The 922,746-nt window shown below is 42.6% G+C and carries 697 protein-coding genes, 16 tRNA genes, 6 rRNA genes, 38 pseudogenes and 4 riboswitches (2 of these 761 running past the window's edge); of the genes and pseudogenes, 362 read left to right on the forward strand and 395 right to left on the reverse strand.

All coding sequences use genetic code 11. The features are described from left to right. The 10 genes from AB9N12_RS09325 to AB9N12_RS09370 all read left to right on the forward strand — a co-directional run. On the forward strand, positions 1-730 hold the 3' portion of the coding sequence (locus AB9N12_RS09325; protein WP_369892849.1) for an aldo/keto reductase. Its footprint begins 281 nt before the window's first position; only the last 730 of its 1,011 coding nucleotides appear in the window; the start codon falls outside the window, past its left edge; the stop codon is at positions 728-730. A 664-nt stretch (positions 731-1,394) separates the two neighbouring features. Further along, a 16S ribosomal RNA gene (locus AB9N12_RS09330) occupies positions 1,395-2,923 on the forward strand. Positions 2,924-3,214: 291 nt separating this feature from the next. Continuing rightward, positions 3,215-3,291 (forward strand) — tRNA-Ile (locus tag AB9N12_RS09335). Positions 3,292-3,347: 56 nt separating this feature from the next. Beyond that, positions 3,348-3,421, forward strand: a tRNA-Ala gene (locus tag AB9N12_RS09340). 158 nt (positions 3,422-3,579) lie between these two features. Further along, a 23S ribosomal RNA gene (locus tag AB9N12_RS09345) occupies positions 3,580-6,470 on the forward strand. Positions 6,471-6,546: 76 nt separating this feature from the next. Then, positions 6,547-6,657: ribosomal RNA gene (gene rrf / locus AB9N12_RS09350) — 5S ribosomal RNA — on the forward strand. The 16S, 23S and 5S rRNA genes sit together here with 2 tRNA genes alongside, the layout of an rRNA operon. Before the next feature lie 590 nt (positions 6,658-7,247). Then, positions 7,248-8,093: an ATP-binding cassette domain-containing protein gene (locus AB9N12_RS09355; protein ID WP_369891605.1), complete on the forward strand. Its 846-nt coding sequence runs from the start codon at positions 7,248-7,250 to the stop codon at positions 8,091-8,093. 6 nt (positions 8,094-8,099) lie between these two features. Next, on the forward strand, positions 8,100-8,951 hold the full coding sequence (locus tag AB9N12_RS09360; RefSeq protein ID WP_369891606.1) for a hypothetical protein: 852 nt from the start codon (positions 8,100-8,102) through the stop codon (positions 8,949-8,951). Positions 8,952-8,962: 11 nt separating this feature from the next. After that, the gene (locus tag AB9N12_RS09365; protein WP_369891607.1) at positions 8,963-9,331 is read left to right on the forward strand and encodes a GntR family transcriptional regulator; all 369 of its coding nucleotides are present in this window, start codon (positions 8,963-8,965) and stop codon (positions 9,329-9,331) included. A 10-nt stretch (positions 9,332-9,341) separates the two neighbouring features. Continuing rightward, a complete protein-coding gene (locus AB9N12_RS09370; RefSeq protein ID WP_369891609.1) occupies positions 9,342-10,145 on the forward strand; it encodes a hypothetical protein in 804 nt (267 codons plus the stop codon). A 71-nt stretch (positions 10,146-10,216) separates the two neighbouring features. Here AB9N12_RS09370 and AB9N12_RS09375 read toward each other — a convergent pair whose 3' ends face one another. The 4 genes and pseudogenes from AB9N12_RS09375 to AB9N12_RS09390 all read right to left on the reverse strand — a co-directional run bounded on the left by AB9N12_RS09375 (position 10,217) and on the right by AB9N12_RS09390 (position 18,965). Beyond that, positions 10,217-11,851, reverse strand: coding sequence for an alpha-galactosidase (locus tag AB9N12_RS09375; RefSeq protein ID WP_369891611.1), 1,635 nt, complete (start codon positions 11,849-11,851; stop codon positions 10,217-10,219). 108 nt (positions 11,852-11,959) lie between these two features. Then, positions 11,960-12,032: transfer RNA gene (locus tag AB9N12_RS09380), tRNA-Pro, on the reverse strand. Between the two features lie 294 nt (positions 12,033-12,326). Continuing rightward, a pseudogene (locus AB9N12_RS09385) lies at positions 12,327-16,290 on the reverse strand (two-component regulator propeller domain-containing protein). A 170-nt stretch (positions 16,291-16,460) separates the two neighbouring features. Beyond that, a complete protein-coding gene (locus AB9N12_RS09390) occupies positions 16,461-18,965 on the reverse strand; it encodes a family 20 glycosylhydrolase (RefSeq protein ID WP_369891613.1) in 2,505 nt (834 codons plus the stop codon). Between the two features lie 279 nt (positions 18,966-19,244). Between AB9N12_RS09390 and AB9N12_RS09395 the strand changes: the two genes are divergently transcribed. The 7 genes from AB9N12_RS09395 (at position 19,245) to AB9N12_RS09425 (ending at position 31,250) form a co-directional block, all read left to right on the forward strand. Next, positions 19,245-20,654: an IPT/TIG domain-containing protein gene (locus tag AB9N12_RS09395; RefSeq protein ID WP_369891615.1), complete on the forward strand. Its 1,410-nt coding sequence runs from the start codon at positions 19,245-19,247 to the stop codon at positions 20,652-20,654. Positions 20,655-20,677: 23 nt separating this feature from the next. Beyond that, a complete protein-coding gene (locus AB9N12_RS09400) occupies positions 20,678-23,788 on the forward strand; it encodes a SusC/RagA family TonB-linked outer membrane protein (RefSeq protein ID WP_369891617.1) in 3,111 nt (1,036 codons plus the stop codon). Positions 23,789-23,810: 22 nt separating this feature from the next. Then, positions 23,811-25,844: a RagB/SusD family nutrient uptake outer membrane protein gene (locus AB9N12_RS09405; protein WP_369891619.1), complete on the forward strand. Its 2,034-nt coding sequence runs from the start codon at positions 23,811-23,813 to the stop codon at positions 25,842-25,844. 25 nt (positions 25,845-25,869) lie between these two features. Beyond that, complete coding sequence (locus AB9N12_RS09410) at positions 25,870-26,877, forward strand: DUF4973 domain-containing protein (RefSeq protein ID WP_369891621.1); 1,008 nt, start codon at positions 25,870-25,872, stop codon at positions 26,875-26,877. A 22-nt stretch (positions 26,878-26,899) separates the two neighbouring features. Beyond that, entirely contained in the window at positions 26,900-28,858 is a 1,959-nt protein-coding gene (locus AB9N12_RS09415) for a glycoside hydrolase family 97 protein (protein ID WP_369891623.1), read from the forward strand. Positions 28,859-28,933: 75 nt separating this feature from the next. After that, positions 28,934-29,764: a fimbrillin family protein gene (locus AB9N12_RS09420; protein WP_369891625.1), complete on the forward strand. Its 831-nt coding sequence runs from the start codon at positions 28,934-28,936 to the stop codon at positions 29,762-29,764. A gap of 40 nt (positions 29,765-29,804) precedes the next feature. Continuing rightward, positions 29,805-31,250 (forward strand): fimbrillin family protein, encoded by a 1,446-nt coding sequence (locus AB9N12_RS09425; protein ID WP_369891627.1) that lies wholly within the window; start codon positions 29,805-29,807, stop codon positions 31,248-31,250. 183 nt (positions 31,251-31,433) lie between these two features. Here the strand turns inward: AB9N12_RS09425 and AB9N12_RS09430 are convergent. Then, a pseudogene (locus tag AB9N12_RS09430) lies at positions 31,434-31,548 on the reverse strand (DNA-binding protein); the annotation flags it as partial. A 283-nt stretch (positions 31,549-31,831) separates the two neighbouring features. Next, positions 31,832-32,188, reverse strand: a pseudogene (locus AB9N12_RS09435) (hypothetical protein). Positions 32,189-32,557: 369 nt separating this feature from the next. Between AB9N12_RS09435 and AB9N12_RS09440 the strand changes: the two are divergent. Genes AB9N12_RS09440 through AB9N12_RS09450 form a run of 3 tightly spaced genes read left to right on the forward strand, consistent with a single transcriptional unit; the run spans position 32,558 to position 36,077 of the window. After that, the gene (locus tag AB9N12_RS09440) at positions 32,558-33,673 is read left to right on the forward strand and encodes a Gfo/Idh/MocA family protein (protein WP_369891629.1); all 1,116 of its coding nucleotides are present in this window, start codon (positions 32,558-32,560) and stop codon (positions 33,671-33,673) included. A 12-nt stretch (positions 33,674-33,685) separates the two neighbouring features. After that, positions 33,686-35,170, forward strand: coding sequence for a Gfo/Idh/MocA family oxidoreductase (locus AB9N12_RS09445; RefSeq protein WP_369891631.1), 1,485 nt, complete (start codon positions 33,686-33,688; stop codon positions 35,168-35,170). A 40-nt stretch (positions 35,171-35,210) separates the two neighbouring features. Next, positions 35,211-36,077, forward strand: coding sequence for a DUF1080 domain-containing protein (locus AB9N12_RS09450; protein WP_369891633.1), 867 nt, complete (start codon positions 35,211-35,213; stop codon positions 36,075-36,077). A gap of 92 nt (positions 36,078-36,169) precedes the next feature. Here AB9N12_RS09450 and AB9N12_RS09455 read toward each other — a convergent pair whose 3' ends face one another. The 10 genes from AB9N12_RS09455 to AB9N12_RS09500 form a co-directional block, all read right to left on the reverse strand. After that, complete coding sequence (locus AB9N12_RS09455; protein ID WP_369892850.1) at positions 36,170-37,453, reverse strand: histidine-type phosphatase; 1,284 nt, start codon at positions 37,451-37,453, stop codon at positions 36,170-36,172. 33 nt (positions 37,454-37,486) lie between these two features. Further along, a complete protein-coding gene (locus AB9N12_RS09460; RefSeq protein ID WP_369891635.1) occupies positions 37,487-38,485 on the reverse strand; it encodes a phosphodiester glycosidase family protein in 999 nt (332 codons plus the stop codon). Between the two features lie 99 nt (positions 38,486-38,584). Beyond that, positions 38,585-40,357, reverse strand: a complete 1,773-nt coding sequence (locus AB9N12_RS09465; RefSeq protein WP_369891637.1) for an IPT/TIG domain-containing protein — start codon at positions 40,355-40,357, stop codon at positions 38,585-38,587. 21 nt (positions 40,358-40,378) lie between these two features. Continuing rightward, positions 40,379-41,650, reverse strand: a complete 1,272-nt coding sequence (locus AB9N12_RS09470) for an IPT/TIG domain-containing protein (protein WP_369891639.1) — start codon at positions 41,648-41,650, stop codon at positions 40,379-40,381. Positions 41,651-41,693: 43 nt separating this feature from the next. Next, entirely contained in the window at positions 41,694-43,466 is a 1,773-nt protein-coding gene (locus tag AB9N12_RS09475) for a RagB/SusD family nutrient uptake outer membrane protein (protein WP_369891641.1), read from the reverse strand. A gap of 11 nt (positions 43,467-43,477) precedes the next feature. Then, positions 43,478-46,990: a TonB-dependent receptor gene (locus AB9N12_RS09480; protein ID WP_369891643.1), complete on the reverse strand. Its 3,513-nt coding sequence runs from the start codon at positions 46,988-46,990 to the stop codon at positions 43,478-43,480. A 178-nt stretch (positions 46,991-47,168) separates the two neighbouring features. After that, complete coding sequence (locus AB9N12_RS09485) at positions 47,169-48,113, reverse strand: FecR domain-containing protein (RefSeq protein WP_369891645.1); 945 nt, start codon at positions 48,111-48,113, stop codon at positions 47,169-47,171. Positions 48,114-48,261: 148 nt separating this feature from the next. Next, positions 48,262-48,810: an RNA polymerase sigma-70 factor gene (locus AB9N12_RS09490; RefSeq protein ID WP_369891647.1), complete on the reverse strand. Its 549-nt coding sequence runs from the start codon at positions 48,808-48,810 to the stop codon at positions 48,262-48,264. A 237-nt stretch (positions 48,811-49,047) separates the two neighbouring features. After that, positions 49,048-51,276: an alpha-galactosidase gene (locus AB9N12_RS09495; RefSeq protein WP_369891649.1), complete on the reverse strand. Its 2,229-nt coding sequence runs from the start codon at positions 51,274-51,276 to the stop codon at positions 49,048-49,050. A 29-nt stretch (positions 51,277-51,305) separates the two neighbouring features. Further along, positions 51,306-53,114, reverse strand: a complete 1,809-nt coding sequence (locus AB9N12_RS09500; RefSeq protein ID WP_369892851.1) for a glycoside hydrolase family 2 protein — start codon at positions 53,112-53,114, stop codon at positions 51,306-51,308. Between the two features lie 237 nt (positions 53,115-53,351). Between AB9N12_RS09500 and AB9N12_RS09505 the strand changes: the two genes are divergently transcribed. Continuing rightward, entirely contained in the window at positions 53,352-54,452 is a 1,101-nt protein-coding gene (locus AB9N12_RS09505; protein WP_369891651.1) for a family 43 glycosylhydrolase, read from the forward strand. 81 nt (positions 54,453-54,533) lie between these two features. Here AB9N12_RS09505 and AB9N12_RS09510 read toward each other — a convergent pair whose 3' ends face one another. The 8 genes from AB9N12_RS09510 to AB9N12_RS09545 all read right to left on the reverse strand — a co-directional run bounded on the left by AB9N12_RS09510 (position 54,534) and on the right by AB9N12_RS09545 (position 62,928). Then, positions 54,534-56,810, reverse strand: a complete 2,277-nt coding sequence (locus AB9N12_RS09510; protein ID WP_369891653.1) for a glycoside hydrolase family 3 protein — start codon at positions 56,808-56,810, stop codon at positions 54,534-54,536. A 96-nt stretch (positions 56,811-56,906) separates the two neighbouring features. Beyond that, a complete protein-coding gene (locus tag AB9N12_RS09515; RefSeq protein ID WP_369891655.1) occupies positions 56,907-58,130 on the reverse strand; it encodes a glycoside hydrolase family 99-like domain-containing protein in 1,224 nt (407 codons plus the stop codon). 479 nt (positions 58,131-58,609) lie between these two features. Then, the gene (locus AB9N12_RS09520; protein WP_369891657.1) at positions 58,610-59,563 is read right to left on the reverse strand and encodes a type II toxin-antitoxin system antitoxin SocA domain-containing protein; all 954 of its coding nucleotides are present in this window, start codon (positions 59,561-59,563) and stop codon (positions 58,610-58,612) included. Further along, the gene (locus AB9N12_RS09525) at positions 59,556-59,918 is read right to left on the reverse strand and encodes a toxin (RefSeq protein ID WP_369891659.1); all 363 of its coding nucleotides are present in this window, start codon (positions 59,916-59,918) and stop codon (positions 59,556-59,558) included. The genes AB9N12_RS09520 and AB9N12_RS09525 overlap by 8 nt, the downstream gene beginning before the upstream one ends. Positions 59,919-60,240: 322 nt before the next feature. Then, positions 60,241-60,313: transfer RNA gene (locus AB9N12_RS09530), tRNA-Phe, on the reverse strand. Positions 60,314-60,686: 373 nt separating this feature from the next. Then, on the reverse strand, positions 60,687-61,079 hold the full coding sequence (locus AB9N12_RS09535) for an HIT family protein (RefSeq protein WP_369891661.1): 393 nt from the start codon (positions 61,077-61,079) through the stop codon (positions 60,687-60,689). 51 nt (positions 61,080-61,130) lie between these two features. Then, entirely contained in the window at positions 61,131-61,595 is a 465-nt protein-coding gene (gene greA, locus AB9N12_RS09540) for a transcription elongation factor GreA (RefSeq protein WP_369891663.1), read from the reverse strand. Positions 61,596-61,776: 181 nt separating this feature from the next. Next, the gene (locus AB9N12_RS09545; protein WP_369891665.1) at positions 61,777-62,928 is read right to left on the reverse strand and encodes a DUF4369 domain-containing protein; all 1,152 of its coding nucleotides are present in this window, start codon (positions 62,926-62,928) and stop codon (positions 61,777-61,779) included. Between the two features lie 196 nt (positions 62,929-63,124). On the opposite strand from AB9N12_RS09545, the gene pnp reads away from it, so the two are divergent. Further along, positions 63,125-65,251: a polyribonucleotide nucleotidyltransferase gene (gene pnp, locus AB9N12_RS09550; RefSeq protein ID WP_369891666.1), complete on the forward strand. Its 2,127-nt coding sequence runs from the start codon at positions 63,125-63,127 to the stop codon at positions 65,249-65,251. Between the two features lie 718 nt (positions 65,252-65,969). Here pnp and buk read toward each other — a convergent pair. Further along, on the reverse strand, positions 65,970-67,031 hold the full coding sequence (gene buk / locus AB9N12_RS09555) for a butyrate kinase (protein WP_369891668.1): 1,062 nt from the start codon (positions 67,029-67,031) through the stop codon (positions 65,970-65,972). A 25-nt stretch (positions 67,032-67,056) separates the two neighbouring features. Continuing rightward, the gene (locus AB9N12_RS09560; RefSeq protein ID WP_369891670.1) at positions 67,057-68,016 is read right to left on the reverse strand and encodes a phosphate acyltransferase; all 960 of its coding nucleotides are present in this window, start codon (positions 68,014-68,016) and stop codon (positions 67,057-67,059) included. 180 nt (positions 68,017-68,196) lie between these two features. On the opposite strand from AB9N12_RS09560, the gene AB9N12_RS09565 reads away from it, so the two are divergent. The 3 genes from AB9N12_RS09565 (at position 68,197) to AB9N12_RS09575 (ending at position 70,710) form a co-directional block, all read left to right on the forward strand. Continuing rightward, on the forward strand, positions 68,197-69,105 hold the full coding sequence (locus tag AB9N12_RS09565; protein ID WP_369891672.1) for an LD-carboxypeptidase: 909 nt from the start codon (positions 68,197-68,199) through the stop codon (positions 69,103-69,105). A 70-nt stretch (positions 69,106-69,175) separates the two neighbouring features. Then, on the forward strand, positions 69,176-70,171 hold the full coding sequence (locus tag AB9N12_RS09570) for a M28 family peptidase (protein WP_369891674.1): 996 nt from the start codon (positions 69,176-69,178) through the stop codon (positions 70,169-70,171). Positions 70,172-70,281: 110 nt separating this feature from the next. Then, positions 70,282-70,710: a SufE family protein gene (locus AB9N12_RS09575; RefSeq protein ID WP_369891675.1), complete on the forward strand. Its 429-nt coding sequence runs from the start codon at positions 70,282-70,284 to the stop codon at positions 70,708-70,710. Between the two features lie 260 nt (positions 70,711-70,970). Here AB9N12_RS09575 and AB9N12_RS09580 read toward each other — a convergent pair whose 3' ends face one another. From AB9N12_RS09580 to AB9N12_RS09610, 7 genes are all read right to left on the reverse strand, one after another. Beyond that, complete coding sequence (locus tag AB9N12_RS09580; protein WP_369891677.1) at positions 70,971-71,750, reverse strand: lysostaphin resistance A-like protein; 780 nt, start codon at positions 71,748-71,750, stop codon at positions 70,971-70,973. A gap of 78 nt (positions 71,751-71,828) precedes the next feature. Next, positions 71,829-72,800 carry a riboflavin biosynthesis protein RibF gene (ribF, locus tag AB9N12_RS09585; RefSeq protein ID WP_369891679.1) on the reverse strand — a complete coding sequence of 324 codons (972 nt, stop codon included), beginning with the start codon at positions 72,798-72,800 and terminating at the stop codon, positions 71,829-71,831. Between the two features lie 10 nt (positions 72,801-72,810). Then, positions 72,811-73,434, reverse strand: a complete 624-nt coding sequence (locus AB9N12_RS09590; RefSeq protein ID WP_369891680.1) for an HAD family hydrolase — start codon at positions 73,432-73,434, stop codon at positions 72,811-72,813. Beyond that, positions 73,424-76,129 carry a calcium-translocating P-type ATPase, PMCA-type gene (locus AB9N12_RS09595; RefSeq protein WP_369891682.1) on the reverse strand — a complete coding sequence of 902 codons (2,706 nt, stop codon included), beginning with the start codon at positions 76,127-76,129 and terminating at the stop codon, positions 73,424-73,426. The genes AB9N12_RS09590 and AB9N12_RS09595 overlap by 11 nt, the downstream gene beginning before the upstream one ends. 202 nt (positions 76,130-76,331) lie before the next feature. Then, positions 76,332-77,579, reverse strand: coding sequence for a hypothetical protein (locus tag AB9N12_RS09600; RefSeq protein WP_369891683.1), 1,248 nt, complete (start codon positions 77,577-77,579; stop codon positions 76,332-76,334). Between the two features lie 350 nt (positions 77,580-77,929). After that, on the reverse strand, positions 77,930-78,142 hold the full coding sequence (locus AB9N12_RS09605) for a hypothetical protein (protein ID WP_369891685.1): 213 nt from the start codon (positions 78,140-78,142) through the stop codon (positions 77,930-77,932). Positions 78,143-78,754: 612 nt separating this feature from the next. Next, positions 78,755-78,910: a hypothetical protein gene (locus AB9N12_RS09610; protein WP_369891687.1), complete on the reverse strand. Its 156-nt coding sequence runs from the start codon at positions 78,908-78,910 to the stop codon at positions 78,755-78,757. A gap of 91 nt (positions 78,911-79,001) precedes the next feature. Between AB9N12_RS09610 and rd the strand changes: the two genes are divergently transcribed. Continuing rightward, the gene (gene rd, locus AB9N12_RS09615; RefSeq protein ID WP_004306971.1) at positions 79,002-79,166 is read left to right on the forward strand and encodes a rubredoxin; all 165 of its coding nucleotides are present in this window, start codon (positions 79,002-79,004) and stop codon (positions 79,164-79,166) included. Positions 79,167-79,180: 14 nt separating this feature from the next. Further along, the gene (locus tag AB9N12_RS09620) at positions 79,181-79,444 is read left to right on the forward strand and encodes a hypothetical protein (protein WP_369891689.1); all 264 of its coding nucleotides are present in this window, start codon (positions 79,181-79,183) and stop codon (positions 79,442-79,444) included. Positions 79,445-79,615: 171 nt separating this feature from the next. On the opposite strand, the gene AB9N12_RS09625 is transcribed toward AB9N12_RS09620, so the two are convergent. Continuing rightward, positions 79,616-81,313 (reverse strand): Na/Pi cotransporter family protein, encoded by a 1,698-nt coding sequence (locus AB9N12_RS09625; RefSeq protein WP_369891690.1) that lies wholly within the window; start codon positions 81,311-81,313, stop codon positions 79,616-79,618. An 83-nt stretch (positions 81,314-81,396) separates the two neighbouring features. Between AB9N12_RS09625 and AB9N12_RS09630 the strand changes: the two genes are divergently transcribed. Continuing rightward, the gene (locus AB9N12_RS09630) at positions 81,397-83,070 is read left to right on the forward strand and encodes a nucleoside kinase (protein WP_369891692.1); all 1,674 of its coding nucleotides are present in this window, start codon (positions 81,397-81,399) and stop codon (positions 83,068-83,070) included. Between the two features lie 217 nt (positions 83,071-83,287). Beyond that, positions 83,288-83,689, forward strand: a complete 402-nt coding sequence (locus tag AB9N12_RS09635; protein ID WP_369891694.1) for a hypothetical protein — start codon at positions 83,288-83,290, stop codon at positions 83,687-83,689. Between the two features lie 6 nt (positions 83,690-83,695). On the opposite strand, the gene AB9N12_RS09640 is transcribed toward AB9N12_RS09635, so the two are convergent. From AB9N12_RS09640 to AB9N12_RS09720, 17 genes and pseudogenes are all read right to left on the reverse strand, one after another. Next, complete coding sequence (locus AB9N12_RS09640; RefSeq protein WP_369891696.1) at positions 83,696-85,006, reverse strand: acetylxylan esterase; 1,311 nt, start codon at positions 85,004-85,006, stop codon at positions 83,696-83,698. Positions 85,007-85,066: 60 nt separating this feature from the next. After that, positions 85,067-86,929 (reverse strand): serine hydrolase, encoded by a 1,863-nt coding sequence (locus tag AB9N12_RS09645; RefSeq protein ID WP_369891698.1) that lies wholly within the window; start codon positions 86,927-86,929, stop codon positions 85,067-85,069. Between the two features lie 12 nt (positions 86,930-86,941). Further along, positions 86,942-87,757, reverse strand: a complete 816-nt coding sequence (gene murQ / locus AB9N12_RS09650; RefSeq protein ID WP_369891699.1) for an N-acetylmuramic acid 6-phosphate etherase — start codon at positions 87,755-87,757, stop codon at positions 86,942-86,944. Positions 87,758-87,775: 18 nt separating this feature from the next. Further along, on the reverse strand, positions 87,776-88,615 hold the full coding sequence (locus AB9N12_RS09655; RefSeq protein ID WP_369891701.1) for an ATPase: 840 nt from the start codon (positions 88,613-88,615) through the stop codon (positions 87,776-87,778). 47 nt (positions 88,616-88,662) lie between these two features. After that, a complete protein-coding gene (locus AB9N12_RS09660; RefSeq protein ID WP_369891703.1) occupies positions 88,663-89,853 on the reverse strand; it encodes an acyltransferase family protein in 1,191 nt (396 codons plus the stop codon). A 63-nt stretch (positions 89,854-89,916) separates the two neighbouring features. Next, positions 89,917-91,161 carry an exo-beta-N-acetylmuramidase NamZ domain-containing protein gene (locus tag AB9N12_RS09665; RefSeq protein ID WP_369891705.1) on the reverse strand — a complete coding sequence of 415 codons (1,245 nt, stop codon included), beginning with the start codon at positions 91,159-91,161 and terminating at the stop codon, positions 89,917-89,919. Between the two features lie 22 nt (positions 91,162-91,183). Further along, positions 91,184-92,518, reverse strand: a complete 1,335-nt coding sequence (locus AB9N12_RS09670; RefSeq protein WP_369891707.1) for an MFS transporter — start codon at positions 92,516-92,518, stop codon at positions 91,184-91,186. Between the two features lie 25 nt (positions 92,519-92,543). Beyond that, positions 92,544-93,881: a SpoIID/LytB domain-containing protein gene (locus tag AB9N12_RS09675; RefSeq protein ID WP_369891709.1), complete on the reverse strand. Its 1,338-nt coding sequence runs from the start codon at positions 93,879-93,881 to the stop codon at positions 92,544-92,546. 15 nt (positions 93,882-93,896) lie between these two features. Beyond that, the gene (locus AB9N12_RS09680) at positions 93,897-94,829 is read right to left on the reverse strand and encodes a DUF4922 domain-containing protein (RefSeq protein WP_369891711.1); all 933 of its coding nucleotides are present in this window, start codon (positions 94,827-94,829) and stop codon (positions 93,897-93,899) included. Positions 94,830-94,852: 23 nt separating this feature from the next. Next, positions 94,853-96,313, reverse strand: a complete 1,461-nt coding sequence (locus AB9N12_RS09685) for a glycosyltransferase family 2 protein (RefSeq protein WP_369891713.1) — start codon at positions 96,311-96,313, stop codon at positions 94,853-94,855. A gap of 41 nt (positions 96,314-96,354) precedes the next feature. Next, complete coding sequence (locus AB9N12_RS09690; RefSeq protein ID WP_369891715.1) at positions 96,355-99,351, reverse strand: xanthan lyase; 2,997 nt, start codon at positions 99,349-99,351, stop codon at positions 96,355-96,357. Positions 99,352-99,360: 9 nt separating this feature from the next. Next, on the reverse strand, positions 99,361-100,821 hold the full coding sequence (locus tag AB9N12_RS09695; RefSeq protein WP_369891717.1) for a sodium:solute symporter: 1,461 nt from the start codon (positions 100,819-100,821) through the stop codon (positions 99,361-99,363). Positions 100,822-100,903: 82 nt separating this feature from the next. Then, a complete protein-coding gene (locus AB9N12_RS09700) occupies positions 100,904-102,070 on the reverse strand; it encodes an exo-beta-N-acetylmuramidase NamZ domain-containing protein (protein ID WP_369891719.1) in 1,167 nt (388 codons plus the stop codon). Positions 102,071-102,343: 273 nt separating this feature from the next. Continuing rightward, a pseudogene (locus AB9N12_RS09705) lies at positions 102,344-103,249 on the reverse strand (hypothetical protein); the annotation flags it as partial. Between the two features lie 94 nt (positions 103,250-103,343). Next, positions 103,344-104,015 carry a DUF4476 domain-containing protein gene (locus tag AB9N12_RS09710; RefSeq protein WP_369891721.1) on the reverse strand — a complete coding sequence of 224 codons (672 nt, stop codon included), beginning with the start codon at positions 104,013-104,015 and terminating at the stop codon, positions 103,344-103,346. 106 nt (positions 104,016-104,121) lie between these two features. Further along, the gene (locus AB9N12_RS09715; RefSeq protein ID WP_369891723.1) at positions 104,122-104,970 is read right to left on the reverse strand and encodes a S1 RNA-binding domain-containing protein; all 849 of its coding nucleotides are present in this window, start codon (positions 104,968-104,970) and stop codon (positions 104,122-104,124) included. 98 nt (positions 104,971-105,068) lie between these two features. After that, positions 105,069-105,708 (reverse strand): annotated as a pseudogene (locus tag AB9N12_RS09720) (porin family protein). 703 nt (positions 105,709-106,411) lie between these two features. Here AB9N12_RS09720 and AB9N12_RS09725 point away from each other — a divergent pair. Beyond that, positions 106,412-108,508: a BT4734/BF3469 family protein gene (locus tag AB9N12_RS09725; RefSeq protein ID WP_369891725.1), complete on the forward strand. Its 2,097-nt coding sequence runs from the start codon at positions 106,412-106,414 to the stop codon at positions 108,506-108,508. 118 nt (positions 108,509-108,626) lie between these two features. Here AB9N12_RS09725 and AB9N12_RS09730 read toward each other — a convergent pair whose 3' ends face one another. The 6 genes from AB9N12_RS09730 to rpoN are packed head-to-tail and all read right to left on the reverse strand — an operon-like array spanning position 108,627 to position 114,149. Beyond that, positions 108,627-109,061: a DUF6078 family protein gene (locus tag AB9N12_RS09730; protein WP_369892852.1), complete on the reverse strand. Its 435-nt coding sequence runs from the start codon at positions 109,059-109,061 to the stop codon at positions 108,627-108,629. A 50-nt stretch (positions 109,062-109,111) separates the two neighbouring features. Next, positions 109,112-110,980, reverse strand: coding sequence for a 4-hydroxy-3-methylbut-2-en-1-yl diphosphate synthase (locus AB9N12_RS09735; RefSeq protein WP_369891727.1), 1,869 nt, complete (start codon positions 110,978-110,980; stop codon positions 109,112-109,114). Further along, the gene (purE, locus tag AB9N12_RS09740) at positions 110,980-111,489 is read right to left on the reverse strand and encodes a 5-(carboxyamino)imidazole ribonucleotide mutase (protein ID WP_004296231.1); all 510 of its coding nucleotides are present in this window, start codon (positions 111,487-111,489) and stop codon (positions 110,980-110,982) included. The genes AB9N12_RS09735 and purE overlap by 1 nt, the downstream gene beginning before the upstream one ends. A gap of 60 nt (positions 111,490-111,549) precedes the next feature. After that, positions 111,550-111,930 (reverse strand): glycine cleavage system protein GcvH, encoded by a 381-nt coding sequence (gene gcvH / locus AB9N12_RS09745; RefSeq protein ID WP_369891729.1) that lies wholly within the window; start codon positions 111,928-111,930, stop codon positions 111,550-111,552. A gap of 29 nt (positions 111,931-111,959) precedes the next feature. Further along, on the reverse strand, positions 111,960-112,631 hold the full coding sequence (locus AB9N12_RS09750; protein WP_369891731.1) for a phosphatase PAP2 family protein: 672 nt from the start codon (positions 112,629-112,631) through the stop codon (positions 111,960-111,962). Positions 112,632-112,664: 33 nt separating this feature from the next. Then, entirely contained in the window at positions 112,665-114,149 is a 1,485-nt protein-coding gene (rpoN, locus tag AB9N12_RS09755) for an RNA polymerase factor sigma-54 (RefSeq protein WP_369892853.1), read from the reverse strand. 138 nt (positions 114,150-114,287) lie between these two features. Here rpoN and AB9N12_RS09760 point away from each other — a divergent pair, with 138 nt between their 5' ends. Beyond that, positions 114,288-115,661 (forward strand): aminopeptidase P family protein, encoded by a 1,374-nt coding sequence (locus AB9N12_RS09760; RefSeq protein WP_369891733.1) that lies wholly within the window; start codon positions 114,288-114,290, stop codon positions 115,659-115,661. Between the two features lie 179 nt (positions 115,662-115,840). Here AB9N12_RS09760 and AB9N12_RS09765 read toward each other — a convergent pair whose 3' ends face one another. The 9 genes from AB9N12_RS09765 to AB9N12_RS09805 form a co-directional block, all read right to left on the reverse strand. Next, on the reverse strand, positions 115,841-117,655 hold the full coding sequence (locus tag AB9N12_RS09765) for a RagB/SusD family nutrient uptake outer membrane protein (protein ID WP_369891735.1): 1,815 nt from the start codon (positions 117,653-117,655) through the stop codon (positions 115,841-115,843). Positions 117,656-117,662: 7 nt separating this feature from the next. Then, positions 117,663-120,986, reverse strand: a complete 3,324-nt coding sequence (locus tag AB9N12_RS09770) for a SusC/RagA family TonB-linked outer membrane protein (RefSeq protein ID WP_369891737.1) — start codon at positions 120,984-120,986, stop codon at positions 117,663-117,665. Positions 120,987-121,396: 410 nt separating this feature from the next. Then, on the reverse strand, positions 121,397-122,245 hold the full coding sequence (locus AB9N12_RS09775; RefSeq protein ID WP_369891739.1) for a hypothetical protein: 849 nt from the start codon (positions 122,243-122,245) through the stop codon (positions 121,397-121,399). A gap of 276 nt (positions 122,246-122,521) precedes the next feature. After that, the gene (msrB, locus tag AB9N12_RS09780) at positions 122,522-123,550 is read right to left on the reverse strand and encodes a peptide-methionine (R)-S-oxide reductase MsrB (protein ID WP_369891741.1); all 1,029 of its coding nucleotides are present in this window, start codon (positions 123,548-123,550) and stop codon (positions 122,522-122,524) included. A gap of 85 nt (positions 123,551-123,635) precedes the next feature. Further along, positions 123,636-124,973 carry a TolC family protein gene (locus tag AB9N12_RS09785; RefSeq protein WP_369891743.1) on the reverse strand — a complete coding sequence of 446 codons (1,338 nt, stop codon included), beginning with the start codon at positions 124,971-124,973 and terminating at the stop codon, positions 123,636-123,638. A 9-nt stretch (positions 124,974-124,982) separates the two neighbouring features. Further along, entirely contained in the window at positions 124,983-126,083 is a 1,101-nt protein-coding gene (locus AB9N12_RS09790) for an efflux RND transporter periplasmic adaptor subunit (RefSeq protein ID WP_369891745.1), read from the reverse strand. A gap of 130 nt (positions 126,084-126,213) precedes the next feature. Next, positions 126,214-127,455 carry an ABC transporter permease gene (locus tag AB9N12_RS09795; RefSeq protein WP_369891747.1) on the reverse strand — a complete coding sequence of 414 codons (1,242 nt, stop codon included), beginning with the start codon at positions 127,453-127,455 and terminating at the stop codon, positions 126,214-126,216. A 4-nt stretch (positions 127,456-127,459) separates the two neighbouring features. Next, positions 127,460-128,719, reverse strand: coding sequence for an ABC transporter permease (locus AB9N12_RS09800; RefSeq protein ID WP_369891749.1), 1,260 nt, complete (start codon positions 128,717-128,719; stop codon positions 127,460-127,462). 30 nt (positions 128,720-128,749) lie between these two features. Further along, positions 128,750-129,466, reverse strand: a complete 717-nt coding sequence (locus AB9N12_RS09805) for an ABC transporter ATP-binding protein (RefSeq protein WP_369891751.1) — start codon at positions 129,464-129,466, stop codon at positions 128,750-128,752. A 179-nt stretch (positions 129,467-129,645) separates the two neighbouring features. On the opposite strand from AB9N12_RS09805, the gene AB9N12_RS09810 reads away from it, so the two are divergent. Continuing rightward, positions 129,646-130,626: an ROK family protein gene (locus AB9N12_RS09810; protein WP_369891753.1), complete on the forward strand. Its 981-nt coding sequence runs from the start codon at positions 129,646-129,648 to the stop codon at positions 130,624-130,626. Positions 130,627-131,037: 411 nt separating this feature from the next. On the opposite strand, the gene rplS is transcribed toward AB9N12_RS09810, so the two are convergent. Next, positions 131,038-131,391, reverse strand: coding sequence for a 50S ribosomal protein L19 (gene rplS / locus AB9N12_RS09815; RefSeq protein ID WP_369891755.1), 354 nt, complete (start codon positions 131,389-131,391; stop codon positions 131,038-131,040). A gap of 155 nt (positions 131,392-131,546) precedes the next feature. On the opposite strand from rplS, the gene AB9N12_RS09820 reads away from it, so the two are divergent. From AB9N12_RS09820 to AB9N12_RS09830, 3 genes are read left to right on the forward strand one after another with little or no spacing between them, the layout of a single operon-like run. Further along, positions 131,547-132,332, forward strand: coding sequence for a 5'-nucleotidase C-terminal domain-containing protein (locus tag AB9N12_RS09820; RefSeq protein ID WP_369891757.1), 786 nt, complete (start codon positions 131,547-131,549; stop codon positions 132,330-132,332). Positions 132,333-132,358: 26 nt separating this feature from the next. Then, positions 132,359-133,198 carry a bifunctional UDP-sugar hydrolase/5'-nucleotidase gene (locus AB9N12_RS09825; protein ID WP_369891759.1) on the forward strand — a complete coding sequence of 280 codons (840 nt, stop codon included), beginning with the start codon at positions 132,359-132,361 and terminating at the stop codon, positions 133,196-133,198. Next, the gene (locus tag AB9N12_RS09830) at positions 133,195-136,206 is read left to right on the forward strand and encodes a glycoside hydrolase family 3 N-terminal domain-containing protein (protein WP_369891761.1); all 3,012 of its coding nucleotides are present in this window, start codon (positions 133,195-133,197) and stop codon (positions 136,204-136,206) included. The genes AB9N12_RS09825 and AB9N12_RS09830 overlap by 4 nt, the downstream gene beginning before the upstream one ends. 125 nt (positions 136,207-136,331) lie before the next feature. Here AB9N12_RS09830 and AB9N12_RS09835 read toward each other — a convergent pair whose 3' ends face one another. The 8 genes from AB9N12_RS09835 to sppA form a co-directional block, all read right to left on the reverse strand. Then, positions 136,332-136,466, reverse strand: coding sequence for a hypothetical protein (locus tag AB9N12_RS09835; RefSeq protein ID WP_369892905.1), 135 nt, complete (start codon positions 136,464-136,466; stop codon positions 136,332-136,334). 33 nt (positions 136,467-136,499) lie between these two features. After that, complete coding sequence (locus AB9N12_RS09840; RefSeq protein WP_369891763.1) at positions 136,500-136,853, reverse strand: MarR family winged helix-turn-helix transcriptional regulator; 354 nt, start codon at positions 136,851-136,853, stop codon at positions 136,500-136,502. Positions 136,854-137,148: 295 nt separating this feature from the next. Beyond that, the gene (locus AB9N12_RS09845; RefSeq protein ID WP_369891765.1) at positions 137,149-139,410 is read right to left on the reverse strand and encodes a GH92 family glycosyl hydrolase; all 2,262 of its coding nucleotides are present in this window, start codon (positions 139,408-139,410) and stop codon (positions 137,149-137,151) included. An 825-nt stretch (positions 139,411-140,235) separates the two neighbouring features. Next, positions 140,236-140,308, reverse strand: a tRNA-Phe gene (locus AB9N12_RS09850). 161 nt (positions 140,309-140,469) lie between these two features. Then, positions 140,470-141,507, reverse strand: coding sequence for a thiamine-phosphate kinase (gene thiL, locus AB9N12_RS09855; RefSeq protein ID WP_369891767.1), 1,038 nt, complete (start codon positions 141,505-141,507; stop codon positions 140,470-140,472). Between the two features lie 16 nt (positions 141,508-141,523). Beyond that, the gene (locus AB9N12_RS09860) at positions 141,524-142,333 is read right to left on the reverse strand and encodes a purine-nucleoside phosphorylase (RefSeq protein WP_369891769.1); all 810 of its coding nucleotides are present in this window, start codon (positions 142,331-142,333) and stop codon (positions 141,524-141,526) included. Then, on the reverse strand, positions 142,290-143,420 hold the full coding sequence (lpxK, locus tag AB9N12_RS09865; protein WP_369891771.1) for a tetraacyldisaccharide 4'-kinase: 1,131 nt from the start codon (positions 143,418-143,420) through the stop codon (positions 142,290-142,292). Before lpxK ends, AB9N12_RS09860 begins: the two co-directional genes overlap by 44 nt. Before the next feature lie 10 nt (positions 143,421-143,430). Next, positions 143,431-145,209, reverse strand: a complete 1,779-nt coding sequence (gene sppA, locus AB9N12_RS09870; RefSeq protein WP_369891772.1) for a signal peptide peptidase SppA — start codon at positions 145,207-145,209, stop codon at positions 143,431-143,433. A 231-nt stretch (positions 145,210-145,440) separates the two neighbouring features. Between sppA and AB9N12_RS09875 the strand changes: the two genes are divergently transcribed. Further along, positions 145,441-146,715: a histidine-type phosphatase gene (locus AB9N12_RS09875; protein ID WP_369892855.1), complete on the forward strand. Its 1,275-nt coding sequence runs from the start codon at positions 145,441-145,443 to the stop codon at positions 146,713-146,715. 32 nt (positions 146,716-146,747) lie between these two features. Next, a complete protein-coding gene (locus AB9N12_RS09880; RefSeq protein ID WP_369891774.1) occupies positions 146,748-148,946 on the forward strand; it encodes a GH92 family glycosyl hydrolase in 2,199 nt (732 codons plus the stop codon). A gap of 186 nt (positions 148,947-149,132) precedes the next feature. On the opposite strand, the pseudogene AB9N12_RS09885 reads toward AB9N12_RS09880, so the two are convergent. Next, positions 149,133-149,705: pseudogene (locus tag AB9N12_RS09885) on the reverse strand (FecR family protein); the annotation flags it as partial. Between AB9N12_RS09885 and AB9N12_RS09890 the strand changes: the two are divergent. From AB9N12_RS09890 to rrf (AB9N12_RS09915), 6 genes and pseudogenes are all read left to right on the forward strand, one after another. Continuing rightward, positions 149,701-150,384: pseudogene (locus tag AB9N12_RS09890) on the forward strand (1,4-beta-xylanase); the annotation flags it as partial. The pseudogenes AB9N12_RS09885 and AB9N12_RS09890 sit on opposite strands and share 5 nt — an antisense overlap. Positions 150,385-151,598: 1,214 nt before the next feature. Further along, positions 151,599-153,127: ribosomal RNA gene (locus AB9N12_RS09895) — 16S ribosomal RNA — on the forward strand. Between the two features lie 291 nt (positions 153,128-153,418). Further along, positions 153,419-153,495, forward strand: a tRNA-Ile gene (locus AB9N12_RS09900). Positions 153,496-153,551: 56 nt separating this feature from the next. Further along, positions 153,552-153,625, forward strand: a tRNA-Ala gene (locus AB9N12_RS09905). A 158-nt stretch (positions 153,626-153,783) separates the two neighbouring features. Next, positions 153,784-156,674: ribosomal RNA gene (locus tag AB9N12_RS09910) — 23S ribosomal RNA — on the forward strand. 76 nt (positions 156,675-156,750) lie between these two features. Further along, positions 156,751-156,861 (forward strand): 5S ribosomal RNA (gene rrf, locus AB9N12_RS09915). A gap of 124 nt (positions 156,862-156,985) precedes the next feature. Here rrf (AB9N12_RS09915) and AB9N12_RS09920 read toward each other — a convergent pair. From AB9N12_RS09920 to AB9N12_RS09980, 13 genes and pseudogenes are all read right to left on the reverse strand, one after another. Then, positions 156,986-157,969 (reverse strand): annotated as a pseudogene (locus AB9N12_RS09920) (transposase). Then, complete coding sequence (locus AB9N12_RS09925; RefSeq protein ID WP_369888972.1) at positions 157,935-158,321, reverse strand: hypothetical protein; 387 nt, start codon at positions 158,319-158,321, stop codon at positions 157,935-157,937. The pseudogene AB9N12_RS09920 and the gene AB9N12_RS09925 overlap by 35 nt, the downstream one beginning before the upstream one ends. 228 nt (positions 158,322-158,549) lie before the next feature. Continuing rightward, positions 158,550-160,877, reverse strand: a complete 2,328-nt coding sequence (locus tag AB9N12_RS09930; RefSeq protein ID WP_369891776.1) for a Gldg family protein — start codon at positions 160,875-160,877, stop codon at positions 158,550-158,552. Between the two features lie 11 nt (positions 160,878-160,888). Continuing rightward, entirely contained in the window at positions 160,889-163,210 is a 2,322-nt protein-coding gene (locus tag AB9N12_RS09935) for a Gldg family protein (RefSeq protein WP_369891777.1), read from the reverse strand. 1 nt (position 163,211) lies between these two features. Next, positions 163,212-164,147: an ABC transporter ATP-binding protein gene (locus tag AB9N12_RS09940; RefSeq protein ID WP_369891779.1), complete on the reverse strand. Its 936-nt coding sequence runs from the start codon at positions 164,145-164,147 to the stop codon at positions 163,212-163,214. An 81-nt stretch (positions 164,148-164,228) separates the two neighbouring features. Then, positions 164,229-167,012, reverse strand: a complete 2,784-nt coding sequence (locus AB9N12_RS09945) for an outer membrane beta-barrel protein (RefSeq protein ID WP_369891780.1) — start codon at positions 167,010-167,012, stop codon at positions 164,229-164,231. Positions 167,013-167,051: 39 nt separating this feature from the next. Continuing rightward, positions 167,052-167,474, reverse strand: coding sequence for a carboxypeptidase-like regulatory domain-containing protein (locus AB9N12_RS09950; protein WP_369891782.1), 423 nt, complete (start codon positions 167,472-167,474; stop codon positions 167,052-167,054). 86 nt (positions 167,475-167,560) lie between these two features. After that, the gene (locus tag AB9N12_RS09955; protein ID WP_369891783.1) at positions 167,561-169,240 is read right to left on the reverse strand and encodes a hypothetical protein; all 1,680 of its coding nucleotides are present in this window, start codon (positions 169,238-169,240) and stop codon (positions 167,561-167,563) included. 21 nt (positions 169,241-169,261) lie between these two features. Then, positions 169,262-170,122, reverse strand: a complete 861-nt coding sequence (locus AB9N12_RS09960; RefSeq protein WP_369891785.1) for a DUF4843 domain-containing protein — start codon at positions 170,120-170,122, stop codon at positions 169,262-169,264. Positions 170,123-170,133: 11 nt separating this feature from the next. Then, positions 170,134-171,636 (reverse strand): RagB/SusD family nutrient uptake outer membrane protein, encoded by a 1,503-nt coding sequence (locus AB9N12_RS09965; RefSeq protein ID WP_369891786.1) that lies wholly within the window; start codon positions 171,634-171,636, stop codon positions 170,134-170,136. A gap of 11 nt (positions 171,637-171,647) precedes the next feature. After that, positions 171,648-174,980: a SusC/RagA family TonB-linked outer membrane protein gene (locus AB9N12_RS09970; protein WP_369891787.1), complete on the reverse strand. Its 3,333-nt coding sequence runs from the start codon at positions 174,978-174,980 to the stop codon at positions 171,648-171,650. A gap of 24 nt (positions 174,981-175,004) precedes the next feature. After that, positions 175,005-176,195 (reverse strand): FecR family protein, encoded by a 1,191-nt coding sequence (locus AB9N12_RS09975; protein ID WP_369891789.1) that lies wholly within the window; start codon positions 176,193-176,195, stop codon positions 175,005-175,007. Between the two features lie 82 nt (positions 176,196-176,277). Further along, positions 176,278-176,859, reverse strand: coding sequence for an RNA polymerase sigma-70 factor (locus AB9N12_RS09980; protein ID WP_369891791.1), 582 nt, complete (start codon positions 176,857-176,859; stop codon positions 176,278-176,280). Positions 176,860-177,106: 247 nt separating this feature from the next. Between AB9N12_RS09980 and AB9N12_RS09985 the strand changes: the two genes are divergently transcribed. Continuing rightward, positions 177,107-177,493 carry a hypothetical protein gene (locus AB9N12_RS09985; RefSeq protein ID WP_369891793.1) on the forward strand — a complete coding sequence of 129 codons (387 nt, stop codon included), beginning with the start codon at positions 177,107-177,109 and terminating at the stop codon, positions 177,491-177,493. Further along, positions 177,459-178,442, forward strand: a pseudogene (locus tag AB9N12_RS09990) (transposase). The gene AB9N12_RS09985 and the pseudogene AB9N12_RS09990 overlap by 35 nt, the downstream one beginning before the upstream one ends. 140 nt (positions 178,443-178,582) lie before the next feature. Here AB9N12_RS09990 and AB9N12_RS09995 read toward each other — a convergent pair. Continuing rightward, positions 178,583-178,656, reverse strand: a tRNA-Met gene (locus AB9N12_RS09995). A 180-nt stretch (positions 178,657-178,836) separates the two neighbouring features. Between AB9N12_RS09995 and AB9N12_RS10000 the strand changes: the two genes are divergently transcribed. The 6 genes from AB9N12_RS10000 to AB9N12_RS10025 all read left to right on the forward strand — a co-directional run bounded on the left by AB9N12_RS10000 (position 178,837) and on the right by AB9N12_RS10025 (position 186,429). Continuing rightward, a complete protein-coding gene (locus AB9N12_RS10000) occupies positions 178,837-179,988 on the forward strand; it encodes an IS4 family transposase (protein WP_369891795.1) in 1,152 nt (383 codons plus the stop codon). A 192-nt stretch (positions 179,989-180,180) separates the two neighbouring features. Continuing rightward, positions 180,181-181,332, forward strand: a complete 1,152-nt coding sequence (locus AB9N12_RS10005) for an IS4 family transposase (protein ID WP_369888970.1) — start codon at positions 180,181-180,183, stop codon at positions 181,330-181,332. Between the two features lie 236 nt (positions 181,333-181,568). Continuing rightward, positions 181,569-181,955 (forward strand): START-like domain-containing protein, encoded by a 387-nt coding sequence (locus AB9N12_RS10010; protein WP_369891797.1) that lies wholly within the window; start codon positions 181,569-181,571, stop codon positions 181,953-181,955. Positions 181,956-182,031: 76 nt separating this feature from the next. After that, positions 182,032-183,930 (forward strand): LptF/LptG family permease, encoded by a 1,899-nt coding sequence (locus AB9N12_RS10015; protein WP_369891799.1) that lies wholly within the window; start codon positions 182,032-182,034, stop codon positions 183,928-183,930. A gap of 5 nt (positions 183,931-183,935) precedes the next feature. Next, positions 183,936-185,153, forward strand: coding sequence for a bifunctional 3,4-dihydroxy-2-butanone-4-phosphate synthase/GTP cyclohydrolase II (locus AB9N12_RS10020; RefSeq protein WP_369891800.1), 1,218 nt, complete (start codon positions 183,936-183,938; stop codon positions 185,151-185,153). A gap of 82 nt (positions 185,154-185,235) precedes the next feature. Then, positions 185,236-186,429, forward strand: coding sequence for a pyridoxal phosphate-dependent aminotransferase (locus AB9N12_RS10025; protein ID WP_369891802.1), 1,194 nt, complete (start codon positions 185,236-185,238; stop codon positions 186,427-186,429). A gap of 218 nt (positions 186,430-186,647) precedes the next feature. On the opposite strand, the gene AB9N12_RS10030 is transcribed toward AB9N12_RS10025, so the two are convergent. After that, entirely contained in the window at positions 186,648-186,818 is a 171-nt protein-coding gene (locus AB9N12_RS10030; protein ID WP_024987835.1) for a DUF362 domain-containing protein, read from the reverse strand. Positions 186,819-187,001: 183 nt separating this feature from the next. Between AB9N12_RS10030 and metA the strand changes: the two genes are divergently transcribed. The 3 genes from metA to AB9N12_RS10045 are packed head-to-tail and all read left to right on the forward strand — an operon-like array spanning position 187,002 to position 190,857. Continuing rightward, the gene (metA, locus tag AB9N12_RS10035) at positions 187,002-187,919 is read left to right on the forward strand and encodes a homoserine O-succinyltransferase (protein ID WP_369891804.1); all 918 of its coding nucleotides are present in this window, start codon (positions 187,002-187,004) and stop codon (positions 187,917-187,919) included. After that, positions 187,916-189,745: a U32 family peptidase gene (locus AB9N12_RS10040; RefSeq protein ID WP_369891806.1), complete on the forward strand. Its 1,830-nt coding sequence runs from the start codon at positions 187,916-187,918 to the stop codon at positions 189,743-189,745. The genes metA and AB9N12_RS10040 overlap by 4 nt, the downstream gene beginning before the upstream one ends. Beyond that, a complete protein-coding gene (locus tag AB9N12_RS10045; RefSeq protein ID WP_369891808.1) occupies positions 189,742-190,857 on the forward strand; it encodes a zinc ribbon domain-containing protein in 1,116 nt (371 codons plus the stop codon). Before AB9N12_RS10040 ends, AB9N12_RS10045 begins: the two co-directional genes overlap by 4 nt. A 305-nt stretch (positions 190,858-191,162) precedes the next feature. Here AB9N12_RS10045 and AB9N12_RS10050 read toward each other — a convergent pair whose 3' ends face one another. From AB9N12_RS10050 to AB9N12_RS10070, 5 genes and pseudogenes are all read right to left on the reverse strand, one after another. Further along, positions 191,163-193,628: a TonB-dependent receptor gene (locus AB9N12_RS10050; RefSeq protein WP_369891810.1), complete on the reverse strand. Its 2,466-nt coding sequence runs from the start codon at positions 193,626-193,628 to the stop codon at positions 191,163-191,165. Between the two features lie 143 nt (positions 193,629-193,771). Next, positions 193,772-194,374 carry a response regulator transcription factor gene (locus tag AB9N12_RS10055; protein WP_369891811.1) on the reverse strand — a complete coding sequence of 201 codons (603 nt, stop codon included), beginning with the start codon at positions 194,372-194,374 and terminating at the stop codon, positions 193,772-193,774. Between the two features lie 16 nt (positions 194,375-194,390). After that, a pseudogene (locus AB9N12_RS10060) lies at positions 194,391-196,042 on the reverse strand (NAD(P)/FAD-dependent oxidoreductase). Between the two features lie 77 nt (positions 196,043-196,119). Beyond that, on the reverse strand, positions 196,120-197,487 hold the full coding sequence (gene radA / locus AB9N12_RS10065) for a DNA repair protein RadA (RefSeq protein ID WP_369891814.1): 1,368 nt from the start codon (positions 197,485-197,487) through the stop codon (positions 196,120-196,122). 86 nt (positions 197,488-197,573) lie between these two features. Further along, positions 197,574-198,611 (reverse strand): asparaginase, encoded by a 1,038-nt coding sequence (locus AB9N12_RS10070; RefSeq protein WP_369891815.1) that lies wholly within the window; start codon positions 198,609-198,611, stop codon positions 197,574-197,576. Positions 198,612-199,012: 401 nt separating this feature from the next. On the opposite strand from AB9N12_RS10070, the gene thrA reads away from it, so the two are divergent. Genes thrA through thrC form a run of 3 tightly spaced genes read left to right on the forward strand, consistent with a single transcriptional unit; the run spans position 199,013 to position 203,977 of the window. Next, entirely contained in the window at positions 199,013-201,448 is a 2,436-nt protein-coding gene (thrA, locus tag AB9N12_RS10075; protein ID WP_369891817.1) for a bifunctional aspartate kinase/homoserine dehydrogenase I, read from the forward strand. 6 nt (positions 201,449-201,454) lie between these two features. Next, a complete protein-coding gene (locus AB9N12_RS10080; RefSeq protein WP_369891819.1) occupies positions 201,455-202,663 on the forward strand; it encodes a cofactor-independent phosphoglycerate mutase in 1,209 nt (402 codons plus the stop codon). A 12-nt stretch (positions 202,664-202,675) separates the two neighbouring features. After that, the gene (thrC, locus tag AB9N12_RS10085; RefSeq protein WP_369891821.1) at positions 202,676-203,977 is read left to right on the forward strand and encodes a threonine synthase; all 1,302 of its coding nucleotides are present in this window, start codon (positions 202,676-202,678) and stop codon (positions 203,975-203,977) included. 152 nt (positions 203,978-204,129) lie between these two features. Here thrC and AB9N12_RS10090 read toward each other — a convergent pair whose 3' ends face one another. The 3 genes from AB9N12_RS10090 to AB9N12_RS10100 are packed head-to-tail and all read right to left on the reverse strand — an operon-like array spanning position 204,130 to position 207,581. After that, positions 204,130-204,756, reverse strand: coding sequence for a thiamine diphosphokinase (locus tag AB9N12_RS10090; RefSeq protein ID WP_369891823.1), 627 nt, complete (start codon positions 204,754-204,756; stop codon positions 204,130-204,132). Beyond that, positions 204,753-205,319: a nicotinamide riboside transporter PnuC gene (gene pnuC, locus AB9N12_RS10095; protein ID WP_369891826.1), complete on the reverse strand. Its 567-nt coding sequence runs from the start codon at positions 205,317-205,319 to the stop codon at positions 204,753-204,755. Before pnuC ends, AB9N12_RS10090 begins: the two co-directional genes overlap by 4 nt. Before the next feature lie 12 nt (positions 205,320-205,331). After that, on the reverse strand, positions 205,332-207,581 hold the full coding sequence (locus AB9N12_RS10100; protein ID WP_369891827.1) for a TonB-dependent receptor: 2,250 nt from the start codon (positions 207,579-207,581) through the stop codon (positions 205,332-205,334). Continuing rightward, positions 207,582-207,678, reverse strand: a riboswitch (TPP riboswitch). 130 nt (positions 207,679-207,808) lie between these two features. Here AB9N12_RS10100 and AB9N12_RS10105 point away from each other — a divergent pair. Next, positions 207,809-208,714, forward strand: a complete 906-nt coding sequence (locus AB9N12_RS10105) for a mechanosensitive ion channel family protein (protein ID WP_369891830.1) — start codon at positions 207,809-207,811, stop codon at positions 208,712-208,714. A gap of 140 nt (positions 208,715-208,854) precedes the next feature. On the opposite strand, the gene AB9N12_RS10110 is transcribed toward AB9N12_RS10105, so the two are convergent. Then, positions 208,855-210,141 (reverse strand): O-acetylhomoserine aminocarboxypropyltransferase/cysteine synthase family protein, encoded by a 1,287-nt coding sequence (locus AB9N12_RS10110; protein WP_369891833.1) that lies wholly within the window; start codon positions 210,139-210,141, stop codon positions 208,855-208,857. Positions 210,142-210,318: 177 nt separating this feature from the next. On the opposite strand from AB9N12_RS10110, the gene AB9N12_RS10115 reads away from it, so the two are divergent. Beyond that, positions 210,319-210,789: an Lrp/AsnC family transcriptional regulator gene (locus AB9N12_RS10115; RefSeq protein ID WP_369891836.1), complete on the forward strand. Its 471-nt coding sequence runs from the start codon at positions 210,319-210,321 to the stop codon at positions 210,787-210,789. Positions 210,790-210,805: 16 nt separating this feature from the next. Next, a complete protein-coding gene (locus AB9N12_RS10120) occupies positions 210,806-211,324 on the forward strand; it encodes a methylated-DNA--[protein]-cysteine S-methyltransferase (RefSeq protein ID WP_369891839.1) in 519 nt (172 codons plus the stop codon). A 509-nt stretch (positions 211,325-211,833) separates the two neighbouring features. Here AB9N12_RS10120 and AB9N12_RS10125 read toward each other — a convergent pair. From AB9N12_RS10125 to AB9N12_RS10140, 4 genes are all read right to left on the reverse strand, one after another. Beyond that, on the reverse strand, positions 211,834-212,037 hold the full coding sequence (locus tag AB9N12_RS10125; protein ID WP_369891842.1) for a hypothetical protein: 204 nt from the start codon (positions 212,035-212,037) through the stop codon (positions 211,834-211,836). After that, positions 212,034-212,291, reverse strand: coding sequence for a hypothetical protein (locus AB9N12_RS10130; RefSeq protein ID WP_369891845.1), 258 nt, complete (start codon positions 212,289-212,291; stop codon positions 212,034-212,036). The genes AB9N12_RS10125 and AB9N12_RS10130 overlap by 4 nt, the downstream gene beginning before the upstream one ends. A gap of 395 nt (positions 212,292-212,686) precedes the next feature. Next, entirely contained in the window at positions 212,687-214,597 is a 1,911-nt protein-coding gene (locus tag AB9N12_RS10135) for a heavy metal translocating P-type ATPase (protein ID WP_369891848.1), read from the reverse strand. Positions 214,598-214,658: 61 nt separating this feature from the next. Beyond that, positions 214,659-214,874 (reverse strand): cation transporter, encoded by a 216-nt coding sequence (locus tag AB9N12_RS10140; protein WP_369891851.1) that lies wholly within the window; start codon positions 214,872-214,874, stop codon positions 214,659-214,661. 163 nt (positions 214,875-215,037) lie between these two features. Between AB9N12_RS10140 and AB9N12_RS10145 the strand changes: the two genes are divergently transcribed. The 4 genes and pseudogenes from AB9N12_RS10145 (at position 215,038) to AB9N12_RS10160 (ending at position 216,352) form a co-directional block, all read left to right on the forward strand. Beyond that, positions 215,038-215,328 (forward strand): hypothetical protein, encoded by a 291-nt coding sequence (locus tag AB9N12_RS10145; protein WP_369891854.1) that lies wholly within the window; start codon positions 215,038-215,040, stop codon positions 215,326-215,328. Positions 215,329-215,369: 41 nt separating this feature from the next. Further along, a pseudogene (locus AB9N12_RS10150) lies at positions 215,370-215,441 on the forward strand (hypothetical protein); the annotation flags it as partial. A 60-nt stretch (positions 215,442-215,501) separates the two neighbouring features. After that, the gene (locus tag AB9N12_RS10155; RefSeq protein WP_369891856.1) at positions 215,502-215,912 is read left to right on the forward strand and encodes a FeoB small GTPase domain-containing protein; all 411 of its coding nucleotides are present in this window, start codon (positions 215,502-215,504) and stop codon (positions 215,910-215,912) included. 14 nt (positions 215,913-215,926) lie between these two features. Continuing rightward, complete coding sequence (locus AB9N12_RS10160; RefSeq protein ID WP_369891858.1) at positions 215,927-216,352, forward strand: Fur family transcriptional regulator; 426 nt, start codon at positions 215,927-215,929, stop codon at positions 216,350-216,352. Here AB9N12_RS10160 and AB9N12_RS10165 read toward each other — a convergent pair. From AB9N12_RS10165 to AB9N12_RS10185, 5 genes and pseudogenes are all read right to left on the reverse strand, one after another. Beyond that, entirely contained in the window at positions 216,313-216,495 is a 183-nt protein-coding gene (locus AB9N12_RS10165) for an Arm DNA-binding domain-containing protein (RefSeq protein ID WP_369891861.1), read from the reverse strand. The genes AB9N12_RS10160 and AB9N12_RS10165 overlap by 40 nt on opposite strands. Positions 216,496-216,598: 103 nt before the next feature. Beyond that, positions 216,599-216,671 (reverse strand) — tRNA-Lys (locus tag AB9N12_RS10170). 195 nt (positions 216,672-216,866) lie between these two features. Then, positions 216,867-218,018, reverse strand: a complete 1,152-nt coding sequence (locus AB9N12_RS10175; RefSeq protein ID WP_369888970.1) for an IS4 family transposase — start codon at positions 218,016-218,018, stop codon at positions 216,867-216,869. 86 nt (positions 218,019-218,104) lie between these two features. After that, positions 218,105-219,245, reverse strand: a pseudogene (locus AB9N12_RS10180) (AI-2E family transporter). Positions 219,246-219,263: 18 nt separating this feature from the next. Next, positions 219,264-219,863, reverse strand: coding sequence for a thymidine kinase (locus tag AB9N12_RS10185; protein WP_369891862.1), 600 nt, complete (start codon positions 219,861-219,863; stop codon positions 219,264-219,266). A 139-nt stretch (positions 219,864-220,002) separates the two neighbouring features. Between AB9N12_RS10185 and AB9N12_RS10190 the strand changes: the two genes are divergently transcribed. From AB9N12_RS10190 to AB9N12_RS10210, 5 genes are all read left to right on the forward strand, one after another. Further along, the gene (locus AB9N12_RS10190) at positions 220,003-220,614 is read left to right on the forward strand and encodes a hypothetical protein (protein ID WP_369891864.1); all 612 of its coding nucleotides are present in this window, start codon (positions 220,003-220,005) and stop codon (positions 220,612-220,614) included. An 11-nt stretch (positions 220,615-220,625) separates the two neighbouring features. Then, complete coding sequence (rsmI, locus tag AB9N12_RS10195; RefSeq protein WP_369891867.1) at positions 220,626-221,300, forward strand: 16S rRNA (cytidine(1402)-2'-O)-methyltransferase; 675 nt, start codon at positions 220,626-220,628, stop codon at positions 221,298-221,300. A 33-nt stretch (positions 221,301-221,333) separates the two neighbouring features. Next, positions 221,334-222,191, forward strand: coding sequence for a hypothetical protein (locus tag AB9N12_RS10200; RefSeq protein WP_369891870.1), 858 nt, complete (start codon positions 221,334-221,336; stop codon positions 222,189-222,191). A gap of 96 nt (positions 222,192-222,287) precedes the next feature. After that, positions 222,288-222,980, forward strand: a complete 693-nt coding sequence (locus AB9N12_RS10205) for a YjjG family noncanonical pyrimidine nucleotidase (protein ID WP_369891872.1) — start codon at positions 222,288-222,290, stop codon at positions 222,978-222,980. A gap of 61 nt (positions 222,981-223,041) precedes the next feature. Further along, the gene (locus AB9N12_RS10210; RefSeq protein ID WP_369891874.1) at positions 223,042-223,698 is read left to right on the forward strand and encodes a MarC family protein; all 657 of its coding nucleotides are present in this window, start codon (positions 223,042-223,044) and stop codon (positions 223,696-223,698) included. An 838-nt stretch (positions 223,699-224,536) separates the two neighbouring features. Here the strand turns inward: AB9N12_RS10210 and AB9N12_RS10215 are convergent. Continuing rightward, on the reverse strand, positions 224,537-225,715 hold the full coding sequence (locus tag AB9N12_RS10215; protein WP_369891877.1) for a site-specific integrase: 1,179 nt from the start codon (positions 225,713-225,715) through the stop codon (positions 224,537-224,539). Between the two features lie 448 nt (positions 225,716-226,163). Between AB9N12_RS10215 and AB9N12_RS10220 the strand changes: the two genes are divergently transcribed. The 5 genes from AB9N12_RS10220 (at position 226,164) to AB9N12_RS10240 (ending at position 235,943) form a co-directional block, all read left to right on the forward strand. Beyond that, the gene (locus AB9N12_RS10220; RefSeq protein WP_369891879.1) at positions 226,164-229,277 is read left to right on the forward strand and encodes a SusC/RagA family TonB-linked outer membrane protein; all 3,114 of its coding nucleotides are present in this window, start codon (positions 226,164-226,166) and stop codon (positions 229,275-229,277) included. A 21-nt stretch (positions 229,278-229,298) separates the two neighbouring features. Continuing rightward, on the forward strand, positions 229,299-230,771 hold the full coding sequence (locus AB9N12_RS10225; RefSeq protein ID WP_369891881.1) for a SusD/RagB family nutrient-binding outer membrane lipoprotein: 1,473 nt from the start codon (positions 229,299-229,301) through the stop codon (positions 230,769-230,771). Positions 230,772-230,872: 101 nt separating this feature from the next. Next, a complete protein-coding gene (gene hflX / locus AB9N12_RS10230; protein WP_369891883.1) occupies positions 230,873-232,129 on the forward strand; it encodes a GTPase HflX in 1,257 nt (418 codons plus the stop codon). 96 nt (positions 232,130-232,225) lie between these two features. Beyond that, the gene (locus AB9N12_RS10235) at positions 232,226-234,214 is read left to right on the forward strand and encodes a DUF4954 family protein (RefSeq protein WP_369891885.1); all 1,989 of its coding nucleotides are present in this window, start codon (positions 232,226-232,228) and stop codon (positions 234,212-234,214) included. A gap of 91 nt (positions 234,215-234,305) precedes the next feature. Continuing rightward, positions 234,306-235,943, forward strand: coding sequence for a fumarate hydratase (locus tag AB9N12_RS10240; protein ID WP_369891886.1), 1,638 nt, complete (start codon positions 234,306-234,308; stop codon positions 235,941-235,943). Positions 235,944-236,098: 155 nt separating this feature from the next. Here AB9N12_RS10240 and pelA read toward each other — a convergent pair whose 3' ends face one another. The 8 genes from pelA to AB9N12_RS10280 all read right to left on the reverse strand — a co-directional run bounded on the left by pelA (position 236,099) and on the right by AB9N12_RS10280 (position 246,687). Further along, complete coding sequence (gene pelA, locus AB9N12_RS10245) at positions 236,099-237,205, reverse strand: pectate lyase (protein WP_369891888.1); 1,107 nt, start codon at positions 237,203-237,205, stop codon at positions 236,099-236,101. A gap of 30 nt (positions 237,206-237,235) precedes the next feature. Continuing rightward, complete coding sequence (locus tag AB9N12_RS10250) at positions 237,236-238,576, reverse strand: TolC family protein (protein ID WP_369891890.1); 1,341 nt, start codon at positions 238,574-238,576, stop codon at positions 237,236-237,238. Then, positions 238,573-241,605, reverse strand: coding sequence for an efflux RND transporter permease subunit (locus AB9N12_RS10255; RefSeq protein ID WP_369891892.1), 3,033 nt, complete (start codon positions 241,603-241,605; stop codon positions 238,573-238,575). The genes AB9N12_RS10250 and AB9N12_RS10255 overlap by 4 nt, the downstream gene beginning before the upstream one ends. Positions 241,606-241,620: 15 nt before the next feature. After that, entirely contained in the window at positions 241,621-242,706 is a 1,086-nt protein-coding gene (locus AB9N12_RS10260) for an efflux RND transporter periplasmic adaptor subunit (RefSeq protein ID WP_369891894.1), read from the reverse strand. 160 nt (positions 242,707-242,866) lie between these two features. Next, positions 242,867-243,799 (reverse strand): ribosome small subunit-dependent GTPase A, encoded by a 933-nt coding sequence (gene rsgA, locus AB9N12_RS10265; RefSeq protein WP_369891896.1) that lies wholly within the window; start codon positions 243,797-243,799, stop codon positions 242,867-242,869. Positions 243,800-243,897: 98 nt separating this feature from the next. Continuing rightward, positions 243,898-244,458 carry a ribosome recycling factor gene (frr, locus tag AB9N12_RS10270; RefSeq protein WP_369891898.1) on the reverse strand — a complete coding sequence of 187 codons (561 nt, stop codon included), beginning with the start codon at positions 244,456-244,458 and terminating at the stop codon, positions 243,898-243,900. A gap of 135 nt (positions 244,459-244,593) precedes the next feature. Beyond that, the gene (pyrH, locus tag AB9N12_RS10275; protein WP_369891900.1) at positions 244,594-245,304 is read right to left on the reverse strand and encodes a UMP kinase; all 711 of its coding nucleotides are present in this window, start codon (positions 245,302-245,304) and stop codon (positions 244,594-244,596) included. A 54-nt stretch (positions 245,305-245,358) separates the two neighbouring features. Further along, on the reverse strand, positions 245,359-246,687 hold the full coding sequence (locus tag AB9N12_RS10280) for an MATE family efflux transporter (RefSeq protein WP_369891903.1): 1,329 nt from the start codon (positions 246,685-246,687) through the stop codon (positions 245,359-245,361). Between the two features lie 113 nt (positions 246,688-246,800). Between AB9N12_RS10280 and AB9N12_RS10285 the strand changes: the two genes are divergently transcribed. After that, positions 246,801-247,484 (forward strand): tetratricopeptide repeat protein, encoded by a 684-nt coding sequence (locus AB9N12_RS10285; protein ID WP_369891904.1) that lies wholly within the window; start codon positions 246,801-246,803, stop codon positions 247,482-247,484. A 30-nt stretch (positions 247,485-247,514) separates the two neighbouring features. Here AB9N12_RS10285 and AB9N12_RS10290 read toward each other — a convergent pair whose 3' ends face one another. From AB9N12_RS10290 to AB9N12_RS10305, 4 genes are all read right to left on the reverse strand, one after another. Further along, complete coding sequence (locus AB9N12_RS10290; RefSeq protein ID WP_369891905.1) at positions 247,515-248,822, reverse strand: zinc-dependent metalloproteinase lipoprotein; 1,308 nt, start codon at positions 248,820-248,822, stop codon at positions 247,515-247,517. Positions 248,823-248,884: 62 nt separating this feature from the next. Next, positions 248,885-249,640, reverse strand: coding sequence for a biotin--[acetyl-CoA-carboxylase] ligase (locus tag AB9N12_RS10295; protein WP_369892856.1), 756 nt, complete (start codon positions 249,638-249,640; stop codon positions 248,885-248,887). After that, entirely contained in the window at positions 249,624-249,980 is a 357-nt protein-coding gene (locus AB9N12_RS10300; protein ID WP_369891907.1) for an MmcQ/YjbR family DNA-binding protein, read from the reverse strand. Before AB9N12_RS10300 ends, AB9N12_RS10295 begins: the two co-directional genes overlap by 17 nt. A gap of 56 nt (positions 249,981-250,036) precedes the next feature. Beyond that, positions 250,037-250,402 (reverse strand): YraN family protein, encoded by a 366-nt coding sequence (locus tag AB9N12_RS10305; RefSeq protein ID WP_369891909.1) that lies wholly within the window; start codon positions 250,400-250,402, stop codon positions 250,037-250,039. Between the two features lie 67 nt (positions 250,403-250,469). Between AB9N12_RS10305 and AB9N12_RS10310 the strand changes: the two genes are divergently transcribed. Both AB9N12_RS10310 and AB9N12_RS10315 read left to right on the forward strand, forming a co-directional pair. After that, a complete protein-coding gene (locus AB9N12_RS10310) occupies positions 250,470-250,703 on the forward strand; it encodes a hypothetical protein (protein ID WP_369891911.1) in 234 nt (77 codons plus the stop codon). Between the two features lie 39 nt (positions 250,704-250,742). Next, positions 250,743-251,180, forward strand: a complete 438-nt coding sequence (locus AB9N12_RS10315) for a nucleoside deaminase (protein WP_369891913.1) — start codon at positions 250,743-250,745, stop codon at positions 251,178-251,180. Positions 251,181-251,194: 14 nt separating this feature from the next. Here the strand turns inward: AB9N12_RS10315 and AB9N12_RS10320 are convergent, their stop codons facing one another. The 3 genes from AB9N12_RS10320 to AB9N12_RS10330 form a co-directional block, all read right to left on the reverse strand. Then, positions 251,195-251,440: a DUF4834 family protein gene (locus AB9N12_RS10320; RefSeq protein ID WP_369891915.1), complete on the reverse strand. Its 246-nt coding sequence runs from the start codon at positions 251,438-251,440 to the stop codon at positions 251,195-251,197. Between the two features lie 65 nt (positions 251,441-251,505). After that, the gene (gene pssA, locus AB9N12_RS10325) at positions 251,506-252,213 is read right to left on the reverse strand and encodes a CDP-diacylglycerol--serine O-phosphatidyltransferase (RefSeq protein ID WP_369891917.1); all 708 of its coding nucleotides are present in this window, start codon (positions 252,211-252,213) and stop codon (positions 251,506-251,508) included. A 10-nt stretch (positions 252,214-252,223) separates the two neighbouring features. Next, complete coding sequence (locus AB9N12_RS10330) at positions 252,224-252,910, reverse strand: phosphatidylserine decarboxylase family protein (RefSeq protein ID WP_369891919.1); 687 nt, start codon at positions 252,908-252,910, stop codon at positions 252,224-252,226. A 161-nt stretch (positions 252,911-253,071) separates the two neighbouring features. Between AB9N12_RS10330 and dnaE the strand changes: the two genes are divergently transcribed. The 31 genes and pseudogenes from dnaE (at position 253,072) to AB9N12_RS10485 (ending at position 286,658) form a co-directional block, all read left to right on the forward strand. After that, positions 253,072-256,878: a DNA polymerase III subunit alpha gene (gene dnaE, locus AB9N12_RS10335; RefSeq protein ID WP_369891922.1), complete on the forward strand. Its 3,807-nt coding sequence runs from the start codon at positions 253,072-253,074 to the stop codon at positions 256,876-256,878. Between the two features lie 578 nt (positions 256,879-257,456). Further along, entirely contained in the window at positions 257,457-258,005 is a 549-nt protein-coding gene (locus AB9N12_RS10340; RefSeq protein ID WP_369891924.1) for a UpxY family transcription antiterminator, read from the forward strand. Between the two features lie 2 nt (positions 258,006-258,007). Beyond that, entirely contained in the window at positions 258,008-259,933 is a 1,926-nt protein-coding gene (locus AB9N12_RS10345) for a polysaccharide biosynthesis protein (protein WP_369891927.1), read from the forward strand. Positions 259,934-259,965: 32 nt separating this feature from the next. Beyond that, positions 259,966-261,282 carry a nucleotide sugar dehydrogenase gene (locus AB9N12_RS10350; RefSeq protein ID WP_369891929.1) on the forward strand — a complete coding sequence of 439 codons (1,317 nt, stop codon included), beginning with the start codon at positions 259,966-259,968 and terminating at the stop codon, positions 261,280-261,282. 4 nt (positions 261,283-261,286) lie between these two features. Beyond that, positions 261,287-262,360 carry an NAD-dependent epimerase/dehydratase family protein gene (locus AB9N12_RS10355; RefSeq protein ID WP_369891932.1) on the forward strand — a complete coding sequence of 358 codons (1,074 nt, stop codon included), beginning with the start codon at positions 261,287-261,289 and terminating at the stop codon, positions 262,358-262,360. A gap of 32 nt (positions 262,361-262,392) precedes the next feature. Further along, on the forward strand, positions 262,393-263,442 hold the full coding sequence (locus tag AB9N12_RS10360) for a polysaccharide biosynthesis protein (protein WP_369891935.1): 1,050 nt from the start codon (positions 262,393-262,395) through the stop codon (positions 263,440-263,442). Positions 263,443-263,452: 10 nt separating this feature from the next. Further along, on the forward strand, positions 263,453-264,658 hold the full coding sequence (locus tag AB9N12_RS10365; protein ID WP_369891936.1) for a capsular polysaccharide biosynthesis protein CapF: 1,206 nt from the start codon (positions 263,453-263,455) through the stop codon (positions 264,656-264,658). Between the two features lies 1 nt (position 264,659). After that, positions 264,660-265,841 (forward strand): annotated as a pseudogene (locus tag AB9N12_RS10370) (UDP-N-acetyl glucosamine 2-epimerase); the annotation flags it as partial. A gap of 554 nt (positions 265,842-266,395) precedes the next feature. Then, on the forward strand, positions 266,396-266,713 hold the full coding sequence (locus AB9N12_RS10375) for a hypothetical protein (protein ID WP_369891938.1): 318 nt from the start codon (positions 266,396-266,398) through the stop codon (positions 266,711-266,713). Between the two features lie 197 nt (positions 266,714-266,910). Beyond that, positions 266,911-267,036, forward strand: coding sequence for a hypothetical protein (locus AB9N12_RS10380; RefSeq protein WP_369891940.1), 126 nt, complete (start codon positions 266,911-266,913; stop codon positions 267,034-267,036). 447 nt (positions 267,037-267,483) lie between these two features. After that, positions 267,484-267,666, forward strand: a complete 183-nt coding sequence (locus AB9N12_RS10385; RefSeq protein ID WP_369891941.1) for a hypothetical protein — start codon at positions 267,484-267,486, stop codon at positions 267,664-267,666. Then, positions 267,666-269,021 (forward strand): hypothetical protein, encoded by a 1,356-nt coding sequence (locus tag AB9N12_RS10390; RefSeq protein ID WP_369891943.1) that lies wholly within the window; start codon positions 267,666-267,668, stop codon positions 269,019-269,021. The genes AB9N12_RS10385 and AB9N12_RS10390 overlap by 1 nt, the downstream gene beginning before the upstream one ends. Before the next feature lie 10 nt (positions 269,022-269,031). After that, positions 269,032-270,165, forward strand: coding sequence for a hypothetical protein (locus AB9N12_RS10395; RefSeq protein WP_369891945.1), 1,134 nt, complete (start codon positions 269,032-269,034; stop codon positions 270,163-270,165). Position 270,166: 1 nt separating this feature from the next. Next, entirely contained in the window at positions 270,167-271,327 is a 1,161-nt protein-coding gene (locus AB9N12_RS10400; RefSeq protein WP_369891947.1) for a polysaccharide pyruvyl transferase family protein, read from the forward strand. Beyond that, complete coding sequence (locus AB9N12_RS10405) at positions 271,320-272,507, forward strand: Coenzyme F420 hydrogenase/dehydrogenase, beta subunit C-terminal domain (protein WP_369891949.1); 1,188 nt, start codon at positions 271,320-271,322, stop codon at positions 272,505-272,507. The genes AB9N12_RS10400 and AB9N12_RS10405 overlap by 8 nt, the downstream gene beginning before the upstream one ends. Before the next feature lie 362 nt (positions 272,508-272,869). Next, entirely contained in the window at positions 272,870-273,838 is a 969-nt protein-coding gene (locus tag AB9N12_RS10410; RefSeq protein ID WP_369891950.1) for a hypothetical protein, read from the forward strand. Between the two features lie 13 nt (positions 273,839-273,851). Continuing rightward, complete coding sequence (locus AB9N12_RS10415) at positions 273,852-274,433, forward strand: acetyltransferase (protein WP_369891952.1); 582 nt, start codon at positions 273,852-273,854, stop codon at positions 274,431-274,433. Positions 274,434-274,471: 38 nt separating this feature from the next. Further along, on the forward strand, positions 274,472-275,077 hold the full coding sequence (locus AB9N12_RS10420; RefSeq protein ID WP_369891954.1) for a DapH/DapD/GlmU-related protein: 606 nt from the start codon (positions 274,472-274,474) through the stop codon (positions 275,075-275,077). Beyond that, on the forward strand, positions 275,078-276,214 hold the full coding sequence (locus AB9N12_RS10425) for a glycosyltransferase (protein ID WP_369891956.1): 1,137 nt from the start codon (positions 275,078-275,080) through the stop codon (positions 276,212-276,214). It begins immediately after the preceding gene. 1 nt (position 276,215) lies between these two features. Continuing rightward, positions 276,216-277,325, forward strand: coding sequence for a glycosyltransferase family 4 protein (locus AB9N12_RS10430; protein ID WP_369891958.1), 1,110 nt, complete (start codon positions 276,216-276,218; stop codon positions 277,323-277,325). Between the two features lie 8 nt (positions 277,326-277,333). Then, positions 277,334-277,558 (forward strand): hypothetical protein, encoded by a 225-nt coding sequence (locus AB9N12_RS10435; RefSeq protein ID WP_369891959.1) that lies wholly within the window; start codon positions 277,334-277,336, stop codon positions 277,556-277,558. A 183-nt stretch (positions 277,559-277,741) separates the two neighbouring features. Beyond that, positions 277,742-278,347, forward strand: a complete 606-nt coding sequence (locus AB9N12_RS10440) for a serine acetyltransferase (RefSeq protein WP_369892857.1) — start codon at positions 277,742-277,744, stop codon at positions 278,345-278,347. Positions 278,348-278,362: 15 nt separating this feature from the next. Next, positions 278,363-279,457: a glycosyltransferase family 4 protein gene (locus tag AB9N12_RS10445; protein ID WP_369891961.1), complete on the forward strand. Its 1,095-nt coding sequence runs from the start codon at positions 278,363-278,365 to the stop codon at positions 279,455-279,457. Positions 279,458-279,652: 195 nt separating this feature from the next. Next, positions 279,653-280,405, forward strand: a complete 753-nt coding sequence (locus tag AB9N12_RS10450) for a phospholipase D-like domain-containing protein (RefSeq protein WP_369891962.1) — start codon at positions 279,653-279,655, stop codon at positions 280,403-280,405. Between the two features lie 7 nt (positions 280,406-280,412). Beyond that, on the forward strand, positions 280,413-281,411 hold the full coding sequence (locus AB9N12_RS10455; RefSeq protein WP_369892858.1) for a glycosyltransferase family 4 protein: 999 nt from the start codon (positions 280,413-280,415) through the stop codon (positions 281,409-281,411). A gap of 5 nt (positions 281,412-281,416) precedes the next feature. Next, on the forward strand, positions 281,417-281,878 hold the full coding sequence (locus AB9N12_RS10460; protein ID WP_369891963.1) for a WbuC family cupin fold metalloprotein: 462 nt from the start codon (positions 281,417-281,419) through the stop codon (positions 281,876-281,878). A 39-nt stretch (positions 281,879-281,917) separates the two neighbouring features. Continuing rightward, positions 281,918-282,712, forward strand: coding sequence for a polysaccharide biosynthesis/export family protein (locus tag AB9N12_RS10465; RefSeq protein ID WP_369891966.1), 795 nt, complete (start codon positions 281,918-281,920; stop codon positions 282,710-282,712). A gap of 12 nt (positions 282,713-282,724) precedes the next feature. Continuing rightward, positions 282,725-285,150, forward strand: a pseudogene (locus AB9N12_RS10470) (GumC family protein). 45 nt (positions 285,151-285,195) lie between these two features. Continuing rightward, positions 285,196-285,822 carry a hypothetical protein gene (locus AB9N12_RS10475; RefSeq protein ID WP_369891968.1) on the forward strand — a complete coding sequence of 209 codons (627 nt, stop codon included), beginning with the start codon at positions 285,196-285,198 and terminating at the stop codon, positions 285,820-285,822. 154 nt (positions 285,823-285,976) lie between these two features. Further along, positions 285,977-286,291 (forward strand): thioredoxin, encoded by a 315-nt coding sequence (gene trxA / locus AB9N12_RS10480; RefSeq protein ID WP_369891970.1) that lies wholly within the window; start codon positions 285,977-285,979, stop codon positions 286,289-286,291. 31 nt (positions 286,292-286,322) lie between these two features. Then, positions 286,323-286,658: a hypothetical protein gene (locus AB9N12_RS10485; protein ID WP_369891972.1), complete on the forward strand. Its 336-nt coding sequence runs from the start codon at positions 286,323-286,325 to the stop codon at positions 286,656-286,658. Between the two features lie 82 nt (positions 286,659-286,740). On the opposite strand, the pseudogene AB9N12_RS10490 reads toward AB9N12_RS10485, so the two are convergent. The 3 genes and pseudogenes from AB9N12_RS10490 to AB9N12_RS10500 form a co-directional block, all read right to left on the reverse strand. Next, positions 286,741-286,965, reverse strand: a pseudogene (locus tag AB9N12_RS10490) (PD-(D/E)XK nuclease domain-containing protein); the annotation flags it as partial. 129 nt (positions 286,966-287,094) lie between these two features. Then, positions 287,095-287,211 carry an AAA family ATPase gene (locus AB9N12_RS10495; RefSeq protein WP_369891974.1) on the reverse strand — a complete coding sequence of 39 codons (117 nt, stop codon included), beginning with the start codon at positions 287,209-287,211 and terminating at the stop codon, positions 287,095-287,097. Between the two features lie 48 nt (positions 287,212-287,259). Beyond that, positions 287,260-287,985 (reverse strand): RDD family protein, encoded by a 726-nt coding sequence (locus AB9N12_RS10500; RefSeq protein ID WP_369891976.1) that lies wholly within the window; start codon positions 287,983-287,985, stop codon positions 287,260-287,262. A 101-nt stretch (positions 287,986-288,086) separates the two neighbouring features. Here AB9N12_RS10500 and AB9N12_RS10505 point away from each other — a divergent pair, with 101 nt between their 5' ends. From AB9N12_RS10505 to AB9N12_RS10530, 6 genes are read left to right on the forward strand one after another with little or no spacing between them, the layout of a single operon-like run. Next, complete coding sequence (locus tag AB9N12_RS10505) at positions 288,087-289,049, forward strand: stage II sporulation protein M (RefSeq protein ID WP_369891978.1); 963 nt, start codon at positions 288,087-288,089, stop codon at positions 289,047-289,049. Then, complete coding sequence (locus AB9N12_RS10510; RefSeq protein ID WP_369891980.1) at positions 289,030-289,968, forward strand: hypothetical protein; 939 nt, start codon at positions 289,030-289,032, stop codon at positions 289,966-289,968. Before AB9N12_RS10505 ends, AB9N12_RS10510 begins: the two co-directional genes overlap by 20 nt. A 16-nt stretch (positions 289,969-289,984) precedes the next feature. Next, complete coding sequence (locus AB9N12_RS10515) at positions 289,985-290,602, forward strand: DUF4129 domain-containing protein (RefSeq protein ID WP_369891982.1); 618 nt, start codon at positions 289,985-289,987, stop codon at positions 290,600-290,602. Next, a complete protein-coding gene (locus AB9N12_RS10520; RefSeq protein WP_369891984.1) occupies positions 290,599-291,870 on the forward strand; it encodes a DUF4350 domain-containing protein in 1,272 nt (423 codons plus the stop codon). Before AB9N12_RS10515 ends, AB9N12_RS10520 begins: the two co-directional genes overlap by 4 nt. An 11-nt stretch (positions 291,871-291,881) precedes the next feature. Further along, a complete protein-coding gene (locus AB9N12_RS10525; protein ID WP_369891986.1) occupies positions 291,882-292,856 on the forward strand; it encodes an AAA family ATPase in 975 nt (324 codons plus the stop codon). Then, on the forward strand, positions 292,857-294,167 hold the full coding sequence (locus tag AB9N12_RS10530; protein WP_369891988.1) for a DUF58 domain-containing protein: 1,311 nt from the start codon (positions 292,857-292,859) through the stop codon (positions 294,165-294,167). On the opposite strand, the gene AB9N12_RS10535 is transcribed toward AB9N12_RS10530, so the two are convergent. The 4 genes from AB9N12_RS10535 to AB9N12_RS10550 are packed head-to-tail and all read right to left on the reverse strand — an operon-like array spanning position 294,162 to position 296,073. Beyond that, on the reverse strand, positions 294,162-294,395 hold the full coding sequence (locus AB9N12_RS10535) for an immunity 17 family protein (RefSeq protein WP_369891990.1): 234 nt from the start codon (positions 294,393-294,395) through the stop codon (positions 294,162-294,164). The genes AB9N12_RS10530 and AB9N12_RS10535 overlap by 6 nt on opposite strands. After that, the gene (gene tsaE / locus AB9N12_RS10540) at positions 294,392-294,805 is read right to left on the reverse strand and encodes a tRNA (adenosine(37)-N6)-threonylcarbamoyltransferase complex ATPase subunit type 1 TsaE (protein WP_369891992.1); all 414 of its coding nucleotides are present in this window, start codon (positions 294,803-294,805) and stop codon (positions 294,392-294,394) included. The genes AB9N12_RS10535 and tsaE overlap by 4 nt, the downstream gene beginning before the upstream one ends. 12 nt (positions 294,806-294,817) lie before the next feature. Continuing rightward, a complete protein-coding gene (locus AB9N12_RS10545) occupies positions 294,818-295,630 on the reverse strand; it encodes a metal ABC transporter permease (protein ID WP_369892859.1) in 813 nt (270 codons plus the stop codon). Then, positions 295,630-296,073, reverse strand: coding sequence for a phospholipase (locus tag AB9N12_RS10550; RefSeq protein ID WP_369891994.1), 444 nt, complete (start codon positions 296,071-296,073; stop codon positions 295,630-295,632). Before AB9N12_RS10550 ends, AB9N12_RS10545 begins: the two co-directional genes overlap by 1 nt. Before the next feature lie 161 nt (positions 296,074-296,234). Here AB9N12_RS10550 and AB9N12_RS10555 point away from each other — a divergent pair, with 161 nt between their 5' ends. Next, positions 296,235-297,233: a M28 family metallopeptidase gene (locus AB9N12_RS10555; RefSeq protein WP_369892860.1), complete on the forward strand. Its 999-nt coding sequence runs from the start codon at positions 296,235-296,237 to the stop codon at positions 297,231-297,233. Positions 297,234-297,255: 22 nt separating this feature from the next. On the opposite strand, the gene aroA is transcribed toward AB9N12_RS10555, so the two are convergent. Together aroA and AB9N12_RS10565 are read right to left on the reverse strand one after the other, a co-directional pair. Next, positions 297,256-298,485, reverse strand: a complete 1,230-nt coding sequence (aroA, locus tag AB9N12_RS10560; RefSeq protein WP_369892861.1) for a 3-phosphoshikimate 1-carboxyvinyltransferase — start codon at positions 298,483-298,485, stop codon at positions 297,256-297,258. Between the two features lie 44 nt (positions 298,486-298,529). After that, complete coding sequence (locus tag AB9N12_RS10565; RefSeq protein WP_369891996.1) at positions 298,530-298,667, reverse strand: hypothetical protein; 138 nt, start codon at positions 298,665-298,667, stop codon at positions 298,530-298,532. A 10-nt stretch (positions 298,668-298,677) separates the two neighbouring features. Between AB9N12_RS10565 and AB9N12_RS10570 the strand changes: the two are divergent. Continuing rightward, positions 298,678-298,967, forward strand: a pseudogene (locus tag AB9N12_RS10570) (response regulator transcription factor); the annotation flags it as partial. Positions 298,968-298,979: 12 nt separating this feature from the next. Here AB9N12_RS10570 and AB9N12_RS10575 read toward each other — a convergent pair. Beyond that, positions 298,980-299,084: pseudogene (locus tag AB9N12_RS10575) on the reverse strand (HAD family hydrolase); the annotation flags it as partial. An 83-nt stretch (positions 299,085-299,167) separates the two neighbouring features. Here AB9N12_RS10575 and AB9N12_RS10580 point away from each other — a divergent pair. Next, the gene (locus AB9N12_RS10580; RefSeq protein WP_369891998.1) at positions 299,168-300,232 is read left to right on the forward strand and encodes a DUF2027 domain-containing protein; all 1,065 of its coding nucleotides are present in this window, start codon (positions 299,168-299,170) and stop codon (positions 300,230-300,232) included. A 38-nt stretch (positions 300,233-300,270) separates the two neighbouring features. On the opposite strand, the gene AB9N12_RS10585 is transcribed toward AB9N12_RS10580, so the two are convergent. The 5 genes from AB9N12_RS10585 to hemW form a co-directional block, all read right to left on the reverse strand. Next, positions 300,271-301,269, reverse strand: coding sequence for a DUF4249 domain-containing protein (locus AB9N12_RS10585; RefSeq protein WP_369892862.1), 999 nt, complete (start codon positions 301,267-301,269; stop codon positions 300,271-300,273). A 7-nt stretch (positions 301,270-301,276) separates the two neighbouring features. After that, complete coding sequence (locus AB9N12_RS10590; RefSeq protein ID WP_369892000.1) at positions 301,277-303,931, reverse strand: TonB-dependent receptor domain-containing protein; 2,655 nt, start codon at positions 303,929-303,931, stop codon at positions 301,277-301,279. Beyond that, entirely contained in the window at positions 303,928-304,812 is an 885-nt protein-coding gene (locus AB9N12_RS10595) for a FecR family protein (RefSeq protein WP_369892002.1), read from the reverse strand. Before AB9N12_RS10595 ends, AB9N12_RS10590 begins: the two co-directional genes overlap by 4 nt. Before the next feature lie 91 nt (positions 304,813-304,903). Next, entirely contained in the window at positions 304,904-305,458 is a 555-nt protein-coding gene (locus AB9N12_RS10600) for an RNA polymerase sigma-70 factor (RefSeq protein ID WP_369892003.1), read from the reverse strand. A 19-nt stretch (positions 305,459-305,477) separates the two neighbouring features. Further along, on the reverse strand, positions 305,478-306,608 hold the full coding sequence (gene hemW, locus AB9N12_RS10605; protein WP_369892005.1) for a radical SAM family heme chaperone HemW: 1,131 nt from the start codon (positions 306,606-306,608) through the stop codon (positions 305,478-305,480). A gap of 304 nt (positions 306,609-306,912) precedes the next feature. On the opposite strand from hemW, the gene AB9N12_RS10610 reads away from it, so the two are divergent. From AB9N12_RS10610 to AB9N12_RS10620, 3 genes are all read left to right on the forward strand, one after another. Further along, entirely contained in the window at positions 306,913-309,069 is a 2,157-nt protein-coding gene (locus tag AB9N12_RS10610; RefSeq protein WP_369892006.1) for an elongation factor G, read from the forward strand. Positions 309,070-309,413: 344 nt separating this feature from the next. Then, a complete protein-coding gene (locus tag AB9N12_RS10615) occupies positions 309,414-310,970 on the forward strand; it encodes a sensor histidine kinase (protein WP_369892008.1) in 1,557 nt (518 codons plus the stop codon). Between the two features lies 1 nt (position 310,971). After that, positions 310,972-311,673: a response regulator transcription factor gene (locus AB9N12_RS10620; RefSeq protein ID WP_308747056.1), complete on the forward strand. Its 702-nt coding sequence runs from the start codon at positions 310,972-310,974 to the stop codon at positions 311,671-311,673. Between the two features lie 77 nt (positions 311,674-311,750). On the opposite strand, the gene AB9N12_RS10625 is transcribed toward AB9N12_RS10620, so the two are convergent. Both AB9N12_RS10625 and AB9N12_RS10630 read right to left on the reverse strand, forming a co-directional pair. Then, on the reverse strand, positions 311,751-311,927 hold the full coding sequence (locus AB9N12_RS10625) for a hypothetical protein (protein ID WP_369892010.1): 177 nt from the start codon (positions 311,925-311,927) through the stop codon (positions 311,751-311,753). A gap of 140 nt (positions 311,928-312,067) precedes the next feature. Beyond that, on the reverse strand, positions 312,068-312,514 hold the full coding sequence (locus AB9N12_RS10630) for a MarR family winged helix-turn-helix transcriptional regulator (protein ID WP_369892012.1): 447 nt from the start codon (positions 312,512-312,514) through the stop codon (positions 312,068-312,070). A gap of 156 nt (positions 312,515-312,670) precedes the next feature. On the opposite strand from AB9N12_RS10630, the gene rpsF reads away from it, so the two are divergent. The 8 genes from rpsF to AB9N12_RS10670 all read left to right on the forward strand — a co-directional run bounded on the left by rpsF (position 312,671) and on the right by AB9N12_RS10670 (position 320,303). Next, entirely contained in the window at positions 312,671-313,015 is a 345-nt protein-coding gene (gene rpsF, locus AB9N12_RS10635) for a 30S ribosomal protein S6 (RefSeq protein ID WP_369892014.1), read from the forward strand. 2 nt (positions 313,016-313,017) lie between these two features. Continuing rightward, positions 313,018-313,290, forward strand: a complete 273-nt coding sequence (rpsR, locus tag AB9N12_RS10640; protein WP_004307964.1) for a 30S ribosomal protein S18 — start codon at positions 313,018-313,020, stop codon at positions 313,288-313,290. Between the two features lie 14 nt (positions 313,291-313,304). Continuing rightward, a complete protein-coding gene (rplI, locus tag AB9N12_RS10645) occupies positions 313,305-313,748 on the forward strand; it encodes a 50S ribosomal protein L9 (RefSeq protein WP_369892016.1) in 444 nt (147 codons plus the stop codon). A gap of 80 nt (positions 313,749-313,828) precedes the next feature. After that, positions 313,829-315,493, forward strand: a complete 1,665-nt coding sequence (locus AB9N12_RS10650) for a DUF6377 domain-containing protein (protein ID WP_369892017.1) — start codon at positions 313,829-313,831, stop codon at positions 315,491-315,493. A 238-nt stretch (positions 315,494-315,731) separates the two neighbouring features. Continuing rightward, positions 315,732-316,853, forward strand: coding sequence for a Gfo/Idh/MocA family protein (locus tag AB9N12_RS10655; protein ID WP_369892019.1), 1,122 nt, complete (start codon positions 315,732-315,734; stop codon positions 316,851-316,853). Positions 316,854-316,857: 4 nt separating this feature from the next. Next, positions 316,858-318,345: a Gfo/Idh/MocA family oxidoreductase gene (locus tag AB9N12_RS10660; RefSeq protein ID WP_369892020.1), complete on the forward strand. Its 1,488-nt coding sequence runs from the start codon at positions 316,858-316,860 to the stop codon at positions 318,343-318,345. Positions 318,346-318,382: 37 nt separating this feature from the next. Further along, positions 318,383-319,249 carry a DUF1080 domain-containing protein gene (locus AB9N12_RS10665; RefSeq protein WP_369892863.1) on the forward strand — a complete coding sequence of 289 codons (867 nt, stop codon included), beginning with the start codon at positions 318,383-318,385 and terminating at the stop codon, positions 319,247-319,249. 145 nt (positions 319,250-319,394) lie between these two features. Further along, positions 319,395-320,303, forward strand: a complete 909-nt coding sequence (locus tag AB9N12_RS10670; protein ID WP_369892021.1) for a sugar phosphate isomerase/epimerase family protein — start codon at positions 319,395-319,397, stop codon at positions 320,301-320,303. A 186-nt stretch (positions 320,304-320,489) separates the two neighbouring features. On the opposite strand, the gene AB9N12_RS10675 is transcribed toward AB9N12_RS10670, so the two are convergent. Next, a complete protein-coding gene (locus tag AB9N12_RS10675) occupies positions 320,490-324,488 on the reverse strand; it encodes a two-component regulator propeller domain-containing protein (RefSeq protein ID WP_369892023.1) in 3,999 nt (1,332 codons plus the stop codon). A 227-nt stretch (positions 324,489-324,715) separates the two neighbouring features. On the opposite strand from AB9N12_RS10675, the gene AB9N12_RS10680 reads away from it, so the two are divergent. The 5 genes from AB9N12_RS10680 (at position 324,716) to AB9N12_RS10700 (ending at position 335,643) form a co-directional block, all read left to right on the forward strand. Continuing rightward, entirely contained in the window at positions 324,716-325,936 is a 1,221-nt protein-coding gene (locus AB9N12_RS10680) for a glycoside hydrolase family 88 protein (RefSeq protein ID WP_369892024.1), read from the forward strand. A gap of 216 nt (positions 325,937-326,152) precedes the next feature. Next, a complete protein-coding gene (locus tag AB9N12_RS10685) occupies positions 326,153-329,317 on the forward strand; it encodes a SusC/RagA family TonB-linked outer membrane protein (protein WP_369892026.1) in 3,165 nt (1,054 codons plus the stop codon). A gap of 21 nt (positions 329,318-329,338) precedes the next feature. Then, entirely contained in the window at positions 329,339-331,171 is a 1,833-nt protein-coding gene (locus AB9N12_RS10690; RefSeq protein WP_369892028.1) for a RagB/SusD family nutrient uptake outer membrane protein, read from the forward strand. Between the two features lie 41 nt (positions 331,172-331,212). Beyond that, on the forward strand, positions 331,213-333,966 hold the full coding sequence (locus AB9N12_RS10695; protein ID WP_369892030.1) for a SusC/RagA family TonB-linked outer membrane protein: 2,754 nt from the start codon (positions 331,213-331,215) through the stop codon (positions 333,964-333,966). 15 nt (positions 333,967-333,981) lie between these two features. After that, positions 333,982-335,643, forward strand: coding sequence for a RagB/SusD family nutrient uptake outer membrane protein (locus tag AB9N12_RS10700; protein WP_369892864.1), 1,662 nt, complete (start codon positions 333,982-333,984; stop codon positions 335,641-335,643). A 205-nt stretch (positions 335,644-335,848) separates the two neighbouring features. Here AB9N12_RS10700 and AB9N12_RS10705 read toward each other — a convergent pair whose 3' ends face one another. Then, on the reverse strand, positions 335,849-336,070 hold the full coding sequence (locus tag AB9N12_RS10705) for a hypothetical protein (RefSeq protein ID WP_004306615.1): 222 nt from the start codon (positions 336,068-336,070) through the stop codon (positions 335,849-335,851). Between the two features lie 159 nt (positions 336,071-336,229). Then, positions 336,230-337,903, reverse strand: coding sequence for a long-chain fatty acid--CoA ligase (locus AB9N12_RS10710; RefSeq protein ID WP_369892032.1), 1,674 nt, complete (start codon positions 337,901-337,903; stop codon positions 336,230-336,232). A gap of 110 nt (positions 337,904-338,013) precedes the next feature. Here AB9N12_RS10710 and mtaB point away from each other — a divergent pair, with 110 nt between their 5' ends. Genes mtaB through AB9N12_RS10730 form a run of 4 tightly spaced genes read left to right on the forward strand, consistent with a single transcriptional unit; the run spans position 338,014 to position 341,812 of the window. Continuing rightward, the gene (gene mtaB, locus AB9N12_RS10715) at positions 338,014-339,333 is read left to right on the forward strand and encodes a tRNA (N(6)-L-threonylcarbamoyladenosine(37)-C(2))-methylthiotransferase MtaB (protein WP_369892034.1); all 1,320 of its coding nucleotides are present in this window, start codon (positions 338,014-338,016) and stop codon (positions 339,331-339,333) included. Between the two features lie 2 nt (positions 339,334-339,335). Then, positions 339,336-340,259 (forward strand): lysophospholipid acyltransferase family protein, encoded by a 924-nt coding sequence (locus AB9N12_RS10720; protein WP_369892036.1) that lies wholly within the window; start codon positions 339,336-339,338, stop codon positions 340,257-340,259. Beyond that, entirely contained in the window at positions 340,256-341,284 is a 1,029-nt protein-coding gene (locus AB9N12_RS10725; protein ID WP_369892037.1) for a glycosyltransferase family 2 protein, read from the forward strand. Before AB9N12_RS10720 ends, AB9N12_RS10725 begins: the two co-directional genes overlap by 4 nt. Before the next feature lie 3 nt (positions 341,285-341,287). Beyond that, positions 341,288-341,812, forward strand: a complete 525-nt coding sequence (locus tag AB9N12_RS10730) for a methylglyoxal synthase (protein WP_369892038.1) — start codon at positions 341,288-341,290, stop codon at positions 341,810-341,812. An 84-nt stretch (positions 341,813-341,896) separates the two neighbouring features. On the opposite strand, the gene folB is transcribed toward AB9N12_RS10730, so the two are convergent. The 3 genes from folB to AB9N12_RS10745 form a co-directional block, all read right to left on the reverse strand. Then, entirely contained in the window at positions 341,897-342,268 is a 372-nt protein-coding gene (folB, locus tag AB9N12_RS10735) for a dihydroneopterin aldolase (RefSeq protein ID WP_369892040.1), read from the reverse strand. Between the two features lie 11 nt (positions 342,269-342,279). Then, a complete protein-coding gene (locus AB9N12_RS10740) occupies positions 342,280-344,955 on the reverse strand; it encodes a 4-alpha-glucanotransferase (protein WP_369892042.1) in 2,676 nt (891 codons plus the stop codon). A 131-nt stretch (positions 344,956-345,086) separates the two neighbouring features. Further along, positions 345,087-347,630 carry an adenosylcobalamin-dependent ribonucleoside-diphosphate reductase gene (locus AB9N12_RS10745; protein WP_369892043.1) on the reverse strand — a complete coding sequence of 848 codons (2,544 nt, stop codon included), beginning with the start codon at positions 347,628-347,630 and terminating at the stop codon, positions 345,087-345,089. Positions 347,631-347,914: 284 nt separating this feature from the next. Here AB9N12_RS10745 and AB9N12_RS10750 point away from each other — a divergent pair, with 284 nt between their 5' ends. Further along, positions 347,915-348,661 (forward strand): NADPH-dependent oxidoreductase, encoded by a 747-nt coding sequence (locus tag AB9N12_RS10750; protein ID WP_369892044.1) that lies wholly within the window; start codon positions 347,915-347,917, stop codon positions 348,659-348,661. Positions 348,662-348,735: 74 nt separating this feature from the next. On the opposite strand, the gene dnaA is transcribed toward AB9N12_RS10750, so the two are convergent. From dnaA to AB9N12_RS10765, 3 genes are all read right to left on the reverse strand, one after another. After that, positions 348,736-350,151, reverse strand: a complete 1,416-nt coding sequence (dnaA, locus tag AB9N12_RS10755) for a chromosomal replication initiator protein DnaA (RefSeq protein WP_369892046.1) — start codon at positions 350,149-350,151, stop codon at positions 348,736-348,738. A 351-nt stretch (positions 350,152-350,502) separates the two neighbouring features. Then, positions 350,503-351,396: an MlaD family protein gene (locus tag AB9N12_RS10760; RefSeq protein WP_369892047.1), complete on the reverse strand. Its 894-nt coding sequence runs from the start codon at positions 351,394-351,396 to the stop codon at positions 350,503-350,505. 9 nt (positions 351,397-351,405) lie between these two features. Beyond that, on the reverse strand, positions 351,406-352,644 hold the full coding sequence (locus tag AB9N12_RS10765; protein ID WP_369892049.1) for an N-acetylmuramoyl-L-alanine amidase: 1,239 nt from the start codon (positions 352,642-352,644) through the stop codon (positions 351,406-351,408). Between the two features lie 81 nt (positions 352,645-352,725). Between AB9N12_RS10765 and AB9N12_RS10770 the strand changes: the two genes are divergently transcribed. Next, positions 352,726-353,703: a transporter gene (locus tag AB9N12_RS10770; RefSeq protein ID WP_369892051.1), complete on the forward strand. Its 978-nt coding sequence runs from the start codon at positions 352,726-352,728 to the stop codon at positions 353,701-353,703. Between the two features lie 72 nt (positions 353,704-353,775). On the opposite strand, the gene AB9N12_RS10775 is transcribed toward AB9N12_RS10770, so the two are convergent. The 3 genes from AB9N12_RS10775 to AB9N12_RS10785 all read right to left on the reverse strand — a co-directional run bounded on the left by AB9N12_RS10775 (position 353,776) and on the right by AB9N12_RS10785 (position 357,188). Next, a complete protein-coding gene (locus tag AB9N12_RS10775) occupies positions 353,776-354,339 on the reverse strand; it encodes a GrpB family protein (protein ID WP_369892053.1) in 564 nt (187 codons plus the stop codon). Positions 354,340-354,807: 468 nt separating this feature from the next. Beyond that, a complete protein-coding gene (locus AB9N12_RS10780; protein ID WP_369892054.1) occupies positions 354,808-356,121 on the reverse strand; it encodes a hypothetical protein in 1,314 nt (437 codons plus the stop codon). After that, entirely contained in the window at positions 356,121-357,188 is a 1,068-nt protein-coding gene (locus tag AB9N12_RS10785; protein WP_369892056.1) for an NAD-dependent epimerase/dehydratase family protein, read from the reverse strand. The genes AB9N12_RS10780 and AB9N12_RS10785 overlap by 1 nt, the downstream gene beginning before the upstream one ends. Before the next feature lie 159 nt (positions 357,189-357,347). On the opposite strand from AB9N12_RS10785, the gene AB9N12_RS10790 reads away from it, so the two are divergent. Then, positions 357,348-357,947 carry an AAA family ATPase gene (locus AB9N12_RS10790; RefSeq protein ID WP_369892057.1) on the forward strand — a complete coding sequence of 200 codons (600 nt, stop codon included), beginning with the start codon at positions 357,348-357,350 and terminating at the stop codon, positions 357,945-357,947. A gap of 54 nt (positions 357,948-358,001) precedes the next feature. Next, positions 358,002-358,580, forward strand: a complete 579-nt coding sequence (locus AB9N12_RS10795; RefSeq protein ID WP_369892059.1) for a hypothetical protein — start codon at positions 358,002-358,004, stop codon at positions 358,578-358,580. A 19-nt stretch (positions 358,581-358,599) separates the two neighbouring features. Here the strand turns inward: AB9N12_RS10795 and AB9N12_RS10800 are convergent, their stop codons facing one another. From AB9N12_RS10800 to AB9N12_RS10855, 12 genes are all read right to left on the reverse strand, one after another. After that, entirely contained in the window at positions 358,600-359,352 is a 753-nt protein-coding gene (locus AB9N12_RS10800; RefSeq protein ID WP_369892060.1) for a WecB/TagA/CpsF family glycosyltransferase, read from the reverse strand. Positions 359,353-359,373: 21 nt separating this feature from the next. Continuing rightward, positions 359,374-360,615, reverse strand: coding sequence for a glycosyltransferase family 4 protein (locus AB9N12_RS10805; RefSeq protein ID WP_369892062.1), 1,242 nt, complete (start codon positions 360,613-360,615; stop codon positions 359,374-359,376). A gap of 20 nt (positions 360,616-360,635) precedes the next feature. Beyond that, positions 360,636-360,875 carry a hypothetical protein gene (locus AB9N12_RS10810; protein ID WP_369892064.1) on the reverse strand — a complete coding sequence of 80 codons (240 nt, stop codon included), beginning with the start codon at positions 360,873-360,875 and terminating at the stop codon, positions 360,636-360,638. After that, the gene (locus tag AB9N12_RS10815; protein ID WP_369892066.1) at positions 360,872-361,696 is read right to left on the reverse strand and encodes a class I SAM-dependent methyltransferase; all 825 of its coding nucleotides are present in this window, start codon (positions 361,694-361,696) and stop codon (positions 360,872-360,874) included. Before AB9N12_RS10815 ends, AB9N12_RS10810 begins: the two co-directional genes overlap by 4 nt. 16 nt (positions 361,697-361,712) lie before the next feature. Then, positions 361,713-362,813, reverse strand: coding sequence for a glycosyltransferase (locus AB9N12_RS10820; protein ID WP_369892067.1), 1,101 nt, complete (start codon positions 362,811-362,813; stop codon positions 361,713-361,715). 11 nt (positions 362,814-362,824) lie between these two features. Then, positions 362,825-363,976: a glycosyltransferase family 4 protein gene (locus AB9N12_RS10825; protein ID WP_369892069.1), complete on the reverse strand. Its 1,152-nt coding sequence runs from the start codon at positions 363,974-363,976 to the stop codon at positions 362,825-362,827. A 191-nt stretch (positions 363,977-364,167) separates the two neighbouring features. Continuing rightward, positions 364,168-365,052 (reverse strand): DUF4422 domain-containing protein, encoded by an 885-nt coding sequence (locus tag AB9N12_RS10830; RefSeq protein ID WP_369892070.1) that lies wholly within the window; start codon positions 365,050-365,052, stop codon positions 364,168-364,170. Positions 365,053-365,062: 10 nt separating this feature from the next. Next, on the reverse strand, positions 365,063-366,190 hold the full coding sequence (gene glf / locus AB9N12_RS10835; protein WP_369892072.1) for a UDP-galactopyranose mutase: 1,128 nt from the start codon (positions 366,188-366,190) through the stop codon (positions 365,063-365,065). Positions 366,191-366,197: 7 nt separating this feature from the next. Beyond that, positions 366,198-367,133: a glycosyltransferase family 2 protein gene (locus AB9N12_RS10840; protein WP_369892074.1), complete on the reverse strand. Its 936-nt coding sequence runs from the start codon at positions 367,131-367,133 to the stop codon at positions 366,198-366,200. A 576-nt stretch (positions 367,134-367,709) separates the two neighbouring features. Further along, the gene (locus AB9N12_RS10845) at positions 367,710-367,901 is read right to left on the reverse strand and encodes a hypothetical protein (protein ID WP_369892075.1); all 192 of its coding nucleotides are present in this window, start codon (positions 367,899-367,901) and stop codon (positions 367,710-367,712) included. Between the two features lie 540 nt (positions 367,902-368,441). Further along, positions 368,442-369,194, reverse strand: coding sequence for a hypothetical protein (locus tag AB9N12_RS10850; RefSeq protein WP_369892077.1), 753 nt, complete (start codon positions 369,192-369,194; stop codon positions 368,442-368,444). 105 nt (positions 369,195-369,299) lie between these two features. After that, positions 369,300-370,838 carry an MATE family efflux transporter gene (locus AB9N12_RS10855; protein WP_369892079.1) on the reverse strand — a complete coding sequence of 513 codons (1,539 nt, stop codon included), beginning with the start codon at positions 370,836-370,838 and terminating at the stop codon, positions 369,300-369,302. 322 nt (positions 370,839-371,160) lie between these two features. Here AB9N12_RS10855 and AB9N12_RS10860 point away from each other — a divergent pair, with 322 nt between their 5' ends. Then, entirely contained in the window at positions 371,161-371,697 is a 537-nt protein-coding gene (locus tag AB9N12_RS10860) for a hypothetical protein (protein ID WP_369892080.1), read from the forward strand. Here AB9N12_RS10860 and AB9N12_RS10865 read toward each other — a convergent pair. From AB9N12_RS10865 to AB9N12_RS10900, 8 genes are read right to left on the reverse strand one after another with little or no spacing between them, the layout of a single operon-like run. Then, the gene (locus tag AB9N12_RS10865; protein WP_369892081.1) at positions 371,654-372,361 is read right to left on the reverse strand and encodes a tyrosine-protein phosphatase; all 708 of its coding nucleotides are present in this window, start codon (positions 372,359-372,361) and stop codon (positions 371,654-371,656) included. The genes AB9N12_RS10860 and AB9N12_RS10865 overlap by 44 nt on opposite strands. Beyond that, on the reverse strand, positions 372,361-373,098 hold the full coding sequence (locus AB9N12_RS10870; protein WP_369892082.1) for an SAM-dependent methyltransferase: 738 nt from the start codon (positions 373,096-373,098) through the stop codon (positions 372,361-372,363). The genes AB9N12_RS10865 and AB9N12_RS10870 overlap by 1 nt, the downstream gene beginning before the upstream one ends. Continuing rightward, complete coding sequence (locus tag AB9N12_RS10875) at positions 373,013-375,451, reverse strand: GumC family protein (RefSeq protein WP_369892865.1); 2,439 nt, start codon at positions 375,449-375,451, stop codon at positions 373,013-373,015. Before AB9N12_RS10875 ends, AB9N12_RS10870 begins: the two co-directional genes overlap by 86 nt. Before the next feature lie 37 nt (positions 375,452-375,488). Then, positions 375,489-376,292 (reverse strand): polysaccharide biosynthesis/export family protein, encoded by an 804-nt coding sequence (locus tag AB9N12_RS10880; RefSeq protein ID WP_369892083.1) that lies wholly within the window; start codon positions 376,290-376,292, stop codon positions 375,489-375,491. A gap of 27 nt (positions 376,293-376,319) precedes the next feature. After that, complete coding sequence (locus AB9N12_RS10885) at positions 376,320-376,844, reverse strand: hypothetical protein (protein WP_369892084.1); 525 nt, start codon at positions 376,842-376,844, stop codon at positions 376,320-376,322. A 13-nt stretch (positions 376,845-376,857) separates the two neighbouring features. Then, on the reverse strand, positions 376,858-378,690 hold the full coding sequence (locus AB9N12_RS10890) for a hypothetical protein (RefSeq protein WP_369892085.1): 1,833 nt from the start codon (positions 378,688-378,690) through the stop codon (positions 376,858-376,860). 30 nt (positions 378,691-378,720) lie between these two features. Next, on the reverse strand, positions 378,721-379,287 hold the full coding sequence (locus AB9N12_RS10895; RefSeq protein ID WP_369892086.1) for a sugar transferase: 567 nt from the start codon (positions 379,285-379,287) through the stop codon (positions 378,721-378,723). Further along, positions 379,281-379,853, reverse strand: coding sequence for a UpxY family transcription antiterminator (locus AB9N12_RS10900; RefSeq protein ID WP_369892087.1), 573 nt, complete (start codon positions 379,851-379,853; stop codon positions 379,281-379,283). The genes AB9N12_RS10895 and AB9N12_RS10900 overlap by 7 nt, the downstream gene beginning before the upstream one ends. 501 nt (positions 379,854-380,354) lie before the next feature. On the opposite strand from AB9N12_RS10900, the gene AB9N12_RS10905 reads away from it, so the two are divergent. The 4 genes from AB9N12_RS10905 (at position 380,355) to AB9N12_RS10920 (ending at position 384,494) form a co-directional block, all read left to right on the forward strand. Continuing rightward, positions 380,355-380,549, forward strand: a complete 195-nt coding sequence (locus AB9N12_RS10905) for a hypothetical protein (protein ID WP_369892088.1) — start codon at positions 380,355-380,357, stop codon at positions 380,547-380,549. A gap of 44 nt (positions 380,550-380,593) precedes the next feature. Next, positions 380,594-380,968, forward strand: a complete 375-nt coding sequence (locus AB9N12_RS10910) for an MmcQ/YjbR family DNA-binding protein (RefSeq protein ID WP_369892089.1) — start codon at positions 380,594-380,596, stop codon at positions 380,966-380,968. A 182-nt stretch (positions 380,969-381,150) separates the two neighbouring features. Further along, positions 381,151-381,687 carry an HDIG domain-containing metalloprotein gene (locus AB9N12_RS10915; RefSeq protein ID WP_369892090.1) on the forward strand — a complete coding sequence of 179 codons (537 nt, stop codon included), beginning with the start codon at positions 381,151-381,153 and terminating at the stop codon, positions 381,685-381,687. Between the two features lie 89 nt (positions 381,688-381,776). Then, positions 381,777-384,494 carry a putative LPS assembly protein LptD gene (locus AB9N12_RS10920; RefSeq protein WP_369892091.1) on the forward strand — a complete coding sequence of 906 codons (2,718 nt, stop codon included), beginning with the start codon at positions 381,777-381,779 and terminating at the stop codon, positions 384,492-384,494. 148 nt (positions 384,495-384,642) lie between these two features. Here AB9N12_RS10920 and AB9N12_RS10925 read toward each other — a convergent pair whose 3' ends face one another. Together AB9N12_RS10925 and asnA are read right to left on the reverse strand one after the other, a co-directional pair. Then, positions 384,643-385,305: a uracil-DNA glycosylase gene (locus AB9N12_RS10925; RefSeq protein WP_369892092.1), complete on the reverse strand. Its 663-nt coding sequence runs from the start codon at positions 385,303-385,305 to the stop codon at positions 384,643-384,645. Between the two features lie 6 nt (positions 385,306-385,311). Then, positions 385,312-386,348: pseudogene (gene asnA, locus AB9N12_RS10930) on the reverse strand (aspartate--ammonia ligase). A gap of 221 nt (positions 386,349-386,569) precedes the next feature. Between asnA and AB9N12_RS10935 the strand changes: the two are divergent. After that, positions 386,570-386,642, forward strand: a tRNA-Arg gene (locus tag AB9N12_RS10935). Between the two features lie 83 nt (positions 386,643-386,725). On the opposite strand, the gene AB9N12_RS10940 is transcribed toward AB9N12_RS10935, so the two are convergent. The 3 genes from AB9N12_RS10940 to AB9N12_RS10950 all read right to left on the reverse strand — a co-directional run bounded on the left by AB9N12_RS10940 (position 386,726) and on the right by AB9N12_RS10950 (position 391,227). After that, positions 386,726-389,578 (reverse strand): bifunctional fucokinase/fucose-1-phosphate guanylyltransferase, encoded by a 2,853-nt coding sequence (locus tag AB9N12_RS10940; RefSeq protein WP_369892093.1) that lies wholly within the window; start codon positions 389,576-389,578, stop codon positions 386,726-386,728. Positions 389,579-389,697: 119 nt separating this feature from the next. Beyond that, positions 389,698-390,381: an HAD family hydrolase gene (locus AB9N12_RS10945; protein WP_369892094.1), complete on the reverse strand. Its 684-nt coding sequence runs from the start codon at positions 390,379-390,381 to the stop codon at positions 389,698-389,700. A 36-nt stretch (positions 390,382-390,417) separates the two neighbouring features. Then, positions 390,418-391,227 carry a hypothetical protein gene (locus AB9N12_RS10950; protein WP_369892095.1) on the reverse strand — a complete coding sequence of 270 codons (810 nt, stop codon included), beginning with the start codon at positions 391,225-391,227 and terminating at the stop codon, positions 390,418-390,420. Positions 391,228-391,415: 188 nt separating this feature from the next. On the opposite strand from AB9N12_RS10950, the gene AB9N12_RS10955 reads away from it, so the two are divergent. Beyond that, on the forward strand, positions 391,416-391,922 hold the full coding sequence (locus AB9N12_RS10955) for a DUF5035 domain-containing protein (RefSeq protein ID WP_369892096.1): 507 nt from the start codon (positions 391,416-391,418) through the stop codon (positions 391,920-391,922). Positions 391,923-392,042: 120 nt separating this feature from the next. Here AB9N12_RS10955 and AB9N12_RS10960 read toward each other — a convergent pair whose 3' ends face one another. Genes AB9N12_RS10960 through lysS form a run of 3 tightly spaced genes read right to left on the reverse strand, consistent with a single transcriptional unit; the run spans position 392,043 to position 396,126 of the window. Continuing rightward, positions 392,043-393,380 (reverse strand): glucose-6-phosphate isomerase, encoded by a 1,338-nt coding sequence (locus AB9N12_RS10960; protein ID WP_369892097.1) that lies wholly within the window; start codon positions 393,378-393,380, stop codon positions 392,043-392,045. A gap of 19 nt (positions 393,381-393,399) precedes the next feature. Further along, the gene (locus tag AB9N12_RS10965; RefSeq protein ID WP_369892098.1) at positions 393,400-394,395 is read right to left on the reverse strand and encodes an NAD(P)H-dependent glycerol-3-phosphate dehydrogenase; all 996 of its coding nucleotides are present in this window, start codon (positions 394,393-394,395) and stop codon (positions 393,400-393,402) included. After that, positions 394,396-396,126 (reverse strand): lysine--tRNA ligase, encoded by a 1,731-nt coding sequence (lysS, locus tag AB9N12_RS10970; protein WP_369892099.1) that lies wholly within the window; start codon positions 396,124-396,126, stop codon positions 394,396-394,398. Between the two features lie 75 nt (positions 396,127-396,201). Here lysS and AB9N12_RS10975 point away from each other — a divergent pair, with 75 nt between their 5' ends. Next, positions 396,202-397,599 carry an MATE family efflux transporter gene (locus AB9N12_RS10975; protein WP_369892100.1) on the forward strand — a complete coding sequence of 466 codons (1,398 nt, stop codon included), beginning with the start codon at positions 396,202-396,204 and terminating at the stop codon, positions 397,597-397,599. A gap of 32 nt (positions 397,600-397,631) precedes the next feature. Here the strand turns inward: AB9N12_RS10975 and AB9N12_RS10980 are convergent. From AB9N12_RS10980 to AB9N12_RS10990, 3 genes and pseudogenes are all read right to left on the reverse strand, one after another. Continuing rightward, positions 397,632-397,787: pseudogene (locus tag AB9N12_RS10980) on the reverse strand (helix-turn-helix domain-containing protein); the annotation flags it as partial. Positions 397,788-397,898: 111 nt separating this feature from the next. After that, complete coding sequence (locus tag AB9N12_RS10985) at positions 397,899-398,144, reverse strand: DUF4248 domain-containing protein (protein WP_369892101.1); 246 nt, start codon at positions 398,142-398,144, stop codon at positions 397,899-397,901. Positions 398,145-398,286: 142 nt separating this feature from the next. Then, positions 398,287-398,754 (reverse strand): HU family DNA-binding protein, encoded by a 468-nt coding sequence (locus AB9N12_RS10990; protein WP_369892102.1) that lies wholly within the window; start codon positions 398,752-398,754, stop codon positions 398,287-398,289. Positions 398,755-399,071: 317 nt separating this feature from the next. Between AB9N12_RS10990 and AB9N12_RS10995 the strand changes: the two genes are divergently transcribed. The 4 genes from AB9N12_RS10995 to AB9N12_RS11010 all read left to right on the forward strand — a co-directional run bounded on the left by AB9N12_RS10995 (position 399,072) and on the right by AB9N12_RS11010 (position 403,116). Then, complete coding sequence (locus AB9N12_RS10995; protein ID WP_369892103.1) at positions 399,072-399,647, forward strand: hypothetical protein; 576 nt, start codon at positions 399,072-399,074, stop codon at positions 399,645-399,647. A 395-nt stretch (positions 399,648-400,042) separates the two neighbouring features. After that, on the forward strand, positions 400,043-400,207 hold the full coding sequence (locus AB9N12_RS11000; protein ID WP_369892104.1) for a zeta toxin family protein: 165 nt from the start codon (positions 400,043-400,045) through the stop codon (positions 400,205-400,207). A gap of 30 nt (positions 400,208-400,237) precedes the next feature. Further along, positions 400,238-401,278, forward strand: a complete 1,041-nt coding sequence (locus AB9N12_RS11005; RefSeq protein WP_369892105.1) for a DKNYY domain-containing protein — start codon at positions 400,238-400,240, stop codon at positions 401,276-401,278. Between the two features lie 1,634 nt (positions 401,279-402,912). Then, positions 402,913-403,116 carry a DUF3791 domain-containing protein gene (locus AB9N12_RS11010; RefSeq protein ID WP_369892106.1) on the forward strand — a complete coding sequence of 68 codons (204 nt, stop codon included), beginning with the start codon at positions 402,913-402,915 and terminating at the stop codon, positions 403,114-403,116. 77 nt (positions 403,117-403,193) lie between these two features. Here the strand turns inward: AB9N12_RS11010 and AB9N12_RS11015 are convergent, their stop codons facing one another. Both AB9N12_RS11015 and AB9N12_RS11020 read right to left on the reverse strand, forming a co-directional pair. Continuing rightward, the gene (locus tag AB9N12_RS11015; RefSeq protein ID WP_369892107.1) at positions 403,194-403,793 is read right to left on the reverse strand and encodes a DNA-binding protein; all 600 of its coding nucleotides are present in this window, start codon (positions 403,791-403,793) and stop codon (positions 403,194-403,196) included. 307 nt (positions 403,794-404,100) lie between these two features. Continuing rightward, on the reverse strand, positions 404,101-404,829 hold the full coding sequence (locus tag AB9N12_RS11020) for a GntR family transcriptional regulator (RefSeq protein ID WP_369892108.1): 729 nt from the start codon (positions 404,827-404,829) through the stop codon (positions 404,101-404,103). Between the two features lie 140 nt (positions 404,830-404,969). Here AB9N12_RS11020 and AB9N12_RS11025 point away from each other — a divergent pair, with 140 nt between their 5' ends. The 11 genes and pseudogenes from AB9N12_RS11025 to AB9N12_RS11075 all read left to right on the forward strand — a co-directional run bounded on the left by AB9N12_RS11025 (position 404,970) and on the right by AB9N12_RS11075 (position 421,575). Further along, the gene (locus tag AB9N12_RS11025) at positions 404,970-406,700 is read left to right on the forward strand and encodes a class I mannose-6-phosphate isomerase (protein ID WP_369892109.1); all 1,731 of its coding nucleotides are present in this window, start codon (positions 404,970-404,972) and stop codon (positions 406,698-406,700) included. A gap of 33 nt (positions 406,701-406,733) precedes the next feature. After that, entirely contained in the window at positions 406,734-407,834 is a 1,101-nt protein-coding gene (locus AB9N12_RS11030; RefSeq protein WP_369892110.1) for an ROK family protein, read from the forward strand. Positions 407,835-407,873: 39 nt separating this feature from the next. Next, positions 407,874-410,921 (forward strand): SusC/RagA family TonB-linked outer membrane protein, encoded by a 3,048-nt coding sequence (locus AB9N12_RS11035; RefSeq protein WP_369892111.1) that lies wholly within the window; start codon positions 407,874-407,876, stop codon positions 410,919-410,921. An 11-nt stretch (positions 410,922-410,932) separates the two neighbouring features. After that, a complete protein-coding gene (locus AB9N12_RS11040; RefSeq protein WP_369892112.1) occupies positions 410,933-412,537 on the forward strand; it encodes a RagB/SusD family nutrient uptake outer membrane protein in 1,605 nt (534 codons plus the stop codon). 29 nt (positions 412,538-412,566) lie between these two features. Continuing rightward, positions 412,567-413,706 (forward strand): SusE domain-containing protein, encoded by a 1,140-nt coding sequence (locus tag AB9N12_RS11045; RefSeq protein ID WP_369892113.1) that lies wholly within the window; start codon positions 412,567-412,569, stop codon positions 413,704-413,706. Positions 413,707-413,718: 12 nt separating this feature from the next. After that, entirely contained in the window at positions 413,719-414,945 is a 1,227-nt protein-coding gene (locus AB9N12_RS11050; protein WP_369892115.1) for a glycoside hydrolase family 76 protein, read from the forward strand. 3 nt (positions 414,946-414,948) lie between these two features. Continuing rightward, entirely contained in the window at positions 414,949-416,139 is a 1,191-nt protein-coding gene (locus AB9N12_RS11055) for a glycoside hydrolase family 76 protein (protein WP_369892116.1), read from the forward strand. Positions 416,140-416,143: 4 nt separating this feature from the next. Next, a complete protein-coding gene (locus tag AB9N12_RS11060) occupies positions 416,144-418,519 on the forward strand; it encodes a GH92 family glycosyl hydrolase (protein WP_369892117.1) in 2,376 nt (791 codons plus the stop codon). 78 nt (positions 418,520-418,597) lie between these two features. Beyond that, positions 418,598-419,767, forward strand: a complete 1,170-nt coding sequence (locus tag AB9N12_RS11065; RefSeq protein WP_369892118.1) for a sugar MFS transporter — start codon at positions 418,598-418,600, stop codon at positions 419,765-419,767. Between the two features lie 83 nt (positions 419,768-419,850). Beyond that, a riboswitch (cobalamin riboswitch) is annotated at positions 419,851-420,062 on the forward strand. Between the two features lie 58 nt (positions 420,063-420,120). Beyond that, a pseudogene (locus AB9N12_RS11070) lies at positions 420,121-420,243 on the forward strand (YncE family protein); the annotation flags it as partial. A 27-nt stretch (positions 420,244-420,270) separates the two neighbouring features. Beyond that, on the forward strand, positions 420,271-421,575 hold the full coding sequence (locus AB9N12_RS11075; RefSeq protein ID WP_369892119.1) for a DUF5074 domain-containing protein: 1,305 nt from the start codon (positions 420,271-420,273) through the stop codon (positions 421,573-421,575). A 721-nt stretch (positions 421,576-422,296) separates the two neighbouring features. On the opposite strand, the gene AB9N12_RS11080 is transcribed toward AB9N12_RS11075, so the two are convergent. From AB9N12_RS11080 to AB9N12_RS11145, 14 genes are all read right to left on the reverse strand, one after another. After that, positions 422,297-424,009, reverse strand: coding sequence for a PKD-like domain-containing protein (locus AB9N12_RS11080; protein WP_369892120.1), 1,713 nt, complete (start codon positions 424,007-424,009; stop codon positions 422,297-422,299). Next, the gene (locus AB9N12_RS11085) at positions 424,009-425,646 is read right to left on the reverse strand and encodes a PL29 family lyase N-terminal domain-containing protein (protein WP_369892121.1); all 1,638 of its coding nucleotides are present in this window, start codon (positions 425,644-425,646) and stop codon (positions 424,009-424,011) included. Before AB9N12_RS11085 ends, AB9N12_RS11080 begins: the two co-directional genes overlap by 1 nt. A gap of 35 nt (positions 425,647-425,681) precedes the next feature. Continuing rightward, positions 425,682-426,839: a DUF5074 domain-containing protein gene (locus AB9N12_RS11090; RefSeq protein ID WP_369892122.1), complete on the reverse strand. Its 1,158-nt coding sequence runs from the start codon at positions 426,837-426,839 to the stop codon at positions 425,682-425,684. Continuing rightward, the gene (locus tag AB9N12_RS11095) at positions 426,836-428,899 is read right to left on the reverse strand and encodes a TonB-dependent receptor (RefSeq protein ID WP_369892123.1); all 2,064 of its coding nucleotides are present in this window, start codon (positions 428,897-428,899) and stop codon (positions 426,836-426,838) included. The genes AB9N12_RS11090 and AB9N12_RS11095 overlap by 4 nt, the downstream gene beginning before the upstream one ends. A 136-nt stretch (positions 428,900-429,035) precedes the next feature. Then, a riboswitch (cobalamin riboswitch) is annotated at positions 429,036-429,252 on the reverse strand. 53 nt (positions 429,253-429,305) lie between these two features. After that, a complete protein-coding gene (locus AB9N12_RS11100; protein ID WP_369892124.1) occupies positions 429,306-430,061 on the reverse strand; it encodes an ABC transporter ATP-binding protein in 756 nt (251 codons plus the stop codon). After that, positions 430,058-431,074, reverse strand: coding sequence for a FecCD family ABC transporter permease (locus AB9N12_RS11105; RefSeq protein ID WP_369892125.1), 1,017 nt, complete (start codon positions 431,072-431,074; stop codon positions 430,058-430,060). Before AB9N12_RS11105 ends, AB9N12_RS11100 begins: the two co-directional genes overlap by 4 nt. Then, the gene (locus tag AB9N12_RS11110; protein WP_369892126.1) at positions 431,071-432,210 is read right to left on the reverse strand and encodes an ABC transporter substrate-binding protein; all 1,140 of its coding nucleotides are present in this window, start codon (positions 432,208-432,210) and stop codon (positions 431,071-431,073) included. The genes AB9N12_RS11105 and AB9N12_RS11110 overlap by 4 nt, the downstream gene beginning before the upstream one ends. Positions 432,211-432,405: 195 nt before the next feature. Further along, positions 432,406-433,530 carry a YncE family protein gene (locus AB9N12_RS11115; protein WP_369892127.1) on the reverse strand — a complete coding sequence of 375 codons (1,125 nt, stop codon included), beginning with the start codon at positions 433,528-433,530 and terminating at the stop codon, positions 432,406-432,408. A 19-nt stretch (positions 433,531-433,549) separates the two neighbouring features. After that, a complete protein-coding gene (locus AB9N12_RS11120) occupies positions 433,550-435,397 on the reverse strand; it encodes a hypothetical protein (protein WP_369892128.1) in 1,848 nt (615 codons plus the stop codon). A 44-nt stretch (positions 435,398-435,441) separates the two neighbouring features. After that, the gene (locus tag AB9N12_RS11125; RefSeq protein WP_369892129.1) at positions 435,442-437,193 is read right to left on the reverse strand and encodes a PKD-like domain-containing protein; all 1,752 of its coding nucleotides are present in this window, start codon (positions 437,191-437,193) and stop codon (positions 435,442-435,444) included. A gap of 162 nt (positions 437,194-437,355) precedes the next feature. Beyond that, positions 437,356-437,555: riboswitch (cobalamin riboswitch) on the reverse strand. 209 nt (positions 437,556-437,764) lie between these two features. Further along, positions 437,765-439,258 carry a DUF4998 domain-containing protein gene (locus AB9N12_RS11130; RefSeq protein ID WP_369892130.1) on the reverse strand — a complete coding sequence of 498 codons (1,494 nt, stop codon included), beginning with the start codon at positions 439,256-439,258 and terminating at the stop codon, positions 437,765-437,767. 16 nt (positions 439,259-439,274) lie between these two features. Next, on the reverse strand, positions 439,275-440,678 hold the full coding sequence (locus AB9N12_RS11135) for a DUF4959 domain-containing protein (protein WP_369892131.1): 1,404 nt from the start codon (positions 440,676-440,678) through the stop codon (positions 439,275-439,277). 30 nt (positions 440,679-440,708) lie between these two features. Next, on the reverse strand, positions 440,709-442,649 hold the full coding sequence (locus AB9N12_RS11140; protein WP_369892132.1) for a RagB/SusD family nutrient uptake outer membrane protein: 1,941 nt from the start codon (positions 442,647-442,649) through the stop codon (positions 440,709-440,711). 12 nt (positions 442,650-442,661) lie between these two features. Further along, positions 442,662-446,075, reverse strand: coding sequence for a SusC/RagA family TonB-linked outer membrane protein (locus AB9N12_RS11145; RefSeq protein ID WP_369892133.1), 3,414 nt, complete (start codon positions 446,073-446,075; stop codon positions 442,662-442,664). Positions 446,076-446,199: 124 nt separating this feature from the next. Between AB9N12_RS11145 and AB9N12_RS11150 the strand changes: the two genes are divergently transcribed. Beyond that, positions 446,200-446,358, forward strand: coding sequence for a hypothetical protein (locus AB9N12_RS11150; protein WP_369892134.1), 159 nt, complete (start codon positions 446,200-446,202; stop codon positions 446,356-446,358). A 26-nt stretch (positions 446,359-446,384) separates the two neighbouring features. On the opposite strand, the gene AB9N12_RS11155 is transcribed toward AB9N12_RS11150, so the two are convergent. Both AB9N12_RS11155 and AB9N12_RS11160 read right to left on the reverse strand, forming a co-directional pair. Further along, the gene (locus AB9N12_RS11155) at positions 446,385-447,623 is read right to left on the reverse strand and encodes a FecR family protein (RefSeq protein WP_369892135.1); all 1,239 of its coding nucleotides are present in this window, start codon (positions 447,621-447,623) and stop codon (positions 446,385-446,387) included. 55 nt (positions 447,624-447,678) lie between these two features. Next, a complete protein-coding gene (locus tag AB9N12_RS11160; protein ID WP_369892136.1) occupies positions 447,679-448,179 on the reverse strand; it encodes a sigma-70 family RNA polymerase sigma factor in 501 nt (166 codons plus the stop codon). A gap of 314 nt (positions 448,180-448,493) precedes the next feature. Here AB9N12_RS11160 and AB9N12_RS11165 point away from each other — a divergent pair, with 314 nt between their 5' ends. Continuing rightward, positions 448,494-449,129, forward strand: a complete 636-nt coding sequence (locus AB9N12_RS11165) for an AAA family ATPase (protein ID WP_369892137.1) — start codon at positions 448,494-448,496, stop codon at positions 449,127-449,129. 508 nt (positions 449,130-449,637) lie between these two features. Here the strand turns inward: AB9N12_RS11165 and AB9N12_RS11170 are convergent. Then, complete coding sequence (locus AB9N12_RS11170; protein WP_369892138.1) at positions 449,638-451,302, reverse strand: putative transporter; 1,665 nt, start codon at positions 451,300-451,302, stop codon at positions 449,638-449,640. A gap of 274 nt (positions 451,303-451,576) precedes the next feature. Here AB9N12_RS11170 and mutA point away from each other — a divergent pair, with 274 nt between their 5' ends. The 8 genes from mutA to AB9N12_RS11210 all read left to right on the forward strand — a co-directional run bounded on the left by mutA (position 451,577) and on the right by AB9N12_RS11210 (position 465,800). Continuing rightward, complete coding sequence (gene mutA / locus AB9N12_RS11175; protein ID WP_369892139.1) at positions 451,577-453,481, forward strand: methylmalonyl-CoA mutase small subunit; 1,905 nt, start codon at positions 451,577-451,579, stop codon at positions 453,479-453,481. Position 453,482: 1 nt separating this feature from the next. Next, positions 453,483-455,630 carry a methylmalonyl-CoA mutase gene (scpA, locus tag AB9N12_RS11180; protein ID WP_369892140.1) on the forward strand — a complete coding sequence of 716 codons (2,148 nt, stop codon included), beginning with the start codon at positions 453,483-453,485 and terminating at the stop codon, positions 455,628-455,630. A gap of 205 nt (positions 455,631-455,835) precedes the next feature. Then, positions 455,836-456,456 carry an RNA polymerase sigma-70 factor gene (locus AB9N12_RS11185; protein WP_369892141.1) on the forward strand — a complete coding sequence of 207 codons (621 nt, stop codon included), beginning with the start codon at positions 455,836-455,838 and terminating at the stop codon, positions 456,454-456,456. Between the two features lie 118 nt (positions 456,457-456,574). Continuing rightward, positions 456,575-457,558, forward strand: coding sequence for a FecR family protein (locus AB9N12_RS11190; protein WP_369892142.1), 984 nt, complete (start codon positions 456,575-456,577; stop codon positions 457,556-457,558). A 32-nt stretch (positions 457,559-457,590) separates the two neighbouring features. Beyond that, a complete protein-coding gene (locus tag AB9N12_RS11195; protein ID WP_369892143.1) occupies positions 457,591-458,739 on the forward strand; it encodes a peptidase M26 in 1,149 nt (382 codons plus the stop codon). A gap of 177 nt (positions 458,740-458,916) precedes the next feature. Next, the gene (locus AB9N12_RS11200; RefSeq protein ID WP_369892144.1) at positions 458,917-462,438 is read left to right on the forward strand and encodes a SusC/RagA family TonB-linked outer membrane protein; all 3,522 of its coding nucleotides are present in this window, start codon (positions 458,917-458,919) and stop codon (positions 462,436-462,438) included. 20 nt (positions 462,439-462,458) lie between these two features. Beyond that, on the forward strand, positions 462,459-464,216 hold the full coding sequence (locus AB9N12_RS11205) for a RagB/SusD family nutrient uptake outer membrane protein (RefSeq protein WP_369892145.1): 1,758 nt from the start codon (positions 462,459-462,461) through the stop codon (positions 464,214-464,216). A gap of 24 nt (positions 464,217-464,240) precedes the next feature. Continuing rightward, positions 464,241-465,800 carry an endonuclease/exonuclease/phosphatase family protein gene (locus tag AB9N12_RS11210; protein ID WP_369892146.1) on the forward strand — a complete coding sequence of 520 codons (1,560 nt, stop codon included), beginning with the start codon at positions 464,241-464,243 and terminating at the stop codon, positions 465,798-465,800. Between the two features lie 166 nt (positions 465,801-465,966). Here the strand turns inward: AB9N12_RS11210 and AB9N12_RS11215 are convergent. The 5 genes and pseudogenes from AB9N12_RS11215 to AB9N12_RS11235 all read right to left on the reverse strand — a co-directional run. Next, positions 465,967-466,125: pseudogene (locus tag AB9N12_RS11215) on the reverse strand (RNA polymerase sigma-70 factor); the annotation flags it as partial. Positions 466,126-466,161: 36 nt separating this feature from the next. Further along, positions 466,162-468,795, reverse strand: coding sequence for a UvrD-helicase domain-containing protein (locus AB9N12_RS11220; RefSeq protein WP_369892147.1), 2,634 nt, complete (start codon positions 468,793-468,795; stop codon positions 466,162-466,164). A 15-nt stretch (positions 468,796-468,810) separates the two neighbouring features. Beyond that, positions 468,811-469,479, reverse strand: coding sequence for a hypothetical protein (locus AB9N12_RS11225; protein WP_369892148.1), 669 nt, complete (start codon positions 469,477-469,479; stop codon positions 468,811-468,813). Positions 469,480-469,521: 42 nt separating this feature from the next. Further along, on the reverse strand, positions 469,522-470,241 hold the full coding sequence (locus tag AB9N12_RS11230) for a hypothetical protein (protein ID WP_369892149.1): 720 nt from the start codon (positions 470,239-470,241) through the stop codon (positions 469,522-469,524). 265 nt (positions 470,242-470,506) lie between these two features. After that, positions 470,507-471,001 (reverse strand): annotated as a pseudogene (locus tag AB9N12_RS11235) (mobilization protein); the annotation flags it as partial. Here AB9N12_RS11235 and AB9N12_RS11240 point away from each other — a divergent pair. From AB9N12_RS11240 to AB9N12_RS11265, 6 genes and pseudogenes are all read left to right on the forward strand, one after another. Continuing rightward, positions 471,002-471,210 (forward strand): annotated as a pseudogene (locus AB9N12_RS11240) (hypothetical protein); the annotation flags it as partial. It lies immediately after the preceding pseudogene. A 495-nt stretch (positions 471,211-471,705) separates the two neighbouring features. Further along, entirely contained in the window at positions 471,706-472,632 is a 927-nt protein-coding gene (locus AB9N12_RS11245) for a hydrogen peroxide-inducible genes activator (protein ID WP_369892150.1), read from the forward strand. A 257-nt stretch (positions 472,633-472,889) separates the two neighbouring features. After that, positions 472,890-474,041 carry an IS4 family transposase gene (locus AB9N12_RS11250; RefSeq protein ID WP_369888970.1) on the forward strand — a complete coding sequence of 384 codons (1,152 nt, stop codon included), beginning with the start codon at positions 472,890-472,892 and terminating at the stop codon, positions 474,039-474,041. 171 nt (positions 474,042-474,212) lie between these two features. Then, positions 474,213-474,893: an MIP family channel protein gene (locus tag AB9N12_RS11255; protein WP_369892151.1), complete on the forward strand. Its 681-nt coding sequence runs from the start codon at positions 474,213-474,215 to the stop codon at positions 474,891-474,893. 309 nt (positions 474,894-475,202) lie between these two features. Next, positions 475,203-475,766, forward strand: coding sequence for a helix-turn-helix domain-containing protein (locus tag AB9N12_RS11260; protein ID WP_369892152.1), 564 nt, complete (start codon positions 475,203-475,205; stop codon positions 475,764-475,766). 8 nt (positions 475,767-475,774) lie between these two features. Next, positions 475,775-476,527 carry a phage integrase SAM-like domain and Arm DNA-binding domain-containing protein gene (locus AB9N12_RS11265; RefSeq protein ID WP_369892153.1) on the forward strand — a complete coding sequence of 251 codons (753 nt, stop codon included), beginning with the start codon at positions 475,775-475,777 and terminating at the stop codon, positions 476,525-476,527. On the opposite strand, the gene AB9N12_RS11270 is transcribed toward AB9N12_RS11265, so the two are convergent. Both AB9N12_RS11270 and AB9N12_RS11275 read right to left on the reverse strand, forming a co-directional pair. Next, on the reverse strand, positions 476,457-477,968 hold the full coding sequence (locus AB9N12_RS11270; protein ID WP_369892154.1) for an ATP-binding protein: 1,512 nt from the start codon (positions 477,966-477,968) through the stop codon (positions 476,457-476,459). The genes AB9N12_RS11265 and AB9N12_RS11270 overlap by 71 nt on opposite strands. After that, entirely contained in the window at positions 477,968-478,171 is a 204-nt protein-coding gene (locus AB9N12_RS11275; protein ID WP_369892866.1) for a helix-turn-helix domain-containing protein, read from the reverse strand. The genes AB9N12_RS11270 and AB9N12_RS11275 overlap by 1 nt, the downstream gene beginning before the upstream one ends. A gap of 274 nt (positions 478,172-478,445) precedes the next feature. Here AB9N12_RS11275 and AB9N12_RS11280 point away from each other — a divergent pair, with 274 nt between their 5' ends. Both AB9N12_RS11280 and AB9N12_RS11285 read left to right on the forward strand, forming a co-directional pair. Next, on the forward strand, positions 478,446-478,688 hold the full coding sequence (locus tag AB9N12_RS11280; protein ID WP_369892155.1) for a helix-turn-helix transcriptional regulator: 243 nt from the start codon (positions 478,446-478,448) through the stop codon (positions 478,686-478,688). A 169-nt stretch (positions 478,689-478,857) separates the two neighbouring features. Beyond that, positions 478,858-479,706, forward strand: a complete 849-nt coding sequence (locus AB9N12_RS11285) for a hypothetical protein (protein WP_369892157.1) — start codon at positions 478,858-478,860, stop codon at positions 479,704-479,706. Positions 479,707-480,097: 391 nt separating this feature from the next. Here AB9N12_RS11285 and AB9N12_RS11290 read toward each other — a convergent pair whose 3' ends face one another. The 4 genes from AB9N12_RS11290 to AB9N12_RS11305 form a co-directional block, all read right to left on the reverse strand. Beyond that, complete coding sequence (locus AB9N12_RS11290; RefSeq protein WP_369892158.1) at positions 480,098-481,081, reverse strand: transposase; 984 nt, start codon at positions 481,079-481,081, stop codon at positions 480,098-480,100. Continuing rightward, complete coding sequence (locus tag AB9N12_RS11295) at positions 481,047-481,433, reverse strand: hypothetical protein (protein ID WP_369892159.1); 387 nt, start codon at positions 481,431-481,433, stop codon at positions 481,047-481,049. Before AB9N12_RS11295 ends, AB9N12_RS11290 begins: the two co-directional genes overlap by 35 nt. Before the next feature lie 146 nt (positions 481,434-481,579). After that, the gene (locus tag AB9N12_RS11300) at positions 481,580-482,938 is read right to left on the reverse strand and encodes a transposase (RefSeq protein ID WP_369889018.1); all 1,359 of its coding nucleotides are present in this window, start codon (positions 482,936-482,938) and stop codon (positions 481,580-481,582) included. Between the two features lie 263 nt (positions 482,939-483,201). Next, positions 483,202-483,918, reverse strand: coding sequence for a NigD-like protein (locus AB9N12_RS11305; RefSeq protein ID WP_369892160.1), 717 nt, complete (start codon positions 483,916-483,918; stop codon positions 483,202-483,204). Between the two features lie 174 nt (positions 483,919-484,092). On the opposite strand from AB9N12_RS11305, the gene AB9N12_RS11310 reads away from it, so the two are divergent. Next, positions 484,093-484,641 carry an RNA polymerase sigma factor gene (locus AB9N12_RS11310; protein ID WP_369892161.1) on the forward strand — a complete coding sequence of 183 codons (549 nt, stop codon included), beginning with the start codon at positions 484,093-484,095 and terminating at the stop codon, positions 484,639-484,641. A gap of 6 nt (positions 484,642-484,647) precedes the next feature. Then, on the forward strand, positions 484,648-485,850 hold the full coding sequence (locus AB9N12_RS11315; RefSeq protein ID WP_369892162.1) for an outer membrane beta-barrel protein: 1,203 nt from the start codon (positions 484,648-484,650) through the stop codon (positions 485,848-485,850). Here AB9N12_RS11315 and AB9N12_RS11320 read toward each other — a convergent pair. From AB9N12_RS11320 to rsmA, 4 genes are all read right to left on the reverse strand, one after another. Then, positions 485,816-486,727 carry an urea transporter gene (locus AB9N12_RS11320; RefSeq protein ID WP_369892163.1) on the reverse strand — a complete coding sequence of 304 codons (912 nt, stop codon included), beginning with the start codon at positions 486,725-486,727 and terminating at the stop codon, positions 485,816-485,818. The genes AB9N12_RS11315 and AB9N12_RS11320 overlap by 35 nt on opposite strands. Before the next feature lie 271 nt (positions 486,728-486,998). After that, the gene (locus AB9N12_RS11325; RefSeq protein ID WP_369892164.1) at positions 486,999-488,852 is read right to left on the reverse strand and encodes a DUF349 domain-containing protein; all 1,854 of its coding nucleotides are present in this window, start codon (positions 488,850-488,852) and stop codon (positions 486,999-487,001) included. A gap of 85 nt (positions 488,853-488,937) precedes the next feature. Further along, positions 488,938-490,278: a magnesium transporter gene (gene mgtE, locus AB9N12_RS11330; RefSeq protein WP_369892165.1), complete on the reverse strand. Its 1,341-nt coding sequence runs from the start codon at positions 490,276-490,278 to the stop codon at positions 488,938-488,940. 32 nt (positions 490,279-490,310) lie between these two features. Continuing rightward, a complete protein-coding gene (rsmA, locus tag AB9N12_RS11335; RefSeq protein WP_369892166.1) occupies positions 490,311-491,144 on the reverse strand; it encodes a 16S rRNA (adenine(1518)-N(6)/adenine(1519)-N(6))-dimethyltransferase RsmA in 834 nt (277 codons plus the stop codon). A gap of 116 nt (positions 491,145-491,260) precedes the next feature. On the opposite strand from rsmA, the gene AB9N12_RS11340 reads away from it, so the two are divergent. From AB9N12_RS11340 to meaB, 5 genes are all read left to right on the forward strand, one after another. Beyond that, positions 491,261-492,247: a lysylphosphatidylglycerol synthase transmembrane domain-containing protein gene (locus AB9N12_RS11340; protein WP_369892167.1), complete on the forward strand. Its 987-nt coding sequence runs from the start codon at positions 491,261-491,263 to the stop codon at positions 492,245-492,247. Positions 492,248-492,368: 121 nt separating this feature from the next. Further along, positions 492,369-493,826, forward strand: coding sequence for an aminoacyl-histidine dipeptidase (locus AB9N12_RS11345; RefSeq protein ID WP_369892168.1), 1,458 nt, complete (start codon positions 492,369-492,371; stop codon positions 493,824-493,826). Positions 493,827-494,548: 722 nt separating this feature from the next. Next, on the forward strand, positions 494,549-500,293 hold the full coding sequence (locus tag AB9N12_RS11350) for an alpha-2-macroglobulin family protein (protein WP_369892169.1): 5,745 nt from the start codon (positions 494,549-494,551) through the stop codon (positions 500,291-500,293). Positions 500,294-500,418: 125 nt separating this feature from the next. Then, positions 500,419-501,486 (forward strand): DUF1573 domain-containing protein, encoded by a 1,068-nt coding sequence (locus tag AB9N12_RS11355; RefSeq protein ID WP_369892170.1) that lies wholly within the window; start codon positions 500,419-500,421, stop codon positions 501,484-501,486. An 11-nt stretch (positions 501,487-501,497) separates the two neighbouring features. Then, positions 501,498-502,589, forward strand: a complete 1,092-nt coding sequence (gene meaB / locus AB9N12_RS11360; RefSeq protein WP_369892171.1) for a methylmalonyl Co-A mutase-associated GTPase MeaB — start codon at positions 501,498-501,500, stop codon at positions 502,587-502,589. A gap of 63 nt (positions 502,590-502,652) precedes the next feature. Here the strand turns inward: meaB and AB9N12_RS11365 are convergent, their stop codons facing one another. Then, positions 502,653-503,573 (reverse strand): DMT family transporter, encoded by a 921-nt coding sequence (locus tag AB9N12_RS11365; RefSeq protein ID WP_369892172.1) that lies wholly within the window; start codon positions 503,571-503,573, stop codon positions 502,653-502,655. 117 nt (positions 503,574-503,690) lie between these two features. Here AB9N12_RS11365 and AB9N12_RS11370 point away from each other — a divergent pair, with 117 nt between their 5' ends. The 13 genes from AB9N12_RS11370 to mobV all read left to right on the forward strand — a co-directional run bounded on the left by AB9N12_RS11370 (position 503,691) and on the right by mobV (position 518,732). Next, positions 503,691-504,554, forward strand: a complete 864-nt coding sequence (locus AB9N12_RS11370; RefSeq protein WP_369892173.1) for an AAA family ATPase — start codon at positions 503,691-503,693, stop codon at positions 504,552-504,554. A gap of 22 nt (positions 504,555-504,576) precedes the next feature. Next, on the forward strand, positions 504,577-505,605 hold the full coding sequence (locus AB9N12_RS11375; protein ID WP_369892174.1) for a DUF4435 domain-containing protein: 1,029 nt from the start codon (positions 504,577-504,579) through the stop codon (positions 505,603-505,605). Positions 505,606-505,641: 36 nt separating this feature from the next. Next, complete coding sequence (locus AB9N12_RS11380) at positions 505,642-506,982, forward strand: mechanosensitive ion channel family protein (protein ID WP_369892175.1); 1,341 nt, start codon at positions 505,642-505,644, stop codon at positions 506,980-506,982. 147 nt (positions 506,983-507,129) lie between these two features. Then, a complete protein-coding gene (locus tag AB9N12_RS11385; protein WP_369892176.1) occupies positions 507,130-509,844 on the forward strand; it encodes a TonB-dependent receptor domain-containing protein in 2,715 nt (904 codons plus the stop codon). Positions 509,845-509,887: 43 nt separating this feature from the next. Continuing rightward, positions 509,888-511,099: a hypothetical protein gene (locus AB9N12_RS11390; protein ID WP_369892177.1), complete on the forward strand. Its 1,212-nt coding sequence runs from the start codon at positions 509,888-509,890 to the stop codon at positions 511,097-511,099. Positions 511,100-511,390: 291 nt separating this feature from the next. Then, positions 511,391-511,531, forward strand: coding sequence for a transposase (locus tag AB9N12_RS11395; protein ID WP_369892867.1), 141 nt, complete (start codon positions 511,391-511,393; stop codon positions 511,529-511,531). Between the two features lie 135 nt (positions 511,532-511,666). Further along, complete coding sequence (locus AB9N12_RS11400) at positions 511,667-511,891, forward strand: DUF6078 family protein (protein WP_369892868.1); 225 nt, start codon at positions 511,667-511,669, stop codon at positions 511,889-511,891. Positions 511,892-512,073: 182 nt separating this feature from the next. After that, entirely contained in the window at positions 512,074-512,451 is a 378-nt protein-coding gene (locus AB9N12_RS11405) for a hypothetical protein (RefSeq protein WP_369889012.1), read from the forward strand. Positions 512,452-512,806: 355 nt separating this feature from the next. Further along, entirely contained in the window at positions 512,807-514,030 is a 1,224-nt protein-coding gene (locus AB9N12_RS11410; protein WP_369892869.1) for a tyrosine-type recombinase/integrase, read from the forward strand. Further along, positions 514,027-514,416, forward strand: a complete 390-nt coding sequence (locus tag AB9N12_RS11415) for a hypothetical protein (RefSeq protein WP_369892178.1) — start codon at positions 514,027-514,029, stop codon at positions 514,414-514,416. Before AB9N12_RS11410 ends, AB9N12_RS11415 begins: the two co-directional genes overlap by 4 nt. Positions 514,417-514,731: 315 nt before the next feature. Further along, positions 514,732-515,973 (forward strand): primase-helicase family protein, encoded by a 1,242-nt coding sequence (locus tag AB9N12_RS11420; protein ID WP_369892179.1) that lies wholly within the window; start codon positions 514,732-514,734, stop codon positions 515,971-515,973. Between the two features lie 275 nt (positions 515,974-516,248). Next, entirely contained in the window at positions 516,249-517,214 is a 966-nt protein-coding gene (locus tag AB9N12_RS11425; protein WP_369892180.1) for a toprim domain-containing protein, read from the forward strand. 213 nt (positions 517,215-517,427) lie between these two features. Continuing rightward, positions 517,428-518,732, forward strand: a complete 1,305-nt coding sequence (mobV, locus tag AB9N12_RS11430) for a MobV family relaxase (protein WP_369892181.1) — start codon at positions 517,428-517,430, stop codon at positions 518,730-518,732. Positions 518,733-518,782: 50 nt separating this feature from the next. On the opposite strand, the gene AB9N12_RS11435 is transcribed toward mobV, so the two are convergent. From AB9N12_RS11435 to AB9N12_RS11450, 4 genes are all read right to left on the reverse strand, one after another. After that, on the reverse strand, positions 518,783-521,461 hold the full coding sequence (locus tag AB9N12_RS11435; protein WP_369892182.1) for a TrlF family AAA-like ATPase: 2,679 nt from the start codon (positions 521,459-521,461) through the stop codon (positions 518,783-518,785). A gap of 1 nt (position 521,462) precedes the next feature. Beyond that, a complete protein-coding gene (locus AB9N12_RS11440; RefSeq protein ID WP_369892183.1) occupies positions 521,463-522,512 on the reverse strand; it encodes a hypothetical protein in 1,050 nt (349 codons plus the stop codon). A gap of 119 nt (positions 522,513-522,631) precedes the next feature. After that, entirely contained in the window at positions 522,632-525,199 is a 2,568-nt protein-coding gene (locus AB9N12_RS11445; protein WP_369892184.1) for a DNA cytosine methyltransferase, read from the reverse strand. Between the two features lies 1 nt (position 525,200). Beyond that, the gene (locus tag AB9N12_RS11450; RefSeq protein ID WP_369892185.1) at positions 525,201-525,551 is read right to left on the reverse strand and encodes a helix-turn-helix domain-containing protein; all 351 of its coding nucleotides are present in this window, start codon (positions 525,549-525,551) and stop codon (positions 525,201-525,203) included. 226 nt (positions 525,552-525,777) lie between these two features. On the opposite strand from AB9N12_RS11450, the gene AB9N12_RS11455 reads away from it, so the two are divergent. From AB9N12_RS11455 to AB9N12_RS11495, 9 genes are all read left to right on the forward strand, one after another. Then, positions 525,778-526,554, forward strand: coding sequence for an IS3 family transposase (locus AB9N12_RS11455; protein WP_369892186.1), 777 nt, complete (start codon positions 525,778-525,780; stop codon positions 526,552-526,554). A gap of 1,014 nt (positions 526,555-527,568) precedes the next feature. Then, entirely contained in the window at positions 527,569-528,105 is a 537-nt protein-coding gene (locus tag AB9N12_RS11460) for a sigma-70 family RNA polymerase sigma factor (RefSeq protein ID WP_369892187.1), read from the forward strand. A gap of 92 nt (positions 528,106-528,197) precedes the next feature. Beyond that, positions 528,198-529,331, forward strand: coding sequence for a FecR family protein (locus AB9N12_RS11465; RefSeq protein ID WP_369892188.1), 1,134 nt, complete (start codon positions 528,198-528,200; stop codon positions 529,329-529,331). A gap of 198 nt (positions 529,332-529,529) precedes the next feature. After that, on the forward strand, positions 529,530-532,595 hold the full coding sequence (locus AB9N12_RS11470; protein WP_369892189.1) for a SusC/RagA family TonB-linked outer membrane protein: 3,066 nt from the start codon (positions 529,530-529,532) through the stop codon (positions 532,593-532,595). Then, the gene (locus AB9N12_RS11475; protein ID WP_369892190.1) at positions 532,558-532,950 is read left to right on the forward strand and encodes a hypothetical protein; all 393 of its coding nucleotides are present in this window, start codon (positions 532,558-532,560) and stop codon (positions 532,948-532,950) included. Before AB9N12_RS11470 ends, AB9N12_RS11475 begins: the two co-directional genes overlap by 38 nt. Positions 532,951-532,960: 10 nt before the next feature. Continuing rightward, positions 532,961-534,394: a RagB/SusD family nutrient uptake outer membrane protein gene (locus tag AB9N12_RS11480; RefSeq protein WP_369892191.1), complete on the forward strand. Its 1,434-nt coding sequence runs from the start codon at positions 532,961-532,963 to the stop codon at positions 534,392-534,394. 20 nt (positions 534,395-534,414) lie between these two features. Next, positions 534,415-535,089 (forward strand): DUF4843 domain-containing protein, encoded by a 675-nt coding sequence (locus tag AB9N12_RS11485; protein ID WP_369892192.1) that lies wholly within the window; start codon positions 534,415-534,417, stop codon positions 535,087-535,089. A gap of 27 nt (positions 535,090-535,116) precedes the next feature. Then, positions 535,117-536,664, forward strand: coding sequence for a PKD-like family lipoprotein (locus AB9N12_RS11490; RefSeq protein WP_369892193.1), 1,548 nt, complete (start codon positions 535,117-535,119; stop codon positions 536,662-536,664). Positions 536,665-536,730: 66 nt separating this feature from the next. Then, complete coding sequence (locus AB9N12_RS11495) at positions 536,731-538,008, forward strand: TlpA family protein disulfide reductase (protein WP_369892194.1); 1,278 nt, start codon at positions 536,731-536,733, stop codon at positions 538,006-538,008. A gap of 352 nt (positions 538,009-538,360) precedes the next feature. Here the strand turns inward: AB9N12_RS11495 and AB9N12_RS11500 are convergent, their stop codons facing one another. From AB9N12_RS11500 to AB9N12_RS11550, 11 genes are all read right to left on the reverse strand, one after another. Further along, the gene (locus tag AB9N12_RS11500; protein WP_369892195.1) at positions 538,361-539,800 is read right to left on the reverse strand and encodes an NADH-quinone oxidoreductase subunit N; all 1,440 of its coding nucleotides are present in this window, start codon (positions 539,798-539,800) and stop codon (positions 538,361-538,363) included. Positions 539,801-539,839: 39 nt separating this feature from the next. Further along, complete coding sequence (locus AB9N12_RS11505; RefSeq protein ID WP_369892196.1) at positions 539,840-541,324, reverse strand: NuoM family protein; 1,485 nt, start codon at positions 541,322-541,324, stop codon at positions 539,840-539,842. A gap of 13 nt (positions 541,325-541,337) precedes the next feature. Continuing rightward, positions 541,338-543,227 (reverse strand): NADH-quinone oxidoreductase subunit L, encoded by a 1,890-nt coding sequence (gene nuoL, locus AB9N12_RS11510; RefSeq protein ID WP_369892197.1) that lies wholly within the window; start codon positions 543,225-543,227, stop codon positions 541,338-541,340. Positions 543,228-543,329: 102 nt separating this feature from the next. Continuing rightward, complete coding sequence (gene nuoK, locus AB9N12_RS11515) at positions 543,330-543,638, reverse strand: NADH-quinone oxidoreductase subunit NuoK (protein WP_369892198.1); 309 nt, start codon at positions 543,636-543,638, stop codon at positions 543,330-543,332. A gap of 32 nt (positions 543,639-543,670) precedes the next feature. Then, positions 543,671-544,183, reverse strand: coding sequence for an NADH-quinone oxidoreductase subunit J (locus AB9N12_RS11520; protein ID WP_369892199.1), 513 nt, complete (start codon positions 544,181-544,183; stop codon positions 543,671-543,673). 2 nt (positions 544,184-544,185) lie between these two features. Continuing rightward, complete coding sequence (locus AB9N12_RS11525) at positions 544,186-544,674, reverse strand: 4Fe-4S binding protein (RefSeq protein WP_369892200.1); 489 nt, start codon at positions 544,672-544,674, stop codon at positions 544,186-544,188. Positions 544,675-544,686: 12 nt separating this feature from the next. Continuing rightward, on the reverse strand, positions 544,687-545,763 hold the full coding sequence (nuoH, locus tag AB9N12_RS11530) for an NADH-quinone oxidoreductase subunit NuoH (RefSeq protein ID WP_369892201.1): 1,077 nt from the start codon (positions 545,761-545,763) through the stop codon (positions 544,687-544,689). Between the two features lie 54 nt (positions 545,764-545,817). Further along, positions 545,818-547,410, reverse strand: coding sequence for an NADH-quinone oxidoreductase subunit D (locus AB9N12_RS11535; RefSeq protein ID WP_369892203.1), 1,593 nt, complete (start codon positions 547,408-547,410; stop codon positions 545,818-545,820). A gap of 27 nt (positions 547,411-547,437) precedes the next feature. After that, complete coding sequence (locus AB9N12_RS11540) at positions 547,438-548,040, reverse strand: NADH-quinone oxidoreductase subunit B (RefSeq protein WP_369892204.1); 603 nt, start codon at positions 548,038-548,040, stop codon at positions 547,438-547,440. Further along, complete coding sequence (locus tag AB9N12_RS11545; protein WP_369892205.1) at positions 548,031-548,381, reverse strand: NADH-quinone oxidoreductase subunit A; 351 nt, start codon at positions 548,379-548,381, stop codon at positions 548,031-548,033. The genes AB9N12_RS11540 and AB9N12_RS11545 overlap by 10 nt, the downstream gene beginning before the upstream one ends. Positions 548,382-548,493: 112 nt before the next feature. Further along, complete coding sequence (locus AB9N12_RS11550; RefSeq protein WP_369892206.1) at positions 548,494-548,871, reverse strand: hypothetical protein; 378 nt, start codon at positions 548,869-548,871, stop codon at positions 548,494-548,496. A 258-nt stretch (positions 548,872-549,129) separates the two neighbouring features. On the opposite strand from AB9N12_RS11550, the gene AB9N12_RS11555 reads away from it, so the two are divergent. From AB9N12_RS11555 to AB9N12_RS11580, 6 genes are all read left to right on the forward strand, one after another. Next, a complete protein-coding gene (locus AB9N12_RS11555; RefSeq protein WP_369892207.1) occupies positions 549,130-550,734 on the forward strand; it encodes a DUF6377 domain-containing protein in 1,605 nt (534 codons plus the stop codon). A 192-nt stretch (positions 550,735-550,926) separates the two neighbouring features. Then, positions 550,927-551,451, forward strand: a complete 525-nt coding sequence (locus AB9N12_RS11560; RefSeq protein WP_369892208.1) for an RNA polymerase sigma-70 factor — start codon at positions 550,927-550,929, stop codon at positions 551,449-551,451. A 262-nt stretch (positions 551,452-551,713) separates the two neighbouring features. After that, on the forward strand, positions 551,714-554,281 hold the full coding sequence (locus AB9N12_RS11565) for a glycoside hydrolase family 38 C-terminal domain-containing protein (RefSeq protein WP_369892209.1): 2,568 nt from the start codon (positions 551,714-551,716) through the stop codon (positions 554,279-554,281). A 19-nt stretch (positions 554,282-554,300) separates the two neighbouring features. Next, the gene (locus AB9N12_RS11570) at positions 554,301-556,640 is read left to right on the forward strand and encodes a GH92 family glycosyl hydrolase (RefSeq protein WP_369892210.1); all 2,340 of its coding nucleotides are present in this window, start codon (positions 554,301-554,303) and stop codon (positions 556,638-556,640) included. A 47-nt stretch (positions 556,641-556,687) separates the two neighbouring features. Next, positions 556,688-559,411: a glycoside hydrolase family 2 TIM barrel-domain containing protein gene (locus tag AB9N12_RS11575; protein WP_369892211.1), complete on the forward strand. Its 2,724-nt coding sequence runs from the start codon at positions 556,688-556,690 to the stop codon at positions 559,409-559,411. A gap of 91 nt (positions 559,412-559,502) precedes the next feature. Continuing rightward, a complete protein-coding gene (locus AB9N12_RS11580; RefSeq protein ID WP_369892212.1) occupies positions 559,503-562,175 on the forward strand; it encodes a family 78 glycoside hydrolase catalytic domain in 2,673 nt (890 codons plus the stop codon). Positions 562,176-562,987: 812 nt separating this feature from the next. Here AB9N12_RS11580 and AB9N12_RS11585 read toward each other — a convergent pair. Next, positions 562,988-563,215 carry a DUF6078 family protein gene (locus AB9N12_RS11585; RefSeq protein ID WP_369892870.1) on the reverse strand — a complete coding sequence of 76 codons (228 nt, stop codon included), beginning with the start codon at positions 563,213-563,215 and terminating at the stop codon, positions 562,988-562,990. Between the two features lie 258 nt (positions 563,216-563,473). Between AB9N12_RS11585 and AB9N12_RS11590 the strand changes: the two genes are divergently transcribed. The 11 genes from AB9N12_RS11590 to AB9N12_RS11640 all read left to right on the forward strand — a co-directional run bounded on the left by AB9N12_RS11590 (position 563,474) and on the right by AB9N12_RS11640 (position 583,556). Beyond that, positions 563,474-565,315, forward strand: a complete 1,842-nt coding sequence (locus AB9N12_RS11590; protein WP_369892213.1) for a RagB/SusD family nutrient uptake outer membrane protein — start codon at positions 563,474-563,476, stop codon at positions 565,313-565,315. Positions 565,316-565,341: 26 nt separating this feature from the next. After that, positions 565,342-565,797: a DUF5004 domain-containing protein gene (locus AB9N12_RS11595; protein WP_369892214.1), complete on the forward strand. Its 456-nt coding sequence runs from the start codon at positions 565,342-565,344 to the stop codon at positions 565,795-565,797. A 17-nt stretch (positions 565,798-565,814) separates the two neighbouring features. Next, positions 565,815-566,882: a DUF4961 domain-containing protein gene (locus AB9N12_RS11600; protein WP_369892215.1), complete on the forward strand. Its 1,068-nt coding sequence runs from the start codon at positions 565,815-565,817 to the stop codon at positions 566,880-566,882. 34 nt (positions 566,883-566,916) lie between these two features. After that, entirely contained in the window at positions 566,917-569,748 is a 2,832-nt protein-coding gene (locus tag AB9N12_RS11605; RefSeq protein WP_369892216.1) for a SusC/RagA family TonB-linked outer membrane protein, read from the forward strand. A gap of 13 nt (positions 569,749-569,761) precedes the next feature. Then, positions 569,762-571,537, forward strand: a complete 1,776-nt coding sequence (locus AB9N12_RS11610) for a RagB/SusD family nutrient uptake outer membrane protein (protein ID WP_369892217.1) — start codon at positions 569,762-569,764, stop codon at positions 571,535-571,537. A 4-nt stretch (positions 571,538-571,541) separates the two neighbouring features. Further along, on the forward strand, positions 571,542-574,625 hold the full coding sequence (locus AB9N12_RS11615; RefSeq protein ID WP_369892218.1) for a SusC/RagA family TonB-linked outer membrane protein: 3,084 nt from the start codon (positions 571,542-571,544) through the stop codon (positions 574,623-574,625). 448 nt (positions 574,626-575,073) lie between these two features. Next, positions 575,074-576,381, forward strand: a complete 1,308-nt coding sequence (locus tag AB9N12_RS11620; RefSeq protein ID WP_369892219.1) for a DUF5005 domain-containing protein — start codon at positions 575,074-575,076, stop codon at positions 576,379-576,381. A 71-nt stretch (positions 576,382-576,452) separates the two neighbouring features. Beyond that, positions 576,453-578,726 carry a GH92 family glycosyl hydrolase gene (locus tag AB9N12_RS11625; protein ID WP_369892220.1) on the forward strand — a complete coding sequence of 758 codons (2,274 nt, stop codon included), beginning with the start codon at positions 576,453-576,455 and terminating at the stop codon, positions 578,724-578,726. Between the two features lie 29 nt (positions 578,727-578,755). Then, the gene (locus tag AB9N12_RS11630) at positions 578,756-580,912 is read left to right on the forward strand and encodes a GH92 family glycosyl hydrolase (protein WP_369892221.1); all 2,157 of its coding nucleotides are present in this window, start codon (positions 578,756-578,758) and stop codon (positions 580,910-580,912) included. 78 nt (positions 580,913-580,990) lie between these two features. Then, positions 580,991-582,124, forward strand: coding sequence for a glycoside hydrolase family 130 protein (locus AB9N12_RS11635; protein WP_369892222.1), 1,134 nt, complete (start codon positions 580,991-580,993; stop codon positions 582,122-582,124). Positions 582,125-582,173: 49 nt separating this feature from the next. After that, positions 582,174-583,556, forward strand: a complete 1,383-nt coding sequence (locus tag AB9N12_RS11640) for an SGNH/GDSL hydrolase family protein (protein WP_369892223.1) — start codon at positions 582,174-582,176, stop codon at positions 583,554-583,556. Positions 583,557-583,590: 34 nt separating this feature from the next. Here the strand turns inward: AB9N12_RS11640 and AB9N12_RS11645 are convergent, their stop codons facing one another. From AB9N12_RS11645 to dxs, 3 genes are read right to left on the reverse strand one after another with little or no spacing between them, the layout of a single operon-like run. Beyond that, positions 583,591-585,042, reverse strand: coding sequence for a TrkH family potassium uptake protein (locus AB9N12_RS11645; protein WP_369892224.1), 1,452 nt, complete (start codon positions 585,040-585,042; stop codon positions 583,591-583,593). A 14-nt stretch (positions 585,043-585,056) separates the two neighbouring features. Further along, the gene (trkA, locus tag AB9N12_RS11650; protein WP_369892225.1) at positions 585,057-586,397 is read right to left on the reverse strand and encodes a Trk system potassium transporter TrkA; all 1,341 of its coding nucleotides are present in this window, start codon (positions 586,395-586,397) and stop codon (positions 585,057-585,059) included. Position 586,398: 1 nt separating this feature from the next. Next, a complete protein-coding gene (gene dxs, locus AB9N12_RS11655) occupies positions 586,399-588,303 on the reverse strand; it encodes a 1-deoxy-D-xylulose-5-phosphate synthase (protein WP_369892226.1) in 1,905 nt (634 codons plus the stop codon). A gap of 105 nt (positions 588,304-588,408) precedes the next feature. On the opposite strand from dxs, the gene AB9N12_RS11660 reads away from it, so the two are divergent. From AB9N12_RS11660 to AB9N12_RS11685, 6 genes are all read left to right on the forward strand, one after another. Continuing rightward, positions 588,409-589,410, forward strand: a complete 1,002-nt coding sequence (locus AB9N12_RS11660) for a GSCFA domain-containing protein (RefSeq protein ID WP_369892872.1) — start codon at positions 588,409-588,411, stop codon at positions 589,408-589,410. After that, entirely contained in the window at positions 589,386-591,926 is a 2,541-nt protein-coding gene (locus AB9N12_RS11665) for a bifunctional UDP-N-acetylmuramoyl-tripeptide:D-alanyl-D-alanine ligase/alanine racemase (protein ID WP_369892227.1), read from the forward strand. The genes AB9N12_RS11660 and AB9N12_RS11665 overlap by 25 nt, the downstream gene beginning before the upstream one ends. Before the next feature lie 206 nt (positions 591,927-592,132). Further along, entirely contained in the window at positions 592,133-592,351 is a 219-nt protein-coding gene (locus tag AB9N12_RS11670; protein WP_369892228.1) for a twin-arginine translocase TatA/TatE family subunit, read from the forward strand. 11 nt (positions 592,352-592,362) lie between these two features. After that, positions 592,363-593,187 (forward strand): twin-arginine translocase subunit TatC, encoded by an 825-nt coding sequence (gene tatC / locus AB9N12_RS11675; protein WP_369892229.1) that lies wholly within the window; start codon positions 592,363-592,365, stop codon positions 593,185-593,187. Beyond that, the gene (locus AB9N12_RS11680; RefSeq protein ID WP_369892230.1) at positions 593,150-596,518 is read left to right on the forward strand and encodes an AAA domain-containing protein; all 3,369 of its coding nucleotides are present in this window, start codon (positions 593,150-593,152) and stop codon (positions 596,516-596,518) included. The genes tatC and AB9N12_RS11680 overlap by 38 nt, the downstream gene beginning before the upstream one ends. A 451-nt stretch (positions 596,519-596,969) precedes the next feature. Continuing rightward, complete coding sequence (locus tag AB9N12_RS11685; RefSeq protein ID WP_369889589.1) at positions 596,970-598,328, forward strand: transposase; 1,359 nt, start codon at positions 596,970-596,972, stop codon at positions 598,326-598,328. 294 nt (positions 598,329-598,622) lie between these two features. On the opposite strand, the pseudogene AB9N12_RS11690 reads toward AB9N12_RS11685, so the two are convergent. The 8 genes and pseudogenes from AB9N12_RS11690 to AB9N12_RS11725 form a co-directional block, all read right to left on the reverse strand. After that, positions 598,623-599,058: pseudogene (locus tag AB9N12_RS11690) on the reverse strand (DUF6078 family protein). Between the two features lie 115 nt (positions 599,059-599,173). Next, entirely contained in the window at positions 599,174-601,450 is a 2,277-nt protein-coding gene (locus AB9N12_RS11695; RefSeq protein WP_369892873.1) for a GH92 family glycosyl hydrolase, read from the reverse strand. 44 nt (positions 601,451-601,494) lie between these two features. Beyond that, entirely contained in the window at positions 601,495-602,505 is a 1,011-nt protein-coding gene (locus AB9N12_RS11700) for a FecR family protein (RefSeq protein WP_369892231.1), read from the reverse strand. A 37-nt stretch (positions 602,506-602,542) separates the two neighbouring features. Beyond that, a complete protein-coding gene (locus AB9N12_RS11705) occupies positions 602,543-603,097 on the reverse strand; it encodes an RNA polymerase sigma-70 factor (protein WP_369892232.1) in 555 nt (184 codons plus the stop codon). A gap of 29 nt (positions 603,098-603,126) precedes the next feature. Beyond that, positions 603,127-605,364: a GH92 family glycosyl hydrolase gene (locus AB9N12_RS11710; protein WP_369892233.1), complete on the reverse strand. Its 2,238-nt coding sequence runs from the start codon at positions 605,362-605,364 to the stop codon at positions 603,127-603,129. A 400-nt stretch (positions 605,365-605,764) separates the two neighbouring features. Further along, positions 605,765-605,974 (reverse strand): annotated as a pseudogene (locus AB9N12_RS11715) (helix-turn-helix domain-containing protein); the annotation flags it as partial. Between the two features lie 252 nt (positions 605,975-606,226). Further along, the gene (locus AB9N12_RS11720; protein ID WP_369892234.1) at positions 606,227-606,610 is read right to left on the reverse strand and encodes a hypothetical protein; all 384 of its coding nucleotides are present in this window, start codon (positions 606,608-606,610) and stop codon (positions 606,227-606,229) included. Positions 606,611-606,634: 24 nt separating this feature from the next. Beyond that, positions 606,635-607,219, reverse strand: coding sequence for a hypothetical protein (locus AB9N12_RS11725; protein WP_369892235.1), 585 nt, complete (start codon positions 607,217-607,219; stop codon positions 606,635-606,637). Positions 607,220-608,482: 1,263 nt separating this feature from the next. Here AB9N12_RS11725 and AB9N12_RS11730 point away from each other — a divergent pair. Together AB9N12_RS11730 and AB9N12_RS11735 are read left to right on the forward strand one after the other, a co-directional pair. Next, positions 608,483-608,632, forward strand: a pseudogene (locus AB9N12_RS11730) (DNA-binding protein); the annotation flags it as partial. 11 nt (positions 608,633-608,643) lie between these two features. Further along, positions 608,644-608,988, forward strand: a complete 345-nt coding sequence (locus AB9N12_RS11735; RefSeq protein WP_369892236.1) for a hypothetical protein — start codon at positions 608,644-608,646, stop codon at positions 608,986-608,988. Between the two features lie 6 nt (positions 608,989-608,994). On the opposite strand, the gene alaS is transcribed toward AB9N12_RS11735, so the two are convergent. Then, positions 608,995-611,613 (reverse strand): alanine--tRNA ligase, encoded by a 2,619-nt coding sequence (alaS, locus tag AB9N12_RS11740; RefSeq protein WP_369892238.1) that lies wholly within the window; start codon positions 611,611-611,613, stop codon positions 608,995-608,997. 169 nt (positions 611,614-611,782) lie between these two features. On the opposite strand from alaS, the gene AB9N12_RS11745 reads away from it, so the two are divergent. Continuing rightward, positions 611,783-612,751 carry a M23 family metallopeptidase gene (locus AB9N12_RS11745; RefSeq protein WP_369892239.1) on the forward strand — a complete coding sequence of 323 codons (969 nt, stop codon included), beginning with the start codon at positions 611,783-611,785 and terminating at the stop codon, positions 612,749-612,751. 20 nt (positions 612,752-612,771) lie between these two features. Beyond that, on the forward strand, positions 612,772-613,116 hold the full coding sequence (locus AB9N12_RS11750; RefSeq protein WP_369892240.1) for a MerR family transcriptional regulator: 345 nt from the start codon (positions 612,772-612,774) through the stop codon (positions 613,114-613,116). A 3-nt stretch (positions 613,117-613,119) separates the two neighbouring features. Here AB9N12_RS11750 and AB9N12_RS11755 read toward each other — a convergent pair whose 3' ends face one another. The 5 genes from AB9N12_RS11755 to AB9N12_RS11775 all read right to left on the reverse strand — a co-directional run bounded on the left by AB9N12_RS11755 (position 613,120) and on the right by AB9N12_RS11775 (position 619,313). Beyond that, on the reverse strand, positions 613,120-615,360 hold the full coding sequence (locus tag AB9N12_RS11755; RefSeq protein ID WP_369892241.1) for a bifunctional (p)ppGpp synthetase/guanosine-3',5'-bis(diphosphate) 3'-pyrophosphohydrolase: 2,241 nt from the start codon (positions 615,358-615,360) through the stop codon (positions 613,120-613,122). A gap of 72 nt (positions 615,361-615,432) precedes the next feature. Continuing rightward, positions 615,433-616,725 (reverse strand): transglycosylase SLT domain-containing protein, encoded by a 1,293-nt coding sequence (locus AB9N12_RS11760; RefSeq protein WP_369892242.1) that lies wholly within the window; start codon positions 616,723-616,725, stop codon positions 615,433-615,435. Between the two features lie 33 nt (positions 616,726-616,758). Beyond that, positions 616,759-617,646, reverse strand: coding sequence for a DUF5683 domain-containing protein (locus AB9N12_RS11765; protein ID WP_369892243.1), 888 nt, complete (start codon positions 617,644-617,646; stop codon positions 616,759-616,761). Further along, complete coding sequence (locus AB9N12_RS11770) at positions 617,647-618,537, reverse strand: ParB/RepB/Spo0J family partition protein (RefSeq protein WP_369892244.1); 891 nt, start codon at positions 618,535-618,537, stop codon at positions 617,647-617,649. It abuts the gene before it with no gap. Between the two features lie 11 nt (positions 618,538-618,548). Next, positions 618,549-619,313, reverse strand: a complete 765-nt coding sequence (locus AB9N12_RS11775) for a ParA family protein (protein ID WP_369892245.1) — start codon at positions 619,311-619,313, stop codon at positions 618,549-618,551. Positions 619,314-619,669: 356 nt separating this feature from the next. Here AB9N12_RS11775 and surE point away from each other — a divergent pair, with 356 nt between their 5' ends. From surE to AB9N12_RS11795, 4 genes are all read left to right on the forward strand, one after another. Next, the gene (gene surE, locus AB9N12_RS11780; protein ID WP_369892246.1) at positions 619,670-620,437 is read left to right on the forward strand and encodes a 5'/3'-nucleotidase SurE; all 768 of its coding nucleotides are present in this window, start codon (positions 619,670-619,672) and stop codon (positions 620,435-620,437) included. 12 nt (positions 620,438-620,449) lie between these two features. Next, entirely contained in the window at positions 620,450-621,586 is a 1,137-nt protein-coding gene (lpxB, locus tag AB9N12_RS11785) for a lipid-A-disaccharide synthase (RefSeq protein ID WP_369892247.1), read from the forward strand. A gap of 94 nt (positions 621,587-621,680) precedes the next feature. Then, the gene (locus AB9N12_RS11790; protein ID WP_369892248.1) at positions 621,681-622,463 is read left to right on the forward strand and encodes a NigD-like protein; all 783 of its coding nucleotides are present in this window, start codon (positions 621,681-621,683) and stop codon (positions 622,461-622,463) included. 220 nt (positions 622,464-622,683) lie between these two features. Next, positions 622,684-624,042, forward strand: coding sequence for a transposase (locus AB9N12_RS11795; protein WP_369889038.1), 1,359 nt, complete (start codon positions 622,684-622,686; stop codon positions 624,040-624,042). Between the two features lie 208 nt (positions 624,043-624,250). On the opposite strand, the gene AB9N12_RS11800 is transcribed toward AB9N12_RS11795, so the two are convergent. The 3 genes from AB9N12_RS11800 to rsfS are packed head-to-tail and all read right to left on the reverse strand — an operon-like array spanning position 624,251 to position 627,605. Further along, positions 624,251-625,099, reverse strand: coding sequence for a phosphatidate cytidylyltransferase (locus AB9N12_RS11800; protein WP_369892249.1), 849 nt, complete (start codon positions 625,097-625,099; stop codon positions 624,251-624,253). A gap of 16 nt (positions 625,100-625,115) precedes the next feature. Then, the gene (ftsH, locus tag AB9N12_RS11805) at positions 625,116-627,242 is read right to left on the reverse strand and encodes an ATP-dependent zinc metalloprotease FtsH (RefSeq protein ID WP_369892250.1); all 2,127 of its coding nucleotides are present in this window, start codon (positions 627,240-627,242) and stop codon (positions 625,116-625,118) included. Positions 627,243-627,245: 3 nt separating this feature from the next. Then, positions 627,246-627,605 carry a ribosome silencing factor gene (rsfS, locus tag AB9N12_RS11810; protein ID WP_369892251.1) on the reverse strand — a complete coding sequence of 120 codons (360 nt, stop codon included), beginning with the start codon at positions 627,603-627,605 and terminating at the stop codon, positions 627,246-627,248. 264 nt (positions 627,606-627,869) lie between these two features. Here rsfS and AB9N12_RS11815 point away from each other — a divergent pair. From AB9N12_RS11815 to AB9N12_RS11850, 8 genes are all read left to right on the forward strand, one after another. Next, positions 627,870-627,940 (forward strand) — tRNA-Gln (locus AB9N12_RS11815). A gap of 267 nt (positions 627,941-628,207) precedes the next feature. Continuing rightward, positions 628,208-629,440 (forward strand): Cof-type HAD-IIB family hydrolase, encoded by a 1,233-nt coding sequence (locus AB9N12_RS11820; RefSeq protein ID WP_369892252.1) that lies wholly within the window; start codon positions 628,208-628,210, stop codon positions 629,438-629,440. Further along, positions 629,437-630,537 (forward strand): isochorismate synthase, encoded by a 1,101-nt coding sequence (locus AB9N12_RS11825; RefSeq protein WP_369892253.1) that lies wholly within the window; start codon positions 629,437-629,439, stop codon positions 630,535-630,537. The genes AB9N12_RS11820 and AB9N12_RS11825 overlap by 4 nt, the downstream gene beginning before the upstream one ends. A gap of 27 nt (positions 630,538-630,564) precedes the next feature. Continuing rightward, positions 630,565-632,232 carry a 2-succinyl-5-enolpyruvyl-6-hydroxy-3-cyclohexene-1-carboxylic-acid synthase gene (gene menD / locus AB9N12_RS11830; protein WP_369892254.1) on the forward strand — a complete coding sequence of 556 codons (1,668 nt, stop codon included), beginning with the start codon at positions 630,565-630,567 and terminating at the stop codon, positions 632,230-632,232. Positions 632,233-632,235: 3 nt separating this feature from the next. After that, the gene (menB, locus tag AB9N12_RS11835; RefSeq protein WP_369892256.1) at positions 632,236-633,060 is read left to right on the forward strand and encodes a 1,4-dihydroxy-2-naphthoyl-CoA synthase; all 825 of its coding nucleotides are present in this window, start codon (positions 632,236-632,238) and stop codon (positions 633,058-633,060) included. 12 nt (positions 633,061-633,072) lie between these two features. Beyond that, positions 633,073-634,101 carry an o-succinylbenzoate synthase gene (locus AB9N12_RS11840; RefSeq protein WP_369892257.1) on the forward strand — a complete coding sequence of 343 codons (1,029 nt, stop codon included), beginning with the start codon at positions 633,073-633,075 and terminating at the stop codon, positions 634,099-634,101. Between the two features lie 23 nt (positions 634,102-634,124). After that, the gene (locus AB9N12_RS11845; protein ID WP_369892258.1) at positions 634,125-635,252 is read left to right on the forward strand and encodes an AMP-binding protein; all 1,128 of its coding nucleotides are present in this window, start codon (positions 634,125-634,127) and stop codon (positions 635,250-635,252) included. 367 nt (positions 635,253-635,619) lie between these two features. Next, positions 635,620-635,820, forward strand: a complete 201-nt coding sequence (locus tag AB9N12_RS11850; RefSeq protein WP_369892259.1) for a hypothetical protein — start codon at positions 635,620-635,622, stop codon at positions 635,818-635,820. A 257-nt stretch (positions 635,821-636,077) separates the two neighbouring features. Here the strand turns inward: AB9N12_RS11850 and AB9N12_RS11855 are convergent. Beyond that, positions 636,078-636,162 (reverse strand) — tRNA-Ser (locus tag AB9N12_RS11855). Positions 636,163-636,402: 240 nt separating this feature from the next. On the opposite strand from AB9N12_RS11855, the gene pflB reads away from it, so the two are divergent. From pflB to AB9N12_RS11890, 7 genes are all read left to right on the forward strand, one after another. After that, the gene (pflB, locus tag AB9N12_RS11860) at positions 636,403-638,631 is read left to right on the forward strand and encodes a formate C-acetyltransferase (RefSeq protein ID WP_369892260.1); all 2,229 of its coding nucleotides are present in this window, start codon (positions 636,403-636,405) and stop codon (positions 638,629-638,631) included. Between the two features lie 17 nt (positions 638,632-638,648). Further along, the gene (gene pflA, locus AB9N12_RS11865) at positions 638,649-639,377 is read left to right on the forward strand and encodes a pyruvate formate-lyase-activating protein (RefSeq protein ID WP_369892261.1); all 729 of its coding nucleotides are present in this window, start codon (positions 638,649-638,651) and stop codon (positions 639,375-639,377) included. A 174-nt stretch (positions 639,378-639,551) separates the two neighbouring features. After that, positions 639,552-641,720, forward strand: coding sequence for a DNA topoisomerase 3 (locus AB9N12_RS11870; RefSeq protein ID WP_369892262.1), 2,169 nt, complete (start codon positions 639,552-639,554; stop codon positions 641,718-641,720). 898 nt (positions 641,721-642,618) lie between these two features. Next, complete coding sequence (locus AB9N12_RS11875) at positions 642,619-643,899, forward strand: IPT/TIG domain-containing protein (protein WP_369892263.1); 1,281 nt, start codon at positions 642,619-642,621, stop codon at positions 643,897-643,899. A 21-nt stretch (positions 643,900-643,920) separates the two neighbouring features. After that, positions 643,921-647,001, forward strand: coding sequence for a SusC/RagA family TonB-linked outer membrane protein (locus tag AB9N12_RS11880; RefSeq protein ID WP_369892264.1), 3,081 nt, complete (start codon positions 643,921-643,923; stop codon positions 646,999-647,001). 12 nt (positions 647,002-647,013) lie between these two features. Further along, positions 647,014-649,029, forward strand: coding sequence for a RagB/SusD family nutrient uptake outer membrane protein (locus AB9N12_RS11885; protein WP_369892265.1), 2,016 nt, complete (start codon positions 647,014-647,016; stop codon positions 649,027-649,029). A 31-nt stretch (positions 649,030-649,060) separates the two neighbouring features. Then, positions 649,061-650,074 (forward strand): BT_3987 domain-containing protein, encoded by a 1,014-nt coding sequence (locus AB9N12_RS11890; protein WP_369892266.1) that lies wholly within the window; start codon positions 649,061-649,063, stop codon positions 650,072-650,074. 132 nt (positions 650,075-650,206) lie between these two features. Here AB9N12_RS11890 and AB9N12_RS11895 read toward each other — a convergent pair whose 3' ends face one another. Beyond that, positions 650,207-651,568: a dipeptidase gene (locus AB9N12_RS11895; RefSeq protein ID WP_369892267.1), complete on the reverse strand. Its 1,362-nt coding sequence runs from the start codon at positions 651,566-651,568 to the stop codon at positions 650,207-650,209. Then, the gene (aroC, locus tag AB9N12_RS11900; protein WP_369892268.1) at positions 651,568-652,644 is read right to left on the reverse strand and encodes a chorismate synthase; all 1,077 of its coding nucleotides are present in this window, start codon (positions 652,642-652,644) and stop codon (positions 651,568-651,570) included. The genes AB9N12_RS11895 and aroC overlap by 1 nt, the downstream gene beginning before the upstream one ends. Positions 652,645-652,957: 313 nt before the next feature. On the opposite strand from aroC, the gene AB9N12_RS11905 reads away from it, so the two are divergent. Beyond that, positions 652,958-654,244 (forward strand): serine dehydratase subunit alpha family protein, encoded by a 1,287-nt coding sequence (locus tag AB9N12_RS11905; protein ID WP_369892269.1) that lies wholly within the window; start codon positions 652,958-652,960, stop codon positions 654,242-654,244. A gap of 112 nt (positions 654,245-654,356) precedes the next feature. Here the strand turns inward: AB9N12_RS11905 and AB9N12_RS11910 are convergent, their stop codons facing one another. After that, positions 654,357-654,935, reverse strand: coding sequence for a peptidylprolyl isomerase (locus AB9N12_RS11910; protein WP_369892270.1), 579 nt, complete (start codon positions 654,933-654,935; stop codon positions 654,357-654,359). Positions 654,936-655,413: 478 nt separating this feature from the next. On the opposite strand from AB9N12_RS11910, the gene ilvD reads away from it, so the two are divergent. The 5 genes from ilvD to ilvC all read left to right on the forward strand — a co-directional run bounded on the left by ilvD (position 655,414) and on the right by ilvC (position 661,406). Then, positions 655,414-657,213, forward strand: a complete 1,800-nt coding sequence (gene ilvD / locus AB9N12_RS11915; RefSeq protein WP_369892271.1) for a dihydroxy-acid dehydratase — start codon at positions 655,414-655,416, stop codon at positions 657,211-657,213. Positions 657,214-657,241: 28 nt separating this feature from the next. Beyond that, positions 657,242-658,936 (forward strand): biosynthetic-type acetolactate synthase large subunit, encoded by a 1,695-nt coding sequence (gene ilvB, locus AB9N12_RS11920; RefSeq protein WP_369892272.1) that lies wholly within the window; start codon positions 657,242-657,244, stop codon positions 658,934-658,936. Between the two features lie 56 nt (positions 658,937-658,992). Then, positions 658,993-659,556 carry an acetolactate synthase small subunit gene (gene ilvN / locus AB9N12_RS11925; RefSeq protein ID WP_369892273.1) on the forward strand — a complete coding sequence of 188 codons (564 nt, stop codon included), beginning with the start codon at positions 658,993-658,995 and terminating at the stop codon, positions 659,554-659,556. Then, positions 659,556-660,299 carry an acyl-[acyl-carrier-protein] thioesterase gene (locus AB9N12_RS11930; protein ID WP_369892274.1) on the forward strand — a complete coding sequence of 248 codons (744 nt, stop codon included), beginning with the start codon at positions 659,556-659,558 and terminating at the stop codon, positions 660,297-660,299. Before ilvN ends, AB9N12_RS11930 begins: the two co-directional genes overlap by 1 nt. Before the next feature lie 63 nt (positions 660,300-660,362). Continuing rightward, entirely contained in the window at positions 660,363-661,406 is a 1,044-nt protein-coding gene (gene ilvC / locus AB9N12_RS11935; protein ID WP_369892275.1) for a ketol-acid reductoisomerase, read from the forward strand. Positions 661,407-661,704: 298 nt separating this feature from the next. Here the strand turns inward: ilvC and nagB are convergent, their stop codons facing one another. The 5 genes and pseudogenes from nagB to AB9N12_RS11960 all read right to left on the reverse strand — a co-directional run bounded on the left by nagB (position 661,705) and on the right by AB9N12_RS11960 (position 669,153). Continuing rightward, positions 661,705-662,517, reverse strand: coding sequence for a glucosamine-6-phosphate deaminase (gene nagB / locus AB9N12_RS11940; RefSeq protein WP_369892276.1), 813 nt, complete (start codon positions 662,515-662,517; stop codon positions 661,705-661,707). A 48-nt stretch (positions 662,518-662,565) separates the two neighbouring features. After that, on the reverse strand, positions 662,566-663,762 hold the full coding sequence (locus tag AB9N12_RS11945) for an FprA family A-type flavoprotein (protein WP_369892277.1): 1,197 nt from the start codon (positions 663,760-663,762) through the stop codon (positions 662,566-662,568). A gap of 60 nt (positions 663,763-663,822) precedes the next feature. Beyond that, a pseudogene (locus AB9N12_RS11950) lies at positions 663,823-664,804 on the reverse strand (TIGR01212 family radical SAM protein). A 1,097-nt stretch (positions 664,805-665,901) separates the two neighbouring features. Continuing rightward, entirely contained in the window at positions 665,902-667,467 is a 1,566-nt protein-coding gene (locus AB9N12_RS11955) for a polysaccharide lyase family 1 protein (RefSeq protein ID WP_369892278.1), read from the reverse strand. Between the two features lie 45 nt (positions 667,468-667,512). After that, the gene (locus AB9N12_RS11960; protein ID WP_369892279.1) at positions 667,513-669,153 is read right to left on the reverse strand and encodes a pectate lyase; all 1,641 of its coding nucleotides are present in this window, start codon (positions 669,151-669,153) and stop codon (positions 667,513-667,515) included. Positions 669,154-669,447: 294 nt separating this feature from the next. Between AB9N12_RS11960 and AB9N12_RS11965 the strand changes: the two genes are divergently transcribed. The 6 genes from AB9N12_RS11965 to AB9N12_RS11990 all read left to right on the forward strand — a co-directional run bounded on the left by AB9N12_RS11965 (position 669,448) and on the right by AB9N12_RS11990 (position 679,250). Then, positions 669,448-672,669 (forward strand): SusC/RagA family TonB-linked outer membrane protein, encoded by a 3,222-nt coding sequence (locus AB9N12_RS11965; protein WP_369892280.1) that lies wholly within the window; start codon positions 669,448-669,450, stop codon positions 672,667-672,669. Between the two features lie 26 nt (positions 672,670-672,695). Then, positions 672,696-674,693 (forward strand): RagB/SusD family nutrient uptake outer membrane protein, encoded by a 1,998-nt coding sequence (locus AB9N12_RS11970; protein WP_369892281.1) that lies wholly within the window; start codon positions 672,696-672,698, stop codon positions 674,691-674,693. A 30-nt stretch (positions 674,694-674,723) separates the two neighbouring features. Beyond that, a complete protein-coding gene (locus AB9N12_RS11975) occupies positions 674,724-675,158 on the forward strand; it encodes a hypothetical protein (protein ID WP_369892282.1) in 435 nt (144 codons plus the stop codon). An 81-nt stretch (positions 675,159-675,239) separates the two neighbouring features. Further along, a complete protein-coding gene (locus AB9N12_RS11980) occupies positions 675,240-676,391 on the forward strand; it encodes an IS4 family transposase (RefSeq protein ID WP_369888970.1) in 1,152 nt (383 codons plus the stop codon). Positions 676,392-676,472: 81 nt separating this feature from the next. Next, a complete protein-coding gene (locus AB9N12_RS11985) occupies positions 676,473-677,681 on the forward strand; it encodes a DUF5123 domain-containing protein (protein WP_369892283.1) in 1,209 nt (402 codons plus the stop codon). A 210-nt stretch (positions 677,682-677,891) separates the two neighbouring features. Next, the gene (locus AB9N12_RS11990) at positions 677,892-679,250 is read left to right on the forward strand and encodes a transposase (protein ID WP_369892284.1); all 1,359 of its coding nucleotides are present in this window, start codon (positions 677,892-677,894) and stop codon (positions 679,248-679,250) included. A gap of 333 nt (positions 679,251-679,583) precedes the next feature. Here the strand turns inward: AB9N12_RS11990 and AB9N12_RS11995 are convergent, their stop codons facing one another. The 4 genes from AB9N12_RS11995 to cmk all read right to left on the reverse strand — a co-directional run bounded on the left by AB9N12_RS11995 (position 679,584) and on the right by cmk (position 684,122). Further along, positions 679,584-681,239 (reverse strand): IS1182 family transposase, encoded by a 1,656-nt coding sequence (locus AB9N12_RS11995; RefSeq protein ID WP_369892285.1) that lies wholly within the window; start codon positions 681,237-681,239, stop codon positions 679,584-679,586. Between the two features lie 137 nt (positions 681,240-681,376). After that, a complete protein-coding gene (pfkA, locus tag AB9N12_RS12000; protein WP_369892286.1) occupies positions 681,377-682,357 on the reverse strand; it encodes a 6-phosphofructokinase in 981 nt (326 codons plus the stop codon). A gap of 200 nt (positions 682,358-682,557) precedes the next feature. Next, positions 682,558-683,427: a 4-hydroxy-3-methylbut-2-enyl diphosphate reductase gene (locus AB9N12_RS12005; RefSeq protein ID WP_369892287.1), complete on the reverse strand. Its 870-nt coding sequence runs from the start codon at positions 683,425-683,427 to the stop codon at positions 682,558-682,560. A gap of 8 nt (positions 683,428-683,435) precedes the next feature. Beyond that, positions 683,436-684,122 (reverse strand): (d)CMP kinase, encoded by a 687-nt coding sequence (gene cmk, locus AB9N12_RS12010; RefSeq protein ID WP_369892288.1) that lies wholly within the window; start codon positions 684,120-684,122, stop codon positions 683,436-683,438. Between the two features lie 217 nt (positions 684,123-684,339). On the opposite strand from cmk, the gene AB9N12_RS12015 reads away from it, so the two are divergent. From AB9N12_RS12015 to AB9N12_RS12055, 9 genes are all read left to right on the forward strand, one after another. Beyond that, positions 684,340-685,023: an energy transducer TonB gene (locus tag AB9N12_RS12015; protein WP_369892289.1), complete on the forward strand. Its 684-nt coding sequence runs from the start codon at positions 684,340-684,342 to the stop codon at positions 685,021-685,023. Positions 685,024-685,091: 68 nt separating this feature from the next. Next, on the forward strand, positions 685,092-686,066 hold the full coding sequence (locus AB9N12_RS12020) for a polyprenyl synthetase family protein (protein ID WP_369892290.1): 975 nt from the start codon (positions 685,092-685,094) through the stop codon (positions 686,064-686,066). A gap of 15 nt (positions 686,067-686,081) precedes the next feature. Then, positions 686,082-686,798, forward strand: coding sequence for a hypothetical protein (locus AB9N12_RS12025; RefSeq protein WP_369892291.1), 717 nt, complete (start codon positions 686,082-686,084; stop codon positions 686,796-686,798). Next, positions 686,792-687,568, forward strand: a complete 777-nt coding sequence (locus AB9N12_RS12030) for a TatD family hydrolase (protein WP_369892292.1) — start codon at positions 686,792-686,794, stop codon at positions 687,566-687,568. The genes AB9N12_RS12025 and AB9N12_RS12030 overlap by 7 nt, the downstream gene beginning before the upstream one ends. 120 nt (positions 687,569-687,688) lie before the next feature. Beyond that, positions 687,689-687,776 (forward strand) — tRNA-Ser (locus AB9N12_RS12035). Between the two features lie 71 nt (positions 687,777-687,847). Further along, a complete protein-coding gene (locus AB9N12_RS12040; RefSeq protein ID WP_369892293.1) occupies positions 687,848-688,651 on the forward strand; it encodes a MotA/TolQ/ExbB proton channel family protein in 804 nt (267 codons plus the stop codon). A gap of 6 nt (positions 688,652-688,657) precedes the next feature. Further along, entirely contained in the window at positions 688,658-689,143 is a 486-nt protein-coding gene (locus AB9N12_RS12045; RefSeq protein WP_369892294.1) for a hypothetical protein, read from the forward strand. 35 nt (positions 689,144-689,178) lie between these two features. Then, positions 689,179-689,772, forward strand: coding sequence for an ExbD/TolR family protein (locus AB9N12_RS12050; RefSeq protein ID WP_369892295.1), 594 nt, complete (start codon positions 689,179-689,181; stop codon positions 689,770-689,772). Positions 689,773-689,775: 3 nt separating this feature from the next. Beyond that, positions 689,776-690,249, forward strand: coding sequence for an ExbD/TolR family protein (locus AB9N12_RS12055; RefSeq protein ID WP_369892296.1), 474 nt, complete (start codon positions 689,776-689,778; stop codon positions 690,247-690,249). Between the two features lie 445 nt (positions 690,250-690,694). Here AB9N12_RS12055 and AB9N12_RS12060 read toward each other — a convergent pair whose 3' ends face one another. After that, positions 690,695-691,231 carry a GNAT family N-acetyltransferase gene (locus AB9N12_RS12060; protein WP_369892297.1) on the reverse strand — a complete coding sequence of 179 codons (537 nt, stop codon included), beginning with the start codon at positions 691,229-691,231 and terminating at the stop codon, positions 690,695-690,697. Between the two features lie 43 nt (positions 691,232-691,274). Then, positions 691,275-692,552 carry an IgA Peptidase M64 gene (locus tag AB9N12_RS12065; protein WP_369892298.1) on the reverse strand — a complete coding sequence of 426 codons (1,278 nt, stop codon included), beginning with the start codon at positions 692,550-692,552 and terminating at the stop codon, positions 691,275-691,277. 153 nt (positions 692,553-692,705) lie between these two features. On the opposite strand from AB9N12_RS12065, the gene AB9N12_RS12070 reads away from it, so the two are divergent. Continuing rightward, positions 692,706-693,185 carry an Lrp/AsnC family transcriptional regulator gene (locus AB9N12_RS12070; RefSeq protein WP_369892299.1) on the forward strand — a complete coding sequence of 160 codons (480 nt, stop codon included), beginning with the start codon at positions 692,706-692,708 and terminating at the stop codon, positions 693,183-693,185. 3 nt (positions 693,186-693,188) lie between these two features. Here AB9N12_RS12070 and AB9N12_RS12075 read toward each other — a convergent pair whose 3' ends face one another. The 6 genes from AB9N12_RS12075 to AB9N12_RS12100 all read right to left on the reverse strand — a co-directional run bounded on the left by AB9N12_RS12075 (position 693,189) and on the right by AB9N12_RS12100 (position 697,550). Beyond that, entirely contained in the window at positions 693,189-693,683 is a 495-nt protein-coding gene (locus tag AB9N12_RS12075) for a dihydrofolate reductase (RefSeq protein WP_369892300.1), read from the reverse strand. A 4-nt stretch (positions 693,684-693,687) separates the two neighbouring features. Next, entirely contained in the window at positions 693,688-694,482 is a 795-nt protein-coding gene (locus tag AB9N12_RS12080) for a thymidylate synthase (protein WP_369892301.1), read from the reverse strand. Between the two features lie 40 nt (positions 694,483-694,522). Further along, entirely contained in the window at positions 694,523-695,794 is a 1,272-nt protein-coding gene (gene cls / locus AB9N12_RS12085) for a cardiolipin synthase (protein ID WP_369892302.1), read from the reverse strand. Between the two features lie 121 nt (positions 695,795-695,915). Beyond that, positions 695,916-696,245 (reverse strand): DUF5056 domain-containing protein, encoded by a 330-nt coding sequence (locus AB9N12_RS12090; RefSeq protein WP_369892303.1) that lies wholly within the window; start codon positions 696,243-696,245, stop codon positions 695,916-695,918. Next, positions 696,226-696,777, reverse strand: a complete 552-nt coding sequence (locus AB9N12_RS12095; protein WP_369892304.1) for an RNA polymerase sigma factor — start codon at positions 696,775-696,777, stop codon at positions 696,226-696,228. The genes AB9N12_RS12090 and AB9N12_RS12095 overlap by 20 nt, the downstream gene beginning before the upstream one ends. Then, positions 696,774-697,550, reverse strand: coding sequence for a DUF6249 domain-containing protein (locus tag AB9N12_RS12100; RefSeq protein ID WP_369892305.1), 777 nt, complete (start codon positions 697,548-697,550; stop codon positions 696,774-696,776). The genes AB9N12_RS12095 and AB9N12_RS12100 overlap by 4 nt, the downstream gene beginning before the upstream one ends. A gap of 113 nt (positions 697,551-697,663) precedes the next feature. On the opposite strand from AB9N12_RS12100, the gene AB9N12_RS12105 reads away from it, so the two are divergent. Beyond that, a complete protein-coding gene (locus tag AB9N12_RS12105; RefSeq protein WP_369892306.1) occupies positions 697,664-699,127 on the forward strand; it encodes an rRNA cytosine-C5-methyltransferase in 1,464 nt (487 codons plus the stop codon). Here the strand turns inward: AB9N12_RS12105 and AB9N12_RS12110 are convergent. From AB9N12_RS12110 to AB9N12_RS12145, 8 genes are all read right to left on the reverse strand, one after another. Continuing rightward, positions 699,124-699,951 carry a hypothetical protein gene (locus tag AB9N12_RS12110; RefSeq protein WP_369892307.1) on the reverse strand — a complete coding sequence of 276 codons (828 nt, stop codon included), beginning with the start codon at positions 699,949-699,951 and terminating at the stop codon, positions 699,124-699,126. The genes AB9N12_RS12105 and AB9N12_RS12110 overlap by 4 nt on opposite strands. 244 nt (positions 699,952-700,195) lie before the next feature. Further along, positions 700,196-701,380, reverse strand: coding sequence for a TolC family protein (locus AB9N12_RS12115; RefSeq protein ID WP_369892308.1), 1,185 nt, complete (start codon positions 701,378-701,380; stop codon positions 700,196-700,198). A 10-nt stretch (positions 701,381-701,390) separates the two neighbouring features. Continuing rightward, on the reverse strand, positions 701,391-704,495 hold the full coding sequence (locus AB9N12_RS12120) for an efflux RND transporter permease subunit (RefSeq protein ID WP_369892309.1): 3,105 nt from the start codon (positions 704,493-704,495) through the stop codon (positions 701,391-701,393). A 77-nt stretch (positions 704,496-704,572) separates the two neighbouring features. Next, positions 704,573-705,772: an efflux RND transporter periplasmic adaptor subunit gene (locus AB9N12_RS12125; protein WP_369892310.1), complete on the reverse strand. Its 1,200-nt coding sequence runs from the start codon at positions 705,770-705,772 to the stop codon at positions 704,573-704,575. Positions 705,773-705,860: 88 nt separating this feature from the next. After that, entirely contained in the window at positions 705,861-706,265 is a 405-nt protein-coding gene (locus AB9N12_RS12130; protein ID WP_369892311.1) for a DUF6769 family protein, read from the reverse strand. Between the two features lie 16 nt (positions 706,266-706,281). Further along, positions 706,282-706,482 (reverse strand): hypothetical protein, encoded by a 201-nt coding sequence (locus AB9N12_RS12135; protein ID WP_369892312.1) that lies wholly within the window; start codon positions 706,480-706,482, stop codon positions 706,282-706,284. Continuing rightward, positions 706,472-707,053 (reverse strand): zeta toxin family protein, encoded by a 582-nt coding sequence (locus AB9N12_RS12140; protein ID WP_369892313.1) that lies wholly within the window; start codon positions 707,051-707,053, stop codon positions 706,472-706,474. The genes AB9N12_RS12135 and AB9N12_RS12140 overlap by 11 nt, the downstream gene beginning before the upstream one ends. Before the next feature lie 87 nt (positions 707,054-707,140). Then, positions 707,141-708,778 (reverse strand): ABC-F family ATP-binding cassette domain-containing protein, encoded by a 1,638-nt coding sequence (locus tag AB9N12_RS12145; RefSeq protein WP_369892314.1) that lies wholly within the window; start codon positions 708,776-708,778, stop codon positions 707,141-707,143. A 379-nt stretch (positions 708,779-709,157) separates the two neighbouring features. On the opposite strand from AB9N12_RS12145, the pseudogene AB9N12_RS12150 reads away from it, so the two are divergent. From AB9N12_RS12150 to AB9N12_RS12170, 5 genes and pseudogenes are all read left to right on the forward strand, one after another. Next, positions 709,158-709,400 (forward strand): annotated as a pseudogene (locus AB9N12_RS12150) (DDE transposase); the annotation flags it as partial. A gap of 653 nt (positions 709,401-710,053) precedes the next feature. Beyond that, entirely contained in the window at positions 710,054-710,431 is a 378-nt protein-coding gene (locus AB9N12_RS12155) for a hypothetical protein (RefSeq protein WP_369889012.1), read from the forward strand. A gap of 35 nt (positions 710,432-710,466) precedes the next feature. After that, on the forward strand, positions 710,467-711,309 hold the full coding sequence (locus AB9N12_RS12160; RefSeq protein WP_369889013.1) for an IS3 family transposase: 843 nt from the start codon (positions 710,467-710,469) through the stop codon (positions 711,307-711,309). A gap of 901 nt (positions 711,310-712,210) precedes the next feature. Next, positions 712,211-712,399 carry a hypothetical protein gene (locus tag AB9N12_RS12165; protein ID WP_369892315.1) on the forward strand — a complete coding sequence of 63 codons (189 nt, stop codon included), beginning with the start codon at positions 712,211-712,213 and terminating at the stop codon, positions 712,397-712,399. 231 nt (positions 712,400-712,630) lie between these two features. After that, a complete protein-coding gene (locus AB9N12_RS12170) occupies positions 712,631-713,989 on the forward strand; it encodes a transposase (protein ID WP_369889589.1) in 1,359 nt (452 codons plus the stop codon). A gap of 132 nt (positions 713,990-714,121) precedes the next feature. Here the strand turns inward: AB9N12_RS12170 and AB9N12_RS12175 are convergent. The 6 genes and pseudogenes from AB9N12_RS12175 to AB9N12_RS12200 form a co-directional block, all read right to left on the reverse strand. Beyond that, positions 714,122-715,105 (reverse strand): annotated as a pseudogene (locus AB9N12_RS12175) (transposase). Further along, complete coding sequence (locus tag AB9N12_RS12180) at positions 715,071-715,457, reverse strand: hypothetical protein (RefSeq protein WP_369888972.1); 387 nt, start codon at positions 715,455-715,457, stop codon at positions 715,071-715,073. The pseudogene AB9N12_RS12175 and the gene AB9N12_RS12180 overlap by 35 nt, the downstream one beginning before the upstream one ends. A 315-nt stretch (positions 715,458-715,772) precedes the next feature. Next, positions 715,773-720,311 (reverse strand): annotated as a pseudogene (locus tag AB9N12_RS12185) (two-component regulator propeller domain-containing protein). Between the two features lie 106 nt (positions 720,312-720,417). Continuing rightward, positions 720,418-722,136: a pectinesterase family protein gene (locus AB9N12_RS12190; protein ID WP_369892874.1), complete on the reverse strand. Its 1,719-nt coding sequence runs from the start codon at positions 722,134-722,136 to the stop codon at positions 720,418-720,420. 354 nt (positions 722,137-722,490) lie between these two features. Further along, positions 722,491-723,462, reverse strand: coding sequence for a pectinesterase family protein (locus AB9N12_RS12195; RefSeq protein ID WP_369892875.1), 972 nt, complete (start codon positions 723,460-723,462; stop codon positions 722,491-722,493). A 9-nt stretch (positions 723,463-723,471) separates the two neighbouring features. Further along, positions 723,472-724,671, reverse strand: a complete 1,200-nt coding sequence (locus AB9N12_RS12200) for a glycoside hydrolase family 88 protein (protein WP_369892316.1) — start codon at positions 724,669-724,671, stop codon at positions 723,472-723,474. Positions 724,672-724,973: 302 nt separating this feature from the next. Between AB9N12_RS12200 and AB9N12_RS12205 the strand changes: the two genes are divergently transcribed. From AB9N12_RS12205 to AB9N12_RS12215, 3 genes are all read left to right on the forward strand, one after another. Beyond that, positions 724,974-726,377 (forward strand): PTS galactitol transporter subunit IIC, encoded by a 1,404-nt coding sequence (locus AB9N12_RS12205; RefSeq protein ID WP_369892317.1) that lies wholly within the window; start codon positions 724,974-724,976, stop codon positions 726,375-726,377. A gap of 25 nt (positions 726,378-726,402) precedes the next feature. Beyond that, positions 726,403-727,323 (forward strand): 5-dehydro-4-deoxy-D-glucuronate isomerase, encoded by a 921-nt coding sequence (gene kduI / locus AB9N12_RS12210; RefSeq protein WP_369892876.1) that lies wholly within the window; start codon positions 726,403-726,405, stop codon positions 727,321-727,323. A gap of 259 nt (positions 727,324-727,582) precedes the next feature. Next, complete coding sequence (locus tag AB9N12_RS12215; RefSeq protein ID WP_369892318.1) at positions 727,583-729,100, forward strand: MFS transporter; 1,518 nt, start codon at positions 727,583-727,585, stop codon at positions 729,098-729,100. 266 nt (positions 729,101-729,366) lie between these two features. Here the strand turns inward: AB9N12_RS12215 and AB9N12_RS12220 are convergent, their stop codons facing one another. Then, the gene (locus tag AB9N12_RS12220) at positions 729,367-730,725 is read right to left on the reverse strand and encodes a transposase (RefSeq protein ID WP_369892319.1); all 1,359 of its coding nucleotides are present in this window, start codon (positions 730,723-730,725) and stop codon (positions 729,367-729,369) included. A gap of 266 nt (positions 730,726-730,991) precedes the next feature. Then, on the reverse strand, positions 730,992-732,647 hold the full coding sequence (locus tag AB9N12_RS12225; protein WP_369889341.1) for an IS1182 family transposase: 1,656 nt from the start codon (positions 732,645-732,647) through the stop codon (positions 730,992-730,994). Between the two features lie 543 nt (positions 732,648-733,190). Between AB9N12_RS12225 and AB9N12_RS12230 the strand changes: the two genes are divergently transcribed. From AB9N12_RS12230 to AB9N12_RS12265, 8 genes are all read left to right on the forward strand, one after another. Beyond that, on the forward strand, positions 733,191-735,434 hold the full coding sequence (locus AB9N12_RS12230; RefSeq protein WP_369892320.1) for an aconitate hydratase: 2,244 nt from the start codon (positions 733,191-733,193) through the stop codon (positions 735,432-735,434). Positions 735,435-735,436: 2 nt separating this feature from the next. After that, on the forward strand, positions 735,437-736,627 hold the full coding sequence (gene icd / locus AB9N12_RS12235; RefSeq protein WP_369892321.1) for an NADP-dependent isocitrate dehydrogenase: 1,191 nt from the start codon (positions 735,437-735,439) through the stop codon (positions 736,625-736,627). A gap of 26 nt (positions 736,628-736,653) precedes the next feature. Next, positions 736,654-737,997 carry a citrate/2-methylcitrate synthase gene (locus AB9N12_RS12240; protein WP_369892877.1) on the forward strand — a complete coding sequence of 448 codons (1,344 nt, stop codon included), beginning with the start codon at positions 736,654-736,656 and terminating at the stop codon, positions 737,995-737,997. 117 nt (positions 737,998-738,114) lie between these two features. Then, entirely contained in the window at positions 738,115-738,363 is a 249-nt protein-coding gene (locus tag AB9N12_RS12245) for a PD-(D/E)XK nuclease domain-containing protein (RefSeq protein ID WP_369892322.1), read from the forward strand. A 455-nt stretch (positions 738,364-738,818) separates the two neighbouring features. Next, complete coding sequence (locus AB9N12_RS12250; RefSeq protein ID WP_369892323.1) at positions 738,819-739,310, forward strand: DNA-binding protein; 492 nt, start codon at positions 738,819-738,821, stop codon at positions 739,308-739,310. A 225-nt stretch (positions 739,311-739,535) separates the two neighbouring features. Then, positions 739,536-740,774 carry a WG repeat-containing protein gene (locus tag AB9N12_RS12255; protein WP_369892324.1) on the forward strand — a complete coding sequence of 413 codons (1,239 nt, stop codon included), beginning with the start codon at positions 739,536-739,538 and terminating at the stop codon, positions 740,772-740,774. 29 nt (positions 740,775-740,803) lie between these two features. Beyond that, positions 740,804-741,943: a hypothetical protein gene (locus AB9N12_RS12260; protein WP_369892325.1), complete on the forward strand. Its 1,140-nt coding sequence runs from the start codon at positions 740,804-740,806 to the stop codon at positions 741,941-741,943. A gap of 16 nt (positions 741,944-741,959) precedes the next feature. Further along, a complete protein-coding gene (locus AB9N12_RS12265; protein WP_369892326.1) occupies positions 741,960-742,964 on the forward strand; it encodes a hypothetical protein in 1,005 nt (334 codons plus the stop codon). 1,015 nt (positions 742,965-743,979) lie between these two features. On the opposite strand, the gene AB9N12_RS12270 is transcribed toward AB9N12_RS12265, so the two are convergent. Next, the gene (locus AB9N12_RS12270) at positions 743,980-745,131 is read right to left on the reverse strand and encodes an IS4 family transposase (protein ID WP_369888970.1); all 1,152 of its coding nucleotides are present in this window, start codon (positions 745,129-745,131) and stop codon (positions 743,980-743,982) included. Positions 745,132-745,290: 159 nt separating this feature from the next. On the opposite strand from AB9N12_RS12270, the gene AB9N12_RS12275 reads away from it, so the two are divergent. The 4 genes from AB9N12_RS12275 (at position 745,291) to AB9N12_RS12290 (ending at position 749,759) form a co-directional block, all read left to right on the forward strand. After that, positions 745,291-746,052, forward strand: coding sequence for a DUF1295 domain-containing protein (locus tag AB9N12_RS12275; RefSeq protein ID WP_369892327.1), 762 nt, complete (start codon positions 745,291-745,293; stop codon positions 746,050-746,052). 48 nt (positions 746,053-746,100) lie between these two features. Continuing rightward, complete coding sequence (locus AB9N12_RS12280) at positions 746,101-747,324, forward strand: NADH:flavin oxidoreductase (protein WP_369892328.1); 1,224 nt, start codon at positions 746,101-746,103, stop codon at positions 747,322-747,324. Further along, positions 747,321-748,172 (forward strand): SDR family oxidoreductase, encoded by an 852-nt coding sequence (locus AB9N12_RS12285; RefSeq protein WP_369892329.1) that lies wholly within the window; start codon positions 747,321-747,323, stop codon positions 748,170-748,172. The genes AB9N12_RS12280 and AB9N12_RS12285 overlap by 4 nt, the downstream gene beginning before the upstream one ends. A gap of 228 nt (positions 748,173-748,400) precedes the next feature. Continuing rightward, a complete protein-coding gene (locus AB9N12_RS12290) occupies positions 748,401-749,759 on the forward strand; it encodes a transposase (RefSeq protein WP_369889589.1) in 1,359 nt (452 codons plus the stop codon). Positions 749,760-750,034: 275 nt separating this feature from the next. Here the strand turns inward: AB9N12_RS12290 and AB9N12_RS12295 are convergent, their stop codons facing one another. Together AB9N12_RS12295 and AB9N12_RS12300 are read right to left on the reverse strand one after the other, a co-directional pair. Continuing rightward, positions 750,035-750,919, reverse strand: coding sequence for an Rpn family recombination-promoting nuclease/putative transposase (locus AB9N12_RS12295; RefSeq protein ID WP_369892330.1), 885 nt, complete (start codon positions 750,917-750,919; stop codon positions 750,035-750,037). Positions 750,920-751,173: 254 nt separating this feature from the next. After that, positions 751,174-751,296, reverse strand: a pseudogene (locus AB9N12_RS12300) (IS982 family transposase); the annotation flags it as partial. A gap of 231 nt (positions 751,297-751,527) precedes the next feature. On the opposite strand from AB9N12_RS12300, the gene AB9N12_RS12305 reads away from it, so the two are divergent. From AB9N12_RS12305 to AB9N12_RS12320, 4 genes and pseudogenes are all read left to right on the forward strand, one after another. Continuing rightward, entirely contained in the window at positions 751,528-752,238 is a 711-nt protein-coding gene (locus AB9N12_RS12305; protein WP_369892331.1) for a hypothetical protein, read from the forward strand. A gap of 42 nt (positions 752,239-752,280) precedes the next feature. Next, complete coding sequence (locus tag AB9N12_RS12310) at positions 752,281-752,784, forward strand: DUF4251 domain-containing protein (protein ID WP_369892332.1); 504 nt, start codon at positions 752,281-752,283, stop codon at positions 752,782-752,784. A gap of 16 nt (positions 752,785-752,800) precedes the next feature. After that, a pseudogene (locus tag AB9N12_RS12315) lies at positions 752,801-753,220 on the forward strand (DUF4369 domain-containing protein); the annotation flags it as partial. A gap of 396 nt (positions 753,221-753,616) precedes the next feature. Continuing rightward, entirely contained in the window at positions 753,617-753,829 is a 213-nt protein-coding gene (locus AB9N12_RS12320) for a hypothetical protein (RefSeq protein WP_151851333.1), read from the forward strand. Between the two features lie 414 nt (positions 753,830-754,243). On the opposite strand, the gene AB9N12_RS12325 is transcribed toward AB9N12_RS12320, so the two are convergent. After that, entirely contained in the window at positions 754,244-754,648 is a 405-nt protein-coding gene (locus AB9N12_RS12325) for a transcriptional regulator (RefSeq protein ID WP_151851332.1), read from the reverse strand. Between the two features lie 147 nt (positions 754,649-754,795). On the opposite strand from AB9N12_RS12325, the gene AB9N12_RS12330 reads away from it, so the two are divergent. The 17 genes and pseudogenes from AB9N12_RS12330 (at position 754,796) to AB9N12_RS12410 (ending at position 763,712) form a co-directional block, all read left to right on the forward strand. Continuing rightward, a complete protein-coding gene (locus AB9N12_RS12330) occupies positions 754,796-755,002 on the forward strand; it encodes a hypothetical protein (protein WP_234122794.1) in 207 nt (68 codons plus the stop codon). Positions 755,003-755,009: 7 nt separating this feature from the next. Continuing rightward, positions 755,010-755,092, forward strand: a tRNA-OTHER gene (locus AB9N12_RS12335). A gap of 28 nt (positions 755,093-755,120) precedes the next feature. Next, positions 755,121-755,321: a hypothetical protein gene (locus tag AB9N12_RS12340; protein WP_007764546.1), complete on the forward strand. Its 201-nt coding sequence runs from the start codon at positions 755,121-755,123 to the stop codon at positions 755,319-755,321. Then, complete coding sequence (locus AB9N12_RS12345) at positions 755,311-755,532, forward strand: hypothetical protein (protein ID WP_224203199.1); 222 nt, start codon at positions 755,311-755,313, stop codon at positions 755,530-755,532. Before AB9N12_RS12340 ends, AB9N12_RS12345 begins: the two co-directional genes overlap by 11 nt. 15 nt (positions 755,533-755,547) lie before the next feature. Further along, positions 755,548-757,604 (forward strand): annotated as a pseudogene (locus AB9N12_RS12350) (kinase). Between the two features lie 30 nt (positions 757,605-757,634). Further along, on the forward strand, positions 757,635-758,504 hold the full coding sequence (locus tag AB9N12_RS12355; protein WP_151851328.1) for an AAA family ATPase: 870 nt from the start codon (positions 757,635-757,637) through the stop codon (positions 758,502-758,504). Positions 758,505-758,540: 36 nt separating this feature from the next. Further along, complete coding sequence (locus AB9N12_RS12360) at positions 758,541-758,897, forward strand: hypothetical protein (protein ID WP_369892333.1); 357 nt, start codon at positions 758,541-758,543, stop codon at positions 758,895-758,897. A 2-nt stretch (positions 758,898-758,899) separates the two neighbouring features. Further along, positions 758,900-759,511, forward strand: a complete 612-nt coding sequence (locus AB9N12_RS12365; RefSeq protein WP_151851326.1) for a hypothetical protein — start codon at positions 758,900-758,902, stop codon at positions 759,509-759,511. A 107-nt stretch (positions 759,512-759,618) separates the two neighbouring features. After that, positions 759,619-759,855 carry a hypothetical protein gene (locus AB9N12_RS12370; RefSeq protein ID WP_369892334.1) on the forward strand — a complete coding sequence of 79 codons (237 nt, stop codon included), beginning with the start codon at positions 759,619-759,621 and terminating at the stop codon, positions 759,853-759,855. A gap of 3 nt (positions 759,856-759,858) precedes the next feature. Next, entirely contained in the window at positions 759,859-760,164 is a 306-nt protein-coding gene (locus AB9N12_RS12375; RefSeq protein ID WP_369892336.1) for a hypothetical protein, read from the forward strand. A gap of 78 nt (positions 760,165-760,242) precedes the next feature. Beyond that, positions 760,243-760,776: a hypothetical protein gene (locus tag AB9N12_RS12380; protein WP_369892337.1), complete on the forward strand. Its 534-nt coding sequence runs from the start codon at positions 760,243-760,245 to the stop codon at positions 760,774-760,776. Between the two features lies 1 nt (position 760,777). Further along, positions 760,778-761,071 carry a hypothetical protein gene (locus AB9N12_RS12385; protein WP_369892338.1) on the forward strand — a complete coding sequence of 98 codons (294 nt, stop codon included), beginning with the start codon at positions 760,778-760,780 and terminating at the stop codon, positions 761,069-761,071. A 31-nt stretch (positions 761,072-761,102) separates the two neighbouring features. Beyond that, complete coding sequence (locus AB9N12_RS12390; protein WP_369892339.1) at positions 761,103-761,615, forward strand: hypothetical protein; 513 nt, start codon at positions 761,103-761,105, stop codon at positions 761,613-761,615. A gap of 383 nt (positions 761,616-761,998) precedes the next feature. Continuing rightward, positions 761,999-762,442 (forward strand): annotated as a pseudogene (locus AB9N12_RS12395) (hypothetical protein). Positions 762,443-762,462: 20 nt separating this feature from the next. After that, positions 762,463-763,113, forward strand: coding sequence for a DUF3164 family protein (locus AB9N12_RS12400; protein WP_008667116.1), 651 nt, complete (start codon positions 762,463-762,465; stop codon positions 763,111-763,113). Then, entirely contained in the window at positions 763,073-763,330 is a 258-nt protein-coding gene (locus AB9N12_RS12405; protein WP_230297235.1) for a molecular chaperone DnaJ, read from the forward strand. The genes AB9N12_RS12400 and AB9N12_RS12405 overlap by 41 nt, the downstream gene beginning before the upstream one ends. A gap of 112 nt (positions 763,331-763,442) precedes the next feature. Continuing rightward, positions 763,443-763,712, forward strand: coding sequence for a transposase (locus AB9N12_RS12410; RefSeq protein ID WP_151851318.1), 270 nt, complete (start codon positions 763,443-763,445; stop codon positions 763,710-763,712). Here the strand turns inward: AB9N12_RS12410 and AB9N12_RS12415 are convergent. From AB9N12_RS12415 to AB9N12_RS12425, 3 genes are all read right to left on the reverse strand, one after another. Beyond that, the gene (locus AB9N12_RS12415) at positions 763,699-764,172 is read right to left on the reverse strand and encodes a hypothetical protein (protein WP_369892340.1); all 474 of its coding nucleotides are present in this window, start codon (positions 764,170-764,172) and stop codon (positions 763,699-763,701) included. The genes AB9N12_RS12410 and AB9N12_RS12415 overlap by 14 nt on opposite strands. A gap of 4 nt (positions 764,173-764,176) precedes the next feature. Next, positions 764,177-764,749: a hypothetical protein gene (locus AB9N12_RS12420; RefSeq protein ID WP_369892341.1), complete on the reverse strand. Its 573-nt coding sequence runs from the start codon at positions 764,747-764,749 to the stop codon at positions 764,177-764,179. 128 nt (positions 764,750-764,877) lie between these two features. Beyond that, a complete protein-coding gene (locus AB9N12_RS12425) occupies positions 764,878-766,029 on the reverse strand; it encodes an IS4 family transposase (protein ID WP_369888970.1) in 1,152 nt (383 codons plus the stop codon). Positions 766,030-766,644: 615 nt separating this feature from the next. On the opposite strand from AB9N12_RS12425, the gene AB9N12_RS12430 reads away from it, so the two are divergent. The 4 genes from AB9N12_RS12430 (at position 766,645) to AB9N12_RS12445 (ending at position 772,602) form a co-directional block, all read left to right on the forward strand. Next, complete coding sequence (locus AB9N12_RS12430; protein WP_369892342.1) at positions 766,645-767,721, forward strand: hypothetical protein; 1,077 nt, start codon at positions 766,645-766,647, stop codon at positions 767,719-767,721. Between the two features lie 477 nt (positions 767,722-768,198). Next, entirely contained in the window at positions 768,199-768,699 is a 501-nt protein-coding gene (locus tag AB9N12_RS12435) for a DUF6705 family protein (RefSeq protein WP_369892343.1), read from the forward strand. A gap of 535 nt (positions 768,700-769,234) precedes the next feature. Continuing rightward, the gene (locus tag AB9N12_RS12440) at positions 769,235-770,650 is read left to right on the forward strand and encodes an O-antigen ligase family protein (protein WP_369892344.1); all 1,416 of its coding nucleotides are present in this window, start codon (positions 769,235-769,237) and stop codon (positions 770,648-770,650) included. After that, the gene (locus tag AB9N12_RS12445; protein WP_369892345.1) at positions 770,650-772,602 is read left to right on the forward strand and encodes a discoidin domain-containing protein; all 1,953 of its coding nucleotides are present in this window, start codon (positions 770,650-770,652) and stop codon (positions 772,600-772,602) included. Before AB9N12_RS12440 ends, AB9N12_RS12445 begins: the two co-directional genes overlap by 1 nt. Positions 772,603-773,385: 783 nt before the next feature. Here the strand turns inward: AB9N12_RS12445 and AB9N12_RS12450 are convergent. Both AB9N12_RS12450 and AB9N12_RS12455 read right to left on the reverse strand, forming a co-directional pair. Further along, entirely contained in the window at positions 773,386-774,228 is an 843-nt protein-coding gene (locus AB9N12_RS12450; RefSeq protein WP_369889013.1) for an IS3 family transposase, read from the reverse strand. A 35-nt stretch (positions 774,229-774,263) separates the two neighbouring features. Next, entirely contained in the window at positions 774,264-774,641 is a 378-nt protein-coding gene (locus tag AB9N12_RS12455) for a hypothetical protein (RefSeq protein WP_369889012.1), read from the reverse strand. Positions 774,642-775,215: 574 nt separating this feature from the next. Here AB9N12_RS12455 and AB9N12_RS12460 point away from each other — a divergent pair. From AB9N12_RS12460 to AB9N12_RS12510, 11 genes are all read left to right on the forward strand, one after another. Then, entirely contained in the window at positions 775,216-777,450 is a 2,235-nt protein-coding gene (locus AB9N12_RS12460) for a TonB-dependent receptor family protein (protein ID WP_369892346.1), read from the forward strand. 50 nt (positions 777,451-777,500) lie between these two features. Further along, complete coding sequence (locus AB9N12_RS12465) at positions 777,501-780,878, forward strand: SusC/RagA family TonB-linked outer membrane protein (protein WP_369892347.1); 3,378 nt, start codon at positions 777,501-777,503, stop codon at positions 780,876-780,878. Positions 780,879-780,888: 10 nt separating this feature from the next. Continuing rightward, positions 780,889-782,394, forward strand: coding sequence for a RagB/SusD family nutrient uptake outer membrane protein (locus AB9N12_RS12470; protein ID WP_369892348.1), 1,506 nt, complete (start codon positions 780,889-780,891; stop codon positions 782,392-782,394). Positions 782,395-782,431: 37 nt separating this feature from the next. Next, positions 782,432-783,424 (forward strand): putative zinc-binding metallopeptidase, encoded by a 993-nt coding sequence (locus AB9N12_RS12475; RefSeq protein ID WP_369892349.1) that lies wholly within the window; start codon positions 782,432-782,434, stop codon positions 783,422-783,424. 5 nt (positions 783,425-783,429) lie between these two features. Beyond that, complete coding sequence (locus AB9N12_RS12480; RefSeq protein WP_369892350.1) at positions 783,430-784,455, forward strand: DUF4302 domain-containing protein; 1,026 nt, start codon at positions 783,430-783,432, stop codon at positions 784,453-784,455. A gap of 15 nt (positions 784,456-784,470) precedes the next feature. Next, positions 784,471-785,157: a hypothetical protein gene (locus tag AB9N12_RS12485; RefSeq protein ID WP_369892351.1), complete on the forward strand. Its 687-nt coding sequence runs from the start codon at positions 784,471-784,473 to the stop codon at positions 785,155-785,157. A 14-nt stretch (positions 785,158-785,171) separates the two neighbouring features. Further along, entirely contained in the window at positions 785,172-786,338 is a 1,167-nt protein-coding gene (locus tag AB9N12_RS12490) for a DUF4856 domain-containing protein (protein ID WP_369892352.1), read from the forward strand. Between the two features lie 33 nt (positions 786,339-786,371). Beyond that, positions 786,372-786,995, forward strand: coding sequence for a fibronectin type III domain-containing protein (locus AB9N12_RS12495; protein WP_369892353.1), 624 nt, complete (start codon positions 786,372-786,374; stop codon positions 786,993-786,995). 12 nt (positions 786,996-787,007) lie between these two features. Further along, a complete protein-coding gene (locus AB9N12_RS12500) occupies positions 787,008-787,952 on the forward strand; it encodes a hypothetical protein (protein WP_369892354.1) in 945 nt (314 codons plus the stop codon). A gap of 318 nt (positions 787,953-788,270) precedes the next feature. Next, positions 788,271-792,566, forward strand: coding sequence for a two-component regulator propeller domain-containing protein (locus tag AB9N12_RS12505; protein ID WP_369892355.1), 4,296 nt, complete (start codon positions 788,271-788,273; stop codon positions 792,564-792,566). Positions 792,567-792,579: 13 nt separating this feature from the next. Further along, complete coding sequence (locus AB9N12_RS12510) at positions 792,580-795,861, forward strand: glycosyl hydrolase (RefSeq protein ID WP_369892356.1); 3,282 nt, start codon at positions 792,580-792,582, stop codon at positions 795,859-795,861. 183 nt (positions 795,862-796,044) lie between these two features. Here the strand turns inward: AB9N12_RS12510 and AB9N12_RS12515 are convergent, their stop codons facing one another. The 6 genes from AB9N12_RS12515 to AB9N12_RS12540 all read right to left on the reverse strand — a co-directional run bounded on the left by AB9N12_RS12515 (position 796,045) and on the right by AB9N12_RS12540 (position 804,713). Next, positions 796,045-797,403: a transposase gene (locus AB9N12_RS12515; protein WP_369892357.1), complete on the reverse strand. Its 1,359-nt coding sequence runs from the start codon at positions 797,401-797,403 to the stop codon at positions 796,045-796,047. Positions 797,404-797,623: 220 nt separating this feature from the next. Beyond that, positions 797,624-798,763: a glycoside hydrolase family 88 protein gene (locus AB9N12_RS12520; RefSeq protein WP_369892358.1), complete on the reverse strand. Its 1,140-nt coding sequence runs from the start codon at positions 798,761-798,763 to the stop codon at positions 797,624-797,626. Positions 798,764-798,891: 128 nt separating this feature from the next. Further along, positions 798,892-799,554, reverse strand: a complete 663-nt coding sequence (locus AB9N12_RS12525) for an HAD family hydrolase (protein ID WP_369892359.1) — start codon at positions 799,552-799,554, stop codon at positions 798,892-798,894. A 245-nt stretch (positions 799,555-799,799) separates the two neighbouring features. Then, complete coding sequence (locus tag AB9N12_RS12530) at positions 799,800-801,476, reverse strand: glycoside hydrolase 43 family protein (RefSeq protein ID WP_369892360.1); 1,677 nt, start codon at positions 801,474-801,476, stop codon at positions 799,800-799,802. A gap of 164 nt (positions 801,477-801,640) precedes the next feature. Continuing rightward, positions 801,641-802,867 carry a DUF4861 domain-containing protein gene (locus tag AB9N12_RS12535; RefSeq protein WP_369892361.1) on the reverse strand — a complete coding sequence of 409 codons (1,227 nt, stop codon included), beginning with the start codon at positions 802,865-802,867 and terminating at the stop codon, positions 801,641-801,643. Positions 802,868-803,105: 238 nt separating this feature from the next. Further along, positions 803,106-804,713, reverse strand: coding sequence for a glycoside hydrolase family 28 protein (locus AB9N12_RS12540; protein ID WP_369892362.1), 1,608 nt, complete (start codon positions 804,711-804,713; stop codon positions 803,106-803,108). Between the two features lie 308 nt (positions 804,714-805,021). Here AB9N12_RS12540 and AB9N12_RS12545 point away from each other — a divergent pair, with 308 nt between their 5' ends. The 3 genes from AB9N12_RS12545 to AB9N12_RS12555 are packed head-to-tail and all read left to right on the forward strand — an operon-like array spanning position 805,022 to position 807,637. Next, complete coding sequence (locus AB9N12_RS12545) at positions 805,022-805,879, forward strand: enoyl-ACP reductase (RefSeq protein ID WP_369892363.1); 858 nt, start codon at positions 805,022-805,024, stop codon at positions 805,877-805,879. A 6-nt stretch (positions 805,880-805,885) separates the two neighbouring features. Beyond that, positions 805,886-806,893, forward strand: a complete 1,008-nt coding sequence (locus AB9N12_RS12550) for a gliding motility lipoprotein GldB (protein ID WP_369892364.1) — start codon at positions 805,886-805,888, stop codon at positions 806,891-806,893. A 39-nt stretch (positions 806,894-806,932) separates the two neighbouring features. After that, positions 806,933-807,637, forward strand: a complete 705-nt coding sequence (locus AB9N12_RS12555; RefSeq protein WP_369892365.1) for an SAM-dependent methyltransferase — start codon at positions 806,933-806,935, stop codon at positions 807,635-807,637. On the opposite strand, the gene AB9N12_RS12560 is transcribed toward AB9N12_RS12555, so the two are convergent. The 24 genes from AB9N12_RS12560 to AB9N12_RS12675 all read right to left on the reverse strand — a co-directional run bounded on the left by AB9N12_RS12560 (position 807,603) and on the right by AB9N12_RS12675 (position 832,277). Further along, on the reverse strand, positions 807,603-808,721 hold the full coding sequence (locus tag AB9N12_RS12560) for a hypothetical protein (RefSeq protein ID WP_369892366.1): 1,119 nt from the start codon (positions 808,719-808,721) through the stop codon (positions 807,603-807,605). The genes AB9N12_RS12555 and AB9N12_RS12560 overlap by 35 nt on opposite strands. A gap of 62 nt (positions 808,722-808,783) precedes the next feature. After that, the gene (lipA, locus tag AB9N12_RS12565; RefSeq protein WP_369892367.1) at positions 808,784-809,632 is read right to left on the reverse strand and encodes a lipoyl synthase; all 849 of its coding nucleotides are present in this window, start codon (positions 809,630-809,632) and stop codon (positions 808,784-808,786) included. Beyond that, entirely contained in the window at positions 809,632-811,842 is a 2,211-nt protein-coding gene (locus AB9N12_RS12570; protein ID WP_369892368.1) for a S9 family peptidase, read from the reverse strand. Before AB9N12_RS12570 ends, lipA begins: the two co-directional genes overlap by 1 nt. A 398-nt stretch (positions 811,843-812,240) precedes the next feature. Continuing rightward, positions 812,241-812,429 carry a hypothetical protein gene (locus tag AB9N12_RS12575; protein WP_369892369.1) on the reverse strand — a complete coding sequence of 63 codons (189 nt, stop codon included), beginning with the start codon at positions 812,427-812,429 and terminating at the stop codon, positions 812,241-812,243. Positions 812,430-812,883: 454 nt separating this feature from the next. Further along, a complete protein-coding gene (gene miaA, locus AB9N12_RS12580; RefSeq protein ID WP_369892370.1) occupies positions 812,884-813,780 on the reverse strand; it encodes a tRNA (adenosine(37)-N6)-dimethylallyltransferase MiaA in 897 nt (298 codons plus the stop codon). A 120-nt stretch (positions 813,781-813,900) separates the two neighbouring features. After that, a complete protein-coding gene (locus AB9N12_RS12585) occupies positions 813,901-814,455 on the reverse strand; it encodes a hypothetical protein (RefSeq protein ID WP_369892371.1) in 555 nt (184 codons plus the stop codon). A 21-nt stretch (positions 814,456-814,476) separates the two neighbouring features. Further along, the gene (lpxA, locus tag AB9N12_RS12590; RefSeq protein ID WP_369892372.1) at positions 814,477-815,244 is read right to left on the reverse strand and encodes an acyl-ACP--UDP-N-acetylglucosamine O-acyltransferase; all 768 of its coding nucleotides are present in this window, start codon (positions 815,242-815,244) and stop codon (positions 814,477-814,479) included. Between the two features lie 18 nt (positions 815,245-815,262). After that, entirely contained in the window at positions 815,263-816,648 is a 1,386-nt protein-coding gene (locus AB9N12_RS12595) for a bifunctional UDP-3-O-[3-hydroxymyristoyl] N-acetylglucosamine deacetylase/3-hydroxyacyl-ACP dehydratase (RefSeq protein ID WP_369892373.1), read from the reverse strand. Positions 816,649-816,651: 3 nt separating this feature from the next. Beyond that, positions 816,652-817,692, reverse strand: a complete 1,041-nt coding sequence (gene lpxD, locus AB9N12_RS12600; RefSeq protein WP_369892374.1) for a UDP-3-O-(3-hydroxymyristoyl)glucosamine N-acyltransferase — start codon at positions 817,690-817,692, stop codon at positions 816,652-816,654. Positions 817,693-817,774: 82 nt separating this feature from the next. Further along, positions 817,775-819,004, reverse strand: coding sequence for an HD domain-containing protein (locus AB9N12_RS12605; RefSeq protein WP_369892375.1), 1,230 nt, complete (start codon positions 819,002-819,004; stop codon positions 817,775-817,777). A 30-nt stretch (positions 819,005-819,034) separates the two neighbouring features. Further along, a complete protein-coding gene (pyrF, locus tag AB9N12_RS12610; RefSeq protein ID WP_369892376.1) occupies positions 819,035-819,859 on the reverse strand; it encodes an orotidine-5'-phosphate decarboxylase in 825 nt (274 codons plus the stop codon). 75 nt (positions 819,860-819,934) lie between these two features. Next, positions 819,935-821,047, reverse strand: a complete 1,113-nt coding sequence (gene prfA, locus AB9N12_RS12615) for a peptide chain release factor 1 (protein ID WP_369892377.1) — start codon at positions 821,045-821,047, stop codon at positions 819,935-819,937. 3 nt (positions 821,048-821,050) lie between these two features. Then, positions 821,051-822,217 carry an AIR synthase-related protein gene (locus tag AB9N12_RS12620; RefSeq protein WP_369892378.1) on the reverse strand — a complete coding sequence of 389 codons (1,167 nt, stop codon included), beginning with the start codon at positions 822,215-822,217 and terminating at the stop codon, positions 821,051-821,053. A gap of 352 nt (positions 822,218-822,569) precedes the next feature. Beyond that, positions 822,570-822,692 carry a hypothetical protein gene (locus AB9N12_RS12625; RefSeq protein WP_369892379.1) on the reverse strand — a complete coding sequence of 41 codons (123 nt, stop codon included), beginning with the start codon at positions 822,690-822,692 and terminating at the stop codon, positions 822,570-822,572. Positions 822,693-822,769: 77 nt separating this feature from the next. Then, positions 822,770-823,513: a GDSL-type esterase/lipase family protein gene (locus AB9N12_RS12630; protein ID WP_369892380.1), complete on the reverse strand. Its 744-nt coding sequence runs from the start codon at positions 823,511-823,513 to the stop codon at positions 822,770-822,772. A 431-nt stretch (positions 823,514-823,944) separates the two neighbouring features. Beyond that, complete coding sequence (locus tag AB9N12_RS12635; protein ID WP_369892381.1) at positions 823,945-824,526, reverse strand: LemA family protein; 582 nt, start codon at positions 824,524-824,526, stop codon at positions 823,945-823,947. 48 nt (positions 824,527-824,574) lie between these two features. Continuing rightward, complete coding sequence (locus AB9N12_RS12640) at positions 824,575-825,492, reverse strand: YgcG family protein (RefSeq protein WP_369892382.1); 918 nt, start codon at positions 825,490-825,492, stop codon at positions 824,575-824,577. 68 nt (positions 825,493-825,560) lie between these two features. Beyond that, positions 825,561-826,511 (reverse strand): alpha/beta hydrolase, encoded by a 951-nt coding sequence (locus tag AB9N12_RS12645; protein WP_369892383.1) that lies wholly within the window; start codon positions 826,509-826,511, stop codon positions 825,561-825,563. 19 nt (positions 826,512-826,530) lie between these two features. Then, positions 826,531-827,277, reverse strand: a complete 747-nt coding sequence (locus tag AB9N12_RS12650) for a shikimate dehydrogenase (RefSeq protein ID WP_369892384.1) — start codon at positions 827,275-827,277, stop codon at positions 826,531-826,533. 42 nt (positions 827,278-827,319) lie between these two features. Beyond that, on the reverse strand, positions 827,320-828,057 hold the full coding sequence (gene ubiE / locus AB9N12_RS12655) for a bifunctional demethylmenaquinone methyltransferase/2-methoxy-6-polyprenyl-1,4-benzoquinol methylase UbiE (protein ID WP_369892385.1): 738 nt from the start codon (positions 828,055-828,057) through the stop codon (positions 827,320-827,322). 10 nt (positions 828,058-828,067) lie between these two features. Then, positions 828,068-829,012 (reverse strand): phosphoribosylaminoimidazolesuccinocarboxamide synthase, encoded by a 945-nt coding sequence (locus AB9N12_RS12660; protein WP_369892386.1) that lies wholly within the window; start codon positions 829,010-829,012, stop codon positions 828,068-828,070. A 61-nt stretch (positions 829,013-829,073) separates the two neighbouring features. Continuing rightward, positions 829,074-830,090 carry a PhoH family protein gene (locus AB9N12_RS12665; protein ID WP_369892387.1) on the reverse strand — a complete coding sequence of 339 codons (1,017 nt, stop codon included), beginning with the start codon at positions 830,088-830,090 and terminating at the stop codon, positions 829,074-829,076. Between the two features lie 190 nt (positions 830,091-830,280). Next, positions 830,281-831,432 (reverse strand): IS4 family transposase, encoded by a 1,152-nt coding sequence (locus AB9N12_RS12670; protein ID WP_369888970.1) that lies wholly within the window; start codon positions 831,430-831,432, stop codon positions 830,281-830,283. A 167-nt stretch (positions 831,433-831,599) separates the two neighbouring features. After that, positions 831,600-832,277 carry a DUF5715 family protein gene (locus AB9N12_RS12675; RefSeq protein ID WP_369892388.1) on the reverse strand — a complete coding sequence of 226 codons (678 nt, stop codon included), beginning with the start codon at positions 832,275-832,277 and terminating at the stop codon, positions 831,600-831,602. 201 nt (positions 832,278-832,478) lie between these two features. Here AB9N12_RS12675 and truA point away from each other — a divergent pair, with 201 nt between their 5' ends. From truA to AB9N12_RS12690, 3 genes are read left to right on the forward strand one after another with little or no spacing between them, the layout of a single operon-like run. After that, positions 832,479-833,282, forward strand: a complete 804-nt coding sequence (gene truA / locus AB9N12_RS12680; RefSeq protein ID WP_369892389.1) for a tRNA pseudouridine(38-40) synthase TruA — start codon at positions 832,479-832,481, stop codon at positions 833,280-833,282. Positions 833,283-833,318: 36 nt separating this feature from the next. Continuing rightward, positions 833,319-834,221, forward strand: a complete 903-nt coding sequence (locus AB9N12_RS12685; protein ID WP_369892390.1) for an EamA family transporter — start codon at positions 833,319-833,321, stop codon at positions 834,219-834,221. Between the two features lie 44 nt (positions 834,222-834,265). Next, a complete protein-coding gene (locus AB9N12_RS12690) occupies positions 834,266-834,916 on the forward strand; it encodes a DUF3256 family protein (RefSeq protein ID WP_369892391.1) in 651 nt (216 codons plus the stop codon). A gap of 31 nt (positions 834,917-834,947) precedes the next feature. On the opposite strand, the gene AB9N12_RS12695 is transcribed toward AB9N12_RS12690, so the two are convergent. From AB9N12_RS12695 to AB9N12_RS12740, 10 genes are all read right to left on the reverse strand, one after another. After that, positions 834,948-836,036: a phosphotransferase enzyme family protein gene (locus tag AB9N12_RS12695; RefSeq protein WP_369892392.1), complete on the reverse strand. Its 1,089-nt coding sequence runs from the start codon at positions 836,034-836,036 to the stop codon at positions 834,948-834,950. 31 nt (positions 836,037-836,067) lie between these two features. Beyond that, positions 836,068-839,409 carry a glycoside hydrolase family 2 TIM barrel-domain containing protein gene (locus AB9N12_RS12700; protein WP_369892393.1) on the reverse strand — a complete coding sequence of 1,114 codons (3,342 nt, stop codon included), beginning with the start codon at positions 839,407-839,409 and terminating at the stop codon, positions 836,068-836,070. Positions 839,410-839,480: 71 nt separating this feature from the next. After that, positions 839,481-840,371, reverse strand: coding sequence for a YitT family protein (locus tag AB9N12_RS12705; RefSeq protein ID WP_369892394.1), 891 nt, complete (start codon positions 840,369-840,371; stop codon positions 839,481-839,483). 117 nt (positions 840,372-840,488) lie between these two features. Continuing rightward, positions 840,489-841,901 carry a Gfo/Idh/MocA family protein gene (locus AB9N12_RS12710; RefSeq protein WP_369892395.1) on the reverse strand — a complete coding sequence of 471 codons (1,413 nt, stop codon included), beginning with the start codon at positions 841,899-841,901 and terminating at the stop codon, positions 840,489-840,491. A gap of 403 nt (positions 841,902-842,304) precedes the next feature. Then, positions 842,305-845,010 (reverse strand): M60 family metallopeptidase, encoded by a 2,706-nt coding sequence (locus AB9N12_RS12715; protein WP_369892396.1) that lies wholly within the window; start codon positions 845,008-845,010, stop codon positions 842,305-842,307. Between the two features lie 25 nt (positions 845,011-845,035). Beyond that, positions 845,036-846,463, reverse strand: coding sequence for a DUF1735 domain-containing protein (locus AB9N12_RS12720; protein ID WP_369892397.1), 1,428 nt, complete (start codon positions 846,461-846,463; stop codon positions 845,036-845,038). Positions 846,464-846,483: 20 nt separating this feature from the next. Continuing rightward, entirely contained in the window at positions 846,484-848,436 is a 1,953-nt protein-coding gene (locus AB9N12_RS12725) for a RagB/SusD family nutrient uptake outer membrane protein (RefSeq protein WP_369892398.1), read from the reverse strand. Positions 848,437-848,466: 30 nt separating this feature from the next. Continuing rightward, entirely contained in the window at positions 848,467-851,802 is a 3,336-nt protein-coding gene (locus tag AB9N12_RS12730; protein ID WP_369892400.1) for a TonB-dependent receptor, read from the reverse strand. A 27-nt stretch (positions 851,803-851,829) separates the two neighbouring features. After that, on the reverse strand, positions 851,830-852,504 hold the full coding sequence (locus AB9N12_RS12735) for a FecR family protein (protein WP_369892878.1): 675 nt from the start codon (positions 852,502-852,504) through the stop codon (positions 851,830-851,832). Between the two features lie 1,017 nt (positions 852,505-853,521). After that, on the reverse strand, positions 853,522-853,740 hold the full coding sequence (locus AB9N12_RS12740; protein ID WP_369892401.1) for a DUF4248 domain-containing protein: 219 nt from the start codon (positions 853,738-853,740) through the stop codon (positions 853,522-853,524). Between the two features lie 221 nt (positions 853,741-853,961). On the opposite strand from AB9N12_RS12740, the gene AB9N12_RS12745 reads away from it, so the two are divergent. The 6 genes and pseudogenes from AB9N12_RS12745 to AB9N12_RS12770 all read left to right on the forward strand — a co-directional run bounded on the left by AB9N12_RS12745 (position 853,962) and on the right by AB9N12_RS12770 (position 857,065). After that, complete coding sequence (locus AB9N12_RS12745) at positions 853,962-854,450, forward strand: DNA-binding protein (RefSeq protein WP_369892402.1); 489 nt, start codon at positions 853,962-853,964, stop codon at positions 854,448-854,450. A gap of 155 nt (positions 854,451-854,605) precedes the next feature. Further along, a complete protein-coding gene (locus tag AB9N12_RS12750; protein WP_369892403.1) occupies positions 854,606-854,713 on the forward strand; it encodes a smalltalk protein in 108 nt (35 codons plus the stop codon). Between the two features lie 4 nt (positions 854,714-854,717). Next, entirely contained in the window at positions 854,718-855,128 is a 411-nt protein-coding gene (locus tag AB9N12_RS12755) for an N-acetylmuramoyl-L-alanine amidase (protein ID WP_369892404.1), read from the forward strand. Positions 855,129-855,232: 104 nt separating this feature from the next. Then, on the forward strand, positions 855,233-856,105 hold the full coding sequence (locus AB9N12_RS12760) for an Rpn family recombination-promoting nuclease/putative transposase (RefSeq protein WP_369892405.1): 873 nt from the start codon (positions 855,233-855,235) through the stop codon (positions 856,103-856,105). 61 nt (positions 856,106-856,166) lie between these two features. After that, a pseudogene (locus AB9N12_RS12765) lies at positions 856,167-856,337 on the forward strand (glycosyl hydrolase); the annotation flags it as partial. A gap of 182 nt (positions 856,338-856,519) precedes the next feature. After that, complete coding sequence (locus tag AB9N12_RS12770) at positions 856,520-857,065, forward strand: RNA polymerase sigma-70 factor (RefSeq protein ID WP_369892406.1); 546 nt, start codon at positions 856,520-856,522, stop codon at positions 857,063-857,065. A gap of 11 nt (positions 857,066-857,076) precedes the next feature. Here the strand turns inward: AB9N12_RS12770 and AB9N12_RS12775 are convergent, their stop codons facing one another. From AB9N12_RS12775 to AB9N12_RS12795, 5 genes are all read right to left on the reverse strand, one after another. After that, positions 857,077-858,330: a Gfo/Idh/MocA family protein gene (locus AB9N12_RS12775; RefSeq protein WP_369892879.1), complete on the reverse strand. Its 1,254-nt coding sequence runs from the start codon at positions 858,328-858,330 to the stop codon at positions 857,077-857,079. Positions 858,331-858,391: 61 nt separating this feature from the next. Then, positions 858,392-858,464, reverse strand: a tRNA-Gly gene (locus AB9N12_RS12780). A gap of 9 nt (positions 858,465-858,473) precedes the next feature. After that, positions 858,474-858,556: transfer RNA gene (locus tag AB9N12_RS12785), tRNA-Tyr, on the reverse strand. Positions 858,557-858,605: 49 nt separating this feature from the next. Next, positions 858,606-859,100, reverse strand: a complete 495-nt coding sequence (gene ribH, locus AB9N12_RS12790) for a 6,7-dimethyl-8-ribityllumazine synthase (protein ID WP_369892407.1) — start codon at positions 859,098-859,100, stop codon at positions 858,606-858,608. Between the two features lie 152 nt (positions 859,101-859,252). Further along, positions 859,253-859,936, reverse strand: coding sequence for a tetratricopeptide repeat protein (locus AB9N12_RS12795; protein ID WP_369892408.1), 684 nt, complete (start codon positions 859,934-859,936; stop codon positions 859,253-859,255). A gap of 160 nt (positions 859,937-860,096) precedes the next feature. Here AB9N12_RS12795 and AB9N12_RS12800 point away from each other — a divergent pair, with 160 nt between their 5' ends. Both AB9N12_RS12800 and AB9N12_RS12805 read left to right on the forward strand, forming a co-directional pair. Next, positions 860,097-861,215: a DNA replication/repair protein RecF gene (locus tag AB9N12_RS12800; protein ID WP_369892409.1), complete on the forward strand. Its 1,119-nt coding sequence runs from the start codon at positions 860,097-860,099 to the stop codon at positions 861,213-861,215. Then, the gene (locus AB9N12_RS12805) at positions 861,202-861,489 is read left to right on the forward strand and encodes a DUF721 domain-containing protein (RefSeq protein ID WP_369892880.1); all 288 of its coding nucleotides are present in this window, start codon (positions 861,202-861,204) and stop codon (positions 861,487-861,489) included. Before AB9N12_RS12800 ends, AB9N12_RS12805 begins: the two co-directional genes overlap by 14 nt. Here AB9N12_RS12805 and AB9N12_RS12810 read toward each other — a convergent pair. The 7 genes from AB9N12_RS12810 to gap all read right to left on the reverse strand — a co-directional run bounded on the left by AB9N12_RS12810 (position 861,476) and on the right by gap (position 868,737). Beyond that, entirely contained in the window at positions 861,476-862,267 is a 792-nt protein-coding gene (locus tag AB9N12_RS12810; RefSeq protein WP_369892411.1) for a histidinol-phosphatase, read from the reverse strand. The two genes, AB9N12_RS12805 and AB9N12_RS12810, sit on opposite strands and share 14 nt — an antisense overlap. Beyond that, positions 862,212-862,739: a 5-formyltetrahydrofolate cyclo-ligase gene (locus AB9N12_RS12815; protein ID WP_369892881.1), complete on the reverse strand. Its 528-nt coding sequence runs from the start codon at positions 862,737-862,739 to the stop codon at positions 862,212-862,214. Before AB9N12_RS12815 ends, AB9N12_RS12810 begins: the two co-directional genes overlap by 56 nt. Then, positions 862,717-864,468, reverse strand: coding sequence for a S41 family peptidase (locus AB9N12_RS12820; protein WP_369892412.1), 1,752 nt, complete (start codon positions 864,466-864,468; stop codon positions 862,717-862,719). Before AB9N12_RS12820 ends, AB9N12_RS12815 begins: the two co-directional genes overlap by 23 nt. A gap of 29 nt (positions 864,469-864,497) precedes the next feature. After that, positions 864,498-864,947 carry a dCMP deaminase family protein gene (locus AB9N12_RS12825; protein WP_369892413.1) on the reverse strand — a complete coding sequence of 150 codons (450 nt, stop codon included), beginning with the start codon at positions 864,945-864,947 and terminating at the stop codon, positions 864,498-864,500. 8 nt (positions 864,948-864,955) lie between these two features. After that, the gene (locus tag AB9N12_RS12830; RefSeq protein ID WP_369892414.1) at positions 864,956-865,471 is read right to left on the reverse strand and encodes a DUF4847 family protein; all 516 of its coding nucleotides are present in this window, start codon (positions 865,469-865,471) and stop codon (positions 864,956-864,958) included. A gap of 17 nt (positions 865,472-865,488) precedes the next feature. Next, on the reverse strand, positions 865,489-867,555 hold the full coding sequence (locus tag AB9N12_RS12835) for a M3 family metallopeptidase (RefSeq protein ID WP_369892415.1): 2,067 nt from the start codon (positions 867,553-867,555) through the stop codon (positions 865,489-865,491). Between the two features lie 171 nt (positions 867,556-867,726). Continuing rightward, complete coding sequence (gene gap / locus AB9N12_RS12840; protein WP_369892416.1) at positions 867,727-868,737, reverse strand: type I glyceraldehyde-3-phosphate dehydrogenase; 1,011 nt, start codon at positions 868,735-868,737, stop codon at positions 867,727-867,729. 141 nt (positions 868,738-868,878) lie between these two features. On the opposite strand from gap, the gene mscL reads away from it, so the two are divergent. Both mscL and guaA read left to right on the forward strand, forming a co-directional pair. Further along, complete coding sequence (mscL, locus tag AB9N12_RS12845) at positions 868,879-869,331, forward strand: large-conductance mechanosensitive channel protein MscL (RefSeq protein WP_369892417.1); 453 nt, start codon at positions 868,879-868,881, stop codon at positions 869,329-869,331. Between the two features lie 16 nt (positions 869,332-869,347). Beyond that, positions 869,348-870,871, forward strand: a complete 1,524-nt coding sequence (guaA, locus tag AB9N12_RS12850) for a glutamine-hydrolyzing GMP synthase (RefSeq protein ID WP_369892419.1) — start codon at positions 869,348-869,350, stop codon at positions 870,869-870,871. A 130-nt stretch (positions 870,872-871,001) separates the two neighbouring features. On the opposite strand, the gene AB9N12_RS12855 is transcribed toward guaA, so the two are convergent. Then, a complete protein-coding gene (locus AB9N12_RS12855; protein ID WP_369892421.1) occupies positions 871,002-871,670 on the reverse strand; it encodes a Crp/Fnr family transcriptional regulator in 669 nt (222 codons plus the stop codon). Between the two features lie 135 nt (positions 871,671-871,805). Between AB9N12_RS12855 and AB9N12_RS12860 the strand changes: the two genes are divergently transcribed. After that, positions 871,806-872,405 carry a MarC family protein gene (locus AB9N12_RS12860; protein ID WP_369892422.1) on the forward strand — a complete coding sequence of 200 codons (600 nt, stop codon included), beginning with the start codon at positions 871,806-871,808 and terminating at the stop codon, positions 872,403-872,405. A 197-nt stretch (positions 872,406-872,602) separates the two neighbouring features. Beyond that, positions 872,603-872,728 (forward strand): hypothetical protein, encoded by a 126-nt coding sequence (locus AB9N12_RS12865; protein WP_369892423.1) that lies wholly within the window; start codon positions 872,603-872,605, stop codon positions 872,726-872,728. 22 nt (positions 872,729-872,750) lie between these two features. Here AB9N12_RS12865 and AB9N12_RS12870 read toward each other — a convergent pair whose 3' ends face one another. After that, positions 872,751-873,182 carry a hypothetical protein gene (locus tag AB9N12_RS12870; protein ID WP_369892424.1) on the reverse strand — a complete coding sequence of 144 codons (432 nt, stop codon included), beginning with the start codon at positions 873,180-873,182 and terminating at the stop codon, positions 872,751-872,753. Positions 873,183-873,567: 385 nt separating this feature from the next. Here AB9N12_RS12870 and AB9N12_RS12875 point away from each other — a divergent pair, with 385 nt between their 5' ends. From AB9N12_RS12875 to AB9N12_RS12885, 3 genes are read left to right on the forward strand one after another with little or no spacing between them, the layout of a single operon-like run. Further along, positions 873,568-875,505, forward strand: a complete 1,938-nt coding sequence (locus tag AB9N12_RS12875; protein ID WP_369892425.1) for a glycogen debranching enzyme N-terminal domain-containing protein — start codon at positions 873,568-873,570, stop codon at positions 875,503-875,505. A gap of 16 nt (positions 875,506-875,521) precedes the next feature. Further along, positions 875,522-876,787 carry a glycosyltransferase family 4 protein gene (locus AB9N12_RS12880; protein ID WP_369892426.1) on the forward strand — a complete coding sequence of 422 codons (1,266 nt, stop codon included), beginning with the start codon at positions 875,522-875,524 and terminating at the stop codon, positions 876,785-876,787. 17 nt (positions 876,788-876,804) lie between these two features. Then, positions 876,805-878,256: a glycoside hydrolase family 57 protein gene (locus AB9N12_RS12885; protein ID WP_369892427.1), complete on the forward strand. Its 1,452-nt coding sequence runs from the start codon at positions 876,805-876,807 to the stop codon at positions 878,254-878,256. A gap of 505 nt (positions 878,257-878,761) precedes the next feature. On the opposite strand, the gene AB9N12_RS12890 is transcribed toward AB9N12_RS12885, so the two are convergent. Continuing rightward, entirely contained in the window at positions 878,762-880,450 is a 1,689-nt protein-coding gene (locus AB9N12_RS12890) for a DUF4270 domain-containing protein (protein WP_369892428.1), read from the reverse strand. A gap of 19 nt (positions 880,451-880,469) precedes the next feature. Further along, positions 880,470-881,306 carry a glycogen/starch synthase gene (locus AB9N12_RS12895; RefSeq protein WP_369892429.1) on the reverse strand — a complete coding sequence of 279 codons (837 nt, stop codon included), beginning with the start codon at positions 881,304-881,306 and terminating at the stop codon, positions 880,470-880,472. A 142-nt stretch (positions 881,307-881,448) separates the two neighbouring features. Here AB9N12_RS12895 and panC point away from each other — a divergent pair, with 142 nt between their 5' ends. Together panC and panD are read left to right on the forward strand one after the other, a co-directional pair. Continuing rightward, entirely contained in the window at positions 881,449-882,294 is an 846-nt protein-coding gene (gene panC, locus AB9N12_RS12900; protein WP_369892430.1) for a pantoate--beta-alanine ligase, read from the forward strand. An 18-nt stretch (positions 882,295-882,312) separates the two neighbouring features. After that, positions 882,313-882,666 (forward strand): aspartate 1-decarboxylase, encoded by a 354-nt coding sequence (panD, locus tag AB9N12_RS12905; protein WP_369892431.1) that lies wholly within the window; start codon positions 882,313-882,315, stop codon positions 882,664-882,666. A 75-nt stretch (positions 882,667-882,741) separates the two neighbouring features. On the opposite strand, the gene AB9N12_RS12910 is transcribed toward panD, so the two are convergent. Continuing rightward, positions 882,742-883,080 (reverse strand): lipocalin family protein, encoded by a 339-nt coding sequence (locus AB9N12_RS12910; protein WP_369892433.1) that lies wholly within the window; start codon positions 883,078-883,080, stop codon positions 882,742-882,744. A 36-nt stretch (positions 883,081-883,116) separates the two neighbouring features. Between AB9N12_RS12910 and AB9N12_RS12915 the strand changes: the two genes are divergently transcribed. The 3 genes from AB9N12_RS12915 (at position 883,117) to AB9N12_RS12925 (ending at position 885,493) form a co-directional block, all read left to right on the forward strand. Next, the gene (locus tag AB9N12_RS12915; protein ID WP_369890454.1) at positions 883,117-883,494 is read left to right on the forward strand and encodes a hypothetical protein; all 378 of its coding nucleotides are present in this window, start codon (positions 883,117-883,119) and stop codon (positions 883,492-883,494) included. Further along, entirely contained in the window at positions 883,481-883,849 is a 369-nt protein-coding gene (tnpB, locus tag AB9N12_RS12920) for an IS66 family insertion sequence element accessory protein TnpB (RefSeq protein ID WP_072542649.1), read from the forward strand. Before AB9N12_RS12915 ends, tnpB (AB9N12_RS12920) begins: the two co-directional genes overlap by 14 nt. Positions 883,850-883,927: 78 nt before the next feature. Beyond that, positions 883,928-885,493, forward strand: a complete 1,566-nt coding sequence (locus AB9N12_RS12925) for an IS66 family transposase (RefSeq protein WP_369892434.1) — start codon at positions 883,928-883,930, stop codon at positions 885,491-885,493. A gap of 201 nt (positions 885,494-885,694) precedes the next feature. Here the strand turns inward: AB9N12_RS12925 and AB9N12_RS12930 are convergent, their stop codons facing one another. From AB9N12_RS12930 to AB9N12_RS13105, 36 genes and pseudogenes are all read right to left on the reverse strand, one after another. Continuing rightward, positions 885,695-886,678, reverse strand: a complete 984-nt coding sequence (locus tag AB9N12_RS12930) for a transposase (protein WP_369889123.1) — start codon at positions 886,676-886,678, stop codon at positions 885,695-885,697. Continuing rightward, a complete protein-coding gene (locus AB9N12_RS12935) occupies positions 886,644-887,030 on the reverse strand; it encodes a hypothetical protein (protein ID WP_369888972.1) in 387 nt (128 codons plus the stop codon). The genes AB9N12_RS12930 and AB9N12_RS12935 overlap by 35 nt, the downstream gene beginning before the upstream one ends. Before the next feature lie 770 nt (positions 887,031-887,800). Next, positions 887,801-890,101, reverse strand: a complete 2,301-nt coding sequence (locus AB9N12_RS12940) for a bifunctional dihydroorotate dehydrogenase B NAD binding subunit/NADPH-dependent glutamate synthase (protein ID WP_369892435.1) — start codon at positions 890,099-890,101, stop codon at positions 887,801-887,803. A 143-nt stretch (positions 890,102-890,244) separates the two neighbouring features. Further along, positions 890,245-891,456, reverse strand: a complete 1,212-nt coding sequence (gene gluP, locus AB9N12_RS12945; protein ID WP_369892436.1) for a glucose/galactose MFS transporter — start codon at positions 891,454-891,456, stop codon at positions 890,245-890,247. Between the two features lie 136 nt (positions 891,457-891,592). Further along, positions 891,593-892,867, reverse strand: a complete 1,275-nt coding sequence (gene serS, locus AB9N12_RS12950; protein ID WP_369892437.1) for a serine--tRNA ligase — start codon at positions 892,865-892,867, stop codon at positions 891,593-891,595. A 148-nt stretch (positions 892,868-893,015) separates the two neighbouring features. Then, positions 893,016-893,279, reverse strand: a complete 264-nt coding sequence (gene rpmA / locus AB9N12_RS12955) for a 50S ribosomal protein L27 (protein ID WP_369892439.1) — start codon at positions 893,277-893,279, stop codon at positions 893,016-893,018. A 22-nt stretch (positions 893,280-893,301) separates the two neighbouring features. Continuing rightward, positions 893,302-893,619 (reverse strand): 50S ribosomal protein L21, encoded by a 318-nt coding sequence (gene rplU / locus AB9N12_RS12960; RefSeq protein ID WP_369892882.1) that lies wholly within the window; start codon positions 893,617-893,619, stop codon positions 893,302-893,304. Positions 893,620-893,944: 325 nt separating this feature from the next. Further along, entirely contained in the window at positions 893,945-894,589 is a 645-nt protein-coding gene (locus AB9N12_RS12965; protein ID WP_369892441.1) for an HAD-IA family hydrolase, read from the reverse strand. A 35-nt stretch (positions 894,590-894,624) separates the two neighbouring features. Next, positions 894,625-895,140 carry a C40 family peptidase gene (locus AB9N12_RS12970; RefSeq protein WP_369892444.1) on the reverse strand — a complete coding sequence of 172 codons (516 nt, stop codon included), beginning with the start codon at positions 895,138-895,140 and terminating at the stop codon, positions 894,625-894,627. Positions 895,141-895,162: 22 nt separating this feature from the next. Then, the gene (locus AB9N12_RS12975) at positions 895,163-895,867 is read right to left on the reverse strand and encodes an ABC transporter ATP-binding protein (RefSeq protein WP_369892445.1); all 705 of its coding nucleotides are present in this window, start codon (positions 895,865-895,867) and stop codon (positions 895,163-895,165) included. 43 nt (positions 895,868-895,910) lie between these two features. Continuing rightward, a complete protein-coding gene (locus AB9N12_RS12980; RefSeq protein ID WP_369892446.1) occupies positions 895,911-897,404 on the reverse strand; it encodes a DUF5687 family protein in 1,494 nt (497 codons plus the stop codon). A 22-nt stretch (positions 897,405-897,426) separates the two neighbouring features. Then, positions 897,427-900,264: a M16 family metallopeptidase gene (locus AB9N12_RS12985; RefSeq protein ID WP_369892447.1), complete on the reverse strand. Its 2,838-nt coding sequence runs from the start codon at positions 900,262-900,264 to the stop codon at positions 897,427-897,429. 81 nt (positions 900,265-900,345) lie between these two features. Further along, a complete protein-coding gene (kdsA, locus tag AB9N12_RS12990; RefSeq protein WP_369892448.1) occupies positions 900,346-901,146 on the reverse strand; it encodes a 3-deoxy-8-phosphooctulonate synthase in 801 nt (266 codons plus the stop codon). A gap of 75 nt (positions 901,147-901,221) precedes the next feature. Beyond that, complete coding sequence (locus AB9N12_RS12995) at positions 901,222-902,148, reverse strand: diacylglycerol kinase family protein (protein ID WP_369892449.1); 927 nt, start codon at positions 902,146-902,148, stop codon at positions 901,222-901,224. A 57-nt stretch (positions 902,149-902,205) separates the two neighbouring features. Next, complete coding sequence (gene miaA / locus AB9N12_RS13000) at positions 902,206-903,126, reverse strand: tRNA (adenosine(37)-N6)-dimethylallyltransferase MiaA (protein WP_369892451.1); 921 nt, start codon at positions 903,124-903,126, stop codon at positions 902,206-902,208. 219 nt (positions 903,127-903,345) lie between these two features. Next, positions 903,346-905,046, reverse strand: a complete 1,701-nt coding sequence (locus AB9N12_RS13005) for an O-antigen ligase family protein (protein ID WP_369892452.1) — start codon at positions 905,044-905,046, stop codon at positions 903,346-903,348. A gap of 642 nt (positions 905,047-905,688) precedes the next feature. Further along, positions 905,689-907,272 (reverse strand): annotated as a pseudogene (locus AB9N12_RS13010) (IS1182 family transposase). A 47-nt stretch (positions 907,273-907,319) separates the two neighbouring features. Then, positions 907,320-908,885: an IS66 family transposase gene (locus tag AB9N12_RS13015; RefSeq protein WP_369892453.1), complete on the reverse strand. Its 1,566-nt coding sequence runs from the start codon at positions 908,883-908,885 to the stop codon at positions 907,320-907,322. Between the two features lie 78 nt (positions 908,886-908,963). Then, on the reverse strand, positions 908,964-909,332 hold the full coding sequence (gene tnpB, locus AB9N12_RS13020; RefSeq protein ID WP_369890451.1) for an IS66 family insertion sequence element accessory protein TnpB: 369 nt from the start codon (positions 909,330-909,332) through the stop codon (positions 908,964-908,966). Beyond that, entirely contained in the window at positions 909,319-909,696 is a 378-nt protein-coding gene (locus AB9N12_RS13025) for a hypothetical protein (protein ID WP_369892455.1), read from the reverse strand. Before AB9N12_RS13025 ends, tnpB (AB9N12_RS13020) begins: the two co-directional genes overlap by 14 nt. Before the next feature lie 68 nt (positions 909,697-909,764). Then, entirely contained in the window at positions 909,765-909,887 is a 123-nt protein-coding gene (locus AB9N12_RS13030; RefSeq protein WP_369892906.1) for a hypothetical protein, read from the reverse strand. Positions 909,888-910,138: 251 nt separating this feature from the next. Further along, complete coding sequence (locus AB9N12_RS13035) at positions 910,139-910,594, reverse strand: PH domain-containing protein (protein WP_369892457.1); 456 nt, start codon at positions 910,592-910,594, stop codon at positions 910,139-910,141. A 31-nt stretch (positions 910,595-910,625) separates the two neighbouring features. Continuing rightward, positions 910,626-911,471 carry a hypothetical protein gene (locus AB9N12_RS13040; RefSeq protein WP_369892459.1) on the reverse strand — a complete coding sequence of 282 codons (846 nt, stop codon included), beginning with the start codon at positions 911,469-911,471 and terminating at the stop codon, positions 910,626-910,628. Further along, entirely contained in the window at positions 911,468-912,406 is a 939-nt protein-coding gene (locus AB9N12_RS13045) for a radical SAM/SPASM domain-containing protein (RefSeq protein ID WP_369892461.1), read from the reverse strand. The genes AB9N12_RS13040 and AB9N12_RS13045 overlap by 4 nt, the downstream gene beginning before the upstream one ends. 567 nt (positions 912,407-912,973) lie before the next feature. After that, positions 912,974-913,106, reverse strand: a pseudogene (locus AB9N12_RS13050) (IS1380 family transposase); the annotation flags it as partial. Positions 913,107-913,191: 85 nt separating this feature from the next. Next, a complete protein-coding gene (locus tag AB9N12_RS13055) occupies positions 913,192-913,389 on the reverse strand; it encodes a transposase (RefSeq protein ID WP_369892883.1) in 198 nt (65 codons plus the stop codon). A 337-nt stretch (positions 913,390-913,726) separates the two neighbouring features. Beyond that, positions 913,727-914,066: pseudogene (locus AB9N12_RS13060) on the reverse strand (TonB-dependent receptor); the annotation flags it as partial. Between the two features lie 14 nt (positions 914,067-914,080). Continuing rightward, on the reverse strand, positions 914,081-915,286 hold the full coding sequence (locus AB9N12_RS13065) for an ABC transporter permease (protein WP_369892463.1): 1,206 nt from the start codon (positions 915,284-915,286) through the stop codon (positions 914,081-914,083). 87 nt (positions 915,287-915,373) lie between these two features. Further along, positions 915,374-916,018 carry an ATP-binding cassette domain-containing protein gene (locus AB9N12_RS13070; RefSeq protein ID WP_369892465.1) on the reverse strand — a complete coding sequence of 215 codons (645 nt, stop codon included), beginning with the start codon at positions 916,016-916,018 and terminating at the stop codon, positions 915,374-915,376. Between the two features lie 20 nt (positions 916,019-916,038). Beyond that, a complete protein-coding gene (locus tag AB9N12_RS13075; protein WP_369892467.1) occupies positions 916,039-917,586 on the reverse strand; it encodes a DUF4836 family protein in 1,548 nt (515 codons plus the stop codon). A gap of 54 nt (positions 917,587-917,640) precedes the next feature. Next, positions 917,641-918,339 (reverse strand): 16S rRNA (uracil(1498)-N(3))-methyltransferase, encoded by a 699-nt coding sequence (locus tag AB9N12_RS13080; RefSeq protein ID WP_369892469.1) that lies wholly within the window; start codon positions 918,337-918,339, stop codon positions 917,641-917,643. Positions 918,340-918,347: 8 nt separating this feature from the next. Further along, positions 918,348-918,941, reverse strand: coding sequence for a bifunctional nuclease domain-containing protein (locus AB9N12_RS13085; RefSeq protein ID WP_369892470.1), 594 nt, complete (start codon positions 918,939-918,941; stop codon positions 918,348-918,350). A 13-nt stretch (positions 918,942-918,954) separates the two neighbouring features. Beyond that, positions 918,955-920,205, reverse strand: coding sequence for a nucleoside permease (locus AB9N12_RS13090; protein WP_369892471.1), 1,251 nt, complete (start codon positions 920,203-920,205; stop codon positions 918,955-918,957). A gap of 342 nt (positions 920,206-920,547) precedes the next feature. Next, a complete protein-coding gene (locus AB9N12_RS13095) occupies positions 920,548-921,726 on the reverse strand; it encodes a class I SAM-dependent rRNA methyltransferase (protein WP_369892472.1) in 1,179 nt (392 codons plus the stop codon). 59 nt (positions 921,727-921,785) lie between these two features. Beyond that, complete coding sequence (locus tag AB9N12_RS13100; RefSeq protein WP_369892473.1) at positions 921,786-922,445, reverse strand: 3'-5' exonuclease; 660 nt, start codon at positions 922,443-922,445, stop codon at positions 921,786-921,788. Between the two features lie 2 nt (positions 922,446-922,447). Further along, positions 922,448-922,746, reverse strand: partial view of a DUF5063 domain-containing protein gene (locus AB9N12_RS13105; RefSeq protein ID WP_369892474.1) — the end only. The gene runs 397 nt beyond the window's last position; 299 of the gene's 696 nt are visible here — the last part of the coding sequence; its start codon lies beyond the right edge, outside the window — the gene reads right to left on this strand; it ends in the stop codon at positions 922,448-922,450.

The raw sequence follows: 922,746 nt of genomic DNA on the forward strand, positions 1-922,746 counted from the left end.
TGAAATGGTAATCTCTTCCAAAGCCGGACATGAAATGTGGGCGGGACCTTACGGTGGCAATAGTTCCCGTAAGAATCTGATGGCAAGTATCGACCAAAGTCTCCGTCGTACAGGATTGGAGTATTTCGATATTTTTTATAGTCATCGTTATGATGGAGTAACTCCGGTTGAAGAAACGATTCAAACATTGATTGATATAGTAAAGCAGGGGAAAGCCCTCTATATCGGAATATCCAAGTATCCCCCCGAACAAGCACGGATTGCTTATGAAATGATGGCGAACGCAGGTGTGCCTTGCCTTATCAGCCAATACCGTTACAGTATGTTCGATCGTGCGGTTGAGGCTGAATCACTCCCTTTGGCGGCGGAATACGGTTCCGGTTTCATTGCTTTCTCTCCTTTGGCGCAAGGATTGTTGACCGATAAATACCTGAACGGTATCCCTGAAGGCTCGCGAGCCGCACGTTCTTCCGGCTTCCTTCAGCGTTCGCAAGTTACTCCCGAAAAGATAGAAGCTGCCCGGCAGTTAAATGAAATAGCCCGTCTCCGTGGGCAGACATTAGCTGAAATGGCTTTGGCATGGGTGCTGAGAGATGAAAGAATAACATCGGTGATCGTGGGAGCAAGTTCCGTGAATCAGTTGGCGGATAATCTCAAGGCATTGGAACATTGGGACTTTACTGTTGAAGAACTGACAGCGATTGAACTGGTTTTGTCAGGCATGGCTTAAAAAGTTCTTTATTGATCCGACTACGTATTTAGCAAAAGATCTGTGTCTTTATTATCAGAACAATCTGAAAATACCATGTACAGAATTTGGTTAACTTAAGGTAAGTGTCTCCTTCATACATTAGCTAATGTAAGTTGATCACATGGTTGACGCGAGTTGTTCGGATAGCCAACTAATGCTTCTACCCTGAGCCAGTACTAAAAAATATGTTCTACAACATCGTTGTCAATCAGCGCGTTAGTATAGATATGCAAAAAAGTTCAGAAAAAAGTGCCGGATATATTTGGATTGTAAATTAAAAGGTGGTACTTTTGCACCCGCTTTCCGAGGGAGGACAGCCTGACAGGTTTGACATGATGCTTGCCGCATAAGGCACCTTTAAAATAAAGACAAAAAACTTTCAAAAAAGTTTGGAGTTAATACATAAAAGTCCTTATCTTTGCATCCGCTTTCTAAAAGAAAGCGCGTGTTTCTGACACGTCAGTTCTTTGAAATATTGATAAACAATACAAGTAGTACAAGTAAAGAAATAGAACCGTCAATACTTGTCTGATATATATGAATATATGTACAGGCACAGGTATTGTAATAAAGGTCAATGAAATTACGGCGTCCTGAACAGAGCAATATGATATCCTTGATTGGATATTCGAATGATATTTTTACAATGAAGAGTTTGATCCTGGCTCAGGATGAACGCTAGCTACAGGCTTAACACATGCAAGTCGAGGGGCATCATGAAGGTTTGCTTGCAAACCTTTGATGGCGACCGGCGCACGGGTGAGTAACACGTATCCAACCTTCCGTTAACTCGGGGATAGCCTTTCGAAAGAAAGATTAATACCCGATGCCATATCATCCCCGCATGGGGATGCTGTGAAAGGAATCCGGTTATCGATGGGGATGCGTTCCATTAGTTAGTTGGCGGGGTAACGGCCCACCAAGACGACGATGGATAGGGGTTCTGAGAGGAAGGTCCCCCACATTGGAACTGAGACACGGTCCAAACTCCTACGGGAGGCAGCAGTGAGGAATATTGGTCAATGGACGGAAGTCTGAACCAGCCAAGTAGCGTGAAGGATGACTGCCCTATGGGTTGTAAACTTCTTTTATACGGGAATAACCGGTCCCACGTGTGGGACTCTGCATGTACCGTATGAATAAGGATCGGCTAACTCCGTGCCAGCAGCCGCGGTAATACGGAGGATCCGAGCGTTATCCGGATTTATTGGGTTTAAAGGGAGCGTAGGTGGACTGTTAAGTCAGTTGTGAAAGTTTGCGGCTCAACCGTAAAATTGCAGTTGAAACTGGCAGTCTTGAGTACAGTAGAGGTGGGCGGAATTCGTGGTGTAGCGGTGAAATGCTTAGATATCACGAAGAACTCCGATTGCGCAGGCAGCTCACTGGACTGTCACTGACACTGATGCTCGAAAGTGTGGGTATCAAACAGGATTAGATACCCTGGTAGTCCACACAGTAAACGATGAATACTCGCTGTTTGCGATATACAGTAAGCGGCCAAGCGAAAGCATTAAGTATTCCACCTGGGGAGTACGCCGGCAACGGTGAAACTCAAAGGAATTGACGGGGGCCCGCACAAGCGGAGGAACATGTGGTTTAATTCGATGATACGCGAGGAACCTTACCCGGGCTTAAATTGCAAATGAATGATCAGGAGACTGGTCCGCCGCAAGGCATTTGTGAAGGTGCTGCATGGTTGTCGTCAGCTCGTGCCGTGAGGTGTCGGCTTAAGTGCCATAACGAGCGCAACCCTTATCTTCAGTTACTAACAGGTGATGCTGAGGACTCTGAAGAGACTGCCGTCGTAAGATGTGAGGAAGGTGGGGATGACGTCAAATCAGCACGGCCCTTACGTCCGGGGCTACACACGTGTTACAATGGGGGGTACAGAAGGCCGCTACCTGGCGACAGGATGCCAATCCTCAAAACCTCTCTCAGTTCGGATCGAAGTCTGCAACCCGACTTCGTGAAGCTGGATTCGCTAGTAATCGCGCATCAGCCATGGCGCGGTGAATACGTTCCCGGGCCTTGTACACACCGCCCGTCAAGCCATGAAAGCCGGGGGTACCTGAAGTACGTAACCGCGAGGAGCGTCCTAGGGTAAAACCGGTAATTGGGGCTAAGTCGTAACAAGGTAGCCGTACCGGAAGGTGCGGCTGGAACACCTCCTTTCTGGAGTGATGCCGTAGGGGTCGGATGTCCTTATCGTATGTTTGATATGTATCATATGTAAGGTCCATCTCCACCCGGATACCTTTCAAGGTTCTGTTTTTTGTACTACTGGTACTTGTTTATTTATGATATGGATCAACCATCTATAGAAGTATAGATATAGATCAACACGAGAGAAAACAGAAGCCGAGTCTAACATACAGGTAGACAAGGTTGGATTATCGAGCAAGAGATAGCAGAAGCGATGCTTGCATCGATTATGCCGAAAGCAGCCGATAATGCGTAGAACATAGTCCTATAGCTCAGTTGGTTAGAGCGCTACACTGATAATGTAGAGGTCGGCAGTTCAACTCTGCCTGGGACTACCAAGCTCAAGAGATGTCCATGTGCGCGAGCCTTGAGATAGATTCTTGAATCACTTCTTGGGGGATTAGCTCAGCTGGCTAGAGCATCTGCCTTGCACGCAGAGGGTCAACGGTTCGAATCCGTTATTCTCCACAGTCTCAGCAATGAGAAACGATCTTTGACATGATGTACAAAAAGTAAAATTTTAGTAAGAGCTAAAAGTATATATCAAACCGTACGTGTCCGCGTATGCAATATTGATAAAGGGAGCAATTCCAATGTCAATACCGTTACACGGACAAGACGTTTGAAAGAAAGTAAATAAGGGCGCATGGCGGATGCCTTGGCTCTCGGAGGCGATGAAGGACGTGATAAGCTGCGATAAGCTTCGGGAAGGTGCAAATAACCCTTGATCCGGAGATTTCCGAATGGGACAACCCGGTGTTCTGAAGGAACATCATCCATTTTCAGATGGAGGCAAACGCAGGGAACTGAAACATCTTAGTACCTGTAGGAAGAGAAAATAATAATGATTCCCCAAGTAGTGGCGAGCGAACGGGGATCAGCCCAAACCGGTATTGTTACGGCAATACCGGGGTTGTAGGACCACGATATCGCATGAGATTCGGTGAGAAGAATTCTTTGGAAAATGAAACCATAGACGGTGATAGTCCGGTATTCGAAGCCGAATGAAGCGTAGTGGTATCCTGAGTAGCGCGGGACACGGGAAATCTTGCGTGAATCCGCCGGGACCATCCGGCAAGGCTAAATACTCCCGAGAGACCGATAGCGAACCAGTACCGTGAGGGAAAGGTGAAAAGCACTTCGAACAGAAGAGTGAAATAGTCCCTGAAACCGTGCGCCTACAAGCGGTCGGAGCTGCTTGATGCAGTGACGGCGTGCCTTTTGCATAATGAACCTACGAGTTACTTTTTCCGGCGAGGTTAAGTGTCTTGAGACATGCAGCCGAAGCGAAAGCGAGTCTTAACAGGGCGTCGAGTCGGAAGGAGTAGACGCGAAACCAAGTGATCTACCCTTGGCCAGGTTGAAGGTTAGGTAACACTAACTGGAGGACCGAACCGATAAGCGTTGAAAAGCTTCCGGATGAGCTGAGGGTGGGGGTGAAAGGCTAATCAAACTTGGAGATAGCTCGTACTCCCCGAAATGCATTTAGGTGCAGCCTTGTGGGTTACTAATGTGAGGTAGAGCGACTGATAAGATGCGAGGGCTTCACCGCCTATCAAGTCTTGATAAACTCCGAATGCGCATTAGTTTGATCACAGGAGTGAGGGCATGGGTGCTAAGGTCCATGTCCTAAAGGAGAAGAATCCGGACCATCAGCTAAGGTCCCGAAATAATTGCTAAGTTGAACTAACGAAGTCAGATTGCTAAGACAGCTAGGATGTTGGCTTGGAAGCAGCCATTCATTTAAAGAGTGCGTAACAGCTCACTAGTCGAGGAGTTTGGCGTGGATAATAATCGGGCATAAAGCAATTTACCGAAGCTATGGGATGTCAGTATTGAATTGACATCGGTAGGGGAGCATTCCACTCAGCGTCGAAGGTGGGGCGTGAGCCTTGCTGGAGCGTGTGGAAACGCAAATGTAGGTATAAGTAACGATAAAGGGGGTGGGAAACCCCCTCGCCGCAAGACTAAGGTTTCCTGATCAACGCTAATCGGATCAGGGTTAGTCGGGTCCTAAGGCTCAGCCGAATGGTGATGCCGATGGCAGAACAGGTTAATATTCCTGTACTACCTTATGGAGTGACGTGGAGACGGAGTCGTGACAACGCCGCGGACTGACGGAATAGTCCGTTGAAGGGTGTAGATGTTGATCTTTGCAGGCAAATCCACAAAGAGAGTCGAACCTGATAGTATGGAGCGTTCCTCGGAACAATCCAATAGTGCGTGTAATCATACTCCCGAGAAAATCCGCTAAACTTAATCCCTAAGGTACCCGTACCGCAAACGGACACACGTAGTCGGGTTGAATATACTCAGGCGCTTGAGTGAATCACGGTTAAGGAACTAGGCAAACTGACCCTGTAACTTCGGGATAAAGGGTCCCAACGTGAGTTGGGCGCAGAGAATAGGTCCAGGCAACTGTTTAACAAAAACACAGGGCTGTGCAAAATTGAAAGATCATGTATACAGCCTGACACCTGCCCGGTGCTGGAAGGTTAAGAGGAGACGTCATCGCAAGAGAAGCGTTGAATTGAAGCCCCAGTAAACGGCGGCCGTAACTATAACGGTCCTAAGGTAGCGAAATTCCTTGTCGGGTAAGTTCCGACCTGCACGAATGGTGTAATGATCTGGACACTGTCTCAACCGTGAGCTCAGTGAAATTGTAGTATCGGTGAAGATGCCGATTACCCGCGATGGGACGAAAAGACCCCGTGAACCTTTACTATAGCTTAACATTGAATTTGGGTAATTGATGTGTAGGATAGGCCGGAGACAATGAAGTGGATACGCCAGTATCTGTGGAGTCGCTGTTGAAATACGGCCCTTTGATTATTTGAGTTCTAACTCCTTTACTGGAGGACACTGTTTGGTGGGTAGTTTGACTGGGGTGGTCGCCTCCAAAAGCGTAACGGAGGCTTCTAAAGGTGCCCTCAGGACGATTGGTAACCGTCCGCAGAGTGTAATGGCATAAGGGCGCTTGACTGGGAGACTTACAAGTCGATCAGGTAGGAAACTAGAGCATAGTGATCCGGTGTTTCCGTATGGAAGGGACATCGCTCAAAGGATAAAAGGTACTCCGGGGATAACAGGCTGATCCCTCCCAAGAGCTCATATCGACGGAGGGGTTTGGCACCTCGATGTCGGCTCGTCACATCCTGGGGCTGGAGAAGGTCCCAAGGGTTGGGCTGTTCGCCCATTAAAGTGGCACGCGAGCTGGGTTCAGAACGTCGTGAGACAGTTCGGTCTCTATCTATCGTGGGCGTATGAAATTTGCGTGGCTCTGACACTAGTACGAGAGGACCGTGTTGGACTGACCTCTGGTTTACCGGTTGTGCCGCCAGGTGCATTGCCGGGTATCTAAGTCGGGATTGGATAAGTGCTGAAAGCATCTAAGTACGAAGCCAGCCACAAGATTAGATTTCTCAGGGTCGTCAAAGACGATGACGTTGATAGGATGCAGGTGTAAAGGTGGTAACATCAAAGCCGAGCATTACTAATTGCCCGTCGACTTTCTTTCGGAGATGTAGTGGTTGGTTGTATACATTTAGCTTGTAATAACTGAATTTTTACTTTTCATCATGTCATGACTTTATTCAGGTGGTTATAGCACGAGGGTTCCACCTCTTCCCATTCCGAACAGAGAAGTTAAGCCTCGTCACGCCGATGGTACTGCGTAACAGTGGGAGAGTAGGTAGCCGCCGTTTTTGAAGAAGCCCCTTGATTCTAAAGTGAGTCAAGGGGCTTGCTGTGTTTGGTCACTTCGTATTGAGGAATATTTTTTCGCTTTCAGATTACTTAATATCTACTGATCCTTACTTTTAGATTCTCGATATTTCCTCTTTCGGCTTAATAAAATCAGAAAAATCTGAATATTTACTGATAAATTGTATGTTATCCCATCCTGCCGCATTCAATCGTTTGGTAGTGTATAGTTATATTGATTTGAAGCGTTTTGGTGGAGCATTGAAGTCTACAGATATCTTTTCAAGGAATGTGATAAAGCCGATTATTCGTATTGGGATTATATGTATTATGGAGACATTTACTGGAGAGTCTGAAAGAATATGATGCAGTAATACAATATGAGAAGGCGGTAAAAATGTATCTGACAAAGATTATATATGACTCTCTTATTTTAGTTGTTTGTCGTAACGGGAGTAGTGGAGAGTGGGCTTAGCTCCTTCTTTTTTGCACTTTTTTCTCTTTTCCTATTGGAATATTCAAAAGATTATCTACTTTTGCAGTGTACTATTATACTAATACACTAAAACATTTTTCATTAAACAGAGATACTATGATTACAGTAGAAAATCTTTCATTTACTTATCGTAAATCGAAGCGTGCGATACTACATGATTTCTCGCTTTCGTTCGAATCAGGAAGGGTATATGGACTGTTGGGAAAGAACGGTGCGGGCAAATCTACTCTTCTCTATCTGATGTCTGGGTTGTTGATTCCTAAAAGCGGCAAGGTGATGTTTCATGGTACAGATGTGCACCGTCGGTTACCGGTTACTTTACAGGATATGTTTTTAGTTCCCGAGGAGTTTGATTTGCCTTCGGTCTCTCTGGTCAGCTATGTGGAGTTGAACAGTCCTTTTTATCCTCGTTTCAGTAAGGAAGAGATGATTAAATATCTTCATTATTTTGAAATGGATATAGATATTGATCTTGGAATGATTTCTATGGGGCAGAAAAAGAAAGTGTTCATGAGTTTTGCACTTGCTACGAATACCTCTCTTTTGTTGATGGATGAACCGACCAACGGACTAGATATTCCAGGCAAAAGCCAGTTCCGTAAGTTTATAGCATCGGGTATGTCGGAGGATAAAACGATAGTGATTTCCACACACCAGGTTCGTGACATCGACAAAGTACTCGATCATGTGTTGATTATGGATGACAGCCGTGTGTTGCTGGATGAATCGACAAGTAATATTTGCGACAAACTTTTCTTTGTGGAGAGTGATGATCGGGAATTGGCCAAAAGTGCGCTTTTCGCAATTCCTACTATTCAGGGGAATTATTTGCTCCTTCCTAATAAAAAGCAGGAAGAGTCGGAATTAAACCTGGAACTTCTTTTTAATGCTACACTGGCTGCTCCCGAGGAGATGTCCCGATTGTTTCAAACTCAAAAATAAAAGACGATGATAAAAGATACTTTTTTTAGTTTGCCTCGTTTTATGAATCTTTGCCGCAAGGAGATGGTGGAGAGCTGGAAGTCGAATGTGCTTCGTATGGTATTACTTTATGGAGTGATGACTGTTGTGCTGGTCTGGAACGGATATTTTGCGTATCGTACTCACGACTCGGTTCGTTTTCTCGAACGTTATGTGGAGGCCGATCCTGCCTGGAACTTTATATTAATAGCTTTTCTTTGGTTTCTATTCGGATTTGGTTGTTTAAGCGGTTCGCTGACAATGGAGAAGATGAAAAGCAAGACAAACAGATTGTCTATATTAATGACACCGGCCACTCCTTTTGAGAAATTCTTTTCTCGTTGGTTGGTATCAACCGTTGTCCTGTTGGTTGTCTTTTTTATTACCTTTAAACTGGCAGATTATACACGGGTACTGGTTTATTCGCTTATCTATCCGGATGTAAAAGAAGTAATACTTCCTGTCAATCTGGGAGATTTGGTAGGTAGCGGTAAACGGTGGTACTTGTTCAACAAAACGTATGAGTTGACATTGGTGCTTTCTATCTATTGCTTTGTGCAGTCATTGTTTGTATTAGGCAGTTCTGTATGGCCGAAAAATTCGTTTCTTAAAACATTTGTTTCTGTTACGATAATTGTTTTAATTTACGTACTGGTCGGAATGTTGGTGGGGGATATGTTATTTAGCAGAAGCAATAAAGATTATGATTATATTTTTTCTTCAATGACGAAGGAGCTGGTTGTCGCTATGGTAACTGTGGTCTTTATGCTTTTTGCATTCGTAAATTGGACACTCGCCTATTTCCGTTTCAAGGAATCCGAGATCATTCAACGCATGTAATACTTTAGACTATGAATTTTAAAGAAAGTAAAGCTATCTATTTACAGATTGCAGATAGAATCTGTGATGAGATACTTCTGGAGCAGTTTGTAGAGGAGGAACGTATTCCTTCGGTTAGAGAATATGCTGCTATTGTGGAAGTAAACGCCAATACGGTGATGCGTTCATTCGATTATCTCCAGTCACAGAGTATTATTTATAATAAGCGCGGCATTGGCTATTTTGTCGCTATCGGTGCGAGGGAATTGATTCATTCGCTGAGGAAGAATACCTTTTTGAAGGAAGAACTGGACTACTTCTTCCGCCAAATCAAGACACTGGATATTCCTATAAAGGAGATAACGGATATGTACCGGGAATTTTGTAAAAAAGAACAGTAAAATAAATATTATGAAACGTACAACTTATATATTGATAGGGCTTTTTGTTGCCGGACTTTGTGTGCTGGTAGGCGGAATGTTTATGATTTTTTGTTTAGGAAGGCCATTCATTAATCAACTGAATTTACAAGGAGAGCAGCTAACCAAAGAAGTACCGGCTTGCCGGGTGATCTTGCTGACTCAAACAAAGATGTATACGAAAGGAAGTAATGTCTGGCTGGCGAACTCTCTTTTGGAAGTGCAGCCTTCAAAAGATGGGAAGAATCTGCTTTCTTGCTCGAAGAAGGTAAATGATTATCTGAAAATAACCGTTATGGGAGACACGTTGAAGATTCTTTTGGACTATCCGCAGGATCAACTCCCGCAGGAATTTAAGGAATCCAAATTTGTGGGAATAAATATAGGAGACATGCGATTGGATATGACGCAAGATGTGGAGTGTATTATAAATGACATCGATTCGCAGAAAATAGGGTTCAAACATCTGAAGAAGGATTCTTTGTCCATTGACACGTCTAATTCTATTGTGGTTGATTCTTGTGATTTTGCAGCTTTGCAAGTCATCAGGAGTGGCAGGAATGTGGATTTCCAGAGTGGGACTATTAATAATCTGTATTTGAATCTGGGTATGATGGATAATTGGTTTGTAAATGCTGAGAAATGCCATATCGGTACGGAATATTTAACTGCACATTATGCAAATGTGCAACTTCAAAAAGGAGAGTGTGAGCGTATGATCTGGATTCCTGAGAAAAATGATTCCAAGCTAAATGTATCTTTAGCCGGGAAAGCTTGTGTAACGGTAATGGAGTGATTATATGCCTGAGATAAAAAAGAGCAAAGGTGGACTTATTTCATCTTTGCTCTTTTTTATGTACTGTATTATCATACTTTGGTTAATGTGAAGCAGTCGATATCCGGCGCCCAGTTATAACTATTGCCTATTCGGATCGTATTATAACCGGCCTTCAATTCAACGGGAATTGTGATTTGGCTATGTTTCTCATCTTCCCCCAATGCGTCAATCTTAGTGATGATGCCGTTGATATCAACTTCCAGCTGTCGTCCTTTGCCATGTGAATATTGAATAGTCATTTGGTAGCGTCCGCCGTTTGCGCTATATACTTCTCGCCATTCCGCATAGTTTTCCGGTTTTCCGCCGAGAAATCCAACTTTCATCTTGCCGGAAGCATCCTTGTCATGAGCATAAATAATGCCTTTGGGATTTTTACCCAAATCGTTGAATAGAGGTAAGTATGACCATTCAGCCTCATATAATGTAGGCTCTAGACGAGTTTCTCCTTCCATGCGGAGAAACATGGCGCTGTGAGGAGGCAGTGTTCGTTCAAATACATCGGAGAAATTTCCCAAGTCACTTTGTCTTGCTAAATCGCGTACTTTCACGTTTCCGCCAAATTCGAGTGAGGTAAACGGTACGGAGAAGCTGCATAGCGTATCCGAAGGGTTATATAGTGCAACGGCACGTACGTTACCACGTTTTTGCTCAATGTCTTTCACCAGTACATAGCCTTCATTTTCATGCTGTACCACATACGCCTGCAATCCTAACGGATCTTGGTTGAGTGCGATCAGTTCCTTGTTTGTAAGTAATTGGAGTGAAGAATCCGGCAGGTTTTCTAGGTTGCAGCCGATTAGGAGAGGCGAACTCATGATACACCATAAACCGAAATGAGCTTCTTCTTCTGTCGGAGTTAGTCCTTTTCCGCCTACTTTGCTATTGTTACGGAATCCGATGACCATCATATCCATATCGTTGTAATGCCCATTTCCGGCATAGGCAGATAGATAAAGATTCTTTCTGACTATATATTTCAGTGATCCCCAATGCGCATTGATATCTCCACTGATACGCCAGGAAGTTGCCGCATCTTTTGCCCAGGTACCGGGGAAAGCCCAGCGGCAGATGTTGACGGAAACATTTTTGTTTACTTTGTCAATGCTCTTGCGGATAGAAATATAACGTTCTTCCTCGTCCAATCCGAGGACATCGCCTCCACAATAGTCTATTTTGATAAAGTCGAAGCCCCAGTCACCGAAGTATAGCTGAGCGTCTTGAGGTTCGTGCCCATAGATGCCTGCACCTACTCCTGTAAGGTCGTTGTCCCAAATAGAGCCGCAAGTGTTATTGCCTGCGTCCGTATAGATTCCCGCTTTCATACCGAGACTGTGTATGTGGTCGGCAACCGGTTTCATTCCGTTCGGGAAACGTTTTTTGTTGGTGAGCATGATTCCGTTGTCGTCCCGTTTGCCAAAGAAGCCATCGTCTACGTTGATATAGTGGTAGCCCGCATCTTTCAACCCCTTTTCTACCATAAGGTCGGCCTGATGTTTAATAATGTCTTCGCTGATATCTACTCGGAAAGCGTTCCAGGAACTCCAACCCATGATAGGCGGAGTGATTAGCTTCTCATTCTCAGAATGAGCCACTTGAGTCTTTGTGCAACTGAAGCACAACAGAGAGAGTGCTGTTGTCGTCAAAATGTAGAATCTGTTCTTCATGATATAATAGGTTGATAGATTTCAGTCCAACTGTCCCGGTTACGTCCCGGTAACCTGAAAATAATAAAGAGTAACTTGCTGTATTTCAGAAAGTTACCCTTTGTTCTGTCGGAATGAGGCGACTCGAACGCCCGACCCCTACGTCCCGAACGTAGTGCGCTACCAACTGCGCTACATTCCGATCGCTTAAGAAGTGGTGCCACCAGGAATCGAAAATTAAACTTCTTTTTCCAAAGTCCTGATGAACAGCACTCATTTTATGTCATTAAATTCATAGCCATTGAATTAGCTATATTCCTAATTTCAATCTTTATTGCTGCCATTTTTTTGACGGTGCAAAGATATGTAAAAGGTTCGATTCCTCCAAATAGTATAGGGATAAAATTACAGGAAACTTTATAATGTATTCATTTATAATATCCTTCGCTTTAATAAAGTATCTGGCGTGTTAGGTCTGAAAATGTTCTGTAGAATGTTAATGAGATAAAACTTCTTTTGTTTTTGTGTAATCTTTGGGTAATACACCGAATTTCTGTTTAAAACATTTGGCGAAGTAAGAAGAACTGGTAAACCCTAATTGCAAGGCAACTTCATTGATGCGCATTCCTTCGGATAGATATTGGGCAGCCATGTTCAGACGATAATTCAACACATAAGTATTGGGTGTCATACCGGTGACAGCCTTGACTTTCCGATGGAAATTGCTACGGCTCATATTGATTTTTTCTGCCAGATTATTTACAGAATAATCAATGTCGCCCAATTGTTCCGCCAATATCTCATCCAGAGTTTTAATAAAGTCCATATCCTTTGAGGAAAGTGCATATTTTCCCGGCTCAGACATACTGTCGTTTGTCTTTGGAAAAGTGCTAAGTAAGCGATGGAAAGCCAGTCGTAATGTCATCAGATTCTCAATTTGTTTATGTATCTGTTTGATTGAGAATGGCTTTTCCATGTATACGTTTGCTCCGTTTTCCAATCCTTCTATTTTGGCGGACAATGTAGTCTTGGCTGTGAGCAGGATGACCGGTATGTGAGAATATTCAATGTTTGATTTTATCTGATGACATAATTCTATACCGTCCATTTCTGGCATCATGACGTCACTGATAATCATGTCGATATTCTCTTCCGCCAATAATTCCAGGGCTTTCCGACCATTTTCGGCACATCTTACATGGTACCATTGTTGTAAGGAATTACGTGTCATATTCAACAAATCCGGATTGTCTTCCACTAATAAGAGTGTAATCTTTTCCTTTTCTATATCTACTTCCTTGTTTGTTTCCATTTCGCAACTATCTTCTTTATGTGTCGAGTTTTCATTCACGGTATCGGTCATGTTTACTCTTGGAAGAGACAGGATAAAGGATGAGCCACCGGAAGGAATGTCTCGTAGTGACAATGTCCCTTTGTGGGCTTCAGCCAATATTTTGGAGAAAGCCAGTCCGATACCTGTTCCTTTGCCGGAAGAAGCATCCGGTACTTGATAGAATAATTGGAAGATTTTCTCCTGCTGGTCTTTGGGTACACCACATCCGTCATCGTTTACCAAAATCGTGATTGTGTCCTCCGCAGTCTCCAATTTTAATTCTATGTGTGACTGGGCATATTTTATTGCATTTCCTAACAAATTGACTATGACGGTTCTTATTTTGTCAATATCGATAGAAATATATATATCTTCTGTCGGGAGAACGATTGACAGTTCAATATCCTTCAATGCCGCAATATGATTGAATTGTTCATAGATGGAGGCAAGTTGGAGATTCAGATGGCAAGGTTTGGGATTCAATTGCACTCCATTACTTTCTATTTTTTGAAAGTCGAGGAGCTGGTTGGTGATATTCAACAGATAATTTACATTCTTATCGATCATCGACACATATTCATCCTCCCTCTTATTTTCTCGTAATTTCTCCAGTGGCAGGCAAATCAGAGTGAGCGGCGTACGTATTTCATGTACGAGGTTGACGAAGAAGTTGACTTTTAGTTTATAAGTCTCCTTTTCTTTGGCAAAGTTGAATTCTTCCATCCGCCGTTTGTACTTGCGTTTGACATATAGATTCCAGCGATATCCTGAGTAGATAATGATACTTGTCAGGAGTAATGAATAGGCTATGTATGCCCAAGAGCTTTGCCACCATGGCGGTGTGATTACAATCTTCAGCATCGTAGTTTCCCGGTTCCACTCTCCATCGTTATTCGAACCGTTTAGCATAAATGTGTATTCACCGGGAGGTAGATGATTGTAAGATACAGAGTTGGTAGTTGTGTTCCGAATCCATGTCGGGTCTATCCCTTTCAGCATATAGTTGTATTGGTTTCTTTGTGACTCTCCGTAACTCAGGGCTGCAAAGTCAAGGGTGAAACTATTCTTTTGATAGGGTAATCTGATTTCTTTTTTCAGGTAGAGAAGTTCTTCATGTGTGTTTGCCGCTTTCTGAGAGGTATTCTCGTCATTGGAATAGGGGAAATGGATGTCAGTCACATATACTTGCGGGACATACGTGTTTTTTGTTATCTGTTCGGGAATGAAAGCATTGAAACCATTGTTGCCACCGAAATACAACTTGCCGTCTGATGTTAATAAAGAAGCACCGGCAATGAATTGATTGCTCAGCAAACCGTCATTGATGGTAAATAAGCGTGCATCGTTTGTTTTCCGGTCGATTTTATACAATCCCTTGTCTGTCGAAATCCAAAAGTTACCGTTCCGGTCTTCTTCGATGGAATAGATGGTCACATTCTGTAATTGCCTGTTTTCGGGGCAGTTGTTGACAAAACGTTTCTGTTCCGGAGAGAAATAACATAGTCCGTTTCCATTGGTTCCCAGCCACATCACCCCTTTACTGTCTTCGAACAAGGTGGTTATAGTATTGTCGGGCATTGTCGAGGAGTTACCTCCTTGTTCATAGTGTTTCCATTGTTCGTTTGGATGATAGCAGAAAGCTCCCAAGTTGGAAGTGGCAATCCATAGGTTTCTGCCGGAATCTTCATGTATATTGGTGACGGGAGTCATTGCTCCTACGTATATATTCACAAGGAAATTGTCCTGTTCCTCATTGTAGGTGCAAAGTCCCATGCTGGTTCCTATGTAAATGTTTCCTTTATGGTCTTTGCCGATTGACATCACATTGTTGCTTGGCAATGTTTTAATCATACGGTTGGAATGGGTGTAATTTTTGCTAATTCCGGTTTCCAGATCATATCTGAACAATCCGTTTTCATGTGTGCCAATCCAAAGCTGCTTACCATCCAGATGTAAAGCACTGATGTTGTATTTTCTTTCAGTATACGGAGATAACACACATTCCGTCATTCTTTGTGTCTGCGGTCGGTAGAGCCATAATCCGTGTTGGGTGCCTATATACACCTCTCCATTCTCTTTTTCGCAAAAAGTGTTGACACCTTGAGCGATTTTCTGTATCAGGGGGATGGTGTGATGTTCAAACCTTCGTAATTGCCGCGGCATGTAATTCACCCCTCCGTTTGTTGCCAGCCAAAGAGTCCCTTCGGCATCCAGCATCATTGCGTTTACTACCGGATTACTCATGGCATATTCGCCTGTAGTTTCTACTTTCTTCCATTCTTTGTTTTGCCTGCCGAAGAGGAAAAGCCCCTCATTCGTGCCTATCAATAGTTGCTCGCTGTCATATTCTATCATGCAGAGGATAGAGACGGAGGGAAGGAAGCGGATAACTGTTTACCATTTTTTCTTTTTCGGAATAACACTCCAGTGTATTTTCAGTACTGAACCAAATGCCTTCGGAGGTACTTAACAGACCATTTACTTTTTTCTTTTCTTCTGCTTTATCCGTAAGTGTGGAAAGGGTAGATATAAAATAGCCCATTTGGTCGAATACAAATATTCCTTTATTGATAGAAGATATATAGATACGTCCGTCCACCCCTTGACAGATATCTTTAGCAAATGAATTCTGTAGGATATTTTGTCGTAGGACGCTTGTTTGCGGGTTGTATACAAATATCCCTTGTCCCAAGGTGGCAATCCAAATCAATCCATTGTCCGACTTCCATATTTCGGTCACTTCACAACTGACAAATACATCGTATCGTGTTTTCTTGTCGAAAAAAGAGAAATCATCTGTAGAACGGTGATAGATATACACACCATTATTGGTGCCTATCCATATGTCCTGATTATCTTCCATCAGAGAAGATACAAAGTTATTCCCCAATGATTGGGAAACTCCTTCCACATGTCGATACACCCGACTCGTATATCCGTTATAGCAATTCAGACCGTTGCTTGTCCCTATCCAGATAAAACCGTAAGAATCCTGAAGAATAGACCAGACCGTGTTGTGTGATAGCCCATCGGATACTTGATACTTTTTGAAAGGAAAAATGACGGAGGCTGACAGAGGTCCTGCAAAAAGAATGATATAAAAGAAAAAAATAAATATGCTTTTCATGATATTTTCAATTCTACATTGTTTCAGATATTCTAAACGAAATCATCATGGAACAAAGATATATATTTTCCGGTAACATGCAATAATGTGGCTTTTGAAAGTTGAGGCGAGGGTGCGTCAAAACACCCTCTTCCTGCTTTTGGTTATCCTTAATCTTGTTTTACCGAAAACTATTTTTCTAACACTGCTGTCATACTTTCTTTGCCCAAGTAAAAAAGTTTGGCTTTGATCGCTTCCGTTTGGCAGTCTACGGGAGTTTCCCATAGTGGAGAATCTTTCGTCGGTTCCGTTCCGTCCGTAGTATACCGTATCTGTCCTTCATGAATGGAAGTGTTGGCATATAGCTTTCCGTCTTTCAGACATAGTCCCGGATATGGTAAACGGAAGTGGATATTGTTTTGAGCCCAATGGGGCATCTCTTTTCGGCTGATTTTCCGATAGAATTGTATCAAATCCTGCTCGTATGCTTGTGCTTCTGTGTTTCCTGATAAGCTTTCCCAAACCGGATGTGCATTCCAGCCACGTTCTGCCAGTCCCATTATTTTAGGAAATGTATAATATTCTACTTGTTGGTAATTCCGGATGGTTTCTGTAAATAGTTGTGCTTGTACGCCTTTGATTCGTTGTTTTCCCGATGCGGTCAGGACGGTTTTACCGATTTCCATGGAATCGGGCGACACTGGATGTCCTGCCATTGTGGTACGTGAAGAGCGGTATACCCGATACGGCAGCATGGAGAAGGATTTGGATTCGTCTACATATCCTGCCCAAAAGTGTCCCGGTTCGTCAGTATGAGGGTCGTAAGCCAGATCCAGATAGAAGTTGTTCACGTTGCAAAGAATCACCGGATAGCCGTTGTTGGCTATTTGATAAGAAATCTCGTCTGTTCCCCATTCGGCAACCGTGCTCCAGCAATAGATGCCACCGACCCGCGGAGTGAGAGTGGCATGCGTTTCCGTACGATGCCCTAATGCAGCTTCCTGCCAACCGCCGAATGAAATACCCTGTTGTTGCAGGCATTCGGATACACGGGTGATGAAATATTCCGCCAAGTCGTGTGTCCGTGACATTCCTTTCTCCTTCATCAGCTGCATGCATAGGGGGGAACCGGTCCAGGCCCCTTCCGCAACTTCGTCACCGCCGACATGAATCATTGTCAGAGGGACACCTGCTTCGCGATACATCTCTTTTATTTCCCGTACCACCTTTTCTATAAAACGGTAGGTGGAAGGCATTGCCACGTTCATAACATTGTCCGTATACCATTGTGCGGAGATATATCGGGAACTATCCTGCGGGTCATGTAGCATATATTCGGCAGCCTTTTCCGGGTTCGAACCGATGTATTTTTCATGCCGTGCCTTCATGGCTGTGATGGCCGCCCGTGCGTGTCCCGGCGACTCTATTTCCGGAATTACCTGTACATGTCGTTCGGCAGCATAACGCAACAGGTCGATGAATTCGGCACGACTGTAGAAGCCGTTTCCCGATGTAGGGGCATTCGGATCGTATCCGTTTTCATAAGCAGGATACAGGTATTCGGCTTCATCCGTAGTGTGTCCGCGGCGTGCTCCTACCGAAGTAAGTTCTTCCAGCCCGGGTATCTCCAGACGCCAGCCTTCGTCGTCCGAGAAATGGAAATGAAATGTGTTAAGTTTATAAGATGCAGTGATGTCTATCAACTTCTTCAGGTTCTCTACTGTGGTGAAGTTCCGGACGATATCGAGCATTTGTCCGCGGTACAAGAGGTCGGGATAGTCACGGACAGATACAGCTTGCAGTCGCAATGTCTCTACCTGTCCTTTCAACATTGCCAGCAGGGTCTGTGTTCCGTTGAAGATGCCATGCGATGTCCTGCCTTTCACGATTGCTTGGCGGTTGTTGATGTCCAGTTCGTAGTACTCATCGTTTGGCACTTCTTTGTCTTCGGGAAGATATTCCAATAGGATGCTTTCCTCTGCTTCCGTTACTACTTCCACTCCGTATGTATTTTCCAGTTTTTCTTTCAGCAATTTTCCCTCATTGGCAAAGTCTTTGTGGAATGACAGGGCAATCTTGCTTCCGATAAGCATCTCACCTTCGGCAGGTATTGCTTGTTTCACTGCCGGTAAGATATCAACGGGACGTAATTCCCGTAAAGGGTACTGTTGCAAACGTGCATTTGTTTCATAAAGCCGATGCAGGAAGGCGGTTTGTGCCTTGGTTGGAGCCAGCGGTATGATGCGCAGCTCCACCGGTAACGGCTGTCCCTTTCCCGCACCCGACTGGCTTATCCAATAGCTACCTTCGGGAGCATGTGAGGTTTTGGGCACTTCACCGTCGCATTGGAATGTTACCCGCATCGAATCACCCGGAGCCAGTGAAGTGAATTCTGCGGTTGGATATATCTTGTGATAGGTGCCGCTAATCCATTCTACTTTTACCTTCGGTGATGTTTCTTGTTGTATATGGTGGGGGAGTTGTGCATAATAAATCACCCAGTCTTTACCGACCGGAGCGCCCGAAAGATTTTTCAATATAAAGGAGTTTTCGTACGTTCCTTCTTCGGGATGGATTTCGCCCATTTCCCAAGTCAGCGATAAAGGAGCGCTTGTTTCCTTGGCGGACTTGCATCCGCTTGTCCATATTAGCAATAGGAGCAAGAATCCTACTACATAAAGTTTTTGTTTCTTCATATATCTGTGCATATTTATATACTTCGCGTTTGATTGTTGCAAATAACCGAAGTTTTGTGAGAAATTCAGGCTAATATTTTGCATGAAAAAGATAAAATCCTGCCAAACATAGGTTTAGTACAGTATTGCGAAAACAATTTAATATCTTTTTGCTTGGATTATGAGAATGGTAGAATTTTAGCTTTTTATTGTAAAATAATGTTCTAATTCTTTATTTAAATTGCCTTAATTTGCAAACACGGAAGATCATATTTATTAATCTTTTTAATTTTTTATTTTATGAATAAACACCTAATTGCAGTGTTGATTTGCTGCTTATTCTTTATTGGTTGTAAGGATAATAAGGTTGATACTACTCAGTATGATCCATCTCAACCAATAGTGTTTACGGATTTCACTCCTAAAAGTGGAGGGATGCGAACCCGCTTGTATATTGAAGGTAGTAATTTTGGCAGTGACCCTGCTAAAGTTCACATTACGATTGGCGGAGAAAAAGCCAAAACTATCGGTGTGGATGGAACAAATATTTATTGTATGGTTCCTCCCAAGGCTTTTGATGGCAAAATTAATGTTCGTGTAGACGGACCGGACGGGAATGTTGTTACAGACTATACATTCGAAAAGGAATTCGAATATACTCCTGCAACAATTATAGGTACTATGTTGCGTAGGGTGGACGAAGATGGAAATTCTCCCTGGCAGGAAGGCTCGTTTGACGAAGGTGCCTCTGTTCCATCCAACGACTGTATGGTGTTCGACCCGAAGTATAAAGAGGGGGATGACAGGTTGCTTTTTTCTGCCAACTGGACGAATGGTCTTCATTTGGTAAACCTGACACAACGGACCGTGAAACGCCTCTTCCCACGTACAGGATATAATAAGATGTATTCTTTTACCTTTACAATAGAAGGAGATACATTGTTGTTTACCGATGACCATGGTTATGACGGTACTACTCGGGCAAACATTTATTATGCTCTCCGTCGTGAAAATTTTCGACGGATTCGTCCCTATAATTATGGAAGGACATCTTATAGTGTGATATGTATGAATGACGGAACTGTCTTTTATAGTGTTTGGTGGAATGGAAAAGTCTACAAAATGGTACGTAACGGAGGTATTCCTAATGTGGACAGTAATGCAGAAGAACAATTCAGTTTAAGTGCGATATCGAATGTGGAAGGCTCACATTCGATATTAATAAAACACCCGTCCGATAAATTTATATATATGATTTCCAACGATGTTGGTGCTGTTATCAGATCGGATTATAATAAAGAAACTAAAAAATTGGGTAGTCCTAGTATTGTTGCCGGAATGATTGAGGAGAAAGGTTGTCAGGAAGGGGTTCAAACCAGTGCCCGGTTCAATACTTTGTGGAACGGTGTGTTTGTTAAGAATAAAGATTATGGTGAAGGAGTGGGACCTGACAAGGACCAATACGATTTCTATGTATGTGATAAAGAAAATCATTGCATCTGGAAAATCGACCCGTTCGGGATAGCCACTATTATAGCCGGGCGGAGCAACAGAAATGCCGATGGTAAAGTCAATGGCTATGTAGATGGTGCTCCGTTGCACGAAGCGCGTTTTGATGGTCCCGCCGGTCTGGCTTACGACCCTATAGACGAAATCTTCTACATTGGAGATATTAACAATAAAGCTATTCGTTATATGACAACGGAATAATACTATTTTAAGCACAAATGAGTATGAGAAATATAATCTTATTATTTTTATTGATAGTAGGTTGTGCTACTTCAGTCTACTCTCAGAACGAGCAAACTTCGTATGAAGTGACGGGTATTGTCACGGATGTAAATAAAGGGCCTTTGGTCGGTGTAAACGTAACAGCGAAGAACATTCCGGGATTTGGTACGGTAACGGACATAAACGGGCGTTATAGAATAAAAGTCCCTCACTATTCTTTTTTGATATTTTCTTATGTAGGCTTTGAAAAGCAGGAAGTTTTTGTGAAAGAAGAAAAAAATATCAATGTGATTATGCAAGAGTCGAAAGAAACCGTTTACGATGATGTCGTTATCACAGGAACAGGTGTTCAGAAGAAAGTGACCATGACGGGTGCCGTTACTACGGTCGATGTGTCTCAACTGCGTACTCCTACTGCAAGTATCACGAATGCCCTTGCTGGTAACGTGGCGGGGGTGATGGCGCGTCAGACTTCCGGACAACCGGGCGACAATATTTCTGAGTTCTGGATTCGTGGTATCTCCACTTTTGGTGCCGGAGGAGGTGCATTGGTGCTGGTGGATGGTTTTGAACGTAATATGAACGAAATCAATGTGGAAGACATTCAAGATTTCTCTGTGTTGAAAGATGCTTCAGCGACTGCCATTTACGGTTCACGAGGTGCAAATGGTGTAGTTCTGATTACTACTAAACGTGGTAAAGAAGGAAAACTTCGTGTCAATGCCAAATTGGAAAGCTCTTATAATATGCGTACCATGACTCCTGAATTTGTGGATGGACCCACATATGCACGTTTAACGAATGAAGCTTTGCTTGCCCGCAACCAATCTCCAGCTTATACCGACAGCGATTTGTTGTTGTTTGAGAATGGTTTGGATCAAGACCTGTTCCCCAATGTGAATTGGATGGATATGATATTGAAAAAGGGGGCTCCCACTTATCGTGCCACTATCGACTTGACGGGTGGCGGTACCATAGCACGATACTTCATTTCTGCCAGTTATGTAAATGAAGGAGGTATGTATGAGACCGATCGTGCAATGAAGGACTATAACACCAATGCCAACTATCATCGCTGGAATTACCGTATGAATATAGACATCGATTTGACAAAAACAACGTTGATAAAACTTGGTGTTGCAGGTTCCTTGGACAAACAGAATTTGCCGGGTGCCCAGTATCATGAAATCTGGAAGTCATTAATGGGATACAATCCGGTTGCTTCACCGGTGCAGTATAGTGACGGCAAATGGGCGGCAGTCGGTAATTCGGGAAAAAGAAATCCGTGGGTACTGACTACTCAGCAAGGGTATCAGGAAACATGGAAAAACAAGATACAGACTACAGTGAATCTTGAACAGGATTTGAAGTTTATCACACCGGGATTGAAGTTTTACGGACGTTTCGGTTTCGATACCTATACGGAGAATGTTGATAACCGTTACAAATGGCCGGAAAGTTGGTTGGCAGAACGTCAGCGCACTTCCGACGGAGAACTCCAGTTCAGAAGAATAGAACAGGAAAGACTGATGTCCGGAACGATGTATTCGACCGGAAAACGGTATGAGAATCTGGAAGCAGAACTGCACTACAATCGCACATTCGGCGACCACATGGTAGGAGCTGTTATGAAGTACTCGCAGGATAAGCTTACTAACACATCGCCTAACAATCATACCGCCACGTATGATAAGATTGTGCAGAGTATCCAAAAGCGTCACCAGGGAATTGCAGGACGCTTTACCTACGGATGGAAATATCGCTACTTTTTCGACTTTAATTTTGGTTACAACGGTTCTGAGAACTTCGCCACAGGTCATCAATTCGGATTCTTCCCGGCCTATTCCGTTGCATGGAATATTGCAGAAGAACCCATCGTGAAGAAACACCTCAAATGGTTGAATATGTTTAAACTGCGTTACTCTTACGGTAAGGTGGGTAATGATAAGATTAGTAGTGATGATGTAGAAGATGAGGTGAGGAAGCGTTTCCCTTATATATCGAAATTCAGTGAAGATGATAAAAACTCTTATTTTTATGGTGATATAGGTGCAGGCGGTTATTATTATACCGGATTGACTTATTCGAAAGTGGCAGCAAGAAACATCACCTGGGAGGTGGCGAAGAAGCATGACCTTGGACTCGACTTCTCTATGTTTGACGATAAGCTGAGTGGTACGATTGACTATTTCCACGAGCAACGTGACGGTATTTATATGCAACGTTGGTATATTCCCCGTATCATAGGTTTGGATCATATTGCAGACCAGCCGTATGCGAATGTGGGTGCTGTGTTGTCTGAAGGGTTTGACGGTAATATTGCTTATGACCAGAAATTGGGAGAGGTAGACTTTACCGTACGCGCCAACCTGACCTATAGCAAGAATAAAATCAAGAATTACGATGAAGAGAACAGCCGTTATCCGTATAAAAAGAATTATGGGTTCCGTGTAGATCAGGCACGCGGTTACATAGCCGAAGGGTTGTTTAAGGACTATGAAGAAATTCGTAACAGAGCTTCACAAGGTTCGAATGTCATGCCGGGAGATATCAAATACAAAGACGTCAATGGTGACGGAAAGATAACAACTGATGACCAAGTGCCTATCGGTGCGACTACTCGTCCTAATATGATTTATGGATTCGGTGTATCTGCACAATGGAAAGGGTTTGATGTGAACGTTCATTTCCAGGGAGCCGGCAAGTCTTCATTCTTTATCGACGGATTTACCGTATATCCGTTTAAAGAAGGTTCTTGGGGTAATATTCTGACAGATGTAGTTGGAAACTACTGGTCATTGGGAGTCAACGAGGATCCGAATGCCAGATATCCGCGTTTGAGTTATGGCGGTAATGAAAACAACTATTGTCCTTCTACTTATTGGTTGCGAAACGGATCATATCTTCGTCTGAAAAACGTGGAATTAGGTTATAATATTCCGAAACGTTTGGTGAACAAGATTCGATTGGATCGTGTGCGTTTGTATCTGATGGGGACAAATCTGTTGACTTTCTCCAGCTTTAAACTTTGGGATCCGGAATTGGGCAGTTCTAACGGGCAGCAATATCCGTTATCCAGAACAGTAACCGTCGGACTTACAATAGGACTCTAAATCAATCATTAAAATAAAAGACATGAAAATAAGTAAATATATTTTAGGGGGAGTAGTGATGCTCGGTTTGGGGCTTACTTCCTGTTCCGATTATCTGAATGTAGATCGCTTTTTCAGAGACCAACAAACTACGGAACGCATTTTCTCGGACAAAGACTATACACTTCGATGGCTGTCATTCTGCTATAGCCGCTTACATGGAGATAACCTGGATGTGGGACACAGTGAAGTATGTCCTTTTAATTTCTCGGACGACCATGTATTTAGTGAATATGGAGACAGGTTTTCGAAGTTCAAGCGTGGCGAATATTTAAATTCCTTAGGTGGGCATAATGCCTGGACATTCTCGTATGAAGGGATTTATCAAGCTTCCATACTGTTGAATGAATTGCATGAGAATAATGACCTTACTCCTGAAGAAGTGACGGACGTAAGAGGGCAAGCTCGTTTTCTACGTGCTTATTTCTACTGGATGCTGTTGAGAAAGTTCGGTCCTGTGCCTATCCTGCCACCGGAAGGAGCCGATTATACCAAATCGTATGACGAACTTTCGTATCCGCGTAACACCTATGAGGAGTGTGTGGAGTTCATTACTTCGGAACTGGAAATTGCAGCTACCGAACTGTTCGAGAAAAGAGATAACATGAATATCGCCCGCCCGACCAAGGGAGCCGCTCTTGCTGTACGTGCTAAAGTTTTCCTTTACGCAGCCAGCCCGTTGGCAAATGGAAACACGGAAATGGCAGACTTTACCAATATGGACGGCAAGAAGTTGATTCCACAAGAATACAAAGAGGAAAAATGGGCGATAGCTGCTGCAGCAGCCAAAGACATGATTGATTATGCGGAAGCGACCGGACTGTATAAATTGTATACTTTTGAAAAACGTTCGGTAAGTATGGATGAGGCTTATCCACCTACTATTGAACCGCCTTACCATAAAGAATACAGCGAACGTCCTTTCCCGGATGGCTGGGCAAATATAGATCCGTTTGAATCATACCGTTCTATTTTTAATGGCGATGTATATGCCGCCGAAAATCCGGAACTGATTTTTTCCCGAATAGCTAATGGTAAAAATAATGGCCTAGGCTCAGACTTTTCAATGGTAAATTTGGTAAAGCACCAGTTACCTAAAACTCTAGGAGGATACAACTGCCACGGGGTGACCTTGAAACAGTGTGAAGCTTATGACATGGCGGACGGTAGGCCGTTTGATAAAAAATATTATGAAGAGTATTATGGCAAATATACGGATGACACGAATCACAAGTACGATCATTTAAGAAATGATGTATGGTTGGGATATGCCGACCGAGAACCTCGTTTCTATGCTTCGGTGGCTTTTAATGGAGCTGTATGGCACGCTTTGAGTGCGAGAGACGAAAACGGAGGAAAAGAACATCGAAATAAGCAAGTCTGGTATTATCGCGGAGAAGATAATGGGCGTGTCAACGGAACCGACCAATGGTGCATTACCGGGTTGGGCGTTATGAAATATGTAAATCCGAATGATGCCGACAGATACGGTGGAGCTATTTATCAGAAAACGGAACCTGCACTTCGTTATGCGGACATATTATTGATGTATGCCGAGGCACTGAACAATATTTCTGAAGGAACGCATTATGTCGTGTCTAAATGGGATGGAAGCGGAACTTACGACATCTATCGTGACAAGGAACAGATGCGCCGTGGGGTGAAACCGGTCCGTATGCGTGCCGGTATGCCCGATTATGAGGAGGATGTCTATGCGGATCCGAAGAAATTCTTTGAAAGAATCGTTCATGAACGTCAGATTGAATTCTTTGCGGAATCTCAGCGTTACTATGATCTGCGCCGTTGGAAAATAGTAGAGGAACACGAAGGTGAGCAAATCTATGGATGCAACACGCTGATGGACAAAGCAAACAGAGATATGTTTTATGTGCCGGTCAGAGTAAGCGACTTACAGTCTTCTTTCTCTCGCAAACAGTACTTCTGGCCTGTGAGCTATGATGAACTGAAACGGAACAAGAATCTGACACAAGCTCCGGGATGGCAGTATTATGATTAGTGTTAATGTTGTAAAACTAAAGATTATGAGAAAATTATATATTTCAGTACTAATAGTAGGTGCTTGTGCAATGTTCGCAGCATGTAATGACGAGTGGAAAGACGAACTTTACGAGAAAATGATTTCTTTCAAGGCACCTGTGGGAGATAATGGCTTGAACGAGATTTATATACGTTATCAGCCGGATGGAAGTGGAATATACCGGTTACCGGTCATTGTCAGCGGTTCGCAGAAAAATGACCGGGATATCCAGGTGAAGATAAGAGTGGATGAGGATACGCTCCATATACTTAATAAGGAAAGATTCCCGGTCAATCGCGAGGACCTTTGGTATAAACCTCTTAAGCAACAATATTATTCTTTTGAATCGGACATGTGCAATATTCCGGCGGGAAGGGATATCGAACTTTACCCTATCCACTTCAACCTTACCGGGTTGGAATTGGATGAAAAGTATGTACTCCCGTTGACTGTTGAAGAAGATCCTTCTTATAAGCAAAACACATATAAGGGACGTTATAAGGCACTTTTGGGAATCAACCTGTTCAATGATTATTCCGGTACTTACAATTCAACGATGATGAATGTTTACATAAAGGGTACAACCGATAATCCTGCAAAAATTGACAAACGGGTAGCCCGTGTGTTTGACGAGAATACCATATTCTTCTATGCCGGGTCTATTTGGGCAGAAGATGAGAATCGTTCTCTTTATAAAGTGTTTGTTGAATTTGAAGAAGGTGAGGAGGATGCACGAGGTACTCTTACAGGAAAGCTAAAAGTGTATGGCGATCCCGAAGCGGGCACTGACATTAAGCCAATAGGAGAGTGCAAGTATGAGAAGCGAGTGGTCCAGCATGAAACTCTCAAATATTTGGAACGCCATATCACTACATTGGAGTTGAGCTATACTTATAAGGATATCACTACAAATCCGGATTTCCCGATAACTTATGAAGTGAAAGGCTCTATGACATTAGAACGGCAGATTAACCCGTTAATTCCGGATGAAGATCAGGCTAATCAATGGTAATCTAAGAAAATCCGTTTTTGATATGAAGACAAAGAATACATTCATTTGGGCAACGTTGTTGGTTGCCCAAATAATGGGCAGCACGGTCTACGGTAAAGTACTGGATGTACTCTCTCCTGACAAAAACATCAAAGTCAGTATTGAGTTGAAGGATAAAATTTACTATTCCGTTTTCTTTCATGATGACGTGCTGTTAAACAAGTGCACGTTGGGCATGACACTCCCCAAAGAAGTGTTGGGAGCGAATCCCGTACTGGAAAATGCGCAGGAAGGCACTGTGGATGAGACTAAGAGACGGGAGATTCCTTTGAAAAATGCGCTGGTGCACAATCATTACAATTATTTGCGCATGGATATGGCAGGAAATTATGCTGTAGAGTTCCGTGTGTTTGACGACGGGGTGGCTTACCGTTTTATTACCGACAGGAAAAAGAAACTGGAAGTCGTTGATGAGGAATTCAACATCAATTTCCCTTCCGATTATCGGGCGTATGTGGGTGAAGCGCATGCTTTCTCCACTTCTTATGAGTCGGTTTATGCCCGTTTGCAAACGGAAAGTTACGGCACGGACGATATCATGACTTACCTGCCGGCGTTGCTTGAGCATCCCGATGGTTATAAAATCCTGATTTCGGAAGCCGACCTGACAGATTATCCTTGTATGTTTTTGAAGAGTACCGGCAATAATGGAATGCGCGCCTTGTTCCCCAAATGCCCCGTTCGGTTTGAGGACGACAATGATTATAAGCTTAAGATTGTGGAAGAAGCCCCGTATATTGCCAAGACATCGGGAGAGAGAAATTTCCCCTGGCGTTTCTTTGTGATAGCGAAACATGCAAAGACATTGGTTGAAAATGAGATGGTATACAAACTTTCCGCTCCCTGCGAACTGGAGGATTACAGTTGGGTGACACCCGGAAAATCAAGTTGGGAATGGTGGAATCCAAGTTTGTATAATGTAGGTTTCCGTGTGGGAAGCAATACGCAGACGTATAAGTATTACGTTGATTTTGCAGCGAATATGGGATTGGAATATATGTTGATGGACGGTGCCTGGATGGCAGCCGCCAGCGACCCATGGACGCCTAATCCGGAAATAAACCTGCCGGAAGTCATTCAGTATGCCATGCAGCGCAATGTGAAAGTCCTGCTGTGGCTGAGCTGGCTTACTGTAGAGAAGCATTTTGACCAAGTGTTTGCCAAATACGCCATGGCGGGCGTATCAGGGTTGAAGATAGACTTCATGGAGCGCAGCGACCAATGGATGGTGAATTTCTATGAGCGGGTGGCTAAAGAAGCTGCTAAGTATAAACTTGTAGTCGATTTTCACGGTTCTTTTAAACCTGCCGGTTTGGAGTGTCGCTATCCCAATGTGCTTTCGTATGAGGCGGTAGTGGGTATGGAGATGGGTAAACGTTGCGATCCTTCCAACAACATCTGGTTGCCTTTCATCCGCAATGCCGTAGGACCGATGGATTTCACTCCGGGAGCGATGTGCAATGTGCATCCGGAGGAGAACAATTTTGATATCTGGACGCATAAGAATGCCGGTGCGTCGGGGACTCGTGCCTATCAGATGGCGCTGTATGTAGTCTTCGAAAGCGGTCTGCAAATGATGTCGGATAGTCCTACGCTGTATTACCGTGAACGCCCTTGTGCGGATTTCATTGCCGACATTCCTGTGATATGGGATGAGACGAGAGTGTTGGAGGCTAAGTTGGGCGAATACGTGGTCGTGGCCCGTCGGAGTGGGAACAAATGGTTCATAGGCGGCATTACGAATGGCGATCCGCGCACTGTTACGGTGGATCTTGATTTCCTGACTCCCAACAAGATTTTTCATCTGACCGGTTTTTCCGATGGCATGAATGCCGATCGTTGGGCGATGGATTATGTCAGGCAGGAGACGGATATATGTTCTACCACGGTGCTGACATTGAGGCTGGCGCGTAATGGAGGGTATGTCGGAATGATTGAATAAGTTGGGCGGATGATTATTTCGCTGATGGATATTGGTTAAGTTTTATTTTTTTATTGTATAATAGCATACATATATATGAGAAAAAGTTTTTTGTTGACAGTATGGTCCATCGGACTGTTTACTGGCTGTTCACAGACAGATGAATGGTCTGTGGATGATTCGGTGATGGATAACCGGCAGATACAACTTTCTGTCGGAGTGGATAACTTGCAGACACGTGCGGGCTATGATGGGAATAATCTGGATGCATTTCAGTTGATTATTGACCATCCGAGCAGTGAGATTTTTAGCTACAACCTTTTGATGCAAAAGACAGGGGATGTATGGAACAGTGCAGATAATGAATCATTGTTTTGGGACCCTAATGAATCGGCAATGCCTGTATGCGCTTTTGCTCCTGCCCAAAGCGGAGCAAGCCTGACAGGAAGTCTTGCAATAAATGTTCCGGTAGACCAAAGTACGGAAGCTAAATTGAAAAGTGCAGACTTTTTGTTGACAAAGAAAATGGTCAATTTCCTGGAAATCGGAGGTAAATTGGATATTACGTTGAAGCATAAACTGTGCAAACTGCTTATCCACGTTGTGGATGGCGGAGCTGAGGTGAAAGATTTGAAAGTAGTCGGTGCCATTTTGCAAGGAACCTGCGACCTGACTCTGGAAGCCCCCGTTGTAACGCCTGCTGCCACTGCCGGAACGGCTTCCGTTACGCCATTAAAGAATAATGCTGATAATACTTATGAATGTATTCTGTTGCCGCAAGATGCCGGAAAGCTGGTTGTTGCTTTTACTATTGGCGATGCATTTTACGAATGGAAATTCAAACAAGCTCAACTGGCTGAAGGTACCTGTTATGAATTGACTATCAATGTAGCCACTTCCGAAACGCAGCTAAAGGCTTTTAACTAATTGTCAACACTTAATCACAAATCAAGAAGAACGTATTAATATGAAATCATTTAGATATTTTTATTTGCTTGCAGCCCTTATGGCATTTTCAGCATGCGGCAACGATGATGAAGCATCGCAAGAACAGGACCTGACAACCACTGGCGGTAAGGTGTTGATAAATGCTGTGGTGGAGCCAAACTCTCTCTTTACGCGCAGCAATCCTATGGGAGAAGATGATGCCCAACAGGGCGCTTTCAACCAGGGCGACAAGCTTGCTATAAGTTGCGGTGACGATGCTCCCGTGATATACACTAAGGGTTCGGATAAGATTTGGACAGCCGGAGAGAATAGCTTGATGTGGGCGGATTCCGATCAGGAAACGGTAGTCTACAAAGCCTATTATCCTGTGGGGGCGGATGCTTCTTTCGACACTTTTGTTTTGCCTGCCGACCAGTCTACAAACGAGAACATTGCCAATGCAGACTATATGACCACTAAGACGGTGTTATTAGAAAAAGCGGCTGATGGCGTATTGAAACTGAATATGCATCGTCGGACAGCGCGGGTTATCATCAACATACTCGGCGTTGAGGAGAAATTGGGTGCTGTAAAGTCGTTGAACATCTATTCGCAGTATTCTTCAATCTCTTCTGTTGGGACCGAAGGACCGGCTAAGCCAATCAAGGCGTATAAAGCGGAGGATACATATACGGCTTTGGTACTGCCGGGTGAAGGTGGTGATGCGGAAGGTATATTTGTCAGTATAGAGACAACGGGTGGCACCACGCAGGAAGTGAAGGAAATCAAACCAGCCATTGCCGGAAAGAGCTATACATATAACGTCTATGTGGGTGAGAATAGTACTACCATATCCGGAACTACTGTTGAAGATTGGACAACGGGCATCGTCGAAGGGACATTGATTGCGATGAAACCGTTGGATCGTTCAGAATGGTCGGTTACAGGTAAATTCGAGGAAGGACGTTGGAATTTCTGGTGTGGTAAATTTGTAAACGCAATAGATGGTGATTTGCACAGATTCTGGGCAAGTGACTGGGATGGTCCGAATGCCAAAGACCTTCCGCCTGTTTTGGTGATCGATACGAAGAAGTCGCATCTTTTTGGTAAACTCGGAATTATAGGAAGAGATGAACTTAAGGATCAGCAAAATTATACACTGAAATGCTATGTTAGTTCTGACCCAAAAAGCTGGTGGAAATCTAGCTATGTTTGGACACAAGAGCCTGATGAATTCTGGTATTCGTTTGTCTGGGAAGATTTTGGCTGGAAAGAAGTTACTAATTGGGAAAATAGAGAAAATTGGATACCGGTAAGTGAGGAAGTAACATTGAAAAGTCTTCCAAATCCGGCAATAGAATACATTCGTTTGAACGACCTGACAGAGGGACACAGATATTTTATCATCGAGTTTACCGATAGGGGAAAGCGTGGTGTTATAGAAGTGGCTGAAGTTTATCTGTATGGAAGAGAGGTTGCTGAATAACCATATTTCATTTTTACTGTAATTTAAAAAAACTCTTTCTTTGATGATGCTATCCAAAGAAAGAGTTTTTTAGTGTCTATTTTAACGTCTGTTGAATATAACTTTGAGCAACCATCTATCATTGAAAAAGTTGCAGCGAAGCACTTCTAAAGTTATTCTCTAATGCTTGAAAAGTTATTCTTTCCTATCGGCAAACTTGTCTTTACCTACGGTTTCCTTTGGAGACAATACGGGCGTGTAGCGGTTGTTTTTCTTTGTTTGGACTAGGAGTCTCAAATAAGTCATATATTGCACTCATATACTAATGTTTAGTGGTTTTATAGTTACTGTTCATTCGTTCCACCACTGTTGACCTTTAGTTCCACAGTTGTTTCCCTTTAGTTCCACATCTGTTATTGTTTCGTTCCATATATGTGGAACGAATTGATATGTGCTACAAAAGTAATTAGTTTATGTAGGAGAGAGGTACTTTTATTGATAAGAAACGTCAGTTCGATATAACTTCATCCGCATGGTTTCTCCTCGGGGTGTCCGAAGGACGGGGTGGTAGGTAAATATATGAGGCTGTTCCAAAAAATCTTTCAATACGACAGCATTAAATGACAAGGGGGGAAAGAGTTCAAGAGTTGTTCCCTCAACAGTTTCCGTGTGTAACATCTTAACTCTTCCTTTTTAAGATTAAATACGATACATGCAAAATTGATATCCCTGGGCGACAAATAAGGAACCTCCTTCACTATTTCCCGAAATCCTTCTATCCCTCCGTACATGTTGAAAGCCGCATGAAAATCTTTTAGCCACCCTCTTTCAAGTATACGCTGTACCACGATTTTTCTGGACTTCCACTAGTCAAAATCAGAAAGGTCATACTCCCACAATAGTGTCGGAGAGACAGAACATGAGTCCTTATATTTCTTATAATCATCAAATATCGTCATATATTATATAAAGTCTGATACGTTTACAAATATAAATTTTTTTTGTCCGGATGAACTAGTTTTCAGTGATTAAATATTGTAGTGTTAGTTTCTATGGCAATGAAACACTTGGTCTCAAGCCTTGAAATAAATTACTCCTTGTTAAATGACTGTTTACTATAGGCTTTGCAAAAAAAAGTCCTGATCGGGCTCAGTCTCTGTTCTCGCTATAAAATAAGGGCGTTTTTGAGTGAACAAACACTTTTTAAATGAAAGAACCGTGGCATTTGAGAGAATATTATCCTTTAATGGCAGAATTTTATCCTCAATGCAGAACTGCAATCCATACATTTGCAATAGAAAATCTATTAAGTAATTATGTTTGGATTTATGAATATACAATTTTCTTTAGTAGATACGAGAATTAAAGTTGGAATTATAGGATTTGGAAGGATGGGGAGATTCTATTGGGAAGCGATGACCCAAAGCGACCGGTGGAATATTGCTTATATATGTGATACCGATTCGGCATCACGTCAACTGGCACGAGAACTATCACCTCACTCTCTTGTAGTGGAGGATGAACAGAAGATTTTTGAAGATGATAGTGTGCAGGTGGTCGGACTTTTCACTTTGGCAGATTCGCGGATGGAGCAGATAGAAAAAGCAATCCGTTACGGTAAGCATATTATTTCTGAAAAACCTGTTGCGGACACGATAGAGAACGAATGGAAAGTAGTTGAAATGACGGAAAATACCAACCTGCTGTCCACTGTCAACCTGTATTTGCGTAATTCTTGGTATCATCATCAGATGAAGGAATATATCCGGCAAGGGGAAATAGGAGAACTGGCTATTATCCGTGTCTGCCACATGACTCCCGGACTTGCGCCGGGCGAGGGGCACGAATACGAAGGACCCGCTTTTCATGATTGCGGAATGCATTACGTAGATATTGCCCGTTGGTATGCCGACAGTGATTACCATACATGGAATGCACAGGGAGTGAAGATGTGGAACTACAAAGACCCCTGGTGGGTGCAATGTCATGGTACTTTCCAGAATGGAGTCGTGTTCGATATTACCCAAGGATTCGTTTACGGGCAATTGTCCAAGGACCAGACACACAATTCGTATGTCGATATTATAGGGACGAAAGGGATTGTCCGCATGACGCACGACTTTAAGACAGCCGTTGTCGAACTGCATGGTGTCAATCAGACCCTTCGTGTGGAGAAACCTTTCGGCGGAAAGAATATAGATGTGTTGTGCGATTTGTTTGCTGATTCGGTAGAAACGGGAGAACGCAGTCCGCGCTTGCCGTTGATGCGCGATTCGGCCGTTGCGTCCGAATATGCGTGGAGATTTTTTTATGATACGCGTAAACATGATTTGCCGTCTATCGGTGATTTGTATACTTTGGAGCAAATCCGCGAGCGGAGAAGAAATATGAAAAATGGATATGGATTGTTGCATGGCAACCTTCCAAGGATTACTAACTCTTAAATAAATAAAATTATGTCAGACATTTCAAGAAGACAATTTCTGAAAACAGGGGCTGCCGCTTTAGCTGGCATCACGATTGCTCCGAGTTCTATTCTGGGCATGAGCCACGGGCATATCTCGCCTACCGATAAGTTGAATATCGGTGTTGTGGGTATTGGCGGTATGGGACATGCCAACATTAACCATGTGAAGGCTACGGAAAATATTGTAGCTCTTTGTGATGTGGATTGGAAGTATGCAAAAGGCGTGTTCGATGAATTCCCCAAAGCAAAGAGATTTTGGGATTATCGTAAGATGTATGACGAAATGGGAAAATCGCTTGATGCTGTAATTATTGCGACTGCCGACCATACACACGCCATTATCACCGCCGATGCGATGACAATGGGAAAACATGTATTCTGTCAGAAACCGTTGACTCATTCTGTTTATGAGTCCCGTTTGTTGACAAAGCTTGCTAAATCAACGGGCGTTGTTACTCAGATGGGTAATCAAGGCTCATCTGATGAAGGCACTGATTTGGTATGCGAATGGATTTGGAATGGCGAGATTGGGGAAGTGACGAAGGTGGAATGTATTACCGACCGTCCTATCTGGCCTCAAGGATTGAATGTACCGGAAAAGGCGGACAAGATTCCCGGCACATTGAACTGGGATTTATTTACAGGTCCTGCCCGGCTGAATCCTTATAGCCATGTTTATCATCCTTGGAACTGGCGTGGATGGTGGGATTACGGTACGGGTGCGTTGGGCGATATGGCTTGTCACATCCTGCACTCACCGTTCAGAGCCTTGAAGTTGAAATATCCTACTAAAGTGGAAGGGTCTTCAACGTTGCTGCTGAACGCTTGTGCTCCGCAGGCCCAACACGTGAAAATGATTTTCCCGGCTCGTGAGAATATGCCTAAGGTGGCGATGCCTGAAGTGGAAATCCATTGGTATGACGGTGGTCTGTTGCCCGACCGTCCGGAAGGGTTCCCTGCCGGAAAACAATTGATGCCGGGTGCCGGTGTGACTATTTTCCACGGAACCAAGGATACCTTGATTTGCGGATGTTATGGAATCGGTCCGTGGCTGCTCTCCGGGCGCAAGCCCAATGCACCGAAGGTGTGTCGCCGTGTGCCCAATGCAATGGGCGGCGGTCATGAAATGGACTGGGTACGTGCATGTAAAGAAGATAAATCCAATCGTGTCATGACTAAATCCGACTTCTCGGAAGCAGGACCGATGAATGAAATGGTAGTAATGGGTGTACTTGCTGTCCGTCTGCAAGGGTTGCATCGCACGTTGGAATGGGACGGTGAAAATATGTGCTTTACCAATATCGGTGACAATGAAACTATCACCACTTGTGTGAAGGACGGATTTGAGATTCATGACGGGCATCCGACATTCGACAGGACATGGACTGACCCGGTCAATGCAAAACAGTTTGCCGCCGAGCTCGTGAAACATAATTATCGTGAAGGCTGGAGACTGCCCGATATGCCTAGATAACCGGATTAAAAGTATATTAATTAACGTTAGTAGTAAAACAATGAAGAAAGTAGTTTATTTATTGGCTTGTTCCTGCCTGGTAGCAGGAGTATTTGTTTCTTGCGGTACTCAGAAAAAAGCGAATGCCTCCAAAGGGCAGAGTACGGTCACATTGTCATATTCCAAATCATTGAAAGCTCCGGAAGACCAGAGCTTGGATTTGTCTGTCGATAAAGATGGTTATATCACCATCTTTGACGGTAAGACATTCAAGGGGTGGCGTGGTTATGGAAAAGATCGTGTCCCTTCCAAATGGACCATCGAAGATGGCTGCATCAAATTTAACGGAACCGGTGGTGGTGAAGCACAAGATGGTGACGGTGGAGACTTGCTTTTTGCTCATAAATTTAAGAACTTTGAGTTGGAACTAGAATGGAAGGTTGCTAAAGGAAGTAATTCCGGAATTATGTATTTGGTTCAGGAGGTTACTTCTAAAGACAAGGATGGTAATGACGTGCTTGAACCTCTTTATTATTCTGCACTTGAATATCAGATTCTGGATAATGAAAATCATCCGGATGCAAGATTGGGTAGGAATGGTAATCGCCAGTCGGCTTCTCTGTATGATTTGATTCCGGCTGTTCCTCAAAATTCGAAGCCGTATGGCCAATGGAACAAGGCCAAGATTTTGGTTTATAAAGGCACGGTTGTTCATGGACAAAATGATAAAAACGTACTCGAATTTCATTTGTGGACAAAACAATGGACCGAAATGTTGCAGGCAAGTAAGTTTTCTGAAAGCAGTCTGCCTTTGGCATTTAAATTGCTGAACAATTGCGGCGGAGAAAATCGCGAAGGCTTCATTGCTTTGCAGGACCATGGTGATGATGTATGGTACCGTAACATTCGTGTGAAAGTTTTGGAGTAATTATTGGATTGAGATAAGTAAATCTAAAAATAAAATCCTGCCAATTGATGAGGTTGGCAGGATAACTTGTATTAGGTACTAAATCGTGTGTGTTATTTATCTTTAGGGGTATATCGAGTCAATTTATTACGGTAATATTTCGAAACATCGTGCCAATGATAGAAAGGAGCGCAATCAGTCTTTACAGGCAGTGATGTCTCTTTTTCGTTCAATAGTACACGTACTAAGATATTTTTGTTGTCCGGTTTACGGTAAAAAATGAGTTGGATGTTGGCAGCCATTGGAAAGTATCGGTAGCACTGCCAATGTTCAGCTAATGTTTCCATATCCTCCGTGACATATCCGCAATCTCCCAATTCCATTAGTACCGCCAATGGCAATAGGCAACTTTCGTGTCCGAAACGCAACGTGGCACTTGGTTCTTCTCGGACAATACAACTATCGGCAGTGTCTAGTATATTCCGAAGTAGGTTGGCTTCTTTATAAGGCATCATCCGTTCGGTCAGAGGTGTATCACCTGAATCCAGATACCAGAGAACATTTAGACAGCTCCAAAGTTCATAACACTCTTTGGGAGTAAACAAATGATAAAGATCCAGTTCCTTTTCATCATGTGACTGCATATTGATGGTTATATAGAATAACTCTTCCATGAAATGTGATGGATCAATGGTGTTCTGTATGTATGCTGTGTCGGTAAACAGCACTTTCATCAATCGTTCCGGGTGAATATGCTGTTGTTTGAATGCTTTGAGAAGCTCTGCTTTCGAATTTGCATGCAGAGAAGCAAGATAATTGTCGTGATAATTCATGTAATACATATCGTGTAAACTGGCGTCGTTGTAGATGCGCAGTTGAGGATTTAATGCTTGCAGTTGAAGACATTCGGCTGTCATGGATAGGATACAACGGACTACATTGGTAGACCGTGCATCGATTACTGTATTTCCGGAAAATATTTCCGGAAAATTATGGTACATACGTTGGGCGATGCCTCGATGTTGCCGTGCACCTAGTGGAGTAAGTTCTCCTAAACGTCCATTGGCAAGTTGCCGGATACGATTTATTTTTTCCATTGTTTTCTTTCCCGTAGTGCTTAACACTCCGGCAGAATCCGCTTTCTGCAAGATGGTTAGCACATGGACATAGTCATATTCGGACAGATGAAAACGGGAACCGTGACGAGCATATGTGCTGATATAGAAGGGTTGGTATCCTTGCGGTGCCGTTGAATAGCTATTTTGGGGTGGTACTTGATAGGCCAGGTAATTGGCAGCGGAAAAACATTTGTTCTGTTGAATTTCTATACGGGAGGTTTGTGCATAGGCAACATACCATGGTAGCACAAACATCCCATAAAATAAAAGTTTCTTTATTATCATGTAAATTGATTTATATGACCTATGAAATTATTCCTTAACTGTAATCATCCAGAAGGTGCGCATGGTGCGTTCGGCGCCATCCGTCGGCTTGTTTTGGAGAGTGAAGTTACCGGTCTTCGGATCCTTGATAACCATTTGTGCCGAACCGCCGCCGTCCATGGTGATGGCATTGGTGCATCCCATGGATTTCATCAAACTTCCGGCTTCTGAGTAAGTCAGTCCCATGGATATTTCCGAACGGCCGTCCACTACCATAAAGATGACGGTACCATCTTTGCGATAGCCAATGCACGAAAAAGGATATTGGTCTTCTAATGGGATATAAGTCCCATCGAGGTAAATATCAAAACCTTTGCATATCTTACTGTCGCGTAGCGGCTGATAACCGCCACCTGTACATTCCTGAAGGTTGGATTGCATGTCGTCGTATTTGTCGGCATCGGCAATGAGCACTTTACCCGCTTTGTCCACAGCCAGAAAACTAAGAGCCTGATGTACCATGCCATGTTGCGGTACGAAATGGTCTTGTAATATTTTTCCCCGATGATGGACAGGTCCCCGACAACCGAAGTCCAATGGGGTGACTCCGTTCTCATTCGGATCCCATCTGAAGAAATCACCGCTCATTACTGCCATTACACGTTCACCGTCCTTATCGAATTTGTTGGCTATTTCAGAAGGTCTCATCATAGGGAACGGATTGTTTTCGGTCGGATCGCAACATCCTGTTTTCAATGCGGCGCCTGCTGCATCGGCTTCCATCACGACGATATTAATGGATGCGGGGCGCTCGGATTTTTTGATAACTTGTACTTTCGTGTGCGTAATTCCTTCTGTAAGCTTTGTCTCATTCCATTTTTGTACGGTTTTTACTTCCGAACATTTTTTCAGCATATCAATTATATTGCTGTCTTTCTGTTCTTCTTGGGAGCTTCCCGATTCCTCCATCTCGTTTTTGTCACAGGAATAAGCCAAAAAGAAAAAGGCTGACAAACTTAATGTGAAAGTAAGTCTTTTCAAATTCATAATTACTTTTTTAAATGGTGAATAAATCTATTAATAAGTCTTCCTCTGTCGGGAAGAAACCGGACAGAGGAAGATTAAACAACGAATGTTACTTGAAAACTAATCTTTTACCGTGATTGTAATTTTTCTCAAGATAAAATTGTCGAGGTCTGTGAAATAGAGAGCGTTCCCGTCAGGACTCATTGCCAGTCCATGAGTCATGTTCAATTGTGCTACGGAACCATCACCGTCTTGCTTTCCCTTGGCACCGGTTCCGGTGATGGTGCTGACAGTGGCATCTTCGTACCCTTTTGCACCGGGACGTATTCTTCTTATCTTATTATTGTAAGGGTCGGTGAAATAGATGTCCCCGCGCGTCTTGTCTACAACGATGGCTGCCGGTTGGATGAGTTGGGCTGTCAAGGGTTGTCCAGCTGCACCGTCTGTGCTACCTTTGCCATTGCCGGCAAACTTGGTTGCATTACCATCTGGAGACACTACATAAAAACCGTCCTCTTGTGCTCCTATTATTAGGTTGTCGTTTGCATCAAAGTCCATGGAGTGAATGCCATTCGGGGTATTCGAGAGATGTACGAAAGTCTGCTTTGAAGCATTGTTGAAGTTGCCTTTCGGATATTTGTAGACTTTTCTTTCATCTCTGCACAATACATACATATTGCCTTTGGAGTCGAATTTTACATCCATTGCGTTACTAAGCCCTGAAACTACGACTTCCACTTGCTGGTTATTACCTTGATTCGGATTCATTCTTCCTATTTCGGCGCTTCCTTTGTAAGCTATGTAAAGCATCTTGTCGTCCGGATTTACTCCCAAGTTCCAAGGATGCCCGTTATTGTGAGCCTCGACTAATGTCGTTTTTTCTTTCTTTTGCAGGTCAAATGCATGAATAATATGGGCAGTTCCGCGTTGTCCTACTGCCAGTCGTCCGTCCGGCAAGAATGCCAGCCCATGAATACCACCTAATTTTTCTCCGATATGAACGTCACTGCTGACAGTATATACCAGTTCTGGTTTCGTATATTCGAATTCCGGTCCTTCTACAGTGCGGTTACCTACTTTTACCACTACTTTGTAGCTTCCCGGTTCGTTAAGTGGGGCGATAACAGTCAGTTCCATTGCTGAGGCACTCTTTACTTCGGCCGCTTTTCCGTTGATGGTTACGATGTTTTCCTTTGCTACGGTACTGAAGTTTTCGCCGGTAATGACGATTTCGGTGCCTTCGTGACCCGATGACGGGCTGATGCCATCTACTTTGAGAGTAGGAGTAGCCAGACAACTGAATGTCAGGGATTGGTTCTTTTGCACTCCGGCTTTCACTGTAAGCACATAGTCGCCCGGTTCAAGTTGAGGCACAGTCACGGTCAGCGAGGTGGTGCTGGAAGCGGTAATGATTGCTGCTTTTTCACCGAAGAAGACTTCGTTTTCTTCGGCTGTTGCACTGAATCCCTTACCGGTAATGATTATCTCATCTCCTGCATATCCGGTAGTCTTTTCTAATGCATTAACCTCCAGTTTGACATCATACGAGCCTTCCGTATAGGTGAAAGAGGGACCCTCTACCGTCTGTCCGTTTACGGTTATCATCAATGGGAAGGTTCCTGCTAGGTTTGGAGGGACTGTCATCTTTAAAATAGTAACTGAAGTTTCCACGGCAGTGAGCTGTTCACCATTCAATGTAACAATGTTTTCGGATGGTATAATGCTGAATCCTTGTCCGGTAATGGTCACTTCGTCACCGGCAACTCCTTCGTTGGGAGTCATTGAGAAAACCTTCAGTTCTTTGAATGTGGTGTTTTCATCATCGTCCGAACAGCCTCCTGCTCCTAACAGCGTGCAGGCCAATAAATATAAAAAACTTTTTTTGATATTCATATTCTTTTAGATTGTTTACGTTTAATACTCGATTTTCCGAATGGCATAATTGGTACGGTCGGATACGTACAAGGTACGGTTCGCTTCGTCTAGCAGAATATCGTACGGATTGCCGAATACTGCTTTATCGACACTGCCGTCAGCGATTGCTCCACCTGAAGTACCTACTAATGTGATTACTGTGCCATCCGCATAACCATTCTTGCCGCGTGTAATGCGTTTTATTTTTTGTGCACTGCCTGTATTGCCATCATTTCCGTCTACCGTATAGATGGTACCTTCCGAGTCGATGACAAAGCCATATACTTGGTTGAATTTGGCACTTCTCGGATTACCCGGTGTACCGTCCGAATCTCCTTTCTCGGAACCTGCGATACAAGTAATCTCTTTATTGGGAGTCACCATGAAGAATTGTCCACGGTCATTGCTGCTGACAATCAGGTTGCCTTCGGGATCAAACTCCATAGCGTGTATTTGGTTGCATCCTTCTTCCTCTTGGAAGTTCACCCAAGATTTCGGAGTGTTGAGGTTTCCGGCTTCCGCACGGAAAATGCCGGCTTCGCGGCAAAGGATATACAGATTGCCGGTTTTGTCAAACTTCACGTCTTGTACGTTGCCGGGTCCTTTCCAGAATTCAGTCGTTTCTTTCGTGCTCAGATTATATCTGAATAGCGAACCGGAGGCTTTGCAGGCGATATATAACATACCGTCATGGGCAGTCATTCTCCAAGGATGCTTGCCTTCCAACGTTTTACCCGTAATCAAAAAACTACTGTTTCCTTTCACATCGACACTGTAAATGGACGAATTTCCCCGGTCTGTCACTGCCATAGTCTTGCCTTTCTCGATCCATGCCAATCCGTGTACATTTATGAATTTCGTACCAAACTTGTCACCCACTGCCGTACCCTGTGTTCCTCCACAGAGAGTGGAGACTTTGATTTTGTTGTTTAAGTCACGATAAGTGAATTTAGATCCGGTATAGGTTTTTCCGTTGATGGTAAGCATCACGGGAAAGGAACCTAATGGATTTTCCGGAGCGATGAATTTGATGTATTCGTTGGGGTTCACTTCAGTCACTGCTGCCGTTTCACCATACAATGTTATTATGTTTTCTGCTGCTACGGAATGGAATCCTTCGCCATACAGCGTGATTTCCGTACCTGCTGTTCCTAATGTAGGACGGATGGCTACTAATGTGGTCCGTTTTTGCTCCTTGTCGTCTGTACAACTGATAGCACATAATATCAGCAGGCAGCCAAGGATACATCTATAAAATATATTCTTTTTCATAATTGTTGTCTTAATCTTTTTTTTATGAATCGTTTTCGATTCGTTAGAAGTGAAGTCCGTCTTCCCAGCCCGGGTTTTGTGTCAAGGCACCACCCGTTAAAGTACGTTCATTAGAGGGGATAGGTGATAGATAATCTCTCTCTTCGTTGAACGAGAACTTGGTGTCCCTATGGGGTTCGATATAGCCATGGTTACGGTCGCTGAGGATAATATCCTTCTCCACTTCCAAGTAAGTGACCCCATCCTTATCGCTTGGCTTTGCACCTTCGTATAAGCAGACATCAGGCACTCCGTCACCATCTAAGTCTACTTCTTTGTTAATGCTGTCAAAGTAGATGCCTAACAAACGTTGTGTCAGTATTTGTCCTTCTTTCCAACGCAGGATGTCACTGGTCCGGAAGTTTTCTTGTAATAATTCGATGCTCCTTTCGCGACGGATTTCCAGAATCACTCCTTTATTAGGGCCTGTTACCCCTATATATCCGGTAGCTTTATTGTCCAAATAAGGGTCGATGTTGGCATTGGCCACATTCATGGAGAGATGCTTCATCTCCACGCGGTCGCGCAGCTTGTTGACGGTCTTGTCCAAATCGGCCTGCGTCAGTTTACCCAGTTCGGCACGTGCTTCCGCATAGTTCAGATAGACTTCGCCCAATCGGAAAATAATTAAATCATTGTCACTTGTTCCACCGGCATCTTGTGCTTCCGTACCGAGGAATTTGGTCGGTTGATATCCGGTAATGCTGGTGGCGAGATCGGGAGCTACCTGTTTGGTTGAGCCGATACGTTTGTACCCCGGTGTACGGATAGATTGTGCCAAGCGCGGGTCGCGGTTTTTGCATTCTTCCATAAAGCTCATTTTGTCGTAGCCCGGTTTGTCTGTAAAGCGGGTACCGTCTTTCATTAAATAGCTATTGATGATTTTCTTGGTTACTCCCGGACGACCATAAGTTTTGTTGGTCAGATACTGTCCGACATCGCAATACACTTTATATTCGGCATTGAGATTGCGTGCCAGAATCACCTCACATTCTTGTGCCCTGTGCGAAGAGAACAGATTACGGTAACATACGTCTTTCCCGCCTTCTGTGTAAAGGGAGTATCCGCTGTGTTCTATCAGCTCGGAAGCAGCGGCAGCAGATTGTTCCAGGTAATATTCCCACGAGTGCTCGGGATAAGAGATGTTGTGATACTTGCGGAACGTACCTTCGAAGAGGCAGAAGCGTGCCTTGAGGGCTAATGCCGTCCATCTGGTGACTCGGTAGAGCGAACGTTCTTTCGATAGATTGGCGATGGCATAATCGATGTCTTCTATCATGCGTTGCATGACATATTCGCGCGAGTCTCTCGGTTTCTTGAGCATCGCTTCGTCGTCAGAGTTGATTTGACGGTCATACCAGGGAACATCACCGAAGTTCTTTACTTTTTCAAAATAGAAATAGGCGCGGAAAAAACGTGCCAATGCATCGTATCGCGTTCTCACGTTGGCATCATCGCAATTGACCGAATACTCGAGTAAGGTGTTGAAGTTACGTAAGTTCCCCCAGTCCCATCCACCGCCGGAACTTGGAACCACCCGTCCGTCTCTCATAATGGAGGCAGCCGAACCATGCGTGATATTATCAAGGTCGTCCCTGTAGAGTGAGCTGGATGGAAATGAGTTATAGAAGGCATTGGAATAGGCCTGTAACTCTTTCTCGTTGGAGAAAAATGTTTCTGGAGACATTTTGTCCTGTGGCAGTTTGTCCAACCAGTCGCCACATGACATCAGTGTCAGAGAACAACTAAATATCGTTACTAATAATTTCTTATTCATGATTGTTCATTTTAAAAGTTAACATTTATACCAAATGTGAATGTTTTCTGCCATGGGTATACTTTTAAATCACCTCCTCGACGGGCTTGTTCCGGGTCGATGTAGTCTGTCTTGATCCCCGACCAGTAAGCAAGATTCTCTCCTGAGAAGTAGACTCTTAGCAAGTCGATACCTATTTTTTGTGTCCATTGTTTGGGCAGAGAGTAACCGATGGTCAGGTTTTTCAGACGACAGTAACCGATGTTTTGCAGGTAACGGTCATTAGCTGCTGTTAACTCACGGTTTTGGTTGCTCAGATTATCGAAAGCCACGTATGCACGGGGACGAGGGAAATATGCATCCGGATTGTCTTCTGACCAACATTGTTCCAGAAAATTTTTTGGCAAGAACGTTGCATACGGGCGGTTGAAAGGGCCCCAAAAGAGTTCGGCTTCGCTGGCAGGATACCAATCCATACGCCCGATGCCTTGGAAGAAGATGCTAAAGTCGAAGCCACACCATTGGAATGCCATGTTGGCTCCATATTGATAACGAGGCTCGGAGTTGCCGATGATGCGGCGGTCGCCGGGATCGTCCACGGTGTCTTCTCCGGTAGAAATAATGTCGTCGCCATCGAGGTCGGCAAAACGCAAGTCACCTGCATGAAGTCCTTTCAGTGAGCCGGATGAACTATTGATGATGTCGTTGACTCTGCGTTGGTCTACTTTATAGTTGGCTGCTTCCTCGTCTGTGGCAAACATTCCGTCGATGTGGTATCCCCAGATTTCACCGATACGCATTCCTTCGTAATACTTTTTGGCAAAAGCTTTTTCTGGATTGTTGAACTTGGTGATTTTGCTGATGTAGTCGTTGAAAGTTAGGTTGATCTGATAAGCGAAGGGCTTTCCTGCCAGCTTGAACATGTCTTGCCAGCCCAATGACAATTCGTATCCTTTGGTCTGCATGTCGGCACTGTTCATTTTGGGGGAGCTGGTGCCGTATACGGCAGGTAGGGAGATGCCTGCTGTCAACATATCTTTGGTGTTACGGATATAGTATTCGCCTGTAAAGTTGAGTCGGTTGTTGAGGAAGCTGGCATCCAGACCGAGATTGTGATGTTCTACCACTTCCCAAGTCAAATTGCCTGATACCGGTGCCGAGATAGAGGCGGATGATGGTAATTTCCCACCGAACAGATAAGACTGCGTATTGATGTTGACGGTGCGGATGTAGTCGTAATATCCCACTTGTTGATTGCCGAGGTTACCATAAGAGTATCTGAATTTCAGATTGCTCAGCCATGATTTGGTGGGAGCCATAAATGATTCTTCCGAGAGTCTCCATCCCACTGAAGCCGATGGAAAGAATCCCCAACGGTCTTTTGAACTGAAACGTGAACTTCCATCGTAGCGTCCGCTAAGTTCCAGCAGGTATTTTCCGGCATAGTCGTAGTTGATACGTCCGAAATAACCTGCCAAGGCATATTCGTTTTGTCCGCCTTTTACTTCCATGCGGCGTTCTCCTTCGCTGTCTTCTCCTATGAGGTTGAAGTCATTCAGTGTTTCTGACATCAGGTTGTAGCCGTAAGAGCTGGTGTATTTCATATATTTAGTTTCGTAGTTGAATCCGGCTGTCACTTTGTAATTATGCTTTTGCAGGAAGCTGCCACTGTAAGTAGCATACAAGTTGGTAGCCAGATAATGTTCATAGTCCGTTTCTTCTTTCAAGCGGTTTTCCATATACAACGAAGGTTCATCAAGAATTTCCACCTCACCGGGATATTGTGAATATTCGGTAGGGACATAGCGGTTCATGATACGTCTATTATTAACGTTGTAAGTGAAGTTCCCTTTCAGTTCCAGTCCTTTGATGGGGGTAATAGTCAATTCGGTGGTGGTGCTGAAGTCGTCCGTGCGGTCGCCGCTTGTATGCTTGCCTTTGTCGCGTAGAGCAAGCAGACCGTTCATGACCCGATAACCGTTGAATGCATGGGATACGATGCTGGTCCCATCCGGATTCTGTGTCGGGAAGCAGGCAAGGCCATGTGTTTGGCTGGTATCGAAATACCAGTTGCTTCCTCCACCGTTCGGGAAGGTATATTTGGAATGAAAGAAAGCTGTATTGTTGCTGATATTTACATAATCATTTACATCAAATGATATTTTGGAACGAAAATTCGTCTTATTGAATTTGTCCGTATTCTTTTTAATCATACCTTCTTCCTGATTATAGCCGCCGGACAAGAAGTATTTCATTTTTTTAGTGCCACCGGAGATAGAAATATCGTGGTTCATTAACGGTTTGTTCTCTTGGAAGAGATGATGCCAAAAATCCGTGTTGGCATAATAATGATAAGTGGGGCGTCCGTTACGGTTTTTCACTACTGTCCATGGGCGGGATGGATCTTCGGTCTTGTCGTTTCTTCTCAACCACAGTTCCAGCATGTCATCTTCTGTGTAGTTCATATAGTTTACCCCTGTGTAAGCATTCCAAAATACATTGGCTGTCAATACTGAGTAGTAACCCCGTGTTTCATAATCAACCGATACTGTGGGCTTTGTCCATCCGAAACGTCCGTTATAGGATACTCTGACCTTGCCTTCATCTCCATCTTTGGTAGTAACTAAAACGACACCGAACGAAGCACGTGCGCCGTAGATGGCAGCCGAAGAAGCATCTTTGATGATAGAGATGGATTCGATGTCGGCTGGGTTCACACGATACAAGTCTCCTTCCACTCCGTCAATCAGCACTAATGGACTACCGCCATTGATGGAGTTGGTACCACGAATGTTGATGCTGGCACCATTGCCCGGATTACCGGAAGAGGTTGTGATATTTAGCCCCGGCACTTTGCCTTGCAACATGTGTGTGGCGGTGGATGCCGGACGGTCAATCAGATCTTTGCTGGAAACGGTAGATATGGCACCGGTCAGATTGACACGCTTCTGTGTGCCATATCCAACAACAACAACCTCTTCGAGCGTTTTGCTGTCTTCTGTCAGGGTGATATTCAAGAACGATTTTCCTGTTACAGAAATCGTCTTGGTGATCATTCCGACGTATGAAACGTTCAGATGAGCACCAGGGTGCACTTTGATGGAGAATTTCCCGTCAATGTCGGAAATCACTCCGTTGTTGGTGCCTTCTTCTTTGACGGTGGCTCCGATGATAGGCTCACCGTTTAGGTCGGTGATTGCCCCTTCTACGGTTTTTATAGATGATTTTTGCGGAGTGTTTCCCTTTTTTACGGTCAGCACGATATTGTTTCCGTTTAGGCTATAAGAAACCTGTGTACCTGCAAATAAGGTATTCAGTACTTGTGAAACCGGCTTGTTGTTTACTTTTAACGTAACTTTGCGCTTTACGTCGATTTGCGCTTTGTCATAGACGAACAGATATTTCGTCTGTTTCTCAATCTTGGAAAGGATTGTTTGAATGGAACTTTGTTCTTCATGAAGCGTAACTGTCTTATTTTGTGCAAAAACAGTCATATTTAATATAAAAAACATTATTCCACACAAGAGAGTTATTTTTTTATTCATAACTTTGTATGTTTAAATAAGTTGTGTAATATAATGAGTTCATTCTCCGTTGGGTAACGAGGAAAGTATGCACGACTTCTACGGTCGGATGGTGTTGGAGCGCTTCCGGCCGTTTTGAGTTAAATAAACGGGATCTTTGTTTTTCATAATGGATAGGGTTAACATAAGAATTAATGAATTATCGGATGATGACTGTCTGTTCGTCATTGCTCCATTCGTATTCAAACCGGTGGATTTGTTGTAGGATTTCCAGAATATGTTTTAAACCGTCCTCCTGCCGGAATTTGCAGGTACATTTATAGTGTAGTATTTGGGGGTTGCGGACGTCAAAGTCCACCTTATAATATTCTTTCATTTGCCGGAAAATGGAGCCATAGTCCGTGTCTTCGAAATAATAAATACCTTCAATCCATAACAACGATTCTGCTTTGTCGAAGGGGGCTTTTATCAATCGTCCGTCGTCGGATATCTTCGCTTCTTCATCGGGGGAGAGACAGAGAGAGGTGTCGTTTTGCCTGTCACTCACGTTGACCGCTCCTTCATACAGTTTGACGGAAAAATCTTTCCGGTCTTTGTAGGCAAATATGCTGAACTTTGTTCCTAACACCTGCACTTCATGAGAGCCTGTCTGCACCACAAACGGAAGGTGCTTGTCCGGTGCCACTTCAAAATAAGCCTCACCATTCAGGCAGACGCGGCGTAATTTTTCCCCTTTTTGGCTTTCTATGTGCAAGGTCGTATTGGAGTTGAGCCATATTCTCGTCCCATCGTTCAAGGTGATTTCCGTACGTTGTCCTACAGGGACGTGGATGTCTCGTGTCGCTAATAATGTTGCATGCTCTTCGGAGAAATGCTGTGTGTACAGCCATGTTCCGCCTGCAAAAAGGCAGATAAACGCTACAGTTGCTGCTATTTGCATCCATCTTCTCCGGTTGGCGGACTGTGACGAATGTATAGATAGAGGTATATTCTCTTCGTTGCATAAGGTTGCATCAAAAATTCGGCGCAGATATTTGTATTCTTCCAAATGCACCGGATCTTCTTCCAGCCATTGAAGCATCTCGATACGTTCTTCTGCAGAGGTTTCTCCCCGCAAGTATTTAAGAATTGCACTTCGTTTCATTGCATTATTTTTTGCTGTTTTATATAATAGTTGCTTGAAAAAACAATAACCCTAGTGGAATAATGATTTTTTTTCAAAAAAGATTAAGAAGAAAAAGTAATGAATATACATACTTCTGCAGGGGAGAGTGGGGAGGTATGAGCAGGGGCTAAAGCAGTATGTCCAAGAAAGGATAGAAATCTTTGAGGTCTGTCCGTAGTTTTTTCAAGGCTTTCGTAATATGGTATTCCACTCCTTTTACCCCAATGCCCAGTTCCCGGGCAATCTCTTCATTGGTTTTATGTTCGAAACGGCTGAGTATGAAGATAGTTTGGGTTTGGCTGTGCATTGTTTTCAGTGATTCTTTTAAGATACTCTGCACGTCCATGCTGTATAGTTTTTGGGGATTACATTCTTCCAAAGTAGATATGCGCATTTGCAATTCGCGCATGCTGTCTTCTTCGAGGGTGGAGCGGATTTTGAGTTTGAGGGCTTCCCTGCGGAAATATTGTAGTATTTTATTGCGGATAGTGCCTATCAGAAAGGGTAATGTCGCACCTATTTCTTCCGCATTGCAGAGTTTTTCCCATAACACAATCATAGCTTCGGCAACGGCGTCTTCGGCTTGTACCATGTCATGAGTATATGACCGGGCGAACACTAAACACTTTCGGTAATATAGCTTATATGCTTCGTTAAATATTTGTTCTTCGCTCATGTTACAATTTTATGTTTCTCTGTACAAAATAAAGGATTAATGGAATAATTTCCAAAGATATTATCCGTAAAATAATGACATGAAAGAATATTTATACGATAAACATTGATTGCTAATTCAATTGTGTTTGGTGGGTTCAAACTGGGATTTTTATTCATACACCTGTAGTTTCTCATCATGTGGAAACTACAGGTATAAATAATGGAATGGCGAAGAACCGGGGAGCATTAGAGAACCCTATATATTGCTTCTGCTATCTTCTTCCAGATAAAGCACGCGGCTGGCATATTCGTTTTGTTTCGAAGGTTCCACTCTGTGGGTAGCGGGAATTTCCAGTCCGTTGTCATTCAGATATGCACCGCTGAAACTTTTACCTTCAAATTTTAAAGGTTCGGTGTCAATGCGGTTCAGCTCATGCACCTTATAATATTTGTCCGGAGCAAGTCCTGCCATCTTCACCCGTGGCAAGTGCTGGTTGCAGAAATGTTCTGTTTTCCACCAGTAGAATACGGCTTTGTCTTTTTCCGGCGATACATACATCAGCGAAGCTGCGCCCTGTTTGTCATACGGAGAAAGTAAACGGTAAATATCTCCGAACTGTACGACGGGACGTATCGTCTTGTATTCGGCAATGGCGTTTCTGCACAATGCCTTTTCCTCTTCCGTCATATTCTTGGGCTGTATTTCCATACCTAAGCGTCCGCTCATGGCTACATCAATACGGAACTTCAGCGGGACGGAACGCGATGTCTGATGGTTGGGGCTTGCACTGATATGCGCCCCCATGCCGATGGCGGGGAAGAAATAGGAAGTGCCCCACTGGATGTAGATACGCTGCAGTGCATCCGTATTGTCGCTTGTCCAGAATTCGTCGAAGTAGGGCAGTACGCCGTAGTTGACACGTCCGCCGCCGCTGGCGCAAGCTTGTATCGTCAGTTGCGGATGGTTGGTGCGGATGCGTCGGCACACATTCTCAAAGCCCCGGTGGTATTCGATGTTCAGGTGGCTTTGGTTGTCTTTGGTCAGGTATTGCGAACCTTGGGTGATGATGGACATGTTGGCGTCCCACTTGATATAGTCAATGTCGGGATAGGAGTTCATCAGTCCGTCCACTGTCTGTACGATAAAATCCTGCACTTGCGGGTTGGAAAGGTCGAGCACGACTTGTGTGCCGCCGCGGGCGCATACCACTTCCCGCTCGGGTGCCTTGATAATCCATTCGGGGTGCTTTTCGTACAGTTCGCTTTGGGTATTAGCCATTTCCGGTTCCAGCCAGATGCCGAACCGTATGCCGTGTTTCCGGGCGTTGTCAAGTAATGACTGCAGTCCACCGGGGAGTTTGGTCTTGTCTACGGTCCAGTCACCCAAGGCATAAGAGTCGTTCTTGCGCGGATATTTGTCGCCGAACCAACCGTCGTCCATTACGAACAATTCGCCTCCCATGGCAGCGATGTCACCCATCATCTGGTCCATCCCCTGTTCGTTGATGTCGAAATAGACGCCTTCCCAACTGTTCAGCAGAATTTTGCGGTAAGTGTTCCCGTTGGCGAGTTTATGCAGGCGTGCCCATTGATAGAATTTCCGGCTGCATCCGCTCATCCCTTCATCGCTGTAGGTCAGTGCCAATGCGGGGGTGCGGAACACTTCTTCTTTTTTCAGGTTGTACCAGGAGTTTTCTTCGTTGATGCCGGCGAGGAAATGGTGCCAGTCGTCTTCTTGCGTGTCAATACGCAGTTTGTAGTTACCGCTGTAGCAAAGTGCTGCACCGATGACACGTCCCGTGTTCTCCTGCGGTTTGCCGTCGAGTGAGAACATCACTTCTGCGTGTGCCGATTGGGAGTTGCGTACCCCGTCCGTGTTTTTGATGACTTTCATGCCCTGTTGCAACGCTTCCTGACAGAGTTGTCCTTCGTTTGCCCAGGCACCGGAAAGATGTGCCAGCCAGACATTGCCACGGCGGACAGGCAGGTAGGCGGAAGCGAACTGCTGAAGTTGGACAGGCTTCTTCTCTTCGTGACGGATTTCAGTCCATGTCTCGATGACATCCGCATCCTGCCATGCTTTGTAGCAGATGTTGACGAAGAAAGGATACACTTTATCTTTCAGTTCTATTACCGTCAAAGTGGCGTTTTCTTCTGTAAGGCGTGTCTCTTTTACGCCTATGACTGCCATTTGAAGTGTCAGGTTACCGTCGGCATGGCGGACGGACAATGCCGTTTCGCATGGATACCCCATTCCGTAGACGGGATAAGCATTTCTCCCGCGTGTCGTTTCGCAAATGCTTCGGATATCCGCATCGGAAGTGCGTAAACCGTAATACAGTAGTTCCGGTGTACCACCGTTCGGTACCGAGAGGAGCAACTGTGTATGGGGAGTGGATATGGTGACATTCTGTGCCGGCAGAAGTGTAGACAACAGCCAGGCGGAAATGAAGAAAAACAGATTTCTTTTGTTCATAATTATCATAATAGTAAATTACATGTTTTTTATGTTTACTAATGGGAACTTTTTGTAGGAAGCGTATTATCCAGGCAATGGCAAACTTCACTGTTAACTTTCTGTAATGCATCCGCATTCATTTTCACTACTTTGCGGTCGTAGGTCATCAGTCCGTTGATTTCCGATTCCACATCGGTAGTTTGGGTATATACGGCACCGCATAGTCCCAATGTAGACAGTTCTTTGAGGCGGTTGGCATATTTCAGATACTGTTCCGTAGCCTCTTCTTTACCTTTCAGGTCACCGTATCCCCAATTACGGTCTTCGTTCCACAGATGTCCTTTCAGTGCCATGCCGATTCCACCGAACTCACCGATTACATTCACACGGTCGGCATCGAAGAGGAACATGACAGGTTCCGGATAACTGTGCAGGTCGAGAATGTCCCCGCAAGGGAAATAATTGCCGCCACTGGCGGGATTCACCGGGCGTGTCGGGTCATATTTCTTGGTCCACTCGGCTATTTCTACAGGTTTGAATTGTCCCATCGCTTCGTTGAACGGTGTCCATACGCCGATGCAGGGGTAAGAATAGAGACAGTCCATCACCTCTTTCCATTCTTTCCGGTAGATAGCTTCCGATTCCGGAGTGCGTACCATCTCCGGACCATAGTAGAATTGCTTGTATTGCCAGTCTTGATTCTTGTCGCCGTTGGGCATATCCTGCCATACCATCATTCCCAGACGGTCACAATGCGCATACCAACGTGCCGGTTCCACTTTCAGGTGCTTGCGTATCATGTTGAATCCGAGTTCTTTGGTCTTCTCGATGTCGTAGCACAAGGCTTCGTCCGTCGGTGCGGTATACAGCCCGTCAGGCCACCATCCTTGGTCGAGCGGTCCGAAGTGGAAGATGTCTTTATTGTTCAGTTGCAGGCGCATATAGCCTTTTTTATCTCTTCGTGTAGAGAACTTCCGCATGGCAGTGTAACTTTTCACTTTGTCCTGCAATTTGCCGTTGGCATAGAATGAGATTTCCAGGTCATAGAGCGAAGGAGAGTCGGGAGACCATAGCTTGCAATCTGTCGGCATCGGTATTTCTACGGAAGTATGGTTCAATGCACTGCCGGAGGCGATAATTTTGTTATTGTCAATGACTTTCACTTCTATCCGGTCGTTGGCTTTTGGATTGTTCACTGTTGTTTCCACCGTCAGTTTGCCACTGTCTATGTCGGGAGTCGTCCGGATGTTTTCTATGGCACGTTCGGGGACAGGTTCCAGCCATACGGTTTGCCAGATGCCGCTCACCGGTGTATACCATATATGTCCAGGGTTGCTTACCTGCTTGCCGCGTGCCTGTTTGCCTTTGTCCGTCGGGTCCCATACCCGCACCACTATTTCATTATCACCTTTTATCAGTGCTTGTGTGATGTCAAATGCAAAAGAAGTGAATCCGCCGCAGTGTTCACCGAGCTTGGTGCCGTTCACCCATACGGTGGTTTTCCAGTCTACTGCTCCGAAATTCAGCAACACCCGTTGTCCTTTCCAGCGGGAAGGCACGGAGAAAGTGCGCCGATACCATAACTCGTTATTTTCTCCCAATTCTTTTCCTACACCGGAAAGTGCGGATTCTACGGCAAAAGGTACCAGAATCTCACCGTCATACGTTGTCGGCATTGCTTTACCCGATGGAAGGATAGCATACTGCCAGAGTCCGTTCAGATTCATCCATTCCGCACGTTCCATCAAAGGACGCGGGTATTCGGGCAATACGTTATTTACGTCTACTTGTGCTGCCCATTCTGTAACAATTCTGTTACCGGCAGGTTTCCACTGGGCATAAGAATCGGTGCAACACACTAACATGATTAACACCTCATAGATGTACGAATACTTCGCCATCCCTTTCATTACCATTTCCATAAGGACCAATATTTTATGTATTTCTTACATTGTTTTTTGTTCACTTTGCAAAAGTGTTAAATCTCTGGATGAATAAAGGCTAAAATTCTACCTATAAAGAATAAAATTCTATCAGAATGTGGATAATTGCTTTTTTTATACTTCCTTTGTAACAGTTTTTAGCCTTAAAGTTCATTTTTTATGATACGTCTTATACATATTGTGGGGATATTGGCTTGTTTGTTCAGTAACTTTTCCTGCCAGTATAAAGTAGCAACATCTCACGCATCGGAAACCATAGATTCCGCTTCCTATTATACGAATCCGCTTTTGTATAATAGTGGTTCGACTTTTGGCGCTCTGTTTCATGACGGTATGTATTATTATATTTGCGGGGTGGATGATAAAATCTGTTTGTGGGCATTGGAAGACATTACTGAAATATCACATGTACCTGCCAAAACGATATGGCCAGTGAACAACAATCAATCTTATTCTCATATCTGGGATCCGCAAATACATTATATCAATGGAAAGTGGTATGTGTATTTCAATATGGACGATGGCGATTTGGACAACCGCCAGTTGTATGTACTGGAAAATGCTTCACCCAACCCGTTGGAGGGGGAATTTGTGTTGAAAGGCAAGATTTCCACCGATCCTCACAATAATCTTGCTATTTACGGACATCCGTTTGTACATAAAGGCAAACTGTATCTGCTTTGGAGCGGCTGGAAAAACAAGCGTATCTTTGAGGAAATGCAATGCTTGTATATTGCCGAAATGTCCGATCCGTGGACGTTGGCATCCGAACGTGTCCTGATATCCGAACCTAAGTATGAATGGGAATGTCAATGGGTGGGGACCGACGGGAATAAAACCGCTTATCCTGTCTACGTCAATGAGATGCCTTTTCTTTTTCATTCCCGCAACAAGGACAAACTTCTTATTTACTATTCCGCCAGTGCCAACTGGACTCCTTATCACTGTATCGGATTACTAGTTGCCAGTGCCGACAGCGACCTGCTTTCTCCTACTTCATGGACTAAATTGTCCGAACCGGTTTTCAGACAATCACCAGAAAACAACGTATACGCCCCCGTCAATATATGTTTCATACCTTCACCGGATTATAAAGAGTGGTATATGCTTTATCTAGTACACAACTCGCCTCATAATACACTTGTGGAGAATAATTGCTCTTTACGGATGCAACCTATCGGCTGGGATGAGGCAGGATTGCCTTTGTTGGGCAAACCGGCAAAAGAAGGAGAAGTGTTTCGTAAACCTTCCGGGCTTTAGAATAAAAAAGTTCCGCACGTGTCCGGCGAATGAATCAGTCGGTATGCGTGCGGAACTTTTATTGAGAACTGAAAACGGATATTACTTGTATTTTTTCACTCGCTCATCGTCTATCACTCCCTTCCAGTTTAGTCCATACGTATAATCGTACACATGACCGTCGGCATCGTGATAACAACGCATATCATGTGGAGTATCTTCCGCCTGTTCCTCTACCGTGCGCATGTCTGCCGGCATTTGGAAGGGCAGCAAGGCGGAAGGCTCCGCTTTTCCTGACATCAGGTCGAGAACCGTCTGACGCTGTACGTCGAACAACAGGAACAATGCATCGGCATAAGGCTCTATCTCGCTCAACACGGGAGGATTCAGTACATTGATGGCCACAATCACCGGCTTTTCTCCCATGCTCTTCTTTGTTTGGATGACCAGGTCCATGTCACCCTTGTTGACAGTCTTCACGCTTTTGCCTCGATAGCTGCGGTTGGTGAACTCCTCGTACGGGTCGCCACCGGATAGGCTCTGTGCCCGGGCATACGTGGCGGTATAATCGCTATATTGCAGGCTGATAGGGCGATAACCCGTATCTTTTCCTGTTCGTGCTGCTTCTTCGTCGAAACCGTAACCACTGTTGGGAGACTCGATGAATACGATAGCCGCATCAGCTTCTTGCGGAGTGGAAACCAACTCGAAGTATCTTTCCACTAATTCCTTGCTCAGCGGGGTGATGTGCTGTTCTTCGATACGTCCACCCCAGAAGTCAATGTAGGAGGGGACATAACGCTCGGGGATATACACTTTCTTCTTTCCTTCCAACGGCAGTACGCCTGCATGGTTCTTTAACATGACAACACTTTTCAATTGGGCATCGTATCCTTCCTGCATGAATTCGGGACAGCCTACCACTTCGCTTGTGTATGTCGGATCGAGATAAGGATTCTCGAACAAACCGGTGCGGAAGATATTGGTCAATAAACGGCGGGCGGAAGTCCGCATACGTTTCTGCATCCACTCTTCACCCTGTTTTTCCACTCCTATACGGTAAGCATCAAGCACAGGTCCCCGGTCGTTATTTCCGCCGAATTGGTCGACTCCTGCCATCAGAACTTTGTAATGACGTTCCGCCACGCTTTTGGTTTCCATGCCCCACGGTTTTCCTTTGCAGGCGTATACTCCCACTTCGTCATGCGTGATTCCCCAGTCGGAGCAAATCACTCCGTTGTAGTTCTGTTGTTCGCGCAGCATATTTTGGATAAACTTCCGGCTGAAACCACTACCTACACCGTCCGGTTCGAAACCTACGCAAGCGGAATAGTCGGGCATCAAGGCAGCAGATACCTTGGTTTTGCCTTCCAGCTTGAAAGCGCCTTCCGTGAAAGGCTGCGTATGCAATTCGAAATTGCCATTGGGAAAAACGGCGTATTTTCCATATCCCTGATGACCGTCTCGCCCGCCTTCGTTGCATGCTCCAGTCCCCGGCCAGTGTTTCACCATCGTGTTCACACTGTTCCAGCCCCATCCGTCACAGATTTCCGCATCGCCTTCCGATGTCTGGAAACCGTCGCAATAGGCACGTGCCATGTCGGTAGCAAGTTTGGTTCCTTCTCCCATTGTATAACAGAAGCGCATCCACCGCGGGTCGGTTCCTATGTCCACCATCGGGAAGAGGGAAGTGGTGAAACCTAATGCTCTGTATTCTATGGAGCCTATTTCCGCAAAGCGTTTCATGATTTCGGGTGAGAAAGTGGCGCACATACCTAGACTGCCCGGCCACATGGAGATTTTGCCACCTCCGCCGGCGTTGAATTCCGCATCCGCCCGCGATGAGTGGCGGGGGTCAGAAGAATTGTTGCATGGAATACCGAATCTCAGACTTTCCACATAACTTTGTGCCGCATTGTTCCAACGGGCAGCCGTTTCCGGGCTTTCCACAGAGGTGATAAGCACGTGGCGTACTCCGTCTTTCTCGAGAAACGTCTTTTGTTCATCGGTCAGCTCCCAGGCAGGAACACCGCTTTCGGTATGTGTTTTGCCGTTGTATATGTTTCTGTTCACGGGGATGGTCTGATGGCTACTGTAGAGCATAAGCCCTGCGATGTCTTCCATGCTGAGCTGGGCAGTCAAGTCCGCCACACGTGCATCTACCGGTTGCCGCCAGTCTTCATATACGTCCAATCTACCGTTGCGGTTCAAGTCTTTGAACGCATATCCATCCTGTCGGATAATGGTGATTCCTGACGTTGGGCTGTATCCTAATGTGGCACCGTCTTTTTGGGTTATCAAATGATATCCGTCTGCTACGGATTCCGTCCATCGTTGTCCGCTGCAACTGCATAGTACGCAGCCGGATAATAAGAGCATCGAATATAAACTTTTTCTTATCATGGTTTTTATTTCAATGTAAGTAGTATTTTTTCTAATTTTTTCTCTGTAATCATTTTCGTTCCCGTACTTATTCTATTTCTTGTTTCCAAAATTCTCATACTCGCCGTTCATCACCCGTTTTACGGCATTCAGGTAACCGAATCCGTTTTTCATATCGGGCAGGAGATAGCTGCCCTCCACCCATTCGTTCCAGGAGTTGATTGTAATCAGTTTGGGGCGTTCGGGACGTTGATCTACGTACTCTTTCGTTTTTTGCAGGAAAGCGGCGAAACTTTCGGGCGAGTCATTGTAATGCACGATTTCGTTGGCTTTTTTGTTCGGGAACCGAGGTGAATCGTCCCAGCCGATAGATACATTCGGGAAGAAAGGAACCTCGAGCGAATCCAATGCTTGCGTCCATTGTTCTCTGCGTTGCATAGCTTTTGTTCCCCATGATACATAGTCTTCCTCGAAAGGCCATCCCCAGTTGTATTTTGTTACGCTATTGACGCCTACCGTGGCCACCATTTCCATAAATTCGGGGAAGGGGAAGCCATCGCCGATGAGTTGGAGATGTAAATCCGGGAATCCGGCTTTTTTTACTTCTTCTCTAAAGTAGTCCATTGCCTTTTTTACCCCTTTGGCATCGCCGAAGTTCTCGCGTAGCTCGTAGTAACCGAAGATAGAGAATACCGGACAACCGTCTATCTTGAAATAGTTCGGTTGGTGGAAATATTGGCGTATTACCCGTTCTACGATGATTTTGAAGTTATCCCAGTCTACCGTCCCGTTCCATAAACGCGATTTATCATCTTTGTATCGGTGTACATTCCAATAGTTGTGTGCTACGTGGTGGTTAGCCCACATCAGGTAGAATTTCATTTTTTCGTTGTTTTTGGCTTTCAGGAATCCGTTGTTGACGGTGCTTTCCAAAAAAGGCTGCCCATCATACCAGTACCAGTCGAAGATAAACATATTGATGCCGTGGGCGGTTGCCACATCAATCCATTTTTCCATCACTTGTGTGTCATCATCCATTTCGTATCCCCACAAAGGTACTTTTGGCTGATAGTGCCCTTCGAAACGGGGAGTGCCTTTTTTGATGACTTCCCATTCGCCGATACCTTCTCCCCATAAAGTGTCTTGTGCCATCGGGTCGTTGTGGCATGACGGCCATATATAGGCTGCCACATAATAGTCCTCTTGTTCTTCCGGCTGTCCGTCAACTTTTTGAGTAGACGGGGCACATGAGCAGATTGTCGTCATGGCTGCCGTTATAAAGAAACTTCTCCATACATTTTTTGTGATTGTCTTCATAGGAAATTTGTAATATTAATAAATAATGCGCAAATGTATGAATTGGCAAGAACTATAAAGGCTAAAATTTTGCCTTAATAGGCTAAAATTCTGTCAAACGGATTTATAGGAATGAGGTTTGAGGCTTTTCTAAAAGTAGATGTTTAAACCTTATGAAAGGTTTATTGTGGTAATGTGGGTTAAGATTGCACTATACGAGCTACACAAACTGATTTCCCTGAATAACGTGAGCACGGTCCGCATAACCAACTATGAAGCCACGATGCAATGGTTGTACGATGCCACCGCTGTAAAATCAACTCTCAGATTTTACGCAAGCTGGACGGTGAAAAGAAGCCCATCAGCAAAATTGCTATGGCAACCTTCCTGCGCGACTACGACCCATGCAAAAATCTGTAGCAGATTTAGTGAGACTGCCCGGAATAACCCCGACAAGGTGCAAATCCCGACCATTACAGTCGGGATCCGTTTTTATTGAATTATACCATCGATAAATCAAAGGCATAGGAATAGTCAATACATTTTTTGTTTTCGTGATTGTCCAACCAGCCTTTTTCCTTATGGCTGATTTGTGAAATTTCGCCGGCTTTTGTATTCTTGAACCGTTCTGCAACATCTTTCAGTACGTTGACTTCCGTTTCATCAAACACCTCCATATCGGGTTCTGTATTGGAGTTCAGCTCAATACCGGACGTCATGTCAGGAAAAATATACTCATCCATTCTTATCTCCGGAATGGAATCATAGACACGTCCCCAATTTTCAGGAACCGGTCCGTATGGCAATGCCGAATACTCCAATCCTGTAATTCCGTAGCCCTTGCGACGGTAACACAGAAAATCTACATAAAACAAAAGCTTGTTCATTTTGGTCACGAACACACCTTTCATTTCCTTGATAAAATATTTTACGGCAGCAGCTATTTTTGTCGGGGAGTATGAGACATACCCTGATAATGCGGATGGCTGATTTTCTGGACACTCGTATTGTGGCAGACCCGTAACCCGTTTGTGTATTTTCGCGTAATCCTTTTCCCCGATAGTCTGAATGGAAGCCTCAAGGAAAGACAGGAATGTACGTTTGTCCCTGATCGCGATCAACATGCGGGCGTTTGAGGTGCTAGGCATCTCTCCGTTTTCATAATAACGGTATTGGTTTGCACCGAAGCCAAGAATCTCAGACATCTTGAGTGCTGACAGCCCATAATATTTCCGCAGAGCGCATATCTCATCTGGAAACGGTATTCCATGACGGACACGGTATTGATTATAAACTTGACTCATGTTAACCTCGTCAAGTTCCGTTGTCGTCCAAAATTCTCCGTTTTTATCTATAATGCCTACATGGATATAGTCAAACTGCTCTTTTCTGAAAACAACTGTTCGCAATTCCGTGAACAGCTGCTCACCGTCTGCAAGTTTTATTTTATTCATCGTCAATTGTTTTAAGAGGGTAAGACATTGGATGCTCTGCCGTATGAAACGAAATGCAGATAGTATGAGAATTTGGTGTTCCCATTGAAATCTTGATGTAAACCTCGGTTCCGTTAACATCTTTTCCGAACACCCACATTTCCCCGTAGTTATTCAGTTCATCTGTAATCGGCCCCTCCGAATAATCGTGCCATTTCAATGATATGACCACTTCTTCTCGCAAACGCGGCGAGATTTCCAGATCAAGCAACGTGTTGCGGTTCTTATCCCGGTCATCACGGAATCTTATTCCGAAGATTTTCACCTTAACACAAAAGTTGCTCAGAAACTTTTCTACATCTTCTTTCGTAATCATAGTGCAAAGTTACAATATTAAAATAAATGATACAACCTTAAAGTTGAATTTTTAATCCTGTATAACAAAAATACATGGTGCTGGACTAAACGATTTATTTACCATTTCAAAATTTATCTATCACCAATTTAGGTGGTAGATAAACTATTCCCAGCCCGTGGAGCACAATACATTAACGGTTGTTGCCATATTGATTTTCGGTTTAACTCTTGATTTAACTCTGATAGTAAAAAGTGGCTAAATCCGTAGAAAAATGGGGTAGCATATAAAGAAAAAGCAGTTGTCTTTATTGATAACTGCTTAATAATTAGTCTTTTAAAAGTGGTGCCACCAGGAATCGAACCGGGGACACAAGGATTTTCAGTCCTTTGCTCTACCAACTGAGCTATGGCACCTTTCTCGTTTGCGGGTGCAAAGATAAGTATATTTTTTAATATCGCAATAACTTCGGGGAAAATTTTTGCCAAATTCTGATTGGTGAAAGTATGGATGTATTTTTATTAGAATAAACCTCACGCCAAACTGTTTTCACGTTTATTATCTTCAAGAAAACAGAGATTAACTATTATCTTAACATTGTATGCACACAGATGCTGGCAAAAGTTGCATCGTACTATTTTTTAGGTATAAAGGAGGGGCGAAAATAAAGAAGCTGTCTAACAAGTTCTATTTTAACGATTTCACCCCTTCCAGAATATGTTTTGGCAGGGGTGACTTCTAATTACTGAGACCTGTTAGGCAGCCTCTTCATTATTTCATCATCATGTTTTATAGAGAGGAGTTGATTGCTTGTGCTATGGATTTGAATTCTTCATTCGACAATTTCAGTTTCGGATTCGAAAACAACATATCCGATTCCTTTTGAATAGGAATTAAATGAATATGTGCATGAGGCACTTCCAATCCGATAACAGCTTCGCCTACCTTTCGGCAAGGGAATGCTTTTTCAATGGCACGGGCTATCTTCTTTGCAAACACATGCATAGCAGCCAGGTCTTCATCGCTCAAATCGAAAATATAGTCAACTTCTTGTTTGGGCACTACCAATGTATGTCCCTTTACCAACGGGTTGATATCAAGAAAAGCAAAAAACTTTTCATTTTCTGCCACCTTATAGCAGGGTATCTCGCCTGCGATGATTCTACTGAATATTGTTGCCATAACTTTTATTGATAAATTAAGGCAAGCCCCACACGGAGACCTGCCTTTACGTTAAATTGATATGCTTACTACTTCCAGTGCAATTTTACCTTGTGGAACAGTGATTTCTGCTATATCACCCACTTTCTTGCCAAGCAGACCTTGTGCAATCGGAGTGTTAACGGAAATCTTTCCTTCCTTCAGGTTTGCTTCACTTTCTGAAACGATGGTATAAATCATCTTCATGCCATTCTTTACATTCTTTAGTTCCACCTTATTTAAAATCTGTATGGAATCTGTGTTTAATTTAGATTCATCGATGATTTTTGCATCTGCAATGGTAGCTTTCAATTTGTTGATACGCATTTCAAGCATACCTTGCGCCTCTTTTGCTGCGTCGTATTCAGCGTTTTCAGACAAGTCTCCTTTATCTCTGGCTTCGGCTATTGCCGCCGAGATCTTCGGGCGTTCCACTGTTTCCAGTTCCTTCAGTTCCGCCATCAGTTTCTTGTAACCTTCTTCTGACATATAAGCCATGATGTTTTCCTCCTTTAATTGTGTTAAATGGTCATATAAACAAAAAAGAATTCCAACATGAGTCATGTTGGAACCCTCTCTTCATTATTTCTTTGCAAAGATAGCTCTTTAAGTGATACGTGTCAAGTGAAAAAAGATGCTATGTAACATATTTAAAAGAAATATGCTAAATTATAACAACTTAGAGTAATGACTTGACAGCTGCTTCCAAATTCTTAATATCTTCGCCACGAAGCTTCAATTCGTTGTTGCGATTAATCAAAAAGAGAGATGGAACCTGGCGGACATTATATATGGCTACATTGGTGGAGTAAACTCCATTTCCATCGCGCACACAAACCCATGGAAGGTTGTCTGCCGCTGTTTTCCAGTAGTGCTCGTCCGCATCGAGCGACACCTGATATATTTCCAGTCCTTCTTTAGCGTATGTATTATATAGTTCGCGAAGCATCAGGTTGTGAGGAGCTCCGGCAGGTGACTGAAATACGGAGAAATCGAGCAAAACGACTTTGCCTTTCAGGTCAGTTAGCTTGCGCACATTCCCTTTCACATCACGTAAGGCGATGTCAATGATGCCGGTTTCTACAATCTTATCTTGTGGAATCTCCAACGCTTTCGTTTGTGGCTGGCGCGTGTTCTTCATTCCTTTGATTACGATATTATAAAGGTTTTTGGAACGTACGGCATGAGGGAACGTATTGTTGAGACTCGTAGCAACGGCTGCGAAACATTTCACATCGTCTTTATTGTTCAACGGGTCGAATATCAGATAATTATTGAGCTTCTGGAACAGGGCAAAGTAAGCCGCAGCCGTGTTAGGATTAGCGAAAATATAGTTTACTTTGACATCTTCCTTATAGTTGTCGAGCAATGTTACCAGGCTATCTTCGAACATATCGTGCCCTATCCTGTTACTGCGCAAAGATACCAGCAAATCATTTACCTCTTTTTGAAGGTGGATCTGCTTCAATGTCAGCTCTTTGATTTTATTGCTGTTTTCCGAACCTTCCACTGCATAAGCAGTAGAGAAGTCCACATACGGAGCTTTGATCTGAATTGTTTCGATAGAATCGACAGAAAAATTGATGATTTTGTCGTCAATCCGTAAACGGTAGAATTCGGGTGATTCGGGACGAGGCTGCTTGAAACTGAATGTACCTTCCCCTTTCAGCTTCACTGAATCGAGCGGAACAATACCTTCCAGACCGGAAGCTTCGAGATAAAGCATTTTACCCTCGGCTCCTGATACATCCCCCTTCACCTGGAATGTAGGGCCGGAACTACAAGCAGTAATAGTAAGTGCGGTGAGCGCTGCAAAAGTAACCTTTTTCATATAGTGTGTGTTATTAACAAGATGCAAATATACTTCTTTTCGAGATTAGTCAAAGCATTTTGTACTGTTCTTCATCCTAATTTTGAAAAAAAATCGGTTTGTAGCTAACTTTTTACCTCATTTCCACCTGATTACCACGATAAATGTATATCTTTGCAGGAATTTTGAAAGAAAAAGTATAGATAAAACAATTTTTATGATTAACCCAATTGTTAAGACAATCGAGTTATCTGATGGAAGAACCATCACACTCGAGACGGGAAAGTTGGCAAAACAGGCAGACGGTTCTGTAATGCTCCGCATGGGAAATACCATGTTGTTGGCTACTGTTTGTGCCGCTAAAGATGCAGTTCCCGGAACAGATTTTATGCCTTTACAGGTAGAGTACAAAGAAAAATTTGCGGCATTCGGTCGTTTTCCCGGTGGTTTCACCAAGCGAGAAGGTAGAGCTTCTGATTATGAGATTCTGACTTGTCGTCTTGTTGACCGTGCTCTCCGTCCTTTATTCCCCGATAATTATCATGCAGAGGTATATGTGAACATCATCCTCTTTTCTGCTGATGGCGTGGATATGCCGGATGCATTGGCAGGACTTGCCGCTTCTGCAGCACTTGCCGTTTCAGATATTCCTTTCAACGGACCGATTTCTGAAGTACGTGTAGCACGTATCGATGGTCAGTTCGTTATTAATCCTACTTTTGAACAACTGGAAAAAGCTGATATGGATCTGATGGTAGCCGCTACTTATGAGAACATCATGATGGTAGAGGGTGAAATGCACGAAGTATCCGAAGCTGAATTGCTGGAGGCTATGAAAGTAGCTCACGAAGCTATCAAAGTTCATTGTAAAGCTCAGATGGAGTTGACAGAAGAGGTTGGAAAAACAGTAAAACGTGAATACTGCCATGAAGTGAACGATGAAGATTTGCGCAAGGCTGTTCATGAAGCATGTTACGAAAAAGCTTACGCTGTTGCCGCTTCCGGAAACAACAACAAACACGAACGTTTGGCCGCTTTCGAAGCTATCTGTGAAGAATTTAAAGCTCAATTCTCAGAAGAAGAGTTGGATGAGAAGGGGGCATTGATCGACCGTTACTACCACGATGTAGAAAAAGAAGCGATGCGCCGTTCTATCCTTGACGAAGGGAAGCGCTTGGATGGCCGTACGACTACGGAAATCCGCCCGATCTGGTGTGAGGTTGGTCCTCTGCCCGGTCCTCACGGATCTGCTATATTTACCCGTGGTGAAACACAATCACTGACCTCTGTTACTCTGGGTACCAAACTGGATGAGAAGATCATTGATGATGTTTTGGAACACGGAAAAGAACGTTTCTTGTTACATTATAATTTCCCTCCTTTCTCTACAGGTGAAGCAAAAGCACAGCGTGGTGTAGGTCGTCGTGAAATCGGTCACGGTCACTTGGCTTGGCGTGCTTTGAAAGGGCAGATTCCAGCTGACTATCCGTATGTAGTACGTGTGGTTTCAGATATTCTCGAATCTAACGGTTCTTCTTCTATGGCTACTGTATGTGCCGGGACATTGGCGTTGATGGATGCTGGTGTGAAGATCAAGAAACCGGTATCAGGTATCGCTATGGGGTTGATTAAGAATCCGGGTGAAGAGAAATATGCTATATTGTCTGATATCTTGGGTGACGAAGATCACTTGGGAGATATGGACTTCAAAGTAACGGGAACTAAAGATGGTATTACGGCTACTCAGATGGATATCAAGGTGGACGGTCTGTCTTACGAAATCCTGGAACGTGCTTTGAATCAGGCAAAAGAAGGACGTATGTATATCCTGAACAAGATTACTGAAACAATTGCCGAACCACGTGCTGATTTGAAAGAACATGCTCCACGCATTGAAACGATGACAATTCCCAAAGAATTTATCGGTGCTGTGATCGGTCCTGGTGGAAAGATTATCCAAGGTATGCAGGAAGAAACAGGTGCTGTGATTACTATCGAAGAAATTGACGGTGTGGGGCGCATCGAAGTTTCCGGAACAAACAAAAAATGTATTGATGATGCAATGCGCATGATTAAAGCAATTGTTGCTGTTCCTGAAGTGGGCGAAGTTTATAAAGGTAAAGTTCGTTCTATTATGCCTTACGGTGCATTTGTCGAATTCTTGCCGGGCAAGGATGGTTTGCTGCACATCTCTGAAATTGATTGGAAGCGTCTGGAAACAGTAGAAGAAGCAGGAATTAAGGAAGGTGATGAAATTGAAGTAAAACTGATTGATATTGATCCGAAAACAGGCAAATTCAAACTTTCGAGAAAAGTGTTGATACCCAAACCGGAAAAGAAGTAAACGAGTATTATCTTTCTATATAATGAATGAGAGGCTGTCTAACAGGTCTCAGTAATTAGAAATCACCCCTGCCAAAAGATACTTTGGCAGGGGTGAAAGCGTTAAAATAAGACTTGTTGGACAGCCTCTCTTTTTTTAGTAACATTCGGAGGTGGCCTGTTCTATATATAATAGCCGATATATGTTTAGATTCATTCCAATTTCTTAAACCCTTTGAGGAGATGAAAGCGGTTCACCGGTAAAATCATGTTCCCTGCTATCTCTTCTTTAAAAAAAGAATCGGAAAGTACCCCCATACCTTCCGATTCGAAACAGTCAAAAATCGACCTTAATCAATTTATTAACTTAACACGTTGCAAAGATATGAGAAAAATTTCTTTGAAAGAGTTTTTTTGCTCAAAAAGTTTATGATACAGGCAAATATACCCTCTAATGGAGCCGTTTCCTTTGCTTTAGAACCAAGGCTTTGTTCCTTTTGAAGGAATGCCCCCTTCTTTGAAAAGGAAGAGGACGAAAACGTTGTTGCTTTAGAACGTCGTTTGTAGAATATTGAAAAAAGTCTGCAGAAATAAAGAATAGATAAATTGAAAGGAATCGTAATGGATGAAACAAACACCTTATGGAATAACTGATTGGGGTCGAATCCCGAAAGAGTCTGACTTTGGCAATGCTGGAAGCTTATATTCTTATATTAAAGGCTTCTTGTTTACCATTTATGTTATTTATAAACTTGTATCGGCAATTCTCCTTTGAGTGCTCCTATGGCATTAAATGCCAACGATTCCATTTCATTCTCTCCCGGGTAAACGTAGATGGGAGCCAGGAAAGAGATTCTTTTTTTCAGTCTTGAAACCACATAATCCGAATAGGCGATGCCTCCTGTCAGAAGGATAGCGTCTACTTTCCCACAAAGCACGGTAGCGCCGGCACCTATCGCTTTGGCAACATTGTAAATCATAGCATCCAGTATCAGTTCCGCTTTTTTATCTCCCTCCTCGATAGATTGGATAATGACGGGAACATCGGTCGTACCTAGATGAGCATTCAGTCCGGCGCGTCCGGAGATACGTTTTTTTAATTCGTCTTTGGTGAATTGACCGCTAAAGCAAAGGTCGATCAGTTGACCGGCGGGAAGTGTGCCGGCGCGTTCCGGTGAGAAAGGACCTTCACCGTCCAATGCATTGTTGGCGTCAATGGCCCGTCCGTGGTGATGGACCGCGACAGAGATGCCACCTCCCAGATGGCAGATGATTAAATCCAGGTTTTCGTATTGGGTTCCCTGCTCCTTGGCAAAGCGGCGTGCGATTGCTTTTTGGTTCAAAGCATGCCAGATCGTAATCTTTGGCATTAAAGGAGAACCTGTAATGCGTGCTATGTCTTCCAGTTCATCCACCACTCCCGGGTCGGCAATGAAAGCCGGGCAGCCGGGTAAGGTAGCTGCCAGTTCGTTGGCGATCAAGCCTCCTAAGTTACAGGCATGGGTACGCATGGCATGTACGGTATCACGTTGCATGGCCTCATTTACCTCATATACTCCTCCCGGTATCGGTTTTACTAAACCGCCGCGTCCGATGATGGCATCAAAAGAAAAAGGTATCCTGTTGTTTTCCAATTCTTGTAACACCAGTTTCTTTCGGAATTCAAACTGGTCTATCACTTCGGGAAAAGCGGAAAGTTCTTCTACTGAATGTTTTATATTGCTGACGAACAGAGGAGTGTCATTTTCGTAAACCGCTATTTTGGTAGAGGTAGAACCGGGGTTGATAACCAGAATTTTCATGAATAGTAGGTTTTTTGTGGTGAATTTAGAATGATGAGCCGGTGATTGGGCTGATTTGTTTCCTGCATTTGCAATCTCCTGATACTTGTAAGCATGCCATCGCAATGCTGTAATATTTGGACAAGCCGGAATCGCTACGGGATGGAAGCACTACAGGGCAAATGGGTCCTTGCAGCAGTCCTGCCATTTCAGCCTGTGCAAACAGAGAAACGGATTTGTAGAATGCATTACCCGATTCGATGTTCGGGAATATCAAGACATCCGCTTGTCCGTTGATGGGAGATATAATCCCTTTAATATCACCACTTGCCTGTTCGCAGGCAGTACGTACATCCAGCGGACCGTCAATAATCACATCTCCGAATTCTCCCTCCTCGGCAAGTTCTACGATATTCACATAATCTAGTGAATGAGGGAACTTGGCACTCACTTTTTCTGTGCAGTGGATCAACGCGACACGCGGTTGTTTGATGCCGAAGTGGCGGCAGGTACAGATCGCATACCAGATCATTTCTATGCGTTGCTGTAGCGTAGGACGCGGGATGACAGCGGCATCCGAGAAGAAAAGCAGTTTGTGGTAAGTCGGAATTTCCATCACAGCCAGATGCGTGAGGATTTCCCCTTTCGGCAACAGACCTTTTTCTTTGTCGAGTATAGCATGCAGTAAGTTGTCGGTATTGATAATCCCTTTCATCAAAATATCCGCTCCTCCTTCACGGACAATGCGGACAGCTTCGCGCGCCGCTTCATCCGGATTTTCTATGTGGATGGTTTTTATGTATTCGGGATATTGTTTGAGCATAGGATATTTCTTCAGAATGGTAGAATCTCCAATCATCAGAAATTCAGCAATTCCTTCTTCCAAAGCACGGGAGATGGCATATTCAGTGTTAGGGTCGTTCGCGCAGACCACGGCGATTCGTTTTCTATGGTTTAGTGTTTTAAGATGCGCCGTTAATTGGGCAAAATTTAGAATAGGTTCCATAACGTTAGATTTTGAGCAAATATCAGAAAAATGATTGAAAAAATAACGATTATAACCCGAAAAAATGCATCCATTATGTAACATTTTGCTATATTTCATTTGTTTTACCTGTTGGATGTGCGTGGAACCGTTTTTTCCTGTATTTTTGCACACAAATCCCCCAATAAAATAAGAACATATATGGATATTCAATTTCCTCCCTTTTTGCAGAAAGGTGATAAAGTGGTTATCGTATCACCTTCGAGTAAGATAGACCGGCAATTCCTGAAAGGAGCCAAGAAACGGCTTGAATCATGGGGTTTGAAAGTGGCTATAGGAAAGCATGCCGGAAGTTCATCGGGAAGATATGCCGGAACAGTCGGGCAGCGGCTCAAGGATCTGCAGGATGCGATGGACGATCCTAAGGTGAAAGCTATTCTTTGTAGTCGCGGAGGCTACGGGGCAGTACATTTGATCGATAAGATCGATTTTACGGCTTTTCGTGATCATCCGAAATGGTTATTGGGCTTTAGCGATATAACAGTCCTGCACAATCTGTTTCAGAAAAACGGATATGCGTCCCTTCATTCATTGATGGCCCGTCATCTTACGGTGGAACCTGAAAACGATCTTTGCGCAAACTATCTGAAGGATATTTTATGGGGAAATATTCCTTCTTACACGTGCGAGAAGCATAAATTGAACAAGCAGGGGAGTGCACAAGGCGTTTTGCGTGGCGGTAACATGGCGGTAGCTTACGGTTTGCGTGGGACTCCTTATGATATTCCGGCGGAAGGGACTATACTGTTTATTGAAGATGTTAGCGAACGTCCGCATGCCATCGAGCGTATGATGTATAATTTGAAGCTGGGAGGCGTACTTGAAAAATTGTCCGGACTGATTATCGGTCAATTTACGGAATATGAGGAAGACCATTCGCTGGGTAAGGATTTGTATGCCGCTTTGGCGGATTTGCTAAAAGAGTATGATTATCCCGTCTGTTTCAATTTCCCGGTGGGGCATGTGACTCATAATCTCCCGCTTATCAACGGTGCCAAAGTGGAACTTGCGGTAGGAAAGAAAAATGTGGAACTGAAGTTTATATGTTAATAATCCATTCCATCTGAACGATGCTGTGGTGAAAATGACTAATTTTGAGACCTTAATAGATAAAAGGACGATGAGAAAGAAAACTATGATCGTATTAATGAGTGCCTTTTTGTTATTATCAGCATTCTCTTGCGGTGGCGGTAACAAGGTAAACCGTATGAGTGAACAAAATGAAGAAACTGTGGTGAATGTACCTCATTTTGATGCGGATAGTGCTTATTTGTATGTAAAGAACCAGGTGGATTTCGGACCTCGTGTTCCCAATACCCAAGAACATGTTGCCTGTGGTAATTATCTTGCCGGTCAGCTGGAGACTTTCGGGGCACAAGTGATTAATCAATATGCCGATTTGATTGCTTATGACGGGACGTTGTTGAAAGCGAGAAACATTATCGGTTCTTATAAGCCGGAAAGTAAAAAAAGAATCGCCCTGTTCGCACATTGGGATACACGTCCATGGGCGGATAACGATCCGGACGAGAAGAATCATAAAACTCCGATTCTGGGCGCGAATGATGGTGCCAGTGGCGTGGGAGTGTTGCTCGAAATAGCCCGTCTGGTCAATCGGCAACAACCGGAATTGGGGGTTGACATCATTCTCTTGGATGCCGAGGATTATGGTGCGCCACAGTTTTACACGGGGCAGCATAAGGAGGAGTTCTGGTGTCTGGGATCGCAGTATTGGGCACGTAATCCTCATGTACAAGGATATAATGCACGTTGGGGCATCCTGCTCGATATGGTAGGAGGTAAAGGCAGCGTGTTTATGAAAGAAGGATATTCGGAAGAATTTGCTCCGGACATCAATAAGAAGGTCTGGAAAGCAGCAAAGAAGGCAGGTTACGGAAAGACTTTCATGGATGGAAACGGAGGATTTGTAACGGACGACCATTTGTTCATCAATCGTCTGGCACGTATAAAAACGATTGATATCATTCCATACAATCAGGAAGGTGACTTTACCCCGACATGGCATACAGTCGATGACGATATGGAACATATTGATAAGAACACGTTGAAGGCAGTGGGACAGACGGTATTGGACGTGATTTACCATGAGAAATGATATACCATGAGAAATGATATAATAAGGTGTCGATATACCGGTGTGCCGGTGTTGAATGCGGCATCTGTTATTCGCACATTGGGCTATTGTCTAATTAAATAATTACTATAATGTCAATTAATGAACTACAAGACGAAGTGATTGCGGAATTCAGCGACTTCGACGATTGGATGGACCGTTATCAATTACTTATTGATCTGGGAAATGAGCAGGAACCACTTGAAGAGAAATATAAGACGGAACAAAATTTGATTGAAGGATGCCAGAGTAGAGTATGGCTTCAGGCAGATGAGGTGGATGGCCGGATTGTTTTTAAAGCGGAAAGCGATGCTTTGATTGTAAAGGGAATTATTGCCTTGTTGATTAAAGTACTTTCGGGACATACTCCTGATGAAATCTTGAATGCAGATCTTTATTTTATAGACAAGATCGGGCTGAAAGAGCATCTGTCGCCAACGCGCAGCAACGGTTTGCTGTCGATGGTAAAACAAATACGAATGTATGCATTGGCATTCAAAGCGAAAGGAGGGGCTGTCTGACAAGTCCTGTCTTAACGATTTTGAGGCTGTCTGACAAGCTATATCTTAACAATATCGAGGGTGTCCGACAAGTCCTGTCTTAACAATATCGAGGGTGTGTCATAATGCCTGAATATAAAGATTTACCCCTGCTACAGATAGCTATAGCAGGGGTTATTTCTTCAAAAAGGGAATTTTGACACACCCTCGATTTTCAATTTCCGAGACTTGTCAGACCGCCTCGACTTCTAATTGCTGAGATCTGTTAGACCGCCTCTTCTTTATGCCCGTTTGGGGGAAGTCAGACGGTGCATCATCTGTATGACACCGATAAACAGGAGGATCGACCCGAATAGGGTGATGAGATAGGGGGTACCGCTCATCAGATCGTCCATGTTTTCTGCTTCGGGATATCGGATGCTAAGATACACTGCCAATGAGTTGTTTAGTATATGCATGAATGTGCAAGGTATCAGGCTGTCTGTCCGGTAATAAGTCCATGCCAGCAGGATACCGATCAGAAATGCCGGAAGGATTTGGGCGGGATTTATATGAAAGACACCGAACAGAAGTGCGGAAATCAGAATGGCCCGGGTCGGATTGTATTGTTGAAGTAAGGCCCGGGTGATGGCTCCGCGGAATAACAACTCTTCAAGTACGGGTCCTACGACAGCTATTGCAAGAATACCGCCCCAGCCGGATTGGAGAATGTCGAAAGATTGTTTCATGATATTGGGAATCCAATCCAACAGACTCATGAGTGAGGAGACTACAAATCCGCAAGTGAGGATGGCGATGGCACTGCAAACCAGATAAGGGCCCGATACGGGTAACCATGTCTCCCTCTGTTTACTGATATAACCGGCTTTCCATAGATAAACACCCATCATGATCTGACCGGCGAGCTGTGCCGGAATCAGGACCATTTGCGTCAGAACGACTCTATCCAGATTTCCCGTGGTGGCCCACAAATAGATTGTGCAGGGAATCATCATCAGGATCGGAGCAATGATCTGCGCAATGAGAAGGTATATCAATACTAATTTGATCGCTGTTTTCATCGGTTTTTTATTTAGTGGTAAAGAAGCTATAGATAAACATCGCTAACATCGATATGACTATTACCACCAAAGAGATGCTCATAAATGGCTTTTGCATAAGAATCTGTTTTTAAGAATTGTTTCTGTCTCTTCAGCATCCTTATGGAGCTGTGTAATTAACTCGTCGATACCGGATAATTTCAGTTCGGGGCGTATCCGTTTGACAAACGTAAGCCGGATGAATTTATCATAGATGTCGGAATGAAAGTGGAGGATATTCACCTCGATGGTCCGGTCCGGTCCGTTGTCGATCGTTGGGCGGACACCTATATTCAGCATCCCCATATACGTTTTTCCATCCAGTGTCACCCATACGGCATATACGCCATCGGCAGGAACCAGTTTGTCGGGATCATCCACTCGTAGATTGGCTGTCGGGAAACCTATTTTTCTGCCTACCTGATAGCCACCCACTACCCTTCCGTCAAGGAAATACTCATATTTCAGACAATGGGCGGCCCTATCAACCTTTCCCTCCAGAAGAAGTTGTCGGATCAGGGAAGAGCTTATCGGAACGTCGGGCTCATTCCCCCCGGCTATATGGCCGGTATACGCTTGTGCGCGAATCACCTCCATGCCAATTTCTTTCCCATAACGCACATAATCTTCGAAGCCTTCGCTGCGGTTGTGTCCGAACCGATGGTCATAGCCGATCACCAGATATGTGACCCGATAACGCTCTTTTAAGAGCCGCGTCATAAACTCACGGGCGGTGAGCCGGGAAATTTCGGGAGTGAAGTCGAGCAGCAGGCAGTAATCTACCCCGATGTCTGCAAGCAGGCTCGTTTTCTCTTCGGGAGTAGTCAGCAGTTCCGGACGATACTTGGCATTCATCACTTTTCGGGGATGAACCGGAAAGGTTACCAATGCAGAGCGTACACCTTTCGTGACGGCTATCTCCTTCACTTGCCGAATCAGATAGCGATGTCCTGCATGCACCCCGTCGAAGAAACCGATGGTAGCTACGCAGGGTTCGAGGGGCGTTGCCGGTGTGTCACGTATAATCTGCATATCTTTCCGTTTATTGAAGGTTAAACAGATGGCTCCAGTCTTCGCCCGCTTTCGCCGTATAGGTGGAGATTCCTACATTCCGGGCTGTTTGACAGTTGATTTCAGAATCATCGATAAAGAGGGTCTCTTCCGGTTCGATGCCAGTGTCGGCTATGACAGCCTGGAAGATCTCCGGTTCCGGCTTGGCCATTTTCATTTCAAAAGAGAGGAATGCCTTTTCAAAATAATCTTCCGCCTTAAAGGTGCGGTAAGGAAACAAATGAGCGCATGCCCATTCCCAATGAATCGGGTTGGTATTGCTCAATAAGTAGACGACATATTTCTCGCGTAATTTTAATAATAAATCAAGCTTTTGGGTGGGTATGTCTACCAGAAAACTATTCCAGGCTGCATCTATCTGCCCGTCGCTAACGGCTTTGCCTATCATTTTACGAACTCCGTCGCGGAATTCGGCAGCTGTAATCAATCCTTTCTCCTGTTGCATCAGGATTCCGTCCGGATGCCGGATATCCAGCAAGTCGTCCACGTTGGGGACCCCCAGCTTCCGGAAGTTCTCCATGCAACGTTGCCGGTCGAGATTGATCAGCACACCCCCCAAATCGATCAGCAGGTTTTTGATTCCTTTATTTTCCATTTCTGCTTTTTTTCTGAATAACACGTCGGACAAGGCGGATCACTTCTCCCACCCATAACACCGTGGACGAAGTGCCTATGATGAAAAGCCACGTTTGCCAGTCGAGCGGTTCGGTACGGAATACAGCTCCACCGAATTGTACGATGAGGAACTGTCCGCCGAGAATGGCCAGTACAATCAGTTCCATCCCATACGATTGGGAAAGCCCCTTGAACGCCGAATCGGTAGTGCCGAATACACGGGCATTGAACAGATTCCAGAATTGCAGCATGACAAAGAAGGTGAAGAAAATGGTCAGGTTGCGCACAGTCATTCCTTGTGTGCTGTGGTCGAAATAATAAATCATCCCGAGCAGTAGGACGAGGAAGATGGAACCCACACCTATGATACAGGATTTCATGGCCCTGCTGATGATAAAATCGGTGCTGCGGCGCGGTTTCTCAAGCATGACGGTTTCGCTGGGTGGGATGGAGGCAAGAGCCAGAGCGGCAAAAGTATCCATGATCAGGTTCACCCATAACATCTGCGTGACGGTCAGCGGAAGTTCCGTACCGATGAGGGAGCCTAACAGAACGATAAGCAATGCCACAAAGTTGATCGTCAGCTGGAAGAGAATGAAACGCTGGATATTCTTATACAGTGAACGTCCCCACATAACGGCGGTTCCGATACTGTTGAAAGAGTCGTCGAGCAATGTAATATCACTGGCCTCTTTGGCTACGGAAGTACCCGTGCCCATCGACAGGCCTACTTGGGCATGATTCAGCGCCGGGGCATCGTTCGTCCCGTCGCCGGTCACGGCTACGACTGCTCCTTTCTGTTGGAGCAACTGTACCAGACGCTGTTTGTCTGTCGGGCGGGCGCGCGACATGATTTTGAGGTCCATTACCCTGTCCAATGCCTCCTCGTCACTCAATTCGGCAAATGCAACACCGGTGATCCGGTTTCGTTCCGTATCGGTTTCGGGGTTCCAAAGGCCGATCTGACGTGCGATTTCCGTGGCAGTGCCCGGAGTGTCACCGGTCACGATCTTGATGCCGATGCCTGCCGACTGACATTTCGCAACCGCAGCAGGTACGTCCGGACGAATCGGGTCGGAGATGGCAACCACTCCCAAGAAACACAGGTCGTTGGCCGCCACCAGTTCCGTGCAATCGTCCGACTCATTCTCTCCAACGATCTTGAAGGCAAATCCCAGTGTACGCATGGCCATATTCTGATAAGCCGACAGTTGTGCTTCCACTGTAGACCGATATTCTGCGGCATCCACCCGTTGTCCGTCCAGAATCACCTCTTTGCACTTGCTCAAAACGATTTCGGGAGCTCCTTTGATATAAAGTATCTTCTTGCCGATGAGGGGAGACTCGACATGAGTTGCCATGAATTTCCGCTCGGTGGAGAAGGTGAGTTGATCGAGGACGTGTGCCTGCTCGCGGAGTTGCAGGTAGTCTCTTCCCTGTTTGTCAAGCCAGAGCAATAAAGCCACTTCGGTCGGGTTTCCTACGCCTTTGGGCTTCTCTCCGTCGGCCGGCTCTTCCAGGAAAGCTGTTGAGTTGACACTGATGCCCTCTGCGATCAGTGCGCTGATGTCATCATCAGACAAGTCGCTGCCATGGGGGATACCATAGAAATTGGGCTCGTACACCTGCATCAGATTTTGCGTCAGCGTGCCGGTTTTATCCGTACAAATCACGGTGATGGCTCCCATGGTTTCGCAGGCGTGCATCTTCCGCACCAAGTTGTTGGTGGAAAGCATGCGGCGCATGTTCAATGCCAGGCTCAGAGTGACGCTCATGGGCAATCCTTCGGGCACGGCCACTACAATCAGTGTGACTGCCATCATGAAATATTTCAGTGTCCGTTCGAGAACCGGAAGCCACTCGTGCCATCCGTTGAGCGAACCGAAATCAAAGAAGAGTAATACATCCTTGACAAAGAATATAAGGAAAGCAAGACCGGCAACGGTAAACCCGATCTTTCCGATCAGGTTTGCCAGTCGGGTCAGCTGTATGTTCAGCGGGGTGGGCTCGAGATTCTCCTCCGTGCTCTGGCGGGCCACTTTCCCGATTTCAGTGGCATCACCCACGTGTAGCACACGCATGGTTCCATGCCCGTCGACTACGGTAGTGCCACGCATCACCCGGTTAGAGGCATACGTCGCCTCTCCATCAAAATCCGTTTCTACCGTGGTTTTATTGATCACGGGCTCTCCCGTCAGGTTGGACTCGTTTACTTGCAGGGAGACAGCTTCGAGCAACTCACCGTCAGCGGGAATCTCCTCACCCGTCTCCAGCATCACAATGTCACCTACCACGATGTCTTTGCGGGGGATTTCCTGTACATGTCCGTTCCGGATCACTTTTACCAATGTCTCTTCGTTGACTGCATTGAGCAAGTCGAATTTCTTGCCGGCATCATATTCGAAAAAGAAACCGATTCCGGTGGCCAGTAAGATAGCGGCTATGATTCCGATTGTTTCGGCATATTCGTTCTCGATGATGGAAATGATGAACGAGAAGATGGCCGCCACCAATAATACACGCACAACCGGGTCTTCAAATTTTTCCAGATAGAGCTTCCAGAGAGAAGGGCGCTTGGGGGGCGTCAACAGGTTGATGCCATGTTTCTCCCTGCTTTGCAGGACTTCGTTATCCGTCAGTCCTAAGTGATAACAGTCGTTTTTATGGGTACTCATGCAGATACGTGCGTTTAATTTCGAATCACAAAGGTATGAATAAAAAGTGAAATGCGAAATTATGAAGCAGGACGGTTTTCAAATCGTTACTCGCCGGGAAGTGATTTTTAACACATGGTACCGTAATTGACAGCTTGTGACTTCGGTTGGCTTATCAATCGTTGGGGGACACAAATGAAATATGAACGGTGTGTCTTTTACTCTATTTCGAGACAGGACGGATACTCAACCCGTAGTAGCGTTCAATCCGACCCACGCCGTGGTTGAGGTTGTCAAAGTAGAGGTAGTATGCATTCGGCCCACCGCCCTCGCCGGGTGTAGAGCACCAAAAGGTGCAAGTCTCCGACTTGCTGTTGAACGACGTCCCGGAGCGCCAACCGGCGGCGGGGAGGAATATGGAGTTGCCATTTATTTTGCTCGTGACTTTGTAGCCGTTATGGCCACCTAGTGTCGTCTTTGTCCATGTGCAATTGTCGATAAGCTCTTGAACCTCCGCTTTCGTCGGCAATCGCCACGGAGCGCCCCAATTGGCACGGGCGACATCGTATTGACGATTACCGGCTATGTCGCCAAGATGCTTGTTCCAGGTCTTACAGTTTCCGACCGTATATTTTGACTTCGTTGTCGTTTCACCCCATGTATAGTAATTGCCGTAATCCGAAGGCGAAGATGCACCGACATTGCATGTCGCCCACTTCACGCTCAGGCCCAGATCGACATATTTACATACAGTACTATTTGCAGAGTCATCGAAAACAGCCCTGATGCTCTTACCGAATGGGCGCCTGTCCCGACTTATGGCGGAGTAATTTTTTTGATTGAAATTGAATTCATAAGCATATTTCAGAGTGTTGTCAACGTAAGGCGTAGAACACCAATAATATCCACATACCCCCGTTCCCAATGCTACCCGTCCGGACATGAAACCGGCGCTAGGCAGGAAAATGGAGTTACCGTTCGGCCCGGTAATTTTGCAGCCTTTGCACCCGTTGCGGGTCGTCCACGTCCATGTACACATACTGTGCAGTTCATCGATCTCTTTCTTTGTCGGCAGTCGCCACTTGCCGCCCCAGTTTGCTCGTGCGGCATCGTATCGGGGATCGCCCGATATGTCACCGAGATGCTTCTTGTCCGTTTTGCTATTCGTATTGTATGCCGGCTTGGAAGTGATTTCTCCCCATGCGAAATAATCGCCATATTTCTCTGGCGAAGATGCACCGACATTGCATGTTGCCCACTTCACGCTCAACCCCAGATCAACCCACTCGTGATTGTCGTTTCGTTCGATGCCGGCTTGCAATGCTTCTGACATGAAGTTGTCTGTACATGATTGCACAACATCGGATTCGGCCGTTGCCGGCACGGATGCCACCATACATACAATAGCAAAGAGTGCGGCTAACAAACCGCCGGAGGCTTTTCTTCTGCCTGATACTGAATTTCTTTTCATAGTTATACGTTCGAATTTATTTTGCATTATAATGATCTTGGCGATGATTGTTGCGGCAAATATACGGAGAATTCGTGAGATTACGGTATGGTCTCGGGAAATAGAGTAAGGTATTGGCACGGTCCTTTCATTTAAAACGGTTTTGTTCTCTCAAAAATGGCCGGATAAAAGAAAAGGCATGGCTGAGCTTACGAGAGGCTTTCCCATGAGTTTTATAAAGTTGTTGCGATTCTTGGCTCAAAAATGAAAAAAAACGAATTTCGATAGAAAGATGATTGCCTGACCTACAAACATCAACAAATTACCCGGTTCGCATTGGACCGAGTAGGGGGGATGTCTATACTTTTATCTTAATGGAAAGAGCCGTGCGGACAGGTGATTGGGGCAAGCGGCTTGAAAAGCCGGAAGCAACCGGAAGCAACGCCGAAGCATCGTTGGGACTTTGCTACGTTACCCACCCGTAACCACGCCTGAAACTGTCGGATGGTGAACGGAACAGAAGTGACACCCACGGGACGAATATGCCATGCCCATCGCATGTGCACTTGCGTGTTTTTGACCATCTGTTTGATTGTGGCCGTTGCGAACAGCCCGAAACAAGCGATGGTAAATGCGTTTCAAGAGGTAGTTGCTTGCTCTTTGAGATACTTCATGGAAGTATGAGCTTGGCGATTGCTGAAAGAACGAGGATTTATGTATGGCAGCATATAAAAACAGAAGAAGGCTCATCTGTTCCGATAGAAAGCGTCCGGAAAACACGGCTCTTGAGCCTGACAGGCAATCCAAACAAGTCGGAATCGTTCATCACAAGTCTCAAACAGCTTTTTGGCAAACAATAAACGCGGTTTCCTCTTCCTCCCAACTCTCCGGCAAACAATAAACACGGTTTCCTCTTCCTCCCAACTCTCCGGCAAACAATAAACACGGTTTTCCTTTCCAACCAACTCTCCGGCAAGCAAGAAACACAGTTTCCTCTTCCTTCCAACACTCCGGCAAACAAAAAACACGGTTTCCTCTTCCTCCCAACTCTCCGGCAAGCAAAAAACACGGTTTCCTCTTCCTCCCAACAACACAGACAAACAAAAAACACATAATCTTGCGTGCACTCATTCCAAAAGAGGCGGTAATCAGCCGATTATGGTTACGTCGGGCATTGAAATACGCCGGATACCTCGTTACCTAATTCCTTCCCGAACGGAAATATACTCAAAAACAGCTTCTCCGGTTTGTTTCTCCGGCATGATACGATACGAGCGGCAGCATGTCGCCGGATGAGTCGGGAGGTGGGCGTGATTGCATTGTGAATCGGTTGCATGACTTACACTTGGCATATTTTTTTTCGTTCGTTTGAAAATCATGTTGAACAAATCTCCCGCCGTTTGTGTTATATTAATCAGAAAACCTATTAAAAAAACGAACGTTATGAAAAAGTACATTTGCACGGTATGTGAGTATATCTATGATCCCGAACAAGGAGATCCGGAAAGTGGTATTGAACCGGGAACTGCATTTGAAGATATTCCCGATGATTGGACTTGCCCGTTATGTGGGGTAGGAAAAGAGGACTTTGAACCGTACGAAGGATAAAACTGAGAGAGAGAATGATTGAAAGGAGAATGGCTGGGTATATCCATAGATACCCGGTCATTTTTTTTGCTTTTATGGTGGGAAGCGGCGCTGACGGGTATAACCCTAATCTCTTGGATGCAAAATCGGAAGCGATGCATCATCGGGCGGCTGTCACGACCGGTCTGAGGACTTTAAAAGATAATGCTATCCATAAAAGAGGCTCTCTGACAAACAACGTCCTGTCTGCACGAAGAGAGTGTGCCGTAATGCCTACATATACAGCTGAGACTGTCTGACAGGTATCCATAATTAAAAGTCACCCCTGCCGAAGCATATTCCGGCAGGGGCAAAATCGTTAAAATAGGACTTGTCAGACAGCCTCTTTCCTCAAAAAGGGAATTCCGGCACACCCTCTTCTCATGACCGGGACCCGTTACACGGCCTCTTTATCTCCCTTATCTTATCTGTTAAGAAACTTTTTTCTCTTTCACATCACTGCTGGCTTCCACTACATTCACCACATAATCGCCCAGCTTCTCACATTCGGCAATGATATCCATGTAGTAAACCCCCATTTGATAATCATACTCCTTGTTGTTCACATCCAGGATATTCTGATTCTTCAATTGGTTGCGGTAGTTGTTGATTTCGTTTTCCAGATTGAACGACTTATTGATATCGATGCTCTGATGTTCCGTTTTCTCTACCACCGCAATCATTTGAGTAAGCGCATCGTTCGTCAGCTTCATCATGAAGTGGATGTGTTCATATTGTTTCTCGATGAAGTCCAGGTTGGTCTGGCGTTTCCGGTTGATCGTACGTGCCAGGTTATAGCAGCTGTCGCCGATGCTTTCGATTTCTGTCACTTCGCGCAACATGGCACGTATCTGCAGCTTACTCTCCGAACTCAAACGGCCTTCGGATACCTGATTCAGGTAGTTGGCTATTTCAAGCTCCATATTGTCGCTGATGTTTTCATATTTCTCTATCCGGCTGAACAGCTTATTGAAATCGTCATCCTTTTCCGTATGCAGCAGGTCCTGTACCATGCCGAACATCCGGTGCGTACGTTCCGCGAAAAGATGGATCTCCTTCCGTGCCTGAAGGATGGAAAGTTCGGCAGTGGAAAGCATACCGCCGGTGATAAATCGCAGGCGGGGTTCTTCGTCTTCCTCTTTCGGATGGATTAAAGCGCATACGGTACGCTCGATCAGTTTCACAGCCCATATCAGTATGCAAACGTTGCAGATGTTGAAGATGGAGTGGAACGCCGACAGTTTGTAGGAGATGGCCACTTCCGGATTATTGCTCGGGAAGAAAGAATCCACTACCCAGTTCACCAGTTCCATGAAAGGATGGAAGACAATCAACACCCACATCACGCCGAACACATTGAAAACAAAATGGGCCAATGCTGCCCGCTTAGCCTGTGTGTTGGCTGTAAGTGCGGCAAGATTGGCCGTGATAGTAGTACCGATGTTTTCTCCCAATACGAGTGCCGCTCCCAGTTCCAGACTGATCCACCCGTTGGCACACATGATTAATGTGATGGCCATGGTGGCTGCGGAGGCTTGCACAATCATCGTCAGTATCGTACCGATGAGCATGAACAGGATGATGGAGAAGAATCCCATGTCCGTGTAGTTCTGTACGAAGGCAAGCATCTCCGGGTTGGCATTCAGGTCGGGTGCATTTGCTTTCAGATAAGAAAGCCCCATGAAAAGGAACGAAAAACCGAAAATGAATTCACCGATGGATTTGCGGTTGCTCTTGCCGGAGAAGATCAGTGGAAGGGCGATGGCCAGGAGGGGGAGGGCGAAGGCGGCCATGTCAACCTTAAATCCGAAAATGGAAATGATCCAGGCAGTGACGGTAGTACCGATATTGGCACCCATAATCACGCTGATGGATTCGGCAAGTGTAAGTAGCCCGGCGTTCACGAAACTGACGACCATCACCGTTGTTGCCGAAGAAGACTGGATAAGGGCTGTAATCAACACTCCTGTTAGAACTCCCGTTACCCGGTTGGTGGTCATTGCCGTTAGAATGCTTCGCAATCTGTCACCCGCGACCTTTTGTAAGCCCTCGCTCATGATCTTCATTCCGTAGAGGAAGAGTCCTAATGAACCTATGAGCTTTAAAAAATCATAAAAAGAATATTCCATCTATAATATTTTTAATGGTTATTTGTTCTCAATCTGATTATAAGTATATTAGTCCCAAATTATTCACCTTTTAACAAAACCCGATGAAACAGATGTTACAAATATGCTGCAAAAATAACAATATTTCCAAAGAATTCCCTATCGGAAGTTCACTTTTGGATATTTATTATGGTTTTAATCTTAATTTTCCTTATCAGGTAGTGAGTGCCAAGGTCAACAATCGCTCCGAGGGACTTAATTTTAAGGTATATAGCAATAAGGATGTGGAGTTTCTGGATGTGAGAGACCCCTCCGGTATGCGCACGTATGTCCGTTCGCTCTGTTTTGTCTTGTTTAAAGCGGTTACGGAGCTGTTTCCCGAAGGAAAATTGTTTGTGGAACATCCTGTGTCGAAAGGCTATTTCTGCAATTTGCGGATGGGACGCCCCATCGAGCTGGAGGATGTGAGGCGCATCAAGCAACGGATGCAGGAGATCATTGCGGAAGATATTCCTTATCACCGCATGGAATGTCATACGGCGGAAGCGGTGCGGATCTTCAGTGAGCGGGGGATGAATGATAAAGTGAAATTATTGGAAACTTCCGGTTCTCTTTATACCTATTATTATACGTTGGGCGATACGGTTGATTTTTATTATGGCAATCTGCTGCCCAGTACCGGATATCTTCATCTGTTCGATATCGTAAAGTATTACGACGGGCTGTTGCTCCGGATTCCGAGCCGCGAAAACCCGAATGTGCTCGAAGAGGTGGTGAAGCAGGAGAAGATGTTGGATGTCTTTAAGGAGTATCTGAACTGGAGCTATATCATGGGACTCAATAATGCCGGAGATGTTAACCTGGCCTGTGAGGAAGGACATGCCACCGATCTGATTAATGTGGCGGAAGCCTTGCAGGAGAAAAAGATAGCGCAGATAGCCGATACGATCTTCCATCGTGGAGAAAATGGCAACCGGATCAAACTGGTTCTGATTGCCGGACCCTCTTCTTCGGGAAAGACCACTTTCAGCAAACGGCTTTCGATTCAGCTGATGACCAATGGGTTGAAGCCGTTCCCGATCTCTTTGGACAATTATTTCGTTGACCGCGAAGAAACCCCCTTGGATGAGAACGGAAACTATGATTACGAATCACTCTATGCGCTCGATCTGGAATTGTTCAATCAACAGTTGCAGGCGCTTCTCCGTGGCGAAGAGGTGGAACTGCCCCGGTTTAATTTCTCTCTTGGCAAGAAGGAATATAAAGGTGACAAACTGAAAATAGAGGACAATACCATCCTGATTCTGGAGGGTATCCATGCCTTGAATCCCGAACTGACACCGCATATACCGGCCGAACGGAAATTCAAGATTTACGTTTCGGCATTAACCACCATCTCGTTGGACGATCACAACTGGATTCCGACTACGGACAACCGTTTGCTGCGCCGCATTATCCGCGACTTTAATTATCGGGGATACTCTGCACGTGAGACCATATCACGCTGGCCCAGTGTGCGTGCCGGCGAAGATAAATGGATCTTTCCTTATCAAGAGAATGCCGATGTCATGTTCAATTCTGCACTGCTCTTTGAATTTGCCGTACTGCGTTTGCATGCCGAACCTATTCTGATGGGGGTTCCGCGTAACTGTCCTGAATATGGTGAGGCCTACCGGTTACTGAAGTTTATCAGATATTTCGTCCCGGTGCAGGATAAGGAGATTCCGCCTACCTCCTTACTGCGTGAGTTTCTGGGAGGAAGCAGCTTTAAATATTAAGTATAAAAAATTAGGATATATGGGTGATTTGTGCTTCCTTTGCAGGAAATATGGTAAATCTTTTATTACAGAGTAAGGAAAGGGTATACAAAAATAGAGAAATTTGAATAGTATTTTGAAGAAAGGGTGTTAAGGTTGTTGTGAAAAACCTTAAAATGCTGAACTTTTGATTACTTTTGTTGTTAAGAAGAGACTGTATACAACAAAAAATGTGAGTATGATTTTTTATAATAGTCTTTTAGCGAAGTGCTTCTTAGGAAAAGGAAAGAAGCACTATTTTATGTTGGGCTGGTTTTTCTTTACCCGTTATAAATCTTTGGAGGTCTGGGAAGAGATGGAACTGCGGATTCATGCCAGGCAGTATTGGGAATGTTTTCCGTTGACGCTGATACCGGCACTCGTTTTGTCAATCCTGTTCTCATGGTGGTGGATGGTGTTGCCCTTCGTGACTTATCACATACTTTATTGGTTTGAAAAAATCATCCGTTCTCATTCCATCTTTAATTGGGAGGCGATAGAGCACAGCGGCGATACGCTTTATCTTAGGAAAAGAAAAGCGTATGCCTGGAGGAAATGGTACGGGAAGAAAGAGTTGCCCGCCTGCAGCTGGAATGATTGAGATTTTCTATTTCAAATGCTTTTTGATCCAAAGCAGATGTCCGTATTCGGTATCGTTGGAAGTCCAATGCTCATTAATCGGAGTAATCAGTGCCTCTTTCGGACAGTTTAGCACATTGTATACGATGTAACTGGTGGTCGGAGGACATACATCGTCGTTGAATCCCCATGTCATGTAGGTATCTGCCTTGATTGACTTCGCAAAGTTCACTACATCATAATAAGCCATTGTTTTTATTTTCTCGGGAGTGTCCATCTCAGCCGAATTCCTGAATAAATGAGGGTATCCGCCGGCACGTCCGGCTTTATAGCCTGCCATGTCACTTAATGCAGGATGATTGGCGACACAGGCCGTCACCCGTTGATCCAGTCCGGCGGTGATTAATGCCAGGGCACCTCCTTGGCTGCCTCCTTGTGTGATGACGTTTTTGCCATCCCATTCAGGCAGGGAGGTCAGGAAGTCTATGGAGCGTACGCAAGCCAGATATACCCGTTTCATATAGTAATTGTCGCGGCTATCGAGCCCATTGGTTAGGTAGCCGTTCGCTCTGCCGTTAAAAGCGTTGCTGATTTCTTTGAATGTTTCATCACTCATCTCCGGATGAAGGCCGTGTATCTCGATCTCGAAGCGGATGTAACCTTGCTCTGCGTAATATTTGTGTCGCAGTGGCTCTTTGATGGTTTTGATTCCTGCTCCCGGAGGGCATAGTACAACCGGGAATCTGCCCTCTTTCTTGGGATAGAACAGATAGCCGTAGATGCATTGCCCGCGTTTGTTCAGCTGTAGCCTGACCAGGTAACAATCTATTTGATCGGTTGAATATTTTTCTACATGCTCTTTGGTGTACGTTAGCGGAAACTCTTTTTGTTCCGCTTTCGCTTTCTCCCAGAATTCCTTGAAATCGGTGGGCATGGTGGTGTACGGGAGAAGTCTTTCCGGCGAAAAACCGACTTTTACATGATGCGAATAACTCTTCCCGTCTACGGTGGCTTTCAGCCGGCAATCACGGAATCCGGGTTCTTTCATGGTGCCGAGGGGAATGACGGCTCTTCCGTTTTTCAAAACCACGCTCCCTTGGATGTCGGCGTCAGGCATCATATCTCCCTTTATTTCATAGGTGACGGTTACGTTGTCCTTGGGGATGCCGTATTTGTAGAATTGCACTTCTACGGTTGCTTCTTCTCCTGTTCGATAGAGCCAGTCGGCATGGTTGGGAACTGTGACCCAAAGTACGTCACTTCTATAAGGATAGTTTTCGGCTACAGCGGATAACAAAGTCAGCGACCATAGCCATACGGATGAAAGGAGTCTCTTCATGGTGTGATTCATTGTTTTTATGGATTTGAGATCGTAAATTGTTTTAATTTGGTTGCAATATTACATAAAATTCTTCAGTTTTTTAGCCCATATCTTATAGCCTTCATCGGTCAGATGCAATCCGTCGGAAGTTAAATCTGTCCGCAATACATTGGTTCCTTTCTCCGTAAAAAGTGGGAAGAGATTGATATAGGTGATTTTTCTTTCTTTGGCCAATGCCTCTAATCGGGCATTGATTTCGGGTATCATTGCTGTTTTACCGGTTAATTTCTTGTAGCGACCCAAACTTTCATTGATAGGTAGCAGGCTTTGCAGATAAAGTTTGGTTTTGGGAGACTCCTTTTGGATTCGTTCCACTGTCATACGAATCATGTTTACTATACTGTCGGTTGTCAGATCATGAGAGATGTCATTGACACCGATAAGCAAGAACAACTTTGACGGATGCCTGGGTAGTATTTGGTGCAAACGGTCGTAAATGCCCATTACTTCATCACCGATGATTCCTCGGTTACGTATGTTCTTCTTGCCAAGAAGTGCAGACCAGTCTCCGCCTCCTTCGGTCAGGCTGTTTCCCAACATAACTATGTCTTTGGCAGTAATGGCTGGTTCATCCATGAATTGAAGAAAACGCTTGTAGTAGTGGTCGGTATATACTCGTGGAGCGGGACAAATGGAGGCAGCTACGATGTTGGCCACTAATGAGCGTAACCGTACAGTGCTGTGTCCGTCTTCAGGATGTACGGCATTGGTTAAAAGAATGACTGAAGTATCGTTGTCCGGATCGATGACGATAGAAGTACCGGTATAGCCGGTATGGCTATATGTGTTTGGACTGAAGAAGTCTCCATGGTTGGAAGCATAAGCTGTAAAGCAGTCCCACCCTAATGTACGTCCTAAGTCAGCAGTTGCACGAGGAACAGTGCGCATGGTTTTTACACCCAAAGGGCTGAGTATGCGGCGTCCGTTCCATTCACCGCCATTCTGCAGGGCTGCACAAAGGAGTGCGATGTCTTCTGCACAAGAGAACACGCCGGCATTACCGCTGATGCCTCCGTTCAAGATACGTGCAAGAGGATCATGTACCTGTCCGCAGAGTACTTGCCCATCCGGTTGTCTTTCTGTGGGGGCGATGAGGCTATGCCAGTCTCCGGCAGTCATACTTGCCCAGCGGGCATCTTCCGTATTCACCCATTGGCCATTCTTGTCACGTGCGCAGGGCAGATAATCGGTATGGTTCATTCCCAGTACATCGAACAGATTTTCGCGGGCAAAATCACGTAATGACTTGCCACTGACACTCTCTATGATATGCTGCAAGGTGATGAAGTTCAGGCAACTGTACTGGAAGCCGGTTCGCGGTTTGAAGTCGCGTTTGCAAGTGGCTATGTATTCCATCAATCCTTTAGGGTTGGGCGAACCGTACTTTTCCTCCAATGCGGTGACAGGAGCGTAGGGAGGCAGACCGGAAGTATGTGTCATCAGATCGGCAATGCGGATTGTCTCTTTTTCTTTGCCGTCTTCACTTTCCCAGCTGATGAAGTTGGGGATATAAAGGCTGACGGGATCCTGTATACGCAGTTTGCCTTGTTCTGCCAATATCAGGGTACAAATGGCTGTACTCATTGATTTGCTGCAGGAGGCCATATCGAAGATGGTATTGATTGTCATCGGTTCTGCATTCGGATAAGTCCGCTTGTTGCCGTACGCTTTTAAATAAGCCATTTTGCCATTGCGTACTACGGCTAGTACGGCACCGGGAATACTTTTGTCGGTAATGGCATTTTCAATGACTTCATCGGCATGCATTAGTTGGCGGGAATTCATTCCCACTTGTTCGGGGGCTACTCGCTGCAAAGGTTGTGCTACGGCAACCTGTAAGCCGGCGAGCAGGGAAAAAAGGAGAAGATATGATGTTTGCATATAAAGAAGCTTTTACGGTTGTGCACGATAGGCATCGACTGCTTTTTTGACAGAGCCATGCATCAGTAACAATGCTTGGGCCTTGCCATAATCCAAACCAAGCTCTTCTACGAGCATCCGTGTACCACGGTCGACCAATTTCTTGTTGCTGAGTTGCATATTTACCATTTTATTACCTTTGACACGTCCTAATTGTATCATGATGGAGGTAGTGATCATGTTCAGAATCATCTTTTGCCCCGTCCCGGATTTCATGCGGGAACTTCCGGTTACATATTCCGGTCCGACCACCATTTCAATAGCTACATCTGCTTCCGCAGCCATTGGAGAATCGGGATTACTGGTGATGCAACCGGTCAGGATACCGTGTTCACGTGCTTCGTGCATGGCTCCGATTACGTAGGGAGTTGTACCGGAAGCTGCGATGCCGATTACCGTATCCTTATCGGTAATATGGTGTTCCATCAGCTCTTCCCAGCCGCGATGCATATCATCTTCTGCATTTTCTACCGGGTTACGGAGGGCGGTGTCGCCACCGGCAATCAGACCGATAACCAACGTGGGAGGCATACCGAATGTGGGTGGTATTTCCGAAGCGTCGAGAACCCCGAGGCGTCCGCTGGTTCCTGCACCCATATAGAAGATACGTCCGCCTTGCTTCATGCGGGGCACAATTTGAGTTATCAGTTTCTCTATTTGAGGAATTGTCTTTTGTACGGCAAGTGCCACTTTCTGGTCTTCCGTATTGATGTCATCCAGAATTTCACGGACCGACTTTTTTTCCAGGTCGTTGTAGAGCGAAGGTTGCTCTGAGATTTTTACGAACATAATGGTATTTGTTATTTATTACTTTTCATGGTGATACTTAATCAATCCTTCCATCGGGCTCTTGGTGATAGTACCTGGTTGGATACCCATTTCCTGTGCAGCCTTCAATAGGATGTCTTTGTAATAAAAAGCCACGGAACCGATAAAATGTACCTTGTTATGCCGGTAATCGTATTGCATGACGTTACGTTTCAGGAAAGCCTTGAAACTGCTTAATACCAGTGTATGCACGCACGGCTCGTTCAGGTTCTGTGCTAAGAATGGAGACAAGCTTGCCAGAAAACGGTTGGGAAATGGTTGGCGGTAAACACGGTCTATGATTTCTCCGGGTGTCAGATTGAATTGTGAGAGGAACTTTTCTTTCAGTTCCGGCGTCATCTGGTTTTTGAGAATATCGCCTACCAACAACTTGCCCAGGCAAGCCCCGCTACCTTCGTCTCCAAGGATAAAGCCTAATGGGGAGACATTGGCGACAATCTCTTTCCCATTGTAGTAACAGGAGTTAGAGCCTGTTCCCATAATGCAGGCGATGCCTGGGCGATGCCCGCAAAGTCCTCTTGCGGCAGCCAGCATGTCGGTGCTGACTTCCACATCTCCTTTGACTTTCAGATGCTTGGTGATGGCACGGTGTACCATACTTATTTTGTCGGGAACACATCCGGCTCCGTAAAAATAGACAGCATCCAGTTCTTGGGCTCTTAATTGAGGCAATAGGACGGTCTCTATTTCATTACTGATTTCCTCTTCCGACTGAAAGAAAGGATTGGTGCCTTTGGTGAATATCTGCTGGAGAAGCACTCCATTTTCTACAACGCACCAATCGGTTTTTGTAGATCCACTGTCTGCGATTAGAATCATTTTGATTGATGATTTTATGGTTTGTGAATGATAATTTTAGAGGGAAACTATATTTTGATATATATTTTCCGTTTGTATAATTGATATCCGATACACCAGTTGATGACGATGAACATCAGGGCATAGGCCAAGGAGCCGCCGGTTTCACCAAACAGGGGGGCAAGGATTATCTGATATAAAAATCCATGTATGCTGATACTGCCTCCGTTCCACGGCAAACTGATGCTTCCCAAAAGAATGGCGAGTACACCGCCCAATACATACATGAACAATGGGTTGACTCCGAAGGATTCGAAGAACATGCTCCATCTTTTGTATCCTTTCACATCGATCATCCAGATCAGCAGTGCCAGGAAGCTGGATGCCAATCCGCAGGTAACGAGTACAAAGGTCGGCGACCAGATCTTTTTGCTGATAGGACATCCGTAGCTCAACAGAAAACCTGCAAAAGTAAGGATCGTACCGACAATGAACAGTTTGATAAGGTGTGAGTCGAGTACGTTCGTACCGTTTTCCTTGGCGCCTCGACTCTCTTCCAGCATCATACGTCCTACACAGAAGCCCAGCAATACATGAGCAATGGCGGGGATAGTGCTTAGGATTCCTTCCGGATCTATTCCGTTGTCTTTGTACATGTGTGCGGGAGTCAGGACAGCACGATCGACGATGGAAAGTATATTTGTTTCATTGTAAGCGAATCCGTTTCCGCACATCAGCAAAATGAAATAGCCTGTTAATAAGGTAGCAATGAGATAGGGGATATTTTTATGCTTCATAGTCAGGGCAATGATGGACGTTGCTCCATAGCACAGTGCCAGACGTTGCATGACACCTAAGATACGTATACGGTCAAAAGTCCATACAGATGCCCATAGATTCTCACCGAAGCTTAGATGGTCCGGAGCAGAACTCCAATAATAGCAGAAGCGTGAAAACCAACCGATAGCCATTCCTATGAGGAAGATGATGATGGTACGTCTTAGTATTTTCAAGGCAGCGGCACGACTGAACTCGAAATTGTATTTCTTCAGGGAAATGTAGGTAGAGATCCCCATGATAAACATAAAGAAAGGAAAAACGAGGTCGGTAGGGGTCAGCCCGATCCATTGTGCATGTGCCAGGGGAGCATAAATGTGAGCCCACGACCCGGGGTTGTTTACCATAATCATTCCTGCAATGGTAATGCCCCGGAGAATATCAAGGGCAAGAATACGTTTGCTTGTTTTTTGACTGTTCATAGCGTAATGTGTGTTAAGTTCTAACTATCTTTCCGTTATCGTATTTTCCTTTGTCTTGTCATACTATGTATATAAGTAGTATGGCTTTGACAATTTGCGGAAGTTTTCGGCATCCTTGTACCAGTAGCCGCGTATATCTTCCCAACGGTTACGCTTGCTGAAACGTTCGCGTATCTGCTTTGAACCGCTCACTTTGTCGAACATGTTAAAACGACTTTTGTCTGCATGATCGAAAACGGCACGATCAGGATAGAGGGCGGCAACTTCCTGCATCACCAGGAATTGTATTTCACTCAGCGGAGCCTTACCAAAGTCCATGATGTGTACTTGCACACCTTGCAGCAATTCTCCTTTACCTACAGAATAGAACGGTTTCAAGTACATGGGTCTGAATATGACTCCCGGTACTTTTAAACTGTTCAGATGCTTGGCAAGTTTTTCTGCTTCTACCCATTCGGCAGCGAACATCTGGAACGGAATGGTGTAACCGACACCGATGGACATATAGCCCAATTCACCCAGAATACCGCTGACGGGATAAAAAAATGCCGAGTGGGGGTGTGGTATGTGTGGTGAAGAAGGTACCCACTGCAGCCCGGTCTGAGAATAGTTCATTTTGCGTTTCCAGCCTTTCATCTTGATAACCTGCAAGTTGCATTGTTTTCCTTCTTTCAACATCTTTTCACCGTTCAGCATCAATGCTAATTCACCGCAAGTGAGTCCGTAAAGGTACGGAATTTTAAATTGACTGACAAAAGATATACAATCATCTTCGACCAGATTGCCTTCTACTTTCAGCCCACCTATAGGATTGGGTCGGTCAAGGACGATGAACTCCTTGTCGTTCTCAGCTGCTGCTTCCATGGCAAGCCCCATTGTACTGATGTATGTAAATGAACGGCAGCCGATATCCTGAATGTCATAGACCAATACGTCAATGTCTTTCAGCATATCGGGAGTGGCTTTGCGGGTTTTCCCGTAAAGTGAATAGACAGGCAATCCGGTTGAGGCATCTTTTATATCTGTCACATGGTCTCCGGCATGTACATCACCGCGTACACCATGTTCCGGCCCGTAAAGTGCCACAAGATTCACGTTTGGCGCCTCATGCAGGATGTCGATCGTTGATTTCATCTGATTGTCTACGCCTGTAGGATTGGTTATCAATCCTACCCGCTTACCTTCCAAGCATTTGAAGTTCTGCTCTTTCAGTACTTCGATACCGGTTTTGATTCTTATTTTTTGAGCCTGTGCCACACTTACGCAAAGTAGGCAGAGCAGACTTATCATCATTGTTTTCTTTATCATCGCAGTCTCTTGATTTTAATCCTTAATTTTCTGATTGCTTTTTCCCGTATTCAGGGTCTATTTTCTTGTCTGCAAAAACAGTCACTGCTACAGTAGCCATACAACATGCTATGACCATCCAGAAGAAATTGGTATAGCCGATTGCTTCCTGGATATACCCGGCAAACATTCCCGGGATCATCATACTCAACGCCATGAATGCAGTACAAATGGCATAGTGCGATGTCTTGAATTCTCCTTCGGAGAAATACATCATATAAAGCATATAGGCGGTAAAGCCGAAGCCGTAGCCGAATTGTTCAATGGCGATGGCTGTTGAGATGGCAAACAGATTGTCTGGTTGGCAAATGGCCAGATAGACAAATGTCAGACAAGGCAGGGTCATGCATGCTGCCATCCACCAGATGGAACGTTTCAGTCCGATGCGTGATGCGAACACGCCTCCGAGGATACCGCCCACAGTGAGGAAAATTACACCGATGGTACCGTATGCGATGCCTACCTCTGCTGTGGAGAGTCCCAGACCACCTACTTCTTTGTTAGCCACAAGGAATGGCATACACATCTTGATCAGAAATGCTTCAGGCAAACGGTAGAGTAACATGAATACGATGGCAAGCCATACACCGGGTTTGGTGAAGTAGGTGGCAAAAGTACGTCCGAATTCTATGAAGATGCTCTTGGCACTGGTTGCTCCTGGTTCCAGAACGGATTTGTCCGAAACAGGCTTGGGTATTGTGAAGAGATGGTACAAAGTCACTGCACTGAATATCACAGAGGTTACCGACATTGTGATGGTCCATGATAGCGGGATATTGTTGCATTTCAGCTCGATAGCGCCCGCTATGGCAACGAGGACCCCTTGTCCGAAGATGGAGGCCAGACGGTAGAAAGTGCTTCGGATACCCACGAACTCTGCTTGTTCACCTTGTTTTAGCGCCAGCATATAGAAGCCGTCGGCTGCAATATCATGGGTGGCGGAGGCAAAGGCCGTAATGATGAACAGTACCAATGTAATGGTGAACATATCGATGGGTGTTGTTCCGGCGGTCATTGTCGCTTCGTCCGGGTGTGGAATGGTCAGTGTCAATAGGATAAACGCTATTGACATGAGAATCTGCATGGAAATCACCCACCATCTTTTGGTTTTGATGATATCGACGAAGGGACTCCAGAAAGGCTTGATGGTCCAGGGGAGGTATAATAGGCTGGTAAACAAGGCCATCTCTCCGTTGGGAACTCCCATCTTGGCGAACATCAGTACTGAAATGTTGTTTACGATGAAGTAAGGAATACCTTGTGCGAAGTATAAAGTGGGTACCCATGCCCAAGGCGATATTTTTGGGATGTTGTTCATGATATTGGTTTATTTGTCTGTTAATTTACTCATACAGTTTGTCGATGCAGGCACCGATATAGTAATGCAGTAATATAGTATCGTATGGATAACCTTGTTCACCCATGACTGCAGCACCTATCTGGCACAATCCTGCACCGTGTCCCCAACCGGCTCCGGTGAGGATAAAACGCCCGGGAATACCTTCGGGAGAAATATCTTCTTTATCGACTACAAAGGCAGAGCTGTAGAGGTGGGAGGGAGACAGTGTACGGCGAATTTCCAATTCTTTTCCGATGGTGAGTGTTCTTTGGGTACCCACGATTTTCAGTTTCCATAAGCGTGCAGATGTTCCGCGGGCTACGGGGATAAGATCGATAATTTGTCCGTAATCGATGCCGGAACGTTCCTTTATCAACTTGGAAAGTTCATCTTGAGTATATTCCACTTTCCAACGGTAGAAGTCTGTCGTCTCCTGGTCATAGTTGTTGAGCACTTGAGAGAGGATTCTCTTGTCAGTAGTATTGCAGAATGCTTCAGGTGAGGTACGTATCCAACGGTCGGCCTCAGCTTCCTGGGTAAGGTCGGGTAATGTTACGTTATCGGCTTTTCCGTTTTTCATCCGGTAGTCTCTTTGTTTGGCAAGATAGGGAAATTGGATATCTTCCCAGCAATATTGGAATTCTTCGAAGGCACCGCCGCAACATTTGGAGAAGCGGGCGTCACAAATTTTGCCGTCCGATGTCAATACTTGCCCGCGCGTGGCTGCAATGGCCTGTCTCACGATGTCTGTGGAAGCACGGGTGATGCCCTGGTAACGTTGGCAATGATCATCGGCACAAACGTCAAAACGGATATGATCCTCTCTGTCATACCAACGGATCAGTTCCTCTTCGGTCTGTGTGAAAGACGGGTAATGGGCATGAGCTTCTGTAATTTCCTTATTTTTCTGTATCTGGGCGAGTAGCCAACTGCGGGATATAACAGCATGAGCTTTCAATAGTTCCAAAGATGCGGTCGCACTCATCTCCGAAGAAATTACGCTGGTCAGATAATCTTCCATACGGATGACATTGATGGCGGTGAGCTTGCCGTTCTCAACAATAATCTTCAAGGCACCGAGGAAGCGCTGGTCTTCTTTGCGTTCCCAGTGGAAGTTGATTCCGATGGTTACGTTTAATAGTTCAAAGGCATCTGCGGACTCATGTCGGGGTTCGAACAGGAGCTCTTCGTAATGGTGTCCGTTCCAGAGTATCTTACCTTCATCGTAGGTTGCCACTTGTTTGCCGCTTACTTTCCTTCCGGCTATCAGGTACGGATTCAGCAAAACGAATTCAATCTGAGGTTCAAACAGGATGCCTACATGTATTTGGGGCTCTTTCATGACGGTATTCGGTTTTTAGATTTGTTCTTTAATATGTTGCCTGAGTTGTTGGAAGTCGGATGCGGAAAGACATACTTCACTGAGGATCTGTGTAATATCTCCAGCGGTAATTTTCAAAAAATCCTTTTCTACGGGGGTGATAAAGACACCGCCCAAATCCACGGAAGCAGGACTACTCAACAAGTTTGCATCGCCTTCGGCTGTATAGCATGCAGGACGGTGTTTTTCACGCGGGAATATGAAGACAATCCATTTGCCGGCTTCATACATGGTGAGTACATTCATCATTGGTTCTTCCTCACCGGGTTTTACAGGGAGCGAACGGTAAATGAGATCGAACGATTCTCCGGCTGTATCTTTACTGGGTGATTCGATAACCAACGTAGCACGTGGTGCGTCATCCAGATACCAAAGCGAGGCATTCTTGTAATCGGCAATCTTGTCTGCGATCTTGCTTTTCCAGGCTTTTTCAATCGGCATGAATCCTTTATTGCCGGCCTGGAAATGGGCATGATCAGGAGCGGAGGCACCGCATTTCGGACCGTTGTAGAAAATGGTGTATTCAGAGAGCGTTTGTGCCAGGTCGAGCATATCGCTGAAGCGTGTGGCGATACGCTGATCCGTATGCTCCATCTCCGATATCGTCAGATGACGGGGAAAGATGGGGAATGGATTTACCAGTATATTGTAGTGACCTTTAAACGGAATACTTTTCTGTACGGAAGGTAAGTTTGCCGGACACAAAAAACATTTCCGTTCCTGGATGGACTTCGTATCTACTTTGGCTCCGGAAGAGACTATGCGGGCAGGATTGAACTGTACCTTATAGAGAATACCGTTTACGTCTAGTTCCTTTACCTGCACTCTGGAGAGAGCAACATAGTTGTTGCTTGCCGTCTCCCAGGAAGACAGTTGCTCGGTTAGAAGATTGTTTATCGTTCGGTTCATTCTATTTAGTTCTAATTTATTTCTTACTTCTGTCGGTTCAACGCAACCCGTGCTTGTAGCTCCCAAGTGCGGATGCGGTCTTTATATAAGTTGTGACCGTTCATCTTTACGATATCAAGGGACGCATCCGAATTGTCGTCCCAGCGACGACAGAGATATACAACGTCATATACGCGGCCAATCTGGTATTGGCGGGAGAAATTCAATCCTAAGGCATAATCTTCACCGTAATTGGTATTGGGCACTTTAATTTCTCGAAGCACCGGTGTGTAGAACGCACGGGGAGCGCCCAGACCATTGATGCGCAATGCATTGTTGCGTCCGTTTTCAGGTGTCCATTCCTTATGGTCAATGATGCCCGGAGCAATCATGTTCATATTGAAGTCTGTCATCATGTAGGTACCTACCACCATTGCACAGTTTTGCTCATAGAAAGCACGTATCATGATACTTAGGGTATTTTCATCTTTATATACGTCGTCGCTGTCCAGTTGCACGGCAAACTTACCACACTTGGGATGGTGTACGCCTATGTTCCAGCAGCCGCCGATTCCGAGGTCATTGCGTTCGGGGATAAGATGGATGAGTCGTTCGTCATCTTTGAATTCATCGATGGCCTCGGTGGTACCGTCTGTGGAATGATTGTCAATGATGATGAGATTATACTTGAAATCGGTTCTCTGGTTCAGTACGGATCTGATGGCATCGCGGATGGTACGGATACGGTTTCGTACCGGGATGATGACAGAGGCTTCGTATTCAAAATAATCTGCCGAGAATTCTATCTGCTTGAATTCCGGTTTCAAATATCCGCCGATTTCTTTCAGATGCTCGGTGCAGGCTTTTTCCATCTCAATCTGGCGGTCACGGTTTCTGGGATCGACATAATCGAATATTTTTTCACCGCTTTTACGGTTGTCGTTCTCTACCTCACTATAAAGATATTCATTGATGTGCACCAATTCTGATATCTGGCTCAGTTTCAAACGTAAGTCATAAAGACCGGCGAAGTTATACGCTGATTTCATCTTTCCGGCGGCTTCTTTTAACTTTTTAGTATCGAACAAGAGTACGGAACCGAAGTCGAAATCATCTCTCAATGAACCGAATTGATAGTCGATGACCGGAGCGTTGTTCTGTTTGCCATCTGTTATTTGGTAGTGGTCGGCATACACCATACCGGCTTTGGAATCTTCCAGAATGTGTATCATGCGTTCCAAAGCGAACATATCCATTTCGAGTGCTGTCTCCTTAGTATAGAGTAGGGTATAGTCGGATTCGGCAGCATGCGCCATCGTCTGTATCATCATGCTGCTGAAAGGATATGCTGTTTTTATGACTTTACAGCCGATCAGTTCCTCGGGAGCAGCGTCTGTGGTTATCAAAAACAGTTCCTTAACGAGTCCTGTAGCCTGCAATCCTGTAACTGTTTTTTTTACTTCTTCTTCTCTTGTATAAGGAAGAAAGCAACTGATTTTCTTCATAATATATGTTCTTTTAATTTTTACTTCCATGATTTATATACTTATTGGGGATTGAAAAAGTTTAATACGGCATTCATCAAAGCATTTCTTTCGGATTCGGTACGTACAGACTCGAAGGGGAAGCCTAGAACACATGTTTTGTATGTACCGCTGTAAGCAATGCCTGCGCTTAGGTTGTTTTCTGAATAACGCATAATTGTGTAGGCTTCCTTGCTTGCAGGCTCAATGGCGTCCGGAGATTCTACTATATAGGCGTCCGGATTCAATTCATTGTGGTAAGAGTAGTTTCCGGTAAGGATAGCGAATGGGGAGGCTACGCTTCTTACCTTACCCATTGTGGCAGCTTGACCTACACGCCATTTGTATTTTAATACTTCTGTAGCGAATTTTTTGTCGGCATCTTCTGCTTTAGCAAGGCGATTGTCCCATAAGTCGGTACCGATGTATGAACCTGATACGAAGATATTTCCACCTTGGCTACAGTATGCTGCAATGGCATCCTGCATCGACCTGTTGAATGTCTTGAACTCCAAAAGCATAACACCGCCTCTGCCCATTTTGGTCTGACACTCTTTGCCTAAAATCAAATCGGTATATGGGTAGTCGTTCAAAGAGACTTGTCCGTTTTCTATAGCTTCGTCACTGCTGGATACGAAGGAGTAGCCGGCTTTCAAAATTGCTGCACCATGTACGGCAGGGTAATCAAAAGTGTTGCCGGCAATAACCTGACTTTCATAATTTCCGTAACTGTCTCCGAAACCGGAAGCGTCATCATCCATCCAGGGGATGGAACGGCGGAATTCTTTCATCTTGCCGATGTAGCTGATATCTTTGATGTAAGGTACTCCATGGTCTTGATCATCCAAGAAGCCTGCAAGTAAAGTATCCGCGGGAGCAGCGGCAACGAAATCGGCAGGTGCACTGATGCGGTCGAAGCCGTTTATCACTAATACCGTACCTTTAGAATTGAAGGCACGTCCGGCAGACAGAATCTCGGACGGGAAGCTTTCGCCGCCTCTGTTTACGGCCGTTACTTTGTAGCTGCATACCACTCCTGAAGGGAGAACTGTACGATAACAGTTTTTATCTACTAATACGCCATTGTCAAAATCTCCATCTCCGATACGGGTATATACAATGTACTTTTCAGCTGTGGCGGTCGGCTCAAGAGGATCGACGACTGGTTGCCACGTCAGCTCAACTTCATTTTTACTTGCCATGCGTAACGACATCTGGTTGACCGGAAGAGGCTGGACTATGTAGTCCGTATTGTATTGTGAGCAGATGAACTGCAACATCCCTTTATAAATGGCACGGCTCACGGTGAAGCGGAAACGGGGATCCAGACCGTAACGCATGTCTGCGAAGTTCTGGTGGGATAGCAATTCCAACAACATGGTCGGTACGCGTGGAACGCGTGCCTCGTAATAAGATTGGTTCCACTTGCCCCGGCGGGTCCAGTCGGGTTCGTGAAGTGTGCGGATATCGCGAACGATATTGGATTGAATCAGATCTGTCAGGTCGTGCGAGAGATAACGTGATGCTCCGTTGGAGAATACCTCGTTATAGGCATTGGTATGGTAGATTCCGAGTGTTCCTATGATGGAGTCATTCTGTGTGGTACCGGCATCCGAGTGGAATGCAAAAGCCATATCTATAGGAATATTCAACCCTTTCTCTGTAGGATTGACGGAAGAACCGCCGGCGAGGTAATTCACCCAAATACCACGGCATTTATAATCATCCGTATAGTCGTTCTTTCCTTGGCTTTCCGAATATACACTGTCCGGTATGCCCGCCCATTGCAGCCAGTAACGTGCCGCTTCGCAGAAACGGGGATAACCGCTTGTCTCATACGGATAATCTACCTCCGGCATTTCTTTGCGGCGAGCTATATTTCCCATACCTCCGCCTATTTTCACAGCATCTGCGGTTACTATTTGTCCGGCTTTCGCCGAACGGTTGCTTAGAGTTACTTTGCATGTATTGTTTTTTCCGGCATCAAAGCCAAAGGTACCGAGATAAATCCAAGTACCGCCACCCATTTGCTGATTTACTTTAAACCGGGTGGCACCACCTTTATGATAAACGGTGTAAAGGGCATCGTCCGTACTGTTCGGAAGGGTCTGATAAGATACATATACGGCATACTGCCCTGTGGAGGGAATTTCCGGAATCCATTCAGCCGTACTTACTTTTCCTTTCTTGATTGTCTCAATGGCGCGGAAGGTACCTTCCTTAAACGGATTCTCAAAATTGATGTATTGATTCCGCAGGTGGGCAAAACCTTTTCCGTTTCCTTGTGCCCACGTTTTGTCAGCGATATTCTCCGTGTAAACGGAACGACTGTTGAGGCTCCCATCGTTGTCAACAATCACTTCCGCTGTCTGATGGTCGCGTTCACGAGGAAGCAGTACATTGGCGCCTGCATTCTCCAGCATCGGTACGAGGAAGGGGAGTACATAACTTTGTGTGTATAGATCTTCCACTGTCTGGAAGATGCGTGCACGTTGCCATTCCCAGCGTGTCAGTTTCGGTTCGTAGTAATAACCATGGCTTTGCCACAATGCGATGTGGCGGTTCCGTAATCCATTGGTGGGGGTATAGGGTTCGGAAAGGTTCGTTATTAGGGGCTTGGTGGTACCCGGGTTAAATGTTTTTGCTTTCTTGTCTTTTTTACTGCGTAAAGCTTGAGGGATAAGTTCCTCGATACTGCGCTTGTTCGTACGGATTTGCAGGTGGTATTTGGCAAACTCGGCAGGAAGTAAAGCGTTTACACCTGTGTAGATTTCTGCAACATTCTTTTCTCGGAAAGGAATATAGGCACAGTTCATGTTGGCGAACAGTTGTAAGGTATTGCCGTTGATGGCTACAGAGTCGATTTTTATATGCCCTACAGAAATTTCTTTTTGGGCAGCGACATCCAAAAAACGTTCGATTTCCTGAAGGATTCCCGTCGAAAGTTCTTGCGCGCCTCCCATTTGGGGGAAGAGGAAGGTGGAGAGCAGACTAAGTAAGAAATGATGTCTTACATTCATGATGATGCATTAAGTTAATTGTTCTTTTCGTCTTTTTTTAATTAGCAGGCAGAGTCCGATAAATGTGAACAGTGCATTGAATATCAGAAGTTCGTAGCTGAATTGATAACCTCCGAACCAAGCTTCGGAATTCTTTTGAAGAATGAAACAGAGCACGGGAGAGACAATGGCTATCAGGGGGATATATTTGTCACGGACTTGCTGTTTCATGAAGATACCGAACGCAAACATTCCAAGTATGGGACCATAAGTGTAACTTGCCAAAATATAAACCGCATCAATTACACTGGTATTATTGAGCAGGTTGAAAACGAAAATGGTAACACCCATGATTACTGCCATTCCCATGTGTACCCTCTTGCGGATTTTAACGACTTCTTCTTCTCTCTTTCCCTTTGTTCCAAGGATATCAACAGTAAAAGAGGTGGTCAGTGCGGTCAGTGCGGAACCGGCGGCAGAGTAAGCGGAAGAAATCAGCCCTACAATGAACAAGATACCTACGATAGCAGGAAAATACGCTCCTGTAGCTATTAATGGGAAGAGTTCGTCTCCTTGGGTCACTTCAATCTGCCGGTGGGCAGCAAAGATGTAGAGCAGTACGCCCAGCATCAGAAAAAGCAGGATTACAAAGAATTGTGAGACAACACTGGTTATCATGTTTTTCTGTGAATCCTTGAAGTTTTTGCAGCTCAAGTTGCGCTGCATCATATCCTGGTCTAGCCCCGTCGTGGCAATCATGGTGAATGTACCTGCCAGAAATTGTTTGAAGAAGTATTGCTTGCTGTTTACGTCATCAAAGAAAAAGATACGCGACATGTCGCTGTCTGCGATGGTGCTTACCATACTGGTGAATGACAAATTCAGATCGGATGCGATATAACCTATGCAGAGTATGACGGACACCACCAGGCAGAACGTTTTCAGAGAGTCTGTCCATATCAGGGATTTGACTCCACCACGAAAAGTATAGAGCCAGACCAGAACCACCGAAATGACTACATTCAGAATGAAAGGAAGACCGAAAGGCTCAAAAACCAATAGTTGCAGGGTCAGGCACACGAGGAACAGGCGTACGGCGGCACCGAGCATTTTCGATATGAAGAAGAACCAAGCTCCCGTGCGGTAAGAAGACATGCCGAAACGGTTTTCCAAATACTCATATATGGATACCAGGTTCATCCGATAAAATAGAGGTACCAAAACGAAAGCAATGATAAGCTGTCCGGCAATGAATCCCAATACCATTTGCAGATAGCCGAAACTGCTGACAGCTACCATGCCCGGTACAGACACATAAGTTACTCCCGAAATGGCGGAACCGATCATGGCGAAGGCTACGACATACCAAGAGGATTTACGGTTGCCTACAAAGAATCCTTCGTTATCCGCTTTTCTACCTGCAATATAGGATATGGTAAATAATATTGCGAAGTAGGCGACGATGGTAATGATGACAGAGAGTGGACTCATGGTTTTATCTATGATTGAATGGTTTACGATTTGATGATTGATGTTGTATCTTTTTTGTTTAATCCCGAAATCTTGCATCCGGTTATTCTTCGTAGAGCAAATAGGGCTTGCGTTGTACTTTGAACTTTTCTACATCGTCTTTCCACATTGCTTTTATTTCATCGGCACTTTTGCCTGCTTCTATCATTTTGCGTACATAATCTGTACCTACCAATAATTCGAAGAAGGAACGGAAGAAGTGGTCGCCCATATTCAGATTTCTGTATGCGTCGATAACATAGCTCAAATCTATACCGCGTTTCCGGATATCTTCATCGCTCATATTGCTGAGATTTACACCGTGACAAAGTTTATTGAGCTGGGGAGGGTTCTTGGCTCCCGGAATGCTGCGCGGGGTAAAGCTGTAGCCATAGCCTGTCATATTGGGATGGCCATATACTTGGAACGGAAGGTCTGTACCTCTGCCCAAGCTGACCGGGGTGGCTTCGAAATAGCAGGTTGACGGATACAGATAGACGGACTTCATGTTCGGCAAGTTGGGAGATGGAGGTATCGGTAACTCGTACATGGTCCGGTGTGTATAGTTCTTACAAGGAATCACTGTCAAGTCACATACTCGTGAAGCGGGTAACCAATGTTCGCCATTGACCATTAAGGCAAGTTCCCCTAAAGTCATGCCGTGTACAATGGGGATAGGCAGCCAGCCTACTCCGGATTTGTATTTCATGTCGAGAATCGGACCGTCTACATAATGTCCGTTCGGATTGGGGCGGTCTAAAATCAATACCTTTCGGTTATATTCAGCACAGGCATCCATCAGTCTGCACATGGAGGCATAATAAGTATAGAATCTTAATCCCACATCTTGTATATCTACGATCAGGATATCGAACTTGCGCATGGAGATATCGCTGGGTTTTCCTAATTGACCGTCATAAAGAGAGAGGATAGGTACACCGGTCTTTTTGTCCACAGAGCTGGATACATGTTCACCCGCATCCGCATCACCGCGGAAACCATGTTCCGGTGAAAAGATAGCTACTACATTGAATTTGTTTTCCAATAGGAGATCCAACAGGTGCTTGTCTCCTATCATTCCAGTGTGGTTGGAGAAAATAGCGATTCGTTTGCCCTTTAGGATGGGAAAATACTCGGCAGTTTGTTCATCGCCTAGAATAACCCGTTCTTTTTGTGCCTGGCACAGGAAAGAACTGCATAATATAATGGCTAAAAGCAGCAGTTTCTTCATATTAGTATTATATAAGGAGGATATTATTTGCCACAAAGATAGAGTTCCTTTTAATATCAAAAACACTTATTTTGTGTTTTTCAATATTGTTAATTCTAATTTGCAGTTTGTTGGTTGCACGTAAAGAGAAGCAAACAGTGAAATCGAAGCGGATACTATCCGCCCCGATATCCAAGTTACGGGTGTTGTCGGAATGGTTTATCCGATGAAAACCAGGAGTTTGGCGCTCCTTCCGTTGAGGAGTAATGATATCAATAATAAAGGAATAAGTTATCTTCTTGAATGGCTGTTCCTTTCAGAGGAGTACGGAGAGCTTTGAGTATTATTTCTATGATAGGAACTACTGCCATTGTTTCGTCTACTCGAATATTCTCTCGAACCGTTGTTTGTTCTTCCTCTTTCACGATGGGAGGAACCCGAACCGGTGGTACTTCCGCTTGTTAGTCTGCGATTAGGTCTTGAAGAACCGGATCCCGTTTCCGGACGGGGATGTGTCGATGTACCGGGGCGTGTTGTCAACGAACCCGGACGGGAAGAATTACCTGCACGTGCCGGTGCATGATGCGGACGAGTGGAAGTATTCGGACGGAACCGGACAGAACCGAAGTCCGAACGGCGATAAGAGTGGAATGCTCGCTGATCTCTCACCCGATGCGGTGCAGAATAGTGGTTGAAATTGGTATATCTGCCCCGATAATAACTCGTATGATGAAAGTGTGGACGGTAATGTGCTCCGCAATACGTACGGTAATGGTAAGGTGCTCCAAAATAAAACAGGCTACGGTTCGGATAATTGATATAAACCCTGAAACTCCATTTCCCTCCGGTTACATAGATCGGCCGATAGAAATACTCGGCACCGAGGAACCTGCGATACTGCGCATCACTCAATATCCAGCGAAGATCATCGTTACGGATATCCAACGCTTCATAATAATCATCCAATGCCCATTCGTAGCCATGTGCTACGTAATCCATGATATTACGGACAGCATAAATAAAGTCGTAATTAATCTCATACGCATCATTGTATTGCTGCGTACTCAAGCTCAATTCATATGCCATCTTATCGGTAAGAAAACGCGTCTCCTTACGTATCTTGCCGGTGCTCATTCCGGCCATTACGGTCATATCGGCAGTCAGACCGACAGCAAAGAGTAAAAACAGTATTCGTTTCATCCTTCAATCTCCTATCATTTATTATTCCGATGATATTCCTTGATAAACTTACGTATCTTATCTTTATATGCTACATCCCTTTGTGCTAATAGTATCAACGTCTACCGTACCCGATCATAAAATCCTTCATCTTTTCCTTGCTGGAGCTAAATGTCAGGCTATTAATCACTGTAAAGAAAGCCTCCTTATCTACAATCCGCGGATACATCATCTTCATAATCTCCATCCGGTCATCGTCGAATGTATACAGTTTGGTCAGTTGAAGACATTGGGCAGATGTAAAATCAGAACCGGCTAATGCAGCATCGAGCAGCTTGATACGGTCGTCTTTAAAAGGCTCATTCTTCATCTCTTTATAAAACGTCTGGAAGAGCTGATCGTTCATCACCCTGTTGTAACCATATCCCGGCCAATGTTCTCCTTGTTCCGGGCGGCAGGGCCTTTCCGGGTGTATGTTATAACGTCCGTCCACCCATATCTCTTTCACGCCCCTTCCATCAAAATAAATGAAATCTTTGTATAATTTTTCTCCTTTCCATATTCGCTCTCCCGTGCGGGTAAAGCGAGTGGCATACACTTCAACGGTGTAATGTCCGGGATTTAAATTGGCTATAAAGCAGGTGGTAGTCGGCAAACATATCCGGTTTCCTCCCAAGTAAACAAGAATCGGAGTGTTTCCGCCATCGATACGGATTCCGTTCACAGACTGCGCTTGTAAAGAGAGGGCAGCGAACAGGATGCAGAAACTAATTATAATCTTACGCATAACTTATCTCGTTTTTATGATCTATATCTTTCATCTGATACCACAAAAATAGGGTGAGAAAACTCCCCACCCCAATGATTCTCTCTATTCGTACATAGGGAAATCCCTATTCTGTGTAGGAGTCTGCCAAGGCAATGCCATCCTCATGCAAGATAATCAGACGTTTCTTATACAAATCGCCCACTCCTTTCTTAAAGGTTTTCTTGCTGACCCCAAACGTGTCGTAAATATCCTCCGCAGGACTTTTATCATTCAGGTTGATTCGTCCCCCATGCGATTTGATATAGTCTAGCAACGTTCTCGAAAAATCATCAATCTTTTCAAAACCGGGTTTCTGAAGAATCAGGTCTATCTTCCCATCTTCACGCACCTGTTTCACAAATGCTTTCATCTCCATCCCTGTCTCCAACGGACAGAATATCTCATTTTCATACAGTAAACCGCCATACTTATTATCTATAATCGCTTTAAAGCCCAAATCTGTCTTCTGCCAGATAAGAATATTCACCTCTTCTGACGGAGCATATTCCGGCTTTTCTTTCGACAGATAACGCTCCACCTTTGCCGAAGCCACAATGCGATAGCTCTCTTCATCCAGATGTGCATGAATCACGTATTTCCGCCCGACCTGCATTTTCATTTTCTGCTCACTGAACGGAACGAACAGGTCTTTCATCAGTCCCCAGTTCAGGAAAGCCCCGTATTGATTTACCCAGGAAACTTCCAGACAGGCAAACTGACCTACCTGAACCAGCGGAGTCAGCGTCGTAGCAATCAGTCTTTCATCCATATCCAGATACAGAAACACGTTCAAAAAATCTCCTATCTTACAGCCCTCGGGCACATAGCGGGTGGGCAATAAAATCTCACCTTCTTCCCCACCATCGAGATATACGCCGAAATCTACTTCTTTCACGATCTCAAGCTGATTGAACTTTCCCAATTCGATACTCATATTCTTATCTATTTATTGTAATAGGACACAAAGATAATCTATTTTGAAGTTGATGCAAAGGTGAAAATGAGTTATGTAACAAAGCTGCAAAATAGGTTTTAGAACATATATCCCAACGAGAGCATCAGGTTTCTGTTCTTCATGCCTAATTCTTTTGTCGCTTTAACGAGTCCAAAATCGTAACTGATGGCAACTTGATATTTCTTGCTGAACTCAACTCCTGCTTTCAATCCAAGACCGAAATCGAAGCGTTTCAGACCATCATTTCCAAAAATATTTTCAGAATATGGATATGGAGCTACCTCCTAATTCCGCATTATCTGCAAGATCACCGTCTACTTTCAATTTTGCTTTTCCAAACAGCCCGACAGCCATATAAGGACCTACACTACCAAATAACGAAAAATCATCATTGACGGCATATTTATACCCCACACGTACAGGCACCTCTAAATAATATGGATTAAGCGTTATGCCCGCAACTGATCCTCCATCAATCTTGGCACCTTTCAATGTCAGCAATGCAGCGAAGTCCATATAGGCACCACTACCATTCGCATCCTGCGACAATCCTACTTCTGTTTTAACACCTGCGTGAAAACCGATCCTGTTATCAAAACCTGTAATGGTGTACTTACTAACATTCATACCTGCCATCACTCCCCATTTTAGATTGTCTTGAGCGTTGATACTCATTGCACTTATCGCTACTAAGGCGAATAATAAGAACTTTTTCATACGAATAAAATAATTTAATTATTGTTTAGAGTTTATATGTGAGACAAATATAGGGAAATTTGCACAATTCCGAAAGATTTGGAAAGAATATAAAAGGTAAGCGATATGAATTTTATAAGGTATAGCCATAGCAAAGGAAACAAATGGATGCATTCAGGAGTTCCCTTCTATTTTTGTAAATGTGTACTATCAGGAAGACAGCCTTATCATAAAGTTTAAAAAGTACAAAACATCTGCCATCTGCAACAAAACCATCATACATCGCTGAATAATAGGGATTTATGTTGTTGCAGATACCTGTTGCAAATGGTTGCAGATAAAGTTGTCTGCAACATACGATTCAAATACCGGATTAGTACAGTTTTTTGCCTACACACTGCTCTATGTTTATGCCTTGGAACAAAGTGTTTTTGTGCTTTGGAACAAAGTGTTTTCGTACCTTGGAACAAAGTGTTCCACCGTGTTGGAACAAAGTGTTTAGTGCTTTGGAACAAAGTGTTTCGCGCCTTGGAACAAAGTGTTTCGCGCCTTGAAACAAAGTGTTTCAAGCAATTGAAACATCTTGAAACAAATTGCAGGAGTGAAACGGCAACTGAAACTACAACAAAAAGAATGCAAAGAAATAGACAAAGCATACGAGTTTACTTGTGAGATTGAAAAAGTATAGCTATCTTAGTAGAATATTTATATTAAAAACAATTTTATGAAAATTACCCAATTAAGAGACAAAGACAAAACTACTGCCCTGACCACGATGGACATAGAAACATGGATAGAAAAGACACGAACTGAAACAAAGGCACGACCGGTTACCGTTTTCAGAGAAACGCTCAAGTATTCCCTGCCCGATGCCCGTAGTTACGAAGCTGACAAATTACCAAAGATCTTACCTGCTGCCGAATTCCGCAGAGCGGAAGGTGGTAAACAGATGAAAAGTTACAACGGCATAGTGGAGCTAACCGTTGGTCCGCTATCCGGGAGATCGGAAATCGCATTCGTGAAGCAAAAAGCTTGGGAACAGCCGCAAACGTACTGTGTTTTTACTGGTTCCAGCGGACAAACCGTAAAAATATGGAGCAGATTCACCCGACCGGACCAATCACTTCCACAAAAAAGGGAAGAAGCCGAAATATTCCATGCACATGCCTATCGGCTAGCCGTGAAATGTTACCAGCCTCAAATACCATTCGATATTCGCCCTAAAGCGCCCTCTTTGGAACAATATTCCCGATTGTCCCACGACCCGGAACTCATGTACAGACCGGATTCCGTACCGTTTTATCTGTCGCAACCTGCCGGAATGCCCGAAGAATTATCTTATCGGGAGGTGGTACGTTCGGAGAAATCACCGCTAACGCGCGCTGTCCCGGGATATGATACGAAAAGGGCTGCCTTCATGCTCTTCGAAGCTGCCCTGAGAAAAACGCGTGAGGAGATTTACGAAGCGGAAGACAATGGCGCACGCCCGATAGGGGAAGATTTCCAGGCATTAGTGACGCGATTGGCTGCAAACTGCTTTCATTCCGGAATTCCTGAAGAGGAAACGGTTAAACGTACTATCTTTCATTATTACCTGAATGGACAGGAAGCTCTTATTCGTCAGATAATCAGAACGGTATATGATGAATGTGAAGGGTTCGGCAGGAAGAACTGCTTAGGAAAAGAACAACTTTTGTCTTTACAGACAGAGGATTTTATGAGGCGGCGTTATGAATTTCGCTGCAACACACAAATAGGAGAAGTGGAATATCGCGAACGGAATTCGTTCCGCTTTTACTTCAATCCTATCGACAAGCGGGTATTGAACAGCATCGCACTGGATGCACAAGCCGAAGGCATTCCATTGTGGGACAGGGACATCAGCCGGTATATCTATTCGAACCGTGTACCGGTATTCAATCCGTTAGAGGATTTTCTTTATCATCTTCCCATTTGGGATGGTCAGGATCGCATCCGTACCTTGGCGAAAACCGTACCTTGCGGAAACCCGCATTGGGTAGAATTATTTCATCGCTGGTTTCTGAATATGGTAGTTCATTGGCGAGGTACGGATAAAAAGTACGCGAATAGTGTATCTCCATTACTGGTAGGTGCACAAGGTTCTCGTAAATCTACCTTTTGCCGAAGTATTATCCCACCTGCCATGCGTGCCTATTATACGGATAGTATCGATTTCTCCCAAAAGAAAGAAGCGGAACTTTATCTGAATCGGTTTGCGTTGATCAATATCGACGAATTCGATCAGATTAGTGCCACGCAACAGGGATTTCTGAAACATATTCTCCAGAAGCCTATCGTAAATATCCGCAAACCTTACGGCAAAGCCGTATTGGAGATGCGTCGCTATGCTTCTTTCATCGCCACGAGTAATCAGAAAGATTTATTGACCGATCCTACGGGTAGTCGTCGCTTCATCTGCATCGAGGTACAGGGAACAATAGATACCAACCGGGCAATAGACTATGAGCAGTTATACGCACAAGCGATGTACGAACTGGATCATGGCGAACGCTACTGGTTTGACCGGAAAGAAGAGCAGTTGATGATTGAAAGTAACCGGGAATTCGAACAAGTATCGCTCGAAGAACAGTTGTTTTACCGTTACTTCCGCCCGGCTGAAGAGAAGGAAGACGGAGAATGGCTTTCACCGGCAGAGATATTGGACGAAATAGGAAGAAAGAGTGCTATCTCATTGTCCAACAAGCGGGTAAGTGTATTCGGGCGGGTACTGCGCAAACATGAAATCCCTTCGAGACGGGTAAGGAGTGGTACTGTCTATCATGTTGTCAGACTCTCATAAGCTAAAACAGATGTGTTGCAGATACTTGATCTGCAACACATCTGCAATAGGTATCTGCAACGCTATAAGACATTATATTTCAATTAGATACAACGAAATTGTTGCAGATGGCAGATAATTACCACATATATTCTTCTGTGTAGGAATCGAATGCAGGTTCCTCCATTATTCCTTTCTGACGGAAGATTCTACGAATATATTCCTGTTGTTCAGGAGATAAATATTTCTCTTTACGGTAAAAGCGGTAATACATTCCGCGTCCGAAATAGCCAAGCATTTGACTTTTTAGTTGTTCCGCATCTTTGTGAGGCACGTTGTCCAACAAATGACTGATTCCCCACGCTACGCGTATTTTCTGTATCGACTTATAAAAAGAACAAGCATTTGCATCTTCCGGAATACAATTGGGATTTACCACAGACAGAGTGGGATACTGAGCGGTACTATGCACTGCGGCCAAGTGATGCAGGCATGTTTCTCCTTTCGGACATTGGTTATTGAAGCAGTGGGTAAAACCGTAGGGCACTGTCTGGTAGTCAAAGTTATCTTCCATCATCGTATTCTATTTTGCTTTTTTATTCGACAGAACAAAGTTACGGAAAATTAATTAGCAATGCAATTTATATCGCCTTTATTTTCTTTTTTTTCCCGATCTGTCCGGATAAACTCCAGGAGTCGTTCCACCGCCTCTTCTTCAGGAATATTTTTCTCCACACATACCTTACCTTTATAGAGACTGATTTTCCCCCGTCCTGCTCCTACATAGCCGTAGTCTGCATCTGCCATCTCACCGGGACCATTCACGATGCATCCCATGATACCGATCTTCAGTCCTTTCAAATGCGAAGTGGCTGCCTTGATACGGGCAATCGTCTTTTCCAAGTCGTAAAGTGTACGGCCGCAACCGGGACAAGATATATACTCCGTTTTGGAGGTGCGGGTACGTCCGGCCTGCAAGATTCCGAAAGCAGTGGTATCGACCACGGCGTGACTCAAGTTGCCCTGATTGAACAGGAAGATACCATCACAAAAGCCGTCAAAAATCAAAGCTCCCATATCGGCTGCGGACTTTATCTGCAGATTCTCCGCATCGTCTTCCGAATAATGCTGGAAGAAGACAACCGGATTTTGCAAGCCTTCCGTCATTAGTTGATGTACCAAAGCACGGTGCTCCCCCAAACGGTTCGGATGATTGCTTTGGGAAATCACCACCACCTCCGGATGATGTTTCAGGCAGGCTATCACTTCGTCCGTTTGTGCCATGTAGGACATAAACAGGAATTTAAGTTCTGCAGGGCATTCACCCATGAACGGTAGCTGTGCATGATTGAATGCAGGCCAGGTTCCGTCTTCTCCCTGCCATACATCCGCATCGAGAATATATTCTACTCCTTCTTCCCGTTGCTCGGGCAAAGCTCTTCCGGCATAAATATAGTCCGGTGTGAATTGTGGGTTTACTTCCGTCTTTCCGTCCATGCGGTCGGCAATAACCACAGGCACACACTCACCTCCGATATTACGGACAGCTTTTGTCTTGCGGCGTTCGGGAGACAAATAATTGAACTCCGGTGCTTCCATTCCCGGAATATAAGGATGTCCCTGCCTCAACAGAACATAATCCACCAGTTTGCGGGCTACCGGAATTTCAGCTTCAGGAGCTTCACTCAAAGATACCCGGATGGTATCTCCCAATCCGTCACTCAACAACGCACCGATGCCAAGGGCGGACTTGATACGTCCGTCTTCTCCATCTCCGGCTTCTGTCACTCCGAGGTGTAACGGGAAAGTCATCCCTTCTTTCTCCATGACGTCTGCCAACAGACGGACGGTTTTTACCATAACTACCGTGTTGGAGGCCTTGATGGAGATTACCACATCGGTGAAATTCTCTGCTACACAGATACGGAGGAACTCCATACAGGATTCCACCATTCCTGCGGGGGTATCACCATAGCGTGACATGATACGGTCGGATAGAGAGCCATGGTTCACGCCGATCCGTATCGCCGTGTGATTCTCTTTACAGATATTCAGGAACGGAACAAATCGGTCATGTATTTTCTGTATTTCCTGCGCATACTCCTCGTCTGTATATTCCAGTTTTTTAAAAGTACGCGCAGCATCTACATAATTTCCCGGATTGATTCGCACCTTTTCCGCATATTGAGCAGCCACGTCCGCCACTTTCGGATTGAAATGCACATCGGCCACCAACGGAACCATATATCCCTGGCTACGCAACCCGATGTTAATGTTCATCAGGTTTTCGGCCTCTTTGATACCTTGGGTGGTGAGGCGGACGTACTCTCCGCCTGCGTCAACAATACGTTTCACCTGTTCCACACAAGCCTGTGTATCCTGCGTAGACGTGTTTGTCATCGACTGGATACGAATAGAATTGGGGCCGCCCAACGGTACAGCCCCAATATTTACTTCTGTGGTCTCTCTTCGAAAATAATTGAATAGATCCATTAGTTCGTTTTATATTCAAACTTCACCTCTTTCAGTTCTTCGTTTGCTTTTACGATTTTCTTTTTCAGTCCTTCCTTGTAAGCAGCAAAAGCTTCTGCCAGTTTCTCATCGCTCAATGCCAGCATCTGTATGGCAAGAATAGCGGCATTCATCGCTCCGTTGATGGCAACGGTTGCTACAGGAATACCCGGAGGCATCTGAATGATAGAATAAAGTGCGTCCACACCATCGAGCACGGAACCTTTTACAGGTACTCCGATCACCGGCAATGTAGTATTAGCGGCAATCACACCGGGAAGAGCGGCAGCCATTCCGGCAGCAGCGATAATTACTTTAATGCCACGGTTACGGGCATTCTTCGCAAACTCTTCCACAGCCTCGGGCGTGCGGTGAGCAGAAAGAGCGTTCATTTCGAACGGTACATGCATATCATTCAGTAGCTGTGCAGCCTTCTCCATAACAGGAAGGTCGGACGTGCTGCCCATGATAATACTTACAATTGGAGTCATTTCTTTAACGATTAGTTTATTATGAATGGTTAGTGATTAATGATTGGTTTCACTCATCACTCACCCGTTAATCACTTCTTTATAAGCTTCGGCATCCAGTAAATCTTCTACAGCTTTTACATCAGTCGGTTTCAGTTTAATCAACCAGCCTTCACCATACGGATCTTTATTTACCAGTTCCGGGTTTTCTTCTAATGCCTCATTTTGTTCGAGCACCTCACCTGATACAGGCAGGAAAATATCGGAAATCGTTTTCACTACTTCGATGGTTCCGAAAGTTTCACCGGCTTCCAATGTTTCACCAACAGTCGGGATATCTACGAATACAATATCGCCCAATTGTTCCTGTGCATAATCGGTGATACCAACGTATGCAATGTCTCCTTCGACACGAATCCATTCGTGTTCGTTTGTGTACTTTAAATTTTGTGGAAAGTTCATAATGATTAGTTTTTAGGATTTATACTGTTTTAAAATAAAAATACTCGAAATAAGATGTTGCTCACCGGGTGAAGGACCAAAATGGCACATATCAGCCCGACTGCAAAGCCGGCAAACACCTCACCCAGTGTGTGGTGTCCCAGAACAATGCGTGCAGAACCCAATATACCGGCAATCAAAATAAACAGGCATAGCCATCCGACCGGATTGTAACCGAACAAGGCACTGAAAGAAACCAATCCTCCGATCACCCCGCCCATTCCTGCCATGTGCTCGCTCAACTTCCATTGAAGGTTTACTGCAATGCAAATAACGGACACTACCAGAGAAGCAAGAATGATACCGGTCATATACCACGGAATATTCAGCTTGCGCATCATCAGCAGGCAGAACACATACGAGATGATGGTCAGCAGGATAGGTACATAACGTTTCTTACGTTCACTCAACTCCTGACGGGCGAATCCATTGATCTTACGAAACAGGAAAATGGTAATGGTAGGGGTCAGTATGGTGAAGCAATAAACGATTCCCAATACGATCAACTTATATTGTATCGGCATGATACGAAGATAAGAAAACAGGAATAACGCCAGAAACGATAAAAACGGAATAGAAAATGGAGTAAAGACCATCGAGATGACTCTCGCCACCTGCAACATCGTCTTGTCCGCTATGATATGTTCTCTTTCTCTGTCCATCACCATTCATTCTTTTATACTTAATACTTATACTCATTTCCGTAGTCTCGCCACGGGGATATTCAACTGTTGACGGTATTTGGCTACTGTCCTACGGGCAATGGGATAACCTTTCTCTTTCAATATATCCGCCAATTCATCATCGGTCAGCGGTTTCTTCTTATCCTCGCCTTCAATACATTCTTTCAGTATCTTACGAATCTCCCGGACAGACATCTCTTCACCGTCTTCCGTCGTATATCCGTCGCTAAAAAAGTATTTAAGCGGATAGATACCGTAATTCGTCTGTACATATTTACTGTTGCTCACACGGGAGATAGTCGAAATATCCAGTCCCGTACGTTCCGCCACATCTTTTAAAATCATCGGTTTCAGCAACGATTCATCCCCTTCGAGAAAGAAAGGGCGTTGCAGGTCGATAATCGCCTGCATGGTAGTCATCAGGGTATTCTGACGCTGCCGGACAGCATCGATAAACCCTTGTGCCGCATCCATTTTCTGTTTTAGAAACATCATCGCTTCTTTAGATTCCTTAGACTGGTTGGCTTTGTTTTTGGTATGCTCCTCCACCATTTCCGTGAAATCACGGCTCATACGGAGTTCGGGGACATGTCGGTTATTGAGGCTTATATTGATAGTTCCGTCATCATACGTTTCCACAATAAAGTCGGGAACTATTTGTTGGAGATTCCTGCCGATTGCTTCTCCCAAAGAAGCACCCGGACGAGGATTCAACTTCGTTATTTCAGTAATGGTTTCCCGGAAAGTCTCTTCATCAATATCCAGTTTCTTTATGATCTTCTCCCAATGTTTACGGGTGAATTCTTCGTAACATTCTCTGATAATCCTTTCTTCCAGATTCAATGTAAGACCGGGAGTTTTCTCTTCTTCTTTTTTCCGGCAGATCTGTATCAACAGACATTCTTGAAGACTACGTGCACCGATACCTGCCGGATCAAAGTCCTGTAAGATACTCAATGCCTCTTCAAGTTCTTCTTCGGTCGATTCGATACCTGCATAAATCGCCAGTTCGTCACAGATACTTTCCAAAGATTTGCGAAGCAATCCGTCATCGTCCAATGACCCGATCAGATACTCAACCAGCTCACGCAGATGTTCTGTCAGGTTACGTTCACGCAACTGCTCTTTCAATGTCTCATAAAAAGAGGTGGAATCGGAAAACGGTATATCTTCCGCCTGTTCGTCTTTCGAACGGTTGTTCTCTTGCAGTTTATAGTCGGGAATATCGTCTTCAGTCAGATAGTCACTCAAAGAATCATAGTCATTGGCATTACTATCCATGCCCTCCTCTGTGCTGCCGGTATCGGAATATTCATCCGCAGCATTCTCTTCCTTGCCTTCTTCAAGTGCCGGATTTTCAAGTAATTCAGCATGGATACGGTCTTCCAGCTCTACTGCGGGAAGCTCCAACAGTTTCACGACCAGAATCTGCTGGGGCGAGAGCGTTTGTACCTGCTGTTGCGCCTGAGATTGTATTTGACGGGAACCTTGTGCCATATTCATTTTTGCTTTTTACTGTTTCTCGCTACAAAAATAACTTTTTAACGAGAGATTACACAGATTAGAGAGATAATTTTTAATCCTATAACACAAAATTCGTTATCTTTGTTGCACGAACTAAAAAATTAAGATAATATGTTTGCCAAAGAAACGTATATGCAGCGGAGAGCCCTGCTGAAAAAAAAATTAGGCTCCGGAGTATTGTTGTTTCTCGGAAATGACGAGTGCGGACTGAATTACGAAGATAACACGTTCCGTTATCGTCAGGATTCCACTTTCCTTTATTATTTCGGACTTTCATGCGCCGGACTTTCGGCTATTATCGATATAGATGAGGATAAGGAAATCATCTTTGGTGATGAATTGTCTATCGATGCAATCGTATGGATGGGTTCACAACCGACATTGCACGAAAAATGCGAACGTGTGGGTGTAAAAGATCTGATGCCGTCTGCTGATATTGTAAGCTATCTCCATCAGTGCGTGCAGAAAGGGAAAGAGGTTCACTATCTGCCTCCTTACCGCCCTGAACATAAACTGAAACTGATGGACTGGCTGGGTATTCCTCCTGTACATCAGGAAGGTTCTGTTTCATTCATCCGTGCCGTAGTTGCTCAACGCAATTATAAATCTGCAGAGGAAATCGTAGAAATAGAAAAGGCTTGCGATGTAACGGCTGATATGCATATCACAGCCATGAAGGTACTTCGTCCGGGTATGTATGAATATGAAGTGGTAGCTGAAATGAACCGGGTGGCGGAATCTAATAACTGCCAGCTCTCATTCGCCACAATTGCCACTATCAACGGGCAGACTCTGCACAATCATTATCACGGAAATAAAGTGAAGCCAGGTGATTTATTCTTAATCGATGCCGGTGCAGAAGTAGAATCCGGTTATGCGGGTGATATGTCGTCTACCATTCCTGCCGATAAGAAGTTCACCTCCCGCCAACGTGAAGTATACGAGATTCAGAATGCCATGCACTTGGAGTCCGTAAAAGCTCTTCGTCCGGGTATTCCTTATATGGAGGTATACGAGCTGTCGGCTCGCGTCATGGTGGATGGCATGAAGACACTCGGATTGATGAAAGGAAATGCTGAAGATGCTGTGCGCGAAGGTGCCCATGCTTTGTTCTATCCGCACGGACTGGGACACATGATGGGGTTGGATGTGCATGATATGGAGAATCTGGGAGAGATATGGGTCGGTTACAACGGCCAACCGAAGAGCACACAGTTCGGCCGCAAATCACAACGTCTCGCCATTCCTTTGGAACCGGGATTTGTACATACTGTAGAACCGGGCATTTACTTTATTCCGGAACTGATCGACAGGTGGAAAGCAGAAAAGAAATTCACTGACTTTATCAACTACGATGTAGTGGAGACTTATAAAGATTTCGGTGGTATCCGCAACGAAGAAGATTATCTGATTACAGAAACCGGTGCCCGCCGGTTAGGCAAAAAAATACCATTGACACCGGAAGAGGTAGAAGCTTTAAGATAAAAGGTGTCATTTAGATAATAGAAGACCTTTCTTTCTTCTATTATTCAAAGAGAGGCTGTCTAACAAGTCTTATTTTAACGATTTCACCCCTGCCAGAATATGCTTTGGCAGGGGTGACTTCTAATTACTGAGACCTGTTAGACAGCCTCTCTTTTTGATTATTGTATGATTCCGAAAGATTACCAGTTCGGATTCTGTTCTAATTTAATAGAGGGATCTCCCAATTGTTCGCTCTTACTCTTGTACAAGGATATCTGTCCTGTCGGAATAGGATAGAGATAATCTTTTTCTCCATAAACACGCAATAATGAAGTTGCTTGGATAGGTTTGATATAACCGGCATTACCTTCACGGTCTAAAACTACGTCTTTCAAATCATCAATGGTATATGAAGTCCCGTTAGCCTGATTGTATTCTTTCAAATAAGCGTCTTTATCCAACCATGCACCCAAATTTAACTTTTTGTTGATTTTCATATCTGCATAATGCAATTTGCTCCAACGGCGGATATCATCGAAACGAATACCTTCATACACCAATTCAATGCGTCTTTCACGACGTACTTCCCAAAGAATAGGAGACACTTCGTAGTCATCTGCTATCTCGGGGTTACCCAAATCACGATCCGGATCGTTGATAACCACTCCTTTTACACTAAAGTTATTTCCACTGAGTGTTACAGAAGGCATATTTACAGAAGTTCTCTTACGGATCTTATTAATGGTAATATCCAAATCATTCTGTGACAAAGTGTAAGCTCCCATATCATGTAACTCTGCGGCAGCTTCCAAATAGTTCAGAAATACTTCATTCAATTTCATAATAGGTGCATCGGTAGTATTGGTATTACTTTGTCCGGCCGCAGTATTGAACAAATCCTCATTGATAAAACGAGTACCGAAATAGCCGCCAATACCATATACAGCGCCGGTGATACCATTCAGATGTACTCCTTCAGGGTCAATATTAGCCGCTAAACGCGGATCGCGATTGGCCATTTCATCTTTGAAAACCTTATCACCTTTAAATGCACTGTTTCCTTCTTGATGGATCGGCAATCCATTATTCGTTAAATAGCTATCAACCAAATCTTTAGAAGGTCCATTTCCCAATGTCTGTTCTGATTGCCAAGACATTTCAGCATGAGTCAGAATACCTTCTACATAAGAACGATACAATATCATTTCAGGGTTATTGGCCAAATCAAGTGAAATAGTCAATGACTTGTAATCACTTGAGATTTGATATTTCTGAGTGCTCATAACCCTATTGGCCGCAGTCTTCGCAGCTTCCAGATACTTCTTGCTCATTTCTGTATTCTTCTCACGATATCTTTGCCAAGTTCCCTCAAACAACATGATACGGGACTCAAAAGCATTTACCACATGGCGATTTACACAAAGTCCATCTGTCCCATCGGATTCCCTTACATTGACTGCTGCAAACTCCAAATCGTCTAAAACCTTGTCCATGACCAAATTTCTGGAATCTCTACCTTTATAAAGGGCTTTTTCATCTGTATTATCTACAACATGGTCATAATACGGAACATCGCCAAACATCCGTACCAAACGAGCATATTCCATACCACGGAAGAATCGTGCCACACCCATCCAGTGTTTCTTCGCTTCTTCGGGTAAAGTTGAACTTTCAAGTCCGTCACATACAAGATTAATTCGACGAACATTCGCAAAAGACCAGTCGTTACTGGTTGCAGGTGCTGTGTTTGTAAAGAAAGTTGCCTCCTTCTGAGCCAGGTCATCTACCCAATTGGCTACATTCGTCCCATCGAAGAAGTCCGACTTCACCCAACCGCTTTGATAACCTGTAAAATAAATATCATACCATCCATATATTGTAGATCGGATATTATTCTCGTTGTTATAAAAATCCGCACTATTCTCTATCTGATCCATAGGCGGACGATCCAAAAAGTCCGAGCAGGAAGAGAAACTGGTGGCCAATGCTAAAACTGCAAATATTTTTGTTTTCATAATTTTATTAGAATGTAAGTTGAACACCAAATGAAATAGTTCTCATAAACGGATAACTCTTACCAAATTTGAGCGAACCGTTAGTAGCGGCCGCATTCTCTGTTGTTTCAGGGTCAACCGGAATATGGGTATGATCGAATTCGAATACATTTTCTGCACTGACATAGATACGACCACTTGTGAAAGTGATAGCTTTCATCCATTTTTCAGGAACGGTATAACCCAATGTAATATTCTTACAACGCAGATATGACATATTCTGCAAATAACGGGTCTGACGCAAAAAGTTCTGGCCGTTGCTTATCCATGAATGGGAAGTAGGCGTAGGATAGAATGCATCTGTATTTTCAGGAGTCCAATAATCCATCTGGTGTTCCAGCCAGCCTTCACCCGGCATAAATCCCGGAATGCCAATCTGGCCGACAGCCCATACATCTCTTGAGCCAATGCCCTGAAAGAATGTGCTAAAGTCAAAGTTTTTATATGTCAATGCGACAGAGAAACCATATTCAAAATTAGGCATGATATTACCAATACGTTTCAAGTCTCCATGATTTTCCAGAGTTTGTTTACCATAAGTAATTTTACCGTCTCCATCCAAATCCTTATATTTTACATCACCCGGACCATATTTAAATGCTCCTGTTTCATATAATGCCTGTGAAGGAACTTTATGGGTGTCAATAAACCACTTTCCATCCGCATCTTGATAACAATCTTCATATTGGAATAAACGATCTGTTTCATATCCCCAGATTTCACCGATAATCTTGCCCTCGTAATTACCATAAATATTCTTGTTCGGGTTATTGTACTTCGTGATCTTTTCACGAATCTTGGACAATGTCGCACGTGCCGTTAAACCGAGTCCACATGCAAATTGCTTATTATAATCTATTGCCAGTTCAAAGCCACGTCCCTGTAATTCTCCGGCGTTTACTTTCGGCATCGTTGTACTTCCGAAAGTAGAAGGCAAGGTTTCACCGGGCGAGTGCATATCGGAGGTAGTACGCTGATACCAGTCAAAACTAATGCCAAGTGCATGATTAAAGAAACGAGCGTCAAAACCCACGTCAATAGTGGTAACACGTTCCCAAGTCAACGTTGGAGAGACGACAGAGGGAACACCGATATAAGGCATCTGTTTGCCATCTATCACCCATCCGGAAGATTTATTCACAGACATTACAGAAAGGAAAGAGTTGGCTGCTACGTCCTGATTACCAATTGTACCCCAAGAACCACGTACTTTAAATTCTGAAAGTACGGGCTTTGCCCATTTCATGAAAGTTTCTTCACTCAAACGCCATCCTGCAGAGACGGAAGGGAATAAAGCCCATTGGTCTCCAGAAGGGAATTTAGAAGAACCGTCATAACGCGCATTAACTTCAATAAGGTATTTACCCATATAGTCATAGTTGATACGCCCGAAGAAACCTGCCGCTGCAAAATCATTATGATAAGTAGTACCATCTACATACTGGTCTCCAATCGCCAGATTAATTTCCGGTTTATCAAAGTTTACCAATGCACGACGGTCTGAGCTATGCCCTATTTTTTCACGGGTCTCGGCATCCATGCCCACCATTACTTTCAGATGATGCTTTTGCGCAAAGGCTTTTTCATAAGTAGCATAAGCCTTGAAAGTATTGGACATTGTGTATCGGCTACGCTCAACCACACGGTTATGAGTAGCACCATAAAAGCTTGAAGTATAAGTCAAAGGATTACTACTGTTGAACATATTCCAACCGCTGACTTCACCGCCATTACGTTTTTGATAATCATTGAGCAAAGCAAAAGTGTAATCGAAATTAATAGCCAAATCTTTAATGGGATTGATAGTGGTTCCTAGATTAACACGCATAAAGTTGTTAGTCAAACTTTCACGATTAGCCTGAGAAATTTCAGTCATAGCTGAACGAAATGGTGTTCCTTGATAATCAGCATAGGGATAGAAAGATGGCCAACGCAACAGATAATACCAAACGTCTGTATAACCGCTCGTGTATTGATACGGTTCTGATTTTGTGGAACGGGAAAACATTACATTTGCTCTGACAGACCACCAGTTACGGATTTGTGTGTTGACATTGGCATTGAAGTTGTAGCGATCATACTCGTCTGTATTAACTTTCAAAATACCTTTCTGATTCAAGTACCCTAAGCTGATATTATAGGTTGTTTTATCACTACCGCCACTAACAGAAAGATTGTGCTTTTGTTGAGGAGTCCAATTTTTCATAAACATATCCAGCGGGTCAAATTGACGATAGAAATAATATTTGCCACCACGTTCTTCAAAGTCTCTGCCTAATTGCATTTCACCCAGTTCATCCTGTGACATACCTCCATAAGTATCATTCCATTCTTTCATTTTCTCTATAGCCAACTCATCAACATTGTAACCAATAGAACTAACTGTTGAAGCTCCATTTCTCTTAGCTGCAAGCAACATAGCCCGTGCTCCTTCATAACTTGTAGCTACTTGTGGCATTACAGTCGGAGTACTCCACGAGAAGTTATTAGAGTAACTAACGCGCGGCCTATCATTTTTCTTGCCCGTTTTTGTAGTTATTAAAACCACGCCCCAAGCTGCACGAGTACCATAAATAGATGCAGAAGCAGCGTCCTTCAGTACCGAGATACTTGCTATATCATCAGGATTTACCAAACTCAAACTAGGAACCTCCACATTATCTACCAAAATCAACGGGCTTGTTCCTTCCGTTGCACTCAAAGAACCAGTAGCTCCACGTAATTTAATATTAGAGTCCACGCCAATACCACCTACATTCGTTGTAATGCTCAAACCCGGAGTAATACCTTGCAAAGCTTTTGCAATATCCGCTACAGGACGACTTGCAACAGCTTCCTGAACATCCACATTGGCTACTGCACCGGTCAAGTTTACCTTTTTCTGTGAACCATAACCTACCACTACAACTTCATCCAACAATTCGCTGTCTTCTTTCAAAATCACCTGCATATTCCGAGTTGCTTTAAGTTCTAAAGTTTGAAATCCGACAAATGATATTTTTAAAATAGCACCTGGCTTCACATCCAAGGTAAACCTGCCATCCACATCAGTAATACAACCATTGGTAGTACCTTTCTCTACAATACTGGCGCCAATAACAGGTTCACCATTAGCATCCGTTACAATCCCCGATACACTTTGGTGTTGTAACTGTTCTGTAATTTCTAGAGAATTACCTAAAGCAGTCGAGGCAGCCATTGCACTATTGTTATATAAAAATAATGCACTAATCGCTACCGCAGTTAGAAACTTGCTACTAGCCAGTCTCCATCTTTTGCGTTCTTCATTCATAAATGGTTAATGATTTTGTTAATAAATTTTTTAAATTTTGGATAAGGGTAAAAATAAGATGGAACAGTATACCTATTCCTTTATCAGTTTTTCATTAGTCCATAGGCGTTTGTTTTGTTTAATGGTTCACAACTTTATATATTATATCTCTTTTTCCTTTTATCAAGTTCTCGTGGAGTTTATCACATGTTTTAAAAATTAAAACTCTTTCCAAGAATGATCTTTATGGGGCGTCTTAAGAGATAAAACTTGTTATTAACAAAGGAGCGAAATTACATGAAAATCAGTCATTCATTTCGACTTAGCAAAGGTATGTTTTTATTTAGTATCTTGAACCTTTATTTGTGTATTTTAGGATTTATAATTATATTTTTGCGAAAGTGCGGTCCGCATCTCAATTATATGGGCATTTAAGGTTCTTCAATATTTAAAGAGTGGAATTCAATTAGTCCAGTCATTGGAGTTTCTTCAATAACATCCAACTCAATTCCAAATTCATGAGCAACTTCACGTAATATATCGGCATAACTATAGGCTAATGAACCTACAAAACGAATCGGATAATTCTTATAGTCATATTGACATACATTCCGGATGAAAAAGCTTCTTAAGTTGTTTGTTATCAAATTGAATACATAATCGTCGTTGGTGTAGTCCGCCAAAAAATAAGAAATAGTGGATAAAAAGCGGTTGGGAAATGGGCGGTTATAAACGGATTCCATAACCTCATTGGGACTGATATGGAATTTTTCAAAGAAGTCAGACGTCACATCTTTAGGCGCCAAGCCTTTTAATACATCAGATAAGAAATATTTGCCTAATACTGCACCACTGCCTTCATCACCTAAAATATATCCTCCAGCCTTTACATTCTTAACTATAATTTTCCCATCATAAAAGCATGAGTTAGAACCTGTTCCTAAGATACAAGCGATACCGGCCTCACATTTGAACAGACCACGGGCTGCAGCTAGAAGGTCACTTTCTACTTGAATAGGCGTTTTAAACTGTGCTACCAAAGAGGCTCCTAATACATTCTTTTTTTCGTAAGAAGTACAACCTGCACCATAATAATACACTTGTTCAAGCTTCTTCTTAAAGAAAATCTCTGGTAATCCTAATCGCACACTTCTACTAATTTCCCTCCGAGTTTGAAAAAACGGATTAATCCCCTCGGTGAAGGCACGCTGTATGAGGTGATTATATTCAACCAAAGCCCATTCAGTTTTTGTAGAACTGCTTTCTGCAATTAGTTTCATCGATAATCAGTTTTTAGAATTGAATGCAAATATATCGCTTTTTTATCTCCCCCCAAGGGATATCTGAGAAAAAATCTTTTTGTTGATAGAAATACACTTAATTATACTTGACATTTTGACACCTATGTTCCATCACACTTTTATAAAAAGAATTGAAAAATCCGGTGATAATTGAGTTATGAATGTATCTATTCCGATGACGAGTGAAACCTTCATTAGGATAATCCACCGTCTGGTTCATCAGGTAAACTGTTGCATTGATTTGCTCTTCAATATTTACTTAACGAGCGGTACATATTCTCCATAACCTTCTTCTTCCATTTTTTCTTTCGGGATAAAACGGAGTGAGGCACTATTGATGCAATAACGTAATCCGCCTTTATCTTTCGGACCATCTGTAAATACATGTCCCAGATGGGCATCCCCGGTCTTGCTGCGTACTTCCGTACGTATCATGCCATGCGAAGTATCTTTCTTTTCTGTAATGATGTCTTTTTGAATCGGTTGGGAAAAGCTGGGCCACCCGCAGCCCGAATCGAACTTGTCAGTAGAGACAAACAGAGGCTCTCCAGTGGTAATATCAACATAAATGCCGGGACGATACTCGTTCCAGTATTCATTGTGGAAGGCCGGTTCGGTAGCATTCTTCCGGGTGACAGCATACTGTTCCGCAGACAGCTTCTTACGGAGGGTTGCGTCGTCCGGTTTCTGATACACTTTAGCTTTCGGCGGATTCGCTTTGCGTGCCACTTCAAATAAAGCGGGATTGATATGACAGTATCCTCCCGGATTTTTATCCAGATAGTCCTGATGGTAAGTTTCTGCCGGATAGAAATTAGTCAATGGGTTCACTTCAATGACGATAGGAGTCTTGTATTGTACGGATAATAATTGAATTGCCTGTTTGATGACAGGGAGATCTTCTGTATCTACATAATAAATTCCGGTCCTATACTGGGTTCCCCGGTCATTACCTTGCCGGTTGAGGCTGGTAGGATCGATTGTCTTGAAATATAGATCGAGCAGTAAATTCAAATCTACCGTTTTCGGATCATAAACCACCTTTACTGTTTCGGCAGCATTGGTTTTTCCAGAACAGACCTGTTCATAACTCGGATGGGCAACATTGCTGTTGGCATATCCTACTTGAGTACTTTCTACTCCTCGAATTTGCTTCAGGAAATGTTCCGTTCCCCAAAAGCATCCTCCTGCGAGATAGATTTCTGCTTGATTCTTCATTGGTTTCGCAACTTCTAAAAATGTATTACTAATCATTACAATCACTATGGTGATAAAATATTTCATATCCGTTGGTTCTTTCTATAATAACGAATGAACGAACGGATATGTTTTAAAAAACTACTATATGAAACTCAACTTTCTTTCTTTTTTATTCAATGACTTGTCCTTTGTAGAAATCCAGAATTTTAGTTCTGAATAGATAGTCGTATTTGGCTTGCAACTTATCCGAAAGAGCTTTCGTCAGATTAAGTTTGGCTTCATTGTATTCCACGAAGGTAGCCTTGCCGTTATTGAACTTCTCACAGATCAGGCGGAAAGACTCTTCGTTGGCTTTTACTGCCACTTCACTGGAATTGTATTTACTTTCTGCCGCCAGAGCATTGTACCAGACTTGCTGAATTTCTTTATAGAGTACTTTTTTACTATTATCCAACTTCAAGGACAAGTCTATTTGTTGCAAACGGGCGGCGCGTACCCGGTTACGTGTGGAAAAACGATTGAAGATCGGAATGCTCAAACTGAATCCTACATACTTATTCAGGTTGTTTTTCAGCTGACTGCCGAAGCTATTTTCAGATCTTCCGCTAACCGTATAATAATTGCTTCCCAGACCGGCACTGAAAGAGAGCTGTGGACAAAAGGAACTTTGAGCAATACGAATGTTTTTAAGACTGCCTTGTAAGCGGTATTCCGCAGCCTTAATACTTGGTTTATAAGCAAGTGCCTGTGTATATATGTCATCCGGTGGAGTGAGAGATCCGAACTCTAACTCCTCTTTGGGATTTTCAAGCACAAATCCTTCAGGCGTAGGTAATTCCAGAAGTTGGGTGAGGTCTAATAATGAGAGTTTGTATGTATTGTCTGATTGTACAGCAGTCATTTCGTCCTGTGCCACACGGGCTTGTGCTTCGGCCACTTCAGAAGGAGATGCCTTACCCACTTCGTGAAGACCTTGGATGCGTTTTAGCTGGTCTTTACTTAAATCTACTTGATTATGGGCAACCTTACTTAATTCTTTATTGAATAATACCTGTAAATATGCGGAAGTGACATGGATTGCAATATCTTCTCGAGCTTTATTCAGATCTTCTATAGCGGCTTTTAAATCAAACTTAGCAAGCGAATATTGGTTGGACAGCTGCAAGCCGGTAAATATAGGTACATTTGTTCCTAAACTGAAACTGGTGTTAGCACTGTTAATGTCACTGTACGAGTTGTCTATCGGAGAAGCGGTACGTCCCCAGCTCCAGTTCTGGCTGGCGCTGCCGTTCAAATTCGGAAGTCGTGCCCATTTAGCGGTGTTTACGTTCACTTTATTTGCTTCGACATTATTGACCGATTGGCGGATTTCTATATTATGCTCAATGGCATAGTCGATACATTGCCGCAACGTCCATGTTTGCGGAGAGTTGTTCTGCGCCTGGATGGAGATAAATCCGACTCCGGCAAGCAGAAGGACTGATATGGTTTTACTAATCATTTTCATTGGGTTCAATTATTTATCTTTTTTCTCTGCACCACGTATTTTGTCTTGAGGAGTGATCCCTTCCTTGATTTCTATCTTGATTCCATCACTCATACCGGCAGTCACCTGTGTACGTCTGAATTTTTGTTCGGGTACTGAATCTGTCATGATGTACACAAAGGTAGAGTCACCACTAAACTCAATGGTGCTTTCGGGCACTGCCAATACTTGATGGGCTCTTTGTAACACGATTTCCGCATTAGCCGAATATCCGGAGCGGATCTGAACAGAGTCCGGAATGGTAATTGCAGCCTTGATTTCAAACTGGTTGGCTCCGTTGGTTTCCACTCCTTTCGGAGAGATATATTCCAGAATTGCGTTGAAAGCCAGGCTTTGTAAAGCTCCGATTGTCAGCTTTATCGGCATTTGCTCATGGATACGTCCGACTTCTGTTTCATCAATATTTCCACGGAAAATCATGTCGTTCATGTTGGCTACCGTGGCAATCGTGGTTCCGTCATTGAAAGTATTACTCATAATCACGGAGTTACCGGCTTTTACGGGTACATCCAGAATCAATCCGTCAATGGTAGAACGAATCATCGTGCTACTGAAAGAGGCGCTGTTCTTGGTTATTCCTTCTTTGACGATCTCCAGATTATCTTTGGCCGTCTGCCTCTCTTCACAGGCCTGTTTTAAAGCTACTTCACTTTTCTCATATTCTTCCCGGCTGATCAGTTGATCTTCGTACAACTTCTTCATGCGGGCAAAATCCGTTTCTGCTTGTGTTGCGTTGATCTTTGCCAAGCGCACACGACTTTCGGCAGAGTTCAGTTGCCCGAGTTCAGGGATTACTTTTACTTTGGCGATGACTTCTCCTTTTCTCACAGATTGTCCAGCTTCTTTGTATACTTCGTCGATAATACCCGAAATTTGAGGTTTGATTAAAATTTCGTCTCTCGGTTCCACTTTTCCGGTAGCTACTGTGGTCTTCTGGAGATCGGTTACTTCCGGTTGTACTATTTCGTAAATGGTTACCTTGGGCTTGGACTTCAGATAAAGGAATACGAATGTTCCGACAAGAATGATGGCAATTGCTACCAATAATGTGATTTTCAGATATTTCTTCATGACTTTATTTATGATTTTATTATTTACGATTTATGTTTGAAACTTTTCACATCTCTAAATAACTGAACAACACCTTCTCTACAATGATTTTCTAATTGTAAATCGTAGATGGCCCAATCGTCCGGCTTCCTTATTCGTCCCGGATAGCTTCAATCGGTTTGATAGCCATAGCCCGGTATGCAGGTGCCAGACCTGCCAACATCCCTAGTGTAATCAGAAGGATACAAGTGCCGATTGCCAGTCCGAAAGTAATCTGGAAGCGGACGTCCCCTCCGTCGGTGTTTGCTCCCATCTCTACGAGTTGAAGCATCATGACGGCAAAGGAAATTCCGCACATACCTGCAATGGTGGTAAGTACTATGCTTTCCGATAGAATCTGTTGCAGAATATCTTTGGGCTGTGCACCGATGGCCCGGCGGATACCGATTTCGGTGGTACGTTCTTTGACGGTTACCATCATAATGTTAGATACACCGATGGCACCTGCCAGCAGAGTGCCCAATCCTACCATCCAAACTAGTATGTTGATGCCGGTGAACAGGTTATCAACCATGGAGAACATAGCTTCGGCATTCAGACACATAACCGCCTGTTTGTCATCCGGGGCGATATAATGTGCGGCTTTAATGACCTGTTCCATTTGGGGTTGTACTTCTGATACTTTGACTCCTTGCTTTGCGGTGAAACAGATTACATCAATTTGTCCTCCCATATTGTAAGTCTGCTGCATCGTAGTGAATGGAAGAGTGACAGCTTCCGAAGCCCGTCCCTGTATATTCATATTACCTTCGGAGGAAGACATGCCAATTACTTGATAATAAATGCCGTCTACTCTTATATATTTGCCACACGGGTCTTCTCCCGGTTTGAAAAGACTCTCATAAATTCGTTTTCCGATGACACACACTTTGCGTGCTTCTTTTATGTCCACCTCATTGATGAACCTGCCGTATGCCATTTCCTGTGATTCGATGTGGAGATAATTCGGATATAATCCTTTTACGCTACAATCATATTTTTTATCTTCGTATACAGCTTTGGAGCCCCAGCGGGCTACGGACGGGGTAATGGTTTCCACCTCTTTCACTTGGGAGCGAAGCCGTTCGATGTCGGTAGCTTCCAGATTCCACCATCTCCCTTTGCGGAAACCTTTGTAGGCTTCGCCTGTTCTTTGCGAGGCGAGGAAACCGGAATTGGTGGCAAATCCTTCAAAGTTCTTTTTCATCATGCCCTCCAGTCCTTGACCGCCGCCGATAAGGGCGATGAGCATGAAGATTCCCCAGAAAACGCCGAATGCAGTCAGCAGGCTTCTCGTCTTGTTTCTTGTAATGGTAATGAGGATTTCCTCACATGTATCCATGTCTATTCTCATAATCTTAATCTGCTCTAAGTGCTTCGATAGGCCGGATGCTGACCGCTTTTCGGGCAGGAAATAATCCGGCTAGTGTACCAGCTATTATTAATGTAAGTGTAGCCTGTATGGCGATTCTTATATCTACTGTCGGGTTCAGGAAAACTGTTTCCGTCCACATTCCGGTATCCATTGTCTGATTGCCGAAAGTGCTGTTCATCCATTCGGTCGCTCCGATGCCGGTTACCATACCTATATATCCGAATATCGTGGTGATGGTAACGCTTTCTACGATAATCAGCCAGAGAATGGAAAGTGGCTTGGCTCCCAGAGCCTTGCGAATACCAAATTCGCGGGTACGTTCTTTTACGGTAATCAGCATGATGTTGGAAACTCCTACGATTCCGCTTAGCAATGTGAAGATACCGATTACCCAGATCGCAATACGTAGCATATTAGAGCCTTGCTGCTGTTGTAAATAGTTGGTGAATCGGTTCCAAATCCAGATAGCACTGTGGTCTGTCGGGTCAAAACGATGATTGGCTCCCAATACTTTACGGTAATGGGCTTCAAAAGCTTCATTGGCCTCTAGTGTTTCCAAATTACGAGTAGTCATGACCAGATTATTCAGTTTGTCTCCTTTATTATAAATCGTTTGCAGAGTGGTAAAAGGAATGTATGCATCGTTGTTACCGCTATCTCCTTTATCATTATAGAGTCCCACTACCTGATAAACCACATTACCGGCATTGACAAACTGTCCGATTGGTTCGGTATGGGTTTTATCAAAAAGAATTTCTGCTGTCTTTTTATGAAGCACAATTACTTTCCGGCGTTCTTTAATATCAATCTCATTGATAAAACGTCCTTTGAAGAGTTTCACCACTTCTACTTTTGTATGATTGGGATATACGCCGGAAAGGCTCAAATTGACGTATTCTTGCCCGAAGCTAAGATTTACGTCTCCCTGCCACACGGTTGCTCCGCTCTTGATGACATGCTCCGGAAAATAATGACTGGTAGCATCCAGATCCTTATTGTCCAGTTTCACTTGTCTTCCTTCTTTCAGACCGTCGTATGATTTGCTGGTCCATCCCGGAAAAATCTTGATGGAGTTCATGGCACGTTCGGAAGCCGATTGTTCGAAGGCGTGGATCAGTCCGTTGCCTGCACCTAGCAGGACGATAAGCATGAAGATTCCCCATGCTACAGCAAACCCTGTGAGAAAAGTTCTTAGCTTGTTACGTTTGATGGTGCTATATATTTCTTGCCAGATGTCAATCATGGTAATGTCTGTATAGTAGTGGATTTTGGATTATTTCATGATACCGTCTTTCCCGAAAGGAGAAGCATCATGGTCGATATTATCTTCAATGCGTTCGATGATTCCGTCTTTGATATGTATAATCTTGTCTGTCTGGTTGGCGACTCCACTTTCATGGGTGACAACGACAATCGTCATTCCCTGTTTATGAAGATCTTTCAGAATCTGCATTACTTCCACGGAAGTTCTACTATCCAAAGCTCCTGTTGGCTCATCTGCCAGAATGATTTGTGGTTGAGTGATTAAGGCCCGTGCGATGGCCACACGTTGTTTCTGACCGCCACTCATTTCGTTCGGCATGTGATGTGCCCATTCTTTTAAACCCAGGCGGTCGAGATATTCCAAGGCAAGTGCATTCCGTTTTTTACGACTTATTCCTTGATAAAATAAAGGCAGTGCTACATTCTCTACGGCATTTTTAAAGGAAATCAGATTGAATGACTGGAAAATAAATCCGATCATACGGTTGCGATATTCGGCAGCTTTAGTTTCACTCAAGTTCTTGATAAGTACGTTGTTCAGATAATAATCTCCGGTATCGTAGTTGTCGAGGATTCCCAATATATTGAGCAAAGTTGATTTCCCAGATCCGGACGCTCCCATGATAGAAACAAATTCTCCCTGTTCGATATTGAGATTGATACCTTTGAGTACATGGAGAGGCGATCCGTTGTTGTAGGTCTTGTTGATATTCGTTAGTTGTATCACAATTTTCTTTATTTAGTTTCTGTTTTCTGATAATTTTCTCTTATTAGACGTGTAAGAGATACGAAAAGTTGCAAACTGGTTGAATTTTTTTCAAAAAACATTTTGTAGACTCAATCTTCTTTACGTAATTTGTGTGCAGTAAACTTAGTAATTAACTAACCCTTTTAAATAAAAGTATCATGAATTCAAACATGGAAAAACCCTACGTAGTAGGTATTGACATAGGCGGAACGAACACCGTCTTTGGAATTGTAGACGCACGCGGAACTATTATTGCCAGCAGTTCGATCAAAACATCTGGCTATCCTACAGTCGAAGAATATGCTGATGAAGTATGTAAAAATCTGCTTCCTTTGATTATAGCTAATGGTGGCGTGGATAAAATCAGAGGTATCGGTATCGGTGCACCGAATGGCAATTACTATACGGGAACGATTGAATTTGCTCCTAACCTGCCTTGGAAGGGAGTTCTTCCGTTGGCAGCCATGTTTGAAAAAAGATTGGGTATTCCTACTGCTTTGACAAACGATGCAAATGCTGCTGCTATCGGTGAAATGACTTATGGTGCTGCCCGTGGTATGAAAGACTTTATCATGATTACACTGGGTACCGGTGTGGGTAGCGGTATCGTTGTCAACGGTCAGATGGTGTATGGCCATGACGGTTTTGCCGGTGAATTGGGACACGTTATCGCCCGTCGCGATGGTCGTCTTTGCGGTTGTGGCCGTAAGGGATGTCTGGAAACTTACTGTTCGGCTACCGGTGTAGCTCGTACGGCCCGCGAATTCCTTGCTGCCCGTACGGATGCTAGCTTGCTTCGTAACATTCCTGCAGAAAACATCACTTCAAAAGATGTGTATGATGCAGCTGTACAAGGTGATAAGCTGGCACAGGAAATCTTCGAATTTACAGGTAATATTTTGGGTGAAGCATTGGCAGATGCTATTGCATTCTCCAGTCCTGAAGCAATTGTATTGTTCGGTGGTTTGGCCAAGTCCGGTGATTATATCATGAAACCGATTCAGAAATCAATTGATGATAATATTCTGAATATCTATAAAGGTAAGGCTAAATTGCTTGTTTCTGAATTGAAGGATTCTGATGCTGCTGTACTGGGGGCCAGTGCATTGGCTTGGGAACTGAAAGATTTGAAAGAATAACATATCATTATTATTATAAAGGTAATGAAGTCTCGGGAGTTTATGACTTTCGAGGCTTTATTTCATTGTTTCTTTCCAGCGGAATGGATTCTCTCTATTCTGAAATGAGTTAAACCGTAACCACACATGAAGTATATAGTTCATTACTACATCACGTAGGCTCGTTTCCACGCTATTGTTACTTTTTCATTTTAAGAATGTGGACAGTGTGAAGGGGTGAAAAAGAGAACGTTGAATCACTGCAGATGGCTGTCACTTTGTGACTTGTGAGTCTGTGGAGCCTGTGAAAGACAAAAGGTTATTCTTGTCACGGCAAGAATACTTGGAGAATAGCTTCGGAGGATGATAGCGATAAAAAAAGGAACCTCAGTTACGAAGTTCCCTTTTTTATTTCGAATCGAAAAGCTCGGCTTATCCGTTAGCTCTTTTTTCTTTGATTCTGGCTTTCTTACCGGTAAGAGCACGCAGGTAATACAATTTAGCGCGACGAACCTTACCTATCTTGTTCACTTCAATGCTGTCGATAGCCGGTGATTCGATGGGGAAAATTCTTTCTACGCCTACAGTTCCTGACATTTTACGTACAGTAAAACGTTTCTTGTCTCCGTGACCGGCGATTTTGATAACAACACCACGGTACAGCTGTACACGTTCTTTGTTACCTTCGATAATACGATATGCTACTGTTACAGTGTCTCCTGCTTTGAAGCTCGGATGCTGTTTTCCGGTAGCAAATGCTTCTTCTGCAATTTTAATTAAATCCATTGTTGTTATTATTAAATTGTTTCATCGTTACAACGCAACATACCAAGTATCTCTTCTCTTGACAGCGATTGCGCGAAAGCGGTGCAAAGTAACAAATTATTTGCCAGATAGCCAAATGTTTTTGTATATTTGTGGCATATCTAAAAATAGCGAGCATGAAACATTCTTATGTAAAGTATCTGATGATGGCAGCGTTTGCAGGGGGCTGCCTGTTCACCTCTTGCCGGACTGTACGAGAGACTACGGCTCAGTATGAAGTAACCAAAGTAGAGGGTGGCATGATTACGATTGATTCTGTTTGGGACACCAATCCTGAAACGAAAGTTGCCGAAATAGTAAAGCCTTATAAGGAAAAGGTGGATGCGATGATGTATGAAGTCATTGGCACCAGTGCGATGAAAATGGAAAAAGGAGCCCCTGAAAGCTTGCTTTCCAACCTTGTTGCAGGTGTTTTACAACAAGCGGCAGTTCAGGTGCTGGGGAGACCGGCAGATATGGGATTGGTAAATTTGGGAGGCTTGCGAAATATCTTGCCCGAAGGAGATATCACGGTAGGTGATGTATTTGAAATTCTACCTTTTGAGAATTCTCTTTGTGTCCTGACTATGAAGGGAGCAGACTTGAGACATCTTTTTGAAGCGATTGCATCCTTACACGGGGAAGGTGTGAGTGGTATCCGCATTGAAATCACAAAAGATGGAAAGTTGCTGAACGCTTTTGTCGGAGAAAAGCCATTAAAGGATGATCGGCTTTACACGGTGGCCACTATCGACTATTTGGCAGATGGAAACGGACGGATGGATGCTTTCCTGCAGGCAGAAAAGAGAGTATGCCCTGAAAATGCAACCTTGCGCGGACTATTTCTTGATTATGTACGCAGACAGACTGCCGGAGGTAAAGCGATTACCTCCAAGCTGGATGGACGTATTACCGTAAAATAAATTAGGAGAATCTAAAAATATTGAATATGAAAAGATTTCAGATATCATTCTTGCTGTGTTTTGCATTGAGCTTTACTTCCTTAATTTTTGCGCAGGATAAGGGTACCAAAGAAGTGATCATTTTACAAACAAGCGATGTGCATAGCCGTATCGAACCTGTCAATCAGAAGGGCGATAAATATTATAACCAAGGTGGTTTTGTCCGTCGGGCCACTTTTCTCGCACAGTTCCGTAAGGAACATAAGAATGTGTTGCTTTTCGATTGCGGAGATATTTCGCAAGGGACACCTTATTATAATATATTCCGCGGAGAAGTGGAAATCAAACTGATGAATGAAATGGGTTATGACGCTATGACTATTGGTAACCATGAGTTTGATTTCGGTGTGGATAATATGGAACGCATTTTCAAAATGGCTAATTTCCCGATTGTTTGTGCCAACTATAATTTGGATGCTACAGTATTAAAGGATATAGTTAAGCCCTATGTCGTTCTTGAGAAATATGGTTTGAGAATTGGTGTGTTCGGTCTTGGAACCCAACCCGAAGGGATGATTCAGGCTGATAAATGCAAAGGAGTCGTTTATGAAGATCCTGTTCGTGTATCCAACGAAATAGCCGCTTTGTTGAAAGAAGAGGAAGGTTGCGATCTGGTAGTATGCTTGTCTCATCTCGGCATTCAAATGGATGAACATCTGGTTGCCGGGACGCGTAATATCGACGTGATTCTGGGAGGGCATTCTCATACATTTATGAAAGGACCCAAAACATACTTGAATATGGACGGAAAAGAGGTGTCTGTCATGCACACAGGGAAAAATGGTGCTCGTGTAGGTCGTCTCAATTTGACTTTGAAGCATAAATGAAGATAATTCTCTCGATCGTAACGCTTTTATTTCTTGTTGCAGCTGACACAATTTCGAGTCCGGTGCAGAATGTTATCACTGTTGAACCTTCGCTGGTGTATAAAGCCCTTCAGGACAAGGAGTGCCGGCACTGGGTTGATTCGGTTATGGATAAGCTTTCCTTTAAAGAAAAGGTCGGACAGTTGTTCATTCACACCATTGCCCCGGTAGATACCAAGCGAAACTTGGAACAGCTGCGCGAAGTCATCGACACGTATAAAGTGGGTGGACTTCTCTTCTCCGGTGGGAAGATGCAAAAACAGGTCGAACTGACAAATCGGGCTCAACGACAGGCAAAAGTTCCTTTGATGATTACTTTCGATGGAGAATGGGGATTGGCTATGCGCCTGCGTGGTATGCCTGTTTTTCCACGAAATATGGTATTGGGATGTATCCGTGACAACCGACTGCTTTATGAATACGGGCGTGAAGTTGCCCGTCAATGTCGGCAGATTGGAGTGCAGGTCAACTTTGCTCCGGTGGCGGACGTGAATATAAATCCTAAAAATCCTGTCATCAATACCCGTTCTTTTGGAGAAGATCCGATACAGGTCGCTGAAAAGGTTATCGCTTATGCTTCCGGTTTGGAAGGCGGAGGGGTTCTATCTGTGTGTAAGCACTTTCCCGGACATGGAGATACTGATGTCGATTCGCATAAGGCACTTCCGGTACTTCCTTTCACTCGTGAGCGTCTGGACAGTGTGGAACTTTATCCTTTTAAAGAAGCCATCCGTGCCGGATTGGGCGGTATGATGGTAGGACATTTGCAAGTTCCGGTGATTGAACCGATGGGTGGACTCCCTTCTTCCTTGTCCCGCAATGTCGTATACGATTTACTGACAGATGAGCTGGCGTTTAAAGGACTCATATTTACGGATGCACTTGCCATGAAAGGAGTGGCGGGAAATGGAAATGTTTGTTTACAGGCTCTAAAAGCAGGTAATGACATGGTATTGTCTCCCCGAAACTTGAAGGGAGAGATATCGGCTGTATTGGAAGCCATTGAAAAAGGGGAGTTGAGCCGCGAAGATATTGAAAGCAAATGCCGTAAGGTTTTGACTTATAAATATGCGCTGGGACTCAAGAAAAAGTCGTATGTACAATTATCCGGTTTGGAACAACGGATCAACAGTCCGCAAACACGTGACTTGGTTCGTCGGTTGAATGTAGCGGCAATAACTGTCCTGAACAACAAAAATCATATTCTTCCCTTGCATACAGACAAAGAGCAGACGATTGCACTGCTTGAAGTGGGAGATCCCAAAGAAACAGATGCGTTGGCGAAACAACTTTCTCATTATACATCTTTGGCTCGCTTTTCCCTTCGTGCCAATCAGCCCGAAGAGGTAAATCAGCGGTTGCGTGATTCTTTGTCTATCTATAAACGGATCATTGTAGCTGTCAGCGAACAGCGATTGGCTTCTTATCAGTCTTTTTTTGCGAAATTTGTGCCCGAAAGCCCGGTCATTTATCTGTTTTTTACTCCCGGGAAGATGATGTTGCAGATTCAGCGGGCAGTGGCTCATGCTTCGGCGGTGGTGCTGGGACATAGTTCTAATAGTGATGTGCAGCGTCAGGTGGCAGATGTGTTATTTGCCAAAGCATCTGCAGACGGGCGGTTATCGGCAAGTCTGGGAGAACTGTTCCCAACGGGAGCAGGAGTGACTATTACCCCTGAAACACCGTTGCATTTCGTTCCGGAAGAATACGGGCTTTCCTCCGCTCATCTAAAACGGATTGATTCCATTGCGTTGGATGGTATCCGTCAGGGAGCCTATCCCGGTTGCCAGGTGGTGGTTCTGAAAAACGGCCATACTATGTTCGACAAAGCTTTCGGTACTTATGCGGGCAAAGGAAGTCCTCGTGTCGAATCTACTAGTATCTACGATTTGGCCTCTCTTTCAAAAACGACGGGCACTTTGCTTGCCATTATGAAACTCTATGATAAGGGACGTTTTAATCTGACAGATAAGATTTCGGATCATTTGTCGTTTTTGCAACGTACTGATAAGAAAGATATAACGATTCAGGAAATTCTGTATCATCAGTCCGGTTTGCCCTCCTGGATTCCTTTCTACCTGGAAGCTATTGACAAGGATAGCTATGATGGAAGGTTATTCAGTGCACGCAGAGATGCTCGCCATCCGTTACAGTTGGGAGTAACCTCATGGGCGAATCCGAATTTCAAGTTCAAGAGTGAGTACGTCTCTTCCGTCAAAACCGGTGATTATGCTGTTCAGATCTGTGACAGCTTGTGGTTAAACCGTTCTTTCCGGAAAGTGATAGAAGAGAAAATTGCAGAAGCTCCGTTAAAGCAGAAACGCTATGTGTATAGTGATGTAGGATTTATACTGTTGGGAATGTTGGTGGAGCAACTGGCCGGTATGCCTATGGAAGCCTATTTGCAACGTGAGTTTTATGAACCGATGGGGTTGGAGCATACTGGTTATTTGCCTTTACGCCGTTTTGCCAAGTCGAAGATTGTTCCTTCTAATAGAGACCGTTTCTTACGTAAAGAGACTTTGCAGGGATTTGTGCATGATGAGGCCTCCGCTTTCTTTGGCGGATTGGCTGGGAATGCCGGACTTTTTTCTACTGCCCGTGATGTAGCCCGCGTTTATCAGATGTTGCTGAATGGAGGGGAAATAGATGGTCAGCGTTATCTAAGTGAGGAAACCTGCCAGTTGTTTACTACTGAAACATCGAAGATCAGCCGGCGTGGCTTGGGTTTTGACAAGCCTGATGCAGATGATCCGAAGAAAGGGAATTGTGCTCCTGCCGCACCTGCCGAAGTGTATGGTCATATCGGATTTACCGGTACATGTGCATGGGTGGATCCGGTGAATGAACTGGTTTATGTATTCCTTAGCAATCGGATTTATCCGGACGTAACAAACCGTAAATTGAACCAGCTGCATATCCGTGAGCAAATACAGGAAACGATTTACGAGGCAATGAAGAAGAAATAGAGCAGATAAAGAGGCTGTCTAACAAGTCCTATTTTAACGATTTCACCCCTGCCGGAATATGCTTTGGCAGGGGTGACTTCTAATTACTGATACCTGTTAGACAGTCTCTTTTACTTCTTTTATGATTAACGTAATATTCTGATAGCTACCGGTTCGTTTTGGAAGGATACACCCAAACGGAAACCCACATTGCTCCATTCGTCTACACTGTAATGTAGTACGTCGGCTTTGTTGGTACCCTCCGGGAGTCTGCTCACCATTCATGGTTTACAGATATTTGTTTGAGAATCCGTTTATTTAAACAGAGGTCTCAGTAGCTTGGGGATTTTTATTTTGTCAAATGTCAGTTCTGTTACCCGTTGATTACCCGTAGGGGTTAGTTGGAAGTACATCTGTCTCCGGTCTTTACTTCCGAGCGACCGGACGATCAGCCCCTTTTCCTCCAGTATTCGCAGCATTTTAGATGTGTGTGAGGGGCTTAGTTCGGTTTGCTTGGACAGATGGGTAGCCGTCACTTTCTCCGATGCCTCTTTGAGGGCACACAATATCATTGCTTCATTGAGCGTTATCTGGTACGTTTTTTCAAATGTTTTTTCAAAGTTTCTCATCGCTTTGAATACATCACACATTGCATATATTGTTTTCATACACCTTATTTGAGTATATTATTCGTTTATTTATCCCAATCATCACTATACATGATGAAGCTTTCTCTTTGTCTTTACATAAAGTAACAAATTTGCACGATTTTAGTTCTCCTTTTTCTATGGTAACGATAGATTTCTCTTCGGAGGTATCTATCTTTTGGCTTCTGCCAGTGCTACCGGACCTTGGGTCGAAGAGAACGGAGAAGCATCAACCTTTTTTTTATAAAATTTTCAGATTGCCGATAAAGGAAAAATGAATCAGTTGATCGGTATCTGTTTCCTTTTATAGAGGGGATTATTGCTCTTTATCTGCCGAGGGTGGCACGGCGTCGGCACCGCTGCCCCATGCCTTGTTCGGACGGTTGCCCATGACGAGTACCAGTTTACCACCCTCTTTCAGGTCGTCGTGGCCGAACCAGGGCTTGTTCCATTCCTGTCCGTTCAGCATGGCGCGCTGGATGTACTTGTTTTCGTCCGATGCTCCCTGCGCTTCGATTTCGAACACCTTGCCGTTGCTCAGCGTCATGCGGACGCGGTTGAAGAGCGGGCTGCCAATGTTGTAGGCGGGGAAACCGGGGGTGACGGGATAGAATCCCAGCGAGGAGAAGACCACGAACGAGGTCATCCCGCCACCGTCCTCGTCACCGGGGATGCCCATCAGGTCGTTGCGGAACCATGTGCGGAGCATCTGTCGGATGCGTTTCTGCGTTTTCCAAGGCTGTCCGGCGTAATTATAGAGATAGGGCACGTGCAGGGACGGTTCGTTGGCCATTGAGAACTGACCTACGTTGCCCGTGTGGTCGGGCAGTTGGGCGTAGAACTCGAATTTGCTGCGTCCCAGCGGTTCGCTGAAAGTCCGGTCGAGATTGGCGATAAACCGCTCGTTGCCACCCATCAGGCGGATGAGGTCTGCCACGTTGTGGGGCACATCCCAGCGATAGACCCAGCCGTTGTTCTCACCGTAATATTCGCGGGCGCCCATGCCACCGGGGAAGCGGTAGTCGAAGGGCTCTATCCAGCGTCCTTCCTTGTCCTTGGGGTGGAAGAAGCCGGTCTCGGCGTTGAAGAGGTGGCGGTAGTTGTGCGCGCATTGCAGGTAGTGTGCGGCTTCGTTCGTCCGTCCCAGGGCGGCGGCGATGCGCGAGAGGCACCACTGGTCGTAGCTGGTTCCCAGCGTGACGGCTACGGGCTGGCGTTTCTCGAAGGGATGCACGTTGGGATCGGTCTCCGCTTCGCCCGGACGGAGGGCAGGGATGTAACCGTGGTCGCGATAGAAGGCGTCCAGCCATCCGGCAGGCTTGCCCGACCAAGGGGCAAGAGTCTTCTCCTCCATGCCTCGGCGGCAGGCTTCGTATGCCTTGGCAGTGTCCACCTTCAGCCCCTTTGCCAGTGCGTCGGCCACGGTTGCCACGGCATGGTTGGAGTTCATGCGGCGCGTGTCGCCCGTGGTCTCGGGGAAGGTGGGCATCCACATATTCCCCATCTGTTCGGCCATGCGCAGGTAAGAGGCGATGATATCCTCCTCTTTCCGTTGGTCGATGAGCGCGCGCAGGGGATGTGCGGCGCGGTAGGTGTCCCAAATCCAGTCGTCGGTATAGAAGGGCGTGCCACTGTCTTCGTGCACCTTGCCATCGAAGGCGCTGAAATAGCGTCCGTCCTCGCTCATGCATACGGGACGCTCGAAGGTGCGGTAGAGGGAGGTGTAGAATACGGTCTTCTCATCCTCCGTTCCTCCTTCCACACGGATGCGGCCCAAGGCCTCGTTCCAGGTCTCCCGTCCGGCAGTGGCAAGGGCTTCGAGGTTGTAATCCTTCTGTTCGCGGCGTAGATTCTTCTCGGCCTGCTCCTCGCTGATGAAGGAGATGCCGTAGCGCAGGCTGACCGAAGTGGTCCCGTCGGCAAAACGCCAGGCGGCGCAGGCGTTGGTACCTTCCGTCCGATCTTGGGTCTGGTCGATGGTTCCGGTCTTTACGATGCCGGATTCCACGGGTTTCTCTTTCGTCTCGATATATAAATAGACGTTTGTATTGGCGCTCAGTTGCTGATGTCCGCAGATGAAGTTCTCACCGGTGCGGATGGCACCGTTGCGCGAACGGACGATGAGGTAGGCGGGTCGTCCCGCCTCGAAAGTGATGCGGTAGATAGCCGATTGGTGCGAGAGGGCATACTCAGCGCTCATGCGGTTGTCGTCCAGGTCTACGCTATACGAGTAAGGAGTGATCTGCTCGTTGTCGTACGTATAGGCTACGGTCGGGCGCAGGCTGTCTCCCTGATAAGGGGTGAGACTGAACGCCGAACGTTCGCGGTGGTTGGTGACGATGACGGGCAGGCCGTTCACCGTCTCGGACGTGTAGTCGGCACGTTCGGGATAGACCCGCAGCATGCTGTTAGGCAACTGGATGGTGGGGAACGTCGGGACGAGCAGATGGCTGACATTGCCTATGTAGGGGTTTACATAGTCCACCGGACTTTTCTCCGGCGCTGCCTGTCGTGTTTCGTTACAGGCTCCCAACATCAAGGCCACTGCTACGGAAACGGATAAATGTGTAAGTTTCATGATATATTACGTTTTTTGTTATTTCATTCTTTTCCGAGGACAAAGATAGGAATAAGCTCTTATCTTTTTGCTTAAAATGGAATTAACCGAGAATTAAAATTGGATTAGGAAGATAAAACAGTGTTGTTTTGTCTCGTCAGGTTTCTAGGAACGATGAAACAGCGTTCTTTTGTCTCGTCAGGTTTCTAGGAACGATCAAACAGCGTTCTTTCGTCTCGGTAGGTTTCTAAGAACAATAAAAACAGTGTTCTTTCGTCTCGGTAGGTTTCTAGGAACGATCAAACAGCGTTCTTTTGTCTCGGTAGGTTTCTAGGGACGATCAAACAGCGTTCTTTCGTCTCGGTAGGTTTCTAGGAACGATAAAACAGCGTTCTTTTGTCTCGTCAGGTTTCTAGGAACGATCAAACAGCGTTCTTTCGTCTCGGTAGGTTTCTAGGAACGATAAAACAGCGTTCTTTCGTCTCGGTAGGTTTCTAGGAACGATAAAAACAGTGTTGTTTTGTCCTTGATGAGCATCCGCAGACGCGCGTTTTTTGTTATGTGATGCATCTGTTTGAATGATCGGGTTACGATTTGTTTTTATCCGGACAGGCTGCCGTATGTGTGCATAGCCTGACCGTCCCTCGGGCATCTCCTCGCTCAGTGGAATTTCGCCCTTCAGCTTCCGCACCGCCTGTCCCGCCAGCCAGAGGTAATGGCCGCGACCTTCCAGATTGCGATAGGCAAAGGAGTTGATATTCCACGGTGAAGGAATCCTGATGCGTGTTGTGCTCCCAATTTGACTTAATAGAAAACGGTCAGACTTTTTCGTCTGACCGTCTGTTGTGGTGCCACCAGGAATCGAACCGGGGACACAAGGATTTTCAGTCCTTTGCTCTACCAACTGAGCTATGGCACCCTCATATTAGCTTGATTCAATTGAGTCTCTTTTGTGGATGCAAAGGTAGTGAAACTTTTGGATTTTGCAAGTCTTCCGGAAATAAAAAAACACTGATAAAAAGTTAGCCGGCTAATTATCAGTGTTGTATAAGATAAAATATTTCAGGTATGTAATGAAATCTATTGCTTATTTTCCTTTAATGGATTCCATCCCTGTGCTTTTAATTCGAATTCTTGGCCATCACGAGTAATCAATGCACAGCCAAGTTCGGGCTTGGTTATATGTCCAATGAGACGGACTCCGTCCATTTGTGATACTTTCTCATGCTCGGCGATGGAAACGGTAAAGAGGAGTTCGTAATCTTCTCCGCCGTTTAAGGCACAGGTGGTAAGATTCATGTTAAACTCTTCAGCCATCACAGCTGTCTGATAATCAATCGGGATATGCTCTTCGTAGATGCGGCAACCGGCATTGCTTTGTTTACATATATGCATCAGCTCTGATGACAGACCGTCAGAAATGTCCATCATAGAAGTGGGGACAATCTGGGCGGCTGCCAGTTTCTCAATGATATCTTTGCGCGCTTCCGGTTTCAATTGGCGTTCTAATAAATATTCTTTGCCGGAGAAATCCGGTTGGATATCTTTATCACCTTGCAATACTACCTTTTCGCGTTCCAAAAGTTGTAGCCCCATATAGGCTGCTCCCAAATCACCGCTGACGCAGATCAGGTCGGTGTCTTTGGCTCCATTACGGTAAACTACTTTATCCTTGTCGACATCGCCAATACAGGTGATACTGATAGTGAGGCCTGTCAGAGAAGAAGTGGTATCACCTCCCACAATGTCGACATGGTATTGCTGGCAAGCCAGACGGATACCGGAATAAAGTTCATCCATATCTTCCACACTGAAACGCTTGGAAAGACCCAGAGATACCGTAATCTGCCGGGGAGTGCCGTTCATGGCATAAATATCAGAGAAATTAACTACTGCTGATTTATATCCCAAATGTTTCAAAGGAACATAAGTCAGGTCAAAATGCACACCTTCCATAAGCAGGTCGGTTGTTACCAATACTTGCTTTTCTGAAGGGTAGGAGAGAACGGCGGCATCGTCGCCCACCCCATATTTGCTGGATTCATTTTCTAGTTCGATTCCTTCGGTGAGGCGGTCAATCAGACCAAACTCACCGAGCGATGCTATTTCTGTTCTCATAAATCGGGATGATTGTTTAGGCACGGTTGATAAGTTCGCGCATGATTGTGGTCATTTTCGGTTGAGCGGCATCAGCAGCTTTCTGAACCTCTTCGTGCGTTACTTCTACGATTTTTCCTTCTACTCCCAAGTCGGTAATGACGGAAATACCGAAGACTTTGATACCACAATGGTTGGCTACGATAACTTCCGGAACGGTAGACATGCCAACCGCATCAGCACCAAGGATATGGAATAGTTTGTATTCGGCAGGAGTTTCGAAAGTAGGACCTTGGGTACCAATATACACTCCGTGCTGTACTTTGATCCCTTTTTCTTTGGCAATTTCGTCAGCTTTACGGATCAGTTCCTTGCTGTATGCTTCGCTCATATCCGGGAAGCGAGGTCCGTAAGGGATATTCTTTCCGCGAAGCGGGTGTTCGGGGAAATAGTTGATATGGTCGGTGATGATCATCAGGTCACCGATTTCGAAATCCGCATTGGTACCGCCACTGGCATTGGATACAAACAAAGTTTTGATACCTAATTCACGCATGACACGTACAGGGAAAGTTACTTCTTTCATGGAATAGCCCTCGTAATAGTGGAAGCGTCCTTGCATAGCCATGATATCCTTATTGCCTAGTTTGCCGAAAATCAGCTTACCGCTGTGACCTTCGACGGTAGATATCGGGAAGTGGGGGATATCCGAATACTTTATTTCATACTTCTCGGTAATTTCGTTTGCCAAACTGCCAAGTCCGGTGCCTAGTATAATAGCAGTTTCCGGACAGGTATGCATCTTACCTCTCAGATAAGCTGCGGTTTCTTGTATTTTTTCTAACATAGTCAATAATATGTTGGTTAAATTTATCTTGTTGATTCTGTAATATTTCAATTTCAATAGGCAAGGCATAGATAAATGGTTTCAAATCCTTGTCCAAAGCCGGATGGTTAATCAGGCGTGTTGCATCTTTCTCAGTGGTAATAATCAACCGGTGTTCTCCTTTCAGTTTATGAAACCGTTCTTTGATAAGCTGTATATCCCGATGAGTGAAATGGTGGTGATCGTCAAACGATAGTAAATCTATTTGTTGGGTACACCCTTCCAGTCTCTCGAGAATAGGGGTAGGTGAGGCGATTCCCGTCATCAATAATACATCAGTGTTTGCCAATGAGGACAAAGCAATCTCATGGTTTGCCGAAATGGCATTTGTATCCGGAGATGTAATAGGGAACACAGGTTGTAGGTTGCCATACCGGAACGATGAGAAGAATAACTGTTGATATGGATAAAGGTTCAGTCGTTTCGTGATGATGTTATAATCAATAGGTTTGATGTCTTGCGGGCATTTGGTGACAATAACGATTTGTGCCCGGTTTTTGCCGCTAATTGGTTCACGAAGCCGTCCGGCAGGGAGCAAGGTGTCATCACAGAATAACCGGTGATAATCCGTTAACAGAATATTCAATCCCGGCTTGACGTATCGGTGTTGGAAAGCATCGTCCAATAGGATAACTTCTATTGATGGCTTTTGCAGTGCAAGCAACTTTTCTATGCCATGACAACGCTTTTCATCGACAGCGACTGCGATAGACGGGAATTTTTGATGCATCTGGTAAGGTTCATCGCCAATGCTTCTTGCCGTACTTTCCGGAGCTGCCAGTATATAACCTTTCGTGTGCCGTTTGTATCCCCGGCTTAATACAGCTACCTTATATTGATTACAAAGAAATTTTATCAGATATTCAGTGTGCGGAGTTTTTCCTGTCCCTCCTACAGCGAGATTACCCACATTGATGATAGGTATATCAAAACTCTTTGATTGGAGAATTCCCCAGTCAAAGAGTTTATTTCTCATCATTACCACTGCTCCATAGAGCCAGGATACAGGGTAGAGCCACTTATGTATCTTGATAAAGTGTTCGTCCATGTATTACGGTTTATTTAATATTCAGTTCGAACGGAATACGTGTCTGAATCATAGATTGTTCTTGCAGATTTTTTAGTAAACCGAATTGCTGATAGTACTCTCCTAATTTACTTTTCAGTAATTGTGATTCTATATAATTCTTCGGTTTCGTTTCAAGCAGGGAAGACAGGAAATCTTGTCTCTCAGGATAAGACACAACGGTGTAATTCTCGATACCGGCTTTTGCAACAGCTATATCCAGTGCCTTGTCAATGCCTCCTAATTCGTCTACTAATCCCAACTTCTTAGCAGTTTCTCCAGTCCATACGCGACCTTCGGCAATCTTTTCGATAGCTTCCTTCGTCATGTGACGTCCTTCGGCACAACGAGTTACAAAGGTATCGTATCCTTCAGTTATCATCATTTGAAGCAACGATTTCTCATCCTCGTTAAACGGGCGCATGATATTTCCGAAATCAGCATATTTATTTGTCTTTACTACGTCATAACTTAAGCCGATTTTATCAGTCAATCCTTTCACATTAGGAATCATACCAAAAATTCCAATGGAACCGGTCAGGGTAGTAGGCTCTGCAACAATTGTATCGGCAACGCAAGAGATGTAGTAACCTCCTGAAGCAGCATAATCACCCATAGAAACAATAACCGGTTTCTTTGTTTTCAGCTCTTTCACAGCATGCCAGATTTGTTCAGAAGCGAAAGCACTTCCACCTGGAGAGTTGACACGGAGTACAACAGCTTTCACATCATCATTATCTTTCAATTTGCGCAGGTCACGAATGACTTTCGAACCGACAATTCCGTTTTCGGAAGTTGCAGAGCTCGGATAGTCTGTAATCTCACCGGATGCATAATAAACAGCCAGGATATTACCGCTTCTGTCTTTCGGCACATTGTTCTTTACGTTTATCATGTCGCTCAATCCTACTATAGGAAGATTGTCATCTTCATCGATCTCTACCCATCTCTTAAGATAATTGCGCACATCATTGCGATAAATCAGTGTATCGGCCAATCCGCATTTTATACTCTCTTCTGCCGGATAGAACATGAGCATGCGATCGGCATAAACATTCAGTGAGTCTACAGAAATATTACGTGAAGTAGATACACCTTCCGTAACCTGTTCCCAGATAGAAGTGATAAAAGTGGTAACCTGTTCGCGGTTGGCAGGACTCATTTCCGTAGCGATAAACGGCTCTACGGCAGATTTGTAAGTTCCCACCTTGAACACTTGCATCTCAACTCCTATTTTTTGCAGCAGATCTTTGTAGAATAGGGGAGCAGAGGCGATACCCCGCCATTCAATCATTCCTTTGGGATTGAGTAGCACTTTATCGGCTGCGCTGGAAAGATAATAAAGTCCCTGCGTATAGGAATCGGCATAAGCAATAACGAATTTCCCATTTTCTTTGAAGTCGAGCAGTGCGTTGCGGATTTCTTGCAAAGAAGCATAAGAAGTGTTTAATGAATTTGCCTGCAAATAAATTCCTTTAATATGTTCGTTTTCTTTAGCCTTCTGGATGGAAGAGAGAATATCGTCCAGTCCGTACGTGTTAGCCCCGTCACCTAACCACTGTGATAAAATACCCAGCGGGTCTTCTTGCGTACGTTCAACCAGCGTTCCGTTTAGGTCGAGCATCATTACAGAATTCTTTTTTACGATTGTTTCTGTGTCCGAAGCAGACATGATGCCCAACAATGTTATCATGCTGATTATAAATAATACAATACTTGACAAAATGATACCTGTCACTGTGGCAAGTGTAAATTTCAAGAAATCTTTCATTATACTTATTGTTTTTTTGCGCCAGCTTGTTATTGAGCTAACAAAGATAAATAATTGAGTTGATATTTATTCTATAAGTCGTATGAATTTTTGTTTTATCACAGTGAATCTGCATGAATAGGAACTTCCTTCATTTAAAATTTAAGTATATTTGTCTGTCTCAAATCTTTTTAAATGAGAAGATTTCTCTAATTTTGTGGCATAGCTATTAATACATTGAATAATATGATCCTGAAAAAACTCACATCGATTCTTTTACTACTCTTGTTTGTATGGACGGTACAAGCACAAACTGCTCGTGAAGAGATCCGTGCAAACCGGTATTTGTCCGCTAATAATTATTATGCATATCCTACGCCTACTGCTAAGCAGACTGCTCCTCCTAAAGGGTACGAACCTTTTTATATCAGCACATATATGCGTCATGGTTCACGGTTTCTAATTGATCCGAATGATTATCGTTTTCCCAAGCAGACTTTATTAAAAGCCGACTCTTTAAACAAACTAACCTCAACAGGTAAAAATACACTGGATATTGTTTTGCGCATGGCTGATATGGCGGAAGGCCGCCTGGGTGAACTGACTTCGGTGGGAGCGCGCCAACACAGAGGAATTGCAAAGCGTATGTATACTAATTTCCCACAGATATTTGTTGATGGAACAGAAGTGGATGCCCGTTCCACAGTTGTCATCCGGTGTATATTATCCATGACATCCGAATGTCTTCAATTGCAAGCGATGAATCCTAATCTACGTATCAAGAATGATGCAAGTTACCATGATATGTATTACATGAACCCTCCTGCTAAGAAGTTGAGCAAAATAGCTGGTTCCGATAAAGTAAAAAAGGTTCGGAAAGATTTTGAAGCTATCCATGTGCGTCCGGAACGGTTGATGAAAACATTGTTTACAGACGAAGCGTATGTAAAAGCCAATGTTGATGAAGCACGTTTGATGAGACGTCTTTTTGATTTGGCTTGTAATATGCAGAGTCATGATACGGATATGCAGTTATATTCTCTTTTCACAGATGAAGAGTGTTATGATTTATGGAGTTGTAACAACTTGTATTGGTATCTGACACACGCTTGCTCTCCTGTTACGGATGGGCTGATGCCTTATCGAGAAGCCGATTTGTTACGTAATATTTTGGACAGGGCAGATGCTGCTTTGAAAGAAGGTAAGAATCAGGCCACTTTAAGATTTGGTCATGAGTCTTGTCTGTTGCCGTTGGTTGCTTTATTGGAGCTTAATCATTATGGAGAATCTTACTCTGATGTCGAAAAGTTATCCGAACAATGGAGAGCGTATGATATTTTCCCGATGGCTAGTAACGTACAATTCGTCTTTTTCCGTAAAAAAGGCAGTAACGATATATTGGTAAAAGTATTACTTAATGAAAAGGAAACCAAACTACCGATGAGAACAGACGTGGCTCCTTATTACCACTGGAAAGATGTAGAAAGCTACTATCGTGAAAAATTAGATAAATATCAGCATCTGTAATGTGACATTGACCTAACATTATTATATTTACCATGAGAAGAATTCCCTCCTTTATGGCTGCAACTCTGGCAGCAGGCTTATTTTTTTATTCTTCCTGTACTCCAATTGAAAAAGCGGATACAAGGGATTATACTCAATACGTTAATACCTTTATCGGTGCCGCTGATAATGGTCATACATTTCCCGGTGCATGTTGTCCTTTCGGAATGATACAAACCAGCCCTGTGACGGGGGCAGTCGGTTGGCGCTACTGTTCTGAATATGTTTATGAGGATTCTCTGGTTTGGGGATTTACACAGACACATTTGAATGGAACAGGGTGTATGGACTTAGGCGATATTTTGGTGATGCCGGTCACGGGTACACGCGTTCGTGCATGGGATGCTTATCGTAGTCATTTCCCTAAAGACAAAGAAGCGGCTACTCCGGGATATTACACAGCGGAACTTTCCGATCCACAGGTGAAAGTGGAATTGACAGCATCCATACATGCTGCCCTCCACCGTTATACTTATCACAAAGCTGATTCTGCTTCTATATTGATCGACCTGCAACATGGTCCTGCATGGAGAGAAGAGCAATATCATTCACAGGTCAATAGTTGCGAAGTAAATTGGGAGGATGCGCAGACACTGACAGGACATGTCAATAATACGGTATGGGTGAATCAGGATTATTTCTTTGTGATGAAATTCAACCGTCCGGTAGTCGATTCGATTTATCTTCCGATGAGAGAGACAGAAAAAGGCAAGCGTATCATTGCCTCTTTCGATATGCAGCCGGGAGACGAGCTGATGATGAAAGTGGCTCTTTCTACCACCAGTGTAGATGGAGCTAAGAAGAATCTGGAGGCTGAAATTCCCGCTTGGGATTTTGAAGGAGTGAAGACTGCTGCCCATAATGAGTGGAATAACTATTTGAGCCGCATAGAAATAGACGGTACGGATGATGAAAAAACAACTTTTTACACTTGTTTCTATCATGCGTTGATTCAACCCAATCAGATTTCGGACGTAGACGGAATGTATCGCAATGCCGCCGATTCTATTGTAAAAGCCGGAACGGGTATTTTCTATTCCACGTTCTCTTTGTGGGATACTTATCGTGCCGCTCATCCGTTTTATACTTTAATGATTCCCGAACGTGTGGATGGTTTTGTGAATTCCCTTATTGAACAAGGTGAAGTGCAAGGCTTCTTGCCCATTTGGGGGTTGTGGGGGAAAGAGAATTTCTGTATGATTGGTAATCACGGTGTATCAGTTATTGCCGAAGCTTATCGTAAGGGATTTCGTGGTTTTGATGCTGAACGTGCTTTCAATATAATAAAGGAGACGCAGACAGTGTCTCATCCGTTGAAGTCTGATTGGGAAGTTTATACAAAATATGGTTATTTCCCGACAGACTTGATAAAAGCAGAATCTGTATCTTCTACTTTAGAGTCAGTATATGATGATTATGCAGCTGCAGATATGGCACGTCGTATGGGTAAAGAGGAAGATGCCGCTTATTTTGAGAAACGTGCAGATTATTATAAAAACCTGTTCGATCCGGAAACGAAGTTCATGCGTCCGCGTAAGGCTGACGGAACTTGGAAAACCCCATTTAATCCAAGTGCTCTAGGACATTCAGAGAGTGTCGGTGGAGATTATACGGAAGGAAATGCGTGGCAATATACCTGGCATGTACAACATGATGTTGCGGGATTAATCCAGTTGTTGGGGGGTGAAGAAGCTTTCTTGAATAAATTAGACTCATTGTTTACAGTTAAGTTAGAAGGTGAAAGTTTAGCAGATGTTACCGGATTAATCGGGCAGTATGCCCATGGCAATGAGCCAAGTCATCATGTAACTTATTTATATGCACTGGCCGGGCGTCCGGAGCGTACACAGGAACTGGTTCGCGAAATATTTGATACTCAATACAAAAACAGACCTGACGGACTTTGTGGAAACGATGATTGCGGGCAGATGTCTGCTTGGTATATGCTTAGTGCGATGGGATTCTATCCGGTAGATCCGGTGAGTGCGGAATATGTATTCGGTGCTCCACAGTTGCCGAAGATGACTTTGCATTGGGGCAGTGGTAAGACTTTCACGATTATTGCGGAGAATTTGTCGAAAGAACATAAATATGTAGATAGTATTACATTGAATGGCGAACCATATACGAAAAAAACAATCTCACATGAAGATATTGTAAAAGGGGGGACGCTGGTATACAAGATGAAGTAATAAATTCATTTCCGTACTGTTATGGGACTGATGACTTTAATTGATAGTGGTTGGGATCATAACTTACAGTAGTAAGAAAAAAAATGCTGCAAGAATAAGTTGTATGACACCCAGGTGTCATACAACTTAATACTACCCAATGAAATCAATTTGAAGCCATACGATTAAGTTTGTATGAATACAAACTTATTCCGGTACAATTCTGCTCACCTCTATACGTTGCTTTTCAAACTTCTCATTATTAGTGTTGCGGTTGCTGACCTCTTTACAGCGGATAGGTGCACTCATTTCAAGCAAGCGTAAAATCTCATTTAAAGATTCACCTTCAAAAGTAGCTTTATAGGAGTACTTCCCTAACTCGCTGTCTTTCAGAATAAATTCTACGTTATATGTCTGTCCCAAACGCTTGAATACATATTCCAGCGGGTCGTCTCTAAAAATGAGTATTCCATCTTTCCATGAGCACCATTTATAAGTATTGGTCTTGTTGACATTACACAAAGAAGTGTTCGGATTATAGTCAATTTTCTCTCCCGGTGAAAGGGAGATTGTTTTTTGCTTGTCAAGAGTTACTGCTATCTTTCCTTTTACTAATGTCACAGCTGTTACGTTGTCCGAAGTATATGCGTTCACATTGAAGGTTGTGCCGGTAGCTTCTACAGTCAGTTCTTTTGTTTGTACGATGAAAGGATGTTCCTTGTCGGATTCCACTTCAAAATAGGCTTCACCTTGCATTGAAACCACTCTTTGTTTATCAGATAAGGAAGGTTTTAAGAAACGTATCAATGAATACCTTGCTATTGCCGAGAAGCATCATATCTTTACCATCTTCGTTTTCTTGGATGATTGCTGGAATCCTGTTTATCAGGCTGGCAAACAACCGGAACCACAGCAGGGAGTGCACAACTCGGGATGGGCACGTGATCCGGGTGTTCTATATTATAAAGGTGATACAGCTATGATTCTTCCAATATTGGAAAGTTATGTGAAAGATATCCTGACTACCTTTAAGGATGATAAGAGAATCGTATTATGGGACTTATATAATGAACCCGGAGGTTCGGGAGGATATAAATATGGGGACAGAAGCTTGCCATTATTGCAGAAAATATTTATGTGGGGACGGATGGTAGATCCGTCGAAACCTCTGTCGGCCGGAGTTTGATTGAAGCGATACGGTCGCCCGATGATTTGTACGGAATATATGGCACGTATCAAAAATAGTACTTTTCAAAACATTATGCCAATGTTGAAGAAAGAAAATATTGGCGCAATCAACTGGGGACTTGTAGCCGGAAAAACAAATACGATCTTTGCGTGGGACACTCTGTTGCCTGATGTTGTTGAACCTCCATTGTGGTTCCATGATATATTCCGTAGTGATGGAACCCCTTATTCGGAAGAAGAAGTGGAATGTATTCGTTCATTAACTAAATAATTCCCTTCCTTTCCTCACAGCTATCCTTAGCATGGAAACTGGAAAAAGATAGTGTGGAAGTCAGGTATTTAAAGAATACATTCATACTGTCCTACACAATATTCCGGTTATTTTCCACCCAAGCTGAAGTGTTTATCAGAGGCATTGAGGTTGCATGAATGGAGAAAAGAGTCCTTTGCTGGGCAAGGCGGGTATTAACTGTTGCCAGTTTAAGCTAAATCTGTGATTCTCTTTGGGCAATAACCGGAGGGTGGGGACAGTGGGGACACTTTTTCCGATTCGCTCACACACACGCACATACACGCACACACACGTGCGCGCGTAACAAGATTTATCCCTTTTTATTTATATATCTCCCCTTTGCTCCTTGTCCCCGGTTGGTATTCCGTTCGTTACTTCATCGGTTCGGTTTTGCAGATAAGTCATGTCCCGTTTGCATTTCTGATGTTTGCGGCATCCCCCATGTGTGATCATCTTCTATACCTAATATACGCGCACGCGTGTGTGAGTGAATCGGGACAAGTGTCCCCACTGTCCCCGCCCTTTATAAACAAAGAATCCGGTCCGATTTCTAAAGCTACGCTTTCCGGTTTCTAAAGCTATGCTTTCCGTTCTCTAAAACGCCGCCTTGCCGGAGTATGAGTGAATTCCCCTTGAGCATGAGTGAATCCGCTTTATACTTTACCTGTCCTGTTTCTAAATTGCTCCGTTCTTCTTCCGATTCTTTACCGGACAGCTTCACAAAGAAGAAAAAATATGTTCTACAACATCGTTGTCAATCAGCGTGTTAGTATAAATATGCAAAAAAGTTCAGAAAAAAGTGTCGGATATATTTGGATTGTAGATTAAAAGTCTGTACTTTTGCACCCGCTTTCCGAGGGAGGACAGCCTGACAGGTTTGACATGATGCTTGCCGCATAAGGCACCTTTAAAATAAAGACAAAAAACTTTCAAAAAAGTTTGGAGTTAATACATAAAAGTCCTTATCTTTGCATCCGCTTTCTAAAAGAAAGCGCGTGTTTCTGACACGTCAGTTCTTTGAAATATTGATAAACAATACAAGTAGTACAAGTAAAGAAATAGAACCGTCAATACTTGTCTGATATATATGAATATATGTACAGGCACAGGTATTGTAATAAAGGTCAATGAAATTACGGCGTCCTGAACAGAGCAATATGATATCCTTGATTGGATATTCGAATGATATTTTTACAATGAAGAGTTTGATCCTGGCTCAGGATGAACGCTAGCTACAGGCTTAACACATGCAAGTCGAGGGGCATCATGAAGGTTTGCTTGCAAACCTTTGATGGCGACCGGCGCACGGGTGAGTAACACGTATCCAACCTTCCGTTAACTCGGGGATAGCCTTTCGAAAGAAAGATTAATACCCGATGCCATATCATCCCCGCATGGGGATGCTGTGAAAGGAATCCGGTTATCGATGGGGATGCGTTCCATTAGTTAGTTGGCGGGGTAACGGCCCACCAAGACGACGATGGATAGGGGTTCTGAGAGGAAGGTCCCCCACATTGGAACTGAGACACGGTCCAAACTCCTACGGGAGGCAGCAGTGAGGAATATTGGTCAATGGACGGAAGTCTGAACCAGCCAAGTAGCGTGAAGGATGACTGCCCTATGGGTTGTAAACTTCTTTTATACGGGAATAACCGGTCCCACGTGTGGGACTCTGCATGTACCGTATGAATAAGGATCGGCTAACTCCGTGCCAGCAGCCGCGGTAATACGGAGGATCCGAGCGTTATCCGGATTTATTGGGTTTAAAGGGAGCGTAGGTGGACTGTTAAGTCAGTTGTGAAAGTTTGCGGCTCAACCGTAAAATTGCAGTTGAAACTGGCAGTCTTGAGTACAGTAGAGGTGGGCGGAATTCGTGGTGTAGCGGTGAAATGCTTAGATATCACGAAGAACTCCGATTGCGCAGGCAGCTCACTGGACTGTCACTGACACTGATGCTCGAAAGTGTGGGTATCAAACAGGATTAGATACCCTGGTAGTCCACACAGTAAACGATGAATACTCGCTGTTTGCGATATACAGTAAGCGGCCAAGCGAAAGCATTAAGTATTCCACCTGGGGAGTACGCCGGCAACGGTGAAACTCAAAGGAATTGACGGGGGCCCGCACAAGCGGAGGAACATGTGGTTTAATTCGATGATACGCGAGGAACCTTACCCGGGCTTAAATTGCAAATGAATGACCAGGAGACTGGTCCGCCGCAAGGCATTTGTGAAGGTGCTGCATGGTTGTCGTCAGCTCGTGCCGTGAGGTGTCGGCTTAAGTGCCATAACGAGCGCAACCCTTATCTTCAGTTACTAACAGGTGATGCTGAGGACTCTGAAGAGACTGCCGTCGTAAGATGTGAGGAAGGTGGGGATGACGTCAAATCAGCACGGCCCTTACGTCCGGGGCTACACACGTGTTACAATGGGGGGTACAGAAGGCCGCTACCTGGCGACAGGATGCCAATCCTCAAAACCTCTCTCAGTTCGGATCGAAGTCTGCAACCCGACTTCGTGAAGCTGGATTCGCTAGTAATCGCGCATCAGCCATGGCGCGGTGAATACGTTCCCGGGCCTTGTACACACCGCCCGTCAAGCCATGAAAGCCGGGGGTACCTGAAGTACGTAACCGCGAGGAGCGTCCTAGGGTAAAACCGGTAATTGGGGCTAAGTCGTAACAAGGTAGCCGTACCGGAAGGTGCGGCTGGAACACCTCCTTTCTGGAGTGATGCCGTAGGGGTCGGATGTCCTTATCGTATGTTTGATATGTATCATATGTAAGGTCCATCTCCACCCGGATACCTTTCAAGGTTCTGTTTTTTGTACTACTGGTACTTGTTTATTTATGATATGGATCAACCATCTATAGAAGTATAGATATAGATCAACACGAGAGAAAACAGAAGCCGAGTCTAACATACAGGTAGACAAGGTTGGATTATCGAGCAAGAGATAGCAGAAGCGATGCTTGCATCGATTATGCCGAAAGCAGCCGATAATGCGTAGAACATAGTCCTATAGCTCAGTTGGTTAGAGCGCTACACTGATAATGTAGAGGTCGGCAGTTCAACTCTGCCTGGGACTACCAAGCTCAAGAGATGTCCATGTGCGCGAGCCTTGAGATAGATTCTTGAATCACTTCTTGGGGGATTAGCTCAGCTGGCTAGAGCATCTGCCTTGCACGCAGAGGGTCAACGGTTCGAATCCGTTATTCTCCACAGTCTCAGCAATGAGAAACGATCTTTGACATGATGTACAAAAAGTAAAATTTTAGTAAGAGCTAAAAGTATATATCAAACCGTACGTGTCCGCGTATGCAATATTGATAAAGGGAGCAATTCCAATGTCAATACCGTTACACGGACAAGACGTTTGAAAGAAAGTAAATAAGGGCGCATGGCGGATGCCTTGGCTCTCGGAGGCGATGAAGGACGTGATAAGCTGCGATAAGCTTCGGGAAGGTGCAAATAACCCTTGATCCGGAGATTTCCGAATGGGACAACCCGGTGTTCTGAAGGAACATCATCCATTTTCAGATGGAGGCAAACGCAGGGAACTGAAACATCTTAGTACCTGTAGGAAGAGAAAATAATAATGATTCCCCAAGTAGTGGCGAGCGAACGGGGATCAGCCCAAACCGGTATTGTTACGGCAATACCGGGGTTGTAGGACCACGATATCGCATGAGATTCGGTGAGAAGAATTCTTTGGAAAATGAAACCATAGACGGTGATAGTCCGGTATTCGAAGCCGAATGAAGCGTAGTGGTATCCTGAGTAGCGCGGGACACGGGAAATCTTGCGTGAATCCGCCGGGACCATCCGGCAAGGCTAAATACTCCCGAGAGACCGATAGCGAACCAGTACCGTGAGGGAAAGGTGAAAAGCACTTCGAACAGAAGAGTGAAATAGTCCCTGAAACCGTGCGCCTACAAGCGGTCGGAGCTGCTTGATGCAGTGACGGCGTGCCTTTTGCATAATGAACCTACGAGTTACTTTTTCCGGCGAGGTTAAGTGTCTTGAGACATGCAGCCGAAGCGAAAGCGAGTCTTAACAGGGCGTCGAGTCGGAAGGAGTAGACGCGAAACCAAGTGATCTACCCTTGGCCAGGTTGAAGGTTAGGTAACACTAACTGGAGGACCGAACCGATAAGCGTTGAAAAGCTTCCGGATGAGCTGAGGGTGGGGGTGAAAGGCTAATCAAACTTGGAGATAGCTCGTACTCCCCGAAATGCATTTAGGTGCAGCCTTGTGGGTTACTAATGTGAGGTAGAGCGACTGATAAGATGCGAGGGCTTCACCGCCTATCAAGTCTTGATAAACTCCGAATGCGCATTAGTTTGATCACAGGAGTGAGGGCATGGGTGCTAAGGTCCATGTCCTAAAGGAGAAGAATCCGGACCATCAGCTAAGGTCCCGAAATAATTGCTAAGTTGAACTAACGAAGTCAGATTGCTAAGACAGCTAGGATGTTGGCTTGGAAGCAGCCATTCATTTAAAGAGTGCGTAACAGCTCACTAGTCGAGGAGTTTGGCGTGGATAATAATCGGGCATAAAGCAATTTACCGAAGCTATGGGATGTCAGTATTGAATTGACATCGGTAGGGGAGCATTCCACTCAGCGTCGAAGGTGGGGCGTGAGCCTTGCTGGAGCGTGTGGAAACGCAAATGTAGGTATAAGTAACGATAAAGGGGGTGGGAAACCCCCTCGCCGCAAGACTAAGGTTTCCTGATCAACGCTAATCGGATCAGGGTTAGTCGGGTCCTAAGGCTCAGCCGAATGGTGATGCCGATGGCAGAACAGGTTAATATTCCTGTACTACCTTATGGAGTGACGTGGAGACGGAGTCGTGACAACGCCGCGGACTGACGGAATAGTCCGTTGAAGGGTGTAGATGTTGATCTTTGCAGGCAAATCCACAAAGAGAGTCGAACCTGATAGTATGGAGCGTTCCTCGGAACAATCCAATAGTGCGTGTAATCATACTCCCGAGAAAATCCGCTAAACTTAATCCCTAAGGTACCCGTACCGCAAACGGACACACGTAGTCGGGTTGAATATACTCAGGCGCTTGAGTGAATCACGGTTAAGGAACTAGGCAAACTGACCCTGTAACTTCGGGATAAAGGGTCCCAACGTGAGTTGGGCGCAGAGAATAGGTCCAGGCAACTGTTTAACAAAAACACAGGGCTGTGCAAAATTGAAAGATCATGTATACAGCCTGACACCTGCCCGGTGCTGGAAGGTTAAGAGGAGACGTCATCGCAAGAGAAGCGTTGAATTGAAGCCCCAGTAAACGGCGGCCGTAACTATAACGGTCCTAAGGTAGCGAAATTCCTTGTCGGGTAAGTTCCGACCTGCACGAATGGTGTAATGATCTGGACACTGTCTCAACCGTGAGCTCAGTGAAATTGTAGTATCGGTGAAGATGCCGATTACCCGCGATGGGACGAAAAGACCCCGTGAACCTTTACTATAGCTTAACATTGAATTTGGGTAATTGATGTGTAGGATAGGCCGGAGACAATGAAGTGGATACGCCAGTATCTGTGGAGTCGCTGTTGAAATACGGCCCTTTGATTATTTGAGTTCTAACTCCTTTACTGGAGGACACTGTTTGGTGGGTAGTTTGACTGGGGTGGTCGCCTCCAAAAGCGTAACGGAGGCTTCTAAAGGTGCCCTCAGGACGATTGGTAACCGTCCGCAGAGTGTAATGGCATAAGGGCGCTTGACTGGGAGACTTACAAGTCGATCAGGTAGGAAACTAGAGCATAGTGATCCGGTGTTTCCGTATGGAAGGGACATCGCTCAAAGGATAAAAGGTACTCCGGGGATAACAGGCTGATCCCTCCCAAGAGCTCATATCGACGGAGGGGTTTGGCACCTCGATGTCGGCTCGTCACATCCTGGGGCTGGAGAAGGTCCCAAGGGTTGGGCTGTTCGCCCATTAAAGTGGCACGCGAGCTGGGTTCAGAACGTCGTGAGACAGTTCGGTCTCTATCTATCGTGGGCGTATGAAATTTGCGTGGCTCTGACACTAGTACGAGAGGACCGTGTTGGACTGACCTCTGGTTTACCGGTTGTGCCGCCAGGTGCATTGCCGGGTATCTAAGTCGGGATTGGATAAGTGCTGAAAGCATCTAAGTACGAAGCCAGCCACAAGATTAGATTTCTCAGGGTCGTCAAAGACGATGACGTTGATAGGATGCAGGTGTAAAGGTGGTAACATCAAAGCCGAGCATTACTAATTGCCCGTCGACTTTCTTTCGGAGATGTATCGGTTGGTTGTATACGTTTAGCTTGTAATAACTGAATTTTTACTTTTCATCATGTCATGACTTTATTCAGGTGGTTATAGCACGAGGGTTCCACCTCTTCCCATTCCGAACAGAGAAGTTAAGCCTCGTCACGCCGATGGTACTGCGTAACAGTGGGAGAGTAGGTAGCCGCCATTTTTGAAGAAGCCCCTTGATTCTAAAGTGAGTCAAGGGGCTTGCTGTGTTTGGTCACTTCGTATTGAGGAATATTTTTTGGGTCACCGGTAAAGTCTTGTGGGGTCATTGATAAAATCCTGTGGTTTTATGCATAAATTTTAGTTAGTCTATACAAGAAAAAGGGTATATCTATAACCCCTCTAAGTTGTGCTCTGAACTGTTTAACTTTCGCATTAAATGATTCTGCAGCAGCATTTGATGCCCTATTGATATAGAAGTTTAGTATCTCCTCACTTCTGTCATATAATGTAGCAGCTATTGTGTTAAACGAGTCAAATCCAGATTGTTCTACTTCTTGATACCACTTCGCTAAATTGGTTCTTGCTCCTGCCTTTATTGATCGTTTATTAAAAATCATTCTTAAAGAATGACTAAGTGAATATGCCCGTTTAATATCCGGATATTCTCTGAATAAGACTGTAGCTCTGAGCTTCTGTGCTTCAGTCTATTTTTCAGCAGATTTGAAAAGCAGATACCGGCTCCTTGCCAATAATTCCTTGCGTGTATCACCATTCTCAAAGGTAAAAGGGGTATATTTCTTTTTCAGACCTTTAGCTTCCTGCCTGACATCAGTCTCTTCTTGTATAGCTTCCCAACGGTGTCCGATTCTAATTTCCTGTACAGCATCACACGCCAGCTTTTGAATATGGAAGCGATCTATCACACGGATAGCCGAGGTGAAACATCTGCGAACGATCTTGCGCATACTTTCTGACAAATCAAGAGTGACCTCCCGCACCATCCGAAGTGCTTCTTCAGGGATTTGTTCTAGCACAGCTATGACATCGTCAGCCTTGGTACCCTTGACAATAGCCACGATAGCACCTTTACCACCGTGTGCCTCTCTGTTGATGATTATAGTATATAACTCACCATTAGAAAGGGAAGTTTCATCAATACTCAAGTACGGTCCCAGGTTCTCGGAAAACAGCAGCCAGTTTGCGGCATGGGACAGTTGATCCCACATGCGGTAGTCACTTAGATACTCTTTATATTGCCGCTCAAACTGATCACCGTCAATATGATAATAACGTTCAAGAGAGCGGGCCGTAATCGGGTATTTCTCCAAGCAATCCTTTTAAAAAAGACGCGAATTCTTTTGAATGTCGCGTTCCCTGAGCGGTAAGCTCAAAAGTGTTACAGATGATAGAACCGGTTTCCTTGTCGAGCCATTTACGACGCCGTACACATAAGCTTACCTTACGGTCACGGATAGGAAAATCACGAATATAAACCGGAGGAAGAAAACCTTTGGACTCTAAAGAGTGAACCCTAGAGGACAAGGGAGGAAGATTTTGCTCATCTAAATGAATGGTTAACATTTCAGCGGTGTTCTCTATTTTAACAATATCAAAACACTCCAACAGGTCAGCTGGGAGTATGAAGCGAGCAAGAACTAAAAGAGTATCGTAACTAGTCATAAGAGTTTTTTGAAGGCAAAGATAAGAATTGGAGAGAAGAAGACCACATGATTTTACCGGTGAGCCATAATACCTATTAAAAATCTGAATATTTACTGATAGATTGTATGTTATATGGATTTAGCCGCGATAGCGGCTTGGCTATCTATTTTTTGAAGGAATTTGTGAAAGAGTTAGACTTCCGACAGGTAGAAAATCTGCTTGCCGGAAGTTGTTCTTGTTTTCTTTTTATCGTTTTCTTCTCCTCCAGCATATCCAAATACCACATAGTCCCATAAGAGATGGGATTCCATAGCAATAGATAATTTTGATGGTGGATAGATCCATAGGAGTCAGACTGATATCTTTATCGAGATAAGGAGCTCTGGAAGAGGAAACCGGAAATTCATTATAGCATAGCCAACGGAATGAACCGGGAATCATATTGAAGTTGAATGAATAAATACCCGGTCTTGAGCTTTTTTGTAGTTCGGCATTGCTGAAACAGTCAGCATCACCCAACACAATGATCCGTTGCTTTTTATCTTTGCCTTTTATCTTGCGGGTTAACGCTATTGCCGTGGGATAAGCTCCCAGCTTTTCACCCTGAAGAGAGTCTAATGAAAGGGAGTCATTTACAAAATCTTTTGTTTGATACTCAATCCATGTTTGTTGGGCGTTGCTTTGCAATAAAACTATCGGATGGAATTTTGTCGTATTGACAATTTCCAGAGCAACAGTCGATGGCATGGTGACTGCGCTATGTGTCTGCCTGTCAACCATACGTTTGTAGAAACCTCCTATACTGTCAGCGGCTGTTTGGGTAGCTTTCGAGAGAACGAGGTCGCCCGGATTAATATCAGAAGGTTGTGCAATAATTCCCGGTAGTAGTTTTAAACCAACTTTCTGAAGTAAAGAATTCATAACTTCCTGACGTCCGACATCGCCCATAATCATCATGTTACCTCCACGTTCAAGAAAACGATCTATAATTTCTTGTTCTTTTGCACTTAAGGGTGAACGCATTTCAGCAATAAGTAATATATTGATATTGCTTGGTATATCATTTATATCCTTCAGATTCAACTCTACCAAATCAAAACCTTGATTGATCATGGAATAACGAAAACGACCGTGTGTGGCGAAAAGTGAATAATCCTGATCACCTTTTTTAGTGATGGAGCGTTCTTGATGTCCTGTGATGGCACCAACCTTCACGGGAGTAACAAGCATTTTCTTCAATGCTGCGGAGATTTCAGTTTCAGAAGGGTGGTATTCCATGTCGTCAAACAAACGAAGACGCGCCTGTTCACCAGATTCACGTTCAACAACGCGCACAAATCGATAGTTTTCTTTAGCCAAGTCTATTTTATCTTTCAATTCTTCGCTACTTTTAAGTTTTTTAGGATTGAAGTTCTTTTTCTTGGCAACTTCATACGCTATCTCTTGAATATTCTTATTCGGATATTGGCGATAAAGAGTACTGTCTTTCGGTGTGGAATAATAATAAACATACTTCATCTTTATTTCCGGTTTGAAACGTGTGTACATTTTGAAGCGTGCCATATCTTTTTTTTGCTCCTTTGGAGAAGCAACATCAAATTCTTTATCGAAAATATTGACGTAGGTTGTGATTGTCATAGGTCCGGACAATTGTTTCATTACTTCCTGACTCTCTTTCGAAAGTGTACGTTGTTTGCTGCGGGTAGCATCATAAAAGCCCATCATTGCCGGACGTGAACTGACAAAGCCAATCATTATAATGGTACATACAGCTAATGCATAGCGCATTGTTTTTGAAAGGAGTGAACGACGTGTCTTTTCATTATTCAGTTTAATGACCGATAGCCAGAGGAATAATAAAATTACGGCGAGGAAATAGATGACATCATCGCTACATATCAACCCTCCAACCATCTCACTAGCACGTCCTTTGATGGATAACCAATAAGTAATCTCTCTAAAGAACATAGACTCTTGACCGATTTCTCCTACATAATTGAAAAAGGCTAATGCGGAAAGGGTGGCAACGGCTGCCACAACTTGATAAGATGTAAGCGTGGTCATAAAGAGACCGATAGAGCAATAGGTCAATATCAATAGAAACATGGATAACAATCCCGCTAAGATAAGTGTGATATCAACATGTGGCACCGATATAAACATTATGATTGTCGGCAAGGCAAGTATAACGACAAAGATCTGGGCAAATACTACCATTGAGACAAACTTGCCGGTGATAATTTGAACACTGCTTACCGGTGATGAATATAGCAGTTTGATAGATCCTGATGAATATTCACGGCTCATCAAATTCATGGTTAATAGAGGAATATAGAGATAGATTGTTTCTTGTATTACTTCATATATTCCTTTAAAGCCAAGAGCAAAACCGGCTGTAACACTAAAGGTGATCGTGTTGCCTAATGCTTTTATTTTTACTATTTCCGTCAGAATATTCATAAAATCGAATCCTACCTGACATGTAAAAGCAACCAGTAGCAACCATGCAACCGGTGAGTAAAAAAGTACCGCTAGTTCGGTACGAGCTATTCTAAGTATAAGTCTTAAGTTCATCTTTTTCTCTATTAATTTCTTCTGCGGAAAAAATAAATGCCGACTCCTATTAGTAGGAGGATAGCCGGTATAATAATTATGAAAATAGTTTTCATCGTACTGATATCCTTCACTCCGACCGAAAGCTTGTCGTCGGTGCAATGAGGACGGCGTACGTCAATAGGAAATTCTCCTCCGGAAAGCCAGCGGAAGCTTTCGATAATCAGATTAAAGTTTCCTGATGTATATCCTTCACGTGAAAGAGTTAGTTCGGCATTACTCATACAATCTGCATCGCCAGAGATAATAATACGTTGCTCTTTGTCTTTCAGTTGACGTGAAAGAGCATAGGCCGTGATATAGGTTTGTTCTTTCTCTTCTGCCGAGGCATTACATTGTATAGGTGATTCCTCCAAATCGATTTGTTCCTTCTCAATCCATACTCCTTTGGTATTTGTTTCAAGCATTGGTATGTATTGGAATCTATAATCGTTGTCGAAGGTGGTAAGAGCTACACAACCGGGCATAGAGACACGTAGGTCATGTTTGGGAAAATCATCTTTGAATCCAAATGTTAGTTTTCCCGATTCACGTGTTGCCTTGGCTAGAATCAGATTAGGAGAGAAATCAACGGAAGATTGTGCCAGTTGATATTCTTCCATTTTGATACCGAATTTGCTTAAAAAAGGATTCATCACTTCTTGCCTGCCTGTATCGGTGAGAATAAATAAATTACCACCACGAGCCAGGTAAGCTTCCAGTTGATTTTCTCCTTTTTCAGTAAGCGGGGTTCTCATTTCTGCAAGGACCACGATATTGATTAGGGAAGGAATGGTGTCTCCGTGAGAAATGTCGATCTCGCAGACATCAAAGCCTTGATTAATTAATGCGGCTCTGGAATATTTCTCTATGGAGAAGTTGCTGTAATCGCGGTCACCCGATTTGGATACTTCACGCTCACCGTCTCCTTTGATAAAGGCAACAGTGGGAGGAGTTGAAATCATTTTTTTGATAGCTGCTGTAATTTCCGCTTCGGATGGTGTTGCATCCATATCTTCAAAATCACGGATGAAGGTACGTTTTCCATCTTGCGTTTCCATAATGCGAACAAATGTATTTTGTTCTTCACGCAGGTCGACGATTTTGCGGATTTCTTCCGGGGATTTGAATAAATGAGGATTCAGGTTATAAATCATGGTCATATAATCACGCAACTCATCCACAGTTTTGTCCTGAAACTTAGGTTTATTTGCAATGCCATTGGGCGCGAAGTCATAATAATAGACATACTTCACTTGCAGGTCCGGTTTAGCGAGACAGTAAGGTTCGAAGATTGTTTCATTCGCTTTCTTCATAATAGGGAGGTAGCGATACGATTTATTATCAAGCAGATTAACGTAATTGGTAATAGTTACCGGTCCTGTCAATTTTGCTAATACATGCCGGCTATTTTCGGTAAGTGAATTTAGTTTTGTGCGTGTTGTATCCCATACCTTGATCATTCTCGGACGTGAAGTGAAATAGCCAATAGCCATTGCTGCGACAAAAAATCCCAGATAGCTGGTTGCTTGCCGGAAACGACTGATCGTTCGCCGGTCGGATGTAAGTTTGAAAGTGGTAAATGTCAGGAAAAGGGTTACTACGACCACGAAATAAATCACGTCCTCACTCCGGATTACTCCATTCAGCATATCGATTGTTCTTCCGTTTATTGACAGCCAATAAGTCAGTTCGCGTATAAAATCGTACTCCTGACCGATACTTCCTACGAAATTCAGTATCGCTAATACAATAAGAGTCCCCACTGCAGCTACTACTTGATAAGTCGTAAGTGAGGACATAAAGAGCCCGATAGCGCAATAGGCGCATATTAATAAATAGAGTCCTAAAAGGGCGACTAAAACTGGTGGCCAATCAAAAAGGGGAATTACCAAACTGCCATAAATGGTACCGGCTATCGGGACAAGCATCAGACAGCAGCCGAATCCGATGGCTGCAAGGTATTTGCCCAATACGATCTGACCACTGGTGACTGGGGAGGAATATGTCAGTTTGATTGAACCTGATGACGTTTCGCGACTGATGAGCCCCATTGTCAGCAATGGAATATAGATGTATATGTTTGAAACGATAGAGGATAGAAAACCGTAGCTGCCTAAGAAACAAATACTGCTCAAAGATACTTCTTCGCCTCCCGAGAGGTCATAACCGGTCACTATGCTTTCCATTAGTGATGTGAAACCTGATGCTGTCAGGAATGAAAAAACAATCAATATGAACCATGCAATCGGCGAATAGAATAAAATAGCCAAATCGGTTCGGGCAATACGCATTATAATTTTTAGATCCGTCATGTTAGATATTGTTTTTAAGTTTTCCCGATAGTTGTGCAAAGATTATGTCAAGAGAGCACCGTTCCATGGTGATTTCTTTTAGCCGCCATCCGTTTTGTACGCTCAATGCCACCACTCGCTCTGTTATGTTTTCATCGTCATCAAAGCGAATCCGGAATGTACTGGGATAGAGCTCTTCTATATTCAATACATGTTCTATCTTTGCCAGTTCTTCTATAGAAGGAGGAAGGGCAAATGTAACGGTGAAACTACTTGGAACTACATAATTATCAAAGTCCTTCATGGTGCCGGAGAATACCACTTTACCGTGTTCAATCATACGAATGTCGTTGCAAGTAGCTTGCACCTCCGATAGGATATGCGTAGAGAGTAACACCGAATGATCTTCTGCAATTTCCTTAATCAGATTACGAATTTCGACAATCTGGTTAGGATCAAGTCCGTTTGTAGGTTCATCGAGTACTATGAATGGAGGATTATGCACAATTGCCTGTGCAATTCCTACTCTTTGTTGGTATCCGCCTGAAAGATTCTTTATCAGCCGTTTGCTGAAATGGGTAATGGCGCAACGTTCTTTGGCTATTTCTACGGCTTCACGGATTTTTGATTTTTCCATTCTCCGTAATGTAGCACAATGTATTAAGTATTCGTCGACAGTCAAGTCCGGATGAAGAGGTGGCTTTTGAGGAAGGAAGCCGATGTGTTTTTTGGCTTCAACCGGATTTTTCCGTAGATCGATGCCATTGATAAATACATCCCCTTCTGTTTGATTTAAAACTCCACAAATGATATTCATGGTGGTGGACTTACCTGCTCCGTTAGACCCTAACAGACCTAATATACCTGTTTTCTCAATGGAAAAATTGATATCGCGAATAGCCCAATCGACACTATAACGATGGGATAAATGCTTGACTTCGACAATAGGATTACTCATAATTTTTATTTTAAATGATTAATAGATTTCTTATTTATATTACCATGCAACTCCTCTTTTTCATTTAGATAGTTATGAAATTCATATTTTGCCGGACATCGGTCTATATTCGCGTATGCTTCCATCGTTTGTTGTACCTTCGTAGTTCGATTTCACTTTACCAAACCGATAAGCAAAATTTATGGTGAAAAATCGTCCATAATAATTGGTCCACGTGTTTTGAATGTAGTTGGAATACATTTGGCTATTGAAAGTCCGATGACTATTTAGTAGATCATATGCGGCAATACTAATGTCTCCTTTGCGATTTAACACTTTGCAGCCTATGTTCAAGTTTAGGGTGTGATTGCGGTTAGTCTCTTTATTAATTCCATAATCACGGCTGAAAATGAAATTATAATGACTACTTAAATAGAAATATTTACATATTTGGCTTATGTCTAACATTGCTCCTGCTGTCTGATAGAATGTTTTACCTGTATAATTTTCAGTATTGATGCTATGTACATAATGGGTATTGGCACTGATTGTTATTTTTAATCTTTTAGTTAAATTACAGAGTAGAAAATGTTCGAGTGATGGACTATAGGTACGTGTTGTAGTCTTATTTTCTCCTATGTAATATGGATTATGTTCGTAGTTGAATTCGGTAGATAAGGTATATTTGGATTTTATACTACGTATAGGGGCCTGCCATATCAGTTTGCCTTTTATGTCCCAATACCCTTCTACGTTTTCAAAACTAATTAGAGAACTGTGTGCAGGTGCTGTGTATTGCAATTCCGGTAGATAAGTTTCGGCATTGTAATAGGTTGTCTTCGCAACAGGAGAGTGTTGGCGGATAGAGGTATTGATGATAACACCTATAGTGTGGTTATGCTTTCCTAACATACGGTTGCAACTGAAGAGGAACGAATGTAGATATGATTGTTTTAAGTTGGGGTTTCCACTGCGTAGCATGTAAGGATTGCTGTTATCTATTTGTGGGCGTAACTGCACAATGTTTGGTACAAAATTATGCAATCTGTAAGCGGTACTCCATGACTTTGTTATATCTGTATGCACAAAAGATATGGCTACTGTTGGAGAGATGAATGTTTTACGGTAGTTATTCATTTCTTTTTCTTCTCGCTTAAGTGTACTTTCTTTAAGTCCTGAGGAAATGTCACAACTTATTTTTTCATAGGGAGAAAAGTGAAATGAAACTTCCTGTTTTTGTGTCAGGTTATTTACTTTATAACTATATGTATTGGCTTCGTCTGTTTGTGGATTTGTAGGGTTCAACATATTCCAAGCGAATTGGTGTTTCCATCCGTTTTCGTATTTAACAGAATAATCAAAAGATATTTGGTTGTCATTTTCTGGATTCAGTATATATATAAGTTGAGCATTGCCATTCCACTCCGTGTTACGGAGTTTTGATGGAATAGTCAGATAAGTTTGTGTTATCGAACTTTCTAATGTGTCTATTCGTAATGAATGATTTTCACCTTTATTTATATCTACTGAACTTTCTAATGTATATCCGATTCTGTCGGTAATACCGTTGGCATAACTGACATTTTCTCTCATATGAAAATTCTTGTTTAGATTATCGTAATGCATTAGGCTTTTCGATGTTTGAAGATTGTTTTCTTCATTATATATGTAAAGCAATTGCCAATCTTTGTTGTTGTTATATGTTATAAGCTGGTTCCAACGGAATTCTCCCCATTTGTCGTTTGAATTGGAGAAAGAAAATTCGGAATAGTGATTTTGCCTTCTGCCGCTGTTGCTATTTTGTTCTTCATAGAGGCGTTGCTGATAATTGTTGTCAGGAAAATAATATCGTTCGGATCGTGTACTTATATTGTCGCGATCATATTCGAAAGTGTAAAAAGCTCTAAATGTACCGTATGTTCCATTTTCTGTGTCCCATGAGCGTTCTGTAGCTAGATCTACATAAGTTGTTTCGTTGTAAGTACTACTAGGATCGGAAATGGAAAAAACATCTTTGATATTATTTGATTTCCGGTTGATATTATTATGAAACACATTACTTGTGAGTAAAAATTTCTCGGAGAAAAAGTTTGCTGTGAGTCCGAGTCCTTTACGGAACTTTCCTTTGTCGTTCGTTGAATCTAGGTTGCTGCCTGCACTAGTCAATAAGTGGGCTTTCCAGGAGCTGATGAGTTTACTTCTAGTTTCTATGTTGAGCACTCTGGTGAGATCTCCTCTGTACATTAGTTTTTTTGTTTTCGTATTTTCATATTCATCATAAGCTTTGATTTTTAATACATCTGTTGCAGAAAGATTCTTGAGTGCTTCCATTGGGTCACTTCCAAATATTAGTTTGCCGTCTATATAAGTTTTGGCTACTTGCTTCCCCATGACTTTGACGGAGTGATTGGTTGTCTCTGTTCCGGGAAGTTGCTCGACTATATTCATAGCGACATCTCCTTCTTGTACGTTGACTGCCTTCGGGTTGAATATTAGCGTGTCACCATTCTGGGTCATAATGGGGATTCTGCCCTTGATGGTGACTTCTTCCAGTTGGATAGATTCATCCAAAATCTCTATGTAAAGATTTGGATTTTTTCCAGCTATTATATTTAATTCTTTTTCGACTTTCCGACACCCTATTGCAGTGATTATGAGTTTTGCTTTTCCTGTTTTTACGGGTTTGAAACGAAATACTCCATTTATGCTTGTTGTTTTCAATGTATCTTTTGCATAGGTTAAAAAGATATTGGCACCGTCTAATGATCCATTAGTTCCATTTTCTTGTTTGTGTATAATAAATCCCGATAGCTCATTTGTTTTATCTTGAGCATTTATTGGTGCAACAATGCATAACAATAAAAAAATAGAAATAAATCTTTTCATGTCTCTGTATTATAAAAAGTTTAGTGATAGCATGTTATTTTATTTGTCTAAAGTCTGCTGATATTCTTCTAAGAAGAAATTTACAACTTCAAGCCCCCCTATTTTTTTTGTTTGTGTTACATATCCTACATAACTTGCTACGAGTATTTTTTGACTCGCATTAGAAACTTTTATTTTATATTGCCCATCAATGTCAGTTACTGCTGCATTAGCAGTTCCATATTCGATAACGTTTGCTCCAATTAATGGTTCTTTTGTTTTAGCATCATATACAATTCCTTTTATAACATCTTTAAAGATTCCGTTTGGGGAGATACTAAATTGATCTTTATTGTTTTCTAGGATTTGTTCGCTCTTTTTTTTATTTTTGATTTTTGCTGTTGGGGAAGAATTTGAGTTCTGTGCAAATGCGCACATCATTGTAGTAAATGTGAATACAATGAATAAAATAATCTGTTTCATAATATAAATCTTTTAATTGTTAAATATTCTACTATCACTAAACTTTTATATCAAACATACGCGTTGAGTGTCCTTATGAAATTAGATTAATATCCGGTTGTTGTTACGTCCAGAATTTTACCGAAGCCATCATAAACAAGTGCTTTGGAAATATCCAAGATACCTGCACTGGCCTGCTTCATCGGAACAATTGAAACTTTTCCGTCAAATTCTGCGGATTGGGTCACAATAATGAGGGCTTTATTATTCCATGCATTTGGGGAAATAGTTGGCGGATTGCCAATCATTACATTTAATTGATTAGTGTATTGTCCTTGTTGATATAGCTTGGCTTTTGTGATTTTTTCTCCGTTTCTAGGGGTAAACTGAGGAGTGGTGGAAACAGATACTTCATTTCCCATACCATAAGTAAATGAATATATAGCTGCATCTGTTACTACATATAATACATTATTTGTATGTCCGAAGAAGATAGAAACAGCTTTATCTAATAAGTTTTTACCTGCTGCCGGAATAGTATATTTGTTTTTTGCAGCTGCCGGCTGTTCCGGTGAGGTAACTGTCCAGCCCTCCCAATTATCAGGATCTTCGTAATATCCTTCTTCTGCTTTATATTGACTTAACGTGTAAATAGCATAATCTCCACTATTATCGTCTTTGAGTAAGAAAGTGGTCAATGAACCATCTTGAGAACTTGTTGCGGCAATAGCTGTTTGACTTTCCATGTCATTAGGATCGAAATCTGGATTTGAGATATACGAAGTACATGTGTTATAACTCGTTCCATTTAAGGAATAAAAGGCTCCTTTGGATTTGTCTAACCATACTAAATGGTTATCGCCAATATTATATGAAGAATTAGCTGCATATACATTGTTATTGATTTCAAATCCATTAAAAACAGAATTAGGCATAGAGAATTTGTTACCTGTTGTGTTTGCGAATGAATATAGCCCATTATTTGTATAAGCGATGAAAAGTTGTGAAGAACGAATATAGGATTTTACTTGAAAATCAGTGGGGCAATATAAAAATAATTTTTCATCCTCCCATGTTCCGTTTATTGAATAGTCCTCACAGTCGAAACGGATGCTTTTTCCTGTGGAAGAAATTGCCCAGACCTGATTTAAGTGATAACTACCCAGTATTGCTGCGTTCCCCATCATCTCATAGGTTAATGAAGTCAATAATCCATCGTATGCTGCTCCATTAGCAGTTTTTAGTATGTGACGAAATATTCTTTCTTCTTTTGTATATTGATTTGTTATTTGGGCATTGTTGATTAAGGTAAGATCTGTGGTCGTTCCGTTTTCACTATCTGCGATTAACAATCCGTCTAGGAAACTACTTTGTACATACAATTTCCATGAATAAATATATTGTAAATTATCGTTTGCCACATCTGTTACAGTCAATTTTAAAGTATAGGCTCCATTGGCTATAGGACGATTTATAATACCGTGAAATTCTTTTTCTGTACCAATCGTTTCATAAACAGGTTTGGTAGTTGAGGGTTCTTCGGTTACAGCCCATTCATAACGCAAATTAGATCCGTCAAACCCTTCTTGTGTAATAGAAGGTGTGATATCGACAGGAGATTGATAACCTACATATATTGAATTTTCTTGGTTTTTGTCACTTATGCTGATTTGTACTTTTGGAATAAGGCTTGTTGCAAATGAACTTTTATCCTCATAACAAGAAGTAAACCAAAGAATAGTAGGCAGTAGTAATATCATTAATTGAGTAATATCATTTTTCTTCATAATCTTATAGAATAATATAAATTAATATGTTCTGGCTTCTATCATTTGTCCTTTTAAACTACCTTCGTTATGGACTAAGGGGGCATCGGGATGCTCTTTCTGATACTTTTCCAGATAATCTGCTAATTTTGCAGCATAAGCTTCGTATGATTTGTCTAGCATCAATAATCTATAATCGGCGAGATATTTATACGTAAAGTATGTCGGTCTCTGCACTAGGTCCGGATGCGCAGTCATATCATCCCAATCGTCCCAGTCTAAAGCTGTAACAATTGCTTTTAAAGCACTGGAGCTATAAACCTTTGAAGAAGAAGAGGTAGGAGCCAAGGATGATTTTATGAGTGAATTATACGTCATCCATAAATATCGTCCAGTTGCCGGAGGGGCAATGATATTGTTGTTCCAATTTAACGTTGCCGTGATATATTCTTCAGGTCCTAACCCTAGAGTTGATGATTCTTTTAGCCGGATATACAGTTGGTATGATGCTCCATTTTGTATTTCTTCAGTATTGAACACTTTTATTTTTATTGTCCCTTTTAAACTGTTTGCAGGAATCAATGCTGCAGTTATTTCATAACTGTTTTGCGGAGCAGTAGTTTCTTCCTTATTGATTTCATAATTCACAATACGATCTTCAGATGATACATTTCCTACTAGGATCAAGGGTAATTCATACTCACCATATTCATCAAAGGGGTTCTCCAGAAAAGAATAGTTTCCTTTTAATGTATGGGTCTCTCTATCGTACTCATTTGTTGCATTGAATCTGACAGCATTATATTGACTGTCAAAATATGGTATTTCTTCTTTTCCACAGCTAGTAAAGCATAAAGAAAAACAACAGAATGCCAAGATTGATTTTATAACTATTTTTCTCATATTCATATTGTTTATTGTACACGTCCGGATTGTATTTCAAAGGTGGGATAAGGCAATAAGTATTGCGTATCTGTCATCTCTTCACTGTAATTAGGGATGGATTTACTGCCTGTTCTCTTATAATAATAGAACATGACACCTTCGGAAATGAATTCTTTGCGATATTCTTTTTGTATTTCTTGTATGATTTGATCCGCATTTATATTTTCAAGAGGGGTACTGATGCCTCTGTATTCGCGAATCTTATTTAGTCTTTGTAATGCCATGTCAAGATTGGGAGTCGCACTTGTTGCATAACATTCAGCAGCTATATAGAATATTTCAGGCAAGCGTATCAGAGACAAACGGTTTTTATTGAATGCGTCTAAACTTGCTTGATGAATTTTCATAGGAACATATCCTCTGGAATCACCTTGAGTTTGCGATAACATCCGTGTGAAACGAACATCTGAATTTATGCCTTCATATATATTTTCAACTTCTGTTGGAGATATATACATAGCCGTATAGTCTGTATTGACGAAGCCGGGTATTATATATGAGGTGATTAGGGATGTAACGTCTGAAACATTCAGGCTAAATAAAGCTTCGGATGCTAGAGAACGGTTGGATTCAGAAATTTCAGGTAACAGATAGGAGTAAGTATACATATCTTCCATAACAATTCCATTATTACCGATAGCCGTGATTATCTCTTCGGCAGCATTTAGAGCTTTGTCTATGCTTTCTTGACTGCCTTCCCATAAGTATACACGCGCCTCCAGTGCTTTGACTGCATAATAATTGAGTCGTAAAGTTCTATCTTTGAAGAAACCATCTGCATCTATACTTGTGTAATAGGAAGCCGGATGTTTTTTGGTGATAGGGTCGTATTCCTTTAATAATTTTTCTGCAGCTTCCAAATCGTTGATAATCATTTGAAGTGTCTCCTTTCCTGTTCGTTGAGGAGTTGGGGTTGATGATAAAGTTGTTACATATGGAATCGTTTTTTTAGAATTTAGTTCTGCGGAACGGTTTTTCCAATCACCATATCCATATAGGCGCAACAGATCAAAATGCATATATGCACGAATGGCAAGAAGCTCTCCTTTGATAACATGATAATAGACTTCATTCAGACTCGACTCCTGTCCTTCCATATTCCTCAATGCTTCATTGGCATTGGCTATTACAGAATATGCTTTAGCCCAGATATTTTCGATGTCCGAGAATATTTGTGTGTGGTCGTAATTGAATTTTTCATATTCTTGCATTTCTCTACTATTGCTTGAAGTGGAAGTCACAGGATTAAATTGATGACCTAATAGTTCGAGCGCATACCAAGATAATTCTTTACCATAAAGGATATTATCGGTCATGCCAATATAACAACCTATTAAAGATTGTTGGAATCCGGCAAGAGTGCTGTAATGGTCTTTTTCTCGAATTTCAGACCCTGAAGTAACATTGAACCAGTCACTGCAAGAGGATAATGTTACTACGGACGTTAATAGGATTAATATATATTTTTTCATCTTTGTAGAATTTAGAGAGTGGCTGTTAATGAGAACGACATATTTCTTGCGAAAGGATAATTTAAACCTCGTTCTATTTTTATTGAAGAGAACGTTGCAATATCATTTAAATAGAACGATAAGCGCAGACGTTGCATACTTAATTTCCTATAAATGGAACTGGGAAACTCATAATATGCACTGATGGAAGAGAGTGACAATTCACGTCGATCCTGTACAAAGCGAGTAGTAGCACGTGTGGTTGTTTCAGAATTAAATTTCTTGTATGGTGTTACTTGTCCGGGAGTAGTCCAACGACCAATTAGCAATCGGCGATCCACATTGTAAGCTATATTTGCATTTTCCACCCGATTGACGAGGGTTGAATTATACATTTGACAACCGGCAAGATAACTTATAGTAGCGCTTAATCCGATACCTTTATACTCAGCTGTGAAACCGCCTGTACCACGATACTTAGGATCGGAGTTACCGGCAGCGACCATATCATTGGCAGAATAAGTATAAGTGTAAGTACCATCTTTTTTTATGTACATTTCTTGTCCGGTTTGTGGATCAATACCGGCTGAAGGGACTGCCCATATTGTTCTCATTGATAATCCGTCTTGATACATTAATACAGGCGCAGAGGTGTTATTACCTTCTGCTTGTTTCATCATTTTTTCATTGTAAGCCCGCATACTTTCCGACAAACGAATTATTTTATTTCGATTATAAGCAAATGTTCCATAGATGTTTACAAAACCTTCTTTCCCTTGCCATATTGTATAATTGGCTTTTGCTTCAACTCCGGAATTGCGTACCAATCCTAGATTGTCTTTTACTATTGCGAATCCTGTAGAAGTCGGGATTGTTACATCGGTTAACATATTCTTGGTATCTGCTGAGTAATAATCAACAGAAAGGGATAATCCGGCAACTCTCATATCAATACCTATATTATGATCCTTTTTCTGTTCCCATTTTAATTGGGAGTTAGGCATGGAAGCTAAATAGGCTCCTGTGAATTTACCGGAAAAGTTTCCATATACGGCTCCTGTGTAATATCTATAGGTAGCAATTGCTGCGTTGGTATCGAAATTTTGATTCCCGGTCAGACCAATCGAGGCTCTAAGTTTTAGCTGTTTAATCCATTCAATACCTTTCAATATGGCTTCATTGTGTAGGTTCCATCCAATACCCAAAGACCAGCTGTTAGCCCAACGGTTATCTGAACCGTATAGGGAAGATGCGCTTTCCCGTACAGTTGCATCTGCTAAATAACGATTGTCATAATCATACGAAGCGGCTAATAGGAAGCTGGCTTCTCGGTTAATAGTGGAATAACCGGTAGGGGTGCTGTTTTCCGCATATTGTTTGGCGAATGAAATATCTGCCTTCTGATTATTGGGGAATCCCTCTGCCGTGTGTTGATATGCTGACGATTTCTCTCCGGAGATAAAGGCACCGGCATTTCCAAAGATAGTATGTTTGCCGAATTGATTGTTATAGTTTATATTCAGGTCACCGGAAATAGAGTTGGATTTACCATTTTCCATGATATACTTACCACGTTTAAGTATATCCTTGACATTGGCAAAAATAGAGTGAGAGGCGGGATAGAAATTATCTATATCATTACGTTTCTCCGAGATTCCTATGCGTGCTGTTGCTTTCCAGTTTTTAGTAGCTTGCCATTCTGCATAAAAATTATTGGTGAATTGTAAATAACTGGAAGTAAAACTAGTTCCGATGATGGAATTATACATAGGGTTGGCTATTTGGGTTGATGTTGAGCCTATTTGTTCTACCCATTGGACTATATTCCCGTTTTCGTCAGTTGCCTGCCAGTATGGATTCATTCTGGAATATTCGCTGAATTCTCCATAAGGGGATTCATTGCTTTTGTTAGATATGATTGATAGGATATTTTTTAGTAATAGTTTGTTATGTCTGTATGATAGGTTTATATCACCGGATATATTGCGGCGGTCAGATCCCTTCATAACCCCTGTAATCTGATTATAAGTAAAGTCTAAGATGGCACGTAAATTTTGGGAATCGCCTAATTCAATATTTAAGTTATGCTTATGTCCTATGCCGGTGTGAAGTGGCTTGGATAACCAGTAAGTATCTAAGCCTTCTAATGCAAGTTTTCGTCGACTATTATATAATTGATCTAATTGAATCTGTGTATCGGCGAGAGTATTTGTATATACTCCGTCTAAACGTTCTGTTTCCAATTTTTCAAATGCATTACAAAGGTCATAACTGGTTAAATCCGGCATTTCCAAAGAAATACTACCATTATACGTAATACGCTGTTGATTTCCGGTTAAACGTTTTGTTTCAATAACAATTACACCATTGGCTGCTTTAGAACCATAGAGAGCTTTTGCAGAAGCATCTTTTAAAATTGTAATGCTTTCAATTCGATTCATGTCCATGTCCATTATAGTTTCTGCAGTTGTTTCAAAACCATCAAGGATGAATAATGGTTGATTGGGCTGATTTTGATAGTTACTGCGCAAAGAACTGCTTTCTGTTGTTGGAAAACTGGAAGTTCCACGCATTGACATATTCGGAATACTATTGGGATTGGATCCCATATCAAAATTGTCTGCAATATATATAGTCGGATCCAGATTTTTCAAGCTTTGAAATACATTTTGATTACCTACGCGCATTAGGTCTTTGCTTGAGATGGTAGTTGCTGATCCGGTAAAACTTTCTGCCTTACGGGTATAGATACCCGTAACAATAACCTCGTCTAATTTTGTATCGCTCTTTAATGTAACATTTTTTCGTATATTATTTCGACCACTATTAATCATTACTTGTTGAGTGGACATTCCGATATATGAAAAAGTGATAGTACATGCAGTATTAGTTGGAATCTCAATGCTATATTTACCATTGTTGTCAGTTATGGCAAATCGTTGAAGATCACTAATTACAACATTGACACCGGGTAGAGGGTATCCCTCTTCATCTGATACAATGCCGGTTGCGGAACGTTTATCTCCTTGTTGCTCCACTTTAGAGATAGTAACAATATCTCTTTCCATGCTATAGGTGAGTCCTGTGCCATTGAGGACAGTGCGTAGCACATTATCCACTGTTTCATCTTTTACATGGATAGTGATAGGTCTCAGTGACTTTGTCTGTTCAGTGTTGTAGACAAAGCTTAATCCGGTTTGTTGTCGTAAAGCATCGAAAAATTCTTTGACAGTGACAAATTCCAGATCCAAAGTTACTTTTTTGCCACTTTCTGGGATGGCAAACATCATCATTGTGGGTAATAGTAACAATACTACTACCAGAGAAAGTTTTCTAATCCTTTCTCTACCTTTTGTCTTTCTCATTCTTTCTTCTTGTTTAATTAGTAATTAATTGTCTGTGATTAAAATCTCTCTTCCTTCTATTTTTATTCGTAAATTCGTAGTACGTGCTATTGCTTTTAATATCGGGCTGATTGTGGCATAACGGTCCATGTTTCCCGTAAATCGAAGTTGTTTAAGTTCGGGCGTGCCAAAGGAAATGTCTACATTATACCAATGCTCTAAAATTTCAACAATATTCTCCAAAGTGCGATTCTCAAAGATGAGTCGCCCTTCATTCCACGCTATATAAGGAGTCAGGTCCACATTGTGTACAGATATATTGTTGTTCTTTTGTTCAATATGAGCTAATTGTCCGGGTTTGATAAATTGCTCTTGATTACTTTCTTTGGGTATAATACTGATACTTCCTTTCACTAATGCAACTTCTGTGCATTCAGGGGTGAATGTGTTAACATTAAATTCTGTACCATACTGTTTAATTGCGCCTTGGTCGGTGATAACGTAGAAAGGACGATGATCTTTTGCTATTTTAAAGTAGGCTTCCCCTTTTAAATAAACTATACGTTTCGTTTGGCTGAACTTTACCGGGTATCGTAATTCTGTGTTATAGTTAAGGTGTACGGTCGTTCCATCTTCAAAGGTTACCCTGAATTCATTACCTTGTTCTGTGGTTAACGTATTATTTTCTACAGCGTCATTCTGTCGTTTCAGAATAGTATCTATAGCCGTATTAGGTGTAGTCGGATAGATGAGTGCCCCATTCTGGGCTATGGCAGTTGTGGAATGATTAACTTTAACTGGTGTTGGATATGTTGGAGTAAGCGATTGCTTGTAGTTTCCAGCTAAAATCAAAGTAGCTTTAGGAATTCCCGGTTGTATGGCATCTCCTAAGGCTAGATAGTCAGATGTTTGTTTTTCTGAAGCAGTATAAAAGTACCATCCTCCTGCTGTTATTATGATAGGTAATATTAAAATAGCTGCATATTTCAGGAGAATTGATGTGGCTGATACTTGGCAATATCTCTTTTTGAAATATTGCCAAGCTTGATGTGAGTTGATCTGTGTATATGTCTCATATCGTTTACGAAATGATGTGTTTGTGCGTAAATGGTTGAAAAACTCTTCGTGTTGTGGGGAGCTTTTGATCCAATTCTCAAGCTGTTCTTTTTCGGGACTTGTAAGATCTCCGAGTAGATATTGGGCTATTAATCTTTCTGTATTTACTTTTTTCTCCATATATTTATTGTCTTATCATTTGTTAATAAGACAATCTGAAGATTAAAAGGAGGTACAAACTTTCTAAAAAAGATTATTTTGGTTATGAAAAAAACTTGGAACTATACAAAATGTCACATAAGGGAAGTAAAAAGTAGCATGTGCCCATCTGTTCTTTGATAGATTGTATAGCCCTTTTCTTTTGTGTCTTTACTGTTTCGATTGAAATTCCCAGTGCGGTAGCTATTTCTTCATTCTTTTTTCCATCCATATGTAACAGGAATATTTCCCGACAGCGTGTTGGCAATTTATCGATAGCACGAAATAGTAACCGGTATATTTCTTCTTTATTGGTATCTTCTTCTTCTGTAATTTCTCGATAAGCACTTGCCAGGCGTTCAAGATAAAGAGACTCTACATTTTGGTGTTTTAAATAATTGAGAGAAGCATTCCGTATAGAATTATAAAGATAAGTTCGGAAAGAAGGTAATGATAAAAATCTCATTTTCTTTTCCCACATAGTTGCAAAAAGATCCTGTACAATATCTTCTGCTGCTTGTTGGGAAGAGAGAAAATTAATGGCATACAATACCAATGCCTTATAATATTCATTATAAAGTTGATGATAGGCAGTGGGGCGTTGCTCATTTATACCTTTTATAAAGGAACTTTTCTCTTCGTCCATAGTGAAATATAATGTTTTATGCAGCAAATGTATAAAATATCTAGGATAAAAGAAGTTTTTTAGACTCTTATACTGTCTGTAGACGTATTTTTTTCTTAGCTCGTCCCCCAATAATAATATTTAAATTTCGCAAGTAGTCATATTCTTTCACATGGTTGCCTCTCTTTCGGAGAGGTAATGTGGCTCACCGGTAAAATCATGTGGTCTTCTTCTCTCCAATTCTTATCTTTGCCTTCAAAAAACTCTTATGACTAGTTACGATACTCTTTTAGTTCTTGCTCGCTTCATACTCCCAGCTGACCTGTTGGAGTGTTTTGATATTGTTAAAATAGAGAACACCGCTGAAATGTTAACCATTCATTTAGATGAGCAAAATCTTCCTCCTTTGTCCTCTAGGGTTCACTCTTTAGAGTCCAAAGGTTTTCTTCCTCCGGTTTATATTCGTGATTTTCCTATCCGTGACCGTAAGGTAAGCTTATGTGTACGGCGTCGTAAATGGCTCGACAAGGAAACCGGTTCTATCATCTGTAACACTTTTGAGCTTACTGCTCAGGGAACGCGACATTCAAAAGCATTCGCGTCTTTTTTAAAAGGATTGCTTGGAGAAATACCCGATTACGGCCCGCTCTCTTGAACGTTATTATCATATTGACGGTGATCAGTTTGAGCGGCAATATAAAGAGTATCTAAGTGACTACCGCATGTGGGATCAACTGTCCCATGCCGCAAACTGGCTGCTGTTTTCCGAGAACCTGGGACCGTACTTGAGTATTGATGAAACTTCCCTTTCTAATGGTGAGTTATATACTATAATCATCAACAGAGAGGCACACGGTGGTAAAGGTGCTATCGTGGCTATTGTCAAGGGTACCAAGGCTGACGATGTCATAGCTGTGCTAGAACAAATCCCTGAAGAAGCACTTCGGATGGTGCGGGAGGTCACTCTTGATTTGTCAGAAAGTATGCGCAAGATCGTTCGCAGATGTTTCACCTCGGCTATCCGTGTGATAGATCGCTTCCATATTCAAAAGCTGGCGTGTGATGCTGTACAGGAAATTAGAATCGGACACCGTTGGGAAGCTATACAAGAAGAGACTGATGTCAGGCAGGAAGCTAAAGGTCTGAAAAAGAAATATACCCCTTTTACCTTTGAGAATGGTGATACACGCAAGGAATTATTGGCAAGGAGCCGGTATCTGCTTTTCAAATCTGCTGAAAAATGGACTGAAGCACAGAAGCTCAGAGCTACAGTCTTATTCAGAGAATATCCGGATATTAAACGGGCATATTCACTTAGTCATTCTTTAAGAATGATTTTTAATAAACGATCGATAAAGGCAGGAGTAAGAACCAATTTAGCGAAGTGGTATCAAGAAGTAGAACAATCTGGATTTGAATCGTTTAACACTATAGCTGCTACATTATATGACAGAAGTGAGGAGATACTAAACTTCTATATTAATAGGGCATCAAATGCTGCTGCAGAATCATTTAATGCGAAAGTTAAATAGTTCAGAGAACAACTTAGAGGGGTTATAGATATACCCTTTTTCTTGTATAGACTAACTAAAATTTATGCATAAAACCACAGGATTTTATCGATGACCCCACAAGACTTTACGGGTGACCCGGTAATGTACCTACCTATATCAGTGAAAATCAGATAAAAAGAAAAAGACACCCAAGAGTGGAAGCCTCTCAAATGCCTTATTCCTTTATCAAGTAGCGGGACCCGGGATTGAACCGGGGACCTCATGATTATGAATCATGCGCTCTAACCAGCTGAGCTATCCCGCCATCATTTCTCGATTGCGGGTGCAAAGATAGATGATTTTCTATAATCTCCAAAACAATTCATGACTTTTTTGTGTTTTTTCTCAATATTGTCCTAAATAAATTGGGGGAACAAATAAAAAGGAAGTAGAACTAAGGTAAAATGACTACCTTAGTAGCGAGCCACCAACTCATCTACTTCCTATGGCAAATATAACACTTTTCGCACAGGTAATATCACATCTCCCGAAAGAAAATATCAGGAAAATCATAAAATCTTCGGGGTCAGACAAGCATTGTAAGGGCTACAATACATGGAGTCAGTTTGTTAGCATGATTTTCAGCCAATTCTCAGGATGTGATTCAGTCAGAGATATCTCAAACGGGCTGAAATCAGCCACCGGCAACCTCAATCATTTGGGAATCAACCGTGCACCATCCAAGTCAACGGTAGCATATCAGAACGCCAACCGAGACAGTTCGGTTTTTCGCGGCATATTCTACTCGTTGTTTCAGTATTTCGGACAGCAAGCCCTATGGCAACGAAGAAAGTTCCGTTTCAAGATGCCGATAAAACTGCTCGACTCCACATTGGTGTCATTGACTCTGTCAATATATGACTGGGCACATTACACTACCACCAAGGGGGCGGTCAAGATGCACACGCTATTGGACTATGACAGTCTTTTGCCGGAGTTCGTGAATATCACCGATGGCAAAACCACCGACAACAAAGCTGCTTTTGATATTGAGTTACATCCGTATAGTATTGTAGTAGCCGACCGAGGCTACTGTGACTACTCATTGCTGAATAATTGGGACAGCAGCAACGTGTTCTTTGTAGTGCGTCATAAAGACAATATCCGGTACAAATCCATAGAGGAGTTGCCTTTGCCTGAAAAACACGCTCAGAATGTACTTATTGACGAAATAATCGAGTTCGAACTCTCGGCGGCCAAATCCAAATATCCCAAACGTTTACGTCGCATCGCAGTATGGAACGATGAACACGGTTTTGAAATTGAGTTACTCACAAACAACTTCACATTGGCAGCATCAAGCATAGCGGCTCTGTACAAGGCTCGGTGGAACATAGAAATCTTCTTTCGCAACCTCAAGCAACTGCTACGCATCAAGAGCTTTATCGGCACATCCCGCAATGCCGTAGAGACCCAAATATGGACTGCTATGACTACAATGCTGATTCTGACATGGCTAAAGCACATCGCAAGATACAAATGGGCATTGGCTAACCTTGTGGTCACGCTCCGGCTGAACACATTTACCAAAATCGACCTCCAAAAATGGCTTGATCAACCATTTACACCACCTCCCGAAACCATCGAAAACGATTAGGGGGGATTGATTTTGAACTCTCGAGGCTATACTTAACAGTATAGTCAGTTAGCTCATGCTCAAAATTTATTTAGGACAATATTGGTTTTTTCTCAATATTGTCCTAAATAAATTGGGGGAACAAATAAAAAGGAAGTAGAACTAAGGTAAAATGACTACCTTAGTAGCGAGCTACCAACTCATCTACTTCCTATGGCAAATATAACACTTTTCGCACAGGTAATATCACATCTCCCGAAAGAAAATATCAGGAAAATCATAAAATCTTCGGGGTCAGACAAGCATTGTAAGGGCTACAATACATGGAGTCAGTTTGTTAGCATGATTTTCAGCCAATTCTCAGGATGTGATTCAGTCAGAGATATCTCAAACGGGCTGAAATCAGCCACCGGCAACCTCAATCATTTGGGAATCAACCGTGCACCATCCAAGTCAACGGTAGCATATCAGAACGCCAACCGAGACAGTTCGGTTTTTCGCGGCATATTCTACTCGTTGTTTCAGTATTTCGGACAGCAAGCCCTATGGCAACGAAGAAAGTTCCGTTTCAAGATGCCGATAAAACTGCTCGACTCCACATTGGTGTCATTGACTCTGTCAATATATGACTGGGCACATTACACTACCACCAAGGGGGCGGTCAAGATGCACACGCTATTGGACTATGACAGTCTTTTGCCGGAGTTCGTGAATATCACCGATGGCAAAACCACCGACAACAAAGCTGCTTTTGATATTGAGTTACATCCGTATAGTATTGTAGTAGCCGACCGAGGCTACTGTGACTACTCATTGTTGAATAATTGGGACAGCAGCAACGTGTTCTTTGTAGTGCGTCATAAAGACAATATCCGGTACAAAGCCATAGAGGAGTTGCCTTTGCCTGAAAAACACGCTCAGAATGTACTTATTGACGAAATAATCGAGTTCGAACTCTCGGCGGCCAAATCCAAATATCCCAAACGTTTACGTCGCATCGCAGTATGGAACGATGAACACGGTTTTGAGATTGAGTTACTCACAAACAACTTCACATTGGCAGCATCAAGCATAGCGGCTCTGTACAAGGCTCGGTGGAATATAGAAATCTTCTTTCGCAACCTCAAGCAACTGCTACGCATCAAGAGCTTTATCGGCACATCCCGCAATGCCGTAGAGACCCAAATATGGACTGCTATGACTACAATGCTGATTCTGACATGGCTAAAGCACATCGCAAGATACAAATGGGCATTGGCTAACCTTGTGGTCACGCTCCGGCTGAACACATTTACCAAAATCGACCTCCAAAAATGGCTTGATCAACCATTTACACCACCTCCCGAAACCATCGAAAACGATTAGGGGGGATTGATTTTGAACTCTCGAGGCTATACTTAACAGTATAGTCAGTTAGCTCATGCTCAAAATTTATTTAGGACAATATTGGTTTTTTCTTTGAGAAAGTTCCTGATTTTCCCTATAAATAGAGAGCTTGAGGCTTAATAATGAAAGAATAATTAATAAAGTGTCTGATTTATGCAGCGTATTTAGAAAAAAGTATTTATCTTGGCACACGATAAAAACAATTCGAAATTGCTATGAAAAAGGAAAAGATTTATTTGGAGTATTTGTTGAATGCAACATCTAAAAATATTCTTTGGGCAGCTATAAGTACACCGATCGGGTTGGAGGACTGGTTTGCAGACAAAGTTATTTCTGACGATAAAATAGTAGAGTTTCATTGGGGAAAGACAGAACAGAGGAAAGCTGAGATTATTGCCATTCGCTCTTTCTCTTTTATCCGCTTCCGTTGGTTGGATGATGAAAACGAACGCGATTATTTTGAAATCAAAATGGCTTATAATGAGCTGACTAGTGATTATGTGTTGGAAATTACCGATTTCGCAGAACCGGATGAAGTAGACGATATGAAAGAATTGTGGGAGTCGCAAGTCGCTAAATTAAGAAGAACTTGTGGTTTTTAGTTAACTTTCAACTAAAAATTTTCGATGCTCCTTTTTTTGTACTAATTTTGCATCCTAATTGCACGAACCTATTAAGATGCTACGCATAAAGAAATTAGATATATTTATCGTAAAGAGTTTTTTGATGCTCTTTATTGGTACATTCTTCATCTGTCTGTTCATATTTATGATGCAGTTCCTGTGGAGATATGTAGACGAATTGGTCGGAAAGGGATTGGAGATGAGCGTCATGGCTCAATTCTTCTTTTATTCCGCATTAACCTTAGTGCCATTATCGTTGCCATTGGCAGTGTTGCTAGCCTCTTTGATTACTTTCGGTAACTTTGGCGAGCGTTACGAATTACTCGCAATGAAAGCCGCGGGTATTTCTCTACTTAAAATCATGCGTCCGCTCGTGCTCTTTGTTTGCGGACTTGTCGGTGTTTCATTCTATTTCCAAAATGTTGTAGGTCCTATCGCCCAGGCTAAGCTGGGAACCTTGATTCTTTCGATGAAACAGAAATCTCCCGAGTTGGATATCCCGGAAGGAGTTTTCTATTCTGAAATAGAGGATTACAATTTAAAGGTAGCCAAGAAAAACCGGAAGACCGGTATGCTATATGATGTACTGATTTATAGTATGAAAGATGGGTTTGAGAAAGCACGTATTATCTATGCTGATTCCGGGCGCTTGGAGATGACGGCAGATAAACAGCATCTTTGGCTACATTTGTATAGTGGAGACTTATTTGAGAATCTGAGGGCGCAAAGTATGAAATCGGAAAATGTGCCTTATCGCCGGGAGCAATTCCGGGAGAAGCATACCATTATTGAATTTAATTCTGATTTCAATATGGTTGACGGTGAAATTATGGGTAAGCAGTCCAATGCTAAGGATATGGCGCAGTTGCAAAGCTCTATTGATTCTATGGTGGTAGTGGGAGATAGTATCGGACGACAATATTACAGGGAAGTGGCAGAAGGAAATTTCCGTGCTTCCTATGGATTGACAAAGGAAGATACGGTCAAGATAGAAAAGGCGGATATTCGTGAATATAACGTGGACAGTCTTTATGAGGTAGCCTCTTTAACGCAGAAACAGAAGGTACTTTCTTCTGCTGTCAGTCGAGCGGAGAATGTGGCTAACGACCTTGGATTCAAGAAATTCACGATGGAAGATAATGATTATAAAATTCGGAAGCATAAGACGGAATGGCATAAGAAGATAACGATTTCACTCTCTTGTTTGCTGTTTTTCTTTATCGGAGCTCCATTGGGGGGGATTATTCGCAAAGGAGGTTTGGGAATGCCAGTAATCGTATCGGTGTTGGTATTTATCATTTACTATATCATTGATAATACAGGATATAAAATGGCCCGTGACGGTAAGTGGATAGTATGGATGGGAATGTGGACAAGTAGTGTGGTTCTTGCCCCATTAGGAGCTTTCCTTACCTATAAATCGAATAAGGACTCTGTGGTACTTAATGCAGATGCCTATATTAACTGGTTCAAAAAGATTGCGGGGATTCGTAATGTACGTCATGTCTTTAAGAAAGAGGTGATTATCCACGATCCTGATTATACCCGTCTAGCCGGTGATTTGGAACAACTCACTGCAGAGTGTAGGGCGTATGCTGCTAAGAAACGATTGGAAAAAGCGCCCAACTACTTCAGGTTATGGATGTCAGGCGAAGAGGATAATGGGGTAATAGCTATCAATGAAAAGCTGGAAGCATTGATTGAAGAAATGTCCAATACGAAATCTGCCACTTTGATCGGCGCATTAAACAATTATCCGGTTATTTCCGTTTCTGCTCATGTGCGCCCGTTCCATATATATGGGTTGAATTTGGTAGCCGGAGTTATTTTCCCTGTCGGTTTATTTTTCTATTTCCGCATCTGGGCGTTCCGTGTTCGTCTGGCTAAGGATATGGAACGGATTATAAAGAACAATGAACAAATTCAATTCATCATACAAAAAATCAATAAATAAGTGTTATGAAAGAGACAATTAAAATGGATAGAATAGAGGATGCGATTGCCGACTTCAAAGAGGGCAAGTTTGTCATAGTAGTAGATGATGAAGACCGCGAAAATGAGGGCGACTTGATTATTGCCGCTGAAAAGATAACTCCCGAGAAAGTGAATTTCATGTTGAAACATGCACGTGGGGTGCTTTGTGCACCTGTCACATTGTCTCGTTGCAAGGAGTTGGATTTACCGCATCAGGTAAGTGACAATACTTCCGTGTTGGGAACTCCTTTTACGGTTACTATTGACAAACTGGAGGGCTGTACAACAGGTGTTTCTGCTTCTGACCGTGCTGCTACTATTCAGGCGTTGGCTGATCCTGCTTCTACTCCGGCAACTTTCGGTCGTCCCGGACACATCAATCCGTTATATGCACAAGAAAAAGGAGTGCTTCGCCGTGCCGGACATACGGAAGCTGCGATTGACATGGCTCGTCTGGCAGGACTTTACCCGGCAGGTGCTTTAATGGAAATCATGAGCGAAGATGGAACAATGGCACGTTTGCCCGAACTCCGTCAGATGGCAGATGAGTACGGACTGAAATTGATTTCTATCCATGATCTGATTGTTTATCGTTTGAAACAGGAATCAATTGTAGAAAAAGGGGTCGAGGTAAATATGCCTACCGAATACGGAAAGTTCCGTCTGATTCCTTTCCGCCAAAAATCAAACGGACTGGAGCATATGGCTATATTTAAAGGTACATGGAGCGAAGATGAACCTATCTTGGTACGTGTTCATTCCTCTTGTGCTACTGGAGATATCCTTGGTTCGCAGCGTTGTGATTGTGGCGAACAATTGCATAAAGCGATGGAGATGATCGAAAAAGAAGGGAAAGGGGTAGTCGTTTACCTCAATCAGGAAGGACGCGGCATCGGTTTGATGGAAAAGATGAAAGCATATAAACTTCAGGAAGACGGTATGGACACTGTTGACGCAAATATCTGCCTGGGACACCTTGCCGACGAACGTGATTATGGAGTAGGCGCACAGATTCTTCGTGAACTGGGAGTACACAAAATGAGGCTTTTGACAAACAATCCGGTAAAACGTGTTGGGTTGGAAGCCTATGGATTGGAGATTGTAGAAAATGTACCTGTTGAAACAGTTCCTAATCCGTATAATGAGCGATACTTGAGAACGAAGAAAGAAAGAATGGGACATATTTTGCATTTTAATAAGTAAATGCCCGATTTGTTTTCTTATATCAAGTATTATCGTTTATTTTGCAATGATTTTCACTCAACAACAATAAAATAGAAACAAAATGAATCAATTGTCAGATCGTTTGAACAGCTTGTCGCCATCGGCAACGCTTGCCATGTCTCAAAAGAGTAACGAACTCAAGGCACAGGGTGTTGATGTTATTAACTTAAGTGTAGGAGAACCTGATTTTAATACTCCTGACCACATCAAAGAAGCTGCGAAAAGAGCCATAGATGATAACTTTTCCCGTTACTCTCCGGTACCGGGTTATCCGGCTTTGCGTAATGCTATTGTTGAGAAACTGAAAAAAGAAAACGGTCTTGAATATACAGCCGCCCAGATTTCGTGTGCAAATGGTGCAAAACAATCCGTTTGTAATACAATTCTTGTATTGGTAAATCCGGGTGACGAAGTAATCGTTCCGGCTCCTTACTGGGTAAGCTATCCGGAAATGGTGAAAATGGCTGAAGGTACTCCCGTAATTGTTTCGGCAGGTATCGAACAAGATTTCAAGATTACTCCGGAACAGTTGGAAGCTGCCATTACTCCGAAAACGAAAGTTTTGATTCTTTGTTCTCCGTCCAACCCGACAGGCTCGGTATATACGAAAGAAGAATTGGCAGGATTATCTGCTGTATTGGCTAAACATCCGCAGGTGATCGTAATCGCTGACGAGATTTACGAACATATCAATTACATCGGTGCACATCAGAGTATCGCTCAATTTCCGGAAATGAAGGAACGTACAGTGATTGTAAACGGTGTATCCAAGGCTTACGCTATGACAGGATGGAGAATCGGTTTCATTGCCGGTCCGGAATGGATTGTAAAAGCTTGCAACAAGTTGCAAGGTCAGTACACTTCAGGGCCTTGTTCCGTTTCTCAAAAAGCTGCTGAAGCCGCATATACAGGAACACAAGAACCGGTAAAAGAGATGCAGAGAGCATTCGAACGTCGTCGTGACCTGATTGTGAAGTTGGCTAAAGATGTTCCGGGATTTGAAGTAAACGTTCCGCAGGGAGCTTTCTACCTGTTCCCGAAATGTGATGCTTTCTTTGGAAAGAGCAACGGTGAACGTAAGATTACAAATTCGGATGATTTGGCAATGTATTTGCTGGAAGAGGCTCACGTGGCTTGTGTAGGTGGTGCTTCTTTTGGCGCTCCCGAATGTATTCGTATGAGTTATGCTACAAGTGATGAAAATATTGTAGAGGCTATCCGTCGTATCAAGGAAGCATTAGCCAAACTGAAATAAGAGTTCACCACAGAGGAGGCAGAGTAAAATAGTTTGGGAGATGTGTCAAACTCTCCTTTCAGTGGAATCCCCCTTGCTACAAACCATTTGTGGCAAGGGGGATTCCTAATTTATAAGGGTGGCGACACATCTTTTCATTTTTTCTTCTCTGTGTCCTCTGTGATGAAAAAAAAGGCCGCCTTCCGTGGAAAGCAGCCTGTACATTCTTGTAGATTGTATTATTCAGCAGGGTGAATTGCTTCAGACGGACAAACGTCTGCGCAAGTACCACACTCAGTACATACATCTGGATTGATAGAGTAGATATCACCTTCAGAGATAGCTTCTACCGGACACTCGTCAATACAAGTACCGCAAGCAATACAATCGTCACTAATTACGTAAGCCATTTTTTCTAAAAATTTTAATTATTAGTACTAATTTTCTTGGCAAAAATAAGGCTTTTATTGATTAGTTGTTATGTTTCTATGATTAAATTGACTTAATTTGTACGTCTTCTAAATAAGTTACCTCTCTATAATCTGCTATATTTTTTATATTTTTGCATTCAAATTACTAATACATTAGCGATTATGCCTTTAAATTTACCCGATAAACTACCTGCAATAGAGCTTTTGAAGGAAGAAAATATTTTTGTGATCGACACTTCCCGCGCTACGCAGCAGGATATTCGTCCGCTACGAATCGTGATTCTGAACCTGATGCCATTGAAGATTACAACGGAAACAGACTTGGTACGCTTACTTTCGAATACTCCTCTTCAGGTGGAGATTTCGTTTATGAAGATCAAGAGTCACACATCGAAGAATACGCCGATAGAACACATGAAAACGTTCTATACGGATTTCGATCAGATGCGTCATGGGAAGTATGATGGTATGATTATTACTGGAGCCCCTGTGGAACAGATGGACTTCGAGGAGGTGAACTATTGGGATGAAATTACGGAAATCTTTGATTGGGCACGTACGCATGTCACTTCTACTTTATATATATGTTGGGCTGCACAAGCCGGATTGTATCATCATTATGGAGTTCCTAAATATCCGTTGGAAAAGAAGATGTTCGGTATCTTTGAACATCGCGTACAGGAACCTTTCCATTCCATCTTCCGTGGTTTTGACGATTGTTTCTATGTGCCGCATAGCCGTCATACGGAAGTGCGTAGGGAAGATATTCTGAAAGTTCCGGAACTGACATTGCTTTCCGAATCGAAAGAAGCCGGTGTTTATATGGTAATGGCACGGGGGGGACGTGAGTTCTTTGTCACGGGACACTCTGAATATTCTCCGCTGACGCTGGATACGGAATACCGCCGTGATTTGGATAAAGGTCTGCCGATAGAAATCCCTCACAATTATTATATAGACGATGATCCTGAAAAAGGCCCGTTGGTACGTTGGCGCGCTCATGCTAATTTGCTGTTCTCCAACTGGCTAAATTATTTTGTCTATCAGGAAACACCTTACAACATCAATGATATTAAATGATAAAGCAGCGTAAAATAGAACTTCTCGCTCCGGCGAAAAACTTGGAGTGTGGCATTGAAGCTATCAACCATGGTGCAGATGCTGTATATATCGGTGCCCCGAAGTTCGGTGCCCGTGCGGCGGCCGTGAATTCATTGGAAGATATTGAGGCATTGGTGCAGCATGCTCATTTGTATAATGCGCGTATTTATGTCACGGTCAACACGATTCTGAAAGAAGAAGAGTTGAAAGAGACGGAGGAGATGATTCATGCACTTTTTCGGATGGGTGTGGATGCACTGATTGTACAGGATATGGGGATCACGAAGTTGAACCTTCCTCCGATACCGCTTCATGCCAGTACGCAGATGGATAATCGCACGCCGGAGAAGGTGAAGTTTTTGCAGGAAGCAGGTTTTCGGCAAGTGGTGTTGGCGAGGGAGTTATCGCTGCGTGAGATAAAGAATATACATGAAAGCTGTCCGGAAGTGCCTTTGGAGGTATTTGTACATGGAGCGCTTTGTGTTAGCTATAGTGGGCAATGCTATGTCAGTCAAGCTTGTTTCGGTCGTAGTGCCAATCGCGGAGAGTGTGCACAATTCTGTCGTTTACCTTTTAGTATGGTAGATGCGGACGGGAAAGTGATTGTGAAAGACAAACATCTGCTTTCCCTGAAAGATATGAATCAAAGTGACGAACTGGAGCGACTGCTGGATGCCGGGGCTTCTTCATTTAAAATAGAGGGACGCCTGAAAGACGTATCTTATGTGAAGAATGTGACGGCTGCTTATCGTCAGAAACTGGATGCGATTCTTGCCCGTCGTCCGGAATATGTGCGGGCTTCTTCGGCTACGTGTCGTTTCAATTTTAAACCACAACTGGATAAGAGCTTCAGTCGTGGATTTACGCATTATTTCTTACACGGACGTGATAAAGAGATTTTCTCTTTCGACACTCCTAAGTCGCTAGGCGAAGAGATGGGAACCGTGAAGGAGACCCGGGGTAACTATCTGACAGTTGCCGGACTTAAATCTTTTAACAATGGAGACGGTGTTTGCTATATCGATGAACAGGGACGTTTGCAGGGGTTCCGCATCAATCGGGTGGACGGCAACAAACTCTATCCACAGGAAATGCCCCGTATCAAGCCCCGCACTACATTGTATCGTAATTTCGACCAGGAGTTTGAACGAATCCTTTCCCACAAATCTGCCGAAAGGAAAATCGCAGTGAAAATCTTGCTTGCTGACAACAATTTCGGTTTCTCTCTGACATTGACTGACGAAGATGATAATAGCGTTACAGCCACTCTCTCTCGTGTGAAAGAACTTGCCCGGACTCCACAGACGGATAACCTGAAAACACAACTTTCCAAACTGGGGAATACCCCTTTTGAAGCAAAAGAAATAGAAATATCCTTTACCGGGAACTGGTTTTTGCCGGCTTCAGTACTAGCTGATTTCCGTAGACAGGCAGTCGACCGGTTAATAACTGCCCGTCGAATCAATTATCGTCAGGAACTGGCAGTATGGAAGCCGACGAATCATGCTTTTCCGCAAACGGCATTAACGTATCTGGGGAATGTAATGAACACCCGTGCAGCTTCTTTCTATCAGGAGCATGGGGTACAACAAGTAGCGGCAGCGTACGAGAAAGAAACGGTGGAAGATGCGGTACTGATGTTCTGCAAGCATTGTTTGCGCTATAGTATGGGATGGTGTCCTATCCATCAGCGGGTGCGTTCATCTTATAAAGAGCCCTACTATCTGGTATCGAATGATGGCAAGCTCTTTCGTCTGGAATTTGATTGTAAGAATTGTCAAATGAAAGTAAAGGCGGCGCAATGAGAATCATTCTTCACCACAGAGGACGCAGAAGACACAGAGGATATAGTGAAGGTAACATCTTCACTCATTCTTCTGAAACAGACTGTTTGAGTGTTTTTGGAAAAAAGTGTAGAACGTTTTTCTCTTTCCCCTTTTTATTCTCTGTGTCCTCTGTGATGAAAACAGTGATGAACCTACTACTATGTTTATTTTTGCTTTCATCCTGTTATTATAAAGCCCCGGCTCTGGATTCGGAAGAATTGTCGAAGAAGACGAAAGACTCGTTGACCTACTTGTACGAACGGCATTATACATGGAATACAAACCTGGAAGTAGTCGATGATTCCATCTCTTTGGAATGTCTCCCGATAAAAGATACTTTTATTCAGTTGAATAAAGGAGATAGGGTAGTGGTGGCAGAGTTTGCGGTTCACCCTGCCGATAGTGTAGACAGTATTTGGGTGAAGCTGGCACATACACAGGATAAACAGGGCTGGATACGTGAAAAAGAACTCAAAAAATCATTTGTGCCGACTGATAGTATTTCGCAGGCCATTTATTTTTTCAGTGATACGCATGTTTCTTATTTTGTTATTATTTTCGCTTTATTCGTGGGGGGATATCTGTTTCGTGCTTTTCGTCGAAAGCAGTTGCAGCTGGTCTATTTTAATGATATAGATAGTGTTTATCCATTATTCCTCTGTTTATTGATGGCTTTCAGTGCAACGATTTACGAATCAATCCAGGGGTTTGTGCCGGAAACGTGGGAACATTTTTATTTCAATCCTACTTTGTCGCCATTCAGAGTTCCTTTTATTCTTTCTGTCTTTTTGTTGAGTATTTGGTTGTTTTTGATAGTCGTTTTGGCGGTGTTGGATGATTTGTTTCGGCAGTTGACTCCGGCAGCGGCTATTTTTTATTTGTTAGGGTTGATGTCCTGCTGTATTTTCTGCTATTTCTTCTTTATCCTGATGACGCATATTTATATCGGTTATCTGTTTCTTGCCTTTTTTATGCTGGTTTTTGTGAAGAAAGTCTGGCGGAACATTGGGTATAAGTATTGTTGCGGGCATTGCGGGGAAAAATTGAAGCAAAAAGGTGTATGTCCCCATTGTGGAGCGATCAATGAGTAATATTAAGTATAACGGCTTTATAATACATACTTCATAGGGACGTTCTTTTATTCTCTATTTCATGCTGTCAATCTATCAAGAGACAGAGGCTGTCTAACAGCCATATCTTAACAATTTCACCCCTGCCAAAGCTATTCTGGCAGGGGTGATTTTCAATTTCTGAGACTTGTTAGACAGTCTCTGTCTTTGGGTTATTGTCAGTTCTTATTGTCAGGTGCCAATTAGTTGATAATCATTGTTCTATATGGATAAAATCTTTAGCTGACAATAAAATGACTAAATAATATCTCTATGAGTGAAAATGATTAGAATCGGCAGCGGAGATCTACCCCAAATTGCATTGGGCGTCCTTTCTGCATAAAACCTTTGTTCATCGTTTCGAAATAGAAGGCGGCATAGTCTTTATTCAGGAAGTTGCGTGCCCAGAAACTAATCATTGCGTCACCGATTTCCAGATTCGTTCTCCAGTTGAGTGTGCCGTAGAAAGATTGGCTGACATCGTTTTGTTCAGTCCAGTAGATACGTCCGGCAGCGTTATAATTAGCTTGGAATACAACCCGGTCGAAGATAGAGCGCGGATTACAGGTGATGGCGTATTCTCCTCCGATATTTAGGGTGTGTTTGGGGACGAAGGGAACATATTTGCCATTATAATCGGCAATTACTTTGGAACTGCCATCTTTTTGTTCTTCTGTAATTACATAATCGGTAAAGGTGGCATACGCATATCCGTAACTTGCATTCAGGCTAAGCTTTTTTGTCAGACTGGCGCGAAGAGATGCTTCTGCACCATAACTACGGCTTTTTCCCGCATTGATGGTAATACGTCCCAAACCACTTTCAGCAAATTGGGAGAGTTGCTGGTCGCGGGTATCCATATAAAATGCTGCAAGATCAGCCCAAACTCTACCTTCCCATAGCGTAAGATGGCTACCCACTTCATAGTTCCACGAATATTCGGGTTTGTAGGTAGTGGAAGTTTTTATATCAATCTCTTTGGTAGGTACCATTTGGTCCATCATTTTTATGATGGTTGCTCCCCATCTGGCATCTTGCCCTATTGTCGGACTTTCTTTAATGGCATTCATCATCGAGTTGGTCAATTCTCTGTGTGATAAGTCAGAGAACATCTGGATGTTATATCCTCCCGAACGATATCCGCGAGTAACAGTGGCATATACATTATTTTGGTTCTTCCATTCATATTGAATAGCAAATTTAGGTAGAAGCTGTACATAATCAGTCGAGAGCTTGCCTATAAAAGAGGCCGGGGCTTTCATATTCTGATCAGACAGGTTTATTTGCATGGGACCCATTGCTAAATGAAAATCAAAACCAAAGTCGATAGGAGTACTGAGGGAATTGTACTTCATACTGATTTTCTCGTAATCGAGTCGGAGTCCGGCTGTAACGGACAGTCCTTCTATGAACAGGTTGTTGTAAGTAGACTGATGATAAAGTGCACCGCTAAGAGTCGGTGTGTCGAAGGTCCCTCCTACACTTAGCATCGGGTTATGTATGGTCATTCCCATAGTAGGTGCACCGGGTTTGGAGGCAATCTGTTTAAAAGCGGAATTGGCGTTGTTTTCAATTATCGTTTTCACGCCTTCTTCTTTGAACAGAACCGGACCTGTGGTATGTAGCCATTGGTAGAACCCAAAAGCTCCCGTAGTCCATTGCCATCTCTTTTCTGGTTTGGCTTTCAAGACAATTTCTTCGGAAATGGTATTTGTCCTTTGCTTTTGCTCAAGATTAAAGATGTCTCTTTCTGTGAAATCCTGATCAAGGAACATACGGTCGTTCAGGTTCTGATAACCTGTGACAGCACTTAGTATAAAGTTACTAGCTTGATATTCGATGTTAACACCTGAATTGAGCAATCCACGACGGTAACTACTGCGGTCGTTATATGAAATCTTGCCGATATAATCTGCCCGGTCTTCTGTCAGTTCTTTACCTTTTTCTTTAGCTTTGGCTATACTATTTTGAGTAATTCCGGTATAGTAATACGGATATCCACCTTGGTCGCTATATTCATAGTTCACTGTCATGTCTATTTTCAGATTAGATGTCGGCAGGTAAATTCCGCGGAAACGTCCGCCACCGGCATTGCTTTTGTCTATCTTTTCATTGTTTCGTGCAGAATTTTCAAAGAAGCCGCCCGTGTGCTCATAAAAGCCGCCCGTAGAGAAAGCGAAATGGTCGGATATACGGTGGTAATGGGTGAGTGACACATTATAATTGTTATAAGTGGCTGCTCCCATGCGGACATCAGTACCCTGATAAGTGAAAGGTGATTTTGTGTGCACTTTGATAAGTCCTCCCATCGTATTACGTCCGTATAAAGTTCCTTGTGGTCCACGAAGTACGTCGATACGTTCGATATCGCAATAGTTGAAGTCGAAAGCGGATTTGTCGATATAAGGGATGTTGTCTACATAAAGTCCTACAGACGGAGTATTGATACGCGAACCGATTCCACGGATATAAATCGAAGTAGTCAGTTTGGAGCCATAGTCAGGGATAAACAGATTGGGAACAATACCTGTCAGGTTCTTCACGGAATTTACCTGATTGGCGCGCATATTCTCCTGTGATAAGACGGTGGAGGCTACCGGTAGATCACGCAGTTTACGGTTCTCTTTCGGAGTAGCAATCACTACCACCTCTTCGATGTCTACTATTTTTAGTGAGTCTTTGGGGAAATCTTCGGCCCATGCTGTCCCTGTCGTCAGGAGCATGAGGGCAATCATAATCTTTTTTGTTTTCATCTGCTGTTAATTTATCTGGTGCAAAGTAACGGCAAATATAGACGATAGTCAATCCTCATTTATTAGGATTTGTTTCACCACAGAGGACGCATAGGAGACGAAGGTATGATAGGACTCTTAATATTCTGTGTCCTTTGCGTGAATCAGATTCGGTCGGCTTCGATATATCCATTCATTACAGCATAAATAGTCAGTCCGGAGACGGACTTGATGCCTAATTTCTCCGTGATATTTTTCCGGTGAGTGATAACGGTAGTCAGACTGATATTCAGTTTATCTGCTATTTCTTTGTTGATTAATCCTTTGGTTATCAGTACGAGTACTTCTATTTCACGGGCAGATAGAATCTCCTGATGAGGCTGCATCGGAGGCATGGATGGCATGTCTTTCACCGGATAACCGTCGTGGTGAGCATGTTGGTGAAGTTTTAATATGTTTTTCACCAGCTCTCCTTCGGATTCATAAATGTTGAGTACAGGTACACCGGATAGTTGGAATTGTGGACTGTCACTTGCCAATACAATCGTTTTTCGTTTCCGGGGGAGAAAGAAAGCATTGTGCTCTACATAGATCTGTGCGGAAATGAAATAGTGGGCATACATATCCGGCGTATCGTCCATCAGTTCGCTGAAATGATGGAAAGTCCGTATGATCGCCATAGGAATCATTTCCTCCAGGATTCCTTTCAGACCGAGACAAGTCAATGTATTGGCTTCTACAATTGCTATTTCGGGTTGATAATTCATGTTAGTCTGGTTTTAATTAATGATTGAAATAATTGGCTACGGCTTCCGCGCACCGTTCACCGTCCACTCCGGCAGACACAATTCCTCCGGCATAGCCTGCGCCTTCTCCGCAAGGAAATAATCCACGAACGGTAACATGTTGAAGAGTATCTTTGTCGCGCACGATGCGAACGGGGGAAGATGTTCGTGTCTCCACACCCATCATTACTGCCTCATTAGTGAGAAACCCGTGGCTGCTGCGTCCGAATTGTTGGAAGCCGAGAGATAGTCTTTTGCTGATGAAATCGGGCATCCAGAAATGAAGTGGAGACGAAATCAATCCCGGACTATAGGATGAATCGGGCAGATCGTAACTCAATTTCTTGCGGGTAAAATCTAACATACGTTGCGCCGGAGCAGTTTGTCGTCTGCCTCCCTGCAACCAGCATTGACGTTCCAGTTCCTCTTGAAAGTGAAGAACAGATAGTAACTGTGAATTGATCTCTGCAAGTTGTGAACTTTTTAAATTCGGATTCAGTGCCAACAGCTGTTCATCTTGTTTCGCAGCCCATTCTTTATTCTTCATTTTTAATTCTTCATTTTCCAAATCCTCCGGTTGAATTTCCACTACCATTCCCGAATTGCTCCACCGTGACCCGCGGTTGGAAGGAGACATTCCGTTCACTACCACTTGTTCCGGTCCGCTGGCGGCAGGAACAATGAAACCTCCGGGGCACATACAGAAACTATATACTCCTCTGCCTTCTACCTGTGTTACAAAGCTGTATTCAGCAGCGGGCAGGTATTTGCCCCGTCCATTCTTATTATGATATTGTATTTGATCAATCAACATTGCCGGATGTTCCAAACGTACCCCGACAGCGATTCCTTTCGCTTCAATCGCCACATTATTGACTGCCAGCCAACGATATACATCTCTTGCCGAATGTCCGGTTGCCAGTATCACTGGTCCGAGCAAAGTCTTTCCCGTATTTGTTTCGATACCTTTGACTTCATTATTCTCGATAATCAATGCATCCATTCGTGTTTGGAAATATACTTCTCCGCTACACTCGATAATGGTATTCCGCATATTTTCAATGACACGTGGCAACTTGTCTGTCCCGATATGCGGATGAGCATCCACCAATATCGAAGTCGAGGCTCCATGTTGGCAAAATACATTCAGGATTTTATTTACATTTCCCCTCTTTTTGCTCCGGGTATAGAGTTTTCCATCCGAATAAGCTCCTGCCCCCCTTCGCCAAAACTGTAATTCGATTCCGGATCAACCGTGTGTTCCCTGCTGATTTGTGCTAAATCTTTTTTCCGCTCGCGCACGTCTTTTCCGCGTTCGATAACAACGGGACGTAATCCCAGTTCGATGAGACGCAGGGCTGCAAATAGTCCGCCGGGACCTGCGCCCACGACAATCACTTGCGGCCTTCCCTCTACCTTATTATATATAGTATGTTCGTATTCGTCATCCTTAGGCATCTCCCGGATATATGCCCGTACCTTCAGATTGACAAAGATAGTCCGTTGCCGTGCGTCAATGCTCCGTTTTAAGATTCGGGTAGCAGTGATGTCACGCAGGTTCAAACCTTTTTCTTTAGACAGATATTCCTTTAATTTCTGTTCGTTTGCTGCGATTTCGGGAAGTATGCGGAGTTGGTATTCTTGTGTCATTTAGTTGTTGATATTATTTTCGACTATAAAATTGATAAAGCAGATCATTTACTCATCAGTGACTATTTATCAGTGTCCTATCCGAATAAAGCCCTGAACGCCTCTTCCACCTTTCTCACCGGTACTAACTCTATCTTCAGTTTCTTAGTGTCAATCCCTTGCAAGTTATATTTGGGCAACAGGAACCGTTTAAAACCTAACTTTTCAGCTTCACCGATACGCTGTTCGATTCGATTCACGGGGCGTATTTCTCCCGACAGGCCGATTTCTCCCGCCATGCAAACTTCCGGTTCAATGGCTGCATCCATATTGGAAGAAAGGATTGCACTGATAACCGGCAAGTCGATGGCCGGATCATTCACTTTCAATCCTCCGGCAATATTCAGGAACACATCTTTCTGTGCCAACTTAAATCCCACACGCTTTTCGAGAACAGCCAGCAGCATATTCATTCTTCTCAAATCGAAACCGGTTGCCGAACGTTGCGGATTGCCATAGACAGCAGAACTGACTAAAGCCTGTGTCTCAATCAAGAACGGGCGAATCCCTTCAATGGCGGAAGCAATGGCTACCCCGCTCATCCCTTCATGATCCTGACTTAGCAAAAGTTCGGAAGGATTACTCACTTGACGCAACCCATCCTGACGCATTTCATAAATACCTAATTCTGCCGTACTACCGAAACGATTCTTGATACTGCGTAGAATACGATACATATAATGTTGGTCACCTTCAAATTGGAGGACAGTATCTACGATATGTTCCAGCACTTTAGGCCCTGCAATACTTCCTTCCTTATTAATATGTCCGATCAGCAATACAGGCGTATGCGTTTCTTTCGCAAAACGAAGAATAGACGCCGAACACTCTCTGACTTGTGCTATACTTCCGGGAGACGATTCGATACTCTCGGTGGAAATAGTCTGTATAGAGTCGATAATCACTAAATCGGGATTCGTATTCTTGATATGCACATAAATCTGTTCGAGTGAAGTCTCGCAAACGATTAGGCAATCGCTGGAAGTGCTAGAGAGACGGTCGGCACGAAGTTTCAACTGTCGTGCACTCTCTTCACCGGATACATAAAGAATTTTCTTTTCCGGCATGTGCAGTACGGTCTGCATGACGAGCGTCGATTTACCGATTCCCGGTTCACCGCCTATCAGGACCAGAGAGCCCTGTACGAGTCCGCCTCCCAATACACGATTCAGCTCATCATCGTGCATATTGATGCGTGGTTCGTCATCCGTTTCTATATCGCTAAGTGCCAGTGGCTTGGGCTTCTGCGTTTCAATGCCTGATATCGGACGGCGGTTGGTAGGTTCTTTCCGTACGATTTCTTCAACATACGTATTCCATTCTCCACACGACGGACATTTACCCACCCATTTGGGTAAATCTTGTCCGCAATTACTGCATACATATACGGTTTTCTCTTTTGCCATTGAAATTTCTTTCTTCTTGTAGGGTGCAAAAATAGGCATAATTTATTAGAAAGGAGTTATCTTTGCCTAATATAAATAGATGAAGCCTACAGGGTTATCTCTCCTGCTATCGAACGGTTCATCCAGTTGCGCACCTCATCCGGAGTATATCCATGCCCCAGTAAGAACATTAATTTGGCGACTGCCGATTCCGTGGTACTGTCATATCCGGAGACAACTCCTGCCTGCAACAACTGGTATCCCGTTTCATAACGTTCCATTTCTACCATTCCCGCACTGCATTGTGTTACGTTGACAATCACAATTCCACGCTCGCTGGCCTGACAGAGCCGGCGTATAAACCATTCTTTTCGGGGAGCATTCCCCGAGCCGTATGTTTCGAGTACAACCGCCTTTAATCCTTCAATCCCCAGAATGGTAGCAATTACATTTTCTTGGATGCCCGGAAAGAGCTTCAGTACCACTACATGGGTATCCAGCAAATAGTGTGGTTTCAATTCCCGCTTTTCCCCATTTTCGTGAATCTGCACATTATTATATTTGATATGGATTCCCGCTTCCGCCAATACCGGATAATTGAAGGAACGGAACGCATTGAAATTTTCCGCATTCATCTTTGTCGTACGGTTTCCTCGCATCAGATGATTTTCAAAGAAGATGCATACTTCCGGCACCAATGCCCTTCCTTCCTTGTTTTGTGCGATAGCAATCTCGATACTAGTCATCAGATTCTCCTTTCCGTCGGTACGGAGTACGCCGATGGGAAGCTGTGAGCCTGTGAGGATAACAGGTTTATCCAGTCCTTCCAGCATAAAACTGAGTGCGGAAGCGGTATAAGCCATCGTGTCCGTTCCGTGTAGGATGACGAAGCCACGGTAATGATTGTAGTTGTCATGAATAATGCGTACCAGCTTTCGCCACATATCCGGTTCCATGTCCGACGAATCCATCGGAGGATCAAACTGATAGGTGTCAATCGGGAAATTGAATTTTTGCAGTTCGGGGATATACTTTTGCAGTTGCTCGAAGTTAAAGTTCTCCAGAGCACCTGTCACGGCATTCTCAATCATACCAATTGTTCCACCGGTGTATATTAACAATACGGAAGTATTTAATGGGCTCATAAGCTGATTTTGTGCGATTGTTTTCGCAAATATAAGAATAGATTTGATAAATAAGTAACAATATGTCATAAAAGTGAAGGTGAATGACCGAATAAAGAGAAAGCGTAAGATACTTTTTATCAGAAAAAAACCGAAAAAAGTGATAGATTGAATGTTTTTATTATTACTTTTGCGACACTTATCAAAAACAAGAGTAGAAACAAGAACTATGATGAAGTACTATCCGCATACAGTCACATCCATGTGTACCATGACCCTTAGGGGTTGAGGGATAGTTTTTGTGTATCTACGTGATTCACGCCTGTATAAGCAGGCAAAATTCAAATTCAATATTATTCGTAAACAACCAATCGTTCTGTAAGAAGCAAACTGCAGGACATTGTATTTAAATAAGTATCTTCATGAAAGTAATGAAATTCGGCGGAACATCCGTAGGTTCCGTGAACAGCATTTTAAGCGTAAAGAGAATTGTAGAGTCGGCGAATGAGCCGGTAATCGTAGTTGTTTCCGCATTGGGAGGCATCACTGACAAATTGATAAATACATCAAAGATGGCGGCAGTAGGAGATTCGGCCTATGAGGGCGAGTTCCGCGAAATCGTCGGTCGTCATGTGGAGATGATTAAGGAGGTGATTCCTGCCGGAGAGAAGCAGGTTTCGTTGCAACGTCAGGTTGGCGAGTTGCTGAATGAATTGAAGGACATCTTTCAGGGAATTTACCTGATTAAAGACCTTTCCCCGAAGACTTCGGATACAATCGTCAGCTATGGTGAACGCCTTTCATCGCTCATCGTCACCGAACTGATTGAGGGAGCAAAATGGTTCGATTCGCGCACTTTCATCAAGACGGAAAGAAAACATAGCAAGCACACGCTGGATACGGAATTGACTAATAAACTGGTGAAAGAGGTTTTCCGGTCTATTCCTAAAGTGGCACTGGTGCCGGGATTCATCTCTTCGGATAAAACAACGGGAGATGTGACGAACCTCGGACGTGGTGGATCGGACTATACAGCTGCCATTATTGCTGCAGCGCTGGATGCGGCAAGCTTGGAAATCTGGACAGATGTAGACGGATTTATGACAGCTGATCCGCGTGTTATTTCGACTGCTTATACCATTACGGAATTGAGTTACGTAGAAGCGACCGAACTTTGTAATTTCGGTGCAAAGGTGGTTTATCCGCCGACTATCTATCCCGTATGTCACAAGAATATTCCTATTTTAATAAAGAATACATTCAACCCCGACGGAGTGGGAACGGTTATCAAACAAGAAGTTTCCAACCCGCAGAGTAAGGCCATCAAGGGCATTTCCTCCATTAACGATACAAGTCTGATTACAGTTCAGGGGCTCGGAATGGTAGGTGTGATCGGGGTAAACTACCGTATCTTTAAAGCATTGGCAAAGAACGGAATCAGCGTATTCCTTGTGTCGCAGGCTTCCTCGGAAAACAGTACTTCTATCGGTGTGCGTAATGCCGATGCCGACCTGGCTTGTGAAGTGCTGAACGAAGAATTTGCGAAAGAGATAGAGATGGGCGAGATTTCTCCAATTCTTGCGGAAAGCAATTTGGCTACAGTTGCTATCGTAGGCGAGAATATGAAACATACGCCGGGCATCGCGGGTAAACTTTTCGGTACACTGGGACGTAATGGTATCAATGTAATTGCTTGCGCACAAGGAGCTTCGGAAACGAATATCTCTTTTGTTGTCGATTTCAAATCCTTGCGTAAATCATTGAACGTAATCCACGACTCTTTCTTCCTCTCCGAATATCAGGTATTGAACCTCTTTATCTGTGGTGTCGGTACGGTAGGCGGTAGTCTGGTAGAACAAATTCGTTGCCAGCAACAGAAGCTGATGATGGAAAACGGACTGAAACTCCATGTGGTAGGTATCATTGATGCCTCCAAGGCAATGTTCAGCCGTGAAGGTTTCGACCTTGCCAACTTCCGCGAGGAACTGCTGGAAAAGGGTAAGGACAGCAACCTGCAAACCATTCGTGATGAGATTATCGGAATGAATATCTTTAATTCCGTATTTGTAGATTGTACGGCCAGTGCTGACATAGCATCGCTTTACAAGGATTTCCTACAGCACAATATCTCTGTGGTAGCTGCCAATAAGATTGCGGCTTCTTCCGCTTATGAAAACTACCGTGAACTGAAAACGATTGCCCGCCAACGGGGTGTGAAGTATCTGTTCGAAACAAACGTAGGTGCAGGTCTTCCGATCATCAATACAATTAATGACCTGATTCATAGCGGTGACAAGATTCTGAAGATTGAAGCGGTGCTTTCCGGTACGCTGAACTATATTTTTAATAAGATCAGTGCCGATATTCCTTTCAGCCGTACTGTCAGAATGGCACAGGAAGAACGTTACTCCGAACCGGATCCGCGTATCGACTTGAGCGGAAAAGATGTAATCCGCAAATTGGTGATTCTGGCACGTGAAGCCGGATACCGTCTGGAACAGGAAGATGTTGAAAAGAACCTCTTTGTTCCGAATGACTTCTTCGAAGGTTCTCTGGAAGATTTCTGGAAACGTGTTCCAAGTCTCGACGCAGACTTTGAAGCCCGCCGACAAGTCTTGGAGAAAGAGAATAAACACTGGCGTTTCGTTGCCAAACTGGAGAACGGAAAAGCCTCTGTGGGCTTACAGGAAGTAGGTGCCAACCATCCGTTCTACGGACTGGAAGGTAGCAACAACATTATCCTGCTTACTACGGAACGCTATAAGGAATACCCGATGATGATTCAAGGATACGGTGCCGGTGCCGGAGTTACGGCTGCCGGAGTATTTGCCGATATCATGAGCATCGCAAATGTTTAGAGCCTTATGAAGCATATCATCATATTGGGAGATGGAATGGCCGATTGGCCGGTGAAGTCGTTAGGGGACAAGACGCTCCTGCAATATGCAAAGACGCCATCTATGGATAAGTTGGCTCGCATGGGGCGTAACGGGCGACTGATTACTGTGGCGGAGGGTTTCCATCCGGGTAGTGAGGTTGCCAATATGTCCGTGTTGGGATATGATCTGCCCAAAGTATACGAAGGTCGCGGACCACTGGAAGCTGCCAGTATCGGTGTGGAACTGAAACCGGATGAGATGGCAATGCGTTGTAACCTGATTTGTGTGGAAGGAGAAGTACTGAAGAATCACTCCTCCGGGCATATATCTACGGAAGAAGCGGACATATTGATTCAATACCTGCAAGAGCAGCTAGGCAATGACCGCGTACGGTTCCACACAGGGGTTCAATACCGTCATCTATTGGTTATCAAGGAAGGAAATAAAGAACTGGAATGTACACCTCCGCATGATGTACCTTTAACCCCTTTCCGTCCATTGATGGTGAAACCATTGGTTCCGGAAGCGCAAGGGACGGCAGATCTGATTAACGACCTGATTCTGAAATCACAGGAACTGCTGAAAAATCATCCGTTGAACCTGAAACGTATGGCAGAAGGTAAAGATCCTGCGAACAGTATTTGGCCTTGGAGTCCCGGTTATCGTCCACAGATGCCTGCTTTCTCCGAGACTTTCCCGCAGGTAAAGAAAGGGGCAGTCATTTCGGCTGTCGATCTGATAAACGGAATCGGCTACTATGCTGGCTTACGTCGCATCGCAGTGGAGGGAGCCACCGGACTTTATAATACAAACTACGAAAATAAAGTGGCCGCTGCCTTGGAAGCGTTGAAGACGGATGATTTTGTCTATCTGCATATCGAAGCCAGTGATGAGGCCGGACACGAGGGAGATATCGACTTGAAACTTCTCACTATCGAGAATCTTGATAAACGTGTTGTAGGTCCTATCTACGAAGCGGTGAAAGATTGGGAGGAACCGGTAGCCATCGCCGTATTGCCCGATCATCCTACTCCCTGTGAGCTTCGCACGCATACATCCGATCCCGTTCCGTTTCTTATCTGGTATCCGGGTATCGAGCCGGACGAAGTGCAGACGTATGATGAAGTGGCTGCTTGCAACGGTAGTTACGGACTTCTGAAAGAAGACGAGTTTATAAAAGAATTCATGAAATAAGTACCACAGATTATGAAATATTATAGTACAAATAAACAAACACCTGTTGCCTCACTGCAGGAAGCGGTAGTAAAAGGGCTCGCTGCCGACAAGGGGCTGTTTATGCCTATGTTTATCAGACCTCTTCCACAGGAATTTTACGATACGATTGATCGTTTGTCTTTTCAGGAAATAGCTTATCGTGTAGCCGATACTTTTTTTGGTGAGGATATCCCTGCCGATACGCTGAAACAGATTGTATATGATACCTTAAGCTTCGACGTCCCTTTGGTTAAGGTGGCAGATAACATCTACTCGCTTGAACTTTTTCACGGGCCGACGTTAGCATTTAAAGATGTAGGCGGTCGTTTCATGGCGCGTCTTTTGGGATACTTCATTAAGAAAGATGGACAGAAGAGTGTCAATGTATTGGTAGCTACTTCCGGTGATACGGGCAGTGCTGTTGCCAACGGCTTCTTGGGTGTGGAAGGTATTCATGTGTATGTGCTTTATCCGAAAGGGAAAGTGAGTGAAATACAGGAGAAGCAATTCACTACGCTCGGACAGAATATCACTGCGCTCGAGGTGGACGGAACGTTTGATGATTGCCAGGCATTGGTAAAAGCTGCTTTCATGGATAAAGAATTGAATGAACACCTTTCATTGACCTCTGCCAACTCTATCAACGTAGCCCGTTTCCTGCCGCAGGCTTTCTATTATTTCTATGCTTATGCACAGTTGAAACGTGTCGGAAAAGCTGATAATGCTGTGATCTGTGTGCCTAGTGGAAATTTCGGAAATATCACCGCCGGATTGTTTGGTAAGAAGATGGGTTTACCCGTGAAGCGTTTCATTGCTGCCAATAACCGCAATGATATTTTCTATCAATATCTGCAGACAGGTAAGTACAATCCCCGTCCGTCTATCGCAACGATTGCTAATGCCATGGACGTGGGAAATCCCAGTAACTTTGCTCGTGTGCTTGATTTGTACAACGGTTCACATGCTGCTATCTCTGCTGAGATTTCAGGAGCGACTTATACCGATGAGCAAATCCGCGAAACGGTGAAAGAAACTTGGGAAAAACATCATTATCTCCTTGATCCTCATGGCGCTTGTGGGTATCGTGCGTTGGTAGAAGGCTTGAAAGAGGGAGAAACAGGGATATTCCTTGAAACGGCTCATCCTGCCAAGTTCCTCGAAACAGTGGAAAACATTATCGGAGAAGCGGTAGAAATCCCTGCCAAATTGCAGGAATTTATGAAAGGCGAGAAGAAAAGTTGGCAAATGACAAAAGATTTTGCGGACTTCAAGAAGTTCTTGTTGGAGCTTTAATCCTCTTCTTCTGATGAATGAATTTGTGCCACCGCATTGGCACGGTTGTGCCATCGCAGTGGCACAGTTGTGCCATCGCAGTGGCACAGTTGTGCCAATACGGTGGCACAGTCGTGACAATAGGGAATATAAACCTGACATTGCCATATCTTTTATATAGAAGCTAGGAATACTAAATATTCTCCCGTACAATGAACTGTAAACTCATTAGCTGTTGCTTCATTGAGCGTTCCTTGCCACCAATTCGTAAAATCACTAAGAGGATAAACCAGTCCCTCTCCTTGTAATCCTTTAGCTCCGAAATTGAAAATAGAAACTTGCTGTCCCGGATGAGAGGCGAAAATCTGCGTGTCTTTGGCGGGAATAAATGTGCCATAGTCGGTAATGGTACGTATCTCGATACCATCTTTCATGTAGTCGATAAGCAGACTGATGTTTCCTAATGTATGATCTTCCCGTTTACCGGTGGCTCCGATGATGGCAATTTTTCGGAATCCTTTCTTTTGCAGGAAATGGACGGCTTTGGTTTGGTCGTTCGTTTCTTGGTCCGCTATCTGATGTACAATAGGGGAGAAAAGGTCTTTATATTCAGGTGAAAGAGAATCTCCGTCACCGATAATTACATTGGGAGTATGCCCACGCAGGATATATTCGTTGGCTGCCCCGTCACAACAGACTACAAATTCTGCATTTTCCAGCATTTGCAGGGGAAGAGGGTGGTTGGGATATTCGCCATTGGCCAGTATCACGGCTTCGGGAGTATAGTGTTCGTTTTTCATTGTATACTCATTAATTTTTTCCATTTAAAGTAGCCAAAGATAGCTATAATGGAGTAAAGTCCGTACAAAGCAGAAGTAAAATAAAGGTCTTTATAGATATAAAGTCCACAGCAGACAATGTCCACCAGAATCCAGGCAAACCATTGTTCGATGTATTTGCGTGCCAGCATCCATATGCCGACAATACTTAATGCAGTGGTAAAGCTGTCCAGCCAGGGAACATTGCTATCCGTATATTCTATCAGTATCCATGCAATGCCGAGGAAAGAAACGACGAATGCCAGAAAAAGAGGTAAGTAACATTTCCCCGGAGTGTGTATGATAGGAAGGGCTTTAGGCTTTCCCCCTCCCCACATCCAGAAGAACCAGCCGTAGATGGCAGCTGCCAGGTAGTAGATATTGATGCCAAAGTCAGCATATAATCCGGCTTTGTAATATACGAAGATGTAGATGGCAGGCATCACAATACCTGTTATCCAAAGGTAGATACTTGCCCGGTATTCTAACCAGAGGTAGACCAGTCCGATAATCGTACCGAATATTTCCAGAAATTTCAATTCCATAATTGGGTGTGATTAAAAGCGGAAAGAGACATGTCCTATAACGTTTGTTCCAGCTTGCGCAGCATATCCGGCATAGTTCCCCCGATTCTCCAGTGTATCGGTGTAGTCGCTCGATGCCCAGCCGTTGTTTTCATATTTTTCATTAAACAGATTGTACACAGTGAATCCTACCGTGACTTCTTTCAGTACTTTTTGGGGACGGAAGCTGTATGCCAGATTGAGGTTACTGACAAAATATTTATCAAGAGTCAGTTCTTCAACTTCTGCGTTTGTCATATACTGTTTGCTTACGAACTGTGATTGCAGGGCGGTTTCGAATCCCTTAAATTTGAATGAGAAACGATTGTTAAATAGGAAGTCCGGTGAGAAAGCAATGTGAGTCTCTTTATGCTTTATCTGAATAGTCGGGAGAGAAGTCTGGCTATCATCGTTATGATAGTGGTAACCCGGCAGGTTCTCTACGAAATTTTGGATACGGTTTTTGCTCCATGTAGCGTTGATGTCCCATTGAAACCATTTGCACGGTTTGATTCCCAGCATGATTTCGATTCCCATGCGATAACTGTTAGGCACATTTTCGGTCAGTGCCTCACCGATATCGTTTAAAGCTCCGGTCAGCACCAGTTGGTCGGTATAGTCCATGTAGTAGAAGTTTGCACCTGCTGTCAACCATTGGTTGGCGAAGGTATATCCCGCTTCATAGTCGAGCAGCTTTTCTGCTTGGGGATACGAGTCTGGATCACCATCCGTATAATTGTTTCTCGTCGGCTCTTTTTGAGCTACTGAGAAAGACGCATAGACACGATGGCTGGAAGTAATGTTCCAGTTTAATCCTACTTTCGGATTAAAGAAATCGAATTTTTTGTCTACTGCCAGTGGACGCAGTGCATTCTTGCTCCAGTCATATTTATCATTGTTTCCGTTGATGGTATAGTTGATGTGGCGATACTGGAGATCGGCATAAGCACTTAGTCCTTTAGTGAGATCGTAATTTGCTTTCAGATAAATATTTCCATCGGTCTTCTTGGATTTGTTGCGATAGTATTCATGGTCGGGCGATAGAGTGCCTACGTAGTTTTTCACCCAGGGGACTCTTCCGAAGTTATTGCCCCGGTATTGATTTAATCCGCCGCCCAGAGATGCATTTAGCCTGTCGGTGGTGAAATTGAGAGAAAAAATACCACCGCCAAATTTGTTATCCATCTTCTTTTGACGGACCAGGTCAATTTTAGCTATTTCGGTGCCATCTATTGTAAATGGCTTTAAGCCATATTCGATCAGGTATCTGCCGCCTTTGTACTCTTCGTAATAACCATCACCTTTAGTATAATGTAAGGCAACGTTTAGATTCCAGGCCGTTGAGAAAGTGTGGTTGAAGAGAAGCTGATAATTCTTTTGCAGGTAATTATCCGTTTGATCATCGTAATAATGTTTGTTGCCGTTGGCGTCGGTGTACATTTCCCCGCAAGGATTGTAGCGTCTGCCAAATTTTTCCATTTCTTCTTTGGTTGCATATCCCCAAGCATGATATGTCTTTTCTTTTCCGGCAAATGCAATCAGTTTCATAGAGGTGTTTCCTGCAAAATAACCTCCTTGCAGGTAGTAAGAGTTCAAGTTCACCGAAGCACGGTCTATGTATCCGTCCGTACCGATATGGGAAAGGCGGGCGTCAAACGTCCAGTGGTTATTGAGTAAGCCGGTTCCCACTTTTACTGTTTCCTTGTGCGTGTTGAACGAACCGTATGAAGCATTGAATTCGGCGTATGGTTTCATAGATGCACCTTCGGTTTGCATATTGACGCTAGCTCCGAAAGCACCTGCTCCATTTGTTGATGTACCTGCTCCGCGCTGCACCTGCATATCTTTTACGGAAGAAGAAAAGTCGGGCATATTGACCCAGAACAGGTTATGGCTTTCGGCATCGTTCATCGGTATGCCGTTTACAGTGATATTGATTCGTGTGCCATCGGTGCCACGTACGCGAAGTGTCGTATAGCCGATACCGGCTCCTGCATCCGATGTGGTCAGTGTGGAAGGAGTCATACTCAGCAGATAGGGAATATCCTGTCCGAAGTTTACCTTTTTGAGTGCTGTTTTGTCTATATTGGTGAATGCCACGGGAGTTTTGGCTGTGGCACGTGTGGATACTACCTGCACCTCTTGCAGGTTCACTACTCTCATACTATCCTTTGCACTCGTTTGTGCATGGACAGTGATGCCTGCGCCTGATAAGGCGACGGCCATCCATACAATTCTTTTCATTTTGCTTACTAATTAGTTCTCTACGCCGGCATTACCCGGATCAGATTCTATGGGTATGTTCTCAGCCCGTCATGTTAAGGCACCCCTACCAGTGAATCGGCTGCAAAAATACGGCTTTTAAAGGAGGAAAGCAAAAAAAAACTTTTATATTTACTAAAAACAATCTAACTTTGTAGATTGTTGAAATGGCAATACATCTGTTTATTCATTTAATATATAATTTAATTATGCTACTCTTACTTCAAGCAACACAAGCTGCGGATTCTGTGCAAGTGGCCGCAGATAATTTAATGAAAGAAGCGATTGCTAACGCTGACGGGTTGGACAAACTTTCGCTGATTACTCAACAACTCGTGGATTTCGGAATCCGTGCCGGAGAACGTATTCTGGTTGCAGTTCTTGTTTTTGTAGTCGGACGTTTCCTGATCTCTCTGATCAATAAGTTCATAAGACGCCTGATGGATAAACGAAAAGTGGATGTAAGTATCAAAACTTTCGTCAAAAGTCTGGTGAACATTTTGCTGACCATTCTTTTAATCATTTCTGTTGTCGGTGCTCTGGGAGTTGAAACCACTTCGTTTGCGGCTTTATTGGCTTCTGCCGGTGTGGCTGTCGGTATGGCTTTGTCCGGTAATCTGCAGAACTTTGCCGGTGGATTGGTTATTCTATTGTTCAAACCTTACAAAGTAGGTGATTGGATTGAAAGCCAGGGAGTGTCCGGAACAGTAAAAGAAATTCAGATTTTTCACACGATTCTGTCTACTGCGGATAATAAAGTGATTTATGTGCCGAATGGTGCTATGAGTAGTGGGGTGGTGACAAACTACAATGCGCAGGTTACCCGTCGTGTAGAATGGGTTGTCGGCATTGAGTATGGAGAAGATTATGAAAAGGTACAGGAAATTGTTTATGATATTCTTGTCGCTGATAAACGTATCCTGAATGAGCCTGCTCCATTTGTAGCTCTTCATGCGCTGGATGCCAGCAGTGTGAATGTGGTGGCACGTGTGTGGGTAAATAGCGGAGATTACTGGGATGTTTATTTCGATATAAATAAAGCGATTTACGAAACCTTCAATGAAAAAGGTATCAACTTCCCTTTCCCACAGCTTACTGTTCATCAGGGAAATTGATTGTTATATCTCTGATAATTCTAAAGAACGAGGGAGTTTCATGTTAAGTGAGGCTCCCTCGTTTTTTGAAAACTTGTCCGGTGTGAATGAAATGAATCAGTTTTTGTTGCGGTGTATTAAATCTTTTCCATGACTGCATGTTAGATTTTGGCAAGTGCCTGATCCAAATCCGCAATCAGGTCATCAATATGTTCCGTTCCAATCGATAAGCGTACAGTGCCCGGATAAATCTCCTGTTCGTCCAGTTCCTGTGCATTGAGCTGTGAATGAGTGGTACTTGCCGGGTGGATTACCAATGATTTCACATCGGCAACATTAGCTAGCAGAGAGAATATCTCCAGACTGTCGATGAAGCGATGTGCTTCTTCTTGTCCGCCTTTGACTTCGAAAGTGAAAATCGAACCGGCACCGTTCGGGAAATAACGCTGATACAGCGCATGATCGGGATGATCGGATAATGATGGATGGTTCACTTTCTTCACTTTCGGGTGATTGTTTAAGAAATTCACGACTTTCAATGCATTTTCTACATGACGTTCTACGCGTAAGGAAAGAGTTTCCAATCCTTGTAACAGGATAAAAGCATTGAATGGACTGATGGTGGCACCTGTGTCGCGCAGCAAAATAGCTCGGATGCGGATGGCATAGGCAGCCGGACCGGCAGCATCAACAAAACGTACTCCGTGATAGCTTGGATCGGGTTCGGTCAGTTGTGGAAATTTGCCGGAAGCCACCCAGTCGAATTTGCCTGAATCTACAATGACTCCTCCTAATGAGGAACCGTGTCCGCCAATGAACTTTGTTGCGGAATGTACCACGATATCTGCCCCGTGTTCGATAGGACGGATTAAATACGGAGTACCGAATGTGTTGTCAATAATCAAAGGAATTTTGTGGCGATGAGCTATCTCAGCTACTGCCTCTATATCAATGATATTTGAGTTCGGATTTCCCAGCGTCTCGATAAATACGGCTTTCGTATTTTCCTGAATGGCTTTTTCAAAGTTCGATAAATCGCTTGGATCGACGAATGTTGTTGTGATGCCATAGCTGGGTAAGGTATGAGCCAGTAAGTTATAGCTTCCTCCATAAATCGTTTTGGCTGCTACAATATGATCGCCTGCACGAGTGATATTCTCGAAGGCATAAGTGATGGCAGCAGCACCCGAAGCAACTGCCAGTCCTGCTACTCCTCCTTCAAGAGCAGCTACGCGTTGTTCAAAAACTCCTTGAGTGGAGTTGGTCAGACGACCGTAAATGTTCCCCGGGTCCTGTAGGCCGAAACGTGCGGCTGCGTGAGCGGAGTTGTGAAATACATAAGAAGTAGTCTGGTAAATAGGTACTGCACGGGCGTCTGTTGCCGGATCTGCTTGTTCTTGTCCTACGTGAACTTGTAAAGTCTCGAAATGTAAATTCTTTGTTGCCATAGTCGTATATTTTTAAGTTTAGTATTTATTCTTTGTTTTCTTGCAAAGTTATGGGGCGCAGATATATCGAACAAGATGTGACTTAAATATAGAAAATAATACTATTTTTGTACCGTTATATAGAACTGAATAGTTACATCATTCCTAAAAATCACCTTTTAGAAGAATATTTTTCTTATGGATACTTTTGACAAACTGGATAGAGTCGATTTGCAAATACTCCGTACTTTGCAAGAAAATTCCCGATTGACGACGAAAGAGTTGGCGGCGCGGGTGAGTCTTTCTTCTACTCCTGTTTTTGAACGTCTTAAGCGGTTGGAGAGTGGGGGGTATATAAAGAAGTATATTGCCGTGTTGGATGCGGAAAAGCTGAATCAAGGATTTGTCGTATTTTGTAGTGTGAAGCTTAGACGACTGAACAGGGATATCGCAGCCGAGTTTACGCGGATTATACAGGATATTCCTGAGGTCACCGAATGTTATAACATATCAGGAAGTTATGATTATCTGTTGAAGATTCATGCTCCCAATATGAAATACTATCAGGAGTTTATTCTGAATGTGTTGGGGACGATTGATAGCTTGGGATCACTGGAAAGCACGTTTGTGATGGCTGAAGTGAAGCATCAATATGGGATACATATTTAATTCTTTGTGTAATGGTATGAGATTTATTCAGATACAGCGTTATCATTCTCCTTGTGGCGATTTGATGCTTGGCTCGTTTGAGGATCGACTTTGTCTTTGTGACTGGGCAGTTGAAAGTCATAGGGACATTATAGACAGGAGGTTGCGGAAAGGACTGAAAGCCTGTTACGAAGAAAGTACATCTGAGGTAATACAGGAAGCAATTCAGCAGTTGGATGAATATTTCAATGGCGAACGGACTGTGTTTGAGGTGCCTTTGCTCTTTGTTGGTACGGATTTTCAGAAAAGCGTATGGTATAAGTTGCTGGACATTCCGTATGGGGCGACTATATCGTATGGAGAATTGGCGAAACAGCTGGATATGCCGAAGGCTGTCCGTGCGGTTGCTGCTGCTAACGGTGCAAATGCTATTTCTATTTTTGCTCCGTGTCATCGTGTTATCGGCAGTAAACACACGCTTGTAGGTTATGCCGGTGGTCTTTCTACTAAAAAATGGTTGCTGGATTTGGAATTAAATGGCAAACCTCTGTTATGAATGAACAAAAAATGCTTGATGATGTACGTATTGCACAGTCAATGATTCTACCAGCCCATATTGCATATAACCAATCGATGTACTCATGTCTAAGTCTAAGCCCTCTAACAGAAAATTGTTTATTCATTGTTTCTATACTATCTCTTTGGACTAACCCGGCATTAGCAGGCTGAGTGCCATGACCGACAGCCTGCTACCAAACTGTAGATGGTATGGTGGCGCTTGCCGTATTCTTCAGCTGCGGTCAATAGCTTGTCGATGAGCAAGATCAACACGATGCCCCGAAAAAAGAGAGCGTGGCATGGTTATAACAGATTGGGGATTAGTACTTCAAAAGAGAGCAAAATGTTTTTTTGTTCAAAAACAAAGAGGCTGTCTAACAAGTCCTATTTTAACGATTTCACCCCTGCCAGAATATGCTTTGGCTGACTTCTAATTACTGAGACCTGTTGGACAGCCTCTTGATAGGATGAACTGTTGTTATTATGGGATGTTTCATACATCTGTTACTATGTTAAGTCTGGTAAATCAGTTTTTGGACGCTCAATATCGGTGCGTTCTTTTTTTATTCTAATTGTCTCTTTGTTTAAAGCCTCTTTGGGCAGAGCGGATTTCCTACTTTGCGTAACCCACGATTCCTCGCAGAGGAAAAGTCCGTTTACTCCTTGCACAAGCGTTATTTCGCCGTTACTGATGATGTTGGTGATACTCATATATTGATTGTTTTTAGTTGCTCTACCGAAATGGTGCGGTGTTTCACCTCCTGTACCAAGCGAAATGTTGCCTGACAAGACCTGCCGCATCTGCCCATGCAAACAATGGGTGTCGGGTCGAACAGAAGATGACTGACACGCTTCTTTTCTGAGTCGAATACGAAAGAAATTCGATTGTCCATAATTGTACAACCGCCTCCACAAGGGTTGCATTGTAAGCAGGAGGACGTGTGTATGTTTCTATTTGTTTTCATCTTTTAATTTTTACATCCATGAGACTTTTCCATCTTTCCTTGCTGTTTCCAGCAATGACTTGTATGTAAAGTCTTTCGTAGTTTGCATAGGTCAGAATACAGTTCTTCTTTTTACACTACAAAGTTCGTTATATATCTTTGGGGCTGCAATACCTTAAAAAGGGGATTTTTTGATTAGGAAATCCCCTTTTATAGTAGTTGGAAGAATTGAACTGTGGTACTCAAGATGTCAATTTTTTAAATAATCTCCACCGATTTCGTGTAGGGATACTTTCAGCATTTAACTTGCTACTCTTTGGTTTTTGTTTGATGCAAAGGTTATATTATTCTAATAACAATCGGCAAAGACCCAATGTTTTCATCCGGCTTTAATGCCGTATCAAATCACGGCATCATCATATCTTGCGTACATACATGGCTCTTATTGCGTTGAGTACAGCGAGTATCATCACGCCTACGTCGGCAAAGATAGCAAGCCACATATTGATGATGCCGAATACTCCAAGTATAAGGCAAATTCCCTTGATGCCCAATGCCATGATGATGTTCTCCCATACTATTCCCAAGCACTTGCGTGAGATACGGATTGCCTTGCCGATTTTCATCGGATCATCGTCCATGAGCACCACGTCAGCGGCCTCTATGGCGGCATCGCTTCCCATCGCGCCCATCGCTATGCCAAGGTCAGCACGCGAGAGCACGGGGGCGTCATTTATGCCATCACCCACAAACGCAACCTTGTCATCTCCTTTTGTGTCAGCAAGGATGCTCTCAAGTTGCGACACCTTATCGGCAGGTAGCAGTTCGCTGTAAACCTTATCTATCCCAAGCCGGGCAGCGGTTTGGTCTGCGACCGGTTTGGTATCACCGGTCAGCATGACGGTTGTTGTCACGCCCGACCTACGAAGATCGGAAATGGCTTGTTCGGATGTGGGTTTCACAATATCTCCAAGAACGATGTGTCCCGCATATTTACCGTCAATTGCGAGGTGGACAATAGTTCCGGCTGTCTTGCAATGGCAGGGAACAAGGCCTAAGTCCGACATCAGTTTCTCATTTCCAGCGGCAACCATTCTACCATCGATGACGGTGGTAACGCCTTTACCGCTGATTTCTTTCATGTCGCTCATCCGGCTGCGGTCAATTGCGTGTCCGTAGGCTCGTTGAAGCGATTTGGCTATCGGGTGTGAAGATGACGACTCCACTATTGCCGCAAATTCAAGCAATTGTGCTTTGCGGTCGGCAATGTCCTCGTCGTGGTCTCCATGATAGGCATTGACCTCAAACACTCCTTTAGTCAATGTTCCGGTCTTGTCGAAGACCACAGTTTTTACTTTCGACAGCGTTTCCAGAATATTCGCACCTTTCACCAGCACACCTTCGCGGCTTGCACCGCCGATTCCGGCAAAGAATGACAACGGTATGCTGACCACCAATGCGCAAGGGCAGCTGATTACGAGGAAAACGAGAGCACGGTAAATCCATGTTTCAAACGTAGAGAAGTCAAGAGGCGCACCGTTGAATAGAATCAGGATTAACGGGGGCAAAAGGGCTAGGGCCAACGCTCCGTAGCAGACAGCCGGAGTATATACGCGTGCGAACTTAGCAATAAAATTCTCAGATTTCGATTTGCGCGAGGCCGAATCTTCAACCAGCTCTAAAATCTTGGATACAGTAGAATCGCCGAACTCTTTGGTAGTGCGCACTTTCAATACTCCCGACATATTGATGCTGCCGCTTATGATCTCATCTCCGCTACCTACTTCGCGCGGAAGTGACTCACCGGTCAATGCTGATGTATTGAGCGATGACTCGCCGGAAATTACAACTCCGTCGATAGGGACCCGCTCTCCAGGCTGAATGATGATTGTCTGACCGACCTCCACATCGTCGGGGTCTATCTTCACAATCTTGCCGTCCTGCTCTATATTGGCATAGTCAGGGCGTATATCCATGAGAGCTGCGATGTTACGACGGCTTTTACCGACGGCATAGCTCTGGAAGAACTCGCCAATCTGATAGAACAGCATCACGGCGATAGCCTCCAGATAGTCGCCGCTCTTCTCATAGATGGCGAGTGCGAATGCTCCAACCGTTGCCAAAGCCATAAGGAAATTCTCATCAAACACTCTGCCGTGGATAATTCCGAGCCACGCCTTTTTCAATATGTCGTAACCTATTATCAGGTATACCACAAGATATGCTGCGAGACGTGGACATCCTGTAATGTCAATAAAAAGCAACCCAACGGTCATCACCAGAGCGATGATGATGCGGGTGAGCATATTGCGTTGTTTTCTGTTCATATTCCTTATGATTTGAGGAAGTAGCCCAACCAACTAAGGTCAGACTGCCACCATATTTTTATTAGAGAATCTCAAAATCAGGTTCCACCTTTTTGGCGGCTTTCAGTACTTCTGCCATTACTTCGTTCTGATCTGCATCATCCTCGAAGGCAACCTTCATCTTCTGTGTCATGAATGAAATGGAAAGTTCCTTTACGCCTGCAACCTTCTTAGCTGCGTCTTCCACGAGGTTTGCGCAGTTTGCGCAATCAACCTCAATTTTGAATGTCTTGCTCATATTCTTAATTTTTTAGTACGATTTACTCCGTGATTTAATTTTACTGCTGCAAAGTTACAGACAGTTTTATGCAAACTGTTTGCAATGTTCACACCCCATAATTGCAAATCGTTTGCATCGCATAATGCCGAACTTTATATCCCCCCCAAAAAAAACAATTCAAATGACTGAACGCGATTCTATTGATTTTGGCAAGGTGGATATTTTTAGGTTTTTTGTTGACATATTTCTTCCGACATTGGCAAGCCTTATGTTCGGAGCGTCGGTATATGTGGCTGACGGAATGTTTGTCATCCGGCTTGACGGTGCGCTCAAATTCTCAATGTGGGTCAACGTGATTGTATCCGTTGCCAATATTGTACTCGACTACCTCTTTGTTTTTCCGTTCGTGATGGGTATAAAAGGAGTGGTGATGGCTACCTATCCGAACTTTAGACAGGTGAAAAAGGCATAATTGTCCGTGTATCAGGACAAGGCAGTTTCCGCAAGCGTATCATTGAGCTTGGCTTCATCAAGAGCAAGACAGTCACAGTCGTCCGTAACGCTCCTTTCAAGGAGCCTATCGAATATGAGATACTCGAAGCTGAGATTGCGTTGCACCGTCATGATGTCGACCTTATTGAAGTGGTGGGAGAAGACGAACCGGTTGGTGAAATTGTCGACAACAGTCCGATAACCGAGTGTGCGCATCTGTCGCTTGAGGAGATGCAGCAACTGGTCTCACACAAGGAAAAGGTGATAACAATCGCTTTCGCAGGCAATCCCAACTATGGCAAGACATCAATATTCAACGCTCTTTCGGGGGCGCATGAACACATCGGTAATTACAGTGGCGTAACCTTCGGCATTGACAGCGGTGGTAAAGGAAACAAACTGGAAATGGGTGGCACAAGCGTTATCCTCTACCGCATTGGCCTGGATCTGTGCCTCCCTTGTCGATGTTGTTGGAAATCTAATTCTCTCTGTCTGAACCATTGGCTAAAAATTGCGACACTTAAAAATCTCCATTGCAAACGGTTTGCGAAAAAAAAGCCGTAACTTTGCCGAAAAATATGGATATGAACAACGATGAAATAGGAAATATTTTGAATGGCAGAGGTATAAAACCTACCGCAAATCGAATTCTTGTGATGAGAGAATTGATGAAAGTCTCAAATCCGGTCAATCTTGCTGATTTGGAAGCTTCGCTGGAGTTCTCAATGGATAAGGCAAGCATTTTCCGTGTGCTTGAACTTTTCGCTGAAAAAGATGTGGTTCATGTGATTGAGGACGGGAGCCGTTCACTTAAATATGAGCTGTGTCACAGTGGCAATAAGCACAGCATCGCTGACCAACATGCCCATTTTTATTGCGAGCATTGCAAGGGAACATACTGCATTGAAACGGAGAAAGTCCCCATGATTGATATTCCTGACGGGTTCACTCCACATTCCATCAACTATATGATCAAAGGCATCTGCCCGAAATGCAACAGATAGCCTGAATGATAACGATATTTGCGGGAGCTGCCAAGACTTTGGTAGCTTCTTTTGCGGTCTTTACAGACACATAGCATCAGAGGATTCTCGCCATTACTAAGAGTTTTGTACTTGTAACATAGTACTTTAATTGTTTCACTCATTCGGTTTACCGGTTTACACACTGGTTTACACAAACGCTGCAAAACGTAGTATTTATAAAGAAAAAAGCAGCTATCCTATTTAGATAACTGCCTGATTTTTAAGTGATCCGCCTGGGGCTCGAACCCAGGACCCCAACATTAAAAGTGTTGTGCTCTACCTGCTGAGCTAGCGAATCAATCCCTATTTGCAAATCAGTTATTTCCTGATTGCGGGTGCAAAGGTAGTTACTTTTATTTAATTTGCAAGCATTCCGTAGAAAAAAGTTTTAATTATTCCTCTTTATTATCAATATTGTCCTAAATAAATTTTGAGCATGAGCTAACTGACTATACTGTTAAGTATAGCCTCGAGAGTTCAAAATCAATCCCCCCTAATCGTTTTCGATGGTTTCGGGAGGTGGTGTAAATGGTTGATCAAGCCATTTTTGGAGGTCGATTTTGGTAAATGTGTTCAGCCGGAGCGTGACCACAAGGTTAGCCAATGCCCATTTGTATCTTGCGATGTGCTTTAGCCATGTCAGAATCAGCATTGTAGTCATAGCAGTCCATATTTGGGTCTCTACGGCATTGCGGGATGTGCCGATAAAGCTCTTGATGCGTAGCAGTTGCTTGAGGTTGCGAAAGAAGATTTCTATGTTCCACCGAGCCTTGTACAGAGCCGCTATGCTTGATGCTGCCAATGTGAAGTTGTTTGTGAGTAACTCAATTTCAAAACCGTGTTCATCGTTCCATACTGCGATGCGACGTAAACGTTTGGGATATTTGGATTTGGCCGCCGAGAGTTCGAACTCGATTATTTCGTCAATAAGTACATTCTGAGCGTGTTTTTCAGGCAAAGGCAACTCCTCTATGGCTTTGTACCGGATATTGTCTTTATGACGCACTACAAAGAACACGTTGCTGCTGTCCCAATTATTCAGCAATGAGTAGTCACAGTAGCCTCGGTCGGCTACTACAATACTATACGGATGTAACTCAATATCAAAAGCAGCTTTGTTGTCGGTGGTTTTGCCATCGGTGATATTCACGAACTCCGGCAAAAGACTGTCATAGTCCAATAGCGTGTGCATCTTGACCGCCCCCTTGGTGGTAGTGTAATGTGCCCAGTCATATATTGACAGAGTCAATGACACCAATGTGGAGTCGAGCAGTTTTATCGGCATCTTGAAACGGAACTTTCTTCGTTGCCATAGGGCTTGCTGTCCGAAATACTGAAACAACGAGTAGAATATGCCGCGAAAAACCGAACTGTCTCGGTTGGCGTTCTGATATGCTACCGTTGACTTGGATGGTGCACGGTTGATTCCCAAATGATTGAGGTTGCCGGTGGCTGATTTCAGCCCGTTTGAGATATCTCTGACTGAATCACATCCTGAGAATTGGCTGAAAATCATGCTAACAAACTGACTCCATGTATTGTAGCCCTTGCAATGCTTGTCTGACCCCGAAGATTTTATGATTTTCCTGATATTTTCTTTCGGGAGATGTGATATTACCTGTGCGAAAAGTGTTATATTTGCCATAGGAAGTAGATGAGTTGGTAGCTTGCTACTAAGGTAGTCATTTTACCTTAGTTCTACTTCCTTTTTATTTGTTCCCCCCAATTTATTTAGGACAATATTGCTTTATTATGGATTTTTTCTTGATTGTCAGCAGTTTCTACTTCATCGTATTTTATCTTTTCTTTGTTGATAATGAAGCGTTGGTAGTAGGAGAGCATCAAAGTTGTTAGTGGTAAGGCGATGATCATGCCGAGCATTCCCATTAATGAACCCCAGATAGAAAGAGATAAAAGGATTATGGCAGGATTCAGTCCGGTAATCTTTCCCATGATTTTGGGGACAAGGAAGGTATCCTGTATGACTTGTACAATTGCAAAGACAGCTAATGCGCATGCAATGATAATCCAGAAGTTCTGTCCGGTGTCGGCGGCTTTGAGGATTGCCAATAAAATGGTGGGAAGGAAACCGATGAGTTGCAAGTAGGGAACCATATTCAATGCTCCGATGAAAAGTCCCAAGGCTATAGCCATAGGGAAATCGATGATCAGGAAACCGATGCTAAAAAGAATGCCCACGCAGAAAGCAACTAAAGCCTGTCCACGGAAATATTCTGTTCATACCATCCTGTATGTCGTGAACCAGGTTGGAAGTAAACGCACGGTATTTATTGGGTAACAGATGTAGCCATCCTTCAGCTATCGCTTCGTAGTCCAGTAATATAAAGATTACGTATAATAATATAATGAAAGAGGCAAGGATACTAAATAGAATGTTGAGAGATTCTGCAAGTAAAGTCCATACTTTGGGGACCATATCCTTGATTGCCGCTAGAATATTTTCTTCACTTAATACACGGTTCAGTGCCTGAAGATCAATGTTCTCGTGGATAAATTCAGAAAGAGTCTTAGGCACATTGTTTCCGGCTCCATTGGTGAGGTAAGTCACCAGCAAGTCATTCATTCTACCTATTTCCGAAATCATCGGGGGCACTAGCAGATAGAATAAAGTGACTCCGATAATCGTAATAAGAAATAAGGAACAAAAAATGGAGATAATGCGGCTTTTTAATCGTAATTTATACTGGAAGAATTTGACTAACGGATAGATCATATAAGCTATCAGCCATGCAATAAAGAAAGGTAATAACACTCCGCTAAGGCGTTCCACCAGCATTAATATTCCTACAACTAACACACATCCGATGGAACCGCGTATAAAACTGTCGAATGTTATCTTTTTCCTTTTCATAATCTTTTTTTATAGAGTTTATATTTTCTGCTCATCTTCCTCTCGTGCACGGAGATAACATTCTCTGCACAGAGGTTCATATTCGGCTGTTTCGCCTAAAAGAACCTGTTTTTCATTCTTGACTGTACGATGTGAGAAAGAAGCCAACTGACCACATTTTACACAGATCGCATGAACTTTGGAAACTTCATCGGCAATGGAGCACAATTGTGGCATCGGACCGAACGGATTTCCTTTGAAGTCCATATCTAACCCTGCAATGATAACGCGGATTCCATTGTTGGCGAGCTGGTTGCATACATCAATCAAACCGTTGTCGAAGAACTGTGCTTCATCAATACCTACTACGTCTATCTCAGAAGTAAACAGTAAAATGCTGGCTGACGAATCGATGGGAGTGGAGGAGATAGAATGACTGTCGTGAGAGACTACGTCTTCTTCTGAATAACGGGTGTCGATAGCTGGTTTGAATATCTCTACACGTTGTTTCGCGAATTTCGCTCTTTTCATTCTGCGAATCAATTCCTCTGTCTTTCCGGAGAACATAGAACCGCAGATTACTTCTATTCGGCCTCTTCTTCTAGTCTCCTGTATGTGGTCTTCTGAAAATAATACCATGAGATTTTGTGTTTTTTGATTAAATAAATATGTGGACAAAGGTAAGCAATTCGATGTGCAAGAACTGTTAAATTATCCATTATTTTAAGTTATTGCATAAATTATTCCTACATTCGCACCATATAAACAATGGACTGACATGAAACAGAGGCTATTAACAGATATTGAGTTGGATGTTCATGAGTTAAAGTATCTCATGGATTCCTTTATCAAGGAGCCGACTCCGACTTTGTCTGAACTGTTGAAGCGCAGCATTACACGGATGCAGGGACGTTTGAACGCACTGCAGCAGGAGGTGGATGCTGTTCAGGTGATTTCTCCGTCAGCTGTGGAGGAAACAGAAGAAGAGGATAATGAAGTTGACAAGGTTGAAGAAGGTTCCTCCGTTATTATACAATCTTTTGAATCTCTTGTTGCGAGAGAAAAAGGGGAACCTGCAATTGTTGGGGAACTTGTAGGTGAAACTGATATGAAAGAGGAAGAACCTAAATCGGTAGTGTTGGGAGAAAGTCTCAAACTGTCTGCCGGCTTGCGACATGCTATCAGCTTGAATGATTCTTTCCGTTTTTCTCGTGAACTGTTCGGAGGCGATGCTGATTTGATGAATCGTGTTATCGAACAGATATCAGTAATGGGTTCCTACAAGACTGCACTCGCTTTTCTGTCCTCGAAAATCGAAATAAATGAAGAAAAAGAGACGGTGAACGATTTTTTGGAACTGCTAAAGAAATATTTTAATCAATCAGCATAAAACAAAAACAGATGGGAAAGCTATATGTGGTGCCTACACCGGTAGGGAATCTGGAGGACATGACCTTTCGTGCTATTAAAGTCCTGAAAGAGGCCGATCTGATTTTGGCGGAGGATACACGTACTTCCGGTATCTTGCTGAAACACTTTGAAATAAAGAATGCAATGCAGTCTCACCACAAATTTAATGAACATAAAACGGTGGAAAGTGTTGTTAATAGAATAAAGGGAGGTGAAACGGTGGCACTTATTTCCGATGCCGGAACTCCTGGAATTTCCGATCCCGGTTTTTTGGTTGTTCGTGAATGTGTGCGTAACGGTATCGAAGTGCAGTGCTTGCCGGGAGCAACGGCTTTTGTTCCGGCACTTGTTGCATCGGGATTGCCGAATGAGAAGTTCTGCTTTGAGGGATTTCTTCCCCAAAAGAAAGGGCGGCAGACACGGCTGAAGATGTTGGTGGAAGAACATCGCACGATGGTGTTTTATGAGTCACCCCACCGTCTGTTGAAGACGTTAACACAGTTTGCCGAATATTTCGGCACTGAACGTCAGGCAACCGTGTCGCGTGAAATATCCAAGCTCCACGAAGAAACAGTTCGGGGAAGTTTGGCTGAATTGATAGAACACTTTACCGCTACCGAACCTCGTGGCGAGATTGTGATTGTATTAGCAGGAATAGATGATTAAATAACTTCATTAAAAAACGTAAAACGTAGGCGTATGAAAAAGTTAGCTGTTTTATTTGTATGCGTAGCCATGTTGGCTTCGTGTGATGGCTTTAAAGGTGGAAGTAAAGACCTGAAAGCTGAGAATGATTCTCTTTTGGTGGAATTGAATCAGCGTAATGCTGAACTGGATGATATGATGGGTACTTTCAATGAAATTCAGGAAGGTTTCCGTAAAATTAATGCTGCTGAAAGTCGTGTTGACTTGCAGCGTGGGACTATCACTGAAAATTCAGCCAGTGCCAAGCAACAGATTGCTTCCGATATCGAATTCATCTCTAAACAGATGGAAGAAAACAAGGCTCAGATTGCAAAATTGGAGGCTCAGTTGAAAAACAGTAAGTACAATTCTGCACAGATGAAAAAAGCTGTTGCCGCTTTGACTGCTGAATTGAATGCTAAACAATTGCGTATCGAGGAGCTGCAGACAGAATTGGCCTCTAAAAATATCCGTATTCAAGAACTGGATGCTGCTGTCAGCGACTTGTCTGCTGCTAAGGAAACGTTGGCGGCAGAAAATGAAGCAAAAGCTAAAACTGTTGCTGAACAGGAAAAGAGCTTGAACGCTGCCTGGTTTGTATTCGGTACTAAATCTGAATTGAAAGCTCAAAAGATTCTTCAGAGTGGAGATGTGTTGAAGAGCGCTGATTTCAATAAGGATTATTTTACTCAGATTGATATCCGTACAACCAAAGAAATCAAGTTGTACTCTAAACGTGCTGAGTTACTGACTACTCATCCGACCGGTTCTTATGAATTGGTAAAAGATGACAAAGGCCAGTTGACATTGAAGATTACTAATCCTACTGAATTTTGGAGTGTATCCAGATACTTGGTTATTCAGGTAAAATAAGGTAGATATCCTTTTTTGAATTGCCAATGTGCTGATTTCTGGATTCAAGAAATTAGCACATTGGCTTTTTGTTTCTTACTATACGCATAATTACTGATGAAATATAAAAATCTTTTTTTTGATCTTGATGATACTATCTGGGCTTTCTCCAGCAATGCCCGTGACACTTTTGAAGAAGTGTATCAGAAATATGCATTCGACCGTTACTTTGATTCGTTCGACCATTATTATTCCCTTTATCAACAAAGAAATACCGAACTTTGGGTTGAGTACGGTGAAGGAAAGATAACAAAAGATGAATTGAACAGTAAACGTTTCTTTTATCCTTTACAAACTGTGGGAGTAGAAGATAAAACACTCGCCGAACAGTTTTCGAAAGATTTTTTCGCTATTATTCCTACTAAAAGTACTTTGATGCCTTATGCAAAGGAGGTATTGGAATATCTTGCTCCCCAATATAACCTTTATATTCTTTCCAATGGGTTTCGTGAATTGCAATCACGCAAGATGCGTTCGGCTGGAGTGGACGGATATTTCAGAAAGGTGATTCTTTCGGAAGATCTCGGAGTGTTGAAGCCTTGGCCGGAGATATTCAATTTTGCCTTGTCTGCCACTCAATCCGAGTTGCGCGAATCCCTGATGATTGGTGACAGTTGGGAAGCAGATATAACCGGAGCGCATGGAGTAGGGATGCATCAGGTCTTCTATAATGTAACGGAACGGACTTCTTTCCCTTTCCTTCCCACTTATCACATTCATTCATTGAAAGAATTAATGGATTTATTATAGGTTTTCTGGATTAAGTCGTATTTTTGTTGTGTTTTAGTTTTACATAAAATACGATATACTCATGGATAGTACGCTTCTGTCTTTTGCTTTACTTTGTTTCACTTCATTTTTTACGTTGACCAATCCATTGGGGACGATGCCTGTCTTTCTTACCATGACTCATGGTATGACGGATAAAGAACGTCAGTCTATTGTGCGCCGTGCCACTATTGTGTCGTTTATTACATTGATGGTATTTGTCTTTACCGGGCAGTTTCTTTTTAAGTTCTTCGGTATCTCTACCAATGGTTTCCGTATTGCCGGTGGAGTGATAATCTTCAAGATAGGCTTTGATATGCTTCAAGCCCGTTATACACCGATGAAACTGAAAGACGAAGAAATCAAAACGTATGCGGATGATATCTCTATTACTCCTCTTGGTATTCCTATGTTATGTGGTCCCGGAGCGATTGCCAATGCAATCGTCTTGATGCAGGATGCTCATTCTTATGAGATGAAGGGAGTTTTGATCGGCACTATTGCCTTGATTTATCTGCTGACTTTTTTCATTCTTCGGGCTTCTACAAAGTTGGTGAATGTTTTGGGGGAAACGGGTAATAATGTGATGATGCGTCTTATGGGATTGATCCTGATGGTTATTGCGGTGGAATGTTTCGTTAGCGGATTGAAACCGATATTGGCGGATATTGTGAGAGAGGGGATGGAAGGTCTTCTCTGATAAAACAAAATGAGGATATTGCTTTGATGATTCTTAAATTCTATATATAGAGAAAACTTCTGTTTTATTACGAAAAGCCGACAGTTCGATTTTAATCATATCAAACTGTCGGCTTTATTATGCTCTTATAAATGTTTTACTTTAGACATGTCAATGACTACTCCTTTTTTCCCTGATCTATAGGATAAGGGTATGCCGTAACCAACGCATACTCATTCACAAGACTTTCTATATTATGAGCCATGGCAATGGAGCCTCTCTGATTGAGAATTGCTTGATGAGGGCCCGTTGAGACGGTTCTATAGAAGATGATTCCCACATGCATCTCTAATTGGGACAATTGCCAGCCAGGATGCTGTCCGTTAGGCAATTTTATTTCGTATAACTATAGTGTACTTTGCGTATGACTATAGTTATACGCAAGGGAGACTATAGTCATGCGCAAGGGAAACTATAGTTATACGAAGTTGGAATAGGCAAAGCGATGAATCCGATTAGGCAATCAAAGGAAACCGGATTGAATAAATCCGGAGAACTGATTTACTTATGAGTATCTGGTAATGTGTGATGCAACCCGCCATTGATATGAATTTTATCAATGACGGGTAACTTTTCATTTCCTGATTTTATATCGAACTTACGTTATTTATCCTAGAATAAAATAGGATTACTCAAGTTTCTTCCTTCGTTTCGCATTATGTCCCAAAGTTTCTTTCAGCCAAAAATCTTTATGAACCGGGATATTGAAACGTAACTGTAAAGTGGATTCTATTACAGATGTTTTTTTCATTATATAATCTTAAGTTCTATTTTAAAGATGGCAATTCCAGTATAAACTTTATGTCCACCCTTTCAATGAGGCTGCCTTTTTAAGATCACGTACAACCGTAATGTCCATTATATTTGCATATACCTGGGTGGTTTTCACACTTTTGTGACCTAATAATTTTTGTACAGTGGTTATATTCGCACCGCTATATAATAATAAGGTAGCATTTGTATGGCGGCTGGTGTGAAAGGATACCCGCTTGTCAATACCCGCCAACTTTGCTAATACATTCAACTCTTTGTTAATATTGGAATTATCTTTTAACTTGAAGAAACTGTTCAGTTCTTCTTTATAGCGTTGCAATATACCGATTCCTTTACCTTCAAATAATAGGTATAATGGCAGACGGACTTCAATTCCTGTTTTTACAGACTTATACATAAGCCAGATTTCCTGATGAAATTCGACAATATTCGCGGGCGTCAGGTTTATGAAATCGGAATATCGTAGTCCAGTATAGCAACAAAATAAAAAGGCATCTTGGGTCTTTTGTAGTTTTGTAAATCTTCCCACCAACTGTAAATCCTCAAATTTATGCAGTTCTTCCGGTGATAAATGTGTATGATTGCCTTCTATATTTTTAATCTTATATTTTCTGAAGGCGTATTTTTGCACATCCATATATTCTTTGTTAATAGCAACGTTAACATATCGTTTTAGGTGCTTCATATGTTTGGCTATAGTGTTAAGGTGATATCCTTTGGATTGCAGGTAATTGTCAAATGAAGAAATAAATTCAAATGTCAAGTTTGTAAACGAGATGTCTTTTTTGAACTCCCGGAGTAATTCAAGCGTAGAAAGATGATTCTGCTTGGTGCTTTCTTTCAATGAAGAATTGGAAACTTCTTCTTTATAGAAACTCAGAAATGACTTTCCATTACTTACAGGTTTATTAATAGACTCTTTTAATAAATCCAGAGAAATCGATTTCCCCTGTTGCCATAATTCAAGTTCAGCTTGTTCAATCGTTGCTACGTATTCGTATAACATGCGATTTATAACATCCGCATTAGGGTGACTTTTCACCATTCTTCGTTTAACATCCCACTGATCAACTTTGAGATATATTTTAGTGGAGAAATACATTTTCCTTCTATTAAGATAAGCTTCGACCTGTACTAATGCCATTCCTTTCTTATTCAATTTCTTTTTTCTGTTAAAAACAAGATTGTAACTAATTTTTTCCATCTTTTTCTTTTTAAATTAATAATAGAGCAAATTAAGCATAGTTCTGTACAACATTTGAGATGAAAATGCATTAATATCTTAAAATAATAATTTTAAGAAGCTAAGTATTCACAAAACTTTAAATTATATGCCACTTTTTTATAGCTATTCTTTCGCAAAAAACAAAAAGTATCTCTATAAAAGGTGTTTTATGACGAAAAATGAGCAAAGAAAATATTAAATCGTACATTTTGTTCAAGCAAAACGTCAGTGTAAAGTATTAAAATTAACTATCTATTCCCTTTTAAAGTGTGTTTATTAACATAAAAGGCACATTAAAAATAATAATATGTTAGATTTTCGACCTTTTTTTATTAAAACAGTTGTAGGTTTAGTGTTTATTAATATATTTGCAAATTGTTAGAGTGAAGAGACAATTAATGTATAGTTAAACTTTAAGAGAGAATTTATGAAAAGAAAATTGATGCTGTTATTGGCATGCCTTTTTGTAGGCATAGGCCTGGTAACTGCTCAGACTCAAAAGGTCACAGGCGTTGTGATTTCTGAAGAAGACGGGCAGCCGGTTGTTGGCGCTTCTGTGTTGGTAAAAGGTACCACTATGGGTACAATCACAGACGTGAATGGTAATTTTAATTTGTCGAACGTACCAAGTTCTGCAAAGACTTTGCAGATTTCGTATATCGGTATGCAGACTCAGGAAGTGGTTATAAAACCGGGTCTGAAGGTTGTTCTAAAGTCAGATTCTCAGAAACTTGATGAAGTTGTGGTGACTGCAATGGGAATTAAACGTTCTGAGAAGTCTTTGGGGTATTCGGTGACAAGTGTTAAGGGTGATGAAATAACCAAAGCACGTGAAAGTAATGTTTTGAACTCATTATCAGGTAAGATTGCTGGTGTACAGATTGGACAGTCGTCAGGTACTGCAGGAGGAAGTTCTAGTATTCAGATACGTGGCGCTTCTTCTATTGGTAGTGTTTCTTCTCCACTTTTCATTGTTGATGGGTTACCTATTGACAATGGTGCATATAATCCGGACAGAACTAATGGTATTGTTGATGTTGGGAATCGTGCAGGAGATATTAGTTCTGATGATATTGAGTCTATTAATGTTTTAAAAGGAGCAGCGGCAACTGCATTGTATGGTGCACGTGCGAAAGATGGTGCTATCGTAATAACTACAAAAAAAGGTAGTCGTAATTCGCAAGTGTCTGTTACGGTTAATTCTTCCACACGTTTTGAAAATGTTTTGAAGTTACCAGAGTTTCAAAATGATTATGCACAAGGGAGCTATGGTAAATATAATGTGAAAATGTTGAATGGTTGGGGACCTAAGATATCCTCGGTACAAGATCAGACATTTGCGGATTTCAAGGGAGATCAGGTTACTTTGCAGGCATATCCTGACAATGTGAAAGATTTCTATGAGACAGGTATGAGTTACATTAATAATGTTGCGATTGCCGGTGGTACAGAACGTTCGGATTTTAGAATTAGTGTCTCTACTACTAATCAAACAGGGGTAGTGCCCGGATCCGATTATAATAAATATGCTTTTTCTGTTAATGGTGGTATGAATTTTACCAAAAATTTCACAGGGCGAGTTTCTGCACAATATATCCGTTCAGATTCGGAAGGACGGCCTGCTCAAGGTTCTAATGATAATAATTTGCTCATTCCTTTGATCAACGGTATGCCACGTACGGTAAATATCAATGATGTGAAAAGTAATTGGATTGATGAGTATGGCAAACAAATATCTTTGGATCCGGAGGGAAAAAGTAATAATCCATATTGGATAATCAACAAGAATAAATTTACTAATCAATTGGATCGTCTGATCGGCAATATTGTGTTGACGTATAAACCGATAGAAGGATTGACCATTTCGAATAACGCAGGAACTGACTTTTATACGGAAACTAGACGTAAAGTATATTCGAAAGGGACAATTGGTAACCTTGAAGGGCAGTTCCAGACATGGGATCTCTATAAGCGTATTTTGAATAATGATTTGATGATATCGTATGAAAAAACATTTGCGGGAGATTATGGGATAAAAGTAATGTTGGGACACAATATTTATCAGGAAGACTGGAGAAATAGTAATGTGTTGGCACAAAATCTGGTTGTTGATGGATTGTATACATACACTAATGCCAAGACAACAAGTCCTGTGAATTATACTTCTAAGAAACGCCTGGTAGGTCTTTACGGAGATATAAGCTTCAGCTATAAGAATATGGTATTCTTGGATGTGACGGGAAGAAATGACTGGTCATCTACACTACCTGTTAATAATCGTTCTTATTTTTATCCGTCCATCAGTGGTAGTTTTATTTTTACAGAATTGATAAAGAATAAGGAGGTTCTGAGCTATGGAAAGTTGCGTATGAGTTATGCTAATGTAGGTAGTGATGAGCAGCCATACGAATTGGCGTTTCAATATACTCCGGTTAATTCCTACTTTTTGCAGTATAATTTAACGAACGTCTTTCCTCATAATGGATTAGTCGGATTTACAGGTCCGCGTGTATTGCCGAACGAGAATCTCAAACCGCAAAATCAGGCATCATTTGAGGTCGGTACTGATTTGCGTTTTTTCCAGAATCGTGTTCGTTTAGACTTGACTTATTATAAAAGTGTAACTAAAAATCAAATCGTAAGTATTGATGTGCCTTTGTCCACTGGGTATTTTGCCAATAATATTAATGCGGGAAAAGTGTCTAATAAAGGGGTTGAAATTGCATTAGGAATTACTCCTGTACAAACAAAGAATTTTAAATGGGATTTGGAGGCTACTTTTGCAAAAAATACCCAGAAAGTCGATGAATTGGTAGAAGGGTTGGATGAGTACTCGTTGACTAGTGGATTGAGTGGATTGCAGGTAAAAGCAGAAGTTGGTGGTTCGTTTGGTCTGTATGGTACAGGTTGGAAACGTGATGATTCAGGCAATTATGTTATTAACGAAAAGACAGGACTTCGTGAAATTGTAAACAATGTACGTTTGGGAGATGTTTACCCTGATTTTACAATGGGTATTAATAATACATTCTCTTATAAGGGGTTCACATTGAGTTTCTTAATGGATATTCGTCAGGGAGGCTCTCTTTACTCTCAAACAGTGGGTAGCTTGCGTACTTCCGGACTTGCGGCTGAAACAGTTGCCCATCGGGAAGATGCATCATTTATTGAACCGGGAGTCATCTTACAGTCGGATGGAACTTACAGAGTTAATGATGTGCCGGTTAAAAGTATGCAGGATTATTGGGAACATGTAGCAAAATCAAGTAATAATGAGGGTAATATTTTCGATGCTTCATATGTTAAATTACGTGAGTTGAACTTTTCTTATAGTTTTCCTAGAAAATGGTTCAGAAGTTTCTTTGTCAAATCTCTTGACTTAGGTTTTGAAGCTCGTAATCTTTGGATTATAAAAGATCATGTTCCTCATATTGATCCGGAAGCTAACTTTTTCGGACCTGCACAGATTGGTGGGGGAGTTGAGTTCAATAGTATTCCAACAACAAGAAGTTTCGGATTTAATATTAGATTGACATTATAATAACTATCAAGGAGAAATAATATGAAAAATAGAAGATCAATATATACTATAGCAGTCATATTTGCATGTGTTATTTTGAGCTCATGTAGTGACTGGTTGGATGTTAATCATAATCCAAATTCAGCGGAAAAGGTGGATCCCGGATATTTGTTCAATTATGCAGTTGTGAATTGGGCGGGTAGTCGTACCGGTGGAGATGCTTACATTCCTCTTTCTCAAAGTATCCAGTGTCAGGCAGACGGTGGTGATGAGTATGGGGGCTGGGCGGAAGGTTATTATGTCATAAGTCCATATAGTATTGGTAATACATGGAAACATTACTATTCCGCTGGAGGTAATAATTTGCAGTTAGCTATCAAAAATGCACAAGAAGCTACTCCTGTCAATCATAATGGAATTGCTCAATGTAAAATTATTCTAGCTCAACATATTTATGAAACAACAATGATATGGGGGGATATTCCTTTTACAGAGGCTTGGATTGAAGGGGTTAAATATCCGAAATTTGATTCTCAGGAAGTGGTCTTGAATGGTGTAGTAAGTTTGTTGGATGAAGCGTTGAATGAGATTAATTTGGATGATCCTTTGGCTATTACTGATTACGATATTTTTTATAAAGGTGATATGCAAAAGTGGACTCGGATAGCCAAATCTTTAAAATTCAGAACTTTAATGACGATGGTGGATAAAGATCCGACAAAAGCTGGGCAGATTGGAGAGCTGATAAACGATGGTGGTATGATTAGCTCGGCTGATGATAATCTGCAATTTCCTTATTTACAGACTGCAGGTAATGAAAATCCTAAATATAAACTATTGGAGAAGTATACAAATGGCATCAATAATCTGTTTTTTGCAAATAATAGTGTGTTGAAACCTATGCAGGAACGTAATGATTCACGTATTTCCAGATATTTTGAGCCGGGAATCGACGGGGTATATCGAGGCTTGGATACACGCCAGGTAGCAGACAAAACTGATGATGAAAATGCGGATTTATTATCTTCCGTTATAAGTAAGTATCTTTTTAGAAAAGAGGCGCCTTTATTGATTTATTCTTATCAGGAACAATTGTTTTTTGAGGCGGAAGCGTATGTGCGTGGGTTGGGAGTAACCCCTAATTTGTCGAAAGCCAATGAATTATATAAAAAAGCTATTCAAACAGCTTGTGATTATTATGAGGCAGATCCGGCAAAGACGGCTGATTTTATTAATGCTTTGGATGATTTAAATACATTAGAATCCGATAAAGCCTTGTACGAGATTCATATGCAGCAATGGATTGACTTGATGGACAGACCATTGGAGGCATTTGTACAGTGGAGAAGGTCGGGAGCTGATGGAAATGAGGTGCCTGCACTTACTGTGCCGGCAGAAGCTACCTCCCGGGAACTTATTCGTAGATGGGAATATAGTCCTGAAGAAATGACGGCTAATCCCAATGCGCCCAAAGAATCTCCGAAAATTTGGGAAAAACTATGGTTTGATTTATAATTGAATGACCATTAATGATACGAAAAAGAGGACAATACAACATTGTCCTCTTTTTTTTTGTTATATTTGTGCCCACATTGATTATATATTAGAAGTAAAGAATGAAAGAATTTATAATATCCGAAGCCAAAGTAGAAACAGCAGTGCTTGTAGGGCTCATCACACAAACACAGGATGAGCGTAAGACGAACGAGTATCTGGATGAATTGGCGTTCCTTGCCGAGACGGCTGGGGCGGAAGTTGTGAAACGATTTACGCAGAAGTTGCCGACGGCCAACTCTGTGACTTATGTCGGAAAAGGAAAGTTGGAAGAAATCAGACAATATATTCGTAATGAAGAGGAAGCAGAACGTGAAGTAGGAATGGTCATCTTTGATGACGAACTTTCCGCGAAACAGATTCGTAATATTGAAGCTGAATTGAAAGTGAAAATATTGGACCGTACTTCACTGATTCTTGATATATTTGCCATGCGTGCACAGACTGCCAATGCAAAGACACAGGTGGAACTGGCACAGTATAAATATATGCTGCCACGTTTGCAGCGACTTTGGACTCACTTGGAACGTCAGGGAGGTGGTTCCGGCGCCGGTGGTGGTAAAGGTTTCGTGGGACTTCGTGGCCCGGGTGAAACACAGCTCGAGATGGACCGCCGTATCATTCTGAACCGTATGTCATTGCTAAAAGAACGTTTGGCAGACATTGATAAGCAGAAATCTACCCAGCGTAAGAATCGCGGGCGTATGATACGTGTTGCACTGGTCGGTTATACCAATGTGGGGAAATCAACCCTGATGAACCTTCTCTCAAAGAGTGAGGTCTTTGCAGAAAATAAACTGTTCGCAACGTTGGATACCACTGTTCGCAAAGTGATTATCGATAATCTACCGTTTCTGTTGTCGGATACGGTAGGATTTATTCGTAAGTTGCCTACCGATCTGGTGGAATCTTTCAAATCGACCTTGGATGAGGTGCGTGAGGCGGATTTGCTTGTGCACGTAGTCGATATTTCACACCCCGGATTTGAAGAACAGATTGAAGTGGTGAATAAGACACTTGCCGATATTGGCGGCGGTGGCAAACCTATGATACTTGTATTTAACAAAATAGACGCCTATACCTACGTGGAGAAAGCGCCGGACGACCTTACCCCCCGAACTAAGGAAAACTTAACACTCGAAGAACTGATGAAGACGTGGATGGCAAAGATGGAGGATAACTGCCTTTTTATTTCTGCCCGCGAACGAATCAATATAGACGAACTGAAAAATGTAGTTTATCGGCGAGTGAAAGAATTACACGTTCAGAAATACCCCTATAACGATTTTCTTTATCAGACTTACGAAGAAGAGGAATAATTAATCGATATGCTAATGTGTTGCTGTGCCAATTCTGATGCAGTACATGTAGTCAATTCGGCACATCGGCATATTGCACATTAACACATTATTGAAATGAAAGACTATCGTAGATTGACTGAAGATGAGATACTTCAGTTGAAGAGCCAGTCGTGTCTGGCCGATGATTGGGGAAATGTATCAGTGGCAGAGGGCTTTAATTGTGAATACGTTCATCATACCCGTTTCTCGGGTAAAGTGCAACTGGGGGTATTCGAAGCAGAATTTACATTGCCGGGGGAGATTAAGAAACATTCGGGGTTACGTCATGTGACGTTGCATAATGTCTCGGTTGGTGATAACTGTTGCATTGAGAATATCCAGAACTATATTGCTAATTACGAAATAGGCAGTGATACCTTCATTGAGAATGTAGATATTATCTTAGTGGATGGGTTGAGCACTTTCGGCAATGGGGTAGAAGTGGCTGTTCTCAACGAAACAGGAGGACGTGAGGTTTTGATTAATGACAAATTATCTGCACATCAGGCATATATACTTGCATTATACCGCCACCGTCCCGAACTGATTAACCGCATGAAATCCATTGCGGATTATTATTCCAACAAGCATGCTTCTACTGTTGGCAGTATTGGTAATCATGTGATGATTCTCAACACAGGCTCGATCAAGAATGTCCGGATTGGTGATTACTGTCATATCTGTGGAACTTGCCGCTTATCCAATGGCAGTATCAATAGTAACGTGACGGCACCTGTTCATGTCGGACACGGTGTCATTTGTGATGACTTCATTATCTCTTCCGGCTCTAAAGTGGATGATGGCACGATGCTGACCCGGTGCTTCGTCGGCCAGTCCTGTAAGTTGGGACATAATTATTCCGCTTCGGATTCTTTATTCTTCAGTAATTGCCAGGGAGAGAACGGTGAGGCGTGCGCTATTTTTGCAGGTCCTTTCACTGTGACACACCATAAATCAACTCTGTTGATTGCCGGAATGTTCTCGTTTATGAATGCGGGTTCGGGTTCCAACCAAAGCAACCATATGTATAAGTTAGGTCCTATCCACCAGGGAACGCTGGAAAGAGGAGCAAAGACCACTTCCGACTCATATATCCTGTGGCCGGCACGTGTCGGAGCTTTCTCTTTGGTAATGGGACGCCATGTCAATCATGCCGATACTTCCAATCTTCCTTTTTCTTACCTGATAGAACAGCGGAATACCACTTATCTGGTCCCGGGAGTTAACTTGAGAAGCGTAGGAACCATCCGTGATGCACAAAAATGGCCAAAGCGTGATAATCGAAAAGATCCGAACCGGTTGGACTATATTAACTACAATCTGTTGAGCCCATATACCATTCAGAAGATGTTCAAAGGGTGTTCTATTTTGAAAGAGTTAAGACGCGTGTCCGGCGAAACTTCGGAAATTTATTCCTATCAGAGTGCTAAAATCAAGAACTCCTCTTTGAACAACGGAATTCGTTTCTATGAAATTGCCATTCACAAATTCTTAGGAAATTCTATTATAAAGCGATTGGAAGGTATCAACTTCCAGAGTAATGAAGAAATCCGTCAACGTCTGAAGCCTGATACGGAAATCGGAATCGGGGAGTGGGTAGACGTCTCCGGACTGATTGCTCCCAAAAGTGAAATCGACCGGTTGCTGGATGGCATTGAGAAGGGAACAGTCAATCGGTTGAAATCCATCAATGCAAGCTTTGCGGAAATGCACGAGAATTATTATACCTATGAATGGACATGGGCTTATCATAAGATTCAGGAATTCTATGGCTTGGATCCGGAAACGATTACAGCGCAAGATATTATCGGTATCGTGAAAGCGTGGCAGCAAGCTGTTGTCGGATTGGATAGGATGGTGTATGAGGATGCTAAAAAAGAATTCTCGTTGTCTTCTATGACCGGATTCGGTGCTGACGGCTCCCGCGATGAAATGAAGCAGGATTTTGAGCAAGTACGCGGTGATTTCGAAAGTAATACCTTTGTGACTGCCGTCTTGAAACATATTGAAGATAAAACGGCCCTGGGGAGCGAGCTTATCAAGCGAATCGAAACGATTGAATAACGCTACAATTTTTAATTTTTAGTTTTTAATTTTTAATTTATATACTACCTTTGCCACACTAACTAACATTACGTAATAAAATAAGAAACTTATGGCAACACCTCCGTTTAAGTATCAGCCCATGTTTGAGAAGGGAAAAGATACAACTGAGTATTATCTGCTTACAAAAGACTATGTATCAGTAAGCGAGTTTGAAGGAAATCCCATCCTGAAAATAGAGAAAGAAGGTTTGACTGCGATGGCTAATGCAGCTTTTCGTGATGTATCATTCATGCTTCGTCGTTCGCATAACGAACAAGTTGCTAAGATTCTGAGTGATCCGGAAGCAAGTGAAAATGATAAGTATGTGGCACTGACTTTCCTGCGTAACGCGGAAGTTGCTTCCAAAGGTGTACTTCCTTTCTGTCAGGACACGGGTACTGCTATTATCCACGGTGAAAAAGGGCAACAGGTATGGACCGGATATTCTGACGAAGAGGCTCTTTCACTGGGTGTATATCAAACATATACCGAAGAGAACCTGCGTTACTCACAGAATGCACCTTTGAACATGTATGACGAGGTAAATACCAAATGTAACCTCCCTGCGCAGATTGATATCGAGGCTACCGAAGGTATGGAATACGAGTTCCTTTGCGTAACAAAAGGTGGTGGCTCTGCCAACAAAACATATTTGTATCAGGAAACAAAAGCTATCCTGAACCCCGGTACACTGGTACCTTTTTTGGTAGAAAAGATGAAAACATTGGGAACAGCTGCTTGTCCTCCTTATCATATCGCTTTCGTTATCGGTGGTACTTCAGCAGAGAAGAACCTGTTGACAGTGAAGCTGGCTTCTACTCATTTCTATGATAATCTACCGACTACCGGAAATGAATATGGCCGTGCATTCCGCGACATCGAATTGGAAAAAGAAGTATTGGCAGAAGCTCACAAAATTGGGCTGGGTGCACAATTCGGAGGTAAATATCTTGCTCATGACGTACGTATCATCCGTTTGCCTCGTCACGGTGCTTCTTGTCCGGTAGGTTTAGGGGTATCTTGCTCTGCCGACCGTAACATCAAATGTAAAATCAATAAGGAAGGTATCTGGATTGAGAAACTGGATTCAAATCCTGGCGAACTTATTCCTGTAGAGCTGCGTCAGTCAGGTGAAGGTGATGTTGTAAAGATAGACCTGAACCGTCCGATGCCGGAAATTCTGAAAGAACTGACTAAATATCCGGTAGCTACCCGTCTGTCACTGAACGGAACAATCATCGTAGGTCGTGATATCGCTCATGCTAAACTGAAAGAACGTTTGGATCGGGGTGAAGACTTGCCACAGTATATGAAGGATCATCCTATTTATTATGCAGGTCCGGCAAAAACTCCGGAAGGCATGGCCTGTGGTTCTATGGGGCCTACTACGGCAGGACGTATGGACCCGTATGTTGATCTTTTCCAAAGTCACGGTGGTAGCATGATCATGTTGGCAAAAGGTAACCGTAGCCAACAGGTCACAGATGCTTGTAAGAAGTATGGTGGTTTCTATCTTGGCTCTATCGGAGGTCCGGCAGCTATCCTTGCGAAGAATAATATCAAGAGCATCGAATGTGTGGAATATCCGGAGCTGGGCATGGAAGCTATTTGGAAGATTGAAGTCGAAGATTTCCCGGCATTTATCCTGGTAGATGATAAAGGAAATGACTTCTTCAAACAGTTGAAACCGTGGAATTGTACAAAATAATCGGTTTTACTTCGTTTATATAAGATTTTGAGAAGAGGTTGTAAAAGCCTTCAATAAAAAATCCCCTCATTACAATTCATGTAGCGAGGGGATTTCTCATTCTAAGGACTCTCGGGATATTTACTTTGGCAGGGTAAATATCAGTCTTTGGTCATTTATGGTTGTTTATTCTGTTCTTTCTTCCATTTTTCGTATCTTTTCAGCACCTTACTTCCATCTTTGTTATACCAGCTATAACCATTTCGGCGTTCGTGCCCGATTTCCGAGATTTCATATTTTTTAATGCCGTCACGGTCACAGAAAAAAGGTCGGTTAGTTTCCAGTTCGTAAAAGCGTGCCCAAAGAGTGGGACAGTCTTCACAAGGAACCATGCGATAGTCTTTTTTGCCATCACTGTTCGTGAAATATTCTTTCTGTAGCCCTTTGATTTCCGACTTCTGGAACCATTTAACGGCTCCTTCTATCGATTTTACAACTTCTGTGGATGGATTGGGGAGTGACATAAGTAGTAATACAATATTGTCTGACTCTTGGCCGCTTAATGACGGAAGTTCGTAAGCACGTGCTTTGCATGGTTCCAGAGTGACACGGTCGTGCTGGGCGCACCATACTGTCAATTCTCCGTTTTGGCGCACCTGTGTTTTGAGTATGCACTCTATGCCTTTATCAAAAGCTTTGCGTGCTTGTTTGCAGATATCTTCAGGCAGGAAGATGTAAGGAGTCTTCTTTTCGTATATTTCCCGAAGCAGATTCATCACTCTCACTATTGCATTGTCATTGTAGGTGATTTGTACGTAATAACCTTTGGGACGCGGATAAAATTGAGGCCATCCACCGTTCTCATATTGTGCTTTGAGTAGATATTGAATACCGTTCAGTGCTCCTTCTTTATACTTCTCCTTTTGCGTAGCCAGATAAAGCCGTGACAGATATTCGATTTCCGTGGTAGTGGCGTTGTTGTCGATTGTGCTTTGGTTGGCGTCCTCTTTGGCTTTTAGTGCAGTCTTATATTCTTGCTCCGTCAGCTCTGCCGGCATATAAATGTTCTTGGGCCAGCCTCCGGTTGTTTGTTGATAGAGTAACACGTTGTCACCGATGCGTTGTGCCTCTTCCGTCTTGAAGAAATCATCGTCAAATTTGGGAGCGATGTGTACCCATTCTTTGTAATTTCGTTGTTTTCTGTAATTTGTTGCTTTTGAGTTTTGGGCTGAGGCTTTCGTCAGGATAAGAAGTAATAGTAAGAAAAGACTTGATGCTCTCATGGCTTTTATTATTTAATGTTTTTATATTCTTTATTCCAGATACTTCGTAATCTTACCACTGATCTGCAACAGGGATATTTCGCAAAGTTTCGTGTTGTATTCGGCGGAGAGGATGCGCTCCTCTGCGTCTAACAAACTTTTTTGTGCTTCGCGTACTTCAAAACCGGAGAGGTCTCCCTGTATATATCGATCCATGGCAATATCATGGTTGTCCTTCGCAGTTATCAGGTTTTGACGTTCCAGATTCAACAATTGGAGATTGTTGCGATAGGCTTGCCATAGGTTACTAAGATCAGAGCGAAGTGATAATTCCAGGTCTTGTCGTTCCAGGCGGCGGTTCTTAAAAGCCAGACTTGCATTTCTCTTTTCACGGCGACGATTACCGTCGAATATATTAAAACCTATAGTTATTCCGGCATTAAAGCCCAGTTCACCTCTTCTGCTGTTTGCGTTGATGTCATACTTGTTGAACGTATATCCATATCCGGTATTTAATTTGAGATATGGATAGTTGCGTGAGTTTATTTTCTTGTAGTCTAACTGAGCAAGTACCGTATTCTGATCCGCTTTTAGTAAAGAAGCATTGGTTGCCAACGTAGAATTCCATAAATCATCAAATTGCAAATCGCTATGTACGTTGATGGTGGAGTCTTTGATAATAATGTTTTGATTGACATTGTTGTTGGCCATCAGTTCATTCAATTGGATGCGTGAAGAATGCAGCAATTCCTGTTGTTTGATGTATTGGGCACTGTCTGCATTGAAGTCCACCTTTGCCTGCTGATAATCCAGCCCTGAAAACTTACCGACCAGGTGACTAGCCTCGGCTATACGCAAGCGTTCTTTAGAAAGCGACATTGCATAATGAAAGTTTTTCAGACGGATCTTCTGTTGGATAAAATTATAGTATTCGGAAGTCAGGGAAGCAATAAAGTCTTCAATAGCAATACGGGTATTGGTTTCCCCCTGACGTTCCAGTTCTTTCAACTGTTTATAGGTGGTGCTGATATTGAATCCGTCGAAAATAGTCCAGTTGAGGTTAAGACCGACATTAACCGTCTGATCGTAGACTCCGTTATATTTTGTTATTTCCCCGGTAGCACGCGCCTTGGTTTCAATATTATCCAGGTTTCCGGTATATCCGGCAGAGAAGTCCAGTGTAGGCAGGTAACCTGCATTTCCCAACGTTGCGTTGTTTTTGCTGATCTGCTCTTCGTTATGTATGATGCGTAAAGAGTAATTATTTTGTAATCCTTCTTCCAGACATTCCTTTAGCGTGAGGACTTGTGCCTTTGCAAAAGAGACTGATAAGAAGGCACATACAATAGTTATATAAATAGTTTGTTTCATGTAAATTCCTTTCTGTTTCATTCTGGTAGTTTTTTGATTCGGTTAGTCGAGATGTAACTGTAAATAGCCGGTACAATGTACATCGTAAGCAGGGTAGATACGACCATACCACCTACTACTGCCGTACCCATGGCGATACGTTGGTTACAACCTTCTCCGGTGGCAAAAGCCAGTGGGATAAGTCCTAAAACCGTAGAGGCACTTGTCATCAGAATCGGACGGAGACGTTGCAGTGCGGCATCTTTGATAGCATTCATTTTATCTTCTCCGGTTTCCTGTTTCTGATTGGCAAATTCTACAATCAGGATACCATTCTTTGCCACCAAACCGATCAGCATGATAATACCGATCTGACTGAAAATATTCATTGTAATATCTCCAAAATACATGAAGACCAAGGCGCCGGCAATAGCCAGTGGCACTGTCAACATGATAATCAACGGATCTTTGAAACTTTCAAACTGGGCTGCCAGAATCAGGTAAATCAAAAGGATGGCCAGGATAAAGGCGAACATTAGGCTGGAAGAACTTTCACGATATTCTTTAGAGTCTCCCGATAGGGCAGTGCGGAAAGTGTCGTCCAATGTTTCTTTGGCAATCTTATCCATTTCCTCCAAGCCTTGTCCGATTGTTTTGCCATCTGCCAATCCAGCAGAGATGGTGGCTGACACAAAACGGTTATAGCGATATAATTTGGGAGGAGCAATACCACTTTCCAATTCAATCAAGTTGTCCAACTGAATCATATCCCCACTACTGTTACGAACGTAAATCGCCTTCAGGTCGGCCGGTTTGTTTCGTTGCTGACGGTTGATTTCACCAAGAATTTCGTATTGCTTACCGTTCATATAGAAATATCCCATACGTTGGCCGCTTAATCCATATTGCAGCGTTTGAGCAATGTTTCTGGTACTTACTCCCATGATACTGGCCTTATCTCGGTTGATTTGAATACGGGCTTCAGGTTTACTGAACTTCAAATCAACGTCAGCCATCTGGAAAACTGGATTTTCATATACTTTAGCTATAAACTTGGGTAGCACTTCTTCCAGCTTTTCCAAATTGGTAGCCTGAAGTACATATTGTATAGGCATACTTCCACGACGTCCGCCGAAAGAAGACTGTTGCTGTACGAATGAACGCGCCATTGTTTTCTTCCGTACCGCTTTTGATATTTTCTCTGCAACATCCATCTGTGTGTAGTTACGGTCTTGCATATCTTTCAATGTGATGCGTACATTTCCGCTACCACTGGATACACGGGCTGTAACAGCTTCCGCATCGGGAAGAATAGAGTCAACCAGTTGATTGATGTCCTCCGTGTAATCCCGGATATATTCGTAAGTGACACCTTCTGCACCCCGGGTGTTAATACTGATTTGCGAACGGTCCTCAAGTGGAGCCATTTCTGCGGGAATGGCATTCCATAGAAAACCGATCAGGCAAATGGTGATGAAAGTAAATGGAAGAGCAATCCAGCGTTTGTTAAGGAAAGCGGCAAGTGACCGGCTGTATAGCCGGTTCATTCCTTCGAAGAATGGTTCGGTCTTCGCATAAAACCAACTTTGCTTTTCCCTCTTTATAAGTAATTTTGTTGCCAGCATCGGAGTGAAAGTCAATGCCGCAAACGATGAAATGATGACTGAACCTGAAATAACGATACTGAATTCCCGGAACAATCGTCCTGTCATTCCATCCATAAAGACGATAGGGAAGAATACGGCAACCAGCGTGATAGTCGTTGAGATGACGGCAAAGAAGATTTCTTTAGCTCCTTCTATTCCCGCTTCTTTGGGAGCCATTCCCTTTTCAATACGGATATAAATATTTTCCGTCATAACGATGGCATCATCTACCACCAGCCCCACCGACAGTACGATGGCGAGCATGGAAAGTACATTAATGGAGAATCCTGCCAGATACATAACGAAGAATGCGCCGATAAGAGAGACAGGGATTACGATACAAGGCACCAATGTGACGCGCCAGTCACGCAGGAAGAGGAAGATTATGATGATTACGAGTATAAAAGCTTCATATACAGTTGATTTAACCTCATTGATAGACGCACGGATAAATTTGGTGTTGTCAAAACCATAATTATAATGCACATCTTCCGGCAAGTCTTTTTTCATCTGCTCCATGCGCTGGTATACAGCATCCGCGATTTCAATATGGTTGGCACCCGGCTGTGGAATGACTACGACACCTACCATAGGAACTCCGTTCATTTTCATATAACTCTTGATATCGGCAGGTCCCAATTCTGCACGTCCGATATCACTGAAACGTACAATATGGTTATTCTCTTCTTTGATAATCAAATCATTGAATTCATCTGCAGTATGCATTAATCCCAGTGTGCGGATAGTCAGCTCGGTGGTATTCCCTTCGATACTACCGGAAGGGAGCTCCACGTTTTCATTGTCCACGGCATTTTTAACATCGATGGGAGTAATACCATATCCCGCCATCTTTACCGGGTCGAGCCAAAGGCGCATGGAGTAACGTTTCTCTCCCCAGATCGATACACCACTTACGTCGGCAATAGTTTGTAACTGTTCCTTTACAGTCAAATCCGCGATTTCGCTCAATTCCAATAGCGTGCGCTTGTCACTTTGAAGTGCAACCATTAAGATAGGCATAGCATCAGCATCCGCTTTTGAAACAGTCGGAGGGTCGCAGTCGCGGGGCAGATAACGTTGGGCACGTGAAACCTTGTCACGTACGTCGTTGGCCGCTGTTTCCAGATCGACGGACAATTCAAATTCTACTGTGATACGGCTTTGTCCCTGCTGACTCACACTGGACAAAGAACGGATACCGGGAATACCATTGATATTCTGTTCCAACGGTTCGGTTATCTGGTTCTCGATAACATCGGCATTAGCTCCCGGATAAGAACAGCTGACAGAAATGATCGGATTATCCACCGACGGATACTCACGGACACCCAGATAATTGTATCCGATGAATCCGAAAAGGAGGATGATGATCGTTAATACTGTGGCTAATACCGGGCGACGTATACTTAATTCGGATATATTCATAAGGTGCTGGTATTATTAATCAATGTTGTCAAGAGTAACGGCAAGTCCGGTACGTAGTTGCAGTGTTCCTGAAGTAATGATGGTATCTCCCCTGTGTAATCCTCTGATCACCTGTACCTCAGATGCGGTGCGGATGCCGGTAATAATATCCACTGGTTCGGCCTTCCCTGATTTATACAGATAGACCTTGTCTTTGCCCATTTCCGGCACAATAGCTTCTGTGGGAATGGCAATTGCGTCAGGTATTTCATCCTTTTTCAACAGCACGCTCGCGTAACGGCCGGGAAGCAGGGTGTGATTGACATTCGGGTATAATGCACGGGCGGTAAACTGATGCAGGTTCGGGTCAATAGCTGACTCCACAGCATACACTTGTGCACCGAAAGCATCCAGGTTCCCTTCAACGCTGAAGTTCAAGTTGGTCCCTTTCTTGATTTGCTTGGCATAACGTTCCGGTACGGAGAATTCCACTTTCAATGGAGCGATTTTGGTCAGTTTGGCAATAACAGTAGTCGGAGAAGCATAAGTGCCGACACTAACTTGGCGGAGCCCGATCACCCCATCGAACGGAGCACGAAGTTCGGTTAATTCGATATTGGTTTTGATTATTTCTATATCTGCGTTCAGGGTTGCCAAATCCGTTTTTACTTGTTCGTAAGCTTCTTTACTGACGGCATCCCGTTTCAGCAGAGCGTTCTGGCGGAATACACGGTCTTCTGCCAGTTTTAATTGTGAAACGAGGCGTTGTAATTGTGCCTGCAACTGCCGGTCATTTACTTTGGCAAGCAACTGCCCTTTTTTTACGGCCGTTCCTTCCTCGAAGTTGATTTCCACAATTTTTCCCGAAGTTTCGAAAGATAAATCCACTTCCTCATCGGGCAGAAGTACGCCGGTAGTAATAAACTCGTCTGTCAGGGATTGTGGCTTTATGACTTTAGCATTTACATTTAGAACTTGTTTCCCTTTTTTCTGATTGCCGCCCATCACTTTGTCGGCAGCTGTTAGTTCATCGTTTTTTTTCGGTAATTGTGAATAGATTCCTCCACCGATAATTCCGGCACCAACAAGAATAATGATGCCCCATTTAGTCTTTTTATTCATGGTTTAGTATCGTATATATCTATTGATATGATTATTCTTTTGCAGATTAGACTCCATATTCTTGAAATGGTTTAACCACAAGACATTTTTTCTGGGAATGAAGAGTTAGGAAATGAAAAATATTTATGTAAAAATTCTTTTTATAAAATATGGTGAATGATTAGTAGGCAGCCCGATATTTGCCTTCCTCTTTATCCTCCAGCATATTTAAATAAGAGGTATAGCGCGATTCGCTGATAAGGTGTTCTTCCACAGCCTTGCGTATGGCACATCCGGGTTCATGACGGTGAGTGCAGTTGCCATATTTGCAGTTGGCGGAAGTCTTGAATATTTCGGGAAAATAATGTCCGATTTCCTCCTCCTCCATATCGAATGTACCGAACCCCTTGATACCCGGAGTGTCAATGATATATCCATCCCCGTCTACAGGAAACATTTCGGAGAAAGTAGTGGTGTGCATACCTTTGTTATGGTAAGAAGAAATTTTGCCGGTCTTGGTTTCTATGCCCGGCAGTATGGAATTGATAAGAGTCGATTTACCGACTCCCGAATGACCGGAAAATAGTGTAATTTTGCCTTCCAAGTCCTTTTTAATTTCGTCCACTCCGTTACTGTTTTTGGCGGAAACCTTAAAACAGGGATAACCGATCTGTGTATACAGGTTGATAAGTGCGTCCAGATAGTGGAGTTCATTCTCGTCGTAAGCATCTATCTTGTTGAATACCAATTTGACGGGAACGCGATAAGCCTCTGCCGATGCAAGAAAGCGGTCAATGAAGATAGTGGAAGTTTCGGGATAGTTGACGGTTACCACCAGCATGCACTGGTCGAGGTTGGCGGCAAGGATGTGTGATTGTTTGGAAAGATTGGAAGAACGACGGATGATATAGTTTTTCCTATCTTCTATTTCGTTGATAAAGGCAGTGCCCTCCTGATTAAGTATAATCTGAACACGGTCGCCCACTGCGACAGGATTGGTGCTGCGAATCCCTTTCAGCCGGAAATTACCTTTGATTTTACATTCGATAAATTGTCCGTCATCGGTTTTCACCTGATACCAACTACCCGTGTTTTTGATTACTAATCCCTTCATAAATTGAGGTTGAGAACTGAGAATTAAAATTTGAGAAGGAAAGTGCAGCATACTACATGACACAGCTCCTTCTCAATTTTTAATATTCAATTTCCAATTTAAACGGTCATAATTTCTTTTTCCTTTTCAGTCAGCATATCATCGATTTGTTTGATATACTTATCATGGATCTTTTGCAGTTTGGCTTCCGCATTTTTCTGTTCGTCTTCTGCCAATCCGTCTTTTACAGCTTTTTTCAGTGCGTCGATGCCGTCACGACGGGCATTGCGTACACTTACTTTAGCTGTTTCACCTTCTCCCTTACACTGTTTTGCCAGTTGTTTACGACGTTCTTCCGTCAGAGGAGGAATGCCGATGCGGATCATCTCGCCATTGTTTTCGGGCATGATGCCGAGGTCAGAGTCGATGATTGCTTTTTCGATGATACGAAACATGCTTTTATCCCAAGGCTTGATCATGATACTACGAGCATCCGGAGTAGTAACAGCTGCCACATTGCTGATAGGCACCATGCTTCCGTAAGAATCTACGCGGATGCCATCTAATAAGCGGATACTCGCTTTCCCGGCGCGGATATGTGCTAGTGCTTCTTCCAGATACATGATGGCCATATCCATTTTTTCTTGTGCGTTGTTAAGGCAAGTCTTTACGTCTACCATATTTTTTGAGGTTTAAAATTGCATTTTGATTGATTAAGTAGCAAAAGTATACTATTTTTTGTTCATCTGCAACAGCATCCCCATCTTTTTTATGAGTGACTTGTTGGTGGTAATCAGGATAACAGTAGCGATAAATTAGTTATGGACTAACGTGCCTATCTTTTCTCCACTGATAACCTTTTTTAGGTTACCGACTGTATCCATATCAAATACGACGATAGGCAGGTTGTTTTCTTTGCACATGCAGGTCGCAGTTAAATCCATGACTTTCAGACCACGTTTCAATACTTCATCATACGTAATATCATCGAATTTGGTTGCAGTAGGATCTTTTTCGGGATCGGCTGTGTAAATACCGTCTACACGAGTACCTTTCAGCATGGCGTCTGCTTCGATTTCTATTCCTCGCAGTGAAGAACCGGTATCTGTGGTAAAGAATGGATTTCCCGTTCCTGCAGACATGATAACTACTTCACCGTTCTCCATACATTCAATGGCCTTCCATTTACTGTAAAATTCACCGATAGGTTCCATTCGTATTGCTGTCAACACACGTGCTTTTACACCGATAGCCACAAGAGCGGAACTTAGAGCGAGGCTATTGATAACGGTAGCCAGCATTCCCATTTGGTCACCTTTCACACGGTCAAATCCTTTATGGGCTCCACTTAGTCCGCGGAATATATTGCCTCCTCCGATGACGATACCAATCTGTACTCCTTGTTCGTGGATCTCTTTGATTTGTTGAGCATATTCTGCCAATCTTTTTTCGTCAATGCCGTATTGCTTTTCGCCCATCAAGCTCTCTCCACTGAGCTTTAGTAAGATTCTTTTATACTTTGCCATACCTTTAGCTTTTTATTGTTTGCCGCAAATATAGCGATAAATTGTCGGATAGCCTCAGCGGGATACGATTACTTTTTTCATTATTCGCCTTCCCAAAAAGGTTTGTATCATTCCTCGCAAGGACAGATAAATGAGAAAAGCCAGCCACAGGGCGTGATTTCCCCAAAGAGAATGGAAGGCATAATATACTCCGAAGAAGCTGGCAGAGGCGGCTAGCATGGAGTAAAGCATCTGGCGGGTAGCGGTGGCACCAATAAAGACTCCATCCCACAGGAAAGCGGAAAAACCGGCTAACGGAATAATTAGTGCCCAGTAAAAATAAGTGTCTGAAGCGTTGATTACTGAAGTGTCATTGGTTAGCAATCCCAGAAATTCTTTTCCACCAGCTGCATAGAGAATCGTGAATACCAGTGAAAGACCCAGGCCCCAGTAGAAAAGATGATGTACTGTGCTACGTAAGGCTGTTTGATTCTTAGCACCTATGTAACGGCCAGCCAGTGCTTCACCGGCATAGGCAAATCCGTCCATGATGTATGAGAATAGAGTAAATAACTGCATGAGCAAGGTGTTTACGGCTAATATAATTTCTCCTTGCGCGGCTCCTGCAGAGGTAAAAAACAAGGTGACCATAACCAGGCAAAGGGTACGGAAGAAGATGTCCCGGTTGACTTGGAAGAAACGGTACATGGCTTGTTTTTGTATGATCTCTTTCCATGTAATTTGCTTTTTTAATGCACTGTAATAGCGCATGTATAGCAGAATAGCCATAAAGAAACCTGCATATTGAGCAATTAAAGTTCCTGTTGCCACTCCTGCCACTTTCATATCCAGCAAGTAGACAAAGCATAGGCTGGCCACAATATTGACAATATTTTGAGTAATAGCGATATACATGGGAAAACGTGAATTCTGCATTCCGATAAACCAACCGGCGAATCCATAAAGTCCTAATGTGGCGGGAGCTCCCCAGATGCAGATATAGAAATAGGTGGTTGTCAGCTGCTTGACTTCCGGTGTGGTTTGTATCAGAGTGAATGCCAATTTCAGAATAGGGCACTGGAGTATCAACAGGCAAAGAGCGATCAACAACCCTACACCAACAGAACGTAACAGTAACCGAGTGATTTCATTTAGATCATGCCGGCCATACGCTTGTGAGGTCATGCCACTCGTCCCCATACGCAGAAAACCGAAAATCCAGTAGATGATATTGAACAACATGCCCCCTACGGCGATGGCTCCAATATAGGCTGGAGAACCGAGGTGACCTACGATGGTAACATCGATAAGTCCCAGTAGCGGGACGGTAATATTTGATATAATCGAGGGTATGGCTATCCGTAATATTCGCCTGTTTTCGGGGGATTGTTTTTTATTTATCATTTTATAGAAATACTTTTATCAAATTGATTGTTCTTTTCGTCCACAAAGGTACATTTTTTATTTTTTTTATTGTATCTTTGTGTGTCACGAACTAAATAGCAATCAGATGGATTATGAGGACTTTACCTGCTTTTCTTTTATTTTTGTTCTCACTGTCGCCGGCGCTGAATGCACAGTCGGTTGATGAGATGTTACAGAAAGTATCTGCCGCCATTGAGGCCGGGCAGAATGGACAGGCTGTGAGCTATTTCCGGCAGACTATTCCTTTGAATATAGACCGTACGGAAATGTATTATTGGACGGATGTGGACAAGAATAGTGAAATTAGCTCCAAACTGGCTGTCGAATTAGCTCTTGCCTATAAAAAGAAACGGAGTTACGACAAAGCTTATTTGTTTTACAAAGAGTTGCTGCAAAAAGAACCTGATAATGTGGATTGTTTGGAAGCATGTGCGGAAATGCAAGTGTGTCGCGGGCAAGAAAAAGAAGCTTTGCGTATATACGAAAAAATAGTGCAACTGGATGCGGATAATCTGGCAGCTAATATCTTTTTAGGAAATTATTATTATCTGATGGCAGAGCAGGAGAAGAGAAAGTTGGAGATGGATTACAAGAAACTTTCTTCTCCTACTAAAATGCAATATGCCCGCTATCGGGACGGATTATCGCGATTGTTTACTACTCGGTATGAAAAAGCACGTAGTTCGTTGCAGAAAGTGATTCTGCGTTTTCCGTCGACAGAAGCCCAAAAGACATTGGATAAGATATTGAGGATAGAGAAAGAGGTGAAGCGCTAGGCGGTTCACCTCTTTGGATTTATTCAAATACTAATATCTAAATTGTATAGGCGGCTGTTCGTCACAGCTCAATGAGCGGGTATCTGCTGATGTGTATTTTTTCATTCCGGGAATAAGAGGACTGTAAGATAATACGTGGCGGATACGCTTACGTTGCTGGAATGTAAATTGGTCTGAGTAACAAAAAGCATAGTCCATGATATTGCGCGAAATAAAGGTTCCGCCTTCACAGTTCGTTCTTGTACACAACTTATCGAGGGAATACTTATTCAAATCACCTATACCATCTATCCACTCTGTGTATTTGGTAATGTTATAGGTCGGGGTATCTGTACAATAATCAGTATCTTCACACAAATCAGTATTATCTTCATCTTCAGAAAAGGCATGATGTAGTCCAAGATAATGTCCTAATTCATGTGTAAGAGTATTGTAAACGTCAGTCGTGTGGTAGTATTCATTATTACTGTTTACATAAATATAGCTACTATTAATAGAGACACAATGGGGATATTCCACCTCATGGCTTAAATAATAATCTCCATTGTTTAGGCCATCTAATGGATATGACGATAAACGATAAGGTAAATGTGCTATTCCTAAAATATCGCTTTCGCTAAACGGGTATACAAAGATATTGATATATACGTTCGGATTCCATAGCATTTCCGCATATTTCTTGGCTCGACTTTTGTCTTCTCCATTCATGAATTGTTCGCAAGACATAGGAAGAGTTTCCTCCCATTTTATTCGTTCAACACCAGCTTCCTTTAAAGCAGTTCCATCCGGTTTTTCGGTTGCCATCACAAATTCAAGATTCATATCCTGACTGATATTATGGCTTTCGTTTTGATATATTTTATTTTTATATCGCAAATTACATGCGTTAATGATTTGGGCAAGGCGACCTTTATCTACATATTGATTTCTATTGGCGGGGTCCTTGTAAAGAACATGAAATATGACGGGTAACTTGTAATGATATTCGCCGGTTGTACTTGTAGAAGGGGATTGAGTTATTTTTATAGTTTTATTTGTTTTTTTGGCTATAATAGTAACAATCGCACTTCTTTCTTCGGAAGTATTATTGGCATGTATGGTCAAAACGAGTTCTCCGTTGTTATTACCATTTTGCAGGTTGGGAATACACCAATTTTGATTACTGATCGTCTTCCAAGAAGAGTTGCATGTGATAGATATTTTTATTGTGCTTCCTTCCGGACTGATATCATCAAATGTAGATGGGGAAATTTCTAGAGTTGCTGAATCCGAATTTGAATCACTACACCCTATTAGCATCCACAATAATAGGAGCAGGAATATAAATCTTGTTTTCATGAATAAAAGGGTTTTATATAAAAACACATGTTTCAAAGAAAATGTTTCAATCAGCCAATTATTTATTTCAGTAAATATTCTACCTCTTTAAACATATAGCCTCTCTTGTTAAGCATTTCATCTTCTAAAATCAATCTGCCTTCGGGTTCTACACAAACGATTCGTGCAAGAAATTCACCGCTGGCGTCTTTGTAACGGTGCATTCCTTTCTTTCTGAAAAGCGATTTCTCATATTGGGCTACAAATGAGGTGTCATTCTCTTGAAGTTGGCAATAATAAGATCGGATGCGTATCATAATATTCCTCAATACCTCAAAGATATCATATTGATTTCCTGTAATTTGGTATAATGAAACAGGATTGGGGGCATCACTGTGAAACGTTTCCTGATTAATGTTGATCCCAACCCCGGCAATACTCTGGCTGATATTTCGCCCCATCAAGTCGTTTTCTATCAATATACCGCATATCTTTTTCTCTTTCCAGTAAATATCGTTCGGCCATTTGATGGAGATATCGGTGGTATAGGTATCCAGTTCTTCTTTAATGGCTAAAGATACAATTTGTGAAATGAGAAACTGGCGTCGCGCTTCCAGAAACTCCGGGAAGATGACGGTGCTGAAAAGAAGATTCTTACCGGGAGCTGATTCCCAAGAGTTGCCACGTTGTCCGCGACCGGAAGTCTGGAAGTCGGCGACTACGACAGTGAGTTCTTCCACTTTCTGTTTAGAGCAGAGAGACTGCAGATAACTGTTGGTAGAATTAGTCTCACTGATATGAATCAATGGAACCGGGAATATTTCAGGGGAGGGCATCATATTCTGCACGTAACTTTTTAGTAAATTTCTTGATTACCTCATCGTAAGAGTGATCGATAAGTTCTTTCATTAGTTTATCGTCTACGTCACTGTCAAAGCGAACACTATTCCAGTATTTTTTATTAAAATGATAAGCTCCTTCAATTCCTGCATAACGTTCGCGAAGTTCGATCGCCTTCTCCGGATCACATTTCAGTGCAATGTGATTGGCTTCTTCCAGATCAATGAGAGCAAACATTTTGTCCATCACCTTTATGACGAGTGATACATCATCGAAAGGGAAAGACTCTGTAGTTCCTTTCTTGTTCAGGCAGTATTCTCTGATAGTTTCTACATTCATAATGATTCGATTATATAATAACTCTATGTATGTATTTGCGTCTTCTGTAGCGAACTTTAATATAAAGGAGGATAAAATGCTTCCTCTATATGTTCGACCTTGAAATTTATTTCATCGCCTACTATCGTAATGATATCGAAGCGTACAGGAGTGTCAATCTGAAACAATCTGATATAGGCATCCGCTGCGCGTACCGTACGTCTTATTTTGGGTAGATCAACAGCATTTTCCGGTTGGGCAAATAGGGTATTGCTGCGGGTTTTCACCTCTACCACAATCAGCTCATTGTCCTTTGCTGCTACAATGTCCAGTTCGAGATGTCCTTTTCTCCAGTTCCGGTCACGAATAAGATATCCTTTTTGTTCAAGATAAGCTACGGCAGCATTTTCTCCGAATTTTCCTAAATCATTATGTTTAGCCATCTTTTTTTGCAAATTTACTACTTTTATTCTTTGTTTTTACAGAAGTAAAAGTAATTTTGCAAAAGATATGAGAAAAAGAAGTAAGAAGTGCCTGAAAATGCATGTCGAGTGTACCAAAAGGGAACGGCGGATGAGCATTTTGTTGAGCGACGAAGAACAGCTGATTATAGATCGTTATCTGGAGAGATATAAGATAACGAACAAATCACGTTGGCTTCGTGAAACCATTCTCATGTTTATCTATAAGAATATGGAAGAAGATTATCCGACCCTTTTTGGTGAACATGACATGAGGCGATAGGGGGATAATTTGAAATGACAGATTGAAAATGAAAGGGGCATGCTGGACGATATTTATTTTATGAAACAGGCTTTGATAGAGGCAGGCAAAGCTGCCGATCAGGGAGAAGTTCCTGTGGGGGCTGTTGTGGTTTGTAAAGAACGGATTATCGCACGTGCCCATAATCTCACAGAAACATTGAATGACGTAACAGCCCATGCCGAGATGCAGGCCATTACAGCTGCAGCCAATGTGCTTGGTGGTAAGTATTTGAACGAATGTACCCTGTATGTCACAGTTGAACCTTGCGTGATGTGTGCAGGAGCTATCGCTTGGGCACAAACCGGCAAGCTTGTATTTGGTGCCGAAGATGAAAAACGCGGCTATCAGAAATATGCCGGTTCGGCTCTACATCCTAAAACTGTGGTTGTAAAAGGAGTGATGGCTGGCGAATGCGCTGCACTCATGAAAGAGTTTTTTGCTGCGAAACGAAAATAAAAGCAGCGTCCCGTTTATTTGATTTCCTCAAAATCTACATATTCGCCATCATCTCGGGTGAATATTTTTTTATGTCTTTTTTTCGAAATATTCTCGGAATATATATCCTCCTCATCCATCGGGCGACGATTACTTTGGTCATGATCCTGTTGGTTTGTACGTCTGAATCCGAAAATCGTTCTTAGTATGAAGCTGATAATGGAAAGGCCAAATACCAAAATGGTAATGATAAAAATGAATATAAATAAAAGTATATACATGGGCTATGATTTTTATGTTGTACTTCGATAAAACTCATGGTACAACAAATGTGCCAAGAGATTGTTTATTTACTTTTTCTTGTAAAAAGTGAAAGTAAAATATACCATACTATGATGATGGCGAAGCTGCTGATCCCCAGAAATATAAGGAGAGGAATACAGATAATCAGGAATATGAAACTGATTTTGTTGTCATTCCATGAAAGATTTTTAAATTTCAGCGAAAACATCGGTATTTCCGATACCAGTAGTCCGGAAAACAGGCAGACAAGTATAAGAAGGTAGACAGGATGGCAGTTGTCTGATATCAGGAAGTCATGTGCTCCTGCTACTAAAGAGGCCCAGAACAACGCATTGGCAGGGACCGGAAGTCCGACAAAAGAACTGGTCTGTCGCGTGTCATTATTGAATTTGGCCAGGCGCAATGCTGAAAAAACAGAAATTAAGAATGCCAGATAGGGTAGGTAAGGAGCGATGAACTCCATGCTTGCCGGATAATACATTTCTTTGAACAGAGAGTATACGATCAGTGAAGGAGCGACTCCAAAACTGATATCATCTGCCAATGAGTCCAGATCTTTTCCGATAATGGAATATGCGTTGAGCATACGAGCCAGCAATCCGTCGAAGAAGTCGAAAATAGAGCTGAAAGCAATAAAAAGTAGAGCCAACTCGTATTTTGTCTCAAAAGCCATGACGCAAGCAATACAACCGGAGAAAAGGTTCAGGCAGGTTACGGTATTCGGAATACTGTTTTTAATAACATTTGTCATGGTGACAGAATTATTTAAGTTTGGCGATAACCGTTTGGTTACCGGTCGTTAATTGTCCCATGCTGACACATACTTCTGTGCCAATGGGTAAATACACATCCACACGGGAACCGAATTTGATAAATCCCAGGTGTTCGTCGATATAACATTCTTCTCCCACTTCAGCGTAGGTGACAATACGGCGTGCCACTGCTCCGGCAATTTGCCGGGTGAGCACTTCCACTCCTTCCGGAGTTTCGATCACTACCGTAGAACGTTCATTTTCTGTGCTGGCTTTCGGCAGCCATGCTTTCATAAAGTTTCCATTGTGATGTGCTACTTTTTTAATGGTACCGTCCACCGGATACCAGTTGGCATGCACATTCACGATGCTCATGAAGATAGATATCATTAACCGGCGGTCATGGAAATATTCGTTTTCATCGACTTCTTCGATGACGACAATCTTTCCATCGGCGGGTGCTACGACAATCTTTTCAGTGTCCTGCCCGAAGAGACGGATCGGACATCGAAAGAAATTCACCATCAGCAGATAGATTGCTATACTCGTTACTGCTACTACATAAAATGGTATTTTGCAATCGATCCCCCAATAAAGAGCCGCATTAATCAATAACAATAGCAAGAAGCTAGCCCATAATATATGTGTTCCTTCGCGGTGAATCCGTATTTTTTTTAATTTCTTTAGTCGGCCCATGAATGCTGTTTAATGATATTGTCTGCAAAAATATACTTATTTTAAAAAAACAGCAAGTAAATGAGCATAGAAATGCGAATGTTGATAACTTTTTGAGGATTATTTTTGTTTATAACCCCGGAGGTAGTAATTTTATGCCTTCAAATTAACTACTTATTATTATGCAGGATTTCGTTCATTTACATGTCCATACTCAATATTCTTTGTTGGATGGTCAGGCTAGTGTAGCTCGTCTGGTCGATAAAGCCATGAAGAATGGGATGAAGGGTATTGCCGTGACCGACCATGGAAATATGTTCGGTATCAAGGAATTTACGAATTATGTCAATAAGAAGAATAGCGGTCCGAAAGGTGAAGTGAAGGACCTGAAGAAGCGAATTGCAGGAATTGAAGCCGGCACGATAGAGTGCGAAGATAAAGAAGCCGAGATTGCTGCCTGCAAAGCTAAGATCGTGGAAGCGGAAAGCAAACTATTCAAACCGATCATCGGTTGTGAAATGTATGTGGCACGGCGTACCATGGATCTGAAAGAAGGCAAGCCCGACCAGAGCGGTTATCACCTGATTGTATTGGCTAAGAATGAAAAAGGGTATCATAATCTTATTAAATTAGTATCGCACGCGTGGACACGCGGTTATTATATGCGTCCGCGTACTGACCGTAGCGAACTGGAAAAATATCATGAAGGACTTATCGTCTGTTCAGCCTGTCTGGGGGGTGAGGTGCCGAAACGGATTACTGCCGGACAACTTGCAGAAGCCGAAGAAGCAATACAATGGTATAAGAACTTGTTTGGCGATGACTACTATCTGGAGCTGCAACGCCATAAAGCGACTGTCCCCCGCGCCAATCACGAGTGTTATCCGTTACAGGTGAATGTGAATAAGCATCTGATAGAGTATGCCAAGAAATTCAATATCAAACTGATTTGTACGAATGACGTTCACTTTGTAGATGAAGAGAATGCGGAAGCGCACGACCGTCTGATCTGTTTGAGCACCGGTAAGGATTTGGATGACCCCACCCGTATGCTTTATACCAAACAGGAATGGATGAAGACACGTGAAGAGATGAACGAACTCTTTGCTGACATGCCCGAAGCATTGAGCAATACGTTGGAGATTCTTGACAAGGTGGAATATTATTCTATTGACCATGCGCCTATCATGCCTACTTTTGCTATTCCGGAAGATTTCGGAACGGAGGAAGGCTATCGGGCGAAGTTTACCGAAAAAGACTTGTTCGACGAGTTTACTCAGGATGAACATGGTAATGTGGTATTGAGTGAAGAGGATGCGAAAGCGAAAATCAAACGTTTGGGTGGTTATGATAAACTCTATCGTATTAAACTGGAAGGAGACTATCTGGCAAAACTGGCTTTTGACGGAGCCAAGAGACTTTATGGCGACCCTCTGACGGAAGAAGTCGAAGAACGAATGAAATTCGAGTTGTACATCATGAAAACAATGGGTTTCCCCGGCTACTTCTTGATTGTACAGGACTTTATCAATGCTGCGCGTAAGGAACTGGGCGTATCGGTTGGTCCGGGACGTGGCTCGGCTGCCGGTTCGGCGGTGGCTTATTGCTTGGGTATTACGAAGATAGACCCTATCCAGTATGATTTGCTGTTTGAGCGTTTCTTGAATCCGGACCGTATTTCCTTGCCTGATATCGATGTGGACTTTGATGATGACGGTCGTGGTGAGGTACTTCGTTGGGTGACGAATAAATATGGTCAGGAGAAGGTGGCACATATCATTACGTATGGCACCATGGCGACAAAAATGGCCATCAAGGATGTTGCGCGTGTGCAAAAGCTGCCTTTGACAGAATCCGATCGTTTGTGTAAATTGGTGCCTGATAAGATTCCGGATAAGAAATTGAATTTGCCGAATGCGATTGCTTATGTCCCTGAATTGCAAGCGGCAGAAGCGTCATCCGATCCGCTATTGCGGGATACGATTAAGTATGCCAAGATGCTCGAAGGTAACGTGCGTGGTACGGGTGTACATGCCTGTGGTACGATTATCTGTCGTGACGATATCACCGACTGGGTACCTGTCAGTACTGCCGATGATAAGGAAACGGGTGAAAAAATGCTTGTTACCCAATATGAGGGTTCGGTCATTGAAGATACCGGGTTGATAAAGATGGACTTCCTCGGTCTGAAAACCTTGTCTATCATCAAAGAGGCTGTTGAAAATATCCGTTTAAGTCGTAATATTGAAGTAGATGTCGATGCGATAGACATTTCCGATCCGGCTACTTATAAATTATACAGTGACGGACGTACGATTGGTACATTCCAGTTTGAATCTGCCGGTATGCAGAAGTACTTGCGTGAATTGCAACCTTCTACATTCGAAGATTTGATTGCCATGAATGCCCTCTATCGTCCGGGTCCGATGGATTATATACCTGATTTTATTGATCGTAAACATGGGCGCAAGCCGATTGAGTATGATATTCCGGTCATGGAAAAATACCTGAAGGATACGTATGGCATTACGGTCTATCAGGAACAGGTGATGCTTTTGTCGCGCTTATTGGCCGACTTTACCCGTGGTGAGTCCGATGCGCTTCGTAAAGCGATGGGTAAGAAGTTGCGTGACAAGCTGGATCACATGAAACCTAAATTTATTGAAGGCGGACGAAAGAACGGACATGACCCGAAAGTGCTTGAAAAGATTTGGACAGACTGGGAAAAATTCGCATCTTATGCTTTCAATAAGTCGCATGCTACTTGTTATTCGTGGGTAGCTTACCAGACGGCTTATCTGAAAGCGAACTATCCTTCCGAATACATGGCGGCTGTGATGAGCCGAAGTTTGTCGAACATTACCGATATCACGAAACTGATGGACGAATGTAAGGCAATGGGTATTCAGACACTGGGCCCGGATGTCAATGAGAGTAACTTGAAGTTTACCGTAAATCATGACGGTGATATCCGTTTTGGACTGGGGGCTGTTAAGGGGGTAGGTGAAGCCGCTGTCCAAAGCATTATGGAGGAACGTAGTAAGAATGGTCCTTTCCGGGGCATTTTTGACTTTGTGCAACGTGTCAACCTGAATGCCTGCAACAAGAAAAATATGGAGTGTCTGGCATTAGCCGGGGGATTCGATAGTTTCCCGGAATTGAAGCGGGAACAATATTTTGCTGTAAATTCCAAAGGGGAGGTATTTCTGGAAACATTGATGCGTTACGGCAACCGTTATCAGGCAGATAAGGCGGCCGCTGTCAATTCCCTGTTCGGTGGCGAAAACATTATCGATGTTGCAACTCCTGAAATACCCCAAGGAGTAGAACGTTGGAGTGATCTTGACCGCCTGAACCGTGAACGTGATTTGGTCGGTATCTATCTCTCCGCCCATCCGCTGGATGAATTTTCCATCGTATTGGAACATGTCTGCAATACACATATGGCGGATTTGGAAGATAAAGCCGCGCTTGTCGGTCGTGAGATAACGATGGGAGGAATTGTGACCGGTGTTCGTCGCGGAGTCAGCAAGAACGGAAATCCGTATGGCATCGCCAAGATCGAAGATTATTCGGGTTCTGCCGAGATACCATTCTGGGGAAATGACTGGGTAACCTATCAGGGATATCTCAATCAAGGAACGTTCTTGTATATCAAGGCTCGTTGCCAGGCCAGACAATGGCGGAAGGATGAATTGGAAATGAAAATCACCTCTATGGAGCTTCTTCCCGATGTGAAAGAAGATCTGGTGCAGAAGATCACGATTGTCATTCCCCTGTCAGTCTTGAACTCGGCTTTGGTTACCGAACTTGCCACTTTGACCAAGGAACATCCGGGAAATACGGAACTATACTTCAAGGTGACAGATGATGCTGATGTAACTCATATGTCGGTTGATTTGATTTCCCGTCCGGTCAAACTTTCAGTAGGCCGGGATTTAATAAGATATTTAAAAGAACGTCCCGAACTGGGATTCCGTATCAATTAATTATACCCGCATTTATTTTGCCTCATTGGATACTTCTTTGGTAGACAAGGCGAACATCTCATCCTTGAGTCATTGCAAGGATGAGATTTTTATATACTTCTATAATGATATTCTACTGATTATTAAAGAAAAAATACAAAAATGGATCGTATCAATATAAGCTAAAATTGGTTGGCAAAATATACCTCTCTATATAAGAGAAATACTAACGGGTACAAAGATACGTAATTTATTGTATATAACCACATAAAAACAGGTGTAATTTTGGGTAATTGCTTCTTCCAGAGGAGTAATTACTTAACAACTGTTTCATCATTACCGATCATATAGTGAATATAATTGTCTGATAACTATGTGATTAAATCAAATTTTACACCCTGTTATTTATCTTATATAGAGATATGAAAAAAAGAAGGTTGTAAGCAAACCTTGAATGCATCTTGCATGGGGAAGATGAAACGGTTTAATAATAGTGGGGAGGAATCTCTAACTTTTGTAGGATTTAATTGTAACTGCTTGATAAATAGTATTATAAAGAACCAAGCAGGACTAGGATAATTGTCTCAATATTCTATGCTATGGCAATCTCGCAAGATGAACAACAGGTGAAATGGTATGTGATGCGCGACCTCAAACGTCCTAATACTAAATTGTCAGCTTATAAACAGCTTGGCAATGAGCATTTGGAAGTATTTACTCCTATGCAATGGAGGTTGAGGTTGAAAAAAGGTAAACGAATTCGTGAAGAAGTACCATTTATGCAGGACTTGCTTTTTGTTCACGATACAAGAGAAGTGATTGATCTGTTTGTTCGTAAGATACCCACCCTTCAGTATCGTTATCTGAAAGGAGGTGGCTATTGTCAGCCTATGACCGTTGCCGATTGGGACATGGAGCGTTTTATACGTGCTGTTAGAGGTTCGGAAAATCCTAAATATTATTTGCCTGAAGAGATAAAGGATACTATGTATGGTCGTATGATCCGTATCATTGGAGGTCCTCTTGAAGGTTATGAAGGTCGTCTGCTTACTACCCGTGGTTCTAAAATCAAACGTCTTCTTGTCGAATTACCTCATTTTTTTTCGGTGGGTGTAGAAATAAAGCCTGATTTGATAGAGTTAATATAATTATGGTACACGTATTTAACAGCTTTATTCGCTATTTACAGAAAAACTACTTTAGTTATTGGATTGTATTGGCAATCGATACATTCATAGCTCTGCTTTGCACTTGGATCTCATTTATTGGCATTCATTACATAACGGGAACTTCCAGGGAAATCGTTTCACTTTTCTATATCTTGGCGGTTTCAGCTATATCGAGTGTTTTGGGGGCTACTCTATTTCATACTTATCGTAATACGATTCGTTTTTCTCAGTTGAAGGAGTTGTGGCGGCTGGCAGGAGCTGTATTCATAAAGGCTGTTTGTATAGCGATTGCCATCTGGTTTCTGTTGCCACAGACAGGATTACATAACAGTCAGAGGATACTCTTTGTATTGTTTGACGGTATGCTCACTTTTATTGTCATGATCGGGTTTCGTATGCAGTTGATTATTGTGTATGAGCTCTTGCTGAATGTACTGAATAAAAAGAATATGCGTATTCTGATTTATGGTATAGATGATAAAAGTGTGGCATTGAAAGTTCGGTTACTGAACAGTTCCCATTATAAAGTTGTAGGCTTTTATATTTATGGAACAAATAACTCTATTCGTCGTGTCGCCGATCTTCCGGTTTATTCCTTTAGGGATGAAGATTGCTTTAACAATCTGATTCATAAGAAACGTGTCGGAGGCATTTTGTTTGCACGTTATGAAAATACCCGTGAAGAGGAAAACCGCTTGCTTCAGTATTGTAAAAGAAGCGGGTTGAAAACACTGATCGCCCCTACCATCAGCGAGGCGGATTCCGACGGTAACTTTCACCAGTGGGTCCGCCCCATCAAGATCGAGGATCTTCTCGGCCGTGCTGAAATCAACATCAACCTCCGTCAGGTGGCGGAAGAGTTCCGTGGTAAAGTGGTGCTGGTGACCGGTGCCGCGGGCAGTATCGGCAGTGAGCTTTGCCGCCAGCTGGTACAGATGGGGATTCAGAGACTCGTCATGTTCGACTCGGCGGAAACTCCCCTTCACAATGTCCGCCTGGAATTCGAGAAGAACTATCCCGGGATGGATTTTGTCCCTGTGATCGGCGACGTCCGTGTGAAGGAGCGTGTCCGTATGGTATTTGAGCTCTACCATCCCCAGATCGTCTTTCATGCGGCCGCCTACAAACACGTTCCTTTGATGGAGGAAAACCCTTGCGAGGCTGTCCTTGTCAATGTAATAGGTTCGCGACAGGTTGCCGACATGGCGGTGGAATACGGTGCAGAGAAAATGATCATGGTCTCCACAGATAAGGCTGTGAACCCCACGAACGTGATGGGCTGCTCCAAACGACTGGCGGAAATCTACGTGCAGAGCCTGGGTTGTGCCATCGGTGAGGGAAAGGTGAAGGGTCGTACCCGTTTCATCACGACCCGCTTCGGTAATGTGCTGGGCAGTAACGGTTCGGTCATTCCCCGCTTTAAGGAACAGATCGAGAACGGCGGGCCTGTGACGGTCACCCATCCCGATATCATCCGTTTTTTCATGACCATCCCCGAAGCCTGCCGTCTGGTGATGGAGGCCGCCACGATGGGACAGGGCAATGAGATCTTTGTCTTTGAGATGGGGCAGGCGGTGAAGATCGTGGACCTGGCTACGCGCATGATCGAGTTGGCGGGCTACCGTCCGGGTGAGGACATCAGGATCGAGTTCACCGGCTTGCGTCCCGGAGAAAAACTCTATGAGGAAGTGTTGAGCGACAAGGAAAATACGATTCCCACCGGGAATAAGAAGATCATGATAGCGAAAGTAAGAAGATATGAATATGCCGATATCCTTGACACGTATGCCGAGTTTGAGAAGCTGTCGCGTGCGGTGAGGATCATGGATACTGTCAGACTGATGAAGAAAGTGGTTCCTGAGTTCAAGTCAAAGAACTCACCGAGATTTGAGGTTTTGGATAAATAGCTCGAATAATCTTGAACATAACATAAATCAATATGGATACAAAAGATTGGAAGATTGCTGTTGCGGGTACCGGATACGTTGGCCTTAGCATAGCAACATTACTGTCTCAGCACCATCAGGTGACAGCAGTCGATGTAGTTCCGGAGAAAGTAGAGATGCTTAATCGTAAGCAGTCGCCTATTCAGGATGAATATATAGAGAAATTTTTGTCTGAAAAAGCATTGAATCTAACAGCTACGCTTGACGGTGCCAAGGCATACAGTGATGCGGATTTTGTGGTCATTGCAGCTCCTACGAACTATGATCCGGTAAAGAATCATTTTGATACCCACCATATAGAAGATGTTATTGATTTGGTGTTAAGTGTCAATCCTGATGCAGTGATGGTCATTAAATCCACTATCCCTGTGGGATATTGTCGAAGCCTCTATGTGAAGTATGCCCGTCAAGGAGTTAAGAGACTGAACTTACTTTTTTCTCCTGAATTTCTTCGTGAGAGCAAGGCTCTTTATGATAATCTTTATCCGAGTCGTATCATTGTAGGTTATCCGAAAATGCTTGATGGCGAGCAGTTTAATGAGGAAAACGAAGCAATTAAGTTCATTGCGGATGTCCCGACTCTTGAGAAGGCTGCCCATATTTTTGCAGCATTGCTTCAGGAAGGTGCAATAAAGGAAGAGATTCCCACCCTTTTTATGGGTATAAAGGAGGCAGAAGCTGTTAAACTGTTTGCCAACACCTATCTGGCTTTGCGTGTCAGTTATTTTAATGAGCTGGATACTTATGCAGAAATAAAAGGTCTGGATTCTGCATCAATCATACAAGGTGTCGGCTTGGATCCCCGTATCGGTACACACTATAATAATCCATCATTCGGTTATGGCGGCTACTGCCTGCCGAAAGATACGAAACAGCTATTAGCCAATTATCAGGATGTACCTCAAAACATGATGAGTGCTATTGTAGAAAGTAACCGTACAAGAAAAGATTTTATAGCAGATCAAGTGCTGCGAAAAGCAGGTTATTATACCGCATCCTGTTTCTGGGATGCTCAGAAAGAACGAGAAATAATCATAGGCGTGTATCGTTTGACCATGAAGTCTAACTCAGACAATTTCCGTCAAAGTGCTATTCAAGGGATTATGAAGCGCATCAAGGCGAAGGGAGCTACTGTTGTAATTTACGAGCCTACTATGCAAGATGGTGACACATTCTTTGGCAGCAAAGTGGTCAATAACCTGATCGAGTTCAAGGAAATAAGTCAGGCCATCATCGCCAACCGTTACGATGCTTGTCTGGACGATGTGAAGGATAAGGTATATACTCGTGACATTTTCCAAAGAGACTAGATTTATGGTAACATACAATGTCAGTTTGGAGAACAAAGTGGTTCTGGTGACAGGTGCAGCCGGTTTTATTGGAGCCAATCTGGCGAAACGTCTGTTGAATGAATTTGATAGCGTGAAAGTCGTAGGTATTGATAACATTACCGAATACTATGACGTACGTTTGAAGTATGAGCGTTTACAAGAATTGTCTGCTTACGGTGACAGATTTGTTTTCATAAAAGAGAGTATTGCCCAAAAGGAAATTGTTGAGTCCGTCTTCACTACTTACCAACCGCAGGTAGTTGTGAATCTTGCGGCTCAGGCGGGTGTACGTTATAGCATCACTAACCCGGATGCCTATATTGAAAGTAATCTTGTAGGTTTTTATAATATCCTTGAAGCCTGTCGTCATCATAGCGTGGAACACTTGGTTTATGCATCTTCGTCATCCGTCTATGGCAGTAACAAAAAAGTGCCATACTCAACTGATGACAAGGTTGACAATCCTGTATCACTCTACGCTGCTACCAAAAAGAGTAACGAATTAATGGCTCATGCATACTCAAAACTCTACAATATTCCATCGACAGGCTTGCGCTTTTTTACAGTTTATGGTCCGGCAGGTCGTCCGGATATGGCATACTTCGGATTCACCAATAAACTGGTAAAAGGCGAAACTATCCGGATTTTCAACTATGGCAACTGCAAACGCGATTTCACTTACGTTGATGACATCGTAGAGGGCGTTGTCCGTATCATGCAGCATGCTCCTGAAAAGAAAACCGGTGAAGACGGTTTACCTGTCCCTCCATATAAAGTATACAATATCGGCAATAACTCTCCGGAAAATCTTCTTGACTTTGTGACCATTCTTCAAGATGAACTTATCCGTGCGGGTGTACTTCCCGTTGACTATGATTTTGAATCCCACAAAGAACTGGTGCCGATGCAGCCTGGAGATGTGCCTGTGACATACGCTGATACGACTCCTTTGGAACAGGATTTCGGATTTAAACCGTCAACATCACTGCGTGAGGGATTGAGAAAGTTTGCAGGGTGGTATGCCAAGTATTACGGTACATGTACAAACCATCTATAAATCGATTATAAAAATAAAAAGATAAAATTGTTATGAGCATTTTTGCAGGCAAAACTCTAATGATTACCGGTGGGACAGGCTCTTTCGGTAATGCAGTGTTAAACCGTTTTCTCCGCACCGATATCGGTGAGATCCGTATATTCTCCCGCGACGAGAAGAAGCAGGACGATATGCGTCACGAGTATCAGGCAAAATATCCTGATGTGGCTCACAAGATCAAGTTCTTCATTGGCGATGTGCGTAATCTCCAGTCTTGCAGGAACGCAATGCTCGGAGTTGATTATATTTTCCATGCAGCAGCATTGAAACAGGTACCGAGTTGCGAGTTCTTTCCGATGGAAGCTGTAAAGACGAATGTGATCGGTACGGACAATGTACTGACTGCCGCAATCGAAGTCGGGGTGGACGCTGTGATATGTCTTTCAACGGACAAGGCAGCCTATCCAATCAATGCGATGGGTATCACCAAGGCCATTGAGGAGAAGATAGCGGTGGCAAAGAGCCGCTACTCCGGCAAGACAAAGATTTGCTGCACACGTTATGGCAACGTGATGTGTTCCCGTGGTTCGGTGATTCCTCTCTGGATAGAGCAGATACGTAATGGTAATCCTATTACATTGACAGAGCCTAAGATGACCCGGTTCATCATGTCGTTGGAAGAGGCGGTGGATCTCGTCCTCTTTGCTTTCGAACACGGTCGTAACGGTGACATCCTTGTTCAGAAAGCTCCTGCCTGTACCATCCGTACTCAGGCAGAGGCTGTCTGCGAACTCTTCGGCGGCAAGAAGGAAGACATTAAAGTGATCGGTATCCGTCACGGTGAGAAGATGTATGAGACATTGCTCACCAATGAGGAATGTGCCAAGGCTGAGGATATGGGCAACTTCTATCGCGTACCGGCAGATAACCGGGGTTTGAACTACGACAAATATTTCAAAGAGGGAGAGACTGAACGTAACACGCTCACGGAGTTCAATTCAAACAATACGCGGATCCTTACTGTGGAGGAAACCAAAGCCAAGATTGCAGCTTTGGACTATATAAAGAAAGAATTGAGCGGTGAGGGCAACTTTGTGCAGTAATAACGGAAAGATGAAAATACTGGTTACCGGAGCCAAGGGTTTTGTCGGTAAGAATCTTTGCGCCCAACTTAACAACATAAAAGACGGTAAGGCTCTTTGTTATGGCGATCTGAAGATCGATGAAGTATTTGAATACGATATCGATTCCACTTCCGAACAATTGGATGTCTGGTGTCAGAAAGCCGATTTCGTATTCAACCTTGCCGGGGTGAACCGTCCCAAAGACAATGACGAGTTCATGGAAGGCAACTTCGGTTTTGCAAGTACATTGCTTGATACCTTGAGAAAGCACCATAACACTTGTCCCGTCATGCTTTCCTCCAGTGCGCAAGCCTCACTGACCGGTCGTTTCGGCAACAGCGAATACGGCCGTAGCAAAAAGGCGGGTGAGGACCTTTTTCTACAATACGGCAGAGAAACCGGCTCCAGGGTTTTGGTCTACCGTTTCCCGAACCTTTACGGTAAGTGGTGTCGTCCCAATTATAACAGTGCGGTAGCCACATTCTGCAACAACATAGCTAATGATCTGCCCATACAGGTCAACGATCCGGGTGTAGAGCTTGAGCTGCTCTATATCGATGACCTTGTGGACGAGATGATTCATGCCCTGCAGGGAGAGGAGCATCGTTGTGAGTTCGAGGGTCTTGATGTATATCCGAAGAGTGACGGCAGATATTGCTATTGTCCGGTCACCCATAAGGTGACACTTGGTGAGATCGTCGATCGGTTGCATCGATTCGCAGAAATGCCAAAGACGCTGATGATTCCCGAAATCCCGGCAGATTCGTTTGCCAAACGTCTGTACAGTACATTCCTGAGTTACCTGCCCCAAGACAAAGCCATCTTCGATTTGAGGATGAATGTAGACCGGCGTGGCAGTTTCACAGAACTCCTGCACACATTGAACTGCGGACAGGTAAGTGTGAATATCTCCAAACCGGGCATAACCAAAGGCGAACACTGGCACAACACCAAGTGGGAACAGTTCATTGTCGTCAGCGGGCACGGCCTTATCCAACTCCGCAAGGAAGGGACAGATGAAGTGCTTAACTACGAGGTGAGCGGTGACAGAATCCAATCCGTCATCATGCTTCCCGGCTATACGCACAACCTCATCAACCTCTCCGATACGGAAGACCTGATAACGGTGATGTACTGCAACGAGATATTTGACCCGGATAAACCGGATACATACTTTGATAAGGTAGAGAAATAATATGGAAAAGCAACCCAGATTCGATTATTCAGGTATCAAATTCAAGGATAATGGCAAGTTGAAACTCATTATCGTTGTCGGTACCCGTCCCGAGATTATCCGTTTGTCGACGGTCATCGACAAGTGTCGCAAGTATTTCGATGTGATTCTTGCCCATACCGGTCAGAATTACGATTATAACCTTAACGGCATTTTCTTCAAGGACTTGAAACTGGCGGAACCGGAGGTCTATATGGATGCCGTGGGGGATGACCTTGGTGCCACCTGCGGTAACATCATCAATTGCAGTTACAAACTGTTCAATCAAACCAAGCCGGACGGAGTATTAGTCTTAGGTGATACCAACTCATGTCTGAGTGTTATCGGTGCCAAGCGTTTACACATTCCTATCTTCCACATGGAGGCAGGCAACCGCTGCAAGGATGAGTGTCTTCCGGAAGAAACCAACCGCCGTATTGTAGATATCATCAGTGATGTAAACATGGCATACTCGGAACATGCCAGAAGATACCTTGCCGATTGCGGTCTGCCCAAAGAACGGACTTATGTCACCGGCTCCCCCATGGCAGAAGTCCTTCACAACAACCTCGCAGCGATCGAGGCAAGTGATGTCCACCGGCGTCTGGGGCTGGAAAAAGGAAAATATATTCTTCTCTCAGCCCATCGCGAAGAGAACATCGATACGGAAAAGAACTTCCTGTCCCTTTTCACCGCCATCAACAAAATGGCAGAGAAGTATGATATGCCGGTTCTCTATAGCTGTCACCCACGCTCACGTAACCGTCTTGCCGCATCGGGCTTCCAACTCGATCCTCGGGTAAAGGTTCAGCAGCCCCTCGGCTTCCATGACTACAACTGTCTCCAGATGAATGCCTTCTGTGTCGTCAGCGACAGTGGCACGCTTCCGGAGGAATCGAGTTTCTATGCATCTATCGGCAAACCGATCCCTGCTGTCTGTATCCGTACATCGACAGAGCGTCCGGAGGCTCTCGACAAAGCTTGCTTTATTCTGAGCGGCATCGATACCAAGGGGCTTCTGCAATCCGTAGACCTTGCCGTTCAGATGACAAAGGATGGCAATCATGGCATCCCTGTTCCGGACTATACTGATGATGTATCGAATAAGGTCGTGAAGATTATTCAGAGTTACGTGGGAGTCGTTAATAAGATGGTGTGGCGTAAGGAAGGCCTGTACGTTCCACATATGTGGAACGAAACAATAACAGATGTGGAACTAAAGGGAAACAACTGTGGAACTGAAAGTCAACAGTTGTAGAACGAATTAATAGTAGTAATTAAATCCGTTAATAATCGAATATGAGTGCTTAGTGTGCCACTTACTTATCTGACATTAACTCCTGCTTGGAATAACAATAGGCACAAAATGCAGTAAGTGCTTGGGCAAGAACAAAGATTTTTTTTAATTTGCAAAATCCCATTACAAACCTTTTACAACGGACAAATGTCAACATAAGTACTAGAAGAAATGTACTGAGAAAACGCCTTACTTGGTTAACTTCAGTCCTTGCATAAACTACCTACTTTTGCTGTAAATAACAATTCGTTCCACCTAGGTAGAACTAAACAAATACCTAGGTAGAACTAAACGATAACCAAGGTGGAACTAAAGAATAACCTTGGTAGAACGAATTAATAGTAGTAACTAAATTTGTTAATGGTAAGCACTTACAAGAGGTTCAGAAATGAAATAAAAATGGTAGATTTGTATTGAAGAACATGGAAACATTGAAAAGAATGCCTTTCAAGGCACGGAAATCAGTCTTCGAGAAGTTGGAAAAGATTGTCGATATCGCTTCCCTGTCTAAAGAAGAACGCATGAAATACGATGAGAGCATCAAAGTGTTTCGTGACCAGCTGGTTACCATTTCGTTTGCGGAAGAGAAAGGTAGAAAAGAAGGTCTGGAGGAAGGGATGAAGAAAGGCATGAAGAAAAAGAGCCTGGAAATAGCTCGTAATCTGAAGGAACTAGGTGTCCCCGCTGCCACTATCTCACAAGCTTCCGGACTTTCCATAGATGAGATTGAAAGAATCTGATATGAGCAAGCACTCGATGCAGTTCTTTTATGTCTATCATACGTACCCTTCAATCGGAATTGGCTCGTAGTCGTTCCATTCCGAGGGGTATCAGACTCAGATCACTGATTTACGTGATCTTAATAACCGTCACAATAAAATGATTCTCGTCACTAAATCTACGAGCCGTAATAAGCACCCGTTTCAGAAGCTTGGCCGTGAGGAAGAAAAAGAGGACGAATGTAGGTCTCAATGCCCGTGACTATATTGCAACTACAATTAGGCTGCTGATGGACGGAAACGAGAATTATGAAGATCTCGTTCCTATGTCAATGGCTGTATAAACATTATAAATCGTCAAATTTTAAAATACTCAAAAGTTCATCTTCTTGATTTTTAAGAGGGTGGACACTGTTGAGTGCTTACATTAGAATACATGATTCAGAAATTATTAGCATTTTTATTCATGTTTCGTAGGTCGTTCTTGTTGCGGCTTCAAAGAGCGTATGTGATCACACATACTGAGTGTGAAAGCGCCCCCAAGGTAAAGGGGGAGGTATATCTTAATGCCACAGGCATTAAACTTGGTAAGAACGTAACCTTCTATCAGGGCGCTTATTTATGGGGGGGGAGATTTCTGTCGGCTCGAATGTAGATATTGGTATGAATACCGTTATATTCGCTAAAAAAAAGGTTTTTATTGGCAACAATACCTCCATTGCAGGTCAGTGTTATATCATAGACTCTAATCATGGAAGATAGGTGAACTAATTAGGAATCAAGAGGATGATGTGGCCGAAGATGGTATTCATATCGGTAACGATGTATGGATTGCAGCTCAGTGTGTTATATTAAAAGGTTCCAAGATAAATGATGGTGCTATTATCGGAGCCCAATCACTTGTTAACTGCGAAATACCTGCCAACGCAATAGCTGTGGGAACTCCGGCAAAGGTAATTGGATACAGAAAATAGTGAAAGTATTAGACGCTAAAACAATAAAGAACAATAAGGGAATTGTAGTAAATGTAGTTGCCGCCTTTGGTATCAAAGGGTTGGGGATGATAGTCAATATGTTATCCATGCCACTTTATATTGACTATTTCGGTAACAATATGATTCTTGGTCTGTGGTTCACAATTTTGACAGTTGTGAATTGGATCTTATCGTTTGATGTGGGAATTGGCAATGGACTTCGCAACCATCTGACTAGAGCTCTGTCTCAAAAGGATTATGAAGAGGGCAAACGACTGACATCTTCAGCATTTGTTTCTCTTGGAGCTATCACGATAGTGTTTACTATTATCGTGTATGCTATCATGCCTATTGTCAACTGGAACAATTTGTTCAATATCTCCACAGATGTAGTTTTGCACAGTGTACTTGCAAGGTGTATAGGCATCACTATGATTGGCATCATGACCTCGTTTTTCTTGCATATTGTTCGAAGCATATTGTTTGCGTTGCAACTTTCTTCCATCGTCAACCTGCTTCACTTATTGACTAGTATATTGCTTGTTGCCTATTTGTTTGTTGCTCCTGATTATAGCTCAGTTGAAAGGAAACTTAATGCATTATCCATAGCCTACGCCATATTAATTAATATTCCATCCATACTAACCTTGCTTTCTGTTTTCTTCTTCTCTGAAATGAGATATTGCAGACCTAGGATAAAGTATGTTACAAAAAGCGGAGTAAAGGCTATTATTGGTTTGGGTATATCCTTTTTTGCGGTTCAGGCTATGTTCATGATTATTACTGTTACCAACGAATGGTTCATTTCCAAGTTCTTTTCGCCTGAGTATTGTGTGGACTATCAAATCTATTTCCGCCTTTTTGCTCTTGTAGGTAGTTTAATTATGCTTGCAATGTCACCTCTATGGTCTGCTGTCACAAAAGCCTATAGCCAGAAGCATTATCAGTGGATTGTCAAGCTCCAAAAAGTCTTGAACTATCTAGCCTTGGCTTGTATTGCAGTGGAGTGTGTGTTTGTCATTTTGTTGCAGCCTATCATAGATATCTGGTTGGACGATAGAACTATCGAAGTGAATTACCTTACAGCCTCTTTCTTTCTACTCTATGGTGTTGTTATGATATGGGTAGCTATCCAGTCTATAGTTGTCGCAGGTTTGGGGACTTTGAAGGTTCAATTGCGATTTTATCTTTTTGCGGCTATCTTCAAGATTTTCACCATCGTGGTTGTTTCTCAATTTACAGATGATTGGTCAATAGTGGTTCTTGCAACCGCACTTGGATTGTTACCTTATTGTATTTATCAGCCATTTGTAGTTAAAAAGCAATTAAAAATGTTAGAACTAGAGAATGTATAAGTAAACGTATATGAAGAAAGTATATTATATAGGTTGGTATATATCAAATAATGATAAAGTTAATTATAGTGGCAACGTTCCTGGAAACTTGAAGATGCACTATGTAGTTGATCAATTGAAGGAAAGTGGCTTTACTCCTGAAATAATTTCTTTTGCCAGCAAGAAAAATGGAAAGTGGCTCTATTTTAATATAAGAACAGAGGCTCAAGGCTGTGATTTGACATATCTTGGAGGTTTTTGCGGTTTGGGTCAGATTGCTAAAAAGTTGGACTTCTTGCTCAAGAAGTTAATATTTGCACTTCTTTTCATCTTTAAATTTCGCAAAGATGACACTATTGTACTCTACCACAGTGTTGTCATCACAAATCTTGTCGCAAAATTAAAGCGAGTTGTGAAGAGGAAGATTATTGTTGAGGTAGAAGAGGTGTATGGTTATTCAGCTGTCGCTGACAGACCTTGGGTTGGCCAAGAGATACATTCTATTAAACAAATGGACTATTGTATTTGTGTCAATGATGGTATTCCTCAGGACCTGAAACTGGAAGATGGAACGTTTGTTGTTAGTTTTGGAGTAGGTCGTATCCCAACGAGAACAAATGACCGATTTAACGATGGAAAAATTCATGTTGTATATGCAGGAACTATAGAAATGAAGAAGTTGGGTGCTATGACTGCAGTGGAATCTGCTAAATTTTTTCCTGGAAATTATATTTTACATATTCTTGGTTTTGGCTCGGATGAAAATATGCAAAAATTGCAAAAGAGAATAACCGAGATTAATGAAGAGGTGGGATGCGAACGAGTTCAATATAATGGCTATAAATCCGGTAAAGAACTAGATGACTTTTTGTTCTCATGCCACATTGGATTGAGTTCAAATGTGATGAGACCAAACTTTGCTAACAACTCATTTCCTTCAAAGGTGATCACTTATATGTGTCATGATTTAGCTGTGGTACTGGGTTATGCAAAAGCCTTCTACGACGTGCCTATGTCTAAGGGGTGGCAGTTCTATCATGAGCACACTCCGGAGGCTATTGCGCAAGCAGTGGGAAATGCAGAAATCAAGCCAGTTGGTTATTATCATCCTTCGATAGAAAGAATGAACAACCAGCTCCAGTCTTTCTTTAAGAAATATTGTTGATATGAAAGTCGCAATCGTAACATTATTTGACAACGGAAACTATGGGTCAGAACTTCAATCATTAGCTTTGAGCCGATATCTATCAAGCAAAGGAAACAATGTTACCTTATGTCATATAAAGGCTCCAAGTAAGTTTGTCCGTTTGCTTGAAGTCCTCACTGATAGAATTGTTCTAAGATTTAGTACTGCATTCAACAAAGAAAAGAAACTGTATTTCACTGATTGCATCAATAATGTAAGTAAGCAACGTTTTATCTCTCCTGAGCTCAAACAGTATGTACATTCGTTTGTGTCAAAACATGTTATATCGAAACGAATCAGCAGATGGAACTTCCCCAACAAGCAGTTTGATATTTATGTTTGTGGAAGTGATCAGATTTGGTCAGCTCTGAAGTTACCCGTATCTCCTTATCGGTTTCTTCATCGGGTGAATCCAGATAAGAAAATTGCGTATGCACCAAGTATTGGGCTTGACAGTCTACCTCTGTATTATATTAAACAGACAAAGAAATATATCTCTGATTTCAAGTATCTTTCCGTAAGAGAAAGTGTGGCCAAACAGGCTTTGAAGGAACATATGGATCTTGATGTAATTCAGGTTCTTGATCCCACAATGCTTGTAGGTACAGAAATGTGGGATGACTTATTGGCTAAAGAAGGTAAGAAAGTGCCTAATCACGAGTATGTTTTTTGTTATTTCTTGGGCGAGATGTTCGATGATACAATAAGTTGCATTAATGAGATTGCTGAAGGTCGTGAGGTGCTAATCTTGCCATACAAAGAGGATAGCCAAAAAGTGTTTAATGGGAAATATGAACTGGCTGATCCACTTGATTTCGTGAACCTCATCAAGAATGCAAAATACGTTTTGACCGACTCGTTCCATGGAAGTGTATTCTCGGTTTTATATAACAAGCAGTTTGTTGTTACCAAACGCTCGCATGTGGGTAGGGTTTCTCAAACCTCTCGTATCACATCCTTTTTGTCAAAATTCGGTTTGGAAGCACAATATTGCCAACATACCAAAGAGATGCTTGATGCTCTAAGAAGCCCAATTAATTATAATTCAAAAACTCAAATACTTCATGATGAGCAGAATATCTCTAGGGAATTTCTTAACAATGCTTTGATGGAAATAAATATAGGTATAAAAAATGAATAGATATTTAGATGGCAAAAATTTAGCCGATTGTTGTGGATGTTCGGCATGTGTGCAGAAGTGTCCTAAGCAATGCCTTTTAATGTCGCAAGATAAAGATGGCTTCCTGTTTCCTATTGTGATTAATGACGATTGCATAGATTGTGGCATTTGTGCTAAGGTTTGCCCTATGGAGAATAAGATTCATTTATCCGATGAGCAGAAATACTATAGTGCATATAATGAAAATAGTCTGGAAGTTCTTAACAGTTCTTCTGGCGGTATTTACCCAGCCCTTGCTAAATGGATTATTGAACAAAAAGGTGTTGTGTATGGAGCGTCTTTAGATTCTGAACATAACCTTTATCATATAGGCGCAACTACAGAAGATGAAGTAAAGAAGACTTTGGGGTCAAAATATTTCCAAAGTGATATAAAGGACACTTACAAAGAGTGTAAAGCTGATTTGGACGCAGGAAAGGTTGTATTGTTCACCGGAACTCCTTGTCAAGTCCATGGTTTGAAATGCTTTCTCAGAAAAAACTATGAAAACCTTTATACAGCAGATGTTATCTGCCATGGTGTTCCAAGTAAGAAAATGTTTAATGCTTATATCTCTTTCCTCGAAAAGAAGCATAATGCTAAGTTGATTGATATTAATTTCCGTGATAAGAAACGTAATGGTTGGTCTATCACACTTAGATACACAATGGAATATCCTAACGGGAAGTGCAAGGATTATTTTCTAATAAGCAAACTCTCAGAATATTTTGTTGCTTTCCTTGGAGGAGCAATTGCACGTGAAAGTTGCTATGTATGTCCGTTCTCATCATTGAATAGAGCTGGAGATATCACGATGGGCGACTTCTGGGGGTATCAGAAGAAAAGGCCGGACCTTAAGCACGAAGAAGGTTTGTCTTTGATATTGAGTAATAGTAAAAAAGGAGAATATATGCTGAACGTGTTGTGTAAGAATGGAGTTATTTTTAACGAAGTTGACGAAGATTGCGTAAAAGTTAGTGAGAACAAAAACCTATATTATCCTACTACTAGGCCAGTACTTCGTGATAAGGTCTATGAAGAGCTGGAGAATGAAGGATTCGAATACATTGCAACAAAGCATTACAGACACACGCATACCCTAAGAAACAAAATAAAAAACATTTTACCGAACGAAATAGTTAAATTGCTAAAAAAGAGGTAATTATGTTCGTTTTAATATTGGTTCTGATTGTCCTTTTTACAGCTTTGGATGCTTCGATATCATCATTCATATTGTTGATGATTGCTTATACTATAGGTTTAGAGATGATTCTTACATTACCTGGAAATATCAGGCGGAAAGGGCAAAATATATTTCACATTGTTTTTACAGTATATATAACTGTTGCATACATAACGAGTCTGTCTTTTTCGACTTTATATAATTTCTTAGTTTCTGACCCCTCTCGTTATATTGACTCATATATTAACAGAACTCACTTCTTTTATAACAAACAAGATTTTATAGATTGTTATTTTTACTTTGCTGATAACAACCTCCTTTACAATGCCTATTTGAATACAATGGCTATGTTTGCCAATAATGATCTTGGCGGTATGACGGTGTATGGCATAACATTGCTTCAGACGGTTTGGGGTATACTTTCAGCTATAGTGCTATTCCGAATCCTTTCGAGACACTTTGAGGTGGAGAAGGCTTTCCACTATACATTGTTGTTTGCTTTGTGTTCACTTTTCTTGTTCTATTCTACGGTAGTTATCAGAGATATTGTCATTTGCTTTCTGTATCTATGTGCGTTTGATGTGGTGGATCAGAAATTCTCATTGACGGGCTTGATGAAACTTGGTGTCATCATGATTCTCGCATGGGGTATCCGACTCTATTCTGGCATCTTTGCTACAGCCTTCATTGGATATTATCTTTATGTGCGATGCAGGACTGGCAATTTGAAATTAATTACTACTTTTTTGTTTGCAGTCTTATTAATAGTTGTAGCAGGCGCAATTCTCTCATCGTCTTTGGTAGAGCAAACCACTGCCGAATTGGAAGGCTATGAAGAATTGTCAGCAGAACGAAGTGCAGGTGGTATGGTGTCTAAGCTCCAGTCGCTTCCTTTTGGAATCAGTTATTTTGCCATCGTATGCTTCACGATGGTTAGACCGTTGCCACCATTTGCTATATACAGTGGTGTCCAGACATTCTCGCATATTGTTATGTCGTCAATGTGTCTGATAGCAGGTTTCTTTTGGTTTGTAGTATTTTATAGCTTGTGCTGTCAGCTCTTTTTGAAGAAGTATATCTTTAAAATTCCTTTCGAGCAGGTGGTTATGTTACTGGTATGCTTGGTGTTTATGCTGGCAAATGCCTCTCATCCTGATATTCGTCGTATGTTGCCGGTATTCCCGATACTATTTATACAGTTTGCGGAGATATGTGAGGCAGAGAAAGTAACACTATTCGATAGTAAAATATCCAAATGTTTGATGGCCTTCTATGTAGTGATGGCATTTGGTATGTTGGCAATTATGTAAAAAATACAGAGATATGAATATAATTAATAAGTTAAAATGTAAATTGATTAACCTGAAATATACTACAGGTAGAAATAAAATCGGCCATATAGGAGATAATGTTTCTTTGCCTTGGAAAATGATTATTGGGGGGGGAGGGAACATAGATATTCAGTATAATACACATATCGGAACTGGTGCTGTATTTTATGCAATCACCTCTAAAATCACGATTGGACATCATGTTGTAGCTTCACATAATCTGAAAATTATAACTGGAGACCATGAGCGAAGAGTAGGTACCTTCTGTAACTCTATCACCGAGGATATTAAGAATCATCATATTGGACTCGACAAAGATGTTGTGATAGAGTCTGATGTATGGATTGGAATAAATGTGGTCATACTGAAGGGGGTGACCATTGGTCGTGGAGCAACTGTATCAGCAGGAGCTGTTGTAGTTAAGGATGTTCCGCCCTACAGTATGGTAGGAGGAGTACCAGCAAAGGTAATCAAGTATTATTGGACTATTGAACAAATTTTAGAACATGAGGCAAGATTATATTCAGAAAAAGAACGGTATACTAAAGAGCAGTTAGAAGAAATAATGAAGTAAAAGGCAGGATGCTAAGTCTTGCCCTATAAAGAAATATTATGAGTAAGATTTACGCATCCATCAAAGAGTCACTTCTCAAAGGTATGAGTGCCTTGAAGCGCTCGCACTTTACAAACTACAGAAAGCAGTTGGGGTATTGTCACCCTACATCCATTTTGATAAAACCCTTGGTTATCAAAGGGGCAGAGAATGTCTATATGTATGAAGATACAGGTCTCAAGGATGCTCTCATCATGGCTCCTAAGGCAAAATTCATTATGAAGAAGCATTCTGGTGCAGCCGAGGGGCTGACAGTCATCACGGGTAATCACGAACGACGGGTAGGTCAATTTTACCGCACCATTACCGAACAGGAGAAACAACTGCAAGACATGGATGTTGTAGTAGAGGAAGATTGTTGGATAGGTACACGCGTAACTCTTCTGATGGGTGTTATCCTGAGAAGAGGAACTACCGTTGCTGCAGGTGCTGTAGTATCTAAGTCAACGGCTCCTTATTCAGTAGTGGGTGGTGTACCCGTAAAGCATATTAAGTTCTATTGGTCTATCGATCAGATTATGGAACATGAAGCTTTACTCTATTCAGAAAACGAACGCTATACAAGAGAACAATTGGAATCATTTTATCAAATGTATTCTAAATAAATGAAGAAAATACTATTCATTCTTCCATATTATAAAATAGGAGGTACGTTAACTTCCTTTGCGAATCTCATTCCCTTGATTGATAAGAAAGTGTATGAGATAGATGTCTTTGCGCTTACCAATGATGTGGATGATGTGGCTATTCTGCCTAAGGGTGTGAATTACCTTGAAGTGAATATGGGGGCACCAAATGTAGTTGCTGTCCAAAAGAGAATGAAGAGCAAGGTGGTCAGGTTCTTGAAGTCGGGTAAACGTTTGCTTGTGAAGTTCGGTTACGATCTATCGGATATAGTGTTCAAGAAAATGGCCAAGTCACTATCTGGAAAATATGATGTTGTAATCGCTTTTCAAGAAGGTCAGCCTACCCGTATGGCACAATATATTTCAGCTCCTGAAAAGATAGCTTGGGTACATTGTATCTATAGCCGATTCAAGAGTATGGCTAATGATTCAGTTTTTGCTGCATACAATCGTTTTGACAAGATAGTATGTGTGTCATATACTGCTGCAAAAGATTTGATAGTTTGTGAACCACAATGGAAAGAGAAAATTCATGTAGTCTACAATGTAGTCAATACTTCGAAAGTAAATACAATGGCTTCAATGGGTAAGCTTTTTGAGAAGAAGATCAATCTTGTTTCTATAGGTCGTATTGATCCTGTAAAGCGATTCTCTTATATCCCAGCGATAGCAAGAAAACTCAAAGAATTAGGCTTTGAATTTGATTGGCGAATTATTGGAGGTATTGCAGTACAAGAAGAACATGATAAGTTGATAGGCAACATTAGCGATTGTAAAGTTGATGATTGTGTCCATCCTATAGGTGTTCAATCGAATCCTTATCCTTATATCAAATCAAGCGATTTACTTGTTTGTCTTTCGTCTTCTGAAACATTCAACTATACTATTGCAGAGGCAAAGGCAATAGGAACTCCTGTGGTAACAACCGACTTCCCTTGTGCCTTTGAGTTTGTGGAACATGAAAAGACAGGTCTCATATTGCCAATTGAGCAGATTGCTGATGGCATAAAGAGAATGTTGACAGATAAGGCTCTTTATTTAGACATGCAAAATCGTCTTATTGCAAATAAAAAAACAGCAATCTATTACAAAGAACAGTTAGAATCATTATTGTAGAATGAGTAAATCTATTCTCTACCTCGGTGGATTTGAGTTGCCAGACAAAAACGCGGCTGCACAACGTGTAATGGCGAATGCGAAGTTGCTGCAGGAGATGGACTTTGAGGTGTCATTTATCGGCATTTCGAAAGACATTAAGAATGCCCCCAAAGAGGTGAATGGTTTTGAGAGTAATCCTATACCGTATGCTCAGGGAACAAAACAGTGGATGCACCAGATCTTCACTTTCGTTGAAACATCCGCTATTCTTGAACGCAGGCTTGATTATGTGGTACTCTATAACTTTCCAGCTGTGGCTTCTCTCCGAATTTTGAAAGCATGTCATAAGAAAGGAATCAAAGTGGTGCATGATCTCACGGAGTGGGAAGCAACAAAGGGATGGAGCCCAAGGACTATTATCCGTAACTGGGATATCAATCTTCGTATGCGCTACTGCATGAAGAAAATGGATGGTGTGATAGCTATTAGCCGCTACTTGTACGAATATTATAAGCCTTATACCAATGTCATTTTGGTACCACCTACAGTAGATCTAACAGCCGAGAAATGGAATCGCATTCGAGTACTGGAAGCAGGAAAAAAGATTCGACTGGTGTATGCGGGCAATGCTGGCTTTGGCGTGAAGGATCGTCTCGACATTATCGCCAAGACTGTTGTGAAGCATCCGAATATGCAGATGGACGTGATTGGCATGACAGAAGAGGACTATACAACCGGCTATGGACCCCTACCTGAGAGATGCAACAATATCATTTTCCATGGACGAGTTCCGCATATGGAGGCTGTGAAAGCTGTTCAAGATGCTGATTTCCAGTTCCTGATTCGAGACAGTAATCTAAAAAATAATGCAGGATTCCCAACAAAATTCGTAGAATCTATGGCTTGTTGTACACCTATCATTGGCACACTCACCAGTAATATTGGCGACTATCTAAAAGATGGAGTTAATGGCTTTATAGTGGATAATAACCATTCGCTTGATGATGTGCTGGAACGCATCTCTAAGCTTTCTTCTGCTGAGATCGTGACAATGAAGGAATTTTGTAAAAATGTAAAGGCATTCGATTATAGGGTGTATAAATCAGTATTTGGAACAATATTCAAATAGTGTTTGAAATGGGTAAAGAAATTCAAAGCATCAAGCCTACACTTGTATATAGAGTATTGCACAAAATGAAATTGCTGAACGATGTGCAGAAACATGGACAGATAACCTTCTTCGGGTTCATCGGTTTTGCTATAGGTACGGTTGTGAAGAGGGCACTATTTACTTATTTGTACAAAGGTTATTTTCTTGAGCCACTGAATAAGAACCGCCATCTGGCGTTTCTGCGGATGTGATTTGGGCAAGAATGTGCACATCGGACACATGGTAAGAATGGACTTTGGTAATCCGGAAAGGATTAGGTTTTCCAGCAAAGGTAATCAAAACTTTAGAGGGAAACTTGTAATATTCTGAAAATCAGTAGTGTAAAATTAGAGGGACATGCTGGCAGTCTTTCCGGTATATTGGGAGACCGAATGATGAACAAACGAAAACTTAGAGACCAGTTCAAGCTCTTGGGAGCCATCCTCTTCTGCTGGCTGTATATACTGCATTTCATTCTATACCTTTGCAAAGGTGGGCTGAGAAGGGGTGTCAATGCAGACCTTGACAGACGCAAGGGAAAGACAGAGTTACGGATGGGGTATGGAGGCATGCTGCTCTTCTATCTTCATACCGATCGCTATTTCCGCAACTTATTCTATCACCGCATAGGGCCTGTTATGGCAATGCTGGTAGGATGGTGGAGACCAGGGGATAGGTATTTCGTGATCTCGAAGACTACAAAGATAGGTGAGGGGGCATACTTTGCTCATCCGTTTGCGAGTGAGATAAACGCCAATAGTATTGGCAAGAACTTTTCGTGCCGGCACTTGACTACCTTGGGCAACAAGGCAGATGGAGATAACGACAACCGACCGGTGATAGGCGACAACGTGACATTGGGCGTGAACGTGACCATTATAGGTGGTGTAAGGATTGGTAACAATGTAGTGATAGGTGCAGGAAGTGTTGTGGTGAAGGATATTCCTGACAATAGTGTAGCTGTGGGTAACCCTTGTAGGGTGATAAAGACTTTAGAATAATCAGAAAACAACATAGTGGAAAAGAAGAGAATACTATTTTTGGCTAACCATTTCATTACGCTCTATTCGTTCCGTAAGGAGATGATCAATGAGATGGTGAAGCAAGGCCACGAACTGTATCTTTCACTCCCGAAGAGTAAGGAGAACAAGTTTTTCGAGGATTTGGGTTGCCATATCGTCGAGACGGAGATTGACCGCCGTGGCGTGAACCCTGTAAAGGACTTGAAGCTGATATGCTTCTACAAAAAGATGATTCCGCAGGTGAATCCCGACATTATCTTCAGCTATACCATTAAGCCGAACATTTATGGTACGATAGCGAGCAACGGTAAGTACCGTCAGGTGTGTAATATCACGGGTACGGGTGCAACCTTTCTGAAGATGGGGGTGGTGAGCATTATCTGCGAGATGTTGTATAAGTTGAGCATTAAGAAGTGCTATAAGGTGTTCTTCCAGAATACGGGCGACAGGGATTTCTTCATCAAGAAAGGTCTTGTGAAGGATAACTATGCAATACTTCCGGGGTCGGGTTGCAACCTGCAACAGCATGCTTTCATACCTCTGCCTGAGGATGATGAGATCAGGTTTCTCTTTATCGGTCGTGTGATGAAGCTGAAGGGCATCGACCAGTATCTGCAAGCAGCTGAGATTATTCGAAAGAAGTATGTAAAAACCAAGTTTCTAATAGCTGGATGGAACGAGCAACCTGAATACATGAGGCTTGTGGAGGACGCTCAGAAAGTCGGATGGGTGGAGTATATCGGTTTCCGAAAGGATATTGATCAATGGATAGAGAAGTGTCATTGCACCATCCTGCCATCACATGGTGGTGAGGGGGTGCCTAACGTACTGCTGGAGTCGGCTGCTACAGGTCGAATTTGTATCGGTTCGAAGGTCAACGGTACGATGGACGTTGTCGAAGATGGCAAGACTGGTTACCTGTTCAATACGGGCGATGGAGAAGATTTGGCTCGTCAGATAGAGAAGTTCATTTTGCTCCCTGCTGAAGAGAAGGCTGCCATGGGTAAGGCAGGACGCGAGAAGGTGGAGCGTGAGTTCGACCGCCAGATTGTGGTGAAGGCTTATCTGGACGAAGTGGCTAACTGCTAAAACAGAAGGAGAATAAAACCTAAGGTGTTGCTGGGGCTACTGAAGGTAGCTTTGGGCAATACCAAAGGTGTAACATACTATCCTAACTCGGTAAACTGACGCGAAATGTTGGACATTGGATATGATGCCCTCGTTCCTATGTCTTTAGACAGATAATCCAATTACTGAGGGGGGTGACATTAATACAAAACGAATATGAAAAAAGACAACAAAAGTAATGAAACAAAAGTGATGAAACAAAAGTTCTCAACAGAAATAAGGACAGTGTTTGATAAAGAATACGTCAAAGTGTTCTTTCTGGACAATCATGACTTAAATGAATATAAAATGCTCTTGGAAAAACGCAAGGAGGTAAAGAGCGTAAGTATTACCAAATCTGAAAGTAGAGCTCATGGAGGTGATACTTTGACTGTATATCCCAAACCTATGGTCGATGGCAGAGCATTAGAAGATATAATAAATATTTCATTGACTAAATATCTTTCGGGAATACATGAAGAATTTGTTTCAACAGTATCTGAGGTACACTTTAATGATATTGAAAATAGAATACTATCTGCATTGGACTCTGCTAAAGCCTCTGTGGATTTATGTATGGCATGGTTTACAAATGAGAAGTTGCGTGATAAGTTATTAGAAAAGAAGGCTGAAGGCTGTGAAGTTAGAGTTATTCGTTATAAAGATGGAGTAAACCAGTCAAAAGGCGTTGACCTTAGTAATATAAATCATATTGAAATACGTGGCGAAAGGCATGGTATAATGCATCGTAAGTTTTGTGTGATTGACAATCAGACAGTTTTGGATGGTCCGTATAATTGGACCAATAATGCAGAAACAAAAAATGATGAAGATGTGCTCGTACATAAAAATGCCCTTGAACTCGCTTCTTCATACACAAAAGAATTCAATCGCATTTGGAAATTGAATGAAAATGAAAATTTGCAATAATCTAAATATGGATGATGTGATAACATATTTTATAATCTTCATTTTATTATTTATTGCAGAACTCCTCTATTTCCGTATTGCGGATAAATGCAACATCATCGACAAACCCAACGAACGCTCATCACACTCCACTATTGTATTGCGTGGCGGAGGTATAATCTTTTTGATTGGTATATGGATTTGGAGCACCTTCTTCGGATTTCAATATCCTTGGTTTCTAGTGGGTCTGACACTTGTAGCAGGCATTAGCTTTGTAGATGACATCCATTCATTACCGGACTCTGTAAGATTGGTCGCTCAATTTGCAGCTGCCGCAATGGCGTTCTATCAGCTCGGCATACTGCATTGGTCAATGTGGTGGATAATATTACTGGCGCTAATAGTGTATGTTGGTGCAACAAACGTGATAAACTTCATGGATGGAATCAATGGTATCACAGCAGGATACTCTTTGGCTGTATTGATTCCATTGGCTCTGGTGAATATGAATGGTATTTTTGTAGAACAGAGTTTGATTATATATACGATTCTAGCTTCATTGGTGTTTTGCATTTTCAATTTCCGTCCGAAGGGTAAAGCGAAATGCTTTGCAGGGGATGTTGGCTCTATCGGCATTGCTTTTATCATGCTGTTTCTGTTAGGTAATGTGATAATCAAGACAGCGGATATCACTTGGCTGATATTCCTGTTAGTATATGGTGTGGATGGTTGTCTGACTATCGTACATCGTATCATGTTGCACGAGAACTTGGGTGAGGCACATCGTAAGCATGCTTATCAGATCATGGCTAATGAATTGAAAATGAATCATGTAAAAGTAGCGTTGCTGTATGCGGTCATACAGTTAGTGATTTCTCTTGGATTTATCTATCTCTGTCCCGATACAGTGCTTGCTCATTGGTTATATTCGGTGTGTGTATCGACTGTATTGGCTGCCGCATATATCTTGTTTATGAAAAAATACTATCACTTGCATGAAGAATATCTCCTATCATTGAAACAATAACGATTATGGAATTTGATAAAGAATTTTTAGGCAAGCTATTTAAACAAGCTAAAGAGAATCCACGTTTGCGTCAGAACCTCGACCTGCGCACTTCATCTGCCGATACCAGCCAACGCATGCTCAACGCATTGCTTCCGGGAACAGTGGTTCCTATTCATCGACATGAAAAGACAACGGAAACTGTAATTTGTCTTGTAGGTAAATTAGAAGAAATTATCTATGAAGAAGTGAATGAATATGTTCATGAAACGACTTCTTGTTGCGATGATGTGACAAGACAAAAAAGCTTTAAAGAAGTTTCACGTCATATACTATCTCCTGCAGAAGGTAGATTTGGTATCCAGATACCTGCAGGGGCATGGCATACGATACATGTTATAGAGCCTTCTGTTATTTTTGAAGCAAAAGACGGGGCATATATAGCAAGGAATTTGTCCACGGGTAACATACTTGATAAAAATGATTGAATTTTATAACGATAGTATAAAACCATTTGAAAGAAATATATGAAGAGAATAAAACAATTGGGTTATTGCGTATTGGCAGCTTTTCTGTTAACAGCCTGCCAGTCTTACAAAAAAGTTCCTTACTTGCAGGATGCGGAAGCGGTATCGTATAGTACTCAAAATGCACCGTTGTATGATGCCAAGATCATGCCGAAAGACCTGCTGACGATAGTAGTGTCCTGTACGAGTCCCGAACTGGCGGCACCTTTCAATTTGACAGTGGCTACACAAAACAATGTTGTTTTGGGTAATACAACCACTCAGCCGGTTCTACAGCAATACTTGGTGGATAACGACGGTAATATCAACTTTCCTGTACTTGGCGAACTTCATGTGGGTGGATTGACCAAGAAAGCGACCGAACAGATGATTGTGGAAAAATTGAGACCTTATATCAAGGAAACGCCCATTGTGACAGTACGTATGGTGAACTATAAGATTTCCGTGATCGGTGAAGTTGCCCGCCCCGGCACCTTCACGATTTCCAATGAAAAAGTGAATATCTTGGAAGCGTTGGCAATGGCGGGTGATATGACTGTATATGGACTGCGTGAGGATGTGAAATTGATACGGGAGGATGCTACCGGCAAGCAGGAGATTATTTCGTTGGATTTGAACAAGGCGGAGACCATTCTTTCTCCTTATTATTATCTGCAGCAGAATGATGTCATCTACGTTACTCCGAACAAGGCAAAAGCTCGGAATTCGGATGTCGGAAACAGTACAAGCCTATGGTTTTCTGCTACTTCCATCCTTGTCTCTATCGCTAGTTTATTGTTTAACATCTTGAAATAAAAGGAAAGAGTTATGAAAGAAGAAAATCAAAAAGGGAAGGAACGTCAGATGTCTGAGGAGCAGACGGATATTCAGGCGCTGCTTTTTAAATATATCATTCACTGGCCTTGGTTTGTAGGGACAGTGCTGCTATGTCTTGTAGGGGCGTGGTTTTATCTGAAATGGGCTACTCCCATTTATAATATCTCCGCCACTGTTCTCATCAAAGACGACAAGAAGGGGGAGGTGCAGGACTCTCTTCCGGATTGGAGGATATGGGGTTAAGTGGTCTGATGACTTCTTCTAAAAACATAGATAACGAGTTGGAAGTCCTGCGCTCGAAAACTCTCGTAAGAGAGGTGGTTGATCAGTTGGGGCTGTATATAACTTATAAGGATGAGGATGAATTTCCGGCTAAAGATTTATATAAGACTTCTCCGGTACAGGTGAGTCTGACTCCTCAGGAGGCTGAGAAACTGAGTGCTCCGATGTGGGTGGAGATGGCCTTGCAGCCTGAAGGCAGTATAGATGTGAATGTGACCATAGGTGAGAAGGTGTATGGGAAACGTTTTGAGAAACTGCCTGCTATTTTTCCGACCGACGAGGGTACGCTGGCTTTCTTCCAGCATGTTGATTCGGTAACCTTGAAGGATGGAACGAAGGTTTCTCGGAAGGGAGGGGAGGTGCGTCATATCACAGCGACTGTCCACAAACCGATGAGTGTGGTAAGGGGGTATTGTAACAACCTGTCTGTCGCACCGACCTCTAAGACTACTTCCGTGGCTGTGATTTCGTTGAAGAACTCCAGTTTGCAGCGTGGTCAGGATTTTATCAATCAGTTGCTTGAAATGTATAATCGCAATACGAATAATGATAAGAATGAAATTGCACAGAAGACAGCAGAGTTTATCGATGAACGTATCGGTATCATTTCAAAAGAACTGGGAAGTACGGAAGCTGACTTGGAGTCTTTCAAACGTGACGCAGGTATCACGGATTTGACGAGCGAGGCACAGATTGCTTTGGCAGGTAATGCGGAGTATGAAAAGAAAAGTGTGGAGAATCGTACTCAGATCAGTCTGGTGAATGATTTGCGTAAGTATCTGCAAGGAAATGAATATGAAGTCTTGCCAAGCAATGTGGGTTTGCAGGACGCTGCTTTGAACGGAGCGGTGGAGCGTTACAACGAGATGCTTGTCGAGCGTAAGCGTCTGCTGCGTACATCGACAGAGAACAATCCTGCCATTGTCAATCTGGATACGAGTATCCGTGCGATGAAAGCCAATGTGCAGGCCACTCTTGAGGGCACCTTGCAGGGGCTGATGATCACCAAAGAGAATCTGGACCGTGAGGCCGGCCGCTATTCGCGGCGTATCAGCAATGCTCCGGGACAGGAGCGTGCTTATGTAAGTATTGCACGCCAGCAGGAGATCAAAGCGGGATTGTATCTGATGTTGTTGCAGAAACGTGAGGAGAATGCGATTGCGCTGGCTGCCACGGCGAACAATGCGAAGATTATCGATGAAGCGATCGCTGACGATGTGCCGGTATCTCCCAAGCAATCCGTGATCTATTTGATTGCATTGGTACTGGGTGTCGGTATTCCCGTTGGCATCATCTATCTGATTGAACTGACGAAATTCAAGATCGAAGGTCGTGCCGATGTAGAGAAGCTGACGTGTGTGCCGGTTATCGGTGATATCCCGTTGACAGACGAGAAGGATGCCGGGGATGGTTCCATTGCTGTATTTGAGAATAGGAATAATTTGATGAGTGAGACTTTTCGTAATATCCGGACCAACCTTCAGTTTATGTTGGGGAATGATTGTAGGGTGATCCTTGTGACCTCAACAATCAGTGGTGAGGGAAAGTCGTTTGTTTCGTCGAACCTGGCAATCAGTCTTTCTCTTTTGGGAAAGAAGGTGGTGATTGTCGGGTTGGATATTCGTAAGCCCGGTCTGAATAAGGTATTCCGGCTTTCTCATAAGGAGAAAGGGATTACTCAATATCTATCCAATCCTGAGGCGGATCTGATGGCGTTTGTTCAACCTTCCGATGTCAATAAGAATCTGTTTATTCTTCCGGGAGGTACGGTTCCTCCTAATCCTACGGAACTGCTGGCGCGTAACGGACTGGACAGGGCCATAGAAACCTTGAAGCAGAATTTTGACTATGTGATCATGGATACTGCTCCCGTTGGTATGGTGACAGATACTTTACTGATAGGTCGTGTGGCTGATTTATCGGTGTATGTGTGTCGTGCCGACTATACTCATAAGGTGGAATATACATTGATCAATGAACTGGCTGAGGGGAATAAGTTGCCTCATCTTTGTACGATAATTAATGGTGTCGACCTGAAGAAGCGGAAGTATGGCTATTATTACGGTTATGGTAAGTACGGACAGTACTACGGCTATGGCAAGCGTTATGGTTATGGCTATGGTCAGAAACAGTAAAAACTGTTGTTGCTCTGATGACTCGGTGGAGGTGTATCTGAATATATGAAGAAGACGATCATTGAATACATCACCCATACGCTTGAAGAGATTCCCCCACATTTTCTTCAAACCAATAAGGTGCGTTTACACGCTTTTTTCTCCGAGCAGGAAACTGTAGAGAAGCGAGGGGCACATTTCGTATTCAGGTATGCTTTCTATTCTGTTGAAAAGTTGCGAAAACCTACGAAACAAAGTTTGTTTAAAGAGTATAATATGTTACATGCTGACTTTAAAAATTCTTTTTCCAGGGAGATATCGGATATGGAATATAAGGATGTCGTATTATATGGGGATGCTTCTTCGTCTATCGTGCAAGAACGATTGACGGAATATTTGAAGCAGAACCATTCGTTGAAGATTCAATTGTCTTTCTGTGATAAAGAAGTCTCAACGTGTAAAACAGGAGAAAACATTGCTTATGCGGAATTGCAGAAGGCTTTGTTCTATTGCAAAAGAAAGAAGTATTTGTTGTTGTTCGTTTCTGTTCGTGACCTCATACGGGATATTCGCCTTTATGATTTACTGGAGGAATTTCAGGTTGATTTCCGCTGCATTGATTTTCCTTGGTTTTGCAGGGAGAATCTGCGGTTGATAAAGGCGGTGATGTTATATGAGAAGTTAGAAGGGTAGTTTCTTGATTTCTTGGGTTGGACTAAATTTTTTAAGTATATGCCTGATTTTCAATATTCATTGTAAAACTTCTAATGAAAGTTGATCAAAATGGGATAATTTGATTATATTTGTGGCGATAATAGTTAATGAACTAATAATTAATACTTAAAAAATGGCTTTAGAATTTACAGACAGCAACTATAAAGAGGTTCTGGCAGAAGGGAAACCGGTTGTTGTAGATTTTTGGGCTCCTTGGTGTGGCCCTTGCAAAATGGTGGCTCCTATTATGGAGGAATTGGCTGCAGAGTTTGAAGGACAGGTGATCATCGGCAAATGCGATGTCGACGAGAATGGTGATATGGCGGCCGAATACGGTATCCGCAATATTCCTACCGTATTGTTTTTCAAGAATGGTGAGATCGTAGACAAGCAGGTAGGCGCAGTTGGCAAACCGGTATTTGCGGAAAAAATAAAGAAACTTTTATAGTTGACAATACGTATCACTTAATACTTGAAAAATGGGACTGGAAGATGATTTTTTATTAGCAGATGCCGATGATGAAAAGACCATCGAGTTTATCAAGAACTATCTGCCTCAAGAACTGAAAGAGAAGTTCTCGGATGATGAATTGTATTATTTTCTCGATGTAATCGATGAGTATTACTCTGAAAGTGGCATTCTCGACGCTCAACCCGATGGAGACGGTTACGTCAACATCGATTTGGATGAGGTTGTGGCTTACATTGTAAAAGAAGCTAAGAGTGACGGACAAGGAGAATATGATCCGGAAGAGATCCTTTTTGTGGTTCAGGGAGAGATGGAATATGGAAACTCTCTGGGGCAGGTGGATTAAATAGGACCGGTCTCATTAGTAGATAAAATTCTGAAAATCCTGGAAGATGCAAATCTTTCAGGATTTTCTTTGCTCTGAACTTTTACACTTCCCAGCATCTATAACCTTTATTCCCGCATATATATACTACATAGGCTCTGACTTTATAATTCGGAAATTTTCTTTTTGCGTCCGCTGCGTATCCTTTTACCTGTTCCACGTGCTGTGGAAGCGGTTGGATGAGCGCCAACATTTTTTCAGCTTCTTTATTGTGATAGTATTTGAATTCTACTACCCGGTCGTCTGTGTAATAGTCCGTGCCGGGCATACATCAAGACTTCTTCGAGCATTTTCGAAGCGTCTCCTTTATTCGTAAACTGGAAGTCTCCGAATAAATCACGATTATGTTCCACCATTACTTCTACAGGAGCTCAATTCAGATCATTGAAGTTTTGGGTTAAGTTTTGTAATTTTCAAGGCTCGCAATATAGTTCGTTTTATCGACGTAATAGAAACCCCGTTCGCGAATATCTACAAAATCAGCTATTGCATAAGGAATGGTTATTCTAGTCATAATCGTTCTGTTTTATTCTATACGAACAAAGGTAAGGATAAAAACGAATTATATTTCTTCCAGCGCATAATATTGGTAATCTCTCAACACTGTCTGAAGGAATTTCTCCAGATTCTCGTCTCGTGGAGTAACGGAAAGGAGTGATTGCACTTTTTTTGCAAGTGACGTAATGCGTTGTGCCCGGTTTTTCTCACCGGATTCCAAAGTCCGGGTAATCACGTTTACCTGTTCCAGCGACAAATCGGCAGACTGCGGATAGACCGGATGATAATTCTGAGTCAGGTAATCGAATTCGTCAAGGCTGACGTGTATCTTGCGATAATTCTTCTCTTTAATCACCATAGTACCGGCTGCAAGATCGCCCAGCCGCTGACTGTTTTTGGTAAGCAGGACGACAAAAATCCCCAGGCCACTTGTCAGTGGACCGTCAACTATGAAAAGAATCCAGCGAAGCAGGTAGGAACTGATGGTAGGAGTGGAGCCATCCACTTTGACGACACGTATATTCATCAGTTTTTTCCCGAGGCTTTGTCCGTGATTAAATGTCTCACACAAAAAAGAATATCCGAGTATTGGCAAATAGATGATGCACAGGAAAAAGATAGCCTGAAATTCCGATAGTAAATGTAGCTCCATTAAAAGGGCGGCTGTGGCGCATACATAAATAATAATCAGAAAATAATCAATGATTAATGCCAAAAATCGCTCGCCGATACTGGCGGGTGTTTGGCTGATACGGACGAATTGTCCGGTGATTATTGTAGATTCTGCCATTGGGGGTTAAACATTTTTAGGATTCCGTTGCAAATATATCATAAATCTCTTATTTTTGCTTCCGGTTTCGGACAAAACTTATCCGAAAACTATGGGAAAGCATGAAGGAAGTTACATTTATCCGTCGGAATATTGAGAAATGGAAAGAGAGTGAGAAGGTGGTGGAGCAGGCTGCAAACCTGTCTCCCGACCGACTTGCCGATGCCTATACGGACTTGACTGCTGACCTGGCATTTTCCCAAACACATTTTCCAACATCGCGTATAACGATTTATCTGAATAACCTGGCTTCGGCATTGCACAATGAAATCTATCGGAATAAGCGTGAGAAGTGGACGCGGATTATCACTTTTTGGACACAGGAAGTCCCTCTGACCATGTATGACGCACGCCGGGAATTGTTGGCTTCGTTCCTCATTTTTGTGGCCAGTGTCCTGATAGGTGTATTATCAGCAGCGAACGATCCGGATTTTGTCCGTCTGATTTTAGGGAATGGATATGTGGATATGACACTAGAAAATATAGCCAATGGGGAGCCGATGGCGGTGTATAACGGTTCTTCTGAGCTGCCGATGTTCCTGGGTATTACCCTTAACAACGTGATGGTCTCTTTCAACTGCTTTGCAATGGGACTGCTGACCAGCTTCGGTACGGGATATATGCTTCTCTCCAATGGCATCATGGTAGGAGCTTTTCAAACTTTTTTTTATCAGCACGATTTGCTTTGGGAATCCAGCCTTGCCATCTGGCTGCACGGTACGCTTGAGATTTGGGCGATTATCGTTGCCGGCGCTGCCGGGTTGGCTTTAGGCAACGGGTGGTTGTTTCCCGGTACTTACTCAAGACTGGAATCTTTCCGGAGAGGGGCGAAACGAGGACTGAAAATCGTAATCGGTACTGTCCCCGTGTTCATTATGGCTGGCTTTATAGAAGGTTTTCTTACCCGACATACAGAGCTTCCCGATCTGTTGAGGCTTGGTGGGATACTCACTTCTCTGGCATTTATTATTTTCTACTATATTTATTTACCAAATAGAAAAAAACATGGAATCACAGAAACCTAAGATTGCGATGTACGTGAAACGTCCTTTCGGTGAGAAGTTGAACGCTTCTTTTGATTTTATAAAAGAGAATTGGAAACAGTTGTTTAAGTATTCCACTTATCTAATACTTCCTGTATGCTTGATTCAGGCTGCAAACTTTAGCGGACTGATGGGAAGCATAACAGATCTTACTGCCATACAGACAGCGGGAGATGTAGGCGATAATCCTTTCGCTGCCTTGGGACCTGCGTTTGCGTTGAATTATGCGGGAGTTATCTTCTTTTCATGTTTGGGAGCCTTGTTACTGACTTCCTTGATTTATGCGATGGTACGGTTGTATAATGAACGGGAAGAACGCCTGAACGGGATTGTATTCGGTGATATAAAACCGTTGTTGTTCCGTAATATTAAAAGGCTGTTCCTGATGGGGATTGCCTGCTGTCTCTTGTTCATCTTCGCTATCATTCTGGTTGTTCTGTTGGCTGTACTGACACCTTTCACTTTGATTCTGACCATCCCGCTTTTATTTGCATTTATGGTACCTTTGGCATTAATGGCTCCCATCTACTTATTTGAAGATATTTCGTTTGGCGAGGCATTTGCGAAAACATTTCGGTTTGGATTCGCTACGTGGGGCGGAGTCTTTCTGATATTACTGGTAATGGGGCTTATTGCCAGCGTATTGCAAGGTATCGTTTCTATACCTTGGTATGTTATCTATATTGTAAAAATCGTTTTTACTATGAGTGACGGAGGGGAAATTTCTTCATCAGTCGGACTGAATTTTGCACAATATCTGTTCTCTATCCTGATGTTGTATGGTTCTTACTTGTCGGCTATATTCAGTATCGTCGGTCTGGTTTATCAGTATGGCCATGCATCGGAAGTGGTGGATAGCATAACGGTAGAAAGTGATATTGACAATTTTGACAAACTCTAAAACAAACTTCCACTAGATGAATCTCACTTCGCCGGCTGATACCTTGGTTTGTGATACAGTGCAGGTTGCTCTTTGGCAATCTGACGCAGCATACAACTATAACCGTGAATTGATTACTCCGGAGATGAATATCTTTGAGTGGATCAGCAGGCAGTTTGGGGAATGGATGCGTAAGATATTCGGCAGCCGTTTGGTGGAAGAGTATTCGGGGCTTATCCTGATATGCATTGCTATTCTCATTTTGGCTTTGATTGTTTGGTTTGTCTATCGGAAACGTCCCGAATTGTTTATGGTTTCGCAGAAGAATCCGTTGCCTTATACGGTTGAAGAAGATACCATTTACGGTGTGGATTTTCCGGGAGGTATTGCAGAGGCACTTTCCCGTCAGGATTATCGGGAAGCGGTACGCTTGCTTTATTTGCAAACTTTGAAACAACTTAGTGACGCAGGACGTATTGACTGGCAGCTTTATAAAACGCCAACGCAATATATCAATGAAGTTCGGATGCCGGCTTTCCGGCAACTGACCCATCATTTCCTGCGGGTGCGTTATGGTAACTTTGAGGCGACGGAAGAACTCTTCCGGACGATGCTGACTTTACAAGGAGAGATTGGGAAAGGGGGCGGTTCATGAAAGGAAGCCGTTGGTTTATTCTCTTTATTGTTGCTTTTTTGTTCATCATGTTTGCGATAGAGTATCATTTGCCGAAGGGTTTTGTGTGGAAGCCCACTTTCGGTCATAATGATGAACAGCCTTTTGGATGTGCATTGTTTGATAGTCTGTTGTCTTCTTCTTTGCCACAGGGGTATTCCTTTTCAAGGAAAAGTTTTTATCAGTTGGAACAGGAAGATACGACACAACGCAGAGGTATACTGGTGATCTCCGATAATCTTCGATTGTCGGAGGTCGATGTAAACGCTCTGTTGAAAATGGCGGAACGCGGAGATAAGATCATGTTGGCGAGTACCCTGTTCGGCAGATATTTGGAAGATACTTTGAACTTCAGGTCTTATTATTCCTACTTCAGTCCGATGGCTTTGAAGAAATATGCAACTTCATTCTTGTTAAAAGACAGTCTGTGCTGGGTGGGAGATTCGGCGGTTTATCCCCGTCAGACTTTTTATTTTTATCCCCAGTTGTGCGCTTCTTATTTCTGGGGAGACTCGCTTCCTGAAAAGGTACTGGCACAGAAAGTCTTTACTTCGGATGAGTTTGTATATGACACGGAGGCGGATTCTCTGGCAACGGACGGCTTTGTCTATATGCCTGTGGCGATGTCTCGTCGATGGGGGAAAGGAGAGGTGATTTTAGTTTCCACTCCTTTGATTTTTACCAATTACGGTATGTTGGATGGCAAGAATGCAACTTATATTTTCCGTTTGTTGTCGCAGATGGGAAAGCTTCCCGTTGTTCGCACAGAGGGGTATATGGACGAAACGGCACAGGTGCAGCAATCACCTTTCCGTTATCTGCTGGCACACCAGCCGCTTCGTTGGGCGTTATATCTGACGATGATTACCATCATACTCTTCATGATATTCACAGCGAAAAGGCGACAACGGGTGATCCCTGTTATTCACGAGCCGGTCAATAAATCTCTTGAATTTACCGAACTGATAGGTACGCTTTACTTTCAAAAGAAAGATCATGCGGATCTGGTTCGAAAGAAGTTTTCCTATCTGGCGGAAGAACTTCGGAGGAAGATCCAAGTGGATATTGAAGACGTGGCGGATGACAAACGTTCTTTCGAGAGGATTGCCCGGAAAACGGGAATGGATGCTGAAGATATAGCGAAGTTTTTCCACGAAGTCAGACCGGTGCTTTACGGTGGACGCACTATCGGCTCCGAACAGATGAAAGTGTTTATTGATAAAATGAATGAAATAATCAATCATATCTAAAGAAGAATTTTATGGAAGAGAATACAGGACAGCGAGTAGATTTAACTCTCTTTTCCGAGAAGATACAGGAGTTGAAAGACCGGATTGCTTCCGTCATTGTCGGACAGGAGCAGACGGTGGATTTGGTGCTGACGGCTATTTTGGCTAATGGGCATGTGCTGATAGAAGGGGTACCGGGGGTGGCAAAGACACTGCTGGCCCGCTTGACGGCCCGTCTGATTGATGCTGACTTCAGCCGTATCCAGTTTACACCGGACTTGATGCCGAGTGATGTGTTGGGTACGACGGTGTTTAATATGAAAAGCAATGGCTTTGAATTTCATCAGGGACCGATTTTCGCAGATATTGTATTGGCGGATGAAATCAACCGTGCGCCTGCCAAAACGCAGGCTGCCCTGTTTGAAGTGATGGAAGAACGTCAGATCAGTATTGACGGAACCACTCACCGGATGGGCGAACTCTATACCATCCTTGCCACTCAGAATCCGGTGGAACAGGAAGGTACGTACAAACTTCCTGAAGCGCAACTCGACCGTTTCCTGATGAAGATAACAATGGGTTACCCTTCATTGGAAGAGGAAGTGGATATCCTTGAACGTCATCATAACCATGCTGCGTTGGTGAAACTGGACAATATTACGCCTTCCATTACCAAAGAGGAACTTCTCTCTCTCCGGGCTTTCATGAGCCGGGTATTTGTGGACCGTACGCTGCTCCGATATATCGCATTGATTGTGCAGCAGACGCGTACCAGCAAGGCTGTATATCTGGGAGCTTCTCCACGTGCATCTGTAGCTATGCTGCAATCCTCGAAAGCCTATGCTCTTTTGCAGGGACGGGATTTTGTGACACCGGAAGATATTAAGTTTGTAGCTCCTTACGTACTTCAGCACCGTCTTATCCTGACGGCGGAAGCGGAAATGGAAGGATATTCTCCGGTGAAGGTGACTCAACGCTTGATTGATAAAGTAGAAGTGCCTAAATAAATGTATTTAACCCGTCGTTTCTATATTGCCCTTGTCGTAATCATCCTCTTGTTGGGTAGTGGATACGCCTTTCCTCCGCTCTTTGTTATCGGACAGTGGGTGCTTTTTGCTTTTTTCCTGACTGTATGGACGGATGGTTATCTGCTTTATAGTGTTCGTGGAATTCAGGCATTCCGGCAATGTTCCGACCGTTTCTCCAATGGAGATGAAAATGAGGTAAGTATCCGGGTAGAGAGTCGTTATCCCCGTCCTGTCGCTCTGGAGATCATTGATGAAATTCCTTTTATATTTCAGAAGCGTGATATCGACTTTCGTGTCACTCTCCGGGCAAACGAAGGAAAAATTGTCAGTTACCGGCTTCGTCCTACGCGTCGGGGTGTCTATTCCTTCGGGCACATCCGGATTTTCGTAACCGGGCGTATAGGCTTGGTTTCCAGGCGATATACCTGCGGTGAACCGTTGGACATAAAGGTATATCCGTCTTATCTGATGCTCCATCAGTATGAATTACTGGCTATAAGCGATAATCTTACCGAACTAGGAATAAAACGTATTCGACGGATAGGTCATCATACGGAGTTTGAGCAGATAAAAGAGTATGTGAAGGGCGATGATTACCGTACGATCAACTGGAAAGCGAGTGCCCGCCGGCACGAGCTTATGGTGAATGTTTATCAGGACGAACGTTCGCAACAGATTTATAATGTAATAGATAAGGGGCGTGTGATGCAGCAGGCTTTTCGTGGAATGACTTTGCTCGATTATGCGATAAACGCTTCGCTGGTGCTTTCGTATGTTGCGATGCAGAAAGAAGACAAGGCGGGATTGGTGACTTTTGACGAGCATTTCGATACGTTTGTCCCTGCTGCCAAGCAACCGGGATATATGCAGACGTTGCTTGAGAAACTTTACAGTCAGAAGACCTCTTTCGGAGAAACTGATTTCTCGGCTCTTTGCGTGCATCTGAACAAGCATGTCAGCAAACGGAGCCTGTTGGTGTTGTATACGAACTTCTCCGGCATATCCGGTATGAACCGTCAGTTGGCTTATCTGAAACAATTGAACCGCCAACACCGTCTGCTTGTTGTCTTTTTTGAGGATGCCGAACTGAAGGAATACATGGCTACTCCTGCTAAAGATACGGAAGGCTATTACCGCCATGTGATTGCGGAAAAGTTCGCTTACGAAAAGCGACTGGTTGTTTCCACCTTGAAACAGCATGGAATCTATTCTTTATTAACTGCACCGGAGAATCTTTCGATTGATGTGATTAATAAGTATCTGGAGATGAAAGCGCGGCAGTTGCTATGATAAGTGACCCAAAGCTTTCCGTGTTTCCACAAAGAAGAAAATAGCCATACCGATGATGACAACCCCTAGTATGCCGTAGAATAACCGTGCCCGGTTGCGTCCTACATTCCTGACAATGGTCTGTGCGTTGCGCGTTGTGAAGAACCAGTTCCAGTTGAGCAATGATGCCAGCAGGGAGATAGTCCCTGCCAACGCGAAGATTCCTTGTACGATATATTGTCCGGTCATAGTTTGATAACTCTGCTTCCGTCTTCCAGTTCTTCAATTGTCACTTTCACGGCATCTCCCGGCAACAGTTCTTCTACAAGTTCCGGCCATTCGATGAAGCAAAGGGCACCGCTGTAGAAATAATCTTCGTATCCCATGTCATACACTTCACTCAGCTTTTTGATACGGTAAAAGTCGAAATGATAAATCAACTCCCCCGTCTCGTCCGAACGATATTCATTGACGATGGCAAAAGTAGGAGAGGTGATAACATCTGTCACGCCCAATTCTTCGCAGAGCGCTTTGACAAATGTCGTTTTGCCGGCACCCATCTTGCCGTACAAAGCAAAGACTGTGTTGTCGCCCATGGCAGCAATGAATTCGCGGGCTGCTTCATGGATATTTTCCAGTGATTGAATTTTGATTTCCATATACTATATCTATTATGATGACTTTTTTCTGCAATAACTCTTTCCGATTTTGCAGATAGCATAAATCAGGATAGAGAAGAATATGATCGAAGCTCCCGAGGGGACTTTCCAATGGTAAGAAATAAACAGTCCGCCCAGGCATCCCAAGAAGCCGATACCGATGGACAGCCAGATGATTTTCTTGAAATTATAGGTGAATAAGTTGGCAGTCATCTGCGGAATGGTGAGAAGGGAAATGGCGAGTACGATACCCACCATACGCAGACAGGCTACAATTGTCAGCGCGATGAACATCATCAGCACATATTCGAATATCTCTACCGGGATCTTCTGTGAACGTGCGAACTCACGGTCGAAGGCGATATATACAATGGGGCGGATAAACAGATAGAAGAATCCGGCCAGCAACAGTGCCAGTATGCCGAGCATCCATAAGTCGCTTTGATTGATAGTCAGGATATTTCCGAAAAGATAGGCTGACAGGTCGGGAGCGAATCCCGGTGATAGAAAACTGAACATGATTCCCAGTGCCATGCCCAGCGTCCAGAATACGGCAATGGCAGAATCTTCGCGCATATCTTTTCGTCTGCTGAGCCATTCGACTCCAAAGGCGGACAGTACGGAAAAGACGGCGGCGGAGAGTATCGGGGAAATTCCAGCGAACAGTCCCAAGCCTATTCCGCCGAAAGAAGCATGCGTGATTCCACCGCTGATAAATACCAGGCGGCGGGTGACGATGTATGTTCCTATAATCCCGCAGGCGATACTTGCCAGCAGGCTTCCCAGCAGGGCATGTTGAAAGAATGTATATTGCAGTAACCCCATCATCTATCACTCGCCGTTTTTACTTCTACGTTTCTTCTTTCTCCGATAATCAGGAATACTTCGTCTTTAAGCTCGTCCGGCAATTCAATGCCGCGAAGTTGTAGGCTGCGTACCCATCCTGCCACTTCATCATCTTTGGTGGTGTACAATACATCCCGAAACAGTTCTGTCTCTTCTTCCGTGTACGCATTCCCTTCACGACCGATGAACTGATCCAATTCCTCATCATCGTAATATTCGATTTTCTTGCTGACAGCAGCCAACAGGCTATCTTTTTCGCACACCTCATGTTGTCCGCAACATTCGGTATCCACCTCCTTCACTTCCGGCATGTGGTCCAGTTCGCCTCTCTCTATTTTCTTTTGCAGTCTTTTGTTGCGGATGATTCCGGCTATCAGTGCGACAACACCCAGCAATACCAGACCTATAATGAGTATCCACATAATCGTACTAAATCAAATTTCTGCAAAGTTACTTATAAATTTGCATTCTAACATGTATGGTATCTATTTCTTTTCTTACTTTTGTACATTATAAATTAAAAGTACTGTCCGTAAGGGTCTCACTGTTAACTAATATATATAACGTTAAAATTTAGGATATGATGAAGTTGAATTTGGTATTGTTGGGACTATTGTTTACAAGAGTCATAACTTTTGCACAAACCCCTTTGGAAAAAGGATTGGAAAGTATCAACCGCTCTTCTGCCGAAGCTACGATCAACTTTTTGGCAAGTGACGAACTGCAGGGACGCGAAGCAGGATTTCACGGATCTCGTGTATCCTCGGAATACATAGCTTCTTTACTGCAATGGATGGGGGTACAACCTTTGACTGACAACTATTTTCAGCCTTTTGATGCCTATCGCAAAGAACGTCAGAAGAAAGGGAGACTGGAAGTCCATCCCGATTCTATTGACAAGCTAAAGGAGGAAGTGCACCAAAAGCTTTCCATGAGGAATGTATTAGGTATGATTCCCGGTAAAAATAATAAGGAGTATGTGATTGTAGGTGCACATTTCGACCACTTAGGGATAGATCCTGCACTCGATGGTGACCAAATTTATAATGGTGCGGATGATAATGCGTCCGGTGTATCAGCGGTACTGCAAATAGCAAGAGCGTTTGTAGCCAGTGGACAGCAGCCGGAAAGAAATGTGATTTTTGCTTTTTGGGACGGAGAAGAAAAAGGGTTGCTTGGTTCGAAATACTTTGTGCAGACTTGTCCTTTTGTCTCTCAAATTAAAGGCTATTTGAACTTTGATATGATTGGACGAAATAACAAACCTCAGCAACCTCGTCATGTGGTCTATTTTTATACGGCTGCCCATCCTGCTTTTGGTGATTGGCTGAAAGAAGATATCAGGAAATACGGCTTGCGGTTGGAACCGGATTATCGTGCATGGGATCGTCCGATAGGCGGAAGTGATAACGGAACATTTGCTAAAGTTGGCGTTCCTATCATTTGGTATCATACGGACGGACATCCTGATTATCACCAGCCTTCCGATCATGCCGACCGGCTGAACTGGGATAAAATTGTAGAAATCACGAAAGCGTCTTTCCTTAATATGTGGAAGATGGCGAATGAGAAGTCATTTTAATATGGTTTCTGTACAGTCTTATCTACCCTTCGTTTATCACTTGAAATCCCACCTGCTTCAAATCTTCCCAGTAGCCGGGGTATGATTTAGTAACAACCTGCGGATCGGCAATGAGCAAATTAGGATGATAGATAACTGCCGGAGCAAATGCCATTGCCATGCGATGGTCTTCGTATGTTGCAATTACGGGAGTTTCTTCCGGTTCGCATCGTTCGCCGTTCCACATTAATACGCTGTCATTTTCTTCTTCAATAACATATCCCAGCTTTTTAAGCTCGGTGCACAATGCGGTAATACGATCAGTCTCTTTTATTTTCAGACTTTGTAATCCTGTGAAACGGAAAGGAATATTCAGCAAGGCACAAGTAACGACAAACGTTTGTGCCAGGTCCGGAATATCGACCAAGTTCTCTTCCAGCTTTTCCGGTGCTTTACCTGTCTTTTTCAGTTTCACACCTTGCGGTGTAAATTCGGTAGTTATACCTAGGCGTGAGAAGACTTCTGCCCCCCGGCTATCACCCTGATAGCTGTTACGGAACAGTCCTAACAACTCAATTTCTGCTTTGGGAGATAGGGCAGCAATCTGGTACCAATAGGAAGCGGCGCTCCAGTCACTTTCCACTTTGAAAGGAAGGCTCTGATAGAGTTGTGGAGCAACGGAAATACGGTTTGGAGAAGTCCATGTGGCTTTGGCTCCGAAGTCCTGCATCAGTTGCAATGTAAGATTAATATATGGACGGGAAATAATCTCCCCGCTCAAATGTAACGTCAAACCGTCTTTGAGTACTGGACCTATCATCAGCAAAGCTGATATATATTGGGAACTGACATTTCCTTTCAGTGTTATTTCATTTCCTTTCAGCTCCGTCCCTTTGATACGTAGGGGAGGATACCCTTCCTTGTTGATATAAGCTATTTCAGCTCCTAACTCCCGAAGCGCATTGACTAATATCTGTATCGGGCGTTGTTGCATACGTGCTGTTCCTGTGAGGGTCCGTTCTCCCGGAGTGACACTCAAATAGGCGGTAAGGAAACGCATAGCAGTGCCTGCAGCCATGATGTCAATCATCTCTTTCCCTTCATTGAGAGCTTTTATCATCACCTGTGTATCATCACAATCAGACAGGTTTTTAGGAGGATAAATGCCTTTACCCAGCGCATTGATGATTAATGCACGATTGCTGATACTTTTAGAAGCCGGCAACTGGATAGTTCCTGTCACCACCGAAGGAGGGATGAGTTTGTAGAGCATCATTTTTAGATATATTCTTTGTTATAGAGTACAAAAGTAGAGATTTATTCGGAGACTTCCAACAGGTTTTGATTCTTGGCCCATTCCAGTCTTCGTTGATCGGCTAATGGAGTCACTTTAAACTCTTCGAATGTAGCGGTGAATCCTTTCCCGTCCGGACAAGCTTCCATCAGTCCTACCATGATAGGACAATTATCTTGTAACCAATGGGCAGAGCAGGGGATCTATCCTACCATTACTCACATGGAACGTGGAGAAGTGGAAACGCTCTTTTTTCGGAAGAACACCGCAAGATATTGTCCGAACGTGAAAAGGAGATACTTCGCTGTATACGTAAAGGACTATCAAGTAAAGAGATTGCAATAACCCTTTATATCAGTGTGAATACAGTCAACCGGCACCGGCGGAATATTTTGGAGAAACTCTGTGTAGGTAATTCGATAGAGGCGTGTCGGGCTGCTGAATTGATGAAACTGTTGTAATCAAGAAGAGAGAAAAGGAATATGTATGCCATACCCTCCCAGTGATAGAACAGGCTGGATATCTGACATCAAAGAATTGCTAACCATGACAAATTCGGAAGGGGCGATTTGTTTTATAACCGAATCACCATTTAATTTCATAGAAATCTCTATCTTTGTTACTCGTTTTTTGAGTTTGAATTTAAATTGGATATACAACCATGAAAATAGGAGATAAAGTACGCTTTCTTAGTGAGGTAGGCGGTGGAATCGTCACCGGATTCCAGGGAAAGGATTTTGTGTTGGTGGAAGATGCGGATGGATTTGATATTCCGATGCCGATACGTGAGTGTGTAGTGATTGAAACAGATGACTATAATTTGAAGCGTAAACCGACTTCTTCTGCTCCGAAACAAGAGGAACCTGCTAAACCGGTAAAACCGGAGATGCCCGCCATTCAACGTCAACCGGAGGTGCGTGGAGGGAATACGTTGAATGTGTTTCTGGCTTATGTGCCCGAAGATGCAAAGGCGATGATGACTACTCCTTTTGAAACTTATCTGGTGAATGATAGCAATTATTATTTGTATTACACTTATTTGAGTGCGGAAGGAAAAGCGTGGAAGAACCGTTCACATGGTTTGGTAGAACCTAATACAAAATTGTTGCTGGAAGAATTCACTAAAGATATGCTGAATGAGATGGAACGGGTAACTGTTCAGTTGATTGCTTTCAAGGACGGCAAGCCTGCGGCTATCAAACCTGCTGTCAGTGTGGAGATACGGATTGATACTGTGAAGTTCTATAAACTTCATACATTTGGCGACTCTGTCTATTTTGAAGAACCGGCTTTGATTTATGACATCGTGAAAGATGATATGCCTGCCAAGCAGGTATATGTGTCGGCAGAAGAGATTCAGATGGCATTGTTACAAAAGAAATCTGCGGATAAGCCCAAGTCACAACCTATTGTAAAGACAGATCATGCTCATGGCGGAAAGAGTGGGATTATTGAAATAGATCTTCACATTGATTCTTTGTTGGATGATACTCGAGGGATGAGTAATGCTGAAATTCTGAATTATCAATTGGATAAGTTTCGCGAAGTGATGGGAACCTATAAGAATAAGCGTGAACAGAAGATTGTCTTTATTCATGGTAAAGGCGAGGGGGTGCTTCGGAAGGCCATTCTTGATGAATTGAAACGGAAATATAGCAATTGCCGTTATCAGGATGCTTCTTTTCAGGAATATGGGTTTGGCGCTACGATGGTGACTATTAAATAATCTCTTGCTCATATATCAGTCATTTATATAGTGAGTTTTCATATCCATGGATTTTTTATATGAATGATTTTGCTTGTCTCTGTACTGATCCCGACAATTCCGAGCCCTCCGTGTACATTGCCGGGATATTTGATTGGTTCGTTTATTGTCTCGTCATAAGCATCGGAATCTGTCAGGTTGAGTGCTTTCAGATAGTAATATTCGGTTTCTGTAATGCTTAACAGACGCACAACAATATCCATCTTTACATTCGTTCCATACGGGTAAAGCCCCTCAACATTTGTCTGGTTGTAAACTGTCATGGTATAAGATGTATTTTTGAATCGTGAGTCATCGAATACGCCATATATATTCTTTACGGTGTCGAACATGCCATTATCTTCATCATCGCTGTTGGTAGGCTGTCCGTCTGTTAATACCACATCTTCGCGGGATATAAAATGATAACGGTGTATGGTTTGAGTGACATATTCGTCTATTTCATTACGATGGTCTTTCACTGTCATTTGCTTATCCATGATAAGTCGGTAGAAATTATTTTCGTTGGGGCGATCTTTGATGTTGATTCTATATCGGAGATAATTCTGTGTATAGTAATACTGTGTCAGTGGAACAGTAACCGTATCGATATCGACTATTTCATGGGGACGCTGCGGAACGGTAACTTCAGCCCACGCGTGATATTGCCCGTCGTCAGTGAGGGCGTCGATACGTACCACATCTCCGGGAGAGAATCTACTGGAAATCTGGAAGCGGCATTGCATATCTCCTTCCGCTTGGGGTGGAAGCGGACGTAGACTTTCTGACAACTGTCCGTTAACGCGTACCTCCACGGTGGCTTTTTCTGCATGAGTGACATATTCTCTTCCCGTGAAATTGAGGTAAAGAACATTGGTCAGACTATCTGCGTTGATGAGTGCATTCATTACTAATTTGGGTGGATTGTCCTTTACACTGAACGGAAGCTCATTTTCACAAGATACTGTTGTCAGTAATGCTATTAACAGGATAAATGGATCATATATACGAGTTCTCATCATGGGTTTAGAATTTATAAGTGTAAGTGAATGAAGGTATGAATGGAAGTATTGTGTATTTTTTGATAATTGGTCGGTAGGGCTCATTTTTGCTGGTGCTGCGATATACAAATGTAGGATTCATCGCATTATATGCATTATACAGGCTGATATTCCAGGTACGCATGCCATGTTTGGTCTTTTTGTTGAAATTGATTCCCACATTCAACCGGTGACTGGCTGGTAGCCGGTAATTATTGCGATGCTCCACATACGAGGCTTCTCCGATAGCGGATGGAGTCATGCCTGTGCCGTCACCGGGGCGGATAACTGCGGTTTTCTCTTCGGGGATCGTACTGGTGCCGCCTGTATAGAACACCCAGGAGGCACCGATGTCGATACGTTCGCTGAATGTATGGTTGATTGTCAGGTTGGTATTGTGTCTTCGATCATATTTATACGGAAACCGTTCACCGTTGTTGATACCGCCTTTGGCAAACTGACGGTCACTTTTGGACAAAGTATAGGATAACCACCCCGTCGTTCTCCCAAGTCTCTTCTGCACCATAAACTCAATACCTGTCGAGCGTCCCTTGCCCATTTCCACTTTATTTTCCCATCCGGCGGACGAACCGAAGAAGCTGACCCCTTCCTTATATTCCAGTACGTTGTACATATCCTTATAATAGCCTTCTACCGAGAATTCCCATCCTTCGATTCCCGTATAGTATCCGCCTAATGAATATTGGTGAGAGCGCATCGGTTTAATTTTTTTAGTCACGGGAACCCATAAGTCGGTAGGCATTGCGATTGGCATGGATGATAATAGATGTACATATTGACTCATTTGCGTATAAGAGGCTTTCAGAGTTACGTCTTTCCCTAGTTGATAACGGGCGGAAACTCGTGGCTGCAAAGAAGAATAACTCTGTTTCTGTACCTGAAACAAGGAGAAGTGTAATCCGAGATTCAGACGCAGACGGTCATTTACCTTGATGTTGTCTTCCAGATAAGCCGATAGCTCATGCCCGTAAATCCGGCTGTTGGCGATGCTGTGGTAAGTGGTGTCGCGATCTACTTTGTCTCCTGTTTCTTCGGAGATTTTGGATGTCATGACCTCCGGACGGAATCGATGATGGATATAGCCTGTACCAAATTTAATGTGGTGTGTGGGAGACGGATTATAGTCGAAATCGATCTGATAGCTCCAATCATTGATTCCCGAACGATAATCGGCTGAATATCGGTTGGTGATCGGGACTCCCGTACTGTTGGCATATTTATTGTTGTTGTATGAGTTGACGTCGAATAAATAGTTGTTGTAAGAGACCGTTGTGTTGCTGAACAGACGGTTGTTGAATATATAGTTCCATCTGGCGGAAACAATGGTGTTTCCCCAATTCATTCTACTTCCATCCTTGGAGTCAGTATCTCCATCATAATTGGCGGCAAAATGATCTTTCCCGTTGTAAACGCTTAGATAGATACGACTCCGGTCGGAGAATTTATGATTGATTTTGGCATTGATGTCATAAAAGTAATAACCATATTCTTCATCATCCGGCATAAATGGCTTGGCGATGAGGTCGAGATACGAACGTCTGGCGGAAATATTAAAAGCGGTTTTCCCTTTCACAATCGGACCTTCCAGATTGATTTTGCTGGTTAGTAATCCGATGCTAAGCGTACCGTGGTATTTCTGCATGTCTCCGTCATTGGTACGGACATCAATGACGGAAGAAAGTCGTCCGCCGAAACGTGCCGGAAAGGAACTTTTGAATAATGTTACCTTTTTGACGGCCTCGGGAGTAAAAACCGAAAAGAATCCGAACATGTGGTCTACATTGTATACAGGAGTTCCATCCAGTAGAATTAGATTTTGATCCGGACTGCCGCCACGTATATACAGTCCGGCTGAACCATCTACTCCTGCTTGTACGCCAGGCATCAGCTGGATAGCCTTCATGACATCTGCCTCTCCCAGTATGCTCGGTGTATTTTTAATCTGTGTCATCGGAATGTCAATAGAACCCATCTGGGTAGCTGCGGTTCCCGTTTCAGTTTTATCGGAAATGATCACTACCTCCTGTAACTGCGTGTTTCCCTGCATACGGATATTGAGTAATGTATCTTGCGAGAGCATAAATTGATGCGTCTCTGTGGCATAACCCAGATAGGAGAAACACAGATTGGTTTCTCCTTCAGGTAGAGTGATGCTGTAAAAACCGTAAGGATTGGTGGTGGTGCCCTGATTTTGATGACTCTCAAAGATATTTGTTCCAATCAACGTCTCAGAGGACGTTCCGTCTGTGACATATCCGCTGATAGTATACTTACGGCCTACGGTTTTTGATTCTTTCTTCTTTTGAAGCAGGATATAGCGGTTGGAAAACTGGTAACTGATTGTTTCATTCTTGAATACAATATCAAGTATCTCGTGCAGGGGCTTTTCTTTAACTTTCAGGTTGATTCTATGTTTGATATTGATTTCTTCGCTGTATATAAAGGAGTAACCGGTTGAGTTTTCTATCTGCTTGACGAATTCTTTTAGCGTGGCGTTTCGCAATGTCAGCGAAAGCCGGGCTTTCGTATTTTGTGCATATATTTGCATGGTGATGAGAAGCGCCACCCCTATCAGAACAATGGTTCTGACAGGCAGGTGGACTTGGTGAATAGTTTTCATTTTAAGTCTGTTTTAGTAGTAATGATAATCTGTTTATTGTTTAATGAGTAGTTGAAATAACCGGCATTATGTAATACAGATAAAATAGTTTCCAGATTTTCTCCATTGCGGAATCTTGCTGTGATTCGGTAATTTTGCAAAGCTGTGTCTGCTATATGGATACTCGTTCCGAATGAGTTGGACAGTTTACGAGCAATCTCCAGCAAAGGCAGATCTTCGAATATAAATTCTCCGTGTCGCCAGGAGATTTCATCTTCTGCATTTGCCAGAACTTTGCGAATGAGTTTTGCTTCCACCTTATTATATATGGCAATTTCGTTCGGCTTCAAAATCATACGAACTGATTTGTTTTTATTACTGACTGCCACCGAACCTGTCAATAACGTTGTCTTTACGTTTGGATTGTCAGGATAGGCATTCACGTTGAAATGAGTTCCCAGCACCTGAATGTCTATCGTTTCAGTTTGCACGATGAACGGATGTTCCTTCTCCTTACTTACTTCAAAATAAGCCTCTCCATTTAGTTCCACTTCCCGTTTGTCCGATTTGAACTTTTCCGGATAAGAAAGTGAAGAGTAATGGTTGAGTGTCACTGTACTACCGTCGGGAAGACAGACCGTGCGTGTCTCTGCCAAGGTGGAAATCGTTTGTATGGTAGTTGGTTGCATATATAAATAGGCTGTCCACACCGATAGGCAAAGTAGAGCTACTGCCGCTGCTGTCGAGAAGGTACGCATCAGCGTCAGACGCCGGATATGTGACTTCAGTCTTTTCTCCAGTTTCGGGTAACTGGCTGTTGCTGAGAACCGCCCTCGCGGTGAACGCGAGGAAGCGACGAGTTTGTGCAGTATCTCTTCTAATTCCGTATCGGTAAATTTCATTTTTTCTGTCTTTTTAGTGATTGACTGACTTATTTGCAAATAAAGACCGGAGGGGGACAGAAACTCCCTACGCTTCTTTTCTGAAAGATTGTTAATCTATGTCAGCCCGGCCAATCATCTCTTTTAATCGCGTGATTGCTTTCTGAAGTTGGGCGTCCACTGTGTTCGTGCTGATACCTAACTCCTCCGCTACCTGTGTGTAACTCTGTTTTTCTTCGCGGATGCGAATGAATACTTCCCTGCAACGTCCCGGAAGCCGGTCGAGTGCTTTTACGTAAAGAGCAAACAATTCTTCACTGATGAGTGATTCTTCCGGCGAATAGCTCTGTTCCTGTGGTTCCGGTAGGAAATCGGGACGGATGAAGCTGTGCTTTGATTCTTTTTCCAGATAATTGAGCGAAGCATTTTTGACGAGAATGAAACAATAATCTTCAATGTTTCTCACATCAAGTAAATTGCTACGCTGTTTCCATAGTTTCAGGAATACATCGAGAACGATCTCCTGCGACCATTCTTCCTGTTTCACATAGTAGTAGGCAATGCGGAAGAGGCGGTCGTAAGTCATGTTGTAAAAGTCCCGGAAAGCAGTTTGCGAATCCAGTTCTTTCATTTGCCGCAATAACTTTCTAACTTCTGATTCGGTCATCGTCTTGCTGTTTGTTTTGTTAATCTACCCAAAGTAAATCACTCATTATACTGTCGGAGATGAAAATTCCTTCACGAGTCAAGCGTAAGGATCCATCGTATTCTTTCAGTTTCCCATTTTTCAGATAAGGTGCAGCCATTCTCTGGCAATATTCCCACATCTCATTGCCGAACATCTGTTTCAGCTTTTCCATAGGTGTCCCCCATACAGTACGTATGGTCGTGATAATAAATTCATTGTAGCGGGTCGTCTGGTCCAGATACTCTATTTCAAAAGCACGGTTGTTTTCCTCTATGCCTTTTATATATGTATCGATGGAAGAAACATTCCATTCCCGTGTCATTCCGTCAAAAGAATGTGCCGACGGTCCGCACCCCAGATAAGCTATTCCTTTCCAATAAGAACTGTTGTGACGGGAGTACTTGCCCGGGCGGCAGAAATTCGAAATTTCGTAATGTTCGAATCCCGCTTTCTGCAGATGCTCTATCAGTAACGTGAAAAAATCTAAACTGGAACCTTCGTCCACCTCCGATATCTGATGCTGTTTTAACATATTATATATAGGTGTATCTTCCTCGTAAATCAGATGGTAAGCGGAAATATGCTCCACGTCCAGGCTGACAGCTTGGCGAAGATCGTTCTCCCATCGTTCTTTGGTTTCTCCCGGTAATCCGTAGATAAGATCGATGCTTATATTTTGAAAACCGGCTCTCCGGCATCTGTCGATAGCTTCGATGGCTGTACGGGCATTGTGACGACGTCTCAATAGTTTGAGTGTGGCATCATCAAAAGTCTGTATTCCCATGCTAAGACGGTTGAAAGGAAGCGAAGAAAGCATTTCCAAATATTCCTGTGATAAGTCATCCGGATTGGCTTCCAGAGTAATTTCCCGGCAATATTTCAATCCGTAGTGCTCTCGGATTGTATCAAATATCTGCTCGAAATCTTCCTTTTCCAGTTGAGACGGAGTTCCACCGCCGAAATAAACAGTCTCTATGGCTTCTTCTTTCAGATATGTCTTTCGCATAACCAATTCTTGGCAAAGAGCCCGCACATAACGGGGCTTGAGGTCGCTGCGAGTGGTTGAGTAAAAATCGCAGTAGATGCAGCGTGTTTTGCAAAAAGGAATGTGGAGATAGATACCTGCCATAACTGTGCTGTTAGAGTTTTGCGGCTGTAAAAGTAAGATTATTATCAGATATAACAAAAGAACTTATTGATTGAAATCATTCTTATGAAGCAATGCATGTGCATGCATACTGTTGGACAGAGAGCTGTGTGGAAATTGAATTATGAGCGAGCAAAAAATATTTATGTTAAAGATGTGTTACATAACATTGTTTAGTAACACCGTCGTAAGTGTTGTTTTTCCCCCAATTAATCCCTAATTTGCGCATCACAAAATTAATGGTATGCGAGAAACATACTGAGTTATTACTAAAATCTTATATATTATGAAAGTATATCAGACTAATGAAATCAAGAACATAGCCTTGTTGGGAAGTTCTGGCTCTGGGAAAACCACTCTCGTGGAAGCGATGCTTTTCGAGAGTGGTGTTATAAAACGTCGCGGATCTGTTGCTGCAAAAAATACAGTTAGCGATTATTTTCCTGTTGAACAAGAGTATGGTTACTCCGTTTTCTCCACTGTTCTCCATGTAGAATGGAATAACAAAAAGCTTAATATTATTGACTGTCCGGGATCGGACGACTTCGTAGGCAGTACAGTAACTGCATTAAATGTGACCGACACAGCAATCATTCTTCTTAATGGCCAATACGGTGTCGAAGTCGGTACGCAAAATCATTTCCGTTATACAGAAAAACTGAATAAACCCGTTATTTTTCTAGTTAACCAGCTTGATAATGAAAAATGCGATTATGATAATATCCTTGAACAGCTGAAAGAGGCTTATGGCTCTAAAGTTGTTCCTATCCAATATCCAATAGCTACCGGTCCGGGCTTTAATGCGCTGATTGACGTGCTGTTGATGAAGAAATATTCGTGGAAACCCGAAGGAGGGGCTCCGACAATCGAAGATATTCCGGCAGAAGAAATGGATAAGGCCATGGAGATGCACAAAGCATTGGTGGAAGCTGCTGCCGAGAATGATGAAAATTTGATGGAGAAATTCTTTGAACAAGATTCTCTTACAGAAGATGAAATGCGCGAAGGTATCCGTAAGGGATTAATCGCCAGAGGTATGTTCCCTGTATTCTGCGTTTGTGGAGGTAAGGATATGGGCGTTCGCCGCTTGATGGAATTCTTGGGTAACGTTGTACCTTTTGTTTCTGAAATGCCGAAGGTACGGAATATCGAAGGTAAAGAGGTGGCTCCGGATACTAACGGACCGGAATCTCTTTATTTCTTCAAGACCAGCGTGGAGCCGCATATCGGTGAGGTTTCTTATTTTAAGGTAATGAGCGGTAAAGTTCATGAAGGAGACGACTTGCTGAATGCCGACCGTGGTTCGAAGGAGCGTATTGCACAAATTTATGTGGTAGCCGGTGGTAACCGCATCAAGGTGGAAGAGTTGCAAGCCGGTGATATCGGTGCTGCTGTGAAACTGAAAGATGTGAAAACCGGTAATACACTGAACGGTAAGGATTGCGGCTATAAATTCAACTTTATCAAATATCCGAATTCTAAATATACCCGTGCCATCAAGCCGGTGAATGAATCGGATGTGGAAAAGATGATGAGTATTCTGAACCGTATGCGTGAGGAAGATCCTACTTGGGTGATCGAACAGTCAAAGGAGTTGAAACAGACTTTGGTACACGGACAGGGAGAATTCCATCTTCGTACATTGAAATGGCGTTTGGAAAATAACGAAAAACTTCCGGTGAAATACGAAGAACCGAAGATTCCGTATCGTGAAACAATTACAAAAGCTGCTCGTGCCGATTATCGTCATAAGAAACAGTCCGGTGGTGCCGGTCAGTTCGGTGAAGTTCACCTGATCGTAGAGCCTTATAAAGAAGGTATGCCTGTGCCTGATACTTATAAATTCAATGGACAGGAATTTAAGATTACTGTAAAAGGTACGGAAGAGATACCATTGGAATGGGGGGGTAAACTGGTGTTTGTCAACAGTATCGTCGGTGGTGCTATTGACGCCCGCTTCTTGCCTGCCATTATGAAGGGTATTATGTCCCGTATGGAGCAAGGTCCGTTGACGGGATCATATGCACGTGACGTACGTGTCATTGTTTACGATGGTAAGATGCATCCGGTGGATTCCAATGAAATCTCCTTTATGCTTGCCGGACGTAATGCCTTTAGCGAAGCCTTCAAAAATGCTGGTCCGAAAATTCTGGAACCGATTTATGATGTGGAAGTGTTTGTTCCGTCCGACAAGATGGGGGATGTGATGAGTGATCTTCAGGGGCGTCGTGCCATGATTATGGGTATGAGTAGCGAGAAAGGTTTTGAGAAACTGGTTGCTAAAGTACCTTTGAAAGAAATGTCATCTTATTCTACTGCGCTTAGCTCGCTTACGGGGGGACGCGCTTCATTCATTATGAAGTTCTCTAGCTATGAGCTTGTTCCGGCGGATGTTCAGGATAAGTTGATGAAGGAGTTTGAGGCTAAACAAACTGAAGAATAAAGATAAATGATAGTTGATAGCTCATTGATAGTAATATTTGTAATATCTCCATAATATCTGTATTTATCATTTTGTTAGGTAGTTGCTATCGACTAAAAAGTTAAAACTGTTCTCTTTTTTAAGTAAAAGGGGACAGTTTTTGTTTAACTATGATTAATAAAAATGGAAAAACGTAAGGTGAATATTTAATTTTTTATTAAATTTGCAAACCAAAGAAGGGATTTTATTGTTGTAGTAATCAGAATACGACCTAAATAGCTCTTTACGGTTAATTTCCGGGAAGTTCCGGTTAAATCAAGTTAATACATTAGGAGTGTTAATTAGGGAGTGTTAATTTTGTTGCTATGAAGAAGTCAACAATTTGGATATTAAGTATTGTAATGGGGCTTTCCTTTCTTAGTCTGCTATATTTGCAGGTAAGTTATATAGAGGAAATGATAAAAACCCGTAAGGAACAATTTGATTCGGCTGTGCGCAATAGTCTGGATCAGGTTTCCAAGGATGTGGAATATGCAGAGACCAGACGTTGGTTGATCGAGGATATTTCAGAAGCGGAAAGAAAAGCGCTGATTGCGAATAATGCTTCCATACAAAAAGATAACTTGATTCAGCAGACGCAGCGTTTCACGGTGAAGTCTAAAGATGGAAAGATGTATTCGGATTTCGAACTGAAAGTGATGACTACTAAACCATCCGAGCTCCCGAAAGCTATGATTTCTCCTTACAGAGGAACAAAGACCATTCCGGAAACTTCGCGTTCATTGGTGGAAGCTATTAAAAACAGGTATATGTATCAGCGGGCATTACTCGATGAAGTGGCTTGGCAGATGATTTATTGGGGAAGTGACAAATCGATTGGTGACAGGGTTCGGTTCAAGGAACTGGATGACTATTTGAAATCGAGCCTGTATAATAATAGTATAGACTTGCCTTATCACTTTACGGTGATTGACAAAGACGGTAGGGAGGTTTATCGTTGCGCGGATTATGAGGCAAAGGGAAGTGAAGACGCTTATCAGCAGGCATTGTTCAAGAATGATCCGCCTGCAAAAATGAGCATATTGAAAGTACACTTTCCGGGTAAGAAAGATTATATCTTTGACTCGATCAGTTTCATGATCCCGTCGTTGATATTTACACTGGTGTTGTTAGTGACATTCATCTTTACGATTTATATCGTATTCCGGCAAAAGAAATTGACGGAGATGAAAAATGACTTTATCAACAATATGACGCATGAATTTAAAACACCGATATCTACTATTTCATTAGCAGCCCAGATGTTGAAAGATCCGGCGGTGGGAAAATCTCCGCAGATGTTCCAACATATATCGGGAGTGATTAATGATGAAACCAAGCGTTTACGCTTTCAGGTGGAAAAGGTGCTCCAGATGTCGATGTTCGAACGTCAGAAAGCAACTTTGAAGATGAAGGAGATTGATGCGAATGAGTTGATTGCCGGAGTTGTCAATACCTTTACTTTGAAAGTGGAGCGGTACAATGGTAAAATAACATCGAACCTTGAGGCTACCGATCCTGTTATATTTGCAGATGAGATGCATATTACAAATGTAATCTTTAATCTGATGGATAACGCGGTGAAATATAAGAAACCGGAAGAGGAGCTGGAACTGAAAGTGAGAACGTGGAATGAATCGGGTAAACTGATGATTTCGATACAGGATAATGGTATTGGTATCAAAAAGGAGAACCTGAAAAAGATATTTGAAAAGTTCTATCGTGTGCATACGGGTAATCTGCACGATGTGAAGGGCTTTGGACTGGGATTGGCTTATGTGAGAAAAATAATATTGGATCATAAGGGAACCATTCGGGCGGAAAGTGACCTGAACGTGGGAACTAAATTTATTATTGCATTACCTTTATTAAAAAACAATTGATATGGACGAGAAACTGCGTATTTTATTGTGCGAGGATGACGAAAATCTTGGCATGCTTTTAAGAGAATATTTACAGGCAAAAGGTTATTCTGCTGAGTTATATCCTGATGGAGAAGCCGGTTATAAGGCTTTCTTGAAGAATAAATATGACTTGTGTGTGTTTGATGTAATGATGCCTAAAAAAGATGGCTTCACGTTGGCACAGGATGTCCGTGCAGCAAATGCTGAAATTCCTATCATATTCCTGACTGCTAAAACGCTGAAAGAAGATATTTTGGAAGGATTTAAAATCGGTGCGGATGATTATATCACCAAACCGTTTAGTATGGAAGAACTGACTTTCAGAATTGAAGCAATCTTGAGACGTGTTCGTGGCAAGAAGAACAAAGAAAGCAATATCTATAAGATTGGTAAGTTTACTTTCGATACTCAGAAGCAAATTCTGGCATCAGAAGGGAAACAGACTAAATTGACTACTAAAGAGTCTGAACTGCTTGGGTTGCTTTGTGCACATGCCAATGAGATTCTGCAGCGTGATTTTGCCTTGAAGACAATCTGGATCGATGATAACTATTTCAATGCTCGTAGTATGGATGTGTACATCACGAAATTGCGTAAACATCTGAAAGAAGATGATTCAATCGAGATTATTAATATTCACGGAAAAGGCTATAAGCTGATTACTCCGGAAGTTGAATCTTAATTATTGCGTCAAGGTGGCTTCCAATAAAAAATCCCGGAAACATTGGTTTCCGGGATTTTTTATTGATTTCTGCGAAATTAATCAGCGATCTTCTTATTGATAACAATATAAGAAATGAGTCCCAATACTACAAGTATTACTGAAGTACCCAGAATGGCGTTGTTATTTACATTTCCTGTAAAGGAACAAGCCAGCAGGATGACTACTCCGACCAAGATTAATATCAATCCTAAGTTCTTTAATAAGCCTTTCATGTGTGTGTATTTTAATAGATTATAATATTCCAGTCACAAATTAAAGCATAATTCTTTAACGGGCGAAATTATTTGGATAAAAATTCCATTATAAATGTACGATTTAGTGGATTTTATGATTTGAAGAAATATTTCTTTGTCTAATCTTTTGTATTGTAGAATACTTTTTTCAGCACCTCCTGGCCAATGCTCAATTCGTCAAGAGTGATACCATGAAGGGCTTCTTTCAGGGTCTGTCCGGCAATGACACGCGCTTTTTCTTCCAGTTCTTTTCCGTCTTTAGTCAAATGAATCAGATTGGTACGGCGATCTTTTTTATCGGAAATGCGCACAACAAGATGCTGCCGTTCCATATTATCTATCAAACGGGTCATGCTGGGTTTATCTTTAAAAGTTGCATTACACAACTCTTGTTGTGTAACACCGTCTTTTTCCCACAGAAAAATGAGTACCGTCCATTGCTCTGGACTGATTTCCAGTCCATTGTGGCGAAAGTTACGGTATAGCTTCCGGTTGATTGCTGCGGAAACTTTGCCATTTAATATGGCGAATATAAGGCGGATGTCGAAATTAAATTGCTCTATCATGAAATTATTGTTTAAACAACTTTGCAAAGTTAAGTCACTTCCCCGATAAATCCTATCTTAGGATATAAAAAAAGATTAAATATTTGTAGTTCAAAATAAAATGTCTAACTTTGCACCCGCATTTAAAATCAAATAATTTATTTAATTAAACGAAGTATGAATCAATACGAAACCGTTTTCATTTTAACTCCCGTTTTGTCTGATGTTCAGATGAAGGAAGCGGTAGAAAAATTCAAAGGCGTTCTTCAAGCTGAAGGTGCTGAGATTATCAATGAAGAAAACTGGGGACTGAAGAAGTTGGCATACCCTATTCAGAAAAAGTCTACAGGTTTTTATCAACTGATTGAGTTCAATGCAGATCCTGCTGTAATTGACAAGTTGGAAATTAATTTCCGTCGTGATGAACGTGTCATCCGTTTCTTGACTTTCAAGATGGATAAGTATGCTGCTGAATACGCTGCAAAGAGAAGAAGTGTTAAATCAAACAAAAAGGAGGATTAATCATGGCACAACAAGTTCAATCAGAAATCAGATATTTGACTCCACCGTCAGTAGATGTTAAGAAGAAAAAATACTGCCGTTTCAAAAAGAGTGGTATTAAGTATATCGACTACAAAGATCCTGAATTCTTGAAGAAATTCTTGAATGAGCAGGGAAAAATCCTTCCGCGTCGTATTACAGGTACTTCTTTGAAGTTCCAACGTCGTATTGCGCAGGCTGTGAAGAGAGCCCGTCACTTGGCATTGCTGCCTTATGTAACTGACATGATGAAATAAGAAGGAGGAAAAGTATGGAAATTATATTGAAAGAAGACGTAGTAAACTTGGGTTATAAGAACGATATCGTAAACGTGAAATCCGGATACGGTCGTAATTATTTGATCCCGACTGGAAAAGCTGTCATCGCTTCTCCTTCTGCAAAGAAAATGTTGGCTGAAGAACTGAAACAGCGTGCTCACAAACTTGAGAAAATCAAGAAAGATGCTGAGGCTATGGCTGCTAAGTTGGAAGGTGTTTCTTTGACTATCGCAACTAAGGTTAGCTCAACCGGTACTATCTTCGGTTCTGTTGGTAGCATTCAGATTGCTGATGCTTTGTCTAAACTCGGACATGAAGTTGACAGAAAGATCATCGTTGTAAAAGATGCTGTGAAAGAAGTTGGTAGTTACAAAGCTATTGTTAAGCTTCATAAGGAAGTTTCGGTAGAAATTCCTTTCGAAGTAGTTGCTGAATAAGAGCAAATTTACTTCATATACAAAAAGCGATTTGTTCTGAATGAATGAATCGCTTTTTTGGTTATCTTTGTATTACCATTATGAAATTCAACTGTTGTTTTCTGAAGAAGAGGTCTTTGCTTCTGCTGATTGCTTTGGGAATTGGCAGTGTCCTGTATGCGAATGAAGAGTTGAAATTATTGACGGACTCTTTGCGTAGAGTGATAGATGAAAAGCATGTCTTTGTTCAAAAGAAAGAGGCGAGGATTAACGGGATAAAATGTATGCTAAAGAGTCCCGGTTTGACTCTTGAACAAGAGTATAAAATCAATCTACGGTTATACAGCGAGTATAAAAAGTTTCATATCGATTCAGCCATCCATTATGTTGATCGCAATATTGAAATTTCCCGTCAGTTGAATAGACCTTATTTCACTAACCAGTCGTCTTTACATCTCAGTCTTTTGTATTCGATGTGTGGGAGGTTCCGCGAAGCGGAAATCATTTTGAAAAGTATAAAGACTTCAGAGCTTCCCAGAGATTTATTAATAAACTACTATCAAACTTATTCTAGCTTTTGGGGGCATTATTCGATTTCTGTCGCCAATAATCTGTATGGCAAGCAGCAGGCTGCTTATCAGGATTCGCTGTTTGCTCTCATTGACCATACTTCCTGGGATTATCGAATGTCTCAGGCTTCTTATTATATTTGGCGTGATACGTTAAAATCGAAGGAAATCTTTAAGGAATTATTAGATATTGAGGAAGTCGGGACGCCTAATTATGCCATGATTACCCATTCGTATTCCAGATTGTGTCGGCATCAGAAGAAATATGATGACGAAAAAAAATATTTAATGTTGTCGGCGATTGCCGATATCCGGAATGCGACGCGTGAAAATGCTTCTCTGCAATCTCTTGCGTTGATACAATACGAAGAGAAGAATTTGGCTGATGCATTTAAATTTACACAGTCTGCTATTGACGATGTAATCTCTTCCGGCATTCACTTCCGTGCCATCGAAATTTATAAATTTAATTCTATTATCAACACAGCCTACCAAGCAGAACAGGCTAAATCAAGATCTCATCTGACTACTTTTCTTATCTCTACAAGTATTATTCTTTTTCTACTGATTCTGCTTGTGGTTTTCATCTATATTCAGATGAAGAAGACTTTGAAGATAAAGCAAGCATTGGCACAGAGTAATGAGGAACTTTTGCGGTTGAACAATAAGCTGAACAGTATGAACACTCAGCTGAACGATGCCAATAATCAGTTGTGCGAGATGAATAGCATAAAGGAATATTATATAGCTGAATTCTTCGATGTGTGCTTTAGCTATATTCACAAAATGGAGAAATATCAGAATATGCTCTATAAAATAGCCATTAATAAATACTATGACGAATTGATTAAGAAGCTGAAATCGTCTGTGCTGATTGATGAAGAGCTTAAGGCACTGTATGTTCGCTTTGATAAGGTCTTTTTAGGTTTGTATCCCACTTTTGTTTCAGACTTTAATGCTTTATTGAAAGATGAAGAGAAAATTGTTTTAAAACCGAATGCTTTATTGAATAGGGAACTTCGTATCTATGCTTTATTGCGCTTGGGTATTACGGATAGTGGGAAGATAGCGAACTTCCTCCGGTGCTCTACAAGTACGGTTTATAATTATCGCACAAAGATGAGAAATAAAGCTGCTGTCGACAGAGATGAATTTGAAAATGAGATTATGAGAATTAGTTCAACTCAAGAGACATAATTGTTATTTTAGTGCTGGCCCCTTTCCAAATCGTCTACATTTTTTTGATATACTTAAAGTGTTAAGTCATTGATTAATAATGTGAAATATAAATTTATTATCTACATAAAGTAGTATAAGTCAAATAAGCCGTTATTTATTTGGCTAGATTTGCAATATCAGTTTTTTACTCATCAGCTTGGTGATGAGAACTGATACTTTATCTATTATTTGTACTTAAATTCACTATGTTTTATTTATGAACACGCAATCTTCAATAGACGCGAGAATTAAAGTGGGAATTATCGGTTTCGGTAGGATGGGAAGATTCTACTGGGAAGCGATGACAAAAAGTGGGCGATGGGATATTGCTTATATTTGTGATACCGATCCGGAATCACGTCAGTTGGCCAAGAAGTTATCTCCGGAGTCGCTTATAGTAGAAGATAATCAAAAGATTTTTGAGGATGAAAGTGTGCAGGTTGTCGGGCTTTTCACTTTGGCTGACTCGCGGATGGGACAAATAGAAAAGGCTATTCGTTACGGCAAACACATTATTTCAGAAAAACCTATCGCAGATACAATGGAAAATGAGTGGAAGGTGGTGGAGATGACAGAAAACTCGAATCTCATTTCTACGGTAAACCTGTATCTGCGGAATTCCTGGTATCATAATTTAATGAAGGAGTATATCCGGCAGGGAGAAATCGGCGAACTGGCTATTATCCGTATTTGTCATATGACTCCCGGTCTGGCACCAGGCGAAGGCCATGAGTATGAGGGACCTGCTTTTCACGATTGTGGAATGCATTATGTAGATATCACCCGTTGGTATGCAGGATGTGATTATAGGACATGGAATGCGCAGGGGGTGAACATGTGGAACTACAAGGATCCCTGGTGGGTGCAATGTCATGGAACTTTTCAAAACGGTGTAGTTTTTGATATTACCCAGGGTTTTGTTTATGGACAATTATCTAAAGACCAAACACACAATTCGTATGTAGATATTATAGGAACGAAGGGAGTTGTGCGTATGACGCATGACTTCAAAACCGCGGTTGTCGACCTGCACGGGGTCAATCAAACCCTTCGTGTGGAGAAGCCTTTTGGTGGCAAGAATATAGATGTGCTGTGCGACTTGTTTGCTGATTCGGTTGAAACCGGAAAGCGCAGTCCACGCTTACCATTGATGCGCGATTCGGCCATTGCATCCGAATATGCGTGGACATTCTTAAAAGATACACGCAAACACGATTTGCCCGCTATCGGTAATTTGACTACTTTAGAGCAAATACGTGAGCGGAGAAGAAATATGAAAAATGGATATGGATTGTTGCATGGCAACCTTCCAAAAATTATTAACCCCTTAAATAAATAAAATCATGTCAAACATTTCGAGGAGAAAATTTCTCAAAACGGGAGCGGCTGCTTTAGCAGGTATTACCATTGCTCCCAGTACTATTTTAGGTATGAGCCATGGGCATATCTCGCCTACTGACAAGTTGAATCTTGCAGCTGTGGGTATCGGTGGTATGGGACATGCCAACATTAATCATGTGAAGGGCACTGAAAACATTGTGGCTCTTTGTGATGTGGACTGGAAGTATGCAAAAGGTGTGTTCGACGAATTTCCCCGTGCTAAAAAGTACTGGGATTATCGTAAGATGTATGATGAAATGGGTAAATCTATCGACGGTGTGATTATTGCAACTGCCGACCATACTCATGCTATTATCACTGCTGATGCAATGACAATGGGAAAACATGTATATTGTCAGAAGCCGTTAACTCATTCTGTTTATGAATCTCGTTTGTTGACAAAACTGGCTGCTTCAACGGGCGTTGTTACCCAAATGGGTAATCAGGGTTCTTCGGATGAAGGAACTGATTTGGTTTGCGAATGGATCTGGAATGGAGAAATCGGTGATGTGACTAAAGTCGAATGTGCGACAGATCGTCCTATTTGGCCTCAAGGATTAAATGTTCCTGAAAAGGCTGATAAAATTCCTAGCACGTTGAACTGGGATTTATTCACAGGTCCTGCTAAAATGAATCCTTACAACGCTATCTATCATCCTTGGAATTGGCGCGGATGGTGGGATTACGGAACCGGTGCACTGGGTGATATGGCTTGTCATATCTTGCATCAGCCCTTTAGAGCATTGAATTTGAAATATCCTATTAAAGTGGAAGGATCGTCAACCTTATTGTTGAACGCTTGTGCTCCACAGGCACAGCATGTGAAGATGATTTTCCCGGCTCGTGATAATATGCCTAAAGTAGCAATGCCTGAAGTGGAAGTACACTGGTACGATGGCGGTATGATGCCTGAACGTCCGAAAGGATTCCCTGAAGGAAAACAATTAATGCAGAGTGGCGGTGGTTTGACTATTTTCCACGGGACGAAAGATACCTTGATTTGCGGATGCTATGGACAGAATCCTTGGTTGCTTTCCGGGCGTAAACCGAATGCACCTAAGGTATGTCGTCGTGTTCCCAATGCTATGAATGGTGGTCACGAGATGGATTGGGTACGTGCATGTAAAGAAGATAAATCTAATCGTATCATGACTAAATCTGACTTCTCAGAAGCCGGACCGATGAATGAAATGGTGGCAATGGGGGTATTGGCTATTCGTTTGCAAGCTCTGAATAAAACTCTTGAATGGGACGGGGCCAATATGTGCTTTACGAATATCGGTGATAACGAAACGATCCGTACCGTTATCAAAGACGGATTCAAGATTCATGATGGTCATCCGACATTTGACAAGACATGGACTGATCCGGTTAATGCAAAACAGTTTGCTGCAGAATTGGTGAAACATAATTATCGTGAAGGCTGGAGACTGCCTGATATGCCGAGGTAAATTAAAAATGAAAGATAAAAATAAAATTGTTATTATCATGAAAAATGTATTTTATCCATTAGCTTGTTGTTGTCTTGCTGCGGGAGTTTTTGCTTCTTGCGGTGGTCAGAAAAAAACAAATGCTCCGGAAGAACAGAGCACAGTTGCATTGTCTTACTCTAAATCATTAAAAGCACCGGAAACAGATAGTTTGAATCTGCCTGTTGATAAAGATGGTTATATCATGATCTTTGATGGTGAGACGTTTAACGGATGGCGTGGTTATGGAAAAGACCGTGTCCCTTCCAAATGGACCATCGAAGATGGTTGTATCAAATTTAACGGAACTGGCGGCGGTGAAGCTCAAGACGGTGATGGGGGCGATTTGATCTTTGCTCACAAATTTAAAAACTTTGAATTGGAGTTGGAATGGAAGGTTGCTAAAGGTAGTAATTCAGGTATTCTGTATTTAGCTCAGGAAGTTACTTCTAAAGACAAAGACGGTAATGATGTGCTTGAACCTATTTATATTTCTGCACCTGAATATCAGATCTTGGATAATGCCAATCATCCGGATGCTAAATTGGGGAAGGATAACAATCGTCAGTCAGCTTCTTTGTATGACATGATTCCGGCAGTTCCTCAAAATTCTAAACCGTTTGGCGAATGGAACAAGGCTAAGATTATGGTTTATAAAGGTACAGTTGTTCACGGACAAAATGATGAAAATGTACTTGAATATCATTTGTGGACAAAACAATGGACTGATATGTTGCAGGCAAGTAAGTTCAGCGAAGAAAAATGGCCTTTGGCATTTGAATTGCTGAATAATTGTGGTGGTGAAAATCACGAAGGTTTCATAGGTCTGCAAGATCACGGTGATGATGTTTGGTATCGCAACATCCGCGTGAAAATTTTGGACTAATCAAATAGCGATAAAAAGGCACGGGTTATATGTACTTCACGTTTTTTTGAATGGCGATTGTCATGGCGCAATCGTGAAGTCTGTATAATCTGTGCCTGTTTTTTCTATGTAAATCTGAATAATTGTCCCTCCTGATATCTATTATATGAAAACTAAAATTTATATCTGTGCGTTGGCTGCTCTTTTCATGATTCCGCAGGCAATGATAGCACAAACCAAGAAGAAAGCAAAAAAAGAAGTAGCGATTCAACTCTATTCTGTCAGAGATATATTAAATAAGGTTGACAACAAAGATGGTAAGTGTGACCCCATTTATACTGCTCTGCTGAAGAAATTGGCAAATATGGGATATACCGGTGTTGAAGCTGCCAATTATAACAACGGTAAATTTTATGGCCGGACTCCTCAACAATTTAAAAAAGATGTTGAATCGGCCGGATTAAAAGTTTTGTCTTCGCACTGTACACGTGGGCTGTCGAAAGAAGAACTTGCTTCCGGTGACTATTCGAAATCACTAGAATGGTGGAGTCAGTGTATCGCTGATCATAAAGCTGCCGGTATGAAATATATTGTAGCTCCTTGGATGGATGTACCTAAGACACTCAAGGAGCTGGATACGTATTGCGCATATTATAATGAGGTAGGCAAGCGTTGCAAACAACAAGGTTTGTTGTTCGGATATCACAATCACGCTCATGAATTTCAGAAAGTAGAAGATAAAGTGATGTATGATTATATGCTGGAACATACGAATCCTGAATATGTTTTCTTTCAGATGGATCTTTATTGGGTAGTTCGCGGACAGAGTAGTCCTGTTGATTATTTTAATAAATATCCCGGTCGCTTCAAGATATTCCATGTGAAAGATCACCGAGAGATCGGACAAAGTGGAATGGTAGGTTTTGATGCAATCTTTAAGAATGCAAAAACAGCGGGTGTTAACTATCTCATTGCTGAAATCGAGAATTATAGTATGCCGGTAGAGAAGAGTGTGGAAGTAAGTTTGGATTATTTATTGAACGCTTCTTTTGTGAACAGTTCATACGCTAAATAGCGTAATTACTATTATTAATTCGTTCTACCAAGGTTGTTCTTTCGTTCCACCTAGGTTATCCGTTGGGTTCTACCATGGTGTTTGTTTAGTTCTACCTAGGTGGAACGAATGGTTGTTTGCTACAAAAGTAGGTAGTTTATGCAAGACTTATACCGATTTATTAAGAAAAAAGTGGGGTATCTCTTCTTAATCCTGCTTTCTATAAGCTTGTGGAGTTACATGATATTTTTCCTTGAAGCATTTGCTAAAATATTTTGGAATGCTAAATCCTGTTCGGTCTGATATCTCTGATATATTTAATTCAGGATTGTTCTTTAACAGATATGCAGCGCGTTTCAATCGGATAGTCATGATAAGGTCACCGGGTGTTTGTCCTGTTATCGCTTTTAGTTTAGTAAATAGTTTGGTTCGGGCAATGCCCATTTGAGTAACGAGTTGGTCTACACTAAAATTTACATTATCAATTTCGTTTTCAATAATTTCTGTGACTTTATCTATGAATTTTTTATCCAGCATATTATTAGTCAGAATTTGAATATTTACTTGCGGTTGTTTGCTGAATTTTTCTTGCAACATAATCCGATTATTAACGAGGTTATTGCATCTTGATAATAAAATGTTGATATTGAATGGTTTGGTGATATAGTCGTCTGCTCCCATTTTTAAACCTTCCAGATTGTGTTCAATGGCTGTTTTGGCGGTTAACAGAACAACAGGAATGTGACAGGTATCGAAATTTTGTTTGATGGCCAGACAAAGCTGAGTTCCGGACATTTCAGGCATAATGATGTCACTGATAACGATATGAGGCATTTCCGAACATGTTTTTTCCAACCCTTCTTTACCGTTAATAGCAGTAATGACTCTATAAAGTGGTTTAAAAATAGTAACTAACATTTCCCTAAGTGAGTCATTGTCTTCTACGATTAGTATTTTATGTTTTTTTTCTTTTGATATGCTCTCGTTATCTATGGTTTCCTGCTCCTGTACAGGACATTCTTGAGCGACTAAATTCAGATTGGGGAGTTCGTCCGAATAAGAAATGTGGGAACTTTCACAGAGCTGCTCGTTTGTGAAATGTTCTTTTCCTGTCATTAGATGGATACGGAAAGTTGTCCCTTCTCCAAGCTCACTGGACACATCAATACTTCCATGATGCAATTCGATGATTCCCTTGGTGAGAGCCAGACCAATACCTGTACCGGTGTGTGGTAGAGAATCTACATCTGCTTGATAGAAACGATTGAAAATCTTATCAATATCTTTTTTAGCAATGCCTGAACCGTTGTCCGTTATTTCAATGAGTACTTCCTGATTTCGTTTCCTGACCGCGATAGATATTGTTCCCCCTGCTTGGGTATATTTGAATGCATTGGAAATAACATTATTGATGGCTTTTTGCATTTGTCTGGCATCAAACCATACCCTGATATTGTCACTGCTTTTTTCAAAATTAAAAGTGATTTGGCGTTGTGCCGCATATTCCTGAAAGAGCAGATAGTGTTCATATATAAAATGAACTATATTGTGTTCGCTGACCTTGATGGTCATATATCCCTGTTCTTGTTTCTGAAAATCCAGTAATTCGGTTATAAGTTCTCTTAATTGCAGACAACTTTTGTATACTCCCAAAATTTTATTGTATATATTAGGGTTAAAAGAACGTACTTGTAGCAACATTTCCACTTGCCCGATAATAAGTGTTAACGGTGTTCGGAATTCGTGGGATATGTTGGTGAAAAAATGCAGTTTTGCCTGATTTAGTTGTTCGATATCTTCGATATGTCTTTTTTCGTATTTAAGAGATTCTTGTAATTTTAGACGACGATGATATGCATGTATGATGTAATATGTAAGTATGATAATACTTATGATGTATGCCAGATAGGCCCATATCGTACGATAAAAAGGAGGTAATATTTCTATTTGCAATCGACTTGGTGGAACCAATTTTTCGTTTACGTTTTCTGCTTTTACAATTAACGTATAATTGCCGGGAGCAAGATTGGTATATGTAATGGTGTTTTGCTCCAATACATTCCATGTGTCGGAGAAACCTTCCAGTTGATAAATAATTTTATTTTTGTGGAAAGGTATGTAATCCGTAGTTGTATATTCGATGTTGAAAACGTTTTGAGTAGATTTCAGAGTTATTTTGGGGGTATATGTAATATTCTGGGGTAATATTCCACTTTGATCTCCTGTATGGATATTTTCTCCGTTCACTGTCAGACGATATGGATATATGCGATAAGATCGTGGCGTCTGTTCCAGGTCTTTTTCTTGGAAAGAAATCATTCCGGTGGTTCCACCGATAAATATTTCTCCTTTCCGGCTTTTATAGAGCGCATTTTCACTTATGCAGCTTAAGGGAAGATCATCATAGTTCCTGAATTTTTTTTGTCGATAATCCAGTATTGAGAATCCTTTATCTGTTGTCACTAACAATTTTTCAGGTGACAGTTCGCAAATATTATATATTACATTGCTGGCAAGCCCGTTTTTGCGTTTATCGAAGTTGATAAAATCATCAGTCTCTTTTCTGTACAAATCTAATCCATTCTCGTTTGTACAAAACCAGAGCCTTTTTTGACTATCCTCGTAAATGGAATTGATGCTGTTGCTGCTGAGGCTGTTGTTATTGCCGTTCTTATGTCTGTAAATGGAGAATTTCTGACTGTCAAAATGATAAGCACACGCTCCGCTGTTATTGTTGGCTATCCATAATGTACCTTCGTGGTCTAAAGTCAGCCCTATAGTGGATATCGTATTATAAAGTGCATTCTTGTCTTGAAATAATAATCTGCATTTTCCTGTTTGTGGATCGAATAATGTGACTCCATTTGCTGTGGCCAGTATCAACTGTTTCTGATAAGGAATAATATCTTCCACGAGATTGGAGGGGAGAGAACTGCTATCTTCTTTTTTATTTTTATATTGAGTGAAATGTCCGGTCTTCATATCCAGTCTGTTTAGCCCTTTTAGATGTATGCCAAGCCATAATACATGCTGCAGAGAATCATAGTAGATAGCCCTTACATTATCGTGTGGCAGATTACCGGAAACATCTTTGCTTAGATAACGTTTGTAAGTTTGGGTAGCAGGATTATATTTATTGATTCCTCCCCGTTCGGTACATATCCATAAGTTTCCTTCGCCATCCTCCAGCATACGTCCGATAATGGGAGAACTTAATCCTTCCCCCTCTTTGGAAGAAGTCTGATATTCGCGATAAATTTGTTTTTGCGGATTGAAATAATTAATACCACCGGAATAGGTTCCTATCCAGATGGTCCCTTGTTTGTCACAGTATAACCCCCAGATGGAGGAATGGCTTAAACTTTTGTTATGTTCCTGCTTAAAATATCTGGTGAATTTTCCGGTATTTTTGTTATATTTGTTTAACCCGTTAAAAGTTCCTATCCAAATGTTTCCTTCTGTGTCTTCGCAACACCTGTGAGTAAAATTGGAACTGATTGTTGTCGGATCTTCCTCTTTGCACTGAAACCTGCTGATTTGTTCGCCTTGAATGCGGTATACACCATGACCGGAACTTGCAGTTATCCAATATTCTCCATTACTATCTCTGAAAATATCAGAAATATTTCCTGTGGTAATAGGATGGGTTAATTCTTTTTGGGGAGTTAGTATATATACTCCCCGGTCACTTCCGATGAGTATGGAATCGTTATGTATATATAGTTTTCTGATATATCCTTCGTTATCCGGAATTGTATAGAAAGGCTCCAGTTTGTTTCCGTTGTATTTGAAGATTTGTTTGGATGTGGCAGCATATAAATGACCAGAGAAGAACTGAGCGCTCATATTATTTCTGGTTATAGTACTAAATAAGTCTTTTTTTATATCATAAACGGAGATGCCTCTGTTAGTCATAATAAAAACGTGTCCGTTTCGATCACCGGTAATATGATATATGTCATTGTATAAGATACTGTTGGAAATATCTTTTTCCTTTTGATAGATTTTAATTTTTTTCCCATTGTATACGCCGATTCCATTGCGAGTACCGAACCACATGAATTCACGTTCATCTTGATAAATAGAAGAAATGGAATTATTGGGCAGACCGTCGTCGGTGGTCAGGTGAAGAAATGATATATTTTGTGCTTTTCCTGATAATGTGCCTATTAGTAAGAAAAAAATAAGTATAATCCTGTTTTTCATATTTTCCAGATCTTAATATCTAAATTACAAATATATAGTTTTATACTAAATAAAGAGGATTTGCATATTCTCTTTTTTGTCGCTTATTGTACATTTTTTGTCGTGTATTGTACATCTCTGTTTCTTGCCGCATGATATATATTTAGTATCCTCTTTTTGTACATATATGATCCCTTCTTTGTGATTGGCTTGCGTATTTTTGTTTTCTCAAAGTAGAATGAATTGTTATGAAAAGTATTGTTTCAATTTGTATGGTCTTGTTTTTTTCTATTATGCATGCTTGTGAAAGGATGGGGAAAGATGATCTTTCAGAAAACGTTGAGTATGCAGCGGCACAATACGATTTGTTGATAGAAAAATTGGAGAAAAATGATAAGCTTTGGGCACCTCGTACGGTAGATTCTAAAGGAAATATAGTATATGCTCGTTATGCATGGGACTGGACTTTGGGCTTTTTCCCAGGAAGTCTTTGGTATTTGTATAATCTTACGGGAGATAAGAAATGGAAACTATTGGCGAAAAAGTATACAGAAGTTCTGAAAAAACAGCAATATATAACCTCTCATCATGATATCGGATTTATTATAGGATGTAGCTATTTAAATGGTATACGTATGGGGCAGGAGGCATACGATTCAATTGTCGTGCAAGCGGCCAGGTCTCTTTCCACTCGGTTTCGGTCTGGAGCCGGAGTGATCCAATCATGGAATACCTCTACAGGGTGGCAGTCACAAAGAGGTTGGGAGTGTCCTGTTATCATTGATAATATGATGAATTTGGAAATTCTTTTTGAGGCAACTTCCCTTTCAGGTGATTCTACCTTTTATAATATGGCGGTTTCACATGCAGATGTGACTTTAAAGAATCATTTTCGTATGGATGGAAGTTCTTATCATGTCGTTGATTATGATATGAGAACAGGTAAGGTGAGAAGCCGTTGCACTGCTCAGGGATATTCCGACGAATCAGCCTGGGCGCGTGGACAAGCCTGGGCTATCTATGGATACACAATGTGCTACAGATATACACGGCGGTTAAAATATCTTGAACAGGCGGAAACTGTTTATGAATTCATTTGTACGCATCCTAATTTTCCAGAAGATTTAGTTCCCTATTGGGATTTTGACTCAGTAAATATACCTCATGAATTAAGAGATGCTTCTTCTGCTGCCATTATGGCTGCTGCTTTGTATGAATTGAGCATGTATTCAAATAAGGCGGAATATAAAAAGACAGCGGATAGAATAATGCATTCTTTATCATCATCAGATTATCGGGGTAAAATTGGCGAGAACCACAATTTTTTATTGATGCATTCTGTAGGGAGTTATCCGCACGGAAACGAAATTGATGTTCCCTTGAATTATGCAGACTATTATTTTTTAGAAGCGTTGAAACGAAAAAGGGATTGTGACATAAAAGTTAAAGGTAAATCGGCCTATAAATAGCATTGTAATGGTGTTTATTGTACTAAAAAGGTAGTTTTTTGTACAAGGGTAAGATGGAGAATAGATGAGTATGATTCTCGTACTTCTTATGTACATTTTTGTGTTTTTGATTTCCCTGTTTCAAATTATATTCGCGGTATGAATAAACGGTTCTGCCAAGTTCTGTTTTTCAGTTTGATGGATTTTAATTATTATAATAACTTAAATTTAAATGCAATGAAAGACTTTTTCACTCCAATGAAGATACCCCAAAAATGGGTATGTCTGCTAGCAATGTCTTTTGTGTTTGGACAACAGGTATTTTCTTCAGAGAAGTATGTGTCGGGAAGTACGGTTGTTGAAACGGGCATTACGCAACAGAGAAGTAAGACAGTGGTTGGTACGGTAACTGATAAGGGTGAGCCTATAATAGGTGCCAGCGTCGTGGTGAAGGATGCCGGTAAAGGCGTGATAACAGATATGAACGGGAATTTTAAACTGGATGTTCCTGTTGGTGCGACAATTGTCATATCTTATGTCGGATATAATAATAAAGAGATTGTTTATAAAGGTGAGTCTACTTTGAAGGTAGAATTGTCTGAAGATGTTTTGCAGTTGCAGGAAGTACAAGTGGTAGCTTATGGCGTTACGAAGAAAGTGACTGTGACGGGCGCTATCTCATCTGTGGGTACAGAAGAAATTCTTAAATCACCGGTCTCAAGTATTTCCAACGCATTGACCGGTAAATTGCCGGGGTTGTCCACCGTGCAGCAAACCGGACAGCCGGGGGCGGATGATGCAACAATGTATATTCGTGGTGTCGGTTCGTTGACAGAAGGATTATCCTCACCACTTGTTTTGGTAGATGGAGTAGAACGTTCGTTCAATCAACTTGATCCTAATGAGATTGAAGATATTTCTATTTTGAAGGATGCTTCGTCAACGGCTGTATTTGGTGTCCGTGGTGCTAATGGTGTTATTTTGGTAACAACGAAAAGGGGACAAGAAGGGAAACCTAAAATAAATGTCTCTACTTCTTATTCATTACAAATGCCGACCCGTATGCCGGAATTTGCCAATAGTTATGAGTATGCAAGTACATATGTCAATGCCCAGCGTCGGGATGGAATAGAGAGTGGTTTTGCTTTTACGGATGAAGCGATTGAGGCTTACCGGACGCACAGCAATCCTTTGGCTTATCCGGACACAGATTGGGTGGATATGTTAATAAAGAATGTAGCGTTGCAGACGCAACATAATTTTTCTATTTCCGGTGGAACAAAAGGAGTCCGTTATTTTGCTTCCTTGGGTGTATTGACACAAGATGGTTTATTTAAATCGTTTGAGAAAGAGTATGATGGTAACTTTAAATATAACCGTTACAACTATCGTATAAATCTGGATTTGGATTTGACGAAGACCACATTGATGCGTATGAATTTAGGTGGACGTGTTAATGATAAGCGTACACCGAATTATGAAGGTAGCAGTGATATCGGATTATTGTTCCGTGATATTTATTGGGCTATTCCTATGTCGGGAGTAGGTGTTATGGATGGAAAATGGATATGGCCTGATACTAAGGAATTCAGTCTGCCGGGTGCTGTAAGAGATGGACTTTATCCATATTATGGAAAAGGATATAATACTTCAGCAGGGAATGTATTGAATTTTGATTTTATGTTGGAGCAGAAATTGAATTTCATCACTAAAGGTTTGAAAGCGCATGTGAAAGCATCTTATAATAGTGGCGTGACTTTGAAAAAGTTGCGTAAAACGTCTTATCCTCATTATGAGACGATACTAAATGAAGATAGTACAGTGAATTTGCGCAAAGTAGGAGATCAGACTAATCTTCAGTATTCGGAGAGTACGAGTCGGAGCAGAGACTGGTATATGGAGGTTGCTATGAATTATAAACGTGATTTTGGTGATCATCATGTTTCAGCTTTGGCCATGTACAACCAGACAATGAAATATTATCCGGATAGCGATCCAGAAGAATTTAAATCTATCCCCCGAAGTTATATCGGTTTGGTAGGACGTGCTACTTATGATTGGAAAACCCGTTATATGGTTGAAATGAACGTGGGATATAATGGCTCTGAGAATTTTGCACCTGGCAAGCGGTTCGGCTTTTTTCCTGCGGCATCAGCTGGTTGGGTGCTGACAGAGGAAAACTTTATGCAGCCTTTAAAGCCATGGTTGAGCTATTTAAAATTTCGCGTTTCTTACGGTATAGTGGGTAATGATCGTGTGAGCGGTAACTACCGCTTCCTCTATCTGCCAGATTCTTACGATCCGTCGACTGGGAGTTATTACTTTGGAAACTCCATATCTACAGCGTGGAAGGGGGCAATGGAAAGTAAAATTGGTAATCCGAGCGTAACTTGGGAAACAGCTGCCAAGCAGAACTATGGGGTGGATGCTTATTTCATTAACAGTAAGCTGAAAGTTAATTTTGATTATTTTATAGAACGTCGTAAGGACATTCTTACGAATCGTAAGGTTCTGCCAACTTATTTAGCTGCAAATTTACCTATTGCCAATATTGGAAAAGTTGACAATAAAGGATATGAACTAAGTGTAAACTGGCGGGACAGAATTCATGATTTTAGATACCATATAGGGTTCAATCTGGCCTATGCTAAAAACAAAATTGTTTTTCAAGATGAAGTTCCCTATCCTTATGATTATATGAGAAAGACCGGCAAGCCGGTTGGGCAACAAATGGGGTATAAATACGATGGATTCTTTTCAGAAGAGGATGTGGCAAAGTATGAGACTGAACGTGGTAAGTCTATACCGGATCATGGAACAGGATATACTCCTAAACCTGGTGATGTGAAATATAAGGATTTAAATGAGGATCATAAAATAGATCAGTATGATGTTGCTGCTATCGGTTATCCTGTCTATCCCCTTCTTACAGGAGGAGTTAATTTGGGATTCTCCTATAAAGGATTCGATTTCAGTATGACATGGTCCGGTGCAACAAAAGTTTCCCGTTTATTGGGTGATATTTTCCGTGAACCGTTTGGGGCTACAGATTCCCGTTCATTAATGAAATATATGATAGATGACATGTGGACCCCGGAAAGAGGAAATTCGGCTAAAGCACCTGCCATTTCGTTTACGAATAAAGTAAATAATTACAGAGATTCGGATTTATGGTTACGTGACGCTTCTTACTTGCGTCTGAAAAATGTAGAGATAGGATATAGTTTCCCTAAAAAGATATTGAACAAAATCAATATAGGAAGTCTGAGAGTTTTTGCAACAGGTTATAACTTGTTGACACTTGATAAATTGAAAATCGTGGATCCGGAATCTCGTCCCAACGGTAATGCAATGTACCCGGTGGTAATGGTCGTAAATATGGGCTTGAAAGTAGGATTTTAATTTATTAAAATAGAATTAGTTATGAAAAAGATAAGAAAATACATTCATCTGTTGCTGCTTGCTTTTGTCTTTTTTACATCATGTGAGGATTTTGCTTTAGGGGAGAAGTTTCTTCAAAAGCCTCCTAGCGGGGATGTAACGATTGATACTATTTTCTCGACGGCAGAGTATGCTCGGAGAGTATTATGGTATGCCTATTCAAAATTGCCTTATGGCTTTAGTACTGGCTATAATAATTCGACTTCGATGCGTGTGGGCTCAATAGAATCATTAACGGATTTGGCACAATCATACGTTGGTTATGCAGGAGCGGACAAGTTGTATTATTCAGGGCTTTATAACGCCGGCAGTGAAGACGCGTCAGGTGGAGAGGCTCATGCGACTAAATATAATATGTATGCACGTGATCCATGGAAAGGAATTCGTCATGCATGGGTCTTTATTAATAATGTAGACCGGGTACCGGATATGACGGCAGAAGAAAAGGCGCGCTTGAAGGCAGAGGCTAAAATTACCATTGCTGTGCAGTATTCGGAAATGTTACGCCATTATGGAGCATTGCCTATTGTTGACCATGCTATTATGCCGGAAGAAATAGGGTTGCCGGAGCGTGCAACTTTGCAACAGACCGTGGATTTCATTATCCGGTTGTTGGATGAGGCTATTGCGTGCAAAGAATTGCCTTGGGCTTTGCCGGAAGATGATTTGAGTAATGAGAGTGGACGTATGACAGGAGCGGCTGCCATGGGATTAAAGTTAAGAGTACTGTTATTCGTTGCCAGTCCGTTGTTTAATTCTGATAAGCCCTATTTTCCTGGGGAAGCTTCTGATAAATTCATGACTTGGTTCGGTGGTTATAGTGAGCAACGTTGGAAAGATGCGGCAAAAGCGGGAGAAGATTTCTTTAAATCTTTGAAACAACAAGGTTTTTATGAATTGGTACACAAAGAAACGGCAACTAAAAATACGGTTCGGCAGGCATTTCAGGATGCATATTATACAAGAGGTACTACAGAGAGTCTGATTTCCGTGCGTAGGCATTTCAGAACAAATAATATTAGTACATTGCTACAAAGTCTTCGTTGGGGTGCATGGTGTCCGACAAAAGAATGTTTTGACCTGTTCCCAATGGCAAATGGTGATGATTTTGATTGGGATAATCCTGTTCACAGGCAAAATCCTTTCATTAATCGTGATCCTCGTTTGTGTGAAACAATCTTGTTGGATGGTGATGATTTTCAAGGTAGAAAGGCTAAAGTGTATAAAGAAGATCCTCATGATAAAGTCAATTATCCTAAAGGAGCGGATTGGAATAAGAACAATTTGGATAGCAAAAGTTTGTCAACAGGGATTGCCGGTCGTAAATTTGCTCTTGACCGGAAAGGGGAGTATAATAACCGTGTAATTCATTGGCCTTATTTACGTTTGGCCGAAGTATATCTTGCTTATGCAGAGGCTTTGAATGAATGTGGTCGTACCACTGAAGCATATCAGTATATCAATGCTGTTAGGGAACGCGTTGGTTTGCCGGGGTTGGTATTGAAAGGAGAGCAGGATGAAAAAACGGAATTTCGTGAGGCAGTGCTTCGGGAACGTGCTTGTGAATTTGTATGGGAAGAAAACCGCTTCTTTGATTTAATACGTTGGAAACGTGAAACAGATTTTACAAAACATTTGCATGGAATCAATGTGTATCGTCATAAAACTACCGGAAAATATAAATTTGATTTTCCGCAGTTGCCGGAAAGAGCATGGCAAAAGCCTGGAGGATTTTCTGCCAAATGGTATCTGAGTGCATTTCCGGATAAGGAAGTGAATAAGGAATATGGATTAGTGCAAAATCCGGGGTGGTGATAATGAAAATCATTCTAAGAATTAAAGAAAAAAAGAATACTATGAATAAAGCTATAAAATTAGTAATGATAGGTTTGCTGGTGTCGGCAAATATGCTGGCACAAGCAACAGACAGCATACAGCAGTATGGCCGGAGTATTACGGTTGACTGGAAAGAATCCACTACTGCAGGAGGAATGGTGACAGCAGGGCAATTATCTCATAAAACGAGCATTAATCCTTCTAATTCATTGTTTGGTTCTGTGTCGGGACTATATGTGTTGCAGAATGCCGGAAGTTCCTGGGCAGATGGTGCTACTATGTATATACGTGGTTTGGGGACCACCAATAGTAAAAGTCCGTTGATATTGATTGATGGCTTTGTGCGTTCCATATCAGACTTGACTGTACAGGAAATAGAATCAGTGTCTGTTTTGAAAGACGCCGCTGCTTTAGCACTGTATGGGATACGAGGAGCTAACGGGGTGGTTTATGTTACCACGAAACGTGGAAAGGTTGGCAAACCGGTCATTAATTTCAATTATGAGTTTAATATGGGGACTCCTGTCCGTTTGCCGGAGATGGTAGATGGATATACTTATGCTCAAGCTTTGAATGAAGGTCTGAAAAACGATCAACTCACTCCCCGTTACATCCAGCGTGAACTGGACGCGTTTAGAGATCGCACTTATCCGGATTTTTATCCGGACGTAGATTGGTGGGGAGAGGCTTTGCGGAATCATAGTTTGGGTCATAATACGAACTTCTCTATTCAAGGAGGCGGTGACAAAGTGCAATATTATGCACAGTTGAATTATTTGAATGATCAGGGAATTCTGAGGCCGACCAATGATAATGAAGATTACTCCACGCAGTTTAAATTCTCAAAGTTGAATATACGGACTAATCTTGATATACAGGCTACTAAGACAACGAAGGTACAGCTAAGTATGTTAGGTAACTTTTCGGAACACAATCGTCCCGGTGCACAGATAGATGATATTTTCACAGCTTTGTATCAGGTCCCTTCAGGAGCGTTTCCTGTTAAAACAAAGAACGATGTATGGGGAGGTTCTACTATTTATTCCAACAATCCAATTGCTCTTATTTCGGGTAAGGGATATGCGCGTTCACAAAATCGTGCTTTGCATGCCGATATGAATATTCAGCAGGATTTGAGTGCTCTTGCTTCCGGACTATTTGTTTCTGTTCGGGTGGGACTTGACAGCGATGCCAGTTACTGGGATTCCAATACTCGTGATTTTGCTTACGAATCTTTAGTGAAAGGATGGGATGGAGAAGAAGACCAATATAAAAAATTGCGTAATGAATCTTCCTTGAATTTTAGTAGCAGTACGGGAGAAATTGTTCGCCGCTTTAACTTTAATGCCCAATTGAATTATGATAGAAATTGGGGAGTACATCGGCTGAATACTGTTTTACTTTATGCCATGGATCGTATGGACCGTGATGGACAGAATGCATCTCGGGCCTATATGGATGTGGTTGGGCAGGCACATTATAGTTATAAGAACCGTTATTTGCTTGATTTTGCTTTATCCGGTTCGGCGTCCAGTGTTTTAGAACCGAATCACCGTTGGGGGATGTTTCCGTCAATAGGACTTGGTTGGATTCTTTCGGAAGAAAGTTGGATGAAAGGAAAATCGGTTGATTTCTTAAAATTAAGAGCGTCTTATGGTATAGCCGGAAGGGCGGATTTTGGTATAAATCTGTATAAGTATTATATGGGAAGTGGTAACAGTTATTATTTCAAAGATACTCCGGCCAGCCAAAGTGGCATGACTGAGAAGCAGATTGCTGTGGACGGACTTACTTATGAAAAGTCGCATAAGTTGAATGTTGGCTTGGATTTCATGGCGTGGAAAAAGTTTTCATTAACTATTGATGGATATTATGATCATCGGACAGATATTCTGGTTGATGGTGGTAATGCGATTTCTTCTGTATTCGGAATGACTGTTCCCAAGCGTAATGATGGTATTGTCAATAGTTATGGAGTGGAATTAATGGCAGGGTGGAATGACCGGATAGGTGAGTTCAGTTATCAGATAGGCGGACAATTCTCGTTCAATCGGAGTAAAATTATCAATATGAATGAGGAATACCGTCCGTATGATTATCTGGAACGTACAGGGCATCGTGTCGGTCAACTATTTGGTTATGAAGTAGAGGGAATCTATAAGAATCAGGAAGAAATAGATCAACGTGAGGTAAAACAGTATTTATCAGAGGTACACTCCGGTGATTTAAAACTCAAAGATCAGAATGGCGATAAACGGATTGATCAATATGATCAAGTTGCTATGGGATATAATGCTATATGTCCGGAGATTTATTATGGCTTTAATTTAGGTGCTGAATACAAAAGGTTGGGAATTTTGGCGCAATTTCAGGGAGTGGCCAATTATAGCCAGGTGTTAAATACACGGAGTGTATATCGCCCGTTGATTAATAACAATACAATTTCCAGGTATTATTGGGAAAATCGTTGGAGTGAAAATAATCCGAACGGAACCTTACCCAGACTAACCACATTGGGATCAGCCAATAATTATAATAATAACTCATTATGGGTGGCAGATGCTTCATTTTTGAAGTTACGGACATTAGAAGTTTATTATCGATTACCCGATAAATGGTTACGTAAGCAGAACGTTGTAAAATCCGTGAAGTTTTATGTTCGCGGACACGATCTGTTATGTTTGGACGGTATTGATATTGCTGATCCGGAGGCATTGGGAGCTACTCATCCTGCGATGAAACAATATACATTTGGTTTTAATTTACAATTCTAAATTGAAGAGACAATGATGAAAAAAATAAGGACTAAAAATATAATACTGCTTCTATCTTTATTGATGATGACAGGGTGTGATTTTATGGATTGCGACGAGTCTGATAACTTTACCAAACAAGAGGTGCTTGATAGCTATACTCGTGTGAAGCAATTGGTAACCAATGTATATGGCTTCTTAAAGGCAGACTTTTGTTCCATAGACGGAGCTATGCTGGATGCAGCTACGGATGATGCTGTTCATATTTACAACTCTTCTAATATCCAACGGTTTGTGGACGGTACATGGTCTGCCAATAATTTGGTGGATAATGTGTGGGCACATTATTACGAAGGAATTCGTGCTGCCAATTTCTATTTGAAAGAGACTGCCGGACTGACATTTGATGAATGGAAATATTCGGATGATTATGAGGATATAATGAAAGAGTTTACTAATTATCAATATGAAGTTCGTTTTCTTAGAGCTTATTTCTATTTTGAATTAATCAAACGTTATCGTAATATTCCTTTTGTCCTAAATGTTTTGTCGCAAGATGAAGCGAACGGAGTAAATTCTGAATCCTATGAAAAGATTGCTAAATTTATTGTGGATGAGTGTTCGGAACTTACTCATATCTTACCTGTAGATTATAATAATTTCAGTGCGAAAGAAAAAGGACGTGTTACGAGAGCAGCCGCTATGGCATTAAAGTCACGTGTTACTTTGTATATGGCTAGTCCCTTGTTTTCGGAGAATAGTGAGGACAAATGGAAGCTGGCTGCAGAAGCTGCTTATGATATTATAAAACAGAAAGATGATTTAGGCTTAGATTTAGTTCCTTATCCTCAGATATTTAATGATGAAAATAATAAAAAAGCAGAGGTTATATTGTATCGTCCGACAGGAGAGAGTGGGAGCTTTGAAAAAGCTAATTATCCTATTGGGGTCGAGGGTGGAAAGACATCTACTTGTCCGACACAAAACTTGATGGAAGCATATGATATGAAAGACGGTACTCCTTTTGTATGGGATGACCATCAGGCAAATCCGTATGATAATCGTGATCCTCGTATGAAATATACGATTGTTTGCAATGGAATGAAATGGCCTGTAGATCCTGTGGAAATATGGGAAGGAGGAGCAAACGGACTGCCACTGCAGAATGCCACCACGACAGGATATTATTTGAAAAAGTATGTAAATAATACGATTAGTTTCGAAGCTGGTAGCACTGTTACGAAAAAACAGCATAATTGGGTGTTATTCCGTTATGGTGAGATTTTGCTTAATTATGCAGAAGCTATGATTAATGCCTTTCATAACCCCAATTATAAAGATGCAGTTTATAATATGAGTGCACGTGAAGCGGTGAATCTGGTTCGTGGTCGTACGAATATTGCGTTGCCCGGACTTCCGTCGGATATTACAGAACAGGATTTCGTGAAACGCCTGAAGAATGAGCGTCGTGTTGAATTGGCTTTTGAAGGTCATCGTTTTTGGGATGTCCGTCGTTGGAAGGAACTGAAAGAGACGGCTAATATATATGGGGTAAAAATAACGAAGAATAATGAGACTATCAATTATGAGAAATTCCTGCTCGAAACTCGTGTGGTAACAGATAATATGTATTTTTATCCTATACCAAATACTGAACGTTTTAAAAATATGAATCTGGGACAGAATCCCGGGTGGTAATTATGAAACTATTGGAGTGTCTCTCCGATAGGAGAGAATGCTCCAATAGCATGTTTTTAACTATGGCGATGTGGAATCGGTATTACCTTAATTGAAAAAGGATAGAAGATTTGAGACTTTGTTGAAAAAAATTAAGAGAAAAGCCCACGAAGAGTAAGACTTTTCTCTTAATTTATAAAGAGTGACATTCACTGAATATCCCGAATTATTCAGCTACAGTTTCTGTTGCAGTGCTATCAGCATTCAAAGAATCTGCTGCTGCGGCTGCTGCTTGTTCTGCTTCAAGAGCTGCTGCTTCTACTGCTGCGATTGAGTCAGCAATACGGATAGAATCTGCAGTTGCTTTTGCTGCGTCAGCTGCTTTGTTACCACATGATGCGAATGATACTGCTACGATAGCTACGGCCATCAAAACTAATTTTTTCATTTTCTTTGCTTTTTAAAAACGTAATACAATCAATTGCTTTATTAAAACGGTGCAAAGGTATGCACTTTTTCAATAGGTTGTTCTCGAAATGCCAACTTTTTTTATATATTTTTTTCTAACTAACCCCTTTTTCTTCTCTTTTATATGTTTTAGAACATGCTAATCGACAGCAATACTGTTATATAAGTATCTTTTTATGCTTCTTTTAGGAGTTTTTTCAAATTCTGTTGGGTAAAGCTGGATTCTACTGATTTTTTCATAAGCGGCTACATTGCTGTTCAGGTTCTTAAGATTCTCATCCATGATTGTTTTCAGGCTATCGGGGTTGTTTAACCCGAGAGAATCCAATGCTTCATAATCGGCATAAACGAGTGCTACTAATTTTTTGTTGCGCTCGATAACGAGACTTTCAAGAATGAAAGGCAGGTTGTTCAGTTTTGTTTCCAACTCTTCAGGGAAAATATTCTGCCCGTTTGAACTTAAGATCATGGTCTTGAGTCGTCCCCGGATAAAAATATTCCCGTTGTTGTCCATGCTGCCGAGGTCACCGGTACGTAACCAACCGTCCTGAGTGAACACCTCCTGTGTTGCTTTTGGGTTTTTGTAATATCCCACCATCACGTTCTCTCCCCGAACCTGAATCTCTCCGGTTTCTGCTTCCGGATTTTCTTTATAGATACGTGCTTCCATTATATCCAGAACTTTTCCGGAAGAGCCTGCTATGAATTCATCCCAAGGAGCATAGCTGATCAGTGGTCCGCATTCCGTCATGCCGTAACCGATAGTAAAAGGGAATTTAATTTTATGGAAGAATTCTTCTACTTCTTTGTCCATAGCAGCCCCGCCGATAATGATTTCCTTAAACCGGCCTCCCAATGCATCCATTAGTCTTTTGCGTATCTGGTTGTATATCTGGGTATCGAGCAGAGGAATATTGAGTGCCCACTTCATTCCTTTTTTATTAATGAGCGGCTGGATGATATTCTTATATATCTTTTCGATTACTAGCGGGACAGTAATAATAAGGTTGGGTTTCACTTCCTCAAAAGCCTTCATTATGATTTTAGGAGAAGGAGTTTTTCCAAGCAAAGTGACATGAGTGCCGACAGCGGTTGCTGTCAGAAAGTCGAATGCACAGCCATATGCATGAGCAAGTGGGAGGAAAGAAAGCACTTTGTCTCCTTTTTTAAGAAGTTCGGTACGGATTCCGAAAGTGACATTGCCGGCAAGGTTGTTTCCCGTCAGCATCACTCCTTTGCTAAAACCGGTGGTCCCGGAAGTGTAGTTTAATAGCATCACCTTGTCATTAGATAAAGTGGTGTATTGAATATCTTCACGAGTAAATCCTTTCGGATACAAAGAATGCATTTCTTTATCGGTATTTTTCAGAAACTTCTGTATGGTTTCTCCGTCACGCTGATAAAGACACCGGAAATCAGTCAGTGAGAATACTCCCCGTAATCCTGCTAGTTTTTCCTCTTCCAGATTGTCCCAAATGCTGTCACTGGTGAACAAAAATACGGATTCAGAATGATTAACGATATGATGAACATCGTTAGGCGTGAAATCTTGGAGGATAGGGACAATAATTGCTCCGTACGTGATGGTTGCCATATAGGCGATGCACCAATGAGCGTTGTTTTTGCCGATAACTGAAATCTTATCCCCTCTGCGAAGACTACAATGTTTGAATAACAGATGTAAACGGGCGATTTTTTCAGCTACTTCCCCATAAGTATATTGGGTATTTTCTCCATAATCTGTATAACAAGGTAGATCCCAATTTTCACGAAAACTATTTTCGTATAGTTTAATGAAATTCTCTTTAATCATTGCACGCTTTTTAGTGAATTGTGCAAAAGTAGGAATAAACTTTCGTATCCAAAAGTGTTTTACTAATAATAATGTGTAACTTTGCAAAGTTAATGTGTTTATAACAGCTTATGATAGATACTACTGTATTTCAAAATAAGACAGCCGTTTATTATACTTTAGGCTGCAAATTAAATTTTTCAGAGACTTCAACTATCGGTAAAATTCTGCGTGAAGCAGGAGTTCGGACTGTGCGCAAAGGAGAGAAAGCGGATATCTGTGTGATAAATACCTGTTCGGTAACGGAGATGGCAGATAAGAAATGTCGGCAGGCTATTCATCGCCTGGTAAAACAGCATCCTGACGCTTTTGTGGTAGTGACCGGATGTTATGCGCAATTGAAGCCTGGTGACGTAGCAAAGATAGATGGAGTAGATATAGTGCTGGGAGCGGAACAGAAGGGAGAACTGCTTCAATATCTGGGCGACCTCCAAAAGCATGAAAAAGGAGAAGCCATCACTACTGCAACCAAAGATATCCGTTCATTCTCTCCTTCGTGTTCAAGGGGAGACCGTACCCGTTTCTTTTTGAAGGTACAGGATGGATGTGATTATTTTTGTTCTTATTGCACGATTCCTTTTGCCCGGGGACGAAGTCGTAACGGGACCATTGATTCCATGGTTAAGCAGGCCCGTCAGGCGGCGGCTGAAGGAGGAAAGGAAATTGTTTTGACCGGAGTGAATATCGGAGATTTTGGTAAAACAACTGGAGAGAGTTTCTTTGATCTGGTAAAAGCGTTGGATCAGGTAGATGGAATCGAACGCTATCGTATATCTTCTATAGAACCTAATTTGTTGACTGATGAGATCATTGAATTTGTAGCTCACTCCCGTAGTTTTATGCCCCATTTCCATATTCCTTTGCAGTCTGGTTGTGATGAGGTTTTAGAGTTAATGCGTCGTCGTTATGATACGGCTCTTTTTGCTTCGAAAGTAAAGAAGATAAAAGAGGTGATGCCAGATGCTTTTATCGGTGTGGATGTAATTGTGGGGACTCGTGGTGAAACGCCCGGATATTTTGAACAAACTTATCAGTTTCTTGAGGGGCTGGATGTGACACAGTTGCATGTGTTTAGTTATTCCGAACGTCCTGGAACGCAAGCCTTAAAAATTGAATATGTGGTTTCTCAGGAAGAGAAACATCAGCGTAGTCAACGTTTATTGACACTGTCGGATCAAAAAACGCAGACCTTTTATGCCCGTCATATTGGGCAGATAATGCCGGTTCTGATGGAAAAACCGAAGACGGGTGCTCCGATGCATGGATTTACGGAGAACTATATACGTATAGAGGTGGAAAGCAATGATTCATTGGATAATAGGGTGGTCAATGTATGTTTGGGAGATTTTAATGAAGAGATGACAGCACTTAGAGGTACAATTCTGATATAAGTATGGGAACAAAACTTATTTACTGGTTGGTATATAGTGGGATGTGGCTGTTTTCGGCACTTCCGTTCCGGGTTTTGTATATGTTCTCGGATTTGAATTATCTGCTGATGTATCATATTGGAAAATATCGTCGGAAAGTAGTTCGGGGAAACCTGTTGAGATCATTCCCGGAAAAAACTGATGCCGAGAGATTGCAGATAGAACGCAAATTCTATCGCTATCTGTCGGATTATATGCTTGAAGATTTGAAATTGTTGCATATGTCTGCCGAAGAGCTTTGTGTGAGAATGACTTATAAGAATACGGAACAATATCTGGAACTGACTGAAAAGTACGGAGGCATTATTGTGATGATTCCTCATTATGCCAATTATGAATGGTTGATTGGCATGGGTGCAATCATGAAACCCGGAGATGTTCCTGTGCAGGTTTATAAACCGTTGAGAGATCAATATCTGGATAAACTTTTTAAGCGTATCCGATCTCGTTTCGGAGGATATAATATTCCCAAACATTCTACTGCACGCGAAGTTATTAAGTTGAAGCGTGATGGGAAAAAAATGGTAGTCGGTCTGATTACCGACCAATGGCCCAGCGGATTTGATAGATATTGGACTACTTTTTTAGGGCAGGAGACTGCTTTTCTGAATGGTGCCGAGCGTATTGCTAAAATGATGAATTTCCCTATTTTCTATTGCGAACTGAGTAAGAGACGCAGAGGATATTGTGAAGCGGAATTCAAACTAATGACGGAGACGCCGAAAGAAACCAAGGAAGGAGAAATCACTGAAATGTTTGCTCACCGATTGGAGCTGACGATTCGTAGGGAACCGGCATATTGGTTGTGGTCTCATAAACGCTGGAAATTAACCAGAGAGGAAGCTGAACAACAGGAAGAATTGAACAAGAAGAAAGGACAGCAATGAAAGTTTCAGTTGTAATCTTGAATTGGAACGGGTGTGATATGCTCCGTACTTTTCTTCCGTCCGTTGTCCGCTATTCGAAAGGGGAGGGGATGGAGGTTTGTGTGGCTGATAATGGCTCTACGGACGGTTCTGTGACATTGCTTCAGCAGGAATTTCCTTCTGTCAAAACGATTGTGCTCGATCGGAATTATGGCTTTGCAGACGGATACAATTTGGTATTACAGCAGGTCGATGCGGAATATGTAGTGCTTTTGAATTCGGATGTCGAGGTGACGGAGCATTGGCTGGAACCAATGGTTGCTTATCTGGATGCTCACCCGGAGGTGGCTGCCTGTCAGCCGAAAATACGGAGCCGGCGACACAAAGCATATTTCGAATATGCTGGGGCAGCCGGTGGTTTTATAGATAGATACGGTTACCCTTTCTGTCGGGGGCGTATTATGGGCGTTGTGGAGAAGGATGAAGGTCAGTACGATACAGTGATTCCCGTTTTCTGGGCGACGGGGGCAGCCCTGTTTATCCGACGCGCTGATTATATGAATGCCGGAGGATTGGATGGACGTTTTTTTGCACACATGGAGGAAATAGATTTGTGCTGGCGACTCCGTTCACGAGGGCGTGAAATAGTCTGTGTGCCTCAAAGTGTTGTCTATCATGTGGGGGGAGCTACCCTTAAAAAAGAGAATCCTCATAAGACTTTCCTTAATTTCCGTAATAATCTTGTCATGCTTTATAAGAATCTTCCACAGGAGGAGTTAAATAAAGTGATGCGTATCCGGGCCTGTCTTGATTATGTGGCAGCGTTTCGTTTCTTGTTGCAGGGGCATTGGGGCAATGCTCGTGCTGTCATGCGTGCACGGAAAGAGTATCGACAGCTACGTCCTTCATTTTTTTGGTCTCGTGAAGAAAATAGGAGAAAAAAAACGTTGAATTCAATACCTGAACGAATAAAAAGTAGTATCTTGTGGCAGTTTTATGTGAGAGGATGCAAAAGATTCTCTCAATTGTCGGATTTAAAAGGATAGCAAATGGAAGCAAAGATTAGAAGAGGCATCGGGCTGGTAGCGCATGATGCGATGAAAAAAGATCTCATCGAATGGGTATTGTGGAACTCGGAACTGTTGATGGGAAATAAATTCTATTGTACAGGTACTACCGGTACTTTGATCCTGGAAGCATTGAAAGAGAAGCACCCTAATGAAGAATGGGATTTTACGATTTTAAAATCAGGTCCGTTGGGTGGTGACCAACAGATGGGATCACGTATTGTGGATGGACAGATTGACTATCTTTTTTTCTTCACTGACCCAATGACACTGCAACCGCATGATACGGATGTGAAGGCATTAACCCGCTTGGCTGGTGTAGAAAATATTGTTTTTTGTTGTAATCGTTCTACGGCGGATCATATTATTTCCAGTCCGTTATTTATGGATCCAGGTTACGAACGCATTCATCCGGACTATTCCGGCTATACAAAGCGGTTCCAAAATAAACCTGTGGTGACAGAGGCGGTAGAATCGGTAAATAGAAGGAAAAAGAAAAGAAAGTAAGCCGGATAGTTTCCGGCTGTGAAAATAACAGTAGATTTTGCTTAAAAAAGGAAGGCGGATGATACGGATTATGTTATTGATACCTTAGTTCCTGCTGCAGTGTAGCTCAATTCCTGCGGACTCTATATCTGCTCCCATCGGTGGATTTCGTTTGGAAAGCTGGAGTTCTATTTCTTCAATACAGAGGAATTGGTCAAAGAGTTTTTGTATAATCCGTCCGCTAACGTGTTCCAGCAATTTTGAGGGAACAGCCATTTCATTTTTTATCACCTGATGTATTTCGGCATAGTTGACAGTGTCGGCAACTTCGTCTGTCTGGGTCGCTTTGCTGATATTCACTTTCACTTTCAGGTCAATGATATATTCATTTCCAATTAGATTTTCTTGCGGTGTAACTCCATGATAGGCGTAACAACGAATTCCTTTCAAAAGAATATAGCTACTGTTTATTTTCATATACTGTCTTTTTAGTGTAATCTTCCTGTGTATTTTATCAGTTCACAAATCTTATCATTGAGCGTTTTTGCTTTCATCAACTGCTCCAATGTGAGGTGCATCCGGTATCTCCAATAATTTCGCGGATTTGACGGAACATTGATTCGTTCTTCTGTCACATTCGGGTTTCTCCATTTCTCGTCTATCGATAACCAGTCCTGGAAAGATAAGATACAGAGAATAGAGTTACTATTGAGATGATTGCGTACGATTTCCTCGCATAGCTCCGGAGTCGCACTTGTCGGTGCGGTGCCGTAGTGCCCTAATGTTGTATTATAGTATCGTTGGGTCTGTTGATAATCTTCTTCCCACCAGCCTCGCAGAGTAGACATGTCGTGGGTAGAGATTGTGCAGACAGACCGGTATGGATACTCATTCAAATTCCCGAATTCATACATTGGATTTTTAGGCATCCGTTGAATTTCCAAGCTAAGAATACGGAGATCGTTCATCACTGATGATACACAAGCGGGGATCATTCCCAAATCCTCTCCACAAACCAACATACGGGTTGATTGTGTCAGTTGGGGTAACTTCTTCATGGCCTGTTGATACCAGAACTCATTGTGTCGATGATAATAATACTGGTCGTATAGTTTGTTAAAGGCCTTTTTCTCTTCTTCGTTTAGTAATCGGAATACGTAATCCCGTTGTACACCGATGCGGGGATGATACTTTCCTTTCTCTTTTTTGTCCGCAATAAATAAAACGTTGCTGATTAACGAATAAAGTCCTTCCCGAATCCAGATACTATCTTCATCATTTCTGCCGGCAAAGAATTGTTCTACTTCCCGCTGTGTCTCGAATCCCGGCTTCATGCGATAGGTACCGGAGTCGCCAACTAATTGGAGGAAGTTTTGTTTTACTAGATTGGTATGTGGTCCGAACAGCTGTCCAAGGAAAGATTCATGAATGGATGGGATCAGGTATTCATCCCGAAACGTGAGACCGTAACTTTCGATTTCTTCCCGGCTCATTGGGAGAGAAGGATCAAACTGACCTAGCAATCCGTGTACGGAGTGCATTGGTATTTCCCAGATACGGAAGAATCCGAGAATATGGTCGATTCGGTAAGCATCGAAGTATTCCGCCATTTTCTGGAAACGCTTCATCCACCAGCGGTAACCGTCTTTTTCCATGACATCCCAGTTATATGTGGGGAATCCCCAGTTTTGTCCGTTGATGGAGAAATCATCGGGGGGAGCACCGGCTTGTCCGTTGAAATTGAAATAATGGGGTTCTGTCCAGGCTTCCACACTGTTGCGGCTGATTCCGATTGGAATATCTCCCTTTAATACGACACCCTGTTGGCGGGCATATTCGGTCGCAGATCGCAATTGCAGGTGCAGATGATACTGAATATAGTAATACAATGAGATATGAGGATAATCTGCACTTTCCGGCCGGCACATTTTTTCTATATCTTTCGCATCATAAAGGGAGTGCCTCGGCCATTTGCGGAAATTGGGCGTTTTGTAAGCATCGCGCAGATAGCTGAAGACTGCGTAGGGTTGCAGCCATTCTCTGTTGGTCTCAAAGAAGTCTTTGAAACCTTTGGAAGCCAAAACCTTTTCTCCTTCTTGGCGGAATAGCAAGTTGAAAAACTCCCATTTGGTCTGGTTGACTGCTTCATAATCAATAGTAGGCAGGCTGTTCAGTTCCTGCTGCTTTTTACTGAATTTCGATGCAGCTTCTTTGTCTTTCAGAGTTCCCATTTGCCTGATATCCGCGTACATCGGGTGGAAGGCATAAATGGAAATGCTGTTATAGGGGTAAGAATCAGTCCATGTGTGAGTCATGGTGGTGTCGTTGACCGGTAAAATCTGAATGACTTTTTGATGAGTGCGCACTGCCCAGTCAATCATGCGTTTCAAGTCACCAAAATCACCTACTCCAAAACTTTTCTCAGATTTTAAAGAGAATACAGGTATAGCGATTCCCGCACCTTTCCAGACGGGAGTGTCGAAATATACATACCGGTCGGAGATCACGAGCGTTTCGTTTGTCCTCAGCTCCGGATCTGCCAAATAACGGTTGGGATTTTTCTCCCAGCAGTCCGCCTTTTTTTCTTGTTTGTTGTAGAGGATGAATTTGTATTCCAGCGGATATTTTAGTTTGCTGGCATCCAGTTCTATCTGCCACTCCGGAAAATTGGCATCACTCATAAGAACCGCTTTGTCCGGGTCCCAATGACCTAATGATTTCTGGTTACCACAAATCGCCAGACAATCATTTCTGTTGATATGCGGGGCATAGGCTTTGATAACCAGTCCCTTCTTATAACTTTGCGGGATATTCTCTTTCTCGGGATGTGCCAGTAAGGCTTCTGTAAAAGCAGAACTATAAAGATATAATTGTTCCGGGATATTTTTCCAACAATCATTGATTCTGTATCGCTTTCTGGAAGTACCTGATATGAAAAGGGATCTCGGAAAACTGTCCCATTCCTTGCGGATAACGATTCCGTTTTGTTCTATCTGGTAGCTGTAATTGATAGACATCCCTTCTTGGGGGACTTCAAGCTCAACTTCCGTCGTCCAATAGATGCCATCGGTGGTGCGTAAAGGTATTGATTCCGGAAATAAACCGGAAATTTTTACTTCTTCTCCCCAGCTGGTGCGATATTCAATATTAAATGATAGAATCATATATATTAGATTTTAATTGTATATGTAAAACACTGCAAGTATAAGACATTTTTTTGAATAAAAAATAAAAGGAGCCGCACCGGGCTCCTTTTAATCTTTTGTTTATATATTAATTAACATACATAGGACCATTACCCACACCTGGAAGCACCGCAAGTAGTACAAATCAGACAGCCTTCCTGATAAACCAATGTCTCATTGCCACAGTTCGGGCATTTCTTTCCTTTGGCTTCCGTACCATCCTGAATATACTTCTTCAATGCACGTTCCACACCGTTTTTCCAAGTATTGATACTTTCACTGTTCAATTGGAGAGAGCCAACCAGCTTGATAACCTGTTCAATCGGCATCCGGTAGCGGAGTACGCCGGAAATCAATTTTGCATAGTTCCAGTATTCTTTGTTGAACTTCTCTGACAATCCTTCAATGGTCGTCTTATATCCGCGTTTGTTCTCGAATTGGAAGTCGTAACGTTTGGTTCCGTCTTCATCTACATTTTTGATGATACGTCCGCAAGTCACGCTCTTAGGCAACAAGATACCTTCATCATCATCTTGCAAACCTGTGAATATTTCATAAGGGTGTCCATCCAATAATCCGACAAAAGCCACCCATTTTTCCTTGTTGTTTTGGAAACGGACAACATCTGCTTCCAATATTCTCGGGCGTACCTCTACAACCGTAGGCGGTTTGCAAGGAGGCAGCTCCTCTTTCTTTTCCTTATTCGATTTAGTAGAAATCAAAACTCCGGAGCGTGATCCGTCGCGATATACAGTGCAGCCTTTACAGCCGGATTTCCATGCTTCTACATACAGGCGGTTTACTAAATCCTCGTCTACATCGTTCGGCAGATTGATCGTCACGCTGATGGAGTGGTCTACCCATTTCTGGATCCTTCCCTGCATCTTCACCTTCATCAACCAGTCGACATCGTTGGAAGTTGCTTTGTAATAAGGAGATTTGGCTACCAGTTCGTCAATTTCTTCTTGGGAATAGCGCTTTGTCGGATCATATCCGTTAGCTTCCATCCAAGTCACAAACTTGTGATGGAATACGATATATTCTTCAAATGCATCTCCGGTTTCGTCTACAAAGTCTACATGTACATTCGTATCATTCGGATTAACCTTTCTTCTGCGTTTGTAGACTGGCAGGAATACAGGCTCGATACCCGAAGTGGTCTGCGTCATCAGACTGGTGGTTCCGGTTGGAGCAATTGTCAGACAGGCAATATTGCGGCGACCGTATTTCTTCATATCTTCATACAGTTCCGGGTCAGCTGCTGCCAAGCGTTGGATGAACGGGTTGTTCTGTTCACGCTCACTGCTGTATATTTCGAAAGCCCCACGTTCTTTGGCCATTTCCACAGAAGAACGGTATGCGCCGAGAGCTATTGTCTTGTGTACTTTCTCAGAGAATTCCGTCGCTTCTTCCGTTCCATAGCGTAATCCCAAAGCAGCGAGCATATCGCCTTCTGCCGTGATGCCTACACCCGTACGGCGACCTTGTCCACTCTTTTTATATATTTTCTCCCAAAGCGTGCGTTCCGCATGTTTTACTTCTTCATTTTCCGGATCTTCGTCAATCTTGTCCATGATACGTTCGATCTTCTCGAGCTCGAGGTCGATAATGTCATCCATGATACGTTGGGCGAGAGCTACGTGCTTTTGGAACAAATCAAAATCAAAATAAGCATCCGGCTTGAATGGATTCACCACATAAGAATATAGATTGATAGCCAACAGGCGGCATGAATCGTAAGGACATAGGGGAATTTCTCCGCATGGATTGGTAGATACAGTTCTGTAGCCTAGATCTGCATAGCAATCTGGCACGGATTCACGGATAATTGTATCCCAGAACAGGACACCCGGTTCTGCTGATTTCCATGCATTATGAACAATCTTTTTCCATAAGGTAGAAGCGTCGATCTCTTTGGTAAATGTCGGTTTGGCAGAATCGATAGGATATTGCTGTACATACGGCTTTTTATCTACGGCAGCCTGCATGAAAGCATCGTCCAGTTTGACAGAAACATTTGCTCCGGTCACTTTGCCTTCAGTCATCTTAGCGTCAATGAATGCTTCTGAATCCGGATGCTTGATGGATACACTCAACATCAATGCACCGCGACGTCCGTCTTGAGCTACCTCACGAGTCGAATTCGAATAACGTTCCATAAACGGAACAAGACCGGTAGAAGTCAGTGCCGAGTTTTTAACGGGAGAACCTTTCGGACGAATGTGCGATAAGTCATGACCTACTCCACCGCGTCTTTTCATCAATTGTACCTGTTCTTCGTCGATTTTGATGATAGCGCCGTAAGAGTCGGCTGCACCATCCACTCCAATAACGAAGCAGTTGGATAGTGATGCAACTTGATAGTCGTTACCGATGCCTGTCATTGGGCTACCTTGGGGAACGATGTACTTGAAGTGATCTAATAAATCATACAGTTCTTTGGCTGTCAATGCATTCGGATACTTCGATTCTATGCGTGCCACTTCATTTGCAATTCTCCAATGCATGTCTTTCGGGGACTTTTCATAGATGTTACCGAAAGAATCCTTTACTGCGTATTTGTTTACCCAAACCCTTGCAGCAAGCTCGTCGCCTTGAAAATATCGTAAAGATTCTTCATAGGCTTCGTCGTAAGAATAAATCTGTTTTTCCACGATTCAATTTATGCTAAATCTTATTTTTAATAAGTAATGTGTAGAAGTTTACTTACCGTTAACAAATGTGTCCGCAAAGCTAAGAATGTTTTTTCATCTATCCAAATGAAAATGAAATAATTTATTAACAGGTTGTAAGTTTTCTATTCGTTGATGCTAAGTGCTTGATAAACAAATGGAAGCGAACTTTGTTTAAAGGTTAAAGTTTTCCAAAAAGAAAACTATTCTATTGGAATAGTGTGGTGAAATGTTTTTTCCTTTTTATATCTTTGCAAAAAAAAGATATGTTTGAAACCGTAAAGAACAGAAGAACTATCCGAAAATATCTACCTAAAGATATAAATTCGAGTTTGTTAAATGATTTGCTCGAAACCTCTTTCCGTGCTTCTACGATGGGGGGGATGCAACTTTATAGTGTAGTTGTGACTCGTGATGCAGAAATGAAAGAAAAACTTTCGCCTGCCCATTTCAATCAGCCTATGGTTAAAAACGCACCGGTTGTATTGACTTTCTGTGCTGATTTCCGTCGTTTCAGCAAATGGTGTGAACAACGGAAAGCCGTGCCCGGCTATGATAATTTAATGTCTTTTATGAATGCGTCCATGGATACTTTGCTCGTTGCTCAGACTTTCTGTACACTGGCAGAAGAAATAGGACTCGGCATTTGTTATCTGGGGACTACCACTTATAATCCTCAAATGATTATCGATATTCTTCAACTGCCAGAATTGGTATTTCCTCTTACAACAATAACGGTAGGATACCCGGATGGTATTCCCGCCCAAGTCGACCGTTTACCTTTGGAAGCTGTTGTGCACAACGAAAAATATCACGACTATACAGAGGAAGAGATCGATAAGCTCTATGCTTACAAAGAATCATTGCCGGAGAATAAGCAGTTTGTCGAGGAAAATGAAAAAGAGACGTTGGCTCAGGTTTTCACAGATGTGCGTTATACAAAGAAAGATAACGAATTTATGTCTGAAAACCTATTGAAAGTACTCCGCCAACAAGGCTTCTTGAAAGAGTGATGAACGTTTAGTGATTAGTGATTAACGACTTTAAGCATTATAAATGCACAGCTTATTAATCACTGATCACTATTTTAGTTTCTCTTTTTCAGTAACGATTCTATTTCCTGCACTTCTGCATGAAAGCTCTTGTCTACCTCTAATTGTCCTTTTACGGTTTTGCAGGCGTGAAGTACCGTTGCATGGTCTTTGTTACCGATGAACTTGCCTATCTTGGAAGTTGAAAAGTCGGTGTGATTTTTAGCTAAATACATGGCGATCTGTCGTGCTTGAACGACCTCTCTTTTTCTGGATTTTGTATGTATGGCAGACGGCTCCAGATCGAAATGCTTGCATACCACTTGGAGAATATCGTCAATGGTGATAGCTTTCGTTTCGTTGTGAACCACTCCATGTACAATGTGTTGTGCCAAATCCAGATCTATTTCCTTATTGAAAATAGTAGAACGAGCCATGATGGCGATGACGATACCTTCTAAATCACGTACACTCTCATTCACATTTTCAGCAATATAGTCAATCACTTCTGCCGGGAATTGTAATCCGTCACGGTGTATCTTGTTGCGCAGAATATCTTTGCGAAGTTCTACGGTCGGCTTTTCAAGTTCGGCTACCATACCCCATTTGAAGCGGGTCAGGAGACGTTCTTCGATACCTTGCAACAATACAGGAGCGCGGTCCGAAGTCAATATGAGCTGTTTGCCATTCTGGTGTAAATGATTGAAGATATGGAAGAAGTTGTTTTGCGTCTTAGTGACACCGGCAAACTCCTGGATATCATCAATAATTAATACATCGATCGTCTGATAAAAATTAATAAAGTCGTTGGTCGTGTTATTGCGTACAGAATCTGTATATTGCACCTGAAACAAATGTGCCGAAACGTACAACACTCTTTTTTCTGGATAAATTTCTTTGATTTTCGTGCCTATTGCATTTGCCAGATGTGTCTTTCCCACTCCAGATGCTCCATAAAGAAACAGCGGATTGAAAGCGGTCCCTCCCGGCTTTTGTGCTACAGCTTCTGCTACACTTCTTGATAGTTTATTGCTGTATCCTTCAATGAAGTTCTCAAAGTTATAATTAGGATTCAAATGCGGATCCAGATCCTGAACAGCAGGGGCCTGTAGGAAATCGGGAGCTTTGTTTCCTCCTCCGGTTATGCTTTTAGGGGTAACAGCTGTAGAACGATTACTTGCTTCAAGATTCACCGTTTGATTCGGAATCGAAGTCTTGTCCACCATGACGTTGTACATCAACTTGGTGCCTTCGCCAATAACCTTATATAATGTCTTGCGTATTAGATCTACGAATCTCTCCTCCAGAATTTCATAAAAAAACTGGCTAGGGATCTGTATGATCAAAGTTTTGTCCTCATATTTCAATGGAACAATCGGGGCAAACCAAGTGTTATATGTCGTATCGGGAACATTGTCTTTAATTATTTCAAGACAGCGGTTCCAAAGTACGACATGATTTGATTCAATCATAGTAACTTTTAATACATTTATTAATTAAGCAAAACTTCTACATTGCAAAATTCGGAATCTTATTCGGAAAAAACAAATCTATTCTTTTCTTGTTTTTTTCATGTAAACAATAATGCGTTTACTTTCAATGACTTATGCATTTGTTGTTGGATACACTCAATTTACCCTCTCTTGCATTTTTGTAAGTATGTGTAAATTAACGTCTTATGCATTTGAAGTTAGCGTTTTTCCTCATCTGTGTACGTTTGTACGGGAATATTATTTCGGTTTATATATAGACATTTGAAGAGCAATCTACTTTCTTTGGAAAGTTTCCCGTTATTTAGATAAAATCTATATAATGAGAATTTGCTACTTATCTTTCTTGCCGAATAATGAGAAGTGAACGTATCGTTTCGGATGCTCTTTCAGGTCCTCTAATAAGCTGGCCGCATTTTCAGTTGTAGCGTTCAGATTATGGTATAAAGTTGGGTCGTTGAAGAGCAGGCCGAGTGTGTTATTCTTGCTATTTAGTTTCTCTGTAAGCATTTTTACGTTAGCCAATGTCTCGTCTATTTTTTTGAAAGTAGCTGCATAATCCACCTCTTTCAGATTTCCGCTGATGGCCACAAAGTTGTCTCCGATGGTGTTCAGTTTACTTGTGAGCTGGGGGATATCACTACTCATCAGTCCTTTTACTTGTGAACTGACTACTGCCAGGTTGGCGGTTGTTTTTTCTATCGAGTGCAGGGTGGCGGGAATGCTCTTGTCACCTAAGATATTGTTCAGGGAGATGAGGATAGAGTCCAGTTTAGGCAGCATCTCTTGCACTTTCGGTATCAGTTTTGCTGCGCTCTCCATCATTCCGTTGTTCAGGGTTCCGGGGATAGTATCTCCTATGGCATATTTTTCACGTGGGTTGTTGGCTAGAAGAATATTCATACGTACGCCTCCCATAAGTTCGGATACAAGTTCGGCGGTACTTCCTTTAGGAATCCGCAGTTCGGTGTCCAGTTCTACTTCGACAATCACATTTCGAGGTTTGGAATAATCATAAAAGATGTCGCGCACAATACCTACACGGACACCGTCGGCAAATACCGGACTTGATTTTGTGAGTCCGTTTACATTCTCAAATTTGGCATAGAAATAGCTGGAAGGCTGAAACATGTGTATACCTTTCAGCCAGTTGATTCCATATATAAGCACACATAGTGCAACGATACCTGCAATACCTATTCTGACTTCTTTTGTAATGTACTTCATTTTATCTTTTTATTTATTTTTTCTTTTTTTGAATTCGGCAATCGCTTCACGGACGTCCATTTTCTCTCCATTCCGGAAAGCGATGATGAAAGCATCCTTGAATTGTGCCATAATAGTGCGTTTCGTACGCAACACTTTGTTGTAATTGGTAGAGGCCCCATACGTGTATTTGTATATTCCCCCTTCTTTATAATAATCTACGTCTTTCAGTCCTTTCAGTCGTTTGTCATTTTTGGTGAGAGGCTTGGAAGAAGTAAGTATCTGTATCTTAAATGTAATGTCACTGTCATCGGTTGCACTTTCTGCTACAATGGGGCGCTTCGGCGCTGTTGTTGTTGCTTTGGCTGATAATTCCTGCTGTTTAGGAGCCGTATTTACGATTTCAGTATCCTTTGGGGTAACTTCCGGGGGGGTGTTTTCTTCCTGTTCGTTTGGGATAATCGTTTTACTGGCTCCGGTAAGACGTAGCTCATGTTCTCGTTTGTAATTCAGGAAAGCTCGGTAAATACCTTTGGCCATCGTTGCGGATCCCTCTTCGGAATTCAGATAACGTTCTTCTTCCGGAGTAGAAATAAACCCTAATTCTATCAGAATGCTGGGCATGGCACTTGCTTTTAAGACAAGGAATCCGGCTTGATGCACTCCCCGGTCTGCCCGTTTACAGGTTTGGCGGAACTGCTTTTGCACCAATGAGGCCAAATGTACACTTTGCTCCATATATTTGTCCTGCATGAACTCAAATATAATATATGACTCGGCAGAGTTCGGATTAAAACCGGCATATCTTGTTTTATAGTCACTTTCGTAGAGGATTACAGCGTTCTCCCGTTTGGCGACTTCCAGATTAGCGTTTGATTTGGCCAACCCCAGCGTCCAAGTTGAAGCTCCTTTGGCTGTGCGGTTGTTTGCCAGTGCATTGGTGTGAATGGAAATAAAGAGATCGGCCTTTGCATTGTTCGCAATTTCTGCCCGTCGATCCAGCGGAATAAAGACATCTTTGTTGCGGGTATAGATCACTTTGACATCGTCACAGTTTTTTTTGATCAGATTTCCCACTTTCAAGGCGACGTTCAGATTGATCTGTTTCTCTTTCGAGATTTTGCCTATGGCACCCGGATCATGTCCGCCATGTCCGGCGTCAATAACTACTACAAAATCTTTCCCCCATAAGTGGCTGGTACATGAGGGTAGAAAAAGTAGCCAGAGGCAAATGAATATATATAATATGTACGATCTATTCAGTTTCATATCTATAATATGGTGCAAATGTAGTAGAAATTTGTAGAAAACTCATGATTTACCATTAAGTTTTGTGTTTTTTTCGGTTTAATGATAGCTTTTTTCCTGAAATCTCCGTTACTTTGCGCTTCGAAGTTAAAATGTACGACGATGCTTAGGTTTTTGAAGAATTGGACGTTACCTATTGCTATGCTGGTAGGTGCTGTAGGTTATCCACTGTTTATCAGTCTTTCTTTCTTGACTCCCTATCTTATTTTTACGATGTTGCTATTGACCTTCTGTAAGGTATCTCCCCGTGATTTGAAACTTAAACCTCTTCATTTGTGGTTGTTGCTGATTCAGATTGGTGGAGCATTGGTTGCTTATCTGTTGCTTTATCGTTTTGATAAAATTGTGGCAGAGGGAGTGATGGTTTGTATCATTTGTCCGACAGCTACGGCTGCTGCGGTGATTACTTCTAAGTTGGGAGGGAGTGCGGCCAGTTTGACTACTTATACATTGATAGGGAATATTGGAGCGGCTATTGCCGTACCTGTTCTTTTTCCTTGGGTGGAGGTACATCCTGATATCACTTTTGGAGCGGCATTCTTTGTCATTTTGAGTAAGGTGTTTCCGTTGTTGATTTGTCCTTTTCTGGCTGCTTGGTTGTTGAGTAAGTGCTTGCCAAAAGCACATCAGAAGTTATTGGGGTATCATGAGCTTGCTTTTTATCTGTGGGCTGTATCTCTGGCCATCGTAACAGCGCAAACATTCTATTCATTACTTCATGAGCCAGCGGATGGTTTTACGGAAATCCTGATTGCCATTGGGGCTTTAGTAGCTTGTTGTTTGCAGTTCTTTTTGGGTAAGACAATCGGTTCTATTTATAATGACCGTATCAGTGGCGGGCAGGCACTGGGACAAAAGAATACGATTTTGGCTATTTGGATGGCACATACTTATCTAAACCCATTGTCCGCTGTGGCTCCTGGTTCGTATGTGTTGTGGCAAAACATCATCAATAGCTGGCAGTTGTGGAAGAAGAGAAGAAATGGGGATATTCGTATCGGTAACCAAATAAGAACATAATTATGGCGAAGAAAAACAAGAAGTTGAATTGAAAGAGCCTGTAAGGATTAGTTGTAAACAGCTTGTCATACGTTAATATTTACCTGTAAAGAGTGATTTCCCTTTCTCTGTGTAATACTTTATGAAATCGCTTTTATGAGAAGTATATGCATCCCGGTCATGTTCATATTGTTTCCACAGAGTGAGTTTAAGCCGTTCATACTCTTTGGCAACGGAGGCATTCTGTAAAAGATAATCTCTGAAGTATAATTCATCATTATCTCCCATCTGTCGTAGATGCAGATGAAATGTCCGTTCGGCAAAGCCTTGTAATGTATAACCTTTATTAAAGTCAATTCGGTTGCAGCTTTCTGCCATACAGATATAACCACATCTTTCAATTGCATTTTTTAAATCTGCCAGTTTCTTTTCTTTGTGACTCTCCACAAGTATGTCTATAGTAGGTTTTGCCCAGATGTCTTTGATGGCAGTGCTTCCTATGTGGCTGATACGGCTAATGTAGGGTAATTCCTTTTGTAACAGTTCCTCTTCTTCTTTATACCAACTTATCCAAGTGCTTTGGTGAGGAGTTAGAATGATAGGGAACAGCTGCCACAGTTCTTCTAAAGACAAACTAGTCAATTCTTTTTGTTTCATGGTTATTCTTTCTATGATGTAATCTACAAAGTAAGGAAAAAGCAGGAAGAGAAGCCTTGAATGATTTCAAGTCTCTATTCAAATTAACGTTTTTTAGATAGATAACTACACAGAACAAAGTGTTTTGCGGCTTGAAACAAAGTGTTTTGCGGCTTGAAACAAAGTGTTTTGCGGCTTGAAACAAAGTGTTCACCGTATTGAAACAAAGTGTTCCACCGTATTGAAACAAAGTGTTCCACCGTGTTGAAACAAAGTGTTCCTTATTAAAAGGATTGTTTACTGTGACGCTTTTTCAAAAAACAGGCGGTGATAGGTGATAGATGAGGTGATAGGTTAGTAACAACCTATCACCACTCTGTAAATACGATGAATAAGGAGTTTCAGGACGACGGTGATAGGATGAAAGAGGATTTTCGTTTTTATGTATGAGAGAGCTGTATACTCATTGACCGAATTATCTGACATTTGCTATCGACCTGCCTCGTCGTTCATTCGTTGTACCAACTTTTGGTGTTGACCGGTCAATTCAGGAAAATGTCTTTTTATGAATTGACCTAACGAGCAGTCATTTAATCCGAAGCGTCGTGCCAATGATTTCAGGCTCTCGGTCGTTGTCCCGTACAGGTGTACGACTTCGGCGTATTTCTCCATACTGCGACGCAACACCATCCTACCGCTTTCCGACTGCACCATTCCAAGTTCGGCATATAACTCCGGTTCATGTTCTTTCAGATATTGTCGGAAACATTCCGGATGCAATCCGAACTCGGCGGCGACCTTGGCTGTCGGCAGCCCACTCTCTTTCAGCCGGCCGATGGCTTCAGCGTATTTGGCTTTCGTCGCGGGATTATATTTCCGGATTCCCGACCAATCTACAGGCAGCCCTTCCTCACAGGGTATGCCGTTTCGTTCGCATATCAGTTCTGGATACCAGCGATGCAGGTGTTCGTAGAATCCCTTTCTCGGTACGCCTGTCTTTTGGGCTATCTGTGCGGCTGGTAGAAGCGTCGTGCGGTACAGATGCACTGCTTCGGCATATTTCTCCACCGTCCCCGGCGAGGGTGCATGAACGGTGCCCCGACCTGTTATTTCTCCTTTACGTTGTCGATGCACTGCTTTCTGGCGTATTTCAATGCGTCGCTTTACCAAATCCTTGTGGTAAAACAGCAGGTGCTGTTCCAAACCGGAGTAGGAGACCCCGCACTTGTCAGCAGCTTCCTGCGTAGTGATGTACGAGTTGCTGTTCAATAGTTTTATTGCTTCGGTATATTGCTCTTTGCAGTGCCGACGCATGCCGCGCTGCAGGTGGTCGCTGATTCCCAGTCGCTCGCGCACTTCCTCCCGCCACTTGATCATCTCGGGATAGTGCGTACGCAGTTGGCGGCCGAGGTTCGTCCCATCGAGCCCGAACTCGCGGGCGATCTGCGAGACATTACATTCGATGTAGTCCAAACTCCCGCACGCCTCGATGGCATCCTTATATTTGACCCGTGTGGCAGGCAGTTGTCCGCGAAGCTGACTCATCTTGATATGGTAGGCCTCCTCGCGACTGCAGGTTATGTCGTACCGCGCAAGTATCAGCTCGCGGTGATGCCTTGAAAGATAGCCTTGGAATCCCGATACCGTGATTCCGCATGTGCGGCAGATCTCCGCGCAAGACAACCGGGTCGATCGGTAAAGCTCGATCGCTTCATGATACTTTGCTTCGGTCTCCGGTTTGAATCTTCGGGAGCGGTTACTATCGTTATGGCCGTTATCGGGAGATGTTGTCCGTTCGTTCACTAGTTCTTTTTGTAATAGTCCGCATACCATTGAGCAAAATTTCGTAGTCCATCGCGGAGCGATGTCGAAGGTTTGAAGCCTATCTGCCGTTCCAAATCTGAAGTATCCGCATAGGTTGCCAACATATCACCGGGCTGCATGGGCACTGACTGTTTGTGCGCATCGAAATCGAAACCTGATGGCAGGACACTGGCGGCAATTAGTTCTTCCTGTAAGGTTTCCACAAATTCGAGCAAGCTCACCGGGGAACCTGCTCCCACGTTGTATATGCTGTACGGAGGTTTCGAGATTCCCTTCGTGTCTGTCACTCTCTGTGGCGGACATGACATGATCCGCACGATACTCTCCACCACATCGTTTATGTATGTGAAATCTCGGAGACAATGACCGTGGTTGAATATCCGAACAGTTTCTCCGGCAACAAACTTGTTCGTGAAGTCGAAATAAGCCATGTCCGGCCTTCCTGCCGGTCCATAGACCGTGAAGAAGCGTAGTCCTGTGGTGGGGATATTATACAGTTGTGAATAGGCGTGTGCCATCAACTCGTCCGCTTTCTTTGTGGCAGCGTAGAGCGAGACGGGGCTGTCGGTTCGCTCTACAGTCGTAAACGGGGCTCTTCTATTCAGTCCGTAAACGCTCGATGAACTAGCATATACGAAATGCGTCACTCCGGAATGACCGTTATCACAAGAATGGCGGCAGGCCTCCAACAGGTTATGAAAACCTATCACATTCGAGGATATGTACACATCGGGGTTGGTTATACTGTAGCGCACGCCGGCCTGTGCTGCTAGATGGACTACGGTTTGCAGATTGTAGTTGTCAAACAGGCGCATTATCGTGTCCTTGTCCGCTACATCACCTCGAACAAACCGGAAGTTTTTGTATTTAGATAATTCGTTCAGCCGATACTCTTTGAGAGCCACATCGTAATAGTCGTTCATGTTGTCGATGCCGACAATTTGTAAGTTCGGGTTTTCCCGAAGAAGCCTTTTGGTAAGATGAAAACCGATGAAGCCGGCTATGCCGGTGATGATGACAGTTTTTTCAAATGTAGTTTTTCCCATTTTACTAAATGTCTGTTATAACTTATATAGGTGATTGCCATACCTCTTTACATTTCACATCAGGACCATAACATACACGGTATGGATTTATCCTTGCATTTTTTTTCTTTGAAAAGAAAGAAATTGCTATTTTGTGGCAAAATAAAAGTGATAACAATCATGCAAACAATCTTTCGGACATACAACCGGTTAATCGAACGGAGTATATTTCCCCACCGTAGGTGCCTGTACGACAGCATACAGTGGCAGGAACGTCTCATCGGGATAAAAGGCGCAAGAGGTATCGGCAAGACAACTCTCTTGTTGCAACATATCCATGACAATTTCCCTGACAGGAGCAAGGCACTGTATGTTTCGCTCGACCATCTGTGGTTTTCGGAGCATTCCATCATGGAACTGGCAGAGTATCATTTTACACATGGCGGTACGCACTTGTTTTTAGACGAGGTGCATCGTTATCCGTTATGGATTCGCGAGTTGAAGAATATATATGACAGCTATCTGGATTTGCATGTGGTCTTCACCGGTTCTTCTTTGTTGGAACTCAACAATGCTGTTGCCGATCTTTCACGTTGCTGCCGCATGTATGAGTTGCGGGGACTTTCCTTCCGCGAATATCTGGAGTTTGAAAATATTGCCCACCTTCAGCCGATCAGGCTTACCGAATTTCTTTCAAGCCACGAACAAATAGCCGCTTCCATTGCTACGAACATCAAAGTCATGCCCTTGTTCGAGGAATATATCAAGCATGGGTGCTAGCCTTTCTACAAAGAGACGGATGCGGATGGGGATGGTGAGCGTATCCGTAACATTGTGAATACTGTATTGGAGAATGATATTCCTGCGGTAGAGCGTTTGGAATATGAAACCATACTCAAGACAAAACGCCTGATGGTCATACTGGAGGAAATAGTTCCTTTTACACTCAATATCACCACGCTATGTTCAACCCTCGGTGTGAGCTGCAACCAACTGATGCGGCTGCTTGCCTTGTTGGAGAGATCTGCGCTCATCCGACAGTTGTTTACAGAGGCAAAAGGGTTAAAACAGTTGGTCAAGCCGGAAAAGATCCTGTTTGACAACCCCAACCTGATGCATGCCCTCAATCCACAGGCCGAAACAGGAACCATACGCGAATCTTTCTTTGCCTCCATGTTGGCAGCCAAGCATCGCATACTGGCAGCCAAGGAAGGGACGTGTTTGAGATTGGCGGCAAGGGAAAAGGCTTCAAACAAATACGCAATATACCCAACAGTTTTGTGGCTGCCGATGAAACTGAAATCGGGTACGGCAATAAAATACCGCTGTGGATGTTTGGATTACTGTATTAATGTGGAAGAAGATGAGCAGAGGATACTATTAGTTCTCCACTCGACTATCTCTCCAGAGTAAAACCTAAATAACAAGTTTGTTATAGAGGAGACCATGGATTATGATATATACCCAGCATTTGCTTACCTATATACCAAAAGAACTTCATGTCGTCAATAAAATACCTTCTGAACAGACGTTTGGGTTCACATAAGAACCTATACAGCCATTCAAGACTCATTTTTTGCCATATCAAAGGTGCGCGTTTTTTCATTCCTGCCTCAAAGTCTATCGTGGCTCCTAAAGCCATAAACAATTTGACACCAGACATACGGGTCTTGTATTTGGCAATCCATTTTTCCTGTTTAGGAGCACCTACACCAACGACCAACACCGTAGCACCCGAAGCATTTATCCTGTCGATGATTTCACTACATTCTACTTCATCTTTTTCAAATCCGAATGAAGGAGAATGCGTTCCGATGACGATTTGAGTCCCCAACTTCTTATTAATCCGATGCATGGCTTTTCGTGCAACCCCTTCAGCAGATCCAAGCAGGAAAATCCTGCAATTTGGGTTATTTTTATGATGGTTATAAAAATCGCAGAAAAAACTCGAACCGGGAATAGTTTCCTTAATCGGTTGTTTCAGTATTTTGGAGGTATACAGGATAATACGGCTGTCGCATATCACCCAGTCAGCACGACGATACGCATCGTAAAACTCCCTGTCATGTTGTAGTTTCACCAAATGATCCACGTTGGGTGTATAAAGCACTCCCTTGTCCATCTGTTTCAACAAATCCTCTTCTGAAACAAAGAGAATATCTATGTTAAGGATATGGCGTTTCATAATCAAAATATGGTGTCAGCATTATTGGTATGCTTCCAGTAAAGTCTCCCGAGCACTTTTTTCCGTGAAATTCGCTATTACACGGAAATACATCTTACGGGAATAGCTTTCCCATCCCCCGCTTATCCATATCCCGAAGATGACATTGGCATACATCACGGCATTATCCGCTTCCGATATAACCAACCTGTCATCATCAACGACCTGCCGGTTGAATCCTACATTGGAAACAACAGGAACGATTCCGCATCCCATAGCCTCGGTCAAAGAATTGGAATGCCCTTCCCGATAGTTGTTTGACGGAAATAAAAAGAAATGGCAGGTTCTCAGATAGGGAAAAAACTCTCCAACATCCTTTCGTCCCCAAAAGCGTACCTTACCACTAATGCCTGCTTTCAAGATATTTGTCTCTAATTCCTGTTTGTACGCATCTGAACAGCCACCTATTAAGTCCAGTGTCGGTGATATCCCACGTTCATGCAGAATGTGGCATATCTCCAACATCACATCGATATTCTTAGCCGGTACGATACGTCCGAAATAGACAAGCCGACACTGTTGCATCTCCCTTTTCGGATAGCCTCCGATCGTGAATCTATCTTGAATATAGTTTGGATAATATAGAGCCGGCTTCCCGAGTTTATCTTCGATAAAACGCACATAATCGATGCCTTGGCACAGCACGGAATCATTGCGCTTCAACAATGACAACATGCCGTGTTTGTATAAATTTCCTCTCTTTTCGTACTCTTTAATCATGTCTCCGTTCCGGATGTCATAAACTGTTTTGTGACTCAATACCTTTGCTGTCAGGATGAACGCCCATTCCACATACATCAGTTCTCGATAACAGCCAACGATGTGCAACGTTGCCTTTCGATGCATGAACAATAGTGTCACAAGTCTCATCCAAGTATAAAGGAGTCGTGCCACATAGGACAGCAGAGACTTTTTCCGTACAGGTTTCTCAAGCAGAATGATACAAAAACCTGCTTCACGAAGAATTTTCATAGTCTTCATACATCCCGCTTCCGCCCCTCCGATTCGTTCCGGAGAGACAGATTTCCCGGTAGGTCCGTAAATGATTATATACCTATTCATAAAATCATCATCAAAAGCAATGAATATACTGACACCGTAATCTGTCATAAAATTGTCTTTTTCTGATTTTTCGGCCTCTTTATGTTCCATGGAAGGAAGGATGGCATTCAGATTTTCGGCAATAAAACCGTAATACTTGAAGAACGCTAAAGGAAAGAGCACAAGAATAATGCAAAGCTATACTATGATTCTTGCAGCTTGGCGACGGTCATCCATGAATAGCCACCGAGGAATGTCACCAATATCACCCAAAACAACACCAGCGTATAATAGGCATTCCACTGCATATACAAGACAGCATCAGCAACAACAGAATATTGCTGCCGCGACCCTGTTCTTGTTTTCCAATCATATGGGACAGTCCGTAATATCCTTCGAATATCAGGAAACAGGTAAAGAAACTGAAATGAGTTGAAAATCATAAATCTTTATGGCATATATAGATGTCTTCTCTTCTATTTAATCCGTATTTATTAATAACAGGGTCTGGAAAATGAAAAACTTCCAATCTGAATCCTATTTTCTCCAGACGTTCCTTGTAATCCATACCATATATTCTGACATGATCATTCTGTCCAAAACGAAGATACTTTTCTGAAGGCAATGTCGCATTAGAATCCTCAATAGTCTCTGGTAGTATTGGGGATATGGGAACCTGCAATATAGCTTTCCCTCCTTTCTTTAATACCCGATAAAACTCAGACATGGCTTTCCGGTCATCTTCTATATGTTCAAGTACATGATTGCATATAAGCAAGTCGAACTGATTGGTAGGGAACGGCAAGCACAAGGCATTCATTCTTTTCACATAGGATGGATAAGAATATCCTTCTGCAAAATAATCACCACAAACATAATTGAGATTTTTATTCATAATAATATGCCTTGCGATACCTTTTTCCGGGGCAAGGTGTAATATCTTTTCTGGAAAAGTACCATCGAACAATTTCTCTACGTCCCTAAGATATAAAAAGACCAACCTCTCCTTATCTGTCGAATTGCATTTCCAACATGAGGCTTTGCGTTGTCCCATGCCTATTATCTGATATTTTTCAGTCACTTCACTATAAATCCCTCTATATCCCAAATCTTTTGCATGAAACCCACAAATAGGACATTCATATTTATTCCCTATATGGAATGGCCTTTTTATCGTTTTCTGAAAGAAAAACTTTACAGGAAGATAATAAGATCTCAAGTGTTTCTTTAATTCCGTCATTATGTGATAACAATATTCTCCCATAATTTTTAAAAGGTAACTACTCAACAATTAACAAATGTCGAAATAATTGCATATACTGTGAACTGCATAATTCAATAGAGAATATGGAGAGATATGTATTATATAATTTTTCTTTATCTATTCGTTCTCTGTTTTGTAAGAAATCAAGGATAGTCTGTTTGTAATCTTCTTTTGAGAATGAAGGAGCAATAAAACCTGTAATACCGTCTTTTACTACATCTACCACTCCACTACAAGGCGTGCAAATGGGTATGCAACGACAAGCCAATGCCTCTATCAAAGTTATCGGCATTCCCTCATAGAGAGATGAAAGACAAAACGCATCACACGAGTATAAATAATCGGCGATATTGTCTTTTACTCCGAGATAATGAACGGTTGATCCAGCCATCGACATCCATTGTTGCCCCAATTCATTGGATTCATAATCCCCTATAAGTAGAAGTTGCAGATGCCTTTCTTTTTCCGCCAATTCATTCACAGCCGAGATTAACATACCTATGTTCTTTTGCGGAACACCTCGTGCAATGGACAATAAGAGAAGATCATCCGGATGTTTTTTCAGTTGCTTGACAAAGTTTGTTACAACATTGTGGTGTTCGCTTTTGGAAGGCTGTTTACGACCATTATAAATCAAGATATCGCAGGTGAGATTAAAAAAAGTTTGGAATGACTCTCTATTAGTTTGAGAAATTGTGACGACATGCAACATTTCCATTTTCAGCAACCATTTCCAGATATTGCGAAAATAGCGAACTATGCCATGTTCTGCTTCGTTATGTAGGGTTTGTACGTAACAGGCCTTCCGATAAAATAATATCGTAAATAAGAAATAATGAACTATGCAATGTATATGCACGACATCAGGTCTTAATCTTTTAATCGTTTTATAAATTCTTATAGGGTAAGAGATATGGAAACCATCGGACAAATTCAAAGATAGAAATTGTATCTTCCTTGATATTTGCGGAAAATAGAAATCTTCTTTAAGTTCCTTGCGGTTTTTCAATGTGAGTACTACCACTTCATCGGTATTGCTCAATTCATTGCTTAAATCCACTAATAAACGTTGAGCTCCTCCTGCTTCCAAAGAATTAATACATTCTACTATGCGCATTTATTATTTGCTTAAAAGTTTGCATACTTTTTTGCTATCATTCTCCAAGGTTGATTCTCTGTATGATATTTTTCCCGAAGATTGTTCGCCATGGTCTCTTGGTGTTCTTGATTGCTCAATATGCCAATTAGTGCATCGGCCAAAGCTTCGGCATCGCATGGTGGAACCAACATACCGGTTATTCCGTCGTCTATTTGGTTCTCAATACCGCCTACTCTGGTTGCGATGACGGGTTTCTGAAAAGCGAAAGCAGTCATAATTACCCCGCTTTGTGTGGCATCCATGTAAGGGCAACATACGACTGTCGATTCTTGTATCATTGAGGTTAACATTTCTGTCGGGATAAATCGGTTGATGATTTCGATATATTTTTTGTTCTCGTAAACTTCGGGTTCTATGTACATTTTGCCACCACCTGCAATTGTAAGTGTTGCTTCAGGAATCCGTTCATGTACTTTCTTCATCGCTTCACATAAATATTCTATTCCTTTGTAACGTGATATCCGCCCAAAGAAAAGGATGTTCTTCTCTCTGTTCTGTATCGGATAAGCTTCATTCGCAAAGACCTTGTAAACGTCGTAAGCACTTAATTCATTTACTAAAACATGTTTTATGTTGATACGATGTTTCTTGCAAAAATCATCCGATTGATTTTTGTTTAAGAGAATGAACTTTTTCCCCAATCTGAAATAAATCCATCGAAATAAAAGCTTCCTGAGTGTACTCTCTCCTGTGTGGAGAACCGGATCATGGATAACGAACCTTATCCTATTCCGGAACTTGTATAATAAAAAACCTGCAATTTCAAAAGGCTGCGTGATTATCTTATCGGGATTAATTTGCGAGATGGTTCTCGACAGTTTCCAATACAGGTATAACGAGAGCGGATGAGTATCTTGACGATGCACTTTATTTATGACGAAGAATTTATCCATGTCCAGGTATGACGAAAACCGTTGCAATTCAGCGTATTTGTTTGCTGGTATGATGTCATTTTCGGGATGCATTCCGGCAATATCTATCAGTGTAGAGCGCCGGTTATATTCGGCAAGCAGCATGAAATAGTAAACATCATACCCTTGCTGCTGAAATGCTTTTATCAAAGAGAAGTCATAATCGGCAAAAGCAGGGGATGACAAATATACAATTTTAATAGGTTTCATAGACTATTTTTATTGAACCTAAATCCGCAACAGATATAGAAACAATGAACAAGCGGCCAATCACTTCTTACAGTGAATGGCACTTAAAGAAGATTATGAACGGTTTAAAAAGTATTGTACATAAAAATATTACGGGATCAAAGGAAAAGAGAACTCTATGATAGGATTCTAATTAGATTTAATATATAGTCCTAATCAATAGGACTATGAGGTAAGTCTTCTACCTTCACATAATTCCTTTTACGAGATTCTTGTTTTATCCGATTATTGAGCCAATGAATAGATTTCAGACTTCTTTTCAAGAATGTCTTCCAACTATTTGAGTAGTATTCATAAGCATCGCATTCTGATTCTGAATTGCGCACGTCTGTTCTATAAAGATCTTTTTCTTTAAATTTTGCCATTACCCAAATTGGCATTAGAGTCTCTGAATAAAAGCCATCTACACGAGAACGCCGCGAAATACCTCTTCGCCCTAATTCTTTATCCCATTTTCCCAACACATCAAAAAGAAAAGAAGAGTATTCATCAAAAATATCTTTGGTTGTAATAATCATATTCTTGCCCCATGCCTCAGTACCATATACAATCTTGTTGAAGGATTCCATCAGTTCCGGATAATCTGATGAGATGATGCTCTCCAAAATAATCCAATCCCGATTATCCTGTTTCTTGGGCATACCTTTATGTAATGTCATTGTATCATTTGGTTTTACCCTCATATAAGGAACTATTAGCTTATGTTTTTTCAAAATCCGAATTATTTTTTCTTCCGGCATTATGTCATCTTTAAACGACCGGGCGAACAAACTGTTTTTCATAAAATATCTGCGATAATGAACCAAACCGCAAATATCACAATCCAAATTTTTCCAAGCCCAATAATGTGCAGTCAATTCACAATACCATGGATTTTGATGAGCAATATTATCTTCTATACTATCCGTCAAATAACCTTTGCGTTTGGCTTCTTTTTCTGTTATTTCGTTACCAACCTTTATAACTTGATACCCTTTAGGTAATATAGAGTCATCAAAAAGCTTATGTGTTACTACCATTATCTTTACATTCTCCATAATGCCATCTTTACTTTTTATACATTTTCAGGACTTGTTCTATAATAGGAGCCATATCATAATACTTATATTCTCCGAGCCTGCCACCGAAAATCACATTCTCTTCTTTTCGGGCTAATATCCGGTATTCCTCAGCCAACCGATTATTGCGTTCGTCATTCACGGGATAATAAGGCTCCATGCCATCTTGAAATTCAGTGGAATACTCTTCACTTACAATAGTCTTAGGGTAATCATATACTTCCTGACCAAACATTTCGAAGTGTTTATGCTCGATTACTCGTGTATAGGGTCTGTCGTGACTGGTATAATTCACGATAGCATTGCCTTGGTAATTAGGAGTGTCTTCCACTCTCGTCTTAAACGATACCGTTCTCCAGTCCAGTTTACCCAACGAGTAACCAAAATATTCATCTATAGCTCCTGTATATACCAGATTCTTGGCATATTTCATCCAATCTTTGTATTCTGAGGTGAAAAAGTCAACACTAACCAATGTTTCAATGCCATTTAGTAAACTTTCTATCAATTTATTGTACCCACCAACAGGAATTCCCTGATATTTATCATTGAAATAGTTATTATCGAAGACAAAACGCACTGGTAGTCTGCGTATGATGAAGGCCGGAAGTTCCGTACATTTACGTCCCCACTGCTTTTCGGTATATTCCTTAATCAGCTTTTCGAAAATATCCTTGCCGACCAAGGTAAACGCTTGTTCTTCAAGATTCTGTGGCTCATGTCCATCAAGCGCTTTTATAGCTTCCGATTTCTGCTCGTCAATTTTGGCCTGAGCTTCAGCTGGAGTCTTCACTCCCCACAGTCTATTGAATGTATTCATATTGAATGGCAGGTTATACAACTCTCCTTTATAGTTTGCTACAGGATTATTTGTGTACCTGTTGAAATCAACAATAGAATTCACAAAATTCCACACCTCTTTGTTGGATGTGTGAAATATATGCGCACCATATTTATGCACATTGATACCCTCTATTTTCTCACAATAGAGATTACCACCAAGTTGAGGACGTTTGTCTATTACAAGACATTTTTTGCCTGCCTTTTTCGCAAGGTAAGCGAATGTTGATCCAAACAAGCCGGAACCAACTATCAGATAATCATATGCCTTTTTCATAGACACCCTATTCTATTACTTTTTTGAATTTAAGCATTACTCCCTTGATCAGCAGAGGTATTGTTATTTTATATTTCTTTTTATGTCGTAAAAGGAAAAGCAACACAGACATGCTCGCACACGAAATTACAATAACATTGGCCTTAGCAAATTTTTCCTTGTGCTTATTTATGATCATGTTGCTTATTTGTTTATCACCGATAGAACTTACCAACTTACCCACTTCTTCCACAAAAAGATTGTTGGCTGTAAGTTTTTCCTTTATGTTTTTATTGTCCTGCCCCTTACCTGACAAATTAATATTACTTAAACGAAAGCTTACTAATGGTTTTATCGATGAAGCTATCCCTCCTGCCATTCCCAAACGATATATTGTCAAATGATCCGCACACATGGCTTTGGGCAGATTTGCGTATTCACCATGTCTGCGTATGAAATCAGTACGATACATAAACTCCGATATAGTTTGTTTACGCATGCCATTTCCCATATCAATCATGTAATTGATGGCGGATTCATATTCTGGTGAACTTGGATAGAAATCTAAGAGTTTTCCATTCTGGTCAATAGCCATAGCTCTTGAACGAAAAACGCCGACATCGGGATATTTAGAACTTAAACCCAACATCGTCTCTATAAATTCTGGAGCAAAAATATCGTCATCACAGAGCAGGCAGAAGAATTCTCCTTTGGCATAGCTAAGACACCGGTTCCAGTTCATGGCCGGATTCTCCATTCCCAGATTAGTTTCATTGATGTAATACCTGATACGGGAATCCTCATATCCGTTCACAATCTCAGATACCGGTTCCGGAGAAGCGTCATTGACAATGATCAATTCCCAATCAGAGAAAGTCTGTGCAAGTACGGAATCAATCGCTTGCCGCAGAAAGGAACTTTTGTAGGCAGGAATGGCTACACTAACCAATGGATATTCCAGCATATTTCTCTGTATTATTTTCTATTACAATTGTCTGATATCGAGCTATATATAACGAGGCTATGTAAAGCATGGACGCCCAGACAAAATATTCTCCTGCGGCACGGTAAGGGAAAATCAAAATAGAATTAACGGACGTACCGAACACAAAAAGCCGGATATATAGTGGTAGCATCCTGCCGTATTTAAGGACTATCAAATACACTGTATAGAAATAAAACAAAATCCACAACAATCCATAGTGGAACATCTCTCCAATAAAACCGATATCGTTGGAGTACAATCCTAATTTTGCCCATTTTTGTAAAAATTGTGGATGACCATAGCCAAATAGGAATGAAAACGGGCTACTGACTATTTTCTCCCAATAGAACTTTAAGGAGATTAAACGTATATTTTTTGCATTGCTTTCATTTAAAGTTCGTGTATAGAACTCACCGAACAAATCACTTATGAAGTATAGGGCTACCAATCCACAAGCAGTGATGATTGCAATAGCTTTCAATTTGGTGCTCGAATTACGGATAAACAAGAAAGAAAATGCCAAAGTGAATAGGGTTGCGAAGATGATTTGCCTTGTCAGATATAGATACATGGAGGCAAACAAAACAGAAAATAGAATTGCGTCTTTCCATCTAATCCGTACAAGTAATTTGTTCCAATAATAATAAAGACAAAACAGAGTGAACAGAACTCCTGGTAATCGAAAACGATATATGCCATTCCGGACTTCTGCCACCATACGGGACGATATTCTTTTTTCTTCATCATATATACCAAATATAGCCCCTTCAGGAAAAACAATCTGAAAAATCTGAATGCAAAACACGCAAAGGGCTATTACCAAAAATATCTCTATAATATCTTGCTCCTCCATATTATAGACGTAGAATATGTAATAGAAAAGAAATACAGAAATGCCAAAAATGTATTGTCGTTCATCATATAATGAATACCCCGTATTCAGAATGATCCTCATCAGGTTTCCGAGTAAAAATAGAATTATCAACATCCATAATTCTTTCTTCAACGGCATGTAAATGGTTGATAGCCTATTCCTATACAGAAATGTCCATCCAGCAATAAATGCGTAAATAAAATACGAGCACCAACCTGCGTATGTCGGATTCCAATTAATATATTTGAAACATTGTGTCGAAAAAAGGATGAACAATACGGTTAGGCATTTTACGAGTCCTGCATATGGACGATTTAATGTATGTATATTCCTTAATCCCATGCTGTTCATATATAAGGTCATACGTATAATTTGTAACCTGTCATGATATGTCATTAACTCTTTAAAAGCCCTTAGCTATCTGATGTACAGAAAGTATTTACATCTATCTCCTCCGGCAAAATAAAAGAGTCTGCTCCTTTTTTAAGATACTCATCAATCATGATGTCACTCCGCTGATTATTCATACACCTGACATTCTTCATGAGCATTTTTGCCGGAGAACCTGCAATTAAACTATATTCCGGAATTATACCCATATAATTCTTGCCTACCATAGAATAAGGTCCCGCCACAATTGTCCCTTTAGGAAGTTGGGTTCCTTTTTTTATGGTACACCAACCTCCAATCCAACAATTCTCGCCAATGATGATTGGGTTTACGTTTTTTTTAATTTCCCGAGTATCAGTTCTTATTACATAATGAAAATCAGTATCCATAAATACACTATTGTTGCCGACAAGGGTTGCACGCCCGAAGTACACATAATCAAAAGAAATGATGGTATTGTTATCTGCCACAAAAGTATTGTCTTCAAATACAATACGTGCATCTGACCTAACACTCAGGCTTATTCCTCTTCTCAGAACCACATTCTCACCGACTTCAACAGTTCCTCGAATTTCAATGAATGACTTACTATGCCAACTCCTAACATTATCCGAAAGACCGATTCTCAACAAACCTTTCTTAATCGGTGACAAAAAAACGATTTTCCCAGACAACGCCCCCAATTTGCACGGACCATAAATCAAAATAGGGAAATGTAACGCTTTTCTTAAGGGAAATAACAATAGATTAATAACAATTGTTTTAGTTACATTCACACGATTCTTTAAAGAAAGGGTAACCCATCTGTTATAGATTTTCCTCAACATATTTATTAATTTGAGTTTTCGCCAGTTATTAAGACTGATGGTTATCAAACAAAACTATTGTTTGGATATATTCAATACAAGGATGCGTATTTTATCTATCACAAATTGTCGCTCATTGGAATTGCAACCAATAAAATATGTGGCAAAAGCCGTACAGGCAACAGATAAAAAGCACAACAAAGCAAAGCCATAAAAACTTTCACTCAAATATCGTGTTACAAGAATTGGCAGCAAGGACGATATAATGGCTACTATAATCACATTCATATAAACTTTGCGCAAATATTCTCCAACAGGAAGTCCAATCATTCGACGAAGCATCAGCAAGTGCGCTACCAAACAACATTGAGAAATAAGAATAGCTACCACAATCACTATTTCAGGGAACATTCCGACTCGTAACAACAAATAAGAAACAGGCAGATTCATCATTTGCAATCCCCCCACAAGTCTCAGATAGTTACGGATATTTCCAGTGGCAAGCATGGCGGTAATGAGAGGCTGTGAAATTGATTCGCATAGACTAAATATCAAAACCAACTGTACGAACAACACAGCATGTTCCGGTACTGTATTTAGCCACAGGTTCAAAATGTAGTGCGTATTTACCAATACAGGCAATGAAACCAACAGCAACATATAAAACGACAGTCTTGCACCTTGAAATATTAAAGTCATCATGTATTTATGGTCGCCTGAGGCGTAAGACTTGGTTATTTGCGGATTCAGTGCCGTCAAAAAGTTGGTCATAAATGATTGAACAGCCGTATTCACCTGAAAAGCCACGCCACGCGCTGCATTCACTAAAGGACCGCAAAACAGATTGATGACTATATTTCCACCTTGATCTCGCAAAACTACTGAAGCCGCTCCTATAAGATTCCATCCTGCAAAGCCTGTCATCTGTCTCAACGTACTTTTATCAAAAACAGGTCGGAAAATACATTCAGAAAAATGCCGTTTGCAATATCGGCCATAGGCAAAACGCACAATCAAGGCAACTATGCACATAAGCAGGGCATAAAACACCAACTTATCTACCGGAGCAATGGTTATCAAAAAAGCTATTGCAAGTTTTCCCACAGCTTCCAATATACTTATATAAGCAAAGGCTGAGATTCTCTCATGTGCAATGATGCTTGCGTTATAAGGCAAACAAATAAAATTGATGATGAACGTAAGAATGGAAAACTGAAAAACCCAATTGGAAGCAACCATACGCGCATCCGGAATATTCATTTTAACATTCAGAAACCAAAGACCTACAGTTTCTGCCAATATCACGATGATTAAAGCAAAACCTAATTGGATAGTCAAGGAAGAAGAAAATATCAGATGGAGTCTTTCCTGATTACCTCGCCCTAATTCATAGGTAAAGAAACGTGTTATGGCAGCAGACAAAGAGCCGGACAGCATCGAGAACATAGCTACTACTCCACCCACTACATTATATATGCCGAAGTCTTCCACTCCCAGTGTATTCAAGACAATGCGGCTTGTATAAAGGGAGACCAACATGAGGAAAAACATCCGCACATATAGAATCAATGTGTTCTTGGCTATTCGTTTGCTCTTGCTTGAATTGTTATTCATTTACTGTAAACCTCTAATGTACAACCATGAGTAAGTACTCAATGCACTACTGTCCACGAAAATCCATTAACATATTCCGTAATGAGACATAAATATTGGAGTTAATCAGCTAAAAGTCATTCGAAGGTTTTGAACTGGCTACCTCTGTAATTACTTACAGATTATAAGCAAGGCTAAATTAAAGTAGTTGTGAATCAAGAGCGATACGTGTTCACTCTCTTCTTGTACTTGATAAGCCACTCATAATCAATACCTTCTTTATTGCAGTATTTCCTAAGACAGCGACCATTACAATCGATTTAGACCTTCCTGCCGTGGAGAAATGGAATACATCACCACGGCAAAGGTGAAACGCCTGTTCACGCTGATGTCCCGGATGGTGTCTTTCACACTGAACTTGACCGATCTCGGCAGGGAGATTGAAGCTCCGCACCAGACCGTGCTTCTTATGCTGTACTGGCTTCATCTGGCTGCACTGATTTACATGCTTTACAACGAAAAGAACAATCTGGGACAACTGAGCAAGCCGGAAAAGGTGTATCTGGAGAATGCGAACCTGCGATTTCCCCTGTCCGGTAATCCCGACACGGGCAATGTCAGGGAGACGTTCTTCGCCAACCAGCTGAAAGAGTCCCATGAAATTTCCTACTCTGGCACCGGAGATTTTCTGATAGACGGTCAGCACGTGTTCAAAGTGGGGGCAGGAACAAGACTTTCCGACAAATCAAAGACGTTCCCGACAGATACCTTGCCGTGGATGACCTGGAAATCGGGACGGGAAACCGGATTCCATTGTGGATGTTCGGATTGTTGTATTAGAGGCATTGCAAAAACCGTGTTCCGGGTATTTTATACTTGATTTTGCCTGTCAGACACGTTTGAAACATCTTTATGCCGTGTATGTCTGTGCCGGATAGGTCGTATAGTCCCTTTTGCGCCAGATAGTCCGCATTTTTCTGCGCTTCCTTGCCGTACAAGCTGGTTAGGGAAAAAAGGTTGAGCTGGAATCTTATGCCCATGTCTTTCAGGTTGCGGTAGGCATCCTTTTCCATGTAAGTGTACCGTTCGGGATGTGCAAGAACGGGATGGAAGCCTTTTGCCTTGATTTCTTCCAACAGGACATAGAAATTTTCCGGAGGGTTATGATAGGAAGTCTCCACCAGCAGCCTGTCGCCCCGTTCTCCGAACGGCAACAGGTCATTGTCATCGAGCCTTTGCCGGAAGAGATTGTCAAGCATGTACTCAGCACTCAGATTCAGTTCGATGTTCCCTTTGTAAGCGGCCCTCAATTCCTTGAAACGCTCTTTCAGATGTGCGGTCGTGTTCGGTATGTCCTCCATGATATGTGGTGTGAGCCAGATCTCTTTCACTCCGAGTCTTTCGTATAGGGCGAGTATCTCCAGCGCTTCATCCATCGTCTGTACACCGTCATCCACTCCCGGAAGAATATGATTGTGCCAGTCGGTGAACCCCTGAAAGACACTGCTATCGGCAAGCGAATATTTTTTCTTGAATGGCCACATTACTCCATAATCACGATATAATCCATTACGAAGCCGCAGAGACGGTTTCCCTTGATCGTTAATTTATCAGCTCCCGCTGCTTTGCAAAGTTCCGTTATCTGCTTTTTCGTCAGTAGATTGATTCTCCGGCTATCGATCGATGACCTGCTCAACCGGTTCAATATCCTGTCATACATCCTTTGTGGCAGCCAGTGCAGAAGGGGAAGCTGGGTATGCAGTTCGATTGGGAACCATTTGTTCGGAGTGGTGAAACAAACGACCTTGCATGTTCGTAGCAATTCGTTCAAAAAATGAAGCTGCGCTTTCCTTCCCCCTGCGACATGCTCTATTACGGCGTTTGACCAACCTATATCGAATTGTTTGTTCTCGAATGGAAAGTCTATGCCATCGTACAGAACAGCGTGTACCAATGGATAATTCCGGCAAAAAACGTCTTTTTCGTTTATGCCCAGCGCTGTTATCTGCTGTGGGTATGGGTAATGTTTCTCCAGATAGTTCATCGATGGGAAATCGCCATCCTCGTTGTTGAACCCCACATCCAGTACGGTAGTCTCGGAGGTAAATCGGACGTTGTTTTTGAAGTACCTGTATTTCCGAGTTCTGTTCCATAGACTTATTTTCTTGGCAATACTGTTCATATCGTAAATCGTTTCAGACTGTATTCTGCTCTTTGTCACCGTATCCGTACCGATACCCGTATTTATAGCCGTAACGGTATCCGTATCGGCCGGATTCATTTTCCGTTCCGTTCAGAATCACAGCCATATTTTTGAGTTTTTTCTGCGTGTAGAGACTCTCGACCTCGGAGAGCATGTTGCGCTCCAGCAATCCGGCACGCACCACGAAGAATGTTCTGTCCGCCACTTTTTCGAGGATTTGTGTGTCCGCCACGATATCGACGGGAGGGCAGTCTATAAAGATATAATCATAGTGAGACCTTATTTCTGCAATGAACCGCTCCAGACGCTCGCTGAAGAGCAGTTCCGTCGGATTGGGCGGAATCGTACCCACGGGAACGATGTCCGGCGTCCGGTATTCATCGTCTGCCTTACAAATGATCTCCTGCCACGAGGCGACACGCCCGGTCAGATAGTCGCTCAGTCCCGTGTCGGGAGTTCCCGCGTATGCGGAAAGCGAGGCATGACGCAGGTCGCCGTCGATAACCAACACTTTTTTGCCTTTGATGGCGAGACTCGCCGCAATGTTCATCGTAAGGAACGTTTTGCCGCTGCCCGGGTTGAATGAAGTGAGCAGAAACACCTCCGTACCGTTTCCCGCCATGAACTCCAAATTGGTGCGGAGCACGCGAAACGCTTCGTTCACGATATCCCGTTTCCCCTCTCTCACTACAATCTGCGTCTGTTCCGGCCGCTGACTGCCGGACAGCCGTAATGCTTTTGCAAACCATCTTTTATGCTTCATATTTCCCGTATACAGAGGTATCTCTCCGATAAACGGAACGGATAGTTTCCCCAAATCCTTGCGGCCACGGACTGTGGTGTTCAGGCTCCCGCGCACGTAGATGACCACGAGCGGTAGAAACAAGCCGATACATAAAGCAGCCAGCAGGATAAGTCTTTTCCGCGGCGCGATGGGTTTGAGATTGCCCATCGGCGGAGTCAATATACGGATGTTATAGGCCGTGAAAGCCTGTGACAGTTCGTTCTCCTCGCGCTTTTGCAGTAGGAATAGGTAGAGCGCTTCTTTCACCTTCTGCTGACGTCCGATGGTTTGTAGGTATTTCGTCTGATCGGGATTGGCAGCGATGCGTGCTGTGGTGCTACGTTCACTGCGTTCGAGTTCGCTCCTGCGAGTATCGAGCGACACGACCAGATTGTCGATGGAGGTGACGATGGCATTGCGCATGGCCGCCAGCGAATGGTCCAGATCGACGATCAGGGGGTTCTGCTCGCTGCTGTTGGCCGCCAAATTATTTCGGCGGAGCTGCAAGGCATTGTATTCGGAGATCTGAGTCTCGATGCTGGGACTTTCCAGTCCCGAGTTTGCCGGCAGCAACTGATTCCGGTTCCTGCCGCCAGTCAGGTAATCCCGAATATAACGGGCCATCGAGATCTGAGTGTCGAGCATCAGTATCTGGTTGCGAGCCTCCTGCGACTGTTCGAGATACAGATCCGAGACCTTCTCCGCGTCTGGCAGCAGGTTGGTACTTTTGTAGGAAGATATGTCCGTATCTACGTCACCCAGCTCGCGTTCCAATGCTCCCAGACGGTCGGTGATGAACATCGAGGTGCTGACTGTGATCTGGTTTTTGTCCCGGATCCACTCCTCGTTGTAAACTGAAATCAGCGTGTTGAGCATATCCTCTGCGCGGGCGATTGACACATCCTCGTAGGAGAGTTTGATTACGGTAGCATCCTCCAAATTGAGTTCCGCTTTCAATCGTTCTCGACAGTCGTCGGCGCAATCGTAGAGATTCGTTCGGAAAACATGGATTAGCGGATATTCCTCCTGCGCGGAGTAGGATAGAGCCGGTGTTATCGTAACCTTGCCCAACGGAGTAACGAGGGTATCGTTCAGCGATCCTGTTACTGTCTTGCTGTCGAATTCCCGTACCGAACTCTCGAAATCATCCAATTTGATTCGGCCTTTGGGCAGTAGACAAAGGGTAAACGCGGCGGACTCGTTGTCAGTCAGTTCGGGGAGACTGATCTCGACAGGCAGTTGCGGTCCGTATAGCGTCTTCTTATGGAAAAGACCGCTCGCCTTGCATTCGATATCCAGATGCAGCCGTTTGATCGTCTCCAGTATCGCCGCGGGTGTCTGCATGGCAAGCAATTCGTTGTTCACGTTGGCATTGGCTTGTGTCAATCCCATGTCGGCGAACAGTGAGGTTATGTCGCTGCCGATAGATCGGCCTTTGCTGTCCTCTTTGACCATCACTAAGGTCGAACGTGTGTAGACAGGCGGCGTGCAAAGGATATAAAATACAGCCGAACTCATGACGAGCAAAACCGAGATTACGAACCAGTGCCATTTGACGAGGCACAGGTAAAAGATATCTTTTACCGTCAGTGAGTTTTCCGAAGAGTCTTGTAATTGATGTAACGACAATTTGACGACATCGATCATATTGTTCTTGTCATCCATATCATATTATGAAAATTTGTTACTTGAAAATCAGCACGCTGATCGTAGCCAGTACGGATGCCAGTGACATCCAGAACGATGCGGAGCGCACGTTGTTGCCATTCACCGTGGATTGCCGCGCCCGAACATCGTTGGGCTCCACGTAAACTTGGTCGTTTTGGTGGAGATAGTATACCGGTGAGGCGGAAAGCGACTTGCTGTCGCAAAGATTTACTCGGTAATGGGTTTCCGTTCCATTTTCTCGACGGGTCACCAGCACGTTCTCCCGCTTGCCGTGGATGGTCAGGTCGCCAGCCATACTTAGGGCATCGAGCAGTGTCAGGTAGTCACGGTCGATGCTGAACCGCCCCGGACGGTTCACTTCGCCCATCACCGAGACGCCCATGTTCAGGAACTCGACGATCACCACGGCGTCTTTCACCTGGTTTTTCCTGACCAGCTCGTTCTTGATATAGGAGGCTATCTTCTCACGCTTCAGCCCCTCCACGTGCAGTTCACCCAATATGGGGAAATCTATGTTGCCGTTGGAATCGACCGTATAGCTCGATACCTGCTGGTTATAGTTGTAACTGTTGTTCATTGGCTGTCCGATACGATGTGCCATTATCGGCAGGTTGAACATGTCCGCCAGTTCTGGGTTCTTGCTGTTGACGACGATGGATATCTTGTCCCCGGGCTGTGCTGTGACCTGTACTGTAGCGACCTCCCTTCTCACGTCGGAGCGGACATCTTGCATGTAGGCTATCTTGTGTGAGGCAGAACATCCTCCCAATAGCAACACCATGCTTAACAAGAGGATACGTGTAATTTTCTTTTTTAACATGACATGCCGTTTAACGGTTTTGAACTCTTATTCTCTTTCTACTGATCGCAACAGCTTTTCCACGGCATCCTCCTTGCCGGGAGCAATGTCACGGCTGACCACACTGTCGGGAATATGGATAAACACGGAAACTATGTCACTGCCTTTCATTTTTTCAATGTCCGCCTCTTCAAGTCTGAAGGCTGCGTTATACCAGCGTCCGTCCGCCCATTCGCTGCAACAGACTCTTGGTCTTTCCGCTTTCAGTACCACGGAATCACCGTTGGTCAGCATGAATTTCACGCCCGGCCTGACGATGTGCATGGTAGAGTCGTTTTTCAGCACTTTGGCAAGCATCATGCAACGGTCGCTGTACTTGCTTATGCGGCACCGGAAAGTAATCTTTCCCGAATCACGCACTTTTTTCTTGGGAAGAAGGTCCACGGTGGCGGATTCCTTCACCCCGTGTTTGTCGGTCCGTACTTTCCGTGGAGTGCCGGCCGATATACATCCAATGTCTGCGAGCAGTAGACACAGGATGCAGATGATATGTCTCGTTCTTCTTTTCATCATATCAGTAAAGATTTTATTTGATGTACTTGATGGTAATTCGCGCGCAGCGGTTCAGTTTGGCCTTGAGCCCGCGTGTGCTCTTGTCGTCTACGCGGCCAATGGGTTCGGACAGGACATTGATAGAGAAATCCCCGTGGTTCAGTTCGCCGAACTTGCCGCTTTCCCGAAGCCACTTGATGGCGGAGAAGGCACGGTAGTGGGAAAGCGCCCTGTTGCGGTCCTGCCCGACCGCTTCCGCGTTCTCTCCGGTATAGTTGTCCTGGCTGGTGGCAAGACCTTCCGCCTGTACATGTATAATCTGACCGTTCTCCAGTATATCGCGGATGGTGTCCACCGCCTGCCTGTCGCTGAACTGGCTGATGTACCCCTCGTCACCTACCAGCGCCGCGTACACATCGGCAAAACTGTATAGGACTGTACCTTCTTCCAGCGGCATGTTCTCGCGTACCGTGGAAAGTCCGGCATGGGCGTTCAGCCCGTATGAGGTGGTCTCCTTGTAGTTGTCACGGCTCAGCAGGGTCTGGGTGCGTGTCTCGTTGTCGATACGGTAGCACCATGTCTTGTCTGCTTCGTAGATGGGTGCATAGTAGTACCCTGCCACGTCCTCGAATGCCTGCATGTCGTCGGCGTCCATTTCCAGTGAAAGCGGTCTGGAGGACATCTCGTAGCCACGTGCCACTCCTGTGGGGTTCTCCGTGAAAGTGGCCTTCTCCGTCGGCACGTTTTCGATCTTCAGCGAGCGCAGCGAAACTCCTGATTTCAGACGCGATGCCACGGCCGAATTGCTCTTGAATTTCTTCTGGGTGAAGATTCCGCCTGCCAGGTAATCCATAGAATGCACGTCAGCATCTGCCACGACCGGGGCATCGTTACGTCCGGAATAGTTGTTCGGATAAAACACGTAGAACGTGAAAGTCCGATACTCGGGACATTCCTGTACAACAGGAACTGGGGCGGGCACGTTGATGAAGTAGTTGATGTCGTCACCAGGTATGCAACGTTCCCAACCGCGCTGCTTGATGTAATAGGTGGCGCCGATGCTCACGCCGAGATTGTAGTCCCAGCGATGACCGGCAATGGGAGAAAGGTCGTAGTGGGTCTCGTAGAAACGCCCACGGAGCTTCACGTCAAGGGACCATGCCTTGGCCTTGGTGAAGAAACGGCTGTACTGTAGTTCCACGTTGCCATACCACTCGTTCTTGGGGCCATAGTAAGGTTTCCCCCATTTCTTGTTTTTCAGTTCCTTGTCATAATGATGCACGCCACCGATACCCAGTGAAAGGAGCAGCTGGTTGAAGCGTTCATTGGAATCGTACCCCTCCCATGCGTAAAGGATGCGCGAAATATTGAATACTACGTTTGCGTTGATGTCCCACCACTTGGTTTTCAGTTTCCAGTAAGGAGTGCCGTCAGCTTTCACCATGGGGGTGTTCTCGATGCCGACAGCATAAGGAGTCCATATTTCGGTAAATCCTCGTGAATTGCCCATGCCGAACTGTCCCTTGATACCGAAGCCTGGTGTGAACCACTTGCCGATACCGACTGTGAAATCCGGTGAAAGCGTCTCCTTGAACTTGCCGTTACCGCTCCAGTCGCCCCGGAATGTATGCACTCCTATATCCCCGTAAACCCACCAGTTGTCCCAAAAGCGGTTAGTCACCACGCGGTACTGGTCGTCAGTTGGCTGTAACTTGGGTACATAGTCCTTCGCCAGCAAGGAGTCGATCTTCATGAGCAGGGAGTCACGTTCTACCCGTCGCCACTGGATCTCGTCCAGGTTCTCAATCTGCGCGTACATGTTGCCTGTGACTAACATGCACAGAAATGTAAAGATGGTCTTTTTCATAAATAATTATTGTTGTTTTTAACTTATTGGCTACCTCATAAAGTCAAGAAGGGTTTTGATGAAGATATACATATCAAGCCCGAATGAGCGGTGGTCTATGTACCATAGGTCAAGTTTCACACGCCGCGCCATGTCTACATCCGCGGGAGTCTCGCCACGGTGCCCGAGAATCTGTGCCAATCCGGTAATGCCCGGTCTGACCGACAGTCGTCTCTTGTAATCCGGAATGCGGGATGAATATATCTCCGTATGGTAAAGCATATGCGGGCGGGGGCCGATGATGGACATGTCGCCTTTCAGAACGTTGATGAATTGTGGAAGCTCATCCAAGGACGAGTTTCGCAGGAAAATACCCATGCGTGTTATCCGACTGTCTCCGTTCACCGCCTGAAGGGTGTCGGCTTCATCGTTCACGACCATGGTACGGAATTTCAGGCAGGTAAAGGGTTTATTTCCCAGTCCGCTGCGCTGCTGCCTGAACAGGACCGGACCCTTGGAGGTCAGCTTGATGGCTATGCCGATGATGATATAGAACAAAGGGAATAAGGTGCAGATAAAGGCAAGTGAGACCGTTATGTCAAAAAAACGTTTCAGCATTGTTGTGTATCCGGGTGGCACCTTACCGGTTGTATATATTCCGGGCGGACCTCCACACCTACACTGAAAAAACCATTAAGTTTCACGAGCAGGCGTTTGACCTTGGAACCGCGTGTGGTGAGCAGGTGTCCCTCATAGCCGTCGAGAGGTCCGCCGATGATGCGGATCTCCTGTCCGAACATTTGGGGAGTAACTTCCTCCGGCAGATAGAACCGGGGATTTTTCGAGATGTTGACAGCGTGAATGAAACGTTTCATCTCTATGTCGGAGACGGTCATGGGGACACGGTACGTATTGTGCAGCCAGCGATATTGAAGCGTTGGTATTCTAGCTACGATCGGATCGAGATTCGTACGTGTATCGTACACGAAAAGCAAGTCCGGCACTAACGGGGTTTCCTCAATGACTTTTTTACCTTGTCGTATCACCAGCCGCTTTTTTATCGGGGTATATACCGTCATTTTCTTATCCTTTAGCAGCTTGTAAGCCGGACACTTAGCATTGGCTCGTTTCAGGTCGCGCATCGCAAACCATACAGCCTGGTCGTCACTTTCTTGAAATGCCATTGTTTCGGTTCAGGGCAATTCTATCAGTCCTGCAAGAATCTGTAATATATTACATATCAGGCAGTTATTGTTTATTTCTATAAAAGTTAGGGAAGCCTCCCCGCTTTTAAAATGTAGTCTTGTCATCATCCAAAACCAATATTTATCAATGCTTCTCTTTGTAAGAGAAGTTTGGTAATTTCGGGTAAATAATAACTTGTTGATAACCAGGGTTTAAGCACTGCATTAAAACATGTTTTAGCTCAACACCGATTGTGTAATTACACTTTTTATGCAAACAACTGAAAAAAAATAGGGTTGATTTTCATTGTCTTTTGAGGATTTTTTCGTACTTTTGTACTCTCGGAACTTCTCTTACAAAGAAAAATCTCAAATTTGTATAACAGGAATTTAGTGTATTAAAATATTGATATACAACCGCATAATTAATAAAACATAGACCGGTACAGCACAGAAAAACTTTTTCCCTTCTTGCTGCCTTCATTGTATAAACGTAGGTTCGTGTGTGACGAACTGCCTCTTGTGGAAACGCATGCAATAGTCAAGCAACATTTCGATATAGGAAATGATCAGGGACTGCTTTTATTATATCCGGAGTTTTTCAAAGACTGCCACGCTTATGACAAGGCTTTGCGCGGGTATCACAAACGTTCGCTCAGTGAAATAAGAATAAAACAGACGGGATGGATTGGCTAGAATTGAATAAGAATTGCTAACTTTGTGTTCTTGATTTACGCTTTATGAACATAGAAGAGTTTAGAGCCTACTGTCTCTCTTTTAAGGGAGTGCATGATAAAATGCCGTTTGAAAAAGCTACATCCGAGTATGACAGAAACCTGCTGGTCTTTTATGTAGCAGATAAATGGTTTTGTTTCGTGAATGTGGATGTTTTTGATTTCTGCAATATAAAGTGCATTCCGGAGCAGATAGAAGAATTGCAGGACAAATATGAAGGAGTGAAACCCGGTTATCACATGAATAAGAGGCATTGGATGAGTGTTTACTTTAATGAAGATGTGCCGGATAAGATGATCAGAGAACTGGTGAAAAAGTCGTATGATATTGTTGTCAGTTCCTTATCAAAGAAAGAGAAAGAAGAGCTGGGTGCAATGTAGAAAAAGAAGAACTGATCCGTCTGTTCTGCTTCTGTAACAATTTGACTGCTTACACACATTGGAAACAGCATAATGGACAGAAATGTAGGAATGAAGGAAACTTTGGTTGGTATATCGGTGATTTTTTTGTAATATTGCACAAAAATATTCATTTCTCGTCAAGAGAGCAAAACATAAAGTACATGAATCCATACGAAATCATTGATAAATATTATCCGAAGAATACGCAGCAGAGGCAAATCTTAGTAATACACAGTTTGTCAGTGTCCGGAAAAGCAATGAAAATGCTGGATGCTCATCCCGAACTACATTTAAACCGGAGTTTTGTGAAAGAAGCCGCTCTGTTGCATGATATTGGTATTTTTCAGACTGATGCTTCTACCATTCAGTGTTTTGGTATCCATCCTTACATTGCGCATGGGTATTTGGGAGCTGAAATTTTGCGGGCGGAAGGTTTTCCGCAACACGCACTGGTTTGTGAACGTCATACGGGAGCCGGACTTTCGTTAAAGGATATTATTGCTCAACAACTCCCTGTTCCCCATCGTGAGATGCTACCTGTCACCTTGGAAGAGCAATTGATTTGTTTTGCGGATAAATTCTTTTCTAAAACCCATTTGGATGAAGAGAAAACAGTAGAGAAAGCCCGGCAAAGTATTGCAAAATATGGTGAAGAAGGGCTAAGCCGCTTTGATAGATGGTGTTCTCTTTTTTTATAGCACTAAAAAATAATTAAATAACGGAGATTCTGACTCATATTTGGTGAAGTTTGTGTACTTTTGCCACTTCAAGCGTAAACTATTAGTTAATGGCGCCATTGAAAGCAAAAATACTTATATCGTTCATACTGCTGATTGTCTTACTGATGCTTCCCGACGAGGCTACGTCGCAGCGTCGAAGAAGAGGAATGATTGCCTCTAATACCGCACAAACGGATTCCCTCCAAGGAAATGATTCGTTGAAAGCAGATACGGTAACGGTACGCATTGATTCCATCGCACCGGTAAAAAAGAAACAACCACTTGATGCACCGGTTGTGTATGAATCTAACGACTCCACTGTCTTTACTTTAGGAGGAGCTGCCACACTTTATGGTAGCGGGAAAGTCAATTATCAGAATATTGAACTGGCGGCAGAAGTTATTTCAATGAATCTGGATAGTAGTACTGTGCATGCTTATGGTATCAAGGATACTACCGGAGTGGAAAAAGGTAAACCGGTATTTAAAGAAGGAGATACCTCTTATGATACGGAAACAATCCGATATAATTTCAAAACCAAAAAAGCGGGAATTACCGATATTGTCACCCAGCAGGGAGAAGGATATGTGACAGGAAGCAGGGCGAAGAAAGGAGCCAATGATGAAATTTTCATGGAGCATGGACGTTACACAACCTGCGACCATCATGAACATCCTCACTTCTATATGCAACTGACGAGAGCGAAAGTACGTCCTAAAAAGAATGTGGTAACAGGACCTGCCTATCTGGTGGTGGAAGATGTGCCTTTGCCGTTGGCAGTGCCATTCTTTTTCTTCCCGTTCTCCAGTAGCTACTCTTCCGGTTTCATTATGCCGACTTATATGGATGATTCGAGCCGCGGTTTCGGCTTGGCAGAAGGAGGGTATTACTTTGCCATCAGTGATATCATGGACTTGAAGATGACGGGAGATATCTTCACGAAGGGTTCGTGGAGATTATCCGGATTGACAAACTATAATAAACGATATAAATATTCCGGTACGCTCCAAGCGGACTATCAGGTCACCAAGACAGGGGATAAAGGGATGCCGGACTATGCAGTTGCCAAGGACTTCAAGGTAGTATGGAATCATCGTCAGGACGCTAAAGCCAGTCCGAACAGTACATTCTCCGCCAGTGTAAACTTCTCGACCAGTAGTTACGAACGTTCCAATATCAACAACCTTTATAATTCGCAGTTGTTGACTCAAAATACTAAAACATCCAGTATCAGCTATTCTCGTAGTTTCCCTGATATCGGTCTGACTTTATCCGGAACCACCAACATCGCACAGACGATGCGTGATTCTTCTATTGCAGTCACTTTGCCTGATTTGAATATTACATTAAGTCGTCTGTTCCCGTTCAAACGTAAGAAGGCGGCAGGAGCTGAACGCTGGTACGAAAAGATTTCCATTAGCTATACGGGACGTCTGACAAACAGTATCCGTACAAAAGATGACCGTCTGTTTAAAGCCGGACTAAGCGAATGGGAAAATGCAATGAATCATAACATTCCTATCAGTGCTACTTTTACGCTGTTTAAGTATTTGCAGGTTTCTCCTTCAGTCAATTATACGGAGCGTTGGTATACCCGTAAGATTAATCAGCAATATAACGAGGTGGATCATAAGTTGGAGGCGTTGCCGGGTGATACGCTGAACGGTTTCTACCGGGTATCCAATTATTCGGCCAGTTTGAGCTTGAGTACGAAACTGTACGGTATGTATAAACCTCTTTTCGCTAAAAAGAAGGAGATACAGATTCGTCACGTATTCACACCTCAGGTAAGTATTAGCGGTGCTCCGGGATTCAGCAAGTATTGGGAAGAATATACCGATTATAATGGCAATACGCAATATTATTCTCCTTTCACCGGCCAACCTTATGGCGTACCTTCGCGGGAAGGATCGGGAACGGTCAGCTTCTCTGTTTCTAATAACTTAGAGATGAAGTATTACGATGCAAAGAAGGATACGGTTAAAAAGGTTAGTCTGATTGATGAATTGGGAGCAAGCATGTCCTATAATATGGCTGCCAAAGAGAGACCTTGGAGTGATTTAAGCATGAACCTACGTTTGAAGCTGACTAAGAATTACACATTCAACATGAACGCGTCGTTCGCTACGTATGCTTATACATTCGATAAAAGTGGTAATGTAGTAACGAGTAACCGAACAGAATGGTCGTATGGTCGTTTCGGACGTTTCCAGGGATATGGATCTTCTTTCAACTATACTTTTAATAATGATACATGGAAGAAGTGGTTCGGTCCGAAAGAGAACGATGAAAAAGGGAAAGATAAGAAGAAGTCGGAGGATGGTGATGAGGAGGAATCTGACGGAATGGAAGGAGAGGGTGCTACGACTAAGAAAGTTGAGAAAGCGCAGGCCGATCCGGATGGTTATCAGGTTTTTAAGATGCCTTGGTCATTGAGCCTTAGCTACTCGTTTAATATTCGTGAGGACAGAACGAAGCCTATTAACCGTCACTCCATGCGATATCCTTATACTTATACGCATAATATCAATGCAAACGGAAATATAAAGATTTCTAATAACTGGTCGCTTTCGTTTAACTCGGGTTACGATTTTCAGGCAAAAGAGATTACCCAAACTTCTTGTACAATAACCCGTGACTTGCACTGTTTCAACTTGTCGGCCAGTCTTTCTCCTTTCGGACGTTGGAAATATTACAATGTTACGATTCGTGCGAATGCAAGTATCCTACAAGACTTGAAGTATGAGCAGAGAAGTCAGACGCAAAGTAACATTCAGTGGTATTAAAGAGGAAACGATAATGAATGTTTAGCGATAACATAAAGAGTCAGCGATAGGTGGTCATAAAAGAAAAATAATGAGCGGTGAACAAGAGACGCATTTATATTGCATTAGTTGTTCACCGCTCATTGTTTTTTCATTCACCGTTATCTATTTACCATGTGATTTCCGTTTTCCCGTGGGCTTTTAGATAATCGTTTGTACGGCTAAAATGTTTATTTCCGAAGAAGCCGTTGTAGGCGGAAAGAGGAGAAGGATGGGCGGAAGTCAGTACCAAGTGCTTACTGCGGTCAATGAAAGCTCCTTTTTTTTGAGCATACGACCCCCATAAGATAAATACCAGATTCTCTTTTTCTTCTGCCAAGGTACGGATTGCGGCATCAGTAAATGTTTCCCAGCCACGGTTTTGGTGTGAACCTGCTTGGTGGGCACGTACGGTCAGCGTTGCGTTGAGCAGCAATACTCCTTGTTCTGCCCAGCGGGTCAGGTTTCCCGTAGTGGGAGCATCTGTACCGATGTCGGCTTTAATTTCTTTGAATATGTTTACTAATGAAGGAGGGAAAGGTACTCCGTCATTTACTGAGAAACAGAGACCATGTGCTTGTCCCGGTCCATGATAAGGGTCTTGCCCTATAATCACAACTTTCACTTTATCGAAAGGACAAAGGTTGAAAGCATTGAAAATCAGTTTTCCCGGAGGGAAAATCTGATACTGTCTATATTCGCTTTTGACGAAGTCTGTCAATGCGCGAAAGTAGTCTTTGTCAAATTCAGGTTGTAAATGAGCTTTCCAACTTTCTTCAATCTGTACGTTCATAGTCTATTATATAAGGTGTATATCAAGTTCTTTGCATTTTTTGCGCATATCTTCGGGCCAGATGCTAGCTTGTATTTCTCCGATGTGAGCCTTGCGAAGGTAGAACATGCACAAGCGGGACTGTCCGATACCTCCTCCGATAGATAATGGAAGAGTGTCATTCATCAATCGCTTGTGGAAATAAAGTTCCAGCCTTTTTCTTCTTTTTCTTCTTTCAGCTGACGTTGTAAAGCTTCTTTATCTACGCGGATTCCCATGGATGACAATTCGATGGAGCGTTGCAATACATCATCCCACAGCAAAAGGTCACCATTCAGTCCGGGCTGGTCATTTAGTCCTTTAGTCGTGTAGTCATCGTAGTCCGGTGCTCGTCCGTCGTGCTTCTTGCCGTCTCCAAGTTTGCAGCCTATTCCTATGATAAATACAGCTCCATATTTCTGACAGATGGCGTGTTCACGATATTTAGGTTCCAAGTTCGGATAAAGTTGGCGCAATTCTTCTGAATGGATGAAATGTAGCTTTTGTGGCAGGCAAGGTTTGATTTGCGGATACATTTCATATACCATATATTCCGTACGGATCATGGCTGCATAAATACGGTTGACGATTTCTTTCAGGAAGTTTACATTCCGGTCTTTATTGGTGATGACACGTTCCCAGTCCCACTGGTCTACGTAAAGAGAATGCAGGTTGCCCAATTCTTCATCCGACCGGATTGCATTCATATCCGTGTAAATACCATATCCCGGTTCGATGTGATAGTCAGCTAAGGTTAACCTTTTCCACTTGGCCAATGAATGAACCACTTCGGCTTGTGCATCGCCCAGATCTTTAATTGGGAAGGAAACAGGTCGTTCTATTCCATTCAAATCATCATTGATACCCATCCCTTTCAATACGAAAAGAGGGGCGGTCACACGTCTAAGGCGCAGTTCGGATGACAAGTTTAATTGGAAGAACTCTTTTATTTGCTTGATTCCCAACTCGGTCTGTTTGAGGTCGAGAAGCGGCTTATAGTTCTTAGGTTTTATCAAGTAACTCATAAGTTTGTTAAATGTTAATTGTCGGCAAAGATAGGAATAAAATTGATGTATGTAATGAGTATTCTCTAAAAGATTGTCAATTTGATAAAGTAAATACGCTAAAGCATTTCAAAATAATAGTCTTCTGACATGAAGGATCGCTTTGAGAACTATAAAAAAAGGAGAATCATTAGGAGAATGAGAAGATTTTTTATACTTTTGTTCCCGCATTTAGAAAGAATGGCCCCGTAGCTTAGTGAATAGAGCGTCAGATTCCGGTTCTGAAGGTCGTGCGTTTGAATCGCACCGGGGTCACATTGGAATCCCTTGATAGTCAGTAGACTATTGAGGGATTCCTTTTTTGTCTTTCTAATCTGTGGCTGCATAAAGCCTTCTCTTTAGCTTCTTGAAACCTGAAGTCCTTTATCAGAGAGGGTCATTTCTACAAAACGGGCACGAGAATTAGGGGCTTGTTCCGTCAGTATCCGTCGGATTTGTCCGGCTGCCTGCGGATCTTTTGCTACCATATACAGATACCCGCCACCACCTGCACCGGGGAGTTTGTATCCCAAGGTGTAATCTTTGATTTTCTCGATGATGGCTGCTACTGCCGGTGGATTGGTTCCGCAATCTAATGCTTGGTTCTGTATCCAGGTTTTGCCGACTAAACGACCGAAACTATTGAAATTACTCCGTAAAATGGATTCACTCATATCCATTGCATGAGCTTTCATTTCGGCTAACAAGCTTAGATGCGGACCGGAATTGAGGAACATGGAACTGACAATCTCGGCCAGGATACTTTTAGCGGTACGAGTAATTCCCGTATAATATAACAGATGACAGTCGCGGTAATCAGGATGAACAAAGAGTTGGTCGGGTAACCAGCGTACTAATGGATTCTGCTCGAAACCAGCTTCGGATTGGAGTAATTTAATACCGGAAAAGACACCGCCATATTGGTCTTGCCAGCCTCCTCCTGTGGTCAGGAGTTGTTCCAATACTAATGTGTAACTACATATATCATTTTTATCCCAAGCCAGTCCACAGAAATCATTGATTGCTCCGAGCACAGTAAATGCCAGGATGGAACTGGTGCCCAAACCAGAACCTGCAGGAATAGCAGCCAGCAGAGTAATTTCGATTCCGGAACCGAAATCTTCCAATTGTTTAGCTAACGAAGGATAGGATTCTGTAGAGAATGTCGGTGCAAAGCCCGCCAATGTAAGGGCGGCTTTCGGAATAGAAAATGGAGAACCTACCTTTTTATAATCTTGCAGTTCCTCGTAATTTCTTATCACTTCTATTGCACCCATGTCAATAGAACGAAGAGTGATGTGATATTCCTTGCTGGGTTTCACATATACTTGTAGCGGTGGTTGACCGTTCAGTTCGATAGCAAGATTTACAACGCTTCCTCCTGAATAAAGAGAGTAGGGAGGTGTGTCCGTCCATCCTCCCGCCACATCAATACGCACAGGACTGCGTCCCCATACGATTTGGTCGGAATAAACGTTGAGTATGGGATGACTTTTACGTTCGCTCATTACTTCTAATAAACCGTCGCGAAGTAGTTGGAAAGCCTCCTGTTCCTCTCTTGCACAATCCTTGTTTTCACGTAATTTCATGATACGTGCACGAAGCATCCGGTTGTGTATCCGTAACATGGGCGCGGCATCTTCTTTCAAGACGTCGGGCATATCTAATTTGAAACGTACAAATTCATTGGCGGCATCCAGCAAATCGAGTTGATAGAACACGCTTTTCTCATAATTGGTCGCCAGTCCTTTCCAGTTCTCCTTGCGGAAAGCTTTGCGCTGTTCGTAGAGGCGTTTGAGGTTGGCGCTTGCGGATATTTCATCTGCGGAAACTTTCTCTGCTTTCAACCAAAGTTTTTTCCCTTCTTCCAGTTGTGGTTCTGATGTCATCCAGCGTACTAGTATGCCTAAATCTTTCACAGAAGCCACTTTGGGGAAGATGAATGCTGATTGTAAATCATCTGTACGCCCTTTTATATCCTTCCAGATAATTCCCCTTTCTTCCATCCAACGGGTAAAAGGAATATTAAGGTAAGTAGTCGTTATTTTGTCCAACGCTCCTTTGAATACATCATCCAATCCATACGGACGCGCAACGAACTCATTCTCGCCGATAGGAATAATATCGATGCAAACCCCATCCGGTAAATGTATACTCCACTGGTTTTCAGGAACTCCTGTAATGATCTGGCGGGAACCTAATTTCCATTCTTTTCCCACATGGCTATTTTCAATCCATAAATTGGCGTTGTCGGCAGAAAGAGAAACTTGTGTGATGGAATTCTGTATAAAGATAGCCGGATTCGGTTTTACTTTCCGGTGCATAATTCTTCTTTGGTCCCGCACCTTATCCTGTATGGCCAAAGTAGAAGAAATCAGTTCACGACTTGTACCGTAATGATAGAATTCTCCACCGGGCAACGGTAATATGGCCACGGACAACTGATTGATTTCTTTATCTTTCGTTTTAGGATGCTCTCCCAAAGCCAAACCATAGTCCGAATATAAATCATAATAATGAATATCTTTCGTACCTCCTTTCAATGACCGTTTCATCAGTACTTCTATGGCACGGTCACTTAAAATCCAGATGCCGATATCCATCAGGAAAAGATGAGTTTTCGACAAACTTTCCAACTCTTCCAGAGAAGGTTTCTGCAACATGAAATCAAGCACCTCCGGTTTTTTCCGGTCGGAAACAAACACGCCATGATGAGTTGCCAATGAAGGATTCACCCACAGACCGTAACATACTACATCTACATTCGGAATATCCTGAAGCGGTTTTTCCGAACGGATATATACATCTCCGCTAGCAATCAGCGTATTCAGTCCGGCCGGAGCCTGATTCATAATCCTTTCATAGAGCGGAAGCTGCAATGATAGAAGATTTTGTCCCAGCTTTTGCCCTCTTTCCCAACTGAAGATCGGGATAGGAGTTAATATTTTGCCGGAAGGACCGTAGCTGGGTAGCCGACGACTTTGTCCGCCTGCATGCAGCAATATTCTTTTTTCATGTCCTAGCCAGTTGCTGAAAGATTCTTGTGGTGCGAATGCCTGATGACAAGCTTGCAATAACCATGTAGTTCCGCCACCGGAGCCTAGTTTACTCCCTATGGGGTCTGATGTACAAAACCAATCGGTATGGTTAACTTCTTCCAGTTCGTGGAAGCAATGGATCAAATTGGGTGGTAAGGATAATAACTTTTGCATAATAGAATCTGCGTTGGCTTAGATAGAATCCAAGCGAATTAAACTCCCGTAAAAATACAAATTATATTCCTGCTTTTCAATATTATTCTTCTGTATTGAAAAATAATTTATTTCAGCTTTTAGATGTCCTTTTCAAACAGCATATCCCACTGGTCGCTTAACGCCTGCATGGATGGCAGTAATAAATCTGCTCCGGCATCCAGCAACACTTGTCCGTTCAAAGGACCCGTATTGACCGCTATGGTGAAAATGCCCGCATTGTGTCCGGCTTCTACTCCTAACGGAGCGTTCTCTACTACAACAGCTTCATCTGCTTTGAACCCTCCTTTTTTCAAAGCCATCAGATATGGTTCGGGATTGGGTTTGCCATATTTCACATCGAACGCTGTAACCATCAGTTCTTTGTGAAACATTCCCGGGAAGTTGTGTTCCAGCCGTTCGAGCAGGGATAGCTGACCGGAACCGGTGACCACCATCGGAATCAGCCCGTTCCTCTTCACTTTTTGTAGTAACTCCCATGTACCGGGCATCGGTTTTGCTTCGGGATATGAATTGAATAAAGCACTTTTCTCCTGATAGATACTTTCTATTTCTTCTTGGGTGGCTTCTCTACCCCATTCACGTTGAAAAACAATATTGATTGTAGAAGCTCCTGTCCGTCCTTCATGCATATATGCTTCTTCGCGACTAAGAGTGAGCCCATGAGATTTCATTACTTTATGCCATGCTTCCGAATGGAATGGCATAGAGTCAAAAAGTACGCCGTCCATGTCAAACAGGACGGCTTTCAGTTTCTTTTTCATACTTTGTACGTTGCGGAATCTTTTTAAGATGATATTTTATTTTTCTATGATCATTTTCTTTAGATCGGACCGGGGGATAACCACATCATATTGTTCCCCGGAATCCTTGCCGATATATCTGTAGGTAATATTCTTATTGTTCTCCACGCAGGTTCTTATGAATATCTGGGTGGCAGGATCGGTCTGGCTTGCCAGCGTTGACACAATGCCCTCTTTCACTTCTGCTGCGTTTTCTTCAATCTGGCTGATGGAACACAGATCTTCGTTTACACTGCATATATAAACAACCGATTCACCTATAACTTCGATCTTTTCGACAACGACTTCTTCACTGGCCTGCATTGGAAATTGCAGATTCGCCATTTTCAGTTGTGCTTCAAGTTTTGTCTGTCCGCTTTGTGCAGGATCGGTATTTGTATTGATAACCTCTTTCAGTTCTTCGGCAGTAAGTTCGCAAACCGCTTGCTCGCCCGACTTATTCCCTACAAATATCATGTGTAATCCTGAATTACACTTAGCCATCAACTTCAGCATTTCCTTTACATCGGCAGCCGGATTTTGAAACATTATTTTGATAGATGATTTCATGCTTTCCGGATTATCTTTCAATATCTTTATATTGGTTATTTCCTCGTTCATGTTGAGAGTGTACACTACGTTATTCCCGTCATAAATGATGCTGGTTATTTTACCGACTTCTCCCATATCCATTGGACACTGTTTGTTGGCTATCCCGATCACAGCCTTGAGTTTGGCTTCCTGACAACCGGTCATTACTATTATTAGAAATGATACGCTACATAGTAGCATGAGTCCACTGGACTTTTTTAATAAATTTGCTGCCATCCTATTTGTTTTTTGAGTTTGATTTGCTATTATATAACGAGGCAAAGATAACGATAAAAAATGAGAGACAGGGATAAGTTAGAAAGGAAAGATCGTTGCAAATGATGCTCCCGAGTGATTAACTATGTAATTATTTGCTGTTTAGAAGAATATATGTATTTTTGTAACGTTATAAACTCGACGATAGCATGAAAAAGAGCGTATTATTGTTGCTACCATTGTTTTTAGGTGCTTGCTCTGATAATGGGGAAAGTCCCGTTATCAAGATAGAAAGGCTTTATGCAAAGATAGAATCGGACGATGGAAATTCTGGTTCCGGTGAAAAAGACTATGCGAATCAGAAGGAGGAGTTGCCGGTCTTGGAGGTAGGAGACGAAGTGAAGGCCTTTCTGCTTTTGGATGGAAATGGGGCGGAATTGAAAACTTTTAAACTTCAAAATGACGATGAAGTGGATACTAAACTCTTTTATGAGCAAGCAGAAGTATCAACGGAGGGAAATCTGACGGATGTGGAGAAAGGACAGCTTCGTTTTAAGGATGGTGTGTCAAAGGCTAGAATTATGGTTATGGCAACCATTAAACAAGTGGATAAGAACGGTGATGTAAAATTAGAGTTCTATCTTTCTTCCAAAGCCGAATGTGAGGGAGCACAGGAAGAAATCGGCTTGAAGACGAAAGCGGAAGATGATCAATGAACGATCGTACCACAGATAACACACAGAGTGCACAGATTCTTTTTCATTTCCTTTGTGCACTCTGTTTCTTGATGGTGAATAAATTTTAATTGGTATGAATCCGTATAATCTCTGGTGAGCTTATAGTTTTGCACGGATTGCTTTGGATTCTTCTTCATACCCCGGTTTGTCCAGCAATGCAAACATATTCTTTTTGTATGCTTCCACACCCGGTTGGTTGAATGGGTTCACGCCCAACAGATAACCGCTGATACCGCAAGCCTTTTCGAAGAAATAGAGCAGACCGCCGATGTTGTATTCGCTCAATTCCGGAAGTACAATACGCATATTAGGTACACCACCGTCTACGTGAGCCAGCTGTGTTCCCAGTTCTGCCATTTTGTTCACTTCGTCCACACGCTTGCCGGCTAAGAAATTCAAGCCGTCCAGATTTGCTTCGTCAGAAGGAACCTCCAGTTTGTGGTTAACCTTTTCTACTGAAATCACGGTTTCGAAGATAGAACGTTCGCCTTCCTGAATCCATTGTCCCATGGAGTGAAGGTCTGTAGAAAAATCTACCGATGCAGGGAAGATTCCTTTATTATCTTTTCCTTCAGATTCTCCATAAAGTTGTTTCCACCATTCGCTTACATAGTGCAGTTTCGGGCAGAAGTTGACAAGGATCTCGATCTTCTTGCCATTCTTGTACAACTCATTGCGGGTAGCAGCGTAAATAGCAGCCGGGTTTTCAGCAAATGCGACGTCCGATCCGCATACCTTTTCCATATCGGCTGCACCGGCAACCAGTTTGTCAATATCGAATCCTGCAACTGCGATAGGCAGCAAACCAACCGGAGTCAGTACGGAGAAACGTCCGCCTACGTTATCAGGGATGATGAATGTTTGGTATCCTTCTTTGTCGGCTGTAACACGGGCAGCACCTTTCTTTGCATCCGTCACTGCAACGATTACTTTCTTTGCGGTTTCCTTGCCGCGCTGATCTTCGCATTGCTTTTTCAGCAAACGGAAAGCAAGAGCCGTTTCGGTGGTAGTTCCTGATTTGGAGATATTGATAATTCCGAATTTTTTATCTTTCAGATATTCAGTCAGTTCATACAGATAATCTTCGCTGATATTGTGTCCTGCATAGATCATGACAGGAGCCGTTTTCTTTTCCTGCAACCAAATGAAGCTGTTGGACAGAGCCTCGATTACGGCACGTGCACCCAGATAGCTGCCACCGATGCCGGCTACGATTACTACTTCACAGTTATCTCTTAATACTTTTGCTGTAGCGTTCAGGTCGGCCAGATGTTCTTTAGTGATAGAAGAAGGCAAATGCAACCATCCTAAAAAGTCATTACCTTTGCCTGTGCCTTTTTCCAGCATTTCCTGTGCGGCTTTTACCTCAGCTTCGTAAGCAAAAACCTTTTCTTTGGAGATGAATCCAACTGTTTTTTCAATGTTCAAGCTAATCATATTCTTCTTGTTTATAAGGTTATCTAAAAGAATCAGTTAGTAATTTTATTTCAATCATAGGTGAGATGCGTTCGTACAGGATGTTGTACACGGCGTCCAGTATCGGCATATTGACATGATGATGTTTGTTGATTTCCTTGATACACTTCGTCCCATAGTAACCTTCGGCAATCATCTCCATTTCAATCTGTGCACTTTTCACGGAATATCCTTTACCTATCATCGTGCCGAAAGTCCGGTTACGGCTGAAGTTGGAGTAGGCGGTCACCAATAAATCTCCCAAATAAACTGATTCGTCCACGTTTCTGTTCAACGGATGTACCGTGTTCAGGAAACGATTCATCTCCTGAATGGCATTGGAGATCAGCACAGCCTGAAAGTTATCACCATATTTTAAACCGCTGCAAATACCGGCAGCAATGGCATATACATTCTTTAGTACCGAACTGTATTCAATTCCTGCAACATCGTCACTGACGGAGGTTTTGATAAAACTGCTTCCCAGACGGCGGGCGAAAATACGGGCCTTGTCTCTGTCGGGACAAGCGATAGTCAGGTAGGAAAGGCGTTCCAGAGCTACTTCTTCCGCGTGGCAGGGGCCTGCCAGTACAGCGATGTTTTCCGGGGGAACACCATATTCTTTAATGAAGTATTCCGATACAATTATGTTGTCATCGGGTACGATTCCTTTGATAGCGGTGATGATAAACTTATCCTTTATTTTCGTTTTCAGCTTTTTCAGGTGCACTTTCAGATAAGGAGAAGGAGTGACGAAAATCAGTGTATCCGATTCCTTCACAATATCATTGATATTGGAACTGAAAGTAATACGCTTAGTGTCGAATTTCACCCCTGTCAAATAGGCTGGATTATGTCCCAGTCTCTTAAAATCGGTGATGCGGTCGTCTCGTCGCATATACCAATTTATAGAGTCCTCTTGGATTAAACACATCTTTGCGATGGCTGTGGCCCAACTTCCTCCGCCCATTATCGCTATCTTACCGGGTAGTTTCATTTATTTAAGTTTGTTTAGCCACTCGGTCACGTCGTTTACGGACGGATTGGTCAGTTCTAATTTATATTTCTTGTTAATGCCACAGATGTCCTGATGTAGCTTCTGCGGATTGACATTTTTCATATCTTCTACGGTGTTGTAACCGGCTTTTTGGATTACTGGAACCCAGTCTTCCGCGATTCCCAATTCCATATATTTGGAGGTTGCATCTTTTTTCACAACTTTTTCCGGGCGCATTTGCGGGAAGAATAATACTTCCTGAATGGTGGTCTGTCCGGTCATTAACATCACCAGACGGTCGATACCGATACCTATACCCGATGTAGGAGGCATACCATATTGTAAGGCACGCAGGAAGTCCTGATCGATAATCATAGCTTCATCGTCACCCTTGTCGGCTAGGCGCATTTGCTCTTTGAAACGTTCTTCCTGATCAATCGGGTCATTCAATTCCGAATAAGCATTAGCCAACTCTTTGCCGTTTACCATCAGCTCGAAACGTTCGGTCAGTCCCGGTTTAGAACGATGCATTTTGGTCAGCGGGGACATTTCTACCGGATAATCGGTGATGAAAGTCGGCTGTATGTAAGTTCCTTCGCAGAATTCACCGAAGATTTCGTCAATCAGCTTGCCCTTGCCCATTGTGTCATCGATTTCTTCCATATTCAGTTCCTTGCACACTTGGCGGATTTCTTCTTCGCTCTTGCCGTTCAGGTCGTATCCGGTCTTTTCTTTGATAGCATCGAGGATAGGCAGACGGCGGTAAGGAGCTTTAAAGCTGATAGTCTTTCCATCGACAGTGGTTTCCGTACAGCCGTTTACAGCGATACAGATGCGTTCCAGCAGTTTTTCGGTGAAATTCATCATCCAGTTGTAATCCTTGTACTGAACATAAAGTTCCATACAGGTAAATTCCGGATTGTGAGTTTTATCCATACCCTCGTTACGGAAGTTCTTACCTATTTCGTATACACCTTCAAAACCACCTACGATTAATCTTTTCAGATAAAGTTCCGTAGCGATGCGCAGATAAAGGTCTATATCCAGTGAGTTATGGTGAGTGATGAACGGACGTGCGCTTGCTCCGCCGGCGATAGATTGCAGGATAGGAGTTTCCACTTCCGTGTATCCGGCTTCGTCAAGAGCGTTACGCAGTGTCTTCACTACGGTGGCACGCTTCAGGAATGTTTCTTTTACACCGTCGTTTACCACCAGGTCAACATAACGTTGGCGATAACGGAGTTCGGGGTCTTCGAAAGAGTCGTAAGCCACCCCGTCTTTGTACTTAACGATAGGCAACGGTTTGATGGATTTTGCAAGTACAGTCAGTTTCTTTGCATGGATACTGATTTCGCCCATTTGTGTGCGGAACACGAAACCTTCGATACCGATAAAGTCACCTAAGTCGAGCAGGCGTTTGAATACAGAGTTGTACAGCTCCTTGTCTTCTCCCGGACAGATATCATCCCGGGTGATGTACACCTGGATGCGGCCTTTAGAATCCTGCAATTCGATGAAAGATGCTTTACCCATCACGCGGCGGCTCATGATACGGCCCGCTACGGAAACCTGGCGCGGCTCTTCGTCGTCTTTGAATTCAGCTTTAATATCTGTAGAGAAAGCATTGGTTACATATTCTGCTGCAGGGTATGGATCAATACCCATCGCACGAAGTTCATTCAGGCTGTTGCGTCGAATGATTTCCTGTTCACTTAGTTCTAATATATTCATTTCGTTACGTATTAACTCAATTTTGGAGGCAAAAATACGAAACTTTTCTCATATATCCTGTAATCCACCTCTTTTTTGTATCTTTGCCGTCTCAAACTAATAGGTATGACAGGACAGAAGACACCCACTGCGTTGGGTACGGAAAAGATTGGGAAGCTTTTAATGCAATATGCCATTCCGGCAATTATCGCCATGACGGCCTCTTCTCTTTACAATATGGTAGATAGTATTTTCATTGGTCACGGAGTGGGGGCGATGGCTATCTCCGGGTTAGCATTAACTTTCCCGTTAATGAATCTTGCCGCGGCTTTCGGTTCCTTGGTCGGTGTCGGTGCAGCTACATTGATTTCGGTAAAGTTGGGACAGAAAGATTATGATACGGCACAGCGGGTTTTGGGAAATGTGCTGGTATTGAATATGATTATCGGGCTTGCTTTTACGGTGGTCACACTGGTTTTTCTCGATCCTATTCTTTATTTTTTCGGGGGTAGTGACGCTACGGTAGGATATGCACGTGATTATATGATTGTTATCTTGTTGGGTAACGTTGTCACTCACCTTTATTTAGGGTTGAATGCCGTGCTTCGTTCAGCGGGACATCCGCAGCAGGCGATGTATGCCACAATTGCTACGGTGGTGATTAATACCATACTCGACCCTGTTTTTATTTATGGCTTCGGCTGGGGAATACAGGGAGCGGCTATTGCTACTATTACGGCACAGGTCATCGCATTGGCATGGCAGTTCAAACTATTCTCTAATAAGGAAGAGCTCTTGTATTTCCACAAAGGAATCTTCCGGTTAAAGAAGAAAATAGTAGTCGATTCTTTAGCAATCGGTATGGCGCCTTTCCTAATGAATCTGGCGGCGTGTTTTATCGTAATTCTTATCAATCAAGGTTTGCAGCATCATGGTGGCGACTTGGCTATCGGAGCGTTCGGAATAGTAAACCGGCTGGTATTTCTCTTTGTCATGATTGTAATGGGACTGAATCAGGGGATGCAGCCGATTGCCGGTTACAATTATGGAGCCAAGCAATATCCGCGTGTAACAAAAGTATTGAAAATGACGATTTATGCCGCAACAATCGTTACCACTACCGGCTTCCTGATGGGGATGTTGATTCCTAATTTGGCGGTTTCTATCTTTACAACGCACGAGGAACTGGTGGATATTTCTGCCAAAGGCTTACGTATTGTAGTGATGTTCTTCCCCATTGTCGGTTTTCAAATGGTAACTTCCAATTTCTTTCAGAGCATCGGTATGGCAAGTAAGGCAATCTTTTTGTCAATCTCCCGCCAAGTTCTTATCCTCATACCCTGCCTACTGATTCTTCCTCACTATTACGGGCAATTAGGAGTCTGGGTAAGTATGCCGATTTCCGATCTGACAGCCAGTCTGATCGCAGGAACAATGCTTTGGTGGCAGTTCAAACAATTCAACAGGCAGAAGGAATTAATCAGCTCTGATTAATTGATATCATTCCCTTCCTGCCAATAAAACTCCTACGTCAGATCTATCTTCTTGTTCCGATATTCTTTAGGAGATATATCGACATACTGGTTGAAATATTTCCCGAAGAATGCTTGTGTGGGAAAGTTGAGCTTGGTCGCTATTCCTTTCATACTTAAATCGGTATTATTGAGCAGATATTTGGCTTCTCGAGTTGGCCACTTTGTTTACTATCGGTATGACATAATCCATACCGACCTCTATCATGATTCCTTATGTTGCCTGATACAGATGCCGTGCTCCGTTCATTGTTGACATTCTTATGGAGTGTCCAGAATACTGGTTATGATTTGTACCTGTCGGGGAGTGAAAGTTCGTGTACGAGGATGATAACCTGTGGCAGTTAGTAATCGGAACAGTTCTTTATTTATTTTAATCCATTTGGTGAATATGCGTATGGCGCAACGTGGGGTAATGTTCGGATTGTACATACAAGCTAATTCTTTTTTCTTATAAGTTTTAATACGAAACGGAATTTCCTCCTTTTCTAATAGTGATTTTTCCATGTGGGCAGTTTATTATTTTAAGATGTTGTAAAGATACAAAATAAAAAAGGCATTGTCAAGTCTTTTGCAGGAATACTTTTGGAAACAGTATCCGCCCGTAGGCGGGTACTGTTTTCCTGCTTTTAAAGGCTGATGATTAATTTTATGCTTCCGGATCCGGTGCTTCTTCTTTGTCGTCATCCGGGTTGGGATCCGGTTGTCCCGAGCTGATGGTGTCGTCATTAGAAGCAACCATCTTTTGGATACTGACTTTGCTTAACATTTCCTTGAACTTGTAGCCCGGAGTAAAAATGATTTTCACTCTACGAATTGTGTCGCTATCTACATCTTTTTCTGCATCTTTACTTTCACAATTCATACCCGGACGGAAGCAACCGAAATCTCCTAATTGAACAGAAATACCTTTTCTAAGATTGATATTCAGTGTATCGATTAAGGCATCGAGTACAAATTTTACCGCTCCGCTAGGAACCATTCCCACTTTGGTGATTTCCTCGCACAAATCTCTGAATTCCACCGTATTGGTGATTACATTTTGTGCTACATACTTTTCAGCTTTAGTTTTATCAAAGCCGAATATTCTTTTTTTTATGACGTATTTAAGTGCCATAGGTTTTTGTTTTTTGGATTAATAACTTTATTTGTCTATATCTCTTTGTGATCACGATACAAAGATACTATGGTCACTTTCCGGGGAGGTGCTTTAACGGTACTAAATGTACCTATTTTGATTTATTTTTTAATTGTCTTGTTTGTATGATTCTGATTTATAATGTATTACTTCTGAAAATATTGCGAGGTGGGATGTTACTCCGTAGAATCTAAAAACTCCCTATAATAGTTATTTTCCTCTAAATATCAAATGCAGATGTTTTATCTTTAATGATTTCTTCTATTTCTGTACCAAAAGACTAAACTGATTTAGATATGAGAATTTTTAATTTATATATAGAAAGAAATACTAACATTGGTATGAATAAACTTATTGTCCCATTTCTTTTCATAGCTTGCCTCTTTGTGACTACTGGTAGTGATAATGAGCCCAAAGAGGAAATATTAGCTAACAGAGAGGAAGACATTCCGTACACCGAGGGATGCCCCTATCATGTTTATGACCTTTACAAAGACGCTTTTGTAATTGACAACAAAGGGAATATGCATTATGCTAATTACAAAGATGGTGATATTAGTCTTGATTTGGATTTTGCTGCCATTCGTTTAGATCATGCCATTCCCAAAGAGTCTCCGGATTTCTTAGCGTTCAACCGTATCGGCAAGATGGCGTATTATGCCTATGTTCTCTATCCATTGACTGACAAGGTTGAAAAAGTAAGGTTAACAAGAGGGACCTTATATCTAAAAGATGTGATATCGGAAGATTTGTATGATGAGATTGTAACCAAGTATGAAAGTGGCAAGACGCTTGAATATAGTCTTGTTCTCGCTAATATTTATGGATATGGACTACAAAAGATCTCTTTCACAATTTCTAAAATATTCTGAACTATTTATGTGCTATTTGTCAATTGGGGGCACAAGTTCTCAGACAATTGACCCGATGCAACGGAACACGGAAAGCAACGTGTCGGATATTGAGATGAGAGTGTAAATAGTTAAAATGATATGATAACAACTTATTCATAACACCATATAAAATAAAACCCGTATCTTTGTATACAGGAAACAGTAAATGATTTAGGTCTGTCGGAGAAAGAAATGAACTCATATTCACTTCCGGACAAGAGCCAAGTGACGAAATGCTCGCTCAAATCATGAAAGAGGTGGCGCAGGAAGCAGCGGAAAGTTATAAGGAGGCTGCCGCCGCACACTTTGCGGAAATGAAAAAAACATTGCAATAAAACAGGCAATGTGGCAGGAGCGCATAAACAGTGTCTTAAATGGTTAAGGGAAACAGAAAACCGGAACTAATAGTGATAGCCGGGTCCAACGGGTCGGGCAAGACATCTGTAACTCGGAAATTTCTGTACCACGAATACTCAGACGACACGGTTTATATCAATCCCGACCCGTGGCAAGCCTTATATACGGCGATTTTTCATTAATTTTGTCGTTGAATTACAAGTTGAATCATTATGAAAATCAAGCAACATAGGCGTAAAGTACTGTTCAAATCAATTATAATCGCCATTATATTTTATTGGCTTATATCGTTTTTCTTCGGATTTCCTGTTCCGAGAGGAACACGAGTTACCCCCAATTACAGTACATATTATGAAAATTGGAGAGGTATCTACTATATATCCGTTGAGAATGTGTTAAATCTAATAAATTTTGGTCATTGGGGATATTTGGAAGATGTGGATAAAGAGACATTTATAATATTGGATGACAACTGGGCAAAGGACAAAAATCATGTATGGTATCAAGACAAAACTATAAAAACAGTGGATGTCGCATCTTTCGATGTAGATAAAAGTGGCTTGCCGAAAGATAAATACCATGTATATGTTTATGATGTGGATATGCATAGTTTTCGTCCATCTAAATGTAATATGGATGTGACTACTGCCGAACATTTCGTCTTTAAAAATAACGGTCAGGATTGGACATGGATGCGCGACAAAAATTTTGTCTATTACGATGAGACAAAACTCGATGTAGACAGAAATACTTTCGCTCCATTAGGAAAGACTTATTGGTGGACAGATAAAGATTATGTCTATATAGATCGTTGGAACAGTTCGCTTAAAAAATGTGAACTTATAAAGGTCGATTCCTTGCAGTCACCCGTCGATACGCTGAATACTGGCAGTCATTATCTGCGTAACGGAAGAAATATGATCCATCTTAGTAGCGTTATCGCAAGAGACATCGAAGTGTACCGTTTCGAGGAAGTCGGTTTAAGCAAATGTATTATCAATGATATGTTGTTTGAAAATGGGGAGCGTATATTGAAAGACTCTCTTGATGTTGCCGAAGCTAAGTTCTATTTTTATGGACATATTGCTACAGATAAAAATCATGTTTTTTACTCTCGAAAACAACTCAATGACATTGATGCTGCATCTTTTCATCAAATAGATGATGAAATTTTTGAGGACAAATATTATATATACACCATAAAAGAAAATGCTTGGCGAGAGGAATATCCATTTGAACGAAAAAGGAAGTAATAACTATACAGTTACCTCCAACAGGAACTAATATCATTGTGTGTTCAGAAATTTATTATACCTTTGCATTTGAAAGAGTTATTTGATAGCATAGCACCGTAAATCGCTGAAAATCGCACGGTTGCTAAATCGTTACTCATATTTCTCAATGCTCTGCTAAACGTTTATTCCTCAAACGGTTGTATCAAACCGTTGAAAATCTAAAATATGCCGAAAAACAATGAATGTTGCAAGAATAAACACTATATTTGTACATATAACACCAAGAAAATCGAGATAGCTATGCTACATTCAAGCCAATCAGCTCCCGTTGTTGACGGCAAAGTCGTGGAGTTTGTGATTTTTGCCATTGAGAGTGCCGCCCGGAAGTTGGGTATTTTTTTTCTGTGGCAACCATGATATTAATCTTCAGATGTACCTGAACAGTGTGATTGAATCAACGCCTTACTTCGTGGATGCTCCCCATGAAGAGTTGTTCAGGCCGCTTCCACACCGTTGGAAAGAATATTATCCCGAGACCATAATGGAGAAAGTCCGGATTTTGGCAAAGTGAAACCTTTTACAAAACACAATACTGGCTATACCCCAGACAAGTTGGAGCAGATGTTGTCATAAGTTGGAGATTCAACCTGTACTTCAGTTTAATGCTTACCATAGAGCATCAATACCAATAAATAGGTATTTTTTCTGTATGTCAGGTTAATTGCCTCTTAATAAATAACATAGTTATAGTCTAATTTCATATTTTTGCAGGTAATAAAGAATGAGTGATTTAATTACCTGATTGTAAAACTCTAAATTAGACTTATGATGAAAAAGAAATGTCTATGGAGCATTATGCTTCTATTTTGTGTTATTTTATATTCTTGTAACCAAGAAGAAATAGTAGAAAACGAACTCCCCGATTTCCATCAGCCTACCCAATCGAGAGTCGAACTCAGAACAGGCCAAATTGAAGTTGGTAATATCACACTAAGTGCTGACAGTATTATCACCCTATGTGATGATGGAAGTAATAGTTTTGTTAAAAGCACAACGAGGTCTTCAGATATATATATGTAGGGAACAAAACCGGTATAGAACTATCTCTTAAAATACAGATAGGCTCAAGATTCGCGCTTGGAAAAACTGATGCTCAAAAAAGAAAGCGTTTAGCCAAGATGCTTGCACGGGTCTCTCAATATAGAGTCATACGTGGTGTTGTAGCAGATGATAATGGTTTTGTAGAATACGTACCATTAAACGCAACTATGACTATTCCTTGCAGTATTACAGATAAAGACTTTAAAATAAATGGTCCACTAAGGAAAACTATAGATATACTATTCCATACTTTCAAAAAACCTGCAGACAAAGATTGTGTAGAAGTGAGAATAAATGGTAGATTAATCCGCGATTTACGGGAATTTACCATAATTTGCGCCCATATAGCCTCAGGAAAATTCCTTTACTACTAAAATGCAATAATAAAATCGGATGTTGTAAAGAAAGTTTGACTTATAGTTTAAATCCAAAAGCGGATGAGAAAACTCTGTCTATACTACTTTCTCAAGTATTAATGCATTCTCAACCAACGTCTCATTGACGAATGTCTTTCTTTCAAAGAATATGTAACAATAAAATAACCTGCGCTTATGATAGATGTATTAGTATGGAATAAATACACTCGTGTAGTGATGCAATTAGCGGATCGTTTGAATATTTCCCCCGAAAAAGCATTACACTTATTCTATAACAGTAAGGTATACGCATTGCTTCTTAATAAACAATATCCGCTTATAACGTTGAGTGATGCCTACATCACTGATGAAATTATCCTTGAGTTACAACAGCAATAATCCTGTTGTAACTCTTAATTCTCATCATCTTTCCGCATCGACTATTGGAATCTATCTATTCTATTTGTTCCAAGAGTTTATACCTTTGTATATACCGTCAACTTTCCAACCCCTTCTTTCCGTATCATTCCGTCAGTGACGAAGGAATTTAATTCTTCGATAGCCACTTTCTTATTTCGTCCTGTCAGATGACTATAATCTGTTCGGCTGATAAACAGGTGGTTGTCCAGGTATGTGTTGAGGCGGGTGCGACATGTCTCACGGGAGATACTGTTTTTCTTGGGGCGTGTGAGGGATTTTCCACGCTGCAATCTCATTTTGTCACCTACTTCCTTCTTGAACGGGCGACTTGCACGGAAGTTGATGTTTTTCATTCGGACGGACATCGCACGAATCTCTTTTTTATCTTTAACCGGAGGACATTGCAGCGAGGTGGAGAAGAATCCGAAATTCCCCATTTCTACATTCCAGCCGCCGGCTAGTAAATCCCGTGCTTCATTGGCAAAGGCTTCCATGGCTCCTGCCAATAGGCTTCTGCTGATGCCGGTAAACTTGTGGACGCGATCCAGAAACTCTTCTTTACCTACGGTTCCTTTGGATACAATACGGGCGTGCAGCGGTTGTCTCTCTCCGTCAGGTGACGGTGGATTTTCAAATAAGTCATATAAAGCACTCATATTCTATTATTAATGGATTAATTACTATTATTAATTCGTTCTACCAAGGTTGCTCTTTAGTTCCACCTAGGTTGTCGTTTGGTTCTACCATGGTATTTGTTTAGTTCGACCTAGGTGGAACGAATTGATATGTGCTACAAAAGTAGGTAATTTATGTAAGGGGGAGGTGCTTTAATTGATAAGGAATGATGGGTAGGATATGATTGAAAAAGAAGTTATGATATAAGAGAGGTTATTTTAAAAGGAATGATAGGAATATCAATTTCCTAAATAGCCTCTTTGTGTTGTGTATGTATGAACATACGGTTTATCTTTCTGCCTCTATTGTGTAAGTAAAGCTGTCCGCCCGGTAATATCCGATATTGTATTCAATAGGTACTCCGTTCACATCATAAACAAATCTTTTCCTTATTAATATAGGATCACTGGATTTGATCTCCAGTTTTTCTGCAATAAATTCTCCTGCGAGTCTGGCTGAAATCTCCTCCTTGCTGGTCTTTACCACTATATTATATTGAGTTTCCAACATTTCGTATAATGGGCGTGTATAATCTTCCTCCCCGGTTAATGGAATATGGGGGTTGAAGTACGAGATAAAGTAGACAAACGGGTATTCTTTTTTTCCTCTGACACGCTCCATCACTACACAGCGAGTGGCAGGGCTGGAACCTAAATCGAAGAATGTGCCGATTTCCTCGGTCGGACGTTTCAAACTGATATGTAGCTCGAAATTACGAATCTCGATACCTAACATCTTCATTTCCTGTGAGAAACTAAGCCAGTTCTTTACTCCTCCTACGATACCTTTCTTTACGACTTTCGTTCCGTAGCCTTTCTTTCGAACTAAAAGCCCCTCAAATACAAGCTTGTTGATCGCTTGTCTCAATGTGTTCCTTGAAATATGTAATTGTTCGGACAATTTAACCTCGTTGGGAAATAACTTTCCGTTTTTGTACTCTTCGGATTCTATGAGTCTTCTTAGGATCTCTTCTGCTTGAATATGAAGTGGCTTTTCACTGCTATGGTCTATTTTCATATCTCTTCGGATTGATTTATTTTCAGCAAATATAAGATTTATCAAAAAATAATCCAAGTATTGTTTGGAATAAAAATAAATTCTATATATTTGCACAATTAAAATATGTATGAACATATTGAGTCTAAAATGCTATAGATATGAGAAAAGCTAATTATGATAAATTTCCTTCTACGAAGCTGACGGGGATGCTTGTTCAGGGTTGGGATTCTATCATTTCTACGTTAAAAGAGAAGATGAATGCGAGAAAAGTGCTGGCAGTGGATTTGTATACCGGAGTATATGAAGAAGAATTGCTGGATGCTTTTTCAAAAGGGTTCTCCGGAAAAGTGATGAATGTACGTGATCTGATGAAACCGGAACAAGAGATCCAAACTTTGACGGAACGCTTCATGACAGAAGATGTGTTGTTTGGCTATGTGACCAATTTGAAGCTGGAAGATTTTTTTGATGCGGATAAATTGGCTGCTGCGCGAAAGCAAATTAGGGAGTCGGAGGATATTGTGGTAATAATAGGTACGGGGGCTGCCATGGTGGTTCCGCAGAATGCGATGGTTGTATATGCGGATATGGCACGTTGGGAAATTCAACAACGTTTACGTCGCCATGAGGTAAAGGCCTTAGGCATAGACAATCGGAAAGATGCCGTTTCCGTGCAATACAAGAGAGGGTATTTCAACGATTGGAGAGTATGTGATAGGTATAAGGAAAGCTTGTTTGACAGGATAGAATTCTGGATTGACACCCATGTGGCCGGAACACCGAAGATGATTGATAAGGATACTTTCTTTAAAGGGATAGAGGCAACGGTGAACATGCCGTTCCGGGTGGTTCCTTTCTTCGATCCGGCTCCTTGGGGCGGTCAATGGATGAAAGAGGTTTGCGACTTGGATCGTGAGCGCGGGAATTTTGGTTGGTGCTTTGACTGTGTCCCCGAAGAAAACAGCCTTTATTTTGAGGTGAACGGAGTGCGCTTCGAACTTCCTTCGGTCGATTTGGTGTTGCTGAAGAGTAAAGAGTTGCTTGGTGAGCCGGTGGAGGCACGTTTTGGAAAAGATTTCCCCATCCGTTTCGACTTTTTGGATACGATAGGTGGGGGAAATTTGAGTTTGCAAGTGCATCCTACCACTCAATTTATCCGCGATAGTTTCGGTATGTACTATACGCAGGATGAAAGTTACTACATGGTAGATGCGGAAGAAGACGCCGTAGTTTATCTGGGAGTGAAAACGGGCATTGATAAAGAAGCGATGATCGATGATTTGCGCAAGGCACAAAAAGGCGAACGGGTGTTCGATGCAGAAAAGTATGTCAATAAGATTCCGGCAAAGAAACACGATCACTTCCTGATTCCGGGCGGAACGATTCATTGCTCCGGTGCGAATAGCATGGTGCTTGAAATCAGTTCGACTCCGAACCTCTTTACTTTCAAACTATGGGACTGGCAACGTTTGGGACTGGATGGAAAGCCACGCCCGATCAATGTGGAACGTGGTAAATGCGTAATCGACTGGAACCGGGATACGGAGTATGTAAATGAGCATCTTCGCAACCGGTTTGAGGAAGTGGCTTCCGGAGATGGGTGGATGGAGGAACGTACCGGATTGCATCCGAATGAATTTATCGAAACCCGTCGTCACCGTTTCTCGTCACCGGTGTTGCATCACACAAATGATAGTGTAAATGTGTTGAATTTGCTGGAGGGAGAAGAGGCTGTTATTGAGAGTCCTACTCATGCCTTTGAACCTTTCGTGGTACATTATGCGGAAACATTTATCATTCCTGCCTGTGTGAAAGAATATACCATTGCTCCGTATGGTAAGTCGGCAGGAAAAGAATGTGTAACGATCAAAGCCTACGTACGCTTTTAATAATGAAATAAATCATCTAATATCTTGAAATCTATGTACGAACATGATGAACGAATCGTAATGACGCTCGATGCGGGAGGTACTAATTTTGTGTTTTCAGCCATACAAGGCTGTCGCGAAATAGTGGAACCTATTTGCCTTTCGGCGGCTTCCGACGATTTGGAACGTTGCCTGTCTGTTCTTGTAGAAGGCTTTCTGGAAGTTGAGAAAAGATTACCTAAACTTCCGGTAGCTATCAGTTTTGCTTTCCCCGGGCCTGCTGACTATGAGCATGGAATTATTGGCGACTTGCCTAACTTTCCGGCTTTCAGGGGAGGGGTGGCACTCGGACCTTATTTGAAAGAGCAATTTGGTATTCCGGTTTTTATTAATAATGACGGTAATTTGTTCGCTTATGGTGAAGCTTTGGCGGGCATTTTACCCGAAGTAAATAAGCGTCTGAAAGAAGCAGGCAGCAGTAAGAGATATAAAAATCTGCTTGGAATAACACTGGGTACGGGATTTGGTGCCGGAGTAGTGATTGACAACCGGTTACTGACCGGAGATAACGGCTGCGGCGGTGATGTCTGGATTATGCGAAATAAGAAATATCCCGAAATGATTGCGGAAGAAAGTGTCAGCATCAGGGCTGTCAGGCGAGTATATCAAGAACTGACTGGAAAGGATGTTTCCTCTTTAACTCCCAAAGATATTTTTGATATTGCCGAAGGAACGGCAAAGGGAGACCGGCAGGCGGCTGTCCGGAGTTTTAACGAACTGGGAGAGATGGCGGGTGATGCCATTATCCGTGCATTGAATATTGTCGATGGCTTGGTAGTGATTGGCGGAGGAGTGGCCGGAGCGGCTAAATACATACTTCCGGGAATCATGAATGAGATGAACCGGCAGATTGGCACATTTGCTGGAGCCTCTTTCCCTTGTTTGCAGATGGAGGTATTCAATCTGTCTGAAAAAGAGGAATTTGACAAATTCTTGGAGGAAAAAGACAAAATGGTGAAAATTCCATTTTCGGAGCGACAGGTACCTTATGCCTGTCACAAGAAAATAGGTATTGCTGTTTCTTCGTTGGGAGCAAGCAGGGCTGTTGCTTTAGGGGCTTATTCCTTTGCTTTGTCCCAACTGAATATCTTATAATGTATGATAACTCTTCTATTAATTCAAATATAAAATGTTATGAAACAATCTAATCTATTGAATGCGCAATTTGCCCGCCGGCTTTTCAGAACGGCATTTTCGAGTGGGCAATTATTGGCTGTTATGTTGATTGTTTATATGAATGTGGCTATTGGTTCCAAACTGTATGCACAGTCTAATACAATCGCAGTGAAAGGTAAGGTAATGGCAGACGGGGAACCCGTGATTGGGGCTACCGTGCTGGTAAAAGGTGTATCTACGGGTACGGCTACGGATATGGATGGAAATTTTTCACTGAATGTTGCTTCGAAAGCGGTATTGGTAGTTTCTTCTATAGGATATGAAACACAGGAAGTTCCGGTGAACGGTCGCCAGTTTATCAATGTGGTGCTGAAGTCGGATGTGGTTACTTTGAAAGATGTGGTAGTGGTAGGCTACGGTGTGCAAAAGAAAGTGAACCTGACAGGAGCTGTATCTTCTCTTTCTGTGGATGAACTGGAGGGTAAACCTATTTCCAACGTATTGGAAGCGATGCAGGGAACGACTCCCGGTTTGGTTATCCAGCAGGGAAGTTCTACTCCGGGTAGTGTACCTGCTATTAATATCCGTGGTCTGAATACAATGAACAACAATGATCCGTTGGTGATTATTGACGGAATTGAAGGATCGCTGGCCAATCTGAATCCGGCTGATATCGAGCAGATCTCTATTTTGAAAGACGCTTCTTCTACCGCTATTTATGGTTCACGTGCTTCCAATGGTGTGGTACTTGTAACTACCAAGAAAGGAAAAGCCGGTAAGGTAGAAATCTCTTATGATTTTATGTATGGTGTTCAGCAACCTACTTCATTACCTAAGATAGCAGACTCGTGGGTATACGCTGAATTGTATAATGAAGCGGCTGTCAATTCGGGAAGAGCTGCCAAATTCACTCCGGAACAGATTGCACAATATAGAGATGGCGGTCCGAATGTAAACTGGGTGAAAGAACTTTATAACCGTAATTCTCCTCAAAGTTCACACAATGTTTCGATGACGGGAGGTAACGACCAATTGTCTTATATGGCTTCTCTGGGTTATCTGGATCAGAATAGTATGTTCAAGGGACCTGATTATGGTTATAAGCGATACAATGCACGTCTGAATGTAAGCCATAAGGTGACGAATAATTTTACATTGAATCTGACTTCTCAATTTGCCCGTAATGACATTAAAGAACATGCTTATTGGACGGAATGGATTATTGAGCAGGCAAACCGTATGCCGCCGATTTACCCAATCAAGAATGAGGATGGCAGTTATAACTATCCTTCCGGAAGTAACTCAAACGGCTTGCAGCGTTTGGAAGAAGGTGGTTATCGTCAGAATGTGAATGACGAATTGTTGGGAACGATACAAGCTGAATGGGAAGTATATAAAGGATTGAAACTGATCGGAAGTGCCGGTGGACGCGTGTGGAATAATAATATGCATGAAAACCGGAATGCTTTTGAAGGTACGGGAGATTCGGAAAATAAGCTGACCGAGCAGTTTTACCGTTCCAAGAATATCACTACCAATTTTATGGTGACCTATAATACGAAAATTGGAAAACATGCTATCGGCGGACTATTAGGATATGCTTATGAGGGGTTCTCTGAAAAACAATTCTCTACCAGTCGTTTAACGGAGGATTCTAAGTACGATATTTTTGTAGGTGACTTGAGCGGTGATAAGGTCAGCAATACCGGTTCGGCAAGTGATTGGGCTATCTATTCCGGTTTTGCAAGAGCTACTTACAACTATGATGAGAAATATTTGCTGGAATTTAATATCCGTAATGACTATTCTTCTTATTTCGCAAAAGGAAACCGTTCGGGAATCTTCCCGTCTTTCTCGGCAGGATGGCGTATTTCGGAAGAAAAATTCTGGTCTGTGTTGAAGCCGTATGTTCCTTCTCTGAAAATCCGAGGTTCTTGGGGATTGGTCGGTAATAACCGCATTGGTGCTTACCAATATATGCAGACGGTGTCTGTGACTAATGGCATCAGTTTCGGAGATAAACTGGCGCAGACTGCTACATTCGCTTCTACAAATCCCGATCTGAAATGGGAAACCACCCGCATGGCTAATATCGGCTTTGAACTGGGATTATTGAATAATGATTTGAATATTACTTTTGACTGCTTCAATAACCGTACAAAAGATATTTTGGTGAGTTTACCGGTTCCCGGATTGTTTGGTAATGGTGCCCCGATTCAGAACGCTGGTAAGGTGGAGACGAGAGGATGGGAATTGGCAGTGAGTTATCGTTTGAAGACCGGTCCGGTAGTGCATAACTTCACCGGAAATATTTCGGATAGTTTTAATGAAGTAATAGATACACGCGGTACCGAGATGATCGGTGGCTGGGATGTACAGACAATTATTAAGGAAGGTTATCCCTTGTTCTCTTACTATGCATACCGTTCGGACGGATTTTTCCAAAATGAGGAAGAGTGTCAGAAAGGACCGCACTTGGAAGGTATTACCCCCAAACCGGGTGATATCCGTTATCTGGATAAAAATGGCGATGGTGTGATTAAACCGGACGATGACCGTTTCATTGTCGGTAATGACTTCCCAAGATACACTTTCGGCTTCACCTATGGTTTGGAATATAAAGGTTTTGATTTCTCGATGATGTGGCAAGGAGTAGGAAAACGCGATAAGTGGATGCGTGGCGAATCTGTGGAGGCTTTCCATAATAACAATGAAGGTCCTGTAATGGATTTCCATCAAGACCGTTGGACTCCGAATAATCCGAATGCCACTTATCCTCGTCTGACAATGGGGGCGGAATCCGCTAATAATGCAGCGAAATCTGATTTTTGGATTCAGGATGCTAAATACCTGCGTTTGAAAAATGTGCAAATCGGATATACTTTCCCGCAGCAATGGATGAAAAAACTTTATGTCAAGAATCTGAGATTTTTTGCCAGCGTGCAGAATCCGTTGACTTTCACAAAGATGAAAGGCGGATGGGACCCGGAATATACCGGAGAGGGTAGTGGGCGTGCTTATCCTGTGGCAAGAGTATATTCATTTGGACTTAATGTTAAATTTTAAACTGTACCGTGATGAAAACAACTATAAAGAATTTGATTTTATCGGCTGTCTTGGTAGTGGGCGGTGCTTCTTGCATTGACTTGGATACGGCACCGTATGACAGAGAAACGGACTTGACTTATTGGGAAGAGGACCCTGAAGCAGCTGTCAAGGCGTTGAATACTTGCTATACCTATTTGGGAAATATGGACGAACAGCTTTACAGTGAAGCGATGACGGATAATGCTTATACCAAGCAGCCCAATGATTTTACACAAAACATTGGTAATGGTTCCTATTCTACAGCGGATGCTTATGTGAAAAAGGTGTGGGACGGACGCTATACGGGTATCCGTATGTGCAACCAGTTGCTCGAAAATATTGACCGGGTTCCTGATTTAGATCCGGAATTGAAGAAGCGTTATATAGGGGAGGCAAAAGTGCTTCGTGCTTATAATTATTATGAGTTGTATACGAAATTCGGAAATATTCCTTATACTACAAAGGTGCTTTCTATCAAGGAAAGTATGTCTATTGCACGTACAGCCAAAGCCACTGTAATAACGAATGTACTGGCTGATCTGGATGAAGTGATTGACGGTAACTATCTGCCGGCTTCTTATGACGCGGATAATAAAGGCAGGATTACCCATTGGGCGGCAATGGCAATCAAAGCTAAAATTTATTTGTTTGAGGGTAACTGGACGCAAGTGAGAAACATCACGTCTACCATTATGACGGAGGGAGGATTTACGCTCTTTGGAAGTTATGCAGGACTGTTTGAAATTGCTAATGAATATAATTCAGAAATAATTTTGGATGCACAGTATCGTCCGACTAGTCGTGAACATCAGATGATGTATGCTTTCCTGCCACCTTCATTGGGAGGGTATTCCCAACTATCTCCTTTACAGGAACTGGTAGACAGTTATATCATGTCGGATGGAAAAACAATCCAAGAAGCAGGAACATCGTTTGATGAAAGTGATCCGTATGCCGATCGTGACCCACGTTTGAAGGCAACGGTGATGTATACCGGAAACTCATATACGTTGGCTGACGGAACAGAAGTTATTGTCAACTGTGAGAAAGGTGAAGGCAGGGACGGTTATGGGGTAAGCTCAGACTGTTCGGCTACCGGTTACTATATCAAGAAATATTGGGATAACACTTATCGCGCCACTCTTTATTCAGGCTTGAACCCGATTTTGATTCGTTATGCTGATATTTTATTGATGAATGCGGAAGCATTGGCTGAATTAGGTGAACTGGATAAGACGGCTTGGGATGCGACTATTAAACCGATTCGTGATAGAGCCGGATTTACCCTTCCTTCAGCACTGGAATTTCCGGCAGGAACTTCTAAGGATAAACTGATTGAGATTGTACGGAACGAACGTCGTTCGGAATTGGCATTGGAAGGACATCGTCATAAAGATATTATCCGTTGGAGAATCGCGGACAGTGTATTGAATGGATGGTGTCACGGAATAAAGACAAATGATGTGGTAGGTACGGATGAGGGATACGCTCGGGTTGAAGACAGAACCTTTAATGCAAGTAAGCATTATTTGTGGCCTATACCACAGGCTGAACGTGACTTGAATGGTAATTTGGAGCAGAATCCGAATTGGTAATTGGTTAAACGACTCAAAAAGGAATAATTATGAAAAAGATAATATGGATATGTTCAGTACTTCTGGCAATGGTATCATGTCAGGAAGATTATGAATTGAACACGGATTTTGCAGTCCCCACGGAATTAAGTTCCCCTGCTTCTATCCGGTTGAATGTGTCATCCGCAACACCTGTTGTGTTGTCGTGGTCAGGAGGTGGTGCGGCAGATGGCGGAATCGTATTGTACGAGGTGTTGTTTGACAAAGCAGACGGTGATTTCTCAAAGCCACTGGCTACGGTGAAAAGTGATTTGGGAGCTGCGACCAGTTTATCAATCACTCATGCTGCTATTAATGCGATTGCCAGAAATGCCGGCATTTACCCTTTGGAAACCGGAGATATAAAATGGACGGTAAATGCTTCGAAAGGTGGAGTGGTGAAGAGAACTGACAAAGTGGCTACCATCACAGTAACCCGTGGAGAGGGTATTGATAATATTCCGACGGAATTGTATCTATATGGTTCGGCTACCGAAAACAACGGACAGGGTGGAATTCCATTCCGTTGTGTAGAAGAGGGCGTTTTCCAGGTCTATACAAAATTGTCTGCGGGAAATATAACATTTAAGTCCGCTACTACCGGTGAAGCGTTCAGCTATTATATGGATGATAGTTCGAAGTTAAGAGAAGGGGATGGAGAAACGGCTGTAACAGCTTCCGAAGAAGTAACTCGCTTGACTGTGAACTTTAATACAATGGCAATGACGACAGAAAAGATAGGTTCTTCAGTTCGTTGTATTTGGGGAGCAACATTTGGGGATATAGCTGTACTAGAGTATGCCGGTAATGGCAAGTTTGTGGGAGAAGGTGATATTATATTTGTAGACCCCGGTCGTCCAAACACAAATCCTCCTTCTTGGCTCGGTTGGATAGAAGAACGCTATTATTTCATTGCAATGGTGAATGGAGCTGAAACTTGTTGGGGGAGAGGTGATAGCGTGAGTGCCGAACGTCCGGTGGGTGGAGAGCCGGCTTCCTTCTATGCTTTGTATGAGTTTCAGTGGTCTCAATGGGATCATCTCTGGAAGATGAAAGGTAGCCTGGATTATACGCATGCGACTATCACTATCGATACAAATGCGGACGGGCTGATGATGCATACATTTACTAATGTGACTCCGATTAATTAATAGAACGAACTTATGAAAAATATAAAGACTATTTTAGCTATTCTTCCGGCACTGTTATTCTCCTGTGCCGGAGATGACGTAGAGAAATATATTCCGCCTACACCGATTGTTCCGTCAGACCCCGGAGAGGAAGTCGTTTATCATAAACGCGCTAAAGAGCAGTTTGATTTGATTAATCTGTATTATCGGGTTAATAGCGGGGCAACGGAAGGATTGTATAATGAAAATTATCCCAAGAAAGAGGGTGATAACGCTGCTTCTTTCTTATGGCCGTATGATGGTCTGGTTTCCGGTGCGGCTGCTTTGCACGCCTTAGGATATGACGTGAATTATGCAGCTATGGTTAATCGCTTTGAAGTTTATTATCGTACTTCCGGTGGAGCTGCGGGTGGTTATGGTTCTCAAACCAATGGTACTACCGGTAGTGGAACGCGTTTTTATGATGATAACTCTATTGTGGGGATTGAACTGGTAGAGGCCTTTAATTTATTAAATAATCAGGATTATTTAACGAAGGCTAAAAGAGTCGTTGGCTTCTTGAAAGCAGGTGAAGATGATATGTTTGGAGGAGGTCTTTGGTGGAATGAGGACCAGAAAGGTCAACAGGGAGTTGGGGATTCGAATAAACCGACATGCGCTAATGGATATGCAACATTGTTTTTGCTTGAATATTATTCTGTATGTCCTCAAGAGGAAAAAGCGGATGTTTTAGCTTTGGCAAAACGCTTATATGCTTGGACATTGGCTAATTTGCGTGATCCGGAGGATGGTTGTTACTGGAATGATAAACAAGCAGACGGATCTATTAATAAAACAAAATGGACGTACAATACCGGTGTGATGATTTCTAATGGAGTTCGTTTATATAAGATAACCGGTGAGCAGACTTATCTGGATAGTGCCATTGCTTCTTCGGATGGTGCATATAATTATTTTGTACGTCCGCTTAACGGACTGGCTTTGGCCTATCCCGATCATGACCCTTGGTTTACAACCAAATTAGTCCGTGCATTTATCGATATTGAACCCTATTATAAAAATGCGGGTAATTATATCAAAACATTCATCAATTTCCTGGATTATGCATGCGAGAATGCTCGTTTGTCAAGTGGATTATTTTACGAAGATTGGACCGGAACAAACCCGAAACGGGCTGAACAATTGTTGATACAGGATGCCGCGCTCGAATCTCTGGGAATGATAGCTTTATATAAAGGAGAAACTGTGACGGAAGAATAGGGTATGCGTAATGCATTGAGAAATATAGTTTTTTTTGTATCAGCGGTATCCATGCTTTTCTCTTGTGGAGGAGAACCCGAAGCGACTCCAAACAAAGATAAGGCGGAGGAGATGTTTCAGCGTGTCTGGGAACTCTATCGGGTTCCCAAATACGGTCTCTTCTCTGAATATTATCCTGGTAGCCATCGTCCTGATTTGACTTATTTTAATGACTCTGCCCGACAGGCTCAAGAGGTTTCTTACCTGTGGCCTATGAGTGGTGTCTTTTCTTCAGCAGTATGGATGGCTGCCATCGAACCGGAGAAATATAGGGTTTATGTCGATTCAATGGTGATGGCGATGGAACATTATTATGATACGGCACGCGTTCCTTTCGGTTATCAGGCTTACCCTGTCCAATTTGGTAAGGTAGACCGCTATTATGATGATAATGGCCTGGTAGGCATTGATTATGTTGATTCTTATCAGGTAACTGGAAATCTTCATTATCTGGAAAAAGCGAAACAAGTCTTGACCTTTATTCTAAGTGGGTGGAATGAGAACTTTGAAGGGGCTGTTTCCTGGCTCGAAGGTGTGAAGGATCAGAAGCCGGCTTGCTCTAATGGAAAAGCGATGGTATTGGCTTTAAAACTGTATGAAGCAACTAAAGATGATTACTATCTGGAGGTGGGAAAGAAATTCTATCATTGGATTGATAAATATCTGAAAGATCCGGAAAGAGGAGTCGTTTGGAACTCATGGTTAACAACTACTTCGGCAGTATGTCCGGATTTGTATACTTACAACACAGGAACTTTGCTACAAGCAGCTGTCGCTTTATATAACTATACCGGTGAACGGGCGTATTTGGATAATGCTAAATTTCTGGCGGAAGGAAGTTATAAAGTGTTCTTTAAATACACGAAAGACGGTATCCCTTATATAGCCGATTTGCCTTGGTTTAATTTGGTTCTGTTCAGAGGATATCACGATCTGTACAATGTCACGGGAGATTCGAGATATGTGGATATCATGATAAAAGGATTGGATTACGCTTGGGATCATGCACGTGATCAGGCGGGATTGATGTATCATGACTGGACAGGGCGGACTGATGAAAAACGGCAACCGAAATGGCTGTTGGATGCTTCGTGTGTGCCGGAGTATTATGCACGTGTGGCGGTGATTAAAGGAGAAGTTAAAAACAAAAAATAAAGAAATGATGAAATTGAGATGGATAGGTAGCTTGTTGATTTTGGTTGGTATCGTAGGGTGCGAAACACCTGATCGTCCCAATCCGGTAGAGTATGTGAATCCGAATATCGGTACGGTTCATAGTCGGTGGTTTTTCTATACTCCGGCTGCCGAGCCTTTTGGTTTGGCAAAGCTGGGTGCATCTACGAACGGTACGTACGGAAATAATCAAGGATGGGAGGCTGTAGGTTATGAGGACGGGCACACTTCTATTGATGGTTTTCCATGTCTGCATGAGTTTCAGATAGGTGGCATCGCATTAATGCCTGTAACGGGAAAAGTAAAAACAAATCCGGGAAAACTGGAAGACCCCGATAAAGGTTTTCGTTCCCGATTTGATAAAAGGGATGAAGTGGCACGTCCGGGATATTATTCTGTGTTATTGAAGGATTATCAGGTAAAGGCCGAACTTACAGCGACAGCTCGTGTCGGATTCCAGCGTTATACATTCCCGGAATCGGAGAGTGCTCATCTGTTGTTTAATATAGGCAATCGTCAGGGAGAAAGTGGAGCTGTGCGTGATGCATACATTAAGCAGATAGATGGAAAAACGATTGAAGGTTATGTAATTACAGAGCCGGAATATGTGAAGAAGTATCAGGCGGGTGCTTCCGTTGCCATGTATTTTTATGCCAAATTGGATCGCGAACCGGAATCTGTCGATGTTTTCTATCAGGATAGCGCTTTGACGGCTCGTAATGAGATAAAAGGACCGGGTGCTATCATGTGTCTGAATTATAAGACAAAGAAAGACGAGATCGTCAATGTGAAAATAGGTTTATCGTATACTTCCATAGCGAATGCGAAAGTGAATCTGGAGTCAGAGGCAAAAGAGTTGACTTTTGATGAGGCTATGAAGGCAACTACGGATAAATGGAATAAGGCTTTGAGCCGGATCTTGGTTTCCGGAGGTACGGAAGATAGCAAAATCAAATTTTATACAGGGTTGTATCATGCCTTGTTGGGTAGGGGACTTGCCAGCGACGTTAACGGAGCTTATCCTAAAAATGACGGTACCATCGGTCAGATACCTTTGACAAAGGATGGTAAACCGGAATATAGTCATTATAATACAGATGCGGTTTGGGGAGCTTATTGGAATCTGACTTTTCTTTGGGCATTAGCATATCCGGAGTATTATAACGACTTTGTAAACAGTCTGTTGCTGGTGTATAAAGATGCCGGTTGGCTGGGTGATGGTATTGCCACCGGTAAGTATGTCTCCGGGGTGGGAACCAACATGGTGAGTATCACTCTGGCGGGCGCTTATAACAGTGGAATTCGCAATTTTGATGTGGAAACAGCTTATCAGGCAGCATTGAAGAATGAACTGGGCTGGGAAGGACGTATTGAAGGTGCGGGTAAAATGGATGTGAAACAGTTTGTGGAAAAAGGTTATGTGCCTTATGAGAATAGTATTTATTTCGGTACGCATCCGGAAGGTTCGAGCTTTTCCGCATCTCATACATTGGAATATAGTTTCAGTGCTTATGCGGTGGCTCAATGGGCAAAAGCCTTGGGACGTAAGGAAGATTATAAACGCTTGATGGAATTTTCTGCCGGTTGGGAGAAGCTATTCGATGATTCGTTGAAGATGATTCGTCCGAGAGTACCTAATGGTGAATTTATTGATGATTTTAATCCATTGGAGTCATGGAGAGGGTTTCAGGAAGGGAATGCGATGCAATATACTTTCTTTGTGCCGCAGAATCCGGCTCGTTTGATTGAGAAGGTAGGGAAGGATGAATTTAACAACCGATTGGATTCTATCTTTACGGAAGCTCGTAAGTCTATCTTTGGTGGTGGAAAGGTGGTAAACGCTTTTTCAGGCTTGCAGAGTCCTTATAATCATGGAAACCAGCCCAGTCTTCATATTTCCTGGTTGTTCAATTTCTCCGGTAAACCTTATTTGGCACAGAAATGGACGCGTTTGATTTGTGATGAGTTTTATGGGACAAACGGAGAACATGGCTACGGTTACGGTCAGGATGAAGATCAGGGACAGTTGGGAGCCTGGTATGTGATGGCGGCAATGGGGCTGTTCGATGTACAAGGAGGTTCTTGCGAACGACCGACCTTCCAGATTGGAAGTCCGTTGTTTGATAGGATTGAAATCAAACTCAGTCCGATGAATGCGACGGGGAAAACGTTTGTGATTGAAACGACCGGTAATACATCGGATGCCTGTTATGTACAGTCCGCTACGTTGAATGGTAAACCCTTGGAACAATGTTGGATGTTCCGGGATGAACTCTATAAAGGTGGAACATTGAAACTCAGCATGGGAAATCAACCGAATGAGCGATGGGGAGTGGAGAACCCGCCTCATTGTTCTGAATAAACAGCTTATTTTCCTCGGTGGCGATGTCGTTTGACACCGCACCGGGGATTCTACATTTTATCATATAGTGAGTTAAATATGAAAACACAAAACTCTATTTATGCGGCCCTTCCTGTTCTATTCGGATTCTTTGTAATGGGCTTCTGCGATATAGTCGGTATTTCGTCCGATTATGTTCAACGTACTTTCGACTGGTCTCCCGTGATGACGGGATTTGTTCCTTCGTTAGTCTTTATCTGGTTCCTGTTTTTGGGTATTCCTATTGGAAATCAAATGAACAAATGGGGGCGTAAAAATACAGTCCTGCTTAGTATGGGAATAACGGTAGTGGGCATGTTACTGCCATTGATCATTTATAACAGCGCAACTTGCATGATGGCTTATGCTCTTTTGGGAATTGGCAATGCCATTTTGCAGGTTTCACTGAATCCGTTATTGAGTAATGTGGTAACCAGTCAACGTTTACTGACAAGTAGTTTGACGGCAGGGCAAGTAATCAAAGCTGTATCTTCTCTCGTCGGTCCGGAGATTGTGTTATTGGCCGTGGCTCACTTTGGAGATGACAAATGGTATTATTGCTTTCCGATATTAGGCTTTATCACGTTATTATCTGCAATTTGGCTGATAGCTACTCCTGTAAAACGGGAAGATTACAGTGCTGCAATCCAGCAGCTTTCTATCAGTGATACTTTTTCTTTGTTGAAGGATAGAACGATTCTATTGTTGTTTTTGGGTATCTTTTTTATTGTGGGAGTGGATGTTGCTACCAATTTTATCAGTTCCAAACTGATGGCGGAACGGTTTGAATGGACGACGGAACAAGTGAAGTTTGCTCCACAAGTTTATTTTCTAAGTCGTACGGTAGGTGCTTTATTGGGTACTTTCTTGTTAGCCCGTATCGCTGAAATAAGATATTTTCGTGTGAATATTGTTGCCTGTATTTTCTCTTTGCTTATTCTAGCCTTTGTGCAAAACGATATGGTAAATCTGATTTGTATCGGTGCTGTCGGTTTCTTTGCGTCATCAGTATTTTCTATCATTTATTCGATGGCTTTACAGGCAAGGCCGGAAAAAGCAAATCAGATTTCCGGGTTGATGATTACTGCTGTTGCCGGTGGTGGAGTGGTTACTCCGGTAATTGGGTTGGCGATTGGAACAGTAGGTGTGATCGGAGGTGTTTTTGCCACTTTAGCTTGTGTGTGTTATTTGACTTATTGCGCTTTTGGAGTGAAAACAGTAAAGGCATAGTAACGCTATGGTTGAGATTGGAGATTTCACTTTTACACAGATTTTAATTAGAATTTTCTTCTGATTTGTTTCTATTATTGTATCTTTGCCACAGAAATTTTGGTGTCATTCGTCCGATGCTACGGAAGAATGGTGAAAAGGGAATCAGGTGTAAGTCCTGAACAGACCCGCTGCTGTAAGCTCCGCCCAAAGTTTTCCTACAATACTCAAATCCACTGTCTCGTTTTGGGGAGATGGGAAGGGCGTTAGGAAAATGGAGTAAGTCAGAAGACCTGCCAAAGTTGAATTCTTGAAACTTTCTGGGATTAGAGTTTGAAGAGTACGGTTTTTAAATCGAAATATATCTTTAATTGTTGAGGAGTACCCGTGAAGTGGTAGTCGGCTATCAACCGGAAGAGATGGTGATAAAGGATGGAAAACTTTATGTTGCCAATTGGGGCGGATATTGTTTCCCGGATTGGGACCGGATTGTATCCAATAAATAATTGATAATAGAAGTAAAAATGAAAAAGTTTTTAGTATTGGCAACTGTTGCCTTGGGAGTTGCTTTTGCAGCGTGTGATGAGGAGGAAAATTTGAGTCCGTCTGTGTCGATTGGAAATGAGTCGGGAAGTAATGTGATAGTGCAATTAGATACATTGTATCTGGATGCCCGGACTGAAAACCTGTCCGGGACGATGAAGTATGTATGGACGGTAGATGGAAAAGACGTTTCAACTGCTTCCACATATAAGTTCTCACGGCCTAAGACTGGAGAATATGCGATAGGATTGACTGTGTCGGACAGCAATGGGGAAACTTTTCAAACGAATATAACTGCCAAGGTAGAAGGTCGGTTTGGCAAAGGAACTTTTATTTTGAATGAGGGAAATATGGGTAATGAAACCGGAACTTTGACCTTTGTGGATCCAAAGGGTACGGTGATAGATAGTGCATACTATCGGGTAAATCAAACTTTGCTTGGTAATGTCTGCCAGGATTTGTTCATTTGTGATAGTAAAATTTATGTACTTTCTCAAAATGGAGCAAAGAATGGGGGTGAGGGATTACTGACTATTGCTAATGCGGATAATTTAGAGAAAGAAAGAGTTTATGATAATGCTACTTTGTCCTGGCCTACTAATTTAGCGGTAGTAAAAGAGGCTCTGTATATTCGTGATAAAAAGGGAGTCTATATGTTAAACACTTCTACAGGTGCTTTGACTTTAGTTGAAGGTACGGGTGGAGCCTTGAAACAACGTATGGCCGTGGTTGGAGAAAAAGTTTTTGTGATGGGTAACAAGAAACTTTTTGTCATTCAGAACGGAGTTGTTGTACATACTATTCCTTTTGAAGGTGCTTTATCCGGTGTGGCTAAGACGTATGATAAGAACTTATGGGTATCATGTACGAATCCGGCAAGTATTATAAAAGTCAATCCCTCTGACTATACGATCATTGACTCTCATGCTTTAGATGTCAGTATTGGTGCCGGTTGGGGTGTTGCTCCGGCTTTCTCAGCGAAAGATGATGCTATTTACTTCAGTAATGGCGGTTTTAATCTATATCGACATCTCTTTTCACAAAATAAGACGGAAAAAGTTGCCAATATCAAAGATTACGTAGAAGATGCCGGAGTGTATTATAACAGTTTAGGTGTCGATCCGGTGAGTGGAGAGATTTATTTTGCAACTCTAAAGGGATATTCAGAGTATAAGGCAAATGATATTGCTATTTTTGATTTCACTAAAACACCGGTTTTACAGGCTGACATTAAAAATAAGAACAGTTTTCCGGCAGGAGTTTTCTTTACGGAGAATTTTAAGTGATGGATTTAACCCTATAATCTATCATTTTTATTGATAAAGACTTTCTCATTCAATCAACAAATATCCTTTTTTTAGAAGAGTATATTTTCTGATTGATGAGAAAGTCTTTTCTATTTCAATAACCATTTCCAAATAGGGAGTATTTCAATCAGTTTACCTGCTATCTCAATAGTCCGTTCTTCAGAATAGGTGATTATCATCAGTTGAGAACAGTCGAGGACTTTGGATAGTTTTATTAGAGCCCCCACTTCACGATCGTATGTTCTGTCACTGTTATCCAAGGAGTAACATACTTGAATGGCTGTGGTGCTATCTGGAAGATAAAAGTCAGCTTCTATGCCTTTATGGTAGAAAAAACAGCATCTTATGTTCGTAGCGTCTAAGTAGGGTTATGGCAGCTAAATTTTCCAATAAAGATAATGGCGCGTAGCTATATCCCCCCAATAATTTTTTTGATATATACTGGTTAGATAATCCCGTTTTGCATTAAGGGTGGCACAAGAATCACCTTATATTGGGGGACTTCAAGTTGGTTATCTGCAATTACAGATTTTAGAATTGTTCTATCCATCATAATGTGTATATCTTATCGATGATATAAATATAGGTATTTTTATCCTATCTACAAGATAAAAATAGGATTGTTTTATCTCATAGATAGGATAAATTGGTAAATGGGCAATTCTACTTTTTCTGATAATTCAACTGTGAATTGTTTTCATTATTTGAGCATGTTGAAATCCTTGATTCCAAAAACTTCCGTGGATATTTCACCCAGCCAACCGCTTTTACTATTAACACCTACTTGTACTTTGATAAAATCAACGTACTTCAGATTTGCATCCTTACCATCGAAAGTTACAGCATGGGATATCTTGAAATGATTGTCAGACGGTCCGGCATTATAGTTGTCATCATCTGTCAGACGGTCAATGGCGCTGAAATTATCAGCATATCCCCATTCATAACTATCATTTACCCAATAAGTACCATTGCCGGATTGATCGTAATTACGCTCTTTCAGGCGAGTGCCTCGCAAGGTATATTGTTTTTCTTTTACCCAGGCAGGATAATAATAATCCTGTCGGTGAAAGGCGCCTAGGTAATCTATCGATCCACTTTGGCCATGATTGTCTGTCCATGAAGTGGGAAGTTGAATACCGGATGGCTTATGATAGGTGACGGCATAGTCCTGCCAGGTTTCGGCTTTCCCATATTCGGATCCGCGCAACTCATACCAGGTGTCATTCGGTAATCCATCACCATTTTCATCCTGCATTACCCATACAATTCCCGGTTCTGACGAACCATCAAAAGCGTTTCCTGTAATAGCGATATTGTAACTTCCATCATTCACGACACTGTGATCGAATCCAACGATGATGTATCCACCGAATCCGCCTAAGGAAACATAAGCTGTCTGATTGATTCGTTCTTCTGCATAGGTGCAGGCTTCTGCCATAGTGGTTGTGGTATGGTTTTCATTGATGAATTGGCCGGGAGCCGGCAAATATTCATATACTTTGTTCATCGACGCAGAACTTGTGGCGTTAATCTTGCGCTGGTATGTTCCTGCCGGAGGACAAACATTGATTTTTAATGTTTGCGTAGCAAATATATACGAGTTCTTCATTTCCACCCTTACCGTGTGTTCTCCCTGCTGCTCGGATGTGAACAGATAAGTATCATTTTTTCCGGATTGCACTTGTTCGTTGTCCACAGTCCATGTATAGACTGCATCCTGTGCATTATTCACGTCAACCGGTTTGATACGGATGGTTCTGCCGGCAGACATGTTATATTCCGTTTGCAGGAATGTCCAGCTGAAATCTACTTGATCCGGGGAACAAACTTCTACTTTAAAAGTTACTTCGTCATCGCCATCTTCATTGTGAGTAGCAAAACGAACCTGATATTCGCCAAGCTCGGTTGTGGGGAGGGTACAGGTTAATTCGCTCGAGATATCTTCACCGTTTATTTGCCAGGAGTAACTGGTTTCCAGAAAAGAATCTACTATGGGGGTAATGGTCAGTTCAGAGCCTTGAAGCACTTTGAAACCTTTGTCGGCATCCGCAATAGAGATAGTCGGTACATCAAGTTGAAAGACATCGATACGTATCTCTTTTTCTGTTGTCCCTCCGGCATTGGTGGCAGAAATCAGAATGAAATACCTGCCTGCTTCATTGGCTGAGAATGTCAGGGTGGAAGCGGTACAGATACTCTTTCCATCTATTGTCCAGTTAAAGGTCGTTTCCGAATCGGTATTTTCGTAAACAGGAGCAATGGTTATTTCTCGGCCAATTTTTGTTTTATAGATGGGTGATTCTTCTTTCAAGGTAATGACAGGAGCGGAAAGAAGAGGAGAGTCCTCCTCTTCTTTCACGCATGATACCAAGGCTGATAGAACAAATAAAAAAAGTATAATATGTTTCATTAGAATCTCACTGCTACATCATCATAAGCAAAATAGGCGGGTTGGCTGAAACCATATCCGTTATCATTGCTTCCTGTGACATTAAAGTCTATTTTAACCACTTTGCCTAATGCGGATAAATCCCATTTTGTCCATTCAAGTATATTACCTCCGGATCCAACCAGATAAAATTCCGGACGTGTAGCTACTTCATTTCCATCTTCATCATAACCGATAGCAACCAGTTTTACCCAATCGTTTTCCCCGGCAGGTTCCGTCAGTCCGTTACCATTGGCTACACAATTGGCGAGATAAGTTGTCATTGTCACGTACATGTGATCTACTACACGAGCCACTCCATCTCCAAAGTAAATGTAGGGTAATGGACCGTTGGCAAATCCGGAGTTGTCTACATAGCCGTAATGTACGCAGAAGTTTTTAGAACCGTTATGACCTCCATTTCCTGTTGCCGGATCTTTGTAATAAACCGCTAGTTGGTGCTGGAAGTCTCCATGTGTCAAATCCAGATCTACATAGTTGGATATAGCGTGTCCGCCTCCCCAGTATTTGCAATCGCCCCATCCGTTAGGAAGTTCGGAAGCTAGAAAAGTATTGTTTGCATCATTCCAGTTATAGGGTACGTCATTCGTAGGATAAAGTAGTGGACCGTTATATTGTGGGCTGTCAATTAATGAAGACCAGTTTCTTTCTCCTACCATGTTAGCATCACCTTTGTAATCAGAGTCTTCAAAAGATAACCCTTTTAAAGTATATGCAGAAGCATAAACGAATAATCGCTGAATTTTTGTTAGTCCTTGTTTATTAAATAACTGGATTTTAATGACAGCTTCATTTTCTGATATGGAAGCAGGGGCGGTAATGGAAAGTTTGGTATAGCTCATTTTTACTATCCATCCTTCCGGTGCATGGACGAGGAAGTCTGCCACGTTGGTGAGTTGTAATTCAAATGATTTGGTTTGGTTAAATGTGAAATATTCAACGCTTCCCATATCAGTGACTTTCATAACCGAATTAGTTGTTTTGGGTAGCATGAAAGAGGTGTTTTTTTCATCTGCCAAAGTAATGACAACAACATCATTCTCCGTGTCGTCTATTACCGACTTGAAGAAAGAATCCCCATCCTTTCCTGTTGCTTTTACCGGTTTGCCATCTGTTCCATTCATGCGTTTGGCTCCTTCACCTGTATCAACGGTCCAATAACCTTCGCTGTCAACTCCCATGACAGGAGTTACACCTGTTACTCTCAATTTGTGTTCGGCATCCGGTAGCCATTCTGTAGTACCATTAGTGGTGATTGTCCAGTAATATACTCCGTTTTCATCAGCTTTTACTCCAATCACAGGAGCATCTGTTCCATTGGTACCATTTATTCCATTTTTGATAGATATTTTATTTCCGTCATTGAAGGTTAGCGTGTAGCCTTCAGAGGTCTGTTCCGTATTCGTGATTATTTTCCCTTGGTTTAACACGTCTACTAAACTCTGTAAAGTTGTGATTTCAGAGTTCATTTTCTTGACTGTTGTTTCCAGTGTTTCTACTCGTCCGTCGAGATCATTGACTTTATCCCATAGATCATCGTCATTGTAGCAACTGAATACCGTAACGGCAGTGAGCAGTAAAAATAGAATTTTTTTCATTGCTTTTATTTTTTAGTTATTAATAGGATTGTGAATTATTGAATCTCTTTTAGTTTCTTATCTGTAAAGGCAATATGTGCCGGAATGTCTCCCGTGGTAACTGACCATTTCTTTTTTCCATCCCGGGAGAAACAGTATAATGTCCCGGGAGTCACATAGTCTTTGGCATCGGTAACGAAGAATTCACCTGTTTCCGGATTGATAGCTATTCCATAAGGTATCTTGATCGATTTTTCCGTCCCATCTGTGATAAAATTGCGGGTATCTGTTTTCTTTGTTTTTGTATTATAAATGGCGTAAGAGACTGTCCAATTGTTGGTGTAATAACTCCATTCCGTGCTGTATACATACAGTGAATCTCTGCAGATGGCCATTTCTGTATTGGGAAGAAGTGGCAATTCATCGGTCACTTTATCAGTACTGGAATCTATTACAAATGTTTTGGAGTAAGTATCATAATAATCTCCCCGGGATGAGACATAAATATTTCCATATCGGTCCAATTCCATTCTATGCAGGTTGATTCCCACATCAATGGTTTTGATAACTTTGAATGTGTTCAAGTCGATGACGGAAACAGTGCGGTCATAATGGGGTACACGATACCCGCCTGAGTTGGCTACATATAGCTTGTTTCCCACAATTACCATTTCTTCCGGCTGGTAGCCGACCACACAGGTATCCTTTACGGTCAGCGTAGTGGTGTCAACACGTGCCACATATCCCAGTCTGGCGTTGGGATCTATTTTGACAGGACCTGCATACGAACTGACGTATGCATATTTATCTTTAAATACGATGTAACGGCAATTAGGTATGGAAATTTGCGTGATGTGTTTGGCTGTCTCTACATTCATCACTTCTACGAAATGAGAACAGTTGATGATGGCGTATAACTTGTTTCCATAGATTTGGAGATCATTTCCCACATCACCCAATTCTTGTACGACTCCCGGATTTCGTTCCGCATAGATATTTTTATGATAGATGCCGGTTTCGTAATCAAAGTAATCAAGGGTAGCTTTGTTGCTTCCCATATTCCCTTCATTGAGTAGGAAGAAGCCTTTGATAGAGGAATTGTTTACTCCGGGGGTAACTTGGTTGGGAGTTGACGGAATGATGTGTTCTTCTTCGCGACAAGAAGCCGACAGAAGAACGAAACAGATAATGACGGATAGAACGGATATTCTCATAGCATGATGTTTAGTTTGATTTTAAAACTTGTACCGGGCATAGGATAACATTGCACTACTTCATATTGCTGATTGAAGATATTATTGATTTCTGCCGTTACACGTATTCCTGTTTTTTCCCATTGAAACATTTTGGATAGGGAAAAATCGTGGGTATACCAAGGCTGTGCATAGTTCTCCGGGATATTGGCGACCGCTTCATAGCGCTCACCTGTATAAATGAAACTATAGTTGCAGGACCATGTTTGGTAACTTCCATTGAGAATGATGGAACCTCCATGCCAAGGTATATAAGGAATTTGGCCTCCATACCACTTACTGGTCGGGTCGGTAAAATCCTGTGCCTTTTGATAGGTATAATTGACGAGAGTGCTAAGTCCCACTTTCCCGAAGCCCCATTCTCCTCGTATGGCTGCATCTAATCCCCGAATCTCCACATGTCCGAGATTAATCATCGTCCAACGGAACTGGTTGGAGGTAGGCATGGCAATGATTTTATCATCTACTTCATTGTAGTAACCATCTATTTGTAAGTCCAGGCTTTTCAGCCAATGGTTATTCCAAGTGTGAGAGAAAGTGATACCCACATCGTATTGGGTGGTATATTCCGGTTTTAAGTCCTTATTGCCTATAAAAGTATAATACAAATCATTGAGAGTCGGCATGCGAAAGACTTTTTTATAAAAGGCCCGTACATTTAGAGGAAGCTTGGTAAATGGTTGCCAAGTGGCTATGACAGACGGAGTGTATCTGTTTTTGGTGCCTGCATTGGCTCCCTTTGTACGTGTATTGTCGTTGACATGAGTATATAACAGGCTTGCCTGCAGCAGGAAACGGTTGAAGTCAAAGGACGTGGCAGCGGAAGTCAGGATTGTATTACGGGTTGGATAGACAAAATCTGTAAGATCGGCTCGTAATGTATTCCATTGAAAATCGTTGGATACTGATATACTCCACCAGGGATAAATGGTGAATAAATGGGCGGTCGAAGCATAGATTTCTTGCTGTCGGTAGTGATTGTCTACGTACATGGTGGTGACATCCAGTCTGGGATCGGATAAATAGTGGAGATAATCGTAAGCATATTTCCCGTTGACCAGCAGGCTGTACCAATTCTTGAAATAGTTTTGAAAAGAACCTTGCACAAACAGATTGGTATCCCACTGTCGGTCCTGATGGCGAAACTTACCCGGTTCTTCTCTTACCGCAGCTCCGGGGTATCCCCGTTCCGAATGGTATAGGTATGCTTTGGCTTTCCATTCTCCTTGGGGAATTTTTCCGAAGAAGGCATTCTCCAAACGTAGCATTCTTACGTCTCCATTTTGACGGACAGCTGTTGTGTCGTAACCATCTTTCTTGGCGTATGTAAATTTATATCGTCCTGATGTATACATGTACTCCGTACTGATGGAACTGCTTATTCGTTCGTTGAAACGATGTTCCCAAAGTAGTGACGGATTGATGGTAGAGAATGAACCGCCTTTTACCCCGATATTCAGGTTGTTTCGCTTTTCTCTTTTGAATACGGGTTTTCGTGTCTGCATATATATGGCACTTGCGGAACTATAATCTTTGGCCGGTTGGAAGATGGCACTTTTCTGACCATTATACAGTGAAATGACTTCCATATTATCTAATGAAAACCTTCCTAGATCGACGACTCCATTTTGTGCATTTCCTAATTCAATACCATCATAAAATACGCCGACATGATGACTGCCCATACTTCGTATATTGACGGTTTTTAGCCCTCCGATACCTCCGTAATCTTTTATCTGGACTCCGGAAAAGTAGCGCAAAGCATCAGCAACCGAGTAAACATTCAGTTTTTCAAGTTCTTTACCGGACAGAATCTGTACAGGAGACATTTTTTTTTGTATCCGGTTGCTGTAGATAGTAACTTCTTTGAGTTTGAGAAGTGTGTCAGACAGAGAAGGCTGATGGCGAACCTTAGACTGGGAAATGGCCGGTAATGTGATAAATAAAGATAGAATCAGACATAATATCCACCGTAAATGGATATAATGCTTATGGTATGAATGAACTTGAATAGAAAACATGTCTTTTATTTTATCGGTATAAAAAATCCGTTTGTTCAGATCTGAGTTCAATCTACACAAGCGGTCATATAGCTATTATACCAAATAAAAGATAATTGCTTATTTTCTATTTGACTACCACCCGAAATCCCGCAGGTGTAAATCAGAGCATCAAGGCAGGTCTTCTGACTCATCTCATTTTGCAACGCCTTCCCGGATAAACTATCCAGTGACTTTCGTGTTGCAATTTAGCCCTCTGATGAAAGAGCGGAGATTTACAGCAGCAGGTTCTGTTGCCGGTTTACACGGCATTCCCTTTTCATTCCTTAACAACGCAAAGGTTGTTTAAGGAAACCTTAATGGTACAAAGTTAGGAAGTTTTTATTAATTAGTTTGTTTTATCTCTAAAAAAATCACCCTATCTTATTTATTTTATCCGTACCCTCATCTCCTGAGCGTCAAACGTGATAGATTCGTTTCTGAACAGTCTTTCTATATGTCCGCTAGCTATCATTTCCGGAGTAGGCAGTGTGTACATCTGCGGATTATCTATGAGCGTGATAGAGTTACAAAGCGATAAGGCGATGTCGAGGTCGTGTGTGGAGAATAAGATGCATTTGCCCTCTTCCTGTGCCAGCTTTTTTAAAAGCAAACATAGTTCGTAACGGTTGGGTAAGTCAAGGAAGGCGGTCGGTTCATCAAGCAGGATGACGGGAGTATCCTGTGCAAGAGCACGGGCAATCATGATGCGCTGACATTCACCATCGGACATTTTATCCATTGTCTTTTCTGTATAGTCGGACATACCGACTAGTTGCATCGCGTTGTCCACTCGCTTTTGGTCTTCCGGTTGCAGTTGACCGATCCAGTTGGTGTAGGGAGCACGTCCTAAAGCTACTACATCTTTACAGCGGAGATTGGCGATGCGTACTTTATCGGTGGTGACCAAACTGATATTCCGGGCCAGTTCTTCCGGTTTCAATGAAGCTATGTTTTTCCCTTGTAGAGCAATTTCTCCTGATTGAGGCTTTTCCAGTCCCATCATGGCACGGAGCAGTGTACTTTTCCCTGTTCCGTTACGTCCCAACAGGGCAACGAGTTGCCCACCTGTAATTCGGGCATTTACCGTTTCCAACAGTGTATGTTGTCCATATCCTAATGTCAATTCTCTAAGCTCTATCATTTGAATCTACGCAAGTTTTTAGTGATTACCCATAAAACAACCGGAACACCTAGCAAGGCAGTGATGCAGTTAACCGGAAGCAGGAACTTCTTGGCGATGATGTCGCAGAAAAGCATGCTGATAAGTCCTGTCAACATGGTGCCGGGGACAAGTATCCGGTGATCGGCATTGTTGAATAGCAGTCGTGTAACATGTGGTACTGCCAGACCGATAAATCCTACCGGACCACAAAAAGCCGTGACCGTTCCTGTCAGTAGGGCGGTAGAGAGGAAGATAAGCGTACGGGAGCGTTTGATGTTCATTCCCATGGTACGGGCATAGTTCTCGCCCAACAGTAATAGGTTCAACGGTTTGATGCAGGATACCGAGATTGACAGACCTGCCAGCAATACCGGTATCATAATCCATAACTGATTGGTTGTGACGTGACTAAGAGAACCCATTGACCATAGTGTAAACATTTTCAATTGCTCGGCAGAACTTAAATATTGTAATATCTGGATAATGGCACCTGCTACATAGCCAATCATTACTCCCATAATCAGGACACCTAGGATATTCTTCACTTTTCGGCTGATAATGGCTACTCCCAACAGAATAACGGCAGTTCCTATCCAGCCGGAACCAACAATACCCATGGATTGCAGGAAAGGAAAGTCGGACCACCCGAGCAACGGAGTGCCCAGAATGAACAGAGCCACTCCCAGTCCCGCGCCGGAACTTACTCCTAGTAGATAAGGGTCTGCCAATGGGTTCTGGAAGACGGTCTGCATCTGCAATCCGCTTACGGAAAGTGCTATGCCTATTAGCGCAGCGACCACTACTCGTATGAAACGGATAGAAAGGAGAATGTTACGCGTCATTTCGTCACATTCGCCTCCGGTGAGTACCCCCCATATTTGAGAAATCGGGATATATGTGTCTCCGGTAGCTATATCTGCCAGTAGCAGCAGTATGGCTGTTATTCCTAATATGCTGAATAGTAAAACGGTATGTCTGCAGGATTGTTTCATTCCAGATGCCTGTAATAATAAAGTGAATCGGATATAAGTTCGGGGTGAAAAATATGAATCAGGTCACGCAAGACAATGTCGGGGCGTACTACTGCCGATTCCCAATAATCGTTACCACCGGCAGCAGTCAGTCGTAAATTATTGTTATAGACAGTTTTCTCGCGTACGGCTTTGGCGTCACTGAATTTGGGGTTGATTGTCTTCAGTTCATTCAGTGTGGTAGCCGAGCCTACGTTGATCCAATAGTCTGCCTTTTGTATCAGTCCGTAGGCTGTTTCGAGTCCGATAGGAGCAGAACTGTTGGCGGTATTTTTTTTGTAGATATAGTCGGCTCCGGCGTCGGCAACTAGTTGTGCCATATAGCTTTGGGTGGAAGGCATTACCCAACTGTCGTTCCAAGGAGTGTTGAACATCACCGTAGGGCGTTCTTCCAAAGATTCCGTAAGGGCTTTTAATGCCAGGTACCGTTCCGGTATTTTCCGGAATATTTCGATTCCCTTTTCTCGGCTGTCCGTCAGTTCGGATAGTACGACCAGCCATTCAGCTTTGCCCAACGGCGATTCTTCCAAGTATTCACCCATATATATATAAGGTATAGCGAGCTCTTTCAATTTGTCCGTCACGGCAGTCTGGGCATCTCCGATACCATATAATAGTACAACGTCCGGTTTCAATCCGAGCAATAGCTCGTAGTTTATTTCGGGGCCCATATCCTTGATTGTATCTTTGTGTGCAAGGACATAAGGATTCGATACATAATTAATGCCGGATACACCGACAATGCGGTCCACCTGTCCCAGTGCATCGAGCATGGCAATGTAAGAAGAAGACATGCACACGATACGTTGCACTTTGGCGGGAATGACGGAACCGGTAAATCCGGCAGGCGCCTGTTCACCGTTCCGTGAAACGAAATAGGACATTTCTACATTTTCAGCTCCCTGCCACGGATTAAAAACACGTATCAGGGTACTGGCTGCGTTGTCTGCTCCCACTATCTTGAATCCGGAGGCATATTCGGGGATATATACATCCTGTTTGAATGCAGCCAGAGATGTCTTTTTGTCGGATATGCAACTTGTCAGAAAGAAGAGGCACAGTAATATAAAAAACGGAATTGAAGATTTGCTTCTCATATAGTCAATTTTTTTATAATAACTTACTTATTTTTAGTTCTCTTTCTCTCTCCAGCAACGATGTTACGGCAAGGAATAGAAGGAAGAGGGGAGACAAAAGTAGGAAAAAATAAGAAGATTCACCTCCCCCGCGAAGAAGTTTCGGAGAGAGGTGAATGAAATTGATTGGAATTTTCCGGTTTTGACAGGAAAAAGTTATTGAACGAACACTATACGATTGGGATTGGCTGTACCAGTCTCTATAGGAGCATTTGCACGAATCGGTGTTCCGTCAGACCTGTAAACATATAGATTTTGTCCGCTTTGTCCGAAACAGACATCTCCGTTGAATGGGTTTACGGAAATGCTATAACCAAGCATCAGGTCGGGTAGTTCACTTGTTGTAAACGGGGTTACATCTCCACTGAATGATACTTTTTGTAAAGTAGTCGGCATTTCATAATTGGGGTCATGCCATTTTACGTATGTAGTAAAAATAGCGTTATCGCCTATTTGGAATGCATCTGCCAGATTGGCTACATGAGAATAGCCTTCTCCTTCCAATTTGTACAATGCAGATTTCTCCGTTGTATAGTTACCTAAAGAATTGAAGTAGAGAGTTCCGTTCGGAGCTTGCGCAATCAATTTCGGGTTAGTGGGGACAGTAATAGGCTCTACTATTTTAAGGTCTGTTGTGAGTTTTGAAATAGTGGTTCCTTGTCCGGCATACGAGTCTCCCGTGTTTCCTGAATTACACACATACACAGTGTTGTTGGCAACGCAAATTCCTTCGGAATAAGTGGCATCTAATTTCGTAAACATTTTCTTTTCAAATTCTGTGGTATCGATAGCCATCACAGCTCCTGAATAGAGGCTTACATATATCATTCCTCCATAGGCTGCAAGATGACGTGGCATTGCTTTAGAATGACTCTTTTCATCGTCATATTGTCTCATTCCGCCATAGGGCGCTCCCGTAGCAGCATTGAATATCCAGATACCTCCGTTTCCGTACGTCAGGTCGTGACCGCTCACTGCACAGTACAGCTTTGAGCCATACTGAATGAGGTCATTTCCCGTGTCACCTATTTCAATTTCCTTCCCTATCTTTTTCCAATTATTATCATACGTGATAAGTTTCCCCGGCAAAGAGGGAGGGTCCTTTTTCCAAGTTCCTTCACATAGCACGTATGCCTTAGTCCAATTGGCATCGGTTATTGCACGTGTGTTTTGTGGAAAAGATTTATTAACTTGTCCGGTATTGTCGAACATCTCATCACTACAACTGCCCAGTACGAATGTCAATGCAAAGACTGAATAAAAAAGATAATTCTTTTTCATCTTATGAATTATTTAACGATTAATTATTTGTGAAATTACCATCCTGTGATTCTTTCATTTGTTGCAATGTAGGCTTAGCTCCACAACCATAAACCTTCCACTTGGTTATTATGCCATCGTCTATAAATTTCTTGAAAGAACTGAAATCATAGAGTTCAGGAAAATCCGAGATCGTGACATTGCTTAACTGACTTATACTTGGAAAGATTTCTTTTATATCTAGTTTATTTATGGAAGATGTGGTTCTGGATGTAATTGAAAATGTACCGATAGTCTCCAGGTTTTCCATCTTGAGAAATGAAAAATCTTTTTGGCTGTTATGAACATAGAGTGTAAAGCTTCCTCCTATTTCTTTGAGTTTGGGAACTTTAACGGGATTTGTCGGCACGTTATTATTCAAAGCACTGATACTGAAATTTCCTCCCACATATTCTAAATCCGGTAGGTCAATATCATGCAATATGCTGGTAGCCATTCCTTGTATGGTGCGGTATTGAACACTCAAATGGCCATTAATACGTTTTATATTTTTAATGGCCAGCCCTTTTTCTATATTGGTTTGTAATATATAGGACTCAACAGTCGTAAATCCTCTCAGTGTAGGCGGGTTCATCTTTGCTGATGAGAAAGTAATACTGCCGAAGGGCTCATCTCCCGAAATAATAAATTCTTTTGTTAAATCGTCAGTGGATGCAATGTCTACTTTGCCTACTTTTTTCCCTTGTAGGTTCAGACTGAAAACTCCAGTGTAGCGAACTAGCAATGTTCCTCCTATACTTTCAACATTGCTGAGAGTATTCTTGAGACTTTCATCATTAAAAGTGGGGCAACTGCTTAATGATAGATTTGCTTTCAGGTTTTTCAATTCCGGAATATTTAGAGTTTCCAACTTCGCGGCCCGTTTTATGTCAATAGAGATGCATGTAGTTAGCCGGGGTAAATTGATAATCTGTAATTTCGTCGTACTAGAGTTGCCGCTTATATAGAAAGTTCCATTCACAACTTCTAATACCGGTATTTCCAATTGAGTCATCAATCCTCCATTTATAATGAAATCGTTATCTACTTTCTTAAGGGAATTAAGGTTAAATTGCTCTATGATTGGAGCATCGACCGTGAATTTCCCATTTACAGATTCCAAATAGGGGAAAGAGACCTTTTGGTAATATTGGCTTTCTTTAATTGTAAGATTCTTGCGAACAGAGACCAATGAGGGTAAGGTGATGTCTGTCAGCGTTTCATTGCCGGTGGCGGGTGAAGCGATAGTCAGGCTTCCTGCTTTTTTCAGATTGGCAAGACCGTTCAGGTCTTTTCCTTGGTAATATCCACCGATATTAATATCGTCCAGTACTTCCGTAAGTGTGGACAGACCCTCCAGATTCTTGATGGGGTCTTCTGCTTTTTGAGTTGTCGCGATGGAGATACTACCTTCTATAATGGTGATATTACTCTTGGCAAACGCATCGACTTCAGTTTGTGAATTGAAAACGAAATTGGCAGCTTCACTAACGTCGGTATGGTGAACCGTATATTTGTAAGTGCGTGAAGTCCCGTTATAGGAAGTCACCGTCAGCTGTTGTTCTTCGTTCCATGTGCTGATGCCTGCCGGATCGGGGACGATACTTGCCTGCTCGCTGATAACGTAGTGTGCGGTTGCGCCGTTAAGTTCTGTTCCCTGGGGAACAGACAGAATAATCTTATCGTCTATTATGGCAGCTTGCCACGTGTTTTCTCCAAGGGACAGTGAGAAAGAAAGAATATGGTTGTCTACACCGGCAAACGGGTTCTCATTGTCGTCACTGCACGCTGTCAGGAATCCGACGAAAAATATCGTCAGAAGCATTTTCCAAGTTTTGTTCTTTGTCATAATCAAATTTTTATTGTTGTTAAAATTGTGTACTGAAAAATAGTTTAGAGTCGTTTGGGAGCCTTTTCCATTTGTATATCTCGGAAACCGTAAACTTCGGTAGATACTTCACCGAGCACTCCCGCTTGCGACTGGACGCCTGTCTGTACTTTTATAAAGTCTATATAACGCAGATTGATAGGAGTTCCGTCAGGATATATAGCATTCTTTATCTTGAAACCGTTTCCTATGGCATTGGCATTATGATTATTTCCGTTAGAGAGGAAGTCTTCACCGTAGTTATCGGCATATCCCCATCTGTAAGATTCGTTTCGCCAGATTCCATTATTGAGGAAGGTCCTTTCTTTAATCCGGGTGCCGCGCAGTTCGTATGAGTTTCCTTTCAGCCAACCGGGAAAAGCCGGACTCCGGTCTATGGTTCCTGTATTGCCACGGCTGTCTATCCACTGTACGGGCATATTGTAGATAGGAGGGCGGTAGTAAGTGACAGAATAATTCTGCCAAGTGGTAGATTTACCTGTTTCGCTACCTTTCAGCTCATACCATGTGTCATCAGGCAATCCGTTTCCGTTTTCGTCCTGCATTACGTAGACTATTCCCGGTTCGGAACTTCCGTCGAAAGCATTGCCTATGATTGAGAAATCGTATTGGCTGTTATCATTAGAACTAGCATTATAAACGCTATGGTCGAATCCTACAACGATGTATCCTCCCCACGCTCCCAATGAGACATGACTGACTACTGCATTCATCCGGGTTTCAGCATAATGGCATGCTTCTGCTTCCGTTTTTCCGCTTATTTGTTGTACGAATTGTCCGGGTGCGGGCAGAATATTATATACCGTCACTTTGCTACTCGAACTTCCTGCTTTGGGAGCACGGTAGCGAGCTGCTTCGTCCGATTGCAGGCATTCTATAGTTTGTATAGCTTCTACCGAAATATCACCGTCTGTTCCCGTTACTTTCACTTTGTACTCTCCTGCTGCCGGAGGCATAAAAGTAAAGGTTGGCTTTGTTTCATCCGGATACGGTTCTCCGTTCACTTCCCATGCATAAATGGTATTCTCCGTGTTGTCTGTAATAATAGGAGCCACATAGGCAGCGCGTCCTGCAGGTACAGTTTGACGTTCATTTTCAAAAGTAATGTTGAGTTTTCTTTGGGGTGCTACCCGTATGGTAGTTGTTGCTTTCCCCGTTCCGTCTTCGTTGGTTACTTTAAGTGTAATATGGAAGGAACCTTCATTTTCCGCCACGAATGTGTACTCTTCCTTATCACCTATTACAGCATCTTTTTCATTCGTCCATTCATAGGTGCTTCCTTCCTTGAAGTTTACAGCGGATTTGATAGTGACACTTTCTCCTACATACGTAGAATAATACTGGATTAATGACACTGACGGGACCATCTTGTTCATAACGTCTATCCGGAGTTCTTTTTGCACACTTCCGTTTTTCGCGTCTACCCTGAAAGTGAAGAACTTTTTTCCATCTGCAGGAGATGAATAGGTGAATGAGGCATCTGTACTGACTATTTTGCCTTTTTCATCTTTCCATGTATATACAGGGGCGATGGCATTATCCACAATAGGGGTGATGGTGATTTCTTTTAGTATTTTGACAGGATAAATCCCAGTACCATTGTCAAAGGTAATCACCGGTGGATTCTTTGATTCTTCTTCCGGAGCGATTACTCCATCGCCTGCTCCCAAATTGTGCTCGTTCCCACATGAGGTGAGAAGGACAATAGAGCAAAGCATCAGTAAATTAGCGGTTGTTTTCCAAAATTCATTTATCATAAGCATACTTTTAATAGGTTGCCGATAGAAATGATAATGGATTTTACCACTGGATGACAGATGTCCCGGTTAGATAAATAGAAGAAGCCTTTCTCTTTATACACAGTAGTGAATGTGTATGTAAAGAAGAGCGACGAACCACCTCCTGTATGCCGCAGGAGTAAAATCCAAACGAAAAGAGGCAGGTCTTCTGGCTTATTCCCTTATTTGCAGCGCCTTCCCAGATAAAATATCCAGTGGCAAATTGCTACAAACTATACTGTTGTCCAATAACAGTATGGAAAAATACAGCAGCGGCTACTGTTACCGATTCTCACGGTATTCCCTTTTAATCTTCGATAACTCATATTATATTGCATGCAATTCGATATAGCATGGTAACGAAGAACCCATTTTCAGATTACAAAGATAGTTATCTTTTTATATATTATGTCTCTTTTAACTATTTATTTCTCATTACGTTAAAGGGACGACAAAATGTTAATAGGACAGGTATGAACTATGAATAGATAAAAAACAAGACAACATTCAGAAAAGCGAATGTTGTCTTGTTTGCTAGGATAAGAAATAATTAATATAGCCCTATCTCTGCTATACTTATATTATAAATAGATTCAGAATGTGGCGTAGAAACAGCTACCTTTACATATCGGGCTTGTTTGCCGCCCTCTACAAATGGAATGATATTCACCTCTCCGGTGCTATGTCCGATTTCCAATTCTTCCAGATAAGTGGCATTTTCCCAAATTTCGGAATCTTTGGATACGAATATTTTGACTATGCCGGGACACCAGGAACGTTTGTTCTCATTATCGAAATAGGTTTGCACAAGTTTCAGCCCTTGCAGGTCTCTTTCTGTCTTTAAGTCCAATGTCAGTGAATAAGTCGTCAATTCTTTTGTTCCGTCAGGTTCCCAACTTGTTTCAACATTATCATCTGTCAGGCGTTCCAGATAGGATTTGTAGTTCTCAGCATCGGCCGGAGAAGAAGTGAACCTCAGGTTTGAAAGGTCGAAGAACGAATAATCGGGAACAGATGTTGCTCCTTTTTCCTCGAAATATTCAGCCTGCGCCAAATTGGAGTAATGTTTGTTGTAACGTTCCACTACAAAATCCGGATTTAATTCGTGCAGTGTCTTTAAAACAAAATCACTTAATGCAGCATCATATACCTTGCTTTGGGCAGTTTGGGCATCGTTCACTAACTCATCACGGATATAACGATGTTTTCCTAATACAAGTTTCTTCAGATTGGGTAGATTCAATAAGTCCGAGAAACTGCCGATGGTCCAGTCAAAACTGATTTCTTCGACAGTAGAAGCCCAATGATCCGGAATATCTTCGTCAAAACCGAACTGGCGTTTCATTTCCTGCTTGAAGTCTGCATTGAATAATCTGATGTTATCAAGTTCCGTGGGGGTGAACACGATTTCATCGTCACAGCCGGGAATACGGCCGGAGCGATAAAGTTCTACCGGTTTGGATGTATCTATTGCGTCGGGCAATAAGTAATAAAGTTGATTGACCAGTTGTTCATCCAGTTCGATTCGTCCGGTACTACCATCTGTCCGGGTATATGTCAGATAGGCTTCTGTAACATTTTCTTCCCATCCTTGAAAGAGGAGAACCAGGCGATCCTTCAAGAAATAATGATTGGAGATAATTTGAGTGAACGATTGTACCATCTCATGGTTGGGCGTGTACGGGCGACCGTAAATCGTGCTCTTTAAAGATGTATTTCCTTCTTTGTCAGTCGAACATACTGTTATTTCGTAATTGCCGTCCTCCAAATCCGGAATGTTGAAACTATTTGTTTCCTTGTCCAATAGCTGTTCTTTTACAATTCCGTCTTTCGACCAAGTGACTTTTATTTTATCAATTACCGGATCGGCACTGTTTGTCCAACTGACAATCAGCCTATTCCAACCGGGACGTACAACCAGGTCTGTACATTTACCGAGATAACGGATAGGACCGTCACCTGCATAGTCCTTATAGGTATCTTCCAAAGACTCGCAAGATACCATTGCTAAGATAACTACTAATAATCCGATGTATTTTTTCATGTTTATACCCCTCCTTTTAATCTTTATCAGAATATATTTCAAGTTCATGCAATGTCAGGTATTTCGTCAGTTTGTTTGTCGTATCATCACGCTCGTACGCTGACGGATACATATTATAGGCTCCATTAAATTGGATCTTCAAATAACGGAATCCCTCTTTTTGTAAGTCAATATTGATGCTCATTGATTTATAAATCGCACTGGCATCTTCCAATAGGCTTAATGTACTGAAACAGTGAGCTTTTTTGACTCCGCCACAAGTTGCTGCATGATAAGTCCAGCGCGCGTCATCGTCTATATCCGGATCGTCCTCGAATGAACTTAAAATTTCCCATTTCAAATTATTCCAGTCGGAACCGGAAACGTCTTGTCTGCAACCGTATATGGTTATGGAGCATGGCAGTTTATTCATCAGGTATCGTTTGAAATATTGCGGTCCTTGATAAGATGCTGAAGTACTACTGCCGCCCCAGTCTATAAAAGATTTGGCACTAAAGGAATATCTGCCGATATGACGATAAGCATAAAATCGGACTTCAGATACCGGGCGCATCTTCTTCAAATCAATATACATAGGCTCGGAATTTTCACCTACTCCGTTTTCTTTTGAAAGGAATGTATAATAATGATGTTCATTTTGGGTCTCGAACCAAGCGGTTCCCTTATTATCCCCGTCCGTCAGATACTGAATTCCGATTTTCTCTTCCGGCACTTCCAGCGAATTATGATAGACAATCTCAAAATTGGACGGTTCGAGTTTTTCCACATTGAAAGCCTGAATGTTCTCCCAAACCTTTTCTTTCACAATATATCCGCGGTAATCTTCAGCACGTACAATGATAGTGTTGTACGTATTTTTTTGTTGTGGTGTGTAATGCCTGATATCTTGGCCGGCGTTTAACGGGAATGATTCGAGTAATATCGTATCTTGCCGGTTATCTAACGGATTGATGCCGAGATAGAATACATGCGCCATTCCCGTAGTACCTTCGGGGTTGTTGTATTCGAGTGTGCATCCGTCCCAGCCGGATTTCACTTCCGCACTGTTGATAAAGCAGATCGGTGCAGAGTCCAATGTGCTGAAAGTTACATCGATCGGTTGTGATTCTTCATTATTCCGTTTTAGGAATGATACATGTGCCGGTACATCGCTTGTTTCCTCATTGAATCCGGTAATTGCCAGCAAGTCCGTCGAATTGCTTCCTGTCTTTAATATATTATTGCCGTACACATCCTTGTAACGCACATTTATGGCTATCACATCCGGATCATCGGGCAGTTTGTAGCGTAGCACTGCACCGCCCATTGCCGGAGTAAACTGGAAAGCACCTGCCGGCAAATCTACAGTAAATCCCTCTGATTCGTCATTGCAGGAAACAAAGGTACAAATTGCTATTATTAAATAAATGAATCTTTTCATACTTGTATTGTCTTTTAATCAATTTAACGATTACCAGCCGGGATTCTGGACACATCCCGAGATCATTACTTCTTCGCTGCCGATAGGGAAGAAGTAGTCGCGTGGAGCTGTAAATCCCCGTTTCTTCCATACGATAACCGGTTCCTTATTATTGTTGTAGAAACGATCTTCCGTATCTCCTATAATATTCCATCCATAAAGCGGTGCGTTCAGTTCCTCGTGTGCAGTCATCCAACGGCGGAGATTATAGAATCTGCGTCCTTCGAAAGCAAACTCGATATTCCATTCCTGCCGGATTATTTCACGCATGCCCGCTTGTGTCTCTACTTTTTGCGGATTACGCGCATAAGTTTTCCATGCATCGCGCACCTTGGCAATTCCTGCCCGCGTACGAACCTTGTCCAACGGGTCATATACACGTTCGTCCGGTTTGTCCAGATATTCGTTCCATGCTTCTGCCGATGCCAGCAGCAAATCCGGAAGGCGGAACAGGATGTCACCGGATTCGGATGAACTGTTTGCATAATAATCTTTTAAGGCGACATCCGCATTGTCGAATTTCTTCACATAATATCCTGTGAGGCATTGAGGGATACTTGAGTCATAATGCTTGGAAGCAGTCCCCATCAATTGTCCTTGCAGGCATTCGCACAGCATGGGTTCGTTGGTACTGTTTACCCCCTTTTTATACCAGAATGTATTATGAGCAATGATATTGGCATAGAAGCGGGGTTCGCGCCGGCGATGCAGGCTCAGGATAGACTCGCCCAGCGGAACAATGTTTTTATACCGTTCGTCACTTTCTACGGACATGGCATATCGGGAAGCAATCCATTGCTTGTCTTCCGAGAGAGGCAGGCCGTGTTCCGTATAGTACATCTCCACCATTTTCATGGAAGCGCCGAAACCGCCGACACAATATTGGTCATAGTAATTCAGCTCTTCTTCCGTAAATCTGGGATGATAGAACACAGGGGCAGAGAAACGCTGATGGCGTACACACAGCAGTGCTTCCTTGTTGTTATAGTCATAGTTCAGACATGATTGCTGGATGTCACGGATGGTGTTCAGCATGGGAGTCGGCCATTCTGAACTTCCTTCCACTAATTGTTTGCCTCCTTCAGCAGCGATTTTCAATGCCTCATCGGCGGCTTCCGCTGCTCTCTTCCATTTTTCCTTGTCATAGGCGGGGAACAGACGTTCTCCGTTCTTGTTCACCATATCTGCCATCATGGTGTTGCCGTTGAATAATTTGGAAGCGGCGTAAAGCAGCGTCATAGCTTTGAGGGCAGCTGCCCCTTCTTTGGAGAAATAGGCGTAGTGGTTCTGTTCCTGCTCCTTATAATAAGGTAGTTTGGGTATTGCCGCGTCACAAAGTTCCACGATTGCTTTCACCACTTCGTCAATCGGACGGCGGGGCTGTTGCATTTCTTCAATGGGTGCTGCCGCGTTGATGTTCTCGGGAACCAGGATGATGGGGCCGTAGCGGCGCATCAGTTCAAAATAGTATTGTGCTTTCAGTGCCTGTATCTCGGCACGCCAGAGGTCTTTTTCTTCTTGCAGCATATTGTACACACCGTCTATATGGCTGAGGAACAGGTTGCAATAGCGGATACCTCCATAAAATTTCGTACTTTTCCATACATCACCATAAGGAGACTGTGCCATTTGTATACCGTCGGCAATCATCAGTCCCGGCATACTGTTGGGATTGGTCAGGCGAATATAATCATCAGCCACCACTTCGTCCGTTCCCCAAAAAGCCGGGCAGGCATTGATGTCGGAAATGTCCATCGTTATCATGGAGTAGCAGGTCTTAAACCAGGTGTAAGCATCTTCCCGTTTCTCGAAAGTCGTCTCGATCGTTTCGATATCGTTGTCCGGCACTACATCCAGATAGCCCTTGCAGCCGGTGAGGGAGATGGACGCGACGAACAATAAACTGTATATGATATTCTTTGTTTTCATCATCGTGTGTTGTTTTTAGAAACTAATATTTAAGCCCATAGAATAGGTCTTCTGAATAGGGTAATTAAAACCGTTCTCACCTAACTCGACATCCCATATCTTGAAGTTCGTGAAACAGAACGGATTGTTTGCACTGATAAAGAACTTTACATTCTGCATCTTCCATCTGTTCAGTAACTTTCTGGGCAGGTTGTAGGCCAACTGGAGTGAAGTGCAACGCAGGAAACTGCATTCACGCATGAAATAGGTACTCTTACGCACTTCAGCCCCGCTGTACCAGTCCTCCTGCGGATTGTGTGTGACGATATTCTGCGGAGAAAGGCGTGGCCAGAATGGTTTTGAACTCATGTTGTCTTCCGACCAGTGATCCTCGTAAATGGCTGTCAGCATGGCGTGGTCACCATAGAAGGGGGAGATGGATTTCGGATTCATGAAAAAAGTGCGTTTGCCCGAACCTTGGAAGGCAAAACTGAACTCGAACTCCTTATAGTTCAGAAAACCGCTGAAACCGTAGATTACCCGCGGAGTTTCCGGATAACCGATGTAGGTGGCATCTGCCACGGTGATTACACCGTCACCGTTTAAGTCGCGGTATTTGATGTCTCCCAGCATGACGTCTCCGTCCTGTCGGGGTGAGTTGTCGATTTCAGCCTGATCGCGGAATACTCCTTCGGCTATATATCCCACTGCCTGACTGATTTCCTTGCCTGCCATACGCTGCCAGGCCGGTTTGTTGGTAGCTTCTTCAATCTCTTTATAAACAACTTTATTATAAGTGGCGGTAGCGTTCAGAATCATCCAAAAGTCATTATTGAACTGATGCTGTACTTTGGCTGAAAGGTCGATTCCGCGTGAACGTGTCTTGCCGATATTATCCAGTGGAGCTACTTCAATACCGACATTCGCCGGAATCACATAACGGTTGGAGAGGATATTGTGGCGGATTTCCTGATAGATGTCCGCCTGCACTTCAAACAGTCCTTTAAAGAATTTGGCTTCGATACCCAGATTGGCTTGTTCCGCTATTTCCCACTGGATATCCTCATCACCGTAGAAGTTTACAATTCTACGGGAACTTGAACCTGAAGTTTTGTAGGCTTCCACATCTTTGGTGGTACCGGATCCGGTTGAACCGATATCCTGCAAATATACATAGCGTGGGGTAGAAATGATGCCGTCGTTACCGACCTTACCCCAGGAGAAGCGGAATTTCAAGTAAGAAAGCCAGTTGGAAGCCGGGCGTATCCATTTTTCACTTGAGGCCACCCACGCAGCTCCCAAAGCCGGGAATACTCCCATACGGTTACCTTTTGCAAATCGTTCGGAACCGTTGTAACCGACACTTACTTCACCGAAATATCGGTCTTTGTATCCATATGAACCACGTCCGGAGTAAGTCAAGTTGCGTTGCGGCATCCCGTTCAGAACGGATGAAATAGGGGTAAAGGTGCGTTCGTAGGCTTGGAACACTCCGGTCAATGAGGTTTGGTGGTCTCCCCAGGCCGCAGTGTGATAGACTCGTCCTTCATAAGTGACGCGTGTATCGGTGGTGTTGCCGTTTCCGCCCACTCGCAGCGTTTTTGAGGCGGTTGCGTTTCCTACTCCTGCCAGGGTGTGTCTGCCGGTTTCAAAATCATAATTCTTCAGATAATATTTATAGGGACTGGTTGTAAATGTATTGTCATAGTAACCCGACTGCACATAAGAGGCGCTTAGACGGACTTCCAGACCTTTTACCAGAGAACTGAGATTATGGATATATTCAGCCTTATTGGTCGTGGAATATCGGGTACGTTCCTTATATCCTTGCTGATTCATCATGTAAGGGTTGGCGGCCCCGGAAACAGTTGTACCGAAACGGATATGTGGCCAGCTGTAGTTTTCATCGGCAGGATAAATAGGGGCGAAATCTACCGGAGAAGCGTTAAAGGCATATGAATAAGCGGTGGACTGGTCGGTCACCGGACCATGATATTTATCTATGTTGGTGGCCGAGTTGATAACCAACCGTATACCCGAAGTCAGGTTGATATTCAGGTTGGTGCGGAAGCTTACCTGATTGTTGGTGATGTTACAGTCGAAATCATTCAGTTTGTCGGATTTCAGCATACCCTGGTCCCGGTTATAATTGACGGATGCGTAATATTGTATCACTTTGGAACCGCCGCGGATAGTGACACCGGCATGATGATTGATGCTCTGTTCTTTGAACAAGATATCGTACCAGTCATTGGCAGGATACACCCATGACGGATATCTACCGGAAGCTGTACGGTTGATGTGCTCTACGCTATACTTGGGAGTTCCGGCGTTGGAACGTCCCATGATAGCCTGATTATACATTTTCATGTAAGTGATAGGGTCTACCACGTCAATCTCCCGTGTCGGTTTGCTGACAACCATCTCGTAGCGTGCGGTAGTATAGACACTACCTTCTTCGCCTTTCTTGGTAGTGACGAGAATCACTCCGTTGGCTCCGCGTGCACCATACATGGCAGTTGCGGAAGCGTCTTTCAGGACACTGAAAGATTCAATGTCCTCTACTGCCAGACGAGACAATTCCAGTTTGGAGGATTCCACTCCATCGATTAATATCAGCGGGTCGGAGTTGGCGCTGGACTGGAATGAAGTGATACCACGTACATAAAACTTTGTGTTCATCTCGTCTTCAGTCAGGGCTCCTGGAAGTCCGCCGGTCTGCCAGGCAATCATTCCGGGGATTTTCCCGGCAAAGCTTGAGGTTAGGTCGCTGCTTGATGTTTTCAGTTCACCGGGACGTATGGTCGTAATGGCAGATACCACGCTTTCCTTTTTCTGTGAGCCGAAGGCCACGACTGTCACTTCATCCAGATTCTTCGAAGAGGGCTCCAGGCTCAGGTTCACTGTCGTCTTTCCTTTCACCGGGATTTGTTCAGTCTTGTAGCCGATGAACGAAAAGTCCAGCACATCATCCGGTTTCACCTTTACAGTATACCGTCCGTCAAGGTCGGTCATGGTTCCCTGTTTGGTGCCGTGGATTTTGATGTTGACTCCCGGCACGGGGACTCCGTTCTCGTCCACCACCTTTCCTTGTACCTTGATGGTTGCTTGTCTGGGTTCTGCCGTGCGGTTGACTTCTTTGGATGTCACCGTGATAAATTGCTTGTCGATGGTGTACTCCAATGGCTTGTTACCAATGATTTGCTTCATGGCATCGTGAATGTCTTTAGCACGGATTGTCCCGTTCACGCCATACTTGTTCACATCTTCCGTGATGAACATGATTTTGTAGTCTGTCACTTTTTCCAAGCGTTTGAATACTTGGGGAAGCCGCTCGTTTTTCACTTCAAGCACGATTTCCTTCTCTTTCCCTTTCTGGGCGGTCATTGTGACCGGAAAGAGCTGAATAAGCAGGACGGCTAAAATGAAAATAACTGAAAACTTTCTCATAAACTATTAACATTATATAATTAGACCTTTACTGTTAAATCGGAATCCACTAACAATAAGACACCCCTAAAAATGATTTTTTTTCAAAAAAAGATTGATTGCTTGAAAAAGGTAGCATTAGTTTATGATTGGAGAAGAAGCTCCGCTCATTCTGAAAGGGCTTTTGAAAGGGGGAAATGTAAATAACGGCAAAAAGAATAGAATATTAACAGAAGGGGTATATGCTTTCTTCCGATACCCGGATTTTTCAGTACAGGTGTCGGAAGAAAGTATTATTCTATAAATGGCAGGTATGAAGTAGTGTCGGATTTATCGGATATACAGAGTGTTGCCGCTTAATGTGGCGTGAATCTTCTTCATGCGGTTCAACAGGCTTATCGCCCGTTCCAGTGTTTCGCTGCGTACACAGAAATACCGGATATGCATATCTATCAATTCTTTGTTCTCAAATATGACGTTGATATTATACCAGCGTCCGAGTTCCTGAGTTACGTCTATCAGTGGCATATTGTCGAAGTAGAAATATCCGTCTTTCCAGTAGACATAAGCGTCCGTATCTACGTTTTTGACAACGAAAGCCTCGTTCTCACGCCATTGGGCATCCTCGCCGGGGTTTAGAGAGACTGAATTTTCCTTGTTTTCACTGTCTCTGACTTGCACCCGTCCGTTAATCAAGGTTACGTGAGAATCACGGGAAACATAATTGCGTACATTCAGCTCTGTACCCAATACCTGTATCTGCATGCGGTCGGTACAGATGACAAAAGGACATTCTGCATTTTTCGCCACTTTGAAATAAGCTTCCCCTTTCAGGCAGACTGACCTGGTCTTGCCGCTAAACTGAGCAGGATACTCCAGACTGCTTTCCGCATTTATCCAGACGACGGTTCCGTCTTCAAGGGTGATTTTGAAATCCTGCCCTCTCGGGGTGGAAAGGCGGTGTGTCTCGATATTTTCTTCGGACACATCCGGATTGTTTCTGGCAGTATAGGCAAGTTCCAGTGTGTCTTTTTTGTTGAACAAGGTACCTACTGCTTTCAAAGCCTCTTCATGCGTATCCCGTGCAAGGGCGAACCGATCCCCTGTGCTTGTCTGCAACGTCACCTGCTGCACACTGTCAATGGCTTGGAAGGCAACGATTTCATTTTTTGATGAAGGTGCTCCTATTAGCCATGAGTACAGGAAAATGATGAGGAAAGATGCGGCTATCCCCGTCAACGTCCCCCATAAGAAACGGTGTGATTTATTTCCGCTGGAGGATTGGAGGGGAACTGCCGGATTCGCGAAAGAACGGGGTTGTGTAGTGGAGAAAGGAATAGTGCGCTTTTTTTGGCGGAATGCCTGCCATTCCTTTTCCACATCGGGAGCGTCATTGTCGTATTGACGTATTACGGCATTCTTGCAGTTTTGCAATTTCCGGCAAGTACGCATCATCTCTTCATCCTGCATGACTGATGCAAGCTCCTCGTCGGACAGCTGTTTCCCCTCTTCCATCAATTTGACGATTCGTTCCAGTTCTTCTTCCTTTATATCTTTTTTTTTATCCATTGATTGTAACAGTCTGTTTATTATATATCGTATTCGGTTAGGTTTTGTACACCACCTATTTGTCTTTTTTTGCAATTACCGCCCTAAATGCTTTCAAAGCGTTAACGATGTGCTTTCGCACAGCACTGACGCTGATACCGAGTTCATCGGCTGTCTCGCTATATGTTTTCTTTTGGAAGTAGCACATTTCGAGGATGGTACGGGTTTTAGGGGTGAACTTATCCAACATGCGGTACATTTCCGAGATTTGTTGTTCCATTTCCTCATACGTGTCGTCCTCGTCGCTTTCGTTATACATGTACATATAGAAATCTGCGTATCGGGTTTTGGCTATCTCATGGCGGAGATAGTCAACGCACTTGTTGCGTACCAGCGAATACATATAACTGGTAAGGTTGAACTGTTCTTTCTGATGAGAAAATGCCCATGCCTGTTCAAAGGCATCGCCTACAATATCCCGACACACTTCCTTGTCACCTATCATTTGAAAGGCAAAATAATAGAAGCGGGAATAGTTCCCCTTAAAAAAAAGTTCAAACTCAGTCTCTTTTTCCAATATTCCGAACGTTTTGATTTCTTTATTAATTTAGTTGAGAGTTGCGTGCAAAAATAGTGTTTTTGTCTTTATTTCAAAAGATTTTAGTGAAAAACCGAAAGAAGGAACCTCGCGGGAAAAGAAAAATGTCAGTGCTCTTCTGCATATATTCTTTGGGGGGATTCATCTTCCTCTTTTTATATTTTGCGGGCTTTTCTCTGAATGATAAAGATAATGACCCCGCTATTCTATTTTTTAATATAACGTTCGTCTGATGATGTAACTTTTAAAAATAATTTGTATGTTTGCTACCAAACCATAAAACAAAATGTACTATGAACGGTAATTATGTAATTAATATCGGTCGACAATTAGGGAGCGGCGGCAAAGAAATCGGAGAGAAGTTGGCTGCTCGTTTGGGAATCGACTTCTACGATAAAGAACTGATTAATCTGGCCTCTGAAGAAAGCGGTCTGTGTAAGGAATTCTTTGAGAAAGCAGATGAAAAGGCTTCACAAGGAATTATTGGCGGATTGTTCGGTATGCGCTTCCCGTTTATCAGTGAAGGAGCTATGCCGTGTACTAATTGCCTGAGCAATGATGCTTTGTTTAAAGTGCAGAGTGATGTCATCCGCCGTTTGGCGGCAGAGAAGTCCTGTGTATTTGTAGGGCGTTGCGCGGATTATATTTTGCGCGAACATCCCCGTTGCGCGAATATTTTTATTTCGGCTTCCAAGGAAGACCGTATTGAAAGGGTATGCCGGATTCATCAGGTGAATGAAGAGGCTGCGGAAGAGATGATAGAAAAAGCGGATAAGAGACGTTCGGAATACTATAATTATTATAGCTATAAGACTTGGGGAGCGGCGGCTACTTACCATCTGTGTGTGGATTCCTCCTCTTTAGGGGTAGAAGAAACCGTACGGTTTGTGGAAGAGTTTGTGGTAAAAAAGCTGAAGTTGATAGTATAAAACGATGAAGAGCATATTTCACTTGACCGATTCCCGTAATGAAACACTTAGTTTCTCGTAATGAAACACTAGTTCCACCGTAATGAAACACTAGTTCCACCGTAAGGAAACAAGAAGTATTCCTTATTAAAACGATTGTTTACCGGGCGCTTTTTCAAAAAACAGGTGGTGATAGGTGATAGATGAGGTGATAGGTTAGTAACAACCTATCACCGCTCTGTAACTACCATGAATAAGGAGTTTTAGGAAGACGGTGATAGGATGAAAGAGGAATTTCATTTTTATGATGAGAGAGTCATGTACTCATTGACTAAAGAGGGGGTGTGTCATAATGCCTAGATATAAAAATTCACCCCTGCCACAGATAGCTATAGCAGGGGTGATTTCCTCAAAAGGGGATTTTGACACCCTCTTTTATGAACATTGCATATCAGTTATGCATAAATCTTTTAATTATTTAAATTCAGCCAATGGGTGAACTTCACTGTTTATATATGCTAAGTTCGATTTACATCATTGTCAGCAAGATCATCTGTCCCGTCAGAATACGAAGGAACATAGACAAAGGATAAACGGTAGAGTATCCTACTGCAGGAGCATCGCTCGACGTTGTTTGATTGGAATAGGCCAGTGCGGGTGGGTCGGTGTTACTACCGGCTATCAATCCCATCAGGGTAAAGTAGTTGACTTTGTAATGCAACCTTGCGATCGTTCCGATGATAAGCAACGGAATGACGGTAATAAGGAAACCGCAGCCTACATACAACAGACCGTCACCTTCGACCACCGTCTGTACGAAATTGGCTCCGGCATCTATACCGACGCTGGCTAGGAAGAGTACGATACCTATTTCACGGAGCATCAGGTTAGCACTCATTGTAGTATAAGTCACCAAGTGGAGTTTATGACCGAAGCGTCCGATAAGAATAGCTACTACCAACGGGCCACCGGCCAATCCTAATTTCAAAGGAGTCGGCATGCCGGGGAATGCGATAGGAAGGCTGCCCAAAAGGATACCCAGGAAAATACCAACGAAGATGGTGACAATGTTCGGTGTATCCAGACGTTTCAACTGATTACCCAGTACGCCTGCAACACGCTCTACCGCATCCTGCTGACCTACTACCATCACGCGGTCACCCACTTGAAGAACTAGATTCGGGTCGGCAAACAGGTCCATACCGGAACGGTTGACACGAGTCACATTTACATCATACATACTGCGGAAGTGCATCGAGCCCAAAGTCTTTCCGTTGATTTCCGGTTTCGTGACTAAGATGCGGCGGGATACCATCGGAAGGTCTTGTTTCTCCCAGTCGAGTTCCACCTCTTTTCCTATAAATACAGTGATGGCGGGAGCGTCCTCTTCCGAGCAGACGATGAATAACTGATCGCCTACATGGAAGATCGTCTCATGATTCGGAATGCTTACGTGACCTTTGTGACAAATACGGGAACAGACGAACTGGCGTCCTAGAAATTCTTTGATTTCAATCAGAGTCTTTCCGCTAATTGATTCATTGCGTACTTCAAGGCTCATCATGTGAGGCTTGTGGTGTGCGTCTCCACTTTGAATTTTTAGGCTTTCTTCCTCCTTTGCCATGTTGACACGAAAGATATAGCGGATGGCAATGATAGAACCGATAATACCTACCACACCGAGCGGATATGCACATGCATAACCAAGTGCTATTTGCGGGCCGTTATAGCTTAGCTGGTTCAGAGCTTCATTGGCGGCACCAAGTCCCGGAGTGTTTGTTACAGCTCCGTAAAGGATACCTACCATCATCGGCAGTTCTACACGGCCGTTCCATAGGTAATAAAGCCCTAGTGCAACAGCAATATTCAATACTACGATGCCTACAGCCAACAGGTTCAAGGTCATTCCCCCTTTCTTGAAAGAAGAGAAGAAAGACGGCCCCACCTGAAGTCCGATACAGAATACGAACAAAATCAATCCGAATTCACGGATGAAATGTAGGATGTGTGTATCGGCTGTGAAGCCGAAATGTCCCATTAGGATGCCGGCAAACAAAACAAAAGTGACTCCCAGTGATACTCCGAATATCTTTATCTTGCCGAGATACACGCCTGCTGCTACTACAAATGCGTAGAGGAGCACGATGTGAGCTACGGAGCTGGGGTCCCATAATAAACTTTGTAACCAATCCATAATATAGCAGTTTTTATAATGTTTTTCTAAAAACGGGTGCAAAATTACTCATAACATCGGAGCAAATCAAATAAATGAAGAACTAAAAATGAAGAATTTCTATGCAGATTGTATGAATTCGACGAATCGGGACGCCCTGTGCGAATTTTCTCTAAAAAAGAGATTCTTTTTAACTTATTGGTTATATTTGCAAGTCGAACGACGGATGTTTAGAAAGAGATAGATAAATAAAAATAAAGATTATATTAATTTTGTTTTAATTTTAAAATAAACTATGGCAGACAAAAAAGAAAAACTCTTCTCAGACTTTTCTCCTGTCTCTACCGAACAATGGATGGAGAAGGTCACAGCCGATTTAAAAGGTGCGGATTTTGAGAAGAAGCTCGTTTGGAAAACAAACGAAGGGTTTAAAGTTAAACCTTTTTATAGGATGGAAGATCTGGAGGATTTAAAAACTACCGATGCGCTTCCTGGGGAGTTTCCTTATTTGAGAGGAACTAGAAAAGACAACAATGCGTGGTTGGTTCGCCAGGAAATTAGAGTGGAATGTCCGAAAGACGCCAATGCAAAAGCACTGGATATCTTAAATAAAGGTGTTGACTCACTTTCTTTTCATGTGAAAGCAAAAGAACTCAATGCAGAATATATTGAAACACTGCTAAGTGATATTCAGGCAGAGTGTGTTGAACTGAATTTCTCGACTTGTCAGGGACATGTGGTTGAGTTGGCTAATCTGTTGGTAGCTTATTTCCAGAAGAAAGATTATGATGTGAAGAAGCTGAAAGGGTCTATCAATTATGATTTCTTCAATAAAATGCTGACTCGTGGCAAGGAGAAAGGTGATATGGTGAAAACGGCCAAATCTTTGATTGAAGCTATTCAGCCGCTTCCTTTCTATCGTGTGTTGAATGTAAATGCTTTATCTTTGAATAATGCAGGTGCTTATATCTCTCAGGAACTGGGTTATGCTTTGGCTTGGGGAAATGAATATATGAGTCAATTGACTGATGCCGGTATTCCTGCTGCTATAGTAGCTAAGAAAATCAAATTTAATTTTGGTATCAGTTCCAATTACTTCCTTGAAATAGCAAAATTCCGTGCGGCGCGTTTGCTTTGGGCAAATATTGTAGCTTCTTACAATCCTGAATGTACGCGTGATTGTGAGAATAAAGGTCCTAACGGGGAATGTCGTTGCGCAGCAAAAATGGCGGTTCATGCCGAAACCTCTACTTTCAATCTTACTTTGTTTGATGCACATGTGAATCTGCTTCGTACACAAACCGAAGCAATGAGTGCTGCATTAGGAGGCGTAGACTCAATGACGGTAACTCCGTTTGATAAGACTTATGAGACTCCGGATGAGTTCTCAGAACGTTTGGCTCGCAACCAGCAACTGTTGCTGAAAGAAGAATCTCATTTTGATAAAGTCATCGACCCTGCTGCCGGTTCTTATTATATCGAGAATCTGACTGTGTCTATTGCAAAACAGGCTTGGGAACTCTTCTTGGCTGTAGAAGAAGTGGGTGGTTTCTATGCGGCATTGAAAGCAGGAACTGTTCAGGCTGCTGTGAATGAAAGCAACAAAGCTCGCCACAAGGCAGTTGCACAGCGTCGTGAAGTGTTGTTGGGTACAAATCAATTCCCGAATTTCAATGAAAAGGCTGGTGATAAGCAACCTGTTGAAGGTAAGTGCTGCTGTTGCGGAGGTGACTCTCATACTTGTGAGAAAGATGTATCCACATTAGTGTTCGATCGTGCTGCGAGTGAGTTTGAAGCGTTGCGCCTTGAAACAGAAGCGTCCGGTAAACGTCCGAAAGCGTTTATGTTGACTATTGGTAATCTGGCAATGCGTCAGGCACGTGCTCAATATTCTTGTAACTTCCTGGCTTGTGCCGGGTATGAAGTAGTCGATAATTTGGGATTTGAAACTGTAGAAGCAGGAGTAGAGGCAGCTATGGCAGCGAAAGCTGATATTGTTGTTATTTGTTCCAGTGATGATGAATATGCTGAATATGCAATTCCTGCTTTCAAAGCACTGAATGGTCGTGCGATGTTTATCGTTGCCGGTGCTCCGGCTTGCATGGACGACCTGAAAGCCGCAGGTATCGAAAACTTCATCCATGTCCGTGTCAATGTATTGGATACCTTGAAAGAGTTTAACGCTAAACTATTGAAGTAAGATGAGAAAAGATTTTAAAAACATCGATATATATGCTGCATTTCAGCCGACAAATGGTGCTGAATGGCAAAAGGCTAACGGTATCTCCGCTGATTGGAAAACACCGGAACACATTGAAGTGAAACCTGTTTATACAAAAGAGGACCTTGAAGGAATGGAACACCTTGGCTATGCTGCCGGAATCCCTCCTTATTTGCGCGGTCCGTATTCTGTAATGTATACCCTTCGCCCCTGGACCATCCGTCAGTATGCCGGATTCTCCACTGCCGAAGAATCAAATGCATTCTATCGCCGTAATTTGGCTTCCGGTCAGAAAGGTTTGTCAGTAGCCTTCGACTTGGCTACTCACCGTGGATACGACCCCGACCACGAACGTGTAGTAGGCGACGTAGGTAAAGCGGGTGTCTCTATCTGTTCATTGGAAAATATGAAAGTGTTGTTCGATGGTATTCCGTTGAGCAAGATGTCTGTCTCTATGACAATGAATGGAGCTGTACTTCCGATTATGGCGTTCTATATCAATGCCGGTTTGGAACAGGGGGCTAAGCTGGAAGAGATGGCCGGTACTATCCAGAATGATATTCTGAAAGAATTCATGGTGCGTAATACTTATATTTATCCGCCTGCATTCTCTATGAAGATTATTTCTGATATTTTTGAATACACTTCGCAGAAGATGCCTAAGTTTAACTCTATCTCTATCTCCGGTTATCATATGCAGGAAGCAGGTGCAACCGCAGATATCGAGTTGGCTTATACATTGGCCGATGGTTTGGAATATCTTCGTGCAGGAACGGCAGCAGGCATTGATATTGATGCATTTGCACCGCGTCTGTCTTTCTTTTGGGCGATTGGAACTAATCACTTTATGGAAATAGCCAAGATGCGTGCTGCACGTATGCTTTGGGCAAAGATTGTGAAGCAATTCAATCCGAAAAACCCAAAATCACTAGCATTGCGTACTCACTCACAGACTTCCGGTTGGTCGTTGACAGAACAGGATCCGTTCAATAACGTAGGGCGTACTTGTATTGAGGCTATGGCTGCGGCTTTGGGACATACTCAGTCTTTGCATACCAATGCATTGGATGAGGCTATCGCTCTTCCGACAGATTTCTCGGCACGTATTGCCCGTAATACTCAGATTTATATTCAGGAAGAAACTTATGTTTGTAAGAACGTTGACCCATGGGGTGGATCTTATTATGTGGAATCTCTGACGAACGAACTGGCTCATAAGGCTTGGGAACACATTCAGGAAATTGAAAAACTGGGTGGTATGGCAAAAGCTATCGAAACAGGTATTCCTAAGATGCGTATCGAAGAAGCTGCTGCACGTACACAGGCTCGTATTGATAGTGGTCAGCAGACAATTGTCGGTGTGAACAAGTATCGTTTGGATAAAGAAGCTCCGATTGATATTCTTGAAATTGATAATACGGCTGTTCGTCTTGAACAAATTGAAAACCTGAAACGTCTGAAAGAAGGACGTAATCAGGCAGAAGTGGATAAAGCATTGGCAGCAATTACCGAATGTGTGAAGACTGGTAAGGGTAACTTGTTGGATTTGGCTGTGGAAGCAGCTCGTGTTCGCGCAACATTGGGTGAAATCTCATCTGCTTGCGAACAGATAGTAGGACGTTATAAAGCAATAATTAGAACGATATCAGGCGTGTATTCATCAGAAAGTAAAAACGATAGTGACTTCAAACATGCTTGTGAACTGGCAGAGAAGTTCGCAAAGAAAGAGGGACGTCAACCTCGTATTATGATTGCAAAGATGGGACAGGACGGTCACGACCGTGGTGCTAAAGTCGTAGCGACAGGTTATGCTGACTGCGGTTTTGATGTAGATATGGGACCGTTGTTCCAGACTCCGGCGGAAGCTGCTCGCGAGGCTGTTGAAAACGATGTTCATGTAGTAGGTGTTTCTTCATTGGCTGCCGGACATAAGACATTGGTTCCGCAAATTATTGAAGAACTGAAGAAGCTAGGGCGTGAGGACATTGTAGTGATTGCCGGTGGGGTTATTCCTGCACAAGATTACGATTTCTTGTATAAAGCAGGTGTAGCTGCTATCTTCGGGCCAGGTACTTCGGTAGCGAAAGCTGCTTGTCAGATTCTGGAAATTCTTATGGATGAAGAATAAAGCAATCAACAGGTTGCATAAGCCATAAAATGAGATTTAAAAAAGGGTCAGTTGCTGACCCTTTTTTGTATCTTATTATTAAAATATCTCCTTTAGGGGATTTTATAAAAAGTACTTCAAATTTGATTTATTGAAAAAATATTCATAATATTGTCATCACTTTGTTGACTATTGGGCCATACCTTTGCATGTAAAATTCTAAACTATGGTAGATTTCATGGATGAAAAACAATTATTGGAGGAACTGAAAAGAGGCAATAATGCGGCTTTTGAGTTTCTGTTCAAGAGTTATTATCCTCGTTTGCGAGGGTATGCTATTCGTTTTATTGAAGATGAAGAAACAGTTCGCGATATTATTCAGGAGTGTTTCTTGCGATTTTGGGAACGTCGCGAAATGTTATCTGCTCTTTCACTCACTTCTCTTCTTTTTTCTATGGTCCGTAACGGATGCCTGAATTATTTGAAACATCGCTCGATTGTTGAAAAGTACCGGGTGGAGTATCTGGAAAAGCTGGACGGAGAAGAAAGGCTCTACTACGCAGACTTTATGCAGGATGCGGAACATAAATTATTATACAATGAATTGCAGGAACAGATTGCTCTTGTGCTTAATCAGTTGCCGGACAGGTCGCGTGAGATTTTTTTGTTAAGTCGTTTCAGAGGATTGAAGAACAGGGAAATCGCGGAAAAACTACAAATATCCACTACAGCGGTTGAAAAACATATTGCAAGAGCTTTGCACTATTTTTCCCGGCATTTCAGCGAACACTATCCGGTAGACCTGTATATAGTGATATTGGCATGGCTGATGATGGAGCATAAGTGATTAAGACACTTTTTAAGCATCTGAAGAATAAGAAGCAGGAAAGTTTTTTCTGCTTTTTTGGTTTTGGGGGTTGGGTAAATGAAATATGGGTTGTTACATCTTATAGAAAGTGAATATAATGAAGCAAGAAGAAAATATCCGAGAATTGGCTATTCTGTATTTTGAAGGACGTATATCAAGAGCTGACGAAAGAATCCTGTTTGAATGTCTCGAACAGGCGGAAGACGGCTATGACAGATTTCGTCAGTGGGAGAAAGAATGGATGAACAACCGGGTGTCTGATTCGCAGACCAATGCTGAATGGGAAGCATTGAAGCATAAGATATACACGCAGGAAGCCATTGTTCCATTATTGAAGAAACCAAAACCGAATATATGGAAGATTGCCCGTATCGCTGCTGTGGTAGCGTTGATTGTCGGTACTACACTGGGTATCCGGCAGGCTGTTTACCTGTTTGCACCGAAAACCTTCTTTGTATGCGAGGCTCCGTTGGGGGATAAGAGTAAAGTACAGCTCTCGGATGGTACTGTCGTATGGCTGAATTCAGGTTCCGTACTAAGATATTCGAATCATTTCAATACTGCCGACCGGGTTGTAGAACTGGAAGGAGAGGGATATTTTGAAGTAACCAGGCAGAATGGGAAGAGATTCATAGTAAAGACACAGGAATATGATGTGGTGGTGAAAGGTACAAAGTTTAATGTATCTGCCTACCCGGATGATTCCTATGTAACAACTACCTTGCAAGAAGGAGTGGTAGAATTGAATTATAAGGAAGAACAGATACGGATGTCGCCGGGAGAATCCATTTCTTTGGATTTGCAGACAGGGCAATTGAAGGGAAAGAAAGTCAATGCATGGCAGGCGATGGCATGGGCGGAAGACAGAATCGAATATGATGACATCACATTGGGAGAGATGGTGAAGAAACTTGCTCGTCGGTATGATGTGCGTATTCAGTTGGAGTCGGAGAAGTTGGGTGACATGAAGTTCCGTGTTTCATTACGCAATAAAGAGACAATCGTAGATGTAATGGACGCTCTTAAAGAAATCATACCTATCAAAGTCGAATATAAGGAAAAGGATATATATATAAGATAAGAACTCAATGTTTAATTGTAAAGAAATCAAGTATGAATATTACTGAAATAGGCAGATTGGGGATGCTGTTGATGATGGCATCTGTTGCAATCTCGTGTTCTGACCCTAATCCTTTAGATTCTTATACTCGTGTTCCATTTGAAAAGGCGGAAACGGATGACGGAAATAGTGATGGTGACGGAGACGGTGCAGGCGGTTTGTTCGAGAAAGGAGACGGAACGGACAGCAAACCTTATGTGATAATGAATGCTACGCATATCAGGAATATGCGTAGTGTGTTGAAATCGGGTATAAAAGTGTACTTCCAATTAGGTGCCGATATTGATATGGCTGGTATTGATAACTGGCAATCGCTGAATGGTTCAGGGGACTTTCCTTATGAGATAGATTTTGACGGAGATAACCATGTCATTAAGAACTTCAAATGTTCTGCCGGTGATTATCCGAGTTTCTTCGGAGTATTGTGTGGTGATTGCCGTAATGTAGGCTTTGTTGACGCTTCTGTATCGTCTACTCGCCAAGGCATTGGAATTATCACCGGTTATCTCGGACTTAAAAATAAAGGTAACGGAAATAAGACAGGAAGAATTGTGAATTGTTATACGACCGGGGAAGTGACAGGATCAGGTGCGGCCGGTGGAATAGCCGGGGTATTGGCAAACAGCTATGATGGACAGGAAAGTTATATAAAGAACTGTTATTCAAGTGCAACAGTCAGCGATCAGGCTCCAAGTAATGGAAAAGCTGGCGGTATTGTCGGACGGAAAGTAGGCGCTGGCGGATTTATCGAAAATTGCTATGCATACGGAAAAGTCAGTGCGACTAAAGGAGGTGTAGGCGGTATTTTGGGACAAATCGACAAAGGTGCTGACGTTGCTATTAAGAATAGCGCGGCATGGAGTAATTTGACCGGAGGGGATGCTTTGTCTACTGTAGGGCGCATTGTTGGTGTCTCCGCTTCATTAGGCAGTTATGAGAATTGCTACGCCTGCGAAAGTATTGTACTCAAAGTGAATGAAGAAACGATTACAGCATCGGATGAGTCGTCAGCCACAGGAACGACATTTCACGGAGTTGCAAAAACAGCGGAAGAACTGGAAAATATTATCGTAGCTTGGAATCCGAATCTTTGGAAAAAAGGAACGGACGGTTACCCGACATTCCGGTGGACTGAAAAATAGGCGCCGGTCGATACAAAAAGCAGATTATTTCTGCTTTTTTGTATTTATAGGGGTTGGGTAGACGGATGATGAGTTGTTTTATCTTATAGAAGCAGTTTTGAGAAATACTACAATCGAATATATATATATCCTTAAATATAAATCACTTTAATTTGTAACAACTTAATTGATAAAATTATGAATGACCGAAGAAACTCATTTTTTAGGCTGTTTCTCCTGATTCTGTTATGTATGGGCGTCCAGTCACTTGGGGCGCAGACGGTTACGAAGGTCTTTAAAAATGAGCCGCTAAAGGCGGTATTGAAAGAAGTTGAGCGGCAGACAAAATACTCCATTATCTATAAAACGGACGAGGTTAACGAAAACAAGAAAATAACGGCTTCCTTTCAACGGGCAACCGTTAACAATGTACTTGCCGTTGTTTTGGATAAGGATGTAGAGTACAAGCTACAAAATCGGATGATTATCATCACGAAGAAAACGGTGCGAAATACCGCTGCCGCCCCGTCACAGTCTTTACACCGGGTTACGGGGAAAGTAGTCGATGTGAATGGTGACCCGGTAATCGGTGCCAGTGTACAGGTGATGGGACAGTCTATGGGGACAGTCACCAACTTGGATGGTGAATTTGCGTTGTCGTCCGTTCCGGTCAATGCAGTAATTGTTGTATCTTATATCGGATTTGAGAAACAGGAAATCAAAGCTTCCGAATTGCAGAAATCTTCGAGAGTGATGCTCCGTGAAGATACAGCGACGTTGGAAGAAGTGGTCGTTGTAGGCTATGGTACTCAAAAGAAAATTAACCTGACGGGAGCCGTTGCTGTGGTAGACAGTAAAACGATGGAAGACAGACCTGTGCCGAGAGCCTCGCAGATGTTGCAAGGAACGGTACCTAATATGAATGTAACCTTCGGGTCGGGGTATCCGGGGGCTTCGGCAACCATCAATATCCGTGGTGTCAACTCTATTAGCGGCAATGCGTCCCCACTGGTTCTGATTGACGGTATAGAGGGAGACATCGACCGCTTAAACCCGAATGACATCGCATCCATTTCAGTACTGAAAGACGCCTCTTCGGCTGCCATTTACGGTGCGCGTGCCTCTTATGGCGTTATTCTTGTGACCACCAAAGAAGGTTCAGCCCGTAAGACTACCGTATCGTATGATGGAAGATATTCATGGAGCAATCAGACAACTTCCACTGATTTTGAAACCAGAGGCTATTACTCGGCAGGAATTAATGATTTGTTTTATACCAATTATAATGGAAAGCCATATACCAACTACACAGAAGAAGACTACCGCCAGCTTTGGCTGCGCCGGAATGATGAAACGGAAAATCCGGAACGTCCTTGGATCGTGACCGACCAACGTGACGGAAGAGATACATACGTCTATTACGGTAACTTTGATTGGTATAATTATCTCTATCGTAAAAACAGACCGATGTGGGAACATAATATTAGTATCAGCGGGGGGAATGACAAACTGAACTATTACTTGTCAGGAAATACGGTTGACCAGACAGGTATTTTCAGGCAGAACCCGGACAAGTATAAGGTGTATAACTTCAGAAGTAAAATCTCAGCTAAAATAACTCCGCGACTGACTATCAGCAATAATACGAAATACCACTATAATAGTTACTCTTATCCGGGATTATCGGGTATTAATAACAACTTCAATACTGCGGTGAACCATGCGCTGGCGAGCTTTGTACCCATCAATCCGGATGGCAGTGCGGTGTATCTGACTTCGTTGAGCAATTCTGCTATTTTGGATGGTATGGGGGCTATCCTCGCCTATGGAAAACATAAGAATGAAGACAAGCGGTATGAGTTCTCCACGACTTTTGAAGCAAGTTTCAATGTCATGAAGAACCTGAACGTTCGTGCAAATTACAGTTACCTGCACTATAACTATCAGACAATGAACAGAACGGTAAATGTACCGTATTCCAAATATCCGGGTGAGATATCCTATCTGACTACCGGAAATGGTGTGAATCAGTTAAAGGAAACACAAACCAATCATTGGTACCAGGCTTTCAATGTTTATGGGGATTATATGTTGGATATTGCCGACCATCAGATAAAAATCATGGCAGGTTACAACTATGAAACCAAGCGCCTGAAGGATATCAAAGTCTCTCGACAGGGCTTGCTTTCCGATGATCTGAATGACTTGAACCTGGCAGTAGGGGACGCGATGACTATGTCCGGCGGACAGAATGAATACGCACTTTTGGGAGCATTTTATCGCCTTAATTACTCCTATAAGGGAGGTCGTTACCTATTCGAGACGAGCGGGCGCTATGACGGAAGTTCCCGTTTCAGGAGCGGACACCGTTTCGGTTTCTTCCCTTCGGCTTCCGTAGGATGGAGAATCAGTGAAGAGCCGTTTTTCAGGAATCTGAAGAAGAATATTGATAATGTGAAATTACGTTTGTCATACGGTTCGTTAGGAAATCAGCAGGTTGGATATTACGATTATATCCAGACTATTAATACCAACGGCACCATGAATTATATCTTTGGCGATCAGAAGAAAGGTTCCTATGCCAGTGTTTCCGACCCGAACTCTGCAGATCTGACTTGGGAAACTGTCTCCACTTGGAATGCGGGACTGGACCTCGGTTTCTTCAATAACCGTTTGAATCTGACAGCCGATGCCTATATCAGAGATACCAAAGGAATGCAAACTTCCGGAAAGAAATTGCCCGGTGCTTATGGGGCTAATGAACCCAAGCAAAATGCAGCTAATCTGCGTACCAAAGGCTGGGAATTGATGCTGACTTGGAACGATGCCTTTAAACTGGCAAACAAGCCTTTCCGCTATAACTTGTCCGTAGGTCTGGCAGACAATACATCGGAAATAACAAAATTCGATAATCCGTCCAAGATATTGACTGATTATTATGTCGGTCAGAAACTGGGTGATATTTGGGGATATGCGGTAGATGGACTTTTTAGAACAGATGAAGAAGCGGCAAGTTATAATGTCGACCAATCGGCTGTGAACTTCGTCATCAACACGGCACAGGTAAACCCGGGACTTCATGCCGGTGATATGAAATTCGTTGATTTGGACGGTAACCATAAAATTTCTTCCGGTTCGAATACGGCGGATGACCCCGGTGACCGGAAAATAATCGGAAACTCATTGCCGCGCTATACGTATAGTATTCAAGGTGGTTTCGATTGGTACGGCTTCGATTTTTCCATCTATCTTCAGGGAGTAGGGCATCAGGACTGGTATCCGGGCACGAATTCCGTATTCTTCTGGGGACCGTATGCACGTCCGTATTGTTCATTCATTCCCCGTGATTTCTTGAGTAATGTATGGAGTCCGGAAAATCCGGATGCTTATTTCCCGCGTCCGATAGGTTATCTTGCTTTGGGCAACAACCGTTCCTTGGGAGTGGTGAACGACCGTTATTTGCAGAATCTGGCTTATTGCAGGGTGAAGAATATAACAGTAGGCTATACGATTCCCGCCGTATGGACAAAGAAAGTAAAGATAGAACGCTTGCATATCTATTTCAGTGGCGAGAACCTGTTTACTTTTTCTCCTCTAAAGAGCGATTACATTGATCCGGAACAAGCTTCGGCGGAGAACTCCATTAAATCTGCGAATGGTAACGCTAAACTGTATCCTTGGTCGAAGACCTATTCTTTCGGAGTGAACGTAACTTTTTAAACTAAATAATATTCTGAATTATGAAATCTGTTTATATAGTATCTTGGTTGCTCGCCTTGGCGGTATCTTTCGTTTCTTGCGACGATTGGTTGGATAAGACGCCTAAAGACCGTCTCTATCCGGATGTATATTTCAAGACTGAGGATGAGTTGCGGTTGTTTACGAACCAGTTTTATAATAATCTGATTCCGTCTGCTGTCGATATCTATTCCGAATCATCCGATTTAATTGTCAAGTCCGACTTGATGCTCGAGATGTCCGGGCAGCGTATCGTCCCCGACGAGGGAAACGGCTGGAATTTTACTGCACTCCGGGATATTAATTTTTATTTGCAGTATTCCCACAACTGCACGGATGTGAATGCCCGTAACCGTTACGATGGTGTCGCCCGTTTTTTCAGGGCTTATTTCTACTTTGAGAAAGTGAAGAGGTACGGTGACATTCCCTGGTATGACAAAGCACTTGATTCGGACGACCCGGATTTATATAAAGCTCGGGATTCACGGGAATTTGTCATGCAGAAAATGCTGGAAGATCTGGATTTTGCGATTGCCAATCTTCCGAAAACAAAAAATGCATATATATTGACCCGGTGGACAGCCTTGGCACTGAAATCCCGTGTCTGCCTGTTTGAGGGGACTTTCCGCAAATACCACGGATTAGAGGATTATGAGAAATACCTGAACGCTTGCGTTTCGGCTTCTGAAACTTTTATGAACGAAAGCGGATATACGCTCTATAAATCGGGCAGCACACCTTACAGGGATTTATTTGCTTCCATGAATCTGCAAGCGGATGAAGTCATTTTCGGTCGCGACTATGAAGCCTCTCTTTCCATTCTTCATAATGTGCAGAATTATGAGAATGCCACTACGATGGGACGTCCGGGAATGAACAAGAAGATTGTGAATTCTTATCTGATGGCGGACGGAAGCCGTTTTACGGATAAAGCCGGTTATGAAACGATGACATTTGACCAGGAATGTCAAAACCGAGACCCGCGACTGGCACAAACCATCCGTACTCCTGGATATACGAGAATCGGAAGTACAAAGAAAGAAGCCCCGAACCTGGCTTATGCCATCACCGGATATCATCTGATAAAATATTCGATGACGGCTAACTACGATGAATATAATAAATCGTGTAACGATATTCCCTTGTTCCGCACGGCAGAGGTGTATTTGAATTTTGCTGAAGCAAAAGCCGAACTGGGTACTTTAAAGCAAGCCGATATCAACAAATCCATTAAATTGCTTAGAGACAGAGTAGGAATGCCTAACTTGGATATGGAACTGGCAAATTCAAAACCCGACCCGTATTTGATGAGTGCCGCTACAGGTTATCCAAATGTGAAAGGAGCCAATCAGGGAGTAATTCTTGAAATTCGTCGTGAACGAACTATTGAATTGGCAATGGAGGGTTTCCGTTATTACGATATCATGCGCTGGAAAGAAGGCAAGCTATTTGAGAACGATCTGCTGGGGATCTATGTTCCCGGTCCCGGTATTTACGATTTGGATAAAGATGGTACGGATGATGTCTGTTTTTATGTAGGAACAAAACCTGCCGGGAATGTACCTTTATATTTAGAAATTGGTGAGCAGATTCGTTTGTCGGACGGTGAGAGTGGTTATATCATTTGTCATAATCTCATTACTAAAAAATGGAATGAAGACAGAGATTATTTGTATCCTGTTCCTATCAGCGAACGTACTTTGTCTAATGGTGTGATAACACAGAATCCCGGTTGGAATGACGGATTGAACTTTAATTGATTAGATTTAGAAATATAAATTCTTATGAAAAATATGATCTCTTATATATGTCTTTTGGCAACCGTGTTTGCCAATTTGTCCTGTGCCGATGACATGGATAACTCTAACTTTGATGATATGATACCTTACGGTAAGCAGGAAGTTTCCTATACTTACCCGAAAGAAGAGGGAAATCTCAGAGTGTTGACCTTTAATATAAAGCATTGTGCCGGCAACGATGGCGTGATTAATTATGATAGGACAGCCGCCGTTATCAACGGAATGGAACCTGATGTTGTTTGCCTGCAGGAAGTGGATTATATGACTACCCGTAGTAATAAAGTCGACCAGTTGAAAACCTTAGCCGATAAAACAGGTATGAATCACTATTTTAGTAAGTCAATCACTTTCCAAGGAGGTGAATACGGCAATGGCCTTTTGTTCAAAGGAACGCCGATTAGTACGCGGACTTTCCCGCTTCCCGGTGCCGAACTTCGTTCCGCTGCCATAGCCGAATTTGAAAACTATGTAGTCATATCCACACACTTGGCTTTGGAAGAGAATAATAGAGTTGAGTCTGCGAAGTTATTGACACAGCTTGCCAAAGAATACAAGAAGGTAGTGTATATGGCAGGTGACTTTAATGAAGACTTGATGGACGGGGCATTCTTTACGGAGTTGAAAAAGGAATGGAATGTAGTCAGTTCTACGGAAAATACTTTTCCTACGGGGAAATCGACTAAACGCATTGACTTTGTCGTGGTATTGAAGAGTCCTGCAACGAGTGTGGTAAAATCGAATGTCGTGTATAATTTGGACGGTGTCAATGTCTCGATGGCTTCCGATCATTATCCTCTTTATTGCGATTTCCGCAAGGTGACGGTACTCGAAGAATTTCCGAAAGCTGCGGGCGATCTGCGCATTGCTAATTACTTCACGAAAAACTGTGCCGGAACGGACGGAGTTATTGACTATGACCGCATCGCTACTGTTATTAATAAAATGAATTCCGATATTATCTGCTTGCAGGGACTGGATAAGGAGACGGAGCGTTCAAGCGGTATAGACCAGTTGAACGTACTGGCACAGAAAACGAATATGCATGATTACTTTGCCAAAGCCATTGATTATAAAGGGGGTGAATTCGGGGTTGGTATACTGACCAAAGATGAACCTGTAAGTGTAGACAGATATCAAATGGCAGGAAAGAAGGAGATGCGTGCAGCCATGGTAGTGGAATATGAGAAATTTGTGGTAGCCAGTACGAATTTTGATACGGACATGGCTAAACGTATCGAGGCGCTTCAGACATTGCATACGAAGTTGTCCGTTTATAACAAGCCGGCATTCTTGGTTGGCTATTTCAATGAGGGCAATTTGGAAAGCGACTTCTTCAAAAAAGTAAAGGAAGATTGGAATCTTCTTAGTGCGGACAAGTCGACTGAAAACGGTGGAAAACAGCGTCGTCTGGACTTTATCGTATCTTTGAAGGAACATGGTGTTACTGTGACGCAAGCCGACGTGATGGAATATTTGACCGGAGCCGACATCGCGACAGCCTCTTCGCACTATCCTCTCTTTTGTGATTTCTCTGGTTTAAAATAGAAACGTAGGATAACGATAATTTTTCCCGTTTTCCTGTCCACTAGACTGGAAGACGGGATTTTTTGTTTTTATTCTTTCAATACAGGTAGGGATTATTATGGTTACAGGAAAGAGTCTTTGGGTTGACTTGAAAGGTTATTAACCCTGTCTGAGTTGGTCTTTGTTATCATACACGAAAAAATAACAAGAGCAATAGCGGCATATAGTCTTTTAGTTCATTACGTAAAAGTTCCATTGTCTTTTGTTTATACCGGTTGATGGATTTCACACTGAGATTCATCTATCTCGCAATTTCTATATGTGTTTTACCTTCAAAGAAGCTTTCTTTAATTTTATTTGACATTAATGACATAGCCATATTTTATGCTTGATTCAATTTTCCCAAACGCATAACAATGGAGGTCTGACTTCGTCCCATTTTTGCCGCAATGTATTTGATGCTTTTCCCTTCGTGGTGAAGCCTTAATAGGAACTGGTCGGCAGCTCGTGTCCATCGTTTGTTTGCATTAGGATGTATAGAGCAGCTTTCTTCTGTGATTAGCTCCGGGTGTAGGAACTCATTGACAAATACCGATGGAAAGTGGTTGTCATATAGTACGATAGTCCTTATCTTAGCTCGCGTTATTGCCACATAAAACAACCTGCGTTCTTCCCCGAAGGGAAATGTGTCGCTTTTTGTAAGGACATAGTTGAGTACCGGGTCGTCACTGACGAGTGATGGAAAACCATATGTGTCTTTATTGCATTGGAGTATAATTACATAATCAGCTTCAAGGCCTTTTGATTTATGTACTGTCAGGAATTCTATTTCACGACCACCAATGATGTAGAAGAATTTATTTCCTCGTTTTATGGACTGATACATAAACGAAAGATAATAATCATCAAAAGAATATCGTCCTAACAAGAAGATGGATTTGTCTAATGGAATTTGGGCGATAATCTGCCCTATTGTATCGCAGTAGTTCTTCCGCTCGTAAGCACGAAACACTAAATCAGTTTTGGCTTGTGTACTGAAAGAATGGATGTCTTTCTTGATTTGGCTATTATTGCGTTTTACGAATTGAGAAGATAGGGCGACTAATGGTTCACCAAAACGATAAGTTGTTTCAATCTTGTTTATTTCTGTAGCACCGAAATAATCAGGAAATTGACTAAACAGTGCCATGTCACTTCCTGAAAAGCGATATATCGACTGCCAATCATCACCGACGCAATAAAGTTTTGCAGGTGGATTTCCCTTTCGCAGTGCTTTCAAGAAGTTATAACGATCAACGGATATGTCCTGAAACTCATCAACTATTATATAATCATACTCTACAGGATGAGAAGAATAGCAAATTTCTGTGGCTTGTAAGATGACATCGGTAAAGTCAATTTGGTTATTTTCTCTTAATGCATTAATATAACGTTCATGGACAGGATAAAAGATATTCTTAATTATGAATACACTCCTTTCGTCGTTAGCTCTGTTTGCTTGATGCAATATATCTTCGATAGATTTACAACTTGATTTTATTAATGTAATAAAAGTTGATACAAGCCTGATAAATGCCTTTTCTTGCTTACTGTCCTTGGGTAAAACCGAATTATAAAGCTCTGCGTCTGTCTTTTCATGAATCGTCACCCCAGCTTTGATTAACATGTTTTTCAGTTTATCCTTTATGTCTGAATAGTGAAAGTCTGCGCTTGAGGTTGTTATTAATACAGTGCCGAATTTTTCGTGAGCAGCCTTTTTCCACGTAATGCCATCGTTATATTTTTGATTGGCTTCCTCGTATGTGATATTTTTATCCTTTGCAAACCAAACGGGTACAAGTCCATGTTCATCAATTCCAAAATGTTCCAAATAGATGCGCTTTGATTCTCCTTTATACTCATAATAGATGGAAAAATCCGGTTTATATTGTGAGTGCATTTCATCTGCTAACGGATGTTCGTATGGCTCTTCATATCTGAATCGCACACCAAGAGACGATAATGCAAAACAGATTTTTTGTTCCTGTTCACTTCTTACATAGATTGTTTTCCCGTCCATATCGGGAAATAAGGCTTTCAATTGTATATTTTTTTGTTCAGATAATTGTTCTCTTCTTTCATTTTTCCGCTGCTCCCAATCTGCCTCCTGCGATTGATAGTCTATGAAATATTCAACAACATTCTTTTTAAACAAAATATCCTCTAACAACGCATGATAGATATTTACGAATAATGCATCGGTATTATCGCAAATAGAAGGTTTGGCACCTGTCGCTTGTCCAATCAAGTCAATAGCAAGTTTATGAAAGGTGTAACCTTTCAATCCTGCAATGGACATTCTCTCAGTCAACTCAGATGCGGCTTTATTTGTATAACTGATAAGAAGAATCTTTTTAGGATCGATTCCCTTTATCTCTATCAGATATTTAACCTTGCCAATAATAGATGATGTTTTCCCACTTCCTGCACTGCTAATCACCAAGCAATTATCTTCCTCCGAAACAATGGAACGCCTTTGTTGCTTATCTAATGGATATTTTAGACAATGGTCAAAAAACTCTTTGTGTGTATCAAGTATATTATTTATGACTGTTTCATTATGTTGCTTGATAAGATTATTAATATTCCCAAAGTCACGGATTAGTTTTGAGATTGTTTCAGATGGAGTAATACTAAAGGCTTCAAGTTTCTTAGCAAGTGAATGTGCTTCTTGAAAATATGGTTTATAACGATTGGTGAAGTCTATTTCTTGCGTTGCCGATATTATTTTTCCATGAAATTCATTGTTTAGGTCAGTCGGAATATCAACAAATACAGCATTATTGAGTTTTGACAATCTTTCTTGTGCCTGCTCATAGCTGGACTTTTTACTATAAGGCTTCTCACTATAAGTGGATATGCGATTAAATTTTTTGGTTAATTCTTTTGACTTATCTTTAAGATGTATTTGTATAGCAGTTATTACGAAAACAGAAATAACTGCTATACAAATTACTATAATGAATAACGATTGCATATCAAAGAATGATAACTATTTAAATTTTTCAATCCACCGATAATCATCACCTTTAGTACTCCATTGGAATTTCCACATATCACCTGTGCTATCATTTATGAGATAGTATTGATACATACTTGTTAATGGCTGAATCGAGAATATACATCTTTCGTTATCAGAAACCAGCTCATATTTGTTTATAGGTACAATCATCAGATTATCTAAATCTTGTGTACTATATTGAACTTGCCATAGTCGTCCATTATACGAATCTAATAGTATGAAAGTCCACATGTTTTGTGTTTTAAACATTTGAAATCTATTAGTCCAATTTGAGGTTGTTTCGGGGTATGCAAGAGAGAAGATGTTGATTGGGGCTGCAAACATATAATCTTCACCCTTCACGCTAAATTGAACTTGCCAATTTTTACCTGTATATGTATCAAGCATTATAAAAGTCCATATATTTTGTGTGTCATAAAGACAAAATCTACCTTCCTTTTCTCCTGAGACTTCCCTCGCAGTACAAATTGTCCAAGATTGACCATCATCCTGAATTTGCAGCACCTCTCCTGTCATCGTGTTTAGTCGAAGTTGATTATGATAATTTTGTGTCCGATACATTTTATAAACCGGACTACTTTGGGCACATGACACAATGGCGATAAACATTGATACCAGAAACAAAATAGCCTTTTTCATATTCATTGTGTTTAAAGATTTATACAACTTAATAAATAGTTATTATTTCTTCTTATTAATGTCCCATTCAAAAGAATATACACAGCCGTCTAAGGGAATATTAACAATCAGATTGTAGCCTTTCTTTCTTTTTATATTCATATAGCCAACAATGCCTTCGTTGGGGTGAATAGTTGTCTTCTTTAAATACCCCTGTTCTTTAATAGCTCTCTCATCAGCCATCATTTTTCCTAATGTGGAAATTTGTGCATTAGCTGCGATATTCGCTTGATACGCCGCATTGGGATTATAATGAGTAGTCATTGTTGTGTAAGCATAACCATTAGGAGAATATGTTGTTGAATAGGAAGTGGAGTATCCTGCACTTCCTGCATTTAATCCAGCTGAGAAGCCATATAGCGCCATAGCCCAATTTTGCGTTCGTTTGACTTTCTTCTGAAATTCCTCATTTGTGTAAACTTGAAGAGATATGCTATCTCCATTTTTATCAATAAGTGATGCATTAACATCATCAGGGTCAAATGTCACATTTTGAGAACTCAAGTTATTTATATGTATCTGTATTTGGTAATATTTACCGTAATCATCTTTAGATTCGTAGCAAGTTAGACTGACTATATAGTTGTTGATATGCCTATATGCCCATAACTTCCCATCATTATATTCTGTAGTAATAGTTGAGTCATTCTCACTTATTACAAAATCTTGAGCTTTACTAATTAAAGTAAAGTACGATAAAATTATGACAAGTACATATCTCATAATTAAATAATAAATGTTTATACTACGCAAAAGCGTGAACTGTATGCCACACTCTTACTTGAAGGTCGTAGGAAACCTCGGATACAGATGTAACAATAGCAGTCCACGCTATAGCGTGAGAACCACTATGCCATCCTTGTATCCTATTTGAAAATTTCCTACGTTTTCAAGTACAAGATAAGCATAACGCTTCTTTTTTTCTTATGTCTTGGATAGAGTTGCCTCAATCCGATTGCAAAAGTACGAAAAATCCGTGATATGTCATTTAACTATTGCGGACTTTATTTTGATTTACAGTTTCATACCTCTTATTTTGTTGCGGGGCCAGTATTCCGATAGTTTCTCTAAACTCGTTCATTTTCTTTCTGAACCAGCTTACATGTGATACTCCATCAATTTTGAAATCAAATTTACCGTTTTCATATTCCTTGATGGCACAGACGGAATGTCGTATCTCAAAACTTCGATTGAACTCCGAAGAATAGAGTTTGCTTTGTATGCTGACATCCTTGAACTTGCATAGTCTTCTTATGATACCGTCATCAAAACCTAACTGCTTTCGTAGGAAGTTTATCATCGGCATCAGCTTCTTCACATACGGGAAGTAGCGTTTGACAAAATCCACAAACTCTGACAGCTTGCAGTTTTGTTGCTCATAAGCATTTTTAGTCTTCTGTATTTGTTTGACTTGTTGCAGTTCCCTTTGTCGGGCTTTTTCTTCAAGCTCAAAGATACGGTCTTGTAAATCTTCATTCTTACGGAAGTTTCATTTAATGTGAAAAATACAGGAAAGTATGATGGCGAGGAAGTGGTACAACTTTATATAAGAGATGAATATGCGTCAGTTGTTCAGCCGATATTTTTATCAATCAAGGGATGGAACGAACTGTTGAGTCAGGAACTTTTCAGGTAATGATTGGTAGTTCTTCAGATGATATTAGATTAAATGGCTCATTTTTAGTTGAATAGGATTCCTTTTTATACAAGTTGCAGTTTATTTTGTAATGAAATTCAGATCAACGGCGGTTTGCTTCACACATTACTACATCCATATAAGCAAATCAGTTCTCCGGATTTGTCCAATCCGGTTTCCTTTGATTGCCTAATCGAATTCATCGCTTTGCCTATTCCGACTTCGTTTGACTATAGTTTCCCTTGCGCATAACTATAGTCTCCCTTGCGTATAACTATAGTCATACGCAAAGTACACTATAGTTATACGAAATAAAATAGCCTAACGGACAGCATCCTGGCTGGCAATTGTCCCAATTAGAAATGCATGCTGGAATCATCTTCTATAGAACCGCTTCAACGGGGTCTTACCATGTGATTCTGAATCGTTGGTGCTAATTGATATTGGATTGTTTTTCTGCACTGCAAAGATCAGGCGTAAAATGCTTGCTGTCGAACTGAAAACTTCTATCTTTGCATGGGTGAAATCTATAACTTAATATGATTTGATAGATGACGATACAACAATTGGAATATATACTGGCTGTAGATCAGTTCAGGCATTTCGCTCGGGCAGCCGAACATTGTCGTGTGACGCAACCCACTTTGAGTGCAATGATTCAGAAACTGGAAGATGAATTGGGTGTAAAACTTTTCGATAGGACGGTACAACCCGTTTGTCCGACAGCCATCGGGCAGAAAGTGATAAAGCAGGCCCGTGTGATTCTGGTACAGGCAGCCCAAGTGAAAGAAATAATCAGTGAAGATAAACAGTCATTATCCGGTGTATTCCGCTTGGGAGTATTGCCAACTATTGCTCCTTATTTGCTTCCCCGCTTTTTCCCTCAGCTAATGGAAAAATATCCCGAGCTGGATATTCGTGTCACGGAAATGAAGACACAGGATATTCAGCTGGCTTTGCATGTCGGAGATTTGGACGCAGGGATTATTGCCAGTAAGTTAGAAGACACATTCCTGACGGAAGAGACTCTTTTTTATGAGCAATTCTACGCATATATATCAAGGAAAGAATCCTCTTTCAAGCATGAAGTTATCCGCACTTCCGATATAACAGGTGAACATCTTTGGCTTTTGGACGAAGGACACTGCTTCCGAGATCAACTGGTCCGTTTTTGTCAGATGGAAGCGGTGAAGGTTAGTCAGATGGCTTATCGTTTGGGAAGTATAGAGACCTTTATGAGAATGGTAGAAAGTGGAAAAGGAATCACTTTTATTCCCGAACTGGCAGTGACTCAATTGACAGAAGAACAGAGACAATTGGTACGTCCGTTTGCTATTCCCCGACCGACGCGGCAGGTGGTGCTGGCGACAAATAGGGATTTTATTCGTCACAGCATGCTATGTGTTCTGAAAGAGGAAATAAAAGCGGCGGTTCCCAAAGCAATGCTTACTTTGCAGTCTGTACAATGTTTGCTATAATAAATAGGATCGAGAGGATTCCGGAGAAATTTATAGGAGTGAAGTCATTGCTCAATTCTTGCTTTTACGATGTGCCCATAAAGTAAAGGCTAGTATGGTGTTAAAAAGTCCTTTTTCCCCATATATGCTTGGCTTTTCTCTAAAAATATTGCGGAAATCAATATTGTCCTAAATAAATTGGGAGAACAAATAAAAAGGAAGTAGAACTAAGGTAAAATGACTACCTTAGTAGCGAGCCACCAACTCATCTACTTCCTATGGCAAATATAACACTTTTCGCACAGGTAATATCACATCTCCCGAAAGAAAATATCAGGAAAATCATAAAATCTTCGGGGTCAGACAAGCATTGTAAGGGCTACAATACATGGAGTCAGTTTGTTAGCATGATTTTCAGCCAATTCTCAGGATGTGATTCAGTCAGAGATATCTCAAACGGGCTGAAATCAGCCACCGGCAACCTCAATCATTTGGGAATCAACCGTGCACCATCCAAGTCAACGGTAGCATATCAGAACGCCAACCGAGACAGTTCGGTTTTTCGCGGCATATTCTACTCGTTGTTTCAGTATTTCGGACAGCAAGCCCTATGGCAACGAAGAAAGTTCCGTTTCAAGATGCCGATAAAACTGCTCGACTCCACATTGGTGTCATTGACTCTGTCAATATATGACTGGGCACATTACACTACCACCAAGGGGGCGGTCAAGATGCACACGCTATTGGACTATGACAGTCTTTTGCCGGAGTTCGTGAATATCACCGATGGCAAAACCACCGACAACAAAGCTGCTTTTGATATTGAGTTACATCCGTATAGTATTGTAGTAGCCGACCGAGGCTACTGTGACTACTCATTGCTGAATAATTGGGACAGCAGCAACGTGTTCTTTGTAGTGCGTCATAAAGACAATATCCGGTACAAAGCCATAGAGGAGTTGCCTTTGCCTGAAAAACACGCTCAGAATGTACTTATTGACGAAATAATCGAGTTCGAACTCTCGGCGGCCAAATCCAAATATCCCAAACGTTTACGTCGCATCGCAGTATGGAACGATGAACACGGTTTTGAAATTGAGTTACTCACAAACAACTTCACATTGGCAGCATCAAGCATAGCGGCTCTGTACAAGGCTCGGTGGAACATAGAAATCTTCTTTCGCAACCTCAAGCAACTGCTACGCATCAAGAGCTTTATCGGCACATCCCGCAATGCCGTAGAGACCCAAATATGGACTGCTATGACTACAATGCTGATTCTGACATGGCTAAAGCACATCGCAAGATACAAATGGGCATTGGCTAACCTTGTGGTCACGCTCCGGCTGAACACATTTACCAAAATCGACCTCCAAAAATGGCTTGATCAACCATTTACACCACCTCCCGAAACCATCGAAAACGATTAGGGGGGATTGATTTTGAACTCTCGAGGCTATACTTAACAGTATAGTCAGTTAGCTCATGCTCAAAATTTATTTAGGACAATATTGTGCGGAAATAGTAATAATTTGGCAGATAGGTTTTGTTTTTTGGGGCTAATTCTCTATATTTGATGCATTAACCAATTATTTATAGTTATGAAAAAGTATATTGCAGAAATGATTGGAACGATGGTGCTCGTTCTTATGGGATGCGGAAGTGCCGTTTTTGCCGGTAGTGTGGCCGGTACGGTAGGTGCCGGTGTGGGAACAGTCGGCGTAGCTTTAGCATTTGGTCTTTCAGTAGTAGCGATGGCGTATGCTATCGGAGGAATTTCAGGATGTCACATTAATCCTGCTATTACATTAGGAGTGTTTTTAACCGGTCGTATGAATGGAAAAGATGCTGGTCTGTATATGATTTTCCAGGTCATCGGAGCCATTATCGGCTCGGCTATTCTTTTTGCTTTAGTTTCTACCGGTGCTCACGACGGACCTACGGCGACAGGCTCAAATGGGTTTGGTGATGGAGAAATGCTGCAGGCATTTGTTGCGGAAGCAGTATTTACATTCGTATTTGTATTGGTAGTGCTTGGCTCTACCGATCCGAAGAAAGGAGCTGGTAATCTGGCAGGGCTTGCCATCGGTTTAACTCTTGTGTTGGTACATATCGTATGTATTCCTATCACAGGGACTTCTGTAAATCCGGCACGTAGTATTGCTCCGGCATTATTCCAAGGAGGAGAAGCATTGTCACAGTTATGGCTGTTTATCATTGCTCCATTTATAGGAGCTGCGTTGAGTGCGGTAGTCTGGAATTATCTGGAAGATAAGAAATAACTTTTTAGAAGAAAGAAAACAGACTATAAAGAAGTTCGCTAAGGGAAAATAACCAACAATAACAATCGGAAACCAAGAGGGTGTGTCAAAATCCCCTTTTTGAGGAAATCACCCCTGCTATAGCTATCTGTGGCAGGGGTGAACTTTTATATCTAGGCATTATGACACACCCCCTTGCCGTTTTAAGGGGTTTACTGATTCTTACCGATTTCTATAGATTCGTTGATATATTCTGTACCATATTTGTACCGCGACAAAAAAGTAGATAGAAAGCGACTAAAAAATAAACGTAAAAAACATCAATTCACCATGCTGGGTATTTCATTAGAAATTCGACGTAAATGTAAGGTCTGTGGGACAGTCTTTCTCGTCAAGAAACTGGATTCGCAGTACTGCTCTGCCAAGTGCAGCAAAGTAGCGTACAAACGTAAGCATGATGCAGAACAACGCGAGATACGCCTTGCGAAGTTTGCAGCAAAGATTCCTGCATTTCAGGAGTACATCTCTGTTAAGGAGGCGGTAGCCATATTTGCAGCTGAACGTGATTCCATTTATAGAATGGTAAGGAGTGGCAAGATTCATTCTGTGAACTTGGGCAAGCGACTTATCAGAGTTTGCCGAAAGGATTTGGAAGCACTTGTTCCAACACGTAAGAAGATTCGTAAGGAGCAATACACTCCAATGCCAAAGCTTTATAGTCTGGATCCAAAGGACTGCTATACTATTGGAGAAGTTTGCAAGAAGTATCGTATCAATGATTCCACTGTATGGGCTCATGTACGCAAGTATTCTATTCCATCTCGTCAAATCGGAAACTTCGTTTATATACCCAAAAAGGAAATCGATAACTTATATAAATCAGATGTTCTATGAAGAAAGCAATGTTACACACTAAGGTTTCTGTAAAACTCCGTAAGTCCGAACTACGTGACGAATGGTATCTTTACTTGGAAGCCTACCCTGTCTTTAAGCCAGGTAAGGAGAAGCCACAGCGAGAGTGTGAGTATCTCAATCGCATTATCACTACCCCAATGTGGGATAAGACTCGTCCTGCTCGTATCAATGCAAGTGGCGAACAGTCTTTCAAACCACAACGTGACCAAAATGGCATTATCGTATGTCGTTCAAAGGCAGATCGTGAGGTTTGCATATTTGCCGATAATGTCCGCAATCTTCGTCAGCATGAGTATGATAATGCAGAACTCTACTCTGAGATGGATCAGGCAATAGCCGAGAAGATAGAGAACGGCAAGGCAAACTTTATTGAATACTTTGCAAAGGTAGCAGAGAACCGACACAAGAAAGGTTCGAAGGGTATAGTCATCAACTGGAATCGCGTACAGGAACTCCTTGAGATCTATGCTGAGGGTGACTTCTATCCTTTTTCCAAGGTCACACTACGGATGCTTGAGAGTTTCAAGTGCTTCCTGTTGACAGCACCACGTGGAGGAAATAAGTCTGCTATCATCTCACAGAATACAGCTGCAACCTATTTTGCTATTTTCAAGGCTGCCGTTCATCAAGCATTCATTGATGGTTATCTTGTCATATCGTTCTTTTATATTATTCAAGTATCACCTCCCAGAAGCCACCTTTGTCAGGTCCTATTCGGTTTAGGTATTTGCCTCGCATAACGGAGATGTTTGAACTTACTGCAGCGACACTGATGCCGATGGTTTTAGATAGTTCTTCCTTGGAAACATATGGATTATCCATCATGAGCATAAGCATCCGCTTTCGGTTTTCTGTCAACTTATCTCCGTTTGCTATAAACTTTTCTGTCAACTTATCTATCAATCCTTCTCGGTTTTCTGTCAACTTTTCTGTGGCATCTTTGGCGTTTTCTATGATTCTACCGCTGTTTTCTATCATCTTATCTGTAACTTCAGGCACGTTATCTATCAACTTGCTGGTGTTCTTATAGACAGAAATCTTTAGAATGAAGGCATCAAGATGAACCTTTGGTTCGGAAGTGTGGTTGACATTGAGTTCACGATAGATACGGTCCATGCCTTCGCCGAATTCCTTGACATACTTGTATGCCTTTAGGTATTGGGCAATCTTTGGATTGCGAGAAAAGTGGGTGTGGCGGATGTTGTCTGGACGTACAAGTCCTGGGAGATCGCCAGGCGTTTCAAAGACAAGGCGGTCATCGAACATCTTTATCTGTATCTCGGTGCCCTTGATGTTGTACGCCCTATGACAAACACTATTGACCACCATTTCTTGTATGACAAATTGAGGGTAGTCACGATCTGTACGGAAGAGTCCGTCCTCTCCAAGGTAGGAATGTTCGCGTACCTGGGTTTCAAGATAGTCAATGGTGCTTCGGACTTGTTGAAGGATGACTCCCTCGAAAGTCGCGTCTTTGATGACGTTCATCTCAGTACCGACCTTCTCTTCTGTTCCTTCGTAACGAATGAATCGGGTACGAGCACGTGGAAAGAATCGTTGTGGATTCTTACCAAAGAGGAGAATGCAAGCAGTACTGATTTTCTGCAGACCATCTACTTCCATAACGAAATCATTGTTCTCACGAAGATACTCCATGGCAGATTTGTTGTAGCCAATGACATCCATATAGTCATTGACAAGATTCATATCTACGTCATTGATACTCGCACCATAGACATCCTTGTCTTCATAATAGCGTTCGCCTTTGTCGTAAAGAAGCTGCATTCGCTCTTCAAAGTTGAGTTTCTTGCTCTTGTCACCAACACGCATGAAGCATTCGTCAGCTTGATTGGTGTGGAGTTGACCACTGGCAGGAATGTACATGAGAAGAATGCGATTTTCTTTGCCTTCGGAGTCAGTGCATGGAACATACTCACACTTGACCCTTACGGATGGATTGCAGAAGTCGTATGGAACACGAAGCAGGTCGTTGAGTCGCATCTCATTTCCGTCAACACCTTCTATTCGCCGCGTCTTGTCAGACACACCGATAGCAAGCACACCTCCATCAGCATTAGCCATTGCCACAATCGGAATCGCTAATGCTTTGGGCTCAATTTGAATGCTCTTGCAATCAAATGTCTGTCCTTCTTTGCGAGTTGTTATTTCTTCTATCGTCATTATTTCTCGGTGTCGTTAAGCAGATCTTTTACATTTACATCTAAAGCCACTGCAATCTTGTCCAATGTCTGTAGGTCAGGTTGTGCTACGTTGCTGCACCATTTCGATACGGTGCAATTGCTTTTGCCGACTTGTCCAGCCAGCCATTTGCCTGTTCTATCTTTTTCTGCCAATACAACCTTGATTCTGTTCAGCTTCTTTATTTCTTCCATGATAAAATGTTTTAATTTAAACGCAAAATTATAAAAATTATGCGATAAAGAAGAATTTTCAGATGAAAATTTACGCTAATAACACAATTCTCTTTAGAAAATCCCTTTTCAAGGACTCTATCTTACAAATCAACACCTGATTTTTAATATGCTTACTATTGCGTTTGTTCTTTCATGATGTGAGATATTCAGATATTTTCTTGTGTATTACAAAAATTATTTATAACTTTTCACGAAACGCAAAGAAATAGATGATATAAATAATATGGGTAATATCGATAATACGAGTAATACCAGTAACATTCCCAAGGGTGACATCAATCGCCTGAAGGTGGTGCTGGTGGAGCAGAAACGTACAGCAAAATGGTTGGCAGAAAAGGTAGGTAGAGACCCTGCCACGGTAAGTAAGTGGTGTACGAATATCGTACAACCAAACCTTGAAACTCTTCGTCTGGTTGCTGCTATTCTTGATGTGGACATTAGGGACTTGCTTTGCCCTACAAAATGACATTGAGTATGCGAAGATACTAATCAATCGTTGATATGATAAAAATCTTAGATTGTATTGACAATTTCATATGGCATTTAGGCTGGGGAATCATTATCATTGTTCTCGGCTTAGTTTGGGGTGGAGTCATTGATAGTTTTGACACGGTTTGTAACTATGTTATGTCTATTTGCCATATTTCTATATTTTTGCTTTAGTCTATACGGCATTCAAAGCAATATTATTTGGCATTAAGTTGTATATAGAAGTACAAATCGAGAAGAAGACCAAACATCTACAGGCTGTTATTGAGAAGCAACAAAGCCAAATAAAGGAACAAGAGAGTTGCATTCAAAACGAACTGGACAAGACCCTCAAAGATGTTGCTGCAACTCAACAAACTGATGCGGAATCTATCATAGAATCTTTAAGAAAAAGTCTGCCTGATGTGGTTTCTAGTCTAGTTGAAGAACAGGTAACCCTGCGGAGGGCTCAGGAAAAACATAGGGTGGAATTTGAGTATCAACAAAAAATGTCTGAGCTTAAGAATAGGTCAATTTCTGTTGAGTCTCTCCTTGAAACTCATGAGAAACTGGGACGAATCAACAAAGAACTTGAAGAGACGGAAAGGCTTGAACAGGAAGATCGCCTCAAAACGACAACGGAGTATGCAGCACTTTTCTTCGCTCTGACTAAGACGCCTGTAGAAGATGTAGAAAAAGTATTGATGGTTGTAAAATCATTTATTGAACATGGTTATGTGCCAGCTGATAAGAATTTGAAGATTGCATACAACAAGAAACTGAGCAATGCAGAGCTGAAACAGTTTGCCATCAACATCCTTAACTACAATCAAAAGGAGAACTACGATTTTACGAACTTCCTGATGACGTACTTCAGTGACTGGTTTACCGGCAAGAGGGAGAACATATTAAAGAACTACAATGTTCTGCCTAAGGACTCCCTAGTATCAAAAGATGGTCTTGAAGCTGACTTGAAACGCCTACGCAATCAGAGTGGTGACGAAGAGAATTCCTAACGGCAAGGCTCAAGGTGCGGATTTCGAGTCCCGAAGTAAACGCCCATGATATTGACCGTGGATAGCAAATTTAGAGATTATTCCACATTTGTACCATACGGATTTGCTCAGATGCAGAAAAATTTGTACCTTTGCAAACAACAAATAGGAAAGCGAAAACATTTAGGATGCTTATGGTGTCTCAAATTTGTACTATAAAATTTATATCTCGCTGATTTTCAGTGGTGTTTAAATTAGGAATATTCAGTAAATGTTCCCCCCAAATACCATGGCATATGAAGATGATAGAGTATAATCACTTCATATGCCATTATTATTGTCATTTTTCTGTATATTCTCATATAGGGTCACCGGTAAAGTCTTGTGGGGGCATCGATAAAGTCCTGTGGTTTTATGCATAAATTTTAGTTAGTCTATACAAGAAAAAGGGTATGTCTATAACCCCTCTAAGTTGTGCTCTGAACAGTTTAACTTTCGCATTAAATGATTCTGCAGCAGCATTTGATGCCCTATTAATATAGAAGTTTAGTATCTCCTCACTTCTGTCATATAATGTAGCAGCTATTGTGTTAAACGAGTCAAATCCAGATTGCTCTACTTCTTGATACCACTTCGCTAAATTGGTTCTTGCTCCTGCCTTTATCGATCGTTTATTAAAAATCATTCTTAAAGAATGACTAAGTGAATATGCCCGTTTAATATCCGGATATTCTCTGAATAAGACTGTAGCTCTGAGCTTCTGTGCTTCAGTCCATTTTTCAGCAGATTTGAAAAGCAGATACCGGCTCCTTGCCAATAATTCCTTGCGTGTATCACCATTCTCAAAGGTAAAAGGGATATATTTCTTTTTCAGACCTTTAGCTTCCTGCCTGACATCAGTCTCTTCTTGTATAGCTTCCCAACGGTGTCCGATTCTAATTTCCTGTACAGCATCACACGCCAGCTTTTGAATATGGAAGCGATCTATCACACGGATAGCCGAGGTGAAACATCTGCGAACGATCTTGCACATACTTTCTGACAAATCAAGAGTGACCTCCCGCACCATCCGAAGTGCTTCTTCAGGGATTTGTTCTAGCACAGCTATGACATCGTCAGCCTTGGTACCCCTGACAATAGCCACGATAGCACCTTTACCACCGTGTGCCTCTCTGTTGATGATTATAGTATATAACTCACCATTAGAAAGGGAAGTTTCATCAATACTCAAGTACGGTCCCAGGTTCTCGGAAAACAGCAGCCAGTTTGCGGCATGGGACAGTTGATCCCACATGCGGTAGTCACTTAGATACTCTTTATATTGCCGCTCAAACTGATCACCGTCAATATGATAATAACGTTCAAGAGAGCGGGCCGTAATCGGGTATTTCTCCAAGCAATCCTTTTAAAAAAGACGCGAATTCTTTTGAATGTCGCGTTCCCTGAGCGGTAAGCTCAAAAGTGTTACAGATGATAGAACCGGTTTCCTTGTCGAGCCATTTACGACGCCGTACACATAAGCTTACCTTACGGTCACGGATAGGAAAATCACGAATATAAACCGAAGGTAGAAAACCTTTGGATTCTAAAGAGTGAACCCTAGGGGACAAGGGAGGAAGATTTTGCTCATCTAAATGAATGGTTAACATTTCAGCGGTGTCCTCTATTTTAACAATATCAAAACACTCCAACAGGTCAGCTGGGAGTATGAAGCGAGCAAGAACTAAAAGAGTATCGTAACTAGTCATAAGAGTTTTTTGAAGGCAAAGATAAGAATTGGAGAGAAGAAGACCACATGATTTTACCGGTGAGCCCTCATATACTCTTATCTGACAATACATGAAGTTCCGGAAGAAGTCTTCTGACCTCTTCTGATTCTTTCAGTAAACTCATATCATGCAGCTTTCCCCGTTCTGTTCCTGATCTTGTCAATCATCAGTATGGCATTTGCTGTATGTATTCCGAAGAAAATCCACAGGATTTCCGTCTTCTTGTTCCTTGCCTTTATCCTTGGGAGCGAGTAATGTTGCTTTTGAGTGCCGAAGCTTCCTTCAAGCCGTGTGGCCCTTTCTTTTGAGAGTTCGCTTCTAAGCACCTTCCTCAAAGGCTCATCTTTGCCCTCCCTTCCCTTGCGCACAAAGGATGTGGATATCCCATATTTAGTACAGAACTTTCTGTTGGCATTATTGGCATATATGGAATCGGCAGCCACACATCTTACCCTTACATTCATCAGCTTCTGCTGCATACGGATACAGTCCTTCAAGCGTATCCCCTCATTGAAAGCCTTGAACGAGAGGTGTTCGATGAACGATATGCCGTCTATCTGTATATTATTGACCTTTGCACCGAACTCGACGGACTTGGTTTCCTTGCCTCTGACGATGGGACGTACATAATGACGGTCGATGCTGATGATGCGGTCACTGACTTTTCGCCCTTCAAACATTTCCTTTTCCTGTACAAGCACCTTTCTGATGATGGAAAGACGCTTATGGTAATCCTGCGTATATCGGAGTAAAGCACCGTACTCGCTATGGAGCCCATCCCTTTGACTGAGGAGCTTTTCAAGAAGCTTGATCATACGGCGCTTAAGCATTCTTGTCCTTGAAGCTCTCCTCTTTCTTTTCTTGCAGTAGGACAGATAGGATTCCGCCACATTCCTGTATTTGTTGCGCGGACGCCTTATGCCCAGATCCCTGCAATGCCGGCATATATGACTGTAGAGCCATTCGATGCTTTCCCAAAGGAGTTTCATGTCCGTAGGAAAACGCATGTGGCTCTCATAGCATGTGGCATCGGTCATGCAGACGTGAAGGTTATCAAGATAAGGTTTCCAGTGTGAAGCCAGGATCTCCTGGAAGGAATCAATGTCAAGGCGGGATGCTATCTCATTACGGATGGCACTGACTATCTTGAAGTTGGTTATGGGAAGGGACGGGGGGATCATGATGCCACAGAACATCTGGTAGTGTATGTTCCCGTTCAGATGTTCCACCAGTTTCCTGTCGGAGAATCCGGTGTATGCCTTCAGGACCATAAGGGCGATCTTTGCGGAAGGACTGAATATGTTCCTGCGGCCCAAACGTTGTTCAGACAGGCCTGCGGCTTTTGCCATACGATCAAATGGAAAGACCGAATGAAGCCTGCCAAGCTCACTCTCATGAAAACTCTTGCGGCATTTTTCCAGAATATCAAATTCTGTAAAGCCCAAAGTTGGGTGGATTTCTGAAATTTTTTGTATCTTAGCCATATCTTAGTTGGGGAATTTCCCCCGTTTGGGCCGTCAAACCTTGTTTTCGGGGGAATACCTAAAGATACTAAAAAGCCAACTAATTCGCAATAATTTGTGTATGAATTAGTTGGCTCATTTTATAATATTTAATGAATGTCCCTAAATTAAAAGAAAAAGAAAAAGTAAAAGGGCGACAGTTTCACAACTACCGCCCTTTTTGCGTAATTAATATATGATATTAAAAAAGAGTGTGTTTCGCATGTTCACATTAGATTATTCGCTTAATGAAATTTTACTTCATAAGTTTTCAGCCCGCCATAGATGGTGTTGACACGGATTCTTAGTCCCTTTTTCCCCTCCATCCGTTCTTTTATCTTATCCAGTTTGAAAGACACATATCCTTCGCCTAAACGTTGAGGATAATCTCCTTCACTGTTATGTCGGAACTCCAGATTGATATACTCGTCTTGATCTTCGTCAGCAGTGGGAGCAGCCTTCCCTTTGTCGTTAATCACCAGATTCAGGAAATGTTTTTTATCTTTACTAGATGTTCCGTAATATTGGAATTCAATCGTCAGATATTTATTATTCTTATTGATCCACATATAAGTCGCATTGATTTTATCATCTCCGATTTTCTCTTCGTTGTTGTCATCTTCACCCATTGTGACGATCTCTTTGGTTAAGATTGGATGGATACCTTTCACCTGAATAGTAAGGTCGTATCCATTCACAGGCTCTTCCAGCTCGTTAAATATCACAAAAGCTCGTTGTCCTTCCACCCAATTTTCATTGCTCCATCCTTGTGAGTTGCCGGGGTACATCTTTTTTCCATTATCCAAGGTGAAATAAAATTCCTTGCTGTCCTGACTAAGCATATTGATGGTGCTGATAACCAGAAGATCGGACGGATTTTCATCGTCGTCCAAGCATGACTGGAGAATCGGCACGATAGTCGTAATAGCAAAGATAAAGGCAATGAATTTAAATTTCTTCATATACTTACTCGGTTTTAGATTTTTAAAATTTATTCTTTGTGTAGTGAAAATGCAGGGAGATAGAATATATTGCATTCGGATCTGTTAAAGAAACAAAAGTAATAAAAGAGTTGTTCTCTCTATGCAGTATTTCTATCTTTGCTGCATTTTTAAGGTAAACACGTGTATAAGAGAATGGAAGAAATAGAGTTGTCGGAACAATGCAGGCAGGGTAATAACCGGGCCCGCAAGGAACTGTACGAGCAGTATGCAGGGCGTATGCTTGGCATCTGTCTACGTTATGCCGGCGACCGGGATACAGCCCAGGATCTGCTTCACGACGGTTTTTTAAAGATATTCGATTCGTTCGATAAGTTCACCTGGAGAGGAGAAGGCTCCTTGCGAGCCTGGATGGAAAGGGTGATGGTCAACACAGCCTTACAGTATCTTCGGAAAAATGATGTAATCAATCAGTCGACACCTCTTGAAGAGTTTCCCGAAGAGTATGAAGAGCCGGATGCTTCTGATGTAGAAGAGATTCCACAAGATGTGTTGATGCAGTTTATTGAAGAGTTGCCCGTCGGTTATCGTACAGTGTTCAACCTTTATACATTTGAAGACAAATCGCATAAAGAAATCGCGCAGGTATTAGGTATCAATGAAAAATCCTCAGCCTCGCAACTGTTTCGTGCGAAGAGTGTATTAGCAAAAAGAGTAAAAGAATGGATAACGCATAATGGATAGATAGAGATGAAAGAGAAAGGATTGTGGATGAATAAGTTGAAGGAGAAGCTCGCGGATTATTCCGAGCCGATACCTGCTTCCGGTTGGGAACAACTGGAGAAAGAGCTTATGTATCCTGTGGAGAAGAAAATATATCCTTATCGAAAATGGATGATGGCTGTTGCGGCTATTCTGATATTAGCTGTCGTTTCGTCAGTAAGTCTGTATTTTCTAGGGACACCCGCTGCGGATGAAATACGCCATATACAGACTCCGGCATTAGCTTCTACTCCCGATGGATTGCCGGGAGGGCAACAATCGGATATGCAGGGAACCGTTGTGGAACCTGTCTTACGACCGATAACTCGTGAAGATCGTTTGGCGAAAGTCGACAGGAATCATACGGAGCAGACGACGAGTGCAGATCCATCAAGAATCGGTAACGAGAATGATTCTGCAACCGCCAGCCGGGGGCAGGTACAGGATACAGAGCGATTGAATAACAGACCGCATCGTCCTTCCGGTAAAGACAAACTTCATATTCCGACAGAAAAAAGAGCTTCGCAAAAAGGGACATGGTCAATGGGACTCTCAGTGGGGAATTCAGGAGGTGCTTTGACAGAAGTGGGTGCCGGATCTCATGCTTATATGTCTCGTTTGAGTATGCTTTCAGTTTCCAACGGTTTGATGGAGACGATTCCTAATGACCAAACGGTGGTCTTCAAAGATGGAGTACCTTATCTGCGTCAGGCAAAACAGGTGGTTGATATAAAACATCATCAGCCTATCTCTTTCGGATTGTCTGTTCGTAAAGGTTTAGCTAAAGGATTCTCCCTTGAGACAGGACTGACTTATACGCTGCTTCTTTCGGATGTAAAACTGGCAGGAGAAGAACAACAGATAGAACAGAAACTACATTATATCGGTATCCCACTGCGTGCCAACTGGAGTTTCCTGGATAAGAAATTCGTCAATCTTTATGTCTCCGGTGGAGGTATGGTTGAGAAATGTGTTTATGGCAAGCTGGGATCTGAAAAAGAAACAGTGAAACCTTTGCAGTTCTCGGTATCCGGTGGCGTAGGTATGCAGATCAATGCAACGAAACGTTTGGGTATTTACGTGGAACCGGGTGTCGCTTATTATTTCAATGATGGCTCCGATATACAAACGATACGTAAGGAGAATCCGTTAAACTTCAACATACAAGCCGGTGTTCGTCTGACTTATTAGTACGAACTGTCTTACTAGCTAATCTGATTACTTTTTGTATCATTATTATGATCCATACAGATATAACAAAGGGAGCGGTTAAGGTAGGGATACCCAAACTCATTCCTAGAATTTGTAATACGGTCGACAGTAAGACAGAGCATCCTGCCCATACTCCACTTTTCCAGGTCGCCCCTCCTAAAGCGATGGCACATAATACACCATTATAGCCCATTAATCCGGCATTTAAGTTTGTTGCATCCACTTCAAGTAAAATGGCTAGAGGAATGGGAAGAAGCGCTCCTAAGATGGTATAGAGAGTTGCCTTTCGAGAATTAATCAAAATACCTATAAGGAAAAATAATCCGGAGAGAACTGTATTTCCCTGAAACATGACTTGCCCTATATCCAAACAGAAGGCTTGGAAATAATCGATATTCTGTATGGTATCAATAGCCGTATCGGAAACTAGTAGTGAATCTGGTATAAGCCAGCTGCAAACTCCCAACATTCCCCATACGGCAAGAATGAAAGGAGCGGTAAAGCCGGGGAGCAAACGTTGCCGGCTGAAAAAATAGGCAATCCATGTGGAAAGGGCCGAAGCGATAATCAACATGATTAAACTTCCTATCGATAATGGTAGAAATACGCCAACTGCTATACCTACTAACGCTCCATTAAATCCGTATAATCCATTTTTTATATCATCATGCTTATATCCCGAAAAATAGGCTGTCAGTGTACTTATTATAGTGCCGCAGACTGCTAGTATTCCCATTTGCCATGAGTTTAGAAAGATTCCGATTAGCATGAATAATCCGGATAACGCATTATTCTGAAACATCACTTGTCCTATTCCACGTCCCAGAGTGAGCAATAAATTGTGTATGAAGATCATTTATTTAAATTGTTGATTGATAAAATGATGGCAAAAGTACAATCTTTTATAGAGAATAGCAAGAGATGTGTAGTCGGAAGGTTGTGTGTGAGGTCGGCTCGATTGGTATAGTCAGGAGAAATGGGAATTGGGTGTGAAAAGCCGTAAGGTTGATGCTTTCGAAATAAATCTTAAATGGACTGTCATTTTGTGGGGTAGAAAAACAAACAGGTTTTATGGCTCCAGCGGACATAAAACCTGTTTCTTATGTTTCTTTAAATCAGACGGGAGATTATTCTTCTGCTTTTATTGATTCGTCGATTACTTTTATTTTTTGCAATACCAGTTCCAAGTCTGCTTTCAGTTTGTCTACTTTGCGGTTCAGCTCGGTCAGTAGGCTGCTGCCTTTCTTGGAAGTAGAGGTCAGGAAGCCCAGATTGTTCTCATAAGTCTGAAGTTCATTCTTCATATTCTCATAAGTACGCACCAGTTTCTCACGTTCTCTGTATAGAGATTGGGTGCCACCTTCTTGGATGTTGCTGATATTCGAACGGAAGTTACTTAACTTTTTGTTGGAAACATTGATATTGAAACGGTCGAATAGCTGGTCGATTAATCCGTGATATTGCTTGTATAGCTTATCTTTTTCTTTGAACGGCACATGACCGATGGAATTCCACTCTTTCTTCAAATCCCGAACCAAGCTGATTGCTTCTTCAGTATCCATGTTCTCATCGATTGCGGATAGCTTTTCTATCAACGCTTTCTTCTTTTCCAGATTTTCTGTTTCGACAGAACGTTGTGAAGAAGTTGCCTTGTTTTTTTGTTCAAAGAAGTAGTCGCAAGCTGTGATAAAACGTTTCCAGATGGCATCCGAATGTTTCTTGGCTACCGGTCCGATGGTCTTCCACTCCTTTTGAAGTTTGGTCAGTGTGTCGGCAGTCACTTTCCAGTCTGTGCTATCTTTTAAAGCTTCTGCTTTTTCGCAGAGTGCTTTCTTCTTTTCCAGATTTTCGTTCATCCCTTCTTTCAGGCTCTTGAAGAATTCTCCTTTCTTCTTGAAGAAATCATCGCAGGCACGACGGAAACGTTCGAAGATCTTCACATTCATCTTTTGGGGTGCAAAACCGATGGTTTTCCATTTATTTTGCAGGGCAATTACCTCCTGAGTCTTATTTTCCCAAGCCGAGAATGTTTTCAATTCATCATACTCAATCGCTTCAACGATTTCACAGATTACGGTTTTCTGATCCAAATTGTGCTGTTCGGCTTCTTTCAATGCTTCGAAGTGCTGTTGATGGCGTCGGTTAACTGCAGTAGAAGCAACTTTGAATCGATTCCAGATTTCGTCGCGCAGTTCTTTGGCTACCGGACCTGTATCGCGGAACTCCTGATGTAATTTCTGAAGTTGATGGAAAGCGGAGACAACATCTTCCTCGTCAGTCAACTTTTCGGCAGCTTCGCAGAGGTGAGTTTTGATTTCCAGATTCTTTTTGAAATCGTATTCACGGAACTCATTGTTCAGTTTCAATAAATCGTAGAACTTCTCTACATATAATTGATAGTTTTTCCAAAGCTCATTCACTTTGCCTTGAGGTACCAATTTGGTGTCATTCCATTGCTGTTGTAGTTTCTTGAATTCCGTATAGGATTTGTTGGCATCATCTCCGGATTCTACCAATTCTTTCAGCTCTTCGATAATAGAAAGTTTCACTTGTAGGTTTTCTTCCTTCTGGCGTTCCAGTTCGGCAATCTGCTTACTGCGTTTTTCCTTGATGACTCCCATCAGGCGTTTGAATTCTTCTTCTGTCGGGTCTTCTTGAGCAACAAAATCTTCCAGGTTTCCACCGTTGTCTGTAAACTGTACTTTAGCCGTTTCTAATTCGGCATTATGTAACTTGTAGAATGATTGTTTCAGATTGTCTATTTCCTGTTTGTTCGCATTTTCAGCGTCTTGCGCAAGCTCTTTCAGCTGGTTTAGTACCTCTTCCTTAGTGACAGGTTTAGGAACTGCTTCAGGTTGAACTTCGGCAGTCACTTCTGCAGTCGGAGTCTCTGTAATAGCTTCAGAAACCTCGGCTGTTTTCTTTTCTTCTTCTAATTCCCCTTGGTTCAAGGGCAGATTAGTGTCTCGAGCGTCCATCATTGTATATTAGTTTTGGGTCACAAATTAATGAAATAAAACGATTACTTCATACTATTTTGCTTATTTTTTTTTATTTATCGTGCTTTTATGACAATAAAACAGTTATTCCCATGTACAACATCATCCCGATGATGTCATTTGTTATGGCAATAAACGGTCCTGTTGCAATGGCAGGATCAATTTTCAGCTTCTCCAGTGTCATTGGTACCAGTGTTCCAAAGATGGAAGCAAACATGACCACGGCAAACAGACTGATAGATACGGAATAGGTGACCGTAGCCGTTGCTCCGAACCGGATGAAGTTGTAGGTATATACTAATAAGGAAATAATAGTGGCGTTAATTAAAGCTACTACAGCTTCCTTGGTTATTTGCTTGAATGTATTTTTAGCGTCCAGCGAACTGTTAGCCAGTCCTTGTACGATGATAGCAGAAGATTGCGTTCCTACATTCCCTCCTGTACCACCGATCAGTGGGATGTATAGTGCCATTTCGGGATGAGCGGCAAAAGTGGCATCGAAATTTCCTAATATCATGGAATTGCCGATTCCACCGATCATGCCGATCAACAACCATGGAAGGCGGGCTGTGGTCTGTCTGAATACATTATCATCTGTTTCTACGTCTTGCGAAAGACCGGATGCCAACTGATAGTCACGTTCTGATTGTTCACGAACTTCATCCATGACGTCGTCAACGGTGATTTGTCCCACAAGCCGGCCGATACTGTCGACAACGGGAATGGCTACCAAGTCATACTTTTCGATCGCCTGTACCACTTCGTCGATAGGGGTATCAACGTGCACGGAAATCGGATCTTTCTGCATCACGTGTTTCACTTTGGATACAGAAGGAGAAGTAATCATCTTTTTGAGCGGGAAGATACCTCGTAGACGTTCGTCGTCATCGATGACATATACATAATAAATTTCGTCCAGCTCTTCTGCCTGTTGGCGCATTTCTTTCAGGCATTCTGGCATACTCCAGTTCTCGTTGACGAGCACCATTTCCGTACCCATCAAACCACCGGCAGTATTTTCGTCGTATTTCAGCAAGTCGACAATATCACCTGCCTGTTCGATGTCCTCGATGTGAGAAAGCACCTCTTCTTGCTTATCTTCATCGAGCTCACGCATCAGGTCTACGGCATCATCCGTATCCATGTAGTCAACAAAGCGTTTGGCGATTGTCTCCGAAGGAAGCATTTCGAGCAGCTCTTTACGAGCGTCTTCATCCATCTCGACAAGCACATCAGCGGCTATTTCGTTATCGAGCAGGCGATAGACGAACTTGGCCTCTTTCGGATTCAGATCATTGCACAATTCGGCAATGTCGGCCGGATGGAGGTCGATGAGAAGGCTTTTTACCGTATCAGCATCTTTTTGCTCAATAAGGTGTTTAACGTTGTCAATGTATTCCTCGTTCATTGTTGTCAATTACAAATTACGAATTACAAAATTTAGTTTTCTGTCCATTGCTGCCCGTCGGTCGGTTGTTGGTTGTTTCCTGCAGTTTTTAATGCTTCTTCCACTTTGTTGGTCAAATCGATAAATTCTACTACCGATAGTTGCTCCGGGCGTTTATTAAATAATATATCCTCCATGAGTGGACAATCTTTGCCTAAAATTGGTTTGATAGAGTTGCGTAATGTTTTGCGTCGTTGGTTGAAAGTTGTTTTTACGACTTGTTTGAATAGTTTTTCGTCACATCCCAACTCTTTGGTCTCGTTGCGCGTCATGCGGATAACAGCGCTTTTCACTTTGGGAGGTGGGTTGAACACGTGCTCACTCACTGTGAATAGGTATTCTACTTTATACCATGCCTGTATCAATACGCTAAGGATACCGTAAGTTTTACTGCCCGGTCCGGCTGCAATGCGTTCGGCTACCTCTTTTTGAATCATCCCTGTGCAACAAGGAATGATATCTTTGTTGTCCAGCATCTTGAAAAAGATTTGGCTGGAGATGTTGTATGGGTAATTACCGGTTAGTACAAAAGGCTTGCCGTCGAACAGCCGATGAAGTTTCATCTTCAGAAAGTCATCTTCAATGATGTGGTCCTCCAACGACGGATAAGCTTCGCGAAGATAGGCAACCGACTCATAGTCAACTTCTACGACTTTTACCAACCGATCTTTTTTTACCAGAAATTGGGTCAATACTCCCATGCCCGGTCCCACCTCCAGAATAGGCAGTTCGGGAAACGTGTCGACGGTATCGGCAATATCTTGCGCAACTTTCAGATCTTTTAGAAAGTGCTGCCCGAGAAACTTTTTAGGCTTTACTAATTTCATTTACCAGCTAAATAATTACTTTTGCAGCTGACAAAGGTAATTCTTTTAAATGAAGAACGTACCACTATTTATTAAAAAATAAATAATGTGTCAGCGAAGCTAATGAAGAATTAAGGATGAAGAAACTATTAAAAAAGACGCTGAAACTGATATTACCGGTTGTTTTAGGCGGCTTTATTTTATTTTGGGTGTATCGCGACTTTGATTTTGCAAAAGCGGGCGATGTGTTGTTACATGGTACAAATTGGTGGTGGATGCTCTTCTCATTATTGTTCGGGGTATTTGCACAAGTCTTTCGTGGATGGAGGTGGAGACAGACGCTGGAACCGTTGGATGCTTACCCGAAAAAGAGCGATTGCGTGAATGCTATCTTCATTTCTTATGCTGCCAGTCTGGTGGTTCCCCGGATCGGGGAGGTGAGCCGTTGCGGGGTATTGGCAAAATATGATAACGTCTCGTTTGCCAAGTCGTTGGGAACAGTTGTTACGGAGCGGTTGGTCGATACATTGACTATTTTTCTCATCACTGGCATTACTGTATTACTTCAATTACCGATATTCGTCACTTTTCTTCAGCAGACCGGAACAAAAATACCTTCCCTTGTCCATCTCCTGACTTCTGTATGGTTCTATATCGTCCTGTTCTGTTTGATAGGTGTGGTGACACTTCTTTATTATTTAAGAAAAACGCTGTTCTTTTATGAGCGGGTGAAAGGCTTTGTGCTTAATATATGGGAGGGGATTATGTCTTTAAAAGGAGTGCGTAACATTCCTCTCTTTATTTTTTATACATTGGCTATCTGGACGTGTTATTTCCTTCACTTCTATTTCACGTTCTATTGCTTTGCTTTTACGGTACATTTGGGTATTCTTGCTGCTTTGGTTATGTTTGTGGGCGGTACGTTTGCGGTGATTGTGCCTACTCCTAACGGGGCGGGACCATGGCATTTTGCCATCATTTCTATGATGATGCTTTATGGGATAAGTGTGACGGATGCCGGAATATTTGCCTTGATTGTGCATGGAATCCAAACCTTTCTGGTTATTTTGTTAGGCATCTATGGTTTGGCTGCTCTACCGTTTGCCAGTAGACATCTGGGTTGAAAATCTAGCTAAGAATGCGTATTTTTAAATGTTTTTGCTGACGTGCTTTGCTATCTGAAAACTTTTCCATAACTTGGCACTGTTTAATTAGTAGATGTAAAATCGTTTTAAAATATTTATTATGAATACTATTCTTTCTTTGGCTCCACAGAATGTGTGGAAGCATTTTTATTCGTTGACACAGATTCCTCGTCCATCGGGACATATGGAGAAAATAACAGAATTTCTTCTAGGTTTCGGAAAAGGCTTGGGACTGGAGTCTTTTGTAGACGAAGCGGGTAATGTAATTATTCGTAAACCGGCAACTCCGGGGATGGAAAACCGGAAAGGTGTAATTCTTCAGGCGCACATGGATATGGTTCCGCAGAAGAACAATGATACAGTACACGATTTTGAGAAAGATCCGATTGAAACTTATATAGACGGTGACTGGGTAAAAGCGAAAGGTACTACTTTGGGTGCGGATAACGGACTGGGAGTAGCTGCTATTATGGCAGTGTTGGAAGCAAAAGATCTGAAACACGGTCCTTTGGAAGCTCTGATTACTAAAGATGAAGAAACCGGTATGTATGGTGCATTTGGTTTGAAGCCGGGTACCCTGAACGGAGAAATCCTGTTGAATCTGGATTCTGAAGATGAGGGTGAATTGTATATTGGTTGTGCCGGAGGTATGGACGTAACTGCTACTCTGGAATATAAGGAAGTAGCTCCGGAGGAAGGAGATATTGCAGTGAAAGTAACCTTGAAAGGATTGCGTGGCGGACATTCGGGATTGGAAATCAATGAAGGGCGTGCCAATGCCAATAAGTTGTTGGTTCGTTTTGTTCGTGAAGCGGTTGCCAGTTATGAAGCTCGTTTGGCTAGCTGGGAAGGTGGTAATATGCGTAATGCTATCCCACGTGAGGCACATGCGGTTATTACCATTCCGGCTGAAAATGAAGAAGAAGTGCTGGGCTTGGTGAAATATTGCGAAGACTTGTTTAATGAAGAATATTCGGCTATTGAAACTCCGATCAGTTTCACAGCTGAGCGTGTGGAACTTCCTGCGGGTGAAGTTCCCGAAGAAATTCAGGACAATCTGATTGATGCAATCTTTGCTTGTCAAAACGGTGTGACACGTATGATTCCTACAGTTCCGGATACGGTAGAGACTTCTTCCAACCTTGCTATTATCACGATTGGTGAAGGAAAGGCGTCCATTAAGATTCTGGCTCGCAGTTCGAGCAATAGCATGAAGGAGTATCTGACTACTAGCTTGGAGTCTTGCTTCTCTATGGCAGGTATGAAAGTCGAGATGACAGGGGGGTATTCCGGCTGGCAACCTGATGTTAATTCTCCGATTCTGCACGCGATGAAGGCATCCTATAAGCAACAGTTTGGTGCAGAACCTGCGGTGAAAGTGATTCATGCAGGTTTGGAATGTGGTATCATTGGTGCTATTATTCCGGGATTGGATATGATTTCTTTTGGTCCGACTTTGCGCTCACCGCATTCACCGGACGAAAGAGCATTGATTCCTACTGTACAGAAGTTCTATGACTTCTTGGTGGCAACTTTGGAGCAAACTCCAATGAAATAACGTATTTCTCTTTATATAAATTTCTCCTATTATATATAGGTAACTATAGTGAAGGCACAGATGACATTCCGTCTGTGCCTTTTTGTCATATTTATGATAGCATCTGTGCCGATTTTGCGTTATAACAAATAAATTAATTGATGCAAATCAATAAATATGCTATAAAACATAATATTCTCTCTTTTTTAGATGCGATGAATAAACAAAGGCTGTATTTTTGTGTTGTATAACATGTAATTAAGAGGATAACAAAATGAAAAGTTTAAAAAGATTGTTTAGAAAGATCGGTGAAGCCGATGTACATGTTTGGGGATATTCTACAATTAATATTAAACCAAACAAGTAAGTTTTATTTTTAGTTTTCAGGAATTAGTAATTTAAAGATTTAGAGATTATGGCAAAGAAAATGAGTTCTTTAATTAGGAAAATCCTTAGTGAAGTAGGTCGTAATGAAATGCTTTCATGGGGGTACAGAATTGAGAAATGATAACAAGTACATTAACTGGATTTGGAGTGGGGATACGTTATTAAAGACGATATCCCCACTTTTTCTATATAAAAAAGACAGAGCGAATTTGCTAATAAGCCAATGTTGGACACAGTACAGAACCGATAGCTTGATAAAGCTTTTTTTAAGCTAAAAAGAACAAATCTTTAAACTTTATTTCTTTACTTTGTCTTTTATAGAGTGAGACGTATAGCGAACTTAAACTAGAAAGATTATGAAAGTAAAGCAGATTTGTATAATAGTGCTATTAGGATTGGGAGTGATTCCGACAGTACAGGCACAAACGTTCGACAAATTATGGAAAGAAGTGGAGCAAGCGGAGAAAAAAAGCTTGCCAAAGACAGTGATCAAACTGACTGATGAGATTTATCAGAAAGGGGAAAAAGAGAAAAACTCTCCGCAGATGTTCAAAGCATATACGTGGCGGATGAAGTATCGGGAAATATTAAATCCTGATAGTTTTTATGCTGGTCTGAAGGGACTGGAACAGTGGGTGAAACAATCCGACCAACCAATGGACCGTGCTATTTTGCATTCTCTGATAGCTGGAATTTATGCAAATTATGCAGCTGACAACCAATGGCAACTTCGCCAACGGACAGAGATTGTAGGTCAAACTCCTTCTGCAGATATACGTGAGTGGACTGCCAATATGTTTGTAGAGAAAGTGCGGACAAATGTAAAAGAAGCCTTGACTGACTCTGTATTGCTGCTCAAAACTTCTTCACGCGACTATATCCCTTTCGTAGAACTGGGGAAAACGAGTGAATATTATCACCATGATCTCTATCATTTATTAGCTTCCCGTAGTATTAACGCTCTGTCGCAAGTGGAAAGACTGGGCAGATATGCTGAAACGAACGCCGTAGATCCGGTACAGCAGGATATAATGGCTATTTATGAAAATATGCTTTCTGCTTATAAAACAACCGAATTGAAAGAGGGCTATGTATTGACCGCACTTAACTATTTGGAATGGCAACAGGGAGCGGAACGGTATATTCGCCCTCTTCAAGTAAAGGGAGAGTCTTCGGTATTGACGGATGACACTTATCTGAAAACTTTGAATACATTGAAAAGTAAATATGCTTCGAATCCGATATGTGCTGAAGTGTACTTGGTGCAAGCACGTTATGCTATTGAAAAGCAACAGCAGATTAGTGCATTGCAGCTTTGCGATGAAGCGATTCGTCTTTATCCCGGATATGACAGAATCAATGCTTTGAAAAATCTTCGGGAAGAGATATTGGCTCCTTATTTGAATGTAACTGCAGCAGATCAGGCTTTCCCGAATGAAGAGATAGAACTAAGAGCCTCGCATAAGAATCTGGATGGCTTCACCGTCCGGATTTATCAGGCGAAGAAACTGATAAAGGAACAACATTACTCGGTAATTCGCCCGGAAGATTACCGGACACGGGACACGGTGTTTACATTCAAAGCTCCCGAACTTGGAGCTTACGTAATGCGTATCATACCGGATATTCGTGCGAAGAGAGACAGTGAAAGTAAGTTTGATGTAACACGTTTCAAGGTGTTGACTTGTCGTCTGCCGGAAAAACAATATCAAGTGGTGGCGCTGGACGGACAGACGGGACATCCTATTTCGAATGCGAAAGTTGCGATGTATAGTAACGATGAAAAAGTATTGCAGGAGTTTACAACGGACAAAGATGGCAAGGTGGTGTTTCCCTGGAAATCTGAATACCGCTATCTGAAAGCTTACAAGGGCACGGATACAGCAATGCCGAAACAAGGCATTTATGCAGGGAGTTACGGATATTACGGTGACGAAGACAAGGTGGCGGAGAATATGACTTTATTGACTGACCGTTCTTTGTATCGTCCCGGACAGACGGTGTATGTGAAGGGAATTGCCTATTCTCAACAATCAGATACGGCGAATGTGCTCCCGAACAAGGAATATACGGTGACTTTATGGGATGCGAACAATCAGGAAGTAGGGCGGAAGTCGGTACGTACCAATGAGTTCGGTTCGTTTGCCACTGATTTCGTGTTGCCTTCGGCTTGCCTGAACGGAATGTTCTCGTTGAAGGCAGGAAGAGACCGTACAAGTATCCGTGTGGAAGATTATAAACGTCCGACGTTTGACATCACTTTTGAAAAGCAACAGGGAAGTTACCAACTTGGTGATGAGATACAAGTGAAGGGTAAGGTGCAATCTTACAATGGCGTATTGCTTCAAGACCTTCCGGTGAGATATACGGTAAAGCGTTCTGCATACAGCCTTTGGCGGTTTGCGGAATCTGTGCAGATTGCTTCCGGTGAAGTGACGGCCAATGAGAATGGAGAATTTACGATACCGGTTCGCTTGCAGGAAAGTGATTCTTATAAGAATGATGATAAAGTATATTATCGCTATTCCATTGAAGCTACTGTTACCAATGTGTCGGGTGAAACGCAGTCTTCTACGGATGTGATTTCAGCTGGAAACCGTTCGTTGGTTTTGCAGGTGGAATTGCAAGATAAGACTTGTAGGGATCAACAGTTCGAAACAATGTTTAACGTGCAGAATCTGAATGGACAGCCTGTGGAGGTGAAGGGGGATTATTACCTGTATCCTGCCAAAGATAAGGATTTTAAACAGACAGAAGAGAAAGCTATTATAACGGGAACCTTTACTTCTAATAAAAATATGACGCTCGACTGGAAGAATCTTCCGTCGGGACCTTATGTACTGAAAGCATCAGTGAAAGACAATCAGGGTAAGGAAGTAACTGCCGACATCCATACGATTCTTTTCTCTGTCGAGGATAAACGTCCGCCTGTAGAAACAATGGTATGGTTCTATGGAGAAAATGTGGAATTTGATGCGACTCATCCGGCTGTGTTCTGCTTTGGTACGTCGAAGAAAGATGCTTATGTGATGATGAATGTATTTTCCGGTGATAAATTGTTGGAAAGTAAGACATTGAACTTGTCTGATACGATTGTTCGCTTCGAATATCCATATCAGGAGAGTTATGGTGACGGTGTATTTGTAAATTTCTGTATGGTAAGAGATGGACAGGTTTATCAAGAACATGTCCGGCTGACCAAACGAATTCCTGCAAAGACGTTGACTATGAAGTGGGAAGTGTTTCGTGATAAATTACGTCCGGGACAAAAGGAAGAATGGAAACTGACAATTAAAACGCCACAAGGACGAGCCGCTAATGCAGAGATGCTGGCAACGATGTATGATGCTTCACTGGATAAGATATGGAACCGTCAACAGAATTTCCAAATCTTCTATAACCGGATTGTTCCATATTCTAATTGGATGAGCGGATATTCAGGAAATAATTCATTTAATTACTGGTGGAATACAAAGAGTCTCAAAGTGCCGGGATTGGCGTATGATCGTTTTGTGATGCAGCCGGGGTATGGTATCGGAATTGCTTTAGAAGGAAATTTGGCCGGAGTAATGGTGAGAGGATATGGATCGGCCAGAAAGACGATGCTGACAGGCAGTGTTTCGGTATTGGACGTTGCGACTTCAAGAAGTAATGCGCCGATGATGAAATCTGCTATGGCTACTGATGCCATGACTGATGTTGAATTCCAATCGGAACAGGTATCCATGGAAGAAAATGCGGATGAGGTTTCTGATGACGAAATGCTCCCCGAAGCTCCTGCCGACCTGCGTACGAATCTTGCAGAAACAGCTTTCTTCTATCCTCAACTTCGCACCAATGAACAAGGAGAAATTTCATTCTCTTTCACGATGCCCGAAAGTCTGACGCGTTGGAACTTCCGTGGATATTCTCATACGAAAGAGATGCTGATGGGAACATTGGACGGTGAAGCCACCACGAGCAAGGAATTTATGCTGACTCCTAATCTTCCCCGCTTTGTACGTGTGGGGGATAAGACTTCTCTTGCAGCTTCTATTTCTAATATGACCGGTAAGTTGCAAACCGGAACGGTAAGTCTGGTTCTTTTTGACCCGATGACGGAGAAAGTGATCAGCACACAAAAACAGAAATTCAGCCTTGCTGCCGGAAAGACGATGGGCGTGAACTTCCAGTTTACCGTCAGTGATAAATACGAAATATTGGGATGCCGGATGATCGCTGACAGTGGTACTTTCAGTGATGGAGAACAACAGTTGCTTCCGGTTCTTAGCAATAAGGAACATCTGGTAGAGACACTACCCATGCCTGTACGTGGAGAAGAAACCCGTACTTTCTCACTCGATCGTCTGTTCAACCAACAAAGTAAAACGGTAACCGACCGTAAACTGACTGTTGAGTTTACAGGAAATCCGGCCTGGTATGCTATTCAGGCATTGCCTTCTTTGAGTCTTCCTACAAGCAATAATGCGATCTCCTGGGCTACGGCATATTATGCAAATACCTTGGCTTCGTTCATTATGAACAGTCAGCCGAAGATCAAGGCGGTGTTTGAAAGTTGGAAAATGCAGGGAGGTACGAAGGAAACCTTCTTGAGTAACCTGCAAAAGAATCAGGAAGTGAAGAACATCATTCTGGCCGAATCCCCTTGGGTGTTCGAAGCACAGACGGAAGAACAACAGAAAGAACGTATCGCCACTTTGTTTGACTTGAACAATATCCGTAGCAATAATATCGCGGCTTTGACCCGGTTGCAGGAGTTGCAGAACTCAAACGGTGCATGGTCATGGTATAAAGGGATGACCGGCAACCGATCTGTTACAACTTATATCGCCGGTTTGAATGCCCGCCTGACTATGTTGACAGGTGAGAGATTGAGCGGAGCGGCTCTCTCTTTGCAACAGAATGCTTTCACTTACCTTCATCAATCAGCTTTAGACGAATATAAGGAAATCTTGAAAGCACAGAAAGAAGGAGTGAAGTTTACCGGTGTTTCGGGTAGTATTCTGCAATATTTGTATCTCATCGCTATTTCGGGAGAGCAAGTGCCTGCGACCAATAAAGCTGCTTATACCTATTATCTTTCTAAGGTAGGAGAACTGCTTACTTCTCCTTCGATGGATACGAAAGCGATTGCCGCTATTGTACTTGATAAAGCCGGACGCAAGAAAGAGGCACAGGAATTTGTTTCATCTTTGAAAGAGTTCCTGACCAAGACAGATGAACAGGGAATGTTCTTTGCTTTCAACGAGAATCCGTATGCATGGGGCGGAATGCAGATGCAGGCTCATGTTGATGTAATGGAAGCGTTGGAACAGGTAGGGGGTAACAACGATACGATGGAAGAAATGAAACTTTGGCTGTTGAAGCAAAAGCAAACACAGCAATGGAACTCTCCGGTAGCTACTGCCGACGCGGTATTTGCGTTGCTGATGAAAGGTGTCAACTTGCTGGACCATCAGGGAGATGTACGGATTGTAATTGCTAATGAAGTACTGGAAACGGTTGCTCCGAGTAAAACGACTGTTCCCGGATTGGGATATATCAAACGTTCTTTCACACAGAAGAATGTGGTGGATGCCCGTAAGATTGAAGTGGAAAAGAGAAATCCGGGTATCGCCTGGGGAGCTGTGTATGCAGAATTTGAATCCCCCATCAGTGATGTGAAACAGCAGGGTGGTGAGTTAAATGTAGAGAAACAGTTATATGTGGAACGTATGGTAAATAACGCTCCTCAATTACAGCCTGTAACAGCGAAGACGGTTCTCCAGGTAGGTGATAAAGTGGTTGCCCGTTTGAGTATCCGTGTAGACCGTCCGATGGACTTTGTACAGTTGAAAGATCAGCGGGGGGCTTGCTTCGAACCGATCGGCACCATTTCCGGTTATCGTTGGAACAACGGACTAGGCTATTATGTAGATATCAAAGATGCGTCAACCAATTTCTTCTTCGATCATTTAGGAAAAGGAGTATATGTATTGGAATATAGTTACCGTGTCAGTCGTGCAGGAACTTATGAAACAGGTCTGGCAACTATGCAATATGCATACGCACCGGAATATGCTTCACATTCTGCCTCGATGAGGGTTGGCATTAAAGAATAACGCAAGACATTTGATATTCAGGCATGGGGCTCACGTGTCTTGTCAATCTGTGTTAATCTGTGTAATCTGTGATGAAAAACTCATCTAAAACAACTACATTTGTGCACCCAATTAAATAATATCGCATGAAACGTACTTCGCTATTTATATTATCCTTGTTTACTGTCGTTTTGGCAGCCGTTGCCCAACCCCGTATCTCTTCCAATAAAGAGATGCATAACTTCGGACAAATTGAGTGGAAACGTCCGGTGACTGTGGAATATACCATCACTAATACGGGAAATCAACCGTTGGTGCTGACCAATGTCACTACCTCTTGTGCCTGTGCCGTGGCCGACTGGACAAAAGAACCGATTGTTCCCGGAGGAAAAGGAATAGTAAAGGCTGTTTTTGATGCAAAGGCGTTAGGTCATTTTGAAAAGTCGGTAGGTATATATAGCAATGCCAACCCGAGTCTGGTTTATCTGAAATTTACCGGTGAAGTGGTGCGGGAAATAAAAGATTATACAAAGATACTTCCTTATACAATAGGGAATATCCGTTTAGATCGCGATGAATTCGCTTTTCCCGATGTCTATCATGGACAGCAACCTTCACTGACATTCAGCATTGCCAATCTTTCCGATCGTCCCTACGAACCGGTATTGATGCATCTGCCTCCTTATCTGAAAATGGAAGCGGAACCTAAAGTTTTGTTGAAAGGCAAAAAAGGAACTGTTAAATTGACTTTGGATGCAAGCCAGCTAAAAGACTACGGATTGACACAGACATCTGTTTACCTTTCCCGTTTCTCGGGTGATAAGGTGAGTGAAGATAATGAAATTCCGGTTTCGGCCATTCTGCTTCCCGATTTCTCACGCATGACGGAGAAAGATTCTCTGAATGCTCCTGCTATACGCATTTCAGAAACGGATATAGATCTCAGCGTGCCATTGATAAAAAAGAGTAAGGCAAGCTATAATATCTTGATTGCCAATGCGGGAAAAACTCCGTTAATTATCAGTAAGTTGCAGGTATTCAATTCATCAGTAGGAGTGAGCCTGAAAAAGACCGTACTTCCTCCGGATGGAATGACGAAGCTCAAGGTTACCATTCGTAAGCGTGACGTAGGCAACAAGAAACATCATTTACGTATCTTGATGATCACGAATGATCCGTTACGTCCAAAAGTCGAAATTAATATTAAACGCTAAATCCTATTATTATGGAACACCCAGAAAATAGTGAAGAATATAAGGGACTCGTTGTCAATAAAGGCATTGAGCAACCCTCATCTGTGAATCCTTATTTGAAACGGAAGCCTAAGAAACGTCAACTTTCGGTAGCAGAGTTTGTAGAAGGTATCGTAAAGGGAGATGTCACTATATTGAGTCAGGCTGTGACATTGGTTGAAAGCGTAAAGCCCGAACATCAGGCTGTTTCGCAGGAAGTTATCGAGAAGTGTTTGCCATTTTCCGGCAATTCGATTCGGATCGGTATCAGTGGTGTCCCCGGTGCGGGAAAGAGTACGTCGATAGATGTATTCGGTCTGCACGTGCTCAAAAAAGGAGGGAAGTTGGCGGTATTGGCTATTGACCCTAGTAGTGAGCGTAGTAAAGGCAGTATCTTGGGAGATAAAACCCGTATGGAGCAGCTTTCTGTGCATCCAAACTCGTTTATCCGTCCTAGTCCTTCGGCTGGTTCATTAGGGGGAGTGGCACGTAAAACACGTGAGACGATTATTCTTTGTGAAGCTGCCGGATTCGATAAGATTTTTGTGGAGACAGTAGGAGTGGGGCAGAGTGAAACGGCTGTTCACTCAATGGTTGATTTTTTCCTGTTGATTCAGTTGTCCGGTACAGGAGATGAACTGCAAGGCATTAAGCGGGGTATTATGGAGATGGCGGATGGCATTGTTATCAATAAGGCGGATGGAGATAATCTGGAACGTGCCAAGTTGGCTGCCACTCAATTTCGTAATGCATTGCATCTATTTCCTACACCGGAATCGGGGTGGATTCCCAAAGTGCTGACTTATTCCGGCTTTTATAATCTGGGTGTCAAAGAAGTATGGGATATGATTTATGAATATATTGACTTTGTCAAAGAAAATGGCTATTTTGAATATCACCGTAACGAACAAAGTAAATATTGGATGTATGAAAGCATCAATGAGAAGCTTCGTGACAGCTTCTATCATAATCCGAAAATTGAAGCGATGTTGTTGGAAAAAGAACAGCAGGTATTGAAAGGCAATCTGACTTCATTTACAGCTGCAAAAAGCTTGCTCGATACTTATTTTGAAGATTTGAAATGAGACTTTAAATGAGTAAAGACTTTAAGTTGTGTAAGTAATGATGTTTTTTCGCAATATTTTCTGCTATGCATGAAGTTTTTCTGCTTTTTCAAGATCAGCTCTCGATTTACTTTGAGTAACAATATATACTCCCAAGAATACGAGTGCAATAGCAATTCCTTTTTTCCAGCCAAAACTTCCCACACCCATAGCGATTGCTGCAGTTGTAGCCACGATCGGCTGCATATAGTTGTACATGCTGACTACTGTAGGACGGAGCAGTTTCTGTGCGGTCATGATACACAGATATGCGAGGAAACTACCTCCTAATACAACATACAATACCTGTATGATAGCAATTGTGGAAACAGAAGTCCATTGAATCGTAGAAATATCATAATAGGAGAACGGAATATAGCACATCGAAGCATAAATGAACATCCATTTATTAATCGTTACTGCTGAATATCGTTGGGACAATCCCTTGAATACAGTCAGGTAAATGGAGAAACTGATTTGTGCAACGAGACAAAGCAAGTCGCCAATCAGGCTTCTGTTCCCATTGCTTCCTGTCTGGCTGCTTACAATGAGAATGAGTGCTCCCATAGCACCTATAAAGATTCCCATTACTTTCTTATTGGTAATGGGTTCTTTCAGATAGATGGCTGCTACCACCATGGTTACAATCGGTAGCGTGGTAGTCACGATAGAGGCATCAATGGGAGAAGTCATGGAAAGCCCGAAGATAAATACTCCCTGATTGAATACCAATGCAAACAGTGAAGCAAAGAAGATTTTCAGCATATCATGATGATTCACATGTTCCTGCTTGCAGAATATAGAAAGTAACCAGAAAGCTGCAGCAGCTCCCACCATGCGGAATGTGGTGACAGAAATGGCGGAAAACTCCTGAAGAGCTGATTTACCAATGGGAGCCATCAATCCCCACATGATGTTTGCCATAAGTGCAAACAGATGACCATGCAGATTTGTACTTTTGTTCATGTTGATATTAATTGATCTATTTCTTATTAAGAATAACAGTCGAATAAGAAAATGGTTGCAAAGGTAGTCGTTTATCGTATGATTTGTTTATATTTGCCTTGATTAAATTTGAATAATATGGAACAATCAGCCAATTATATCCGTCGTATCGAAATACACGGACTATGGGAACGCTTTAATATAGGATGGGATTTACGCCCCGATGTGAACATTCTCTCCGGTATCAACGGAGTGGGTAAGACTACCATTCTGAACCGTTCGGTAGGATACCTCGAAGAGCTCTCCGGTGAAATGAAAAGCGACGAAAAGAATGGCGTGCGCCTCTTCTTTGACAATCCCCGGGCAACTTATATCCCTTATGATGTAATCCGGAGTTATGACCGGCCTTTGATTATGGGGGACTTCACTGCCCGCATGGCGGACAAAAATGTAAAATCCGAACTGGACTGGCAACTTTATCTGTTGCAACGCCGTTATCTTGATTATCAGGTCAATGTTGGCAATAAGATGATCGAGGTGCTTTCCAGCTCTGATGAAGAAGAGCGTCGCAAAGCAGCCACATTGTCCGTAGCCAAACGTCGTTTTCAGGATATGATTGACGAACTGTTCAGCTATACACGCAAAAAGATAGATCGGAAGCGGAACGATATCGCTTTTTATCAGGATGGCGAACTGTTATTCCCTTATAAACTGTCGTCCGGTGAAAAGCAAATGTTGGTTATCCTGCTGACTGTACTCGTGCAGGACAATAGCCATTGCGTATTGTTTATGGACGAGCCGGAAGCTTCCCTTCACATAGAATGGCAGCAAAAATTGATTGCCATGATACGTGAACTGAATCCGAATGTGCAGATAATCCTGACAACCCATTCTCCTGCTGTCATTATGGAAGGCTGGCTGGATGCTGTGACGGAAGTTACTGATATATCCACCAACGTAGGGCATAAGATTGACAAGGATTCCTCCAACAGTAATCTGTAATTCGTAATCTGTAATAGTACAAATGGCAACTTCACTACGAGATAATCTGACTTCTTCCTATTTCAATGCTGCCCATAAGCTTTATTCGAAGAGAGCACGCCGACGTATCATCGCTTATGTAGAAAGCTATGACGACATTGCTTTCTGGCGCACATTGCTTGAAGAGTTTGAAGATGACGAACACTATTTCCAGGTGATGCTTCCTTCGACTACTTCTCTGGCAAAAGGAAAAAAGATGGTGCTTATGAACACGCTGAATACAGCCGAACTGGGGAGAAGTTTGATAGCCTGCGTTGACAGTGATTATGATTTCCTGTTACAGGGGACCACCAATACCTCCCGTAAGATCAACCGGAATAGGTATATTTTTCAGACTTACACCTATGCCATTGAAAATTATCATTGTTTTGCTGAAAGTCTTCATGAAGTATGTGTGCAGGCTACATTGAATGACCGCCCCATTTTTGATTTCAACTCTTACCTGAAGAAGTATTCCGAAATCGTATATCCGCTTTTCCTTTGGAACGTATGGTTTTATCGCCAGCGGGATACTTATACTTTTCCGATGTACGATTTCCATGCCTATACTTCTTTGCGAGAGATTAATATCCGGCATCCGGAGAAGAGCTTGGAATCGCTTCAACAACGGGTTAATCAGAAGCTTGGCGAATTGACAAGGAAATTTCCCCATAGTATTATTCGGGTGAACGAGTTGCGAGCTGAATTTAAAGAGCTGGGGTTGGTACCGGAAAACACCTACTTGTATATGCAGGGACATCATGTGATGGATAATGTGGTAATGAAACTTCTGATTCCTGTCTGTACCGTGCTTCGCCGCGAACGGGAACAGGAGATCAAGCGGCTGGCCGAACACAATGAACAGTTCAGAAACGAACTGACCTGTTATCAGAATAGCCAGGTGAATGTGGAGATCATGCTCAAGAAAAACGTAGCCTATAAAAGACTCTTCCATTACGACTGGCTGCGCCAGGATCTTAGTGAATATTTGGAAGAAGGGAAAAACAAAGAGGGAGGGAAACAGAAATCATAAATAAAAGAAAAACTAAAAAAAGAGAGACGATTGCTTATGAAAGAAGTAACGGAAGTTGTTGATACTGTGAGTGTGGCATTGGGAAATGGACAACCGGAAGAGGCTGGTTATGCAGTGATGAAGGGGGTGAACCATGCGCTGCTTTCAATAGGGGTGAATGAAGTTTGGGCGGATAAGATTGATAACTTTATCCTCTTATTGCTTATTATTGGAGTTGCTTTACTGGCGAATTTGATTTGCCGCAAGATCATTCTGCGTACCGTAGCTAAATTGGTGAAACAGACGAAAGCCACTTGGGATGACATTGTATTCAATGATAAAGTGATGGCAAACCTTAGCAGGATGGTGGCGCCGATATTGATTTATATAGCTATTCCTATTGCATTTCCGGAGCACGCGGATTCTGCTTTGCTCGATTTTCTTCGCCGACTTTGCATGATTTACATTCTTGCAGTTTTTCTTCGTTTCTTCAGTGCTTTATTTACGGCTGTTTATCTGGTATATAGTGCGCGCGAGCAATATAAGGACAAACCTTTGAAGGGACTTTTGCAGACAGCACAGGTTATTCTCTTCTTTATTGGAGCTATCATTATTATCAGTATTCTGATAAAGCAAAGTCCTGTGGTGTTGTTGACTGGATTGGGAGCTTCAGCCGCAGTTCTGATGTTGGTTTTTAAAGACAGTATCATGGGATTTGTCTCCGGCATCCAGCTTTCTGCTAATAATATGTTAAAGGTGGGCGACTGGATCACGATGCCGAAATATGGTGCGGACGGTACAGTGATAGAAGTAACATTGAACACCGTGAAAGTGCGTAACTTCGACAATACAATCACTACCATTCCTCCTTACCTGTTGATTAGTGATTCTTTTCAGAACTGGCAGGGTATGCAAGAATCCGGTGGGCGCCGTGTGAAACGTTCCATCAACATAGATATGACCAGTGTACGCTTCTGCACGCCGGAGATGTTGGAAAAGTACCGGAAGATACAACTACTGAAAGACTATGTGGATGAAACGGAAAAGGGCGTGGAAGAATATAATAAAGAGCATCATATCGACAACTCTGTATTAGTGAATGGACGCCGGCAAACGAACTTGGGAGTTTTTCGGGCCTACCTGACCAATTATCTGAAGAGTCTGCCCACTGTTAATCAGGAAATGACCTGCATGGTACGCCAACTCCAACCTACTGAAACCGGTATTCCGTTGGAACTTTATTTCTTTTCTGCCAATAAAGTGTGGGTTGCTTATGAAGGTATACAGGCAGATGTTTTCGATCATGTGCTTGCTATTATTCCCGAATTCGATTTGCGCGTCTTCCAGAATCCGTCGGGAACAGACCTCCGTCGGATAGGGGTCAAGATAGAAAATTAATCAAACAATAGAGATTGATAATCGGTTGGTGATATCTTGTTATCATTTTGTAATTACTCTTTTAATAGATTGTATTTTTTTCGTTTTATGGTTGTAATACCTACCTTCTATCTTTGCCGGTGTAATTAAAACATAGAGCAAAGTTAGATGAAAAAATTGTTTCTTATCCGATTTTCAGTGGCGGTCTTTTTTTGCCTGTTGTGTGTACTTCCTGTATGGGCTGCCAACATCAAGATTAAAGGAGTTGTGAAAGACAAACTATCCAAGGAACCTTTGATAGGGGCTACGGTACGTTTGCTTGGCACTCAAGCCGGAGCAGTGACCGATATGGATGGTAGTTTCGAGTTGAGCAGCGTGGAGGTTCTGGAAGGTATGTATGATGTTGAGATTAAATATGTAGGTTACAAAACAGAAGTGCGTCATAAAGTGCATGTGGAGAATGGAAAGCTGGTGATCTTGAATCTGGAACTGGAAACTGATACACAGGAACTTTCCGATGTGGTGGTTGTAGCTAAGAAGAACCGGGAAAATGAGAATATGCTGTTACTCGAACAGCAAAAAGCAGTGATTGCCGTTCAATCTGTCGGTGTCAGGGAACTTTCCCGCAAGGGCGTTTCGGACGCAGAAGGTGCTGTGACGAAAGTTGCCGGAGTGTCTAAACAAGACGGAGTGAAGAATGTCTTTGTCCGTGGATTGGGAGACCGGTACAATGCAACTACTTTTAATGGATTTGCTCTTCCTTCCGAAGATCCGGAATATAAGAATATCTCTCTTGATTTCTTCGGTACGGACCTCATTCAGTCTGTAGGTGTAAATAAAGCATTCCATGCAGGAGGTAGCAGTGATGTCGGAGGGGCAACTATTGATATCGTGTCTAAAGAGCTAATTGGTAGCAGTAACTTCGGATTTGGCATTTCCGGTGGTTTGAATACACAGACTGTAGCGGCTGATTTTCTAAAACAGGATGGAGTGAACTTCATGGGTTTTGCCAATCGCACCGAACCTGTCGATGAGAACTCATGGGGCTTCAAAAACAAGTTGGACCCTTCCGCCCGACATCTACAAGTCAACCGGAGTTACAGTCTTTCCGGGGGGAAAAGATTTTATGTCGGGAAAGAAAAAAATCCGCTTTCTTTCTTCCTGACTGCCGGATATACGGCGGACTATCAGTATACGGATGAAATTATGCGTAATACGACTACCAGCGGTACGGTCTATAAAGATATGAATGGCAAGAAGTATGCGGAGAATATCAGTCAGCTGGCACTTGCCAATGTAGATTTTGATATGCAGAACCGCCATCACATCAGCTATAATTTGATGATGATTCATGCCAATAACCAGTCGGTAGGCGATTACAAAGGAAAGAACTCGACCTTTAGTGACGACCATGGAAACCTCGGATTCACCCGTCGCCAACAAACAAATGACAATATGCTGATCGTTAATCAGTTGATGACTAACTGGGGATTGACCAGATCATTAAGTCTCGATGCTGGTGCTTCCTACAATATCGTGAAAGGTTATGAGCCGGACCGCCGTATCAATAACCTGACTAAAGCGGAAGATGGCTATACGTTGCTAAGAGGGAACTCGCAACAGCGCTACTTCTCAACTTTAGATGAAAACGACTTGAATGTAAAAGCAGGCTTGGTTTATCATCTGAAAGATAATATAGAAGAAATTTCGAATGTCTGTTTGGGATATACAGGTCGGTTCGTTGACGATAATTTCACAGCTACGGAGTATAATCTGACCGTAGGACACGTTTCTGCCATCCCTTCTTGGGATGATTTCTCTCTTGATGATTATTATAATCAGGAAAACTTTGCTTCCGACTGGTTCAAGATACAAAAGAACATTGATGAGTATACCGTAAAAAAGAATATCCATTCCGCTTATGCCGAAGCTACCTGGCAGTTTACTTCCCGCTGGATTGTGAATTTAGGACTGAAATATGACAAGGTTGATATTGAAGTGGATTACAATGTGAATCGTGGAGGTTCTAAAGGAAATAATATCATTCAAAAAGATTATTTCTTGCCCAGCTTGAATCTCAAATACCAATTGAATGGGAAAAACTCGCTCCGCTTGGGTGCCAGTAAGACGTATACGCTTCCACAGGCCAAGGAAATATCTCCTTACCGGTATGTCGGTGTGAATTTCAACAGCCAGGGAAACCCCAATCTGAAACCTTCAGATAATTATAACCTTGATTTGAAATGGGACTTTAATCCTACTCCGACTGAATTGATTTCTTTCACTGCTTTCTATAAACAGATCGATCATCCGATATCCCGTATAGAAGTGGCAAGTGCCGGAGGTTATCTTTCTTATGAGAATATAGCAGATAAAGCAACCGTAGCCGGAGTGGAAGTGGAGATACGTAAAAATCTGTTTGTCAGTCCGGTGAGTAATGTTGCGAACGGAATGAATAAACTTTCTTTGGGATTGAACGGCTCTTATATTTATACAAACGCAAAAATGCCTTTGGCAACGGTTACTATCGGTTCGCAACTGGAAGGAGCTGCACCGTGGATTGTCAACTTCGATCTCTCTCATAACTTTACAAGAGGCGAGTGCCGTTTTGTTAATACACTGGTACTAAACTATGTGAGTGATAAGATATATACCATTGGTACGCAGGGTTATCAAGACATGATAGAACAGGGGATCCTGACATTGGATTTTGTATCCCAGACCAGACTGAACAAATATCTTTCATTCAATCTGAAAGCTTGTAACTTGCTGAACCCTTCTTATATGTTAAGCCGTAAAGCGAACGAGAACGGGGAGAAAGTAATACTGAATGATTATAAAAAAGGAATAAATATAAGCCTGGGAGTGTCGTGTACATTCTAAACCGGGTAATGAAATAAAAATATTAACTAATAATGAAAGCAAAATGAAAAGGTTGTTTGTGAATTTTATGACATTTGCCATTATGGCAACAGTATTTACATTGACTGCATGTAGCAGTGATAGTGACGGAGACGGTGATGGTAACGGAGAGGGTGGAAGCAACGGCGGAACAGGTAGTTCTATCGTTGTAGGTGATAATGTCTTGTTTGGAACATTGACCGGCGAACAGACTCTGGAAGCCAAAGAATATATCCTGAACGGAACGGTGGTTATCGCAGATGGCGGTCGTCTGAATATCCCTGCCGGGACTATCATTAAAGCCAACGAAGGTTTCAGCAATTATCTTCTGGTGGCCCAGGGAGGCAAACTTTACGCTGATGGTACAGCTGCCAAGCCAATCGTGTTTACAGCCAATTCCACTACTCCTTCGTCAGGACATTGGGGAGGTATCATTATTAACGGTAAAGCTCCGATCTCCGGGTCGAGTGCGGATAAAAAAGATCTGGGGTTGACCGAAATAGACAATAATTATAAATATGGTGGGAGTGTAGATAATGATAATTCCGGTTCGTTGACCTATGTGCAGATCTGCTATGCCGGTGCCCGTTCCACGGCTGACATCGAGCATAACGGATTGACACTGAATGGGGTTGGAAACGGTACCAAGATTGAGAATATCTATATTCCAGAGAGTGCGGATGATGCTATCGAATTCTTTGGCGGTACGGTGAATGTGACCAACCTGCTAGCTGTGAACCCCGATGATGATATGTTCGATTTCACTCAAGGATATTCCGGTACGTTGAAAAATTGTTATGGCGTTTGGGAAAGTGGTTATACCAGTACAGAAGCAGACCCACGCGGCATTGAAGCAGACGGTAATTTGGATGGACTCTATCCGGATCATTTACGTCAGTCTGATTTTAAGGTTGAGAATATGACTATCGTAAATAACGCAGCAAATATAACGGACAACGTAGACCGTATGCAGGATGTGATCAAGATTCGTCGCGGTGCGAAAGCTACCATTACAAATGCTCTTGTGAAAGGGACCGGCGGTACAATTGATCTGGTTGATGTGAATGACAGTAAAGGTGCAGGTAATGCAGCTTCCAGCATTAGTATCACTAATACCTTGAATTTTAAAACTAAACTGAACGGTACATTGAATACATTTACAGAATCGACCACTAACACAGGTGCGGATGTATCCTTATTTACTTGGACCGGATATGGCTTCTCCTCATCCTATTAAAGAGTAGTTTTTTATGGGAGGTATGGGAGAATTTGTAACAAACAGATTCTTCCATATCCTGTTTGTTTCTTGGTGTAAGCGACTTCTTGCTTTTTTATTTAGTTTATAGTATGAGTGATTACCTTTTGTCTCTATTTGTCGACATATTGTCGTGCAATGATGTCACAGTATTTACCAATGCGATGAATATCAACAAGTGAAAACCTGCATCGAAAGCAGCCATGAAGATAAAGAACTTCTTCGAGCATCTTTGTTACCTTTACGCGAGCGTTCTCCGTATCCTTTGTGGCAATGATCTGGTCACACATATACGGTATCAAGAACTTCTTTGTAATGAGGGATGTCAACAACATGGTACTCGAAGGACTTAACTCGCAAATACAACTTGCAAAAAAGAGAGCAAGGGGATTTGTAAATACAGAAAACTTTTAAGTATATGATCAACTTTGTGACTGGAGGGCTTAAGCTGGATTATCCACACGATTCGTTATAGACCCATCTTTCTATTTAAGATAAAAATATAGCCATACTGCCCCTTATTTGGTCCAATGCGAGCCGGGTAATTGGTTGATCTTTGTCTGTCAGTCAATTATCTTTATCGGACGCGGGACGTATTATCGCTTTTACCGTAAAGAGAGATATTTGTCGCTTGAACAACAGGAATATATTCGTAGGATTTTTCGTCAGAAAGGAATAGCGGAGGAACCTACATCCGATTCCTACACAAAAGAATATATTTATGGTAATTATCTGCCATCTGCAACAATTTCGTTGTATCTAATTGTGATATAAGGGGTTATAGTGTTGCAGATACCTGTTGCAGATGTGTTGCAGGTCAAGTATCTGCAACACCTAAGATAGCCATACTCTTTCAATCTCACAATTAAATTCGTATGCTTTGTCTATTTCTTCGTCATTCTGTCTTATACGGATTTAGGTTGACACCTTTTTAGAGACATAAAAAAAGAAAAATTATGTCTAAATTATCTCGTAAGATTTATTCTGAGACTTTCAAATTGGAAGTTCTCCGTGATTACTTCAGTAGCGGTTTGTCAATGTTTGCTACTGCCAAGAAATGGGGTTTACCCAACCATACTTATATTCTGCGTTGGCAAAAGTGTTATGCAATTGATTCGGATTCCTTATCTTTGTCCCCCGAACTTCTGTCAGATCTTCAAATGAAAAAGAATCCAAAATCAAAATCTAAAGAAGAACTTCTTGAAGCGGAAAATTTGCGTCTGAGAAAGGCTTTGGAACTTGAAAAACTTCGTTCCCATGCCTTTGAAAGACTGATTGAACTCACAGAAAGAGAAGAAGGGATTTCCATCTTAAAAAAAGATGGTGCCAAATAGTCACCGGCCTTCGTGAAGAGTTTCCTCACATCAGTGTGAAAACCCTTTGCGGACTGTTTGGCATGTCTTCCCAGGCCTATTACAAAAAGACGAAAAATCTCTGGAATAACCGAATAAAATGGGAGAAATGGCACTGAATGGCTTAGTGGAAAGGCATTTGCGAAGCCAGACGGTGACAGCGGCAAAAACCGGGTAACGCAAAGGAAAGCGGAATTATGAAGTAGAACGGTTTTCAAATCGTTACCCGCCGGAAAGTGATTTTTAACACATGGCACCGAAACTGGCAGCTTGTGGCTTCGGTTGGCTTACATGGTCTAACTCGTTGATATTTAACTTTGCAATCAAAAAAACGAGTATGGCAAGAAGCACATTCAAAGTGCTGTTCTATGTGAACGGCAGCAAGGAGAAAAACGGTATTGTCCCCATCATGGGACGGGTTACAATCAACGGGACTGTGGCGCAGTTCAGTTGCAAACAGAGCATTCCCAACACGCTTTGGGACGTGAAGGGCAACAAGGCGAAAGGGAAGAGCCGCGAGGCACGGGACATCAACCTCGCGCTTGACAACATCAAGGCGCAAATCATCAAGCACTACCAGCGCATTTCCGACCGTGAGGCATTCGTTACGGCGGAAATGGTGCGCAATGCCTATCAAGGTATCGGCATGGAGTACGAGACTTTGCTCAAGGCTTTTGACAAAGAAAACGAGGTGTTCAAAAAACGTGTAGGGAAAGACCGTGTGATGGCAACCTACCGTTCCCGTGTGGTGGCAAGGAACTATGTGGCGGCATTTATCAAATCGTTTTACAAGCGGAACGATATGTCGATGCTGGAACTTACCCCCGACTTCATCAAGGAGTTCGCCGCATACCTTTCAACGGAAGCCGGGTTGCACAATGGGACAATATGGGAAAAGTGTATGTGGCTCAAAGGCGTGGTGATGCGTGCCCACTTCAATGGGCTGATACCGAGGAATCCGTTTGCGCAGTTCCACATCAGCCCGAATGTGAAGGAACGTGAGTTCCTGACAGAAGATGAACTGAAAGTGTTGATGACACATGAGTTCGAGGACAGCAAACTCGCATATATCCGAGATATATTCATCTTTGCCAGTTTCACGGCATTGTCGTTCGTGGACGTGCAGGAGCTGACGAATGACAATATCGTCGAGGTGAACGGCGAGAAATGGATATTGTCAAAACGCCACAAGACGAAAGTGCCGTTTCAGGTAAAACTGCTGGATATCCCGTTGCAGATAATCGAACGCTACCGACCGATGCAGAAAGGCAACCTCGTATTTCCCGGCTTGAACTACTGGTCTATCTGTAAACCGTTGAAAAAGATGATAAAAGAGTGCGGAATCAACAAGGACATCAGCTTTCATTGCGCAAGACATGGATTCGCAACGCTGGCTTTATGTAAGGGTATGCCAATCGAAAGTGTGAGCAGGATTTTAGGGCACACTAACATTGTCACGACTCAAATCTATGCGAAGATTACCACGCAGAAGCTCGACAACGACCTGACGATGTTCGGGAACAGACTGAGCAAGGCGTTTAACGGTATAACAATGGCATGAGTATGAAAAGAGATATCCTTGCAATGGGTGAATCCGGCAATATCACTATGCCGGAGATTGTCTCCGACATTTGGATGAGTGAACCGGAACTTATAGAGCTGTTCGGGGTAATCGCCCCGACACTCCGTGCCGCAGTAAGAGCCGTGTATAAAAGCGGTGTCCTGAAAGAATACGAAGTACATAAATATGTGCGGTTGGAGAACGGATATTATGCTGATGTGTTCGGCTTCCCGATGATAGCGGCACTTGCTTTCCGTATCAACACATTCGGAGCGGAGCAGGTGCGCAATGCCATCCTTGAAAGACGGTACTTGCGAAAAGAGAAAACAAGTATCTTCTTTTCGCTGGGTATAAACAACATGAAAAGTACTAAGTATCAGGCATGAAATATCCCAATGTGACGACATGAAGTAATGAAACCTATGCGTATTCCCTTTGCTAACAATGTATTTATACGGATAATCGCATGAGTGCATCGTCATTTATGCAGATGAATACTAAAACCCCCGAAGAAACAGCCATTAGAGAGGTGCTTCTTCGGGCTTGTTTTTGTTTCCACATCCGTTTTGTACGACCCGAAGCATTGAATTTTTTGTTCCAAAGCATTTTATTCCCCATTCTGCTGCGGTTTGCGTATCAACCTATCCGATAAATGATTATACTTTTGTGGCTGACATTTAATCAAACTAAAATCGAATGAAATGACAGCCAAAGAATCAAAAGACAGCCACCGACCGCCATCAGATGGCGGCATGGCAAGAGATGAGTTTATCCGGGTGGGTACGACCCTCTACAAGTTAGTGAACCAGCCCCGCCTGAACGGAGGCTATGTGAAGAAGCGCATCGCATGGAACAACGAGACCCTGCGCCAAGACTATGGCAAGGACTACATCGGCAGCGTTCCCAAGTATGACGGCTTCTGTACCGTACCAGAACACGTCAGCTATCAGCCTGTAATCGGAAAGTTCCTGAACCTCTACGAGCCGATAGACCACCGACCCAAGAAGGGTGATTTTCCACACATCCAATCTCTGGTGCGGCACATCTTCGGGGAGCAATATGAGTTGGGGATGGACTATCTTCAACTGCTCTACCTGCAACCCGTACAGAAGCTGCCCATCCTCCTGCTGGTGTCAGAGGAGCGCAACACGGGCAAAAGCACGTTCCTCAACTTCCTGAAAGCCCTATTTCAGAATAATGTGACATTCAACACCAACGAGGATTTCCGCAGCCAGTTCAATTCAGACTGGGCAGGCAAGCTGCTTATCCTTGTGGACGAGGTACTGCTCAACCGCAGGGAGGACAGCGAGAGGTTGAAGAACCTGAGCACCACACTCTCCTATAAAGTAGAAGCCAAAGGCAAGGACCGTGACGAGATAGCTTTCTTCGCCAAATTCGTGCTGTGCTCCAACAACGAGTATCTGCCCGTCATCATCGACGCAGGGGAAACACGCTATTGGGTGCGCAGTATAGACCGCCTGCAATCCGATGATACCGACTTCCTGCAAAAGCTGAAAGCGGAGATACCCGCCTTTCTCCATCATTTGCAGCATAGAAGCCTCTCCACCGAAAAGGAGAGCCGGATGTGGTTTGCCTCCTCGCTGCTGCATACCGAAGCCTTGCGGAAGATAATCCGCAGCAACCGTAACCGATTGGAGATAGAGATGCACGAGCTAATCCTTGACATCATGGAGAGTGTAGGCACGGACACTTTTTCGTTCTGCCCGAATGACATTCTTGTGCTGTTGGTAAACACGCAGGTCAAAGCGGAAAAGCACCAAGTGAGAAAGGTATTGCAGGAGTGCTGGAAACTTGCACCTGCACCCAATACGCTTACCTACACCACCTATCAGGTGGACTTCACACGGGAATGCCACTATTCGCCCATACGGAAAACAGGACGGTTCTATACCATGACAAGGGGATTTTTGGAAACACTCTGATTATTTTGATGAAATGATGAATAAGTATATAAATATACTGAAATATAGAAGTTTACCTTCTCATCAAACATTCATCAGAAGTATCTCACTGATGAAAAGAGAAAACAAGGCGGACAGCCTCTGCCCGACACCGCAAATGATGAATTTCTCTTTTCGTGAGTAGTCTGATGAATAATTGATGAGATGGCACATAATTGCAAATCAATGTGTTATGCTATCTATTCATCAAATCATCGTTTTTTCATTCATCATCAAATCCATAGAAACATCACATCATGAACATCCAAGAAGCAAAACAAATCAGGATTGCAGACTATCTGCAAAGTCTGGGCTATTCGCCCGTGAAACAACAAGGCGGTAGCCTGTGGTACAAGTCACCGTTCCGTCAGGAGACGGAAGCGTCATTCAAGGTGAACATCAACCGCAACTTGTGGTTCGACTACGGACTGGGCAAGGGCGGTAGCATCATCGCACTGGCACAGGAACTTTATTCCTCCAACCATTTGCCCTATCTGCTCCGTAAGATAGTGGAACAGGCTCCACACGTCCGCCCCGTGTCTTTCTCTTTTCGCCAACAACCATCCGAGCCATGTTTCCAACAGTTGGAGGTACGGGAACTCACGCATCCGGCATTGCTGCGTTACTTGCAGGAGCGTGGAATAGATACCGCATTGGCAAAGTCGGAGTGCAAGGAGCTGCATTTCAACAACAACGGCAAACCCTATTTCGCCATCGGCTTCCCGAATGTGGCAGGAGGCTACGAGGTGCGCAACGAGTTTTTCAAGGGCTGCATCGCACCGAAAGACATCAGCCATATCCGGCAGCAGGGAGAACCGAGGGAAAAATGTCTGGTATTCGAGGGCATGACGGACTATCTTTCTTTCCTCACGTTGAGGATGAGGAACTGCCCGACCATGCCCAACCTTGACAGGCAGGATTACGTCATCCTCAATTCGGTAGCCAATATTTCCAAAGCCATTGACGTGTTGCACGGATATGAACGCATCCACTGCCTGCTCGACAATGACGAGGCAGGGACAAGGGCATATCAGGAACTGAGGAAAGAGTTTGCCGGACGCATCCGGGACTTCTCCCACAACTATCACGGATATAAAGACCTGAACGATTACCTGTGCGGCAAACCCTTGTCCCAATCGGCAGAGCCGATGAAGCAGGAGCGGCAAGTCCAATCCGCAAAGCGGATGATGCAGCCACCGAAGAAACGAGGGCTGAAGATGTAGGGAGGATGAACACTTGCAGCCGCACGGATATTTGCCAACGGAAAATACCGTAGGCTTATTAGGGAATTTTCCGAGCCGCATTGCAAGCAACGCTGAAAATTCCCCAATAAGCCAAAGAGGTTGTACCTCTCTGGACTCTCCCATGTCAACGGCAAGAACCGTGCAAAAGTAATCATCAACCATTGTTTCACAAACTAAAAAGAAAGGATTATTATGGGCTACGCAGTATTACATATGGAGAAAACAAGCGGAACGGATGCCGCCATGTCCGCGCACATAGAGCGCACCATCCGACCGAAAAATGCCGATGCGGGCAGGACGCATCTCAATCGGGAATTGATTAAGTTTCCCGATGGCATTGCAAACAGGACACAAGCCATACAACACAGGTTGGACACCGCTGGGCTGACACGCAAAATCGGCAACAACCAAGTGAGGGCAATCCGTATCCTGCTTACGGGAACACACGAGGATATGGAACGTATCACCAACGATGGAAGACTTGATGAATGGTGCGGCGACAATCTGAGATACCTCGCCGACACGTTCGGCAAGGAGAATATCGTGTCAGCAGTCCTGCACATGGACGAGCAGACACCGCACATACACGCCACGCTTGTCCCCATTGTCAGGGGAGAACGCAAACGCAGGAAACGGGAGGAACAGACGAAGAAACGCTACCGCAAGAAGCCTACCGATGGAGCAAGACTTTGTGCCGATGACATCATGACCCGTCAGAAGCTCAAAGCCTATCAGGACAGCTATGCCCAAGCTATGGAAAGATACGGATTGCAACGTGGCATAGACGGTTCGGAGGCGAAACATATCTCCACACGGCAATATTATCGTGATTTAGTACAGCAGACAGAACAGTTACAAACAGATATAGGGCAACTTCAAGACCGCAGAGAAACAGCGTTGGAGGAACTCAGACGTGCGAAAAGGGAGGTACAGACCGAGAAGCTGAAAGGTGCGGCAACAACCGCTGCCGTCAACATCGCCGAGAGTGTCGGTTCTCTTTTCGGCAGCAACAAGGTCAGGGCGTTGGAGAGGGAGAACAGGAATCTGCATGAGCGTGTATCTGAACTTGAAGAAGAAGTCCGACAAAGGGAACAGCAACAAACCAAACAAATACAGGAGATTAAAAATGCTTACGAGCAACAAAACCGCAAGCTGTCCGAGTTCGTGGATTTTGTCAAACGCTACTTCCCGTATGTGGAGAAGCTGATGCCGATGATAAACTTCCTGCGAGAGCGGTTAGGTTTCGATGACGGTATCATAAGAAGACTATGCACATTCAAAGAAGTCAGCATAAAAGGCAAACTCTATTCTTCGGAGTTCAGCCGAAGTTTTGAAACACGACATTCCGTCTGTGCCATCAAGGATGATGAAAACGGTAGATTCGATTTCAAAATTGACGGGGTATCACACGTAAGCTGGTTCCGAAAGAAAATGAACGAGTTTAGGGAAGCCATCGGAATACCGAAGCCAAGACTGGATAGAGGAATAAAACTATAAATTAACAATGGCGACCACTTTCAAAATGACCGCCATTGTTAATATGCAATTTAGTTTATTCTATATTTGCGTTCTCTTTTCTCAAAGGCAAATCTACCACCCTCCAATATTTGACAAACTTCATTGTTTATATCAGGATCCTCCAAAGAACCTGACATATATTTCAGTTGCCCATCTTCATTTTGTGCAATGATTACCTGCTCTGAATCTGAATTTACAACTAAGTTCGCATTGTGAGAAACAATAATAATCTGCCTATATTGTTTTATAGTTTTGAAAATAGATATAAGTTCACTCGTAATAAAACTATTATCTAAGTCATCCTCTGGCTGATCATATATAATAGTTTCACTAAACATATTAGCCGCAATCTGTAATCTTAAGTATATGGTACCTTGTTGTCCAAATGAAAGTTTGGTTATAGATTTACCTGCAAGAGTAACATTTACATCGTGCGATATGAATTGTGTATATCTCTTAAAAAAGAGTTCCAATAATCTTCCTCTCAAATCATCTTTAATATCACGACTAAAAATGTTATGGTCGGTGGTTTGTGATATAAAATCATAAAAGTTATCTAATGTTTCGATATTAAGAATTCTTCTGATTTTTTCATCATTATAACTTCTTCCGTCAAGTTTTTCTAACAAAAGATTATACATCTTGCAAGAATCAAAATGTATATCAACTGACACATTTAAATTTTCTTGTAGAATCAAATCCAACAGCTGTTTCTTCTTTGGGTCGATAGAGACATCGTTCCCTTTGAATTCATTCCACTTCTGTTCAATTAGTTTAGCATAGGATTCTATATTATTCTTTATTTCAACTCCTAAATTTCTAAACACATCACTTGTAATAGCTTGATATTTTGCTTCTTCTATGCCTATAGTTTCTATTTGTTTAGACAGTTCTGAAACTTTGTTTTGATATACTGAAACATTTGACAACAATGTAGCTAAATCGCCCTTATAATCTTTAAACTCGTCTTTAGTATCAGCAATTTCTTTTTGAATTCTTTGTCGTGCAGCTACGAGAAGAGGAATAAGACTCTCTCTGATATATCCTTTAGTGTTAGATGTATCGATTGGTGGAATATCTACTTTTTGAGATTTAAACAATTCATTCCAAGTAGATATATTTTCATTTGTTTCGATTGTAAATCTATCTATGTTTGCTACAAGTTGTTGAAGTGAATCTATCCAAGAGTTAAATTGAGAAAATTTACCAACTCTATTTTTATAGCTTTCTAATTTCTTCTTATTTTGTTCAGAAGTTATATTAGTAATGAAATCACTATATTTTTTGATTTCGTTACCAATAATCTCCCGCTTTTCTTGTGGAGTAGTGTTATTCGCATTGATTATCTTAATAATCCTAAAGTATTCATTTATAGAAGTTTCAACTCTGGACAGAAATTCTGGAGAGATACTATATTCATCTGTAACTCCTATGGTTTCTCGTATATTTCTTGAAAATCTATCTTTATTTTGCACCAAATCCTTTATTTGACTTTGAGCAATATACATAAATGGAACATTGGGATTATCTGCGACCTTAAAATCTTTTGCTTTTTCAGATATTGATGCTTGGCGACTAATGACAATATCTGAATTAAGGTTAAAGTTGTCCGATTGCGTTTGCTTATGAAAGGCTGCTGCAATATAGTTTATTAAAACACTTTTACCTGTTCCTCTACCACCAATAATAGAAACCAAATTGCTATTTAACGGAAGTTCTTGAGGCGCAAAAGAAATATCTTCTTCATTTACAAACACCTTTGTACTTGTAGGTATGTATATTCTTGTAAAAGGGCATTTTTCTATATTAAAGGCAGGGTTTTCTTTTTGAATACAAACGCGACCTTCTGGTTCATATATAATCTGTTTCAAACCCTCAAATGTTGGATCAGCTTTAATCCATGTAATTCTTTCATTAGGAAATATATTGACATTACTGAGAGAGTGAGCATCGCTACCGGTAATACATGGCTTGACACTTCCATAAGTATCAATTACTGACATCACATCTAACTTGCCCCGTCCTAAGAAGAAATTTACATCATTGGGATTGCCAGAAAATATAATATCCGACATGCGATAAATTTCTATCCTTGTGGCTTGCATTGAAGAGTGTTGAATTCCACTATTGCCATCTTTATTACTATTAGACACAGCAACAACAATATGGGGTTTCAAGCTTTGCTTCTGTAAAATTTGCTGTAATTCTTGAAAGCTAATATTAAATTGCCTTATACCCTCTTTTCTTGCATATTCATTATCAATAGAATTGTCATTTTTAAATGCTTTTCCCAGCTCAATCAAATCATTCTTTACACAAGAATAATCATACCCTTTATATCTAAACTTTAGACAACGGAAGAATTCTCGTTCAATCACATCTGTTGACAATTCAGGGTTAAAAATAACATGAATATTTATAGGTGTTTCTTGTTGAGTCACAGGGGTTATCCTCAACTCGACATTTGCCAATAAGGTCTTTCCGTTCAAACGACCTTCCGCTTGCTTTTGCTTGAGATACAAATAGTTCTCTATTGAAAAATAATCGGTTACTCCTAAAACGGCAACATTAGTATTTGCTTCTATTTTATTGATAAATGCATTCCACGCGGCTTCATCATTGCCGTATTGGTCGTTTTTTGCCGTTCCAGGTGTATGGATATGCAAATCCCATATACGCCATTCTGAACCTTTAGGATATTTAGCCATTTTATGCTGCGTTATAAATTTGAACCAATTTTGTCTTTATATCGTTGAATGACAGTCCTGTGCTAAAATCCGCTGTCAACCCTGTGTTAATTACATATACAAACGACTCCTTTCTGTAATACTTATCCCCGAACCGCAATAAGGAGTTCTCTATGGTATCAGCTTTAGCTAAAAGGCAAACCAACTGATAATCCTTATTAACCTGCTGAGTTTTATTGTTTGGATGAGCCTTTGTATTATGTTGTGTTGCAGTAAGCAAAATCAAATTCTCAACATAGTGTGCAATCTGTGGGAACTGTGATTTTGGGAATATGTGATGTACTTGTGTTGCCTCACCATTGCTCCAACTATCATTTACCTCACTTACTGTATGAATCTTTCTTATCAATGCAATAGCTTTCTGAACATAGTAGGTGTTGATAGCCTCTTGTTTCTCTATCTTCTCAGGAGTCATCGCCTCTTGACGAGTTATGGTCTTATCCTTATCCATATCTCGCCAATTCTTCTTATTGTACATCAAATCGGAATAATAGGTAATCTTACCATTGCTGCCGTGCAAATGATGTTCAGCCGCATAGACATTGAATACCTTGTGGAACATACGCCTAATATCCAATCGTGAATGCGATGGAGTATTGCCGTTGATTAAGCGGTAATACCTGTCGTATATTTCATCCCGTGCTGCAACGGGATGTTCAGCACTATCCTTAGCATATTCTTCAAAATACTTCATAAAGCCACTGTCCGACATAACTTTCATAAAGTAACAGTACAAGAAATTGTATGCATTTCTATCTTTGCGTGAGATATAATCCAACAAGTCCTCATTAGCAACAGAAAATGTCAATGCACCATCAACCATTTCAACATTGAGGATATGAGCATATGCCAAAAGTTTCAACGGTTGAGATAACACCTTGTTGTATTCGTTGTATGCTTTCTTATCATTCGCCCACGGCTTGTTAAAGACAACTCGTGTATTCTGAATAAAATATTGAGTATCCCATACATCGTTTATTACAAAAACGGGCTTAGTTGCTATCAAATTCATAACACAATCTGCCATAAAGCATACAATGTCGGGAGTACACTTTTGATCCACAAATCTTGCATCGTGTGATTTGCGTATATCCAGATCAAATTGGTTAAGATATTCGTTGATTACAGTTCTCATATACTTTGCTGCTTGAGTTTTCCAAAAAAGAAAACAGAGTTATTATCTATGTTAAGTGAGCGTGTCCCCAAATTACGGGCAATCGCATAAAATTTTGTAAAGCTATCAGTAGCATAGAACGCTAAATCCTCATTTGTTACAATGTCATCATCATTTGCCAATGTGAGGATTGCAACAGACCCATCTGCAATACACCCTTTGGGTAAAAAGCAGGCACGAGGGCTGTATGTTAAGTTGGGGAGCAAAACGCAATTTGTTTGATTTAGATATTTTGCGACATCCAATCCCTCTATATTATCAATGTAACAATCATAATTGGGAATATTGACAATTTCATTGTTGCCAATATTTCGAGATTTAAGTACTCTGATTTTACCGTTATCCTTTGTAATAGACTTAGTTATAACCCTATCTCTATATGCCTTGAATACATTAAATTTCATTTTATTTGCCACTTCATCAAAAGCCTCATTACGATAAATTATCCAATATGGGAATCTTTCATCTGTTATGTATGCTTGCAGATGACACTTTACTGCATCAGTAATATAAGATTCCACAATTGTATTTTGTGGTTTCTTTTGAGTGTCAAGGATAAAACAAATGGTTTCTATCTTTACTCCTTTGAATCCTTTTTCTCCAAAATCAATTATGCGAGAAATATTTTTCTTTTTCATCAAAATACGTGTCGCATTAAATTCAGGAGCGTTTATTAAACTTTTGGGAACTATCAGCGAAACAACAGTCCCTATTCTCATCGCTTTTTCAATAAAGAATGAGAATATGTTGTTAGTGTCTTTGTTAAATGCATTAGCCTTGTATTTTGCTAATAACTTCTTCTCCTTGATCAGCTTTTTGTATGGAGGGTTTCCAACTACAATGTCATACATCTTATCAAAGTCATATAGCAAGAAATCTGCATTGATATAATTGATGTGGATGTTATTGGGCACATCTATTTTTGCCACTAACTCCCTTACAATCTCAATGCTATTTGCATCTATATCGACAACATCAATATTAACAGATTGTACATTAGCATACTTTAATATAAGAGTAGGCAAGAAATTCCCCACACCTATTGATGGCTCCAAAATGTTTAGTTCTGTATAGTTTTTTGCATCAGGAAGGCTCTTAACTATTGTATAGCAAATATCCTGTCTTGTATAATAAGCCGCATTATTTTCCCTTTGGGCATTTGCCAATTCTGCTATTTTAGACAACTCCGCAAAGCCATAATGATTATTACTTCTAATATAATCAACTAAACAGGTAGGTACTGTTAACTTTTTCTTATCTATCAAAGCCTTAATATCTTGTTCTGACAAAGTTGGCTTACATAATATCTTGCGAATCTTTGATGCTATTTGCTTAAATATAATTGTCGGAACTGCCTCCCCCAAATTTTGGCGAATATTCATTTCCTCTTTCTTCAAGAAAGCCTCTTTCTCTCTCAATGACATATTGTTCAGATCTTCGAATGGAATATCACTCCATTTGAAAGAAGAGGGGACAGACATCATTAACATAACTTCTCTAATACTAAACACTCTATTATCAACAGGGTGAACAGTATTTTGGCTTGCCATAATATCATTACGGGTATGAATACAGGGAGCGACTTTATCCCAATACTGACGAGTGTATTTATCTCCATTTTTGCGTGCGTTATATACAATAACGCCGTCCTTAATACTATGGGGAATCTTTGTTATGTCTGTATTGTCAAATGCAGATTGCCCCTCTTTAATGTCTGCAATCCAAGATTCCATCTGGGGCGAGTACTTTCTAAAATTATGATATATATCATTTCCAGAAATCTCTCCCATCGTTTTCAAGGATGGCAAATGACCAATCACTTGCCTTAGTGTTCTTTCGGGTTGCTTATCAGGGAAAATATCGTATGGTGTTATCTCTTTCAAGTCTTTACGGACACCAATCACCAATGTTCTTGTTCTACTTGAGGGATTGCCATAATCCTTAAAGTTTACCACTTGATATAAGATATTATATACTCCTGACAAGTTAGTTTCTATTGTGTCTTTAATAGACTTATCTTTACCATCCACATCAGTACATACAGAAGTAAGGAAAGCCCTAACATTCTCAAATATAAAAAACTTAGGTTTAATCTGTTGAGTCATTTTTATAGACTCAACGACCAAGGAGTTACGTTTCAACTCGTCTTTCTTCTTGTGGTTGGCAACAGACATACCTTGACAGGGAGGTGTCGCAATCAACACATCTAAATCAGTTAGATTAAATCCTCTTTTCCACATATCTAACTCCGCAAAAACCTTATCCTTTGTTTCTTGCGTAGTCATGTCTCCACAAATATATCCGCTGTCATAAGCACATTTCTGATTGAATTTCTGAATTTTCATTCTGCGCTCTAACAACTCAACAGTAGCCACACAATAGAATCCCTCTTCCTTAAAGCCGTAGCATCCAACGCCAGCACTACTGAATAGGCTGACATAGGTCCTCAGCCCATACACAGAACGCCGATCCGCCAATAGCATTTCAGGAATTTCTAACTTTGGGTATAATTTCACTTTTGCCATATCAACCTATTCTTCTTAAATTTTCCGCAACCATGGAAAGAGCTTTTGAAGCAACCTTGTGTTCATCAGATACAATATCTGTGACTTTATCTGCGAGCCATAAAGTAAGGAGATCTGTCAGTTCTACATGAAACATCTCCGACAATATAGCCACCTGCTCTTTCTTGGCTTTGCGCTCGCCTTTTTCAATCTTACAATATGTTGCTGTGTCTATATCAAGAGCAGCGGCAATCTGCCTTTGAGGCATTTGATTCTGAATGCGCAACTCTTTTATTTTCTCCGTAAACAGCATATTACTCATTTTTGTCTTGACATTATTTGGCAAAGGTACGAATTTTTGCCCATTCTTCATATGACATATTCGAATAAATTTCACGATGGGATTTTTGTTGTAAAAAACTTTGTGGTATTGGATTATTCTATTATCTTTGTACTCGAAACGAGTGACTTGAAAGCAACTCACAGCAAAGCGCAGAAATAGGCACGGTTGCCAATTCGTTACCCAAATTTCTGCCATTCTTCCAAACCTCCTATGATTAAGGAGGTTATAAGATTCTTCCAGATTTAAAAAAAATCTTTTGTCGCGTCATCAGATCAGAACAGCCATCTTGGATGCCGTCTTCTTCTACCGCTCAAAGGCTCCGGGCATCGGTGGTTTGAAATTATACCATGAGCTCCGCTCCCTTTATGGAAGCGAGATAACCGGAGGGCGGGATGCCTTCCTTCATCTGCTGCGTTCGGAACGCCTTATGCTGCCCCCGAAGAAACCCAGGCATACGACGGACTCCCACCATCTTTACAAGAAGTATCCGAATCTGATCAAGGGGGTAACGGCACAATACCCGAACCATATCTGGGTATGTGACATCACTTACATCTGGATTGAAGGTGGCGTATGCTACCTCCATCTTGTAACGGACATGTACTCACATGCCGTTTTAGGATGGGTGCTCTCTCCCAGTTTGCATGCCGAATATACGCTACAGGCACTGGAACAGGCCATCAATGAGGCTGGAGGTGGCAATCTTTGCGGCACAATCCACCATTCCGACCGGGGGGTACAGTATGCCTGCGATGCCTATATCGACACACTGGTCACTCATCATATACGTGTGAGCATGACTGAAGATTACAACCCGACGGACAATGCGGTAGCAGAAAGGATGAATGGCATCCTGAAAACGGAATGGATATACGGCATGTCGCTGTTCAGGGATAAAGAGATGGCACGGGAGCAGATTACGCGAATGATTGACTTCTATAATAATGGACGACCACATATGAGCATAGGTATGAAAAAACCCATGGACGTATATCATGGAGAGGTGCCGGGAAAATCATTGTGGAAAAAATAAGGTTCCATATGATAAATAAATACTATATTTGCGATACCGAGAACCCGGGACATGACGGTTTAAGCCATTGTCTCACAAAAGCCAATAGGGTGTCGAACCCTATTGACTTTTACCGAGAGCCCGAGCACACTCAGATTTGTCCATTGTTTTTACGTATGACAACTATCTTAGGAGCAAAGGGAAGAAACTAACAACTGTTTTAGTTATGAATAACAGAATGTGACAACTTATTTAGTAACTAGCCTCTAAAAGTGACAACCATTTCTAGTATAAGTCATTCTTTTTATTGTTACTTCAGCAAAACACTTTGTTTCAAGGCGCTGAACACTTTGTTTCAAGGCGGTGAACACTTTGTTTCAAGGCGGTGAACACTTTGTTTCAACACGCTGAACACTTTGTTTCAACACGCTGAACACTTTGTTCCAATATGGTTGAACACTTTGTTTCAATACGGTGGAACACTTTGTTTTATCGGTTTGAATACTTGTTTGCACTACATAAACATTGTGCGGTGTGCAGGCAAACTGTACTAATCCGGTATTTGAATAGTATGTTGCAGATAACTTTATCTGCAACTATCTGCAACAGGTATCTGCAACAGCATAAGTCTCTTGTTTTCATCGATTTAGCATGATTTTGTTGCAGATGGCAGATGTTTTGTGTCTTTCAAACATAGAGAAGAACTCCCGGTATGATGTCTTTCTGCATCGACATGGTGTCGGCTGTGGTCTATAGAATAAGACTATTTTTGAGAGAACAAAACAGGTTTAAATGGAAAGAGCCGTGTTATAGACCAAAAATATTTTGGTGGGCGTCATTAATGTTTTAAAGTTAATTTGTACTTTTGTCATGTCTGTAAAAGGAATGCTTGTCTCTCTGCAACATTATTTTAAGCGATTTTCTTTATGCGATAAAATGCTGTGCTATTATTGTTGTTCAGTGATTTGTAAGAATGTGGTCTGTTGTGTTGCTAAATTGCGGGCGGTTTGCTTATTCAGTTGTTTTAAAGTCGGTATGAAGGAAGATAAAGAGAACAATCGGTCGGATGCTTTGAAGAGTAAGTTTGAAGAACTCTTCAAAGATAATTATTCCCGCCTTTATTATTATGCTCTCCATTTTATTCAAGATAGTGAGGTCTGTAAGGATTTAGTAAGCGACACTTTCCATTTTATATGGGAAAACATTGACTCCTTACGTATGGAGACGGCTAAGGTTTATATATTTACCCATCTGCAACGCCTTTGCCTCGATTATCTTCGGCATTCGGGTATGATGGTTGCTAAAACAGACTCCTACCTTGCCATGCTTAAAGAGTGGAACGGTAACGATTGGCGGGAAAGCGAGGCACGTATTCAGAAGATTATGTGTTTGATAAATGACATGCCCCCGTTAACGAGAACAGTGATGGAGCAATGTTATATACATAAAAAGAAGTACATAGAAGTAGCCGGAATAACAGGGCTATCCGAAAGTGGCGTGCGTAAGCATGTGATGAAGGGGCTGAATATAATAAGAGAATACTTCTCTGTGAAATACAAAAAGCGGTACTAATAGGGCTGCTGCCCTATTGATCGATGATAAGACAGTTGTATGACTTATAGCAAACGATGTTATAAATGTTTATATTATAAGGAAAGAACTTTATGAGTGACTCAAATGACAAAGGAAATAAATTAGGTATGGATGAGCACCAAGTACCGGATGAACGTTTACGTTACGAATGCGAGCAGGCATTCTTACGTCGTCACTTTACAGAGCCTTCTGTAAATGAAGAGTGGGAAAGGTTTCAATGCTCCCTGTCGCGGAATGTGCAACGTAAAAAACGTATTACCTATTATATATTGAGCGGACTTTCCGCTGCTGCAATAATATCTGGGGTAATCTTCTTCGTTTTGCACGACAATAAAGCGCAAAGGGGGCGATCGAAAGAAGCAATGGAGGTATTGATAACTTCCATAAGCAAAGAGCAGCAAGTGGTTATAGAAGAATCGGGCGATGGCATGCCCAAGGAACGTACAACGATAGCCGTTAATGCTGTTCCGACTGTAGAACGGCAAGGTGCGGTGCTGTCAGCAAAAGGTGCGGATTATACCCACGTAAATGCTAAGAGAGTCCGTCGTAACGTCGTTTCCATACCTCGTGGTAAGGTGTATAAAATAGTACTGAACGATGGTACAGAGGTGTGGCTTAATGCACATAGCCGTTTTTCGTTCCCCACCTGGTTCTCCGGTGATAAGCGGGAGGTAACACTCGAAGGAGAAGCCTATTTTAAGGTAATGCATGAGGAAAACAGACCTTTTATTATTGTCACCGATAAAATAACAACGCAGGTATTGGGCACAGAACTGAATGTGAAAGCGTATAAAGATTCTGAGGCACACGTCACATTGGTACGCGGTGCAGTGTGCGTACGGCTGCCGCATAAAGCAGAGGGAGTGCTCTTATCGCCCGGTGATGACATGGTTTGTGCAGACGATAGCTTTCAGATTAAAAAGGTAGATACAAGCTATTACAGCCAATGGATGGAGGGGGTCTTCTATTATGATGATGTGTCTCTTGTTGACATATTGCGTGACTTAGGGCGTTGGTATAATCTCTCGGTAGAGATTGAACAAGAACCTGCGCTTATGAGCCTGCGACTGCATTTCGTAGCAGAGCGGAGCGATAGTATCGATAAGGTGATTGAGAACCTGAATGCATACGAGTACCTCTCTGTCACAAAAAAAGGGAACCGGTTGGTAGTGAAGAGAAAGAACAAAGAAACAGATAAGGAGTAGAAGATGTATTATGGGGGAGACCCGAAACGGCGTTTAATATCTTTGAATATGAATAAGGTAAATTGCTTTACAACAGTATAGAGATAAGGAAGATAGAACATTCAGAGAATAAGAGCAAAAAAGAGAGCATTTGGTGGGACTAAATGCTCTCTTTTTTCGTATATAAGTAAAGGATATTTTTAATTTAAAGTTATATTTATGAAAAGTTATTGTTTCTTGAGGGCGCTCCATAGGAGATTCCTGTTTTTCCTGCTTTTCTTTTTTTGTGGGAGTATTGCGGGAGAAAGTGTGCTGGCACAAAGTGCTTCCCATAAAATTGATTTGGTATGCCATGATGAGCTTATGCCGTCTGTGCTGAAAAGGTTGGAACAAGAAACGGAATTCAAATTCTTGTTTACTTATAATTATATTCAGAACTACAAGGTAACGGTTGATATTAAATCGAAAACAATAGATGAGGTGATGAATGCCATTTTAGGATCTTATCCTCTTACTTATAAGATAAACGGAAGATATATCACAGTATCGACCGTATCGAAAGTCGAACAGAAGCACATCAAAGGGCATGTGTCGGATGTTTCTGGAGAGGCTTTGCCCGGTGTGAACATTCTGACCAATGACCCCGCTGTGGCAGGGGTTAGCGATGCCAATGGCAACTTCGATATATTAATACCTAATGATAAGGAAATAACAGAAGTAAGGTTTTCTTATATAGGGATGAAGAACATGTCGGTACCTTTCACTGGGAAGCAGTTGTTTATTTCCATGAAAGATGATACACAACTTGTAGATGAGGTGGTTGTTAATGGTATATTTGAACGTAAAAAAGAGAGCTTTACTGGAGCTACTACTGTTGTGAGAAAAGAGGAACTGATGCGGAGCGGTAGCCAAAACTTATTGCAAAACCTGAAAAACATTGATCCGGCCTTCAAGATTGTAGAAAATATGGACTTAGGTTCCAATCCGAATGCCATGCCCGAAGTACAAATGCGCGGACAGCAGTCAATGCCCGATTTGAAGGGGACATATAACGGAAATCCTAATCAGCCCTTGTTCATATTAGATGGGTTTGAGGTGGATGTGACAGCTGTTTACGACTTGGATATGAATCGTGTAGAAACAATTGTTCTGCTGAAAGATGCAGCAGCAAAGGCTATTTATGGATCTAAAGCAGCAAATGGGGTAGTAGTGATAGAAACCCGTAAACCCGAAGCGGGCAAACTAAGGGTAACGTATAAAGGAGACTTAAACTTGACAATCCCCGACTTGACAGGGTACAACCTTTGCAATGCTTACGAGAAGTTTGAGGTAGATAAAATGTACGGCTTGTATTCGGATCCTTGGTTTTGGGAGCAATATCTAAACAACATTCAAACGGAAATAGCACGTGGCGTGGATACCGATTGGCTGGCATATCCCTTACGTATGGGCATCGGGCACAGGCACTCTGTGTATCTGGAAGGAGGCGATGAACGTACTCGCTACGGTGTAGATTTGCTGTACAATAATATTAAGGGTATAATGAAAGGATCAGAACGAAAAACGTTTACCGGAAGCTTCGTCCTTTCTTACCGATATAAGAATTTATTATTCCGCAATCAATTCAGTGCCACTTTAAATCATGCCGATGACTCTCCTTATGGCTCTTTCTCAGAGTATGCAGAGTTGAATCCGTACTGGACGCCATACGATAATAATGGCAATCTGAAACAAATAGTTGGCTCTACAGGTGGCGGTGGCTTGGTGGGCGTAACTAAAGGGAATCCGTTGTGGAATGCTGCTATTGGGACAAGGAACTTCGGGAAATACACAAACCTGACTAACAACTTTTATGTTGAGTGGCAGTTGGCCGAGTCGTTGAAATTGATGGGGCGTGTGGGCTTGTCGAAAACACTCAATAGGCGAGAAGATTTTTATCCGGCCTCGCATACATCTTTTTGGGGGTATTCGGAAGAACGTGCATTCGAGAAGGGAAGTTATAGCAAGTCGGATGGAGAGAATACTTTTGTATCGGCCGATGTTACGGCAAACTATTCTTTGTTCCTTAATAAGAATCAGCTGTTCTTTAATGCAGGGTGGAACATTCAACAGAATCAGTCGGAATCTACTAACTTTAAGGTGATAGGATTCCCTAACGACCGCATCAACTTTATAGCCTCCGGTCTAAAGCCTGATTCAAGCCAGCCTTTTTCAGGAGGTGAGGGTATCAGCAGGTCAATTAGCCTATTGTCGGCTTTGAATTATTCGTATGATGACCGTTACTTGGCTGACCTTTCTTATCGCACTAGTGCTTCTTCTCTTTTCGGAAAGGATAACCGTTGGGGACAGTTTTGGGCAATAGGAGCCGGATGGAACTTACATAAGGAACACTTTATGGAAGAAGCCACTTGGCTGAAACAGTTTAAGGTCAGGGCCTCTACCGGTTATACCGGAGCACAGAACTTCAGCTCCTATCAGGCATTAGCCACATTTGGCTATTATCAGACGCAGGCCTATGATAATTGGATAGGCTCCTACCTTATGGCTTTACCCAATGATAAATTAAAATGGCAGAAGACGCAGGATTATAACATAGGAGTCGATATAAACCTACTTAATCGGATGATAATCCGCTATGATTATTATGTGCAGAAAACAGAAGACCAGCTTTTAGCACTTACAATTCCGCCTTCAATGGGTTTTCTTAGTTATATGGAGAACTTGGGAAGTACAGAGAATAGGGGAATGGAGTTGAAACTGAATGCACATCTTCTGTACAATCCGGCAAGGAAACAATACTTGAGCGTATTCTTCTCTATCGCCAAGAACTCGAATAAACTCAAAAAAATATCAAATGCCTTGAAGAATTATAATGATGAAGTAGATGATAAAATAGTAGCAGGAAAGACAAACAAGCCTCAACTCCATTTTATCGAAGGAGAGTCAATGAACGCTATATGGGCCGTACGTTCATTGGGTATAGATCCCGCTACAGGCGATGAATTATATCTCACTAAAGATGGGAAGAGTACAACGGAGTGGAGGACAGAGGACCAAGTGGTATGTGGAGATGCAATGCCGAAATGCACGGGCACTTTTGGACTGAACTTAGATTATAAGGGAATATTCATGAATATGAGGGTGTGTCAAAATTCCCTTTTTGAAGAAATGACCTCTGCTATAGCTATCTGTGGCAGGGGTAAATCTTTATATTCAGGCATTATGACACACCCTCATATTCATGAATATGTCTTTTTATTATCAGCTGGGTGGACAGATGTATAATCACACATTGGTGAACCGTGTAGAGAATGCGTATGTCGGGCTGAATGTAGATAAGCGTATATACAATGCGGTATGGAAGAAACCGGGCGATATTGTTGATTTCTCTTATAGCCCTTATAAGACAACTAAACCGAGCTCACGCTTTATTCAGAACTTAAATGAACTTCGTTTCTCTGCATTGAATATTGGGTACGATTTCCGTTATTCTACTTTGCTACGTAAGCTGAAACTTGCACAGCTGAAAGCAAGCTTCTATATGAATGATATTTTCCGCGCATCTACCGTACGGGTAGAAAGGGGGTTGGATTATCCGTTTGCTCGTACTTATTCGTTCTCTTTGCAAGCAACCTTCTAATATGTAAGATATGATGAAAAAGATACAGAAAGTAAAGAATATACTTGGCATACTTATCTTATTTTTGTTAAGTGTGTCGTGCCATGACTGGTTGGATGTTAGTCCAAAGTCTGAGGTGAAATATGATGATTTGTTCAGCTATAAGAACGGATTCAAAGACCAATTAACAGGCATTTATACTGCACTTTGTAGTGAAAACTTGTATGGAGCAAACCTCACTTTTGGTATGGTAGATGCACTAGGTCAACAATATATATGGAAACAAGAGGCCGGCATTTATTATCATTTGCATCGGTTTGAATACGAAAACAGCAACAGCCAGAGAGTCATAAACAATGTGTGGAGCAGTATGTATAATACGATAGCCAATATCAATATTTTATTGAAAGGGATCAATGAACATCGAGGTGTTCTGTCGGAAACCGAAGAAAAGGTTTATGAGGGCGAAGCATGTGCTTTGCGTGCCTTTCTGCATTTCGATTTGCTCAGGTTGTTCAGCATGAGCTATGCAAGTGGGGGCAATGAAAAAGCTATCCCGTATGTTAAGGGAGTGTCGAATGAGGTTACCCCACTATCTACGGTTGCCGAGGTTATTGAATTAGTGATTGAAGACTTAAAGCATGCCATGAATCTATTGGAGGTCGATCCAGTGAAAGCTGGGTACTCTTCTACCGACTTTATAGGTACCCGCAAATTCCATTTTAATTATTATGCTGTTTGTGCCTTAATGGCTCGAGCCTATCTTTATAAAGGCGATAAGGAGAATGCATTGCGGTGTGCCCGCGAAGTGATAGAATCGAATCATTATCCTTGGGTGGCAAGTAGCAATGTAACTACCAACATGCGCCAGACTCGCGATGGAATATTTGAACCGGAGTGTATCTTCATGCTAAATAATACAAGGCTGAAATCGTTGACAGAAAGTTTTCTGAAAGACGGTGAGAGCTACACTATGGGGAACTTGCTCATTATGTCTCCGGAAGTATGTGCGGAGATCTTCGAAACGAACCTATATGGGTTTGATTGGCGATATAACTACTATTTTGAAACATTGTTGAACTACTATGTCGGTAGTACTAAGTTGTGGCAAGTTTCTGCCAATTATAATAACCGGCAGCCATTACTTAGAGTAAGTGAAATGTGGTTGATTGCTGCTGAATGCGCTACCTCTAAGAAAGAGGCTGTGAACTATATTAACACACTGCGTAGGCATAGGGGGTTCGATGAGGGGAGTATGCTGACAGAAGACGTTGTAACAGATGTGATGCTACAATCCATTATAGGGAAAGAATATCGAAAAGAGTTTATCGGTGAGGGGCAATGGTTTTTGTACTGTAAGCGCTTAGACCTCCCGGAAATTCCCGATGTAACAGTGCCTTTCAGTAAAGCTTTTTATGTACTCCCGATGCCCGATCAAGAAAAGGAATACGGTAATAGAAACTAAAGTAGGAAAGGAGATAATATATGAAACGATTAGGTTATGCTATAAGCTTGTTGCTACTTTTAATTGGTTGTACTAAAGATAATTATTTGCAGTATGATACTAAGGTAGCTTCTTTGCGATTTGTTTACTCTTCGGGAGTGAAGGACAGTACGGTCTATTCCTTCGGTTTGCATCCGGGCATGCAGGAAGATGTTGTGGAAGTACCGTTCGGCTTGATAGGTTTGAGTTCCTCTGAGCCCAGAAAAGTTGCAGTGGAGGTTGTTAAAGAGAAAACAACAGCGATAGAGAATAGTGAATTTGTGATTGAGCCATGCATGCTTCCCGCAGATGCCGTTACTGGCAGTATAAGAATAAAAGTGCGTAGAAGTGACAATCTGGATGGAAACGGTAAGGTCGTTGCATTGCGCTTACGGGCCAATGACTATTTTGAAGAAGCACCAGTCGACAGGTCCATGTTTCGTATCATAATAACCAATGAGCTGACAGAACCCGTAGGATGGATTTTCAATGAATACAGCCGTATCAAGCACGAGTTCGTGATTCTGCATACAGGCGTTGCCACAAATTATAACAAATGGAGTACTTCGGAACAGATTTATTGGAAAGGTATATTAATCAAAGCGTTGTACGAATATAATAAGGCGCATCCGGGAAAACCTTTGATAGATGAAAATGGGCTGATAATAACTTTCTGATTATTAATGATAAAGATATACGTAGTGATGAGAAATATTTTAATTTTATACTTATGCTTTATTGGGCTGACAATGAACCTGTCTGCTTGCTATGAGGATCGGGGGAATTATGATTATTCAGAGTTGCCTCATATTACTATACAAGCAAAAGATACTGTGCATGCCACGCAGTTTACAACATTGGAACTACCTGTAGAAATGAATCTGGACGACTACGACAGCAAGGACTACGAGTTTAGCTGGCGTCTTTGGCCGAATGATATAGGAGGAGTATGGAAACAGAAAACTATTGCAAATACTAAAGACCTTTCTTATGCAGTGACCGAGATTCCGGGTTCCTACTCGTTAGTACTTACTTGCCACAACAAACAGTCCGGAGTAAATACCTATAAACAGATTCTTTTGGTTGTTCAGGGAGTTATTACCGAAGGCTGGATGGTGTTACATGAGAAAGACGGAAAGACCGATTTCGATTTGGTGATGAGTCCCTACTTCTCCAACCGGGTCGATAAGGACCTGATACTGCATAACGTTTATCAGTCTGTCAACGGAGAACAATTAGAGGGAAGAGGCGTTAAGATTGGTAGTTTCTTCTGTATAGGACGTTATCAAAACGTAACGATTCTCACCGATAAGGGTGGCGCTCGTTTAGATGCCATCACTATGCAGAAAATATTCGACATTTCTACTTTGATGCCCGATATGAGCAATTGGAAGCCGGAGAACTATCTTTTTTATCATTATTATTGGAGTCCTGCCCGGTTTGGATACGATGCCATTATCTCTAATGGGCATTTTTATGAGTATAGTGCTATGGGGGCAATGGGGTTCACTACTTACATTGAGCCTATCCTGAAAGACGAAATGACGTACAGGTCGGCTGCCTATGCTCCCCGCTACTTCGATTACTATCTTGCCATTATCTACGATGAATTAGGCGGGCGGTTCTTATGTTTCCCAAAGCACAACAATGGTAGTTCTACATGGATACTTCAGGAAATGCCTGACAATGCCTCCGGTACTGTATGCAACATTAAGAACATGCATGCCAAGCTGCGGTATATGGATACTGGATTTAATAATTACGAATATGGATTGTTTGAGGATTGGGATACCCATGCCAATGCTTTATATGCATTTAACTTCGATGCCAGTGTCAATGTGGACAAAGCTATGTATAGCGCGGCGAACTGTCCCGATATTCAGAAGGCCGATTATTTTGCATTAGGCGATTTAGGACCGGTATTTTATTATGCTACCGACAGGGATATCTATCAGTATGATTATATGGGAACCAATACAGGGAAAAAGGTTTATTCCTTGGCCAACAATGAGGAAAGAATCACTGGCATGAAAATATTCAAGCCTTGCGTTGATCGTTTCATTCGTTCGCACCCTTACAATAACAAGGTGCTTATGATATCTACCTATAACGGTTTTTCCAAAGAAGGAAAGCTTTACATGTACTATATCAATGTAAGCAATGGGGCGATTGACGTCTCCTCGGAAAAGGTTATTGGCGGATTTGGTGAGATTTTGGATATGGAATACAATTTCGCGAAGTATGGCTCTTAAATATATGTACCGATGAAAAGTTTGTTTGCTTCGAAGTTGGGTCTCCTTTTTCTGTTCGTTCTATGTATGAGGCAGGTATCTGCTCAGGTCATTATCTGCTTCGAAGCGTTTAATAAGGAAGATATATGGGTGGCCTTTCGGGACTCGTCCTACAAAACGATACTCGATGAGTGTGGAAAAGGGGTGATTGAAGTTCCGGATTCGTTGCCGTCAGGGTATGCGGTGTTGTATGGGCCTCGTAAGATATATAATTTTTATCTTATGCCGGGTACACGGCAAAGTATGAAAATACATTCCAACGGACACCTCGATTTCAATGGAGCAGGGAAAGAAATTAATGAGTACTTAAATGGAAAAAGCATAAACAATCCGGGACTAAGCTACGACCAGCCCGAAGACGAATTTCTTAAACAGTGGGAGCAGATGCTTGTAAGGCTTCAGGATCATCTCGACTCGCTTTCGTTGCCCAAAACATTTAAGTTCGTGGAACATAAGCGGCTGCATTATTGGGCATGTAATATGCTTCAAGCCTATCCGCTTTATCGTGCAAGAAGACTCAATACTAAGTGGTATGCTCCTAAAGACGATTATTATCGGCGGATGGAGAGGGCTATGAAGGAGGATATGGATGCCTATGAGTTATGGGAATATAGAAAGGCTTTCGAGAATTATATATGGTCTTTTGCCAAGAAAATAGCTGGAAACCAACCTCTGGAACAACTACGTGAGGCATTGATGCACATAAACCAGTCGGTGAGCGACCCTAGGCTTACCGAATATTTGGTTCATGCTGTTATGTATCAACATGTAAGGAACTATGGTGCGGAGGGCGTTGACAAATTTCTGCCTGTCTACGAGGAAAAGGTTCGGGATTCTGTACGAAAGGCAGATTTTGATAAGTTGTATCAAAAACATTGTCGTTTGGCAAAAGGTCGTAAAGCACCGAACTTTAGGCTCTCCGATATTAACGGTAACTGGGTTTCTCTATCGAGTTTGTTGGGTAAATATGTATTTATAGATTTATGGGCTACATGGTGTATGCCTTGTTGCAAAGAGCTCCCTTTTATGCAGCAAATGGAAGAAAGGTACAAGGGGAAGCCAATTCAGTTTATAGGTATCTCTATCGACAATGATGAGGCTGCTTGGCGAAGAAAGGTCAAGGCTGATAATCTGAAGGGACTTCAGTTGCATGTAGACAGGGAGTCTACGTTTCGTGACGATTATCAAATCTCTTTCATTCCACGCTTTATGCTGATTAATCCTGAGGGCAAAATTGTAGATGTGAAACTGTCCCGACCTTCTGACCCTGCCACTATGGAGTTCTTGGATGCCTTGTTGGAGTAGTCTCTTCATGAATAGCCAGCTGCATACTCCTGCTGAAGGTTGGGCAGGAACGGTGTATTGGTCCGTCGTGTGAATGACTTTGCGGATTTTGAGCGGTGCATTGTTCCAAGTTTGACCGTCTGATGGGAAAAACAGGTATCTGCAGAGGAAGGAGATCGGGGAAGCGCGGTGACAACTTGTACTCTGAGTGATGAGGATAGTGGTAAAGCTCCATCAATAGTTCCGTTGCTTTGGCATTATAATTGGTTTTCTCAGGAGAAGAGCTTCTTATATAAAAGAAACGGTCTTGGTTTCATGTCAGTATCAATGGACATTAAAACCAAGATCGTTTCTTTTATATAAAGTCGTCCGTCTATATACCGAACGACAATTTATCAATAGATTGATATACGATACTTACAATGCCAAGACCGATAATACCCAATGTGCAGAGTGCCAGTCCCCATTTCGTGCAACGGTCGCTGCGGAAAGTAGGAATCGGGTTGTCGGAAGGAGTGATATACATTGCTTTTACAATCAACAGATAGTAGTACAATGAAATCACAGTATTTACCAATGCGATGAATACCAGCAAGTGAAAACCTGCATCGAAAGCAGCCATGAAGATAAAGAACTTGGAGAAGAATCCGGCAAACGGGGGAATACCTGCCAATGAGAACAGAGACAGGGTCATCAGGAGAGCAATTTTAGGATTCGTCTTATAAAGTCCGGCGTAATCTTCGAGTGTAAATTTTTGGCTGCGTAATGCTACGATAGTAATGACTGCAAATACTCCGAGGTTGGCAGTTGCATACACCAATACGTAATATACCAAAGCTGTCATGCCCTGTGCTGTGCCTCCTATAACGCCCAACATAATGTATCCCGCTTGTGAAATACTGGAGAACGCCATCAAACGCTTCAGGTTCTGCTGACGGACAGCAAATATATTGGCAATAGTGATGGAAGCGATGGTTACCCAATAAAGTATTTCTTGCCAGTCACTAATCATTGGAACGAATACTTTGACTAGGATAGCCAATAGTACAAATGCAGCCGATCCTTTTGATATAACGCTCAAATAAGCGGTAACTGTACTCGGAGCACCTTCGTAAACGTCTGCTGTCCATAAGTGAAACGGAACCAATGATAATTTGAATGCCATTCCTGCAAAGAAGAATACAAATGCCATGATTTGCAAAGGGTTTCCGTTGATATGGGCAGGAAGGTCATCGAAATAAAGAGTACCAGCGGAACCGTAGAACATTGACAGACCGAACAACAGTAATGCACTGGAGAAAAGAGCTGTCAGAATGTATTTGGCTCCTGCCTCGGCAGAGTTATGACGGTATTTATCAAAGGCGATCAGTGCTGCCATCGGGATAGAAGCTGTTTCCAGCCCGATGAAGAACATCAGGAAGTGTCCGGCAGAAATCATGAGGTACATACCAAACAAGGTAGAGAGGGTCAGTACATAGAATTCTCCTTGCTTGAACGAAGTATCTTCTCTTTTCATCCATTCGTGTGCCATCAGGAAAACAATCAGCGTACCGATGTGCAGGATTGATTTTATCACTGTGTGCATTGGTACATAATGATACATCCCACCGAATGCATCGGCAGCAGTCCCCGGAATTAAATTGATTGCTGTATGGATAGCCATCAGAATAACAGGCAGCATTGTGTTCAGGCGTGCTTTCCCGCTATTCTTGTGTGCATCCGGACTCATGAAGAGGTCAGCTAGGAATAGCAGCAGTAGGACAGCTATGAGCGACAGCTCTTCTCGCATATATAGAAATTGTGAATAATCCATCTTTATCAATTAAAAATTAAAGATCAAAAAATTAAAGGACTATGGGATTAATTGTGAGACAACCGGCAGTACACTTTCACCGATCATGTGGCTGACCCAAAAAGGAGCCATACCTAGTCCGGCTACACAAACGATGAGGCAGATAACGGCTACACGTTCGTCCCAAGTCGCATCAGTCAGTTCGAGATGATGTTTGTTGGTACAGGTTCCGTATAGAATCTTACCTACCAGGCGCAGGATGTAGACTGCGGTAATCACAATCGAAGAACAAGCGATGATAGTCAGTACACGGTGAAATTGGTCATTGTTCTGGAAAGAGCCGACGAAAATTGTCATTTCAGCAATAAAACCACTTAATCCCGGCAGACCGAGATTGGCAAGACCGGCAATTACATAACATACACTAAGGAACGGCATGACTTTCATTAAGCCGGCAAGTTCGCGAACGTCACGTGTGTGTGTACGTCCGTAAATCATACCGATCAGGGCAAAGAATAAGGCTGTCATCAATCCGTGTGAAAGCATCTGAAGGATAGCTCCTGTGGCTGCAGTCTGATTCATCATCAGAATGGCGAAAAGAACCAGTCCGCAGTGGGATACGGAAGAATAGGCATTGATATATTTCAGGTCGGTCTGTACACAAGCGGAGAATGCTCCGTAAACGACCGAGATACCTGTCAGTATCAGGAATATCCATGAAAGTTCGTTGGCTGCTTCCGGCATCAGATACATGGCGATACGGAAACATCCGTAACCTCCCAGTTTCATCAATACTCCGGCATGGAGCATAGATACAGCAGTCGGGGCGGATGCGTGACCGTCAGGACTCCATGTGTGGAACGGGAAAAGTGCGCCCAATACACCGAAACCGAGGAAAGTCAGCGGGAACCAAATGCATTGCTGTGCAAAAGGTATGTTGTGCAACTGTGCGATTTCGAGAAGGTTCATGGTCGTTGCTCCCGAACCGAAATAGATTCCGAGAATACCGGTCAGTAGGAAAGCAGAACCGCCCATTAGCATAAGGGTCAGCTTCATGGCTGCATATTCTTTACGTCCCGATCCCCATACACCAATCAACAGATACATCGGTATCAGTGCGATTTCGTAGAACATGAACATGGTGAATAAATCGACGGATATAAAGAATCCGAATACTCCCATAGACAATAGGGTGAACCAGAGGAAATATTCTTTCGTCAGCGGTTGCAGACGCCACGAAGCGAATGTACCGGTGAATACAATGACGGCGGACAATAACAACATGGCTACCGAAATACCGTCAACACCTACTGAATAGGATATGTGAAGAGGAGCATACCAAAGCATGTCTGCACGGAAAAGCATTTCTGCCGTGTTTCCGGCACTACGCTCTCCCAAATACAGGAATGTAAGTACGACGGAGGCAATCAGAAGTGCCGATGCGCCAGTAACCATAACCCCTCGGATGGCTTTGATTCCTCGTGCTGCCCAGAGTCCGGCCAGCATCAATAAGGGGATGAGTACGAATATTGATAAGAAATTCATATCGTTCTGTGCTTTATAAGATTAATAGTAGGATAAGTGCCAGCGCACCGCAAAGGAATACATACGCATATTGCTGTACCTGACCGCTTTGCAAACCACGGATCTCATCGCTTGTGGTATTGGTAGCCCATGCCAGGAAATCAAAGAATCCATCCACTACATGACGGTCGAACCATGCGATAGGAGTAGAGATGCAGCGGAAGATAATCTTATGCGTAATGAACTGGTATATGTCATCAATATAGAAACGGTTGTAAGCAGCCTTGTGCAATCCCTTGAACTGTTTTCCCAATGAATCGGCAACAGGCTGTTTGGCATTTTTGTACATCCAGGTCGCGATGGCAATAGAAATAATGGCGATAACCACACTTGTGACAGCTACCGACAGATCGAGATGAATGGAGTAAGACTCTCCGTTCGAACTGATGAAATGTCCGAAAGGAATAAAGCCGGCCCCACAGGTTACTACTGCCAAGAACATCAAAGGGAATGTCATAGCTAACGGACTTTCATGAGGCGTGTGGTGAGCGTGCAATTCTTTGTTTTCCTTGCCCCAAAAGATACCATAGTATAAACGGAACATATAGAAAGCAGTCATCGCGGCAATTACTGTCATCACCCAACCCATTGCAGGACTGTATTGGAAGCAGGCTGCCAGAATCTCATCTTTCGAGAAGAAACCCGAGAATGGAGGAATACCGGCAATAGCGAGACAGGCAATCAGGAATGTCCAGTGAGTGATTGGCATGTATTTGCGTAAACCTCCCATCGAGGACATTTCATTAGAATGTACAGCATGAATAATGCTACCTGCACCGAGGAAGAGCAATGCCTTAAACATCGCATGTGTGAAAAGATGGAACATGGAAGCCACGTATCCCAAACCTCCTTCGTGCGGATCCATGGAAGTACAGACCCCCAAAGCTACCATCATGAAACCAATCTGTGAAATGGTGGAGAACGCCAGAACGCGTTTAATATCTGATTGTACGCAAGCCACACTGGCAGCATAGAAGGCTGTAAATGCGCCTACCCAGGCAACCATGTGCAGCGTATTCGGTGCATAAGTAATGAACAGAGGGAACATACGTGCCACCAAATATACACCGGCAACGACCATGGTAGCCGCATGAATCAATGCGCTGACTGGAGTAGGGCCTTCCATTGCATCCGGCAACCAGATATGCAACGGGAACATGGCACTTTTACCGGCGCCACCGACAAACATCAGTCCGAGAGCCAGCGGAAGCATGGAAGCTCCACCGCTTATCAGGGATACCGTATCCGGTGTGAATCCGAATGTACCGCCATAATATCCATAAATCAGAATACCTATCAAGAAGCCTAAGTCGGCAAAGCGAGTCACAATAAACGCTTTCTTGGAAGCGGCGATGGCAGCCGGTTTTGTATAGTAGAAACCGATTAACAGATAAGAACTTACACCCACCAGTTCCCAGAAAAGGTACATCTGGAAGATGTTGGTCGCAACGACCAATCCCAGCATAGACATGGTAAACAGGGACAAGAAAGCGTAATAACGTTGAAAACCGACTTCACCCTTCATGTAACCGAAAGAGTAGATATGTACCATCAGTGACACTGTAGAGATGACGATCAACATCATTACTGATATAGGATCGAGCAGGATACCCAAATCGAAGTGTAAGGTCTCTGTGAAAGGAAGCCACGTGAAGTTGTAAGGTATCCGTGTGTCGAACGTTCCGTCTTCCAGTCGCGGAGCGGAGAAATATTGGAAAGCTGTAACGTAGGATAGTACTGCTACGGCTCCCAGTATCAGCGTACCGATTGTACCCGCTGTCCGGTGGGACATCCATTTACCTCCGATTCCCAATATGAGGAAGGAGAAGAAAGGAAGAAGGAGTATTAGAATTGTTAGTTCCATACAGTTTTATTTAATTACTTGAGTTATTTTTATTAATTCTTGGTCTCATAGCTTATAATCACTATACCCGGACCTTTCGTTTTGTTTCTTGGTATAAAGATATCACCACTTCAGCTCGTTCAAGTTGCGCACCTGGATGCTTCGGAGATTACGATAAATGTTAATCATGATGGCAATGGCTACTGCAGTTTCCGCAGCCGAGATGGCAATGGAAAAGAGTGCAAAGAAATAGCCTTCCATTCCTTCCGGAAAGAGGAAACGGTTGAATACGGCGAAGTTGATGTCCGTGGCATTCAGCATTAACTCTACAGAAATCAGGATAGCCAGTGTGTTGCGGCGGGTAAAAAATCCATAGATTCCTGCAAACATCATGATGGTAGAGACTACCAGATAATATTCCATGTGTATCATATTCGAATTTAATTTTGATAGTTAATACTTATTTATCTCTTACGTGCAATCATAATACCACCGATGATACAAGCCAGTAACAGGATACTGACTGCTTCGAAAGGCAATACATAACCGTATTTGTCACTACTTAACAAGGCGCTCCCGATAGCATGGATATTAATTTCTTGCGGAGCCAGATTGGCTGTCTGCATGAAATTATGCTTCAACGTGATAAACAGGATAATTGCTAAGCCGGTCACCATTGTAAATAGGCCGGCAAAAGCTTTACTTCGTTTCAATTTCTCCGCCCGGTCGCCTTCTCCACTGGTCAACAGGATGGAGAATACATAAAGAACGACGATACCACCGGCGTAAACCATTATCTGAACGGAACCCAGAAAGGTGTAACCCAGCAAAAAATAGATGCCGGCCGTGCCGAAGAGCACGAAGAGCAGGTAGGTGGCCGAGCGTACGATGCGTTGGGTAGTCACCGTCATGATGGACATCGCAATAATAAATGCTGCCAAAAAGTAGAATATTACTGTTTCAAGTGTTGATCCCATATTTAAACTTCTTTTTTCTTTTCTATAACTTTACTACCATCGTGATTCAATTTCAGGACAAGTTTCGTCCGGTCGAAAACTGCATGCTCAAAGTTTTGGTCGAACGTGATGGCATCGTGCGGGCAAGCATTGACGCAAAGCTGGCAGAACATACAGGCACCCAAGTCATATTCATAGGATGCCAGAATTTTCTTTTTCTTTCCATCTTCTGTTTCAACGGTTTTGCTTGTCACTTTGATTGTGTCATTCGGACAAGCCATTTGACACAGTCCGCAGGCTACGCAGTGATGTTCATTATTCTCATTGTGGGGCATACTCAGCGTACCACGGAAACGGTCGAACATTTTCAGCTCTTTCCGGTTTTCGGGATATTGTTCGGTCACTTTCTTACGGAAGTATACCTTGATGCTGGTTTTCATACCCGTTGTCAGTGTACTGATGCCATGCACCAGACTACCTAAGTACGTATATTTTCTATCTTTATATTCCATAATTTTCATTTATCAAAAGTGGAAGCCGAAAGCTACACAGCATGCCATTAATAATAGGTTTATCATAGAAATTGGGACCAGATACTTCCATTCCAGATTCAGAATCTGGTCGATACGCAAACGCGGGAAGGTCCATTTAATCCACATCAGAAGGAATACCACGAAAAATGCTTTAGCGAAGAACCAGATGAAGCCCGGAATATAATCCATTATAGCGTTGAAACCATCCAGCCCAACGATATGTAGCGGCATCCATCCTCCTAGAAAGATAGTGGCGGCAACACTAGCTACGATAAACAGATTCAAGTATTCTGCTAGATAGAAGAAACCGAATCCCATACCGGAATATTCTGTATGATACCCGGCTGTCAGCTCGCTCTCCGCTTCTGGAAGGTCGAACGGACCACGGTTACATTCTGCATTTCCGGCAATCAGATAGGTGATGAAAGCAATTATCGCAGGGATATGTCCCTTGAAGATGAACCAGCCGTTGGCTTGTCCTTCCACGATTTCAGAAAACTGCATGGTTCCCATCAACACGACCATTGTCATGATACTCATGCCAGCAGAAAGTTCATAACTGATGATCTGTGCACCACTTCGCATGGCACCGATCAAAGAGAATTTGTTGTTACTACCCCAACCGGCCAGCAAGATGCCGACAACTCCAATGCTGGAAGCTGCCAACAGGAAAAAAACGCCCACATTAAAGTTCAGAATCGCTGCACCTTTATTAAAAGGAATACAAGCGAAGGTCAGGAATGAAGCGATAATCACCATGAACGGAGCCAGATTGTAGAGGAAATGGTCCGCCCCCTTCGGCATGAAAATTTCCTTGGTCATCATTTTGAGCACGTCGCAGACCACTTGGATAGAACCCCATTTACCAACGCGGTTCGGACCAAGGCGACACTGGAAAAAGCCGCAGACCTTACGCTCCATGTAGATCAATATGATAGCCAGAATGGCATACAGTGCTACGAGGCACACACCGACAGCTACACATTCTATAAAGATCGCTAATCCCTCCGGCATAATGGAGAGCAGTAGCTCATGTATCCAGTTTGTTACTATACTAAAGTCGAACATATATTTTTTATGATTAGGTTTTAAGTATGAAGTATTTACTTGAATACTTGTTTTTTATCTATCAATATCCGGAACGACATAATCGATTGTTCCGCCAATGGCAATTAAGTCTGCAATCTTTGCTCCCCGGCAGATGGTGTCTATTGCGGCAACAAGCGGCAATCCTGTGGCACGGTAGTGCAGGCGATAAGGCATTTTGTCACCCTGGCTTTCAAGGAAGACTCCAAATTCACCACGGCTCCCTTCTACGGCAGCATAGTAACTACCTTCGGGAACACGGATGATAGGTTTCATCTTTTCTTGATGAGGCCCTTCGGGAATATTGTCTATTAATTGCTCGATGATGTTCAGACTTTCCATAATCTCATCCATACGCACCAGGTAACGGGCAAAGCAGTCACCTTCCGTATAAACAATTTCTTTGAAATCAACTTTGTCATACACACCGTAGGGCATTCGTTTACGTACGTCACACGCCCATCCTGAAGCACGGCCCGTACCTCCGGTGCAACCGAAAGAGATGGCATCCTCACGGCTTAATACACCGACGCCTTTCATACGGCTCTGTGCGATGATATTGCCCGTGAATATGTCATGATATTCGTGGATGATTCCTCTCATATAAGGAATGAACTCCTTCACCCGTTTGACGAAATTAGGATGAAGGTCTGCCTGTACACCGCCAATCGTATTGTAGTTCATAATCAGACGTCCACCACAAGTCTCTTCAAAAATATCGAGAATCTTCTCACGGTCACGGAATCCGTAGAAAAATGCCGTCAATGCTCCCAGGTCCATAGCAAGGCAAGAGTAGAATAGCAAGTGGGAGTCGATACGTTGTAATTCATCCATGATGGTACGGATGTATTGTACACGTTCGCTGACCTCAATGCCCATGGCCTTTTCAATACACATACACAATGCATGACGGTTTTGGTGTGCGCCCAGATAATCCAAACGGTCGGTTAAAGCCAATGTTTGGGGATAAGTAAGACTTTCATTCATCTTTTCGATTCCCCGGTGTATATAACCGCAATTTGCATCAATCTTACGAATAATTTCACCTTCCAAAGAAACACGGAAGCGCATTACACCATGAGTAGCAGGGTGTTGCGGGCCGATATTGACTATATATTCTTCTTCACCGAATAACTTCATCTCTTTGTTTTTGATGCTTCCGTCCGGGTTCAGCTCTATTTCTTGAGTCGTATCAAATGTCTCTTCATTAGTCATGCGCAACGGGTTATCTTTTTCAGGGTCATTATCTTTGCGCATCGGATAACCGACCCAATCATTACGCAGATAAAGACGACGCATATCAGGGTGACCGATGAAAGTGATACCATAAAAATCAAACACTTCACGTTCGTAGAAATCGGCAATTTTCCAAATGTCACTGACAGATGGAATTTCCGGCAGCCCACGGTTCGTTGTTGCAGTTTTCAGTGCTATCCGTTCGCCCGTAATGGTCGATTCCAGATGGTAGACTACGCCTAAACCACGGAGTTTTTCCGGAGCATCTTTCTCATCGGGCACTCCCCAGTCCATACCGGTGAGACTTTCAAGAAAGTCCATCTGCTTTTCATTTCGCAAGCGCAGCATCTCATCGTGTAACGCTGCAGGAGCTATAAATTGTATTTCTTGCATAAATCAAATTAAATTAAGAATGTGGAATCATTCTTCATCTTTTACATAATCCGGTTTCTTCTCTTTTCTGTTTACTCCACCAAAAAACTTTTCTATTTTCACTTTGCGTTGCAACTGCATCATGCCATAGTAGAATGCTTCGGGACGTGGCGGGCATCCGGGAATATATACATCTACCGGAAGTATCTTGTCCACTCCGTTCACCACATGGTAGGACTTCTTGAAAGGACCTCCGCTGACGGCGCATCCGCCTACGGCAATCACATACTTCGGATCGGGCATCTGGTCATAAAGTCGTTTCAGTACCGGAGCCATTTTATTGGTTATTGTTCCGCATACCATGATCATATCGGCCTGACGCGGGCTGGCACGTGCTACTTCAAACCCAAAGCGGGCCATGTCGTAACGCGCGGCACCCAGTGCCATAAATTCGATACCACAGCAACTGGTTGCGAATGTAAGCGGCCACAGTGAATTGCTGCGTCCCCAGTTGATAAAGTCGTCAAGTACTCCGAGAGCAACATTTGCTCCTCCTGCATTAAGTTCCTTGACCAACTTTTCCAATGATTCATTGTCGATAAACTCCTCATACGGAATAGATTTTATTTTTGGCTTTTTGGTTATTTCCATTCCAAAGCTCCTTTCCTCCAGGCATAAGCAAGACCCAGAACTAAAATGATAAAGAAAAAGAGAACACTCATAAGTCCCTGTGGTCCCATGTCATGCATAACTACCGCCCACGGAAACAGAAAAGCTGTTTCAACATCGAACATCAAAAATAGAATGGCAAACAGATAGTATCCTACACGGAACTGCATCCATGATTTACCACGTGTCGGTATACCACATTCATAAGCCTCAAACTTTTGCAGGTTGTATGAACGGGGAGAGATAGCACGCGAAAGGGCTATTACTACACCGACAAAAGCAAGTGCTGTCAGTAAAACAACAACTAAAAATGTAAAATTCATAATTCAATAGCTGTTTAGATTGAATATTATATAGAAATAAACAATTAGTTTGTTCGTCCTATGGAGAATAAAACCAACTGTAATAAATGGCCGGTAAAAAGTCTACTGTAGACTAAATGACAATCTTTCTCAACCCATATATATAATAGGAGATAGGATCGCAATAATATGTAGGCGAATGGGTTGAAATAGGATGAGGTGGATTGGGGTGCTTGTAATGGTCACAGAAATAAGCGATTAACGAAAACATGCTTTTATCTGTTGGAACATGTGCGACATCTGTATGACTCATGTCACAGGATTGAGTCATATAAAGACTATAAAGATGTTCCAAAGTATTCTGAAAGGGATGGTCCTGTGATACATAACACTTTTCTTGCCGGTAAGTCGGGTAGGAAACTTTGCATCTATTTTCCATTGTCCTGTTCGTTCCATAATGGATGAGCAAAGTCAGTACTAAAAGTAGTCCGAATTTTAAGCTTTGTTTCATCTTTCTCTTTTAAAGGCTGCAAATATAGAACTAATATTTATACTTTTTGCAAAGTCCGTATGGCAAAAAAGCTTTTTTAACTCGCTTTCTTTTAGATTCGTTTTTAGTCGATATGTTTTCACAAATACAATTTTGCTATCTGGTAGTCTTTCTACTTCATTTGTTAAAAGATGCAATAAAAAGAATGATTTATGCTCTTTTTTGCGAATTACACAAAGAAAATACATTTTTTTGCAGAGTAAGAAAGAACACATTATCATGAAACGCACACTTTGGTTTATATTTTTCCTTCTGAATTCCTTGTTTTGTCTTTATGCGGATAACGAGAATGATTCTTTGTTGAAGGTGTTGGACAAAGTGATTTCTGAACGTTTGGTATATACTCAGAAAAAAGAAGCGGATATAAAAGAATTAAAGAAAAAGAAGGCCGGTCTTCATTCGTTGGAGGATGTATATCATTTAAATAAAGAAATTATCCACCAGTATGAGACCTTTATCTGTGATTCGGCAGAACAATATATTCGTGAGAATATCGATATAGCAAAAGCACTCGGTAATAAAGAATATCTTTTGGAAGATCAACTCCGGTTGGCTTTTGTCTATTCCTTATCCGGTTTGTTTATTCAAGCTAATGATATTTTTAAGTCGATAAAATGTCCGGATTTACCCGATTATTTAAAAGCTTTGTATTGCTGGAATCGTATACGTTATTATGAAAATCTTATTAAATATACGGATGATGTACGATTTTCAAACGAATATATATCAGAAAAAGAAGCTTATCGGGATACGGTGATGAGCATCTTATTTGACCAGTCGGATGAATATAGAAAAGAAAAAGCGGTGAAGCTTCAAGATAAAGGGAGTACAAAAGAAGCTCTTCTGATTTTGACAGAGATATATCATAAAGAGGAGCCGTCCTCTCATGGATATGCTATGATGGCTATGGGGCTTGCCAGGGCTTATCGGTTGATCGGAAATTATGTATTGGAAGAAAGGTTTTTAATGCTGGCTGCTATGACAAATACAAAACTGGCTGTCAAAGAGAATGAAGCATTATTGACATTGGCCGTTAATTTGTATCATAAGGGAGATATAGACAGGGCTTATAATTATATAAAAGTTGCGTTGGATGATGCCATCTTCTATAATTCCCGTTTTAAGAATACGGTAATTGCCCGTATCCACCCGATTATTGAAAATACGTACTTGATCCGGTTGGAAAAACAAAAGCAGAACCTTCGTTTCTATATCTTTCTGACTAGCTTGTTTGTGGTAGCTCTTGCTATTACTCTGTATTTTACATATAAACAAACAAAGATTGTATCCCGGACTAAGCGGCATCTGAAAGCAATGAATGAGGAACTGGTCGAGCTGAATAAGAATCTCGACGAAGCTAATCTGATTAAAGAAAAGTATGTGGGGTATTTTATGAATCAGTGTGCTGTTTATATTAATAAACTCGATGAGTACAGGAAGAATGTGAACAGGAAAATCAAGACCGGACAGATTGATGAACTGTATAAATCATCTTCTCGTCCTTTTGAAAAGGAACTTGAAGGGCTTTATCAGAACTTTGATAAAGCGTTTCTCAAATTGTATCCTAACTTTGTGGAAGAGTTCAATTCTTTGTTGAAACCGGAGGAACGCTATAAATTGGAAAAAGACCAACTGAATACAGAATTACGCATATTTGCATTGATTCGACTAGGAATTACCGATGTTGGACAGATCGCTGTATTTTTACATTATTCTGTGCAGACCATTTATAATTATAAGAGTAAAGTGAAGAGAATGTCCACTTTTGATAGCAATATCTTTGAAGAAGAGGTAAAAAAACTTGGTTCTTTGTCTCAAAAATGATTCTATCCGGTTTACCAAAACTAAAAAATGATATTTGTTTAAGACGTTGATTATTATATATATACGTAAATAGTAGTCTCTAAAACGTTTACTTCCCCGCCTACTTCCACTAAGAAGTAGGCTTTTTTCATTTCTATATTTGCATCACAAGATTTTTGATAACTGAATACTAATCTAAAGAAATACACAACTATGAGTTTTTCAGAATTGTATCTTATTTATTATCCCAAGCTAGTTCGGTTTGCAAAAGAATTTGTGATGTCGGAAGAGGATGCGGAGAACATAACACAAGATGTGTTTACAGACTTATGGGAAAAGAGAGAATCAATGAAGCATATTGAGAATATGAATGCTTATCTTTTCAGGCTTGTAAGAAACAAATGTTTGGATTATTTAAAGCATAAAGTGTTTGAGCAAAAGTATGTCGAGAATGTGAAGGCTTCTTCTGAGATTGAGTTGAATCTGAATTTACAATCTTTGGATCGTTTTGATATATATGATATATCAGAAAGAGTTCAGATGGAGAAACTGATACAGGATGCTATCAATGGTTTGCCTAAAAGATGCCGCGACATATTTTTGTTAAGCCGCATGGAAGGATTGAAGTATAGGGAAATATCCGAGCGTTTGGGCATTTCGGTAAATACAGTGGAATGCCAGATGGGAATAGCACTCAAAAAGTTGAGAGCAAAACTGAGTGTAACGTTGGCTGCATAACTTTTTAATTAATTTATAGATGTTCTTTTAAGGGTATTTATTTAGATAATCGTTCTTTGATAAAAAGAACTGTGTATATGGAAAATTGTTTGAGTAAATATTTTGCAGATGAATTTACTCCCGATGAAAAAAAAGAATGTACTGATACCCGTTGATCGGATATCTCCGGAATATGAAAATAATAAAGAAGTTGTCCAAACATAAATGATATGACTTTATGCGTAGAATGGATCAACATAAAGATAAATAGGTTTAGGATACCATGAATAAATTTTATATCATATTACTGATTGTTTTCTATTATGCAAATGTTTATTCTCAACAAGCTTATTTCGTTGACGGGTATCATGGTGGGATATATGGACATTATCCGGTAAAGTGGAAAACTCAATTTATTGTGGATAAGCTGGTTATGCACCCGGACTGGCGGATTTGTATGGAGATAGAGCCCGAAACATGGGATACGGTCAGAGTGCAGACTCCGGAGGCTTATGTACGTTTTAAAGAGATGGCTACCAGTGACCAGGTCGAGTTTACGAATCCTACCTATGCACAGCCTTATTGCTATAATATCTCGGGAGAGAGCATCATAAGACAGTTTCAATATGGTATTGCTAAAATAAACAAACATTTTCCGGGGGTGGATTTTGTAACCTATTCAGTGGAAGAACCTTGTTTCACAAGCTGCTTGCCACAAATCCTTAAACAGTTCGGCTTTAAATATGCGATATTAAAATGTCCCAATACCTGTTGGGGAGGGTATACAGCTGCGCATGGCGGAGAATTGGTTAATTGGATAGGACCGGACGGGACTTCAATATTGACTGTTCCCAGGTATGCTTGTGAAAAACTAGAGCCGGGATCGACCTGGCAGACAACTGCTTGGAGAAATTCGGATGCTTATTTAAAAGATTGCCGTAACGCAGGTATCAAGCATCCCGTTGGTATGTGTTTTCAGGATGCGGGATGGAAAAACGGTCCATGGCTGGGAAGTGGAAGGGACACCCAAAATAACTCGATATATATGAGATGGAGAGATTATATTGAAAATATCTCCATCGGAAAAACGGATGATAACTGGTACTTTTCACAGGAAGATATACATGTGAATCTAATGTGGGGAAGCCAGGTCTTACAAAAAATTGCGCAAGAGGTACGTACTTCAGAAAATAGAATCCTCATGGCGGAGAAGATGTCTGTTATGGCTTATCTGGAGAATCAGTATATTTGCCGACAGGCGGACGTGGATGAGGCTTGGCGTACGCTGATGCTGGCACAACATCATGATTCGTGGATTGTGCCTTATAATAGACTGAATAGAAAAGGAACATGGGCTGATCAAATTAAGCGATGGACGGATAGTACCAATCATATTGCAGATGGAATTATAGAGGCGTCTATGCAAAGCTTTCATAAAAAGTCTATTCGGCAAAATAAGGCTTCGCAACAATATATACGTGTTTTTAATACATTAGGAGTAGGAAGAAAGGAAATTGTAAGTGTTCTTCTGCCTATGGAATCCGAAAGATCGGATTTAAGTATTTATGATTGGAAAGGTAAAAATATAGATTGTTTTGTAGAAAACGAAGGTAAAGGGATAAGATTATTTTTTGAGGCAGAGGTTCCTCCCTTTGGTTATTCCACGTATTGTATAAAAAAGAAGGGGGCTGTTAAGAAAGAGGCTTCAGAAGGTAGAAGATTCGTTTCGGAAGGTAATAAGGTAAGTAAACAGGAATACGTGCTTGAAAATGACATGTATAAAATTGCTTTTGACTTATCGAAGGGAGGAACCATAAAAAGTCTGATAGCTAAAAAAGAGGGGAATAAGGAATTTGCAGGTAAGATGGAGAAATATGCTTTGGGGGAGTTACGAGGCTTTTTTTATGAAGAAGGTAAATTTCGTTCTTCTATAGAGACTCCGGCCAAGTTGACAGTAGTAAGGAATAATGTATATGAGCAAAAAGTAAAGATAGAGGGCAAGATTGCTTCCCATCCGTTTACACAGATAATCACTCTTGACAAAGGAACGAGACGAATCGATTTTGATTTGACAGTTGATTGGAAACATAATGTAGGTATTGGTGAATATAAAGAGGAACGTTGGCGCGATAATCGTCGGGCCTATTGTGACGATCGATTTAAACTAAGTGTATTATTCCCGACTGATTTACATGCTCCCCGCATTTATAAAAATGCACCGTTTGATGTATGCGAAAGCAAACTGACCGATACTTTCTTTGGTACTTGGGATCAAATCAAACATAATATCATACTTCATTGGGTCGACTTGGCTGAACAGGAAGGTGACTATGCTCTGGCTTTATTATCAGACCATACTACTTCTTATTCTTATGGAGAGGACTATCCGCTGGGACTGACTGCTCAATATTCGGGTGGGGGACTTTGGGGACCTGATTATAAAATAACACATCCTTTGAGAATGAAGTATGCAATTATACCTCATCGTGGCAAATGGGACAAAGCGTCCATTGCGGCTGATAGCGATTGTTGGAATGAACCATTGCTGCATGCTTGCTATTCTGCGGCAAAACCGGAATCGAAATCATTTATTGATTTGCAGAATACCGGTTATCAAGTGAGTGCTCTTCAAATGAAAGATGGAAAGATACTATTGCGCCTGTTCAATTCCGAAGGGGACGAAAGATTACAAAAGGTTATGATTGATATGCCATTATCAGGTGTGGAGGAAGTTGACCTGAATGGACTACATATTGAAAGAAAGAAGATAAAAACACATGCAGGAAAATCGGAAATGATGATTTCAATGCCTCGGTTTGGTATAAAGACTTTCTTGCTTAGTTTGACTTAAAAAATATTATAATATTGTTATGTATAAAGCGACTGCTAATCTTTTAATTGTTTGCTTTTGGGGTTGGATGACAGGTTGTTCATCAACCGATACCGTATCGGAAGAATGGGTTCCGACTGATTATGTAAATCCGTTTATTGGTGCCAGTACCAGTGTAGGGGCTGCCGGTGTTTACCATGGATTAGGTAAAACTTTTCCCGGAGCCACAACTCCTTATGGTATGGTACAGGTCAGTCCTAATACAATAACGGGAGGTGATAATGGTTCCGGATACAGTGATGAACATAAGACCATTGAAGGATTTGCCTTTACTCAGATGAGCGGTGTGGGTTGGTTTGGTGATTTGGGTAATTTTCTTGTGATGCCTACAACTGGTGAATTATATAAAGTGGCAGGTAAAGAGAATAATGATAGTATAAAAGGATATCGTTCGGCTTATAACAAAGCCACTGAAACGGCTAAGGCAGGATATTATTCGGTAGAACTGACTGATTATCAAATCAAAGTAGAAAGTAGCGCGACACCACATTGTGGAGTTTTACATTTCACTTATCCTTCTAGTGATCAATCGCGTATTCAGATTGATTTAGCCCGTAGAGTAGGGGGAACATCTACTTCCCAGTATATTAAAATTGTAGATGATTACACCATTCAAGGATGGATGAAGTGTACGCCTGACGGTGGTGGATGGGGGAATGGTGAAGGTAGAGCCGATTATACCGTTTATTATTATGCCCAATTTAGCAAACCTTTGACAAATTATGGCTTTTGGAGTGCGGATATTCCAGAACATTGGGTTCGGAAACGTGATGAAGTAGTGAGTATTCCTTATTTGACTCGTGTATCACAAGCTCCGGTTATAAAAGACCAGAAAGAACTGACGGGTAAACATTTGGGCTTTTTTACTGAATTCCCAACGAAGAAGGGAGAGAGTGTAGAGATGAAAGTTGGTATCTCTTTTGTTGATATGGAGGGTGCTGCAAATAATTTTAAACAAGAGATAGCCTCTAAAAACTTTGAACAAGTAAAGCAGGAAGCTACCGAATTATGGAATCGAGAACTTAATCGTGTTCGGATATCCGGTGGTACGGATGATGAAAAAACGATATTCTATACTGCTATGTATCATACGATGATTGATCCTCGTATCTATACAGATGTAGACGGACGTTATATCGGTGGCGATTATAAAATCCATACGGCTGACAGCACCTTTACAAAACGTACGATATTCAGCGGATGGGATGTATTCCGCAGTCAATTTCCTTTGCAGACAATTATTAATCCGCGTTTAGTGAGTGATGAGCTGAACTCATTGATTACTATGGCAGATCAGAGTGGACGCGAATACTATGAACGTTGGGAATTCTTAAATTCTTATTCCGGCTGTATGTTAGGAAATCCCGCTTTGTCCGTTTTGGCAGATGCTTATATCAAGGGGATTCGTACGTATGATGCAGAGAAAGCGTATCGTTATGCCGTTAACACATCCCATCGTTTGGGTAATGATTCATTGGGGTATTCTCCGGAGCCATTGAGTATTTCAACCACTTTGGAATATGCTTATACTGATTGGTGTATATCTCAATTAGCGAAGGCTATGGGAAAAGAAGATGATGCCAAATGTTTTTATGAAAAGGGACAAGCATATCATGCCATTTTTGATAAAGAAAAGGGGTGGTTCCGTCCTCGTAAGGCAGATGGTACCTGGGTGGAGTGGCCGGAAAATGCGCGTCTTAAAGAATGGTATGGTTGTATCGAAGCAAATTCTTATCAGCAAGGTTGGTTTGTACCTCACGATGTGCCGGGAATAGTGAACTTGATGGGTGGCAGGGAGAAAGTGATTGCAGATTTAGCAGACTTCTTTAGTAAAACTCCTTCTAATATGCTGTGGAATGAATATTATAACCATGCGAATGAACCTGTGCACTTCGTTCCTTTTTTGTTCAATCACCTTGCAGTTCCCTGGTATACTCAAAAATGGACACGTTATATATGTGAAAAGGCTTATGCAAATAAAGTAGAGGGGATTGTTGGCAACGAAGACGTAGGCCAGATGTCGGCATGGTACGTGTTGGCTGCTTCCGGTATTCATCCTTCCTGTCCGGGGAATACACGTATGGAGATTACAAGTCCGGTCTTTGATAAAGTAGAGTTCAGTCTTGATCCTCATTATTATACCGGAAAGAAATTCACGGTGATAGCTCATAATAACAGTATAAATAACGTCTATATACAAAAGGCCTTGTTGAATGGTCGGGAATACAATAAATGTTACCTTGATTTTGCGGACATTGCAGCCGGAGGTACATTAGAACTGTTTATGGGCGATCAACCGAATGTTGAGTGGGGGATCTGATTAATAACAGACTTGTAAACTAATTGTTACTTTAAAATATTGATAATATGATAAATAGACTTGGACTTTTCATTGTATTGGTCATATTTATTCTTATTCAGACAGGCTGCGCCGGGCAGAGTAGTAGAATGTCTTTAAATAGCTCTAATCCTCAGGTTATCTGGGAAGTGAAACCTCAAGCAGATTTGGAGAATATAACCGGAGAGCAGATATCTACTCCGGAATTTGAAATGTCCGGTTATGTAAAAGGGGTTGTACCCGGAACTGTTTTTACTGCTTACGTTGAGGCAGGAATTGTTCCTGATCCCAATTATGCCGATAATATTTATAAAGTAGACGAAACGTTTTATAACCGTCCTTTCTGGTATCGTACGGAATTCGAACTCCCGTCTTCTTATTCGGAGGGGAAGCGTGTATGGCTTCATTTCGATAATACGAACCGCTTTGCCGATTTCTATTTTAATGGTGAGAAGATATCAGGAACAAAAACATCTACTAAGGATGTGAGTGGTCACATGTTACGCTCGAAGTTTGATGTGACCAATCTGATAAAGAAGTCAGGTAAGAATGTGATTGCCGTTTTAATTACCGATCCCGACCAGAAAAAGACGCGTAAGGCTAAAGACCCGTATGGAGTTGCGTGTAGTCCCAGTTATCTGGCTGGTGCGGGATGGGACTGGATGCCATACGTGCCGGGCCGTTTGGCGGGTATCACCGGGAATGCTTATCTTGTGATAACAGGAGATGTAGTAATGGAAGATCCTTGGGTACGTTCAGAGTTGCCGACCTTGCAGAAAGCGGAGCTTTCTGTTTCGACAGATATTAGAAATGCTTCTTCTTCCTCTAAAGAAGTCGTTGTGTCCGGAGTGATTCAGCCGGGAAATATATCTTTCTCTAAAAACATTCGGGTGGAAGGGGGAACAACTACCCGACTATCTATAAACAAAGATGACATGGCTCAACTGGTTCTTGAAAAGCCGAAACTTTGGTGGCCGAACGGATATGGTGATCCCAATCTTTATACTTGTAAGCTGACTTGTTCTGTAGATGGAAAAGTATCGGATGTAAAAGAAATGACCTTCGGTATCAAGAAGTATGAGTATAAAATGATTGATAATGTAGTGGGATATCCTGTCTTGACATTCTTTATCAACGGACAGAAAATTTATCTGAAAGGGGGAAACTGGGGAATGAGCGAATATTTGCTTCGTTGCCAGGGCAGAGAGTATGAAACGAAAATCAGACTTCATAAAGAGATGAATTACAATATGATCCGTCTATGGACCGGCTGTGTTACTGATGATGAGTTTTATGATTATTGTGATAAATATGGAATAATGGTATGGAATGATTTCTGGTTATACGTAGCATACAATGACGTAGCTCAACCGGAAGCATTTAAGGCGAATGCCCTTGATAAAGTCAGACGTCTCAGAAACCATCCTTCCATTGCTATCTGGTGTGGAGCTAATGAAACGCATCCGGCACCTGACTTGGATAATTACCTGCGTGAAATGATTGCGAAAGAGGACAATAATGACCGTATGTATAAGTCTTGCTCCAATCAGGACGGGTTGTCCGGAAGTGGTTGGTGGGGAAATCAGCCACCAAGACATCATTTTGAAACTTCAGGTAGTAATCTGGCATTTAATACACCGGCTTATCCTTATGGCATTGATCACGGTTACGGTATGCGTACAGAAATAGGAACTGCCACTTTCCCGACATTTGAAAGTATCAAAGAGTTTATCCCGCAAAAAGACTGGTGGCCTCTGCCTACTGATGAGCAGTTGAAGAATGATGATGATAATGTATGGAATAGACATTTCTTCGGTAAGGAAGCATCTAATGCCAATCCGGTTCATTACAAGCATTCAGTGAACGCACAGTATGGGGAATCATCCGGGCTGGAGGAATTCTGCGAGAAGGCACAAATGCTGAATATCGAAGTGATGAAAGGTATGTATGAGGCTTGGAACGATAAGATGTGGAATGATGCTGCCGGACTTTTGATCTGGATGAGTCATCCGGCTTATCCCTCGTTTGTATGGCAGACTTATGACTATTATTACGATCCTACAGGTGCTTATTGGGGAGCAAAAAAGGCTTGCGAACCTTTACATATTCAATGGAATGCGTCCAATAACAGCATAAAAGTAATAAATACTACTGCAAAGGACTTGAAGGGTGCAATAGCTAAAGCTACCATTTACGATCTGAATGGAAAAGAAGTATCGGTATATGGACAGACAAAACGGGTCAATGTGGCAGCCAGCAACATTGCAGAAGCATTTTCCTTGAACTTTCACCCCCTCGAAATTGCTGGGGAGAAATCAAAAGAGATAGAAGAACTGACTCCGCTTCATTTTATCAAACTCGAACTGACAGATGCCAAAGGTAGTCTAATCTCAGAAAACTTTTATTGGCGGAATGGTGTGAGAGAGCTTGACTATACATTGCTGAATACACTTCCGGAAGCTGTTTTGTCTTGTCGATTGGTCGATAAATCGATGTCTGGCGGAACGATGACGATAGCTGTAAAGAACAATTCCGGGACTGTGGCTTTTGCTAATCGGGTGAGGCTTGTTAATAAGGTTACGCAAAAAAGAATACTTCCAATTATCATGTCCGACAATTATGTGACGTTGATGCCGGGTGAAGAAAAGATTATCACTATGGAAGCGACTCCCGAACTGTTGAAAGGAGGCGTAAGTGTATTGATAAAACAGTATGGGAAAGCAGAGAAGAATAAGCTGGATATAGCAGACTGATTGTTATACGGTTATCTTTATGGTTTGAGCAAAATCAATAAAGCTGTCACTCATAAAGTGAGGCTGACAAGAGTGGAGTAATAATAGAAAAATGAATAGTATGAAACGGTTACTATGTTGGGTTTGTTGTTTCTGTTGGCTGTCTGTGATAGCGTATGGAAGTAAGAAAACATCATCCTTTTATTTGTCAGAGTTGAAATGTGAAAATCTGATTGATCCTTTGGGAATTGATAATGTGACTCCTCACTTTAGTTGGAAATTGAAGGGAGACGACTGGAAAGGCGGGCAAACTTATTATGAAATACAGGTCGCTTCGGACAGTATTCTGTTGATACAGGATAAGGCAGATTTGTGGAACACCGGAAAAATTAAATCCGATGCTTCTGTGATGGTACCTTATCAGGGGAAGGCTTTAACTTCCCGTTCTTTGTGTTATTGGCGGGTACGTGTCTGGGATGCTAAAAAACAAGTCTCATCATGGAGTCCTGTTGCCCGTTTGGGAGTTGGCATCTTGGATCAGTCACAGATGCAGGGAGAATATATAGGGGCTTCTGTTGAAGGGGGCAAGATTTGTGCTCCTATTCTTCGCAAAAAAGTAAAATTGACTCAAGGGGAGACTTCTTTCCTGCATGTAAATACGTTGGGGTATCACGAAATTTATGTCAATGGGAAAAAAGTAGGGGAAGATGTTCTTACTCCTGCCGTATCACATTTATCTAAACGTTCACTGATTGTTACTTATGATATTACTCCTTATTTGAGAGAAGGAGAAAATGATTTGCTTATCTGGCTGGGGCAAGGTTGGTATAAAACGACTACTTTCGGAGCAGCTTATGAAGGTCCGTTGGTAAAGGCAGAACTGGATGTGTTGAGAAACGGTAAATGGGAAGTGGTGACGAAGACAGACGGTTCATGGAACGGACGTGAAAGTGGCTATTCGGATACAGGTACTTGGCGTGCTTTGCAGTTTGGCGGCGAGAGGGTGGATGGAAGGATTCTTCCGCGAGATCTTTCAACACAGGCTTTAGATAAAATGAAATGGACTCCTGTTGTGACAGTGAGTGTTCCCGATCATATCGCTTCCCCTCAAATGTGTGAGGTAAACAAGATACATCAGATCTTGCAGGCTGTTTCTGTAAAGAAGCTAGGTGAAGGTACATGGCTGGTAGATATGGGAAAGGTTCAGACCGGATGGTTTGAGATGCAAATGCCGATATTGCCGGCAGGTCATGAAGTTATCATGGAATATAGTGATAATCTGACGAAAGACGGTGAATTTGACAAGCAAGGTGAAAGTGATATTTATATATCTGGTGGTAAACAAGGAGAATACTTCAGAAATAAATTCAATCATCACGCCTTCCGGTATGTGCGCATCTCTAATCTTCCGCAAAAGCCGGCAGCAGAAGGAATGAAGTCTCTGCAAATTTATGGAGATTACAAACAGAGTGCTACTTTTGAATGTTCGGATGCCGATTTGAATGCGATTCACCAAATGATTCAGTACACGATGAAATGTCTGACTTTTTGTGGATATATGGTAGACTGTCCGCACTTGGAACGTGCCGGATATGGTGGTGACGGAAACTCCTCAACGATGTCTTTGCAAACGATGTACGATGTATCTCCAACTTTTGCCAACTGGGTACAAACATGGGGAGACTCTATGCGTGAAGGAGGAAGTTTGCCGCATGTTGGTCCTAATCCGGGTGCCGGTGGCGGCGGTCCGTATTGGTGCGGATTCTTTGTACAGGCTCCGTGGAGAACGTATGTCAACTACAATGATCCGCGACTGATTGAGAAATATTATTCTCAAATGAAAGAGTGGTTTAAGTATGTTGATAAGTATACGGTAGATGGTTTGCTGAAACGTTGGCCCGATACTAAATATCGTGACTGGTATTTGGGTGACTGGCTGGCACCTATGGGGGTAGATGCTGGCAATCAGGCTTCTGTGGATTTGGTAAGTAACTGTTTTATCAGCGAATGCTTGGGTACTATGTATAAGACAGCCTTAACATTAGGGAAAAAAGAAGAGGCGGAAGAGTTTGCCGTCCGTAGAGAAAAACTCAACAAGTTGATTCATCAGACATTTTATCGTGCGGATGAAGGAATCTATTCTACCGGTTCGCAACTGGATATGTGCTATCCTATGTTGGTAGGTGTTGTTCCCGATTCTTTGTACAATAAAGTGAAAGAGAATGTCGTTACGATGACCGAAGAAAAGCATAAAGGACATATTGCTGTTGGTCTGGTTGGAGTACCTATTTTGACAGAATGGGCTGTTCGGAATAAGCAAGTGGATTTCTTCTATCAAATGATGAAGAAACGTGATTATCCCGGATATCTGTATATGATCGATCATGGTGCGACAGCGACTTGGGAATATTGGAGCGGAGAACGAAGTCGTGTGCACAATTGTTACAATGGAATTGGTACTTGGTTTTATCAGGCTGTAGGAGGAATACGCCTTGATGAGGCTAAACCTGGATATCGTCACTTCTATGTTGATCCTCAAATTCCAAACGGGGTCACCTGGGCTAAAACCACGAAAGAGTCACCTTATGGTACTATTATCGTCAATTGGGAATTGAAAAATAGTCAACTGAATCTTCAAGTTTCAGTCCCTTCCGGAACTGCTGCCACTATTTGCATACCCGATGCTGCTGTTTCGTGCGGGATGAATGGGAAGAAAGTGAATATTAAAAAGCGGACTGTCGATGTAGAAGCAGGGCATTATGATTTTCTATTTCATTTGGAATAGATATGGGTTAGGTTTGTTGATTGGTTGTATAGTCTTGATAAAAGCCAAGACTTACTACATCGTCTTGACCCTGTGATAATTTTCACCTCTCCATTATTTCGTCTATCAATCTTTAGATAAAAATACATTGACTCGGCATTTGTTTAATACCCTTATTAATTATCCCCGAATATTGTTTAGTGATGTATTCGTAAAGTTGCTGTGCCACAGTTTTTTCTAATGCAACGATTTATTTCAGTGTTAGGGATTAAGCCTAACACTGAAATAAATCGAAGACTATGGGAAGAGGGAATTAAATTGGCAGCTATTGCCGCATAAATGTTAATTGAATATTTAACGAACTATTGCTATCAGGAAGATAGCCTCACAATAAAGTTTGAAAAGCACAAAACATCTGCCATCTGCAACAAAATCATTCTAAATCGATGAATACAAACAACTTATACTGTTGCAGATACCTGTTGCAGATGGTTGCAGATAAAGTTATCTGCAACATACCATTCAAATACCGGATTAGTACAGTTTACTACTCACTACGTACTATGTGTTCATGTTTCAAGATGTTTCAATAGCTTGAAACACTTTGTTCCAAGGCGCTGAACACTTTGTTCCAAGGCACGAAAACACTTTGTTTCAATGCGCTGAACACTTTGTTTCAAGGCACGAAAACACTTTGTTTTGACTCTCATAAGCTAAAACAAATGTGTTGCAGATACCTGACCTGCAACATATCTGCAACAGGTATCTGCAACACTATAAGCCATTATATTTCAGCTGGATACAACGAGATTGTTGCAGATGGCAGATAATTATCATTTATATTCTTCTGTATAGGAATCGAATGCATGTTCTTCCGTTATTCCGTTCTGACGGAAAATTCTACGAATATATTCCTGTTGTCCAGAAGACAAATATTTCTCTTTACGGTAAAAGCGGTAATACATCCCGCGTTCGAAATAGCCAAGCATTTGATTTTTAGTTGTTCCGTATCTATTCGATAGCTTTGGGAAAGGACAAATAGCTTTTGGGATGATAAAAATAGAAGTATTGCATAAAGGTCGCGTTTATAAATCATCTGTTGATATAGCTAAAGGCATTACAATAAACCTATGAAAGGATGTCATTTTCGCTACTTATAAATGATAATAGGTAAAAAAGTATTGTGTTTTTTTAGTGGTGTGTATCTTATCAATCGTCTCATTGTAAACTTAAGTCACGAATTGGTCTCAGTTTATTAGCTTTAATTCGTTTAGTTTCTGTTTGTTTGATTTGTTTAATTTAAATTTATATGTTTTACTATGAAGTTGTATGTAAAATCACTGTTGCTGCTCCTTCTTCTAGGAACCGCTGTATCTTGTAACGACAGTTTCCTTGATCAGACCCAGATCTCGAACTTGAATCGTGAGACAGTTTTTGCAGATAGCACGTATACTGCTAATTTCCTGACCGGGATTTATGTTGACATTGGGTTCGATATTAACTTCAACCGTTGGTCGTACTTGTTGGCTAATGGCGGTGGTCTGCAAAGTGCTTGCGATGAAGCTGAATTTTATCCTTCGTCTACTATTTGGACAAATATGATGTTTGCCACTGGTACGGTAAATCCTGTAACAGTCAGTGGTGATGCATGGGAGAAATGCTACACAAACATTCGTCGTTGCAATGTGTTTCTTGCCAATGCCGATCGATCTCCTATGATAGCTAGCAGGAAAGCTCAATACAAAGCTGAAGCACTTTTTCTCCGTGCGTGGTACTACTTTATTTTGATGAAACATTATGGTGGTGTACCTATTATAGGCGACAATGTATACGACGCTACTTCAGAGATGAAAACCACTCGTAATACGTGGGCCGAATGTGTGGAATATGTTACTCATCAGTGTGATTCTATTGTTTCGTTGAATGTACTTCCTGTTCGGCGGACTGGTAATGAGAATGGTCGTGCTACGTCAGCTGCTGCATTGGGGCTTAAAGCACGTGTTTGTCTTTATGCGGCCAGTCCGTTATTTAATGGTAGTGACTTTGCGCCGGCTGAAACTAAAGAATTGGTCAGTTATCCTTCTTATGATAAAGAACGTTGGAAAACGGCAATGGAAGCAGCGCGTGCGGTTATTAATTTAGGGGCATATAAACTCTTTATTCGAAGTACAGACTTAAATGGAGCCAGTGAACCCGGTTTCGGGTTTTATGTTTTGTTCCAAGCTGGTGATACCAAAAATGCGCAGTTGGTTGATGATGACGGTCAACAGCATGACGGTGCTTTTGCAGGCAATATTCTTGATCGGAAATATCCTCGTGAAAGCGGACATGAAGCTGCTTATTATCCACCCAGTGGTAGTTATTCAGGCACACGTCATGGGGGGTATATCTATAAAGATCTGGCTGATGCCTTTCCGATGATTGATGGCAGACCTATTAATGAAAGTAACTATACATTCGATCCGTTACATCCGGCAGACAATCGTGATCCACGCTTTAAGAATACTGTAATTTATGATGGTGCGTTGGTTCCTGCAGATGATTACTATGGTGCAACCAATACGGTTAATACATGGATTGGCGTAGGACAAACAAGTGATGCTGTATATCAAGGCACTGCTACTGGTTTCTATGTACGTAAAGGATGCGACCGTTTGTGTAAAGGCAATACGTGGAACCCCAGTCGCCATAACGATCCATTGATACGTTACGCTGATATTTTGCTAATGTATGCCGAAGCTGCTAACGAATATTACGGTCCCGATTATGAGGAAACTATAGGCGGACAACAACTTGGTTGCTATCCTATATTAAAATTGATTCGGAAACGGGCAGGTATTGAGCCTGGCGATGGATGGTACGGACTTGAACGTAACATGGACCAGAAGAAAATGCGTGAAGCTATTCAGAAAGAACGTCGTATTGAATTTGCTTTCGAGGGACAACGTTTCTTCGATGTACGTCGCTGGATGATTGCTCCGACAACAGAAAGCAAAACCATGCACGGTATCGAAATTTCACGGGCTGCCGATGGAACAAAAACTTGGAGAGAGTTTGATGTTCGTACTCATGTATGGCGTCCGGCTATGTATTTCTTCCCTATTCCCTATAATGAGATAGTGAAGTCTGAAGGGCTGATACAAAATCCTTATTATAATTAATACCTCGTGAATAAAAGACTAAAGATATGAAACAACGAATATACTTAACTGCAGTGGTCTTATTAACCATGTTATGGATGGTTTCGTGTGATACGTTCTCTGCATCTTCAGATCCGGATAAGAATATGGAACAAGAAAAAGATGTATCAGGCACGTGGCAACTTATTACTGTGAGCCGTAATGGAAATGATATAACTGATGCCATGGACTTCAGTCAATTCAAACTTCATCTGAAAAAAGACGGTAATTATACCATTGAGAATTATTTACCGTTTGTGGTACGCCATGACGGAAAGTGGAAAGTAGACGATGTTTATTTCCCATTCCGTATCTACTTTACAGAGGAAGGATCTACAGATCAGGCTAGTACAGAGATACTGTTCCCTATCACTAATGGCGAACGTAATATTATCATTACTCATAGTCCGGGTTGTGTAATGAATAGTTACACGTATGTATTCAAAAAAATATCCGAAAATTAAAAAATGCAGAACGTTTTATGAAAAAGAAAATAACCGGTTTACTTCGACGTAAACGACATATCGTAGCATTATCTACTCTGTTAGTGGCCTTTATTGTAACAGGGTGTCTTTTTATAGACTCTGTTGATATCACTCAAGAAGTGGATGGACAATTAGTAGACTATGCCAAAGCAGGTACTGTAGCGACTTTTAAAATTAATGGACATATTGATGTAGCGGGGGATCCTCGTAATGATAAAAGATTTGTTGTCGGATTTTGTGCCCCCAAGAGTTGGAACTTGGCACAAAATGCCAAAGTTACCTATATAGAAGACACTTTTGAGCCAAATGCCGGTGAGCAAGAAATGACATTTATCCCCTTAACCGAACAACCGTCCAATAAGCCCGGACAATCGTGGTCGGCTGCTCTCATGCAAGAGTATGGTAATGGGACGAATATTCTTGAAGATATGGAATGGGCTGCCTATTGGACAAAGCCATATAATGGCATTGCGGGGCATATTGAATTTACAATCTATATCCGTGTGCCGGTAGGGACAAAAAATCTACGTTTCAAACCGGGATTCTTTATTAACAGTACTGATGATAATTTCAGCAGTAGTAGTGACGCAAAGAAATACCAAGAAGGTGGATGTTTTGAAGTGTTAGAAGGCGAAGGACTTGTGACCGACTTCTGTAGCGAGCATTTCAATAAAACAACTCCTTTGACAGCATTACAAAACGATTTTATCACCTTTAGTTTTGTTGGAGGTATGGGCGATAATACACTCAAAGATGTCGCTGGTGGCATCTATTTTGAAGCGACTGCGATAGGTAGTAACGGACATCGCTATACCGTGAATGAGAAAAGTGATAAGACGTTGATGAAACCCGAAAATCAATATATTGAAACCTACAACATTACGTTATGGCCGGAGGGTTTCTTTAATATTCCGGAGGGGACAGAAATAACTGCTATTGAATATGCTTTTACTAATGCTGATGGATCTATCTCTATAACACAGTCCGACGATGACTTTGTGATGTTAGGTACTCCTCTTCCGGCACAGAAAGTACCGTTTACGTATACGTTCTATTGCGAGTGATAACCTTATATTCTACTAGATAATGAAACAGAATATGTATAAAATGATAACGACGAGCTTGCTATGTATGGCTACCGTCGTGCTAAAGGCTCAAGATACGCTGGTAGATAGTGTTAGTGCAAAAAGTTTTAATTTGGGCTCAACTTCCACTGTTTATACCAATGATCTGACAAAGTATCAGTCGGCCACTATCCTTACCGGATTACAAGGTCGTTTAAAGGGACTTAATGTGTCACCCTTTCGTGGTATGATGTTGTTACGCACCGATGTCAATACTTCAGATGATATAGTAGGCGCTATTCCTAACGTAGGTGGAGGTATTTACGGAGATAATTCGGAGTTTTTGATTTCTGCGCGTGGACAATCACCGGTGGCTATCGTGGACGGTGTAGAACGTGATATTTATTCTTTAGATCCCGAAGCCATAGAGTCAGTTACTATACAGAAAGACGCACTTTCAAACATGTTTTTGGGAATGCGCAGTTCTCGTGGTACATTAATCATTACTACTAAGAATCCAGATCCGCAAGGTGGCTTCCATTTGTCCCTTACCGGTAAGTTTGGTATATCCAGTGCATTGAAATCGGGACCGGATCCTCTTTCGTCTTATCAATACGCTTACTTGCTGAATGAGGCTTTGCTTAATGATGGAAAGAATGTCCTGTATAACTATGAGGACTTCAAGTCCTATCGCGATGGAACATCTCCGTTCTTACACCCTGATGTAAACTGGAAAGATGCAATCATGAAAAATTCCACTACTTCGCAAGCCTATAATTTGAATGTAATGGGAGGTGGACGAGTCGCTCAATATTTTGTAAGTTTAGGATATTATACCGAGAATGGATTATTTAAGACGAGTGATGAGAATAGTTATAACACCAATTTCAAATATAATCGTTACCTGATTTCTTCGAAAGTGAACATTAATGTAACCGATGAATTTAAGGTAAATATGAGTCTGTTGGGGCGTGTGGAGGAAGGAACGCAGCCCGGAGGAATTTCCGGCACAGGCTATAGTGATCTTTTAAATAATATATGGCAGACGCCTAATAATGCCTATCCTATTTTTAATCCTGACGGCAGTTATGGTGGTAATGCATCATATACGCAAAATCTATATGCTCAAACTGTCGGTTCCGGTTATATTTCAAGTAATACCCGTGACGTAGTGGGAACGATTCATTTGAACTATGATTTCAATAAGTTGGTAAAAGGACTCTCTGTAGGAGCAATTGGGAATATTTCCGCTCAAGTACGTAATGCTATTGAACGTACCAAACAAGCACAGGTATTTCAATACGACATATCGGAGAGTGGTAGTGAAGTCTATTCAATGTATGGAACTGTTGAACCGCAAAGTAACAAATATCGTTCGGTTTCAACCTATCAATATATGTATGGAAAATTGTATATAGATTGGGTACGTAAGTTTGGTAAGCACGGTGTGAAGGCTTCACTCTTTGGGGATACACGTTCTATACTGAATAACTTTGATTTGCCGATGATACCATCAAATATAGGTCAAAAGATTGAATACAATTGGGGCAATAAGTATTTTGCTCAAGCAGCTATAACCGAAAGTTATTATAATCGATATGCTGAAGGAAAGCGTTGGGGAACGTTTTGGGCAATTGGTCTTGGTTGGGACATCAGTAAAGAAAAATTTATGGAACAAGCTGAATGGATTGATCAACTCAAGCTTCGTGCTACATACGGTCATACAGGAAATGGTATTGATAATGCCGGTTACTATGGTTACATGAAACTATACGTTGAAGATGGCGGCTTTTGGTATTTTAATGGTACTTCCGGATCCAATGGAGGTTCGGTTTCAGAAGTAATGCCTTTAGCGAACTCTCTGCTTACATGGGAGAAAGGGAAAAAATTTAATGTTGGAGTCGATGTAGCTTTGTTGAGGAATCGTTTGACATTCTCAGCTGATTATTACAACGACAATTATTATGATATGCTTCAATCACGTGGAAAGAGTATTGCACTGATAGGTAGTACATATCCATCGGAGAATATTGGTAAGGCACGCTATTCAGGATTAGAGTTAGACTTAAGTTGGAGACATCATATTGGTAAGGTTAATTATTACGCATCTGCTAACTGGAGTGTGGAACAAACTAAACGAATCTTCATGGATGAGCAATATGTACCTTATGATTATATGCGAATGACTGGTCAACCTATTGGTACTATTTATGGATTGGTCGCTGATGGATTCCTAAGTGCTGAAGACATAGCCAATGGTTATCCTGTGATGAATGGATTTGATAATATCCAAGCAGGTGACGTGAAATATATCGATATGAATCATGATGGAGAAATTAATGAATTCGACCGTACAGTGATTGGCGGTGATAAACCTGCATGTTACTTTGGGGTTAATTTGGGGGTGGAATGGAAAGGCTTGGAAGTGTCGGCTTTTATACAAGGAGCTTACAACCTCGATCTCTACAATAGTGATCGAACTTTACTTGAAGGATTTCAGGTACGCGGACAAAGCTTTGGACAAGCCTATACGAATTTATTGGGTCGTTGGACACCTGAAACAGCTGAAACTGCTACATATCCGCGACTGACAGCTGGAGGAAATTTGTATAACTATGGAAACAACTGGAATTCGTCGCTTTTCATTCAGAATGGAAATTATATCCGACTTAAAAATGCTGTAGTTTCGTATAAGCTACCAGAGAAATTTTGTCGTAATTGTTTGGGTGGACTTCGTGTGAAGATATTTGTAGAAGGACAAAACCTACTTACATGGGCCGGCACAAAGTTGCAGGATCCTGAAGTGACCTTCACTAGTTATCCATTGCAACGTACCATCACAACCGGAATCAATCTTAATTTCTAAAAAAACTATAAATATGAAGCAAAATAGATATGGTGCATGGGCTATTGGGGCATGGATGCTGCTTCTGACAGCTGTATCATGTACAGATAGTTATGAAAGTACACCGGTGAACATGTTTACGGAAGACTATCTTTTTTCGAGAACTGATTCGAACGGTGTTGTTGTCCGTAAGTTTCTCAATCGCATCTATTGGCATATGCGTAACGGACACAATGGTGTTGGCGGGGATTATTTAGATGCGGCTTCTGATGATGCGCTTTCGATTAATTCTGGAGATCCGGATGTTTATAAATTGGCTGTAGGTCGCTATAGTGCATCTTCTACTATACCTTCGGACATGATTTGGACAGAACCTTACCAAGTAATTCGCCGAATAAATATTTTGTTAAATGGCATTGACGTGGTGCCTTTCAATACTACTTATATGGACGCTCTTGGGAATACACGTCCGCTTAATGTTTCAATGAAAGCTGAGGCTCGCTTTCTGCGTGCATACTTCTATTTCGAACTCATGAAGCGATATGGAGGGATCCCCATAATTGGCGATAAAGTGTATGAGTTGAATGAAAACATTGAATTGCCGCGTAGCACTTTTGAACAGACTGTGAAATATATTGTAAGTGAACTGGATGCCATTAAAGACGACCTTCGTTCACTACCACTGCCTGATGCTGCAGCTAATGCTCATGTGGTTACAACACAGGCGGCACAAGCTCTTAAGATTCGCGTGTTGCTTTATGCAGCTAGTCCGCTATTTAATGGGAAGCCTGTTGAATCTGGAAATGAGCTGGTGGGATATACTACTTACGATCGAGAACGTTGGAAAACAGCTGCCGACGCAGCTCGTTCATTCATAAATGCTTATGGAAAGGAAGGAGGACCTCTCGGACTTGACCCAAACTTTAAAGATGTGTTTACTACTTGGTACGATAATACCACTCATAAAGAAATGATATTCTTCCGTGAAAATGAAAGTAATACGTCAATAGAAAATGCTAATGGGCCGTTGGGACTTAGTGGATCGAAGCAAGGAAATGGCAGGACAAATCCCACGCAGAACTTGGTTGATGCTTTTTTGATGAAAGATGGATACTTCATCGGAGAAGAAGATGAAGATGCTGTTTATAAATATGATCCTCAGCATCCGTATGACAATCGGGACCCACGTTTGGAATATACTATTATATATAACGGAACCAATTGGCTCAACAATACGATGCAAACTTGGCAAGGAGGTGCTAATAATCCTTTAGGATCATCGTATTCGCTTACTAGTTATTATATGCGTAAGTTTATGGGTAATTTTGAGTCGGGTAATGAATACCAAGCTACCTTGCACAATTGGGTAATGTTCCGCTATGCTGAAATACTTCTCAATTTTGCTGAAGCCGAAAATGAATATTTACCTTCTCCTTCGCAGGATGTATATGATGCTATTATTGCATTACGTAAACGTGCCGGTATCGAAGCGGGTAAATATGATTTGTATGGACTTCCGAAGCGGGAGGATATGACTCAAGCTAAAATGCGTAGAGTGATCCAAAACGAACGTCGTATTGAATTGGCGTTTGAGGAACATCGTTATTGGGATATCCGTCGTTGGCGACTTGCAGAGGAGATATATGCACAACCTATTGAGGGAATGTTTATTGCGACTTCTCTGACCGAAACTTCTTATAATCGACAAAATGTACTGACGGTGGCGTGGGATAATAAACGTTATCTCTATCCGATTCCTTATTCGGAAGTGATAAAAAATAAAAATATGGTTCAAAACCCTAATTGGTAATACTATGAAAAGAGTAATTATAACATTCTTATGCCTACTCTGCATTATACAGGCATACTCTCAATCGTTTACGATAAGCGGTACCATCACCGACAGGGAATCTAACGAGCTGCTTATCGGTGCGGGAATTTTGGTGAAAGGAGCCGGAAGAGGTACTATCACTGATATGGATGGAAAATATTCATTGGAAGTCAAGCGTGGAGAAATATTGGTGTTTTCGTATGTAGGTTATCAAAGTACAGAGATAACAGTGGGCGACCAGCATACACTCAATGTCAGTCTGACCGTTTCTGAAGCTAATAATTTGAATGAGGTGCTTGTGGTTGGACATGGTAGTGCTAAACGTATTACGTTGACCGGTGCTGTGAGTGGTATTCAAGCCAGCGAACTGCGAAGAGTGCCAACAAGTAATTTGCAGAATACATTAGCGGGTAAATTACCTGGATTTTTTAGTCAGCAGCGTTCCGGACAGCCTGGTAAAGATGCTTCTGATTTCTTCATTCGCGGTGTCAGCTCGCTCAATTCAGATGGGAACAAGCCTCTTATTATGGTGGATGATGTTGAATATTCTTACGAACAACTTTCGCAAATCAATATTAACGAGATTGAAAGCATTTCTATTTTAAAGGATGCTTCGACCACTGCTATCTATGGTATTAAAGGTGCTAACGGGGTATTGGTTGTGAAAACCCGTCGTGGTGAAGAAGGGAAACCCGTAATACATGTGCGTGCTGAGGCTGGTGGACAGATCCCGGTCCGTACTCCCAACTTCTTAGATTCGTATAATACTGCCCTTTTGGTTAATGAAGCACGTTCTAACGATGGTTTGACGAAAACATTTACACAACGGGACTTAGAATTGTTTCAAGACGGTTCTGATCCTTATGGACATCCCAATGTAAATTGGTATGACGAAGTATTTAAGAAATCGGCTATGCAGTCGAATATCAATGTTGACGTTTCAGGTGGTACAAAACGTTTGAAATACTTTGTATCTGGTGGCTATTTTTCACAAGGAGGTTTGGTCCGTAACTTTGATAAATCGGGAGATGATGTGAATACCGGCTATTTTTATCGCCGTTTTGACTATCGTACCAATTTGGATTTCACTGTAACGAATAATCTGACCATGCGTTTGGATTTTAGTTCTCGATTCATGAATATCAATGAACCAAGTAGTTTAAATGCTACAGGTGAGATTTATAATTTCACAGCTATGCACCCTTATTCGGCACCGGTTCTCAATCCCGATGGGTCGTATGCCTACCTTAGTGATGTGGATGGATATGGACCTACGCTGAATGCCCGCTTGGCTAATGAGGGTTATACACGCACACGTCGTAATGATAATAATATTTTATACGGTGTGAATTGGAAAATGGATTGGCTAACTAAAGGTTTGTCGGCCAATGCACGTATGGCGTATTCTACTATTGATGAAAATTTTCGGAAAGTAAATCGCGGCAAGGATGGTTATCCTACTTATCATTATGATGCTACAACGGGACAGTATACTATTAATCCGAACCGCCAATATGCTTACACTAATTATTCGTTAACAGCAGGAACGCATCAAGCGGTGAAGAACTTGGATATTCAAGCGTCATTAAATTATGCACGTGTATTTAATGAAGCACATGATGTTAGTGCTATGTTACTTTATAGTCGTCAAAGTCGTACGGTAGAGGATGAAGGAGAGAAGATCCCTGAGAATTTTCAAGGCTTGACCGCGACATTTAGCTACAAGTACAAAAACAAATATTTGATAGATTTCAATGCTGCATATAACGGTACCGATCGTTTTGCAGAGGGACATCGCTATGGGGTATTTCCCGCTATCGGGGTGGGATGGAGTATTTCTGAAGAATCTTTCTTTAAGGATAATATATCTTTTATCCAGTTGCTAAAAATCAGAGCGTCTTACGGTATTGTAGGTTCAAATGTGGCGATGGGAAATCGGTATCTTTATAATCAGGAATATATAGAGAAAGAGAAAGCTTATAATTTCGGTCAGACTGATGTACAGTCTAATTCTATTATAGAGGGTGATTTGGGGAATGATAACGTGACATGGGAAAAAGCTAAGAAATTCGATATAGGTATTGACTTCAATGCATTTGACAGATTGTCATTTACCATTGACTTCTTTTATGATAAAAGATACGACCAGCTTGTTAGACGCAATGACATTCCTCAAATCTTAGGAATTGGAACTTCGCCTATCAATGTAGCACGAACCAGCAATAAAGGATTCGACGGGCAAATAGGATATCAGGATCATTTTGGAGATTTCAACTTCAATACCAACTTTGTGTTCTCCTATGCCAAAAATAAGATAGAATATAATGCAGAAGCTCAGCAGCGTTATGAATGGCTTTCGGCAACAGGACGTCCTATTGGACAGCCTTTCGGATATACTTGGATTGGATATTATACTCCGGAAGACGTGGATCTAATTCATGCCGGTGCAGCTAATGCGCCAGCTATACCGAATACTGATGTACCAATACAAGCTGGTGACTTAAAATATAAGGACTTGAATGGAGATGGTGTTATTAATGATTTTGATAAAGGGGCTATTGGTAAACCTAATCTTCCTAACACTACATTGGGATGGACAATTGGGGGATCATGGAAGGGGCTTTCGTTGAGTCTACTTTTCCAGGGTTCTTTTAACTATAGTTTTTCAGTGGTTGGTACAGGTATCGAGCCTTTCAAAAGTCAATTTCAACCTTTGCATCAGAAACGTTGGACGTTAGAACGTTATTTGAATGGAGAAGCTATTGAATTTCCCCGATTGACGAGCAATCCCTCTACAGTGAATAGTGCACAATCGTACATGTCAGACTTTTGGCTTATCGATGCTTGGTATATTCGTCTGAAGACAATCGATCTATCCTATCAAGTACCAGTGAAGGTACTTCCCTCATGGTTAACTAACTTACGCGTTTATATGAATGCATATAACATGTTTACATTTACAAGTTACGATAAATATCAGCAAGATCCGGAGATCAGTACCAATTCGGCCGGTGATGCGTATATGAATCAACGTGTATTTAATTTTGGTGTACAATTAACATTCTAGCAAACAGATATTTTGGGCAATATCGATGAAAGAGAGAGGTCATAATGAGAAAAGATTAAAAAAGTTTCTTTTTTCGTAGTTTGATTCTCTCTTTTGAAATAAACAGAAAGAGTTGCATGTCGAATGATAAATTTCACTCACTTGCAACTTTTTTGTATTTAGGATACTGAATCCAATATGAAGTTAAAAAACGTTTTTCGTCTTACACTTATATGATTATCCAGTCAGTTCATAGAACTATTCATATCATTGTTGGAATGTAATCCAAGAAAAGATATTCCTGAATTAGTGGTTTTTGATTTATAGATCGTCTTTATCCTATAAACGTTGAAAGCAGAATATAATGAAACGTATCTTTTTATCAGCCTTTATGCTTTGCATTTAGAATTGTATGTGTGGGAAAAATAAATTAAAACAAATAAATAGTGATTTTAAATATCATATTAATATGAAATCAATTCATCTTATTTTAAGTTTCATTGTTACACTACTTACTGGAGCGTGTGGCGAACAGCAAGAACCTTATTACGGCAGTTCAGACGTGAAGATGCCTCAAATTGATTCTGAATGGAATCTTGAACTAATGCCCAATCGATCAGGACAATATTGGAAAGTGTTCGTATATAAAGATTTGAAATATAATGCTCTGTTCACCAGATCTTTGGGATGGAACGGAGGTGATGGTGTGTTTACTACGGGGTTACCTGATGGAAATATATTTTGGTCGTTTAATGATAGTTTCTATGGTGTAATCAATGAAAATCGTTCGCGCGGTAATTGTAGTTTTCCACGTAATAGTATTATGATACAAACACCTGGTGAGAAAGATGAAAATTTAGTTTGGTTAGCAGATTATGTACAAACCAATGATCCTAATGCTGATAGGTACTATCAGGTACGTACTCATATTCGTCATCCGAAAGCTACACTTTCAGAAGAGAAAATACAAGCTGGAGAAATCGATCAAGATTATCTTTATTGGGCAGGAGATGCAACAATATATAATAATCAGATGCAAATGTTGTGGGGAGCCGTTGACAATACTGATCCGAACAATCTGATGCGCCGCTTCGGCACTTGTTTGGCTACTTACAGTTTGGAAGGGAAACCTGGGGATGATACTTATATGAAACTCATAAGCCGCAATGATAATTTTAATGACCATACACTGGGCTATGGTGATACCATGTGGGAAGATGAAGACGGGCATATTTATCTCTACACGACTTCTAACTATAAAGTGGCCGTGGCACGCACCACTACACGTGATCTTAGTAGCCAGTGGGAATATTATGTAGCTGATCCACGAGGAAATTTCTCGTGGACAACTCAGTACCCTTCAACTCAAGATGCAGAATATTCAACGATTATTCCTTTAGAAAGTGGATGTTCCATGCCTTGGGTATTCAAAAAAGGTGATACTTACTACATGATCGGACAGTCTATTTGGTTCGGGCGAGAAGTGTTGATGTTTCGTAGTAAGCATCCTTATGGACCATTTGTTGACCAAAAGACTCTCTTTACATTACCCGAATTTCTTGATAAGATTGGCGAACAACGTTATCAACATGTTTATATGGTAAATATTCATCCGGCTTTATCACGTACTGGTGAATTGGTGATCTCTACCAATACAGACTGTTCCAACTTTTGGGATAACTTCAATGCACCGGGTAGTGCCGATTTCTATCGTCCTTATTTCTACCGTGTATTTAATTGGGAATCATTGTACGATAACGATGCTCCACTTGAGTAAAATGTAGACTGAAATGATAATAAGCTTTCGATTTTCCAACTAAAATAGATATAACACATTAAATAATAATCATGAACAGACTTATTTATTTAGTAATTATTTCTTTTTTTTCCACAGGTATATATGCCCAAATGAAAGACCTTGTGCAATATGTCAATACACTGCAAGGTACCGACTCTCATTTCGGATTAAGTTATGGAAATACATATCCTACCACAGGTATGCCTTATGCCATGCATACGTGGTCTGCCCAAACGGGGAAAAATGGAGAAGGTTGGAAATATCAATATGCGGTAGATAATATCAGAGGATTCTGCCAGTCTCACCAATGCAGTCCGTGGATGAGTGACTATGCAGTGTATTCTTTTATGCCGATGGTGGGAGAATTAGTCGTTAATCAGGAGATGCGGGCCACAAAGTTCAGCCATGACAATGAAATAGCCAAGCCGCATTATTATAAAGTGATGCTGGACAATGGTATTATTATCGAGATGGCTCCAACTACCCGTGGTGTACATTTGCGTTTTTCCTATCCCTCCACCGAGGACGCCTATCTGGTGATTGACGGATATACGGATATGAGTGAAATCAAGATTGATCCGGTAAAGAGACAAATTTCCGGTTGGGTGAATAACCAACGTTTTGTAAACAACTCAAAGACATTCCGTAGTTACTTTGTGGTGCAGTTTGATAAAGCATTTGAAAATTACGGTATGTGGGAAAATCAGAAAGATGAGATTTTTCCTAAGAAGTTGGAGGGAGAAGGTAAGGGCTATGGCGCTTATATCAAATTTAAAAAAGGATCGAAGGTACAGGCAAAGGCTGCCTCTTCTTACATCAGCGCAGAGCAAGCTGTGATTACACTAAATGACGAACTGGGTAAAGATAAGAATTTGGAAGCTACCAAAGCACGCGGACATAAAACATGGAATGAGTTATTGAACCGAATTCAGGTAGAAGGCGGAACGGACGAACAAATGAAAACTTTCTACTCTTGCCTGTTCCGTGCCAATCTATTCTCACGTAAATTCTATGAACGTAAAGCAAACGGAGAACCTTATTATTATAGTCCTTATGACGGTAAGGTATATGACGGATATATGTATACGGATAATGGTTTCTGGGATACATTCCGTTCTCAATTTCCGCTGACCAACATTCTTCATCCTACCATGCAGGGGCGTTACATGAATGCCTTGCTTGCCGCACAAGAACAATGCGGATGGTTGCCTTCCTGGTCAGCTCCCGGAGAAACGGGAGGAATGTTAGGTAATCATTCTATTTCATTGCTGGCGGATGCGTGGGCAAAAGGTATTCGGACGTTTGATCCGGAGAAAGCCTTGGCAGCTTATGCACACGAATCCATGAATAAAGGTCCTTGGGGAGGTGCTAACGGACGTGGTTTCTGGAAAGAATATTTTGAATTGGGATATGTCCCTTATCCGGAATCAATGGGATCGAGTGCGCAGACAATGGAATATGCATACGATGATTTTTGTGGCTACCAACTGGCCAAAATGACCGGAAACAAACATTATCAGGAAGTCTTTGTCCGTCAGATGTATAATTATAAAAATGTATTTGATCCGTCTATCGGTTTTATGCGTGGAAAAGGTATCGATGGTAAATGGCAGGAACCGTTTGATCCTCTGGAGTGGGGCGGACCTTTCTGCGAAGGTAACGCATGGCATTATACCTGGTCCGTATTTCATGATGTAGAAGGATTAATAGGCTTGTTCGGAAGCGATCAGAGGTTTACCTCCAAGATGGATTCGGTATTTGCTCTTCCCGGTACTATTAAACCGGGAACTTACGGGGGAGTAATTCATGAAATGAAAGAAATGGAACTGGCAGGTATGGGACAATATGCACACGGCAATCAGCCGATTCAGCACATGCCTTATCTGTATAGCTATGCCGGTCAACCGTGGAAAACCCAGTATTGGGTGCGTCAGATCGTTGAAAGATTGTATAATTCCACAGAAAGAGGATATCCGGGTGACGAAGACCAAGGTGGTATGTCATCCTGGTATATCTTAAGTTCATTAGGCATTTATGCTGTTTGTCCGGGTACGGATGAGTATGTAATTGGTAGTCCGTTGTTTAAGAAAGCTACCATAACGATGGAAAACGGCAACAAATTTGTGATTGAAGCGAACAACAACAGTAAAGAGAATCTCTATATCCAGTCTGCTACTTTGAATGGACGTATATTGGATAAGAATTTCATTAAATATGGTGATATAGCAGACGGTGGTACACTCCGTTTTGAAATGGGAAATCAGCCGAATAAGGAACGGTGTACGTCGAAGTATGCTGCTCCTTTCTCTTTGTCAAAAGAATAAGATACTAAAAAGTGTAACGAGAATATTGTATGAAAAATAAAGTTTTAACAAGTTTGTTATTGGTTTTGATTGGAGGGTGGGGGAGTCTCTCGGCGCAGAGCACTGGGAGTAATTACGCTCGTCAGGTAAATACCCTGATAGGAACGAAGGGTGTGGGGTTGACTTCAGGATATCTTTATCCCGGAGCTACCTATCCTTATGGAATGGTACAGTTCACCCCCTCTTATTTTTCCAAACGTTCCGGGTTTGTTATCAACCAGTTGAGTGGTGGCGGTTGTGAGCACATGGGTAACTTCCCCACTTTCCCGGTAAAAGGTAAACTCAAGATGTCTCCGGACAATATTCTTAACTACCGCATCCATATTTCTGAAGAAAAAGGACATGCCGGTTATTATGAAGCAAAGGTGCAGGAAGATATCCATGCAAAACTGACAGTAACTGAAAGGACCGGTATGGCGTGTTATGAATATCCGGCCGATCAGCAATATGGTACGGTAATTATCGGTGGAGGTATTTCCGCAACTCCGATAGATCAGGCCGCCATTGTGATTACTGCACCGAATAAGTGTGAAGGATATGCAGAAGGAGGCAATTTCTGTGGCCTTCGTACACCGTATAAAGTCTATTTTGTAGCAGAGTTTGATACGGATGCATTGGAATCGGGAACATGGAAAAGGGATGAACTGAAACCGAACACGACTTTTGCCGAAGGAGAATGTTCCGGAGTCTATTTTACTTTTGATGTGAATAAGAAGAAAAATATCCAATATAAGATTGGAGTTTCTTATGTTTCGGTAGAGAATGCACGTGAGAATCTGAAAGCGGAGAATACCGGATGGGATTTCCTGCAGATTCAGAATCAGGCAGAATCCAAATGGAATCATTATTTGGGTAAGATCGAAGTAGAAGGAACCAATCCGGATCGTACCACTCAATTTTATACCCATCTATATCGTTCGTTCATTCACCCGAACGTATGTAGTGATGTGAATGGAGAATATATGGGGGCTGATTTCAAAGTGCATAAATCCCGTTCCAAACACTATACTTCTTTTAGTAATTGGGATACCTATCGTACGCAGATTCAGCTATTGTCAATCCTAGATCCTGAAGTAGCCTCTGATATTGTAATTTCTCACCAATTGTTTGCCGAAGAAGCTGGTGGCGCTTTTCCGCGTTGGGTGATGGCTAATATAGAAACCGGAGTAATGCAGGGAGATCCAACTCCTATCCTGATATCCAATGCTTATGCTTTTGGTGCCCGCAATTATGATCCGAAACCTATTTTCAAAATCATGAGAAAAGGAGCGGAAGAACCCAGAGCAATGTCACAGGGGGTTGAGGCTCGTCCGGGGCTGAAACAGTATTTGGATAAAGGATATTATAACGCTTCTATACAATTGGAATATACTTCTGCTGATTTTGCAATCGCACAATTTGCGTTGCATGCTGTAGGAGATGAGTTTGCGAGTTGGCGTTATTTCCATTTCGCACGTTCATGGAAGAATCTGTATAACCCGGGAACCGGATGGTTGCAATCACGTAATCCGGATGGTTCATGGAAACCACTGACTGAAGATTTTCGGGAATCGACCTATAAGAATTATTTCTGGATGGTGCCATACGATATTGCCGGTCTGATAGAAATCATCGGAGGCAAAGTCGTTGCCCAAAAACGTCTGGATGAATTCTTTACCCGCCTGGATGCCGGTTACAATGACGCCTGGTTCGCTTCCGGCAATGAACCGAGCTTTCACATTCCTTGGATATACAATTGGGTAGGAACTCCCTATAAAGCACAGGAGATTATTAACCGTGTATTGAATGAACAGTATTCAAGTAAAATTGATGGTTTGCCGGGCAATGATGATTTAGGAACGATGGGTGCCTGGTATGTGTTCGCTTGTATCGGACTTTATCCCGAAATACCGGGAGTGGGAGGTTTTACGGTGAATACTCCGATATTCTCATCCGTGAAAGTGCATTTAAAGAAAGGGGAGATAGTGATAAAAGGCGGTTCGGAAAAGAATATTTATATCAAGTCCATGAAGCTAAACGGTAAACCGTATGACAGTACATGGATCGATTGGGACCAACTGAATAATGGGGCTACGATAGAATATACTACCTCGGCTAAGCCTGATGTGAAGTGGGGAACAAAAGTGACACCTCCCTCTTTCCCTTAAAGCAATTTAATGAGGTATATAAATTTGTGATATAAGATTATTTTGTAAGAGTATTTATTTATCATATCAAATGTAAGTATGAGAAGAAAACTACCAAACTTGGCTTATCTACTGATGGTTGCCGTATTAATCACCTCATGTGGAGAGAAGAAGCAAACATCTGAATTTCCGGATTGGGCATGGGCAGATTTCCAGCGTCCGGAAGGTATTAATCCGATTATCTCTCCTGACACTACGACTCTTTTCTTTTGTCCGATGCGAGAGGACTCAATAGCATGGGAAGCGAGTGATACGTTTAATCCGGGTGCTACTGTTTATGATGGAAAAGTGATACTCCTCTACCGGGCTGAAGACAACTCGGCAACCGGTATCGGATCACGTACCTCCCGTTTGGGATATGCCTCTTCTGATGACGGATTACATTTCAAACGAATGTCCGTACCCGTATTTTATCCGGCAGATGACAGTCAGAAAGAATTGGAAAATCCCGGTGGTTGCGAGGACCCACGTGTTGCCGTAACAGAAGACGGACTTTACGTAATGCATTATACACAATGGAACCGCAAACAGGCGCGTTTGGCAGTGGCCACTTCGCGCGATCTTCAAACATGGGAAAAACATGGACCGGCTTTTGCAAAAGCATACAACGGAAGATTCATAGATGAGTTTTCCAAATCTGCCTCTATCGTAACCCAATTAATTGACGGCAAACAGGTGATTGCTAAGATTGACGGTAAATACTGGATGTACTGGGGAGAAAAGTTTGTGAATGTAGCCACTTCCACAGACCTGATCCACTGGAAACCGATGTTGGATGAACATGGAGAATTTCTGAAAGTGATGACTCCTCGCGCAGGTAAGTTCGATAGTGACCTGACCGAATGTGGCCCTCCTGCCATCCTTACACAGAAAGGAATCCTGCTACTTTATAACGGCAAGAATAAGTCGGGCGCAGAAGGAGATATACAGTATACTGCCAACTCTTATTGCGCAGGACAAGCCTTATTTGATGCCAAAGATCCTACTAAACTAATCGATCGCTTGGATAAACCTTTCTATATTCCCGAATCGGACTTCGAAAAGAGCGGACAGTATCCAGCCGGAACCGTATTTATAGAAGGACTTGTATTTCACAATCAGAAATGGTTCTTATATTATGGTTGTGCCGATTCACGCGTGGCAGTTGCCGTATATGACCCTCTCAGGAAATAAGGGGAACGTTCATGAAAAAGATAACAATTTGTAAAATATAGATTAAGACATGAAAAAGTTTTTTGTATTGATTGCAGCAGTTTGTATGACATATACTACTGCCTTTGCTCAAACTGTGAAACCTTTTAAAGAGGGTGAAAGAGCCGTATTTTTAGGAAACAGTATCACGGATGGCGGTCATTACCATTCATACATCTGGTTGTATTATATGACTCGTTTCCCGGATATGCCTATCCGTGTGTTCAACGGTGGCATTGGTGGAGATACGGCGTATGATATGAACAAGCGCCTGGATGGTGATATCTTTGCGATGAAACCTTCCGTGTTGATGGTTACCTTTGGTATGAATGATTCCGGATATTTTGAGTACAACGGTGATAAACCTAAAGAATTCGGGGAGCAGAAATATCAGGAGAGCATAAAGAATTACCAGCAGATGGAGAAACGTTTTCAGGAGCTTCCTGATACCCGTATCGTGATGGTTGGAACCTCTCCATACGATGAAACCGTACAACTGAAAGAGAATACACCGCTCAAGACAAAGAATGAAACCATCAAACGGCTCGTTGAATATCAGAAAGAATCGGCAGCTAAGAATAATTGGGAATTTATCGATTTAAATGCTCCTATGGTTGCTCTGAATCAACAATACCAGCAGAAAGATCCTGCATTTACTCTTTGTGGAAGTGACCGTATCCATCCCGACAATGACGGACACATGGTGATGGCCTATCTTTTCCTGAAAGCCCAGGGATTTGCAGGAAAAGAGGTAGCGGATGTGGAGATTAATGCTAATAAGAAACAGGCCGTAAAGTCGGAAAACTGCACTGTTTCCAATATAAAGAAGAACGGAAAAGACTTGAGTTTTGACTACCTTGCAGATGCTCTTCCTTATCCTTTGGATACTATTGCCCGTGGGTGGGGACAGAAAAAAAGTCAGGCAGAAGTGGTGAAGGTTGTTCCTTTTATGGAAGAAATGAACCGTGAAACGTTGAAAGTAACAGGACTGAAAGGCAATTATAAGTTGTGGATAGATGATGAAGAAATTGGAACCTGGAGTGGAGATGAATTGGCAAAGGGCATTAATCTTGCTGCTGAATCCAAAACTCCCCAATACCAACAGGCATTGACGGTGATGCACCTGAATGAATATCGTTGGGAAATTGAAAGAACATTCAGAGAATATGCGTGGTGTGAATTCGGCTTTTTCCAGCAAAAGGGATTGTTATATGCCGATGATAGAAAAGCGATTGAGGTGATGGATGAAAACTTGGATAAAAACGTTTGGTTGAAGGGACGTCGTGATATGTATTCAAAGATGATGTTTGAAGCTGTCCGTGATGCTCGGCAACAGGAAATGGATGTTCTTATCAATAAGATTTATGAAATAAATAAGCCTGTTGTAAGAAAGATTTTACTTAGAAAGATATGATGTGATAACGGTGGGTGTCGTTGAGAATAGAGTTTTAATTCTTTTTCCAAAAATCGGAAGTAAAAAGCAGTAATACTGTAAACAGTTCTAAACGTCCCAAAAGCATTAAAAAAGAGAGCAGCCATTTGGCAGCATCCGGCAGTTCGCTCCATGAAAAGGCCGGGCCGCATGTGCCGAGTCCCGGTCCCATATTGCCTATACTTGAGATTACAGTTCCGACTGATTCCAGAAAACCTACTCCTAAGCCCATCATGACAAGTATGCAGATAATGGTGATAACTGCATATAAGAAAGTAAAAGCCAATACTGTGGACTGGATAGAAGGAGAAATTACCTGCTTATTGACCCGTACCGGGAGCACGGCATTAGGGTGAAGAATGTGCTTGAATTCGTTTTTTACGACCTGAAACAGGATAATCGTACGAATACATTTTATTCCTCCTGTCGTACTGCCGGCACAGGCTCCGATTATCATCACTATTACAAGACATCCCCAAAGGATAGAAGGCCAGAGCATATAATCGGCTGTAGCGAATCCCGTAGAAGTTTGTATGGAAATCACTTGGAAAAGTGATTTACGGAACGCTTCTTCTACCTCCATAGAAGAAGTCTGATAAAGCCAGATGGCAATAAATATAGTAAAGAAAGAAACACACCCAAAATAGAATTTCAGTTCTGTATCATGAATGAACTTCTTTATTTTTCCATTAAACATCAACAGTAATAGCGTGAAGTTGATCCCCGAAAGGAACATGAAAATAGAGATTACATACTCTATGTAAGGTGAGTGATAATATTCAATACTTGTTTGTTTGGTAGAAAATCCGCCTGTGCTGGTAGTGGTGAAAGCGTGGCATACGCTGTCGAATACGCTCATTCCTCCGAATAGCAGTAGTACAATTAATGCTCCCGTCATTCCGGCATAAATCCCCCAAATCCATTTAGCGGTGATGCCGATACGGGGATGCACTTTGTCGTGGGTAGGTCCGCTGGCTTCTGCCGCGAACACCTGAATCCCGCTTACACCAAAAATCGGCAGGACAGCGATGGTGAAGAATACAATACCCAAGCCGCCTATCCATTGCGTCATGGCCCGCCAGAAAAGAATTCCGTGAGGCATCGATTCTATATTATTCAAAATTGTGGCACCGGTACTGCTGAAGCCGGACATTGTTTCAAAAAACGCATCCGTAACATGGGGAATATATCCTCCTATATAATAAGGTAGCATCCCGAAAAGGGAGAAGGTAACCCATGCTGCGCTGACGATGACGTATCCATCGCGGCGGTTCAAGGATTTCACCGCATTTTTCCCGATGGCAAGTAGCAGAACGCTGATACAGGCTGTGACAGCAGATGAAATCAGGAAACTCTGCAAGTCATTCTCTTTATAAAAAAGAGAGACCGCTCCACAACACAACAGCATCGCTGTTTCTATCAGAAGCAGAAACCCCAGAATCCGGAATACCATCTTTGAGTTAATCATATACTGTTTACTGCTTAGTGAAAGAATTTCTCAATCTTTTTAATCATCATGCTTAGGCAGAATACGACTACATGGTCGCCGGGTCGGATTTGCGTATCGCCTGTCACCAAAATACCTTCTCCGTTGCGGATCATTCCTCCGATGGTAGTTCCCTTGGGGAGTCCCAAGTCTTTAATCAGGTGTTTGGTGATTTTAGCACCTTCCGGTACAGTGAATTCTGCAACGTCCGCATTGGCAAAAGTAAGACATTTCACATTAGATACATCGGCGTCCAACATCATTTGGTAGATGTGGCTGGCGGCAATCATTTTTTTATTGATAACAGTGCCGATGTCAAGGCTTTCTGCCATACCGATATAGTCGATATTTTCCACTTCTGCCACCGTCTTTTCCACGCCCATCCGTTTAGCAGCGAGACAGGCAAGGATATTTGTTTCCGAGTTACCGGTCAGAGCAACAAATGCTTCGGTATTCTTTAATCCCTCCTCGATGAGTAAATCCATGTCGCGGCCATCTCCGTTGATAATCATTGTCTTATCGTCCAGTAACTCTGTCAGGCGGTTGCAACGTCCCAAATCATTATCCACTATTTTCACCTGCATATAATCCGGTACATATTGTGCGGTACGGACCGCGATACGGCTTCCTCCCATAATCATCACATTACGTACATCGGCATAATCCTCCTTACCGGCTATCTTACGTATATAAGGAATATACTTGCGGGTGGTAGTGAAATAAACGATGTCATGCAATTTAATGACATCGTCTCCGCGGGGGATAATCGTTTCTGTGCCGCGTTTGATTGCCACTACATGGTAAGGAATGTTAGGGGCACCAAGCTGATGCAACGGTATATTCAGGATTTCGGCTTTTTCGCGCATCTTCGTACCGATCAGAACCAAAGAACCTCCGCAAAATTCCCACCATTGGCGTACCCAGCTCATACGCATGGAAGATACGATTTCTTTCGCAGCCAGCATTTCCGGGTAAATCAGTGAATCTACTCCCAGCTTCTGGAAAAACTCTTTGTTTTTGGGTAGAAGATATTCGTAATTGTCGATACGTGCCACTGTCTTTTTGGCTCCCAGGTTAGTAGCCAGCATACAGGCAGTCATGTTGCGGCTTTCGTCCGGCGTGACTGCAATAAACAGGTCGGCTTCTTTGACGTTCACCTCTTTCAATCCGGAGATGGAAGAAGGAGAAGCGGCAACAGTCAGCAAGTCAAAATTGGCACTGAGAGCACTTAATTTCTCTTCATCATCATCCATCAAGATGATATCTTGCTTCTCACGCGATAGCAGTTTGGCCAAATGGGTGCCTACGTTGCCGGCACCGGCAATAATAATCTTCATGTCAATTGATAAATTCTTTGATTTTAGCCAGAATCCCTTCTTCGTCCATACCGCACAGTCGGTACAGTTCGGCAACTGATCCATGCTCTACAAACAGGTCGGGGATGCCGATACGCTTCACGGTTGGTTTATATTCGTTATCTGCCATAAATTCAAGTACGGCACTTCCCATACCGCCTTTGATAATCCCGTCTTCAACAGTCAGGATACGTTGGAATTTTCTTCCCACCTCATGTAACAGCTCTTTGTCCAGCGGCTTCAGGAAACGTAAATCGTAATGGGCGATAGACAGACCGGAATCGGCTTCCGCTCGGCTGATGGCACGGGCGGCCATGTTTCCTATCGGTCCGATAGTGATGACCGCAAGGTCGTCGCCCTCTTTCAGTTTACGTCCTTTTCCTACCGGAATCTCTTCCAGCGGACATTTCCACTCCACCAGTACACCGCGTCCGCGAGGGTAACGGATTACAAACGGTCCTTTGTCCGGTAATTGTGCCGTATACATCAGGCGACGTAACTCGTGTTCGTCCATAGGCGAGCTGATGGTCAGATTGGGGATCGGACGCAAATATGCCATATCAAAAGCTCCGTGATGAGTGGGACCGTCTTCGCCAACCAGTCCGGCGCGGTCGAGGCACAAAACAACAGGGAGCTGCTGAATGGCTACGTCATGAATGATATTATCATACGCGCGTTGCATAAAAGAGGAATAGATATTGCAGAAGGGTTGCAGTCCGTCTTTTGCCATCCCACCGGAGAAAGTAACCGCATGTCCTTCGGCAATGCCTACATCAAACGCACGTTCGGGCATTTTCTCCATCAGTATGTTCATCGAACAGCCACTAGGCATGGCGGGAGTAACACCGACAATCCTCGGATTGGCTTCGGCAAGTTCTACCAATGTATTCCCGAATACATTTTGGAAAAGCGGAGGCATTCCTTCTGTGTTAGCAATGAAGCGTTCGCCGGTGACGGGATCGAATTTACCGGGAGCATGCCATTCGGTTGCGTGCTTCTCTGCCGGTCCGAATCCTTTTCCTTTGATAGTATGCAGATGCAGGATTTTAGGTCCTCGCATATCTTTGATATCACGCAATATTCTTGCAAGGTTTTTTACGTCGTGTCCGTCTATCGGGCCGAAGTAACGGATATTCATCCCTTCGAAAATATTCTGCTGCTGTGCAGCCATTGATTTGAGACTGTTCCCAAAACGTATGAGGGCTTTACGGCGTTCTTCGTTTAGGATGCCGAGTTTAAACAGCATGCGCGAGAGCTTGAAACGTAGCTGATTATAACGGTTGGAAGTTGTCAGGTTAAAAAGATACTGCTTCATGCCTCCTACACTACGGTCAATAGCCATGTCGTTGTCATTCAGGATAATGAGTAGGTTGTTCGATGTGGAAGATGCATTGTTCAGCCCTTCGAAAGCCAGTCCGCCACTCATGGAACCATCACCGATGATGGCTATTACATGGCGATTGACATCTCCTTTTCTGGCGGCTGCGACGGCCATACCGAGAGCTGCAGAAATAGAATTGGAAGCATGCCCGCACGTGAAAGTATCATATTCGCTTTCTTCCGGAGACGGGAAAGGACGGATTCCTCCGAGTTTCCTGTTCGTAGAAAAAGCTTCACGGCGTCCTGTTAGTATTTTGTGGCCGTATGCCTGATGTCCCACGTCCCATACAATACGGTCATAAGGTGTATTGTAGACGTAGTGTAAAGCTACAGTCAGTTCCACTGTTCCCAGACTGGCACCAAAATGTCCCGGGTTACAGCAAAGTTCTTTAATAATGTCTTGCCTTAGTTCGTTACACACCTCCGGCAGTTGCTCTACGTCTAGTTTTCGTAGGTCTTCAGGATCATTGATAGTGTTTAGCAAGTTATATATCGGTTCATTCTTCATGATTCGAGGAAATTTAGTGCAAAAATACGAAAAGAAAGTATATTCCCTTCCTTTTTTTATAAAATCTTATTTTGATTACTTTTGCACATGAAATGTAATGAAATGATGGAAAATTGTATGAACTTTCAAACATCTATAGAATTACCTGCCGGGATGCCGCCTGTCAGTCATGCAGATCGTATTCTTCTAATGGGCTCCTGTTTTGCAGAAAATATCGGGAGACAATTGATGGACGCCGGGTTTCAGTTGGATCTGAATCCTTTTGGCATCCTTTATAATCCTTTGTCCGTCTCATCCGCCTTGAGAGAGATTATAAGAAATAAAGAATATACCAGCCACGATTTGTTTGCCTACAAAGAGTTATGGCATAGTCCGATGCATCACGGCTCTTTTTCAGCTTTCACACCCGAAGAAACATTGCATACAATAAATACCCGTCTTCATCACGCCCATCAAAGATTTCCGGAATTGAACTGGCTGATGATAACCCTGGGTACCGCCTATGTTTATAAACAAAAAGAGAGTGGGCAAGTGGTAGCCAATTGCCATCAACTGCCGGAAAACCATTTCTTACGTTACAGACTTACTATTGAAGAGATTGTAGAAGATTATACAGCACTCATCACTGGAATGACAGCCTGTAATCCGGGATTGAAATGGCTGTTTACAGTCAGCCCAATCCGTCATATACGTGACGGAATGCATGCCAATCAATTAAGTAAATCTACGTTGTTACTGGCCATCGACCGGTTGCAACAACAGTTTCCGGAACAAGTGTTTTACTTCCCCTCCTATGAAATCATATTAGACGAATTGCGTGATTATCGCTTCTATGCTGATGATATGCTGCATCCGTCCCCTTTGGCGATTCGTTACCTGTGGGAACGCTTCTCCAAAACCTTCTTTTCTGCTGAAACAAAGCAGGTTGTCATGGCTGTGCAAGACATTCGCCGGGACTTGGCACATAAACCTTTTCACCCCGAGTCAGAGGCGTATCAACGCTTTTTAGGACAAATAGTGTTAAAAATAGAACGACTTATCGGAAAATACCCGTACTTAGATTTTCAAAAAGAAACAGAACTATGTCATATGCGATTGAATCCATAGCAGAAAGTATTGGTGCCCGCCGTGTGGGCAAACATAAAGCGACTATTGATTGGCTGTTGACAGACAGCCGCTCTTTGAGTTTCCCGGAAGAAACTCTCTTTTTTGCTTTAACTACCAAACGAAATAGTGGAGTCCGTTATATCCCCGATTTGTACGACCGGGGCGTACGCAATTTTGTAATTACGGAAGAAGACTTTAAACAAATTGAGAATGGAGAGTTGAAAATGGAAAAGTCTGGTCAGTATGATGATGCGCAGTCCACTCTTAACTCTCTACTCTCCACCCTTAATTTCCTTATCGTTCCCAATCCTTTGAAAGCTTTGCAGAAGCTTGCCGAGGCACATCGTGATAAATTTAAAATCCCTGTGATTGGTATCACCGGCAGCAATGGAAAAACCATTGTGAAAGAGTGGTTACACCAGTTACTTAGTCCGGACCGTTGTATCGTCCGTTCTCCACGTAGCTATAATTCGCAGATCGGAGTTCCCCTCTCTGTATGGCAGCTTTCAGAAGAAGCAGAACTGGGCATCTTCGAAGCCGGCATTTCCGAAATGGGAGAGATGGGATCCTTGAAACGAATGATTAAGCCCACCATCGGTATTTTGACCAATATCGGTGGTGCCCATCAGGAAAACTTCTTCTCATTGCAAGAGAAGTGCATGGAGAAGTTGACGCTTTTCAAAGATTGTGATGTCGTAATTTACAATGGCGATAATGAATTAATTAGCAATTGTGTCGCAAAATCAATGCTGACCGCACGTGAGATTGCCTGGAGTTGTAAGGATATCGAACGTCCGTTGTACATCAGCCGTGTAATCAAGAAAGAAGATCATACCGTTATATCCTATCGTTATCTGGATATGGATAATACATTCTGTATTCCTTTCATCGATGATGCTTCCATTGAAAATGCATTGAACTGCTTGGCTGCTTGTCTTTACCTGATGACATCTGCTGAACAGATTACCGAACGGATGACTCGTCTCGAACCGATTGCCATGCGCTTGGAGGTAAAAGAAGGAAAGAACAACTGTGTGTTGATTAATGATAGTTATAATTCAGATCTGGCATCGTTGGATATTGCACTCGACTTCCTGGTACGCCGTTCGGAGAAGAAAGGCTTGAAACGGACACTGATCCTGTCGGATATACTGGAAACCGGACAAAGTACCGCTACACTCTACCGGCGTGTAGCGCAGTTGGTACAGAGTAAAGGAATAAATAAACTGATTGGTGTAGGGCAGGAAATATCCTCTTGCTCCGCTCGTTTTGATGACGATCTCGAACGCTACTTCTTTCCCAACACAGAGGCCCTTCTTACATCCAGCATACTCAAATCGCTTCATTCGGAAGTAATCCTTGTAAAAGGTTCGCGCGTGTTCAACTTTGATTTGGTGTCCGAAGAACTTGAATTGAAGGTACACGAAACGATCCTTGAAGTAAACCTTGGAGCAATGGTCGCTAATCTGAACCATTACCGTTCCATGCTTCACGATCCGGAAACAAAGGTGATCTGCATGGTGAAAGCATCTGCTTATGGAGCCGGTTCGTACGAAATAGCCAAGAGTTTGCAGGAACACCATGTCGACTATCTGGCGGTGGCCGTGGCTGACGAAGGTTCCGAACTTCGCAAAGCAGGTATTACTGCCTCTATTATAATCATGGATCCGGAGCTTACGGCTTTTAAAACCATGTTCGATTATAAGTTGGAACCGGAAGTCTATAATTTCCATCTGCTCGATGCGCTCATCAAAGCGGCAGAAAAAGAAGGAATTACCAACTTCCCGATTCATGTGAAACTGGATACAGGTATGCACCGTCTGGGCTTTGCGGTAGAAGATATCCCATTGCTCATTCGTCGTCTGAAGAATCAGAGTGCGGTGATCCCCCGTTCGGTATTCTCTCATTTTGTAGGAAGTGATTCGCCGCAGTTCGACACTTTCACTCGTGAACAGATTGAATTGTTCGAGAAAGGTTCGCAGGAATTGCAGGCCGCTTTCTCTCATAAGATTCTCCGTCACATCTGTAATACGGCAGGAATTGAACGTTTCCCCGATGCACAGTTTGATATGGTACGTTTGGGAATCGGACTTTATGGAGTTAACCCGATAGACAATTCGATTATACATAATGTGAGTACGCTTAAAACTACCATTCTTCAGATACGGAATGTTCCTCAGGAAGATACAGTGGGGTATAGCCGGATGGGGCATTTGGTACGTCCTTCACGCATTGCGGCTATTCCTATTGGCTATGCGGATGGATTAAACCGCCATTTGGGACGAGGCAACGCTTATTGCTTGGTGAACGGAAAGAAAGCTCCTTATGTGGGGAATATCTGTATGGACGTTTGCATGATTGATGTGACGGATATTGATTGTCGGGAAGGCGATCAGGCTATCATCTTCGGTGATGAGCTTCCAATTACGGTTTTGTCCGATACACTGGATACGATTCCTTACGAAGTGTTGACAAGTGTATCGACACGAGTGAAACGGGTATATTATCAGGATTAGTTTGCCACAGAGGACACGGAGGAGACTGAGAATACGGAAATTCTTTCAAAGATACAAAGCAGACACTGACAACGTATCATGAAAAGAGACGCTGTCTCCTCCGTGTCCTCTATGGTGAATAAAAATCTGTGTGAATCCGTGTAATCTGTGGCGAAAATTGTTATATTTGCACCAACTATTAAAAACCTCTTATATCAAATAAACTTATGGCAAACTTATTATTGTTAGGCTTTTTGCCTAGTGGTTCCGAATGGATTATTATTGCATTGGTTATCCTTCTTCTTTTTGGTGGAAAGAAAATACCTGAACTGATGCGCGGATTAGGCAAAGGCGTGAAGAGCTTCAAAGACGGTGTGAATGAAGCAAAAGATGAAATAAACAAGGCAAAAGAGGATCTGGATAAACCTGCAGATACAGGTAAGTAAAGCAAGTACGGATGGCAGAAATGACCTTTTGGGATCATTTGGATGAACTGCGTAAGGTACTTTTTCGGGTGATCGGAATTTGGTTTGTATTAGCGGTAGGCTACTTCATTGCTATGCCCTATCTTTTCGATCATGTGATATTGGCACCTTGCCACAATGATTTCATATTCTACGATTTATTACGGTATATCGGAAAGACATTTGATTTAACCGATGATTTTTTTACACAACAATTTTATGTGAAGTTAGTCAATATCAACTTGGCTGCTCCATTTTTTATTCACATGTCGACAGCTTTTTGGATGTCGGTGGTGACAGCTATGCCTTATCTTTTTTTTGAAATATGGCGTTTTATCAATCCTGCTCTTTATCCGAATGAGAAAAAAGGAATACGTAAAGCGTTGACTATCGGAACAGTAATGTTCTTCCTTGGCGTCCTGTTGGGTTATTTTATGGTATATCCATTGACGCTCCGTTTTCTGTCTACTTATCAGTTGAGCTCGGAAGTGGAGAATATCCTGTCGCTCAATTCCTATATCGATAATTTTATGATGTTGATTCTCTGCATGGGATTGGCTTTCGAACTCCCATTGGTTACATGGTTGCTTTCTTTGCTGGGAGTGGTGAACAAGTCTTTCCTGCGGAAATACCGGCGTCATGCGATGGTTGTTATCGTGATAGCAGCTGCTATTATAACTCCGACTGGCGATCCCTTCACATTGAGTGTTGTCGCTATTCCGCTCTATCTGTTGTACGAGATGAGTATTTTAATGATAAAGGACAAGAAGAAAACAGAAGATGAATCAGGAGATGAAGTTGCCCTATCCGAAGAGTGAAGCGATAGAATCTTATGAAATTCTTTTAGCTGTTTGCCGGGCAGAAGATGCCTGTCTTGCCATAGGATATAAACAAATGCGCGACTTGCTGGAACGTATTTGTCGCGCGCAGCTGCAAAACGAAAGTTTACAGATGACCGATCTTTCTGCACGAATTAGTTTCGTGTCGGCTAAGGTGGGGCTTTCTGTTGCAGAGCAGAACCGGCTGCATACCTTCCGGTTAACTTCAAATGCTATCCTGAACCGTCAACAAGAGCCTAACCGGGAACAACTTTTGCGGGATGCGAAAACCCTGGCTTTCTTTATCCGCAAACTTTCGGAAGAAGATATTCCCTTCGAACTATATCGGTTGCTTCCTCGTGCGGATGCCACCTATTTGCTTGCGCCTCCCGCCCGCGAACGGGTACAGCGGATGCGTGTCTGTTTCCAGTATGCCGACGAACAATATCTGTATGTGACTCCTTTGGATGAAGTTTCGGATCAACCGTACCTTGTCCGTTATCATGTTCCCCAAATCAACGAAGAGTTTGCAGAGACGTGTAAGTTGCTATGGCGTCATGCGCAAGTCAATTTATTAGATGTAGCCATCGATGAAGCAGGGATCCTGACTCCTTCTTTCATCGTACTCGAACCGGATTACTTGCTTGATATCAGTTCCCTTGCCGAGTGTTTCCGCGACTACGGACACCATCCGGGCAACTATTTTCTTTCCCGTCTTCAGCCAATTGAAAATGCCCGTCCTTTGTTATTGGGAAATATTGCCAATCTTTTTCTGGACGAATGCATTCATGCAAAAGGGGAAGAGATAGACTATCGTACCTGTATGCAGAAAGCCTTCCGGCGTTATCCTATTGAACTGGCCGCCTGTTCTGATTTACGAGATAAAGAGAAAGAACGCCAATTCTTTGAAGACTGCAAGTTACATTTCGATCATATCCGTGAAACAGTAAATGACACCTTTCATGCAGCCGGCTATGAACTTGACAAAACAGATGCCGTGCTCGAACCGTCTTATATTTGTGAGGCACTTGGACTTCAGGGGCGTCTTGACTATATGCAGCGAGATATGTCTTCTTTCATCGAAATGAAATCCGGTAAAGCTGATGAATATGCTATCCGGGGAAAGATAGAGCCGAAAGAGAATAATAAGGTACAGATGTTGCTTTATCAAGCTGTTTTGCAATATTCGATGGGAATGGATCACCGGAAAGTGAAAGCCTATTTGTTTTATACCCGCTATCCGCTTCTTTATCCTTCCCGTCCTTCGTGGGCAATGGTGCGTCGGGTGATTGATCTGCGTAATCGAATTGTAGCCGATGAATATGGCATCCAATTACGGAACAGCCTGGAATATACATCACAAAAACTGGAAGAAATCAATGCTTCCACTTTGAATGAACGAGGATTGAAAGGACGTTTTTGGGAGAAATACCTGCGGCCTTCTATTGATAATTTTCAATCGAAGCTGAAAGCTCTTTCCACATTGGAAAAGAATTATTTCTATGCAGTGTATAACTTCATTACCAAGGAACTTTATACCTCAAAATCCGGTGACGTGGATTATGAAGGACGTACAGGGGCAGCTTCTTTATGGCTCTCTACATTGACAGAGAAGTGTGAGGCCGGAGAAATCATTTATAATTTGAAAATAAAGGAGAATCATGCTGCTGATGAACATAAAGCCGGACTTACTTTTTCTTTCTTTCAAGCTTCCCTTCCTAATTTCCGTCAAGGAGATGCTATTATCCTTTATGAACGGAATTGCGACACAGATAATGTTACCAATAAAATGGTTTTCAAAGGTAATATTGAGTATCTGACGGAAAACGAAATTGGTATTCGTCTGCGTGCTACCCAGCAGAATCCATCCGTACTTCCTGCCGAAAGCCTCTATGCGATAGAACATGATATCATGGATACGACATTCCGCTCCATGTACCACGGCTTGTATGCTTATCTTTCTGCTACACAGGAACGCCGGGACTTGTTGTTATCACAACGCCCTCCGAGATTTGATGAATCATTGGATTCTCTTATTGCCTGTTCGGAGGATGATTTTACACGAGTCGCCCTGAAAGCCAAAGCCGCACAGGATTATTTCCTTCTTATCGGGCCTCCGGGAACGGGCAAGACTTCGTGTGCCTTGAAGAAAATGGTAGAAACCTTTCATGCGGACGAGCACGCGCAGATTCTTTTGCTTTCCTATACCAATCGGGCTGTTGACGAGATATGTAAGTCGTTGGCTTCCATTGTCCCGGCAGTTGATTTTATTCGGGTGGGAAGTGAATTATCCTGTGATGAAGCCTATCGTGAGCATCTGATTGAAAATAAGTTATCTTCATGCAACCGCCGTTCAGAGGTTTACGAGCGTATTCGGAATTGCCGGATTATGGTGGGAACCGTAGCGGCTATTTCCGGTAAACCGGAACTGTTTTATTTGAAACATTTTGATGTGGCTATCATTGATGAGGCTACTCAAATATTGGAACCGCAGTTGCTGGGTCTTCTCTGCCTCCGCGGAGAAGACGGGAAAAATGCAATTGATAAGTTTGTGTTGATTGGAGATCATAAGCAACTACCTGCCGTTGTACTGCAAAACACTGAACAGTCGGCAATCTATGATGAATCATTACTGTCTATCGGGTTGAGTAATTTGAAAGATTCTTTGTTCGAACGTCTTTACCGAAACTGTACGGTAGTATGTTCATCATCCGCCATTCAGCGTTCCTATGATATGCTTTGTCGTCAGGGGCGTATGCATCCGGAAGTTGCTTTATTTGCCAATCGTGCTTTTTACGGAGGGCGTCTGATTCCTGTCGGGTTACCTCATCAAATGGAGGACTCGGACACGATCTGCCGTTTGGCCTTTTATCCTTCTGTGCCGGAGAAAGCGGGAGCATCTGCCAAAATCAACCATTCGGAAGCACGTATCGTTGCAGATTTGGCCGTTCGCATTTATGAACACCATCGGTCGGATTTTGACGAATCCCGTACTTTAGGAATCATTACCCCTTATCGGAGTCAGATAGCATTGATAAAAAAAGAATTAGAATCAGTAGGTATTCCGGCTCTGAATCGCATTCTGGTCGACACCGTGGAGCGGTTCCAGGGAAGCGAGCGTGATGTAATAATCTACTCCTTCTGTGTCAACTACCCTTATCAATTGAAATTTCTATCCAACCTGACGGAAGAAGAGGGTGTTTGGATTGACCGGAAACTGAATGTTGCCTTGACTCGTGCAAGGATACAGATGTTTATTACAGGAGTTCCCGAACTCCTGAAGCTTAATCCTCTTTACAAAAGTTTATTAAAATTAATGGAAGTCTCCTGAAAAATTGTATCATTTTTGTAGACGTTAGTTTTTATTCTCTCTTTATGCGATTCATTAACACCTCGATATTGAATAAACGCCTATATTTGCAACACGTTTTTTTCATAGAGATTTAGATTTAAGGTTAGAAGAATTGTGGAAGTCGTGAGACTTCCCCTTTTTTCATCTTAACGTTTACTATACTTCATTATAGGAATGCAAAAACACAGTTTTTAGTGTTACGATGGATTATTTTGCAGGAGGATGATGTAGGATAAGTAAACCTAAAAAGCCTTCTTCGTGAGAAGAGGCTTTTTATTTTTTTGAATCGGGACATTCATTAAATATTATAAAATGAGCCAACTAATTCATACACAAATTATTGCGAATTAGTTGGCTTTTTAGTATCTTTAGGTATTCCCCCGAAAACAAGGTTTGACGGCCCAAACGGGGGAAATTCCCCAACTAAGATATGGCTAAGATACAAAAAATTTCAGAAATCCACCCAACTTTGGGCTTTACAGAATTTGATATTCTGGAAAAATGCCGCAAGAGTTTTCATGAGAGTGAGCTTGGCAGGCTTCATTCGGTCTTTCCATTTGATCGTATGGCAAAAGCCGCAGGCCTGTCTGAACAACGTTTGGGCCGCAGGAACATATTCAGTCCTTCCGCAAAGATCGCCCTTATGGTCCTGAAGGCATACACCGGATTCTCCGACAGGAAACTGGTGGAACATCTGAACGGGAACATACACTACCAGATGTTCTGTGGCATCATGATCCCCCCGTCCCTTCCCATAACCAACTTCAAGATAGTCAGTGCCATCCGTAATGAGATAGCATCCCGCCTTGACATTGATTCCTTCCAGGAGATCCTGGCTTCACACTGGAAACCTTATCTTGATAACCTTCACGTCTGCATGACCGATGCCACATGCTATGAGAGCCACATGCGTTTTCCTACGGACATGAAACTCCTTTGGGAAAGCATCGAATGGCTCTACAGTCATATATGCCGGCATTGCAGGGATCTGGGCATAAGGCGTCCGCGCAACAAATACAGGAATGTGGCGGAATCCTATCTGTCCTACTGCAAGAAAAGAAAGAGGAGAGCTTCAAGGACAAGAATGCTTAAGCGCCGTATGATCAAGCTTCTTGAAAAGCTCCTCAGTCAAAGGGATGGGCTCCATAGCGAGTACGGTGCTTTACTCCGATATACGCAGGATTACCATAAGCGTCTTTCCATCATCAGAAAGGTGCTTGTACAGGAAAAGGAAATGTTTGAAGGGCGAAAAGTCAGTGACCGCATCATCAGCATCGACCGTCATTATGTACGTCCCATCGTCAGAGGCAAGGAAACCAAGTCCGTCGAGTTCGGTGCAAAGGTCAATAATATACAGATAGACGGCATATCGTTCATCGAACACCTCTCGTTCAAGGCTTTCAATGAGGGGATACGCTTGAAGGACTGTATCCGTATGCAGCAGAAGCTGATGAATGTAAGGGTAAGATGTGTGGCTGCCGATTCCATATATGCCAATAATGCCAACAGAAAGTTCTGTACTAAATATGGGATATCCACATCCTTTGTGCGCAAGGGAAGGGCGGGCAAAGATGAGCCTTTGAGGAAGGTGCTTAGAAGCGAACTCTCAAAAGAAAGGGCCACACGGCTTGAAGGAAGCTTCGGCACTCAAAAGCAACATTACTCGCTCGCAAGGATAAAGGCAAGGAACAAGAAGACGGAAATCCTGTGGATTTTCTTCGGAATACATACAGCAAATGCCATACTGATGATTGACAAGATCAGGAACAGAACGGGGAAAGCTGCATGATATGAGTTTACTGAAAGAATCAGAAGAGGTCAGAAGACTTCTTCCGGAACTTCATGTCTTGTCAGATAAGAGTATATGAGAATATACAGAAAAATGACAATAATAATGGCATATGAAGTGATTATACTCTATCATCTTCATATGCCATGGTATTTGGGGGGAACATTTACTGAATATTCCTAATAATTTGTGCCACTGCGGTGGCACAGTTGTGCCATAGTATTGTCACAGTCGTGCCATCGCAATGGCACAGTTGTGACAATACTATGTCGCCATCATGGCATTTAAAGCTTATTACCAATCATAAGTTTCGATATACTCATCGAACTTAGGGAATTGTACAACACCGCAATGCTTCAGGATATTCAGGACTTGTTGTTGTTCGGCAGGAGAGAGTAAACGTTCACCTTTACGGGCACGGTAATAGGTTCTGCGGTTGAAAAGGCTCATGAGGTGTGCGACTACATTCTCCATTTGTTTATGGGGCAGGTTCTCTAAGATGCCAATGAATCCTTTTGCATAGTAGGCTTTGATATTGGAACGATAATAAGGGTAGTCACCTTTTACGGTAGCTAAACACTTGGGACTAATAATGGTCCAGTGTTCGACTTCTTCCGGCACATGTTGTTCGGCGAGTTGTCTAAGGCATGTGTCGGCTTTTCGGACATTGTCGGTTAAGGCACATCGAGTACTGATAGGGGACTTCTGAGAAGTCAAATTTTTCTTTCATGCTCATGAGTTATTGTTTGGGAGTAAAGATAGTGAAAAAGTAATCAATAGGAGATAAAAACAGTCTGAAAAATATCTTCTTGTTTTTCAGGCTGTTTTATCAGCATAAATAGGTCTTATTTGACTCCCCATCGGGTAGGTTGATCACTCATCTGGATTTCGATCGTTCCACCGTTCACGATATCCTGATGATTGAAGAACGGAGTATCCAGCGGTTTGTTATTCAGCATTACCTTGTCAATGTATTTATTCTTTTTCGTGTTGTTTTTTACTACAATACTAAACTTCTTTCCATCAGGCAGGTTGATTACTGCTTTATCGAAAGCGGGGCGACCGATGGAATACACCGGTTTTCCCGGACATACCTGATAGAATCCCATCGAGTTGAGGACATACCATGCAGACATCTGACCGCAGTCTTCGTTGCCCGACAGACCATCTACGCTGTTGGCATATTGGCTTCGGTAAACGCTGTCTACCAATTCTTGGGTTCTCCACGGACGATTTACGTAATTGTACAGATGGGTCACATGGTGACTGGGCTCGTTGCCGTGTGCGTATTGGCCGATAAGTCCACTGATATCTGATGATGTCGTTTCACCTTCGAGTGATGAATCAGCTGTAAACAGCGAATCCAGTTTTTGAGCAAATGCATCTTCGCCTCCCATCAGATTGACCAATCCTTCTACATCGTGAGGCACAAACCAGGTCCATTGCCATGCCGTTCCTTCACAATAATCATCATTGCGATGAACGGATGCACGTGGATTGAACGGTGTGCGCCATTCGCCTTGAGAGTCGAGTCCGCGCATGAAGCGAGTTGATTTGTCGAAATAGAATTCGTATGCTTTGGCAAAACGCTCGTACTTGGCTTTGGAGTCAAAATCGTTCATTGCCTCTGCGAAAATAGAAATACACCAGTCGTCATACGCATACTCCAAAGCTTTTGCTACGGATTCATTTTCACGGTCGCAAGGAATATAACCAATGGCATTCTTATAATATTTCGCTTTCGGCATCAGATGAGACAGTACCAAATACGGGCATTTGATGCCGGTGGTATCATATTCGGCTGCACGCAGACAGGCTTTATAGGCTTCTTTGGCATCGAAGTCACGGTATCCTTTCATGTAAGCATCCACTATAACGGGGACCGCATGATAGCCGATCATGGTACCGGTATAGTTGGAGGCCAAATCCCACATCGGGTATATTCCGCCTTCCTGTTGCTTCTTTATCAGTGAATGGATGAATTGATTATTCAAATCGGGGTCGATAATTGTCATTAACGGGTGCAGTGCACGGAAAGTGTCCCACAGTGAGAATACGGTATACACCGGATGAGCCGTATCTCCCTGACGCACTTTAAGATCCATTCCCAAATAACGTCCGTCGGCATCACTAAATAGATTCGGACTGATTCCCGTATGATAAAGAGCGGAGTAGAAGATGGTCTTATCTTCCTTGTCGGAAGTGGTAATATCAATTTTCGACAGGTATTGATTCCATGCCTGGCGTGCATCCTTGCGTACTTTATCGAAATCCCATCCGGGAATTTCTGATTCGACATTCTTGCGTGCACCTGCTATATCGACAGCGGAGACGCCTACTTTCACAAGCACTTGTTCGTTCTTCTTCGTATTGAAATGTAACAGAGCTTTGCAGACGGGAAGTCGTTTGCCGTTGTCCATGGTAATAGAATCCGTAATCAATGTATAAGAGAACGGTTTAGAGAATTTGGCATAGAAATTAATATATTGGTCGAAAGCCCAATAAGTCGTTTTCTTATGTCCGCAGATTTCTGTGTCATTGATTACCTCGATTTCCATTTCCGAGTTAGTCTGTCGTTGCAGGCTATAATCCAAATCGATGATAAAACCGGATTCCATATTTTCGGGGAAAGTATAACGGTGAATGGCACCACGTTCAGTTGCCGATATTTCAGCTTTTACCTGATAAGTATCCAGAAAGACGGAATAATATCCGGGCTCTTCCACCTCATTCTCGTGAGAGAAAGAAGAAGCATAGACCAGTGTCTGGCTTTGGGGATCGGTAGTTAGATATCGCTGCTTTCCAACGGTAGGCATCAACAACACATCCCCGTAGTCGCAGCAACCTGTGCCGCTGACGTGTGTATGTGAGAAACCATTGATGGTGGAGTCTGCGTAATAATAACCGGAGCAGGCATCCCAACCGTCCATCCGAGTGTCCGGGCTGGGCTGAATCATGCCGTGGGGAACTACCGCTCCGGGGAACGTATGACCGTGTCCACCGGTACCGATAAAAGGGTTGACATAAACACTATAGTCTTTTACATTCGTGGGGGCTGTGCAGGAGCTATGTGTGAATAAACCTCCTAAACATCCTATTAGTAGGAATGTTTTTAATTTCATGGTATTAATCGTTTTTAATTTTATCATCTTTGTTCTTTATCTCTCTATTTAGGAGAGATAAAGATGTTGTTTCCTACGATTTTATAATCGATAGGTATGGAGTTTTGCAATGATTTCAACACCGATTCGATGGTTGATTTCCTTTTCACTACACCGGAATAGGTTTTGTCTGCTTTCATGTCCGGGGACAAGATAATCTTGACGTCATAGAAACGTTCCAATGTTTTGGTTATTGTGAATATATTCGCTTTTTGGAATGGAATCAGGTTGTTGTGCCATACTGCATCCAACTTGGCGTCTACTTGCTTGACTGTCAGTCGGCCGTTGTTCTTGTTTAATTCGGCGCGTTGACCGGGCGAGAGAATAATTTGTCCTTCTTCTCTGTTGCCTTTTACTTCAATTTCACCTTCAATCAATGTTGCTTCTGCTATTCGGCAATTCCTATCACATTTGAAGTTGAATGTCGTTCCCAGTACACGTACCCGCATCGCATCACTTTGTACGATGAATGGCCTATGTAGGTTGGGGGTCACCTCGAAGTAAGCCTCTCCGTCCAAATAAACGTTACGCTCTTTCTCGGAAAATTCGCGGGGATACTTTAAAGTTGCCGAATGATTCAGCCAGACTTTGGTGCTATCCGGTAAGATGATCTCTTTCACGATGCCTTCATTGGCAACTGATACTAGCATTTGTGGGTCGTTTCCATTTTGATAAAGCCAATATCCGATCCTGCCTCCAATTACACATATAATACCAATCATTGCAGCGTATTTCATCCAACGCTGTATATTTAGTACTGTTTTTCTCCGTTTTCTTTTTTCCTCGTCCAACTTTTTATAAAGCCTTCTTTCCGCACGAAGTATTCGCTGCTCGTTAGCATACTGGTCGAATTTACCGAGATGATAAATTTCTTCCATGCGAAAGAGCTGGCGGGCATTTTCTTCCGATTCCTTCATCCAGGCATTCACCTCGATGAGCTCTTCTTCAGAACATTGATCTGCCAGATATCTGTTTATTATTTCTTCACTCAGATTATTCTTTTTCTTTTCCTTCATATTAATAATACAATTCAGAATACAAAAACACTTATCATTATCTCCATAAAAATAAGAAAAGAATCGTCCAAAAAGGATTGAGACGGTTTCGTAAGTATTTCAAAGCCTTATAGATATGGGCCTCCACGGTGCGGAGGGAAATACCGAGAGCATCGGCTATCTCTTTGTTTTTCATATCGTGCAGGTAGCTTAGCTTGAAAACTTCTTTGCATTTGTCCGGAAGTTCATTAATCGCATCGTGGATTTCTTTGCGGAGTTCCTTGTCTTCAATCCTCCGGATTACTTCATTGTGGTCCGGCTGATAAAACTCTGCACGTCTTTGGTTGATTTCTTCCATAGCGGCACAGTAGCCGTCTTCTACATTACGATGTTTCAAAACGTTGAGGGCACGGGTGTAGATAGCTCGATAGAGATAGGCGTGTATCTGGTCGCCTATCTCAATGTAGTTTTTCCGTCTCCATAGTTCCACAAAGACATCCTGTACCACGTCTTCCGCCTCTTCTTCGCCTATCAGTCGGGTAGCATAGAAGATGAGGCTGGGGTAGTACTTGTGGAATAATGCTTTGTAAGTTACATCGAAGTTCTCATTCATTCTCTCAATCGATATTAGTTCGGATATACTTAAGGTCGTTCTTCCTCAAATGTGACTCTGTTTGCTGGGGGAGTGCTGCCCATCTCGAATTCTACAGTCGCTCCACTCATTATTTGCTCATGGGTGATATACGTTTTCTCATACGGCTGTCCGTTAACCTTGATAGATTGGATATAGATATTTTCTTTATTGACTTCGGGAGCGAGTACGGTAAAGGTTTTCCCATTGGCAAGGTGTAGCTGCATTTGGGGGAAGAGGGGAGTACCTATTTCGTACTTGCCGCTGACCGGATTCACCGGATAGAATCCCATAGCGCTGAATACATACCATGCCGACATCTGTCCGCAATCTTCGTTGCCACAAAGACCGGCCGGTTCGTTCTTATAAAGTTCGTTCATCACTTTGGCCACATATTCTTGCGTGCGGTTTTCCTGTCCTATGGCATTGAACAGGTAAATAACGTGATGGCTCGGTTCATTGCCATGCGCATATTGTCCTATCATGCCTGTGCTGAAGATCGGCAGTTCATCATCTGCTGCCGGATGATAGGTAAACATACTGTCCAGTTTCTCGGCAAAACGGTTTTCACCTCCTACAAGGTCGATCAGTCCGTCAATATCATGCTGTACAGACCAGAAATATTGCCATCCGTTGCTTTCGCAGATGTGCGGGGTATAGTCATCGGCTTTGAAATCGTTGATAAAGCCACCTTTGTCGTCACGTGGCTGCATGAAAGAGGTTTCCGGGTTATAAAGATTCTTATAGTTTTGAGAACGTTTGTAGAATACGTCCGCAATATCTTGTTTGCCCATCTTTTTAGCCATTTCGGCAATGCAGTAATCATCGAAAGCATATTCCAATGTTTTGGATAATGACCAGTTTTCAGCATTGTAGCGATCTGTTACATTGTAAGGGATATATCCTAATTGCTTGTAGAGCCCGATTCCACGGTAATGCTCCAGATTGGCTGTTGCTACACAGGCATCGAGGGCTTTCTCGGCATCAAAGTCACCCATTCCTTTCAGATAAGCATCTACAATGACAGGGACAGCGTGATAGCCGATCATCATGTCTGTTTCACTTCCATAGAAGTTCCATACCGGCAGACGTCCGTTCTGTTCGTAAAAAGCGATGAGAGATTTCACCATGTCGTTCACACGTTCCGGATCGGTGTAGGTAAAGAGGGGATGGGCGGCACGATAGGTGTCCCAAAGGGAGAAAGTACTGTAATTTAGCCAACCGTCGGTCCGGTGCACTTTCTTATCGGGACCGTAGTAAGCTCCGTCTACATCACAGTAAATCGTGGGAGCCATCATCGAATGGTAGAGAGCTGTGTAGAAATTCACCTTATCATTTTCGTTATCCCCTTTTATTTCAATCTTTCCGAGCTGGCGGTTCCAGTTTGCCTTTGTTTCAGCCAGGTATTTATCGAAGTCGTTTTCGGGGACTTCCGTTTGCAGGTTTTTGGCTGCACCTTCCATGCTGACACCGGAAATAGCGGTACTTACCAATATCTGTTCATCCTTTTGAGTGTTGAAGTCGAAGCGGGCGATGACGGCTGTACCGATGCGTTTGTTGTCTTTGATGATAGCGGTAGTGTCCAGCTCTATTTTCTCAAAAGGTTTGGAGAAGCGGGTACGGAAATAGACCTGTTGGTCGCGTGCCCAACCGTCGGAGAAACGATAGCCTTGAATCGTGACGGAGTCTACGACTTCGATATGGGAATCGACGGTGAAATCCCAGTTCATAGCCTTCTTCAGGTTTAGGAAGATGGCCGATTGTGCTTGGGGGAATGTGTAACGCTGAATGCCGCAACGTTCGGTGGCAGTCAGTTCGACGTTGATGTTATAATCCGTCAGGCGTACCTGATAATAACCGGCACGGGCACTTTCGTCTTTATGGGAGAACCTGGAGTGGATGCCAAGCGGAGCTTCCGCTTCCTTGTAAGGGAGGGTGACAGGCATAAAAGAAATGTCGTACAAATCTCCTGCTCCGGTGCCGGAGAGGTGGGTATGGCTGAATCCGGCAATCGTGCTGTCCGGATAGAAATAGCCGGAGATACGGTCCCATCCCGGTAGTCCGTTGTCCGGGCTAAGTTGCACCATTCCGAAAGGAGCTTGTGCACCGGGGTATGTGTTTCCGGTGAAGTCGGTTCCGATAAATGGATTTACGTACAATGTGTAATCTGTTTCGTGCTTCTCTTGTGCAGGGTTACAAGAAATGAGTATGCAGGTTAACAGCAAGCATAGATAAATAGGTGCTTTCATTGCTCTTTAGGTATTAATGATTATTTATTTTATTTCTTTGAAGGATAAGAGAAAGAACTAATCTCATGCAAATGTAGATAAAAACCGCGAGACTTTACACCGGCAAGATAAAGAATCTGTTTTTTCTTTAGAGGAAAGATACGACAAAAAAAAAAATCGGGAATAGGAGAAAAACGGTGAAAGAACACACGGCTCTTTCCGTTTCACTTTCATTTCACTTTCATTTCACTTAAAAATAGGGTCATCATACCCTTGAAACTGTCTAACAGGTATCAGTAATTACAAGTCACCCCTGCCAAAGCATATTCTGGCAGGGGTGAAATCGTTAAAATAGGACTTGTTAGACAGCCTCACGTTCTTTATTTTAGTATATCAGTCGGTTATGTTTCTATGAAAATTTCTCCATCCTCGAGACCTGCGCTCTCCGGACACCCATCAGTTTGCCAAGTTGCTCCTGCGTCAGATTCTTTTCCTTTCTCGCTTGTTTGATTGCCTCGCCAATAAGATAAGACTGCAATTCTGCTTCCATGACGTCACGGCGTGGTGTGCCTTTCTCGCCGACCACACGGTCGAGCATTTCTTCGTGCGTATATAGTTTCATCTTTTCCATATCTTATTTCTTTTTCTTGTTGTGTTACTTGGCTCACATACAAATCGTGAAATATGATTTGCGGTGATATCCCATGCTTTAGAAGCAGTCATACCAATGCCTTTCCCCCTCGGGTGCCACGATGCAAATCCGTTACGGTTTGCACTAACGCACGGCTTTTGCGTACCGTCCGATAATGCAAACCGACTGTCAGTACTAAAATGCAGATTGCCAAGATGAGAAACGAAACGGGGAGCATGGCTTTTTAGAGTGTCATTTATTACATATATCGACCACCGGAACCGTCTTTTCAGATCCGGAATTTGTAGTATACTTATATATTCCTATCTGTTTCGCGCATTTTCCCGATGGTATCTCGATTCTTTGATTGTCATAATATGATTTTCCTTTTTTCGCTACGAACAAGACAATTATACCTGTCGGTAGATCAAATGTCCCATCATACTCATAAGCCAAAGCGTCACCGGAGTCTAATACTTGGAAAACTTCAAATGAATTTTCACTGACGTATTCTCCTGCTTCTTCAAAAGATGTTATTCCTCGATTATCGGAAATTCCCGATGCGATTATTCCTATTAAAAAGGCCAATGCAACTCCACAGATTACACCGGCAATGAATATTCCTATCTTTTTCATGGTTTTCACAATATACGATTATAATTACAAATCATCCATCGCGTCGGACAATATCGCTTTTTGATTGATGCCATCGTAATACGAGAGGATGACAAAGCATTCCATGACGCTTTGATGCGAAAGTTGCAATTCGATGCTTCCCCGTTCGGTCTCAAACTCTGAATAGTATTTGCACCTGTCAAGTCTCAATTCATGTATCTTTTGGTTATCATCTTGAGGGGAAAAGAGGGATTGAAACTCTTCTACACATTCGGATGGCTCTCCGTATTTCTTGGTTAGCATTTGTTTTAAAGACATGTAATTGGATTCAAGCTCCGACCATTTGTCACAGGACGGAAAAACGACACCCACTTTGCAAACCAAATCTCTTTCTTTCGAGGAGACAGCTACTGCCGTACAATTTTTATATCCGGCAAAGTCACCGCTGAACATGGCGGCCCCCTCTTCGGAGCTGATGTAGGTAAATCCCTTTTGTTTCAGTTTGGCTGTAAACTCTTTTAGGGTTCCATCAATGGGAATTCCTTTGAAAGTGAGGTGTTCAATGTTTTCTTGTGCAGGCAGCATAACAGCCGCACACATAAAGGTCAATAATAGAATGATTTTTTTCATTTTCTTGTTTCTAAATAAAAGAAAGGCGTGCAACCATCCGCAACTTGCCTTACTTATGGTTACCGCCAAGTGACCTTACTCGTAACAAGCGCAGAATGGTCCACGCCTTATGAGCGTGAACCTCCAGTCTACTTGTTCTCACGAGTTGAATATATTGGCGGTATTCTAAGTAAGGAGAACAATAGCTAAAAGCTCAATTCAATATGTTCAAGTACGAACAGGAACGCTTTCCGTATGGGTTAATAATGTAATTCAATCTAAAATGCGGCAATGCCCGAAGGCTGCCCGCATCCCAAAGCGTCTGTTTCCTGTCTGTTTTTAATTCATAGGCATTCGTTTTAAAAGGTTAATACTCGAAAATCAAGTGCAAATATAGCAAAAACAGTCAATCGGCATATATTTCAAGACCGATTATTTGAAAAGATTGGTTGCAGAACATGCCCGCAGAAAAATAGTTGCCGGAAAACATCGTCCCCACTCCCTGATGAACCGCCCGAGACGCAAGAAACGCCCGTCGCGCCCTTCAACCCGAGGCAAACCATGCGAGAAACACCGTTCCCGACACCAACCGATCATAAAACAAACCGAAATCGCCCTTCACAAGTCCCAACCGACAATCAGCCATTCAAGAAACGCGGTTCCCAGCCCCAACCAATACTCACGCAAACAAGAAGCACTGTTCCCAGCCCTAACCAACACTTACGCAAACAAGAAACGCGGTTCCCAGCCCCGCCCAACACTCACGCAAACAAGAAACGCGGTTCCCAGCCCCAACCAACACTTACACAAACAAGAAACACTGTTCCCAGCAACATCCGCTTCTCCGGCAAAGAAAAAACGCGGTATCTTGTGCGAATTCGTTCCAAAAGAAGCGGTAATCAGCCGATGATTGTTACATTCGCCCATGAAATACGCCGGATACCTTGTTACCTGTTTCTTTCCGAACGGAAATATGCTAAAAACAGCGTCTCTAACTTGTTTCACCGAGAAAACAATGTGAAAACGCTGTATCTTGTCGCTCCGCCCCGCTGGGCAATGCCTCGAAACCTGTTTCCACCCGTATCAACCCTTAAAAACGAGGAGAAACATGAAAAAAATCTCAACCGTCAGTCTGGAGCACATGAACAACGGCGCACATTTCCTCTACGTGGGCGACATCCTGGCAAGAAAAGATTCTTCCAAGGAAGCATGAGAATCCCCTTCGAACAATGGACAAAATGAGGAAACGCACATCATTATAAACCTTTTACATCCATTACAACTATGGCATTTTACAAGAAAACGAAGAAAAGGATGAACGCGCTGTGGTATCCGCAAGCTGTGAACGGGGGCAAGTCCGTGACAACGGATGAAGTGGCTGACCGATTGGCTCAACTCTCCACCGTGAACCGTACTGATGTGTATGCCGTGCTGCTGCGTATGCCGTGCTGAAGGAACTGGGCGGCGTGATGGGAGGCTCGGTCTCGGCTTCAACCTCGGCGGATAGTGAGAATGATGGTGACTCTACCGGCGGCAGTGGAAACGGTGACGATGGCGACAATTCGTTGGATGGATTTGGAACGAGCCGCTTGAATTTATATATCAAAAAGAGGCTGTCTAACAAGTCCTATTTTAACGATTTCGAGGGTTGTGTCATAATGCCTAAATATAAAGATTTACCCCTGCCACAGATAACTATAGCAGGGGTAATCTCCTCAAAAAGGGAATTTGGATACACCTTCGATTTCTATTTCCTGAGACCTGTCAGACAGCCTCATCCTTTTATCTGATTGCTGTTAGATTCCTGCCAGCTCTATCACTTTTTCAATGGCTGCCTGTAATCCGTCGGCATTCCTACCTCCTGCGGTAGCGAAGTGCGGCTGGCCACCGCCACCACCTTGAATCAGCTTGGCAGCCTCTTTCACCAAGTTGCCGGCTTTCAGACCGGTTGCTACGAGGTTATCGCTCAACATGACTGTCAGCATCGGTTTACCGTTGTCCGTGCTTCCGGCTACGAAGAACAAGTTTTCCGTAATTTCACCACGAAGTTGAAAGGCAATGTTCTTCACCACTTCTGCAGGCAGTGGAGCGCAAACCTTAATAACCTTGACTCCGTTTACTTCCTGTATATTCTTCAACAGTTTTTCTTTTAAGACAGCTTCTTTCTCTTTCATGAAGTCTTCCACCTGTTTCTTCAAACCTGCATTTTCATCGATATACTTGCGGATGGCGATACCCAGGTCGGGAGCATTGTTGAAAAGAGCTTTCAAATCGTTGAACGTGTCTTGAATAGTGTCCAGCATTTCTTCTACTCGTGCTCCGGTGTAAGCCTCGATACGGCGGACACCGGCGGCAACAGAGCTTTCGGAGGCGATTCTCACCATACCGATATTTCCGGTTGCGGCTACGTGCGTACCGCCGCAGAACTCGATGGAAGAACCGAACTGGATGACACGTACCTTGTCGCCATATTTCTCACCAAAGAGGGCGATGGCTCCCAGCTCTTTTGCTTCTTCGATGGGTATATTGCGGTATTCTTTCAAAGGAATATTGGCACGGATCTTGGCATTGACAATGTGCTCTACTTTCCGAATCTCTTCATCGGTCACTTTCTGGAAGTGAGAGAAGTCGAAACGCAAAGAATCCGGTGTAACCAGTGAACCTTTTTGTTCGACATGTTCACCCAGAACTTCGCGCAAGGCAGCATCCAGCAAGTGGGTTGCCGAGTGATTGGCTGCGCAGGCAGCGCGCTTGTCGGTGTCTACACAGGCCATCATAGGAGCTTCCGGATGTTCGGGCAACTTCTTGGTAATATGTATCGGTAGGTTGTTTTCTTTCTTGGTATCGCTCACTTCAATCGTTTCGAATTCGCTTACCAATACGCCGGTATCGCCTATCTGACCGCCACTTTCCGCATAGAACGGAGTGTAGTCGAGTACAATCTGGTACAGTGTCTGGTTCTTTTGTTTGATCTGACGATAGCGGAGGATGGAGGCCTCGTATTCCGTATAATCGTAACCCACGAATTCGGTCGTTCCTTCTTTCAATACAATCCAGTCGCCGGTTTCGATGGCGGCAGCGTTACGAGCGCGTTGCTTCTGCTGTTGCATCTCTTCATTGAACTCCTCAATGTTGACAGTCATTCCGTTTTCACGGAGAATCAGTTCTGTCAAGTCGAGTGGGAAACCGAATGTATCATATAAGGTAAAGGCGTCCTTACCGCTGATTTCGGTTGTTCCGCTGGCTTTGGCATCTTCTATGGTCTTGTCCAGTAAGCGGATACCTGTTTCCAGTGTGCGGAGGAATGATTCTTCTTCCTCCTTGATGACTTTTTCAATCAGTGTCTTTTGTGCAACCAGTTCGGGATAAGCTTCTCCCATGTTATCAATCAATACCGGAAGCAACTTGTACATAAATGCCTGTTTCTGCCCGAGGAAAGTATATCCGTAACGGACAGCGCGGCGGAGGATACGGCGGATCACATAACCTGCCTTGGCGTTGGAAGGCAACTGGCCGTCTGTGATAGAGAACGCAATGGTACGGATGTGGTCGGCAATTACACGCATAGCGATATCCTGCTGCTTGTCTTTTCCGTATGTTGCACCCGACATAGCCGCAATAGCTTTCAGTATAGGCTGGAATACGTCCGTATCATAGTTGGATGTTTTTCCTTGCAAAGCCATACAGAGACGCTCGAATCCCATGCCGGTATCAATCACTTTGGCAGGAAGCGGCTCAAGACTACCATCAGCCTTGCGGTTGTATTGCATGAACACGAGATTCCAGATTTCAATCACCTGTGGATGATCGTGGTTCACGAGGTCGCGACCGGAGATCTTGGCACGTTCTTCGGCAGGACGGAGGTCGATATGGATTTCGGAACAAGGTCCGCAAGGTCCCGTATCACCCATTTCCCAGAAGTTATCGTGTTTGTTACCGTTGATGATGTGGTCTTTCGGCAATAACTGTTCCCAGTAGGAAGCGGCTTCGTCATCGCGGCTCAATCCTTCTTCAGGGCTTCCTTCAAATACGGTTGCGTAAAGATGTTCCGGATTCAGTTTCAAAACATCTACCAGATATTCCCACGCCCAGTTGATCGCTTCTTTCTTGAAGTAATCGCCAAACGACCAGTTGCCGAGCATCTCGAACATGGTGTGGTGGTACGTATCGTGTCCCACTTCTTCCAGGTCATTGTGCTTTCCGCTGACGCGCAAACATTTCTGAGAGTCCGCGACTCTTTGGTATTTTGCCGGGTGGTTGCCCAAAATAATATCTTTAAACTGGTTCATCCCCGCATTTGTAAACATCAAGGTAGGGTCATCTTTTATCACCATCGGAGCCGAGGGAACGATGCGGTGTCCTTTCGACTCAAAGAAATTCTTGAATGAATCTCTGATTTCTTTTGCAGTCAACATATAATGAAGAATTATGAATTATGAATGATGAATTATGGGTTGTGGGATATGAGAGAGGAGGAATCTCCAATAAATCATAAATTACAGCTCATAAATTCGTAAAAACTGTGCAAAGATAACTTGTTTTTATTACTTTTGCCGTATTAACAAGCGAAATATTTCCAAAAAGATGCGCAAAGTATACTACATCTATAATCCACAGACCCAGACTTATGACCGAATTTATCCGACTGTACGGCAGCGTGCGCTTAGTATTCTGCGCCGGCTTTTCTATGGAATGGGGTTGGGAGCAGGGTGCTTTATTGTGTTGTTATTGATTTTTGGCTCTCCGTCGGAGAAAGAGTTAAGGATTGAGAATAGTCGTCTTTTGGCTCAGTATAATGTGCTTTCCCGCCGTTTGGACGATGCGATGGGGGTACTTCAGGATATCCAGCAGCGTGACGATAATTTATACCGGGTGATTTTGCAGGCTGATCCTGTCTCTCCGGCTATCCGCCAGGCCGGTTACGGAGGAACGAACCGTTATGAAGAACTGATGGATTTGGCGAATGCAAAACTGGTAGTTAATACGACTCAAAAACTGGACGTACTCTCCAAGAGGCTATATATTCAGTCGAAATCTTTTGACGATGTGATTGATATGTGCAAGAACCATGATGAGATGTTGAAATGTATTCCGGCCATTCAGCCCATCTCAAATAAAGATCTTCGGCAGACGGCATCCGGCTATGGCACACGTATTGATCCAATCTACGGTACGGCAAAGTTTCATGCCGGTATGGACTTCTCCGCTCATCCGGGAACAGATGTCTATGCTACCGGAAATGGGACAGTGGTGAAAGTGGGATGGGAAACCGGATATGGGAATACCATCGAAATCGATCATGGCTTCGGGTATCTCACCCGGTATGCTCACTTGCAGGGATTTAATACGAAAGTCGGAAAGAAAGTGGTACGTGGTGAGATTATCGGAAAGGTAGGCAGTACAGGAAAGAGTACCGGTCCGCATTTGCATTATGAGGTGCATGTAAAGGGGAAGGTCGTGAATCCGGTCAATTATTATTTCATGGATTTGAGTGCCGAAGATTACGAGAGGATGATTCAGCTGGCAGCTAATCATGGTAAAGTATTCGATTGAAATTTTAAGACTGGAGTGTTATGTTGAATACGGATAAGGAATTAAAGCTATATTATTCAATAGGAGAGGTGGCCGATATGTTCGGAGTTAATCCTTCATTGCTCCGTTTTTGGGAAAAGGAATTCCCGCAAATCTCGCCTAAAACGGCAGGGAGAGGAATACGCCAGTATCGTAAGGAGGATGTAGAAACGATCGGGCTTATCTATCATCTGGTCAAAGAGAAAGGCATGACACTTACCGGTGCCCGGCAGCGTTTGAAGGATCATAAAGAGGCTACGGTTCATAATTATGAAATCGTTCATAAGCTGAAAGCGATAAAAGAAGAGCTTTTGGCCATCAAACGCGAACTGGATGGAAGAGAATAAATGTTATTCTTCTACACGGCTCACCTGTTTGATATTCTGTATTTTCTTCAGATTATTGCAGATGGTTTTCACATCATCCACATCGTGTACCCACAACTGAATTTTCCCTTCAAAGATGCCATCTTCGGTTTCGATGGTCAGCTTACGGATATTTACGTTGAGCTGTCTGGAGATAACCTGGGTGACTTCATTCAAAAGTCCCATACTGTCTATACCTTTTATATATATATATACCAGGAAAGAAAGTTCTTTGTGTGTATCCCATTCGGTCGCTAATATACGGTTGCCATAACTGCTCTTCAATTTGGCTGCAACAGGGCATTGACGCTTGTGAATAATAATCCGGTCATTTTCATCCACATATCCCAATACATCATCACCGGGAATAGGATGGCAACATTCGGCCATGATATATTTCTTCTGCAAACTTTCTTCCGTCAGTTTGAGCACCTCTTTGGGGTTGATTTTTTCTTTTTCCTGCTGTTCTTTCTCTTCCTGCTTCTCTTTGCTATTGCCGAAAGAGAAAGTCAGATATTTCTTCCAGTTACTGCTTTGCTTTTCTTTCAGTTCATTCTTTTCCGCTTCTCCCAGAATGATGGCTTTACTACCGATGGCAGCCAACAGTTCCTCTGCATTCTTGGCATTATGCAGTTTACGTAGCTTTTCAATAACGGCTTCTTCCGGACGGATTTCCTCCTTTTTCAGAAACTCACTGAGGATTTCTTCCCCTCTCTTCTGATTTACTTTACGCTCTTTGCGGAGAATGGATGCTATCTTGGCGCGGGCACGGGCAGTGGTTGCAAAAGCTTCCCATTGCGGTTGTACGCGTTGTGATTTGGAAGTCAGGATTTCAACCTGGTCGCCACTTTGCAGTTTATGGCTCAATGGTACTAATTTATGGTTGACTTGGGCGCCGATGCAATGGCTGCCGATATCCGTATGCAGGGAAAAAGCGAAGTCGAGAGCCGTGGAGTTCTGCGGCATGGTCTTCAGTTCGCCTTTAGGAGTGAACACGAATATTTCAGAAGCAAATAAATTGAGCTTGATCGTATCCAGGAAATCGATGGCATCCGGTTGCGGATCATCTAGGATCTCCTTGATGGTTTTCAACCATTTTTCCAATTCTCCTTCGTCCTCGCTGCCTCCTCCTTCTTTATATTTCCAGTGGGCGGCGAAGCCTTGTTCGGCAACATCATTCATCCGTTCGCTGCGTATCTGGACTTCGATCCATTGTCCGTTGTTGCCCATTAGAGTGACGTGCAATGCTTGATAACCGTTTGCCTTGGGATGGCTGACCCAGTCGCGCAGACGGTCGGGATGAGGCTTGTATATTTTGGAAATGGAAACATAAATATCGAAACAGTTGTTGAGCTCTTCTTCTACGTTGCGTGGCTCGAAAATGATCCGAACGGCTAGTAAATCATATATTTCTTCGAAAGGAACATGCTTGGTCTGCATCTTGTTCCAGATGGAATAGATTGATTTTACACGGGCAAGTATCCGGTATTTCAGTTCCATCTTATCAAGCTGTGTGCGGATAGGAGCTGTGAAATCGTTGAAAACTTTGTCGCGTTCGGCGGCTGTGGCATTCAGCTTCTTTTCTATTTCCGCATATTCTTCGGGATGCTCGTATTTAAAGCTTAAATTCTCAAGCTCTGTTTTTATTTTGTAGAGTCCGAGGCGGTTGGCTAACGGTGCATAGATATAAAGGGTCTCTCCTGCAATCTTATATTGTTTGTTGGGCAACATGGAGCCAAGGGTGCGCATATTGTGCAGGCGGTCAGCTATTTTGATAAGGATGACTCGGATGTCGTTCGACATGGTAAGCAGTAACTTCTTGAAGTTTTCTGCTTGTGCTGAAGCCCGGTCACCGAAGATTCCGCCGGATATCTTGGTTAGTCCGTCCACAATCTGGGCAATCTTCGGGCCAAAGATGTTTTCTATGTCTTCTACTGTGTAATCAGTGTCCTCTACTACATCGTGTAGCAGGGCTGCACAAATAGAGGTGGAGCCAAGACCGATTTCATTACATACAATACTTGCAACGGCAATCGGGTGCATAATGTAAGGTTCGCCCGAACGGCGTTTGATACCTTTATGCGCCTGGTTGGCGAAGTTGAAAGCCTTCGTTATGATTTCAACTTTCTTGCGATGCTTAGTATTGAGATAATCATTCAGTAGCTTGTGGAACGCCTGATTGATCATCTCTTCATCAGCTATTTCTTTGGGGGGCAGATTATCCATAATTGTTATCCTTTCACTTGCTTGACTCTGCAAAAATAAGCAAATTTCCGAACGATGCAAGTAGGAAGCTGTTTATTTGTATATTTTCAATCGTTTTCCTGCTGAAATTTTAGTGCCGGACATCCCATTCCACCTTTGTATATCCTTAATTCTGACACCATATCTTCTGGCGATAGTGGATAAAGTGTCTCCACTTTTTATTGTATAATAGGTCAATTTCCCTTTACCGGCAACTGCTGTTGTTCTGCGGGTTGCTGGTGTAATATCTTTTACTGCAATCGTTTTCCGATTACGGAACAACTCATCGGCACGATGTGCATAGATCGTATCTTGCTTATCGATAAAGATGCTGATCGCATCGATGGGAAGTCTTAAAGTATAAGGCTTGCTGTCACCCGGAATGATTTGCTTCTTATATTGAGGATTCAAACTCTTGATTTGATCTAAAGGTACACTACAAAGGTCGGCGATTTGTTCAAAGTGCAGGTTCTTGTTTACTTGCACTGTGTCGGTACTTGCCGGAATATTGGTTTCCATCGGGCAGATATTGTGATCGCAGTAATAAGTCATCACGTAGTTGGCAGCAATAAAGGCTGGTACGTAGCCACGCGTTTCTTTAGGCAGGTAATTGTAGATTTTCCAGTAGTCTGTTTCGCCATTGGCGCGACGGATTGCCTTATTGATCGTACCGGGACCGCAGTTATAAGCAGCAATCACCAGATTCCAGTCTCCATAGATATCATACATTTCTTTGAGATAGCGTGCGGCAGCCCAAGTTGCTTTAATCGGGTCACGACGTTCGTCTACCAGGCTGTTTGACTCTAAACCATAGATCTTACCCGTGCCAATCATAAATTGCCACAGACCGGAAGCACCTGCACGTGATACGGCTGATGGGTTCAATGCGGATTCGATAATCGGCAGATATTTTAGCTCCAATGGAAGTCCGTATGCATCCAATGCTTCTTCAAAGATCGGCATATAGAAGTTGCAGGCACTTAGCATAAAAGAAACCTGATTGCGCAAGCGTCCTGCATACATGTCGATGAATTTGCGGATAATATCATTATAAGGCATTTCCATGACAGCCGGGATACGTGACAAGCGGTCTATATAGACAGAGTCACTGAATAACGGATTGATTTCGGCCGTACTGCAATCTTTGCCTAAATCAACATAATTTTTGGCTTTCCAGTCATTCAACAGACTGTCAAGTGGATATGTCATACTTTTAGGTAAGTCGATGCTTTCTTTGCGTTCAGTTCCATTTTCACGAATCACCACATCTACACTTTGCGCTTTTACCTGGGAGGTTATCGCCAGTAAAAGAAAAATAATCCAACAATAGCTAACTAATTTTTTCATGCTTCAATAATAAGATCAATCTAAATTGTGTTTTTAAAATCGTAATACGCATTGCAGACCAACCGACTTGCTTTTTAAACTGTTGGAGCGGAACAGGTTGTTATTATCGATAACGGCCGGTTCTACTTTCATACTCAAGTCGGGGGTTATATCGAAGTTGGACAACTCTGCATCTACATAAGCGTCGATAATAGAGATCAGGTAAACTCCGATAAAAGCAAATATACTAAGGTCCCGATAACGACGGAACATATCTTTTCTTCGTTTTAGTGTGTTTTTCAGCTGTTCCTCATTATACGTGGAGTTGGGGGGCAACAAATCTTCGTAGCTTTTCGTATTCGGATTGCTGTCCATGATGTCCAGATAGGCTTGTGAATAGTCTTTGTACATCTTACCGTTCCAGCTTAAGGCGTAAGCACAACCGGCAAATCCTCCGTATATAATAGGTAATTTCCAGTATTTACGATTGTAAATCTGTCCTCCGCCGGGGAATACGACAGCCAGCCAAGTGGCTTTGGTCGGATTCGGGATAAATATCTTCTTGTTCAGATCTTGGGCGGTTGGCGGTATACTGTCGGTCTTTACAATAATCGATGCCGGCTGTTCTATCTTTTTCAGCTCTTTCTTATTGGCTGCATCCAGACTGTCTGCTATTTGTATCTTGGCAGCTGATAAACTATCGATGGCCGGAAGCTCTTTGGAGGGTATAATCCGGATAGGATCCTTCTGGGTCGAATCCGGTGTAACTACCTCACGATGCCTTCGTGCACGGGCTTTCGGTGCTTCACGTTGTATGATTGTTGTGTCTTTCCGTACCGGAGTAACAGTGGACTGTGCATACACATCAATCCCTGCCACCTGTAAAAAACAGAGAAGCAGGGTGCTGACCAGTAACTTATATTTCTTACTTTTTCTTGTCATTTACTTCTTTAGCGTATCGAAGATTTCCATGATACGTTCCAATTCCTCCTCGTTACCGAAAGGGATACTGATCTTTCCTTTTCCCTTTTCAGAGCAGGTAAGTTGTACCTTGGTATTGAAAAAGCCAGAGAGTTGTTGTTTCAATAAGTTGAACTCTTCAGGAAGTTTGGCACGTTTGGGTGTTATTTTCCGGGTGCCGCTTTTCACAGCTTCTCCTTCACTTAATGATTTAACAATTTCTTCTACTTTGCGGACTGAATATCCGTGCTCTTGTATTTCTTCGAATATTTTAACTTGTAGTTTAGGGTCGCCTAATGAAATCAGCGCACGGGCATGTCCCATGTCCAGCTGCTTGTTTTGCAGGGCCATCTGTATTGGAGCCGGCAATTTCAGTAAGCGCAGGTAGTTGGCGATCGTCGTTCTTTTCTTTCCGATACGTTCGCTAAGACGTTCCTGCGTCAGTTCATACTGATCGAGCAGATGTTGGTAGGCAAGTGCGATTTCTACGGCATTCAGGTCTTCGCGCTGGATATTTTCAATCAGCGCCATTTCCATCATGTTTTCGTCGTCGGCGGTGCGTATATAAGCAGGGATGGTTTTCAAGCCTGCTCTTTGTGAAGCGCGATAACGACGTTCTCCCGCGATGATCTGATATTCATCGTCTGAGAGTTTGCGTAGAGTAATAGGTTGGATGATACCGATTTCAGCAATGGAATCAGCCAGTTCCTGCAACGCTGTTTCGTCAAACTCACGGCGGGGCTGGTTCGGATTGATAGTAATCTTTGCCAGCTCTATTTCATTAATGGAAGAAGACCCTTCGGTTTTCACATCATCCATTGAGAGCAAGGCGTCGAGACCGCGTCCTAATGCATTTCTTTTTTGTGTTGCCATATCTTCTTCTTTTATTTATTTCGGTTGATAATCTCTTTAGCAAGAGCCAGGTGGTTCTTGGCACCGGTAGATTCCGCATCGTAAAGGATGGTTGGGACACCGTAGCTGGGAGCCTCGCTCAATTTTACATTTCGTTGAATAACGGTGTTGAACACCAGTTCCTGAAAATGACGTTTCACTTCATCATAGATCTGATTTGCCTGACGCAGACGGGAGTCATACATCGTCAGCAGAAAACCTTCGATCTCTAAAGCCGGATTCAGTTTCGATTTGATGATTTTGATGGTATTCAACAATTTGCTGATACCTTCAAGAGCGAAATATTCGGCTTGGACAGGGATAATCACCGAATCTGCCGCCGTTAGGGCATTGATCGTGATTAGTCCTAATGAAGGAGAACAATCTATCAAGATATAGTCATATTCTTTCTTCAGAGGGGTGAGTACTTCTTTTAGTATCTTTTCTCGGTTTGGAAGGTTTAGCATTTCAATCTCTGCCCCTACGAGATTAATGTGTGAAGAGATCACTTTCAAAGAATCAATCTCCGTGTTAAGAATAGCGTCCTGTACGTTGGCTCTGTCAATAATACACTCATAGATAGTGCATTTCGACTGCTTGATGTCTACTCCCAGACCGGAAGAGGCATTAGCTTGCGGGTCGGCATCTATCACGAGTACCTTTTTTTCCAGTGTAGCAAGTGAAGCTGCGAGGTTAATCGTAGTCGTTGTTTTTCCTACACCACCTTTTTGATTGGCCAAAGCAATAATTTTTCCCATATTCTCTAAATTTATTGGCAGCGAAATAAGTGATAAATCCTTAGAGCGCCTACGAAAAAAGAGAAACTTTGCAAATTCTGTTGATAAGTCGCCTGTTTTGTTAATAACTGTCGGACGAAACGGTTATAAAACTTCAACTGGTTCATCATCTATTTTTCTCTTTTAATGAGTTTGCAAATATACACATTTATATTGGATATCTATTTCTTTTTTTGCTCGCTTGCAGAAGATTAAGATTTGTAAACGGGTGGAAGTGGGGGAGGAGAGAGTTTTCGATCTGATGTAGGGAGGTGTTTGGCGATACGGCTTCTTTTTGCTACTTTTGTGCGAATATAAAAAAGGAAAGGATTGAATATATGGAAAATGAAAAGCCGTTGATACTTGTTTCAAACGATGATGGTGTGATGGCTAAAGGGATTAATGAACTGGTGAAGTTTCTTCGTCCCTTGGGAGATATTGTAGTAATGGCACCTGATGCTCCGCGTTCGGGCAGTGGTTGTGCACTGACGGTGACGCAACCTGTTCATTACCGGTTGGTAAAGAAAGAAGTGGGTTTGACTGTTTATAAATGTTCGGGAACGCCTACCGATTGCATCAAATTGGCACGGAATATTGTGCTCGACCGGATACCGGATTTAGTTGTCGGTGGTATCAACCATGGAGATAATTCCGCTACTAACGTGCATTATTCCGGCACAATGGGAGTGGTGTTCGAAGGTTGTTTGAATGGAATCCCTTCCATAGGCTTCTCTTTGTGCAATCATGAACCCGATGCTGATTTTGAAGCTGCCGGGCCTTATATTCGTAGTATTGCCTCCATGATACTGGATAAAGGACTTCCTCCTTTGACCTGTCTGAACGTAAACTTTCCGGATACAGCTGATATCAAAGGTATCAAAATCTGTGAACAGGCAAAAGGCCGTTGGACGAACGAATGGGCCGTCTGCCCCCGTCCGAATGATCCGAATTATTTCTGGTTGACCGGTGAATTTATCGATCACGAACTTGAAAATGAGAAGAACGATCATTGGGCTTTGGCAAATGGTTATGTCGCTATTACTCCGACTACGGTTGATGTGACAGCTTATTACTTTATGGATGAACTTAATAAATGGTTTAGTTAACCATTCACTACTATGAAGTATTATCTGATTGTCGGCGAAGCTTCCGGTGACTTGCACGCTTCTCGTCTGATGGCTGCCTTAAAGGCTGAGGATCCACAGGCTGATTTCCGGTTTTTCGGAGGGGATTTGATGGCTGCCGTCGGAGGAACGATGGTGAAACATTATAAAGAACTGGCATACATGGGGTTTATTCCTGTGTTGCTCCATCTACGCACTATCTTTGCCAATATGAAGCGTTGTAAAGAAGATATTGTTTCCTGGGAACCGGACGTTGTTATTCTGGTAGATTATCCAGGATTCAATCTTGATATTGCCAAGTTTGTCCATGCAAAGACACAGATTCCGGTTTATTATTATATTTCTCCTAAGATATGGGCGTGGAAAGAGTATCGCATTAAGAATATAAAACGAGATGTAGACGAGCTTTTCTCCATTCTTCCTTTTGAAGTGGAGTTTTTTGAAGGAAAACATCAATATCCCATTCACTATGTTGGGAATCCTACCGTGGATGAGGTGGCGGCCTATCAGGAAGCTCATCCGAAAAATAAGGATCAGTTTATTGCGGAGAATCAGTTGGAAGATAAACCGATAATAGCTCTTCTTGCGGGTAGCCGAAAACAGGAAATTAAGGATAATCTGCCGGATATGCTGAAGGCTGCTTTTGCTTTTCCTGATTATCAGCTTGTTCTGGCGGGTGCGCCTGCCATTGCTCCTGAATATTATAAACAATATATAGGAGAATCGAAAGTGAAAATCATTTTTGATCAGACCTATCGCTTGTTGCAACACGCAGATGTTGCTTTGGTGACTTCGGGTACGGCTACTCTTGAGACGGCGTTGTTTCGTATTCCTCAAGTTGTTTGTTATCACACTCCGATAGGGAAGGTGATTTCCTTCTTGAGGCGTCATGTCTTAACTGTGAAATTTATTTCGTTGGTTAATTTGATTGCCGACCGTGAGGTGGTAAAGGAACTTGTTGCAGATACGATGACTGTCAAGAATATGCAAAGCGAATTGAGGAATATTATTGAAAATGAAGTCTATAGGAATGAGATGCTTTCGGGTTATGAGTATGTAGCCGAACGGTTGGGACCTGTCGGTGCTCCCCGTCATGCAGCTCGTGAAATGTTACACCTGTTGAAAAAATAACTTTCTTTTTCTGAATAAACGTAAAGCCGATGCAGTAAATGCACGGCTTTTTTATTTAATAAGCAGAAGACTAAAAAAAAGAAAGGAAAAAGATATGAAAAAATTTAAGTGGCTTTTAGGTCTGTTGGTATTGGCATTAGTGCCGATGTTGCAATCATGTGATGATGACGGGTATTCTATCGGAGATTTCAGCTGGGACTGGGCGACTGTTCGTGCAACCGGTGGAGGAGATTATTATTTGGAGGGTGATCGTTGGGGAGTGATTGATCCGGTTACTACTTCCATACCTTGGTTTAAACCGGTGGACGGTGAACGTGTGGTGGCTTTTTTCAACCCTTTGCATGATATGGAAGGGGGAAAAGGAGTTCAAGTGAAGATGGAAGGTATACAGGAATTGTTAACAAAGGAAGTGGAGGACATGTCTACAGTGGAAGAAGCGAAAGAATTCGGTAATGATCCTATTCTGATTTATCAGGGTGATATGTGGTTGGGAGGAAAGTTTCTGAATGTAATTTTCCGTCAGGAGCTGCCTCGTTCGGAGAAACATCGTATCAGCCTTGTGCAAAATAAGATAGGAGTGGGGGAATCGTCAGAACCGGGTACGTCGAATGTAGCGGAAGATGGCTATGTACATTTAGAACTGCATTATAATACATATGGGGACGTGACCGGCTATTGGGGATGGGGACGAGTCTCTTATAATTTGGAAAAGTTCTTCCCGACGGAGAAAGATGCCGAATCGACAATGAAAGGTTTTAAAGTGACTATAAATTCAAGAGAACATGGAGAAGGAAGAGTGATTGTTCTTGAACTGAATCGTCCGGTAGGTGTGCCGGAAACAGCAAAGGATGTACACTCCACTTCTTCGATCCGATAACCTAACTATGATTTATTGTGTGAAAAAAGGTCGGGATACTTCTAACGAAATTCTCGACCTTTTTATTGTGTATAATTCGGGACATTCATTAAATATTATAAAATGAGCCAACTAATTCATACACAAATTATTGCGAATTAGTTGGTTTTTTAGTATCTTTAGGTATTCCCCCGAAAACAAGGTTTGACGGCCCAAACGGGGGAAATTCCCCAACTAAGATATGGCTAAGATACAAAAAATTTCAGAAATCCACCCAACTTTGGGCTTTACAGAATTTGATATTCTGGAAAAATACCGCAAGAGTTTTCATGAGAGTGAGCTTGGCAGGCTTCATTCGGTCTTTCCATTTGATCGTATGGCAAAAGCCGCAGGCCTGTCTGAACAACGTTTGGGCCGCAGGAACATATTCAGTCCTTCCGCAAAGATCGCCCTTATGGTCCTGAAGGCATACACCGGATTCTCCGACAGGAAACTGGTGGAACATCTGAACGGGAACATACACTACCAGATGTTCTGTGGCATCATGATCCCCCCGTCCCTTCCCATAACCAACTTCAAGATAGTCAGTGCCATCCGTAATGAGATAGCATCCCGCCTTGACATTGATTCCTTCCAGGAGCTCCTGGCTTCACACTGGAAACCTTATCTTGATAACCTTCACGTCTGCATGACCGATGCCACATGCTATGAGAGCCACATGCGTTTTCCTACGGACATGAAACTCCTTTGGGAAAGCATCGAATGGCTCTACAGTCATATATGCCGGCATTGCAGGGATCTGGGCATAAGGCGTCCGCGCAACAAATACAGGAATGTGGCGGAATCCTATCTGTCCTACTGCAAGAAAAGAAAGAGGAGAGCTTCAAGGACAAGAATGCTTAAGCGCCGTATGATCAAGCTTCTTGAAAAGCTCCTCAGTCAAAGGGATGGGCTCCATAGCGAGTACGGTGCTTTACTCCGATATACACAGGATTACCATAAGCGTCTTTCCATCATCAGAAAGGTGCTTGTACAGGAAAAGGAAATGTTTGAAGGGCGAAAAGTCAGTGACCGCATCATCAGCATCGACCGTCATTATGTACGTCCCATCGTCAGAGGCAAGGAAACCAAGTCCGTCGAGTTCGGTGCAAAGGTCAATAATATACAGATAGACGGCATATCGTTCATCGAACACCTCTCGTTCAAGGCTTTCAATGAGGGGATACGCTTGAAGGACTGTATCCGTATGCAGCAGAAGCTGATGAATGTAAGGGTAAGATGTGTGGCTGCCGATTCCATATATGCCAATAATGCCAACAGAAAGTTCTGTACTAAATATGGGATATCCACATCCTTTGTGCGCAAGGGAAGGGCGGGCAAAGATGAGCCTTTGAGGAAGGTGCTTAGAAGCGAACTCTCAAAAGAAAGGGCCACACGGCTTGAAGGAAGCTTCGGCACTCAAAAGCAACATTACTCGCTCGCAAGGATAAAGGCAAGGAACAAGAAGACGGAAATCCTGTGGATTTTCTTCGGAATACATACAGCAAATGCCATACTGATGATTGACAAGATCAGGAACAGAACGGGGAAAGCTGCATGATATGAGTTTACTGAAAGAATCAGAAGAGGTCAGAAGACTTCTTCCGGAACTTCATGTCTTGTCAGATAAGAGTATATGAGAATATACAGAAAAATGACAATAATAATGGCATATGAAGTGATTATACTCTATCATCTTCATATGCCATGGTATTTGGGGGGAACATTTACTGAATATTCCTAATTCTAATCGAGGAGAAAAACTCCTGTTAGAACCATGTTAATGCATATAGATAAATGACTGCTGCCGGTATGGCCATTAAAGAACTGTCAAACCGGTCGAGCATCCCTCCATGTCCCGGAAGAATATTTCCTGAATCCTTTACGTGCAATTGGCGTTTTAGCAATGACTCTGTCAAGTCACCCCATGTACCGAATATGACCGTCATCAATGCCAGTCCTGCCCATTCAACCATTGACATAAATGGGAAGTAGTGAGCAAGTATAAAAGATACTCCGATTGCTACAACCCCGCCACCGATGGAGCCTTCCCATGATTTCTTGGGAGAAATGCGTTCAAAGAGCCGGTGTTTGCCTATCAGTGAGCCGATACAATAAGCCCCCGTGTCATTCAGCCAAAGGAAAATAAAGATGGATAACGGTAGAATCGGATTATAACTTATACTGCTATATTCCGATGCGGGATCGTTATGAAAAGCCAGTACATTCAGCAGAGCAAAAGGCAGACCGATATATAGTTGGCTAAGCATAGAATAAGCCCAGTTAAGTACCGGATTCTCCTTTTTCAGATACAACTCGCTAATCATCATGTAAAGCAACAAAAGCAGATATGGAATGAATATTTTCGAATCGGCTGCATCAATGCAGAATCCCATGATTGCGAGGAATAAATAAGCTCCACCGAGCATATTAATGGCCTTGTTTATCTTAACTCCTTCTGCACGCATATTTACCAGCTGTGCAAATTCATAGATAGTTAGTGCACTGATAGCAGTGAGGAGAATACCAAAGCTGAATGCACCATAAAGGATGCATCCTACCATGATGGCAACGAAGAGTACCCCCGTAATAGCTCGTTTTATGAGATTGTTAATCAAAATCTATTCGTTTTAATTAGTTGGACTTGTTAGCTTTTTCTTCTGCATTAGATTTATCCTCAACGATATCTTTGCCTTCCACGGTAACTTGGGTTCCTATGGAGGCTTGCTCCTCTGCAGTATTTTCAGCTTCTTTTTCATTCATTTCTTTTTCTTTCAGCTTTTGGGCAAGTTCCCTTTCGGCTTTTGCGGCATCCTGACTCTCTTTAGCGGCCATGATTTCTTCCGAACGGGAAGCCCAAGGACGTTTGCCGAAAATACGTTCAACGTCTTCTGCAAAAATTACCTCCTTGTCAATCAGTAATTGTGCCAATTCGTTATGTCCTTCTTTATGCTCTGACAGAATTTTTTTGGCTCGTTCATATTGCTCGTTCACCATTCTCTTGACTTCTTCGTCAATTAATTCGGCTGTCTTTTCGCTGTATGGACGGTTGAAAGAATATTCATCATTGTTGTAATAGCATAAATTCGGCAGTTTGTCACTCATTCCTAAGTAGGCAATCATGCCGTATGCCTGTTTGGTCACTCTTTCCAAATCATTCATGGCACCAGTTGAAATGCGCCCGAGGAATAAATCTTCAGCTGCGCGTCCTCCTAAAGTGGCGCACATTTCATCCAACATCTGCTCCTTTGTAGTGATCTGGCGCTCTTCCGGCAGATACCAAGCAGCTCCTAATGCACGTCCGCGAGGAACGATAGTTACCTTAATTAACGGATTGGCATATTCCAATAACCAAGAGATAGAGGCGTGTCCTGCTTCATGCAAAGCGATGGAACGTCTTTCTGCTTCTGTAGTAATCTTGGTTTTCTTTTCCAGACCACCGATGATGCGGTCTACTGCATCCAAAAAATCTTGCTTGCCAACGAACTTCTTTCCGTGGCGGGCAGCGATCAGTGCTGCTTCATTGCAGACATTGGCAATATCCGCACCCGAGAATCCCGGAGTCTGGCGTGCCAGCAAGTCTACATCAACACTGGCATCTATTTTGATCGGGCGCAAGTGCACGCCAAATACTTCTTTACGTTCATTCAGGTCGGGCAGGTCCACGTGTATCTGACGGTCAAAACGTCCTGCACGGAGCAGTGCCTTGTCAAGTACGTCTACACGGTTAGTGGCAGCAAGGATAATTACACCGCTATTGGAACCGAAACCGTCCATTTCTGTCAGCAACTGGTTCAAGGTGTTTTCGCGTTCGTCATTTCCTCCCATTGCTGGATTTTTGCCACGAGCGCGTCCTACGGCATCAATCTCATCGATAAAGACAATACAAGGAGCTTTCTCTTTAGCCTGTTTAAACAAGTCGCGAACACGGGATGCACCTACACCCACAAACATTTCCACGAAGTCGGAACCAGCCAGGGAGAAAAAAGGAACATTCGCTTCGCCCGCTACAGCCTTGGCGAGCAAGGTCTTGCCAGTTCCCGGAGGGCCTACCAATAGGGCGCCCTTGGGTATCTTACCTCCCAAATTCGTATATTTCTGTGGCTCTTTCAAGAACTCTACAATTTCTTCCACTTCTTGTTTAGCTTCCGCCAAGCCTGCCACATCTTTAAATGTAATCTTGATAGCTCCGCCTTTTTCAAAAAGCTGTGCTTTTGATTTTCCTACGTTAAATACACTACCGGGGCCACCACTGCCACCTCCACTCATGCGACGCATGAAGAAGAGCCATAACGCTACAAGTAAGACAAGCGGAAGTATCTGAATCAGAATTGCGGGGAAAATATCCGATTTGGGCGGATAGTCGGAAGAACCGTCAAAATGACCTGCTTCCTTTTCTGCCTGCAAAAACTCTTCCAGTTTATCGGTAGATGGTGCTCTACTTGTAATGATAGGGTTACGTCCCACTTTGTTGGAGTCTGCTCCAAAAACGGCTCCTACAGCAGTCGGTTTAAGAAAAGCTTCGATGGATTTATCTTCATAACCCAATACTTTGCTTATATAACCCTTTTTCACGTAGTCCTGAAACTCGCTGTAAGTTACAGATTTGCTTCCAGCCCCATTTGAATCACTGCCCCACCAGAGGCCGAGAAGCATAAGGGCAATAATCATATACATCCAGTTCAGGTTGAACTTAGGCATATTAACCTTATTGTTAGGTTTATTGCTATTCTTATTATTGCTATTATTGTCCATAATCATTAATTAGTCTAGATCGGGGATTTGAGTAAGTTTGGCATCAGCCCAAAGGTGTTCAAGATTATAAAAAGCCCTTGCTTCCGGTAAAAAAACGTGTACCAGTACGTCTGCATAGTCCATTGCTACCCACTCTGCATTCCGGAGTCCGTCAATTGCATAAGGTTTGCTGTTCGCACCTTTGCGTGTAAGTTCCTTGATTGAATCTACAATGGCGATCACTTGACTGGGGGAATTTCCCTGGCAGATAACGAAGTATTTACAGATGGCATCTTCTATACTGGTTAAATCGGCAACGATTATCTTTTTACCTTTTTTCTCTTGAATTCCTTCTTTTATTTTTTCAATTAATACTTTAGTATCGTTCATTCTTGTAATTGAGATTAATAATTCATGTTCTCTATTTGTTTATAACGAAAAAGGCAACCCTTTGTTTCTGATTATAAACATGATATTTTTGACAAATATACGCTGATTTATTGGATACAAGAAAGTAATCCTTCAATTTTTGTGTTTTTTAGTGGAGATACTTTTGTTTGGAAAGCTTATTTGGACATTTTTTCAAAAAAAATACCGGATTTGTTTTGAATTCCCAAATTATTCGTATCTTTGCACCCGAAAATAAAAAAACATTGGGCTATGGTGTAATGGTAACACTACAGATTCTGGTCCTGTCATTCCTGGTTCGAATCCAGGTAGCCCAACAAATCATACTTTTTACTGATAAAAAATCGCTAAATTTGCCTTTTTAGCGATTTTTTTGTGTTTTAACAACTGCCATCCTTCAATGAACAGCGTATTAATTATGCGATCAAGCTGATGAAGAACCGGCGTATAATCATGCCCGAATCCTCCGCATTTATTGGGAAATACATCTGAAAGAGTGAAATTAAAGTAATTTTTATCTGTTTACGCTTTCTGTCGTTCACTCAATTTCCTACCTTTGTCATCTAAACCAAAATCGTGTAATCATGAAGTATAAATTATTGGTTCTTGACGTAGACGGAACGCTCCTTAATGATGCGAAAGAAATTAGTAAACGTACATTGACCGCTTTGTTGAAAGTTCAGCAGATGGGAGTACGTATCGTGCTGGCCTCCGGCAGACCGACTTATGGCTTGATGCCACTGGCCAAGATGCTCGAACTTGGAAATTATGGAGGTTTTATTCTTTCCTATAACGGTTGCCAGATTATCAATGCGCAAAACGGTGAAATATTGTTTGAGCGCCGGATTAATCCCGAAATGTTGCCGTATCTGGAAAAGAAAGTCCGTAAAAACGGTTTTGCCATATTTACTTATCATGATGATACGATCATAACAGATTCTCCTGAAAATGTGCACATTCAAAATGAAGCCAGGTTGAATAACCTGCAAATAATCAAGGAAGAAGAATTTTCTGTTGCCGTTGATTTTGCTCCTTGTAAATGTATGTTGGTCAGCGATGACGAAGAAGCACTGATTGGTTTGGAAGATCACTGGAAGAGAAGGCTGAACGGAGCGTTGGATGTATTCCGTTCGGAACCTTATTTCCTGGAAGTAGTTCCCTGCTCCATTGATAAAGCCAATACTTTGGGGGCTTTGTTGGAAGTATTGGATGTGAAGCGTGAGGAAGTGATTGCTATTGGCGACGGTGTGTGTGATGTGACCATGATTCAATTGGCTGGATTGGGTGTAGCTATGGGACATTCGCAGGACTCGGTGAAAGCCTGTGCCGATTATGTGACAGCTTCGAATGAGGAAGACGGGGTGGCTATTGCAGTGGAGAAAGCGATCCTTGCCGAAGTGCGTGCTGCTGAAGTTCCTCTTGACCAATTGAATGCGCAAGCACGTCACGCGTTAATGGGAAACTTGGGAATTCAATATACGTATGCCGATGAAGACCGCGTGGAAGCGACGATGCCGGTAGACCATCGTACCCGCCAGCCTTTTGGCATTTTACATGGTGGAGCTACTCTTGCGCTGGCAGAAACTGTTGCCGGACTCGGATCGATGATTCTTTGCCAGCCGGACGAGATTGTAGTAGGAATGCAGGTCAGTGGAAATCACATATCTTCTGCGCATGAAGGAGATACTGTACGTGCAGTAGCGACAGTTGTACATAAGGGGCGTTCATCCCATGTGTGGAATGTCGACGTGTTTACTTCAACCAATAAACTGGTGTCTTCCATACGGGTAGTCAACAGTGTGATGAAAAAGAGATGACCGACGAAGAAATAAGTAACTTGACAACTATTGATGCATTTATTCAGCGGAAGCAGCCGTTTGCTGTTTATCGTATTCCCGGGGAGAAAGTTCCCCGTCTGTTAACGCAGGCGAAAGGAGGGATACGTCTGATATATGCTCTGAGAGAACTGAATGGACAGAGAGGATTTGTCATCGCTCCGTTTCAGGTGAGTGAGAAGTGTCCGGTTGTGTTGATTCAATCCGATCAGTGTGGACAGCCTTTACCGGTTGATGATGATACGGAAGAAGACCGTAAGATCGCTTTGCGGATGCAAGGACAAGAACCATTCCTTACTTCTTTCACGGAGGAATATGCAGCGTGCTTTCATACCTTTATCAACGCTTTACGCGATAGGACTTTTGATAAATTAGTGCTTTCCCGCCATCTTACTATTGATAAAGTAGCAGACTTTTCTCCTTCATCCATTTTTCGTGCGGCTTGTAAGCGTTATATTCATTCCTATATATATTTATGCTACACTCCACAGACCGGTATCTGGCTGGGAAGCACTCCCGAAATCATTCTATCGGGTGAAAAAAATGAATGGAATACGGTAGCGTTGGCTGGGACACAGCCTTTGCAAGATGGCAAACTGCCCCAAGTATGGGATGAAAAGAATCGGAAAGAGCAGGATTATGTCGCTTCATACATTCGTCGCCAGCTCCTTTCGTTAGGTATTCATTCTACGGAGAACGGGCCTTATCCGGCTTATGCAGGTGCTTTGTCACATCTGAAAACAGATTTCCGGTTTTCTTTGAAAGATAACAAAAGTTTGGGAGAACTCTTGAACGTATTGCATCCGACACCTGCTGTATGCGGTTTACCGAAAGAAGAAGCCTATCGATTTATATTGCAGAATGAAGGTTACGACCGTCGCTATTATTCCGGCTTTATCGGATGGCTGGATCCGGAAGGGAGAACTGACATCTATGTGAATCTGCGCTGTATGCATATCGAAGACGACCAACTGACTCTTTATGCCGGCGGCGGATTATTGGCCTCTTCGGATTTGAATGATGAATGGCTGGAAACGGAAAAGAAGCTGCAAACCATCAAACGGCTTATAACCCATTAATCATTAATTCACTAATCACTAACCATCATGTATACAGACAAGAAGAACATACTCCAGTTGGTTGCGCTGCTCGAGGCGCATGGGATTACTAAAGTTGTGTTGTGCCCGGGTAGCCGTAACACGCCCATCGTGCATACTTTATCCAGCCACCCGAATTTTACTTGTTATCCGGTAACTGATGAACGGAGTGCCGGTTATTTTGCGATTGGTCTTGCGTTGAATGGTGGTAATCATGCAGCTGTCTGTTGCACTTCCGGTACAGCGTTATTGAACCTTCATCCGGCTGTGGCGGAAGCATTTTACCAGAATGTTCCTATAGTCGTCATTTCTGCAGACCGTCCCGCTGCCTGGATCGGACAGATGGATGGGCAGACTGTTCCGCAACCAGACGTGTTTCGGACGTTGGTCAAGAAGTCGGTGAACCTTCCGGAGATTCACACGGAAGAAGATGAGTGGTATTGCAATCGTCTGGTGAATGAAGCTTTGTTGGAGATGACCCACCATGGGAAAGGTCCGGTACATATCAATGTACCTGTTTCCGAACCGCTGTTTCAGTTTACGGTCGATTCACTACCCACAGTACGTGTCATTACCCGTTATCAGGGATTGAATGTCTACGACCGTGATTATAACGCTCTGATCGACCGGATGAATCAATATCAGAAGCGTATGATTATCATCGGTCAGATGAATCTTATCTATCTGTTTGAGAAAAGATATATCAAGTTATTATATAAACATTTTGCCTGGCTAACGGAACATATCGGCAATCAGACAGTTCCCGGTATTCCGGTAAAGAATTTCGATGCGGCGCTTTATGCCATGCCCGAAGAAAAGATCGACCAGATGGTTCCCGAATTGCTGATTACTTATGGTGGACACGTGGTTTCCAAGCGGTTGAAGAAGTTCCTTCGCCAGCATCCGCCTAAAGAACATTGGCACGTATCACCGGACGGTGAAGTGGTCGATTTGTATGGCTCATTAACTACGGTGATCGAGATGGATCCGTTCGAGTTTTTGGAGAAGATAGCCAGTCTGTTGGACAACCGGACTCCTGAATATCCACGTGTATGGGAGAATTATTGCAAGATGATCCCCGAACCGGATTTTGCTTATTCGGAGATGTCGGCTGTCGGTGCGTTGCTGAAAGCCTTGCCGGAGTCGTGTGCGTTACATCTGGCAAACAGTTCGGTAGTCCGCTATGCACAACTATATTCGATTCCTTCCACGATTGAGGTCTGTTGCAATCGGGGAACGAGTGGTATTGAAGGTTCACTGTCTACGGCAGTCGGCTATGCGGCAGCTTCCGATAAACTGAATTTTATAGCTATCGGAGATTTAAGTTTCTTCTATGATATGAATGCGCTGTGGAATATCAACGTCCGTTCTAACCTGCGTATCCTTTTATTAAATAACGGAGGAGGAGAGATTTTCCATACCTTGCCGGGATTGGATATGTCGGGCACCTCACATAAGTTTATTGCAGCAGTCCATAAAACATCGGCCAAAGGCTGGGCGGAGGAACGTGGCTTCCTCTATCTGCAAGCGCAAGATGATGAAGAACTGGCTGAAGTGATGAAAACTTTCACCCAACCGGAAGCTATGGAACAGCCAGTGCTGCTGGAAGTGTTTACCAACAAAAACAAGGATGCGCGTATGTTGAAGAATTATTATCATCAATTAAAACAAAAATAGATTATGTCAATACAAAGAGAGTGGACAACCATCAGAGAATACGATGATATTCTTTTTGATTATTATAATGGAATTGCCCGTATCACAATCAACCGTGAACGTTATCGGAATGCATTTACCCCGACTACTACCGCCGAAATGAGTGATGCATTGCGTATCTGCCGTGAAGAAGCGGATATTGACGTGATTGTGATTACCGGAGCCGGAGATAAGGCTTTCTGTTCGGGGGGCGACCAACATGTGAAAGGACGTGGCGGATATATCGGGAAAGACGGTGTGCCTCGTTTGAGCGTATTGGATGTACAGAAGCAGATTCGTAGCATTCCGAAACCTGTGATTGCCGCCGTGAACGGCTTTGCCATTGGTGGGGGCCATGTGCTTCATGTGGTATGTGATTTGTCCATCGCTTCGGAAAATGCCGTCTTCGGTCAGACAGGTCCTCGTGTGGGTAGCTTTGATGCCGGATTCGGTGCATCTTACTTGGCACGTGTAGTAGGCCAGAAGAAAGCACGTGAAATCTGGTTCCTCTGCCGGAAATACAATGCGCAGGAAGCACTGGACATGGGATTGGTGAATAAGGTAGTGCCTTTGGAGCAGCTGGAAGATGAATATGTGCAGTGGGCGGAAGAAATGATGTTGCTTAGTCCGTTGGCTTTGCGTATGATTAAGGCGGGATTGAATGCCGAACTGGATGGTCAGGCAGGTATTCAGGAGCTTGCGGGCGATGCAACGTTACTCTATTACCTGACGGATGAAGCACAGGAGGGAAAGAATGCCTTTCTGGAGAAGCGTAAACCGAACTTCAAACAATATCCAAAGTTCCCTTAAACCGATTACACGATGAACTGTAAAATAGAAATCATTCCCCGGTTGCTCCATTTCAAGCAACCCGCGGGAACTTCCCGGGGAACATATACTACGCGTAAAGTCTGGTATCTTCATTTCACCTCTCCTGAATTTCCGGGTAGAGTAGGAATAGGAGAGTGTGCACCCTTGCCCGCTTTGAGTTGTGATGATCTTCCTGATTATGAAGATGTATTAATGAAAGCCTGCCGGCAAGTGGAGAGAGAACAAGGAATGTTGGATATGGATGGTTTGTGCGACTATCCTTCCATTTTATTTGGTCTGGAAACGGCCATCCGGCATTTCTTTGCAGGAAACTGGGCTTTATGTGATACGGCTTTCTCACGCGGAGAGACAGGAATTCCTATCAACGGCCTTATCTGGATGGGAGATTATGATTGTATGTTATCCCAAATTGAGAAAAAGATAGAAGTCGGATTCCGTTGTATCAAACTGAAGATTGGTGCTATCGACTTTGAAAAAGAGTTGGCTTTGCTACGTTATATCCGTTCACATTTCTCCTCTAAGGAGATAGAGTTGCGTGTAGATGCAAATGGTGCTTTTTCTCCGGTTGATGTCATGGATAAGCTGAAGCGTCTGTCCGAACTGGATCTACATTCTATCGAACAGCCGATCCGTGCCGGACAATGGGAGGAAATGGCACGCCTTACTTCCGAATCTCCATTGCCGATAGCTTTGGATGAAGAACTGATAGGGTACAACACGCTGGAGAGAAAAAAAGAACTACTCTCAACCATCCGTCCGCAATATATTGTGATTAAACCTTCCCTTCACGGAGGAATGTGCGGAGGGGACGAATGGATTACCGAAGCTGAAAAGCGGCATATCGGCTGGTGGGTCACTTCTGCTTTGGAATCAAACATTGGCTTGAACGCTATTGCACAGTGGTGTGCAACATTCAATAATCCGTTGCCACAGGGATTGGGGACAGGATTGCTTTTTACGGATAATGTGGAAGTACCCCTTGAAATAAGAAAAGATTGCTTGTGGTTTTGTAAAGGATAATAGTTAAAGGATATGGTGATGATATGATATTCAACCGACAACAACAAAGCCTGTTACTGGAAGGAAAAGAATACACTTCTGAAGATATACGTCGATTGATAGCAGGAGGAGCAGAAGCTCATTCTCCTGCTTATTGGGATTTATATCTTTTCCTGAACAAATGGTTTGATGATTCTCCTGTCATCACGGTTCATACATCGGGTTCTACGGGTACCCCTAAAGAACTGGTGGTACGCAAGGAGCAGATGATGCAAAGTGCACGTCTGACTTGTGAATTTTTGAATTTGAGAAAAGGTGATTCGGCATTATTATGTATGAATCTTCGTTATATCGGTGCAATGATGATGGTCGTACGTTCATTGGTTGCAGGCTTGAACCTGATTGTTCGTCCTGCTTCCGGTCATCCGTTGGCGGGTATAAAAGCCCCTTTAAGGTTTGTGGCAATGGTTCCATTGCAAGTTTATAACACCTTGCAGGTTCCCGAAGAAAAAGAGCGATTAAAACAAACGGGTATTCTGATTATAGGAGGTGGAGCCGTTGATGAGGCCTTGGAAACGGAGATGAAACATCTTCCGACTGTGGTTTACTCCACTTATGGCATGACTGAAACCTTGTCGCATATTGCCCTTCGTCGTCTGAACGGAGTATCGGCTTCGGAGCATTATTATCCATTCTCTTCCGTAAAATTGTCTTTATCCTCAGAGAATACATTGGTCATCGATGCCCCTTTGGTCTGTGACGAAACATTGCAGACCAATGATATTGCACGTATCTATCCCGATGGAAGTTTTATGATTCTAGGCCGGAAAGACAACGTGATTAACAGTGGAGGAATTAAGATTCAAGCGGAAGAGATGGAAAGGTTACTCCGCCCGTTCATTCCTGTACCCTTTGTCATTACTTCAGTTCCGGACCGGCGCTTAGGGCAGGCTGTCACTCTATTGTTGGAAGGTCAGCTGGGTACTAAGGAAATCGAAAATAAGTTGCAGGAAATATTCGAACCTTATTATCGTCCCAGATACATATTGTCAACAGACGATATCCCGCAAACAGGGAATGGAAAGATTAATCGTGTGGAATGTCGTATTTTAGCCAAACAATTGGTAGCAACGTCTAAAAGAGGAGAATATGAAGGCGGGCAAGAGAATTAAATTTCCAGTGATCCGTGTCTAAACCTGTCCAAACCCTCTTATTGAATTTTCATACTATAATCCGCTTTCAGCGGTTTCAGTTTTATCCGCAAACGCCTTGTAGGAAGGAGATAGCGGCTGAAGGCGGAATATATTGACCCTTGCAGGAAGGTACTGTAGGCAAGGGGTAGTGCTTTCAGCGCCTTCAGCTTTTTCAGACTTGCCGGTAGGGCTATCTATTCAGCGTGGCGGGTATGTATACTCACCATGCCGGTTCTCTTTGTCCACTACATCGGATAAATGGATTCGCCATGTGGGCTGAATCAAATAGAGCCTGTATTCGGTTCAAGTAGAGCCTATATTTGGATCAAACAGAGCCTCTGTTACAATGAAATACAGGCTTCGTTTGCTTATCGCGGAGCCTCTGTTGGAAGTAAATATGGCAAAAGGAATTGTAGTGATATACTTTCGCTTTCAGGAGTGCTTTCAGGAAAAAACACCGATGAAAAGGGGCTTTTTGGAAGAACTGAAGGCTGAAGGCGGTTTTTCTAAAAACAGCCGCAACGGAAGAATCCGGCAAAACAACTGACGAAAATATAAAAACAAACATTCAAGCCGACAAAAAGCAGGAAGAAACAGCCAAAGAAACGAAACGACCGAAATGTAGTTTGCTTTATTAGGCTTTGGGAATTTTTGTAAGTTTCGCAATTTCGGCAAGTGCCGTTATTTATATAAAACGATGCTTCAAAAGATTGAGGAAAGATAACTAAAAACGCCCACAAAATGCAAAAATGGGCATTTTTACGGGCGTTCGTTTCTTAAATCGCTGATTATCAGTATTTATTGCGGAGAGACAGGGATTCGAACCCCGGGAAGTGTTACCTTCAACGGTTTTCAAGACCGCCGCAATCGACCACTCTGCCACCTCTCCAAAACTCTTTTATCAAAAGTGTTTTCTGTTAAAAGCGGTGCAAAGGTACGAAGATATTTTAAACTAGCAAGAGTTTTCACAAAAAAATCACGAATATCATTTCCAAAGAATAGCAATATCTAGGTATTTTTATGTTGAAAAGCATAAAATAGAGCATGCTTATGCTGATTATGTGAAAAAGACTTGTATCTTTGCGCGCTCTAATGAAAAGGATAACTACAACCTCTAATTTTATCATTTATGGAATTAAATAAGATCTTTAAAGATGGTCTTTGGAGCACTGAAATCAATGTCAGAGATTTCGTAAGTCATAACATCACTCCGTATTATGGAGATGCTTCTTTCCTTGAAGGACCTACCGAACGCACAAAAGCTGTATGGAACCGCTGCCTCGAAGCATTGGCAGAAGAAAGAGCCAATAACGGAGTACGCTCACTAGATAATGTCACCGTCTCAACCATAACTTCTCACAAAGCAGGATACATTGACAAAGAAAACGAACTGATCGTCGGCCTGCAGACAGACGAACTTCTGAAACGCGCCATTAAGCCTTTCGGAGGTATCAATGTGGTGAGCAAAGCTTGCCACGAAAACGGTATGGAAGTAGACGACCGTGTAAAAGACATCTTCACTCACTACCGCAAGACGCACAACGACGGAGTGTTTGACGTATATACCGAAGAAATCCGCTCGTTCCGTTCTTTGGGATTCCTCACCGGACTTCCTGACAATTATGCCCGCGGACGTATCATCGGTGATTACCGCCGTATGGCTCTCTATGGTATCGACCGATTAATTGAGGCAAAAAAAGAAGATTTACGTAACCTTACCGGTCCGATGACCGAAGATCGCATCCGCCTACGCGAAGAAGTGGCAGAGCAAATCAAGGCATTGAAGGACATGAAGGTGATGGGCGAGTACTACGGACTCGATTTAAGCCGTCCTGCTTACACCGCACAAGAAGCCGTACAATGGGTGTACATGGCTTACCTCGCTGCCGTAAAAGAACAAGATGGTGCTGCCATGTCACTGGGTAATGTCTCTTCGTTTCTTGACATTTATATGGAATATGAATTGAGTAAAGGAACCATCACAGAATCTTTTGCACAGGAACTGATCGACCAGTTTGTCATCAAACTGCGTATGGTACGCCATCTGCGTATGCAATCTTACAATGAAATCTTTGCCGGTGACCCGACATGGGTAACCGAATCCCTAGGCGGACGCCTCAACGACGGACGTACCAAGGTGACAAAGACTTCATTCCGCTTTTTGCAAACACTCTACAATCTCGGTCCTTCACCAGAACCGAACCTGACTGTACTGTGGAGCCCGGAATTACCGGAAGGATTCAAAGAATTCTGCGCCAAAGTTTCCATCGATACTTCATCCATCCAATACGAAAACGACGATCTGATGCGTGAAGTACGCCAGTCGGACGACTACGGAATTGCCTGCTGTGTATCTTATCAGGAAATTGGAAAACAAATCCAGTTCTTCGGTGCACGCTGTAATCTGGCAAAAGCCCTGCTGCTTGCCATCAATGGCGGACGTTGCGAAAACACTGGTACGGTAATGGTGAAAAATATCCCCGTACTGACCAGTGATGTTCTCAATTTCGAAGAAGTAATGAGCAACTATAAGAAAGTATTGACGGAAATCGCCCGTGTTTACAACGAAGCGATGAATATCATCCATTATATGCATGATAAGTATTATTACGAGAAAGCCCAAATGGCATTTGTAGATACAAACCCACGCATCAACCTTGCTTACGGGGTAGCCGGACTTTCCATCGCACTCGATTCACTGTCAGCTATCAAATATGCCAAAGTAACCGCACGCCGTAACGACATCGGTCTAACAGAAGGGTTTGACATTCAAGGTGAATTCCCATGTTTCGGTAATGACAATGACAAGGTAGACCATTTGGGTGTTGATCTAGTATATTTCTTCAGCGAAGAATTGAAGAAACTTCCGGTTTACAAGAATGCCCGTCCGACTCTTTCATTACTGACTATCACTTCCAACGTGATGTATGGTAAGAAGACAGGTGCTACTCCCGACGGACGTGCCAAAGGTGTTGCTTTTGCTCCGGGAGCTAACCCGATGCACGGACGTGATAAGAACGGTGCCATTGCCTCTTTGAGCTCAGTAGCGAAGCTACGTTATCGCGACTCACAGGACGGCATCAGTAATACTTTCTCAATTGTTCCAAAATCACTGGGAGCTACTGCGGAAGGACGCATCGAGAATCTGGTTACCATGATGGACGGATACTTCACTAAAGGTGCTCACCACCTGAATGTAAACGTTCTGAACCGTGATATGCTGTATGATGCTATGGAACACCCGGAAAAATATCCGCAACTTACCATCCGTGTTTCTGGTTATGCCGTAAACTTCGTGAAGTTGAGCCGCGAACATCAATTGGAGGTTATCAGCCGTAGCTTTCACGAACGTATGTAATATTCTATTTATTCTATATGATGATAAACGTGCATTCATACGAAAGTATGGGAACATTCGACGGGCCGGGCTTACGGCTCGTCGTTTTTCTTCAAGGTTGCAATTTCCGTTGTCTATATTGCGCCAATCCCGATACAATAGCCGGCAAAGGCGGTACACCTACTCCGCCGGAAGAAATCGTTCGCATGGCAATGAATCAGCGCCCTTTCTTCGGAAAGCGAGGGGGAGTTACTTTCTCCGGAGGCGAACCGACGTTTCAGGCAAAAGCACTCGTTCCACTGGTTCGTGAGTTGAAAGAGAAAGGTATTCATGTGTGCATAGACAGCAACGGTGGTATCTGGAATGAAGATGTGGAAGAGCTTTTCCGTCTGACCGATCTTGTATTGCTGGACGTGAAAGAATTCAATCCTGTCCGCCATCAGACATTGACGGGGAGAAGTAACGAGCAAACGATCCGCACGGCAACATGGTTGGAAGAGAATGGAAAATCTTTCTGGTTGCGATATGTATTGGTACCCGGTTACAGCGATTTTGAAGAGGATATCCGCCAACTGGGAGAAGTCATGGGGACATATAAAATGATTCAACGCGTGGAAGTGCTTCCTTACCATACATTAGGCGTACACAAGTACGAGGCTATGGAACAGGAATACAAACTGAAAGACGTAAAAGAAAATACCCCTGAACAACTTAAACGGGCTGCGGAGGTATTTAAAGAGTATTTCGCTATGGTAGTAGTCAATTAGCCGACTTTGTGTCAGTAGTTGAAACCATCCACTAGGTCTTTTGTTTTCACTTCGAAACAAGGGCATTCTTTTCTCTGATCTATGACTTTATGGACTTTTTTCTCTCTTCATGCGGTCAATGAGAAATAATCGTGTAACTTTGTAAGCTGTTAGAGTAAAGATAAGAAGGAAAAAATGATAGTTTGCATAGCCGAAAAGCCATCTGTAGCACGCGATATAGCCGAAGTACTCGGAGCCCACACTAGAAAAGACGGATATATTGAAGGAAACGGATACCAAGTGACCTGGACATTCGGACATCTTTGTACCCTGAAGGAGCCACATGAATACACGCCTAATTGGAAATCGTGGAATTTAGGTAGCCTGCCAATGATTCCTCCACGTTTCGGCATCAAGTTGATAGAAAATCCTACCTATGAAAAACAGTTTCACATTATTGAGGGACTGATGCAGAACGCAGATGAGATCATCAACTGTGGCGATGCCGGGCAGGAAGGAGAATTGATTCAGCGTTGGGTGATGCAGAAAGCCGGTGCGCACTGTCCGGTGAAACGTCTGTGGATTTCTTCATTGACGGAAGAAGCCATCCGTGAAGGTTTTGCGAAACTGAAAGATCAGGCCGATTTTCAGTCACTTTATGAAGCTGGACTTTCCCGTGCAATGGGTGATTGGCTATTGGGAATGAATGCTACCCGTCTTTATACCATTAAATATGGTCAAAATAAACAGGTGCTCTCTATCGGACGTGTGCAAACGCCTACTTTGGCATTGATTGTCAACCGTCAGTTGGAAATTGCCAATTTCCAACCCAAGCAATATTGGGAACTAAAAACAAACTATCGAGATACTATTTTCTCCGCCCTTATTCGCAAAAGTGATGAAGAAATAGCGGCAGAAGAAGAAAAAAACGGTGGAAAAAAGAAAATGGACAATCCGGGTATCGATCCTATCACCAATCGTGAAGAGGGAGAAGCCTTGGTAAAACGTATCAAAGACCTTCCTTTTGTTGTAACCAGTGTTGGTAAGAAAGACGGAAAGGAATACGCTCCGCGTTTGTTCGACTTGACTTCCCTTCAGGTAGAGTGTAACAAGAAATTCGCCTATTCTGCCGATGAAACACTGAAACTGATCCAATCTCTTTATGAGAAGAAAGTAGCTACCTACCCGCGTGTCGATACCACTTTTCTGAGCGATGATATTTATCCGAAATGTCCTGGTATTTTGAAAGGACTTCGTGATTACGAAGTATTGACTGCCCCGTTGCATGGTGCTACGTTGCCTAAATCGAAAAAGGTATTTGATAACTCGAAAGTGACGGACCACCATGCCATTATTCCTACCGGAGTTTATGCTCAAAACCTTACCGATATGGAACGTCGTGTTTATGATCTGATAGTCCGCCGTTTTATAGCAGTATTCTATCCAGATTGTAAGATTTCTACTACTACCGTGATGGGTGAGGTGGATAAGATCGAATTTAAAGTCACCGGTAAGCAAATCTTAGAACCGGGCTGGCGTGTGGTATTTGCTAAAGATGTGAAAGACACTGCTGAAGAAAAGGACGACGACGATGAAAATGTTCTTCCTGCCTTTATAAAAGGGGAGAGCGGTCCTCACATTCCCGACTTGAATGAGAAATGGACGCAGCCACCAAGACCTTTTACGGAAGCGACCTTGCTCCGGGCTATGGAAACCGCCGGAAAACTAGTCGATAATGATGAACTTCGCGATGCACTGAAAGAGAATGGTATCGGTCGCCCTTCCACCCGTGCCGCTATAATTGAAACGTTGTTCAAACGAAATTATATCCGCAAGGAAAAAAAGAATCTGATCGCTACACCGACAGGAGTAGAATTGGTGCAGTTAATCCACGAAGAACTTTTGAAATCAGCGGAATTGACAGGTATCTGGGAAAAGAAATTGCGTGAGATAGAAAAGAAAACATACGATGCCCGCCAATTCCTTGAAGAATTGAAACAAATGGTTTCGGAAATTGTAATGAGTGTACTTGCTGATAATACTAATCGTCGCATCACTATTCAAGATGCGGTAGGTGTCAAGACCGGGGAGAAAGCAAAGAAGGAACCTAAAAAACGAGAACGGAAAGTGAACGTGTCAAAAGAGAAAAAAAAGAATTCCGAGGCAGGAGAACCGAAAGAGGTAAAAACAGAAGCATCACCGTCTCCTGTTGCTACTCCTGTCTTTTCTCCGAGTAGTATCCCGGACTCTTTAGTCGGACAGCCCTGTCCGGTTTGTGGTAAGGGAATTATCATAAAAGGGAAAACAGCCTACGGGTGTTCGGAATGGAAAAATGGATGTACATACCGAAAAACATTTGATTAGTTTTAGTCATATAAGGTTTAACTAAAAGGCACTTTGTTTCGCGCCTTGAAACACTTGGTTTTCACGCCTTGAAACACTTGGTTTTCACGCCTTGAAAAACAAGAATTACTCTTTATTTTTCAAAAAATAGGCGGTGACAGATGAGGTTTTCCTCCATGTTTCAGCATATTAATCTTTTGCTAGGGCTTTCTTTCATTAAAAAAGTGGCAACTAAACACCGACTTTCAAACAAATTGATTTTTAATGTTGCTTTTCTTGTCATACCGAATTCGTATAGACTGAAAAACAGAAGCCTGATCAATGTCTAAATGAGTAGTCTGTAAATTAGCACATTGGTAAAATCCATCATTGTTTTAATGGAAAGTTCCGTGAAAAATAATAATAAAATAATTTATTATGTATTGTTATATAATAAAATATTGTATATTTGCATCCGATAATATTGAATATTTTTCAAGAAACAAAACGAATATATAAAAATAAATACAGAAAAGAACATTTAAACATTCAAACAATATTTGAGGTGCTTATTTTTATAACCTTTTACTTAATTTCAAGTAGAAAACTTAGTAACAAACAAGGATATTCGACTAATTTGTATTAACTAAATCAAGAATGCTGATGAAAAGAAAACCTCCGCTGACCTTATGAATTATGGATTTTGGAAATGAAAATTCAAAAACAAAGGCAAACATGTTGATACTTCAAAGGAGTGTCAACAGGCTTATTCTTTAAAATCGATTCCGTCCAGGTCTAAGAAACTGATGGATTTCGATTAATTGTTAACCTTTGATCTTAGTTTAAAAGTTTATTTGATAATCTTCCCTTTCATAGTATAGGGTAAGAAATTGGTAAACTATAAAATAGGATCATTAATTTAATAAATGAAATAATAGTAATGAGAAAAACATCTTTGGTAACTATTTTATTTGCAATGCTGGTAACCTTTCTTTCAGCATGTAAAAATGATTCAGAAGAAGGTGGCACAACAGGCAAACCTTATGATCCCAATCAACCGATTAAACTAATCTCTTTTTACCCTGAAAATGGGGGAATGGCAACGAAAGTTATTATTAATGGAGAAAATTTCGGAACCGATCTTTCTCAGATAAAAGTATTCTATAATGAGAAACAAGCGGCAGTGGTACGTTCCATAGGAACTAAAATTTATGTCATTACTCCCCGGCAACCGGGAGATAATTGTACTATTACAGTAGAAGTGGGTAAAGATAAAGCCAGTTTTGAACAGCAATTCTTGTATAAGACACAGGTTACTGTAAGTACGATTACGGGAACGCCGCGAACGGAAGTAAATGCTGTTGACGGAACTCTGGCGGCAGCCCAATTCGGATTGACTCATTTTATTTGCGTAGATCGTGAGAAAAATATATTTGTTTGTGAAAGGTCTGGCTACCGTTTACGCCAGATAAATGAGCAACAAAATATGGTAACTACATTAGCTACAAATATTACAGCTCCATTTATTCCAATGGTTGAAACAGAAGGGCAGAAAGTCTTTTTACCACTTTGGGTACAAGGAGGTAATTTATTACAATTTGATCCGGAAACACAATGGACTAAAAAACAGGTGAAACCGCAGAATGTAACATTAGATCAATACATATCTGCTGCTGTCAATCCGGAAGATAAGCTGGTGTATATAAAGGCATTAAATGGAAGCTTGGCTAAAATGGACCCCAAGAGTAAGGAAGCAGAACTGGTTGCTACGGGACTGGATGAGGGTTGGACCTATGATGCTATCTGTTGTTTTGATAGTCTTGATCCGGATGTGCTCTATATTTGTTATCGGAGTAAGCATTGTATTTATCGCTATGAACTTTCTACCGGAAGTTATGAATTGTATGCAGGGGCGAGAGAAGATCCGGGTTATGAGGATGGAAAACGTTTGAACGCACGATTTAATGTCCCTTCACAGATATGTTTCGACTTAGACGGAATCATGTATATTGCAGATTCCAATAATCATTGTATCCGTTCGATTGATCGGGAAGGGGTGGTAAGTACTGTAATTGGTGTTCCAGGCAGAGCTGGCTATGTAGATGGTACACCGGATGACGCTTTATTTAATGAGCCTTGGGGAGTAGCTGTGGATGAAGAAGGTACAATTTACATTGCAGATACCAAGAATAAATGTATTAGAAAACTTGCTATTCAGTAATCTGTTTATCACTAATTCAATATGAGAAAATTATATATTATTCAAATTTTACTTTTATGTTGTTTGGGCGTTATGGCCCAAAAAGCGGAGAAATCGCTGACTATTTCGGGTATAGTTGTCGATAAGTCGTCCGTTAAGGAACCGATTATCGGTGCTAATATCTTTTTGAAAGACCGTCCGGGCGTAGGTACAACGACCGATTTGGATGGTAGGTTTAAAGTTCAGGCACATAAAGGAGACGTGCTGATCGTTAATTATATCGGATATGATAAGATAGAATATCTCGTTACAGATAGCCAAACAAACTTGATTCTTAAAATGACTCCTTCTGCTACTGCTTTGGACGAAGTTGTAGTGGTGGGTATGGGAACCCAACGTAAAGTGAGCGTAGTAGGAGCTATTACAAGTGTGGATATTGGGGATCTTGCTGTTCCGGCTACTTCGCTGAATAACTCTTTGGGAGGTAGAGTACCGGGAGTTATATCTATCCAGTCGAGCGGTGAGCCGGGGAAAAATATCTCGGAATTTTGGGTGCGCGGTATAGGAACATTTGGTGCTAACAGTTCGGCTTTGGTGTTGATTGATGGTTTGGAAGGTAATCTGAGTCAGGTCGATCCTGCTGATGTAGAGAGTTTTTCTGTTTTAAAAGATGCTTCTGCAACGGCGGTTTACGGTGTTCGTGGTGCTAACGGAGTAATTCTTGTAACGACCAAGCGGGGTACAGTAGAGAAACTCAAAATTACAGCCCGTGCCAATTTTACTATTTCACAGTTGAAGCGGTTACCTAAATATTTGAGAGCTTATGATTATGCCAAGCTGGCCAATGAAGCCAGAGTCGTTTCAGGAGAGAAAGAACTCTATTCTCCTATGGAAATGGATTTGATCCAATATCAATTGGACCCGGATTTGTATCCGGATGTAAACTGGCAAGACGAAATTCTGCATAAGACTTCTTTCCAGCAGACTTATTATGTCAGTGCACAGGGAGGTGGCAGTATTGCCCGTTATTTTGTGAGTATGGGTATGTCGAAAGAATCGGCAGCATATATTCAAGACCCTGACAGCCGTTACAAGGCAGACACAGGATACAACACATATAATTATCGAACCAATTTGGATATCAATGTCACTAAGTCAACCATCCTCTATTTGGGTTTGGACGGATTTATATCCAATAAAAAAGAGCCGGGAATGGCTAACACAGATTTACTTTGGAATGCTCAGTCAATGTTGACTCCGTTGACTATTCCTACTAGGTTTTTAACAGGGCAACTTCCGGCTTATGGTGTCAACGATGCTTATTCACCTTATGTTATGCTTAATCATACGGGAATGGCTACCCGCGAGACTTACAAAAATATGGCGACTCTCGCTTTGAATCAGGATTTATCATTTCTTTTGAAAGGATTGAAAGTAAAAGTACAGGGTGCGTTGAATAGCAACGTGTATTATGATGAGACTCGTTTTGTAATGCCGGAGATGTATTCTGCTATCGGGAGAACGACTTCTGGAGAACTTCAACTGGCAAAGAAAGTTGATGCTCAAGCTGCTACATTTACTAAGAAATTGAATCATTGGCGTAAATATCATTTTGAATTTACCGCCAATTATGAAAGGTTGTTCAACGACAAACACAGGACAACAGCATTGCTTTACTACTATATGAGTGATGAGAAAGCGACTAAAGACATCACAAACAGTATGAGTGCCATTCCCAAACGCTACCAGGGAGTATCCGGAAGAATCACTTATAGTTTTAAAGATACCTATTTCATTGATGCAAACTTCGGTTATACAGGTTCCGAAAACTTCGAGCCAGGTAAGCAATTCGGCTTCTTTCCTTCGGGAGCTATCGGTTGGGTGCCGACAAACTATGATTTCATGCGGAAAGCGATGCCCTGGCTGGATTTCCTTAAAATCCGTTTCTCGTATGGGCAAGTAGGTAACGATCGTATTTCTAATAAACGTTTCCCTTATCTGACTATTATTAATTCTAATGCACCTACGGGCTGGGGAAGCGATTCCAATGGCGTAAACGAGTCTATCGTAGGTGCAGACAATCTAGCTTGGGAGAAATCCACCAAGGCAGACGTAGGTATTGAAGCGAAATTCTTCAAAGAAAAACTCTCTTTAGTGATCGATTATTTTAATGACCAGAGAAATGGTATTTTCCAGCAGAGAACTCAGGTACCCGATTTTGCAGGTATCATCACCATGCCTTATGGTAATGTGGGTAAGATGCGCAGCTACGGAGCTGACGGAAACATTTCTTATTCACAGGATATAGACAAAGACTTCTCATTTACGATCAGAGGAAACTTTACTTATTCGAAGAACGATGTGCAGAACTGGGAACAGGCTGATCCTAAATATCCCTATCAGCAGATAAGCGGTATGCCGTATGGCGTGCAACGTGGTTATATAGCATTGGGATTATTCAGAGACGAACAGGATGTGGAAAGTAGTCCGTCGCAGTTTGGGACTGTCCGTCCGGGTGATATTAAATATAAAGATGTGAATAGTGATGGACGTATAACGGAAGATGACCGGGTGCCGTTGGCATACTCTAACTATCCGTTATTGATGTATGGATTTGGTGGGGAATTCCGTTACAAGTCATTTACGCTGGCTTGTCTGTTCAAAGGAACGGGAAATACAACCTATTTTAAAGTCGGTAATGGCTATGAAATGGGATATATACCTTTCCACGGTGAAAAGACTGGTAATGTGCCTGTGGAAGCGGCTATTCAAGCGAATCGCTGGACACCCGCCTGGTACTCGGGAGATCCTTCTACCGAGAATCCTAATGCAGCATTCCCTCGATTGTCCTATGGCAAGAACGAAAATAATACCAAGCTGTCTACTTTCTGGAAAGACAATGCACGCTATTTGCGTCTACAGGAAATTAGCTTGACTTATAATCTGAAGACCAGAGGATTTGTAAAAAGACTGGGGATACAGTCATTCGATTTTCAATTGGTGGGATATAATCTGGCAGTCTGGAGCGGTGTGAAAACAGTGGATCCGGAACAAGCACAGAAAATGGGGCGTGTATATCCTATTCCTGCCCGCTACGCATTTCAAACCTATATCCATTTCTAAACAATGCATGATATGAAATATTTTAAAAGATTAATGATAACGCTATGTACAGCGTTCTATTTTTGCTTGTCCTCCTGCAATTATTTGAATGTGGATGAGTACTTTGCTGATACATTGGGATACGATTCTATTTTCCAGAATAAAATGAATCTTCAGAAATATTTATGGGCTACGGCTGCTTTCTTCCCTGACGAGGGCGCTATCTGGGGCGGTGCTTATACACCGGGTGTTACCGGTTCGGATGAAGCCTTTGTGCAATGGAACACGGGTGAATTTCCCGGAGTAACATTTGTTTTGGGACACACGACTCCCGACAACTTGGGAACGATGAACAACTGGGCACAGATGTATAAAATCATTCGTAAGGTTAATATTATTTTCAGCAGAATCAATGAATGTAAAGACCTTACAAATATAGAACAACGCGAGATTCTAGGCTATGCACATTTTATGAGAGGATATGCTTATTATAATTTGCTTCAAAACTTTGGTCCTGTCATTCTTGTTGGAGATGAGCCGATGAATACCAATGAATCTCCTGCATACTATAATAGGGAAAGAGCAACGTATGATGAATCGGTAGATTATATCTGTAACGAACTGGAAATTGCTGCAAATTATATTCCTTTGCGGGTGACGGTATCTCAATTCGGGCGTCCTACACGCGGAGCTGCGTATGCGCTGATTGCTCGCTTACGGTTGCAACAGGCAAGCCCCTTGTTTAATGGAGGAAGTGCGGCGAAAACGACTTTCGGAGGTTGGATGCGTAAATCGGATAATGTTCCTTATGTCAGCCAAACTTATGACGAACAACGTTGGGCGGTAGCTGCGCATGCTGCTAAACGGGTAATTGATATGGATATGTACGAGTTGCATACCGTAAAAGATGACAAGTACACACCGGAATTGCCGACCAATGTATCAGACGTAAACTATTACACAAAGAATTTCCCAAAAGGGGCTTTAGGGATTGATCCTTATAAGTCTTACAGCGATATGTTTACGGGTGAATCGACCGCTACCAAGAATCCGGAATATATATGGGGAAGAACATCCACCAGTCTTCTTAATTATACCCGGCACGCTTTTCCGGTGGGGGTAATGAGAGGATATAATGGAATGGCTGTTCCTCAGAAGTTTATTGATGCTTACTATATGGTTGATGGTAGAGATCGTACCAATTCGAGTGACGAATATCCATATCAGGAAGACGGATTCACTTCTGAAGTGAAGTCTTTCTCTGGATACCAGTTAAAGAGCGGTGTTTATAATATGTATATAAACCGCGAACCGCGCTTCTATGCATCGATAGGTTTTAGCGGTTGTTTCTGGCCTTGTGCCTCTACGAGTGAAGCTGTGAAGAAAAATGTCTATGTCTATTATTGGAAAGGTGCCAGTGGTTATGGAGCTTCCGGAAAGGATAAAGCGATAGGTTCCGGTGACGCCAACAATTATCCGGTGACAGGGTATGTGATGAAGAAATATGTCCATAATGATGATGCATGGAGTGGCACCGATGCAACGGTATTACCTAAATCATTCCCCATTATCCGCTATGCGGAAATATTACTTTCGTATGTAGAAGCATTGAATAATCTGACTGGGTCCCATACGGTGACTTTCAGCGATGAAAGCACGGGCATTTATACTCGCGATATGAATGAAATGGCGAAATACTTTAATATGGTTCGCTACCGAGCGGGTTTGCCGGGCTTGACTACCGATGAGTTAAGTTCTGCCGATAAAATGTTCGACATCATTGTGAGAGAACGCATGATTGAGTTCCTTCACGAGAACAGACGTTTTTATGATGTCCGTCGCTGGGGTATTTACTTGGATACGGAAAAAGAACCGATTGTAGGTATGAATACGGACGGGTTTGAAGATGAATTTTTCCAAAGGACAACGGTCAATCATCTTTTTGCACGTACCAGAGTGGCCGATAAGAAAATGGTCTTTCTGCCTATTCCCCGTTCTGAATTGCGGAAAGTGCCATTAATGGACCAGAATCCGGGTTGGGATAATTAACGGGAACTATAAATTAAAATTTGATATGAGAATGAAATCAATAACAAAATATATGATGTATGGTGCCGTGTTAATGGGATTGACAGCGTGCAATGAAAATTCAATATTTGAAGGTGAGCTATACAAGAAGGTGGTGTATGTGTTAAGTGAAACGGACTTGACGTTTCCGGCCACTCATTCGCTGAATACTCCGGTCTCCGTTGGGTATATAACCATTTACGCAGGTGGTACGCGGGCTATTGATCAGGACGTGACCGTAACGTTGGAAGAAGATCCTGACTTGATTGATAAGTATAATCATGATAACTTTGACTTGGACGAGGATAAGTACGCCAAAGAACTGGATCCTTCCAGATATACAGTTAAAAGTTATACTGCGGTGATGAAAGTTGGCGATCAGGACCCTTATGTAAAGTTGCCTATTGAGGTCAGGACCGAGGGATTGTCTCCCGATTCCACTTATCTGATTCCTTTACGGATTGCCAGTTGCACTCCTTATGAAGTGAATAAGGATAAGTCGCGGGTGTTGTACAGGGTGTATATTGAAAATGATTTTACCAGCCAGAAAAGTCCTTTGACATTATTTATGAGGGGCACTCAGTTGCGGGAAGATGATACAAAGCCTACACAGATATCGGCGAATAAGATTCTATATCCCTTGTCGAAACGAGGTGTGAGATTGAATGCAGGCATTGAAAACAGTGCCAATAAAGCAGAAGAGGAGTTGATAAACAAGTCGAGCCTTATCATGGAAATTGGTGAGGAGGAACTGACTTATATCGATGGAACCAAGTATAATACTCTTATGCTAAAACCTTATAAATCTGAATTGATAGAGGTCGTACAATTACCCGGTACGACTGATGATGATGAAGCATTGTCTGTCCAGCAAGCAAACAGATACATCACCGTAGACGGAGTTACCCGTTTTTATCTTTCTTATAAATACCGTACACTGAAAACTGCTGCAATCGGCGACGCACCTGCCGAATGGAACTCATGGATCGAAGTTTATGAGAACATGAAAGTTCCTACTGACGACTAAGTTCGTTTGTAATGAACGATTGGTTTAAACAAGGTAAAGGCTTATTCTTTTGAATCCCGTATACGTGATAGTTATAGTATTCAGAATAACGTATACGGGATTTTTTTATGTGTATGTTGTCTGTCTGCTTTATCATCCGGCATATTCCTGATGAAATTTGATCACAGCTTCAATACCTTTCCTGAAAATATCCAGTGAGAAGTTTTCGTTTGGCGAATGGATCGCGTCCGATTCCAGACCGAATCCCATGAGTACAGTTTTAACTCCTAAAACCTGTTCAAAAGTAGAAATGATAGGAATGCTGCCGCCACGGCGTACAGCCAACGGCTTTTTCCCGAAAGCTACTTCAAAACCTTTTTCGGCAGCCTGATAGGCTGCAAGTGAAATCGGGCAGACATAGCCCTGTCCACCGTGCATCGGCGTTACTTTCACTTGAACCGTTTCCGGAGCAATACTGAGAATATAATCAGCGAACATCTGCGAAATCTTATGATGATCCTGATGCGGAACTAGTCTGCAGGATACTTTGGCATAAGCCTTTGAAGGGAGCACGGTCTTCGATCCTTCTCCCATATACCCGCCCCAAATGCCGCATACATCAAAAGACGGACGACAACTATTGCGTTCCAGTGTACTGTATCCTTTCTCTCCGAAAAGTTCTTTTACGCCGATTGCCTCCTTATACTTCTTTTCATCGAAAGGGATATGAGCAATCATTTCACGCTCGGCTTGCGGCACTTCTTCCACATCGTCGTAAAATCCGGGGACGGTGATTCGTCCGTCTGCGTCCGTCACCTTGTTGATTATCAGGCAAAGCACATTGATAGGATTGGCTACCGCACCACCGAAGTGCCCGGAATGCAGGTCACGGTTCGGTCCTGTTACTTCGATTTCCCAATAAGCCAGTCCACGCAGGCCGGTGGTTAAGGACGGCAGTTCGGCTCCCAGCATACTGGTATCCGATACAAGGATGACATCAGCTTTCAGCAACTCTTTATGTTCTTCGCAGAAAGCCTCCAGGCTGGGAGAACCAATTTCTTCTTCACCTTCGAAAATGAATTTCACATTATTTTTCAGCAAACCGTTCTTGACGAGATATTCGAAAGCTTTCACCTGAATGAATGATTGTCCTTTGTCATCATCTGCTCCACGTGCCCAAATATGCCCGTCCCGTATTTCTGGTTCAAACGGTTGGTTCTTCCAAAGTTCTAGCGGTTCGGCTGGCATCACGTCATAATGAGCATACACCAATACGGTCTTTGCAGCCGGATCGACGATCTTTTGAGCAAAAACAATCGGATTGCCTTTTGAGGGCATAACCAATGCTTCATCTGTTCCGGCTTCAAGTAGCAACTGTGTCCAACGTTCCGCACAGGCCAGCATATCATCGTGATGTTCCGGCAGAGCACTGATGCTGGGGATGCGGATGAGGCTGAACAAGTCATTTATCATTTCCGGTTCGTGCGCTGCTATGTATTTTTGAATTTTGTTCATTACAGTTGTGTTGTTTTATCCAGTAAGTAATAATCGAGTATGGTCATGGCAGCCATTGCTTCTACGATAGGTACAGCACGGGGAAGGACACAAGCGTCGTGGCGTCCGCGTGCTTTCAGAGTGGTGTCGATGCCGTCAATGTTGACAGTTTCCTGTTCCATCAGCAACGTTGCAATCGGTTTGAATACTACACGGAAATAGATATCCTGACCATTACTCAATCCTCCCTGGATACCTCCGGAGTGATTGGTACGTGTCTCAATCCGTCCGTTGTTATTATAGAAAACATCATTCTGTTCGGAACCTTTCATTTTCAATCCCTTGAATCCTACACCGTATTCGAATGCTTTAGCTGCGTTGATGCTTAACATTGCATTTCCCAAGGCAGCGTGGAGTTTACCGAAAACAGGTTGGCCCAATCCGATGGGACACCCTTTAATGACGCAGGTTAGTGTACCTCCGATGGTGTCTCCCTCGCCCTTTACCTTATATATAAGGTCTGCCATTTCTTTTGCTTTTTCAGGGTCTGGGCAACGTACATCGTTGGTTTCTATCAGGTCGAAGTTGTAGTCTGAGTAAGTACCCTCGAGCTTGATAGGACCCACCTGAGAGGTATAGGCAGTGATGCTGACTCCCAGTTGGCGAAGTGCTAACTTGGCCAGTGCACCGGCTACAACGCGCGAAATTGTTTCGCGTGCAGAAGAACGTCCGCCACCGCGATGGTCACGGATTCCATATTTCACTGTGTATGTGTAATCAGCGTGTGAAGGACGATATACATTTTTCAGATTGTTGTAGTCATTGGAATGCTGGTTTTCATTCCAAACGATAAAACCGATAGGACACCCGGTTGATTTCCCCTCAAAGATGCCTGAAAGAAACTCCACTTTATCAGCTTCTTTACGTGGGGTAGTGAGGATCGATTGTCCCGGGCGGCGGCGATTCAGTTCTTGTTGTATAAATTCTTCGTCGATGATAATTCCTGCCGGAAATCCGTCAATCACTCCTCCAACTCCTTTTCCATGGGACTCACCGAAGCTTGTGAGTCGAAAGATATTGCCAAATGAATTAAACATAGTTGTGGCTTTAAAATTTACTATATGCAAATATAACAAAGTTTTCGATAAGAAAGTTGTGAACTCAAAATATCTTCGAAATAATAGTTTGTATTCCGTACCGCTGTAGACTAATTGTTGCTCTTGGAGTCAATGTAAATTCAAGACTAAGTTTTGAAGAATCATGTGTTTTGCTTTCATATTTCTATCAATTCTTTCTGTAAAAGTTAGGTATAGGAGGATTTTTATAACAATATGAGATTTAATTTGTCCATTATAGAACGTTGGATAAGAAAGAATTTCCTATTTTTGTGGAACTAAAATTTATAAAACTATGACTGAATCAGAAAGAAAGCAAATTATAGGATTGATTAAGAAAGAAGTCATTCCAGCTATTGGATGTACGGAACCTATCGCAGTAGCACTTTGTGTAGCTAAAGCCGTTGAAACACTGGGAGTGAAACCGGAAAAGATTGACATTTTGTTGAGTGCTAATATACTAAAGAATGCCATGGGAGTGGGAATTCCTGGAACAGGTATGGTAGGGCTTCCCATAGCCGTTGCTTTAGGTGCGTTAATTGGCAAATCAGATTATCAGTTGGAGGTGTTGAGAGACTGTACGCCGGAAGCTGTAGAACAGGGGAAACTGTTCATTGCAGAAAAACGAATTTCTATCTCTCTGAAAGAAGATATTACGGAAAAACTTTATATCGAGGTGAACTGTAAAGCTGGAGATAATACAGCTACAGCCATCATTGCCGGTGGACACACTACCTTTATATATATAGCCAAGGGGGCACAGACGTTGCTCGATAAGCAACATACGGTCAGCGAGGAAGAGGAAGATGCCTCACTCGAATTAAACTTGCGTAAAGTCTATGACTTTGCATTGACAGCTCCGCTGGATGAAATCCGTTTTATCCTTGATACAGCCCGTTTGAATAAAGCTGCTGCCGAACAATCTTTTAAAGGTAACTATGGACATTCTTTAGGTAAAATGCTTCGGGGAAATTACGAACATAAAGTGATGGGTGACAGCGTATTTTCTCATATTCTCTCTTATACATCGGCTGCTTGTGATGCCCGGATGGCAGGTGTAATGATTCCTGTCATGAGTAATTCGGGAAGCGGTAATCAGGGGATATCCGCCACACTCCCTGTCGTAGTCTTTGCTGAAGAAAACGGAAAAAACGAAGAGGAACTTATTCGTGCTTTAATACTAAGCCATCTTACTGTTATATACATCAAACAGAGTTTAGGACGTCTGTCTGCCTTGTGTGGCTGTGTGGTAGCTGCCACCGGATCCAGTTGTGGAATCACTTGGTTGATGGGAGGAAACTATAATCAAGTTGCCTCCGCAGTTCAAAACATGATTGCTAATCTGGCAGGAATGATTTGTGACGGTGCAAAACCGAGTTGTGCTTTGAAAGTAACTACCGGAGTTTCGACTGCTGTATTATCGGCTATGATGGCAATAGAAAACCGTTGCGTGACTTCTGTAGAGGGAATTATCGATGAAGATGTAGATCAAAGTATCCGTAACTTGACGAGAATCGGTTCGCAAGCCATGAACGAAACGGATAAAATGGTACTTGACATTATGACACACAAAGGGTGCTGATTTTAAGTATCAGGTATTAAGTATTAGCCGGAATAACGGCATAAAAAAGTATTAAGTATTAAATTTGCGGCTATATCTGCACGAAATTAATACTTAATACTTTATACTTCAATTAGTGACAATGTCCACCTTCACAACCGCAGTTGTCTCCACAGCCATCACTGCAGCTCTCACATCCGCAACTGCAGCCACCTTCGCCACTCATCATTTTTACTAATTCTTGAATTTCTTCGTTAGTAGCAGGACGGCTTTCGATCACTTCGCCTTCAAAGATAAGGTCAGCACCAGCCAACGGGTGGTTAAGGTCGACTACTACAATATCCGGTTTGATTTCTACTACACTGGCATTTACGCGTTGACCGTCACTTGTCATCAAAGGTACAATGTTGCCTTCTTTAATGCGTTCGCTATCGAATTTTCCATCTATCTCAAAGATATTTTTGGGGAGGTCAATAACGTGTTGCTCGTCATATTGTCCGTAAGCCTTATCTGCCGGAATGGTAAAGTCAAATTTGTCACCTTTAGAAAGAGCAGTTATTTGATTTTCGAAATCTTCGAGTGTTGTTCCTAATCCTGAAATGAATTGAAAGGGATGTTCTGCTTTTGCTTCTTCGAACAACTCTTTTTCGCCATCTTCCATTGTATATAGTTTGTATGCAACGGTAATGTACTTGTTTTCTACTGTTTCCATCTGATATTTTTTGTTTCTGATTAATAATTCCCGAACCCCGGGTCTACAAAGATACGAATTATTTGTTTGACTCCTGTATAGGGAGGGTAAATTTCAGATTATTAAATGCTTTTGTCAGAAAAGGAGGGCAAGTATAGACTTATATAATAGTTGTAAATTGAACTTTTAAGTGATAAAATAGAGAAATAATGACTCTGTTTTCTTACAGTTGTAAACTTTAAATTGATTTTTTTCTTCGATTTGTTTGGATATAATAAAAAAGCCCTTACCTTTGCAGCACGAAAAATCAAGAAAAGAATATATGAATATGTTACATACATCTATTAACCTGGCAGTCTTGCATATTATTTGCATCGTGGTGGTCCCATCGAGAGTGTGAGAAAGGTTTTTGTGTTGTATGTGTTTGTACCATAAAGATAGAATTTAGAGCCTTTCTCACTTGTGTGAGGAAGGCTCTTTAATTAAAAGACAGATTGAAATGAAAAAGCTATTACGCAGTTCTTTTAGTACACAAGGTCGTCGGATGGCTGGAGCCCGTGCATTGTGGGCAGCTAACGGCATGAAGAAGAGTCAGATGGGTAAACCCATTATCGCTATCGTCAATTCGTTCACACAGTTTGTTCCGGGACATGTGCATTTGCATGAAATCGGTCAACTGGTGAAGACAGAGATTGAGAAGCTGGGATGCTTCGCTGCGGAATTTAATACTATAGCTATTGATGATGGTATAGCGATGGGACATGACGGTATGCTTTATTCGCTTCCTTCACGTGATATTATTGCAGACAGTGTGGAGTATATGGTCAATGCGCACAAGGCAGATGCAATGGTATGTATCAGCAATTGCGATAAGATCACTCCTGGAATGTTGATGGTGGCTATGCGTCTGAATATTCCTACCGTATTTGTATCGGGTGGTCCGATGGAAGCCGGAGAGTGGGGTGGTCAGCATTTGGATTTGATTGATGCGATGATTAAATCGGCTGATAAAAGTATTAGCGATCAGGAAGTTGAGAATATCGAGCAAAATGCTTGTCCTACCTGTGGATGTTGTTCTGGGATGTTTACTGCCAACTCGATGAACTGCCTGAATGAAGCAATCGGACTGGCTCTTCCTGGAAACGGAACCATCGTGGCTACACATGAAAACCGTACGCAGCTTTTCAAAGATGCAGCTGAACTGATCGTGAAAAATGCAAAGTTATATTATGAAGAAGGAGACGAAAGCGTACTTCCCCGTAGTATTGCTACCCGCCAGGCTTTCTTGAATGCTATGACGCTGGATATAGCGATGGGAGGATCGACCAATACGGTACTTCACCTGTTGGCTATTGCTCATGAAGCTGAGGTAGATTTTAAGATGGACGACATTGACATGCTTTCCCGCAAGACACCTTGTCTCTGTAAGGTGGCTCCTAATACACAGAAATATCATATTCAGGATGTAAACCGTGCCGGTGGTATCGTTGCTATCATGGATGAACTGGCAAAAGGAGGTCTGATAGATACATTCGTCCGACGGGTAGACGGAATGTCATTAGCGGAAGCTATTAATGAATATTCAATCACCAGCCCGAATGTAAGTGAAAAAGCAATCAAGAAATATTCGAGCGCAGCCGGAAATAGATTCAATCTCGTACTTGGTTCACAGGGTATGTACTATAAGGATCTGGATAAAGACCGTGCAACCGGATGTATCCGCGATTTGGAGCATGCTTATAGCAAAGACGGTGGACTGGCCGTATTGAAAGGTAACATTGCTCAAGATGGTTGTGTAGTAAAAACAGCAGGTGTAGACGAAAGTATCTGGAAGTTTACCGGACCGGCCAAAGTTTTTGATTCGCAGGAAGCCGCCTGTGAAGGCATCCTTGGGGGACGAGTCGTCAGTGGCGATGTTGTCGTCATTACGCACGAAGGTCCGAAGGGTGGTCCTGGTATGCAGGAAATGCTTTATCCTACCTCTTATATTAAATCTCGTCATCTCGGAAAAGAATGTGCTTTGATTACCGACGGACGTTTCAGTGGCGGAACTTCCGGATTGAGTATCGGACATATTTCTCCTGAAGCGGCAGCTGGAGGTAACATCGGAAAAATTGTAGACGGAGACATCATAGAAATCGATATTCCGGCCCGGAAGATTAACGTGCGACTAACGGATGAAGAACTGGCAGCCCGTCCGATGACTCCTGTCACTCGTGACCGTTATGTACCGAAGAGTCTGAAAGCCTATGCCAGCATGGTAAGCTCTGCCGATAAGGGAGCTGTGAGATTAATATGATATATTCATTTATCAACTATCAACTAATATGAAGGATTTAATAACAGGTGCAGAGGCTATGATGCGCTCCTTGGAACATCAGGGAGTGACTACCATTTTTGGTTACCCCGGTGGTTCCATAATGCCGGTGTTCGATGCCTTGTACGATCATCAAAATATATTGAACCATATTTTGGTTCGTCACGAGCAGGGAGCTGCCCATGCAGCACAAGGTTATGCCCGCGTATCAGGAAAAGTAGGCGTTTGCCTGGTGACGAGTGGTCCCGGAGCAACCAATACGGTAACAGGTATTGCAGATGCGATGATTGATAGTACACCTATCGTAGTGATTGCCGGACAGGTAGGAACAGGGTTTCTCGGAACGGATGCTTTTCAGGAAGTTGACTTGGTAGGTATTACGCAACCGATCGCTAAATGGAGCTATCAGATCCGTCGTGCGGAAGATGTAGCTTGGGCGGTAGCACGTGCGTTTTATATTGCCCGTAGTGGGCGTCCCGGTCCGGTGGTATTGGACTTTGCCAAGAATGCGCAAGTAGAAAAAACAAAATATGAACCGACGAAAGTCGATTTTATCCGCAGTTATGTTCCTGTTCCCGATACGGACGAGGAGTCTGTACGGGCAGCTGCCGAACTGATTAATAACGCTGAACGTCCGCTTGTATTGGTTGGACAGGGTGTTGAATTGGGAAATGCACAGAACGAATTGCGTGAATTTATTGAAAAGGCGGATATGCCTGCAGGTTGTACACTGCTCGGACTTTCGGCTTTGCCGACAGAACATCCGTTGAATAAAGGTATGTTGGGTATGCACGGTAATTTGGGACCGAATATCAATACCAATAAATGCGATGTGCTGATTGCTGTCGGTATGCGCTTTGACGATCGTGTGACTGGCAATCTGGCTACTTACGCCAAACAAGCGAAAGTAATTCATTTTGATATCGATCCTGCGGAAGTGAATAAGAATGTAAAGGTAGATGTAGCTGTTTGGGGAGATTGCAAGGAGACATTGCCCTCTGTGACTAAACTCCTGAAAAAGAAAACTCATACCGAATGGATTGATAGTTTCAAAGAATATGAGAAGATAGAGGAAGAAAAAGTAATCCGCCCTGAACTTCACCCTGCAACAAACTCTTTGAGTATGGGAGAAGTGGTGCGTGCGGTAAGCAATGCTACTCATCACGAAGCAGTGTTGGTAACGGATGTAGGTCAAAATCAGATGATGTCTGCACGTTACTTCAAATATACGAAAGAACGCAGTATCATCACTTCCGGAGGACTCGGAACAATGGGCTTCGGTCTTCCCGCAGCCATCGGGGCAACTTTCGGAGCACCTGAACGTACCGTATGCGTATTTATGGGAGATGGCGGGCTGCAAATGAATATTCAGGAACTGGGTACAATTATGGAGCAGAAAGCTCCGGTGAAAATTATCTGCCTGAATAATAATTTCCTCGGGAATGTACGCCAGTGGCAAGCTATGTTCTTCAATCGCCGCTATTCGTTTACTCCGATGTTGAATCCGGATTACATGAAGGTTGCTTCGGCTTATGATATTCCTTCCAAACGGGCTTTCACCCGTGAAGAACTGAAAGAAGCCATTACAGAAATGCTGGCAACGGATGGTCCGTTCCTGCTCGAAGCGTGCGTAGTGGAAGAAGGCAATGTTTTGCCGATGACTCCTCCGGGTGGTTCAGTCAATCAGATGCTGTTGGAATGCTAGGAGAAGTTGAATATTGAGAATGGAAGATTGAAAGTTCACAATTAAAATTTAGGATTATGAATGATAAGACACTCTATACGATAATAGTTCATTCCGAAAATATAGCCGGATTGCTGAATCAGGTAACTGCTGTATTTACTCGTCGGCAAATTAACATCGAGAGTCTGAATGTATCTGCTTCTTCTATTAAAGGTGTACACAAATATACGATTACAGCCTGGACGGATAAGGACACTATTGAGAAGGTCGTGAAACAGATCGAAAAGAAAATCGATGTGATTCAGGCACATTATTTCACCGAGGATGAAATATACTTCCATGAGATTGCATTATATAAGGTATCTACTCCTGCTTTTCAGGAAACTCCGGAAGCATCCAAGTTAATCCGTAGATACAATGCCCGTGTGGTGGAAGTCAATCCGGTATTTTCTATTGTTGAGAAAAATGGTATGAGCGAAGATATAACATCGCTTTATGGTGAGCTGAAGGCTTTGAATTGTGTGTTGCAGTTTGTCCGGTCGGGACGCGTAGCGATTACTACCAGTTGTTTTGAACGGGTGAATGAGTTTCTTGATGGACGGGAATCCAAGTATAACCAAAGTAAAAAACAGCAAGAATAATGAGTGAAGAAAATAAAATAGGGACTTATCAGTTTGTAGTAGAGCCGTTCCATGTTGACTTTAACGGACGTCTTACTATGGGTGTATTGGGAAATCATTTACTGAATTGTGCTGGTTTTCACGCAAGTGACCGTGGCTTCGGCATTGCAACACTGAATGAGGATAATTATACATGGGTACTTTCACGTCTGGCTATTGAGTTGGATGAAATGCCTTATCAGTATGAAAATTTTTCAGTTCGGACATGGGTGGAAAATGTCTACCGCTTGTTTACTGACCGTAACTTTGCCATTGTCGATAAGGATGGGAAGAAAATTGGTTATGCGCGTTCGGTATGGGCGATGATTAATCTCAATACCCGCAAGCCAGCCGATTTGCTGACCCTGCATAGAGGCAGTATCGTAGATTATATCTGTGACGAACCTTGTCCTATTGAAAAACCTTCACGTATCAAAGTGACAAGCGATCAACCGATGGCTACCCTGGCGGCAAAATATAGTGATATTGATATTAATGGTCATGTGAACAGTATCCGTTACATCGAGCATATCCTCGATCTGTTCCCGATAGAGTTGCACAAAACTAAACGTATTCGCCGTTTTGAGATGGCGTACGTGGCCGAAAGTTACTTTGGCGATGAGCTCTCTTTCTTCTGTGATGAAGTAAATGCAAACGAGTTTCACGTAGAAGTAAAGAAAAATGGCAGCGAAGTCGTTTGCCGCTCGAAAATAGTATTTGAATAAATAGGATATAAAATCAATTAATAACAGATGGTGTAAGCCATCAAAACTAAAAACAAAAAGAAAATGGCACAGTTGAATTTTGGCGGAACTATTGAAAATGTAGTGATCCGTGACGAATTTCCTTTGGAAAAAGCTCGTGAAGTATTGAAAAATGAAACAATTGCTGTAATTGGGTATGGTGTACAAGGACCTGGCCAAGCGCTGAATTTGCGTGATAACGGTTTCAATGTAATCGTTGGTCAACGTCAGGGAAAAACATACGATAAAGCAGTGGCAGACGGATGGGTTCCGGGTGAAACTTTGTTCGGCATTGAAGAAGCTTGCGAGAAAGGTACTATTGTAATGTGCCTGTTGTCTGACGCAGCAGTAATGTCTGTATGGCCTACTATCAAACCTTGCTTGACTGCCGGGAAAGCTCTTTATTTCTCACATGGTTTTGCTATCACTTGGAACGACCGTACAGGTGTAGTTCCTCCTACTGATATCGATGTTATCATGGTTGCTCCTAAAGGTTCGGGCACCTCTTTGCGTACAATGTTCCTTGAAGGACGTGGCTTGAACTCTTCTTATGCCATCTATCAGGATGCTACAGGTAAAGCAATGGATAGAACCATCGCGTTGGGTATCGGTATTGGTTCCGGATATTTGTTTGAAACAACTTTCCAACGTGAAGCAATCTCTGATTTGACAGGTGAACGTGGATCATTGATGGGAGCTATTCAAGGTTTGTTGCTGGCCCAGTACGAAGTATTGCGTGAAAACGGTCATACTCCTTCAGAAGCATTTAATGAAACAGTAGAAGAACTGACGCAGTCGTTGATGCCGTTGTTTGCAAAGAACGGTATGGATTGGATGTATGCTAACTGCTCTACTACTGCTCAACGTGGTGCTCTTGATTGGATGGGACCATTCCACGATGCTATCAAGCCGGTAGTTGAAAAGTTGTATGATAGCGTGAAGACAGGTAACGAAGCACAGATTTCTATCGACAGTAATTCACAACCTGATTATCGTGAAAAATTGAATGAAGAGCTCCGTCAACTACGTGAAAGTGAAATGTGGCAGACAGCTGTTACTGTGCGTAAACTTCGTCCGGAAAATAATTAGGAATATTCAGTAAATGTTCCCCCCAAATACCATGGCATATGAAGATGATAGAGTATAATCACTTCATATGCCATTATTATTGTCATTTTTCTGTATATTCTCATAGGGACATTCATTAAATATTATAAAATGAGCCAACTAATTCGCAATAATTTGTGTATGAATTAGTTGGCTCATTTTATAATATTTAATGAATGTCCCTATGACACACCCTCTTTACAAGTATCCTGCATAGCTCTCCTCCCTCCCGAAGGAGGGGAAGCTATGCGGAAGAATATAATTACTTGCGAAACTTGAGTTACTTAATCAATGATTCCGGATCCAAATGAGTAGATTCGATATCTTTGAAGTAACGATAAGTACCGACTCTCAATTCTACAGTAGCAGCATCATCACAAACAATAATACCTTTTTCATGCATTTGTAATGCACTGATTGTCCACATCTGTGTGACAGCACCTTCTACGGCGTGATACAAAGCGCGAGCCTTGTTATGTCCATTTACAATAATCATCACTTCCTTTGCAGAAAGCACAGTTCCCACTCCCACCGTCAAAGAAGTCTTAGGAACTTTATTGATGTCATTATCAAAGAAACGAGAGTTAGCAATGATGGTATCCATTGTTAACGTTTTCTGACGAGTGCGTGAAGCCAATGAAGATCCCGGTTCGTTGAACGCAATATGTCCGTCAGGACCAATACCGCCCATAAACAGGTCAATACCACCGTATGACTTGATCTTTTCTTCGTAACGAGCACATTCTGCATCCAAATCAGGAGCATTACCATTCAGAATATTCGTATTCTCCGGTTTGATATCGATATGACCGAAAAAGTTATTCCACATGAAAGAATAATAGCTTTCCGGATGCTCTTTCGGTAATCCGACATATTCATCCATGTTGAATGTTACCACATTCCGGAAGGAAACGATTCCTTTCTTATTCAGGTCAATCAAAGCTTTATACATGCCCAGAGGAGATGATCCGGTAGGACAGCCCAACACAAATGGTTTTTCAGGGGTTGGATTGGCAGCTTTTATTTTAGCAGCAACATAATGTGCAGCCCACAGAGATACAGACTGATAGTCCGGCTGAATAATAAGTCTCATAAGTCGATTGTTTTATTGGTTAGTTAATAAATTATCTCATTCACTGTTTTAACGATCTTTCTTCAAACGGTCCGCCATGGCACGTGCCAAATTTTCGCACTGGGCATAAGTCAGTTCTTTCATCGCCTGCTTCATCTCCACCGGATCACCGACCAATTCGAATTTACTCTTTTCGGCAAACTCCGCCAGACGCTTCACCGCAGCACCGGCCCACGTAAAAGAACCGAAGTAACCCAAATAGCGTCCCTTTACCTCACGCAGCAGAATCTTTGAAAGCAACGCTTCCACCTCCGGGAATATCTGATTGCTATACGTAGGAGCACCGATAATCAATCCCTTATAACGGAAAATATCCGCTATAATATAAGAAGGATGACTCTTTGCCACGTTATGCATAACGATATTCTTAACCCCCTGTGCAGAAAGTTCTTCAGCAATAGCTTCCGCCATCTGCTCCGTATTTCCATACATGCTTCCGTAGGCAATAACAACACCCTCATCGGCATCATAACGACTCAAACGATCATATATACCCATCACCTTTGCAATATTCTCCGTCCATACCGGTCCGTGAGTAGAACAAATAGCAGATATGGGAAGTCCGCCCAATTTCTGCAAAGCCTTTTGCACGGGGCTTCCGTATTTACCAACGATGTTAGAGTAGTAACGGACCATTTCTCCCCAGTACTTATCTACATTGATCCGCGTATCCAAGAATCCACCATCTACCGTACCAAAACATCCGAATCCATCGCCAGAGAAAAGAACTCCATCCGTTTCATCAAAAGTCATCATCGTTTCCGGCCAATGCACCATCGGAGTCATATAAAAACGTAGTTTGTGATGTCCCAAAGCAAGGAAATCACCGTCCTTTACCAGATATTGTTCACCGGTTACCCCATAAAAGCCTTCAATCATACCGAATGTTTGCTTATTACCCACAATAATAATTTCCGGATAATGTTGTTTAATCAATCGGATAGACCCCGAATGATCCGGTTCCATGTGATTTATAATCAAATAATTAATGGGACGTTCTCCAATCACTTGCTTGATTTTACGCAAGTAGACTTCAAAATAACAGATATCTACCGTATCCACCAATGCCACCATTTCATCATCAATCAGATAAGAGTTATATGAAACTCCATAGGGCAACGGCCACATCGCTTCAAATCTGTGCTTGTTACGATCATTTACTCCCACATAGTGGACATTTCCTTTAATTCTTGTTTTACTTTCCATCTTTCAATTCAAATCCATTAAATATTTCTTCCACTATTCTATACTCCGCAAAACAGCTATTTAGTAAGTGGTAAATTTATAATCTGCAAAAATAATCCTTTTTTTCTTAATCCCCATACTTCTTACCTTGATAAGCACCTCTTTCTTTCATTCTTTTTTGTAAACGAGCTACAAATTCATAATTTTTCAATCCCCAGTCTGGAACTATTAATAATTCTTTAGGGGATTGGGAAACAAAGCGTTCCACAACTATATCGGGACGAAGATGCTCTACATAATCAATCACCAGATCGATGTATTCCTCAACCTCATTAAACAAGTGAAAGCCGGCAGGCGCTATTTCATACTCATGCGCCATTCGCGTACCACGAATCAATTGCAACTGATGGATTTTGAGCGTAGCTAAAGGCAAATCGGAAAGAATTTCCGCTTGCGCAACCATTGCATCATGCGTTTCTCCCGGAAGCCCGAGGATGATATGTCCACCCGTCAAAATGCCGCAGGCCGCTGTCTGACAGACAGCTTCCACCGTATCTGCATAAGTATGCCCCCTATTAATACGCTTTAAGGTTTCATCACAAGTGCTTTCGATTCCATATTCTACCATGAGAAACGTATGTTTGTTCAATTCTTCCAGATAACGCAACAAGTTTTCCGGCATACAATCAGGACGAGTACCAATCACCAGCCCGACTACCCCATCCACCGCCAATGCTTCCTCATACTTACGCTTCAATCCTTCCAACTCCGCATACGTATTGGTATAAGCCTGGAAGTAGGCCAGATATTTCATTTCCGGATATTTATGGGCAAAAAAGCATTTGCCTTCTTTTAATTGATTAGCAATAGATTTCTCTGTCCGGCAATAATCCGGATTAAAAGTCTGATTATTGCAATAGGTACATCCCCCCCATCCTTTTGTACCATCACGATTGGGGCAAGTAAAACCTGCGTTCAATGAAATCTTTTGCACCTTGTAAGGAAAATATTTCCGTAAAAAAGTAGGAAAATCATTATATAATAGCTGTGTAGACATATTCATTTACTTTATTCTTAATTTTACCTACAAACATAAGCAAAATCAACGAGTTACGGAAAGGTGGCACAAAATATCTTCAATATATTAAAAAATTCATAAATACCATAAGATAAATTAATAAATATTGCCATACGAAAAAACTATTTAATTAGCTTTGCTATGATTTTAGGCATTGACAGGAGGGTACTTGTGAAAGTATTGTGCAAATTATTCCCCAATTATGAGTTCATCTCACCATACCCCATGCAACTCTTGTCAATAATTGAGGCTGTGTCATAATGCCTAAATATAAAGATTTGCCTCTGCCACAGATAGCTATAGCAGGGGTAATTTCCTCAAAAAAGGCATTACGACACACCTCTCTTGCTTGTTTAGTAGTCTGAAAACATAAAGACAAGGCGTTGCTGTGAACATTCTCGATAACAGAGATACAAACAACTGTTTCTGGGGGGATCGGCCGGAAACGGAAGAAATTGACCGAACAGCACCGGAAACTGATATGCAATCCCTCCCATTGGAGCTCTCCCATGAAATGTCTGTTATCCGGTTTCAGTCGTTTCAGGTTTATCTGCAAACGCCTTGATAGAAGGAGATAGCGGCTGAAAGCAGAAAATGTCCCCCCTGCAGGAATATGCTGTAAGCAAGGGGTAGTGCTTTCAGCGCTTTCAGGCTTGCCGGTAAACCTGTATATGTAGCGTGGTAAGCATATATACTCACCATCTGATTGAAATTCATCAGCACGTAAACCGAACAGAACAGCGCCTCTATCTTAGTGAAATAGAGGCGCTATTTTGTTGAAACAGAGCCTCTATCTTAATGAAACAGAGGCTCCATTTCGCTAAAACAGAGCCTTTATGACAAGACACCGTATTAACAAGAGGCTGAAACCATACACCTTTGCTTTCAGGTACGCTTTCAGGCTAAAACCCCGATGGGAAGGGACTTTCCTGAAAAGCTGAAAGCTGAAAGCGATTTTCTGTTTTACTATTTCCGTACCTTTTTTCTCTTACGATGAGTGCTTCCGTACCTATCGAGAATTGGAAAATCTTCAAGAAAAGTTCGCACCTTTATATCGTTGAAGAAACAATATGGCTTATTACCTATTTATTCTGTGCATCGACTATATCATGCACCAAACTATTCATATACATCTCCAGATTCGTATACTGACCATATTTATCTATCGTTTTCCCATTACCATCAGAAGCATCGTTCGGATTTAACCCGAATTTTCTCTCCCACATATCAGGCATACCATCACGGTCAGAATCGGCCAAGGCACTTCCATGTAAAAGAACAGGCCATGGAGAAACACCTCTCGAAGCATTTGACGCTGACAAATCATCCTGACTATCTATCAATCCCGGCTTCGGATATCCCTCACTTTCCCAAATACCTCCTTCTCCGTTATGAGCATTCAAACCTTTATAGCCAGCAGTTCTGGTACGTGTTTCCTCTATAATACGCTTATCCACATCATCTCGATGCAATGAACATCCCGCATAATCCAATACTCGTTTATAAGCATTGAGAGCCGTATGTGTCGTAACCGATGCAAACTCGTGAGGTTTATTCAGGCGAATTGAGTCTTTAGTCTTTTCTGTAATTACTTTTTTATATTTACTCAAGAATTGATTGTAAACTCCATATACCCAATTATCAGCAGTAGCCTTCCGGCAGTTTTTATCATCTGCCCCTCCATCTACCACATTACCATCAATATAATACTTTCCCCACAAATAACCTCCATTCCCATCTTCTGTTGCATCTATTGCAAAAATCCGCCCACGCTTAGATCCCGTCACTGTAGCAGGACCCGGTTTATAATAATTGTTCACCAGATTAATATTCATCCTTTCCCCGCCATACGAGCTATTCATTCCCCAATTATAAATAACATTATTACGAAAATCGACATAATCACCATCACATTCTCCATGCTTACGTGCCTTGGCTCCTATACCAAAACGAGGATTACGACTATCATGATGGGCAAGCAGATTATGATGAAATGAAGAGTGTTCACCTCCCCAGATTCCTCCATAGCCGTGAGGTCCTTTGGTATGTCCTCCCAATCTAAGGCTCTCTGAAATAATACACCATTGCATAGTAAAATGATCATTCTCATAAAACGAAGCACATTCATCAGTACACCAACTTATAGAACAATGATCTATAATCACATTCTTTGCTCCTTTTCCTCCTAAAGTATCCGCACCGTCAGGATGTATGCACTCTTTATTCCCCATACGGAAACGGAGAAAACGAAGAATCACGTTACTTGCATAATTTGTTACCGGATAACCCGCTATACAAATTCCTCCTCCTGGAGCAGTTTGCCCTGCAATGGTCAAATCCCCTTTCCGTATTTTCAAGTCTTTAAGTAGAAAGATCGTACCGGATACTTCAAAAATGATAGTACGGGGACCATTCAATTTTTCTATGCCATATCGTAAAGTACCCGGTAATCCATCATCAGCCAATGAAGTAACCCTATATACCTCACCACCACGTCCGCCCGTAGTCATGCTCCCATATCCCTCTGCACCAGGAAAAGCGGCCAATTCTCCAAAATCAAGCGTATTTCCAATACCTGAGGAAGCAAAAACAACTTCGCTCCCCACTATCATTAAAAACACAATCAAACAACGACAGATTAAATTCATATTCTTTTTATTTATCAAAATAATGTCCAAACATAGTAGATTCATCTATTGTACCCCTCCTTTATTCTGTCCTTCAACAATCTTCTGAACCAAACTATTCATATACATTTCCAAATTCGTATATTTCCCTTCTTCATCTATCGTTATACCATTTCGGTCAGAAGCATCATTCGGATTCAAGCCATACTTTCTTTCCCATTCGTCAGGCATGCCATCATTATCAGAATCCTTCAGAACAATGCCTTGTTCCAGTTCAGGCCATGCTGAAGATTCTCCAACAGAAATCACATCATCCTGACTATCAATGATACCTTTCTTTGGATACCCCACACTTTTCCAATCAATTCCGCCAACAGTTCCCTGACCATTATGCTCGTTCTTGCCCTGATAGTTCGCAGTCCCGGTACGAGTCTCCTGAACAATACGTTCATCCACTTTGTCTCTGTTCAATGAACAACCCACATAATCCATTACACGTTCAAAAGCCGTGCGAGCATCATGAGTTGTTACAATACCTGTTTCTACAGGAACAGCCCGTTTAAGAGCTTTCTTTGTATCTTCATCCAACGTTCCATACTTTTTATCAAACTGATTATAAACCCCATACTTCCAATTATCCTCCGTTGCCTTCATACAACGGTCATAATCAGCTTCACCGTTGATTCGTCCATCATCCACCACATTTCCCTGAATAAAGAAATCTCCCCAAGTATCAAAAATAGCCGGATATGATTTCTTATCCGAGTCACTCACTTTTTTATCAATAGCTATAATACGTCCACGCTTTGAAGTACCGGTAGGAGTAGCAGGACCGGGTTTATAGAAATTATTTACAATATTTACATGCATGGCTTCTCCCCCATAGCAAGAGTTCCCACACCAGTTATAAATAACGTTATTGCACATATCTACAATTTCATTCTCCTTTGTCGAATTGACTCCAGGACCTAAACGAGGATTACGGCTATCATGATGCGCCAATAGATTATGATGAAAAGAAGCTTTCATTCCTCCCCAAATGCCGCCATAGCCATGAGGCCCTTTCGTATGACCACCTAAACGTAGACTTTCAGAAATGAGACACCACTGCAATGTAAAGTTTTCATTTTGATAGAAAGAAACACATTCATCGGTACACCAACTCATGGAACAATGATCAATTATTATATTTTTATGATACCGGCCACCCAAAGCATCTGCTCCATCTGCACTTACCTCTTTTTTATTTCCCATTCGGAAACGCAGAAAACGGACAATTACATTATCTGCCTCCAGAAAGACCGGATAACCGGCTAAGCAAATGCCATCCCCCGGAGCTGTCTGACCTGCAATGGTTAAATCTCCATTTTTAATTTTTAAATCACTATTTAAGTGAATAGTTCCTGATACTTGGAAAACAATCGTACGCTTTCCGCTTAATTTCTCAATGCCATAACGTAACGTTCCGTTTTGCAACTTGTCTTCCAATGAAGTAACCATATACACCTCACCACCACGTCCTCCGGTCGTGTAGCGTCCATGTCCTTCCGCCCCCGGAAAAGCAGGTATCTTCTCATCCGGAGTTTCTTCAACCTTGTCAGGCTGTTTAGAAGTCTCATTAGCATCAACACTGTCAGAACATGCCATACCTCCCCAAACGAACAAAATGGCTAAACACCATCTACTTAAAATTATATCCATTTTCATACATTATTAGATTAATGGGAGCAAAAATAGGTAGGAAAAAGAATAATCATGTTCAAATTTTGTTTTTCTAAGCCATTGAAATCAACCCAACAAGGCATTTCAAGCTAACATGTGGATTTTTTGTTTCAAAACCATCCTACTAAAACATTTACCTGCAAGCAAAAAACAAAAAATACTAAGTGAAAAACAAATATTGCACATGGCTATATTCACATTTATCTACTTTTGTACCGAGAAATCAACTCTAAATGTGAGTTCGAAATCAATAACCATTAATTAATAAACATGCAAAGAATGTCTAACAAAGTGAAAAACATGCGCAACTGGCTGCTAATGCTATTTGCAGCGATATCGCTTGGCGTATCAGCGCAAACAATTACCGTCAAAGGTAATGTGAAAGACACAACAGGGGAACCGATCATCGGAGCTTCTATTGTTGAAAAAGGCAATACCACCAATGGTACAATTACCGATTTAGAGGGTAACTATTCTATTAAAGTTCCTTCCAAAGCAACCCTTACGATTTCTTATATTGGAATGAAGACGCAGGACATTGCTATAAAAGGACAAACTCAAATTAATGTCACCCTCTCCGATGACACACAAGCACTGGATGAGGTAGTAGTAATTGGTTATGGTACCGTTGCTAAAAAGGACTTGACAGGCTCAGTGTCTTCCGTTAGTGCCAAACAGATTGCCGCCATTCCGGTATCTTCTGCATCAGAAGCCTTACAAGGGAAAATGGCCGGTGTATCTATCACAACGACAGAAGGTTCTCCTGATGCTGACATTAAAATCCGCGTACGTGGTGGCGGCTCTCTATCCCAAGACAATTCACCGCTTTATATTGTAGACGGATTTCCCGTATCAAGTATCTCAGATATTGCCCCAACGGATATTCAATCAGTGGATGTATTGAAAGACGCTTCTTCTACAGCGATTTATGGTGCCCGCGGTGCAAATGGTGTCATCATCATTACTACTAAATCCGGGCAGGAAGGTAAAATTCAGGTAAACTTGGGGGCTTCATTCGGTGTTCGTAAAGTGACCAAAATGGTAGATGTGCTCAATCCGTACGAGTTCGTAATGTGGCAACAAGAATTAGATCAGGAAGGTATGAAATATGGTATCTTCGATGATCTGGACATTTACAAATCCACGAAAGGGATCGACTATCAAGATGAAATCTTTGGTCGTACAGGAAATCAACAGCAATACAATGTGAGTGTGAGTGGAGGTAATAAAGACACTAAATTCAGTGTTAGTTATGCTCATAACGAAGAAAAAAGCATCATGCTTGGTTCGGGGTTCTCAAAAGAAAATATTAATGCCAAACTTAATACCAATATCAACAAATGGTTAACAATGGACTTTAATGCCCGTTTTAGTTACCAAACAATTGATGGTATCAGCGGTGGAGCAGATGCAAACGAATCGAGTGCAGCTAATTCACTGATATCACGTTCCGTCATCTACAAACCGGTAGAGGAAATCAATACAACAAGTTCAGATAGCGATGATGATGAGAATGTGAATAATGCGCAATATAATCCATTGGAACGTTTGAATGCAACTTACAAAAAACAAACTCGATTGCAACAAAACTATAACGTAGGACTTAACTGGAAACCAATCAAAGGATTAACATTCAGAAGTGAGTTTGGTTATGGATGGAGATATAACCATACTGACCAAGTATGGGGAGTGGAAGCTACCAGTAATTCAAAATACGGTTATTACGGACAACCACAGGCTCTGCTAAATAAGATCGTTCATAAAAACTGGCGTAATGCTAACACAGTAACATATAATACTAAGTTCTTGAATAACACCCACAAATTAAATGTTATGCTAGGACATGAGGTTTCAAGCGGTTACGACCATGAGACTATCAACACCTCCGTTGCCTTCTCCAAATATATGACTATTAATGACGTTCTTTCCGGTATGAGTAACGGAACGGCATTGCCTACCTCTACTTATATAGGTTTTAAAGATAATCTATTATCGTTCTTCGGACGTGTTAATTATACGATACAAGACAAGTATCTAATGACTTTCACAATGCGTGCTGATGGTTCCAGCAAATTCTCGAAAGGAAACCAATGGGGGTATTTCCCATCATTAGCTTTAGCATGGAGAATATCTGACGAAGCATGGATGGAAAGAAGCAAAGAATGGCTATCAAACCTGAAACTTCGTTTAAGTGTAGGTACAGCTGGTAATAACCGTATTAAATCAGGTGCCATCAATTCAACTTTCTCATTAGCAGAAACAAGTGATAAAAACATTTATTTCAATGAAACAAGTGCTGTTGTTTTACAACATGCTTCCAATCTTTCTAATCCTGACCTAAAATGGGAAACAACACTTACCCGTAACTTTGGTATTGACTTCGGATTCTGGAATAACCGTTTATCCGGTAGCATTGATGCATACTGGAACACAACTAAAGACTTGTTGATGAATGCAACAATACCTTCAAGCACTGGTTTTTCCACTCAATATAAGAATTTTGGACAGACATCGAATAAAGGTATAGAATTAGCATTAGACGCAGTCATAGTAGACACTAAAGACTTTGGCTTAAATGCCAACTTCAATATTTCTTATAATAGAGCCAAAATTGATAAGTTAGCCGGAGGACAAACCTGGCAAAGTAGTAACTGGGGAGGCAAACCTGCCGGACAAAACGACTTCTTCATTGAAGAAGGAGGACGTCTGGGAGAAGTATACGGATATGAATTGGACGGCTTCTATACTACTGACGATTTTTCATGGAACGGCAGCAAGTGGGTACTTAACGAAAACCTCCCTGATCCAACAGAATTGATTAAATATAACAATTTTGGTCCGGGTGCACTAAAGCTGAAAGCTGATGAAGATGGCAAATTTACGAAGAAACGCTTAGGAAATACAGTTCCAACTGTTACTGGTGGTTTCGGTATAAACATGCGTTACAAGAACTTTGATTTATCAGCCTTCTTCAATTACTCTCTTGGTAACAAGATTGTTAATGCAACCAAGTTAGGTTCAAGTTACTATAATGATACTAAAAAAGGATGGAACTTAAATGATAACTTTACGTTGGCTAAACGTTATTCTTGGATTGACCCTTCAACAGGAGAAAATATGCTAAGAAGCTCATATATCAAGAACAATGGACTTGATTATACTATTAACCGCTTAAATGAAGTAAACGCTGGAGCTTCCATATACAACCCGGGCTCAATTACAGAAATGCCATTGCTTGACTGGGCAGTAGAAGATGGTTCTTTCCTCCGTGTCAACAACATTTCAATCGGATATACACTACCAAAAGCTTTTGTGAACAAAATATTTATGCAAAACATACGTATCTACGTAACCGGTTACAACTTGTATTGTTTCACAAAATACTCAGGAGCAGATCCGGAAGTAGATACACGTCGCAGTACTCCAATGACTCCGGGCGTAGATTATTCTGCATATCCCAAAAGCCGCTCATTTGTAGGGGGGATCAATGTTACATTCTAACCCATAAATAGAAAGGAAATACATATATGAAAACTTATATAAAATCAATGTTATTAGGAACCGGATTGTTGAGCTTGCTTTCATGCAGTGACTTTCTCGACCAATCTTCCCCTTCAGAGTTGAAAGGAGAAAATGTTTTTAACTCTGTCGTATATACAGAACAGGCGTTAAACAAAATATATGCCGATTTGACATACGACCACACTTATGGTTCTCGTATTCCTATCAATTTCGGTAATAATACGGATATTGAACTGGCAAATGCAACCAAGCAGTCTGAGGTTCATCAAAATTCAGAAAGAGGATTAGGAAATTACTATCTAAGCAAAGGATGGAATAAACTGGATACAAACTGGGAAAGATGTTTTGCTATTATTGAAAATGCCAATATCGTTATTGACGGTATTCGTAATAGTGACTTGTTGGCAGAAGGAACTACCACCCGTAAACCAATGCTCCGTTATTTAGGAGAAGCATTAACGATGCGTGCAATGGTATATTATGATATAGTTAAAAATTACGGAGATGTTCCGATGCGTTTTGAGCCGACCCAACCTGATGGTTCTAACACGTATGCAGCAAAAACAGACCGTGATATTATTTTAGATCGTCTGTTAGATGATTTGGATGAAGCAGCCAATTACCTTCCTTGGGCTGGTGAAGACGGATACACAACAGAGCATGCCACTGCAGGTTTTGCACATGGGTTATTTGCACGTATTGCTTTATCACGCGCCGGATATAGCATCCGCGAACAAGCAAAAACAGGTTATAGAAATCATCCGACTTGCAGTGACGAACAATTCCCTACTCAACGTCCATCGGAAACAGAAGTTCAAAAATTACACGAACGCGCATTAGCACATTTGGATATTGTAGTTAGCAAACAGGTTCATAAATTAAACCCATCTTTTGAGAACCAATGGGATTTGATCAACAAGCGAACACTGGATACTAAATATTACGAAAATCTATATGAGGTAGCTCACGGATTAGGGAGATCCGGTGAAATGGGCTATAGTACCGGAGTTCGTATTAATGGTGCCAGCAACAAATATGGAGCAAAAGGTAATAGCAGTGGTAATATCAGACTTACAGCTTCTTATATTTTATCTTTTGATGATAACGACAGCCGTAGAGATATTACATGTGCTTACTATGAATTAAAACAAACAACGATAGATAATAAAGCTGTTATAAAAGAGACATTGCTTTCCAATGCTCCTTTCAGTGCTTACGTAGCCAAATGGGATATTCGTAAAATGGACGATGCAATCATCTCTTTGGCACAAAATACAGACCAGAAATGGGCTCCAGGCATTAACTGGGTAGTCATGCGTTATTCTGATATTTTATTGATGTATGCTGAAATTATGTATAACTTGTATGGGTTAGAAAGTAGCAACCCCAATGGTACCACTACCAAAACTGCACTTGAAGCTTTGACAGAAGTACATATTCGTGCCTTTGACACTGCTTCCCAGAACGCAGCTAAAACAGCAATTGAAGCATCTGCCCGAAATAATTTTATGGAAACACTTGATCAAGAGCGTGCATGGGAGTTTGCAGGTGAATGTGTTCGTAAATATGACCTGATACGTTGGGGAACACTTTCTGAAAAGCTGGCTCAATTCAGAACAGACTATAAAGCGATGATTGAGACTGCTCCTAAATTTATCTTCTACAAAATGAAGGCAGATGATCCGTATTCAATTGATATGAATAGCATCACTTGGCGTACCGAACAAATTCCCAACGAACTTAGAAACCTTGAAGATCCTGATAAAGTGAAGGAAGCTGCAAAGGCTGCAGGTTATGAATATGTTATCGGTTGGGGAACCAACTACGAATGGGAAAAAGGAGTACCAGATACTAGTAAAACAACCAATGATTTAAATCTTGAGTATGTAGATGATATTAGCAGCGGTTTAAATGCTACAATCAAAAATAGACATCTATTACCGATAGGATCCAAAACAATTTCAGATGCTAACGGATACATAGATAACTCCTATAATTTTTAATCATTATGAACATCATTCAATATTGATCTCATGAACATGAATTTTATTAAATCAACAAGATATACGGTTTCATCAGGACTTTTTATAGTCCTGACCGTACTGCTTTCATCGTGTGAGAAAGCAAATGATTGGGAAACAGATAGCGCGTATAATCGTCTGTTCCGTAGCACAAAACTGGCAGTCAGCCCCAGTATCAACGATGCTGAAGTTATTTGGAATAATACAATCAATACAGATTATTATATCATTGAAGTGAATACTTCTGAACTTACGTCTGAAGATTATCAGGAAGGGTCTGTTATTTTCGGAGAGGATAAAAGTATAAAAAGTTCTCCATACACCATTGAAGGACTGGATGCAAATACCAGTTACTATATTCGCATTCGTTCGTGCTCTGAAATAGCATCACCTTCCAAATGGGTATATCCGGAAAATACAAGTTTTAAGCAATATTGTCCTAAATAAATTGGGAGAACAAATAAAAAGGAAGTAGAACTAAGGTAAAATGACTACCTTAGTAGCGAGCCACCAACTCATCTACTTCCTATGGCAAATATAACACTTTTCGCACAGGTAATATCACATCTCCCGAAAGAAAATATCAGGAAAATCATAAAATCTTCGGGGTCAGACAAGCATTGTAAGGGCTACAATACATGGAGTCAGTTTGTTAGCATGATTTTCAGCCAATTCTCAGGATGTGATTCAGTCAGAGATATCTCAAACGGGCTGAAATCAGCCACCGGCAACCTCAATCATTTGGGAATCAACCGTGCACCATCCAAGTCAACGGTAGCATATCAGAACGCCAACCGAGACAGTTCGGTTTTTCGCGGCATATTCTACTCGTTGTTTCAGTATTTCGGACAGCAAGCCCTATGGCAACGAAGAAAGTTCCGTTTCAAGATGCCGATAAAACTGCTCGACTCCACATTGGTGTCATTGACTCTGTCAATATATGACTGGGCACATTACACTACCACCAAGGGGGCGGTCAAGATGCACACGCTATTGGACTATGACAGTCTTTTGCCGGAGTTCGTGAATATCACCGATGGCAAAACCACCGACAACAAAGCTGCTTTTGATATTGAGTTACATCCGTATAGTATTGTAGTAGCCGACCGAGGCTACTGTGACTACTCATTGCTGAATAATTGGGACAGCAGCAACGTGTTCTTTGTAGTGCGTCATAAAGACAATATCCGGTACAAAGCCATAGAGGAGTTGCCTTTGCCTGAAAAACACGCTCAGAATGTACTTATTGACGAAATAATCGAGTTCGAACTCTCGGCGGCCAAATCCAAATATCCCAAACGTTTACGTCGCATCGCAGTATGGAACGATGAACACGGTTTTGAAATTGAGTTACTCACAAACAACTTCACATTGGCAGCATCAAGCATAGCGGCTCTGTACAAGGCTCGGTGGAACATAGAAATCTTCTTTCGCAACCTCAAGCAACTGCTACGCATCAAGAGCTTTATCGGCACATCCCGCAATGCCGTAGAGACCCAAATATGGACTGCTATGACTACAATGCTGATTCTGACATGGCTAAAGCACATCGCAAGATACAAATGGGCATTGGCTAACCTTGTGGTCACGCTCCGGCTGAACACATTTACCAAAATCGACCTCCAAAAATGGCTTGATCAACCATTTACACCACCTCCCGAAACCATCGAAAACGATTAGGGGGGATTGATTTTGAACTCTCGAGGCTATACTTAACAGTATAGTCAGTTAGCTCATGCTCAAAATTTATTTAGGACAATATTGAGTTTTAAGACCAAAACAGAACAGTTAATTGAGGACATCTCTACCATCACCGGTTCGACTGCCATTATCACATGGAAAAAGAATCAAAGCGTAACTCACTTCTTACTGACGAACACAGAGACTTCAGCAGTAACAAACATTCCAATTACTTCGGAAATGAACACAAAAGGCAGTTATCAACTTACAGATCTGATAGCTTCTACTGCATACACTATCGGTATATACAATACTGTTAACGGTGAGGAGATATTGAGAGGTGAGAAATCATTCCAAACTACAGAAAATTTCCCAGAAGGCTACACACCTGTATATCTTACAGCTACTGATGATCCCAATGAGTTACTTGCAACACAAAGCGGAAATGTTGTTCTAGTTGTACCGCATTCCACAGCAATCACATTCAGTAAAACTATCATTGTTCCTGAAGCTATTACATCAATAGTATTCTGGGGAGCAAGTGGAGGAGCAGAACAAGCTACAATGACAACTAAGCCTATTTTAACTTTAGGCAATAAAGATGTGGTGCGTTTCTATAATTTAAATGTAAATGCACAAGGGGAATATTTCTTTAATCTTCAGAAAAGTGTAGAAATGACAGAGGATATAGCAACCAGCATCAACACTTTATTAATAGAAAATTGTACAATAAACGACTCTAAATCAGTAGTAAGAGCCAAAGAAGGCATTAGTATCAAAATTAATAAAGTCAGTGTAAGTAACTCTATTATCAACGGTTGTAAAGGAGATATGTTTGCTTATAAAGAATCAACAGTTGCCCAAATTCCTGTCACTGAAATAACTAACAGTACTTTGATTAAACCACAAGGACGTATCTTCTACGCAGGAAGTAATGCAGCTTCTTTCTCTATTGATCGTTGTACGATGTATGGTTGGGGTGGCTCAAAGGCAATGTTAGAATTAGGAGACAAAAACGCTCAAGGAATGTCTTTAGCCATCAAAAATACAATTCTGGCCGATGGTGGAAGCAATAGAAAAGCTCACAATGCAAATGCAGCTGCTAATCTTAGTCTGACTATTGAAAAAGTTTACGGCACCAATGACATGACATTCCATAGTACTCTTAGTGACGTAACCAAATATGACAAATCATCTGCGGAAGTATTCGAAAATCCGGAAGAAGGAAACTTCAAAATCATAGATGCTCTATTCCCAAGCGGCATTGGTGATCCTCGCTGGACGGAATAAGGAGATAATGGAATGTTTGAAAAGACATGCTAAAAATGAAGAGGCTGTCTAACTGATCTCAGTAATTAGGGACATTCATTAAATATTATAAAATGAGCCAACTAATTCATACACAAATTATTGCGAATTAGTTGGCTTTTTAGTATCTTTAGGTATTCCCCCGAAAACAAGGTTTGACGGCCCAAACGGGGGAAATTCCCCAACTAAGATATGGCTAAGATACAAAAAATTTCAGAAATCCACCCAACTTTGGGCTTTACAGAATTTGATATTCTGGAAAAATGCCGCAAGAGTTTTCATGAGAGTGAGCTTGGCAGGCTTCATTCGGTCTTTCCATTTGATCGTATGGCAAAAGCCGCAGGCCTGTCTGAACAACGTTTGGGCCGCAGGAACATATTCAGTCCTTCCGCAAAGATCGCCCTTATGGTCCTGAAGGCATACACCGGATTCTCCGACAGGAAACTGGTGGAACATCTGAACGGGAACATACACTACCAGATGTTCTGTGGCATCATGATCCCCCCGTCCCTTCCCATAACCAACTTCAAGATAGTCAGTGCCATCCGTAATGAGATAGCATCCCGCCTTGACATTGATTCCTTCCAGGAGATCCTGGCTTCACACTGGAAACCTTATCTTGATAACCTTCACGTCTGCATGACCGATGCCACATGCTATGAGAGCCACATGCGTTTTCCTACGGACATGAAACTCCTTTGGGAAAGCATCGAATGGCTCTACAGTCATATATGCCGGCATTGCAGGGATCTGGGCATAAGGCGTCCGCGCAACAAATACAGGAATGTGGCGGAATCCTATCTGTCCTACTGCAAGAAAAGAAAGAGGAGAGCTTCAAGGGCAAGAATGCTTAAGCGCCGTATGATCAAGCTTCTTGAAAAGCTCCTCAGTCAAAGGGATGGGCTCCATAGCGAGTACGGTGCTTTACTCCGATATACGCAGGATTACCATAAGCGTCTTTCCATCATCAGAAAGGTGCTTGTACAGGAAAAGGAAATGTTTGAAGGGCGAAAAGTCAGTGACCGCATCATCAGCATCGACCGTCATTATGTACGTCCCATCGTCAGAGGCAAGGAAACCAAGTCCGTCGAGTTCGGTGCAAAGGTCAATAATATACAGATAGACGGCATATCGTTCATCGAACACCTCTCGTTCAAGGCTTTCAATGAGGGGATACGCTTGAAGGACTGTATCCGTATGCAGCAGAAGCTGATGAATGTAAGGGTAAGATGTGTGGCTGCCGATTCCATATATGCCAATAATGCCAACAGAAAGTTCTGTACTAAATATGGGATATCCACATCCTTTGTGCGCAAGGGAAGGGCGGGCAAAGATGAGCCTTTGAGGAAGGTGCTTAGAAGCGAACTCTCAAAAGAAAGGGCCACACGGCTTGAAGGAAGCTTCGGCACTCAAAAGCAACATTACTCGCTCGCAAGGATAAAGGCAAGGAACAAGAAGACGGAAATCCTGTGGATTTTCTTCGGAATACATACAGCAAATGCCATACTGATGATTGACAAGATCAGGAACAGAACGGGGAAAGCTGCATGATATGAGTTTACTGAAAGAATCAGAAGAGGTCAGAAGACTTCTTCCGGAACTTCATGTATTGTCAGATAAGAGTATATGAGAATATACAGAAAAATGACAATAATAATGGCATATGAAGTGATTATACTCTATCATCTTCATATGCCATGGTATTTGGGGGGAACATTTACTGAATATTCCGTCATAATGCCTGAATATAAAGATTTACCCCTGCCACAGATAGCGATAGCAGGGGTAATTTCTTCAAAAAGGGAATTTTGATACAGAAGGTGTGTCGTAATGAACGATACGTCTTCTTTTTTTCATCACCTATAAAGAATCAGTAAACCTTCTTCAAGCTGCGCTCTTTTGAAGATTTGTTTGATAAATGTGCTCCCCCCATCTGAAAAGAGCGGGTACAAGTTTATAAAACAGTTTAATCATCCAGTCTATACCTTCTTTTCTCATTTTTGCACACATCTTTTTTATATTGAAGGCAATGGCCAAGAATGCGAAGTCCATAAAGACCTTCTCCTTTCCAAAATGGCGGAAGCGTTTGTAGTTCATATTATATTTTATTTGCCCGAACACAGCTTCCGGTTCTATACATCTTTGCCCTCTGTGTTTCAGTCCTTCTTCGGAACATAGTAATTCTTTGGCTTTCTGCCTGTATTTCCTGAGTCTGTGATTCAGTTCTATTGTCCTGTTTCCCTTTGCCTTAAAACATAGACATCTCAACGGACACCCTTCACATCTGACGGCTCTGTAGCTGGCATTTTCGCTTACATATCCGGATGCAGTTTTCACATGCCCGGTTCCTGTCCTCCGCATCTTTTGTCCCATGGGGCAGATGCAATAGTCATGTTCTTCATTGTAATAGAAGTTTTCGGCCTTGAACGGATTCGGTTTGAATCCGGGTCGCTGTTCCATGTGGAAGTAGTTGTATTTGACGTAGGCTTCCATATCGTTTTCAGACATGAAACGGTAATTTTCCTCAGAACCATATCCGGAGTCGGCAACCACCATATGGGCCAATCTGTCGTATCTGCCTGAAAAGGATTGCAGGAAAGGTATCATGGTCAGTGTATCCGTAGGATTGGAGAAAAGAGCGAAGTCGGTAATGAATTGGTTCTCGGTACCGATCTGAAGGTTGTAGCCGGGTTTTGTCTGCCCGTTACGCATGGCGTCCTCCTTCATCCTCATAAAAGTGGCATCCTTGTCTGTCTTGGAATAGGAGTTGCGAGCTTGCAGATTTTCCAGATGACCGTCGTATTCCTGCAGTTTATCTCTGTGTTCTTCCAGCTCCTTGAGCTGTTTGCGTTTCTTTTTCAGTGCAGTCTTTTCCTCTTTCGTGCAAGGATCGGGAGCCTGTGCAAGTGCATTACGTAATTCTCCCGCCATTTCGGTCAGCATAGTCGGAGTAAACTCTATCCCCTCATTGGTCTCTGATGATTTCTCCTGAGCGATGAACTCGTCTATCTGACCTAATAGTACATGTATTTTCTTCATCAGGCGTTCACGGTTCCGTTCGACCGTTTTTCTCCAGACGAAAGTGTACTTGTTTGCCTTGGATTCGATTTTTGTACCGTCAATGTATTCCACATTCAGGCTGATGAAACCTTTGGAAGAAAGCAGAAGTACGGTTTGGGTAAACACCTCGTTGATTTCCTTCTTCACCCGGTTGCGGAATCGGTTGATGGTAATGAAATCCGGTTTCTCGTATCCGGCCAGCCATATATAATGGATATCACGATGGAGTAGCTTTTCTATTTTCCGGCAGGAGTAGATGTTGTTCATGTAGGCATACAGAATAACCTTGAGCATCATTCGGGGATGGTAAGCACTACGGCCGCATTCCTTGTATAACTTTCTGAAACCTTCAAGATTCAGGCTTTCAACCAGAACGTCAACCATGCGAACCGGATCGTTTTCTGCAATATCCTCATCGATTCTCCCAGGAAAAAGCACTGTTTGGTTGGGAATGTAAGGACGAAAATGTATCTTTGTCATAGTGTAAATTTTATGCTTAAAGATACAAAATCTTTAGGTAATAACAAAGCCCCTGCTTGTGAAAGTCGGGGCTTTGGGCAAAAAAAGAAGGTGCGCATTTTGACACACCTTCAAATTTACTGAATATCCCTAATAAATTAAATTGAAAGTTCTTTCAATACATTGACAAGATCTTTTTTGATCGGTTTGTCATTCTTAATTGCCTTACTGAACGGTACGTAAACGATTTCATCGTGTTCAATTCCAATCATAACGTTACGTTGGTCTTCCATAATAGCATCGATAGCAGCAGCGCCGAGGCGGCTTGCTAGGATACGGTCGTGGGCAGTGGGGCTACCACCACGTTGTAGGTGACCTAAAATTGTCACACGCACATCATACTGCGGATATTCGTTTTTTACACGCTCGGCATAATGCATAGCTCCTCCTGTCAGTTCGCTTTCGGCTACCAATACAATACTACTGTTTTTGGATTTACGGAATCCGTTTTTAATAAACTCTTCCAATTGATCGACTTCCGTACTGAACTCCGGAATAATGGCTGCTTCCGCTCCCGAAGCGATGGCTCCGTTCAGTGCGAGAAAACCAGCATCGCGTCCCATAACTTCAACAAAGAACAAGCGTTCGTGCGAAGTGGCTGTGTCACGAATCTTGTCTACGGCATCCAATATGGTATTTAATGCAGTATCATATCCGATGGTTGTATCTGTACCATAAAGGTCGTTGTCGATGGTTCCCGGCAGTCCGATACATGGAACATCAAATTCCTGCGCAAAGATGCGTGCACCTGTTAGTGAGCCGTCTCCGCCGATGATAACCAAGGCATCAATACCTTCTTTTTTCATGTTGTCATAAGCGATTTGACGACCTTCGGGAGTCGTGAATTCTTTACAGCGGGCTGTTTTTAAGATGGTACCACCCAACTGGATGATATTACTCACATTCTGACTCTTGAATTCTTTGATTTCACCTGTAACCAGACCTTTATAGCCTCTGTATATACCTTTGACTTGCAATCCATTGTAGATAGCTGCACGTGTCACTGCACGTATAGCTGCGTTCATTCCCGGAGCATCACCTCCGGAGGTCAAAATTCCGATACACTTAACTGTTCCCATATAACAATCTCTCATTAATTAGTTTGACGCGGCAAATGTACAATAAAAAGTTGAAAGCAGTGGTTAGGAAGTTTTTTTTCGTATGAAGAAAACATTAAAAATGTTCAAATAACCTCTTCTTCCTTTCTTTTTATTCATTCGTGTTACTTTGCCGTTTTTTCTTATGTTGCTTTGCTATTATTCTTTTATGAATAAAGCTATTATTCTTTAATAAGCGTCCGGATGTGATTGTAAATCTTCTCCATTAACCATTTCGGAGTAGAAGTCGCTCCACATATACCAATCGATTTTACGTTTTGAAGAAGAGAAGGATCGATTTCTTTCTCGTTATCTATCAAATGTGAATTAGCGTTCACCTTCAGACATTCTTCAAACAACATCTTTCCGTTCGAACTCTTTTTACCGCTGACAAAGAAAATCAGATCGTGTGTAGCCGCAAATTCCCGGAGCTTAGGCATTCGGTTGGCAACCTGGCGGCAAATAGTATCATAATATTCGAAAGTTGCCTTCGGTGAAATATGTTGTTTGAAGTATGCTACGATTTCCTGAAACTCATCCAATGACTTGGTGGTTTGTGAGAAAAGGCGGATACTTTTGTTTAAATCCAGTTTTTTGGCTTCTTCTGCCTTTTCGATCACAATTGCTTTTCCGTCTGTCTGTCCCACCAGTCCCAGCACTTCAGCATGACCGCTCTTTCCGTAGATGACAATTTGTTTTTTTTCGTCACTGTCTGCCAGATAGCTTTGTTTGATACGTTTCTGTAAACGTAATACAACCGGACAGGTCGCGTCGATGATCTCTATATTATTTTCACGGGCAATCATATAAGTTTCCGGTGGCTCTCCATGCGCTCGGAGCAACACTTTAGCATCCTTCAGTTGCTTGAATTCTTCTCGGTTGATTGTGATTAACCCCATCGTTTTCAGCCTGTCCACTTCCCGGCTATTGTGCACGATGTCTCCGAGGCAATAGAGTGTTTCACCTTTTGCCAACTCTTCTTCTGCCTTATGAATGGCTGTCACTACACCGAAGCAGAAGCCGGAACCTTCGTCTATCTCTACCTTAATCATAAAACAAACTATTTACTTACCTTATTAAATTGCTCGAAAAGCCATTTCTTTTGCTCTTCAATTGATAAGTCGGTATTGTCCAAGAGTAGAGCATCTTCAGCTTTGCGCAGCGGACTTACTTCCCGGTTTTGGTCGATATAATCCCGTTGTTTTACGTTTTCTAAAATTTCGCAGAAACTGACTTCCTGTCCTTTTGCTTTCAGCTCGTCATAACGGCGTTGAGCACGGATTTCCGGAGTGGCGGTTACAAATATTTTCAATTCCGCATCCGGGAAAACGGTGGTCCCGATATCTCGACCATCCATCACAATTCCCTTTTCTTTTCCCATAGCCTGTTGCTGCGCTACCATTTCTTCACGTACGAAGTCAAGCGTACTGATAGGACTTACTTTGGAAGAAACCTCCATTGAACGGATTTTATTCTCCACATTCACCCCGTTTAGATAGGTCTCAGGACGTCCGGTGTCCTTGCTCAGTCGGAAAGAGATACGAATATTCTTGATTTCTTTTTTTAGTTTCTCCGCATCAATCATCTCTCCGTTGAAAATCCCGTTTTCTATACTATATAAGGTGACCGCACGATACATGGCTCCGCTGTCAATGTAAATGTAACCCACTTCGCGAGCAAGATCTTTGGCCATTGTACTTTTTCCACAAGAGGAAAAACCATCGATTGCAATTGTAATCTTTTTCATATTCAGTTCATCTGATTTGTTCGCCAAAGATACGCTAATTTTGAAAATCAACCATAGGTTTGCAGTTAAAAGGGGCAAGACAACTACAAAAGAATTAAAAAAGTTAAAAAGCCGGATAAAAAGAGATAAAGAGGGAACTGAATCTATGAAAATGTACTATATTTGCCCGAAGACATACGAAGACACTTTTTTATTTAATCATTATATTAATAAATTTATGGAAGTTAAAAAATCACCTAAAGCAGACTTGGAAGGCAAGAAGTCTACATGGCTGCTCGTTGGTTACGTGGTAGTTCTAGCTTTCATGTTCGTGGCGTTCGAATGGACCCAGCGTGACGTGAAAATAGATACAAGCCAGGTCGTAGCTGATGTTGTGTTTGAAGAGGAAATCATTCCTATTACTGAAACCCCGGAACAGGCAACACCACCACCACCTGAGGCTCCAAAGGTAGCAGAGCTACTGGAGATTGTGGATGATAAGGCTGAAATCGAAGAAGCAACAACTATTATTAATGAAGATAATCAAGCTCCAGTAGAGGTTAAGTACGTGCCTGTACAGGTTGTTGAAGAAGAACCGGAAGAACAGACAATTTTCGAGGTTGTAGAAAATATGCCGGATTTCCCGGGTGGACAAGCCGCTTTGATGCAGTATCTGGCAAAAAATATTAAATATCCGACTATCGCACAGGAAAACGGGACTCAAGGACGTGTTATCGTACAGTTCGTTGTTAACAAAGACGGTAGTATTGTAGATGCGAAGGTTGTACGTAGCGTTGATCCATATTTGGATAAGGAAGCCCTCCGTGTAATTAATACCATGCCAAAGTGGAAGCCTGGCATGCAGCGCGGAAAACCGGTACGTGTTAAATTTACGGTTCCTGTGATGTTCAGATTGCAGTAATTTGTAATACTATAAATGGGGAGGCTGCTTTCGGCAGCCTCTTTTTATTCATTCATTTTTTATTTATCATGTTTACAGCTTCTCAATTACTCGATAAGATAAATAACCATATCTCCGAAATCCTGTTCACCCGGTCACCGAAAGGACTTTATGAACCGGTTGAATATATTCTTTCTCTGGGTGGGAAGCGGATACGCCCTGTATTGATGTTGATGGGATATAACTTGTATAGGGAGGATATTGCGTCTATATATGATCCTGCCACAGCAATCGAAGTTTATCACAATCACACCTTGTTGCATGATGATTTGATGGATCGTTCGGATGTACGCAGAGGAAAGCCTACTGTGCACAAAGTTTGGAACGATAATACAGCCGTACTCTCGGGAGATGCTATGTTGATTCTGGCATTTCGTTATATGATGGGATGTCCGCAGGAACATCTGAAAGAAGTGATGGATTTATTCAGTTTGACTGCACTTGAGATCTGTGAAGGACAGCAACTGGATATGGAATTTGAATCTCGCTGTGATGTTACAGAAGACGAATACATTGAAATGATTCGTTTGAAAACAGCAGTGTTGCTTGCTGCCAGTCTTAAAATCGGTGCAATTTTAGCAGGAGCGACTGCTGAAGATGCAGAGAATCTTTATAATTTTGGAATGCATATCGGAGTCGCATTTCAGTTGCAGGATGATTTGTTAGACGTATACGGTGATCCGAAAGTGTTCGGTAAGAAAATAGGGGGAGATATCCTCTGCAATAAAAAGACATATATGCTTATCAAAGCACTGGATCGTGCGGATGAAAAGCAGCATACAGCATTGAATTGTTGGTTGGGTGCAGAAGCTTTTCAGCCTTCTGAAAAAATTGAGGCGGTGACTGAAATCTATAATCAGTTGAACATCCGCAACATCTGTGAAAGCAAAATGCGTGAATATTATACGCTCGCTATGGAGAGCCTGGCAGCGGTAGCTGTTGCAGAAGACAGAAAAAGAGAGTTGAAGAATCTGGTGAAGTTGTTAATGTATCGTGAAATGTAGTTATGTATCGGAGACATGCCTTATAGACGATTACCAAATACAGATCAAGCAAGAGTTCGGGCACTGAAAGCGGCTGTCGAAAAGGGAGAGATGTATAATGTGCGTGACTTGGCTATTACGTTGAAAACATTATTTGAAGCACGTAACTTCTTGCACCGGTTCGAGGCGGCGCAAATTTATTATACACAGTGCTACGATAATCAGTCACGTGCCAGCCATAGACATCAGATGAATGTGAAAACTGCCCGGTTGTATATCTCTCATTTTATTCAGGTATTCAATTTAGCAGTGCTTCGTGATGAAATCAAAGTGGAACACAAACAATTATATGGCTTGCCTGTTTCAAATACCGTACCGGACCTGGTGAGTGAATCCTCATTGGTTGAGTGGGGGAAGAAAATAATCGAAGGCGAGCAGCTAAGGACTACTCAAGGTGGCATACCTATTTATAATCCGACCATTGCACGCGTAAAAGTGTATTATGATATCTTTCTGGACAGCTATGAACGGCAGAAGAATTATCAGGCATTAACTAATCGCAGTCTTGATGAATTGGCTTCCATGCGTGACCGTGCTGATGAACTGATTTTGGATATCTGGAACCAAGTCGAAGCTAAATATCAGGATGTTACTCCTAATGATATCCGATTAGAAAAATGTCGAGACTACGGACTAATATATTATTATCGTTCCAGCGAGAAAATAAAAGAAGAAAAAGAAATATCATGTTGATAGATACTCATTCTCATCTTTTTAGTGAAGAATTTACCGAAGACCTGCCGCAGGTGATGGAGCGTGCGCGGGAAGCAGGAGTTTCCCATATTTTTATGCCCAATATAGACAGTACGACCCTGGACGCTATGTTGGCGGTTTGTAAGGATTATCCCGGATTTTGCTATCCGATGATTGGGCTGCACCCGACTTCTGTCAATGAATCGTATGAACAAGAATTGGCGATTGTCGACAAATACTTGTCAACTTCCCAAGAATTTGTGGCTATTGGAGAAATCGGTCTTGATCTTTATTGGGATAAAACTTTTCTGAAAGAGCAATTATTGGTTTTTGAAAAGCAAATAGAGTGGGCACTGGAATATGATCTTCCCATTGTCGTACATTCAAGAGAAGCGTTTGAATATATATATAAGGTAATGGAACCCTATAAAAAAACGTCGTTAGCCGGCATTTTCCATAGTTTTACCGGGACATCGGAAGAAGCGGCGAAACTATTGGAGTTCGAAGGATTTGTATTAGGTATCAATGGAGTGGTTACTTTTAAGAAGTCGACTTTACCGGAGACGTTGACGAGTGTTCCTTTGGAGCGCATCGTGCTTGAAACGGATTCCCCTTATCTGGCTCCCGTGCCAAATCGGGGAAAGAGAAATGAGAGTGCCAATGTGAGAGACGTACTCATAAAGGTGGCTGACATTTATCAGATGGATCCGGAGTATGTGGCGCAGGTCACATCTGCAAATGCGCTAAAAGTGTTTGGAATCCGCAAATAAGGTTCGAAAGGTTTTAAATTATATTAATTTGCAGTGTTTATTCAAGATAAAAGAGGGAGAATGCTTCAAGAAAAGAAAAAAAAGAATACATTTGTAGCTGAAAACGCCTAAAACTTGTAGGGAGAGGTGCTCGAGTGGTTGAAGAGGCACGCCTGGAAAGCGTGTATACGCCAAAAGTGTATCCGGGGTTCGAATCCCCGTCTCTCCGCAAATAGAAAAGAGAAATGAGAAGTAAATACAATAATAATCAATTAATTAATCTTAAAAATTAGACACACAATGAAAAAGTTATTTGCAATTGTTGCTGTGATTGGGGTCTTCACTTTTGGCTCAATTCAATTTGCTCAGGCTCAAGATGCTCCTGCAGCAGAACAAACTGAACAACAAGCTGCTCCTGCCGCTGAAGCTACTACTGCTCCTGCTGCTCCTGCCGCAGAAGAAGGTGGTATTCACAAGGAACTCAAAGTTAAATTCATCGAAGGTACTGCATCTTTCATGAGTTTGGTAGCTATCGCTTTGGTGATCGGTTTGGCTTTCTGCATCGAACGTATCATTTATTTGAGCTTGGCTGAAATCAACACAAAGAAATTCATGGCATCTATCGAGGCTGCTTTGGAAAAAGGTGATGTTGAAGCCGCTAAAGACATCGCTCGTAACACCAGAGGCCCGGTTGCTTCCATCTATTATCAAGGTCTGATGAGAATTGATCAGGGTATTGATGTAGTTGAGAAGTCAGTTGTATCTTACGGTGGTGTACAGGCAGGTTACCTTGAAAAAGGATGTTCTTGGATCACACTGTTTATCGCAATGGCTCCGTCACTCGGATTCTTGGGTACTGTAATCGGTATGGTGCAGGCATTTGATAAGATCCAACAGGTAGGTGATATCTCTCCGACGGTTGTTGCAGGTGGTATGAAAGTTGCCTTGATTACAACTATCTTCGGTTTGATCGTTGCCTTGATTCTTCAAGTATTCTACAACTATGTACTTTCTAAAATTGAGGCTCTTACAAGTGAAATGGAAGATTCTTCTATCTCTTTGCTTGACATGGTAATCAAATATAATTTGAAATATAAAAAATAATCAGAAATGAGTAAGTTAACATATAGAATATCGTATTACGCATTGTATGCGATGTTTGCTATTATTCTGATCGTTATTGGCTTGTTCTTCTTAGGAGGAAATGCCACGGGCGATGCCTTGGTTCCGGGAGTAGATCCCGAAATGTGGCAACCGGCTCAAACAGACGCCTTACTCTATTTGATGTACGTTTTGTTTGGCTTAGCCATTGCAGCCACTCTCATTGGTGCTGTACTTCAATTTGGGGCAGCTTTGAAGGATAACCCGGCAAACGCTATCAAATCTTTACTTGGTTTGGTTCTTTTAGTTGTTGTTCTTATTGTAGCTTGGGCAATGGGTGATAGTACACCGTTGCAGATTCCTGGCTATAGTGGTACGGACAATGTTCCTTTCTGGCTGAAACTGACAGATATGTTCCTTTATTCTATTTACATATTGTTGTTTGTGACAGTTGTTGCAATCATTGGTAGTGGTATAAAGAAAAAATTATCGTAATCAATTGAGGATACTCGATTAAATAAGTTATTAAAATGGCAAAAGGAAAAAGAAAAGTTCCTGATATTAATTCAAGTTCTACGGCAGACATCGCTTTCTTGTTGCTGATCTTCTTCTTGATTACGACATCAATGGATACGGATCGTGGTTTGGCAAGACTTTTGCCTCCACCTCCCGAAGATGAGCAGAATGAGAATACCGATAAAATTAAAGAGCGTAACATCTTGCAGGTTTATTTGAATAAGGATGATGCTTTGATGTGCGGAAATGATTATATCGGTGTTGATCAGTTGAGGCAGAAAGCCAAAGACTTTATTGCTAATGTCAATAATGCTGAGAATATGCCGGAAAAGACACAAAAAAATGTCGAATTCTTTGGTACTGTTCTGGCTAATGACAAGCATGTAATTTCTTTGCAGAATGACCGTGGATCTTCTTATCAGGCATATATAAGTGTGCAGAATGAATTGGTTGCTGCATACAATGAATTGAGAGATGAACTGGCTCAAGAAAAGTTTGGGGTTGCTTATGCAGAACTGAATGATGCACAGCAGAAAGCTGTTCGTGAAGTTTATCCGCAACGAATCTCTGAGGCAGAACCTAAAAAATACGGAGAAAAAAAGAAGTAAGTAATGGGAAAATTTAATAAAACTGGTAAACGTGAAATGCCGGCATTGAATACTTCTTCGTTGCCTGACCTTATCTTTACCTTGTTGTTCTTCTTTATGATTGTAACAACAATGCGTGAGGTAACATTAAAGGTGCAGTTTACACTTCCGCAAGGTACTGAACTCGAAAAACTGGAGAAGAAATCGCTGGTAACATTCATCTATATAGGAGAACCTACACAGGAATATCGCGCGAAAATGGGTACTGAAAGTCGTATTCAGCTGAATGACAGCTATGCTGAAGTTAGTGAAGTACAAGACTTTATTTTTCAGGAACGTGCAAGTATGAATGAAGGTGATGCAGCTAAAATGACTGTGTCTCTGAAAGTAGATCAAAAGACAAAGATGGGTATTGTTACTGATGTAAAAAATGCTCTTAGAAAATCTTATGCTTTGAAGATTAACTATTCATCTACTAAACGTGGTGAAAAAAAGTAATTAGTTAATTTGATATATAAAAAGAAAGGGTGTCCAATCAGTTTGGATACCCTTTCTTTTTATGTATCCGTCCGAAAAAAGCAACTGTAAACGGACAACAAGGCATTGCCGCAGGTTTGGGAGAAGCAGGAAACGCTTTCTTTAGCGTGTCTTCAAACGAAAAGGAGCTAAAAACGGCGTATCTAACGTATTCCGGAAGTGATTGGACCCATTGTTTGCCGATGATTGCTACTTTTCGATTTGTTTGATGGAAAAGACAACGTTTCTTGTTATTTCCAACGATGAATGTGGCAATAAACAGGCAACAATGGGTTGCCGCAAGTCGGAGGGAAGCCGAAGACCGTGTTTCTTGTCCCTATCACGGCTGTTTCTTCCCATATTCCGTTGTTTCTTCTGCCACTATGCCATACCGGGCCTACCGTATGGATGATTTTCGAACCGATGCTTACATTTTTATTCCGTATACTTCCGTATGAATCTTATTTTTGATTGCTTCAAAATCCTTTTCACAATCCAATTCCCCTTGTACCATTAAATACATGGGCAGGAAATCGTCTTCGGGCTTGTAAGGGGGTTGGCAATACTCTTTTTCCCACAGCGTAAAGCCTTGGCGTTGATAAAAGCTGATACGTCGTTTGGCCATCTCCTCTACCGGGCGTTCCACTTCCAATACAATCGGGCGTTTTAAATAACTGCACAAGTATTCCAGCGTACGTTTTCCATATCCTCTATTTCGCAGGACAGGATTGGTTGCAAAGTGTTCTACATAGCAGAAACTGTCAAAATCCCAATAGGTAATGAAGCCGACCGGCAGGTCATCATCCAAGATGATGTTATTATAGAAGTTGCCCGTACGATCTGTGTATTTGCGCAGTTGTTCCAACTGGCGGTACTCTTCCGGTGGAAATGAATCAATTAGAAGCTCTTCCATGAATCGGTATGCTTGCTGATCCGAAGTACTGATTGGATGAAGTCTGATCATGAGGTTTGGGTTTTAAGTTTGACAATCCTATCATTGTATTCCATTAAGGAATGTAAAATTCAATCATTCGACGGATGGCACGTTGACAGACCGGACAAAATTCCGGATATTGGTTTGTTTTCATGCGGCAGTCGTAAGCCGGACGATACATACCTTTGGCAGAGTATCCGCCTCCTTCATATACTCCTACCGGATATTTCTTTTTTTCGGCAACAGGGGTAGGGACCGGAGTTCCCGACGGAAGCATATCTTCCCATTTGGAAGCGAAGTTTACCCGTGTTGAAATATTCTGTTCCCACGGTTCGACATCCAGCGGATAAGTATCTGTCATCACATCATCTTCATAGAAATATTCATCGGCCAATCCACCGAAACTATGTCCGAATTCGTGCACTACCACCGGTTTGAACATCGGGTGATGCGTTGTGGTCAGCGTATATGAATTGTATATCCCTCCTCCACCATATACATCTGTGTTAGCCAGGATAATGATATGTTCGTAAGGGATGCCTGCCAATGCATTGTGGACAGATTTGATCCGACTGGTAGTCAGATAGCGGTCCGAATAAAAGGTATCGAAATGCGAACTGACTGCCGTTTGTTTCCACTGGTTTTCACGGGGAACACTGACACCGCTGTCCGTAGAAGGGCTTGCTACGGCAACAATATTAAATTTACCCTTCATGGAATGAAACGGTTCATACGAAAATAAGCTTTCACAGGTGCGTTGTGCATCCTGATAGAAAATATCCATCTCTTTCTCCGTGTATCCTTCTGCAAGGATGGCAACGTCTATGCAGTCTGTTTCATTACCACTTCGATGCATGTATCGATGTGGAGTGACATGTGATACTCCCCGTTTATGAATCAATATATCATCCGGACTCACGATATGCTTGTAGGCAGCTATTCTTTTTTTTCGCGGAGAATATAAAGTGACTTCTATCTCCACGGGCTGTTTAGGATAAGGAAGAAGGAACGTGTTCTCAAATCCTTTGGCCGTTTCTTTGGCTTCGTCTGTAGATAGCCATTCTTGAAACAAAGAAGAGAATGATGTTTTGTAGATGCACTGTTTGTTGGCAAGGTCTTTCACTATAATTTGTCCGTTGCCTTCCAGAGGAAGTTCCGAAAGATGATGGCGACGTCCTGCCCAGGTAGGAAGCTGTGACAGCTCATCCAGATAAATAGCCTGTTGTGCAGCATTCCCGGTAAAGATATAATCCACTCGCAATGTTTTGTCCTGAAAATAATCAGCAAAATTCTGTGCATAACTTCCTATAGAAGTGCAGAAACACAGAATGATACAGCAAATATGTTTCATATAAACGGTATATTTATGTTTTCTTGCAAAGGTACAAACTATTGCAGACTTATCCGCTTTCTGCAAATAAAAGTGATAGATTATAGTATTTGTTATTGAAAAATCGCTAACTTTGCATAGAAGATTCATTGATAAAAACAATTTGATTCAAAAATGGGACATCATCAATTAGATGCTTTAGATGAGCAAATTCTGAAACTGATTGCAGGGAATGCGCGTATTCCTTTTTTGGAAGTAGCAAGAGCATGTAATGTTTCTGGTGCTGCGATCCATCAGCGTATTCAGAAGCTTACTAATTTGGGTATATTAAAAGGTTCGGAGTATGTCATCGACTCCGAGAAAATCGGATACGAGACTTGCGCTTATATTGGTATATATCTGAAAGATCCCGAATCCTTTGATTCGGTAACAAGAGCTTTAGAAGCTATCCCCGAAGTGGTGGAATGTCATTTTACTACCGGAAAATACGATATGTTTATCAAAATTTACGCAAAGAATAATCATCATTTATTGAGTATTATCCACGATAAGCTGCAACCATTGGGGTTGGCACGTACCGAAACATTAATCTCCTTCCATGAAGCCATTAAGCGGCAGATGCCGATCATAGTCGACATAGAAGATGAAGATTAATCGTTATTTTCTTACATAATCAACAAAAGCATAGGAGTAGAGATGTTTCTCATCCGCAGGATGAGCTTCTCTGCTTTTTTCTTGCCACACCTCCGATGATACTTCAGGAAAATAAGCGTCGGCTTCGGGGGCTATGCTGTCTATCTCTGTCAGGCAAAGTTCGTCCGCGAAGGAAAGGGCCTGTTGATAAATACTTGCTCCTCCTATGATATAAATATGTTCCTCCTCTTTGCAACTTTGCAAAGCTGCTTCGAGTGAAGGGAAAACTTCAGCACCGGGACATTCTGTAGCCGGGCTGGAAGATAAAACGATGTTTCTGCGATTGGGTAATGCGCCTTTGGGTAATGATTCGAAAGTTTTGCGTCCCATCAATATGGTGTTTCCGGTAGTTAGCGCTTTGAAACGTTTCAAATCATTAGGTAGCCAGAAAAGAAGTTTGTTCTCGAAGCCTATAGCCATACGGCGGTCTACGGCAGCAATGATAGATATTTTACTCATGAAGTTACACGGCTACTGTTCCGGCAATATGCGGATGCGGGTTATAGTTCACTAATTCAAAGTCCTCAAATTTGAAGTCGAAGATGTTTTTTACATCCGGATTGATCTTCATTTGTGGCAATGGACGAGGTTCTCGTGATAATTGGAGTTGCACTTGTTCCAGATGGTTCAGGTAGATATGTGCATCACCGAGAGTATGGACGAAATCTCCGGCTTTCAATCCCGTCACTTGTGCCATCATTTGCAGCAATAATGCGTATGAAGCAATATTGAAAGGAACACCGAGGAAAATATCAGCGCTGCGTTGATATAGTTGCAGGCTTAACCGTCCGTTTGCTACATAAAACTGAAAGAAGGCGTGGCAGGGGGGCAAATTCATCTGATTCAGGTCTGCTACGTTCCAAGCGCTTACAATGATACGGCGTGAATCTGGATGATGTTTGATTGTTTCTACCACTTCACTGATCTGGTCGATAAATCCACCGTTATAGTCAGGCCATGAACGCCATTGATAGCCATAAATATGTCCTAAGTCACCGTTTTCATCCGCCCATTCGTTCCAGATACGCACTCCATGTTCCTGAAGATATTTCACATTAGTATCTCCCTGTAGAAACCAGAGCAATTCGTATATGATGGATTTCAGATGTAGTTTCTTGGTTGTCAGGCATGGGAAGCCGTCATCCAGATTAAAACGCATTTGATGGCCGAAAATGCTGATAGTGCCGGTACCGGTACGGTCACTTTTTTCTGTACCTTCGGTGAGTACACGATTGAGTAAATCCAGATATTGTTTCATAATGAATAATGAGTTGTGGTGAAAAAATCTTCGCACAAAATTACAAAAATGGAGTGAATAAATTAGCAAACCAGCCGATGAACTTCTTCCACGGAGAACGCTTTTTCCAGAATTCAGGTGTCAGTTGAGTGCAATGCTCGATATCGTTTCGGAACATGGTATTTAATTCATCCGTTATTTTTGTATCAAAGATAAAAGCATTTGTCTCATAGTCATACCGCAGGCTGCGGCTGTTCAGGTTGGCAGTGCCGACAGTACAGAACAAATCATCCACCATCATTATTTTAGAGTGATGAAATCCGCCGTTGTACATGTAGACGGTAGCCCCTCTTTTCATCAGCTTGTGTAATTTATAGAGTGCGGCATCCGGAGTAAACGGGATATCGGAGGCGGAAGAAACCATGATTGTGACATCTACACCTCGGTCGATTGTTCGGTTTAACGCCTTTTTGATTGAAGAAGTCGGTACAAAATAAGGATTGACGATATGAACGTTTTTTTGTGCCGAATAAATGCTCATGGCATAAGTATGACTCAACATGCGACTATTCTTTTTCGGGGTACGGTCTACGATTGCTACCATCATATCCGCGCTGTCCGTTTGTGCTTCGCATGGGGGAAAATAAGCTTCTCCACCTATATTTTGTTTGGTTTCCTTGTTCCAGATCGTTAGAAATATCTCTTGCAGAGCATTGACTGCATCTCCTTCGATGCGCATGTGCATATCACGCCAGGTTCCGATTTTAGGTAGTCCGTTAATGTAGTAGTCAGCGATGTTCATTCCACCGGTATAGGCCACTTTTCCATCGATGACAACTATTTTCCGGTGGTCGCGGTGGGCGGCATGATTGATATAAGGGAATGTGAACGGATCGAACTTGACAATCTCGATTCCTTGTTCACGTATTTTTTTGAGATGTTTCTTTTTGAGCGGTTTGCTGTTCGACCAGTTTCCGAATGCATCGAACATGGCCCGTACTTCAACCCCTTCCTTCACTTTTTCGGCCAACAGGTCAAATAAAGCATTGGCGATGGAGTCATTTCGGAAGTTGAAATATTCCAGATGGATGTGGTGTTTAGCTTCCCGGATAGCTTCGAACAAATCGATAAATTTCTCCCGTCCGCTTTTTAGCAGTTTTACCTTATTATTATCAGATATGGGAATTCCTGATTTTTGTAAATAACGTAGCACAAGGGAATCGCTGGTTAATCCGATTGAGTCTCTGGAATGTATTATCAGACTATCGATGATATCTGCCTGAACATTCAATATAGGCAGGAACAATAATAAAATAAATATACGTAGTTTCAAAACTCTTTTCACTCCTTTAGTTTACAGAGGAACAAAGATACGATATCTAAGTTTGAGCTTCTTTGCCAGTCAGGGGATATTTATCATTCTTTAACGAAACAATTCCTTTTTCAGGAGTTAATTATGCCATTGAAGCAATCTTGCGTGTGACCATGAATAATAGTACAACGGCTGCAATCATAACTGATTTCGGATCAAGGTTAGCAATGTCATGGTTAATCATACCGATAAGAACTTCCCTTATGGTTTCCCAAGCTGCTTCCAAGCCGCCTAACCATATAAAGAGTGCGGCCGTTACAGTCATTATGAAAGCGCTCCAAATACGAGCCGGATGATTGCTACGACCGGGTAAGCCGTGCATGACACGACGACTGAATCCGTTATCTGCTATTTCCTGCTTGTTTTCTGCGAAGAAATCGTGTAAGAGCTTATCATTGTCTATTTCTGTCATAACCGTTTTGTTTTAAATACGCTGCTAATTTTTCTTTCCCGCGTGACAGGTGGCTTTTCACTGTTCCAGACGGTACTCCTACAATCCCTGCAATTTTGTCGATACTAATATCCTCTATATAGAACAATGTGATGCAGGTTCTTTCCACATCTTTAAGCATTTTGAGTGATTGGTAGACATCCATTTTTTGTCCGATGTTCTCCTGTTCGGTGCTGTTGATAGCGTCTATTTCTCTTGTATCCAAGTCGGCTGTCTCTTTTCGACTGCGAATATAATCATAAAAAACATTATAGGCAATACGATACAGCCACGTAGAGAAACTTGACAAGTTCCGGAAAGAGGCAATGTTCATATATGCTTTTATAAATGTATCTTGTGCAAGGTCGTCACTCAATTCGCTGTCGCCGCAAGTCAGGTTCAGGAAGAATCGCCGGATGGGCGATTGGTACTCCTTCACCAACAGGTCGAAGGCTCTGGTGTTCTTGAATACCACGACTTGTGCGACTAACGATATATCATTGAGTTGGCTCATTTATTCTCGTCGTTCTTTTCTTCGTTTACTTCTTTGGCCTTCTCTTCAGATTCGGAAGGAATGATTGCGAAACTATCGTTTCCAACGTTATTCGGGTTCTTTTTTTCATCCTTATTGTCCGTATACATCCGGGTAGCATTTGTATCTTGAGCCTGTTGTTTACTACCGATAATCCATTGTCCGATACCCATGAATGTAACGAGTAAACCGACAGCCCCAATTCCGAATGCGCCGGTGATTGCCCAAAGGAAGATGAAAAGACCGATACCTGTAAAGGTGTTCTTGATGCCTTGCGAACACGAATCGACCGTTTTGGTTTCGCGGATAAACTCTGCCGGAAGCGGTTGGCCGGCAGCAAGTGCCTGTTCGGCAAGGCGATAACGTGCTTTTCGGTTTTTATAACGGAAGAAGAAGATTACAAATAGAATGAATACCGGAAATCCGAATACGGCAACGATTGCTATGATTACTACCAGAATGCTACCAGCGCCGACATTATTGAATGGGAAATCACTGTCGTCCGATTCGAATGTGAAGCTGGCTTTACCATGAGTGTTGCTTACATTACTTGAGTTTGCATCTATCTCTGCAGAATCAGTATCTGCTGTATCTACACCAATCACTGTGACAGCAGTATGGTTCGTATCTGCTTTATTGTCCTTGGTCACAGTAACTTTTACTTTCCCGACAGAATCCCTGACAATGGTAGTTTGGGCGACTGCTAGTGTGCAAGTGGTCAGTACAACCATCAATGCTAATAGAAAATTCTTCATATCAATAGCCTTTTAATTTATTTATTTCTTTGCCAGTTAGACGTAGTTAATATCATAGAAAGTTGCAAAGAGACGAAATATTTTTGATATTTGCGGAAATTAATAAACGAAAAATGGAATTACCTGCTTCTTTTATAGACTACACCTGCGCTCTATTGGGCGATGAAGAATACGACAAACTGGCCGTTGCCCTCCAGCAGGAACCACCGGTTAGCATCCGGTTGAATCAATTGAAAATCAATCATTCGTTATCGGATAAGGTCCCTTGGTCTTCTGAAGGATTCTATTTGGAGGAGCGTCTCACTTTTACGTTCGATCCTTTATTTCATGCAGGCTGCTATTATGTTCAGGAAGCTTCTTCCATGTTTGTGGAGCAGGTACTCCGGCAATATGTCACCGGACCGGTGAAGATGTTGGATCTTTGTGCGGCTCCCGGTGGAAAATCGACTCATGCCCGTAGTGTACTTCCCGAAGGGAGCCTATTGGTAGCCAATGAGGTAATTCGGAATCGTTCGCAGATCCTTGCTGAAAATCTGACGAAGTGGGGACATCCGGATGTGGTAGTGACCAATAATGATCCGGCAGACTTTTCGGCTTTACCCTCTTTCTTTGATGTGGTTCTTGCAGATGTTCCCTGCTCCGGTGAAGGTATGTTCCGTAAAGATCCGGTAGCTGTGGAAGAGTGGAGTCCCGAGAATGTGGAAATCTGTTGGCAGCGTCAGCGGCGGATTATTGCGAATATTTGGGATACGCTGAAGCCAGAAGGCATTCTTATATATAGTACGTGTACATTTAATACGAAAGAGGATGAGGAGAATGCACGTTGGATTCAACAAGAGTATGGGGGCGAACCGTTAACTGTCCAGGTGCAGGAGGACTGGAATATAACAGGAAATCTTTTGTCGGATAAAAGGGATCATTCCAAGTCTTCTATTCCCGTCTATCATTTTTTCCCTCATAAGACGAAAGGTGAAGGTTTTTTTCTGGTGGCTTTTCGTAAGCCAAAGACAGAAGAAGAGATCCCGGGATCCTCTTCCGCGAAAGAGAAAGCTTTCAAGAAGAAAGATAAGAAAGGGGCAGCAACATCTTCTCCTGTATCGAAAGAACATCTGAATATGGCCAAAAGCTGGTTGAATGATGAAAATTTGGACAAGTATATTTTATTGGCGGAAGGAACAAATATCCGGGCTTTTTCACAGTACTATATTAGTGAGTTGACGATGATGAAACAAAGCCTGAAAATCGTGTCGGCAGGGATTGAGATAGGCGAAGTGAAAGGAAAGGATTTGATCCCTGGTCATGCGTTGGCGATGTGTACCTCGCTTTTGTGTCGGGAAGCATTTGTCACGGAAGAAATAAATTATGAACAGGCTATCACTTATTTACGGAAAGAGGCCATTGCCTTATCGGCAACAGCCCCTCGTGGGTATGTTTTGCTTACTTATCGGCATATTCCTCTCGGATTTGTGAAGAATATCGGTAATCGTGCCAATAATCTTTATCCGCAAGAATGGCGCATCCGTAGTGGATACTTGCCGGAAAATATACGCATCTTATCAGAAGACGTTACTGATTAAGGCAGTATTCCCGCAGGTATTTCCTGTTGGGAAAGGGTAAAAGCGAGTTGTCTGCCTGTGCCTGCTTCGCCTCCCGTAAATTCTTCCAGCGTGTAGGAAGGAGGAGGTGCAGGTGAGGTCCGTGTTTCTCCAATGGGTGGAGTGTTCCAGTTCAGATTTAGGCTTTTGTCTAACCGGTGAAATAAGTACGAATTTCCCCATATAATGAATTTACGATCGGAAACAGGTGTTGCCATATCTTCCGAAAAAGTGAGGGTTAGTGTCATTTTTTCATCGTCTCCTTCTTCTTTTTCCAGTTTGTAACTTCCTTGGGTTATTAATTCAAGTCCGGATGAAAAGGCGGTCTGTTCTCCCTGTTTGAAAAAATAAGCATCACGTGCGTGGTTGTTAATCAGAAAAATGTCGGAAATGCCGGATAGAAGATTCGCGTCTCCGTTGGGTAAGTTGGACAAGTAGCTGCGGAGCAACTTTATATTCTCGTAATTATCGACCACCTTGATTGGTAAAGTGCAACTCTCTTGTGTGGCGTTGTCCGTTACTGTCAGATAAGTCGTTCCGGTGAGGATACCGGTTACATAAATCATACGTCCGGCAGGTACTCCGCTCCAGCCAGTTTCGGTTCCGGCACTTGCGATGCGGGTGTCTTTCACTACAAGTGAGTAGTCACCATTTCCGCTTTCCAATCCGAGGTAACGTCTGCCACCCATAGGCACTTCGTATTCACTGTTGTAAAAACGTAGTGGATTGTCGTCATCATCTTTACAGCCACTTAGTAGCGTAAAGATGCAGCATAACATGAATAAATAGAAATGTTTAGATCTCATAATTCAGATTTTATATTCGTTACAAATATAACGTATTGTTTTGAAATATCCGGTAGGAATTTGAAGAAAAAGAGAGGAGGTATATTTAGGCACGGATTACACGGATTAACACTGTTGCTTTATAATAATGACAACACTAAAGACCGTGAAATCCGTGCCTGATTTATTATATAAACATGCTTATATCACTAAAAAAAAATAGTATGTTCAGCATAACCCATGCCTAAAGGTTTTTATATACTATTTATAGCCTGTTTTTGTAAATCCGTGCCATCGCCTTTTGGTACTGATTTTCCAGTTGCAGATAATTCTGGTGGCTTTGATAAATCACGGATACTTCGACAAAATACTCAATCATGCTGATTTGTCCGCCCGTCAGAGCCTGTTTCAGCAATGCCAAGTCTTGTTGTGATTGGAAAGTCTTGTTGTATTCTTCCATCGAAGTTTGTAATGCTTTAGCTTCCCGGTAAAGTTGTGCCAATTCAGATTCCACCTGCAGGGTAGCATTATCCTTTTGCAAGTCGATGTTGAGTGCCTGCGCTTTAGCGATTTTCACCTTATTCCGATTTTCGAAAAGCGGGAAGGAGAAGCCGACCACTACACCGTTGAAAGGCACACCCGTTTCCGTATTCCGACGGTAGCCGAGTTCCAGTTTCGGCAGCCACTGGGATTTATTGACAGCAATTTGTTTGCGGGCAACGAGACTCTCGTTACCAAGTGCCATTAGAGTGCGGTCTGTTGCCATGACTTCCGATTTCAACATTTGATAATCGCTTGGAAAAGGCACTGTTGGGTATTGGTCCTCCTCGAAAACCACCGGAATATTACCATTCAGCGTATTCAATTCTTGCTGTTTATTGCGGAGCGCTGTTTCGTTCAGAGATGCTTCTGTTTTAATATTCAGCAGTTCCAAATTGATTTTATTGGTTTCGAGGATATTTGCATCTCCAGTTTGGAGACGCTTGGCATACATTTTAGCCAGCTCTTCCGCATTCCGGAGACGTTCTTCCAAAATATGCTTTTGTTGACGGAGCATAATAATATCCAGACAGAGTTCTTTTGCCTGTAACAGTTTCTCCTGACGAAAAACATCCGCCTGACTGTCAAAAGCTCCTGCTTTCAGACGGTTCAACTTGTTACGTGTAGCGTATAAACTGGGGAAATCGAAGCTTTGTGAAACAACCAGTTCACCGATTGTTTCGTTTTTATCTTTCGCTCCCCATAGATGCGCGTAAGAAAGAGTAGGATCAGGCAAGTTATTATCCGTCTGGGTTTCCAGCTTCTGCGAAGTAATCAGTTGCTGGTTTGCCTGTAGCTCCCTATTGTTTATTTCGATATTTTTCAATACCCGGTCAATTCCGTTTTGGGCTTGCACCCCGCTTAAGGTTAAGAACAGAAGTGCAGTGCTTATGATCATGATTTGTTTCATTCTTTTTCCTTTATTTGTTACAAACTTTTTTGATTTTTTTCCGGTGCATCATCAGATAAACGATCGGGATTATGAAACCGTTCAAAAAAGTAGACGTTAATAATCCTCCTAAAATTACTTTAGCCATCGGACTCTGGATTTCGTTGCCGGGCAAATCACCGGCAATTGCTAATGGAATCAGTGCCAGTGCAGAAGACAATGCCGTCATTAGAATCGGATTCAGACGGTCAAGGGAGCCCTGAATCACACTGTCGTACACGTTCAAACCCTCTACCTGTTGCAAATGGTTGTAATGACTGATTAACAGCATACCGTTACGGGTCGCAATACCGAATAAAGAGATGAAACCAATGATAGCCGGAATGCTGATTTCTCCTGTTGTAATCACCAAGGCAAAGACACCACCGATTAGTGCCAGCGGAAGATTCAGCAAGATAACACCGGATTCTTTCACGCTGCGGAACTCATTATACAGCAACAGGAAAATGACTACAATACTGATAAACGAAGTCAGTGCCAACGTCCGGCTGGCAGCCTGCTCACTTTCAAACTGTCCACCATACTCGATGTGATAACCTTCGGGCAATTGAACCGATGTGTCGATACGTTCCTGAATATCATTTACGACACTGCGCAAATCACGGTCGGCCACATTGGCGGAAATGACAATTTTACGTTTTACATTTTCGCGATTGATCGTATTCGGACCCATGGCCGATACTACTTCCGCCACATAGTTCAATGGAACTTTGCGGCCATCGTTCGTATCTACCATCAGGTTACGGATTTTTTCTGTTTCATCTCGGGTATCATCCTTCACTTTTACGATCAGGTCAAAATTTTTACCCTGTTCATACACCTGTGAGACCACCTTCCCGGCCAAAGCCACATTCACAAATTCCGAAAATTCCGGCAGGGTAATACCGAACTTAGCCAGCATTTCCCGTTTAGGCTGTATTTTCAGCTGTGGACGTTCAATCTGTTGTTCCACGTTCAGGTCGGCAACACCGGGAATATCACTGATAGCTCCTTTGATTTGATTACCGAGTGAAAACATCTTATTCAGGTCATTTCCGAATAACTTGATAGCGATATTCGCTTTCGTTCCCGATAGCATTGCGTCGATACGGTGGCTGATCGGTTGTCCGATTTCTATGTTTGCTCCGGTGATCGTGCCTAATTTTTCACGTACATCAGCTACCAGTTCACTGCGCGATCGGTCTTTCAATTCGAACGGAGCCTCTATTTCAGAAACATTGATTCCCAGTGCATGTTCATCCAATTCGGCGCGTCCCGTTTTCCGGGCTACCGTTTGTATTTCGGGAATCGTCATCAATAATTCTTCGGCACGCTGTCCCATTTTATTGCTTTCTTCCAGCGAAATTCCCGGTAGAGAACTGATATTGATCGTGAACGATCCTTCATTGAACGAAGGGAGAAAACTACGTCCGAGTGTGAAAAACACTCCGAGCGCAACTACAAAAAGTCCGATTGTACTTCCGAGAGTCACACGTTTATGTGCCAGTACCCATGTCAATGCTTTTTCATAAATCCCTTTCACCCAGCGGGCAACGGGAGCTTCTTTCAGTTTCTTGTTCGTCTTGTTGCTTCCTAATAGATAAGAGCAGAGTACCGGAGTCAGTGTCAGGGCAACTATGGTAGACGCAAACAATGCCACGATAAAAGCAACACCTAGCGGAACCATCATTCTGCCTTCCATGCCGCTTAAGAAAAATAACGGAACAAAGCTGACCACGATAATCAATGTTGAATTAAGGATAGGCATGCGCACTTCTTTTGACGCATTGAATACCACTTCGAGCGTACTTAGTCTTTCTGCTTCCGCTTTCAAGCGATTCTCCCGCAGTCGTTTATATACATTTTCCACATCAACGATGGCATCGTCTACTAATGAACCGATAGCTATCGCCATACCTCCGAGGCTCATGGTATTGATAGTCAGCCCCATGTAGTGTAAGGTCAGGATCGAAACGAGCAGGGAAATAGGTAGTGTCACTAATGAAATCAGTGTAGTACGCACATTTACCAGGAACAGGAAAAGCACGATGACAACGAAAATACCTCCTTCAAAGAGTGATTTCTTTACATTACCGATGGAACTTTCGATAAAGCGGCTTTGACGGAATATGTCCGTTGAAACCTTTACGTCCGGTGGTAGATTTTTTTGGAGATCTTTCAGAGATGCTTCCAGTTTGTCCGTCAGCTCCAGTGTACTGGTAGCCGGTTGCTTGGTAATAGTCATCAGGACGGCAGATTTGCCACGTTCTGAAGCGGTTCCCAGCTTGGGAGCTTTCGGTCCGATGGTCACGTCTGCAATATCTTCCAGTGTAACAGGGAAGTTGTTCACCATTTTCACTACCGCTTTGCCAAGTTGCTCTGTTTTCGAAGTGGAAAGTACACCGCGTACAATGTATTCATTTCCAAATTCATAGAGTACGCCTCCGTTTGCGTTCAGGTTCATATCCTGTGTCACCGCCATCACTTCTTCCATCGAGATGCCGTAATGACGCATCCGTTCGGGATCTAGCTGTATCTGATATTCTTTGATATCTCCTCCGAGCACGGCTACTTGTGCCACTCCTCCGGTAGACAACAGGCGTGGACGAATGGTCCAGTCCGCAATCGTGCGAAGATCGAGCATAGAAGTGGAGTCGGCAGTCAAACCAACGATGAGCATTTCGCCCAAGATAGAAGATTGCGGGCCTAGAGTCGGTTTGCCGACATTGACCGGCAGTGATTCGCTGACCACCGCTAATTTCTCACTAACAATCTGGCGAGCGAGATAAATATCCGTTCCCCAATCAAATTCTACCCAGACAACGGAAAATCCGTTGGTAGAAGAAGAGCGGACACGACGCACCCCCGTGGCTCCGTTTACAGCAGTTTCAACAGGAAAGGTGACGAGCTGTTCGACTTCTTCCGCAGCCATACCGTTCGCTTCGGTCATGATGACTACTGTTGGTGCATTTAGGTCTGGGAATACGTCTACTTCCGTGTGCATGGCGGTATACGTTCCCGCAATAAGCAGGAGGATGGCCGCACAAACGACAACCAATCGGTTGTGCAGGGAGTAATATATAATTTTATTAAGCATGATGTTTCATTCATTGAGAGTTCTAAATAACTTGATAAATGTGCCGCATGGAGATCCGGTTGCAACGCCTAATCTCTTTAGTGTTCGTGGCTGTGTGCCGGGATTGCATTGCTTGCGCTTGCCAGTCGAACCTGATAGGCACCCTCGGTCACTACACGGTCGCCAGCCTTCACACCAGTCAGGATTTGAACACTTTTGCCGTTGTCGGCTCCTATCGTTACTTCTTGTTTTTTATAACCCTCTTCGTCCAGTTGCAGATAGATGAAGAAGATGCCTTGTTCCTCTGTCAGTGCAGTGCGCGGAAGAGAAATCACATTTTCCATCGTTGAAGAAAGCAGGAATACCTCCACAAATGAGCCGGGAATCACTTCCCCTTTGTTGTCGAATTCAAAAGTGACAGGCACATAAAAGGAATTGTCTCCGGCAGCTTTTCCGAAAGAGAGGAGTTTGCCATTTAATGCTTTCAACTCGTACATCCGGTTATTATAAGGAGTCTGGAAATTGGCGGAACTGATGGTGCGGAGATACGGGTAGTACTTTTCCGACACTTCGGCGCGGAGGAAAAGACGGCGGTTCTGTGTTACGCTTACCAGCGGTTGTCCGATTGTCACATAGTCCCCTTCTTTCACGAGAATACTTTTCACATATCCGGCAATAGGAGCCGTAATGCTTTGCCCGATATCCGAATGATTTTTAGAAAGAGCTTCGTAACTAAGACGGGCGTTTTCGTAACTTTGCTCTGCTTGTGCAAAATCTTTGTCGGATACGATTTGGGTTTTAACAAGTTCCTTCATACGTTCGTATTCCTTCTTGGATACTTCGTAGGCAATGCGGGCACGTTGCACCGGATCACCATCAGCGATGTTTTTTGAAGAAATGGTGACTAGAGGAGTACCGTTCCCAACGCTCATTCCTTCCGTTATTTTTCTACGGAAAGATACCACACCGGATACTGTAGCTACGGCAACCGATTCATCCCCTTGAGCAGCCAGCACCTGTCCGCTGGTTTTAATCACTTGTTGGAAAGGTGCAGGTTCGATGACGCTCACTTTTACACCGGATGCTTCAGCTTTCGCTTTCGGAAGAATGATTTCATCACTGTGAGCTTCGGCAGCATGATCGTGTTCATCTGTTGTCTCATGATGGTGTTCATCTGTTGTCTCATGATCGTGTTCATCAATTGCCTCATGGCTGTGTTCATCGTGTGTAATGGTACTGTTGTTACAGGATCCCAGCACGAATAGGCCTAGAATCCCAACGAAAATAATTTTTTTCATATTAATTTTTTCCTACTGAATTTTTCTGTTTTCTTTTTACGCTACAAAGATAAAGTCGCGCAGATGCAACTGATTTGCATTTACGCTTTTACGCAAAAACAGAGTAGGGAGGGGAACGAAGAGAAGTGGTACAATGGGTGTCCGTACCATGCAGAGAGTCTTGGTAGGCATAATAATTCTTGACCTGTTTCTCTTGCGGTCGTAATAGATGTTCGATGATTACATCCGTGAATAAGGTAGCTATGAATACGTAATCCGGTCTGCCATCCAAATGGATGGAGTGGGGGAGTAAAAAACGAGTCAAGCATTTGCTGCTGCAACATGAATCGTTTCCCGGGTGATGATGCGTGGGACATTGCTGTTCTACAGGCAAGTTCTGCTTCATGCAAATCGTTCCGTCGGAGTGATGATGATGGGGAATAACCGCTGCTATCAACATAATAATGTTGATAAATAACAACAAAATTACTATTATTCGTTTCTTCCCTTTCATCCTTTCTTTAGAGAATTTATTTTTTTACTGATTCTTTTTCTTTTTTCAGTAAGCGTTCCAGCAATTCGGTTGCTGATACATAAATAACTTTTCCATCCGGTGTCCCCTGACTAAGGAGTGTACCATTACGAGCATTTTTCTCCAGCAACCGCTTTTCTGCTAATTGAAGGCCGCGCCGTAATTTATCGCTCAGTTCTTGTATTTCATTATTTGACATAATTCTTGATGCATTTAAACAGTTCAAGTTCATATATCCGGTTCTCGCCGTTTTGGTAACCTTCGGCTACAATCACTCGAGGAGAAACACTGTTATCCGCTAACAGCCAGTAGTCTACACGTGGCATATATATCTGAAACAGATTATTAATGCCTGCCTGATAACGGCGGTAGATGACGTCCATCGGTACATGATGTCCTCCTTCATTGACCCGTTGTAATACGCGGTTGACGGCAAGTTCAGGAGAATTCAGCCAAAAATAAATCAGGCTGATCTTATATCCGGCATTTTGAGCTCTTTGAATGAGCCGGGTATATGAACGGGTTGCTAATGTTGTCTCGACAGAGAAACTTACTTTAGAGGCTAATAGTTCATCCATGCGTTTCAACATCAGACGACCGGCTTCTATAGCCATACTTTCTGGATTAAAAGGTGATAAACCTTTGGCTATTTCATCCGCATTGACAAACTCTTTGCATAATAAAATTTCAGGCAGTACAGTATAGGAAGCCGTCGTTTTACCGGCTCCGTTACATCCACTTATAATGTACAACTGCCTTGTCCCATCCATTTTTTCTAAAGATCAGCTTTAAATGATGTTGCAAATATACAAATACTTTTATTTCATCTGTAGCCGATACCCTCTTTTTATTATTTATTATTTCTTTTCCAGTTCTTGTAGCGAATCCATTTTCTTCTTTTCGAGGAACTCATAGATACCGCAGAGATGTTCCGTAACCTTTTGATTACCGAACTCATACACCTTGCTAACCAGCCCGTCAAGGAAGTCACGGTCGTGTGAAACGACGATCAGTGTACCATCAAAATCCTGCAATGCCTGTTTCAGAATATCTTTCGTCTTCATGTCCAGATGATTTGTCGGTTCATCTAAAATCAGGAGGTTGACAGGTTCCAGCAACAATTTGATCATGGCCAGACGGGTACGCTCTCCACCCGAAAGCACTTTGACCTTTTTCATCGATTCCTCAGGACTTCCAAACATAAACGCTCCCAGCAAATCACGAATCTTGTTCCGGATATCCCCTTTGGCTACATCGTCAATCGTTTGGAAAACCGTTAGGTTCTCATCCATCAGTGAAGCCTGATTTTGAGCGAAATATCCGATTTGCACATTATGTCCGAGAGTTAATGTACCGTCATGTTCAATCTCTTTCATGATACACTTCACAAGCGTAGATTTACCTTCGCCGTTTTTACCGACAAAAGCCACCTTGTCACCACGCTCAATCGTCAGGTTGGCATTGCGGAACACCACTTTGTTTCCGTATGTCTTGCCCACTCCCTCCATGATGACCGGATAACTGCCCGAGCGGGGGGATGGAGGGAATTTCAGTCGCAATGCAGAAGTATCCTCTTCATCCACTTCCAGCAATTCCAGCTTCTCCAGCATTTTGACGCGGCTCTGCACCTGCAACGTCTTTGAATAAGTCCCTTTGAACCGTTCGATAAACTCTTTCGTTTCAGCAATCAATTTCTGCTGATCGTCATACGCTTTCTGTTGCTGTTCGCGACGCTCCTTACGCAGTTGCAGATATTGCGAGTAATTCACCTTGTAATCATAGATGCGTCCCATCGTCACTTCGATGGTGCGTGTGGTGATATTATCCACGAATTTGCGGTCGTGACTGATGACGACGACCGCTTTTCCGTTATTGATAAGGAACTCTTCCAGCCATTGGATGGATTCGATATCCAGGTGATTCGTCGGCTCATCGAGCAAGAGCACGTCCGGTTTCTGCAACAGCAATTTGGCAAGTTCGATGCGCATTCGCCATCCGCCGCTGAAGTCGCTCGTCTGGCGTTGGAAATCCACCCGGGTGAATCCTAATCCGAGCAATGCCTTTTCCACCTCCTCTTCATAATTTGTCGCGTCGATGGAATAAAACTTCTCGCTCAAGCCGGACACTTCCTCAATCAGCGCCATGTAACTGTCGCTCTCGTAATCCGTCCGTGTTTCAAGCTCCTTGTTCAGCTTTTCGATCTGCGCTTCCATCTCATGGAGATGTGAAAAAGCTTGCGCCGTTTCTTCAAACACCGTTCTTCCGTCTTCTGTCATCAGATGTTGAGGCAGATAGGCGACTACACAATCTTTGGGTGTGGACACTTTTCCACGTGTCGGTTGCCGCACACCTGCCAGGATTTTCAGTAGCGTACTTTTTCCCGCCCCGTTTTTACCCATCAGGGCGATGCGGTCTTTTTCATTAATCACGAAAGAAATATCAGAAAATAAAGTAGTGCCGCCAAACTCTACGGCCAGTCCGTCAACAGAAATCATACTATTCTTTTAAATTGAAGGCGCGAAGATAGCGAAATATATGATTCCGAACAAATGTATGATGTGATCTGCGTTAAGCGTTGACGAATCTCTGCTTTTTATTAAACCGTGTTATAAGTTAGCTTGCTTTGACCTGAAAATTTGGAGATGCCCCCAATGATATGGGTCCACCTGTAAAATTCCGTGTTTTTCCTATCCGCAATTATAAAGTGACACTTCATGTTCGTTGGCAGCGTTGGAAAAGTGCAGATGGCAAAAGCGTTTCTAAAGATTGGAAATTAGTAGCAGAAGGTATCCGACACTTACCCGAGTTTGCGTTTTTTAAGGATTGCTAGGAGAAATACCCGATTACGGGACGCTCTCTTGAAAAATACTTTCAGACCGTTTTCATGTTCAGAAGTTAGCGTGTGATGCGGTACAAGGAATACGTGTTGGGTATCGTTGGGAGGCTATCTAAGCAGATACTGATGCCCGGGAAAGGGAATATCCGGATATTAAACGAGCATACGGATTAAGTCATTCTTTAAGAATGATATTCAACAAACGTTCAATAAAAGCAGGAGCAAGAATGAATCTGGCAAGAGGGTATATGGAGGTATCTGATTTTGGGTTTGATTCATTCCGATGTCAAATTCTTCCTGTTTAACACTACTAAATTACAAAAAAATCAACTATATGTGTAACTTTCTAAACATGATTTTTTAATTTAATTCCGCCAACGGTTGGTAGTAAGAAAATAATAACACGACTCTTTCATTTAAGATAAAAATATAGCCATACTGCCCCTTACCCGGTCCAATGCGAACCGGGTAAGGGGTTGATGTTTGTCTGTCAGTCAATTATCTTTCTATCGAAATTCGTTTTGGTGGAACCAAGAATTTTCCTTCAGAAATGAATAACGGAGGAACCTATATTCGATTCCTATACAAAAGAATATATTTATGGTAATTATCTGCCATCTGCAACAATTCTGTTGTATTCGGCTGAAATACAATGGTCTATGTCGTTGCAGATACCTGTTGCAGATATGTTGCAGGTCAAGTATCTGCAACACGTCTGTTTTAGCTTATGAGAGTCTGACAACAAAGTGTTTTCATGCCTTGGAACAAAGTGTTTTCATGCCTTGGAACAAAGTATTTTCGCGCCTTGGAACAAAGTGTTTTCGTGTCTTGGAACAAAGTGTTTCGCGCTTTGGAACAAAGTGTTTTCATGCCTTGGAATGTCTTATACGGATTTAGGTTGACACCTTTTTAGAGACATAAAAAAAGAAAAATTATGTCTAAATTATCTCGTAAGATTTATTCTGAGACTTTCAAATTGGAAGTTCTCCGTGATTACTTCAGTAGCGGTTTGTCAATGTTTGCTACTGCCAAGAAATGGGGTTTACCCAACCATACTTATATTCTGCGTTGGCAAAAGTGTTATGCAATTGATTCGGATTCCTTATCTTTGTCCCCCGAACTTCTGTCAGATCTTCAAATGAAAAAGAATCCAAAATCAAAATCTAAAGAAGAACTTCTTGAAGCGGAAAATTTGCGTCTGAGAAAGGCTTTGGAACTTGAAAAACTTCGTTCCCATGCCTTTGAAAGACTGATTGAACTCACAGAAAGAGAAGAAGGGATTTCCATCTTAAAAAAAGATGGTGCCAAATAGTCACCGGCCTTCGTGAAGAGTTTCCTCACATCAGTGTGAAAACCCTTTGCGGACTGTTTGGCATGTCTTCCCAGGCCTATTACAAAAAGAAAAAAAATCTTTTGTCGCGTCATCAGATCAGAACAGCCATCTTGGATGCCGTCTTCTTCTACCGCTCAAAGGCTCCGGGCATCGGTGGTTTGAAATTATACCATGAGCTCCGCTCCCTTTATGGAAGCGAGATAACCGGAGGGCGGGATGCCTTCCTTCATCTGCTGCGTTCGGAACGCCTTATGCTGCCCCCGAAGAAACCCAGGCATACGACGGACTCCCACCATCTTTACAAGAAGTATCCGAATCTGATCAAGGGGGTAACGGCACAATACCCGAACCATATCTGGGTATGTGACATCACTTACATCTGGATTGAAGGTGGCGTATGCTACCTCCATCTTGTAACGGACATGTACTCACATGCCGTTTTAGGATGGGTGCTCTCTCCCAGTTTGCATGCCGAATATACGCTACAGGCACTGGAACAGGCCATCAATGAGGCTGGAGGTGGCAATCTTTGCGGCACAATCCACCATTCCGACCGGGGGGTACAGTATGCCTGCGATGCCTATATCGACACACTGGTCACTCATCATATACGTGTGAGCATGACTGAAGATTACAACCCGACGGACAATGCGGTAGCAGAAAGGATGAATGGCATCCTGAAAACGGAATGGATATACGGCATGTCGCTGTTCAGGGATAAAGAGATGGCACGGGAGCAGATTACGCGAATGATTGACTTCTATAATAATGGACGACCGCATATGAGCATAGGTATGAAAAAACCCATGGACGTATATCATGGAGAGGTGCCGGGAAAATCATTGTGGAAAAAATAAGGTTCCATATGATAAATAAATACTATATTTGCGATACCGAGAACCCGGGACATGACGGTTTAAGCCATTGTCTCACAAAAGCCAATAGGGTGTCGAACCCTATTGACTTTTACCGAGAGCCCGAGCACACTCAGATTTGTCCATTGTTTTTACGTATGACAACTATCTTAGGAGCAAAGGGAAGAAACTAACAACTGTTTTAGTTATGAATAACAGAATGTGACAACTTATTTAGTAACTAGCCTCTAAAAGTGACAACCATTTCTAGTATAAGTCAGAACAAAGTGTTTCGCGCCTTGAAACAAAGTGTTTTGCGCCTTGAAACAAAGTGTTTTGCGCCTTGAAACAAAGTGTTTCAAGTAATTGAACTTGGTTGCGCTGAACATGAACACATAGTACGTAGTGAGTAGTAAACTGTACTAATCCGGTATTTGAATGATATGTTGCAGATAACTTTATCTGCAACCATCTGCAACAGGTATCTGCAACAGTATAAGTTGTTTGTATTCATCGATTTAGCATGATTTTGTTGCAGATGGCAGATGTTTTGTGCTTTACAAACATAGAGAGGAACTCCCGGTATGATGTCTTTCTGCATTGACATGGCGTCGGCTGTGACTGTCTTGCCGGAAATGTCGATTTTGTCAATTAGCAGGGGGACAGCCTTTATTTCATTGTTTTTTCCTAACAGACCTAAAATAAGACTCTTTTTGAGAGAACAAAACAGTTTTAAATGAAAGAACCATGAATTAATAATGAGAAAAATGTGATAAATATTTCATTTTACGGATAGTTCTCTTACTTTTGTTCTCTTGATAAAGTACTTCACGAAGCACAATCAAATCTTGAAAATATGCTGATAGATCAGATTGTATTTCGCGATTCTGTGTATGTCCTTAATATGAGTAAGGAAGAAGCTATTTTAATTACTGCATTTTGTAAATGTGAAAAAGATGTTCATGATGTAATATCTAAGAATAAAAGTTTCGTAGAATGTATTATTAATGGTGAATTTGAAGGCCAATCAATAGAAAAAGAAAGAACCTATTATGGAAAGGGATTTTTATTTGATAGTGATATAATATGTTAAGTTACTACATTGAAGAAAAACATTTTATTCATTTTATGCTGCTTATTATCTATTCCGATATACGCGCAATCCGTAGAAGACACTCATTAGGGACATTCATTAAATATTATAAAATGAGCCAACTAATTCATACACAAATTATTGCGAATTAGTTGGCTTTTTAGTATCTTTAGGTATTCCCCCGAAAACAAGGTTTGACGGCCCAAACGGGGGAAATTCCCCAACTAAGATATGGCTAAGATACAAAAAATTTCAGAAATCCACCCAACTTTGGGCTTTACAGAATTTGATATTCTGGAAAAATGCCGCAAGAGTTTTCATGAGAGTGAGCTTGGCAGGCTTCATTCGGTCTTTCCATTTGATCGTATGGCAAAAGCCGCAGGCCTGTCTGAACAACGTTTGGGCCGCAGGAACATATTCAGTCCTTCCGCAAAGATCGCCCTTATGGTCCTGAAGGCATACACCGGATTCTCCGACAGGAAACTGGTGGAACATCTGAACGGGAACATACACTACCAGATGTTCTGTGGCATCATGATCCCCCCGTCCCTTCCCATAACCAACTTCAAGATAGTCAGTGCCATCCGTAATGAGATAGCATCCCGCCTTGACATTGATTCCTTCCAGGAGATCCTGGCTTCACACTGGAAACCTTATCTTGATAACCTTCACGTCTGCATGACCGATGCCACATGCTATGAGAGCCACATGCGTTTTCCTACGGACATGAAACTCCTTTGGGAAAGCATCGAATGGCTCTACAGTCATATATGCCGGCATTGCAGGGATCTGGGCATAAGGCGTCCGCGCAACAAATACAGGAATGTGGCGGAATCCTATCTGTCCTACTGCAAGAAAAGAAAGAGGAGAGCTTCAAGGACAAGAATGCTTAAGCGCCGTATGATCAAGCTTCTTGAAAAGCTCCTCAGTCAAAGGGATGGGCTCCATAGCGAGTACGGTGCTTTACTCCGATATACGCAGGATTACCATAAGCGTCTTTCCATCATCAGAAAGGTGCTTGTACAGGAAAAGGAAATGTTTGAAGGGCGAAAAGTCAGTGACCGCATCATCAGCATCGACCGTCATTATGTACGTCCCATCGTCAGAGGCAAGGAAACCAAGTCCGTCGAGTTCGGTGCAAAGGTCAATAATATACAGATAGACGGCATATCGTTCATCGAACACCTCTCGTTCAAGGCTTTCAATGAGGGGATACGCTTGAAGGACTGTATCCGTATGCAGCAGAAGCTGATGAATGTAAGGGTAAGATGTGTGGCTGCCGATTCCATATATGCCAATAATGCCAACAGAAAGTTCTGTACTAAATATGGGATATCCACATCCTTTGTGCGCAAGGGAAGGGCGGGCAAAGATGAGCCTTTGAGGAAGGTGCTTAGAAGCGAACTCTCAAAAGAAAGGGCCACACGGCTTGAAGGAAGCTTCGGCACTCAAAAGCAACATTACTCGCTCGCAAGGATAAAGGCAAGGAACAAGAAGACGGAAATCCTGTGGATTTTCTTCGGAATACATACAGCAAATGCCATACTGATGATTGACAAGATCAGGAACAGAACGGGGAAAGCTGCATGATATGAGTTTACTGAAAGAATCAGAAGAGGTCAGAAGACTTCTTCCGGAACTTCATGTCTTGTCAGATAAGAGTATATGAGAATATGGGTCACCGGTAAAGTCTTGTGGGGTCATCGATAAAATCCTGTGGTTTTATGCATAAATTTTAGTTAGTCTATACAAGAAAAAGGGTATGTCTATAACCCCTCTAAGTTGTTCTCTGAACAGTTTAACTTTCGCATTAAATGATTCTGCTGCAGCATTTGATGCCCTATTAATATAGAAGTTTAGTATCTGCTCACTTCTGTCATATAATGTAGCAGCTATTGTGTTAAACGAGTCAAATCCAGATTGCTCTACTTCTTGATACCACTTCGCTAAATTGGTTCTTGCTCCTGCCTTTATCGATCGTTTATTAAAAATCATTCTTAAAGAATGACTAAGTGAATATGCCCGTTTAATATCCGGATATTCTCTGAATAAGACTGTAGCTCTGAGCTTCTGTGCTTCAGTCTATTTTTCAGCAGATTTGAAAAGCAGATACCGGCTCCTTGCCAATAATTCCTTGCGTGTATCACCATTCTCAAAGGTAAAAGGGGTATATTTCTTTTTCAGACCTTTAGCTTCCTGCCTGACATCAGTCTCTTCTTGTATAGCTTCCCAACGGTGTCCGATTCTAATTTCCTGTACAGCATCACACGCCAGCTTTTGAATATGGAAGCGATCTATCACACGGATAGCCGAGGTGAAACATCTGCGAACGATCTTGCGCATACTTTCTGACAAATCAAGAGTGACCTCCCGCACCATCCGAAGTGCTTCTTCAGGGATTTGTTCTAGCACAGCTATGACATCGTCAGCCTTGGTACCCTTGACAATAGCCACGATAGCACCTTTACCACCGTGTGCCTCTCTGTTGATGATTATAGTATATAACTCACCATTAGAAAGGGAAGTTTCATCAATACTCAAGTACGGTCCCAGGTTCTCGGAAAACAGCAGCCAGTTTGCGGCATGGGACAGTTGATCCCACATGCGGTAGTCACTTAGATACTCTTTATATTGCCGCTCAAACTGATCACCGTCAATATGATAATAACGTTCAAGAGAGCGGGCCGTAATCGGGTATTTCTCCAAGCAATCCTTTTAAAAAAGACGCGAATTCTTTTGAATGTCGCGTTCCCTGAGCGGTAAGCTCAAAAGTGTTACAGATGATAGAACCGGTTTCCTTGTCGAGCCATTTACGACGCCGTACACATAAGCTTACCTTACGGTCACGGATAGGAAAATCACGAATATAAACCGGAGGAAGAAAACCTTTGGACTCTAAAGAGTGAACCCTAGAGGACAAGGGAGGAAGATTTTGCTCATCTAAATGAATGGTTAACATTTCAGCGGTGTTCTCTATTTTAACAATATCAAAACACTCCAACAGGTCAGCTGGGAGTATGAAGCGAGCAAGAACTAAAAGAGTATCGTAACTAGTCATAAGAGTTTTTTGAAGGCAAAGATAAGAATTGGAGAGAAGAAGACCACATGATTTTACCGGTGAACCGAGAATATACAGAAAAATGACAATAATAATGGCATATGAAGTGATTATACTCTATCATCTTCATATGCCATGGTATTTGGGGGGAACATTTACTGAATATTCCTAATTAGAAATCGAGGGTGTGTCAAAATTCCCTTTTGAGGAGATTACCCCTGCTATAGCTATCTGTAGCAGGGGTAAATCTTTATATCTAGGCATTATGACACACCCTCGAAATCGTTAAAATAGGACTTGTTAGACAGCCTCTTCTTATGATCTCCCCACTCTATCCCTATACTCCGTTGGTGTCATTCCCACTTGTGCCTTGAAGCATTTACTGAAATAGCGCGGATCGTTAATGCCGACCATATATGAAATCTGCGTCATATTAAACTCTCCGGTTTCTATTAATTATGTAGCCCGCTTGATACGCATTTCTTTGATAAATTCGATAGGTGCCAATCCGGTAAGCGTTTTCAATTTCTTGAAGAAGACAGAACGGCTGACAGCCAGTTCACGAACCAGATCATCCACCACCAGTTCTCCATTATCCATGTTCTGCTCCATCAATTCGACCAATTTATCCATAAACTTACGGTCGTTAGGAGACATTTCGAGAGTTGCAGGTGCAGTTTCGGACGTAACTTCTTCAGCAGAAGGCAGCTCCGTAGCTATATGCGCTTCCTCCTGACCGGCAGAAATATGAATGTGCATCAGACTATCCCGGTAGAAACTTTGCAGTTTCTTACGCTGCATCAACAGATTTTCCACACGAGCTTGCAGATAAGTTGCACTGAAAGGCTTCGTTATATAATCATCCGCACCATACTCCAGTCCCTCCAGTTTGCTTTCAATCGTAGTTTTGGCGGTAAGCAAGATAAGAGGTATATGGCTGGTCGTCATATCCGCACGCAGTTCGCGCGTCATTTCGATACCGTCTTTCTCAGGCATCATTACATCACTGATGATAACATCCGGCAGATACTTCAAAGCTTTGCTTGCCCCCTCCTTACCGTCAGCAGCTTCCACCACACGGTACATCGGAGAAAATATACTTCGCAAGAATTCACGTAATTCCTGATTATCTTCGACTAACAACATCAATTCTTTGGAGTTTTCATCTTTCGCACATTCTTCCCTATACCCATCTTCAGTCCTCTCCGAATCATCGCTTACCGGCATTTCAGGCTGAACGGAAGAATTGGCTCTATCCACTACTTCTCCCATTCTTGCCGGAGCATCCGCATCTTCCAGAATAAACTCGACCTCCTTATCGTAATGTTCTTTCCCCTTTAGGAAATCGACTTTGAAGCAACTCCCTTCTCCCAAATGGCTATCCACGGAAATAGTCGCTTTATGCATCTCTACCAACTCTTTCACCAATGAAAGTCCGATACCCGTGCTAGCCTGATTGAAAAGATTCTTATCCACCAGATTCTCAAAACGGACAAACAGTGACTTCTTTTTGTTTTCCGCAATACCGATACCCTGATCTTGCACACCGATAGAAACCGTACTTTCATCTTCACGGATAAACACTGTAATCATCTTGCCATTCGGCGTATACTTAAATGCATTGGAAAGCAAATTGAATACAATCTTTTCCAGCTTATCGGCATCCACCCAAAGATAAAGATGTTCCTTTTCAGTCTGGAACAGGAAATCAATCCGATGTTCTTCGGCCACAGCTTCAAAATTATCCATCACCTTACGAACGAAAAGTACAATATCCACCCGTTGCACCTGCATCTTCATCTTCTTATTCTGAATCTTACGGAAGTCCAATATCTGATTGACAAGACGAAGCATACGATTCGTGTTCCGTTCCACCACCACCAACTGTTCTCGAGCATCAGCCGGCAATCTATCGTTCTTCAAGATCTGTTCTACCGGACCGGCTATCAACGTAAGCGGAGTACGCAACTCATGCGATATATTCGTAAAGAAACGCAACTTTATATCCGATATCTGCTGTTCGACCGAAACCTCATGCTTCAACCGGTAAATGGTAAACAGGATATAAACGGCTACGAAAATAACAATCAGAATGAAAAGTACATAAAGTACGTAAGCCAACGGTGTCTCCCAGAAAGAAGGCAGAATAACAATATTCAGTATACGTTCATTATCCACCCACACACCGTCGCTATTTGTAGAACGGACACGGAGCACATACTCCCCTTTCGGAAGATTCGTATAAGTCACGCTACGTTGTTTGTCGGAAAAAGTCCACTGTTTCTCAAACCCGTCGAGAATATAAGCATACTGTATATTCTGGGGATTGGTATAATCGAGCGCAGCAAAATGGATGGAGAAAATATTCTCTTTGTGTGAAAGCACCAATTTATCCGTATCATCAATATCCACTTTCAACAAAGAGCTATTTCCAGGTGTAACATCCTCATTAGCCACCATCAGTTTGGAGAATACAATAGGTGGGATATAACTACTCTTACGAATAGAGTCGGGATTAAACAGAAAGACTCCGCCACTGGCACCGAAAAGCATACTTCCCTCAGCTGTCAATGCCGAAGCCGCTTCACTAAAACGTACCGGGAACGTAATACTACGTTCGTCATAACTCTCAAAACGTTCTTCAGAAGGGATAAACTTACAAATTCCATTCTCCGTGCTAATCCACAAATTCTGCTTACTGTCCTCGCGGATGGAAAGCAATACATCGGAAGGAAGTCCATCCAATACGGAATATGATTGAAACGTTCCGTGCCCATCCTTACTGATAGATAACAACTTGTTGAGTCCGCCCCCGAAGGTAGCCAGGTAAAGCTCCCCTTTCTTCGTGGAGATAATCCAATGCACATCATTATTACTCAAACTTTGCATATCATTCGGCATACGGGAGAAATGATAGAACTGTACATCCTCCGGTTTCTTAAAGTTCTCATCAAAAGCAACGGCACCCGTAGTTGTCCCTACCCACAAGTGTCCGTTATTATCAGAAGTAATGAAACGCGCTTTATAACAAGGATCAATAGGATACCCCTTCAAATTGTTCCGGTGATTGATAAATAATGTCTTCCCCGCCTCATTCTCCATGATATAATTGATACCTCCGGCAAAAGTAGCCAGCCAGATACGGCCATGATGATCTTCATAGACACAATAGACATTATTATCGCTCAAACTATACATATCCTCTTCGCGATGAAGATAACGAGTCAGCTTATAGGACATTCCGTTGGAAGAAATCGGATCGGCACGAACCAGTCCATCTCCTTTAGTAGCAATCCAGATAATACCTTTCGAATCCTGAATCACAAAATAAGCAGTTCCCGCCATGGGAGTGCCAGTGGTAGAAATAGTGCCGCTTTCGGTCAGATATCCTTTGTAGGTTTTATCAGCATCATACAGACGAAGCATACCATCTTTCAAGCCGACCCACAAATGCCCCCATTTGTCTTCACACAGGGCACGCACCTCATTATGCAACGATTCATGCTCATGCGGTATAGGAGTCATCATCGCAAAAGGAACATTTCGATAAGTCACCTTCTCCAATCCTTTAGAGTGGGTACAAAGCCATAGATTACCCTGTTTGTCGGAAAAAGCAGAATGAATCTTATTGGAAAAACGCCAGTCGCGGCTACCCAGTTCGTTATAGAAAGGAACCAATCTCTTTTTTTGAGGATCAAAATAAGAGAAACCTCCTCCGTAAGGATGTACCCAAAGATAGCCATTCACATCCTCATGAATATGAAAAGCCGGACGGGAACGCTCAGGATTACTGTATTCAATAAGCATCTGTTCGCGGGTCACCACTCCGGTCGATGGATTAAAATGGGCCACCACACCCGGTTCTTCCTGTTCGAACCACACTTCTGAGGAACAGTCTATGTAGGCTGACAGAATAGGCTTTGCAGGCAACTCCTTACAAGTCACGAATGAATAATGTACGTTTGTTTGAGTCCGCAGGTTATAAGTAAAGAAGCCGTCCGAATCAGTCGTAATCACAGAAACGTCCCGTGCAACGGGATGAATAGAGGTGATTCGTCCTTTCGTGGGAAGCTCAATCAAGGTAAATTCCCCGCTCTCTTTCCGATAAGACCAGATGCGTCCATGATCAGAGGCGAAACAAATATCCTTATCCCGTTCCTGCACCGCATAGAAAGACTGGTTCATTCCCCCGAACTTTCCTTTTGTTTCCGTAAAATAAGAAACAGGCACTTTTTCTCCGGGACGAATCATGCCAAGTCCGTTATCTGTCAGCAACCATTCATTACCGGCTTTATCCTGATGAACTTTGAAAACATGGAAGGAAGGTACCAATTCCGTTTTAGCGGAATAAATATCCCATGTCAAGCGATTATTCTCCTCCGGATGGGTCAGGATACGGATGGCTCCATCGTTTTCAGTCAGCAGCCAAACGGTTCCATTCGGCATTACTTCAATGGTATGTATGTTAAAGGCACTCCCCTCCTCTCCGGTAGCCGGTACCTGTTCGAAAGTTTCCGTTTTCGGGTCGAAACGATGGACACGGTTATCATAAGTCAACAGCCAGAGAAAGCCGTAACAGTCTTCGTACATACGGTCTACACGGTTATTGGTCAGACTGATGTAATTTCCCTGACGTGCCTTATACGTCTTGAACGCATATCCGTTGAAACGATTGATTCCATCCCAGGTGGCAAACCAAAGGTTGTCTTTATGATCCTGAAGAATATTCATCACCGTATTCTGCGACAGTCCGTCCTCGGTGGAGTAATGGGTAAAAAAACTGTTTGTCTGAGCCTGTACCGCTGTCCAGACAAGTAAACACGAAATAGCCAGATATAAGATTCTCTTCATCATCATTATTTCCTTAATAAATGTTACTTATAACGGAAGAACAAATATAAGAAAATAACAGCATTTTAGCGTAATCTTTATCAGCTATTTAACAAGATGAATCAATTAATCAACGTTTCACATCCAGCAACTTATTCCCATCTTCCGAAGGATTCCACCCATCATCCCCAGCCAGAACAGTCTCTATCTCATATCCTTTCAAGTTCTTCAACTGGCGGGAGAAAGCGGCGCGCGCCTTCGGATTGGCTCCTTCACCCCGACTTTCATATTCGGCATAAAAGGCCGTTTTCTCGTTTTCCTTCTTCCCCCAGTTGTTCCACCCTTCGGGAAGAATGTGCTTTCCCATTTCGCAGCGGATAAATACAGCTTGTGCATACGGACGCCAGGGACGGGACAGATATACTCTCGTTGCCTCCGGTTCCGCAGTCAGTCGGCAGTCATAGAACACATAACCATAGGGAGTTCCTTTATCGGTAGAGGGAGCAGTCACGTAGCCGTCACGCTTGCTATGAATGTGGCAACGGTTGAAGACAGCCGTAGACCAACCGAAAATAAAATCGACAGTGCCTTCAATGTAGCAGTCTTCGTAATATTGGCGGCTCTGTTTGCCATAAGTGTAAAGGGTATCCTGAAAACCCAGGAAGCGGCAATTCTTGAAAAATGCACGGTCGGCAGAGACAAAACAGGCAACAGCTTGTCCTACGGGACCGGACGAATTCTCGAATGTGATATTCTCGGCATAAAAATCCGGAGCATAGATGTAACAGCCGGATGAACCGGAGGTTCCCATGTTCTCACCGAATACATTTTTCTTATTGGCGAAATCGTCATACGTCAATATCGTCCCTTCTTCTCCAATCAAAGAGATGTTAATCTTACTTTCAGGGATGACAATCTTTTCCTTGTAAGTGCCTTTACGAACCAGAATCCTGGTACGGATATGCTTACGAAAGTCAGGGACGGCATCGATTGCTTCCTGCACGGTAAAGAAATCACCGCTACCGTCTTGAGCCACTACATAATCATAATGACGAATATATTTCGCCAGTTCCGGAATCTCCTTGCCGATGGCATCTACTGCCAACCCGGCAATGGTTCGTGCTCCGTATACGTTTAAGTGAGTATTATCTTCCCGACCTTTCGGGAAAGCCGGCACTTGATTGGGCTCGACAAACATGAACAGCTTCTTTGATTCTACAGGCCCGAGCCCTTGCACCAGGTCATGGGTGAGCTTATTCATGTCTATGAAGGTCACTCCCAATTCTTTTGCCACATTGCGGGGAGCATCCAGATAGGCTCCATGAGTATCGAATAAAACGGTTCCCTCCTTCGGTTGTTCCCTTTCCCCCGGAGTGTGACGAATATCTTTTGCGATGGCATCATCCTTCGGTTGCACAAAGTTCCGACGGACAATCGAATTAAACAACACCGGTATTCCACCTTTGGCACGGGTTTCATTCACATACCGGCGAAGAATCTCATCGAAAGTACTTCCCGGATCGGTGTGACGGGCAGAGTCTGCTTTCTCGTCGTTATGACCGAACTGGATAAAAACGTAATCCCCTTTTTTCACTTTAGAAATGACCTTTTCCCAGCGCCCTTCACTGATAAAGCTCTTGGAACTGCGACCGTTGACGGCATGATTGTCTATCCGTATATCTTCAGAGAAGAATCCGGGAAGCACCATTCCCCAACCACGTTCGGGATTCCCACCGTCTATTTTCTTGTTAGCCATGGTCGAATCGCCTATCATGAAGATAGTGATAACCGGTTTGTCTGCACGAAATGCAGAAAAAAGAATGAAAACAGCTGCCAGCAGCCAGCACATTCTATGTCTTTGTGTCTTCATATTTATCTATAATTATAATACTACTCCCTATATAAAAAATCAATTTCCTCTATCACCTATCACCGGCATCCATCAAACGTTTTATTCATCGGTATTTGAAGAGGTGATAGGTTGTTTTTCAACCTATCACCCGATCTGTCACCTATCACCTTCAAGTTCTTGTGATACATGAGGTTGAAACAAACAGTTTCAAGGTGGAGGAACTGTAGTTTCAAGGCAGTGGAACTGTAGTTCCAAGCTGTAGAAACTATAGTTTCAATTTGGAGAAACTGTAGTTCCAAGGCTTGAAACAATAATCACAAGCCGGAGGGACAATCATTCGCCTTACCGGTTTCATTGACAAGGATACCAATTGCTACTTTCCTTAAAGATATTTTCCGGAGTATACTTCGCTACTTCCTTCTTTGTCAGCTGTTTGGTCCACGTTACACGTCCTGCCGTATCAGCTCCGGCACCGGTATTTCCAAATTCGGCATAACGAGCCGTTTTCTCGTTCTCCGGATTCCTCCAGTTATGCCATCCTTCGGGACGGATATGACTGCCAAACTCACAATTAATAAAGACCGTTGCCGCATAAGGACGCCACGGACGCCCCAAATATACTTTGTTCACTCCCGGAGCGGCTGTCAACTTACAGTTTTTGAAAACATAACCAAATTCTTCACTCTGAGGAGTGGAAGCGGCAGTGATATACGAATTACGCTTACTATGAAGTTCACAGTATTCAAACAGAGCGGTAGAGGGACCGAAAATAAAATCGGTAGTCCCCTCGATATAGCAATTCGTGAATAAGAGCCGTGCTCCTTCAGAGCCTGTATAAACCGTATCCTGATTCCCCAAGAAACGACAGTTGACAAACATCAGCCTGTCTCCTTCGGTATGAAGTGCCACTGCCTGCCCCAGAAGAGCCGCATTATTCTCAATCGTCAGGTCTTTGAAAGTAATATCGTTACCTTCCACCTTTACCGTATAGGTGCGGAACGTTCCCATCTTATTGATATTGGCATGATCATCGTATGTGACAATCGTTTTCTCTGCACTTTCGCCCACCAGCCGTACATTCTTTACCCAAGAAGGAATGACCAGTTTTTCTTTGTATAGGCCATTCTTGATATAAATTGTCACCGTATAATCCATAAAAGCGCGGACAGCTTCCACGGCTTCCTGAATATGGCGGTAGTCTCCCGTCCCGTCACGTGCCACCACCAATGTATCTTTGCGTTGCTGTTGTTGTGCATAAACAGATGTTGCTCCCACGCCGAGCAGAAGCCAACACATCATTCCTTTAAAAACACTTCTTTTCATCACCGGAAATTACTTTTGTAAACGTTCGTATTCCAAGCTAGCCTTAATAAAAGGTCCTACAGCTTTAGGATCGTTATTTCGGATAGTTTCATTAATATAATAGTCGTAATCACCGGAACGGTACACCTTTCCTCCCAATCCTGCTACTGCGCAAGCCTTGGTAATGGTAACCAATCCGTTTTTGTCCACTTCGATAAAATGATCGAGGAATCCTTGATAGCCTTTCAGAGCCACATCCAGATAAGACTTATCAATATATCCCAGACGGACCGCTTTAAAGAGCGCATAAATAAACATGGCGGAACAGGAAGACTCCACATAGTTTCCTTTATCACCACTCCTATCCATCACCTGATACCATCCGCCGGTTTTCGGGTCTTGAAGTTTCTCCACCTGTACAGCTACATTATTCAAGATATCCAGCAAAGAATCTCTTCCGGCTTCATGCAGCGGAATAAATTCGAGCGCATCCACCAACGCCATCGCATACCATCCCATTGCACGTCCCCAAGTATGTTTCGACTGTCCGGTCACCGGATCTGCCCACCGTTCGGTCCGACTTACATCACACGCATGACGATAAAGACCGTTCTTTGAATCGTATGTATGACGGGCACAAGTAACGAACTGATTGATTACATCCGCATAGTCTTGAGGAAGATTATGACGGAATGCATATTCCGCATAAAAAGGAGCTCCCATGTAAATTCCGTCCAGCCACATCTGATGAGGATAAATCTTTTTATGCCAGAAACCGCCGTCCTCATTGCGCGGCTGTCCTTCAAACTGGCTATAAAGCAAATCGAGCGCTTTCTTATATTTAGAATCCTTGGTCTGCTCATAAATACGGAAAAGGATTTTTCCGGAGTTAATACGGTCAAGACTATAATCAGTCAATTTATAAGCGGTAATGCTGCCGTCCTCATGCACCATTGTATCTGCATACGCAATGGCATAATCACGAATTTTCTTGTCACCATAAGCATCATACACATCAAGCATGGCTCCCAATTCAAGTCCGTGACAATAATCCCACTTCAATTTCGGTTGAAAATCGAGTTGCCAGGATTCCGGGCAACGGATCATCTCCGACTCGGTCATCCGCACAGACCAAGGAAGCTTATCGTCTACCTGTTGCGCCGATACCGGAACGGTCATTGCAACCAGCAGAGCCCATATAAAAAAATTAGAAAAAAGAGTTCGTCTCATGGTTTGTTATTTTAAGGATTAAACATACAAGTTTTTCACGCTACGAAAGTAGTGTTTTTCCTCCAAACCCGATAGGATTTTTTAATCAAGTAGGTGCATTTTTTGTTTTTCGTGCACGGAAACGACTATTTTTGTGCACGCAAACGTCAAAAACGTCCATTTTTTATGCAATATCTGATAAAATAAGAGTTTCGTTTTGGAAGAAAGCGGAAAAGGTCGTATTTTTGGCACGGTTTATAACTAATACCCTCTGGGGGAAACACAGGTAATTTATCATTAAAACAGAGAAAAAATAGAACAGAATGGAAGAAGTATTCAAGTACATTATCGGTCTTGGAGCGGCAGTAATGATGCCGGTCATTTTCACAATCTTAGGAGTATGTATTGGTATTAAATTCTCTAAAGCACTGAAAAGCGGCTTATTGGTAGGAGTCGGTTTCGTCGGTTTATCGGTTGTCACAGCGTTGCTTACCAGCAGCCTGGGTCCTGCACTAAGTAAAATGGTAGAAATCTACGGATTGGAACTGGGTATTTTCGACATGGGATGGCCTTCTGCAGCAGCAGTAGCCTACAATACCTCTGTCGGTGCTTTTATTATCCCGGTTTGTTTAGGTGTCAACTTACTGATGTTACTTACCAAAACAACCCGCACTGTCAACATCGACCTTTGGAACTACTGGCATTTCGCCTTTATCGGAGCGATTGTTTATTTTGCTTCCGACAATATTTTCTGGGGATTCTTTGCCGCAATCATCTGCTACATCATTACACTGGTCATGGCGGATATGACTGCTCCCGCTTTCCAGAAGTTCTATGATAAAATGGATGGTATCTCTATCCCGCAACCTTTCTGCCAGAGCTTCGTGCCGTTTGCTGTTGTCATCAATAAGCTACTTGATATGATTCCCGGATTCGACAAACTGAATATCGACTCCGAAGGTATGAAAAAGAAATTCGGATTGATGGGCGAACCGTTGTTTCTGGGTATCGTCATCGGTTGCGGTATCGGAGTATTGGGATGTGCCGGCTGGCAAGAAGTGGTGGATGGTATTCCGGGCATTTTAGGACTGGGCATCAAGATGGGTGCGGTCATGGAATTGATTCCGCGTATCACCGGTCTCTTCATCGAAGGTTTGAAACCGATCTCTGACGCTACCCGCGAGCTGATCGCTAAAAAATATAAAAACAGCACCGGTCTGAGTATCGGTATGAGTCCCGCACTGGTAATCGGACACCCGACTACGCTGGTAGTATCTCTCCTTTTAATTCCTGTCACCATCTTTTTGGCAGTGATCCTTCCGGGCAACCGCTTCTTACCGCTGGCCTCTCTGGCAGGTATGTTCTACTTGTTCCCGATGATTCTGCCTATTACAAAAGGTAATGTGGTGAAATCATTCATTATCGGTCTGGTGGCTTTGACAGTCGGACTGTATTTCGTCACAGGACTGGCAGACTTCTTCACACTGGCTGCCAAAGATGTATTTGCTGCAACGGGTGACCAGACAGTGAATATTCCCGCCGGTTTCGAAGGCGGAGCACTCGATTTCGCTTCCAGCCTCTTCTGCTGGAGTATCTTCCACCTGACTTACAGTCTGAAGATTATCGGTCCGGTCCTCCTTGTCGTGTTGGCACTCGGCATGGCTGTTTACAACCGTATCCGCATGACCCGGAATGACGCCAAAAATGCATCAACCCATAAAGAATAATATAAATCCTAATAAAAAAAAGATGATGAAAAAATTAGCAATTGCAATGATGTTGGGTATCGCAGCGATGTCTGCTTCTGCCCAGGTGAATTACAAGATGCAAGTGGCTTGCAGTCCGCAAGACGTGAAAACGTATGATACAAACCGCTTGCGTAGTAGCTTCCTGATGGAGAAAGTAATGGTTCCGAATGAAATCAACCTTACTTATTCGATGTACGACCGTCTGATCTTTGGCGGTGCAGTGCCTGCAACCAAAGAACTGGTTCTCGAAACAATCGATCCGCTGAAAGCTAAGTTTTTCCTCGAACGCCGCGAACTGGGTGTTATCAACATTGGTGGCGAAGGTATTGTAACGGTAGACGGTAAAGAATACACGCTGAAATTCAAAGAAGCCTTATATGTAGGAAGAGGCAAGCAGAAAGTGACTTTCAAGAGCAAAGATTCCGGCAATCCTGCCAAGTTCTACATCAACTCGGCAACTGCTCATAAAGAGTACAAAACTCAATTGATCACTATTGACGGACGCAAAGGCTCCCTGAAAGCTAATTCATTCGCTGCCGGAAAGATGGAAGAAAGTAATGACCGCGTTATCAACCAGCTGATTGTCAACAATGTACTTGAAGAAGGTCCTTGCCAATTGCAGATGGGATTGACGGAATTGAAACCGGGTAGCGTATGGAACACGATGCCGGCACATACTCACTCCCGTCGTGTGGAAGCATACTTCTATTTCAATGTACCGCAAGACAATGCTATCTGCCACTTCATGGGCGAACCTACAGAAGAACGTATCGTATGGATGCAGAACGAGCAGGCTATCATGTCACCGGAATGGTCTATCCATGCTGCTGCCGGAACAAGTAACTATATGTTTATTTGGGGTATGGCCGGTGAAAACCTCGACTATGGAGACATGGACAAGATCAAATATACAGAAATGCGCTAAACATCACGCATTCCTGTCCCATATATAATAATCCGAAAAACTTCATTCTTTTCTCTCGGAAGAGAAAGGGATGAAGTTTTCCGGATTTTAGATATTATTCCCCTAAGAACAAACACCTCGTTACCTAATTATATAAAATGTAACAAAACCTACATATAATGCAACGAATAATACATGATTTTGACCAATTTTTACAAATAAAATTCAGTCGAAATGCCGACCTTTGTCAGCGAAACAAAATCTATTTAAATCCACTATCATGAATGCATTTCAAAAAACAAGCAAAAAGATGACAAACTACAGGTGGACCATCTGTGCCATGCTATTTTTTGCTACTACAGTTAATTATCTCGACCGCCAGGTGCTTTCATTAACCTGGGATGAATTTATCAAACCGGAATTCCACTGGAACGAATCTCACTACGGTACCATTACTTCTGTTTTCTCCATAGTATACGCTATATGTATGCTATTTGCCGGTCGTTTTGTCGATTGGATGGGAACTAAAAAAGGATATCTCTGGTCTATCGGTGTGTGGTCGGCAGGTGCTTGTCTCCATGCTGTTTGCGGTATTATCACAGAAGCACAGGTAGGCCTTCATAGCGCAGCAGAATTGGCAGGTGCCACAGGAGATGTGGTGGTGATCATCGCTACAGTCAGTATGTATTGCTTCCTCGCCGCCCGCTGTATCCTCGCTTTAGGAGAAGCCGGCAACTTCCCTGCTGCAATCAAAGTAACTGCTGAATATTTCCCTAAAAAAGACCGTGCTTACGCCACATCTATCTTTAATGCCGGTGCTTCCATCGGTGCATTGATCGCCCCTCTTACCATCCCTATCTTAGCGAAGATGTTCGGTTGGGAAATGGCGTTTATCGTTATCGGTGGACTCGGTTTCATCTGGATGGGATTCTGGGTATTCATGTACGATGCCCCGTCAAAAAGCAAACATGTCAATCAGGCAGAACTTGACTATATCGAGCAAGACCGGCATGAAGCAGGTAGTGCACCGATAATAGAGGAAAAGGATGAAAAAAGAATGAAGTTCTGGCAATGTTTTAGTTACAAGCAAACATGGGCTTTCATCTTTGGTAAATTCACTACTGATGGTGTATGGTGGTTCTTCCTTTTTTGGACTCCGTCTTATCTGAATACTCAATTCGGTATCAAGACCTCCGATCCGCTGGGTATGGCATTGATCTTTACGCTTTATGCGGTGACCATGCTGTCTATCTACGGCGGTAAACTGCCTACTATCTTTATCAACAGAACTGGTATGAATCCGTATGCAGCCCGTATGAAAGCGATGTTAATCTTCGCCTTCTTCCCATTGGTTGTATTGTTGGCACAGCCGTTAGGTACGATTTCTCCATGGTTCCCGGTTATTCTGATCGGTATCGGTGGCGCTGCTCACCAGTCTTGGTCGGCCAACATCTTCTCTACCGTAGGTGATATGTTCCCCAGAACAGCCATCGCAAGTATCACCGGTATCGGTGGCATGGCAGGCGGCTTCGGCTCCATGATTCTTCAGAAAGTGGCAGGAAACTTATTCGTATATGCTTCCGGAACAACGATGGTTGACGGCAAAGAGGTGGAAATGACGAAAGAGTTGCTGGAACAGGGAGCGCAATTCGTACACCCTGCCATGACATTCATGGGCTTTGAAGGTAAACCTGCCGGATATTTCATCATTTTCTGCGTGTGTGCAGTAGCTTATTTGTTGGGTTGGTTCATCATGAAAGCACTAGTTCCGAAATACAAACCTATCGTATTGGATTAATTCCACATCTATAAATACTATCAACAAAAACGCAAGAGTAACCCGTCACCGGATTACTCTTGTGTCTTTGTTGACCCATTATTCAAGGAATATTCAGTAAATGTTCCCCCCAAATACCATGGCATATGAAGATGATAGAGTATAATCACTTCATATGCCATTATTATTGTCATTTTTCTGTATATTCTCATATACTCTTATCTGACAATACATGAAGTTCCGGAAGAAGTCTTCTGACCTCTTCTGATTCTTTCAGTAAACTCATATCATGCAGCTTTCCCCGTTCTGTTCCAGATCTTGTCAATCATCAGTATGGCATTTGCTGTATGTATTCCGAAGAAAATCCACAGGATTTCCGTCTTTTTGTTCCTTGCCTTTATCCTTGCGAGCGAGTAATGTTGCTTTTGAGTGCCGAAGCTTCCTTCAAGCCGTGTGGCCCTTTCTTTTGAGAGTTCGCTTCTAAGCACCTTCCTCAAAGGCTCATCTTTGCCCTCCCTTCCCTTGCGCACAAAGGATGTGGATATCCCATATTTAGTACAGAACTTTCTGTTGGCATTATTGGCATATATGGAATCGGCAGCCACACATCTTACCCTTACATTCATCAGCTTCTGCTGCATACGGATACAGTCCTTCAAGCGTATCCCCTCATTGAAAGCCTTGAACGAGAGGTGTTCGATGAACGATATGCCGTCTATCTGTATATTATTGACCTTTGCACCGAACTCGACGGACTTGGTTTCCTTGCCTCTGACGATGGGACGTACATAATGACGGTCGATGCTGATGATGCGGTCACTGACTTTTCGCCCTTCAAACATTTCCTTTTCCTGTACAAGCACCTTTCTGATGATGGAAAGACGCTTATGGTAATCCTGCGTATATCGGAGTAAAGCACCGTACTCGCTATGGAGCCCATCCCTTTGACTGAGGAGCTTTTCAAGAAGCTTGATCATACGGCGCTTAAGCATTCTTGTCCTTGAAGCTCTCCTCTTTCTTTTCTTGCAGTAGGACAGATAGGATTCCGCCACATTCCTGTATTTGTTGCGCGGACGCCTTATGCCCAGATCCCTGCAATGCCGGCATATATGCCTGTAGAGCCATTCGATGCTTTCCCAAAGGAGTTTCATGTCCGTAGGAAAACGCATGTGGCTCTCATAGCATGTGGCATCGGTCATGCAGACGTGAAGGTTATCAAGATAAGGTTTCCAGTGTGAAGCCAGGATCTCCTGGAAGGAATCAATGTCAAGGCGGGATGCTATCTCATTACGGATGGCACTGACTATCTTGAAGTTGGTTATGGGAAGGGACGGGGGGATCATGATTCCACAGAACATCTGGTAGTGTATGTTCCCGTTCAGATGTTCCACCAGTTTCCTGTCGGAGAATCCGGTGTATGCCTTCAGGACCATAAGGGCGATCTTTGCGGAAGGACTGAATATGTTCCTGCGGCCCAAACGTTGTTCAGACAGGCCTGCGGCTTTTGCCATACGATCAAATGGAAAGACCGAATGAAGCCTGCCAAGCTCACTCTCATGAAAACTCTTGCGGCATTTTTCCAGAATATCAAATTCTGTAAAGCCCAAAGTTGGGTGGATTTCTGAAATTTTTTGTATCTTAGCCATATCTTAGTTGGGGAATTTCCCCCGTTTGGGCCGTCAAACCTTGTTTTCGGGGGAATACCTAAAGATACTAAAAAGCCAACTAATTCGCAATAATTTGTGTATGAATTAGTTGGCTCATTTTATAATATTTAATGAATGTCCCTAATTAAGTAGGATAAATTATACAAGTTTGGAAAAGGGGGAGAGCAAACAGTTCTCGAAGGTGTGTCGTAATGAACGATACGCCTTCTTTTTTTCATCACCTATAAAGAATCAGTAAACCTTCTTCAAGCTGCGCTCTTTTGAAGATTTGTTTGATAAATGTGTTCCCCCCATCTGAAAAGAGCGGGTACAAGTTTATAAAACAGTTTAATCATCCAGTCTATACCTTCTTTTCTCATTTTTGCACACATCTTTTTTATATTGAAGGCAATGGCCAAGAATGCGAAGTCCATAAAGACCTTCTCCTTTCCAAAATGGCGGAAACGTTTGTAGTTCATATTATATTTTATTTGCCCGAACACAGCTTCCGGTTCTATACATCTTTGCCCTCTGTGTTTCAGTCCTTCTTCGGAACATAGTAATTCTTTGGCTTTCTGCCTGTATTTCCTGAGTCTGTGATTCAGTTCTATTGTCCTGTTTCCCTTTGCCTTAAAACATAGACATCTCAACGGACACCCTTCACATCTGACGGCTCTGTACCTGGCATTTTCGCTTACATATCCGGATGCAGTTTTCACATGCCCGGTTCCTGTCCTCCGCATCTTTTGTCCCATGGGGCAGATGCAATAGTCATGTTCTTCATTGTAATAGAAGTTTTCGGCCTTGAACGGATTCGGTTTGAATCCGGGTCGCTGTTCCATGTGGAAGTAGTTGTATTTGACGTAGGCTTCCATATCGTTTTCAGACATGAAACGGTAATTTTCCTCAGAACCATATCCGGAGTCGGCAACCACCATATGGGCCAATCTGTCGTATCTGCCTGAAAAGGATTGCAGGAAAGGTATCATGGTCAGTGTATCCGTAGGATTGGAGAAAAGAGCGAAGTCGGTAATGAATTGGTTCTCGGTACCGATCTGAAGGTTGTAGCCGGGTTTTGTCTGCCCGTTACGCATGGCGTCCTCCTTCATCCTCATAAAAGTGGCATCCTTGTCTGTCTTGGAATAGGAGTTGCGAGCTTGCAGATTTTCCAGATGACCGTCGTATTCCTGCAGTTTATCTCTGTGTTCTTCCAGCTCCTTGAGCTGTTTGCGTTTCTTTTTCAGTGCAGTCTTTTCCTCTTTCGTGCAAGGATCGGGAGCCTGTGCAAGTGCATTACGTAATTCTCCCGCCATTTCGGTCAGCATAGTCGGAGTAAACTCTATCCCCTCATTGGTCTCTGATGATTTCTCCTGAGCGATGAACTCGTCTATCTGACCTAATAGTACATGTATTTTCTTCATCAGGCGTTCACGGTTCCGTTCGACCGTTTTTCTCCAGACGAAAGTGTACTTGTTTGCCTTGGATTCGATTTTTGTACCGTCAATGTATTCCACATTCAGGCTGATGAAACCTTTGGAAGAAAGCAGAAGTACGGTTTGGGTAAACACCTCGTTGATTTCCTTCTTCACCCGGTTGCGGAATCGGTTGATGGTAATGAAATCCGGTTTCTCGTATCCGGCCAGCCATATATAATGGATATCACGATGGAGTAGCTTTTCTATTTTCCGGCAGGAGTAGATGTTGTTCATGTAGGCATACAGAATAACCTTGAGCATCATTCGGGGATGGTAAGCACTACGGCCGCATTCCTTGTATAACTTTCTGAAACCTTCAAGATTCAGGCTTTCAACCAGAACGTCAACCATGCGAACCGGATCGTTTTCTGCAATATCCTCATCGATTCTCCCAGGAAAAAGCACTGTTTGGTTGGGAATGTAAGGACGAAAATGTATCTTTGTCATAGTGTAAATTTTATGCTTAAAGATACAAAATCTTTAGGTAATAACAAAGCCCCTGCTTGTGAAAGTCGGGGCTTTGGGCAAAAAAAGAAGGTGCGCATTTTGACACACCTTCTTAAAAAATGAACAAATGAGGATTTCTAAATATCTCTTTTCAAAAAACATGGATTATATGGACAAACAAATGCAGGTTTATGTTTATGCTTTGCGGCATTAGATGTAGCCACTCATTCTTCGTAAATCATTCAGGAATTCTATCTGTCCGTTCTCGTTGCACGTACGAGACTGATGAAAATAACGTCCCACTCTTGTTCCGGTGGAATCAGATCGAAATCAATTCTTTCATCCAGTATCCGTTCTTTGTCGCTCCATTCGATATATGCTTCTTACTCCAGCAGTAATAGATTAGTTCCTTACTTGTTGATGTGTCCGAAGCTTTCACCTCCAAAATCTTCGTTCTGTGTAGAAAAAACATTTCATTTTCTTAAACATTACTTGAACGCCGTTCGTTATTGTTATAGATAGACTCATAAAAGATAAAGCAATATGGTATATGATGTGACTATGTTAGAAGCTTTCTACACTGCTTACAAAGGAAAAGTAGAACACGTACGGGCTATATTGAAACGCCCCTTGACGTTGGCCGAGAAAATCTTGTATGCTCATCTGTATGATGTAGCCGATTTGAAAGATTACAAAAGGGGGGTGGATTATGTGAATTTTCGTCCCAACCGTGTAGCTATGCAGGATGCGACTGCACAGATGGCATTGCTCCAATTTATGAATGCAGGTAAGGATCAGGTGGCTGTGCCCTCAACAGTACATTGCGATCACTTGATACAGGCGTACAAAGGTGCAAAGGAAGATATTGCTACGGCAAGATTGACCAATGAAGAAGTATATGGTTTCCTTCGCGATGTGTCTTCCCGTTACGGCATTGGTTTTTGGAAACCGGGAGCGGGTATTATCCATCAGGTAGTACTTGAAAACTATGCTTTCCCAGGTGGTATGATAGTGGGAACAGATTCTCATACTCCTAATGCAGGTGGACTGGGTATGGTGGCCATTGGCGTCGGTGGTGCGGATGCAGTGGATGTAATGACAGGAATGGAGTGGGAACTGAAAATGCCGAAGATTATTGGTGTTCGTCTGACCGGAAAACTAAGTGGATGGACCTCTCCGAAAGATGTGATCTTGAAGCTGGCTGGCATCCTTACCGTAAAAGGGGGAACGAATGCTATTATCGAATATTTTGGTCCCGGAACCGAATCTCTTTCTGCTACCGGGAAAGCTACCATTTGCAATATGGGTGCCGAAGTCGGAGCTACTACCTCTTTGTTTCCGTTTGACAGGCGTATGGCTACCTATTTGAGAGCTACAGGAAGAGATTGTGTGGTTGATTGGGCTGAAGCTGTCGATGCCGATCTTCGTGCGGATGATGTAGTGACTGATGAACCGTCCAAATATTACGATCGTGTGATTGAAATAGATTTGTCAGAACTCGAACCTTATATAAACGGACCGTTTACACCGGATGCTGCTACTCCTATTTCTGAATTTGCAGAAAAAGTCTTATTGAACGGCTACCCCCGTAAAATGGAGGTGGGCTTGATCGGTTCATGTACCAATTCTTCGTATCAGGATTTGAGTCGTGCAGCTTCTTTGGCAAAACAGGTCACAGAAAAGAATTTGAGTGTCGCTGCTCCGCTGATTATCAATCCGGGTTCGGAGCAAATCCGTGCTACTGCCGAAAGAGACGGTATGATTGAAGCCTTTGAACGATTGGGGGCTACGATGATGGCAAATGCCTGTGGACCTTGTATCGGGCAGTGGAAACGTCAGACGGACGATCCGACACGGAAAAACTCAATTGTCACCTCTTTTAATCGTAACTTTGCAAAACGTGCTGACGGTAATCCGAATACTTATGCGTTTGTAGCTTCTCCGGAACTGACGATGGCATTAACGATTGCCGGTGACCTCTGTTTCAATCCATTGAAAGACAGGTTGGTGAACCATGATGGAGAAAAGGTGAAACTTTCTGAACCTGTAGGGGATGAACTTCCTTTAAAAGGATTTACATCCGGAAACGAGGGATATATTGCCCCACACGGAGCAAAAACGGAAATCAAGGTGAAGGCCGATTCTCAACGTCTCCAGCTCCTGAAGCCTTTCACGGCATGGGACGGATTGGATTTACTGAATATGCCTTTGCTGATTAAGGCACAAGGAAAATGTACTACCGACCATATTTCTATGGCAGGTCCGTGGCTTCGTTTCCGCGGACACTTGGAGAATATCTCTGACAATATGCTGATGGGGGCTGTCAATGCTTTTAATGGTGAAACGAACAACGTTTGGAATCGTTTAACAAATGCTTACGAGACAGTTTCCGGTACGGCTAAGATGTATAAGTCCGAAGGTATTCCGTCTATTGTTGTTGCCGAAGAGAATTATGGGGAAGGTTCCAGCCGTGAACATGCAGCTATGGAGCCGCGCTTTCTCAATGTACGTGTCATTTTGGCTAAGAGTTTTGCCCGTATCCATGAAACGAATCTGAAAAAACAGGGAATGCTTGCTCTTACTTTTGTAGACAAGGCAGACTATGATAAGATTCAGGAACACGATCTTTTGTCGGTATTGGGTTTGGTCCATTTCGCACCAGGTCGCAAGTTGACGATTGTTCTTCATCATGAAGACGGAACGGAAGAAAGTTTTGAAGTACAACATACATATAACGAACTGCAGATAGCTTGGTTCCGTGCCGGTTCTGCTTTAAATACAAGATAAAAATGAGTAAGATAACTATGCAAGTAGATGGTACGCTACTGGTACCCAATGTGCCTACCGTACCTTATATTACCGGTGATGGAGTAGGAGCGGAAGTGACTCCAGCCATGCAAGCTGTAGTGGACGCAGCTATCCGGAAAGCTTATGCCGGCAAGCGTCGTATTGAATGGAAAGAAGTGCTGGCAGGAGAGCGTGCCTTTCATAAGACTGGTTCCTGGTTGCCGGATGAAACAATGGAAACCTTTCAGGAATACCTGATAGGTATTAAAGGTCCGTTGACAACTCCTGTCGGAGGTGGAATCCGGTCGTTGAATGTAGCGCTGCGTCAGACACTTGATTTATATGTTTGTCTTCGTCCGGTTCGTTGGTATCAGGGAGTGCAGTCGCCTGTCAAATCACCTGAAAAGGTGAATATGTGCGTATTCCGTGAAAATACGGAAGATATTTATGCGGGAATAGAGTGGGAAGCCGGTACACTGGAAGCTGAGAAGTTCTATAAATTTCTGAAAGACGAAATGGGGGTAACAAAAGTCCGTTTTCCGGAAACCTCTTCGTTTGGTGTGAAACCCGTATCACGTGAAGGCACGGAGCGTCTTGTGCGTGCTGCCTGCCAATATGCGCTTGACCATCATTTGCCTTCCGTAACATTGGTACATAAAGGAAATATCATGAAGTTCACTGAAGGTGGTTTTAAAAAATGGGGGTATGAGCTGGTACAGCGTGAATTTGGCAATGCTTTGGCAGATGGCAGACTGGTGATAAAAGATTGCATTGCCGATGCTTTCTTACAAAATACACTCCTGATTCCCGAAGAGTATTCAGTGATAGCTACCTTAAACCTGAATGGAGACTATGTTTCCGACCAACTGGCAGCCATGGTAGGCGGTATCGGCATCGCTCCGGGAGCAAACATTAACTATCGGACAGGATATGCTATTTTTGAAGCGACTCACGGAACAGCTCCCAACATTGCAGGAAAAGATGTGGTGAATCCTTGTTCTATTATACTTTCGGCAGTAATGATGCTCGAATATATTGATTGGAAAGAAGCGGCTGTTCTGATAGAAACTGCTTTGGAACAAAGTTTCCTCGATGCTCGTGCCACACAGGATTTAGCTCGTTTTATGCCGAATGGAACCTCTCTCTCAACTTCCGCTTTCACTCGTGAGATTGTGGAAAGAATAGAAAAATAAAAGCTACGAATAAAAAACGAAGAATGATGAAAAAAGAATACTTGATTTACAAGCTTTCCGAGTATATGAAGGAAGCTACCCGGATTGATAATGAGTTGTTCCCGAAGTTTGATGTGAAGCGCGGATTGCGTAATGAAGACGGCACAGGAGTGTTGGTTGGCTTGACTAGAATTGGTAATGTAGTAGGTTATGAACGTATTTCGGGTGGTGGATTAAAGCCCATACCTGGAAAATTATTTTACCGTGGTTATGACGTGGAAGATATTTCACACGCCATCATCAAGGAGAAACGCTTCGGCTTCGAAGAAGTAGCTTATCTGTTGCTCTCCGGCCGTCTGCCGGATAAGGAAGAACTGCTCTCTTTCCGTGAACTGATTAACGACAACATGCCGTTGGAACAGAAAACGAAAATGAATATTATCGAATTGGAAGGAAACAACATTATGAATATCCTTTCGCGCAGCGTACTCGAAATGTATCGCTTTGATGTGAATGCGGATGATACTTCCCGCGATAATCTGATGCGTCAGAGTATTGAACTGATTTCGAAATTCCCCACCATCATTGCTTATGCTTACAATATGTTGCGTCATGCAACTTTCGGGCGTTCCTTGCATATCCGTCATCCTCAGGAGAAACTTTCTATTGCCGAGAACTTCCTGTACATGCTGAAAAGAGACTATACCGAATTGGATGCACGCACCCTTGATTTGTTACTGATTCTCCAGGCAGAGCATGGTGGTGGTAATAATTCCACTTTCACTGTTCGAGTTACCTCTTCTACTGGAACGGATACTTATTCGGCTATTGCCGCAGGTATCGGTTCGTTGAAAGGACCGCTTCACGGAGGTGCAAATATTCAGGTTGCTGATATGTTTCATCATTTGAAAGAAAATATCAAAGACTGGACAAGTGTGGATGAGATAGACACTTACTTCACCCGAATGTTGAATAAAGAAGTGTATAATAAGACCGGATTGATCTATGGCATCGGACATGCCGTTTATACGATTTCCGACCCTCGTGCTCTTCTGTTGAAAGAATTGGCTCGTGATTTGGCCTATGAAAAAGGAAGAGAGAGCGAATTTGCTTTTCTCGAACTGTTGGAAGAGCGTGCTATCGAAACTTTCAGGCGTGTTAAAAACAACGGGAAAACAGTATCCAGCAATATCGACTTTTATTCGGGCTTCGTGTATGAAATGATCGGTTTGCCGCAGGAGATTTTCACTCCTCTGTTTGCTATGGCACGTATTGTAGGTTGGTGTGCTCACCGTAATGAAGAATTGACCTTCGAAGGTAAGCGAATTATCCGCCCGGCTTATAAGAATGTACTTGATAAGTTGGCTTATATTCCAATCAAGAAACGTTGATAAGAATCAATCTTTTTATTGCTATCTAACCGTTATGTTGGCAGACCTCGCTTTTGATGGGCGTTCTTCGAGTCTGTTGCCCATACTTATCGCGAAAATTTATCTGTACGCGATGGTATGGAAGGAGAAAGAAACCTACAAGGGCTTCTTAAAGCCTATCTTGTGCTTGCTTCCTACTACTTGGTGGAACCAGAGCTGGAGATGAACTATGGTTTTTGTGATTTCTTTCTTCTGCCCGACAAACAGCGTTATCCCGACATAAAACATATCTATATCATCGGACTGAAATATGCAGCCCGCACAGCTACCGATGCCGAACTTAGTGCGCAAGCCCGAAGAAAGACGTCACCAACTTCTTCAATATAGTGAAGATAAAATAGCCTGCCAATTAGTAAACGGCACCACTCTTCACCGATTGCTTATTCAATCTCGGGGTGAGATATGGTGAAATTCGAGGAAATATAAAACTATTTATTCTTGATTAGAGATAAATCTTTAATTATTTGATTTATTTCTATTCTTAATTATTGCGTTTCATAAAAAGATATTTTATCTTTGCTGACATGTAAAAGAATAAGCTACTATGAATACACATAAATATGAAAACAATGTTAAATACTTGCATATGTGGAATGTTTGTATAACACACACACACACACACACACACACACACACACACACACACACACATTCTTTACTAGTTCTATAATCTCAACATATTTACGAAACGTCAGTCATGTTACCACGAATCTTTTAAGATCTGCGGTGGCTACTCATGTTTATATATTATCTCAAATATTAATCATTAAAACAGAAAAATCATGAGTATCTTGATTAAACCTGTCCAGCGGAAGAATCCACAGAAGCAGGACGAAGCTCCGAAGTGGTATCCGGTACAGTCCACCGTAAAATTGGTGGACGAAAACGAAGTAGCGGAACTATTGTCCGATGAAACAACATTGAATCCGATGGAAGCGGCGATGGCCATTCGTCAATTGGGTAAAATCATCCGCCGCCTTTTGCTCGACAGCAAAAGCGTGCGCTTGGGAAACTGGGCGACCCTTTCCGTGACGCTTTCCAGCGAAGGGAGTGACACGAAAGACGCTTTGACTGTACGGAACATTAAGTCCATTAACACCAATTTCCAACCGAGTGCAGATCTTCATGCAGACTTGCAAAAGGCGGATTTTGTCTGGTTGGATAAAATCATGAAAGGTCAGGATAGTTCAGACGGAGGTAACACCGGTAGTGAACCGGAGGAACCGGATGGCGGCGGCGACGGTGGAGGTGAAGCTCCTGATCCGGTAACTTAATTGAGAAGCCGCGCAACCCGGTATGGTGAAGTTGTGCAACCCGATGTATGATAGTTGCGTAACTTGCTTCCAAAGGTTGCGCAACTAGTCGGATAGGGTTGCGCGACTTTCCGAATGGAGTTGCTCAACTCTGATAAACAAGTCGCGTGACTTCGGGAAATAGGTTGCGCGACTTTAGTAAACAGTTTCCGTAGTATGTAGTTTCTATACAAATAAAAGAAAGGTATGAAAAGTAAGATTACAAAAATGATTGCGTCCTTCGCTGTTCTTTTGTTGGCGGCAGGATGCAGAAATAGTAGTGAAAACACTAAATTACTGGAAGATATAGAACTCATTCCGGTACGTATGAGTGAGGTGAAAGGTGATTTAAGAACAACTTATGTGACCTTGGATGGCAAGCAAGCATTTGATAAGCGATTCTTTGATGCAGACTTTTTTTCGGACGGATTGGCTAAGGTTACAACACTGGTTGATGAACAATATTTGCAGACCAGTTTCATTAATACCAAGGGAGAAACCGTATTTGATGCTCCTTATAAGAACGTTACCGGTTTTTGGAATGGACGGGCCTGGGCAAAAAAAGAAGACTCTGTCGTAGCATTGAATACCAAAGGTGAAGAGGTTTTCGTGCTCGACGGAACTCCGAAGACCATGTTTAATGCGGATGGGAAAGCGATGGTTAAGACTAAAGACGGAAACTACGGCATTGTAGATAAGAGCGGTGCGGTCAGTCTTCTGGCGGATACGCTTACTGTAGTTACAAGTTTTCCTATTATTTATGCCAATCGCTTGGTGGTTAGGAATAAACACGGCAAAGAGGGGATAATTGACCTTAGAGGAAATGTAATTGTGGATTTTGGCGTTTATACTAATATTTCCCCTTATGATATCAACGGTTGTGCATTAGTGTCAGTGGATGGGGAATCTATATGGGTAGACAAGGACGGAAAGAAACTTGCGGATGAAGAGTTCGGTATTTCTCAATTAGGAAGATTCCATGGGCACTGTGATGGGGACCTGTATGTGTATGTGGGTAGTGGACAGGTAGATTATTATCCTTGTACGTTCTACCACAGTTGGCGTGACAAAAATGGTAAAGAAGTGGGAGAGCTTGCCGACTTGGGAAGAGTAGCCAAAGAAGCCGCTTACGTAGGAGGGATCTTTCAGGGATTCTATGGAAGCGAGTATGCTTATTGGGGAAACTTCCGCATAGATCGTAAAGGGAATGTTACAGAAATGCCTTTTAAGAAAGCTGTTTCTCCATTAATTGGAGGTAAAGTTTTGTTTGCCAAATTCCTCGATGATGAGAAAAATGAAAAAAACGGTTTATTCAGCAAAGATGGAGAACTATTGAACGATGTCGTTTCCTTGCGTATTGATATAAGGGATTTGGGAGGTGACCGTAAAGGCGTAGGTTGCGGAGCTCCTTACGTAGATACAGAATTGGTTACGCGGGGGTATTAATTGAAATATAATGGATGAAACACCTAATCATGAAAATAAAATATAGATATTTTGTAAGTATTGCTATCATAATACTTGCTTCCTGTAGCGATCCGGAAGATCCAAATGATATTTATGTATGTGGAAATTCTTCTAATACTACTGCCTTTTACTGGGTAAATGGCGCGCAGACACCGTTGAGTCCGGAATATCCTGTGGTTCAAGTGTCATGCATTCAAGTAGTGGACAATGATATTTATTGTGGCGGTTACATCCGTGAACAAAACGGCGGTAACGCTACTGCTGCATGCTGGAAAAATGGTAAAATCATTCTCCTTACCGATGGCTCCTGTACTGCTTATGTTCATGATTTTTGTGTGAAAGGCGGGATTATTTACTGCGTTGGTAATGAATACGACGGTCCCAAAAAGAAAGTTCCTCGTTTTAAGTACAGCATAGATTATGATGTTGTGCGTTATAGCCGTGCTAAACTTTGGCGTATTCGAGACGGAGAGAAAACTCCTTTTGATGAACTAACTTTAACTCCCGGTGAGAGACATGGTTCGGTGGAAAGTGTTTACATGGATCCCGAAGGTGTGCTCCATCTGGCAGGATATGACGAAGGTGTGAACGGACGGGTGATTGGAACATTAGGTTGGAATTATGAATCGCGGTATTGGCAGTGGAAGGACGGAGCGCTTGTCAGCGTAGAACACCCATTCCGATATTGCAGTCAGGCAACAACAGTATTTGGCTCAGGAACTGACATTTTTATTGGTGGGTGGGTGGACAAAGACCTACAGAGTACCGGTGGATTTGAAGCACTTTATAAGAAAGATGGTTGGGAGAAAATTCTTCCAGATGCTTTTGAAGTCACCATTGAAGATGGTTGGACAAATGGTTCCGAGTGGTATATGTGCGGGTACGATAATGGTTACAATGATGTCCCTCACGCATACTACTACAAAAACGGTCAGCCTGTCGAGCTTTATGAATTTGAATCTGCAGTTCCTTCGGCAATTCATTCCATAGCCGTTGTTGGCAAAGATGTCTATATGTCCGGACATTATGCCAATAGTGCGGGTTATTGGAAAAACGGAAAGTTCATTGGTTTGGAAGGCGTTAATGGAGATGCCACCGGTATAGTTGTGATTCCTTCAAAAACAAATAGAGTAAACGAAACTCACTAATTAAATACTTGCTATTATGAATAATATAAATTTAAAAATATTTTTCATGGTAAATGTCTTTCTGCTGGTACTTGTTGTGGGTGGTTTCACCAGTTGCATGCCAAAAGACGAAATTGTTGAAGTTGTTAATAATTATCAATTGCGTAAAAAGCCTGGCGACGAATATTTTGCTATCTATATGTCCTTTAAACAAGACGGAAAAGAGATAGCGGAGCCTGAAGTCCGAAGCGAAGCTATCTTTGACGGCACCTTCGAGCCTCTTAATATACAGGAAGTGAAAAACAGCGATATGATGTTTATACTTCCCGCTTCGGGTAAGAAATACCTTATGGATGGTTTTTCCGGTACTCTTATGCTCGAAGGTAACCCTTTCCTTCGTTATGAAAAAGATAATGCCGGTGGACTCTATTTCGTAACTTCGGCAGGACTTTATTTTATGGCAAATGTTCAGGGATTACCATCCAAAGTAGACCAATATTACCGCACTGGAACTCGGAAAGATACTTTTATCTATCGACTTGGCAACAAATGGGGAGTATATCAAGTCCTTGTCAAAAGTGGAATAAGTGTTTTTCAATCACCAGCATTACGCTATATAGAAATACTTCCTGCGGTGTTTGATAAAATCCGATTGATTTCAGGTGATGGTGCCCATCATTTTGTTGCTCAAAGGGATGGCAAGTGGCAAATTTATGATGGCTGGGGACGTCGGCGGTATCTGTGCGTTGGCGTATTTGACAATACATATCGTCTGAATACCTATTCTCCTAACGCTGCTGGAGAAAGAAATGTGACTAATGGATATATCAAGAATATTTTGAGTATTCCTATTGATAGCCAAGAGAAATATATCCCCTATCTTCGTACCAAATGCACTTATTCTGGTGATAACAATGTTGGTATTATTAGACTTACAACTCATAATGACAAATACCAAAGCTTTTTCACTGCGGGGGATGATCATTCCATTTACTCTCTTCCTTGGGAGGACGAGGATGTAAATGCTGAATATCACTATTGAAGTAACTGAAAATCATATTAGTACATACAACTTATGGAAAATATTTATTGGAAAAGACAGTCGGCACGCTGATAGGTGCAATTAGGGGGGCAATAGAGATTTAGTGGGGATACCCATAAAGTCTGGCAATGCAGCAAATGAAGAAATTCTTGTCGATTACGTCCCTTAGGTTGGATCGGAAAAGTTTACTCCGGGCGTTGGACGATTCAGTCATGGCGTTTGAAGCCCTGCTGTTATAAAAGTTCAGGGTGTCCTCATCGTATTCAAACGGATCTTCTCCGATACCCTTGTTTTTACCTGATTAAAGCATCGCTTTAGCCGGTCTAAAGCGATGCTTTTCATTCCCTAAAGCTATGCTTTAGAGAGTTAATCAGAGATACATTCATTCCGAAAGTTTGATGTACCAACGAGTATTATTACCGATCCTCTCCCTATCGATTTCGTCAATTCCTCTTTCAACCTATCACCATCGTCCTGAAACTCTTTATTCATCGTATTTACAGAGCGGTGATAGGTTGTTGTTAACCTATCACCGCATCTGTCACCTATCACCGCCTATTTTTTGAAAGCCCTTTTTGTTTCAAGAAGTTTCAATTGCTTGAAACACTTTGTTTCAAAGCGCTGAACACTTTGTTTCAAGGCGCTGAACACTTTGTTTCAAAGCGTTGAACACTTTGTTCCAAGGCACAAAAACACTTTGTTTCAAGGCACAAAATTTTTTAAATTGACTGTTTACAGTGTCCGACTTATGTGTTTATCACAAAGACGAATAATAAAATTCCTATATACTTTTTATCCCCCTATTCATTCCGATAGTTTCTGAATGTAATTTGGGGGATATTTTTTATATGGTGCAAAAGAGTGTTTCTCCATACCATTGAAATTAAAAACTTTCTACACACCATCGAGTTTTATTTAAGAAGTTTTGTGCCAATATTGTCCTAAATAAATTTTGAGCATGAGCTAACTGACTATACTGTTAAGTATAGCCTCGAGAGTTCAAAATCAATCCCCCCTAATCGTTTTCGATGGTTTCGGGAGGTGGTGTAAATGGTTGATCAAGCCATTTTTGGAGGTCGATTTTGGTAAATGTGTTCAGCCGGAGCGTGACCACAAGGTTAGCCAATGCCCATTTGTATCTTGCGATGTGCTTTAGCCATGTCAGAATCAGCATTGTAGTCATAGCAGTCCATATTTGGGTCTCTACGGCATTGCGGGATGTGCCGATAAAGCTCTTGATGCGTAGCAGTTGCTTGAGGTTGCGAAAGAAGATTTCTATGTTCCACCGAGCCTTGTACAGAGCCGCTATGCTTGATGCTGCCAATGTGAAGTTGTTTGTGAGTAACTCAATTTCAAAACCGTGTTCATCGTTCCATACTGCGATGCGACGTAAACGTTTGGGATATTTGGATTTGGCCGCCGAGAGTTCGAACTCGATTATTTCGTCAATAAGTACATTCTGAGCGTGTTTTTCAGGCAAAGGCAACTCCTCTATGGCTTTGTACCGGATATTGTCTTTATGACGCACTACAAAGAACACGTTGCTGCTGTCCCAATTATTCAGCAATGAGTAGTCACAGTAGCCTCGGTCGGCTACTACAATACTATACGGATGTAACTCAATATCAAAAGCAGCTTTGTTGTCGGTGGTTTTGCCATCGGTGATATTCACGAACTCCGGCAAAAGACTGTCATAGTCCAATAGCGTGTGCATCTTGACCGCCCCCTTGGTGGTAGTGTAATGTGCCCAGTCATATATTGACAGAGTCAATGACACCAATGTGGAGTCGAGCAGTTTTATCGGCATCTTGAAACGGAACTTTCTTCGTTGCCATAGGGCTTGCTGTCCGAAATACTGAAACAACGAGTAGAATATGCCGCGAAAAACCGAACTGTCTCGGTTGGCGTTCTGATATGCTACCGTTGACTTGGATGGTGCACGGTTGATTCCCAAATGATTGAGGTTGCCGGTGGCTGATTTCAGCCCGTTTGAGATATCTCTGACTGAATCACATCCTGAGAATTGGCTGAAAATCATGCTAACAAACTGACTCCATGTATTGTAGCCCTTACAATGCTTGTCTGACCCCGAAGATTTTATGATTTTCCTGATATTTTCTTTCGGGAGATGTGATATTACCTGTGCGAAAAGTGTTATATTTGCCATAGGAAGTAGATGAGTTGGTGGCTCGCTACTAAGGTAGTCATTTTACCTTAGTTCTACTTCCTTTTTATTTGTTCCCCCAATTTATTTAGGACAATATTGGTTTTGTGCTGCAGATTTCCTCATTTTTGTTACTTTTGCACATTGCAAAAGAATATCTGTATGACTACCACTTCTTTTAATCTGTTTTTGAGCGCGATGAGCCTGATTGCTTTATTGGTTTTTATCGCCCTTTACTTTGTGAAAGCCGGCTACGGCATTTTCCGTACCGAATCGTGGGGTGTAGCTATCTCCAATAAACTAGCTTGGATATTGATGGAAGCTCCGGTTTTTATGGTAATGTGCGTAATGTGGATATATTCCGAGCGTCGGTTTGCGCCGGTGGTCTTCACTTTCTTCCTATTTTTTCAGATTCATTATTTCCAGCGTTCTTTCATCTTCCCTCTGTTATTGAAAGGAAAAAGTAAGATGCCGCTGGCAATCATGTCAATGGGTATTCTTTTTAATCTGCTCAATGGCTATATGCAAGGTGAGTGGATTTTTTATCTTGCTCCCGAAACGATGTATCAATCCGATTGGTTCACTTCGCCGTGGTTTATTATAGGCACGCTGCTTTTTTTCACAGGTATGCTGGTGAACTGGCATTCGGATCATATTATCCGGCACTTGCGCAAACCGGGAGATACCAGGCATTATCTGCCTCAAAAAGGAATGTACCGTTATGTCACTTCTGCCAACTATTTCGGGGAGATAGTAGAATGGGCAGGTTGGGCGATACTCACTTGCTCGCTTTCCGGACTTGTTTTCTTTTGGTGGACAATTGCTAATCTTGTTCCTCGTGCTAACGCGATCTGGTGTCGTTATCGTGAAGAATTCGGAGATGCGGTGGGCGAGCGGAAACGAGTGTTTCCTTTTCTTTATTAAGAACACTTTTTATCATGACTTGAATACGACTTAATTAATATAATTACTATGGAATCTAAACTTTTTAGTCCGGTAACCTTCGGTCCTCTGACATTGCGGAATCGGACAATTCGTTCGGCAGCTTTTGAGAGTATGTGCCCGGGGAATACTCCTACACAGATGTTATTGGATTACCATCGGTCGGTGGCTGCGGGAGGAGTGGGTATGACAACAGTGGCTTATGCCGCCGTGACGCAAAGCGGTCTTTCTTTCGATCGTCAGTTGTGGTTGCGTCCGTCTATTATTCCCCGTTTACATGAATTGACAGAAGCTGTACATAATGAAGGGGCGGCAGTGGGAATACAAATCGGACATTGTGGAAATATGTCCCATAAAAATATTTGTGGTGTTACTCCTATATCCGCATCTTCGGGTTTTAATCTTTATTCTCCTACGTTTGTGCGTGGAATGAAAAGAAAGGAGCTTCCGGAAATGGCACAAGCATATGGAAATGCTGTTAATTTGGCAAGAAAAGCTGGATTTGATGCCGTTGAAGTACATGCAGGACACGGGTATTTGATTAGTCAATTCTTGTCTCCCTATACCAATCACCGGAAAGATGAATATGGTGGTTCGCTTGAAAACCGGATGCGTTTTATGGACTTAGTGATGGAAGAAGTGATGAAAGAGGCGGGCAATGATATGGCCGTTTTTGTGAAAATGAATATGCGTGACGGTTTTAAGGGAGGAATGGAGATAGACGAATCTATACAAGTGGCTAAACGGCTGATGGAACATGGAGTTCATGGATTGGTATTGAGTGGAGGTTTTGTGAGTCGGGCACCGATGTATGTGATGCGGGGTGCTATGCCGATCCGTTCGATGTCTTACTATATGAATTGTTGGTGGCTGAAATATGGAGTCCGTATGTTTGGTAAATGGATGATACCTTCCGTGCCTTTCAAAGAAGCGTATTTCTTGGAAGATGCGCTGAAATTCCGGGCGGCTCTTCCGGATGCACCGCTGATTTATGTCGGTGGTCTTGTTTCTCGGCAGAAAATAGACGAAGTGCTCAATTCCGGCTTTGATGCCGTACAGATGGCGAGAGCTTTACTCAACGAACCGGGGTTTGTGAATCGGATGAAAAAGGAAGAACAGGCGCACTGCAACTGTGGACACAGTAATTATTGTATAGGGCGTATGTATACGATAGAAATGGCTTGTCATCAACATTTGAAAGAACAATTACCTTTGTCTTTACAAAAGGAAATTGATAAATTGGAGAAAAAATGAGTGAAATGAAATGGGCGATTATCACTGGTGCGGACGGAGGAATGGGAACAGAAATAACACGTGCCGTAGCCAAAGCCGGTTATCGAATCATAATGGCATGTTATAACCCGCAAAAAGCGGAATTTGTCCGCGAACGTCTAGGTAGAGAAACTGGAAATACGGATTTGGAAGTAATGGCTATTGATTTATCTTCCATGCAATCTGTCGTTTCTTTTGCTAATCAGATCTTAGAAAGGAATCTTCCAATTGCTTTGTTGATGAATAATGCCGGAACGCTGGAAACAGGATTTCATACTACTTCTGATGGATTTGAACGAACGGTAAGTGTGAACTATATGGGACCTTATCTGCTTACCCGAAAATTAGTTCCGCTGATGGTGCGTGGGGCGCGTATCGTAAACATGGTTTCCTGTACATACGCGATCGGTAAGCTCGATTTCCCAGATTTCTTTCACAAGGGGAGAATGGGGAGTTTTTGGAGAATTCCCGTTTACAGTAATACTAAACTGGCTTTGTTACTATTTACTTTTGAACTCTCTGAGCAACTTCGTGAGAAAGGAATCACCGTCAATGCTGCCGATCCGGGAATTGTTTCTACTAATATGATTACGATGCATAAGTGGTTCGATCCGTTGACGGATATTTTTTTCCGTCCTTTTATCCGTAAGCCTGAGAAGGGTGCTTCTACAGCAGTTGGTTTGCTATTGGATGAAAAGGAGGCAGGCGTTACGGGACAACTGTATGTCAATAACCACCGGAAAAACTTGTCTGATAAATACATGAATCATGTGCAGAAAGAGCAGTTGTGGGAGATGACGGAGCACGCGTTGGCGAGTTGGCTGAAGTAGGATTTATAAGAAAATGTAAGGCAACTAGGGACATTTACTGAATATTCCTGAGTAATAATAAGAATTGATTCTATGATACCTAATTAGGGACATTCATTAAATATTATAAAATGAGCCAACTAATTCATACACAAATTATTGCGAATTAGTTGGCTTTTTAGTATCTTTAGGTATTCCCCCGAAAACAAGGTTTGACGGCCCAAACGGGGGAAATTCCCCAACTAAGATATGGCTAAGATACAAAAAATTTCAGAAATCCACCCAACTTTGGGCTTTACAGAATTTGATATTCTGGAAAAATGCCGCAAGAGTTTTCATGAGAGTGAGCTTGGCAGGCTTCATTCGGTCTTTCCATTTGATCGTATGGCAAAAGCCGCAGGCCTGTCTGAACAACGTTTGGGCCGCAGGAACATATTCAGTCCTTCCGCAAAGATCGCCCTTATGGTCCTGAAGGCATACACCGGATTCTCCGACAGGAAACTGGTGGAACATCTGAACGGGAACATACACTACCAGATGTTCTGTGGCATCATGATCCCCCCGTCCCTTCCCATAACCAACTTCAAGATAGTCAGTGCCATCCGTAATGAGATAGCATCCCGCCTTGACATTGATTCCTTCCAGGAGATCCTGGCTTCACACTGGAAACCTTATCTTGATAACCTTCACGTCTGCATGACCGATGCCACATGCTATGAGAGCCACATGCGTTTTCCTACGGACATGAAACTCCTTTGGGAAAGCATCGAATGGCTCTACAGTCATATATGCCGGCATTGCAGGGATCTGGGCATAAGGCGTCCGCGCAACAAATACAGGAATGTGGCGGAATCCTATCTGTCCTACTGCAAGAAAAGAAAGAGGAGAGCTTCAAGGACAAGAATGCTTAAGCGCCGTATGATCAAGCTTCTTGAAAAGCTCCTCAGTCAAAGGGATGGGCTCCATAGCGAGTACGGTGCTTTACTCCGATATACGCAGGATTACCATAAGCGTCTTTCCATCATCAGAAAGGTGCTTGTACAGGAAAAGGAAATGTTTGAAGGGCGAAAAGTCAGTGACCGCATCATCAGCATCGACCGTCATTATGTACGTCCCATCGTCAGAGGCAAGGAAACCAAGTCCGTCGAGTTCGGTGCAAAGGTCAATAATATACAGATAGACGGCATATCGTTCATCGAACACCTCTCGTTCAAGGCTTTCAATGAGGGGATACGCTTGAAGGACTGTATCCGTATGCAGCAGAAGCTGATGAATGTAAGGGTAAGATGTGTGGCTGCCGATTCCATATATGCCAATAATGCCAACAGAAAGTTCTGTACTAAATATGGGATATCCACATCCTTTGTGCGCAAGGGAAGGGCGGGCAAAGATGAGCCTTTGAGGAAGGTGCTTAGAAGCGAACTCTCAAAAGAAAGGGCCACACGGCTTGAAGGAAGCTTCGGCACTCAAAAGCAACATTACTCGCTCGCAAGGATAAAGGCAAGGAACAAGAAGACGGAAATCCTGTGGATTTTCTTCGGAATACATACAGCAAATGCCATACTGATGATTGACAAGATCAGGAACAGAACGGGGAAAGCTGCATGATATGAGTTTACTGAAAGAATCAGAAGAGGTCAGAAGACTTCTTCCGGAACTTCATGTATTGTCAGATAAGAGTATATGAGAATATACAGAAAAATGACAATAATAATGGCATATGAAGTGATTATACTCTATCATCTTCATATGCCATGGTATTTGGGGGGAACATTTACTGAATATTCCTCTTTATGACAACAATAGTAATATCCAATCGTCTCGATTCCTAGGATGAGCATAGGGGATGAATCTGTTTGGAAGGTGAAGGTAATCGAATGCTATCAGATTCTTTCAATCTCTTCTATGGAAAGTCCGGAAGCCTGCGAGATGATAGTAATGGGGACCCCCAATTCCTTAAAATTACGAGCTATTTCCAGACTCTTTTCCTTCATGCCTTCTTTCTTACCTTCTTTCCGACCTTTCTTTATGCCTATCTCTATGCCTTTCTTTATGCCTTCCTCTTCCGCAAATGAAATCGTAACCAGTTGGTCACGAAACACTTTGATGCTCTCATCGTATTTCATGCGTTCTTCTTTACTCAGGGAAGCGATATCGACAATCTTTTCCAACTTCTCGAAGACTGATTTCCGTGCCTTGAAAGGCATTCTTTTCAATGTTTCCATGTTCTTCAATACATAAATCCAACGTTCAAAATCCGTATCACATTCCGACTCCTCCTTGTTGAAAGACGGGAGTTCGATAAAGATAAAGCGCAACTTGTCTGAGAATGTCTCATGCGTGTCCCGGTCGGTCAATACCACATCCGTACGCAGTTTGTGGGAACCGTTTGGCAGACTGAAGTTCAAGAAAAACACGCCGTACACCGCTTTCAAGTCAAACTTCCAGAAAATCCCCCGCTCTCCCTGACGGGCAATGGTGTGGGACAGGTAAAAAAGGGCACGCTCCTTGAAGTTCGTCTGCTGCTTGTTCTGCATCTCGACAACCAGTTGTTCACCGTTTTCCGTCGTACAATAAATGTCATAGATAACCCCTCTGTCTCCCATGTATTCCGGAAGTAATTCCTTGTCCAGAAAGGTTATGTCGGTGATACACTTCTCGTTCACAAGCAATCCGTTTAAGAAATCGATCAACAAGTCTTTCGTAATCTCCTGCCCGAATATCTTTTTAAATCCTACATCCGTAAACGGATTGATAAAGTTTCCCATTCTGTTTTTTTTAGTTTATCCGAGACAATGTGTATCCGATTGGAACAAAGATAGTCTATTTTTCGAAACATGCGGTCCTGTTTCTCTTTTTTAACTAAAACAGTTCTTTAATTCAGGGATATATTTATTCAATATGTCGAATTCGCATTAAAAACGATTTTGCACGTCTGCAAAACGCCCGCAGCTTTTTAAAAATGATAAAGTAGCCTTGTTTTGCCTTAGAAAATTTTTAAATAACGTGAATTCGAAATGACTCAAAGTAAATTAAGTCGCCTGTCCTCGATGGACTCAATGTCAATGGCTGGCTTCTTCTCGAAGAAGCAATACACCGCGATAGCAGAAAGTGCATTTACGATAAAGTTGTTAAAAGACCGATATCACCGATTTTATCAAATCGTTGCGTTTGGAATGATTTTTTTTGCAAATACCGTATACAAATGCGTATACACGACCATTGTATACGCATTTGTATACGGTCGAAATTTGTATCTTAATTTATAAATGCCGTCCTTTGTTGCTACAGGAGTGGTAAACTTTTATTTGTGCTAATATTATGGTATCACCTTGAAAAAGATATTTAATATTATTAATCTCTAAAAGTAGTTCTTATGAAAAAATGGAATTTCTGGTCGATTATGGTTGGATTAGTCTTACTAATCAGTATTTCTGTGCTTAGTTGTCAGACAAATGATGCTGACGATTACTCTCAACAGGCAGAAAATGTGACTGCTGCTGATCTTTTTATTACTTCGGAAGCACATCAGAATTTAGAAAAAGAAATCAGAAAGATTTTGCGAAGAAAGCAAAATGCCGTATCTAAATTTTCAAAAGAAGAAATGGTGCAGTATCAGCAACTTAGAAAAGATTTGCTTAATATGGAAACTCGTGCTGAAGCGAAGATTCAATGGAATAAATTGCTAGGATACGATTATTATACCAGCTTGGATTGGATTTCCAATTTGGTTAGGGAAGTTTACGAAGGGACGGATTTCACCAGATTGGAGCTAATGAGAGCTAGACAAAAGCGTAAAATGCATCAAGTTGTTATCACTCGTACTGAAAAAGATGAGGAGGCGATTCAGAATTGTATTGAAGCTTTTTCTGAAATTGCTACGTGGAGAACAGAGGATTGTCTTAATGAATATGATATAAAAGTAGCGAATATACCTTTTTTATCTTGGACTCAAGTTGCAATATTAGAAGAACAGTATAGAAGGGAACTTGAAGAATGTATCCAGATGGTTGATGATTATTTGCAAATTGGAATAAACAATTGCGAGAGTAGTAATGGTAGGTGTCCTATTACAGTATTTCATTAAGTTTTTAATTGTGATATATTCATGTTTAAGCTATAATTTGATATGAAAGTAAAAAAACAAATATTTGTTCTATTTTTGACAATGCTGGTAGGAATTCCTATTCTTTCTGCCCAAAACAAAAAAGAACAAAAGGCGGAAGTTGTCAAAAAGATCATTATATCAAGAGACTATAGGATTAGTGTGGATACTTATATACATCCGCGTAGAGATCCCATATTATTGGATGAGTTTGATAATTCGATAGAAATTAGAAATGATTCAATCTTTTCTAATCTTCTTTATCTTGAACAAGCTGATATACCATACGGTAGGAGAGGAGCTGAGCTTTTCTTTCAAGCTCCTTTGAAAAAATATACTATGGATATAGATAAAAAGAAAAATGTTCACATCAAATTTTTAGCAAATACAACAATAGGTAATTGCAACTTTTATATTAAGGTATATCCTAATGGAAGTGCGAGCATTTATATCACCTTACAGCAGGGGAAGAGTGCTAATTTCTTAGGAAAATTGAATATGCGAGGAGAAGAAACGGAGTCTTTGTAACACTTAATTTATTATTATGAGAAAATATCTATTCATTTTTATTTTCGTATCTATAGCTCAGCTATTTTACGGACAGGAGAAATATACCATTCGGGGTGAATTACCCGACCATTCATTAGATAATAGTTATTTGCGTTTGATTAATAGTTCAGCTCTTAGTCAAGAAAAAGAACGAATTAAACATTTATTTATTGATAGTATATTGGTGGTTGACGGGAAATTCCATTATGAAGGTGTACTTTTACAAAAGCCATTCTTAGCGTATCTTTTTAGTGCAAGGACAGGAAGAAATATGTTGGATTTCGGCATGTATTTTATAGTGGAGCCTGGTAATATCCATATCCGTATTACTGATTGGGCAGATGAGGGCGTTGTATCAGGTACTCCTATTAATGAAGATTATAATACCTATATGGTTGGTACAAAAAGAAGTATGTAAGGGGGAAAAACGAAGCGTGTCAATATGTGGTCGGCCTAAAAATGGGTGATTGCTTTGGTTTTCAAAGCGTTATGGTGGAGTAGGGGAGAGTGGCCTACAAAAACGAAGCGTTTACATCGCTTTACATTGGGCTTACATTTGAGCTCTGTTTGAACGCCGTTCAAATGAAATGCTTTACATTGAACGTAGGGTAGGGGAGAAATAGGCCATCGCACTGTCGGTTTACTCCTGTGATCTGTTTCTGATCAGCTCTCATATACAAAGGTAGGCAAGAAGATCGGTTTATGCAAGTGGAGTAGGGGAGTACGTACTACTCTCTCCTATTTCTTTCATTAAAATTATTCCATATAGATGATATTTGGTATATTTGCAGCAAAATAAATGCAATATACTATGACTAAAGTTATCCATGTACACCTGATTTATGAGAAAAAGAACCTCTATTTCGGTAGCATTTCCGCCATATTTGATACTTTGACGGAGAGTGAAGTCGGTATCACCAAGAGCAGTCTGTTACATGCTGGTTTGACCGATGGATCCGTGAAATACACGAAACGTGCGATGATTATCCAGTCGCACTTGATAAAGACTACCAGAAAGGGCTAAAACGGCCTTAGAACGTCTATAAAGCCGCTTTTTGCGGCTTTTTTTATGTCCTTTGGGTGGTAACCTTCTCAAATAGTACATCTGAAAGAAGCTACTACTTATTTGAACGGTTTGAATGGTCGGAAAAAAGGAAAGGGGTGACATTTGGAGTGACATTTGGGGTGACAAAAAACAATATACAAAAACGAAACGTTTTGTTTGGGGTGACATTTGGAGTGACAAAAAAACAGTCTTTTTGAAGGCTTTTTTATATGAATACTCCTTTTTCGTACCTTGTTTTCTTTCGTTTATAAACTATTGCAGGGGGTAAATAATATTTCATAAATAATTATTTACTCCCCTATATTTTATATTATAGTTTTAAGAATCAGTGTTTTACTACTTTTTACCCCCCTTTGCCCCATAAAACTCGTTTTATCCGACACCTGCAAGTGTTGAACTCTCCGCACCTGAAACACGCCCCGCACTTTCCTGTTTGAGTTGCACGATTGTTTGTTTAAGTATTCCTATTTCCTCTGCTTGTTGGGCTATTTTCTCTATAAAAAATGAAGTTTCAGAACTTGGATTACTGGAGTTATTAGTTTTAGAGGCGACAAATGCATCCCCCTCTCCCATTATAATCCATTCTATATTAGTCGTTGGGTATGATAATTTCAGACGCCGAAGAAGTTCTATTGATAATTTCTTTCTTCCGCTTTTTATATCACTGATACCTGCTTTATTTGTTCCTAAATCATTCGCAGCCTGAACATAATCTGTTATTATGCCCTTCTCTTTTAATTCGTCAAGAACTTGTATAAATCTGAAATTCTCATCCATAATCTTGATAAAGTATGAAAAATTACGCAATTTTATTTTGTAGTATGAAAATCTCATACTATATTTGCAGCGTGTTCAAAGTGTGAACGCCGCCTCAAAGCTACAAAAAAGGCTTGAGGTGACAATGAGAAATATAAAAAGAAGAAAATGAAAGCATTGAAAGTAACCGTTGATTGGGCAGAAATGGACCTGTTTGCTGCCACCCTTAAAGAGTTGAATGATGAAGAAAATATTTTCGCCTATCAGATTGACGCGTTGACCGGTATCGTGGTCTGCGAGAACGAGTGCGGCTTGGCTTATTGCCGTTCCTGTTTTGACTACCGGGTAACCCCGACAATAGAGGAGCTTCGATAGATTTTCCGGGCGGTTAGTTCAGTTGGTAGAACACGCCAGACTCCCGTAAGGGAGAGGCCATGGTCCGCGGTTCGAGTTCGCGACCGCTCTCTACAATAATTTAACATATCAGCGAATTATGAAAGAACGAATAGTTGTAGAATACAGCGAAGTGGGTAAGATAGCCGGTTTGCTGGGTTGTTCCCGGGAAATGGTCTCCCACTCCCTTGCATTCCGCAAGAACAGCAAGTTGGCCCGTTCCATCCGCAAGCTCGCTATCGAGCGCGGTGGTACCAAGGTAGGTGGTAACCCTCAAAAAAAGGACGGTGATGAAAAGTGACCTGATGACATTGTTCGGTGACCAGCTGCGCTGGTTCACCCGTCTGAACCGGAAACAGCGCCTTTGTGTGCTTTATTTCTGTCTGAGTTTCGGGATCCTGCTTTCCGTGGTCTTTGACCACCCGCTGCTGGAGCTTGCCGTCGTGCTGAACTTCGGGGCTTCAGCGAGGCTGATGAAGAGGCATGTCCCTTTGAATGATTTGGAGGAGTGATAATCGGACTGGGAGATGGAATACTATAAGAAAACATTGTGTGTAACCCATGAGGAGCTGACTTCTGGTGATGATCCTGTCATACGATCCGATACTTTACGCCAGAATGTACACCGTGGTAATATCCAAAGTGCCCATCGTGGTGGTGGCGAAGGTGGATACGCGCTATACATCTATTCCTCCCTTCCCGATAAATACCAGAAACGTTTTGTTGCCAAATACGGCGATCCTGAACAGAAACTGATACGAGAAATGATTATGAGCAAAGTGAAGAAAGACGAGAACGCGGAGCTTTTCTTTGAGGAGTACCGCTACGACAAGAACGGTGAGCAGGTTCTCCTTCCCGAGCGTATCCAGGCCGAGTATGTATGGAACGCCTCGGTGCTTAACGCACTGATCAGCGAGCTGGACACGCTTCGTCCGAAACGTAACATGCTGGGGGGTAGCCGTAATGTATGGGAAACGTTGCTTGCCAGGGTTGAGGAATGGCGCGAGGAGTATGCGCATACCCTTCCGGGCAGCGAGGGCCGCCTGAAGAGCCTTGTGAACCAGTACAGGCCGCAGAACTACGCGGTACTGGTCAGCGGCAAGTATGGCAACAGCAACACGCTGAAGATCGAGGAGGAAGCCGGGCGTTACCTTGTCGCGCTGAAACGGAGCCGCGTCCCTGTCTATACCGACATGCAGATATTCGAGGAGTACAACCGTGTCGCCCCGGAACGTGGCTGGAAGCCCCTGAAGAGTCCCCGCAGCCTTCGCGAATGGCTTAACAGCCCCCGTATCGAGCCTTTATGGTATGATGCGGTCCACGGAGAGATGAAGGCGCACCAGCGTTACGGCCGCAAGCACAAGACCGAACTTCCCAGCCGCCGTGACAGCCTGTGGTACGGTGACGGTACGAAATTGAACCTCTACTACAAGGACGAGCATGGTAATGTCCGCACCATCGGTGTGTACGAGGTCATGGATGCCTACAGCGAGGTACTGCTGGGCTTCCATATCAGCGAGAACGAGAATTACGAGGCGCAATATCACGCCTACCGCATGGCTCTCCAGACAAGCGGGCACAAGCCTTACGAGCTGGTCCATGACAACCAGGGCGGTCACAAGAAACTGGAACGTGTCTCGGATGGTCTGCTGGCAAAGATCAGCCATATCCACCGCCCGACCGCTCCCTACAGCGGCCAGTCGAAAACTATCGAATCGGCTTTCGGCCGTTTCCAGAGCCAGGTCCTGCATAAGGACTGGCGGTTTACCGGTCAGAACATCACCACCAAGAAAGCATCCAGCCGCCCGAACCTTGAGTTCATCGAGGCCAATAAGGACAAACTTTACACCCTTGCCGAGCTGAAGGCGAAATATGTCGAGGCACGCCGGGAATGGAACGAGATGAAGCATCCGGCCACCGGTATTTCCCGGATCGGGATGTACAACACCAGTGTGAACGAGGAGACGGAAACGGTGACGGCACGTGACATGGTGGATATTTTCTGGGTGATGACCTCCCGCCCGAGCACGTTCACTTCTTCCGGTATCGAGGTCACGATCGGCGGTAAGTCCCGCACCTATGAGGTTTATTCCTCCCCGGGCGTTCCGGATCATGAATGGCGCCGCCGGAATACCTACAAGCAGTTCTATGTCAAGTATGACCCGTATGATTTCGGCAGGTCCGGCTGTACTGGAAGGACAAGGGCGGGGAGTTCCGTTTCGAGCGTGTCGCCGAGCCCTACATGGTTATCCACCGTGCCATCCAGGACCAGGGAGAAGGCGAGGCCGCCTTCATCCGCTGGGAACAGGAGGACAACGTGCAGGACCGCGTGGAACGTCAGGTGGTTGCCAAGGAAATAGAGTACGAGCACGGGGTGGCTCCCGAACAGCACGGTCTGAACACTCCGAAACTGAAAGGTATTACGGCCGAGGTGCAACGTCAGATAGACCGTCGTACAAAGAAGTACGGCCAGCCTCCGGAAGAGATTGCCCTGGGGCGTTCCACCAAAGTAATCAGCAATATAAGCTGGGACCAGCTCGGTCGTCGTGAAGTGGACAAACGGAAAATAGTCGGAAAATTTTAAAGAAAATTGATTATAAAAATACGATTGGTTATGGAAATTACAATGAAAGAGAAAAACGCCATCAGTGAGCGCCTTCGCGCTTACGTGGCCAAATACCCGAGCCAGACGAAGGCCGCGGGCAGCCTGAAAGGTGTCAGCGTGGGTACCGTGAGCAATATCCTGAACGGCCGTTTCGAGAACATCAGCGATGAGATGTTCCGCAACGTGGCCTCCCAGGTGGGAGGTATGGGCACACCCGGCTGGCAGATCGTTGAGACGGGCGCGTACCAGGAGATTACCGAAGTGCTTTCCGACGCGCAGCGCTGGCGTAGCGTCCGCTGGGTGACCGGCGAGGCCGGCTGCGGCAAGAGCACCACCGCCCGGGTGTACCTTCAGGACCACAAGGAGGTTTTTTACATCCTTTGCTCCGAAGACATGAAGAAGGGCGATTTTGTCCGCGAGATTGCCCGCACGGTAGGAATCCGTACCGAAGGCTGCAATATCCGCGAGGTGTGGGGGCTTATCCTTGACGACATCATCCAGATGGACGCGCCCCTGCTGGTGTTTGACGAAGCCGACAAGCTGACAGAGCCGGTGTTCCACTACTTCATCAGCCTGTACAACAAGCTGGAGGAGAAATGCGGTGTCGTTTTCCTGAGTACCGACTATATCGTCAAGCGTATCAGTAACGGGCTGAAGTACCAGAAGCCCGGTTATAAGGAATTTTTCAGCCGTATCGGACGTAAGTTCTTCACGTTGGAGCCGACTGACCAGAATGATGTCTATATTATCTGCACGGCGAACGGGCTGACTTCCCGGCAGGATATCGATGTCGTGATGAAGGAGGCTGCCACCTGCGATTATGACCTTCGCCGCGTGAAGGATTCCATCCACAAGGTAAAACGCATGAGTGATTTGTAACCCGTTCAAATACCGTTCAAACGCAATTTTAAGGATATGGAAAACAAATTTGAATACTTGAGAATCGATGGCCGCGACCGGCTTCCCTCTCCCTGGTTCAGCTATCCCGTCCTGACGGAATACGAGACTGTGGCCATTTACCGGAACGGACGCGACTATCTGGACGTCCTTGTAGGGCGGCAGGACGGCTGGTGGACTGCCGGCGTCCACATGCAGGTGAACAGTTCCGGTGCCGGTTTCGGCCCGGGGCGCAAATGGGGACAGTTCGCCACCCGTGAGAACGCCCTTCTGTGGGCGCTCTGCTGGATGCTCTGCCATAAGAAACTACAGGGCGCCGCACGGCAGGCCGTTCTTGACAAGATTGACGATATCCGGCAACTTAAACTTTTCTGACCATGAAGCGTGCATTGAGTGTAAAGGATATCCTCAGCAAGAAGTATGAGGTATTTCCCTTCGAAGGAAAGTGGAAGGAGGCCTTCGACACCCCGGAACGTACGGGTGTATGGTTTATCTGGGGTAACAGCGGTAACGGGAAGACTTCTTTTGTGATGCAGTTGTGCAAGGAACTGTGCAAGTATGATCGTATCGCGATCGATTCTTTGGAAGAGGGTACGCGTCTGACGGTCCAGAACAACCTGAAACGCTTCGGCATGGCTGGTGTGAGCCGCCATCTGGCCTTCATCAAGGAAGACATCCCGGCGCTGAAGGAACGCCTGCGCCGTCATAAGAGTTACAACATCGTCGTGATTGACAGTTTCCAGTACACGCGGATGACCTACGGTGACTATATCCAGCTAAAAGAAGAGTTTCCTGACAAACTGTTCATCATCATCAGCCATGCGCGCGGCAAGAATCCTAAAGGTGACGCTGCCACGAGCGTGATGTACGATGCCGATCTGAAGATATGGGTGGAGGGTTATGTGGCGTACAGCAAAGGGCGGTACCGTGGTTCCACCAGCAAATATGTGATTTGGGAACTGGGGGCTTTGGAAAATGGCAGTAAATAAGAATCCCCAGCCGACCTTCACAGACCGGCGGGGACGAAACGTAGTTTTAAGCGACCGGTAACGGTCAGTGCAAAAGTAATGAATTTCATTTGTAAATCAATGTGATTATGAGCAAGATCGAGAAACAACTTGAAATCTGCCCTCCCGTCTATATGTGCAAGGGACCTAACCGTGAGAACTTCGTCAGTACCGGTCACAAGTGCGGTTACTGCCAGGGCAACGGCTGGTTCTGGGGAACGGAGGAGGGCAGCCGCGAGGACGTGCATGTTCCCTGCCCGGTATGCCAGGGCAGCGGCGAGCTGGACGCTATAATAACGGTGGACTGGAAACCTACAAGCAAGTGAGCCATGAGAAAGGAGTATTACAACTACGTTGTGAAGCTGCCCGTGCTGCTTCACGAGCTGTTCCGGGAGAAAGTCGCCGACCACCATTTCACGGACCTGACGGTGGTGATGAACCACCTGGTGAAGTCCTACATCCTGGTGGCGGAGGGCCGGAAGGTCTCTCCGGCGACCCGCAGGATCCTTTCCAACATGGAGCGCATCCCGGACATGGGATTCTTTTTCCGCCGCCAGGAGAAGGCGGTGCTGTTCTTCGAGATGGATTCTGCCGTTACCGGCAGCCTGCAGCGTGCCATCGTCTCTGGCGGCTAGGGCAACCGCCAGCGTCTTGCCGTCTGCCTGGTGTGCGCGTTCTGTTCCAGCGCCGCCGTGACGCTTGATAACCTCTCGATGGAGCTCGCCGCTGGCGAGGTGTTCCGCCGTCCGGAAGGCTACCTCATACACACCTACGTGAGCAACTACCAGTACGTGTTCTTGAAGGAAACGGCCTTGTCGCAGCGCATGAGTGTGGAGGGGATGCTGACGGCCGCCGCCGAGCTTCTGGTGGGTACGGACGATGGTGAGTACCATATCCCGGAGAGCCTCGGGCGCATCGCTGAAAGCGTGCTCGGGGTCAGGGGCAGCACGCTGAAGGATTTCCGCCGGCAGCGCCTGGTGAGCATCCGCACGAACACCATCGGCCCGGATCGCATCTCCTCGTTCATGGAGCGGCACGGCATCACCTCCGCCCGTGAGTTCCTGCGCCGCGTGGTCCTCTTCTTTCTGGAGGCGCGGTACCTGATCTACCGTGGAGAGGTGGAGCCCGGTGAGGATGACCTTGTGCAGGAGGAAGAGTCGGACTGGGAGGATACGATGTTCGAGGAGTGCTCGAAAAGGGATTTCGTGATTTCAACATACAGTTATCAACCATTAAAATTTTACTAAAATGATTACAGAAAAACAGAAAGAGGCAGTAATGGAACTCTGCCGGTATGTGGAGAACTTTTGTAAGGAGAACGGCCTTAGCGCTTTTATGAGTGTTGCGGCCAGTGAGGAGCATCCGGACGGGCTTGAGCAGGTTGCGGGTTCAATCGTAACCGGCAAGGGTGACCATGTTATGGGTTCCATATCTGGAACCGTCAAGGCTGACAAACGTGTCTGCATGTTGCTGTCCATGGCGCTGATGCAGGCCCAGGTGAAAAAGGCGGATATCAATGTTATCCCGTCTTGGGGGATTTGAATATGAACTAATGAATGTAGCATAAATAGCCATGAGTGAGAATAACAACAAACAGAAACGTAAACGCGTCTGTCCGCATTGCGGCCGCAAGTTGTGGATGCGTGAATTTTATCCGCTGAAGAACGGGGGCCGAAATTCCTGGTGTCATGAATGTGTGCTGGAATACAAACGGGAGCGGTACCGTAAGACCCGGAAGGTTCCCGATGGTACTTTCATGCACCGAACCCAGGGGCGAATCGTGGAGCATAACGGCTACTCGACGCGTATCTTCTGGAACGGCAATATGCTTTCCATTATGCGTCGCCACTATCACAATACCCTCAACCGGGAACTGGCTGAAATGCTCGGCGTTTCCGAACGCAGCGTCACCCGGAAGGCCCGGGAGATGGGACTGAAAAAGGACAAAGGTTTTGTAGCCTCCCTTAGCCGGGAACATCTGTTGTTGGCAAACGCAAGAAGCAAGGAACTGGGATATCCGGGCGGCTTCACCAAAGGGATGAAGTTTAGGGGAAACCAGTACACCGGAAGGATGAGAGTTGAATGACATGTAGTACAACATAATTATGAGTGAAGCAATAGTAATTAAAATAACTCTTTTACACCTTGTTGCCGGAATGATTGTCTGTTTTTTAGGCATGATGACGGTAGGACGTACAAGTATTCAGAAATATTTGAGAGGCATTCTTTTGATAGTAATAATATCTATGATAGCTTCATTAGGATATGTATTAATTAACGTATAATTAGATCAATAATGGAAACAAATATTATTATGCAGTATATTGATGAATTGCTGCAAGACAATTCAAATGAGGAGTGTTCGCATATTTTAAAAGAGGTAATAAGTGAATGCCAATCGCGTATTGAGAATTGCGAGGAAGGTGTTTATACTAATTCGTAACAAAAAATATAAAGAACGATATCACCATGCAGATAGACATCAACACCCGTAAACGGTTAAACAAGCCCGAGAATTACTCGGCGTTTTACAGCCTTTTGAACCGCCTTCCGACATCGGATCGTGACACACTGAAGGAAAGCATCGTTTCCCAGTATACGGAGGGACGTACCACGAGCCTGCGTGACATGACGCTGAAGGAATACAGTGCCGCCGTGGCCGCCATGCAGAAGCTGGTACCGCCCACTTACCAGGAACAGCTCCGGAAGATCCTCCGCCAGAAGCGCTCCGCGGTATTGCACCAGATGTAGTTGTTGGGCATTGATACGGCAGACTGGGACAAGGTGAATACTTTCTGCCTGGACAGCCGTATCGCCGGCAAGGAGTTCCGTGAACTTGACTGTGAGGCGCTGGACACATTGCAGGTGAAGCTGCGTGCCATCCGCCGTAAACGTGAGAATAAACAACAATAACAACCATTTAATTTTTAGTTATGGACCTGAAAGAACAATTAAAAAGCCTGTCCGCCCAGGACAGGAAGGAGCTTTTGAAACAGCTCCAGCAGGAAGAGAAGGAAAACAAGCGTAACCGGCGCGACGCCTATGAGGGCCTTCGTGCGCAGTTCATGCTTGAAGTGAAGAACAAGCTGCTCCCGGTCGTGGATGATGTGAAAGCGTTCCGCGACTGGGTGGAGAAAGAAGCCGCCGCCTTCCGTGCGGTGATGCGTGAATACGGCCAGCTGCGCAAGGACGAGCAGGCGAGTTTCACCATCGTGGACGGTGACATGAAGCTGGAGGTGAGAAGCAACAAGGTGAAGAGTTTCGACGAGCGTGCCGATCTTGCCGCCGAGCGCCTGGTGGACTACCTGAAGCGTTACGCCATGGGGCGCGAGTTGGGTACCGATGATCCGATGTACCAGCTCGGCATGACGATGATCGAGCGTAACCGCCAGGGCGACCTGGACTACAAGTCGGTGAGCAAGCTGTACGAGCTGGAGGATCGTTTCGACAGCGAGTACACTGAAATCATGGATCTTTTCCGTGAGAGCAACGTGGTGTACAAGACCGCGGTGAATTATTATTTCCATAAACGTGACGAGAACGGTGTCTGGCACCGTATCGAGCCTTCATTCTGCCGTTTGTAGTATGGAAAAGACGAAGAATATCGCGCCTCATGTGATGGCCTGCAAGAACTGTGAGGGCAAGGGCCGTGTTTTCTACACGGACCAGGGCGGTGCCCCTTCCTCCTCCCGTTGTCCTGTCTGCAAGGGCAGCGGACGTGTGAAGGTGCAGAGCAAGGTTATCACCCGTATCGAGCCTTTTGTTCCGGGTGAGGATGACACCGAACTGATGACCATGTGATTTTGTTCACACTCTAAACGGAAAAACGCCGCATCCATGCACGATGCGGCGTTTTTTTATCAACATCCCCGGTTAAATGGCTAATTTTGCAGCATATACTTAACTTTACTTTATGGCCAAAGGACGAGACAAGACGCTTATAGAACTCCGTGATGAAGCCCTGTGCCGCCGTTACTATTACTGGACGGAGGTGCAGCGCCTGCGCTTTGATGACGCTTTGAAAGTGTTGTCCCGGCAGGAGTTTTTCATTTCCGAGGAGCGTATCATGTCCATTATCCGGCGCAAATGCCGGGAACTGAAGGAGCTGGAGGTAAAACCTGTCCCGAAAGTGAAAAAGCCCCGTCTGACAGCCGTCCAGCTCTCGCTTTTCACGGGCGAATGAACCTTGCCGCCCCTTCCTGCATGGCGGATTCGTCGTGCAGCGTGAAGGAATACACGGTTTCATACACCTTGATGTTTCCGGGGAGGGAATAGTCCCGGCTCTTCGCTCTGACCAGCGGGCTGGCCTCTTCCGAGCACAGGAATCCCTGGAGTATCCTATACAGTTTCTTCGCCTTCTGCTGGCGTTCCTTTACTTTATCGTAGGTGCCTGAAGTGTAGTGCGTGTCGTCGTAACAGTCAATGGCCAGGCGTGTGGTGATGAACGACTCGCTTTTCTGTACCCCGTACCCGATGTCGTTCCAGTCGGATTCAGTGTTTCCGATCAGTACGCAAGGGAAGGTTACCGGGTAGTGGTCCTCTTCGGCCCCCGCTTCGAGCTGTCCGTAATCTTCGTCAATGTATGACAGCTCCGGCATCTTTTCGGCGATGCGTTCCATGATTGCGATGAATATCTCTTCCATGTTGTTATAAATTTAAAATGTTTCTGATTTCGTTCTCCATTTTCTGGTCTATCTTTTCGGACAGCTCCCGGCTTTCCCCGAGGAACTGTCGCTGGGGTATGCGTATGCGGAGCTTTTTCTTTTTGGTCAGTGCCAGCCTTTTCCATCGCAGCGCCTCCGGATTCTCCTGCGGTTTATTGCTTGCGGCGGAACCCCCTTTTCTGCCCTTTCTTTTGCCCGTGGCGGCTTTTTTAGCCTTGCCTGAAGCCTGGTAATACTTCGCCCATGCAAAGCGCCGCATTTGGGGCGTGACGGTCGGGTTCACTTCTCCTCCCCAGTTCTGGACGGGCGCGTATATGAGGTCGTTGGCCACTCTCACCCTGTAGTCCGCCGGCACATACTTGACGGAGCTGAAGAGGTGGTTTCTTCCTGAGAGTAATGTCCCGTACTGCCCGGCCGCATCGGTCCGCCCCGAGGACAGCCTTTTCGCTTTCGGCCACGGGTGTAGCCCTCCGTTTACGAAACCTTCCTTTCGGAAGTTGTCCTGGAAGTGGTCTTTCGCCATGCGTCCGGCGGTGACCGGCATCCTGCGTCTCATCAGGTTGTCGAGCTCCTTCCGCTTGGCTTTTATCAGCTTTGAATCAATATTGTCCTAAATAAATTTTGAGCATGAGCTAACTGACTATACTGTTAAGTATAGCCTCGAGAGTTCAAAATCAATCCCCCCTAATCGTTTTCGATGGTTTCGGGAGGTGGTGTAAATGGTTGATCAAGCCATTTTTGGAGGTCGATTTTGGTAAATGTGTTCAGCCGGAGGGTGACCACAAGGTTAGCCAATGCCCATTTGTATCTTGCGATGTGCTTTAGCCATGTCAGAATCAGCATTGTAGTCATAGCAGTCCATATTTGGGTCTCTACGGCATTGCGGGATGTGCCGATAAAGCTCTTGATGCGTAGCAGTTGCTTGAGGTTGCGAAAGAAGATTTCTATGTTCCACCGAGCCTTGTACAGAGCCGCTATGCTTGATGCTGCCAATGTGAAGTTGTTTGTGAGTAACTCAATTTCAAAACCGTGTTCATCGTTCCATACTGCGATGCGACGTAAACGTTTGGGATATTTGGATTTGGCCGCCGAGAGTTCGAACTCGATTATTTCGTCAATAAGTACATTCTGAGCGTGTTTTTCAGGCAAAGGCAACTCCTCTATGGCTTTGTACCGGATATTGTCTTTATGACGCACTACAAAGAACACGTTGCTGCTGTCCCAATTATTCAGCAATGAGTAGTCACAGTAGCCTCGGTCGGCTACTACAATACTATACGGATGTAACTCAATATCAAAAGCAGCTTTGTTGTCGGTGGTTTTGCCATCGGTGATATTCACGAACTCCGGCAAAAGACTGTCATAGTCCAATAGCGTGTGCATCTTGACCGCCCCCTTGGTGGTAGTGTAATGTGCCCAGTCATATATTGACAGAGTCAATGACACCAATGTGGAGTCGAGCAGTTTTATCGGCATCTTGAAACGGAACTTTCTTCGTTGCCATAGGGCTTGCTGTCCGAAATACTGAAACAACGAGTAGAATATGCCGCGAAAAACCGAACTGTCTCGGTTGGCGTTCTGATATGCTACCGTTGACTTGGATGGTGCACGGTTGATTCCCAAATGATTGAGGTTGCCGGTGGCTGATTTCAGCCCGTTTGAGATATCTCTGACTGAATCACATCCTGAGAATTGGCTGAAAATCATGCTAACAAACTGACTCCATGTATTGTAGCCCTTACAATGCTTGTCTGACCCCGAAGATTTTATGATTTTCCTGATATTTTCTTTCGGGAGATGTGATATTACCTGTGCGAAAAGTGTTATATTTGCCATAGGAAGTAGATGAGTTGGTGGCTCGCTACTAAGGTAGTCATTTTACCTTAGTTCTACTTCCTTTTTATTTGTTCTCCCAATTTATTTAGGACAATATTGGATTTATATGGAAAATCAATTGCTCTTCTTAGAAAAATATGCCCAATACCCGGATGTCGTACGATTCCACTTATCTTTTTTGTTGAACGGACGAAGAGCGTCAAAGGATCCTGATCTCCCCAAGTATCTACAGATTCTCGACCGAATGCCCAAAGCGGATCGGGATATTCTTTTGGCTTGGCGAGACTATACTATTAAAAGGGACGAATATAGAGAAAAGACCAAACCTTTGTTGGACAGTATACGTAACAATGCCCCTCGTTTTATCGAGACTATTCCGACGAGTAGTTCATCATCAACTATAAAAAATGAGTAAAATCCTTGGTCTTATTGTTATTCTGGTGATTTGCGTTACTATATATGTATACGCATTTGTATACGGTCGAAATTTGTATCTTAATTTATAAATGTCGTCCTTTGTACAAATCATCATTGTGTATGATTTTTTGCTTATATGCTTTTTGTTATTAGCAGCTGGACAAGTAATTTTTATTATTAACTTATAACTATTTTCTTATGAGACATTCAACACTAATTCGAAGCTTGCTGGGGCTTACTGTTCTTTTGGTTTCTTGTCAAGCGGATGACTCACCAGATATCTTATCTGACAGTGAAGCTCAATTATTCGTATCAGAGGCGTGTAATTATTATGAGCAAACTATCTCTGAAGCTGCTGAAAAAAGTAAAATAGTGCAAAACAAAAATATGTCACCCGGGGAAGTTACTCCTTGCTGGCATAAAGCGCACATTAAGCAGGATGCACGTTATGAGTATGTATATGTACCGATAATTGCCGGTAACAACTACGTACGCCGAGTTAAAATAGGCAAACAGGGAGAGAAGAAGATCTACAGAATTCCGATTTCGCAAACACTGTGCGTACGTAGAGATAAGACGGGTAATTATGATGCAGCTTATGTGACGATAATGCCTTCCCTGAATTATTATCGTGCTAACAAAAGTACTTTCTCTGAAAAGGTTATCCATGATAAAAGTCTATATGGCAATTTGTCAGGGTATGTAGTGTACAACAACATAGTGAGCAGTAAAATGATAGTGGCTGACAGAGTGAAGTCTGGAAAGTGTTTATGGTCATATTCACCCGCTACATTCAAAGATAAAGCATTGTCCCTGAAAATCAAAAAAGAAATCTTTCAAGATATTCATAATATAGGAACGAGTCTCACAAGGAACACAATAGATGGAGGAATGCTTGAAGAAGTAGAAGTTACAGGGGACGGTGGAGATGACGATGATGAGACTTATTATTGTGGCTTTTGTGGTCTAGATGTTCCTTATGACCATATTTGTCCAGAAGATGAAGAAGAAGAGGAGGAAGAGGTCGGAGATGATTATTCCCCTGGTGGCTGGGGAGGAGGTGGCGGTTCGCCTGGTGGTGGATCATCAGGAGGAAGCTCTTCTTCAAGACCCAAATTTTGCATAAAGGTGTATAATAAGTTGCTTTCTCAAACGTTTAGTCAATTTCAGCAAGTATTACAGAATCTTTTGAAGGATTCTCCAAATCGAGAGTGTGCTGTGTTTTATAGATATGACAATACTCCGGTGAGTATATTGCAACGAAAATATATGTAGGTCGTGAAGGAGAAGCAAATTTAGGGGTCGATCCTAATACGTTAGAATTAACGGATGGGTATATACATTCCCATTATGATATAAGTAACTCTACATTAGCTATTTTTTCTCCTGATGATTTATTGTTTACAGGATTTCTATATGAAAATTCAGCGATAAGTAGCGTTGGTAAATTTTCATCAGGATTGTATACTAGTGCTGGTACATTTTTTTAGAAGTAACAAATGAACAGTTATATAAAGAATTTTATAAAAAGTACTCGGATGAACAAGGAAGAGGAGCATTGATCACTACTTATAAATTACATGGAATTGTAAGTAATGCAGACACTTCGAAAGCAATTGATTCCCTGACAAGATTGTTGAATACAACCAAATCTGGATTAACTTTAGTGTATAGGTTACATGGTGATAGCACCTTGTATTATACAGAAAATGGTACAATCAAGATATATAACCCATATTAAAAATTAGTCTTATGAAAACAAGTTTATTTATTCTATTATTTAGTTTTTTATTTTCATTCTGTGCTATAGCACAAAAAACTGTTTATCAGAAAGCTGCTTACGATTTAACACCTTTTACTGGTACATGGGTTGCAATGAAGGATAGTATGAAATATGAAATCACTTTTAAGAAGGGAATACTAAAAAACTATTTAGATTTTGAAGATACAAATTATGAATCAGAAATAGTTTTTGCAACATTAGTGAGATGGTATAAAAATGGAACTTTAATTCGTGAAGTGAAGTCAAATACTCCAGAGTCTATTTTGAAAGGATTTATCGGTGATACTGACCCCTTATGTTTAGGTAGTGTATTATATATCGATAAAGAGAGAAAATGTTATGGTGATGGCACGTTTACTATTGATCGAGTCGTGGACCCGAAGGTAGCTAAGTGGGCTCATTCTTATAGTTCAGTTTTGGGAGGAAAATCAGCCTTTCCTGCTCGTTTGGACTTTATCAAGGTTAAATAAATGTGAGTAATAGGGATGGATTTCAAATAAGAGAATTGAAATAAAAATAATAAGTAAATGGATGAATAGGGGGAGGAGGTACACAAGTATTTGAAGTGGAATTATATATTGTCCTCCTTCCTATATCGTTCGTGTTTAAATTTACATTTTGGTTACTTACATAAATCTCCTTATATGTCAGTGAAAAGATATGAACTTTAAAATGCTTGCTACAAGAATGAATTTCATGCTTTATTCTTTGCAGATATGCTTATGGGGGATACTGTTATTACCTATCAGTTTTATATATAAAACAATTTTGTCAGACTATATACTAATCTCCATAGAAACTGTTGTATCCGCTTGTTTGGCAATTGTCTCATTTGGATTAGCCATAAGAAACAAAAGGTTTCCCGAAATCTCAATGGTGGACATCATCATTACTTGTTATGCCGGATATATACTTTTCAACAGCTTCTTCATACGTCCATTACCTGTTACCGATCTTTTTCTACTTAAGTTTCTATCTGTCTGCCTCATTTATATATCAATCCGAATGATGACGGATAAACAGCAGAGAAAGGGAAGTATATCCATCGCAATCATTGGAACGTTGGAAGCCGTATTGGTAATTTTGCAAAATTACGGGTTGGTGGAAAGCGAGCATCTGTTGTTTAATTGTACCGGTTCTTTTTTCAATCCCGGTCTTGCCGGAGGATTTCTTGCTTGTTCACTCTGCATTTCCGTTTATCTTCTTATAACAACACGCATTTGTTTCAAAAAAATATACTTATTCATAAGTGCTGTTTTACAGATAAACGCTCTTGTACTGACTCATTCACGAGCCGGATGGATAGCTGCCGTTATAGGAATATGCTATCTTTTATGGCATACGGAGGGCATTGTCATTCAACGAAGTAAAGCATTCCTTAAAAAGAGTCTTATGGCCCAATGTATAATAACAGGTATTGCCATAATCGCAGCAATATCTGTTTATCAATATAAGAAAGCATCGGCAGATGGACGTTTGTTCATCTGGGGGATCTGTTTGGATATGAGTAAAGATAAACTAATAACCGGACATGGAACAGGAATGTTCAGGGAGAAATTCCCCAACTATCAGGCTGCTTTTTTTACGCAAAATCCGGACTCTGACAATATAGACTATGCTGGCAATCCATTATATCCTTTCAACGAATATTTGTCGGTACTTGTCACACAAGGACTAATAGGAGTCGCTTTTCTAATTTTGATTGTAATTCTTTTGTTCTTTCATTCCTCTTCCAAAGATGTCCGACGACAAAGGGCTTTTCTTCTAACTTGGGGAATTTTTGCCTTTTTTTCATATCCTATGGCGCACTATCGTTTAATGATTCTGCTACCCTTTCTAATAGCGCTACTTCCGATAAAGAGTAGGACATTGAGAAGCCACCTGGGAATGTGGGCAAAAATTATTATTTTAGGAGTAATCATATCAGGAATATATGTAGGAATAAGTGGAATGCTTACTTATTCCAAACTTGAAAAAGCCTATAATAAACATGAACGTATTTCACAGGAACTATATAATGATATAAAATATGATCTTACTTTATTGAATCATTATTATAATTCCATAGCGAGTAAATTATCTGCTTACGAAGAATTTTATTTATTAAAAGAATATGTCGAATTATATCCTTCATCTTACGGGTTGTGTGAGCTGGGAAGGAGGTATAAAGGTCGGAAACTTTTTAGTCGAGCCAAGGAGTGTTTTATTTTCGCATACCATATTAACCCTTCGTTAATTGTTCCCAGATATGAACTGTTTCTAATATATAAGGAGGAAAAAAATATGAATCAAATGGTCGCTATTGGAGAACAAATACTACATCAGCCAGTCAAACAGGAAAGCACAATATCCATAAAGATCAAAACTGAAGTAAGAAAAGTACTTAGAGATTTTTTTATTAAAAACATGGTAACAAAGTAATGAAGAAATTAATTTTATTTTTAGTATTGGGAGTATTATTGTCTTGTCAGAGTGCGGATAATAGAAAATTGGAAAAAACTCTTGATTTGGCGCAATCTAATCGTGGGGAACTGGAAAATGTACTCCGATATTACAGTCGGAATGAGGCTGACAGTTTGAAATTAAAAGCTGCTCGATTCTTGATTATGAATATGCCCGGACATTATTCTTTTATTGGCAGAAACTATGAAAATTATTGTAAAGCATCAGAGAAAAATATTTTTTCCAAAATCTCAACGAATAAGAAGGTTGACGGGCTAAACAAACTGATACGCCAATATCCGGCAGAATGTTTTGAAAGGGTAGAGGATTGTTCCATTATTACGGCAGATTATCTGATACAGAACATAAACAGGGCATTTGAAGATTGGCAACGAGGAAACTGGGCTAAAGGAATTACTTTTAATGAGTTTTGTGAGTATCTATTACCTTATAAATGTACGGAGACGCAAGCGTTTGATAATTGGCGAACCGTCTTGCGTCCCATAGCCAATGATACATTGCAAGACTTCGAGTACAACGATCTTTGGAACAAAACCTCTTATTGGGCTGCCGAAGCCATTAATATGAAATTGCATGATACGGTAATTATACATGTGAGAAAAAATATGAACGGACATTATTTATACAAAGTGCCATTTTGGTGTAATATACCTTCTAATTCATGCGAGACAAGGACTACAACTGCGTTGGCTATTTTAAGAAGTAAAGGTTTCCCTGTCTCCTATGATTTTATTATACAATGGGCGACAAATAACAATGCTCATTCATGGTTAAGTGTGCTGATAGATCATAATCGAAGAATTCCATGTGAAGGAGGACATGAGCCTTTCTTGGCAAGTGTACGCCCTGGAGAATGTAAGGGAAAAGTATACAGAAGAACTTACTCCGCCAATCCTGATTTAATTTTAATGAACCAATATTCTTCGGATATTCCACCGGTATTTCAAAACTTGTTTATGAAAGATGTAACTGATGAATATGCGGCGACAGAGTCTCCTGTATTTCCCGTTTTATCAGAGAAAAAGGAGTTAAAGGAAAAATACGCCTATCTGACTGTTTTTAATGGCGTAGATTGGACACCTATCGGCTTTAGCCGGATAAGTAATCGGGAAAAAGTGACTTTTGAAAAGGTTGAAAAAGGAGCGGTATATATGCCGGCATACTATATAGATGGTAAAATTAAGCCCTTCAATTATCCGGCATTGTTAAATGAAAGAGGGAGATTAGAGTTTCTTATACCAGATAAAGAAAGTACACAAAGTATCCTCGTTAAAAGAAAATATCCTTTAATTCGCAAAGCTTTTATTGCGGCACAGCGTTTAAAAGGAGGTGTGTTTCAGGCGGCTAACAAAGAAGATTTCAGTGATGCGAAAACATTGTATACGTTTGACGAATATAGTGTTTCTGGAAATATACTTATTTCTGATACTACCCGGTACCGATATTGGCGTTATTTTAGTCCCCAACCTTTTCGCTGTAACATAGCTGAACTTATATTTTATACCGTAGGAAACAAAAAACTGACAGGTAAAATAATTGGTTCTGAAGAACGGAGCAGTAATCCGAATTATCTTCGGAAGGCTGCTTTCGATTTGAATCCATTATCCTATTTTGCGTCTGAAACGGTAAGGAATGGTTGGGTAGGATTGGATTTGGGCGAACCTAAACAAGTAGAAAAAATCGGCTATATGATTCGAAATGACGGTAATAATATATGTGTTGGTGATACATACGAGTTGTTTTATTGGGATATAGATGGTTGGCATTCAATAGAGAAACAAATAGCGGATGATTTTGAACTGACCTTTCACCATGTCCCGCAAAATGCTTTGTTGTTATTAAAGAATCGAAGTAGAGGAAAAGATGAACGAATTTTCCTCTATCGTGATGCCAAACAAATATGGTATTAATAGATTATGAAAAGTTTCGTTTCTTTCCATGAATGCTCCGAATATCAGGTAAAGGATCTGTGTTCGTATGGAGTAGTGAAATTATTCATATTGCTTTTCGGGACAAAATTATATATGTATACGCATTGGTTTGTTCCACTCTAAGTGGCTTTGGCAGTAAATAGAATGAGTTTTTTGAAAAGCTCTCTCATACAAAAAAATGAAAATCCTCTTTCATCCTATCACCGTCTCCCTGAAACTCCCTATTTATCGTATATACAGAGCGGTGATAGGTTGTTATTAACCTATCACCTCATCTATCACCTATCACCGCCTGTTTTTTGACAGCCCGATTTGTTTCAAGATGTTTCAATTGCTTGAAACACTTTGTTTCAAGGCGCTGAACACTTTGTTTCAAGGCGCTGAACACTTTGTTCCAAAGCGCTGAACACTTTGTTTCAACACGGTGAACACTTTGTTTCAATACGGTGTAACACTTTGTTTCCAAGCCGCATAGACCAAGTGTTTGACTTATACTAGAAATGGTTGTCACTTTTAGAGGCTAGTTACTAAATAAGTTGTCACATTCTGTTATTCATAACTAAAACAGTTGTTAGTTTCTTCCCTTTGCTCCTAAGATAGTTGTCATACGTAAAAACAATGGACAAATCTGAGTGTGCTCGGGCTCTCGGTAAAAGTCAATAGGGTTCGACACCCTATTGGCTTTTGTGAGACAATGGCTTAAACCGTCATGTCCCGGGTTCTCGGTATCGCAAATATAGTATTTATTTATCATATGGAACCTTATTTTTTCCACAATGATTTTCCCGGCACCTCTCCATGATATACGTCCATGGGTTTTTTCATACCTATGCTCATATGCGGTCGTCCATTATTATAGAAGTCAATCATTCGCGTAATCTGCTCCCGTGCCATCTCTTTATCCCTGAACAGCGACATGCCGTATATCCATTCCGTTTTCAGGATGCCATTCATCCTTTCTGCTACCGCATTGTCCGTCGGGTTGTAATCTTCAGTCATGCTCACACGTATATGATGAGTGACCAGTGTGTCGATATAGGCATCGCAGGCATACTGTACCCCCCGGTCGGAATGGTGGATTGTGCCGCAAAGATTGCCACCTCCAGCCTCATTGATGGCCTGTTCCAGTGCCTGTAGCGTATATTCGGCATGCAAACTGGGAGAGAGCACCCATCCTAAAACGGCATGTGAGTACATGTCCGTTACAAGATGGAGGTAGCATACGCCACCTTCAATCCAGATGTAAGTGATGTCACATACCCAGATATGGTTCGGGTATTGTGCCGTTACCCCCTTGATCAGATTCGGATACTTCTTGTAAAGATGGTGGGAGTCCGTCGTATGCCTGGGTTTCTTCGGGGGCAGCATAAGGCGTTCCGAACGCAGCAGATGAAGGAAGGCATCCCGCCCTCCGGTTATCTCGCTTCCATAAAGGGAGCGGAGCTCATGGTATAATTTCAAACCACCGATGCCCGGAGCCTTTGAGCGGTAGAAGAAGACGGCATCCAAGATGGCTGTTCTGATCTGATGACGCGACAAAAGATTTTTTTTCTTTTTGTAATAGGCCTGGGAAGACATGCCAAACAGTCCGCAAAGGGTTTTCACACTGATGTGAGGAAACTCTTCACGAAGGCCGGTGACTATTTGGCACCATCTTTTTTTAAGATGGAAATCCCTTCTTCTCTTTCTGTGAGTTCAATCAGTCTTTCAAAGGCATGGGAACGAAGTTTTTCAAGTTCCAAAGCCTTTCTCAGACGCAAATTTTCCGCTTCAAGAAGTTCTTCTTTAGATTTTGATTTTGGATTCTTTTTCATTTGAAGATCTGACAGAAGTTCGGGGGACAAAGATAAGGAATCCGAATCAATTGCATAACACTTTTGCCAACGCAGAATATAAGTATGGTTGGGTAAACCCCATTTCTTGGCAGTAGCAAACATTGACAAACCGCTACTGAAGTAATCACGGAGAACTTCCAATTTGAAAGTCTCAGAATAAATCTTACGAGATAATTTAGACATAATTTTTCTTTTTTTATGTCTCTAAAAAGGTGTCAACCTAAATCCGTATAAGACAGTTACGGGAAATGTTGTGGATGATAAGTATTCGAAAAGAGTATAAATATACACTCTTCGCTCAGGTGATAGGTGACAGATACGGGTGATAGGTTAGGGGTGACCTATCACCGCTCTGTAAATACGATGAATAAAGAGTTTCAGGAAGGCGGTGATAGGTTGAAAGAGGAATTGACGAAATCAGTAAGGAGAGAAAGAATCATACTTCCTATGGATTTTCCAGTCACCCATACTTCTTGTCGCGCGTTTTTAGTCTATACGAACTCGGTAATAGAACTATTCAATATTTTTAAGTAGAAATATTCAAATACCTCTAAAAAGGTATTTTACTCTCCATCGCCATTCCCCAATACCTGTATATAGCGATTGTGGTACAATTCTTCTGTCTATAACTTTGCACCCGAATTGGGGGATTACGCCTATCTCGGCAATTAGACAAATAAAACATAACCATCAATCAGTTTTTATTTTATAATAAACAGAGAAAAGATTATAGCCTTTCGATTTTATATATGATAATATGATAGCAAGCAGAAAATTTACATTCATTATTCTTTGTATTTTAGGGTATACACATGCTTATTCACAAGAGCCGGAAATAAAGAACGACTCTGTTTACCGGCTCCAAGAGGTGGTGGTATCATCCCGACAAATACTCGGAAGCAAATTCAAGGCAAGAAACCGCACGGGATCGGCATATTATATCTCGTCCGAAGAAATACGCAAATTGGGATATACAGATATCAACCGCATGTTGAAAGCTGTTCCGGGGGTAAACATGTATGAGGAAGATGGTTTTGGATTGCGCCCAAACATCAGTTTGCGCGGAACAAAAGCTGAACGGAGCGAACGTATTTCCATCATGGAGGATGGGATATTGGCTGCCCCCGCGCCTTATTCCGCTCCGGCAGCCTATTATTTCCCGAATGTCGCCCGCATGGAAGCCGTGGAAGTGCTGAAAGGAAGCAGTCAGGTACAGTATGGTCCGTTCACCACGGGAGGAGCCATCAATCTGGTGTCGACTCCCATACCGAGCACTTTCTCCGGTAGGGCAACTTTCTCTTACGGAAGCAAGAATACGTTTAAATCGCATACACACATCGGGAATATGTGGAAGCACTTCGGGTTTCTGGTGGAATATCTGCGTTATCAGTCGGACGGCTTTAAGAAATACGAAGATCATCCTGTCAAAGGATTTACCAGAAACGACCTCATCGCCAAAGTAATGGTAAAGACCGATAAAGGTACAGGAGTAAACCACGCACTGGAACTGAAGTTCGGATATGCGGACGAACACTCGGACGAAACGTATGTAGGACTCTCCGAAGGTGACTTCAAGAAAAGTCCTTTCCTCCGTTATGCTGGTTCGCAAATGGACGAGATGAAGACCAATCATCAGCAGTGGGTAGCTACTTACCTGCTCAACTTCTCCAACAAGCTGAAAGTAACTACCAACGCATACTACAACCGCTTTCACCGCAACTGGTACAAACTGAATGACGTACGGGCGGGTATCACTTCTAAAGAGAAGAGGTCTATTGCCGATGTGCTTATCGACCCGGAAACGAATATCCGCTACTTCGATATCCTGACGGGGAAAGTCGACCGGGAAGGCGAAGCGCTGCTGGTAAGGGCCAACAACAGGACGTATCGTGCCAGAGGCATACAAACCAAAGCGGAATATCGGTTCAACCTGAATGAGTTCTTTTTCGATGTGGAGTTCGGACTACGTTATCATCACGATGAGGAAGACCGCTTCCAATGGGACGACGCTTATTCCATGAAGAACAAAAGGATGGTGTTGTTCATGGAAGGTATTCACGGGACGAATGCCAACCGCATCACGTCGGCGGATGCACTGGCAAGCTACCTGCTCGCCAAGGTGAGATATAACTCATGGACTGTCACTGCCGGATTGCGCTATGAGGATATCGATCTGCTGAAAAAGGATTATACGAAAGCAGATTTGGAGCGTACGGGCAAAGTACGCATCGAAACGTCCAACCATGCGCGTGTCTGGATTCCCGGGGTGGGAGTAAATTATCAGATTGTTCCCGAAGCATCGGTATTCTTCGGGGTTCACAAAGGATTTGCACCACCGAGCGCGGAGTTGTATCAAAAGCCTGAAAGCAGTGTGAATATGGAATTGGGAACACGCGTTGTCGTCGGTAATTTCCAAACAGAGTTAATCGGTTTCTACAACAATTACAGCAATATGCTCGGAAGCGACCTCGCTGCTGCAGGCGGATTGGGAACACTCGAACAGTTTAATGTAGGCGAAGCCCGCGTAAAAGGCGTGGAGTTCCTTATGCAATACCAACCCTTGCCCGAAGCATGGAAAGTGCGCCTGCCCCTGCAAATGTCCTATACTTATACCGATACGGAGATGAGAAACTCGTTCTCAAGCCATTCATGGGGCAATGTGGTGAAAGGAGACGAAATTCCATACATCTTCAAACATGCGCTGAACATGCTGGTGGGGATAGAGCACAAATGGTTCAACGCGAACATAGGAGCACGCTACAACGGTGATATGCGCACATCTCCCGGACAGGGGAGAATCGCTGAAAGAGAGAAAGTGCCTGCACACCTCGTACTGGACGCATCTGCCAATGTATATGTAAACAAATACCTGACAGTAAAAGTAAACGCAGTGAACCTGACCAACAAGGTCTATCTCACCTCCCGTCATCCGGCAGGATTGAGGGCCGGACATCCTTTCGGTATCTACGCAGGAGCCAACATTCGGTTTTGAACGAATATATATAATATAGAATATAAGAAGAAATGTAACAAGATAAGGTAATGAATGGATCATCGGTTATAAAGTTAGTAATCAGCATCCTGTTTGCGGCAATCTTCTCTCAGGTTTGTCCGGCACAGGAATTAATGGAAATAAAAGGCACAGTGCGCTCTGCTTCCGGAGAGCCTCTGCCGGGTGCCACTGCTATCGTGGTGGATACGGGGAAGGGAGCCATCGCAGACAGCGACGGACGGTTCACACTCGAAGCCCGCAAAGGACAAATGTTGGAGGTAAGCTTCGTGGGAATGAAAACCCGGAGAATGAGAATATCGTCCGACAGGATGGACATAACGCTTCAGGACAATGTGCAGGAGATAGAAGGAGTGGTAGTCACCGGCTATCAGAACATTAAGAACCGGGTATTTACGGGAGCCGCCTCTTCGGTGAAGCTGGACGACATCAAACTGGGCGGTGTGGCGGACGTGTCGCGCATGCTCGAAGGGCGTGTGGCGGGTCTCTCGATACAAAATGTCACCGGCAGCTTCGGATCGGCTCCCCGCATCAATATCCGCGGCGGCGCTTCCATCATGGGAAACGTTCAACCTTTGTGGGTTATCGACGGGGCGGTGTACGAGGACCTTGTTTCTCTCACGCTCGACCAATTGGCTTCGGGCGATGCCGTAACGCTCATCAGTTCCGCTGTTGCCGGACTGAACGCTTCGGATATCGAAGATATCCAAGTATTGAAAGATGCTTCCGCCACATCTATCTACGGGGCCAGAGCCCTGAACGGAGTAATCGTAATCACAACCCGCGCGGGCAAAAGAAATACGCCGAACAGTTTTTCTTATTCATACGAATTGAGTATGCGTGCCATCCCTTCGTATACGGGCTTTGACCTGCTCAATTCGCAAGAGAGCATGTCCATCTATCAAGAGATGAACAGAAAGGGATACTTCTCTGTGCAAAACACATTATATGGGCGCCGCAGCGGTGTTTACTATCAGATGTATAAGGCGCTCGGTACTGTCGATCCGTCTACCGGACGATATTATCTGGAGAACACGGACGAAGCGAAACGTGCGTTCATGCGCGAACGGGAATATGCCAATACCGACTGGTTTAAGGAGTTGTTTACGCACAACCCCGTTCATACGCACACCGTAACGTTCTCCGGAGGAGGAGAGCATTCTACCATGTATGCCTCCATCGGTTTCTACGATGACAGAGGATGGACGCTTGCCGATCATGTGAAACGCATTACCGCCAATATCAAGAACTCCTTTTATTGGAAGGAAGACAAAATCAAGGCTACCATCTTCGCACAAGGCAACTTACGCAACCAACACTCTCCGGGTACGATTCCCCAACGAAAGAATACGGTAGTCGGAACGTTCGAACGCGACTTCGACATCAACCCTTTTGCTTATGCTTTGGGTACAAGTCGTACCTTACGCCCCCGAAATGCCAACGGGGAACGGGAATACTACCGCAACAACTGGGCACCGTTTAATATCCTGAACGAGTTTGATAATAATTACCTGAAAACCGAGGTGATCGACTTCAAACTGCAAGGCGAACTTTCATACAGGCTCAATGAGAATATCGAAGCGAAAGGATTGATGTCCGTACGTCATGCGGTTACCAAAAGTTTGCATTTCATTACTGAGCAATCGAACGTGATACAGGCTTTCCGCGCCAACGAAACTCCCTACGTGGCGCAAGAGAATATCTATTTGTTGAAGGATAAAGACAACCCCATGCAACTGCCGCAAGTAGCACTGACTCACGGCGGCATGTTCAATAAGACCGAGACTTCTCTGCGCAGTTATCTGGGACGCTTTGCGCTGGACTACAACAAGCAGATGGGCGAGCATGACATACGCGCTTTCGGTTTTACCGAGATACGATATGCCGACCGCAGCATCAACCCTTTCCAAGGGTACGGGATACAATACGACAGAGGGAATCAGGTGTTCACCAATCCTTTGATTTTCGATAAGCTCACTAACGAAGGAGGCACTTACTTCTCGCTTACCGAACGCTACGAAAGAGGAGTGACTCTCTCTGCCAGCGCTACTTACGGATATAGGGGCAAATACATATTCAACAGCGTATTCAACTATGAAGGATCGAATACGGCAGGCAAATACAGCCGCTCCCGCTGGTTGCCTACATGGAATATCGGAGCAAAGTGGAACATGGATCAAGAGAAGTTCATGAAAAAGTATCCTGCCGTCTCTAAACTCGCCCTGCGTGCCAGTTACGGACTGACAGCCAAAATGAACGAACAGGCAATAAACTCTACGGCGGTGTTCAAGCATCTCATCATCAACCGCACATTGCTGGAGGACCGTGAGAATGCGTTGCGTATCCTACATCTTGAGAACCGAGACCTGACATGGGAGAAAATGTATGAGTTGAATCTCGGTTGGGAACTCGGGTTGTTCGACAACCGTATCAGCGCAACGTTCGACGTCTACCAGCGTAACTCATTCGACCTGATAGACCTCATCCGTACCTCCGGTGTGGGCGGACAATATTACAAGTATGCAAACTTCGGAGACATGCGTACACGAGGGGTGGAAGTGGCGCTGCAAACTCAAAACGTCGTGACTGGCAACTTCAGTTGGACTACTGCTTTTACCATCAGCGGCATGAAACAAAAGATCACCCGCCTGCTTAATATGCCGAATACGTTTGATATGGTAGCGGGAACCGGACGGGGGAATATTCTCGGTTTCCCACGGGGTTCTCTGTTCTCTTTCAACTTTCAGGGGCTCGACAACAATGGTCTGCCTACCTTCGACTTCGGACTTTACCCTTCCAACCAAGGGGTGAACAGCGAAATTTCAGGAGCGGATTTTCTCGATGCTCAGTATTCGAAGTCATATCTTATCTACCACGGACCTATCGAACCTACTTATATCGGTGGGGTTTCGAACACGTTTAAATACAAGAATTGGGAGTTTTCGTGCTTTGTCACCATGCAGGCGGGCAACAAGATACGCCTCAACCCGACATTCGACCCATCGTTTGCCGATCTGAACGTTTTCTCCAAAGAGTACTACGATCGATGGCTTCATCCGGGTGATGAGCGGAGAACGAACATCCCCGTCATTCCTTCGCAAGATTTGATTCGTAACATCGGCAAGGAGAACATCGAAAAGGCTTACAACACGTATAATTACTCTCAGAACAGGGTGGCAGACGGAAGTTTCGTGCGCATGAAAAATATCTCGTTGGGGTATCGCTTGTCTCAAAAGCTTCTTTCATCGCTCAAAATCAGACAGATGAGTGTGAAGGTGAACATAACCAATCCGTTCCTGATTTATGCGGACAAGAAGTTGAAGGGGCAGGACCCGGAGTTCTACAAATCGGGAGGAGTTTCATTGCCTACTCCGAAACAATATACGATGACGTTGCATGTTGAATTTTAATCGCATTGAAATGAAAAGAACCATTTACTTAAGTATCATACTCACGCTGCTCACGGCATGCCAAGGCTATTTGGAAACAACCCCCGACTCCACGCTCGATGTGAAGGTGGACAGTGAAGAGAAAATAGCCGAATTGCTCACCGGAGCTTATCCGGAAGCCAGTTACTTCGCCTTTTTGGAAACACGTACCGACAACGTAGGCGAGCGGGTAAACGGCATACATTCACGGCTGAACGAAGCTATGTATTATTGGGAAGACTACGATCAGGAGGATCTGGACACTCCGCTGAACTATTGGAACGCATGTTATGCAGGCATCGCACAAGCCAACCAAGCGTTGGAGCTTCTGAGTAAATATCCTAAAAACGACCGCGTGAAAGCTTTGTATGGCGAAGCGTTTCTATTGCGCGCTTATCTGCACTTTATGCTGGTCAACATTTGGGCGGAGCCGTACGGTACAGCCAAGTCGGAGACTGCACCCGGCATACCTTACCTGACAAAGCCTGAAAAGAATGCGCTGGTGGACTACAAGCGCGGAACTGTAAAGGAGGTATACGAGAAGATTGAGAAAGACCTGAAACTCGGTATTTCACTGGTAGACGACAGTTATTATAGCAAACCGAAGTTCCACTTCAATAAAAAAGCCGCGTATGCTTTCGCATCTCGCTTTTACCTGATGAAAGGGGAGTGGGAGCCCGTTATCGCCTACTCGGATTATGTGTTGGGGGTAGACCCTAAACCTGTTCTTCGGAACTGGGAGAAGTACGGTAAAGAGTTTTACTTCAACCGCAAGCATCTTTATACTCGCTACACAAGTGCTGAAGAGCCCGCCAACCTGTTGCTTTCCACAACAGAATCGAGAGTGGCCCGCAACATTGCCACGGAAAAGTACGGAGTGACCAACAAAAGTGCAGACAGAGTATACAACCGGCATGGGGTAGACGGATGTGACAATTTCCGGAAAATAAACATGGAGCCGGTATTCCTTTTCAACTATAACGACGGACGCATAGGCGACGGACAATACATTGGCAAATTCGACGAGCTTTCGTTATCGGGCTATACGGGTATAAGACCGAGAGGACTGTATGTCACCAATGTTTTATTCTCCACCGATGAGGTAATGCTCAACCGGATGGAGGCATACGCCATGATGGGAGAATATGACAAGTCCATAAACGACCTGATTGTCTATCTTTCTACCAAATTCGGAATAACTCTCACATGTAACCGACAGGACTACACGCAAACAAGCAGTGACAATTACCAGACTTACACGCCGTTCTACGGAATGAGTATCAAGCAATTGGCGATGGTAAAAACTATTTTGGGATTCAGGCGGCAGGAGTTTATTCACGAAGGGTTGAGATGGTTTGATATCCGCCGTTTTTATATACCGGTGAAACGTGTATCGAAATATAAGTTTTATAAGCAACTGGAGAAAGAAGACCCGAGAAAACTTCTGCAAATACCGGCCGAAGCCATCAACCGGGGATTAGAACCTAACCCCCGTTAATCTATTGAAAAATATAATGGACAGAGAATTTTAAAAAATGAAAACAAGAAGCAAAAAAATGAGATTCAGATACTTTATCGGACAGAGCCTGTATCTGTTTGCCACATGCTTGCTGTTGGCGGGCTGTGAACAGGAAGCCGCCTTATCCGATCAAAGCGTAGTGGATTTAGGAGCAGTACGACGCAATAAAACAGAACTCGATGAGTGGATATTAAATACATTTACATGTCCTTACGGCATCGAAATCGAATACCGTTGGGATAAAAACATGGCGCAGAACGGAAGTTATGCCTATCCGCCAGAAGCCGCTAATGTAAAAAGTGTGCTCGAAACGATCAAAGCGCTGTGGATAGACCTCTATACGACTCCCGAGTTGGGAGGAGAAAAATTCTTTTTGGGCAAGAGCCCCGTTAAGATTTACATGTATGGAGGAGAGAATATAGACGAAAACGGGGTAGGGCTTTTAGGAAATAAGGAAGCAACGACCAACGAGATGTTTCTGTACAACGTCAACGGCTTCGATCCGAAAGATGAGAACAAGGTGTTTGTGCTGATGCGAAGCGTACATCACCAATTCGCCAAACGGCTGATGGAGTTGTTCCCTTACGCCAGGAATAAGTTCCTGGCTGTCAGTTGTGCCAAATATACCGGATCCACACGGTTTATCTCGAAGATAAAGCCGCAAGGACGCGAACTGTTCGAACTTTCCGGTTATGCCCATAAAAGAGGTTTTTTTACCTACCACTCGTTCCTCTCTGTAGAAGACGACTTTGCCGAGATCATCAGCGCCAAGCTTACGCATACCCCTAAAGAGGTACTTAAAGCATTGGAAGAAGCGAAAACGCCTGACTATGACTCTGATCCGGAGGTTCAGAAAATTTATGATGAAGAGGCACGCCAAGCATACAAAGAGCTGACGGAGAAAGAGGCGTTTGTAGAAGATTACTTTATCAAAGAAATCAAAATCTCACTCAATTATCTCCAAAGGATAAGTATAAAACAATTAAAAGCATATACGAAACAAAAATAAAAAGTATGAAGATAGGATTCCAATTACTTATTTTGATAACGGTTTGCTTCTCTTGCAAGGAGGAGAATATCTTCGATTTATCTCCTTCCGAGCGGAGCGCAAAACATATCAGCGAACTGAGGAAGGAGCTTATAGATGCTCCCCATGGGTGGTGTGTCACTTACTTCCCCCGGACAGACTCGCTACTGTTTACAAACGTGAACGAACAGATTGCTCAGTTCGAATATCGGGACAAATATGGCTATGGCGGACACTGTTTCTTCATGAAGTTCGCCGACAACGGAACGGTGGAAACGATAGCCGACTATGACGAACAGAGTCGGGTAAACAGCCGGTTCAGTGAATTTGAAATAAGTCAGAATACATTCACTCAACTGAGCTTCACCACTTACAATTATCTGCATAGTCTGGTAAATAACCAATTCACCGCCTCTTCCGATTTTCTTTATACAGGCAAAGATGTAGATGGCAACCTTGTTTTTCGAACAGCTTCATACATAGAACCGGCCCGTGAGTATATCGTCTTTACAAAATTGAAAGGCGAAAACAGTTGGACGGAAGATATGCATAAAGCTTATGACAATAATCGGTTTTTTCAAGAGATGAAGAATCCGCAGTTGGTAATCAGGAAAGCAGACCGGATATATTTCCGCAGTAATATGCAAACGAGAGTCATTGACAATAGGAATGCAGACTCCCCAAAAAGAAAAAAGCAGGAGGAATATCAACGTTATCAGCTGTTCCTTTTTGCCAAGGTCCCTTATGCACCGAACGGATGGCCCAAAGAGGTGGTTGGGCTGGGATCCGGATATGTAGGGACAATAGACGGATTGACGTTCAGACCCGGCATACGATACAACAAAAACTACACATTTTACGATTTCCGCAGGGAAGGAAACCGGTTTGTTTGTGAACTCGTGAAGGTGTTCGATCCCTATAGTAAGACCGAACGTTGGGTAAGCAAGCATCTTGCCCCCAATGGAGAACTAACCGGGGTTATAGCTGAAATCTGGGATGAATCTAATAATTAAAAAACAAAAAGCGATATGAAATATATATGGATCATGTGTTTATTACTGGTATGCGGTTGTAATACGATAAAAGAGGACGCCGTAATAAATGAAGAGTATGAAAAGTTGTTTCCGCCGAAAGAAATAGAAAAACCGGAGAACAAGCGCGGAGAGTTGCCCGTGGAGTTGTGTGACCCCGATCTGGCGTTAAAGAGTTACAAATATCCGGGCACGGAAACACCGGATGATGCGGAGGAGTATACCGTCACGTTGAGTTGCTCATTTGCAGAGATAGATCGATCTGGTTATTTTGTGTCGGATGTTACAGCGCAGTACGAGGTGAGGTACATCAATGAGAAAAAGGAATTGGTAACTGTTCGATGTGCGAAAAATAGGGACGAGAGTGATGAGGGGGATAGCGAGGAAGCCGAATACGCAGACGATTCTTCTGGTTCTGGTAATGTCTCTTCCAACGGTAGCACTGCTCCTATGATGCAGAATGGCGAGTGGCTGGAGATTACCTTCAAAGTTCATTCCGGTTTCCCTATGTATCTCTGCGTGACGGGTGTGGGACCTCGCGACTCGAACGTGAAAGCAAGCATCAAAGCCATGTCGGCCGACGGGTTGATTGAGATTCCCGAACTGAAAAGCGAGCAGTATCAGAACGAAGAGGGGCCCAACATGTTGAAACATCCGTATTGCGAATACATCATCTTACCTTAAAACTGCAAGAACCGATGAAGAACTATTTACGAAAACAAATGATATTTCCTTTGTGTCTGTTTGCGGTGCTGACAGGCTGTATTGAGGGGACGAATGAAACAATAGAGAGTGCCTATCAGCTGCCGATGTTGCAGGAACCGGCGTATAAATTTGCACGTAACGGTGAAAGCAGTGTCAATCTGATGGAATGCGAGTTCCTGAAGTCGCCCGTCGACATCATTTTTTCGCGTTATCTGAACCATGCGCGGGTGGGTACGCCGGAGGAGTACAGCGAGATGCTGGAGTTCTACGAGAAGGGCGAGTTCGGGCTGAAGCCGATGGAGGAAATCGCAAATTCGACGACCCATTCGGGCAGTCGGTCACAAGTGTTACAGGACTTTACCGATTGGTTCGAGGGTTCGAAGCGTATCTCTCAAAACAGGCGCAACGAGGCCGCGAAGGGACGGATAGGTTATGTGGGCAATAATTACGGTGATAAGGACATCTTTTTCATCGATGAGCGCGGCATCGCCGTGGCGGAAGTCTATCGATTTGCCGCAATGGGTGCTCTCTACCTGGACAAAATTTTGAACGTGCATCTGAACAAGGAGGTGCTTTTCGAGACCGGAGTGCGTGAGGAGCATGAGTTGACGCACCTGTTGCCCGGTCATAACTACACGGAGCTGGAGCACCACTGGGATTTGGCGTATGGTTACTACGGCTTTTGGAAGTCGCTGGCCCAGTCGGATGGATTACCGGCGTTGCGCGATTCACATCTCCGTATCTTCCACTCGTTTGTCTGGGGGCGTACATATATGGAGACATCGTGCTACGAGGATATCGGGCTGCGGGTGGATACCATCCGTCACGAGTTGAGCCGTGTGGTGGCAGTGCGGGCTATGCACTTGCTGACGGGTGCCAACACGTTTTCCAACTTGAGAGAGAATCCCAAGTATGCTTTCCGTCTGTTGTCCCAGGCCTATGGGCTCATCTATGCATCGCAGTTTGCACGCAATGCCCAGGGCGATCCGTTCCTGACGTACGATGAGACACGACAGTTGCTCCACGTGCTTGAGCGTGATGGCGGGTTGTGGGATCGGCAGCGTCTCATGGGCAGTGAGCAAGACGAGGGTTCGCTACGACAGCTGGCGGCTCGGTTTGGCGCGAAGTTCGGCATATCGCTTAAGGAAATCGAGAAATAATACATGTTAACAAAGAAGAAATGCATTAGTAAGATGAAAAAGAAGATGATATATCAATTACTATTGGTCGTCACGGTACACGTGGCGGCATCGCTGCCTGCCGCTGCACAGGAGGCACCGCGCGATTTGAGGGTGACGGCCCATCAGGGCGAGTTGGAAATTTCGTGGGCCAAACCGCAGAACGTTGAGGGGGTGACGTGGGAAGTTGTTCTCAATGATGGTCCGGGCGTGTCTGTATCCACCCCTTCGTACATTTGCACGAAGCTGCGCCCCGGCACCGTGTATCGCATCCAAGTGCGTGCCCTGCGCGGCTCAGAGCAGAGCCCCTACACGGAACAGCGGGTAAGCACGAAGCGAATGGAGCGACCCGAACATTCGGAAGACCGCATCCCTTATTTGCGCACGCTGCTACCCGACGGCACCTCACCCGGCCGCTTTCTCGACCTCTACTACAACGAGCTGGCCAACCCTGAGGCCGCAATTACTTACCGTATCGATGGACGCCCTGTCGTGCCGGTGAACAACCGATTAGAGTTTCCAGCCTTTACGGAGTTCAACAAAAACTTCCAGCTGGAGATTTGCATCGATGAAGGTGGCGGTCGCGAGTGGGAGATATTGTACAACGAACTGAATGTTCGCAACATCGATAACCATTAAACACGTAGCAATATGATGATAAGAAACTTTTTCAGCCCCTTGGGCTTGGGCATATGTATGGTCTGTCTTTTTATTTGTTTCTTCGCCTGTGAGGAGCACACGGAGGAATATCCAGAGATTCGCATCGGGAAAGGGAATGGCGTCGACGAGCTGACGCTGAACAAACTTACCGAGAAGTGTTTGCTGCTCTCGGGCGGTAACGGTAAGTTTTTGGTCAACATTGAAAATTCGCAGATTGCCACTGCACACATCAGTCTGGATACGCTCAAGGTCAGGGGGCTGCTCGAGGGTGAGACTTTTGCCACGGTTATCTCGCACGACCGCCGTGTGCGACTGCGTATCCACGTCACCTTCCCTGAGTTGGGCGTGAGTCACACCACCGTACAGCTACGTCCGAAGCTCATCAGTCGTTTTGTGAGCATCTCCGGTGGCGGGGAACGCACTACGCTTGAAGAGAATGACCCGGCGGATGTAATGGACATCAAATGGGATGGCTCTACGGGCATGCTCGAGATCGTACCCAAGTACGAGGGAGAGGCGGAGGTTACCGCTGTTTCCGAGGACGGTAAGGAAAGCAAGACTATTCGCATTTGTATCAAGCCCGATGGTGAGCTGACTATCCCCGGCTGGTACACCACATGTGAGACGCGGTATTATGTGAAGATGAACAATAAAATGATTGTTAAACGTAAAGGCGGGGCTACATGGATTATAGATAGCGCCCGACCTTATGGTGGAAAAATCACTACCTACGATGGTTCCCACATGAAGATTGCTCCCATTATAAATCCCGTGCAAGGCGACTCCATTGATTTGAATATTCTTCGTTATTCCACTCCTAAAAGTAATCCGGAAATAAAAGCCGGAATACACCGACTTTATGTAGAAGAAGTTCGTGAATCGGAGGTCATGCTGAGAGGAAGAGGATTTAAGTTTTTACTACCTTACCAAAAGTAGACTCAAACCAAATTATATGTGTATATGTATTTATATAGGGTTGAAATCTGCACTTTAATTTATAAATGCCATCCTTTGTCATCAAATTAGTTTATTTCCACACCGTTTTGATGCACTATCATTATAGGTTCATGTCAATCATTGGTTAGTATATGGAAAAAATGACATATATATGGATAATAATCCTCATTCCGAAATAGTTTGCTGTGTTTTTTGTATTCGTTATTCCTTTTGGTTAGTTTTGCTGTATAAATCTAAAAAAAACTATGAAAAGATATATCTTTGTAACCAGCAATCAAAAATAACTCAAAGCACTGTATGAAATATAAATTATTATGTCTCTTCGTTTTGTTTAATTTTTCTCTATCGGAGCTGTGGGCTAATATTGAACTTAGTTCCAAACAAATGAGAACCAGTGACGGGCTACCTAGTAATTCTGTACGATGTATGTTTCAGGACAGTAAGGGCTTCTTGTGGTTGGGCACCTTAGACGGGTTGACTCGTTATGATGGCAATTCTTTTCTTACCTATCAGTTGGAAACAGGAAAGCATGACCGGATTTCTTTAGCAGATAACAGGATAAAACAGGTGGTAGAGGATAAGAATGGCTTCCTATGGATAAAGACTGTGCCGGAATTATTCAGCTGTTATGACTTGCAAAAAGCTTGTTTTGTAGATTTTACCGGTACCGGAAATGATGGAGAGAACTATTCAGGAATATTTATGTCTTCTAATGGAGATGTGTGGCTTTGGCATAGAAGGAACGGTGTGCGTCAAATTGTATGTAAGGACGACCGGACTATGACTTCTGTGAAGTTTAGCGCAAAATTGAAAAACCTACCCGATGACCGGATTAAATTTATTAATGAAGATTCCAGTGGCAGGATCTGGATTGGTACCATGCAGGGACTTGCGTCTGTTTATAAGGGGAAAGTTGAATTTATCGATAGGAAATTGAATTTTTCTTCTTCTTTCCCTCATGGAGAAGATATGTATTTTCTGACAAAGAGCGGAGATGTGTATCGTTGCGTAAACGGATCGAATAAAATAGACTGTTTAGCGTCTTTGTCTGCTATTGCCGGTAATACATCTGTCAGTACACATTCATTGATAAAAGATAAATGGGTTATATTTACCTCCAGTAAAGGAGTATATGAATTCGACTTTCAGAGTTTTCAAATAACTCCTTATCGGAATCTGAAAATAAATAATGGGAAAGTGATTCATGACAATTACGGAGATTGTTGGGCTTATAATAACACCGGACGAATTTATTATATAAACGTGAAGAGCGGAGCAATAAAGGACTTCCGGTTAATCCCGGAAGAGAAAATGAAATATATCGATTATGAACGCTATCATGTGGTTCGTGATGACCGGGGAATTGTGTGGATCTCGACTTATGGGAACGGACTTTTTACTTATGATATTCAGGAAGATCGTTTGGAACACTTTGTCTCCGGAGGGAAGAATGCAGGACCTATAGGCTTAGATTTCTTGTTATGTTTGATGAAGGACAGGACGGGAGGAATATGGGTAAGTTCCGAATATTCCGGTTTGTCTCATATTTCCATTTCAAATAAAGGCATTACGCATGTTTATCCGGCATCACCGGATGTTTTTGACCGTTCGAATACAATCCGGTTACTGACTAAAATGTCGAATGGAGATATATGGGTAGGAACGCGAAGAGGTGGATTGTATAATTATGATTCTCATTTGAAGACTAAAATAGATAATCATTATTTGCCCTATAATATTTATGCGATTTCAGAAGATAGTCAGGAGAATATATGGATAGGAACTCGGGGTGACGGATTAAAAATAGGAGATACTTGGTATAAGCCGGACCCGTCTGATCCTTTTGCTTTGTCTCATTCTAATATTTATTCCATTCTTCGTGATAAAAAGAACCGCATGTGGGTAGGAACATTTGGAGGCGGATTGAATCTGGCCGAACAAACTGAGGGTGGACAATATAAGTTCCGATGTTTCTTCCTACGAAAAAAATATGGTTTTCGGATAGTCCGGGTGATGGCAGAAGATGATAAAGGAATGATATGGATGGGCACAAGTGAAGGAATTTGTATTTTTCACCCGGATTCATTGATAGCTGATGAAGACAACTATCATTTGTTTAGCTATACGGATGGTAACTTTTGTAGCAATGAGATTCGTTGCTTGTTTCGTGACAGTAAAGGGCGTATGTGGGTGGGAACCTCGGGTGCCGGTTTGAATCTATGTGAACTGACAGATGATTGCCAATCTTTGAAATATACGCATTATGGAATATCGGAAGGATTGGTCAATAACATGGTTCAGGCTGTTCAGGAAGATTATTCGGGACAATTATGGATTGCCACGGAATATGGAATTTCAAGATTCAACCCGAACAGTCATTCTTTTGAAAACTACTTCTTCTCCTCCTATACATTGGGAAATGTGTATAGCGAAAACAGTGCATGTATGGGGGCAGACGGGAAACTTATTTTTGGAACAAACTATGGATTGACCATTATTGACCCGAAAAAGATTTCAACAGAGAGACTGTTTTCTCCGATTGTTATTACCGGACTGTCTGTCAATGGTATTCAGGTGAAGCCTAATATGCCGGGTTCTCCTTTGCAGGAATCTTTGGCTTATTCGGATAAAATCACATTGAAATATTTCCAAAATTCTTTCATGCTTGATTTTTCTACTCTCGATTATTCGGATAATGGACAAATCAAGTATATGTACTGGCTGGAGAACTATGATAAAGGATGGAATGTTCCATCTTCTTTGAGCTTTGCTTCTTATAAATATCTTGAGCCGGGCACATATGTATTCCATGTGAAGTACTGCGATGGTGCCGGTATCTGGAATGATACCGAAACAACTTTGAAGATTGTCATCGTACCACCTTTTTGGAAAACAAGTTGGGCTATGCTCGGATATCTCATTCTGATATTGATAGTCTTGTATTTCACATATCGTATCATCATTAATTTTAATAGATTACGCAACCGTATCAATGTTGAAAAGCAATTGACGGAATATAAATTGGTGTTTTTTACCAATATCTCTCATGAATTCCGAACTCCGCTAACGTTGATTCAGGGAGCGTTGGAGAAAATGTACCAGATAGATGATATTCCTCAGGCATTATTACATCCTTTGAAAGTGATGGACAAAAGTACCCAGCGCATGTTGAGGCTGATTAATCAGTTGCTGGAATTCAGGAAGATGCAGAATAACAAATTGGCTCTTTCTCTGCAGGAAACAGATGTAATTACTTTCCTGTATGAAATATATCTAAGTTTCAGTGACGTGGCAGAACAGAAAAATATGGATTTCCGTTTTGTGTCGTCAGTGCCATCATACAAAATGTTTATTGATAAAGGAAAATTGGATAAAGTGGTTTATAACCTGCTCTCAAATGCTTTCAAATACACTCCTTCGGGTGGAACCATTTTGTTCTCTGTAAATGTGGATGAGGCAAAGAAGTATTTGCAGATTCAGGTAGCCGATACGGGAGTAGGTATTCCTAAAGAGAAACAGAGTGAACTGTTTAAGCGCTTTATGCAAAGCAGTTTTTCCGGAGATAGCATTGGAGTAGGGCTACACTTGAGTCATGAATTGGTGCAGGTGCATAAAGGAACCATTGAATATAAAGAGAATGAAGGAGGAGGTTCTGTATTTATCGTATGTATTCCAACCGATAGAACAGTTTATTCGGAAAAAGATTTTCTGGTGCCCAGCAATGTTCTGTTGGAAGAAGCAAATACGCAAGCTCACCATTTTCAGGAACTTTCAGAAGAAGAATATCAGGTACATGAGAAGGCTGTTATTTCATCGAGAAAACGTAAAATACTGGTAATTGAGGACGATAATGATATTCGTGGATTCTTACAGGAGGAACTAAGTGCCTATTTTGAAGTAGAAGTGGTAGCAGATGGAGTATCCGGATTTGAAAAGGCATGCAACTATGATGCGGATCTGATTATCTGTGATGTGTTGATGCCCGGAATGACAGGTTTTGAAGTGACCAAGAAATTGAAAACTGACTTTGCAACAAGCCACATTCCCATTATTCTGCTGACTGCATTGAACTCGCCGGATAAACATCTGGAAGGTCTTGAGGCGGGGGCGGATATTTATATTGCGAAGCCATTTAGTTTTAAGCTTTTGCTTGCGCAAGTGTTCCGGTTGATAGAGCAATACGAGAAGTTGCGGAAGAAGTTTTCCAGTGAACCGGGAGTAGTACGTCCGGCTTTATGTAACACAGACCGGGATAAGGAGTTTGCAGACCAGTTGGTGGCTGTGGTGGAGAAGATTTATTCTCAATCTAATATTTCCATTGATGAATTTGCACAAATGATGGGTATGGGACGAACGGTGTTTTATAAGAAACTACGGGGAGTGACCGGATACTCACCGAATGAATATTTGCGTGTCGTACGGATGAAGAAGGCTGCCGAGCTGTTTTTGACTGAAAGGAATCTGACAGTTGCCGAAGTCTCTTATAAGGTGGGTATTAGCGATCCCCTTTATTTCAGCAAATGTTTTAAGGCGCAGTTTGGAGTATCTCCTTCTGCTTATCAGAGAGGAGAGAGAAACGATTCTAAAAAGTAACTTATTATACCATATGAAGATGTTCTACAGGACCCTGTTGGTAGGGGGGCTTTTAGTTTTGTGCGGGTATTCTTCAATTAAACAAGAGAAGGACAATATAGATTTGCTACGGCAGGAATTTAAATACCCAAATGATTCAGCCCGCACTAAATTATGGTGGTTTCATGGTGAAACGGAGACCACAAAGGAAGGAATAACGGCTGATTTGGAAGCATTTAAGCAGGTTGGAATAGGAGGAGTGGTGTATTATGATCAGGTGCATGGGAAAGGAACTGATGCTTCCCCCGTTTTTTCGGACGACTGGTGGGAGAAACTGATTTTCTCGGCATCAGAGGCCCGAAGGTTGGGATTGACATTTGAGGCGAACGTTTCTAACGGTTATGTAGCCGGAGGTCCTTGGATAACGAAGAAACTTAGTATGCAAAAGGTAGTTGCCAGCGATACGGTTGTCAGTGGAAACTGCAGGTTTTCCGGTCATCTTCCTTTACCTACCTCACAATCTGAATTTTGGGATTTTGCAGTTATCGCTTTCCCTGTTACCGGAACTGTGGAAACGAGTATCAACAGGAGACCGGAATTGTCTTCTAATATTGAAGGATTATCCCTTGAATCTCTATTTGTTGAGAATGGGAAATTTGTTGAGATGCCTAAACTACTTCCGGGAGAATCTGTTTATATAAAAATGGATTTTGGGAGTCCTTTTTCAGCCCGGAGTTTCACTTATAGTGCTAATCCCAGAGGAAAAGCGCGTACATGTGCCATGAATATTCCCGGTCATTCATCCAGTCAGTTTTATGGAGCTATGTATGAAGCGTTGCCCGATATTGGGGAATTGGAGGCTTCGGATGACGGTTTGCAGTATAAGAAAGTGTGTAATTTAAAACCTGTTTACCAAGGGGTTTCGACAAAGTGCAAGCAACATACGGTAACATTTCCGGAGGTCAAAAGCCGCTTCTTCAGGATTCGTCTGCATGATTGGGCAGATAGTAAGAACCGATATTCAAAATTATTGATTGGAGGATTATTGCTCTCTTCACAGGAAAAAGTGAATAACTGGGAAGATAAAGCCGGTTTTAATTCGGATTTTATAGAAACTGAAGAAAGACCATCTTTGCCTTCAACAGATGCGATAAATCCAGCCGATGTGATTGATTTGACAGAACTGGTCGATGGAAATGGAGTTTTGAACTGGAATGTTCCCGAAGGGAAATGGATGATAATGAGGTTTGCCCATGAATCACAGGGAGGATATATCAAGCATGGGCGTACTGGGCTAAAAGGTTTGGAATGTGATAAGATGTCTGCGGAAGCGGCAATCGTTCAGTGGGAAAATTATTTTAAAGTCATCTACGATTCATTGTCGGTCAGAGGTTGTCCGCCATCCGGAATGATAATGGATAGTCATGAAGCGGGGGCGCAGAACTGGACTCCGGGATTCGAGCTGGAATTTATGAAACGCAAGGGGTATGATATCCATCCTTATCTTCCTGTTCTAATGGGATATGTTGTCGGTTCTGCTGAAGTTTCAGACCGTTTTCTATATGATATGCGACGTACTATTGCCGATCTGATATCTGATCGTTATTATGGTACGTTAGATAGCCTGTGTCTTGATGCCGGTCTTGATTTTACAGCACAGGCTATAGGGAATGCTTTGAATATTGTAGGCGATAATATTCAGGCGAAAGGTCGGGTACAGAAACCACAGGGAGAGTTTTGGGCTTATCAGACCGAAGGAAGTTATGATATAAAAGAGGCCTCTTCCGCTGCCCATCTTTACGGTAAAAGAGTGGCTTCTGCCGAGGCGTTTACGGACGCTAAATTTTCTCATTCGTTAGCTGATTTAAAGAATTTGGCTGATTATGCATTAGCTTTCGGAAGTAATGAATTTGTTGTCTGTGCATCTGCTTATCAGCCCTGGACTGATACAATTCCAGGCAATACAGGGGGAGGCAGGCACTATTGTCTGAATAGAAATAACACTTACTGGAATTATAGTCGCCCGTTTTGGGATTATCTGGCGAGATGTGCGGGACTTCTACGAAAGGGGATTCCCGTTGTCGACTTATGTGTTTATCTGGGTGATAATCCGCCTGTGAAATTACTATCTTATCGTTTGCCGGAGATGCCCGAGGGGTATAACTTTGACGTGTGTACCACGGATGCCCTGATTAATAGAACTAAAACTTTGAATGGAAATATTATACTGCCGGATGGTATGAAATATCGTATGTTGGTCCTGCAGAAAGATTGTAAAATGACATTGGCTGCTCTCCGGCATATTGCTGCTTTGGTGGAACAGGGAGTTGCGTTATATGGTGAGCGTCCTGCATATCCTGTATCTTTGGCCGAACGGATACATGATAATGAATATGATAAGATAGTAACTGCCTTGTGGGGAACCGGAAAAAAGGAAAGTGGAGTCCACTCTTTGGGAAAAGGACATGTGTATTGGGGGATGACTTTGGAAGAGGCTTTACGGGAGGAAGGAATCCGTCCGGACATTACTTTAAAAAGTGGAAATGAACCGGAAGACAGGATCTATTTCACTCATCGTCATTTGCCGGATATTGATATTTATTTTGTAAATAATCATAGCGAGAATGTGTTCAGCGATTCTATTCATTTGCGGACAGACAGGAGATATGCAGAATATTGGGATCCGGTTTCGGGAGATTGTTATTCGCTTCCTGTTGCATTTGGGGGAAATAGCTTGTCATTAAAATTATCACTTGCTGCTCGAGAGTCCGGGTTTATTATAGTTTTGGATAGAAAGAATGACTCTTTGCCTGTGAGAGGGTTTACAACAGATAAAGCAAAGAAGCATATTGTTAATGGAGATTGGAAAGTTTACTTTGACCCGAGATGGGGTGGACCGGGCGAAGTGGTTTTTACACAATTGACAGATTGGAGTAAGGAAAAAGATCCCGGCGTTGTTTATTATTCGGGGAAGGCTGTTTATAAAAAGAACATCCATATAGAGAAAAAAGAAAAGGATAAACAGATCTTATTGCGTTTTGAGCGGCTAGGTTCGCTGGCAAGGATTTATCTGAATGGACATGAAGTTTCAACTTTGTGGTGTTCACCTTGGGAAGCGGATTTGACCCGTTGGGCAGTTGAAGGAGAGAATTCTTTAGAGATACATGTGGTAAATTCATTGATGAACAGAATGATTGGTGATGCATCATTACCCCAAAATGAGCGGTTTACCTATGCTTATCCTGCGATTGCCATTCCTGAAGATACTCTGGTTCCCTCAGGGATTATCGGGAATGTATATTGGGTAGTCCGTTAGTTGGGAATATTCAGTAAATGTTCCCCCCAAATACCATGGCATATGAAGATGATAGAGTATAATCACTTCATATGCCATTATTATTGTCATTTTTCTGTATATTCTCATATACTCTTATCTGACAAGACATTAAGTTCCGGAAGAAGTCTTCTGACCTCTTCTGATTCTTTCAGTAAACTCATATCATGCAGCTTTCCCCGTTCTGTTCCTGATCTTGTCAATCATCAGTATGGCATTTGCTGTATGTATTCCGAAGAAAATCCACAGGATTTCCGTCTTCTTGTTCCTTGCCTTTATCCTTGGGAGCGAGTAATGTTGCTTTTGAGTGCCGAAGCTTCCTTCAAGCCGTGTGGCCCTTTCTTTTGAGAGTTCGCTTCTAAGCAGCTTCCTCAAAGGCTCATCTTTGCCCTCCCTTCCCTTGCGCACAAAGGATGTGGATATCCCATATTTAGTACAGAACTTTCTGTTGGCATTATTGGCATATATGGAATCGGCAGCCACACATCTTACCCTTACATTCATCAGCTTCTGCTGCATACGGATACAGTCCTTCAAGCGTATCCCCTCATTGAAAGCCTTGAACGAGAGGTGTTCGATGAACGATATGCCGTCTATCTGTATATTATTGACCTTTGCACCGAACTCGACGGACTTGGTTTCCTTGCCTCTGACGATGGGACGTACATAATGACGGTCGATGCTGATGATGCGGTCACTGACTTTTCTCCCTTCAAACATTTCCTTTTCCTGTACAAGCACCTTTCTGATGATGGAAAGACGCTTATGGTAATCCTGTGTATATCGGAGTAAAGCACCGTACTCGCTATGGAGCCCATCCCTTTGACTGAGGAGCTTTTCAAGAAGCTTGATCATACGGCGCTTAAGCATTCTTGTCCTTGAAGCTCTCCTCTTTCTTTTCTTGCAGTAGGACAGATAGGATTCCGCCACATTCCTGTATTTGTTGCGCGGACGCCTTATGCCCAGATCCCTGCAATGCCGGCATATATGCCTGTAGAGCCATTCGATGCTTTCCCAAAGGAGTTTCATGTCCGTAGGAAAACGCATGTGGCTCTCATAGCATGTGGCATCGGTCATGCAGACGTGAAGGTTATCAAGATAAGGTTTCCAGTGTGAAGCCAGGATCTCCTGGAAGGAATCAATGTCAAGGCGGGATGCTATCTCATTACGGATGGCACTGACTATCTTGAAGTTGGTTATGGGAAGGGACGGGGGGATCATGATTCCACAGAACATCTGGTAGTGTATGTTCCCGTTCAGATGTTCCACCAGTTTCCTGTCGGAGAATCCGGTGTATGCCTTCAGGACCATAAGGGCGATCTTTGCGGAAGGACTGAATATGTTCCTGCGGCCCAAACGTTGTTCAGACAGGCCTGCGGCTTTTGCCATACGATCAAATGGAAAGACCGAATGAAGCCTGCCAAGCTCACTCTCATGAAAACTCTTGCGGTATTTTTCCAGAATATCAAATTCTGTAAAGCCCAAAGTTGGGTGGATTTCTGAAATTTTTTGTATCTTAGCCATATCTTAGTTGGGGAATTTCCCCCGTTTGGACCGTCAAACCTTGTTTTCGGGGGAATACCTAAAGATACTAAAAAGCCAACTAATTCGCAATAATTTGTGTATGAATTAGTTGGCTCATTTTATAATATTTAATGAATGTCCCTAGTTGGGATGATATGATTGCCTACCTTGAACCGGTCTGCTTTTTACAGATCGGTTCAAGATAAGATTTGTTTATCAGCTACATGTGGAGGTTTAACTTATAGATTTCACTTCCGGCAAGAAGGAAGCAGCCAGTACCGAAATCCTCAAAATCAGGAACTTTATCATAAGTGACAGGTTGACTGTCTTTCGGCTCTTTGCCGGTTCCCTGTACATAGCCAAGAAAACCATTCGGGTGAACTGCATCTTTCACCATGGCATTCCATGCTTTTATGATTACAGGCAGATAGGTCTTTTTATCCAATAGGCCATTGCGTACACCCCAGGACATACCGTATACGAAAAGGGCTGTGCCGGAAGTCTCCTTCCCTCCAAAGTTTGTCGGGTCGTGGAGGCTGACATTCCAAAAGCCGTCTTCACGCTGGCATTGTTGCAGTGCCTTGCTCATAGCCAAAAAGTCATTGATGTAATCCTGACAATGTTTTTCATTGGAGGGGATTTCGTTCATTACCCGTACTAAAGCAGCATATACCCATCCGTTACCGCGGCTCCAATAACAGTTTTTGCCATTTGGTTCTTTGTATGGAGGATCGAAATTATGGTCTCTCCACCACAAACCTTCTTTGACATTAAACATTCCGTTCTCTCCGTGTTTATTACGGGTGTATTCGTACATATCCCACATTTTATCGAAGTATTTCTGTTTGCCCGTAAGTTTTCCCATTTTGGCAAATATAGGCATCCCCATCTGGATGGCATCTATCCACCACCAATCATTTACTTGTGGTGTGTTGACCAGCATATCCATATTGGCTTTCGTTTTCCGTATTTTTTCAGGATCGGGACAAATGTTATATAAATCGAGATAGATTTGGCTGGCGCAGTAGTTATCAGCATTACGAGTAGTTGTTCCCCGGTGGAATCCCCATTGGTGATAATCTGCCCATTCCTTGGCATAAAGGTAATATTCGTCTGCAGGATAGATGGAATAAAGTGCCATCAGGCCTTCGTAATATACACTTCGTGTCCAGATATTACTGGGACGAACCACTTTTTTGACAAAAGAAGGAGTGCGATAATCGGCATATTTCTTCATAAAATAGTCGTTCACCTGGAGGGTTACTTTGAGAATCTCTTTTTTATCGGGCACTGTCTGTGCTTTTATGTTCCCATCACTCAATATTACTCCGATAAAAAATAGTATAAGATGCTTTTTCATTGTATAATAAATTAAATTACTACTGTCCGTAGATTCAGGTGCACAAAAGTAAACCTTTCTTTACCTGTTGCAAAGAAAATGCATTGTAAGGAAAGTAATATTGAATTTTGTACGGAAAATATGTAATATTAGACTTTACCGGTCGAGAGGAACTGTTTGATCTCTTCAGCATTATCTGTGATGTGTTGAGGAGCAAACTCCTCCAGCTCCTTGCGTGGACGAAATCCCCATGTTACTCCACAAGCAGTAACTCCTGCACGGGCAGCCGTTTGCATATCTACACCGGAATCACCTACATAAAGAACATCCTCCTTTTGTACATGGGCCAGTTTTAATATATCAAAAACAACTGTTGGGTCGGGCTTGACATTGATCCCTTCCCGTTGCCCGAAAACTGCTGTAAAATGAATACCGGGAAAGTAGTGGGCAACCAGCTTTTCTGTAGCATCCTGATATTTGTTGGATGCTACGGCTATTTGGATACCTGCAGCCTGCAGATAGGATAACAGTTCCGGAATGCCCGGATAAGGTCGGCTATCATCAGCATTGTGAATATCGTAATAAGGAATGAACTCATTGCGCACACGAAGTACGTTTTCTTCCGTCTTTTCGTCTTCGGGCAATGCCCGTTCAAAGAGTTTATTGATGCCATTGCCTACCATGAAGTTGTACTTTTCTATTTCATGAGTGGGGTATCCTAATTTATTTAAAGCATAATTGGTGCTGTGGGCAAGGTCGGCGATGGTATTCAGCAATGTTCCATCCAGGTCAAATATAACTAGTTTCTTCATTCTTACTGTATCTTATAATTCTCCTTTCATCTCTTTTACCGATGCAAAAGTAGATAAAAAAGATAAGAATGCCTCGAAACTTCTAGTTTCATTCCTTGAAACAATTAGTTTCGCACCGAGAAACCAGTGGTTTGAGGGTGTGTCAAAATCCCCTTTTTGAGGAACTTACCCCCGCTATAGCTGTCTGTGGCAGGGGTGAATCTTTATATTTAGGCATTATGACACACCCTCACTTAAATTTGAACCTATTTCTTAGTAATCCGGAACCAGTCTACATCTGCCCATCCTCCGTCGTTAGTGACGATAGCCGGTCGTGTGCAGAACATTCCGACCTTCGTGCCAATCCATTGTCCTTCTCTTGCCTGAAAAGGATTGCCTAGCGGCTGATATTTCTTTCCGTCAAGGCTGTAGCTGAAGTTACACATCACAATGAGATCGTGTCCGCCTTCGCTGCCTTTGATCTTCTTGCCATCATAGCTGAAACGAACTTTCAGGTAAACGGTATTTTGAGAGAGATCGACAGAAGCATTGGTCTGTTCCGGCTTTCCTTTTTCTGCTTTTTTACATTCAACTTGAGACAGCACCAGGCCTTTATTTGCATTCTCCAGAATGATTCCGGCATAATCTCTACCCATTACAACCAGTCCGGTGCGTTCACCCTTATATTTAGGATTAGGGGTAAATGTAAGTTTCATGGTTGCAGTGAAATTGTCAGAAGGCGTTTTCTGTAGAAGTAGGTTGGCTACGTCCCACAGATTTTTATAGTCATTCAAAACCGGATAGGAGTATAATCTTACATAGCTCTTATCACCTGCATAGTATGCCCATTTTTCATTGATGTTGGCATGCCATTGCCATTGTGGAGAGAGGGTATATTCATCGAACTCGTCACTCTCCTGCGGAGTGCAGATGGGATATGTTTTACCTACATTCGGCTTTTTATAAGTCAGAACAGGTTCGCCACAGCCGTCACCGTCTTTGTCTATGCCGATCACAGGCCAGTCGTTCACCCATTTCATCGGCTGAAGATGCATGATACGTCCGTAAGCACCCACATCCTGAAAGTGAAGGAACCAGTCTTCTCCGGTAGGAGTATCTACCCATGCACCCTGATGAGGACCGTTGACACGAGACTTCCCTTGCGCAAGTACGGTTTTCCATTCGTAGGGACCGTAGATGTTTTTAGAACGTAACACGACCTGCCAGCCTGTTGGCACGCCACCGGCCGGATGGAAGATATAATAATAGTCGTTTCTCTTATACATCTTAGGACCTTCGCAAGTCTGATGTGCTTCATGCCCATCAAAGATTATGCGTGAAGGAGTGATGGCTTTGGTTGCTTCCGCATTCAGTTCGCAGATGGTGATTACGCTTTTCAGTCCGGCACGACTTCCTGCGTATGCATGTACCATATACACTTTCCCATCTTCATCCCAAAACGGACAGGTATCAATAATACCTTTTCCCGCTTTCACCAAGACCGGTTCGCTCCACGGACCTTTCGGGTTTTTGGCTTTTACCATAAAAGCTCCCTGATCGGGATCTCCCCAAAAAATATAGAACTCACCGTTGTGATGACGGATAGACGGGGCCCAGACACGATTGCCGTGTTCCGGTCGTTCCGGAGTTTCAATAGGAGAGAGGGCGTTGGGAACTGCGGCACCGATGATTGTCCAGTTGACTAAATCTTTGGAATGAAGGATTTGCAATCCCGGTAAACAGTTGAAACTGGATGAAGTCATATAGAAATCATCTCCTACACGGCAAGCATCCGGATCGGAGTAGTCGGCATAAAGCACCGGATTTTTGTATTTACCGTTTCCAAGGTCGGAAACCCATACTTCAGATACATAGTTCTTCTGTGCTACTGCGGTGAAAACCGTTAATAAGCAAAAGACTAGAGTTTGTGTCAATCGTTTCATGTTATAGATTATTTTATATAAATGATTCGTTGGTCTTATCTACGGCAAAGATAAATAAAAAGACTCTGCATAAGGAGGAATATTTGTGCAGAGTCATAGAAAAATTGGTAGATACCTCGTAATTTTTGTTTAGTTGTATTTGTTCCCCCTATTTATGGGTGCGGTTATCTTTTTATTCTCACTGTCACAGGATGAGACAGCGTTTCTTTCCATTCACGGAGATGAGCAAACCAAGCTTCCGGTGTTTTATATCCGAATGTTTCTTTCATCGAGGTGAAAGTTGTGTGATACTGGAAATATTTATTTCCCGGAGTGGTTATCGTATAAAGGAAATTGGCCTTATCCTTTTCTTCCGATTTCACATAACGTTGAGGAATGCAAGTGCCCAGCCCTACGGTTTCTTTTGCATATTTTACAGTGTCGTTTACAGGCCAGTCCGTTCCCCAACTTCCTACAAGACCTTTATGGTCGGAGAAAGATTGGGCAGTACCGGCAATGTCTTGTACGCCTGTGCAGAAAACTTCCTGATGGATCGGTTCGTCAAAGAAGGCTTCAATATGAAGATCACGATGTCCTGCATAGAGGGTATAGCGTGTCATCATATTCAGTTCCGTATCCTGATATTTCCATCCGGTCACCTCAATTTCGGCAATCACGCGTACCGGTCCGTAAGAGATGATACGTTCCGTGCGGGTATCCACCGGAGTGATGTGGGTAGCTTGCTGTCCGTCCCAGCCTTTCAACGCACCCGGTCCGCAACTGTTGAACACACGGAGCACATCATCTCCGAATCCTTTGGCTAACTGCTCATCCGTCGGATAGAACTGCGATTCCTTGATTTCCAGTCTTTTGTTGAACTTGCCATAAATATCCGGAGTCTGTTTCTCATTGAAATAAAGGCGGTATCCTACCAGTTCCGATTCCAATACCGGACCGTGAGGACGTACCATACTGTATATATTACTAGTGCCGGGGACAGTGATGGCTTGTACCCGCTGATGCTTTCCTTTCCGGTGGTCTACGATAAACATATCGGCGTAGACTTGTTCAGGATAAGTCTTTGTACTCTTTTCTGAAGAAAGTGTAATCTGGAATGTTTTTCTACCATGAGCAGGAAGATCGGCAACAAAAGCCAATTCGTCCATCTTACAGTCTCTGTCCAGATCGTCCAGCTGGGAAGCTATTTCCGCGGTTCCTTCCATGACAATGGCAGACTTAATTTTGAAACCTGCGTGCAGCTCATGCAATTTGATGACAATCGGGGCATTCGTTTGAGGCTGGTTCCAGTTGTTCTGCACTTCAACTGTGATGGTTTTCTCCTGTTTCTGCGTTTGGGCAGACAGACTGAAAGTTCCTAAAAAGAAAGTAATAATAAAAAGATTCTTCTTCATGTTTCTAAGGCTGAAATTATATGTCGTATTTCTCCTTGCAAAAATAATAGAAAAAAATAGCAGGCCGTGTCTCTTTGGGGGAGATTATAGTCTGCTATTTGAGCTTTTTACTCTATATAATGACATTGTGGTTTTCTTTTTGGCACCACAGAGTACGCAGAGGATTCGGTTTAATAATATAAAATCCATTTATTCAAATGTGTTTCTCTGTACTCTGTGGTGAACTTTATTGGAGATTTTAAATCTCCTCTTTTGTACCTAATTTCTCATAAACTTTTCCGTCTATAGTCAGATTCTTGGCATTCTTAACGTTTAATATATTATTGCCTTTGGAAGATTCTACATAAATATTTTCCAAGGCAACTCCGTCCACCTGGCTGATAACGATTCCATCTGTCGCTTCCGTTATCACAACGTTTTTGACAGTAATATTGCTGATGGGCATTTCCGGTAGTCCATTGAAGAACATGGCACGTCCCGAACCTCTGCATACAATATTGGAGATATGAATATTGCGGAAAACAGGTGTTTCTTCCGTCACGGGAGGAATGGCAGTCTTCATACGATTCAACAGCTCTTCTTCCGATTCCTCACCGGCACCTTTTCCACCGTAGAATAAGTCGAATAGTAAGGGCTCATTCGGAATATGAATCATGTTGATATTGTCAATGTAGATGTTTTCTACTACACCGCCACGTCCGCGGGTACTCTTGAAACGCAAACCTACGTCTGTACCCATAAAGGTGCAGCTCTCTACGTAGATATTCTTCACACCACCGGACATCTCACTTCCTACTACGAATCCACCATGTCCGTGCAATACTGTATTGTTTTTTACGATAACGTTTTGGCAAGGTTCTCCACGACGGCGTCCATCTTCATCTTTACCGGATTTGATACAGATGGCATCGTCTCCTGCGTCAAACGTACTATTGATGATTAGAGCGTTTTTACAAGATTCCAAATCAATTGCATCACCGTTTTGAGAATACCAAGGGTTAATTACCATGATATTATTTACTGTGAAATCTTCGCAGGACAAAGGATGCAAGCACCAGCTTGGGGAGTTTTTAAAAGTAACACCTTCCAGCAGTACCTTTTTACTTTTGACGATACTCAACAGTACCGGACGCAACCATGGACGGATCTCAGCCCATTCTTCATCTGTGTTGATACCTCCGGGTACATTGAAATCTTTGCAGGCCATTGCACCTTTCAGTGAGCCGGCGGTAGGATACCATATCTCTTGTTTTTCATCGAGAACACCTCCCGAGTTTACTAACTTTTGCCATTGTGAAGCAGTCAGCTTTCCTTTTTTTACAGGACGCCAGCAGTCGCCGTTTCCGTCAAATGTACCATGTCCGGTGATAGCGATATTTTCTGCATTGCGTGCTGAAATCGGTGATTGACAACGACGGGTCTCAAGTCCTTCGAAAGAGGTGCCAATGATAGGATATGCCTCAAAATCACTGGTAAAAAGCACCAGCGCATTTTGTTCTGTATATAAGTTGACATTGCTCAATAGCTCGATTGGACCGGTCAACCAGACGCCTTTGGGGATAACTACTTTACCCCCTCCGTGTTGATTCACGTCTTTAATAGCATCATTGATAGCTTTGGTATTCAGGAACAGACCGTTTCCTTTGGCTCCGAATTTCTCAATGTTTACTTCGTAAGCAGGAAAAACCGGTTGCTGTACTTTCGGCATTTCAAAAGGTAAATTTTGGTAAAGAGAGTCGCTGATTGAGCTTTCTTTTACGCCAGTCTCGCTTTGTTTACATCCCGATGAGATAAACGGTAAACAGTATACGGCTATCCAGAAGAGTCTTTTTGTCAATGTATTCATTTAATAACTTAATTTCTATAGGGTTATACATCTATTGTTTTTCTTTCTTGGTAGTTAGTTCATGATTAATAAGGATGATTTCATAACTTTTATCTCCTTCCGCTGGTGATCTGTCGCAGGTTTTAAATAAATAGGATGAAAAAACTCTTATCTTATCGGTGGCAAAGATAGGTGGGAAAGCTTAAGACGATGTGGACTAATTGATAGAATACTTGTATTTTTTGTCATTTCTGTCTATTATTTGCGCACTTCTCGTGTTTTTATGCAGAAAGTTCCTATCTTTGCGCAAATTTTAACTGTTAAAAAATATGAGTTACAACTTGTTGAAAGGAAAAAGAGGTGTTATCTTCGGTGCTTTGAACGATCAGTCTATTGCTTGGAAAGTGGCAGAGCGTGCCGTAGAAGAAGGTGCAACCATTACATTATCAAATACTCCGATGGCTATCCGTATGGGAGAAGTTGATGCTTTGGCCCAAAAATTAAATTGCCAGGTTATTCCGGCAGATGCCACCAGCGTAGAAGATTTGCAAAATGTCTTCAAGACCTCCATGGATATACTGGGTGGACAAATTGATTTTGTACTCCACTCTATCGGTATGTCTCCCAACGTGCGCAAGAAACGTACTTACGATGACCTTGACTATGGAATGTTGGATAAAACATTGGATATTTCAGCTGTTTCATTCCACAAAATGATTCAGTCGGCCAAGAAACTGAATGCTATTGCTGATTATGGTTCTATCGTCGCTTTGAGCTACGTAGCCGCACAGCGTACTTTCTATGGTTATAATGATATGGCGGATGCGAAGGCATTGCTGGAATCTATTGCACGTAGCTTCGGTTACATTTATGGACGTGAACATAATGTACGTGTGAACACGATTTCACAGTCGCCTACATTTACTACTGCCGGTTCGGGCGTGAAGGGTATGGACAAACTGTTCGACTTTTCCAACCGTATGTCTCCGCTTGGAAATGCAACGGCTGACGAATGTGCCGGTTATTGCATTGTGATGTTCTCCGATCTTACTCGCAAGGTGACTATGCAGAACCTATTCCATGACGGTGGATTCTCTAGCGTAGGTATGAGTCTTCGTGCCATGGCTACTTACGAGAAAGGGCTAGAGGAGTATATGGACGAAAACGGCAACATCATTTACGGATAAAAGATTATGAAATTACGGATCTCTCTTCTTAATCTATTGATAGGTATGCTTTTCGCTTCCTGCGGGATAATCGCGGGGAAGAGTACGGAGCAGAAAGAAGAGAAGGTTTCTGTGCTAAGATATGATAAGCTGTTGAGCGACTATGTTCGCTCCAACAGCTTTTCTGCTATGCAGAGATTGACGATGGATTACCGTATGCCGACGAAAATCCTGATCGAGGATGTGCTGTCTATCGGTACGGTGAAAGATGATACCATTTCGCAACGTCTGCAGAAATTTTATTCGGATACGACTTTGGTTCGTTTGCTTAGTGATGTAGAAGCAAAGTATCCCAATCTGGATGAGGTGGAAAGAGAGCTTAGTAGAGGATTCCGAAAATTGAAAAAGGAAGTTCCTAATACGAAAGTGCCGTTTATCTATTCGCAAGTTTCCGCTTTTAATGAATCTATTATTCTGGTAGATTCTTTATTGGGAATCAGCCTTGATAAATATATGGGGGAAGATTATCCTCTTTATAAGCGTTTTTATTACGATTACCAGTGCCGCTCGATGCGTCCGGAACGGATTGTACCGGATTGTTTTGCTTTTTATCTTTTGAGCCGTTACGATATGAACTACCACGAAGGTATTTGTCTGATTGATTTGATGATGCATTCCGGGAAAATCAATTATGTAGTGCAGAACTTATTAGGATATAGTGATATTGGCGAAGCAATAGGGTATTCCAAGGAGGAAAGCGATTGGTGTGAGGAAAATGAAAGAGAGATATGGAATTATATCTGTACCAACGATCATCTGCACGCCCGTGACCCGATGGTAATTCGCTATTATATGAAGCTTGCTCCTGCTGTCGATATGTTGGGCACTCAAGCTCCGGCATTGATCGGAACATGGGTGGGAGCAAGAATCATCGCTTCTTATATGAAAAAGCATAAGGATATGAAACTGAAAGATCTCTTGGAATTTACCGATTATCACGAAATGTTAAGTGAATCCAACTACTTGGCTTCCTGAACTGTTATATTTCTCAATTTTTAATTTTCAATTTAAAAAGTGGAAACTGCCCTTTATTTGTTGCCCGTGACTTTAGGTGATACATCTATTGAAAAAGTATTGCCTCCTTATAATAAGGAAATAATCTCCGGTATCCGGTATTTTATAGTTGAAGATGTTCGTTCTGCCCGTCGTTTCCTGAAAAAGGTGGACCGGGAGATTGATATTGATGCGTTGGCTTTTTATCCGTTGAACAAGCATACTTCACCTGAAGATATTTCCACTTATCTGGAACCTTTGGTAGGTGGAGCTTCAATGGGGGTTATTTCCGAAGCCGGTTGTCCGGCGGTTGCTGATCCGGGAGCGGATGTAGTTGCCATTGCGCAACGTAAAAAATTAAAGGTCGTTCCTTTGGTGGGACCTTCTTCCATTATTCTTTCTGTGATGGCTTCCGGTTTTAACGGGCAGAGTTTTGCGTTTCATGGTTATCTGCCGATTGAAGCGGGGGAGCGTGCCAAGCAACTGAAAACATTGGAGCAGCGTGTGTATGCTGAAAATCAGACCCAACTTTTCATTGAGACACCTTACCGGAATCATAAGATGATAGAGGATATTTTGATAAATTGTCGTCCTCAAACGAAACTTTGTATTGCCGCCAATATAACGTGTGAAGGAGAGTATATACAGACACGTACAGTGAAGGACTGGAGAGGACATGTGCCCGAATTGTCTAAGATTCCTTGTATTTTTCTCTTATATAAATAACTTCTTTCAGGTGTTCATATTCATCTTCGAAACAGCTGCTGAAGAATCCTTTTCCTAAGTTTTCCTCTATCTGTTTGAAACTCCATAGTTTGCTGTTCTTAAAGTGGGGAGTACATAGGATCGAATCGTCTTTTATGTCGATGATGAATAAATAGATAAGACGGTTAGTTACTTCATTCTCAAAGTGGTAAACGATGTTGAATTGGGGCTTGATCCCTTCTTCGTGAGGAAAAGTATTGTTGATTAAACGAGCGGCACCTGCCTCCAGAGATTCTCCGTAGCGGAGATAACATTCCATAGGAATATCTACTTTCCCTTTGTCCAAAATGGCAGTTGAAGATCTGTCACAAAGGAATAGCATTCCCCGAGTCGATATGGCAATCCTTATCACCGGATTAATGTATGCATTTTTGTAATTAATTGCTTCTATCGCAAGAGTTTTTCCAATCACATCTCCTTTGGTATTCACAATGGGAACATATTCCGTGTGAGACATCAAGTGATTAAAGAAACGGATGGCAATCTGGTTGAACAGAATACTGATAAGAAAGACCAAGGGGGGCAACGCTTTATAGAGTACGAACGTACTTATCTTGCTCAACGGAGTTTGAAGAACAATGGTAATACTGATAATAATAAAGTGCAATATACCGAAAATTAAGGAGATGCGTGCCGATACGACAGCGGCTTCCGCTCCTTGTGCATATAAACGTTTGTTACAATAGCCTATTTGTTTTAGGAAGTGGTTGATGAACCTTTTCTTATGCATATAAAGGATCAACATCGGAATGAGAATGCTGACTTCCAAAGTAAGCGGAAGTGCACCGGGAGGAACATAATCACCGGGCATGAGAACTGTCACAGATAGTAGTGCCAGTACTCCGGTCGCTATATAGAGGATGAAATTAGGAATTAATATTCCCTTACGTCGATAAGAAAGATATATACCTATAAGCCCCATACCTGTACCAATATAAATAGCCGTATCTTGCGTTATAAGTCCACATAATAAAATGGAAATAATAACGGGGATAAAGCCCAACGACATGTTAAATGCGGTAGAAAGTATTCCTTTATGATCCATCTCTATATTTATGTTTATTTGTCGGTCCTATGTATTAACAAATGGTGTGTGTGTTTTGTTTGTTAACGAATATGCTTCTCTGCGTGGTAGGAAGAACGAACAAGAGGGGCACTCTCTACGATGTTGAACCCTTTCTCCAAACCGACAGTTTTATATTTCACGAATTGCAGTGGGGTGATGTATGCCGCAACGGGATAATGTCGGCGACTCGGTTGCAGGTATTGACCTATGGTAAGGATCTGGCAACCGGCTGCTAGCAGATCATCCATCAAAGTCTCGACTTCTTCAGGAGTTTCCCCCAAGCCGACCATAATGCCGCTTTTTGATTTAACTCCCTTTTCGGAAATGTGTCTGATGACCTGCAAACTTGTATCATAATTTGCTGCGCTGCGCACTAGCGGACTAATGCGGCGTACCGTTTCCATATTATGTGATATGATGTCGGGGCGGGAGTCGATTACTAAATCTACCAACTCCATTCTGCCTTGAAAATCCGGAATCAGTACTTCAATGGTTGTCTGTGGATTCAACCGCTTTACTTCCCGGATGGTACGTGCCCAATGTTCAGCTCCCAAATCAGGTAAATCATCCCGGTCTACAGAAGTGATGACGGCATGATTCAGTTTCATCAGTGCGACGGATTCTGCTACATGGGTAGGCTCATTTGCATCTAACGGGTGCGGGCGTCCCGTTTGTGTGTTACAAAATTTACAGCTACGTGTGCAGATGTCACCACCAATCATGAAGGTCGCAGTTCCTTTTCCCCAACATTCCCCCATATTAGGGCAACGCCCACTGCTACATATCGTGTGTAAGCAGTGGGAGTCAACAATTCGTTTGGTTTCGGTGTATCGTTCGTTTGCACCGATATTAATTTTCAGCCATTCGGGTTTACGTACTCTGTCTGTCATTATAAATTGTTCAAGAAAAAGTTAGTCAATCGTGTGTACAGGTGTTGGCGGGTATTGCCACCATATATTCCGTGATTACGGTTTGTGTACACTTGCATATCAAATTGTTTTCCAAGCTGAACTAACAGCTCGGCATATTCTGTGCAGTTTTGGAAGTGAACATTGTCATCCGCCATGCCATGTACCAGCAACAGGTTTCCATGAAGTTTGTCGGCACGGGTGAAGGCTGATGACTCCTTATATCCTTCCGCATTTTCTTTGGGAGTGCGCATGAAACGTTCGGTATAAATCGTATCATAGAAACGCCAGTCGGTTGGTGCGGCTACTGCTACTCCGGCTTTGAATACGGGGGTTCCTTCGCTCATGCTCATCAGAGTCATGTAGCCGCCATAACTCCAACCCCAGATACCGATGCGGTTTTTGTCCACATACGCTTGTTTGCCGAGATAGAGTGCTGTTTCCACTTGGTCTTTGGCTTCTTTGACTCCGATTTTCAAATAGGTACATTTCTCAAAAGCTTCTCCACGGCCTCCGGTACCGCGACCGTCTACACATACCACGATATAACCGAGGCTTGCCATGTACGTTTCCCAGCTGATTTCCCAAGTATCCAATACCTGTTGAGAACCCGGACCGCTATATTGATACATCAGTACCGGATATTTTTTGGATGTGGAGAAGTTTACCGGTTTCATCATCCAGCCATTCAATTTCACACCATCTGTAGTCTGGAAAGTAAAGAACTCCTTTTGTGGTACAGCATATCCGGACATCGTTTGTTTCAACGCATCATTCGTAATAAGCGTTTTGAGCGTTTTGCCTGAATGATCGTTCAAAGTAACTAACAAAGGAGTATCCAGGCTAGAGAACTTGTTCATGTAATACTTCATCGATTTGCTGAAGATCGGCGTATTGGTTCCTGTCTGTTGAGACAATTTGGTCTTTTTGCCTTTCTTGTCTATTTTATAGACAGCTTTACGCAGAGGGCTCTCTTCGTTGCTGGTATAATAGAAAGAGCCGTCTTCTTCATTATATCCAAGGAAATCTTTCACTTCGAACTTACCATTGGTAACCTTTTTGATTAGGTTACCTCCCATGCTATACCAGTAGAGATGACTGTAACCGTCACGTTCACTAAGCAGGCTGAAATATTCCGGATAGAACCGGATGTTATCGAAAATATTCCCCTTGATGTAATAAGGAGATTCATCACGAAGTATTAGTTTGCAAAGTGTTGACCGAGGATCGGCAAAGTAGAGATCGAAACGATTTTGATGACGGTTCAGTGTCATGATAGCCAATTTGTTGGCATCTTTTGTGAAGCGGATACGCGGAATGTATCCATCTGCATCCAGCGGGAGTTTCATTGTACGGGTGACATGTGATTTTATGTCGTATGTGCGTACTTCTACTTTTGAATTCGGGTATCCGGCTTTCGGATATTTGTAGGTATATTCACTCGGATAATCTCTTAACGCATCCATACGGGGGGCTTGTCCGGCAAATACAGGGAAAGAGTAGGAGGGAACTTTTGATTCATCGAAACGGATGAAAGCAATCAGGGTATTGTCGGCACTGAATTCCAAAGCACGGTCGAAACCGAACTCCTCTTCATATACCCAGTCGGGAATGCCGTTGATTACAGAGTTTTGTTTGCCATCTTCGGTGATTTGGCTTTCACTGTTGCCATAAAGCAGCTTAACAAGAAATATGTTATTGTCACGGACAAAAGCAATCATTGTACCGTCTGGAGAAAAGACGGGTACTTGTTGAGGTCCGCCGTCAGACAGCCGTTCAATAATGTTGTTTGTCGTAACGCCCTTGTCATTTCGTTTCAAAGGGTAAATGTAATGTACGGCTGTGTATGAATGCCTATATATCGGTGTCGTTTTGGTAGCAATCAGTAATTTCTGACCGTCGGGAGAGAATTGATAACTGTCGAAGTGCTTGAAGTCACATTCGCGTGTAGTGCTTACATCGAAAATCACTTCTACTTTCTCACCTGTCTTGAAAGAGTATTTAATGATTTGCGTGCCATCAGCGTTCATCTGTGTATAGTGCTCGCCATCAGGCATGGGAATTACCCCCTGGATATTTTCCGGGCGGAAACGTCCGGAGGTGATGTCTTTTAAATTGAGTGCCTTTTGTCCTTGTGCCATTCCGGTCAGACAGAGAAGGCAGAGTAATAAAGTGATGCTGATCTTTTTCATCTGCGTTGATAATCGGTTTCGTTTTTAATTCGTACTTGCAAAAATACGAATAAACTTAGATTCAACAAAACCTGGCCGACTTTTATGTAGATTTGACACGGTTCTTTCATTAAAAAAAGTGCATGAGATTCAAAAGAAGGCTTGTTTTATAGCGGAAAAATCGTTGACTTTGCCCACAGCGATGCTGAAGCACCGCTTGGGGTGTTTCTTTTTCATCGTTGTGAACGTTCCTCGTCCTGACGTATCCTTTCATTCGGCTTTGTCGGCGGCATGTCGGGGAAACAGGCGTCGGCTGCCGGCAGCATGCGCCGGGATGTCGCTCACGGAGAGGAAAGATGCGCTGTTGTTCGTGTGCTCCGGACTGAGGGGCGAGATTTCTTTCCTGTTTCTTCCCGATTTTAAGGGCCGATACGGGTGGAAACGGGTTTCGAGGCGTTGCCCTGCGGGGCGGAGCGGCAAGATACGGCGTTTCCACGTTGTTTTCCCGGTGAAACAAGCTGGAGGGCGCTGTTTTTAGCCTGTTTCCGTCCGAAAAGAAGCAGGAAACCTTGTTTCCTGTTGCTTTCATGGGCGGATATAACCATCATCGGCCGATTACCGCTCCTTTTTGAACGAATTTGCACAAGATACCGTGTTTTTTCTTTGCCCGAGCAGCAGGCGGGGCTTGTGAAGGGCGATTCCGGCTTGTCTGACTGCCGGGCGAGGCTGGAAACCGTGTTTCTTGCCCGGTTTGCCTTGGGGGGAAGGGCGCGACGGGCGTTTTGTTGAAACCTAACCGACCGATATGATAAAATGAAGAACATGAGGGTGTGTCAAAATTCCCTTTTTGAGGAAATTCCCCCTGCTATAGCTATCTGTGGCAGGGGTAAATCTTTATATTCAGGCATTATGACACACCCTCAAGGGTATGATGACCCTGTTTTTAAGTTAAATGGAAAGAGCCGTGTAGATTTGATAAGGATTATAGGGTGAGATTCAATATCTTTTGAACCGTGCATTATTCACAGCAGATGTCTGCATAGTTCCCCCTGCTTCGTATCGTTATAAAGATTGACGGAGGTACGCCAGTATCTCTGTTTCCTGTTGCGGGTGAAACCATTTTATCTCTTTATCTCTTTTGAACCAGGTCATCTGTTTACGTGAATAAATACGGGAGTTCTGCTTGATTTTATCTATAGCAAAGGGGAGTTCCCATTCTCCATCCAGATATTTGAATAGTTCTTTATAACCTACCGTATTTAGTGAATTGAGATGGCGATAGGGAAGTACAGAGCGTACTTCTTCCAACAATCCTTCCTCCATCATCTGGTCTACCCGACGGTTGATACGGTCGTAAAGTTCTTCCCGATCACGAGTCAGACCGATTTTCAGGATACGGAAAGGACGCTGTTTTTTTTGTTGGGTGCGAAAAGAAGTATAAGTGCGTCCAGTCATATAGCAAATCTCCAGTGCATGAATTACCCGCTTGGGATTCTTTAGATCTACAATCCGGTAATATTCCGGATCTAACAGACGAAGTTCGGCGCAGAGTTGTTCAAGGCCCTCCTCCTCATACTTTTGTAACATAAGTTGACGGGTTTCCGTATCAACGGTAGGAATGTCGTCAATCCCCTTACAGATTGCGTCTACGTACATCATTGATCCACCTGTGAGAATCACGACTTCGTGTTGCGTGAATAATTTCTCCAGAATATCCAGTGCTTCTGTTTCGTATTGAGCAGCGCTGTAATAGTCTGTAAGGTGGAGCGTACCGACCAGTTGATGTGGAACACGTTGGAGTTGGTCGGGAGTAGGAGCTGCCGTACCTATTTTTAATTCGGCATAAAGCTGTCTCGAATCGGCAGATACAATGCTTGTCTGAAATGTTTCTGCCAAGCGTAGACTCAACTCCGTTTTTCCTACGCCTGTGGGACCTATAAGAACAATGAGAGTCGGCATAGATTTTTAAGTATTAAGTGTAGAAGTATTCACTCTTAAAGCATGCTGTACTAAAAAATATTAGGTATTAACTGCCTGACACTGCATAGCAATTAATACCTAATACTTGACACTTAATGCTTAAAATTTTTCTTCGTCGTATGGGTTGCCGGTGTCACCACCTATGTCAAATCCTTCCTGATCGAAGTCTTCCATGTCGAAGTCTTGGTCTCCGTAGAAATTTTCGTCCAAATCAAGAGAACCTCCGGTAGCGGTCATTTCTTCAAAATCTATCGTTTGCTTGGGAGCATCTCCGGTTTTCTTGGTACATTTGGCACCATTCATATCTTTTCCGGTGATAATCTCGGATAGTTCGATGAAGAAACAACGTTCTGTCATGTAATCGAATATATATAACAGTTTTTGTTTTTCATCTTCTACCAGTTCGCTGATCGTAGTCTCTTTCATCACCCAGCTATCCATTTCCGGATTGTCGTCCATTTCCTCCAGAGTTACCTCTTTTTCTTTTTCCCAATCATCATCGCAAATAAAGAAAGAAGTCATCTGGTCGTTTGCATACCCCACTGATTTCAGAATTGCTTCATGGAAGTCATAAAAAGTTGCTTCCGGATCAATTTGTATTTCTCTGACAAAATCGTCAACTTCATCAGATATGATAGTAAATCTGTATATCATAATATGACTATTTTGAACTGTTTATTTAATTATACCACGTTCTGAATTACGGATGAAATTGACGATATAGTCAATTTCCGGACTTTTCTCGAATTCATCTTCTATTTTCTTCAATGCTTCTGTCGTGTTCAAACCACTTTGGTAAATGATACGGTAGGCATTGTGGATACTTTCAATCACTTCATTGGCGAAACCACGACGACGCAGACCGATGATATTGATTCCGCTGAAAGCAATCGGTTCGCGTCCTGCGATGATGTAGGGAGGAATATCTTTACTGAAGCGGCATCCGCCCTGAATCATAACATGACTACCTACATGACAGAATTGGTGCATCAATACACTAGCGCTGACAATCGCATTATCATCAATGACGATTTCACCTGCCATCTTGGTAGAGTTACCGATGATACATCCGTTGCCAACCAACGCATCGTGTGCAACGTGTACACCTTCCATCAGTAAATTGTTATTTCCTACAATCGTACGCCCTTTAGCTGCTGTACCACGGTTGATTGTCACATTTTCACGAATCAGATTATTATCTCCGATTTCGGCTGTTGATTCTTCACCGCGAAACTTGAGATCCTGTGGCACAGCTCCAATAACGGCGCCCGGAAAAATGGTGTTTCCGTTACCAATACGTGAACCGTATAAAATATTGGCATTAGCCATAATTTTGTTATTGTCACCGATAACTACGTTCTTATCTATAAATACAAAAGGCGCAATTTCTACATTTTTCCCAATTTTAGCCTCGGGATGAATATACGCTAAAGGACTTATCATGCTTTTAAATATCAATTATTACTTATTTTTTACTATTTGTGCCATGAACTCAGCTTCACAAACAACTTTCTCACCGACAAATGCATATCCTTTCATGGTAGAAATGCCACGGCGGATAGGTGCCAGCAGTTCTACGCGAAAGATGATTGTATCTCCCGGTACTACCTTTTGACGAAATTTCACTCCATCTATTTTCATGAAGTAGGTAGAATAACGTTCTGGATCATCTACAGAGTTTAATACAAGCAAACCTCCGACTTGTGCCATTGCTTCCACTTGAAGTACTCCCGGCATAACAGGTTCCTGTGGAAAATGTCCCTGAAAGAAAGGTTCGTTAACTGTGATATTTTTGATACCCACAATGTAGTTGGCACCAATTTCAATTACTTTGTCAACCAGCTGGAAAGGATATCGGTGCGGCAATAATTCACGGATACGGTTTACATCCATTATCGGCTCACGGTTACAGTCGTAACTCGGTGCCTGTATTTCATGAAGACGGATTTCTTTCCGCATTTGACGGGCAAATTTATTGTTGATGGTGTGTCCGGGACGGGTAGCGATGATACGGCCTTTAATCGGTTTGCCAATTAAAGCGAGGTCGCCGATGACATCCAGCAATTTGTGACGGGCACATTCATTGGGCCAAACCAACGGTTTGTGATTAATGTAACCCAGTTGATTGGCATCCATGTGAGGTACTCCCATTACATCGGCCAACTTGTCGAAACTTTCCTGCGACATCTTACGCTCGTAAATAACGATTGCATTGTCCAGATCACCACCTTTAATCAATCCGGCGGAGAGTAGTGGCTCTATTTCGCGAACAAAGACGAAAGTACGGCTGGCAGCCACTTCGTCTTTGAATTTATGCATATCTTCAAGTGTAGCAAACTGATTCGGAATAATGGTTGAATCGTAAGAAACCAGTACATTCAGACTGAAATTTTCGTCAGGCAATACAATGATAGAAGAACCTGTCGTTTCGTCCCGGAACTCGATTTTAGACTTGATAATATAAAAGTCTTTGACGGCATTTTGTTCTACTGTTCCTACACGTTCTATCTCTTGTACATAATATTGTGCACTACCATCTAATATAGGAAATTCCGGTCCGTTAACCTGGATAAGGCAGTTGTCAATGCCCAATGCGTAGAGGGCTGCCATACTATGTTCAACAGTGCTTACTTTGACTCCATTCTTCGACAGTACAGTGCCACGAGTGGTTTCTGTCACATTGTCGGCTACTGCATCGATAGTGGGTTGTCCTTCTACGTCAATACGTTGGATCTTATATCCATGATTTTCCGGAGCAGGATTGAATGTTACAGTGAGATCAAGTCCAGTGTGAAGACCTTTCCCGCTCAGTGAAAAGCTATCTTTCAGCGTTTTTTGTTTCAGCATTGGTTACTTATTTAATAGTTGTTTTAATTCTTCTACTTCTTTGCGTAGATTGCGCAATTCTTTTTGCATATCCGGCAGGCTTCTTTGTACAATGGAGGCCTTGAAGTATTGCTTCAGCTCCATAGGAGGAGTTCCGATAAGCTGGCTGCCGGATTTGATATCTCCGGGCACACCTGATTGTGCACCTAAACCAACTTTGTCTCCTATTTTGGAATGTCCGGCAATACCTACCTGACCGCCGAACATACACCATTCGCCGACTTTCGTAGAACCGGCAATGCCCACTTGAGCAGCCATTACGGTGTGTGATCCTATCTCGTCGTTATGGGCTATTTGTACCAGATTATCTATTTTTACACCACTATGTATTACCGTGGCTCCCATGGTAGCGCGGTCTATACAAGTGTTGGCACCTATATCTACTTTATCTTCCAGGATAACAATTCCAATTTGCGGAATTTTATCGTATCCGTTCGGAGTGGGAGCAAAGCCAAATCCGTCAGCTCCGATCACTGCACCTGAATGCAGGATACATTCATTGCCTATGCGGCAATCATGATAAACATTTACATTGGAGTAAAGCAAGCAATCGTTGCCTATCTTCACACCGTCTCCCACAAAAGTGTGTGGATAAATTTGGGTATTATCTCCGATCACGGTATTCTCACCGATATAGGCGAAAGCGCCAATATATACATTTTCACCTATTTGGGCACTGGGTGCAACGAAAGCTAATGAATCTATACCTTGTTTCTTAGGTTTGCTCATCTCATAAAGATTGAGCAATTTAGCCAGACTTTCATATGCATTGTCTACTTTGATCAGAGTAGCTTTTATTTCATGCTCGGGAGTGAAGTCCTTGTTCACCAAGACAATGCTTGATTGTGTTTCGTAGATGTAAGGTGTATATTTGGGATTCGACAGGAAAGAAATTGCTCCGGGCATTCCCTCTTCAATTTTAGCGAATGTGTGTACCGTAGCGTTTTCGTCTCCAATGATTTCCCCTTGGATAAATGCTGCAATTTGCTTAGCCGAGAACTCCATGTCTTTATTTTAAAATTTAATTAGTTCGCAAATAACGGATTTTTTTTTCAGATTTCCGTGTTATTGCATGAATATTTTATACTTATCTGTGTAATCTCTGATAGCAGAGATAGTATTTCTTTACCTTTTTGGACAATAATGAGATGTTCAGCATGTCCGATGCTTCGGCAATATTTTTGATAGTGCCGTCTTTATAGATAATGTCAATACTGTCATCTGCCGGGTTATACATATTCTTTTCGATGCTGGGGGTAGAGACAAAATAGTTCGCTTCGGAAAGGGTTATGCCTAATTGCTGGCTGATGTGCAAAGTTAATTCTTTTTTTCTGTCCTCACTAATCGGTTCCGACGAAATTTCTACTTTAAAGATATTTCGGTTTATCATTCCCGTGCTTAAAGTAGAAAGTACTTTATCCGTGTGGGTACTCCATACCTTCAAGGCTGTCCATATATCGTTGTCGTCCAGCTGGATAAAATTCTCCAGACAGTCGGGGTTATGATAGAATTCCGTAGGATGGATATCATTGTAGAGGAAAAAACGCAATGCTGGTGATGCAAACAACTCTACTCCTTGTGATGCCAGTTCTTTAGCACGTAGTAGGGTACTGATCAGCATCTTTTCGTATGCGACGGACGTCTTATGCAGATATACTTGCCAGTACATCAGGCGACGTGCCGTAAGGAAATTCTCGATAGAGTAAATACCTTTGGATTCGATAACCAGACGGTCATCCGCTACGTCAAGCATTTTGATGATTCGTGCAGAACCGATATTTCCCTCTGTCACGCCTGTGTAAAAGCTGTCGCGGCGAAGATAATCCAGCCTGTCCATATCCAGCTGGCCGCTTACAAGTTGATGGAGAAAGCGTTTGGGGTATTCGTCTTTGAAGATTTGAATGGCAAGATTAAGTTGACCGTTCATCTCTTTATTCATCCGTTCCATCAGCATGAGAGAAATCTCTTCGTGCGAGACTCCTTTTACTATAGTGTCCTCCAGTACATGAGAGAAAGGACCGTGTCCTATATCATGCAACAGGATGGCAGCCTGCACGGCTTCCGCTTCACTGTCAAAGATAAAATTGCCTTTGGAGGCCAGTTGGGTAATAGCTTCACTCATCAGGTGAAAAGCGCCTAAAGAGTGTTGGAAGCGGGTGTGTTGCGCACCGGGATATACAACTGATGATAATCCTACTTGCTTGATGCGGGTAAGACGCTGCAAAAGGGGATGCCGTACTATATCGTACAGTAACCCCTTTGGAATGTTGATGAACCCGAATACGGGGTCGTTGATTATTTTTCTTTCGTAAGGCATTCGTATTCTTTAGAGATTCTTTTTCTCTTTTCAGAGAATAGCTTTGAGTTGTTCGGCCATTTGCATCTGTATTTCTTGTGCGGCGGTGCGGGCAGCTTCTGCAAATTTCTCTGTTTTATCTACGTAGATGATACCGCGGGAAGAATTAACAATCAATCCGCATGTACTGTTCATTCCGTATTTACAAACTTCTTCGAGTGAACCGCCTTGTGCTCCTACACCTGGTACAAGAAGGAAATGGTTCGGTACAATCTGGCGGATCTCCTCAAAAGCGCGTCCTTGAGTGGCACCTACCACATACATCATGCAGTTGTCGCCAGCCCATTCTTGTGATTTACGTAATACCTTCTCGAACAGACGTTCGCCGTTTACATCTTCTGTCAATTGGAAATCATGAGAACCTTTGTTGGAAGTCAATGCCAGTAGGATCACCCATTTACCTTCATAGGCAAGAAACGGGGTAACGCTGTCTTCGCCCATGTAAGGGGCTACTGTGACAGAGTCGATATCAAGCTCTTCAAAGAATGTACGGGCATACATTGCAGAAGTATTTCCGATGTCACCACGCTTTGCGTCAGCAATGATGAATTGATCCGGATAGTTCTCCTTGATGTACTTCACAGTCTTTTCAAATGCGATCCACCCTTTTACGCCCATGCTTTCATAAAAAGCCAGATTGGGTTTATAGGCGATGCACAAATCTGCCGTTGCATCGATGATGGCTTTGTTGAATGCAAAGATCGGATCTTCTTCTTTCAACAGATGGTCCGGGATTTTCTTGATGTCAGTATCAAGTCCTACACAGAGGAATGATTTTTTGCGCTTTATGTTTTCAAATAATTGTTGCTTATCCATCTTATTCTTTACTATTATACAATTTATGATTGACTATTTCTAAGAAATCATTCTCGACATCAGTTCTACACTTTCCTAAAGTTCGCTTTCTTTCAAGCGTTCCGCATTTTCGGCTACGATCAGGTGATCGATACAGTCTTGAATATCCCCGTCCATGAATGCGGCAAGATTATAAATCGTGTAATTGATGCGATGGTCGGTGATTCGTCCCTGCGGATAGTTGTAAGTACGGATTTTGGCAGAGCGGTCTCCGGTCGATACCATTGTCTTACGTTTGGAGGCAATATCATCGATGTATTTTTGATGTTCTTTGTCATAGATGAATGTACGGAGACGGGCCAGAGCACGTTCTTTATTTTTCGGTTGGTCACGTGTTTCGGTACATTCAATGAGTATCTCTTCGGCAATGCCTGTATTAGGGTTTTTCCAGATATAACGCAGACGTACTCCGGATTCTACCTTATTTACATTCTGTCCGCCGGCACCACCACTTCGGAATGTATCCCATTTGATTTCCCCTTCATTGATGACTACATCGAACTCTTCTGCTTCGGGAAGTACCGCCACTGATGCGGCAGAAGTATGAACACGTCCTTGTGTTTCGGTAGCAGGAACACGCTGTACGCGGTGTACTCCCGATTCATATTTTAAAATTCCGTATACATGATCGCCCGTGATGCTACAAACAACTTCTTTGAATCCACCGGCTGTTCCCTCGTTCGCGTTGGAGACCTCCATCTTCCAGCCTTTAGTTTCACAGAATTTGGCATACATACGAAAGAGGTCACCGGCAAAGATAGCTGCTTCGTCTCCTCCTGCACCGCCACGGATTTCGAGAATTGCGTTCTTACTGTCTTGCGGATCGGCAGGAACAAGCATCAGTTTGATTTCTTCTTCCAACACCGAGAGTCGCTCTTGGCTATTGTCCATTTCTTCTTTCGCCATTTCTCGCATTTCAGCATCCGATTCATTGGCAAGGATCTTTTTAGCTTCTTCAATATTACCCAGTATTTGGATATATTCTTTCCTTGCTTTCATCAAGTCGTCTAATTCCTTATATTCCTTAGTCAACTTGACATAACGTTTCTGATCGGCAATCACTGCAGGATCTGTGATAAGGGTGGATATTTCCTCAAAACGGGCTACGAGTCCGTTTAATTTTTCGAGTATGGTACTATTATCTGCCATTCTTTAATATCTAAATTCTCCGAATTCGCTCTTAATGATTAATTCTGTTTGTTCGCATGCTTCAACACGTCCTACAATCTGTGCCGGGATACCGAATGACTCGGAGATAGCAATAACCTCTTCCGCATGTTCCGGTGACAGGTAAACTTCGAGGCGATGTCCCATATTAAATACCTTATACATCTCTGCCCAGTCCGTGCCGCTTTGTTCTTGGATCGTTTTGAATAGAGGAGGAACAGGGAAAAGATGATCTTTTACTACGCGTACATTTTCTACAAAATGCAGTACTTTAGTTTGTGCACCACCGGAGCAATGTACCATTCCGTGGATTTCCGGGCGCAATGCATCCAGTAATTTCTTGACTACCGGTGCGTATGTACGGGTAGGAGAGAGTACCAACTTACCTGCATTAATCGGAGAATTTTCTACGTTGTCTGTCAGTCTTAACTTGCCGGAGTAAACCAATTCTTCAGGAACAGCAGCATCGTAGCTTTCCGGATATTTTTCTGCAAGATATTTTCCGAATACGTCATGACGCGCACTTGTCAAGCCATTGCTACCCATACCGCCGTTGTATTCTTTCTCGTATGTGGCTTGTCCGTAAGAAGCCAGGCCAACGATTACGTCACCCGGACGGATATGGGCATTGTCGATAACGTCTGAACGTTTCATGCGGCAAGTGACGGTAGAGTCTACGATGATCGTACGTACCAAATCGCCGACATCAGCCGTTTCACCACCGGTTGCGTATACACCTACCCCCATCTCGCGGAGTTCGGCCAGCAATTCATCTGTTCCATTGATAATGGCGGAGATCACTTCTCCCGGAATCAACAGTTTGTTACGTCCAATGGTGGAAGAAACAAGGATATTATCTACGGCACCTACACAAAGCAGGTCATCGATATTCATAATCAATGCATCCTGTGCAATACCTTTCCAAACAGACAAGTCACCCGTTTCTTTCCAGTACATATAAGCAAGAGATGATTTGGTTCCGGCACCATCGGCATGCATGATGTTGCAATATTCCGGGTCACCTCCTAATATGTCGGGAATAATTTTACAGAATGCTTTCGGGAAGATTCCTTTGTCGATGTTCTTGATGGCGTTGTGCACATCTTCTTTGGATGCGCTTACTCCACGCATCATGTATCGTTGATTACTCATGAGTTATAGAATTATATGGTATACGCCTGCAAAAGTACAGTTTTTTTTTGGTACAGCCTAAAAAAACAGTCAGGTAAATTCCTTTGTAGACTTATCATTGCGAGTTACAAAATAATTTCCTGTAATGAAACACTTTGTTTCAAGCCGCAAAACACTTTGTTTTCCCGTAATGAAAACAAGAATTTACCAGAAACTTTTCAAAAATTAGGCGGTGATAGATGATAGATTGAGGGTGTGTCATAATGCCTAGATATAAAGATTTACCCCTGCCACAGATAGCTATAGCAGGGGTAATCTCCTCAAAAGGGAATTTTGACACACCCTCCTCTGTAAATACGATGAATAAGGAGTTTCAGGAAGACGGTGATAGGATGAAAGAGAATTTCCATTTTTTTCCTATGGGGGAGTTTGTCTTTGCCTGACCGACTTTCTTATAATAATTATAATGCTTGGCAATTCCTATTGCAGTTTTCATACCATATACGAGAACCGATAAGTAGCCGGTTCATCATAATAGGGCATGTCAAAATACAACAGACATACCCGATTCTATTATTCATATATCATAGTTTTAATAGCATTCGCCCATTTGTCGTAATGTTCAGGATATAGGTGAACTCCATCCCTTGTCCATTCTTGGGGAAGTTCATTGTTATCGTCAACATACAAATCATAAAGATTTATAAATTGCCCATTAAACTTGCTTGCTAAATCTTTTGCTATAAAGTTTGCTTTTTGAACTTTTTCATTGGGAGTATAATTACCTAATGAGTGATTACTTGGTAACACACTCTCAATATAAATCTTTGTATTGGGTAATGAGTCTTTGATCGCTTGTAATAGCTTAGTATATCTGACCTCATAGTCGTCAAGACTAATATGGACAAGATCATTTGTTCCTGCCATAATGAATACCTTGTGAGGATTTGCCGCTTTGAGCATAGGTATTCTTCTCAACATCCCAATCATATTGTCTCCTGAATAGCCAAGATTGATTATCTTCTTTTCGGGAAAGAATAATTGAAAGTCACTACCACGGGTAATTGAATTTCCAAAAAAGGCAACGTCAAATTCGGTATGGAGTTTTTCTATGGTGTTAGTCCATCCCATTCTTGCCCAATAGTCTGAATGGGACCTGTCATCCAAATGAACGATATCACGTCTTTCTAATACCATGCTAAAAACATGCCCTTGTCGTTCCGCTACTATAACCACTCCTAAGAGCAGTATATTGAATAACACTGATGCGCATAATAAGGTCTCGCATGCGCTGATTTGTTTTTTGAATACTCTCATTTTTTGGCGATTTTACGAGTGTTCTAATGATGTGAAGACATAGAAAACGTGGACTGCCGTCTCCATGCCACTCGTGGGTATCGCCAAACACCCGATATATACACGCACGGATAGGCAACCCACGTATGGGGTTGCTCCGTGCCTCGTGTATATACTACTATGAGATTGGCGATTTCAACGAGTGTTGAGGCACTTTTAGTCTCTATTTGTCTGCAATTTCCCTAAAAGGGTTTTACGATGCAAGATTACTGCATTTTTCCGACATACACAAATTTTCAGTACAACTCTTATTGTAAAAGCGTTGTTTCTGTGGTTTCTGCTCTACGTATTTATCTTGTAATTTACTTCAGCAGTTCTTTATCTACCAATTTGGGGTTTCCGTTACTACCATAATATGGGGAGTACAAGGGAACAATCCTCACACATTCTTTTTAGAATTCCACTTTCGGAGCCTTCTCACTCCCTTCCTCTGCTTCAAAATATGCTTTCTTATCGAAACCGAACATTCCTGCAAAGATATTCTTTGGGAAACGGCGGATATGGGTGTTATAAGCCTGTGCAGCATCGTTGAAGTTTTTGCGTGCTACAGTGATGCGGTTTTCAGTTCCTTCCAGTTGGGCCTGTAGTTCCAGGAAGTTTTGATTAGCTTTTAAGTCCGGATAATTCTCTGTAATGGCTAATAACTTGCCCAATGCTGATGTTACAGCACCTTGTGCTTTTTGATATTGTGCCAACTTTTCCGGTGTGAGGTCGGCGGCGTCTACTTTGATTTGAGTAGCCTGGCTACGTGCGGCAACAACTCCTTCCAGTGTCTCTTTTTCATGTGTTGCATATCCTTTCACTGTGTTTACCAGATTAGGAATCAGGTCGGCACGACGTTGGTATTGAGTCTCTACATTTGCCCATTGGCCACTTACTTTTTCGTCCATAGTAACCAGACCGTTATATACACTTACTGCCCATATGACAAGGATAGCCGCAACGGCTAAGATGATAATAATTGACTTCTTCATGTTTTTTGTTTTTATTGAATTTAATAATTTATTTTTTATATCTTTTCTTTAGAAACGAGAACCGGCACCACCGCCACCACCCATTCCTCCGCCAAAGCTGCCTCCACTGAAACCGCCTCCGCCTCCGAAACTACCTCCGCCAAAACCGCCAATGAACGGACCGACTCCACCACCGCCCCGGTGATGGTAATCATTATCATAACTTTGTTGGCGACGTATGATGGTATGTCCACAGTTTCTACATGTATAGGTGACATCTTCGGTTTTCACTCCGTTAATCCGGGATACGACTCTGCTTCCGCTTCTTTGCAATTGATGTTTACCACAATTCGGACAACGGCTTTGCTTACGTGCAGAAAAGAAAGCAAGACCTCCACTGATGAAAATAAAGCAAAGGATGGCAAGAACAAAATCAAAAGAACCACTGCCGTTCGAGTCTGAGAGGGCATCATTTTCCATAGAACCGTCGAGTCGTTGACAAGTCGCTTTAAGCCCGGCCACCATTCCCGTATTCCAATCTCCATCTTTCAGGTAAGGAATCATATATCTGGTTTGAATCCTTTTGCAGATCGCATCAGGGAGCACTCCTTCCAGGCCGTAACCGGTATAAAACTGGATACAACGCTGATCTGCGACCAACAAAATGACCAATCCGTTATTTTTGCCTTTCTTCCCAACACCCCATTTATTAAGCAATTGATGACAGAAGTTGAAACAATCTTCTTCTCCGATTGAAGGAACGATGGCAACCACCGTTTCAATTCCGGTTTGTTGTTCCAAGGCGTAAAGCATGGAGTCTATACTGTCACAAGCTGACTGTGAAAGTATGCCGGCCGGGTTGCAAACATATTGCATTTTGTTTTGCAGGTGGACTTTCGGAAGATTGTCTACCGTGTATATTTTCTCTTGAGCTTGTAGTGGGAACAGAAGAAAAGTGGCTAGTATAAAAGTCAATATTGATTTCATAACGAATATTTTATGCAAATATAGAAACTTTTTCTGTTATGAATCTAAAACTCCTTGTTATAATAGGTTTAATGAATGTATCGCCCAACGAATGCACGGACCCGATCGGTGTATTCCTGTTTATTCTCTTTGTATGAAACTGCATGAGCAGCTCCCGGTACAATCCACAGTTCCTTCGGTTCCGGTTTGGCTTCGTAGAGCGAATATGCCATCCAGGTAGGTACGTACGTATCTTTATCCCCATGAATAAACAACATCGGATGTTGTGATTTGGCTACTTGTTCCAGTGAAGAAGCTTCTTTAAAATTCCATCCATATTTCTTTTCGCAGAGCCAGCTTGTGGTATACATCAGTGGAAAAGAAGGAAGGTGGAAACTAGCTTTCAGCTCGTGTGCGAATTCGTCCCATACACTGGTGTAGCCGCAATCTTCTACAAAGCATTTGACAAACGGCCTTTGCTCCTCACCGGATACCATCATGGTCGTTGCACCTCCCATTGAAATTCCATGTACCACCATTTGTGTGCTGTCTCCGAAGATTTCATTGGCGATGTTCATCCATTGTAGCACATCCCAACGGTCTTTCCAGCCCATCTGAATGGCAGGGCCTTGACTTTTTCCCTGATGTTGCAGGTCGGGGAGTAATATGTTATATCCTAAATCGCGATTATACAGATAGCCGATCATAAACATTCGGATTGCATTATCCGTATATCCATGCACGATGACTGCTGTCCTACTGGTAGGTTGGGGAGCAGCTACATAATAAGCATGCAATTGTATTCCGTGCGGATTAATGATAAAAGTGTCTTTCAGTGCATCCACTTGTTTCAGGCTGTCCACCCATGGACGCAAGAAAGGGTAGTTTTTATACATGAAAGGATAAGAGTCAGCATCTTTAGACAAAATTTGGGCATTCGGAGTCAATGAGAAGTTTAACATATAAAAACTCCCTCCGATAGTACAGCCGGTCAATGCCAGCATGATAAGAATGATGCTATATACAACTTTTCTCCTCATAAAAACTTCTCTCTAACCCTTATTTATGCCATATCTCCCAGGCGGCAAATGCCTGAAGCAGGAGCATTTCCAGACCGTTTTTTACAACAGCCCCTTGTGCTTCTCCTTTTTTCATGAACAACGTAACGTTCGGATTATATAACAAATCGTAGAGCAAATGGTTGGGAGTCAGAAGTTCATAAGGGATATTAGGGCAGAAATCTACCTTAGGAAACATTCCTACGGGAGTACTATTGACAATGACTGTGTATGCTGCCATAATTTCGGGAGTCAGTTCTTCATAAGTCAGTATACCATCGGCTTTGTGGGTGCGCGATACGAAGATACTTTCGATACCTAGATTCTTCAGACCGTGATAGACTGCTTTGGAAGCTCCACCGGTACCCAATATCAGCGCTTTCTTGTGATGAGGCTGCAATAAGGGCTGGATGGATTGGGTGAATCCGATGATATCGGAGTTGTAACCCACCAATTTGACTTTCCCTTTCGGCTGACGGACGATTTTAATCACATTGACTGCACCTATCTTTGCGGTGTCACGATCGAGCTCATCCAGAAAAGGAATTACTTGTTCTTTGTAAGGGATGGTGACATTGAGTCCGCATAGGTTGGGATTCTCTTCGATAACTTCCATGAAGTTATTGATACTGGGAATCTCGAAATTCACGTATTCTGCATTGATGCTTTCGGATTTGAATTTCTCATTAAAGTATCCCATAGAAAATGAATGTCGCAGAGGGTAGCCGATTAAACCGTATTTTTCCATAATGCAATCAGGATTAAATTAATTATTCATAATGAGTTGATACTATTTTGTCGCGGTATAAAGAGTGCAGATGCCAAAGGTCAGCCGTTTGAAGTTAACCTTGCTAAATCCGGCTCGTGCGATGACTTTTTGCATGATTTCCCCTTGAGGAAATACTTTGATCGTGTCCGGCAGATAGCGATAGGCACTGTTGTCTTTGGAGAGAAGTTTGCCCAATAATGGAATGACGGCTTTAGAGTAGATGGCAAACAACTGTTTCATCGGGAAACGGTCCGGAGTGGTAAGTTCCAAAATCACAAGATGACCGCCCGGTTTCAATACACGGCACATTTCGGAGAGCCCTTTGTCGAGGTCTTCGAAGTTGCGGATGCCGAAAGCTACAGTAATGGCATCAAAGTCATTGTCGGCAAAAGAGAGTGAAGTACAGTCCTCCCGGACAAAAGAAATCTTGTCCGAGAGTCCTTCCTTTTTTACTTTTTCACGTCCTATATTCATCATACCTTCCGAGATGTCCGTGCCGATCAGCTCGGCAGGCTGCAGTTTGCGGCAGGCGAGGATGGCAAAATCCCCCGTGCCGGTGGCTACATCCATCATCCGCTGTGGCTGAAAAGGGGCTAACCAGGCAATCGCTTTTTTGCGCCAGCTGCGGTCGATACCTAAAGATAAGGTATGGTTCAGCTTGTCGTAGGTATGCGCAATGTTGTCGAACATACGTTCCACTTGCTCGGTCTTTTTCCCTTCTTTGTCGTAAGGCTTGATATGTTGTTGCGGGTAATCCATTGATTGATTATCAACGATTCAAGAACGTTTCAACATTTTTGAATATACGTTCAGCGATGTTGCTAGTATCTTCTTTCACAAATTTCTCACCGGTGATGTTTTCGAACAATTCGATGTAACGGTCACTGATGCTTTGTACGATAGCCGGCGTCATTTCAGGTACTTTCTGACCGTCTTTGCCCTGGAAACCGTTTGCCATCAACCATTCGCGAACAAATTCTTTAGAAAGCTGTTTCTGCGGTTCGCCTTTTTCGAAACGTTCCTGATAACCTTCAGCGTAGAAATAACGGCTGGAATCCGGAGTATGGATTTCGTCCATCAGGTAGATGGTACCGTTGTGCTTACCGAATTCGTATTTGGTATCTACGAGAATCAGTCCGCGTTCTGCCGCAATTTCAGTACCGCGTTTGAAGAGAGCCAATGTGTATTTTTCGAGCACTTCATACTCTTCCGGAGTAGCCAATCCTTGTTTCAGGATCTCTTCCTTAGAGATGTCTTCATCGTGCAATCCCATTTCAGCTTTTGTAGTCGGCGTTATGATAGGTTCCGGGAATTTTTGGTTTTCGCGCATTCCTTCCGGCAACTTCACACCGCAAATCTCGCGCACACCGCTTTTGTAAGCACGCCATGCGCTGCCACACAAGTAACCACGTACAATCATTTCTACCGGAAAACCTTCACACAATACTCCTACCGTTACCATTGGGTCCGGAGTAGCCAATTTCCAGTTCGGACAGATGTCGGTAGTGGCATCAAGGAATTTAGCTGCGATCTGGTTCAGCATTTGTCCTTTGTAAGGAATACCTTCAGGAAGTACTACGTCAAAGGCCGAAATACGGTCGGTTGCTACCATGACGAGTTTGTCACCGTTGATGTTGTATACATCACGCACTTTTCCGTGGTACACACTTTTCTGTCCCGGAAAGTTGAAATCTGTTTTTGTTAATGCTTTCATTGTCTTTATTATAATTACAAGTTACAAATAACAAGTTGCAATAGGATTCCCGATCTAGGACTCAGTTCTTGACTAGTCTCACCAGGCGTTCACCGTTGATAGCCACTTGTTCGTTTTTCTGTTTCTCTCGTTCGGCTTTCGTCTCTTTGTCGAATTTTTCGTAAGCATCCACGATACGTTCCACCAGTTTATGGCGTACGATATCTTTTTTATTCAGCTCAACAAAACTGATACCTTTCACTCCCTTCAAGATGTGGAGAGCTTGCACCAGTCCCGATGTTTGTGAAGCGGGGAGGTCGATCTGTGTCATGTCTCCCGTCACAATCATCTTGGTGTTCATACCCATACGGGTGAGGAACATTTTGATCTGCTGTGTGGTGGTATTCTGGGCTTCGTCCAAAATTACGACCGCATCATTCAGCGTGCGTCCTCTCATAAAAGCTAACGGGGCAATCTGGATAATGTTCAATTCCATGTATTCCTTTAACTTGGCAGCAGGTATCATATCCTGCAGGGCATCATATAAAGGTTGCAGGTAGGGGTCGATCTTATCTTTCATGTCACCGGGCAGGAAACCGAGCTTTTCTCCGGCTTCTACGGCGGGGCGGCTAAGGATGATTTTCTTGATTTCTTTATTCTTCAACGCACGTACGGCGAGGGCGATAGCGGTGTATGTTTTTCCCGAGCCTGCCGGACCGATGGCGAATACCATATCATTCTTGGCGAATCCTTCTACCAGTTTCAGCTGGTTTTCGCTTCGGGGGATGATAGGTTTCCCCGTGACGCTGAACACAATCACGTTTCCTGTCTGTTCCGCTTGCGGAGCATTTCCTTTTATAATGTCAATAATGACTTCTTCTTTCAGTGAATTGTATTCAGCGCAGTACTTTTCTAGTTTGGTGATGTTTTCTTCGAAGGCACACATTTCCTCCTCATCACCCAGCACTTTGATGACATTGCCTCGGGCAACTATACGTAGCTTTGGATATAAAGCTTTAATTAACTGTATGTTGGCGTTGTTTACACCGTAAAAAATAACAGGATCAATGTCCTCAAGAACAATCAGTTTTTCTATCATTAAGTCGTATTAAAGAAAAATTTCTGCAAATTTAATGAAACGTTTTGGATTCTCTGATTGTTTGGAGGTGAATTTTACTGCAATTATTCTACTATCCACTTTGGGACAATATTGTCCTAAATAAATTTTGAGCATGAGCTAACTGACTATACTGTTAAGTATAGCCTCGAGAGTTCAAAATCAATCCCCCCTAATCGTTTTCGATGGTTTCGGGAGGTGGTGTAAATGGTTGATCAAGCCATTTTTGGAGGTCGATTTTGGTAAATGTGTTCAGCCGGAGGGTGACCACAAGGTTAGCCAATGCCCATTTGTATCTTGCGATGTGCTTTAGCCATGTCAGAATCAGCATTGTAGTCATAGCAGTCCATATTTGGGTCTCTACGGCATTGCGGGATGTGCCGATAAAGCTCTTGATGCGTAGCAGTTGCTTGAGGTTGCGAAAGAAGATTTCTATATTCCACCGAGCCTTGTACAGAGCCGCTATGCTTGATGCTGCCAATGTGAAGTTGTTTGTGAGTAACTCAATCTCAAAACCGTGTTCATCGTTCCATACTGCGATGCGACGTAAACGTTTGGGATATTTGGATTTGGCCGCCGAGAGTTCGAACTCGATTATTTCGTCAATAAGTACATTCTGAGCGTGTTTTTCAGGCAAAGGCAACTCCTCTATGGCTTTGTACCGGATATTGTCTTTATGACGCACTACAAAGAACACGTTGCTGCTGTCCCAATTATTCAACAATGAGTAGTCACAGTAGCCTCGGTCGGCTACTACAATACTATACGGATGTAACTCAATATCAAAAGCAGCTTTGTTGTCGGTGGTTTTGCCATCGGTGATATTCACGAACTCCGGCAAAAGACTGTCATAGTCCAATAGCGTGTGCATCTTGACCGCCCCCTTGGTGGTAGTGTAATGTGCCCAGTCATATATTGACAGAGTCAATGACACCAATGTGGAGTCGAGCAGTTTTATCGGCATCTTGAAACGGAACTTTCTTCGTTGCCATAGGGCTTGCTGTCCGAAATACTGAAACAACGAGTAGAATATGCCTCGAAAAACCGAACTGTCTCGGTTGGCGTTCTGATATGCTACCGTTGACTTGGATGGTGCACGGTTGATTCCCAAATGATTGAGGTTGCCGGTGGCTGATTTCAGCCCGTTTGAGATATCTCTGACTGAATCACATCCTGAGAATTGGCTGAAAATCATGCTAACAAACTGACTCCATGTATTGTAGCCCTTACAATGCTTGTCTGACCCCGAAGATTTTATGATTTTCCTGATATTTTCTTTCGGGAGATGTGATATTACCTGTGCGAAAAGTGTTATATTTGCCATAGGAAGTAGATGAGTTGGTAGCTCGCTACTAAGGTAGTCATTTTACCTTAGTTCTACTTCCTTTTTATTTGTTCCCCCAATTTATTTAGGACAATATTGACTTTGGGACATTTAAATCGAGATGTCATATCGGATGTTTGATCCAGCCTTATTCTGAAAAAAGGTATTTATCGGGCGGTGATATGGAAACAACCTTGCTTCAGTTCGTATTTGATATAGCATTTTTTAGCTTGTCGCAGGTCTCTTAAAACTTCGGACAGGACAAGTTTCAGTGTGTCGGCACTTACGTCTTGTAACTGTCTTCCATCTTTGTCTTCCACTTTTTTGAAACGTTTCCAACTGACATCAAAGGTTGCTCCAAAGCAATGTGCCGAGTTGGAGGAAGCATTTCCGTTGCGACGTCGAAGACGTTTCACATCGTTTTCGGTACGTAATACCGATGTGATGATTACTTGATTGGGGTTTAAACCTTTGGCTGCCAATGAATCGAGAAAGTTGGAACCGATTGTGTCGAGCAGTGCACTGGCACGCGGTACGAGATAGGGGATAGAATGTGTCAATGAGTCCACTACATAAAACTCATTATCAGTAATATGCGTTAGCTTTTCTTTCATGGCCTCTGCCGCTTCCCGGTTTGCCAACGGACGGATGCCTATCTTTTGGGCAGCTTCCAGATGTACGTCGTTCAAATCAGGGAAAGAACGTTTGTAGCTGACGACGCCACGAATATTGTGTGGCTCATTTAGTTTCAGTGACATATCTTTCTTTTTGCACCCTGAAGTGAGTGTTGTAAAACTGATAACTAGTAAAAATAGTAGCAATGTGCGAAGCTTGTAAATAGTCATTTTGTATTTTTTTGCCTGCAAATATACACTATTTTTTCCATACATTCCATGCTTTGCTTTATTGTTAATTAAATCCCTGCTCCCGCCTCTAATCATGATTATTTTGTTCTCCCAATCTACAGGTTTATACAAATTATACAAAGATAAATGAGATAAAATGATTACTTTTGCGCGTGAAAACCCTAAAAAGGAGGAATTGGTGTGCAAAGGTATTTTATTTATTTGGCTTATGATGGAACCAACTATCACGGTTGGCAGATTCAACCGAATGGGGTTAGTGTGCAGGAATGTCTGATGAAAGCATTGTCTACCTTTCTGCGTCGCGAAATCGACATAATAGGAGCAGGCCGGACAGATGCGGGAGTACATGCCTCTTTGATGGTTGCTCATTTTGATTCCGACGAACCATTGGATACTACTTCCGTTACCGATAAATTAAATCGTCTGCTGCCTCCGGATATTTCCGTTTATCGGGTTTGCCGCGTCAGACCAGATGCTCATGCCCGTTTTGATGCGACTGCGAGAACTTACAAATATTATGTGACGACATCGAAATATCCTTTTAACAGACAGTATCGCTGGCGGCTTTATAATCAGTTGAATTATGAACGTATGAACGAAGCTGCGCGTATCCTTTTCGAGTATAATGACTTTACAAGCTTCAGTAAACTTCATACAGATGTAAAGACCAATATCTGCCATATCACTCATGCCGAATGGACGCAGGAAGAAGATGCTACGTGGGTATTTACTATTCGTGCCGACCGTTTTTTGCGAAATATGGTGCGAGCTATCGTAGGTACACTCGTTGAAGTGGGACGTGGAAAACTGACAGTTGAAGACTTCCGGCGGATTATCGAGCAACGGGACCGTTGCAAAGCCGGGACATCTGCTCCGGAGCAAGCCTTGTTCCTGGTCAATGTGGAATATCCCGAAAGTATATTTGAATGTGATGATCGGCAATCATCCATAATCGGCGGACCATCTGCCGCTGATAATTTGTAATTGGTAATTAGTAATTAGTAATTAGTAAATATTCTCATGTGGTTATTATTAGCATTTCTCTCGGCTACTTTGCTGGGCTTTTATGATGTATTCAAGAAGAAATCGTTGAAAGATAATGCAGTACTTCCTGTCTTGTTTCTAAATACATTTTTTTCCAGCCTTATCTTTCTGCCGTTTATCCTGATATCCGTTTATCAACCGGGTCTGTTGGGAGGAACGATATTCCATGTTCCCGTTGCCGGTTGGGAACAGCATAAGTATATTATCATCAAGTCGTCCATCGTATTGTCTTCGTGGATATTCGGATATTTTGGAATGAAACATTTACCTATAACCATAGTGGGACCTATCAATGCCACCCGTCCGGTGATGGTACTCGTGGGAGCTATGGTGGTATTCGGTGAACGATTGAATCTCTATCAATGGATTGGTGTGATGCTGGCCATTGCCTCTTTTTTCATGTTGAGCCGTTCGGGAAAAAAAGAAGGAATTGATTTTAAACACAACAAATGGATCTTTTTTATTGTATTGGCTGCCATTACAGGTGCTGTCAGCGGATTGTATGATAAGTATCTGATGAAATTCCTGAATCCGATGTTGGTGCAATCTTGGTATAATGTTTATCAGGTGTTTATCATGTGTCCTATCCTGCTGTTGCTTTGGTGGCCTAAGAGAAAGTCCACTACTCCGTTCCGCTGGGATTGGACGATTATTTTGATTTCCATTTTCCTTTCGGCTGCCGATTTCGTTTACTTTTACGCATTAAGTTATGACGATTCGATGATTTCTATCGTTTCGATGGTTCGACGGGGAAGCGTAGTTGTTTCTTTCACTTTCGGTGCGCTTTTCTTCCGTGAAAAGAATTTAAAAAGCAAAGCGATTGACCTTATACTGGTGTTAATCGGAATGATATTCTTATATTTGGGGTCTAAAAGTTAAAACAGTTACCCAAGACTGTTTGTCATCGTTTAAATAAGATAGATATGAAAATAAATAAACTTGTTATCATTACATTCTTCTCTGCTGTCGGACTTTTTGTTTCGACTGCTCTTCAGGCACAAGAGGCCAAAACGTTGTTTGTGAATATGCCGGATTCTCTAAGCCCATTACTTACGAAAGTGAACCGTGAAGATTGCATTGATTTTCTGGCAAGTAAGATGAGAGCGCAAGTAGAAAACCGTTTCGGCAAGAAGTCGGAAATGACTGATCTTGGGAAAGATTATATCCGTATGCAGATGTCGGCCCAATCGACCTGGCAGATGAAAGTGTTGGCGTTGAACGATTCAACGAACGTGATCTGCACCGTCTCTACCGCTTGTGCTCCTGCCTGTGATAGCAGCATCCGTTTCTATACAGACGACTGGAAACCACTCCCCGAGTCGCGGTTTATTACTTTACCTGTAATGGCTGATTTTCTGAATACGCCCGATTCGACAGCCATTTATGCATTTGACGAAGCATGTCGTTCGGCAGATATACTCTTGATGAAAGCCGATTTTAACAGAGAAAATACCGAACTGACTATTACACTTGCCACTCCCGACTATATGTCAAAAGAAGCGGCAGAAAAACTGAAACAGTTTCTCCGCCGCCCTATTGTTTATCAGTGGAAGAATGGAGTTTTTGTTAGATAAACTCTCCATTCCTTCATTCATTATCGATTTCTCATTTATTCAAGCACTCGTTGATGAATGCTGTCATTTCCGGTGTATGCGCTTCCACGCTTTGGAGTAGTTTGAACTGTGCTTTGGTACGAACCAGATTATGTTCCGGATATTTAATCTTGTAGTAAGTATCTCCATTGATGTAATCAGCCAAGAAGCGTACACATTGCATATAGGGGAATAAAGCGGCAGCATAAGGAAGATTTTCTATCTCAATCGGTGTCAAGAATGACTTGGCACCTTTCAGATAGCCTTTCGTAAATGCTTTGAATATTTCCATATTGAAGTTTACGCGGTCAAGGTCTTTATCGTCTTCATCTCCGGTGTTGGCTCCTGTACGAAGAAAATCACCGTAATCAGAGAATATAAAGCTAGGCATAACCGTGTCTAAATCGATGACACAGAGCACTTTGCCATCTTCATCGAACATCATGTTATTCACCTTTGTGTCGCAGTGGCATACCCGTTTGGGGAGTTTGCCTTCCCGGTATAAGCGTTCTGCTTTGCACATTTCGTCCGCACGCTTTTCTATCTCGTCCAGAAAATATTGCACTTCCGCCACTCGTCCGACAGCATCGGCAGCTACGGCATCGCGTAGTTGCTTCAAGCGAAATTCCATATTGTGGAAGTCGGGGATAGTCTCACCCAAAGTCTCGGGAATATCTGCCAACATGGCTTGGAAATTACCGAAAGCTTCTCCGGCATAGTTTGAATATTCAGGATTCACCGTTTCATAAGTCTTGGCACGTGGGATGAATACCATCATACGCCAGTAATTCTCACCGTCAAACCAATAAGTTTTGCCTTCTTCTGTCTTGAGGAAGGACAGCACTTTGCGGTCGATATCCGATTCTCCTGCTTCTGTCAATTTTTTACGGATATGTCCTGTGACAGCGGCAATGTTGGATTGAAGCATTTCTACGTTCTGAAAAATAGCATGGTTGATGCGTTGCAGAACATAATCGGGAGTATCTGCTTCTTTGGTACTTACTTTATATGTGTCATTGATAAGTCCTGCTCCTAACGGCTTGATTGCTTCTACCGTACCTTGGACTTTGAATTTGGCTACGATGTTGGATAAATCTTTCATGGTTTTTTTCTTTAAAAAATTATACTAAAGGTTATTGATAATCGTATTGGGCTGCTTCATTAGCTTGGTTGGCCGAACGAACAGGGACCAGCGTGAATCCCCAGTTGTATTCGCGGTTGGCCGGAATCTGGTGGAACGGTTCGGGACGAGCTCCCCAACTGTCGTAACCGCCGACTCCCTGTTGTTTCATATCAACGCAGACTTCCACAAAATCTCTGGGAGTGATGTCGTTGACGTGATGCATTCTTCGCAATACGTTGCGGGCGGCTTTCTCATTGTGATTGGCAACTTCTTCCGGAGTGAAGTTGTTCCATTGGTAGGGGTGGGGCAGGGCTTCTTCCGAATCGAAATCCTCAATGGAATTGCGTAAAGCATTGAATCCGATAAGACTGTCTGCCACAATAGCCAGTCCGTTACCTTTGTCCGGAGATAAAGCAATCCAGCGAGTATCCGTGTGATGACCGTTTTCCTGCGGACGAACGTAGTTGAAATACATCTTATCAGCCGTTGTTTTATATACCCCAACGAGAGTGCCATGATTGCGGTCGATATAATTCTCTTCCGGACCACGGCCCAAATATTGTACATTATTCATCCGGGCAGGCAGGCGGAAACGCACACCGATACGAGGAACTTCCAAATTGGAAGCTGCCTTGCGGGCAGCATCACTTCCGGGCGTGAAGGTAGCCATGCGGGTAGCTTCTGAAACTTCTGTTTCGGCAACTTGCATATGGGTAGAGGTAAATTTAGCATGTACGTTTACCACTCCGCTCGGATAAATCTTATAGGTAACGACATACAGATTTCCTGCGGCTAATAAATAAGTTACTTTCAATGAAACGACTTTATTTTCCGTAGTCATGTGGGCATCTGTCACCTGGAAATCCTTGCTCGACTGTTTCCATACTTGCAAACGTTTAGGAGCACCGTTTCCATAATCATTGTCATTAGGAGCACGCCAGTAATTGGGTTGGATGCCGAATCCGTCTTTGAAGTATTCTGTCCCGTCTACTTGATAAGAGGTAACCAATCCGCTCTTTTTGTTAAAGACGAAATTCACCTTTGAGGAGGATGCTATTAACTCGTCTCCTTGTGCGGATGTACTCAAGGCAGGTCCGCTAACCTTATATGTTCTCTTTTCTGCCAGGATGGGGAGCCGGAATTGATCGTATGCTATTTCATATCCGACAGGAATCAATGGCTCCGGTTCTGTAGTTGTCACACTGAAGTTGACAAAATATTCAGTTCCCGGTTGAGCTTTCAAACCGTTTACCGGTACTGTGAACTCCTTGAATGCTTGCGGAGCAATATCCAGAGATACTTTTCCACCCCTTATAGTCTTGCCATTGGTAACGATGCTATAATGGATCTGATACTTTTTCAGATTCGTGAAGTAGAAGCGATTGGTAATTTTGAATTTACCGGATGCAGCGTCTGTCGCTTCAAAGCCTACATTCTGATGCACATACTTCACCTCGGCCATTGCTGGATGCGGACCGCGGTCGGGATTCACAAGACCGTTGCAGAGGAAGTTGCCGTCACTGGGCATATTTACACCGAAGTCACCACCGTAAGCCCAATACTCTCTTCCGTTCTTATCTTTCTGTAGGATACCTTGGTCCACCCAGTCCCAAATATATCCGCCTTGAAGATTCGGGTACTTATAGATAGCCTGCCATTGTCCCCACAGATTACCGGTGGAATTACCCATAGCGTGTGCATATTCGGAAGGAACCACCGGACGATCGCTGCCATTCTTTCCTGTTTTTTCCAGCCAATTGGTACCCGGATATTGAGGAACATACATGTCAGTGTTCCATTCCCATTGAGCACGCTCGTAGTTTACAGGACGAGCCATGATATTCTTGTCAGCTTCTTTCAGCCACAAATAGGTTTGGTAGAAATTATATCCGTTTCCTGCTTCGTTTCCTAAAGACCAAAAAGTTACACAGGGATAATTCTTGTTGCGTTCGAACATATTCATGGTGCGATCCAGATGAGGTTTCAACCATTCCGGATTGTTCCCCAGTGTGCCGCCTTTGCGGAGATCGTAGTACATTCCGTGGCTTTCGATGTTCGCCTCATCGTACACATAAATTCCATATTCGTCGCAAAGTTCATAGAAACGGCGGTCTTGCGGATAGTGGCAGAGACGGACACTGTTTAAGTTGTGTTGTTTCATTAGCTCAAAGTCACGACGCATCAGTTCTTCAGTAACGTAATGTCCTGTCGCCGGATTGTGCTCGTGGATATTTACTCCTTTCAGTTTCAACGGTTGTCCATTGATAAATAAGCAGACATACGGTTTGCCGTTAGCGGCTTTCTGTTCAATCGGCTTTATCTCAATACGGCGGAAGCCGACATGGAAAGGTATAATCTCATTTACTTTACCATTCTCCTTTACCGTCATTAATAACTTATACAGGTTCGGATGTTCCGATGTCCATGTATCTACATCGGTCAGTCTTTTGTCGAAAGAGAGTGTACGTACTTCATTCGTAGGAACATAAGCTGTTTTCTCTTCGGTGGCGATCACTTTTCCTTGTGCATCCAGCAATTCATAAACTAACGTCAGATTGGCTGCTTCTTTTTTACGGTTTCTTAAGTCTACGTTTAAGCCGAAAATACCATTCTTGTAACTGTCATCTAAAGTTGATGTTACCCGGAAATCTTTAAGGGCAGCTTGGGGTTGCGAGTAGAGAAACACGTCACGCTCAATACCGCTGATACGCCAGAAGTCCTGACATTCGAGATAAGAACCGGTGCTCCAACGGAAGATTTTCAACGTAAGTACGTTCTTGCCCGGCTTCACATACGGATTGATAAGGAACTCGGCAGGATTTTTGGAATCTTCGCTATATCCCACTTCTTTGCCGTTGATATATACATATACGCCGGATTTGGCTCCTGCCAGATGCAGATAAATATCCCGTCCGTCCCAGTCAGCCGGGAGGTCGATCTCTCGGCGGTATACTCCGACAGGGGTGGCTTCCGGTAAGATCGGTGGCTGTGGGTGACGTGCCTTGAATTCGTAGCCGTGATTGGTATAGATGGCTACTCCATGTCCTTGCACTTCCCAATTGCCGGGTACTTGGATATCATACCATGAATCTGTACTGGTGTTGGGGTCCGTAATGTGATCGGGAAGGTCCTTGTAAGAATTTACAAAAAAGAACTTCCATGTTCCGTTTAATAACCGATAGTATCTGCTCCGTTCAAATTTGCCGCTCATGGCATCGTTACGATTGTCATACGTCATAAACGAAGAACGGGGATACTCTTTGTTTACTGCTACTACCTGTATGTCCTGCCAATAAGGCTTTGGGGTATTATCGGCCATGACATGGGTTGCTACCAGGGAAAATATTCCCATAAAAATGTTAGTTAGTAAGAGGGGGTGTGGTCGAAATTTCATGCTTTTCAATATTGGTTTTTCATTCTTTTTTATTTTACTTTAATATGATCAAATCCTTCTCCATAAACTCCGATAACCGCACTTTGCGAAACAAAAGCATTCGGGTCTATGTCTTTTATCAACCGGAATATGATAGGCGATTCCCTTTTCTTTGCTAATACAAACAGCATCTTCACTTCACGTCCCGTATAGAAACCGCTCGCGTTGATTATTGTCACTCCGCGGTGTGGATATTTGTTGATGCATTTTCCTATTTCCTCATATTTATTGGATATGATAAAGAACTGCACGGACTGTCGGGCGCTATTCACTACCTGGTCGAGTACGGAACTGCAAATATATAAAGTTACGAATCCATATACCACCTTTTCCCAGTCTTTTAAGACAAAATAACTAGATGATATAATAATCATGTCACAAATTAAGACAACTCTCCCTAATGTGATGTCTCGGTATTTGTTAATAATAGCCGCGATAATATCTGTTCCACCGGTGCTTCCGTTGTACGAAAAGGCGACGCCGATACCACCGCCGCAGAAGGATGCTCCGATAACACATGCCATAAATGGTTGATCATGAAGCAGACTGATGCCTGCCGCCAACTTTTGTATGACGGATAGGAAAAAGGTCAGGGTGAATACACCGAAAATGGTTTTGATACAGAACTTCAGACCTAGAAGCTTGAGAGCCAGCAACAGCAAGAGAAAGTTGATGGTGAAATACGTGTACTGGACGGGGAAGCCGGTAGCCCAATATACAATAGAAGCAATACCTGGTACTCCTCCGGTAGTGATATCGTTAGGAAGCAGGAAAACTGTCCAACCGATACCGTATAAAATCATGCCGATGGCAATCATTACATAATCTTTAGCTTCGCGGACAATGCTTTGCTTGGAAGGTCTCGGAATAGCTGTTTTCATAAATGAGATTATGATGTTCTATAAAATGTTCAAACACGAACCTATGAATAATCCGGCTTTTTGAGGAAAGCCGGATTGCTTCACAGTGTTCGTGTAAAAAAGTACAATACTGTTTTATTATTTTACAAAAGCGTGTTGATATCCCTGCACCTTGTTCCATCCTCCGCGGGTGAAATCGGGCACTTCAACCGGAGCCGAATTATTTTCGATAGAAAGTCGGGTAAGATCGGCCATACAGCACCATTCCGCCAGGTCGTAAACGTCCATATCCAATGGCAGACCATTCCGCAAGCAGTATACCAGACGATAATCCATGATGAAGTCCATACCACCGTGTCCGCCTACCTTCTTGGCAGTCTCTTCCAGTTCGACGTGAATAGGATGTTTGTATTTATCCATCAAGGCTTTCCTGACATCGGCAGGTACGGAACCGTGTGCATTCAGGTTTTCGTGATTCGGCACATCGTCGGAGTCAACTTGTGAAGGTCTCAAGCAGTATTCTTGAATCGGATACTTGCTTGCATAACCGTCAGCACCCACAATCTGATACATACGGCTGTAAGGACGCGGAGTCATTACGTTGTGCTGGATCAACATCGTCTTGCCGTTTTCCGTACGGATCAATGTGGAAGTCTGGTCACCGTTCTGGAAGTCTTTCACCTCTTCTCCGGTCTTTTTCTTGATATAAGCCGGACCATTGACCGCTTTTGTATCCATGGCCACCAATGTTTTCATGCGGTCGCCACGGTGGATATTAAGAACCTGGCAAGCCGGGCCCATGCCGTGAGTGGCATATACATCACCACGATGCTTCCGGTTATAATCCATGCGCCAGTTGTTCCAGTATGCACCCCAGAAATCTTCCAGATTGTGGATGTACGAGCCTTCCACATGAAGCACTTCACCGAAAACACCTTGCTGTGCCATATTCAACGAAGTCAGTTCGAAGAAGTCGTATACGCAGTTTTCCAACTGCATGCAGTGCTTGCGGGTCTTTTCGGAAGTGTTGATCAATTGCCAGATCTCGTCCAATGTCATGGCGGCAGGCACTTCGATGGCCACGTGTTTGCCATGTTCCATGGCGTAAACACCCATCTGTGCATGATGCTTCCAATCGGTTGCTATATATACAAGGTCGATATCATTCCGTTCGCAAAGTTGTTTCCAGGCATCTTCCGAGCCGCTGTAAGAGGCCGCTTCGGGCAATCCTGCCTTTTTCAGGATTTCCTGCGATTTCTCCACACGTTCCGCAGAGAGGTCGCACAACGCTACGATTTTGGTTCCCGGAATGTGTGTCCAGCGTGCCACGGCACCGGGACCGCGCATTCCCAGTCCGATGAAACCCACACGTACAGTATCAATGGGGGGAACTGTGAGCTGGATAACATCTTTCTGACCGGCAGGGCGGGCGGGAGTTTCTACCTGGATAGGAGCGAATCCTTCCTGAACCTTTTGCTGAGAGGTGCAGCTTGTCTGGCAGGTTAACAAAGTCAGGCCGACAGCTGCGATTGTAAATAGTTTTTTCATCATATTTTTATGTTTTTAATAGAGGGTTATTTGTCGGTTTTCATTTTGTCGTCAAAAGTAGTAATTAATAGTCAATTCTGTGTATTCGTCACAGATATTTTTACTATAAATTCATATTTCGGGTAGAAAATGGGTTCTACTTTTCTCATGGGTTTCATCTTGTCTTCATGTGTTTAAGTCATGACGGTAATATTTTTGATATACGACATAAATACACATTGTAGAGGGTACTCCCTATGATATAACGATTTATTTAGCATTTTTTAATATTTTAGCTTGCAGCATCACTTCACTTTTCGCATGAGGTTGATAAAAGAAGAGGAAATATTGCAAAAGTCTCTCTATGATGATATAACCGTATCGTATAAATAGCTTTTGTAGTATTTCCTCTCTTTTTTAGATTAACTTACTTCTTTTCCATCGGTATGCGTTTTCCGTCCGCTTGTACGGCGTAAATGCCGCAACCTGCTATAGAGACGGTGCGCGGAACAAAGAATTCGAAAGAATTGGAGAAGTAAACCATATCACCCATAATCTTTTCCCCGTTGCTGCCGGTTTCTTGTTTCCTTACTTCAAAAGCTACCGCTTGTTCTCCGTTGCTGATACTGATTGCTTTTCCTTGCGTTGAAGCTTTTTCTGTGTAAGTCGGGGTCTTGCTTATCTGTACATTATCTTTGAATGTAGTATAGTAACCCACATCACCTACCTCCTTGAAGCGATAATCACCTTCAGAGAAGAATTCCCGCTTACGGTCTTCGATATACTGGATCGGAGCGGCTTTCGGATAGTTTTTGTTCTTGATATACTGCTTGGTTTCTGCGATCATCGATTTGCTAACCGTATATTCGAACGTGCCATACTGATCGATAGATTCACTTACAGGTTTGAAGAATCCCCATGTTTCGAAGAATTCCGTCAAGTCTTCCTGAGTGGCATCACATACAGCTTTTACAAATGCCATTTGGCGTCTGCCCGGGTCGCTTTCCGGAATATCTTTGTATGTGGTACGCATGATTTCGAATATTTTCGGCCAGATAGTCGGATTCTCTGCAGTTCCCTTACATAATTCGTAGTATAACCAAAGTTGCCAGTTCATACGCATGTGTACCTCGGTATCTTCGTTTTGGTGTGTAGAACTGCCCATGTTATACCATGCGCGTCCGTCTCCATAAACCGATTTTGCCATATAGTCCAGACCACGTCCACGTGATTTGTACTTGCCCAGACGATAGATAACGTAGTTGGAGAACAAGTTGTTGCTTGATTCCGTAGAACCCGGCCAGTTGATGGCGTATTGATGAACGTGCCCCATTTCGTGTGCCGGTCCCCATGCGTTATCTTCTGCTGCCATAACGTTGTCGTAGAGCAGAATATTTTTCAGGTAGGTATAGACGAAAGCTATGCGGTAGTCTGATGCCCACATGTAGCTTCCTTCCGGAGATATGGCAAACATGTGGTTATTGTAATATCCGTCCTGACGGTATTTTTCGACCCCACTCATTTCTTGTTCCCATTTCAGAATATTATCCCAAAGATGAATTGCGGACAAGATTTCTGTAGGAGCTGCATCCAGCATTTTGAGACGGTGGAAGTAGAACATCATCCGTTCACCGCGCACACAGAAATATTTGTGGGTTGCTTTGCTTAACAATTCCGCATATTGGGCATCCGTCTTATGCTCTTTCAGGTCGAAGAAACCATTGACAATACCACGTCCCAGTGGAATATGGATCTTGACCGGAGCCGGATGTTCTTTCAATCCTTCTCCTTGCACATTGTACATGATGAAGAGCTGTCCTTGTCCATTCATCTTCAGCATATTCACACCCTCTACCAATGAGTATTTGTCTCCGCTGACTGCTGTTTGGGCATAGTTTTGCGCATTCGGGTTTTGGTGGTCGAAGTCTTGTTTGACTCCACCCTCTTCCCATATACATTGCAGTGAGACTTGCTGTCCTTCAGGTATCGCACCGACCAAAACCATCAGCTCCTCATCCTTTTTCACATAGATACCCGTCGGGTTGTCCAAATCAGAATATTTCTTAGTCTGTATTCGGTCGGCCCAATATTTATTGTCGCTGTATGCTTCGTATTCGCGGATACGGAAATTCTTTTCCCATTCATCGTACGTATTGTTTTTAAGAGCTTTCGCTACACGTTTCAAAGTGTTGCTTGTCAACGCTTCGATAGCTTCATCCGTGACGTCGGGTTTCAACTCAGAACAAGTCAGGTCGGTGAACACATTCAGTATAGGAGCATTCATGTCACGGTAGTTGGTCTTTTCATAGAATTCCATTTCTCCGCAACTTACAAAGTTACCTAATCCACTTTGAATCGTGAATTTTACTTTATCAGCCATAATACCTTTGGTCAGAATACCGCTAATTCCGGTAATTGTACCAGAGGCACACTTGAAGTCAAAGCTTCCGACATCAACATAATTTTGTTCGTTGTCCTCTTTGCCTGCGGGTAGTACGCTGACGCTGAATTCCCCGAAGTTTCCATTTCCATTTCTCGGATAATAGATAAAGTAGTCGATCTGCTTATTGGGATCAACCGTGTATGTTATGTGGAATGGAAAGTCGGTTCCTCCCCATGGCGAATGGAAATGATATCCGTCATGTTGTGTCAGGGCAGGGTCCTTTATGCCATCGAATGTTTTTTCGATGTTCCACCCTTCGCCATTGCTTGCATCTGCAATGGCGCTGAGGATAGGAACTCTGGTATCATTCTTAAACTGAACGTCATTAATACCATATTGTGTCAGGGTAATAGTGTAGTTGACATCAACAACTTCTGATGTAACAGTGACTTTGGCGGTACGTTCGTCTGCCAATTTGCTGTCCAGGACAGATAAAATGATTTCATCCTTTTGCTGGAATGCAGTTACCCATTTTTGATTGGAATTTACAGACCACTCACTTACACGCATGTTAGTCTTTACGGGTATTGAGATGGTGGTGCTGCGGAAGTCGATTTCTTTGTTCAGTTCGCTTCCGTCAATTTCAAATTGCTTGGCTACGAGTTCTTCTTCGTCGTCTTTACAGCCTGTGTAAACGGTCATGGTAAAGAGACATAAGAAGAAAGTCAGATAATTGTATATATGTTTCATAAATAGTTATCTTTAATGGTTATTTTTAATTTGCCCATATTTTAAGTTCGGCCATACCCCAGCAACCGTTTGAAGGGCCTGTTCCGTCTACCGGTTCATTTCCTGTTTTAACGGCTATTCTCAAATATTTGAATGGCTGGGTGGAAGTAAACACTTTGGATGAGTATGTTTGGTATCCTTCACCTCGTGCCGGAACATCTGTAACATCACCTAGTTTGAACCATGTGGCAGATTCGCTGTTTGTTGTAGCTTCATCCTCATTGGAAGCCCAGAGTGATATATCTTGCGGATTGGTGCTACCATTATTCCTGGTTGTGTATTCAAACATGACGGAGCGTACCTCCTTGCCTATTCTGACATCTAATGGAGTACCATAAGTTGTATTACCGGTAACTGCCCAATACTGAGTCTCAAAAATAGTAGCATTATTATTATCAATCATATTACCATAGTCACTACTGATGTGCCAACCGTAAACGTCGAAGAAGCTGGATGTTGTCAATTCAATTCTGTCAGCTTCCGGATCCAGCGGATATTCCAATATGATATAATGCAACTTCTCACTTACAGAAATGGTTCCTATTTCTGTGATAGGTTTAAGTTTCAAAGGTACCAGATAAGTATATCCTTTGGCTAACCCGGCCCGTTTGATTCTTATCGCCGCCGCCGCTTCGTTATTACCTGCTTCGAATACAGCCTCACTCAAATTTACAATTGCCGCTTCGGGAACCATTGAGTAAGCGGTGTTATTAGCTGTGTTATACGCGTTTAATGCCTCTTCGCTTCTATCTATTTCTATTGGAGCGGTGAAATTCCACGTATTCTGTACACCTGACACCATAGCCATTTCCGCTTCAAATGCCCATTCGTCTCCTGTTACAGTGTTCAAATTAACCTGTTGACTTCCCTTCTTGAAATAAATGCCCAACTTGGTGACATTCAGTTTCAAGATCAAGTCTTTTTTGTCTTGGTTGACCTGGTCGTTCGGACTGCTGAGACGGAAAGGAATGATATACACGTAATTGGGGTTCTCGTCCTTTGTCTCGGCTATTTCCTCCAGAATCGTGGCAGGAGACAATTTCATCTTCACCAGTTTATAGGCGTCGGCAGAAGTAAGCTCGAGTGGCTCGGACTTGTAAGTATAACAAGCAGATGATAGCACCTTGTAATTATTTCCTTGGTAACGTACGTCTTTGTCAATTTCGGCTTGGGACATGATGTCTACTTTTGCCTGTGCAGTAGCCGACGGGTTACTTCCGGTTTTTACGACAGTCAGTGAATAGTCTACCTGTGATCCGTCGTCAAAGAGCTCCAAAGTCTGTTGACCATAAGTTTTCAGATAGAGAATTTTGTCATATTGCTCAGGGATCAAGTCTTCGTAGCTGTCTTCCTTACAGCCTCCGAGTGCAGTGATTGCTCCCAAGAAAAGGAATGAATATATTAATTTCTTCATATTTGTATACTTGTTTAAGATTAATATTCCGGTGCTTGAACCATCTGTGTGTTTTTATACACTTCGTTCACGAATACCGGAGCCAGATACATACGATTCTCCCATTTGAAGTCTTGTTGTACGGCAACAGGTTGATTCAACTCCTCGAAAGAAGGATTTTCCAACTTTTCTATATTAAGTCCCTTGCGTACGCCGGCAGCAAATACTTGCGGAGCGATCATCCAACGACGGGCATCATAATAACGATGACCTTCACCATACAATTCAACAAAGCGTTCGTTGCGTATCCAGTCTACCAAAGACATTCCTGATGCTTCGATTATTTCGTGTGTCAATTCCGGAATACCGGCACGGCGACGAATCACATTCAAATACTTCAATGCGTTGGTTTCATCCGGATTGTCTTTGGATGCATAACATTCTGCCAAGTTCAGATAAAGTTCCGCCAGACGGATGAGCGTAGCGGGATAATCCTTCCGGTCAAGGTTTCCGTACTGTGTCCAGTTGAGGTTCGGACGGATGAATTTCTTGCAGAGATAACCGGTTACGCAATAGTTACGTGCACTGTTGCCCGTGACGCTTTTTCCTTGCTTGGCAGGATCCTTCAGATTGATTTCCAATGGTTCGCCGTTGTTTAACTTCACAGCATACTGGTCACCGTCAAATGCAATCCACGCATAAAAACGGGGTTCGCGGTTGGAGTTAAGACGAATAACGTCACCCTTATAAGGCTCATACCAGGTATCTTCTGCTGCGAAAGTTCCCTGTTCGGCAGCGATGCGAGGTAACATTCCGTCTTTCGTATAGAATTTTTCTACCGCATTGAGGTAGGGTGATATGCCGCTATATCCATCGTTCCAGTAAGTACCATTGTTCTGTTTACTGCAATGCAGGGGCAAGCAAGCTAACAGTTGGTTGTAAGTATCCGTTCCTGCCACTCCCCAAATCATCTCCTTGTTTCCGTCAGAGTAACGGGTTGTTACGATGTAACGCATCAGCATGATACGTTTCTTGAAATCATCTGTAAATGCGTCATTGTCTACCGGCGCTTTCAATTTCTTGAAAGGTTCACCCAGCTGGTCGTTACTAATCAGGTTATCGCAGGTAGTAATACCCATTAGTGCGTTTCCACCGTCGCCTTCCGCCCATTCCAACGCATCTTTACAAGCGGTCAGTGCACGTTCCCATTTATCGGGGTCGTAAGTCTTGCTTACCAGTTCATATCCGTAGCCCGGTGTCGTATATTTCTCATTCTTCCACTCGGGGAAAGGGAATTGACCGTTCCATAACGGAGAGGCTGCATAGAGCAGTATACGAGCCTTGATAGCTTTAGCTATGGTGGAAGTGGCACGTCCCCATTCGTCTCCCACACGGGATGCCGGAAGATCTTCCGCCGCTTTGTCGAGCTTCATGCAAATCCAGTTCACTACATAGTCGAAGTGTGAACGACCGTTATATTCGTCGGACGGTGTGTCCATGTCGATATATGAGTCGGTGATGGGAATCGGTCCATAATACTCCAGCAGGCGGTAGTGATAATAAGCGATTAGGAAATTGGCTTCCGCGCTCCATTCCTTTTTTAATACGTCGGATATGCCTTGTGCGTTCTCCAGTTGCGAGAGGAACAAATGGCACTGGCCGATATAGCGGTAGAACGTACCCCATTTCCATGCAGAGGCATTACCGGGCGTTGCGAGTCCCCATGCTACCTTCTGTCCGTCGTGGCTCCATAGTGGAGGCAGGGCGTATTCATCCGTTGATGCTTCTACTCCTGTATATTGCCAAGGGAAGAACGATTTAATACCGGCATAGCAGGAATATAAGAAACCTTTTGTCGATTCCGGCGTTTTGGTGGCATCTTTCAGTCCGGCTTGTTCGGGAGGAACAACGTCCAGATAGTCACAAGATGTAAGACAGCAAGCTGCTATCGCGAGCATTCCGCCTATTTTGGTTAATGTATCTTTCAGTCTCATATATGTGAGTATAAAATTTAAAGTTGCTGTTTAGAAATTAAGTTGTACACCGACGTTGAATGTGCGTTGCAACGGGTAAGAATTGTAAGAGAGTTCCGGATCCCAGAGCTTGAACGGGCTGAAAACAGCTAAGTTGTCACCACTGAGATAGACACGACCGTATTTGAAACTGTATCCGAGCTCCAATGTTTTGAAACGCAGGAAGTTGCCGTTGCGCATCCAGTATGAACTGGCTACGTTGTTATTGGCTGTCTGCGAGCCGACCAATCCCAGACGTGGATAGGTAGCGTTCGGATTCGGGTTAGCTTCCGTCCAACGTTCGTCAGCGATGAATTGCATCACGTTATAGTCGCTTTCTCCGAACGGCGTGACACCGCTGACCATGATTTTACGCTTGGCGGAACCGTTGAAGAATACTCCGAAGTCGAACTTCTTGTAGGTGATGTTCATACCCAGACCATACTGGATACGCGGGGTTGTGCCATAAGGTGAAAGCATTACCTGGTCGTTATTGTCAATCTTGCCGTCACCGTTGATGTCACGGTATTTGATATCACCGGGTTTCACCACACTACCCAAATTCTGTTCGGGGCTGTTGTCTATTTCTTCCTGACTTTTGAACAATCCTTCTGCTACATAACCGGTGGTGCGGCTAAGCGGCTTTCCGGTAGATGTTTTCCATACGTACGGATAAATGGGCTCATCCAAATCGACATACTTGTTTTCCGTATAAGTGAAGTTTCCACGGAAGTCGATAAAGAGGTCTTTGATAATTTCCTTGTGCCAGTTGACACTTAGTTCGAATCCCCAGTTGTTGACCTTACCTTTATTGCTCCACGGTTTTGCGGTATAGTATGCCAGCGATTCCGGCCATGCTTCCCGGTTCAGCAAGATGTTGTAACGGCGTTCTTTGAAGTAGTCGGCAGTAATGGTGAGTTGGCGGAACAGTTCGAGGTCAAGACCGATGTCGAGTTTCTTCACGCGTTCCCAGCTTGCATTCTGCACGGCATAGGTAATCATTTGCGGTCCGCTCAGGGTGTAGTTCATGTCTACGCCGGTGGTGAAGCCGATATTGTTGAGATACACCTGGTCGATGTACAGGAAGTGCTGTGCTCCGGCACCCATACCGGTTTCGTCACTACCTACCAGACCGTAAGATCCTCTGATTTTCAGATTGTCGACCATGTCAGTCATGGGTTCAAAGAATTGCTCGTTGCTGATAACCCAACCCAATGAAATGGCAGGGAAGAATTCGAAGCGGCTTTTCTTGGCAAGACGTTCGGTTCCGTTATAACCGAAGTTTAATTCGACAAGGTAGCGTTGACCGTAGTCATAAGTGAAACGTCCGGAAATGCCTTGGTTGCGTTGCGGCAGTACATCACTGCGGTATTCGCGCTGCATGTACATCAACATACCTGTGATATGATGTAAACTGAACTGGCGGTCGTAGTTCAGACGGGCATCCATATAAAATGTCTGATCGGAAGATTTGCCTATTGCGGAAGTTGCCAGATAGTCGGTCCCGTTGGTGTTCAACGCTTCCATCTCGTAGTCCGTCGGGTTGGCGGGATTGTAGCTGCCTGCTTTCACCCCATAGTAATAAGGATTGATGCTACGATTGTAACTGGATGATGACCAGTTCTTCCAGTTCACCATAGCCTGTATACTCAGCCCTTTGGTGACGAAGTCCAGCTTCTGGTTGATTTTCAGAGAAGTATTTAATGTGTTCTCGTTGTTTTCCTTAAACGAACTCAGCATATAGGCGTAGGGGTTGGTACGCAAACTCGAACCTGCCCAGCGTGCATTACCGAAACGGATGTGCGTGTCTCCTTCTTGTGCGGGGAAGGTGGCGGGGAAGTATACCGGGTTGGTAGACAACATCATGGCAAACAGACTAGAGGTACTGTAGTTGGGTCCTTTCTGGTTGCGGATCTGCGCATTCATGTGCAAGTCGATTTTGGTGGTCGGAGTGACTTTGTATGAAATGTTGTTTTGGAAGTTATATCCCCAGTTGTTGATATTGTTGTCATAAGAATATACTTTCTTAGTATTCAGCAGACCGGTGTCGTGATTGGCTTGTAAACTCATATAATAAGATGCCTTACTGCCACCGCCGGAGATATTGACATTCACGCGTTGATTCATATTCATGTTTTTGAAAATCATGTCTTGCCAATCTACATCCGGATAGACATACGGATTGACATGATTCCGGGTATTATCGATAGCTTCCTGTGTATATTTGGGAGTAGCTGCCGGGTTACGAGTAGTCAGCGCTTCATTATAAAGTTCCATCCAGGTAGCACCGTCTACGAATTCCGGCATATTCATCGGCTTGTTGAAAGAATTTTCGAGAGTTACGTTGATGCGTGTCTTTTCATTCTCCTTACCTGTCTTGGTAGTGATCAGCATGACACCATTTGCACCGCGTGCACCATAAATGGCGGTTGCGGAAGCATCTTTCAGGATAGAGAAACTTTCAATGGTTTCAGCCGGAAGGTTGTTCAGGTCGGAAGTGGATATTTCCACATCGTCAAGCAGAATCAACGGAGTGGCACGTCCACCGAAAGTACTTACGCCACGGATGTAAAATTCTGAGGCTGCTCCGGGCTCACCGGATTTTGTCATTGCAATCACTCCGGAAAGTTTACCGGCAAAAGAAGAAGTCAGTGATGAACTGGGGGCTTTCAAGGTCAGTCCTTTTACACTGGTGATGGAACCTGTGACACTGACTTTTTTCTGTGTACCGGCACCTACTACCACTACTTCACTCAACAACTGGTTGTCCGATTCCATCTTTACGTTGATGACACCCAGGTCACCTACATCAACCGTTTTCTTCTTGTAGCCGATGTAGCTGAATTCCAGTTGTGCTCTCGAACCACTCACGGAGATTGTGAAATTACCATCCAAGTCGGTAATGACCCCTTCTTTCTGTCCTTTCACTACCACGGTGGCACCGATCACCGGATCGCCATTTTCAGCATCTACCACCGTTCCCGTCACGGTACGCTTCTTTTTAGGTTGCTGTTGGGTGGATTCTTCCTTGTTTACCTTTAATATGATCTCATTCCCCTTGATCATATAGGTAATTCCGCTTCCATTGAATACCTCCTTCAAAACTTCTTCAATGGAGCCTTCACAATTGAAATTTTTGTTGGTTGTGTTTTTCAAGTCTGCAGCATTGTAGAAAAATGTGTAATTACTCTTTTTCTCAATAAGCTGAATAGCTTGTTTAATAGACATAGCCTGCCCTTTTACAGAGATTACTCCTTGCGCTCCTAAAATGTTGAGCGGGTAAAAAAGCAATGGCAATACGATATACTTCAGATATCGTTTCTTGTCAAAAAAATGAATTTTTCTCATGCTTTTGCATTTTAGATTAAACATAAGTTAATTGTTAGTTTTTATAATGATTCTATTTGCATGTTTTTCATTATTCAGGTTTAGTGTGAAACAAATTTTATTGATGATATCTTCCAGCGGTTCGTCATAGCGGATACTGCCGGTAAAAGCAGACTCATGATTGATACCTTTGTCTAAAATGACATCGGAGTTGTACATTTGGTTGATAATGTTGATTAGTTCTTGCAAGGGAATATCGGTGAAGTTGTATTTCCCGTTTTCCCATTTTATGTTAGCGATTTGTTCTATTTTTGTTTCGGCATTATTAGGGTTGTATACCACTTTCTGCAAAGGTTTCATCACAGTTTTCTGTCCGGTGGATTCAACATTGAATTCTATCTTACCGTTAAACAGAGTGATTTCGTTTTTTTCAGAGTTGGTTTGTTTTACGTGGAAACACGTCCCTTTTACCTCAATGAATGCTTTATCGATATACACTTGAAAGGTACTTTTTGGATGTTTATAAACCTCAAATAATGAATTGCCGCTGAGCCATACTTTTCTATCTTTATCGAATATTTTTGCATATCTTATACTGCTTCCAGGCTCCATCCATACTTTGGTATGATCCGGCAATGTGTACATCTGGCTTTGTTGGGCAGTGATTTGAATGAATTCATCTTCAATCTTGTCTCCATTTGATTTTAACCATAGTCCGCCTATCGTTAATAAAAGAGCGAATGAAGCTGCGGCAAAATACCACCTAAGTCCCGTAAGGACTCGGCTTCTTTTTCTGTGTTCACATCTGGCTTTTATCTTTTTCCATATTTGCTCTTTTATTTCCAGATTAACATATCCGTTGCCAGATTCGTTCCATTGTTTTCTTATTTCTATATTTACCGGTTCCAAGTCAGCAAAATCTTTGCGTTGTTTGGGGGTTAGCCTGCTCGATAGCAAGCTTTTGATTAAATTTTTCTTTTCGACCTTATCCATCCTATTTTCACCTTGTGTTTTTACTTTTATATTAATAAATACACATAACTCCTTTCTAACCCCACATCAAGTTTGCAAAAAAGTGAAGAAAAAAATATCATTATTTTATAACTTGCTGAAAATGTGTGATATACAAACTTCTTTTTTTGAGGAATAATATGTTTCACTATAGTTTTTTATGAATGTCAACAAGGCTCTTTCATAAAAAATGATGGATTTTATCAATGTGATAAATTCACAGGCTATTCATTTAGACTCAATAGTCCGTTAAAAATTCGCCAGTCCAAAGCGGCTTGGGCAGTAAATAGAATGGTCTCCTGCACATCAGCCATGTGGGGACAGTGGGGACAGTGGGGACAGCCCCTCAATTTCTCACACAGGCGCGCGCGTATAATAAGGTGAGATATCCCGCTCCAGGTATAAGCCTTCATCCCGGCAACGGAAGACGGAGGATCCTCCCGTCAGATGTATTACTACATGTACGGAATCAATAAAAGCACCGCCATCACTTGCCTGAAGCGTCTCACCTGACAAGGCAAGTTGATCAGTGTAGACGGGAAAGGGTCTTACGCGCGTGCGTGCGTGTGTGTGAGTGAATCGGAAAAAGTGTCCCCACTGTCCCCGCCTTATTCACTGTAATTGTTGGGAATGACAGTCGTTTGGATTACTGCATCCGTTTTGACTGCATAAAGCATCGCTTTAGACATCGTAAAGCGATGCTTTATACACCGTAAAGCGATGCTTTATTTAAGGCTCTCCCAAGGCGTCCACAATCACTCTCACCTCCAATGGAGTGAATGAGCGGCGATTCGAATCATATCCTAAATCATATAAGCGTTGCAGAAGTCCGGGACAAAAAGAAATCCATTTCTTCATTTTTCGATAAGCGGCAATGTCAGTCAGTTCCGGTGAATAGAGTTGTGCCAGTTCCATACGGCCGTAGGCGCGGATTTTGAATTCGTTCATAATAGATAAGCTTTTGATTTTCAATTACAAATATAATAAAATATATCCAAATAACCAACGTTTTTTCATTGAATAAGTGACCGTTACTGCACACAATCAACAACAATTGTCCGCAACCGTTTACTATTGATTTTCCGGAGTTTGAGGATCGTATCTTTGTAATGTCGGAAGGGAAAAAGAGTCCCGACGACAAGATGTTTAACCCTTTAATTTACAGTTTTATGATTCGTTACAAAATTTATCAGAACCAGCAGAAGAAAGGCTTGAATGCGGGCAAGTGGTTCGCCCGTGCAGTAAGTGACGAGACGTTTGATTTGCCCAAGCTTGCCGAGCACATGTCGAAGCACAATTCACCGTATTCCGGTGGGGTCATCAAAGGAGTGCTTTCCGATATGGTAGGTTGCATCAAGGAATTGCTGCTGGACGGCAAATGTGTGAAAATCGATGATCTTGCCATCTTTGGTGTAGGTATCCGTAGTAAAGCGGCTGAAACGTTGGAAGAATTCTCGTTGGAAAGGAATATTACCGGTATGCGCCTGAAAGCCCGTGCCACTGGTAATTTGTCAACCGCCAACCTGAAACTCGACAGCCAGCTGAAGCAGCAAGCCGAATATCAGAAACCGACAACTGCCGGCGGAGATCCTAATCCGGATGACAACCCCAACCCGAAACCGGGTGGTGATGATGAATCGCCGGATCCGGCTGGCTAAAAGATTCACCACTGATCACACAGATTTTCACAGATTATGTTGAATTGGTAGTCACTAAAGCAGTCGATTGTTTATCTGCGTGAATCTGTGTAGATCTATGGTAAATCCATGGCAAAAGAAAACTATTATCAATGTCTTAAAAAAAACTTTATTGTATGAGCAAATCATCATCTCCCCGCTCCGTATGGAGTTTCATTATCAAAGTAATCATCACCGTCGCTACCGCTATCGGAGGCTTGATCGGAATACAGAGTTGCATGTAATCCTATGCGGACCATTACATTAATTATCATTCATTGCAGTGCCACCCCGGAAGGAAAGTCCCTTTCGGCGGAGGCTTGCCGACAAGATCATATCCATCATCGGGGATTCAGCGATATCGGCTATCATTTCTATATCACACGGGATGGGGAGATTCATCGGGGACGACCGCTTGAAAAGGTGGGAGCACATTGCCGAAATCACAACACTCATTCGGTTGGTGTTTGTTATGAGGGAGGACTGGATGCGAACGGGAAGCCGAAAGATACTCGTACATTGGAGCAACGGGGATCACTGCTCGCTTTACTTCGCGAATTACGGAGACAATTTCCCAAAGCACTCATTGTGGGACACCGGGACTTGAATCCGATGAAAGGGTGTCCGTGCTTTGATGCGGTGAAAGAGTATCTGTTTTAGTTAAAAAAGAGAAACAAACCGTATACTTAACCGTATGTTTCGAAAAATAGACTATCTTTGTTCCAATCGGATACACATTGTCTCGGATAAACTAAAAAAACAGAATGGGAAACTTTATCAATCCGTTTACGGATGTAGGATTTAAAAAGATATTCGGGCAGGAGATAACGAAAGACTTGTTGATCGATTTCTTAAACGGATTGCTTGTGAACGAGAAGTGTATCACCGACATAACCTTTCTGGACAAGGAATTGCTTCCTGAATACATGGGAGACAGAGGGGTTATCTATGACATTTATTGTACGACGGAAAACGGTGAACAACTGGTTGTCGAGATGCAGAACAAGCAGCAGACGAACTTCAAGGAGCGTGCCCTTTTTTACCTGTCCCACACCATTGCCCGTCAGGGAGAGCGGGGTATTTTCTGGAAGTTTGACTTGAAAGCAGTGTACGGCGTGTTTTTCTTGAACTTCAGTCTGCCCAACGGTTCCCACAAACTGCGTACGGATGTGGTATTGACCGACCGGGACACGCATGAGACATTCTCAGACAAGTTGCGCTTTATCTTTATCGAACTCCCGTCTTTCAACAAGGAGGAGTCTGAATGTGATACGGATTTTGAACGTTGGATTTATGTATTGAAGAACATGGAAACATTGAAAAGAATGCCTTTCAAGGCACGGAAATCAGTCTTCGAGAAGTTGGAAAAGATTGTCGATATCGCTTCCCTGAGCAAAGAAGAACGCATGAAATACGATGAGAGCATCAAAGTGTTTCGTGACCAACTGGTTACCATTTCGTTTGCGAAAGAGGAAGGTAAAAAAGAAGGTCTGGAGGAAGGAATAGAGAAAGGAATAAAGAAAGGCATGAAGAAAAAGAGCCTGGAAATAGCTCGTAATCTGAAGGACCTAGGTGTCCCTGTTGCCACTATTTCGCAAGCTTCCGGACTTTCCATAGACGAGATTGAAAGAATCTGATAATAAACAAACGCTCTATTACTTTCATCTTCCAAACAGATTCACCCGCTATGCCCATCCTAGGAATGGTCTGCCATTGGATATGGACGTTTACGACCTGACGGAATGGTGCTGTATGGCCGATCTTACCCGACTTTCTATCGAAAATAATTCGGCTCCGGTTGAAGTGCCCGATTTCACCCGCGGAGGATGGAACAAGGTGCAAGGATATCAACACGCTTTTGTAAAATAGAGGTGTCTGTGTGAGGATAAGGTAGACAGTTGGCGTATTTATATGGCAACATAATCGGATTGCCCCTGCCACAGTAGTGTGTGGTAGGGGTAATTTTTTATATAATGCTATACAATTAATCTTTTCTTAAAATAATATATAAGCTTATTCATTTTTTTTCTAAATTTGTATGTTTTTATATTATGACTGAAAGAGAAATTTTAATAAAAGTAAAAAACGGAGATACAGTTGCTTTCGAACGATTGTATGACTGTTATTGGTTGAAGGTTTATAACTTTGCGCAGCTTTATATACCTTCCTCTTTTGAGGTATCGGAGGTGACACAAGAGGTTTTTATTAAGGTTTGGGAATCCAGAGAGACAATTGATGAAAATAAAAATTTTGACGGTTTCCTTTTTATTATTACTCGTAATATTATTTTTAATTATTCGCGCCAGTATTTTAATGAGCTGAACTTTAAAATGACAGCTCTGAGGGGGATTGAGAATTTATACGACATGGAAGAAGAATTGGATGCGGCTGATTTGAGAGAATATATCAACTGTTTGGTTGATCAGCTACCTGTGCAACGGCGGCGTATTTTCAAGATGAGTCGCGAACAAAATCTTTCTAATAAAGAGATTGCAGAGCTGTGTGCAGTTTCTGAGAAAGCGATAGAGCGTCAGATAACTTTAGCGTTGAAGTTTATTAAAGATAATCTGCCTTTGTTTATTGTATTTATGGGATAGATGTACATTTATCATTGGGTTTCCCATGCTCCCCGAGTGAAATCGGGTATCTCCATCGGTATACTTCCATTTAATACTGATTTCTCGCTTAATTCTGTAATACACGACCATTCGGCAGCATCGTACACATCCATATCCAGTGGAAGTCCGTTGCGTAGGCAATAGATAAGACGGTAATCCATCACATAGTTCATTTCATTGGGGACTCCTTTGCGGTGTGCCTCTTCACCGATTGTTGCGCTGAAAGGATGCTTGTATCGTGCCATCATTTTTTCTAATCTTTCCCCTGTAAGTGGAGTGTCGCCATGAGGGTCCAGTGCGATGCATGGAACTGGGTATTTCTGTGCAAATCCCAGCGTGCCGCATACTGTTTGCAGACGGCTGTAAGGGCGTGGAGTGGATATATTATACTGAAGCATGATTGTTTTTCCTTTGGCTGTATGGATGAGTGTCGTATTGACATCTCCTAATTGATATTTTTGACAGGCTTCCGGTGAATATTCACCGAACATCCGACGGGCATATTCGCTCATTCCCGCCTGATGGGTAGACATGGAAACAAGGTATTCCATCCGGTCGCTACGATGAATGTCGAGAATCTGGCAGGCGGGTCCCAGACCATGGGTGGGGTAGGGGTTGCCGGTATGTTCGATGCTGTATCTTTTTCCCCAATGGTTGTGATAACCGCCTTCACTTTCTTCGGCAAAATACATCGAACGGAGGTCGTGGATGTAGGCTCCTTCTACATGCATGATCTCTCCGAATATTCCTTGGCGGGCCATACGAAGGGTAGTCAGAGCGAAAGGGTCATAACAGCAGTTCTCTAACATGATGCAGTGGCGACGGGTTTTCTCAGCGGTATCTACCAGTTGCCAGCACTCTTCCACGCTCATGGCGGCCGGAACCTCGATGGCTACGTGTTTGTTCGATTCCATGGCAAAGGTTGCCATCGGTGTATGCATCAGCCAGTCGGTGCAGATGAAAACCAAATCCAGTCCGTCCGATTCGCACATTTCCTTCCAACCGTCTGTCCCGGTATATCCAATGGCTTCGGGGCGACCGGCTTCTCTTAATTGCTGCTGGGCTTTGTGCAGGTTGCCTGCTCGTATTTCGCAAAGGGCTTTGATTTCTACACCTTCTATTTGCAGATAGCGTTGTAGGGTGAGCAATCCTCGGTTACCCAATCCTATGATTCCGATACGGACAGTAGGGATAGGGGGATGTGCTAGCCGGAGTACGTGAGTTTGCATCAGAGAATCTTTCATTATCATAGTGGTTTGAAGTAAAGCAAAAAAGAGAACCTAATTTCTCAGATTCTCTTTGTAGAGCGGAAGACGGGGCTCAAACCCGCGACCCTCAGCTTGGAAGGCTAATGCTCTATCAACTGAGCTACTTCCGCAATTTGGGGTGGGCAAAGATGGATTCGAACCACCGAAGGCGTAAGCCAGCAGATTTACAGTCTGCCCCATTTGGCCACTCTGGTATTTGCCCTTTTTGCTTTTGAGGAGGTTTATTCCTCAATTGCGGTGCAAAGATACAACTATTTATTTAAACTCCAAACAAAATCAATCATTTTTATTGCGGTAATTGCACATTCATCTCCTTTGTTACCCAGTTTGCCGCCGGCACGATCCTCTGCTTGTTCCATTGTATTCGCAGTAATTAATCCGTAAATAACTGGTATATCACCTGTTGCGTTTAATTCGGTAATTCCTTGGGTTGCTCCCATACAAACATAATCAAAATGTGGGGTATCTCCTTTAATTACGCAACCAATTGCAATAATTGCATCGAGATCGCAATTTTCCATCATTTGGTTGGCCCCAAAAGTAAGTTCGAAACTTCCTGGTACAGTTTTCACCAGAATGTTTTCGTCCTTTGCACCATGTTTTTTTAATGTATCGACTGCTCCTCTTAGTAAAGCACCGGTAATATTAAAATTCCATTCGGATACGACAATACCGAATTTCATTGCTTCTGCATTCGGAACTGAATTGAAATCATATTCAGATAAGTTATGGTAAGCTGTTGCCATAGTAAATTAAAAATTGAGGATTGATTATAAAATGAAGATTTGAGAGTATGAGGAATTAATAAGAAAGGCACGGATTTCACGGATTCCACGGTTTTAATAGATAGTCCGCTTAATCCGGTGTAATCCGTGCCTCACTTATATATAAAGGTATATTATTTTTTCATCAATTTAGCTTGTTCGATATATTTGTCGATATCCATAGCCTGATAAGATTGGAAGTATTTATCCTTGATCTTAGTGTAAGCGTTTACAGCATCGTCATATTTTCCTTGTTTTACCAGGATTTCACCGGCTTGCATCAGGAAGATCGGACTCAATGTGTTGTTGTCAGCTTTGTCCGCAGCCGATAGTAAAGTGGAGGCTGCTTTGTCTAATTGACCCAGTTGTGCATAGCAGTTACCTGTAGCACCCAAAATTGCCGGAGCAACCATTTGATCTTTTCCATTGAAGCTGTCCAGCATCTTCACAGCTTCTTCATATTTGCCCAGTTGTGCATAGCAAATACCTGCATAAGCTTTTGCCAAATTGGCTGCTTTTGTTCCGCTGTATTCATCAGCAACTTTCAGGAAACCTGTATAACCGATGCTGTCACCGTTTAAAGCCTGCTCAAAAGCATCCTTTTCAAAGTATTCCTGTCCTTTGAAAAGAGCTGCCTGTGCTTTTTCTTCACGTGGTTCAGCATAGAGGTTTTTGTACATGATAAAACCTGTTACAATAATAATCACAGCAACAACACCGCCAATGATTGCGTTTTTGTACTTGATAAGAAATGCTTCCGATTGTGTCAGTGCATCTTCTACGTTCAGATGTTCGTTCTGATTCTTTTGTTCTGCCATTTTATATGATTCTTTTTGTTATTATTCACAGTTTGATATTTCGACTCGCAAAAGTAGTTTTTTTATATCTACAAACGAAATTTAGAAGCATCTTTTTTTGCTTTACATCCGAAAACCGCGAAAATCTTGCTACTTTTGTGGACAAATTAACGTGTATACAATGATACTGAAACGAATATCCATATTAAATTATAAGAATCTGGAAGAGGTAGAACTGGAATTCTCTGCTAAGCTGAATTGTTTTTTCGGACTGAACGGAATGGGAAAGACGAATCTGCTGGATGCTGTGTATTTCTTGTCCTTTTGTAAAAGCTCCGGAAATCCGATTGATTCTCAGAATATTCGTCACGAGCAAGATTTCTTCGTTATTCAGGGATTCTATGAAGCAGAAGATGGAACTCCTGAAGAGATTTATTGTGGGATGAAACACCGTTCGAAGAAACAATTTAAGCGGAATAAGAAAGAATATAGTCGTTTTTCGGATCACATCGGTTTCCTGCCTTTGGTGATGGTTTCTCCTGCCGACTCCGGATTGATAGCCGGGGGGAGTGAGGAGCGTCGTCGGTTTATGGATGTAGTGATTTCGCAGTATGATAAAGAATATCTTGAAGCGCTGATACGGTATAATAAAGCATTGGTGCAGCGTAATACATTGTTGAAAAGTGAGTTTCCCGTGGAGGAGGAGTTGTTTCTTGTATGGGAGGAGATGATGGCCCAAGCCGGTGAGGTTGTATTCAGGAAGCGTGAATCGTTTATCCGGGAATTTATTCCTATTTTCCAATCTTTCTATTCGTTTATTTCACAGGATAAAGAGGTGGTGGGGTTATCTTATGAGTCTCATGCGCGGGATGCTTCTTTGCTGGAAGTATTGAAGCAAAGCAGGGATCGGGATAAGATGATGGGATTCTCTTTGCGTGGGATTCATAAAGATGAGTTGAATATGTTGTTGGGTGAATTCCCGATAAAGAAGGAGGGCTCACAGGGGCAGAACAAGACGTATCTGGTGGCGTTGAAATTAGCACAGTTTGATTTTTTGAAGCGTACCGGCCGGACGGTTCCTTTGTTATTGTTAGATGATATTTTTGATAAATTGGATGCTTCCCGTGTAGAGCAAATTGTGAAACTGGTGGCTGGAGACAATTTCGGGCAGATATTTATAACGGATACGAACCGAGGACATCTCGACCGTATTTTACATAAGGTTGGCAGTGATTATAAGATATTTCGTGTAGATGAGGGTATAATTCAAGAAATGGAGGCTGATGATGAAGCGCAATGATGCCGAACCAATAGGAAAACTGATTCAGCAGTTTCTTCGCCAGGAGAGTTTGGAATCTCCACTGAACGAACAGAGACTACTGGATGCCTGGCCTCAAGTCTTGGGACCGGCAGCGGCTTATACCAGCAATCTCTATATTCGTAATCAGACCTTATACGTGCATCTGACTTCCGCTGCTCTTCGTCAGGAACTGATGATGGGGCGTGAGGTTTTGGTACGCACGTTGAATCAGAGAGTCGGAGCTACCGTTATTACAAACATTATTTTTCGTTGAGGAAAGATATTTTGTCGATAACCTTTATGCCTAGTTTCCGAAGTGTTTCGGTTGCGCGGTTGTAATAAAAAGGATGTTCCAAACATTGATTGTTATGAGCGTCTATGCCGATGATAGCGGTGCAACCTTCATGGGCGGCTATTTCCCAGAAGTTCGGATGAGGAATGGTGGTAGTGCCATGAATATCATTGTACTCTTCATATCCGATATTATATTCCAACGGTAAGTTTAACCGTACTGCCGTCCGGCAGATATGTCTGCTGATTAGCTTACAATGGCGATCGAACTCGGGGTAGGAACGCATAAATAAATCCGGATGGGCAAGGTAGGCGAATAGTCCGCTTTCCATTCCTTCAATAGCACTCTCTTCATAGAGTTCGAGCATATCTACCGAATTTGTACTCCCACCGAAATAAGGGAACTTCTCATCTGTGTGAAAATAGTGATTTCCGAAGATGATATAGTCCAGCTTATATTCTTTGGTGATTTCTTTTAACCAATGTATATATTCAGGAAAGTATTCACATTCCAACCCTATTTTTATACTGATTTGATTTTTATATTTCTCTTGCAGTGAACGGAGACTCTCTATATATTCCGGCAACTCTTCGGGAAGCATCCGGATGTTGGAGATGTAATCAGTGTGGTATTTCCACGGAGTGTGGTCAGAAAAGCCTAATTCTTGATAGCCGCCTTTGATGGCACTTAAAACAAATTCTTCGTCACTCCCTGTCGCATGATGGCAGCGGGTGGTGTGGGTGTGATAATTCGTCTTCATTGATTGTTATGATTATATCCATGCGGACGTCGAATGATTCCGCCGGAACTTCTTCTACTAATTGAAATGGAAAACAGATTCCTGCTTTGTAGGCTGATGGTATGCGAGGCAGGAGGCGGTCGTAATATCCTTTTCCTCGTCCCAAACGGTTGCCTTTAACATCGAAAGCTACTCCGGGAACGATGATGAAGTCTATGGACGCATAGTCTGTGAATATTTCTCCGGTTGGCTCTGCTATGCCGTAGATACTATTGATTGACATATCTTCCGGTCCGGTGTACATCCGTAGTTCTAGATCATCGCCTACTACCACAGGAAGTAGAATCCGTTTTTCGCTACTCCATTTTTGGATAAAGGCATGTGTATCTACTTCGTCATTCAGCGAATGGTATAGTAATACTGTGTTTGCCGCCCTGAAAGCCGGATGGGCTTCAAGGGCGGTAAGTATGTTAGCTGATTGCTGCTTTCGCATCGTTGAATCCGCATGTTGGGTCTTCAATAATGTTATATGCTTGCGCAGTTCTTTTTTTCTTTCCATCTTTTTTATCCTTTGTCACTTCTTCCTCTTCTACCGCTACCGGAGCTTTTGGGAAGGCTTCTCCTTTTTCAAGTATCTCGATACCTTTAATGACTGTGGCATCTGTCTTGTTAAAGTATTGGAGGTAAGCTTCCAGTCCAAGCATATTGTAGATGATATTTCCGAAGAGGTTCTTTTCCAATAGTTTGTATGATTTTTGAATGAGGATGTTTCTTCTTTTCACTCCTTTGCTGTCGGCAAAACGGACAAACTGTTCTACCAAACCCTGATGGCGAAGATAGTTAAGTAATTCTTCCTCAGTCTCATATTGTCTTAATTTCTTCCGGTTGTTATCGGTATACTGGAATGTGAACTGGATGTTCAGCCTCCGGTTAATGACTGTTGATAGATAGGAAGTGACTCCCGTTGTATCCTGCGGTACGAATATATCCGGCATGATTCCACCACCACCATACACAACGCGCCCAAGGCTGGTATTGTAACGTTCATTCTCATTCTGCTTGATACTGTCGCGTGAGAAAAATTCTCCATGTTCATAACGGGTGTATAAATCCAGTTCGTAGTTACGGTCTTTTCCACTTTCGTATGGGCGTTGGATGCAACGTCCGGATGGGGTGTAGTATCGGGCGATTGTCAGGCGGATAGCCGATCCATCACTGAAATCGATAGGCTGTTGCACAAGTCCCTTGCCGAAAGAACGGCGTCCTATAACTGTCCCCCGGTCGTTATCTTGAATAGCTCCGGTAAAGATTTCACTGGCAGAAGCAGAACCTTCATCAATCAATACAACGAGCGGCATTTTCTGGCAGCTACCCGTACCGTTCGCAAATTCTTCGGCACGCGGATACTTACGACCTTGGGTATATACGATCAACTTACCTTCAGGTAGGAATTCATTTACCATGCGGATAGCAGCTTCCATATATCCTCCGGTATTACCGCGTAAGTCAATGATTAAACCTTTGCATTTTTTATGGTTGAGTTGTGCTAATGCATTAAGTAATTCTACATGGCTGGTACGTCCGAATTTGCTGACTTTTACGTAACCGATGTCGTCGTTCAACATATAAGCGGCGTCTACGGTATTTTGAGGAATGTCTCCGCGAGTGATATTGAAATGTAATAAGTCCTTTTCTCCTGTTCGTTTGATTCCTAATTTCACCTGCGACCCTTTCGGACCTTTCAGAGTGCGCATTGCTCGTTCGTTGGTTACTTTCTTACCGACAAACAGGCTGTCGTCTACGGTAACAATACGGTCGCCCGCCATTAATCCTATCTTTTCAGAAGGACCTCCCTGAACAACTGCATTCACATGAATGGTGTCATTCTGTATGGTAAACTGGATACCGATTCCGCTAAAACTACCTTCCAGTTCCGAGTTGATTTCTTCAAGATTTTGGGCTGGGATATAAGTTGAATGAGGGTCTAGTTCGGCCAGAATCTGCGGCATGGCTTTTTCCACTAAATCGGCCATGTTTACCGTGTCGACATATTGATCATCTACAATACGTAACAATGCGTTTAGCTTGTTGGAGGAGCCGTTGATAATACCTAAACGATTGCCGGCAAAATGTTTGGCATAAAATGTACCGATAAGAATCCCTACTACCACGCTGACTGCTATGATGACAGGCGTGAAACGTGAAGAGTTTTTTGTACTCATGTTTGGTCTTTTTTTTAACGTTCGTCTTCTTATTTATTGGGAGAGGAATGGTCATCTAATTCTGTATAGATAACTTCGATTCCCGCCCTTTTTAATAACTCTATTCCATCTTCCAGGCGGTAATGTTCGGAATAAACTACCCGTTTGATTCCTGCCTGTATGATTAACTTTGCACATTCGATGCAAGGAGAGGCGGTGACGTACATAGTAGCACCGTCGCTACTGTTGTTTGAACGCGCTATCTTAGTAATGGCATTGGCTTCCGCATGCAGAACGTATGGTTTTGTCAGGTTGTTTTCATCTTCACATACATTCTCGAATCCGGAAGGTGTTCCGTTATATCCGTCGGAGATAATCATTTTATCCTTAACAATTAAAGCTCCTACTTTTCGGCGTTGGCAATAGGAATTTTCAGCCCATATACTGGCCATGCGTATATAACGTTTGTCAAGTTCTGATTGTTTTTTTTTAGTGTCCATGTTGTTTATTATTTATTGTTGACTGCTCGGAAAACCATGCGGAAAGTTTGTTTACTGGATGCCGGTTTGTATAAAAGGTATAAGTTGTTACTGTCTCCTTCGTAAGATGTGGCGGCATTAAGTCCTTCTATAAAACTTTTGGCGAGTTTGTCGTTGCCATAACTACCGGCAGTGGCAACTGTCGTTTTAAAATTGTTGTTCTTGGCGTTAGCACTCCATTTCCCTTCAAAAGTACCGGTTGCAATTACACTTCCTTTTATATTTCCGTTAATAACATCTCCCTCCACTGTACCATCAAATACGATGTTGTATGTACCGTTCTTATTAAGCTCTTTAATACTTGCTTTTTCTTGTTCTTTATTCTCCCAAAAGCCAAACATCTCATGACCTCCATCTATTGTGATATAATTTAGTTTCCAGGTTTTTCCTGTAAAGATAGCAGCTACATCATCCGAATCATTACACCCTGAAAATAAAGGAAATAATAAAAGCAATCCTACTAATTGAAATATACTTCTTTTCATATTCAATATCTAATAACTTAATTCTTATTTTTTATTCCATTTCTGATTAGCAAAGCATCAATGCTCGGTTCCTGTCCGCGGAAACGTTTATAAAGTACCATCGGATGTTCCGTTCCTCCTTTCGACAGAATATGATTGCGGAATGAGTCTGCCACTTCCTGATTGAATATTCCTTTTTGTTTAAATAGCGAAAAAGCGTCAGCATCTAATACTTCCGCCCACTTATAGCTATAGTATCCGGCGGCATACCCACCGGCAAAAATGTGGGAGAACTGCGTACTCATGCAAGCTTCTTGTACCACCGGCAATATTTGGGCATCCTTCCAGGCATTCTGTTCGTAAACTTTCACATCTTCTTCAAAAGGTGTATCGCGCGTATACCACGCCATATCAAGTAAACCGAAACTTATTTGTCGTAGACAAGCATAAGCGACATTGAAATTTGACGCATCTACCAGACGTTTGATTAATTCATCCGGTAAAACTTCTCCTGTTTGATAATGACGGGCAAATGTGTGGAGGAAATCCTTCTCTATAGCAAAATTTTCCATAATTTGTGAAGGAAGTTCCACAAAATCCCAATATACATTGGTTCCACTTAAACTCCTGTAAGTGGAATTGGCAAACATACCGTGCAGGCTATGTCCGAACTCATGTAAGAATGTTTCTACTTCATTGAAAGTCAATAAAGCTGGTTTATTCTCGGTTGGCTTAGTGAAGTTCATTACAACGGATACATGCGGACGACTGTTTTCACCGGTCTTTTTATCTATCCATTGCTCCTTGTAATTCGTCATCCAGGCTCCGGCACGTTTTCCCGGACGCGGATGGAAGTCAGTGTATAGGACAGCTAAGAATTTGTCGTCTTTATCAAATACTTCGAAGGCTTCTACTTCTTTATGGTAAACCGGAATCTCAGTGTTTTTCCGGAAAGTGATTCCATATAACTTTTCAGCCAGACCAAATACTCCTTTCTTAACTTGTTCCAGTTCGAAGTATGGTCGGAGCATCTCTTCGTTGATATTGAATTTTTTATCCTTCAGTTTGTTGGAGTAATAGCTCCAGTCCCAAGGCATGATAACGAAATCTGCTCCCTGTTCTTCGCGGGCCAGCTCTTGTATTTCTTTATATTCTTGTTGTGCAGCAGGAGTGTATGCTTCCAGTAGTTGGTTGAGTAGCTTGTATACTGACTGGCTGTTTTCAGCCATTCTTTTCTTTAGCGTATATTCCGCATAATTTTTGTATCCCAGTAACTGGGCTATCTTCATGCGTGTATTTGCTATTTCTTTTACGATATCAATATTATTGAATTCGTTGTCATGTGTACATTTGGTATTATAGGCCATATACAGCTTCTGACGTAAATCCCGATGATCGGAATACGTCATGAAAGGAATATAGCTCGGGGTGTGAAGTGTAAATGCCCATCCTTCTTTCCCTTCGTTTTTAGCTGTTTCTGCAGCTGCTTCTATGATAATTTCGGGTAATCCGGTGAGGCTTTCTTTTTTTGTTAATAGCATTTGATAACCATTCGTCTCTTCCAGATTGTTTTTACTGAAAGTAAGCGTTAGTTTACTCAATTCGGTAGTGAGATGACGGTATTCCTCCTGTGCTTCTCTTTTCAGATTGGCGCCATGACGTACAAAGCTGTTATATACATTTTCCAGTAACTGTTTTTGTTCCTGTGTCAGTTGTAAAGCCTCTTTTTGGTTATATACTTCTTTTACGCGTGCGAATAATTTTTCGTTCAGTGTGATATTGTTGCTGTGTTCGCTAAGTAACGGCATTATCTTTTGAGCCAGTTCTTGCAGGTCTTCATTTGTTTCTGCACTTAGCATATTGCTGAAAACGGCAACTATTCTATTCAATAATTCTCCGGATTCTTCGAAAGCTTCTATTGTATTGGTAAAGTCAGCCTTTTCCGGATTCTGTATGATCGCTTCTATTTCAGCCTTTTGCAGCCTGATTCCTTCTAGGATAGCAGGTTCATAATGCTCCGTTTCAATTCGGTCGAATGGAACGGTTTCGTGTGGCGTATGATATTGCCCGTAGAAAGGATTTTGGGCATTTGTTATATTGTTCATGATGCAAACTAGTATCAATATTATTAATAATTTCTCCATAGAGGTACAAAGCTACTAAAATTGTAGCTTATTCAACGGATAACACGTTGCTTTTAACAATATATAAAATGAAATGTATAAAAAAACCGCTACGGTTTTCCGTAGCGGTTTCTATATTGTTCAGGCTTCTAATTAAGCGTTAACTGATGCCATGTGAGCGATCAGGTCAAGAACTTTGTTAGAGTAACCGATTTCGTTGTCATACCAAGATACAACTTTAACGAAAGTGTCAGTCAAAGCGATACCTGCTTTAGCGTCGAAGATGGAAGTACGAGTGTCACCCAAGAAATCAGAAGAAACTACAGCATCTTCAGTGTAACCCAGAATACCTTTCAATTCGCCTTCTGAAGCTTCTTTCATTGCAGAGCAGATTTCAGCGTAAGTAGCCGGTTTAGCCAAGTTAACTGTCAAGTCAACTACAGATACATCCAAAGTCGGAACACGCATAGACATACCAGTCAATTTGCCGTTCAATGCAGGGATTACTTTACCTACAGCTTTAGCGGCACCGGTAGAAGAAGGGATGATGTTGCCAGAAGCTGCACGACCACCTCTCCAGTCTTTCATAGAAGGACCGTCAACTGTTTTCTGAGTAGCAGTTGTAGAGTGAACTGTAGTCATCAAACCGTCAAGGATACCGAACTTGTCGTTCAATACTTTAGCGATAGGAGCCAAACAGTTAGTAGTACATGAAGCATTAGATACGAATTGAGTACCTTTTACATATGTTTTTTCGTTTACACCGCAAACAAACATCGGAGTGTCATCTTTAGAAGGAGCTGACATTACAACATATTTTGCACCAGCTTCGATGTGAGCCTGAGCCTTGTCTTTAGTCAAGAACAAACCTGTAGATTCAACAACGTATTCTGCGCCTACTTCATTCCATTTTAAGTCAGCCGGATTTCTTTCAGCTGTGACACGGATAGTTTGACCGTTAACGATCAGTCGGCTGTTTTCAACATCTGCTTCGATAGTACCATCGAATTGACCATGCATTGTGTCGTATTTCAACATATAAGCCAAATAATCAACCGGGCAAAGGTCATTGATACCTACGATTTGAATATCGTTTCTTTTCATTGCAGCGCGGAAAACGAAACGTCCGATACGTCCGAATCCATTAATACCTACTTTAATCATTTTGTTTAAACTTTTAAGGGTTTTATAATATTTGTTCCAATATCTCTCAGTCTTTGCACTTGTTTTTATTCTCAAATGCGATGCAAAATTACAAAAATGTTTTTATATTCGCGCATTAATTCACATTAAATATTGAAAAAGATGGGAAAGAACACGTTTTTACAGGACTTTAAGGCGTTTGCTATGAAGGGTAACGTCGTCGACATGGCTGTCGGAGTTATTATTGGTGGTGCATTTGGAAAAATCGTATCATCATTGGTTGCTAATATTATTATGCCCCCGATTGGTTTACTGGTCGGTGGTGCGAACTTTACGGATTTGAAATGGGTGATGAAAGCAGCGGAGATTGATGCTGATGGCAAGGAGATAGCTCCGGCCGTGACGTTGGATTATGGTCAGTTTCTGCAGGCCACCTTTGATTTTTTGATTATAGCTTTCGCTATATTCTTATTTATACGGTTGATTACGAAGTTGACAACTAAAAAACAGGAAGAAGTGGCAGCTACTCCTCCAGCTCCTCCTGCACCAACGAAGGAAGAGGTTTTATTGACGGAGATACGTGATTTATTGAAAGAAAAGAATTCAAATTATTGAAAATCCAACCATTGATATGCAGGAAAAAATAATAATTCTTGATTTCGGTTCGCAGACAACACAGCTTATAGGGCGTCGTGTACGCGAATTGGATACGTATTGTGAAATTGTTCCTTATAATAAATTTCCTAAAGGAGATCCGACAATAAAAGGGGTTATTCTCTCCGGAAGTCCTTTTTCGGTTTACGATAAAGATGCTTTCAAAGTAGATTTGAGTGAAATTCGTGGTAAATATCCGATATTGGGTATTTGTTATGGTGCACAGTTTATGTCATACGCTAATGGCGGAAAAGTAGAACCGGCGGGAACACGTGAATATGGGCGTGCTCATTTGGCTTCTTTCTGCAAAAATAATGTGCTATTTAAAGGAGTGCGTGACGGTTCGCAGGTGTGGATGAGTCATGGAGATACGATTACTGCTATTCCTGATAATTTCAAGAAAATAGCTTCAACGGATAAAGTGGAGATTGCTGCTTATCAGATAGAAGGTGAGCAGGTATGGGGTGTTCAGTTTCATCCGGAAGTATTTCATAGTGAAGACGGAACTCAAATCCTGAAAAACTTTGTAGTAGATGTTTGCGGTTGCAAACAAAATTGGTCGCCGGCTTCTTTCATTGAAAGTACGGTTGCTGAACTGAGAGAGCAGTTGGGGGATGATAAAGTCGTTCTTGGTTTGAGTGGCGGAGTCGATTCTTCGGTTGCAGCAGTGTTGCTAAACAAGGCCATTGGCAAGAACTTGACTTGTATCTTTGTAGATCATGGTATGCTACGTAAGAATGAGTTTAAGAATGTGATGAAAGATTACGAATGTCTCGGTCTGAATGTGATCGGCGTTGATGCCAGTGCAAAGTTCTTCGCGGAACTGGCTGGGGTGGTCGAACCGGAAAAAAAGCGTAAAATTATAGGTAAGGGCTTTATCGATGTATTTGATATAGAAGCTCATAAGATAAAAGACGTGAAATGGCTGGCTCAGGGTACCATTTATCCGGATTGCATTGAGTCTTTGTCTATTACGGGTACGGTAATAAAGAGTCATCATAATGTAGGTGGACTTCCTGAAAAAATGAATCTGAAGTTGTGTGAGCCACTTCGTTTGTTGTTCAAGGATGAAGTTCGTCGGGTAGGCCGTGAGCTGGGTATGCCGGAGCATCTGATAACCCGTCATCCGTTCCCCGGACCGGGTTTGGCTGTACGTATCTTGGGAGATATTACTCCTGAAAAAGTACGTATTCTGCAGGATGCTGACGATATCTTTATCCAAGGATTGCGTGATTGGGGATTGTACGATAAAGTTTGGCAGGCGGGAGTTATTCTGTTGCCGGTACAGTCTGTAGGCGTAATGGGAGACGAACGCACGTATGAAAGAGCGGTTGCTTTGCGTGCGGTGACATCTACGGATGCTATGACAGCGGACTGGGCACATCTTCCTTATGAATTTATGGGTAAGGTGTCTAATGATATTATAAATAAGGTGAAAGGAGTGAACCGTGTCACCTATGATATCAGTTCTAAGCCGCCAGCAACGATAGAGTGGGAGTGATAAATATCCACAAGTATATCATGATAAAAGCCTCAAAGGAATTTCCTGTTGAGGCTTTTATTGTGTGATATGATTGTTTGTTATATAATATTGCACGGACTGGCAATTGCGATAGGCTTCTTTTATATTTTTATTCGCTTATCAGTTTCTGAGCATCCGGAATGAGAATCTCTTTCCGACGTAGTTCAAGCAAGCCGTTATCTTGCAATTCATTAAGTGCTTTGGAAGTATTCAGCCGGGTGTCATCCAAGTAGCGGGCGAGATCGTCCATCTTTACTTTAAATATTTTCTCTCCCTGCATCTTTTCGCAATGTAGCAGGAAAAAACGGATGATTTTGCTTTTCAAGTCCTGAGTAGGTTCTTCCCATAAGCGTGAATACAGGTTTTGTGCGCGGTTGCTGACAAAATTCATATAGTTGAGCCGGAAGATTTCGTATTTAAACAGGTCGCTGAGCACAAACGCTTTGCTGATGCTTACGGTATGGACTTCCGTATGTGCAATATAAGAAGAGTTATAATGGGTGTTCATACCGAATAGTGATTGCGGCTCTATCAGGTAAGGGGCTTCCATCTGCTCAATGACTGTGTAAATGTTTTCTTTGGAATTTGTGACGATTGAAACCTCCCCTTTTAACAGAAAACAGAGCTGGGTGCAAGGACTTCCCCTTTTAATGATAGCTTCTCCCGCTTTATACTTGCTGAAGTGCAGCTTTACCTTATCTAGTATGCTGGTGAAATCTTCATGACAAAGACCTTGGAATAAAGGCAATTGGAGCAAAGTGTCGAACATCGTTTCCATACGTTGTAATCTCTTGTTAATCGTACAAATTTACTCATAATGCAACACTGCTGTCAATATCTGACTGTTCTTTTTGTTTTTTTATTGTTTGAATGTATAAAAATAGAGTATATTTGCAGAAAAAAGGAGGAAATTATGTTCGCAGGCTTTAATTGGCAGCAGATGATTAGTGCGTTTATTGTACTTTTTGCCGTGATAGATATTATCGGCTCTATACCTATTATAATTAACCTGAAAGAAAAGGGGAAAGATGTGAATGCAATGAAAGCTACTGTCATCTCTTTTGTTTTGTTGATCGGATTTTTCTATGCGGGAGATATGATGTTGAAACTCTTCCATGTAGATATTGAATCGTTTGCAGTTGCCGGTGCATTTGTTATTTTCCTTATGTCTTTGGAAATGATTTTGGACGTTGAAATTTTTAAGAATCAGGGACCTATTAAAGAAGCCACTCTAGTGCCGCTTGTCTTTCCTTTGCTGGCAGGTGCCGGAGCTTTCACTACATTGCTTTCGCTTCGGGCGGAATATGCCAGTATTAATATTATCATTGCCTTGGTGTTGAATATGATTTGGGTGTATTTTGTCGTTAGTATGACCGGTCGTGTGGAGCGTTTCCTTGGAAAAGGAGGTATTTATATTATTCGTAAGTTTTTTGGTATCATTTTATTGGCTATATCTGTAAGATTGTTTACGGCAAATATCACCCTGTTGCTTGAAGCGTTGCACAAGTCTTGATTATCTGTCACATTCTTTCTTGATTCGGATATTCTTTATTTGCTCCGGCATTGAATTGGGTTTTACCCGCAGTGTCATTTCCTTTTTGTATGGAAGCTTTTAGAGGATTAGATGCCTAATTGCTCTTTTGCCCATGCTTCATCGTGTCTTATCCGGTAAAGGTATATCTTTGACATGTTCCACCTGCTTTATCAGCAATGAGTGGGCTTAACGGATCAAGATTGCGTCTGGCTGTGGTGATAAAAGAATGTATTGATAAGCTCCTCTGCCTGATATATTCTGCTGAGGAGTGGCATGTCCGCCTCTTGTGGTCGGCAGATTAAATATTTGAGTACCCATTTTTTTCTAACTATTGGGATCGGGAGCATTGTTGTTGCCGTAAACGTCGGCTTTGAACACATCACCGTCACCGTTACCGTTTCTAGCGGCAGCGTTTATTGCATTTATCGGAGGAGTCGCAACGAATTCGGCTTGTTTCACCATGACTGTAAACTGGATCGGCTTTTTATCCGTACTGTTTTTGCTCTTGAAAATAATCTTTCCTTCTCTTGGCTGATGTTCTACTTCCGTATTGGGACCGATAAGAAAACTTTTGGTTACATCACGCAAAGCACGTGTAGCAGGTGCGGAGATAGGCGTGATCCATGACTGGGCGGATTCTTCGATTTCGTAAGTGTAGCTCATCTCGCCTTCTGGAGAGTTTGCTTGGAACGGCACGGTGATAGTTCCTCCCATCACTTTCACTTCATACACCTTATGCTCGTCACCGATTTCCACTATATATCCTCTTGGTGGTTGTTTAATGAAGAAAGAAGCCGCATGCCCGTAGTTTTGAGACGATTGGAGGATGACCGTACAGTATCGAATGAACGTTTCGGTACTTTTGTCGTCTTAGTACTAAATAAATATTCTTTATCTTCCTCTTGTTCTTCATTTGCAAATGGTTTCATGACATTCTTGTCTTTAGATATTTTACGCAATCCTACAAATATTTGCACAAAAACTGAAAATAAAAAGCCTTTTTATTTTTGTTTTTGTCTATAATTTGTACATTTGGGCGTTATACTCATTGTATATGATGCTACAGCCAATATATACGGATGTAACAATGAATAGATATATGGTATAATGACCAATAATTAACCTTTAATAATGCACAACTATGAGTTATTTACGATTTGACAAGACCCTCATGACGAATCTGGAAGAATCTCTTCAAAGAGAAATTCTTCGGACGAACAAAGCAGGAGCTTATCATTGTACGACGATTGTTGATTGTAACACACGCAAATATCACGGTCTATTGGTAATTCCAGTTCCCAATCTCGACGATGAAAATCATGTGCTACTATCTTCTCTTGATGAAACGGTAATTCAACATGGTGCGGAGTTTAACTTGGGGTTGCACAAATATCAAGGAAACAACTTTAGTCCGAATGGACACAAGTATATCCGTGAGTTTGACTGTGAGCATATCCCAGCGACAACTTACCGTGTCGGAGGTGTTATACTCCGAAAAGAAAAAATCTTTGTACATCATGAAAATAGAATCCTGATTCGTTATACATTACTTGATGCACATTCGGCTACAACCTTGCGCTTTCGACCGTTCCTCGCTTTCAGGAGTGTACGCGAGTACACACATGAAAATGGGCAGGCAAGTCGCGAGTATCAACTTGTGGAGAATGGTATTAAAACCTGTATGTATCCTGGCTATCCGGAACTTTATATGCAGTTGAATAAAAAGTGTGAGTTTCATTTCACGCCTGACTGGTATCGGGGAATTGAGTATCCGAAAGAGCAAGAACGAGGATATGACTTCAATGAAGATCTTTATGTTCCCGGTTATTTTGAGGTGGATATAAAGAGAGGTGAGAGTATCGTATTTTCTGCTGGAACTTCAGAAGTGACTCCTCGTAGATTGAAACAGACATTTGAGACTGAAGTGGCTGATCGTACCCCGCGTGATAGTTTTTATCACTGTCTGAAGAATTCCGCTCATCAGTTTCATAATAAGCAGGAAGATGAACATTATATTCTTGCCGGTTATCCGTGGTTTAAATGTCGTGCGCGTGATATGTTCATTGCACTGCCGGGGCTGACGCTTGCACTTGATGAGATCGATCAGTTTGAGGATGTGATGAAAACGGCGGAAAAGGCGATTCGCAACTTTATTAATGGGGTACCTGTCGGATACAAGATTTATGAAATGGAGCATCCTGACGTTTTGCTTTGGGCTGTCTGGGCTTTGCAGCAATATGCAAAAGAGACTTCCCGTGAGCAATGTCGTCAGAAATACGGAGAACTCCTGAAAGATATGATGGAGTTTATCCGTCAGCGGAAACATGAGAATCTTTTCTTGCATGATAATGGATTACTATTTGCTAACGGTGCGGATAAGGCGATTACATGGATGAATTCTACTGTGAACGGGCATCCGGTAATTCCTCGTACAGGATATATTGTTGAATTTAATGCGTTGTGGTATAATGCGTTGCGCTTCATAGCTGATTTGGTGCGCGAAGGAGGAGACGTATACTTGGCAGATGAACTTGATGCGCAGGCAGAAGTAACCGGAAAGTCTTTTGTCGAGGTATTCCGTAACGAATATGGTTATCTGCTTGATTATGTTGACGGTAATATGATGGATTGGAGCGTACGCCCTAACATGATATTTACTGTAGCGTTTGATTATTCTCCTTTGGATCGTGCACAAAAGAAGCAGGTACTTGATATTGTAACTAAAGAGTTGCTCACTCCGAAAGGTATTCGCTCGTTGAGTCCGAAGAGTGGCGGATATAATCCGAACTATGTAGGTCCGCAGGTACAGCGGGATTATGCTTATCATCAGGGAACGGCTTGGCCTTGGTTGATGGGATTCTATTTGGAAGCTTATCTTCGAATTTATAAAATGAGCGGATTGTCATTTGTAGAACGCCAGCTTATTGGTTATGATGACGAGATGACAAACCATTGTATTGGTTCCATTCCTGAGCTATTTGATGGTAATCCGCCCTTCAAAGGACGTGGTGCAGTATCGTTTGCGATGAATGTGGCAGAAATATTGCGTGTCTTAAAGCTACTGTCTAAGTATTATTAAAAAAGGAGGAACGAAGATGAAAGTTTTAATGTTTGGATGGGAATTCCCTCCCAAAATATATGGTGGTCTTGCGGTTGCTTCTTATGGAATAACTAAAGGATTGAGTCTGCAAGGTGATATGGAGACGATTTTCTGTATGCCTAAGCCTAGCGGAGAAGAAGAAAAGTTCTTGAAAATAATCGGTATGAATCAAGTACCCATTGTATGGCGTGATGTCCACTACGATTATTTGAAGTCTCGTTTGTTGGAAATGACACCGGAGGAGTATTATTCTTTCCGTGATCATATCTATGCCGATTTTTCTTATATGCATGTGAATGATCTGGGATGTATGGAATTTGCAGGTGGCTATCCCGGGAACTTGCACGAAGAAATTAATAATTTCTCGATCATTGCCGGAGTAGTAGCCCGTCAGCAGGAGTTTGATATTATTCATGCTCATGATTGGCTAACTTATCCTGCCGGTGTACATGCCAAGATGATAAGTGGAAAGCCGCTTTGTATCCATGTGCATGCCACTGATTTTGACCGTTCTCGTGGCAAAGTCAATCCTACTGTTTATTCGATTGAGAAGAATGGCATGGATCATGCCGATTGTATCATGTGCGTATCCGAGTTGACTCGCCGCACTGTTATTAACGAGTATCATCAGGATCCTAGAAAAGTATTTGCAATGCATAATGCTGTTTATCCATTGTCGCAGGAGCTGCAGGACATTCCACGTCCCAATCATTCAAAAGAAAAGGTGGTTACCTTTCTCGGACGTATTACGATGCAGAAAGGGCCGGAATATTTTGTAGAGGCTGCTGCTCTTGTGTTGCGTCGTACTCGTAATATTCGTTTCGTTATGGCTGGTTCGGGTGATATGTTGAATGCCATGATTAATCTGGTGGCTGAGCGTGGTATTGCTGACCGGTTCCATTTCCCCGGTTTTATGAAAGGTAAGCAGGTATATGAAGTTTATAAGAATAGTGATGTGTTTGTCATGCCGTCTGTCTCTGAACCTTTCGGTATTGCTCCGTTGGAGGCGATGCAGTGCGGAACACCTTCCATCATTTCTAAGCAGTCAGGGTGTGGCGAGATTCTTGATAAGGTGATAAAAACTGACTACTGGGATATTCATGCAATGGCTGACGCTATCCACTCTCTTTGTACCAATCCGTCTCTTTTCGAATACCTCAAGGAAGAAGGTAAGAAAGAAGTAGATGGGATTACTTGGGAAAAAGTCGGTTTGAGAATCCGTGCTCTCTATGAGGCTGTGTTAAGAAACTATGGTAAATAACAAAACAATAAATAAAAATGAGAACTATCTGTCTTTATTTTGAAATACATCAAATTATCCATTTGAAACGCTATCGTTTCTTCGATATTGGTAATGATCATTATTATTACGATGATTATGCGAATGAAACGGGTATGAATGAGGTTGCTGAACGTTCATATATTCCTGCTCTCAATACTTTAATTGAGATGGCGAAGAACTCGGGGGGGGCTTTTAAAGTAGCGCTTTCTATCTCGGGAGTAGCCTTGGAGCAATTGGAGATTCATGCTCCGGCAGTCATTGATTTATTGCACCAGTTGAATGAAACGGGATGTTGTGAGTTCTTGTGTGAACCCTATTCACATGGTTTGTCTTCACTTGCCAATGAGGATTGCTTCCGCGAAGAAGTGCTTCGTCAACGTGATAAGATGAAACAGATGTTTGGTAAAGAACCGAAAGTATTCCGCAACTCTAGTTTGATTTATTCTGATGAAATCGGTGGCTTGGTAGCTTCTATGGGCTTCAAGGGGATGTTAACGGAAGGTGCTAAACATGTGTTGGGGTGGAAAAGCCCGCATTATATCTATCACTGTAATCAAGCTCCCAGTCTTAAGCTTTTGTTGAGAGATTTTAAGCTTTCCGACGATATCAGCTTGCGCTTCTCCAATTCGGAGTGGGCGGAATATCCTTTGTTCGCTGACAAATATATTAATTGGATCGATGCATTACCGCAAGAAGAACAAGTAATTAATATCTTTATGGAATTGAGCGCACTGGGTATGGCCCAACCGTTATATTCTAATATTCTTGAATTCTTGAAAGCATTACCGGAATGCGCAAAGACTAAGGGAATCACTTTCTCGACACCGACTGAAATTATAACGAAATTGAAATCTGTGTCACAGCTTGATGTTGCATATCCGATGTCATGGGTAGATGAGGAGAGAGATACCAGTTGTTGGTTAGGTAATGTGATGCAACGCGAAGCCTTCAATAAATTGTATAGTGTAGCTGAACGTGTGCATTTGTGTGACGACCGTCGTATCAAACAGGACTGGGATTATTTACAGGCCAGCAATAACTTCCGTTTTATGACAACGAAGAATAATGGTATGTGGCTGAATCGTGGGATTTATGATTCTCCTTATGATGCTTTTACCAACTATATGAATATTTTGGGTGACTTTATCAAACGGGTAGATGCACTATATCCTGCCGATGTAGACAGTGAAGAATTGAATTCCTTGTTGACTACAATTAAAAACCAAGGGGATGAGATTACTGAATTGGAGAAGGAATTGGCTAAATTGCAGGCAAAAGTGGGAGCTGCGAAGAAAACGACAGTCAAAAAGGCTACCGATGCTAAAGAACCGGTAGTCAAAGAAAAAGCTGTTGCTAAATCAAAACCTGCAGCAAAGAAAGCTGAAGTTAAGAAAGCTGCTGCGGAACCGAAGAAGGCTACAGGTAAAGCTAAAAAGGCTGCTAAGTAGAATAATAAAAAGTTTTATATTTATTGGAGAGGGTTGTCTAAGTTCCCTTTTGAGGAAATTACCCCTGCTATAGCTATCTGTGGCAGGGGTAAATCTTTATATTTAGGCATTACGGCACACCCTCTTTTTTCGGATGGATACACTTCATCTATCACCTATCACCACCTGTCTTTTGAAAAAGTGTCTAGTAAACAATCATTTTAATAAGGAGTAATTCTTGTTTCCTTGTGGTGAAACTAGCGTTTCCTTATGGTGAAACCAGTGTTTCCTTATGGGAAACCAAGTATTGCATTACGAAGGACTAGGTGATAGGTGACAGATGCGGTGATAGGTTAGCAACAACCTATCACCGCTCTGTAAATACGATGAATAAAGAGTATCAGGGCGATGGTGATAGGTTGAAAGAGGAATTGACGAAATCAATAGGGAGAGGATCGGTAATCCCACTACTTTTCTACTGACCCGTAATCTGTGCCATTGCTTTATAGTATATTTCAACTATTTCTTATTTTGATTTTGTTCCAAAGTTGGTAGAAACAACTTCAAGTTTCAATTTGTATTTATCTTGTTCTTCTTTCGGTAAAGAAGTATTTGTGGCATTTGTACCTCCTTTTAAGCGTGCATAGCCGGGTTTCAGGTCATGTTGTATGCTAATAACATTGCTCGAAGAACCATAATAGCTATTACTTGAAGAAGAATCTGTGGTTACAAGTACTGGAATAAGTATAAATTTATTCCAATCACTGTATTTTTCCCATTCTTCCATATCATGAACCTCTTTGGATTCTGTTTCACCTTTGGAATTAGTCACTTGGAGAGTGATCGTTCCACCATTTTTGAGCTTCTTTTCTGCTTCTTCTCGTTCTCCATCTGCTAAACAATCATTAATCATTTGAGTAATATTGTTGAATGTATATTGAGTAAAGCTAGTAGTAGGATTAAATAGAGATGAAGTTATGCCATCACTAAGTTGATTGTCTTTGAAGAAGCTATCTTTATACTTTTTACGTATTAGTAGAATATTCTTAGGAGTAGACATGCCAAACTTTTTATCACTGGTCTCGTTATAGATAGGAATTCCTAGTTTTACTGCATTTAAGGTGTCTCCTTGGAGTTCTTTTGCTATTTGGCTAACAGGAATAGTTAACTGGGTGAAGATTCCAGCCGGGCTTTTCATGTAAGTCCATCTAGGATCATTTATACATTCCTGAATTTTTTCTGTATCATTCTCCAATTGGTTGGCTTGGATAACTTCGCGGGTAGATGTGAATGATCGTCCGGCGTATATCACAGAGTCTTTTCCGGCCGATGTGTGCAGTAGACCACCTGTTATGCTATCTCTGGCATGCTCCAAGAATGCTACGTCCATTTGTATGGAACTGGCGTAGAGGATAGTACCGTCTCCATAGTCGCTTTTTACATACACTCCGGGAAATATACTTTGAAATTTCTTATATAGATCCTCAGTGCGTCCTTCTTTTAGAAGTTTCAGTCCCAAAGCCTGTGTTCTAGCCTGATCCAATGTAATTCTGATATAAGGAGTATATGTTGAAAGATTACGTATGGAATCACTAATGGATAGATCAACTGCTGTATAGGACTTACTGCCTAATAAACTTGTTGTATTATCATAATATTCCGTAGGATCAATATTGGTATAATAAGCATCCGGGTCTTCGCTCCAATACTTATTTCCCTTTTTCTTATCCAATACATACATGCTTAGACGACAAGCTGTCAGTGAGTCTCCAAAATAACTGTCATACCAAAGATAAATATTGATTTGGCAGTTACCAATAGGCTTTCCATTATCATCTTTAATAATGGTGTAATTGCCGGATACACCGTCTGCCAAGTTACCAAAATCTGTCATCATCTTTCCGGTACCACCTGCAGTAGTTCCCTCAAAAGCTTCGGGGAAAGTCACCCCTTGGGGACAGTTCAGTTGCGCCAAGAAGCCTGCTTGATAAGTTCCGAATGTTGCATCTGTGAATTTGCCTACATATCCCACATTAGTCATTGCATAAATCTTACCGGCATAAACGGATTCGGTGGTTACATCAAATGTAGATAGCTTTCCATTGATATTCTGGTCGCTTCCCGGAAACATTTCCAATCCCAGTCCGGCAGTGTTGTCATCACACCCCCAAAAGGTGATTGTCAGTAAAGCTATTAAGGCGTATTTTGCTTTCATGATCTTCGTATCTTGATTTTTATTCTTCTTTTTCGTTTGCAGTGGCTTCCCATACTTGATCGTAGAACTCGTTACAGGCATCTGCATAGTTTTCCGGGTTCTGGTAGTCAAGTACCAATTTGCCGGATTGGCGGGCATATTCAATAATAGACTCGTCTACCTTTTCACTGTTTTGTATGACTCCGTCCGAATAGTCTACAGCGAGTTTGCAAAGAGCGGCGTAGTCTACCGGTTCTTTCAAATTGGCTAAATCTTTCTTAGTAATACCTTTCAGCATCAGTTTTGTTGCGAAATCGTTGCTAAGTGTATTTTTGAAATCATCTTTATAAACAGAGAATACCACTTTAGCGTCGCGGAAAGAAGGTTCGTCTTTGTAGGCTTTCTTAATATAAAGAGGAGCTAAAGCTGTCATCCAGCCATGACAGTGAATGATATCGGGACACCAGCGAAGCTTTTTCACCGTTTCCAATACACCGCGTGCATAGAAAATGGCACGGCTATCATTATCATCATATTCTACGCCATTTTCATCCGTTGTCTGTATTCGGTTTTGGAAATAATCATCATTATCTATGAAATATACCTGCATACGTGCGGATTGGATAGAAGCAACTTTTATAATTAAAGGGTGGTCAGTATCGTCGATGATCAGGTTCATACCAGAGAGGCGGATCACTTCGTGCAGTTGGTTTCTGCGCTCATTGATATTTCCCCATTTAGGCATAAAGGTTCTGATTTCACGGCCTTTTTCTTGTATCGCCTGTGGAAGGTTTCTACCTATATTGGCCATTTCGGATTCTGAAACGTAAGGTGTAATCTCTTGAGTAATAAATAAAACTTTATTTGCCTTTGTCATAATAACAATAGTTCACTATAATATTCTGCAAAGATACGAAAAAAAAGATACATTAAATAAGATATTCTTTCTTTATGTGGCAAATATTAGTTTATTTTGCAGAGTTTTTGCAAACGAGTAAAACATAAACCTATTGACGAAAATGAAAGTAGTGGACACTATCAAGGACTTACAAGCAGAATTGACTGCTCTAAGAGCCCAAGGTAAAAAGGTGGGACTGGTTCCTACGATGGGTGCTTTACATGCGGGACATGCATCTCTGGTAAAGCGCAGCGTAAGTGAGAATGGTGTAACTGTTGTGAGTGTTTTTGTGAATCCCACACAGTTTAACGATAAAAACGACTTAGAGAAATATCCGCGTACATTGGATGCAGATTGCCGTTTGTTGGAAGAATGTGGGGCGGATTTAGCTTTTGCTCCTTCAGTTAGCGAAATGTATCCGGAACCGGATACTCGTCAATTTAGCTATGCACCATTGGATACGGTGATGGAAGGAGCTTTCCGCCCGGGACATTTTAACGGTGTTTGCCAGATTGTCAGCAAATTGTTTGATGCTGTACAACCGGATCGGGCATATTTCGGAGAGAAAGATTTTCAGCAGTTAGCGATTATTCGTGCGATGGTTCGACAGTTGAAATATAACCTTGAAATTGTGGGTTGTTCAATTGTACGTGAAGAAGACGGGCTGGCATTGAGTAGTCGGAACAAACGTTTATCTGCAGAAGAACGTGAAAATGCTTTAAATATTTCTCGCACCTTATTTAAAAGTCGTAACTTTGCAGCCACTCATACCGTGAGCGAGACGCAAAAGATGGTTGAGGATGCGATTGCAGCTGCTCCGGGTTTGCGTATGGAGTATTTTGAGATCGTAGACGGAAACACATTGCAGAAAATTAGTAATTGGGAAGATACTTCCTATGCAGTGGGATGTATCACCGTGTTCTGTGGAGAAGTCCGGCTGATTGATAACATTAAATATAAAGAATAACTAAAAAGACGAAACCTTATGATGATTGAAGTGTTGAAGTCGAAAATTCATTGTGCACGTGTCACGGAGGCAAATCTGAACTATATGGGTAGTATCACGATTGATGAAGACCTGCTGGATGCTGCAAACATGATTCCGGGAGAGAAAGTGTATGTCGCTGATAATAACAACGGTGAACGCTTTGAAACCTACATTATCAAAGGTGAACGCGGTTCGGGTAAGATTTGTCTGAATGGTGCTGCTGCCCGCAAGGTGCAACCGGATGATATTGTGATAATCATGTCTTATGCACTGATGGATTTTGAGGAAGCCAAGTCGTTTAAGCCGACTGTCATTTTCCCTGATCCTGCAACGAACAAGGTAGTAAAGTAGAAAGTATCTTTGATAGTTGAAATAAAAAAGGGGGCATACTTTGTGCCCTCTTTTTCTTTCATTTGAATATAATTATTACATTCTTCTGAATTCTATCTTTGTGTAACTTTCATACCCTTCAGAAGACTCAGAATACTCTAATATAAGTTTATCATCACTTAACGTCAACACTTTAACTTCAGTTGTTTCGTCATCATATTTAATAATCAGTTTGTCACCTGTGAATGTGTAACTAGCTGTTTCCGTTGGTTCACCTTCTTCGGTTATAGAAATTCTACCTTCAGCTGTGAAAACGATAGTACCCTGATCGTACGGTCCGCTATATGCTCCATCTTCAGTCTGCTCACCATTAATTTTTTCCCATGCATCAATATGTACGTAAGCATTCGGTAAACCACGTATTTTCGTCTCCACCTTCCATCATTAACTTTACGTCCAAAAAGCCAAGTTATGATGACACGAGAAGAAGTAGTAGAAATAATGAACTACTGCAAAGAGCACAAAGTGACTTATAAGTCAAGATTAGAGGAACTCAATATCCCTGTATGGCGGTTTTATGACAGCAAATCCCGTTATGCCGCCGAGCAATCATCTGGTAAAACGGCTCAAGGTGAGTTTATCGAGCTTCCGCATAGCGGATTTTTTGTTCCGGTTCCTTCATTTGCCGGTACAACCGGACGGAAACAGAAAAGTACACCGACCACGCCAAGCGGATTGAAAGAGATAGAAATACGTACACCGGCCGGTAGTGCCATACGCATTTGTGGTGAGCTAAATGAAAAGGAACTGTTTTCAATCATCCGGGCCTGCAGCCATGTTCAGCCTTAATGACAGTATGCGCTATCTGTTGTATAACCGCCCAACTGATATGCGCAAAAGCTTCCATACCCTCAGCGGTATCATCACCGACGCCATGGGTCAGGACCCCTGTAACGGCAACGTGTATATCTTCATAAACCGTGCCCGTGACCGTATAAAACTCCTGCATTGGGAGCCTGGCGGCATGGTGTTATATTCCAAACTTCTGGAAGCCGGTACCTTAGGTAAACCTGATTCTGCCAACGACAATGAGGTCTGTACAAATATAGAATGGCGGGAACTTGTCATGATAGTGGAGGGTATCATGGAAGCCCGTGACTCCCGTCGCACGAGACTTGAAAACCTGCAGAAACTTCGAAAATAGTATCGGATTTTTTACTCTGTTTGCTTTTGTATGTCATTGGATTTTAGTATATTTACATTGTGAAAAAATGAGATGCAGATGCTTACAGAGGAACAGGAAAAAGCCTTATTGGAAGAATTAGAGCAGCTCCGTCAGGATAAAGCGGCGCTTATCAGCAGGGTTTCCTCACTGGAACAGTCGCTGTACTGGCTTCGGAAAAAAGTCTTTGGCCGGATGAGCGAGAAGAATCTTCCGCTTGATCCCAACCAACTGTTCCTGTTCTCAAAAGCTGAAATGTCCTCCATGGAAATATCCCGGATGGAGGAGGAAGTCCGCAAAAGCGATGAAGAAATCACCAGAACCATAAAAGTCAAGGAGAAGCCGGCCCGCAAGCCCTTGGATACATCTTCTCTTGCGGTAGAGGTTGTTGATCTTTACCCCGAAGGGACAACAGACGAGGAAGGCAGGCTTAAGGATGATTTCATTGAAATCGGAAAGGAAGAGAGTTCACGCCTGGAACGTGTTCCGGCAAAATTGTATATCCTGAAGACTGTCCGTCACAAAGTGATAAGTAAGTCCGATATGGAGAAATACCCCGAGGAAAGACAGATCCTGATTCACCCTCTACCTCTTGTTCCGGTCAGTAAATGTATGGCAGGCGCCTCGGTCCTGACAGACATTATCATCGGCAAGTTCATGTATCATCTCCCGTTCTATCGTCTGATACAGCAGTATCGCGAATCAGGAATCAGCATAAGCGAATCTACCATGTGCGGATGGTATGAAATGGCGGTGGAGAAACTCAGGTTGCTGTACAACCTGCTCAAACAGAAGATACTCTCCAGTGAGTATATACAAGTGGACGAGAGTGTCATTCCTGTGCTGGACAATGAGAAACATAAGGCGAAAAAGGGGTATGAGTGGTGCGTACGCGACGGCATCACGGGGGACGTCATGTTCCATTATGACCGTGGCAGCCGTTCGGGGACTGTAGCCCGTGAACTGCTGGGATGTTACCATGGCATTGTGCAATGTGACGGCTATGCAGCTTACGAACAGTTTGAGCAGGTGAAAGGAATCACTATGGTCGGCTGTTGGGCACATGTCAGAAGGAAGTACGTGGATGCCCTGGAAGAGAACAGGCCCCTGGCCACACAGGCAATACACTACATCGGCAAGTTGTACAAGATAGAATCTGAAGCCAATGATGCAGGGCTCACAGCTGAAGAGCGTAAGGAAAAACGTATCAGTGAGGCCTATCCGCTGATACTTGAATTTGAAAAGTGGCTGCAGGACACCTATCTTAGAGTGCTTCCTAAAAGCCGTATGGGTAAAGCCATCGAATATACGTACACGCTCCTTCCAAGACTTTCCAGATACGTAAACGACGGAAGAATCGAAATTGATGACAACCGTATAGAAAATGCCATAAGACCTTTGGCTTTGGGAAGAAAGAACTATCTGTTCTGCGGAAACGATGCATCAGCATACAGGGCTGCCATCGTATACTCACTGATTTCAACCTGCAAATCAGCAGAAGTAGACCCCAGAATCTGGATGGAAGATGTCCTGAGCAAAATTCCATATTATGAAAGGGATGAGAAGAATATGGAAGAACTTCTACCACGTAATTGGGTAAAATCCAATCAAACTTGTTCCGAATAGATACTATTAGTTCCGAATCGACTACGAATAGCACCGATTCGGAACTAATTTCACAAAAATTGCAACGTGGTTTACCGAATGCTTACATATGTACAGACTGCCAAGTACCAACGATTTCTCCGTTACTTTCGTCATCATCACTACAAGAAGTAAAGGGTCACCGGTAAAGTCTTGTGGGGTCATCGATAAAATCCTGTGGTTTTATGCATAAATTTTAGTTAGTCTATACAAGAAAAAGGGTATGTCTATAACCCCTCTAAGTTGTGCTCTGAACTGTTTAACTTTCGCATTAAATGATTCTGCAGCAGCATTTGATGCCCTATTAATATAGAAGTTTAGTATCTGCTCACTTCTGTCATATAATGTAGCAGCTATTGTGTTAAACGAGTCAAATCCAGATTGTTCTACTTCTTGATACCACTTCGCTAAATTGGTTCTTGCTCCTGCCTTTATCGATCGTTTATTAAAAATCATTCTTAAAGAATGACTAAGTGAATATGCCCGTTTAATATCCGGATATTCTCTGAATAAGACTGTAGCTCTGAGCTTCTGTGCTTCAGTCCATTTTTCAGCAGATTTGAAAAGCAGATACCGGCTCCTTGCCAATAATTCCTTGCGTGTATCACCATTCTCAAAGGTAAAAGGGGTATATTTCTTTTTCAGACCTTTAGCTTCCTGCCTGACATCAGTCTCTTCTTGTATAGCTTCCCAACGGTGTCCGATTCTAATTTCCTGTACAGCATCACACGCCAGCTTTTGAATATGGAAGCGATCTATCACACGGATAGCCGAGGTGAAACATCTGCGAACGATCTTGCGCATACTTTCTGACAAATCAAGAGTGACCTCCCGCACCATCCGAAGTGCTTCTTCAGGGATTTGTTCTAGCACAGCTATGACATCGTCAGCCTTGGTACCCTTGACAATAGCCACGATAGCACCTTTACCACCGTGTGCCTCTCTGTTGATGATTATAGTATATAACTCACCATTAGAAAGGGAAGTTTCATCAATACTCAAGTACGGTCCCAGGTTCTCGGAAAACAGCAGCCAGTTTGCGGCATGGGACAGTTGATCCCACATGCGGTAGTCACTTAGATACTCTTTATATTGCCGCTCAAACTGATCACCGTCAATATGATAATAACGTTCAAGAGAGCGGGCCGTAATCGGGTATTTCTCCAAGCAATCCTTTTAAAAAAGACGCGAATTCTTTTGAATGTCGCGTTCCCTGAGCGGTAAGCTCAAAAGTGTTACAGATGATAGAACCAGTTTCCTTGTCGAGCCATTTACGACGCCGTACACATAAGCTTACCTTACGGTCACGGATAGGAAAATCACGAATATAAACCGGAGGAAGAAAACCTTTGGACTCTAAAGAGTGAACCCTAGAGGACAAGGGAGGAAGATTTTGCTCATCTAAATGAATGGTTAACATTTCAGCGGTGTTCTCTATTTTAACAATATCAAAACACTCCAACAGGTCAGCTGGGAGTATGAAGCGAGCAAGAACTAAAAGAGTATCGTAACTAGTCATAAGAGTTTTTTGAAGGCAAAGATAAGAATTGGAGAGAAGAAGACCACATGATTTTACCGGTGAGCCGAAGTAAAACCAATCATACAGGCTGATACCAAAAGAGCCAAACTTAACACACTTTTTTGAAGTGCATTAGCAAACATAGATAATTTTTTCATTTTTATTTCCCCTTGTCTTTCCAGCTCCTAAAAGACCTTTTCTATTAAACGACAAAGCGTGGAACTGAAGATGCTGCTTCTGAGTGGAGATTGTAGGAAACCTGTGCACGGATGTGATAACAGCACCTCATGCTATAGCGTGAGATATCCCTTGTGCTGTGTACTTTGAAAATTTCCTATGTTTCCAATCACAAGATAAGCACAACGCTTCTTTCTTTTCTTATGTTATAGAAAGAGTTGACTCAATTCACCTGCAAAAGTAGATGTAATTTAATATAATTCCAAATGGAAAATAGTTTTATCCTAAAAAATATAATGTTATATCTTGTTGATTTTACTACATTGAGTAGGCAGCGTATGTACGGAAATATTAATGCCGTACACACCTGCAGACGAACCTGACTATCGGCTGCAACATACTCCTCGATGCAGTTAGGAAACATCGTGTACTGGTGGCAGTCTTTACCTTTGATATCATTCGTTGCAATCTGATTTTTTTAATTAAAGATACAGATTGTATGAGATATATTCTAATTATTTACACTGTTTTTGAGTGCGGACAGTCTTACCTATATGCTAGGGACGTTTATCCAGAGTGTTAACAAGCGGCAGTTAGTTACTGCCGTTTGTTTTCAGTTGTTCGTTCATAGCAGCAGCAGCTTTACGGCCATCACCCATCGCCAGAATGACAGTAGCTCCACCGCGAACGATGTCGCCACCTGCGTAAATCATCGGGATAGAAGATTCCATGTTGTCATTTACTGCGATGGTTCCTTTTCTTCCTAATTCCAGTCCTTTGATAGAGCTTGGAACAATCGGGTTAGGAGATACCCCAACACTGACAATGACCAGGTCTATATCGATTGTTTCCGTAGCTCCCGGGATGGGCACAGGACTACGACGTCCGGAAGCATCCGGTTCACCTAATTCCATCTTTTGCAGAATAACCTGTTTGACGCAACCTTGTTCATCAGCAATATATTCGATAGGATTATGCAGAGTGAGGAATTCAACTCCTTCTTCTTTGGCATGTTTTACTTCTTCGATACGTGCCGGCATTTCTTCTTCCGAACGACGATAGATGATGATAGCACGTTCAGCGCCAAGACGTTTTGCTGTACGGACAGAGTCCATAGCTGTGTTGCCACCACCGATTACTGCCACATTCTTACCGAATGCTACTGGAGTATCAGAGTCTTCGCTGGCAGCATCCATTAAATTGACACGGGTGAGGTATTCATTTGAAGACATGATATTGATAGAATTCTCTCCTGGGATATTCATGAAGTTGGGTAGTCCGGCACCGGAAGCCACGAATATTCCTTTGAAACCTTCCGCTTTCAAATCTTCTACACTGATCGTCTTTCCTACGATGCAGTCTTTGACGAAGTGAACGCCCATCTTACCGAGATTGTCTATCTCTACGTCTACAATCTTGTTTGGCAAACGGAATTCGGGGATACCGTATTTCAATACACCGCCAATTTCGTGCAACGCCTCAAATACAGTTACGTCATATCCATATTTAGCCATGTCTCCAGCAAATGCTAATCCTGCAGGTCCTGAACCGATAACAGCAATTTTGATATTGTTTTGCTCTGCAATGACAGGTATGGAGATTTGCCCGCTTTCGCGTTCGTAATCAGCAGCAAAACGTTCCAAATAACCGATAGCCACCGGCTTTTCATTCATTTTCAGATGAATACATTTGGATTCGCACTGTTTTTCTTGTGGGCACACACGTCCGCAAACAGCCGGAAGTGCACTTGTTTCTTTCAACGTTTTAGCCGCTTCGAGGAACTCACCGCGTTCGATATTTTTAATGAAGCGAGGAATGTCAATGCCTACGGGGCAACCTTCTATGCATCCCGGATTAGCACAATCAAGACAGCGTTTTGCTTCTGTAACAGCCTGTTCTGCTGTTAGTCCTTGATTAACTTCCTCTTTACGACTGTGTGAACGGTATTCAGCATCGAGTTCATTCATCTCTACACGAGGAATAGCCGTACGTTCTTTCGGCTTCATGGATTTGCGTAACTCCTGTCTCCAAACAGCATTACGACTTTTTTCATCGATTTCTTTGGTTGCTTCACATTCCGGTTCCAGCTTATGCATCTCTTCGCGTTCGATATTCTTGAACGCACCCATACGTTTCAGCATTTCGTCGAAATTCACCTGATGACCGTCGAATTCCGGTCCATCTACACAAACGAATTTAGTCTTTCCTCCCACAGTGATACGGCAAGCACCGCACATACCAGTTCCGTCCACCATGATCGTATTTAGAGAAACATCTGTGGGAATTTCATATTTTTTAGTCAGCAGGCAAACGAATTTCATCATGATAGCAGGGCCGATAGCAAAACATTTGTCTACCTTCTCGCGTTTGATAACTTCTTCTACACCTTCTGTCACCAAGCCTTTGTGACCGTAAGAACCGTCATCCGTCATGATAATTAATTCATCAGAGCTTTCACGCATTTCTTTTTCCAAGATAATAAGATCTTTATTGCGTCCGGCTAATACAGTGATAACACGGTTACCGGCAGCCTTCAAAGCCTGTACGATAGGAAGCATCGGAGCCACACCTACACCACCACCGGCGCAGACTACTGTTCCGAATTTTTCTATATGGGTAGCTTGTCCGAGCGGACCTACTACGTCAGTAATAAATTCGCCTTCATTCAGTTCACAAAGACGGGTAGAAGAAAGCCCGACTTCCTGCACTACCAGAGTAATGGTGCCCTTTTTCAGATCAGCACCCGCGATAGTCAATGGCATACGTTCTCCCTTTTCGCCTACACGTACGATGACGAAGTGTCCGGCCTTACGAGATTTAGCAATTAAAGGAGCTTCAATTTCAAATTTGAATACTTTTTCAGAAAAGCGTTCCTTGCTAATGATTTTGTTCATTATCTAATTAATTTGTTGTTTTTATTACGTAACTGCTATCAAAATGTTATATATTTTGGCAAATATACGGCTAATTTGCGAAATATAAAAGGAAAGCCACTCTTTTGATGAGTGGCTCCTTGTATATGAGTGAATTTCTCTTTTTATTTCGTTCTGATTTTGTATCCGGCCACTCCGTAATATAGGATGAACAGGAAGCAGGGGAGACAAAGCCAATATGCCTGTTGGGGAGTGGCTACGTCTTTCAGCCAACCGTAAAGGGTAGGGATAACGGCTCCGCCGAACATTGCCATGATAAGCAATGAAGAGCCTGCTTTCGTGAATTTGCCGAGGTCTGCCATGGCGAGCGGCCACAAAGCCGGCCACATCAGTGAGCATCCCAATGCCATAAACGAAATGAAATAGATGGAAACATGGCTTGGGGTGAGTACTACCAGCAGTGAACCGACGATTGCCAAGATAGAGCAAATCTTCAAGGCTGTTGCCTGACTGAGGTATTTCGGGATAAAGATGATACCGCAGATATATCCGATAACAATGCCGATAGGAGCAATCCATGCATAGTTGGCAGCGCCTTCCAAACCGAGTTCTTTGGCATAATCGACCAGGGTACCGAGTGAAACTGTCTCAACGCCTACATAAAGGAACAGGGCCAGGCAGCCCAATAGCAAGTGCGGGAACTGGAAAATGGAGGTCTTATTGGCAGCATACGGACAGGCTTCGGCTTCGTCCTCGTTTTCATCTTCTCCGGCAGCTTTCACTTCGGGCAGCGGTGCGAAGAATGCCATCACACCCAGAGCTACAAAAGCGCAGATGATGATGATAAACGGCTTACTCAAATCTTCAATGCCAATCAGGCTGACATCTTTGCCCAGTAGCCATACGATGAAGATGGCAGGAATAGGCCACGCCAGCTTGTTGCAGATACCCATTATACTGATACGTTTCGCAGCACTTTCCAGTGGTCCCAGTATCGTAATATAAGGATTGACGGATGCTTGCAGATATGCATTGGCGGCTCCGCTGATGAAAGATGCCAACAGGAATAAGGTGAAGCTTTCCTGTGATGCCGACAGGATGAACAGGTAAAATGCCAAAGCAAAAATAAAGAAAGACAGTGACATAGTACGTTTATAACCGATTGCTTTGATTGTGAGCCCGGCAGGATAACCGAATATCAGAAATGGGATAAAAGTTGCAGCAATGATAAGGTAAGATGCCGTGTTCGAGATTCCTAGTGATTTTTGTAATACGGGAACTAACAATGAGTTGATTCCTAATGCAAAACCAATTGCGAAGAACATGATGCCGATGAATGTCAAAGGCAAAACAAAACTTTTTGTGTTTTTGGTCATGGGGATAAATGTGTTAAAAAGGTTGTAAATGTTATTTCACTACAGATTGCACGGACTATCGCAGATTTTATTTCGATAAACAGTACACGATGTATCCTTATTCATCTGTGAAAATCTGTGCAATCTGTGGTAAGCTTTAGTCTATGATGTCGAAACCGCAGTACGGAACCAATGCTTTCGGAATTCTGATGCCTTCCGGAGTCTGGTTGTTTTCAAGCAAAGCGGCAACGATACGCGGCAATGCCAATGCGGAGCCATTCAATGTATGGCAAAGTTCGGTTTTTTTGTCCGCATTACGATAACGGCATTTCAAGCGGTTCGCCTGATACGTATCGAAATTGGATACGGAACTTACCTCCAGCCAACGTTTCTGTGCCTCGGAGTATACTTCGAAGTCAAAGCAGAGTGCGGCGGTAAAGCTCATATCACCACCACAAAGACGAAGGATACGATACGGCAATTCCAGTTTTTGCAATAGTCCTTCCACATGATCCAGCATTTCCTGATGAGATTGCTTGGAGTGTTCCGGCTTGTCGATGCGTACTAATTCTACTTTGGAGAATTCGTGCAGACGGTTCAATCCACGTACGTCTTTACCATACGAACCTGCTTCGCGACGGAAACATTGCGTGTAGGCACAGTTCATAATCGGCAATTGCTTTTCTTCCAGGATTACGTCGCGATAGATGTTAGTCACAGGAACTTCTGCTGTCGGAATCAGATATAAGTCGTCTACTTCGCAATGGTACATCTGTCCTTCCTTGTCGGGAAGCTGCCCTGTGCCATAACCGGAAGCGGCGTTGACTACTGTCGGCGGCATGATTTCTGTATATCCGGATTTGCGTGCTTCGTCCAAGAAGAAGTTGATGAGGGCACGTTGAAGCTGTGCGCCTTTACCTTTATATACGGGAAAACCTGCACCTGTGATTTTAACTCCCAGATCAAAGTCGATTAAGTCGTATTTCTTAGCCAGTTCCCAGTGAGGAAGTGCGTCTTTGGGAAGTTCGGTTTCCATACCCCCCATTTTCTCTACAACGTTATCCTCAGCGCCTACGCCTTCGGGCACTTCGTCATAAGGAACATTGGGGATGGTATAAAGTATATTCTGCATATCGGTGGTAGCCTTTGTCATGGCAGCATCCAGTTCCTTGTTGCCTTCTTTCAGTTCGGCAACACGTGCGCGTGCTGATTCTGCTTCTTCTTTCTTGCCCTCCTTCATCAGTTGACCGATAGTGCGTGAAAGCGAATTGACTTCTGCCAGGTTTTTATCTAATAGGTTTTGTGTGCTACGTCTCTTGTCGTTCAGAGCGATCACTTGCTCTACCGTTTCTTTTGCATTTTTGAAATGCTTCTTTTCCAGTCCGCGGAGTACCGCTTCTGTATTTTCTGTAATTTGTTTAATGGTAAGCATATCTATACTTTTTATGAACTTTCGTTTTTGAGACTACAAAGATAAAGAAAAAACGAATAATCAAGCAATGAAAACAGGCATAAAAAGTAAGGAGATGCAATCCTTTTCAGATTACATCTCCTTCTCTTACATATTTTCAGTTGTGCAATTATGCTTCAGTTGCAGGAACAACAGAAACATATCTTCTGTCTTCTCTACCAACTTTGAAGTTAACTGTACCATCTACTAAAGCGAAAAGAGTGTGGTCTTTACCCATTCCGATGTTTTCACCCGGGTGGAATTCAGTACCTCTTTGACGAACGATGATGTTACCTGCTTTGCAAGCTTCGCCACCAAATATCTTAACGCCTAATCTCTTACTTTGTGATTCGCGGCCGTTCTTAGAACTACCGACACCTTTCTTGTGTGCCATTTCTTCTTACTTTTTAAATTGATTAAGCTACTACTTCTGTGATTGTTAACTCAGTGAACTGTTGACGGTGACCGTTCAGTTTTCTGTAACCTTTTCTTCTTTTCTTGTGGAAAACAAGAACTTTGTCGCCTTTTACCAAGTTTGAAACAACCTGACAAACAACTTTTGCACCTTCTACAACAGGAGCACCTACCGTTACGTTTCCGTCTTTGTCTACCAAAAGAACTTTTTCAAATTCTACTGTTGAACCGTTTTCTGCACCTTCGATGTGGTGAACGAACAACTTCTTACCAGCTTCTGCTTTAAACTGCTGACCGTTAATCTCTACAATTGCGTACATCTTATATATTAATGTATAAGTTAGCTCCGGCGGGTGGTCTTTAATCACTTAAAGAGCTCTTTATCGAACCCGTTGCGGAATAATTGGGTGCAAAAGTACTGTTTTTATTCAATCCAAGCAAATGTTTCCGCTCTTTTTTTATTTAATAGGGGATTACTTCTTCCTCTCTATAAAGTTTAACACACAAAAAATATCTTCACACTATAGGGCAGATTTTTTGTTTTTGGCCTTGAAACAAAGTGTTTTGCGGCTTGAAAAACAAAGTGTTTCAAGCAATTGAAATGTCTTGAAACAAATCGGTTTTGTAGCAACAAACTATTTTCATTTAATTTCTTTGGACTAACTCTCCAAGATTTTCCATTATCATCCGATGCGGATAGGCGCGAAGCTCTTCTTCGGTTGTCATCCCATTGAGCACCCCTGCAAAATCCACTCCTGCATTCCGGGCAGTTTCCGCATCTACGGTACTGTCTCCGATATATAACGTCTCTTGTGGGATACTTCCCAAATGTTCCAATGCGAACCGGACTCCTTCCGGTGAGGGCTTCGCGGTTTTTACGTCTTCTCCGCCCACTACAATATCAAGAAAATCTTTCGGCAGATATGCTTCTAAAAAACTCAATATCCGAAAACGGTATTTGGTTGAGATGATTCCGATGCGGGTACCCTGTGCCTTTAACGCTTTCAGAGTAGAAAGGGTATCGGGGAAGAGGCGTGTGTTTACATTCATGTGGACATTGGCTTCCAGCTTGTATTCCTGCCGGAAAGTTTCAAGCTGTATCGGGTCGGTTACTCCGGTGAGGATACTGAAAGATTCTTCCAGTGTTTTGCCGATAGTACGTTTGATGGCTTCATCGGTAACGGTTAAATACTGGTGGCGGGTAAGCACTATTCTGAAACACTTAACGATGCCACGTGACGAATCGGCCAGTGTGTAGTCGAAATCGAATAAATAGGTCTTGTAATTCATTGGGGAAACATTATTGAGAGTGGTTGATTGGATTGTTAACGTATTCTGCCACCGCATATCCAGTGCCTGCTATAATAATCTTCGCCCAGTCTGCTGACAATTACTCCCCGGTTCGTGCTGGAATGGATGAATTTCCCGTTCTTCAGGTAGATGCCTACATGGGCTACTTCCTTTTTCGAACGGTTGCTGCTGAAGAATACCAAATCCCCTTCTTTGAGATTTCGCTTGGCTATCTTATTGCTTTTATTTTTAAGCTCTTCCGAGTTTCGTGGCACCTGGGTGCGATATACTTTCCGGTATATCTGATAGACCATGCCCGAACAGTCGGTTCCCCTTTTCGAATCTCCGCCGCCACGGTAAGGAGTGCCTATCCAGTCGGCAGCTTCCAGATAGAGTTTATGATTGTCCTCAAGATTGATGTCTACACCCAATAAGATGGAAGCTCGTGCCAATGCCTGATAGTCCAGGCGGGGAGCGGACGTGCGACAGGAACTGAGGATGGCGGTCAGCCCTGCCAAGATGAAAAATAGTTTGAAGTTAGCTTTCGTCATTTGTCTTCAATCATAAATCCCCTTATTCTTCCACATTGAAATAAGCTTCCAGCTCTGTTTCTGCCGAATTGTCCTCATTCATAATGTCCCGGATAATCACTCCATGCTCCAAGAGGGCAATTCGCGGACATACATCTACGGTATGATTCAAGTTATGACTGGAAATAATGACCGTAGCCCGGTGCTCTTCATTATACTTTTTGAGCAGATGCTTGATGATAGACTGTGAACTGGGGTCGAGGAAATTGAACGGTTCGTCCAGTATTAATAATTGCGGATGATGGAGCATGGCGGAGATAATACCAATCTTTTGTTTGTTTCCGGCAGAGTAGTTGCGGATTAGTTTCTTTTGTCCGGCGACCTCTCCGTTCATGAAACGTTCGAAAGGAATCAAACGTTCGTCCACTTCCTCTTTCTTCAATCCGTACATCTTTCCGATGAAGTAGAAATATTCTTCGGGAGTGAGGTAGTCAATCAAAAAGCCTTCGTCGATAAAGGCGCCCGTGAAGGCTTTCCAATCTTCGCTTTGGCTCACATCAATGTCGTTGATAACCACTTTTCCATCGTCCGCTTTCAGTAAGTCCAGCATTAACCGAAAGAGGGTCGTTTTACCTGCACCGTTGTTTCCCACCAATCCGAGCATATCGCCTTGATTGATTTCGTAGTGTTCTATGTCCACGGCAACCTTCTCGCCGAAATTCTTTTTTAGTTTGTCAATGGTAATCATGATTTTCAATGTTTATTTATATGGTTAGTGACCCATGAGGTGTCTATTGGCGGCTGTCTCTGAAACCTTCCATGTTCTCATATCTCCGTTTCATGAAGCGATGATATACATTCTTTATCCATAAAGGAGAGGTCAGGGTAAATCCGAGACCGATGACCAACAGAATTATGTAAGTAATCGTTTCACCTAAAAATGCATTTAATAGGCTGTATAAGATGAGTGGTACACCGAAGGCAACGAAATTAACTACCATCTGTATAGCACTATTTGTTTGCCGGCTTGCTACTTTTTCATTTAAAGGTACCGTCTGTTTGTTGTAAACAGCCAGTTGGAAGAAGCAGAAATAGATGAAGCCGATGGTATAGAAAAACCAAGCAAAGGCGCCTAGTAGGGTGAGTTTATGCATGATGATGGCAGGAATCATGAGTATGAAAGGTATGATTTCGCCGATGCTGTATGTGTAATATTTGGCTTTCAGCAGACTCATGATTGATTCTTTACGAGACATCAAGCCATCCATGTAATTACCTTCGAGGGACATAATCTGTGAAAGGATAATCATTCCGAATGCGGCAAAGTTGTATACACAGATAAAGGAAGTCATGAAATTGCCATCGTAGACACTGGAAAAACTAAGTGCGATGGAGAAAGCTGCAACTACGAAACCGATACTATGCAGCGAGCCTTTACAGCGGCGGTTGCGCAAAAGCATTTTCAGTTCGAGCCTCATATATTCTCCAATTTCCCCGTAGCGTTCGAAGAATTTATATTCGGAGACATGTTTAATCTGGTGATCTTCTACTTTTGCCAGCTCTGCATAGATAAGTCCGGACATGATCTTGCGGTTAATCAGCCATAAAACGGAAATCAGAAGTAGGGTGCCGAGGAAATAGAGAATGTTGCCCTGTATATATCCATCTCCCAGATCCAGGAAGAAATAGAAGAGGGGACTATCTTCGGGAATAAAAAGAAGGCAACCTATTCCACCGTAGAAAGCGATGGGTAATAGAATCCACCCAATACGTTCGTTGATAAGGGTGCGGCAAAGCAAGTACCAGTAGTTATTGACAATAATCAATAGTAAGATACCGATAAGATAGGTGATGACACCGGGAATACCGAAATATTTGGTAATAGTGATGAAGGAAAAAGGGACAAACAGGAACAACCAGAAGAGGTTGAACGGGTTGAGTCCGGAACGGATAAGGAGGAAGTCGATGACACGGTTCCGTTTAACCGGCAGCAAGAGGTAAGGTTTTACCTCTTGCGTCGGTGTTTTTTGGAACGGAACACGCAACAGGAAGTCGAGTGCCAGGATAAATATCAGAACCACTGCGTTCATTACATGATATGGTTCCCGGTTGGGAACCATATCTGAAAAACCAAACGCGAACGTCGTGCCGAAGAATATCAGGTAACCGGCCCAGAATGCGCCCATGACATAACCGAGTATTTTAGCAACTTTGTTCTTTTCATACATCGGATGCCGTTTGGCGGCAAGCCTTCCATGTTTGCGTAATTCGTTGAATATCATCATTCTGTAGATATACTAAGAATTTTTATTTGTTTTCTTCCGGCACGGTCATGATGACTTGAATTTCGTTGTTCTGTTTCAACAATTTGGCGAGGAAGTCTTGCACTTCTTTAGCTGTGATGCCGTTGACCAACTTTTCATAGTCTTTTGTATTATCCACACCTGTGTAGAGATATTCGTCTATATTATTAAGCCAGTAGCCGTTTTCTTTCTGGACATCTTTATACTTCTTCAGCATATATTCTTTGATCTTCTGCATATGTTCGGCAGACGGACCTTCTTTGGCCATTTTGTGAAGTTGTTCTACAACAACAGTAGACAGTTTATCTTTTTTGGCAGGGTCAGTTTGGAATACAATCTGAAGAACAAGTTCCTCTTTCGGATATTTTCCAAGACTTCCGTTACAGCTTACACCGTATGTACCTCCTTCTTTTTCACGGATCTCAGCAGTGTAAACCAAATCCAGAGCTTGATCTAAGAAACTAAGCAGGACATTGTTACGCAAGTCATATTTGCAAGTACCGCTATAAAGGAACATGATGGTAGCCATCGGAGTTTCCTGTGCCTTTGCGAATACGTTTTTGATCTTTCCCTTGCGGATATCCATCTTGTTGTCTTTGAAAGTCTCTTTACGGTTGATAGATGGCAGACCTCCCAGATATTTGGCGATTAACGGTTTCATAGTAGCCAAGTCTACGTTTCCTACCAGGAAGAAAGTGAAATCACTTGCATCTTTGTAGCGGTCCTTGTACATTTCAAGAATATGGTCATAGTTGATTTGGTCTACCATGTTTTCCTTCATTCTAATGGCACGCGGATGGTGACCGTATAGTACACTTGTAACTGTGTCATTGAAAGCAGTCATCGGATTAGCGTCTGCATTTTGAAGTTCGGCTTTCAGACGGTTCTTGTAAGATTCGAATGCTTCATTATCCTTACGCGGAGATGTGAAAGTCAGATAAGTAAGCTGCATCATTGTCTCAAAGTCTTTCGGGGCACAGCTACCGGAAACCGTTTCCGTATTGTTGCCGATACCTGTACCAACGTTTGCACGTTTGCCGGCTAAAACTTTACCCAGATCCACTTTACTGAAATTGCCGATTCCACCTACCAAGGCTACTCCGTTTAATTGGGAGATATTGATAATTTCTTCGTTCGGGAATACGCTGGTACCGCCGAAGCTTACACCTTTCATTACAATCTGGTCAGCCTTGAAATCTGTAGGCTTCACATATACGGTTACGCCGTTGGAAAGCACCAACTTAGTCGTACCATAAATATCGCCGGCTTTTTCAGAAACAATCTTGCCACCTTTAATCTCTTCAGAGATCAGCGGTTCGTTAGAAACTTTATCTTCATAAGGTTTTAAATCAAATGACTTCATTTGTTTCAATAAAGCAACAATTTCTTCTTTAGTAGGATATTTCGCTTCTTCTTTTTCCGGACCAGCCAGCAAAACCACCTGATTATTGTCAGTGATTAGTTTTTTCATCATCTGATTGACCGCTTCTACAGGGATATTCGGAGCCAATTTGTTTACCAGTGTATATTCAACTTCGATTCCAGGAATTGGTTCTTTGTCAAGGAAATTGTTAACATATTCGTTGACGTAAGAGCTACTTTTAGTCTTTTCACGTTCTTTGTAAACAGATTCTACGGCTTGCAGATAGTTGGCGCGTGCACGTTCATATTCTGATGCGGTAAATCCGAAGCGTCGTGCACGTTCAGTCTCTTCCAAAACTGTTTTTATTGCTAAATCGATACCGTTTATTTTGCTGCTTGCAGTGAGTGTGAGTGCTTCTTTAGTCTTGGCAAGTAAATAGTTCCCATATTCTGCGCTTGCATTAGTAAAAGGAGGATTGGCAGTTTGACGGAGTTCATACAAACGGTGGTTCAGCATATTCATAGCCATGCTGACCATATACTGAGTAGCATAATAAGCAATGGTATTTTTCAAAGAATCCGGTGCTGCGTCTTGTTTAAAGAAGATGTTCACAGAAGGATTCTTCACTTCTTTGTCTGTACCGATATAGATAAGTGGTTCCTGGTTATCTGACACTGGATAGTAGATACGTTCGGCCGGGTTTACCGGAGCTTTTACATCTGCAAATACCTTCTTCAGTTTAGCTTCAATTTCATCTACATTGATATCACCTACAATAACGATACCTTGCAAATCCGGACGATACCATTTCGCATAATAATCGCGGATATCCTGATAAGGGAAGTTGTTGATAACATCAATACTCCCGATAGGCATACAATCTGAATATTTAGAATCCGGATATAGAGTAGACTGTGCATCAGTCATGATGCGAAGCATACCACTATTGCGGCTTCTCCATTCTTCGCGGATAACACCACGTTCTTTGTCGATTTCCTTGTCGGCAAGATTGATGGCATTCGACCAGTCATGAAGGATCAGCAGACAAGAGTCTACCACGTTTATATTTTCAGTCGGTACGTTGCTGATATTGTATACCGTCTGGTCGACACTGGTATATGCATTCAGGTTCGTACCGAATTTGATACCTTTCGTTTCACACCAAGGCACGATGCCAAGTCCGGTTTCATCACCCGGGAAGTGCTTCGTTCCGTTGAAAGCCATGTGCTCCAGAAAGTGAGCCAGACCTCGTTGTTGCGGTTCTTCGAGAATGGAACCTACTTTCTGCGCGATGTAGAATTCAACCCGTTTTTCGGGAAGGGCATTGTGGCGAATGTAATAGGTAAGCCCGTTGTCTAGTTTACCGATGCGAACATTCTTGTCTACAGGTAACTCTTGCATAGGTTGTGCAAGAACGAACTGGAAATTGCAGCATATAAAAAGGACTGCAATAAATAATCCACGTAATAAATGTTTCATATTCTATTTAATTTAAATAAATACTTTTATGTTATTGGTCGTTGTATCAGGTTGTTAATCACAAACGGACAGGAAAAAGAGCTATTTTATGGCTTCCCGTATCCTGACTAGCTTTGTTAATAGTCCTTCCAGAAGGTCTAACTTTAGCATATTGGCGCCGTCACTTTTGGCTACGGCAGGGTTTTCATGTGTTTCAATGAATATTCCATCGGCACCTATGGCGATACCTGCTTTGGCAACAGTCTCTATCAACTGCGGCATTCCGCCTGTCACTCCACTGGTCTGATTAGGTTGCTGCAAGGAGTGGGTGACATCCAAAATCACCGGATAGCCGAATGATTGCATTTCGGGTATGCCACGGTAGTCTACGACAAGATCCTGATAGCCGAAAGTGGTTCCACGTTCGGTAAGCATCACATTCTTGTTTCCGGTTTCCACCACTTTGTCAGCTGCAAACTGCATTGCCAGTGGTGAAAGGAACTGTCCTTTCTTGATATTAATCGTTTTTCCGGTTTTTGCTGCGGCAACCAATAAGTCGGTCTGTCGACAAAGAAAAGCCGGGATTTGAAGTATGTCTACGTATTCGGCTGCCATTGCTGCTTCATTTGCGGTATGGATATCCGTTACCGTAGGAATTCCGAAAGTCTCATGTACTTTTCTCAATACTTTGAGTGCTTTCTCATCGCCAATGCCGGTAAACGAATCCAGACGTGAACGGTTTGCCTTACGGTAAGAACCTTTGAATACATAAGGAATTTGCAGTGCTTCGGTGATCTTTACTATTCGTTCGGCAATGCGCATTGCCATTTCTTCACCTTCTATTACACATGGACCCGCCAGCAGAAAGAAATTACCGGCAGGATTGTTCTTAAGTTCTATCATTTTATTATTTACTAATTACAAATTATCAATTAGATTGTGAGCATATGTCGCTCTTCTTTGGTGAAATGATGCTGATTAGTTGGGGATGATAAGCGTCGTCTTTTCCGAGAGCACGCCTACTTCCAAGGGAAAATGTTTAGGCAACAAACGCCCGTCCAAATCCACCGCTGCATTCTGTGCCCGGAGTACCTTTACTTTTTTCGTCCGGTAGCTTTTCACCACTTTGTGATTCAGGATTCTTCCCTGAATCAGCATCCATAGTCCGGAAATAATTTGCAGGAATTCCGGACGGTAGATTACAGATACATCCAGCCATCCATTGTATGGCACGGCACTGGGTGTTTGTCCCCATCCCCAGGCACTGCCTATACATACGGTCATGATGCGTCCGCGGATATGTTCATCATTGATGCGGAGATGCATTCTGTAGAGCTTCCGTTCGAAGATGAGGGAGAACAGGGCAGCAACGTATGAAAGGAATTTCACTCCCCAGAAACGTTTGGTCTGATCGGTGATTTTAACAATTCGGGCTCCCAGTCCGATGTTAACGGCATTGAGGAAATAGCGACGCTGGTGTTCATTTCCATCATAGAAGTTGCAGTAGCCTACATCTATTTTCTTCAACCGATGATTGATGATACAGTCGACAGCAGGCTTGTATTCGGTGCTAAGTCCCCAATATTTGGCAAAATCATTTCCGATACCGTTCGGAATCATGCCGAGGGCGATGTTTTCTTTATCTTCGGCATCGGATAGCATAATGCCGTTGATGGCATCATTCAAAGCACCGTCACCACCCACAATGACAATCGTGCGATACCCATTGTTGGCCAAAATTTTAGCGAGACGCTCTACCGAACCGAAACCTTCGGATTGTACATAGTCATAGTCTACACCTTTACTGTCCATGTACTCCTTAATTTCTTTCCAGCGTTTCTTTACCTTTCGGGTGCCAGCTTTGGGGTTGTAAATCACTCCCCATTTCTTCGGTTCTACACTCATATCCGTATTTCTATCCTACTGTATTTAAAATCTCACTATAAATAATTGCCAAAGATACTAATTCCCTTGCAGTTTCTCTTTTACAAAAGCTATTTTTTCTTCCATCGGCCACTCTGCGTTCATCCAATGGATCGTAAATCCTCTTCTTTCCATTCCGCGGAACCAGGTCATTTGTCGCTTGGCAAACTGATGGATGGCTATTTCCAAATTGTTGAACATTTCTTCATAGGTCAGTTTACCTATGACGTATAATGTCAGATACTTGAATTCCAGTCCGTAATATATCAGATCGTCCGGTGCGATTCCCTGTTCAATCAATCGTCTTACTTCGTCCACCATTCCTTCATCCAATCGTTGTTTTAATCGGCGGGTGATCTTTTCACGACGCAGTTCCCGGTCAATATCCACTCCGATGATGAGACTGTTCAGTCTCGGGAATTCCCGTTTGGGAACCGGATGGGCTGCATAATATTCTTCAATTTCTATCGCACGTATCGCTCGTTTCACGGTATCCACGTCGGTAGAGTTATGTAATGTCTTATACCGGCTTAGTATTTCCGTCAACTCTTCCAGCGAATGATTTGCCAGGCGGTTGCGCAATTCCGGATTTTCCGGTACGGGCATGAGCTTGTATCCTTTCAGTACGGATTCGAGATACATGCCTGTTCCTCCACATAAAATGGGAAGACAGCCTTGTTGTTTAATCAATTCGTAAGAAACCAGGAAATCGCGCTGATATTCAAATACATTGTATTTATATCCGGGGTCGGCAATATCAATCAGGTGATAGGGGATAGCATGTCCGTTTATCGTATAATCAGCGAGATCTTTTCCTGTGCCGAGGTCCATTCCCCGGTATATCTGACGGGAATCGGCACTGATAATTTCCGTGTTGAGCTCATAGGCCAAAGCGGCGGCAAACGAGGTTTTACCCGAGGCTGTAGGTCCGAGTATGGCGATTAAATCATAGTCCGGCATAACTTTATTCTTTTACTTTATTTTATATAGATGTTTCTTCGATTTTACTGATTTCCAGTCTTGAAACATTCATCATGCTTGTCAGTTCTCGTCTTCCTTTGTCTGTTGAAATCCATTCGCTTGCAACATATTTTGATTGTGAGAGCAAAAGTAGTTTATTTTCTTTGATTTAACAATTAAACGGTGCTTTAATTCTTATGGGGAAAAAGGTCTTGTAAATTAATCGGAGAAGTAATTTTCATCCTTTTCTTTGATATAGGAAATTGCACTATTTATAATTAGCTTGCTTAATCCTGTTGGAATTTTTTCATTGATGTTTATTATTTCTTTTGCAACATTTATTCCTTTTGTATGGTCTTTGATATATTCTTTGTATAATAACATTAGTTCGTAGCGATTTATGTATTTACTTGGATACATATTTATTGCCCTTTGAAAACTTTTTTCTGCTAAATTGTATAAACCTAGCTCTTTATAAGATTTGCCGTATAATAATTCGAGTTCGTCTGTTTTGGCATAGTAGAATAATTTGTTGAGATTTTGAATACATGAATCGTATTCTTTTATTGCAAAATTAGAAAAAGCTTCATGCACTAAATATGAAGGTGTTGTTTCTAATATTTTTTTGTTTGAATTTGTGAAAAGAACTGTTTGTTTACTATTCAAATGTGGATATAAGTGAAAATAAAATATTCCCAATGTACATACAAGGATGAATACAATGGTATTTCCTATTTGGCTTGGTAATTTTAATATATGTTTAGGTTTTAATAATGCAAGTAGGCATATGACAAATACTTGAATAAATAAAATCTGCATTGTGTAATTAAAACAAGAAGTTAAGGCTATTAATGATAATAGAAATATGATATTTTTGTATATAGATTTTTTTATACATTCTTTATATGTCAAATATAGGCATGTAAAAGCTGTGAAACACTGGAGTATTCCAAATTTACAAAGAAACTCTAGTATATCGTTATAAGCAAAAGAAGTATTGCCTGCTAAAAGACTGTACTTGTTTGTAATTCCTTTATTAGTAAAGTAATTAACCTGATATTCCATATATATAGTGGGGAATTTTCCTATTCCTATACCAGATACAAGATTATCATACAATATATGTAGGGTATTTTTCCAAATAAACATTCGTCCCATACTTGATTCTGTTTTATAAGTAAAAGCTATCAATAGAGTAGAAAAAAACAAGATAGAATACATAATAATAATCTTCTTTTTTTTATCAATTTTGTATAGGACATATATACATGTTGCAACTAATACTAGCAATAAAGTACGGGAATTAAAATTTGCAAATACAAAAATATTGCTTCCTATCAATAATGCTATTAATGGAAAACGTTTTTTTTCCTGTAGTTTACTATGAAATATCTGTATTATTAGAAATGAACTAACAAAAGAGAATAAAATAGAGTAAGATACACTGTTATAATAGTTGTAAAAAATGAAATTTGAAATTCCCCAAGTTATTATAAAATGGTATAGTTGCATTATCATCCAAAATATCAATATTCCTGTAAATATTCGAGTTGTATTCCGGTAATTATTTCTGCATAAATTTCGCAAACTAATCATCCATAGTAATAATACCAACATTTTGATTATGGATTGATGGTATATTATCAAAGTGTTATTTAATATGTTAACTAAGATTTGTATAATAATTAAAGCTAATATGCTAATATCAAAGCAAGTTATATTGCATCTTTTTATACTTATCAAAAATATAAACGATATAGAAGTTATTATAGATAACCATGCAAAAAAAATGAAACTATTCAGATATATATCTGAAAATATAGCTGTCTCTAAAAAACTGAAGATTGACATGAAAATCAATATGTTTTTTAATAAGGTAATTCTTTTTTTGCAATTATTTGTATACAACATTTTATCCATATTATGAGATTGTTAGATATTGACATAATTTAAACTTATTGTTTTTGTAAAATTTTCTTTAGTAGCAAAATCGCAAATACTAAGAAGCTGTTTGGATTTAATATAAATGTTTATCAGTTGGTAGTTTTATTTCATTTACTATCTTAAGAATATAAGCCAAAATTATATCTAAAGAGTACAAAAATGAGCTACAGTACAGACCTAACTAATAAACAATGGCAAGTTATAGAAAAAAAATTAAATGACAAAGAACGTAAGTGGAAACATTCACTTCACTCCATCTTCAATGTTATCTTTTATTTGGTCAAGGCCGATTATCAATAGCATATGCTTCTTTATGATTTTGATCCTTGGAACACCGTTTACTATTTTGTTGTAAATGGAAAAACATAGGTCTGATAGAAGATATATATAAAAAACACTGCGTGATATGGTTCGTGCAAAGTAGCAGGAAAAAAAGGTCTCAGTTTAGGATTGATTGGCAGCCGAAACTTCAAGACCTCCCTTCAATGGAGGTGAGGTACGGGATGTTGATGGCAGAAAATAGACGAACGGATGCTTACTACAATACTGGAGAGTGTGTCGTAAAGCACGATGCACCTTCTTTTTTCATCATGCCCTATAATAATCAGTTAATTTTCTTTATGCTGCGATATTTTGAAAATTTCTTTCGTAAATGTGTTCCACCCATCTGAAAAGAGCGGCTGCAAGGTTATAAAACTGTTTAATCAGCCAGTCTATACCTTCTTTTCTCATTTTTGCACACATCTTTTTTATATTGAAGGCAATGGCCAAGAAGGCGAAATCCATAAAGACCTTATCCTTTCCAAAATGGCGGAAACGTTTGTAGTTCATATTATATTTTATTTGCCCGAACACAGCTTCCGGTTCTATACATCTTTGCCCTCTGTGTTTCAGTCTTTCTTCGGAACAGAGTAACTCTTTGGCTTTCTGCCTGTATTTCCTGAGTCTGTGATTCAGTTCTATTGTTCTGTTTCCCTTTGCCTTAAAACATAGGCATCCCAACGGATACCCTTCACATCTGACGGCTCTGTACCTGGCATTTTCGCTTACATATCCGGATGCAGTTTTCATATGCCTGGTTCCTGTCCTCTGCATCTTTTGTCCCATGGGGCAGATGCAATAGTCATGTTTTTCATTGTAATAGAAGTTTTCAGCCTTGAACGGATTCGGTTTGAATCCGGGTCGCTGTTCCATGTGGAAGTAGTTGTATTTGATGTAGGCTTCCATGTCGTTTTCAGACATGAAACGGTAATTTTCCTCAGAACCATATCCTGAGTCGGCAACCACCATATGGACCAATCTGTCGTATCTGCCTGAAAAGGATTACAGGAAAGGTATCATGGTCAGTGTATCCGTAGGATTGGAAAAAAGAGCGAAGTCGGTAATGAATTGGTTCTCGGTACCGATCTGAAGGTTGTAGCCGGGTTTTGTCTGCCCGTTACGCATGGCATCCTCCTTCATCCTCATAAAAGTGGCATCCTTGTCTGTCTTGGAATAGGAGTTGCGAGCTTGCAGATTTTCCAGATGACCGTCGTATTCCTGCAGTTTATCTCTGTGTTCTTCCAGTTCCTTGAGCTGTTTGCGTTTCTTTTTCAGCGCAGTCTTTTCCTCTTTCGTGGAAGGATCGGGGGCCTGTGCAAGTGCATTACGTAATTCTCCCGCCATTTCGGTCAGCATAGTCGGAGTAAACTCTATCCCCTCATTGGTCTCTGATGATTTCTCCTGAGCGATGAACTCGTCTATCTGACCTAATAGTACATGTATTTTCTTCATCAGGCGTTCACGGTTCCTTTCGACCGTTTTTCTCCAGACGAAAGTGTACTTGTTTGCCTTGGATTCGATTTTTGTACCGTCAATGTATTCCACATTCAGGCTGATGAAACCTTTGGAAGAAAGCAGAAGTACGGTTTGGGTAAACACCTCGTTGATTTCCTTCTTCACCCGGTTGCGGAATCGGTTGATGGTAATGAAATCCGGTTTCTCGTATCCGGCCAGCCATATATAATGGATATCACGATGGAGTAGCTTTTCTATTTCCCGGCAGGAGTAGATGTTGTTCATGCAGGCATACAGAATAACCTTGAGTATCATTCTGGGATGGTAAGCACTACAGCCGCATTCCTTGTATAACTTCCTGAAACCTTCAAGATTCAGGCTTTCTCCGTAAGCATTCGGTAAACCACGTTGCAATTTTTGTGAAATTAGTTCCGAATCGGTGCTATTCGTAGTCGATTCGGAACTAATAGTATCTATTCGGAACAAGTTTGATTGGATTTTACCCAATTACGTGGTAGAAGTTCTTCCATATTCTTCTCATCCCTTTCATAATATGGAATTTTGCTCAGGACATCTTCCATCCAGATTCTGGGGTCTACTTCTGCTGATTTGCAGGTTGAAATCAGTGAGTATACGATGGCAGCCCTGTATGCTGATGCATCGTTTCCGCAGAACAGATAGTTCTTTCTTCCCAAAGCCAAAGGTCTTATGGCATTTTCTATACGGTTGTCATCAATTTCGATTCTTCCGTCGTTTACGTATCTGGAAAGTCTTGGAAGGAGCGTGTACGTATATTCGATGGCTTTACCCATACGGCTTTTAGGAAGCACTCTAAGATAGGTGTCCTGCAGCCACTTTTCAAATTCAAGTATCAGCGGATAGGCCTCACTGATACGTTTTTCCTTACGCTCTTCAGCTGTGAGCCCTGCATCATTGGCTTCAGATTCTATCTTGTACAACTTGCCGATGTAGTGTATTGCCTGTGTGGCCAGGGTCCTGTTCTCTTCCAGGGCATCCACGTACTTCCTTCTGACATGTGCCCAACAGCCGACCATAGTGATTCCTTTCACCTGCTCAAACTGTTCGTAAGCTGCATAGCCGTCACATTGCACAATGCCATGGTAACATCCCAGCAGTTCACGGGCTACAGTCCCCGAACGGCTGCCACGGTCATAATGGAACATGACGTCCCCCGTGATGCCGTCGCGTACGCACCACTCATACCCCTTTTTCGCCTTATGTTTCTCATTGTCCAGCACAGGAATGACACTCTCGTCCACTTGTATATACTCACTGGAGAGTATCTTCTGTTTGAGCAGGTTGTACAGCAACCTGAGTTTCTCCACCGCCATTTCATACCATCCGCACATGGTAGATTCGCTTATGCTGATTCCTGATTCGCGATACTGCTGTATCAGACGATAGAACGGGAGATGATACATGAACTTGCCGATGATAATGTCTGTCAGGACCGAGGCGCCTGCCATACATTTACTGACCGGAACAAGAGGTAGAGGGTGAATCAGGATCTGCCTTTCCTCGGGGTATTTCTCCATATCGGACTTACTTATCACTTTGTGACGGACAGTCTTCAGGATATACAATTTTGCCGGAACACGTTCCAGGCGTGAACTCTCTTCCTTTCCGATTTCAATGAAATCATCCTTAAGCCTGCCTTCCTCGTCTGTTGTCCCTTCGGGGTAAAGATCAACAACCTCTACCGCAAGAGAAGATGTATCCAAGGGCTTGCGGGCCGGCTTCTCCTTGACTTTTATGGTTCTGGTGATTTCTTCATCGCTTTTGCGGACTTCCTCCTCCATCCGGGATATTTCCATGGAGGACATTTCAGCTTTTGAGAACAGGAACAGTTGGTTGGGATCAAGCGGAAGATTCTTCTCGCTCATCCGGCCAAAGACTTTTTTCCGAAGCCAGTACAGCGACTGTTCCAGTGAGGAAACCCTGCTGATAAGCGCCGCTTTATCCTGACGGAGCTGCTCTAGTTCTTCCAATAAGGCTTTTTCCTGTTCCTCCGTAAGCATCTGCATCTCATTTTTTCACAATGTAAATATACTAAAATCCAATGACATACAAAAGCAAGCAGAGTAAAAAATCCGATACTATTTTCGAAGTTTCTGCAGGTTTTCAAGTCTCGTGCGACGGGAGTCACGGGCTTCCATGATACCCTCCACTATCATGACAAGTTCCCGCCATTCTATATTTGTACAGACCTCATCGTCGTTGGCAGAATCAGGTTTACCTAAGGTTCCGGCTTCCAGAAGTTTGGAATATAACACCATGCCGCCAGGCTCCCAATGCAGGAGTTTTATACGGTCACGGGCACGGTTTATGAAGATATACACGTTGCCGTTACAGGGGTCCTGACCCATGGCGTCGGTGATGATACCGCTGAGGGTATGGAAGCTTTTGCGCATATCAGTCGGGCGGTTATACAACAGATAGCGCATACTGTCATTAAGGCTGAACATGGCTGCAGGCCCGGATGATTGAAAACAGTTCCTTTTCATTTAGCTCACCACAAATGCGTATGGCACTACCGGCCGGTGTACGTATTTCTATCTCTTTCAATCCGCTTGGCGTGGTCGGTGTACTTTTCTGTTTCCGTCCGGTTGTACCGGCAAATGAAGGAACCGGAACAAAAGATCCGCTATGCGGAAGCTCGATAAACTCACCTTGAGCCGTTTTACCAGATGATTGCTCGGCGGCATAACGGGATTTGCTGTCATAAAACCGCCATACAGGGATATTGAGTTCCTCTAATCTTGACTTATAAGTCACTTTGTGCTCTTTGCAGTAGTTCATTATTTCTACTACTTCTTCTCGTGTCATCATAACTTGGCTTTTTGGACGTAAAGTTAATGATGGAAGGTGGAGACGAAAATACGTGGTTTACCGAATGCTTACCTTTCAACCAGAGCGTCAACCATGTGAACCGGATCGTTTTCTGCAATATCCTCATCGATTCTCCCAGAAAAAAGCACTGTTTGGTTGGGAATGTAAGGACGAAAATGTATCTTTGTCATAGTGTAAATTTTATGCTTAAAGATACAAAATCTTTAGGTAATAACAAAGCCCCTGCTTGTAAAAGTCGGGGCTTTGTGTAAAAAAAGAAGGTGCGCATTTCGATACACCCTCTACATTTTTTATTCGCTATGCTTTATCGGATAGCAATAATTCAATATAGCTTCTAAGGCTTTTGCACAGACTATTGGATATTTACGTTTAAATCACTTCACAGGTTTCTAATTTGAAAGTGGGTAAACTAATACTCTTATTATTGAAGTGTAATTAGTTTGTTAACCTCTTCTATAACTTCTTTATATTGTTCGCAACTTATCAAATAGACTTTGTTCTTGTAAGATAATTCTATTATTTGTTTCTCATTGTTAAAGATTGTGTGATATTTTTTGTCTGCGTCTATAATGCCTATGTATCCCCAAATTCCATTACTTCCAAACCTTCTGATACCTCCCACCATAGATCCTCTTTTTATATAGGTAATATATTTATAATTAAATGATTTTGTTGAGAAAGCGCATTTTAAAACTAACGATTCTTTTGAAAGTAAAATAGAACATGGGTGCAATGCATACGTTCTTAAATAGACAAACAGAACTAAAAAAACGAACAAATTTCCTAACCATGTATTAACTGTAGGCTCTTTAACTAATAAGGATACTGATAAAATAGAAAACAGAAAAATGTGAATACTCACAAGTATTGTTGTCATTTTGACATGTTTACTTGGAACACATTTGTATTTATAAAAGAATTCCATGCATACTTGCTTTTACTTGGTTTCGTATAGCTTCTTCAGAATTATTTGCAAATAGTTCCGGTCTAAGTTCTTTCAATAGTGAAATTATTTCAGTTATAATTTTTTCCTCTTTTTTACTTGTATAATAGGTGAACGAATCTTCTCCTGTTGTAATATCCCATAATAATCTCATGTTAAATAGATTATTGGTGTCTATTGATGTTTCTGCTGCAACAATTCCCTCTGTATGTGTTGCAGAAATTGTTTCAAAATTGATTGCTGTTATATCAAAAGCCCATAGCAATGCGACTGTTACCCATTCTGCAAACCAAAACCATGAATATGGTTGAATTGAGGTATCAATATGTTCTTTAGTAAGGATGTCTTCAATCTTTTTAGGCATGTTTATTGCTGATTCTATGTCATTAAATAAACCTTTTGATTGACATAATGAAACAAGTTTTTTCAAATCCTTATTTCGAATTGCTTCTCGTATCTGTTCATCTGCATAGGCTGTTATCAATTTAACTAATCCATCCTCTATGCAGACGTTTCCTTTGTAGCCATATTGAGAAAAATAAAGTGTAGGATTTTTTATAAATTCCTTTGCTAAATCTGGATGTTTGAAAATATCAGCACCAAGTTTCTGTGCAGCAGTTATATATTCCTGATTTTCATTTGATAATGGAATAGCAACGCAGTCAGAGTTTGCTAATTTTTTTTCTGTTCCTAATTCTACTAAACTATCTCCAATAGGCTGCTGAAATGTAGAATCGTTAGTACAACTTACAACTCCTGTCAGTACAGTAGCTCCTCCCCATAACGTTTTTTTTATAAATCTCTTTTTCATAAACTTTGTTTTTTAATTGAATTGTATAATAAATTGTATTTAATTAGGATGTTGGGCAAAATAGCCTTTATATTTTCTTTTATTTTTTCTATATTTTCTTTGTTAACACATATATCTCTACATACTTCACAAATATGTTTAGAATAGTCGATTTGTTTAAGTTTATTTGGAAAATCTTTGTATAAAAATTCTAATATTCTAATAGGGCCTTCGGTTCTCAACCATATTTTTAATACATCATCAAATTGATTTGATATAATTGATTGAACGGTACTATTTTTCATGTTTCCTATTTTTAAATATGGGATTTGTTGACATGTCAAGCCGCAACAACTATAAATATCTCCATTAGGCATCAATGATATAGTGTGAAACATTGTTTCACAAGATTTGTATGTGGGGGTAATGCTTCGATAAGATTTTGGGGCAGAGTCTCTCATTTTTTTTGTATTTTCATCAAAGGGAAGCCACACACCTTGCATAATTTTTATATGATCAGGATTAAACATTTCTTTTCCTATAAAAGGAGAGATTCTTTCGTCTTTTTCAAAAGTATCTCTTCCAAAAGTTGAATAGGGGTGAGTTTCGATATTTACAAGTGCATTTATCCCTAAATTACGTGCTGCTAAACATCCATATACTATATTGGTATATTTCACCCATTCTTGATGATCATCTCCTGTACTGTAATTAATTTCATGTAATCCAGCTTCTTTTAATGATTTTAAAATAGAATATGCTTTCTCATAACTTGTAGCCCAAAAACCATTGGTTACTATTCTTGTTGCTAGTTTTTTATCTGTTACATATTGTACGGATTTGATTAAATCTTCTTTTAAAGAAAAACTTTCACCACCACTAAAAACTACTAATTGTATTGTAGGAAATAAGGAGACAGTCTTATCGATATAGAATTTTATATCTTCAAAAGACATTCTTTCTTCTCGTTTGGGGCTACATTGGAAACAACAGTTTAGACATTGAGCCGTACAGTACATTGTTGTTAACAAAGATAATGTGGTAGGATAAATAATTGGCAAATTCATGTTCTTTGTTTATTATGTTTTTGCCAATATAATGTTTTTTTTTGATAAGTAGCGTTGCTATGTAGGAGCTATTTTAAATAATTAATGTATTTTGCGGTAATTTATAGCTATTTAGGTGTTTTTTTACTTGAGAAAATGCGAGTAGCGCATATACAAAATGTCTTGCTATAATACAAGCATGCTTTTTTAAAGTTGCGCAATCAAGCGCAATTCATTGAAGCCTCAAATCCGCAACCATTCAATCAAACCTCCGTTTTGTTTGAATTAGTGCAATCTTTCTTTTTAGTCGGAGAGAATCCTGTATGGTAATTAGGTTATGCCTGTACTTTCCCCTTACCCATAAGGCGACTTGAGGCAATACGCGGCGGTTATCCGGCAAAAAGTCTGTTTTATCCGAATCCGTTTTGAAGACATCGGCATAGGCGCGGTTTGCCAAATAGATGTTCAAGACGAACCGCTGTATTGGTAGCCATAGGACGTGCATCGAAACCCGAGTGAGCTTTGACAAAAGAGCGTCAAAATGCTCCATAACTGAAAATATTCCACCAAAAGGTGTGAGTTTCTCAGGTTTTATTGTTACTTTCGCCATGTCTGTCAAGGATTGCTTGTTTTTTTGCACCACTAAGTTAAGTGATTTCTCACTTATAAGAGATTCTAATTAAAGTGTTGCGGAATTAAGGGAAAAGTGATATTGTCTGCTTTTGCGCCGTCACAATAGAATGTATGGCGGCATAGGCTTCCGCACTCAGAAAAGTGCGAAAGAGTCCGGTCACCTTTTGTTTTGTCTTGGCAGGTCTTACAGCCCGTTCAGTTACATTGTTATCATAAGGTACATTCAGATTGTTCAGGAATGTGAAGATATCTTTCCCGATGCTGTTTCATTGCATCTGTAATAAGCTCAAACATTTTCAATTCCTTATTTGGGCTCACATGCTATACTTGGGGATTAACGGGGCAGCCATGGCAATACTTGGTGCACGGCATGTAATAAATACTTGGTTACAAGACATATAGTGCGTAGACGCACGGCATACGTCACTTGGACGCACGGTATATAGTACTTGAAGACACCATATATAGACTGTGTAAACCCTTGTTTTTTACCCGTCTAAAGCGACGCTTTAGCGAACGATATCAGAGATACATCCGTTCCGGCTACTGAGATTCTATTTCATCATTCATCCTCAAGTATAAAAAGTGAGCGCTTATTTTGAGGGCTATGTTCTGATGGGTATCGGTCAATAAGGCACCACCCTCCGGAAAGAACCGGACGTTGAAGTCTTTGTTGAATGAAGGCAGATAAAAGGTCTTCTTATATATATACTGAGGATCGTCAAATTCGACTTCGATATGTCGCGTTGCTGTGAACCTTAAATCCGGTAAGGGGGGAAATCAGACCGTTCGCATCTGTCTTTCTTTTGCCTTTGTCTTTGTCTTTTGCTTTACCATTCTCAATGTAGCGATAGCGGACGGTGTTGTTTTTTTAAGTTTCCTGTGTATTGCTTGCAAATTTAACTTTAGCGGTATAATGCGTATCATCTTCTTGCTGATTATTTTCTTATATTACGCCTTGTGTATCCAGATGGAAAGTATCTTTCTCTTGATTGCCAGTATGTTAATTACCGATACAGCGATGAATAATAGGATTCCCATACTGATAGCCGCCCATAAACTTCCTGTTTCCAGTTGTGGGAAAAGCAGTCTGATACTGTCTATGTAATAACTGCGTAACCAGGAGACTAATCCAACGGATAATGCAAGCACGATTACGTTTAATCCTACGGTGAGTAACTGGTAAGGCAATGCTACTTTGTTGGGGCTGTATCCGATTAGTAATAGACTTTCCAGTTTAGTTGTATTCTTTTGTAAGAGCAGGAAGATGCTCAACATCAGTATATAGAATGAAAGGATACTGATAAATAGCCCCACTCCCAATACAATACCTACGATAAGACGAAGAAAATAAATTGTTTTTCCGGCATCCAGCTTGCCATCTTCTGTTTCATATCCTTTCTTCTGAAAATAACTGGCGATGGAGGAATCTGCCGGATTGCCCACCTCGATAATCAATCGTGCCGGCTGTGCTTCCGCGTTCGGGGCGAAATTTTCGTTCGCCCATTTCATAAAGGATTGGGGTACGAGGATGGTATTCAATCGGTTGGAGAAACCGACAATGTTTCCTTTGTACTGCTCTACCCGTCCGTTGCCGCGCATCATAATATCCATTTGGATAAGTCCCATCAATCCTTCCGATAATTTGGGCAGGCTCCGGCTTTGTGCAAAACCGAAATTATAAAGGTTCAGATAGTTGCGGGGGATGATAATAGGGATTGTATGGGTTTCTTCGTCAAAGTGCCATTTGTCCAGTTTGATGTCGACAAATTCATCGGGAACCGCTTCGAAAAACATATCTGTGGAAAGATGGATGCCGGCTTCTCTCATTCCCAGTCCTGCCGATACTTTGAATTGGGAAGGGGTGAAAACTCCTATGTTCTTGGTGAACGGTTGCTTTTTCAGGTCGGCGATATCTTCTGCAGTGAACGTGTTGCTCTTTCCGGCAAGAGAACCGAGTGTGCTGATTTTCTTTGTAGCGATGATGAAATCCTTTTTCATAAAGCTGTCTCCTTCAGTGAATACCGGAATGACGTCTTTATAAAACTGTACGCTAAGCAATACAATCATCATGCCGAATAGGTTGGCTAAAAAGAAACCGGTTAGTTGACCGATACTGATATGTTGGCGGAGAAGTTTCCAGACAAGAGTTGGCATTTTATTTACGATTTTACAATTTACGATTTGAAATGATACTGTAAAAAGAGATTGTTTATTCCCGGCTATCTATTATTAACTAGCTTATTACAGTCGAAGTGTATAGCTGTATGGCAACTCGATATGTTTACCGATGGAAGTGGCGATTACTCCGGCTCCTCGTGCCTTTGCTTCGGCAATGATAAGTTCACCCATGATGCGGCTGTTATCATTATCCAAATGGCTGATCGGCTCATCCAAAAACAGGAAATCGAACGGCTGGCAGAGCGCGCGGATAAAGGCGACACGCTGTTGCTGTCCGAAAGAAAGTTTACCGGCTTTGACGTTTACTTTATCTGCGATACCCAGTTGCTCGAAGAATCTAAGGATTTCTTTTTTCTTTTTACATCCGGTAAGATTGTTCTTCAATTGCACATTCTCAAGAGCGGTAAGTTCGGTGAAGATGCGTAAATCTTGAAAAAGCATACTCAGTGAATGTTTTCTCAGGTCGACCCACTGCTTCACGGAGTATGCTTTGATATTGGTTTCATCGAAATTGATAATTCCCTGATAGTCGTTGCGGTAGCCATAGATATAGCTGCACAATGACGATTTTCCGGTGCCGGAAGCGGCTTCAATCAGATACATTTCCCCTTTCCGGAAGAAAAGATCCTGATGCCATACGTCCGAAGCTACCGTATTACGGTCAGCAAACACTTGGGGAAGTGTTTGCTGTAAGTGAATATTATTCATACCGTTGGTTTATGCATTTATTACATGCCGGCAAATTGCTTGGCGAAGTCTACCATTTGTTTGAGGACATTTACATCTTTGTCTTTCAGGCAAAGATCGAATTTACAGATTTCCCCTTCCGAACTTATGGACAGGTAAGAAACCTTCTTGACTAACTCAATATATGTTTTAACTTCCTCTCCTCCGAAACCTGCTACCATTTTTACGACAGGCAGATCAAGGATTGCTCCGGCATTGATTGCCATAAATAGGTTCTTTCCCTTCATTTCCGATGCATAAGGAGCATCTTTGATTGATCTGTCGGCAGTTTTACCTACGTTTTTGTAGAGTAACTCATCATTGGTTGCATACATCTGTTTATCCTTGATGCCGAAGAATATATTCATATTTCTTGTCTTGTAGACATATTCGTCTTTGCCTAGTTGCATGATATCTTCCCCTCTTTTCAATCCCAATGACTCCTTGTTCTTATAAATCATTTCAAGAGCATTACCGTTCTTTACGTCAGCATATATCATGAAAGTGGGAGCACTGTTCATCGTTACGTTGATTAATCCAGCAGAAATATCACCATTGAACGAACTGAACAACTCTTTTACTTCGTCTGCCTTTGCGATAGATACCGTGTTGCGGAATTCCTTGTTCTCACTCAGCAGATGATACAATTCGTCTCCTTTTACACCTACGTTGAAGAACATCAGGGTAGAAGCCGGGAAGTATTTAATGAAAGTGTTGTTCGTTTTTCCTATAGATTCGTTTTGTTTTTTCAAGAGAGCTTTCACTGCTTCGTTTTCAGTATTGTATTCTGTTTGGAGGGCAATCTTGCCTTTTTCAAAGTTTACTCCTCCTATCAGGGTGATGTCTTCTGCTTTCACCTCGGTAGGTAATCCCATGGTTATCTGATTACGGTAGGTTGAAGGAATAGCCGTTATGGAAGCGAAGAAATTAATATCACTTTTCTGTTTCTCCATTTTCTGGAAAGCTCCTGATTTCACGATACTATTGCTTGCTGTCTGTTTCAATAAATTAGTAATGGCTTCTTTGGCTTTATCAGTTTGAGTCGTTCCGCTAACATTCACTACCAATACAGTCGAATTATTGAAAGCAAGCAAACCACCGTTCATTGTTGTAAAGCTGTAACCGTCAGCTTCACTTACCGGCTGGCAGATTTGTTCTTTTGCCATTGCATCGAGTGAAGCATGTAGATTGTCCTCATTGTTCACTTTACCTACAACGGTGGGGTAAGGGAAAGAAGAGGAAGAGAATAAATAGCATGGAGATTCTACATCGATTCCCGATTCACCCGGATTCTTCATGACCTTTTCCAGTTGTTGGAAGGTAGCGGCATTCATTCCGCTTTTCAGTGCTTCCAGTACTTTTTGTTTGGCAGCTTCATTCTCTTTATCATTCAGTCCCGCTTTACTAGCAAGGGATTTGAGGTTGATAGAGACAACTGCTGAAGCGTCATCCGGTATCACATGGGTATATTCCGATGTTTGGGAACATGCTGCCAGAAAAACAATCAGTACTGCCAGTACCGAGAGTCGTGAAATTGTTTTCTTTGCCATACTTATGTTATTTAAAAGTTGTATAATCATTGATTCAAACGTTTGTTGTTTTGGTTATTGATTTCCCAGATTCAGAGTGTGGCAGGCCACCAATGCAGCTGTTTCTGTACGGAGCCGTGATTTGCCCAGACTGATCGGTACGAATCCCCGTTCGATGGCTTTCTTCACTTCTTCTTCACTGAAATCTCCCTCGGGACCTATTAGGACAAGGGCGTCTTCTCCGGGTTTCAGGACATCCTTCAATAGAGGTTTCTCCCCTTCGTAACAGTGGGCGATAAACTTCTGTCCTTTAAACTTCTGCCCGATAAACTGATCGAATGCGATCATTTCGTTCAACTTTGGCAGTCGTGCCTTGAGAGATTGTTTGATGGCTGATATCAGAATCTTTTCAATCCGTTCGATTTTGATGACCTTACGTTCCGAGAAACGGCAGTTGAGGAAAGTCAGTTCGTCAAAACCGATTTCGGTAGCTTTCTCTGCAAACCATTCGTTGCGGTCCATATTCTTCGTCGGTGCCATGGCAATGTGTAGATGGCATGGCCATAGCGGTTCCTGAAAAATGGTTTCTTTGATGTTTACGAAACAACGTTTGTGGGTTGCAACAGTAATTTCAGCTTTGTAGAAGTTACCTTTACCGTCTGTAAGGGTGATTTCATCTCCGATATTTAACCGCAGAACACGGGTACAGTGTTGTGCTTCCTCTTCGGGAAGCTCGTTGTTTTTCTGTATATCGGGAGTATAAAATACGTGCATACTATTACTTACTGATTTTTATTTCTTGAATTGATTTGGTCACGTATCCGGGCGGCTAACTCATAATTCTCATCTTTGATGGCTTGTTCCAGTGCTTCTTCGAGCGTTCCGGAAGTAGCGCCGGGCAGATCATGTTCTTTTTCAGCCTCTTCGTCGTTGTCTGTTGCTCCGGAACAGCTCCTTTCTTCTGATGACAAATGAAGACATTCTTGTTTAAGAATGGATTCGTAAATAAGAATCGGACAGTTGGCACGCACTGCCAGGGCAATTGCATCCGAAGTCCGTGCGTCAATACGTATAATCTCTTCGTCTTTTTTAAGGTAAATATAGGAATAGAAAATACCATCCTTTGCTTTGTAAATCAATACACGTATCAGGCTGGAGCCGAGTATAGTAAGACTTGTTATAAATAAATCATGCGTTAACGGACGGGGAGTTTTTATTCCTTTCAAATACAAAGCTGTAGCTTGGGCTTCTGCAGGACCGATGATGATAGGCAGTTGCCTCTCACCGTTCACTTCGCCTAATAGCATAGCAAACGCGCCTACTTGTGCCTGACTATTAGTGATATTTATAACTTGTAATTCTATCTTTTTGTCCATTGTTCTCTTTGGCTTAATTTGTTTTACTCTCTTGCTGGTGTTTGTATTTGAATACTAAGGCAAATAAAATCCCTATCACCAGTGCATAAGCGGCAAAAATCAGCCAGATGTCCATCCATTCGCGGCTCACCAGTCTGCCGTCGGCATATACAGAGAATGCATCAACTACCGCACCGCTAGCATATCCGCCTATGATGGCTCCCAGTCCGTTAGTCATCATAAAGAATAATCCCTGTGCGCTGGCACGGATAGAAGAATTGGCTTCTTGTTCAACAAACAATGAACCGGAAATGTTGAAGAAATCAAAGGCCATACCATAAACAATCATGGAAAGGATCAGCATCCATAGTCCCGATCCCGGATCTCCAAAACCGAACAGTCCGAACCGGAACACCCATGCGAACATACTGATTAGCATGACTTGTTTGATTCCGAAATGACGTAGGAAGAAAGGTATAGCAAGAATAAACAATGTTTCGGACATCTGTGAAATGGATAAGAGGATGACTGAATGTTTCACTCCGAAAGATTCTGCATATTCAGGGATGCTGGCAAAGCTGCCTAAGAAAAGGTCGCCGTAGGTGTTTGTAATCTGCAATGCCGCACCCAGAAGCATCGAGAAAAGGAAGAAAATAGCCATTTTCTTTCTTTTGAATAACACCAGCGCATCCAGTCCGAAAGCGGAGAGCCATGATTTGTTTTCGGATTTGGCCGGTCGACAAGCCGGGAGGGTGAAAGAATAAAGTCCCAGCAGTAATGCGGAAGTTCCGCCTACATATAGTTGCGCACTTGAATCCTTGAATCCGGTAAGGTCAACCGCCCACATGGCACAAATAAAACCGATTGTTCCCCATACGCGGATAGGAGGAAAATCTTTAATCAGGTCACATTTATATTGTTCCAGTGCATTGTACGATACCGTGTTGGCGAGGGATAAAGTGGGCATATATACTAACAGGTTGAGCAACATGGCCCAATACATCTGGTCGTATCCCGTTGTGGTAGAAGCATAGAAGAGACATCCTGCTCCTGCAATGTGGCAAAGCCCATATAAACGTTCTGCATTAAACCATTTATCGGCAATAATACCAATAATGCCCGGCATTACTAAGGAGGCAATTCCCATGGTGGCGAAAATAGCTCCGATCTGTCCTCCTTCAAAATGAAGCTCCCTTCCCATATAACCACCTAGTGATATTAACCAAGACCCCCATACAAAGAATTGCAGGAAGTTCATAATAATCAAACGAACTTTTATACTCATGACTTTTTTAATTTGTGTTTCTCTTTATATTCATAAACCTTGCAAATATACTATTTTCGTTGAATAGGTAGATAAGTAATTTGATAAAAAGGGGATAAAAAAAGAAGGCTATCTATCTCAGACAGCCAATCTTTGTTAACCTTAAATCTAATACCATGAAAAACACGTTGCAAAGATATGGGAATTATGTTATACAACATAGTGTTTTCTCGTAAATCTTTCATTTGTTAACTCTAATTAACTTTGAATCTTCCATTTTTCTGTTATCACTCTTTCTAATCAGCTATACTTTCGGAGAGATGCCTGATATCGAATGGAAACTTGACTCCGACACCTTGCTGATTATTCTACGTAGAGTACCAATCCTTTCAGATATTCTCCTTCGGGGTGATAGATGTTTACCGGATGGTCGGAAGGTTGTGTCAGCTGGTGTAGGATGCGTACGCTACGCCCTGACATTGCTGCTGCGGTAAACACGGCGGTACGGAAATTCTCTTTGCTTACCACTTGTGAGCAAGAGAAAGTAAACAGGATACCACCCGGTTTGATTTTCTCGAATGCTTTGGCATTCAGTTTACGGTAACCTTGCAAAGCATTCCGCAGTGCATCTTTATGTTTGGCGAATGCAGGGGGGTCAAGGATGATTAAATCATACTGGTCACCCATGCGGTCGAGATATTTGAAAGCATCTTCAGCAAAAGCTTCGTGACGGGAATCACCCGGGAAGTTTAGCTCTACGTTTTTATTTGTCAAATCAATCGCTTTAGCTGAACTGTCGACAGAGTGTACGAGTTTCGCACCTCCGCGCATGGCGTAGAATGAGAATCCGCCGGTGTAGCAAAACATGTTGAGTACCGAACGGTCTTTGGCGTAATGTTCCAGCAAAGAACGATTTTCGCGCTGGTCTACAAAGAATCCGGTTTTCTGACCTTTCAGCCAGTCTACATGGAATTTCAAACCATATTCTTGTGCGATATTATCACAGCTTCCCCCTTTCAGAAAACCGTTTTCAGGGAAAAGGTCTGCTTTAAAAGGAAGAGTTGTTTCTGATTTATAATAGATATGCTCGATTTTGTCACCCATTACTTCGGATAAAGCTTCGGCAATCGCCATGCGGTCTACGTGCATTCCTGCAGAGTGTGCCTGCATGACAGCAGTTTTGTCATACACGTCAATCACCAGTCCGGGGAGATTGTCTCCTTCACCGTGAACAAGTCGGTAAGTGTTGTTGGTCGGATTAGTGGCGATACCGATACTGCGGCGCATATCGTATGCTATTTCCAGTTTGCGTTTCCAAAAATTGTGGTCGATAGGTTCCTGACGGAAAGAGAGTACGCGTACAGCAATACTTCCGATTTGGAAATGTCCTTCGGCAATAAATTCTTTTTTTGAGGTGTACACTTCTACGACTTCACCTTCATCGGGTTCTCCGTCAAGACGAGCGATGGCGCCGGAAAAAATCCATGGGTGGAATCTCTTAAGAGAATCTTCCTTACCTGGTTTGAGATATACTTTATGCATAATGTAGTCTTTCCTCAACCCTCTTCCAAGGGGGCCTTGGATCGTTTTATTATTGGTTATTAATCACTTATTTCATTATTTATCACTTCCTCTGTGGGAGAGACCGGAGCTGCTAGCGGAGAAACCTCCCAGTTTCCCGTTTGTTTCAGCTCTTGCAACAGATTGTAGATATTGAGGCATGCCCATGCATCGGTAGCTGCATATTGTTTCTGTCCATCACTCAATACATCAGCTTCCCAGTTGGACAAGCGTTGTGATTTGGATATCTTTTCTTTGAATAAGATAGCGTAAATCTTTTGCAGACTTTTGTCCTGTATTCCGAATTGACGCACATACTCCTGCAATTCGATACAACTCTGTTGAGTGAAAGGTGCGCGTTTATGCAGCATCATAAAGTCGTCTTTCAGAGAGAGTCCCACTTTGATCACAGCCGGGTTTTCCAATAAGTCAACCAATGGCCGGGTCAATCCCGTCATATTGAGGCGGAATAAGAAACAGCATTCTTCGGAAGAAATCTGGAGAAGTGCTACTTTGTGCGATTGTCCTTTGGTAAAGGAAGGACGAGTTTCGCTGTCGATGCCTATCACTGGCTTGGATTGGAGATAAGCTACTGCTCTTTCCGTTTCAGCCTCCGACTGGATGACATAAATACGTCCCGGAAAGACAGTTTTCGGGAGTTCTTTCAGTTCATCTTTATCTATGGTTCTTCTTACAATCATTGCTATTTTAATTCATCATCATGACAATGGCAACTGTTTTCGTGGCAGTGGCAACCGTTTTCGTGGCAGTGGCAACCGTCTTCGTGGCAGTGGCAATCATCATCGTGGCAATGACAGCCATCTTCCTCACAACAATCGTTGTCGTTGCCCGGTTCGTAAAATCCTTCTTCGTTATCTTCTTCCTCCTGATTGTATTTCACGTCATGAAGGGCGCGGAGTGTGTTTACCAGTTTCTGTCCCCACAGTGTGCCGAAGTTCTCTTGGCAGATAGCCAATGAATCATTCATCGTTTCGTTCAGTC

Source organism: Bacteroides sp. AN502(2024), assembly GCF_041227145.1.
GTDB lineage: Bacteria > Bacteroidota > Bacteroidia > Bacteroidales > Bacteroidaceae > Bacteroides.

Coding starts and splice junctions, on each gene's coding strand:
- AB9N12_RS09355 (WP_369891605.1), top strand. CDS start 7,248: ATGATTACAGTAGAAAATCTTTCATTTACTTATCGTAAATCGAAGCGT.
- AB9N12_RS09360 (WP_369891606.1), top strand. CDS start 8,100: ATGATAAAAGATACTTTTTTTAGTTTGCCTCGTTTTATGAATCTTTGC.
- AB9N12_RS09365 (WP_369891607.1), top strand. CDS start 8,963: ATGAATTTTAAAGAAAGTAAAGCTATCTATTTACAGATTGCAGATAGA.
- AB9N12_RS09370 (WP_369891609.1), top strand. CDS start 9,342: ATGAAACGTACAACTTATATATTGATAGGGCTTTTTGTTGCCGGACTT.
- AB9N12_RS09375 (WP_369891611.1), bottom strand. CDS start 11,851: ATGAAGAACAGATTCTACATTTTGACGACAACAGCACTCTCTCTGTTG.
- AB9N12_RS09390 (WP_369891613.1), bottom strand. CDS start 18,965: ATGAAGAAACAAAAACTTTATGTAGTAGGATTCTTGCTCCTATTGCTA.
- AB9N12_RS09395 (WP_369891615.1), top strand. CDS start 19,245: ATGAATAAACACCTAATTGCAGTGTTGATTTGCTGCTTATTCTTTATT.
- AB9N12_RS09400 (WP_369891617.1), top strand. CDS start 20,678: ATGAGAAATATAATCTTATTATTTTTATTGATAGTAGGTTGTGCTACT.
- AB9N12_RS09405 (WP_369891619.1), top strand. CDS start 23,811: ATGAAAATAAGTAAATATATTTTAGGGGGAGTAGTGATGCTCGGTTTG.
- AB9N12_RS09410 (WP_369891621.1), top strand. CDS start 25,870: ATGAGAAAATTATATATTTCAGTACTAATAGTAGGTGCTTGTGCAATG.
- AB9N12_RS09415 (WP_369891623.1), top strand. CDS start 26,900: ATGAAGACAAAGAATACATTCATTTGGGCAACGTTGTTGGTTGCCCAA.
- AB9N12_RS09420 (WP_369891625.1), top strand. CDS start 28,934: ATGAGAAAAAGTTTTTTGTTGACAGTATGGTCCATCGGACTGTTTACT.
- AB9N12_RS09425 (WP_369891627.1), top strand. CDS start 29,805: ATGAAATCATTTAGATATTTTTATTTGCTTGCAGCCCTTATGGCATTT.
- AB9N12_RS09440 (WP_369891629.1), top strand. CDS start 32,558: ATGAATATACAATTTTCTTTAGTAGATACGAGAATTAAAGTTGGAATT.
- AB9N12_RS09445 (WP_369891631.1), top strand. CDS start 33,686: ATGTCAGACATTTCAAGAAGACAATTTCTGAAAACAGGGGCTGCCGCT.
- AB9N12_RS09450 (WP_369891633.1), top strand. CDS start 35,211: ATGAAGAAAGTAGTTTATTTATTGGCTTGTTCCTGCCTGGTAGCAGGA.
- AB9N12_RS09460 (WP_369891635.1), bottom strand. CDS start 38,485: ATGAATTTGAAAAGACTTACTTTCACATTAAGTTTGTCAGCCTTTTTC.
- AB9N12_RS09465 (WP_369891637.1), bottom strand. CDS start 40,357: ATGAATATCAAAAAAAGTTTTTTATATTTATTGGCCTGCACGCTGTTA.
- AB9N12_RS09470 (WP_369891639.1), bottom strand. CDS start 41,650: ATGAAAAAGAATATATTTTATAGATGTATCCTTGGCTGCCTGCTGATA.
- AB9N12_RS09475 (WP_369891641.1), bottom strand. CDS start 43,466: ATGAATAAGAAATTATTAGTAACGATATTTAGTTGTTCTCTGACACTG.
- AB9N12_RS09480 (WP_369891643.1), bottom strand. CDS start 46,990: ATGAATAAAAAAATAACTCTCTTGTGTGGAATAATGTTTTTTATATTA.
- AB9N12_RS09485 (WP_369891645.1), bottom strand. CDS start 48,113: ATGAAACGAAGTGCAATTCTTAAATACTTGCGGGGAGAAACCTCTGCA.
- AB9N12_RS09490 (WP_369891647.1), bottom strand. CDS start 48,810: ATGAGCGAAGAACAAATATTTAACGAAGCATATAAGCTATATTACCGA.
- AB9N12_RS09495 (WP_369891649.1), bottom strand. CDS start 51,276: ATGATAATTATGAACAAAAGAAATCTGTTTTTCTTCATTTCCGCCTGG.
- AB9N12_RS09500 (WP_369892851.1), bottom strand. CDS start 53,114: ATGTTAGTGTGTTGCACCGATTCTTATGCCCAGTGGAAACCTGCCGGT.
- AB9N12_RS09505 (WP_369891651.1), top strand. CDS start 53,352: ATGATACGTCTTATACATATTGTGGGGATATTGGCTTGTTTGTTCAGT.
- AB9N12_RS09510 (WP_369891653.1), bottom strand. CDS start 56,810: ATGCTCTTATTATCCGGCTGCGTACTATGCAGTTGCAGCGGACAACGA.
- AB9N12_RS09515 (WP_369891655.1), bottom strand. CDS start 58,130: ATGAAGACAATCACAAAAAATGTATGGAGAAGTTTCTTTATAACGGCA.
- AB9N12_RS09520 (WP_369891657.1), bottom strand. CDS start 59,563: ATGAATAAAATAAAACTTGCAGACGGTGAGCAGCTGTTCACGGAATTG.
- AB9N12_RS09525 (WP_369891659.1), bottom strand. CDS start 59,918: ATGATTACGAAAGAAGATGTAGAAAAGTTTCTGAGCAACTTTTGTGTT.
- AB9N12_RS09535 (WP_369891661.1), bottom strand. CDS start 61,079: ATGGCAACAATATTCAGTAGAATCATCGCAGGCGAGATACCCTGCTAT.
- greA (WP_369891663.1), bottom strand. CDS start 61,595: ATGGCTTATATGTCAGAAGAAGGTTACAAGAAACTGATGGCGGAACTG.
- AB9N12_RS09545 (WP_369891665.1), bottom strand. CDS start 62,928: ATGAAAAAGGTTACTTTTGCAGCGCTCACCGCACTTACTATTACTGCT.
- pnp (WP_369891666.1), top strand. CDS start 63,125: ATGATTAACCCAATTGTTAAGACAATCGAGTTATCTGATGGAAGAACC.
- buk (WP_369891668.1), bottom strand. CDS start 67,031: ATGAAAATTCTGGTTATCAACCCCGGTTCTACCTCTACCAAAATAGCG.
- AB9N12_RS09560 (WP_369891670.1), bottom strand. CDS start 68,016: ATGGAACCTATTCTAAATTTTGCCCAATTAACGGCGCATCTTAAAACA.
- AB9N12_RS09565 (WP_369891672.1), top strand. CDS start 68,197: ATGGATATTCAATTTCCTCCCTTTTTGCAGAAAGGTGATAAAGTGGTT.
- AB9N12_RS09570 (WP_369891674.1), top strand. CDS start 69,176: ATGAGAAAGAAAACTATGATCGTATTAATGAGTGCCTTTTTGTTATTA.
- AB9N12_RS09575 (WP_369891675.1), top strand. CDS start 70,282: ATGTCAATTAATGAACTACAAGACGAAGTGATTGCGGAATTCAGCGAC.
- AB9N12_RS09580 (WP_369891677.1), bottom strand. CDS start 71,750: ATGAAAACAGCGATCAAATTAGTATTGATATACCTTCTCATTGCGCAG.
- ribF (WP_369891679.1), bottom strand. CDS start 72,800: ATGCAGATTATACGTGACACACCGGCAACGCCCCTCGAACCCTGCGTA.
- AB9N12_RS09590 (WP_369891680.1), bottom strand. CDS start 73,434: ATGGAAAATAAAGGAATCAAAAACCTGCTGATCGATTTGGGGGGTGTG.
- AB9N12_RS09595 (WP_369891682.1), bottom strand. CDS start 76,129: ATGAGTACCCATAAAAACGACTGTTATCACTTAGGACTGACGGATAAC.
- AB9N12_RS09600 (WP_369891683.1), bottom strand. CDS start 77,579: ATGAAAAGAAATTCAGTATCAGGCAGAAGAAAAGCCTCCGGCGGTTTG.
- AB9N12_RS09605 (WP_369891685.1), bottom strand. CDS start 78,142: ATGGTCAAAAACACGCAAGTGCACATGCGATGGGCATGGCATATTCGT.
- AB9N12_RS09610 (WP_369891687.1), bottom strand. CDS start 78,910: ATGCCAAGTGTAAGTCATGCAACCGATTCACAATGCAATCACGCCCAC.
- rd (WP_004306971.1), top strand. CDS start 79,002: ATGAAAAAGTACATTTGCACGGTATGTGAGTATATCTATGATCCCGAA.
- AB9N12_RS09620 (WP_369891689.1), top strand. CDS start 79,181: ATGATTGAAAGGAGAATGGCTGGGTATATCCATAGATACCCGGTCATT.
- AB9N12_RS09625 (WP_369891690.1), bottom strand. CDS start 81,313: ATGGAATATTCTTTTTATGATTTTTTAAAGCTCATAGGTTCATTAGGA.
- AB9N12_RS09630 (WP_369891692.1), top strand. CDS start 81,397: ATGAAACAGATGTTACAAATATGCTGCAAAAATAACAATATTTCCAAA.
- AB9N12_RS09635 (WP_369891694.1), top strand. CDS start 83,288: ATGATTTTTTATAATAGTCTTTTAGCGAAGTGCTTCTTAGGAAAAGGA.
- AB9N12_RS09640 (WP_369891696.1), bottom strand. CDS start 85,006: ATGAAGAGACTCCTTTCATCCGTATGGCTATGGTCGCTGACTTTGTTA.
- AB9N12_RS09645 (WP_369891698.1), bottom strand. CDS start 86,929: ATGCAAACATCATATCTTCTCCTTTTTTCCCTGCTCGCCGGCTTACAG.
- murQ (WP_369891699.1), bottom strand. CDS start 87,757: ATGTTCGTAAAAATCTCAGAGCAACCTTCGCTCTACAACGACCTGGAA.
- AB9N12_RS09655 (WP_369891701.1), bottom strand. CDS start 88,615: ATGATTCTAATCGCAGACAGTGGATCTACAAAAACCGATTGGTGCGTT.
- AB9N12_RS09660 (WP_369891703.1), bottom strand. CDS start 89,853: ATGAACAGTCAAAAAACAAGCAAACGTATTCTTGCCCTTGATATTCTC.
- AB9N12_RS09665 (WP_369891705.1), bottom strand. CDS start 91,161: ATGATAAAGAAAACAATGATGATAAGTCTGCTCTGCCTACTTTGCGTA.
- AB9N12_RS09670 (WP_369891707.1), bottom strand. CDS start 92,518: ATGAACAACATCCCAAAAATATCGCCTTGGGCATGGGTACCCACTTTA.
- AB9N12_RS09675 (WP_369891709.1), bottom strand. CDS start 93,881: ATGAAAGAGCCCCAAATACATGTAGGCATCCTGTTTGAACCTCAGATT.
- AB9N12_RS09680 (WP_369891711.1), bottom strand. CDS start 94,829: ATGAACCGAACGATAAACAATCTTCTAACCGAGCAACTGTCTTCCTGG.
- AB9N12_RS09685 (WP_369891713.1), bottom strand. CDS start 96,313: ATGAAGAAAATCAGTTGCTTTCTTCCTTATACAAGAGAAGAAGAAGTA.
- AB9N12_RS09690 (WP_369891715.1), bottom strand. CDS start 99,351: ATGAATGTAAGACATCATTTCTTACTTAGTCTGCTCTCCACCTTCCTC.
- AB9N12_RS09695 (WP_369891717.1), bottom strand. CDS start 100,821: ATGAGTCCACTCTCTGTCATCATTACCATCGTCGCCTACTTCGCAATA.
- AB9N12_RS09700 (WP_369891719.1), bottom strand. CDS start 102,070: ATGAAGAAACTGCTGCTTTTAGCCATTATATTATGCAGTTCTTTCCTG.
- AB9N12_RS09710 (WP_369891721.1), bottom strand. CDS start 104,015: ATGCGTAAGATTATAATTAGTTTCTGCATCCTGTTCGCTGCCCTCTCT.
- AB9N12_RS09715 (WP_369891723.1), bottom strand. CDS start 104,970: ATGAGTATCGAATTGGGAAAGTTCAATCAGCTTGAGATCGTGAAAGAA.
- AB9N12_RS09725 (WP_369891725.1), top strand. CDS start 106,412: ATGAAAATTACCCAATTAAGAGACAAAGACAAAACTACTGCCCTGACC.
- AB9N12_RS09730 (WP_369892852.1), bottom strand. CDS start 109,061: ATGGAAGATAACTTTGACTACCAGACAGTGCCCTACGGTTTTACCCAC.
- AB9N12_RS09735 (WP_369891727.1), bottom strand. CDS start 110,980: ATGGATCTATTCAATTATTTTCGAAGAGAGACCACAGAAGTAAATATT.
- purE (WP_004296231.1), bottom strand. CDS start 111,489: ATGACTCCAATTGTAAGTATTATCATGGGCAGCACGTCCGACCTTCCT.
- gcvH (WP_369891729.1), bottom strand. CDS start 111,930: ATGAACTTTCCACAAAATTTAAAGTACACAAACGAACACGAATGGATT.
- AB9N12_RS09750 (WP_369891731.1), bottom strand. CDS start 112,631: ATGGACAGAGAAAGAGAACATATCATAGCGGACAAGACGATGTTGCAG.
- rpoN (WP_369892853.1), bottom strand. CDS start 114,149: ATGGCACAAGGTTCCCGTCAAATACAATCTCAGGCGCAACAGCAGGTA.
- AB9N12_RS09760 (WP_369891733.1), top strand. CDS start 114,288: ATGTTTGCCAAAGAAACGTATATGCAGCGGAGAGCCCTGCTGAAAAAA.
- AB9N12_RS09765 (WP_369891735.1), bottom strand. CDS start 117,655: ATGAAAACAAAAATATTTGCAGTTTTAGCATTGGCCACCAGTTTCTCT.
- AB9N12_RS09770 (WP_369891737.1), bottom strand. CDS start 120,986: ATGAATGAAGAACGCAAAAGATGGAGACTGGCTAGTAGCAAGTTTCTA.
- AB9N12_RS09775 (WP_369891739.1), bottom strand. CDS start 122,245: ATGAAACTAATTGCAGAAAGCAGTTCTACAAAAACTGAATGGGCTTTG.
- msrB (WP_369891741.1), bottom strand. CDS start 123,550: ATGAAATATTTTATCACCATAGTGATTGTAATGATTAGTAATACATTT.
- AB9N12_RS09785 (WP_369891743.1), bottom strand. CDS start 124,973: ATGAAAATGATTAGTAAAACCATATCAGTCCTTCTGCTTGCCGGAGTC.
- AB9N12_RS09790 (WP_369891745.1), bottom strand. CDS start 126,083: ATGAAGAAATATCTGAAAATCACATTATTGGTAGCAATTGCCATCATT.
- AB9N12_RS09795 (WP_369891747.1), bottom strand. CDS start 127,455: ATGAGAATAGACATGGATACATGTGAGGAAATCCTCATTACCATTACA.
- AB9N12_RS09800 (WP_369891749.1), bottom strand. CDS start 128,719: ATGATTGACATCTGGCAAGAAATATATAGCACCATCAAACGTAACAAG.
- AB9N12_RS09810 (WP_369891753.1), top strand. CDS start 129,646: ATGAATTCAAACATGGAAAAACCCTACGTAGTAGGTATTGACATAGGC.
- rplS (WP_369891755.1), bottom strand. CDS start 131,391: ATGGATTTAATTAAAATTGCAGAAGAAGCATTTGCTACCGGAAAACAG.
- AB9N12_RS09820 (WP_369891757.1), top strand. CDS start 131,547: ATGAAACATTCTTATGTAAAGTATCTGATGATGGCAGCGTTTGCAGGG.
- AB9N12_RS09825 (WP_369891759.1), top strand. CDS start 132,359: ATGAAAAGATTTCAGATATCATTCTTGCTGTGTTTTGCATTGAGCTTT.
- AB9N12_RS09830 (WP_369891761.1), top strand. CDS start 133,195: ATGAAGATAATTCTCTCGATCGTAACGCTTTTATTTCTTGTTGCAGCT.
- AB9N12_RS09835 (WP_369892905.1), bottom strand. CDS start 136,466: ATGGTGAGCAGACTCCCGGAGGGTACCAACAAAGCCGACGTACTACAT.
- AB9N12_RS09840 (WP_369891763.1), bottom strand. CDS start 136,853: ATGAAAACAATATATGCAATGTGTGATGTATTCAAAGCGATGAGAAAC.
- AB9N12_RS09845 (WP_369891765.1), bottom strand. CDS start 139,410: ATGAAACTTACACATTTATCCGTTTCCGTAGCAGTGGCCTTGATGTTG.
- thiL (WP_369891767.1), bottom strand. CDS start 141,507: ATGAGAACAGAAATAGCATCGCTCGGTGAGTTTGGTCTGATTGACCGC.
- AB9N12_RS09860 (WP_369891769.1), bottom strand. CDS start 142,333: ATGTTAGAAAAAATACAAGAAACCGCAGCTTATCTGAGAGGTAAGATG.
- lpxK (WP_369891771.1), bottom strand. CDS start 143,420: ATGGACGAACACTTTATCAAGATACATAAGTGGCTCTACCCTGTATCC.
- sppA (WP_369891772.1), bottom strand. CDS start 145,209: ATGAAAGATTTCTTGAAATTTACACTTGCCACAGTGACAGGTATCATT.
- AB9N12_RS09880 (WP_369891774.1), top strand. CDS start 146,748: ATGAGAAGAATTCCCTCCTTTATGGCTGCAACTCTGGCAGCAGGCTTA.
- AB9N12_RS09925 (WP_369888972.1), bottom strand. CDS start 158,321: ATGACTAGTTACGATACTCTTTTAGTTCTTGCTCGCTTCATACTCCCA.
- AB9N12_RS09930 (WP_369891776.1), bottom strand. CDS start 160,877: ATGAACTTAAGACTTATACTTAGAATAGCTCGTACCGAACTAGCGGTA.
- AB9N12_RS09935 (WP_369891777.1), bottom strand. CDS start 163,210: ATGACGGATCTAAAAATTATAATGCGTATTGCCCGAACCGATTTGGCT.
- AB9N12_RS09940 (WP_369891779.1), bottom strand. CDS start 164,147: ATGAGTAATCCTATTGTCGAAGTCAAGCATTTATCCCATCGTTATAGT.
- AB9N12_RS09945 (WP_369891780.1), bottom strand. CDS start 167,012: ATGAAAAGATTTATTTCTATTTTTTTATTGTTATGCATTGTTGCACCA.
- AB9N12_RS09950 (WP_369891782.1), bottom strand. CDS start 167,474: ATGAAACAGATTATTTTATTCATTGTATTCACATTTACTACAATGATG.
- AB9N12_RS09955 (WP_369891783.1), bottom strand. CDS start 169,240: ATGAAGAAAAATGATATTACTCAATTAATGATATTACTACTGCCTACT.
- AB9N12_RS09960 (WP_369891785.1), bottom strand. CDS start 170,122: ATGAGAAAAATAGTTATAAAATCAATCTTGGCATTCTGTTGTTTTTCT.
- AB9N12_RS09965 (WP_369891786.1), bottom strand. CDS start 171,636: ATGAAAAAATATATATTAATCCTATTAACGTCCGTAGTAACATTATCC.
- AB9N12_RS09970 (WP_369891787.1), bottom strand. CDS start 174,980: ATGAGAAAGACAAAAGGTAGAGAAAGGATTAGAAAACTTTCTCTGGTA.
- AB9N12_RS09975 (WP_369891789.1), bottom strand. CDS start 176,195: ATGGAGAAAAAAGTAAATACAGAAAGATTAATAGCCCAATATCTACTC.
- AB9N12_RS09980 (WP_369891791.1), bottom strand. CDS start 176,859: ATGGACGAAGAGAAAAGTTCCTTTATAAAAGGTATAAATGAGCAACGC.
- AB9N12_RS09985 (WP_369891793.1), top strand. CDS start 177,107: ATGACTAGTTACGATACTCTTTTAGTTCTTGCTCGCTTCATACTCCCA.
- AB9N12_RS10000 (WP_369891795.1), top strand. CDS start 178,837: ATGGCAAATATAACACTTTTCGCACAGGTAATATCACATCTCCCGAAA.
- AB9N12_RS10005 (WP_369888970.1), top strand. CDS start 180,181: ATGGCAAATATAACACTTTTCGCACAGGTAATATCACATCTCCCGAAA.
- AB9N12_RS10010 (WP_369891797.1), top strand. CDS start 181,569: ATGAAAAAGGAAAAGATTTATTTGGAGTATTTGTTGAATGCAACATCT.
- AB9N12_RS10015 (WP_369891799.1), top strand. CDS start 182,032: ATGCTACGCATAAAGAAATTAGATATATTTATCGTAAAGAGTTTTTTG.
- AB9N12_RS10020 (WP_369891800.1), top strand. CDS start 183,936: ATGAAAGAGACAATTAAAATGGATAGAATAGAGGATGCGATTGCCGAC.
- AB9N12_RS10025 (WP_369891802.1), top strand. CDS start 185,236: ATGAATCAATTGTCAGATCGTTTGAACAGCTTGTCGCCATCGGCAACG.
- AB9N12_RS10030 (WP_024987835.1), bottom strand. CDS start 186,818: ATGGCTTACGTAATTAGTGACGATTGTATTGCTTGCGGTACTTGTATT.
- metA (WP_369891804.1), top strand. CDS start 187,002: ATGCCTTTAAATTTACCCGATAAACTACCTGCAATAGAGCTTTTGAAG.
- AB9N12_RS10040 (WP_369891806.1), top strand. CDS start 187,916: ATGATAAAGCAGCGTAAAATAGAACTTCTCGCTCCGGCGAAAAACTTG.
- AB9N12_RS10045 (WP_369891808.1), top strand. CDS start 189,742: ATGAGAATCATTCTTCACCACAGAGGACGCAGAAGACACAGAGGATAT.
- AB9N12_RS10050 (WP_369891810.1), bottom strand. CDS start 193,628: ATGAAAACAAAAAAGATTATGATTGCCCTCATGCTCCTGACGACAGGG.
- AB9N12_RS10055 (WP_369891811.1), bottom strand. CDS start 194,374: ATGAATTATCAACCCGAAATAGCAATTGTAGAAGCCAATACATTGACT.
- radA (WP_369891814.1), bottom strand. CDS start 197,487: ATGGCAAAAGAGAAAACCGTATATGTATGCAGTAATTGCGGACAAGAT.
- AB9N12_RS10070 (WP_369891815.1), bottom strand. CDS start 198,611: ATGAGCCCATTAAATACTTCCGTATTGTTAATATACACCGGTGGAACA.
- thrA (WP_369891817.1), top strand. CDS start 199,013: ATGAAAGTAATGAAATTCGGCGGAACATCCGTAGGTTCCGTGAACAGC.
- AB9N12_RS10080 (WP_369891819.1), top strand. CDS start 201,455: ATGAAGCATATCATCATATTGGGAGATGGAATGGCCGATTGGCCGGTG.
- thrC (WP_369891821.1), top strand. CDS start 202,676: ATGAAATATTATAGTACAAATAAACAAACACCTGTTGCCTCACTGCAG.
- AB9N12_RS10090 (WP_369891823.1), bottom strand. CDS start 204,756: ATGAAAAACGAACACTATACTCCCGAAGCCGTGATACTGGCCAATGGC.
- pnuC (WP_369891826.1), bottom strand. CDS start 205,319: ATGGAATTGAAATTTCTGGAAATATTCGGTACGATTATCGGACTGGTC.
- AB9N12_RS10100 (WP_369891827.1), bottom strand. CDS start 207,581: ATGAAAAGAATTGTATGGATGGCCGTCGCCTTATCAGGCGCAGGCATC.
- AB9N12_RS10105 (WP_369891830.1), top strand. CDS start 207,809: ATGCTACTCTTACTTCAAGCAACACAAGCTGCGGATTCTGTGCAAGTG.
- AB9N12_RS10110 (WP_369891833.1), bottom strand. CDS start 210,141: ATGGCAACAAAGAATTTACATTTCGAGACTTTACAAGTTCACGTAGGA.
- AB9N12_RS10115 (WP_369891836.1), top strand. CDS start 210,319: ATGGATACTTTTGACAAACTGGATAGAGTCGATTTGCAAATACTCCGT.
- AB9N12_RS10120 (WP_369891839.1), top strand. CDS start 210,806: ATGAGATTTATTCAGATACAGCGTTATCATTCTCCTTGTGGCGATTTG.
- AB9N12_RS10125 (WP_369891842.1), bottom strand. CDS start 212,037: ATGAGTATCACCAACATCATCAGTAACGGCGAAATAACGCTTGTGCAA.
- AB9N12_RS10130 (WP_369891845.1), bottom strand. CDS start 212,291: ATGAAAACAAATAGAAACATACACACGTCCTCCTGCTTACAATGCAAC.
- AB9N12_RS10135 (WP_369891848.1), bottom strand. CDS start 214,597: ATGAACAGAAAACAACGCAATATGCTCACCCGCATCATCATCGCTCTG.
- AB9N12_RS10140 (WP_369891851.1), bottom strand. CDS start 214,874: ATGAGCAAGACATTCAAAATTGAGGTTGATTGCGCAAACTGCGCAAAC.
- AB9N12_RS10145 (WP_369891854.1), top strand. CDS start 215,038: ATGACTGAACGCGATTCTATTGATTTTGGCAAGGTGGATATTTTTAGG.
- AB9N12_RS10160 (WP_369891858.1), top strand. CDS start 215,927: ATGGATATGAACAACGATGAAATAGGAAATATTTTGAATGGCAGAGGT.
- AB9N12_RS10165 (WP_369891861.1), bottom strand. CDS start 216,495: ATGAGTGAAACAATTAAAGTACTATGTTACAAGTACAAAACTCTTAGT.
- AB9N12_RS10175 (WP_369888970.1), bottom strand. CDS start 218,018: ATGGCAAATATAACACTTTTCGCACAGGTAATATCACATCTCCCGAAA.
- AB9N12_RS10185 (WP_369891862.1), bottom strand. CDS start 219,863: ATGGTATTATTTTCAGAAGACCACATACAGGAGACTAGAAGAAGAGGC.
- AB9N12_RS10190 (WP_369891864.1), top strand. CDS start 220,003: ATGAAACAGAGGCTATTAACAGATATTGAGTTGGATGTTCATGAGTTA.
- rsmI (WP_369891867.1), top strand. CDS start 220,626: ATGGGAAAGCTATATGTGGTGCCTACACCGGTAGGGAATCTGGAGGAC.
- AB9N12_RS10200 (WP_369891870.1), top strand. CDS start 221,334: ATGAAAAAGTTAGCTGTTTTATTTGTATGCGTAGCCATGTTGGCTTCG.
- AB9N12_RS10205 (WP_369891872.1), top strand. CDS start 222,288: ATGAAATATAAAAATCTTTTTTTTGATCTTGATGATACTATCTGGGCT.
- AB9N12_RS10210 (WP_369891874.1), top strand. CDS start 223,042: ATGGATAGTACGCTTCTGTCTTTTGCTTTACTTTGTTTCACTTCATTT.
- AB9N12_RS10215 (WP_369891877.1), bottom strand. CDS start 225,715: ATGGAAAAAATTAGTTACAATCTTGTTTTTAACAGAAAAAAGAAATTG.
- AB9N12_RS10220 (WP_369891879.1), top strand. CDS start 226,164: ATGAAAAGAAAATTGATGCTGTTATTGGCATGCCTTTTTGTAGGCATA.
- AB9N12_RS10225 (WP_369891881.1), top strand. CDS start 229,299: ATGAAAAATAGAAGATCAATATATACTATAGCAGTCATATTTGCATGT.
- hflX (WP_369891883.1), top strand. CDS start 230,873: ATGAAAGAATTTATAATATCCGAAGCCAAAGTAGAAACAGCAGTGCTT.
- AB9N12_RS10235 (WP_369891885.1), top strand. CDS start 232,226: ATGAAAGACTATCGTAGATTGACTGAAGATGAGATACTTCAGTTGAAG.
- AB9N12_RS10240 (WP_369891886.1), top strand. CDS start 234,306: ATGGCAACACCTCCGTTTAAGTATCAGCCCATGTTTGAGAAGGGAAAA.
- pelA (WP_369891888.1), bottom strand. CDS start 237,205: ATGAGAGCATCAAGTCTTTTCTTACTATTACTTCTTATCCTGACGAAA.
- AB9N12_RS10250 (WP_369891890.1), bottom strand. CDS start 238,576: ATGAAACAGAAAGGAATTTACATGAAACAAACTATTTATATAACTATT.
- AB9N12_RS10255 (WP_369891892.1), bottom strand. CDS start 241,605: ATGAATATATCCGAATTAAGTATACGTCGCCCGGTATTAGCCACAGTA.
- AB9N12_RS10260 (WP_369891894.1), bottom strand. CDS start 242,706: ATGAATAAAAAGACTAAATGGGGCATCATTATTCTTGTTGGTGCCGGA.
- rsgA (WP_369891896.1), bottom strand. CDS start 243,799: ATGAAGGGATTAGTAATCAAAAACACGGGTAGTTGGTATCAGGTGAAA.
- frr (WP_369891898.1), bottom strand. CDS start 244,458: ATGGTAGACGTAAAGACTTGCCTTAACAACGCACAAGAAAAAATGGAT.
- pyrH (WP_369891900.1), bottom strand. CDS start 245,304: ATGGCAAAGTATAAAAGAATCTTACTAAAGCTCAGTGGAGAGAGCTTG.
- AB9N12_RS10280 (WP_369891903.1), bottom strand. CDS start 246,687: ATGATAAATAAAAAACAATCCCCCGAAAACAGGCGAATATTACGGATA.
- AB9N12_RS10285 (WP_369891904.1), top strand. CDS start 246,801: ATGAGGACTTTACCTGCTTTTCTTTTATTTTTGTTCTCACTGTCGCCG.
- AB9N12_RS10290 (WP_369891905.1), bottom strand. CDS start 248,822: ATGAAAACAAGATTTATATTCCTGCTCCTATTATTGTGGATGCTAATA.
- AB9N12_RS10295 (WP_369892856.1), bottom strand. CDS start 249,640: ATGATGCCCTCCCCTGAAATATTCCCGGTTCCATTGATTCATATCAGT.
- AB9N12_RS10300 (WP_369891907.1), bottom strand. CDS start 249,980: ATGAATGTAGAAACTATCAGAGAATACTGCCTGAACAAGAAAGGAACT.
- AB9N12_RS10305 (WP_369891909.1), bottom strand. CDS start 250,402: ATGGCTAAACATAATGATTTAGGAAAATTCGGAGAAAATGCTGCCGTA.
- AB9N12_RS10310 (WP_369891911.1), top strand. CDS start 250,470: ATGAGAAAAAGAAGTAAGAAGTGCCTGAAAATGCATGTCGAGTGTACC.
- AB9N12_RS10315 (WP_369891913.1), top strand. CDS start 250,743: ATGCTGGACGATATTTATTTTATGAAACAGGCTTTGATAGAGGCAGGC.
- AB9N12_RS10320 (WP_369891915.1), bottom strand. CDS start 251,440: ATGTATATACTTTTATTTATATTCATTTTTATCATTACCATTTTGGTA.
- pssA (WP_369891917.1), bottom strand. CDS start 252,213: ATGACAAATGTTATTAAAAACAGTATTCCGAATACCGTAACCTGCCTG.
- AB9N12_RS10330 (WP_369891919.1), bottom strand. CDS start 252,910: ATGGGCCGACTAAAGAAATTAAAAAAAATACGGATTCACCGCGAAGGA.
- dnaE (WP_369891922.1), top strand. CDS start 253,072: ATGCAGGATTTCGTTCATTTACATGTCCATACTCAATATTCTTTGTTG.
- AB9N12_RS10340 (WP_369891924.1), top strand. CDS start 257,457: ATGGCAATCTCGCAAGATGAACAACAGGTGAAATGGTATGTGATGCGC.
- AB9N12_RS10345 (WP_369891927.1), top strand. CDS start 258,008: ATGGTACACGTATTTAACAGCTTTATTCGCTATTTACAGAAAAACTAC.
- AB9N12_RS10350 (WP_369891929.1), top strand. CDS start 259,966: ATGGATACAAAAGATTGGAAGATTGCTGTTGCGGGTACCGGATACGTT.
- AB9N12_RS10355 (WP_369891932.1), top strand. CDS start 261,287: ATGGTAACATACAATGTCAGTTTGGAGAACAAAGTGGTTCTGGTGACA.
- AB9N12_RS10360 (WP_369891935.1), top strand. CDS start 262,393: ATGAGCATTTTTGCAGGCAAAACTCTAATGATTACCGGTGGGACAGGC.
- AB9N12_RS10365 (WP_369891936.1), top strand. CDS start 263,453: ATGAAAATACTGGTTACCGGAGCCAAGGGTTTTGTCGGTAAGAATCTT.
- AB9N12_RS10375 (WP_369891938.1), top strand. CDS start 266,396: ATGGAAACATTGAAAAGAATGCCTTTCAAGGCACGGAAATCAGTCTTC.
- AB9N12_RS10395 (WP_369891945.1), top strand. CDS start 269,032: ATGAAGAAAGTATATTATATAGGTTGGTATATATCAAATAATGATAAA.
- AB9N12_RS10400 (WP_369891947.1), top strand. CDS start 270,167: ATGAAAGTCGCAATCGTAACATTATTTGACAACGGAAACTATGGGTCA.
- AB9N12_RS10405 (WP_369891949.1), top strand. CDS start 271,320: ATGAATAGATATTTAGATGGCAAAAATTTAGCCGATTGTTGTGGATGT.
- AB9N12_RS10410 (WP_369891950.1), top strand. CDS start 272,870: ATGGCTATGTTTGCCAATAATGATCTTGGCGGTATGACGGTGTATGGC.
- AB9N12_RS10415 (WP_369891952.1), top strand. CDS start 273,852: ATGAATATAATTAATAAGTTAAAATGTAAATTGATTAACCTGAAATAT.
- AB9N12_RS10420 (WP_369891954.1), top strand. CDS start 274,472: ATGAGTAAGATTTACGCATCCATCAAAGAGTCACTTCTCAAAGGTATG.
- AB9N12_RS10425 (WP_369891956.1), top strand. CDS start 275,078: ATGAAGAAAATACTATTCATTCTTCCATATTATAAAATAGGAGGTACG.
- AB9N12_RS10430 (WP_369891958.1), top strand. CDS start 276,216: ATGAGTAAATCTATTCTCTACCTCGGTGGATTTGAGTTGCCAGACAAA.
- AB9N12_RS10435 (WP_369891959.1), top strand. CDS start 277,334: ATGGGTAAAGAAATTCAAAGCATCAAGCCTACACTTGTATATAGAGTA.
- AB9N12_RS10440 (WP_369892857.1), top strand. CDS start 277,742: ATGAACAAACGAAAACTTAGAGACCAGTTCAAGCTCTTGGGAGCCATC.
- AB9N12_RS10450 (WP_369891962.1), top strand. CDS start 279,653: ATGAAAAAAGACAACAAAAGTAATGAAACAAAAGTGATGAAACAAAAG.
- AB9N12_RS10455 (WP_369892858.1), top strand. CDS start 280,413: ATGGATGATGTGATAACATATTTTATAATCTTCATTTTATTATTTATT.
- AB9N12_RS10460 (WP_369891963.1), top strand. CDS start 281,417: ATGGAATTTGATAAAGAATTTTTAGGCAAGCTATTTAAACAAGCTAAA.
- AB9N12_RS10465 (WP_369891966.1), top strand. CDS start 281,918: ATGAAGAGAATAAAACAATTGGGTTATTGCGTATTGGCAGCTTTTCTG.
- AB9N12_RS10475 (WP_369891968.1), top strand. CDS start 285,196: ATGAAGAAGACGATCATTGAATACATCACCCATACGCTTGAAGAGATT.
- trxA (WP_369891970.1), top strand. CDS start 285,977: ATGGCTTTAGAATTTACAGACAGCAACTATAAAGAGGTTCTGGCAGAA.
- AB9N12_RS10485 (WP_369891972.1), top strand. CDS start 286,323: ATGGGACTGGAAGATGATTTTTTATTAGCAGATGCCGATGATGAAAAG.
- AB9N12_RS10495 (WP_369891974.1), bottom strand. CDS start 287,211: ATGACTAGAATAACCATTCCTTATGCAATAGCTGATTTTGTAGATATT.
- AB9N12_RS10500 (WP_369891976.1), bottom strand. CDS start 287,985: ATGGCAGAATCTACAATAATCACCGGACAATTCGTCCGTATCAGCCAA.
- AB9N12_RS10505 (WP_369891978.1), top strand. CDS start 288,087: ATGAAGGAAGTTACATTTATCCGTCGGAATATTGAGAAATGGAAAGAG.
- AB9N12_RS10510 (WP_369891980.1), top strand. CDS start 289,030: ATGGAATCACAGAAACCTAAGATTGCGATGTACGTGAAACGTCCTTTC.
- AB9N12_RS10515 (WP_369891982.1), top strand. CDS start 289,985: ATGAATCTCACTTCGCCGGCTGATACCTTGGTTTGTGATACAGTGCAG.
- AB9N12_RS10520 (WP_369891984.1), top strand. CDS start 290,599: ATGAAAGGAAGCCGTTGGTTTATTCTCTTTATTGTTGCTTTTTTGTTC.
- AB9N12_RS10525 (WP_369891986.1), top strand. CDS start 291,882: ATGGAAGAGAATACAGGACAGCGAGTAGATTTAACTCTCTTTTCCGAG.
- AB9N12_RS10530 (WP_369891988.1), top strand. CDS start 292,857: ATGTATTTAACCCGTCGTTTCTATATTGCCCTTGTCGTAATCATCCTC.
- AB9N12_RS10535 (WP_369891990.1), bottom strand. CDS start 294,395: ATGACCGGACAATATATCGTACAAGGAATCTTCGCGTTGGCAGGGACT.
- tsaE (WP_369891992.1), bottom strand. CDS start 294,805: ATGGAAATCAAAATTCAATCACTGGAAAATATCCATGAAGCAGCCCGC.
- AB9N12_RS10545 (WP_369892859.1), bottom strand. CDS start 295,630: ATGGGGTTACTGCAATATACATTCTTTCAACATGCCCTGCTGGGAAGC.
- AB9N12_RS10550 (WP_369891994.1), bottom strand. CDS start 296,073: ATGTGGATACTCATTATAGGTCTGGTATTGCTGGGTGTTGTCGCACTG.
- AB9N12_RS10555 (WP_369892860.1), top strand. CDS start 296,235: ATGAAGTTGAATTTGGTATTGTTGGGACTATTGTTTACAAGAGTCATA.
- aroA (WP_369892861.1), bottom strand. CDS start 298,485: ATGCTCTACAAACTCATCCCTCCTTCGGTGGTGACAGGAACTATCCAG.
- AB9N12_RS10565 (WP_369891996.1), bottom strand. CDS start 298,667: ATGGTAGGACTGATGGAAGCTTGTCCGGACGGGAAAGGATTCACCGCT.
- AB9N12_RS10580 (WP_369891998.1), top strand. CDS start 299,168: ATGAAAATAGGAGATAAAGTACGCTTTCTTAGTGAGGTAGGCGGTGGA.
- AB9N12_RS10585 (WP_369892862.1), bottom strand. CDS start 301,269: ATGAGAACTCGTATATATGATCCATTTATCCTGTTAATAGCATTACTG.
- AB9N12_RS10590 (WP_369892000.1), bottom strand. CDS start 303,931: ATGAAAACTATTCACCAAGTCCACCTGCCTGTCAGAACCATTGTTCTG.
- AB9N12_RS10595 (WP_369892002.1), bottom strand. CDS start 304,812: ATGAAATTTACCGATACGGAATTAGAAGAGATACTGCACAAACTCGTC.
- AB9N12_RS10600 (WP_369892003.1), bottom strand. CDS start 305,458: ATGACCGAATCAGAAGTTAGAAAGTTATTGCGGCAAATGAAAGAACTG.
- hemW (WP_369892005.1), bottom strand. CDS start 306,608: ATGGCAGGTATCTATCTCCACATTCCTTTTTGCAAAACACGCTGCATC.
- AB9N12_RS10610 (WP_369892006.1), top strand. CDS start 306,913: ATGAAAGTATATCAGACTAATGAAATCAAGAACATAGCCTTGTTGGGA.
- AB9N12_RS10615 (WP_369892008.1), top strand. CDS start 309,414: ATGAAGAAGTCAACAATTTGGATATTAAGTATTGTAATGGGGCTTTCC.
- AB9N12_RS10620 (WP_308747056.1), top strand. CDS start 310,972: ATGGACGAGAAACTGCGTATTTTATTGTGCGAGGATGACGAAAATCTT.
- AB9N12_RS10625 (WP_369892010.1), bottom strand. CDS start 311,927: ATGAAAGGCTTATTAAAGAACTTAGGATTGATATTAATCTTGGTCGGA.
- AB9N12_RS10630 (WP_369892012.1), bottom strand. CDS start 312,514: ATGATAGAGCAATTTAATTTCGACATCCGCCTTATATTCGCCATATTA.
- rpsF (WP_369892014.1), top strand. CDS start 312,671: ATGAATCAATACGAAACCGTTTTCATTTTAACTCCCGTTTTGTCTGAT.
- rpsR (WP_004307964.1), top strand. CDS start 313,018: ATGGCACAACAAGTTCAATCAGAAATCAGATATTTGACTCCACCGTCA.
- rplI (WP_369892016.1), top strand. CDS start 313,305: ATGGAAATTATATTGAAAGAAGACGTAGTAAACTTGGGTTATAAGAAC.
- AB9N12_RS10650 (WP_369892017.1), top strand. CDS start 313,829: ATGAAATTCAACTGTTGTTTTCTGAAGAAGAGGTCTTTGCTTCTGCTG.
- AB9N12_RS10655 (WP_369892019.1), top strand. CDS start 315,732: ATGAACACGCAATCTTCAATAGACGCGAGAATTAAAGTGGGAATTATC.
- AB9N12_RS10660 (WP_369892020.1), top strand. CDS start 316,858: ATGTCAAACATTTCGAGGAGAAAATTTCTCAAAACGGGAGCGGCTGCT.
- AB9N12_RS10665 (WP_369892863.1), top strand. CDS start 318,383: ATGAAAAATGTATTTTATCCATTAGCTTGTTGTTGTCTTGCTGCGGGA.
- AB9N12_RS10670 (WP_369892021.1), top strand. CDS start 319,395: ATGAAAACTAAAATTTATATCTGTGCGTTGGCTGCTCTTTTCATGATT.
- AB9N12_RS10675 (WP_369892023.1), bottom strand. CDS start 324,488: ATGAAAAACAGGATTATACTTATTTTTTTCTTACTAATAGGCACATTA.
- AB9N12_RS10680 (WP_369892024.1), top strand. CDS start 324,716: ATGAAAAGTATTGTTTCAATTTGTATGGTCTTGTTTTTTTCTATTATG.
- AB9N12_RS10685 (WP_369892026.1), top strand. CDS start 326,153: ATGAAAGACTTTTTCACTCCAATGAAGATACCCCAAAAATGGGTATGT.
- AB9N12_RS10690 (WP_369892028.1), top strand. CDS start 329,339: ATGAAAAAGATAAGAAAATACATTCATCTGTTGCTGCTTGCTTTTGTC.
- AB9N12_RS10695 (WP_369892030.1), top strand. CDS start 331,213: ATGAATAAAGCTATAAAATTAGTAATGATAGGTTTGCTGGTGTCGGCA.
- AB9N12_RS10700 (WP_369892864.1), top strand. CDS start 333,982: ATGAAAAAAATAAGGACTAAAAATATAATACTGCTTCTATCTTTATTG.
- AB9N12_RS10705 (WP_004306615.1), bottom strand. CDS start 336,070: ATGAAAAAATTAGTTTTGATGGCCGTAGCTATCGTAGCAGTATCATTC.
- AB9N12_RS10710 (WP_369892032.1), bottom strand. CDS start 337,903: ATGATTAAAGAGAATTTCATTAAACTATACGAAAATAGTTTTCGTGAA.
- mtaB (WP_369892034.1), top strand. CDS start 338,014: ATGATAGATACTACTGTATTTCAAAATAAGACAGCCGTTTATTATACT.
- AB9N12_RS10720 (WP_369892036.1), top strand. CDS start 339,336: ATGGGAACAAAACTTATTTACTGGTTGGTATATAGTGGGATGTGGCTG.
- AB9N12_RS10725 (WP_369892037.1), top strand. CDS start 340,256: ATGAAAGTTTCAGTTGTAATCTTGAATTGGAACGGGTGTGATATGCTC.
- AB9N12_RS10730 (WP_369892038.1), top strand. CDS start 341,288: ATGGAAGCAAAGATTAGAAGAGGCATCGGGCTGGTAGCGCATGATGCG.
- folB (WP_369892040.1), bottom strand. CDS start 342,268: ATGAAAATAAACAGTAGCTATATTCTTTTGAAAGGAATTCGTTGTTAC.
- AB9N12_RS10740 (WP_369892042.1), bottom strand. CDS start 344,955: ATGATTCTATCATTTAATATTGAATATCGCACCAGCTGGGGAGAAGAA.
- AB9N12_RS10750 (WP_369892044.1), top strand. CDS start 347,915: ATGTTTGAAACCGTAAAGAACAGAAGAACTATCCGAAAATATCTACCT.
- dnaA (WP_369892046.1), bottom strand. CDS start 350,151: ATGATTGAATCAAATCATGTCGTACTTTGGAACCGCTGTCTTGAAATA.
- AB9N12_RS10760 (WP_369892047.1), bottom strand. CDS start 351,396: ATGAAGTACATTACAAAAGAAGTCAGAATAGGTATTGCAGGTATCGTT.
- AB9N12_RS10765 (WP_369892049.1), bottom strand. CDS start 352,644: ATGAAACTGAATAGATCGTACATATTATATATATTCATTTGCCTCTGG.
- AB9N12_RS10770 (WP_369892051.1), top strand. CDS start 352,726: ATGATAGCTTTTTTCCTGAAATCTCCGTTACTTTGCGCTTCGAAGTTA.
- AB9N12_RS10775 (WP_369892053.1), bottom strand. CDS start 354,339: ATGAAACAAAAAGAATTGACTAGTTTGTCTTTAGAAGAACTGTGGCAG.
- AB9N12_RS10785 (WP_369892056.1), bottom strand. CDS start 357,188: ATGGGAAAAACTACATTTGAAAAAACTGTCATCATCACCGGCATAGCC.
- AB9N12_RS10790 (WP_369892057.1), top strand. CDS start 357,348: ATGCAAACAATCTTTCGGACATACAACCGGTTAATCGAACGGAGTATA.
- AB9N12_RS10800 (WP_369892060.1), bottom strand. CDS start 359,352: ATGAAACGCCATATCCTTAACATAGATATTCTCTTTGTTTCAGAAGAG.
- AB9N12_RS10810 (WP_369892064.1), bottom strand. CDS start 360,875: ATGATTTTCAACTCATTTCAGTTTCTTTACCTGTTTCCTGATATTCGA.
- AB9N12_RS10815 (WP_369892066.1), bottom strand. CDS start 361,696: ATGGGAGAATATTGTTATCACATAATGACGGAATTAAAGAAACACTTG.
- AB9N12_RS10820 (WP_369892067.1), bottom strand. CDS start 362,813: ATGCGCATAGTAGAATGTATTAATTCTTTGGAAGCAGGAGGAGCTCAA.
- AB9N12_RS10825 (WP_369892069.1), bottom strand. CDS start 363,976: ATGAAACCTATTAAAATTGTATATTTGTCATCCCCTGCTTTTGCCGAT.
- AB9N12_RS10830 (WP_369892070.1), bottom strand. CDS start 365,052: ATGGAGAATGTAAAGATAATGGTAGTAACACATAAGCTTTTTGATGAC.
- glf (WP_369892072.1), bottom strand. CDS start 366,190: ATGAAAAAGGCATATGATTATCTGATAGTTGGTTCCGGCTTGTTTGGA.
- AB9N12_RS10840 (WP_369892074.1), bottom strand. CDS start 367,133: ATGCTGGAATATCCATTGGTTAGTGTAGCCATTCCTGCCTACAAAAGT.
- AB9N12_RS10845 (WP_369892075.1), bottom strand. CDS start 367,901: ATGATGAAGAAAAAAGAATATCGTCCCGTATGGTGGCAGAAGTCCGGA.
- AB9N12_RS10855 (WP_369892079.1), bottom strand. CDS start 370,838: ATGAATAACAATTCAAGCAAGAGCAAACGAATAGCCAAGAACACATTG.
- AB9N12_RS10860 (WP_369892080.1), top strand. CDS start 371,161: ATGGAATACATCACCACGGCAAAGGTGAAACGCCTGTTCACGCTGATG.
- AB9N12_RS10865 (WP_369892081.1), bottom strand. CDS start 372,361: ATGTGGCCATTCAAGAAAAAATATTCGCTTGCCGATAGCAGTGTCTTT.
- AB9N12_RS10870 (WP_369892082.1), bottom strand. CDS start 373,098: ATGAATCCGGCCGATACGGATACCGTTACGGCTATAAATACGGGTATC.
- AB9N12_RS10875 (WP_369892865.1), bottom strand. CDS start 375,451: ATGATCGATGTCGTCAAATTGTCGTTACATCAATTACAAGACTCTTCG.
- AB9N12_RS10880 (WP_369892083.1), bottom strand. CDS start 376,292: ATGTTAAAAAAGAAAATTACACGTATCCTCTTGTTAAGCATGGTGTTG.
- AB9N12_RS10885 (WP_369892084.1), bottom strand. CDS start 376,844: ATGATGAAAAGAAGAACGAGACATATCATCTGCATCCTGTGTCTACTG.
- AB9N12_RS10890 (WP_369892085.1), bottom strand. CDS start 378,690: ATGAAAAAGACCATCTTTACATTTCTGTGCATGTTAGTCACAGGCAAC.
- AB9N12_RS10895 (WP_369892086.1), bottom strand. CDS start 379,287: ATGCTGAAACGTTTTTTTGACATAACGGTCTCACTTGCCTTTATCTGC.
- AB9N12_RS10900 (WP_369892087.1), bottom strand. CDS start 379,853: ATGGCATTTCAAGAAAGTGACGACCAGGCTGTATGGTTTGCGATGCGC.
- AB9N12_RS10910 (WP_369892089.1), top strand. CDS start 380,594: ATGAACATAGAAGAGTTTAGAGCCTACTGTCTCTCTTTTAAGGGAGTG.
- AB9N12_RS10915 (WP_369892090.1), top strand. CDS start 381,151: ATGAATCCATACGAAATCATTGATAAATATTATCCGAAGAATACGCAG.
- AB9N12_RS10920 (WP_369892091.1), top strand. CDS start 381,777: ATGGCGCCATTGAAAGCAAAAATACTTATATCGTTCATACTGCTGATT.
- AB9N12_RS10925 (WP_369892092.1), bottom strand. CDS start 385,305: ATGAACGTACAGATTGAAGAAAGTTGGAAAGCTCATTTACAACCTGAA.
- AB9N12_RS10940 (WP_369892093.1), bottom strand. CDS start 389,578: ATGCAAAAGTTATTATCCTTACCACCCAATTTGATCCATTGCTTCCAC.
- AB9N12_RS10945 (WP_369892094.1), bottom strand. CDS start 390,381: ATGAAAAAGAAACTGAAAGCCGTCCTGTTTGACATGGACGGCGTACTT.
- AB9N12_RS10950 (WP_369892095.1), bottom strand. CDS start 391,227: ATGGCAGCAAATTTATTAAAAAAGTCCAGTGGACTCATGCTACTATGT.
- AB9N12_RS10955 (WP_369892096.1), top strand. CDS start 391,416: ATGAAAAAGAGCGTATTATTGTTGCTACCATTGTTTTTAGGTGCTTGC.
- AB9N12_RS10960 (WP_369892097.1), bottom strand. CDS start 393,380: ATGATTAGCTTGAACATTGAAAAAACAGTTGGATTCATCTCCAAAGAA.
- AB9N12_RS10965 (WP_369892098.1), bottom strand. CDS start 394,395: ATGAAACTACCCGGTAAGATAGCGATAATGGGCGGAGGAAGTTGGGCC.
- lysS (WP_369892099.1), bottom strand. CDS start 396,126: ATGAATATATTAGAACTAAGTGAACAGGAAATCATTCGACGCAACAGC.
- AB9N12_RS10985 (WP_369892101.1), bottom strand. CDS start 398,144: ATGGAAAAATCACTATTAGAAAAGGAGGAAATTCCGTTTCGTATTAAA.
- AB9N12_RS10990 (WP_369892102.1), bottom strand. CDS start 398,754: ATGGCACTTAAATACGTCATAAAAAAAAGAATATTCGGCTTTGATAAA.
- AB9N12_RS10995 (WP_369892103.1), top strand. CDS start 399,072: ATGAGAATTTTTAATTTATATATAGAAAGAAATACTAACATTGGTATG.
- AB9N12_RS11000 (WP_369892104.1), top strand. CDS start 400,043: ATGGTTAAGGGAAACAGAAAACCGGAACTAATAGTGATAGCCGGGTCC.
- AB9N12_RS11005 (WP_369892105.1), top strand. CDS start 400,238: ATGAAAATCAAGCAACATAGGCGTAAAGTACTGTTCAAATCAATTATA.
- AB9N12_RS11010 (WP_369892106.1), top strand. CDS start 402,913: ATGATAGATGTATTAGTATGGAATAAATACACTCGTGTAGTGATGCAA.
- AB9N12_RS11015 (WP_369892107.1), bottom strand. CDS start 403,793: ATGAGTGCTTTATATGACTTATTTGAAAATCCACCGTCACCTGACGGA.
- AB9N12_RS11020 (WP_369892108.1), bottom strand. CDS start 404,829: ATGAAAATAGACCATAGCAGTGAAAAGCCACTTCATATTCAAGCAGAA.
- AB9N12_RS11025 (WP_369892109.1), top strand. CDS start 404,970: ATGAGAAAAGCTAATTATGATAAATTTCCTTCTACGAAGCTGACGGGG.
- AB9N12_RS11030 (WP_369892110.1), top strand. CDS start 406,734: ATGTACGAACATGATGAACGAATCGTAATGACGCTCGATGCGGGAGGT.
- AB9N12_RS11035 (WP_369892111.1), top strand. CDS start 407,874: ATGAAACAATCTAATCTATTGAATGCGCAATTTGCCCGCCGGCTTTTC.
- AB9N12_RS11040 (WP_369892112.1), top strand. CDS start 410,933: ATGAAAACAACTATAAAGAATTTGATTTTATCGGCTGTCTTGGTAGTG.
- AB9N12_RS11045 (WP_369892113.1), top strand. CDS start 412,567: ATGAAAAAGATAATATGGATATGTTCAGTACTTCTGGCAATGGTATCA.
- AB9N12_RS11050 (WP_369892115.1), top strand. CDS start 413,719: ATGAAAAATATAAAGACTATTTTAGCTATTCTTCCGGCACTGTTATTC.
- AB9N12_RS11055 (WP_369892116.1), top strand. CDS start 414,949: ATGCGTAATGCATTGAGAAATATAGTTTTTTTTGTATCAGCGGTATCC.
- AB9N12_RS11060 (WP_369892117.1), top strand. CDS start 416,144: ATGATGAAATTGAGATGGATAGGTAGCTTGTTGATTTTGGTTGGTATC.
- AB9N12_RS11065 (WP_369892118.1), top strand. CDS start 418,598: ATGAAAACACAAAACTCTATTTATGCGGCCCTTCCTGTTCTATTCGGA.
- AB9N12_RS11075 (WP_369892119.1), top strand. CDS start 420,271: ATGAAAAAGTTTTTAGTATTGGCAACTGTTGCCTTGGGAGTTGCTTTT.
- AB9N12_RS11080 (WP_369892120.1), bottom strand. CDS start 424,009: ATGAAACATATTATACTTTTTTTATTTGTTCTATCAGCCTTGGTATCA.
- AB9N12_RS11085 (WP_369892121.1), bottom strand. CDS start 425,646: ATGAAAAAAATTCTATTTTTACTGCTCACTGCCGTTACGGTATTCAGT.
- AB9N12_RS11090 (WP_369892122.1), bottom strand. CDS start 426,839: ATGAGAATATCCGTTCTATCCGTCATTATCTGTTTCGTTCTTCTGTCG.
- AB9N12_RS11095 (WP_369892123.1), bottom strand. CDS start 428,899: ATGTTTTCTATTCAAGTTCATTCATACCATAAGCATTATATCCATTTA.
- AB9N12_RS11100 (WP_369892124.1), bottom strand. CDS start 430,061: ATGATAGAGCTTAGAGAATTGACATTAGGATATGGACAACATACACTG.
- AB9N12_RS11105 (WP_369892125.1), bottom strand. CDS start 431,074: ATGAAACAATCCTGCAGACATACCGTTTTACTATTCAGCATATTAGGA.
- AB9N12_RS11110 (WP_369892126.1), bottom strand. CDS start 432,210: ATGAGAAGCAAATCTTCAATTCCGTTTTTTATATTACTGTGCCTCTTC.
- AB9N12_RS11115 (WP_369892127.1), bottom strand. CDS start 433,530: ATGAAAAAGAATTATCTTTTTTATTCAGTCTTTGCATTGACATTCGTA.
- AB9N12_RS11120 (WP_369892128.1), bottom strand. CDS start 435,397: ATGACAAAGAACAAAACTTGGAAAATGCTTCTGACGATATTTTTCGTC.
- AB9N12_RS11125 (WP_369892129.1), bottom strand. CDS start 437,193: ATGATAAATGAATTTTGGAAAACAACCGCTAATTTACTGATGCTTTGC.
- AB9N12_RS11130 (WP_369892130.1), bottom strand. CDS start 439,258: ATGAAAAAATACATCGGATTATTAGTAGTTATCTTAGCAATGGTATCT.
- AB9N12_RS11135 (WP_369892131.1), bottom strand. CDS start 440,678: ATGAAAAGATTCATTTATTTAATAATAGCAATTTGTACCTTTGTTTCC.
- AB9N12_RS11140 (WP_369892132.1), bottom strand. CDS start 442,649: ATGATGAAAACAAAGAATATCATATACAGTTTATTGTTCGTCGCGTCC.
- AB9N12_RS11145 (WP_369892133.1), bottom strand. CDS start 446,075: ATGAGAAAGTTTTCAGTTATTTTCATTTTAGCCGTCCTGCTTATTCAG.
- AB9N12_RS11150 (WP_369892134.1), top strand. CDS start 446,200: ATGATTGGAGAAGAAGCTCCGCTCATTCTGAAAGGGCTTTTGAAAGGG.
- AB9N12_RS11155 (WP_369892135.1), bottom strand. CDS start 447,623: ATGGATAAAAAAAAAGATATAAAGGAAGAAGAACTGGAACGAATCGTC.
- AB9N12_RS11165 (WP_369892137.1), top strand. CDS start 448,494: ATGAACGGTAATTATGTAATTAATATCGGTCGACAATTAGGGAGCGGC.
- AB9N12_RS11170 (WP_369892138.1), bottom strand. CDS start 451,302: ATGGATTGGTTACAAAGTTTATTATGGGACCCCAGCTCCGTAGCTCAC.
- mutA (WP_369892139.1), top strand. CDS start 451,577: ATGGCAGACAAAAAAGAAAAACTCTTCTCAGACTTTTCTCCTGTCTCT.
- scpA (WP_369892140.1), top strand. CDS start 453,483: ATGAGAAAAGATTTTAAAAACATCGATATATATGCTGCATTTCAGCCG.
- AB9N12_RS11185 (WP_369892141.1), top strand. CDS start 455,836: ATGGTAGATTTCATGGATGAAAAACAATTATTGGAGGAACTGAAAAGA.
- AB9N12_RS11190 (WP_369892142.1), top strand. CDS start 456,575: ATGAAGCAAGAAGAAAATATCCGAGAATTGGCTATTCTGTATTTTGAA.
- AB9N12_RS11195 (WP_369892143.1), top strand. CDS start 457,591: ATGAATATTACTGAAATAGGCAGATTGGGGATGCTGTTGATGATGGCA.
- AB9N12_RS11200 (WP_369892144.1), top strand. CDS start 458,917: ATGAATGACCGAAGAAACTCATTTTTTAGGCTGTTTCTCCTGATTCTG.
- AB9N12_RS11205 (WP_369892145.1), top strand. CDS start 462,459: ATGAAATCTGTTTATATAGTATCTTGGTTGCTCGCCTTGGCGGTATCT.
- AB9N12_RS11210 (WP_369892146.1), top strand. CDS start 464,241: ATGAAAAATATGATCTCTTATATATGTCTTTTGGCAACCGTGTTTGCC.
- AB9N12_RS11220 (WP_369892147.1), bottom strand. CDS start 468,795: ATGCAATCGTTATTCATTATAGTAATTTGTATAGCAGTTATTTCTGTT.
- AB9N12_RS11225 (WP_369892148.1), bottom strand. CDS start 469,479: ATGAAAAAGGCTATTTTGTTTCTGGTATCAATGTTTATCGCCATTGTG.
- AB9N12_RS11230 (WP_369892149.1), bottom strand. CDS start 470,241: ATGAGATATGTACTTGTCATAATTTTATCGTACTTTACTTTAATTAGT.
- AB9N12_RS11245 (WP_369892150.1), top strand. CDS start 471,706: ATGACGATACAACAATTGGAATATATACTGGCTGTAGATCAGTTCAGG.
- AB9N12_RS11250 (WP_369888970.1), top strand. CDS start 472,890: ATGGCAAATATAACACTTTTCGCACAGGTAATATCACATCTCCCGAAA.
- AB9N12_RS11255 (WP_369892151.1), top strand. CDS start 474,213: ATGAAAAAGTATATTGCAGAAATGATTGGAACGATGGTGCTCGTTCTT.
- AB9N12_RS11260 (WP_369892152.1), top strand. CDS start 475,203: ATGCTGGGTATTTCATTAGAAATTCGACGTAAATGTAAGGTCTGTGGG.
- AB9N12_RS11265 (WP_369892153.1), top strand. CDS start 475,775: ATGTTACACACTAAGGTTTCTGTAAAACTCCGTAAGTCCGAACTACGT.
- AB9N12_RS11270 (WP_369892154.1), bottom strand. CDS start 477,968: ATGACGATAGAAGAAATAACAACTCGCAAAGAAGGACAGACATTTGAT.
- AB9N12_RS11280 (WP_369892155.1), top strand. CDS start 478,446: ATGGGTAATATCGATAATACGAGTAATACCAGTAACATTCCCAAGGGT.
- AB9N12_RS11295 (WP_369892159.1), bottom strand. CDS start 481,433: ATGACTAGTTACGATACTCTTTTAGTTCTTGCTCGCTTCATACTCCCA.
- AB9N12_RS11300 (WP_369889018.1), bottom strand. CDS start 482,938: ATGGCTAAGATACAAAAAATTTCAGAAATCCACCCAACTTTGGGCTTT.
- AB9N12_RS11305 (WP_369892160.1), bottom strand. CDS start 483,918: ATGAAGAAATTTAAATTCATTGCCTTTATCTTTGCTATTACGACTATC.
- AB9N12_RS11310 (WP_369892161.1), top strand. CDS start 484,093: ATGGAAGAAATAGAGTTGTCGGAACAATGCAGGCAGGGTAATAACCGG.
- AB9N12_RS11315 (WP_369892162.1), top strand. CDS start 484,648: ATGAAAGAGAAAGGATTGTGGATGAATAAGTTGAAGGAGAAGCTCGCG.
- AB9N12_RS11320 (WP_369892163.1), bottom strand. CDS start 486,727: ATGATCTTCATACACAATTTATTGCTCACTCTGGGACGTGGAATAGGA.
- AB9N12_RS11325 (WP_369892164.1), bottom strand. CDS start 488,852: ATGATGGACGCTCGAGACACTAATCTGCCCTTGAACCAAGGGGAATTA.
- mgtE (WP_369892165.1), bottom strand. CDS start 490,278: ATGAACGAGGAATACATTGACAACGTTAAACACCTTATTGAGCAAAAA.
- rsmA (WP_369892166.1), bottom strand. CDS start 491,144: ATGAAATTAGTAAAGCCTAAAAAGTTTCTCGGGCAGCACTTTCTAAAA.
- AB9N12_RS11340 (WP_369892167.1), top strand. CDS start 491,261: ATGAAGAAACTATTAAAAAAGACGCTGAAACTGATATTACCGGTTGTT.
- AB9N12_RS11345 (WP_369892168.1), top strand. CDS start 492,369: ATGAATACTATTCTTTCTTTGGCTCCACAGAATGTGTGGAAGCATTTT.
- AB9N12_RS11350 (WP_369892169.1), top strand. CDS start 494,549: ATGAAAGTAAAGCAGATTTGTATAATAGTGCTATTAGGATTGGGAGTG.
- AB9N12_RS11355 (WP_369892170.1), top strand. CDS start 500,419: ATGAAACGTACTTCGCTATTTATATTATCCTTGTTTACTGTCGTTTTG.
- meaB (WP_369892171.1), top strand. CDS start 501,498: ATGGAACACCCAGAAAATAGTGAAGAATATAAGGGACTCGTTGTCAAT.
- AB9N12_RS11365 (WP_369892172.1), bottom strand. CDS start 503,573: ATGAACAAAAGTACAAATCTGCATGGTCATCTGTTTGCACTTATGGCA.
- AB9N12_RS11370 (WP_369892173.1), top strand. CDS start 503,691: ATGGAACAATCAGCCAATTATATCCGTCGTATCGAAATACACGGACTA.
- AB9N12_RS11375 (WP_369892174.1), top strand. CDS start 504,577: ATGGCAACTTCACTACGAGATAATCTGACTTCTTCCTATTTCAATGCT.
- AB9N12_RS11380 (WP_369892175.1), top strand. CDS start 505,642: ATGAAAGAAGTAACGGAAGTTGTTGATACTGTGAGTGTGGCATTGGGA.
- AB9N12_RS11385 (WP_369892176.1), top strand. CDS start 507,130: ATGAAAAAATTGTTTCTTATCCGATTTTCAGTGGCGGTCTTTTTTTGC.
- AB9N12_RS11390 (WP_369892177.1), top strand. CDS start 509,888: ATGAAAAGGTTGTTTGTGAATTTTATGACATTTGCCATTATGGCAACA.
- AB9N12_RS11395 (WP_369892867.1), top strand. CDS start 511,391: ATGATCTGGTCACACATATACGGTATCAAGAACTTCTTTGTAATGAGG.
- AB9N12_RS11405 (WP_369889012.1), top strand. CDS start 512,074: ATGTCTAAATTATCTCGTAAGATTTATTCTGAGACTTTCAAATTGGAA.
- AB9N12_RS11410 (WP_369892869.1), top strand. CDS start 512,807: ATGGCAAGAAGCACATTCAAAGTGCTGTTCTATGTGAACGGCAGCAAG.
- AB9N12_RS11415 (WP_369892178.1), top strand. CDS start 514,027: ATGAGTATGAAAAGAGATATCCTTGCAATGGGTGAATCCGGCAATATC.
- AB9N12_RS11420 (WP_369892179.1), top strand. CDS start 514,732: ATGACAGCCAAAGAATCAAAAGACAGCCACCGACCGCCATCAGATGGC.
- AB9N12_RS11425 (WP_369892180.1), top strand. CDS start 516,249: ATGAACATCCAAGAAGCAAAACAAATCAGGATTGCAGACTATCTGCAA.
- mobV (WP_369892181.1), top strand. CDS start 517,428: ATGGGCTACGCAGTATTACATATGGAGAAAACAAGCGGAACGGATGCC.
- AB9N12_RS11435 (WP_369892182.1), bottom strand. CDS start 521,461: ATGGCTAAATATCCTAAAGGTTCAGAATGGCGTATATGGGATTTGCAT.
- AB9N12_RS11440 (WP_369892183.1), bottom strand. CDS start 522,512: ATGAATTTGATAGCAACTAAGCCCGTTTTTGTAATAAACGATGTATGG.
- AB9N12_RS11445 (WP_369892184.1), bottom strand. CDS start 525,199: ATGGCAAAAGTGAAATTATACCCAAAGTTAGAAATTCCTGAAATGCTA.
- AB9N12_RS11450 (WP_369892185.1), bottom strand. CDS start 525,551: ATGAAGAATGGGCAAAAATTCGTACCTTTGCCAAATAATGTCAAGACA.
- AB9N12_RS11460 (WP_369892187.1), top strand. CDS start 527,569: ATGAAGGAAGATAAAGAGAACAATCGGTCGGATGCTTTGAAGAGTAAG.
- AB9N12_RS11465 (WP_369892188.1), top strand. CDS start 528,198: ATGAGTGACTCAAATGACAAAGGAAATAAATTAGGTATGGATGAGCAC.
- AB9N12_RS11470 (WP_369892189.1), top strand. CDS start 529,530: ATGAAAAGTTATTGTTTCTTGAGGGCGCTCCATAGGAGATTCCTGTTT.
- AB9N12_RS11475 (WP_369892190.1), top strand. CDS start 532,558: ATGTCTTTTTATTATCAGCTGGGTGGACAGATGTATAATCACACATTG.
- AB9N12_RS11480 (WP_369892191.1), top strand. CDS start 532,961: ATGATGAAAAAGATACAGAAAGTAAAGAATATACTTGGCATACTTATC.
- AB9N12_RS11485 (WP_369892192.1), top strand. CDS start 534,415: ATGAAACGATTAGGTTATGCTATAAGCTTGTTGCTACTTTTAATTGGT.
- AB9N12_RS11490 (WP_369892193.1), top strand. CDS start 535,117: ATGAGAAATATTTTAATTTTATACTTATGCTTTATTGGGCTGACAATG.
- AB9N12_RS11495 (WP_369892194.1), top strand. CDS start 536,731: ATGAGGCAGGTATCTGCTCAGGTCATTATCTGCTTCGAAGCGTTTAAT.
- AB9N12_RS11500 (WP_369892195.1), bottom strand. CDS start 539,800: ATGGATTATTCACAATTTCTATATATGCGAGAAGAGCTGTCGCTCATA.
- AB9N12_RS11505 (WP_369892196.1), bottom strand. CDS start 541,324: ATGAATTTCTTATCAATATTCGTACTCATCCCCTTATTGATGCTGGCC.
- nuoL (WP_369892197.1), bottom strand. CDS start 543,227: ATGGAACTAACAATTCTAATACTCCTTCTTCCTTTCTTCTCCTTCCTC.
- nuoK (WP_369892198.1), bottom strand. CDS start 543,638: ATGATACACATGGAATATTATCTGGTAGTCTCTACCATCATGATGTTT.
- AB9N12_RS11520 (WP_369892199.1), bottom strand. CDS start 544,183: ATGGGATCAACACTTGAAACAGTAATATTCTACTTTTTGGCAGCATTT.
- AB9N12_RS11525 (WP_369892200.1), bottom strand. CDS start 544,674: ATGGAATATAAAGATAGAAAATATACGTACTTAGGTAGTCTGGTGCAT.
- nuoH (WP_369892201.1), bottom strand. CDS start 545,763: ATGTTCGACTTTAGTATAGTAACAAACTGGATACATGAGCTACTGCTC.
- AB9N12_RS11535 (WP_369892203.1), bottom strand. CDS start 547,410: ATGCAAGAAATACAATTTATAGCTCCTGCAGCGTTACACGATGAGATG.
- AB9N12_RS11540 (WP_369892204.1), bottom strand. CDS start 548,040: ATGGAAATAACCAAAAAGCCAAAAATAAAATCTATTCCGTATGAGGAG.
- AB9N12_RS11545 (WP_369892205.1), bottom strand. CDS start 548,381: ATGAATTTTACATTTTTAGTTGTTGTTTTACTGACAGCACTTGCTTTT.
- AB9N12_RS11550 (WP_369892206.1), bottom strand. CDS start 548,871: ATGAAACAAAGCTTAAAATTCGGACTACTTTTAGTACTGACTTTGCTC.
- AB9N12_RS11555 (WP_369892207.1), top strand. CDS start 549,130: ATGAAACGCACACTTTGGTTTATATTTTTCCTTCTGAATTCCTTGTTT.
- AB9N12_RS11560 (WP_369892208.1), top strand. CDS start 550,927: ATGAGTTTTTCAGAATTGTATCTTATTTATTATCCCAAGCTAGTTCGG.
- AB9N12_RS11565 (WP_369892209.1), top strand. CDS start 551,714: ATGAATAAATTTTATATCATATTACTGATTGTTTTCTATTATGCAAAT.
- AB9N12_RS11570 (WP_369892210.1), top strand. CDS start 554,301: ATGTATAAAGCGACTGCTAATCTTTTAATTGTTTGCTTTTGGGGTTGG.
- AB9N12_RS11575 (WP_369892211.1), top strand. CDS start 556,688: ATGATAAATAGACTTGGACTTTTCATTGTATTGGTCATATTTATTCTT.
- AB9N12_RS11580 (WP_369892212.1), top strand. CDS start 559,503: ATGAATAGTATGAAACGGTTACTATGTTGGGTTTGTTGTTTCTGTTGG.
- AB9N12_RS11590 (WP_369892213.1), top strand. CDS start 563,474: ATGAAGTTGTATGTAAAATCACTGTTGCTGCTCCTTCTTCTAGGAACC.
- AB9N12_RS11595 (WP_369892214.1), top strand. CDS start 565,342: ATGAAACAACGAATATACTTAACTGCAGTGGTCTTATTAACCATGTTA.
- AB9N12_RS11600 (WP_369892215.1), top strand. CDS start 565,815: ATGAAAAAGAAAATAACCGGTTTACTTCGACGTAAACGACATATCGTA.
- AB9N12_RS11605 (WP_369892216.1), top strand. CDS start 566,917: ATGTATAAAATGATAACGACGAGCTTGCTATGTATGGCTACCGTCGTG.
- AB9N12_RS11610 (WP_369892217.1), top strand. CDS start 569,762: ATGAAGCAAAATAGATATGGTGCATGGGCTATTGGGGCATGGATGCTG.
- AB9N12_RS11615 (WP_369892218.1), top strand. CDS start 571,542: ATGAAAAGAGTAATTATAACATTCTTATGCCTACTCTGCATTATACAG.
- AB9N12_RS11620 (WP_369892219.1), top strand. CDS start 575,074: ATGAAATCAATTCATCTTATTTTAAGTTTCATTGTTACACTACTTACT.
- AB9N12_RS11625 (WP_369892220.1), top strand. CDS start 576,453: ATGAACAGACTTATTTATTTAGTAATTATTTCTTTTTTTTCCACAGGT.
- AB9N12_RS11630 (WP_369892221.1), top strand. CDS start 578,756: ATGAAAAATAAAGTTTTAACAAGTTTGTTATTGGTTTTGATTGGAGGG.
- AB9N12_RS11635 (WP_369892222.1), top strand. CDS start 580,991: ATGAGAAGAAAACTACCAAACTTGGCTTATCTACTGATGGTTGCCGTA.
- AB9N12_RS11640 (WP_369892223.1), top strand. CDS start 582,174: ATGAAAAAGTTTTTTGTATTGATTGCAGCAGTTTGTATGACATATACT.
- AB9N12_RS11645 (WP_369892224.1), bottom strand. CDS start 585,042: ATGATTAACTCAAAGATGGTATTCCGGATTCTGGGGTTTCTGCTTCTG.
- trkA (WP_369892225.1), bottom strand. CDS start 586,397: ATGAAGATTATTATTGCCGGTGCCGGCAACGTAGGCACCCATTTGGCC.
- dxs (WP_369892226.1), bottom strand. CDS start 588,303: ATGAAGAATGAACCGATATATAACTTGCTAAACACTATCAATGATCCT.
- AB9N12_RS11660 (WP_369892872.1), top strand. CDS start 588,409: ATGGAAAATTGTATGAACTTTCAAACATCTATAGAATTACCTGCCGGG.
- AB9N12_RS11665 (WP_369892227.1), top strand. CDS start 589,386: ATGTCATATGCGATTGAATCCATAGCAGAAAGTATTGGTGCCCGCCGT.
- AB9N12_RS11670 (WP_369892228.1), top strand. CDS start 592,133: ATGGCAAACTTATTATTGTTAGGCTTTTTGCCTAGTGGTTCCGAATGG.
- tatC (WP_369892229.1), top strand. CDS start 592,363: ATGGCAGAAATGACCTTTTGGGATCATTTGGATGAACTGCGTAAGGTA.
- AB9N12_RS11680 (WP_369892230.1), top strand. CDS start 593,150: ATGAATCAGGAGATGAAGTTGCCCTATCCGAAGAGTGAAGCGATAGAA.
- AB9N12_RS11685 (WP_369889589.1), top strand. CDS start 596,970: ATGGCTAAGATACAAAAAATTTCAGAAATCCACCCAACTTTGGGCTTT.
- AB9N12_RS11695 (WP_369892873.1), bottom strand. CDS start 601,450: ATGAAATTAAAAACATTCCTACTAATAGGATGTTTAGGAGGTTTATTC.
- AB9N12_RS11700 (WP_369892231.1), bottom strand. CDS start 602,505: ATGAAGGAAAAGAAAAAGAATAATCTGAGTGAAGAAATAATAAACAGA.
- AB9N12_RS11705 (WP_369892232.1), bottom strand. CDS start 603,097: ATGAATGAGAACTTCGATGTAACTTACAAAGCATTATTCCACAAGTAC.
- AB9N12_RS11710 (WP_369892233.1), bottom strand. CDS start 605,364: ATGAAAGCACCTATTTATCTATGCTTGCTGTTAACCTGCATACTCATT.
- AB9N12_RS11720 (WP_369892234.1), bottom strand. CDS start 606,610: ATGAAAAAGATAGGAATATTCATTGCCGGTGTAATCTGTGGAGTTGCA.
- AB9N12_RS11725 (WP_369892235.1), bottom strand. CDS start 607,219: ATGAAAAAAATCATTCTATTATTGACCTTTATGTGTGCGGCTGTTATG.
- alaS (WP_369892238.1), bottom strand. CDS start 611,613: ATGTTGACTGCAAAAGAAATCAGAGATTCATTCAAGAATTTCTTTGAG.
- AB9N12_RS11745 (WP_369892239.1), top strand. CDS start 611,783: ATGCGCAAAGTATACTACATCTATAATCCACAGACCCAGACTTATGAC.
- AB9N12_RS11750 (WP_369892240.1), top strand. CDS start 612,772: ATGTTGAATACGGATAAGGAATTAAAGCTATATTATTCAATAGGAGAG.
- AB9N12_RS11755 (WP_369892241.1), bottom strand. CDS start 615,360: ATGGATAATCTGCCCCCCAAAGAAATAGCTGATGAAGAGATGATCAAT.
- AB9N12_RS11760 (WP_369892242.1), bottom strand. CDS start 616,725: ATGAAAAAATTAGTTAGCTATTGTTGGATTATTTTTCTTTTACTGGCG.
- AB9N12_RS11765 (WP_369892243.1), bottom strand. CDS start 617,646: ATGACAAGAAAAAGTAAGAAATATAAGTTACTGGTCAGCACCCTGCTT.
- AB9N12_RS11770 (WP_369892244.1), bottom strand. CDS start 618,537: ATGGCAACACAAAAAAGAAATGCATTAGGACGCGGTCTCGACGCCTTG.
- AB9N12_RS11775 (WP_369892245.1), bottom strand. CDS start 619,313: ATGGGAAAAATTATTGCTTTGGCCAATCAAAAAGGTGGTGTAGGAAAA.
- surE (WP_369892246.1), top strand. CDS start 619,670: ATGGAAAATGAAAAGCCGTTGATACTTGTTTCAAACGATGATGGTGTG.
- lpxB (WP_369892247.1), top strand. CDS start 620,450: ATGAAGTATTATCTGATTGTCGGCGAAGCTTCCGGTGACTTGCACGCT.
- AB9N12_RS11790 (WP_369892248.1), top strand. CDS start 621,681: ATGAAAAAATTTAAGTGGCTTTTAGGTCTGTTGGTATTGGCATTAGTG.
- AB9N12_RS11795 (WP_369889038.1), top strand. CDS start 622,684: ATGGCTAAGATACAAAAAATTTCAGAAATCCACCCAACTTTGGGCTTT.
- ftsH (WP_369892250.1), bottom strand. CDS start 627,242: ATGATTATGGACAATAATAGCAATAATAAGAATAGCAATAAACCTAAC.
- rsfS (WP_369892251.1), bottom strand. CDS start 627,605: ATGAACGATACTAAAGTATTAATTGAAAAAATAAAAGAAGGAATTCAA.
- AB9N12_RS11820 (WP_369892252.1), top strand. CDS start 628,208: ATGAAGTATAAATTATTGGTTCTTGACGTAGACGGAACGCTCCTTAAT.
- AB9N12_RS11825 (WP_369892253.1), top strand. CDS start 629,437: ATGACCGACGAAGAAATAAGTAACTTGACAACTATTGATGCATTTATT.
- menD (WP_369892254.1), top strand. CDS start 630,565: ATGTATACAGACAAGAAGAACATACTCCAGTTGGTTGCGCTGCTCGAG.
- menB (WP_369892256.1), top strand. CDS start 632,236: ATGTCAATACAAAGAGAGTGGACAACCATCAGAGAATACGATGATATT.
- AB9N12_RS11840 (WP_369892257.1), top strand. CDS start 633,073: ATGAACTGTAAAATAGAAATCATTCCCCGGTTGCTCCATTTCAAGCAA.
- AB9N12_RS11845 (WP_369892258.1), top strand. CDS start 634,125: ATGATATTCAACCGACAACAACAAAGCCTGTTACTGGAAGGAAAAGAA.
- AB9N12_RS11850 (WP_369892259.1), top strand. CDS start 635,620: ATGAAATACAGGCTTCGTTTGCTTATCGCGGAGCCTCTGTTGGAAGTA.
- pflB (WP_369892260.1), top strand. CDS start 636,403: ATGGAATTAAATAAGATCTTTAAAGATGGTCTTTGGAGCACTGAAATC.
- pflA (WP_369892261.1), top strand. CDS start 638,649: ATGATGATAAACGTGCATTCATACGAAAGTATGGGAACATTCGACGGG.
- AB9N12_RS11870 (WP_369892262.1), top strand. CDS start 639,552: ATGATAGTTTGCATAGCCGAAAAGCCATCTGTAGCACGCGATATAGCC.
- AB9N12_RS11875 (WP_369892263.1), top strand. CDS start 642,619: ATGAGAAAAACATCTTTGGTAACTATTTTATTTGCAATGCTGGTAACC.
- AB9N12_RS11880 (WP_369892264.1), top strand. CDS start 643,921: ATGAGAAAATTATATATTATTCAAATTTTACTTTTATGTTGTTTGGGC.
- AB9N12_RS11885 (WP_369892265.1), top strand. CDS start 647,014: ATGAAATATTTTAAAAGATTAATGATAACGCTATGTACAGCGTTCTAT.
- AB9N12_RS11890 (WP_369892266.1), top strand. CDS start 649,061: ATGAAATCAATAACAAAATATATGATGTATGGTGCCGTGTTAATGGGA.
- AB9N12_RS11895 (WP_369892267.1), bottom strand. CDS start 651,568: ATGAACAAAATTCAAAAATACATAGCAGCGCACGAACCGGAAATGATA.
- aroC (WP_369892268.1), bottom strand. CDS start 652,644: ATGTTTAATTCATTTGGCAATATCTTTCGACTCACAAGCTTCGGTGAG.
- AB9N12_RS11905 (WP_369892269.1), top strand. CDS start 652,958: ATGACTGAATCAGAAAGAAAGCAAATTATAGGATTGATTAAGAAAGAA.
- AB9N12_RS11910 (WP_369892270.1), bottom strand. CDS start 654,935: ATGGAAACAGTAGAAAACAAGTACATTACCGTTGCATACAAACTATAT.
- ilvD (WP_369892271.1), top strand. CDS start 655,414: ATGAAAAAGCTATTACGCAGTTCTTTTAGTACACAAGGTCGTCGGATG.
- ilvB (WP_369892272.1), top strand. CDS start 657,242: ATGAAGGATTTAATAACAGGTGCAGAGGCTATGATGCGCTCCTTGGAA.
- ilvN (WP_369892273.1), top strand. CDS start 658,993: ATGAATGATAAGACACTCTATACGATAATAGTTCATTCCGAAAATATA.
- AB9N12_RS11930 (WP_369892274.1), top strand. CDS start 659,556: ATGAGTGAAGAAAATAAAATAGGGACTTATCAGTTTGTAGTAGAGCCG.
- ilvC (WP_369892275.1), top strand. CDS start 660,363: ATGGCACAGTTGAATTTTGGCGGAACTATTGAAAATGTAGTGATCCGT.
- nagB (WP_369892276.1), bottom strand. CDS start 662,517: ATGAGACTTATTATTCAGCCGGACTATCAGTCTGTATCTCTGTGGGCT.
- AB9N12_RS11945 (WP_369892277.1), bottom strand. CDS start 663,762: ATGGAAAGTAAAACAAGAATTAAAGGAAATGTCCACTATGTGGGAGTA.
- AB9N12_RS11955 (WP_369892278.1), bottom strand. CDS start 667,467: ATGAATTTAATCTGTCGTTGTTTGATTGTGTTTTTAATGATAGTGGGG.
- AB9N12_RS11960 (WP_369892279.1), bottom strand. CDS start 669,153: ATGAAAATGGATATAATTTTAAGTAGATGGTGTTTAGCCATTTTGTTC.
- AB9N12_RS11965 (WP_369892280.1), top strand. CDS start 669,448: ATGTCTAACAAAGTGAAAAACATGCGCAACTGGCTGCTAATGCTATTT.
- AB9N12_RS11970 (WP_369892281.1), top strand. CDS start 672,696: ATGAAAACTTATATAAAATCAATGTTATTAGGAACCGGATTGTTGAGC.
- AB9N12_RS11975 (WP_369892282.1), top strand. CDS start 674,724: ATGAACATGAATTTTATTAAATCAACAAGATATACGGTTTCATCAGGA.
- AB9N12_RS11980 (WP_369888970.1), top strand. CDS start 675,240: ATGGCAAATATAACACTTTTCGCACAGGTAATATCACATCTCCCGAAA.
- AB9N12_RS11990 (WP_369892284.1), top strand. CDS start 677,892: ATGGCTAAGATACAAAAAATTTCAGAAATCCACCCAACTTTGGGCTTT.
- AB9N12_RS11995 (WP_369892285.1), bottom strand. CDS start 681,239: ATGACAAAGATACATTTTCGTCCTTACATTCCCAACCAAACAGTGCTT.
- pfkA (WP_369892286.1), bottom strand. CDS start 682,357: ATGGGAACAGTTAAGTGTATCGGAATTTTGACCTCCGGAGGTGATGCT.
- AB9N12_RS12005 (WP_369892287.1), bottom strand. CDS start 683,427: ATGATTAAGGTAGAGATAGACGAAGGTTCCGGCTTCTGCTTCGGTGTA.
- cmk (WP_369892288.1), bottom strand. CDS start 684,122: ATGAAAAAGATTACAATTGCAATCGATGGTTTTTCCTCTTGTGGAAAA.
- AB9N12_RS12015 (WP_369892289.1), top strand. CDS start 684,340: ATGGAAGTTAAAAAATCACCTAAAGCAGACTTGGAAGGCAAGAAGTCT.
- AB9N12_RS12020 (WP_369892290.1), top strand. CDS start 685,092: ATGTTTACAGCTTCTCAATTACTCGATAAGATAAATAACCATATCTCC.
- AB9N12_RS12025 (WP_369892291.1), top strand. CDS start 686,082: ATGCCTTATAGACGATTACCAAATACAGATCAAGCAAGAGTTCGGGCA.
- AB9N12_RS12030 (WP_369892292.1), top strand. CDS start 686,792: ATGTTGATAGATACTCATTCTCATCTTTTTAGTGAAGAATTTACCGAA.
- AB9N12_RS12040 (WP_369892293.1), top strand. CDS start 687,848: ATGAAAAAGTTATTTGCAATTGTTGCTGTGATTGGGGTCTTCACTTTT.
- AB9N12_RS12045 (WP_369892294.1), top strand. CDS start 688,658: ATGAGTAAGTTAACATATAGAATATCGTATTACGCATTGTATGCGATG.
- AB9N12_RS12050 (WP_369892295.1), top strand. CDS start 689,179: ATGGCAAAAGGAAAAAGAAAAGTTCCTGATATTAATTCAAGTTCTACG.
- AB9N12_RS12055 (WP_369892296.1), top strand. CDS start 689,776: ATGGGAAAATTTAATAAAACTGGTAAACGTGAAATGCCGGCATTGAAT.
- AB9N12_RS12060 (WP_369892297.1), bottom strand. CDS start 691,231: ATGATCAGACTTCATCCAATCAGTACTTCGGATCAGCAAGCATACCGA.
- AB9N12_RS12065 (WP_369892298.1), bottom strand. CDS start 692,552: ATGAAACATATTTGCTGTATCATTCTGTGTTTCTGCACTTCTATAGGA.
- AB9N12_RS12070 (WP_369892299.1), top strand. CDS start 692,706: ATGGGACATCATCAATTAGATGCTTTAGATGAGCAAATTCTGAAACTG.
- AB9N12_RS12075 (WP_369892300.1), bottom strand. CDS start 693,683: ATGAGTAAAATATCTATCATTGCTGCCGTAGACCGCCGTATGGCTATA.
- AB9N12_RS12080 (WP_369892301.1), bottom strand. CDS start 694,482: ATGAAACAATATCTGGATTTACTCAATCGTGTACTCACCGAAGGTACA.
- AB9N12_RS12090 (WP_369892303.1), bottom strand. CDS start 696,245: ATGACAGAAATAGACAATGATAAGCTCTTACACGATTTCTTCGCAGAA.
- AB9N12_RS12095 (WP_369892304.1), bottom strand. CDS start 696,777: ATGAGCCAACTCAATGATATATCGTTAGTCGCACAAGTCGTGGTATTC.
- AB9N12_RS12100 (WP_369892305.1), bottom strand. CDS start 697,550: ATGAAGAATTTTCTATTAGCATTGATGGTTGTACTGACCACTTGCACA.
- AB9N12_RS12105 (WP_369892306.1), top strand. CDS start 697,664: ATGGAATTACCTGCTTCTTTTATAGACTACACCTGCGCTCTATTGGGC.
- AB9N12_RS12110 (WP_369892307.1), bottom strand. CDS start 699,951: ATGAGATCTAAACATTTCTATTTATTCATGTTATGCTGCATCTTTACG.
- AB9N12_RS12115 (WP_369892308.1), bottom strand. CDS start 701,380: ATGAAACAAATCATGATCATAAGCACTGCACTTCTGTTCTTAACCTTA.
- AB9N12_RS12120 (WP_369892309.1), bottom strand. CDS start 704,495: ATGCTTAATAAAATTATATATTACTCCCTGCACAACCGATTGGTTGTC.
- AB9N12_RS12125 (WP_369892310.1), bottom strand. CDS start 705,772: ATGAAAAAAATTATTTTCGTTGGGATTCTAGGCCTATTCGTGCTGGGA.
- AB9N12_RS12130 (WP_369892311.1), bottom strand. CDS start 706,265: ATGAAAGGGAAGAAACGAATAATAGTAATTTTGTTGTTATTTATCAAC.
- AB9N12_RS12135 (WP_369892312.1), bottom strand. CDS start 706,482: ATGTCAAATAATGAAATACAAGAACTGAGCGATAAATTACGGCGCGGC.
- AB9N12_RS12140 (WP_369892313.1), bottom strand. CDS start 707,053: ATGGATGGGACAAGGCAGTTGTACATTATAAGTGGATGTAACGGAGCC.
- AB9N12_RS12145 (WP_369892314.1), bottom strand. CDS start 708,778: ATGATTTCTGTTGACGGACTGGCCGTAGAGTTTGGCGGCACTACTTTA.
- AB9N12_RS12155 (WP_369889012.1), top strand. CDS start 710,054: ATGTCTAAATTATCTCGTAAGATTTATTCTGAGACTTTCAAATTGGAA.
- AB9N12_RS12165 (WP_369892315.1), top strand. CDS start 712,211: ATGAGTAAGGAAGAAGCTATTTTAATTACTGCATTTTGTAAATGTGAA.
- AB9N12_RS12170 (WP_369889589.1), top strand. CDS start 712,631: ATGGCTAAGATACAAAAAATTTCAGAAATCCACCCAACTTTGGGCTTT.
- AB9N12_RS12180 (WP_369888972.1), bottom strand. CDS start 715,457: ATGACTAGTTACGATACTCTTTTAGTTCTTGCTCGCTTCATACTCCCA.
- AB9N12_RS12190 (WP_369892874.1), bottom strand. CDS start 722,136: ATGTGCTGGCTGCTGGCAGCTGTTTTCATTCTTTTTTCTGCATTTCGT.
- AB9N12_RS12195 (WP_369892875.1), bottom strand. CDS start 723,462: ATGAAAAGAAGTGTTTTTAAAGGAATGATGTGTTGGCTTCTGCTCGGC.
- AB9N12_RS12200 (WP_369892316.1), bottom strand. CDS start 724,671: ATGAGACGAACTCTTTTTTCTAATTTTTTTATATGGGCTCTGCTGGTT.
- AB9N12_RS12205 (WP_369892317.1), top strand. CDS start 724,974: ATGGAAGAAGTATTCAAGTACATTATCGGTCTTGGAGCGGCAGTAATG.
- kduI (WP_369892876.1), top strand. CDS start 726,403: ATGAAAAAATTAGCAATTGCAATGATGTTGGGTATCGCAGCGATGTCT.
- AB9N12_RS12215 (WP_369892318.1), top strand. CDS start 727,583: ATGAATGCATTTCAAAAAACAAGCAAAAAGATGACAAACTACAGGTGG.
- AB9N12_RS12220 (WP_369892319.1), bottom strand. CDS start 730,725: ATGGCTAAGATACAAAAAATTTCAGAAATCCACCCAACTTTGGGCTTT.
- AB9N12_RS12225 (WP_369889341.1), bottom strand. CDS start 732,647: ATGACAAAGATACATTTTCGTCCTTACATTCCCAACCAAACAGTGCTT.
- AB9N12_RS12230 (WP_369892320.1), top strand. CDS start 733,191: ATGGTATATGATGTGACTATGTTAGAAGCTTTCTACACTGCTTACAAA.
- icd (WP_369892321.1), top strand. CDS start 735,437: ATGAGTAAGATAACTATGCAAGTAGATGGTACGCTACTGGTACCCAAT.
- AB9N12_RS12240 (WP_369892877.1), top strand. CDS start 736,654: ATGAAAAAAGAATACTTGATTTACAAGCTTTCCGAGTATATGAAGGAA.
- AB9N12_RS12245 (WP_369892322.1), top strand. CDS start 738,115: ATGGAAGGAGAAAGAAACCTACAAGGGCTTCTTAAAGCCTATCTTGTG.
- AB9N12_RS12250 (WP_369892323.1), top strand. CDS start 738,819: ATGAGTATCTTGATTAAACCTGTCCAGCGGAAGAATCCACAGAAGCAG.
- AB9N12_RS12255 (WP_369892324.1), top strand. CDS start 739,536: ATGAAAAGTAAGATTACAAAAATGATTGCGTCCTTCGCTGTTCTTTTG.
- AB9N12_RS12260 (WP_369892325.1), top strand. CDS start 740,804: ATGAAAATAAAATATAGATATTTTGTAAGTATTGCTATCATAATACTT.
- AB9N12_RS12265 (WP_369892326.1), top strand. CDS start 741,960: ATGAATAATATAAATTTAAAAATATTTTTCATGGTAAATGTCTTTCTG.
- AB9N12_RS12270 (WP_369888970.1), bottom strand. CDS start 745,131: ATGGCAAATATAACACTTTTCGCACAGGTAATATCACATCTCCCGAAA.
- AB9N12_RS12275 (WP_369892327.1), top strand. CDS start 745,291: ATGACTACCACTTCTTTTAATCTGTTTTTGAGCGCGATGAGCCTGATT.
- AB9N12_RS12280 (WP_369892328.1), top strand. CDS start 746,101: ATGGAATCTAAACTTTTTAGTCCGGTAACCTTCGGTCCTCTGACATTG.
- AB9N12_RS12285 (WP_369892329.1), top strand. CDS start 747,321: ATGAGTGAAATGAAATGGGCGATTATCACTGGTGCGGACGGAGGAATG.
- AB9N12_RS12290 (WP_369889589.1), top strand. CDS start 748,401: ATGGCTAAGATACAAAAAATTTCAGAAATCCACCCAACTTTGGGCTTT.
- AB9N12_RS12295 (WP_369892330.1), bottom strand. CDS start 750,919: ATGGGAAACTTTATCAATCCGTTTACGGATGTAGGATTTAAAAAGATA.
- AB9N12_RS12305 (WP_369892331.1), top strand. CDS start 751,528: ATGAAAAAATGGAATTTCTGGTCGATTATGGTTGGATTAGTCTTACTA.
- AB9N12_RS12310 (WP_369892332.1), top strand. CDS start 752,281: ATGAAAGTAAAAAAACAAATATTTGTTCTATTTTTGACAATGCTGGTA.
- AB9N12_RS12320 (WP_151851333.1), top strand. CDS start 753,617: ATGACTAAAGTTATCCATGTACACCTGATTTATGAGAAAAAGAACCTC.
- AB9N12_RS12325 (WP_151851332.1), bottom strand. CDS start 754,648: ATGGATGAGAATTTCAGATTTATACAAGTTCTTGACGAATTAAAAGAG.
- AB9N12_RS12330 (WP_234122794.1), top strand. CDS start 754,796: ATGAAAGCATTGAAAGTAACCGTTGATTGGGCAGAAATGGACCTGTTT.
- AB9N12_RS12340 (WP_007764546.1), top strand. CDS start 755,121: ATGAAAGAACGAATAGTTGTAGAATACAGCGAAGTGGGTAAGATAGCC.
- AB9N12_RS12345 (WP_224203199.1), top strand. CDS start 755,311: ATGAAAAGTGACCTGATGACATTGTTCGGTGACCAGCTGCGCTGGTTC.
- AB9N12_RS12355 (WP_151851328.1), top strand. CDS start 757,635: ATGGAAATTACAATGAAAGAGAAAAACGCCATCAGTGAGCGCCTTCGC.
- AB9N12_RS12360 (WP_369892333.1), top strand. CDS start 758,541: ATGGAAAACAAATTTGAATACTTGAGAATCGATGGCCGCGACCGGCTT.
- AB9N12_RS12365 (WP_151851326.1), top strand. CDS start 758,900: ATGAAGCGTGCATTGAGTGTAAAGGATATCCTCAGCAAGAAGTATGAG.
- AB9N12_RS12370 (WP_369892334.1), top strand. CDS start 759,619: ATGAGCAAGATCGAGAAACAACTTGAAATCTGCCCTCCCGTCTATATG.
- AB9N12_RS12375 (WP_369892336.1), top strand. CDS start 759,859: ATGAGAAAGGAGTATTACAACTACGTTGTGAAGCTGCCCGTGCTGCTT.
- AB9N12_RS12380 (WP_369892337.1), top strand. CDS start 760,243: ATGGAGCTCGCCGCTGGCGAGGTGTTCCGCCGTCCGGAAGGCTACCTC.
- AB9N12_RS12385 (WP_369892338.1), top strand. CDS start 760,778: ATGATTACAGAAAAACAGAAAGAGGCAGTAATGGAACTCTGCCGGTAT.
- AB9N12_RS12390 (WP_369892339.1), top strand. CDS start 761,103: ATGAGTGAGAATAACAACAAACAGAAACGTAAACGCGTCTGTCCGCAT.
- AB9N12_RS12400 (WP_008667116.1), top strand. CDS start 762,463: ATGGACCTGAAAGAACAATTAAAAAGCCTGTCCGCCCAGGACAGGAAG.
- AB9N12_RS12410 (WP_151851318.1), top strand. CDS start 763,443: ATGGCCAAAGGACGAGACAAGACGCTTATAGAACTCCGTGATGAAGCC.
- AB9N12_RS12415 (WP_369892340.1), bottom strand. CDS start 764,172: ATGGAAGAGATATTCATCGCAATCATGGAACGCATCGCCGAAAAGATG.
- AB9N12_RS12420 (WP_369892341.1), bottom strand. CDS start 764,749: ATGAGACGCAGGATGCCGGTCACCGCCGGACGCATGGCGAAAGACCAC.
- AB9N12_RS12425 (WP_369888970.1), bottom strand. CDS start 766,029: ATGGCAAATATAACACTTTTCGCACAGGTAATATCACATCTCCCGAAA.
- AB9N12_RS12430 (WP_369892342.1), top strand. CDS start 766,645: ATGAGACATTCAACACTAATTCGAAGCTTGCTGGGGCTTACTGTTCTT.
- AB9N12_RS12435 (WP_369892343.1), top strand. CDS start 768,199: ATGAAAACAAGTTTATTTATTCTATTATTTAGTTTTTTATTTTCATTC.
- AB9N12_RS12440 (WP_369892344.1), top strand. CDS start 769,235: ATGATGACGGATAAACAGCAGAGAAAGGGAAGTATATCCATCGCAATC.
- AB9N12_RS12445 (WP_369892345.1), top strand. CDS start 770,650: ATGAAGAAATTAATTTTATTTTTAGTATTGGGAGTATTATTGTCTTGT.
- AB9N12_RS12455 (WP_369889012.1), bottom strand. CDS start 774,641: ATGTCTAAATTATCTCGTAAGATTTATTCTGAGACTTTCAAATTGGAA.
- AB9N12_RS12460 (WP_369892346.1), top strand. CDS start 775,216: ATGATAGCAAGCAGAAAATTTACATTCATTATTCTTTGTATTTTAGGG.
- AB9N12_RS12465 (WP_369892347.1), top strand. CDS start 777,501: ATGAATGGATCATCGGTTATAAAGTTAGTAATCAGCATCCTGTTTGCG.
- AB9N12_RS12470 (WP_369892348.1), top strand. CDS start 780,889: ATGAAAAGAACCATTTACTTAAGTATCATACTCACGCTGCTCACGGCA.
- AB9N12_RS12475 (WP_369892349.1), top strand. CDS start 782,432: ATGAAAACAAGAAGCAAAAAAATGAGATTCAGATACTTTATCGGACAG.
- AB9N12_RS12480 (WP_369892350.1), top strand. CDS start 783,430: ATGAAGATAGGATTCCAATTACTTATTTTGATAACGGTTTGCTTCTCT.
- AB9N12_RS12485 (WP_369892351.1), top strand. CDS start 784,471: ATGAAATATATATGGATCATGTGTTTATTACTGGTATGCGGTTGTAAT.
- AB9N12_RS12490 (WP_369892352.1), top strand. CDS start 785,172: ATGAAGAACTATTTACGAAAACAAATGATATTTCCTTTGTGTCTGTTT.
- AB9N12_RS12495 (WP_369892353.1), top strand. CDS start 786,372: ATGAAAAAGAAGATGATATATCAATTACTATTGGTCGTCACGGTACAC.
- AB9N12_RS12500 (WP_369892354.1), top strand. CDS start 787,008: ATGATGATAAGAAACTTTTTCAGCCCCTTGGGCTTGGGCATATGTATG.
- AB9N12_RS12505 (WP_369892355.1), top strand. CDS start 788,271: ATGAAATATAAATTATTATGTCTCTTCGTTTTGTTTAATTTTTCTCTA.
- AB9N12_RS12510 (WP_369892356.1), top strand. CDS start 792,580: ATGAAGATGTTCTACAGGACCCTGTTGGTAGGGGGGCTTTTAGTTTTG.
- AB9N12_RS12515 (WP_369892357.1), bottom strand. CDS start 797,403: ATGGCTAAGATACAAAAAATTTCAGAAATCCACCCAACTTTGGGCTTT.
- AB9N12_RS12520 (WP_369892358.1), bottom strand. CDS start 798,763: ATGAAAAAGCATCTTATACTATTTTTTATCGGAGTAATATTGAGTGAT.
- AB9N12_RS12525 (WP_369892359.1), bottom strand. CDS start 799,554: ATGAAGAAACTAGTTATATTTGACCTGGATGGAACATTGCTGAATACC.
- AB9N12_RS12530 (WP_369892360.1), bottom strand. CDS start 801,476: ATGAAACGATTGACACAAACTCTAGTCTTTTGCTTATTAACGGTTTTC.
- AB9N12_RS12535 (WP_369892361.1), bottom strand. CDS start 802,867: ATGAAGAAGAATCTTTTTATTATTACTTTCTTTTTAGGAACTTTCAGT.
- AB9N12_RS12540 (WP_369892362.1), bottom strand. CDS start 804,713: ATGAATACATTGACAAAAAGACTCTTCTGGATAGCCGTATACTGTTTA.
- AB9N12_RS12545 (WP_369892363.1), top strand. CDS start 805,022: ATGAGTTACAACTTGTTGAAAGGAAAAAGAGGTGTTATCTTCGGTGCT.
- AB9N12_RS12550 (WP_369892364.1), top strand. CDS start 805,886: ATGAAATTACGGATCTCTCTTCTTAATCTATTGATAGGTATGCTTTTC.
- AB9N12_RS12560 (WP_369892366.1), bottom strand. CDS start 808,721: ATGGATCATAAAGGAATACTTTCTACCGCATTTAACATGTCGTTGGGC.
- lipA (WP_369892367.1), bottom strand. CDS start 809,632: ATGACAGACAGAGTACGTAAACCCGAATGGCTGAAAATTAATATCGGT.
- AB9N12_RS12570 (WP_369892368.1), bottom strand. CDS start 811,842: ATGAAAAAGATCAGCATCACTTTATTACTCTGCCTTCTCTGTCTGACC.
- AB9N12_RS12575 (WP_369892369.1), bottom strand. CDS start 812,429: ATGATGGTTATATCCGCCCATGAAAGCAACAGGAAACAAGGTTTCCTG.
- miaA (WP_369892370.1), bottom strand. CDS start 813,780: ATGCCGACTCTCATTGTTCTTATAGGTCCCACAGGCGTAGGAAAAACG.
- AB9N12_RS12585 (WP_369892371.1), bottom strand. CDS start 814,455: ATGATATACAGATTTACTATCATATCTGATGAAGTTGACGATTTTGTC.
- lpxA (WP_369892372.1), bottom strand. CDS start 815,244: ATGATAAGTCCTTTAGCGTATATTCATCCCGAGGCTAAAATTGGGAAA.
- AB9N12_RS12595 (WP_369892373.1), bottom strand. CDS start 816,648: ATGCTGAAACAAAAAACGCTGAAAGATAGCTTTTCACTGAGCGGGAAA.
- lpxD (WP_369892374.1), bottom strand. CDS start 817,692: ATGGAGTTCTCGGCTAAGCAAATTGCAGCATTTATCCAAGGGGAAATC.
- AB9N12_RS12605 (WP_369892375.1), bottom strand. CDS start 819,004: ATGCCTTACGAAAGAAAAATAATCAACGACCCCGTATTCGGGTTCATC.
- pyrF (WP_369892376.1), bottom strand. CDS start 819,859: ATGGATAAGCAACAATTATTTGAAAACATAAAGCGCAAAAAATCATTC.
- prfA (WP_369892377.1), bottom strand. CDS start 821,047: ATGGCAGATAATAGTACCATACTCGAAAAATTAAACGGACTCGTAGCC.
- AB9N12_RS12620 (WP_369892378.1), bottom strand. CDS start 822,217: ATGAGTAATCAACGATACATGATGCGTGGAGTAAGCGCATCCAAAGAA.
- AB9N12_RS12625 (WP_369892379.1), bottom strand. CDS start 822,692: ATGAAAACTGCAATAGGAATTGCCAAGCATTATAATTATTATAAGAAA.
- AB9N12_RS12630 (WP_369892380.1), bottom strand. CDS start 823,513: ATGAGAGTATTCAAAAAACAAATCAGCGCATGCGAGACCTTATTATGC.
- AB9N12_RS12635 (WP_369892381.1), bottom strand. CDS start 824,526: ATGAAGAAGTCAATTATTATCATCTTAGCCGTTGCGGCTATCCTTGTC.
- AB9N12_RS12640 (WP_369892382.1), bottom strand. CDS start 825,492: ATGAAATCAATATTGACTTTTATACTAGCCACTTTTCTTCTGTTCCCA.
- AB9N12_RS12645 (WP_369892383.1), bottom strand. CDS start 826,511: ATGAGGAGAAAAGTTGTATATAGCATCATTCTTATCATGCTGGCATTG.
- AB9N12_RS12650 (WP_369892384.1), bottom strand. CDS start 827,277: ATGGAAAAATACGGTTTAATCGGCTACCCTCTGCGACATTCATTTTCT.
- ubiE (WP_369892385.1), bottom strand. CDS start 828,057: ATGGATTACCCGCAACAACATATCAAGCCTTACGACAAAGAAGGGAAA.
- AB9N12_RS12660 (WP_369892386.1), bottom strand. CDS start 829,012: ATGAAAGCATTAACAAAAACAGATTTCAACTTTCCGGGACAGAAAAGT.
- AB9N12_RS12665 (WP_369892387.1), bottom strand. CDS start 830,090: ATGATAGAAAAACTGATTGTTCTTGAGGACATTGATCCTGTTATTTTT.
- AB9N12_RS12670 (WP_369888970.1), bottom strand. CDS start 831,432: ATGGCAAATATAACACTTTTCGCACAGGTAATATCACATCTCCCGAAA.
- AB9N12_RS12675 (WP_369892388.1), bottom strand. CDS start 832,277: ATGACTATTTACAAGCTTCGCACATTGCTACTATTTTTACTAGTTATC.
- AB9N12_RS12685 (WP_369892390.1), top strand. CDS start 833,319: ATGTGGTTATTATTAGCATTTCTCTCGGCTACTTTGCTGGGCTTTTAT.
- AB9N12_RS12690 (WP_369892391.1), top strand. CDS start 834,266: ATGAAAATAAATAAACTTGTTATCATTACATTCTTCTCTGCTGTCGGA.
- AB9N12_RS12695 (WP_369892392.1), bottom strand. CDS start 836,036: ATGAAAGATTTATCCAACATCGTAGCCAAATTCAAAGTCCAAGGTACG.
- AB9N12_RS12700 (WP_369892393.1), bottom strand. CDS start 839,409: ATGGGAATATTTTCCCTGGTAGCAACCCATGTCATGGCCGATAATACC.
- AB9N12_RS12705 (WP_369892394.1), bottom strand. CDS start 840,371: ATGAAAACAGCTATTCCGAGACCTTCCAAGCAAAGCATTGTCCGCGAA.
- AB9N12_RS12710 (WP_369892395.1), bottom strand. CDS start 841,901: ATGATGAAAAAACTATTTACAATCGCAGCTGTCGGCCTGACTTTGTTA.
- AB9N12_RS12715 (WP_369892396.1), bottom strand. CDS start 845,010: ATGAAACATATATACAATTATCTGACTTTCTTCTTATGTCTCTTTACC.
- AB9N12_RS12720 (WP_369892397.1), bottom strand. CDS start 846,463: ATGAAGAAATTAATATATTCATTCCTTTTCTTGGGAGCAATCACTGCA.
- AB9N12_RS12725 (WP_369892398.1), bottom strand. CDS start 848,436: ATGAGACTGAAAGATACATTAACCAAAATAGGCGGAATGCTCGCGATA.
- AB9N12_RS12730 (WP_369892400.1), bottom strand. CDS start 851,802: ATGAGAAAAATTCATTTTTTTGACAAGAAACGATATCTGAAGTATATC.
- AB9N12_RS12740 (WP_369892401.1), bottom strand. CDS start 853,740: ATGAACGAATTCAAAATCCGCGCCTACGGCCGTATGGAACTGGCACAA.
- AB9N12_RS12745 (WP_369892402.1), top strand. CDS start 853,962: ATGATTCGTTACAAAATTTATCAGAACCAGCAGAAGAAAGGCTTGAAT.
- AB9N12_RS12750 (WP_369892403.1), top strand. CDS start 854,606: ATGAGCAAATCATCATCTCCCCGCTCCGTATGGAGTTTCATTATCAAA.
- AB9N12_RS12755 (WP_369892404.1), top strand. CDS start 854,718: ATGCGGACCATTACATTAATTATCATTCATTGCAGTGCCACCCCGGAA.
- AB9N12_RS12760 (WP_369892405.1), top strand. CDS start 855,233: ATGGGAAACTTTATCAATCCGTTTACGGATGTAGGATTTAAAAAGATA.
- AB9N12_RS12770 (WP_369892406.1), top strand. CDS start 856,520: ATGACTGAAAGAGAAATTTTAATAAAAGTAAAAAACGGAGATACAGTT.
- AB9N12_RS12775 (WP_369892879.1), bottom strand. CDS start 858,330: ATGAAAGATTCTCTGATGCAAACTCACGTACTCCGGCTAGCACATCCC.
- ribH (WP_369892407.1), bottom strand. CDS start 859,100: ATGGCAACAGCTTACCATAACTTATCTGAATATGATTTCAATTCAGTT.
- AB9N12_RS12795 (WP_369892408.1), bottom strand. CDS start 859,936: ATGGCAGAACAAAAGAATCAGAACGAACATCTGAACGTAGAAGATGCA.
- AB9N12_RS12800 (WP_369892409.1), top strand. CDS start 860,097: ATGATACTGAAACGAATATCCATATTAAATTATAAGAATCTGGAAGAG.
- AB9N12_RS12805 (WP_369892880.1), top strand. CDS start 861,202: ATGAAGCGCAATGATGCCGAACCAATAGGAAAACTGATTCAGCAGTTT.
- AB9N12_RS12810 (WP_369892411.1), bottom strand. CDS start 862,267: ATGAAGACGAATTATCACACCCACACCACCCGCTGCCATCATGCGACA.
- AB9N12_RS12815 (WP_369892881.1), bottom strand. CDS start 862,739: ATGCGAAAGCAGCAATCAGCTAACATACTTACCGCCCTTGAAGCCCAT.
- AB9N12_RS12820 (WP_369892412.1), bottom strand. CDS start 864,468: ATGAGTACAAAAAACTCTTCACGTTTCACGCCTGTCATCATAGCAGTC.
- AB9N12_RS12825 (WP_369892413.1), bottom strand. CDS start 864,947: ATGGACACTAAAAAAAAACAATCAGAACTTGACAAACGTTATATACGC.
- AB9N12_RS12830 (WP_369892414.1), bottom strand. CDS start 865,471: ATGAAAAGAAGTATATTTCAATTAGTAGGATTGCTTTTATTATTTCCT.
- AB9N12_RS12835 (WP_369892415.1), bottom strand. CDS start 867,555: ATGAACAATATAACAAATGCCCAAAATCCTTTCTACGGGCAATATCAT.
- gap (WP_369892416.1), bottom strand. CDS start 868,737: ATGATTAAAGTAGGTATTAATGGATTCGGACGTATCGGACGTTTCGTT.
- mscL (WP_369892417.1), top strand. CDS start 868,879: ATGGGAAAGAACACGTTTTTACAGGACTTTAAGGCGTTTGCTATGAAG.
- guaA (WP_369892419.1), top strand. CDS start 869,348: ATGCAGGAAAAAATAATAATTCTTGATTTCGGTTCGCAGACAACACAG.
- AB9N12_RS12855 (WP_369892421.1), bottom strand. CDS start 871,670: ATGGAAACGATGTTCGACACTTTGCTCCAATTGCCTTTATTCCAAGGT.
- AB9N12_RS12860 (WP_369892422.1), top strand. CDS start 871,806: ATGTTCGCAGGCTTTAATTGGCAGCAGATGATTAGTGCGTTTATTGTA.
- AB9N12_RS12865 (WP_369892423.1), top strand. CDS start 872,603: ATGAGTGGGCTTAACGGATCAAGATTGCGTCTGGCTGTGGTGATAAAA.
- AB9N12_RS12875 (WP_369892425.1), top strand. CDS start 873,568: ATGAGTTATTTACGATTTGACAAGACCCTCATGACGAATCTGGAAGAA.
- AB9N12_RS12880 (WP_369892426.1), top strand. CDS start 875,522: ATGAAAGTTTTAATGTTTGGATGGGAATTCCCTCCCAAAATATATGGT.
- AB9N12_RS12885 (WP_369892427.1), top strand. CDS start 876,805: ATGAGAACTATCTGTCTTTATTTTGAAATACATCAAATTATCCATTTG.
- AB9N12_RS12890 (WP_369892428.1), bottom strand. CDS start 880,450: ATGAAAGCAAAATACGCCTTAATAGCTTTACTGACAATCACCTTTTGG.
- AB9N12_RS12895 (WP_369892429.1), bottom strand. CDS start 881,306: ATGACAAAGGCAAATAAAGTTTTATTTATTACTCAAGAGATTACACCT.
- panC (WP_369892430.1), top strand. CDS start 881,449: ATGAAAGTAGTGGACACTATCAAGGACTTACAAGCAGAATTGACTGCT.
- panD (WP_369892431.1), top strand. CDS start 882,313: ATGATGATTGAAGTGTTGAAGTCGAAAATTCATTGTGCACGTGTCACG.
- AB9N12_RS12915 (WP_369890454.1), top strand. CDS start 883,117: ATGATGACACGAGAAGAAGTAGTAGAAATAATGAACTACTGCAAAGAG.
- tnpB (WP_072542649.1), top strand. CDS start 883,481: ATGTTCAGCCTTAATGACAGTATGCGCTATCTGTTGTATAACCGCCCA.
- AB9N12_RS12925 (WP_369892434.1), top strand. CDS start 883,928: ATGCTTACAGAGGAACAGGAAAAAGCCTTATTGGAAGAATTAGAGCAG.
- AB9N12_RS12935 (WP_369888972.1), bottom strand. CDS start 887,030: ATGACTAGTTACGATACTCTTTTAGTTCTTGCTCGCTTCATACTCCCA.
- AB9N12_RS12940 (WP_369892435.1), bottom strand. CDS start 890,101: ATGAACAAAATCATTAGCAAGGAACGCTTTTCTGAAAAAGTATTCAAA.
- gluP (WP_369892436.1), bottom strand. CDS start 891,456: ATGACCAAAAACACAAAAAGTTTTGTTTTGCCTTTGACATTCATCGGC.
- serS (WP_369892437.1), bottom strand. CDS start 892,867: ATGCTTACCATTAAACAAATTACAGAAAATACAGAAGCGGTACTCCGC.
- rpmA (WP_369892439.1), bottom strand. CDS start 893,279: ATGGCACACAAGAAAGGTGTCGGTAGTTCTAAGAACGGCCGCGAATCA.
- rplU (WP_369892882.1), bottom strand. CDS start 893,619: ATGTACGCAATTGTAGAGATTAACGGTCAGCAGTTTAAAGCAGAAGCT.
- AB9N12_RS12965 (WP_369892441.1), bottom strand. CDS start 894,589: ATGAATTACAAGACCTATTTATTCGATTTCGACTACACACTGGCCGAT.
- AB9N12_RS12970 (WP_369892444.1), bottom strand. CDS start 895,140: ATGACGAAAGCTAACTTCAAACTATTTTTCATCTTGGCAGGGCTGACC.
- AB9N12_RS12975 (WP_369892445.1), bottom strand. CDS start 895,867: ATGATTACCATTGACAAACTAAAAAAGAATTTCGGCGAGAAGGTTGCC.
- AB9N12_RS12980 (WP_369892446.1), bottom strand. CDS start 897,404: ATGATGATATTCAACGAATTACGCAAACATGGAAGGCTTGCCGCCAAA.
- AB9N12_RS12985 (WP_369892447.1), bottom strand. CDS start 900,264: ATGAAACATTTATTACGTGGATTATTTATTGCAGTCCTTTTTATATGC.
- kdsA (WP_369892448.1), bottom strand. CDS start 901,146: ATGATAGAACTTAAGAACAATCCTGCCGGTAATTTCTTTCTGCTGGCG.
- AB9N12_RS12995 (WP_369892449.1), bottom strand. CDS start 902,148: ATGAGTGTAGAACCGAAGAAATGGGGAGTGATTTACAACCCCAAAGCT.
- miaA (WP_369892451.1), bottom strand. CDS start 903,126: ATGCCGGACTATGATTTAATCGCCATACTCGGACCTACAGCCTCGGGT.
- AB9N12_RS13005 (WP_369892452.1), bottom strand. CDS start 905,046: ATGGATAAAATGTTGTATACAAATAATTGCAAAAAAAGAATTACCTTA.
- AB9N12_RS13015 (WP_369892453.1), bottom strand. CDS start 908,885: ATGCTTACGGAGGAACAGGAAAAAGCCTTATTGGAAGAACTAGAGCAG.
- tnpB (WP_369890451.1), bottom strand. CDS start 909,332: ATGTTCAGCCTTAATGACAGTATGCGCTATCTGTTGTATAACCGCCCG.
- AB9N12_RS13025 (WP_369892455.1), bottom strand. CDS start 909,696: ATGATGACACGAGAAGAAGTAGTAGAAATAATGAACTACTGCAAAGAG.
- AB9N12_RS13030 (WP_369892906.1), bottom strand. CDS start 909,887: ATGACAAAGATACATTTTCGTCCTTACATTCCCAACCAAACAGTGCTT.
- AB9N12_RS13035 (WP_369892457.1), bottom strand. CDS start 910,594: ATGACAACAATACTTGTGAGTATTCACATTTTTCTGTTTTCTATTTTA.
- AB9N12_RS13040 (WP_369892459.1), bottom strand. CDS start 911,471: ATGAAAAAGAGATTTATAAAAAAAACGTTATGGGGAGGAGCTACTGTA.
- AB9N12_RS13045 (WP_369892461.1), bottom strand. CDS start 912,406: ATGTCTTTTGAAGATATAAAATTCTATATCGATAAGACTGTCTCCTTA.
- AB9N12_RS13065 (WP_369892463.1), bottom strand. CDS start 915,286: ATGCCAACTCTTGTCTGGAAACTTCTCCGCCAACATATCAGTATCGGT.
- AB9N12_RS13070 (WP_369892465.1), bottom strand. CDS start 916,018: ATGAATAATATTCACTTACAGCAAACACTTCCCCAAGTGTTTGCTGAC.
- AB9N12_RS13075 (WP_369892467.1), bottom strand. CDS start 917,586: ATGGCAAAGAAAACAATTTCACGACTCTCGGTACTGGCAGTACTGATT.
- AB9N12_RS13080 (WP_369892469.1), bottom strand. CDS start 918,339: ATGCACGTATTTTATACTCCCGATATACAGAAAAACAACGAGCTTCCC.
- AB9N12_RS13085 (WP_369892470.1), bottom strand. CDS start 918,941: ATGGACAAAAAGATAGAATTACAAGTTATAAATATCACTAATAGTCAG.
- AB9N12_RS13090 (WP_369892471.1), bottom strand. CDS start 920,205: ATGAGTATAAAAGTTCGTTTGATTATTATGAACTTCCTGCAATTCTTT.
- AB9N12_RS13095 (WP_369892472.1), bottom strand. CDS start 921,726: ATGCATAAAGTATATCTCAAACCAGGTAAGGAAGATTCTCTTAAGAGA.
- AB9N12_RS13100 (WP_369892473.1), bottom strand. CDS start 922,445: ATGATTGTAAGAAGAACCATAGATAAAGATGAACTGAAAGAACTCCCG.